885 protein-coding genes, 6 tRNA genes, 2 other RNA genes, 15 pseudogenes, 2 riboswitches and 1 other annotated feature are annotated in these 912,348 nt (G+C 55.8%); of the genes and pseudogenes, 473 read left to right on the top strand and 435 right to left on the bottom strand.

The window, feature by feature from the left end:
• Positions 1-178 precede the first annotated feature (178 nt).
• Complete coding sequence (locus ACMGG5_RS13065) at positions 179-1,252, top strand: LacI family DNA-binding transcriptional regulator (protein WP_048991498.1); 1,074 nt, start codon at positions 179-181, stop codon at positions 1,250-1,252.
• Here the strand turns inward: ACMGG5_RS13065 and ACMGG5_RS13070 are convergent.
• The 4 genes from ACMGG5_RS13070 to ACMGG5_RS13085 form a co-directional block, all read right to left on the bottom strand.
• Entirely contained in the window at positions 1,249-2,505 is a 1,257-nt protein-coding gene (locus ACMGG5_RS13070; RefSeq protein WP_370883968.1) for a DUF1479 domain-containing protein, read from the bottom strand. The genes ACMGG5_RS13065 and ACMGG5_RS13070 overlap by 4 nt on opposite strands.
• Before the next feature lie 149 nt (positions 2,506-2,654).
• Complete coding sequence (locus ACMGG5_RS13075) at positions 2,655-3,470, bottom strand: Cof-type HAD-IIB family hydrolase (RefSeq protein WP_148769777.1); 816 nt, start codon at positions 3,468-3,470, stop codon at positions 2,655-2,657.
• 192 nt (positions 3,471-3,662) lie between these two features.
• Positions 3,663-6,095 (bottom strand): formate C-acetyltransferase/glycerol dehydratase family glycyl radical enzyme, encoded by a 2,433-nt coding sequence (locus ACMGG5_RS13080; protein WP_420277950.1) that lies wholly within the window; start codon positions 6,093-6,095, stop codon positions 3,663-3,665.
• Positions 6,096-6,099: 4 nt separating this feature from the next.
• Positions 6,100-6,999: a glycyl-radical enzyme activating protein gene (locus ACMGG5_RS13085; RefSeq protein ID WP_048990090.1), complete on the bottom strand. Its 900-nt coding sequence runs from the start codon at positions 6,997-6,999 to the stop codon at positions 6,100-6,102.
• A gap of 128 nt (positions 7,000-7,127) precedes the next feature.
• On the opposite strand from ACMGG5_RS13085, the gene fsa reads away from it, so the two are divergent.
• Entirely contained in the window at positions 7,128-7,790 is a 663-nt protein-coding gene (fsa, locus tag ACMGG5_RS13090; protein WP_023326972.1) for a fructose-6-phosphate aldolase, read from the top strand.
• A 98-nt stretch (positions 7,791-7,888) separates the two neighbouring features.
• On the opposite strand, the gene moeB is transcribed toward fsa, so the two are convergent.
• Together moeB and moeA are read right to left on the bottom strand one after the other, a co-directional pair.
• Entirely contained in the window at positions 7,889-8,641 is a 753-nt protein-coding gene (moeB, locus tag ACMGG5_RS13095; RefSeq protein WP_420277951.1) for a molybdopterin-synthase adenylyltransferase MoeB, read from the bottom strand.
• 1 nt (position 8,642) lies between these two features.
• The gene (gene moeA, locus ACMGG5_RS13100) at positions 8,643-9,875 is read right to left on the bottom strand and encodes a molybdopterin molybdotransferase MoeA (protein WP_420277952.1); all 1,233 of its coding nucleotides are present in this window, start codon (positions 9,873-9,875) and stop codon (positions 8,643-8,645) included.
• 187 nt (positions 9,876-10,062) lie between these two features.
• On the opposite strand from moeA, the gene iaaA reads away from it, so the two are divergent.
• Genes iaaA through gsiD form a run of 5 tightly spaced genes read left to right on the top strand, consistent with a single transcriptional unit; the run spans position 10,063 to position 16,285 of the window.
• Positions 10,063-11,001, top strand: a complete 939-nt coding sequence (iaaA, locus tag ACMGG5_RS13105) for a beta-aspartyl-peptidase (RefSeq protein ID WP_420277953.1) — start codon at positions 10,063-10,065, stop codon at positions 10,999-11,001.
• An 11-nt stretch (positions 11,002-11,012) separates the two neighbouring features.
• Positions 11,013-12,884 (top strand): glutathione ABC transporter ATP-binding protein GsiA, encoded by a 1,872-nt coding sequence (gene gsiA / locus ACMGG5_RS13110; protein ID WP_420277954.1) that lies wholly within the window; start codon positions 11,013-11,015, stop codon positions 12,882-12,884.
• A gap of 23 nt (positions 12,885-12,907) precedes the next feature.
• Positions 12,908-14,446, top strand: coding sequence for a glutathione ABC transporter substrate-binding protein GsiB (gene gsiB / locus ACMGG5_RS13115; RefSeq protein ID WP_420277955.1), 1,539 nt, complete (start codon positions 12,908-12,910; stop codon positions 14,444-14,446).
• A gap of 5 nt (positions 14,447-14,451) precedes the next feature.
• Positions 14,452-15,372, top strand: coding sequence for a glutathione ABC transporter permease GsiC (gene gsiC, locus ACMGG5_RS13120; RefSeq protein WP_116343413.1), 921 nt, complete (start codon positions 14,452-14,454; stop codon positions 15,370-15,372).
• A gap of 1 nt (position 15,373) precedes the next feature.
• Positions 15,374-16,285, top strand: coding sequence for a glutathione ABC transporter permease GsiD (gsiD, locus tag ACMGG5_RS13125; RefSeq protein WP_024908682.1), 912 nt, complete (start codon positions 15,374-15,376; stop codon positions 16,283-16,285).
• Positions 16,286-16,344: 59 nt separating this feature from the next.
• Here the strand turns inward: gsiD and rimO are convergent, their stop codons facing one another.
• The 3 genes from rimO to ACMGG5_RS13140 all read right to left on the bottom strand — a co-directional run bounded on the left by rimO (position 16,345) and on the right by ACMGG5_RS13140 (position 18,941).
• The gene (gene rimO / locus ACMGG5_RS13130) at positions 16,345-17,670 is read right to left on the bottom strand and encodes a 30S ribosomal protein S12 methylthiotransferase RimO (RefSeq protein WP_023335043.1); all 1,326 of its coding nucleotides are present in this window, start codon (positions 17,668-17,670) and stop codon (positions 16,345-16,347) included.
• Between the two features lie 353 nt (positions 17,671-18,023).
• A complete protein-coding gene (locus ACMGG5_RS13135; RefSeq protein WP_420278620.1) occupies positions 18,024-18,548 on the bottom strand; it encodes a LysR substrate-binding domain-containing protein in 525 nt (174 codons plus the stop codon).
• 3 nt (positions 18,549-18,551) lie between these two features.
• Positions 18,552-18,941, bottom strand: coding sequence for a LysR family transcriptional regulator (locus ACMGG5_RS13140; protein ID WP_420277956.1), 390 nt, complete (start codon positions 18,939-18,941; stop codon positions 18,552-18,554).
• Positions 18,942-19,145: 204 nt separating this feature from the next.
• Between ACMGG5_RS13140 and bssR the strand changes: the two genes are divergently transcribed.
• Together bssR and ACMGG5_RS13150 are read left to right on the top strand one after the other, a co-directional pair.
• Positions 19,146-19,529 (top strand): biofilm formation regulator BssR, encoded by a 384-nt coding sequence (gene bssR / locus ACMGG5_RS13145; RefSeq protein ID WP_024908680.1) that lies wholly within the window; start codon positions 19,146-19,148, stop codon positions 19,527-19,529.
• Between the two features lie 106 nt (positions 19,530-19,635).
• Entirely contained in the window at positions 19,636-20,754 is a 1,119-nt protein-coding gene (locus tag ACMGG5_RS13150; protein WP_420277957.1) for a PQQ-dependent sugar dehydrogenase, read from the top strand.
• Here ACMGG5_RS13150 and ACMGG5_RS13155 read toward each other — a convergent pair whose 3' ends face one another.
• Positions 20,755-21,381, bottom strand: coding sequence for a glutathione S-transferase family protein (locus ACMGG5_RS13155; RefSeq protein WP_024908678.1), 627 nt, complete (start codon positions 21,379-21,381; stop codon positions 20,755-20,757).
• Positions 21,382-21,622: 241 nt separating this feature from the next.
• On the opposite strand from ACMGG5_RS13155, the gene dacC reads away from it, so the two are divergent.
• The gene (gene dacC / locus ACMGG5_RS13160) at positions 21,623-22,828 is read left to right on the top strand and encodes a serine-type D-Ala-D-Ala carboxypeptidase (protein ID WP_032645372.1); all 1,206 of its coding nucleotides are present in this window, start codon (positions 21,623-21,625) and stop codon (positions 22,826-22,828) included.
• Between the two features lie 67 nt (positions 22,829-22,895).
• Here dacC and deoR read toward each other — a convergent pair whose 3' ends face one another.
• From deoR to ACMGG5_RS13175, 3 genes are all read right to left on the bottom strand, one after another.
• A complete protein-coding gene (deoR, locus tag ACMGG5_RS13165) occupies positions 22,896-23,654 on the bottom strand; it encodes a DNA-binding transcriptional repressor DeoR (RefSeq protein WP_008503427.1) in 759 nt (252 codons plus the stop codon).
• 67 nt (positions 23,655-23,721) lie between these two features.
• Positions 23,722-24,330 (bottom strand): undecaprenyl-diphosphate phosphatase, encoded by a 609-nt coding sequence (ybjG, locus tag ACMGG5_RS13170; RefSeq protein WP_024908675.1) that lies wholly within the window; start codon positions 24,328-24,330, stop codon positions 23,722-23,724.
• Between the two features lie 7 nt (positions 24,331-24,337).
• Positions 24,338-25,066, bottom strand: coding sequence for a phosphatase PAP2 family protein (locus ACMGG5_RS13175; RefSeq protein WP_157188820.1), 729 nt, complete (start codon positions 25,064-25,066; stop codon positions 24,338-24,340).
• A gap of 168 nt (positions 25,067-25,234) precedes the next feature.
• On the opposite strand from ACMGG5_RS13175, the gene ACMGG5_RS13180 reads away from it, so the two are divergent.
• Positions 25,235-26,467 carry an MFS transporter gene (locus ACMGG5_RS13180; protein ID WP_032649341.1) on the top strand — a complete coding sequence of 411 codons (1,233 nt, stop codon included), beginning with the start codon at positions 25,235-25,237 and terminating at the stop codon, positions 26,465-26,467.
• Between the two features lie 486 nt (positions 26,468-26,953).
• Here the strand turns inward: ACMGG5_RS13180 and ACMGG5_RS13185 are convergent, their stop codons facing one another.
• Both ACMGG5_RS13185 and ACMGG5_RS13190 read right to left on the bottom strand, forming a co-directional pair.
• On the bottom strand, positions 26,954-27,766 hold the full coding sequence (locus ACMGG5_RS13185; protein ID WP_420277958.1) for a Cof-type HAD-IIB family hydrolase: 813 nt from the start codon (positions 27,764-27,766) through the stop codon (positions 26,954-26,956).
• Entirely contained in the window at positions 27,756-28,970 is a 1,215-nt protein-coding gene (locus ACMGG5_RS13190) for an MFS transporter (protein ID WP_420277959.1), read from the bottom strand. The genes ACMGG5_RS13185 and ACMGG5_RS13190 overlap by 11 nt, the downstream gene beginning before the upstream one ends.
• An 81-nt stretch (positions 28,971-29,051) precedes the next feature.
• Here ACMGG5_RS13190 and ACMGG5_RS13195 point away from each other — a divergent pair, with 81 nt between their 5' ends.
• Complete coding sequence (locus ACMGG5_RS13195; protein ID WP_420277960.1) at positions 29,052-29,615, top strand: TetR/AcrR family transcriptional regulator; 564 nt, start codon at positions 29,052-29,054, stop codon at positions 29,613-29,615.
• 176 nt (positions 29,616-29,791) lie between these two features.
• Positions 29,792-31,237, top strand: coding sequence for a sensor domain-containing diguanylate cyclase (locus tag ACMGG5_RS13200; protein WP_420278621.1), 1,446 nt, complete (start codon positions 29,792-29,794; stop codon positions 31,235-31,237).
• Between the two features lie 69 nt (positions 31,238-31,306).
• Here ACMGG5_RS13200 and arsC (ACMGG5_RS13205) read toward each other — a convergent pair whose 3' ends face one another.
• Together arsC (ACMGG5_RS13205) and ACMGG5_RS13210 are read right to left on the bottom strand one after the other, a co-directional pair.
• A complete protein-coding gene (arsC, locus tag ACMGG5_RS13205) occupies positions 31,307-31,738 on the bottom strand; it encodes a glutaredoxin-dependent arsenate reductase (protein ID WP_420277961.1) in 432 nt (143 codons plus the stop codon).
• A 12-nt stretch (positions 31,739-31,750) separates the two neighbouring features.
• Positions 31,751-31,966, bottom strand: a pseudogene (locus ACMGG5_RS13210) (ArsB/NhaD family transporter); the annotation flags it as partial.
• Positions 31,967-32,278: 312 nt separating this feature from the next.
• On the opposite strand from ACMGG5_RS13210, the gene ACMGG5_RS13215 reads away from it, so the two are divergent.
• Positions 32,279-34,219: an AAA family ATPase gene (locus ACMGG5_RS13215; protein WP_420277962.1), complete on the top strand. Its 1,941-nt coding sequence runs from the start codon at positions 32,279-32,281 to the stop codon at positions 34,217-34,219.
• Between the two features lie 410 nt (positions 34,220-34,629).
• On the opposite strand, the gene ACMGG5_RS13220 is transcribed toward ACMGG5_RS13215, so the two are convergent.
• Positions 34,630-35,229, bottom strand: a complete 600-nt coding sequence (locus ACMGG5_RS13220) for a GIY-YIG nuclease family protein (RefSeq protein ID WP_420277963.1) — start codon at positions 35,227-35,229, stop codon at positions 34,630-34,632.
• A gap of 334 nt (positions 35,230-35,563) precedes the next feature.
• Complete coding sequence (locus tag ACMGG5_RS13225; protein WP_014169303.1) at positions 35,564-37,249, bottom strand: aspartate:alanine antiporter; 1,686 nt, start codon at positions 37,247-37,249, stop codon at positions 35,564-35,566.
• 273 nt (positions 37,250-37,522) lie between these two features.
• Between ACMGG5_RS13225 and ACMGG5_RS13230 the strand changes: the two genes are divergently transcribed.
• The gene (locus tag ACMGG5_RS13230) at positions 37,523-37,897 is read left to right on the top strand and encodes an inner membrane protein YbjM (RefSeq protein WP_024907859.1); all 375 of its coding nucleotides are present in this window, start codon (positions 37,523-37,525) and stop codon (positions 37,895-37,897) included.
• Positions 37,898-37,932: 35 nt separating this feature from the next.
• Here the strand turns inward: ACMGG5_RS13230 and ACMGG5_RS13235 are convergent, their stop codons facing one another.
• Complete coding sequence (locus ACMGG5_RS13235) at positions 37,933-38,202, bottom strand: GrxA family glutaredoxin (protein WP_006809455.1); 270 nt, start codon at positions 38,200-38,202, stop codon at positions 37,933-37,935.
• A 184-nt stretch (positions 38,203-38,386) separates the two neighbouring features.
• Here ACMGG5_RS13235 and nfsA point away from each other — a divergent pair, with 184 nt between their 5' ends.
• The 11 genes from nfsA (at position 38,387) to ACMGG5_RS13290 (ending at position 49,064) form a co-directional block, all read left to right on the top strand.
• Positions 38,387-39,109 carry a nitroreductase NfsA gene (nfsA, locus tag ACMGG5_RS13240; protein WP_420277964.1) on the top strand — a complete coding sequence of 241 codons (723 nt, stop codon included), beginning with the start codon at positions 38,387-38,389 and terminating at the stop codon, positions 39,107-39,109.
• A 69-nt stretch (positions 39,110-39,178) separates the two neighbouring features.
• Positions 39,179-40,081 (top strand): 30S ribosomal protein S6--L-glutamate ligase, encoded by a 903-nt coding sequence (rimK, locus tag ACMGG5_RS13245; protein WP_048990925.1) that lies wholly within the window; start codon positions 39,179-39,181, stop codon positions 40,079-40,081.
• A gap of 63 nt (positions 40,082-40,144) precedes the next feature.
• Entirely contained in the window at positions 40,145-40,621 is a 477-nt protein-coding gene (locus ACMGG5_RS13250) for a YbjN domain-containing protein (RefSeq protein ID WP_003858385.1), read from the top strand.
• Between the two features lie 351 nt (positions 40,622-40,972).
• Positions 40,973-42,085 carry a spermidine/putrescine ABC transporter substrate-binding protein PotF gene (potF, locus tag ACMGG5_RS13255; RefSeq protein ID WP_420277965.1) on the top strand — a complete coding sequence of 371 codons (1,113 nt, stop codon included), beginning with the start codon at positions 40,973-40,975 and terminating at the stop codon, positions 42,083-42,085.
• A 102-nt stretch (positions 42,086-42,187) separates the two neighbouring features.
• Positions 42,188-43,321, top strand: a complete 1,134-nt coding sequence (gene potG / locus ACMGG5_RS13260) for a putrescine ABC transporter ATP-binding subunit PotG (RefSeq protein WP_148768830.1) — start codon at positions 42,188-42,190, stop codon at positions 43,319-43,321.
• A gap of 9 nt (positions 43,322-43,330) precedes the next feature.
• Positions 43,331-44,284, top strand: coding sequence for a putrescine ABC transporter permease PotH (gene potH / locus ACMGG5_RS13265; protein WP_024907854.1), 954 nt, complete (start codon positions 43,331-43,333; stop codon positions 44,282-44,284).
• Positions 44,281-45,126 carry a putrescine ABC transporter permease PotI gene (potI, locus tag ACMGG5_RS13270; RefSeq protein WP_420277966.1) on the top strand — a complete coding sequence of 282 codons (846 nt, stop codon included), beginning with the start codon at positions 44,281-44,283 and terminating at the stop codon, positions 45,124-45,126. The genes potH and potI overlap by 4 nt, the downstream gene beginning before the upstream one ends.
• Before the next feature lie 65 nt (positions 45,127-45,191).
• Positions 45,192-45,665, top strand: coding sequence for a YbjO family protein (locus ACMGG5_RS13275; protein WP_024907853.1), 474 nt, complete (start codon positions 45,192-45,194; stop codon positions 45,663-45,665).
• Between the two features lie 40 nt (positions 45,666-45,705).
• Positions 45,706-46,833 (top strand): 23S rRNA (uracil(747)-C(5))-methyltransferase RlmC, encoded by a 1,128-nt coding sequence (gene rlmC / locus ACMGG5_RS13280; protein ID WP_420277967.1) that lies wholly within the window; start codon positions 45,706-45,708, stop codon positions 46,831-46,833.
• A 72-nt stretch (positions 46,834-46,905) separates the two neighbouring features.
• A complete protein-coding gene (locus ACMGG5_RS13285) occupies positions 46,906-47,598 on the top strand; it encodes a response regulator transcription factor (protein ID WP_048990930.1) in 693 nt (230 codons plus the stop codon).
• The gene (locus ACMGG5_RS13290) at positions 47,595-49,064 is read left to right on the top strand and encodes a sensor histidine kinase (RefSeq protein WP_420277968.1); all 1,470 of its coding nucleotides are present in this window, start codon (positions 47,595-47,597) and stop codon (positions 49,062-49,064) included. Before ACMGG5_RS13285 ends, ACMGG5_RS13290 begins: the two co-directional genes overlap by 4 nt.
• Positions 49,065-49,143: 79 nt before the next feature.
• Here ACMGG5_RS13290 and artJ read toward each other — a convergent pair whose 3' ends face one another.
• The 6 genes from artJ to ACMGG5_RS13320 form a co-directional block, all read right to left on the bottom strand.
• Positions 49,144-49,875 (bottom strand): arginine ABC transporter substrate-binding protein ArtJ, encoded by a 732-nt coding sequence (artJ, locus tag ACMGG5_RS13295; protein ID WP_217479971.1) that lies wholly within the window; start codon positions 49,873-49,875, stop codon positions 49,144-49,146.
• Positions 49,876-50,048: 173 nt separating this feature from the next.
• A complete protein-coding gene (gene artM / locus ACMGG5_RS13300) occupies positions 50,049-50,717 on the bottom strand; it encodes an arginine ABC transporter permease ArtM (protein ID WP_023310940.1) in 669 nt (222 codons plus the stop codon).
• Positions 50,717-51,433: an arginine ABC transporter permease ArtQ gene (gene artQ / locus ACMGG5_RS13305; protein ID WP_420277969.1), complete on the bottom strand. Its 717-nt coding sequence runs from the start codon at positions 51,431-51,433 to the stop codon at positions 50,717-50,719. The genes artM and artQ overlap by 1 nt, the downstream gene beginning before the upstream one ends.
• Before the next feature lie 6 nt (positions 51,434-51,439).
• The gene (gene artI, locus ACMGG5_RS13310) at positions 51,440-52,171 is read right to left on the bottom strand and encodes an arginine ABC transporter substrate-binding protein ArtI (protein WP_048990934.1); all 732 of its coding nucleotides are present in this window, start codon (positions 52,169-52,171) and stop codon (positions 51,440-51,442) included.
• 19 nt (positions 52,172-52,190) lie between these two features.
• Positions 52,191-52,919 carry an arginine ABC transporter ATP-binding protein ArtP gene (gene artP / locus ACMGG5_RS13315; RefSeq protein ID WP_023310942.1) on the bottom strand — a complete coding sequence of 243 codons (729 nt, stop codon included), beginning with the start codon at positions 52,917-52,919 and terminating at the stop codon, positions 52,191-52,193.
• A gap of 226 nt (positions 52,920-53,145) precedes the next feature.
• Positions 53,146-53,664: a lipoprotein gene (locus ACMGG5_RS13320; RefSeq protein ID WP_023335076.1), complete on the bottom strand. Its 519-nt coding sequence runs from the start codon at positions 53,662-53,664 to the stop codon at positions 53,146-53,148.
• A gap of 97 nt (positions 53,665-53,761) precedes the next feature.
• Here ACMGG5_RS13320 and ACMGG5_RS13325 point away from each other — a divergent pair, with 97 nt between their 5' ends.
• The 3 genes from ACMGG5_RS13325 (at position 53,762) to ACMGG5_RS13335 (ending at position 55,804) form a co-directional block, all read left to right on the top strand.
• Positions 53,762-54,085, top strand: coding sequence for a heavy metal-binding domain-containing protein (locus ACMGG5_RS13325; RefSeq protein ID WP_023310944.1), 324 nt, complete (start codon positions 53,762-53,764; stop codon positions 54,083-54,085).
• Positions 54,082-54,912: an N-acetylmuramoyl-L-alanine amidase gene (locus tag ACMGG5_RS13330; RefSeq protein ID WP_048990936.1), complete on the top strand. Its 831-nt coding sequence runs from the start codon at positions 54,082-54,084 to the stop codon at positions 54,910-54,912. The genes ACMGG5_RS13325 and ACMGG5_RS13330 overlap by 4 nt, the downstream gene beginning before the upstream one ends.
• Before the next feature lie 268 nt (positions 54,913-55,180).
• Positions 55,181-55,804 carry a helix-turn-helix domain-containing protein gene (locus ACMGG5_RS13335; protein ID WP_061715669.1) on the top strand — a complete coding sequence of 208 codons (624 nt, stop codon included), beginning with the start codon at positions 55,181-55,183 and terminating at the stop codon, positions 55,802-55,804.
• On the opposite strand, the gene ACMGG5_RS13340 is transcribed toward ACMGG5_RS13335, so the two are convergent.
• Together ACMGG5_RS13340 and ACMGG5_RS13345 are read right to left on the bottom strand one after the other, a co-directional pair.
• Positions 55,805-56,434: a hypothetical protein gene (locus ACMGG5_RS13340; RefSeq protein WP_420277970.1), complete on the bottom strand. Its 630-nt coding sequence runs from the start codon at positions 56,432-56,434 to the stop codon at positions 55,805-55,807.
• Positions 56,434-57,984 (bottom strand): peptidoglycan-binding protein, encoded by a 1,551-nt coding sequence (locus ACMGG5_RS13345; RefSeq protein WP_420277971.1) that lies wholly within the window; start codon positions 57,982-57,984, stop codon positions 56,434-56,436. The genes ACMGG5_RS13340 and ACMGG5_RS13345 overlap by 1 nt, the downstream gene beginning before the upstream one ends.
• A 300-nt stretch (positions 57,985-58,284) precedes the next feature.
• Here ACMGG5_RS13345 and gspC point away from each other — a divergent pair, with 300 nt between their 5' ends.
• From gspC to ACMGG5_RS13420, 15 genes are all read left to right on the top strand, one after another.
• On the top strand, positions 58,285-59,016 hold the full coding sequence (gene gspC / locus ACMGG5_RS13350; RefSeq protein ID WP_090417576.1) for a type II secretion system protein GspC: 732 nt from the start codon (positions 58,285-58,287) through the stop codon (positions 59,014-59,016).
• Between the two features lie 13 nt (positions 59,017-59,029).
• Entirely contained in the window at positions 59,030-60,955 is a 1,926-nt protein-coding gene (gene gspD / locus ACMGG5_RS13355; RefSeq protein WP_420277972.1) for a type II secretion system secretin GspD, read from the top strand.
• A 15-nt stretch (positions 60,956-60,970) separates the two neighbouring features.
• Positions 60,971-62,449: a type II secretion system ATPase GspE gene (gene gspE / locus ACMGG5_RS13360; RefSeq protein WP_157188833.1), complete on the top strand. Its 1,479-nt coding sequence runs from the start codon at positions 60,971-60,973 to the stop codon at positions 62,447-62,449.
• Positions 62,449-63,657 (top strand): type II secretion system inner membrane protein GspF, encoded by a 1,209-nt coding sequence (gene gspF / locus ACMGG5_RS13365; RefSeq protein WP_420277973.1) that lies wholly within the window; start codon positions 62,449-62,451, stop codon positions 63,655-63,657. The genes gspE and gspF overlap by 1 nt, the downstream gene beginning before the upstream one ends.
• Before the next feature lie 3 nt (positions 63,658-63,660).
• Entirely contained in the window at positions 63,661-64,110 is a 450-nt protein-coding gene (gspG, locus tag ACMGG5_RS13370; protein WP_024907836.1) for a type II secretion system major pseudopilin GspG, read from the top strand.
• Positions 64,110-64,595 carry a type II secretion system minor pseudopilin GspH gene (gspH, locus tag ACMGG5_RS13375; RefSeq protein WP_148768975.1) on the top strand — a complete coding sequence of 162 codons (486 nt, stop codon included), beginning with the start codon at positions 64,110-64,112 and terminating at the stop codon, positions 64,593-64,595. The genes gspG and gspH overlap by 1 nt, the downstream gene beginning before the upstream one ends.
• Entirely contained in the window at positions 64,588-64,968 is a 381-nt protein-coding gene (gene gspI, locus ACMGG5_RS13380) for a type II secretion system minor pseudopilin GspI (RefSeq protein ID WP_420277974.1), read from the top strand. Before gspH ends, gspI begins: the two co-directional genes overlap by 8 nt.
• On the top strand, positions 64,965-65,570 hold the full coding sequence (gspJ, locus tag ACMGG5_RS13385; RefSeq protein WP_370883950.1) for a type II secretion system minor pseudopilin GspJ: 606 nt from the start codon (positions 64,965-64,967) through the stop codon (positions 65,568-65,570). Before gspI ends, gspJ begins: the two co-directional genes overlap by 4 nt.
• Positions 65,567-66,577 carry a type II secretion system minor pseudopilin GspK gene (gspK, locus tag ACMGG5_RS13390; RefSeq protein ID WP_024907832.1) on the top strand — a complete coding sequence of 337 codons (1,011 nt, stop codon included), beginning with the start codon at positions 65,567-65,569 and terminating at the stop codon, positions 66,575-66,577. The genes gspJ and gspK overlap by 4 nt, the downstream gene beginning before the upstream one ends.
• A gap of 15 nt (positions 66,578-66,592) precedes the next feature.
• The gene (gene gspL / locus ACMGG5_RS13395) at positions 66,593-67,726 is read left to right on the top strand and encodes a type II secretion system protein GspL (RefSeq protein ID WP_370883949.1); all 1,134 of its coding nucleotides are present in this window, start codon (positions 66,593-66,595) and stop codon (positions 67,724-67,726) included.
• Entirely contained in the window at positions 67,723-68,208 is a 486-nt protein-coding gene (gene gspM, locus ACMGG5_RS13400) for a type II secretion system protein GspM (protein WP_420277975.1), read from the top strand. Before gspL ends, gspM begins: the two co-directional genes overlap by 4 nt.
• Positions 68,205-69,002, top strand: a complete 798-nt coding sequence (locus ACMGG5_RS13405) for a prepilin peptidase (protein WP_420277976.1) — start codon at positions 68,205-68,207, stop codon at positions 69,000-69,002. Before gspM ends, ACMGG5_RS13405 begins: the two co-directional genes overlap by 4 nt.
• A gap of 256 nt (positions 69,003-69,258) precedes the next feature.
• On the top strand, positions 69,259-71,970 hold the full coding sequence (locus ACMGG5_RS13410) for a glycosyl hydrolase family 18 protein (RefSeq protein WP_420277977.1): 2,712 nt from the start codon (positions 69,259-69,261) through the stop codon (positions 71,968-71,970).
• Between the two features lie 106 nt (positions 71,971-72,076).
• Positions 72,077-72,517 carry a type III secretion system invasion protein IagB gene (gene iagB, locus ACMGG5_RS13415; RefSeq protein ID WP_024907827.1) on the top strand — a complete coding sequence of 147 codons (441 nt, stop codon included), beginning with the start codon at positions 72,077-72,079 and terminating at the stop codon, positions 72,515-72,517.
• 133 nt (positions 72,518-72,650) lie between these two features.
• A complete protein-coding gene (locus tag ACMGG5_RS13420) occupies positions 72,651-74,483 on the top strand; it encodes a glycoside hydrolase family 19 protein (RefSeq protein ID WP_420277978.1) in 1,833 nt (610 codons plus the stop codon).
• Positions 74,484-74,601: 118 nt separating this feature from the next.
• Here the strand turns inward: ACMGG5_RS13420 and ACMGG5_RS13425 are convergent, their stop codons facing one another.
• From ACMGG5_RS13425 to poxB, 4 genes are all read right to left on the bottom strand, one after another.
• Complete coding sequence (locus ACMGG5_RS13425) at positions 74,602-75,615, bottom strand: NAD-dependent epimerase/dehydratase family protein (protein WP_024907825.1); 1,014 nt, start codon at positions 75,613-75,615, stop codon at positions 74,602-74,604.
• 92 nt (positions 75,616-75,707) lie between these two features.
• Entirely contained in the window at positions 75,708-77,144 is a 1,437-nt protein-coding gene (locus tag ACMGG5_RS13430; RefSeq protein WP_420277979.1) for a DUF2867 domain-containing protein, read from the bottom strand.
• Between the two features lie 10 nt (positions 77,145-77,154).
• On the bottom strand, positions 77,155-78,156 hold the full coding sequence (gene ltaE, locus ACMGG5_RS13435) for a low-specificity L-threonine aldolase (RefSeq protein ID WP_048990963.1): 1,002 nt from the start codon (positions 78,154-78,156) through the stop codon (positions 77,155-77,157).
• A gap of 38 nt (positions 78,157-78,194) precedes the next feature.
• Entirely contained in the window at positions 78,195-79,913 is a 1,719-nt protein-coding gene (gene poxB / locus ACMGG5_RS13440; protein WP_024907822.1) for a ubiquinone-dependent pyruvate dehydrogenase, read from the bottom strand.
• Between the two features lie 151 nt (positions 79,914-80,064).
• Between poxB and ACMGG5_RS13445 the strand changes: the two genes are divergently transcribed.
• Positions 80,065-80,499 (top strand): DoxX family protein, encoded by a 435-nt coding sequence (locus ACMGG5_RS13445; protein WP_420277980.1) that lies wholly within the window; start codon positions 80,065-80,067, stop codon positions 80,497-80,499.
• A gap of 59 nt (positions 80,500-80,558) precedes the next feature.
• Here the strand turns inward: ACMGG5_RS13445 and hcr are convergent, their stop codons facing one another.
• From hcr to aqpZ, 4 genes are all read right to left on the bottom strand, one after another.
• On the bottom strand, positions 80,559-81,527 hold the full coding sequence (hcr, locus tag ACMGG5_RS13450; RefSeq protein ID WP_048990966.1) for an NADH oxidoreductase: 969 nt from the start codon (positions 81,525-81,527) through the stop codon (positions 80,559-80,561).
• Positions 81,528-81,537: 10 nt separating this feature from the next.
• Complete coding sequence (gene hcp / locus ACMGG5_RS13455; RefSeq protein ID WP_248163751.1) at positions 81,538-83,190, bottom strand: hydroxylamine reductase; 1,653 nt, start codon at positions 83,188-83,190, stop codon at positions 81,538-81,540.
• A gap of 144 nt (positions 83,191-83,334) precedes the next feature.
• The gene (locus tag ACMGG5_RS13460; RefSeq protein WP_024907818.1) at positions 83,335-84,234 is read right to left on the bottom strand and encodes a lysine exporter LysO family protein; all 900 of its coding nucleotides are present in this window, start codon (positions 84,232-84,234) and stop codon (positions 83,335-83,337) included.
• A 171-nt stretch (positions 84,235-84,405) separates the two neighbouring features.
• The gene (gene aqpZ / locus ACMGG5_RS13465) at positions 84,406-85,101 is read right to left on the bottom strand and encodes an aquaporin Z (protein ID WP_420277981.1); all 696 of its coding nucleotides are present in this window, start codon (positions 85,099-85,101) and stop codon (positions 84,406-84,408) included.
• A 291-nt stretch (positions 85,102-85,392) separates the two neighbouring features.
• Here aqpZ and ACMGG5_RS13470 point away from each other — a divergent pair, with 291 nt between their 5' ends.
• Entirely contained in the window at positions 85,393-87,051 is a 1,659-nt protein-coding gene (locus ACMGG5_RS13470) for an ATP-dependent endonuclease (protein WP_024907817.1), read from the top strand.
• On the opposite strand, the gene ACMGG5_RS13475 is transcribed toward ACMGG5_RS13470, so the two are convergent.
• Positions 87,048-88,004 (bottom strand): VirK/YbjX family protein, encoded by a 957-nt coding sequence (locus ACMGG5_RS13475; RefSeq protein WP_420277982.1) that lies wholly within the window; start codon positions 88,002-88,004, stop codon positions 87,048-87,050. The two genes, ACMGG5_RS13470 and ACMGG5_RS13475, sit on opposite strands and share 4 nt — an antisense overlap.
• A 159-nt stretch (positions 88,005-88,163) precedes the next feature.
• Between ACMGG5_RS13475 and macA the strand changes: the two genes are divergently transcribed.
• The gene (macA, locus tag ACMGG5_RS13480) at positions 88,164-89,279 is read left to right on the top strand and encodes a macrolide transporter subunit MacA (RefSeq protein WP_032649222.1); all 1,116 of its coding nucleotides are present in this window, start codon (positions 88,164-88,166) and stop codon (positions 89,277-89,279) included.
• Positions 89,276-91,216 carry a macrolide ABC transporter ATP-binding protein/permease MacB gene (macB, locus tag ACMGG5_RS13485; protein WP_420277983.1) on the top strand — a complete coding sequence of 647 codons (1,941 nt, stop codon included), beginning with the start codon at positions 89,276-89,278 and terminating at the stop codon, positions 91,214-91,216. The genes macA and macB overlap by 4 nt, the downstream gene beginning before the upstream one ends.
• Positions 91,217-91,286: 70 nt before the next feature.
• On the opposite strand, the gene cspD is transcribed toward macB, so the two are convergent.
• Positions 91,287-91,508 carry a cold shock-like protein CspD gene (cspD, locus tag ACMGG5_RS13490; protein WP_006809408.1) on the bottom strand — a complete coding sequence of 74 codons (222 nt, stop codon included), beginning with the start codon at positions 91,506-91,508 and terminating at the stop codon, positions 91,287-91,289.
• Between the two features lie 267 nt (positions 91,509-91,775).
• Between cspD and clpS the strand changes: the two genes are divergently transcribed.
• From clpS to ACMGG5_RS13505, 3 genes are all read left to right on the top strand, one after another.
• The gene (clpS, locus tag ACMGG5_RS13495) at positions 91,776-92,096 is read left to right on the top strand and encodes an ATP-dependent Clp protease adapter ClpS (protein ID WP_006174393.1); all 321 of its coding nucleotides are present in this window, start codon (positions 91,776-91,778) and stop codon (positions 92,094-92,096) included.
• Positions 92,097-92,123: 27 nt separating this feature from the next.
• Complete coding sequence (clpA, locus tag ACMGG5_RS13500; protein WP_023335109.1) at positions 92,124-94,403, top strand: ATP-dependent Clp protease ATP-binding subunit ClpA; 2,280 nt, start codon at positions 92,124-92,126, stop codon at positions 94,401-94,403.
• Positions 94,404-94,702: 299 nt separating this feature from the next.
• Entirely contained in the window at positions 94,703-95,152 is a 450-nt protein-coding gene (locus ACMGG5_RS13505; RefSeq protein ID WP_248163754.1) for a hypothetical protein, read from the top strand.
• 71 nt (positions 95,153-95,223) lie between these two features.
• Here the strand turns inward: ACMGG5_RS13505 and infA are convergent, their stop codons facing one another.
• The 5 genes from infA to trxB form a co-directional block, all read right to left on the bottom strand.
• Positions 95,224-95,442, bottom strand: a complete 219-nt coding sequence (gene infA, locus ACMGG5_RS13510) for a translation initiation factor IF-1 (RefSeq protein ID WP_002211347.1) — start codon at positions 95,440-95,442, stop codon at positions 95,224-95,226.
• Positions 95,443-95,726: 284 nt separating this feature from the next.
• Positions 95,727-96,431 carry a leucyl/phenylalanyl-tRNA--protein transferase gene (aat, locus tag ACMGG5_RS13515; protein ID WP_420277984.1) on the bottom strand — a complete coding sequence of 235 codons (705 nt, stop codon included), beginning with the start codon at positions 96,429-96,431 and terminating at the stop codon, positions 95,727-95,729.
• Positions 96,432-96,476: 45 nt separating this feature from the next.
• Entirely contained in the window at positions 96,477-98,198 is a 1,722-nt protein-coding gene (gene cydC / locus ACMGG5_RS13520; RefSeq protein WP_090417546.1) for a heme ABC transporter ATP-binding protein/permease CydC, read from the bottom strand.
• Complete coding sequence (gene cydD, locus ACMGG5_RS13525; protein ID WP_420277985.1) at positions 98,198-99,964, bottom strand: heme ABC transporter permease/ATP-binding protein CydD; 1,767 nt, start codon at positions 99,962-99,964, stop codon at positions 98,198-98,200. The genes cydC and cydD overlap by 1 nt, the downstream gene beginning before the upstream one ends.
• A gap of 114 nt (positions 99,965-100,078) precedes the next feature.
• The gene (trxB, locus tag ACMGG5_RS13530; RefSeq protein ID WP_024907808.1) at positions 100,079-101,047 is read right to left on the bottom strand and encodes a thioredoxin-disulfide reductase; all 969 of its coding nucleotides are present in this window, start codon (positions 101,045-101,047) and stop codon (positions 100,079-100,081) included.
• 545 nt (positions 101,048-101,592) lie between these two features.
• Between trxB and lrp the strand changes: the two genes are divergently transcribed.
• The 10 genes from lrp to ACMGG5_RS13580 all read left to right on the top strand — a co-directional run bounded on the left by lrp (position 101,593) and on the right by ACMGG5_RS13580 (position 115,610).
• The gene (gene lrp, locus ACMGG5_RS13535; RefSeq protein ID WP_000228469.1) at positions 101,593-102,087 is read left to right on the top strand and encodes a leucine-responsive transcriptional regulator Lrp; all 495 of its coding nucleotides are present in this window, start codon (positions 101,593-101,595) and stop codon (positions 102,085-102,087) included.
• 135 nt (positions 102,088-102,222) lie between these two features.
• Positions 102,223-105,903 (top strand): DNA translocase FtsK 4TM domain-containing protein, encoded by a 3,681-nt coding sequence (locus tag ACMGG5_RS13540; protein ID WP_420277986.1) that lies wholly within the window; start codon positions 102,223-102,225, stop codon positions 105,901-105,903.
• Between the two features lie 128 nt (positions 105,904-106,031).
• On the top strand, positions 106,032-106,646 hold the full coding sequence (gene lolA, locus ACMGG5_RS13545) for an outer membrane lipoprotein chaperone LolA (RefSeq protein WP_032639238.1): 615 nt from the start codon (positions 106,032-106,034) through the stop codon (positions 106,644-106,646).
• A 9-nt stretch (positions 106,647-106,655) separates the two neighbouring features.
• Positions 106,656-107,999: a replication-associated recombination protein RarA gene (gene rarA / locus ACMGG5_RS13550; RefSeq protein WP_029739490.1), complete on the top strand. Its 1,344-nt coding sequence runs from the start codon at positions 106,656-106,658 to the stop codon at positions 107,997-107,999.
• Positions 108,000-108,091: 92 nt separating this feature from the next.
• Positions 108,092-109,384: a serine--tRNA ligase gene (serS, locus tag ACMGG5_RS13555; protein ID WP_047071876.1), complete on the top strand. Its 1,293-nt coding sequence runs from the start codon at positions 108,092-108,094 to the stop codon at positions 109,382-109,384.
• A 210-nt stretch (positions 109,385-109,594) separates the two neighbouring features.
• Positions 109,595-112,039 carry a dimethylsulfoxide reductase subunit A gene (gene dmsA, locus ACMGG5_RS13560; protein ID WP_420277987.1) on the top strand — a complete coding sequence of 815 codons (2,445 nt, stop codon included), beginning with the start codon at positions 109,595-109,597 and terminating at the stop codon, positions 112,037-112,039.
• A 10-nt stretch (positions 112,040-112,049) separates the two neighbouring features.
• The gene (locus ACMGG5_RS13565; protein ID WP_021240882.1) at positions 112,050-112,667 is read left to right on the top strand and encodes a DMSO/selenate family reductase complex B subunit; all 618 of its coding nucleotides are present in this window, start codon (positions 112,050-112,052) and stop codon (positions 112,665-112,667) included.
• 1 nt (position 112,668) lies between these two features.
• Entirely contained in the window at positions 112,669-113,532 is an 864-nt protein-coding gene (locus ACMGG5_RS13570; RefSeq protein WP_420277988.1) for a dimethyl sulfoxide reductase anchor subunit family protein, read from the top strand.
• A 275-nt stretch (positions 113,533-113,807) separates the two neighbouring features.
• On the top strand, positions 113,808-114,956 hold the full coding sequence (locus ACMGG5_RS13575; protein WP_420277989.1) for an MFS transporter: 1,149 nt from the start codon (positions 113,808-113,810) through the stop codon (positions 114,954-114,956).
• A gap of 123 nt (positions 114,957-115,079) precedes the next feature.
• Positions 115,080-115,610: an anti-virulence regulator CigR family protein gene (locus tag ACMGG5_RS13580; protein WP_420277990.1), complete on the top strand. Its 531-nt coding sequence runs from the start codon at positions 115,080-115,082 to the stop codon at positions 115,608-115,610.
• A 35-nt stretch (positions 115,611-115,645) separates the two neighbouring features.
• Here ACMGG5_RS13580 and pflA read toward each other — a convergent pair whose 3' ends face one another.
• The 4 genes from pflA to ycaO all read right to left on the bottom strand — a co-directional run bounded on the left by pflA (position 115,646) and on the right by ycaO (position 121,948).
• Complete coding sequence (gene pflA, locus ACMGG5_RS13585; protein WP_024907799.1) at positions 115,646-116,386, bottom strand: pyruvate formate lyase 1-activating protein; 741 nt, start codon at positions 116,384-116,386, stop codon at positions 115,646-115,648.
• A gap of 203 nt (positions 116,387-116,589) precedes the next feature.
• Positions 116,590-118,872, bottom strand: a complete 2,283-nt coding sequence (gene pflB / locus ACMGG5_RS13590; RefSeq protein WP_024907798.1) for a formate C-acetyltransferase — start codon at positions 118,870-118,872, stop codon at positions 116,590-116,592.
• Positions 118,873-118,923: 51 nt separating this feature from the next.
• Positions 118,924-119,781: a formate transporter FocA gene (gene focA / locus ACMGG5_RS13595; protein ID WP_008499974.1), complete on the bottom strand. Its 858-nt coding sequence runs from the start codon at positions 119,779-119,781 to the stop codon at positions 118,924-118,926.
• A gap of 406 nt (positions 119,782-120,187) precedes the next feature.
• The gene (gene ycaO / locus ACMGG5_RS13600; RefSeq protein WP_420277991.1) at positions 120,188-121,948 is read right to left on the bottom strand and encodes a 30S ribosomal protein S12 methylthiotransferase accessory factor YcaO; all 1,761 of its coding nucleotides are present in this window, start codon (positions 121,946-121,948) and stop codon (positions 120,188-120,190) included.
• Between the two features lie 127 nt (positions 121,949-122,075).
• Between ycaO and ACMGG5_RS13605 the strand changes: the two genes are divergently transcribed.
• From ACMGG5_RS13605 to ACMGG5_RS13665, 13 genes are all read left to right on the top strand, one after another.
• A complete protein-coding gene (locus ACMGG5_RS13605; RefSeq protein ID WP_048990996.1) occupies positions 122,076-122,768 on the top strand; it encodes a DUF421 domain-containing protein in 693 nt (230 codons plus the stop codon).
• 162 nt (positions 122,769-122,930) lie between these two features.
• The gene (serC, locus tag ACMGG5_RS13610) at positions 122,931-124,019 is read left to right on the top strand and encodes a 3-phosphoserine/phosphohydroxythreonine transaminase (RefSeq protein WP_420277992.1); all 1,089 of its coding nucleotides are present in this window, start codon (positions 122,931-122,933) and stop codon (positions 124,017-124,019) included.
• 69 nt (positions 124,020-124,088) lie between these two features.
• Complete coding sequence (aroA, locus tag ACMGG5_RS13615) at positions 124,089-125,372, top strand: 3-phosphoshikimate 1-carboxyvinyltransferase (RefSeq protein ID WP_024907795.1); 1,284 nt, start codon at positions 124,089-124,091, stop codon at positions 125,370-125,372.
• 185 nt (positions 125,373-125,557) lie between these two features.
• Complete coding sequence (cmk, locus tag ACMGG5_RS13620; RefSeq protein WP_024907794.1) at positions 125,558-126,241, top strand: (d)CMP kinase; 684 nt, start codon at positions 125,558-125,560, stop codon at positions 126,239-126,241.
• A 111-nt stretch (positions 126,242-126,352) separates the two neighbouring features.
• The gene (gene rpsA / locus ACMGG5_RS13625; protein WP_008499966.1) at positions 126,353-128,026 is read left to right on the top strand and encodes a 30S ribosomal protein S1; all 1,674 of its coding nucleotides are present in this window, start codon (positions 126,353-126,355) and stop codon (positions 128,024-128,026) included.
• Between the two features lie 170 nt (positions 128,027-128,196).
• On the top strand, positions 128,197-128,484 hold the full coding sequence (gene ihfB / locus ACMGG5_RS13630) for an integration host factor subunit beta (protein WP_008499965.1): 288 nt from the start codon (positions 128,197-128,199) through the stop codon (positions 128,482-128,484).
• Between the two features lie 214 nt (positions 128,485-128,698).
• Positions 128,699-130,963, top strand: a complete 2,265-nt coding sequence (locus ACMGG5_RS13635; protein ID WP_420277993.1) for a ComEC family protein — start codon at positions 128,699-128,701, stop codon at positions 130,961-130,963.
• A gap of 36 nt (positions 130,964-130,999) precedes the next feature.
• Positions 131,000-132,748 carry a lipid A ABC transporter ATP-binding protein/permease MsbA gene (gene msbA, locus ACMGG5_RS13640; RefSeq protein ID WP_024907792.1) on the top strand — a complete coding sequence of 583 codons (1,749 nt, stop codon included), beginning with the start codon at positions 131,000-131,002 and terminating at the stop codon, positions 132,746-132,748.
• Positions 132,745-133,722: a tetraacyldisaccharide 4'-kinase gene (gene lpxK / locus ACMGG5_RS13645; protein WP_420277994.1), complete on the top strand. Its 978-nt coding sequence runs from the start codon at positions 132,745-132,747 to the stop codon at positions 133,720-133,722. The genes msbA and lpxK overlap by 4 nt, the downstream gene beginning before the upstream one ends.
• 44 nt (positions 133,723-133,766) lie before the next feature.
• Positions 133,767-134,996: a winged helix-turn-helix domain-containing protein gene (locus ACMGG5_RS13650; RefSeq protein WP_420277995.1), complete on the top strand. Its 1,230-nt coding sequence runs from the start codon at positions 133,767-133,769 to the stop codon at positions 134,994-134,996.
• A gap of 45 nt (positions 134,997-135,041) precedes the next feature.
• On the top strand, positions 135,042-135,224 hold the full coding sequence (gene ycaR / locus ACMGG5_RS13655; RefSeq protein ID WP_006174474.1) for a protein YcaR: 183 nt from the start codon (positions 135,042-135,044) through the stop codon (positions 135,222-135,224).
• The gene (kdsB, locus tag ACMGG5_RS13660; RefSeq protein WP_370883931.1) at positions 135,221-135,967 is read left to right on the top strand and encodes a 3-deoxy-manno-octulosonate cytidylyltransferase; all 747 of its coding nucleotides are present in this window, start codon (positions 135,221-135,223) and stop codon (positions 135,965-135,967) included. The genes ycaR and kdsB overlap by 4 nt, the downstream gene beginning before the upstream one ends.
• A gap of 142 nt (positions 135,968-136,109) precedes the next feature.
• Entirely contained in the window at positions 136,110-137,003 is an 894-nt protein-coding gene (locus ACMGG5_RS13665; RefSeq protein WP_023311002.1) for a YcbJ family phosphotransferase, read from the top strand.
• Here the strand turns inward: ACMGG5_RS13665 and elyC are convergent.
• Positions 136,980-137,759, bottom strand: coding sequence for an envelope biogenesis factor ElyC (gene elyC, locus ACMGG5_RS13670; protein ID WP_024907789.1), 780 nt, complete (start codon positions 137,757-137,759; stop codon positions 136,980-136,982). The genes ACMGG5_RS13665 and elyC overlap by 24 nt on opposite strands.
• 124 nt (positions 137,760-137,883) lie before the next feature.
• Here elyC and cmoM point away from each other — a divergent pair, with 124 nt between their 5' ends.
• The 7 genes and pseudogenes from cmoM to ACMGG5_RS13705 all read left to right on the top strand — a co-directional run bounded on the left by cmoM (position 137,884) and on the right by ACMGG5_RS13705 (position 148,520).
• Positions 137,884-138,663, top strand: a complete 780-nt coding sequence (gene cmoM, locus ACMGG5_RS13675; protein ID WP_032649174.1) for a tRNA uridine 5-oxyacetic acid(34) methyltransferase CmoM — start codon at positions 137,884-137,886, stop codon at positions 138,661-138,663.
• 3 nt (positions 138,664-138,666) lie between these two features.
• Complete coding sequence (mukF, locus tag ACMGG5_RS13680) at positions 138,667-139,989, top strand: chromosome partition protein MukF (RefSeq protein WP_024907787.1); 1,323 nt, start codon at positions 138,667-138,669, stop codon at positions 139,987-139,989.
• On the top strand, positions 139,970-140,674 hold the full coding sequence (gene mukE / locus ACMGG5_RS13685) for a chromosome partition protein MukE (RefSeq protein WP_008499954.1): 705 nt from the start codon (positions 139,970-139,972) through the stop codon (positions 140,672-140,674). The genes mukF and mukE overlap by 20 nt, the downstream gene beginning before the upstream one ends.
• A complete protein-coding gene (gene mukB / locus ACMGG5_RS13690; protein WP_420277996.1) occupies positions 140,674-145,125 on the top strand; it encodes a chromosome partition protein MukB in 4,452 nt (1,483 codons plus the stop codon). Before mukE ends, mukB begins: the two co-directional genes overlap by 1 nt.
• A gap of 178 nt (positions 145,126-145,303) precedes the next feature.
• Complete coding sequence (gene ldtD / locus ACMGG5_RS13695) at positions 145,304-147,127, top strand: L,D-transpeptidase (RefSeq protein WP_420277997.1); 1,824 nt, start codon at positions 145,304-145,306, stop codon at positions 147,125-147,127.
• A 174-nt stretch (positions 147,128-147,301) separates the two neighbouring features.
• Positions 147,302-147,852 (top strand): annotated as a pseudogene (locus ACMGG5_RS13700) (DUF882 domain-containing protein).
• Positions 147,853-147,872: 20 nt separating this feature from the next.
• Positions 147,873-148,520: an MBL fold metallo-hydrolase gene (locus tag ACMGG5_RS13705; protein ID WP_008499950.1), complete on the top strand. Its 648-nt coding sequence runs from the start codon at positions 147,873-147,875 to the stop codon at positions 148,518-148,520.
• Between the two features lie 49 nt (positions 148,521-148,569).
• Here the strand turns inward: ACMGG5_RS13705 and ACMGG5_RS13710 are convergent, their stop codons facing one another.
• From ACMGG5_RS13710 to pncB, 4 genes are all read right to left on the bottom strand, one after another.
• Positions 148,570-149,760, bottom strand: coding sequence for an amino acid aminotransferase (locus tag ACMGG5_RS13710; RefSeq protein WP_420277998.1), 1,191 nt, complete (start codon positions 149,758-149,760; stop codon positions 148,570-148,572).
• Positions 149,761-149,944: 184 nt separating this feature from the next.
• A complete protein-coding gene (locus ACMGG5_RS13715) occupies positions 149,945-151,036 on the bottom strand; it encodes a porin (RefSeq protein WP_023615888.1) in 1,092 nt (363 codons plus the stop codon).
• 605 nt (positions 151,037-151,641) lie between these two features.
• Entirely contained in the window at positions 151,642-153,042 is a 1,401-nt protein-coding gene (gene asnS / locus ACMGG5_RS13720; protein WP_024907781.1) for an asparagine--tRNA ligase, read from the bottom strand.
• A gap of 166 nt (positions 153,043-153,208) precedes the next feature.
• Positions 153,209-154,411, bottom strand: coding sequence for a nicotinate phosphoribosyltransferase (gene pncB, locus ACMGG5_RS13725; RefSeq protein ID WP_048991015.1), 1,203 nt, complete (start codon positions 154,409-154,411; stop codon positions 153,209-153,211).
• A 254-nt stretch (positions 154,412-154,665) separates the two neighbouring features.
• Here pncB and pepN point away from each other — a divergent pair, with 254 nt between their 5' ends.
• Positions 154,666-157,278, top strand: a complete 2,613-nt coding sequence (pepN, locus tag ACMGG5_RS13730; protein ID WP_420277999.1) for an aminopeptidase N — start codon at positions 154,666-154,668, stop codon at positions 157,276-157,278.
• Positions 157,279-157,327: 49 nt separating this feature from the next.
• Here the strand turns inward: pepN and ssuB are convergent, their stop codons facing one another.
• The 5 genes from ssuB to ssuE are packed head-to-tail and all read right to left on the bottom strand — an operon-like array spanning position 157,328 to position 161,568.
• On the bottom strand, positions 157,328-158,098 hold the full coding sequence (ssuB, locus tag ACMGG5_RS13735) for an aliphatic sulfonates ABC transporter ATP-binding protein (RefSeq protein WP_090417511.1): 771 nt from the start codon (positions 158,096-158,098) through the stop codon (positions 157,328-157,330).
• Positions 158,095-158,886 (bottom strand): aliphatic sulfonate ABC transporter permease SsuC, encoded by a 792-nt coding sequence (ssuC, locus tag ACMGG5_RS13740; protein ID WP_023311016.1) that lies wholly within the window; start codon positions 158,884-158,886, stop codon positions 158,095-158,097. The genes ssuB and ssuC overlap by 4 nt, the downstream gene beginning before the upstream one ends.
• Positions 158,887-158,895: 9 nt before the next feature.
• Positions 158,896-160,041 (bottom strand): FMNH2-dependent alkanesulfonate monooxygenase, encoded by a 1,146-nt coding sequence (gene ssuD / locus ACMGG5_RS13745; RefSeq protein ID WP_420278000.1) that lies wholly within the window; start codon positions 160,039-160,041, stop codon positions 158,896-158,898.
• On the bottom strand, positions 160,038-161,000 hold the full coding sequence (locus ACMGG5_RS13750) for a sulfonate ABC transporter substrate-binding protein (RefSeq protein WP_061715632.1): 963 nt from the start codon (positions 160,998-161,000) through the stop codon (positions 160,038-160,040). Before ACMGG5_RS13750 ends, ssuD begins: the two co-directional genes overlap by 4 nt.
• Positions 160,993-161,568: an NADPH-dependent FMN reductase gene (gene ssuE, locus ACMGG5_RS13755; RefSeq protein ID WP_023335146.1), complete on the bottom strand. Its 576-nt coding sequence runs from the start codon at positions 161,566-161,568 to the stop codon at positions 160,993-160,995. Before ssuE ends, ACMGG5_RS13750 begins: the two co-directional genes overlap by 8 nt.
• Before the next feature lie 248 nt (positions 161,569-161,816).
• Here ssuE and pyrD point away from each other — a divergent pair, with 248 nt between their 5' ends.
• Together pyrD and zapC are read left to right on the top strand one after the other, a co-directional pair.
• Positions 161,817-162,827 (top strand): quinone-dependent dihydroorotate dehydrogenase, encoded by a 1,011-nt coding sequence (gene pyrD, locus ACMGG5_RS13760; protein WP_420278001.1) that lies wholly within the window; start codon positions 161,817-161,819, stop codon positions 162,825-162,827.
• Between the two features lie 166 nt (positions 162,828-162,993).
• Positions 162,994-163,536 carry a cell division protein ZapC gene (zapC, locus tag ACMGG5_RS13765; protein WP_023311020.1) on the top strand — a complete coding sequence of 181 codons (543 nt, stop codon included), beginning with the start codon at positions 162,994-162,996 and terminating at the stop codon, positions 163,534-163,536.
• Here the strand turns inward: zapC and ACMGG5_RS13770 are convergent.
• Entirely contained in the window at positions 163,533-164,642 is a 1,110-nt protein-coding gene (locus tag ACMGG5_RS13770) for a YcbX family protein (RefSeq protein ID WP_420278002.1), read from the bottom strand. The genes zapC and ACMGG5_RS13770 overlap by 4 nt on opposite strands.
• A 98-nt stretch (positions 164,643-164,740) precedes the next feature.
• Here ACMGG5_RS13770 and rlmKL point away from each other — a divergent pair, with 98 nt between their 5' ends.
• The 6 genes from rlmKL to rmf all read left to right on the top strand — a co-directional run bounded on the left by rlmKL (position 164,741) and on the right by rmf (position 172,668).
• On the top strand, positions 164,741-166,849 hold the full coding sequence (gene rlmKL, locus ACMGG5_RS13775; RefSeq protein ID WP_248273077.1) for a bifunctional 23S rRNA (guanine(2069)-N(7))-methyltransferase RlmK/23S rRNA (guanine(2445)-N(2))-methyltransferase RlmL: 2,109 nt from the start codon (positions 164,741-164,743) through the stop codon (positions 166,847-166,849).
• Between the two features lie 12 nt (positions 166,850-166,861).
• Positions 166,862-168,769 (top strand): ABC transporter ATP-binding protein, encoded by a 1,908-nt coding sequence (locus ACMGG5_RS13780; RefSeq protein WP_061715629.1) that lies wholly within the window; start codon positions 166,862-166,864, stop codon positions 168,767-168,769.
• Positions 168,770-168,782: 13 nt separating this feature from the next.
• The gene (gene pqiA / locus ACMGG5_RS13785) at positions 168,783-170,036 is read left to right on the top strand and encodes a membrane integrity-associated transporter subunit PqiA (RefSeq protein WP_420278003.1); all 1,254 of its coding nucleotides are present in this window, start codon (positions 168,783-168,785) and stop codon (positions 170,034-170,036) included.
• Positions 170,037-170,040: 4 nt separating this feature from the next.
• Positions 170,041-171,681: an intermembrane transport protein PqiB gene (gene pqiB, locus ACMGG5_RS13790; RefSeq protein ID WP_024907768.1), complete on the top strand. Its 1,641-nt coding sequence runs from the start codon at positions 170,041-170,043 to the stop codon at positions 171,679-171,681.
• Positions 171,678-172,244: a membrane integrity-associated transporter subunit PqiC gene (gene pqiC, locus ACMGG5_RS13795; protein ID WP_024907767.1), complete on the top strand. Its 567-nt coding sequence runs from the start codon at positions 171,678-171,680 to the stop codon at positions 172,242-172,244. The genes pqiB and pqiC overlap by 4 nt, the downstream gene beginning before the upstream one ends.
• 256 nt (positions 172,245-172,500) lie before the next feature.
• Complete coding sequence (gene rmf / locus ACMGG5_RS13800; protein ID WP_013097261.1) at positions 172,501-172,668, top strand: ribosome modulation factor; 168 nt, start codon at positions 172,501-172,503, stop codon at positions 172,666-172,668.
• 71 nt (positions 172,669-172,739) lie between these two features.
• On the opposite strand, the gene fabA is transcribed toward rmf, so the two are convergent.
• Both fabA and ACMGG5_RS13810 read right to left on the bottom strand, forming a co-directional pair.
• Entirely contained in the window at positions 172,740-173,258 is a 519-nt protein-coding gene (gene fabA, locus ACMGG5_RS13805) for a 3-hydroxyacyl-[acyl-carrier-protein] dehydratase FabA (RefSeq protein WP_008499931.1), read from the bottom strand.
• Positions 173,259-173,326: 68 nt separating this feature from the next.
• On the bottom strand, positions 173,327-175,087 hold the full coding sequence (locus ACMGG5_RS13810; RefSeq protein ID WP_420278004.1) for an AAA family ATPase: 1,761 nt from the start codon (positions 175,085-175,087) through the stop codon (positions 173,327-173,329).
• A 186-nt stretch (positions 175,088-175,273) separates the two neighbouring features.
• Between ACMGG5_RS13810 and matP the strand changes: the two genes are divergently transcribed.
• Positions 175,274-175,726 carry a macrodomain Ter protein MatP gene (gene matP / locus ACMGG5_RS13815; RefSeq protein ID WP_008499929.1) on the top strand — a complete coding sequence of 151 codons (453 nt, stop codon included), beginning with the start codon at positions 175,274-175,276 and terminating at the stop codon, positions 175,724-175,726.
• Positions 175,727-175,789: 63 nt separating this feature from the next.
• Here matP and ompA read toward each other — a convergent pair whose 3' ends face one another.
• Together ompA and sulA are read right to left on the bottom strand one after the other, a co-directional pair.
• On the bottom strand, positions 175,790-176,845 hold the full coding sequence (ompA, locus tag ACMGG5_RS13820) for a porin OmpA (protein WP_048991025.1): 1,056 nt from the start codon (positions 176,843-176,845) through the stop codon (positions 175,790-175,792).
• A gap of 354 nt (positions 176,846-177,199) precedes the next feature.
• A complete protein-coding gene (sulA, locus tag ACMGG5_RS13825; protein ID WP_024907764.1) occupies positions 177,200-177,709 on the bottom strand; it encodes an SOS-induced cell division inhibitor SulA in 510 nt (169 codons plus the stop codon).
• 217 nt (positions 177,710-177,926) lie between these two features.
• Here sulA and ACMGG5_RS13830 point away from each other — a divergent pair, with 217 nt between their 5' ends.
• Positions 177,927-178,553, top strand: a complete 627-nt coding sequence (locus tag ACMGG5_RS13830; RefSeq protein WP_023311030.1) for a TfoX/Sxy family DNA transformation protein — start codon at positions 177,927-177,929, stop codon at positions 178,551-178,553.
• Here the strand turns inward: ACMGG5_RS13830 and yccS are convergent.
• Together yccS and ACMGG5_RS13840 are read right to left on the bottom strand one after the other, a co-directional pair.
• On the bottom strand, positions 178,510-180,672 hold the full coding sequence (gene yccS, locus ACMGG5_RS13835; protein WP_048991028.1) for a YccS family putative transporter: 2,163 nt from the start codon (positions 180,670-180,672) through the stop codon (positions 178,510-178,512). The genes ACMGG5_RS13830 and yccS overlap by 44 nt on opposite strands.
• Positions 180,673-180,691: 19 nt before the next feature.
• Entirely contained in the window at positions 180,692-181,138 is a 447-nt protein-coding gene (locus tag ACMGG5_RS13840; RefSeq protein ID WP_032649128.1) for a YccF domain-containing protein, read from the bottom strand.
• 123 nt (positions 181,139-181,261) lie between these two features.
• Between ACMGG5_RS13840 and helD the strand changes: the two genes are divergently transcribed.
• On the top strand, positions 181,262-183,316 hold the full coding sequence (gene helD / locus ACMGG5_RS13845) for a DNA helicase IV (protein WP_420278005.1): 2,055 nt from the start codon (positions 181,262-181,264) through the stop codon (positions 183,314-183,316).
• A gap of 58 nt (positions 183,317-183,374) precedes the next feature.
• Here helD and mgsA read toward each other — a convergent pair whose 3' ends face one another.
• Positions 183,375-183,833, bottom strand: a complete 459-nt coding sequence (mgsA, locus tag ACMGG5_RS13850) for a methylglyoxal synthase (RefSeq protein ID WP_023311034.1) — start codon at positions 183,831-183,833, stop codon at positions 183,375-183,377.
• Between the two features lie 80 nt (positions 183,834-183,913).
• Positions 183,914-184,576 carry a curli synthesis inhibitor gene (gene csgI / locus ACMGG5_RS13855; protein WP_032638793.1) on the bottom strand — a complete coding sequence of 221 codons (663 nt, stop codon included), beginning with the start codon at positions 184,574-184,576 and terminating at the stop codon, positions 183,914-183,916.
• Positions 184,577-184,749: 173 nt separating this feature from the next.
• Here csgI and ACMGG5_RS13860 point away from each other — a divergent pair, with 173 nt between their 5' ends.
• Positions 184,750-185,163: a CoA-binding protein gene (locus tag ACMGG5_RS13860; protein WP_008499920.1), complete on the top strand. Its 414-nt coding sequence runs from the start codon at positions 184,750-184,752 to the stop codon at positions 185,161-185,163.
• Between the two features lie 37 nt (positions 185,164-185,200).
• On the opposite strand, the gene hspQ is transcribed toward ACMGG5_RS13860, so the two are convergent.
• Complete coding sequence (gene hspQ / locus ACMGG5_RS13865; protein ID WP_008499919.1) at positions 185,201-185,518, bottom strand: heat shock protein HspQ; 318 nt, start codon at positions 185,516-185,518, stop codon at positions 185,201-185,203.
• Positions 185,519-185,578: 60 nt separating this feature from the next.
• The gene (gene rlmI / locus ACMGG5_RS13870; protein ID WP_420278006.1) at positions 185,579-186,769 is read right to left on the bottom strand and encodes a 23S rRNA (cytosine(1962)-C(5))-methyltransferase RlmI; all 1,191 of its coding nucleotides are present in this window, start codon (positions 186,767-186,769) and stop codon (positions 185,579-185,581) included.
• Positions 186,770-186,943: 174 nt separating this feature from the next.
• On the opposite strand from rlmI, the gene ACMGG5_RS13875 reads away from it, so the two are divergent.
• Genes ACMGG5_RS13875 through yccX form a run of 3 tightly spaced genes read left to right on the top strand, consistent with a single transcriptional unit; the run spans position 186,944 to position 188,593 of the window.
• Positions 186,944-187,501 carry a kinase inhibitor gene (locus ACMGG5_RS13875; protein WP_420278007.1) on the top strand — a complete coding sequence of 186 codons (558 nt, stop codon included), beginning with the start codon at positions 186,944-186,946 and terminating at the stop codon, positions 187,499-187,501.
• Between the two features lie 10 nt (positions 187,502-187,511).
• A complete protein-coding gene (locus tag ACMGG5_RS13880; RefSeq protein ID WP_032649118.1) occupies positions 187,512-188,300 on the top strand; it encodes an AraC family transcriptional regulator in 789 nt (262 codons plus the stop codon).
• Positions 188,301-188,311: 11 nt separating this feature from the next.
• Positions 188,312-188,593 (top strand): acylphosphatase, encoded by a 282-nt coding sequence (gene yccX / locus ACMGG5_RS13885; protein ID WP_024907755.1) that lies wholly within the window; start codon positions 188,312-188,314, stop codon positions 188,591-188,593.
• Here the strand turns inward: yccX and tusE are convergent.
• The 6 genes from tusE to ACMGG5_RS13915 all read right to left on the bottom strand — a co-directional run bounded on the left by tusE (position 188,590) and on the right by ACMGG5_RS13915 (position 194,823).
• On the bottom strand, positions 188,590-188,919 hold the full coding sequence (gene tusE, locus ACMGG5_RS13890; RefSeq protein WP_008499913.1) for a sulfurtransferase TusE: 330 nt from the start codon (positions 188,917-188,919) through the stop codon (positions 188,590-188,592). The genes yccX and tusE overlap by 4 nt on opposite strands.
• Positions 188,920-188,987: 68 nt before the next feature.
• Complete coding sequence (locus ACMGG5_RS13895) at positions 188,988-189,539, bottom strand: LuxR C-terminal-related transcriptional regulator (protein WP_208763706.1); 552 nt, start codon at positions 189,537-189,539, stop codon at positions 188,988-188,990.
• 10 nt (positions 189,540-189,549) lie between these two features.
• Positions 189,550-190,707, bottom strand: a complete 1,158-nt coding sequence (locus ACMGG5_RS13900) for a CfaE/CblD family pilus tip adhesin (RefSeq protein ID WP_420278008.1) — start codon at positions 190,705-190,707, stop codon at positions 189,550-189,552.
• A 1-nt stretch (position 190,708) separates the two neighbouring features.
• Entirely contained in the window at positions 190,709-193,426 is a 2,718-nt protein-coding gene (locus tag ACMGG5_RS13905; protein ID WP_420278009.1) for a TcfC E-set like domain-containing protein, read from the bottom strand.
• 72 nt (positions 193,427-193,498) lie between these two features.
• A complete protein-coding gene (locus ACMGG5_RS13910; RefSeq protein ID WP_061715619.1) occupies positions 193,499-194,005 on the bottom strand; it encodes a CS1 type fimbrial major subunit in 507 nt (168 codons plus the stop codon).
• A gap of 74 nt (positions 194,006-194,079) precedes the next feature.
• Positions 194,080-194,823, bottom strand: coding sequence for a fimbrial protein (locus tag ACMGG5_RS13915; RefSeq protein WP_048991051.1), 744 nt, complete (start codon positions 194,821-194,823; stop codon positions 194,080-194,082).
• A 309-nt stretch (positions 194,824-195,132) separates the two neighbouring features.
• Here ACMGG5_RS13915 and ACMGG5_RS13920 point away from each other — a divergent pair, with 309 nt between their 5' ends.
• Positions 195,133-195,888, top strand: coding sequence for a winged helix-turn-helix domain-containing protein (locus ACMGG5_RS13920; RefSeq protein ID WP_420278010.1), 756 nt, complete (start codon positions 195,133-195,135; stop codon positions 195,886-195,888).
• Complete coding sequence (locus ACMGG5_RS13925; RefSeq protein ID WP_048991046.1) at positions 195,885-196,361, top strand: hypothetical protein; 477 nt, start codon at positions 195,885-195,887, stop codon at positions 196,359-196,361. Before ACMGG5_RS13920 ends, ACMGG5_RS13925 begins: the two co-directional genes overlap by 4 nt.
• Positions 196,362-196,413: 52 nt before the next feature.
• On the opposite strand, the gene yccA is transcribed toward ACMGG5_RS13925, so the two are convergent.
• The gene (gene yccA / locus ACMGG5_RS13930) at positions 196,414-197,073 is read right to left on the bottom strand and encodes an FtsH protease modulator YccA (protein WP_320736049.1); all 660 of its coding nucleotides are present in this window, start codon (positions 197,071-197,073) and stop codon (positions 196,414-196,416) included.
• A 269-nt stretch (positions 197,074-197,342) separates the two neighbouring features.
• Here yccA and ACMGG5_RS13935 point away from each other — a divergent pair, with 269 nt between their 5' ends.
• On the top strand, positions 197,343-198,971 hold the full coding sequence (locus ACMGG5_RS13935) for an ABC transporter substrate-binding protein (RefSeq protein ID WP_420278011.1): 1,629 nt from the start codon (positions 197,343-197,345) through the stop codon (positions 198,969-198,971).
• 130 nt (positions 198,972-199,101) lie between these two features.
• Positions 199,102-199,189 (top strand) — tRNA-Ser (locus ACMGG5_RS13940).
• Positions 199,190-199,254: 65 nt separating this feature from the next.
• Here the strand turns inward: ACMGG5_RS13940 and ACMGG5_RS13945 are convergent.
• Positions 199,255-199,659: a GNAT family N-acetyltransferase gene (locus tag ACMGG5_RS13945; RefSeq protein ID WP_024907748.1), complete on the bottom strand. Its 405-nt coding sequence runs from the start codon at positions 199,657-199,659 to the stop codon at positions 199,255-199,257.
• Between the two features lie 314 nt (positions 199,660-199,973).
• On the opposite strand from ACMGG5_RS13945, the gene ACMGG5_RS13950 reads away from it, so the two are divergent.
• Positions 199,974-200,231 carry a YjhX family toxin gene (locus ACMGG5_RS13950; RefSeq protein WP_021240841.1) on the top strand — a complete coding sequence of 86 codons (258 nt, stop codon included), beginning with the start codon at positions 199,974-199,976 and terminating at the stop codon, positions 200,229-200,231.
• A 106-nt stretch (positions 200,232-200,337) separates the two neighbouring features.
• On the opposite strand, the gene ACMGG5_RS13955 is transcribed toward ACMGG5_RS13950, so the two are convergent.
• From ACMGG5_RS13955 to ACMGG5_RS13980, 6 genes are all read right to left on the bottom strand, one after another.
• Entirely contained in the window at positions 200,338-201,174 is an 837-nt protein-coding gene (locus ACMGG5_RS13955; RefSeq protein ID WP_024907746.1) for an alpha/beta fold hydrolase, read from the bottom strand.
• 180 nt (positions 201,175-201,354) lie between these two features.
• Positions 201,355-202,383 (bottom strand): diguanylate cyclase domain-containing protein, encoded by a 1,029-nt coding sequence (locus tag ACMGG5_RS13960; RefSeq protein ID WP_420278012.1) that lies wholly within the window; start codon positions 202,381-202,383, stop codon positions 201,355-201,357.
• Between the two features lie 158 nt (positions 202,384-202,541).
• On the bottom strand, positions 202,542-202,760 hold the full coding sequence (locus ACMGG5_RS13965; protein ID WP_008499867.1) for an acyl carrier protein: 219 nt from the start codon (positions 202,758-202,760) through the stop codon (positions 202,542-202,544).
• 17 nt (positions 202,761-202,777) lie between these two features.
• Positions 202,778-204,211 (bottom strand): AMP-binding protein, encoded by a 1,434-nt coding sequence (locus tag ACMGG5_RS13970; RefSeq protein ID WP_420278013.1) that lies wholly within the window; start codon positions 204,209-204,211, stop codon positions 202,778-202,780.
• A complete protein-coding gene (locus ACMGG5_RS13975; protein WP_024907744.1) occupies positions 204,208-205,326 on the bottom strand; it encodes an MBOAT family O-acyltransferase in 1,119 nt (372 codons plus the stop codon). Before ACMGG5_RS13975 ends, ACMGG5_RS13970 begins: the two co-directional genes overlap by 4 nt.
• A 128-nt stretch (positions 205,327-205,454) precedes the next feature.
• Positions 205,455-206,591, bottom strand: coding sequence for a D-alanyl-lipoteichoic acid biosynthesis protein DltD (locus ACMGG5_RS13980; protein ID WP_061715613.1), 1,137 nt, complete (start codon positions 206,589-206,591; stop codon positions 205,455-205,457).
• A gap of 277 nt (positions 206,592-206,868) precedes the next feature.
• On the opposite strand from ACMGG5_RS13980, the gene ACMGG5_RS13985 reads away from it, so the two are divergent.
• Both ACMGG5_RS13985 and ACMGG5_RS13990 read left to right on the top strand, forming a co-directional pair.
• Positions 206,869-206,956 (top strand) — tRNA-Ser (locus ACMGG5_RS13985).
• 463 nt (positions 206,957-207,419) lie between these two features.
• A complete protein-coding gene (locus ACMGG5_RS13990) occupies positions 207,420-208,325 on the top strand; it encodes a LysR substrate-binding domain-containing protein (RefSeq protein ID WP_048989940.1) in 906 nt (301 codons plus the stop codon).
• Between the two features lie 47 nt (positions 208,326-208,372).
• Here ACMGG5_RS13990 and cobO read toward each other — a convergent pair whose 3' ends face one another.
• From cobO to glmS, 10 genes are all read right to left on the bottom strand, one after another.
• The gene (gene cobO / locus ACMGG5_RS13995) at positions 208,373-208,975 is read right to left on the bottom strand and encodes a cob(I)yrinic acid a,c-diamide adenosyltransferase (RefSeq protein WP_024907741.1); all 603 of its coding nucleotides are present in this window, start codon (positions 208,973-208,975) and stop codon (positions 208,373-208,375) included.
• Between the two features lie 9 nt (positions 208,976-208,984).
• Complete coding sequence (locus tag ACMGG5_RS14000; protein ID WP_248163802.1) at positions 208,985-210,637, bottom strand: class I fumarate hydratase; 1,653 nt, start codon at positions 210,635-210,637, stop codon at positions 208,985-208,987.
• Between the two features lie 72 nt (positions 210,638-210,709).
• Positions 210,710-211,711, bottom strand: a complete 1,002-nt coding sequence (gene glsA, locus ACMGG5_RS14005; protein ID WP_024907739.1) for a glutaminase A — start codon at positions 211,709-211,711, stop codon at positions 210,710-210,712.
• A 54-nt stretch (positions 211,712-211,765) separates the two neighbouring features.
• Complete coding sequence (locus tag ACMGG5_RS14010) at positions 211,766-213,058, bottom strand: dicarboxylate/amino acid:cation symporter (protein ID WP_024907738.1); 1,293 nt, start codon at positions 213,056-213,058, stop codon at positions 211,766-211,768.
• 165 nt (positions 213,059-213,223) lie between these two features.
• On the bottom strand, positions 213,224-213,541 hold the full coding sequence (locus tag ACMGG5_RS14015) for a DUF4387 domain-containing protein (protein ID WP_024907737.1): 318 nt from the start codon (positions 213,539-213,541) through the stop codon (positions 213,224-213,226).
• A complete protein-coding gene (locus ACMGG5_RS14020) occupies positions 213,538-214,908 on the bottom strand; it encodes an acyclic terpene utilization AtuA family protein (RefSeq protein ID WP_048989929.1) in 1,371 nt (456 codons plus the stop codon). Before ACMGG5_RS14020 ends, ACMGG5_RS14015 begins: the two co-directional genes overlap by 4 nt.
• A gap of 3 nt (positions 214,909-214,911) precedes the next feature.
• Positions 214,912-216,153, bottom strand: a complete 1,242-nt coding sequence (locus tag ACMGG5_RS14025) for a methylaspartate ammonia-lyase (protein ID WP_024907735.1) — start codon at positions 216,151-216,153, stop codon at positions 214,912-214,914.
• The gene (locus tag ACMGG5_RS14030) at positions 216,153-217,598 is read right to left on the bottom strand and encodes a methylaspartate mutase subunit E (protein WP_024907734.1); all 1,446 of its coding nucleotides are present in this window, start codon (positions 217,596-217,598) and stop codon (positions 216,153-216,155) included. Before ACMGG5_RS14030 ends, ACMGG5_RS14025 begins: the two co-directional genes overlap by 1 nt.
• An 18-nt stretch (positions 217,599-217,616) precedes the next feature.
• A complete protein-coding gene (gene glmL / locus ACMGG5_RS14035) occupies positions 217,617-219,005 on the bottom strand; it encodes a methylaspartate mutase accessory protein GlmL (protein WP_420278014.1) in 1,389 nt (462 codons plus the stop codon).
• Positions 219,005-219,454 (bottom strand): methylaspartate mutase subunit S, encoded by a 450-nt coding sequence (glmS, locus tag ACMGG5_RS14040; RefSeq protein WP_024907732.1) that lies wholly within the window; start codon positions 219,452-219,454, stop codon positions 219,005-219,007. The genes glmL and glmS overlap by 1 nt, the downstream gene beginning before the upstream one ends.
• A 518-nt stretch (positions 219,455-219,972) precedes the next feature.
• Here glmS and cobA point away from each other — a divergent pair.
• Genes cobA through ACMGG5_RS14055 form a run of 3 tightly spaced genes read left to right on the top strand, consistent with a single transcriptional unit; the run spans position 219,973 to position 222,504 of the window.
• Positions 219,973-220,743, top strand: coding sequence for a uroporphyrinogen-III C-methyltransferase (cobA, locus tag ACMGG5_RS14045; protein ID WP_420278015.1), 771 nt, complete (start codon positions 219,973-219,975; stop codon positions 220,741-220,743).
• A 38-nt stretch (positions 220,744-220,781) separates the two neighbouring features.
• Positions 220,782-221,852, top strand: a complete 1,071-nt coding sequence (gene cobD, locus ACMGG5_RS14050; RefSeq protein ID WP_420278016.1) for a threonine-phosphate decarboxylase CobD — start codon at positions 220,782-220,784, stop codon at positions 221,850-221,852.
• Positions 221,853-221,856: 4 nt separating this feature from the next.
• The gene (locus ACMGG5_RS14055; RefSeq protein ID WP_420278017.1) at positions 221,857-222,504 is read left to right on the top strand and encodes a precorrin-2 dehydrogenase/sirohydrochlorin ferrochelatase family protein; all 648 of its coding nucleotides are present in this window, start codon (positions 221,857-221,859) and stop codon (positions 222,502-222,504) included.
• Here ACMGG5_RS14055 and ACMGG5_RS14060 read toward each other — a convergent pair.
• A complete protein-coding gene (locus tag ACMGG5_RS14060) occupies positions 222,496-223,362 on the bottom strand; it encodes an L-threonine kinase (protein ID WP_267214592.1) in 867 nt (288 codons plus the stop codon). The genes ACMGG5_RS14055 and ACMGG5_RS14060 overlap by 9 nt on opposite strands.
• 453 nt (positions 223,363-223,815) lie before the next feature.
• Positions 223,816-223,992, top strand: a riboswitch (cobalamin riboswitch).
• 99 nt (positions 223,993-224,091) lie between these two features.
• On the opposite strand from ACMGG5_RS14060, the gene ACMGG5_RS14065 reads away from it, so the two are divergent.
• Genes ACMGG5_RS14065 through cobT form a run of 21 tightly spaced genes read left to right on the top strand, consistent with a single transcriptional unit; the run spans position 224,092 to position 241,197 of the window.
• Complete coding sequence (locus tag ACMGG5_RS14065) at positions 224,092-225,471, top strand: cobyrinate a,c-diamide synthase (RefSeq protein ID WP_157188882.1); 1,380 nt, start codon at positions 224,092-224,094, stop codon at positions 225,469-225,471.
• Positions 225,468-226,427 (top strand): adenosylcobinamide-phosphate synthase CbiB, encoded by a 960-nt coding sequence (gene cbiB / locus ACMGG5_RS14070; RefSeq protein ID WP_420278018.1) that lies wholly within the window; start codon positions 225,468-225,470, stop codon positions 226,425-226,427. Before ACMGG5_RS14065 ends, cbiB begins: the two co-directional genes overlap by 4 nt.
• 12 nt (positions 226,428-226,439) lie before the next feature.
• Positions 226,440-227,072, top strand: a complete 633-nt coding sequence (locus tag ACMGG5_RS14075; RefSeq protein ID WP_420278019.1) for a cobalt-precorrin-8 methylmutase — start codon at positions 226,440-226,442, stop codon at positions 227,070-227,072.
• The gene (gene cbiD, locus ACMGG5_RS14080; protein ID WP_420278020.1) at positions 227,069-228,208 is read left to right on the top strand and encodes a cobalt-precorrin-5B (C(1))-methyltransferase CbiD; all 1,140 of its coding nucleotides are present in this window, start codon (positions 227,069-227,071) and stop codon (positions 228,206-228,208) included. Before ACMGG5_RS14075 ends, cbiD begins: the two co-directional genes overlap by 4 nt.
• On the top strand, positions 228,202-228,807 hold the full coding sequence (locus ACMGG5_RS14085; protein ID WP_090417456.1) for a cobalt-precorrin-7 (C(5))-methyltransferase: 606 nt from the start codon (positions 228,202-228,204) through the stop codon (positions 228,805-228,807). The genes cbiD and ACMGG5_RS14085 overlap by 7 nt, the downstream gene beginning before the upstream one ends.
• Positions 228,797-229,366 (top strand): decarboxylating cobalt-precorrin-6B (C(15))-methyltransferase, encoded by a 570-nt coding sequence (locus tag ACMGG5_RS14090; RefSeq protein ID WP_420278021.1) that lies wholly within the window; start codon positions 228,797-228,799, stop codon positions 229,364-229,366. Before ACMGG5_RS14085 ends, ACMGG5_RS14090 begins: the two co-directional genes overlap by 11 nt.
• Positions 229,359-230,132 (top strand): cobalt-precorrin-4 methyltransferase, encoded by a 774-nt coding sequence (locus tag ACMGG5_RS14095; RefSeq protein ID WP_208763720.1) that lies wholly within the window; start codon positions 229,359-229,361, stop codon positions 230,130-230,132. Before ACMGG5_RS14090 ends, ACMGG5_RS14095 begins: the two co-directional genes overlap by 8 nt.
• Positions 230,113-231,168 (top strand): cobalt-precorrin 5A hydrolase, encoded by a 1,056-nt coding sequence (cbiG, locus tag ACMGG5_RS14100; RefSeq protein ID WP_248273048.1) that lies wholly within the window; start codon positions 230,113-230,115, stop codon positions 231,166-231,168. The genes ACMGG5_RS14095 and cbiG overlap by 20 nt, the downstream gene beginning before the upstream one ends.
• Positions 231,168-231,893 (top strand): precorrin-3B C(17)-methyltransferase, encoded by a 726-nt coding sequence (locus ACMGG5_RS14105; protein ID WP_420278022.1) that lies wholly within the window; start codon positions 231,168-231,170, stop codon positions 231,891-231,893. Before cbiG ends, ACMGG5_RS14105 begins: the two co-directional genes overlap by 1 nt.
• Complete coding sequence (locus ACMGG5_RS14110) at positions 231,890-232,675, top strand: cobalt-precorrin-6A reductase (RefSeq protein ID WP_048989906.1); 786 nt, start codon at positions 231,890-231,892, stop codon at positions 232,673-232,675. The genes ACMGG5_RS14105 and ACMGG5_RS14110 overlap by 4 nt, the downstream gene beginning before the upstream one ends.
• Positions 232,676-232,685: 10 nt before the next feature.
• On the top strand, positions 232,686-233,480 hold the full coding sequence (gene cbiK / locus ACMGG5_RS14115) for a sirohydrochlorin cobaltochelatase (protein WP_032649053.1): 795 nt from the start codon (positions 232,686-232,688) through the stop codon (positions 233,478-233,480).
• Positions 233,477-234,190 (top strand): cobalt-factor II C(20)-methyltransferase, encoded by a 714-nt coding sequence (locus ACMGG5_RS14120; protein ID WP_024908224.1) that lies wholly within the window; start codon positions 233,477-233,479, stop codon positions 234,188-234,190. The genes cbiK and ACMGG5_RS14120 overlap by 4 nt, the downstream gene beginning before the upstream one ends.
• Positions 234,187-234,924: a cobalt ECF transporter S component CbiM gene (gene cbiM, locus ACMGG5_RS14125; RefSeq protein WP_048989904.1), complete on the top strand. Its 738-nt coding sequence runs from the start codon at positions 234,187-234,189 to the stop codon at positions 234,922-234,924. Before ACMGG5_RS14120 ends, cbiM begins: the two co-directional genes overlap by 4 nt.
• 1 nt (position 234,925) lies before the next feature.
• On the top strand, positions 234,926-235,207 hold the full coding sequence (locus ACMGG5_RS14130) for an energy-coupling factor ABC transporter substrate-binding protein (RefSeq protein WP_047040056.1): 282 nt from the start codon (positions 234,926-234,928) through the stop codon (positions 235,205-235,207).
• Positions 235,194-235,871: an energy-coupling factor ABC transporter transmembrane protein gene (locus tag ACMGG5_RS14135; protein WP_024908227.1), complete on the top strand. Its 678-nt coding sequence runs from the start codon at positions 235,194-235,196 to the stop codon at positions 235,869-235,871. Before ACMGG5_RS14130 ends, ACMGG5_RS14135 begins: the two co-directional genes overlap by 14 nt.
• 11 nt (positions 235,872-235,882) lie before the next feature.
• Positions 235,883-236,701: an energy-coupling factor ABC transporter ATP-binding protein gene (locus ACMGG5_RS14140; RefSeq protein ID WP_032649044.1), complete on the top strand. Its 819-nt coding sequence runs from the start codon at positions 235,883-235,885 to the stop codon at positions 236,699-236,701.
• Positions 236,698-238,221 carry a cobyric acid synthase gene (locus ACMGG5_RS14145; protein ID WP_407859700.1) on the top strand — a complete coding sequence of 508 codons (1,524 nt, stop codon included), beginning with the start codon at positions 236,698-236,700 and terminating at the stop codon, positions 238,219-238,221. Before ACMGG5_RS14140 ends, ACMGG5_RS14145 begins: the two co-directional genes overlap by 4 nt.
• Positions 238,218-238,769: a bifunctional adenosylcobinamide kinase/adenosylcobinamide-phosphate guanylyltransferase gene (cobU, locus tag ACMGG5_RS14150; protein ID WP_420278023.1), complete on the top strand. Its 552-nt coding sequence runs from the start codon at positions 238,218-238,220 to the stop codon at positions 238,767-238,769. Before ACMGG5_RS14145 ends, cobU begins: the two co-directional genes overlap by 4 nt.
• On the top strand, positions 238,760-239,518 hold the full coding sequence (cobS, locus tag ACMGG5_RS14155) for an adenosylcobinamide-GDP ribazoletransferase (RefSeq protein ID WP_032649040.1): 759 nt from the start codon (positions 238,760-238,762) through the stop codon (positions 239,516-239,518). Before cobU ends, cobS begins: the two co-directional genes overlap by 10 nt.
• A 3-nt stretch (positions 239,519-239,521) precedes the next feature.
• Positions 239,522-240,130, top strand: a complete 609-nt coding sequence (gene cobC, locus ACMGG5_RS14160) for an alpha-ribazole phosphatase (RefSeq protein ID WP_290094712.1) — start codon at positions 239,522-239,524, stop codon at positions 240,128-240,130.
• 11 nt (positions 240,131-240,141) lie between these two features.
• Positions 240,142-241,197 carry a nicotinate-nucleotide--dimethylbenzimidazole phosphoribosyltransferase gene (gene cobT / locus ACMGG5_RS14165; RefSeq protein WP_048989896.1) on the top strand — a complete coding sequence of 352 codons (1,056 nt, stop codon included), beginning with the start codon at positions 240,142-240,144 and terminating at the stop codon, positions 241,195-241,197.
• A 72-nt stretch (positions 241,198-241,269) separates the two neighbouring features.
• Here the strand turns inward: cobT and ACMGG5_RS14170 are convergent, their stop codons facing one another.
• The gene (locus ACMGG5_RS14170) at positions 241,270-242,127 is read right to left on the bottom strand and encodes a helix-turn-helix domain-containing protein (protein WP_420278024.1); all 858 of its coding nucleotides are present in this window, start codon (positions 242,125-242,127) and stop codon (positions 241,270-241,272) included.
• Positions 242,128-242,355: 228 nt separating this feature from the next.
• Between ACMGG5_RS14170 and ACMGG5_RS14175 the strand changes: the two genes are divergently transcribed.
• Genes ACMGG5_RS14175 through ACMGG5_RS14185 form a run of 3 tightly spaced genes read left to right on the top strand, consistent with a single transcriptional unit; the run spans position 242,356 to position 246,675 of the window.
• On the top strand, positions 242,356-244,194 hold the full coding sequence (locus ACMGG5_RS14175; protein ID WP_420278025.1) for a DUF2264 domain-containing protein: 1,839 nt from the start codon (positions 242,356-242,358) through the stop codon (positions 244,192-244,194).
• The gene (locus ACMGG5_RS14180) at positions 244,191-245,471 is read left to right on the top strand and encodes an oligosaccharide MFS transporter (protein ID WP_420278026.1); all 1,281 of its coding nucleotides are present in this window, start codon (positions 244,191-244,193) and stop codon (positions 245,469-245,471) included. The genes ACMGG5_RS14175 and ACMGG5_RS14180 overlap by 4 nt, the downstream gene beginning before the upstream one ends.
• A gap of 13 nt (positions 245,472-245,484) precedes the next feature.
• Positions 245,485-246,675, top strand: coding sequence for a glycoside hydrolase family 88 protein (locus ACMGG5_RS14185; RefSeq protein WP_420278027.1), 1,191 nt, complete (start codon positions 245,485-245,487; stop codon positions 246,673-246,675).
• A 125-nt stretch (positions 246,676-246,800) separates the two neighbouring features.
• Here the strand turns inward: ACMGG5_RS14185 and ACMGG5_RS14190 are convergent, their stop codons facing one another.
• From ACMGG5_RS14190 to hpxO, 3 genes are read right to left on the bottom strand one after another with little or no spacing between them, the layout of a single operon-like run.
• Positions 246,801-247,736 (bottom strand): PDR/VanB family oxidoreductase, encoded by a 936-nt coding sequence (locus tag ACMGG5_RS14190; RefSeq protein ID WP_420278028.1) that lies wholly within the window; start codon positions 247,734-247,736, stop codon positions 246,801-246,803.
• A gap of 11 nt (positions 247,737-247,747) precedes the next feature.
• A complete protein-coding gene (hpxD, locus tag ACMGG5_RS14195) occupies positions 247,748-248,782 on the bottom strand; it encodes a molybdenum cofactor-independent xanthine hydroxylase subunit HpxD (RefSeq protein ID WP_420278029.1) in 1,035 nt (344 codons plus the stop codon).
• 17 nt (positions 248,783-248,799) lie between these two features.
• The gene (gene hpxO, locus ACMGG5_RS14200) at positions 248,800-249,954 is read right to left on the bottom strand and encodes an FAD-dependent urate hydroxylase HpxO (protein WP_420278030.1); all 1,155 of its coding nucleotides are present in this window, start codon (positions 249,952-249,954) and stop codon (positions 248,800-248,802) included.
• A 239-nt stretch (positions 249,955-250,193) separates the two neighbouring features.
• Between hpxO and uraD the strand changes: the two genes are divergently transcribed.
• Positions 250,194-250,694 (top strand): 2-oxo-4-hydroxy-4-carboxy-5-ureidoimidazoline decarboxylase, encoded by a 501-nt coding sequence (uraD, locus tag ACMGG5_RS14205; RefSeq protein ID WP_420278031.1) that lies wholly within the window; start codon positions 250,194-250,196, stop codon positions 250,692-250,694.
• Positions 250,691-251,014 carry a hydroxyisourate hydrolase gene (uraH, locus tag ACMGG5_RS14210; protein WP_420278032.1) on the top strand — a complete coding sequence of 108 codons (324 nt, stop codon included), beginning with the start codon at positions 250,691-250,693 and terminating at the stop codon, positions 251,012-251,014. Before uraD ends, uraH begins: the two co-directional genes overlap by 4 nt.
• On the opposite strand, the gene guaD is transcribed toward uraH, so the two are convergent.
• The gene (guaD, locus tag ACMGG5_RS14215) at positions 250,999-252,312 is read right to left on the bottom strand and encodes a guanine deaminase (RefSeq protein WP_420278033.1); all 1,314 of its coding nucleotides are present in this window, start codon (positions 252,310-252,312) and stop codon (positions 250,999-251,001) included. The two genes, uraH and guaD, sit on opposite strands and share 16 nt — an antisense overlap.
• A gap of 98 nt (positions 252,313-252,410) precedes the next feature.
• Positions 252,411-253,907: pseudogene (locus tag ACMGG5_RS14220) on the bottom strand (NCS1 family nucleobase:cation symporter-1).
• A 144-nt stretch (positions 253,908-254,051) separates the two neighbouring features.
• On the opposite strand from ACMGG5_RS14220, the gene ACMGG5_RS14225 reads away from it, so the two are divergent.
• The 3 genes and pseudogenes from ACMGG5_RS14225 to puuE (ACMGG5_RS14235) all read left to right on the top strand — a co-directional run bounded on the left by ACMGG5_RS14225 (position 254,052) and on the right by puuE (ACMGG5_RS14235) (position 256,456).
• A complete protein-coding gene (locus ACMGG5_RS14225; RefSeq protein ID WP_420278034.1) occupies positions 254,052-254,768 on the top strand; it encodes a GntR family transcriptional regulator in 717 nt (238 codons plus the stop codon).
• Positions 254,768-255,636: pseudogene (locus tag ACMGG5_RS14230) on the top strand (aspartate/glutamate racemase family protein); the annotation flags it as partial. The gene ACMGG5_RS14225 and the pseudogene ACMGG5_RS14230, both read left to right, overlap by 1 nt.
• Positions 255,524-256,456: an allantoinase PuuE gene (gene puuE / locus ACMGG5_RS14235; protein ID WP_248163863.1), complete on the top strand. Its 933-nt coding sequence runs from the start codon at positions 255,524-255,526 to the stop codon at positions 256,454-256,456. The pseudogene ACMGG5_RS14230 and the gene puuE (ACMGG5_RS14235), both read left to right, overlap by 113 nt.
• A gap of 106 nt (positions 256,457-256,562) precedes the next feature.
• Here the strand turns inward: puuE (ACMGG5_RS14235) and hpxZ are convergent, their stop codons facing one another.
• From hpxZ to hpxW, 4 genes are read right to left on the bottom strand one after another with little or no spacing between them, the layout of a single operon-like run.
• A complete protein-coding gene (gene hpxZ / locus ACMGG5_RS14240) occupies positions 256,563-256,949 on the bottom strand; it encodes an oxalurate catabolism protein HpxZ (protein ID WP_420278035.1) in 387 nt (128 codons plus the stop codon).
• The gene (locus tag ACMGG5_RS14245; RefSeq protein ID WP_420278036.1) at positions 256,946-258,343 is read right to left on the bottom strand and encodes an AtzE family amidohydrolase; all 1,398 of its coding nucleotides are present in this window, start codon (positions 258,341-258,343) and stop codon (positions 256,946-256,948) included. The genes hpxZ and ACMGG5_RS14245 overlap by 4 nt, the downstream gene beginning before the upstream one ends.
• Positions 258,340-258,528, bottom strand: coding sequence for an oxalurate catabolism protein HpxX (gene hpxX, locus ACMGG5_RS14250; protein WP_420278037.1), 189 nt, complete (start codon positions 258,526-258,528; stop codon positions 258,340-258,342). Before hpxX ends, ACMGG5_RS14245 begins: the two co-directional genes overlap by 4 nt.
• A 10-nt stretch (positions 258,529-258,538) precedes the next feature.
• A complete protein-coding gene (hpxW, locus tag ACMGG5_RS14255) occupies positions 258,539-260,122 on the bottom strand; it encodes an oxamate amidohydrolase (RefSeq protein ID WP_420278038.1) in 1,584 nt (527 codons plus the stop codon).
• Between the two features lie 142 nt (positions 260,123-260,264).
• Between hpxW and hpxU the strand changes: the two genes are divergently transcribed.
• The 7 genes from hpxU (at position 260,265) to hpxK (ending at position 266,612) form a co-directional block, all read left to right on the top strand.
• Positions 260,265-261,104 carry a MurR/RpiR family transcriptional regulator HpxU gene (hpxU, locus tag ACMGG5_RS14260; RefSeq protein WP_420278039.1) on the top strand — a complete coding sequence of 280 codons (840 nt, stop codon included), beginning with the start codon at positions 260,265-260,267 and terminating at the stop codon, positions 261,102-261,104.
• 191 nt (positions 261,105-261,295) lie between these two features.
• On the top strand, positions 261,296-262,078 hold the full coding sequence (locus ACMGG5_RS14265; protein WP_008499846.1) for a transporter substrate-binding domain-containing protein: 783 nt from the start codon (positions 261,296-261,298) through the stop codon (positions 262,076-262,078).
• A gap of 4 nt (positions 262,079-262,082) precedes the next feature.
• Positions 262,083-262,748, top strand: coding sequence for an amino acid ABC transporter permease (locus tag ACMGG5_RS14270; protein ID WP_024909609.1), 666 nt, complete (start codon positions 262,083-262,085; stop codon positions 262,746-262,748).
• Positions 262,748-263,404, top strand: a complete 657-nt coding sequence (locus tag ACMGG5_RS14275; protein ID WP_071789398.1) for an amino acid ABC transporter permease — start codon at positions 262,748-262,750, stop codon at positions 263,402-263,404. Before ACMGG5_RS14270 ends, ACMGG5_RS14275 begins: the two co-directional genes overlap by 1 nt.
• On the top strand, positions 263,385-264,122 hold the full coding sequence (locus tag ACMGG5_RS14280; protein WP_023327069.1) for an amino acid ABC transporter ATP-binding protein: 738 nt from the start codon (positions 263,385-263,387) through the stop codon (positions 264,120-264,122). The genes ACMGG5_RS14275 and ACMGG5_RS14280 overlap by 20 nt, the downstream gene beginning before the upstream one ends.
• A 13-nt stretch (positions 264,123-264,135) precedes the next feature.
• Positions 264,136-265,377: a pyridoxal-phosphate-dependent aminotransferase family protein gene (locus ACMGG5_RS14285; protein WP_048989868.1), complete on the top strand. Its 1,242-nt coding sequence runs from the start codon at positions 264,136-264,138 to the stop codon at positions 265,375-265,377.
• Positions 265,374-266,612, top strand: coding sequence for an allantoate amidohydrolase (hpxK, locus tag ACMGG5_RS14290; RefSeq protein WP_420278040.1), 1,239 nt, complete (start codon positions 265,374-265,376; stop codon positions 266,610-266,612). Before ACMGG5_RS14285 ends, hpxK begins: the two co-directional genes overlap by 4 nt.
• A 44-nt stretch (positions 266,613-266,656) precedes the next feature.
• On the opposite strand, the gene ACMGG5_RS14295 is transcribed toward hpxK, so the two are convergent.
• Positions 266,657-267,658, bottom strand: a complete 1,002-nt coding sequence (locus ACMGG5_RS14295) for a magnesium transporter (RefSeq protein WP_420278041.1) — start codon at positions 267,656-267,658, stop codon at positions 266,657-266,659.
• 60 nt (positions 267,659-267,718) lie between these two features.
• A riboswitch (M-box (ykoK) riboswitch) is annotated at positions 267,719-267,888 on the bottom strand.
• Positions 267,889-268,048: 160 nt separating this feature from the next.
• Here ACMGG5_RS14295 and ACMGG5_RS14300 point away from each other — a divergent pair.
• Positions 268,049-268,552 carry a DedA family protein gene (locus ACMGG5_RS14300; protein WP_420278042.1) on the top strand — a complete coding sequence of 168 codons (504 nt, stop codon included), beginning with the start codon at positions 268,049-268,051 and terminating at the stop codon, positions 268,550-268,552.
• 1 nt (position 268,553) lies between these two features.
• On the opposite strand, the gene ACMGG5_RS14305 is transcribed toward ACMGG5_RS14300, so the two are convergent.
• Positions 268,554-269,303 carry an SDR family oxidoreductase gene (locus tag ACMGG5_RS14305; protein ID WP_264439121.1) on the bottom strand — a complete coding sequence of 250 codons (750 nt, stop codon included), beginning with the start codon at positions 269,301-269,303 and terminating at the stop codon, positions 268,554-268,556.
• Between the two features lie 100 nt (positions 269,304-269,403).
• Between ACMGG5_RS14305 and ACMGG5_RS14310 the strand changes: the two genes are divergently transcribed.
• Positions 269,404-269,763 carry a winged helix-turn-helix transcriptional regulator gene (locus tag ACMGG5_RS14310; protein ID WP_024909625.1) on the top strand — a complete coding sequence of 120 codons (360 nt, stop codon included), beginning with the start codon at positions 269,404-269,406 and terminating at the stop codon, positions 269,761-269,763.
• 1 nt (position 269,764) lies between these two features.
• Here ACMGG5_RS14310 and ACMGG5_RS14315 read toward each other — a convergent pair whose 3' ends face one another.
• Positions 269,765-270,559 carry an SDR family NAD(P)-dependent oxidoreductase gene (locus tag ACMGG5_RS14315; RefSeq protein WP_208763743.1) on the bottom strand — a complete coding sequence of 265 codons (795 nt, stop codon included), beginning with the start codon at positions 270,557-270,559 and terminating at the stop codon, positions 269,765-269,767.
• A 125-nt stretch (positions 270,560-270,684) separates the two neighbouring features.
• On the bottom strand, positions 270,685-271,128 hold the full coding sequence (locus ACMGG5_RS14320) for a winged helix-turn-helix transcriptional regulator (protein ID WP_032648983.1): 444 nt from the start codon (positions 271,126-271,128) through the stop codon (positions 270,685-270,687).
• A gap of 152 nt (positions 271,129-271,280) precedes the next feature.
• On the opposite strand from ACMGG5_RS14320, the gene agp reads away from it, so the two are divergent.
• Positions 271,281-272,522: a bifunctional glucose-1-phosphatase/inositol phosphatase gene (gene agp / locus ACMGG5_RS14325; RefSeq protein WP_420278043.1), complete on the top strand. Its 1,242-nt coding sequence runs from the start codon at positions 271,281-271,283 to the stop codon at positions 272,520-272,522.
• 35 nt (positions 272,523-272,557) lie between these two features.
• Here agp and ACMGG5_RS14330 read toward each other — a convergent pair whose 3' ends face one another.
• Positions 272,558-272,785, bottom strand: coding sequence for a YccJ family protein (locus ACMGG5_RS14330; protein ID WP_008499832.1), 228 nt, complete (start codon positions 272,783-272,785; stop codon positions 272,558-272,560).
• Between the two features lie 20 nt (positions 272,786-272,805).
• A complete protein-coding gene (gene wrbA / locus ACMGG5_RS14335) occupies positions 272,806-273,402 on the bottom strand; it encodes an NAD(P)H:quinone oxidoreductase (protein ID WP_024909629.1) in 597 nt (198 codons plus the stop codon).
• A gap of 391 nt (positions 273,403-273,793) precedes the next feature.
• Between wrbA and ACMGG5_RS14340 the strand changes: the two genes are divergently transcribed.
• The 4 genes from ACMGG5_RS14340 (at position 273,794) to ACMGG5_RS14355 (ending at position 275,860) form a co-directional block, all read left to right on the top strand.
• Positions 273,794-273,967 (top strand): general stress protein, encoded by a 174-nt coding sequence (locus ACMGG5_RS14340; protein ID WP_024909630.1) that lies wholly within the window; start codon positions 273,794-273,796, stop codon positions 273,965-273,967.
• A gap of 116 nt (positions 273,968-274,083) precedes the next feature.
• The gene (locus ACMGG5_RS14345; protein WP_420278044.1) at positions 274,084-275,001 is read left to right on the top strand and encodes a DMT family transporter; all 918 of its coding nucleotides are present in this window, start codon (positions 274,084-274,086) and stop codon (positions 274,999-275,001) included.
• 61 nt (positions 275,002-275,062) lie between these two features.
• Complete coding sequence (locus ACMGG5_RS14350; protein WP_008499829.1) at positions 275,063-275,332, top strand: DUF1778 domain-containing protein; 270 nt, start codon at positions 275,063-275,065, stop codon at positions 275,330-275,332.
• A 6-nt stretch (positions 275,333-275,338) separates the two neighbouring features.
• The gene (locus ACMGG5_RS14355; protein ID WP_024909632.1) at positions 275,339-275,860 is read left to right on the top strand and encodes a GNAT family N-acetyltransferase; all 522 of its coding nucleotides are present in this window, start codon (positions 275,339-275,341) and stop codon (positions 275,858-275,860) included.
• A 73-nt stretch (positions 275,861-275,933) separates the two neighbouring features.
• Here the strand turns inward: ACMGG5_RS14355 and rutG are convergent, their stop codons facing one another.
• The 7 genes from rutG to rutA are packed head-to-tail and all read right to left on the bottom strand — an operon-like array spanning position 275,934 to position 281,368.
• The gene (gene rutG / locus ACMGG5_RS14360; RefSeq protein WP_248273024.1) at positions 275,934-277,256 is read right to left on the bottom strand and encodes a pyrimidine utilization transport protein G; all 1,323 of its coding nucleotides are present in this window, start codon (positions 277,254-277,256) and stop codon (positions 275,934-275,936) included.
• A gap of 21 nt (positions 277,257-277,277) precedes the next feature.
• The gene (gene rutF, locus ACMGG5_RS14365; protein ID WP_023327078.1) at positions 277,278-277,772 is read right to left on the bottom strand and encodes an NADH-dependent FMN reductase RutF; all 495 of its coding nucleotides are present in this window, start codon (positions 277,770-277,772) and stop codon (positions 277,278-277,280) included.
• A 9-nt stretch (positions 277,773-277,781) separates the two neighbouring features.
• A complete protein-coding gene (locus ACMGG5_RS14370) occupies positions 277,782-278,372 on the bottom strand; it encodes a malonic semialdehyde reductase (protein ID WP_048989850.1) in 591 nt (196 codons plus the stop codon).
• Between the two features lie 9 nt (positions 278,373-278,381).
• Positions 278,382-279,182, bottom strand: a complete 801-nt coding sequence (rutD, locus tag ACMGG5_RS14375; protein WP_420278045.1) for a pyrimidine utilization protein D — start codon at positions 279,180-279,182, stop codon at positions 278,382-278,384.
• Between the two features lie 7 nt (positions 279,183-279,189).
• A complete protein-coding gene (rutC, locus tag ACMGG5_RS14380; protein WP_008499822.1) occupies positions 279,190-279,576 on the bottom strand; it encodes a pyrimidine utilization protein C in 387 nt (128 codons plus the stop codon).
• An 11-nt stretch (positions 279,577-279,587) separates the two neighbouring features.
• Positions 279,588-280,277, bottom strand: a complete 690-nt coding sequence (rutB, locus tag ACMGG5_RS14385) for a pyrimidine utilization protein B (RefSeq protein WP_048989847.1) — start codon at positions 280,275-280,277, stop codon at positions 279,588-279,590.
• The gene (gene rutA / locus ACMGG5_RS14390; RefSeq protein WP_420278046.1) at positions 280,277-281,368 is read right to left on the bottom strand and encodes a pyrimidine utilization protein A; all 1,092 of its coding nucleotides are present in this window, start codon (positions 281,366-281,368) and stop codon (positions 280,277-280,279) included. Before rutA ends, rutB begins: the two co-directional genes overlap by 1 nt.
• A 245-nt stretch (positions 281,369-281,613) precedes the next feature.
• Here rutA and rutR point away from each other — a divergent pair, with 245 nt between their 5' ends.
• Positions 281,614-282,252, top strand: a complete 639-nt coding sequence (rutR, locus tag ACMGG5_RS14395; RefSeq protein WP_024909639.1) for an HTH-type transcriptional regulator RutR — start codon at positions 281,614-281,616, stop codon at positions 282,250-282,252.
• Here the strand turns inward: rutR and ACMGG5_RS14400 are convergent.
• Positions 282,249-282,644 (bottom strand): lysozyme inhibitor LprI family protein, encoded by a 396-nt coding sequence (locus ACMGG5_RS14400; RefSeq protein WP_420278047.1) that lies wholly within the window; start codon positions 282,642-282,644, stop codon positions 282,249-282,251. The two genes, rutR and ACMGG5_RS14400, sit on opposite strands and share 4 nt — an antisense overlap.
• Before the next feature lie 51 nt (positions 282,645-282,695).
• Positions 282,696-286,658: a trifunctional transcriptional regulator/proline dehydrogenase/L-glutamate gamma-semialdehyde dehydrogenase gene (putA, locus tag ACMGG5_RS14405; protein ID WP_420278048.1), complete on the bottom strand. Its 3,963-nt coding sequence runs from the start codon at positions 286,656-286,658 to the stop codon at positions 282,696-282,698.
• A 423-nt stretch (positions 286,659-287,081) separates the two neighbouring features.
• On the opposite strand from putA, the gene putP reads away from it, so the two are divergent.
• Positions 287,082-288,590, top strand: coding sequence for a sodium/proline symporter PutP (gene putP, locus ACMGG5_RS14410; protein WP_420278049.1), 1,509 nt, complete (start codon positions 287,082-287,084; stop codon positions 288,588-288,590).
• A 113-nt stretch (positions 288,591-288,703) separates the two neighbouring features.
• Positions 288,704-289,123, top strand: a complete 420-nt coding sequence (locus tag ACMGG5_RS14415) for a DUF3574 domain-containing protein (RefSeq protein ID WP_420278050.1) — start codon at positions 288,704-288,706, stop codon at positions 289,121-289,123.
• Positions 289,124-289,194: 71 nt separating this feature from the next.
• Here the strand turns inward: ACMGG5_RS14415 and ACMGG5_RS14420 are convergent, their stop codons facing one another.
• The gene (locus tag ACMGG5_RS14420; RefSeq protein WP_024908972.1) at positions 289,195-290,379 is read right to left on the bottom strand and encodes a NupC/NupG family nucleoside CNT transporter; all 1,185 of its coding nucleotides are present in this window, start codon (positions 290,377-290,379) and stop codon (positions 289,195-289,197) included.
• Positions 290,380-290,630: 251 nt separating this feature from the next.
• On the opposite strand from ACMGG5_RS14420, the gene efeU reads away from it, so the two are divergent.
• The 4 genes from efeU (at position 290,631) to phoH (ending at position 295,209) form a co-directional block, all read left to right on the top strand.
• Positions 290,631-291,464, top strand: coding sequence for an iron uptake transporter permease EfeU (gene efeU / locus ACMGG5_RS14425; protein WP_420278051.1), 834 nt, complete (start codon positions 290,631-290,633; stop codon positions 291,462-291,464).
• Positions 291,465-291,504: 40 nt separating this feature from the next.
• Entirely contained in the window at positions 291,505-292,632 is a 1,128-nt protein-coding gene (gene efeO / locus ACMGG5_RS14430; RefSeq protein WP_024908974.1) for an iron uptake system protein EfeO, read from the top strand.
• Positions 292,633-292,637: 5 nt separating this feature from the next.
• Positions 292,638-293,921 (top strand): iron uptake transporter deferrochelatase/peroxidase subunit, encoded by a 1,284-nt coding sequence (gene efeB, locus ACMGG5_RS14435; protein WP_090417395.1) that lies wholly within the window; start codon positions 292,638-292,640, stop codon positions 293,919-293,921.
• A gap of 499 nt (positions 293,922-294,420) precedes the next feature.
• Positions 294,421-295,209 carry a phosphate starvation-inducible protein PhoH gene (gene phoH, locus ACMGG5_RS14440; RefSeq protein ID WP_024908976.1) on the top strand — a complete coding sequence of 263 codons (789 nt, stop codon included), beginning with the start codon at positions 294,421-294,423 and terminating at the stop codon, positions 295,207-295,209.
• Positions 295,210-295,410: 201 nt separating this feature from the next.
• Here phoH and ACMGG5_RS14445 read toward each other — a convergent pair.
• From ACMGG5_RS14445 to ACMGG5_RS14460, 4 genes are all read right to left on the bottom strand, one after another.
• Positions 295,411-295,548, bottom strand: a non-coding RNA gene (locus ACMGG5_RS14445) — RtT sRNA.
• A gap of 44 nt (positions 295,549-295,592) precedes the next feature.
• Positions 295,593-295,680: transfer RNA gene (locus ACMGG5_RS14450), tRNA-Ser, on the bottom strand.
• A 137-nt stretch (positions 295,681-295,817) separates the two neighbouring features.
• Positions 295,818-296,495 (bottom strand): isochorismatase family protein, encoded by a 678-nt coding sequence (locus ACMGG5_RS14455; RefSeq protein ID WP_024908977.1) that lies wholly within the window; start codon positions 296,493-296,495, stop codon positions 295,818-295,820.
• Positions 296,496-296,515: 20 nt separating this feature from the next.
• Positions 296,516-297,376, bottom strand: a complete 861-nt coding sequence (locus ACMGG5_RS14460; protein ID WP_420278052.1) for a pirin family protein — start codon at positions 297,374-297,376, stop codon at positions 296,516-296,518.
• 109 nt (positions 297,377-297,485) lie between these two features.
• Here ACMGG5_RS14460 and ACMGG5_RS14465 point away from each other — a divergent pair, with 109 nt between their 5' ends.
• A complete protein-coding gene (locus tag ACMGG5_RS14465; protein ID WP_024908979.1) occupies positions 297,486-298,391 on the top strand; it encodes a LysR family transcriptional regulator in 906 nt (301 codons plus the stop codon).
• A gap of 131 nt (positions 298,392-298,522) precedes the next feature.
• On the opposite strand, the gene ACMGG5_RS14470 is transcribed toward ACMGG5_RS14465, so the two are convergent.
• A tRNA-Ser gene (locus ACMGG5_RS14470) sits at positions 298,523-298,610 on the bottom strand.
• A 232-nt stretch (positions 298,611-298,842) separates the two neighbouring features.
• On the opposite strand from ACMGG5_RS14470, the gene ghrA reads away from it, so the two are divergent.
• The 4 genes from ghrA to ACMGG5_RS14490 all read left to right on the top strand — a co-directional run bounded on the left by ghrA (position 298,843) and on the right by ACMGG5_RS14490 (position 301,758).
• Positions 298,843-299,781 (top strand): glyoxylate/hydroxypyruvate reductase GhrA, encoded by a 939-nt coding sequence (gene ghrA / locus ACMGG5_RS14475; protein WP_420278053.1) that lies wholly within the window; start codon positions 298,843-298,845, stop codon positions 299,779-299,781.
• 84 nt (positions 299,782-299,865) lie between these two features.
• Positions 299,866-300,603, top strand: a complete 738-nt coding sequence (locus ACMGG5_RS14480; protein ID WP_024908981.1) for a phosphatase — start codon at positions 299,866-299,868, stop codon at positions 300,601-300,603.
• 21 nt (positions 300,604-300,624) lie between these two features.
• A complete protein-coding gene (locus tag ACMGG5_RS14485) occupies positions 300,625-301,179 on the top strand; it encodes a TorD/DmsD family molecular chaperone (RefSeq protein ID WP_029740002.1) in 555 nt (184 codons plus the stop codon).
• Positions 301,180-301,275: 96 nt separating this feature from the next.
• Positions 301,276-301,758 (top strand): DUF1097 domain-containing protein, encoded by a 483-nt coding sequence (locus ACMGG5_RS14490; RefSeq protein WP_139210879.1) that lies wholly within the window; start codon positions 301,276-301,278, stop codon positions 301,756-301,758.
• A 43-nt stretch (positions 301,759-301,801) separates the two neighbouring features.
• Here ACMGG5_RS14490 and csgG read toward each other — a convergent pair whose 3' ends face one another.
• The 4 genes from csgG to csgD are packed head-to-tail and all read right to left on the bottom strand — an operon-like array spanning position 301,802 to position 304,143.
• Positions 301,802-302,635, bottom strand: coding sequence for a curli production assembly/transport protein CsgG (gene csgG / locus ACMGG5_RS14495; protein ID WP_032648920.1), 834 nt, complete (start codon positions 302,633-302,635; stop codon positions 301,802-301,804).
• A 26-nt stretch (positions 302,636-302,661) separates the two neighbouring features.
• Positions 302,662-303,075 carry a curli production assembly/transport protein CsgF gene (gene csgF, locus ACMGG5_RS14500; RefSeq protein WP_032648919.1) on the bottom strand — a complete coding sequence of 138 codons (414 nt, stop codon included), beginning with the start codon at positions 303,073-303,075 and terminating at the stop codon, positions 302,662-302,664.
• A gap of 23 nt (positions 303,076-303,098) precedes the next feature.
• Positions 303,099-303,488: a curli production assembly/transport protein CsgE gene (gene csgE, locus ACMGG5_RS14505; protein ID WP_024908986.1), complete on the bottom strand. Its 390-nt coding sequence runs from the start codon at positions 303,486-303,488 to the stop codon at positions 303,099-303,101.
• A gap of 4 nt (positions 303,489-303,492) precedes the next feature.
• Positions 303,493-304,143 (bottom strand): biofilm master transcriptional regulator CsgD, encoded by a 651-nt coding sequence (gene csgD, locus ACMGG5_RS14510; protein WP_024908987.1) that lies wholly within the window; start codon positions 304,141-304,143, stop codon positions 303,493-303,495.
• 742 nt (positions 304,144-304,885) lie between these two features.
• Here csgD and csgB point away from each other — a divergent pair.
• The 5 genes from csgB (at position 304,886) to ymdB (ending at position 307,363) form a co-directional block, all read left to right on the top strand.
• Positions 304,886-305,341, top strand: a complete 456-nt coding sequence (gene csgB, locus ACMGG5_RS14515; protein WP_024908988.1) for a curli minor subunit CsgB — start codon at positions 304,886-304,888, stop codon at positions 305,339-305,341.
• A 41-nt stretch (positions 305,342-305,382) separates the two neighbouring features.
• A complete protein-coding gene (csgA, locus tag ACMGG5_RS14520) occupies positions 305,383-305,835 on the top strand; it encodes a curli major subunit CsgA (protein WP_024908989.1) in 453 nt (150 codons plus the stop codon).
• A 61-nt stretch (positions 305,836-305,896) separates the two neighbouring features.
• Complete coding sequence (gene csgC, locus ACMGG5_RS14525; protein ID WP_032650821.1) at positions 305,897-306,229, top strand: curli assembly chaperone CsgC; 333 nt, start codon at positions 305,897-305,899, stop codon at positions 306,227-306,229.
• Between the two features lie 164 nt (positions 306,230-306,393).
• A complete protein-coding gene (locus ACMGG5_RS14530) occupies positions 306,394-306,714 on the top strand; it encodes a type 1 fimbrial protein (protein WP_420278054.1) in 321 nt (106 codons plus the stop codon).
• Positions 306,715-306,820: 106 nt separating this feature from the next.
• Positions 306,821-307,363, top strand: coding sequence for an O-acetyl-ADP-ribose deacetylase (ymdB, locus tag ACMGG5_RS14535; protein ID WP_024908992.1), 543 nt, complete (start codon positions 306,821-306,823; stop codon positions 307,361-307,363).
• A 33-nt stretch (positions 307,364-307,396) separates the two neighbouring features.
• On the opposite strand, the gene mdoC is transcribed toward ymdB, so the two are convergent.
• Positions 307,397-308,536 carry a glucans biosynthesis protein MdoC gene (gene mdoC, locus ACMGG5_RS14540; RefSeq protein ID WP_024908993.1) on the bottom strand — a complete coding sequence of 380 codons (1,140 nt, stop codon included), beginning with the start codon at positions 308,534-308,536 and terminating at the stop codon, positions 307,397-307,399.
• A gap of 254 nt (positions 308,537-308,790) precedes the next feature.
• Between mdoC and mdoG the strand changes: the two genes are divergently transcribed.
• The 3 genes from mdoG to ACMGG5_RS14555 all read left to right on the top strand — a co-directional run bounded on the left by mdoG (position 308,791) and on the right by ACMGG5_RS14555 (position 313,176).
• Positions 308,791-310,344 (top strand): glucans biosynthesis protein MdoG, encoded by a 1,554-nt coding sequence (gene mdoG / locus ACMGG5_RS14545; RefSeq protein WP_021240787.1) that lies wholly within the window; start codon positions 308,791-308,793, stop codon positions 310,342-310,344.
• The gene (gene mdoH, locus ACMGG5_RS14550; RefSeq protein ID WP_048991549.1) at positions 310,337-312,865 is read left to right on the top strand and encodes a glucans biosynthesis glucosyltransferase MdoH; all 2,529 of its coding nucleotides are present in this window, start codon (positions 310,337-310,339) and stop codon (positions 312,863-312,865) included. Before mdoG ends, mdoH begins: the two co-directional genes overlap by 8 nt.
• Before the next feature lie 83 nt (positions 312,866-312,948).
• Positions 312,949-313,176, top strand: coding sequence for a YceK/YidQ family lipoprotein (locus ACMGG5_RS14555; protein ID WP_048991550.1), 228 nt, complete (start codon positions 312,949-312,951; stop codon positions 313,174-313,176).
• Positions 313,177-313,182: 6 nt separating this feature from the next.
• On the opposite strand, the gene ACMGG5_RS14560 is transcribed toward ACMGG5_RS14555, so the two are convergent.
• The 3 genes from ACMGG5_RS14560 to ACMGG5_RS14570 form a co-directional block, all read right to left on the bottom strand.
• Positions 313,183-313,557 carry a MysB family protein gene (locus ACMGG5_RS14560; protein ID WP_014831418.1) on the bottom strand — a complete coding sequence of 125 codons (375 nt, stop codon included), beginning with the start codon at positions 313,555-313,557 and terminating at the stop codon, positions 313,183-313,185.
• A gap of 452 nt (positions 313,558-314,009) precedes the next feature.
• Positions 314,010-314,210 (bottom strand): hypothetical protein, encoded by a 201-nt coding sequence (locus ACMGG5_RS14565; protein WP_048990092.1) that lies wholly within the window; start codon positions 314,208-314,210, stop codon positions 314,010-314,012.
• Positions 314,211-314,260: 50 nt separating this feature from the next.
• Complete coding sequence (locus ACMGG5_RS14570; protein WP_420278055.1) at positions 314,261-314,710, bottom strand: hypothetical protein; 450 nt, start codon at positions 314,708-314,710, stop codon at positions 314,261-314,263.
• A 544-nt stretch (positions 314,711-315,254) separates the two neighbouring features.
• Between ACMGG5_RS14570 and ACMGG5_RS14575 the strand changes: the two genes are divergently transcribed.
• Positions 315,255-315,767, top strand: coding sequence for a DUF2778 domain-containing protein (locus ACMGG5_RS14575; RefSeq protein ID WP_343582610.1), 513 nt, complete (start codon positions 315,255-315,257; stop codon positions 315,765-315,767).
• A gap of 448 nt (positions 315,768-316,215) precedes the next feature.
• Here ACMGG5_RS14575 and ACMGG5_RS14580 read toward each other — a convergent pair.
• From ACMGG5_RS14580 to ACMGG5_RS14590, 3 genes and pseudogenes are all read right to left on the bottom strand, one after another.
• Positions 316,216-316,919, bottom strand: a pseudogene (locus ACMGG5_RS14580) (integrase core domain-containing protein).
• 181 nt (positions 316,920-317,100) lie between these two features.
• The gene (mdtG, locus tag ACMGG5_RS14585; RefSeq protein ID WP_193940013.1) at positions 317,101-318,318 is read right to left on the bottom strand and encodes a multidrug efflux MFS transporter MdtG; all 1,218 of its coding nucleotides are present in this window, start codon (positions 318,316-318,318) and stop codon (positions 317,101-317,103) included.
• Positions 318,319-318,458: 140 nt separating this feature from the next.
• Positions 318,459-319,385, bottom strand: coding sequence for a Kdo(2)-lipid IV(A) acyltransferase (locus ACMGG5_RS14590; protein WP_032650828.1), 927 nt, complete (start codon positions 319,383-319,385; stop codon positions 318,459-318,461).
• 221 nt (positions 319,386-319,606) lie between these two features.
• On the opposite strand from ACMGG5_RS14590, the gene ACMGG5_RS14595 reads away from it, so the two are divergent.
• Entirely contained in the window at positions 319,607-320,656 is a 1,050-nt protein-coding gene (locus ACMGG5_RS14595) for a rhodanese-related sulfurtransferase (protein ID WP_024909001.1), read from the top strand.
• Positions 320,657-320,697: 41 nt separating this feature from the next.
• Here the strand turns inward: ACMGG5_RS14595 and ACMGG5_RS14600 are convergent, their stop codons facing one another.
• The 9 genes from ACMGG5_RS14600 to mdtH form a co-directional block, all read right to left on the bottom strand.
• Positions 320,698-321,276, bottom strand: coding sequence for a YceI family protein (locus tag ACMGG5_RS14600; RefSeq protein WP_048990275.1), 579 nt, complete (start codon positions 321,274-321,276; stop codon positions 320,698-320,700).
• Position 321,277: 1 nt separating this feature from the next.
• Positions 321,278-321,844 carry a cytochrome b gene (locus ACMGG5_RS14605; RefSeq protein WP_420278056.1) on the bottom strand — a complete coding sequence of 189 codons (567 nt, stop codon included), beginning with the start codon at positions 321,842-321,844 and terminating at the stop codon, positions 321,278-321,280.
• A gap of 208 nt (positions 321,845-322,052) precedes the next feature.
• The gene (locus ACMGG5_RS14610) at positions 322,053-322,166 is read right to left on the bottom strand and encodes a DUF2770 family protein (RefSeq protein ID WP_032645429.1); all 114 of its coding nucleotides are present in this window, start codon (positions 322,164-322,166) and stop codon (positions 322,053-322,055) included.
• A gap of 59 nt (positions 322,167-322,225) precedes the next feature.
• Positions 322,226-323,344: an N-methyl-L-tryptophan oxidase gene (gene solA, locus ACMGG5_RS14615; protein ID WP_208763754.1), complete on the bottom strand. Its 1,119-nt coding sequence runs from the start codon at positions 323,342-323,344 to the stop codon at positions 322,226-322,228.
• Positions 323,345-323,460: 116 nt separating this feature from the next.
• Positions 323,461-323,715 carry a biofilm formation regulator BssS gene (gene bssS / locus ACMGG5_RS14620; protein WP_008500827.1) on the bottom strand — a complete coding sequence of 85 codons (255 nt, stop codon included), beginning with the start codon at positions 323,713-323,715 and terminating at the stop codon, positions 323,461-323,463.
• Between the two features lie 274 nt (positions 323,716-323,989).
• The gene (dinI, locus tag ACMGG5_RS14625; RefSeq protein ID WP_008500826.1) at positions 323,990-324,235 is read right to left on the bottom strand and encodes a DNA damage-inducible protein I; all 246 of its coding nucleotides are present in this window, start codon (positions 324,233-324,235) and stop codon (positions 323,990-323,992) included.
• A gap of 74 nt (positions 324,236-324,309) precedes the next feature.
• The gene (gene pyrC / locus ACMGG5_RS14630) at positions 324,310-325,356 is read right to left on the bottom strand and encodes a dihydroorotase (RefSeq protein ID WP_032650832.1); all 1,047 of its coding nucleotides are present in this window, start codon (positions 325,354-325,356) and stop codon (positions 324,310-324,312) included.
• Positions 325,357-325,482: 126 nt separating this feature from the next.
• On the bottom strand, positions 325,483-326,043 hold the full coding sequence (locus tag ACMGG5_RS14635; protein WP_023311126.1) for a lipoprotein: 561 nt from the start codon (positions 326,041-326,043) through the stop codon (positions 325,483-325,485).
• Between the two features lie 123 nt (positions 326,044-326,166).
• The gene (gene mdtH / locus ACMGG5_RS14640) at positions 326,167-327,375 is read right to left on the bottom strand and encodes a multidrug efflux MFS transporter MdtH (protein WP_024909006.1); all 1,209 of its coding nucleotides are present in this window, start codon (positions 327,373-327,375) and stop codon (positions 326,167-326,169) included.
• 236 nt (positions 327,376-327,611) lie between these two features.
• On the opposite strand from mdtH, the gene rimJ reads away from it, so the two are divergent.
• The 4 genes from rimJ to murJ all read left to right on the top strand — a co-directional run bounded on the left by rimJ (position 327,612) and on the right by murJ (position 331,447).
• On the top strand, positions 327,612-328,196 hold the full coding sequence (gene rimJ / locus ACMGG5_RS14645; RefSeq protein ID WP_008500822.1) for a ribosomal protein S5-alanine N-acetyltransferase: 585 nt from the start codon (positions 327,612-327,614) through the stop codon (positions 328,194-328,196).
• Between the two features lie 9 nt (positions 328,197-328,205).
• On the top strand, positions 328,206-328,856 hold the full coding sequence (locus tag ACMGG5_RS14650) for a YceH family protein (RefSeq protein ID WP_032650834.1): 651 nt from the start codon (positions 328,206-328,208) through the stop codon (positions 328,854-328,856).
• A gap of 2 nt (positions 328,857-328,858) precedes the next feature.
• Positions 328,859-329,782 carry a Gfo/Idh/MocA family protein gene (locus tag ACMGG5_RS14655; RefSeq protein WP_420278057.1) on the top strand — a complete coding sequence of 308 codons (924 nt, stop codon included), beginning with the start codon at positions 328,859-328,861 and terminating at the stop codon, positions 329,780-329,782.
• Between the two features lie 129 nt (positions 329,783-329,911).
• On the top strand, positions 329,912-331,447 hold the full coding sequence (murJ, locus tag ACMGG5_RS14660; protein WP_023311131.1) for a murein biosynthesis integral membrane protein MurJ: 1,536 nt from the start codon (positions 329,912-329,914) through the stop codon (positions 331,445-331,447).
• A gap of 59 nt (positions 331,448-331,506) precedes the next feature.
• Here the strand turns inward: murJ and flgN are convergent, their stop codons facing one another.
• The 3 genes from flgN to flgA form a co-directional block, all read right to left on the bottom strand.
• Positions 331,507-331,932: a flagella biosynthesis chaperone FlgN gene (gene flgN / locus ACMGG5_RS14665; RefSeq protein ID WP_008500818.1), complete on the bottom strand. Its 426-nt coding sequence runs from the start codon at positions 331,930-331,932 to the stop codon at positions 331,507-331,509.
• A gap of 4 nt (positions 331,933-331,936) precedes the next feature.
• A complete protein-coding gene (gene flgM, locus ACMGG5_RS14670) occupies positions 331,937-332,230 on the bottom strand; it encodes a flagellar biosynthesis anti-sigma factor FlgM (protein ID WP_032650838.1) in 294 nt (97 codons plus the stop codon).
• A 93-nt stretch (positions 332,231-332,323) separates the two neighbouring features.
• The gene (gene flgA / locus ACMGG5_RS14675; protein ID WP_024909011.1) at positions 332,324-332,983 is read right to left on the bottom strand and encodes a flagellar basal body P-ring formation chaperone FlgA; all 660 of its coding nucleotides are present in this window, start codon (positions 332,981-332,983) and stop codon (positions 332,324-332,326) included.
• A 157-nt stretch (positions 332,984-333,140) separates the two neighbouring features.
• Between flgA and flgB the strand changes: the two genes are divergently transcribed.
• The 11 genes from flgB to flgL all read left to right on the top strand — a co-directional run bounded on the left by flgB (position 333,141) and on the right by flgL (position 343,037).
• Complete coding sequence (gene flgB, locus ACMGG5_RS14680; protein WP_023311135.1) at positions 333,141-333,557, top strand: flagellar basal body rod protein FlgB; 417 nt, start codon at positions 333,141-333,143, stop codon at positions 333,555-333,557.
• A gap of 3 nt (positions 333,558-333,560) precedes the next feature.
• A complete protein-coding gene (gene flgC / locus ACMGG5_RS14685) occupies positions 333,561-333,965 on the top strand; it encodes a flagellar basal body rod protein FlgC (RefSeq protein WP_008500814.1) in 405 nt (134 codons plus the stop codon).
• An 11-nt stretch (positions 333,966-333,976) separates the two neighbouring features.
• The gene (gene flgD, locus ACMGG5_RS14690) at positions 333,977-334,687 is read left to right on the top strand and encodes a flagellar hook assembly protein FlgD (protein ID WP_048990267.1); all 711 of its coding nucleotides are present in this window, start codon (positions 333,977-333,979) and stop codon (positions 334,685-334,687) included.
• Between the two features lie 26 nt (positions 334,688-334,713).
• Positions 334,714-335,964, top strand: coding sequence for a flagellar hook protein FlgE (gene flgE, locus ACMGG5_RS14695; RefSeq protein WP_024909013.1), 1,251 nt, complete (start codon positions 334,714-334,716; stop codon positions 335,962-335,964).
• Between the two features lie 20 nt (positions 335,965-335,984).
• The gene (locus ACMGG5_RS14700) at positions 335,985-336,740 is read left to right on the top strand and encodes a flagellar basal body rod protein FlgF (RefSeq protein WP_008500811.1); all 756 of its coding nucleotides are present in this window, start codon (positions 335,985-335,987) and stop codon (positions 336,738-336,740) included.
• Positions 336,741-336,751: 11 nt separating this feature from the next.
• A complete protein-coding gene (gene flgG / locus ACMGG5_RS14705; RefSeq protein ID WP_008500810.1) occupies positions 336,752-337,534 on the top strand; it encodes a flagellar basal-body rod protein FlgG in 783 nt (260 codons plus the stop codon).
• Positions 337,535-337,591: 57 nt separating this feature from the next.
• On the top strand, positions 337,592-338,290 hold the full coding sequence (gene flgH / locus ACMGG5_RS14710; protein WP_420278058.1) for a flagellar basal body L-ring protein FlgH: 699 nt from the start codon (positions 337,592-337,594) through the stop codon (positions 338,288-338,290).
• Positions 338,291-338,302: 12 nt separating this feature from the next.
• Entirely contained in the window at positions 338,303-339,400 is a 1,098-nt protein-coding gene (locus tag ACMGG5_RS14715) for a flagellar basal body P-ring protein FlgI (RefSeq protein WP_029740346.1), read from the top strand.
• Complete coding sequence (gene flgJ / locus ACMGG5_RS14720; RefSeq protein WP_032650844.1) at positions 339,400-340,353, top strand: flagellar assembly peptidoglycan hydrolase FlgJ; 954 nt, start codon at positions 339,400-339,402, stop codon at positions 340,351-340,353. The genes ACMGG5_RS14715 and flgJ overlap by 1 nt, the downstream gene beginning before the upstream one ends.
• A 75-nt stretch (positions 340,354-340,428) precedes the next feature.
• Entirely contained in the window at positions 340,429-342,069 is a 1,641-nt protein-coding gene (flgK, locus tag ACMGG5_RS14725; RefSeq protein WP_032650846.1) for a flagellar hook-associated protein FlgK, read from the top strand.
• A gap of 14 nt (positions 342,070-342,083) precedes the next feature.
• On the top strand, positions 342,084-343,037 hold the full coding sequence (gene flgL, locus ACMGG5_RS14730) for a flagellar hook-associated protein FlgL (RefSeq protein ID WP_024909019.1): 954 nt from the start codon (positions 342,084-342,086) through the stop codon (positions 343,035-343,037).
• Between the two features lie 75 nt (positions 343,038-343,112).
• On the opposite strand, the gene ACMGG5_RS14735 is transcribed toward flgL, so the two are convergent.
• Complete coding sequence (locus ACMGG5_RS14735; RefSeq protein WP_032650847.1) at positions 343,113-344,327, bottom strand: MFS transporter; 1,215 nt, start codon at positions 344,325-344,327, stop codon at positions 343,113-343,115.
• 109 nt (positions 344,328-344,436) lie between these two features.
• On the opposite strand from ACMGG5_RS14735, the gene ACMGG5_RS14740 reads away from it, so the two are divergent.
• A complete protein-coding gene (locus tag ACMGG5_RS14740) occupies positions 344,437-345,375 on the top strand; it encodes a LysR family transcriptional regulator (protein WP_420278060.1) in 939 nt (312 codons plus the stop codon).
• Between the two features lie 41 nt (positions 345,376-345,416).
• On the opposite strand, the gene rne is transcribed toward ACMGG5_RS14740, so the two are convergent.
• Positions 345,417-348,530: a ribonuclease E gene (gene rne, locus ACMGG5_RS14745; protein WP_420278061.1), complete on the bottom strand. Its 3,114-nt coding sequence runs from the start codon at positions 348,528-348,530 to the stop codon at positions 345,417-345,419.
• Between the two features lie 572 nt (positions 348,531-349,102).
• Between rne and rluC the strand changes: the two genes are divergently transcribed.
• On the top strand, positions 349,103-350,050 hold the full coding sequence (rluC, locus tag ACMGG5_RS14750) for a 23S rRNA pseudouridine(955/2504/2580) synthase RluC (RefSeq protein WP_024909023.1): 948 nt from the start codon (positions 349,103-349,105) through the stop codon (positions 350,048-350,050).
• 132 nt (positions 350,051-350,182) lie between these two features.
• Here rluC and ACMGG5_RS14755 read toward each other — a convergent pair whose 3' ends face one another.
• A complete protein-coding gene (locus tag ACMGG5_RS14755; protein WP_024909024.1) occupies positions 350,183-350,767 on the bottom strand; it encodes a Maf family protein in 585 nt (194 codons plus the stop codon).
• A gap of 140 nt (positions 350,768-350,907) precedes the next feature.
• Here ACMGG5_RS14755 and yceD point away from each other — a divergent pair, with 140 nt between their 5' ends.
• The 22 genes and pseudogenes from yceD (at position 350,908) to ACMGG5_RS14865 (ending at position 369,567) form a co-directional block, all read left to right on the top strand.
• Positions 350,908-351,429 (top strand): 23S rRNA accumulation protein YceD, encoded by a 522-nt coding sequence (yceD, locus tag ACMGG5_RS14760; RefSeq protein ID WP_014883375.1) that lies wholly within the window; start codon positions 350,908-350,910, stop codon positions 351,427-351,429.
• A 16-nt stretch (positions 351,430-351,445) separates the two neighbouring features.
• Positions 351,446-351,619, top strand: coding sequence for a 50S ribosomal protein L32 (rpmF, locus tag ACMGG5_RS14765; RefSeq protein WP_003857964.1), 174 nt, complete (start codon positions 351,446-351,448; stop codon positions 351,617-351,619).
• Positions 351,620-351,699: 80 nt separating this feature from the next.
• The gene (plsX, locus tag ACMGG5_RS14770; protein WP_024909025.1) at positions 351,700-352,734 is read left to right on the top strand and encodes a phosphate acyltransferase PlsX; all 1,035 of its coding nucleotides are present in this window, start codon (positions 351,700-351,702) and stop codon (positions 352,732-352,734) included.
• Between the two features lie 6 nt (positions 352,735-352,740).
• Complete coding sequence (locus ACMGG5_RS14775) at positions 352,741-353,694, top strand: beta-ketoacyl-ACP synthase III (protein WP_008500797.1); 954 nt, start codon at positions 352,741-352,743, stop codon at positions 353,692-353,694.
• A gap of 15 nt (positions 353,695-353,709) precedes the next feature.
• Complete coding sequence (fabD, locus tag ACMGG5_RS14780; RefSeq protein WP_048990191.1) at positions 353,710-354,639, top strand: ACP S-malonyltransferase; 930 nt, start codon at positions 353,710-353,712, stop codon at positions 354,637-354,639.
• Between the two features lie 12 nt (positions 354,640-354,651).
• On the top strand, positions 354,652-355,386 hold the full coding sequence (gene fabG, locus ACMGG5_RS14785) for a 3-oxoacyl-ACP reductase FabG (protein ID WP_008500795.1): 735 nt from the start codon (positions 354,652-354,654) through the stop codon (positions 355,384-355,386).
• A gap of 154 nt (positions 355,387-355,540) precedes the next feature.
• Positions 355,541-355,777: an acyl carrier protein gene (gene acpP, locus ACMGG5_RS14790; RefSeq protein WP_003857954.1), complete on the top strand. Its 237-nt coding sequence runs from the start codon at positions 355,541-355,543 to the stop codon at positions 355,775-355,777.
• 91 nt (positions 355,778-355,868) lie between these two features.
• Positions 355,869-357,110, top strand: a complete 1,242-nt coding sequence (fabF, locus tag ACMGG5_RS14795; protein ID WP_024909028.1) for a beta-ketoacyl-ACP synthase II — start codon at positions 355,869-355,871, stop codon at positions 357,108-357,110.
• 120 nt (positions 357,111-357,230) lie between these two features.
• Positions 357,231-358,040, top strand: coding sequence for an aminodeoxychorismate lyase (pabC, locus tag ACMGG5_RS14800; RefSeq protein ID WP_157188930.1), 810 nt, complete (start codon positions 357,231-357,233; stop codon positions 358,038-358,040).
• 2 nt (positions 358,041-358,042) lie between these two features.
• Positions 358,043-359,065 carry a cell division protein YceG gene (gene yceG, locus ACMGG5_RS14805; protein WP_371897749.1) on the top strand — a complete coding sequence of 341 codons (1,023 nt, stop codon included), beginning with the start codon at positions 358,043-358,045 and terminating at the stop codon, positions 359,063-359,065.
• Positions 359,055-359,696 carry a dTMP kinase gene (tmk, locus tag ACMGG5_RS14810; RefSeq protein WP_024909031.1) on the top strand — a complete coding sequence of 214 codons (642 nt, stop codon included), beginning with the start codon at positions 359,055-359,057 and terminating at the stop codon, positions 359,694-359,696. The genes yceG and tmk overlap by 11 nt, the downstream gene beginning before the upstream one ends.
• The gene (gene holB / locus ACMGG5_RS14815) at positions 359,693-360,697 is read left to right on the top strand and encodes a DNA polymerase III subunit delta' (RefSeq protein ID WP_248272240.1); all 1,005 of its coding nucleotides are present in this window, start codon (positions 359,693-359,695) and stop codon (positions 360,695-360,697) included. Before tmk ends, holB begins: the two co-directional genes overlap by 4 nt.
• Positions 360,698-360,707: 10 nt before the next feature.
• Positions 360,708-361,502, top strand: a complete 795-nt coding sequence (locus tag ACMGG5_RS14820; protein WP_032650858.1) for a metal-dependent hydrolase — start codon at positions 360,708-360,710, stop codon at positions 361,500-361,502.
• A 296-nt stretch (positions 361,503-361,798) separates the two neighbouring features.
• Positions 361,799-363,232: a PTS glucose transporter subunit IIBC gene (gene ptsG, locus ACMGG5_RS14825; protein ID WP_023311158.1), complete on the top strand. Its 1,434-nt coding sequence runs from the start codon at positions 361,799-361,801 to the stop codon at positions 363,230-363,232.
• Positions 363,233-363,479: 247 nt separating this feature from the next.
• Entirely contained in the window at positions 363,480-363,839 is a 360-nt protein-coding gene (gene hinT, locus ACMGG5_RS14830) for a purine nucleoside phosphoramidase (protein WP_006809243.1), read from the top strand.
• Position 363,840: 1 nt separating this feature from the next.
• A complete protein-coding gene (locus ACMGG5_RS14835) occupies positions 363,841-364,215 on the top strand; it encodes a YcfL family protein (protein ID WP_024909034.1) in 375 nt (124 codons plus the stop codon).
• Between the two features lie 10 nt (positions 364,216-364,225).
• Positions 364,226-364,873, top strand: a complete 648-nt coding sequence (gene lpoB, locus ACMGG5_RS14840) for a penicillin-binding protein activator LpoB (RefSeq protein WP_024909035.1) — start codon at positions 364,226-364,228, stop codon at positions 364,871-364,873.
• A complete protein-coding gene (gene thiK / locus ACMGG5_RS14845; RefSeq protein ID WP_420278064.1) occupies positions 364,854-365,678 on the top strand; it encodes a thiamine kinase in 825 nt (274 codons plus the stop codon). Before lpoB ends, thiK begins: the two co-directional genes overlap by 20 nt.
• An 11-nt stretch (positions 365,679-365,689) precedes the next feature.
• Positions 365,690-366,714: pseudogene (gene nagZ, locus ACMGG5_RS14850) on the top strand (beta-N-acetylhexosaminidase).
• A 34-nt stretch (positions 366,715-366,748) separates the two neighbouring features.
• Positions 366,749-367,291, top strand: coding sequence for an alpha/beta hydrolase YcfP (gene ycfP, locus ACMGG5_RS14855; RefSeq protein ID WP_008500781.1), 543 nt, complete (start codon positions 366,749-366,751; stop codon positions 367,289-367,291).
• A 238-nt stretch (positions 367,292-367,529) separates the two neighbouring features.
• Positions 367,530-368,834 (top strand): NAD(P)/FAD-dependent oxidoreductase, encoded by a 1,305-nt coding sequence (locus ACMGG5_RS14860; RefSeq protein ID WP_024909038.1) that lies wholly within the window; start codon positions 367,530-367,532, stop codon positions 368,832-368,834.
• Between the two features lie 193 nt (positions 368,835-369,027).
• Positions 369,028-369,567, top strand: a complete 540-nt coding sequence (locus ACMGG5_RS14865; protein WP_008500779.1) for a glycine zipper 2TM domain-containing protein — start codon at positions 369,028-369,030, stop codon at positions 369,565-369,567.
• A 60-nt stretch (positions 369,568-369,627) separates the two neighbouring features.
• Here the strand turns inward: ACMGG5_RS14865 and ACMGG5_RS14870 are convergent, their stop codons facing one another.
• Complete coding sequence (locus ACMGG5_RS14870) at positions 369,628-370,263, bottom strand: TetR/AcrR family transcriptional regulator (RefSeq protein ID WP_024909039.1); 636 nt, start codon at positions 370,261-370,263, stop codon at positions 369,628-369,630.
• Between the two features lie 244 nt (positions 370,264-370,507).
• Here ACMGG5_RS14870 and bhsA point away from each other — a divergent pair, with 244 nt between their 5' ends.
• Positions 370,508-370,765 carry a multiple stress resistance protein BhsA gene (gene bhsA, locus ACMGG5_RS14875; RefSeq protein WP_045910210.1) on the top strand — a complete coding sequence of 86 codons (258 nt, stop codon included), beginning with the start codon at positions 370,508-370,510 and terminating at the stop codon, positions 370,763-370,765.
• 75 nt (positions 370,766-370,840) lie between these two features.
• On the opposite strand, the gene ldtC is transcribed toward bhsA, so the two are convergent.
• The 3 genes from ldtC to ACMGG5_RS14890 all read right to left on the bottom strand — a co-directional run bounded on the left by ldtC (position 370,841) and on the right by ACMGG5_RS14890 (position 376,624).
• A complete protein-coding gene (gene ldtC, locus ACMGG5_RS14880; protein ID WP_032650862.1) occupies positions 370,841-371,806 on the bottom strand; it encodes a L,D-transpeptidase LdtC in 966 nt (321 codons plus the stop codon).
• Between the two features lie 148 nt (positions 371,807-371,954).
• Entirely contained in the window at positions 371,955-375,401 is a 3,447-nt protein-coding gene (gene mfd / locus ACMGG5_RS14885) for a transcription-repair coupling factor (protein ID WP_032650865.1), read from the bottom strand.
• A 149-nt stretch (positions 375,402-375,550) separates the two neighbouring features.
• Positions 375,551-376,624: an acyltransferase family protein gene (locus ACMGG5_RS14890; protein WP_420278065.1), complete on the bottom strand. Its 1,074-nt coding sequence runs from the start codon at positions 376,622-376,624 to the stop codon at positions 375,551-375,553.
• A 256-nt stretch (positions 376,625-376,880) separates the two neighbouring features.
• On the opposite strand from ACMGG5_RS14890, the gene lolC reads away from it, so the two are divergent.
• The 5 genes from lolC to cobB are packed head-to-tail and all read left to right on the top strand — an operon-like array spanning position 376,881 to position 381,819.
• Positions 376,881-378,080: a lipoprotein-releasing ABC transporter permease subunit LolC gene (lolC, locus tag ACMGG5_RS14895; protein ID WP_024908607.1), complete on the top strand. Its 1,200-nt coding sequence runs from the start codon at positions 376,881-376,883 to the stop codon at positions 378,078-378,080.
• On the top strand, positions 378,073-378,774 hold the full coding sequence (gene lolD, locus ACMGG5_RS14900) for a lipoprotein-releasing ABC transporter ATP-binding protein LolD (RefSeq protein ID WP_010429765.1): 702 nt from the start codon (positions 378,073-378,075) through the stop codon (positions 378,772-378,774). The genes lolC and lolD overlap by 8 nt, the downstream gene beginning before the upstream one ends.
• Positions 378,774-380,018, top strand: a complete 1,245-nt coding sequence (lolE, locus tag ACMGG5_RS14905) for a lipoprotein-releasing ABC transporter permease subunit LolE (protein WP_420278067.1) — start codon at positions 378,774-378,776, stop codon at positions 380,016-380,018. The genes lolD and lolE overlap by 1 nt, the downstream gene beginning before the upstream one ends.
• Before the next feature lie 53 nt (positions 380,019-380,071).
• Entirely contained in the window at positions 380,072-380,983 is a 912-nt protein-coding gene (nagK, locus tag ACMGG5_RS14910) for an N-acetylglucosamine kinase (RefSeq protein WP_420278069.1), read from the top strand.
• Positions 380,984-380,997: 14 nt separating this feature from the next.
• Positions 380,998-381,819 carry a Sir2 family NAD+-dependent deacetylase gene (gene cobB, locus ACMGG5_RS14915; RefSeq protein WP_032650873.1) on the top strand — a complete coding sequence of 274 codons (822 nt, stop codon included), beginning with the start codon at positions 380,998-381,000 and terminating at the stop codon, positions 381,817-381,819.
• 45 nt (positions 381,820-381,864) lie between these two features.
• Here cobB and ACMGG5_RS14920 read toward each other — a convergent pair whose 3' ends face one another.
• Positions 381,865-383,796, bottom strand: coding sequence for a methyl-accepting chemotaxis protein (locus ACMGG5_RS14920; RefSeq protein WP_420278071.1), 1,932 nt, complete (start codon positions 383,794-383,796; stop codon positions 381,865-381,867).
• 237 nt (positions 383,797-384,033) lie between these two features.
• Here ACMGG5_RS14920 and ACMGG5_RS14925 point away from each other — a divergent pair, with 237 nt between their 5' ends.
• Entirely contained in the window at positions 384,034-385,263 is a 1,230-nt protein-coding gene (locus ACMGG5_RS14925) for an EAL and HDOD domain-containing protein (protein ID WP_048989594.1), read from the top strand.
• A 47-nt stretch (positions 385,264-385,310) separates the two neighbouring features.
• On the opposite strand, the gene potD is transcribed toward ACMGG5_RS14925, so the two are convergent.
• The 4 genes from potD to potA are packed head-to-tail and all read right to left on the bottom strand — an operon-like array spanning position 385,311 to position 389,113.
• Positions 385,311-386,345, bottom strand: a complete 1,035-nt coding sequence (gene potD / locus ACMGG5_RS14930) for a spermidine/putrescine ABC transporter substrate-binding protein PotD (RefSeq protein ID WP_024908601.1) — start codon at positions 386,343-386,345, stop codon at positions 385,311-385,313.
• Positions 386,342-387,133 carry a spermidine/putrescine ABC transporter permease PotC gene (gene potC, locus ACMGG5_RS14935; RefSeq protein WP_407821008.1) on the bottom strand — a complete coding sequence of 264 codons (792 nt, stop codon included), beginning with the start codon at positions 387,131-387,133 and terminating at the stop codon, positions 386,342-386,344. The genes potD and potC overlap by 4 nt, the downstream gene beginning before the upstream one ends.
• The gene (gene potB / locus ACMGG5_RS14940; RefSeq protein ID WP_032650877.1) at positions 387,130-387,987 is read right to left on the bottom strand and encodes a spermidine/putrescine ABC transporter permease PotB; all 858 of its coding nucleotides are present in this window, start codon (positions 387,985-387,987) and stop codon (positions 387,130-387,132) included. Before potB ends, potC begins: the two co-directional genes overlap by 4 nt.
• Positions 387,971-389,113 (bottom strand): spermidine/putrescine ABC transporter ATP-binding protein PotA, encoded by a 1,143-nt coding sequence (potA, locus tag ACMGG5_RS14945; RefSeq protein WP_208763907.1) that lies wholly within the window; start codon positions 389,111-389,113, stop codon positions 387,971-387,973. Before potA ends, potB begins: the two co-directional genes overlap by 17 nt.
• A gap of 237 nt (positions 389,114-389,350) precedes the next feature.
• On the opposite strand from potA, the gene pepT (ACMGG5_RS14950) reads away from it, so the two are divergent.
• Positions 389,351-390,574 carry a peptidase T gene (gene pepT, locus ACMGG5_RS14950; RefSeq protein ID WP_420278072.1) on the top strand — a complete coding sequence of 408 codons (1,224 nt, stop codon included), beginning with the start codon at positions 389,351-389,353 and terminating at the stop codon, positions 390,572-390,574.
• Positions 390,575-390,616: 42 nt separating this feature from the next.
• Here pepT (ACMGG5_RS14950) and ACMGG5_RS14955 read toward each other — a convergent pair whose 3' ends face one another.
• The 11 genes from ACMGG5_RS14955 to ACMGG5_RS15005 all read right to left on the bottom strand — a co-directional run bounded on the left by ACMGG5_RS14955 (position 390,617) and on the right by ACMGG5_RS15005 (position 399,820).
• Positions 390,617-391,738, bottom strand: coding sequence for a JmjC domain-containing protein (locus tag ACMGG5_RS14955; RefSeq protein ID WP_420278073.1), 1,122 nt, complete (start codon positions 391,736-391,738; stop codon positions 390,617-390,619).
• A 92-nt stretch (positions 391,739-391,830) separates the two neighbouring features.
• Complete coding sequence (gene phoQ, locus ACMGG5_RS14960; RefSeq protein WP_024908595.1) at positions 391,831-393,294, bottom strand: two-component system sensor histidine kinase PhoQ; 1,464 nt, start codon at positions 393,292-393,294, stop codon at positions 391,831-391,833.
• Complete coding sequence (phoP, locus tag ACMGG5_RS14965) at positions 393,295-393,966, bottom strand: two-component system response regulator PhoP (RefSeq protein ID WP_024908594.1); 672 nt, start codon at positions 393,964-393,966, stop codon at positions 393,295-393,297. It lies immediately after the preceding gene.
• A gap of 73 nt (positions 393,967-394,039) precedes the next feature.
• On the bottom strand, positions 394,040-395,326 hold the full coding sequence (locus tag ACMGG5_RS14970) for an Arm DNA-binding domain-containing protein (RefSeq protein ID WP_420278622.1): 1,287 nt from the start codon (positions 395,324-395,326) through the stop codon (positions 394,040-394,042).
• Positions 395,326-395,541: an excisionase family protein gene (gene xisR, locus ACMGG5_RS14975; protein WP_023343778.1), complete on the bottom strand. Its 216-nt coding sequence runs from the start codon at positions 395,539-395,541 to the stop codon at positions 395,326-395,328. The genes ACMGG5_RS14970 and xisR (ACMGG5_RS14975) overlap by 1 nt, the downstream gene beginning before the upstream one ends.
• A 61-nt stretch (positions 395,542-395,602) precedes the next feature.
• Complete coding sequence (locus ACMGG5_RS14980; protein ID WP_420278075.1) at positions 395,603-395,842, bottom strand: DUF4060 family protein; 240 nt, start codon at positions 395,840-395,842, stop codon at positions 395,603-395,605.
• A complete protein-coding gene (locus ACMGG5_RS14985) occupies positions 395,839-396,138 on the bottom strand; it encodes a hypothetical protein (RefSeq protein ID WP_047747796.1) in 300 nt (99 codons plus the stop codon). Before ACMGG5_RS14985 ends, ACMGG5_RS14980 begins: the two co-directional genes overlap by 4 nt.
• Complete coding sequence (locus ACMGG5_RS14990; protein ID WP_420278077.1) at positions 396,135-397,994, bottom strand: exodeoxyribonuclease VIII; 1,860 nt, start codon at positions 397,992-397,994, stop codon at positions 396,135-396,137. The genes ACMGG5_RS14985 and ACMGG5_RS14990 overlap by 4 nt, the downstream gene beginning before the upstream one ends.
• A 221-nt stretch (positions 397,995-398,215) precedes the next feature.
• Positions 398,216-398,488, bottom strand: coding sequence for a hypothetical protein (locus tag ACMGG5_RS14995; protein WP_420278078.1), 273 nt, complete (start codon positions 398,486-398,488; stop codon positions 398,216-398,218).
• Between the two features lie 67 nt (positions 398,489-398,555).
• Positions 398,556-398,741, bottom strand: a complete 186-nt coding sequence (locus ACMGG5_RS15000; protein ID WP_142977694.1) for a hypothetical protein — start codon at positions 398,739-398,741, stop codon at positions 398,556-398,558.
• A 683-nt stretch (positions 398,742-399,424) separates the two neighbouring features.
• Positions 399,425-399,820: a hypothetical protein gene (locus tag ACMGG5_RS15005; protein WP_039261945.1), complete on the bottom strand. Its 396-nt coding sequence runs from the start codon at positions 399,818-399,820 to the stop codon at positions 399,425-399,427.
• Between the two features lie 94 nt (positions 399,821-399,914).
• Between ACMGG5_RS15005 and ACMGG5_RS15010 the strand changes: the two genes are divergently transcribed.
• From ACMGG5_RS15010 to cui, 8 genes are all read left to right on the top strand, one after another.
• A complete protein-coding gene (locus tag ACMGG5_RS15010) occupies positions 399,915-400,172 on the top strand; it encodes a transcriptional regulator (protein WP_420278080.1) in 258 nt (85 codons plus the stop codon).
• A complete protein-coding gene (locus ACMGG5_RS15015; RefSeq protein ID WP_420278081.1) occupies positions 400,172-400,621 on the top strand; it encodes a hypothetical protein in 450 nt (149 codons plus the stop codon). The genes ACMGG5_RS15010 and ACMGG5_RS15015 overlap by 1 nt, the downstream gene beginning before the upstream one ends.
• A 16-nt stretch (positions 400,622-400,637) precedes the next feature.
• On the top strand, positions 400,638-400,895 hold the full coding sequence (locus ACMGG5_RS15020) for a DUF4222 domain-containing protein (protein WP_420278083.1): 258 nt from the start codon (positions 400,638-400,640) through the stop codon (positions 400,893-400,895).
• Positions 400,892-401,845: a helix-turn-helix domain-containing protein gene (locus tag ACMGG5_RS15025; RefSeq protein WP_420278084.1), complete on the top strand. Its 954-nt coding sequence runs from the start codon at positions 400,892-400,894 to the stop codon at positions 401,843-401,845. Before ACMGG5_RS15020 ends, ACMGG5_RS15025 begins: the two co-directional genes overlap by 4 nt.
• A gap of 29 nt (positions 401,846-401,874) precedes the next feature.
• Entirely contained in the window at positions 401,875-402,549 is a 675-nt protein-coding gene (locus ACMGG5_RS15030; protein WP_420278085.1) for a DUF1627 domain-containing protein, read from the top strand.
• Positions 402,542-402,772, top strand: coding sequence for a hypothetical protein (locus ACMGG5_RS15035; RefSeq protein WP_420278087.1), 231 nt, complete (start codon positions 402,542-402,544; stop codon positions 402,770-402,772). The genes ACMGG5_RS15030 and ACMGG5_RS15035 overlap by 8 nt, the downstream gene beginning before the upstream one ends.
• On the top strand, positions 402,750-403,010 hold the full coding sequence (locus ACMGG5_RS15040; RefSeq protein WP_257246975.1) for a DUF977 family protein: 261 nt from the start codon (positions 402,750-402,752) through the stop codon (positions 403,008-403,010). The genes ACMGG5_RS15035 and ACMGG5_RS15040 overlap by 23 nt, the downstream gene beginning before the upstream one ends.
• 367 nt (positions 403,011-403,377) lie before the next feature.
• On the top strand, positions 403,378-403,947 hold the full coding sequence (gene cui / locus ACMGG5_RS15045; RefSeq protein WP_420278089.1) for a colicin immunity protein Cui: 570 nt from the start codon (positions 403,378-403,380) through the stop codon (positions 403,945-403,947).
• A gap of 64 nt (positions 403,948-404,011) precedes the next feature.
• Here the strand turns inward: cui and ACMGG5_RS15050 are convergent, their stop codons facing one another.
• Complete coding sequence (locus ACMGG5_RS15050; protein WP_420278090.1) at positions 404,012-405,337, bottom strand: colicin-like pore-forming protein; 1,326 nt, start codon at positions 405,335-405,337, stop codon at positions 404,012-404,014.
• Between the two features lie 568 nt (positions 405,338-405,905).
• On the opposite strand from ACMGG5_RS15050, the gene ACMGG5_RS15055 reads away from it, so the two are divergent.
• The 5 genes from ACMGG5_RS15055 (at position 405,906) to ACMGG5_RS15075 (ending at position 407,758) form a co-directional block, all read left to right on the top strand.
• Positions 405,906-406,229, top strand: coding sequence for a hypothetical protein (locus ACMGG5_RS15055; protein WP_420278091.1), 324 nt, complete (start codon positions 405,906-405,908; stop codon positions 406,227-406,229).
• A 174-nt stretch (positions 406,230-406,403) separates the two neighbouring features.
• Entirely contained in the window at positions 406,404-406,622 is a 219-nt protein-coding gene (locus ACMGG5_RS15060; RefSeq protein ID WP_149366350.1) for a hypothetical protein, read from the top strand.
• A 144-nt stretch (positions 406,623-406,766) separates the two neighbouring features.
• Positions 406,767-407,060, top strand: coding sequence for a Ref family recombination enhancement nuclease (locus ACMGG5_RS15065; protein ID WP_420278093.1), 294 nt, complete (start codon positions 406,767-406,769; stop codon positions 407,058-407,060).
• Complete coding sequence (locus tag ACMGG5_RS15070) at positions 407,053-407,421, top strand: RusA family crossover junction endodeoxyribonuclease (protein ID WP_420278094.1); 369 nt, start codon at positions 407,053-407,055, stop codon at positions 407,419-407,421. The genes ACMGG5_RS15065 and ACMGG5_RS15070 overlap by 8 nt, the downstream gene beginning before the upstream one ends.
• Entirely contained in the window at positions 407,414-407,758 is a 345-nt protein-coding gene (locus tag ACMGG5_RS15075; RefSeq protein WP_420278096.1) for an antiterminator Q family protein, read from the top strand. The genes ACMGG5_RS15070 and ACMGG5_RS15075 overlap by 8 nt, the downstream gene beginning before the upstream one ends.
• 12 nt (positions 407,759-407,770) lie before the next feature.
• On the opposite strand, the gene ACMGG5_RS15080 is transcribed toward ACMGG5_RS15075, so the two are convergent.
• Both ACMGG5_RS15080 and ACMGG5_RS15085 read right to left on the bottom strand, forming a co-directional pair.
• Positions 407,771-408,304, bottom strand: coding sequence for a hypothetical protein (locus tag ACMGG5_RS15080; RefSeq protein ID WP_420278098.1), 534 nt, complete (start codon positions 408,302-408,304; stop codon positions 407,771-407,773).
• A complete protein-coding gene (locus ACMGG5_RS15085; RefSeq protein WP_420278099.1) occupies positions 408,291-409,217 on the bottom strand; it encodes a hypothetical protein in 927 nt (308 codons plus the stop codon). Before ACMGG5_RS15085 ends, ACMGG5_RS15080 begins: the two co-directional genes overlap by 14 nt.
• Before the next feature lie 901 nt (positions 409,218-410,118).
• On the opposite strand from ACMGG5_RS15085, the gene ACMGG5_RS15090 reads away from it, so the two are divergent.
• From ACMGG5_RS15090 to ACMGG5_RS15120, 7 genes are all read left to right on the top strand, one after another.
• A complete protein-coding gene (locus ACMGG5_RS15090) occupies positions 410,119-410,421 on the top strand; it encodes a hypothetical protein (RefSeq protein ID WP_267216688.1) in 303 nt (100 codons plus the stop codon).
• On the top strand, positions 410,421-410,957 hold the full coding sequence (locus ACMGG5_RS15095) for a lysozyme (RefSeq protein WP_420278100.1): 537 nt from the start codon (positions 410,421-410,423) through the stop codon (positions 410,955-410,957). The genes ACMGG5_RS15090 and ACMGG5_RS15095 overlap by 1 nt, the downstream gene beginning before the upstream one ends.
• Positions 410,954-411,469: a hypothetical protein gene (locus ACMGG5_RS15100; protein ID WP_420278102.1), complete on the top strand. Its 516-nt coding sequence runs from the start codon at positions 410,954-410,956 to the stop codon at positions 411,467-411,469. The genes ACMGG5_RS15095 and ACMGG5_RS15100 overlap by 4 nt, the downstream gene beginning before the upstream one ends.
• A 152-nt stretch (positions 411,470-411,621) precedes the next feature.
• A complete protein-coding gene (locus ACMGG5_RS15105; protein WP_420278104.1) occupies positions 411,622-412,494 on the top strand; it encodes a S1 family peptidase in 873 nt (290 codons plus the stop codon).
• Between the two features lie 66 nt (positions 412,495-412,560).
• Entirely contained in the window at positions 412,561-413,103 is a 543-nt protein-coding gene (locus ACMGG5_RS15110; protein ID WP_420278106.1) for a hypothetical protein, read from the top strand.
• 7 nt (positions 413,104-413,110) lie between these two features.
• Entirely contained in the window at positions 413,111-413,893 is a 783-nt protein-coding gene (locus tag ACMGG5_RS15115) for a gp53-like domain-containing protein (RefSeq protein WP_420278108.1), read from the top strand.
• Between the two features lie 2 nt (positions 413,894-413,895).
• Entirely contained in the window at positions 413,896-414,324 is a 429-nt protein-coding gene (locus ACMGG5_RS15120) for a tail fiber assembly protein (protein WP_420278110.1), read from the top strand.
• A 30-nt stretch (positions 414,325-414,354) separates the two neighbouring features.
• Here ACMGG5_RS15120 and ACMGG5_RS15125 read toward each other — a convergent pair whose 3' ends face one another.
• The 7 genes from ACMGG5_RS15125 to rluE all read right to left on the bottom strand — a co-directional run bounded on the left by ACMGG5_RS15125 (position 414,355) and on the right by rluE (position 420,768).
• Positions 414,355-415,395, bottom strand: coding sequence for an acyltransferase family protein (locus ACMGG5_RS15125; protein WP_420278111.1), 1,041 nt, complete (start codon positions 415,393-415,395; stop codon positions 414,355-414,357).
• A gap of 163 nt (positions 415,396-415,558) precedes the next feature.
• Positions 415,559-416,269 carry a Rha family transcriptional regulator gene (locus ACMGG5_RS15130; RefSeq protein ID WP_420278112.1) on the bottom strand — a complete coding sequence of 237 codons (711 nt, stop codon included), beginning with the start codon at positions 416,267-416,269 and terminating at the stop codon, positions 415,559-415,561.
• A gap of 162 nt (positions 416,270-416,431) precedes the next feature.
• Positions 416,432-417,802: an adenylosuccinate lyase gene (gene purB / locus ACMGG5_RS15135; RefSeq protein ID WP_008500757.1), complete on the bottom strand. Its 1,371-nt coding sequence runs from the start codon at positions 417,800-417,802 to the stop codon at positions 416,432-416,434.
• Between the two features lie 19 nt (positions 417,803-417,821).
• Positions 417,822-418,451 (bottom strand): high frequency lysogenization protein HflD, encoded by a 630-nt coding sequence (gene hflD, locus ACMGG5_RS15140; RefSeq protein WP_008500756.1) that lies wholly within the window; start codon positions 418,449-418,451, stop codon positions 417,822-417,824.
• A gap of 27 nt (positions 418,452-418,478) precedes the next feature.
• Positions 418,479-419,591, bottom strand: coding sequence for a tRNA 2-thiouridine(34) synthase MnmA (gene mnmA, locus ACMGG5_RS15145; RefSeq protein ID WP_032657963.1), 1,113 nt, complete (start codon positions 419,589-419,591; stop codon positions 418,479-418,481).
• Between the two features lie 40 nt (positions 419,592-419,631).
• Entirely contained in the window at positions 419,632-420,105 is a 474-nt protein-coding gene (locus ACMGG5_RS15150; RefSeq protein ID WP_023292763.1) for an NUDIX hydrolase, read from the bottom strand.
• Between the two features lie 9 nt (positions 420,106-420,114).
• Complete coding sequence (rluE, locus tag ACMGG5_RS15155) at positions 420,115-420,768, bottom strand: 23S rRNA pseudouridine(2457) synthase RluE (protein ID WP_420278113.1); 654 nt, start codon at positions 420,766-420,768, stop codon at positions 420,115-420,117.
• Between the two features lie 117 nt (positions 420,769-420,885).
• On the opposite strand from rluE, the gene icd reads away from it, so the two are divergent.
• The 3 genes from icd (at position 420,886) to ACMGG5_RS15170 (ending at position 422,881) form a co-directional block, all read left to right on the top strand.
• A complete protein-coding gene (icd, locus tag ACMGG5_RS15160) occupies positions 420,886-422,136 on the top strand; it encodes an NADP-dependent isocitrate dehydrogenase (protein WP_008500752.1) in 1,251 nt (416 codons plus the stop codon).
• A 77-nt stretch (positions 422,137-422,213) separates the two neighbouring features.
• Complete coding sequence (locus ACMGG5_RS15165) at positions 422,214-422,561, top strand: DUF1304 domain-containing protein (RefSeq protein ID WP_420278114.1); 348 nt, start codon at positions 422,214-422,216, stop codon at positions 422,559-422,561.
• Between the two features lie 74 nt (positions 422,562-422,635).
• Positions 422,636-422,881, top strand: a complete 246-nt coding sequence (locus tag ACMGG5_RS15170) for a YmjA family protein (protein WP_032657954.1) — start codon at positions 422,636-422,638, stop codon at positions 422,879-422,881.
• Between the two features lie 288 nt (positions 422,882-423,169).
• Here the strand turns inward: ACMGG5_RS15170 and ACMGG5_RS15175 are convergent, their stop codons facing one another.
• On the bottom strand, positions 423,170-424,669 hold the full coding sequence (locus ACMGG5_RS15175; protein ID WP_024908589.1) for a cyclic diguanylate phosphodiesterase: 1,500 nt from the start codon (positions 424,667-424,669) through the stop codon (positions 423,170-423,172).
• Positions 424,670-424,904: 235 nt separating this feature from the next.
• Here ACMGG5_RS15175 and ACMGG5_RS15180 point away from each other — a divergent pair, with 235 nt between their 5' ends.
• The 3 genes from ACMGG5_RS15180 (at position 424,905) to ACMGG5_RS15190 (ending at position 428,385) form a co-directional block, all read left to right on the top strand.
• Complete coding sequence (locus ACMGG5_RS15180) at positions 424,905-426,425, top strand: EAL domain-containing protein (protein ID WP_420278115.1); 1,521 nt, start codon at positions 424,905-424,907, stop codon at positions 426,423-426,425.
• Between the two features lie 113 nt (positions 426,426-426,538).
• Positions 426,539-428,023, top strand: a complete 1,485-nt coding sequence (locus tag ACMGG5_RS15185) for a sensor domain-containing diguanylate cyclase (RefSeq protein ID WP_420278116.1) — start codon at positions 426,539-426,541, stop codon at positions 428,021-428,023.
• A gap of 113 nt (positions 428,024-428,136) precedes the next feature.
• The gene (locus tag ACMGG5_RS15190) at positions 428,137-428,385 is read left to right on the top strand and encodes a GlsB/YeaQ/YmgE family stress response membrane protein (RefSeq protein ID WP_008500746.1); all 249 of its coding nucleotides are present in this window, start codon (positions 428,137-428,139) and stop codon (positions 428,383-428,385) included.
• A gap of 129 nt (positions 428,386-428,514) precedes the next feature.
• Here the strand turns inward: ACMGG5_RS15190 and ACMGG5_RS15195 are convergent, their stop codons facing one another.
• Both ACMGG5_RS15195 and ACMGG5_RS15200 read right to left on the bottom strand, forming a co-directional pair.
• Positions 428,515-428,613, bottom strand: coding sequence for a YoaK family small membrane protein (locus ACMGG5_RS15195; RefSeq protein WP_014883431.1), 99 nt, complete (start codon positions 428,611-428,613; stop codon positions 428,515-428,517).
• A 45-nt stretch (positions 428,614-428,658) separates the two neighbouring features.
• The gene (locus tag ACMGG5_RS15200; protein WP_048990801.1) at positions 428,659-429,687 is read right to left on the bottom strand and encodes a sensor domain-containing diguanylate cyclase; all 1,029 of its coding nucleotides are present in this window, start codon (positions 429,685-429,687) and stop codon (positions 428,659-428,661) included.
• Positions 429,688-429,996: 309 nt separating this feature from the next.
• On the opposite strand from ACMGG5_RS15200, the gene ACMGG5_RS15205 reads away from it, so the two are divergent.
• Positions 429,997-430,251 (top strand): DUF333 domain-containing protein, encoded by a 255-nt coding sequence (locus ACMGG5_RS15205; RefSeq protein WP_024908585.1) that lies wholly within the window; start codon positions 429,997-429,999, stop codon positions 430,249-430,251.
• A gap of 80 nt (positions 430,252-430,331) precedes the next feature.
• Positions 430,332-430,637 carry a periplasmic protein gene (locus tag ACMGG5_RS15210; protein ID WP_032650897.1) on the top strand — a complete coding sequence of 102 codons (306 nt, stop codon included), beginning with the start codon at positions 430,332-430,334 and terminating at the stop codon, positions 430,635-430,637.
• On the opposite strand, the gene ACMGG5_RS15215 is transcribed toward ACMGG5_RS15210, so the two are convergent.
• The gene (locus ACMGG5_RS15215; protein ID WP_420278117.1) at positions 430,638-430,982 is read right to left on the bottom strand and encodes a DUF488 domain-containing protein; all 345 of its coding nucleotides are present in this window, start codon (positions 430,980-430,982) and stop codon (positions 430,638-430,640) included.
• Between the two features lie 101 nt (positions 430,983-431,083).
• Here ACMGG5_RS15215 and ACMGG5_RS15220 point away from each other — a divergent pair, with 101 nt between their 5' ends.
• Positions 431,084-431,791 carry a CTP synthase gene (locus ACMGG5_RS15220; protein WP_024908582.1) on the top strand — a complete coding sequence of 236 codons (708 nt, stop codon included), beginning with the start codon at positions 431,084-431,086 and terminating at the stop codon, positions 431,789-431,791.
• Positions 431,792-431,819: 28 nt separating this feature from the next.
• Here ACMGG5_RS15220 and ACMGG5_RS15225 read toward each other — a convergent pair whose 3' ends face one another.
• The gene (locus tag ACMGG5_RS15225; protein ID WP_420278118.1) at positions 431,820-433,007 is read right to left on the bottom strand and encodes a CynX/NimT family MFS transporter; all 1,188 of its coding nucleotides are present in this window, start codon (positions 433,005-433,007) and stop codon (positions 431,820-431,822) included.
• Positions 433,008-433,106: 99 nt separating this feature from the next.
• Between ACMGG5_RS15225 and ACMGG5_RS15230 the strand changes: the two genes are divergently transcribed.
• A complete protein-coding gene (locus tag ACMGG5_RS15230) occupies positions 433,107-433,898 on the top strand; it encodes an AraC family transcriptional regulator (protein ID WP_048990780.1) in 792 nt (263 codons plus the stop codon).
• Here the strand turns inward: ACMGG5_RS15230 and ACMGG5_RS15235 are convergent.
• Complete coding sequence (locus ACMGG5_RS15235; protein ID WP_024908579.1) at positions 433,882-434,328, bottom strand: DUF441 domain-containing protein; 447 nt, start codon at positions 434,326-434,328, stop codon at positions 433,882-433,884. The two genes, ACMGG5_RS15230 and ACMGG5_RS15235, sit on opposite strands and share 17 nt — an antisense overlap.
• Positions 434,329-434,473: 145 nt before the next feature.
• On the opposite strand from ACMGG5_RS15235, the gene yoaI reads away from it, so the two are divergent.
• Positions 434,474-434,578, top strand: coding sequence for a small membrane protein YoaI (gene yoaI / locus ACMGG5_RS15240; RefSeq protein ID WP_010430055.1), 105 nt, complete (start codon positions 434,474-434,476; stop codon positions 434,576-434,578).
• Between the two features lie 20 nt (positions 434,579-434,598).
• Here the strand turns inward: yoaI and ACMGG5_RS15245 are convergent, their stop codons facing one another.
• The 3 genes from ACMGG5_RS15245 to yeaG form a co-directional block, all read right to left on the bottom strand.
• Entirely contained in the window at positions 434,599-435,099 is a 501-nt protein-coding gene (locus ACMGG5_RS15245) for a YbaK/prolyl-tRNA synthetase associated domain-containing protein (protein ID WP_047651996.1), read from the bottom strand.
• Positions 435,100-435,197: 98 nt separating this feature from the next.
• Positions 435,198-436,481: a YeaH/YhbH family protein gene (locus ACMGG5_RS15250; protein ID WP_148769065.1), complete on the bottom strand. Its 1,284-nt coding sequence runs from the start codon at positions 436,479-436,481 to the stop codon at positions 435,198-435,200.
• Between the two features lie 74 nt (positions 436,482-436,555).
• Positions 436,556-438,490, bottom strand: a complete 1,935-nt coding sequence (gene yeaG / locus ACMGG5_RS15255; RefSeq protein ID WP_008500713.1) for a protein kinase YeaG — start codon at positions 438,488-438,490, stop codon at positions 436,556-436,558.
• Between the two features lie 430 nt (positions 438,491-438,920).
• On the opposite strand from yeaG, the gene ACMGG5_RS15260 reads away from it, so the two are divergent.
• Complete coding sequence (locus tag ACMGG5_RS15260) at positions 438,921-439,667, top strand: MipA/OmpV family protein (protein ID WP_024908575.1); 747 nt, start codon at positions 438,921-438,923, stop codon at positions 439,665-439,667.
• A gap of 78 nt (positions 439,668-439,745) precedes the next feature.
• Here ACMGG5_RS15260 and ACMGG5_RS15265 read toward each other — a convergent pair whose 3' ends face one another.
• Both ACMGG5_RS15265 and gapA read right to left on the bottom strand, forming a co-directional pair.
• Positions 439,746-440,630: a D-hexose-6-phosphate mutarotase gene (locus tag ACMGG5_RS15265; RefSeq protein ID WP_048990777.1), complete on the bottom strand. Its 885-nt coding sequence runs from the start codon at positions 440,628-440,630 to the stop codon at positions 439,746-439,748.
• 72 nt (positions 440,631-440,702) lie between these two features.
• On the bottom strand, positions 440,703-441,698 hold the full coding sequence (gapA, locus tag ACMGG5_RS15270; protein ID WP_014831506.1) for a glyceraldehyde-3-phosphate dehydrogenase: 996 nt from the start codon (positions 441,696-441,698) through the stop codon (positions 440,703-440,705).
• Between the two features lie 340 nt (positions 441,699-442,038).
• Here gapA and msrB point away from each other — a divergent pair, with 340 nt between their 5' ends.
• Together msrB and ACMGG5_RS15280 are read left to right on the top strand one after the other, a co-directional pair.
• Positions 442,039-442,452: a peptide-methionine (R)-S-oxide reductase MsrB gene (msrB, locus tag ACMGG5_RS15275; protein WP_024908573.1), complete on the top strand. Its 414-nt coding sequence runs from the start codon at positions 442,039-442,041 to the stop codon at positions 442,450-442,452.
• Positions 442,453-442,508: 56 nt separating this feature from the next.
• Complete coding sequence (locus tag ACMGG5_RS15280) at positions 442,509-442,772, top strand: YeaC family protein (protein WP_196239757.1); 264 nt, start codon at positions 442,509-442,511, stop codon at positions 442,770-442,772.
• 60 nt (positions 442,773-442,832) lie between these two features.
• Here ACMGG5_RS15280 and ACMGG5_RS15285 read toward each other — a convergent pair whose 3' ends face one another.
• The 4 genes from ACMGG5_RS15285 to sppA all read right to left on the bottom strand — a co-directional run bounded on the left by ACMGG5_RS15285 (position 442,833) and on the right by sppA (position 447,895).
• Entirely contained in the window at positions 442,833-444,089 is a 1,257-nt protein-coding gene (locus ACMGG5_RS15285) for a glycoside hydrolase family 18 protein (protein ID WP_420278120.1), read from the bottom strand.
• A 218-nt stretch (positions 444,090-444,307) separates the two neighbouring features.
• Positions 444,308-444,949: a bifunctional nicotinamidase/pyrazinamidase gene (gene pncA, locus ACMGG5_RS15290; RefSeq protein WP_148769061.1), complete on the bottom strand. Its 642-nt coding sequence runs from the start codon at positions 444,947-444,949 to the stop codon at positions 444,308-444,310.
• Between the two features lie 9 nt (positions 444,950-444,958).
• Positions 444,959-445,975, bottom strand: coding sequence for an asparaginase (ansA, locus tag ACMGG5_RS15295; RefSeq protein WP_008500705.1), 1,017 nt, complete (start codon positions 445,973-445,975; stop codon positions 444,959-444,961).
• Between the two features lie 63 nt (positions 445,976-446,038).
• On the bottom strand, positions 446,039-447,895 hold the full coding sequence (sppA, locus tag ACMGG5_RS15300; protein ID WP_420278121.1) for a signal peptide peptidase SppA: 1,857 nt from the start codon (positions 447,893-447,895) through the stop codon (positions 446,039-446,041).
• Positions 447,896-448,062: 167 nt separating this feature from the next.
• Here sppA and ACMGG5_RS15305 point away from each other — a divergent pair, with 167 nt between their 5' ends.
• The 3 genes from ACMGG5_RS15305 (at position 448,063) to ACMGG5_RS15315 (ending at position 451,686) form a co-directional block, all read left to right on the top strand.
• Positions 448,063-448,614 carry an NAD(P)H nitroreductase gene (locus ACMGG5_RS15305; protein WP_024908568.1) on the top strand — a complete coding sequence of 184 codons (552 nt, stop codon included), beginning with the start codon at positions 448,063-448,065 and terminating at the stop codon, positions 448,612-448,614.
• Between the two features lie 116 nt (positions 448,615-448,730).
• Positions 448,731-449,774, top strand: a complete 1,044-nt coding sequence (gene selD, locus ACMGG5_RS15310; RefSeq protein WP_059310988.1) for a selenide, water dikinase SelD — start codon at positions 448,731-448,733, stop codon at positions 449,772-449,774.
• 4 nt (positions 449,775-449,778) lie between these two features.
• Positions 449,779-451,686, top strand: coding sequence for a DNA topoisomerase III (locus ACMGG5_RS15315; protein WP_208763777.1), 1,908 nt, complete (start codon positions 449,779-449,781; stop codon positions 451,684-451,686).
• 71 nt (positions 451,687-451,757) lie between these two features.
• Here ACMGG5_RS15315 and gdhA read toward each other — a convergent pair whose 3' ends face one another.
• Entirely contained in the window at positions 451,758-453,101 is a 1,344-nt protein-coding gene (gene gdhA, locus ACMGG5_RS15320) for an NADP-specific glutamate dehydrogenase (RefSeq protein WP_024908565.1), read from the bottom strand.
• A gap of 228 nt (positions 453,102-453,329) precedes the next feature.
• Between gdhA and ACMGG5_RS15325 the strand changes: the two genes are divergently transcribed.
• Positions 453,330-453,608, top strand: coding sequence for a YnjH family protein (locus tag ACMGG5_RS15325; protein ID WP_024908564.1), 279 nt, complete (start codon positions 453,330-453,332; stop codon positions 453,606-453,608).
• Here the strand turns inward: ACMGG5_RS15325 and ACMGG5_RS15330 are convergent.
• Positions 453,565-453,984, bottom strand: a complete 420-nt coding sequence (locus ACMGG5_RS15330; RefSeq protein ID WP_148769057.1) for a pyrimidine (deoxy)nucleoside triphosphate diphosphatase — start codon at positions 453,982-453,984, stop codon at positions 453,565-453,567. The two genes, ACMGG5_RS15325 and ACMGG5_RS15330, sit on opposite strands and share 44 nt — an antisense overlap.
• 75 nt (positions 453,985-454,059) lie before the next feature.
• Between ACMGG5_RS15330 and ACMGG5_RS15335 the strand changes: the two genes are divergently transcribed.
• The gene (locus ACMGG5_RS15335) at positions 454,060-454,629 is read left to right on the top strand and encodes a carboxymuconolactone decarboxylase family protein (RefSeq protein WP_420278122.1); all 570 of its coding nucleotides are present in this window, start codon (positions 454,060-454,062) and stop codon (positions 454,627-454,629) included.
• Positions 454,622-455,239, top strand: coding sequence for a CDP-alcohol phosphatidyltransferase family protein (locus ACMGG5_RS15340; protein ID WP_420278123.1), 618 nt, complete (start codon positions 454,622-454,624; stop codon positions 455,237-455,239). Before ACMGG5_RS15335 ends, ACMGG5_RS15340 begins: the two co-directional genes overlap by 8 nt.
• Here ACMGG5_RS15340 and ACMGG5_RS15345 read toward each other — a convergent pair.
• The 6 genes from ACMGG5_RS15345 to xthA all read right to left on the bottom strand — a co-directional run bounded on the left by ACMGG5_RS15345 (position 455,236) and on the right by xthA (position 461,411).
• On the bottom strand, positions 455,236-456,543 hold the full coding sequence (locus tag ACMGG5_RS15345) for a sulfurtransferase (protein WP_420278124.1): 1,308 nt from the start codon (positions 456,541-456,543) through the stop codon (positions 455,236-455,238). The genes ACMGG5_RS15340 and ACMGG5_RS15345 overlap by 4 nt on opposite strands.
• Positions 456,544-456,616: 73 nt before the next feature.
• A complete protein-coding gene (locus ACMGG5_RS15350; RefSeq protein WP_032650925.1) occupies positions 456,617-457,237 on the bottom strand; it encodes an ATP-binding cassette domain-containing protein in 621 nt (206 codons plus the stop codon).
• The gene (locus ACMGG5_RS15355) at positions 457,237-458,766 is read right to left on the bottom strand and encodes a thiamine ABC transporter permease (protein ID WP_420278125.1); all 1,530 of its coding nucleotides are present in this window, start codon (positions 458,764-458,766) and stop codon (positions 457,237-457,239) included. The genes ACMGG5_RS15350 and ACMGG5_RS15355 overlap by 1 nt, the downstream gene beginning before the upstream one ends.
• On the bottom strand, positions 458,739-459,899 hold the full coding sequence (locus tag ACMGG5_RS15360; RefSeq protein WP_248272271.1) for an ABC transporter substrate-binding protein: 1,161 nt from the start codon (positions 459,897-459,899) through the stop codon (positions 458,739-458,741). The genes ACMGG5_RS15355 and ACMGG5_RS15360 overlap by 28 nt, the downstream gene beginning before the upstream one ends.
• 15 nt (positions 459,900-459,914) lie before the next feature.
• Complete coding sequence (locus ACMGG5_RS15365) at positions 459,915-460,598, bottom strand: TVP38/TMEM64 family protein (RefSeq protein ID WP_420278126.1); 684 nt, start codon at positions 460,596-460,598, stop codon at positions 459,915-459,917.
• Between the two features lie 6 nt (positions 460,599-460,604).
• Entirely contained in the window at positions 460,605-461,411 is an 807-nt protein-coding gene (gene xthA, locus ACMGG5_RS15370; RefSeq protein ID WP_032645347.1) for an exodeoxyribonuclease III, read from the bottom strand.
• Positions 461,412-461,844: 433 nt separating this feature from the next.
• On the opposite strand from xthA, the gene astC reads away from it, so the two are divergent.
• From astC to ves, 7 genes and pseudogenes are all read left to right on the top strand, one after another.
• Complete coding sequence (gene astC, locus ACMGG5_RS15375; RefSeq protein ID WP_048991592.1) at positions 461,845-463,065, top strand: aspartate aminotransferase family protein; 1,221 nt, start codon at positions 461,845-461,847, stop codon at positions 463,063-463,065.
• Positions 463,062-464,096: an arginine N-succinyltransferase gene (gene astA, locus ACMGG5_RS15380; RefSeq protein WP_032674582.1), complete on the top strand. Its 1,035-nt coding sequence runs from the start codon at positions 463,062-463,064 to the stop codon at positions 464,094-464,096. Before astC ends, astA begins: the two co-directional genes overlap by 4 nt.
• Positions 464,093-465,580: a succinylglutamate-semialdehyde dehydrogenase gene (gene astD, locus ACMGG5_RS15385; protein WP_420278127.1), complete on the top strand. Its 1,488-nt coding sequence runs from the start codon at positions 464,093-464,095 to the stop codon at positions 465,578-465,580. Before astA ends, astD begins: the two co-directional genes overlap by 4 nt.
• A pseudogene (gene astB / locus ACMGG5_RS15390) lies at positions 465,567-466,891 on the top strand (N-succinylarginine dihydrolase). Before astD ends, astB begins: the two are co-directional and overlap by 14 nt.
• Before the next feature lie 10 nt (positions 466,892-466,901).
• Positions 466,902-467,867: a succinylglutamate desuccinylase gene (gene astE / locus ACMGG5_RS15395; RefSeq protein WP_267214671.1), complete on the top strand. Its 966-nt coding sequence runs from the start codon at positions 466,902-466,904 to the stop codon at positions 467,865-467,867.
• 338 nt (positions 467,868-468,205) lie between these two features.
• Positions 468,206-468,700 (top strand): ATP-independent periplasmic protein-refolding chaperone Spy, encoded by a 495-nt coding sequence (gene spy, locus ACMGG5_RS15400; protein WP_024908549.1) that lies wholly within the window; start codon positions 468,206-468,208, stop codon positions 468,698-468,700.
• A gap of 297 nt (positions 468,701-468,997) precedes the next feature.
• Complete coding sequence (gene ves / locus ACMGG5_RS15405; protein WP_021241069.1) at positions 468,998-469,555, top strand: environmental stress-induced protein Ves; 558 nt, start codon at positions 468,998-469,000, stop codon at positions 469,553-469,555.
• On the opposite strand, the gene cho is transcribed toward ves, so the two are convergent.
• Both cho and nadE read right to left on the bottom strand, forming a co-directional pair.
• Complete coding sequence (gene cho / locus ACMGG5_RS15410; RefSeq protein ID WP_420278128.1) at positions 469,533-470,411, bottom strand: excinuclease Cho; 879 nt, start codon at positions 470,409-470,411, stop codon at positions 469,533-469,535. The genes ves and cho overlap by 23 nt on opposite strands.
• Positions 470,412-470,561: 150 nt before the next feature.
• Positions 470,562-471,389 (bottom strand): ammonia-dependent NAD(+) synthetase, encoded by an 828-nt coding sequence (nadE, locus tag ACMGG5_RS15415; RefSeq protein ID WP_420278129.1) that lies wholly within the window; start codon positions 471,387-471,389, stop codon positions 470,562-470,564.
• 232 nt (positions 471,390-471,621) lie between these two features.
• Here nadE and osmE point away from each other — a divergent pair, with 232 nt between their 5' ends.
• The 7 genes and pseudogenes from osmE (at position 471,622) to chbG (ending at position 477,472) form a co-directional block, all read left to right on the top strand.
• Entirely contained in the window at positions 471,622-471,966 is a 345-nt protein-coding gene (gene osmE, locus ACMGG5_RS15420; RefSeq protein ID WP_010430142.1) for an osmotically-inducible lipoprotein OsmE, read from the top strand.
• A gap of 257 nt (positions 471,967-472,223) precedes the next feature.
• A complete protein-coding gene (chbB, locus tag ACMGG5_RS15425; RefSeq protein WP_420278130.1) occupies positions 472,224-472,565 on the top strand; it encodes a PTS N,N'-diacetylchitobiose transporter subunit IIB in 342 nt (113 codons plus the stop codon).
• Between the two features lie 79 nt (positions 472,566-472,644).
• Positions 472,645-474,003: a PTS N,N'-diacetylchitobiose transporter subunit IIC gene (chbC, locus tag ACMGG5_RS15430; protein ID WP_028017210.1), complete on the top strand. Its 1,359-nt coding sequence runs from the start codon at positions 472,645-472,647 to the stop codon at positions 474,001-474,003.
• Positions 474,004-474,050: 47 nt separating this feature from the next.
• Entirely contained in the window at positions 474,051-474,398 is a 348-nt protein-coding gene (gene chbA, locus ACMGG5_RS15435; protein ID WP_024909443.1) for a PTS N,N'-diacetylchitobiose transporter subunit IIA, read from the top strand.
• 11 nt (positions 474,399-474,409) lie between these two features.
• A pseudogene (chbR, locus tag ACMGG5_RS15440) lies at positions 474,410-475,246 on the top strand (transcriptional regulator ChbR); the annotation flags it as partial.
• A gap of 109 nt (positions 475,247-475,355) precedes the next feature.
• Complete coding sequence (locus ACMGG5_RS15445) at positions 475,356-476,711, top strand: 6-phospho-beta-glucosidase (RefSeq protein ID WP_024909441.1); 1,356 nt, start codon at positions 475,356-475,358, stop codon at positions 476,709-476,711.
• Positions 476,712-476,722: 11 nt separating this feature from the next.
• Positions 476,723-477,472, top strand: coding sequence for a chitin disaccharide deacetylase (gene chbG / locus ACMGG5_RS15450; RefSeq protein ID WP_420278131.1), 750 nt, complete (start codon positions 476,723-476,725; stop codon positions 477,470-477,472).
• 129 nt (positions 477,473-477,601) lie between these two features.
• Here chbG and katE read toward each other — a convergent pair whose 3' ends face one another.
• On the bottom strand, positions 477,602-479,851 hold the full coding sequence (gene katE / locus ACMGG5_RS15455; RefSeq protein WP_090417308.1) for a catalase HPII: 2,250 nt from the start codon (positions 479,849-479,851) through the stop codon (positions 477,602-477,604).
• 156 nt (positions 479,852-480,007) lie between these two features.
• Here katE and cedA point away from each other — a divergent pair, with 156 nt between their 5' ends.
• On the top strand, positions 480,008-480,295 hold the full coding sequence (gene cedA, locus ACMGG5_RS15460) for a cell division activator CedA (protein ID WP_370884122.1): 288 nt from the start codon (positions 480,008-480,010) through the stop codon (positions 480,293-480,295).
• 48 nt (positions 480,296-480,343) lie between these two features.
• On the opposite strand, the gene ACMGG5_RS15465 is transcribed toward cedA, so the two are convergent.
• The 3 genes from ACMGG5_RS15465 to hxpB all read right to left on the bottom strand — a co-directional run bounded on the left by ACMGG5_RS15465 (position 480,344) and on the right by hxpB (position 483,226).
• Positions 480,344-481,735, bottom strand: coding sequence for an L-cystine transporter (locus ACMGG5_RS15465; protein ID WP_248164128.1), 1,392 nt, complete (start codon positions 481,733-481,735; stop codon positions 480,344-480,346).
• Between the two features lie 127 nt (positions 481,736-481,862).
• Positions 481,863-482,453: a metal-dependent hydrolase gene (locus ACMGG5_RS15470; protein ID WP_014883483.1), complete on the bottom strand. Its 591-nt coding sequence runs from the start codon at positions 482,451-482,453 to the stop codon at positions 481,863-481,865.
• Between the two features lie 101 nt (positions 482,454-482,554).
• Positions 482,555-483,226 carry a hexitol phosphatase HxpB gene (gene hxpB, locus ACMGG5_RS15475; RefSeq protein WP_032650939.1) on the bottom strand — a complete coding sequence of 224 codons (672 nt, stop codon included), beginning with the start codon at positions 483,224-483,226 and terminating at the stop codon, positions 482,555-482,557.
• A 148-nt stretch (positions 483,227-483,374) separates the two neighbouring features.
• On the opposite strand from hxpB, the gene ACMGG5_RS15480 reads away from it, so the two are divergent.
• The gene (locus tag ACMGG5_RS15480) at positions 483,375-483,911 is read left to right on the top strand and encodes a YniB family protein (RefSeq protein ID WP_023311291.1); all 537 of its coding nucleotides are present in this window, start codon (positions 483,375-483,377) and stop codon (positions 483,909-483,911) included.
• 36 nt (positions 483,912-483,947) lie between these two features.
• Here the strand turns inward: ACMGG5_RS15480 and ACMGG5_RS15485 are convergent, their stop codons facing one another.
• The 3 genes from ACMGG5_RS15485 to pfkB form a co-directional block, all read right to left on the bottom strand.
• Positions 483,948-484,808, bottom strand: a complete 861-nt coding sequence (locus ACMGG5_RS15485) for a fructosamine kinase family protein (protein WP_024909435.1) — start codon at positions 484,806-484,808, stop codon at positions 483,948-483,950.
• 105 nt (positions 484,809-484,913) lie between these two features.
• Positions 484,914-485,204 carry a type V toxin-antitoxin system endoribonuclease antitoxin GhoS gene (gene ghoS / locus ACMGG5_RS15490; RefSeq protein WP_420278132.1) on the bottom strand — a complete coding sequence of 97 codons (291 nt, stop codon included), beginning with the start codon at positions 485,202-485,204 and terminating at the stop codon, positions 484,914-484,916.
• A gap of 105 nt (positions 485,205-485,309) precedes the next feature.
• Entirely contained in the window at positions 485,310-486,242 is a 933-nt protein-coding gene (gene pfkB / locus ACMGG5_RS15495; RefSeq protein ID WP_024909433.1) for a 6-phosphofructokinase II, read from the bottom strand.
• Between the two features lie 295 nt (positions 486,243-486,537).
• On the opposite strand from pfkB, the gene ACMGG5_RS15500 reads away from it, so the two are divergent.
• On the top strand, positions 486,538-487,296 hold the full coding sequence (locus ACMGG5_RS15500) for a DUF481 domain-containing protein (RefSeq protein ID WP_024909432.1): 759 nt from the start codon (positions 486,538-486,540) through the stop codon (positions 487,294-487,296).
• 80 nt (positions 487,297-487,376) lie between these two features.
• Here the strand turns inward: ACMGG5_RS15500 and yniD are convergent, their stop codons facing one another.
• Entirely contained in the window at positions 487,377-487,484 is a 108-nt protein-coding gene (gene yniD / locus ACMGG5_RS15505) for a small membrane protein YniD (protein ID WP_008500658.1), read from the bottom strand.
• Positions 487,485-487,582: 98 nt separating this feature from the next.
• Positions 487,583-487,855, bottom strand: a complete 273-nt coding sequence (gene yncL / locus ACMGG5_RS15510; RefSeq protein ID WP_080350507.1) for a stress response membrane protein YncL — start codon at positions 487,853-487,855, stop codon at positions 487,583-487,585.
• Between the two features lie 142 nt (positions 487,856-487,997).
• Between yncL and thrS the strand changes: the two genes are divergently transcribed.
• From thrS to selO, 14 genes are all read left to right on the top strand, one after another.
• On the top strand, positions 487,998-489,926 hold the full coding sequence (thrS, locus tag ACMGG5_RS15515) for a threonine--tRNA ligase (RefSeq protein WP_008500657.1): 1,929 nt from the start codon (positions 487,998-488,000) through the stop codon (positions 489,924-489,926).
• A 3-nt stretch (positions 489,927-489,929) separates the two neighbouring features.
• On the top strand, positions 489,930-490,472 hold the full coding sequence (gene infC / locus ACMGG5_RS15520) for a translation initiation factor IF-3 (protein ID WP_023616141.1): 543 nt from the start codon (positions 489,930-489,932) through the stop codon (positions 490,470-490,472).
• A 97-nt stretch (positions 490,473-490,569) separates the two neighbouring features.
• Positions 490,570-490,767 carry a 50S ribosomal protein L35 gene (gene rpmI, locus ACMGG5_RS15525; RefSeq protein ID WP_003030583.1) on the top strand — a complete coding sequence of 66 codons (198 nt, stop codon included), beginning with the start codon at positions 490,570-490,572 and terminating at the stop codon, positions 490,765-490,767.
• Between the two features lie 50 nt (positions 490,768-490,817).
• Complete coding sequence (gene rplT / locus ACMGG5_RS15530) at positions 490,818-491,174, top strand: 50S ribosomal protein L20 (RefSeq protein WP_000124850.1); 357 nt, start codon at positions 490,818-490,820, stop codon at positions 491,172-491,174.
• Between the two features lie 117 nt (positions 491,175-491,291).
• Positions 491,292-491,416 (top strand) — a sequence feature (Phe leader region).
• Positions 491,297-491,341: a pheST operon leader peptide PheM gene (gene pheM / locus ACMGG5_RS15535; protein ID WP_001386830.1), complete on the top strand. Its 45-nt coding sequence runs from the start codon at positions 491,297-491,299 to the stop codon at positions 491,339-491,341. (Overlaps the previous feature by 45 nt.)
• Before the next feature lie 62 nt (positions 491,417-491,478).
• Positions 491,479-492,462 (top strand): phenylalanine--tRNA ligase subunit alpha, encoded by a 984-nt coding sequence (gene pheS, locus ACMGG5_RS15540; protein WP_087450085.1) that lies wholly within the window; start codon positions 491,479-491,481, stop codon positions 492,460-492,462.
• A 15-nt stretch (positions 492,463-492,477) separates the two neighbouring features.
• On the top strand, positions 492,478-494,865 hold the full coding sequence (gene pheT / locus ACMGG5_RS15545; RefSeq protein ID WP_420278133.1) for a phenylalanine--tRNA ligase subunit beta: 2,388 nt from the start codon (positions 492,478-492,480) through the stop codon (positions 494,863-494,865).
• Between the two features lie 4 nt (positions 494,866-494,869).
• Complete coding sequence (ihfA, locus tag ACMGG5_RS15550) at positions 494,870-495,169, top strand: integration host factor subunit alpha (protein WP_003857805.1); 300 nt, start codon at positions 494,870-494,872, stop codon at positions 495,167-495,169.
• 103 nt (positions 495,170-495,272) lie between these two features.
• Positions 495,273-496,253 (top strand): vitamin B12 ABC transporter permease BtuC, encoded by a 981-nt coding sequence (gene btuC, locus ACMGG5_RS15555; RefSeq protein ID WP_420278134.1) that lies wholly within the window; start codon positions 495,273-495,275, stop codon positions 496,251-496,253.
• Positions 496,254-496,287: 34 nt separating this feature from the next.
• A complete protein-coding gene (locus ACMGG5_RS15560) occupies positions 496,288-496,839 on the top strand; it encodes a glutathione peroxidase (protein ID WP_420278135.1) in 552 nt (183 codons plus the stop codon).
• Positions 496,839-497,594 (top strand): vitamin B12 ABC transporter ATP-binding protein BtuD, encoded by a 756-nt coding sequence (gene btuD, locus ACMGG5_RS15565; RefSeq protein ID WP_024909428.1) that lies wholly within the window; start codon positions 496,839-496,841, stop codon positions 497,592-497,594. The genes ACMGG5_RS15560 and btuD overlap by 1 nt, the downstream gene beginning before the upstream one ends.
• A gap of 74 nt (positions 497,595-497,668) precedes the next feature.
• Positions 497,669-498,133 (top strand): C40 family peptidase, encoded by a 465-nt coding sequence (locus ACMGG5_RS15570; protein ID WP_023335377.1) that lies wholly within the window; start codon positions 497,669-497,671, stop codon positions 498,131-498,133.
• Positions 498,134-498,426: 293 nt separating this feature from the next.
• On the top strand, positions 498,427-499,143 hold the full coding sequence (locus ACMGG5_RS15575) for an EAL domain-containing protein (RefSeq protein ID WP_420278136.1): 717 nt from the start codon (positions 498,427-498,429) through the stop codon (positions 499,141-499,143).
• A gap of 61 nt (positions 499,144-499,204) precedes the next feature.
• Positions 499,205-500,647: a protein adenylyltransferase SelO gene (selO, locus tag ACMGG5_RS15580; protein ID WP_420278137.1), complete on the top strand. Its 1,443-nt coding sequence runs from the start codon at positions 499,205-499,207 to the stop codon at positions 500,645-500,647.
• A 43-nt stretch (positions 500,648-500,690) separates the two neighbouring features.
• Here selO and ACMGG5_RS15585 read toward each other — a convergent pair whose 3' ends face one another.
• Genes ACMGG5_RS15585 through ACMGG5_RS15605 form a run of 5 tightly spaced genes read right to left on the bottom strand, consistent with a single transcriptional unit; the run spans position 500,691 to position 505,465 of the window.
• Complete coding sequence (locus ACMGG5_RS15585; RefSeq protein WP_420278138.1) at positions 500,691-501,461, bottom strand: 3-hydroxybutyrate dehydrogenase; 771 nt, start codon at positions 501,459-501,461, stop codon at positions 500,691-500,693.
• 10 nt (positions 501,462-501,471) lie between these two features.
• On the bottom strand, positions 501,472-502,866 hold the full coding sequence (locus tag ACMGG5_RS15590) for a GntP family permease (protein ID WP_420278139.1): 1,395 nt from the start codon (positions 502,864-502,866) through the stop codon (positions 501,472-501,474).
• A 41-nt stretch (positions 502,867-502,907) separates the two neighbouring features.
• The gene (locus tag ACMGG5_RS15595; RefSeq protein WP_420278140.1) at positions 502,908-504,089 is read right to left on the bottom strand and encodes an acetyl-CoA C-acetyltransferase; all 1,182 of its coding nucleotides are present in this window, start codon (positions 504,087-504,089) and stop codon (positions 502,908-502,910) included.
• Positions 504,090-504,098: 9 nt separating this feature from the next.
• Entirely contained in the window at positions 504,099-504,755 is a 657-nt protein-coding gene (locus ACMGG5_RS15600; RefSeq protein ID WP_024909422.1) for a CoA transferase subunit B, read from the bottom strand.
• A gap of 2 nt (positions 504,756-504,757) precedes the next feature.
• Positions 504,758-505,465, bottom strand: coding sequence for a CoA transferase subunit A (locus ACMGG5_RS15605; protein WP_420278141.1), 708 nt, complete (start codon positions 505,463-505,465; stop codon positions 504,758-504,760).
• Positions 505,466-505,605: 140 nt separating this feature from the next.
• Between ACMGG5_RS15605 and ACMGG5_RS15610 the strand changes: the two genes are divergently transcribed.
• Positions 505,606-506,499 (top strand): LysR family transcriptional regulator, encoded by an 894-nt coding sequence (locus ACMGG5_RS15610; RefSeq protein ID WP_032645461.1) that lies wholly within the window; start codon positions 505,606-505,608, stop codon positions 506,497-506,499.
• On the opposite strand, the gene ACMGG5_RS15615 is transcribed toward ACMGG5_RS15610, so the two are convergent.
• From ACMGG5_RS15615 to ppsR, 8 genes are all read right to left on the bottom strand, one after another.
• On the bottom strand, positions 506,496-507,275 hold the full coding sequence (locus tag ACMGG5_RS15615) for a heme ABC transporter ATP-binding protein (RefSeq protein ID WP_420278142.1): 780 nt from the start codon (positions 507,273-507,275) through the stop codon (positions 506,496-506,498). The genes ACMGG5_RS15610 and ACMGG5_RS15615 overlap by 4 nt on opposite strands.
• Positions 507,268-508,260 carry a FecCD family ABC transporter permease gene (locus ACMGG5_RS15620; RefSeq protein WP_420278143.1) on the bottom strand — a complete coding sequence of 331 codons (993 nt, stop codon included), beginning with the start codon at positions 508,258-508,260 and terminating at the stop codon, positions 507,268-507,270. The genes ACMGG5_RS15615 and ACMGG5_RS15620 overlap by 8 nt, the downstream gene beginning before the upstream one ends.
• On the bottom strand, positions 508,260-509,081 hold the full coding sequence (locus ACMGG5_RS15625; RefSeq protein WP_420278144.1) for a heme/hemin ABC transporter substrate-binding protein: 822 nt from the start codon (positions 509,079-509,081) through the stop codon (positions 508,260-508,262). Before ACMGG5_RS15625 ends, ACMGG5_RS15620 begins: the two co-directional genes overlap by 1 nt.
• The gene (gene chuS / locus ACMGG5_RS15630; protein ID WP_420278145.1) at positions 509,078-510,106 is read right to left on the bottom strand and encodes a hematinate-forming heme oxygenase ChuS; all 1,029 of its coding nucleotides are present in this window, start codon (positions 510,104-510,106) and stop codon (positions 509,078-509,080) included. The genes ACMGG5_RS15625 and chuS overlap by 4 nt, the downstream gene beginning before the upstream one ends.
• A gap of 35 nt (positions 510,107-510,141) precedes the next feature.
• Positions 510,142-512,124, bottom strand: a complete 1,983-nt coding sequence (locus ACMGG5_RS15635; protein WP_420278146.1) for a TonB-dependent hemoglobin/transferrin/lactoferrin family receptor — start codon at positions 512,122-512,124, stop codon at positions 510,142-510,144.
• A gap of 77 nt (positions 512,125-512,201) precedes the next feature.
• Positions 512,202-512,384 (bottom strand): hemin uptake protein HemP, encoded by a 183-nt coding sequence (hemP, locus tag ACMGG5_RS15640; protein WP_024909414.1) that lies wholly within the window; start codon positions 512,382-512,384, stop codon positions 512,202-512,204.
• 171 nt (positions 512,385-512,555) lie between these two features.
• On the bottom strand, positions 512,556-513,602 hold the full coding sequence (aroH, locus tag ACMGG5_RS15645) for a 3-deoxy-7-phosphoheptulonate synthase AroH (protein ID WP_008500645.1): 1,047 nt from the start codon (positions 513,600-513,602) through the stop codon (positions 512,556-512,558).
• 152 nt (positions 513,603-513,754) lie between these two features.
• On the bottom strand, positions 513,755-514,588 hold the full coding sequence (gene ppsR / locus ACMGG5_RS15650; protein WP_023311315.1) for a pyruvate, water dikinase regulatory protein: 834 nt from the start codon (positions 514,586-514,588) through the stop codon (positions 513,755-513,757).
• Between the two features lie 335 nt (positions 514,589-514,923).
• On the opposite strand from ppsR, the gene ppsA reads away from it, so the two are divergent.
• From ppsA to ACMGG5_RS15665, 3 genes are all read left to right on the top strand, one after another.
• Positions 514,924-517,302: a phosphoenolpyruvate synthase gene (gene ppsA / locus ACMGG5_RS15655; protein ID WP_420278147.1), complete on the top strand. Its 2,379-nt coding sequence runs from the start codon at positions 514,924-514,926 to the stop codon at positions 517,300-517,302.
• Between the two features lie 235 nt (positions 517,303-517,537).
• Positions 517,538-518,938 carry an MFS transporter gene (locus ACMGG5_RS15660; RefSeq protein WP_407820594.1) on the top strand — a complete coding sequence of 467 codons (1,401 nt, stop codon included), beginning with the start codon at positions 517,538-517,540 and terminating at the stop codon, positions 518,936-518,938.
• A gap of 3 nt (positions 518,939-518,941) precedes the next feature.
• Positions 518,942-521,317 (top strand): glycoside hydrolase family 3 N-terminal domain-containing protein, encoded by a 2,376-nt coding sequence (locus ACMGG5_RS15665; protein ID WP_420278148.1) that lies wholly within the window; start codon positions 518,942-518,944, stop codon positions 521,315-521,317.
• Between the two features lie 5 nt (positions 521,318-521,322).
• Here ACMGG5_RS15665 and rprA read toward each other — a convergent pair.
• Positions 521,323-521,430, bottom strand: an RNA gene (rprA, locus tag ACMGG5_RS15670) — antisense sRNA RprA.
• 208 nt (positions 521,431-521,638) lie between these two features.
• A complete protein-coding gene (ydiK, locus tag ACMGG5_RS15675) occupies positions 521,639-522,754 on the bottom strand; it encodes an AI-2E family transporter YdiK (RefSeq protein WP_045910283.1) in 1,116 nt (371 codons plus the stop codon).
• A 199-nt stretch (positions 522,755-522,953) separates the two neighbouring features.
• Between ydiK and ACMGG5_RS15680 the strand changes: the two genes are divergently transcribed.
• From ACMGG5_RS15680 to ACMGG5_RS15690, 3 genes are all read left to right on the top strand, one after another.
• Positions 522,954-526,010 (top strand): FAD-binding and (Fe-S)-binding domain-containing protein, encoded by a 3,057-nt coding sequence (locus ACMGG5_RS15680; protein ID WP_407820592.1) that lies wholly within the window; start codon positions 522,954-522,956, stop codon positions 526,008-526,010.
• Entirely contained in the window at positions 526,007-526,417 is a 411-nt protein-coding gene (menI, locus tag ACMGG5_RS15685) for a 1,4-dihydroxy-2-naphthoyl-CoA hydrolase (protein ID WP_023311321.1), read from the top strand. The genes ACMGG5_RS15680 and menI overlap by 4 nt, the downstream gene beginning before the upstream one ends.
• 85 nt (positions 526,418-526,502) lie before the next feature.
• Positions 526,503-526,697 (top strand): YdiH family protein, encoded by a 195-nt coding sequence (locus ACMGG5_RS15690; RefSeq protein WP_003857766.1) that lies wholly within the window; start codon positions 526,503-526,505, stop codon positions 526,695-526,697.
• Between the two features lie 50 nt (positions 526,698-526,747).
• Here the strand turns inward: ACMGG5_RS15690 and ACMGG5_RS15695 are convergent, their stop codons facing one another.
• Together ACMGG5_RS15695 and ACMGG5_RS15700 are read right to left on the bottom strand one after the other, a co-directional pair.
• Positions 526,748-527,377, bottom strand: a complete 630-nt coding sequence (locus ACMGG5_RS15695; RefSeq protein ID WP_024909408.1) for a helix-turn-helix domain-containing protein — start codon at positions 527,375-527,377, stop codon at positions 526,748-526,750.
• Positions 527,378-527,446: 69 nt separating this feature from the next.
• Entirely contained in the window at positions 527,447-528,106 is a 660-nt protein-coding gene (locus ACMGG5_RS15700) for a winged helix-turn-helix transcriptional regulator (protein ID WP_048991564.1), read from the bottom strand.
• Positions 528,107-528,527: 421 nt separating this feature from the next.
• Between ACMGG5_RS15700 and ACMGG5_RS15705 the strand changes: the two genes are divergently transcribed.
• The 6 genes from ACMGG5_RS15705 to ACMGG5_RS15730 all read left to right on the top strand — a co-directional run bounded on the left by ACMGG5_RS15705 (position 528,528) and on the right by ACMGG5_RS15730 (position 534,564).
• Positions 528,528-529,058: a fimbrial protein gene (locus tag ACMGG5_RS15705; protein WP_024909406.1), complete on the top strand. Its 531-nt coding sequence runs from the start codon at positions 528,528-528,530 to the stop codon at positions 529,056-529,058.
• A gap of 79 nt (positions 529,059-529,137) precedes the next feature.
• Positions 529,138-529,815 carry a molecular chaperone gene (locus ACMGG5_RS15710; protein WP_157189000.1) on the top strand — a complete coding sequence of 226 codons (678 nt, stop codon included), beginning with the start codon at positions 529,138-529,140 and terminating at the stop codon, positions 529,813-529,815.
• Between the two features lie 44 nt (positions 529,816-529,859).
• Positions 529,860-532,388 (top strand): fimbria/pilus outer membrane usher protein, encoded by a 2,529-nt coding sequence (locus tag ACMGG5_RS15715; protein WP_420278623.1) that lies wholly within the window; start codon positions 529,860-529,862, stop codon positions 532,386-532,388.
• Positions 532,389-532,399: 11 nt separating this feature from the next.
• The gene (locus ACMGG5_RS15720) at positions 532,400-533,347 is read left to right on the top strand and encodes a fimbrial protein (RefSeq protein WP_420278149.1); all 948 of its coding nucleotides are present in this window, start codon (positions 532,400-532,402) and stop codon (positions 533,345-533,347) included.
• 5 nt (positions 533,348-533,352) lie between these two features.
• Positions 533,353-533,871 (top strand): fimbrial protein, encoded by a 519-nt coding sequence (locus ACMGG5_RS15725; RefSeq protein WP_420278150.1) that lies wholly within the window; start codon positions 533,353-533,355, stop codon positions 533,869-533,871.
• A gap of 51 nt (positions 533,872-533,922) precedes the next feature.
• A complete protein-coding gene (locus tag ACMGG5_RS15730) occupies positions 533,923-534,564 on the top strand; it encodes a LuxR C-terminal-related transcriptional regulator (RefSeq protein WP_420278151.1) in 642 nt (213 codons plus the stop codon).
• A gap of 66 nt (positions 534,565-534,630) precedes the next feature.
• Here ACMGG5_RS15730 and fdhF read toward each other — a convergent pair whose 3' ends face one another.
• The 4 genes from fdhF to ycgZ all read right to left on the bottom strand — a co-directional run bounded on the left by fdhF (position 534,631) and on the right by ycgZ (position 537,844).
• Complete coding sequence (fdhF, locus tag ACMGG5_RS15735) at positions 534,631-536,781, bottom strand: formate dehydrogenase subunit alpha (protein ID WP_370883835.1); 2,151 nt, start codon at positions 536,779-536,781, stop codon at positions 534,631-534,633.
• Between the two features lie 190 nt (positions 536,782-536,971).
• A complete protein-coding gene (locus ACMGG5_RS15740; RefSeq protein ID WP_023617825.1) occupies positions 536,972-537,250 on the bottom strand; it encodes a biofilm development regulator YmgB/AriR family protein in 279 nt (92 codons plus the stop codon).
• Positions 537,251-537,279: 29 nt separating this feature from the next.
• Positions 537,280-537,600, bottom strand: a complete 321-nt coding sequence (locus ACMGG5_RS15745; RefSeq protein WP_048991559.1) for a hypothetical protein — start codon at positions 537,598-537,600, stop codon at positions 537,280-537,282.
• A gap of 4 nt (positions 537,601-537,604) precedes the next feature.
• Entirely contained in the window at positions 537,605-537,844 is a 240-nt protein-coding gene (gene ycgZ / locus ACMGG5_RS15750) for a regulatory protein YcgZ (protein WP_024909397.1), read from the bottom strand.
• Between the two features lie 338 nt (positions 537,845-538,182).
• Between ycgZ and ACMGG5_RS15755 the strand changes: the two genes are divergently transcribed.
• Positions 538,183-539,406 (top strand): diguanylate phosphodiesterase, encoded by a 1,224-nt coding sequence (locus ACMGG5_RS15755; RefSeq protein WP_032650987.1) that lies wholly within the window; start codon positions 538,183-538,185, stop codon positions 539,404-539,406.
• Positions 539,407-539,591: 185 nt separating this feature from the next.
• Complete coding sequence (locus ACMGG5_RS15760) at positions 539,592-540,320, top strand: MerR family transcriptional regulator (protein ID WP_032650989.1); 729 nt, start codon at positions 539,592-539,594, stop codon at positions 540,318-540,320.
• Between the two features lie 184 nt (positions 540,321-540,504).
• On the opposite strand, the gene ACMGG5_RS15765 is transcribed toward ACMGG5_RS15760, so the two are convergent.
• From ACMGG5_RS15765 to ACMGG5_RS15775, 3 genes and pseudogenes are all read right to left on the bottom strand, one after another.
• The gene (locus tag ACMGG5_RS15765) at positions 540,505-540,996 is read right to left on the bottom strand and encodes an Hcp family type VI secretion system effector (protein WP_420278152.1); all 492 of its coding nucleotides are present in this window, start codon (positions 540,994-540,996) and stop codon (positions 540,505-540,507) included.
• A 1-nt stretch (position 540,997) separates the two neighbouring features.
• Positions 540,998-541,267 (bottom strand): hypothetical protein, encoded by a 270-nt coding sequence (locus ACMGG5_RS15770; RefSeq protein WP_248164185.1) that lies wholly within the window; start codon positions 541,265-541,267, stop codon positions 540,998-541,000.
• Positions 541,239-541,358 (bottom strand): annotated as a pseudogene (locus ACMGG5_RS15775) (DUF2778 domain-containing protein); the annotation flags it as partial. The gene ACMGG5_RS15770 and the pseudogene ACMGG5_RS15775, both read right to left, overlap by 29 nt.
• Positions 541,359-541,846: 488 nt before the next feature.
• On the opposite strand from ACMGG5_RS15775, the gene sufA reads away from it, so the two are divergent.
• The 7 genes from sufA (at position 541,847) to ldtE (ending at position 548,475) form a co-directional block, all read left to right on the top strand.
• Positions 541,847-542,215 carry a Fe-S cluster assembly scaffold SufA gene (gene sufA / locus ACMGG5_RS15780; protein ID WP_008500631.1) on the top strand — a complete coding sequence of 123 codons (369 nt, stop codon included), beginning with the start codon at positions 541,847-541,849 and terminating at the stop codon, positions 542,213-542,215.
• Between the two features lie 8 nt (positions 542,216-542,223).
• Positions 542,224-543,714, top strand: coding sequence for a Fe-S cluster assembly protein SufB (sufB, locus tag ACMGG5_RS15785; RefSeq protein ID WP_024909392.1), 1,491 nt, complete (start codon positions 542,224-542,226; stop codon positions 543,712-543,714).
• 9 nt (positions 543,715-543,723) lie between these two features.
• Positions 543,724-544,470, top strand: a complete 747-nt coding sequence (sufC, locus tag ACMGG5_RS15790) for a Fe-S cluster assembly ATPase SufC (protein ID WP_014831592.1) — start codon at positions 543,724-543,726, stop codon at positions 544,468-544,470.
• Entirely contained in the window at positions 544,445-545,716 is a 1,272-nt protein-coding gene (gene sufD, locus ACMGG5_RS15795; protein WP_420278153.1) for a Fe-S cluster assembly protein SufD, read from the top strand. Before sufC ends, sufD begins: the two co-directional genes overlap by 26 nt.
• Positions 545,713-546,933 (top strand): cysteine desulfurase SufS, encoded by a 1,221-nt coding sequence (gene sufS / locus ACMGG5_RS15800; protein ID WP_157189006.1) that lies wholly within the window; start codon positions 545,713-545,715, stop codon positions 546,931-546,933. Before sufD ends, sufS begins: the two co-directional genes overlap by 4 nt.
• 14 nt (positions 546,934-546,947) lie before the next feature.
• Positions 546,948-547,364 (top strand): cysteine desulfuration protein SufE, encoded by a 417-nt coding sequence (gene sufE, locus ACMGG5_RS15805; protein ID WP_032650996.1) that lies wholly within the window; start codon positions 546,948-546,950, stop codon positions 547,362-547,364.
• A 97-nt stretch (positions 547,365-547,461) separates the two neighbouring features.
• On the top strand, positions 547,462-548,475 hold the full coding sequence (gene ldtE, locus ACMGG5_RS15810; protein WP_090417262.1) for a L,D-transpeptidase LdtE: 1,014 nt from the start codon (positions 547,462-547,464) through the stop codon (positions 548,473-548,475).
• A gap of 60 nt (positions 548,476-548,535) precedes the next feature.
• Here ldtE and lpp read toward each other — a convergent pair whose 3' ends face one another.
• The 5 genes from lpp to ACMGG5_RS15835 all read right to left on the bottom strand — a co-directional run bounded on the left by lpp (position 548,536) and on the right by ACMGG5_RS15835 (position 553,408).
• Entirely contained in the window at positions 548,536-548,772 is a 237-nt protein-coding gene (gene lpp, locus ACMGG5_RS15815; RefSeq protein ID WP_001082307.1) for a murein lipoprotein Lpp, read from the bottom strand.
• A gap of 309 nt (positions 548,773-549,081) precedes the next feature.
• Complete coding sequence (pykF, locus tag ACMGG5_RS15820) at positions 549,082-550,503, bottom strand: pyruvate kinase PykF (protein WP_023335415.1); 1,422 nt, start codon at positions 550,501-550,503, stop codon at positions 549,082-549,084.
• Between the two features lie 7 nt (positions 550,504-550,510).
• Entirely contained in the window at positions 550,511-550,705 is a 195-nt protein-coding gene (locus ACMGG5_RS15825) for a hypothetical protein (protein WP_418721936.1), read from the bottom strand.
• Between the two features lie 175 nt (positions 550,706-550,880).
• Positions 550,881-552,026: a trans-sulfuration enzyme family protein gene (locus tag ACMGG5_RS15830; RefSeq protein WP_420278624.1), complete on the bottom strand. Its 1,146-nt coding sequence runs from the start codon at positions 552,024-552,026 to the stop codon at positions 550,881-550,883.
• An 11-nt stretch (positions 552,027-552,037) separates the two neighbouring features.
• The gene (locus ACMGG5_RS15835; protein ID WP_024909384.1) at positions 552,038-553,408 is read right to left on the bottom strand and encodes a pyridoxal-phosphate dependent enzyme; all 1,371 of its coding nucleotides are present in this window, start codon (positions 553,406-553,408) and stop codon (positions 552,038-552,040) included.
• A 400-nt stretch (positions 553,409-553,808) separates the two neighbouring features.
• Here ACMGG5_RS15835 and ACMGG5_RS15840 point away from each other — a divergent pair, with 400 nt between their 5' ends.
• The 4 genes from ACMGG5_RS15840 (at position 553,809) to fumD (ending at position 556,648) form a co-directional block, all read left to right on the top strand.
• A complete protein-coding gene (locus ACMGG5_RS15840; protein ID WP_420278154.1) occupies positions 553,809-554,831 on the top strand; it encodes a methionine ABC transporter ATP-binding protein in 1,023 nt (340 codons plus the stop codon).
• On the top strand, positions 554,824-555,492 hold the full coding sequence (locus ACMGG5_RS15845; protein ID WP_024909382.1) for a methionine ABC transporter permease: 669 nt from the start codon (positions 554,824-554,826) through the stop codon (positions 555,490-555,492). The genes ACMGG5_RS15840 and ACMGG5_RS15845 overlap by 8 nt, the downstream gene beginning before the upstream one ends.
• A gap of 23 nt (positions 555,493-555,515) precedes the next feature.
• Positions 555,516-556,328 carry a MetQ/NlpA family ABC transporter substrate-binding protein gene (locus ACMGG5_RS15850; protein ID WP_008500616.1) on the top strand — a complete coding sequence of 271 codons (813 nt, stop codon included), beginning with the start codon at positions 555,516-555,518 and terminating at the stop codon, positions 556,326-556,328.
• 110 nt (positions 556,329-556,438) lie between these two features.
• Positions 556,439-556,648: a fumarate hydratase FumD gene (gene fumD / locus ACMGG5_RS15855; RefSeq protein WP_008500615.1), complete on the top strand. Its 210-nt coding sequence runs from the start codon at positions 556,439-556,441 to the stop codon at positions 556,646-556,648.
• Here the strand turns inward: fumD and ACMGG5_RS15860 are convergent.
• Genes ACMGG5_RS15860 through ACMGG5_RS15875 form a run of 4 tightly spaced genes read right to left on the bottom strand, consistent with a single transcriptional unit; the run spans position 556,629 to position 559,723 of the window.
• On the bottom strand, positions 556,629-557,315 hold the full coding sequence (locus tag ACMGG5_RS15860; protein ID WP_024909381.1) for an amino acid ABC transporter permease: 687 nt from the start codon (positions 557,313-557,315) through the stop codon (positions 556,629-556,631). The two genes, fumD and ACMGG5_RS15860, sit on opposite strands and share 20 nt — an antisense overlap.
• Positions 557,299-558,075: an amino acid ABC transporter permease gene (locus ACMGG5_RS15865; RefSeq protein ID WP_420278155.1), complete on the bottom strand. Its 777-nt coding sequence runs from the start codon at positions 558,073-558,075 to the stop codon at positions 557,299-557,301. The genes ACMGG5_RS15860 and ACMGG5_RS15865 overlap by 17 nt, the downstream gene beginning before the upstream one ends.
• Positions 558,075-558,890 carry an amino acid ABC transporter ATP-binding protein gene (locus ACMGG5_RS15870; RefSeq protein WP_024909379.1) on the bottom strand — a complete coding sequence of 272 codons (816 nt, stop codon included), beginning with the start codon at positions 558,888-558,890 and terminating at the stop codon, positions 558,075-558,077. The genes ACMGG5_RS15865 and ACMGG5_RS15870 overlap by 1 nt, the downstream gene beginning before the upstream one ends.
• A gap of 2 nt (positions 558,891-558,892) precedes the next feature.
• Entirely contained in the window at positions 558,893-559,723 is an 831-nt protein-coding gene (locus ACMGG5_RS15875; RefSeq protein WP_193745651.1) for an ABC transporter substrate-binding protein, read from the bottom strand.
• Positions 559,724-559,968: 245 nt separating this feature from the next.
• Between ACMGG5_RS15875 and ACMGG5_RS15880 the strand changes: the two genes are divergently transcribed.
• Complete coding sequence (locus ACMGG5_RS15880; RefSeq protein WP_014831607.1) at positions 559,969-560,136, top strand: hypothetical protein; 168 nt, start codon at positions 559,969-559,971, stop codon at positions 560,134-560,136.
• 92 nt (positions 560,137-560,228) lie between these two features.
• Here the strand turns inward: ACMGG5_RS15880 and ACMGG5_RS15885 are convergent, their stop codons facing one another.
• Positions 560,229-560,369 carry a hypothetical protein gene (locus ACMGG5_RS15885; RefSeq protein WP_003857665.1) on the bottom strand — a complete coding sequence of 47 codons (141 nt, stop codon included), beginning with the start codon at positions 560,367-560,369 and terminating at the stop codon, positions 560,229-560,231.
• Positions 560,370-560,494: 125 nt separating this feature from the next.
• Here ACMGG5_RS15885 and ACMGG5_RS15890 point away from each other — a divergent pair, with 125 nt between their 5' ends.
• A complete protein-coding gene (locus tag ACMGG5_RS15890) occupies positions 560,495-561,277 on the top strand; it encodes an MBL fold metallo-hydrolase (protein WP_248164192.1) in 783 nt (260 codons plus the stop codon).
• A 72-nt stretch (positions 561,278-561,349) separates the two neighbouring features.
• Positions 561,350-561,985 carry a carbonic anhydrase gene (locus ACMGG5_RS15895; protein ID WP_024909376.1) on the top strand — a complete coding sequence of 212 codons (636 nt, stop codon included), beginning with the start codon at positions 561,350-561,352 and terminating at the stop codon, positions 561,983-561,985.
• 28 nt (positions 561,986-562,013) lie between these two features.
• Here the strand turns inward: ACMGG5_RS15895 and ACMGG5_RS15900 are convergent, their stop codons facing one another.
• The 4 genes from ACMGG5_RS15900 to mdtK all read right to left on the bottom strand — a co-directional run bounded on the left by ACMGG5_RS15900 (position 562,014) and on the right by mdtK (position 565,412).
• Entirely contained in the window at positions 562,014-563,609 is a 1,596-nt protein-coding gene (locus ACMGG5_RS15900) for an FAD-NAD(P)-binding protein (protein ID WP_420278156.1), read from the bottom strand.
• Positions 563,610-563,727: 118 nt separating this feature from the next.
• Positions 563,728-563,804, bottom strand: a tRNA-Val gene (locus ACMGG5_RS15905).
• Positions 563,805-563,808: 4 nt separating this feature from the next.
• Positions 563,809-563,885, bottom strand: a tRNA-Val gene (locus tag ACMGG5_RS15910).
• 153 nt (positions 563,886-564,038) lie between these two features.
• The gene (mdtK, locus tag ACMGG5_RS15915) at positions 564,039-565,412 is read right to left on the bottom strand and encodes an MdtK family multidrug efflux MATE transporter (protein WP_024909374.1); all 1,374 of its coding nucleotides are present in this window, start codon (positions 565,410-565,412) and stop codon (positions 564,039-564,041) included.
• A 225-nt stretch (positions 565,413-565,637) separates the two neighbouring features.
• Here mdtK and ACMGG5_RS15920 point away from each other — a divergent pair, with 225 nt between their 5' ends.
• Positions 565,638-566,279 (top strand): riboflavin synthase, encoded by a 642-nt coding sequence (locus ACMGG5_RS15920; protein ID WP_024909373.1) that lies wholly within the window; start codon positions 565,638-565,640, stop codon positions 566,277-566,279.
• Positions 566,280-566,310: 31 nt separating this feature from the next.
• Here ACMGG5_RS15920 and cfa read toward each other — a convergent pair whose 3' ends face one another.
• Entirely contained in the window at positions 566,311-567,459 is a 1,149-nt protein-coding gene (cfa, locus tag ACMGG5_RS15925) for a cyclopropane fatty acyl phospholipid synthase (protein ID WP_008500601.1), read from the bottom strand.
• Between the two features lie 298 nt (positions 567,460-567,757).
• Positions 567,758-568,957 carry a purine nucleoside transporter PunC gene (punC, locus tag ACMGG5_RS15930; protein ID WP_061715420.1) on the bottom strand — a complete coding sequence of 400 codons (1,200 nt, stop codon included), beginning with the start codon at positions 568,955-568,957 and terminating at the stop codon, positions 567,758-567,760.
• A gap of 114 nt (positions 568,958-569,071) precedes the next feature.
• Between punC and punR the strand changes: the two genes are divergently transcribed.
• A complete protein-coding gene (punR, locus tag ACMGG5_RS15935) occupies positions 569,072-569,983 on the top strand; it encodes a DNA-binding transcriptional activator PunR (RefSeq protein ID WP_024909370.1) in 912 nt (303 codons plus the stop codon).
• A gap of 17 nt (positions 569,984-570,000) precedes the next feature.
• Here punR and purR read toward each other — a convergent pair whose 3' ends face one another.
• Positions 570,001-571,026, bottom strand: coding sequence for an HTH-type transcriptional repressor PurR (gene purR / locus ACMGG5_RS15940; RefSeq protein ID WP_023335431.1), 1,026 nt, complete (start codon positions 571,024-571,026; stop codon positions 570,001-570,003).
• A gap of 297 nt (positions 571,027-571,323) precedes the next feature.
• Here purR and ACMGG5_RS15945 point away from each other — a divergent pair, with 297 nt between their 5' ends.
• Positions 571,324-571,413, top strand: coding sequence for a YnhF family membrane protein (locus ACMGG5_RS15945; protein WP_020688313.1), 90 nt, complete (start codon positions 571,324-571,326; stop codon positions 571,411-571,413).
• Between the two features lie 163 nt (positions 571,414-571,576).
• Positions 571,577-572,743 (top strand): MFS transporter, encoded by a 1,167-nt coding sequence (locus ACMGG5_RS15950; RefSeq protein ID WP_061715418.1) that lies wholly within the window; start codon positions 571,577-571,579, stop codon positions 572,741-572,743.
• A gap of 38 nt (positions 572,744-572,781) precedes the next feature.
• Here ACMGG5_RS15950 and sodB read toward each other — a convergent pair whose 3' ends face one another.
• Together sodB and ACMGG5_RS15960 are read right to left on the bottom strand one after the other, a co-directional pair.
• Positions 572,782-573,363: a superoxide dismutase [Fe] gene (gene sodB / locus ACMGG5_RS15955; RefSeq protein WP_370883833.1), complete on the bottom strand. Its 582-nt coding sequence runs from the start codon at positions 573,361-573,363 to the stop codon at positions 572,782-572,784.
• A 122-nt stretch (positions 573,364-573,485) separates the two neighbouring features.
• Positions 573,486-574,259, bottom strand: a complete 774-nt coding sequence (locus tag ACMGG5_RS15960) for a C40 family peptidase (RefSeq protein ID WP_023311354.1) — start codon at positions 574,257-574,259, stop codon at positions 573,486-573,488.
• 338 nt (positions 574,260-574,597) lie between these two features.
• On the opposite strand from ACMGG5_RS15960, the gene grxD reads away from it, so the two are divergent.
• Positions 574,598-574,945, top strand: a complete 348-nt coding sequence (gene grxD / locus ACMGG5_RS15965) for a monothiol glutaredoxin 4 (protein ID WP_003832760.1) — start codon at positions 574,598-574,600, stop codon at positions 574,943-574,945.
• Positions 574,946-574,989: 44 nt separating this feature from the next.
• Here the strand turns inward: grxD and rnt are convergent, their stop codons facing one another.
• From rnt to eptA, 5 genes are all read right to left on the bottom strand, one after another.
• The gene (gene rnt, locus ACMGG5_RS15970) at positions 574,990-575,640 is read right to left on the bottom strand and encodes a ribonuclease T (RefSeq protein WP_024909368.1); all 651 of its coding nucleotides are present in this window, start codon (positions 575,638-575,640) and stop codon (positions 574,990-574,992) included.
• A 95-nt stretch (positions 575,641-575,735) separates the two neighbouring features.
• Positions 575,736-576,143 (bottom strand): lactoylglutathione lyase, encoded by a 408-nt coding sequence (gene gloA, locus ACMGG5_RS15975; RefSeq protein ID WP_175557784.1) that lies wholly within the window; start codon positions 576,141-576,143, stop codon positions 575,736-575,738.
• A 100-nt stretch (positions 576,144-576,243) separates the two neighbouring features.
• A complete protein-coding gene (locus ACMGG5_RS15980) occupies positions 576,244-577,341 on the bottom strand; it encodes an alkene reductase (RefSeq protein ID WP_090417244.1) in 1,098 nt (365 codons plus the stop codon).
• A 54-nt stretch (positions 577,342-577,395) separates the two neighbouring features.
• Positions 577,396-577,995, bottom strand: a complete 600-nt coding sequence (locus ACMGG5_RS15985) for a TetR/AcrR family transcriptional regulator (protein WP_024909366.1) — start codon at positions 577,993-577,995, stop codon at positions 577,396-577,398.
• A gap of 41 nt (positions 577,996-578,036) precedes the next feature.
• Positions 578,037-579,662 carry a phosphoethanolamine transferase EptA gene (gene eptA, locus ACMGG5_RS15990; protein ID WP_370883832.1) on the bottom strand — a complete coding sequence of 542 codons (1,626 nt, stop codon included), beginning with the start codon at positions 579,660-579,662 and terminating at the stop codon, positions 578,037-578,039.
• A 149-nt stretch (positions 579,663-579,811) separates the two neighbouring features.
• Between eptA and ACMGG5_RS15995 the strand changes: the two genes are divergently transcribed.
• The 3 genes from ACMGG5_RS15995 (at position 579,812) to sodC (ending at position 581,595) form a co-directional block, all read left to right on the top strand.
• Positions 579,812-580,051: a DUF1289 domain-containing protein gene (locus ACMGG5_RS15995; RefSeq protein ID WP_008500587.1), complete on the top strand. Its 240-nt coding sequence runs from the start codon at positions 579,812-579,814 to the stop codon at positions 580,049-580,051.
• 48 nt (positions 580,052-580,099) lie between these two features.
• Positions 580,100-580,996, top strand: a complete 897-nt coding sequence (locus ACMGG5_RS16000; RefSeq protein WP_420278157.1) for an aldo/keto reductase — start codon at positions 580,100-580,102, stop codon at positions 580,994-580,996.
• Between the two features lie 80 nt (positions 580,997-581,076).
• Positions 581,077-581,595, top strand: a complete 519-nt coding sequence (sodC, locus tag ACMGG5_RS16005; RefSeq protein WP_048030739.1) for a superoxide dismutase [Cu-Zn] SodC — start codon at positions 581,077-581,079, stop codon at positions 581,593-581,595.
• Here sodC and ACMGG5_RS16010 read toward each other — a convergent pair.
• From ACMGG5_RS16010 to ACMGG5_RS16020, 3 genes are read right to left on the bottom strand one after another with little or no spacing between them, the layout of a single operon-like run.
• On the bottom strand, positions 581,574-583,607 hold the full coding sequence (locus tag ACMGG5_RS16010) for an FUSC family protein (protein ID WP_048991242.1): 2,034 nt from the start codon (positions 583,605-583,607) through the stop codon (positions 581,574-581,576). The two genes, sodC and ACMGG5_RS16010, sit on opposite strands and share 22 nt — an antisense overlap.
• Positions 583,607-584,467, bottom strand: a complete 861-nt coding sequence (locus tag ACMGG5_RS16015) for an HlyD family secretion protein (protein ID WP_048991240.1) — start codon at positions 584,465-584,467, stop codon at positions 583,607-583,609. The genes ACMGG5_RS16010 and ACMGG5_RS16015 overlap by 1 nt, the downstream gene beginning before the upstream one ends.
• Positions 584,468-584,469: 2 nt before the next feature.
• Positions 584,470-584,706: a DUF1656 domain-containing protein gene (locus ACMGG5_RS16020; protein ID WP_024909360.1), complete on the bottom strand. Its 237-nt coding sequence runs from the start codon at positions 584,704-584,706 to the stop codon at positions 584,470-584,472.
• Positions 584,707-584,892: 186 nt separating this feature from the next.
• Here ACMGG5_RS16020 and slyA point away from each other — a divergent pair, with 186 nt between their 5' ends.
• A complete protein-coding gene (gene slyA / locus ACMGG5_RS16025; protein WP_024909359.1) occupies positions 584,893-585,333 on the top strand; it encodes a transcriptional regulator SlyA in 441 nt (146 codons plus the stop codon).
• Positions 585,334-585,368: 35 nt separating this feature from the next.
• Here slyA and ACMGG5_RS16030 read toward each other — a convergent pair whose 3' ends face one another.
• A complete protein-coding gene (locus ACMGG5_RS16030) occupies positions 585,369-586,730 on the bottom strand; it encodes a GGDEF domain-containing protein (protein ID WP_090417237.1) in 1,362 nt (453 codons plus the stop codon).
• A 196-nt stretch (positions 586,731-586,926) separates the two neighbouring features.
• The gene (gene slyB, locus ACMGG5_RS16035) at positions 586,927-587,394 is read right to left on the bottom strand and encodes an outer membrane lipoprotein SlyB (protein WP_008500578.1); all 468 of its coding nucleotides are present in this window, start codon (positions 587,392-587,394) and stop codon (positions 586,927-586,929) included.
• A gap of 254 nt (positions 587,395-587,648) precedes the next feature.
• Between slyB and anmK the strand changes: the two genes are divergently transcribed.
• The 5 genes from anmK to pdxY all read left to right on the top strand — a co-directional run bounded on the left by anmK (position 587,649) and on the right by pdxY (position 592,231).
• Positions 587,649-588,773, top strand: coding sequence for an anhydro-N-acetylmuramic acid kinase (gene anmK / locus ACMGG5_RS16040; protein WP_048991237.1), 1,125 nt, complete (start codon positions 587,649-587,651; stop codon positions 588,771-588,773).
• A gap of 93 nt (positions 588,774-588,866) precedes the next feature.
• On the top strand, positions 588,867-589,190 hold the full coding sequence (gene mliC / locus ACMGG5_RS16045; protein ID WP_024909356.1) for a C-type lysozyme inhibitor: 324 nt from the start codon (positions 588,867-588,869) through the stop codon (positions 589,188-589,190).
• 57 nt (positions 589,191-589,247) lie between these two features.
• On the top strand, positions 589,248-589,904 hold the full coding sequence (gene pdxH, locus ACMGG5_RS16050; RefSeq protein ID WP_024909355.1) for a pyridoxamine 5'-phosphate oxidase: 657 nt from the start codon (positions 589,248-589,250) through the stop codon (positions 589,902-589,904).
• A 125-nt stretch (positions 589,905-590,029) separates the two neighbouring features.
• Positions 590,030-591,304 carry a tyrosine--tRNA ligase gene (tyrS, locus tag ACMGG5_RS16055; protein WP_023335449.1) on the top strand — a complete coding sequence of 425 codons (1,275 nt, stop codon included), beginning with the start codon at positions 590,030-590,032 and terminating at the stop codon, positions 591,302-591,304.
• A 66-nt stretch (positions 591,305-591,370) separates the two neighbouring features.
• On the top strand, positions 591,371-592,231 hold the full coding sequence (gene pdxY, locus ACMGG5_RS16060) for a pyridoxal kinase PdxY (RefSeq protein ID WP_420278158.1): 861 nt from the start codon (positions 591,371-591,373) through the stop codon (positions 592,229-592,231).
• Positions 592,232-592,321: 90 nt separating this feature from the next.
• Here pdxY and gstA read toward each other — a convergent pair whose 3' ends face one another.
• The 12 genes from gstA to blr form a co-directional block, all read right to left on the bottom strand.
• Positions 592,322-592,927, bottom strand: coding sequence for a glutathione transferase GstA (gene gstA / locus ACMGG5_RS16065; RefSeq protein WP_061715411.1), 606 nt, complete (start codon positions 592,925-592,927; stop codon positions 592,322-592,324).
• 105 nt (positions 592,928-593,032) lie between these two features.
• A complete protein-coding gene (gene dtpA / locus ACMGG5_RS16070; RefSeq protein WP_024909352.1) occupies positions 593,033-594,541 on the bottom strand; it encodes a dipeptide/tripeptide permease DtpA in 1,509 nt (502 codons plus the stop codon).
• A gap of 591 nt (positions 594,542-595,132) precedes the next feature.
• A complete protein-coding gene (nth, locus tag ACMGG5_RS16075) occupies positions 595,133-595,768 on the bottom strand; it encodes an endonuclease III (protein WP_008500570.1) in 636 nt (211 codons plus the stop codon).
• A complete protein-coding gene (locus tag ACMGG5_RS16080; RefSeq protein WP_023617347.1) occupies positions 595,765-596,451 on the bottom strand; it encodes an electron transport complex subunit E in 687 nt (228 codons plus the stop codon). The genes nth and ACMGG5_RS16080 overlap by 4 nt, the downstream gene beginning before the upstream one ends.
• 2 nt (positions 596,452-596,453) lie before the next feature.
• On the bottom strand, positions 596,454-597,074 hold the full coding sequence (gene rsxG, locus ACMGG5_RS16085) for an electron transport complex subunit RsxG (protein WP_032651034.1): 621 nt from the start codon (positions 597,072-597,074) through the stop codon (positions 596,454-596,456).
• Between the two features lie 10 nt (positions 597,075-597,084).
• Complete coding sequence (gene rsxD / locus ACMGG5_RS16090) at positions 597,085-598,137, bottom strand: electron transport complex subunit RsxD (protein WP_032651036.1); 1,053 nt, start codon at positions 598,135-598,137, stop codon at positions 597,085-597,087.
• The gene (gene rsxC / locus ACMGG5_RS16095; protein WP_420278159.1) at positions 598,138-600,159 is read right to left on the bottom strand and encodes an electron transport complex subunit RsxC; all 2,022 of its coding nucleotides are present in this window, start codon (positions 600,157-600,159) and stop codon (positions 598,138-598,140) included. It lies immediately after the preceding gene.
• Positions 600,152-600,730 (bottom strand): electron transport complex subunit RsxB, encoded by a 579-nt coding sequence (gene rsxB, locus ACMGG5_RS16100; RefSeq protein WP_420278160.1) that lies wholly within the window; start codon positions 600,728-600,730, stop codon positions 600,152-600,154. The genes rsxC and rsxB overlap by 8 nt, the downstream gene beginning before the upstream one ends.
• Complete coding sequence (gene rsxA, locus ACMGG5_RS16105) at positions 600,730-601,311, bottom strand: electron transport complex subunit RsxA (RefSeq protein ID WP_008500564.1); 582 nt, start codon at positions 601,309-601,311, stop codon at positions 600,730-600,732. The genes rsxB and rsxA overlap by 1 nt, the downstream gene beginning before the upstream one ends.
• A 76-nt stretch (positions 601,312-601,387) precedes the next feature.
• Entirely contained in the window at positions 601,388-601,828 is a 441-nt protein-coding gene (locus tag ACMGG5_RS16110; protein WP_024909347.1) for a DUF2569 domain-containing protein, read from the bottom strand.
• Between the two features lie 86 nt (positions 601,829-601,914).
• A complete protein-coding gene (ydgT, locus tag ACMGG5_RS16115; RefSeq protein WP_013096896.1) occupies positions 601,915-602,130 on the bottom strand; it encodes a transcription modulator YdgT in 216 nt (71 codons plus the stop codon).
• Between the two features lie 231 nt (positions 602,131-602,361).
• Positions 602,362-602,487 (bottom strand): division septum protein Blr, encoded by a 126-nt coding sequence (blr, locus tag ACMGG5_RS16120; protein ID WP_169814161.1) that lies wholly within the window; start codon positions 602,485-602,487, stop codon positions 602,362-602,364.
• A gap of 242 nt (positions 602,488-602,729) precedes the next feature.
• Between blr and ACMGG5_RS16125 the strand changes: the two genes are divergently transcribed.
• Positions 602,730-603,770, top strand: coding sequence for an oxidoreductase (locus tag ACMGG5_RS16125; protein WP_420278161.1), 1,041 nt, complete (start codon positions 602,730-602,732; stop codon positions 603,768-603,770).
• A 60-nt stretch (positions 603,771-603,830) separates the two neighbouring features.
• Here ACMGG5_RS16125 and add read toward each other — a convergent pair whose 3' ends face one another.
• From add to malX, 3 genes are all read right to left on the bottom strand, one after another.
• Positions 603,831-604,832, bottom strand: a complete 1,002-nt coding sequence (gene add / locus ACMGG5_RS16130; protein WP_023292620.1) for an adenosine deaminase — start codon at positions 604,830-604,832, stop codon at positions 603,831-603,833.
• Between the two features lie 96 nt (positions 604,833-604,928).
• On the bottom strand, positions 604,929-606,101 hold the full coding sequence (locus ACMGG5_RS16135) for a MalY/PatB family protein (protein WP_420278162.1): 1,173 nt from the start codon (positions 606,099-606,101) through the stop codon (positions 604,929-604,931).
• A 48-nt stretch (positions 606,102-606,149) separates the two neighbouring features.
• A complete protein-coding gene (malX, locus tag ACMGG5_RS16140) occupies positions 606,150-607,742 on the bottom strand; it encodes a maltose/glucose-specific PTS transporter subunit IIBC (protein WP_032651044.1) in 1,593 nt (530 codons plus the stop codon).
• 177 nt (positions 607,743-607,919) lie between these two features.
• Between malX and ACMGG5_RS16145 the strand changes: the two genes are divergently transcribed.
• Positions 607,920-608,948 (top strand): Mal regulon transcriptional regulator MalI, encoded by a 1,029-nt coding sequence (locus tag ACMGG5_RS16145; RefSeq protein WP_407821292.1) that lies wholly within the window; start codon positions 607,920-607,922, stop codon positions 608,946-608,948.
• Positions 608,949-608,950: 2 nt separating this feature from the next.
• Here the strand turns inward: ACMGG5_RS16145 and ACMGG5_RS16150 are convergent, their stop codons facing one another.
• On the bottom strand, positions 608,951-609,847 hold the full coding sequence (locus tag ACMGG5_RS16150; protein WP_420278163.1) for a LysR family transcriptional regulator: 897 nt from the start codon (positions 609,845-609,847) through the stop codon (positions 608,951-608,953).
• A gap of 107 nt (positions 609,848-609,954) precedes the next feature.
• On the opposite strand from ACMGG5_RS16150, the gene ACMGG5_RS16155 reads away from it, so the two are divergent.
• Entirely contained in the window at positions 609,955-610,935 is a 981-nt protein-coding gene (locus tag ACMGG5_RS16155) for an MBL fold metallo-hydrolase (protein WP_248272167.1), read from the top strand.
• Positions 610,936-610,950: 15 nt separating this feature from the next.
• The gene (locus ACMGG5_RS16160; protein ID WP_090417227.1) at positions 610,951-611,805 is read left to right on the top strand and encodes an alpha/beta fold hydrolase; all 855 of its coding nucleotides are present in this window, start codon (positions 610,951-610,953) and stop codon (positions 611,803-611,805) included.
• 39 nt (positions 611,806-611,844) lie between these two features.
• On the opposite strand, the gene ACMGG5_RS16165 is transcribed toward ACMGG5_RS16160, so the two are convergent.
• Together ACMGG5_RS16165 and manA are read right to left on the bottom strand one after the other, a co-directional pair.
• Positions 611,845-613,377 carry a YdgA family protein gene (locus ACMGG5_RS16165; protein WP_420278164.1) on the bottom strand — a complete coding sequence of 511 codons (1,533 nt, stop codon included), beginning with the start codon at positions 613,375-613,377 and terminating at the stop codon, positions 611,845-611,847.
• Positions 613,378-613,476: 99 nt separating this feature from the next.
• Positions 613,477-614,652, bottom strand: coding sequence for a mannose-6-phosphate isomerase (manA, locus tag ACMGG5_RS16170; RefSeq protein WP_420278165.1), 1,176 nt, complete (start codon positions 614,650-614,652; stop codon positions 613,477-613,479).
• Positions 614,653-614,851: 199 nt separating this feature from the next.
• On the opposite strand from manA, the gene fumA reads away from it, so the two are divergent.
• Together fumA and fumC are read left to right on the top strand one after the other, a co-directional pair.
• The gene (gene fumA / locus ACMGG5_RS16175) at positions 614,852-616,498 is read left to right on the top strand and encodes a class I fumarate hydratase FumA (protein ID WP_061715401.1); all 1,647 of its coding nucleotides are present in this window, start codon (positions 614,852-614,854) and stop codon (positions 616,496-616,498) included.
• A 182-nt stretch (positions 616,499-616,680) separates the two neighbouring features.
• The gene (gene fumC / locus ACMGG5_RS16180; RefSeq protein WP_090417221.1) at positions 616,681-618,075 is read left to right on the top strand and encodes a class II fumarate hydratase; all 1,395 of its coding nucleotides are present in this window, start codon (positions 616,681-616,683) and stop codon (positions 618,073-618,075) included.
• Here the strand turns inward: fumC and tus are convergent, their stop codons facing one another.
• The 4 genes from tus to xisR (ACMGG5_RS16200) form a co-directional block, all read right to left on the bottom strand.
• Complete coding sequence (tus, locus tag ACMGG5_RS16185; RefSeq protein WP_090417220.1) at positions 618,076-619,005, bottom strand: DNA replication terminus site-binding protein; 930 nt, start codon at positions 619,003-619,005, stop codon at positions 618,076-618,078.
• 73 nt (positions 619,006-619,078) lie between these two features.
• Positions 619,079-620,377 (bottom strand): two-component system sensor histidine kinase RstB, encoded by a 1,299-nt coding sequence (rstB, locus tag ACMGG5_RS16190; RefSeq protein WP_024909335.1) that lies wholly within the window; start codon positions 620,375-620,377, stop codon positions 619,079-619,081.
• Between the two features lie 29 nt (positions 620,378-620,406).
• The gene (locus ACMGG5_RS16195; protein WP_420278166.1) at positions 620,407-621,687 is read right to left on the bottom strand and encodes an Arm DNA-binding domain-containing protein; all 1,281 of its coding nucleotides are present in this window, start codon (positions 621,685-621,687) and stop codon (positions 620,407-620,409) included.
• Positions 621,687-621,827, bottom strand: a complete 141-nt coding sequence (xisR, locus tag ACMGG5_RS16200; RefSeq protein ID WP_420278167.1) for an excisionase family protein — start codon at positions 621,825-621,827, stop codon at positions 621,687-621,689. Before xisR (ACMGG5_RS16200) ends, ACMGG5_RS16195 begins: the two co-directional genes overlap by 1 nt.
• A 76-nt stretch (positions 621,828-621,903) precedes the next feature.
• On the opposite strand from xisR (ACMGG5_RS16200), the pseudogene ACMGG5_RS16205 reads away from it, so the two are divergent.
• Positions 621,904-622,422: pseudogene (locus ACMGG5_RS16205) on the top strand (replication protein P); the annotation flags it as partial.
• Positions 622,423-622,502: 80 nt separating this feature from the next.
• Here the strand turns inward: ACMGG5_RS16205 and arsC (ACMGG5_RS16210) are convergent.
• Genes arsC (ACMGG5_RS16210) through ACMGG5_RS16220 form a run of 3 tightly spaced genes read right to left on the bottom strand, consistent with a single transcriptional unit; the run spans position 622,503 to position 624,595 of the window.
• Entirely contained in the window at positions 622,503-622,928 is a 426-nt protein-coding gene (gene arsC, locus ACMGG5_RS16210) for a glutaredoxin-dependent arsenate reductase (protein ID WP_420278168.1), read from the bottom strand.
• Between the two features lie 12 nt (positions 622,929-622,940).
• Positions 622,941-624,230 carry an arsenic transporter gene (locus ACMGG5_RS16215; protein WP_420278169.1) on the bottom strand — a complete coding sequence of 430 codons (1,290 nt, stop codon included), beginning with the start codon at positions 624,228-624,230 and terminating at the stop codon, positions 622,941-622,943.
• 44 nt (positions 624,231-624,274) lie between these two features.
• Positions 624,275-624,595, bottom strand: a complete 321-nt coding sequence (locus ACMGG5_RS16220) for a transcriptional regulator (protein WP_420278170.1) — start codon at positions 624,593-624,595, stop codon at positions 624,275-624,277.
• Between the two features lie 86 nt (positions 624,596-624,681).
• Between ACMGG5_RS16220 and arsH the strand changes: the two genes are divergently transcribed.
• Both arsH and ACMGG5_RS16230 read left to right on the top strand, forming a co-directional pair.
• Complete coding sequence (gene arsH / locus ACMGG5_RS16225) at positions 624,682-625,386, top strand: arsenical resistance protein ArsH (protein WP_420278171.1); 705 nt, start codon at positions 624,682-624,684, stop codon at positions 625,384-625,386.
• Positions 625,387-625,672: 286 nt separating this feature from the next.
• The gene (locus ACMGG5_RS16230; RefSeq protein ID WP_420278172.1) at positions 625,673-625,891 is read left to right on the top strand and encodes a hypothetical protein; all 219 of its coding nucleotides are present in this window, start codon (positions 625,673-625,675) and stop codon (positions 625,889-625,891) included.
• A gap of 179 nt (positions 625,892-626,070) precedes the next feature.
• On the opposite strand, the gene ACMGG5_RS16235 is transcribed toward ACMGG5_RS16230, so the two are convergent.
• Both ACMGG5_RS16235 and ACMGG5_RS16240 read right to left on the bottom strand, forming a co-directional pair.
• Positions 626,071-626,604: a hypothetical protein gene (locus ACMGG5_RS16235; RefSeq protein ID WP_420278173.1), complete on the bottom strand. Its 534-nt coding sequence runs from the start codon at positions 626,602-626,604 to the stop codon at positions 626,071-626,073.
• 61 nt (positions 626,605-626,665) lie between these two features.
• A complete protein-coding gene (locus tag ACMGG5_RS16240) occupies positions 626,666-627,004 on the bottom strand; it encodes an autotransporter outer membrane beta-barrel domain-containing protein (protein WP_420278174.1) in 339 nt (112 codons plus the stop codon).
• On the opposite strand from ACMGG5_RS16240, the pseudogene ACMGG5_RS16245 reads away from it, so the two are divergent.
• The 12 genes and pseudogenes from ACMGG5_RS16245 to ACMGG5_RS16300 form a co-directional block, all read left to right on the top strand.
• Positions 626,995-627,228, top strand: a pseudogene (locus ACMGG5_RS16245) (DUF1367 family protein); the annotation flags it as partial. The gene ACMGG5_RS16240 and the pseudogene ACMGG5_RS16245 overlap by 10 nt on opposite strands.
• Positions 627,228-627,434: a hypothetical protein gene (locus ACMGG5_RS16250; protein ID WP_420278175.1), complete on the top strand. Its 207-nt coding sequence runs from the start codon at positions 627,228-627,230 to the stop codon at positions 627,432-627,434. The pseudogene ACMGG5_RS16245 and the gene ACMGG5_RS16250, both read left to right, overlap by 1 nt.
• Positions 627,435-627,436: 2 nt before the next feature.
• Positions 627,437-627,799 carry a crossover junction endodeoxyribonuclease RusA gene (rusA, locus tag ACMGG5_RS16255; protein WP_420278625.1) on the top strand — a complete coding sequence of 121 codons (363 nt, stop codon included), beginning with the start codon at positions 627,437-627,439 and terminating at the stop codon, positions 627,797-627,799.
• Positions 627,796-628,011: pseudogene (locus ACMGG5_RS16260) on the top strand (antitermination protein); the annotation flags it as partial. The gene rusA and the pseudogene ACMGG5_RS16260, both read left to right, overlap by 4 nt.
• Before the next feature lie 145 nt (positions 628,012-628,156).
• Positions 628,157-628,693 (top strand): lysozyme, encoded by a 537-nt coding sequence (locus ACMGG5_RS16265; RefSeq protein ID WP_420278626.1) that lies wholly within the window; start codon positions 628,157-628,159, stop codon positions 628,691-628,693.
• On the top strand, positions 628,690-629,208 hold the full coding sequence (locus ACMGG5_RS16270; RefSeq protein ID WP_420278176.1) for a hypothetical protein: 519 nt from the start codon (positions 628,690-628,692) through the stop codon (positions 629,206-629,208). Before ACMGG5_RS16265 ends, ACMGG5_RS16270 begins: the two co-directional genes overlap by 4 nt.
• Positions 629,209-629,596: 388 nt before the next feature.
• Positions 629,597-630,010, top strand: coding sequence for an Ivy family c-type lysozyme inhibitor (locus ACMGG5_RS16275; protein ID WP_045371016.1), 414 nt, complete (start codon positions 629,597-629,599; stop codon positions 630,008-630,010).
• A 452-nt stretch (positions 630,011-630,462) separates the two neighbouring features.
• Positions 630,463-631,464 (top strand): terminase small subunit, encoded by a 1,002-nt coding sequence (locus ACMGG5_RS16280; protein ID WP_267214711.1) that lies wholly within the window; start codon positions 630,463-630,465, stop codon positions 631,462-631,464.
• Positions 631,442-631,975 (top strand): annotated as a pseudogene (locus ACMGG5_RS16285) (terminase large subunit domain-containing protein); the annotation flags it as partial. The gene ACMGG5_RS16280 and the pseudogene ACMGG5_RS16285, both read left to right, overlap by 23 nt.
• Positions 631,960-633,954: pseudogene (locus tag ACMGG5_RS16290) on the top strand (host specificity protein J); the annotation flags it as partial. The pseudogenes ACMGG5_RS16285 and ACMGG5_RS16290, both read left to right, overlap by 16 nt.
• Positions 633,920-634,534 (top strand): DUF6453 family protein, encoded by a 615-nt coding sequence (locus ACMGG5_RS16295; protein ID WP_420278177.1) that lies wholly within the window; start codon positions 633,920-633,922, stop codon positions 634,532-634,534. The pseudogene ACMGG5_RS16290 and the gene ACMGG5_RS16295, both read left to right, overlap by 35 nt.
• Positions 634,503-634,832, top strand: a pseudogene (locus ACMGG5_RS16300) (DUF4113 domain-containing protein); the annotation flags it as partial. The gene ACMGG5_RS16295 and the pseudogene ACMGG5_RS16300, both read left to right, overlap by 32 nt.
• Positions 634,833-635,208: 376 nt before the next feature.
• On the opposite strand, the gene ACMGG5_RS16305 reads toward ACMGG5_RS16300, so the two are convergent.
• Together ACMGG5_RS16305 and ACMGG5_RS16310 are read right to left on the bottom strand one after the other, a co-directional pair.
• The gene (locus tag ACMGG5_RS16305) at positions 635,209-635,547 is read right to left on the bottom strand and encodes a hypothetical protein (RefSeq protein WP_126328652.1); all 339 of its coding nucleotides are present in this window, start codon (positions 635,545-635,547) and stop codon (positions 635,209-635,211) included.
• Positions 635,548-635,720: 173 nt separating this feature from the next.
• Positions 635,721-635,948: a hypothetical protein gene (locus ACMGG5_RS16310; protein ID WP_025910815.1), complete on the bottom strand. Its 228-nt coding sequence runs from the start codon at positions 635,946-635,948 to the stop codon at positions 635,721-635,723.
• 148 nt (positions 635,949-636,096) lie between these two features.
• On the opposite strand from ACMGG5_RS16310, the gene ACMGG5_RS16315 reads away from it, so the two are divergent.
• Positions 636,097-636,261 carry a YnfU family zinc-binding protein gene (locus ACMGG5_RS16315; protein WP_213758942.1) on the top strand — a complete coding sequence of 55 codons (165 nt, stop codon included), beginning with the start codon at positions 636,097-636,099 and terminating at the stop codon, positions 636,259-636,261.
• A gap of 240 nt (positions 636,262-636,501) precedes the next feature.
• Here ACMGG5_RS16315 and ACMGG5_RS16320 read toward each other — a convergent pair whose 3' ends face one another.
• On the bottom strand, positions 636,502-636,720 hold the full coding sequence (locus ACMGG5_RS16320; protein ID WP_267214716.1) for a cold shock domain-containing protein: 219 nt from the start codon (positions 636,718-636,720) through the stop codon (positions 636,502-636,504).
• A gap of 288 nt (positions 636,721-637,008) precedes the next feature.
• Between ACMGG5_RS16320 and cspF the strand changes: the two genes are divergently transcribed.
• Complete coding sequence (cspF, locus tag ACMGG5_RS16325; protein ID WP_420278178.1) at positions 637,009-637,221, top strand: cold shock-like protein CspF; 213 nt, start codon at positions 637,009-637,011, stop codon at positions 637,219-637,221.
• Between the two features lie 51 nt (positions 637,222-637,272).
• On the opposite strand, the gene ACMGG5_RS16330 is transcribed toward cspF, so the two are convergent.
• The 6 genes from ACMGG5_RS16330 to ydgH form a co-directional block, all read right to left on the bottom strand.
• On the bottom strand, positions 637,273-637,947 hold the full coding sequence (locus ACMGG5_RS16330; protein WP_420278179.1) for an SOS response-associated peptidase: 675 nt from the start codon (positions 637,945-637,947) through the stop codon (positions 637,273-637,275).
• 420 nt (positions 637,948-638,367) lie between these two features.
• The gene (locus ACMGG5_RS16335) at positions 638,368-638,628 is read right to left on the bottom strand and encodes a hypothetical protein (protein WP_024909334.1); all 261 of its coding nucleotides are present in this window, start codon (positions 638,626-638,628) and stop codon (positions 638,368-638,370) included.
• 247 nt (positions 638,629-638,875) lie between these two features.
• Positions 638,876-639,592, bottom strand: a complete 717-nt coding sequence (gene rstA, locus ACMGG5_RS16340) for a two-component system response regulator RstA (RefSeq protein WP_024909333.1) — start codon at positions 639,590-639,592, stop codon at positions 638,876-638,878.
• Positions 639,593-639,702: 110 nt separating this feature from the next.
• Positions 639,703-640,425 carry a dihydromonapterin reductase gene (folM, locus tag ACMGG5_RS16345; RefSeq protein ID WP_048991208.1) on the bottom strand — a complete coding sequence of 241 codons (723 nt, stop codon included), beginning with the start codon at positions 640,423-640,425 and terminating at the stop codon, positions 639,703-639,705.
• A gap of 39 nt (positions 640,426-640,464) precedes the next feature.
• Positions 640,465-641,847: an amino acid permease gene (locus ACMGG5_RS16350; RefSeq protein WP_048991207.1), complete on the bottom strand. Its 1,383-nt coding sequence runs from the start codon at positions 641,845-641,847 to the stop codon at positions 640,465-640,467.
• A gap of 184 nt (positions 641,848-642,031) precedes the next feature.
• Positions 642,032-642,976, bottom strand: coding sequence for a DUF1471 family protein YdgH (gene ydgH / locus ACMGG5_RS16355; protein ID WP_024909331.1), 945 nt, complete (start codon positions 642,974-642,976; stop codon positions 642,032-642,034).
• A gap of 535 nt (positions 642,977-643,511) precedes the next feature.
• Between ydgH and pntA the strand changes: the two genes are divergently transcribed.
• Entirely contained in the window at positions 643,512-645,041 is a 1,530-nt protein-coding gene (pntA, locus tag ACMGG5_RS16360) for a Re/Si-specific NAD(P)(+) transhydrogenase subunit alpha (protein ID WP_024909330.1), read from the top strand.
• A 10-nt stretch (positions 645,042-645,051) separates the two neighbouring features.
• On the top strand, positions 645,052-646,440 hold the full coding sequence (pntB, locus tag ACMGG5_RS16365) for a Re/Si-specific NAD(P)(+) transhydrogenase subunit beta (protein ID WP_024909329.1): 1,389 nt from the start codon (positions 645,052-645,054) through the stop codon (positions 646,438-646,440).
• 121 nt (positions 646,441-646,561) lie between these two features.
• On the opposite strand, the gene uspE is transcribed toward pntB, so the two are convergent.
• From uspE to ACMGG5_RS16400, 7 genes are all read right to left on the bottom strand, one after another.
• Positions 646,562-647,512 (bottom strand): universal stress protein UspE, encoded by a 951-nt coding sequence (uspE, locus tag ACMGG5_RS16370; protein WP_024909171.1) that lies wholly within the window; start codon positions 647,510-647,512, stop codon positions 646,562-646,564.
• 109 nt (positions 647,513-647,621) lie between these two features.
• Complete coding sequence (locus ACMGG5_RS16375) at positions 647,622-647,804, bottom strand: hypothetical protein (protein WP_014883604.1); 183 nt, start codon at positions 647,802-647,804, stop codon at positions 647,622-647,624.
• A gap of 146 nt (positions 647,805-647,950) precedes the next feature.
• Positions 647,951-648,703, bottom strand: a complete 753-nt coding sequence (gene fnr / locus ACMGG5_RS16380; protein ID WP_006174991.1) for a fumarate/nitrate reduction transcriptional regulator Fnr — start codon at positions 648,701-648,703, stop codon at positions 647,951-647,953.
• A 183-nt stretch (positions 648,704-648,886) separates the two neighbouring features.
• Positions 648,887-649,402: a methylated-DNA--[protein]-cysteine S-methyltransferase gene (gene ogt, locus ACMGG5_RS16385; protein ID WP_032651063.1), complete on the bottom strand. Its 516-nt coding sequence runs from the start codon at positions 649,400-649,402 to the stop codon at positions 648,887-648,889.
• A gap of 10 nt (positions 649,403-649,412) precedes the next feature.
• Positions 649,413-650,939, bottom strand: coding sequence for a p-aminobenzoyl-glutamate transporter (gene abgT, locus ACMGG5_RS16390; protein WP_024909169.1), 1,527 nt, complete (start codon positions 650,937-650,939; stop codon positions 649,413-649,415).
• Between the two features lie 36 nt (positions 650,940-650,975).
• A complete protein-coding gene (locus ACMGG5_RS16395) occupies positions 650,976-652,421 on the bottom strand; it encodes a M20 family metallopeptidase (protein WP_420278180.1) in 1,446 nt (481 codons plus the stop codon).
• Positions 652,421-653,731 (bottom strand): M20 family metallo-hydrolase, encoded by a 1,311-nt coding sequence (locus tag ACMGG5_RS16400; RefSeq protein WP_420278181.1) that lies wholly within the window; start codon positions 653,729-653,731, stop codon positions 652,421-652,423. The genes ACMGG5_RS16395 and ACMGG5_RS16400 overlap by 1 nt, the downstream gene beginning before the upstream one ends.
• 175 nt (positions 653,732-653,906) lie before the next feature.
• On the opposite strand from ACMGG5_RS16400, the gene ACMGG5_RS16405 reads away from it, so the two are divergent.
• Together ACMGG5_RS16405 and smrA are read left to right on the top strand one after the other, a co-directional pair.
• A complete protein-coding gene (locus tag ACMGG5_RS16405; protein WP_420278182.1) occupies positions 653,907-654,818 on the top strand; it encodes a LysR family transcriptional regulator in 912 nt (303 codons plus the stop codon).
• Between the two features lie 355 nt (positions 654,819-655,173).
• Positions 655,174-655,737 carry a DNA endonuclease SmrA gene (smrA, locus tag ACMGG5_RS16410; RefSeq protein ID WP_420278183.1) on the top strand — a complete coding sequence of 188 codons (564 nt, stop codon included), beginning with the start codon at positions 655,174-655,176 and terminating at the stop codon, positions 655,735-655,737.
• A gap of 27 nt (positions 655,738-655,764) precedes the next feature.
• On the opposite strand, the gene tcp is transcribed toward smrA, so the two are convergent.
• Positions 655,765-657,426 carry a methyl-accepting chemotaxis citrate transducer gene (tcp, locus tag ACMGG5_RS16415; protein ID WP_024909164.1) on the bottom strand — a complete coding sequence of 554 codons (1,662 nt, stop codon included), beginning with the start codon at positions 657,424-657,426 and terminating at the stop codon, positions 655,765-655,767.
• Positions 657,427-657,569: 143 nt separating this feature from the next.
• On the opposite strand from tcp, the gene ACMGG5_RS16420 reads away from it, so the two are divergent.
• The 3 genes from ACMGG5_RS16420 (at position 657,570) to umuC (ending at position 660,276) form a co-directional block, all read left to right on the top strand.
• Positions 657,570-658,436: an aldo/keto reductase family oxidoreductase gene (locus ACMGG5_RS16420; RefSeq protein WP_420278184.1), complete on the top strand. Its 867-nt coding sequence runs from the start codon at positions 657,570-657,572 to the stop codon at positions 658,434-658,436.
• Positions 658,437-658,595: 159 nt separating this feature from the next.
• Positions 658,596-659,030 (top strand): translesion error-prone DNA polymerase V autoproteolytic subunit, encoded by a 435-nt coding sequence (gene umuD, locus ACMGG5_RS16425; protein WP_420278185.1) that lies wholly within the window; start codon positions 658,596-658,598, stop codon positions 659,028-659,030.
• Entirely contained in the window at positions 659,014-660,276 is a 1,263-nt protein-coding gene (gene umuC, locus ACMGG5_RS16430) for a translesion error-prone DNA polymerase V subunit UmuC (protein ID WP_420278186.1), read from the top strand. Before umuD ends, umuC begins: the two co-directional genes overlap by 17 nt.
• A 12-nt stretch (positions 660,277-660,288) precedes the next feature.
• Here umuC and ACMGG5_RS16435 read toward each other — a convergent pair whose 3' ends face one another.
• Both ACMGG5_RS16435 and ACMGG5_RS16440 read right to left on the bottom strand, forming a co-directional pair.
• The gene (locus ACMGG5_RS16435) at positions 660,289-660,558 is read right to left on the bottom strand and encodes a hypothetical protein (RefSeq protein ID WP_420278187.1); all 270 of its coding nucleotides are present in this window, start codon (positions 660,556-660,558) and stop codon (positions 660,289-660,291) included.
• A gap of 82 nt (positions 660,559-660,640) precedes the next feature.
• Complete coding sequence (locus ACMGG5_RS16440; RefSeq protein ID WP_420278188.1) at positions 660,641-661,528, bottom strand: LysR family transcriptional regulator; 888 nt, start codon at positions 661,526-661,528, stop codon at positions 660,641-660,643.
• Positions 661,529-661,625: 97 nt separating this feature from the next.
• Here ACMGG5_RS16440 and ACMGG5_RS16445 point away from each other — a divergent pair, with 97 nt between their 5' ends.
• Positions 661,626-662,681, top strand: coding sequence for an SDR family oxidoreductase (locus ACMGG5_RS16445; protein ID WP_420278189.1), 1,056 nt, complete (start codon positions 661,626-661,628; stop codon positions 662,679-662,681).
• A 40-nt stretch (positions 662,682-662,721) separates the two neighbouring features.
• Here ACMGG5_RS16445 and ACMGG5_RS16450 read toward each other — a convergent pair whose 3' ends face one another.
• On the bottom strand, positions 662,722-663,702 hold the full coding sequence (locus tag ACMGG5_RS16450; RefSeq protein ID WP_420278190.1) for an NAD(P)H-dependent flavin oxidoreductase: 981 nt from the start codon (positions 663,700-663,702) through the stop codon (positions 662,722-662,724).
• A 128-nt stretch (positions 663,703-663,830) separates the two neighbouring features.
• Here ACMGG5_RS16450 and ACMGG5_RS16455 point away from each other — a divergent pair, with 128 nt between their 5' ends.
• Positions 663,831-664,715: a LysR family transcriptional regulator gene (locus tag ACMGG5_RS16455; RefSeq protein ID WP_420278191.1), complete on the top strand. Its 885-nt coding sequence runs from the start codon at positions 663,831-663,833 to the stop codon at positions 664,713-664,715.
• Here the strand turns inward: ACMGG5_RS16455 and ACMGG5_RS16460 are convergent.
• On the bottom strand, positions 664,687-666,141 hold the full coding sequence (locus ACMGG5_RS16460) for a PLP-dependent aminotransferase family protein (protein ID WP_420278192.1): 1,455 nt from the start codon (positions 666,139-666,141) through the stop codon (positions 664,687-664,689). The two genes, ACMGG5_RS16455 and ACMGG5_RS16460, sit on opposite strands and share 29 nt — an antisense overlap.
• Positions 666,142-666,237: 96 nt before the next feature.
• Between ACMGG5_RS16460 and ACMGG5_RS16465 the strand changes: the two genes are divergently transcribed.
• Positions 666,238-667,005 (top strand): arylamine N-acetyltransferase family protein, encoded by a 768-nt coding sequence (locus tag ACMGG5_RS16465; protein ID WP_248164245.1) that lies wholly within the window; start codon positions 666,238-666,240, stop codon positions 667,003-667,005.
• A 22-nt stretch (positions 667,006-667,027) separates the two neighbouring features.
• Here ACMGG5_RS16465 and ACMGG5_RS16470 read toward each other — a convergent pair whose 3' ends face one another.
• The 4 genes from ACMGG5_RS16470 to ACMGG5_RS16485 form a co-directional block, all read right to left on the bottom strand.
• On the bottom strand, positions 667,028-670,105 hold the full coding sequence (locus ACMGG5_RS16470; protein WP_420278193.1) for an efflux RND transporter permease subunit: 3,078 nt from the start codon (positions 670,103-670,105) through the stop codon (positions 667,028-667,030).
• Positions 670,102-671,250 carry an efflux RND transporter periplasmic adaptor subunit gene (locus ACMGG5_RS16475; RefSeq protein WP_420278194.1) on the bottom strand — a complete coding sequence of 383 codons (1,149 nt, stop codon included), beginning with the start codon at positions 671,248-671,250 and terminating at the stop codon, positions 670,102-670,104. Before ACMGG5_RS16475 ends, ACMGG5_RS16470 begins: the two co-directional genes overlap by 4 nt.
• Positions 671,251-671,328: 78 nt before the next feature.
• The gene (locus tag ACMGG5_RS16480) at positions 671,329-672,525 is read right to left on the bottom strand and encodes a sensor histidine kinase (protein WP_420278195.1); all 1,197 of its coding nucleotides are present in this window, start codon (positions 672,523-672,525) and stop codon (positions 671,329-671,331) included.
• The gene (locus tag ACMGG5_RS16485) at positions 672,522-673,217 is read right to left on the bottom strand and encodes a response regulator (protein ID WP_032651085.1); all 696 of its coding nucleotides are present in this window, start codon (positions 673,215-673,217) and stop codon (positions 672,522-672,524) included. The genes ACMGG5_RS16480 and ACMGG5_RS16485 overlap by 4 nt, the downstream gene beginning before the upstream one ends.
• Before the next feature lie 124 nt (positions 673,218-673,341).
• On the opposite strand from ACMGG5_RS16485, the gene ACMGG5_RS16490 reads away from it, so the two are divergent.
• Entirely contained in the window at positions 673,342-674,127 is a 786-nt protein-coding gene (locus ACMGG5_RS16490; protein ID WP_420278196.1) for a MipA/OmpV family protein, read from the top strand.
• A 35-nt stretch (positions 674,128-674,162) separates the two neighbouring features.
• Here ACMGG5_RS16490 and yajD read toward each other — a convergent pair whose 3' ends face one another.
• A complete protein-coding gene (gene yajD, locus ACMGG5_RS16495; protein WP_003857471.1) occupies positions 674,163-674,510 on the bottom strand; it encodes an HNH nuclease YajD in 348 nt (115 codons plus the stop codon).
• Positions 674,511-674,688: 178 nt separating this feature from the next.
• Here yajD and ACMGG5_RS16500 point away from each other — a divergent pair, with 178 nt between their 5' ends.
• Together ACMGG5_RS16500 and ACMGG5_RS16505 are read left to right on the top strand one after the other, a co-directional pair.
• Complete coding sequence (locus ACMGG5_RS16500) at positions 674,689-675,714, top strand: LLM class flavin-dependent oxidoreductase (RefSeq protein WP_061715378.1); 1,026 nt, start codon at positions 674,689-674,691, stop codon at positions 675,712-675,714.
• Between the two features lie 25 nt (positions 675,715-675,739).
• Positions 675,740-676,687: a zinc-dependent alcohol dehydrogenase family protein gene (locus tag ACMGG5_RS16505; RefSeq protein ID WP_420278197.1), complete on the top strand. Its 948-nt coding sequence runs from the start codon at positions 675,740-675,742 to the stop codon at positions 676,685-676,687.
• Positions 676,688-676,690: 3 nt separating this feature from the next.
• On the opposite strand, the gene ACMGG5_RS16510 is transcribed toward ACMGG5_RS16505, so the two are convergent.
• Positions 676,691-677,725 carry an AI-2E family transporter gene (locus ACMGG5_RS16510; protein WP_024909146.1) on the bottom strand — a complete coding sequence of 345 codons (1,035 nt, stop codon included), beginning with the start codon at positions 677,723-677,725 and terminating at the stop codon, positions 676,691-676,693.
• 133 nt (positions 677,726-677,858) lie between these two features.
• On the opposite strand from ACMGG5_RS16510, the gene ACMGG5_RS16515 reads away from it, so the two are divergent.
• The 4 genes from ACMGG5_RS16515 (at position 677,859) to ACMGG5_RS16530 (ending at position 681,071) form a co-directional block, all read left to right on the top strand.
• Positions 677,859-678,029, top strand: a complete 171-nt coding sequence (locus ACMGG5_RS16515) for a hypothetical protein (protein ID WP_085930315.1) — start codon at positions 677,859-677,861, stop codon at positions 678,027-678,029.
• A 117-nt stretch (positions 678,030-678,146) separates the two neighbouring features.
• Positions 678,147-678,509 carry a multidrug/spermidine efflux SMR transporter subunit MdtJ gene (mdtJ, locus tag ACMGG5_RS16520; protein ID WP_024909145.1) on the top strand — a complete coding sequence of 121 codons (363 nt, stop codon included), beginning with the start codon at positions 678,147-678,149 and terminating at the stop codon, positions 678,507-678,509.
• Positions 678,496-678,825, top strand: coding sequence for a multidrug/spermidine efflux SMR transporter subunit MdtI (gene mdtI, locus ACMGG5_RS16525; RefSeq protein ID WP_024909144.1), 330 nt, complete (start codon positions 678,496-678,498; stop codon positions 678,823-678,825). The genes mdtJ and mdtI overlap by 14 nt, the downstream gene beginning before the upstream one ends.
• A gap of 83 nt (positions 678,826-678,908) precedes the next feature.
• A complete protein-coding gene (locus ACMGG5_RS16530) occupies positions 678,909-681,071 on the top strand; it encodes a bifunctional diguanylate cyclase/phosphodiesterase (RefSeq protein ID WP_420278198.1) in 2,163 nt (720 codons plus the stop codon).
• A gap of 1 nt (position 681,072) precedes the next feature.
• On the opposite strand, the gene ACMGG5_RS16535 is transcribed toward ACMGG5_RS16530, so the two are convergent.
• The 8 genes from ACMGG5_RS16535 to puuD all read right to left on the bottom strand — a co-directional run bounded on the left by ACMGG5_RS16535 (position 681,073) and on the right by puuD (position 690,363).
• Positions 681,073-681,894 carry a trypsin-like serine peptidase gene (locus tag ACMGG5_RS16535; RefSeq protein WP_090417202.1) on the bottom strand — a complete coding sequence of 274 codons (822 nt, stop codon included), beginning with the start codon at positions 681,892-681,894 and terminating at the stop codon, positions 681,073-681,075.
• A gap of 279 nt (positions 681,895-682,173) precedes the next feature.
• Positions 682,174-682,587, bottom strand: a complete 414-nt coding sequence (gene asr / locus ACMGG5_RS16540; RefSeq protein ID WP_032651095.1) for an acid resistance repetitive basic protein Asr — start codon at positions 682,585-682,587, stop codon at positions 682,174-682,176.
• A 565-nt stretch (positions 682,588-683,152) separates the two neighbouring features.
• Entirely contained in the window at positions 683,153-684,640 is a 1,488-nt protein-coding gene (locus ACMGG5_RS16545) for a carboxypeptidase M32 (RefSeq protein WP_061715374.1), read from the bottom strand.
• 150 nt (positions 684,641-684,790) lie between these two features.
• Positions 684,791-686,062 carry a 4-aminobutyrate transaminase gene (puuE, locus tag ACMGG5_RS16550; protein ID WP_090417200.1) on the bottom strand — a complete coding sequence of 424 codons (1,272 nt, stop codon included), beginning with the start codon at positions 686,060-686,062 and terminating at the stop codon, positions 684,791-684,793.
• 25 nt (positions 686,063-686,087) lie between these two features.
• Entirely contained in the window at positions 686,088-687,368 is a 1,281-nt protein-coding gene (locus ACMGG5_RS16555) for an NAD(P)/FAD-dependent oxidoreductase (protein WP_061715372.1), read from the bottom strand.
• Positions 687,365-688,858 carry an aldehyde dehydrogenase PuuC gene (gene puuC / locus ACMGG5_RS16560; protein WP_090417198.1) on the bottom strand — a complete coding sequence of 498 codons (1,494 nt, stop codon included), beginning with the start codon at positions 688,856-688,858 and terminating at the stop codon, positions 687,365-687,367. The genes ACMGG5_RS16555 and puuC overlap by 4 nt, the downstream gene beginning before the upstream one ends.
• Positions 688,859-689,015: 157 nt before the next feature.
• On the bottom strand, positions 689,016-689,573 hold the full coding sequence (gene puuR / locus ACMGG5_RS16565) for an HTH-type transcriptional regulator PuuR (protein WP_013096835.1): 558 nt from the start codon (positions 689,571-689,573) through the stop codon (positions 689,016-689,018).
• Between the two features lie 25 nt (positions 689,574-689,598).
• The gene (gene puuD / locus ACMGG5_RS16570) at positions 689,599-690,363 is read right to left on the bottom strand and encodes a gamma-glutamyl-gamma-aminobutyrate hydrolase (RefSeq protein ID WP_032651105.1); all 765 of its coding nucleotides are present in this window, start codon (positions 690,361-690,363) and stop codon (positions 689,599-689,601) included.
• Positions 690,364-690,577: 214 nt separating this feature from the next.
• Here puuD and ACMGG5_RS16575 point away from each other — a divergent pair, with 214 nt between their 5' ends.
• The 3 genes from ACMGG5_RS16575 to ACMGG5_RS16585 all read left to right on the top strand — a co-directional run bounded on the left by ACMGG5_RS16575 (position 690,578) and on the right by ACMGG5_RS16585 (position 693,744).
• Positions 690,578-691,996, top strand: coding sequence for a glutamine synthetase family protein (locus ACMGG5_RS16575; protein WP_420278199.1), 1,419 nt, complete (start codon positions 690,578-690,580; stop codon positions 691,994-691,996).
• Positions 691,997-692,177: 181 nt separating this feature from the next.
• The gene (locus tag ACMGG5_RS16580) at positions 692,178-692,363 is read left to right on the top strand and encodes a hypothetical protein (protein WP_418251760.1); all 186 of its coding nucleotides are present in this window, start codon (positions 692,178-692,180) and stop codon (positions 692,361-692,363) included.
• Positions 692,353-693,744 carry an APC family permease gene (locus tag ACMGG5_RS16585; protein WP_208763807.1) on the top strand — a complete coding sequence of 464 codons (1,392 nt, stop codon included), beginning with the start codon at positions 692,353-692,355 and terminating at the stop codon, positions 693,742-693,744. The genes ACMGG5_RS16580 and ACMGG5_RS16585 overlap by 11 nt, the downstream gene beginning before the upstream one ends.
• Positions 693,745-693,814: 70 nt before the next feature.
• Here ACMGG5_RS16585 and ACMGG5_RS16590 read toward each other — a convergent pair whose 3' ends face one another.
• Entirely contained in the window at positions 693,815-695,068 is a 1,254-nt protein-coding gene (locus tag ACMGG5_RS16590; protein ID WP_090417194.1) for an MFS transporter, read from the bottom strand.
• A gap of 121 nt (positions 695,069-695,189) precedes the next feature.
• On the opposite strand from ACMGG5_RS16590, the gene ACMGG5_RS16595 reads away from it, so the two are divergent.
• From ACMGG5_RS16595 to bioD, 3 genes are all read left to right on the top strand, one after another.
• Entirely contained in the window at positions 695,190-696,122 is a 933-nt protein-coding gene (locus ACMGG5_RS16595) for a LysR family transcriptional regulator (protein ID WP_048989573.1), read from the top strand.
• Between the two features lie 94 nt (positions 696,123-696,216).
• Entirely contained in the window at positions 696,217-697,437 is a 1,221-nt protein-coding gene (gene mlc / locus ACMGG5_RS16600; protein ID WP_024909131.1) for a sugar metabolism global transcriptional regulator Mlc, read from the top strand.
• 130 nt (positions 697,438-697,567) lie between these two features.
• A complete protein-coding gene (gene bioD, locus ACMGG5_RS16605) occupies positions 697,568-698,263 on the top strand; it encodes a dethiobiotin synthase (RefSeq protein WP_024909130.1) in 696 nt (231 codons plus the stop codon).
• On the opposite strand, the gene clcB is transcribed toward bioD, so the two are convergent.
• The 6 genes from clcB to ACMGG5_RS16635 all read right to left on the bottom strand — a co-directional run bounded on the left by clcB (position 698,198) and on the right by ACMGG5_RS16635 (position 704,266).
• Complete coding sequence (gene clcB / locus ACMGG5_RS16610; protein ID WP_420278200.1) at positions 698,198-699,508, bottom strand: voltage-gated ClC-type chloride channel ClcB; 1,311 nt, start codon at positions 699,506-699,508, stop codon at positions 698,198-698,200. The genes bioD and clcB overlap by 66 nt on opposite strands.
• A 102-nt stretch (positions 699,509-699,610) precedes the next feature.
• Positions 699,611-700,759, bottom strand: a complete 1,149-nt coding sequence (osmV, locus tag ACMGG5_RS16615) for an osmoprotectant ABC transporter ATP-binding protein OsmV (RefSeq protein ID WP_061715364.1) — start codon at positions 700,757-700,759, stop codon at positions 699,611-699,613.
• On the bottom strand, positions 700,759-701,406 hold the full coding sequence (gene osmW, locus ACMGG5_RS16620) for an osmoprotectant ABC transporter permease OsmW (protein ID WP_023311514.1): 648 nt from the start codon (positions 701,404-701,406) through the stop codon (positions 700,759-700,761). Before osmW ends, osmV begins: the two co-directional genes overlap by 1 nt.
• An 8-nt stretch (positions 701,407-701,414) precedes the next feature.
• Positions 701,415-702,314 (bottom strand): osmoprotectant ABC transporter substrate-binding protein OsmX, encoded by a 900-nt coding sequence (gene osmX / locus ACMGG5_RS16625; RefSeq protein WP_024909127.1) that lies wholly within the window; start codon positions 702,312-702,314, stop codon positions 701,415-701,417.
• An 18-nt stretch (positions 702,315-702,332) separates the two neighbouring features.
• Complete coding sequence (gene osmY / locus ACMGG5_RS16630) at positions 702,333-703,043, bottom strand: osmoprotectant ABC transporter permease OsmY (protein ID WP_047061706.1); 711 nt, start codon at positions 703,041-703,043, stop codon at positions 702,333-702,335.
• Positions 703,044-703,318: 275 nt separating this feature from the next.
• Positions 703,319-704,266: an NAD-dependent epimerase/dehydratase family protein gene (locus ACMGG5_RS16635; protein ID WP_267214732.1), complete on the bottom strand. Its 948-nt coding sequence runs from the start codon at positions 704,264-704,266 to the stop codon at positions 703,319-703,321.
• 92 nt (positions 704,267-704,358) lie between these two features.
• Here ACMGG5_RS16635 and ACMGG5_RS16640 point away from each other — a divergent pair, with 92 nt between their 5' ends.
• Positions 704,359-704,808 (top strand): MerR family transcriptional regulator, encoded by a 450-nt coding sequence (locus ACMGG5_RS16640; RefSeq protein ID WP_061715360.1) that lies wholly within the window; start codon positions 704,359-704,361, stop codon positions 704,806-704,808.
• On the opposite strand, the gene ACMGG5_RS16645 is transcribed toward ACMGG5_RS16640, so the two are convergent.
• Positions 704,758-705,495, bottom strand: coding sequence for a YoaK family protein (locus ACMGG5_RS16645; RefSeq protein ID WP_061715359.1), 738 nt, complete (start codon positions 705,493-705,495; stop codon positions 704,758-704,760). The two genes, ACMGG5_RS16640 and ACMGG5_RS16645, sit on opposite strands and share 51 nt — an antisense overlap.
• Positions 705,496-705,653: 158 nt before the next feature.
• Complete coding sequence (locus ACMGG5_RS16650; protein WP_148769453.1) at positions 705,654-706,277, bottom strand: glutathione S-transferase family protein; 624 nt, start codon at positions 706,275-706,277, stop codon at positions 705,654-705,656.
• 427 nt (positions 706,278-706,704) lie between these two features.
• On the opposite strand from ACMGG5_RS16650, the gene ACMGG5_RS16655 reads away from it, so the two are divergent.
• Positions 706,705-707,160, top strand: a complete 456-nt coding sequence (locus tag ACMGG5_RS16655; RefSeq protein WP_420278201.1) for a hypothetical protein — start codon at positions 706,705-706,707, stop codon at positions 707,158-707,160.
• Positions 707,161-707,204: 44 nt separating this feature from the next.
• Here the strand turns inward: ACMGG5_RS16655 and ACMGG5_RS16660 are convergent, their stop codons facing one another.
• Positions 707,205-707,615, bottom strand: coding sequence for a YybH family protein (locus ACMGG5_RS16660; protein WP_248272129.1), 411 nt, complete (start codon positions 707,613-707,615; stop codon positions 707,205-707,207).
• A gap of 248 nt (positions 707,616-707,863) precedes the next feature.
• Between ACMGG5_RS16660 and ACMGG5_RS16665 the strand changes: the two genes are divergently transcribed.
• Positions 707,864-708,235, top strand: coding sequence for a hypothetical protein (locus tag ACMGG5_RS16665; RefSeq protein ID WP_080474224.1), 372 nt, complete (start codon positions 707,864-707,866; stop codon positions 708,233-708,235).
• A gap of 137 nt (positions 708,236-708,372) precedes the next feature.
• Positions 708,373-709,083: a YnfC family lipoprotein gene (locus ACMGG5_RS16670; protein ID WP_148769455.1), complete on the top strand. Its 711-nt coding sequence runs from the start codon at positions 708,373-708,375 to the stop codon at positions 709,081-709,083.
• A gap of 218 nt (positions 709,084-709,301) precedes the next feature.
• Here the strand turns inward: ACMGG5_RS16670 and ACMGG5_RS16675 are convergent, their stop codons facing one another.
• Positions 709,302-709,619 (bottom strand): YebG family protein, encoded by a 318-nt coding sequence (locus ACMGG5_RS16675; RefSeq protein ID WP_045335983.1) that lies wholly within the window; start codon positions 709,617-709,619, stop codon positions 709,302-709,304.
• Between the two features lie 76 nt (positions 709,620-709,695).
• Entirely contained in the window at positions 709,696-710,676 is a 981-nt protein-coding gene (locus ACMGG5_RS16680) for a nitrilase family protein (RefSeq protein WP_208763817.1), read from the bottom strand.
• 100 nt (positions 710,677-710,776) lie between these two features.
• On the opposite strand from ACMGG5_RS16680, the gene ACMGG5_RS16685 reads away from it, so the two are divergent.
• On the top strand, positions 710,777-711,691 hold the full coding sequence (locus ACMGG5_RS16685; RefSeq protein WP_420278202.1) for a LysR family transcriptional regulator: 915 nt from the start codon (positions 710,777-710,779) through the stop codon (positions 711,689-711,691).
• Here ACMGG5_RS16685 and ACMGG5_RS16690 read toward each other — a convergent pair.
• Positions 711,615-711,965, bottom strand: coding sequence for a helix-turn-helix domain-containing protein (locus ACMGG5_RS16690; protein ID WP_420278203.1), 351 nt, complete (start codon positions 711,963-711,965; stop codon positions 711,615-711,617). The genes ACMGG5_RS16685 and ACMGG5_RS16690 overlap by 77 nt on opposite strands.
• A 336-nt stretch (positions 711,966-712,301) precedes the next feature.
• On the opposite strand from ACMGG5_RS16690, the gene ACMGG5_RS16695 reads away from it, so the two are divergent.
• Together ACMGG5_RS16695 and oqxB are read left to right on the top strand one after the other, a co-directional pair.
• Positions 712,302-713,474: an efflux RND transporter periplasmic adaptor subunit gene (locus tag ACMGG5_RS16695; RefSeq protein WP_420278204.1), complete on the top strand. Its 1,173-nt coding sequence runs from the start codon at positions 712,302-712,304 to the stop codon at positions 713,472-713,474.
• 23 nt (positions 713,475-713,497) lie between these two features.
• A complete protein-coding gene (gene oqxB / locus ACMGG5_RS16700) occupies positions 713,498-716,650 on the top strand; it encodes a multidrug efflux RND transporter permease subunit OqxB (protein WP_024909113.1) in 3,153 nt (1,050 codons plus the stop codon).
• Between the two features lie 66 nt (positions 716,651-716,716).
• On the opposite strand, the gene ACMGG5_RS16705 is transcribed toward oqxB, so the two are convergent.
• The 3 genes from ACMGG5_RS16705 to ACMGG5_RS16715 all read right to left on the bottom strand — a co-directional run bounded on the left by ACMGG5_RS16705 (position 716,717) and on the right by ACMGG5_RS16715 (position 719,400).
• On the bottom strand, positions 716,717-717,196 hold the full coding sequence (locus ACMGG5_RS16705) for an RrF2 family transcriptional regulator (RefSeq protein ID WP_420278205.1): 480 nt from the start codon (positions 717,194-717,196) through the stop codon (positions 716,717-716,719).
• A 138-nt stretch (positions 717,197-717,334) separates the two neighbouring features.
• The gene (locus tag ACMGG5_RS16710; RefSeq protein WP_420278206.1) at positions 717,335-718,723 is read right to left on the bottom strand and encodes a sensor histidine kinase; all 1,389 of its coding nucleotides are present in this window, start codon (positions 718,721-718,723) and stop codon (positions 717,335-717,337) included.
• The gene (locus tag ACMGG5_RS16715) at positions 718,723-719,400 is read right to left on the bottom strand and encodes a response regulator transcription factor (protein ID WP_061715351.1); all 678 of its coding nucleotides are present in this window, start codon (positions 719,398-719,400) and stop codon (positions 718,723-718,725) included. Before ACMGG5_RS16715 ends, ACMGG5_RS16710 begins: the two co-directional genes overlap by 1 nt.
• Before the next feature lie 202 nt (positions 719,401-719,602).
• On the opposite strand from ACMGG5_RS16715, the gene ACMGG5_RS16720 reads away from it, so the two are divergent.
• Complete coding sequence (locus ACMGG5_RS16720) at positions 719,603-720,439, top strand: MipA/OmpV family protein (protein ID WP_420278207.1); 837 nt, start codon at positions 719,603-719,605, stop codon at positions 720,437-720,439.
• A gap of 298 nt (positions 720,440-720,737) precedes the next feature.
• Entirely contained in the window at positions 720,738-721,163 is a 426-nt protein-coding gene (locus ACMGG5_RS16725) for a VOC family protein (protein ID WP_420278208.1), read from the top strand.
• Between the two features lie 271 nt (positions 721,164-721,434).
• Here the strand turns inward: ACMGG5_RS16725 and ACMGG5_RS16730 are convergent, their stop codons facing one another.
• Together ACMGG5_RS16730 and ACMGG5_RS16735 are read right to left on the bottom strand one after the other, a co-directional pair.
• Positions 721,435-721,728: a DUF6966 domain-containing protein gene (locus tag ACMGG5_RS16730; protein ID WP_420278209.1), complete on the bottom strand. Its 294-nt coding sequence runs from the start codon at positions 721,726-721,728 to the stop codon at positions 721,435-721,437.
• A complete protein-coding gene (locus tag ACMGG5_RS16735; RefSeq protein ID WP_420278627.1) occupies positions 721,725-723,263 on the bottom strand; it encodes an MFS transporter in 1,539 nt (512 codons plus the stop codon). The genes ACMGG5_RS16730 and ACMGG5_RS16735 overlap by 4 nt, the downstream gene beginning before the upstream one ends.
• A 175-nt stretch (positions 723,264-723,438) precedes the next feature.
• On the opposite strand from ACMGG5_RS16735, the gene ACMGG5_RS16740 reads away from it, so the two are divergent.
• Both ACMGG5_RS16740 and ACMGG5_RS16745 read left to right on the top strand, forming a co-directional pair.
• Positions 723,439-724,299, top strand: a complete 861-nt coding sequence (locus ACMGG5_RS16740; RefSeq protein ID WP_290094867.1) for a LysR family transcriptional regulator — start codon at positions 723,439-723,441, stop codon at positions 724,297-724,299.
• Between the two features lie 341 nt (positions 724,300-724,640).
• Positions 724,641-725,531 carry an EcsC family protein gene (locus ACMGG5_RS16745; RefSeq protein WP_420278210.1) on the top strand — a complete coding sequence of 297 codons (891 nt, stop codon included), beginning with the start codon at positions 724,641-724,643 and terminating at the stop codon, positions 725,529-725,531.
• Between the two features lie 260 nt (positions 725,532-725,791).
• Here ACMGG5_RS16745 and ACMGG5_RS16750 read toward each other — a convergent pair whose 3' ends face one another.
• Positions 725,792-726,271, bottom strand: a complete 480-nt coding sequence (locus tag ACMGG5_RS16750) for a hypothetical protein (protein ID WP_157189072.1) — start codon at positions 726,269-726,271, stop codon at positions 725,792-725,794.
• A gap of 229 nt (positions 726,272-726,500) precedes the next feature.
• Positions 726,501-726,902, bottom strand: coding sequence for a cell envelope integrity TolA C-terminal domain-containing protein (locus ACMGG5_RS16755; RefSeq protein ID WP_152680650.1), 402 nt, complete (start codon positions 726,900-726,902; stop codon positions 726,501-726,503).
• A gap of 298 nt (positions 726,903-727,200) precedes the next feature.
• Here ACMGG5_RS16755 and ACMGG5_RS16760 point away from each other — a divergent pair, with 298 nt between their 5' ends.
• Positions 727,201-728,922 (top strand): SulP family inorganic anion transporter, encoded by a 1,722-nt coding sequence (locus ACMGG5_RS16760; protein ID WP_248164296.1) that lies wholly within the window; start codon positions 727,201-727,203, stop codon positions 728,920-728,922.
• 134 nt (positions 728,923-729,056) lie between these two features.
• On the opposite strand, the gene ACMGG5_RS16765 is transcribed toward ACMGG5_RS16760, so the two are convergent.
• From ACMGG5_RS16765 to ACMGG5_RS16785, 5 genes are all read right to left on the bottom strand, one after another.
• The gene (locus ACMGG5_RS16765) at positions 729,057-729,281 is read right to left on the bottom strand and encodes a hypothetical protein (RefSeq protein WP_024909104.1); all 225 of its coding nucleotides are present in this window, start codon (positions 729,279-729,281) and stop codon (positions 729,057-729,059) included.
• A gap of 247 nt (positions 729,282-729,528) precedes the next feature.
• Positions 729,529-730,098, bottom strand: a complete 570-nt coding sequence (locus tag ACMGG5_RS16770; RefSeq protein WP_267216561.1) for a hypothetical protein — start codon at positions 730,096-730,098, stop codon at positions 729,529-729,531.
• A 156-nt stretch (positions 730,099-730,254) separates the two neighbouring features.
• Positions 730,255-730,869 (bottom strand): Tat proofreading chaperone DmsD, encoded by a 615-nt coding sequence (gene dmsD, locus ACMGG5_RS16775; protein ID WP_420278211.1) that lies wholly within the window; start codon positions 730,867-730,869, stop codon positions 730,255-730,257.
• Between the two features lie 93 nt (positions 730,870-730,962).
• The gene (gene ynfE, locus ACMGG5_RS16780; RefSeq protein WP_420278212.1) at positions 730,963-733,401 is read right to left on the bottom strand and encodes a selenate/tellurate reductase subunit YnfE; all 2,439 of its coding nucleotides are present in this window, start codon (positions 733,399-733,401) and stop codon (positions 730,963-730,965) included.
• Between the two features lie 131 nt (positions 733,402-733,532).
• Positions 733,533-733,802: a DUF1161 domain-containing protein gene (locus ACMGG5_RS16785; protein WP_024909100.1), complete on the bottom strand. Its 270-nt coding sequence runs from the start codon at positions 733,800-733,802 to the stop codon at positions 733,533-733,535.
• Between the two features lie 104 nt (positions 733,803-733,906).
• Between ACMGG5_RS16785 and ACMGG5_RS16790 the strand changes: the two genes are divergently transcribed.
• Positions 733,907-734,617, top strand: a complete 711-nt coding sequence (locus ACMGG5_RS16790; RefSeq protein WP_048989545.1) for a YnfC family lipoprotein — start codon at positions 733,907-733,909, stop codon at positions 734,615-734,617.
• Positions 734,618-734,634: 17 nt separating this feature from the next.
• On the opposite strand, the gene speG is transcribed toward ACMGG5_RS16790, so the two are convergent.
• Together speG and ACMGG5_RS16800 are read right to left on the bottom strand one after the other, a co-directional pair.
• The gene (gene speG / locus ACMGG5_RS16795; RefSeq protein ID WP_024909098.1) at positions 734,635-735,195 is read right to left on the bottom strand and encodes a spermidine N1-acetyltransferase; all 561 of its coding nucleotides are present in this window, start codon (positions 735,193-735,195) and stop codon (positions 734,635-734,637) included.
• Positions 735,195-735,533, bottom strand: coding sequence for a DUF1283 family protein (locus ACMGG5_RS16800; protein WP_028017573.1), 339 nt, complete (start codon positions 735,531-735,533; stop codon positions 735,195-735,197). The genes speG and ACMGG5_RS16800 overlap by 1 nt, the downstream gene beginning before the upstream one ends.
• Before the next feature lie 152 nt (positions 735,534-735,685).
• Here ACMGG5_RS16800 and ACMGG5_RS16805 point away from each other — a divergent pair, with 152 nt between their 5' ends.
• From ACMGG5_RS16805 to ACMGG5_RS16825, 5 genes are all read left to right on the top strand, one after another.
• Positions 735,686-736,012 carry a YnfA family protein gene (locus ACMGG5_RS16805; protein WP_048989542.1) on the top strand — a complete coding sequence of 109 codons (327 nt, stop codon included), beginning with the start codon at positions 735,686-735,688 and terminating at the stop codon, positions 736,010-736,012.
• A gap of 111 nt (positions 736,013-736,123) precedes the next feature.
• A complete protein-coding gene (gene manD / locus ACMGG5_RS16810; protein WP_023292552.1) occupies positions 736,124-737,338 on the top strand; it encodes a D-mannonate dehydratase ManD in 1,215 nt (404 codons plus the stop codon).
• Positions 737,339-737,352: 14 nt separating this feature from the next.
• Positions 737,353-738,372 (top strand): Zn-dependent oxidoreductase, encoded by a 1,020-nt coding sequence (locus ACMGG5_RS16815; protein ID WP_048989541.1) that lies wholly within the window; start codon positions 737,353-737,355, stop codon positions 738,370-738,372.
• Between the two features lie 73 nt (positions 738,373-738,445).
• The gene (locus ACMGG5_RS16820) at positions 738,446-739,813 is read left to right on the top strand and encodes an MFS transporter (protein ID WP_024909095.1); all 1,368 of its coding nucleotides are present in this window, start codon (positions 738,446-738,448) and stop codon (positions 739,811-739,813) included.
• Between the two features lie 220 nt (positions 739,814-740,033).
• Positions 740,034-741,497: a mannitol dehydrogenase family protein gene (locus tag ACMGG5_RS16825; protein ID WP_024909094.1), complete on the top strand. Its 1,464-nt coding sequence runs from the start codon at positions 740,034-740,036 to the stop codon at positions 741,495-741,497.
• 43 nt (positions 741,498-741,540) lie between these two features.
• Here the strand turns inward: ACMGG5_RS16825 and ydfZ are convergent, their stop codons facing one another.
• Entirely contained in the window at positions 741,541-741,744 is a 204-nt protein-coding gene (gene ydfZ / locus ACMGG5_RS16830) for a putative selenium delivery protein YdfZ (protein WP_014883679.1), read from the bottom strand.
• 287 nt (positions 741,745-742,031) lie between these two features.
• On the opposite strand from ydfZ, the gene ACMGG5_RS16835 reads away from it, so the two are divergent.
• On the top strand, positions 742,032-742,463 hold the full coding sequence (locus ACMGG5_RS16835) for a universal stress protein (RefSeq protein ID WP_048989540.1): 432 nt from the start codon (positions 742,032-742,034) through the stop codon (positions 742,461-742,463).
• A 34-nt stretch (positions 742,464-742,497) separates the two neighbouring features.
• On the opposite strand, the gene ACMGG5_RS16840 is transcribed toward ACMGG5_RS16835, so the two are convergent.
• On the bottom strand, positions 742,498-743,184 hold the full coding sequence (locus tag ACMGG5_RS16840; RefSeq protein ID WP_048989539.1) for a GntR family transcriptional regulator: 687 nt from the start codon (positions 743,182-743,184) through the stop codon (positions 742,498-742,500).
• A gap of 91 nt (positions 743,185-743,275) precedes the next feature.
• Positions 743,276-744,022 (bottom strand): bifunctional NADP-dependent 3-hydroxy acid dehydrogenase/3-hydroxypropionate dehydrogenase YdfG, encoded by a 747-nt coding sequence (gene ydfG, locus ACMGG5_RS16845; RefSeq protein ID WP_023292548.1) that lies wholly within the window; start codon positions 744,020-744,022, stop codon positions 743,276-743,278.
• A 142-nt stretch (positions 744,023-744,164) separates the two neighbouring features.
• Here ydfG and dcp point away from each other — a divergent pair, with 142 nt between their 5' ends.
• On the top strand, positions 744,165-746,198 hold the full coding sequence (dcp, locus tag ACMGG5_RS16850) for a peptidyl-dipeptidase Dcp (RefSeq protein ID WP_420278213.1): 2,034 nt from the start codon (positions 744,165-744,167) through the stop codon (positions 746,196-746,198).
• 323 nt (positions 746,199-746,521) lie between these two features.
• Entirely contained in the window at positions 746,522-749,104 is a 2,583-nt protein-coding gene (locus tag ACMGG5_RS16855; RefSeq protein WP_048989535.1) for an EAL domain-containing protein, read from the top strand.
• 57 nt (positions 749,105-749,161) lie between these two features.
• On the opposite strand, the gene uspF is transcribed toward ACMGG5_RS16855, so the two are convergent.
• Together uspF and ACMGG5_RS16865 are read right to left on the bottom strand one after the other, a co-directional pair.
• Positions 749,162-749,596 carry a universal stress protein UspF gene (uspF, locus tag ACMGG5_RS16860; RefSeq protein ID WP_023335555.1) on the bottom strand — a complete coding sequence of 145 codons (435 nt, stop codon included), beginning with the start codon at positions 749,594-749,596 and terminating at the stop codon, positions 749,162-749,164.
• A gap of 125 nt (positions 749,597-749,721) precedes the next feature.
• Entirely contained in the window at positions 749,722-750,012 is a 291-nt protein-coding gene (locus ACMGG5_RS16865; RefSeq protein ID WP_048989534.1) for a DUF1330 domain-containing protein, read from the bottom strand.
• A 68-nt stretch (positions 750,013-750,080) separates the two neighbouring features.
• Here ACMGG5_RS16865 and ACMGG5_RS16870 point away from each other — a divergent pair, with 68 nt between their 5' ends.
• Positions 750,081-750,536, top strand: a complete 456-nt coding sequence (locus ACMGG5_RS16870; protein WP_230581872.1) for a MarR family winged helix-turn-helix transcriptional regulator — start codon at positions 750,081-750,083, stop codon at positions 750,534-750,536.
• Between the two features lie 72 nt (positions 750,537-750,608).
• On the opposite strand, the gene ACMGG5_RS16875 is transcribed toward ACMGG5_RS16870, so the two are convergent.
• Positions 750,609-751,280, bottom strand: coding sequence for an MgtC family protein (locus ACMGG5_RS16875; protein ID WP_267216555.1), 672 nt, complete (start codon positions 751,278-751,280; stop codon positions 750,609-750,611).
• 457 nt (positions 751,281-751,737) lie between these two features.
• Here ACMGG5_RS16875 and ACMGG5_RS16880 point away from each other — a divergent pair, with 457 nt between their 5' ends.
• A complete protein-coding gene (locus ACMGG5_RS16880) occupies positions 751,738-752,943 on the top strand; it encodes an MFS transporter (protein ID WP_420278214.1) in 1,206 nt (401 codons plus the stop codon).
• 19 nt (positions 752,944-752,962) lie between these two features.
• Here ACMGG5_RS16880 and ACMGG5_RS16885 read toward each other — a convergent pair whose 3' ends face one another.
• Complete coding sequence (locus tag ACMGG5_RS16885) at positions 752,963-753,952, bottom strand: 2-hydroxyacid dehydrogenase (protein ID WP_048989528.1); 990 nt, start codon at positions 753,950-753,952, stop codon at positions 752,963-752,965.
• A gap of 326 nt (positions 753,953-754,278) precedes the next feature.
• Here ACMGG5_RS16885 and ACMGG5_RS16890 point away from each other — a divergent pair, with 326 nt between their 5' ends.
• From ACMGG5_RS16890 to ACMGG5_RS16905, 4 genes are all read left to right on the top strand, one after another.
• Positions 754,279-754,602 carry a hypothetical protein gene (locus tag ACMGG5_RS16890; protein WP_024909490.1) on the top strand — a complete coding sequence of 108 codons (324 nt, stop codon included), beginning with the start codon at positions 754,279-754,281 and terminating at the stop codon, positions 754,600-754,602.
• Positions 754,603-754,729: 127 nt separating this feature from the next.
• The gene (locus ACMGG5_RS16895) at positions 754,730-757,369 is read left to right on the top strand and encodes a YdbH family protein (RefSeq protein ID WP_420278215.1); all 2,640 of its coding nucleotides are present in this window, start codon (positions 754,730-754,732) and stop codon (positions 757,367-757,369) included.
• Entirely contained in the window at positions 757,366-757,557 is a 192-nt protein-coding gene (locus ACMGG5_RS16900) for a YnbE family lipoprotein (RefSeq protein ID WP_014169918.1), read from the top strand. Before ACMGG5_RS16895 ends, ACMGG5_RS16900 begins: the two co-directional genes overlap by 4 nt.
• A gap of 7 nt (positions 757,558-757,564) precedes the next feature.
• Positions 757,565-757,882, top strand: coding sequence for a YdbL family protein (locus tag ACMGG5_RS16905; protein ID WP_024909488.1), 318 nt, complete (start codon positions 757,565-757,567; stop codon positions 757,880-757,882).
• On the opposite strand, the gene feaR is transcribed toward ACMGG5_RS16905, so the two are convergent.
• Positions 757,883-758,791: a transcriptional regulator FeaR gene (gene feaR / locus ACMGG5_RS16910; protein ID WP_420278216.1), complete on the bottom strand. Its 909-nt coding sequence runs from the start codon at positions 758,789-758,791 to the stop codon at positions 757,883-757,885.
• Positions 758,792-759,032: 241 nt separating this feature from the next.
• On the opposite strand from feaR, the gene ACMGG5_RS16915 reads away from it, so the two are divergent.
• Entirely contained in the window at positions 759,033-760,532 is a 1,500-nt protein-coding gene (locus ACMGG5_RS16915) for an aldehyde dehydrogenase family protein (protein WP_024909486.1), read from the top strand.
• Between the two features lie 50 nt (positions 760,533-760,582).
• Here ACMGG5_RS16915 and ACMGG5_RS16920 read toward each other — a convergent pair whose 3' ends face one another.
• Positions 760,583-761,197 carry an FMN-dependent NADH-azoreductase gene (locus ACMGG5_RS16920; protein ID WP_420278217.1) on the bottom strand — a complete coding sequence of 205 codons (615 nt, stop codon included), beginning with the start codon at positions 761,195-761,197 and terminating at the stop codon, positions 760,583-760,585.
• Entirely contained in the window at positions 761,194-761,958 is a 765-nt protein-coding gene (locus ACMGG5_RS16925) for an alpha/beta fold hydrolase (RefSeq protein WP_048989520.1), read from the bottom strand. The genes ACMGG5_RS16920 and ACMGG5_RS16925 overlap by 4 nt, the downstream gene beginning before the upstream one ends.
• Positions 761,959-762,079: 121 nt before the next feature.
• Here ACMGG5_RS16925 and ACMGG5_RS16930 point away from each other — a divergent pair, with 121 nt between their 5' ends.
• Positions 762,080-763,066, top strand: coding sequence for a GlxA family transcriptional regulator (locus ACMGG5_RS16930; RefSeq protein ID WP_420278218.1), 987 nt, complete (start codon positions 762,080-762,082; stop codon positions 763,064-763,066).
• A 9-nt stretch (positions 763,067-763,075) separates the two neighbouring features.
• On the opposite strand, the gene ACMGG5_RS16935 is transcribed toward ACMGG5_RS16930, so the two are convergent.
• The 4 genes from ACMGG5_RS16935 to paaZ all read right to left on the bottom strand — a co-directional run bounded on the left by ACMGG5_RS16935 (position 763,076) and on the right by paaZ (position 771,337).
• The gene (locus tag ACMGG5_RS16935) at positions 763,076-764,182 is read right to left on the bottom strand and encodes a diguanylate cyclase (RefSeq protein ID WP_208763837.1); all 1,107 of its coding nucleotides are present in this window, start codon (positions 764,180-764,182) and stop codon (positions 763,076-763,078) included.
• A gap of 73 nt (positions 764,183-764,255) precedes the next feature.
• Positions 764,256-766,229, bottom strand: a complete 1,974-nt coding sequence (locus ACMGG5_RS16940) for an alkyl/aryl-sulfatase (RefSeq protein ID WP_420278219.1) — start codon at positions 766,227-766,229, stop codon at positions 764,256-764,258.
• Positions 766,230-766,396: 167 nt separating this feature from the next.
• A complete protein-coding gene (gene tynA, locus ACMGG5_RS16945) occupies positions 766,397-768,673 on the bottom strand; it encodes a primary-amine oxidase (protein WP_420278220.1) in 2,277 nt (758 codons plus the stop codon).
• A gap of 621 nt (positions 768,674-769,294) precedes the next feature.
• Entirely contained in the window at positions 769,295-771,337 is a 2,043-nt protein-coding gene (paaZ, locus tag ACMGG5_RS16950) for a phenylacetic acid degradation bifunctional protein PaaZ (protein ID WP_420278221.1), read from the bottom strand.
• A 284-nt stretch (positions 771,338-771,621) separates the two neighbouring features.
• Here paaZ and paaA point away from each other — a divergent pair, with 284 nt between their 5' ends.
• From paaA to ACMGG5_RS17020, 14 genes are all read left to right on the top strand, one after another.
• On the top strand, positions 771,622-772,551 hold the full coding sequence (paaA, locus tag ACMGG5_RS16955) for a 1,2-phenylacetyl-CoA epoxidase subunit PaaA (RefSeq protein WP_024908043.1): 930 nt from the start codon (positions 771,622-771,624) through the stop codon (positions 772,549-772,551).
• 11 nt (positions 772,552-772,562) lie between these two features.
• A complete protein-coding gene (paaB, locus tag ACMGG5_RS16960; protein WP_008502380.1) occupies positions 772,563-772,850 on the top strand; it encodes a 1,2-phenylacetyl-CoA epoxidase subunit PaaB in 288 nt (95 codons plus the stop codon).
• 8 nt (positions 772,851-772,858) lie between these two features.
• A complete protein-coding gene (paaC, locus tag ACMGG5_RS16965) occupies positions 772,859-773,605 on the top strand; it encodes a 1,2-phenylacetyl-CoA epoxidase subunit PaaC (protein WP_061715257.1) in 747 nt (248 codons plus the stop codon).
• 11 nt (positions 773,606-773,616) lie between these two features.
• A complete protein-coding gene (gene paaD, locus ACMGG5_RS16970; protein WP_157189095.1) occupies positions 773,617-774,114 on the top strand; it encodes a 1,2-phenylacetyl-CoA epoxidase subunit PaaD in 498 nt (165 codons plus the stop codon).
• Between the two features lie 7 nt (positions 774,115-774,121).
• Positions 774,122-775,192, top strand: a complete 1,071-nt coding sequence (gene paaE / locus ACMGG5_RS16975; RefSeq protein ID WP_420278222.1) for a 1,2-phenylacetyl-CoA epoxidase subunit PaaE — start codon at positions 774,122-774,124, stop codon at positions 775,190-775,192.
• On the top strand, positions 775,189-775,956 hold the full coding sequence (gene paaF, locus ACMGG5_RS16980) for a 2,3-dehydroadipyl-CoA hydratase PaaF (protein ID WP_420278223.1): 768 nt from the start codon (positions 775,189-775,191) through the stop codon (positions 775,954-775,956). Before paaE ends, paaF begins: the two co-directional genes overlap by 4 nt.
• Positions 775,956-776,744: a 2-(1,2-epoxy-1,2-dihydrophenyl)acetyl-CoA isomerase PaaG gene (paaG, locus tag ACMGG5_RS16985; RefSeq protein ID WP_090417101.1), complete on the top strand. Its 789-nt coding sequence runs from the start codon at positions 775,956-775,958 to the stop codon at positions 776,742-776,744. The genes paaF and paaG overlap by 1 nt, the downstream gene beginning before the upstream one ends.
• A gap of 1 nt (position 776,745) precedes the next feature.
• On the top strand, positions 776,746-778,170 hold the full coding sequence (paaH, locus tag ACMGG5_RS16990) for a 3-hydroxyacyl-CoA dehydrogenase PaaH (protein ID WP_248272099.1): 1,425 nt from the start codon (positions 776,746-776,748) through the stop codon (positions 778,168-778,170).
• Positions 778,160-778,588, top strand: a complete 429-nt coding sequence (paaI, locus tag ACMGG5_RS16995; RefSeq protein WP_032651181.1) for a hydroxyphenylacetyl-CoA thioesterase PaaI — start codon at positions 778,160-778,162, stop codon at positions 778,586-778,588. The genes paaH and paaI overlap by 11 nt, the downstream gene beginning before the upstream one ends.
• Complete coding sequence (gene pcaF, locus ACMGG5_RS17000; protein ID WP_420278224.1) at positions 778,581-779,786, top strand: 3-oxoadipyl-CoA thiolase; 1,206 nt, start codon at positions 778,581-778,583, stop codon at positions 779,784-779,786. Before paaI ends, pcaF begins: the two co-directional genes overlap by 8 nt.
• A gap of 27 nt (positions 779,787-779,813) precedes the next feature.
• A complete protein-coding gene (gene paaK, locus ACMGG5_RS17005) occupies positions 779,814-781,130 on the top strand; it encodes a phenylacetate--CoA ligase PaaK (RefSeq protein ID WP_024908034.1) in 1,317 nt (438 codons plus the stop codon).
• A 90-nt stretch (positions 781,131-781,220) separates the two neighbouring features.
• Positions 781,221-782,156, top strand: coding sequence for a phenylacetic acid degradation operon negative regulatory protein PaaX (gene paaX, locus ACMGG5_RS17010; protein ID WP_024908033.1), 936 nt, complete (start codon positions 781,221-781,223; stop codon positions 782,154-782,156).
• A gap of 9 nt (positions 782,157-782,165) precedes the next feature.
• Complete coding sequence (paaY, locus tag ACMGG5_RS17015) at positions 782,166-782,762, top strand: phenylacetic acid degradation protein PaaY (RefSeq protein ID WP_059385330.1); 597 nt, start codon at positions 782,166-782,168, stop codon at positions 782,760-782,762.
• A 102-nt stretch (positions 782,763-782,864) separates the two neighbouring features.
• Positions 782,865-783,608, top strand: coding sequence for an SDR family oxidoreductase (locus ACMGG5_RS17020; protein WP_420278225.1), 744 nt, complete (start codon positions 782,865-782,867; stop codon positions 783,606-783,608).
• A gap of 22 nt (positions 783,609-783,630) precedes the next feature.
• Here ACMGG5_RS17020 and ACMGG5_RS17025 read toward each other — a convergent pair whose 3' ends face one another.
• On the bottom strand, positions 783,631-784,866 hold the full coding sequence (locus ACMGG5_RS17025; protein ID WP_420278226.1) for a serine hydrolase domain-containing protein: 1,236 nt from the start codon (positions 784,864-784,866) through the stop codon (positions 783,631-783,633).
• Positions 784,867-785,001: 135 nt separating this feature from the next.
• On the opposite strand from ACMGG5_RS17025, the gene ACMGG5_RS17030 reads away from it, so the two are divergent.
• Positions 785,002-785,484: a glutathione peroxidase gene (locus tag ACMGG5_RS17030; protein ID WP_267214768.1), complete on the top strand. Its 483-nt coding sequence runs from the start codon at positions 785,002-785,004 to the stop codon at positions 785,482-785,484.
• A 317-nt stretch (positions 785,485-785,801) separates the two neighbouring features.
• On the opposite strand, the gene ACMGG5_RS17035 is transcribed toward ACMGG5_RS17030, so the two are convergent.
• From ACMGG5_RS17035 to ACMGG5_RS17065, 7 genes are all read right to left on the bottom strand, one after another.
• Positions 785,802-786,947 (bottom strand): alpha/beta hydrolase, encoded by a 1,146-nt coding sequence (locus tag ACMGG5_RS17035; protein WP_267214769.1) that lies wholly within the window; start codon positions 786,945-786,947, stop codon positions 785,802-785,804.
• Positions 786,931-787,671, bottom strand: coding sequence for a hypothetical protein (locus tag ACMGG5_RS17040; RefSeq protein ID WP_248272094.1), 741 nt, complete (start codon positions 787,669-787,671; stop codon positions 786,931-786,933). Before ACMGG5_RS17040 ends, ACMGG5_RS17035 begins: the two co-directional genes overlap by 17 nt.
• A complete protein-coding gene (locus tag ACMGG5_RS17045; protein ID WP_090417092.1) occupies positions 787,649-787,885 on the bottom strand; it encodes a hypothetical protein in 237 nt (78 codons plus the stop codon). The genes ACMGG5_RS17040 and ACMGG5_RS17045 overlap by 23 nt, the downstream gene beginning before the upstream one ends.
• Position 787,886: 1 nt before the next feature.
• The gene (locus tag ACMGG5_RS17050) at positions 787,887-789,614 is read right to left on the bottom strand and encodes an HAD-IIIC family phosphatase (protein ID WP_267214770.1); all 1,728 of its coding nucleotides are present in this window, start codon (positions 789,612-789,614) and stop codon (positions 787,887-787,889) included.
• Entirely contained in the window at positions 789,611-790,633 is a 1,023-nt protein-coding gene (locus ACMGG5_RS17055) for a 3-oxoacyl-[acyl-carrier-protein] synthase III C-terminal domain-containing protein (protein WP_420278227.1), read from the bottom strand. The genes ACMGG5_RS17050 and ACMGG5_RS17055 overlap by 4 nt, the downstream gene beginning before the upstream one ends.
• A 653-nt stretch (positions 790,634-791,286) precedes the next feature.
• Positions 791,287-791,724 (bottom strand): VOC family protein, encoded by a 438-nt coding sequence (locus ACMGG5_RS17060; RefSeq protein ID WP_148769415.1) that lies wholly within the window; start codon positions 791,722-791,724, stop codon positions 791,287-791,289.
• 82 nt (positions 791,725-791,806) lie between these two features.
• Positions 791,807-792,964 carry an MFS transporter gene (locus ACMGG5_RS17065; RefSeq protein ID WP_420278228.1) on the bottom strand — a complete coding sequence of 386 codons (1,158 nt, stop codon included), beginning with the start codon at positions 792,962-792,964 and terminating at the stop codon, positions 791,807-791,809.
• A 132-nt stretch (positions 792,965-793,096) separates the two neighbouring features.
• Between ACMGG5_RS17065 and ACMGG5_RS17070 the strand changes: the two genes are divergently transcribed.
• Both ACMGG5_RS17070 and ACMGG5_RS17075 read left to right on the top strand, forming a co-directional pair.
• On the top strand, positions 793,097-793,624 hold the full coding sequence (locus tag ACMGG5_RS17070; RefSeq protein ID WP_420278229.1) for a MarR family winged helix-turn-helix transcriptional regulator: 528 nt from the start codon (positions 793,097-793,099) through the stop codon (positions 793,622-793,624).
• Positions 793,625-793,657: 33 nt separating this feature from the next.
• The gene (locus ACMGG5_RS17075; protein ID WP_420278230.1) at positions 793,658-794,581 is read left to right on the top strand and encodes a LysR substrate-binding domain-containing protein; all 924 of its coding nucleotides are present in this window, start codon (positions 793,658-793,660) and stop codon (positions 794,579-794,581) included.
• 47 nt (positions 794,582-794,628) lie between these two features.
• Here the strand turns inward: ACMGG5_RS17075 and ACMGG5_RS17080 are convergent, their stop codons facing one another.
• Entirely contained in the window at positions 794,629-795,099 is a 471-nt protein-coding gene (locus ACMGG5_RS17080) for a hypothetical protein (protein WP_024908022.1), read from the bottom strand.
• Positions 795,100-795,272: 173 nt separating this feature from the next.
• Here ACMGG5_RS17080 and ACMGG5_RS17085 point away from each other — a divergent pair, with 173 nt between their 5' ends.
• Positions 795,273-795,998, top strand: a complete 726-nt coding sequence (locus ACMGG5_RS17085) for a DUF1963 domain-containing protein (protein WP_420278231.1) — start codon at positions 795,273-795,275, stop codon at positions 795,996-795,998.
• Positions 795,999-796,140: 142 nt separating this feature from the next.
• The gene (locus tag ACMGG5_RS17090; protein WP_014883727.1) at positions 796,141-796,617 is read left to right on the top strand and encodes a WbuC family cupin fold metalloprotein; all 477 of its coding nucleotides are present in this window, start codon (positions 796,141-796,143) and stop codon (positions 796,615-796,617) included.
• Between the two features lie 65 nt (positions 796,618-796,682).
• On the opposite strand, the gene ACMGG5_RS17095 is transcribed toward ACMGG5_RS17090, so the two are convergent.
• From ACMGG5_RS17095 to ACMGG5_RS17125, 7 genes are all read right to left on the bottom strand, one after another.
• On the bottom strand, positions 796,683-797,225 hold the full coding sequence (locus tag ACMGG5_RS17095; RefSeq protein ID WP_420278232.1) for a cysteine hydrolase family protein: 543 nt from the start codon (positions 797,223-797,225) through the stop codon (positions 796,683-796,685).
• A 281-nt stretch (positions 797,226-797,506) separates the two neighbouring features.
• The gene (locus ACMGG5_RS17100; RefSeq protein WP_420278233.1) at positions 797,507-798,106 is read right to left on the bottom strand and encodes an NAD(P)H-dependent oxidoreductase; all 600 of its coding nucleotides are present in this window, start codon (positions 798,104-798,106) and stop codon (positions 797,507-797,509) included.
• 74 nt (positions 798,107-798,180) lie between these two features.
• Complete coding sequence (locus tag ACMGG5_RS17105) at positions 798,181-798,774, bottom strand: TetR/AcrR family transcriptional regulator (RefSeq protein ID WP_024908017.1); 594 nt, start codon at positions 798,772-798,774, stop codon at positions 798,181-798,183.
• A 34-nt stretch (positions 798,775-798,808) separates the two neighbouring features.
• On the bottom strand, positions 798,809-801,898 hold the full coding sequence (locus ACMGG5_RS17110) for an efflux RND transporter permease subunit (RefSeq protein WP_420278234.1): 3,090 nt from the start codon (positions 801,896-801,898) through the stop codon (positions 798,809-798,811).
• Positions 801,895-803,004, bottom strand: a complete 1,110-nt coding sequence (locus tag ACMGG5_RS17115) for an efflux RND transporter periplasmic adaptor subunit (RefSeq protein WP_032647017.1) — start codon at positions 803,002-803,004, stop codon at positions 801,895-801,897. Before ACMGG5_RS17115 ends, ACMGG5_RS17110 begins: the two co-directional genes overlap by 4 nt.
• A gap of 74 nt (positions 803,005-803,078) precedes the next feature.
• Positions 803,079-803,693, bottom strand: a complete 615-nt coding sequence (locus ACMGG5_RS17120) for a TetR/AcrR family transcriptional regulator (protein ID WP_024908014.1) — start codon at positions 803,691-803,693, stop codon at positions 803,079-803,081.
• A gap of 208 nt (positions 803,694-803,901) precedes the next feature.
• A complete protein-coding gene (locus tag ACMGG5_RS17125; protein WP_420278235.1) occupies positions 803,902-804,696 on the bottom strand; it encodes an SDR family NAD(P)-dependent oxidoreductase in 795 nt (264 codons plus the stop codon).
• A gap of 96 nt (positions 804,697-804,792) precedes the next feature.
• Here ACMGG5_RS17125 and ACMGG5_RS17130 point away from each other — a divergent pair, with 96 nt between their 5' ends.
• A complete protein-coding gene (locus tag ACMGG5_RS17130) occupies positions 804,793-805,161 on the top strand; it encodes a MerR family transcriptional regulator (protein WP_024908012.1) in 369 nt (122 codons plus the stop codon).
• 33 nt (positions 805,162-805,194) lie between these two features.
• Here the strand turns inward: ACMGG5_RS17130 and ACMGG5_RS17135 are convergent, their stop codons facing one another.
• The 3 genes from ACMGG5_RS17135 to ACMGG5_RS17145 form a co-directional block, all read right to left on the bottom strand.
• A complete protein-coding gene (locus ACMGG5_RS17135; RefSeq protein ID WP_024908011.1) occupies positions 805,195-805,509 on the bottom strand; it encodes a PTS sugar transporter subunit IIB in 315 nt (104 codons plus the stop codon).
• Between the two features lie 102 nt (positions 805,510-805,611).
• Positions 805,612-806,211: an HAD-IB family phosphatase gene (locus tag ACMGG5_RS17140; RefSeq protein WP_032647022.1), complete on the bottom strand. Its 600-nt coding sequence runs from the start codon at positions 806,209-806,211 to the stop codon at positions 805,612-805,614.
• 57 nt (positions 806,212-806,268) lie between these two features.
• On the bottom strand, positions 806,269-807,180 hold the full coding sequence (locus ACMGG5_RS17145; RefSeq protein ID WP_248164380.1) for a LysR family transcriptional regulator: 912 nt from the start codon (positions 807,178-807,180) through the stop codon (positions 806,269-806,271).
• Positions 807,181-807,279: 99 nt separating this feature from the next.
• Between ACMGG5_RS17145 and ACMGG5_RS17150 the strand changes: the two genes are divergently transcribed.
• From ACMGG5_RS17150 to ACMGG5_RS17160, 3 genes are all read left to right on the top strand, one after another.
• The gene (locus ACMGG5_RS17150; protein ID WP_420278236.1) at positions 807,280-808,395 is read left to right on the top strand and encodes an alkene reductase; all 1,116 of its coding nucleotides are present in this window, start codon (positions 807,280-807,282) and stop codon (positions 808,393-808,395) included.
• Positions 808,392-809,111, top strand: a complete 720-nt coding sequence (locus ACMGG5_RS17155) for an SDR family oxidoreductase (RefSeq protein ID WP_420278237.1) — start codon at positions 808,392-808,394, stop codon at positions 809,109-809,111. Before ACMGG5_RS17150 ends, ACMGG5_RS17155 begins: the two co-directional genes overlap by 4 nt.
• Positions 809,112-809,175: 64 nt before the next feature.
• Positions 809,176-809,715 carry an ester cyclase gene (locus ACMGG5_RS17160; protein WP_032647031.1) on the top strand — a complete coding sequence of 180 codons (540 nt, stop codon included), beginning with the start codon at positions 809,176-809,178 and terminating at the stop codon, positions 809,713-809,715.
• Positions 809,716-809,754: 39 nt separating this feature from the next.
• Here the strand turns inward: ACMGG5_RS17160 and ACMGG5_RS17165 are convergent, their stop codons facing one another.
• Positions 809,755-810,222, bottom strand: coding sequence for a DUF1348 family protein (locus ACMGG5_RS17165; RefSeq protein ID WP_032645324.1), 468 nt, complete (start codon positions 810,220-810,222; stop codon positions 809,755-809,757).
• A gap of 103 nt (positions 810,223-810,325) precedes the next feature.
• On the opposite strand from ACMGG5_RS17165, the gene ACMGG5_RS17170 reads away from it, so the two are divergent.
• The gene (locus ACMGG5_RS17170; protein WP_420278238.1) at positions 810,326-810,928 is read left to right on the top strand and encodes a TetR/AcrR family transcriptional regulator; all 603 of its coding nucleotides are present in this window, start codon (positions 810,326-810,328) and stop codon (positions 810,926-810,928) included.
• Here the strand turns inward: ACMGG5_RS17170 and ACMGG5_RS17175 are convergent.
• Positions 810,906-811,556, bottom strand: coding sequence for a GntR family transcriptional regulator (locus ACMGG5_RS17175; protein ID WP_024908354.1), 651 nt, complete (start codon positions 811,554-811,556; stop codon positions 810,906-810,908). The genes ACMGG5_RS17170 and ACMGG5_RS17175 overlap by 23 nt on opposite strands.
• A gap of 120 nt (positions 811,557-811,676) precedes the next feature.
• Between ACMGG5_RS17175 and ACMGG5_RS17180 the strand changes: the two genes are divergently transcribed.
• From ACMGG5_RS17180 to ACMGG5_RS17190, 3 genes are all read left to right on the top strand, one after another.
• Positions 811,677-812,168 (top strand): OsmC family protein, encoded by a 492-nt coding sequence (locus ACMGG5_RS17180; protein WP_420278239.1) that lies wholly within the window; start codon positions 811,677-811,679, stop codon positions 812,166-812,168.
• 38 nt (positions 812,169-812,206) lie between these two features.
• The gene (locus tag ACMGG5_RS17185) at positions 812,207-813,214 is read left to right on the top strand and encodes an AraC family transcriptional regulator (protein ID WP_225283314.1); all 1,008 of its coding nucleotides are present in this window, start codon (positions 812,207-812,209) and stop codon (positions 813,212-813,214) included.
• Positions 813,215-813,330: 116 nt separating this feature from the next.
• Complete coding sequence (locus ACMGG5_RS17190; protein WP_090417061.1) at positions 813,331-814,161, top strand: oxidoreductase; 831 nt, start codon at positions 813,331-813,333, stop codon at positions 814,159-814,161.
• A 45-nt stretch (positions 814,162-814,206) separates the two neighbouring features.
• Here ACMGG5_RS17190 and ACMGG5_RS17195 read toward each other — a convergent pair whose 3' ends face one another.
• Positions 814,207-814,749: a phosphoglycerate mutase family protein gene (locus ACMGG5_RS17195; RefSeq protein ID WP_090418191.1), complete on the bottom strand. Its 543-nt coding sequence runs from the start codon at positions 814,747-814,749 to the stop codon at positions 814,207-814,209.
• Between the two features lie 239 nt (positions 814,750-814,988).
• Between ACMGG5_RS17195 and ACMGG5_RS17200 the strand changes: the two genes are divergently transcribed.
• Positions 814,989-815,501 (top strand): GNAT family N-acetyltransferase, encoded by a 513-nt coding sequence (locus tag ACMGG5_RS17200; RefSeq protein ID WP_061715224.1) that lies wholly within the window; start codon positions 814,989-814,991, stop codon positions 815,499-815,501.
• On the opposite strand, the gene ACMGG5_RS17205 is transcribed toward ACMGG5_RS17200, so the two are convergent.
• Together ACMGG5_RS17205 and ACMGG5_RS17210 are read right to left on the bottom strand one after the other, a co-directional pair.
• Positions 815,482-816,264, bottom strand: a complete 783-nt coding sequence (locus ACMGG5_RS17205; protein ID WP_061715223.1) for a hypothetical protein — start codon at positions 816,262-816,264, stop codon at positions 815,482-815,484. The genes ACMGG5_RS17200 and ACMGG5_RS17205 overlap by 20 nt on opposite strands.
• A gap of 1 nt (position 816,265) precedes the next feature.
• Positions 816,266-816,463 (bottom strand): hypothetical protein, encoded by a 198-nt coding sequence (locus ACMGG5_RS17210; protein WP_024908361.1) that lies wholly within the window; start codon positions 816,461-816,463, stop codon positions 816,266-816,268.
• Between the two features lie 256 nt (positions 816,464-816,719).
• Here ACMGG5_RS17210 and ACMGG5_RS17215 point away from each other — a divergent pair, with 256 nt between their 5' ends.
• The 8 genes from ACMGG5_RS17215 to ACMGG5_RS17250 are packed head-to-tail and all read left to right on the top strand — an operon-like array spanning position 816,720 to position 822,588.
• Entirely contained in the window at positions 816,720-817,154 is a 435-nt protein-coding gene (locus ACMGG5_RS17215) for a nuclear transport factor 2 family protein (protein ID WP_024908362.1), read from the top strand.
• Positions 817,151-817,870 (top strand): SDR family NAD(P)-dependent oxidoreductase, encoded by a 720-nt coding sequence (locus ACMGG5_RS17220; RefSeq protein ID WP_061715221.1) that lies wholly within the window; start codon positions 817,151-817,153, stop codon positions 817,868-817,870. The genes ACMGG5_RS17215 and ACMGG5_RS17220 overlap by 4 nt, the downstream gene beginning before the upstream one ends.
• Complete coding sequence (locus ACMGG5_RS17225; RefSeq protein WP_024908364.1) at positions 817,867-819,126, top strand: FAD-dependent oxidoreductase; 1,260 nt, start codon at positions 817,867-817,869, stop codon at positions 819,124-819,126. The genes ACMGG5_RS17220 and ACMGG5_RS17225 overlap by 4 nt, the downstream gene beginning before the upstream one ends.
• Before the next feature lies 1 nt (position 819,127).
• Positions 819,128-819,850 (top strand): DUF1365 domain-containing protein, encoded by a 723-nt coding sequence (locus tag ACMGG5_RS17230; protein WP_048989722.1) that lies wholly within the window; start codon positions 819,128-819,130, stop codon positions 819,848-819,850.
• Positions 819,847-821,067, top strand: a complete 1,221-nt coding sequence (locus ACMGG5_RS17235) for an SAM-dependent methyltransferase (RefSeq protein ID WP_032647049.1) — start codon at positions 819,847-819,849, stop codon at positions 821,065-821,067. The genes ACMGG5_RS17230 and ACMGG5_RS17235 overlap by 4 nt, the downstream gene beginning before the upstream one ends.
• Positions 821,064-821,549: a DUF2878 domain-containing protein gene (locus ACMGG5_RS17240; RefSeq protein ID WP_420278240.1), complete on the top strand. Its 486-nt coding sequence runs from the start codon at positions 821,064-821,066 to the stop codon at positions 821,547-821,549. The genes ACMGG5_RS17235 and ACMGG5_RS17240 overlap by 4 nt, the downstream gene beginning before the upstream one ends.
• On the top strand, positions 821,546-822,067 hold the full coding sequence (locus ACMGG5_RS17245) for a hypothetical protein (RefSeq protein ID WP_420278241.1): 522 nt from the start codon (positions 821,546-821,548) through the stop codon (positions 822,065-822,067). The genes ACMGG5_RS17240 and ACMGG5_RS17245 overlap by 4 nt, the downstream gene beginning before the upstream one ends.
• Entirely contained in the window at positions 822,064-822,588 is a 525-nt protein-coding gene (locus tag ACMGG5_RS17250; RefSeq protein ID WP_420278242.1) for a DUF3833 domain-containing protein, read from the top strand. The genes ACMGG5_RS17245 and ACMGG5_RS17250 overlap by 4 nt, the downstream gene beginning before the upstream one ends.
• A gap of 424 nt (positions 822,589-823,012) precedes the next feature.
• Here the strand turns inward: ACMGG5_RS17250 and ACMGG5_RS17255 are convergent, their stop codons facing one another.
• The gene (locus tag ACMGG5_RS17255) at positions 823,013-823,471 is read right to left on the bottom strand and encodes a DMT family transporter (RefSeq protein ID WP_024908370.1); all 459 of its coding nucleotides are present in this window, start codon (positions 823,469-823,471) and stop codon (positions 823,013-823,015) included.
• A 3-nt stretch (positions 823,472-823,474) separates the two neighbouring features.
• Positions 823,475-823,909, bottom strand: a complete 435-nt coding sequence (locus ACMGG5_RS17260) for a DMT family transporter (RefSeq protein WP_417927342.1) — start codon at positions 823,907-823,909, stop codon at positions 823,475-823,477.
• A gap of 95 nt (positions 823,910-824,004) precedes the next feature.
• On the opposite strand from ACMGG5_RS17260, the gene ACMGG5_RS17265 reads away from it, so the two are divergent.
• Entirely contained in the window at positions 824,005-824,937 is a 933-nt protein-coding gene (locus ACMGG5_RS17265; protein WP_157189128.1) for a LysR family transcriptional regulator, read from the top strand.
• 5 nt (positions 824,938-824,942) lie between these two features.
• Here the strand turns inward: ACMGG5_RS17265 and ACMGG5_RS17270 are convergent, their stop codons facing one another.
• Both ACMGG5_RS17270 and ACMGG5_RS17275 read right to left on the bottom strand, forming a co-directional pair.
• Positions 824,943-825,971 carry a methionine synthase gene (locus ACMGG5_RS17270; RefSeq protein WP_048990893.1) on the bottom strand — a complete coding sequence of 343 codons (1,029 nt, stop codon included), beginning with the start codon at positions 825,969-825,971 and terminating at the stop codon, positions 824,943-824,945.
• Positions 825,972-825,994: 23 nt separating this feature from the next.
• A complete protein-coding gene (locus ACMGG5_RS17275) occupies positions 825,995-826,969 on the bottom strand; it encodes a DUF1852 domain-containing protein (RefSeq protein ID WP_420278243.1) in 975 nt (324 codons plus the stop codon).
• A gap of 232 nt (positions 826,970-827,201) precedes the next feature.
• Between ACMGG5_RS17275 and ACMGG5_RS17280 the strand changes: the two genes are divergently transcribed.
• A complete protein-coding gene (locus ACMGG5_RS17280; protein WP_157189130.1) occupies positions 827,202-827,741 on the top strand; it encodes a DUF2058 domain-containing protein in 540 nt (179 codons plus the stop codon).
• 7 nt (positions 827,742-827,748) lie between these two features.
• On the opposite strand, the gene ACMGG5_RS17285 is transcribed toward ACMGG5_RS17280, so the two are convergent.
• Both ACMGG5_RS17285 and azoR read right to left on the bottom strand, forming a co-directional pair.
• The gene (locus tag ACMGG5_RS17285; RefSeq protein WP_157189131.1) at positions 827,749-828,435 is read right to left on the bottom strand and encodes an RluA family pseudouridine synthase; all 687 of its coding nucleotides are present in this window, start codon (positions 828,433-828,435) and stop codon (positions 827,749-827,751) included.
• 89 nt (positions 828,436-828,524) lie between these two features.
• Positions 828,525-829,130: an FMN-dependent NADH-azoreductase gene (gene azoR, locus ACMGG5_RS17290; protein WP_008502313.1), complete on the bottom strand. Its 606-nt coding sequence runs from the start codon at positions 829,128-829,130 to the stop codon at positions 828,525-828,527.
• Between the two features lie 205 nt (positions 829,131-829,335).
• Here azoR and hrpA point away from each other — a divergent pair, with 205 nt between their 5' ends.
• Positions 829,336-833,238 (top strand): ATP-dependent RNA helicase HrpA, encoded by a 3,903-nt coding sequence (hrpA, locus tag ACMGG5_RS17295; protein WP_420278244.1) that lies wholly within the window; start codon positions 829,336-829,338, stop codon positions 833,236-833,238.
• A gap of 65 nt (positions 833,239-833,303) precedes the next feature.
• Here the strand turns inward: hrpA and ACMGG5_RS17300 are convergent, their stop codons facing one another.
• The 4 genes from ACMGG5_RS17300 to ACMGG5_RS17315 all read right to left on the bottom strand — a co-directional run bounded on the left by ACMGG5_RS17300 (position 833,304) and on the right by ACMGG5_RS17315 (position 838,173).
• Positions 833,304-833,963 carry an O-methyltransferase gene (locus ACMGG5_RS17300; protein ID WP_420278245.1) on the bottom strand — a complete coding sequence of 220 codons (660 nt, stop codon included), beginning with the start codon at positions 833,961-833,963 and terminating at the stop codon, positions 833,304-833,306.
• Positions 833,964-834,039: 76 nt separating this feature from the next.
• Entirely contained in the window at positions 834,040-835,419 is a 1,380-nt protein-coding gene (locus tag ACMGG5_RS17305) for an efflux transporter outer membrane subunit (protein WP_420278246.1), read from the bottom strand.
• The gene (locus ACMGG5_RS17310) at positions 835,416-836,498 is read right to left on the bottom strand and encodes an HlyD family secretion protein (RefSeq protein WP_267216507.1); all 1,083 of its coding nucleotides are present in this window, start codon (positions 836,496-836,498) and stop codon (positions 835,416-835,418) included. Before ACMGG5_RS17310 ends, ACMGG5_RS17305 begins: the two co-directional genes overlap by 4 nt.
• 22 nt (positions 836,499-836,520) lie before the next feature.
• Positions 836,521-838,173 carry an MFS transporter gene (locus tag ACMGG5_RS17315; protein ID WP_420278247.1) on the bottom strand — a complete coding sequence of 551 codons (1,653 nt, stop codon included), beginning with the start codon at positions 838,171-838,173 and terminating at the stop codon, positions 836,521-836,523.
• A 203-nt stretch (positions 838,174-838,376) separates the two neighbouring features.
• Between ACMGG5_RS17315 and ACMGG5_RS17320 the strand changes: the two genes are divergently transcribed.
• Positions 838,377-839,171 (top strand): YdcF family protein, encoded by a 795-nt coding sequence (locus ACMGG5_RS17320; RefSeq protein WP_420278248.1) that lies wholly within the window; start codon positions 838,377-838,379, stop codon positions 839,169-839,171.
• Positions 839,172-839,225: 54 nt separating this feature from the next.
• Here ACMGG5_RS17320 and gap read toward each other — a convergent pair whose 3' ends face one another.
• Entirely contained in the window at positions 839,226-840,227 is a 1,002-nt protein-coding gene (gene gap / locus ACMGG5_RS17325) for a type I glyceraldehyde-3-phosphate dehydrogenase (RefSeq protein ID WP_061715206.1), read from the bottom strand.
• A gap of 189 nt (positions 840,228-840,416) precedes the next feature.
• Here gap and cybB point away from each other — a divergent pair, with 189 nt between their 5' ends.
• Positions 840,417-840,947, top strand: a complete 531-nt coding sequence (gene cybB, locus ACMGG5_RS17330; protein WP_032647085.1) for a cytochrome b561 — start codon at positions 840,417-840,419, stop codon at positions 840,945-840,947.
• Between the two features lie 89 nt (positions 840,948-841,036).
• Here cybB and ACMGG5_RS17335 read toward each other — a convergent pair whose 3' ends face one another.
• On the bottom strand, positions 841,037-842,104 hold the full coding sequence (locus ACMGG5_RS17335) for an oxidoreductase (protein WP_420278249.1): 1,068 nt from the start codon (positions 842,102-842,104) through the stop codon (positions 841,037-841,039).
• Positions 842,105-842,117: 13 nt separating this feature from the next.
• On the bottom strand, positions 842,118-842,861 hold the full coding sequence (locus ACMGG5_RS17340) for a DeoR/GlpR family DNA-binding transcription regulator (protein ID WP_048990916.1): 744 nt from the start codon (positions 842,859-842,861) through the stop codon (positions 842,118-842,120).
• A gap of 739 nt (positions 842,862-843,600) precedes the next feature.
• Here ACMGG5_RS17340 and ACMGG5_RS17345 point away from each other — a divergent pair.
• The 4 genes from ACMGG5_RS17345 (at position 843,601) to ACMGG5_RS17360 (ending at position 866,490) form a co-directional block, all read left to right on the top strand.
• Positions 843,601-844,938 carry a TolC family outer membrane protein gene (locus ACMGG5_RS17345; RefSeq protein ID WP_420278250.1) on the top strand — a complete coding sequence of 446 codons (1,338 nt, stop codon included), beginning with the start codon at positions 843,601-843,603 and terminating at the stop codon, positions 844,936-844,938.
• Positions 844,939-845,058: 120 nt separating this feature from the next.
• On the top strand, positions 845,059-863,064 hold the full coding sequence (locus ACMGG5_RS17350) for an Ig-like domain-containing protein (protein ID WP_420278251.1): 18,006 nt from the start codon (positions 845,059-845,061) through the stop codon (positions 863,062-863,064).
• Positions 863,065-863,137: 73 nt separating this feature from the next.
• Positions 863,138-865,318, top strand: a complete 2,181-nt coding sequence (locus tag ACMGG5_RS17355) for a type I secretion system permease/ATPase (RefSeq protein ID WP_248164459.1) — start codon at positions 863,138-863,140, stop codon at positions 865,316-865,318.
• Positions 865,315-866,490 (top strand): HlyD family type I secretion periplasmic adaptor subunit, encoded by a 1,176-nt coding sequence (locus ACMGG5_RS17360; protein WP_024908389.1) that lies wholly within the window; start codon positions 865,315-865,317, stop codon positions 866,488-866,490. The genes ACMGG5_RS17355 and ACMGG5_RS17360 overlap by 4 nt, the downstream gene beginning before the upstream one ends.
• A gap of 35 nt (positions 866,491-866,525) precedes the next feature.
• On the opposite strand, the gene ACMGG5_RS17365 is transcribed toward ACMGG5_RS17360, so the two are convergent.
• Positions 866,526-867,410: a MarR family transcriptional regulator gene (locus ACMGG5_RS17365; protein WP_407820799.1), complete on the bottom strand. Its 885-nt coding sequence runs from the start codon at positions 867,408-867,410 to the stop codon at positions 866,526-866,528.
• Between the two features lie 277 nt (positions 867,411-867,687).
• On the opposite strand from ACMGG5_RS17365, the gene ACMGG5_RS17370 reads away from it, so the two are divergent.
• Entirely contained in the window at positions 867,688-869,151 is a 1,464-nt protein-coding gene (locus tag ACMGG5_RS17370) for an EAL domain-containing protein (RefSeq protein WP_420278252.1), read from the top strand.
• Between the two features lie 29 nt (positions 869,152-869,180).
• Here ACMGG5_RS17370 and ACMGG5_RS17375 read toward each other — a convergent pair whose 3' ends face one another.
• The 6 genes from ACMGG5_RS17375 to ACMGG5_RS17400 form a co-directional block, all read right to left on the bottom strand.
• Positions 869,181-869,453: a DUF883 family protein gene (locus ACMGG5_RS17375; protein WP_024908392.1), complete on the bottom strand. Its 273-nt coding sequence runs from the start codon at positions 869,451-869,453 to the stop codon at positions 869,181-869,183.
• Between the two features lie 142 nt (positions 869,454-869,595).
• A complete protein-coding gene (locus tag ACMGG5_RS17380) occupies positions 869,596-869,811 on the bottom strand; it encodes a helix-turn-helix domain-containing protein (protein WP_024908393.1) in 216 nt (71 codons plus the stop codon).
• 2 nt (positions 869,812-869,813) lie between these two features.
• Complete coding sequence (locus tag ACMGG5_RS17385) at positions 869,814-870,371, bottom strand: DUF2975 domain-containing protein (protein WP_032645327.1); 558 nt, start codon at positions 870,369-870,371, stop codon at positions 869,814-869,816.
• A 1-nt stretch (position 870,372) separates the two neighbouring features.
• Positions 870,373-870,720 (bottom strand): hypothetical protein, encoded by a 348-nt coding sequence (locus ACMGG5_RS17390; RefSeq protein WP_090417036.1) that lies wholly within the window; start codon positions 870,718-870,720, stop codon positions 870,373-870,375.
• Positions 870,707-871,822, bottom strand: coding sequence for a serine hydrolase domain-containing protein (locus ACMGG5_RS17395; RefSeq protein WP_090417034.1), 1,116 nt, complete (start codon positions 871,820-871,822; stop codon positions 870,707-870,709). Before ACMGG5_RS17395 ends, ACMGG5_RS17390 begins: the two co-directional genes overlap by 14 nt.
• Before the next feature lie 10 nt (positions 871,823-871,832).
• Positions 871,833-872,639, bottom strand: coding sequence for a MipA/OmpV family protein (locus tag ACMGG5_RS17400; RefSeq protein ID WP_420278253.1), 807 nt, complete (start codon positions 872,637-872,639; stop codon positions 871,833-871,835).
• 214 nt (positions 872,640-872,853) lie between these two features.
• Between ACMGG5_RS17400 and ACMGG5_RS17405 the strand changes: the two genes are divergently transcribed.
• On the top strand, positions 872,854-873,747 hold the full coding sequence (locus tag ACMGG5_RS17405) for a LysR family transcriptional regulator (RefSeq protein WP_267216499.1): 894 nt from the start codon (positions 872,854-872,856) through the stop codon (positions 873,745-873,747).
• A 5-nt stretch (positions 873,748-873,752) separates the two neighbouring features.
• Here ACMGG5_RS17405 and ACMGG5_RS17410 read toward each other — a convergent pair whose 3' ends face one another.
• From ACMGG5_RS17410 to ACMGG5_RS17425, 4 genes are all read right to left on the bottom strand, one after another.
• A complete protein-coding gene (locus tag ACMGG5_RS17410) occupies positions 873,753-874,343 on the bottom strand; it encodes a LysE family translocator (protein ID WP_032647107.1) in 591 nt (196 codons plus the stop codon).
• Positions 874,344-874,652: 309 nt separating this feature from the next.
• A complete protein-coding gene (locus ACMGG5_RS17415) occupies positions 874,653-875,519 on the bottom strand; it encodes an AraC family transcriptional regulator (protein ID WP_248164478.1) in 867 nt (288 codons plus the stop codon).
• A gap of 63 nt (positions 875,520-875,582) precedes the next feature.
• Positions 875,583-876,086: a YbjP/YqhG family protein gene (locus ACMGG5_RS17420; RefSeq protein WP_032647112.1), complete on the bottom strand. Its 504-nt coding sequence runs from the start codon at positions 876,084-876,086 to the stop codon at positions 875,583-875,585.
• The gene (locus tag ACMGG5_RS17425; protein WP_157189152.1) at positions 876,086-876,454 is read right to left on the bottom strand and encodes an NlpC/P60 family protein; all 369 of its coding nucleotides are present in this window, start codon (positions 876,452-876,454) and stop codon (positions 876,086-876,088) included. Before ACMGG5_RS17425 ends, ACMGG5_RS17420 begins: the two co-directional genes overlap by 1 nt.
• 230 nt (positions 876,455-876,684) lie before the next feature.
• Between ACMGG5_RS17425 and ACMGG5_RS17430 the strand changes: the two genes are divergently transcribed.
• The 3 genes from ACMGG5_RS17430 (at position 876,685) to ACMGG5_RS17440 (ending at position 879,962) form a co-directional block, all read left to right on the top strand.
• Positions 876,685-876,960: a metal/formaldehyde-sensitive transcriptional repressor gene (locus tag ACMGG5_RS17430; RefSeq protein ID WP_262777654.1), complete on the top strand. Its 276-nt coding sequence runs from the start codon at positions 876,685-876,687 to the stop codon at positions 876,958-876,960.
• Between the two features lie 31 nt (positions 876,961-876,991).
• Complete coding sequence (locus ACMGG5_RS17435) at positions 876,992-878,110, top strand: S-(hydroxymethyl)glutathione dehydrogenase/class III alcohol dehydrogenase (RefSeq protein ID WP_021242543.1); 1,119 nt, start codon at positions 876,992-876,994, stop codon at positions 878,108-878,110.
• Positions 878,111-878,270: 160 nt separating this feature from the next.
• Positions 878,271-879,962 (top strand): methyl-accepting chemotaxis protein, encoded by a 1,692-nt coding sequence (locus ACMGG5_RS17440; protein WP_420278254.1) that lies wholly within the window; start codon positions 878,271-878,273, stop codon positions 879,960-879,962.
• A gap of 91 nt (positions 879,963-880,053) precedes the next feature.
• Here the strand turns inward: ACMGG5_RS17440 and ACMGG5_RS17445 are convergent, their stop codons facing one another.
• From ACMGG5_RS17445 to ACMGG5_RS17460, 4 genes are all read right to left on the bottom strand, one after another.
• Positions 880,054-882,435, bottom strand: a complete 2,382-nt coding sequence (locus ACMGG5_RS17445; protein ID WP_420278255.1) for a glucose/quinate/shikimate family membrane-bound PQQ-dependent dehydrogenase — start codon at positions 882,433-882,435, stop codon at positions 880,054-880,056.
• A 256-nt stretch (positions 882,436-882,691) separates the two neighbouring features.
• Complete coding sequence (locus tag ACMGG5_RS17450; protein WP_024908406.1) at positions 882,692-883,615, bottom strand: LysR substrate-binding domain-containing protein; 924 nt, start codon at positions 883,613-883,615, stop codon at positions 882,692-882,694.
• A 181-nt stretch (positions 883,616-883,796) separates the two neighbouring features.
• Positions 883,797-884,681: an SDR family oxidoreductase gene (locus ACMGG5_RS17455; RefSeq protein WP_420278256.1), complete on the bottom strand. Its 885-nt coding sequence runs from the start codon at positions 884,679-884,681 to the stop codon at positions 883,797-883,799.
• 64 nt (positions 884,682-884,745) lie between these two features.
• Positions 884,746-885,135, bottom strand: coding sequence for a YdeI family stress tolerance OB fold protein (locus ACMGG5_RS17460; RefSeq protein ID WP_024908408.1), 390 nt, complete (start codon positions 885,133-885,135; stop codon positions 884,746-884,748).
• Positions 885,136-885,273: 138 nt separating this feature from the next.
• Here ACMGG5_RS17460 and ACMGG5_RS17465 point away from each other — a divergent pair, with 138 nt between their 5' ends.
• From ACMGG5_RS17465 to ACMGG5_RS17480, 4 genes are read left to right on the top strand one after another with little or no spacing between them, the layout of a single operon-like run.
• Complete coding sequence (locus ACMGG5_RS17465; RefSeq protein ID WP_420278257.1) at positions 885,274-885,777, top strand: hypothetical protein; 504 nt, start codon at positions 885,274-885,276, stop codon at positions 885,775-885,777.
• Between the two features lie 9 nt (positions 885,778-885,786).
• Entirely contained in the window at positions 885,787-886,233 is a 447-nt protein-coding gene (locus ACMGG5_RS17470) for a DUF421 domain-containing protein (protein WP_248272052.1), read from the top strand.
• Positions 886,234-886,244: 11 nt separating this feature from the next.
• Positions 886,245-886,763, top strand: a complete 519-nt coding sequence (locus ACMGG5_RS17475) for a 2-oxo-tetronate isomerase (RefSeq protein WP_032647124.1) — start codon at positions 886,245-886,247, stop codon at positions 886,761-886,763.
• A 17-nt stretch (positions 886,764-886,780) separates the two neighbouring features.
• A complete protein-coding gene (locus ACMGG5_RS17480; protein WP_420278258.1) occupies positions 886,781-887,767 on the top strand; it encodes an SDR family oxidoreductase in 987 nt (328 codons plus the stop codon).
• Here the strand turns inward: ACMGG5_RS17480 and ACMGG5_RS17485 are convergent, their stop codons facing one another.
• From ACMGG5_RS17485 to ACMGG5_RS17520, 8 genes are all read right to left on the bottom strand, one after another.
• Positions 887,768-889,393 (bottom strand): alpha-amylase family protein, encoded by a 1,626-nt coding sequence (locus tag ACMGG5_RS17485; protein ID WP_420278259.1) that lies wholly within the window; start codon positions 889,391-889,393, stop codon positions 887,768-887,770. It lies immediately after the preceding gene.
• Positions 889,394-889,401: 8 nt separating this feature from the next.
• Positions 889,402-890,412 carry a cytochrome d ubiquinol oxidase subunit II gene (gene cydB / locus ACMGG5_RS17490; RefSeq protein WP_157189159.1) on the bottom strand — a complete coding sequence of 337 codons (1,011 nt, stop codon included), beginning with the start codon at positions 890,410-890,412 and terminating at the stop codon, positions 889,402-889,404.
• A complete protein-coding gene (locus tag ACMGG5_RS17495) occupies positions 890,412-891,815 on the bottom strand; it encodes a cytochrome ubiquinol oxidase subunit I (protein ID WP_048991115.1) in 1,404 nt (467 codons plus the stop codon). Before ACMGG5_RS17495 ends, cydB begins: the two co-directional genes overlap by 1 nt.
• A 67-nt stretch (positions 891,816-891,882) precedes the next feature.
• Positions 891,883-892,755, bottom strand: a complete 873-nt coding sequence (locus ACMGG5_RS17500; RefSeq protein WP_008502274.1) for a manganese catalase family protein — start codon at positions 892,753-892,755, stop codon at positions 891,883-891,885.
• Positions 892,756-892,772: 17 nt separating this feature from the next.
• Positions 892,773-893,279, bottom strand: coding sequence for a ferritin-like domain-containing protein (locus ACMGG5_RS17505; protein ID WP_014883791.1), 507 nt, complete (start codon positions 893,277-893,279; stop codon positions 892,773-892,775).
• A gap of 24 nt (positions 893,280-893,303) precedes the next feature.
• Complete coding sequence (locus tag ACMGG5_RS17510; protein WP_013096662.1) at positions 893,304-893,507, bottom strand: hypothetical protein; 204 nt, start codon at positions 893,505-893,507, stop codon at positions 893,304-893,306.
• Positions 893,508-893,530: 23 nt separating this feature from the next.
• Positions 893,531-894,025, bottom strand: a complete 495-nt coding sequence (locus tag ACMGG5_RS17515) for a ferritin-like domain-containing protein (protein ID WP_023311678.1) — start codon at positions 894,023-894,025, stop codon at positions 893,531-893,533.
• A gap of 94 nt (positions 894,026-894,119) precedes the next feature.
• Positions 894,120-894,305: a general stress protein gene (locus tag ACMGG5_RS17520; protein ID WP_004150795.1), complete on the bottom strand. Its 186-nt coding sequence runs from the start codon at positions 894,303-894,305 to the stop codon at positions 894,120-894,122.
• A 519-nt stretch (positions 894,306-894,824) separates the two neighbouring features.
• Between ACMGG5_RS17520 and ACMGG5_RS17525 the strand changes: the two genes are divergently transcribed.
• Together ACMGG5_RS17525 and ACMGG5_RS17530 are read left to right on the top strand one after the other, a co-directional pair.
• Positions 894,825-896,168 carry a VOC family protein gene (locus tag ACMGG5_RS17525; protein WP_032647139.1) on the top strand — a complete coding sequence of 448 codons (1,344 nt, stop codon included), beginning with the start codon at positions 894,825-894,827 and terminating at the stop codon, positions 896,166-896,168.
• Positions 896,169-896,211: 43 nt separating this feature from the next.
• A complete protein-coding gene (locus tag ACMGG5_RS17530) occupies positions 896,212-897,717 on the top strand; it encodes a carboxylesterase/lipase family protein (protein ID WP_420278260.1) in 1,506 nt (501 codons plus the stop codon).
• Here the strand turns inward: ACMGG5_RS17530 and ACMGG5_RS17535 are convergent.
• On the bottom strand, positions 897,704-898,546 hold the full coding sequence (locus tag ACMGG5_RS17535; protein WP_048991120.1) for a LysR family transcriptional regulator: 843 nt from the start codon (positions 898,544-898,546) through the stop codon (positions 897,704-897,706). The genes ACMGG5_RS17530 and ACMGG5_RS17535 overlap by 14 nt on opposite strands.
• Before the next feature lie 114 nt (positions 898,547-898,660).
• Between ACMGG5_RS17535 and ACMGG5_RS17540 the strand changes: the two genes are divergently transcribed.
• The 4 genes from ACMGG5_RS17540 (at position 898,661) to rimL (ending at position 903,147) form a co-directional block, all read left to right on the top strand.
• Positions 898,661-899,830 (top strand): pyridoxal phosphate-dependent aminotransferase, encoded by a 1,170-nt coding sequence (locus ACMGG5_RS17540; RefSeq protein ID WP_420278261.1) that lies wholly within the window; start codon positions 898,661-898,663, stop codon positions 899,828-899,830.
• Positions 899,831-899,840: 10 nt separating this feature from the next.
• Positions 899,841-900,614, top strand: a complete 774-nt coding sequence (locus ACMGG5_RS17545; RefSeq protein ID WP_021242531.1) for a transporter substrate-binding domain-containing protein — start codon at positions 899,841-899,843, stop codon at positions 900,612-900,614.
• A gap of 242 nt (positions 900,615-900,856) precedes the next feature.
• Positions 900,857-902,512, top strand: a complete 1,656-nt coding sequence (locus ACMGG5_RS17550) for a glucan biosynthesis protein D (protein WP_090416997.1) — start codon at positions 900,857-900,859, stop codon at positions 902,510-902,512.
• A gap of 95 nt (positions 902,513-902,607) precedes the next feature.
• On the top strand, positions 902,608-903,147 hold the full coding sequence (gene rimL / locus ACMGG5_RS17555) for a 50S ribosomal protein L7/L12-serine acetyltransferase (protein ID WP_148769343.1): 540 nt from the start codon (positions 902,608-902,610) through the stop codon (positions 903,145-903,147).
• Here the strand turns inward: rimL and ydcK are convergent.
• Entirely contained in the window at positions 903,142-904,122 is a 981-nt protein-coding gene (gene ydcK, locus ACMGG5_RS17560) for a YdcK family protein (protein WP_420278262.1), read from the bottom strand. The genes rimL and ydcK overlap by 6 nt on opposite strands.
• Positions 904,123-904,256: 134 nt before the next feature.
• Here ydcK and tehB point away from each other — a divergent pair, with 134 nt between their 5' ends.
• Positions 904,257-904,850, top strand: a complete 594-nt coding sequence (gene tehB, locus ACMGG5_RS17565; protein WP_048991127.1) for a tellurite resistance methyltransferase TehB — start codon at positions 904,257-904,259, stop codon at positions 904,848-904,850.
• On the opposite strand, the gene pepT (ACMGG5_RS17570) is transcribed toward tehB, so the two are convergent.
• Positions 904,847-906,076, bottom strand: a complete 1,230-nt coding sequence (pepT, locus tag ACMGG5_RS17570; RefSeq protein WP_420278263.1) for a peptidase T — start codon at positions 906,074-906,076, stop codon at positions 904,847-904,849. The genes tehB and pepT (ACMGG5_RS17570) overlap by 4 nt on opposite strands.
• Positions 906,077-906,187: 111 nt before the next feature.
• Here pepT (ACMGG5_RS17570) and ACMGG5_RS17575 point away from each other — a divergent pair, with 111 nt between their 5' ends.
• Both ACMGG5_RS17575 and ACMGG5_RS17580 read left to right on the top strand, forming a co-directional pair.
• A complete protein-coding gene (locus ACMGG5_RS17575) occupies positions 906,188-907,783 on the top strand; it encodes an ABC transporter substrate-binding protein (protein ID WP_290094955.1) in 1,596 nt (531 codons plus the stop codon).
• Positions 907,784-907,918: 135 nt separating this feature from the next.
• On the top strand, positions 907,919-908,593 hold the full coding sequence (locus tag ACMGG5_RS17580) for a DUF3313 domain-containing protein (protein WP_032647158.1): 675 nt from the start codon (positions 907,919-907,921) through the stop codon (positions 908,591-908,593).
• A gap of 34 nt (positions 908,594-908,627) precedes the next feature.
• Here the strand turns inward: ACMGG5_RS17580 and ACMGG5_RS17585 are convergent, their stop codons facing one another.
• Positions 908,628-909,524 carry a DMT family transporter gene (locus ACMGG5_RS17585; protein ID WP_024908428.1) on the bottom strand — a complete coding sequence of 299 codons (897 nt, stop codon included), beginning with the start codon at positions 909,522-909,524 and terminating at the stop codon, positions 908,628-908,630.
• A 173-nt stretch (positions 909,525-909,697) separates the two neighbouring features.
• Here ACMGG5_RS17585 and ACMGG5_RS17590 point away from each other — a divergent pair, with 173 nt between their 5' ends.
• The gene (locus tag ACMGG5_RS17590) at positions 909,698-910,570 is read left to right on the top strand and encodes a helix-turn-helix transcriptional regulator (RefSeq protein WP_267216485.1); all 873 of its coding nucleotides are present in this window, start codon (positions 909,698-909,700) and stop codon (positions 910,568-910,570) included.
• Here the strand turns inward: ACMGG5_RS17590 and ACMGG5_RS17595 are convergent.
• Positions 910,550-911,737 carry a benzoate/H(+) symporter BenE family transporter gene (locus ACMGG5_RS17595; protein WP_267215197.1) on the bottom strand — a complete coding sequence of 396 codons (1,188 nt, stop codon included), beginning with the start codon at positions 911,735-911,737 and terminating at the stop codon, positions 910,550-910,552. The two genes, ACMGG5_RS17590 and ACMGG5_RS17595, sit on opposite strands and share 21 nt — an antisense overlap.
• Before the next feature lie 71 nt (positions 911,738-911,808).
• On the opposite strand from ACMGG5_RS17595, the gene ACMGG5_RS17600 reads away from it, so the two are divergent.
• Complete coding sequence (locus ACMGG5_RS17600; protein WP_048991135.1) at positions 911,809-912,336, top strand: helix-turn-helix domain-containing protein; 528 nt, start codon at positions 911,809-911,811, stop codon at positions 912,334-912,336.
• Positions 912,337-912,348 lie beyond the last annotated feature (12 nt).

Below are 912,348 nucleotides of genomic sequence, written 5' to 3' on the forward strand. Positions count from 1 at the left end.
ATGGAAGTTGTGTGACAAGTTCACCTTAAGGGAGAAAATGAGTGGGCAATAGTGGATTTTGTGCAAAATTTCTCATAACTGACTCAACCACTCTGGCATGATGGCATTTATGTCAGTTATTGCCTGACGGATACGCTATGAAAATTTTTTCATTTCGCAAATGGAGCCAGATCACAAAATGGACAAAAGGCTAAAAATCACCGAAATCGCCGCCCGTACGCAGCTCTCGATCAGCACCGTGTCTCGGGTGCTGGCGGGGAAAGCGAATACCAGCGAAAAAGCGCGCGCAAAGGTGCTGGCGTGCGCGCGGGAGCTGGGGGTGATGGAGGGCATGGCGGCGGGACGGCTGCTGCTCAATAGCCTGGTGGTTTTTGCCCCCCAGCGCGCCTTCGACGAGCGGTCCGACATCTTTTACTACCGCGTGATCCAGAGCGTGAGTAAAGGCCTGGCATCCCACGATGTGCGCCTGCGCTACTGCGCGCTGGAAGAGAACGACAGCGATGCCCAGCTTTTTCTGGCGCGCATGAATGAACCGGATACTCAGGCGGCAATCCTTCTCGGCATCGACGATCCCCACATTCACGATCTGGCGGTGGATGTGGGTAAACCCTGCATGCTGATTAACTGCCGCGACCGGAACATGCGTCTGCCTGCCGTTGCGCCGGATCACCGCGCCATTGGCGAGCGGGCGGCGGAATACCTGTTCGAGATGGGACACCGTGAGGTGATGAACGTGCTGTGCCTGCGTCGCTACACCATGGAGCTGCGCCTGTCGGGGATCCGCGACGCGTGGCAGTCCCACAACCTGACGTTCAGCGATAAACGCGATCTGCTGGTGGTGCCCAGCTTCAGCGCGCGCGAAACGGAACAGGCGGTCAGCAGCTGGCTCAGCGAAGTGCAGGGGAAAGATTTACCTACCGCGTTTCTGGTCGGCGGCGACTTTATGGCGGCGGGCACCATCAGCGCATTACAAAACCACGGTCTGCGCGTGCCGCAGGACGTGTCGGTGATGAGCATCGACGGGTTTAACCTGGCGGCGATCCAGGATGTTCCATTAACGGCCGTGCACGTTCCCCGCGACGAACTGGGAACCGAAGCGGTACACATGCTCCAGCAGCGGCTGATGCGCCCGGACGCGCCAGTGGGGACGTTACTGCTTAACGGTACGTTGACCGTGCGGGAGTCAGTCCGGCGGATACGTCAGGGGAAACGACGCACCGCCGTAGAGCGGGAAGGGCTGTACGACAGTTAGACCATGCCCAGCGCGCGCTTGCCGTGGATGTTGAGATCGTTCACGGTAAAGCGGTCCTGCCAGCTCTTTTCATAATCTTCGCGCGGGAAGTCTCCCGGCGACGCGCCGGTCTCCAGCGCTTCCTTCACCTTCTTCGCATAGGCGAGGTTTTTCTCGCACATCGGTGCGGCGGGAATGTACATCACGTTGCCCCAGCCCTGCTGATTGTCCACCGGCGCGACGGAGTGGATCACATCGCAGTGCCACCACACGGAATCGCCTGCCTCGAGTGCCGGAATGCTGCTTAATGCCTCGATGAGCAGCGGGTGCCACTTCTCGGAAACCGGCAGCACGCGCCCCGGCGCCACGCCGCACAGCTCGTCTTCCGGCACGTCGTCCAGCAGCGGACGCAGCAGAATGTACGCCATCGCTTCCGGGATGGGCACCACGTGCAGCAGCCCCTGGCCGGGGATCATGTCCGACAGCGCCGTCCAGCCCTGGAAGGTGCGGAATACCGAGCATTTGGTGGTGTTATCGACGGTGTACTCTTCCACTTCGGTACGGTGCGCGGCGTTCCACGGATCGTATTTCTCGATGTTGCCGTCAAACACGCGGGCAAAGACCTGCTGGTAAGCCGGCAACAGCCAGCGCTCCAGCGCGCCGGAGTCGGTATGCGCGCCGAGTCCTTTCGAGGTGGTTCCCGGCGGACGGCGGCGGATACGGTCCGGATAAATCACGCTCACGTCCGGGTCAAACCACTGTTTGCCGTTGCTCTCGAATGTCCATAAACGGTTCAGGAACGACTGCACCTGCGCCATCTCTTCGCTCTGGCGCGCCTGCATCTGCGCCTGCGACCAGTAAATCGGGTAAATCTCCGGACGAGAGGCCGTTAAGGTGCCGAAGAAGTTATCGCCTGGCCCTTTGTACACCTCGTCAAACTTGTTCAGATCGAGGTAGTCGAGCATCGACTGATCCCACGCCAGCGCCTGCTCGCGCGGGAAATGACCTTTAATCACCGCGCAGCCGCGGCGCTTAACGGCTTCGCGCTGCGCGTCGGTAATGGTGCCGTTTTTTACATCCGCGAACGGGATCGCCGGCCAGACGGATTCGCCTTTGTTTTTAAGGGCGTTGATTTCCGCCACGCGGGTGGCAATTTTATCGCTGAGCTTGTTGAACACCGCCTGCACGTCGCCGATCTGCGCGCGCAACTCACGTTTCAACTGACGGATTGCCGCTTTGTGATCCGCCGGCAAAGTTTCACTGGTAAAGGTCATAACTGCCTCGCCTCTTTCATTCGAAAATAAAAGTGTCTACAAGTGATACTTTAAGTTAAAATTAAGTTAATGCAAGTTTAAAAACTTGACGCAAGCCACAGGACGGAAAAAGAGTGAGAGGCCGGAGCCAGGCTCCGGCGAGGAGAGGATCAGGCGTCGAACGGGGAGTGGTTGTCGAGCACGGCCTGAATGACGTTCAGCGCGCCCTGATGGTTGTTGTCGTCGGTGCTGTAGCGGCTGATTTCTTTGATGCTTTCCGCCGCGTTGCCCATTGCAAAGGAATATTTCACCAGCTTCAGCATCTCGGCATCGTTGCCGCTGTCGCCAATGGCCACGCACTCCTGCGGGGAGATTTTCCAGCGCTTCAGCAGACGGCTGATGCCGTTGGCTTTGTGCAGGCCGGGGATAATCAAATCCACAAAACCAAAGCCGCTGGTGACGGGCTTCATGATGCCGTCCAGGGAGACGTGCAGCTTATCCACCAGATTAGGGATATCGCTGTCCGGCAGGTTCAGGGAGAACTTAAACAGCACGTCGTCAATTTCACGGTAATCGCTGATGCGCTTTAAGCGGTGGTAGTGCTTTGACATCAGCGCCACGAACGCTTCAGGAGCTTTGTCGCTCACGTAGGCACTCTCCAGCCCGCAGGCCACGAAGTTCAGCCCTTTATCTTTCAGCAGTTCGCCAATGACGATCTGCGATTCATGGCGGGTCAGCTCGCCGTGAAAAATCTGTTCGCCGCGATCGAACACCAGCGCGCCGTTTTCCGCCACGAAGGAGATCCTGTCTTTCAGCTCCGGAAAGAAGGAGATGAGCTGGTAATACTGATTGCCGCTGGCGACAACGAATTCAATGTCGCGGGCTTTAAGCTGCTCAAACTGTGCCTGGAAGCGGTCACGATCGTACTGCTTGGCATCATCAAGAAAAGTTCCGTCCATATCGGTGACGATAACTTTAACGGTCATACTGTGCTCCTGGGTCACTGCGTTTTGAAACATTCTAATAACAAGGTGACGGGGAGCACAAATTTAATTTCATTCGAAAGTAAAGCAAAACGGCAACCGAGGTTGCCGTTTTTAGTGTTTTCTCCCTCTCCCCGTGGGAGAGGGCCGGGGTGAGGGCATCAGCGTGCGCATTTCCCCTTAGGGGATACACCGTTACAGCGTATGCTCAGTACGGGCAATAATATCATCCTGCGCATCCGGCGACAGGGCGGTGAAGAACGCCGAGTAGCCCGCGACGCGCACCACTAGGTCACGATACTGGTCAGGGTGTTTCTTCGCCTCCAGCAGCGTGTCGCGCGAGACGATGTTGTACTGAATATGCCAGCCCTTATGCACCTCGAAGAAGGTGCGCAGCAGCATCATCAGCTTCTGGCGATCGCTGTCGTTTTCCAGCGTTGACGGATTCAGCTTCTGGTTCAGCAGCACGCCGCCGAGAATCGCCTCGGTAGGCAGTTTACCCACCGACCCGATCACCGCTGTCGGGCCGAGGTGATCGGTACCGGAAGCCGGGCTTGCCCCTTCCGCCAGCGGGGTGTGCGCCTTACGTCCGTCTGGCGTCGCCATCGTCGCCGCGCCAAACGGCACGTTCGCGGAAATGGAAGAGGTGCCCGCGTAATAGTTACCGCCAATCGGGCCGCGGCCGTAGCGCGGGTTGTGGTACTGCTTCAGCTCTTCAATGTAGGTCTGATAGGCGCGCGTCAGCAGCATATCCACGCTGTCGTCGTCGTTGCCGTACTTCGGCGCGCCGTTGATCAGGCGCTGACGCAGCTGCTCGTGGGTCAGCCCGTCGAAGTCATCCGCCAGGGCGGCCGCCAGCTGCTGCTGGCCGATGACGCCCTGCTCGAACACCAGCTTCTTCACCGCCGCCAGGCTGTTGCCGAGGTTGGCGATGCCCACCTGCAGGCCGGAGACCCAGTCATACTTCGCGCCGCCCTGCTTGATGCTTTTCGCGCGCTCGATGCAGTCGTCCACCAGCGCCGAGCAGAGAATATCGTGGACGTTCTCTTCCAGCATGGTGTCCACCACGTACTCAATTTCGATGGATTTGCGGGTGTAGTAGCGGATCTGGGTATCCCACGCCGCCATCACCTCCTCGAAGTTATCGAAGTTACCGGCAGAAAGCGCTTTCTCCTGCGGCAGGAACACCTTGCCGCTGGTGGCATCGCGGCCGCCTTCCAGCGCGGCCAGCATCACGCGGGCAAAGTTGATAAAGCTCATGCCGGTGCAGCGATAGCCCCACTTGCCGCCCACCGCGGTTTCGATACAGCCAATCGCCGCGTAGTCGTAGGCGTCTTCTCGTTCAACGCCGAGCTTGATGAATTCCGGAATGACGATTTCATCGTTGTTAAAAGCGGGCATCCCGAAGCCGCAGCGGATCACCTGCACGCAGGCGTCGAGGAAGTCGTTGCTCATGCCCGCGTGATAGCGCACGCTCAGGTTCGGCTGGGTGGAGCGCAGACGACCGCAGGATTCCAGAATCGCGTAGGAGAGCGGGTTCACCGCGTCCATCGGCTCACCGTTGACCAGCTTCTGGCCGCCGATGGTGACGTTCTGGTACAGCGGGCTGCCGGCGGAAGCCTTGGAGTGCGAGCCGGAGCGGATCTTGTTCACTTCCAGCAGCTTCAGCCAGCAGCTGTGCAGCAGCTCGATGGCGTGCTCGCGGTCGAGGCTCTGGTTCAGCTCCACGTCGCGGCGGTAGTACGGATAGAGATACTGATCCATACGCGCGAAGGAGACGGAGTGGCCGTTGGACTCAATCTGCAGGATCAGCTGAATGAAGTAGCACAGCTGCAGCGCCTGCCAGAAGGTTTTTGGCGGCTCGTGAGCAATCACGTCGCAGTTTTCTGCCATCGCCAGCAGCTCGTCGCGGCGGCTTGCGCGGGTTTCGGTTGAGGCCATCTCGCGCGCCAGATCGGCGAAGCGTTTGATGTGCAGGCTCACCGCTTCCAGCACGATATCAATTGCCTTCAGGAACTGATCGCCGTGCAGGTCTTCCAGCACCGTCAGGTTGATGCGCGAGCGGCGCTCGGCCACTTTGGCGCGCAGGCCGTCGAGACCTTTCTCCAGCACCAGTGGGAAGTTCACCGCCAGGTGCGCGTCGCCGGAAGTCATGTTGCCTTCGGCTTTGATAATGCCGGTTTCCAGCAGGCCTTTCTGCTCGTCGGTGAACATGCCGTAGCAGCGGTCCTGCACCGTCTGGCCGCGCCACCACGGGCAGATCTCGTGCAGGACGCGCTTGTTCTCTTCGCTCACCGCAAAGCCCGCGCCCGGGCGATCCGCCAGATCGTCGATCTCTTTCTCAATCCAGGAGACGGTGTATTCCGGGAAAATCGGTGCGGCGCGCACTTCGCTGGCCTGGTTACCGATAATCATCTCGTCGTGTTTGATCCAGATGGTACGCTCGGCCAGGTGATGGGCCAGCGCCAGGGCGCGACGGACCGGGATCGGCTTGTCCATGTGCTGCTGGTACATTTCGGTGTAATGCTGCGCGCGCTCGGTGCAGACCGGCGGCTTAACGATATGCACCAGCGCCGTTTTGTGCGCCTTAATGCGCTCGCTGAGGGTGTTGAGATTCAGGGTTGTCATAAGTTTATCCTCGTAAGGTCGCGGTTAACCCTTTCTGGCAGGCGTACTGCTGCGCGAAGTCCAGCAGGGCAGGGTTATCCAGCGGTTTGTCAGGGGCAGAGTAGGGTTGGCCGAGCAGGGTGTATTTGTTCATGCCCAGCGTGTGATACGGCAGAAAATGAATATCGTCGACGCCGAGTTCGTCGGCGGCGAAGTTGGTAATGGCGGTTATGGACGCTTCATCGGCGTTAAAGCCCTGGATCAGCGGCACGCGGATGGTGATTTTTTTCCCGGCGGCGGCCAGGCGTTTCAGGTTGTCCAGGATGCGCTTAGCCGAACCGTCCGTCCACTGTTTGAACACGTCACCGTCGACGTGCTTCAGGTCGGCGAGGAACAGATCGACGTAGGGTAATGACGGCTCGATATAGTGCCACGGCACGTGAAGGCAGGTTTCGACGGCGGTGTGGATCCCGTGTTCGTGGCTGGCTTTAAACAGGGCCTGCGCCAGCTCGGGGTTCATAAACGGCTCGCCGCCGGAGAGGGTGATCCCGCCGCCGCTGCGGTCGTAGAAGGGTTTGTCGCGCAGTACGGTCGCCATGATCTCCTCGACCTGCCGTTCTTCACCGCAGACGGTCAGCGCCTGCGTCGGGCAGCAGTCGGTCAGGGCATTAAGCGTCTCTTCACTTAATTTCTCACGATGAATGACCAGCCCGTTCAGCGCGCGTTCGATACAGCCCGGTGCCGCCTGCTGGCACAGGTCGCAGCCGTCCAGGCACAGGCGTGCATCAAACAGCACGTCCCGGCTGCGGGAGCGGCTTTCCGGATTCTGGCACCAGCGACAGCCCAGCGAGCAGCCTTTCAGGAACACCACGGTACGAATACCGGGACCATCGTGGGTAGAGTAACGCTGAATATTGAAGATCATGATTTCGCCTCTTATCTTGCATATGAAGATTAAATTACTTTCGAGTGAAAGTTATCTTGATGCAGGTCAACTCTTGAGCAGGTTTTGTCGTGATAGGGTAAGTGCAGGCTAATTTTGAGGGTGACATCATGGAACTTTATCTCGACACATCTGACGTTGCGGCAGTTAAAAAGCTGGCGCGTATCTTCCCGCTGGCGGGCGTGACCACCAACCCAAGCATCGTTGCGGCCGGTAAAACGCCGCTCGACGAACTGCTGCCGGCGCTACACGACGCGCTGGGCGGCAAAGGTCGTCTGTTCGCCCAGGTGATGGCGACCACCGCCGAAGGGATGGTGGAGGACGCGCGTAAGCTGCGCGCTATCATCAACGATCTGGTGGTGAAAGTGCCGGTGACCGCAGAGGGGCTGGCGGCGATCAAGATGCTGAAAGCTGAAGGGATCCCGACGCTGGGTACGGCGGTTTATGGTGCCGCGCAGGGGATGCTCTCCGCGCTGGCGGGTGCAGAGTATGTGGCGCCTTATGTTAACCGCGTCGACGCGCAGGGCGGGGACGGGATCCAGACCGTTGTGGAATTACAGCAGCTGCTGACGCTGCATGCCCCGCAGTCCAAAGTGCTGGCCGCGAGCTTTAAAACGCCTCGTCAGGCGCTGGACTGCCTGCTGGCAGGGTGCGAGTCCATCACGCTGCCGCTGGACGTGGCGCAGCAGTTTATTACCTCTCCGGCAGTGGATGCGGCGATCGTGAAGTTTGAGCAGGACTGGCAGGGGGCGTTTGGAAGGACGTCGATCTGACGCGGTTGCCGGGTGGCGCTAACGCTTACCCGACCTACGGTTTTCTCCCTCTCCCTGTGGGAGAGGGCCGGGGTGAGGGCATCAGGCCGCAGCAGGGTTTACCCTCCGCAGACCTCACACCCCGGGTTACGCATCAGCTTCATCTCGCGGAACTGGCAGGTCATCGCGTCATACATCACGATTTTCCCCGCTGCGGGCGTGCCGTAATTCGCCAGGACTTTGATCGCTTCCATTGCCTGCAATGAGCCAATCACGCCGACGAGCGGCGCCATCACGCCCGCCTCAACGCAGGTCAGCGCATTCTCGCCAAACAGACGGCTCAGGCAGCGGTAGCAGGGTTCACCCTCGGCGTACGTGAAGACGCTGATTTGCCCCTCCATGCGGATTGCCGCGCCGGAGACCAGTGGGATTTTGTGGGCAAAACAGCCCGCGTTCAGCTGGTTACGGACGGCGACGTTATCGGTGCAGTCCAGCACCAGGTCGTGCTGCGCAATCTGCGCGGACAACGCGTCGTCATCCAGCATCGCGTCAATCAACGTGAACTGAACGTGGGGGTTGAGGCGCGCCAGCGCCGTGCGGGCGGATTCCACTTTCGGCTGGCCCACCGTCGCGTCGCTGTGCAGCGTCTGGCGTTGCAGGTTGGACACCGACACGGTATCGAAATCCAGCAGCGTCATCCTGCCCACGCCCGCCGCGGCAAGATACTGCGCGGCGGCGCAGCCCAGACCGCCCAGACCGACAACCAGTACGCTGGCTGCCTTGAGCGCTTCCTGGCCCTCGAAATCGAATCCGCGCAGCACAATCTGGCGGTTGTAGCGCATCATCTCCGGGTCGCTCAGCTCCACCGTCATGTCAGCCTCCGAACAGGTGGTTAAAACGTTCTACCTCAACCCACTCGCCGGCTTCCACGTTACCGCGCTCGCGCTCCAGCACGATAAAGCAGTTGCCCTGGCTGAAGGAGCTGAAAATGTGCGAGCCCTGGTGCCCGGTGGTGCTCACTTCGAGCTCGCCGTCCGTGTTGCGCGCCAGAATGCCGCGCTGGAAATCGAGGCGGCCCGGTGATTTTTTCAGGCGCGTGGCGGCACGAACGCGCTGGCGTTCCGGCAGCGGGTTAGCATTGTTGCCGGAAAGCTTCGCCAGCAGCGGGATCACCAGCTGGTAGAAGGTGAGTGCCGCCGAGACCGGGTTACCCGGCAGGCCGCAGAACCAGCTGTGTGAAAGCTTGCCAAACGCGAACGGTTTGCCCGGCTTGATCGCCAGCTTCCAGAAGCCGATCTCACCCAGCTCCTCGAGGATGGTTTTGGTGTAATCCGCTTCGCCCACGGAGACGCCGCCGGAGCTGATGACCACGTCGGCTGCGTTATCCGCCTCGATAAACGCGGCGCGCAGTTTTTCCGGATCGTCAGGAATGATGCCGAGGTTAATCACTTCGCAGCCCAGCTGCTCCAGCATCAGGTGTACCGCCAGGCGGTTGGTATCGTAAATCTGGCCGTCCTGCAGCGGCTGCCCCGGAAGCTGTAGCTCGTCGCCGGTGGAGAAAACGGCAACGCGCACTTTACGGATAACGTCGATGTCCGCGATACCGAGCGAGGCCAGGACCGGCAACTCCGCCACCGTCAGCTTCTGTCCGGCAGCAAAGACCGTCGCGCCGAGGGTAATGTCCTCGCCGGTACGGCGGATGTTCTGGCCCGCTTTGACGTTCGCAGTAAAACGCACGCCGTCGTCGGTCTGTTCGGTCTCTTCCTGCATCACCACGGCGTCGCAGCCTGCCGGAACCGGTGCGCCGGTCATAATGCGCACGCAGGTGCCCGCAGGCCATTCACCGCTAAACGGCTGACCCGCAAAGGCTTTACCCGCCACCGGCAGGGCGTTACCCGTCTGGAGATCCGCCAGGCGTACCGCGTAACCGTCCATCGCGGAGTTATCAAACCCCGGCACGTTAAGCGGAGAGACGATATCGCGCGCGGCAATACGGCCAAAACAGCGCACGAGGGGCAGCGTCTCAACGTCATGCAGCGGGGAAACTCGGTCAAGCATCTGCGTGAGTGCCGTCTCAAGCGGCATCAGTCCGGCGGTAAAATCCATGGTGGGCTCCTGCGGAGTAACAACGAAAGCGCTCATTATGGCAGAAAAGTGCGGCTAACTGTATGACCGAAGGGTGCACGCTTTACATCACTGTTACGTCTTTCTATATTCAAAAATCATCTGAAGTTTCGTCGACGATAATGATATTTATAGAAAAAGCCGCAAAACAGGCTAACGGGTGATGCGAATGGTTAATGCGGTAATCGCAATTCATGGCGGGGCCGGGGCAATCACCCGAGCACAGCTCACGCCTGAGCAGGAAAAACGTTACATCGACGCGCTGTACGCCATTGTGGAAACGGGCCAGAGAATGCTGGAAGCGGGCGAAAGCGCGCTGGACGTGGTCACCGAGGCGGTGCGCCTGCTGGAAGAGTGCCCGTTATTTAATGCGGGGATCGGTTCGGTCTTTACCCGGGATGAAACGCACGAGCTGGATGCCTGCGTGATGGACGGCGTCACCCTGAAAGCGGGGGCCGTGGCAGGCGTCAGCCACCTGCGTAACCCGGTGCTGGCCGCGCGTCTGGTGATGGAAGAAAGCCCGCACGTGCTGCTGACGGGCGCGGGGGCGGAGAGGTTTGCCTTCGAACACGGAATGGAGCCGGTATCGCCGGATCTGTTTTCCACGGAAGCGCGCTATCAGCAGCTGCTGGAAGCCCGTTCGGCGGGCATGACGCAGCTTGACCACAGTGCGCCGCTTGATGAAACCACCAAAATGGGCACGGTCGGCGCGGTGGCGCTGGATAAGGCCGGAAACCTCGCGGCGGCGACGTCAACGGGCGGGATGACCAACAAGCTTCCCGGACGCGTCGGCGACAGCCCGCTGCCGGGCGCCGGCTGCTATGCCAATAACGCGACGGCGGCGGTGTCGTGTACCGGAACCGGGGAAGTATTTATTCGCGCCCTCGCGGCCTACGACATCACCGCGCTGATGGATTACGGCGGCTTAAGCCTGAGCGAGGCCTGCGAGCGCGTGGTGATGGAAAAACTGCCTGCCCTGGGCGGCGTCGGCGGACTCATTGCGGTGGATCGTGAGGGCAACGTGGCACTGCCGTTCAACAGCGAAGGCATGTATCGCGCCTGGGGTTATGCCGGTGATGAACCGAGCACGGGCATCTATCGTGAATAAGGGGGCAGCGCGTGCCGCACAGTGAAGAACTGGACAACCGCGAAGTGCTGGCTGTCCATCAGCTCGATATTGCGTTTCAGGAAGAGCGGCAGTTCATCCCCGCAGTACAGAATTTATCGTTCACGCTCAGGCGCGGCGAGACGCTGGCGATTGTTGGCGAGTCCGGCTCCGGGAAATCGGTTACCGCGCTGGCGCTGATGCGCCTGCTGGAACAGACGGGCGGGCAAATCAGCAGCGAGAAAATGCTCCTGCGCCGCCGCAATCGTCAGGTCATTGATTTAAATGAGCTAAGCGGTTCGCAGATGCAGAGCGTGCGCGGGGCGGATATTGCGATGATCTTCCAGGAGCCGATGACCTCCCTGAACCCGGTGTTCCCGGTCGGGGAGCAAATTGCCGAGTCCATCCGCCTGCATCAGGGGCTGAGCGGCGATGAAGCGCTCAAAGAGGCCCGACGGATGCTGGAGCTGGTGCGCATTCCGGAGGCGCAGGCCATTCTGGGGCGCTATCCGCATCAGCTTTCCGGCGGCATGCGCCAGCGGGTGATGATTGCCATGGCGCTCTCCTGCCGTCCCGCAGTGCTGATTGCTGACGAACCAACGACGGCGCTGGACGTGACGATTCAGGCGCAGATCCTGCAGCTCATCAAAGTCCTGCAGCAGGAGATGGAGATGGGGGTGATTTTCATCACCCACGATATGGGCGTGGTCGCCGATATCGCCGATCGCGTACTGGTGATGCACAAGGGCAGCGCGGTGGAAACCGGCACGGTTGAGCAGATTTTTCACGCGCCCGTGCATCCTTACACCAAAGCGCTGCTGGCGGCGGTTCCGCGTCTGGGGGCGATGAACGGTAGCGATTTGCCGCGCCGCTTCCCCCTGATTTCTCTCGAGGCGTCTGAGCAGCAGGAGGATGAGCGCGAGCAGGACACCGTGGTGCCGGGTAAGCCCATTCTGGAAGTGCGCGATTTGGTCACCCGCTTTCCGCTGCGCAGCGGCGTACTGAACCGGGTGAAGCGCGAAGTGCACGCGGTGGAAAACGTCAGTTTCGATCTCTGGCCGGGTGAAACGCTGGCGCTGGTGGGGGAGTCCGGCTGCGGTAAATCTACCACCGGACGCGCGTTGCTCCGTCTGGTGGAGTCACAGGAAGGCAGTATTACCTTTAACGGTGAGCGCATTGATATCCTTCCGGACAGCAGGCTGCAGGCGGTGCGGCGGGATATTCAGTTTATTTTCCAGGATCCCTATGCCTCCCTCGATCCGCGCCATACGGTGGGGTATTCGATCATGGAGCCGCTGCGGGTACATAACCTGCTCGATGGCGAAGCGGCACAGCGTCGCGTGGCCTGGCTGCTGGAGCGCGTCGGCCTGAAGCCGGAGCATGCCTGGCGTTATCCGCACGAGTTTTCCGGCGGACAGCGGCAGCGTATCTGCATCGCCCGCGCGCTGGCGCTAAACCCGAAAGTGGTGATTGCCGATGAGTCCGTCTCGGCGCTGGATGTCTCTATCCGGGCGCAAATCATCAACTTATTGCTGGATTTACAGCGGGATATGGGCATCGCCTTCCTGTTTATCTCGCACGACATGGCGGTGGTCGAGCGCATCAGCCATCGCGTGGCGGTGATGTTTATGGGGCAAATCGTGGAAATTGGTCCGCGAAGAGCGGTGTTTGAGAACCCACAGCACCCGTACACCCGCAAGCTCATCGCGGCGGTCCCGGTCGCCGATCCCGCGCATCGTCACGGCCAGCGCGTGCTGCTGCAGGATGAAATGCCGAGCAATATTCGTAAGCGTGGCGAGGCCGTGGAGCGCGTGACGCTGCGCGAGGTCGGTCCGGGTCATTTCGTTGCTCCCCCGCGTCAGGACAATGCCTTTTCGCGGTTATAACTTTCAACAGGCAGGAGAACACAATGGTTACATTTGTAGCGCGTAGATGGTTGTTAGCCGCGAGCGTGACGGCAGCCCTGGCCGCTGCCCCCGCGTTCGCTGCCAAAGATGTGGTGGTTGCCGTCGGCTCTAATTTCACCACGCTCGATCCGTATGACGCCAACGACACGCTCTCTCAGGCGGTGGCGAAATCGTTCTACCAGGGCCTGTTTGGCCTGGATAAAGAGATGAAGCTCAAAAACGTGCTGGCGGAGGGGTACACCGTGTCCGACGACGGACTGGTGTATACCATCAAGCTCAGGAGCGGCGTGAAGTTCCAGGATGGGACAGATTTCAATGCGGAGGCGGTGAAGGTTAACCTCGATCGTGCCAGCAATCCGGAAAATAGCCTCAAGCGCTATAACCTGTATAAAAATATCGCCAGCACCGAGGTGGTCGACCCGGCAACGGTAAAAATCACCCTGAAAGAGCCGTTCTCCGCGTTTATCAATATTCTGGCGCATCCGGCAACGGCGATGATTTCCCCTGCCGCGCTGAAGAAATACGGCAAGGAGATCGGCTTCCACCCTGTTGGCACCGGTCCGTACGAGCTGCTCACCTGGAACCAGACCGATTTTGTGAAGGTGAAGAAATTCGCCGGATACTGGCAGCAGGGGCTGCCGAAGCTCGATACCATCACCTGGCGCCCGGTGGTGGACAACAACACCCGCGCGGCGATGCTGCAAACCGGCGAGGCGCAGTTTGCCTTCCCGATCCCGTATGAGCAGGCCGCCATTCTGCAGAAAAACAGCAAGCTGGAGCTGGTCGCCAGCCCGTCGATCATGCAGCGCTACATCAGCATGAACGTCACGCAAAAGCCGTTCGATAACCCGAAGGTGCGTGAGGCCATCAACTACGCCATTAACCGTCAGGCGCTGGTGAAGGTCGCCTTTGCGGGCTATGCCACTCCGGCCACCGGCGTGCTGCCGCCGGCTATCGCCTATGCGCAAAGCTATCAGCCGTGGCCGTACGATCCGGCCAAAGCGCGCGAGCTGCTGAAAGAGGCGGGCTTCCCGAACGGCTTCAGCACCACGCTGTGGTCCTCGCATAATCACAGTACCGCTCAGAAGGTGCTGCAGTTTACCCAGCAGCAGCTGGCGCAGGTCGGCATCAAGGCGCAGGTGACCGCGATGGATGCCGGACAGCGTGCGGCAGAGGTGGAGGGGAAAGGACAGAAAGAGAGCGGCGTGCGGATGTTCTATACCGGCTGGTCGGCCTCGACCGGTGAAGCAGACTGGGCGCTGTCGCCGCTGTTTGCCTCGCAGAACTGGCCGCCAACCCTGTTCAACACCGCGTTTTACAGCAACCCGCAGGTGGACAAAGACCTGGCCGATGCCCTGAAAACCACCAAGCCGGAGGAGAAAGCACGTCTCTACAAGGACGCGCAGGACATCATCTGGAAAGAGTCGCCGTGGGTGCCGCTGGTGGTAGAGAAACTGGTGTCAGCCCATAATAAAGCGTTGACCGGGTTCTACATTATGCCGGATACGGGCTTTAGCTTTGACGATGCGGATTTAAAATAAACCTCATGCTGAATTATGTGTGTAAACGCCTGCTGGGGCTTATCCCGACGCTGCTGATTGTGGCGGTCCTGGTGTTTTTGTTTGTCCATATGCTGCCGGGCGATCCGGCGCGTCTGGTTGCCGGGCCTGAAGCGGATGCTACCGTTATTGACCTGGTGCGTAAGCAGCTTGGCCTCGACCAGCCGCTGTATATGCAGTTCATCCATTATATCTGCAACGTTCTGCAGGGCGATTTTGGTATCTCGATGGTATCGCGCCGTCCGGTGTCGGAGGAGATTGCCAGCCGCTTTATGCCGACGTTCTGGTTAACGATTGCCAGTATGAGCTGGGCGGTCGTGTTTGGGCTGGGCGCCGGGATTGTCGCGGCCGTCTGGCGCAACCGCTGGCCGGACAAGCTCGGCATGGCGCTGGCGGTGACCGGCATCTCCTTCCCGGCGTTCGCGCTGGGGATGCTGCTGATGCAGATCTTCTCCGTCGAACTGGGCTGGCTGCCGACCGTCGGGGCCGATACCTGGAAGCATTACATTCTGCCTTCCATGACGCTTGGGGCTGCCGTGTCGGCGGTGATGGCCCGCTTTACCCGCGCCTCGTTCGTTGACGTGCTGAGCGAAGATTATATTCGCACCGCGCGGGCGAAAGGGGTCAGCGAGAAGTGGGTCATTCTCAAGCACGGGTTCCGCAATGCGATGATCCCGGTGGTGACGATGATGGGACTGCAGTTTGGCTTCCTGCTGGGCGGCTCTATCGTCGTGGAAAAGGTCTTCAACTGGCCGGGGCTGGGACGCCTGCTGGTCGATTCCGTCGAGATGCGCGACTACCCGGTGATTCAGGCGGAAGTCCTGCTTTTCTCGCTGGAGTTTATTCTTATCAACTTAGTGGTGGATGTGCTCTACGCCGCCATTAACCCGGCCATCAGGTACAAGTAAGATGCGATTGTTGAACTGGCGACGTCAGGCCGTTTTAAACGCGATGCCGGGGCTAAAACCGGACCACGTCCGCACCCCGTGGTCTGAATTCTGGCGGCGTTTTCGCCGTCAGCCGGTCGCGATGACCGCGGGGCTGTTTGTGCTGCTGCTGATTGCGGTGGCGGTGATTGCGCCGTGGGTGGCGCCGTTTGATGCGGAAAACTATTTTGACTACGACCGTCTGAACGACGGACCGTCGATGCTGCACTGGTTCGGCGTTGACTCCCTCGGGCGCGATATCTTTAGCCGCGTGCTGGTGGGGGCGCAGATCTCGCTTGCCGCCGGGGTGTTCGCGGTGCTGATCGGCGCGGCCATCGGTACCGTGCTGGGTCTCGTTGCCGGGTATTACGAAGGCTGGTGGGATCGCATCATCATGCGCATCTGCGACGTGCTGTTTGCTTTTCCCGGCATTTTGCTGGCGATTGCCGTGGTGGCGATCATGGGCAGCGGCATGGCAAACGTCATCATTGCGGTCGCTGTGTTTTCGATTCCGGCGTTTGCTCGTCTTGTGCGCGGCAACACGCTGGTGCTGAAACAGCAGACCTTTATCGAGTCGGCCCGCAGTATGGGGGCCAGCGACGCCACCATTCTCTTCAGCCATATTCTGCCGGGGACGGTGTCGTCCATCGTGGTCTATTTCACCATGCGTATCGGCGTGTCGATTATCTCGGCGGCCAGCCTGTCATTTCTGGGGTTAGGGGCGCAGCCACCGACACCGGAGTGGGGCGCGATGCTGAACGAGGCGAGGGCAGATATGGTGATTGCGCCGCACGTGGCGATCTTCCCAAGTCTGGCGATTTTCCTGACCGTGCTGGCGTTTAATTTGCTGGGTGACGGGCTGCGCGACGCGCTGGATCCGAGGATTAAGGGATAGTGCTGTGAAATGTGCCGGGTGGCGGCTACGCCTTACCCGGCCTACTACAGAGGGGGAGATTAAACCCGGCTACCCCACAGGTCATACTCATCCGCGTTTTCAACCTTCACGCGAATAATATCACCCGGCTTAACGCTGGTTTCGCCGTTCAGGTACACCGCACCGTCGATTTCAGGGGCGTCCGCCATGCTGCGGCCAATCGCGCCTTCTTCATCCACTTCGTCGATGATAACCATGATCTCGCGGCCCACTTTTTCCTGCAGACGCTCAGCAGAGATCTGCTGCTGCAGCTGCATGAAGCGGTTCCAGCGCTCTTCTTTCACCTCTTCCGGCACCTGGTCCGCCAGCTCGTTGGCGGTTGCGCCTTCTACCGGGCTGTACTTGAAGCAGCCGACACGGTCCAGACGCGCTTCTTTCAGGAAGTCGAGCAGCATCTGGAAGTCTTCTTCGGTTTCACCCGGGAAGCCGACGATGAAGGTGGAGCGCAGGGTCAGATCCGGGCAGATCTCGCGCCACTGCTTGATACGCGCCAGCTGGCGGTCAACGGAGCCAGGGCGCTTCATCAGCTTCAGGATACGCGGGCTGGCGTGCTGTAGCGGGATGTCCAGGTACGGCAGAATCTTGCCTTCAGCCATCAGCGGGATGACGTCGTCAACGTGCGGGTACGGGTAAACGTAGTGCAGACGCGTCCAGATACCGAGTTTGGACAGCTGCTCGCACAGGCCCACCATGCTGGTTTTCACCGGCTCGCCGTTGTGGAAACCGGAGCGATGTTTGACGTCTACACCGTAGGCCGAGGTGTCCTGGGAGATGACCAGCAGCTCCTTCACGCCCGCGTCGGCCAGACGTTTAGCTTCCGCCAGCACTTCACCAATGGGACGGCTCACCAGATCGCCACGCATGGACGGGATGATGCAGAAGGTGCAGCGATGGTTGCAGCCTTCGGAAATTTTCAGGTACGCGTAGTGACGCGGCGTCAGCTTCACGCCCTGTTCCGGCACGAGGCTGAGGAACGGGTTGTGCTTGGGTTTTGGCACGTAGTGATGAACATGTTGCAGCACCTGCTCGTAGCTGTGCGGGCCGGTGATCTCCAGCACCTTCGGGTGCACTTCGCGGATCTGGTCTTCTTTCGCGCCCAGACAGCCGGTCACGATCACTTTGCCGTTTTCCGTCAGGGCTTCACCGATGGCTTCCAGTGACTCCTGAACCGCGCTGTCGATAAACCCGCAGGTGTTAACGATCACCATATCGGCGTTGTCGTAGCTTGGCACCACGTCATAGCCCTCGGTGCGCAGTTCGGTCAGGATGCGTTCTGAATCCACCAGGTTTTTCGGGCAGCCCAGGGAGACGAAGCCGATTTTCGGCTGGTGCGTAACATTGCTCATAGGTTAAAAATTCATCAATTATGGAGTTATCAGGGCGGGATTTTACAGCGTATCGCGGGGGATTTATACAGGTCTGTGGCGATCTCAGCAGGTTTGGATCAACCGCTTTGCTTAGCAACACTGTTTAGAATTACTTATCCCGGCTTTAAGCGATGCTAATTGGCTAAAAAATCATCAAAAGATATCTTTCACCCTGTCAACATGACTTGTGAGATCCTTAATGAAAGATATGTATGTCCAGTCCAAAGTCGCTATGGCTAAAACCCTTTATGCGCACGGCGTCAAGCTAACCGATATTGCTGTCGCAACAGGGCTAAATCCGCGAAAAATTAAATCAGAACTGAAACGCGCCGCTAAGTTGTCGGGACCAGCAGGTCATCCAGCACAGTAGAGAGCAATTTATTGCTCTCTTTTCGGTATGAGGAGTAAATGCTGAATTTCGGTAACGGGAACGGGGTGCCAACTCGTCTGAGCTTGTACATCTCTGAGTAAGTGGCAAAGGCGCGCTCGGGAATAATCCCCAGACATGGAGTTTTGGCGATAATGATCAGAATGGAAGCAAACGAGGTGGTGAGTAAACAGCGTTCGCTGGAGCGGAATTTTTTATCAGCGATGCTGCGGTAATAAATAATTTTTTCGTTTTTAGTGTTATAGCCCACCAGGCTGGCATTTCTGAACAGCTCTTCATCGATAGTACTGCCATAAAGCGGGTTATCCTGCGCGGCGACAAGCACCAGGTCTATATCGCACACCTTCTGACATCGGATGTTGCTGTTTTCCACTGAGAACGTAGAGAACACCACATCAGCCTGACGCATGTTCAGCAGTTCAGTGGTTTTTTGTTCATTCAGGTCTTCAGTGCGATGCAGCAGACTAATGTCTTAATTCGTTTCAAGGAGCTTTTCCGTTAATTCCGGCACCACCAGCGGAGAAATAAAGGATTCTGTATAAAGCGTCACGCGCTTCTTACGTGAAGGGGTTGAGTCAGGCAGAAGGGTGGAGAGCTTATCGATTATCGAGATTGTATTATCGTAAAGCTCATCTGAAAACACCGTCGGCAGCAGGATGTTGCCGCTGCGGACAAAGAGGTTGTCCCCCATCATTTCACGCAGTTTTCGCAGCGACTGGCTGACAGCAGAAGCGGATATGTCCAGCATATCGGCAACCTTAGAAATGCTTCCTACGCTATAGATTAAGCAAAAGATGGTGAGAAGATTCAGGTCTACCTTAGAGAGAGAACATATTTTTTCAGACACCGGGAGTGCTGCCATACTCACCTCTGCGAGTGCGATTTTGCAAGCCATTCAGCCTAATAAAAAAGTAGCATAGCTCCCCGGAACGCGCTTCGCTGCGCGTGAGGTTGTAACATTGTAAATTATGTTAATCAGTTAATAAAAATTGATCCCAGGCATTAAACTGTACAAAAAATGAACTTATCCTGACTATGCACCATGGCTGACAGAGGAGGAAAGAGCATGACCGTTGACAGACTTAAACGCGATCTGCTGAACAAGCTGATCAACGCCCGAATCGACCTGGCCGCGTACCTGCAGTTGAGGAAGGCAAAAGGGTATATGTCAGTCAGCGAAAGCGAACATCTGCGTGATAACCTGTTTGAACTGTGTAATTTCATGCGTGAAAAAGCACCGACCCTGAAGGCGAACGGCGGCGAAAGTGAAGAAATAGCGCTGCGCCGCGCCGCTGAGGTGCTCTCCATTGCAGGGGTGTGTCTGATGAACGGACGCCACGACTGCCCGAACTTTATCGCCGTAAACGCGGAGAAGCTTGAAAACTGCCTGACAACGCTCTCTCTATGCATCATGTGTCTGAACGAGCACAAACAGCTTGAACAGCACTGATCCCGGGGGAGGCAACTCCCCCTTCTGATTAAGCTTTTGTAAAAGTGGTAACGCGCCCGGATGCAGTGGCTAACCTTTATGCCATATGCCGATAAAGGAGCGCGTTATGCCTCGATCCTCGCTGATTTTCCTGCCTGCGTTGTTCATTCCGTTTTCGCTTCTTGCTGCGCCAGAGGCGGTCAAGGTCGAGGTATTGCAAAATAAACTCGATCACCCCTGGTCTCTGGCGTTTCTGCCGGACAATAAAGGCCTGCTGGTAACCCTGAAGGACGGTCAGCTCAAACGCTGGCAGGCCGGAAAAGGGTTGTCCGATCCGATTATCGGCGTGCCGAAGGTCTGGGCAAACGGTCAGGGAGGATTGCTGGACGTGGTCCTCGCCCCGGATTTTGAAAAATCACGCCGCGTCTGGCTGAGCTTCGCCGAAGCAGGGAGTGACGGCAAAGCCGGGACGGCGGTGGGCTATGGCCGGCTAAGCGACGATTTTACGCGTATTGAAGCCTTCCAGGTGGTGTTCCGCCAGATGCCGAAACTCTCCACCGGGAACCATTTTGGTGGACGACTGGTGTTTGACGGCAAAGGTTCTCTCTTTATCGGACTCGGCGAGAACAATCAGCGTCCGACGGCGCAGGATCTGGATAAATTGCAGGGTAAAGTGGTGCGCCTCACCGAAGACGGGAAAGTCCCGTCGGATAACCCCTTTGTGAATACCCCGGGCGCGCGGCCCGAAATCTGGTCTTACGGTATTCGCAACCCGCAGGGGATGGCAATGAATCCCTGGAGCGACACGCTGTGGCTGAACGAGCACGGCCCGCGCGGCGGGGATGAGATCAACATCCCGGAGAAGGGTAAGAACTACGGCTGGCCGCTGGCGACGCACGGCATTAACTACAGCGGCCTGAAAATACCGGAAGCCAAAGGCGTGCACGTTGAGGGCACCGAGAAACCGCTGTTCGTCTGGAAGGTCTCACCCGCGGTGAGCGGCATGGCGTTCTACAACAGCGACGTTTTCCCGCAGTGGAAAAACAAGCTGTTTATTGGGGCGCTGAAGGAGAAGGACGTGATCGTGCTGAGCGTAGAGGGAAACAAGGTGACGGAGGACGGGCGCATTCTGGGAGACCGGGACCAGCGTATTCGCGATGTGCGGGTCGGGCCGGATGGGTATCTGTATGTCCTGACCGACGAGACGGACGGGCAGCTGTTGAAAGTCAGCCCGTCCGGAGCGTAATCAGGTGACCGGGATCATCACCACGTTGCGGTACGCCGGGCGATCGCTCAGCTGTTTAAGCCAGCGCTCAAGGTGAGGGCGCGGCGTCCACTTCAGACCCATGTTGGTCAGGTTCCAGACGAACGGCGCCACGGCGATATCGCCTGTGCCGAACGCCTCGCCGGAGAACCATGCGTGCTTCGCCAGCTCGTCATCCATCATCGCAAACAGATTTTCGCAGGCATCCTGCGCGGCGTGAATTGCGGGATAGTCACGTTCAGCTTCCGGCGTGCGGATAAGCCCCATCAGGATCACGCGGTGGGTCGGGGATAACGTCTGGTTTGCCCAGTCCATCCACTTTTCGCCCTGAGCGCGTCGGGCGGGGTTTTCAACCCACAGGCGGCCCTGACCGTACTGCGCGGCGAGGTAACGCACAATGGTGTTGGACTCCCATAGCGTCGCGTCTGTTTCATCATCGCGCAGCAGCGGCACCAGGCCGTTCGGGTTCATGGCCAGATAGTCTGCCTCTTTGTTCACGCCGAACGACATGCCAGCCATGATTTGATTGAACGGTAAATCCAGCTCTTCCAGCGTCCAGAGCACTTTCTTAACGTTGGTCGAATTATTTCTGCCCCACAGCGTAATCATATTTACTCCCGATGAGATGTGAATCCGAGTCAGCCTTTCGCCATGGTGAGATAAACCTAACAATTACGCAACAGAAGACAAAAAAATCGTCTTAATCAAAGCGTATCTGAATGTTATTGCATAAACTTTAATAACTTTACCCTCGTTGGGTTTCTTTAACGGTTTTAGTGCGCTATTACTCATCGCTTCTTGCGACACGGTGATGTGACGTAATTTTTGAATGGACACTCGGGTGGCATTTATGACGCGTAAAATGACTTCTCTGCGCAGCCTGGCGACCGGCTCTGCGCTTCTTTTCCTGTTTGCACCAACGCTCTACGCAGCTGAACAGGCTGCGCCCGAAGCGCCGCCTGTGGATGCGCGCGCCTGGATCCTGATGGATTATTCCAGCGGTAAAGTGCTGGCGGAAGGGAATGCGGATGAGAAACTCGATCCGGCAAGCCTGACCAAAATCATGACCAGCTATGTGGTGGGCCAGGCGTTAAAAGCGGGCAAGATTAAGCTGAACGATATGGTGACCATCGGTAAGGACGCGTGGGCGACCGGCAACCCGGCGCTGCGCGGGTCATCGGTGATGTTCCTGAAGCCGGGCGATCAGGTTTCCGTTTCCGATCTGAACAAAGGGGTAATTATTCAGTCGGGAAATGATGCGTGCATCGCGCTGGCCGATTATGTTGCCGGCAGCCAGGATTCTTTCATTGGTTTGATGAATGGCTACGCGCAAAAGCTGGGCCTGACCAATACGACCTTTAAAACGGTTCACGGTCTGGATTCGCCGGGACAGTTCAGTACCGCGCGCGACATGGCGCTGCTCGGGAAAGCGCTGATCCACGACGTGCCGGATGAATACGCGATCCACAAAGAGAAAGAGTTTACCTTCAACAAAATCCGCCAGCCGAACCGCAACCGTCTGCTGTGGAGCAGCAACGTCAATGTGGACGGGATGAAAACCGGCACCACGGCGGGTGCTGGCTATAACCTGGTGGCCTCCGCGACCCAGGGCGACATGCGCCTGATTTCGGTGGTGCTGGGCACCAAAACCGACCGTATTCGCTTTAATGAATCAGAAAAACTGCTGACCTGGGGCTTCCGCTTCTATGAAACCGTGACGCCGATTAAACCGGATGCCACGTTCGTCAGCCAGCGCGTCTGGTTTGGCGACAAGAGCGAAGTGAATCTGGGCGCGGGTGAGGCGGGCTCGGTGACCATTCCGCGCGGTCAGCTGAAAAACCTGAAAGCCAGCTACACCCTGACCGACCCGCAGCTCACCGCGCCGCTGAAAAAAGGCCAGGTGGTCGGAACCATTGATTTCCAGCTCAACGGTAAGTCGATTGAACAGCGTCCGCTGATTGTGATGGAAGCGGTGGAAGAGGGCGGCTTCTTCAGCCGGATGTGGGATTTCGTGATGATGAAATTCCACGGGTGGTTTGGCAGCTGGTTTAGCTAAACTCGATGCGTTTTCTCCCTCTCCCACAGGGAGAGGGCCGGGGTGAGGGCATCAGACCGCACCCCGTTTAATACATCAACTTCACCTGCTGCGCCTTCGCGTGGGCCACGATCTCGTCGTCCGGGCGGCAGTCGCTGACGATGGCATCGAACTGCGCCAGCTCGCCCATTCTTGCCGAACGCACCTTGCCAAACTTGCTGTGATCGACCACCAGCACATGGTACTGCGCGGCGCTCAACGCCCAGTGCTTCACCGGCAGCTCTTCAAGATTAAAGCAGGTCGCGCCCTGACGCACGTTGACGCCCGCGGCGGAATAAAACGCGATATCCGGGCAGAGATTGCTGAGCGTGTCCTGCAGGTTAAGCGGCTTAAAGATGGCGTTGCTGGCATGAAACTCGCCGCCGCAGAGGATCACCCGGCACTCGGGTTTCTCCTGAAGCGCCAGAAAGGTGTTCAGGGAGTAACAGACGGCGGTGAACGGAATGCTGCTGTCGATGGCCTCGATAATCCACGGCGTAGTGGTACCGCAGTCAAAAAACAGCGTCTGGTGCGGCTGTACCAGTGAGGCTGCAAGCCGCGCGGCTTTGCGTTTCTCTTCCACCAGGCGCGTCTTCTGGTCGCTGATCAGATAATGGCTGGCGCTGCGCGGCTCAAGCACAATATACCCGCCCAGCAGCACGACGGGCGCGCTCTCGCTATTCAGATCCCGACGAATGGTCATCTCTGAGACGCCGAGGAGGTTGGCGGCTTCCTTAAGATGCAGCTTATCGCTGCGCTTCAGCGCCTGTAGCAGCTGAGCAATGCGGTCATCGCGACGTGTTTCCATAGTTCCTCGGGATAAAAAAGTGAACCCCCGCAGGGCGGGGGTTCAAGTGTAACCTGTCAGGTTGGGGTTAGTCACGTATCCAGCCTTTGCGGATCGGGATAGCGAAAATGGCACGATAGAGTGAAGACAGCGTGCGGTAGAGCGCTTCACCGAAGAGACTCCACAGGATAGCCGCGCTCACGCAGCCAATCAGCCCGACCAGGAAACCGCCCACCATATCCAGCGGCCAGTGAACGCCCAGGTAAATGCGAGACCAGGCGATTGCCAGGGCTGCCACCATCAGGACCGCACCAGACCACAGGCGATGCCAGAACAGGAAAGCCAGTGCGAAGGTGAAGATCACCGTACCGTGATCGCTCGGGAACGAGTCATCCGGCGCGTGGTGCAGGAAGGTATAGCCCACGTGAGCCACAAAAGGACGGGGGTGCGGGAACACATGACCCAGTGCGAAGCTCACCAGAACGCTCACGCCCAGCGCCATCGCCACTTTGATCACCAGCTGGCGGTGCGCTTTCACCTGGCTACGAGGTCCCCACAGCCAGAGGATGGCGGCCAGCGCGGGCACGATGCTGATCAGATCTTTTGCCAGGAAGGTGGCAAAGTCGATCGTCCACTCAGGCGAGGCCGGGGTGGCGTTGATCAGATAAAACAGCTGATAATTCAGATTCTCTAACATAGCGTTATCACTCTTTAGCAAACCGGGTGGAAATAAGGCCGTAGACCACCACCTGAGAAAACCAGACCCACCACCCAGCCCACAGGTTGTGAGAGAAAAAATGCGCCCCGCGCATGATCTGGCCGTAGCCCATCACCAGGCCTAACACCACGCCCAGCGCGACGAAGGACCAGGCGAGACGCGGACGCTCGCGCCAGAAGGCAAAAAACAGCCCCATCACCATAAAGCCGCTGGAGGCGTGACCGCCGGGGAAGCAGCGCCCCGGACCGCTGTCAGCAGGGACGGCGCTGAACAGGGGATAAGAGACAGCTTTACCGCCATATTCCACCAGATCCCACGGGCAGCTGTGATGGCTCACGCTTTTCAGCACGCCTACCACCAGCGCACCAACGCCCATCAGCAGCGCCGCCGTGACCAGCCTTGCGTTACGCTTGTAAGCGCCGTAAAACAGCGCCACGGCACCTAAGGCGATGGCAATGTACTTCGCCAGACGGTGGTTCAGCAGATCCAGCAGATGATCTTTCTGCAGTGGAAAGCTCTGCGTTGCCGCGTCATACCAAAAACCAGTGATCCATCTGTCGAGCGCTTCATTGCGTGATAACCACGTGAAAAGCACGGCAAGGACGACCAGTACGAAAAGCTGATAACCATAAAAGCGGCCCGGCAAGCGGTAAAGTCGTTTTGTCTTATTTGTCTGTAAGTTAGACAATTCTGAACGGCTGGAAGTGAGTGCCATAATTTGGGGTCGTTGACGAGTAATGGGGCTATCATAAATCTGTCAACTTAAGGAAACCTTAAACGAAGACGATATGTGCTTTATTTCTGTTTATCCTCGATAAATCACTATCTCGGGCTGCGGCATTTCATTAAACTCGTCGCGATTTTGTCATTATAAAGAGATTGCATGTTAAACCGTTCTTCTTCTGGTTCACGTCTGGGTCGTCAGGCGTTGCTTTTCCCTCTGTGTCTGGTGCTCTACGAATTTTCTACCTATATCGGCAACGATATGATCCAGCCCGGTATGCTGGCCGTAGTGGCGCAGTACAACGCGGGAATCGAGTGGGTACCGACCTCCATGACCGCCTATCTGGCCGGCGGCATGTTTTTGCAGTGGCTGTTAGGCCCGCTGTCGGATCGTATTGGCCGTCGTCCGGTGATGCTGACGGGCGTGGTGTGGTTTATCGTCACCTGTCTTGCCACGCTGCTGGCGCAAAACATTGAACAATTTACCCTGCTGCGCTTCCTGCAGGGGGTGAGCCTGTGCTTTATCGGCGCCGTGGGGTATGCCGCCATTCAGGAGTCGTTTGAAGAGGCGGTGTGCATCAAAATTACCGCGCTGATGGCGAACGTGGCGCTTATCGCCCCCTTACTCGGGCCGCTGGTGGGGGCCGCGTGGGTGCACGTTGCGCCGTGGGAAGGGATGTTTGTGCTCTTTGCGCTTCTCGCCGCCTTCGCGTTCTTTGGCCTGCACCGGGCGATGCCGGAAACGGCCACCCGCATCGGCGAGAAACTCTCGCTGAAAGAACTGGGTCGGGATTACAAAGAAGTGCTGAAGAATGGCCGCTTTGTGGCGGGCGCGCTGGCGACCGGGTTCGTTAGCCTGCCGCTGCTGGCGTGGATCGCGCAGTCTCCGGTTATTATCATCAGCGGTGAAAAGCTCAGCAGCTATGAGTATGGTCTGCTGCAGGTACCGATCTTTGGCGCGCTGATTATCGGCAACCTGGTGCTGGCACGTCTGACGTCACGACGCACCGTGCGTTCACTGATTATCATGGGTGGCTGGCCGATTGCGGCAGGGCTGATTCTGGCAGCGGTGGCGACCGTCGCGTCATCCCACGCTTACCTATGGATGACTGCAGGGCTGAGCATTTACGCCTTCGGAATTGGCGTGGCGAACGCCGGGCTGGTGCGCCTGACGCTGTTTGCCAGCGAGATGAGTAAAGGTACGGTGTCAGCGGCGATGGGGATGCTGCAGATGCTGATTTTTACCGTCGGTATCGAAGTGAGCAAGCATGCCTACGCGATGGGCGGCAACGGGCTGTTCAGCCTGTTTAACCTCGCCAACGGCGTGCTGTGGGTTGGCCTGATGGTGGTGTTCCTGAAGGACAAACGCGTCGGGAACGCCCTGCAACCGTGATCTTTATTCCCTCTCCTCGTGGGCTGAGGGTTCCTCACAAAATAATGCCTGCACGGGCGACTCCCTCTCCCTTGAGGGAGAGGGCAGGGGTGAGGGGGAACATACGGCTCTGGTGGTCATTCCGTTCACTTTATGTTTCTTGCTACTCTTTAACGACACGACCTGTGAACGTGCCATGGCGGCTCAATCGCCGCCGCCCTGGCGACCCGGGCTCCCGGCGGTAAATCGCCGCTTCGCGGTGCCCTCAGCTTATTCCTTCAGGCTATCGGGTCGGGCATGAGCCTGCATCCCTGCAGGCCACGCCCTCTCGGCGCATCCGTGCGCCTCGCCCCGGCCTTACGGAAACGCTTCGGCGATTTACAGCCGGACCAGGGCGTTGCTGTAAGCCATTTATTTTCCTGAAACTATATTCATCGCTTCCGGTTAAAAAATGACTGGGGATTCCTATCCCTGTGGGAGAGGGTAAAGCCAACAGACCGCACGCGGTCAATTAAACGGCGCCTCCCCATCCAGCACCTTATCAACCACATCCAGTACGCCTTCATCGTTATTGTGCGGCGCTTCAAAACGCGCCACCGCTTTAATATGCGGTCTGGCATTCGCCATCGCAAAGCTGAACCCGGACTGACGCAGCATCTCCACGTCGTTGCCGCTGTCGCCGAAGGCCACCACGTCGCTGTCGTCAATGCCCCAGCGCTTTTGCAGGATCCGCAGACCGTTGGCTTTATGCACGCCGGGGATGATCAGGTCGATACTGCCGTGACCGGTGGTGACGGGCACCATGATGTCGCTCAGCTTTTCATGCAGCAGCGCCTGAATCCGCGGAATTTCATCGTCAGACACGTTAAGTCCGAACTTGAAGAAAATATCGTTCAGGTTGTCAAAATCACTCACCATTTCCAGACGGTGATAGTACTTCGCCGCGATATCCTTAAAGCCCTCGTCATAGCATTTCAGCGTGTACGCGCTGCTCTTCCCGCAGGCGATGATCTCAATACCCGGCACGTCGCTTAACACGTTCGCGACCGTGTCGAAATGGGCTCTCGACAGTTCACCGTTAAAGACATCTTCTCCTTCGCTCACGACCCAGCCGCCGTTCTCGGCGACGAACGCAATCTCATGCGCAATCTCCGGGAAAAAGGAGGTTAACTGGTAGTACTGGTTGCCGCTGGCGACCACAAAGCGAATGCCTTGCGCCTTCATGCGGGCGTACTGCGCCAGAAAGCGCGGGCGATTATAGGTCTTGGCATCGCTCAGAAAAGTACCATCCATGTCGACGGCGATCAGTTTAACGCTCATATCCCTTCTCCAGTGTCGTTTGTTTCGTTTCCGGCTTTGCCACCGCGCGCGCCACCAGCGCCGCGATGATGACCAACCCTAACACCACCAGCATGGCGCTGCGCAGTCCGTAGTGCTCACCGAGGAAGCCGAGCAGCGGCGGCCCGACCAGGAAGGCAAGGTAGCCCGTGGTTGCCACTACGCTGACGCGCGTCGGGGCATCCGGGCCGGTGTCGCTGGCGGCTGAAATGGTCAGCGGGAAGCCGAGCGACGCACCCAGCCCCCAGAGGATCACCGAGACCCCGGCAATCCAGTCCACATCGACAAAGATGATCATCGCAATACCCAGGCCGCCCAGCAGGGCGCTGGCGCGCACCACCGCCACGCGGCTGTAGCGGTCGATAAACCAGCCGCCGGTGAAGCGACCCACGGTCATCCCCAGCGTAAACCCGGCGTAGATCAGCGATCCGGAGGTCGGGCTAAAGCCGTGGCCGTCCACCATCAGCAGCGGCAGCCAGTCGTTGGCGGAACCTTCCGCGAACGCCATCGCCAGCACCACCACGCCGATCAGCATCAGCTGGAAGTCGCGGTAGAAGGGCAGCCCTTTTTCGGCCGAGTGCTGTTCGTCAGCGGAGTTTTTGCCGTTACCGTCCGGGATGGCCCGGATGCCGGTCAGAATCGGAATAATGCACACCAGCGCCGCCAGCAGAATATGCAGATTGGCGCTCACGCCGGTGGCGGTCAGCGCCATCCCCACGCCGGCACCGGCCAGCGTGCCGAGACTGTAAAAGCCGTGCATCATCGGCAGCACGGTTTTGTTCATCTCACGTTCGACCGCCGCCCCTTCAACGTTGATGGCAACTTCTGCAGAACCGAAGCTACCGCCAAATACCGTCAGGCCCAGGGCGAAGAGCACCGGTGAGGCAAACCACAGCGCCACGCTCAGCACGATCATCCCGAACACCGCGAAGCACATGGTAGTGCGGATCACCGCCCGCGTACCGAAGCGCTTAACCAGCCAGGCAGAGCAGAGAATGCCGCTCATGGAGCCTATCGACAGGCCAAACAGCACGATGCCCATCTCAGCGGTAGAAACGGACAAAATATCGCGAATGGCGGGGGTGCGCGTGGCCCAGGAGGCCATCAGCAGGCCGGGAATGAAGAAGAACATAAACAGCGCCCACAGGCGGAGCTGCAGGGCTTTGCGGGGAGAGGTCAGCGTCATTGGGGTAGCACCAGAAGTACAGCAATAGCGACAACACTAGCAAGTTTGTGTACATTTGTACACAAACCACGTGAGGAATTTATGAGCAGACCACCGAACGATCCGCATCGCCGGGAGAAGATCCTGCAGGCAACGCTCGATACCATTGCCGAGCACGGTATTCACGCCGTCACGCACCGTAAAATCGCCACCTGCGCGGGCGTGCCGCTGGGGTCGATGACCTACTATTTCGACGGCATGGAGCCGCTGCTGGAGGAGGCCTTCACGTGGTTTACCCGGCAGATGTCGCAGCAGTACCGGGATTTCTTTGCCGGCGTCACCGGGCCGGAGATGGCGTGCGAATCCATCACTACCCTGATCCACAGCTCGCAGGTGACCACGCCGCACAACATGGCGCTGATGTACCAGCTCTACGCCTTTATGCACCGCAGCGCGGCGCTCAAAACGGTGATGCAGGACTGGATGAAGATGAGCCAGACCACGCTGGAGCAGTGGTTCGACCCGGTCACCACCCGCGCGCTGGATGCTTTTATCGAAGGGATGACGCTGCACTACGTCACTGACCGGACGCCGCTATCCCGGGAGGAGATTCGGGCGATGGTGGGGAGGATTGCGGGTATCATACCGTTAAATAAAATAAATTAGTTTATATTTTTCAATGTGTTACGATTTTTCTCCATATTGACAATCCGGACTGAACACGTGACTATCCACCGCGTTGGTTATTTACTGTTCAGTGGTTGAGGTTGGCGTTGGGTGAAAAAGTAAGTATATGGTTCGTGCAGGTCAGTCTGGCAAAAAAGAGAGCGTTGTTGGTACTGATGATTTTGGTTCAGGCGGGTCTGCTGATTGGACATCTGCTCTACCAGCGCGGCTATGTGGAGGATAACGCTGCACGTATCCTTCGCAATACGGCGATACTCCAGTCCCAGCAGTTTGATACCAGCCTTAACGCGATGCGCTACCAGATGCGCTTTATCGGTAATGCCTTTCTGCTCAACCATACGGTCACGCCTGAAAATGCGCAGTCATTTCTGAAAGGGGAACTGAAGCGCGCCTGGCTGGATGGCGTTGTCGTCTTTGATGAAGACGGTGATTTTCTTAGCAGCCGCGCACTATTTCCTTTTGAACGCGCTCTGGATGCCTCTACGCTTGCGCAGGCCAGCTTCCGGCAGCGCCCTCTGTTTAACGATTTTCGCCGGGATGAAGTCACCGAAAGCCTGTTTTACTGGCGAAGCAACGGCACGGATAAAAACATGGTGGGGTTCGTGATGTTCCGAGCGGTGCGCGATGCCCATGGTCGCTTTCTGGGCGGTGCGGTGGGTTTCTTCAATGGTCACTCCATGAACGATATGTTCCGCAAAATGGAAGTGCAGGGCTTTGATTTAGGCCATGGCGGGGCGATGGCAGTCCTTGACCGTGACAATGCAGTGCAGCTTGCCCGTATGGGGGCGAATGGCGGTACGCAATTGAACACCTCCGACCCGCGCCTCGCGAAGCTGCTGGAATACGCGAGCGATACCGCACAGGTCCACCGATACACCTCTCCGATTGATGGCGTTGAACGTATGGGGGTATTTCTCAACCTCAACGAACGCAAATGGGTGCTGGCCGTCGGGCTGGCCAGAAAAGACGTGCTGCACGGCTGGTATTATCAGGCACTGTGGACGGCGCTGGCGATTCTGGTTATCTCCCTTACGCAGTGGTTTCTTATGCACTATATCCACGTCAACGCCCTGCAGCGGGCGCGTTTCCAGCAGGAGGCGCGGCACGATCCGCTCACCGGGCTGGCAAACCGTCGTCAGTTTGATGAGTGGTCTTTGCGGGCATGCAATCTTGCCCGCCGGCATCAGCAACCCCTGTGCCTGATGAGCATGGATCTGGATTTCTTTAAGCATATTAACGACACCTGGGGTCATGACGGTGGCGATGCGGTGCTGAAGCATATTGGCAACGCGCTTCCGGCACTGGTGAGAGGCAGCGACATTGTCGCCCGCTTTGGCGGGGAAGAGTTTGTCGTGGCAATGCCGCATACCACTCTTGAGGCGGCCGCTGAGATCGCCGAGCGCGTAAGGATGAGCCTTGCCAGCCAGAACGTCGACTTCAACGGGCAGACGATCCGCTTCACCGCCAGCATGGGGCTCGTGTGCATGACCCCGGATGAACTTGAGATTGAACATGGCATGCAGTCAGCCCTGGCACGAGCCGATCAGGCGCTTTACCGTGCAAAACGTGAGGGGCGCAACCGCGTCTGCGTGTCGAGCTAGCGGGCGGTTGTTTTCTCCAGGCGCTCAGGGCCCGCCGGTAGCTGGCCCTGCCGTCCACCCGAGGATGGATTATTTTTTCAGGATATTCTTCCCGCTGGCGTCCACCACCGCTTCGCCATCCTCTTTTGTAAATGCCCCTTTCTGCACATCCGGCAGAATGTCGAGGACGACTTCAGACGGGCGGCACAGGCGGGTGCCCAGCGGTGTGACCACGATCGGACGGTTAATCAGAATCGGGTGTTGCAGCATATAATCGATAAGCTGGTCGTCGGTGAAGCTATCGTCGGCAAGGCCGAGCTGCTCATAGGGCTCCACGTTTTTACGCAGCAGGTCCCGCCCCGAAATGCCCATATCGGCAATCAGGGTGGTCAGCGCATCGCGCGACGGTGGGGTTTCCAGATAGAGGATAATCTCTGGCTCCGTGCCGCTGTTGCGGATCATCTCCAGCGTGTTGCGCGAGGTGCCGCAGGCGGGGTTGTGGTAAATGGTGATGTGGCTCATATCAGTGGCTCATTACAGTGTGAAGGAGAGACGTAGCGCCAGCGCGGCGAGCGTCACAAACAGGACCGGCAGCGTCATGATGATGCCCGTCCGGAAATAGTAGCCCCAGGTAATCGTCATGTTTTTCTGCGCCAGTACGTGGAGCCAGAGCAGGGTGGCGAGACTGCCGATAGGCGTGATTTTCGGCCCCAGATCGCAGCCAATCACGTTGGCGTAAATCATCGCTTTCAGTAAGTCGGAGCGAAAGTACACATATTAATTTTGCACCATAAGAAATTAACTACCACATGGCATCTAGTGGCATAAAAGCTGCAGTGTGCGCGTGATACATGGATTTGGATGAATCAAAAATTTCGCACAAGCGGGAATGACAAATACGGAAGTCTGGCTCGTAGTTACCAAATGATACATTTATACCACAACATAAAGTTGGCATGGTGGTAGTGGTGTGAGCATTTTTTGTACTTAATCATAGACGTTCATGCCTAGTAAGAGTTATCCTAAAAGAAAGTGCCCTCTAACTCCAAGGTAGGTATTGATATGATAGCTGGATTGTTTATACGCAACGTGAAAACATATCAAGGAATAAATTATATTCCTCTGACGGACTCTCCAAATTTAAGTGGTTTGTTGGGAAATAATGGTATCGGAAAAAGTTCAATTCTTGAAGCTTTAGATACCATACTAAATAATAAAGAATGGAATTATAATTCTGTCGTCAAAAAGAGTGGTCTGGAAAAAACCAGTCCTTATATTGTACCGGTTTTTATACTCGAAGAGACGTTTTTTGATCCTGAAATATTACCTTTCGCTAAAACACTTGATGTCTTAGCTAGGGAAATAAGTTTAGAAGATGCAACTAACACGCAAACGAGGATTATATTAGAGAGCTTTATTCATCATCGCGATCGAATATTGACCCGACATGCTATGCAAGGGAAATTAATAATTCCCATTGGGCGTTTTCATAACAATGATATATCATTATCTGTTTTGGCAGGAAGAACCTTACCTCTAGTGATGGAAAGGGATTCGTTTAACGCGGGATTTGTTTTGCGTGAAAATGAGGAACCAGCACAATTATTCAGTAAATTATCTGAGTATATTACAAATAAATTGGAATATTTATACATACCAAAAGAGATTGATACTGAACTTTTTACGAAGCTAGAAAGTATAGGTACTCAAGTATTAATGGGGGAATCTCTCCATGAAATCCTCGATAGAATCGTTGGTGATTCAACCGTTGGAAGTATAAATCGAGAGTTGAGTGGTTTCCTTGAGGATATTTCAACTAAATTGGTTAACTACACTTATAGAACCACTTCAGACAGACAAAAAAGAATTCAAAAGAAAGAGGTTTATAATTTAATTATACAGGCATTTTTTAATGTTAGGAAGTTACATAAAACACATGGCGAAGAGCATTTTTTGGAAATTAGTAACTTAAGTTCAGGGGAAAAGCAAAAAGCAATTATAGATGTTGCGCATGCATTACTAACAAAACACAGAAGTAATAGTGATAATCTAATCATTGCTATAGATGAACCTGAATCATCGTTACACATGTCAGCTTGTTTCGAACAGTTTCAGGCATTGTCTGAACTTAGTGAAGGATGTCGACAATTACTTTTTTCATCACATTGGTATGGTTTTCTTCCTACCCTTGAGAAAGGCGCAGTGACAATTATCACAAAGAAAGATAATGAGCATCTTTTTGATTTGATTAATTTGGAATCTTATAGAGAGGAAATCAAACAATTAGTTCGCGATAGTAGAGGGAAACTACCATTTGACATAAGAATTAAAAGTATGAATGACTTCACTCAATCACTTTTATCTAGCGCAACAGGTGACAATCCATATAATTGGTTGATTTGTGAAGGTTCTTCTGAAAGAATCTATTTGACCGCTTACTTTGATGATTTAATAAGAAATAATAATCTCCGCATCGTTCCTGTAGGAGGAGCGTCGGAGATCAAGAAGATTTATAATTATCTTTCAGCTTGCTACAAGGATGTTGAAAACGAAATAACGGGTAAGATATATTTGTTGGCTGATACGGATAGTCAATTAGTCCGTTATGAAGTCGGAACGCATCAAAAATTACATTGTAAACGTTTTGTTTTTGATCAAGGCGAAAATAAAGCCATTCTCGTTAAAATTGATTCAAATCCAGTTTCTCCAGCAACGGAGATTGAAGATGTTTTGAATGCAAGGATTTATTATGAAGCATTATTGTCATTTGTTCCTCAATACAACAATTTAAATTTTATCTCTGGAATGAATGTTCCCGATGAAGGTTTAGAATCCTTCTCTGCACTTGATTTGAAAAAAAGTGAAAAAGAGGCTATTAATAGATTTTTTGATGCTGACAATAATAAATTTAACTTTGCTAGGAAATATGTTGAACTGATGACTGAAGAAAATAGCATTCCTGATTGGATTAATGAGATTAGGGATGTCATGACTAGAAGGTAAATATCAGTTCAACTCAATTTTATAGATCGCATGAGGCCAAAATTTTAGAATCTGATGGCCTCACTTTTAAAACAGTAATTTAGTGCAATGCATTTTTGTTTTATATACAACGGCTGTAGTTTGCTGATGTTCAGCACTAACTGTAAGTTAAGTATTGAGGTTTTAGGAAGTAGCAAATAACTGACGAGGCTGAAGTAATTTTAGATAGAGTTTTAAAGTTTGTATTAAGTGGATGAGTAGTTGGTAGCGCTACAGGTAAATCTGAAGTCTATAGCATACAAGCGTATGGTGCTGAATTAGTATGAGCTACTTATAGCGATAGGCTCCGTTATAAATAGCACGAAATTTGACGGTTCATTGGTGAATTGGCTTACGGAAAATTATTCTTAACGAATTTGTTTTCAATCATGTCACTGCGCTGCCAATCTCCTTGTAAGGCCTCGCTCATTAGCAATCTCCATCAATCTTGCCTCCGCAGCAGCCTGACTTCGCATTCCTGAAAGCGTCATTTTAAAGCCATGAGCATTTCCCTGAATGTTTAGTGGTAAGGAAAGCGATGCGATCAGTGTGTCTTCAAGTTCCCAGGGCGCTTCGACAGGATGCCAGTGAACTTTGGCATTCTTTTCCATCCAGGCATCAAGCCATTGCTCGCCAGGGTGAGTAAATGTCATTCTGGATCCAGAGCCTACGCGGCGCAGGGGAAAGCCACTTAAACCACTCAATAACACACCAAGTGTGCGCCTGAGTGTTGATCCAGCCGCATTGCCGCTGTAATGCGTTTTGATTCGTTTCCTTAAGTTCGAACGGCTGGTAGGTTTCCCCCTCTGGTCGGGCGAAATACCAACGTATAGCAGCGTGTAGCCGTCTGAGGTGATGCAGCCCTCGGTCGGCACACCAGGAGGGATTTCCTTAAACCACCAGAAATAGACGCCATTTACTGGCGGAATTGGCGATGGCTTGCTCATTACTTCCGCTCTGCTGTAGGTTTTCTCGGGATAAAAATCGAACATGCGGCTTTCCTTGCTGACGTTTTTCCTGATTTTATTCTTTTGCTGTCAGGGAGCGATAGTTTTCTGAAGCCAGGAAGGAAAAAAGTAAGGGGATAGAGTTTTTGTCTGGTGCTGGCACCCAACATCAGAAAGCAGGGCTGTAAGCGATTGATTCTATGAGTGAGGGAACTTCAGGCAACAAAAAACCCATCAACCTTGAACCAAAACGGCGGGGTTGATGGGCTCCACAAATTGGGGACATCAAAGAAAAGCAGTGGCACTAGTTATGACTGCCCCCTGATAAAAAAGTTCTGCGCGTAACAAAAATATTTTCCGCCACGCGCATTCTTAGGAGTTATCCGAGTCCTGGCCAGATGATGATAATCAGCGTACCCGCCAGCGTCAGCAGCACGTTAGCGATAGCGTACGTGCCCGCATAGCCCAGCGCCGGAATGTTGCTGCGCGCGGTGTCGCTGATGATTTCCATCGCTGGAGCACAGGTACGCGCCCCCATCATCGCCCCGAAGAGCAGGGCGCGGTTCATGCGCAGCACGTAGGCACCGAACAGGAAACAGATAACGACCGGTACCAGGCTGACGATAAGTCCGGAAACCAACATCTGCCAGCCGACGGCACCGAGGCTGTGACCAATCCCGCTGCCCGCGCTTAAGCCGACGCCTGCCATAAAGACCATCAGACCGAACTCTTTCACCATGTTCAGCGCGCCCTGCGGAATGTAGCCGAAGGTCGGGTGGTTGGCTCGCAGGAAGCCCAGCATGATCCCGGCGAACAGCAGACCGGCGGCGTTACCGATGCCGAAACTAAAGTTGCTGAACTGGAAGGTGATCATCCCGATCATCAGGCCAACGATAAAGAAGGCGCAGAAGGCCAGCAGGTCGGTGACCTGGCTGTGAATGGAGATAAAGCCGATGCGGTCGGCCACGGTTTTCACGCGGCGGGCGTCGCCGCTGACCTGCAGAACGTCGCCTTTGTTGAGCACCACGTTGTCGTCGATAGGCATCTCAATCTGGCTGCGGATCACGCGGTTGAGGAAGCAGCCGTGGTCGGTCAGCTTCAGCTGCGCCAGGCGGCGGCCAACGGCGTTATGGTTTTTCACCACGATTTCTTCGGTGACGATACGCATGTCGAGCAGGTCGCGGTCGAACACCTCTTTGCCGTTACGGAAGCTCGGGTCGAGACGGGCGTGGGCGTCCGGGTAACCTACCAGCGCGATGTCATCGCCCATCTGCAGCACCGCGTCGCCGTCCGGGTTCGCCAGAATGCCGTTGCGGCGGATACGTTCGATGTAGCAGCCCGTCTGGCGGTAAATCCCCAGCTCGCGCAGATTTTTGCCGTCAGCCCAGGCAACCAGCTCTGGCCCGACGCGATAGGCGCGGATCACCGGGAGATAGACTTTACGTTTGGAGTCGGTATCCAGACCGCGCTCGCGGGCGATTTGCTGGGCGCTGGTCTGCAGATCCTGATGCTGCAGTTTTGGCAGGTAGCGTGCGCCAACGATCAGGCTCACCAGACCAATCAGATAGGTCAGGGCGTAGCCGAGGCTCAGGTGGTCGAGCGCGGTAGAAAGCTGTGCGCCGGCCATGCCGGAATGGCGCAGGGTATCACCGGCACCCACGAGCACGGGGGTGGAGGTCATGGAGCCTGCCAGCATACCGGCCGTTAACCCGATATCCCAGCCAAACAGTTTACCCAGCCCTAACGCGATCAGCAGCGCGCTGCCGACCATCACCAGCGCCAGCATCAGATAATTTTTGCCGTCGCGGAAGAAAATTGAAAAAAAGTTCGGTCCCGCTTCCACGCCAACGCAAAAAATAAACAGCATAAAACCTAAGTTGAGCGCGTCCGTGTTAATGCTGAAGTGCTGCTGGCCTAATAATAAGGAGACGACTAAAACGCCAATGGAATTACCAAGTTGAACTGAACCCAGGCGCAATTTACCCAGGCAAAGGCCCAGCGCCAGTACCACAAATAATAACAGGATGTAATTCCCATTTAACAAGTCTGCGACGTTTATATTCACGGAGGCTAACTTCTTGTTTACCAGTAAGTTGTTGAATGAAAGGACTTTTTGGGCTACTGTTTTCTGGGTCAGGGAAAGGCGTTAACGCTCCCTGTTTCCTGCTTTATTCCCTAAAACATTAGCTGGCGTGTAGTTTAATCGCATTAGCTACTGACAGCTACTGATTATCGCATCACCCTGTGCGTACTTTGGCAAGGATTGCCGCATTGCTTTATCTGACTGGGCGTCTACCCGACGAAAGTGTATTTGATAGAGATAAGTCAGGAGGATAGTTTGAACATTAAACGAAACTGGGCGGGGGTGATCAGCTGCTTTTTGCTGTTCACGGTCGTATGCATGTCGCTTGCTTTTAACGTGAAAGGTGCATTCAGGGCGTCGGGTCATCCGGAGCTGGGGCTGCTCTTTTTTACGCTGCCGGGGGCTGCTGCCAGTTTTCTCTCCCGTAAAGGGGAGGTGGTGAAGCCGCTGCTGGGCGCCATGCTGGCCGCGCCGCTCTGTTTGCTGCTGATGCGCTTGCTCTATATATCAACGCGGAGTTTCTGGCAGGAACTGGCATGGTTGATGAGCGCCGTATTCTGGTGCGCCCTTGGCGCGCTCTGCTACTTATTTGTGCGCAGTCTGCTTCGGCACCGACGGCACCACAAATAAAAACGCCCTCTCGGTGAGGGCGTCCTTTCATTTCATTACTGGGCAGCAAACAGGCCCAGATGCTCTTTGGCGTAAGCTTCAAAGTCAGTGCAGCCGCCGATGTGTTTCTGATCGAGGAAGATCTGCGGTACGGTTTCAACCGGCTTGCCGACGGTTTTTTCGAGATCCGCTTTGGTGATGCCTTCCGCGTGGATATCCACATAGCGGAAGTTGAAGTCATCGCGCTCTTCGGTCAGTTTCTCAGCCAGCTCTTTCGCGCGCACACAGTAAGGGCACCCTGGACGACCAAAAATTACTGCAAACATTTCTCTCTCCTCAAAAAACAAGCCTGACGGCGAATAGGACATATAGTGCCCGATAACCTGCCGCCATTAAAGAAGGTTTCGCCTGTCGCTTTGATACAGTCAGGCTATGTTTCGCCAATTACATCGCGCAAATCATTGCCTATACTGGCTGCAATACGTATTAAGCACGACAAAGAGAGACAAGATGACACCCACGATTGACCTGCTCCGTTCCCACCGTTCCATTCGCCACTTCACCGATGAGCCGATTACCGAGGCGCAGCGTAACGCGATCATCGACAGCGCCAGGGCGACCTCGAGCTCGAGCTTCCTGCAGTGCACCTCCATTATCCGCATCACCGACCCGGCCATGCGTGAGCAACTGGTGACGCAGACCGGCGGGCAGAAGCATGTGGCGCAGGCAGCGGAGTTCTGGGTGTTCTGCGCCGACTTCAACCGTCATCTGCAGATCTGCCCTGAGGCCGAGCTGGGGCTGGCCGAACAGCTGCTGCTGGGCGTGGTGGATACCGCGCTGATGGCGCAAAACGCCTTCACGGCGGCGGAGTCGCTGGGGTTAGGCGGTGTCTACATCGGCGGCCTGCGCAATAACATCGAAAGCGTGACCGAGCTGCTGAAGCTGCCAAAACACGTGCTGCCGCTGTTTGGCCTGTGCCTCGGCTGGCCGGCGGATAACCCGGATCTGAAGCCGCGCATTCCTGCGGCGATGCTGGTGCACGAAAACCACTACCAGCCGGTCGATCAGGATGTCCTGAATCAATACGATGAAGAGCTGGCGAACTACTACATGACGCGCGGCAGCAATAACCGTCGTGATACCTGGACCGACCATATTCGTCGCACCATCATTAAAGAAAATCGCCCGTTTATTCTTGATTATCTGCACAAACAGGGCTGGGCGACGCGATAGTCCATTTATCCTGTGCCTGCCTGCGTATATGATACGCAGGCTTTTTCCATGTCTTCAGAGAGGTGCAGGGTGAAAATTGCCATATTGTCCCGGGATGGAACGCTCTATTCATGTAAGCGCCTGAGAGAAGCGGCGGCGAAACGCGGGCATCAGGTTGAGATCCTCGACCCGATGTCCTGCTATATGAACATCGACCCGGCCGCCTCGTCGATTCACTACAAAGGCCGCAAGCTGCCGCACTTTGATGCGGTCATCCCCCGCATCGGCTCCCAGATTACCTACTACGGCACCGCCGCGCTGCGCCAGTTCGAGATGCTGGGCAGCTATCCGCTCAACGAATCCGTTGCCATTTCCCGCGCCCGCGACAAGCTGCGCTCGCTGCAACTCCTTGCCCGTCAGGGGATCGATCTCCCCGTCACGGGGATTGCCCATTCACCGGACGACACCAGCGATCTGATCGACATGGTTGGCGGCGCCCCTTTGGTGATCAAGCTGGTGGAAGGCACCCAGGGCATTGGCGTGGTGCTGGCGGAGACGCGTCAGGCAGCGGAGAGCGTGATTGACGCCTTCCGCGGGCTGAATGCCCACATTCTGGTGCAGGAGTATATTGAAGAGGCCAAAGGGCGCGACATCCGCTGCTTCGTCGTGGGAAACGAGGTGGTGGCAGCCATTGAGCGTCAGGCGAAAGAGGGCGATTTCCGCTCTAATCTTCACCGCGGCGGCGTCGCGCGCGTGGCCGATATCAGCGACCGCGAGCGGGAAATTGCGGTGAAAGCGGCGCAAACCCTGGGGCTGGACGTCGCAGGTGTAGATCTGCTGCGGGCGACGCGGGGGCCACTGGTGATGGAGGTGAACGCCTCGCCGGGGCTGGAAGGCGTGGAAAAAACCACCGGGGTCGATATTGCGGGTAAAATGATCTCATGGATCGAGCGTCATGCCACGCCGGGTTACTGTCTGAAAACGGGTGGTTAAATGGATTACCGCGCGCTTTTTGAGTACCCTATGCGAAGTTTTTATTAAAGAGGCTGCATCGCGATGGATTTACAGGTCGTACCTACACTGGATACGTTACGTCAATGGCTTGATGATGCCGGAATTACGTTCTTCGAATGCGATTCCTGCCAGGCGCTGCATCTGCCTCATATGCAGAATTTCGACGGCATTTTCGATGCCAAAATCGATCTCATTAACGACGTGATCCTTTTCTCCGCGCTGGCCGAAGTGAAGCCGTCCGCGCTGCTGGCGCTGGCCTCCGACCTGTCGGCCATCAATGCCAGTTCTTTGACGGTGAAGGCATTTCTCGACATACAGGACGATAATCTGCCAAAACTGGTCGTTTGCCAGTCTTTATTCTCCGGGGCAGGGCTGTCGTTCAAGCAGTTCGCCTGGTTTATGCGCTTGAGCGAAGAGCAAATTTCGATGGTGATGATGGAAGCCAATGCACACCATCTGCTGTATAGCGCGGAAGATGATGCAGAGAATAATGATGCATCTCCCAATTTTCTTCACTAAGCCTGTCTGACTTTTGCGCAGTCGCTGCCATGGCGGCTGCAGAAGGCCATTTTTTCTGCTGCTTTTAACCTTTCTTTAAAGAATTATTCACCTCCCTGAAGGCCGTTTCGGCTTATCACGTAGACATAACCTGCATAAAAAATTGATAAAAGGCGTTTTTTCGTCTGGGCTATAGCCGGGGACACGGGCTACAGTTATTCTTGCGATGCTTAAAAAAGCGAGCGGAAACTGCCGGGTAAAGAGGTTTCTTTTTATTTTGGGCAGAGCGACAAACTATGCATGATTATTGCATATCTTCAGATTGCACAGTTTTAGTTCGTTTGTTAACGAGCTTTCAGAAGGAATAACACTATGATCGCCTTGAATAAAAAATGGTTATCGGGTCTGGTTGCGGGTGCTCTGATGGCCGTCTCTGCCGGCACGCTCGCTGCGGAACAAAAAACGCTGCACGTTTATAACTGGTCTGACTATATTGCGCCGGACACGGTGGCAAATTTTGAAAAAGAGACCGGCATTAAAGTGGTCTATGACGTGTTCGATTCCAACGAAGTGCTGGAAGGAAAACTGATGGCGGGCAGCACCGGGTTTGACCTCGTGGTGCCTTCCGCAAGCTTCCTGGAGCGTCAGCTAACGGCAGGCGTCTTCCAGCCGCTGGACAAGAGCAAGTTACCGAACTGGAAAAACCTCGATCCGGAAGTGCTGAAGCTGGTGGCTAAGCATGACCCGGACAACAAATACGCCATGCCTTACCTGTGGGCGACTACCGGTATCGGCTACAACGTTGATAAAGTCAAAGCGGTGCTGGGCCCGGACGTGAAGCTGGACAGCTGGGACGTGGTGCTGAAGCCGGAAAACCTTGAGAAGCTGAAAAGCTGCGGCGTCTCCTTCCTCGATGCGCCGGAAGAGATTTTCGCCACCGTGCTGAACTACCTGGGCAAAGACCCGAACAGCAGTAAAGCCGATGATTACACCGGTCCGGCGACCGATCTGCTGCTGAAGCTGCGTCCAAACATTCGTTACTTCCACTCGTCCCAGTACATTAACGACCTGGCGAACGGCGACATCTGCGTCGCGATCGGCTGGGCAGGGGACGTATGGCAGGCGGCTAACCGCGCGAAAGAGGCGAAAAACGGCGTGAACGTCTCTTACTTCATTCCGAAGGAGGGGGCGCTGGCCTTCTTTGACGTCTTCGCGATGCCGACTGACGCTAAAAACAAAGACGAAGCGTATCAGTTCCTCAACTACCTGATGCGTCCTGACGTGATCGCCCACATCAGCGACCACGTTTACTACGCGAACGGTAACAAGGCCTCCGTGCCGCTGGTGAGCGAAGAAATCCGCAATAACCCGGCTATCTATCCGCCAGAGGATGTGTTCGCCAAGCTCTTCACCCTGAAAGTACAGGATCCAAAAATCGACCGCGTGCGTACCCGCGCGTGGACCAAGGTGAAAAGCGGTAAATAAGTTACCGTGAGTCACAGGCCGGGCAAGCGAAGCGTGTCCGGCAACAGGCGCACCGTTCTGGTGCGCCTGCACCATGATTTGATCTCTACCGGAGAACACCCCGTGAATGACGCGATCCCCCGCCCGCAGGCGAAAGTCCGTAAAGCGCTGACCCCGCTTCTTGAAATACGTAACCTCACCAAATCTTTCGATGGCCAGCATGCCGTGGACGACGTCAGCCTGACGATCTTTAAAGGCGAAATTTTTGCCCTTCTGGGGGCCTCTGGCTGCGGTAAATCGACCCTGCTGCGTATGCTGGCCGGTTTTGAACAGCCCACTGCCGGGCAGATCATGCTTGATGGCGTGGATCTCTCCAGCGTGCCGCCGTATCAGCGCCCGATCAACATGATGTTCCAGTCTTACGCGCTGTTCCCGCACATGACGGTGGAGCAGAACATCGCCTTTGGCCTGAAGCAGGACAAACTGCCGAAAGCGGAAATTACCGCGCGCGTGGCCGAGATGCTGAGCCTGGTGCACATGCAGGAGTTCGCGAAGCGTAAGCCGCACCAGCTCTCCGGCGGCCAGCGCCAGCGCGTGGCCCTGGCACGCAGCCTGGCAAAACGCCCAAAACTCTTGCTGCTTGATGAACCGATGGGCGCGCTGGATAAAAAACTGCGCGACCGTATGCAGCTCGAAGTGGTCGATATCCTCGAGCGCGTGGGGGTGACCTGCGTGATGGTGACCCACGACCAGGAAGAAGCCATGACCATGGCCGGACGTATCGCGATCATGAACCGCGGCAAGTTCGTGCAGATTGGCGAGCCGGAAGAGATTTATGAGCATCCGACCACCAGATACAGCGCGGAGTTCATTGGCTCGGTTAACGTCTTCGAAGGGCTGCTGAAAGATCGTCAGGAGGATGGCCTGGTTATCGAATCGCCGGGGCTGCAGCATCCGCTTAAGGTCGATCCTGATAACTCGGTGGTGGATAACGTGCCGGTCTACGTCGCGCTGCGTCCGGAGAAAATCATGCTCTGTGAGGATCCGCCTGCCGATGGCTATAACTTTGCCGTGGGCGAAGTGGTGCACATTGCCTATCTGGGCGATCTGTCCATCTACCACGTGCGCCTGAAAAGTGGGCAGATGCTCAGCGCGCAGCTGCAGAACGAACATCGCTATCGCAAGGGACAGCCGACCTGGGGCGACGAAGTGCGCCTGTGCTGGGACGCTGACAGTTGCGTCGTGCTGACGGTATAAGGAGCGATCATGAGCACACTTGAACCTCCAGCCCGCGTCGAAAAGCCGGGCGGCTTTGCCCACTGGCTGACGCGCATGCAGATGAAGCACGGCCGCAAGCTGGTGATCGCCATGCCGTACGTGTGGCTGATCCTGCTGTTCCTGCTGCCGTTCCTGATTGTTTTCAAGATAAGCCTGGCGGAAATGGCGCGGGCGATACCGCCCTATACCAACCTGCTGGACTGGGCCGACGGGCAGCTGACGCTGACGCTTAATCTCGGCAACTTCCTGCAGCTCACCGACGACCCGCTCTATTTCGAAGCCTATCTGCAGTCGCTGCAGGTGGCGGCGATCTCGACGCTCTGCTGTCTGGTGATGGGCTACCCGCTGGCGTGGGCGGTGGCGCACAGCAAGCCGTCGACGCGTAACATCCTGCTGCTGCTGGTAATTTTGCCGTCGTGGACCTCGTTCCTGATCCGCGTTTACGCCTGGATGGGGATCCTGAAAAACAACGGCGTGCTGAATAACTTTCTCATGTGGCTCGGGGTTATCGATCAGCCGCTGACGATCCTGCACACCAACCTCGCGGTCTATATCGGCATTGTGTACGCCTATCTGCCGTTTATGGTGCTGCCGATTTACACGGCGCTGACGCGTATTGATTATTCGCTGGTGGAAGCGTCGCTCGATCTCGGCGCGCGTCCGTTAAAAACCTTCTTCAGCGTCATTGTCCCGCTGACCAAAGGCGGCATCATCGCCGGGTCGATGCTGGTCTTTATCCCGGCGGTGGGGGAGTTTGTGATCCCGGAACTGCTTGGCGGCCCGGACAGCATCATGATTGGCCGCGTGCTGTGGCAGGAGTTCTTCAATAACCGCGACTGGCCGGTGGCCTCGGCGGTAGCGATTGTGATGCTCCTGCTGCTGATCGTGCCGATCATGTGGTTCCACAAGCATCAGCAGAAACAGATGGGAGACCACGGATGAACAACTTACCGGTAGTGCGCTCCCCGTGGCGAATTGCGATCCTCGTTATCGGCTTTACCTTCCTGTATGCGCCGATGCTGATGCTGGTGATCTACTCCTTCAACAGCTCTAAGCTGGTGACGGTCTGGGCGGGCTGGTCGACGCGCTGGTACAGCGAGCTGTTCCACGATGATGCGATGATGAGCGCGGTGGGGCTGAGCCTGACCATTGCCGCCCTGGCGGCGACCATGGCGTCCGTGCTGGGCACGATCGCCGCGCTGGTGATGGTGCGCTTCGGGCGTTTTCGCGGCTCGAACGGCTTCGCCTTTATGATCACCGCGCCGCTGGTCATGCCGGACGTGATCACCGGTCTCGCGCTGCTGCTGCTGTTCGTGGCCCTGGCGCACGCCATCGGCTGGCCTGCGGATCGCGGCATGTTCACCATCTGGCTGGCGCACGTCACCTTCTGTACGGCCTACGTGGCGGTGGTGATCTCCTCGCGCCTGCGCGAGCTGGATCGCTCCATAGAAGAGGCGGCGATGGATCTTGGCGCGACGCCGCTGAAGGTCTTTTTCATCATCACTCTGCCGATGATTATGCCGGCGGTGATCTCCGGCTGGCTGCTGGCGTTTACGCTGTCGCTGGACGATCTGGTTATCGCCAGCTTTGTCTCCGGCCCGGGCGCGACGACGCTGCCGATGCTGGTCTTCTCCAGCGTGCGTATGGGGGTCAACCCGGAGATCAACGCCCTGGCCTCTATCATCCTCGGCGTGGTCGGAATTGTCGGATTTATCGCCTGGTATTTGATGGCGCGCGCGGAAAAACAGCGCGTGCGCGATATCCAGCGTGCAAGACGCGGCTGAAGGATTTAAAATTTCCAGTGATGTGCCGCGCATGACGCGGCACTGTTTTTCAGGGAAGTAAAACATTGGGATTATTAAAAAAATCACGTATTACGCACGCACGTCCTAACGTACCTGCACTGGTTCAGGTGGCGGCGCTCGCCATTATTATGATCCGCTGCCTGGACGTGCTGATGATTCTGAATACCCTGGGCGTGCGCGGCATCGGTGAATTCATTCACCGCAGCGTGCAGACGTGGAATCTGACGCTGGTCTTTTTGAGCAGCCTGGTGCTGGTGTTTATCGAGATCTACTGCGCGTTTTCGCTGGTCAAAGGGCGCAACTGGGCGCGCTGGGTCTATCTGCTGACGCAGATTACCGCGGCGAGCTATCTGTGGGCCGCCTCGCTGGGGTACGGCTACCCGGAGCTGTTCAGCATTGCCGGTGAATCTAAACGCGAGATCCTGCGCGCGCTGTTTATGCAAAAACTGCCGGACATGCTGGTGCTCTTTCTACTCTTCGTTCCGGCTTCCAGTCGGCGGTTCTTCCGCCTGCAATAATGTGTATAATCGCAGCCCTCGTGATTTTTAAGGTTTTCATATGCAGTGCGCACTCTATGACGCCGGACGCTGCCGCTCCTGTCAGTGGATAGAACAGCCGGTCTCTCAACAACTCACCGCCAAAATGGCCGACCTGCAACAGCTGCTGGCAGAACACGCGGTGGGCGAGTGGTGCGCACCCGTCAGCGGCCCTGAGCAGGGCTTTCGCAATAAAGCCAAAATGGTGGTCAGCGGCAGCGTAGAAAAACCGCTGCTGGGGATGCTGCACCGCGACGGCACGCCGGAAGACTTAACCGACTGCCCGCTGTATCCCGCCTCCTTTGCGCCGGTCTTTGCGGCGCTTAAGCCGTTTATCGTGCGGGCGGGGTTAACGCCCTACAGCGTGGCCCGCAAGCGCGGCGAGCTGAAGTACCTTCTGCTGACCGAAAGCCAGATCGACGGCGGCATGATGCTGCGCTTCGTGCTGCGCTCTGAAACCAAGCTGGCGCAGCTTCGCGTGGCGCTGCCGTGGCTGCAGGCGCAGCTCCCGCAGCTAAAGGTCATTACGGCGAACATTCAGCCGGTGCATATGGCGATCATGGAAGGGGAAAAAGAGATTTTCTTCACCGACCAGCACGCGCTGGCGGAGAGCTTCAACGGCGTGCCGCTGTGGATCCGCCCGCAAAGCTTCTTCCAGACGAACCCGACCGTGGCAAGCGGCCTGTACGCTACCGCCCGCGACTGGGTTCGAGCGTTGAACGTTCACCACATGTGGGATCTGTTCTGCGGCGTGGGCGGGTTTGGCCTGCACTGCGCGACGCCGGAGATGCAGCTCACCGGGATTGAGATCTCTGCCGAAGCGATTGCCTGCGCGAAACAGTCTGCCGCCGAACTGGGGTTAACGAATCTGCACTTCCAGGCGCTGGACTCCACGCAGTTCGCGACCGGCCAGGGCAACGTGCCTGAGCTTGTGCTGGTCAACCCGCCGCGCCGCGGCATAGGCAATGCGCTGTGCGACTACCTGAGCCAGATGGCGCCGGAATACATCATCTATTCCAGCTGCAACGCGCAGACTATGGCGAAAGACATTGCGCAACTACCGGGCTATCGCATTGAACGCGTTCAGCTTTTTGATATGTTCCCGCATACCGCGCACTATGAAGTGCTGACGTTGCTCGTAAAATCTTAAACAAAATGTGAACTCTTCATCCCGGCGAAATCAGGTAAGCTTACGTCATAAGAAATGAATGAAGGCTTACTCATGAAGCAGATCCTGCTGGTGGAAGACGACCACGATATCGCGGCGCTTCTGCAACTCAATTTAGAAGACGAAGGCTACGCCATCACCCACGAGCCCGACGGGGGCAACGCCCTGCAGCGTCTTGAAAAACAGCCGTGGGATGCGGTGATCCTCGACCTGATGCTGCCCAACGTGGACGGTCTGGAGATTTGCCGCCGCATCCGTCAGATGACGCGCTACCTGCCGGTGATCATCATCAGCGCCCGCAGCAGCGAAACCGACCGCATCACCGGGCTGGAAACCGGCGCCGACGACTATCTGGCTAAGCCGTTCTCCGTGCAGGAGCTGATTGCGCGCATCAAAGCGCTGTTCCGTCGCCAGCAGGCGATGGGGCAGGCGCAAACCGACGGACACATTCAGGCGCACGGACTGACCATCGATCCGCTGGCGCGCAGCGTGCTGCTTCACGGCCAGGTGGTGGACCTCACCCCGCGCGAGTTCGAGCTGCTGTACTTTTTTGCCCGTCATCCCGGCGAGGTGTTTTCGCGTCTGGCGCTGCTGGAGCAGGTCTGGGGCTACCAGCACGAGGGCTACGAACACACCGTTAACACCCATATCAACCGCCTGCGCATCAAGATTGAGAAGGACGCCGCCGAGCCGGAGATCATTCGCACCGTCTGGGGCAAGGGCTATAAATTTGCGGAGCCGCAATGATGCGTCGCTTTAGCCTGAGCCAGCGCCTGACGCTGCTCTTCATCCTGCTGATGATGCTCTGCGCCGCCGTCGCCTGCGCGGTACAGCTCTACAGCAGCATGCAGTACGGTAACGCGATGGTGCAGCGTTTGTCGGGTGGGCTGGCTCAGCAGATCGTCCAGCGCGAACCGATTCTGGACGCGCAGGGCCGGGTCGACCGCAGCGCGCTGAAACCGCTGTTTGGCCGGCTGATGACCTTTAATCCGAGCGTTGAGCTCTACGTTATCTCTCCTGACGGCGATATCCTCGCCGATGCCGCACCGCCGGGCCATATTCAGCGGCAAAAAATCGACCTGGCGCCGGTGCAGAGCTTCCTGAGCGGCACCGCCATGCCGGTACTGGGCGACGATCCGCGCAGTCAAAATCAAAAAGTCTTCAGCGCCACGCCGCTACGGCAGGACGGCGAGCTAAAAGGCTATCTGTACATTATCTTGCAGGGCGAGGAGTCAAACGCTCTGGCGGAAATGGCCTGGCACAAGGCGCTGTGGAGTACCGTCCTGTGGTCACTGCTGTGGGTCGCGCTGTTTGGGCTGCTGGCAGGGCTGCTGGTCTGGTACTGGGTTACGCGTCCGGTCAAACAGCTGACGGTGGAAGTGGCCGGGCTGGAGCAGGACAGCATAAGCGCAATCAGGCTGCTGGCGGCACAGACGCCGGACGCGGTGGCAAAAGATGAAGTGGCAATCCTGCGCAACAGCTTTATCGAGCTGGCGCGCAAAATCACCCGCCAGTGGGACCAGCTGGCCGACAGCGATCGCCAGCGCCGGGAGTTTATCGCCAACATCTCGCACGATCTCCGCACGCCGCTCACCTCGCTGCTGGGCTATCTGGAAACCCTTTCGCTAAAATCCGCCACGCTGACGCCGCAGGAGCACCAGCAGTATCTCGCCACCGCACTGCGTCAGGGGCAAAAAGTCCGTCATCTTTCGCAGCAGCTGTTTGAGCTGGCGCGCCTTGAGCACGGCGGCATTAAACCCCAGCGCGAACGGTTCGCGATGGGAGAGCTGATTTCCGACGTGGCGCAGAAGTTTGAGCTCACCGCCCGCACGCGAGAGGTCAATCTGCATATTGACGTGCCGGGGCCGCTGCCGCTGATAAACGCCGATGTGTCGATGATCGAACGCGTGGTTACCAACCTGCTCGATAACGCGATGCGCCATACGCCAGCTGGCGGGGAAATTCGTCTGGCGGTCTGGCAGGAGAATGAACGGCTGCAGGTCGAAGTGGCTGACAACGGAACGGGCGTGGATGCCTCGCTGCGCGACGATCTGTTCCAGCGGCCATCGGCGCTCAATACCCAGGCGTCGAGAGAGAATCGCGGCGGGTTGGGGCTATTAATCGTGAAACGGATGCTGGAGCTGCACGGCGGCGGGATCAGGCTGATGGAGTCGGTGAGCGGGGCGCGGTTCAGGTTCTTTGTGCCGCTTTGAGAAATTGCCGGGTGGCGGCTTCGCCTTACCCGGCCTACAGACTACCACCCCCGTAGGCCAGGTCACCCGGCAAAAAAGGTTACTGCGGGAACCACTGCTCGCTGATTTTCTGGTACGTACCGTCCGCTTTAATCGCTTTCAGCGCGCCGTTCAGTTTTTCCAGCAGGGCTTTGTTATCCGGACGTACCGCGATGCCGAGGCCCGTACCGAAGTACTGTGGATCGGTCACTTTTTCCGTTGCGGTGCCCAGCTGCGGATTGGTTTTCAGCCACTCGTTCACCACGGCGGTATCGCCGAAGACGCCGTCGATACGGCCATTTTTCAGGTCGATAATCGCGTTCTGGTAGCTGTCATAGGCCACGGTTTTCACTTCCGGATGTTTGTCCTGCAGGTATTTCTGGTGCGTGGTGCCGTTTTCCATCCCGATGCGTTTGCCTTTCAGCTGATCGAAAGAGGTATAAGCGCCTTTCTTTGCAATCACCAGCGCCGAGTTGGCGTAGTACGGGTCGGTGAACGCGACCTGCTTGCTGCGCTCAGGCGTGATGTCCATCCCGGAGATCACCGCATCGTATTTTTTGAACTTCAGCGACGGGATCAGGCTGTCGAAGGCATGGTTGGTAAAGGTGCAGTCGGCCTGCATCTGTTTGCACAGCGCTTTCGCCAGATCGATATCGAAACCGACGATCTGGTTGCTGGCATCCAGCGACTCAAACGGCGGATAGGTGGCGGAGACGCCGAAATTGATTTTATCCGCAGCGGATGCGCCAGCGGCGAAGGTGGCGAGTAATGCGGCCAGAACTAACTTTTTCATTGTAATGCTCCCGTCTGTCTTATTGATGCGCCGTGTCTGCGGCCTGGATGTACAATGCCAGTTAATGAATTTATATGCAATAAAAATGATTAAGTATTATTTTTATCGCAAAAAAAAGCGGATAACCCATCAGGTTACCCGCTTTATGAATACCGTTTTATGCATTCGCGTGGTTAATTTCTGCGCTCAAACGCTAACGCTTTACGCTCGATCAGGCGCATCATCAGCGTCAGCAGACCGTTCACCACCAGGTACACCACGCCCGCCGCGCCGAACACCATTACGTCATAGGTGCGTCCATACAGCAGCTGTCCGTGACCCATTACTTCCATCAGGGTGATGGTGTAGGCCAGCGAGGTACTTTTGAACACCAGCACCACTTCGTTGGAATAGGAGGAGAGGGCGCGCTTAAAGGCGTACGGCAGCAGGATTGCCAGCGTGTCTTTCTTGCTCATGCCCAGCGCCCCGCAGGACTGCCACTGGCCTTCCGGGATGGCGCGGATCGCCCCGTAGAACAGCTGGGTGGTATAGGCCGCGCTGTTCAGCGAAAGGGCAATCAGGGCACATAGCCACGGCTCAGAGAGCAGATGCCAGATAACCGGATACTCCTGCAGCGACGGGAACTGGCCCGGGCCGTAGTAAATCAGGAAGATCTGCACCAGCAGCGGCGTACCGGTAAACAGGGTGATGTAACCGCGCACAATCCACACCAGCACCGGCGTTTTCAGCGTCAGGATGATGGTGAAGATAAGGGCCAGGATCAGCGCCACGATAATGGACGCCACGGTCAGCGTCAGGCTGGTGTGCAGCCCTTTCATCAACTCGGGGAAATATTCAAGCATCAGCCTGGTCTCCGTTCAAAGCGCGTCGCTCGCAGGTCAATACGCTTGAGGATGTACTGACTGAGCAACGTGATCACCAGGTAGATCGCCGCCGCCACAATGTACCAGGTAAACGGCTCCTGGGTACGGGTGGCGATGCTTTTGGTTTGCAGCATCAAATCGTTAACGCTGATCAGGCTCACCAGCGCGGTATCTTTCAGCAGCACCAGCCACTGGTTGCCGAGCCCCGGCAGGGCATGACGCCACATCTGCGGCATCACCAGACGGAAAAAGATGGCGGATTTCGACAACCCTAACGCCTGACCCGACTCCCATTGTCCCTGCGGCACGGCTTTCAGCGCACCGCGCAGGGTTTGCGAGGCGTACGCGGAGTAGAGCAGGGAGAGGGCAATCACGCCGCACAGGAAAGGGCTGACGTCGAAGTTATCAATCTGCATCTGCACCGGGATCTGCGCAAAACCGAGATTGAGGGTGAAGCCGTCCGACAGCGTAAGCAGCAGCTGCGAAGAGCCGAAATAGATAAACAGGACCACCAGAATTTCCGGTAGCCCACGCAGCACGGTGACCAGCGCGGAGCCTGTCCAGGCGACGGGGAACCATTTCGCGGATTCCCACACCGCAAAGAACATCGCCAGCAAGAGGCCGATAATCAGTGCGCAAACGGCAAGGCCGACGGTCATCCCGGCGGCGCTTGCTAAAGGAAAAATTTCATTCATCAGGAATTACTTCTGGAACCATTTTTTGTAGATGGTTTCGTAGGTGCCGTCTTTCTTCACTTTTTCCAGCGCAGCGTTGAATTTCTGCTGCAGCTCAGTGTTGCCCTGACGAACGGCAATCCCCAGACCGGTACCGAAGTAATCCTTATCGGTCACTTTGTCGCCCACTGGCGCCAGCTTGTCGTTGGCTTTCAGCCACTCGGTCACCACCGCGGTATCACCGAAAACGCCGTCGATACGGCCATTTTGCAGATCCAGCTTCGCGTTCTGGTAGCTGTCATACGGAACGGTGGTGATTTCAGGATGCTTATCCGTAATGAATTTCTGGTGCGTGGTGCCGTTCTGCACGCCGACTTTCTTGCCTTTCAGCTGATCGACAGAGGTGAATTTACCTTTCTGACCAATGAACAGGGCGGAGTTGTCGTAGTAAGGGGTGGTGAACAGCACCTGCTTTTCACGCTCAGGGGTGATGTCCATACCGGCCATCACGGCGTCGATACGGCGGAACTTCAGGCTTGGGATCAGGCTGTCGAACGCCTGGTTGCTGAAGGTACAGGTCGCATCGATCTCTTTACACAGGGCGTTAGCCAGGTCCACGTCGAAGCCCACAATTTTGTTGTTCGCGTCAATGGACTCAAACGGAGGGTAAGAGGCTTCCGTGGCAAAACGAATGGTCTGGGCTGCGGTAGCGGAAAGGGTAACGCCAGCAAGCAGCACGGCAAGTAATACTTTTTTCATTATATTTCCCCTGACACAATCAATGAGATAAATAGTTTTTGAAGGCATCGGTTTGCGGGTTCGCGAAGCAGCTCGCATCACCTTGCTCAACGATATAGCCGTTTTCCATGTAGACCACACGGCTGGCGGTTTTACGCGCCACTTCCACTTCGTGGGTGACGATGACCTGCGTAATGTTGGTTTCCGCCAGCTCGCGAATGATGCTCACGATCTGGGCGGTGATTTCCGGATCCAGCGCCGCGGTGGGTTCATCAAACAGCAGCACCGCGGGCTCCATCATCAGCGCACGGGCAATGGCCACACGCTGCTGCTGACCACCAGAAAGATGCAGCGGATAGCGGTCGCTGTAGGGCTTAAGACGCAGGCGGTCCAGCAGCTTTTCGGCGCGCGCGATCGCCTGATCCTTGCTTAACCCCAGCACGCGGCACGGGGCTTCAATCAGGTTTTGCAGGACGGTCAGGTGCGGCCAGAGATTGTATTGCTGGAAGACCATGCCGACGTTTTGACGCAGCTCACGAATCGCTTTATCAGACGGCGTCTTCGCGAAATCAAAATGGTTACCGGCAATCGCCAGCGTACCTGAACGGGGCATTTCAAGCAGATTAAGGACACGCAGAAGGGAGCTTTTGCCTGCACCGCTTGGGCCAAGCAAAACCAGCGTTTCGCCTTCCGGGCAGTTCAGCGTGATGTCAAACAGCGCCTGGTGTGCGCCGTAGAAGCAGTTAATGCCGTTTAGTTTAATACTCATCGGGGCAGTCTTTACTCATCCAGGCAATCTATAGCAATTGAGGCCGCAGATAGTACCGTTGACAGAATAGTTATGCAATATTTCTGCGTTAAAAGTTAAATATAACCCGTATTTCCTCTTAAACATAGCACAAAATAGCGAACGGCAAGGTCGGCGAGTATAAATGTCGGCATTCCGCATGAAATGCCGCACATTTTACGGGGGTTACCAGGGGATATCGGCGGATTTAGCGATTCTCAATCGACTGGCGAAGCGTGCCTGCCGGGGCATGAACGCTGCCGCCCACGTAGCGTACGTCGTCCACTGCCCAGCATTGACCTTCACGGATCATCAGAACTTCATCCTGCCAGGTTTGGGTTCCCTGCGTCAGCTTCACGCGCAGCGGAATATTACGGGCGTCCGTATTCGGGATGGTTGACGCGCTCGCCACTTCGGCGCTGTCCGGCAGGGTGGTGCGGCTGGAGAACGGATCGGATTTCAGCAGGGCGTTATGCTGTGGATCGCGGGTGGCGTCGTTAAGCAGTTTTGCCAGGCCATCGCTCAGATACGGGCGCAGCCCGGTGAGGTCGTTGCTGCGGTGCTGAATGCGATAATCATAGAACTGCTGCGCCACGGTGTCCGGGCCGCCCTCTATGCAGGGGCCGCTGCGGGTACCGATATCCTTAAAGGCTGGCGTGACCGTGGTGGTACAGGCGCTGAGCACCAGCGCGCAGGGCACTAAAAGTGTTAAAGCAGAATAGCGCATGTTGATTTCCTTATTTATTAACTATCCTTTCAATCATAGCGTAACGAACCGATAATGCTGTGCCTAAGGCATTGAACGCTAAAGAAGGAGAGAAACCATGCAGTTTTCAACAACGCCAACCCTGGAAGGGCAGACAATAACCGAGTACTGCGGCGTGGTCACCGGCGAAGCGATTCTCGGCGCCAATATCTTCCGTGACTTTTTTGCCGGTATCCGCGATATCGTGGGTGGCCGCTCGGGTGCATACGAAAAAGAGCTGCGCAAAGCGCGCGAAATCGCCTTTAAAGAGCTTGGCGAGCAGGCGGAAGCCCTCGGCGCGGATGCGGTCGTCGGGATTGATATCGACTACGAAACGGTCGGGAAAGATGCCAGCATGCTGATGGTGAGCGTAAGCGGTACGGCGGTGAAAACCCTCCGATGAGGCGTTCGTTTGCCACAATCCTGCTGGCGCTGCTGTTGGCAGGGTGTGCCGCGGAAAAGGGAATCATCGATAAAGGTGCCTACGAGCTGGATACGCGTCATCAGGCTCAGGCGGCTTACCCGCGCATCAAGGTGCTGGTTATCCACTACACCGCGGATGATTTTGACAGCTCGCTGGCCACACTGACGGATAAGAATGTCAGCTCTCACTATTTGATCCCGGCTAAACCCCCGGCACCGGACGGTAAGCCGCGCATCTGGCAACTGGTGCCCGAGAGCGAACTGGCCTGGCATGCGGGCATTAGCTTCTGGCGCGGCACAAACCGCATCAATGATACGTCTGTCGGCATTGAGCTGGAGAACCGCGGCTGGCAAAAAACGTCGGGCGTTAAGCGCTTTACCCCGTTTGAGCCTGCGCAAATTGCGGCGCTGGTGCCGCTCGCCAAAGATATTATTACCCGCTACAACATCAAACCTGAAAACGTGGTGGCCCATTCGGACATCGCGCCGCAGCGCAAAGACGATCCTGGCCCGCTGTTCCCGTGGCGACAGCTTGCTCAGCAGGGCATTGGCGCATGGCCCGATCCGGCGCGCGTCGCGTTCTATATTAACGGGCGTCCGCGCTATCAGCAGGTGGCGACCGGGGCATTACTCGATCTCCTCGCGCGGTATGGCTATGAGGTGCCGGTTGACAGCACCCCTGCGCAGCAAAAGCGCATCATCACGGCGTTCCAGATGCATTTCCGGCCTGACCTGTGGAACGGTATTGCGGACGTCGAAACGATGGCCATTGCCGAAGCGCTTCTGGAGAAGTACGGGCAGGGGTAATCCTTCGGACTACCCCGAATGCCTTAACGCATTCTGATTTTCTTCAGATTAATCTTAAGTACAAACTCAATTCATTTTTAGTTAATTGACTTAAAATTATCCGGATTTAAGATAGACACATAGCTTGCTAATTAATATAGCAAATAAATATATCGCATTTATTCTTTATTTCTCTCATTGAGAATTTCACAGGAACATATTCAGGGCTTAAGGCTTTTTTGCCCTATGCCTGCATTTTTAAATTTCACATCTTAAATCGGGTATAACAATGTTAAGCATCTATGCAAAAAAATTACGTCCGCAATATGAAATGGAAGCCATTATTTCTGCTACATCAGGTTTTGAAGAGAAGATCTTAAAGAAATGGCAGAAACTCTCCACGTCCGATTCACAATATATTCATATTATCGTCAGCGGTGAAGTTGAATTCCGACGCGAATCCGACGAACTGTGTATGTTCACGGTAACGGGCCAGTGCATTTTTGGCCTCTCGTCGATGTACTATAACGCAACCCATATGTACGGCCTCATTCGCGCTAACGCTGTGGTGCGCTCAATCAAAAAAGAGGTCTTCGCGCAGCTGATGACCGATAACAATTTATGGCCTGAACTCACCAAAGTGCTGGCCTGGTACATCTGCATGCTGAGCAAACGTGACGATGTGCTGGTTGCCCGCAGCGCTTATTCTGTAGTGCGCGAGTTTTTATACGAGATTAATGAGCTGATTGTTCATCATCAGCGTGATATCAATATTTACGATTATATTCAGGAATATACCAATCTGGCGCGCAGTACCATCATTAAAATCCTCTCCGACCTCAAAAAAGGTCAATATATTGTGGTGGAAAAAGGTCGACTCCTTAATCTGAACACATTGCCTGAAAAATACTAACTATTCCAGCCGATCTCCTTTTTCACTCAAAGGAGATCGGGATCCCACGTTATGTTGCACTCTCGTCTGCGAATTATCCTGCGTTTCATCCACCGGCGGCGCGGGAATTTTGCCTTGCGAATAATCTTGCTCCTGTTCTTTTAACGCCTGCTTAAACAACTCGGTTAAAGAAGCATCCTCACTGCCTGTACTGGCGGGCGTGACATCATGCGCTTCGGTGCCGGGTAACGTATCCCGCGACGTATCGTGCGGTTCCGCGCCGTCGGGCGCTTGCTGCCAGTCGGCATCGTCGCTGTTAATCGGCAGATCCTGCATGGCAGGGATGTCTGCCTGCACCGGTGCGGGTTTCGGATGTAGATGCGGGAACGGCTTGCTCACATACACGTAGTGCATATCAGAAAGCTGCGTTTCAGGTTTCGCTACGCTCGCTTTTGTTACCGGTTCCGGCGCAGGATGACGCAGATTCCAGTAAGTATGCGCGTACACGCCCGCCGTCAACATGACGCACAGACCCAACATCCCTAAAAAGGCGTTGCCGACGATTTTTCTCAGGCTGGGGAGGCGATACGAAAACCAGACCGCCTCCCCGGTAGCGTAGCTGCGCTGGGCCGCAAGAGAGATGGTAGACATCAGGCTTTCTTCTCCTGCATTTTAGGGGTGGTCTGGATCAGCACGCTCGGCGTGGAATGAGTTTCACGCATTAACTGCATCAATGTATCTTCCCCTGGAATGCCATCCACATGCAGATGCATTTTTTGCTGGAACTCGCGGGTGCGTTTCATCATCTCCGCCGTCCAGGTCCGTGAATGGGTTTCCGGCTGGTTAAGGGCTACGCTCAGCTGCTGGTCAAGCCAACCCATGTCCTTCGCATCGCTGGCGGCGCTAATGACGTCTTTACCTTCCGGCGTCAGGCGGTGCAATTGGGTAAAGTTGCCGGTGGCATGCTGGTTAAACCAGCTGCGGCTTACCTGCCAGGTACGGTTGTTCATCAGCAGGTCGAGTGAGTTATCCCCGACGCGGGCGACCACGGCATAATTGAGGTGGTTGCCGGTTTTCAGTTCACTTACCCACGGATACCCTTCCTGCGCCAGCGCGTCCGGTGAGGCGTTACCCTGCCTGCACATCAGGTTCACCTTCGCGGCGTTTTGACACAGGGCATCGTCCGCTGAGGCGTCATATCCCCACATCAGATAGAGCTGATGCATGGCATCCGGCTGATTGACCATTTCATTGTCGATAAACGGCACCACCGGGGCCTGAACATGTGGCGTCTGCTGTTTCCAGCTAGCAGGCACCGGGAGCTGAACCGGAAGTTTTGCATCGATCGAGGAGGTTAAATACCAGCCGCAGGCGGCAAACAGCACGGATGCGAATAAACCGACGGTAGCCAGGCGCTTACCGTGTTTTTTCGCAGGCAGCGTCTCGCCGGAGGCCAGACGTAAATGACGCGGGCTGACCTGATCCGCACGCTCGGTCCAGGCGGCGAGCATCGACAGGTGGGCCAGCTCGTTCAGCTTGCTGATATTCCCTCTGGTCAGCGCATGCATCTTGCGCACGCGCGCCGGGGTTAACGGTGAGCTCTCGCATCCGTGCTCTTCACACTGCGCCTCAACGTAGCGGAGAGATTCCCGGCAGGTAAGAGGACGCAGGCTGTGACGGGTATGCGCATATTCACGCAGCTCAGGCTGCTGCATCAGGACGGCTTCCCGATCCGCTGCGCCCATCAGCACGATGGAGAGGCAAAACCCCAGCTCCTGGGCGCGCGTCAGTAGCATAGCCAGCACCTCCTGACAGGTGTCCTTCATGGCTTCGGTGTGGCTAATCACCAGCACTTTCGTCCTGGTTTTTTCCCCTTGCCACTGGTGCAGGATGGTATCCACCGCCTGAAGCCGGTTTTTGCTCTCTTTCGTTCCCGGGTTGAGTTTATACAGCAGGCTACTGGCACTCAGTTTTGGAAACGCGTTGATGGCAAAAACGTCAGGATTAGCGGATTTCAGGGCGTCGCTGAACTGGCCCAGCAGCGGGGCATCGTCAGCAAAGAGCCCAATAATCCCCGCCTGTTGGGTTTTCTCTTTCAGCAGGTTGAACACATCCTGATGATAAGGCACCAGAAAATCCCCGGATAACCCGGTTATTTTCCGAAAGGGCGGGTTTTTAAAATTAAAGTGGCTCTGATACATAACGACTTACCGTCTCTGATTAGGAATAGCAACAGGACGAGAAAGTAAAGCAACGCTATAGGGTGGTCAATTTGCGCACAGGGTAAAAATATCCTGCCGGTGAGGCCTAACATCTGGATTTTATGCGGTCAATATTTTTCTGTATGAAAGTTAGCGGCAAAGTGAGTGGTCGTTTTTACAGCGGGAAATTACGCTTTGCTCACATATTGGCGCAGCGCGACGCTGCTTATTTTCGCTTTGCTAAAGGCCAGATGAAAAATGAGGTTCTCATTTCTGTCACGGTGGATAACGCCTTGCATTATGTTTGTGCTGTTAATTTTTTGCGGCCAGCAAGGGTATCTGACGTTTAAAGATTATAAAAAAGTTACGAATAAGTTGGCTAACGCTGATGCGCAGCCGCTGAAAACGCGTCGTGATAAAAAAACATTCACCCTTTTCACGGCGGCCGTGCGTCAGGACAACCTGCCAGCCGCCGCGAAAGCCCCGCTGGCAGCGGAGATCGAAGGTATTGTGCGCAGCGATGACGCCTGGCTTTCTTTCGCCGTGATCAAAACGCCGGGTGGTCAGAAGAGCTACCGTGAAGGCGAGCCGCTGACCGGTTTTAACGATGCCTATATTCAGGAAATTAACAAAGACAATGTGGTGGTTAATTACGAAGGTGCTACGCAGGTACTGGCATTAAATAAACCTGATTATTTTAAGGGCGGCGTTGACAGCGGCCCGGTAAGCAAATCGACGAAAGATGCAGGCGCGGAAAGTGTGCATCTGAATGATTATCTGGTGTTAAAACCGTTAATCGAAAAAGGCCAGCTGGAAGGCTACAACATTAATCCAAGGAATGCCTCTTCCTTCTACAGCCATTCAGGGCTGGAAAAAGGTGATGTGGCGGTAAAAGTGAATTCTGTCGATATGACCGATGAAGCAAAGGCAAAAAGTATTATTGCCAACTGGTCGAAAATGAAAGAGGCGGAGGTCGTCGTCAGACGTCACGCTCACCTTGAAAATATTCGGGTTAATGTTCTAAACAATTAACAAGTGTACAGACATGAAGAAATTTCCCTGGGCGTGCGTGGCGCTGACCGCATTGTCGTTATATTCAAGTTCGCTGCTAGCAGCCAACTTTAGCGCGAGCTTTAAAAATACCGATATCCGCGAGTTTATCGATACGGTAGGCCGCAATCTGAATAAAACCATACTCGTCGATCCGTCCGTGCAGGGCTCGGTGTCGGTGCGAACCTACAACGTGCTGACGGAAGATGAGTATTACCAGTTCTTCCTGAGCGTGCTGGATCTGTACGGCCTGTCGGTGATCCCGATGGACAACGGCATGATTAAAGTAGTGCGTTCCAGCGTGGCCCGTACCGCCGGCGCGCCGCTGGCAGACAGCAAAAACCCGGGTAAAGGTGATGAGATCATCACCCGCGTCGTGCGCATGGAAAATGTGCCGGTACGTGAACTTGCCCCGCTGCTGCGCCAGCTGAACGATGCCACCGGCATCGGCAACGTGGTGCACTTTGAACCGTCCAACGTGCTGCTGTTGACCGGTAAAGCCTCGGTAGTGAACCGCCTGGTGGATCTGGTTCAGCGCGTGGACAAAGACGGGATTCAGCGCCGCGAGATCGTGCCGCTGCGCTTTGCCTCCGCCAAAGAGCTCTCCGACATGTTGAACAACCTCAACAATGAAGAGCAGAAGGGGCAGAACGCGCCGCAGCTGGCCACTAAAGTGGTGGCGGATGACGAAACCAACAGCCTGGTGATCAGCGGCTCGGAAGATGCGCGCATGCGTACCCGCTCTCTGATCCATCAGCTGGACCGCGAGCAGAACAACGAGGGGAATACCCGCGTCTTCTACCTCAAATATGCCAGCGCCACGAAGGTGGTGCCGGTTCTGACCGGGATAGGTGAACAGCTGAAGGACAAGGCCAGTACGCCGAAGGCGAAAACCGCCACCGCGTTCAGCGATCTGAACATTACCGCCGACGAGGCCACCAACTCGCTGGTGATCACCGCTCAGCCTAACGTGATGAACTCCCTTGAGAAGGTGATCGACAAGCTCGACATCCGTCGTCCGCAGGTGCTGGTGGAAGCGATCATTGCTGAAGTGCAGGACGGTAACGGCCTGGATCTCGGCGTGCAGTGGACCAGCAAGCACGGCGGCGTGCAGTTCGGCTCCACCGGCCTGCCAATCAGCCAGATTAAAAACGGCACCATGAAGGGGGCGAGCTTCACCGGCCTTGCGACCGGCTTCTTTAACGGCGATTTCGGGGCGCTGATGACCGCGCTCTCCACCGACGGCAAAAACGATATTCTCTCCACGCCAAGCGTGGTCACGCTGGATAACAAAGAGGCGTCGTTCAACGTCGGTCAGGACGTGCCGGTGCTTTCCGGCTCCCAGACCACCAGTGGCGACAACGTCTTTAACTCCGTTGAGCGCAAGACGGTCGGGACCAAGCTGAAAATTGTGCCGCAAATCAACGACGGCGACATGATCCACCTGAAGATTGAGCAGGAAGTCTCCAGCGTCGACAACAGCGCGACGGAAGATGCCAGCCTCGGCCCAACCTTCAACACCCGTACCATCAACAACGAAGTGATGGTGCACAGCGGGCAGACGGTGGTGCTCGGCGGCCTGATGGAGAACGTCACCAAACAATCGGTCTCCAAAGTGCCGCTGCTGGGCGATATCCCGCTGGTCGGCCAGCTGTTCCGCTACACCTCGCAGGATACGGCTAAACGCAACCTGATGGTGTTTATCCATACCACCGTGCTGCGCGACGACGACAACTACAGCGCGGCGTCGAAAGAGAAATATGACCAGATCCGCGCCCGCCAGCAGCAGCGTGTGGAAGAGAAGAAGCTCGGTATTGTTGAACCGGCGGATAACGCGGTACTGCCCGCGTTTCCCGTCGACGCCAGCGCCGCACCTGTGAAAACCAGCGCCAGCGCACCGCGCAATCCTTTTAAAGACTAAGGCGGAGAGGGCACCGTGGACGAACTGACTAAAACCCTGTGTAGCAGCAGCTACGCAAAAGATAACGGCGTTCTGTTTTACAACAACGACGTCTATATCCGTGATAACACCCCGGCGTTAGCACTGCTGGAAGTGCGCCGGGTGCTGGGACGCGCGTTCGTCCCGGTGACCCTGACATCTGAAGCCTTTGACGAGCTGCTGGCCAAGATCTGGCAGCAGAGCAGCGGCGTTTCGCAGCAGCTGGTGGATGATATGGACGCGGATATCGACCTGATGGCGTTAACCGAGGAGATCCCGGATAACGAAGACCTGCTTGATAACGACGAGAACTCGCCGGTGATCCGCCTGATCAACGCCATTCTCGGCGAGGCGGTGAAGGACGGCGCGTCGGATATTCATATCGAAACCTTCGAGCGCACGCTGAGCATTCGCTTCCGCGTTGACGGCGTGCTGCGCCCGGTGCTGCAGCCGGCGCGCAAGCTGGCACCGCTGCTGGTGTCTCGCATCAAGGTCATGTCGAAACTGGACATCGCCGAGAAGCGCCTGCCGCAGGATGGCCGTATCTCTCTGCGCATCGGCCGCAAGGCCATCGACGTGCGCGTCTCGACCATTCCGTCCCAGTACGGCGAGCGCGTGGTCATGCGCCTGCTCGATAAAAGCAACCTGAAGCCCGACATCAACAAGCTGGGCCTGATTGATGAAGAGCTGGAGAAGTTAAAAGGGCTGATTGACCGCCCGCACGGCATTATCCTGGTCACCGGGCCGACAGGTTCCGGTAAAAGTACCACCCTGTACGCCATTCTCTCGGCGCTGAACGGTCATGAGCGCAACATCCTGACCGTTGAAGACCCGATTGAATACGAGCTGGAAGGGGTGGGGCAGACGCAGGTTAACCCGCGCGTGGACATGACCTTTGCCCGCGGGCTGCGCGCCATTCTGCGTCAGGACCCGGATGTGGTGATGATCGGAGAAATTCGCGACGGCGAAACCGCGCAAATTGCGGTACAGGCCTCGCTTACCGGTCACCTGGTCATGTCTACGCTGCACACCAACAGCGCCGCCGGGGCGATAACCCGCCTGCGGGATATGGGGCTGGAGTCGTTTTTAATCGGTTCATCGTTGCTCGGTGTCATTGCCCAGCGTCTGGTGCGTCGGCTGTGTAGCCACTGCCGGATCACCAGTCCGCTGGATGACAATGAAAAAGTGCTGTTCAGCTTTATGGACGCGCCGCCGAAAGCGATCTATCGCGCAGTGGGCTGCGAGCACTGCCGCCAGAGCGGCTATCAGGGCCGTGCCGGTATTCATGAATTTCTGGTGGTGGACAGCACCATGCGTCGCGCCATCCATGAAGATAAGGACGAAATGTCCATCGAAACGCAGCTCTTTAAGCAGGCCTACAGCCTGCGCGAAAACGGGCTGCTGAAGGTGATTAGCGGCATCACCTCTCTGGAAGAGGTGATGCGCGTCACCGCCGAGCGCGGGGGGGATGAATAATGGCCTTCTACGCCTGGACGGCGACGGATGCGGCGGGCAAAACCCGGCGCGGCACGCTGCAGGCCGAGGGGCAAAAGCAGGTTCGCCAGTGGCTTCGCGAACAAAAGCTAATGCCTGTCAGCATCACCGAAACCCGCGAAGCGGCGGTGTCCGGGAAAGCAAAGACCGGGGCTAAGCTCTCCACGCCGGTGCTGTCGATGTTTACCCGCCAGCTTTCCACGCTGGTCAACGCCGCGCTGCCGCTGGAAAGTGCGCTGAAGGCCATCTCGAAGCAGACGGAAGACAAAAAGCTGGCGGCGATGGTGGTGGAGATCCGTGAAAAGGTGGTGGAAGGGCACACGCTGTTTGACGCCTTCAGCCAGTTCCCGCGCACCTTCGACAAGCTCTACTGCACCCTGGTGATGGCCGGTGAAAAGACCGGTCACCTGGGCGACGTGCTGGAGAAGCTGGCGGAGTACAACGAGCAGCGTCAGAAGATGAAAAGCAAGCTGACGCAGGCGATGGTCTACCCGATTACCCTGACGGTGGTAGCCATCGCGGTGATCGGCATTCTGCTGGTGGCGGTGGTCCCGCAGGTGATCGAGCAGTTCACCCACATGAAGCAGCAGCTGCCGATCACCACCCGCACGCTGATCGCGGTGAGCGATTTCCTGCAGGCGTACGGCATCTATATTGTCGGGATCCTGGCCGGTGGGTTTATCGGCTTTAAGACCTGGCTCAGAAATGCCAAAAACCGCTTTCGCTGGCACAGCTGGCTGGTGAACGGCTCGCCGATTAAAAAGCTGGTCTGCGCCATCAACAGCGCCCGCTATATCCGAACCCTGAGCATTCTGCAGGCCAGCAGCGTGCCGCTGCTCGAAGGGATGTATATCGCGATGGACGGTATCGAAAACCTCTACGCCCGGCAGGTGCTGGAGCAGGCCGCCGATACCGTGCGCCAGGGGGCATCTTTATATGCCGCGCTTGAACAGGCGAAATTATTCCCGCCGACCATGCTGTACATGATTGCCTCCGGCGAAGAGAGCGGGGAGCTCGGCAATTTAATGGACCGCGCGGCGGAAAACCAGGAGTCGGCATTACAGCATCGAATTACGTTAACGCTGTCGGTATTTGAACCGGCGCTGGTGGTCTCCATGGCGACGATTGTTTTATTTATCGTGCTGTCAATATTACAGCCGCTTCTGCAACTTAATAATATGGTAGGTTAAATCATGGCTATAAAACGTAAAAACCTGGCTCGCCAGGCGGGCTTCACCTTGCTCGAATTAATGGTGGTGATCGTTATTCTCGGCGTTTTAGCGAGTATGGTGGTGCCAAACTTAATGGGCAATAAAGAAAAAGCGGATACGCAAAAAGCGACCAGCGATATTGTCGCGCTCGAAGGCTCGCTGGATATGTATAAGCTCGATAACCACCGCTACCCGACGACCGAGCAGGGACTGCAGGCGCTGGTGACCAAGCCTGAAATCGCACCCATCCCGAATGGCTACCGCGCTGACGGCTATATTCGCCGCCTGCCGCAGGACCCGTGGGGAAACGATTATCTGCTCGTCAGCCCGGGCGAACACGGCGCAGTTGACGTCTTCTCTGCCGGTCCGGACGGCGAAGCCAATACCGCAGACGATATTACGAACTGGTCTCTGGATAAGAAAGAGAAATAATGAAAAGTCAACGCGGCTTTACGTTGCTGGAAATTATTCTGGCGCTGGTGATATTTTCCAGCTGCGCCATGATGGTGGTATCAACAATACCCTCACGCAGCGGTGCGGATATATTTGGCCAGCAATTAAAAGCCCTCGTTGATTATGGTTCAGATCGTGCGGTAATGGACGGAAATATCGTCGGGCTGGTAATCACCACCGATAAATATCAGCTTGTCACGCTCGACGGTAAAAATGGCGTGCGTCACTGGGTGCCTTTATCTGCCGGACGAATTACCACCAAAGGCGATTTTCCGCAGGAGATGCATGTATCGCTGTCGCCCCAGCGTCTGGCGGCCACCGTCGAGGCCGATCCCCAGATCCTCTTTCTGCCGGACGGTGAGATTGGCCGCTTTACGCTGACGCTGCAAAGCTACGACAAACAGCACCATTTCCGCGTGGTGTCGCAGGGCGCGGCCCCGGTATCGGTAGAGAACGATGACTAAAGGCAAGGTTAAGCAGAACGGGATGACGCTGCTGGAGGTGATGGTCGCGCTGGTCATCTTCTCCACCGCCGCGCTGGCGCTGATGAACTCGGTCTCTCTGAACGTGCGCTTCACCCACGGGCTGGCCAACACGCTGCAGGCCAGTTGGGTGGCCGAGAACCAGCTGGCGGAAGCGCAGCTCGCGAAAACCGACTTCCCGGATGCTGAGGAGCAGGGAACGGAAATCATGGGCGGGCGCGGCTGGAACTGGCGTAAGCAGCGGGTCAAAACCGCCGACAACGGCTGGGCTAACGCGATTCGCGTGTATGCCGAAGGTGACGACAGCCAGCCGGTTATTTCGCTGCAGATCGTTGGGCCAGGAGAGAGCCAGTGAAGAGAACCCGACGCCAGCGCGGTTTTACCCTGCTGGAGATCATGATTGCCCTGACCATCTTTGCGGTGATCGGCACCCTGGCCTGGCAAATTCTGGACGGGGCGATGCGCACCAGTTCGGCCACCGACGCCAGCGCGGCGAAGCTCAATCAGCTGCAGCGCGCATGGAACCTGATGGAACGTGATTTCTACCAGCTGCAGGCGCGCGCGCCGCGCAACGAGCCGGATCTGTTCCGTCAGGTGGACGATGCGCTTGAGCTGACCACGCTGAACGGCGTGAGCGGCACGGTCCAGCTGGAGCGCGTGCGCTGGTGGCTGGAACAAGGGCATCTGTATCGCGACGTCTGGCCGGTGATTGACGGCCCGGCGGACGCGAAACCCGACGAGGTGCCGATTGTCAGCGACGTGAAATCCCTGCAGTGGCGTTTTTACCGTCAGGGCTGGCAGAAAAGATGGAGCGACCCGGCGCATCTGCCGGACGGCGTGGAGCTGACGTTGACCATGGAAAACGGTGATACCTGGCGCTGGGTATTTACGACCCCGGGAGATCTGCCTGAGGCCGCTGCACCTGCCCCGCAGCCGGCACAGGAAGTGAAGCCATGAGCCGATTACAGAAACAGAAAGGCGTAGCCCTGCTGGTGGTGCTGATCCTGCTGGTGATGATGTCGGCGCTGGCTGCCAAAATCAGCCAGCAGTTCTGCCGCAACCTGCAAAAAACGCATTACCAGGTAAGCCAGCAGCAGCTGCGCTGGGCGATGCAGGCCCAGGAAAAGGTGGTGAAAGACCGGCTGCAGGCCGACGCCAGCGGGGAAAGCAAAGCGCTCTCCCCCGACGGCGACTGGCATCAGCCGCTGGAAACCCGGGGCGAAGACTACACGGTGGTCGGCCAGGTGGAAGACGCGCAGGACTGCTTTAACGTCAACAACCTGCTGGCGGTCGAGAAAGTTGCCCAGGGGAAAAACCCCCCGGCGGTGCCGGAAAAGCCCCGCAGAGAGCAGATTGTTGAACAGCTTCTGACGCAGAGCGGCCTGAGCCAGACCAACGCGGAAGAGGTGTATCTGCAGCTGGTGGACTATCTCGATGGCGACACGACGACGGCCAAAGAGGGCGCAGAGACCGATGCCTGGGCTGGCGTGGTGCCCGCTCGCCAACCGGCAAACCAGATGATGCGAACCATTGCCGAGATCACGCTGCTGCCCGCATTTCCGGCTGCCGCTTACCCGAAGGTGAGCAAGCTGCTGTGCGCGCTGCCGGACGCCGCCAGCAAGGTGGATGTGAATACCCTGAAACCGGAGCAGGCCGCCTTACTGGCCGCGCTGTTCCCGGGAAAACTCAATGAAGATGATGCCGTTCGCCTGATTGAATCGCGTCCTGAAACCGGCTGGGAAAGTATGGAAACCTTCAGCAAAGCGCTGGAGCAGGCCTTCCCCCAGTTAAAAGACGACCTTCCGCAGGTGGCCGACTATCTCTCCATTAACAGCCGGTATTTCCGCGTCAATTATACCGGCAATACCGATGAATTAACGCTTCGCGTGGTGAGCCAGCTTCAGGTCAATAACGAAGCCGGTGAGATCGTGACGTGGCAGCGCCGTTACCGAATGATTGAATAAGAAAAGTAGAACGCTATGAAACAGGTCCTTTTTGTTCGTCCCGACAGCCGCGAGGGCGGGAAAATAATGTGGTGTGTCTCCGGCAGCGAGCAGGTTGAGACGCTGGATAGCCTTGACTCGCTGATAAACCATCCCCTGGCGGCACGCGTTTGCCTGCTGCTGCCTGCCAGCAACATGATCTTCCGCCACTTTACGCTGCCGAAAAAAGTTGCCTCGCAGGCGGCTGCATTTTCGTGGATGGCGGAAGAGACGCTGATTGGTGACGTGGATAATCTTCACTGGACGGTGCTCAACAAAAAGGGCGCCGAGGTCGATGTGGTGGCGATTGATGCCGACCAGCTGCGCGGATGGTTAACCCGTTTTCAGGCCGCCGGAATGAAGGTGATCCAGGCGTTGCCGGATGCCTGGCTGCTGCCGGTGGCAGAGGGAGGAAGCACGCTGGTTAAGCAGGATGAAAGCTACTGGCTGCGTTTATCCCCCCACACCGCCGGGGAGATGGAGGCCAGCCTGCTGCCGCTGCTGATGCAAAAAGCGGGCGAGGGCGAGGTGTGCTGCTACGGCGCGCAGCCTGAAGGGGTTGACGTTGACCTCCTGCAGCCCTGGCAGCATCCGCTGGTACTGATCCAGCCGCAGTGGCAAACCTGCCGCGTGAATATTATGCACGGTGAATTCAGCGCGAAAGCGGGCTCGGGTAAAGCCCCGAAAGGCATCAAAGCGGCAATGGCCGCAGCGGGTCTGCTGTCTCTCGGCCTGTTGCTCGGCCCGCGCGTCGCCATGGCCTGGATGCTGGTGCAGCAGGAGAATGCTAATCAGCAGGAGATCGCTCAGGTTTTTCAGCACCATTTTCCGAGTATGCGCCAGAAGACCAACATCAAATACCACTTTGATCAAAACATGAAAAAGCAGACCAAAGGGGTATTTTTGCAGCTTGAAGCGCTGGAGAAGGCCAGGCAGGCCGTGCCGGCGATGGAAATCGATCTGCTGGAATACGACGCCCAACAGAACACGCTGACGCTGAGCGTCAGTGCGCAAAACCAAACCGCGTTGCAGACGTTTGTGAATCAGGCGGGGGAAAATTTTGATTTTACCCTGCAGCCTGTTTCTACCGCTGCACCTTATACCGCCATGATTGCAGGGAAATATAAATGAAAGAGCGAATCGCGCAGCTTAAGTCTCGTTATCAGAATTACAGCGCCAGGGAAAAAGTCATTATAAAAATATGTGCCGTAGCCCTGGCGGGGGGGGCCGTTTATTACGCAGGCATGATCCCGCTGGATAATATGATTCTGAACAGTAAAGCCACGCTGAACAGACAAAAAGAGACGCTGAACTGGATGCGCAGTGAAATAGATAAAAACCATCTCCAGGTCCAGATTGTCAAAACAGATAATCCGCGTACGGTGGTGGAGAGTAGCGCACAGGAAATTAATCTTCCTCTGACGGATGTGCGTCAGGATGGACAAACCTTATCGTTCGTCGTAAATCGCGTTAACGTCTACGAATTAAAGAACTGGCTGCGGGAAATTAACCAGACCTCCGGCGTCAGGCTGCAAAAAATGAACCTCACGCCGGTCGATCGCCTCAGTGATGTAAAAGCGGAAGTCCAGCTCACCTGGAGCAAAGCCTCATGAACACCTTCGCGCTGATGCGGGAGGTCTACCCGGTGGGGTTCCCGCTGATGAGTGCGATTCTGGGCGGCATTGTGGGGAGCTTTCTGGGCGTCGTCGCCGAGCGCGTACCGGGCATGGTGATGGAGGAAGAGGGGGGCGGCAATTTGCTTTTTCCGGCGTCGCACTGCCCGGCGTGTCAGCACACCCTGGCCGCCTGGGAGAATATTCCGCTGGTCAGCTGTCTTCTCCTGCGTGGACGTTGTAGCCGCTGCGGCGTGGGTATCCCATTGAGGATATTTTTAATCGAACTTTTTTCCGCGCTGTTTTTTGGCGTCACCGCCTGGTGTATGCCAAACGTACAGGCCTTGTTCTCCCTGTGGGTACTGGCGGCGTTCTTGTTGCCTCTGGCCTTGATCGACTGGCGGCATCAGCTGCTGCCGGATTGCCTGACGCAGCCTGTGCTGTGGGCTGGCCTGTTGCTCCATACGTTTGACCATACGATGCCGCTACGCGATGCGCTATTTGGCGCCGTGGCAGGTTATCTCTCTCTTTGGCTGCTCTACTGGGCATTTCGGCTTGGTACCGGGCGGGAAGGGCTGGGTTATGGCGATTTTAAGCTGCTGGCGGCTTTGGGAGCCTGGTGCGGCTGGCAGGCGTTACCCACGCTGGTATTAGTCGCCGCCTTAAGCGGTATCGTCGGTTATTTCATCCTGAATATCTTAAATAAAAATAACCTCATTATTGCTTTCGGACCCTATCTCTCATTTGCTGGAATAGTGGTGTTTATTGGGCAGCAGTTTGCTTTCATATTTTAAATATTTCGGTCAAGTTTTTTTGTCAATTTTTTCGACGGTGTAAGAGCAGGACGTCTCTTTGCGCCCAGTGTATCGTAAGGGATATAAGCTATACGGAATTTTGGCTTGTATCTTTTTATGGGGGAATACAACGCAGAAAAATATTTTCTTGTCACGGTTGTAAGGTCAGTTAAATACGCATTATGCAAATAGATTCCATGCTCTCAAGGAAGACATGGATTATTAACGTCACGAATAAATTTATCAGGAAATAAAAATGAAATTTATGAAGCCTAAATATCTGGCGCTCTTCATTGCGGCGGCATCCGGCTCCGCATTTGCAGCAGCACCGGGTACACCGACTATCAGCAGCGGCAATGATAAATTTGCGCTGGTAGAGGTAGACCAGGCGGCTCAGGACTACAACAGCCTTGTCAAAGTGCATAAAGATGGCGTGGATGTGAAAGTTGAGTGGAATGTCTGGAGTGGCGCTGCGCCAACGTCTGCAAAAGTTCTGCTTGATGGCACCCCTGTCTGGACCGGGGCCGGTAGCGCTTCCGGCTCCGCGACGTTTAAAGTGAAAAAAGGTGGCCGTTACCAGGAACAGGTTGAGTTGTGTAACGCCAGCGGCTGTACCAAAAGTGCCAGCAAGCTGATTATTGTGGCGGACACCGACGGCAGCCATCTGCTGCCGCTGAATACAACCATGAAAGAGAACAATAAAACCTTCTCTGAGCATACCGATAAGGTCGTCGGGGCCTATTTCCCTGAGTGGGGCGTATACGGCCGTAACTTCCCGGTTGATAAAATCCCTGCCGCTAACCTGAACCACATCCTGTACGGCTTTATTCCAATCTGCGGTGGCGATGGCATCAACGATGGTCTGAAAACCGTTGAAGGTGGTAACAGCTTCGCCGTATTGCAGCGTGATTGTGCAGGCCGCCCGGACTATACCGTGGCTATCCACGACCCATGGGCTGCCCTGCAAAAACCGCAGGCTGGCGTGTCTGGATGGGATGACCCCTACAAAGGGAACTTCGGCCAGCTGATGGCGCTGAAAAAAGCGCATCCCGGCCTGAAAGTCCTGCCATCCATCGGTGGCTGGACCTTGTCCGATCCGTTCTTCCACATGGGCGATCCTGCGATCCGCGCTCGCTTTGTATCGTCTGTAAAAGATTTCCTGCAAACCTGGAAGTTCTTTGACGGTGTGGATATCGACTGGGAATTCCCAGGCGGCGGCGGTGTGAATGAAAACCTCGGTAATCCGCAGCAGGATAAAGCGACCTACACTGCGCTGATGCACGATCTCCGTGCGATGCTCAATGAACTGTCAAGCGAAACGGGCCGTTCCTACGAGCTGACCAGCGCCATTGGCGCCGGTAAAGATAAAGTTGAGGATGTGGATTACACCACCGCTCAGCAGTATCTCGATCATATCTTCCTGATGAGCTATGACTTCTACGGCGGCTGGAGCAACACCGACCTGGGCCACCAGGCCGCACTGCGTGCACCGTCATGGCGACCAGATACCAACTACACCACCGAAAACGGCGTGAATGCGCTGCTTCAGCAGGGTGTACAGCCAGGTAAGATCGTCGTGGGTACAGGTATGTATGGCCGTGGCTGGACCGGCGTGCACGGCTACACCGGCGATAATCCATTCACCGGTACTGCAACCGGCATGGTGAAAGGCACCTGGGAACCGGGTGTTGTCGACTATCGCCAGATCGTAAATGAGTACAAAGGCAAGCCGGGTTGGGAGTATGGCTACGACGCGACTGCAGAAGCGCCTTACGTCTTCAACAAATCAACGGGCGATCTGATCTCCTATGAAGATGCCCACTCCGCGGCCGCGAAAGGCAAATACGTCCTGGCCAACAAACTGGGTGGTCTGTTCTCCTGGTCTATTGATGCTGACAACGGCGATATCCTGAACGCGATGAACGAAAGCCTGCTGGGCAGCACTACCCCGGTTGATCCGGTGGTGACTAACCATGCGCCAATCGCGTCATCTTCCGATCAGAACGTCTCAGGCCCGGCAACCGTTACGCTGGATGGCTCTGCCTCTACCGACCCGGATGGCGATGCTATCACCTACAAGTGGACCCAGATTTCTGGTCCATCGGTGACCCTCACCAACAGCACCAAAGCCAAAGCGACCTTCAACGTTGCGGCCGTGACCAGCGACCAGACCCTGGCGTTCCGCCTGACGGTAACGGATGCGAAAGGCCTGAGCAACGCAATTGATGTGCAGGTCGTGAACAAAGCGCCAAAAGCGAACCAGGCGCCGGTAGTCAATCAGATGGAAGCGGTAACGCTGCAGGCGGGTGAAACCTATGCTCTGCATGCCCAGGCGGCGGATCCTGACGGCGACGCGCTGACCTACGCCTGGAGCATTCCGGCGGATATGCACGCAACCGGAACCGATAGCGCGAACGTGACCATCACTGCGCCAGAGGTGACTTCAACGTCTACTTACACGCTGAGCGTCGTTGTCGGTGATGGTAAAACCAGCGTGCAGTCTAACGTGCAGGTTACCGTGAATCCGAAACCGGCTGAGGTTACGCCGCCGGCTGATGACGTGACCCCACCTGCTGACGAGGTTACCCCTCCGGCTGATGAGGTGATTCCGCCATCTGATGAAGGCTCTGCAGCCGGTAGCTGCGACGCGCCTGTCGATGCTAACGCCAGCAAATATGCCGCGTGGGATGCCAGCAAAATCTACAACAATGGCGATACCGTAAGCTTCGACCATCTGGTGTGGAAAGCGAAGTACTGGACCCAGGGCAACCAGCCCGGCTTCGGTGTTGATGCCTGGGAGCTGGTCAGCAATGTGAAGATGAACTGGCGATCTGACCTGGTCTACAACGGCGGCGAAACCACAACCTACCAGGGCAATGTTTACCGTGCCAAATGGTGGACCCGCGGTGATAACCCGGCTAAGAGCGATGTATGGGTGAAAGAAGGCCCATCAACAGACTGCAAATAATATAGCCCAGTAATCACTCACCACCCTTTTGGGGTGGTGAGTGATTCAAAATTCATTTTACAGGATGTTGCTAAGGAGAAATCACTGACGCTTACAGCAGGTAAACATGAAAAAGGTAATGTTGTTGTTATTGATAATAAGCCAAAGCGCGCTGGCAAACTGTTGGGATAAAGCGGCGCATTATTATCATGTCGATCCGTACTTATTATATGCCATCGCCAACGTTGAATCCGGCATGAACCCTTACGCGGTTGGTCAAAACCATGACGGCACGCGTGATGTCGGGCTAATGCAAATTAACAGCTCCCATTTTGCGCAGCTTGAGAGCAGGGGGATCGATGAATACCGGCTGATGACCGAGCCCTGTACCTCCATCATGGTCGGCGCTTCCATCCTGTCCGGGATGATTAAGGTCTATGGCTATAACTGGGAGGCGGTAGGCGCGTATAACGCCGGGTTAAAAAAAGAGAATTATCCGCAACGCATGAAATATGCCCATAAAGTCTGGGCGAAATATCAGCAATTGAAATTAGCGGCACGTTATTAAGGTTTTTTATTTTTGAAGAATTCCCGAGGGTGTTCTTCGAAAAGTGAAAACAGCTGTCTGTGGTTTATTTATTAACGGATTAATACATAAGCCGGGATTTTATAATTTAACTTCTATTAACAGGAATACAGAAATGAACAAAAGGACGTTACTGAGTGTACTCGTTGCCGGCGCATGCGTCGCCCCGTTTATGGTGCAGGCTGCCTCGCTGCAAGCAACCCCCAGTGAGCCGTACACCATGAAAGCCAGCGATCTGGCGAAGAAGGAAAAAGAACTGACCAGCTTCCCGCTGATGGCCTCCGTAAAAGAGACTATTCAGACGCTGGACAATGCTCAGGTAGAAATGATTGAGCCAGGCCGCGCGGCGAACCCTGCAAACGTGAAGCGCGTAGAAGGGATCGTCAAGGCCAGCGACTGGGAATATCTCTTCCCACTGCGCGCGCAGGCGTACACCTACAGCAACTTCCTGAAGGCGGTAGGTAAATTCCCGGCGCTGTGTAAGACCTATAACGACGGTCGCGACAGCGACGCCATCTGTCGTAAAGAGCTGGCTACCATGTTTGCCCACTTTGCCCAGGAAACCGGCGGCCACGAGAGCTGGCGTCCGGAGGCCGAATGGCGTCAGGCGCTGGTTCACGTGCGTGAAATGGGCTGGAGCGAAGGCCAGAAGGGCGGCTATAACGGCGAATGTAACCCTGACGTCTGGCAGGGGCAGACCTGGCCGTGCGGGAAAGATAAAGACGGCGACTTCCTGAGCTACTTCGGTCGCGGTGCGAAGCAGCTGTCCTACAACTACAACTACGGTCCGTTCTCTGAGGCGATGTACGGCGACGTGCGTACCCTGCTCGAAAAACCTGAGCTGGTGGCCGACACCTGGCTGAACCTGGCGAGCGCGATCTTCTTCTTTGCCTACCCGCAGCCGCCAAAACCAAGCATGCTGCAGGTTATCGACGGCACCTGGCAGCCGAACGCTCACGATAAAGCCAACGGTCTGGTCCCTGGCTTCGGCGTGACCACCCAGATCATCAACGGTGGCGTAGAGTGCGGCGGCCCGACTGAAATTGCCCAGTCGCAAAACCGTATCAAGTACTACAAAGAGTTCGCGAACTACCTGAAAGTGCCCGTTCCGGCGAACGAAGTGCTGGGCTGCGCTAACATGAAGCAGTTCGATGAAGGCGGTGCTGGTGCCCTGAAGATTTACTGGGAACAGGACTGGGGATGGAGCGCGGATACCCCAACCGGCCAGACCTACTCCTGCCAGTTGGTGGGCTACCAGACGCCGTTCAGCGCCTTTAAAGAGGGTGACTACAGCAAGTGCGTGCAGAAGTTCTTTAACGTCAACATCGTGAACGACGATGGCTCTGCCACCACCCCGGACGAAACCCCGGTGACGCCAGCGCCGACGCCAGCAGAAGATGAAACGCCGGCTCCAGCGCCAGCGCCGACGCCGGATGAAACCCCGGCTGAGCCGGTGGCGGTGAACCACGCCCCGGTCGCGCATATTGCGGGTCCAGTCGGCGCCGTTGAAGCCGGTGCGCAGGTCTCTCTGAGCGCGGAAGGCTCCACAGACGCCGACGGTAACAAGCTGACCTACACCTGGCGTTCACAGGATGGTCAGACCGTGACCGGTCAGGACAAAGCGGTTGTGACCTTCAGGGCGCCAGAATCCGCCACTGCACAGCAGATTGAAGTGAGTCTGACCGTTAGCGATGGCGAACTGAGCAGCACCACCTCTTACCTTCTGAACGTGAAGGCGAAAGCGGCACCGTCTCAGGACGAAGGCACTTCCGGCTCTTACGTCGCGTGGAGCGCGAACAGCAAGTACAAGGCAGGTGATATCGTGAACAACCACGGTAAACTGTTCCAGTGCAAACCGTTCCCGTACAGCGGCTGGTGTAACAACGCCCCGGCATACTACGAGCCAGGCGCAGGTCTGGCATGGGCTGATGCCTGGACGGCACTGTAAAAGCAAACGGCAACCGAAAGGTTGCCGTTTTAGTGTTTGCTCTTTCCCCTCACCCTAACCCTCTCCCCAAAGGGGCGAGGGGACAGTACGGTGCGGAAGTCGCCACCGGGCAAAAAGGCTAGCGATGAAGCTTCCCGTGATCCCGCAGCCACGCCGCGGTGCGCATAATCCCTTCATCCAGCGTCACAACCGGTTTATACCCCAGCTCATTCTCCGCCCGCGAAATATCTAGCGTGAAGTCAAAGTTGAGTTTAGAGACGCCGTAATGCGTCAGCGCAGGCTCTTTGGCCGATTTACTGCCAAAACGCTCCATGCTGCGGGCAATCATATCCAGCATCGGGTAGGGCACGGAACGGATACGGCAGTCGATCTGCAACTCGTCGATCAGCCGCTGCACAATGCTGCGCAGCGTGCACGGTTCGCCGTTAGTGATGTTGTAGGCGCGACCGGAGATCAGCTTATCGCAGTCCGGCTGGCTTGCCAGCCACATAGCGTGAACGGCGTTTTCGTAATAGGTCATATCCACCAGCGCATCGCCGCCGCGCGGCAGCAGCACGCTGCCGTAGTGGTGCATCATCTGCGCCAGACGCGGAATAAACACCTTGTCGTGCGGCCCGAACAGGCTCTGCGGACGCAGGACCGTAAAGCGGGTATGCGGGTTTGACTGCGCCAGCAGGTCAATCACCTCTTCGCTGGCCGCCTTGCTGCGGGCAAATTCACAGGCAAAGCGAGCAGGGCGGAAATCTTCCTGCACGTCGCGATGGTGGTGATAGTCGAAATAGAGTGACGGTGACGAGATATGAATAAAGTTACGCACGCCCCAGGCAACGGCCCATTCACCCAGACGACGGGTGGCGCGCACGTTGGCGAGATCGAAGGCTTCCTGGGTCCCCCACGGGGAGGTAAAACTGGAACAGTGCCATAGCGTGTCGATACCGGCGAGCATCACCTTTGCCTGAGAGGAGACCAGCTCCGTCAGGTCAGCATGGACGAACTCTGCGCCCATTTTTTGCAGCAGTTTACCCATCGCTTCGTTGCGACCGGTAGCCCTGACGCTGATGCCTTTATTGCGCAGAAATTCGACCGCATTTCGGCCTAAGCCGCTGGTCGCCCCGGTAACCAGTACCTTCATAGCTATCCACTGTGTTGAAAAGAATTTCGTGCGCATTCTTTCGTGAATTACGGCGCTATGCAATGGGAAAGGTGAAAGAAAGAGAGTTTTATTTATATCTTTTCCGTCTTTTGTTCTGCCCGTTGCGCAATGCGTTTCGCCATTCCGCGGAAGATAAACAGGTGGGCAGGGATCATCAACAGCCAGTAGAACAGCCCCGGCATTCCGTGCGGATGCCACCAGGCGCGGACGTCCAGCTCACGGTGATCGCCTTTGTCTTTCAGGGTAAAGCAGAGCCGGCCCAGCCCCGGGGCCTTCATACCGAACAGCAGCGCCAGCTGTTTTTCCGGCTCGACGATGATCACCTTCCAGCTGTCGACCGCATCGCCCACCTCAAGATACGGGCGTGCCGGGCGGCCTTTTGCCAGCCTGTGCCCCACCAGCAGATCCATTGCCCCGCGCGTTTGCCAGAGGATATTGCCGAAGAAATAACCGTCTTTGCCGCCAATCTGGTTCACGACCTCCCACAGCGCGGCCAGACTGGCGCGGGTTTTCACCGTGCAGCCCGCCTGTTTCGGGTAATAGCCATACTCCGGGCGCCAGCGGGCAAACGCCTGGGCGTCGTAACCCCAGTCGCTGGAGTTCACCAGCTGCTCTTCCTCTTTCAGCGTATTACGCACGGCATCGTCAAAGCGGATCAGGTCCTGGGGTATGAGTGCCCGCAGCGCGCGATCGTCCGCCAGCAGATCGTGCTTAAGCCCCTGGATCAGCGCTTTGGCGGTCGTCGGCGGCACGGAGGTGATCACATTCAAAAACCACACCGAGATCCAGCGGGTTGGAAAGGGGATGGGGATCAGCCAGCGGCGGCGGCCGCTGACGCGCATGAAATGTTCTAACTGCTCCTGATAGCTCAGGACTTCAGGCCCGGCGGCCTCCAGCACGCGGTGCTGGTCGGTTGGGTGATCCAGCAATGCCACCAGATAATGCAGCAGGTTCTCCAGCGCAATCGGCGTGGTGCGCGAACGGACCCAGCGCGGCGGCGTGAGCACCGGCAGGTTATACACCATATCACGCATCACTTCGAAGGCGGCGGAGCCTGCGCCGACGATAATTCCGGCGCGTAGTTCGGTAACGGGAATAGCAGCGCCGCGCAGGGTGTCAGCCGTCAGCTGGCGGGCGCGCAGGTGATCGGACTGCTCATGTTCGGGCGCCTGGAGCGAGCTTAAAAAAATCACCTGTTTCACCGGCGTTTGCAGCAGCGCATCGCGGACGTTCATCGCCACCTGACGCTCGTGGGCGATAAAATCCCCGCCTTCGCCCATGCTGTGCACCAGATAGTAAAGCGTGTCGACCCCTTCCAGCAGCGAGGGAAGCTCCTTCGGCCAGTTGAGATCTACGTTGTGGCAGGTGACGCCAGGTAAACTGAGCTTTTGCAGGCGCTCCGTGTTGCGTGCCGCTGCCAGCACCCGGTGTCCCTGCTGGCTTAACGCCGCGGTGAGATGCTGACCGATATATCCGCTGGCGCCGAGCACCAGAATGCGTTGCGGCACGTGATGCTCCTTATCGCTGTAAAAACGCCTGCCAGTGTTTCACTACGTCCGCCAGCTGCTCGCGGCTGACGTCAAGATGCATGACCAGACGCACGACGGGTGAGGCGTTGATCAGCACGCCACGGGCTTTCATAAATTCACCCAGCGCAGCGGCGCGATCCTCGCCCACGCGGACGAACAGCATGTTGGTGTCGTGGCGCATCACGTCGGCGCCAATCTCGCGCAGCTGAGCCGCCATCCACGCGGCGTTGTCGTGATCGTCCTTCAGGCGCGCCACGTTGTTTTTCAGGGCATACAGCCCCGCTGCCGCCAGAATACCCGCCTGACGCATGCCGCCGCCGGTCATTTTGCGCCAGCGGTTCGCGCGCTTGATGTAGTCCGCATTGCCCACCAGCAGGGAACCCACTGGCGTGCCCAGCCCTTTAGAGAGGCAGATGGTGAACGAGTCGCAGTATTGCGTAATCTCTTTCAGCTCGCAGCCGTACGCCACCACGGCGTTGAAGATGCGCGCGCCGTCCACGTGCAGGCCGAGCCTGCGCTCGCGGGTAAACTCCCATGCGGCTTTCAGGTATTCGCGCGGCAGCACTTTGCCGTTGTGGGTGTTTTCTAGGCTGAGCAGCCGGGTGCGGGCGAAGTGAATATCGTCGGCTTTGATTTTCGCCGCGACCTTATCGAGCGGCAGGGTGCCGTCCGGCGCGGCGTCAATCGGCTGCGGCTGAATGCTGCCGAGCACCGCGGCACCGCCGGCTTCGTAGAGGTAGTTATGCGCGCCCTGGCCCACGATGTACTCTTCACCACGCTCGCAGTGGCTGAGCAGCGCCACGAGGTTAGCCTGCGTACCGGTTGGCAGGAACAGGGCGGCCTCTTTTCCGCTGAGCTCTGCGGCATAGCGCTGCAGTTCGTTTACCGTCGGATCGTCACCGTAGACGTCGTCCCCGACCGGGGCGGCCATCATCTCTTCGAGCATGGCGCGGCTCGGGCGGGTAACGGTATCACTGCGTAAATCGATCATGGCATGTCCTTATTATTAAAAAGGCGATGCCAGATGTTTTACCTGAGCCAGTTGGTTTTTGCCAGTTCGATCACCTCGTCACCGCGCCCGCTGATGATCGCGCGCAGCATATAGAGGCTAAAGCCTTTGGCCTGCTCAAGCTTGATCTGCGGTGGGATCGCCAGCTCCTCTTTGGCGACGACGACATCCACCAGCACCGGACCGTCGATGGAGAAGGCGCGCTGCAGGGCTTCATCCACCTCGGAGGCTTTCTCCACGCGAATACCGGTGATGCCGCAGGCCTCGGCGATGCGGGCAAAGTTGGTGTCGTGCAGTTCGGTGCCGTCCGTCAGATAGCCTCCAGCCTTCATCTCCATCGCCACGAAGCCCAGCACGCTGTTGTTGAAGACCACAATTTTCAGCGGGAGCTTCATCTGCACCACCGACAGGAAATCCCCCATCAGCATGCTGAATCCGCCGTCGCCGCACATCGCCACTACCTGACGCTCCGGCGCCGTCGCTTTTGCGCCCAGCGCCTGCGGCATGGCGTTGGCCATCGAGCCGTGGTTGAACGAGCCGAGCAGGCGGCGCTTGCCGTTCATCTTCAGATAGCGAGCGGCCCAGACGGTTGGCGTGCCCACGTCGCAGGTAAAGATGGCATCGTCGTCCGCGAAATGGCTGATCTGCTGCGCCAGATACTGCGGGTGAATGGCTTTGTCGCTCGGTTTGGCGAGATCGTCCAGCCCCTTGCGCGCATCGCGATAGTCACTTAGCGCTTTATCGAGGAACTTGCGATCGGTTTTCTCTTCCAGCAGCGGCAGCAGGGCGGCAAGGGTGGATTTGATGTCGCCCACCAGCGCCATATCGACCTTGCTGTGCGCGCCGATGCTGGCCGGGTTGATATCAATCTGAATGATTTTCGCATCCGTCGGGTAGAACGCGCGGTACGGGAACTGGGTGCCGAGCAGGATCAGCGTGTCGGCGTTCATCATGGTGTGGAAGCCGCTGGAAAAACCGATCAGACCGGTCATCCCCACATCGTAAGGGTTGTCGTACTCGACGTGCTCTTTGCCGCGCAGGGCGTGGACAATGGGCGATTTCAGCTTACCGGCAAATTCAAGCAGCTCCTTGTGCGCCCCCGCGCAGCCGCTGCCGCACATCAGGGCGATATTGCTGGAGTAACGCAGCAGCTGTGCCAGCTTTTTCAACTCCTCCTCGGCTGGCGTCACCACCGGCTGCGGAGCGTGATACCAGTGGGTGCTGGCACCTTCCGGTGCGGCCTTGAGGGCTACATCGCCCGGGATAACGACCACCGAAACGCCACGGTTCAGCACGGCCTTGCGCATGGCGATCGCCAGCACCTGCGGGATCTGCTCCGGGGATGAAACCAGCTCGCAATAGTGGCTGCATTCACGGAACAGCTCCTGCGGATGCGTCTCCTGAAAATAGCCGCTGCCGATTTCGGAAGAGGGGATATGAGCGGCAATCGCCAGCACCGGGACGTGGTTACGGTGACAGTCGAACAGCCCGTTGATCAGATGCAGGTTACCCGGCCCGCACGATCCGGCACACACGGCCAGTTCTCCCGTGAGCTGTGCTTCAGCGCCTGCGGCGAAGGCGGCAACCTCTTCATGGCGGGTGGGCATCCATTCGATGGTCTTCATCTTGTTGAGGCTGTCGCTAAGTCCGTTCAGGGAATCGCCGGTTACGCCCCAGATACGTTTCACGCCAGCCTGTTCGAGCGTTTTCGCAATATATGCAGCCACGGTTTGTTTCATGGTTGTCCGTCTCCTTTTTGTGATATCGCTTACAAGCTTAGAAGAAAGTCTCCGTATTGCCCGTCATCTCCCCCTAATTAAAAGGTGCTTTTCACGCGCAATTATTCGGCATAATCTGGCAATACCTCGGTGAAAACAGGAATCATTTCAAATGGTTAAATCATTGTTAATTGCTGTTAATGAAAAGCTATCGTGCGACGATCTTGGCAAATTCTTGTTACGACTTGCCGTCGGCGGGCTGATGCTTTTTCACGGTCTGCACAAACTGTTTGGCGGCGTGGGCTTTATCAGCGGCATGCTGGTGGAAAAAGGGCTGCCGGGATTTATCGCCTACGGCGTGTTGGTTGGCGAAGTGGTGGCGCCGATCCTGATTATTGTTGGGCTCTTTACGCGCCCGGCCGCGCTGGTGCTGGCGTTTACGATGATCGTAGCGTGGCTGATGGTGGGAATGGGGGAAACGCTCGCCCTCGATAAGGTAGGCGCATGGGCGATTGAAAGCCTGGTGTACTTCTTTATCGGCTCGCTGGCTGTCGCGTTTTTAGGGGCAGGGCGCTTTGCGGTAGGGAAAGGTCCGGTGTGGCGGTGAGGATAACAAAAGCCCGGTGGTGCTGACGCTTACCGGGCCTACGATCTAACATTTAACGTTTATGCGAGGACGAGATTGCCCTGTGGATGGCACGAACATGCCAGCACGTAACCCTCGGCAATTTCCGCGTCGGACAGCGTCATGGTGCTGGTGACGGTATACTCTCCCGAAACCACCTTCGTCTTACAGCAGCCGCACACGCCCGCACGACAGGCAGCCACTACCGGCACCTTATTGCTTTCCAGCGCCTCCAGCAGCGTGGTCCCCACGCGGCCAAAGAAGGTCTGAGCAGGCTGCAGTTTGGTGAACTTAACGCCGCTGGTTGCCGCTTCCGCCACCGGCGTGAAGAACTGCTCTTTGAAGAAGCGGGTCACGCCAAGCGCTTTCACCTCTTTTTCCACGTTATCCATGTACGGCGCCGGGCCGCAGGTCATCACGGTGCGGTTCGCCATATCCGGCACGCTTTGCAGCAGCTCGCGGCTCAGGCGACCGGGCACAAAGCCGTGGGTCGCGTTGTGCTCAGCCACCAGAGTCACAGGATAATTCCGCCACTCATCGGCAAAAATCACATCTTCCGGAGAGCGCACGCTGAAGATCGCCTGCACGTCTGCCTGCGGACGGTTCTTCGCCAGCCAGCGGCGCATCGACATAATCGGCGTTACGCCACAGCCCGCCGCCAGCAGCAGGAATTTATCGTCTGCTTTGTCGTCACAGGTGAATTCCCCCTGTGCGTCAGACAGCCAGATATAATCCCCGCGCTTCACGTCCCGCGTCAGCCACTGCGAGCCCGCGCCGTCATCAATACGGCGGACGGTAAGCGTGATGTACTCGCTCACGCCCGGCGTGGAAGAAAGGGTGTAGGCGCGCAGGGTGTCTGCCGAATGGCGAACGCTAACCAGCGCATACTGACCCGCACGGTACGGATAGTAGTCATGGCACAGCAGCGACAGCGTCCACACATCCGGCGTCTCCTGATGGATGTGATGAACCTGCATCCGCCACGGACATTGTGGGGTTGGCATGGTCATGAGTTACTCCTTACGCGCTCAGCAGCTGCTTCATATCATCTTCAACGTTGGTCACGGAACGCAGACCGAATTTCTCGTTCAGCACCGCCAGCAGGTCCGGCGTCAGGAAGCCAGGCGCGGTCGGGCCGGTCACGATGTTGGTCACGCCGAGAGAAAGCAGGGTCAGCAGGATGACAATCGCTTTCTGCTCAAACCATGACAGCACCAGCGACAGCGGTAGGTCGTTCACGCCGCAGCCCAGTTTCTCCGCCAGCGTGACCGCCAGAATGATGGCCGAGTAAGCATCGTTACACTGGCCCGCATCGATCAGGCGCGGCAGGCCTTCGATGTCGCCGAAGTCCAGCTTGTTGAAACGGTATTTGCCGCACGCCAGGGTCAGGATCAGGCAGTCTTCCGGCACGCGGGTGGCGAAATCGGTGAAGTAGTTACGCTCGCCGCGCGCGCCGTCGCAGCCGCCAACGAGGAAGATGTGGCGCAGCTTTTCACGGCTGACGAGGTCGATCAGCGAATCAGCGGCACCCAGCAGGGTTTCACGACCAAAGCCGACGGTGATCAGGTGCGGGATCTCGCTGTACGGGAAGCCCGCCATCTGCTGCGCCTGGGCGATAACCGGACCGAAATCGTCGCCTTCGAGGTGGCTCACGCCCGGCCAGCCGACGATGCTGCGGGTCCAGATGCGGTCGTCATACGCGCCGACGGTAGGGTCGATGATGCAGTTAGAGGTCATCACGATAGGGCCCGGGAAGCGGGCAAACTCCACCTGCTGGTTCTGCCAGCCGCTGCCGTAGTTACCGATCAGATGCTTAAATTTACGCAGCTCCGGGTAGCCGTGCGCGGGCAGCATTTCGCCGTGGGTATAGACGTTAACGCCGGTGCCTTCGGTTTGCTTCAGCAGGTTGTAGAGATCTTTCAGGTCGTGACCGGAAATCAGGATGCACTTGCCTTCGGTCGCTTTAACGTTGACCTGCGTCGGCGTCGGGTGGCCGTAGGTGCTGGTTTCACCGGCATCCAGAATGCTCATCACGCGGAAGTTCATCTGGCCGATTTCCATTGAGCACTCAAGCAGGGCATTCATATCGGCAGGCCAGGTGCCCAGCCACGCCATGATTTTGTGGTACTGGGCGTAGATGTCGTTGTCGTATTGACCGAGCACGTGCGCGTGTTCCATATAGGCCGCCGCGCCTTTCAGCCCGTACAGGCACAGCAGGCGCAGGCCGAGAATGTTCTCGCCAATCGCCGCCTTGTCTTTATTCGGGGTGAATTCTGCCGCCTGACGCTGGAGGTCGCCCAGATCGTCGCTGATCAGCTGAAGTTCTGACATCGGATTTTCCACGCGGGCGCTGGCGTCCGCCTTCAGGCACTGTGCCTTCAGCGCTTCACGCAGGGCAATCGCTTCGCGGGCATAGCCGACAATGCGCGGAGAGTCGAAGTTAACGTTGGTCAGCGTGGAGAAGAAGGCGCGCGGGGCGAAGCTGTCGACGTAGTGGTCGACAATACCGTATTCACGGGCCTTGAACGCCCAGGCGGAAAGGCCTTGCAGGGCCGCAATCAGCAGATCCTGCAGGTCAGATGTTTCTGCGGTTTTGCCGCACATACCCTGTGCGTAAGAGCAGCCATTGCCTGCCGGGGTACGGATGGTTTGTTCACATTGCACACAAAACATAATCACACCTGTTAAAGTTATATTTGATATACATGTTTAAGATTATGCTTGTGCCAGAACGGTGAAAAGGGCTTTCTGCTACAAAATAGAGGGAGATTGATTTAGCGCAATTTTGGCGGCAGGAAACCTACCGCCAAAGAAGTATCAGGCAGAGAAGAAGGCCATCAGGACCGGAACCAGCAGGCTTAAAATAAAGCCGTGCACGATGGCGGCGGGCACCATCTCCAGCCCCCCGGAGCGTTGCAGTACCGGCAGGGTAAAGTCCATCGACGTTGCGCCGCACAGGCCCAGCGCGGTAGAACGACTGCGGCGAACCAGGCTTGGGATCAGCATGATGGCAATCAGCTCTCGCGCCAGATCGTTAAAGAAGGCGGCGCTGCCGATCACCGGGCCGAATGATTCGGTCAGCAGAATACCGGAGAGGGAGTACCAGCCAAAACCTGACGCCATCGCCAGGCCGGTTTTCAGCGGCAGATCGAGAATAAAGGCGTTAATGACGCCCGCGACCATTGAACTGGCGACAACAATCACGGCAACCATCATTCCCCGACGGTTGAGGACAATTTGCTTCAGGGTCATGCCATTATTTCGCAGCTGAATACCGATCAGAAACAGCAGGAAGATAAGCGTATATTCGCTGGCCTCTGTCGCGTGCTGTAAAAATGCCCAACCGGTCAGCCCAAGAAGAAAACCGAGCACCACGACGCCGCACAGTTTTAATGATTCCAGCGCCATGGCAATTCGTGAAGGGAGTTTTTCCTGATGATGGTGATTTTTCCATGGAATAGTGCGTTCCAGCCACAGCAGCGCGGCAATATTGCACAGTAAAATAACCACCACGGTGACGACAGAATAATGGAGGATGGAGAGTAAATTCGCCGACAGGTTATCCAGGAATGCCAGGCTTATCCCCATAAAGAAAAGAATGACGTAAACAATCCAGCTGAGAAAACGGTTGATAAGCCGTAATGCAGATTCCTGATGCAGCGGGATAAGGTAGCCCACAATCAGGGGCAGCAGAATAATGAGGAGTCCTGAAAACATGAACAGCCGGTCCTTTTGAGTATCTGTTGAGCGCCAGAGACACTACCCAATAAAGGCTGTCAGGTAAAGGAGCAATAAAAAAGCCGGGTGGCGGCTACGCCTTACCCGGCCTACAAAGTGCACTCTAACGTAGGTCGGGTAAGCGTTAGCGCCACCCGACACCGCGCTCGATTAATCGCGTTTTTCCAGCAGGGTGCGGTACAGCACGCCGCCCAGGATACCGCCGATAATTGGCATCACCCAGAACAGCCACAGCTGTTGAAGCGCCCAGCCGCCCTGGAAGATGGCGACGGCGGTGCTGCGTGCCGGGTTAACGGAGGTGTTGGTGACCGGAATTGAAATCAGATGGATAAGCGTCAGCGCCAGGCCAATCGCAATCGGGGCAAAACCGGCTGGCGCGTGTTTGTCCGTTGCGCCGTGGATCACCAGCAGGAAGCCGGCGGTCAGCACAATTTCAATCACGATGGCAGACAGCATGGAGTAACCGCCCGGAGAGTGTTCGCCGAAGCCGTTAGAGGCAAAGCCGCTGACCGCCGCGTCGAACCCGGCTTTACCGCTGGCAATCACGTACAGAACGCCAGCTGCAATAATACCGCCAACCACCTGCGCCACAATGTAGCCAATCACGTCTTTTGCCGGGAAACGGCCGCCTGCCCATAAACCTAATGTCACTGCCGGGTTAAAATGGCCGCCGGAAATATGTCCCACGGCAAACGCCATGGTTAATACGGTTAAACCAAACGCCAGCGCGACGCCGACAAAACCAATACCCAATTCCGGGAATGCTGCTGCCAGAACGGCGCTACCGCAGCCACCAAATACCAGCCAGAATGTACCAAAGCATTCTGCCGCTAATTTTCTAAACATAACCACCTCAAAATAATTATCCGCACGCTTTCCCGCGCGCGGGATATATCGTCATAAAGGGATGACGACTCAAAGAGTCTCTATTCTAAAAAATAACAACACCCCTTCGCCACTTAAATAAATTCTGTTGGTTTGATTTTAGGCAATGCGATGTCAATCCTTGTTCAAATTAGCGGTAAATAGAGCATAGACTAATTCTCGCAAGGGTGAACGTTGTGCTGTCGTGACAGAACGCCTCCCGCTATACTGCTGATAACTTGAAGGAAAAAGTGATCATTTGTCGGGGGATTTATGCTTCTCGAACGTGTGGAAATTGTCGGGTTTCGCGGTATTAACCGTCTGTCGCTGCAGCTGGAGCAGAACAACGTCCTGATCGGCGAGAACGCGTGGGGTAAGTCCAGCCTGCTGGATGCGCTGACGTTATTGCTTTCGCCCGAAGACGATCTGTATCACTTCGTCCGCGACGATTTCTGGTTCCCGCCCGGCGACGTGACGGGGCGCGAGAAGCACCTGCATATCATCCTGACTTTCCGCGAATCCGAGCCCGGACGTCATCGCGTGCGTCGCTTCCGCCCGCTGTCACCCTGCTGGGTGCCGTGCGATGACGGTTTCCACCGGATTTTCTATCGGCTGGAAGGGGAGATGGCGGAGAACGAGGGGGTACTCACCCTGCGTGATTTTCTCGATGAGAAAGCCAACCCGATCCCGCTTGAGAATATCGACGATTTGGCCCGCCACCTGATTCGCCTGACGCCGGTGTTACGCCTGCGCGATGCGCGTTTTATGCGGCGTATTCGTAACGGTACCGTACCCAATATGCCGGACGTGGAAGTCACCGCCCGCGAGCTGGATTTTCTGGCAAGAGAGCTGGTGTCGCGTCCGCAAAATCTGACCGATGGTCAAATCCGTCAGGGGTTGTCCGCAATGGTGCAACTCCTGGAGCACTATTTTTCCGAGCAGGGAACCTCTGAGTCGCGTCATCGTCTGATGCGCCGCCGTTCTCATGATGAGCAGCGCAGCTGGCGTTACCTCGACATCATTAACCGAATGATCGACCGGCCCGGCGGTCGTACCCATCGGGTGATTTTGCTGGGGCTGTTTTCAACGCTTCTGCAGGCCAAAGGCACCGTTCGTCTTGACCGGGACGCCAGGCCGCTGCTGCTGGTGGAAGACCCGGAAACGCGGCTGCATCCCATCATGCTCTCCGTGGCATGGCATCTGCTGAATCTGCTGCCGCTCCAGCGCATTACGACCACCAATTCCGGTGAATTATTATCGCTGACGCCGGTAGAACACGTCTGCCGTCTGGTCCGTGAGTCCTCCCGCGTCTCCGCTTTCCGGCTTGGTCCGGGTGGTTTGAACGCGGAAGACGGGCGGCGCATCGCGTTTCATATTCGCTTTAACCGCGCGTCGTCGCTCTTTGCCCGCTGCTGGCTGCTGGTGGAGGGGGAAACGGAAACGTGGGTTATCAACGAACTGGCGCGCCAGTGCGGCCACCATTTTGATGCGGAAGGCATTAAGGTGATTGAATTCGCCCAGTCGGGACTAAAGCCGCTGATAAAATTTGCTCGCCGGATGGGGATCGAGTGGCACGTTCTGGTCGACGGTGATGAGGCGGGCAAAAAATATGCCTCGACCGTACGCAGCCTGCTGAATAACGAGCGTGAGGAAGAGCGCGACCATTTAACCATGCTCCCTGCGATGGACATGGAACACTTTATGTACCGTCAGGGGTTCGATGACGTCTTCCACCGCATTGCCATGGTGCCGGTCGATGTCCCGATGAACATGCGGCGCGTGATCGCCAAAGCCATTCATCGTTCGTCAAAACCGGATTTAGCCATTGAAGTGGCGACGGAAGCGGGAAGGCGGGGCGTAGAGGCGGTACCGACCCTGCTGCGGAAGATGTTTTCCCGCGTGCTGTGGCTGGCACGCGGGAAAGCGGATTAGCGTTGGGTCGCCTGTTTCACCTGCTGAATCAGGCTATCCAGCAGCTCGTAGCGGCGGCGATATTCGGAGCGTTTTTTGCTGGCGATCTCTTCCATCGGTTTACGCGGCATGACGAGCGGCAGCATAAAGTTACCGTTATCCTGTTTTTCACCGCCGATAGAGATCCAGAAACTGTCGTAATCGGCCAACAGCTTCCCCTCTTTTTTCTTGCGGTAGCGCCAGCTGCGATAAATATGGGTATCGTTACTGACGGCGATAATCTGTTCTACCGGGAAGGCGGTGCCGAGGGTCATGGCGGCCTCGACCAACAGACGTTTCGGGAACAGACCATGGCAGGCTTTCGTCGCACCCTGGATCAGCTCATGGGGAACATGCGCTTTTGCCCCTTGCAAACCGCCAATGAACAGCGTCGATTTTCCCTCAAACTGGCACAGGGTGAAGGTCATCTCGGCCAGCACCGTATTCTGATGGTCGCAGAAGGCGAGGGTGGCTTCCCCTTCTTTATCCAGAAACGCATCGGCGCACAGACGGACGGTAAATTGCTGTTCATCTTTGCCGGTTAAGGTCAGCAGGGTGAAGCCCTTCTTCGAAAAATAACCCGTTTGCAGCGTCACCGGAAGCTGGCGGCTCATCGTCTGATAGTGCCAGTTGAGGGATTCCAGCGCATGCTGTCGATCCATATTCACCGTCAACCAGGGACGATGCAACCGACACGGTAGCCCTGGTTGTACCTGCAGCATCTGCATCAGACGTGGTTGTTTTGCAAGACTTGTTAACAGGCGCGCAGTGCTAATGGGTGTCGCCAGTGAACGTAACATGAATTTACGTCGATAGGCGGGGTTTTGCCACGCCAGTCCTGGTTTGAGCTTACCGAAAGCCAGATTTTTGAAGAGCTGCCAGCCAGATTTAGGCTGAGGCAAGTTTGAAAAAGGTGTATCGACGATGGAAGACATGATAGATCCTGCTTCTTGATGAAGATCTCCATTTCAGCAGGCGAACGTTCAACGTCTCGTAAACAAATTGTGACGATTTCAAGAAGAAGGGGTTTCGTTGAGGAGTCGTTTAGATAGAATCAACACTTATCATTGCCAGAACATTTATTTGGATTATTTATGAACCTCAAGGGAAAACGCAGAACGCTGTTTCTGCTGCTGGCGGTCGTGGTTTTAGCCGGTGGATACTGGCTATGGCAGGTGCTGAACGCGCCGGTGCCGCAGTATCAGACACTGATTGTTCGTCCGGGCGAACTGCAGCAAAACGTCCTCGCGACGGGCAAGCTTGACGCGCTGCGCAAGGTTGACGTCGGCGCTCAGGTCAGCGGCCAGCTGAAAACGCTGTCGGTTGAGATTGGCGACAAGGTGAAAAAAGGCCAGCTGCTCGGCGTTATCGATCCAGAACAGGCTGAGAACCAGATCCGCGAGGTGGAAGCCACGCTAATGGAACTGCGCGCGCAGCGTGCGCAGGCGCTGGCAGAACGTAACCTGGCCCAGGTGACGCTAACCCGTCAGCAGGCGCTGGCTAAAACTCAGGCTATTTCAAAACAAGATTTAGATACCGCCACCACTGAACTGGCGGTGAAACAGGCGCAGATTGGCACGATTGACGCGCAAATCAAACGCAATCAGGCTTCGCTGGATACGGCGAAAACCAACCTCGACTACACCCAAATTGTGGCACCGATGGCGGGCGAAGTGACCCAGATCACCACGCTCCAGGGGCAGACGGTGATTGCCGCACAGCAGGCGCCAAACATTCTGACGCTGGCGGACATGAGCACCATGCTGGTCAAAGCCCAGGTCTCAGAAGCGGATGTGATCCATCTTAAGCCGGGGCAAAACGCCTGGTTTACGGTACTGGGCGATCCGCAGACGCGCTACGAAGGCGTGCTGAAAGACATTCTGCCGACGCCGGAAAAAGTGAACGACGCTATTTTCTACTATGCCCGTTTTGAAGTGCCAAACCCGCAGGGCGTGCTGCGTCTGGACATGACCGCACAGGTGCATATCCAGCTGACCGGCGTGAAGAACGTGCTGACCATTCCGCTCTCTGCGCTCGGCGAATCCGCCGGGGATAGCCGTTATAAAGTGAAAGTGCTGCGCAACGGCGAAACGCGCGAGCGCGAGGTCGTGATTGGCGCGCGCAACGACACTGACGTGGTGGTGGTGAAAGGGCTGGAAGAGGGCGAGGAGGTTGTTGTCAGCGAAAGCCTGCCCGGAGCCGCCAAATGACGGCGCTGCTTGAGCTGAATAACATTCGTCGCAGCTATCCCTCCGGCGACGGTCCGGTGGAGGTGCTGAAAGGCATCTCCCTGCGCGTGGAAGCGGGCGAGATGGTGGCGATTGTCGGCGCATCGGGTTCCGGTAAATCGACGCTGATGAACATTCTCGGCTGCCTGGATAAACCCACCAGCGGTACCTATCGCGTGGCCGGGACGGATATCTCCACGCTGGATGGCGACGCGCTGGCGAAGCTGCGCCGGGAACACTTCGGCTTTATCTTCCAGCGTTACCATCTGCTTTCTCACCTCAATGCCGCGCAGAACGTGGAAGTACCTGCGGTCTATGCGGGCGTCGAGCGTAAAAAACGCCTCGAGCGCGCGCAGATGCTGCTGACGCGTCTGGGGCTGGCAGAGCGGGTGGAGTACCTGCCCTCGCAGCTTTCCGGCGGCCAGCAGCAGCGCGTGAGTATTGCCCGCGCCCTGATGAACGGCGGGCAGGTGATCCTCGCGGATGAGCCGACCGGCGCGCTCGACAGCCATTCCGGCGAAGAGGTGATGGCGATCCTCCATCAGCTTCGCGATCAGGGGCACACGGTCATCATTGTTACCCACGATCCGCAGGTGGCGGCGCAGGCGGAACGCATTATTGCGATCCACGACGGCGAGCTGGTCAGCAATCCGCCGCCGCGTGAGTCCAGAGCAGCGGCGCCGAAAGAAGCGCTTCCGGCATCAACCGGCTGGGGACAGTTTTCCAGCGGCTTTCGTGAAGCGTTGACCATGGCCTGGCTGGCGATGGCGGCCAACAAAATGCGTACCCTGTTGACGATGCTCGGCATCATCATCGGTATCGCCTCGGTGGTGTCGATTGTGGTGGTGGGCGACGCGGCCAAGCAGCTGGTGCTGGCCGATATCCGCGCCATCGGTACCAATACCATTGACGTCTATCCCGGCAAAGACTTTGGCGACGACGAGCCGCAGTATCAGCAGGCGCTGAAATACGACGATCTCGCGGCCATTCAGAAGCAGCCGTGGGTCAACTCCGCCACGCCTGCGGTGTCGCAGAACCTGCGCCTGCGGGTGGGCAATGTCGACGTTGCCGCCAGTGCGAACGGCGTTAGCGGAGACTATTTCAACGTCTACGGCATGACCTTCAGTGAAGGCGCTACCTTTAACGCCGAACAGCTGGCGGGCAGGGCGCAGGTGGTGGTGCTGGACGCGAACTCGCGCAGGCAGCTCTTCCCCAATAAAGTCAACGTGGTAGGCGAAGTGATCCTGGTCGGCAACATGCCTGCCACGGTCATCGGCGTGGCGGAAGAGAAGCAGTCGATGTTTGGCAGCAGCAAGATCCTGTGCGTCTGGCTGCCCTACACCACCATCTCCGGGCGGATTATGGGGCAGTCCTGGCTCAACTCCATCACCGTGCGCGTGAAGGAGGGCTACGACAGCGCGCTCGCCGAACAGCAGCTTGAGCGGCTGTTAATCCTGCGCCACGGGAAGAAAGATTTCTTCACCTGGAATATGGACGGCCTCTTGAAAACGGCGGAAAAGACCACACGTACTCTTCAGCTGTTCCTCACGCAGGTGGCGGTGATTTCGCTGGTCGTCGGCGGCATCGGGGTGATGAACATCATGCTGGTGTCGGTAACGGAACGCACCCGGGAGATCGGCATCCGCATGGCGGTCGGGGCCCGCGCCAGTGACGTGCTGCAGCAGTTTTTGATTGAAGCCGTGCTGGTGTGTCTGGTCGGCGGGGCGATGGGCATTGCGCTCTCGATGATGATCGCGTTTGCACTCCAGCTCTTTTTACCCGGCTGGGAGATTGGCTTCTCGCCGGTTGCCATTATTACCGCATTTTTGTGTTCGACCTTTACCGGCATTTTGTTTGGCTGGTTGCCCGCCCGCAATGCGGCGCGGCTGGATCCGGTGGACGCGCTGGCTCGGGAATAACCCGAAAATAAAAATGCCAGCCGATCGGGCTGGCATTTTGACTGCGGGATGTACACAATAAAACAGAGAGCTATGCAACCGTCTCTGCTTCAACGGGTACGATTAGGCTTGCATGATTGCCTTTTGGTCCCTGGTGTACATCGAACCGGACGGACTGCCCGGCTTTGAGCGTTCTGTAACCATCCATCTGAATGGTGGAATAGTGAGCGAAGATATCCTCGCCGCCGCCTTCGGGGCAGATGAAGCCAAACCCTTTGGCGTTGTTGAACCACTTAACAGTACCCATTTCCATGCTTCGACATCCTTCGTAAATCTTATAAGTTAAGATGGAATGAACCGGTGGTGGAGTGGGGGCTGTTCAAAACCTCGCCATCTCACGCTTGTACAATTTAGAGAAACGAAAGAAGTCGTCAAGCGTTTGGCGCTGGAGATGGGACAATAATCAACCAAAGTTTGAAGCAGTTAACGCTATTGCAATAGTTTGTGACAGACATCGCGGATGACAGTAATAGATGATTGTTATCTAACATCTGAGGTAGATTCAAAGTGGTTATGCATAATGGGTAAGACCAACGATTGGCTGGATTTTGACCAGCTGGCGGAAGATAAAGTGCGCGACGCGCTAAAACCGCCATCTATGTATAAAGTTATGTTAATGAACGATGATTACACGCCGATGGAATTTGTTATTGACGTGCTACAAAAGTTCTTTTCTTATGATGTAGAACGTGCAACGCAACTGATGCTTACCGTTCATTATCGTGGCAAAGCTATCTGCGGCATCTTCACAGCCGAAGTGGCGGAAACCAAAGTAGCGATGGTGAACGACTATGCGAGGGAGAACGAGCATCCGTTGCTGTGTACGCTGGAAAAGGCCTGATAAGGCATAAAATTGGGGGAGGTGCCTATGCTCAATCAAGAACTGGAACTCAGTTTAAACATGGCTTTCGCCAGAGCGCGTGAGCACCGACATGAGTTTATGACCGTCGAGCATTTACTGCTCGCACTGCTTAGCAACCCATCTGCCCGCGAAGCGCTGGAAGCCTGCTCCGTGGATCTGGTGGCGCTACGTCAGGAACTCGAAGCCTTCATCGAACAAACCACACCGGTGCTGCCAGCCAGTGAAGAAGAGCGCGACACGCAGCCGACGCTCAGCTTCCAGCGCGTGCTGCAGCGCGCGGTATTCCACGTCCAGTCTTCCGGACGTAGCGAAGTGACTGGCGCAAACGTCTTAGTCGCCATCTTCAGCGAGCAGGAGTCACAGGCTGCCTACCTGCTGCGCAAACATGAAGTCAGCCGCCTCGATGTGGTTAACTTTATTTCTCACGGAACGCGCAAAGACGAGCCTAACCAGGCATCGGATTCCAGCAATCAGGTCAATAACAATGAAGAGCAAGCAGGCGGGGAGGATCGTATGGAAAACTTCACCACCAACCTTAACCAGCTTGCTCGCGTTGGCGGTATCGACCCGCTGATTGGTCGCGATAAAGAGCTGGAGCGCGCGATCCAGGTGCTGTGCCGTCGCCGCAAGAACAACCCGCTGCTGGTGGGGGAATCAGGCGTGGGTAAAACCGCGATTGCCGAAGGTCTTGCCTGGCGCATTGTGCAGGGCGACGTGCCGGAAGTGATTGCCGACTGCACCATCTACTCGCTGGATATCGGCTCGCTGCTGGCGGGCACCAAATACCGCGGTGATTTTGAAAAACGCTTCAAAGCGCTGTTAAAACAGCTGGAGCAGGACACCAACAGCATCCTGTTTATCGATGAGATCCACACCATCATCGGCGCGGGTGCGGCCTCCGGTGGCCAGGTGGATGCGGCTAACCTGATCAAACCGCTGCTCTCCAGCGGCAAGATCCGCGTGATTGGCTCCACGACCTACCAGGAGTTCAGCAACATCTTTGAGAAAGACCGTGCGCTGGCGCGCCGCTTCCAGAAAATCGACGTGACCGAACCGTCCGTCGAGGAAACGGTGCAGATCATCAACGGCCTGAAGCCGAAGTACGAAGCGCACCACGACGTGCGTTACACCGCGAAAGCGGTCCGTGCGGCGGTGGAGCTGGCGGTGAAATACATCAACGACCGTCATCTGCCGGATAAGGCGATTGACGTGATTGACGAGGCGGGGGCGCGTGCGCGTCTGATGCCGGCCAGCAAGCGTAAGAAAACCGTTAACGTGGCGGATATTGAGTCCGTGGTGGCCCGCATCGCGCGTATCCCTGAGAAGAGCGTCTCTCAGAGCGACCGCGACACGCTGCGCACCCTCGGCAATCGCCTGAAAATGCTGGTCTTTGGTCAGGATAAAGCCATCGAGGCCTTAACCGAAGCGATCAAGATGGCCCGTGCCGGACTGGGGCATGACCACAAGCCTGTCGGTTCCTTCCTGTTCGCTGGCCCGACTGGCGTGGGGAAAACCGAGGTGACGGTTCAGCTCTCCAAAGCGCTGGGCATTGAGCTGCTGCGCTTTGATATGTCCGAGTATATGGAGCGTCACACCGTCAGCCGTTTGATTGGTGCGCCTCCGGGCTACGTGGGCTTTGACCAGGGCGGTCTGCTCACCGACGCGGTGATCAAGCATCCGCACGCGGTCCTGCTGCTCGATGAAATCGAGAAGGCGCACCCGGACGTGTTCAACATCCTGCTGCAGGTGATGGACAACGGGACGCTGACCGACAACAACGGGCGCAAGGCGGACTTCCGCAACGTGGTGCTGGTGATGACCACCAACGCCGGGGTGCGTGAAACCGAGCGTAAATCCATCGGCCTGATCCACCAGGATAACAGCACCGATGCGATGGAGGAGATCAAGAAGATCTTCACGCCGGAGTTCCGTAACCGTCTGGACAACATTATCTGGTTCGATCACCTGTCTACCGACGTGATCCATCAGGTAGTGGACAAGTTCATCGTCGAGCTGCAGGTTCAGCTGGATCAGAAAGGCGTGTCGCTGGAAGTGAGCCAGGAGGCCCGCAACTGGCTGGCCGAGAAAGGCTACGACCGTGCGATGGGTGCCCGTCCGATGGCGCGCGTGATTCAGGACAACCTGAAGAAACCGCTGGCGAACGAGCTGCTGTTTGGCTCGCTGGTGGACGGCGGCCAGGTGACCGTGGCGCTGGACCAGGCGAAGAACGAACTGACGTACGATTTCCAGAGTGCGGCGAAGCACAAGCCGGAAGCGGCTCACTGAGTTGTAACGTAGGTCTTAAAAACCGGGCAATAGCCCGGTTTTTTTATGTCTGCCAAGGTAAAAGCAAAACGACAACAGTGTTGTCGTTTTTAGTGTTTTCTCCCTCTCCCTGTGGGAGAGGGTTGGGGTGAGGGCAACAGGCCGCAGAGGAATTTTGCGAGGCGCTTTCCAGTTTCTTTCGAAGTTAGTTGCTGGGTAAATATACAGTAATAAAATAGTGTCGCACCTGCAAAATCAGGTGCCGGGATTGGCGTCCTGAAAGTGTGCACAAACAATCTTACGTGCATAAAGGATCACATATGACTGATATTAATAATTTCGCCCAACTTTACACCGAACTCTCCCTCAACCCCGATCTCCCCACCCTCGCCGAGCGCTGCAAACTGCTCACCGAAATCCTCCTCGACTGCAAATCATTCCCTCAAACGCAGCCCGTATGCCGTTGCCTGGGGGCTTATCTGGAAGAGGTGAAAACCGGCCTCACGGAATCCATGCGTGATTTTCAGATACTGGAATTTGAGGAAGAAGCGGCACAGCCGCGACAAAAAGAGTGGCTGCTGGAAGATACAGAAACGAAATGTGACTACTGCCGGGCGTTAAACCACGTGCTGCTGGTGTCGCATTTTGACCGCGATATGCTGCCGCATCTTACGGGATTACTTCACGACATGGCGCATTCTATGGCAGGAGATTTAATCGCTCCTGTACAACCATGGATGACAATACATCTTCCGACGCAGCAACACTAAAGCCATAAATAAAAAAGGCCGGGATAATCCCGACCTTTTAAATATTCATCTGCCATTACAGGCGAAAACAATTAGCGACTACGGAAGACAATGCGGCCTTTGCTCAGGTCGTACGGGGTCAGTTCAACAGTCACTTTGTCGCCCGTCAAAATGCGGATGTAGTTTTTGCGCATTTTACCGGAGATGTGCGCAGTTACCACGTGACCGTTTTCCAGCTCTACGCGAAACATGGTATTAGGTAACGTATCAAGTACGGTACCCTGCATTTCAATATTGTCTTCTTTGGCCATCTAATCCTCTGGGGTATCACTACCAAGTTTTGAACCGGCAAGATAATGCCGAAATTCATCAATTAAGTAAAGAATTGCGCGATTAAAACGCAGCAAAACAGTTTCGGCGCATTGCCCAAGCGTCACGGTACAACCGAACAGGAAGCGCATTCGTAAAGGGGAGACGACAGGATAAACGTCAGGACGTTATCTGAAGCGAGGGTCCCAAACGGCGGCGGGGCAACAGGCAGAAGCTACTCTGCGGCGTAATTATAACACCCTCACAAAAAATATGCGGAAAACATTTAGGCATTGGGCATAAAGAGCGTTCTCGGTATCCAGAAGTCGCGCGGGAGCTTCTCCTGACGGCTGGCATCCAGCTGTTCGATGTACTGGCGTCGCGGAATTTCAACAGCACCCAGGGAGGCCGTGTGCTCGTTGAGCACCTGACAATCGATCAGGCGTCCGCCGCGCTGGGCAAACGCCTCGCAGAAGACCAGCAGTGCAGTTTTCGAGGCGTTAACAGCACGAGAGAACATCGACTCACCGCAGAACAGCGTCCCCTGCGCCACGCCGTACATGCCGCCAACGAGTGCTCCGTCTTCCCACACCTCGATGGAGTGGGCGTAGCCAAGCTCATGGAGCTGGTGGTAGGCGGTAATAATATCGCGGGTTATCCATGTCCCTTCATAACGGTCTTCAGCACAGCCTTCAATGACCTGACCAAAGGCGTGGTTGAGGGTAACGCGGTAAGGTGATTTCGCATGGAAACGCTTCATGCTGCGGCTCACGTGAAACTGCCCTGGCCACAGCACGGCACGCGGATCGGGAGACCACCATAAAATCGGATCGCCGGGGGAAAACCAGGGGAATATTCCGCGCTGGTACGCCATTAATAGTCGAGCGGGACTGAGGTCACCACCGAGGGCCAGCAGCCCGTTGGGCTCACGCAGCGCCCCTTCCGGAGAAGGGAACGCGATGTTATGACGAGAAAGCTGGACCAGGCGCATGACAGCAAAACTCCAGTACGCGAGTGAGGACGCTACAAATATAGTCTACAGACGCTGTTTAAACTGGTAGTAGCGACCCTGTTTCGCCAACAGCTCTGCGTGACTACCTTGCTCAATAATGTGTCCGTTGTCCATCACAATTATCCGATCAAAGCTCGCCAGTCCGCGCAGGCGGTGCGTGACCATCAGCACGGTTTTGCCGGTCATGACATTCGCCAGTAAATCAAGGATTTGGCTCTCGGTTGTGGCATCCAGCCCTTCGGTGGGCTCGTCGAGCAGCATCAGCGGCGCATCGTGCAGCAGCGCGCGCGCAATGGCCAGACGGCGCAGCTCACCGCCGGAGAGCTGGCGGCCGCCTTCGCCCAGCCAGCTGTTCAATCCCTCGTCCTCAAGCAGCTTTTGCAGTCCGACCTGCTCCAGCATGGTGCAAAGCGCATCATCAGAGGCCTCTGGCGCGGCCAGCAGCAGGTTATCGCGCAGCGTGGCGCTAAACAGATGCACGCGCTGCGGAACGACGCTCACGGCCTTGCGCAGGGCCTGCTCGCTGAAATCAGTCAGCAACGTATTATTAAAACGAATATGACCGCGCTGCGGATCCCAGGCGCGGGTCAGCAACTGCAGCAGTGTCGATTTACCGCAGCCGGTACGGCCGAGGATCGCAATCCGCTGTCCTGCCTTAACAGAAAGGTTGATACTGTCCAGCGCGTTCTGCGCCTGTTTGTCGTAGGCGAAGGTGACATCTTCAAGCGTCAGCGCAACCTGCTCTGGAACAGCGGTTTGCCCGGCACTGAACGTAACTTCAGGCTCCTGCTCCGCAATCTGGGTGATGCGCAGGGCAGAGGCGATGACCTGACCCAGATGCTGGAAGGCGCCCGTCACCGGGGCCAGCGCTTCAAACGCCGCCAGCGCGCAGAAGACGAAAAGGGCAATAAGAGGACCCGGCTGTGAATTCCCCCCGACATCGCCGGAGGCCAGCCACAGCATGGCTATCACCGCCACGCCGCCGATCAGCATCATCAGCGCCTGAGAGAAGGCCGTCAGCTCCGACTGGCGGCGCTGGGCCTCATGCCAGTTCAGCTCCGTACTTTCCATCCGGGCGCGGTAGCGCTTGCTGGCACCAAAAATGGTCAGCTCTGCCTGCCCCTGAAGCCAGGAGGTTAGCTGCTGGCGGTAGTCTCCGCGCAGACGCGTCAGGTTTTCTCCGGTGGATTTCCCGGCGCGGTAAAACAGCGGTGGCAGAATGATGAGCGTCAGCAGCATGATCCCGCCCAGCGTCAGCGCCACGGGAACATCCAGAACAGACAGCCCCAGCGTGACAACCACAATCACCACAAATGCGCCCACGATCGGGGAGATCACGCGCAGGTACAGGTGATCCAGCGTGTCGACATCCGCAACGACACGGTTGAGTAGCTCACCCTGACGAAAACGCGCCAGCCCGGCAGGGGAGAGGGGCAGCAGCTTGCTGAAAGTGTAGATGCGCAGGTGCTGCAGCACGCGGAAAGTGGCGTCGTGGCTGACCAGCCGTTCGAAATAGCGTCCGGCAGTACGGGTGATGGCGGTACCGCGAACCCCGGCAGCCGGAAGCATGTAGTTGAAGCTGTATAATCCGGCGAACCCCGCGACGGCCGAGGCCGACAGGAACCAGCCGGAAAGCGTGAGCAGTCCGATGCTGGCGAGCAGCGTGACAATGGCCAGCACAATCCCCAGCGTCAGCATCCATTTGTGGCGTTTATAGAGCGCAAGATAAGGCAGCAGAGCACGCATCAGATGTCCTCCTGACGGTTCGCCAGCAGGGCGGCAAACGGTCCCTGCGCGGCAACGAGAGAGGCGTATTCGCCTTGCTCAACAATACGGCCGTTCTCCATGACCCAGATCTGGTCCCAGTCGGCAATGCCTTCCAGCTGATGGGTGACCATCAGGGTGGTTTGCTGCCGGGAGGCGGCGTTCAGGGCTTCCATTACGCGCTGCTCGCTGTGGGCATCCAGGCTGGCGGCGGGTTCATCCAGCAGCATCAGCTGGCAAGGATTCAACAACGCGCGGGCAACGGCCACACGCTGCGCCTGTCCGACCGACAGCCCGGCGGACTGGTCACCGACCACGGTATCTACCCCTTGCGGGAGCAGCGGCAGAAACTCGCTGACCCAGGCGCGGTCGAGAACCGATTGCAGTTCATCTTCACGCGCATCCGGGCGCGCCAGCAGGACGTTTTCACGCAGCGTAGCGGCGGGAAGCTGCGGGTTTTGGCCCACCCAGCTGAGCTGTTTACGCCAGGCGTCAGGATCGAGGTTACGCAGTTCGGTTCTGTTGATCCGCAGTGAACCCGTATAGGCCATAAATCCGGATAGCGCATTCAGCAGAGAACTTTTCCCGGAACCGCTGGTGCCGACGAGCACCACGCGTTGTCCGGCAGGTAAGGTAAAGTTCAGCGGACCCGCAAGCACTTTGCCTTCGGGTGACAGAATGGAAAAGTCCTGCGCTTCGATGTTCACGGGCTCTTTAGCATTCAGCGTCACGTCACCGCGCTCCGGGTGTGCCAGCGGCGTTTCCAGGAACGTTTTCAGGCTATCGGCTGCGCCAACCGCCTGGGCTTTGGCGTGATAGAAGGTCCCCAGATCGCGAAGCGGCTGGAAAAACTCCGGGGCCAGGATCAGCGCCAGGAACCCGGCAGAAAGGGTCACCGCCGTGCCGTAATGGCCGAAATCCAGCGCGCCGAGGTAGGAGAAACCGAAGTAGACCGCCACGAGGGCAATCGACAGAGAGGTAAAGAATTCCAGTACGCCGGAAGACAAGAAGGCGAGGCGTAACACTTCCATGGTGCGCTGACGGAAGTCCTGTGACGCCTGGCGAATGTTTTCGGTTTCCGCTTCACCGCGGCCAAAAATGCGTAACGTCTCCATGCCGCGCAGACGATCGAGGAAATGGCCGCTCAGGCGACCCAGTGCCAGGAAGTTACGGCGGTTGGCATCCGCTGCCCCCATGCCGACCAGCGCCATAAACAGCGGGATCAGCGGGGCGGTGCCCATCAGAATCAGCGCAGCCATCCAGTTCACCGGGAAGATGGCGATCACGATCAGCAGCGGAACGAAGACGGCAAGGGCCATCTGCGGCAGATAGCGCGCATAGTAGTCGTGCATATCGTCAATCTGCTCAAGGATCAGCGTCGCCCAGCTACCGGCTGGTTTACCCTGGATCCACGCGGGCCCGGCTTCCTGAAGCCTGTCGAGCACCTGACGGCGGATCTCGTAGCGGATGTGCTGTCCGGCGTGAAAACCGACCCGCTCACGCAGCCACACCACCCAGGCGCGCAGGATAAAAATCAGGATCAGGACAATAAAGGGCAGCAGGAGCGCTTCGCGTGGAATGTTCTCCATGATCATGTGATTAAGAATGCGGGCCAGCAGCCATGCCTGGGCAACAATCAACAGGCCGCTAACGAATCCCAGGAGACGGGAAATCGTAAGCCAGCGGCGGGAAATAACGCTTTGCTGTTTCAGCCAGCGTGTTAACTCTTGTTGACGGGTTTTTTCCATTGCGTACTTTGCAGGTGACGTTATTAGAAATTGGGCAGCGCAATGTTACAACGGGGAGACAATAAAGGCGACTTATCGCCGCCTTTATTTACGTTTGTTACTGACTTGTAAAGATTATTTACCTTGTTCAGCCAGTCCATCGAGGTAGCGTTCAGCGTCCAGCGCGGCCATACAGCCGGTGCCCGCAGAGGTGATCGCCTGACGGTAAATATGGTCCATCACGTCGCCGGCCGCGAACACGCCCGGGATGCTGGTCTGGGTCGCGTTACCGTGAATGCCGGACTGCACTTTGATGTAGCCATTTTCCAGCTCCAGCTGACCGTCGAAGATCGCGGTGTTCGGGCTGTGACCGATCGCCACAAACAGACCCGCCACTTCCAGCGTTTCGACGTTATCGGTGTTCTGGGTATCACGGATACGCAGACCGGCAACGCCCATCTGGTCGCCCGTCACCTCTTCCAGGGTACGGTTGGTGTGCAGCACGATGTTGCCGCTTGCCACTTTATCCATCAGGCGCTTGATCAGGATCTTCTCCGCGCGGAAGGTGTCGCGACGGTGGATCAGATGCACCTCAGAGGCAATGTTCGCCAGGTAAAGCGCTTCTTCCACGGCGGTGTTGCCGCCGCCGATGACCGCGACTTTCTGATTGCGGTAGAAGAAACCGTCGCAGGTTGCGCAGGCAGAAACGCCGCGGCCTTTGAACGCTTCTTCGGATGGCAGACCGAGGTAACGGGCAGAGGCGCCGGTGGCGATGATCAGCGCGTCACAGGTGTATTCGCCGCTGTCGCCCGTCAGGCGGAACGGACGGTTCTGCAGATCGACCTTATTGATGTGATCGAACAAAATTTCGGTTTCGAATTTAGCAGCATGCTCGTGCATACGCTCCATCAGCAGCGGCCCGGTCAGGTCGTTCGGGTCCCCTGGCCAGTTTTCCACTTCGGTGGTGGTGGTCAGCTGACCGCCTTTTTCCATGCCGGTGATGAGTACCGGGTGCAGGTTAGCGCGTGCAGCATAGACCGCCGCGGTATATCCCGCAGGTCCAGAACCAAGGATTAGCAGCTTACTGTGTTTGGCCGTGCCCATGAGATCCCCATTGTTGTTGGCAGACATTTGGCTGGATTGTAGGGAATTTGTTGTCGTAAAAAAAGAGCGCAGCAATTTTGATATCAATCTGTGTAATAGCCACGGACGATGAATAGCGCGCGATAACATCACGCTTTCTCCTGAAAACCGGTCGTTTGTAAGGCAATAAAATGAGGATTAATACCCTGCCGCAATGAATATCCGGCATGTTGTACTAAAAAACGATGTTTTGCTTTGACAATCCCCTGCGCTTTTGCGAAAACATTCAAGGAAGAAGAAAAAACCGTGTTAACCGTATGCCGCATAGGCATGCACGTAAATGCCATTTTTACCGGGTCAGTGAAATCTACGCATGGCGTGGACAGACGCCATACGTGATGTCGGTGACTGCCTTCGGGCAACGGTCTTCTTACCAACAGAACCCGAATCCGCATCGCGTCTAATACATAATCAGGCGATGTGATGACTAACGGGTACAGGCTCTGAACAGTGATGTGCACAGGGTCCAGGCAGGAGTAGGGAAGGAATACAGAGAGACAATAATAATGGTAGATAGCAAGAAGCGCCCTGGCAAAGATCTCGACCGTATCGATCGTAACATTCTTAATGAATTGCAAAAGGATGGGCGTATTTCCAACGTCGAGCTTTCAAAACGTGTGGGACTTTCCCCGACGCCGTGTCTTGAGCGTGTGCGCCGACTGGAAAGACAGGGTTTCATTCAGGGCTATACTGCTCTGCTGAACCCGCATTATCTGGATGCCTCACTTCTGGTATTTGTTGAGATTACTCTGAATCGTGGTGCGCCGGATGTGTTTGAGCAATTTAACGCCGCTGTACAGAAACTTGAAGAAATTCAAGAGTGTCACCTGGTATCCGGTGATTTCGACTACCTGTTGAAAACCCGTGTGCCTGATATGTCCGCCTACCGTAAGCTGCTGGGTGAAACCCTGCTGCGTCTGCCAGGCGTGAACGACACCCGTACCTATGTGGTGATGGAAGAGGTCAAACAGAGCAATCGTCTGGTTATTAAGACGCGCTAACACGGAACAGGTGCAAAATCAGCGTAGTTTGATTACACTCCTGTTAATCCATACAGCAACAGTGCCGGGGAGTCCCGGCACTGTTGTCCGTTTTAGCAAACAGGCAGGATATGCCTGATACCTGGAGAGCCTTTCTTGAGCCAGGAATACACTGAAGACAAAGAAGTCACACTATCGAAGCTAAGTAGCGGACGTCGTCTCCTCGAGGCTTTGCTGATTGTTATTGCCCTTTTTGCCGTCTGGCTGATGGCAGCCTTACTCAGTTTCAACCCCTCGGATCCCAGCTGGTCACAAACTGCATGGCATGAGCCTATCCATAATTTAGGCGGTGTCCCCGGTGCCTGGCTTGCGGACACGCTGTTTTTCATTTTCGGTGTGATGGCCTATACCCTTCCCGTCATTATCATTGGCGGATGCTGGTTTGCGTGGCGTCATCGTCAGAACGATGATTACATCGACTATTTCGCCGTGTCGCTGCGCCTGATTGGCGCGCTGGCGCTGATCCTCACCTCGTGCGGGCTGGCAGCGATTAATGCGGATGATATCTGGTACTTCGCCTCTGGCGGGGTGATCGGCAGTTTGTTGAGCTCTGCGCTACAGCCGATGCTGCACAGCAGCGGCGGCACGCTCGCATTGCTCTGCATCTGGGCGGCCGGGCTGACATTGTTTACCGGCTGGTCCTGGGTGAGCATTGCCGAGAAAATCGGCAGTTTTATCCTCACTATTCTGACCTTCGCCAGCAACCGTACCCGTCGTGACGATACGTGGGTTGATGAAGACGAGTACGAAGAGGAAGAGGAAGATGACGCGCCTGTGCAGCGTCGCGAGTCTCGTCGTGCGCGTATTCTGCGCGGCGCGCTGGCGCGTCGTCAGCGTGTTGCTGAGAAATTTGCCAACCCGCTTGGCCGTAAAACCGATGCGGCGCTCTTCTCCGGTAAACGCATGGATGAAGACGAGCAGGTGGCGTATCGCGCGGCGGGTGTCGCCGTCGATCCTGACGATGTGCTCTTCTCCGGCAGCCGGGCCATGCCGGGTGACTTCGACGAATACGATCCGCTGTTAAATGGCCACTCGGTTACCGAGCCGGTTGCGGCAGCAGCAGCCGCGACGACCGCTGCGCAGGCGTATGCCGCGCCGGTCGACGCTGTGATGCCATCCGCGCCGGTTTCGCCGCCGGAATCCGTTATTCAGCAGCCGCAGGTTGACTGGCAGACTGCGCCCGGTGTTCACACGCCGGAGCCCGTTATCGCGCCTGAACCTGAAAGCTACGTCCCTGTTCAGCAGGAGCAGTGGCAGCAGCCTTATCAGCCGCCGCAGCCTGCGTATGAACCGCAAAATTACCCGCACGATGAACAGCCGGTGGCCCAACCTTATCAGGAGTATGTGCCTGAACCGGTTGAACCTGTGCAGCCTTATGTTGAGCCGCAGCCTGAACCTGAAATCGTGGAAGAGGTGAAGCCCGCCCGTCCACCGCTGTACTATTTCGAAGAAGTCGAAGAGCGACGTGCGCGTGAACGCGAGCAGCTGGCGGCCTGGTACCAGCCGGTGCCTGAACCGGTGCAGGAGCCGGTGACGAAAGCGCCTTCTGTTTCCGTTCCACCGATCGACCCGACGCCTGCAGTCGCACCCGTAGCGGAAAGCGTGAAGCAGGCTACCGCGGCGGCTGCACCTGTCTTTAGTCTGGCAACAGGGGGCGCGCCACGTCCTCAGGTGAAGGAGGGGATTGGTCCGCAACTGCCTCGCCCTAACCGCGTTCGCGTTCCAACCCGCCGAGAGCTTGCCTCTTATGGTATCAAGCTGCCTTCCCAGCGTATGGCTGAAGAGAAAGCGCGCGAGCCTGACTACGAAGATGACGCCGATGAAATGCAGCAGGACGAGCTGGCCCGCCAGTTCGCTGCGCAGCAGAATCAGCGCTACGGTGAAGAATACCAGCACGATGAACCGGTGCTGGAAGATGAAGAGGACGCGGCAGAAGCAGAACTGGCGCGCCAGTTTGCCGCCACCCAGCAGCAGCGCTATTCCGGTGAGCAACCGGCGGGTGCAAACCCGTTCTCGCTGTCTGATTTTGAATTTTCGCCGATGAAGGATCTGGTGGATGATGGCCCGAGCGAGCCTTTATTTACCCCGAGCGTGATGCCGGAAGCAGCGCCTCTGCGCCAGCAGCCAGCACCACAGACCTACGCGCAGCCTCAACAACCAGTTCAGCAGCCGTATGCTCAACCGCAGCAGGCACCACAGCCGCCGCAGTTCCAGCAGCCTGCGCCTCAGCCGCAGGAGAGCCTGATTCACCCGCTGCTGATGCGTAACGGTGACAGCCGTCCGCTGCAGCGTCCAAGCACGCCGCTGCCGTCTCTGGATCTGTTAACACCGCCGCCGTCAGAAGTGGAACCGGTCGATACCTTCGCGCTCGAACAAATGGCGCGTCTGGTCGAAGCCCGTCTGGCTGACTTCCGCATCAAGGCGGACGTGGTGAACTACTCACCGGGTCCTGTTATCACCCGTTTTGAACTGAACCTGGCGCCAGGCGTTAAAGCCGCGCGCATTTCCAACCTGTCCCGCGACCTGGCGCGTTCTCTGTCGACCGTGGCGGTACGTGTGGTGGAAGTGATCCCGGGCAAGCCTTACGTTGGCCTTGAGCTGCCGAACAAGAAACGTCAGACCGTCTACCTGCGTGAAGTGCTGGATAACACCAAATTCCGCGATAACCCATCCCCGCTGACCGTGGTGCTTGGCAAAGATATCGCGGGCGATCCGGTGGTGGCGGATCTCGCGAAAATGCCTCACCTGCTGGTCGCGGGTACTACCGGTTCCGGTAAGTCTGTCGGTGTGAACGCCATGATCCTCAGCATGCTGTATAAAGCGCAGCCGGAAGATGTGCGATTCATCATGATCGACCCGAAAATGCTCGAACTGTCGGTCTACGAAGGCATCCCGCATCTGCTGACCGAAGTTGTGACCGACATGAAGGACGCCGCCAACGCCCTGCGCTGGAGCGTCAATGAGATGGAACGCCGCTACAAGCTGATGTCTGCGCTGGGCGTGCGTAACCTGGCCGGTTATAACGAGAAAATCGCCCAGGCGGTGCGCATGGGACGTCCGATTCCGGATCCTTACTGGAAACCGGGTGACAGCATGGATGCCCAGCATCCGGTGCTGGAAAAACTGCCTTATATCGTCGTGCTGGTCGATGAATTCGCTGACCTGATGATGACCGTCGGTAAGAAAGTGGAAGAGTTGATTGCCCGTCTGGCGCAGAAAGCGCGTGCGGCCGGTATTCACCTTGTCCTGGCGACCCAGCGTCCTTCTGTGGACGTTATTACCGGCCTTATCAAAGCGAACATTCCGACGCGTATCGCCTTTACCGTATCAAGTAAAATTGACTCCCGTACCATTCTTGACCAGGGCGGCGCAGAGTCGCTGCTGGGTATGGGTGACATGCTCTATTCCGGCCCGAACTCCACCTCTCCGGTGCGTGTCCACGGTGCGTTCGTCCGCGATGAGGAAGTTCACGCCGTCGTGCAGGACTGGAAAGCGCGCGGTCGTCCACAATATGTTGACGGCATTACCAGCGATACGGAAAGCGAAGGCGGTGGCGGTGGCTTCGACGGCGGCGAAGAGCTGGATCCGTTATTCGATCAGGCGGTTAGCTTCGTTACCGAAAAACGCAAAGCGTCCATCTCTGGGGTGCAGCGTCAGTTCCGCATCGGCTATAACCGCGCGGCGCGTATCATCGAGCAGATGGAAGCGCAGGGCATTGTGAGCGAGCAGGGGCATAACGGTAACCGCGAGGTGCTGGCACCGCCGCCGTTTGATTAACCTTCAGCGATTGCAAAGAAGGGTAAATCAGCCAAAATTAAGCATTTTCTTCTGTCGCCTGCCTTCGGGCAGGTCCAGAATAGAAGACGGAAACCCCATATCGGGAAGACGTATTTTAAGGAATAACAATGAAAAAAATCGCCATCGCCTGTGCATTACTCACCAGTTTTGTCGCCAGCAGCGTCTGGGCTGATGCAGCCAGCGACCTTAAAAGCCGACTGGATAAAGTAAGCAGCTTCCACGCCAGCTTCACGCAAAAAGTGACTGACGGCAGCGGCAACGCGGTGCAGGAAGGCCAGGGAGATTTGTGGGTAAAACGCCCGAATCTGTTCAACTGGCACATGACCCAGCCGGATGAGAGCATCCTGGTGTCTGACGGCAAAACCTTATGGTTCTTCAACCCGTTCGTTGAGCAGGCTACGGCGACCTGGCTGAAGGATGCCACCAGCAATACGCCGTTTATGCTGATTGCCCGTAACCAGGCCAGCGACTGGCAGCAGTACAATATTAAACAAACGGGTGACGAGTTTGTCCTGACGCCGAAAGGTAGCAACGGCAACCTGAAGCAGTTCACCATTAACGTAAGCACCAACGGTACCATCAATCAGTTCGGCGCGGTTGAGCAGGACGATCAGCGCAGCAGCTACCAGCTTAAATCTCAGCAGAACGGCGCCGTTGATGCATCTAAATTCACCTTTACCCCGCCGCAGGGCGTAACGGTGGACGACCAACGCAATAAGTAAGAGGCGTGAGTGGGCAATCTGTCGCTCGATTTTTCAGATAACGCGTTTCAACCTCTGGCCGCTCGCATGCGGCCAGAAAATTTAGCGCAGTACATCGGCCAGCAGCACCTGCTGGCTGCCGGTAAGCCATTGCCGCGCGCCATTGAGGCCGGGCATCTTCACTCCATGATCCTCTGGGGGCCCCCTGGTACCGGCAAGACCACGCTTGCAGAAGTGATCGCCCGTTATGCCAACGCGGACGTCGAACGTATCTCGGCGGTCACCTCCGGCGTGAAAGAGATCCGCGAAGCGATCGAGCGTGCGCGGCAGAACCGCAATGCCGGGCGGCGCACCATCCTCTTCGTGGACGAAGTCCACCGCTTCAACAAGAGCCAGCAGGATGCCTTCCTGCCGCATATTGAAGACGGCACGATCTTCTTCATCGGCGCGACCACCGAAAACCCGTCGTTTGAGCTGAACTCGGCGCTGCTTTCCCGCGCGCGCGTTTACCTGCTCAAATCGCTGACGACCGAGGATATCGAAAAGGTTCTTACTCAGGCGATGGACGACAAAGCGCGGGGCTACGGCGGGCAGGATATCGTTCTGCCTGACGACACGCGTCGTGCGATTGCCGAGCTGGTCAACGGCGATGCGCGTCGGGCGCTGAATACGCTGGAAATGATGGCCGATATGGCCGAAGTTGACGATGCCGGGAAGCGGGTGCTGAAGCAGGAGCTGCTCACCGAAATTGCCGGGGAGCGCAGCGCACGTTTCGATAACAAAGGCGACCGTTTTTACGACCTGATCTCGGCGCTGCATAAGTCCGTGCGCGGCAGCGCGCCGGATGCGGCGCTTTACTGGTACGCGCGCATTATCACTGCGGGCGGCGATCCGTTATACGTCGCGCGTCGCTGCCTGGCGATTGCGTCAGAAGATGTCGGCAATGCAGATCCTCGCGCCATGCAGGTCGCGCTGTCAGCCTGGGACTGCTTCACCCGCGTTGGACCCGCGGAAGGCGAACGTGCCATAGCGCAGGCGATTGTCTATCTGGCCTGCGCGCCGAAAAGCAATGCGGTTTATACCGCCTTCAAAGCGGCGATGTCCGACGCGCGCGAACGCCCGGACTACGATGTGCCGGTTCATCTGCGTAACGCGCCGACCAAGCTGATGAAAGAGATGGGTTACGGGCAGGAGTATCGCTACGCTCACGACGAACCCAATGCCTACGCTGCCGGGGAAGAATATTTCCCGCAGGAGATGGCACAAACGCGCTATTATCACCCCACAAACAGAGGTCTTGAAGGCAAGATTGGTGAAAAGCTCACCTGGCTCGCCGGACAGGATCAAAATAGCCCTATAAAACGCTACCGTTAGTTCAATCGTTGCGGTAATGTTGGCAATGTATCCTTGTGGCCGCAGGCTGTGGTCACATTTTCCTATTTTAATTCGATAAGCACAGGATAAGCATGCTCGATCCCAATCTGCTGCGTAATGAGCCAGACGCAGTCGCTGAAAAACTGGCACGCCGGGGCTTTAAGCTGGATGTAGATAAGCTGCGCGCTCTTGAAGAGCGTCGTAAAGTTCTGCAGGTACAAACTGAAAATCTGCAGGCAGAGCGTAACTCTCGATCGAAATCCATCGGCCAGGCGAAAGCGCGCGGGGAAGATATTGAGCCATTACGCCTGGAAGTGAACAAACTGGGTGAAGAACTGGATCAGGCGAAAGCTGAGCTGGACGTTCTTCAGACCGAGATTCGTGATATTGCCCTGGCTATCCCGAATATTCCTGACGACAGCGTGCCTGTCGGCAAAGATGAAAACGACAACGTTGAAGTGAAACGCTGGGGCACGCCTCGTGAGTTTGACTTCGAGGTGCGCGATCACGTAACGCTGGGCGAAATGCACGCGGGCCTGGACTTTGCGGCAGCGGTTAAGCTGACCGGCTCTCGCTTCGTGGTGATGAAAGGCCAGATTGCCCATCTGCACCGTGCGCTGGCGCAGTTCATGCTGGATCTGCACACCGAGCAGCACGGTTACAGCGAAACCTACGTACCGTATCTGGTTAACCACGATACGCTGTACGGTACGGGCCAACTGCCGAAATTTGCCGGCGATCTGTTCCACACCCGTCCGCTGGACGAGGAAGCCGACAGCAGCAACTACGCGCTGATCCCAACCGCGGAGGTGCCGCTAACTAACCTCGTGCGTGATGAGATCATCGACGAAGACGATCTGCCGATCAAATTGACGGCGCACTCTCCGTGCTTCCGTTCTGAAGCCGGTTCTTACGGTCGCGACACGCGCGGTCTGATCCGTATGCACCAGTTCGACAAAGTCGAGATGGTGCAGATCGTCCGTCCTGAAGAATCCATGGACGCGCTGGAAGAGATGACCGGCCACGCTGAGAAAGTGCTGGAGCTGCTGGGTCTGCCGTACCGTCGTATGGCGCTGTGTACCGGTGATATGGGCTTTGGCGCCTGCAAGACCTTCGATCTGGAAGTGTGGGTGCCTGCGCAGAACACCTACCGTGAAATCTCCTCCTGCTCTAACGTCTGGGATTTCCAGGCGCGCCGCATGCAGGCTCGCTGCCGCAGCAAATCTGACAAGAAAACCCGTCTGGTGCATACCCTGAACGGTTCTGGTCTGGCTGTAGGCCGTACGCTGGTTGCCGTGCTGGAAAACTACCAGCAGGCAGACGGTCGTATTGAGATCCCTGAAGTGCTGCGTCCATACATGAAAGGCCAGCAGTACATCGGCTAATATTTGTCTTAAAACAAAAAAGCGCCTCAGGGCGCTTTTTTTATGCCTTTGATTTGATACGAAGCAATAACCTCTCCTTCTAAAGTAGTAATACTCCTCCGAATGAAAGTCAGCACAAAAAGCTGATAACGAAGATATTCGTTATATATAAAACTACATAGCGGTATGCGCCGCCTCTCTTTTCTTTGTGAGCAACCAAAGTGAGTCTCTATGAAAATCAACGCGCCTGAAGCATTAATGGCTGCAGAGGTCACTCGCCGTGGGTTGATGAAAACCACGGCCATAGGTGGCCTGGCCGTAGCCAGCAGTGCCTTCACGCTCCCCTTTACCCGACTGGCGTCGGCGGCAGAGGCTCTGTCTCCGGCCACTTCGCCGGAAAAAGTGGTGTGGAGTGCCTGTACCGTCAACTGCGGTAGCCGTTGTCCGCTACGTATGCATGTGGTGGATGGTGAAATTAAATATGTCGAAACCGACAATACCGGGGACGATAACTACGAAGGGTTACATCAGGTCCGTGCCTGCCTGCGTGGTCGCTCCATGCGTCGTCGTGTCTATAATCCGGACCGCCTGAAATACCCGATGAAGCGCGTCGGTAAGCGCGGGGAAGGGAAGTTCGAGCGAATTAGCTGGGATGAAGCCTACGACATCATCGCCACCAATATGCAGCGCCTTATCAAAGAGTACGGTAACGAATCTATCTACCTTAACTACGGTACCGGGACGCTTGGCGGCACGCTGACCCGCTCCTGGCCACCGGGAAAAACGCTGGTGGCGCGCCTGATGAACTGCTGCGGCGGTTATCTCAATCACTATGGCGACTACTCCTCGGCGCAGATCGCGGCAGGGCTGAACTACACCTACGGCGGCTGGGCTGACGGCAACAGCCCGTCCGATATCGAAAACAGTAAGCTGGTCGTGCTGTTTGGTAACAATCCGGGCGAAACCCGCATGAGCGGTGGCGGGGTGACCTACTACCTCGAACAGGCCCGCGCTAAATCCAATGCCCGCATGATCATCATCGATCCGCGCTATACCGACACCGGTGCCGGACGCGAAGATGAGTGGATCCCCATTCGTCCGGGTACCGATGCGGCGCTGGTCTCCGCCCTGGCGTGGGTGATGATCACAGAGAACCTTGTCGATCAGCCTTTCCTGGATAAATACTGCGTTGGCTATGACGAGAAAACTCTGCCAGCCAGTGCGCCGGCAAACGGTCACTACAAGGCGTATATCCTCGGTCAGGGCAGCGATGGTGTAGCAAAAACGCCGGAATGGGCGTCCACCATCACCGGCATCCCGCCAGAGCGTATCGTTCAGCTTGCGCGTGAGATTGGCTCAGCCAAACCGGCCTACATCAGCCAGGGCTGGGGGCCGCAGCGTCATGCGAACGGTGAAATCGCGACCCGAGCCATCTCCATGCTCTCCATTCTGACCGGCAACGTCGGCATTCACGGCGGTAACACCGGCGCGCGTGAAGGCTCATATGAAGTGCCGTTCGAACGTATGCCGACGCTGGATAACCCGGTTCAGACCAGCATCTCCATGTTTATGTGGACCGATGCGATCGAACGGGGTCCGGAAATGACCGCCCTGCGCGACGGCGTACGCGGCAAAGACAAGCTGGACGTGCCGATCAAGATGATCTGGAACTATGCCGGTAACTGTCTCATTAACCAGCATTCAGAAATCAACCGCACCCATGAAATCCTGCAGGATGACAAGAAGTGCGAGATGATTGTAGTGATCGACTGCCACATGACCTCCTCGGCGAAATATGCCGATATCCTGCTGCCGGACTGCACCGCCTCTGAGCAGATGGATTTCGCGCTGGACGCCTCCTGCGGCAACATGTCCTACGTGATCTTTACTGACCAGGCTATTAAACCGCGCTTCGAGTGCAAAACCATCTATGAGATGACCTCTGAGCTGGCGAAACGTCTTGGCGTTGAGCAGCAGTTTACCGAGGGACGTACTCAGGAAGGGTGGATGCGTCATCTGCATGAACTCTCCCGTAAAGCGATCCCTGACCTGCCGGACTTCGACACCTTCCGCAAGCAGGGTATGTACAAACAGCGCGATCCGGAAGGGCATCACGTAGCGTATAAAGCGTTCCGTGAAGATCCGCAGGCGAACCCGCTGACCACGCCGTCGGGCAAAATCGAAATCTACTCCGAAGAGTTGGCAAAAATCGCGTCGACCTGGGAGCTGCCGGAAGGGGACGTTATTGATCCGCTGCCGATCTACACGCCAGGTTTCGAAAACTACAACGATCCGCTGACGGCGAAATTCCCGCTGCAGCTGACCGGTTTCCACTACAAAGCGCGCGTGCACTCCACCTACGGCAACGTCGACGTGCTGAAAGCCGCCTGCCGTCAGGAGATGTGGATCAATCCGATGGATGCCAAAGCACGCGGCATCAGCAATGGCGATCGCGTACGCATCTTCAACGGTCGCGGCGAGGTGCACATTGAGGCCAAAGTGACGCCGCGCATGATGCCAGGCGTGGTGGCGCTGGGGGAAGGGGCCTGGTACAGCCCTGATGCCAACCGCATCGACCAGGCGGGCAGTATTAACGTGCTGACCACGCAGCGTCCGTCGCCGCTGGCGAAGGGCAACCCATCCCACACAAACCTTGTCCAGGTTGAAAAGGTTTAAGGAGTAGCCGATGACAACCCAGTATGGATTTTTTATTGATTCCAGCCGTTGCACCGGGTGCAAAACCTGCGAGCTGGCCTGTAAAGATTACAAAGACCTGACCCCGGACGTCAGCTTCCGCCGCATTTACGAATACGCCGGTGGCGACTGGCAGGAAGATAACGGCGTCTGGCATCAGAACGTCTTTGCGTACTACCTGTCGATTGCCTGTAACCATTGTGAAGATCCGGCCTGTACCAAGGTCTGCCCGAGCGGTGCGATGCACAAGCGCGAAGACGGTTTTGTGGTGGTGGATGAAGATGTCTGCATCGGCTGTCGCTACTGCCATATGGCCTGTCCGTATGGCGCGCCACAGTACAACGCTGCCAAGGGCCATATGACCAAATGCGATGGTTGCCACACCCGCGTAGCGGATGGCAAAAAGCCGATTTGCGTCGAGTCCTGTCCGCTGCGCGCGCTGGACTTCGGCCCGATTGAAGAGCTGCGTCAGAAACACGGTCAGCTCGCCGCCGTGGCGCCGCTGCCGTCTGCGCACTTCACGAAGCCGAGTATTGTGATAAAACCTAACGCCAACAGCCGTCCTACAGGTGACACCACCGGCTACCTGGCAAACCCGAAGGAGGTGTGAGATGGGAAGTGGATGGCATGAATGGCCGCTGATGATCTTCACGGTCTTTGGTCAGTGCGTGGCGGGCGGCTTCATTGTGCTCGCGCTGGCGTTGTTGAAAGGTCAGCTCAATGCTGAACAGCAGCAGCGTCTGGTGTTGAGCATGTTTGGCCTGTGGGTGCTGATGGGGATTGGCTTTATCGCCTCAACGCTGCACCTGGGCTCGCCGATGCGCGCGTTTAACTCCCTGAACCGCGTGGGGGCCTCATCACTGAGTAACGAGATTGCCAGTGGCGCAATTTTCTTTGCCGTCGGTGGTCTGGGCTGGCTGCTGGCCGTGCTTAAGAAATTACCTGCGGGGCTGCGCAGCCTGTGGCTGATCCTGACCATGGTGCTGGGCGTGGTGTTCGTGTGGATGATGGTGCGTGTCTATAACACCATTGATACCGTCCCCACCTGGTACAGCGTCTGGACGCCAATGAGCTTCTTCCTGACGATGTTTATCGGCGGGCCGCTGTTGGGCTACCTGCTGCTGCGCGTGGCGGGTGTCGACGGATGGGCTATGCGTTTGCTGCCCGCTGTTTCGCTTCTGGCGCTGGTAGTGAGTGCGATGGTCGCCCTGATGCAGGGTTCTGAACTGGCAACCATTCACAGCTCTATCCAGCAGGCCTCTGCCCTTGTGCCGGACTACGGTGCGCTGATGGCCTGGCGTATCGTTCTGCTGGTCGCTGCGCTGGTATTCTGGATTGCTCCTCAGCTCAAAGGCTATCAGCCTGCGCTGCCGTTGTTGTCACTGGCTTTTGTGCTGGTACTGGCGGGTGAACTGATTGGTCGCGGCGTGTTCTACGGGTTGCATATGACCGTAGGTATGGCTGTCGCCAGTTAACGGTGTATTTGGTTATATCAAGCCGGGCCTGAGTGCCCGGCTTTTTCTTTTTTCGATCATGAAATTTTTCGACTGTCGTTTTGTTTTAATTTTGCCCATTAATAAATGAAAACAGAGACATAATTAATATCTATAGCAGGCGTGGCATTAGCAGGATAAGTTTTTTAAATCGACAGGGAACATATTGTGCGAGGCGGCTAAATCAGTGGATTGACTTTGTTTTTGCCAGTGGCATGATGCGCACGAAATCTGAACTTCCTCACGGTTTTTAATCCATGACCACCTATACCCGGCCAGTGCTGCTGTTGCTCTGTGGCCTGCTTCTGTTGACCCTGGCGATCGCAGTGTTAAATACGCTCGTCCCGCTGTGGCTCGCCCATGAAAACTTACCGACCTGGCAGGTGGGTATGGTCAGCTCATCCTTTTTTACCGGGAACCTGCTGGGTACGCTGGTGACCGGGAGCCTGATCAAGCGCTTTGGCTTTAACCGCAGCTATTATCTGGCCTCGCTGATTTTCGCCGCCGGGTGTGCGGGACTGGGCCTGATGGTCGGCTTCTGGAGCTGGATGGCATGGCGCTTTATCGCTGGCGTAGGCTGCGCGATGATTTGGGTGGTGGTTGAAAGTGCGCTCATGTGCAGCGGCACCACCCGCAACCGCGGTCGCCTGCTGGCGGCCTATATGATGGTTTACTACGTCGGCACCGTGCTGGGACAACTGATGGTCAGCAAGCTGCCAACCGACCTGATGAGCGTTCTGCCGTGGGTAACGGGCATGGTGCTGGCCGCGATCCTGCCGCTGCTCTTCACGCGCATTGTGAACCAGAACAGCAAGCATCAGGAAGCGACACACGTCTGGCCAATGCTCAGACTCCGTCAGGCGCGTCTGGGCGTTAACGGCTGTATTATCTCGGGGATTGTACTGGGCTCGCTCTATGGCCTGATGCCGCTCTATCTTAATCATCAGGGCGTCAGCGATTCCGGAATTGGCTTCTGGATGGCGGTCATGGTAAGCGCGGGTATTGTCGGGCAATGGCCGATTGGCCGTCTGGCGGATCGTTTCGGTCGTCTGCTGGTGCTGCGCGTTCAGGTCTTCGTGGTGATCATGGGATGTCTTGCCATGCTCAGCAACGCCGCGATGGCGCCTGCGCTGTTTATTCTCGGGGCCGCCGGCTTTACGCTCTATCCGGTTGCGATGGCCTGGGCCTGTGAGAAAGTCGAGCATCACCAGCTGGTGGCAATGAACCAGGCGCTGTTACTGAGCTATACCATCGGCAGCCTATTAGGGCCGACGTTTACCGCGATGCTGATGCAGAATTACTCTGATAATTTATTGTTTATCATGATCGCCAGCGTATCGTTTATTTATCTCTTAATGCTGCTGCGCAAAGCGGGCGAACACCCAACGCCTGTGGCTCATGCCTGATGAATTAAAAGCCTGTCGATGACAGGCTTTTTTGTCCCCACCACAACTCAGAGTTTTACTTATTGTTTGTTTATTGTGCCGGACGATAATTCAGGTGACTCCTACCACAATAAGGCAGCAATCATGTCTATTCGTCGTTTTTCCACTACCGCACTGGCCGTAGTGTTGTCTTTAACGTTTGCAACGGCTCCGGTCATGGCTAATCCTGGCAACGGGAATGGCAATGGTCACGGAAACGGAGGCGGACAGGGTAACAGCGGCAGTCATGGTAACGGGAATTCTGGTAATGCCGGTAACCATGGTAATAAGCAAAATAACGGTCAGGATAACCCTGGTAAATCGGATAAGAACTTCAAAAACAGCAAAGATGTCGGTAATGACGTTGATGCTCGCGTGAGCTTCGATCATGCCCGCCATCTGGCCGTGAATTACGGCTTAACGGGCTATAAGTCTCTGCCTCCGGGTATCGCGAAAAACCTGGCGCGCGGTAAGCCGTTGCCTCCGGGGATTGCGAAGGAAACCGTGCCGGCCTCTATGCTGGGTCAGCTTCCTTCCTATCCAGGCTATGAGTGGCGGGTAGTGGGTGACGACCTGGTCTTAATTGCGCTGAGTACAGCCATTGTGACGTCCGTTATTAACGGCGTCTTTAAATAGAATATAAAAAGGCCCGGTTCTCACCGGGCCTTTCTTTAATACATTACCTTGTGGCCGTACTGTTCAAGAATACCTTTGACGCGTTCCATCGTCTCTTTCTTCGGCGGCTTCACGCCATCGAGTTTGTACTCTTCACCCATTGCCACCCATTTATGTTTACCCAGCTCGTGATAGGGCAGAAGCTCGATTTTCTCGACGTTGCCCATATCGCGGGTGAATTCCCCCAGGCGGTGCGCGGAGTCGTCGTCATCTGACCAGCCAGGCACCACTACGTAGCGGATCCAGGTTTTGATGCCCTTATCGGCAATGTATTTGGCAAATTCCAGCGTGCGGTGGTTTGAAACACCAACGAGGTTCTGGTGGATCTCATCGTTCATCTGTTTGAGATCGAGCATCACCAGATCGGTCACTTCGAGCAGCTCGTCGATAACCGGATCGTAGCGACGTACAAAGCCGTTGGTATCGAGACAGGTATGAATGCCTTCTTTGCGGCAGGCGCGGAACCAGTCGCGGACAAATTCAGCCTGCAGAATGGCTTCACCGCCGGATGCGGTCACACCGCCACCGGAGGCGTTCATAAAGTGGCGATAGGTCACCACCTCTTTCATCAGATCGTCGACGGTGACTTCTTTACCGCCGTGCGTATCCCAGGTGTCACGGTTATGGCAGTACAGGCAGCGCATCAGGCAGCCCTGGAAAAAGGTGATAAAGCGGATACCCGGGCCATCGACGGTGCCACAGGATTCAAAGGAGTGAATACGACCAATAGTTGACATTGCGGTGATATCTCCATCATCGGCCCGTCCCGGGCCTGTGTATGCACAGCTCAAAGCCGGCTGTGTTAAGTCTGTTTTGGCTGTTATCCATTCAGTATAGATAGCGGACAAAAGAGACTGAGGTGGAGAGGGTGCTAAAAAGGCCCCACTGACGTGGAGCCTTTATTGTACGCTTGTTAACGCGTGATTTCAGTCAATTCCACTTACATGGACTGAGTGAAAGTACGGGTGATAACGTCCTGCTGCTGTTCTTTAGTCAGGGAGTTAAAACGTACTGCGTAGCCAGATACGCGGATGGTCAGCTGAGGATATTTCTCAGGGTGTTCCATCGCGTCGAGCAGCATTTCACGGTTCATAACGTTCACGTTCAGGTGCTGACCACCTTCGATGGACGCTTCGTGGTGGAAGTAACCATCCATCAGACCCGCGAGGTTAGTTTTACGCACTTCGTCGTCTTTACCCAGCGCGTTTGGCACGATAGAGAAGGTGTAAGAGATACCATCTTTCGCGTAAGCAAACGGCAGTTTAGCAACGGAGGTCAGAGAGGCAACCGCACCTTTCTGGTCACGACCGTGCATTGGGTTAGCACCTGGGCCGAATGGCGCGCCAGCACGACGGCCGTCTGGGGTGTTACCGGTTTTCTTACCATACACAACGTTAGAGGTGATGGTCAGAACAGACTGAGTCGGGATAGCGTTACGGTAGGTAGTCAGTTTCTGAATTTTCTTCATGAAACGTTCTACCAGGTCAACCGCCATGTCATCAACGCGAGAGTCGTTGTTACCAAACTGCGGATATTCACCCTCGATTTCGAAGTCTACAGCCAGGCCGTCTTCGTCACGAATTGGTTTAACTTTCGCATATTTGATTGCAGACAGGGAGTCAGCAGCAACGGACAGACCAGCGATACCACACGCCATGGTGCGGATAACGTCACGGTCGTGCAGCGCCATCAGAGAGGCTTCGTAGCTGTACTTGTCGTGCATGTAGTGGATAACGTTCAGCGCAGTGACGTACTGTTTAGCCAGCCAGTCCATGAAGTGATCCATGCGGTCCATGACTTCATCGAAGTTCAGAACGTCGCCTTTGATCGGCTCAGACTTAGGACCAACCTGCATTTTCAGTTTTTCATCAACGCCGCCGTTGATTGCGTACAGCATGGTTTTCGCCAGGTTTGCACGCGCACCGAAGAACTGCATTTGTTTACCAACAACCATTGGGCTTACGCAGCAAGCGATAGCGTAATCGTCGTTGTTGAAGTCCGGACGCATCAGGTCATCGTTCTCGTACTGCAGAGAAGAGGTGTCGATGGACACTTTAGCGGCGAATTTCTTGAAGTTCAGAGGCAGTTTTTCAGACCACAGAACGGTGATGTTTGGCTCCGGAGAAGGACCCATGGTGTACAGGGTGTTCAGGAAGCGGAAGCTGTTTTTGGTTACCAGAGTACGGCCGTCAACGCCCATACCACCGATGGATTCTGTTGCCCAGATTGGGTCACCGGAGAACAGCTCATCGTATTCTGGAGTACGCAGGAAGCGAACCATACGCAGTTTCATGACCAGGTGGTCAATCATTTCCTGAGCGTCTTGCTCGGTGATTTTGCCTGCTTTGATATCACGTTCGATGTACGCATCCAGGAAGGTGGATACGCGACCGAAGGACATTGCTGCACCGTTCTGAGACTTAACTGCGGCCAGGTAGCCGAAGTAGGTCCACTGGATAGCTTCCTGAGCGTTGGTAGCAGGACCAGAGATATCGCAGCCATATTTAGCCGCCATCTCTTTGATCTGACCCAGCGCGCGGTGCTGTTCAGCGATCTCTTCACGCAGACGGATAGTCGCTTCCAGGTTTACGCCGTTTTCCAGATCGGACTGCAGAGACACGAACTGAGCGTATTTGTCTTTCATCAGGAAGTCGATACCGTACAGCGCAACGCGACGGTAGTCACCGATGATACGGCCACGGCCATACGCATCTGGCAGACCAGTCAGAACGCCAGATTTACGGCAGTTCAGAATGTCTTTGGTGTAAACATCGAATACACCCTGGTTGTGGGTTTTGCGGTATTCGGTGAAGATTTTTTTCAGCATTGGGTCCAGCTCGCGGTTATACGCTTTGCAGGAACCTTCAACCATTTTAATACCACCGAACGGGATGATTGCGCGTTTCAGTGGTGCTTCAGTCTGCAGACCAACGATTTTCTCAAGGGCTTTGTTGATATAGCCAGCATCGTGAGAAGTGATGGTGGAAGCAACGGAGGTGTCAAAATCAACTGGCGCGTGAGTGCGGTTTTCCAGTTTAACGCCTTCCATTACGCTGTCCCACAGCTTGGTGGTCGCGTCAGTTGCGCCAGCCAGGAAGGATTCGTCACCTTCATACGGGGTATAGTTTTTCTGAATGAAGTCACGTACGTTTACTTCATTCTGCCAGTCACCTTTCGCAAAACCTTCCCAGGCTGTGGCTAACTTTTCATTAAGCTCGGACATGTAACACCTACCTTCTTAAGTGGATTTTTTATTTACTGCCTGAGAAAACCATCAATGATGATCGTCGCCACGCAGGTAAATGACCCAGTATGTCAACCCAACTAACAGACCCCCACCGATAATGTTCCCGATAGTGACAGGGATCAGGTTATCAGTAATGAAATTCATAATAGTCAGGTGAGAGAAACTTTCCGGGGATGAACCAACTGCGGTCCAGAACTCCGGGCTCGCAAAGTCGCGGATAACAATGCCCATTGGGATCATGAACATATTCGCGATACTGTGCTCAAAGCCGCTGGCAACGAACATCGCAACCGGCAGAACCATAATTAAGGCTTTGTCCATCAGGCTACGACCCGAGTAGCTCATCCATACAGCCAGGCAGACCATCAGGTTAGCGAGGATGCCGAGAGCAACGGCTTCGATAAATGTGTGGTGCATTTTGTGGTCGGCGGTTTGCAGGACGTTAAGGCCCCAGCCACCGTTGGCGGTCATGTACTCGCCAGAAAGCCACATCAACAAAACAAAGAGCAGACAGCCAACCAGGTTACCCACGTAGACGTTAAGCCAGTTACGTGCCAGCTGACCCCAGGTAATTCTTCCGCTGGCCTTGGCCACGACAATCAGCACCGTTGAGGTGAAGAGGTCGGCGCCGCAGATGACGCAGAGAATCAGACCCAGAGAGAAGCAAATGCCGCCAATCAGTTTGGCCATGCCGAAAGGCATTCCGGCTGTACCGGTGGTGGCGGTGATGTAGAAGACGAAAGCGATAGAGATGAACACACCAGCCGTGATCGCCAGATAGAACGTCTTCATCGGGTGTTTCGTTGCTTTATAGACACCCGCTTCTTCGGCAACTTTAGCCATTGCAGCGGGGAGTAAAAGATCAAAAGGGTTGTCAGCTTTCACACTAACTCTCTCTTTATTAAGTCGGCGACGAGATACTAACAAAGCATTATAGAAGAGAAATTGATATAGATCATATCTCGCCTGGCTTATAGGCCCGCAGTGTGTATGGTTTTACGACAAATGCGGAGTAAGTATTTGATTATCCGTATAAAAATAAATTTTAAAAGTTATGAAAAGAGTTGAATTTTTTCGTTCAGCCACCTCTGAAGCAGTTAATTAATATGGAGTATTAACCATAAAAAGTAACAGTAAAGCCCAGATCAATATTATTATATTTACCCGTATATAACTTTATTATTACAATCAACAATCATTGCCGAAGAAAATAAAAAACGGGGCAATGAAATTGCCCCGTAATATAGCCCAGACGATTGAATACGCCTACTGCTGGTAATGTTATGTGCGCTTATTTTGACCAGTAAGCGGCTTTTGCTTTCTGCAGCTTTTCGTAGGCCTTCAGAAGTGACTGATGCGCCGGGAAGGCTTTCAGATCGCTATCAACAGCCTGCAGGCCATAGAACGGCGCTTCGCCGCTCAGGGCCGCGCTGGCTGCTTCTACGGCTTCAGCGCCGTACATACGCACGAAAGCATTCAGGTATTGCAGCGGTTCGCGATCCTCTTCCTGTGCAAGCAGCAGCAGGGTTTGCAGGCAACGGTAATAGTTGGTGCGCTCGGCAGAGAAGACCGACTGGTTGAATTCCATGGTCCACTCGGTCCAGGCCAGAGCCTGATCCAAATCGCCACCCGCCAGGGCCAGCATTGCTTTCAGCTCACCGATACGCAGGGTATACCAGCCGTTGTCTTTACCGGTCGCCAGACCCAGCAGTTCGCGTACGCGGGTGAAGTCATCGTGGCCTTCTTCGTCCAGTTGGGCGATCAGGTTCAGATAATCTTCTTTCTCCCATTCGCTGCCCGGCAGTGCCAGCAGCGTTTCGCGCAGGTGTGCACCCATGCTGTTATTCGCCAGCCACAGATCTTCAGCAGGGTAGATGTCGGACATGCCCGGAACAATAATGCGGCACGCGTAGACGCCAAGATGTTCGTAGTCGGCAATGTACACTTCCTGATCTTCCGCGTTGAAGATCGCCATCAGCGTAGCGAACTCTTCTTCCGTAGTTCCGGCAAAGCTCCAGTCCACGAACGGATAGTCGGCGTCCTGCTTGAACATATCCCAGGAAATTAAGCCGCTGGAATCGATGAAGTGGGTTTCAAGGTTGGTATGCTCGGCCACTTCTTCATCGTCAAACGTTGGCGGCGTAAACACGTCGAGATCTTTCAGGCTACGGCCCTGCAGCAGCTCGGTAACGGTACGCTCCAGCGCCACGCCGAAGTCCGGGTGCGCGCCGAAGGAGGCGAAGCAGGTGCCGTTGGTTGGGTTAAACAGCACGACGCAGATGACCGGGTACTTACCGCCCAGAGAGCCGTCATAGGCAAAGATTGGGAAACCTTCTGCTTCCAGTTTGGCGATGGATTCCACCACGCCCGGGTAGCGCGCCAGCACCTCTGCCGGAATTTCAGGCAGGCTGATGGATTCGGCAATAATGCGGTTTTTGATGTGACGCTCGAAGACTTCAGACAGACCCTGCACGCGCGCTTCATTGCGGGTGTTACCGGCGGACATACCGTTGGACACATACAGGTTGCCGACGATGTTCATCGGGATATAGACGGTCTGCTCGTCAGACTGACGGGTAAAGGGCAAGGCGCAAATACCGCGATCGTCGTTTCCGGACTGCAGATCGATCAGCATGCTGGCGGTCAGTTCGTTTTCCGGATCGTAGAAAGCGCGCAGACGCGCGTCGAGAATACCTTCCGGCAGTTCGTCATCTTCCGTCAGTGGGAACCACTTTTCGTTCGGATAGTGAACGAACGGGCCGTTGGCGATGGTCTCGCCCAGCCAGAAGTCAGCGAAGAAATAGTTGGTGGACAGACGCTCAAAATACTCACCCAGCGCAGAGGCCAGTGCCGCTTTTTTTGTCGCGCCTTTACCGTTGGTAAAGCACAGGGCACACTCTTTATCGCGAATATGCACGGACCAGACATGAGGCACCGGATTGAGCCAGGAGGCTTCTTCGATGTTAAAACCCAGGTCGGTCAGTTTCTGCTGGAAGCGAGCGATGGAATCTTCCAGGGCGGCGTCTTTGCCGGGGATAAACGTTTGAGTCATGGCGGTCACTTTTATCGTACGTAAAGCGCGCAATGATACGGGTTTTGCGTGACGGGTGCTATCTTCGGCGAAAATAAATGGCTGGACTATGCTTAGTGGCAGTAACTGACTGTTAAGGCATAGAAAAATGAAAGCATTTGATCTCCAGCGGATGGCGTTTGATAAAGTTCCTCCTGAATTTCTGGGCGAAGTGGCGCTGCGCAGCCTGTATACCTTCGTACTTGTCTTCCTGTTTCTTAAAATCACCGGCCGTCGCGGCGTACGGCAGATGTCGCTCTTTGAGGTGTTGATTATTCTGACGCTGGGTTCAGCGGCGGGGGACGTCGCCTTCTATGATGATGTGCCGATGGTGCCGGTGTTTATCGTTTTTGTCTCACTGGCGCTACTTTACCGTCTTGTCATGTGGCTGATGTCGAAAAGCGAAAAGCTGGAAGATCTGCTTGAAGGGAAGCCGGTCGTTATCGTCGAGGACGGACAGCTGGCCTGGGAAAATGTACAAAGCGCCAATATGACCGAGTTTGAGTTCTTTATGGAGCTACGCCTGAATAGCGTTGAACAGCTCGGGCAGGTGCGTCTGGCGATCATGGAAACCAACGGGCAGATCAGCGTTTATTACTATTCTGACGACGAGGTGAAGCCGGGACTGTGTATCCTGCCGGATATGCTGGTCGAGCGTTTCAGAACCGTACCTGAGTCAGGCGAGTATGCCTGCGTGAGATGTAGCCATGTTGTAGCGATGCAGCCGGGGGATCGTCAATTATGCCCTCGCTGCGCAAATCCGGAATGGACGAAGGTTAGCCGGGCCAAACGCATCACCTGACAGCCATTTTGTCGGTTTTGTCTTAACGAGGCGGCAGATTGTTTTGTGTGACGCGGGGCACATTTCACGGGTCATAAGTTTTAGACATTGCGGCGCGTGTCACTGAATGATAAAACCGATATCCACAGTTATAACTTATGGCTTTTAGCGTGGTGAGGGGAAATGGCTCAAGTCTTTAATTTCAGTTCAGGTCCGGCAATGTTACCGGCAGACGTGCTTAAACAGGCTCAACAGGAACTTTGTGACTGGAACGGTCTCGGTACGTCGGTGATGGAAATCAGCCACCGGGGTAAAGAGTTTATTCAGGTGGCGGAAGAGGCAGAAAAGGATTTTCGCGATCTGCTGAATATTCCCTCGAACTACAAAGTATTGTTCTGTCACGGCGGTGGACGCGGCCAGTTTGCGGGTATTCCGCTGAATATCCTCGGTGACAAAACGACGGCTGACTACGTTGATGCGGGTTACTGGGCAGCAAGCGCCATTAAAGAAGCGCATAAATACTGCACGCCGAATGTGATCGACGCCAAAGTGACCGTTGACGGTCTGCGCGCCGTGAAGCCAATGCGCGAGTGGCAGCTTTCTGATAATGCAGCGTATCTGCACTACTGCCCGAACGAAACCATTGATGGGATTGCCATCGACGAGACGCCAAACTTCGGCAGCGATGTCGTGGTTGCCGCTGACTTCTCCTCCACCATTCTGTCTGCGCCAATTGACGTCAGCCGTTATGGCGTGATCTACGCGGGCGCACAGAAAAATATCGGCCCTGCAGGCCTGACGATTGTTATCGTGCGTGAAGATCTGCTGGGTAAAGCACATACATCCTGCCCGTCGATTCTCGATTACACCGTGCTGAACGACAACGATTCTATGTTCAACACCCCACCCACGTTTGCCTGGTACCTCTCCGGCCTGGTCTTCAAATGGCTGAAGCAAAACGGCGGCGTGGCGCAGATGGACAAAGTAAATCAGCAGAAAGCTGAACTGCTGTATGGTGTGATCGACAAGAGCGATTTCTACCGCAACGATGTGGCGAACGCTAACCGTTCCCGCATGAACGTACCGTTCCAGCTGGCGGACAGCAACCTGGACAAAGTGTTCCTGGAAGAGTCCTTCGCGGAAGGCCTGCACGCGCTCAAAGGTCACCGTGTCGTGGGCGGCATGCGCGCCTCCATCTATAACGCGATGCCGCTGGAAGGCGTTAAAGCCCTGACGGATTTCATGATCGACTTCGAACGTCGTCACGGTTAATTTGCTGTTTTTCACCCCCGCAGCGCCCCTGCGGGGTTTTTATTATGTTGAGTTGAGAGTTTAGTTTTCATGGAATCCCTGACGTTACAACCTATCGCGCGGGTAGATGGCACCATCAATCTGCCTGGTTCAAAAAGTGTCTCGAACCGCGCTCTGCTGCTGGCAGCTCTGGCAAACGGCACCACCGTCCTCACAAACCTGCTGGACAGCGATGACGTGCGCCATATGCTCAATGCGCTGAAAGCGTTGGGCGTTCATTACACTCTCTCCGACGATCGTACCCGCTGCGAAGTGACTGGCAACGGCGGCGCGCTGCGCTCGGGTGAAGAGCTTGAGCTTTTTCTGGGCAACGCGGGTACCGCGATGCGCCCGCTGGCGGCGGCCCTGTGCCTGGGAAGCAACAATATTGTGCTGACCGGTGAGCCGCGCATGAAAGAGCGCCCGATTGGTCACCTGGTGGATGCCCTGCGTCAGGGCGGCGCGCAGATTGACTATCTGGAGCAGGAAAACTATCCGCCACTGCGTCTGCGCGGCGGTTTTACCGGCGGTCACGTCGAGGTTGACGGCAGCGTCTCCAGCCAGTTCCTGACGGCACTGCTGATGACCGCGCCGCTGGCCCCGCAGGATACAGTTATCACGATTAAAGGCGAGCTGGTCTCCAAACCGTACATTGATATCACGCTGCACCTGATGAAAACTTTCGGCGTTGAGGTGGAAAACCAGTCTTATCAGCGCTTCGTGGTGCGCGGGGCACAGCAGTACCAGTCTCCGGGCAACTACCTGGTTGAAGGGGATGCGTCATCCGCGTCCTACTTCCTGGCCGCGGGTGCGATTAAGGGCGGAACGGTAAAAGTGACCGGTATTGGCCGTAACAGCGTGCAGGGCGATATCCGTTTTGCGGACGTGCTGGAAAAAATGGGCGCCATTGTCACCTGGGGCGATGACTTTATCTCCTGTACCCACGGTGAGCTGAACGCCATCGACATGGACATGAACCATATCCCGGATGCGGCGATGACCATTGCCACGGCGGCACTGTTCGCCAAAGGCACGACCACGCTGCGTAACATCTACAACTGGCGCGTAAAAGAGACGGACCGCCTGTTCGCGATGGCGACAGAGCTGCGAAAAGTCGGTGCCGAGGTGGAAGAGGGCGAAGACTACATTCGCGTCACGCCTCCTGCAAAACTGCAGTTTGCGGAAATCGGAACCTACAACGATCACCGTATGGCGATGTGCTTCTCGCTGGTGGCGCTGTCAGATACGCCTGTCACGATCCTTGACCCGAAATGTACCGCGAAAACCTTCCCGGACTACTTCGAACAGCTGGCACGCATTAGTACGCTGGCCTGATAACGCCTTGCCGCATCGCCCGATGCGGCTTTTGCTTACGCTTCATTACGAACACCTCCGCTCATTTCTTCTACACTCTGCTTCAATCATTCCGTAATTTGCACGCAAAGGTAACAGTTGCGCACGTTGGCGCGTATAATGCGCGGCGTTCATGTAAACGGTATGCCTTATTTAAGGAGAAAAAGATGACGGCAATTGCCCCGGTAATCACCATTGATGGGCCGAGTGGCGCAGGGAAAGGGACTCTGTGCAAAGCGATGGCGGAAGCATTGCAATGGCATCTTTTAGATTCGGGAGCAATCTATCGCGTGCTGGCGCTGGCCGCGCTGCATCATCACGTGGATGTCGCGTCTGAAGAGGCACTGGTTCCGCTGGCTGCGCATCTGGATGTGCGCTTCGTGTCAACCGATGGCAACCTGGAAGTCATCCTTGAAGGGGAAGACGTGAGCGGGGAAATCCGTACTCAGGAAGTGGCGAATGCGGCCTCGCAGGTCGCGGCCTTCCCGCGCGTTCGCGAGGCGCTGTTGCGTCGTCAGCGCGCGTTTCGTGAAGCCCCGGGTCTGATCGCGGACGGACGTGATATGGGAACCGTGGTCTTCCCTGATGCACCTGTGAAAATTTTCCTTGACGCCTCTTCGGAAGAACGTGCGCAACGCCGCATGCTTCAGTTGCAGGAAAAGGGGTTTAGTGTTAACTTTGATCGCCTTTTATCCGAGATAAAAGAGCGCGATGACCGCGATCGTAACCGCGCCGTCGCCCCACTTGTTCCAGCAGAAGATGCATTAGTTCTGGATTCAACCAGTTTAACTATTGAGCAAGTGATTGAAAAAGCGCTACAATATGCGCGCCAAAAACTGGCACTCGCGTAATCGCGACCGATTTAGCAGTACCCCCGCTGCAATGGATTGACGGCGGGTATGTGAAACAACCCCATCCGGCACGGAGCCAGGTGGACGTTAATATTAACCTGAAGATTAAACATGACTGAATCTTTTGCTCAACTGTTTGAAGAATCCTTAAAAGAAATCGAAACCCGCCCGGGTTCCATCGTTCGCGGTGTTGTTGTTGCTATCGACAAAGACGTAGTACTGGTTGACGCCGGTCTGAAATCTGAGTCCGCCATTCCGGCAGAGCAGTTCAAAAACGCCCAGGGCGAGCTGGAAATCCAGGTTGGCGACGAAGTTGACGTTGCTCTGGACGCAGTAGAAGACGGCTTCGGTGAAACCCTGCTTTCTCGTGAGAAAGCGAAACGTCACGAAGCATGGATCACGCTGGAAAAAGCTTACGAAGAAGCTGAAACTGTGGTCGGTGTTATCAACGGCAAAGTTAAAGGTGGCTTCACTGTTGAGCTGAATGGTATTCGTGCGTTCCTGCCAGGTTCTCTGGTAGACGTTCGTCCAGTTCGTGACACTCTGCACCTGGAAGGCAAAGAGCTTGAGTTCAAAGTAATCAAGCTGGACCAGAAGCGTAACAACGTTGTTGTTTCCCGTCGTGCCGTTATCGAATCCGAAAACAGCGCAGAACGCGATCAGCTGCTGGAAAACCTGCAGGAAGGCATGGAAGTCAAAGGTATCGTTAAGAACCTCACTGACTACGGCGCATTCGTTGACCTGGGCGGCGTTGATGGCCTGCTGCACATCACCGACATGGCGTGGAAACGCGTTAAGCACCCAAGCGAAATCGTGAACGTGGGCGACGAAATCACTGTTAAAGTGCTGAAGTTCGACCGCGAGCGTACTCGTGTATCCCTCGGCCTGAAACAGCTGGGCGAAGATCCATGGGTAGCTATCGCTAAGCGTTACCCAGAAGGTACTAAACTGACTGGTCGCGTAACCAACCTGACTGACTACGGCTGCTTCGTTGAAATCGAAGAAGGCGTTGAAGGTCTGGTGCACGTTTCCGAAATGGACTGGACCAACAAAAACATCCACCCATCCAAAGTTGTTAACGTTGGTGATGTAGTGGAAGTGATGGTTCTGGATATCGACGAAGAACGTCGTCGTATCTCCCTGGGCCTGAAGCAGTGCAAAAACAACCCATGGCAGCAGTTCGCGGAAACCCACAACAAGGGCGACCGTGTTGAAGGTAAAATCAAGTCTATCACTGACTTCGGTATCTTCATCGGCCTGGACGGCGGCATCGATGGCCTGGTTCACCTGTCTGACATCTCCTGGAACGTTGCAGGCGAAGAAGCAGTTCGTGAATACAAAAAAGGCGACGAAATCGCTGCAGTTGTTCTGCAGGTTGACGCAGAGCGTGAGCGTATCTCCCTGGGCGTTAAACAGCTCGCAGAAGATCCGTTCAACAACTGGGTTGCACTGAACAAGAAAGGCGCAATCGTAAACGGTAAAGTAACTGCAGTTGACGCTAAAGGCGCAACCGTAGAACTGGCTGACGGCGTTGAAGGTTACCTGCGCGCTTCTGAAGCTTCACGTGACCGCGTTGAAGATGCCACTCTGGTTCTGAACGTAGGCGACGACGTTGAAGCTAAGTTCACCGGTGTTGACCGTAAGAACCGTGCAATCAGCCTGTCTGTTCGTGCTAAAGACGAAGCTGATGAGAAAGATGCAATCGCAACTGTTAACAAACAGGAAGATGCAAACTTCTCTAACAACGCAATGGCTGAAGCTTTCAAAGCAGCTAAAGGCGAGTAATATCAGGTTCTCAGCATCAGTTGCGCTGTAACGCATTTACAGCGCGAAGGATGAGGAGCAAACTTGACAGATTGCAGGATTCGTCCTGTAATCAATAACAAAGGGCGGCTACGGCCGCCCTTGTTTAATGAGCTGTTCAGCTAATTGGTTTGAAAGGAACCGGAGGAATCATGACCAAGTCAGAATTGATTGAAAGACTTGCCAGTCAGCAACCGCATATCCCTGCCAAGGCAGTGGAAGATGCCGTAAAAGAGATGCTGGAGCATATGGCCTCCACTCTTGCCCAGGGCGAGCGCATTGAAATCCGCGGTTTCGGTAGTTTTTCTCTGCACTATCGTGCTCCACGTACCGGGCGTAACCCGAAAACTGGCGATAAAGTCGAGCTGGAAGGTAAGTACGTTCCACACTTTAAGCCGGGTAAAGAACTGCGCGATCGCGCCAATATTTACGGCAACTGAGTTTAGCCAGCCGGTTAAACTGGGTTCGAAAGAAAGCACCTGCGGGTGCTTTTTTTGTCTCTGTCGCTTTCATTCTGAAGGTGCCCCGCATTTTTCGTTTCGTTTTCTGCAACCCGTTAAATACCTTGCTGCGCTTGCTGTAAATCGCATCCTTCACACCTGACGACCCGCTCAACCTGCTTGCATACTGCCACCCTGAAACAGGGAGGTAGCAATGGGAATTCCCGCGCTTAGCGTCTGCGCCATTCTGGCGATAGTTCCGTTACTCTGGTTACCTGAACTGCCATCACCTTACACCGTGTGGGTCATGGTGGCTGGCGGGATAGTGATTGCTGCATGGCAAAACCATCGAGTGAAGTATGCTGGTATTACGCTGTTATTTTGTGCGTGGGGCATTCTGGCCGCACAGGAGAGCGTCTGGCCGATGCAGCATTTAACAACAGGGGCTGTGCAGGCTGAGGTAGAGCTCACCGCGACCGACGGCGCCACTCTGCATCAGGGAAACATTCGCAGCGTCGATGGCAAGCGCTGGTGGGCCTCCACCGGCGTAACGCTGTATGGCAATTATCTGCCCCAGAAATCGTGCGCCGGTCAGCGCTGGACCATGACGCTCAGGCTCAGGCCTGCCCATGGCGAACTGAACGAAGGAGGATATGATTCTCAGCGCAGCGCTTTTGCCCAACATCAAACCCTAAGCGGGCGCTTCACCCGCGCTGAACTCGTCGATGGCCGCTGCAGCCTGCGAGCGCAATACCTGATGTCACTGCAGAACCGACTTTCGGCTTACCGCTGGGGGGCGGTTATCCTCGGACTGGGAATGGGGGAACGTCTGGATGTGCCCCGGGAAATAAAAGACCTGATGCGTGAAACCGGCACGCTGCATTTGATGGCGATTTCGGGTCTGCATATCGCGCTGGCGGCATCCCTCGTCTGGTTACTCGCACGTGGGCTCCAGTTTTTATTACCCAGCCACCGGGTCCACTGGCAGATGCCTCTCCTGGCCGGGTTGTGCTTTGCCGCTTTCTACGCCTGGCTTACCGGTCTGCAACCTCCTGCGCTACGAACGGCCATCGCGCTTGCTGTGCTTGCCATGTTGCGGCTCGCTGCCCGTCAATGGTCTCCCTGGCAGGTATGGGTGTGCTGTATCGCGGCGATCCTCATAAGCGATCCCCTAGCCGTACTTTCGCAGAGTCTGGCCCTGTCCGCATTTGCCGTCGCCGCGCTGATTTTCTGGTTTCAGTGGCTTCCTCTTCCTGACTGGCAACGAGCTCGATGTATAAGGCCACTACTGAATCTGCTCCATCTGCAGGTCGGCATGCTGATGCTGCTCATGCCGTTACAGGTCCTGATTTTCCATGGCTTCAGTATCTCCTCCCTGGTCGCGAATCTCTTCGCCGTTCCCCTGGTGACGTTTGTCTCCGTGCCGCTGATCCTGCTCGGTATGCTGCTTCATCTGCTGCCGCTGGCGGCACTGGAAAGCGTCGTCTGGTTCGCAGCAGATAAGTCACTAGTGTGGTTGTTCTGGCTCCTCATGCGCCTGCCTGATGGCTGGCAGAATGTCGACCAACGCTGGCAATACATGACATTACTGCCGTGGTTGAGCATCATTGCCTGGCGTTTTCGCGCATGGAAAACCCTTTCTGCCGTTTGTCTTGCAGGAAGCGTCTTACTGGCATTTCCTCTCTGGCGAACGGCAAAAAGCGAGAGCTGGACGCTGCATATGCTGGACGTGGGGCAGGGGCTGGCCATGGTCATTGAACGACAGGGAAAAGCCATTCTTTATGATACCGGACTCGCCTGGCCGGGCGGGGATAGCGCGCAGCGGTTAATTATTCCCTGGCTGCGCTGGCATCACCTGCGGCCTGAAGGCGTAATTCTCAGTCATGAACACCTCGACCATGCGGGAGGCCTCGCATCGTTGCAAAAAACGTGGCCTGACGTGTGGGTAAGAAGCCCCTTGCGCCAGGCGGGACATCGCCCCTGTTTTCGCGGACAGAGATGGCAATGGCAGGGACTTACCTTCAGCGTCCACTGGCCCCCTGAAAATTACCCGGCTCAGGGAAACAACCGTTCCTGCGTGGTAAAGGTGGACGACGGCAAGCAGAGCGTGCTGCTAACAGGGGACATTGAAGCACAAGCGGAACAGGCTATGCTTAGCCATTACTGGCGTTATCTGACGTCCACGCTCATACAGGTGCCCCATCATGGCAGCAATACCTCGTCTTCATTGTCGCTGGTCCAGCGGGTAGAAGGTCAGATCGCTCTGGATTCAGCGGCACGGTATAACGCATGGCGATTCCCGTCGGCAAAAGTTGTCCGACGTTATCGAAAAGAGGGGTATATCTGGCATGATACCCCTCATTCTGGACAAATATCGGTGACATTCTCGCAACATCACTGGCAAATCCGGCGCTTGCGAGAGCAATATTTACCCGTTTGGTATCATCAGTGGTTTGGCGCGCCCGTCGATAACGGGTAGAATATGCGGCTATTTCAACGAATGCTGGTTTTTTGAATGCATAACGACAAAGATCTCTCCACGTGGCAAACCTTCCGCCGACTCTGGCCGATGATTGCGCCCTTTAAAACAGGCCTGATCGTGGCGGGAGTAGCGTTAATCCTCAACGCAGCCAGCGATACTTTTATGCTATCGCTTCTCAAACCGTTACTGGACGACGGTTTTGGTAAAACGGATCGCTCAGTGTTGCTATGGATGCCTCTGGTGGTTATCGGACTGATGATCTTGCGCGGCATCACCAGCTATATCTCCAGCTACTGTATTTCCTGGGTATCCGGGAAAGTGGTGATGACCATGCGCCGTCGCCTGTTCAGTCACATGATGGGGATGCCGGTCTCATTCTTTGATAAGCAGTCTACCGGGACGCTGCTGTCCCGTATTACCTACGACTCAGAGCAGGTTGCCTCCTCGTCATCAAGCGCACTGATCACCGTCGTGCGTGAGGGCGCGTCGATCATTGGCCTGTTCGCAATGATGTTCTATTACAGCTGGCAGCTGTCAATCATCCTTATCGTGCTGGCGCCGGTGGTTTCTATTGCCATCCGTGTCGTTTCAAAGCGCTTCCGCAATATCAGTAAGAATATGCAGAACACGATGGGACAGGTAACGACCAGCGCGGAACAGATGCTGAAAGGACACAAAGAAGTCCTGATTTTTGGCGGTCAGGAAGTCGAAACCCACCGCTTTGACAAAGTCAGCAACAAAATGCGTCTGCAGGGGATGAAAATGGTCTCGGCCTCTTCCATCTCAGATCCGATTATTCAGCTGATTGCCTCCCTGGCACTGGCATTCGTCCTGTATGCAGCAAGCTTCCCGAGCGTCATGGAGACGCTGACGGCGGGTACCATCACAGTGGTCTTCTCCTCTATGATTGCCCTGATGCGTCCGCTGAAATCACTGACGAACGTCAACGCCCAGTTCCAGCGCGGGATGGCCGCCTGCCAGACGTTGTTCAGCATTCTGGATTCCGAGCAGGAAAAAGACGAAGGTACACGCGAAATTGAGCGCGCCCGTGGCGATGTCGAATTCCGCAACGTTACCTTCGCCTACCCTGGTCGTGAAACGCCGGCGCTGCGTAATATCAATCTGTCCATTCCGGCGGGTAAAACTGTGGCGCTGGTGGGGCGTTCCGGCTCGGGTAAATCGACCATTGCCAGCCTGATCACCCGTTTCTACGATATTAACGAAGGTGAGATCCTGTTAGACGGTCATGACCTGCGGGAATATACCCTGCAGTCGCTGCGTAATCAGGTGGCGCTGGTTTCCCAGAACGTGCACCTGTTCAACGATACCGTGGCTAACAACATTGCCTATGCGCGCACGGATGAGTACAGCCGCGAGCAGATTGAGAACGCTGCGCGGATGGCCTACGCAATGGACTTTATCAACAAGATGGATAACGGTCTGGATACGATAATCGGTGAGAATGGGGTACTGCTCTCCGGTGGTCAGCGTCAGCGTATCGCCATTGCGCGTGCGCTGCTGCGTGACAGCCCGATCCTGATCCTGGACGAAGCGACCTCTGCGCTGGATACGGAATCTGAACGCGCTATTCAGTCGGCACTGGATGAACTGCAAAAGAACCGTACCTCGCTGGTGATTGCGCACCGCCTGTCGACTATCGAGCAGGCTGACGAAATCGTCGTGGTTGAGGACGGCATCATTGTTGAACGCGGAAGCCATGCTGACCTGCTGGAACACCGCGGCGTTTACGCCCAGCTTCATAAGATGCAGTTTGGCGAATGATTGCACGCATCTGGTCCGGTGAATCCCCGCTGTGGCTGCTGCTTTTGCCGCTCTCCTGGCTATACGGCCTGGTGAGCGGAACAATCCGTCTGCTTTACCGTCTGGGGCTGAAGCGTGCCTGGCGCGCGCCGGTTCCGGTTGTGGTTGTCGGTAATCTTACGGCGGGTGGCAACGGTAAAACGCCGGTGGTGATCTGGCTGGTGGAGCAATTGCAAAAACGCGGCATCCGCCCGGGGGTGGTATCGCGCGGATATGGTGGCAAAGCGGCGCGTTATCCGCTGCTGCTGATGGCGGAAACCACGACCGCCGAAGCGGGTGATGAACCGGTATTGATTTTCCAGCGTACCGGCGCACCGGTTGCGGTCTCCCCGGTGCGCAGCGACGCCGTTCAGGCACTGCTTGCCGAACACGCGGTGCAAATCATTATCACTGACGATGGCCTGCAGCATTACGCCCTGGCGCGTGATAAAGAGATTGTGGTTATCGACGGCGTTCGCCGTTTTGGTAACGGCTGGTGGTTACCTGCAGGGCCCATGCGCGAACGCGCTTCGCGTCTTAAGTCCGTCGATGCGGTGATTGTGAACGGTGGTGAGGCAAATGCGGGTGAAATCCCGATGCATCTTCAGCCGGGTCTGGCGATTAACCTGGTGACGGGGGAACGCCGGTCGGTTGCGGAGCTGCCTTCACTGGTGGCGATGGCGGGGATTGGCCATCCGCCACGCTTCTTTACGACGCTGGAACAGTGTGGTGCCCGGCTGGAAAAACGCGTTCCGCTGGCCGACCATCAGGCGCTGGTGGAAGGGCAGGTAGACGCCCTGACCGTACCCGGACAGGCGCTGATCATGACCGAAAAAGATGCGGTGAAATGCCGTGCCTTTGCGAAAGATAACTGGTGGTATCTGCCGGTTGACGCTGAACTCAGCGGCGAGCAGCCGGAACAATTGCTCAAGGAACTGATTGCGTTGGTGCAGTAAAGGCTTACGCGGTTCTGGTGGCGCTTTGACTGACAGGAAAACGCATGTCTTTACCGCAACTCTCGCTTTCAGCCGCACGTCATTTACACCTTGCCGCGCAGGGGCTGCTCAAAAAGCCCCGCCGCCGCGCGCAGCCTGCCGATATTCTCTCGACCGTTCAGCGCATGTCGCTACTGCAAATCGACACCATTAACATTGTGGCCCGCAGCCCTTACCTGGTCCTGTTTAGCCGCCTGGGGAGTTATCCTTCTCAGTGGCTGGATGAGGCGCTCAGCAAGGGGGAGTTAATGGAGTACTGGGCGCACGAAGCCTGCTTCCTGCCCCGCAGCGATTTTGCCCTGGTTCGCCACCGTATGCTTGCCCCGGAAAAGATGGGCTGGAAATACCGACAGGCGTGGATGCAGGAACATGCGGCCGAAATTGAGCAGCTTATCGCGCATATTCAGGAAAACGGTCCCGTACGCTCCGCCGATTTTGAACACCCGCGCAAGGGCACCAGCGGCTGGTGGGAGTGGAAGCCGCACAAACGTCATCTCGAAGGGCTGTTTACCTCTGGCAAAGTCATGGTGATTGAACGGCGTAATTTTCAGCGCGTATACGACCTGACGCATCGCGTGATGCCGCACTGGGACGACGAGCGCGACCAGCTTACCCAGGAGGCGGCCGAGGCCGTTATGCTGGAGAACAGCGCCCGTAGCCTGGGGATTTTTCGCGCGCAGTGGCTGGCAGATTATTATCGCCTGCGTCAGCCCGCGCTAAAACCGCTGCTGGACATGTGGCAACGCGAACAGCGCGTCATTCCCGTTACCGTGGAAACGCTGGGCGAAATGTGGCTGCATGCGGATCTCCTCCCGTTATTGCCTCAGGCTCTGGAGGGGAAACTTCAGGCAACCCACAGCGCGGTATTGTCGCCTTTCGACCCGGTTGTCTGGGACAGAAAACGCGCCGAGCAGCTCTTTGATTTCAGCTACCGGCTGGAATGTTATACCCCGGCCCCAAAGCGCCAGTATGGTTACTTTGTTTTACCGCTGCTGCATAAGGGACAGCTGGTCGGGCGCATGGACACCAAAATGCACCGCAAGACCGGCACGCTTGAAATCATTGTGCTTTATCTGCAAGAGGGCGTCAGGGTGACGGCGAGCCTGGAAAAAGGATTAACGTCCGCCATTAGCGAATTCGCGCGCTGGCAGGGTGCCGACGACGTGACGCTGGGCCGGGTACCCGACGGACTGTTTACATCCTGTCGAAGTGGCTGGGAAACAGGCACGCCCTGAAAAGGGAATGTGTTAAGCTTTAGCGATTACCCATACGGAGGAACTATGGATCACCGTTTACTTGAAATTATTGCCTGCCCGGTATGCAACGGCAAACTCTACTACAGCCAGGACAAACAGGAGCTGATTTGCAAGCTGGACAGCTTGGCTTTCCCGCTGCGTGACGGCATTCCGGTACTGCTGGAAAATGAAGCGCGTTCCCTGGTGGCAGAAGAGAGCAAACCATGAGTTTTGTTGTCATTATTCCTGCGCGCTACGCGTCTACGCGTCTGCCGGGTAAACCGCTGGTGGATATCAACGGCAAGCCAATGATTGTGCATGTCCTTGAGCGTGCAAGGGAATCCGGTGCCGACCGTGTGATTGTTGCTACCGATCATCCCGACGTCGCCCGTGCGGTTGAGGCGGCAGGCGGTGAGGTATGCATGACCCGCGCCGATCACCAGTCCGGCACCGAGCGTCTGGCGGAAGTGGTTGAGAAATGTGGTTTTAGTGATGATACGGTCATCGTTAACGTGCAGGGTGACGAGCCGATGATCCCGGCGGTGATTATCCGTCAGGTGGCAGAAAACCTGGCGCAGCGTCAGGTCGGTATGGCGACGCTCGCGGTGCCTGTTCACCATGCAGAAGAGGCTTTCAACCCGAATGCGGTGAAGGTGGTCATGGATGCCGAAGGCTATGCGCTCTATTTCTCCCGCGCCACGATCCCGTGGGATCGCGATCGCTTTGCGCTCTCTAAAGAGACCATCGGTGATACCTTCCTGCGTCATATTGGGATCTACGGCTATCGGGCCGGTTTTATTCGTCGATATGTGGCCTGGGCGCCGAGTCCGCTGGAGCATATCGAAATGCTGGAGCAGCTTCGCGTGCTCTGGTATGGCGAAAAAATTCACGTTGCCGTTGCCAGCGAAGTGCCTGGTACGGGCGTTGACACGCCGGAAGATCTTGAGCGCGTTCGCGCCGAGCTGCGCTAATACCGCCTGCATCCCTCCTGACGGGGGGATGTTCCTCTCCTCGTTAATTTCCCTTTCTTTTCCCTAATTGATCTCTTCCGGGTGACATCTTCCTTCAGGACGCTCATTATAAAAGCAGTAGTCTTAATGGGGGTAATCTCATATGGAACAGCTGCGTGCCGAACTTAGCCATCTGCTGGGTGAGAAATTAAGCCGTGTCGAATGCGTGAGTGAAAAGGCCGATACCGCGCTTTGGTCGTTGTATGACAGTCAGGGCAACCCAATGCCGCTGATGGCCAGAAGTTTCACCTCACCGGGTGTGGCCAGGCAGCTTGCCTGGAAAATGTCGATGCTGGCGCGGGAGGGAACCGTCCGTATGCCGACGGTGTACGGCGTGATGACCCATGAGGAACATCCCGGCCCGGATGTACTGCTGATTGAGCGCTTGCGCGGCGTGCCCGTTGAAGCGCCCGCGCGCACGCCGGAGCGCTGGGAGCAGTTAAAAGACCAGATTGTCGAGGCGCTGCTGGCCTGGCACCGTCAGGATAGCCGCGGACTTGTCGGTCCGGTCGACAGCACTCAGGAAAACCTGTGGCCGCTGTGGTATCGCCAGCGGGTTGAGGTTCTGTGGGGGACGCTTAACCAGTTCAACAATACCGGTTTGACCATGCAGGATAAGCGAATTCTGTTTCGTACCCGCGAGTGCTTACCGGCGCTGTTCGACGGTTTTAATGACAACTGCGTGCTGATCCACGGTAATTTCACCCTGCGCAGCATGCTCAAAGACTCCCGCAGCGATCAGCTTCTGGCGATGCTGGGGCCGGGGATCATGCTCTGGGCTCCGCGCGAATACGAGCTGTTCAGGCTCAGCGACAGCGGGGCGGCGGAAGGTTTACTGTGGCATTACCTTCAACGCGCGCCCGTTGCAGAAGCGTTTCTCTGGCGGCGCTGGCTTTATCTGCTCTGGGACGAAGTTGCGCAGCTGGTCAATACCGGACGTTTTAATCGCGCAAACTTCGATCTGGCAACAAAATCACTCCTGCCCTGGCTCGCCTGACGATCCTTTCAGCCACTGCCAGAGGCGTCCGAGCGTTTCATAACCGACGCGATCGCTATGCATTAGCCACGCCGGGGACGGTATCGCCCGTTCCCACGGGTTGAGCGGCGCGTCGATAGCCATCTGGTTTGCCGGTGCGGGAAGCGGGTGCAGGCCTTGCTTCTCAAAGAAAATCATCGCGCGTGGCAGGTGCGAGGCGGAGGTCACCAGCAAGAACGGGACATCGCCAATCGCCTGCTTCACTGCGGCAGCCTCTTCTTCGGTATCTTTTGGGCTGTCCAGGGTGATGATGGAGGAACGCGGTACGCCGAGCGATTCCGCGACTCTGGCGCCCGCTTCAGCTGTACTCACCGGGTTCGTTTTGGCCGCCGCGCCGGTGAAGATCATTTTTGATCCCGGATTCGCGAGCCACAGGCGAATGCCTTCGTTTAGCCGTGGCAGGCTGTTGTTGATCAGGTTTGAACTGGGGGCCCAGTCAGGATCCCAGGTATATCCGCCTCCCAGTACCACGATGTACGCCACTTTCTGATTTCCCTGCCATGTCGGGTACTTGTTTTCGATGGGGCGTAACAAACCATCCGCGACCGGTTGCAGGCTCAACAGCAGCAGGATAAACCAGCCGAGCGTGATAAGCGTTTTGCCACTCTTCTGAAAGCGACTGAACCACACCAGCGCCAGCCCCAGCGCGATGATGATGAGCAGCAGCGGAAGGGGAAGCATCATCCCTCCAATGTATTTCTTAAGGGTAAAAAGCATCCTTTTTGGTTCCTTTTTTGACCATATAGCAGGTGATTACCGGTGATATTACACCAGAGAGGTTCATTCTCCGCGCGGGTGTGACAAAATAGCGGTTTTGCAGTTAGCGAGTGGAACTCTCCCAATGCGGGATCGCAATTTTGATGACATCGCGGAAAAGTTTTCGCGCAACATTTATGGCACCACGAAAGGGCAGCTCCGTCAGACGATCCTCTGGCAGGATCTGGACACCATTCTGGCTACCTTTGGCGGTCAAACGTTGCGCGTGCTGGACGCTGGTGGCGGTGAAGGGCAGACGGCGATAAAAATGGCCGAGCGCGGCCATCACGTCACGCTTTGCGATCTTTCTGCGGAAATGGTCGCCCGCGCGACGCGTGCGGCAGAAGAGAAAGGTGTGAGCGACAACATGCATTTTATACAATGCGCCGCTCAGGACATCGCGCAGCATTTGGAAACCCAGGTTGATCTGATATTGTTTCATGCGGTGCTGGAGTGGGTTGCCGATCCGCAAAGCGTGTTACAAACCCTGTGGTCGATGTTGCGCCCGGGCGGCACGCTGTCGCTGATGTTCTACAATGCTAACGGCTTCCTGATGCACAACATGGTTGCGGGAAACTTCGACTATGTTCAGGTCGGGATGCCCAAAAAGAAAAAGCGCACGCTTTCCCCGGACTATCCGCGCGATCCACAGCAGGTTTATGGCTGGCTGGAAGCGATTGGCTGGCAGATTGTCGGGAAGACGGGCGTCAGGGTGTTTCATGATTATCTGCGTGAAAAACACAAACAGCGTGACTGTTTTGACACCTTAACAGAATTGGAAACGCGGTATTGCCGTCAGGAGCCTTTTGTCAGCCTTGGCCGCTATATTCACGTCACCGCGCACAAGCCGCAGATGCAAGGATAACCTATGAGTGAATTTTCCCAGACAGTCCCCGAACTGGTTGCCTGGGCCAGGAAAAACGATTTCTCCATCTCGCTGCCGGTAGACAGACTCTCTTTCCTGCTGGCGGTCGCCACGCTGAACGGCGAGCGGCTGGATGGTGAAATGAGCGAGGGTGAACTGGTGGATGCGTTCCGCCACGTCAGTGATGCGTTTGAGCAAACCAGCGAAACCATTAGCGTGCGTGCCAACAACGCGATCAACGATATGGTGCGTCAACGTCTGCTGAACCGCTTTACCAGCGAGCAGGCGGAAGGAAACGCCATCTATCGCCTGACGCCGCTGGGCATCGGCATCACCGATTACTATATTCGCCAGCGTGAATTTTCCACGCTGCGTCTTTCCATGCAGCTGTCGATCGTGGCGGGTGAGCTTAAGCGCGCCGCCGACGCGGCGGATGAAAACGGTGACGAATTCCACTGGCACCGTAACGTCTACGCGCCGCTGAAATATTCGGTGGCGGAAATCTTCGACAGTATCGATCTCACCCAGCGCCTTATGGACGAACAGCAGCAGCAGGTGAAAGACGATATCGCGCAGTTGCTGAATAAAGACTGGCGAGCGGCTATCTCCAGCTGTGAACTTCTGCTGTCAGAAACCTCCGGCACGCTGCGCGAACTCCAGGATACGCTGGAAGCCGCAGGGGACAAGCTGCAGGCTAACCTGCTGCGCATCCAGGACGCAACGCTGGCGCATGACGATCTGCATTTTATCGACCGTCTGGTATTCGATCTGCAGAGCAAACTCGACCGCATTATCAGCTGGGGCCAGCAGTCGATCGACCTGTGGATCGGCTACGATCGACACGTGCATAAATTTATCCGTACCGCGATTGATATGGATAAAAACCGCGTCTTTGCCCAGCGTCTGCGTCAGTCGGTGCAGACCTATTTCGATGCGCCGTGGGCGCTGACCTACGCCAATGCCGATCGTCTGCTGGATATGCGCGACGAAGAGATGGCGCTGCGCGATGAAGAGGTGACCGGTGAACTGCCACCGGATCTGGAATACGAAGAATTTAACGAAATTCGCGAGCAGCTTGCGGCGATGATCGAAGAACAGCTCGCTGTCTACAAAACCAGACAAGTGCCGCTGGATCTTGGGCTCGTGGTGCGCGACTATCTGGCGCAATATCCGCGCGCGCGCCACTTCGACGTTGCCCGCATTGTGGTAGACCAGGCGGTGCGCCTGGGCGTCGCGCAAGCAGATTTCACCGGACTGCCGCCGAAGTGGCAGCCAATTAACGATTACGGAGCCAAGGTACAGGCGCATGTCATTGACAAATATTGAACAAGTGATGCCAGTTAAGCTGGCACAGGCGCTGGCGAATCCGTTATTTCCGGCGCTGGACAGCCAGCTGCGTGCCGGTCGTCACATTGGCTTAGACGAGCTGGATAATCACGCCTTTTTGATGGACTTCCAGGAGTACCTGGAAGAGTTTTACGCACGCTACAACGTGGAGCTTATTCGCGCGCCGGAAGGGTTTTTCTACCTGCGTCCACGCTCCACGACGCTGATTCCGCGTTCCGTGCTCTCGGAGCTGGATATGATGGTCGGCAAAATTCTTTGCTACCTCTATCTCAGCCCGGAACGTCTGGCGAATGAAGGGATCTTCACCCAGCAGGAACTTTACGACGAGCTGTTGACGCTGGCAGATGAGAGCAAACTGCTCAAGCTGGTGAACAACCGCTCCACGGGGTCGGATCTTGACCGTCAGAAATTACAGGAAAAGGTTCGCTCTTCCCTGAACCGTCTGCGTCGCCTGGGGATGGTCTGGTTTATGGGCCACGACAGCAGCAAATTCCGCATCACGGAATCTGTCTTCCGCTTTGGCGCCGACGTGCGTGCGGGCGATGACGCGCGTGAAGCGCAGCTTCGCATGATCCGCGACGGTGAAGCGATGCCGGTGGAAAACCATTTGCAGCTCAATGATGAGCATGAAGAGAATCTGCCGGATAGCGGGGAGGAAGAGTAATGATTGAACGCGGTAAATTTCGCTCACTGACGCTGATTAACTGGAACGGCTTCTTTGCCCGAACGTTCGATCTGGATGAGCTGGTCACGACGCTCTCCGGCGGTAACGGAGCGGGTAAATCCACCACCATGGCAGCCTTTGTCACGGCGCTGATCCCTGACCTGACGCTGCTTCACTTCCGTAACACCACCGAAGCGGGGGCCACAAGCGGTTCCCGTGATAAAGGCCTGCACGGGAAGCTGAAGGCCGGCGTCTGTTATTCGGTTCTGGACGTCATTAACTCCCGTCATCAGCGTGTGGTGGTGGGCGTACGCCTGCAGCAGGTTGCTGGCCGCGACCGTAAAGTGGATATCAAACCGTTTGCGATCCAGGGGCTTCCAACGTCCGTGCAGCCAACGGCGCTGCTGACGGAAACCCTGAACGAACGTCAGGCGCGTGTGCTGACGCTGCAGGAGCTGAAAGATAAGCTCGAAGCTATCGAAGGCGTACAGTTCAAACAGTTCAACTCGATTACCGACTACCACGCGCTGATGTTCGATCTGGGCGTGGTGGCGCGTCGTCTGCGCTCGGCATCAGACCGTAGCAAATACTATCGCCTGATCGAAGCGTCTCTGTATGGCGGTATCTCCAGCGCCATCACCCGCTCCCTGCGCGACTACCTGCTGCCGGAAAACAGCGGCGTGCGTAAGGCCTTCCAGGATATGGAAGCGGCGCTGCGTGAAAACCGCATGACGCTGGAAGCGATTCGCGTTACCCAGTCCGACCGCGACCTGTTTAAACACCTGATCAGCGAAGCCACCAACTACGTGGCGGCGGACTACATGCGCCACGCCAACGAGCGACGCGTGCATCTCGATCAGGCATTAGAATATCGCCGCGAGCTGTTTACCTCCCGTAAACAGCTGGTGGCCGAGCAGTACAAGCACGTCGAAATGGCGCGCGAGCTGGGCGAGCACAACGGTGCCGAAGGCGACCTGGAAGCCGATTACCAGGCCGCCAGCGATCACCTGAACCTGGTGCAGACCGCGCTGCGTCAGCAGGAAAAAATCGAGCGCTATGAAGCGGATCTCGACGAGCTGCAAATTCGTCTCGAAGAGCAAAATGAAGTGGTGGCCGAAGCCGCCGACATGCAGGAAGAGAACGAAGCCCGCGCCGAAGCGGCCGAGCTGGAAGTGGATGAGCTGAAAAGTCAGCTTGCCGATTACCAGCAGGCACTCGACGTGCAGCAGACGCGTGCAATTCAGTACACCCAGGCATTGCAGGCATTACAGCGCGCGAAAGAACTGTGTCATCTGCCTGACCTGACGCCGGATAGCGCCGACGAGTGGCTGGATACCTTCCAGGCCAAAGAACAGGAAGCCACCGAGAAGCTGCTGTCCCTCGAACAGAAAATGAGCGTCGCGCAAACGGCGCACAGCCAGTTTGAGCAGGCTTATCAGCTGGTCGTCGCGATTAACGGTCCGCTGGCGCGTAACGAAGCCTGGGACGTTGCCCGTGAACTGCTGCGCGACGGAGTGAACCAGCGCCATCTGGCCGAACAGGTTCAGCCGCTGCGGATGCGTCTGAACGAGCTGGAACAGCGCCTGCGAGAGCAGCAGGAGGCCGAGCGTCTTCTGGCGGAATTCTGCAAGCGTCAGGGAAAAAATTACGATTTCGACGAGCTTGAGGCCCTGCATCAGGAACTGGAAGCGCGTATTGCGGCCCTGTCCGATACCGTATCAAACGCCAGCGAACAGCGTATGACGCTGCGTCAGGAGCTGGAGCAGATTCAGTCCCGTTCGAAGACGCTCTTGCAACGAGCGCCGGTCTGGCTGGCGGCTCAAAGCAGCCTGAATCAGCTCAGCGAACAGTGCGGCGAGCAGTTCGAATCCAGCCAGGAAGTGACCGAATACCTGCAGCAGCTGCTGGAGCGCGAGCGCGAAGCCATTGTTGAGCGTGACGAAGTCGGTACGCGCAAGCGTGAAGTCGACGAAGAAATTGAACGCCTAAGCCAGCCGGGCGGTTCAGAAGATCCGCGCCTGAATGCCCTGGCGGAGCGTTTTGGCGGCGTGCTGCTGTCCGAGATTTATGACGACGTTGGCCTTGACGATGCCCCGTACTTCTCCGCGCTGTACGGTCCATCCCGTAACGCGATTGTGGTCCCGGATCTGTCACTGATTTCTGAGCAGCTTGCCGGCCTGGAAGATTGCCCGGAAGATCTCTACCTGATCGAAGGGGATCCGCAGTCGTTCGATGACAGCGTCTTCAGCGTCGACGAGCTGGAAAAAGCGGTCGTGGTGAAAATCGCCGACCGTCAATGGCGTTATTCCCGCTTCCCTGAGCTGCCGCTGTTTGGCCGCGCCGCGCGCGAAAGCCGCATCGAAAGCCTGCACGCCGAGCGTGAAACGCTGTCTGAACGTTTCGCGACCCTGTCGTTTGACGTGCAGAAAACCCAGCGCCTGCATCAGGCGTTTAGCCGCTTTATCGGCAGCCATCTGGCCGTGGCCTTTGAAGCTGACCCGGAAGCGGAAATTCGCAAGCTCAATACCCGCCGTGGCGAGCTGGAGCGGGCGATTGCCAGTCATGAAAGTGATAACCAGCAGAGTCGGGTGCAGTTTGAACAGGCGAAAGAGGGCGTCGCGGCCCTTAACCGCATTCTGCCGCGCCTGAATCTGCTGGCAGATGACTCGCTGGCCGATCGCGTGGACGAGATCCAGGAGCGTCTGGATGAAGCGCAGGAAGCCGCGCGTTTCGTTCAGCAGCACGGCAATCAGCTGGCGAAGCTGGAGCCCGTCGTGTCTGTACTGCAGAGCGACCCGGAACAGTTCGAGCAGTTAAAAGAAGATTATGCCTGGTCACAGCAGGTGCAGCGCGAGGCGCGTCAGCAGTCGTTTGCCCTGACGGAGGTGGTGCAGCGTCGCGCCCACTTCGGCTACTCCGATTCGGCTGAAATGCTGAGCGGTAACAGCGACCTGAACGAAAAACTGCGTCAACGCCTTGAGCAGGCGGAAGCGGAACGTACTCGCGCCCGTGAAGCAATGCGCAGCCACTCCGCTCAACTGAACCAGTACAACCAGGTGCTGGCCTCGCTGAAAAGCTCCTTCGACACCAAGAAAGAGCTGTTAAACGATCTTCAGAAAGAGCTTCAGGACATCGGCGTTCGTGCCGACAGTGGGGCAGAAGAGCGCGCGCGTATTCGTCGTGACGAGCTGCATTCTCAGCTCAGCAATAACCGCGCGCGTCGTAATCAGCTGGAAAAAGCGCTGACCTTCTGCGAAGCGGAAATGGATAACCTGACCCGTCGCCTGCGCAAGCTGGAGCGCGACTACTTTGAGATGCGCGAGCAGGTTGTGACCGCGAAGGCGGGCTGGTGCGCGGTGATGCGCATGGTGAAAGACAATAACGTTGAGCGTCGTCTGCACCGCCGTGAACTGGCATATCTCTCAGCCGACGAGCTGCGTTCCATGTCGGATAAGGCGTTGGGTGCGCTGCGTCTGGCGGTGGCGGATAACGAACACCTGCGCGACGTGCTGCGTATGTCGGAGGATCCTAAACGTCCGGAACGTAAAATCCAGTTCTTCGTGGCGGTTTACCAGCACCTGCGCGAACGTATTCGTCAGGACATCATCCGTACTGACGATCCGGTCGAGGCTATCGAACAGATGGAAATCGAGCTGGGTCGCCTGACGGAGGAGCTGACCTCCCGCGAGCAGAAGCTGGCTATCAGCTCCCGCAGCGTGGCGAACATCATTCGTAAAACCATTCAGCGCGAGCAGAACCGTATCCGCCAGCTGAACCAGGGTCTGCAGAGCGTGTCGTTTGGCCAGGTGAACAGCGTGCGCCTCAATGTCAACGTGCGCGAAGCCCACGCGACGCTGCTGGAAGTGCTGTCTGAGCAGCACGAGCAGCATCAGGATCTGTTCAACAGCAACCGTCTGACCTTCTCCGAAGCGCTGGCGAAGCTGTATCAGCGCCTGAACCCGCAGATTGATATGGGCCAGCGTACGCCGCAAACCATCGGTGAAGAGCTGCTGGATTACCGTAACTACCTGGAAATGGAGGTTGAGGTAAACCGTGGCTCAGACGGCTGGCTGCGTGCGGAATCCGGGGCGCTCTCAACCGGTGAAGCGATCGGTACCGGGATGTCAATTCTGGTGATGGTTGTCCAGAGCTGGGAAGATGAAGCGCGCCGTCTGCGCGGCAAAGACATCTCGCCATGCCGACTGCTGTTCCTGGATGAGGCAGCGCGTCTTGATGCCCGCTCCATTGCCACGCTGTTCGAGCTTTGCGAACGTCTCGATATGCAGCTCATTATTGCGGCGCCGGAGAACATCAGCCCCGAGAAAGGCACTACCTACAAGCTGGTGCGTAAAGTTTTCCAGAACAGCGAACACGTTCACGTTGTGGGGCTGCGTGGCTTTGCGCCGCAGCCGCCAGAGTCATTGCCGGAAACCACAGCCGACGCTTCCTGAAGTATCTTCTGACCCAAAGCGGCGCCCTGGCGCCGCTTTTTTTTTAAACTTAACTTGTGCTTAGGGCTGCGTTATCTTTAAACTTCTTTACATAAGGTAAGGCAACAGCTTAGCCGTCTACCTATAATGAAAGAAAGCCCCAACGTGATGGGCATGTCGTGAAAACAGGGGGCAAGGGATGTTGCTTAAGAAAGAATGTGGTCGTCAGCTGTCTGCGCTGAGTTTGTGCCTGGCAGTGATGTTTGCTCCGCTGTTAACCGCCCAGGCCGACGAGCCTGAAATTGTGCCGACTGACAGCTCGGCAACGACAGGCGCGCAGCCAACGTCGTTGTCCCAGCCGCTGGACCAGTCTCCGGCGACGGCTGTCATGGCCGGTATTAAACCGCTGCCGGAAGGCATCGACGCCGAATCGCTCAGTCAGCAGCTGCAGTCGGGGCTGCCGTCAGGCTACACGCCTGTCTATATCAATCAGCTCACGCTCCTCTATGCTGCCCGCGATATGAAACCGATGTGGGAAAACCGCGATGCCGTGCGCGCCTTCCAGCAACAGCTGGCGGAGGTCGCGATTGCAGGGTTTCAGCCGCAGTTTACAAAATGGGTTGAGCTGTTAACCGATCCTGCTGTCACCGGGCAGGCGCGGGACGTGGTGCTTTCCGATGCCATGATGGGCTACCTGCAGTTCGTGGCGGGTATTCCTGTCAATGGCAACCGCTGGCTGTACAGCGATAAACCTTACAAACTGGCGACGCCAGCGCTGTCGGTGATTAATCAATGGCAGCTAGCGCTGGATAATGGCGAACTGCCGCGCTTTATCGCCAGCCTGGCACCGACGCACCCACAATATGCCACTCTGCACCAGTCGCTCCTCGCGCTGGTGGGGGACACGCGTCCGTGGCCGCAAATGCGCGGTACCGCGACGCTGCGTCCGGGGCAGTGGAGCAGCGATGTGCCCGCCCTGCGCGAGATCCTGGTGCGTTCCGGTATTCTGGAAGGCGGGCCAAAGATTGCTCTCCCGGGTGATGATCCACAAAACGTCGCCGTCAGCCCGTCAGCTCCCGTGAAAGAGAAGAAAGCCGTTGTCCTGAGCGACAAACCCGCGGCTTACGATCGCGAGCTGGTTGCGGCCGTTAAGCAATTCCAGGCCGCTCAGGGGCTGGGGGCCGATGGCGTCATTGGCCAGACGACGCGCGACTGGCTGAACGTATCGCCTGCGCAGCGGGCAGGGGTGCTGGCGCTCAATATCCAGCGTTTGCGCCTGCTGCCGGGAACGCTCTCTACCGGGATTATGGTTAACATCCCGGCGTATTCCCTGGTCTATTACCAGAACGGTAGCGAAAAACTGGCGTCGCGCGTGATTGTCGGGCGTCCGGATCGCAAAACACCGATGATGAGCAGCGCGCTGAATAACGTGGTGGTAAACCCGCCGTGGAACGTACCGCCGACTCTGGCGCGAAAAGACATTCTGCCGAAGGTGTGGAACGACCCGGGTTATCTGGAACGTCATGGCTATACGGTGATGCGTGGATGGAACAGTAAAGAGGCCATCGATCCTTATATGGTCGACTGGTCGACGATCACAGCGTCAAATCTGCCGTTCCGTTTCCAGCAGGCTCCCGGGGCGCATAACTCTTTAGGGCGCTACAAATTCAATATGCCGAGTTCAGAAGCTATCTATCTGCACGATACGCCGAACCACAACCTGTTCCAGAAAGATACCCGCGCGCTGAGTTCTGGCTGCGTGCGCGTGAACAAAGCCTCGGAGCTGGCCAATATGCTGCTTCAGGATGCGGGCTGGAACGATACGCGTATTTCGGATGCCCTGAAGCAGGGGGATACGCGTTACGTTAATATTCGCCACAATATTCCGGTCAATCTTTACTATCTGACGGCGTTTGTGGGCGAGGACGGGCGTACCCAGTATCGTACAGATATTTACAATTATGATCTCACCGCGCGATCCGGCGCACAAATTTTGCCAAAAGCGGAACAATTAATCAGGTAAATGAAGCAGTTCGGGAAAAATGATTGTCGTAAGTTATGGTGAATAAGGGGCTATATCGCTGCAAGCCGCGTATTCACTGGGGTTGGGCGCCTTGACGTACCTGGTTTTGCCAGTTATGGTGCCCTTCGTGCGCTAAGCATATTACGATTTCTTTTACCTGTAGACCTGATTATCATGGACAAATTTGACGCTAATCGCCGCAAACTGCTGGCGTTAGGTGGCGTTGCGCTCGGCGCAGCGGCCATCCTGCCGACGCCAGCATTTGCCACCCTCTCGACACCTCGTCCGCGAGTTTTAACGCTCAACAACCTTCATACCGGTGAGTCGCTAAAAGCGGAGTTTTTCGATGGCAGAGGCTATATTCAGGATGAATTAGCAAGACTTAACCATTTTTTCCGTGATTTCCGCGCGAATAAAATAAAAGCCATCGATCCTGGACTGTTTGATCAGATTTTCCGCCTTCAGGGCCTGCTGGGCACCAGCAAGCCGGTGCAGCTCATTTCTGGCTATCGCTCGATTGATACCAACAATGAACTGCGCGCCCACAGTCGCGGGGTAGCGAAAAAAGCTATCACACGAAGGGCCAGGCAATGGATTTCCATATTGAGGGCGTTTCGTTAGCCAATATTCGCAAAGCTGCGTTATCTATGCGCGCAGGTGGTGTAGGATATTACCCCAGCAGCAACTTTGTGCATATTGATACCGGTCCGGTTCGGCACTGGTAATAACGAAACACAGGAGCAGTATGAACTATCGTATTATTCCGGTTACCGCGTTCTCCCAGAATTGTTCACTCATCTGGTGCGAACAGACTAAACTGGCCGCGCTTGTCGATCCCGGCGGTGACGCTGAGAAGATCAAGCAGGAAGTCGCCGACAGTGGCGTGACGCTCATGCAGATTTTACTGACGCATGGTCACCTCGACCATGTGGGCGCAGCGGCTGAACTGGCTGAACACTACGGCGTGCCGATTGTCGGTCCGGAAAAAGAAGATGAGTTCTGGCTGCAGGGATTACCTGCCCAAAGCCGCATGTTTGGCCTTGATGAGTGTCAGCCCCTGACGCCCGATCGCTGGCTGAATGAAGGAGAGCGCGTTAGCATAGGGAATGTGACTTTACAGGTGTTGCATTGTCCTGGGCATACGCCAGGCCATATCGTCTTCTTTGATGACCAGTCCCGTCTGCTGATCTCCGGCGATGTGATTTTCAAAGGTGGCGTAGGACGCAGCGATTTTCCGCGCGGCGATCACGGACAGCTGATTCAGTCGATTAAACAGAAGCTATTGCCGCTGGGTGATGATGTGACGTTTATCCCTGGCCACGGTCCGATGTCGACGCTAGGCTATGAACGGCTCCATAATCCGTTCCTTCAGGATGAAATGCCTGTCTGGTAACCCGAATAAAAAAAAGCCTGCATAACGCAGGCTTTTTTATGGGCGCAAATTACAGTACGGCGACAATCGCTTCGCACAGTGGCGACATGTTGTCAGGCGTCATGCCTGCAACGTTCACGCGGCCAGAGGCCACGGCGTACACGCCAAACTCTTCACGCAGACGCAGAACCTGCTCTTTGGTCAGGCCGCTGAACGAGAACATGCCGTTCTGTTTGATGATAAAGCTGAAGTCGCGGTCCGCGCCTTTCTCAGCCAGGGTGTTCACAAACAGCAGGCGCATGCGCTGAATACGCTGACGCATATCGTTCAGCTCTTGTTCCCAGATAGCGCGCAGCGCATCGTTGCTCAGGATAGTGGCAACAACAGACGCACCGTGTGCCGGTGGGTTAGAGTAGTTAGCGCGGATAACCGATTTCATCTGGCTGAACGCACGATCGACGGTCTCTTCGTTAGCAGCAACCAGCGTACAGGCACCCACACGCTCATTGTACAGACCGAAGTTCTTGGAATAGGAGCTAGCGACAATCAGCTCCTGATGCACGGCTGCGAACGCGCGCAGGCCTTCGGCATCTTCTTCCAGACCACGGGCGAAGCCCTGGTAGGCAAAGTCAAACAGCGGCAGCCAGCCTTTTTCTACGGACAGCTTCGCCAGGTGTTGCCACTGCTCAAGCGTCGGATCGATACCGGTTGGGTTGTGGCAGCAGCCGTGGAACAGCACCACGTCACCCGCCTGCGCTTCGCTCAGGCTCGCCAGCAGGCCGTCAAAGTCGAGAGAGTGGTTTGCCGCGTCGTAGTAGGCGTATTCACGCACTTCCAGACCCGCAGAGTTAAACACGCTCTTGTGGTTAGGCCAGCTTGGGTTGCTTACCCATACGCGCTTAACAGAGGTGTTTTTCGCAAGGAAATCCGCCGCCACGCGCAGCGCACCGGTACCGCCCGGAGTCTGTGCTGTACGGGCACGTTTGTTACTCACAATTGCGCTGCCTTTACCGAACAGCAGCTCCTGGGTACAGCGACCAAATTCAGGGATACCATCAATACCGAGGTAGTTTTTGGTGGTTTCGTTTTCCAGCAGATACTGCTCAGCTTTCTTGACGCTGGTCAGTACCGGAGTTTTGCCGGTTTCATCTTTATATACACCAATACCCAGGTTGATTTTGCCAGGGCGGTCGTCGGCACGAAACAGATCGGCCAGGCCCAGAATCGGGTCGGCAGGAGCGGCGGTAATGTTCTCAAACATGACGAAGTTCCATTGTGATTACAGAAGTGAAATCCGCTATCAGGTTAACGGTAGATTTACAAAATGCCAACCGTTTGCGACGAAAAGCGTGCGGCTTTTCAAAAGTCGCCATTATTTTCTATCACACATAAAAAAACAGGGCCGAAGCCCTGTTCATTAAGCATATAACAAAGTGGTGTTCTGATTAGAACTGGTAAACGATACCAACACCAGCCTGGTCGTCGGTAGACAGAGCTGTTGCACGGGTGTAATCATTCTCATCCAGCAAGTTGAACTTGTACGCAGCATAAACGTTCATGTTCTTGTTGAAGTAGTACCAGGTACCCACTTCGATGTATTTAACCAGATCAGCATCGCCACCTGCGAAAGTAGCACCGTTAGCAGTACGGCCTGTCAGGTCTTTACCCTTAGACTGCACATAGCCAATGGATGGACGCAGACCAAAGTCGAACTGGTATTGAACCACAGCTTCGAAGTTCTGCGTTTTGTTCGCGAATTCGTCATCGTTTTCACGAGTCATGTTACGGGATTCGCCGTACATAACAGATGCGTATACGCTGTTCGCATCATATTTCAGTGACGTTGCCCAACCTTCAGCACGTTCACCTTTACCATCGGCAGTCTGCTTAGTGGAACGGTCAGAGTTGGTGTATGCCGCGGTTACGTTGAAGCCGTCTGCGAAGTCATAACCCAGAGAGTAGCTGCCGCCATCGCCGTTCTGGCGAGAAGTGGTGTGGCCGTTTTCATTTTTACCCTGGTACTGCAGGCCCAGTGCCAGACCATCAACCAGACCGAAGAAGTTAGAGTTACGGTAGGTAGCTAAACCGGTGCTACGTGAGGTCATGAAGTTATCAGTTGCGGCCAGAGAGTCGCCACCCCAGATAACCAGCATATCGGTTGAAGCCAGCGCATCATAGAACACACCGTAGTTACGGCCGTAATCAAATGAACCGTATTCACCCGCTTTCAGACCCGCGAAAGCCAGACGGGTTTTGGTACCCTGAGCACCTTCCTGAGAGGAAGCGTCCATGTTGTATTCCCACTGGCCGTAACCTACCAGTTGGTCGTTAACCTGGGTTTCACCTTTGAAACCGATACGGGCATAGGTGGTATCGTTGTTATTAGATGCACCGTTAGTAGTCCATTGATGCTCACCTACAGCTTTACCGTAGAAGTCCAGCTTGTTAGCGTTTTTGTTATAGATTTCTGCAGCGTTAGCTGCACCAGCTACCAGCAGAGCAGGGATAACCACTGCCAGAATATTGCGCTTCATCATTATTTATTACCCTCATTGGTTTTTTTATGACACTCGCCACTGCCGTCAATAAATTCTGTCAATAAATATTTCCGGAACTATTGATGAGAGTTTGGTGTCTTTATGTATCTGACAGGCATCTTTCCATTCGGCGAAGCGTTTCGCTAGCCTGAAAGTGCTACAATTCTCAAGATTAAGTAACCGAAAGAAAATATGTGTAACTAAATATTTATTTTTGGGAACTTTGTGAACCACCTCAAACTTCAGAGTGCCCTGGCGAATTAAGCGACAGGACATATCCTATATATATGAATTCCTTATGATTAATTGAGATAACGGCGATTCATATAAACAGAGGCTAAACGACTCAGTTTTTCTTATGACTCCAGAAAGACTTCTGGATGGCTGAAAAAGTGGTTGAAATTTGTGCTATCGCTTGAGGATGTAATAATCGCAATAAGAATGGGGTTTATTTTTTGTGGCTGGATATTTCGCGGAAACAAAACGTAACAGGTAGTGGTTGTGACGGGGTGAAGGTTTAAAGATGCTGACTTTGCGCTGACGAAAACTGACAATGCAGAATAAAATAATGGCCAGCACAGGCTGGCCATTTTAGTTTTTACCGATTAGAAGCTGGCGTTACGTGGTGTACGTGGGAATGGAATCACGTCGCGAACGTTCTGAACACCGGTAACGTAGGCGATCAGACGCTCGAAGCCGAGACCAAAACCGGCGTGCGGTACGGTACCGTAACGACGCAGATCGCGGTACCAGCTGTAGTCAGCTGGGTTGAGCCCCATCTCTTCCATACGCGCGTCCAGCACGTCAAGACGCTCTTCACGCTGAGAGCCACCGATGATTTCACCGATGCCCGGCGCCAGTACGTCCATCGCTGCCACGGTTTTACCGTCTTCGTTAAGGCGCATATAGAAGGCCTTAATGTCTTTCGGGTAGTTTTTAACGACAACCGGCGCTTTGAAATGTTTCTCGGCCAGATAGCGTTCGTGCTCAGACGCCAGGTCAACGCCCCAGTAAACCGGGTTCTCGAACGTCTCACCGCATTTCTCGAGGATCGCCACCGCGTCGGTATAGTCCACCTGCGCAAAGTCGGCAGACACAAAACGCTCCAGACGCGCCACAGCATCGCTGTCTACGCGTTCTGCGAAGAATTTCATGTCGTCAGGACGCTCTTCCAGCACCGCTTTGAATACATACTTCAGCATCGCTTCCGCCAGACCCGCAACATCGTCCAGGTCGGCGAACGCCACTTCCGGTTCCAGCATCCAGAATTCCGCAAGGTGACGGCTGGTGTTGGAGTTTTCGGCACGGAAGGTTGGGCCAAAGGTGTAGATCTTAGACAGCGCACAGGCGTACGTTTCGCCGTTGAGCTGACCGGATACCGTCAGGAAAGCTTCTTTACCAAAGAAGTCTTTGTCATAGTCCACTTTACCTTCCGGCGTGCGCGGCAGGTTTTCCATGTCCAGCGTCGAGACGCGGAACATCTCACCCGCACCTTCTGTATCGGACGCGGTGATCAGCGGGGTAGACACCCAGAAGTAACCCTGCTCGTCGAAGAAACGATGCAGCGCCTGCGCCAGAGTATGACGCACGCGCGCCACCGCACCAATCAGGTTGGTACGTGGACGCAGGTGCGCCACTTCACGCAGGTATTCAATGCTGTGACGTTTTGCTGCCATCGGGTAGGTATCCGGATCTTCAACCCAGCCGGTGACTTCAATGGCTGAGGCCTGAATTTCGAAACTCTGACCCTGGCCCGGGGATGCCACAACCACGCCGGTGACAATAACGGAACAGCCCGTCGTCAGGCGCAGAACGTCATCATTGTAATTGGGCAGAGAATTATTAATGACGGCCTGTACAGGATCAAAGCAGGAACCGTCATAGACGGCAAGGAAGGAGATGCCAGCTTTAGAATCTCGGCGGGTACGCACCCATCCGCGCACGGTGACCTGTTGGTCAACGGCGACACGGCCCTGGAGTACGTCGGCTACAGGCACAACGCTCATAATATTCTCTCTGTTAATAGTCGGAAAAAATAAACACTTGTCCACCCTTATGGGGGGATATCTATGTTACCTGCCATCCGCTATCAGACAAGTAAATTTCGCAGTCAAAAGAGAAGAATTAAGAAATAAATAAGAAGAGGGGAGCCATAAAGGCTCCCGTAAGCGCTTAACTGGCTTTTTTGATCTGAGGAAGATCGAAGGCTTTGCGCAACGCGCGAACAAACGCTTTGTCATGGCAGATGGTTTTGCCCGGGCTGTCGGAGAGCTTCGCCACCGGCTTGCCGTTACATTCCACCAGTTTGATGACAATATTCAGAGGTTTTACCTGAGGAATATCGCAGGTCAGACGGGTTCCGATCCCGAAGCTCAGGTTCACCCGGGTGTTGAAATGGCGATAGAGTTCGACCGCTTTCGCCAGGTCGAGGTTATCGGAGAAGACCAGCACCTTGCTCATCGGATCAATGCCGAGTTTCTCGTAATGGGCAATGGCCTTCTCGCCCCATTCAACCGGATCCCCTGAGTCGTGGCGTAATCCCTGGTAACGTTCAGCGAACTCGGGACCAAAGTCGCGCAGGAAGGCATCCATCGTAATACAGTCGGTGAGGGCGATCCCGAGTTGATTCGGGTACTCCTCAAGCCATGCGGCCAGTGCCGCGCGTTGGCTGTTTGCCAGATCGGGGCTGATCTGCTGATGCGCCTGGAACCACTCGTGCGCCTGGGTACCCATTGGCGTCAGGCTGAGGCGACGCGCCAGATCGTAGTTACTGGTGCCTACAAACCACGGCTCCTGCTGCAGACGTTTAACGATGGCCTCCTGAACGTCGCGCGAGAAACGACGACGGGTGCCAAAGTCCATCAGGCGGAAGCGGGACATGTCTAACCCTTCGGTCAGCGTGGAGAAGGCCGCGAGTTTATTTTCCAGCGCGGCGACCGCCTGCTCGACGCCCGTTTCCGGCGAACGGTAGCGGTGAGCCAGTTCGCTGATCACCGCCAGAAGCGGCACTTCCCACATGATCACTTCCCGCCACGGACCTTCAAGGCGAATATCCAGCTTGCCGTTATCGTTAAGCACGGTGACCTGCTCCGGCTTATAGCGGAAATCGCGCAGCCAGTTCAGATAGTCGGCTTTGAAGAAAGGCAGGCCAGAAAGCCACTGATATTCCTCGTCCTGCAGCGTCAGATGCTGCATAGCATTGACCTGTTCACGAATGGCGTCTGCGTAGATACCGAGCAAGTCGTCGCCACGGCAGCGGAATTCCGCCGCGACATGAACGTCATAGTAATGGTGGAAAACGGCTTGCTGCATATGCAGTTTATACGCGTCGGTATCCAGCAACGTATGCAGAACTGGAGAAGCGAATTGAGTCATAGGTGCGCAGTAGCATCCTCTCACAGGAGCGTTTAGTACAATAAACAACTCCGGAGTATACCTTGTTTAGTGATTTATTGAACCCCGATCACAACATAAGCGCGTTTTATGGTCGAGGGCATTTTGTGCCCCGTGTTATACAAATGTAGCAAAAAAAGGTTTTGACCCTGAAAAGATGAACATTCTGCATAGCGCGTTTTGCGCAACAGGAATATATTGAAACGTTACTCGACAAACGATGCATAAGGTTTTCTATGACACAACAGCCACAAGCCAAATACCGCCACGACTACCGTGCGCCGGATTACCTGATTAGCGAAATCGATCTGACTTTTGACCTGGATGCCACTAAAACCGTTGTCACGGCGGTAAGCAAGGTGACGCGCCACAGCGCAACTGCGGTGCCGCTGCGTCTGGATGGTGAAGACCTGACGCTGGTCTCCCTGCATATTAATGATGAAGCCTGGTCAGACTATAAAGAAGAAAACAACCAGCTGGTCATCGACAACCTGCCGGAACAGTTTACGCTGCGCATCGTGAATGAAATCAGCCCGGCCGCCAACACCGCACTGGAAGGGCTTTATCAGTCAGGCGTGGCGCTGTGTACCCAGTGTGAAGCGGAAGGGTTCCGCCACATTACCTGGTATCTTGACCGCCCGGACGTCCTGGCGCGCTTCACCACCAAAATCATCGCCGATAAAACCCTCTATCCCTTCCTGCTCTCCAACGGCAACCGCGTAGGTGAAGGCGAGCTGGAGAATGGCCGTCACTGGGTGCAGTGGCAGGATCCGTTCCCGAAACCGTGCTACCTGTTTGCGCTGGTGGCGGGGGACTTCGACGTGCTGCGTGACACCTTCAAAACGCGCTCAGGCCGCGAGGTGGCGCTGGAGCTGTTTGTTGACCGCGGCAACCTTGACCGCGCGCCGTGGGCGATGACCTCCCTCATCAACTCCATGAAGTGGGACGAGGAGCGCTTCGGCCTCGAATATGACCTCGACATCTATATGATCGTCGCCGTCGATTTCTTCAACATGGGCGCAATGGAGAATAAAGGCCTGAACGTCTTTAACTCCAAATACGTGCTGGCGCGTACCGATACTGCAACGGACAAAGACTACCTCGATATCGAACGCGTCATCGGCCACGAATATTTCCACAACTGGACCGGCAACCGCGTCACCTGCCGCGACTGGTTCCAGCTGAGCCTGAAAGAGGGCCTGACCGTCTTCCGTGACCAGGAGTTCAGCTCCGATCTGGGTTCACGCGCGGTAAACCGCATCAACAACGTGCGTACCATGCGCGGCCTGCAGTTTGCGGAAGATGCCAGCCCAATGGCGCATCCGATCCGCCCGGATAAAGTCATCGAGATGAACAACTTCTACACCCTGACGGTGTACGAGAAGGGCGCCGAAATTATCCGCATGATCCACACCCTGCTGGGGGAAGAGAACTTCCAGAAAGGGATGCAGCTCTACTTCGAGCGTCATGACGGCAGCGCGGCCACCTGCGACGATTTTGTGCAGGCAATGGAAGATGCCTCTAATGTCGATCTCTCTCACTTCCGCCGCTGGTACAGCCAGGCCGGTACGCCGATTGTTACCGTCAAAGACGACTACAATCCTGAAACCGAGCAGTACACGCTGACCATCAGCCAGCGCACGCCGCCGACGGCAGAGCAGGAAGAGAAATACCCGCTGCATATTCCGTTCAGCATTGAGCTGTACGATAACGAAGGCAAAGTCATTCCACTGCAGAAGGGCGGTCACCCGGTACACCACGTGCTGAACGTGACCCAGGCCGAGCAGACCTTTATCTTCGATAACGTCTATTTCCAGCCGGTGCCTGCGCTGCTGTGTGAATTCTCCGCGCCGGTGAAGCTGGAGTACAAGTGGAGCGATCAGCAGCTGACGTTCCTGATGCGTCACGCGCGTAACGATTTCTCCCGCTGGGATGCCGCACAAAGCCTGCTGGCGACCTACATCAAGCTCAACGTAAACCGTCATCAGCAGGGCCAGCCGCTGTCGCTGCCTGTTCACGTAGCTGACGCGTTCCGCGCGATCCTGCTGGATGAGAAGATTGACCCGGCATTGGCCGCAGAAATTCTGACTCTGCCGTCAGCGACTGAAATCGCGGAGTTGTTCGAGATTATCGATCCGATCGCGATCGTGGCGGTGCGTGAAGCGTTGACCCGTACGCTGGCTACTGAGCTGGCGGACGAGTTCCTCGCCATTTATAACGCCAACAAGCTTGACGCTTATCGCGTTGAGCACGCGGACATTGGTAAACGTTCTCTGCGCAACACCTGCCTGCGCTATCTGGCGTTTGGTGAAACCGAGCTGGCGAACACCCTGGTGAGCAAGCAGTATCACGAGGCGGATAACATGACCGACGCCCTGGCCGCGCTGGGCGCAAGCGTTGCTGCTGAACTGCCGTGCCGCGATGCGCTGATGCAGGAGTACGACGACAAGTGGCATCAGGATGGCCTGGTGATGGATAAGTGGTTCATCCTGCAGGCGACCAGCCCGGCGGCCGATGCACTCAGCAACGTACGCAGCCTGCTGAAGCATCGTTCCTTTACCCTGAGCAACCCAAACCGCGTGCGTTCGCTGATTGGCGCGTTTGCCAGCAGCAACCCGGCGGCGTTCCACGCCGAAGACGGCAGCGGTTATCAGTTCATGGTGGAAATGCTGACCGAGCTGAACAGCCGTAACCCGCAGGTGGCGTCGCGCCTGATTGAGCCGCTGATCCGTCTGAAGCGTTACGATGCGAAGCGTCAGGCGAAGATGCGTGCCGCGCTTGAGCAGCTGAAAGGGCTGGAAAATCTGTCTGGTGATTTGTACGAGAAGATTGCTAAAGCGTTAGCGTAATATAAGTTAACCCTCCCTCTCCCTGTGGGAGAGGGCCTGGGTGAGGGCATCAGGCATTAGCCTTAGCTCGCTGTAACTCCGTGCTCCCGCGCTTCATCACTCGATCTAATACCTCAGCTTCGAGCTCCCCCAGTCTTGCCGAGCCCACGCGACGAGGCCGCGGAAGATCCACCGTCAGATCCAGACCTATTTTCCCGTCCTCTATTAACAGCACCCGGTCCGCCATCGCGACGGCTTCGCTCACGTCATGCGTCACCAGCAGTACCGTAAAGCCGTGCGCCTGCCACAGGGATCCAATCAAATCCTGCATTTCGATTCGCGTCAGGGCGTCCAGCGCGCCGAGCGGTTCATCAAGCAGCAGCAGGCCAGGACGGTGAATCAACGCCCGCGCCAGCGCCACGCGCTGCTTCTGCCCACCCGAGAGGGCGGCAGGCCATTCATCGGCTCGATTTTCCAGCCCAACGGCGGCCAGCGCCTGGCGGGCTTCATCCCGCCAGCTGCCCTTAAGACCGAGCCCGACATTGTCGATAACCGTTTTCCACGGCAGCAGCCGCGCGTCCTGAAACATCATGCGGGTATCGTCCTGAATATTCGAAAGCGGCGTTGTTCCTGCCAGAATGTCGCCGCCGTTGGGGGCTTCCAGTCCGGCCAGCAGCCTTAGCAGGGTACTCTTGCCGCCGCCGCTGCGCCCGACAACGGCCACAAATTGTCCGGCGGGAATATGCAGATCCAGCCCGTTAAGAATGGTGTTTTCGCCGTAGCGTTTGGTCACGCCGTTCAGCAGTAACGGTGTTCCCTGGTTCAGTCGTGCAGTATTCATGCTTTCGCCTCCTGAAGGGTGTAGGCCGGGTTCCAGCGCAGCCAGCTGCGCTCCAGCCACTGGGCGCTAACGTCGGCGAGTTTGCCGAGCAGGGCATACAGAATGATGGCAACCACCACCACGTCCGTTTGCAGGAATTCGCGGGCGTTCATCGCCAGGTAACCAATGCCTGAATTGGCCGAGATAGTCTCTGCTACAATCAGCGTCAGCCACATCAGGCCGAGCGCAAAACGCACCCCGACCATAATGGAGGGCAGGGCGCCCGGCAGGATCACGTGTATAAAGAGAGAAAAACCCGATAAGCCGTAGCTGCGCGCCATCTCCACCAGACCGCGATCGATATTGCGGATCCCGTGCCAGGTGTTGATGTAGATCGGGAACAATGTGCCCAGCGCCACGAGGAAGATCTTGGCGCTCTCATCAATCCCAAACCACAGGATAACCAGCGGGATCAGCGCCAGATGCGGCACGTTGCGCAGCATCTGAATTGAGGTATCCAGCAGCCGCTCGCCCCAGCGGGAGAGGCCACTGATCAGTCCCAGAACCAGACCGATGCTGCCGCCGATGGAAAACCCAATCACGGCGCGCCAGGAGCTGATCGCCAGATGCTGCCACAGCTCACCGCTCACGCTCAGCGACCAGAACGCTTCTACGACGCCCTCCGGGGAGGGCAGAATGCGGCTCGACAGCCAGCCGGTGGACGACGCGAGCTGCCAGAGTGCCACAATGCCGACGGGTAAAAACCACGGCGCGGCGCGCAGCAGCCATTTTTGTGAGGTGGCAGACATGGTCACTCCTTAGCTCTGCGCGGCTTTGCGTGGAATAAACTCGTTCGCCACGGCTTCGCCCTGAAGCTGAAGCCGCTGCGGCTGTGGAATTTCCGGAATGGCGACATCCAGATGCGGGAATAACAGCTCGCCCACCTTGTACGCCTCTTCCAGATGCGGATAGCCGGAGAGAATAAAGCTGTCGATGCCCAGCTCGGCGTATTCATTAATTCGCGCAGCTACGGTCGGGCCGTCGCCAACCAGCGCCGTACCCGCACCGCCGCGCACCAGGCCGACGCCCGCCCACAGGTTCGGGCTGATCCCCAGGTTCTCGCGCTTGCCGTTGTGCAGGGACGCCATTCGGTGCTGTCCGACGGAGTCGGTTTTGGCAAATGCAGCCTGGGCTCTGGCGATCGTTTCATCATCCAGATGCGAGATCAGGCGGTCCGCCGCCTGCCAGGCTTCTTCATTGGTTTCGCGAACAATCACATGCAGGCGAATGCCGAAGCGCACCTTGCGGCCATGGGCGGCCGCCTTAGCGCGGACCTGGGCAATTTTTTCTTTCACCAGCGCAGGCGGTTCGCCCCAGGTCAGATAGAGATCGACCTGCTCTGCCGCCAGATCCTGAGCTACATCCGACGATCCGCCAAAATAGAGCGGCGGGCGCGGCTGCTGCACCGGCGGGAAGTAGAGTTTCGCGTCGCGAACGTGGATATGCTTGCCTTCAAAGGTGACGGTTTCACCTTCCAGCAGACGTCGCCAGACGCGGGTGAACTCGGCGGAGGCTTCATAGCGCTCGGTATGGTCGAGGAATACCCCATCGCCCGCCAGCTCCTGCGGATCGCTGCCCGTCACCAGGTTAAACAGGGCGCGGCCGTTGGACAGTCTGTCCAGCGTTGCCGCCTGACGTGCCGCCACGGTAGGAGAGACGACGCTCGGGCGTAACGCAACCAGGAACTTCAGACGCTGGGTGACCGGGATCATCGACGCGGCCACGAGCCAGGCATCTTCACATGAACGTCCGGTCGGGATCAGCACCCCGGTGAAACCGATTCGGTCCGCCGCCTGCGCAATCTGCTGCAGGTAGCCGTGGTCAACCGGGCGCGAACCCTCTTCTGTACCAAGATAGTGTCCATCACCGTGGGTGGGTAAAAACCAGAAAAGATTCAGACTCATGATTTAGCTCCTTCTTTGCCTGCTGGCTGCCAGATGCGTTCGCGAATAGTGACCTGTTTCGGCACCAGGTGGTTTTGATAGAAAAGGTCAGCCGTTTGTTGCTGAAGCGCGGCGACGTGGGCGTCCACGGGCGTGATGGTGGTCGGTGGACGGTGGTTGAGATAGCTCGCGATCACCGGCTCAGGTAAGCCCATGGTTTTCGCCAGCAGGGTAATGCTCTCCTGGCGCTGGGTCTGGGTCAGCGCATCGGCCTGGGTAAAGGTATCCAGTACGCCCTGAATAAATGCGCCGTTCTTTTCCGCATAAGGACGCGCGGCCAGATAGAACGAACCGGTCTGCTTCAGCGTGGTGCCGTCTTTCAGCACGCGAACGCCGCCCTGCAGTAATGCGGCGGAGTAGTACGGATCCCAGATGGCCCAGGCATCAACGTTCTTCTGCTGGAATGCGGCGCGCGCGTCGGCAGGCGTCAGGTAAACAGGCTGAATGTCAGTGAACTTGAGCCCGGCCTCTTGCAGGGCACGCAGCAATAGGTTGTGTGAACTAGAACCCTTCTGGAATGCGACCTTATGGCCTTTGAGATCGGCGACGGTTTTAATATCGCTGTTTTCAGGCACCAGGATCACTTCGGCCTTCGGTTTGGGCGGCTCAACGCCAACATAGACGAGGTCCGCTCCCGCCGCCTGGGCAAATATCGGCGGAATATCGCCCGTGCTGCCGAGATCGATACTGCCCACGTTAAGGGCCTCCAGCATCTGCGGGCCGGCAGGGAACTCCACCCAGGAGAATTTGGTGTCCGGGAAGCGTTTTTCCAGAAGCTGGTGGCTTTTCGCCAGCACCATGCTGACGCTGCCTTTCTGATAGCCAATGCGTAAACTTTCCGGAGCCGTTTCTGCGGCATGGGCCAGCGAGGAAAGCGCCATCAGACCTGCCAGGCCGATACGGGTTAACGTTTTAAACATGTGCGACTCCTTGAGGCTGACCAAACGCCGGCGCCTGGATATCCCTGCGGTGCAGAGCATGCCAGAAGGTTTCCAGGGCAGTATCGAGGCGGGTTTGCAGGTTCGGCGTAAAATGAGGTTTATGTTGATAATCGATAACCTGGGAGTCATCGGCGAAAACGCCGTGGAGGATCTCCTGCGCTTTCAATGCGTTCAGCACCGGCTTCAGGGCATAATCCACGGCCAGTAGATGGGCAACCGTACCGCCTGTTGCCAGCGGCAGCACGACTTTGCCGTCCAGGGCACGTTCCGGAAGCAGATCGAGCAGGGTTTTCAGCGCCCCGGAAAAAGAGGCTTTATAAATGGGCGTTGCCACAATTAGGCCGTCAGCGCCGTTAAGTTGCTCGATGAGCGTTTTAAGCGCAGGGCTGTCGAAACGGGCATAAAGCAGATCTTCAGGTTCGAAGTTATGCAGGTTCCAGTGGCACACTTCCACATCCAGGGCATTGAGTTTTTCGCGGGCATATTCCAGCAGGGCGCTGGAGCGCGAAGGGAATCGTGGACTTCCGGCCAGGGTAATGACGCGCATACTTCCTCCTTATAACTAATTGTTTGCTTTTATCTAACATTCATAACAATTTTCAGGAGTGTGACACCGCGCGGTTATTCCACTAAATGATTTATCTGCAATTAAAATGCGAAAAAGTGCATAAGAAATAGACAGGGAGGTAAACGATTGCGTTTTACGCTGATTTTTTGCCGCAGGTCAATTCCCTTTCGCGCGTGGATCGCCCATAATCCCCTCCCGGTTTGCACACCGGGAATCCAGGAGAGTTCATGTACTACCCCTTCGTTCGTAAAGCTCTTTTCCAGCTCGACCCTGAGCGCGCTCATGAATTTACAATGCAGCAATTACGTCGTATTACCGGAACGCCGCTGGCCGCGCTGGTGCGCCAGCATGTCCCGGTAAAACCTGTGCAGTGCATGGGTCTGACCTTTAAAAACCCGCTGGGTCTGGCGGCTGGTCTGGACAAAAATGGCGAGTGTATTGATGCCCTGGGCGCGATGGGCTTTGGCTCTATTGAAATCGGGACCGTCACGCCGCGCCCGCAGCCGGGAAATGACAAGCCGCGCCTGTTCCGCCTGGTTGAAGCCGAAGGGCTGATCAACCGCATGGGCTTTAATAACCTTGGCGTTGATCACCTTGTTGAGAACGTTAAAAAAGCCCACTTTGACGGAATTCTGGGCATCAATATCGGCAAAAATAAAGACACGCCGGTCGAGCAGGGTAAAGATGACTATCTGATTTGTATGGAAAAAGTCTACGCCTATGCCGGTTATATTGCGGTGAATATTTCTTCACCCAATACTCCGGGGTTGCGCTCCTTACAATATGGCGAAGCGCTGGACGATCTTCTGAGTGCCATTAAAAATAAGCAAAATGAACTCCAGACGATCCACCATAAATATGTTCCGGTCGCGGTTAAGATTGCCCCGGATCTTTCTGCCGAAGAATTGATCCAGGTTGCCGACAGTTTAGTTCGCCATAATATTGATGGTGTGATTGCAACCAATACCACCCTCGATCGCTCCCTCGTGCAGGGAATGAAAAACTGTGACGAAGCGGGTGGGTTAAGCGGACGTCCGGTACAATTAAAAAGCACCGAGATTATTCGCGCCCTGTCTGCGGAATTAAAAGGATGCCTGCCGATTATTGGCGTCGGTGGCATCGACTCCGTGATTGCTGCGCGCGAGAAGATGGCGGCGGGTGCGTCACTGGTGCAAATCTATTCCGGCTTTATTTTTAAAGGACCACCGCTGATTAAAGAAATCGTTACTCATATCTAATCTTTTCTCTTAATCAGACAACCAGGGCTTTATTTCCAGCCCTGGTTGTTTTATATTCCGTCACTGTTGCTTATTTAGACATTATAGTCTTTTATTAATGGTGTTATAAACGAAGCGGCGATCAGGACATTTTTAGTACAGGACGTTTCGGGGACGGGAGAGAAACATGCGAATTAAACCTGACGATAACTGGCGCTGGTATTTTTGCGACGAGCATGATCGAATGATGCTCGATTTAGCCAATGGCATGTTGTTTCGCTCTCGTTTCGCCCGCCGAATGTTAACCCCGGATGCGTTTTCCCCGTCGGGCTTTTGCGTTGACGATGCAGCGCTTTATTTCTCCTTTGAGGAAAAATGCCGCGATCTGGTGCTTTCTAAAGAGCAGCGTGCCGAGCTGGTATTAAATGCGCTGGTGGCTATCCGCTTCCTGAAACCGCAAATGCCGAAAAGCTGGCATTTTCTTGCGCACGGTATGAGCTGGACCCCGGCAACGGGTGACGCGGCGAGCGTCAATCTGAGCGATACCGCAGAAGAGGTAAGCCTGCTGGTGGTTGAGCCTGGTGAAAATGCTGCGCTCTGCCTGCTGGCCCAGCCCGGCGTAACCATTGCCGGGCGGACGATGCAGCTTGGCGATGCCATTAAAGTGATGAACGACAGGCTGAAGCCACAGCTGCGCGTAGATTCTTTCAGCCTCGAACAGGCGGTTTAAGCTTCCAGCTGTACGGACGTTTTCGGTATGCAGCTACAGCACAGAATTGTGCCGTCATTTCCAATTGCCGATTTTTTCAACGCACTTACTTCGCCATCCACCAGCCTGATGCGGCAGCATCCGCAAATGCCTGCGCGACAGGAATAGGGGACGCGAATACCTGCCTGCTCCAGTTGCTCCAGTAATACCTGCTGGTTGTTGCCACGGATGATGTTGCCCTGCCAGTGAATATCTACCGCAGAGGCGACATTCGTCACAACGTCGACCATTTCTTCTTCCTGACCTGAGCCGTACACTCTTGCAGGCCCTCGGGCAAGGATCTCTACCTCATCACCAACGCGGATTGCACCGCTGGAGCGCGGGATCAGGTTCTGACCGAAATCCACATCGCCGTTATCCTGCGCGGTGCGGAATGACTGCAGCGTCTTCAGCGGTTCGCCGGAAGGGTGCTTCTGGCCTTTCTCCGGGCTCACCGTGGTGAAAATGCAGCGGCTACAGGGTTTTACGACATCAAAGATGACGTTGCCAATACGGATCACTTTCCAGGTGTCTTCGTCCCAGGCGTCGACACCGGTCACCACCAGGTTCGGACGAAACTGTTCCATCTGAACGCTGGCTTTGCAGCGGCCTTGTAAATCACGCAGCGAGGCTTCGTTAGTCAGCAGGAACGGGAAGCCATCGGCGAAGGAGAGGGGAACGGCGTCGTGGCGCTTCACGCGTCGCGTCGGTTCAGGCCCAACCCAGCGCAGCTGCACGTCGCGGGAGAAGAAGCCGCTCAGCCAGCGGTTAATCTCATCCGGGGCGATGCGCGCGGTAAAATGGTTACCCCACACTTCCGTTGGCGCATCGACGGGCGCAAAATCCGCAAAGCGAATCACCGCGCTGGAACCGTCCGGCGCGGTAAGGTGCAAACCGTCGTGAAGCGGGGAAGGGGTAAAGCGAACCATCTGCGGGAACTGGCGTGCGGTAATGAACGTACCGTCAGGCTCGGTGACCATAAAAATACGATCGAAGGCGAATCCGCTCATGTCGGCCAGCGCGTGAGAGACGCCGATGCCGCGCATGGATTTCACCGGATGAATAAAAAGCCTGGATAACGTCGCCACTGCACACTCCCACAAATGAAAATAAGCCTTCAACTTTATGACATACACGCCATATTAGCTATAATGCGCGACAATTTTCTAAGAGTAAAAGTGACGATATGAATTCTCTGTTTGCCAGTACGGCCCGTGGGCTGGAAGAGCTGTTAAAAACTGAACTGGAAAGCCTGGGCGCACAAGAGTGCCAGGTGGTTCAGGGTGGTGTCCATTTTGAGGGCGACACGCGGCTTATTTACCAGAGCCTGATGTGGAGCCGTCTGGCGTCGCGCATCATGCTGCCGATGAAGGAGTGCAAGGTTTATAGCGACCTTGACCTCTATACCGGCGTACAGATGATCGACTGGACAGAGATCTTCACCCCGAATGCCACCTTTGCGGTGCATTTTAACGGCGTGAACGACGAGATCCGCAACAGCCAGTACGGTGCCCTGCGCGTAAAAGACGCCATTGTGGACTGCTTCACGCGTAAAAATAAGGAACGTCCGAACGTCGATCGTGAAAACCCCGATCTGCGTATTAACGTCTGGCTGAACGGTGACACGGCGAGCATCTCTCTTGATCTGAGCGGTGCAGGCCTGCATCTGCGCGGCTACCGCGATCGTACCGGTATGGCGCCAATTAAAGAAACGCTGGCGGCTGCCATTGTCATGCGCTCCGGCTGGCAGCCGGGCACGCCGCTGCTCGATCCGATGTGTGGTTCCGGTACGTTGCTGATTGAGGCGGCCATGCTGGCAACCGATCGCGCGCCGGGCCTGCATCGCGGTCACTGGGGCTTTAAAGGCTGGGCACAGCACGATGAAGCGCTCTGGAAAGAGGTCAAAGACGACGCGCAAACCCGCGCACGCAAAGGCCTGGCAGAGTACACCTCCCACTTTTACGGTTCGGACAGCGACTCGCGCGTCATTGAACGCGCGCGCAGCAACGCCCGTCGCGCCGGTATCGGCGAGCTGGTCACCTTCGAGGTGAAAGACGTGGCGAACCTGACCAACCCGTTGCCAAAAGGCCCGTACGGTACCGTGATCAGTAACCCCCCATACGGCGAGCGTCTGGACAGCGAGCCGGCGCTGATTGCCCTGCACAGCCTGTTGGGCCGCAATATGAAGGACCACTTCGGCGGCTGGAACCTGTCTCTGTTTAGCGCCTCGCCGGAGCTGCTGAGCTGCCTCCAGCTGCGCGCCGATCGCCAGTTTAAGGCCAAAAACGGCCCGCTGGACTGCGTGCAGAAGAACTACCATCTGGCGGAGAAGGCGGCCGACAGCAAGCCGTCCGGCGTGGCGGAAGATTACGCCAACCGCCTGCGCAAGAACCTGAAGAAATTTGAGAAGTGGGCGAAGCAGGAGGGCATTGAATGTTATCGCCTGTACGATGCCGACCTGCCGGAATACAACGTGGCGGTTGACCGCTACGCGGACTGGGTGGTGATTCAGGAATATGCGCCACCGAAAACCATTGATGCGCAGAAAGCGCGTCAGCGCATGCTGGACGTTATCGCGGCCACCATCGCCGTGCTCGGCATTGCGCCGAACAAGCTGGTGCTGAAAACCCGCGAGCGTCAGAAAGGGAAAAACCAGTATCAGAAGATGGGTGAAAAGGGTGACTTCATCGAAGTGGGCGAATACAACGCGCGCCTGTGGGTCAACCTGACCGACTATCTGGATACCGGTCTATTCCTCGACCACCGTATCGCCCGCCGCATGCTGGGCCAGATGAGTAAAGGCAAAGATTTCCTCAACCTTTTCTCCTATACCGGCAGCGCGAGCGTGCATGCGGGTCTGGGCGGTGCGCGGAGCACCACCACGGTGGATATGTCCCGTACCTACCTGGAATGGGCGGAGCGCAACCTGCGTCTTAACGGCTTAACCGGACGTCAGCATCGCCTGATGCAGGCCGACGTGCTGGGCTGGCTGCGCGACACCGACGAGCAGTTTGACCTGATCTTTATCGATCCGCCGACCTTCTCCAACTCCAAGCGTATGGAAGATAGCTTTGATGTACAACGCGATCACCTGCGCCTGATGACCGACCTGAAGCGCCTGCTGCGCAAAGGCGGCACCATTATGTTCTCGAACAACAAACGCGGCTTCCGTATGGATCATGACGGCTTAGCAGCCCTGGGACTGAAAGCACAAGAAATCAGCCAAAAAACGCTGTCTCAGGACTTTGCCCGTAACCGTCAAATCCATAACTGCTGGTTGATTACCGCGGTCTGAAAGGAAAAATAAATGTCTTTAATTAGTATGCACGGCGCGTGGCTCTCTTTCAGCGACTCACCGCTTCTCGACAATGCAGAACTGCACATCGAAGATAACGAGCGCGTCTGTCTGGTGGGCCGTAACGGCGCGGGTAAATCCACGCTGATGAAAATCCTCAACCGTGAACAGGGTCTGGATGACGGGCGTATTGTTTACGAGCAGGATCTGATTGTCTCCCGCCTGCAGCAGGATCCACCGCGTCACGTGACCGGCAGCGTTTACGATTTCGTGGCGGAAGGGATCTCCGAGCAGGCTGAATACCTGAAGCGCTATCACGAGATTTCGCATCTGGTGATGACCGATCCGAGCGACAAAAACCTCAACGAACTGGCGAAAGTGCAGGAGATGCTCGATCACCACGGTCTGTGGCAGCTTGAAAACCGCATTAATGAAGTACTGGCGCAGCTCGGTCTGGAACCCGATATGGAGCTGTCGGCGCTCTCCGGCGGCTGGCTGCGTAAAGCGGCTCTGGGCCGCGCGCTGGTCAGCGGGCCGAAGGTGCTGCTGCTGGACGAACCGACCAACCACCTGGATATCGAAGCGATTGACTGGCTGGAAGGTTTCCTGAAAACCTTCAGCGGCACCATCATCTTTATCTCGCACGACCGTTCGTTTATTCGCAATATGGCGACGCGCATTGTCGACCTCGACCGCGGCAAGCTGGTGACCTATCCCGGCGATTACGATACGTATCTGCTGGAGAAAGAAGAAAACCTGCGCGTGGAAGAGTTGCAGAATGCCGAGTTCGACCGCAAGCTGGCGCAGGAAGAGGTCTGGATCCGCCAGGGCATCAAAGCCCGTCGTACCCGTAACGAAGGCCGCGTACGTGCCCTGAAGGCGATGCGTCGCGAGCGCAGCGAACGCCGTGAAGTGATGGGCAGCGCCAAAATGCAGGTGGAAGAGGCGTCCCGTTCCGGCAAGATTGTCTTCGAAATGGAAAACGTCAACTATCAGGTCGACGGTAAAGTGCTGGTGAACGATTTCTCCGCGCAGGTGCAGCGAGGCGACAAAATTGCGCTCATCGGCCCGAACGGCTGCGGTAAAACCACGCTGCTGAAACTGATGCTGGGCCAGCTGCAGGCCGACAGCGGACGTATTCACTGCGGGACCAAGCTGGAGGTCGCCTACTTCGACCAGCACCGCGCGGAGCTGGATCCGGACCGTACGGTGATGGACAACCTCGCCGAAGGTAAGCAGGAGGTGATGGTAAACGGCAAGCCGCGCCACGTGCTGGGCTACCTGCAGGACTTCCTGTTCCATCCGAAACGCGCCATGACGCCGGTGCGCGCGCTGTCCGGCGGAGAGCGAAACCGCCTTCTGCTGGCGCGCCTGTTCCTGAAGCCAAGCAACCTGCTTATCCTCGATGAACCGACGAACGACCTGGATGTCGAAACGCTGGAATTGCTTGAAGAGCTGATTGACGGCTATCAGGGTACCGTGATGCTGGTCAGCCACGATCGTCAGTTCGTGGACAACACCGTGACCGAGTGCTGGATCTTCGAAGGTGAAGGGCGAATTGGACAATACGTAGGCGGTTATCATGATGCAAAAGGGCAGCAATTGCAGTCTCAGGCGCAGAAACAGTCAAAGTCCAAAATAAGTTCTGAACCTGCTGTAACAAAAGCAGAAACTGTCAAGAAAACCTCGGCTAAACTAAGCTATAACCTGCAGCGCGAACTGGAGGGGCTACCGCAGCGTCTTGAAGAGCTGGAAGCCGCGCTTGAGGATTTGCAAAAACAGGTTGCTGATGCGTCATTCTTTACTCAATCGCATGACTATACTCAGAAAGTACTGTCAGAAATGTCCGCGGCTGAAAAAGCCCTGGAAGAAGCATTTGAGCGCTGGGAGTACCTTGAGTCTCTGAAAAACGGCGCATAAACAGGGATAACATATGTGTGACCAGCACCATGCCGACAGGCATATTTTATGCTCGCAATGCGATATGCTCGTGGCGTTGCCAGAGCTTGGTCACGGACATAAAGCCCTGTGTCCACGTTGCGGTGCGACGTTGACAACCGAGTGGGACGCGCCGCGGCAGCGTTCCACTGCTTACGCTCTGGCAGCATTGTTCATGCTGCTGCTCTCCAATCTCTTCCCCTTCATCTATATGAAGGTGGGGGGGATCACCAGCCAGGTAGATTTGCTTGAAATTCCGGGCGTGATGTTCTCGGAAGATTACGCCAGCCTCGGTACCTTTTTTCTCCTGTTTGTCCAGATAGTCCCGGCTTTTTGCCTGGTCGTTATCCTTTTGCTGGTCAACCGCGTCAGGATGCCGGCACCGCTGAAAATCCGACTGGCGCGTATCCTTTTTCAGCTCAAAAGCTGGGGGATGGCCGAGATCTTTCTGGCGGGGATTCTGGTCAGCTTCGTGAAGCTCATGGCATACGGCGACGTGGGGATTGGCAGCAGCTTTATTCCCTGGTGTCTGTACTGCGTTCTGCAGCTGCGCGCCTTCCAGTGCGTGGACAGGCGCTGGGCGTGGGACGATATCGCGCCAGCGCCGACGCTTGCACAGACGGTGAAGGTCGGCGTACCCGGTATTCGTCAGGGGCTGCGTTCTTGCCCATGCTGCACCGCCGTGCTGCCCGCCGATCTCGACGTTTGTCCGCGCTGCGAAACGAAAGGGCACGTACGCCGTAAAAATAGCCTTCAGTGGACGATGGCGCTGCTGGTCACATCCATCATGCTGTATCTGCCAGCCAATATTCTGCCGATCATGATCACCGATTTGCTCGGTGACAAAATGCCCTCGACGATCCTCGCCGGGGTGATACTGCTCTGGGGCGAAGGTTCTTATCCGGTCGCCGGCGTCATCTTTATCGCCAGTATTATGGTGCCCACCTTAAAAATGATTGCCATTGCCTGGCTCTGTTGGGATGCGAAAGGGCATGGAAAACGCGATAGCGAACGCATGCACCTGATTTATGAAGTGGTCGAGTTTGTCGGACGCTGGTCAATGATTGACGTGTTTGTCATCGCCGTTCTCTCTGCACTGGTGCGGATGGGCGGTTTGATGAGTATTTATCCCGCGATGGGGGCTTTAATGTTTGCACTGGTCGTGATTATGACCATGTTTGCGGCCATGACCTTCGACCCTCGTTTATCGTGGGATCGTGAGCCTGAATCAAGCCATGAGGAAGAGTAAGAGCATGGAAAATAAGAGTGGAGAGGCGAAAGTGCAGAAGGTCAAAAACTGGTCGCCGGTGTGGATTTTTCCCATCGTGACTGCGCTGATCGGTGCATGGATCCTGTTTTATCATTACAGCCATCAGGGACCGGAAGTCACGCTGATAACCACCAATGCCGAGGGGATTGAGGGCGGTAAAACGACTATCAAAAGCCGAAGCGTGGATGTGGGCGTGGTGGAAAGTGCAACCCTGACCGACGATTTAACCCATGTGGAGATCAAGGCGCGCCTTAATGCCGGCATGGAAAAACTGCTGCACGGCGATTCCGTTTTCTGGGTCGTTAAGCCGCAGGTGGGGCGTGAGGGAATCAGCGGCTTAGGGACGCTGCTTTCGGGCGCCTACATTGAGCTGCAGCCTGGCGCTAAGGGTAACCAGCCAGCCAAATACCAGCTTCTGGATTCACCGCCGCTTGCACCACCTGATGCCAAGGGTATCCGCGTGATCCTCGACAGTAAAAAAGCAGGTCAGCTTACGGCGGGCGACCCGGTCCTGTTCCGCGGCTACCGCGTGGGATCGGTTGAGAAAAGCACGTTTGATCCGCAGAAACGCGCGATCAGCTATCAGCTCTTTATCAATGCGCCAAACGATCGGCTGGTCACCAGCAATGTCCGTTTCTGGAAAGACAGCGGGATCGCGGTGGATCTGACCTCGGCAGGTATGCGCGTTGAAATGGGGTCGCTGACCACGCTGTTTGGCGGCGGCGTAAGTTTTGACGTGCCGGAAGGCCTGGATTTAGGGCAGCCGGTCGCAGAGAACACCGCTTTCCGTCTCTTTGACGATCAAAAAAGTATTCAGGATGCGCTCTATACCGATCACGTCGACTTCCTGATGTTCTTCAAAGATTCTGTCCGCGGTCTGCAGCCGGGGGCACCTGTTGAGTTCCGCGGTATTCGTCTCGGTACGGTTGGACAAGTTCCGTTCTTCGTCCCGGGCCTGAGCCAGATGCTGGATGATGACTATCGTATTCCGGTGCTGATCCGCATCGAACCGGAGCGTCTGCTAAACCAGATTGGCGAAAATCAGGATATTGCTGCCCATATCTCTCAACTGATGGAACGCGGCCTGCGTGGATCGTTGAAGACGGGTAACCTGGTGACCGGTGCGCTGTATGTGGATATGGACTTCTACCCGAAAGCACCGCCGATTACCGGTATCCGTGAATTCGGTGGCTATAAGATCATCCCAACGGTGAGTAGCGGCCTGGCGCAGATCCAGCAGCGTCTGATGGAGACGCTGGATAAGATCAACAATCTGCCACTGAATCCGATGATTGAAGCGGCGACCGGGTCGTTACATCAGAGTCAGGAGACAATGCAGCGCCTGCAAACCACGCTGGATAACATCAACAAGATTACGGCGAGCCAGAGCATGCAGCAGCTTCCGCAGGACATGCAGAAAACGCTGCGTGAGCTGAACCGCAGTATGCAGGGCTTCCAGCCGGGTTCAGCGGCCTACAACAAGATGGTGGCAGATATGCAGCGTCTTGATCAGGTCTTACGTGAACTGCAGCCGGTGCTGAAAACGCTCAACGAGAAGAGCAATGCGCTGGTGTTCGAAGCGAAAGATAAAAAGGATCCTGAGCCGAAGAGGGCAAAAGAATGAAAAAGTGGCTATTGATGGTTGGTGCTCTGCTGTTAACGGCGTGCAGTTCAGGAGTAGATAATAAAAGCTACTATCAGCTGCCTGTGGCGACCCACAGCGGCGGGCAAAGCACGGCCAGCCAGGGAAACCGTCAGCTGTGGGTTGAGCAGGTTGCGGTGCCGGATTATCTGGCAGGAAACGGCGTGGTCTATCAGACCAGCGACGTTAAATACGTGATTGCGACGAACAACCTGTGGGCCAGCCCGTTGGATCAACAGCTGCGCAACACGCTGGTGGCCAATCTGGGCAGTCAGCTACCGGGTTGGGTTGTCGCGTCGCAGCCGTTGGGTAACGACCAGGATACGCTGAACGTTACCGTAACGGGCTTCCACGGCCGTTATGATGGTGCGGTGGTGATCAGCGGGGAGTGGTTGCTGAATCATCAGGGACAGCTGATTAAGCGTCCTTTCCATCTGGAGCTCAAGCAGCAGAAAGATGGCTATGACGAAATGGTGAAAGTCCTGGCTCAGGGTTGGGCACAGGAGTCGGCCAGCATCGCGAGGGAAATTTCCCGGCTGCCATAAGTAAAATTCATCATCAAAAACCGCAGTTGGCCTCTCGCTGATTGCGGTTTTTTTTTCGTTTTCACTTCAGTTTGTTACTTGTGCTGCATCACAATTTTTGTACAAATGAACTTCCAGGTAGCTCACAAATATGACACCCGTATGAATTTTGAACATTGACGATGGGGCTAATTCGGGGTATTCGTTATCTGTGCCTGTACATTGAGTGCAGACACTGTTTTCTTTCCACCAGACAAAAGAATGAGGGAAACGAGGCATGAAGAGACAGAAACGAGATCGCCTGGAACGGGCTCATCAACGTGGTTATCAGGCCGGCATCGCTGGACGTTCTAAAGAAATGTGTCCTTATCAGACGATAAATCAAAGGTCACAATGGCTTGGAGGCTGGCGAGAAGCCATCGGCGATAGGGCACTCATAGCCTGATAACGTCTCTTTCAAAAAAGAAACCTCCGCAATGCGGAGGTTTCGCCTTTCCGGGAGTGCGAAAAGCACAATCAGAACGCAGAAGTATCCTGGAACAGGCCAACTTTCAGGTCGCTTGCGCTATAGATCAGACGGCCGTCTACCAGCACTTCGCCATCTGCCAGGCCCATAATCAGGCGGCGGTTAACGATGCGCTTGAAGTGAATACGATAGGTCACTTTCTTCGCTGTAGGCAGAACCTGGCCAGTGAATTTGACTTCGCCCACGCCCAGTGCGCGGCCTTTACCTTCGCCGCCCAGCCAGCCCAGATAGAAGCCAACCAGCTGCCACATCGCATCCAGGCCCAGACAGCCAGGCATTACCGGATCGCCAATAAAGTGGCAACCGAAGAACCACAGGTCCGGGTTGATATCGAGTTCTGCTTCTACGTAACCCTTATCGAAGTTGCCGCCGGTTTCGGTCATTTTCACGACACGGTCCATCATCAGCATGTTCGGGGCCGGTAACTGTGGGCCTTTTGCGCCAAACAGTTCACCGCGACCAGAGGCAAGAAGATCTTCTTTTGTATAGGATTCGCGTTTATCTACCATGTTCTCAGTAAGCCTTATTTTAGTGAAGGACGCAGGATAGCTAACACGTGTACGCTGAACAAGTCCGATCAGTTCGAACTAAACCAGCCCAGCCAGCGTAACGGCCATGGATAACGATGACGAGCATCCTGCTGTGTCGCCTGAGCAATGCGCTCCTGGATAGTCTGCATCAGGGTAGTTTGCCCTTCGCCATCCCATACCAGGTTTGTCAGTAAGGGTAGTGCATCCTCAATCCCTTCGATGGCCCAGATAGCGAACTGCTCTTGTTCAACCGCATCCAGAATCTCCTGACTGAGGCTTAAATGACGTGCGTTGGGAGCCGGGATAATCACACCCTGCTTGCCGTTTAAACCGCGCTGCTGACAGATAGAGAAGAAGCCTTCAATTTTCTCGTTGAGGCCTCCCACTGGCTGGGCACGGCCGAACTGGTCCACCGAACCGGTGATCGCGATGTTCTGATTGATGGGCACTTCCGCCAGGGCGCTGATTAAGGCGCACAACTCGGCCATAGAGGCGCTGTCGCCATCCACTTCGCTGTAGGACTGCTCAAACGTCAGCGAGGCAGAGAAGGGGATCTGTTGCTCGAGCTGCAGCTCTGACATCAAAAACGCCTGCATGATCATCATGCCTTTGGCGTGAATGTTGCCGCCCAGCTCGGCTTTCCGTTCAATATCGGTGAACTCGCCATCGCCAATGTGCACAACGCAGCTGATACGGGACGGCTCCCCGAATGCGCGCGGATGGCCAGGAAATTCAATCACAGACAGGGCGTTAATCTGCCCGACGCGTTCGCCTTCGGTTTCCACCAGAATTTGTTCGAGCAGAATTTCATCCTGCATACGGTCAGCAAGATAGCCTTCTCGCCACTCACGCTGAGCCAGCATCTGAGTGAGCTGTTCACCGGTGAACTCCCCGTCACCGCTGATTACACCCACTTCACGCAGCTGTTTGCCGATCCAGAGCGGGCAAAGCGGCAGCGTTTCCTGGTCACCGGTGTAGCGTACCGCTTCGCGGATCAGGCCCGGCCACGCGTCAGCCGCAGGGGTTGGCAGCGCAGAACGTTCTGCTACAGCCATCACCCACTGGCACCACTGCGCCATATCGTCGGCGTCAGCAATCTGGATGTTGTCTTCGTATTCGCTATACACGGCCTGCTCAGCCAGTTCCGGCTCCATTTCCTGGAAGTCCGCCAGCGATTCACGGTCGCCCGTTAGCACGACGGTCAGCGACAGCGGCATAGAGGGAACAGAGACGGGTAGAGGACGAGACTCATCGTAGCCGACCCAGTCGAAACGCTGCTGGTGCACGATGGTTTTCAGACGCATCCACAGCAGCGGCTGCGAGAGCAGGGTACGCAGTGAGATGATCAGAACACCGCCATTTGCGCGATGTACCAGCCCAGGCTGCAGCGAAAGCTCGCCGTTAAACTGGCGCAGACAACCAAAGAGTTGTTCAGCCTCGACCCAGTTAGCGGTAATCACCTCACCCTTAGCGGCAAAATGGCCGTCGGCCTGTGCCGCCGGTTCGAAAGTGACATCATGTCCCGCAATACGATACTGGCCGCCAAAAACGGCGTTCGCTTCCGGCTTTAACTGACGCACGGCATCCCCGAACAACGTCAGGTATTCCGCTTCTTCCGGGGCTTTGAGCAGCATGAAAGGCGCAGTTGCCCATGGGCTTAAGACCTGCTCCAGCGCGTAATGCAAACGGGGCTGCGTATCGCTAAGGATGAATTCGTGTTCTTTTGCGAGTTCGGGCTGTGCAAACAGTTCCTGATAACTTTCGGTATCCGGAACAAGGTCACGCCATGCAAGTTTCGTAATGGTCAAAGTTGATGTTTTTTAGTCAGATGTAAAAGCGTGGAGTATACCGTAAGCGGGGGGCTGTACCCAAGCAGGATCGGGTATTTCGACAGGGCGATTGGCTGCATTCACTCACAGGATATGATTTCTTTTCAGCAGATTGCTAAAAAACTGATATTCTGAACAGAGTTACGTGGTAACACTGAGATCGCAATGAAATATCAACAACTGGAAAATCTCGAAAGCGGCTGGAAATGGAAGTACCTGGTCAAAAAGCACCGTGAAGGGGAGCTGATCACCTGCTACATCGAAGCCAGCGCTGCACAAGAAGCCGTGGATATTTTGCTGACCCTCGAAAATGAACCGGTACAGGTTAACGGCTGGATTGAGAAACACATCAATCCTGCCTTGTTAAACCGGATGAAGCAAACTATCCGTGCGCGACGCAAACGGCATTTTAATGCTGAGCATCAGCACACTCGAAAAAAATCAATCGACCTTGAGTTCGTTGTCTGGCAACGTCTGGCTGGGCTGGCACAACGACGGGGTAAAACGCTTTCGGAAACCATCGTGCAGTTGATTGAGGATGCCGAACATAAAGAGAAGTACGCCAACCAGATGTCGACGCTGAAGAACGACCTTCAGGCGCTGTTGGGTAAAAAGTAGATTTTTCTTTTCTTCAGACAATAAAAAACCCCGCATGGCGGGGTTTTTTTATAAGACGATAACTTATGCCGCTGGCTGAGTTACAACGTCTTTGATGCCTTTAACTTCGATCTCTACGCGACGATCTGGAGCCAGGCAGTCGATCAGTGCAGCGCGAGCTTTCACGTTGTCACAGGTGTTGCCAGTAACTGGGTTAGATTCGCCCATACCACGTGGGGAGATCTTGTTAGCTGGGATACCTTTAGAGATCAGGTAATCAACAACAGACTGAGCACGTTTCTCAGACAGTTTCTGGTTGTAAGCGTCAGAACCGATACGGTCGGTGAAGCCCAGAACCACTACAGAACCGTCTTTAGGATCCAGGTTGCTCAGCTGAGAGTACAGCTGATCCAGTGCCTGCTGACCTTCTGGTTTCAGAGTCGCTTTGTTGAAGTTGAACAGAACGTCAGACTTCAGAGTGAAGTGCTTGGTCTGTACTTCTGGAGCTGGAGCCGGCGCTGGAGCAACAACTGGTGCTGCTTCTTCCTGCTGGCCGAAACGGTAGGAAACACCTACGCTCAGCATGCCGTTGTCTGGACGAACACCAACGGTGTTGCCGTCGCCGATGTTGTTAACCCACTGGTATTCCAGACGGGTAGCGATGTCACGGGTCATAGCCCACTCAACGCCACCAGCGAATACTGGGGAAACACCGGTATCATGGTCGTCGCCAGCGATGCTGTTGCTGGAGTCAGCGCGCCATACCATGCCGCCCAGACGGGTGTACACGTCCAGATCGTCAGTTACTGGGTAACCCAGTTTAGCGGTCAGCTGAACGCCCTGTGCTTTGAAAGCGCCGTTTACGGTGTCGCCTTTGTATGGCATACGACCTAACCAGTCGTAACCCATTTCAAAACCAACATACGGGTTAACCTGATAGCCACCGAACGCACCTGCACCAAGCTGGCTCTCGTGAGTCGGGCCATCGTTGTTCAGGTCTTTGTTGTACCAGCCGGTGTCGTGGAACTGAGACCAGCCCAGTTTACCACCTGCATACCAGGTATTATCTTTCGGAGCGGCCTGCGCTACGGTAGCGAAGCCAGCCAGTGCCACTGCAATCGCGATAGCTGTCTTTTTCATTTTTTGCGCCTCGTTATCATCCAAAATTCGCCATGAAAGTCTCAAGAGAGAATCACGGTTAAATCCTTCACCGGGGGGCGTGGTCAAATATAAATCTACCGATATCTTCGGCTTAGGCCGAGCACCCCTGGCGATGTAAAGTCTACAACGTAGCTGAAAACTTACAAGTGTGAAGTCTGTCAGGCATATGAAAAAAAAAGTTCCGTATACCGATTATTTAACATTTTTAGAACGAATTTTGTGCAATAAAATGAAGGAGAACCGCACCAGACAAGCCTTGCCGCAATTTTCAGACCGGGAACTTTAATGCCATCTTGTGGTCGAAAAAAATTCCAGGAAAAATCTTAATTTCACTCAATGATACAAATTTGAGTGAATTTTTAGCCCAGAAAGTTGTCCTCTGCGGTAAGAATCCGATCGAACCGGACGCATAATGAACCCGATCGCACTCCCTTCTTCAGCGGCTTCAGTCAGACGGAAATGTTCCTCTTCCGTCAATTCTTCGGGTAACCATCCAATTACCACGCTGTAATTTCCGGTGCGTAACGCGCGGATCATCGACTCAACGGTATCGCACGGTGAGAGCTGATTAATCTGCATGACCTTGGTCAGCGGAAGGCCAGCGGACTGAACCCACTCACGGCTCAGTTTTTGCTGAGGCGTGAGCCAAAGCTGCCAGCGCGATTGCTGACCAAGCTGTTGTAATAACGGCAACAACAGAAGTTGCGTCAACAGGGGCTGGTCTTCACGATAAACCACTTCACTGATAAGCCCTGTGGAAACACGCTCGACGGAATTCTGCGCGACATTGCCTGCGGCAGAAGAGAGAGAGATTGCGCGATTTGCATAGCCTGAAGTGTGCATATTCATTCCAGCCCTGTAGTTACTGTATGGATATACAGTAACCCCTGTATGCATAAAGATCAACCTCATTTTCGGAAAGCGACTCGCAAAATTCATTCAATCTTGATGCCCCTGGAAAAATCATCTTGCTCAACGGCGATAAGTTGCCTATTTTCCTGCTAACGGATCCGCTAGTAAGAAATTTCGTTGTTACTTTATGATTTTGAAGGGAAATATCATGAAAAAGATATCTTATGAACGGATTTATAAATCCCAGGAATACCTCTCCCCGTTGGGCGAGATTCATCATCGTGCGCTGTTTGGAGGCTACACCCTGGCGGTGGATGATGCGGTTTTTGCCATGGTGTCTGATGGCGAGCTTTATCTTCGGGCTTGTGAGGAGAGTGCGAAATACTGCGTAAAGAATGCCTCCTCATTTTTGACATTGATGAAGCGAGGCCGCCCGGTGCTGCTCAACTATTATCGTGTGGATGACGGATTATGGCAGGACAGGGAGCGGTTGCTTCAGCTCTCCTCGTTTGCGCTCAGTGCGGCAAGAAAAGAGCGCTATCAGCGCCATCAACGAAACCGACTCAAGGATCTGCCAAACCTGACCTTTCAGCTTGAAGTCTTGCTTTTTGAAGCCGGTATCACTAATGAGGAAACGCTGCGGGCGCTGGGCGCCAGAGCCAGCTGGCTGAAGATGCGGGCGAAAAATAAAGCGCTCAGTATTAAAGTCCTCTTCGCACTCGAAGGGGCTATCGAGGGGCTGCATGAGGCGGCACTCCCGGCAGGCATTCGCCGGGAGCTGACGGAGTGGTTTAATGCGCTGCCTGAGCCACAGGAGAATCACTCCTCCAGGTAGCGATTTGCTGTTGCAGCCGGCAAATTTCAGGCAGCAGAGCGATAAGCAGGCCTATCTGCTGAAGAACCAGCGGCGCTTTGCTGTCGTTTCCCGGGTCAAGATGCGCAATGCGTTGCGCCAGTTCATTCAGCGCCTGTTGTACGCGCGGCTCATCGGCTGGGCGGTGATGAAGCGCGTCATCGACATAACAGACGGCGTCATCGAGCAGGTTGAGAATACCCGGGTTGGTGAGCTTCTCACGGTGGGCACCCAGCGTCGAAATATAGCTGGTAAACGTATGGTTCAGGCAGAGCAGGCGGAACGCAGTCTCACGAATTTCCGCCGTGGCGCGAGGCTCCGTTGACATGTTAGAGACAACGGAGGCCAGTTCTGCATCACTGTTGTGCGCATCACGACGTGCTATCCGGTAAGCCAGGCGGTTATCGCGCCCCTGGTGATACTGCTCCAGGATAGCGTCAAGGTATCGACAGTTGGCATTCATCGCCCTGTCGACCACGCGCGGTAAATTGCGGAAACGCCAGTCCGGCCAGATAAAGCTGACCGCGGCCCAGGCAATTGCGCAGCCAATCAGGGTATCGATCACGCGAGGCAGGGCGACTTCAAAGCCTTCACCCAGCAGGTTAAAGCAGAGCAGCACCAGCAGTGTGATGAACATGGTGGCGTGGGCATACTGCACGTTGCGAAACGCGAAGAACAGCACGCCGGTGATCACGATCAGAATCAATTGACCTTCGACGGAAGGCACGAAATAGAGCACCGGAAGGCCGATCGCGACGCCAACCAGCGTACCGATAATACGCAGCGCAAGACGATGTCGGGTGGCGTTATAGTTCGGCTGGCAGACGAACAGGCTGGTGAGCAGGATCCAGTAGCCGTGGTGCAGCCCGGTTATCTGGATAAAGGCATACCCCACGCACAGCACCAGCGACATTCTCACCGCGTGGCGAAAGAGAGCCGACTCCGGCGTAAAGTTCCGGCTCAGGCGTAGCCACATATCGCTAACGCTGTGCACGCTGTCATCAGCAAGCTGGTTTTCCACCTCACTGCCCGGCAGTGCCATCGCCTGTTCGGACTCAATGGTTGCCAGCTGTGCATCAATCGCCCGCAGGTTGTTCAGCAGAAAGCCCAGCGCTTTGATGTGTTCCGGTGACGTTCCGCTGGCCTGAACGCGGTCGAGCGCCGCATCAAGGTGGCTGAATACCCGTTCAAAGCGGGGATCATGCTGATAGGGCGTGCGCAGCAGAATGGAGCGCGAGAGCCGCTGACACGCCTGAGACTGCATGGAGAGCAGGCGCTGGAAGCGGAACATCACGTCGCTGTAGCGGAACCTCTCGCGCAGGGCAGCATACTGAACGTGCGAGGAGCTGGCGCGTTCATGAATATCCTGGGCGGCAAAATAGTAGTGTAAGGTCCTTCGCGTTCCGCGCTGACCGCGATCGCCGCGCAGACGGGTCAGCAGAGAGGCTTTAGTCTGATTAAGGGTGGCGACTAACTGGCCATTAGCCAGCGCCAGATCGTAGAGCGGAGCCTGGCTTTCTTCCTCGATATCCGGGTCGAACAGCCGGGATTTCAGTTCCAGATAGTGGGCTAACTGCTCAAAGCTGCGGGCAAGGTTATCCTGCAGAGGGCGAACCGGGAAGATCAGATGACCGGTTAGCGTCAGCAGGTTATACCAGATGGCGCCCAGCAACAGCAGAACCGGCTGCTGGTACCACTGGTCGTACAGGGAAACGCCCAGCATGGTGTAGATGGCGATCAGCAATGCACCAAAAGCGATGGTGGCATAGCGCTGCCCAAGGCCACCCAGCAAAATAAACCCGCTGGTTGAGAGGGTAAGACCCAGGGCAAACAGCCAGGGCCACGGGAAAAGCAGCTCAACGGACGCTGACGCAATAAAAAAGCAGACAAGCGTAATAACCAGATTACGCAAACGCCCGGCCAGACGATCGTCCAGGTCCGCCAGCGCCCCGGCCACCACTCCCAGCGTGAGCGGAATAGTGAGTTTGACATCATTCAGCCACCAGGGCAGAGCAACCGTGCCGCAAAGCGCGATGAATATCCTGACGTTATAAAGCCAGGTGCTGTTCCAGGTATAACGGCGAAGCAGTGGGCTTAGCATAAACGCGGCCAGTCCTTATTTACTGAAAACGACGACGAGCGTTTGCTTCACGCGCCGCCTGGGCCACTTCTACCGGAACAACCCTGCGACCGACGGGCCAAAGGGCGATAGCGGCGATCTTAAAGTTCGCGATCCCCACCGGAATACCAATAATCGTGATGCACTGTGCAATACCGGCAAAAATATGCATGATGCACAGCCACCAGCCGAAGAAAATGAGCCACAGAATGTTCAGCAGGGTTCCGCCCGTATTCATCAGGGCGTTTTTGTTCTCCGGATTCAGCTCGTCAACGTGGATGGCTTCATTCCCGTAGGGGATTAAGGAGAGTTTTGTGATTTCCCAGCAGGAACGGGTCAGGGGAAGCGTGAAAATCAGGACGATGCTCACCAGCGTGGCAAAAAGCCAGGAAAGGGTGGTGGCAAAACCGCCCAGCACAAAATTCAACACATTCAGAACGGTACGCATAAACCCTCACTTCCTTTCGATAAAATTAACGCCCAATGATTGTAACGTTTTTTTAGGCTGGAGCACCTTAAAACTGGCAGTTAAACTGTCAGGTAAATTATCTCTTCGTGGATTTGGCGGAACATGGAACTGAAAGCAACGTCGTTAGGCAAACGCCTGGCGCAACACCCTTACGACAGGGTTGTTCTCCTTAATGCCGGGGTGAAAGTCTCCGGGGAACGCCACGAATACCTTATTCCGTTTAATCAGCTTCTGGCTATCCACTGCAAACGCGGGCTGGTGTGGGGCGAGCTGGAGTTCGTTCTCCCTGACGATAAAGTCGTGCGTCTTCACGGCACCGAGTGGGTGGAAACTCAGCGTTTCCACCATCACCTGAACGCGCTCTGGCAGCAGTGGAGCCAGGATATGAGCGTGATTGCCGCCCAGGTGCTCCAGCAGGTGCTGGACGATATCGCGCAAAGCAACGCGCAACACGCGTGGCTGACCCGTCAGCAGACCGCCGGGCTGCAGCAAAAGATCCGACAGGCACTCGCGGCGCTGCCGCTCTCCGTGACGCGTCTCGACGAGTTTGACAACTGTCGCGACGCCTGGCGCCAGTGTCAGGCCTGGCTGAATGATAAGGATAAAAGCCGTCTCGCCCATAATCAGGCCTGGACGGACGCCATGCTCACCCAATATGCCGACTTTTTCAGTACGGTGGAATCGTCACCGCTCAATCCGGCTCAGGCGCGCGCGGTGGTCAACGGCGAGCAGTCGCTGCTGGTGCTGGCGGGGGCCGGTAGCGGTAAAACGTCGGTGCTGGTGGCGCGTGCCGGCTGGCTGCTGACGACCGGGGAAGCGGTAGCCGATCAAATTCTGCTTCTGGCCTTTGGCCGCAAGGCTGCCCAGGAGATGGACGAACGTATCCAGGAACGCCTGCACACCCGGGATATCACGGCCAGAACCTTCCATGCCCTTGCGCTGCATATTATTCAGCAGGGCAGTAAAAAAGTGCCTTCCATCAGTAAGCTGGAAAACGACGCGCAGGCGCGTCAGGCGCTGTTCATCAAAACGTGGCGCCAGCAGTGCAGTGAGAAAAAGGCGCAGGCAAAAGGGTGGCGTCAGTGGCTGGAGGAGGAGCTCAGTTGGGAAGTGCCAGAGGGCAGCTTCTGGCAGGATGATAAACTGGCGCGTCGGCTGGGTTCGCGACTTGACCGCTGGGTCAGCCTGATGCGAATGCACGGTGGATCGCAGGCAGAGATGATTGAAAGCGCGCCGGAGGCGATCCGCGATCTGTTTTCGAAGCGGGTCAAGCTGATGGCTCCGCTACTGAAAGCCTGGAAAACCGCGCTGAAAGAGGAAAATGCCGTTGATTTCTCCGGCCTGATCCATCAGGCCATCATCATTCTTGAGAAGGGGCGTTTTGTCAGCCCGTGGAAGCATATTCTGGTGGATGAGTTCCAGGACATCTCTCCGCAGCGTGCAGCGTTGCTCTCAGCGCTGCGGGCGCAAAATAAACATACCTCGCTGTTTGCGGTGGGGGACGACTGGCAGGCCATCTATCGCTTCAGCGGGGCGCAGCTCTCCCTGACAACGGCATTCCACCACTATTTTGGCGAAGGCGATCGCAGCGATCTGGACACGACCTACCGCTTCAATTCACGGATTGGTGAAATCGCCAACCGCTTTATCCAGCAGAACCCGCATCAGCTGGCAAAGCCGCTCAATAGCCTGCGGGCAGGGGATAAAAAAGCCGTGACCCTGCTGGCGGACGATCAGCTGGAACCGCTGCTGGACAAGCTCAGCGGCTATGCGAAGCCCGATGAGCGTATCCTGGTGCTGGCGCGCTACCATCACCTCAAACCCGAGGCGCTGGAAAAGGCGGCCACCCGCTGGCCGAAGCTGCAGCTTGAATTTATGACGATTCACGCCAGCAAAGGGCAGCAGGCCGACTATGTGATTGTCATGGGGCTGAAAGAGGGCAGCGACGGTTTCCCGGCTCCGGCCCGCGAGTCGGTAATGGAACAGGCCTTGCTGCCGGTGCCGGAAGACTTCCCGGATGCCGAAGAGCGGCGTTTGCTGTATGTGGCTATCACCCGCGCGCGCCATCGCGTGTGGCTGCTGTTCAATAAAGAGGAGCCATCCGTGTTTGTCGATATCCTGAAGAGTATTGATGTGCCGGTAGCGCGTAAACCATAACGACGTCAGGCAAGGTTTTGTAGGCCGGGTAAGGCGTAGCCGCCACCCGGCAAAAAAGCTACTTCAGTCTGTCGGAAAGATAACGCTGATAGTCCGGAATAAGGATATCAACCGGCGAGTTAAACTGCGGCGATTCGATGATGAAATCCGCCGTCGACAGGTTCGTCGCCACCGGAATATTCCACACCGTCGCCAGACGCAGCAGGGCTTTGACATCCGGGTCGTGCGGAACCGCGTTCAGCGGGTCCCAGAAGAAGATCAGCACATCAATCTTCCCTTCGGAGATCTGCGCGCCGACCTGCTGATCGCCGCCCATCGGGCCGCTCAGCATGGCATTCACCTGCAGACCCGTTTCACGCTGGATCAGGTTACCGGTGGTACCGGTCGCCGACAGAGCGTGCTTTTCCAGCGAAGACTGATGGCGGCGAACCCAGTTAAGCAGCATTTGTTTACAGTGATCGTGCGCCACCAGCGCAATGTGTTTGCGTTCAGGTAGCGTGCGTGTTGTCAGTTCCATAATCATATCCATCAGGTTAACTGCCTACACGATGACGGGAACCGTCTGACGCTGCAAGAGAAAGGCGTAAAAAATGTGGCTTATGATGAAGGTTGTTGTTTTGCCCACTGTAAAAACCGGGCCCGCGTGTCGGGATCGGCCTGCTGGAACCAGAATTTTAGGCGCTGTTCCGTCAGGGTCTGGGACTGGGGAGGAATGACGTCCAGTTCAGAGACGCCGGAAAGCAGCGTACTGTCGTCAGCCATCATGGTGGCAAACTGAGGAAGCGACGCGCGTTTACCCGCTTTGTTATAGGTCTGGGTCGCGGCCTCGTAGTCCGGACCTTTTGGTGAGGTCGTCAGCGCCAGAATATCCAGCTTCACCGGAATCGGCATCGCATCCCCGTCCAGCAATTCAATGCGCGGAGACGCGTCGAAGGCCGCCGATTCTTTCTCCGTTTCAAGACGAGGCAGGGTAATGTTCACCTGACTGATTTGCCGGGTATTAAAGCTGACGATCAGCGGCGGCGAGATATACATCCTTTGCTCGTGATTCGCCAGACCGATCGATTTTTCCACCCGGAATACCAGCTGATGCGGCCCGTTATCCAGCTCGATGCTGTCCGCACCGCGCAATAACGAACTGGAAACCTTTTTTCCGTCCAGTACCAGGAGATCAATATCGGTAGAGAGCCGGAGCGTGGTAGCAAAAACGCAGACCGGCATCACTAACGCAATCAGAGCAGTGGCAATACCGGTTTTCATAGAAGGCTCCCGTCAGAAATCCTGTCGCCGCATTAATGTATCTAAATTTTTCGAGAATCATGTTTACTAACATATAGACATATTTCGCCGTTTTGCCCTCATGCGTCGGTATGGGATGGATGGTTGAGATGTGCGGTTTGGCGTACACTTTTAAAAAAGCCAGGAGAAAAACCATGAAAGAGAACGATATTGCCGAGATTCTGACATCCACGCGTACCATTGCGCTGGTGGGCGCGAGCGATAAACCCGATCGTCCAAGCTATCGGGTGATGAAATACCTTCTCGATCAGGGCTACCACGTCATCCCGGTCTCGCCAAAAGTGGCGGGGAAAACCTTACTGGGCCAGCAGGGTTATGCCACGCTCGCTGACGTGCCGGAAAAAATTGATATGGTTGATGTCTTCCGAAATTCCGAGGCGGCGTGGGAAGTGGCGCAGGACGCTATCGCCGTCGGGGCGAAAACGCTGTGGATGCAGCTGGGCGTGATTAATGAGCAGGCTGCGGTGCTGGCGCGGGATGCGGGGTTAAACGTCGTCATGGATCGCTGTCCGGCGATCGACATCCCCCGCCTGGGGCTGGCGAAGTAATAAAAAAAAGCCCGTTCATCGGGCTTTTTTTACACGCTTAGTTCCGCAGGCGCGGAGCCTGTAACTGTTTGCGGATAGTCTGAGCAAGTTCATCCATAGTGGGTTGCTCCGGATGCTCTTCCTGCAGCTCGCTGCTCAGCTGCGCTTCAGCAAGATAGGTGTGAACGGGTTGTCCATCATCACCTTCCATCACCACATGGTACCAGGGCGCGGCGCGAAGCTCTGCATTCACCGCCAGCTCGTCTGCTGACGGTTCATCAAGGGAATACTCCGGGTCGATATCCACGACCACACCCAAATACCCGAGCAAAGTGTGGCGGACCTGCTGGCCGATACCGAATTTGCTGGCAATCATAGTCACCTCCCGGGAAATACGACTTACACGTTATGTGCGGGCAATATTTCTCTTTTCAAGTTACATGACGCGACAGGCAAACCCTTTCAGATACAGTCCTTCCGGGTAGGTAGCAATCACGGGGTGATCGGCTGCCTGACGGAACTGCTCTATAAATTGTACATCACGGCCAGCATCTATTGCGGCATCGGCGATGATTTTCTGAAATAAATCTGTGGTCATCAGGCCTGAGCAAGAGAAGGTGAGCAGAACCCCGCCCGGGTTCAGCAGCTGGATAGCCAGCATGTTGATATCTTTATATCCACGGCACGCGCCCATCAGCTGGCTTTTGTTTTCCACAAACTTGGGTGGATCCATCACGATGACGTCGAACTTTTCGCCCTGATCGCGATATTTACGCAGCAGCTTGAACACGTCATCGCGTACAAACTCCGCTTTGCTCAGATCCAGCTTATTCAGCTCGACGTTCTGTTTTGCCACGTCGAGCGCTTCCTGTGAGGTGTCCACGCTCACCACCTGGGCACAGCCGCCCATCAGTGCCGAAACGGCAAAACCGCCGGTATAGGAGAAGCAGTTCAGCACGCGTTTGTCGGCAACGTACTGACGCGTAGCCAGACGGCTGTCGCGCTGGTCGAGGTAGTAACCGGTTTTGTGCCCGCCCTGAATATCCACCAGCAGCTTCATGCCGTGCTCTTCAATCGGCAGCAGGGCAGGCGGCAGTTCACCCGTAACCGGACCCTGCGTCAGCTCCATGCCCTCTTTTTTGCGCACCGCCACATCACTGCGGTCGTAAATGGCGCACTGCGGGAACAGCGTTTGCAGCGCGCTAATCAGCGCGGCACGCTGGTATTCCGCTCCGGCGCTCAGGAGCTGCAGCACCAGGAAGTTACCGAAGCGATCGATGGTCACGCCCGGCAGGCCGTCGGACTCACCGGCAATCAGGCGGTAGCTGTCCAGCCCGTCGCGTTTTGCCAGCCAGTCGCGCCACTGCTGCGCCTGCTGCAGACGACGCACAAAGAAGTCGATGTCGATGGTTTCGTCTTTATCGAAGGTCCAGACGCGCGCGCGGATTTGGGACGCTGGCGAGTAAGCGCCTCGCGCTAACCATTTCCCCTGATGGTCAACGATATCAATGGTTTCACCGAGGCTGACTTTGCCTTCCATACGGGCAACCGCGCCGGAAAAGACCCAGGGATGACGGCGCAGTAATGATTTCTCGCGCCCTTTGGCTAACACTAAACGTACACTCATAATTTGCTGTTCTGTCGATTTCAGGGAAATGGCGCGTAGATTACCACATTCAGCAAGGCGCAATCATCTGCGGATGCCGTTGAGCGTTTCGGCACAAAATCGAATCGCTTAGGCACATTACGGCATTGCAGCAGGCTTTACAGTAGGGCCTCCAGTTCAGCAGAGGAAGCACCCATGAAAAAGCGCAGTGTCATCACAATAGCCGCTCTGGCGGCGATAAGTTTTCAGGTTTTCGCGGCAACGCCTTTTGGCATCACCAGCCGGGATATTTCCGGCGATCGGCGGTTGGCGCAGCAGCAGGTATTTGAGGGATTTGGCTGCCACGGTGGGAATACCTCTCCCCAGCTGGCATGGAAAAATCCGCCCACCGGTACAAAAAGTTTTGCCGTTACGGTCTATGACCCTGATGCGCCCACCGGCAGTGGCTGGTGGCACTGGACCGTAGCCAATATACCGGCGAATACAATGACGCTGCCCGCTGATGCCGGTAACCCGAACGGCGAGAAATTACCTGCCGGCGTGGTGCAGGGGCGCAATGATTTCGGCTATTCTGGATTCGGCGGCGCATGTCCACCCGCCGGGGATAAACCTCACCGCTATCAGGTTACCGTCTGGGCGCTGGACGTGGATACACTGCCCGTCGACAAAAATGCCAGCGGCGCGCTGGTCGGTTTTATGATTAATAGTCACACTCTGGCAAAGGCTCAGTTAACAGCAACCTACAGCAGATAAGGATGACAGGGTGCAGGAGTTCCATTTTCGACATAAACATCTTACTGCGGGTGAAGTGACTGCCAGCAAAATGCATCGCCTGCACCAGGTTAAACTCTTCTTTCCGGCTATTTGTCATATCACTCACGGCAGTAAGGTGATTGTTCAGGACGATAACCGCCTGGAGGCGACACGGGATCAACTCATCATTATCCCTGCCAATACGGTGATGGAGATTATCAATCAGCCCGCGAACGGCATGTTTCGCTCGGACTTGCTCATGTTATCTCCGGAGATCGTTGCCGAGTTTAAAGCGCATTACCTGAAATCCTGGCCGCGCACGACGTTGCATTCGCTCTGCGCGCCGCTGAGCGAGGGGCTGGCGTTTATGTGGGATAACCTGCTGCACGCCGTGCGTCAGGATTTACCGGAGGCGCTGCAAAAGCATCAGGCTTTCGGTCTGTTGCTGGCCTTGCTGCATGACGGCGTGGCAGGTCCGCTGCTTATTGAGCGACACAGTAACCTGACCGAGCAGGTGCGGCAGTTCATTATGCTGTCGCCCGCCAGAGCCTGGAGCGCGCAGGACGTCGCCAGCCGTCTGGCCTTAAGCGTACCGACGCTGCGCAGGCGGTTACGCGAGGAGTCACAGAGTTTTCGCCAGATTGTGGAGGAGGTGAGGATGGCCGTTGCTTTATCACAGCTACAGTCAACCCGATTACCGATCGGCGAAATCGCATTACAATGTGGGTATCTTTCCAGCTCTCGTTTCACCGCCCGTTTCCGGCAGCACTACGGCTGTTTGCCGAAAACGCTACGTTAAGGAGAAAAAGAATGTCTAAAGTCTGCACCATTGCCTGGGTTCACGGCGTTGTTCAGGGCGTGGGGTTCCGCTACAGCACCCAGCGCGAGGCCGTTCAGCTTGGGCTAACGGGATACGCGCGAAACATGGACGACGGCAGCGTTGAGGTGGTCGCCTGCGGCGAAGCGGAGCAGGTCGACAAGCTCGTGGCGTGGCTGAAAGCGGGTGGGCCGCGTAGCGCACGGGTTGATAAGGTCTTAACAGAACCGCATCAGCCCGGGCGGGAATATATGAACTTCGGTATTCGCTACTAAATGCACTTCACCGGTTTTGGCAGGCCGGCAATTTTGGTGGCCTGTTTTGCCGGGCCTTTCGGGAACAGACGATACAGATAGCGGCTGTTGCCTTTCTCTTCACCGAACTTATTGGCCATCGCCTTGACCAGCATGCGGATGGCCGGAGAGGTGTTGAATTCAAGGTAAAACTCGCGGACAAAACGCACCACCTCCCAGTGTTCGGGGGAGAGGGTAATCCCTTCGTTTTCCGCAATTTTCTCCGCCAGCGGTTCGCTCCAGAGCGTCGTATCTTTCAGATAGCCTTCGCTATCGGTCTCAATTTCCTGGCCTGCAAAAATGAACATAATCTTCTGTCGTAGGTAAAAAATCAGCGACAGTGTAGCAAAAAAGCGGGCTCAGGATAAACCGTGACCTACAGGAGCAGCTGAAGCAGGTTGTTGGCATTGAGCTTCTTCAGCGCGTTGCATTTATGGGTTGAAACCTGTTTCTCCGACATGTGCGTCACGATGGCAATGTGGCGGACCGGCAACCCGGCCAGCATCAGATCGAGCACGTTGAATTCAGGAACGGTCAGGCAACAGTCAAGGCTTCGAACGCGACGCGGCTCTTTTGCCAGCAAATATGCCGCATCGGCAACGGCGATCCTGTCGTCGATGATATAAAGCGTTAGCGTACCGAAACGCTTGCGTAAATGCGTCGCCAGCGCCCATCCCTTTTCGTTGCAGACCAGATAAAGACTGCCTTTCCAGCGGGCGGCTTCAAGCCTGAGCAAAATGTTGATCAGCGCCTGATGCGTCGCCGCCACGGAAAAACGGCAGCGGACGACCACAACGCGGCGGGTAAGCAGCGTTGGCTGCCATTGTACGGTATCGCTTATGACCTCTGGCTGGACGCCCCGACGCAGCAGCGCATAGCGCAACCCTTCGGCGTAAAATCGATTATTGTCGAGAATGGCGTAACTCACGGTGACCTCGTTATAACGTGCTGGGCGTATAGATAACGCGCAGAGTGCCGGTATAGTCGCCTGCGTTTTTGCTGCTGGCAGCAAACGCAGGCGTTTTCAGGATAATCGGCGCAGGAATGCACAGTACGCTCTCGCGTCCGCCCGGCAGCACGACCTGACGCAGATGCTGCGGATCGTTTGTGCCTTGCCAGACCAGGGTTTTACCGTTCGCGACCGTTTCGGTTGCGCCTGTGATTGGATTGGTGACGGAGACCCGATAATCGAGACGGTCCCGCGCATCGGTCTGGCTACCGCCGCGCCGCCGGATAGAAAACGCCCCTTCGGCACGCCCATCTGAGGGAAGCCCGTCGTCCTCAAAGCGAAGATAGGCGCGGGTGCTGGTACTGTTTTTGCCGTCGTACAGGCACATATCCAGCGTGTTTTCCCCCTGGATCTCGCTGCCCCCGGGGCGCCCCGGGAAGTTGGTCAGGTTGAGGTTAACGATGGGCGTGGAGTGCGGAAAGGCCGGCAGATAAATCTGCTGGTTTCCCGGGTCGACCACCTCAATGCGAATATTGGCCTGCCATTTGGCGAGGGTGAGATAGCCCGGACAGCCGACATTCACGTCATTGAAGTTCCCGCCGCAGTCGGCGCTTCCCCACTGGCGCAGGTTCTGCTTCAGCGTGGCGGTCCAGATCCCCGGCAGGGCGAGCTTATCCAGTTCGCTTTTTACGATGTAGAAATCGAAGTAAGGCTCTCTGTTCCACGCTGGGAGGTCGACAGTTCCTCCAGTCACGAAGCTGGCGAAAGTAAACACTCTGTTATTGATAAACATGTAATGATCGCCATACACCTTGATATCCACCGTCTTGCTGGTGAGGGCATGCGTAAAACGCAAGTTGATGGCATAAGGCGCGGCCGGGTTCGCCGAGAACCAGACCGGGGCGTTCATGCAGGCGCCGTTCGTGGTGTCAGTCCGGGACTCACAGGTCAGGGTATTACGCCCCCACTTTTGCGGATCGGCGGGGTCATAACCGCCCGATTCATGAAACCAGATGTCAAAGCGCGCAGGCGGTGCCATACGATCGAAGCTGATCCCAACGCTGGAGTTACGTCCCGCGGGGGCGCCCGCCAGCGTCTGGCCGGCCCACAGGCTTAACAGCAGTAAAATAAAGAGGCGTTTAATCACATCATTTCCCTTTAGTGAGGCTATCGGTATTCATGGCAGTCGGGCCAGCAGGGACCGACCGTCCGGCCAGCATCAGCTGCGCCTGCTGCTGGACTGCATCCGGCAGGGCGGAGAAGGTTAATTCCTTACAGGGAATCGAACCGACGTAACGCACAACGTCGCGCATGCTCTTCACGTTCAGCGCGCACTGATAAAATTGCTGCTGACGCACCAGGTAGAGGTTATGCAGCAGGGCGTCGCTTTGTGCGCTAAACCCGCCATTGCCAAGGTCGCTCCAGCCGTTCACGTTCAGCGGCACGCCGCCGATAAACGGCGAATGGCGCTCGTCGGTTAACTGGCCAAGCCAGGTGTAGCTTGCGGTAGTTTGCACGTCCCGGCGCAGCAGTTTGCCTGGCACCATAAACAGCGTTCTGCTGCCTGACCCTTGCGTGATTTCACTGCTGGCTCCCCGGGAGACGTCCAGCGATTCGTTAATCGTCAACGTCGTCTGCTGATAGCCCGGTACCGCGAAGAGGGCGCGGCTATTGCCCGGAATGTCTGCGCTCCCGCTATTATCCAGCGACACGGCGACGCGCGGATCCTGAGCATCTTCCGGCGTGGCCACGTTCACCGCGACGGCGGAAGCAGGGCGACCGTCGCTCCAGCGGCCCAGCCACAGGCCAGAACGGGACAGCGCGAGCGTTGAGCTGTAGTTACCGCTGCTGCTCAGCGTATGGCGGCGGTCCTGACGATCCCAGGCGTCGCTGACCGTCAGGCTTCCGTTGCCATATCGTCCGCCCTGGCGCGTATAGGCTGAGGTATTCAGCGAGTCGCTGTTAATGCCCGACGCGCTGAGGCCATACTCATTTTCACCGCGGGCATCGGCATACCAGTTATGCGCCACGCTGTAGCTCAGCTGGTTTTTTTCACGCTGCTGGTGCTGCCATGTCGCGCCCAGAGAGGTGTAGCTTGACGCATCACCCTGACGGTTATGCGCCATGGACAGGCTCACGCTCAGGTAGCCGCCTTTATCCCTGCCGTCGCGGGCGTCATCGTTACGCATAAACAGGTTAATGCTGCTGTTAATGTTCAGCCCATGGGTACTGAAGGCGTTGCTCAGGCCTCCCTGCCAGGCCCGCGTGCGCGTGCGGGTCATATAGACCGATTCCCACGGCAGACCCGCATCGTGGCGATCGTCGCTGTCCGGGAGCTCACGGCGTGAAACGTACCGGCCTTCGTTGCGGTTATCCGAATATCCCAGGCTCGCATACCAGGCGCCGACCGGGACGGAGAACATCACCGAGAGGGTGCGATAACAGCCGTTCACGGCGTCAAATCCCGCGCTTTGGGTGGTGCAGTTTTCAGCGGACAACGCGTTGCGATAGATGCTCAAAGAAAAACCGTCGTTGTAGCTGATTTGCTGAATATTGCCGCGCTGACCTTCGCTGCCGTAGAGGTAGCTAAACCGGGTACTCAGCACGCCATCGATCGGGCCCGCGTTGAAGCCCCGGCTCCAGTCGATCGCATTTTCCAGGAAACGCTGGTTTTTCTTGAACGTTGCGCCGCTGGTCAGCGCCAGCGTCGGGGTCACGGGCAGACGAACGCCCGCCTGCGCAACCGCGCTACGTTCTTCGTTTTGATCGCTATTATCGGTTTCGCCCGCCTGCAGGAACCACTCGACGCGGTCGAATGGCGTAATGCCGGTTCGGGTAAACGGCACCTGCTCGGTGCGCGTCAGCCGGTTATTTTCATAGATGGAGAGCGTCACGGTGTAGCTCCCGTCCGGGAACGAACGCGTGTCCAGGGTTTGCGCCCCGGCATTCAGATAAAAGCTCGCCAGCAGCTGATTGCCCCGGCGGGCGTCGATACGCGCGTCATGGGAAAGCAGCACGGTCACTGGGGTTCCCTTCGACTGCTGAACCGGGTTCATCCATGCCCTTGTTGAACCCGTGCGCAGGCCGCGAATTTTGCCCAGCGGCAGCTGGCTGAGGTTGATATTCCCACCGGCGTTGCTGAACAGATCGCGGGTATCCATCTCGCCCAGCTGAACATAGTACTGACGCAGGATATCCTGGCGAAACCAGGCGTTGTTGACGGTGACCTCCTGCAGCTGCTTCTGCCGTGAACGCTGCCCCAGCCAGGTCCAGTCGAGATTCGCATAGACGTCCTGCGTGAGCGCCAGCGCGCCGTTGCCCTGCACGGTTGCCGACTGATAATCCCTGTCGGCAACGAAGTTAATGTTTTGCTGATGGATCAGCGCATTTTCGGTGCCCTGAGTAGGCTGATACCATTGATTCTCTGCCGTCTGCTTAGGCAGAAATTTCTTGTCCAGGAACAGGTTAATGCGGGCGTTATTCTCGTCATAAATAATGGCCGCGCGGTCGGTATCGATGTAATCACAGCCCGTTGCGGAGCCGTTGCTGTTACAGGCCAGGTTGCCGTTACGGGCAAGCGGAACAGCCAGCGCGGCAGACACGGTGGCAACAAGCGATGGGTCGTCATTAAACCGGCGTTTGATGGCCGCTACCACGGTTTCAGGTGCGACAAAGCTGACCGTTTCAAGCGTGATATCCGTTTCAAAAAGGCCAAGCGCCTCGCCATAGAGGTTCACCTCTGTCCACAGGCGCTGCGTCTTCGCCAGATCTTCAAAACCTGGCGGGACGGCCATCCCGGCGCAGGCGAGTTGGATGGAAGCGGGTAACAAAGCAACAAAGAGGAGGGTATTTCTGTGAAACGCCATGAACGAGCCTCGACATCATCCTGACGTCAGAGGGTGAACACCCTCTGACGTTATTCCTTAGGTGCAGTGGTGTTACGCACCGCCTTCCGTGGTCGTCGCCTGCGTCAGCATCAGGCTGACAACGCCGCTGTACTGACCGGTTTTCAGAATGCCTTTGGTGGTCTGGGAAATGGTCAGCGGCAGTACCGCTGAACCGTTTTCAATGCTCCCCGGGAACAGTTCGGCGCCTGTATATTCCACATCTGCGGTAGAGAGGGTTTTATCACCCAGAATCACCGTCATTGGGATGGTCTCAGCACCGTCAGCATTCGCCAGCTTCGCGGCGCTAACCAGACGGACTTTTACGTTGCTGGTCGCGGAGTTAGACCACACCTTGGTATTCAGGCGGTAGCTTTCCAGGCCACGGCCAGGCAGGTACTGCATATCGATGCTTGCCGGCAGCGGTGTGTTATCGGCCTGGGTCATATCCAGCTGTGAATCAACGCTGGCGTTGACGGTAATATCTTTTTGAATCGCCAGCGCGCTAACGGACGTGGTCATCGCGGCAACAATCATCAGAGGTTTAAAATACTTACGCATTGATATCTCCATATTTACAAATGAGCACCCTGGCTCTTTAAACAAACCCTTTGGGTCTTTACGGTAACGTCGTGTTATTGCACGACGGGTAAATCAGCTTCTTCAGCGGTTTTATTCAGCCAGTTGAAGTAGCGGAATTTATATTTCTGGCCTTGTACCTTCGAGAGCGTTTTTAATTTCCGTTCGGTGTCCGGATAAATCGTCGCGTCTTCTTTAATCCATCTGCACGACGAATCCGCATCACAAATACCGATCTCTCTGAGCGGCACGCGCAACGTGCCGCTGTTTTTTAACGTTCCCCTCTGAGGGTCAATTGACAGCGCAACCACGCTTTTTTTCGGTGCGAGATGGATCAGGGCACCCCAGATCACATTGACGCCCAGTCTTGCCGTCGCAGCAGGGCTTTCTGCCTTGCCCGGAATAATGCTGTCAGGCTGCTTGACCCCTTCAAAATAGACGCGCCAGGTCGTCTCTTTTTCCGGGGGCGTAAGCGATACCAGGCGAACCACGCGCATTGCGCCTGCCGCAAGGGCGAATTTTTCCGGCGTGACAACAACGCCACCCTCTTTCCACGACGCCACATCAATTTCTTTTTCCAGGGCCGTGCCGGGATTAAGAATTTTCTTTTGCCTCACCCGAATGAACTGAATATCATCCGTTTTTGACGCCACCTTAATTTGCGCCGCACCGGACTTATCTACGTTAAGTTCCATGGGATACACGCTCATATTGGCCAGTGCCATTTCCGGGAAAAATGGCAGTGACAGCGCGGCGACATAAAGGGCGGTTGTGACGCTCACTCTTTTTTTCTGTTTCACAATCAAGTCTGCCTGCTCTGAGTTTAAAGTCGGCGCGTTAACACCAGGACACCGTCTGCTTTCGTATCGCTTCAGGGCAGGGAAACTTTAACCAGAACAGCGGTTTGTGAAAATTTGTATTAATTAACTCGTTATATACAGTTTTTTATCCTGATTTTCTGGCTTTAAGGTTGTATAGTTAAGCGAAAATACCGCGACCAGGGATGGGGAGAAAATTCCTTCTGATGAGAAAATAAGCAAGTCAGGAGAGGGTTTTCATGTCGATGTACCAGGGATTAAAAAGCATGCGGTAACAGCCGAGAATAAAAGATGTTTTTTATATGCAATAATTCGTTGTTATTTGATCCTGAAGCACATGCAATAAGTCTTGTTGGACAACCGGAATCTGTATTAACGCTTTCGGCACCCGCCGTTCGCCTTTTACAGGAATTTATTAAACACAAAGGGCATGACCTGAGTCGGGAGGAATTGATTACCCGCGTGTGGGAGGAGTTTGGCTTTACGCCATCGGGAAATAATCTCAATAAAGCGGTGAGCGAATTACGTAAAAGCTTCCAGGCACTGGGAGAGGGGTACGAATTTATCGTAACCGTACCTCGTTATGGGTTTCGTTTTGAGGCCGATGTGATTTTTCAGCCCGGAGAGAGTATTCAACCCGCTGAGCCGCAGCCTCCGTCTGCACCGCAAGTTGAAAAGCCCCAGCGCGCTTCCCTGAAAAGGTGGGGGATTCCGGCCATATTGATTATTGCTGCATTGGGGGCGAGCTTCTACTTTAGCCGGCAGCTGGGGATATTCGTCCCGGCAAAACTCATGCCGGTTAAGGAGAAAATCGCGCGTTGTCGTCTCTGGATTATCAACGATCACGGAAGACCGCTGGTGTTATCGAAATTAGCGGCGCAGCTGGCGGCCAATAACGTGGCGTGCGAACGTGAGGAGTACGACATTTATTATTTCAGCGCCCGTTTTTCAATTGCCGCCGCAGATGAGGTGTTCATTGGCGCCTGCCCGGTCAGTAAATCCAGCCTGTGCAAAACCATCCGTTATAAAAGCGGGGCCCAAAAATGAAAATAAAACTTCTCTTTGGTCTGGGTGGTGTGTTGGTCGGCAGTGCCCTGGCGCTGTTTTACTATTCTGGCTGTGTGTTTAAAAAGGATGTGCTGGCCTGTAGCACCGAATTTAACTTTACGCGCAATGAGGGAAAAACCAGCGAAGTGAAGGTCAATACCGTTGCCCAGTTCTATTTTCATCGGGACGGTACCGGAGTGACCACCTATAAAGGCGCGGCAAGGGCTGACGGGCAAAATCTGATCGTTGACAGGGACGTGGACTTTACCTGGCAGCAGCGGGACGATGATAACGTCATTGTATTGAGCTACACCGAAACCTGGCGTCGACACAACGACAATACGCCTGACGCCCAGTGGGGGAGCTTTGCCAGTCCGACTGCACGCTACTACCTCACGATCTCTGAACTCTCGCCTTCCGTGTGGCTGATTCAGGACCGGCGCTATCCGACCTATATTTGCCGGGGTGAGTAGGGCATAAAAAAGGAGAATGCCGGGGCATTCTCCTTTTTCATATCCGTTGTGCTTAATCCCGACTGGCGAAGCCCAGGATGCTCAACAGGCTGACGAAGATGTTGTACAGCGACACATAGAGGCTCACGGTGGCGCGGATATAGTTCGTCTCACCGCCGCGAATGATGTTGCTGGTTTCAAACAGGATCGCGCCGGAAGAAATCAGAATAAACACGGCGCTGATCGCCAGATGCAGGGCAGGCAGCTGCAGGAAGATGTTTGCCACCATACCCACCAGCACAACTACCACACCCGCCATCAGCATACCGCCGAGGAAGGACATGTCCTTACGCGTGGTCAGCACGTAGGCCGAGCAGCAGAAGAACACCAGCGCGGTACCGCCCAGCGCCATGCCGATAAGATCGCCCATACCGGCAGACAGATATGCGTTCAGCATCGGCCCCAGGATGTAGCCCAGGAAGCCGGTGAAGGCAAACGCGGACAGAATACCGACCGGTTTGTCAGCGGTTTTGTAGGTCAGGAACATCAGACCATACATGCCCACCAGGGTCAGGATCAGCCCCGGAGACGGCAGCATCAGCATGGTGCTGGCGGTGGCGGTGATCGCCGAAAACGCCAGAGTCAGGCTAAGCATGAAATAGGTATTGCGCAGCACCTTGTGGGTACTGAGTAGCGATGTGCGGTCGCGCGAAGAAGTAATTATACGATCCATGAGTCACTCTCTTATGACAGATGTAATTAGCGGAAAGAATAGGAAACGGGGCGCCAGTCTCAAAGTGGTTTTACCCATCTTTACTCAGCACGTTAGTGCTGAAGGTGGTTATTTATTCTGCAGAAGTACGTTTCACCAGTATGAACAGCGGTTTGCGACAATTTACCAGATCAAGCTCTTATAGGTTACTGAAAAATATTGCGTTATTACCATTCGAACGCTAAGAGTTATTTCCGGATCGTCATAAAACAGACAATAAGGCGAAGGAAATGAAACCACAAACACGCACGAACTTTACACTCTCTTTGTTAACCGCCGGGATCCTGTGCGCCAGCACGGCTGCCTGGGCGGCTAACGTGCCGGCAGGAACCCAATTGGCAGAGAAGCAGGAACTGGTCAGGAACAACGGTAATGAGCCGGCCTCGCTCGACCCGCATAAAGTCGAAAGCGACGTCGAATTCAATATTATCAGCGATTTATTCGATGGGCTGGTCAGTGTCTCCCCGACGGGGGACATTCAGCCACGGCTGGCGGAAAAATGGGAGAACAAGGACAACACCGTCTGGACGTTCCATTTGCGTCCGGGCATCACCTGGAGCGACGGCACTGCCATCACCGCGGAAGATGTGGTCTGGAGCTGGCAGCGTCTGGTTAATCCTAAAACCGCTTCTCCGTACGCCAGCTATCCAGGCAACATGCACATTGTGAATGGTGCGGATATTGCGCAGGGGAAAAAAGCCCCCGATACGCTGGGCGTGAAAGCGATAAACGACACCACGCTGGAAGTCACTTTGACGCAGCCTAATGCGGCATTCCTGGCCATGCTGGCGCACCCGTCACTGGTGCCGGTGGACAAAGTGCTGATTGGCCGCTTTGGCGACAAGTGGACCAAGCCTGAACATATCGTCACCAGCGGGGCGTATAAGCTGTCGCAGTGGGTGGTCAACGAACGCATTGTGGCGGAGCGCAACCCGCGCTACTGGGATAATGACCATACCGTGATTAACAAGGTGACGTATCTGCCTATCACCTCCGAGGCCGCAGATGTGAACCGCTATAAAGCGGGCGAAATTGACATTGTCTACACGGTGCCGATTAACCAGTTTGCCCAGCTCAAGAAAACCCTGGGCAGCCAGCTGGACGTTTCACCTCAGCTTGCGACCTATTACTACGAATTCAATACCACCCGTCCGCCGTTCAACGACGCGCGCGTGCGCAAGGCGCTGAACATGGCACTCGATAAAGACATCATTGCCGGAAAAGTATTAGGGCAGGGGCAGCGCCCGGCGTGGCTCATCAGCCAGCCGGATATTGGCGGCGTTAAGCTCCAGAACCCGGATTACGCCAGTTGGCCGCTGGACAAGCGCATCGCGGAGGCGAAAAAGCTGCTGAACGAGGCCGGATATAATGCCAGCCATCCTCTGAGCTTCAACCTGCTCTATAACACCTCTGAATCGCACCAGCGCATCGCGATTGCGGCCAGCTCCATGTGGAAGAAAAACCTCGGCGTGGAGGCGAAGCTGCAAAATCAGGAGTGGAAAACCATGCTGGATACCATGCACACCCACAATTTTGATGCGGTGCGGTACGCGTGGATTGCCGATTACGACGATGCGGCGACCTTCCTGAACAACTTCCGCACCGGCGACAGCGAAAACACCAGCCAGTACAGCAATCCGGAATACGACCAGGCGCTGCTCAATGCCGCAAAAGCCAAAACAGCGGAAGAGCGGGGTAAGTACTACCAGCAGGCGGAAGATCTACTGGGGCGCGATGTGCCTGCCATTCCGGTTTATCACTATGTCCGCACGCACCTGGTTAAACCGTGGGTCGGTGGATTTACGCCGGATAAGCTCGGGTACTATTACACGAAAGACATGTACATCAAAAAACACTAAGCCTGTGCTGATAAAATCGTCGATGTGTCGTCAGTTCAACCGATTAAACACGTTTTGACTATTTTTACAGCGAACGAGTGCCACCACTCTTTACAGCACGCGGTGAGGTGTTTATAGTTCGCCTCACTTAGGAAGTGTGGCCGAGCGGTTGAAGGCACCGGTCTTGAAAACCGGCGACCCGAAAGGGTTCCAGAGTTCGAATCTCTGCGCTTCCGCCAGATATAAACCCCAGGTTACTCGTTAACCTGGGGTTTTTATTTTTGTCTTAACGCGGATTTGCCCTTCACCAGACTCTGGCCATCCCTTCGCTTGCCGGGCGAACGAGCGTAAAACCAAATTTTGCATAAAGCTCAGGAACATCGGCCATTAAGCAAACGTACGCTCCTTTACAGGCGTGGTTATCCAGCCAGGCAACAAGCGTTTCCATAATGATTCTGCCCAGCCCTTTCCCCTGATGAAGCGGATCAACCGCGACGTCGACAATATCAAAATTCAACGCACCATCCCCCACGATGCGCCCCATACCGACCGGTTTTCCCTGAAACACTATATGCATGCCATAGCAGCTGCCGGGCAGCGCTTTTTGTGCCGCTTCCAGCGGGCGAGGGCTAAGACCCGAGATCTCGCGCAGCCGGCAAAACGCTTCTGCAGTGGGGACGGTTTCAACCACGGTATAGTTATCAGGCATAAGAGGAGCTCCAGTCGGTGTTCAGTAAAGGGTTTCAGTCTGGCAGTAAAATTGACGAAAGACGATTTTACGGACCGATCCCGTTCACACTTTTAACTTCCCGCTATTCCCCTGTAAAAAACAGGCGTTATCATTCACCCCGTAAATACCTTTTTATCTCTTACCGAGGCTTTGATGCTGGAGAATGTTTTCATCAGATAATCAGCTTCCCGCCCTTTTCAGGACGGACTGGTTATCGCTGCGCTTAAACCTTACGCACGCACCTGCGGGTGTGGGCTCGTTTTTACGCATGATGATTACACAGGTTTTCCAGTATGAATTTATCCCGTCAGGAACAACGTACCTTACACGTTCTCGCCAAAGGTGGACGTATTGTGCACGTCCGCGACAGTTCTGGCCGCGTCACGTCCGTTGAGTGCTACACCCGCGAAGGGCTGGTGCTGAGCGACTGTACGCTCAGCGTCTTTAAAAAACTCCGCACCAAAAAGCTGATCCGTTCCGTGAACGGGCAGCCTTACCGAATCAACACCACCGGGCTGAACAACGTTCGCGCCCAGCTGGATAATCGCTAAGCGGAATAAACAACGCCACCCTCGGGTGGCGTTCATGCATTGAACGGGATATCGTGGCGGAATGTAGGCCGGGTAAGCGCAGCGCCACCCGGCAAGAAACGCGGCGTTATGAGCGAATAAAAGCCAGAATGTCCGCGTTGATGGTATCCGCATGAGTGGTATGCATCCCGTGCGGGAAGCCCGGATAAATTTTCAGCACGCTGTTCGCCAGCAGCTTGTCCTGCAGCAGGGCAGCATTTTTATAAGGCACGACCTGATCGTCATCGCCCTGCAACACCAGAACGGGAACCGTAATGGTTTTTAAATCTTCCGTCTGGTCGGTCTCTGAAAACGCCTTAATTCCCTCGTAGTGGGCCTTGGCGCTCCCGATCATCCCCTGACGCCACCAGTTCTGGATCGTCCCCTGCGAAACGTCCGCGCCATCGCGATTAAAGCCGTAGAACGGACCGCTGGCAACGTCGAGGTAAAACTGGGCGCGGTTAGCCGCCAGCGCTTTGCGGAAGCCGTCGAAAACCTCAATGGGCGTGCCGCCGGGGTTAGTTTCGGTTTTTACCATCAGAGGGGGAACGGCGCTGACGAGCACCGCTTTGGCGACGCGCCCCTGCGGTTGGCCATACCGCGCAACATAGCGGGCGACCTGGCCGCCGCCGGTGGAGTGACCGACGTGCACGGCATTACGCAGATCCAGGCTTTCAACCACGGCTGACGCATCGGCCGCATAATGATCCATATCGTGGCCTTCACTCACCTGGTCCGAACGCCCATGACCACGGCGATCGATAGCGATAACGCGATAGCCTTCTGCAAGGAAGAAGAGCATCTGGTTATCCCAGTCATCGGCACTTAGCGGCCAGCCGTGGTGGAAAACAATCGGTTGGGCCTCTTTGGGACCCCAGTCTTTGTAGTAAATGTTGACGCCGTCTTTCGTGGTTACGAATGCCATACCGCAGACTCCTCTGTTAAAGGCAAAATGATCCCCGGCTGAGCGCACAGCGAATCATTAATGCCTTAATTAAGTTGGCTTTTTTCTGTTTCCCGTACCGACAGTACTCCTAAAGTGTAGGAGAAATAGTAAAAGCAGTCGGTTTCATTTCTGTTAAAGGCATCCAAAGCGCCAGCTCCATCATCGTTCTCCCGGCGTAACCCGCTTGCGGGTATACATCGCCTTGTCTGCGCTATTGAGCAACGTATCGGCATCACACGCATCATGAGGAAAGCGTGCAATACCAATGCTGCCTGAGATGGAAATCACCTGATCGTTAATCAAAAATGACTGTGCCAGCGCGGCGCTGATCTTTTCCGCCGTGTGTGTGGGTAAGGCATCATCGGTCGTTAAATCGGGGAGCAGGGCGACAAACTCATCGCCACCGAGTCGGGCAACCGTGTCGCCTTCGCGCAGTACGCTTTGCAGACGAAATGCCACCAGCCGCAGCAGCTCGTCGCCAACGGCATGACCATGCAGATCGTTCACCGGTTTAAACCGGTCGAGGTCGATAAACAGCAGCGCCACTTCTTTATCGTGAGCGATAGCCTGGGCGATCGCCAGTTCCAGACGGTTAACCAATAATCTCCGGTTCGGTAACCCCGTCAGGGCATCAAAGTTAGCGTGCAGCCAGGCGATATGTTCACGCTGTTTGCGATCGGTAATATCGCGAATAAAGGCTGAAAATATTTGCTTACCCGCCTGCTGATGCGGCCATATCGAGAGCTCAATAGCGAACTCGCCTTTGGTGCGATGCAGCGCAGCAATCTCGATAGTGCGGTTGAGAATATTCGACGGTTGTCCGGCCTTAAAGCGCATCAGGCCGCGTGCGTGCTGCTCGCGAAACGCTTCCGGCACGATCATCTTGCCAAGACTGTTGCCTATCGCTTCCTCCGCTGACCAGCCAAACATGCGCTCTGCCGCCTGGTTCCAGTTCACAACGTTACCGGCATGATCGATGGTTATCACCGCATCCTGCGCGGTTTCAACCAGCTGACGATGGTACTCTTCACTCTCTTCCAGCGCCTGCTTCATCGACTCTATCTGGCTGATGCTCTCCTGCAGTTCGCTGTGCATTTCCGCCAGCGAAAGAGAGAAAAAGCGGATCCGCTCTTCAACGGACATATTTTTCATTTCTGAATAGAGATCGCTGGCGGTACGTGGCGGCATACTGAATTCCTGGACAAAAAGTTAAGCACGTATCAATTATGGCGCTGTTGATAACTTTTTGTATCGGGAGTAAGGCAGGACGGCGGTAGGTGGCTTGCAGGTAATCTGGACAGCATAAATGAAACAGGCTCTGGAGCATGCCTCCAGAGCCTTCCGGGTTAACGGTTTTCTTCAATATAGCGGGCCAGGTCCGCCGGGGTTTTCAGCACCGTCGCCACGTCAGTTGGCGGGATCATGCAGCCATAAACGTCCTGCACTTCCAGCACCATATCGACTGCCAGGATGGAGTCGAGAATGTCGGATTCAATCAGTTCATCGTGAAAGCCCACCTTACGGGATAACACTTTTTCGAACAGGGCGAGAATTTCTTGTTCCATAATTTTTCCTGGAGTCATTAATTTGTGCGGGCGTAAGCGTCCAGCAGCTTGCGGTCAATTTTGCCGTTAGGATTCAGCGGCAAAGCGTCTTTTACGATAATTTGTGAAGGCACCATATAGTGCGGAACCACCTTCGACAGCGACGTTTTGATGGTATCCGGCGCCATATCCGTCACGCAGAACGCGGCAATGCGCAGCACGCTGCCGCAGGATTTCATCAGCGGCAGAACCACCGCTTCATTGATGCCGGACATGGCCAGAAGGCGGTTTTCAATCTCATTGATTTCAATACGGTAGCCATTCAGTTTGACCTGGCTATCGTTGCGGCCCTGGCAATAGATAAGCCCCGCTTCATAGCCCAGATCGCCGGTCCGGTAGCCGCGAAATGCTTCATTTTCCCGACGGAGTAATTTTTCTGCGTTCTCCTGCGGCAGGCCGAGGTAGCCGCGCATGACGTTTTTACCCCAGATAATCAGCTCGCCCTCAGCGGAAATTTCCATTCTGCTCTCAGGCATCATGACCCCCACCGGCAGCACGGCGCTGTCGCTGTTCAGGATCTCATCCGTGATTTCAACCACGGTCGTCGCGATGGTCGCTTCCGTTGGGCCATAGGAGTTGATGATTTTGGCCTGCGGGAAACGGCGGCGGAGCTGTTTAACCAGCGCCTTATTTAACACTTCACCAATAAAGATAAAGACGTTGAGCGCAGGCAAATACTCGCTGTTGAACTGCGGGGAAAGCAGCTGCTGGTATGCAAAAGAGGGGGTGGAAACCCAGGCGGAGACCGCGTTGCTTTTCAGTCGCTCCAGCCAGTTCTCTTTCTGAATATCCTCTTTGGCGTTCAGCACAATGTGTCCGCCCATCGCCAGATTCGTCAGCAAAGGGATCAGGGAGAGGTCAAAACTGAACACCGCGTGGTTCATCAGCACCGGTTTTTCCGGCAGCGAAAAGTCCTGACTGACCCATTTCATGAAGTGCCATACGCTTTCACGCCCAATCTGCACCCCTTTAGGCTTGCCGGTGCTGCCTGAGGTAAACATGATATAGGCCAGATCCTGCTCCTCCAGCACCTTGCCTGGTTCACCCGTGGCGATGAACTGCCGGGTCGCGACGTCGTAATAGTAAGGGGCATTGGCCAGATGGCAGATCTCCCGCAGGCGCTCCTGTGGGTAGATGCAGTCCACCGGGATGTACGGAATGTTGTGCAGCAGACAGCTATAAATCGCCACGGCGAACTCGGCCTGCTGGTGTCCGTACAAGACGACCGGCGTACCGGCAACAGGCTGGCAACGCTGATAGCGCTGTGCCCAGTCCGTCACGGCAGCAGAAAGCTGTAGCCAGCTTAAGGCTTCGTCGCTGCCGCTGATGGCCAGTTGCTGCGGGGAGGCGGGATCGCATAATGCCGCACGTAAGAAATCCTGCAGTTCCTGAAGATCGGAGTGATTTTTCATAGAGGTGACATTCCACTAAAGATGTAAAGGGATCCCGCGGCGCTTCCCAGCGTCAGAATTCTCCCTAAAAACGCAACGGCCGGATACTGCAAACCGCGGTGCAATGCCGGGCTGCGCTTGGCTGACCACAGCAGCATGTTATGAGTAACGGAAATCGCGCCAAACAGCGCGCCGCTGATGACGTAATGGCGTTCCAGGCCATTCCATGCCCCCATGCAGAACAGGGTGCAAAAAATACCGATATTTTGCGCCAGCGTTTTGTTCTGACGGAAAAAGTTGAACTTCATCAGGTTCATATAGACGGGCATAAAGACCACATCGCGCAGCCATTCAGACAAACTGATGTGGAAGCGGCGCCAGAAGTCCTGCGGGTTCTTTGCCAGAAGGGGCATATTGAAGTTTGCCGGAATGTTCAACCCAAACAGGCGGCCCGCACCGATGGCCATATTGCTGTAGCCCGCAAAATCAAAGTAGAGGTAGGCGCTATAGGCAATCGACATCACCACGCCCACGGTCAGCGTAAACGGCTTATGGCTCCAGGGCTGCACGACAAGTGAATCAACCAGCATGGCAAACAGGAACTTCTGGATAATGCCGGTAATGATTTGCTCTAACGCGACTAAAAACTGTTCACGGTTAAGGGCAAACACGGGCTTGCTGACGTCACTCATCCATGTCCGCCAGCGGTACATGGGGCCTGCCAGGATGATAAAGGGCATAAACAGATAGCAGAAATAGTGCAGGAAATTCTGGCCTTCTTTTTTACTGCGATAGAGCAGCACGTCCACAGCGCGGAACGTCATAAAAGAGAGGCCGATCATGCCGAGATGATGATTAACGTGTAATTTCACTAAAAATAAAGGAAGCAGCGTTAATACAATAGCTTGCCAGGTTTTTAACCATCCTTTTTCTTTTAACGCGGCGACAAGGTAAAAACTGATAAAAACGACCGCGGGAACACGGTAATCACCCTGAAAAATATAGCCCCAGCCTAATGCAGCCAGGACAGATAAGGCCGATAAATAAGTCAGGCGATGACGTAATACGCGATTGACCAGCGCAAACACCAGAGCGGATGAAAACAAATAGACAAAAAACATTCCTGAGCTATACATCATTCGGCCTCAGAACTTTTGATATTCAAAATGCAGCTGCATACTCATGCTGTCATCGACAGAGGTCCACGCGACGATAGTGATCGCCAGCAGGAGATAAAGGAAAAAAAGACGGATCGCGATTTTCATTATTTAAAGCTCTGTGCAATAAAGCGAATCATAGGAACCCAGGCCAGTTCGGAAGGGTGCAAACGATCCCAGTTCCAGCCATTCTGATAAGGCATGGCGTACATATCTAAATAAGGGATCTGGTTCTTTTCCAGAATGGTTTTAATTTGCTTATCAACCGGGCGGAAGGTATCGGTATTGTAAAGCGCCCAGGGGTTAACCGGGTCGACGATAGCAATTACCTGCACGTGACGTTCCTTCAGCAGCTGGACGGTTTTACTGAACGCGGCGATTTGCGCAGGCACGACCGGCGTGTCATCCCACTGTTGCGGCTTACCGTCCTCTTCGTAAATCGTTTTGTCCATCCACAGCGTGGCCGCGCTCTGCTGGCGTTTTTTATTTAACTCGCGCGCGTTCGCCAGCTCTTTATCCCAGTCAGGGGTAATGTGGGCGGTGGGCTGCTGCGGCCACGGTTGTACCGTCTGGGGCGTGACGTTGAGCAGCGCCAGCCAGTCGTTTTTTATCATTGTGCAGACGTTCGCAAACTGGAAGCTCAGCTCGTCCCACATCAGATCGGGGTGCCAGCCAAAGACGCGCATTTGGCCAAAGGTTAAATGGCTTATCTCTTTACTATTAATATGCTTTAAATAATTAACCAGCAGCGGGCGCGCCTGCGGGTCCTTCATCAGCGGATTAAAAATAGAACCGGGGAAATTATCGGCATAGATAGCCGGTGGCAGCCCTTTTGAGTAAAAGCTGTCAGGTGCCAGAAGTAAAACAACTTTACTGTTTGCGTTAAGGCTATTTTTAAAACGCGAGAACAGTAAAAACTGCGTTTCGTCATCGACAAACGCATCGCCATACGCCACAACGGGTGTGTGCAATTGCTTATTAAAGTAATTATATACAGCGTAATGTTCATCTTCTGAGGTGGCAACCTCAGACGCGCCAATGAAGAAAATCGCATTACCTTGTAAGGCATGGGAAATAGTCGCAATTTTTTCCGCTTGTTCTTTCGGCGTGCCCTCCATTGATTTAATCAGCGGCTGGAACGTGAGGGGCGGATCGAAGCTCGTCACCAGCGGGTGAACACACAGGAACAAAATGGCCAGGGTCGCCATCAGGATATGTAAGCAAAGCGTATTTTTGATTTTCATCATCAACCAGTAACACTGCATGGCAGTAATTTCTAAAATCTGTCGGTACTCAGATTTATAACAATTACACAACAAATGGCCGTCTATTTTTGTGGCATTCTATACCAGAGCGATTTAAAAGGATGAGCGTTGCTGTGTAACGGTATGTACAAGGGAGCAGAGACCGATGCGCGGTAAGCGCCTGGGTGATTTTTGCGCAGTCAAACGCCGGTGGCAAAAAATAGAAAAATTCCTGCTTTACAAGGCGCTAATAGATGTTTATAGTGCGCCTCACTTTGGAAGCGTGGCCGAGCGGTTGAAGGCACCGGTCTTGAAAACCGGCGACCCGAAAGGGTTCTAGAGTTCGAATCTCTACGCTTCCGCCAAATTCGGAACCCAGATCGTTATGCGATCTGGGTTTTTTGTTTTGAGCCGGTTTCTGCTTGCGTGCTGAAGAGGCGCTGGAACGGTGCTCTGGCATCCGTCACGCGGGTGCGCCGCTGATCAAAAGACGTACACAGAACCCTGCTCTATTTTTAGCACAACGTTTTGTTTTATATTTTTTAACGTCCAGCCCTATGCTATTCCTGTTTTTAATGGCCATATGATTTTTCATATAATAAGACGCTGTCTCCATTACACGAGGCACAAAAGAGAACAGGTTCTTAATAATCTTTCATGTTTCATTTCATTTTCTGCAAGTAGTTTGGCCTGACGCGCAAAACTGATTAAATCATGGTGTGGATCACTGCCGACAGAGCATAACTAAAATATAATGGCGGTATCGTTCTGAAGCAGGGTTTATTCGCTTCAAAAAATTACTGTTACCCACCATGAATGGAAGACATGATGAGAGGAAAAATCCCCAAGAGCGAGTTGCTGGTGACGTTCGAAGTTGTGGCGCGTCACGAAAGCTATACCCGCGCGGCAGAAGAGCTGGCGTTAACGCAGAGTGCAGTGTTCAGACAGGTGACGGCCCTGGAGGAGTTTTTACACACCTCATTATTCAATCATGCCAAAAAGCGGATTTTTCTGAATGCAGCAGGCAAGCATTATTTGAATATCGTCAAAGAGACGCTTAATAAGCTGGAACGCGATACAAATATGATAATGTCCTGGCAGCCTGCCGTTCAGGTTGTGGAGCTGGCGGTAAATCCCACCTTCAGTACGCATTGGCTGATCCCTAATTTATGGGAGTTTAATAAATTAAATCCTGATATTATTGTTAACATTCACTCGCTGGCCAATATCGGCGATTTTTTAAATCGTGAATACGATGCGGCTATTATGCGCGCCGATTTTTGTCCCCCGTGGTCGGAAGTCGATTATTTATTTGAAGAGGAGATCCTGCCGGTCTGCAGCCGAAGCTTGCTCCCCAGCGCGGAGCAGAAGCTGGGGGTTGAGGAGCTGCTCAGTGAGTTTCCGCTGTTACACCAAAGCACTCGCATCAATGGCTGGCAGGAGTGGTTTGCGCTGTCCGGTATCACCAGTCCGGACGTGAACCTTGGCCCGCGCTTTGACCTCCTCTCGATGCTGATTGCCGCAGTACGATCGAATCTTGGGGTCGCGCTGCTTCCCCGCTTCGCCATCCAGCATGACCTGGACTGCGGCGAGATGGTGATCCCCTGTGATGTTCCTATCCGCACCGGCAACCGCTTCATCATGACGTGGCGGGAGGAAAAGGCTCAGTCCCTGCCGTTACAAACCTTCCGCGAGTGGCTATTACAAAAATCAGTGGTATCGCCGGCCGCGTAATAACACCGGATGGCGGCAGTGCGGCGCGCCATCCGGTACCGACATGCTTACCAGTCAATGCCCTCCTGCGCCTGAATACCGCTGTCAAATGCGTGTTTTACCGGGCGCATTTCGCTGACCGTGTCGGCAAGCGCCAGTAACTGCGAGTGACAGCCGCGTCCGGTGACGATCACAGTCTGCTGCACCGGACGGTTCTCAACTGCCGCGATCACCTCCTGAGTATCCAGATAGTGATAAGCCAGCATATAGGTGAGCTCATCCAGAACCACCAGGTCGTAGCTCGGGTCAGCCAGCATGCGCTTGCTCTCCTGCCACACCGCCGCTGCGGCCTGAATATCCGTCTCCCGGTTTTGTGTCTCCCAGGTAAAGCCGGTGCCCATAATGTGAAACTCGACGCCGAGCGGATGCAGGGTGTTGTATTCACCATTATCCCACTGGCCTTTAATAAACTGCGCGACGCCAACGGTTTTACCGTGGCCGACGGCACGCGTCGCCGTACCGAAGGCGGCGGTGGACTTGCCTTTTCCGTTGCCGGTGAAGACGATCAGAATGCCTTTCTTCTCTGTTGCCGCCGCCACGCGGATATCAACCTGCTCTTTGCGCTTTTGCTGTCGTTGGCGGTGTTTTTCTGCGTTAGCTCGCGCTTCCATAGTGGCTCCTTAATGTCCGGCAGGGCAGGATGCACAGCGATGCTGCTGCTCAAACTGGCTGAAGAAATTATTCCCTTTGTCGTCAACCAGCACAAAGGCGGGCAGATTCTCGACCTCCATCATCCATACCGCCTCCATGCCCAGTTCGGGATACTCAAGGCAGCGCAGGCTTTTCACATACTGCTGCGCCAGCAGCGCCGCCGCACCGCCGATGCTGCCGAGGTTGAAGCCGCCGTGCTTATGGCAGGCATCGGTAACCTTCTGGCTGCGGTTGCCCTTGGAAAGCATGATCAGGCTTCCGCCTGCGGCCTGGAAAGCATCGACGTAGCCGTCCATGCGCCCGCCGGTGGTCGGACCGAGGGAGCCGCAGGCCTGATTCTCCGGTGTTTTCGCCGGACCGGCGTAATAGACGATATGGTTTTTCATGTACTCCGGCATCGGCTCGCCGTTATCCAGCCGGGCTTTGATTTTTGCGTGAACAATATCGCGTGCGACCACGATCGGGCCGCTTAACGACAGCCGGGTGCCGATCGGCAGGGCAGACATATCGCGCAGGATCTCGCGCAGCGGGCGGTTCAGGTTGATCTGTACGGTTCTGGCGTCGTGTTCCTCACGGCTGGCGTCGGGGATGTATTTCCCTGGGTTATGTTCCAGCTTCTCCAGCCAGATACCGTGCTTGTTGATTTTCGCTTTGATATTGCGGTCGGCGGAGCAGGAAAGCGCCATGGCGACAGGGCAGGAGCCGCCGTGACGCGGCAAGCGGATGACGCGAATATCGTGCGCGAAATACTTGCCGCCAAACTGGGCACCGATGCCGAATTCGCGGCTGGCGTTGAGCAGCGTGGCTTCCAGCGCCGTATCGCGGAACGCCTGGCCCAGCTCGTTCCCGCTGGTGGGCAGGTTGTCATAATATTTTGTTGAGGCCAGCTTCGCCACCTTCAGCGCCTGGTCGGCAGAGAGGCCGCCGACCACAAAGGCAATGTGATACGGTGGACAGGCCGCGGTACCGAGCGACTTCATCTTCTCGATCAGGAACGCAGTGAGCTTCTCCGGCTGCAGAATCGATTTCGTTTCCTGGAACAGCGCGGCTTTGTTAGCCGATCCGCCGCCTTTATTGACAAACAGGAAGCGATATTCGCTCCCCGGCGTCGCGCTGATGTCTATCTGCGCCGGCAGGTTGGTTTGGGTATTAACCTCGGTATACATGTCCAGCGGTGCGTTTTGCGAGTAGCGCAGGTTACACTCGCTAAAGGTGGTATAAATCCCTTTGCTCAGCGCTTCGGCATCATCACCGCCGGTCCAGACGTGCTGGCCTTTGCTCGCCACAACGGTAGCCGTGCCGGTATCCTGACAGTTTGGCAGGACGCCTTTTGCCGACACTTCGGCGTTGCGCAGCAGCTGCAGAGCGACATACTTATCGTTACTGCTGGCCTGCGGGTCGTGCAGGATGCTGGCTATCTGCGTTAAATGTCCGGCGCGCAGGAAAAATGAGGCTTCATAAAAGGCCTGCTGGGCCAACAGGGTCAATGCCTCAGGCGCCACCTTAATGACCTCTTCGCCCTCCAGCTCCGTCACCGTAACGTGCTGTGTGCTGAGGAGTTCATATTCCGTCGTATCGTTACTCTGAACAAACAGTTCCTGCCAGACAAATGGTTTAGACATAGTACTTCTCACTTTGTGGTTGTTTTTGCCGGGCGCTGGCGCAGCTGCCGCGCCCGGCTGACAAAATCACAGTCAATGGGCTAAAAAGAGGCTGGCCTGCGTCGCCCCGGCAACATACGCAATCGTCTGCTGGGCGCGGACGCTATTCCCGGCGGCATCCAGCGGTGGCGAGTAGACCGCGATGGCGTATTGACCGGGCACGATGGCAACCATGCCGCCGCCGACGCCGCTCTTCGCCGGGATCCCAACGGTGTACAGCCATTTGCCGCTGCCGTCGTACAGCCCGGCAATCGCCATTTCCGCCAGAACCTGCGGCACGTAGCGTTCATTCAGCAGTTGCTTACCGTTGAAAGGCGATTTGCCCTTGTTCGCCAGCACCGCGCCCATTTTGGCGAGCTGCTCAACGGTGATGTCTACGGAACACTGGCGGGTGTAGATTTCGACGGCTTCACGGGTATCGCCATAAAAGCTGTTATAGGAGGCCATCAGCATCGCCAGCGCCTGGTTATGCTGATTGGTTTCCATTTCCGATTTGAACACCGGCTCGTTGACGGTCAGCGAGGCATCCGCCCACGCGTTCAGGTTATTGAGGATCGTGTTCCAGCGGTCGGTCTTATCTTTCGCCTCAATCAGGCTAACCGTGCTCATCGCCCCCGCATTCACCAGCGGGTTTTCCGGCGCACCTTTCGTCAGCTCAATGGCTAAACCGGAGTTGAAGGGCAGACCGGTCGCACTGGCGCCGAGTTTATCCAGCACCTCCTGCGGACCGCGCTGCTCCATCGCCAGCGCCAGGGTGAAAACCTTGCTCAGCGACTCCATTGGAAACGCTTTTTTCACGTCGCCAACCTGGTAAATCTTGCCGTCGACCGTGGCGAGGGTGATGGCGAAATTGTCGGGGCTATAGGTCGCCAGGGCAGGGATGTAGTCGGCGACCTTCCCCTCATGATTACCTTTGAATTTTTGGTGAGCCTGTTCAAGCAGCTGCGCATAATCCGGCGCGGTTTGCGCCAGCGTGGCAGCGCTAAACATCAGGCTGACGGATAAGAGGCTGACGCCGAAAATGTTTATCTTCATGGGGCTTTCCTGTACATCGGAAGACGAAAGGCCAACCACGGTTGGCCTTTGTAATCAATACATGGCGATTTCAGTTTCTGAAGCAGTGCTTTCTTTGGCCGGAACCTTGCCGCGGCAGCCGGCGCCGAAGTGCTCGCCTTCCCAGCGACCGACGATAGCGGCACCCATTGCGTTACTCATCACGTTGGTAGCGGAACGGCCCATGTCGAGGAACGGATCGACGCCCATCAGCAGAATCAGACCCGCTTCCGGAATGTTGAACTGGTTGAGGGTGGCGGCAATAACCACCATCGATGCGCGCGGCACGCCCGCCATCCCTTTAGAGGTCAGCATCAGGATCAGCAGCATAGTGATCTGCTCGCCAATGCTCAGTTCGATGTTGCACGCCTGGGCGATAAACACGGTCGCAAACGAGCAGTAGGCCATTGAGCCGACCAGGTTAAAGGAGTAGCCGATGGGCAGGACAAAGCTGGCAATCCTGGAGGAGACGCCGAATTTTTCCAGTTTGTTCAGCGTGCCCGGGAAAGCCGCTTCTGAACTTGAGGTCGTAAAGGCCAGCAGCGCAGGTTCGAGAATCGCTTTAGTCAGACGACTGATGCACGGACCGACAATCATCGTGGACAGGCCAATCAGAATCGCCCACAGCAGGCCGAGCGTCATGTAGAACTCGCCCATGAAAATACCGGCGCTGACCATCACGCCCAGACCGCGTTCGGCAATCAGTCCGGAGATCGCGGCAAATACGGTCAGCGGTGCAAACAGCATGACGTAACCCGTCAGCTTCAGCATCACATGCACCAGAGAGTCGAGCACCTTAATGATGGGGTCGGCTTTCTCACCAATGGCTGCCAGGCTGCAGCCGAGGAAAATCGAGAACACCACGATTTGCAGAATCTCGTTGCGGGCCATCGCATCAACGATGCTGGTCGGTACCGCGTGAGAAATAAACACTTTCAGCGTGAACGGCTCGGACTGAACGGCCGCAACGGCCCCGGCGTCATGGGGAACAAAGTTAATGCCTGCGCCAGGCTGGAAGATATTGACGATAACCAGCCCCAGGGCGATGGACAGCAGCGAGGCGCAAATAAAGAGGAAAAAGGTTTTGGAGAATATACGGCCAAGCGTTTTAGCATCACCCATTTTGGCTATGCCGACCACCAGGGTGGAAATGACCAGCGGGGCGATAATCATTTTCACCATGCGTAAGAATATGGTGGTGAAAATAGAGATATCCTGTGCGTACGTTTTTGCTGTATCTGCTGATGCCATATTATTAATGACCACCCCGGCAATCATGCCGAGTATCAAACCTAATATGATCATTTTCGTTAAGCTTATTTTTTTCATGTTTACTCCATCGGATAAAGGTTGGTTAATGTGTAGGGTCGCGTGCGTCTGAGCCCTGATGAACCGCTCAGACGCACGTTTGTTGTGACCAACCGCATGAATTATCTGGAATACAGTGATACAGCAAATATCTATATCCCAATGGACGTTGTTGTATTTGTAGTGTTACAGATCAAACTCGATACTTAATAACGGTGCATGCTGCTGGGCACCATAGACATCATTGTCACCGACGTTGCCGGAGATAATATCGCGAGGCATGACGATTTTGACCGCATTGGCCGGATCGAACCAGATAATGCGATGAATAAAGTCAGGCTTAACGTTATATAAACGGGCAATAAGCTGCGGCGTTAATTGCTCTGAGGCTTTTACCCGCTGATAGTCTTCACGCGTTTTAAATAAAATATCCAGAACCAGCTCATACGGTCCGGCGTTTTTAGAACGAATGACCTGCGCCAGTGAGCAAATACCCTGTTTCATAACTGAACTCCTTCTGGCGTGACCTGCTCGAGGTGGAAATCAAAACGCAGCGCGTCGCTCGCTTCGATCAGGTGGTAGATTGAGAACTCATACACCGGGCCGCTCTGAATGTCGGAAGGGGAGAACGGGAACGCGAGGTTGCCCGCTGTTGCGATCCGGTTTTCATAGCCGTAGTGCAGCAGGGTAGAGCGCACCAGCGAACAGACGCTGTTGGCGATATCCTGGGTGGGGGCCACTACGTCCAGCAAAATACCCAGTTCGTGCCCGGCGGACTGCATCGGCTCATGGTTGCCCATCACGCCATTCTTTCCGTACAGGTGGAACGTCATGCGGATGCTGTCGTCATTCAGCGAGAGGTTGCGCTTCACGCTGACCTGCACTTCTTCGAGGATATTATCGATCCCGGCAATCATGATCGGATCGCGCGTACCGGCAATGGTCAGACAGCGGAAGCCGACCCGGCGGGCGCCTTCCAGCTTCAGCGCGTACGGCGTTTCTTCGTGGCGGGAACCGCTGACGTACACTTCGCCCTCGTTGACCGCTTTGAAGCTGCACCCTTTCAGGTTCAGAACGCCGCCCGGCCCCGGCAGGAAGTACGGGTCAGATTTCTCGTACAGGGTGTGCGCCGCCGCCGACGTTTCGGTGAATTTACGCTTCGGATTAAACGTTTTCAGCGTAAAGCCGTTATCGTCAATGATGCCCATCGCGCAGTCGGAGCCGGACCCCGGCGTAGCGGCAATCGCCGCGCACTCGAGGATCTTACCGCAGTGCAGCGCCAGACCTTCATCGAAGCCCTGCATGATGGGCAGCGCGGCAAAGCAGGCCGGATCGTACGCCCGTCCGCCAAGCACCACCTGCGCCCCGGCCGCCAGCGCCCGCTGGAAAGGCTCGATACCCATCTGCGCCACGATATAGGTGCTCTCTTCGATAGCCTCGTGGGTCAGTTCCGGGACGAAATCCAGGGCGGTGATTTTCCCGTCATCCAGCGCCTGATGCACGGTGGCTTTATCGACATCCGACGGGATCAGCGCCATGGAGAATGAGAGTTTCTCTTCCTGAGCAATCTCAAGGATTATCTGGCGGCACCACTCCAGATGAGGCGCGGCGCCGGACCCACCAGCGGTACCGATCACCACCGGAATGTTGTGCTTAACGCCAGCCACGATCATATAGCGTAGATCGCGTTTTACCCCCGCCCGGTCGGTGAAAGGCTTACCTGCCCCCAGGTAGTGGGGGCCAGGGTCGGAAGAGCCTGCGTCGACCGCAATAAGATCCGGCGACGCTTCCATGGCCTTCCGGAAGCTCTCTTCCGGGAAGCCATAGCCCAGGATAGCCGTTGGCGATAAGATCTTAAATGTACGTGCCATCTTTTAATCCTTAGTCTGCAACAGTGCGATGGTGCGGTTCATTTCGTTAAACACGATGTTAAGACCTTCATCGAAGCCCATGCCCGGTTTGATCAGCATGCGCATCGGGCGAGCGGCGAGGGCCACGTGCACGCAGGTGCGGGCGCTGATTTCCGTTTCGTTACAGGTACCGCCCTGATAGGCTTCCATGCCGTGCTTGTTGCAATACAGCACCGCATCAACGATGTTGTGAATACCGCCCAGGTCCGGGGTTTTAATCTGCACCATGTGGCAGCTGCCCGCATCGGTGAAGTCCACAATGTCCTGATAGGTGTTACACCACTCATCGGCAACGATTTTCACGCCGGAACCCAGACGCATCAGCTCGTGGGTGATGGCGGTCAGCAGGCGGATCTGATCCGGCTTGTTACCCGCATCCACCGGCCCTTCAATGTACAGCGGCAGGCCCTGAGCCTCTTTTTCGAGGCTGGCGATATAGGCGGCGCAACGTACCGGATCCATATCGAAAATCAGACCGATGGTGCCGTACACGTCAATGTGCAGCGTCGGGCGATAGCGCGGGCTGGTGCGCAGGCTCAGGATGCGGTCGGATAACCAGCGCACATACTCCCGCAGTTTTTCCCCTTTCAGGCCCAGCTTCTCTTCCACGTTGTTGATAAGCGCATGTGGCAGTACGTCAACGCCTTTGAGGATCATCTTGTCGACGGCGATATAGCGGTCGTCGCCGCTCTGACCAAATAACGGAATGGCCTCCGGAACGCACGGCAGCTGCCATTCATCACACACGACTTCCGTTTTCAGGCGGCCGGTCGCCAGTGCCGCCGCGTCGAGCAGCGCCTGCGACAGACCATAGCGTACGGCGGTATGCAGCAGATGGCCGTCTATACGCAGTTCGTCAAAGAAACGGGCATTCGTCAGGAACCGGTCAACGTCACGGCCTTCCAGCAGCGGCTTGATGTGATCGTTGAGGAACGGAATGAAGTGTTCAGCCAGGAACAGCGGATCACGACCGCCTGCCCCTGAATATTGCACCGCTGCACAATCGCCCACCGCCACCGCGCCGTTTTCCAGAATCAGCTGTACGGATACGCATTCACCCGCCTGACGAACGGACGTAAATCCAGGCGTTACCGGATTGCCGGTATAGATAAACCCGTCATGACCGGCGCCGTTTTTGATGGCCTGCTGATCGTCGAAATAGAACGAGGAGTAGCCTGCGGTGAAAAGGGCCTGCTTAATTTTCATTATGGTCTTCCTATTAATTTACTGTGGGATACCGCGTTGATGTCATCAACAACCATCTGGAATGAGGGCTTACGGCCTTCAAAACGCGCGCGCTCGGCGACGTAATCGTGATGCAGGGCGAGGATATCTTTCGGCAGCGGAACCGCACCGGCTTCCAGCACGCGAATGGCACCGGCGTTATCACGCACCGGCAGAATTTTGCCTGCGTTGCAGGAGGCAGGGGCGAACGGTACGTCCAGCACGCCCGCTTCAAACGCCAGCACCGTCCCGCGTGCGACATCGCCGTTGCCCAGTTCGAAGACTTTCTTCAGCACGGCGCGGACTTCGCTCTTAATGAGCTCGACTTCCTGCTCGACGGCGGCGCACGGCGGGAATTTCTGATCGCTGACCATGTTGAGCATCTGACGCGAGGCTTTCAGCCCCTGGGCGTTTGCGGCAGCGGTCGGAATACCGAACGCCTCGTGCGGGCTCTTGGTGATCACTTTGGTCGCCCCGGACATACCGGCAACCGCTGCGCCCCAGGAGATAATGGCAAACGCTTTCGACTCATCTTCCGGGAAGCCGCCCATCCACTGGTGGAAGACGGTACTCAGCTCGTAATCGTCAAAGCCGTGGTTATGGAAATATTCGTGGGACAGCTCGCGCAGAGCCTGAATCGCGGCGATATCCTGCGTCAGGCTACCAACCTGGCCGTAGCCGACGGTAATTGACTTCACGCCCTGTTCCAGCGCCAGCAGACCTTCGATAATCGCCACCGAGTGGGATACAAACGGCGGGATCAGGGTGCCGGTCAGCGGGCCAAACGGTTCACGGTTAATGCGAATGCCGTTCTCCTCGTACAGGCCCATCAGGCGGTCGCAGTACTGCCAGTCGCGGATAGATTTTTCCAGAGTGACGCGCTTGGCGTACGGAATGTTGTAGGAGATACCGCCGCCTTCATAGCTGGTAAAGCCGCTGGCCATCGCGATCTCCGCCAGCAGGCGCGCATCCGGCGTGCCGTGACGTACCTGAATCGGTTTCTCCAGCGCTTCAGTCATGCGGCGGCAGGCGGCGACGCCGTGGTTGACGACCGGTAAGCCGTTAAGTTTGGAGGTGCCCGCTTCGATGGATTTTTGGATCCCTACCGCCGCCTCTTCATAGCGATTCAGACGGGTGTAGGCATCGATGGTGCTGGGCAGCAAATCGCAATCTTCCTGCAGCGTTTTGAGCAGGGCGATATGTTCATCCATCAGCGCTACGCCTGCGCGCGGCTGGCTCAGGGTTTTACCTTCCTGGTCCGCCTTCAGTAGGGCGTGAGAAAAGCGTTTTTGCTCAGGAATGGTTTGCTGGTACTTCACGCCATCTTCGAAGTTCTCAACGTCCTTGCCGGTTTGCCAGGTCTGCAAGACCTGTTGCCGCTCAGTCATGAATTCGTCATGGGTTAGCTTTTTATTTCGAAGTTCCATTCGTTGCTGCCTTAGGTTTTATAGGGTTAAACATTGAATACTGGTGCGAGCCGCCGCCTGCGGGTCCAGCCTGGCGACGTTCGCCAGCAGAGGAAGCAGCCCTTTTGCATCGCGGTAATAGTCAAACTGCCCGGGTAAAAGAACGCGTCTGCTGCTGTCGTCCAGCTCGCGGTACTTCAGCCAGCGGTGAATATCGAACTGGCTGGCGCGGGAGAGCCATCCCCCGGAACCCACCACTTTGCGCACGGTGGTCAGATCGCGCCCCATCTGCAAATCGACGTTGCCTACGCAGGTACAGACCTGTTTTTTGGTGCCGGCATGGCGCTCGCTGGCGTACCCCACGCACAGCCCGGCCAGCAGCGTGTCGAAATGCTTTTCTTCTTCGGTAGCAGGGAGGTAGTCCGGATGCGCGACCAGATGGCGCAGATAGCCATAGAACGCTTCCTTGCGCTGAGGCTGGTGGGCGAACACCGCGTTCACCAGTTCCTGCGTACTTTCGCCAACCACCACCGCCGAGACGCGCATGCCGAGGTCGCCCTCTACGGTGCGTTTAACAAACGGCTCAGGCACGCCGTGCAGGACGGTATCCGGGGAGAGCATGTTAGCGCTGGCGGAATAGACGTCGGTGGTGGCTCCGCCCATGTCGATCAGCATGAATTCTTTCCACGCGCTGTCGATGTCGCTTATCGCTTTCACCAGCTCGTAGACGGTCCACGGCGTAGGCATCGGCTCTTCGCCGGTTTCCCCGACGATAACGTCCAGCCCTTTCCCCTTCACGATGCGGGAGAGAAAGACATCGCAGATAGCCTTGCGGGCGGCATACGGATTCGGGTGATCGAGGTCAGGCAAAACGTTGTCGACCACGATCAGATCTTTGTGGCCAAGAATGGCCTGCACGTCGTCCTGAATATCGCGATTTCCGGCGTAAATAATGGCGCAGTCCAGCGTTGACGCTGCCAGCGCGCGGGCATTGGCCAGTCCGTAGCTCTCTTCGCCGCCGTCCGTACCGCCCGTGAACAGCAGAATGTCCGGCGGGGAGTCCTCCAGCGCCTGGATATCGTGACGGTTCAGTTTGTACGAGTAGTACTGGGCGATTTTGGCACCCGCTGAATGGGCGGTGACTTTGGCTGATTCCAGGGTTATTGACGGCACCAGACCCATTGCGGCAATGGCGAGCCCGCCTTTTGCCGACGACGAGTATTTCAGCGTAACGTCCCCGCTGTTCAGCAACGGTCGCGCATCGGCAACGTTTAGCACCTGGTTCAGGCTGGTAAAGAAACCCTCCGCCAGATGGTGGGTCGTCGTCGGGGTCAGAACGTGGTTGACCAACGTTAGCGCATCACCCTCCGGCGTGAAGAGTGCGGCTTTGGTCCACGTCGAGCCAATGTCGACTGAGACGATTTGCATCAGAAGCCCTCTTCAAGACAGAGCTCTTCAACGCGCTGACGCTGTTGTATATCGTTCGCCATCAGCTGACAGACGTCCTCCAGGTCGTGGCTCGGAGCGAACACGCGGTTGAAACCCATCTCTTTGAATTTGGCTTCGACATCGGCGAAATCGTGCTTACCCACGACCAGGTTACCGCCAACAAAAAGCAGAATGTCGCCGATACCGCGTTCGATGCAGCGCTCGCGCAGCCCCAGGCAGTCGATGTCGCCATGGCCGTAGATGGATGAAACGACAATAGCATCAGCACCCGTTTCGATGGCCGCATCAATATATTCATCCTGGCTCACCATCACACCAAGATTGATGACGTGAAAATCATGGGAAGTAAAAACACGATCCAGAACTTTATTGCCTACCGCATGGCAGTCAGCACCAATGACGCCAATAACAAGTGTTGATTTCTTCATGGGTAATCCTCTGTAGGGCTGATAGTGAAAATAAAATGGGTATTAAAAACGATTAATGTACATTGGGTCTGTTGATGGTGTTGGAGTGTGTTTTGAAGACGAAAGGGATGCAATTGATCTATTTTCAAAAAATCCTTCCAAAAATGATGATGGTAATGATGTTGCATTGAAAAATGATTTATATCAGTTACTTGTGTGCGCTTTATTTTAGGGTTGATATTTATCTGTAAACGTCGCTGACAAAACCATTTTAATATTTGTGATCGCGCGCCTGTTTTATTGCTGAAGGCGATTTATATGTTTTTTTAAGCATGATGACCAAAGCAATAATGTCGTAATGGCAGAGGGAAGGCGGTATTCACTGTTTTATTGATATTGGTCATAAACGCCATTCGTAAAATTAAGAAAGAGTGATAAATACATCAAATTTTTGACGTGTGGAGGGGATGTATAATTCAGCACTAATTTTAATTACCCGCTTTCTTGCGTCTTTAAATATTTAATCTGAGGATATAACGATGAGTAAAGGGAAGGTTTGGCTTGTAGGGGCAGGGCCTGGCGATGCGTCTTTGATTACGGTAAAAGGTTTGCACTGTATCCGCCATGCGGAGGTGATTGTTCACGATCGCCTGGTAAACCCTGCACTTCTGGCTCAGGCTCCGGCAGGCTGTCTGATTATTGATGTCGGTAAAACCCCAAGCCATCATCCGGTGCCTCAGGAACAAATCAATGCCCTGCTGGTCAAGCATGCCGGGGAAGGGCGCCAGGTGGTGCGCCTGAAAGGCGGGGACCCCTACGTTTTTGGCCGCGGGGGCGAAGAGGCCGAGCAGCTGGCGAAAGCCGGCCTGACGTTCGAAATTGTGCCGGGGATCAGTTCCGCAATTGGCGGACTGGCCTATGCCGGGATCCCGGTCACGCACCGTCATTACGCCTCCAGCTTTCATATTGTGACCGGTCATATGTGCCAGGGGAACGACCCGCAAAACTGGCATGCCCTGGCGCAAATCAACGGAACGCTGATCGTTCTGATGGGAATGACGCGGCTGACGGAAATCTGCCAGCAGCTCATCGAGGGAGGCATGTCCGCTGAAACGCCGGTGGCGGTGGTGATGTATGCCAGCCAGTCTCTTCAGCAGATCGCCAAAGGTACGCTGACCGATATCCACCTCGAGGTTGAACGTCAAAAACTGCATGCTCCGGCGCTTATCGTCATCGGTGAGGTGGTCAGCCTGCAGGAGATACTGGCGTTTACCGCATCACATATCGCGCTGAATCAGGTTGTGGTCTGATGTTATCCTGACATTTTCGAAATGGACGAGTGAAACGAATGAGTGAGCATGGTGGTAACGTTCTGGAAACGGGGCTGCAGTTGGGGATCGATCCCGAGCTGCTGGTGGACTTTAGCGCGAACATCAATCCGTTAGGGCTGCCCGATCGCGTCAGGTCGCTCATTGTGTCCCATCTGGATATCATCATGCAGTACCCGGACGTTGAATACCGCCATCTTCATCAGGCGCTGGCCACCGCCAGCCGGTGTGACTATGACCAGACGATTGCCGGGAATGGCGAAACGGAGCTGATCTATGGCCTGGTGCGAACGCTTGCCCCTCGCCGGGCGATGCTGCTGGTACCGGGCTTTGCCGAATATCGCCGGGCATTACAGCAGCAGGGTTGCGAGATAATTGACTATGCGCTGAGTGAGCAGAACGGGTTCCAGGTGGATGTTTCCATACTGGACGCCGTTCGCGCGCACAGGCCCGATTGCCTGTTTATCGCGACGCCAAACAACCCTACCGGACTCATGCCTGATGCCGGTCTTCTCGACCGGCTGGCCTCGCTGTGCGAATCGCTGCAGATTGCGCTGATTGTGGATGAGGCGTTCATCGATTTTCTGCCGCAGGGCTCCACGCTGGCGCCGCGGCTGGCGGAGTCACGCTATCTTTACCTGCTGCGATCCCTGACCAAGTTTTTTGCTATTCCCGGGCTGCGCCTTGGGTATCTGCTGAGCGGCAATACGCAAACCATTCACCAGCTGAAACGCACCCGTGAGCCCTGGTCCGTGAATGCCTTCTCGGCGCTTGTGGGGCAACATTTGCTGTCGGATGAGGACTATATTGCTCGCAGCCACGCCTTTATCGCCCGGGAGCGGGATTTCCTGTGGCAGGCGATGGCGCGCTTTTCATCGCTGGCGGTCTGGGAGTCGCAGGCCAACTTTATTTTCTTCCGCTGTCTGCGTCCGGGTTTCGACCTGAAGGCGGCGCTGCTCGGCCATCACATCCTTATCCGCCACTGCGAAAACTATCCAGGGCTCGATCGCGACTACTACCGGATTGCCATCCGTACCGAGGCGGAGAACCGCCGGTTTATTGCCGCGCTGACTCACGTTTTACAAGGCTAAGGCGATGGACTATTTCCCGATTTTTTGCAACCTGAAGGGGAAACGTTGCCTGATCGTCGGTGGCGGGCAGGTGGCGACGCATAAGGCGAAGGGGCTGCTGGCCGCCGGGGCGATGCTGCATCTGGTTGCGCCCACCCTGACGCCGGAACTCGCCAGCCTGCACGCGAGCGGTGACATCGAGTGGTTTCCGGTGATGTTTTCGCCGCAGTATCTGCAATCGTGCTGGCTGGTCATTGCCGCGACCAGCGATCCGCAGGTGAACCGTCAGGTCGCCGCGGCCGCCAGCGCGGAGCGTATCTTTTGCAATGTCACGGACGACCCTTCTGCTGCCACCTTTATCTCACCGGCCATAATCGACCATTCGCCGGTCATTATTGCGCTGAGCTGCGGGGGCAACGCGCCGGTGTACAGCAAGATCCTCAAAGCGCATGTCGCCGCCCACCTTCCTCCGGGCATGCGGGAAAGCGTGCGGCTGGCGGGGACGCTGCGTGAACGGATTAATCGCGCATGCGGTGACCGGGAGCGCAAGCGTGCATTTTGGGCCGCGTTCTTCCGGCATGCTCCGCTGCAGCAGGCTTTAGCGCAGGAGCACGAGCAAGAGGTCAGGCAGCAGGTCGAGTGGCTCATTCAGTACAGGCTGCTGTCAGAGTAGCGTCACGCCGCCTTTTACCATCCGCAGCAGGTGTTGTTCAGGCCAGTGGCGGGTGAGCTGTTTTTTTACCAGCAGCCATTTCACATAATCGACATCGTCTTTATTTCTGTCCAGCATCAGACCCACGACGCTACCGCTGTGCGCCACGTTCACCCCGTAAATACCGCACTCCTCCACCAGTGAGAGCAGTGCGTCAAAATCCGGTTTAGGCAACAGCGTCTGGCTGGCGATGGCGCTGAGGGTGGCCGCTTCGCCCATCCGATAAGGGTTTTGCGTTATGCAGGACTCCTGGACTTTTCCCCACGCGCGTTCCAGCGCTGGCGCACCGGCCAGTAGCCCCGCCTGACGCGGGATGCGGTGGTAATCTGCCGTACGCAGCGTTTGCGGACTTTCCAGAACGAGCAGGTCGAGAGCGGGCTGGGCGTGGCAGGCGATCTGCGTGGAAGCGTCGTTATGGTCGAAAAGGGTCAACTGGCGAAACACGGTGCTGTCGGTGGGTTCGAGCGAAACGCAAAGCGTTGCCAGCGTGCTTTCGTCGAGCTGACGCCCCAGATGGTGGGCGGTGGCGACGGCGGTGGCGGCGATATCCGCGGTGCTGCTGGCCATCCCTTTGGCAACCGGGATGGTCGAGTGCACGTCAATGCGGATATCCTGGCTTAGCTGCGCCGGATAATGCCAGTGCTGCAACAATCGCTCGACCATCGCGCGCGAAAGCGGGCGTTCATCCGCCACGGGTGAGCCGTGGCTCACCTCAACGGTGCTGTACCATTCGACAGGGCAGGAGACCAGCTTCTCACTGCCCAAAATCCAGCCCTGGATAAGCTCACCGCACGACGCGGGGCATTGCGCAACAGCCACGTTTCCACCTTACTGGTCAGAAATTTCTGGAGCATAGTGTCATGAGGATATTCCTCTTACCTTGATATACCGCAAATTCCGACCTGGATAGTCTCCATATTATTTTGCGATCCTGCTGAACGCGTAATGCATCAATGAAATCACACTGACTTACGTTGAACAGCAATATTATGTTTTTACCGGGCTTTAATATCCTGATGAATTTTGATCACAATAAAATGAAAAAATATCAAGTAGTGCAATAACTTGTCATAGAACAATAAATATTGAGATTTTAAGCGTGATTATCTTTGCTTTTTATTTTTTGTGATAAAACGTTGAGTTATTGAGAAAGGTGTCAATTATTCTGGCGCCACGTTTTACTCAGCATGGTTTTCATTTGTGGTTAAGTATTTGCCTAAGGTGAATTGAAGCGCCGCAAATAGCATTGCTGTTTTGAGAACGAACTCTTTCTCATAATGTAAGCCGACAGGTTTTGCCACATTTGTGGCAGGGAAGGGGGTGACAATCCCCCGCAGCCCCCGCTGCTGTGATGCTGACGACCCCGTAATGACCACTGATCGCGAGATTGGGAAGGACGGGCGAGGAGGACGCTAAGCCAGAAGACCTGCCTGTCGGGAACGTTCAACAACTTCGGTGGGAAGTGGGTTGTACTGATGCATCATACAGTCGAAAGACTGGGACGACGTGTATCTATACCTCCCAACCACCCTGGACAGGATCGGGGTCATGGCGGCAAAGCAGTACGCGTTTGTTCTGGCAGGTACCGGAAGCGGTTGTGGTAAAACCACGGTGACGCTTGGCCTGTTGAGTCTGTTAAAACAGCGTGGATTACGCGTCCAGCCGTATAAAGTGGGCCCTGACTATCTTGATACCGGCTGGCATACCAAAGTCAGCGGCACCTCCTCCCGCAACCTCGACAGCTTCATGCTTCCTGAGCCAATACTCAATGCGCTGTTTTGCGAGCATATGCAGCAGGCGGATATCGCGGTCATTGAAGGCGTGATGGGGCTGTATGACGGCTACGGCACCGATCCGAACTATTGCAGCACCGCCGCGATGGCAAAACAGCTGGGCTGTCCGGTGGTTCTGCTGGTGGACGGCAAGGCGGTATCTACGTCGATTGCCGCGACCGTAATGGGCTTTCAGCGGTTCGATCCTACCCTCAATATTGCCGGGGTGATTGTCAATCGCGTCAACAGCGAATCACATTATCAGCTGCTCAAAACGGCCATTGAGCACTACTGCACGCTACCCGTCCTGGGCTATGTGCCGCACGTTGAGGGCGTCGGTTTGCCCGAGCGCCATCTTGGGTTGGTCACCGCCCGGGAGTCGGCCGCGGACCCGCAGACCTGGCAAAATTTTGCCGCCATTCTCGAACGTACGCTGGATATTGAACAACTTCTCGCGCTCAGCCAGATGGCGTCGCTGCCGCAGGGCGCCTGGCCCGCGCGCCCTGACGGGGACGCCGGGCGCGGGTTAACGCTCGCGATGGCCGATGACGAGGCCTTCAACTTCTATTACCCGGATAACATCACGCTGCTTGAACGTTCCGGGGTCGACATTATCCGCTTTAGCCCGCTGCGCGATAGCCGCTTACCTGACTGCCAGATGGTCTGGCTCGGGGGCGGTTACCCGGAGCTGCATGCGGCACGGCTTGCGGAAAACACCGCGATGCTCGCCAGCCTGCGGGAGGCGCATCGGCGCGGGGTGGCGATCTACGCCGAGTGCGGTGGGCTGATGTACCTCGGCAGCACGCTGGAAGATAGCGAGGGGGTCACCCACCGGATGGCCAATATTATCCCCGGCCACAGCAGGATGGGTAAACGGCTGACCCGTTTTGGCTATTGTGAGGCGCAGGCGCGCCAGCCCACGCTGCTGGCCGATAGCGGGGAGGTGCTGCGTGGGCATGAGTTTCACTATTCCGACTTCTCCCCCCAAACCCCTGCGGTACTGGCGTGCCGCAAAGTGCGTGATGGCGTGACGATGCAGGAATGGGCGGGGGGCTGGCAGGTTGGCAACACGTTCGCAAGCTACCTGCACCTCCACTTTGCCCAACGCCCCACGATGCTCAGCCGCTGGCTGACGGCGGCGAGGGGGGCGCTATGACCCTGATGGCATGGTGCGTCGCGTGGCTGCTCGATGTCATCATCGGCGACCCGCAACGCTGGCCGCATCCGGTGCGCTGGATAGGCAACCTGATTAATGCGGTGCAGCGGGGTGTTCGCCGCTGCTGCCATAGCGACGCGGCGTTACGCATTGGCGGCGGCGTCATGTGGCTGGCCGTCGTGGGGCTGACCTGGGGCATAGCCTGGGGCGTGCTGGCGCTCGGACGATGGGTGCATCCCTGGCTGGGCTGGGCGATTGAGGTGTGGATGATATTTACCGTGCTGGCCGGGCGCAGTCTGGCAAACGCCGCGCTGGACGTTGAACGCCCGCTGCGGGCAGGCGACCTTGATGAAAGCCGCGAAAAGCTCTCCTGGATAGTGGGGCGCGATACCTCTCAGCTTCAGCCGGAACAGATCAACCGGGCGGTGGTGGAGACCGTCGCGGAGAACACGGTTGACGGCGTTATCGCCCCGCTGTTCTTCCTCCTGCTGGGCGGTGCGCCGCTGGCGATGGCCTATAAGGCGGTGAATACCCTCGATTCAATGGTGGGCTACAAGCATGAAAAATACCGCGCGATCGGCATGGTCAGCGCCCGTATGGATGACGCGGCGAACGCTATCCCCGCGCGCCTGAGCTGGCTCTTGCTGAGCGTTGCGGCGTGGCTATGCCGCGAGGATCCCTCCCGCGCGCTGCGCGTCGGCTGGCGCGACCGCTATAACCACAGCAGCCCCAACTGCGCGTGGGCTGAAGCGACGGTTGCCGGTGCGCTGGGCATCCGGCTTGGCGGACCCAACACCTATTTTGGCCAGCGCGTGGAAAAGCCGTGGATCGGCGACGCGCTGCGCCCGATTGCGGTAGACGACATTTCCCGAACGATTCGACTGATGTGGGTTTCCTCCACCCTGGCGCTGGCGCTGTTTATCGCAGCACGCTGGCTGATGGCTGGCGCGGCCTGAGGACAAAAGACAATGCAATACATCCAGCAACCCCAGGCGATTGAAGCCAAAAGTTTCGACATCATTGGCGAAATCATTCGCGAAACGCGGCCGGAGTACCGGTTCGTCAGCCCGCTGCATGAGGCGATCGTCAAGCGGGTGATCCATACCACCGCAGATTTCGACTGGCTGGATATTCTCTGGTTTTCAGATGACGCGCTGGAGCAGCTTTGCGCGGCGCTCCGTCGCCCGTCCGTTATCTATACCGATACCACGATGGCGCTCTCCGGGATCAACAAAACGCTGCTGGCCACGTTCGGGGGCGAATGCCGCTGCTATATCAGCGACCCGCGGGTGGTGGCACAGGCAAAGGCCCAGGGAATCACCCGCTCGATGGCGGCCGTGGATATCGCCGTGACGGAAGAGAGCGAGAAGATCTTTGTCTTTGGCAATGCGCCCACGGCGCTGTTTCGCCTGCTTGAGCATGATGTTGCCGTCAGCGGCGTGGTGGGCGTCCCGGTGGGGTTTGTGGGGGCGGCGGAATCGAAAGAGGCGCTGACGCACAGCCATTTGCCCGCGATTGCGGCACTCGGGCGCAAAGGCGGCAGCAATGTGGCGGCGGCGATTGTAAACGCCATGCTCTATTACCTGCAGGGGGCGCGATGAGCGATTCCACCTTCGATGCCCCGGTATGGCATAACGGGAAGGCATTACGTAAAGGCTACACCACCGGCTCCTGCGCGACCGCGGCAGCGAAAGTCGCCGCACTGATGGTGCTGCGCCAGCACCTGATTCATCAGGTCTCCATTGTGACACCCTCCGGCGTCACGCTGTGTCTGAACGTGGAATCGCCGCACATTGAAGGGCAGCAGGCGATTGCGGCCATCCGCAAAGACGGCGGTGATGACGTCGACGCCACCCACGGCATGCTGATTTTCGCCCGCGTGACGCTCAACGACAGCGGCGAGATTACGCTGGCGGGCGGCGAGGGCGTGGGGACCGTGACGCGCAAAGGCATCGGCCTGCCCATCGGCAGCGCGGCGATCAACCGCACGCCGCGTCACACCATTGAGTCCGCCGTGCGCGAGGCGATTGGCCCGACGCGCGGGGCCAACGTGGAAATCTTCGCCCCTGAAGGCGAAGAGCGGGCGCAGAAAACCTACAACTCACGCCTCGGGATCCTGGGCGGTATTTCGATCATCGGCACCACCGGCATTGTCACGCCGATGTCAGAGGAGAGCTGGAAACGCTCGCTTTCTCTGGAGCTGGAGATTAAACGCGCGGCCGGGCTGGAGCGGGTCGTGCTGGTGCCGGGCAATCATGGCGAGCGCTTTGTGCGCGAGCAGATGGGTATCGATAAAGATGTCGTGGTCACCATGAGCAACTTTGTCGGCTACATGATCGAAGAGGCGGTGCGGCTGGGGTTTCGCCAGATAGTGCTGGTCGGCCATCCCGGCAAGCTCATCAAAATTGCCGCCGGGATATTCCACACCCACAGCCATATCGCCGATGCGCGTATGGAAACGCTGGTGGCGCATCTGGCGCTGCTCGGTGCGCCGCTGGAATTACTCACCGTCGTCAGCGAGTGCGATACCACCGAAGCGGCGATGGAACACATCGAAACCTGGGGTTTTCAGGCGCTTTACAGCCATCTCGCCGAACGGATCTGCCTGCGCGTAATGCAGATGCTGCGCTTTACCAAAAATCCGCCGACCTGTGACGCCATTCTGTTTTCCTTTGATAACCAGGTGCTGGGCAGCAACCGCCCGGTCGAGGCGATTGCCCGGGCGCTGCAATGTTAACGGTCGTGGGAATGGGGCCTGCGGGATTGCGCCTGATGACGCCCGCCGCGCGTGAAGCTATCGATCGCGCCGATGCGCTGGTCGGCGGAAAACGCCATCTGCTGCAGTTCCCGGCGTTTTGCGGCGAGACGTTTGTCCTGGGGGCCAACATTCCGGCGCTGCTGGCCTGGGTTGAGGCGCGTCAGGAGAAAAAGGTGGTGATTGTGGCCTCCGGCGATCCGCTCTTTTACGGCATCGGATCGCGGATGGTGGCGCATTTCGGTATGGCGCGCGTGCGCATTATTCCCGGCATCAGCGCGGTGCAGTACCTGTGCGCGCAGGCGGGCATTGATATGAATGAGATGTGGCTCACCAGCAGCCATGGCCGCAGCGTAAATGTTGACGAGCTGGCACGGCATCGCAAAGTGGCGATGGTCACCGATAGCCAGTGCGGGCCGAAAGAGATTGCCGCGCAGCTGGTGGCGCGCGGGAAGGGCCATCGCTGGATGGTGATTGGTGAAAACCTGGCGATGGAAAATGAACGGATCCACTGGCTGCCCGTCAGTGAGGTCAGTGCCGACTATGAGATGAATGCGGTGGTGATCCTCGATGAAAGATGAACTGTTTCTGCGCGGCGAAACGGTGCCGATGACCAAAGAGGCGGTACGCGCGCTGGCCCTCACGAAGCTCGAGCTGCATCGCGCCAACCACCTGATTGACGTCGGTGCGGGAACCGGGAGCGTGTCGATAGAGGCGGCGCTGCTGTTTCCCTCGCTGCACGTGACGGCCATAGAGCGTAACCCTGCGGCTCTGCAGCTGCTTGCGGAAAATCGCCAGCATTTTGCCTGTCGCAATATCGCGATTTTGCCGGGCGTTGCGCCGTTACCGGTGGCGGATAAGGCCGATGCGGTCTTTATGGGCGGCAGCGGTGGCCATCTGACCTCGCTTATCGACTGGTCCCTGTGCCAGCTACATCCCGGCGGACGTCTGGTGATGACGTTTATCCTGCAGGAAAACCTCACTACTGCGCTGGCCCATCTGCAGCAGATCGGCGTCCAGAACATTGATTGCCAGCAAATGCAGGTCTCCGCTCTGACCCCGCTCGGCAGCGGTCACTTTTTCAAACCGAATAATCCCGTTTTTGTTATCGCCTGTCAGAAGGAAGAACACCATGTCTGAGACGTTTGATTCCCGTTGCGTGTGGTTTGTCGGTGCCGGTCCTGGTGACCGTGAGCTCATCACGCTCAAGGGCTACCGGCTGCTGCAGCAGGCGCAGGTGGTTATCTATGCCGGTTCGCTGATCAATACCGAGCTGCTGGCGTATTGCCCGCAGGGCGCCGAATGCCACGACAGCGCGGAACTCCATTTAGAACAGATAATCGACCTGATGGCGGCGGGCGTGAAGGCCGGAAAAACGGTGGTACGTTTACAGACCGGCGATGTCTCGCTCTACGGCTCCGTTCGTGAGCAGGGCGAAGAGCTGACCAAACGCGGCATTGCCTGGCAGGTGGTGCCCGGCGTCAGCGCTTTCCTCGGCGCCGCGGCGGAGCTTGGGGTGGAATACACCGTCCCTGAAGTCTCGCAGAGCCTGATTATTACCCGCCTCGAAGGGCGTACACCGGTGCCGGCGCGTGAACAGCTGGAGTCATTTGCCAGCCATCAGACCTCCATGGCGATTTATCTTTCGGTCCAGCGTATTCACCGGGTGGCGGAACGCCTGATTGAAGGCGGTTATCCGGCCACCACGCCCGTTGCCGTCATTTATAAAGCGACCTGGCCGGAAAGCCACACCGTCCGCGGCACGCTGGCGGATATCGCCGACAAAGTACGCGAGGCGGGGATCCGCAAAACGGCGCTCATTCTGGTCGGGAAGTTCCTGGGCGAGGAGTATCACTACTCAAAACTCTATGCCGCGGATTTTAGCCATGAATACCGTAAAGCCTGAGCCCATCGCGCTGTTTTGCCTGACGCCGGGCGGCGTGCGGCTGGCGAAGCGTCTGGCGGCAATGCTGCCGGTCACCTGCTTTACCAGCGAGGGCCTGCGGGAAGAGGGCTTTATCTCCTTCGATGGCGGCTTTGCCCCGGCGGTGCGCGAGGCGTTCACGCGCTATCCGGCGCTGATTTTTATCGGCGCCACCGGCATTGCGGTGCGCGTTTTGGCACCCCTCATCCACGACAAGCTGAGCGACCCGGCGGTGGTGGTGATCGACGAGCGTGGGCAGCACGTGATTAGCCTGCTTTCCGGCCATGCTGGCGGGGCGAATGCGCTGACCCGCTATCTGGCGGAAATGCTGGGGGCGGACCCGGTGATTACCACCGCCACGGACGTCAACGAGATGGCCGCGCTGGATACCCTTGCCTTCCAGCTGAATGCCCGAATGCGCGATTTCCGAACGACGGTGAAAATCGTCAACCAGATGCTGGTGAGCCATCAGCGGGTAGGGCTGTGGTGGGATGCGGAACTCGACGACGACGTCAGTCAGTGCGATCGGCGCGGGTTTATCACCGTGAGCGACCTGCAGCACCTCCCGGAAATGGATGCGCTGGTGTGTATTACGCTGCGCAACACGCTGCCGGAACTGCCGTTACCGCACTGGACGCTGGTTCCCCAGCGGGTCGTGGCGGGCATCGGCTGTCGACGCGACACGCCGTATCCGCTGCTGGCGACCCTATTGATGCGCCAGCTTGCAGCGCAGCAGTTCGACCCGCTGGCGCTGAAAGCGATTGGCAGCGTCTCCCTTAAAAAAGACGAAGCGGGCCTGCTTCAGCTTGCCGCCTGCTGGGGTGTGCCGTTTGAAACCTTTACCGCTGACGCGCTGCGTGAGCACGAACACCGCTTTCCGGCTTCACCGTTTGTACGCCAGACGGTTGGGGTGGGGAGCGTCTCGGGACCGGCAGCGTGGCTGCTGAGCCATGGGCAACTACGAGGAGAAACCCTGCGCGAACAGGGCGTCACTATTACTTTGGGAGTTTCACACTGATGTTAACCGTAATTGGAATCGGCCCGGGCTCGCAGGCCATGATGACCATGGAAGCCGTAGACGCGCTGCAGGCGGCAGAAATCATCGTTGGCTACAAAACCTATACCCATCTGGTGAAGGCCTTCACCGGCGACAAACAGGTGATCAAAACCGGGATGTGCAAAGAGATTGAACGCTGTCAGGCGGCGATCGAGCTGGCGCAGGCCGGGCATAACGTCGCGCTTATCAGCAGCGGCGACGCCGGTATTTATGGCATGGCGGGGCTGGTGCTGGAACTGGTCAGCAAACAGAAGCTGGACGTTGAGGTTCGCCTGATCCCCGGGATGACGGCCAGTATCGCCGCCGCGTCTCTGCTTGGCGCGCCGCTGATGCACGATTTTTGCCACATCAGCTTAAGCGATCTGCTGACGCCGTGGCCGGTCATTGAAAAACGCATTGTTGCTGCGGGAGAAGCGGACTTCGTCATCTGCTTCTATAACCCGCGCAGCCGGGGTCGCGAGGGCCATCTGGCACGGGCGTTTGAGCTGCTGTCCACCAGCAAAAGCCCACAAACGCCGGTAGGGGTAGTGAAGTCTGCCGGGCGCAAAAAGCAGGAGAAGTGGCTGACCACGCTGGGCGACATGGACTTTGAGCCGGTCGATATGACAAGCCTGGTGATCGTCGGAAATAAGGCCACTTACGTTCAGGAGGGGCTGATGATCACACCCCGGGGCTATGTGCTGTGAACTATGGCGACGTGCTGGTCATGGGCGGCACCAGCGATGCCCGCGCGATCTGCCAGCAGCTGGATGCGGCCGGCGTGGCCTACACCCTGTCGGTGGCGACGGCCACCGGGCAGCGGCTGGCGGGCGACATTAACGGCCGGGTGCGCTGTGGCCGCCTGGAGCCGCAGCAGATGGTTGACTGGCTTGCGCAAAACAGGACCCGCTGGGTGATTGACGCTTCGCATCCCTACGCTGAGGTGGTCAGCCGCAACATCCTGGCGGCCTGTGAAACGGTGGGCGTGTTGCTTAGCCGCTATCAGCGCCCCGAACAGCTCAGCGAGCTGACGCATCCGCTGCTCTACAGCGTGCCGGGCATAGAAGAGGCCTGCGACATCGCGCGGCGGCTGGGCGAACGCGTGCTGTTGACCACCGGCAGTAAAGATCTGGCGCGCTGGCGCGCCGGGCTGCCGGAGAAAACGCTGCTGGCCCGGGTGCTGCCGGTGCCCGAGGTCCTTGAGCAATGCGCCGGGCTTGGCTTTGGCGTTACCGAGATCTTCGCGATGTGCGGGCCATTCAGCGCTGAGTTTAACGCGGCGTTTTATCGCCAGTGCCGGGCTGACGTGATGATCACCAAAGCGTCCGGTGCGGAAGGCGGCTATCGGGAAAAGGTTCAACCCTGTCTGGATGCGGGCATCCCCTGCATCGTGATTACACGCCCGGCGCCGCTGGTGACGGGAGACGAGTTACTGGAAAGTCAGGCCGCATTCGCCGGGCGCTTAGCCCGCTGGCTGGCCGCTGCTTAAGGAGTTAGAGATGAAAAAGGCGCTTCTGGTGGTCAGCTTTGGTACCAGCTACCACGATACCTGCGAGAAAAACATTGTGGCCTGCGAGCGTGCGCTGGCGGAAAGCTGCCCTGACCGCGAGCTGTTTCGGGCATTCACCTCCGGGATGATCATTCGCAAGCTCAAACAGCGTGACGGCATTGAGATCGATACGCCGCTGCAGGCGCTGAAAAAGCTTGCGGCTCAGGGATATCAGGACGTGGCGATCCAGTCCCTGCACATCATCAACGGCGATGAGTACGAGAAAATCGTCCGTGAAGTGCAGAGCCTGCGCCCGCTCTTTACCCGCCTGACGCTGGGGGTACCGCTGTTGAGCAGCCACGACGATTACGCGCAGCTAATGTGCGCCTTACAACAGCAGATGCCGACGCTTGGGGCCACGGAAAAAGTGGTATTTATGGGCCACGGCGCCAGCCATCACGCCTTTGCGGCCTATGCCTGTCTCGACCACATGATGATGGCCCAGGGCTTCCCGGCCCGCGTCGGCGCGGTGGAGAGCTATCCGGAAGTCGACATCCTGATTGAGAGCCTCTGTAAACAAGGCGTCACCGCCGTGCATCTGATGCCGCTGATGCTGGTGGCGGGCGATCACGCCATTAACGATATGGCCTCTGATGACGAGGACTCCTGGAAGACGCTGTTTAACGCTGCCGGGATCCCGGCAACGCCGTGGCTGAGCGGGCTGGGCGAAAACCCGGCGGTGCGCGCGATGTTCGTCGCCCATTTACAGCAGGCGCTGAGCGTGGCGATGGAGGAGGCAGCATGAGCGGCAAACTGTACGCCCTCAGTACCGGGCCGGGCGCGTCGGACCTTATCACCGTGCGCGCCTCACGGATCCTCGGTTCGCTGGATATTCTCTACGCCCCGGCGGGACGAAAAGGGGGCGACAGTCTGGCGCTTTCTATCGTTCGTGAATATGTCGGTGAGCAGACTGAAATCCGCTGCTGCCACTTTCCCATGAGCGCCGACAGCGCTGAAAAGGAGGCGGTGTGGGATGCGGTGGCCGACGCGTTAGTGACGGAGGTGAACGATGGAAAACAGGTTGGCTTTATCACCCTGGGCGACGCGATGCTGTTCAGTACCTGGGTGTTCTTACTTCAGCGCATCGGCAGCCCGGACTGGCTGGAGATTGTGCCCGGCGTGACGTCGTTTGCCGCGATTGCCGCGCGGTCCAAAACGCCGCTGGCGATGGAACAGCAGTCGCTGGCGGTGATCGCATGCACCGCGCCGGAAGCGGAGATTGCGCAGGCGCTGCAGCAGCACGACAGCCTGGTGCTGATGAAGGTCTATGGCCGGTTTGCGCGCATCAAAGCGCTGCTGACGCAGGCCGGGCTGCTGAACTGCGCGCTGATGATGTCAGAGGCCACGCTCCCCGGCGAGCAGTGCTGGCGGCATCTGGATGAGGTTGCTGACGACCAGCCGTTACCCTATTTCTCGACCATTCTGGTCAACAAACAGTGGGAGTATGCGCAATGAAACTCGAACAACAGCTTAAACAGCTGTCATTAAGTGGCCTGGCGGCGGCGCTATTGCTGATGGTGGTGCCGGAGCAGGCGTTCGCGATGCACATCATGGAAGGCTTTTTACCACCCATGTGGGCGCTGGCGTGGTGGCTGATCTTCTTGCCGTGTCTGTGGTATGGACTGGTGCGCCTGCGCCGTATCGTGCAGGAGGATAGTCACCAGAAAGTCCTGCTGGCGCTGTGCGGGGCGTTTATTTTCGTGCTGTCGGCGCTGAAGATCCCCTCGGTGACCGGCAGTTGCTCGCATCCGACCGGCGTGGGGCTCGCCGTGATTCTGTTCGGGCCGGGCGTCGTCGCCATTCTCGGCGCCATCGTGCTGCTGTTTCAGGCGCTGCTGCTGGCGCACGGCGGGTTAACCACGCTTGGCGCGAACGGCATGTCGATGGCGGTGATTGGGCCGGTTGTCGGGTACATGGTGTGGAAAATGGCCTGCCGTGCCGGGCTCCGTCGTGACGTTGGGGTATTTTTGTGCGCGATGCTGGCGGATCTGGTGACCTATTTTGTCACCTCAGTCCAGCTTGGCGCGGCGTTCCCGGACCCGGCGACAGGTGCCGCGGGGTCGATTGTGAAATTCATGGGCATTTTCTGCCTGACGCAGATCCCCATCGCCATCGCGGAGGGACTGTTAACCGTCATGATTTATGACCAGTTGACCAAACGTCAGCTGATTACCGCACAAGGACACTGAGATGAAAAAGACGCTGATGCTGTTGGCGATGGTGGTTGCTCTGATCGTACTACCATTTTTTATCGATCACGGGGGGGAGTTTGGCGGCTCGGATGGTGAAGCCGAAAATCAAATTCAGGTTGTGGCGCCGCATTACACGCCGTGGTTCACGCCGCTCTATGAACCCGCCAGCGGCGAAATTGAAAGCCTGCTGTTTACGCTCCAGGGCTCCATTGGCGCAGCGGTGATTTTCTATATTTTGGGCTACACCAAAGGCAGACAGCGCCGTGATGACCGGGCTTGACAGGCTAAGCTATCAGAGCCGCTGGGCTCACGTTGCGCCGGAACGCAAGTTTCTGCTCTGGCTGGCGCTGATGACGCTGGCGTTTGCGCTGCCGCCGCTGGGGCAGGGGATCGTCCTGGCGTTGACGGCGGGACTGACCTGCTGGCTGCTGCGGATGACCTTCTGGCGCTGGTGCCGCTGGATGGCGCTGCCGTTTGGCTTTCTGCTGGTCGGCGTGCTGACGATCCTCTTTAGCGTCACCCGTGACCCGAACACGCTGGCGGCAGGCGTCCCGGTGGGGCACTACTGGCTGGGGATAACCGCGTCCGGGCTGACTGCCGCCAATGAAACCTTCTGGCGCAGCCTTGCCGCGCTGGCGGCGACCTTCTGGCTGGTGCTGAACCTGCCGTTTCCGCAGCTGATTGTGCTGCTTAAGCGGGCGCGCGTGCCGCGCCTGCTTACCGAGCAGATCCTGCTGACCTGGCGCTTTATTTTTATTCTGTTAGACGAAGCGCTGGCAATTCACCGCGCGCAGACGCTGCGTTTTGGCTATCGTAGCCTGCCGAAGGGCTATCGCTCGCTGGCGATGCTGGTTGGTTTGCTGTTTACCCGGGTGCTGATTCGCTATCAGCAGATGGCGACCACGCTGGATATTAAACTCTATCAGGGTGATTTTCCCCTGTAAGGAATCGCACCATGCTTACCACCGCCGATCTCTGGTTTCGCTATCAGGAGGCGCAGGTGCTCAAAGGGCTGACGCTGGATTTTTCGACCCATCCCGTCACCGGGCTGGTCGGAGCTAACGGCTGCGGAAAGTCGACGTTATTTATGAATCTGAGCGGCCTGCTGAAGCCGCAGCAGGGTGCGGTGCTGTGGCAGGGGAAGCCGCTGGACTACAGCAAGCGCGGCCTGCTGGCGCTCCGTCAGCAGGTGGCAACGGTGTTTCAGGATCCCGATCAGCAGATCTTTTATACCGATATTGATAGCGACATCGCCTTCAGCCTGCGCAATCTGGGCGTGGCGGAACCGGAGATTGCACGGCGCGTCGACGATGCGCTGACGCTGGTTGACGCGCAGCGTTTTCGCCAGCAGCCGATCCAGTGCCTGAGCCACGGGCAAAAGAAGCGCGTCGCCATTGCCGGGGCGCTGGTGCTGGGCGCCCGCTATCTTCTGCTGGACGAGCCCACGGCCGGGCTTGATCCTTCAGGACGCACGCAGATGATCGAGATCATCAGGCGCATCGTGGCGCAGGGGAACCATGTGGTGATCTCCAGTCATGATATTGACCTGATTTACGAAGTGAGCGATGCCGTTTACGTGCTGCGTCAGGGAGAAGTGCTGGCGCACGGCGCGCCGGGTGAGGTCTTTGCCCGCGGCGAACTGATTGAACGGGCCGGATTAACGCAGCCCTGGCTCGTCAAGCTGCACGCGCAGCTTGGCCTGCCGTTATGTAAAACCGAAGATGAATTTTTCAGCCGTATGCGACAAAAAAACGTAATGAAGGAGGCCTCATGACGCAGGCAATTATGTTGCAGGGCACCGCTTCTGACGTGGGTAAAAGCGTCCTGGTGGCGGGGCTGTGCCGGATTTTTTATCAGGATGGCCTGCGTACCGCACCGTTTAAGTCGCAGAATATGGCGCTCAACTCCGGTATTACGCCGGAGGGTAAAGAGATGGGCCGCGCGCAGATATTTCAGGCTCAGGCGGCGGGGATAACGCCGGACGTACGGATGAATCCGGTGCTGTTAAAACCGACCAGCGATCGTAAAGCGCAGGTGGTGCTGATGGGGCAGGTGGCGACCGATATGGACGCGGTCAGCTACCACGAGTACAAACCGCGCCTGCGGGAGCAGATCCGCGACGTCTATAACAGCCTGGCCGGAGAGTATGACGTGGTGGTGCTGGAAGGCGCGGGCAGCCCGGCGGAGATTAACCTGCGCGATCGCGATATCGTCAACATGGGGATGGCCGAAATGGCGCAGTGCCCGGTGATCCTCGTGGCGGACATTGACAGAGGCGGCGTGTTTGCCGCCATCTACGGCACGCTGGCGCTTTTGCACGACCACGAGCGGGCGCGGGTGAAAGGGGTCATCATCAATAAATTTCGTGGCGATGTTGCGCTGCTTTACTCGGGTATTGAGCAGATAGAAAACCTGACCGGCGTGCCGGTGCTGGGCGTGATGCCATGGCTGGATGTGGATCTGGAAGATGAAGACGGCGTGGCGCTGCAAAAGGGAAAATACCTGCGAACGGCCCAGCGCGATATCGACATTGCCGTGGTGCAGGTACCGCATATCTCCAACTTCACCGATTTTAACGCCCTGGCGGCGCAGCCCGATGTTCGCGTGCGCTATGTCCGTTATCCCCAGGAGCTGGCGGGGGCCGATCTCGTGATTCTCCCCGGCAGTAAAAATACGCTGGGCGATCTGGCCTGGCTGCGGGAAAGCGGCATGGCGCACGCGGTGCTCCAGTCCCACCAGCAGAACGTGCCCGTCATGGGCATTTGCGGCGGCTACCAGATGCTTGGCGACACCATCATTGATGAGGTGGAGTCGGGGCTGGGAACCCAGCCGGGGCTGGGTCTGCTCCATACCGTGACCCGCTTCGCGCAGCGAAAAACCACGACGCAGGTCTCGGCGCAGATGGCGTCGGCGCTCCCGGCGTGGCTTAAGTCGGCAGCGGGCATTAAGGTGCAGGGCTACGAGATCCATATGGGAGAGACCCAACTGACATCCGACGGTAGCCCGGCGCTGTTTCTGGAAAAAGAGGGCGAGCGCATCGCGGACGGTGCCATCAGCGCTGACGGGCAGGTGATAGGGACCTATCTCCACGGGTTATTCGATAACGATGCCTTCACGCGCGCGATGGTGGACGGCTTGCGCCAGCGCAAAGGACTGGCGCCCTTAGACGTTGCGGTAGATTACGCCGCCTGGAAAGCGCAACAGTTTGATATCCTGGCGAGCGCGATGAGAGAACATATTGATATTAAAAAGATCTATCAAATAATGCGGGAGCATCAGGAGGAAGGCGCATGATTTTGGTCACCGGAGGCGCGCGCAGCGGGAAAAGTGCGCACGTCGAACAGCTGGCGGCGCAGCAGTGCGAGCGCGTGCTGTATATCGCGACGTCGGTGATTACCGATGAAGAGATGGCGCTGCGCGTTGACAAGCACCGCGCCCAGCGTCCTGCGCACTGGCGAACCTGGGAAGGGTATCGCGATCTGGGCGACGTGATTCGCCACCAGGTGCAGCCGGGCGAAGGCGTGGTTCTGGAATGCGTCACCACCCTGCTGTCGAACCTGCTCTATGACGCCAGCGGCGGCGCGTCGCCGGAGACCCTCGATTTTTCCGCGCTTGAGGCGGTGCTGCAACAGCAGATGGACGACCTGATTGCGGCCTGCCAGCAGTCGGCGGCGCCGGTTTATATTGTGACTAATGAGCTGGGCATGGGCATCACGCCAGAGAATCGGCTGGCGCGTCATTTTGTCGATATTGCCGGGCGCGCGAACCAAAGGCTGGCGCAGGCGGCGCAGGAAGTGTGGCTGGTTGTCTCGGGAATTGGAGTAAAGATTAAATGCCGTTAAAAATGTTGTGGGCGACGCTGGGATTCATTACCCGCATTCCGGTGCCGCAAAAGTGGAGCGACGGCGTTGAATTTTCGCAGTATGGCCGTGGCGTCCCCTGGTTCCCGGTAGTGGGTCTGATCGTTGGCGTGCTGGCTGCCCTGGGCTATCTGGCGGTGAGCCAGACCGGCGGGGGGATCTATATCGGCGCGGTCGCCTGGGTTCTGGCGCTGGTGCTGCTGACCGGCGGGTTTCATCTGGACGGTCTGGCGGACACCTGCGATGGCGTCTTTTCTGCCCGCACCCGCGAACGGATGCTGGAGATTATGCGCGACAGCCGGTTGGGGACCTACGGCGGTCTGGCCATCGTATTCTGCATCCTTATCAAAGTCGCTGCGGTAATTTCCCTGGCCCACCTTCCAGTTAATACCCTGTTTGCGCTGCTGGTCTGCGCGCCGATCGTCGGGCGAACGGCAATGGTGTTGGCCATGTACCGGCAGCGCTATGCGCGCGAAGGGGCTGGAATGGCAAACGCCTATCTCGGCCATATCAGCGGCAAAGAGACGGTCATCACCCTCTGCATCGGCGTGGCGCTCGTGGGGCTATTGGCCGGGGCGCACGGGCTTATCGCCAGCATCATCACCTGGATGGTCGTCAACGCGGTAAAGACCTTTTTAAGCCGCCGACTGAACGGGCTGACGGGGGATACCCTGGGCGCGATGGAGGAGATCGGTGAAATGGTCTTCCTGCTGTCGCTACTGTGGGTCTGATGTATGCGTCTTTTTCTGGTTCGTCACGGTCAAACAGCCGCTAACATCAGCGGCGTATTTTACGGGAGTACCGATCTGGCGCTCTCGCCGCAGGGCATTGCCCAAAGCCAGCGTGTTGCCGGGTACCTGTCCGGGGTCGCGTTCGGGCACGCGCGCGTCAGCGCGCTGCAGCGTTCGCAGCAAACGGCGCGGCTTATCGTGCCGACAGCCCATGATGTCCACGTCGATGCGCGGCTTAACGAGCTGGATTTTGGCGAATGGGAAATGCGTCACTTCAGCGACATCGAAAAAGAAAGTCCCGCGTCGTGGCAGCACTGGATGGATGACTGGCAAAACGCAACGCCAGACGGCGGCGAAGCCTTCCCGCATTTCGCCGCGCGCGTTAGGGCGGCGGCGGATGAGATGAGTCAGCTGCAGCAGCGCGAAGACATGCTCATTGTGGCGCATCAGGGCGTGTTGAGCCTGCTGCTGGCAACCTGGTTAGGGATGCCCGTGGCGGCGATGTGGCATTTCCCGTTCAGTCATGATGCCTACACGGTCGTTGAAAATCGGGGAGGGCATTGGGTGTTACGGGTATTTAATGGCAGAAGCGTTTGGCAAACAGAAGAGTGAGGGTGATGAGGATGGGGACAGTGAAGGCGCTGGCGGCGGCCATCAGACCGCTTGATAAACAGAAGATTCAGGCGGCCTCAAGGCATGTTGATGGCTTAATAAAGCCGACAAACAGCCTGGGTCGGCTGGAAAGTCTGGCAATACAGCTTTCGGGAATGTGGGGCATCGACAGGCTCGATAATCTGCAAAAAGAGATTATCGTCATGTGCGCCGACCATGGCGTGTTTGATGAAGGCGTGGCCGTGACGCCGAAAGTGGTGACCTGGCTTCAGGCCGTCAATATGCAAAAGGGGTTGACCGGAGTGTGCGTGCTGGCCCGCAATAGCCAGACGTCGGTACTGCCCGTTGACATCGGTATTGACGGCGAGCCTATCGACAATATGCTCAGCCTTAAACTCTCGCGCGGCTGCGGGAATATCGCTCAGGGACCGGCGATGAGCCGTCAGGATGCCGAGCACCTGCTGCTGGCGAGTGCCAGCCTCGTTAAAAAACGCGCGCAGGAGGGGATCTCCGTCTTTGGCGTAGGCGAGCTGGGTATTGCCAATACGACGCCGGCCTCGGCAATCATCAGCGTGCTGACCGACAGCGATCCGCATGATGTGGTGGGGATTGGGGCCAATTTGCCGCAGGACCGGGTGCAGCATAAGGAAACCATAGTCCGGCAGGCGATACGCATAAACCAGCCGGATGCGCGCGATGCGGTTGATGTGCTGGCCAAAGTCGGCGGCTATGACCTGGTGGGCATGACCGGGGTGATATTGGGCGCTGGCGCATGCGGACTGCCCGTGGTGTTAGACGGTTTTCTCTCGTATGCCGCCGCCATAGCCGCCTGTCAGATTGCGCCAGAAGTGAAGAACTACTGTATTCCCTCTCATTTTTCCGCCGAAAAGGGGGCCAGGCGCGCGCTGGAGCACCTTGGGCTGGCGCCGTTTATCCATCTTGACATGCGTCTTGGCGAAGGGAGCGGTGCCGCGCTGGCAATGTCTATCGTCAGCGCGGCCTGCGCAATGTACTGCGAGATGGGGCAACTGGCGCAAAGCGGCATTGAGTTGCCCGTTCCGGCATGACGGAAAGGCAAAAACCCCAGCCAGGCTGGACGCCGGAAAGCGTCCAGCTTTGGGCCAGCGGTCAACACCCCCTTAACAGGGCATTCTGGTGCAGCGGATACGACGTCGATACTGCAGCGGCGTCTGACGCATCATCTTTTTAAAGCAGGTAATGAAATAGGTCACCTCGCTAAACCCGACTGCCAGCGCAATAGCGTCAATTGGCTCATCGCTGTACCGCAACAGCTCGCAGCTGCTTTTTATCCGCCGGGTCAGCAAATATTCGTGGATGCTACCGCCTGTCTGCTGGCGGAAAATGCGTGAGGTATAGCTGCGTGAAAGCCTGAGGTCGTGGGCTAGCTGGTCGAGCGAAAACTTGCTGGCATAGTGGGCTTCGACCCAGCTCATAATCCGCGAGGCGACGGTCTGCTGGCGCGGCGGGTAGGGTTGCGGCTGCTCGGGCAGAAACGTCATGAGCTGCATCATCAGAAAGGCCACCTCGCAGGCCTCGGTCTGCTCGTTGCCCTCCAGGCGCTGAAACTGTTCAAGGATCCTTTCGATAAACGCTGCGTGCTCGCTGAGATCGTAGATTTGCGCCGGAAGATTGCTGGCGGCCAGCGCGGCGAACCGGGCCTGATGGCGCGGGAAGGTGCCGAGCGCACTTTCGACCACCGATTGCTCAATGTGCATGGTGGTGCGGTGATAGGGATTCTTATCGCTATGATCGACATGCACTTTGTGCAAACGGAAGGGCGGGAAGATAAATAATCGCCCCGGACGGGCGGTGTAGTGCTGATTATCCACCACCACGATGCCGTAGCCGCTGGATATATAGAGCAATTCAACGCATTGATGCCAGTGGTAGTAAATCGCGCTGGTGGTGGACATGCGGTTAAAAGAAATGGCCTGCCGATCGAGCGTAATTCGTTCCAGCAGCTGCGTTTCACCCATATTACCTCCAGGACAACAGATTTAAATTTTTAGGCCATCATTTGTAATTTATCCCCCTCGCGTTCGACAAAATCCAGCAAAAATGAAATGGCGGTTTAATTTTGTGAGTCTGCTCACTCAGCGCCGGGAATAAAAGCAGTTACTCTTCATTCAGACGTCGCACTCGTGGCTTTAAAAAGCCTAATAACAATAACTTATCTCTACCCTCGTGTAATGCGGGAGGACCCTGTGCAACCTGAAAATATTCATCTGGATAATCCACTGACAAGCCGGGAAGAGGTGCTACGGCTGGTTAACGACATGCTGAACGCGGTGTCGCCCTGGTTTAAAAAAGACGCCAGCCGCATTGATTTAGCGAACTTTACCGCTCACTACGGCCAGCAGGTGGCGTGCATGGAAACGTTTTCCCGCCTGCTGTGGGGCGTGACGCCGCTGTTAGCTGGCGGCAGCGAGCCGCAGCACTTCTCATTCTATTTACAGGCGATAAAAAACGGCACCGATCCGCAGCATGCGGATTACTGGGGCGACGTCGGGCCTTACGATCAGCGAATCGTCGAGATGGCGGCTTACGGGCTGCTGCTGGCGCTGGCGGGTGAAACCGTACTGGCACACTTCACTGAGACAGAGAAAGAGAATTTATGGCGCTGGCTAAAGCAGTGCGAGACCCAGGAAATCCCCGATAACAACTGGCACTTCTTCCCGATTCTGGTGCAGGTCGGCTTCCATTATTGCGGCATGCCGACCAACCCGCAGGCGCTGGAAGATCATTTTGCTGCCATGGAGCACTACTACCTCGGCGATGGCTGGTACGCTGATGGTCCGGGACGGCCGCGCGACTATTACATCTCGATGGGCTTCCATTTCTATGGCCTGATTTACGCGAAGCTCATGGCCGGGGTCGATCCACAGCGTTGCGCTACGCTGCGTCAGCGGGCCGCACGTTTCTCCTCTGACTTCATCCATTTCTTTGCCGAAGACGGCGCGGCGATCCCGTTTGGCCGTAGCCTGACCTACCGCTTTGCCGAGGCGGCGTTCTGGAGTGCGGCGGCCTTCGCCGGGCTGGAGGTCTTTTCGCCCGGCGTGATGAAGGGCATCGTTCTGCGTCATCTGCGCTGGTGGCTCAAGCAGCCGATATTTGACCGCGACGGCGTACTCAGCGTCGGTTACAGCTACCCGAATCTGGCGATGGCGGAAGACTACAACGCGCCGGGGTCGCCGTACTGGGGCCTGAAGACCCTGCTGGTGCTGGCATTAGATGAGGGCGATGCTTTCTGGCAGGCGGCCGAGCTGCCGCTGCCGCCGTTGCCCGCCCGGCACACGATAGCCCACGCGAATCAGGTGGTGGTGCATCAGGCCGATCACCTGTGGATGCTGACGTCCGGCCAGCTGGAGCTGAACAACTTCGTGAATACCGAAGCGAAATACTGCAAATTTGCCTATTCCACCCGCTTTGGCTTCACCATCGAACGCGGGCGCTACGGCCTGAACCATGCCTCGCCCGATTCGATGCTGCTGCTGGCCGAAAAGGATAACTACTGGCGTGGCCGCCGCGAATGCCAGCACGTGGTTACCGCTGACGGCACCATTTACAGCCGCTGGCTGCCGTGGCGCGACGTGGAGATTGAGAGCTGGCTGCTGGCGCTGGGCGACTGGCAGCTACGCGTCCATCGCATCAATACCCGGCGCGCGCTGGACTGCGCGGAGGGTGGCTTTAGCCTGGCGAACCGCCCGCAGCCGCGGGTACACGAGAGTGACGGTGCCTGCTGGTTACGCAGTGCCCGGGATGTCTCCTCCATTTTCTGTCTACACCCGCACGCCCGCCGCGGCGAGACGGTGGTGACGCCGCCGAACAGTAATCTGCTGTTCGCCGAGCGCGCGGCGGTGCCGGTGCTGCGCGGCGAGCTCGACCCCGGTAAGCATGTGTTAATCAGCGCGGTGTGGGCGGGAAATGCCGCTGACTTCGATCCGCAACGCTGCCCGCAGGCCTTCATTAGCGATCACGCGGTACGCTTCGTGACGGCACGACAAGAAACGACGCTCGTTCTGGCTCCGGAGGCATCGCTATGAGCACATCATCGTCCGTACGCGCCGCGCAGTACAAAATGAGTACCTTTATTTTCCTTTACTTCTTCACGTGGTCATCCAGCTTTGGCCTGTACGCCCTGTGGCTGAGCCAGAAAGTGGGCCTCGATAGCGTCACCATCGGCAGCGTGTTCGCCATCAACGGCGTCTTCGCGGTGGTTCTGAAGCCGGTGTACGGCTACATCATGGACAAAATCGGCATGAGCAAGTGGCTGCTCTATTTTGTCTGCGCCATTTCCGCGCTGATGGCGCCGTTCTTCGCGCTGGTGTACCAGCCGCTGCTGCAAAGCCATGCGATGGCGGGGATTATCATCGGCGCGCTGTATCTGAGCCTGGGCTGGTACGCCGGCGTGGCGGCGTCTGAATCTTACGCCGACCGCTTTAGCCGCCTGCACGGGCTGGAGTTTGGCCGCATCAGAATGTGGGGTTCGCTGGGCTGGGCGATGGCGGCGTCGGTCTCCGGGCTGTTGTTTAACGTCACCCCGCTGGCCAATTTTCTGCTTAGCAGCGGGACCTCGGTACTGATGCTGCTGGTGCTGATTAGCCTCAAAATCGGCGACGAGCAGCTGCGCAATAACAGCGTCATTTCCGCTAATAAGATTGTCTTCGCCGATGTGCTGATGCTCCTGAAAAACCGCAAATTCTGGATGTTCAGCCTCTATGTCGCCGGAGTGGCGTGGATGATGTTTATCGCAGAACAGCAGTTCCCGCGCTACTTCGTGTCGTTCTTCGCCACCAAAGAGCAGGGTAATGCCTGGTACGGCTACCTGAGTACCGTCCAGTCGGGGATGGAGTTCGTGATGATGATGTTTATCCCGTGGCTGGTGAACCGCTACGGTGCCAAGCGCGGCCTGCTGTTCTGCGGCTGCGTGGTAGGGGCACGGCTGATCGCCTCCGGGCTGACCAGCGACCCGATTGTTATCTCCATCATCAAACCGTTTTATGGCGTCGAGATCGCGCTGCTGCTCATCTCGGTCTTCAAATACATCGCCGAACATTTCCATCGTCGGGTTAATGCCACGATGTACCTGCTGGGCTACCAGGCGATGATTTACGTGGGTTCGATTGTGGTCGCCCCACCTGCCGGCTATCTGTACGACAGGATTGGCTTTGAGCATACCTATCTGCTGATGGGCTGCTGCGCCCTGGTATTTACGCTGATTTCCGCCTTTACGCTGTCGCGCTGCCAGTCGACGCGCGATGACTCACGATCCTTTGCTCCGGCTTTAGATACCGCCCCGGCTGAACTGGCCAAACATTAATTCAGGAGTTGTTATGACCAAATCTGTTATCACCGAAGCGCTGCGGCCAATCGAACTGCATCAGGTCGATCGCCTGGCACTGAGCCAGAAGCTGGAGGCGGCGTTAACCCGCGTCACGCGCAAGCTCGACAACAATATTGTCGCCTTCGGCGATAAGTTCCCCGGAGAGGCCTGTGAGAAGGGGGTCTGGCCGCGCACCGATAACGTGGAGTGGACCACCAGCTTCTGGCCTGGCCAGCTGTGGCTGGCGTGGGAGATGACTGGTAAAGCGCATTATCGCGAAGCTGCCGAGCGCTATTTACCGTCGTTCGCCCGGCGTATTGAGCAGCGCATCGACACCGCCACGCACGATCTCGGGTTCCTCTATTCGCTCTCCTGCATCAGCGCCTGGCGCCTCACCGGCAACGAAGCCGCTCGCCAGTCGGCGCTGCTGGCTGCCGATCGCCTGATGGAGCGCTTTAACCCGACGGCCAACATTATTCAGGCGTGGGGTGATTTAAACGACCCGGAGCAGCAGGGGAGAATGATCATCGACTGCAATATGAACCTGCCGCTGCTGTACTGGGCCAGCGAACAGACCGGGGATCCGCGCTATGCGCAGGCGGCGACGGCTCATGCCGCACAGGCCGCGGCCTATATCGTGCGTGAAGATGCCTCGACGTATCACACCTACTATATGGATATGCAGACGGGTGAGCCGCGCTTTGGCAACACCCATCAGGGCTACAGCGATACCTCGTGCTGGTCGCGCGGCCAGGCATGGGGCATTTACGGTTTTCTGCTCAGCTATCAGCACACCGGCGATAAGCAGATGGTTGAGCTGTCGCGCAGCCTGGCGCATTACTTCCTCAACCGTCTGCCGGAAGATGATGTTTGCCACTGGGATCTGGCGCTTCTCGGTACCGACGCCGTGCGCGACAGTTCAGCGGCGGCAATTGCCGCCTGTGGCCTGCTGGAGCTGGTTAAGGCGCTGCCGACGCTCGACGCAAACCGTGCATATTATGAAGAGATGGCGCTGCGTATCGCGCTGTCGCTGACCGATAACTACCTTGCTCATGATGACGATCCGACCGAAGGGCTGCTGCAGCACTCGGTTTATCATATGGGCAGCGGTAAGGGGGTCGATCAGTGCTGTAGCTGGGGGGACTATTTCTATCTTGAGCTGCTGGCGCGGCTGCGACAGATTTGGCATCCGTACTGGTAATCCTTAAGCTCTTGTGCGCTACGCTTGCACGGGCCTACAATAAAGCGTGCAACTAATTGATATGTATGCACAATGTAGGCCGGGTAAGCGCAGCGCCACCCGGCAAGAAAGACTGTGCAGGTGGTTTACAGCCCGATCACCAGCTCTCCGGAATGGCTCCGCGAACAGCACAGCGCCACCTGCTGGTCCGTTGCGCTTTTTTCCGCCTCCGACTGCACGCTATCCCGGTGATCCACCACGCCGTCAATTACCGGCGTCAGGCAGGCGCCGCAGATCCCCATCTCACAGGACAGCGGAACGTCCACGCCGTTTGCCTGCAGCACCTGGGCGATGGTTTTGTCCGCAGGCACCGGCCAGCGCTCCCCGGTGGAGGCCAGCTTGACCGTAAAGATCTCACCCGCGATACCGCTTGTGTCAGGGGCGGCGGGCTGAAACGCCTCGCTGTGAAGATGGGTGTCATCCCATCCCTTCGCCGTGGCGACCTCACGCACTTTTTCCATAAACCCCGCAGGTCCGCAGACCCAGGCTCGCAAACCCGCTTCAGGCATGGGGAGATGCTCTGTCAGCGCTGTGCGCGGGCTGATGGTATGAATGATGCACTCACCGCACTGCGAAAGTTCGCGCGCAAACGCCGCGCTTTCGCGCTTCCTGACGTAATAGTGCAGCGAAAACGACGTGCCGGCGGCCTTCAGCTGCAGGGCCATCGCATACAGCGGCGTAATGCCAATCCCCGCCGCCAGCAATAAAACCCGTTCTGCCTGAACCAGCGGAAACAGATTGCGTGGGGCTGAAATTAGCAGCTTCTGCCCCGGACGCAGCGTCTCGTGAACGTAGCGCGATCCGCCGCGCGAGGCGGTTTCCCGCCCCACGCAGATCAGATAGCCCTCTTCCTCACAGGCCCCGGTCAGGGAATACTGGCGCACCACGCCGCAGGGCAGGTGGACATCAATGTGCGCGCCGGGCTGCCACGGCGGCAGCGCTTCGCCGTCTTCAGCCACCAGCCTGACGGCGAGGCTTTTGTCGCCCTCGCGCCACAGCCCGTCAACAATTACGGTCAGCATATCGGCCTCCGTCATACCAGGAAAAATTCGCCAAAGCCCATCTTCTTCAGTCCCCGACGGTAGGCAATTGAGCTTTTATCGGCGGGAATATGGGCTTCCAGGGTGAGGTCCAGCGGCAGGCTTTCCGGGCGCTGGGTTTCCACCATCAGACGGTCCTCTTCAAAAATGCGCAGATTGAAGGCGTGCACGTCCTCCACCGGTATATGCAGGTCAAAATTGCGGGCGATAGGGGCGAACATGCGGGTGACGCGCGATGACACCGGTGAGGCGGCGTTCATGATCACCAGTCTCGACTCTCCCGGAAAATGAATGGTCAGGGTGGCGGTAAACGGCAGATGCATTTCAAAATGTCGAAGCCACTGGAAGCCTTCTGGCGCCTGCTCGGGGGAACTGGCGGGATAGTTGCTCACGGAGCTCCAGTAATCCGCCACGAAGCCGAACGGCGTCTCCTGCGGCTGATAGGCGGGCACAAGCTGATTATTGGGATCGGCAAAGGTATCGGTGTGGATCCACGCAAAGTGCGCCACGTCCAGAAACCCCTCCACCTGTCGCCCGGCGAAGCCATTCACCTCAAACGCCGGGCAGTTGATCTGCTGAAATCCGTCGTCATCCCAGTGCGGCATGGTGGGCAGCGGCACGGGGTTATCCGGATCAAAGGCCAGGCAGGTCCAGATGAGCCCGAACCGCTCCTCCACGGCGTAGTTAATCAGGTTCAGCTTTGCCGGAACGGGCTGGTCGGGGCTGGAGGGAATACGGTTGCAGCGCCCGTCCTCCCCAAAGCGTAAGCCATGGTAGGGGCAGACGATCCCGTGCTCGTCGTGAAAGCCGAGCGTCAGCGGCACGCCGCGGTGCGGGCAAACGTCACGGGCGACCACGACCTGGTCGTTTATGCGGTAAATCACCAGCTGTTCATCCAGTAGCGTCGCCTTGAACAGCGCCGGGCCGACGTCGCAGGCGCGCGCGACCGGATGCCAGCATTTCGCCAGGCGCAGCCAGTCCTCGGGCTCAAACGTGCAGTGGGCGGGTGGAGTCGGTTCTCTTTTCATCGTTGTCCCTCTTACGTTCAGCCTAATGGGCCGCCCTGAATGGTCTCGCACAGACCGTTGATGATGCGCTCTCCGGTCTCCTCTCGAAGCTCCTGATACCAGGCCTGCGTCAACGCCATGTCTTTGCCGTGGGTGACGTCGCAGCGCTTACGCGCCTTCAGCACCAGGTCGCGCACCCGGTCGCAGCGCAGCGCCTCGTACTGCCGCAGCGCCAGCGTGATGCTGTGGTTTTCACGCAGGCATTCCCCTAGCACCACGGCGTCTTCCATCGCTGCGCAGCCGCCCTGGCCGATATCCGGCGTGGTGCTGTGAGCGGCATCGCCGAGCAGCGCGACGTTGCCGCGCACCAGGCTGTCGAACGGCTCGATGTCGTGGATCTCAATGCGATTGGTGGTGTCAGGATCCAGCGCGGCGATAAGCCTCTGCACCGGCGGCGCCCAGCCGCGGAAGTAGCCCGTGAGGTCTGCGCGCAGGGTGGTGCGATCCTCCGCCAGGCCCGCAGGGAGCGGCACGTCAAAAAAGAAGTAGAAGCGCCCGCCGGAGACGGGCATCAGCGACACGCGTTTGCCTTCGCCAACGAAGGTGGTCCACTGGTGCGCCGGGGCGATCTCTTCGTCAATCTTCACCAGCCCGTTCCAGTTCACGTAGCCCGCGTAGCGGCGCTCGGGGGTATACCCCAGCACGTACGGGCGAACCGCCGAGTGGCTGCCGTCGGCGGCAATCAGGAAATCGCCGGATGCCGTGGTGCCGTCGGTGAAGGTCACACTCACGCCCGAGTCGTCTTCATGGACGCGTTCGACGCGCTTGCCGAACTGCACTTTGTCGCGCCCCCAGAAGTCCAGCATTTCGCGCTGAAGCTCAGCGCGCGAGACGGGGCAGGGACGCCCGCCGGTACGCTCAACCAGCGGAGCAAGGCTAAAGCGGGTCAGGGTATCGCCGCGCCGGTAATCCTTATAGGCCATAAAACGCATCGGTCCGCCGTAGGTCTCGATGATGTCGCCCATGCCGAGGTGCTGCATGCATTTCACGCCGTTAGGCCAGATGGAGATGGCCGCCCCGACGGGCCTGATCTCCTTTACGGCTTCAAATACGGTACAGTCGATGCCCGCTTTTTTCAGCGCGACGGCGGCGCTCAGGCCGCCAATACCCGCGCCAATAACGATTGCTCTCATGCTTCTCTCCTTTTGCAGGGTGTAAAGACGTTCAGCAATTTGCGTACCAGGCTGCAGAGTGGCGAAAACGGCGTTGTGAGTGAGAGGTTTGCACTGCTAAGGTGCGCAAACGCGGTGAGCGTGCCTTTTTTTGAATCAAAAATTTCCTGGTCAGCCATCCGGAATCGACTGTTTCACGTCTGCTTCAAGAGTGGCGTGGTTTGTGCAATAAGCCGGAGGAGGATAATCAAGGAGAACCTATGATCGCACTGCACGACTTCAATCAGCTGCCTGAGAAAGACGCTCTTACGCTGCTTCAGCCCTGCGTGGCGATGCCCGGCTGGGCCGACGCGTTGGTTGACGGACGGCCTTATTCGAGCCGGGAAGCCTTGTTCATTGCGGCGCAGGCCCTGGCGCAACGCTGGGATGAAGCGGTATTAACGCAAGCATTGAGCGCCCATCCGCGCATCGGGGAAAAGCCCGCGGGCGCGCAGGCGGAGGCGGCGCTGTCGCGCCAGGAGCAGGGGGCGGTGAACGATCGCGATGCCGCCCTTGCGCAGGCGCTGCGTGAAGGAAATGCTCGCTACGAGGCCCGCTTCGGACGCGTCTTTCTGATCCGCGCGAAGGGCCGCAGCGGCGAGGAGATATTACAGGCCCTGCACGCGCGGCTGGAAAACAGCGATGCGCAGGAAATCCGTGCCGCGCTGGAACAGCTGCGGGAAATTACGCTGCTACGGCTGGAAGGAGTCATTAGCGAATGAGCACACTCAGCACCCATATTCTTGATATTTCGACGGGCAAACCCGCAGAAGGCGTAACGGTTCATCTGCAACAGAACGGGAAGACGCTGGCCACGGGGGTGACCAACGCCCAGGGGCGCATCGCCGCGTTCGTTCCCTCTCTGCCCGCGGGCCGTTACCAACTGGTGGCGGAGTTCGGCGCGTGGTTTCGCGAAACCGGTCGCGACACGCTCTACCCCTGTGCGCAAATTGATTTTGTGACGGGAGAAACGGCAGACGAGCATTTTCATCTACCGTTTGTGATTGCGCCCGGCGGGTGGTCAACCTACCGGGGCAGTTGACCATACCGCTCGCCGTTGACCCAGGTCTCGCTGATGTTGCGCTCGTCGCCGAGGGTCATCAGCACAAAGAGCTGCTCGTAGATATCCTGACAGCGGCGATTGCGCAGGCGCTGCAGCGGCGTTACGTCAGGATCGATAACCACGAAATCCGCCTCTTTGCCGGGCGCGAAGTTGCCAATCTTATCGTCCAGCCGGAGGGCGTGCGCGCCGCCCAGCGTGGCGTGATAAAACGCCTCGCTGGCGCGCAGGCGGTAGTTCTGAAGCTGGCCCACCTTGTAGGCTTCCCCCAAGGTGCGCAGCATGCTGAAGGTGGTGCCTGCACCGACGTCGGTGCCGATGCCCATCCGCACCCTGTGCTGCCAGCAGGCGGGCAGGCGAAACAGCCCGCTGCCGAGAAACAGGTTCGAGGTGGGGCAAAACGCCACCGCCGAACCGGTGTCATGCAGGCACTGCCACTCGCTGTGGTGAAGATGAATCGCGTGGGCAAACACGCTGCGCTCGCCGGTCAGGCCGTAGTGGTGATACACGTCCAGATAGCGCTCGTGCTCCGGCCAGAGGTCGCTTACCCAGGCCACTTCGTTGGGGTTTTCGCTCAGATGGGTCTGCAGCCAGGTATCCGGAAACTCCTCTCTGAGCAGGCTGACCGCCGCAAGCAGCTCGGGGGATGAGGTCGGGGCAAAGCGCGGCGTAATGGCGTAGCCCAGGCGTCCACGGTGATGCCAGCGCTGGATCAGCGCCCGCGTCTGTCGGTAGCTCTGCTTCGCGTCTTCGCTCAGGTAGTTCGGCGTGTGTCTGTCCATCATCACCTTTCCGGCGATAAGGCGCATGTTCAGGCGCAGGGCCTCGGTAAACAGCGCCTCGACCGATTCCGGATGCAGCGTGCAAAACACCAGTGCGGTGGTGGTGCCGTTGCTCACCAGCTGCTGTATGAAAAATTCGGCGATCTCTTTCGCGTAGGCTTCATCGGAAAACTGGCTCTCCACCGGGAAGGTGTAGGTGGTCAGCCACTCCAGCAGCTGTTCGCCGAAGGCGCCGATCATCTCCGTTTGCGGATAGTGGACGTGGGTGTCAACAAAACCGGGCAGCAGCAGCCTGCCGCGCAGGTCGGTATAGCCTATGTGCGGGTCAAGATACTGCTCGCCCTCCTGCCACGGCATCTGTGCCAGAATTTTTCCATTCTGGATAAACAGCAGGCCGTCCTCAAGGTAGCGCGCGTGTTGGGCAATGGCGTCTGCGCTGTCGCAGACCCGGGCAATATCAAAAAATGCACCGCGTATCGCAGTCTGGTATTCCATCATGGTTCCTGCCTTCGTGTTTGCGTAGCGGGGTGATAAGGCGCAGCAAGAACGGTGCCAGAATGAAAGGGCCGCAGATAAGCTGCGGCCGGAGGGAGGGATTACTCTTTTTGCGTCGCCACGCGGGAACCGAACGACGTCGCGCCTGCCGTTTCGCGCTCTTCCCGCGCCAGCCAGCGGTAGGTGACGCCGCCGAGGAAGACGCCGATGAACCAGCTGAAGTTCGCCACCTCATGCAGGGCCGGTATAAAGCTAATCACCAGACCCACGGCAACGGACGGGATCAGCGCCCCAATGGCTTTCGGGTTAAAGCCGTTGCGGTACCAGTATTTGCCCTTTGGCGTGTCGTCGAACAGATCGTCGACCGACACCTTGCCGCGCTTAATCAGGTAGAAGTCGGCAATCAGAATGCCGAACAGCGGGCCGATAAACGCCCCGAGCACGTCCAGGGTGTAGTGGATAAGCTCCGGCGAGTTGAACAGGTTCCACGGGGTGAGCAGGATCGAGCCGACGGCGGCAATCATGCCCCCGGTGCGGAAGCTGATCTTCTGCGGCGAGCAGTTCGAGAAATCAAATGCCGGCGAGACGAAGTTCGCCACGATGTTGATCCCGATGGTGGCGGTGATCATCGTCAGCAGGCCAATCGCCACGGCCAGATCGTTGCCCACGCGGCTGACGGTCTCAATCGGGTCGGTGATCATGCGGCCAAACAGCGACTGGGTGCCGGACACAATCACCACGGTGACGATGGAGAACAGCAGGAAGTTAAACGGCAGGCCCCAGCGGTTGCCGCGGCGGATCTCGCCCATGCTTTTGCCGTAGCGGGAGAAGTCGCCAAAGTTGAGCAGCGGGCCGGAGAAGTAGGAGACCACCAGCGCCGTGGCGGTGATCATCTGCCAGGTCTGCTCGCCCGCGCTCAGGGATTTGCTGGCGAGGGTAAAGGAGATCCCGTCAAAGCCGGTCTTGTATACAATCCAGCCGGCGAGGGCCAGCATCACCACATAGACCGCCGGACCGGCGATATCAATAAAGCGCTTGATGGCGCTCATGCCGTGCCAGAAGACCATCGCCTGCAGGACCCACATAATGGCAAAGCAGATCCAGCCCAGATGCGACAGGCCCAGGAACGCGCCGGTGGTGAGCTAAGAGAGCGACGGCCAGAACTTCAGCGCCACCAGCATCAGCGCGTTGGCGGCGAGATAGGTCTGAATCCCGTACCACGCAAAGGCGATAAGCCCGCGGATCACCGCCGGAATATTGGCCCCGAAGACGCCAAACGCCTGACGGCTGATCACCGCATAGGGCACGCCCGCCATCTGGCTCGGTTTGGCCACCAGGTTGGCGCACAGCTGCACGATGCAAATCCCCACCAGCAGGCAGAGCAGCACCTGCCAGCTTGCCAGCCCGAGCGTAAAGAAGCTCGCGGCGACAACATAACCCCCCATGCTGTGAACGTCCGACATCCAGAACGAAAAGATGTTGTACCAGCTCCAGTTCTGGTCACGCGTCGGTGCCAGATCCTCATTGCAAAGACGTGGGCTGTAAACCGCACCGGAATCAGCGGCCGTACCTTGCTGTGCGTTTTGACTGTTTGGCATGAAACCTGCTCCTGTGAATGAAAACCCGTTGAGTGGGAGTGCAAACGGTGTTGCAGGATCCAGGCCAAAATAATAAATCTTGTATGCAATATTTTATTTTTATGTATACGATTCGATAACGGAAAGTAAAATTCGGAGTGGTAAATGAACAACATAAACGCCCTGCAGACCGCGCCAGACCTGCATGACAAAGACGAATCGATCTTTCAGGCGCTGATGACCGCGATTGTCGAACACCAGCTGCTGCCGGGGAGCAAACTGCCGGAAGAGGCGCTGGCCGAGGTCTTTGGCGTGAGCCGCACGGGCATCCGCAAGGTGCTTCAACGACTCGCCGCTGTGCAAATGGTCACCCTGACGCCCAAGCGTGGTGCACACGTCGCCAGCCCGACGGTGGAAGAGGCGAGGCACATCTTCCGCACCCGCGCCCTGCTGGAGGTCGCCAACCTGCCGGACGTGCTGGCGCACTGCCAGCCGCCGCATCTTGCCGCGCTGGAGGCCATTATTCGCCAGGAGCAGCAGGCGCACGAGGCCTATGACGGGCCGGCGGCGATTCGCCACTCCGCCAATTTCCACATTCAGCTGCAGGCCATGTCCGGCAACCAGGTGCTCACTGAGATGGTGACCGGCCTGAGCCAGCGCTCGTCGCTGGTGATCGCCACCTGGGGTGCGCCGTGGCGTCAGGGCTGCCGCTGCAACGATCACGAGCAGCTGGTGGATCTGCTGCGCCAGAAGGCGCTTGAGCCATTAAGCGATGCCCTAATGCACCATTTTGAACATATTGTCGCCAGCCTCTGCTTCGAGCGGGCGGGCGAGTGCCTGCCTGATTTTGCCCGGCTGTTTGCCGGCCACAAGGAGTCGTAATGTCTGTCTGTATACAAGTGATCAACCCCAACACCAGCCTCGCGATGACGGAAACCATCGGCGCGGCGGCCCGCGCGGTGGCGGCACCCGGGACGGAGATCCTCGCGGTCTGCCCGAGCGCGGGCGTGCCGTCGATAGAAGGCCACTTTGATGAGGCCATCGCCGCCGTCGGTGTCCTGGAGCAGATCAAAAAAGGCAGGGAGCAGGGCGTGGACGGTCACGTGATCGCCTGCTTTGGCGATCCGGGCCTGCTGGCGGCGCGCGAGCTGGCGCAGGGGCCGGTAATCGGCATCGCCGAAGCCGCCATGCATATGGCGACGCTGGTCGCGACGCGCTTTTCGGTGGTCACCACGCTTCCGCGCACGCTGATCATTGCCCGTCATCTGCTGCACCAGTATGGCTTTCAGGACCATTGTGCGGCGCTGCACGCCATCGACCTTCCGGTGCTGGCGCTGGAAGACGGCAGCGGTCTGGCGCAGGAGAAAGTGCGCGCGCGCTGTATACAGGCGCTGAAAGAGGATGGCTGTGGCGCCATCGTGCTGGGCTGCGGCGGCATGGCGACGCTGGCGCAGGAGCTGACCCGCGAGCTGCGCGTGCCGGTGATCGACGGCGTCAGCGCGGCGGTGAAGATGGTGGAATCGCTGGTGGCGCTGGGGCTGTCGACCAGCAAGCACGGGGATCTGGCGTTTCCGGAGAACAAACCGTTAAGCGGGCATTTTCAGGCACTGAATCCATTTTAATTTGTGGGGGTGGCAATGGGGCATTTCGAACAGGATTATCCGCGGGATCTGCGCGGCTACGCGGGCAACCCGCCGCACGCGCGGTGGCCGAATCAGGCGCGCATCGCCGTGCAGTTTGTGCTCAATTACGAAGAAGGGGCGGAAAACCACGTTCTGCACGGCGATGCCGGTTCCGAGCAGTTCCTGTCGGACATCATCGGCGCGGCCAGCTACCCGGACAGACACATGTCGATGGACTCCCTCTACGAATACGGCAGCCGCGCCGGGTTCTGGCGGATCCACAATGAATTTCAGAAACGCGGCCTGCCGCTGACGGTCTTCGGCGTGGCGATGGCGCTGGCGCGTCACCCGGAGATCGTCGAGGCAATCAAGGCGGCTGATTACGACGTGGTCAGCCACGGCTGGCGCTGGATCCATTATCAGCACATGGATATCCAACAGGAGCGCGAACACCTGCACAAAGCGGTACAGGTGCTGACCGACCTGTTCGGCAAGCCGCCGACAGGCTGGTACACCGGGCGCGACAGCCCCAACACCCGCCAGCTGGTGGTGGAGCATGGCGGCTTCGACTACGACAGCGACTACTACGGCGACGACTTACCCTTCTGGACGGAAGTAGCCTGCAGCGACGGCACCCGCAAACCGCACCTGATTGTGCCCTATACGCTGGATGCGAACGACATGCGCTTCGCCACCGCGCAGGGGTTTAACACCGCCGAGCAGTTTTATACGTATCTGAAGGACAGTTTTGACGTGCTGTACGAAGAGGGGGAAAGCGCGCCGAAGATGATGTCCATCGGCATGCACTGCCGCCTGCTGGGGCGACCGGGGCGTTTTCGCGCGCTGCAGCGGTTCCTGGATTATGTGCAGCAGCACGAGCGGGTGTGGGTCTGTACCCGCCAGCAGATTGCCGACCACTGGCGGGAGGTGCATCCGTTTCAGAAGTAATTGAGCCGTGTTTTGCCGGGTGTCGGCTGCGCCTTACCCGGCCCACAGGGCCTACGGGACATCGTAGGCCCGGTAAGCGCAGCGCCACCGGGCAGGTTTTTCAGCGTTACACCATCAAACTCACCTGCGCCGCCACGATCCGCCACCCATAGGCAAACCGTACCCACGTCTGCTGCTGGCGGCCAATGCGTTCCGTGCACTCCCGTGTAAACTCGGTGCTGCACACGGCATAATCCTCCCCGAAGGTGGTGATGACGGTGTGGCGCAGCGTCCGCTGCAGCCCGGTGGCGGGGCGCGCCGCGCGAAAGGCGCGGATTTCATCAATTCCGTACAGGTTTTCCCCCGCCCCCAGCCGCACCGTGTTTTTGTCGTGCCAGAACAGCTCGTCCAGCACCGCAACGTTGTTGCTCACCAGCGCGTCCTCATAGCGGTAAAACGCGGCCGTCACCTCGGCAACCACCCACGGGAGGTTAATATCATCGTGATTCATCATGCTGCTATCTCCGCCGGACGGGCATCGGTGATGCCGCTCTCCTCCAGAACCCGCGCGACGCGCAGGCAGGCCTGCTCGTTAAACGGCGCGGCAATCAGCTGCAGGCCGATAGGCGCACCCTGCGCGGTACGCAGCGGAACGGTGGTCACGGGCAGGCCCAAAAATGATATCGGCTGAGTCAGCATCCCCATGCTGGCGCGAATGGGAAGTGGCTGACCGTTAATCTCCATGGTCTGCTCGCCCGCCAGCGTGGCGCTGCGCGGGGTGGCCGGGGCGATCAGCACGTCGGCCTGCGCGAACAGGGTTTTAAACGCCTGCCGGGCGTGCGCGCGGAACCGCTGGGCCTGAATATACCAGGCGGAGGGGATCATCGCCCCGGCCAGCAGGCGTTCGCGGGAGTGCGGCTCAAAGCGCTCGGGCTCGCGGCGAAGCGCGGGCAGGTACTGATTTCCCCCTTCGGCGGCGCTGATGATAAACGCCGCAGAGCGCGCCAGCTCGGCGTCCGGGAACTGCAGCTCATCCTGCACATCGAGCGCCTTCGCCACCCGCGCCACGGCGTCTCTGGCGTCCGTGTCGCACCAGGTGGTGAAGTAGCCGCCGAGCACCGCGCAGCGCAGGCCGTCAAGCCCGCGATCGAGCAGGGGGCGCGTCTGCTCGCGGGAGCTTTCTGCCTGAAAACCGTCGCTGCTGTCCCGCCCCTGCAGCGCGTCGTAAACGGACGCCAGGTCGCACACGCGGCGGGCAAAGGGGCCGATATGATCCAGGCTTGCGACAAACGGATGGCTGCCTGATCGCGACAGGCGGCCAAAGGTGGGCTTCAGGCCATAGATGCCGCACAGGGAGGCCGGAACGCGAATTGAGCCGTTGGTGTCGGTACCGAGCGAGAAGTGCACCAGCCCGGCGGCCACGGCGGCGGCTGAGCCGCCGGACGAACCGCCCGCAATGCGCGCCAGGTCGTGCGGGTTACGCGTCGTGCCGTAGTGGCTGTTTTCGGTGGTAAAGCCGTAGGCGTAGGCGTCCATATTCACCATCCCGGTCAGCAGCCCGCCCGCGCTGCGCAGCTGGCGCACCGCGAAACTGTCAGCGGCTGCGGCAGGGCGCTGGCTGAACAGCTCGGCCCCGGCGAGGGTGGTATGGCCGGCAACGTCGAACAGGTTTTTCACCGCATAAGGCACGCCCGCCAGCGGCGGCAGGGGACGCTTTTCCCGTCGCAGGGTATCTATATTGTTGGCTTCGGCGAGCATGCGTGCTTCCGTCACGGCGGTCCAGGCATTGATCTGTGGGTTCACGCGCGCAATCGCCTCCAGCGTCTGGCGGGCAATCTCACGAGCGCTCAGCTCTCCCGCGTTCAGCGCATGCTGGATCGCACCGATACTCATCTCGTGTAGCCTCATGCTTTATACACTCCTGCAATCTCCAGGCGGTCGTCGAGCGACAGCGCCATCAGCGGAGCGGCCATGCTAGCAATGCGGCTGAACTGCAGCTGCAGCTCGGCGCGGCGGGCGTCATCCAGCGTCACGCCGAGTACGGTTTCCATCTGCGCCAGGTACGCCTGCCAGTCGGGTTGTGGTGTCGTCATTGTTTTCTCCTCAGAATCCGGCGGTCGCGCCGTTGCTGCGCGGGTCAAATGCCCCTTCGAACAGCCCGTTGGGGTGGTGGACAATCGCGCCCGCGTGGCCCATGGCTTCACTAAAGTCAGGGAAAAGCTCCACCTCGTGACCGAGAGCCTGCAGGCGCGCGACCGTCTCGGGTGAAAAACGCCCTTCAAGCTTTAAGGTGTCCGAGGTTTGTCCCCAGGTACGCCCCAGCAGCCAGCGCGGGCGGGTGATGCTCTCCTGCAGGGGGACGCCCTGAACAACGTAGCGGGTAAAGAGCGCGGCCTGGGTTTGCGGCTGCCCGTCGCCGCCCATCGATCCGTAGACCATCACGCGACCGTCCTTCAGACGCGCCGCCGCCGGGTTCAGAGTGTGGAACGGCTGTTTGCCCGGCGCGAGGGCCAGAAGATGGGCGGGATCGAGGCTGAACGATGCGCCCCGGTTCTGCCAGACGATGCCGGTATCGGGCAGCACCACGCCGCTGCCGAACTCGTGATAGATACTCTGGATAAACGACACGGCGAGCCCGCTTTTATCCATTACCCCCATCCAGACCGTATCGCCGGGACCTTTTCCGGCGCCCCACGGCGCGGCGCGGCCGTCGTCAACCCTGTCGGCAAGCGCCTGCAGGGCAGCGGGATCCAGCAGACCCTGAATATCGGTTTTCAGCGCGCGCGGGTCGGTGATGTGGGCATCGCGCAGGCCAAAGGCCAGCTTGGTGGCTTCAACGATGCGGTGAAGGGTTTCGGCGTCGTCGGCTTCCGCCATGTTCAGGCGGTCGGTGATGCCGAGTATCGCCAGCGAGACCAGCCCCTGCGTCGGCGGGGCATGGTTAAAGATCTCCCCCTGCTGATGCTGCAGCTTCAGCGGCACGGTGCGTCGGGCGGCGTGAGCGTTGAGATCGGCCAGCGTCACGGGGAGATCCAGCGTCTCCATGCCGCGCGCCAGGACTTCCGCCAGCGGGCCGCGATAAAAGCTGTCCAGACCGTCTTCCGCCAGGCGCGTGAGGGTCGTGGCCATGGCGGGCTGATAAAAACGGCTCCCGACCTGCGGCGGCTTGCCGTCCACCAGCCAGGTTTCCGCGAAGCCGGGAACGTCCTTCAGCTCGTCGAATTTACTGGCCGTGGCGTGGGCCTGAGAGGTCGTGACCGGCGTGCCGTTCTGCGCATAGTCAATGGCGTCGGCCAGCAGGCGAGCCAGCGGCAGCGCCCTGTCGGTCATCTCGCGCGAGACCTTCAGCGCCTCGTCCCAGCCGCTCACCGTGCCAGCGACGGTTAGCGCCGCACGGGGGCCGCGATGGGGGATCTGCGTGAGCCCGTCGTAGGCGGCCAGCGTCGCGCGCGATCCCGCCGCGCCGCTGGCATCAATGGCGACAGGTTCGCCTTCCGGCGGCACGATAAGCCAGAAGCCATCGCCGCCCAGCCCGTTCATGTGCGGATAAACCACGGCAATGGTGGCCGCCGCGGCGACCATTGCCTCTATCGCGCTGCCGCCTTCGCGCAGCACGGCCAGCGCGCTCTGGCTGGCGAGGTGGTGGGGCGCAACCGCCATACCGTGTGTGGAGACATTACTTTGCATGAGGAGTCCTCGTAACCCTGAAGGTCACAAGGTGCTGCAAAAGCTGTTCCAGTTCTGAAAGAAAAGTTTCAGTAAACTGGCACGTATAATGAAAGGTAGAATGAAAGGCAAAATGTGATGAAACAAAAGTTACAGAGGCGCTATGGAACAACTGGATGAACGTCTGAAAGCACAGTACCCGTCGCTGTCGCCGCAGGAGCAGCGGGTGGCGGACTTTATTTTCGACCATTTTGACGATCTCATTAGCTACAACAGCGCCGAGCTGGCGCAGCTGAGCGGGGTGTCGAAAGCCACGGTGAGCCGTCTGTTTAAGCGTCTGGGCTATGAGAAATATAAGGATATGCGCGACGAGCTGCGCACCCTGCGCCAGAGCGGGATGCCGCTCACCGATAACCGCGATGCGGTGCAGGGCAACACGCTGCTGGCCCGCCACTATAAGCAGGAGATGGCGAACCTGACCCAGTGGGTCAATGCCCTCGACGCGCAGCAGTTTGCCGACGCCATGGCCTGCATGGTTAAGGCGCGGCGCATCGTCATTATCGGCATGCGTAACGCCTATCCGGCGGCGCTGCACCTGCGCCAGCAGCTGCTGCAGGCGCGCGGTCAGGTGCTGGTCCTGCCGCAGCCGGGGCAGAGCCTGGGCGAGGAGCTGGTGGATTTAACGCCGGACGATCTGGTGGTGATGATGGCCTTCCGCCGCCGCCCGCGCATTATCCGCCCGCTGATGCAGCAGCTTCAGAGCAGCGGTATTCCGGTGCTGCTGATGTGCGAGCCGCAGGCGCACAGCCTGTTCCCGCTGGCGAGCTGGCAGCTCTGCGCCCCGCTGGACAGCGTCTCGGCCTATGACTGCTATTCCTCGGTCAACAGCCTGATCAACCTGCTGGCGAATGCCTTCCTGCATGAAATTCTCGATAAAGGCCGTCCGCGCATTCACGAAATTGCCTCCCTCTACCAGCAGCTGGACGAACTCGAACAGCGATAATGGGGCATCAGGCTGGTGCTTTGCATTGAAATGGTGCAGCTGGCGGGGCGGAGAAACGCACGTTTTTTCGACCCGCCCGCGTTTTATCAGGCTTCTCAACAATATTCCCCGCTTCGCCTTATCTGGCACATTAGTTGCAAAATCACATTCAAAGAATCTTTTGTTTCATGTTAACGTTACGGGGAAGGACCATGAAAAAATTGTTGATTGCACTGGCCGGGGCCGCATGTCTCTTCACACAGCTGCCGGCAAAGGCTGACCAGCTTCAGGATATCGAGAAGCGCGGCACCATTCGCATTGCCGTGCCGCAGGACTTCCCGCCGTTTGGCTCGGTGGGGACCGATCTGCAGCCGCAGGGCTACGACATCGACATGGCGCGCTACCTGGCTAAACAGATGAAGCTCAAGCTGCAGCTGGTGCCGGTGACCAGCGCCAACCGCGTGCCGTACCTGCAAACCGACAAGGTGGACCTGGTCATTTCCAGCCTCGGTAAAAACCCGGAGCGCGAGAAGGTAATCGACTTCAGCCGCGCCTATGCGCCGTTCTTCCTCGGCGTGTTTGGTCCGAAAGGCGCCGAGCTGAAGGACGCCGCCGCGCTGAGCGGAAAAACCATCGGCGTGACGCGCGGGGCGGTGGAGGACATGGTGCTGACCGGCCTGGCGCCGAAAGACGCGGACGTGAAGCGCTACGAAGACAACAACACTACGCTCTCCGCTTACCTCTCCGGACAGGTGCAGTACGTGGCGACCGGCAACCTCGTGGTGGCAGCCATTTCGCGCCAGAACGCGGCGAAAGCCCCGGTGCCGAGCTTTATGCTGAAAGACTCGCCGTGCTTTATTGGCCTGAAGAAGAACGAACCGGCCCTGAAGGCAAAAGTGGATGCGCTGATCGAGCAGGGCATCAAGGACGGCACGCTGAACGGCCTGTCTGAGCAATGGCTGAAGGCCCCGCTGCCGGCAAACCTTGGCGCCTGAGCCGATGACGGAGCAACTTGATTTTTCAGCCCTCTGGCCGCACTGGCCGGAGCTGCTGGCCGGACTGTGGGTCACTATTCAGCTGACGGTGATGGCCACCGTCGGCGGGCTGGCGACGGGGATTTTCGGGGCGGCAATCCGCAGCGGACGCACCACCTGGTTCAGCCGCATCTGGGGCGCGTACGTGGAAATCATCCGCAACACGCCGTTTGTGGTGCAGCTATTTTTCATCGTCTTCGGCCTGCCGAATCTGGGGCTGAAGATGACGGCGGGGGAAGCGGCGCTGCTGGCCATGGTGGTGAACCTGGGCGCCTACAGCACCGAGATTATTCGCGCGGGCATTCAGGTCACGCCGAAAGGGCAATGGGAGGCCGGTCGCGTGCTGGGGCTGACCCGCCTGCAGACCTTTATTCGCGTGGTGCTGCCGCCCGCGCTGCAGCGCATTTACCCGGCGCTGGTGAGCCAGTGCATCATCGTGATGCTCGGCTCGTCGGTGGTATCGCAGGTCTCCTATGAAGAGCTGACCTTCGCCGCCAACCTGATCCAGTCCAGAACGTTTTTAAGCTTTGAGGTTTATCTGGTGACCACCGGGATTTACTTAGCGCTGTCGATTACCCTGCGCCAGCTGATGATGGCGGCGGGACGGAAATGGCTGGGGGTGCAGGCATGATGACCACCTTTACCGACTGGGACATTATTCGCAATCTGCTGCTGGCCGGGCGCTGGACGGTACTGCTGTCGCTGGTGGCCTTCGTCGGCGGGGCGGCGGTGACGCTGCCGCTCCTGCTGCTGCGCCTCACCGGCGGGCGCGCGGTGAAGCGCATCATCCGCGGCTATATTGAGCTGTTTCAGGGCACACCGCTGCTGATGCAGCTGTTCCTGGCCTTCTTCGGCGTGGCGCTGTTCGGCATCGACGTCTCGCCGTGGACCGCCGCCTCGCTGGCGCTGACGTTCTACACCAGCGCGTTTTTGCTCGATATCTGGAACGGCAGCATTCGCGCCCTGCCGAAAGGGCAGTGGGAAGCGTCGCGCTGCCTGGGGCTGACCTTCGGCCAGACCCTGTTTCGCGTCGTCGCCCCACAGGCGCTGCGCATCGGCATTGCGCCGACGGTCGGCTTTGCCGTGCAGGTGATCAAAGGCACCGCGCTGGCGTCGATCATTGGCTTTATCGAGCTGACCAAGGCCGGGACCATGCTGACCAACGTGACCTATCAGCCGTTTAAGGTCTTTGCGCTGGTGGCGCTCGGCTACTTTATTCTGTGCTATCCGCTGTCGCGCTACAGCCGCTATCTGGAGACGAAATTCAATGCCTCTCATCACCATTAATCAGGTGCAGAAGTACTACGGCGATAACCACGTGCTCAAGGGCGTCGATCTGGATATCGACATGGGCCAGGTGATCTCCATTATCGGGCGCAGCGGATCGGGTAAAAGCACGCTGCTGCGCTGCATCAACGGGCTGGAAGGGTATCAGGACGGCAGCATCAAGCTGGGCGGCATGACCATTACCGACCGGGATTCCCAGGCGCGTGAAATCAGCCGCTCGGTCGGGATGGTGTTCCAGAGCTTCAACCTGTTCCCGCACATGACGGCGCTGGAGAACGTGATGCTCGCCCCGCGTCGGGTGCTGAAAAAAAGCGCCGCCGAATGCCGGGCGCTGGCGCAGCAGATGCTGGAGAAGGTTGGCCTTGGCGATCGTCTGGATTACTACCCGTCGAGCCTCTCCGGCGGCCAGCAGCAGCGCGTGGCGATAGCCCGCGCGCTGGCGATGTCGCCGAAAGTATTACTCTGCGACGAGATCACCTCCGCGCTGGATCCGGAGCTGGTGGGCGAAGTGCTCAAAGTGCTGGAGCAACTGGCGGCCGAGGGGATGACGCTCATACTGGTTACCCATGAAATGAATTTTGCCCGCGAAGTGGGCGACCGCGTGGTGTTTATGCACCAGGGGAAAGTCTGGGAGCAGGGCGACAGCAAAACGCTGTTCGCCAACCCGCAGACCACGGAACTGAAGCAGTTCATCTCCTCCGTGCGCGGCCTCAACTGATAAGGACTTAACAATGGATATCGCACACTTTCCGCAAATCAACCCGCCCCAGCGCCTGCTGATGGGACCGGGCCCGATCAACGCCGACCCACGCGTGCTGCGCGCCATGTCGAGCCAGCTGATCGGCCAGTACGATCCGGCCATGACCCACTACATGAACGAGGTGATGGCGCTCTACCGCGGGGTGTTCCGCACCGAAAACCGCTGGACGATGCTGGTGGACGGCACCTCCCGCGCGGGAATTGAGGCTATTCTGGTCTCCGCCATTCGCCCGGGAGATAAGGTGCTGGTGCCGGTCTTTGGCCGCTTTGGCCACTTGCTGTGCGAAATTGCCCGCCGCTGCCGCGCGGAGGTGCATACCATCGAGGTGCCGTGGGGCGAGGTGTTTACCCCGGACCAGGTCGAGGATGCGGTTAAGCGTATTCGTCCGCGCCTGCTGCTGACCGTGCAGGGCGACACCTCCACCACCATGCTGCAGCCGCTCGCGGAGCTGGGCGCGATCTGCCGCCGCTACGACGTGCTGTTTTATACCGACGCCACCGCGTCGCTCGGCGGTAACGCGCTGGAGACCGACGCCTGGGGGCTGGACGCCGTCTCGGCCGGGATGCAGAAATGCCTCGGCGGCCCGTCGGGCACGTCGCCGATCACGCTGAGCGCGCGGATGGAAGAGGCGATCCGCCGCCGCAAGTGCGTGGAGGAGGGCATTCGCACCGACGCCCACCGCGACGGCGACGAGGAGATGATCTACTCCAACTACTTCGATCTCGGCATGGTGATGGACTACTGGGGGCCGGAGCGGCTGAACCATCACACCGAAGCCACGACCGCGCTGTTTGGCGCCCGCGAATGCGCGCGGCTGATCCTGCAGGAAGGGCTGGATAACGGCATCGCGCGCCACAGGCTGCACGGCGATGCGCTGCTGAAGGGCATTCAGGCGATGGGGCTGGAGACCTTCGGCGACCTGAAGCACAAGATGAACAACGTGCTGGGCGTGGTCATTCCGCAGGGGATCAACGGCGACCAGGTGCGTAAGCTGATGCTGGAGGATTTTGGGATTGAAATCGGCACCTCGTTTGGCCCGCTGCACGGTAAAGTGTGGCGCATTGGCACCATGGGCTATAACGCGCGCAAGGACTGCGTGATGACCACCCTGAGCGCGCTGGAGTCGGTGCTGAACTACCTCAAATTCACCACCACGCAGGGGGCCGCCATGCAGGCCGCGTGGGACCACTATAGCCGCGAGACGCCGCAATGAGCCCGGCGGCAGAACGGGTGATGGCGCGCGCCGACGCGCTGGCCGCCATCAGCGAAACCCCGGATGCGCTGACAAGGGTCTATCTCTCCACGCAGCATCTGCAGGCCAACCAGCTGGTCGGGGAGTGGATGCGCCAGGCGGGCATGACCGTCTGGCAGGACAGCGTGGGCAATATCTGCGGTCGCTATGAGGGCGCGCAGGAAGGGGCGCAGGCGGTGCTGCTCGGCTCTCATCTGGATACCGTGCGCAACGCCGGGCGCTACGACGGCATGCTCGGGGTGCTCACCGCCATCGAAGTGGTGGACAGCCTGCACCAGCAGGGTTTGCATCTGGCGCAGGCCATAGAAATTGTCGGCTTTGGCGACGAAGAGGGAACCCGTTTTGGGATCACCCTGTTAGGCAGCCGGGGTATTACGGGCTCCTGGCCGCAGGGCTGGCTGGAGACGTGCGATGCTCAGGGCATCAGCGTGGCGCAGGCGATGGTGCAGGCGGGGCTCGATCCTGCCCGCGTGGCGCTCGCGGCACGTCATCAGGCCGATTTCAGCGCCTGTCTGGAACTGCACATCGAACAGGGGCCGTGTCTGGAGCAGGAAGGGCTGGCGCTGGGCGTGGTGGAAGCCATTAACGGCGCGCGCCGCCTCAACTGCCGCTTCACCGGCGAGGCCGGACACGCGGGTACCGTGCCGATGAGTCACCGTAAGGATGCCCTGGCCGCCGTCGCCGAATGGATGGTGCTGATCGAAAACATTACACGACAGCAGGGCGGCAACCGGGTGGCGACGGTCGGTGAGCTGCGCTGCCTGCCCGGCGCGGTCAACGTGATCCCGGGCGAGGTTGCGCTCTCGCTGGATATTCGCGGCCCGCAGGATGCCCCGCTTGACGCGCTGCTCGCTGAACTGCTGGCGCAGGCGCAGGCGATTGCCGCGCGTCGCGGGTTGAGCTTCAGCGCCGAGGAGTTTTACCGTATCGCCGCCACGCCGTGCGATGCGCATTTGCAGGAGCTGCTGGGGCAGGCCGTTGAATCGGTGCAGGGGTGCTCGTTATCCCTGCCCAGCGGCGCCGGGCATGACACCATCGCCCTGGCGGAACGCTGGCCGGTGGGGATGCTGTTTGTGCGCTGTAAGGGCGGGGTCAGCCACCATCCGGCCGAATCGGTGATGGCTGACGATGTTGCCCTGGCTATTGAGGCATTTGGGCGGGCGGTGAGAACGCTGGCTGACGGCGGTGCGCGTTAATTTGTAGGCCGGGTAAGCGGTAGCGCCACCCGGCAAAGTCCGCGTTACTCCAGCCCCAGCGTATATTGCGCGATCTTAAAGTAGATAATCAGCCCGGTACCGTCGATCAGCGTCGCGATAAACGGCGCGGAGACGACCGCCGGGTCAATGCCGCAGCGCTTGAGCACCATCGGAATGACGGACGACACAATCGCACTCCAGAGCGTAATGCACACCAGCGTCAGGCTGACGATAAGCGTGATTTCCAGCCCAATCCCCATCATCCAGGCGCGAATGCACCCGGCAATACCGAGCGTGGCGGCAATCATCAGCGAGGTGGTCATCTCTTTACGCAGCACGCGGCCAACGTCGCGCAGACGGACTTCCCCCAGCGCCATGGCGCGCACCAGGGTGGAGGTGATCTGCGTCCCGCTGTTGCCGCCCGTGCCGATCAGCAGCGGAATAAAAAACGCCAGCGCGATGGCGGACTCCAGCGCCTCTTCAAAATGCTGGATCACCGAGCTGGTGTAGGCCTCCGCGACAAACAGCAGCAGCAGCCAGACGGAGCGTTTTTTCCACAGGCTATACGGGCTGGTGTCCAGATAGGGCTTCTCCAGCGGCAGCGTCGCCCCCTGAAGCTGAGCATCCTCGGTGACGTCATCTTCCAGCAGATGGGCGATTTCGCGCTCGGTCAGACAGCCGACGAGCTTGCCGTGGGTGACCACGGGCACCACGTCCGCGCCGCCGTGCGCCAGCAGTCCGGCTACGTCGGCACGTTCATCCTCCGGTTTGACCTGCAAAAACTGCGAAATCATCAGCGATTTCACCGGCTGTACCGTGTCGGCGGTCTGCAGCAATTTACGCACGGCAATCATGCCCGCCAGGCGGCCATTGTCTTCAATAAAAATATGAGACGGAATATCGTCGTCTTTTAATTTTTCGAAGAATTGCTCGCGCGCCAGCGCCACGCATAATGCAATATCGAGGACAATAAAATCGGTATTCATATATTGCGCGATCGCGCTGTCATTCAATGCCAGGTTTTGGTTGTGAATAGCGTAAGACATAGTGAATTCCCTTTGAATAATAAAATCTCTCAGGGGCGAGCAAGACAGGGCATGTCGAAGAGGAGATCCCCACGTCCTGGGTTCAGCACTGTACACCGTATCCCGTGAGGGAAGTTATACTGACAAAGCCTTGATTCGACAGTGCCTGTTTTACCCTGTGTCGATTCTCTCGAACCTACCAGAGCGATAACGTGTATTTGTACAGGAGCCTCGCCATAACGAGATCGTTGAAAAACGAGGGAAATAATACGCTTATTTGATATTGCCGCTCGGGAAATTAAATAATGTTTAAGAACGGTTTAGGAGAATCTTATTTAATAAAGCGTTGATGGTTTATTTAAGGTCATTCATTTCTAATGGAGGATTATATAATCAACGGAGGAGAAGCAAATGGCGTGGTTTGATAATCTGCTGAATCATTTTGCGCTGTATCCGGCACATCTGTTCGCGCTGTTATTTATGATGGCGCTGGGCAAGTCGACGGTGCTGATCTCCTCCGTGCTGCCGCCCGCCTCGGTGATGCTGCTGGCGGGCATGACCGTCAGCCAGGCGAGCATGCATCCTGCGCTGGCGTGGCTGGCCGTGGTGTTGGGGGCAACGGCGGGCTCGGTGCTGAACTACCATATCGGCCAGCTGATGGGGCACACCCGGCTGGTCACGCGTTTTACCTCAAAGCATGCCGACAAGTTCTTGCGGGTACAGCATCAGCTGCAAAAGAACGGTGTCATCGTGCTCTTTACGTCGCGATTTCTGGCGGTGTTGCGTTACATCGTCCCGCTGGCGGCGGGGATGCTCAGGCTGAATGCAGCAAAGGTCTACGCCGTCAGCCTGATTTCCGCCTGCGTATGGGCGGCGCTGTATGTCGGCATCGTCACCGGCATCAGCGCCTTTTGAGTTACAAACTCCCCATGCCGCCGTCCACCAGCAGCTCCGTTCCTACCGTGTAGCTCGACTCGTCGGACGCCAGATAGAGCGCGGCTTTTGCCAGCTCCGTCGTCGAGCCCATTCTGCCGAGCGGCACCAGCTTGATGATGTCCGCCATCATCGCGTTAAGCGCCTCGTCGCTTAAGCCCGTTTTGGTAAAGGCCGGGGTTTCCACCGGGCCGGGGCTCAGGCCGTTGACGCGGATCCCGCGCGGCAGCAGCTCCGCCGACAGCGTACGCGCCAGCGACAGCAGGGCGGCCTTGCTCGCGGCATACACGCTGCTGGTGGGCAGGCCGATGCGCGCGCTCACGGAGCCGCAGAGGATCACCGACGACGGGTTATTCAGCAGCGGCAGCAGCGCCTGAATTAAAAAGAACGGTCCCTTCAGGTTGATGCCCATCAGGCGATCCCACGCATCCTCCTGCCAGGCTTCCAGCGGCGCGTGCGTTACGTCGCCGGCGTTGAGAAACACCGCGTCGAGGCGCGGCCAGCGGGCGGCGAGGGTTTCCGCCAGCGCTTTCTGCGACGCGATATCGCCCGCATCGGTTGGGATCACCCAGGCCTTATCGCCCAGAATGCGCTCTGCTTCGGCGAGGGTGTCCGGGTTGCGTCCGGTCACGGCGACGCGCGCCCCTTCGGCGATAAACGCCTGCGCGGTGGCAAGACCGATGCCGCTGGTGCCGCCGGTAATCAACGTATACTTATCGGTTAAACGACCCATGTTCTTCTCCTGAAATGTCTCTGGAGAAAGCACTATAGAAACGTTAGTATCGAAAGGAAACCAGGTACCAAATGGATACTAAAGAGGCAAGAGGTGTGCTATGGCAGAAATGCTGGAGGAGTGCTGTGAAAAAAAATCTGAGGCGTATACCTGCCCGATGACGCAGTTTGTAAACCTGATTTCCGGTAAATGGGCGATCCCCATTCTCTATCGCCTGATTGTCTTCAATACGCCCGTACGCTTTGGAGACCTGCTGCGGGCGGCTGCCCCCATCACCCAGAAAGAGCTAACGAAGCAGCTGCGCCTGTTTGAACAGCGCGGGCTGGTGACGCGGACGGTCTACCCGGAGATCCCGCCGCGCGTGGAGTATCAGATCACCGGGCTGGGGTTAACCCTGCAGGACGCACTCTCGCCGCTGGCCGCCTGGATGAGCGAGTACGGCGACCAGCTTCAGCGTTAGGCTACTGTTTTACGTAGCGCGGTGCCGGAATGCCGGTGCGTGCGCTGCTAAACAGCTCAAGGCGCGCCGCTTCGTAGCGCTCCCACAGGCCTGCATCATGCATCGGCGGGATGGTGATCGGTTCACCCTGATCCAGACCCGCCAGCGACGCATCCACCATATCGTCGGTGGTCATTACCGAACCTTCCGGCAGATCGTCCACCGTGACGCCTGAATGGCTCCAGATCTCCGTTGCGGTGGCGGCGGGCAGCACGGCCTGAATACGCACGCTGCTGTCGGCAAATTCTTCCTGTAACCCACGGGTAAAGCTCAGTACCCACGCCTTGGTGGCGCTGTAGAGGGCGCTGCCCGCCCGGACGTGCAGGGCCAGCACGGACGCGATATTGATCAGCGTGCCGCGGTTATTCTGCGCCAGACGGGGCAGGATGGCGTAGGTCAGACGCATCAGCGCCGTGGTGTTCAGGGTGTTAATGGCCTGATGCTGCGCTATCTCGCCCGCGAGGAACGGTGCCATTTGCGCGGTGCCCGCGTTGTTGATGAGCGTATCAATGGCGGCATTGCTGCGCAGTTCTTCTTCCACGGCGCGGATCCCGGCTTCATCGGTAAGATCGGCCACCAGAATATCGACGGCCACGCCATAGCGCGCGCGCAGGTCGGCGGCGAGGGTTTTCAGGCGATCTTCGCGGCGAGCGACCAGCACCAGGTTGGCACCGCGCGCGGCAAGACGATCGGCATAAACGGCGCCAATCCCGGAGGAGGCACCCGTGATCAGGGCGGTGGTGATTTGCGTAGTCATCGTGTGTTACCTCAAAGCAAAGTGGGTTATTTGGTTTCAAGATGAAACTGAATTAACTCTCTGCTATTTGGTTTTATAATGCAACCATATTGGCGATCATTTTGTGCTTTTGCCGTCGGGAACGGTCAGGAGGGGAGTTTAGCCACTATCTCTTCAGGCGTCAGTTCGCGCCCATCGTCGGCGATAAGCGCCAGTTTGCGCAGGGGTTTGCGCTGTTCGGAATCGACCAGCACGGTGCCGCATTCGTTTTCAGCAAACAAAAATTCATTCCCCCACTGGGACAGGGCAACCAGCACGGTTTGCAGGGCGCGTCCCTTTTCGGTCAGGACATACTCCTGCCAGGCGCTGCCGTCGGAGGCGGGCTGAAGCCGGAGAATGCCTTCGTCTACCAGCAGCTTGAGCCGCGTGGTCAGCATGTTTTTCGCGATACCGAGGCTTTTCTGGAACTCGCCGAAGCGTTTAATCCCGCGCAGCGCGTCGCGAACAATCAGCAGCGACCACCAGTCGCCGATGATATCCAGCGAACGGGCGACGGGGCAGGTGCTCTCTTCGAGGCGGGTACGTTTCACGATCAATTCTCCGGTAGGGTATGGTTTTATTATAAAACTAATTGGCACACACCGTAAGCACGTTAATCATCAGTTTGAGAAATGCTTCCCGGAAAATTGTGACGAATCTGTCACACTGAGCGCGACATTTTAAAACGAGTGAGGAATTAGGGATGAGAAAAGCACTACTCGCGCTGGCAGTCGCCGGTTCCATTTCAGCAACGTTTGGCGTGCAGGCGCAAGAGACGCCGGAAGGGTATCAGCTGGAGCAAGTTTTAATCATGAGTCGCCATAACCTGCGCGCGCCGCTCGCCAACAACGGCAGCGTGCTGGAGCAGTCCACGCCGAAACAGTGGCCGGAATGGGAAGTACCGGGCGGCCAGCTCACCACCAAAGGCGGCGTGCTGGAAGTGTATATGGGTCACTACATGCGCGAGTGGCTGGCGCAGCAGAGGATGGTGAAGACGGGAGAATGTCCAGCGGCGGATAGCGTTTACGCTTATGCCAACAGCCTGCAGCGTACCGTCGCGACCGCACAGTTCTTCATTACCGGCGCGTTCCCGGGCTGCGACGTTCCCGTGCACCATCAGGAAAAAATGGGCACCATGGATCCGACCTTCAATCCGGTGATTACCGATAACTCACCTGAATTCCGCGAAAAAGCGCTGAAGGCGATGGAGGCCGAGCGGCAGAAAATGCAGCTCGCAGACAGCTACAAGCTGCTGGAGCAGATGACAAACTACGCCGATTCGCCGTCGTGCAAGGAGAAAAAAGTCTGCTCGCTGGCGGATGCGAAAGATACCTTCAGCGCCGACTATGAAAAAGAGCCTGGCGTATCCGGGCCGCTGAAGGTGGGCAACTCGCTGGTGGATGCGTTCACGCTGCAGTATTACGAAGGCTTTCCGGCCGACCAGGTGGCCTGGGGCGAAATCAAGACCGACCAGCAGTGGCGCGTGCTGTCGAAGCTGAAGAACGGCTATCAGGATTCGCTGTTTACCTCCACCGAGGTGGCGCAAAACGTGGCGAAGCCGCTGGTGAAGTATATCGATAATACCCTGGTCACCGACCAGGCGAAAGCGCCGAAAATCACCCTGCTGGTGGGGCATGATTCGAACATTGCTTCCCTGCTCACCGCCCTGGATTTCAAACCCTATCAGCTGCACGACCAGCAGGAGCGCACCCCGATTGGCGGCAAAATTGTCTTCCAGCGCTGGCACGACAAAAATGCCAACCAGGAGCTGATGAAAATTGAGTATGTCTACCAGAGCTCAGAGCAGCTGCGTAACGCCAGCGTGCTGTCGCTGCAGTCTCCGGCGCAGCGCGTGACGCTGGAGCTGAAGGGCTGCCCGGTGGATGCGAACGGCTTCTGTCCTGTCGACAAATTCAATGCGGTGATGAATAACGCGGCGAAATAAAAGAGAACCCCCCGCGTGATGGCGGGGGGAAACGCTTAGACGTTTTTACGTTCGATGGTTTGCTCGCCCCAGAAGAGCGAGTCTTTGTCCGTTTTTTCGAAGGCGCGCACCAGCACCTCATCGTTACCTTCCTCCCAAATCTGCTCGGCCAGCTTTTCATCGTACTTCGCGACTTCAAAGATAGCTTCGGCAATCTCCGGAGAGGTGTTGCGTAAACTTGCCCATTCGCCCACGTGGTGAGCTTTGGATTCTTGAGTTGGCATGCTTGTCCTCCTGTTGGGTGTTAGCCGTTCAGTTTTTTGGCCAGACCCGCGACATATTCACCCTGATAGCGGGCGATAGACAGTTCTTCATTGCTTGGCTGACGTGAGCCATCCCCACCGGCAATGGTGGTTGCGCCGTACGGCGTACCGCCGCGCACCTGGGAAACGTCAAACAGCTCCTGTGCGCCGTAGCCAATCGGCACAATCACCATCCCGTGATGAGCAAGGGTAGTCCAGGTTGAGGTAATCGTCTGCTCCTGGCCGCCGCCGGTCCCGGTAGAGCTGAATACACTCGCGAGTTTGCCGTAAAGCGCCCCGGATGCCCAAAGTCCGCCGGTTTGATCGAGGAAGGTGCGCATCTGGCCCGACATATTGCCGAAGCGGGTCGGGGTGCCGAAGATAATGGCATCATAATCCGCCAGCTCCTGCGGGGTGGCGACCGGGGCGTTTTGTGTTTTACCCCCGGCTTTCAGGAAGGCTTCCGCCTGCATGGTTTCCGGTACGCGTTTGACCACAACCTCAACGCCATCAACCCTGTTTGCACCTTCTGCTACCGCGTGAGCCATGGTTTCAATGTGTCCATACATGGAATAATAGAGCACCAGAACTTTTGCCATTTTGCATCACTCCTCGTTGGTTTTTCTGACAGCGGATCGCTGCGTTCTTTTAAAGATATGTCATCACAGCCAGACTGCAAAAATGAACGCCATTTATTTGATTTATAACAACATGCGTAGAAAAATGACTTTGTAGCAAAATGATACAACTTTCCCGGTGCGGATTTTTAAAATGATAAGAAAGGTTTATGCATTCCCGTCGCGTCATCTCACCCGAAAGACTGAGTTCATGTTGCAGAATATTACCTGCGGCTTGCCGGATAGCGGCATTCCACTAAGCTTAGTTTCACGCGGCACAGATAAAGGCACTGTCCTTGTGTTGCGAGGTGAAAGAATCCTCTTTTACTGAATGCAATATGATGTCTAATGTTTCACATTCTGGAGGTTAGAGATGGCAAACCATCGTGGTGGTTCAGGTAATTTCGCAGAAGACCGTGAAAGAGCATCAGAAGCAGGCCGTAAAGGTGGCCAGCATAGCGGGGGCAACTTCAAGAATGACCCGCAACGCGCATCTGAAGCTGGCAAGAAAGGGGGTAAAAACAGCCACGGCAGCAGCAGTAAGTAACACGCCGGGTTGAACCCCTGCCGCCGGGATCTCCCGGCGGTTTTTTATTTCTGCAACATTGAACTGTAACCAAAGGCAACGCACACTACAGAATTGTTCTCACTTGCTGGTGCCGCATGTCTGTCTCACGCTTTAAATTCTCCGTAAAACCGCAGGAAGCCATCCTCATTCTCATCACCATGTTCTGGGGCGGGACGTTTCTGGCCGTTCAGTACGCGGTGACCCTCAGCGATCCGTTCTTCTTCGTTGGCCTGCGCTTTGCGACGGCGGCGCTTGCCGTAGGGCTGATTTCGCTTAACACGCTGCGGGGTCTGACGCTCAAAGAGCTGAAGGCCGGCGTGGCCATTGGTGTCGCGATAGCGATGGGCTACAGCCTGCAGACGTGGGGATTGCAGACCATCTCCAGCAGCAAATCCGCGTTTATCACCGCGATGTACGTGCCGCTGGTGCCGCTATTGCAGTGGCTGTGCCTGGGGCGGCTGCCCGGTCTGATGTCCTGTATTGGCATCGTGCTGGCGTTTATCGGTCTGATTTTGCTGGCCGGGCCGGAAAACAACCTCCTGGCGCTGGGGCCGGGCGAGATCATCACCCTCGTCGGGGCGGTTGCGATTGCGGCGGAAATTATCCTGATCAGCGCCTGGGCGGGCAAGGTGGACGTCAAGCGGGTGACGGTGGTGCAGCTCGCCACGGCCTCGCTGGTGGCCTTTGCGACGATGGTTCCGGCTGGCGAGTCCATACCGCCGATGTCCACCGGTCTGGTGGTGGTCGCACTGGGGCTGGGTATCTTCAGCGCCATTATCCAGGTCACCATGAACTGGGCGCAGCGCAGCGTATCGCCAACCCGCGCGACGGTGATTTATACCGGTGAACCGGTCTGGGCGGGCATTTTCGGGCGACTGGCCGGGGAACGTCTGCCGCTGCTGGCCCTGGTGGGGGCGGCATTTATTGTCGCCGGGGTGTTGGTGAGCGAGTTGAAGCTCAGAAAACGTCGGAGCCAGGTGAGCGATATGACAGCTCAAGAAGGTTTAGATTGAAAAAATAGACGGGTTTATCTACGATGTGTACGGATAATTACCGTACACGATGAAGTAAATCATGCCAGCACTTAAAAAACAGCGTATCGATCTTCGCTTAACGGACGAAGACAAAACAATGATTGAAGAAGCGGCGGCGATGACGAACCAAACGATCACCCAGTTTATGGTGAACAGTGCGTCAGAGCGCGCTGCGGAGGTCATCGAACAGCATCGGCGTCTCGTCTTAAACGAAGCATCATGGAATGCGGTGATGGATGCCATCGACAATCCGCCAGAGCCAAATGAACGCCTGAAGCGAGCGGCAAAACGTCTTCGAAACATGGAGTGAAGCGTCGTGGACAATCTCACGGTCGAAATGTTTTCAGAGGGAAAAGATTATGATTTCAGGGATTTCGATTGTGGTGAACCCTCGCTAAATGTCTTCCTCACAGAACATCTGGTGCGTCAGCACAATGGGCGTATTTTACGAGGCTATCTGCTTAAAGAGCGCGATCGTCCGCGAGTCCTGGGCTATTACACGTTGTCTGGGAGCTGTTTTGAAAAAGCGATGCTGCCTTCTAAGACTCAGCAGCGTCGGATCCCTTATAGCAACGTACCGAGCGTAACGCTGGGACGTCTGGCGATACATAAAGACCTGCAGGGACAGGAGTGGGGAACGACGCTCGTCACGCATGCCATGCGGGTTGTCTATCTGGCATCGCAGGCGGTGGGCGTACACGGAATATTTGTTGATGCACTCAATGACCGGGCAAAACGATTTTATCTGAAGCAGGGTTTTATTCCGCTGACGGGTGAAAACAGCCATTCTCTTTTCTTTCCTACAAAATCTATCGAACGACTGTTTGAGCAGGCGTGATTTCCTGACATTAGGGTGTTCTTACGGAACGTAAAGGTCGGGTAAGGCATAGCCTTCACCCGACATTGAGATTTCACGAATCCTGACGCACCACCTCGCCCTGCGGCGCAGCAGCCATCCGGCGGCTCAGCAGGGCGTTAAGCAGGATCGCGCCGAAGGTCGCCGTGCCAATCCCGCCGATCGTAAAGCCGCCCAGCGTCAGGGCAAAATCGCCCGCGCCCAGCACCAGCGTGACCGCCACCATAATCAGGTTGCCGTTCTGGCTGAGATCGACCCGATGCTGCACCCAGATGCGCGCGCCGGCCACGGCGATCAGCCCAAACACCACGATTGAGGCCCCGCCGATAACCGGTGACGGAATGGTGTGGATCAGCGCGCCGAATTTCGGTGAGAAGCCGAGCAGCATCGCCATCACCGCCGCCGCCACGAAGACCAGCGTCGAGTAGACTTTGGTCACCGCCATTACGCCGATGTTTTCGGCATAGGTGGTGACGCCGCTGCCGCCCACGGAACCGGAGAGCATGGTTGCCAGCCCGTCACCGACGAACGCGCGGCCCATGTACGGATCCATGCTGCGCCCGGTCATTCCCGCGACCGCCTTCAGGTGACCTAAGTTCTCTGCCACCAGGATTACCGCCACCGGGGCGATAAGCATCATCGCCTGAGCGTTAAAGGTGGGCGAGGTCACTTTCGGCAGGCCGAACCAGGCGGCCTGATGCAGCAGGGTAAAATCAACCGGCTTGCCGAGACCAAAAACGTTCGCCAGCAGGGCATACACCAGACAGGCAACAATCAGCCCGACCAGAATCAGCAGCCGCTGGATCATGCCTCGCGTGAACACCGCCACCAGGCCGATACACAGCACGGTGATCACCGCCATCCAGCTTTCAAACGGCGAGGCGGAGACGCTCCTGACCGCAATCGGGGCGAGGTTCAGGCCAATCGCCATCACCACGGCGCCCGTTACGACCGGGGGCATCATGCGCTCGATCCAGCGCGTGCCGATCTTCATCACCACCAGACCAATCAGGGTATACACCAGACCGCAGGCGATGATGCCGCCGAGGGCCACGCTCAGGTTGGGGTTGATCCCCTGGCCGTTAAACCCGGTGGTGGCGATAACCACGCCGACAAAGGCGGCGCTGGATCCCAGATAGCTGGGCACGCGCCCGCCGGTGACAAAAAAGAACAGCAGGGTGCCGATACCCGACATCAGAATAGAGAGGTTGGGATCGAGCCCCATCAGCATCGGCATCAGCACCGTGGCGCCAAACATCGCAACCGCGTGCTGGACGCCCATCACCATCGTCTGCCCGAGCGGGAGGCGTTCATCCGGTGCGACCACGCCTGCTTCTGTGGAGGTCGATTTCAACTGCCAGTGGGGAAATCCGAACATGGTCTATCTCCTTAGAGCGGGTTAACAGGCGGGGCGCATAAGCGCGTGGTAGCCGCGGTCAAACCACACCAGCCCTTGCGGCGCGGGGTGGCGAATAATCGAAACAATGTCGCAAAACAGAATGTCATGGGTACCGACGCTCACCACCTGGCTGATGCGGCAGTCAAACGAGGCCAGCGCATCCTCCAGACGCGGGCAGCCGGTGTCGCCCGTCTGCCAGCGGGCGGCGGCGAAGCGTTCTTCCATCGGCGTTTTGCCGCCAAACAGGTTTGAGAGCGGCTCCTGCCCGGCGCTCAGGGTATTCACGCACAGCGTGCGGTTTTCGCTGAACGTCGGCCAGACGGACGCGCCGCGGTTCAGGCACACCAGCAGGGTGGGCGGGGAATCCGTGACGCTGCACACCGCGCTGGCGGTGAAGCCTGCCATCCCCGCGGGACCGTCGGTGGTGATGATATTCACCGCCGCGCCGACGCAGGCCATGGCGTCGCGAAAGGTTTGTTTATCCGGTGTCGTCATCATCGCTCCTTACGCCAGCCCGCAGGCATCGTCGAAGGTCAGGCGCGGCAGGCGGCCGTAAAGTTTGCCCGGGTCGCCGTAGCCAATGTTGATCAGCAGATTGCTTTTAAGCGTCGTGCCGGTGAAAAAGGCCTCGTCGACCTTTTGTCGGTCAAAGCCCGACATCGGGCCGGTGTCCAGCCCCAGCGCGCGACAGGCGAAAATCAGGTAGCCGGCCTGCAGCGAGCTGTTGCGAAAAGCCGTCTCTTCCGCCAGCGCGGGGCTTGCGGTAAACCAGCTTCTGGCATCGCCGTGCGGGAACAGTTCAGGCAGGCGCTCGTAGAATTCACTGTCCCAGGCCACAATCGCCGTGACCGGGGCGGTGAGCGTTTTCTCCAGGTTGCCGCTGGAGAGCGCCGGGCGCAGCTTCTCTTTTCCCTCCGCGCTTCGCACAAACACAATGCGCGCCGGGGAGCAGTTGGCGGAGGTTGGCCCCCATTTCATCAGGTCGTAGATTTCGCGCAGCGTCTCGTCGCTGACGGCAATATCCTGCCAGCCGTTATGGGTGCGGGCGCCGGTGAACAGCGTTTCCAGCGCGGTGGGATTAATGGCTTCGCTCATTACAGCTCCTTATAAAGCGTGTTCATGACTGTGCAGCAGGCTGGCCAGCCCGTTCAGCAGCAGGGTGTTAAAGGTGTCCGGCTCGGTGACGTTGCAGGCATGTCCGCCCTGGCGCATCACCGCGCTGTGGCTGTGCGGGATCGCTGCCTGCAGCTCAGACGAGCAGACAGAGGGCACCAGCATGTCGTCGGCGGAACAGATGATCTGTACCGGGCAGCGGATGCGTGCGGCGTGGCGGCTAAAGTCGGCCTTTTTCAGGGCGCTAAGCCGGTGCAGCAGGTTGGTTTTTCCCTGAAAGTGGGCCAGCGCCAGTGCCTCTTCGGCCTCGAGACGGGGGGCGCGAGCGGCCATCCAGTCTGCCGGGTAGAGAAACAGCGGCTGCGCCTCAACCCACGCCTGCGGGCCACCGTAATGCAGCAGGCGCTCGCGGATCTGAAAGCAGCGACGGGTGTGGGCGTTGAGGGTCAGCCAGCCGTTGACGCACACCAGCGCGGTGAGGGCGTCGGGCCTGTCGAGGGCCAGCTGCAGGCCGACCAGCGCCCCCAGCGCGTGGCCGACGATGCTGTAGCGCGCGATCCCGGCCTCAGACAGCGCCTGGGCCAGTTCGTCCGCCATCTGTGCCAGGCTGTAGCCTTCCGGCAGGGCGTCGGGGTTATTGCCCGTTCCGCGCTGGTCATAGCACACCACCTGATACTCCGGTTCCAGCGCGGCCAGCTGGGGCAGCCAGTAGCTGCCGCTGCCGCCGAGACCGGCTATAAGGACCACCACGGGCGCCCCCTCATACGGGGGCGGTGAGACGGAGAGTTTCATGGCTGCCTCACTTCGCGATGTGCGCAACGGTGGCGATTTCAACCAGCGCGTCCGGCTTCACCAGCCCGCACTGAATGCAGAACCGGGCCGGCTTATCGCCGGGGAAGAACTCCGCGTAGATTTCATTAATCGCGGCGTAGTTTTTCCAGTCGGTGATAAAGATGCTGTTGAAGGTCACATCCTCCATCGTGCCACCCGCCGTTTCGATCACGGTTTTGATCGTCTCCAGCACGTGGCGGGTTTGCGCCTTTGGGTCGTTGATAAACACCACGTTGTTGTCTTTATCAAACGGCAGCGTGCCGGAGACATACACCACGCCGTCGGCAAGGGTGCCGGGGACAAACGGGGCGATGGGCGTGCTGGTGCCCGGCGGGATGATTACGGATTTCGGCATCGTGTGTCTCCTCAGGCGATACGGGCGAGCGGGGGATTCAGGGCATCGCAAAACTCGGCGACGCTGCTGACCCAGCCAAAAAAGGTTTCGATATTGAACAGGGCCGCCTTCTGGGCAAATTCCGGCCCGGCCTGATGGGTCGCGTCTTCCAGCACCACGCCGAAATACTCGAGGAAAAAGCCGTCGCGCAGGGTCGACTCCACGCAGACGTTGGTGGCAATGCCGGTGAACACCAGGTGGCGAATGCCCCGGCTTCGCAGCAGGCTGTCGAGCGGGGTGTTGAAAAAGCCGCTGTAGCGCGGTTTCGGCAGGACAATATCACCCGCCTGCGGGACCAGCTCATCCACCAGCTGATAATCCCAGCCGCCCTTCGCCAGCAGTTTGCCCTGCAGCTCGGGCCGTTTACGCATGGTTTTCAGGGCGTTCGACTTGTGGAAGTTGGGCGAGCCGGGGCCGCCTGCCTCAACGTACTGGTCGTCCCAGCCGTTCTGGAACCAGATAATGAGCATCCCCGCGGCGCGCGCGGCGGCGACGGCGGTTTTAATGTTCTCAATCACCGGCCGGGTGGCGGAGACGTCGAACCCCGCCAGATCCAGATAACCGCCCTGGCTGGCGTAGGCGTTTTGCATATCCACCACGATCAGCGCGCTCTGCTGCGGCGCAAAGGTGATGGCTTCCGGACGTGCGTTAAGGGTTGTCATTACGCCACCTCCTTCGTGACGGCAGGGATGTGGGCTCGGCACTGCATCAGCGGCTGGATGCGCTCGCCGAAGGTTTCCACGCCGGTGAGGAAGTCATCGAAGGTCAGCAGGACGCCTTCCGCCCCGGGAACGGCCGCCACTTCATCGAGCATTCTGGCAACGCTGGCGTACGAGCCGACCAGGGTGCCCATGTTGATATTGACGGCGGAGGTCGGGTCGGCCATCTGACGAACGTTGGTGTCCGCGCCGGAGCGGGTATCCTTCTGGCTCTGCTCGGTGAGCCAGCTCAGGGCTTCCTCGTCGGCGCCGTCCTTATAGCGCTCCCATTTCGCGCGCGCCGCGTCGTCGGTTTCGTCGGCAATCACCATAAACAGCACGTAGGAGCCCACGTCGCGCCCGGTTTTGTCGGCGGCTTCTTTCATGCGCGCGGCGGTCGGGGCGAAGGCGGCAGGCGTGTTCACACCTTTACCGAAGCAGAAGTTAAAGTCGGCGTATTTCGCCGAGAATTCCATTCCCGCGTCGCTCTGCCCTGCGCAAATCACCTTCATCGGCACCGACGGCTGCGGGCTGACGCGGCAGTCGTTCATGGTGAAGAAGTCACCCTTGAAATCGCTTTTGCCGGTACCCCACAGATCGCGCAGGACCTGCACGTACTCGGTCAGGTAGTCGTAGCGACGCGAGAAGTAATCGTCCCCCGGCCAGAGCCCCATCTGCTCGTACTCCGGTTTTTGCCAGCCCGTGACCAGGTTGACGCCAAAGCGCCCGCCGGAGATGGAGTCGATGGTGGAGGCCATGCGCGCCACGATCGCCGGGGGCAGGGTGAGCGTGGCGGCGGTGGCGTAGATTTGGATCCGCGAGGTGACTGCGGCCAGCCCGGCCATCAGGGTGAAGGACTCCAGGTTGTAGTCCCAGAATTCGGTTTTGCCGCCGAAGCCGCGCAGCTTGATCATCGAAAGCGCAAAGTCGAAATGGTAGTGCTCCGCTTTCTGCACGATGGCTTTATTCAGCTCAAAGGTCGGCATGTATTGCGGTGCAGTGGTCGAGATAAGCCAGCCGTTGTTGCCGATGGGTACAAATACGCCAATTTTCATCACGAACCTCTCTTCATTACGTCGCAGGTGTAACGGTGTTTTTGCAAAGGCAGTGCCAGTTTTGAAAATGGCTGTGTTATTAATGTGTTAATAAGAAGTTGGTGGATTGATGCGGCTAAATGTGGACTAACTGGTCAAAAACATTGCACAGAAAACAGGCATTCATGCGCGATCGGAGTGCAGGATGTCGTGGCGAGACGGGGGTTTTGCTATGCTGAGGGCAACGCAGAATAAGGAGAGCGGGAATGACACAAGGCGCAGTGAAAACACCAGGTAAACGTTCGCAGGCGGTGAGCGCTAAGAAACAGGCGATCCTCAGCGCGGCGCTGGAGACCTTTTCGCAGTTTGGTATTCACGGCACGCGCCTGGAGCAGGTGGCGGAGCAGTCCGGGGTATCCAAAACCAATCTGCTCTACTACTACCCGTCGAAAGAGGCGCTCTATATCGCGGTGATGCAGCAGATCCTCGATATCTGGCTGGCGCCGCTGAAAGCGTTCCGCGAAGAGCTGGCCCCGCTGGTGGCGATCAAAGAGTACATTCGCCTGAAGCTGGAGGTGTCACGCGATTACCCGCAGGCATCACGGCTGTTTTGTCTTGAGATGCTGCAGGGGGCGCCGCTGTTGCAGGCGGAGCTCACCGGAGATTTAAAACAGCTGGTGGACGATAAGTCGGACATTATCGCCGGATGGGTGGCCAGCGGAAAACTGGCCCCGGTCGATCCGCATCATCTGATCTTTATGATTTGGGCCTCAACCCAGCATTACGCTGACTTTGCGGCCCAGGTTGAGGCGGTGACCGGAAAAACGCTGCAGGACGAGGCGTTTTTCCACAGCACCCTGGAGAACGTGCAGCGGATGATTATTGAAGGGATCCGCCTGCGTTAGTTCCCCGGTGGGAGAGGGCAGCTTAAGTCGCCCTCTTCACACTGCATCAGCGAGGCCAGAAACGCTTCGCGCTCTACGGTTTTTTCCGCCAGGCACTGGTTAACAATCATTGGCTGGACGCTCCCGCCTTCCGTCCCCGAACCGATAAACGCACAGTCCGCGTCGCGCAGGGCAATCCACGCCTGCTGCGCCTTTTTCAGCAGGTCGCGCTGGGGGCCAGTCGCACGCTTGATGGCGGCCTGATAGGTCTGGTTGAGCTTTTTATCGGCAGCCTGGTACTGCTGCGCGCTACAGGTATTCAGCTCAAGCTGGGTGGTCGCTTTGTCGCACTCGTCGGCCAGCGCGCTGGCGCTTAGCAGCAGTGCTGCGCCTGCGATAAGAAATCGTTTCATACACTCCCCAATAAAATAAGGCTCCGTCTCCGGAGCCTTATTAGCACAGCGTTAGCCGATTGTCATCAGGCTGGCGTTACCGCCTGCCGCCGCGGTATTGACGCTGAGCGAGCGTTCTACATACAGGCGTTCCAGCAGCAGGTTGGTTTCCCCACGGGCGAAGCCCTGTACCGAAACAATCGGCCCGCTGCGGGCCGCAACCTGCTCGCAGAGTTCGCGCAGCTGGTCGGAATCACCGTGATAAATCACGGCATCAAACGGCTGCGTCAGCAGCGCATCGGCTTTCGCGAAGTGAATGCGGGCCGAGACCGCTTTCGGCAGCTGTTTGGTGAGATCGCGATGCAGCGCATCGTCCGGCCACAGCACTTCACACCCGGTTGCCATCGCGGCAGCCAGCTGCACCAGCGCGTCCTGCTCGTTATCGGCCACGCACAGTACGCGCTCGCGCGGCATGAGCGTCCAGGTGTTGCGCTCGCCGGTCGGCCCCGGCAGCAGACGCTGGGTGCCCGCCTGCGCCAGCTCGCCGTACTGGTGCGCAACGGCACGCAGTTCAGGACGTTTCTCCGCCCAGGCGATCAGGGCCTCCAGCGGCTGCGTTAGCACGGTTTTCAGCTGTGCATCCACCGGATACTCCGCATCCTGACGTGCCAGGGTGACGCCCAGCGCGTTCTCCGGACGGTTCGCCAGCAGACGGTACAGGTAGAGTGGACCGCCCGCTTTCGGACCTGTGCCGGAAAGGCCTTCACCACCGAATGGCTGTACGCCCACGACCGCGCCAACCATGTTGCGGTTAACGTACAGGTTGCCCACTTTGGCGCTACCGGTTACCTGCGCGATGGTCTCGTCGATACGGGTATGTACGCCAAGCGTCAGGCCATAGCCGGAGGCGTTGATCTGCTCAACCAGCTCGTTGAGGTTGTTACGGTTGTAGCGCACCACGTGCAGTACCGGACCGAAGACCTCTTTTTTCAGCTCGTCGAAGCTCGCCAGCTCGATAAGCGTAGGCGGCACAAAGGTGCCGGTCCGCCATTCGCGGGTATCTTCGCTGTTCTCACGCACCGCCTGGAACACCGGACGGCCTTTCGCGCGCATGGTCTGAATGTGGTTTTCGATGTTGGCTTTGGCTTCCGCGTCGATCACCGGCCCGATGTCGGTGGTGAGACGGCCCGGGTTGCCCATGCGACATTCGGCCATCGCGCCGCGCAGCATTTTCAGCGTGTGGTCCGCCACGTCGTCCTGCAGGCACAGCACGCGCAGGGCGGAGCAGCGCTGACCTGCGCTGTCGAAGGCGGAGGCCAGCACGTCGACCACCACCTGCTCGGTGAGGGCGGAGGAGTCAACGATCATGGCGTTCATGCCGCCGGTTTCCGCGATGAGCGGCGTAGGACGCCCCTGCGCATCCAGACGGGTGGCAATGTTGCGCTGCAGCAGCGAGGCCACTTCGGTCGAACCGGTAAACATCACGCCGCGCACGCGGTTATCGGAGGTCAGTTTGGCGCCCACGGTTTCACCGCGGCCCGGCAGCAGCTGGACCACGCCCGCCGGTACGCCGGCTTCCAGAAGAATGTTGATGCCCTGTGCGGCAATCAGCGGGGTCTGCTCTGCCGGTTTTGCCAGCACGCTGTTGCCTGCGGCAAGCGCGGCGGCAATCTGACCGGTGAAGATCGCCAGCGGGAAGTTCCACGGGCTGATACAGACGACCGGACCGAGCGGACGGTGGGTTTCGTTGTCGAAATCATCACGCACCTGACCGGCGTAGTAGTGCAGGAAGTCGACCGCCTCGCGCACTTCGGCGATGGCGTTGCTGAAGGTTTTACCCGCTTCGCGCACCAGAATACCGATGAGCGACTGCATCTGATCTTCCATCAGCACCGCCGCGCGCTCCAGAATGGCGGCACGCTCCTGCGGCGGCGTGGCGAACCAGATAGGGGCGTTATTCACCGCGCTGTCCAGCGCCTGATCCACTTCCGCATCGGTGGCTTCACGCACGTAGCCGACGATATCTTTTGGCTCTGCCGGGTTGATAACAGGCTGCATGTCGCCGTCAGCAGCGGGCTGCTCCAGCATCGGTTTGGCCTGCCACTTCTGCAATGCGCTGTTGAGCAGGGCAGAGGAGAGGGATGCCAGACGGTGTTCGTTGGCGAGATCCAGGCCCGCCGAGTTAACGCGACCTTTGCCGTACAGCTCGCGCGGTAGGGCAATCTTCGGATGCGGCAGGCCAATCTGGCCTTCCTGGGCCGCCATCTTCTCTACGGCCTGCACCGGGTCGGCCACCAGTTCGTCCAGCGGCAGGGTGGTGTCAGCGATGCGGTTAACGAAGGAGGTGTTCGCGCCGTTTTCCAGCAGGCGACGCACCAGGTATGCCAGCAGGGTTTCGTGGGTACCCACCGGAGCATAGATACGGCACGGGCGGTTCAGCTTGCCGTCCGCCACTTTACCGGTCACCTGCTCATACAGCGGTTCACCCATGCCGTGCAGGCACTGGAATTCGTACTGGCCCGGGTAGTAGTTCTGCCCGGCCAGGCTGTAGATTGCCGCCAGGGTGTGGGCGTTGTGGGTGGCGAACTGTGGATAGATCAGGTTCGGCACGCCGAGCAGCTTTTTCGCGCAGGCGAGGTAAGAGACGTCGGTGTAGACCTTGCGGGTATAGACCGGATAGCCTTCCAGCCCTTCCATCTGGGCGCGTTTGATTTCGCTGTCCCAGTAGGCGCCTTTCACCAGACGGATCATCAGGCGACGGCGGCTGCGGCTGGCCAGGTCAATCAGGTAATCAATGACGAACGGGCAGCGCTTCTGGTAGGCCTGGATAACGAAACCGATGCCGTTCCAGCCCGCCAGCTCCGGCTCGAAGCACAGTTTTTCCAGCAGGTCGAGGGAGATCTCCAGACGGTCGGCCTCTTCGGCGTCGATGTTGATGCCGATGTCATACTGGCGCGCCAGCAGGGTCAGGGACTTCAGGCGCGGGTAGAGCTCTTCCATCACCCGGTCGTACTGCGCGCGGCTGTAGCGCGGGTGCAGGGCGGAGAGCTTAATGGAGATGCCCGGGCCTTCATAAATACCGCGACCGTTGGACGCTTTACCGATGGCGTGGATCGCCTGCTGGTAAGAGACCATATAGGCCTGCGCGTCGGCGGCGGTCAGCGCCGCTTCGCCGAGCATGTCGTACGAGTAGCGGAAACCTTTATCTTCCAGCTTGCGGGCGTTCGCTAGCGCTTCGGCAATGGTTTCCCCGGTGACGAACTGCTCGCCCATCAGACGCATCGCCATGTCCACACCTTTGCGGATCAGCGGCTCGCCGCTCTTGCCGATGATGCGGTTCAGGGAGCGTGACAGGTTGGCTTCGTTATGGGTCGAGACCAGCTTGCCGGTAAACAGCAGACCCCAGGTCGCGGCGTTGACGAACAGCGACGGGCTGCGGCCAATGTGGGAATGCCAGTTACCGTTGCTGATCTTGTCGCGGATCAGCGCGTCGCGGGTGGCTTTATCCGGAATACGCAGCAGCGCTTCCGCCAGGCACATCAGCGCCACCCCTTCCTGTGAGGAAAGGGAGAACTCCTGAAGCAGACCCTGAACCATCCCGGCGCGGCCGGTGGCGGTCTTCTGGTTACGCAGTTTGTCAGCCAACTGGTACGCCAGGCTGTGCGCCTGCGCGGCAACGGCTTCCGGCAGGCGAGCCTGCTCCAGCAGCATCGGTACGGCGTCGGTTTCGGCGCGGCGGTACGCGCCGGTGATGGCGGCACGGCTGACGGACTGCGGCAGGATCTGCTCGGCAAATTCAAGGAACGGCTGATGGCTCTCGTCGCCAGTGGCTGGCGCTTCCTCGCTTTCGTTCGCTGCACCGGCCAGCAGGGCAGGCAGCTCCGGCAGCCCCTCGTCGCTCTCGAGTCTTTCGAGGTAGTTAAAAATCGCCTGCTTAATTAACCAGTGCGGCGTACGGTCAATGCGGGTTGCTGCGGTCTTAATCCGTTCGCGGGTTGCGTCATCCAGCTTAACCCCCATGGTGGTCATACCCATGCCAAAGCTCCTGTTGTGCTTTCATCGTGTTTGGTCGTTAGCGTGAAATATCCACCATGTTGCAACTTTGTGCAACCGTGTTAAATGTGACCTGGTTTGCAACCCGGGAAATGAATGAATTGTTAACGGATGGTTAGCTGGAAAAACGTGCTGCCTTTGTCCCGGGAAGCCTGTTTTTATGCGGGAGTTAACACTTTTAAAAGGTGCAACCCGTAAAAGCGTGAGCGAGTGCAACCTATAGGAAACTCGTATCAAGCCGGGGATGAAATTGATGTAAATGCAGTGTTAAATCGTTTGTCAGCGGAGGGCGCATACGGCAGGATAGCGCGCCTCACCGAAACACAAGATACCGTCACCACGTTCCGGTGATCATATAACAAGGCAACCCGGACGGTTGTCGCTCGACACTTTTGGAGAATTTGAATGGCTATTAGCACACCGATGCTGGTGACATTTCTCGTTTATATATTTGGCATGATCCTGATAGGGTTTTTGGCATGGCGTTCAACAAAGAACTTTGACGACTACATTCTGGGCGGACGCAGTTTAGGCCCGATGGTGACCGCGCTTTCTGCGGGCGCTTCCGACATGAGCGGCTGGCTGCTGATGGGGCTGCCGGGCGCGATTTTCATCTCCGGTATCTCTGAAAGCTGGATCGCCATCGGTCTGACCGTCGGCGCGTGGATCAACTGGAAGCTGGTGGCAGGCCGTCTGCGCGTGCACACCGAGGCCAACAACAACGCCCTGACGCTGCCGGACTACTTCACCGGACGCTTTGAAGATAACAGCCGCGTGCTGCGTATTATCTCGGCGGTGGTGATCCTGGTGTTCTTCACCATCTACTGTGCCTCCGGCATCGTGGCCGGTGCGCGCCTGTTCGAAAGCACCTTCGGCATGAGCTACGAAACCGCCCTGTGGACCGGTGCTGCGGCGACCATCCTCTATACCTTCGTGGGCGGCTTCCTGGCCGTAAGCTGGACCGACACCGTGCAGGCGAGCCTGATGATCTTCGCCCTGATCCTGACCCCGGTGATTGTGATTTTCACCGTTGGCGGCTTTGGCGATTCGCTGGAAGTGATCAAGCAGAAGAGCATCGAAAACGTCGACATGCTGAAAGGGCTGAACTTTGTCGCTATCGTCTCCCTGATGGGCTGGGGTCTGGGCTACTTCGGTCAGCCGCACATCCTGGCGCGCTTTATGGCGGCGGATTCTCATCACACCATCGTCCATGCGCGTCGCATCAGTATGACGTGGATGATCCTGTGTCTGGCGGGCGCGTGTGCGGTCGGCTTCTTCGGTATTGCCTACTTCAGCAATAACCCGGCGCAGGCGGGCGCGGTAAACCAGAACGCCGAGCGCGTGTTTATCGAGCTAGCGCAGATTCTGTTTAACCCGTGGATTGCCGGTATTCTGCTCTCCGCGATCCTGGCGGCGGTGATGTCCACCCTGAGCTGCCAGCTGCTGGTCTGCTCCAGTGCGATCACCGAAGACCTCTACAAAGCCTTCCTGCGTAAAAACGCGAGCCAGAAAGAGCTGGTGTGGGTAGGGCGCTTTATGGTGCTGGTGGTGGCGCTGATTGCCATCGCGCTGGCGGCCAACCCGGAAAACCGCGTCCTGGGCCTTGTGAGCTACGCGTGGGCGGGCTTTGGTGCGGCGTTTGGTCCGGTCGTGCTGTTCTCCGTCATGTGGTCACGTATGACCCGTAACGGCGCGCTGGCGGGAATGATTATCGGTGCGCTGACCGTTATCGTCTGGAAACAGTTCGCGTGGCTGGGCCTGTACGAAATCATCCCAGGCTTCATCTTCGGCAGCATCGGTATCGTGGTCTTCAGCCTACTGGGTAAAGCACCGTCTGCCTCCATGCAGAAACGCTTTGCGGAAGCAGACGCGCACTACCACTCCGCACCGCCGTCTAAGCTGCAGCCGGAATAATTTTCCCTTCACCCTAACCCTCTCCCCAAAGGGGAGAGGGAATAAACCTCTCTTGCTAAATTCTGCAATTTACGTTGATATCGCTGTGCTTATAACAATGAGGATAGCGAAGCATGACAATCAAAACAGGGTTAATGGCGGCGGCATTATTGATGCTGGCGGGCTGCAACGCGCCATCGCAACATGCGGCGGTAGAAACCTGCAGAGCGGATAACCAGATGCAGCAAACCACGCTCTATTTCGGCTTAAACCGTCCTGCCGGGGCGCAGATCACCAGCAACGAATGGCAGCAGTTTGTTGACCAGGACGTGACGCCGCGCTTTCGCGATGGCCTAACGGTGTTTGATGCCCGCGGGCAGTGGCTGGGGAACGACGGAAAAGTGGCGCGTGAACCGAGCAAGGCGTTGATGCTGATCCACGGTAAAGATGCGCAGAGCGAGAAGAACATCGAAGCGTTGCGCGGGATTTATAAGTCACGCTTCGCGCAGGAGTCAGTGATGCGTGTCGATCAGCCGGTGTGCGTGCAGTTTTAATGAAAACGGCGGGATAACCCGCCGTTGTTGTTTTGTAGGCCGGGTAAGCGCAGCGCCACCCGGCACAAAACTTACAGCACCAACCCCGCAAAGCTCGCCGACAGCAGGCTCACCAGGGTCGCACCGTACACCAGACGCAGACCAAACCGCGATACCACGTTACCCTGCTGCTCGTTCAGGCCCTTAATCGCCCCGGCCACGATGCCGATGGAGGCGAAGTTCGCGAACGAGACGAGGAAGACGGATAAAATGCCCAGCCCGCGCGGGGACATCTGGTGCGCTATTTTTTGCAGCTCAATCATCGCCACAAATTCATTCGCCACCAGCTTGGTTGCCATAATGCTGCCCGCGTTTAAGGCATCGCTCAGCGGAATCCCTACCAGCCATGCCAGGGGATAAAATACATAGCCGAGGATCTGCTGGAAGCTCATGCCAAATACGCTGGAGAAGAGGGCGTTAACGGCACTAATAAGCGCGATAAAACCAATCAGCATCGCCAGAATAATCATCGCCACCTTAAAACCGGCCAGAATATACTCGCCAAGCATCTCGAAGAAGCTCTGCGATTCATGCAGTTTTTCCAGTTTGATATCCGGCTCCGCTTCCGGGCGCGTCGGGTTGATGACCGTGAGAATAATAAAGGTGCTGAACATGTTCAGAATCAGCGCCGCGACGACAAATTTAGCATCGAGCATGGTCATATACGCCCCGACAATCGACAGGGAGACCGTCGACATGGCCGTGGCCGCCATGGTGAACAGACGACGCGAGGAGAGATCGCCCAGCACGCCTTTGTAGGCAATGAAGTTTTCCGACTGGCCGAGGATCAGCGAACTCACCGCGTTAAAGGATTCCAGCTTGCCCATACCGTTCAGTTTTGACAGCAGCGTACCGATTACCCGAATAAAAATCGGCAGGATCCGCCAGTGCTGAAGAATACCAATCAGCGCCGAAATAAAAATAATCGGGCAAAGTACGCCGAGGAAAATGAACGCCAGCCCTTTTTCTCCCATGCCGCCAAAGACGAAATTGGTACCTTCACCGGCAAATTTGAGCAGCGACTCAAAAAATCCTGAGACGTATTTAATCAGGAATAACCCGCTTTCGGCGTGCAGGAAAAAGAACGCCAGAGCAATTTCTATGACAATCAGCTGTAAAACAAAACGAATGCGAATTTTTCGGCGGTCGAAACTCACCAGCCAGGCAAGCGCGAGAATAATGACCAGCGCCAGCAGGAAATGGACAATTTTAAACATAATTTAATTTCACCAGGTGTTTGAGGCGGTTATTTAGCCACAGCCCTGAATCAGCGTAAATGGGCATTTTCGTTATAACTTATAAACTTAACGATAACGCCTGAAACTATTATCAGGCTGGGCGTTTACAACTCGTTATCAAAACACCGCACATTTCGCTTGTGTTTCTTTCTGCCGTAATGATAATCACTATCACAAGAATTTACCTTTCTTTGCATCAGTTGACCGCGATAAACATTTAAGGTGTCGGCATGTTTGTTCCATTTCTCATTATGTTACGTGAAGGGCTCGAAGCCGCCCTTATCGTGAGCCTCATCGCCAGTTATCTGAAGCGAACCCAGCGTGGGCGCTGGATTGGCGTCATGTGGATCGGGGTATTCCTTGCCGCGGCGCTCTGTCTGGGCCTCGGTATTCTCATCAACGAAACCACCGGCGAGTTTCCGCAGAAAGAGCAGGAGCTGTTTGAGGGTATCGTCGCCGTGATTGCGGTGGTGATCCTCACCTGGATGGTGTTCTGGATGCGTAAGGTCTCCCGTAACGTGAAGGTGCAGCTGGAGCAGGCGGTGGATAACGCGCTGCAAAAGGGCAATAACCACGGCTGGGCGCTCATTATGATGGTCTTTTTCGCCGTCGCGCGCGAAGGGCTGGAGTCTGTTTTCTTCCTGCTGGCGGCGTTTCAGCAGGATGTGGGGATCTGGCCGCCGCTGGGGGCCATGCTGGGCCTCGCCACGGCCGTGGTGCTCGGTTTCCTGCTGTACTGGGGCGGTATCCGCCTGAACCTGGGCGCCTTCTTCAAGTGGACCAGCCTGTTTATTCTGCTGGTGGCCGCGGGTCTGGCGGCAGGGGCGATTCGCGCCTTCCATGAAGCGGGCCTGTGGAACCACTTCCAGGACGTGGCGTTCGACCTCAGCAACGTCCTTTCCACGCACTCTCTGACCGGCACCCTGCTCGAAGGTATCTTCGGCTATCAGGAAACGCCGAGCGTCAGCGAAGTGGCGATGTACTTTATTTATCTGGTTCCGGCGCTGGTGCTGTTCGCTATGCCGCTGCGTACCGGCACGCAGGCGTCGCGCGTTGCGCCGTAATAGTTGATTTAGTTACAACATACTTTTAAAGGGAAGAGTCATGGCAATTCAGTTCCGTCGTAGTGCGTTATGCGCAGGCATTGCCGCGCTGTTCGCTTCTGCATTCTCCGCCTGGGGCGCGGATGTTCCACAGGTAAAGGTCACCGTCAACGATAAGCAGTGCGAGCCGATGACCCTCACGGTGAACAGCGGTAAAACCCAGTTCATTATTCAGAACCACAGCCAGAAGGCGCTGGAGTGGGAGATCCTGAAAGGGGTTCTGGTGGTGGAAGAGCGCGAAAATATCGCCCCTGGCTTCAGCCAGAAGATGACCGCCAACCTGCAGCCGGGCGAGTATGAGATGACCTGCGGTCTGCTGACCAACCCTAAAGGGAAGCTTATCGTCAAAGGTGAAGCGACGGCCGATGCGGCGAAAGGCGCTGCGGTGCTGAGCCTGGGCGATGCGATTACCGCGTATAAAGCCTACGTCACCAAAGAGACGGCGGACCTGGCGACGGCAACCAAAGCCTTTACCGATGCGGTGAAGGCCGGGGATATCGAAAAAGCGAAATCCCTCTATGCGCCAACCCGTCAGCACTACGAGCGCATCGAGCCGATCGCCGAGCTGTTCTCTGACCTTGATGGCAGCATTGACGCCCGCGAAGATGATTTCGAGCAGAAAGCCGCCGATCCGAAATTCACCGGTTTCCACCGTCTGGAGAAAGCCCTGTTCGGCGATAATTCTGCCAAAGGGATGGAGAAGTATGCCGACCAACTGAACAGCGACGTGCTGGAGCTGCAAAAGCGCATCAGCGAGCTGGCCTTCCCGCCGTCAAAAGTGGTGGGCGGTGCGGCCGGGCTGATTGAAGAAGTGGCCGCCAGCAAAATCAGCGGCGAAGAAGATCGCTACAGCCATACCGATCTGTGGGACTTCCAGGCCAACGTCGACGGCGCGCAGAAAATTGTTAACCTGCTGCGCCCTCAACTGCAGAAAGAGAACGGCGAGCTGCTGGCCAAAGTGGATGCCAACTTCAAAAAGGTCGACACCATTCTGGCGAAGTACCGCACCAAAGACGGGTTTGAGACCTACGACAAGCTGACCGATGCCGACCGCAACGCGCTGAAAGGTCCGATCACCGCCCTGGCGGAAGATCTCTCTCTGCTGCGTGGCGTACTGGGTCTGGACTAAGCACGATGAATAAGCATAGCGAGAACGACGTGGTTGAGCCTTCACGTCGTCGGTTGTTAAAGGGAGTAGGGGCGCTGGGGGGCGCGCTTGCTCTGGCCGGTGGCTGTCCGGTGGCGCATGCGGCGAAACCGCAAAGCGCGCCCGGCACGCTGTCACCCAATGCCCGCATGGAGACGCAGCCGTTTTATGGCGAGCATCAGTCGGGCATCCTGACGCCGCAGCAGGCATCTATGATGCTGGTGGCCTTTGATTCGCTGGCCAGCGATAAAGCCGATCTGGAACGCCTGTTCCGCCTGCTGACGACGCGCATCGCATTTCTTACCGCCGGTGGACCGGCGCCCGATACGCCGAACCCGCGTCTGCCGCCAATGGACTCCGGCATTCTGGGGCCGTTTATTGCCCCGGATAACCTGACCATTACCGTTTCGCTGGGAGAATCGCTGTTTGACGCGCGCTATGGGCTGGCAAAACAGAAGCCGAAGGCGCTGCAAAAAATGACGCGCTTCCCGAATGACTCCCTGGATGCGGCGCTGTGTCACGGCGACCTGCTCCTGCAGATCTGCGCCAATACCCAGGACACGGTGATCCACGCCCTGCGCGACATCATCAAGCACACGCCGGATCTGCTGAGCGTGCGCTGGAAGCGGGAAGGGTTTATCTCGGACCACGCCGCCCGCAGCAAAGGAAAAGAGACACCGGTGAACCTGCTGGGCTTTAAGGACGGCACGGCCAACCCGGACAGCCACGACGGTGCGCTCATGAAGGAGGTTGTGTGGGTCACTGCCGATCAGGGCGAACCGGCATGGGCGGTGGGCGGAAGCTATCAGGCGGTGCGGATTATTCAGTTCCACGTGGAGTTCTGGGACCGCACGCCGCTCAAAGAGCAGCAGACGATCTTTGGTCGGGATAAGCAAAGCGGGGCACCGCTCGGCATGAAGAACGAGCATGATGTGCCTGACTACGCCCGCGATCCCAATGGCGATGTAATTGCGCTGGACAGCCATATTCGTCTTGCCAATCCGCGAACCAAAGAGACGCAGTCGAGCCTGATGATGCGTCGGGGCTACAGCTACTCGCTCGGCGTGACCAACTCCGGTCAGCTCGATATGGGGCTGCTGTTCGTCTGCTATCAGCACGATCTGGAAAAGGGCTTTCTCACCGTGCAGAAGCGGCTCAACGGTGAAGCGCTGGAAGAGTACATTAAACCTATCGGCGGCGGCTATTTCTTTGCCCTGCCAGGGGCGCGCGACAGTAACGCGTACCTCGCTCAAGGGCTGATCGAAGCCTGATAATCGTCCCTGCGATAGTTCGCGGGGACATTATTTTTTCATATGACTATCTTGTTGTTATATTTCTGTAATATTTCTATATAAGACTGAATCTACTGCAGGTGCAGTCTTAAAAGTTGCATTCAGGTAAAATAAATGTTGCATTTGTGATAACTCCTGATGTACTTAAGATAAGACAGCGGTAGTTCCCGGCAGTGATGCTGAATCACTATGGAGATCGCGAATGGTTGCGTCCTGTACTGGACAAGGTAAACATAACAACCGCAGCACCCGGCGCGGAGGCTCAGACTCCGGCAGCGATTTCCTCACCACTAAATTCTCCCCCCTTCCTCAAGAATCTGATTCGACCGACGTGCAGAACGGTGCGCGTAGCTGTTCCGTATCGTCATCCGATAAAGCAAGCAATGGCTTACAAGGAAGCCAACCCTCTGATGTTCGTGCGCATAATCGTGCCGAAGCTGGCGCGTGTGATGAATACCAACAACTCAAGGTGCTATCCATGGGAAGACAAAAAGCAGTGATCAAAGCTCGTCGCGAAGCAAAACGTGTGCTGAGACGGGATTCACGTAGCCATAAACAGCGTGAAGAAGAATCGGTCACCTCGCTTGTGCAGATGAGTGGCGTAGAAGCAATTGGCATGGCCCGAGACAGCCGTGATAATTCTCCAATTGTGGCGCGCAATGAGGCTCAGGCGCACTACCTGAATGCTATCGAGAGTAAACAGCTCATCTTTGCAACCGGTGAAGCCGGATGCGGGAAAACCTGGATTAGCGCAGCCAAAGCGGCGGAAGCGCTGATCCATAAGGACGTGGAAAGAATCATTGTTACCCGTCCGGTACTGCAGGCTGATGAAGATCTCGGCTTCTTGCCCGGAGATATTTCGGAGAAGTTTGCCCCGTACTTCAGGCCCGTCTATGACGTGCTGGTGAAGCGGCTGGGTGCATCCTTCATGCAGTACTGCCTGCGACCAGAGATTGGCAAGGTGGAAATCGCGCCGTTCGCCTATATGCGCGGACGTACATTTGAAAATGCGGTCGTCATTCTTGACGAGGCTCAGAACGTGACCGCTGCGCAAATGAAGATGTTCTTAACGCGCCTCGGGGAGAACGTGACGGTTATCGTTAACGGCGATATTACCCAGTGTGACCTGCCATCCGGCGTGAAATCCGGGCTGAGCGACGCCATGTCACGTTTTGAGGAAGATGAGATGATTGGGGTGGTACGCTTCACCAAAGAGGACTGCGTGCGTTCGGCGCTCTGCCAGCGCACGCTGCAAGCGTATTATTGAGTTTGCTGTTGTGTTCAAGGCCCGGGAAACCGGGCTTTGTTTTTTGTGCATTTTATCCCCTCTCCCTTGGGGAGAGGGCTAGGGTGAGGGGCTCAGGCCGCATCGAGCTGCATATAGCACCGGGGGGGATTCTCATCCCCCCCGCAGGCATGCAATATGCGAAAAAAAGCCCGCATTTTCATGCGAGCTCTTCTTCAAATATGGCGGTGAGGGGGGGATTGACTCGCTTCGCTCGCCCTGCGGGCAGACTGTTCGCTACGCTCTCAGTCTGTCCAACTGGCTGTCGCCAGTTGTCGAACCCCGGTCGGGGATTCTCATCCCCCCGCAGGCGTGCAACATGCGAAAAAAAAGCCCGCATTTTCATGCGAGCTCTTCTTCAAATATGGCGGTGAGGGGGGGATTCGAACCCCCGATACGTTGCCGTATACACACTTTCCAGGCGTGCTCCTTCAGCCACTCGGACACCTCACCATATTGTTTTGCTGCCTGACCGCTTGGGGGGCAACGGGGCGCTACTATAGGGAGTTGCGCTAAAACGGTCAAGCAGATTTTCTGTATTAGTGTGCGTTCGGTTAAGCCTTAATCAGCTCTTGTCGCAGCACGGGTTATTAACGCTGAGAATCGAGCACTTCGCTGTTTTTAACCACTTCCTGTGCTTTGCCGTAGCTTTCGATCAGCAGCTGGTAAGCCGGGAAGATGTGGGTGTACACCTCAGCCCACTCCGCCGCGTCCTCACGGTTCCAGGTTCGCTGGATCTCAGAGGCCACCGCCGCCGTATCCATCGGAACCACACCGGCCTGCACCACGCGCGCCAGGGTGATCTCCTGCGCCATCTTGCTGTAGGTGCCGGAGGCATCAATCACCGCAAATACTTTGTACCCGTCCGCCACCGCGCTAATTGACGGGAAGGCCATGCAGACGCTGGTGATAGTGCCCGCGATAATCAACGTCTTGCGCCCGGTGGCTTTTACCGCGGCCACGAACTCCGGGTTATCCCAGGCGTTGATTTCACCTTTACGGGCAACATATTGCGCATGCGGTGCGTTGGCGTGGATCTCCGGAATAAGCGGTCCGTTCGGTCCCTGTGGGACGGACGCGGTGGTGATCACCGGGATCTTCGCCAGGGTCGCGATCTTCGCTAACGCTGCCGCACGAGCGCGCAACTCTGGCATTGGCATATCTCCGACGGTCTGGAACAGACCGCTCTGGTGATCGATAAGCAACATCACCGCATCGTTCACATCAATAACCGGACGGGAGCCATTAAAATTAGCAGGTGTAGACATCTTCTTCTCCTTTATTACGTTCAGATCTGGCCGAAGCGGCCGGAGTTGAAATCACGAATGGCTTCGTTGATTTCGCTTTTACTGTTCATCACAAACGGGCCATAGCCCACGATGGATTCATTCAGCGGCTCGCCGGCCATCAGCAGCACTTTTGCATCGCTGCTTGCCTCAAGGTGCAGTTTGTCGCCTTCCTGACTCAGTACGACCAGCTGGGCTTCACCTGCCTGAGTGGTACCGTTCACCGTGATGTTGCCCTCAAGCACCACCAGCGCGGTGCTCCAGCCTTCGGGCTGATTGAGCGCCAGATGGCTTCCCTGGTTCAGCGCGATGTCCCAGACGTTGAGCGGTGAGAAGGTGTGCGCCGGGCCGGTAACCGTGTCGTAGCGACCGGCAATGACCCGCAGCGTTCCACCGTTGTCAGGCAGCGTCACCACCGGGATGTCGGCTTTCGTGATGCTCTGGTAGCCCGGTGCGGCCATCTTGTCTTTCGCAGGGAGGTTGACCCAAAGCTGCATCATTTTCAGTTCGCCGCCTTTCTGCGAGAACGCGCTTGAGTGGAACTCCTCGTGCAAAATACCTGCGCCTGCGGTCATCCACTGCACGTCGCCGGGGCCAATCACACCGCCTTTACCCGTGGAGTCGCGATGCTCCACTTCACCTGAATAAACGATGGTGACCGTTTCAAAACCCCGGTGAGGATGCTGGCCTACGCCGCGTTTCGCACCATCTGCCGGAAAGGTGTACGGGCCTGCGTAGTCCAGCAGCAGGAACGGACTCAGCGGCTCGCCGTGGGTTTGATAAGAGAACATTGAACGGACCGGGAAACCATCGCCAACCCAGTGCTGACGAGGAGCGGTATAAACGCCTGTTACGTTTTTCATGATTAACTCCTGATGTTCTGTTGATGTAATTAGCTTATATTCAGGGTTAATATCCCGGTAGATAGTGAAAATGGCATTCACTGTTCCGAAAATAGAACAATGAGGACTTATGCAGGATCTCAATGACTTCGTCTGGTTTGTGAAGGTGGTGGACTACGGGGGGTTTGCGGCGGCGGGAAGGGCGCTTGACCAACCCAAGTCCAAACTGAGCCGCAGGATCGCGCAGCTGGAGGAGCGGCTTGGCGTACGGTTGATACAGCGCACGACGCGGCAGTTTACGGTGACGGAAGTGGGGCACACTTTCTATCAGCACTGTAAGGCAATGCTGATAGAAGCAGAAGCGGCAGAGGAGGCCGTTGCTGCGCTGCAGGCTGAGCCGCGCGGCGTCGTCAGGATCACCTGTCCCGTCACGTTACTGCACGTCCACGTGGGACCGATGCTGGCGCGGTTTATGGCGCGCTACCCCGGGATTAATCTCCAGCTTGAGGCCACCAATCGTCGGGTCGATCTTGTTGGCGAAGGTATTGATGTCGCTATCCGCGTGCGTCCGCGTCCGTTTGATGATAGCGATCTGGTCTTAAGGGTGCTGGCTGACAGGGGGCATTGCCTGGTGGCAAGTCCGCAGTTGATTGAACGTATGGGTAAACCGCGAATGCCTTCCGAGCTCAGTGAATGGCCTGGATTAAGTATGGGGGCCGGTAAACAGGTGCATAAATGGGAGCTCAGTGGTCCAGAGGGGGCGAAAGCGGAGATCCACTACGCACCGCGCTTTATTACCACCGACATGCTGGCACTGCGGGAAGCGGCGATGGCGGGCGTGGGCGTTGTACAGTTGCCGATATTGATGGTGAAGGATCAGCTTGCGTCAGGGGAACTGGTACGGGTGCTGGACGCGTGGGAACCCCGACGGGAAGTGATTCACGCCGTTTATCCTTCGCGGCGCGGCATGCTGCCGTCGGTCAGGACGCTGGTGGATTTTCTGACTGAAGAGTATGCGAAGATGGTGGAGGAGTAGCTTTTTGTAGGTCGGGTAAGCGCAGCGCCACCCGACATAAAGAGCGCAGGGAGTTTCAAGGTTCGAATCCCCCCTTTCGGAGAATTAAAAGAAAAAAGCCCGTACTTTCGTACGAGCTCTCATCTCGAATATGGCGGTGAGGGGGGGATTCGAACCCCCGATACGTTGCCGTATACACACTTTCCAGGCGTGCTCCTTCAGCCACTCGGACACCTCACCATATTGTCATCCCGTTGTTGCCGGGACGGGCGCTAATGTAAGGAAAAGCCGAACGGCCGTCAACCCACTTTTTCAGTAATTTAGCGCGTTTAGACAAACTTCAGGCAACTTGATTCCTAAATGTGCACAAAGCGCCTCTTTTATCAGCAACGCGGTTTCCTGATAAATTTGTTATGCTGGCAATCCACTTGAAAATGAAAACAAAACAGCGCAATAAAAGGCAGGAATAACTATGGATATACTCTTCTATCACCCCACGTTTGATACGGCATACTGGATCAAGGCGCTTACGGCGGCGTTACCCGGCGCACGCGTTCGCGAGTGGAAGCGTGGCGATAATGAACATGCCGACTATGCGCTGGTCTGGCATCCACCGGTTGAGATGCTGCAGGGCCGCAAGCTGAAGGCGGTTTTCGCCCTGGGCGCGGGTGTTGATTCGATCCTCAGTAAACTGAAAGCGCATCCCGAAATGCTGCCTGAGAATATCCCGCTGTTCCGTCTCGAAGATACCGGAATGGGCCAGCAAATGCAGGAATATGCCGTCAGCCAGGTACTGCACTGGTTCCGCCGCTTTGATGACTATCAGGCCTTTAAACAGCAGGCCCACTGGGAGCCGCTGCCTGAGTACCGTCGCGAAGACTTTACGATCGGCATCCTCGGTGCGGGCGTGCTGGGCTCAAAAGTGGCAGAAGCACTCGCTCCGTGGGGCTTCCCGCTGCGCTGCTGGAGCCGCAGCCGTAAGGACTATCCGGGCGTAGAGAGCTTTGCCGGAACGGATGAGCTTCCGGCCTTTCTGAACGGCACGCGCGTGCTGATCAACCTGCTGCCAAACACGGCGGAAACGGTAGGGATCATCAATGAAACCTTGCTCAATCAGCTCGTCGATCAGAGCTACCTGATGAACCTGGCGCGCGGAGTCCATGTTGTGGAAGGCGATCTACTGAAGGCTCTGGACAGCGGAAAGCTAAAAGGCGCTATGCTGGATGTCTATAGCCGTGAACCGCTCCCCGCGGAAAGCCCGCTGTGGAAGCACCCGCGCGTTGCGATGACGCCACATGTGGCTGCCGTGACGCGTCCGGCAGAAGCGGTGGCCTATATATCCCATACCATCAGCGAAATGGAAAAGGGTCACGTGGTCACCGGGCAGGTCGACAGACAGCGCGGCTACTGAGAGAAACCCGGCGTTCGCCGGGTTTTTGCTAATATTCGCCGCTGATAACTGCTATCCTTTGGAAAAACCGCAGAGGAGAAAGAGATGTATCCCGTTGACCTGCATATGCACACCGTCGCCAGTACCCACGCGTATAGCAACCTCCATGATTATATCGCTCAGGCGAAGCTTAAAGGTATTAAGCTGTTCGCGATCACCGATCATGGTCCGGACATGGCGGATGCGCCGCACTACTGGCATTTTGTGAATATGCGGATCTGGCCACGTCTGGTGGACGGCATTGGGATACTGCGCGGCATTGAGGCGAATATCAAAAATATCGACGGTGAGATCGACTGCACCGGCCCGATGCTGACGTCTCTGGACCTTATTCTCGCCGGTTTCCATGAGCCGGTTTTCCCGCCTCAGGATAAAGAGACCAACACCGCGGCGATGATTGCCACTATCGCCAGCGGCAATGTGCACATTATCAGCCACCCTGGTAACCCGAAGTACCCGATTGATATTCAGGCTGTCGCGCAGGCGGCAGCAAAACACCGCGTGGCGCTGGAGATTAATAACTCCTCCTTTGTTCACTCGCGTAAGGGCAGCGAAGACAACTGTCGCGCCGTGGCGGCCGCCGTGCGTGATGCGGGTGGCATGGTGGCGTTGGGCTCAGACTCTCATACCGCGTTTACGCTGGGTGATTTCAGCGAGTGCCTGAAAGTGCTGAATGATGTTAACTTCCCGGAAGCGCAAATCCTGAACGTGACCCCACGCCGCATGCTCGATTTCCTCGAGTCGCGCGGAATGGAACCGATTGCCGAATTTGCCGATCTTTAATTGTGTAATGGAATAAAAAAAATGAACGAGTTTTCCATCCTCTGCCGCGTGCTGGGTACGCTCTATTATCGCCAGCCGCAAGACCCGCTGCTGGTGCCACTTTTTACGTTAATTCGTGAAGGTAAACTGGCGCAGAACTGGCCGCTGGAACAGGATGATTTACTGGAACGTCTGCAAAAAAGCTGCGACATGCAGCAGATTGCGACCGACTACAATGCGCTGTTTGTCGGCGATGAGTGCCGCGTTTCGCCATACCGTTCTGCCTGGCAGGAAGGGGCGACGGAAGCGGAAGTCCGTGCTTTCCTCTCCACCCGCGGTATGCCGCTGAGCGATACGCCAGCCGATCATATCGGTACGCTGCTGCTGGCAGCGTCCTGGATTGAAGATAACGCCGGTGATGATGAGAACGAAGCCATTGAAACCTTGTTCGAAACGTACCTGCTGCCATGGGTCGGGACGTTCCTGGGTAAAGTTGAAGCGCATGCCACCTCGCCATTCTGGAGAACGCTGGCGCCGCTGACCCGCGACGCTATCGCGGCAATGTGGGATGAGCTGGAAGAAGAGAACGAAGAGTGATTTAAGTCACATAAATTCTGCAACTCATCAATTCATTTTGCATGTAATGTGCTGATGATCTCATTTCTATGGTGCGCTTCTGCTAAGATGCGCGCCATGAACATATTACTTTGTATCGCAATAACGACAGGTATTCTCTCCGGGCTCTGGGGATGGGTAGCCGTGTCTCTCGGATTGCTCAGCTGGGCCGGATTCCTCGGCTGTACCGCCTATTTCGCCTGTCCGCAGGGGGGCGTAAAAGGGCTCTTTATCTCAGGCTGCACGCTAATGAGCGGCGTTATCTGGGCGCTGGTGATCATGAAAGGCAGCGCGCTGGCACCGCATCTGGAGTTGCTGGGGTATATCATGACGGGCGTCGTCGCCTTTTTAATGTGCATCCAGGCTAAGCATCTGCTGCTTTCATTTGTGCCGGGAACCTTTATGGGGGCGTGCGCGACCTTTGCAGGGCAGGGTGACTGGAAGCTGGTGGTCCCTTCACTGGCGCTGGGGCTGCTGTTTGGCTATGCCATGAAAAACAGCGGCCTATGGCTGGCGTCGCGGCGGGAAAAAGCGCAAAACATCACGGCAGTGAGTGAATAAAAAAAGGCGAGATAATCATCTCGCCTTTTTTATGCGCTTCCTGTCAGGATTCCGGAGGGACTGACATATCGCGGTATTTCACCAGTATCGGGTTCTGCACGTCTGCTTTGTTTTGCAGATCCCACAGCCCGCGGTCTATACCGTCGTTAATTAAGTAGATCACGCCGGTTTCAATGGCCGACATCAGACACATCATGACCGGCTCGTTAGAGGTGTAGCCAATTTCACCTTCCAGCAAACGCTGGTAATCGATGAAGCGGAATACCCCTGCCTGAACTTCATAAGACAGAATGGTTTTGCTGGTGTTCACCGAAGAGAGCACTTCGCCTGTACTGACGTTAACCACACGCAGGTTAACGGCGATTTGGTCGAGCTGATACTGGGTATCCGCACCGATACCGAAGTAACGTGCTCCCGCACCACCCGATTTAACGTTACTTTCGTAGCCGATAATCGATCCTTCAATCATTACGTTCGCTGCCGCCAGAGATTGCAGAGGCGTCCGGTTATTGTCCGCAACGGTGCCATTTTCCTGGGCGGCACGAATGATTTTGCGTTCATTCAACAGGTTCTGGAGCCCCTGACGTTCCAGCGGAATAAACCAGTGCGAATCCTTGAGTGCGGTAACCAGCATCGCGGTGGCGCTCTGCGGCACTGCCGTGGAGAAGTTACTTGCCGGGTAAGGTTTGAATTGCCCGGTTTCATCCTGAATGTTGTACACGGAGACAAATATTTTTCCCGTTGGAGCAGGTAAATGCGTTAAATCACGATAACTCTGGGCCCGAGGCATTAATGTTGGTTTTGCAGCTTCTTTAGGTGGAGCAGTTAAACAACCGCTCAATAAGCACACTGCAACAAATATCAGGAAGCGCTGCATGATTGTTGTCCTTATTTCGTTGTTGTTCAGAAGTTAGTTGAATCGTTTTGTAGACCGGAAACCTGGATGGTGGAGATTTTTCCGGTTTTACGATCGGTCACGTTCAACTGAAGCTGTCCGTCCGTGTTGGCGATATCAACGATAAAGTCGTTGGTCACCATCCGCCCGGGTTTACCGGTATTAATGTTGGTCAGCAAACCACCTAAAATCTGCGACTGGATGGCCTGCGTGAAGTTATCCAGTGCGGACGGGGTATCAACGCTAAAATTCTTTAAGCTGGGATCCTTATAGGAGTTTTGCGCCTGAGCTTCATTCAGCAGGAACGCGCCGTTGTTAGGGTTACCGCCAAAGTTAGGGTTACGGAACTGAAACGTCATGTTTCCGGCCCAGCTGATGGGTGTGATCAGCATTATCGAAACAACTGCATATGCAATACGCATGACAGCCTCCGCATATCGGTTCGCTAGAACTCGTCTTTTGCTAAATCGCTGGTGCTTAATAGGGCTTTATCTATTTGCAGGCGATTAATAGCGTCTTCTGATTGTGCCAGTGCTAAGACTACGTTTTTATCGAAGTCCATTTTGGTCGGGAATAAAAACGTTTGATAAATAACGGACTGATTAGCCGTTATTGTTATCCAACTTCCCCATCGTGCACTGGGCCGCTCGTTGATTGTTATATTACCCGTGTATGTACTTTCCCATTTGTCACTGAAGGCACGGTAAAAACTGTGCCCGACCGATGAGACAGTGTGGTCTGTTAACAATCCGGGAACTTCGACCTCGACGGCCTTCAGATTCCCAGCAGCGAGCAGGAAACTCGCTGCGGCGATCCAACTCAACGTGCGCTTCATGTGATTAACGCCTGAGGTTATCGTTTGCCCACGAAACCGCCTGAGTTCGGTTTTTCACAGCTATCTTCTTGAAAAGATTATAAAGGTGCGTCTTTACCGTATTTTCGCTGATAAATAACGAACGGGCGATTTCAATATTTGAAGCACCAATGCGTAACTTATTCAGGATCTCTTTCTCACGGTGCGTGAGCAGTGCTGACTCTGAGCTGTTATAGCGATAATTTCCGGAGTGCGTGATGAGATAGCTGGCAAGCTTTTGCGAAAAATAACACTCTCCGCGCAATATACCTTGCAGCCCCTCTACCACCCGGTCTTCTTCTTCCGTGACGTAGAACACGCCATTGATATGCGGCCAGCTTTCAATATCTCTGAAAGGATATTCATCAGGCGTATTCAACAATAGCACGCGGATATTATTGTTTTTTCTGCTTAAAATATCCTGCCAGTAATGGATAAGCTTTTTATCAGCTTCCATCATATCGAAAAGAATGATGCTGCCAGGTGCAATATCATCAAAAGAACGTTGAATATTATGCAATTTCCCGCTCAGTGATAAAGATTGCTTTAAATGTTGTAATAATGCTGTCGCTTGCAAAGAAGGTTTTGTGATCAACAGTAATGTATGACCATGTAAACTATGGACTTCATTATACATGATGAAACCCCACTTTATTTTGGCACCTGGCAGCTGTCCTCCAGTTTAAAAGAGGACACCAGAAGTACTGACAGATGTTGCACTGCTGTGTGTAGAATCAGACCATAACCTCCACAGGGAGGTAAATATAAAACCAATTTCGTACATCTAATTTCAATCTAGCTTTTACGAAGTTTAAAGCAAGTGTTAAACATGTAACAGAACGTAAAAATCAATATTAATTTGTGAAATTTGATTGTTTGGAATGGTGAGAATTGATGAGAAAGTTGTACACCTAAATAGAGATGCACAGATTTTAAAAATCATACAAATATTTTTAACGATATGATTATTAAGAATATTTGTTATTTTTGTAAAGCGCTAATTAAGTATGAGTTTCAGATGATTTCTAAGCCCAGGAATGAGCGACTGTCTGGCTTAAGAAAAGAGGCTCCGTGTCACGCACAGAGAAAAATGTTTCCTGCCGTTACGTTTAAACAACCCGGTAGGAAGCGTGGACAGCCTTCGTCTCGTTGTACAACCCTTTCACAATACACCTTTATTAAAAAATATAAGCCGGCCTGATTAAAGTGATTTTTACTGTAAATTACGACTTTGTGGTGACCCGAAAAATAAAAATAAGCCGCGCGGGTGAGATATTTAAAATGTTTCAGCGGACATACTCTTCACCGTAACGACGCGTTAACACCATACGAGCCGTTTAAACATGGAGTAATTAAATAGCCAGGTCCAGGGTGACAACATGAAAAACACATCGTTAATTGTGATGTTTACATTACTGGGTGCGCCTGGATTTGTAACCGCGGCTAATTCAGATTTGGCAAATGCTGAATATAACTTTGCGGTTAACGAATTAAGTCTTTCATCACTAAATCAGGCAGCCATTATTGGTCAACGGGGCGTTTTCAATGACGCTCAGGTTCGCCAGGACGGTTCAAAACTCTTATCCATTGTTTCCCAGGATGGGGCAGGCAACAGAGCGAGGGTTGATCAATCAGGGGCTTACAATATAGCCTGGATCGATCAGAGCGGTAACGGGAATGATGCAGGCATTACGCAAGATGGATACGGTAATAGCGCGAAAATTATCCAGCAAGGGTCGGGTAATAGAGCAAATATTACGCAGTACGGTACGCAGAAAACCGCAGTTGTAGTGCAGAAACAGTCGCAAATGGCGATTAACGTTATTCAACATTAGCGCTTTCGCGACGACTTTAATCAATCCGACGGGGGTTTACCATGAAATTTTTCAAAGTGGCAGCGCTTGCAGCAATCGTAGTTTCTGGTAGTGCTATGGCTGGTCTGATTAATCAGGATGGCTGGGGTCATGGGCATGGTCATGGCGGATACGGTGGCCCAAATTCAACCCTGAATATTTATCAGAATGGTGGCGGTAACTCCGCGGTTGCTCTGCAAACAGACGCCAGAAATTCTGTCCTGAATATTAGCCAGACAGGTGGCGGTAACGGCGCTGACGTTGGTCAGGGTTCTGATGACAGTAAAATCAACCTGACCCAGAAAGGGTTTGGCAACAGTGCAACACTTGATCAGTGGAACAGTAAAAAATCCGTCATGAATGTTAGCCAGTCCGGCGGATTTAACGGTGCACTCGTAGACCAGACTGCGTCCAACTCAACTGTTAACGTTACCCAGATCGGTTTTGGTAACCACGCGACAGCTCATCAGTACTGATACTGAAATCTGTGCTACAAAAAAACAGGGCATCAGCCCTGTTTTTTTTCGGGAGTTCATCATGAATACTTTAATTCTACTCGCCGCGCTTTCCAGCCAGATAACGTTCAAAACGTCGCAGCAGGAAAACATGACCACCATTATTCCGCAGGTCACTCTGGCGCAATCGTGTGATTGTCAGGTTCAGATTGTTTCTGTTCGGGAAGGGCAGGGGGGACAAAGTTCGTCCCGACAGCAAAATACCCTTTTTATACCCGCTAATCAGACGATTGATTTAATGCGCCTGAGTTTAAATATTAACGCAGGAGACACGGTAAAAATCGTGGTCACCGTTTCAGATGGAAAATCGCTTCATTTATCACAACAGTGGTCACCGGCGGGAAGTTCGATCTAAATATTCATGAAATCAATGCGTTGCGAATGTGGCGGGTCTGTGCCGTTGAGCTATGCTGAAATCAGGGACCTGGTCGTTATGTTCCTTAACGTGAGGCTTCGTTTGCCGTAATAAATGAAGCGCGTTTACCCCTCATGGACGATTTTCATTGAGGAGTACCTATAATGAATAACTATTTTGCTCGACTCGCGGCAGGTCTGGGTCTGGTCGTTTCTACTTTGAGTATCCCGGCTTATTCGGCCACAGTTGTTGACGGGGGTGTCATTCATTTTCGCGGTGCCATTGTCGCAGACCCCTGTGAAGTTACTCCCCTGAAGCAACAGTTTGCAATGTCATGTCCAGATAATAACCGTATGCAAACGCGTATGGTGAGCTATGAAGAGGCGCTTAACGGGAAAGTGAGTGACTCAAACCTGGCGACGCTCAATATGAAATACCTTAATCCTGAAAAAACGCTCGCGGTTGTCGAAATCCAGTATCGCTAATGCGCACTCTCCCGCCCAGCGGTGGAAGAGGATTTTTTCTGATAGTTTTTTCTCCCGGTCTCCTCTGCGATACACTTAAGAAAAAGGCGGGTTGCAGAGGGGCTTTATGAAACCGCAAATTGACATTATTCATGGCGATATTACGACCATGCACGTCGACGTTATCGTCAATGCGGCCAATCCCTCCCTGATGGGGGGAGGCGGCGTGGACGGGGCTATCCACCGGGCTGCCGGACCGCAGCTGCTGGAAGCCTGTAAAACCGTGCGGCAACAGCAGGGCGAATGTCCTCCCGGTCACGCGGTGATTACGCTTGCGGGCAATCTGCCTGCCAGAGCGGTTATTCATGCCGTAGGGCCCGTCTGGCATGGCGGGGACCAGCACGAAGCGAGTATTCTGGAAGAGGCTTACCGGAACTGTTTACGGCTGGCCGCCGACAACGGCTATAAAACGATGGCGTTCCCGGCCATCAGCACCGGCGTGTATGGTTACCCTAAGGCCGCCGCCGCAACGATCGCCGTAGAAACCGTTTACCGCTACCTGTCGTTAAAACCGCTGCCGGAGAAGGTGATTTTTGTCTGTTTCGACGACGACACCACGCATCTTTATCAGCGGCTGCTAACTCAGCGCAGACAAGAGCTGGAAAGCTGAAGCAAACGCGGCGCATCCGGTGCGCCGCGTGTTCTAAGAGGCTTTCGCCTGCGGTTTTCCTGAAAAGAGGAAACGCAGCAGCGGGATCCGCAGATGGATTTCGTAGAGTACGATCGCCACCCCCACAACGAACACCAGCCCGGTAAAGAAGCCCAGCGTGTTGGAGGCGATGTGCGGTGTGATGTAAGCTCCGAAGAAAAGCGTCAACGGGTGATGCACCAGATAGATAAACAGCGAAGCATTAACGAAGTAGGTCACGCGGTGGGACTTAAAGTTCAGCAAACGGTGGCCTAGCGCGAATACTACATTCACCATCCACAGGCCCAGCAGCATCGTGATCACGCTTTCCGTTTCATACATCCAGGCGTCGCCGCTCCCGTAGCGCTGATTCAGCAGATAGGCCGCGAACGCGAGGGTGGCTCCCAGAGCGCACCACGGTGACGGGGTGACAAACAGCGATTTAAGCTTCGGATGAATAAACGCCAGCGCGCCGATTAAAAAGAAGGGAATGTAGAACAGCGACTGCATCACCACAAAATTAAATAACCCGTCGCTCAAAATCGGCGGGTAGACGATAAGCAGGGTCCGTCGCACAGCGGCATAGGCAATCCCCAACAGTAAGAAGAGCACTGACAGTTTGCCCATCGTAACGTTGGCGAAAAAGACGTCGGCTTTCGTACTTAGATGGTGGCGCAGGCGGCTGAAAATCAACAGACTCACCGTGGTGAGCACCACCAGGACCAGCAGGAACCACAGGTGAGATACCAGCTCCCAGACCAGCGTATTGTACTTTTCATACAGCGTCAGATTCGGCCAGTTCTCCGCTTTACCCTTCACGTACTGCAACATAATGAACTGGGGCAGCGTCAGCAGCGGAATGGCGGTCAGCATGGGGATCCCCACGCGCTCTACGCGCACTTTCCACCAGCGCTTGAGCGGGTATCGCAGAAACAGCATGTAAGAGAAATAGCCAGATATGACGAAAAACACCTGCATACGGAAGGCGTGAATAAAGTCATTAAACAGCGTCAGCCACCAGGAGGGCATCTGGCTATTCACGTGCCAGGTGTGGCTGGAGTAAATCAGTGAAATGTGAAAGGGGATCCCCAATAGCATCAGCCATGCCCGGATCGAGTCGAGGAAATATTCACGTTCTGTTGGTGTTGTGCTCATATAACGTTGTGCATTCTCAGACTTTTCGTCTTATCCCTAAGACTCATAATGGTTACATTCGAAGGCAACCCTACACCAAGACCGACACCCTGTCTCCAGGATAAGCACGCAAAGTGAATAGCGGGTTCTTTCATTTGCTTAATCCCTGAGCCAGCAGCTGAACAAAGCAGTGATAATGTTGTCGGATTGCCTGAGTTTCCATTAAAATGGATCGGATCGATATAAGCACACAAAGGGGGAAGTGCTTACTTATTATGAAACATAAACCACAGATGATGAAAATGCGTTGGTTGGGTGCTGCAGTGGTGTTGTCACTGTATACCTCATCGGCACTGGCCTTTAACATCGACGATGTCGCAAAACAGGCAAAATCGATGGCAGGCAAGAGCTACGAAGCGCCGAAAAGTAACTTGCCCTCCGTTTTCCGCGACATGAAGTATGCGGACTATCAGCAGATCCAGTTCAATCACGATAAAGCGTACTGGAGCAATATCAAAACCCCGTTCAAGCTTGAATTTTATCATCAGGGTATGTACTTCGACACGCCTGTTGCCATCAATGAAGTGACGGCGACAGCGGTTCGTAAGATTAAGTACAGCCCGGATTATTTCAATTTTGGCAATGTGCAACACGATAAAGATACGGTGAAAGACCTGGGCTTCGCAGGCTTCAAGGTGCTTTACCCGATCAACAGCAAAGATAAAAACGACGAAATCGTCAGCATGCTGGGTGCCAGCTATTTCCGCGTCATTGGCGCGGGGCAGGTATACGGGCTTTCTGCGCGTGGTCTGGCTATTGATACCGCGCTGCCATCAGGTGAAGAGTTCCCACGTTTCCGTGAGTTCTGGATTGAGCGTCCAAAACCAACGGACAAACGTCTGACCATTTATGCGCTGCTGGATTCCCCGCGTGCAACCGGCGCCTATCGCTTTGTGATTATGCCGGGTCGTGACACGGTGGTTGACGTACAGTCCAAGGTTTACCTGCGTGACAAAGTAGGCAAACTGGGCGTTGCGCCACTGACCAGCATGTTCCTGTTTGGGCCGAACCAGCCGTCTCCGGCAACCAACTTCCGCCCGGAACTGCATGACTCCAACGGTCTGTCTATTCATGCCGGTAACGGTGAGTGGATCTGGCGTCCGCTGAATAACCCGAAACATCTGGCGGTGAGCAGCTTCGCAATGGAAAACCCGCAAGGTTTCGGCCTGCTGCAGCGTGGTCGTCAGTTCTCCCGCTTTGAAGATTTGGACGATCGCTATGACCAGCGTCCAAGCGCCTGGGTCACGCCAAACGGTGACTGGGGTAAAGGTAAAGTCGAGCTGGTAGAAATTCCAACCAACGATGAAACCAACGATAACATCGTCGCTTACTGGACACCGGATCAGCTGCCGGAAGCCGGTAAAGAGATGAACTTCAAGTACACCATTACCTTCAGCCGCGACGAAGATAAGCTGCATGCGCCGGATAACGCGTATGTGATGCAGACTCGCCGCTCAACGGGTGATGTGAAGCAGTCTAATCTTATCCGTCAGCCTGACGGGACCGTGGCGTTTGTCGTGGACTTCACCGGCCAGGATATGAAGAAACTGTCGCCGGACACCGCCGTTGCCGCTCAGGCCAGCATCGGTGATAACGGTGAAATCGTTGAGAATACCGTGCGTTACAACCCGGTAACCAAAGGCTGGCGTCTGACCCTGCGCGTGAAAGTGAAAGATCCGAAACAGACCACTGAAATGCGTGCTGCGCTGGTCAGTAACGATCAGCCGCTGAGTGAAACCTGGAGCTATCAGCTACCTGCCAATGAATAATACATCTGAATATATTGATGCCATGCCGCTGACGGATATCGAAAAAGCGGCACTGCCTAAGAGCGACATCCGCGCGGTTCACACCGCGCTGGATGGTGAACATCGTCAGTTTTCCCGTGATGATGATACGCCGCTCGGGTCAGTCAAGGCGCGTCTGGAGCAGGCCTGGCCGGACTCGCTGGCGGAAGGGCAGTTGATTAAAGACGATGAAGGACGCGATCAGCTTCAGGCGATGCCGAAGGCCACGCGTTCCTCAATGTTCCCCGATCCATGGCGCACCAACCCGGTGGGCCGCTTCTGGGATCGCCTGCGCGGGCGTGATGTGACGCCGCGCTATCTGTCGCGCCTGACAAAAGAAGAGCAGGCGTCCGAACAGAAATGGCGTACCGTGGGGACCATCCGTCGCTATATCCTGCTGCTTCTTACGCTGGCGCAGACGGTCGTCGCGACCTGGTACATGAAAACCATCCTGCCTTATCAGGGCTGGGCGTTCATCAACCCGACGGACATGATGGGCCAGGATCTCTGGGTCTCCTTCATGCAGCTGCTGCCGTATATTCTGCAGAGCGGCATCCTTCTGCTGTTCGCGGTTCTCTTCTGCTGGGTCTCGGCCGGTTTCTGGACCGCGCTGATGGGCTTCCTGCAGCTGCTGATGGGGCGTGACAAATACAGCATTTCGGCGTCAACGGTCGGGGATGAACCCCTCAATCCCGAGCACCGTACCGCGCTGATTATGCCTATCTGTAACGAAGACGTTGACCGCGTATTTGCGGGCCTGCGTGCGACCTGGGAGTCCGTAAAGGCGACCGGTAACGCGGAGCATTTTGACGTTTACATCCTGAGCGACAGCTACAACCCGGATATCTGCGTTGCAGAACAAAAAGCGTGGATGGAGCTGATTGCAGAAGTGCAGGGCGAAGGGCAGATCTTCTACCGCCGCCGCCGCCGCCGTGTGAAGCGTAAAAGCGGTAACATCGATGACTTCTGCCGTCGCTGGGGTAATCAGTACAGCTATATGGTCGTGCTGGATGCGGACTCCGTCATGAGCGGTGACTGCCTGAGCGGTCTGGTGCGTCTGATGGAAGCCAACCCTAACGCGGGTATCATTCAGTCCTCGCCAAAAGCGTCCGGCATGGACACCCTTTACGCGCGCTGCCAGCAGTTTGCCACCCGTGTCTACGGACCGCTGTTTACCGCGGGTCTGCACTTCTGGCAGCTGGGTGAGTCGCACTACTGGGGTCACAACGCCATTATCCGCGTGAAGCCGTTCATTGAGCACTGTGCGCTGGCGCCGCTGCCGGGCGAGGGTTCGTTTGCCGGTTCTATTCTGTCGCATGACTTCGTGGAAGCGGCGCTAATGCGTCGTGCTGGCTGGGGCGTCTGGATTGCCTACGACCTGCCGGGATCGTACGAAGAGCTGCCGCCAAACCTGCTGGACGAGCTCAAGCGTGACCGCCGCTGGTGTCACGGTAACCTGATGAACTTCCGTCTGTTCCTTGTTAAAGGGATGCACCCGGTTCACCGTGCGGTGTTCCTGACGGGCGTGATGTCTTATCTCTCTGCACCGCTGTGGTTTATGTTCCTTGCGCTCTCCACTGCGCTGCAGGTGGTCCATGCCCTGACGGAGCCGCAATACTTCCTGCAACCGCGCCAGCTGTTCCCGGTGTGGCCGCAGTGGCGTCCGGAGCTGGCGATTGCGCTGTTTGCCTCCACCATGGTGCTACTGTTCCTGCCTAAGCTGCTCAGTATCATCCTGATCTGGTGCAAAGGCTCGAAAGAGTACGGCGGTTTCTTCCGCGTGACCCTTTCACTGCTGCTGGAAGTGCTGTTCTCCGTGCTGCTGGCACCGGTGCGTATGCTGTTCCACACCGTATTTGTGGTCAGTGCGTTCCTGGGCTGGGAAGTGGTCTGGAACTCACCGCAGCGTGATGACGACTCCACGCCGTGGAGCGAAGCCTTTATGCGCCACGGTTCTCAGCTGCTGCTGGGTCTGGTGTGGGCGGCCGGGATGGCCTGGCTGGATCTGCGCTTCCTGTTCTGGCTGGCGCCGATTGTCTTCTCGCTGATCCTGTCGCCGTTTGTCTCCGTGATCTCCAGCCGTTCAACGGTGGGGCTGCGGACCAAACGCTGGAAACTGTTCCTGATCCCGGAAGAGTATTCCCCGCCGCAGGTGCTGGTGGATACCGATCGTTATCTCGAGCAGAACCGCAATCGCACGCTGGATGACGGCTTTATGCACGCCGTGTTTAACCCGTCATTCAACGCCCTGGCAACGGCGATGGCCACTGCGCGTCACCGTGCCAGCCAGGTGCTGGAGATTGCCCGCGATCGTCACGTTGAGCAGGCGCTTAACGAGACCCCGGAAAAACTCAACCGCGACCGTCGACTGGTGCTGTTGAGCGACCCGGTGACCATGGCGCGTCTTCACTACCGCGTGTGGTCCGCTCCGGAGAAATACTCTTCGTGGGTGAACTACTATAAGGGCGTGAAGCTGAATCCGCTTGCACTGAAGGCGAAGTAAGTCGTTAAGCAGGGCGGGTAGCGAAGCGCTACCCGCCAGATAAAATACCGGCTGCGAGGCCGGTATTTTTTTAGAGGTTAGAGATGAGAATAATCATCGTCGTCATGATGGCATGCCTGCTCAGCGGCTGCGGCAGTATCATCAGTCGCACCATTCCAGGGCAAGGCCACGGTAATCAGTATTACCCGGGGGTAAAATGGGATCTCCGTGATTCCGCATGGCGTTACCTGACCATGCTCGATCTGCCGTTTTCGCTGATTTTCGACACGCTGTTGCTGCCGATTGATGCCAGCCATGGCCCTTACGAATAGCGTAAATTAACGCTCGTCCCACTCATCGGCTGCGGTTTGACCTTCTTCCGTATCCAGCGGTGGCTCGAGCTGAAACTCGCCCTCATCCCACTCGTGTAGCGTGTTCTCTTCCAGCCATTCCTGCCGAAGTTCGATTTCGTCATAGTCGCCATCGAAGACGGCCTGCGCACCTTCACCGCTCAATATCGGCAAACATTCCCCTTCTTCACCTTCATCGGCAAAGAATTCGGCCTGCCACATAATATCCCCATCCTGCAGAACGTATTTTTGGATATTAAGCTGTTGCACGTCAGCATCTTCTTCATCAACGCCGGGGTTGTCGGCGAGGAACTCTTCACGAGCGGCATCAATAGCTTCTTCCAGCGTGGCGTACATGGTCATTGGTGTCTCCCTGTTTTCCAGAAGGTTTCAGGGAAAGAATAGCTGAATATAAGATTCTGCAAGTATGAATGTGAAAATAAGACGTCACACATTCAATGCCGCCCACTTAAGCGGTGCGGCACGAGAGTTCACCGCGTAACGGATTTTTGACATCTTAACTGCCCTCGGCCTTAATGGCTGGAGGCGTTTTGTTATGAACACCGCTTCCAGATCTCCACACATGTGCTCTAATTGTTTTTGGATTGACGGTATTCACCAGTACTGACATCTCCGATGGCGGCAGACGACGACATGGGCGAACCGTCGCTGAAAACGAGCAGGTCGTTGAGAAATGGCATAAGAAAACGGCTCCCTGTAGTGGAAGCCGTTATAGTGCCGCGGTAAAGAATCGGTCAACCGCTCCTTAACTGAACGGCATTGCCCATTAAGCAAGGCTTTTTCTTGATTCCATATCAACGCTTCTTTTTTGGTTTGAATAAACGATCACTGACAATAAATGCAACTATCAGGAATATAACAGTAGATATTAATGCATAATCTTCCCAAAAGGTGACGGCGAGCATACCGAAAATAATAGTTAAACCAATAGGTATATAAACTTGCATAACAAGCCTAACTAATTCCTGCCACCACACGCTAAACATTTTTTTCATCGTACTATCCTAAGAATATCAGAAACAATATCGTTATCGCTTTTTTGGTATTAGTTGTGTACGTCAACACGATCAATTATTGGTTCAACCAGGAAGTATAACATTTCCAGATCACGATTATAGAGATCTCTATAGTACCGACTATGTTTATATAAAAGACGTTCCGCAGCCTGTGAAGCTACCTGTGCGTACCCATATATTCCCGCCGCAGCTACACCACGCGTTGACCATTTGGTGAGTGCCGAGGAGATCGATACTTGCATTGAAAGACTTGAAGCCGCTAACGTAGCGATAGTGTACGCAATGGTAAACTTGGTAAGGGTGGCAGTTGTAAACCCAGCTCCTGCTTTAGACAAGATTAACGTAATGTTCCTGATGCGCTGGTCTGAGAGATTTTCAAACATATAGTTGATATAGATTTCAAGCATCTCTCTTATAGTGTCATGATGTTTTACGAGTACTACAAGAGCCTTCAAGAACCTCTTATCTTCTTGCTTCAAACGTGTACATACGTCCTGGTAGTTGTCGAGGAAGCACGAGCTATACCACGAAAGCCTTTCCACCCCAGAGTATATTAAATGAGCCTGTTGTACGGCTTGCTGTTGAACACCAGCAAGGCTTTATCCAGCAGGTTAGCCATGTAGCGATCAGCATCAAGTTTGTTCAGTATAAGCGAGTTGTAGCTCATGAATCCTTCCCATGTTTCTCCCTATCCATATTCCACATAACAGTAATAAACCTCCGAATAATAAACAAGATGTATCTACCGATGGAGGCAGGTCACGCCAGTACTCGAAAACCCGCAAGGCGTTATTACTCACTTTGCTCGACAGATGATAGTACTGAATCAAAGTGATTGGGGTCGGTACTACGTACCTAAAGTCTTTGCGAGTAATTACGCGTCGCCTTGCTCCTTGTCAGGGTTGCGGGCTGTTGAATCCCTTCGCGTACTTACCTACCTTATAGTGGTGATGTTCGATTACTCGACACATGATAGAATCGCCCTATGCAAACAGCAGGGAAAACAAAATGCAAATAATGAGGATGACATACGACGACATTGATAAAAATGGCTATGCCAAATTACACGTCTATGGAATAGGAACTTTCTCTGCATTCAGTGGGCAAAACCCATATACCAATGATCCCAACTGTGCGTACTTACCAAACAGTGCAATACCTACTGGACGGTACTGGATAGTTGATAGGCCAACTGGCTCTACATTGAATAAGATCCGGGCATGGGGCGTTGATACAATCACAGGTAATGACCACTCCGAATGGTTTGCACTCTTCAGTGCTCAAACCATGACAGATAGCATAATGATTAACGGTGTATCGCGTGGTAGTTTCCGGTTACATCCACTCAGGCCGGATGGTTCTGGTTTCTCTGAGGGGTGTATTACTTTCGTCAATCGACCCGATTTCTATACTGTACGTAGTCAGTTGCTCCGTACTAAAAAGGTTAAAGTACCAGGATCAAGGACTGGATTGATGGCATATGGTTATGTTGATGTGCAAGGGGGGAGCGACTATGCGAAGTGCAGGATTCGTTAAGAATGCGGCCATATACAGTATCTGTATTGTCTTTGCATGGTGGCTATCAAGTTTCGGTAAGCCTCTCAATGGACTAACGCAATGGGTCATGGATACCGCCTATAGTACTTTCGGTTCCGGCCTGAGTGGTTCATATGAAGCTGATGCAGATCCGATAAGGTTCATCGCCTTAATCCTGATGGTACTTATATACGCTACCATACTGTTCTTGCTCACACGTTTGGTACTAAGAAAGTTTCAGGCCAATCGCTAATACCTCATTTTATTAAGTACCCTCACTGTATATGGTGAGGGTGTTTTTTGGTACTTAATTACTGACTATAACAATAAATACATCAACAATAGATGAGGTGAGTTTATGGAAAAATATATTATTAACGATTTTGTTTATGAAGTTATTGGCAATGTGATAACCGTCCTGACCTGCCCCCCGTATTAGATACAACCATCAGTTAGTAATGTCGGTTTGTTTACTTTCACATTTTCCATTCCGCCACCGTGCTGCAAACTCTGATGGCGTCTGATAATTCAGTGCTGAATGTGGACGACATCGTTATAATCCTGCCGCCAGTCATTAATGACTTTCCTTGCGTGAACGATATCACTGAACCTGTGCTCATTCAGACATTCATCGCGAAATCGCCCGTTAAAGCTCTCAATAAATCCGTTCTGCGTTGGCTTGCCCGGCTGGATTAAGCGCAGTTCAATACCATGCTCAAAAGCCCATTGATCCATTGCACGGCAGGTGAACTCCGGCCCCTGGTCAGTTCTTATCGTCGCCGGATAGCCTCGAAACAGTGCAATGCTGTCCAGAATACGCGTGACCTGAACGCCTGAAATCCCGAATGCGATGGTAATGTCAGGCACTCCTTCGTGAAGTCGTCCACACAGGTCAGGCACTTGATCCTGCGACCGGTCGCATCACACATCAATACCACGGCTTCCCGCTTCTGGTCTGTCGTCAGTACTTTCGCCCCAGGGCCACTGAAGAGCCTCCTTATCCAGCATGGCTTCGGCAAGCAGCTTCTTACGCCAGGTATAATAGGTGGCGTTGGAAATGGCGTACTTGCGGCAGAGCTCACGGGCAGAAACCCCTGCTTCAGCTTCGCGGAGGATACTGATGATCTGTTCGTCGGAAAAACGCTTCTTCATGGGGATGTCCTCATGTGGCTTATGAAGACATTACTTACATCGCGGTGTCTTAATCAACGAGGAGCAGGTCAGCCTACATGGTCATTGGTGTCTCCCTGTTTTCCAGAAAGTTTCAGGAAAAGAATAGCTGAATATAAGATTCTGCAAGTATGAATGCGAAAATAAGCTTCAGGCGTTCGTCTTATTCCGTCACGGGCCGTAACGCGCGGGATAAACTGAACCACGAATAAATGGCATTGAACAACACGACGCCCGCCGTCACGATAAAGACGGCGCGAAAACCGAAGCTGGCGGAGATCCCGGCCCCGAGCAGCGGTCCGGTGACGTTACCAATATCCCGGAATGACTGGTTATAGCTGAAAATACGCCCGGCAATCTGGTTCGTGGAGTTGTAGACCAGCAGGGTCTGTACGGCGGGCAGCAACGCGCCGTCGGCGGCACCCAGCAAAAAGCGCAGGACGCCCAGCTGCCATGGCGTTTGCACCATCGACATCGGGATAAGCAGCAGGACGGAAATCACCAGCGCGCAGATCAGGATTTTTTCCGGACCCACCCGGTCCCCCAGTTTTCCCAGCCTCGGGGCACTCAGCAGCGCCGCCACACCGGGTACGGAGGCAATCAGCCCGCTGATGAACGCAATATTGCTGACGTTACCCGCCAGGTCGCGAACGTAGAGCGTCAGAATAGGGGCAATCGATCCGGTAGCCACCTGAATTATCATTGTTGTCACGAACAGGCTTAGCACCAGTCTGGGATTTTTAAGCGAGGTCAGCACCTCCCTAGCGTGGAGCATCTCTTTTTTGGCAACAGGCGTGAAGTTTTCCCGAATACAGAGCAGGGTGACGATAAAGCACAGGAACAGCACGCTGGCGGTGATAAAGAAAACTGGCCGCAGGCCGTAGTTATCCGCCAGTAATCCGCCGGCCAGTGGCCCCAGAAGGGCACCGCTCACGCCGCCGGTTGAGAGCGTGCCCAGCGCCCAGCCGCTCTTATGGCGGGGAATTTGTGTGGCAATCAGGGCATTGGCATTGGGAATAAAGCCCCCCAGCAGGCCCAGCAGCGCGCGGAGGATCAGGAACTGCCAGACGTTTTGCGCCACGCCCATCAGCGCCATGATAATGGCCATCCCCAGCGCCGAACGCAGCAGCATGATTTTACGTCCCTTGCGATCGGCAAGGCCGCCCCAGAAGGGCGAGGCTATCGCGGAAAACAGGAACGTGATGCTGAATACCAGGCCGGACCACATATTGAGCGCGCTGTGGCCCGTTACGCCCAGCTGTTCGACGTAGAGCGGCAGGAAGGGCATGACCAGGCTAAACGCCGCGCCGGTAAGAAAACAGCCAAGCCAAGCAACCGTGAGGTTACGCTTCCAGTTTATGGGGGCATCTGAGGGTGACATAACAATCCGCATAATGAGGTGCTGAGCACCTGAAGCATGAAGTAATAAGCTTGCTAATTATGCACCTCGGTTATGATTGCCGCAATGAGGGGGAGCTTTTAAAGCTAAGACAGCATGCGGCCCTGATGACCGCATGAGGATTAATAGCGGGACGGCGTGCCTTGTGGGCGTGTTTTAAAACGGCGGTGCAGCCACATATACTGCTCCGGCGCGAGCATGATGCACTTTTCCACAACGCTGTTCATCCAGCGCGCGGTGGTTTCTGCATCGTCAAGCGGCGGCGCGAGTTCCGGCTCCAGCATCATCAGTTCGTAGCCTGAACCATCCGGTTTACGGCGGGGAACAAAAGGCACGATGGCAGCTTTGGACATCCGCGCCAGCATCCAGGTGCCGGTGGTTGTGGCGGCCTCGTCAACGGCGAAGAAGGGGACAAATACGCTGGCCTGCGGGCCATAATCATGGTCGGGGGCATACCAGACCACTTCACCGGATTTCAGCGCGCGGATCATGCCCTTCAGATCTTTTCGGTCGATCATGCTTTTGTTGGAGCGCATGCGGCCGTTGGTCTGGATTAAATCGATGACCGGGTTATCGTTAGGACGATAAACGCCAATGCCGGGTGCCTGCATGCCGAACATGCGCGCCCCGATTTCCAGCGTCAGAAAATGGACGCCGATCAGCAGAACGCCAGTCTGGTTGGCCTGAAGCGTATGCACAGGCTCCATGCCAGTTCCCGTCACCTCACTCCAGCGGGCCATGCGTTTGTCCGGCCAGAACCACGCCATACCGGTTTCCATAAGCCCCATCCCGACGGATTCGAAATTCTTCGAAACCATATCGTGACGATCTGTCTCGCTCATCTGCGGAAAACACAGCTCAAGATTGCGGTACGCGATTTTGGCGCGACGCTTCATAAACAGCTGCGCGAAACGGCCCAGAAATTTACCCAACCGAAAAATTACAGGGTAGGGAAGCTGTACCAGGAGCCATAAAAAGCCAATGCCAAGCCAGGTCAACCAATAGCGGGGATGCAAAAGGGCGGCAGTAAATTTTGGTAACTGGGTCATGTCTTTCCTGTGTTCAAACGTCCTGTTTTGCTAGTGTCTCATTTTTTTAGACGTAGCCAAAATATCTGCTTTCGAAGCGTGCACGAATACAGCAATTGTTAAGCCTGATTAATCAGGCTGTGTGAAATGTAGCGTAAATTGTGTGGATGTAAATTAGTTTTATTTGCTATATGATGCCGACCGATTTTTCATTCTCTCTAACGATTCCAGGACTGTACACCATGCCAGTGTTACACAACCGCGTGTCGAATGAGATGTTAAAAGCGCGTATGTTGGCTGAAACCGAACCGCGCACCACCATCTCTTTCTACAAATACTTCACGATCAACGATCCGCAGGCAACCCGCGATGCGCTTTATCAGGCGTTCACGGCCCTGAACGTCTTCGGACGCGTCTACCTTGCCCGTGAAGGCATCAACGCGCAGATTAGCGTACCGGAAAGCAAAGTCAGCGCTTTCCGCGACGTTCTTTATCACTTCGATCCGGCCCTCGACGGCTTACGCCTGAACATTGCCCTGGACGATGACGGGAAATCCTTCTGGGTGCTGCGCATGAAGGTGCGTGAACGCATCGTGGCGGACGGTATCGACGATCCTGAGTTTAACCCGGCGGATGTCGGCGAATATCTGAAGGCTGCGGAAGTGAATGCGATGCTGGACGATCCGGATGCCGTGTTCATTGATATGCGTAACCACTATGAGTACGAAGTGGGGCATTTCGAGAACGCGATGGAAATCCCGGCCGACACCTTCCGCGAGCAGCTGCCCAAAGCGGTTGAGATGATGCAGGAACATAAAGATAAAAAGATCGTTATGTACTGCACCGGCGGTATCCGCTGTGAGAAAGCCAGCGCGTGGATGAAGCACAACGGTTTTAATAAGGTCTGGCATATTGAAGGCGGCATTATCGAGTATGCCCGCCGCGCCCGTGAACAGGGTTTACCGGTACGCTTTATCGGGAAAAACTTTGTCTTTGACGAGCGTATGGGGGAGCGTATCTCGGAAGACGTTATTGCCCAGTGCCACCAGTGCGGCGCGCCGTGCGATACCCATACCAACTGCAAAAACGACGGATGCCATCTGCTGTTTATTCAGTGCCCGGCCTGTGCCGAGAAGTTTAACGGCTGCTGTAGCGAATTGTGCAGCGAAGAGAGCATCCTGCCGGAAGAAGAACAGCGTCGCCGTCGTGCAGGACGTGAAAACGGCAACAAGATTTTCAATAAATCACGCGGCCGTCTGAATACCAAACTGGGTATCCCTGACCCGGAATGATAATAACGCCCGGCACGGCAAAAGCCTGCCGGGCGAATCTATTATGATTTCTGCTGTACACCTTCAACGGAAATAATCAGCTCCACGTCCTGAGACGCCGGGCCTAAATCCGTTGTGATATTAAAATCTTTCAGATGAATTTTACCCGCTGCTTCAAATCCTGCGCGTTTACCGCCCCACGGATCGTCACCCTGACCCAATAATTTAGCCTCCAGCGTGACCGGTTTTGTTACGCCGTTAAGCGTCAGGTTGCCGGTAATATTCAGCTTATCACCGTCTTTTTTCACTTCCGTGGAGGTGAAAGTAGCCTGTGGGTATTTCCCGACATTGAGGAATTCCCCACTGCGCAGATGTTTATCACGTTCAGCATGATTGGTATCAACGCTGTTAGTATTAATGGTCACGTTGACCTTGTCGGCGGCAGGATTTTTCTCGTCAAAGGTGAATGTGCCGTCAAAATCCTTAAAGGTACCGTACAGCCAGCTGTATCCCAGATGCTGAATACGGAAATTGACGAAAGCGTGCTGGCCCTCTTTATCAATTTTATAATCAGCCGCCACGGCGGAACCGGCGGTGAATAACAGAGAACCCAGGGCGATACCCAGCAGGTGTTTTTTCATTTTATGCTCCAGAGTCAACTGACGAGCGGCCAAGCATGCGCTTTAGCGTATCGTCTTTATCAATAAAATGGTGTTTGAGGGCGGCAAGCCCGTGCAGTACGGACAGGATCACGACGCTCCACGCAAGCCAGAGGTGTACGACCCCTGCGGTGTCTGCCTGAGCGCCCGCATCGCTGAGCGTTGCCGGGACGTCAAAAAGGCCAAAGACGCTAATCGGCTTACCGTCCGCCGTCGAGATAAGGTATCCGCTAATCAGAATGGCGAAGAGCAGCGCATAGAGCGCAATATGCGCGGCGACTGCACTGACGCGGGTAAATTTGCTGTGGGTATTCGGCGCGGCAGGCGGTGGGGAAATATGTCGCCAGATCACGCGGAAAACCATGCCCAGCATCAGCAGGACACCAATGCTTTTATGTAACTCCGGTGCCTGGTGATACCAGCCATCGTAATAGCTGAGCGTGACCATCCAGAGCCCAAGTCCAAACATACCGTAGACGGCAAGAGAAAATATCCAGTGCAAACCTATGGATATTATTCCGTAGCGCCGGGAGGAGTTACGCAATTGCATCAGAATGTCCATTTTCAAATTAACCGGAAAGTAAAAATGAACGGGAAGGCGGGATATTGCAACTGAAATAATCGTCTATTGATTTTTATTTTATTTATTTCAGCACTTTTGAACAGGATTGATAAAGGTAATTCAATGTCTTCGTGCAAGATGAAATTGAGAGGTTCAATAAAGCTAAATAAATGTCAATTATTGTCAGTCGGGCTTTTCAATAAAATACAATGTAAACAAAATCAATAATGGCGAGTAGCGCCCACAATAAGAGATAGAGCATGAAGTGCTCGCGAATATTATTCATCAGAAAGCTAACGATCCTGCGCATAACGCCCCGTAATGCAGTGTGAGTGAAACGGGCCCCGGGACGTCCGGAGCCCGTGTGGATTATCCGTTAAAACGCGAGAGTGAGAAGGGCGTCAGATCAAACTGCGGCGTGATACCCTGAGCAAACTGCGCGGCGATTTCACCCAGCACGGAAGCGAATTTAAAGCCGTGGCCGCTCAGCCCGGTGATGAGCAGGGTGTTGTCATGCCCGGGCAGCGTATCAATGATGAAGTCTTCATCCGGCGTGTTGTCGTAGGTACAGGCTGCGCCATACAGCAAGCCACCGACGCCCGGAAGAATATTCCGCAGGAATGAGAAGGCTTCCGAACCATCCTGAGGAAAGGCGCCGAAAGGCTTACGCTCTTCAGGGGAGGTGATCGCCTGGCCCCCGTTGTGTTTACCAATTTTCAGCGCGTCTTTCTCGGAAGGGAAACCGTAGAACTGATCGCCGTTGGGTAATTCCCCGGTGAAGGCCGGGAATTTATTCTGCGCGCTGTAGCGTCCATCCGACTGGAACCAGGAGAAGACTTTGCGCACCGGCTGGATTGGCAGCTCCGGCAGCAGGTGAGTGACCCATGTTCCTGCGCTGACGAGCAGGCGAGAGGCTGAGTAGTCGCCGTCAATGGTCGTTACCGTGACGCCATTCTCGTCATGGGTGATGGCCTCCACCGGACAGTTAAACAGCTGTGCACAGCCAGCTTTCGCGGCAAGGTCGACCCAGGTTTTGATCGCTGTTTCACAATGCAGTACGCCGGAGTGGGCTTCAAAGAGGCCAATATAATCGTCCGGGACGCTAATTTCAGGCCAGCGCGCGGTTATGCCCGTTGCGTCTAGCTTCTCAACGTCCAGATTAAAGGCTTTCGCGCTGCGCTCGACGCCGGCAAGAAATTCCGAATGAGCCGGACCAAGGTTGATAACCCCGGTACGCTCGAAAATACGCTCTTCGGTCTGTTTCGCCAGTTCATCCCACAGCGTCTGGGCGCGAAGCACCAGCGGGACATAGCGCTCGCCTTCTCCATACGCATGGCGCATGAGGCGGGTATCGCCATGATGGCTGCCTTCCGCATGGGGAGGGCGGTGGGCATCGATCATCAGGACCTTCAGACCTGCCTGTGTTGCGTAATAACCGGCAGCGGAACCCACGGAGCCGCTACCAATAATGATTAAGTCGTATCTCATATGCATCTCATAAACTGACGTTTTGTTAGCAGAGTAATTAACAACGCGGAGTTAGACAAGGGAGAAATAAATAAGGCACCGCGAGGGTGCCTGTAGAGAGAAAAGTGGGCATAAGCTTAGTGCCGTTTATACTCATTTTCCTGATAGTCGCCAGATTCTATTTTTGCAATACCTGCCTCTAAAATAGAAATAAACTGACGGGCGACGTCTGTTGTTAGCCACAGCGTCTGTCCAACTTCCGCTTCTTCACGGTTGAGTTGATTCGGGGTCTGGTAGTGCAAACGCAGCATCAGCGCATCGTAGCTATCTACGGTACTGATATCCCAGCCAACAAGTGGATGGGTCTGGATCACTTCACTATTCTTTTCCATTATAACCCCCTTAATGCGTGTTAGAAGACAACGGCTTTGAGGTTCAATGCATGTTTTTCTGAAAGCATCTTCAGTATACCAAGTAATAAGGGTTCCGAAGGGAAAAATAAACAGGTGGCAACACATTTTTCTGCTTTTTAGGATTGTTCGAACAATAAAACACCATCTTGTTCACGATTCTTAAAGAAGATGCCGAATTAATTTGAACTTACCGTATTTTTAGACAAAAAAAAGCCGGGGCGACCCGGCAAAAAAACACAATGAGGGAGCAGTATTAATCTGTGATAAACCAGTCGTCTGCGCTTTCCCACGTTTCCTGCAGGATTTCGCTGATGCGATCTTTATCTTCTTTCGCCGCACCAATGACGGAGAGGTTGTTCGCCGCGGCGTAACGCACCGTTACGGCACCCGCGTTGTCGGGAAAGGTGTTGTTAATACGGCGGGATAATTCGCCTGCCAGTGCATCAAGCGCGCCGGCAGGCAGAACAGTTGTTTTGGCTATGGTGACTTCAATACGCATAAATGCCCCCTGTGTAATATACTGTTTATTTATACAGGTATATTATCGGTTTGACAACAAGGGGCATTGATTTTTTAACGTTTTACCGTCCAGTTAACGGTTTCGCCCGCCAGGAAGGGGATCAGCGTGTCATCCGTCAGCGCAATGGACTCCTCAACGTGGCTCGCTTTACGCTCCAGTTCGATGAAGCTGTCGTTGACCGGCAGGCCGTAGAAGCGCGGGCCGTTAAGGGAGCAGAACGCTTCGAAATGTTCCAGCGCGTTCATCTCTTCAAATACGGTCGCGTAGCTGGCAAGCGCCGTTGGGGCGTTGAAGCAGCCTGCGCAGCCGCAGCTTGCCTCTTTACGGTGGCGGGCGTGAGGCGCGGAGTCGGTGCCGAGGAACGCGCGGGAGAACCCGCTGGCAACCAGCTCGCGCAGCGCCTGCTGGTGGATGTTGCGCTTGAGAATCGGCAGGCAGTACAGGTGAGGGCGCACCCCGCCCACCAGCATGTGGTTACGGTTAAACATCAGGTGCTGCGGCGTAATGGTGGCGGCGATAAGATCGTTGCCGTCGCGCACGTACTCTGCCGCGTCTTTGGTGGTGATATGCTCAAAGACCACTTTAAGCGCGGGCAGGCGCTGGCGCAGAGGCTCCATCACGGTCTCGATAAACCGGGCTTCACGGTCGAAGATGTCAATCTCGGCATGTGTGACTTCACCATGGACCAGCAGCGGCATGCCCAGTTTCTGCATGCGCTCCAGAACCGGCATGATGGCATCAATGCTGGTGACGCCGTGGCTGGAGTTGGTGGTGGCATTCGCCGGATAGAGTTTCGCCGCCGTAAATACGCCTTCGTTAAACCCACGCTCCACTTCGTTCGGGTCCAGCGAGTCGGTCAGATAGCAGGTCATCAACGGGGTGAAATCGTGTCCCGCAGGCACGGCATCCAGGATGCGCTGGCGATAGGCTATCGCGGCATCGACGGTGGTGACTGGTGGAACCAGGTTAGGCATGACAATCGCGCGGCCATAAATTTCGCTGGTATAAGGCACGACGGTTTTCAGCATATCGCCATCACGCAGATGGATATGCCAGTCGTCAGGGCGGCGGATTTTAAGAACCTGGGGTTGTGCAGTCATGGAAGCTCCGGCTTGTCAGGAATCAGTCATAAGGATGGCTGTTTTTGCCGGACACAAATCATAAGCGGAAACGTTTTCGTTTGCACACTTTTCCGTAAAAAAAAGGGCGCCGCAGCGCCCTTCAGGTTAATCGGTGAAAGGAATGATGATTTCACCCGGCTTAACCTCTATGCCTTTTGCGTATTTTTTCGCCAGGGCTTCGCCCTTGCTTTTATCTTCGCTTAAGACGTACGCGGGCTGCTGGTTGAAATAATTACGCAGCGACTGGTTGAGATAGGGCATCAGGGTTTGCAGAACCGGCGCCATCTTGTCCGGCGACACCTGCGCATCGACGACTTCCATCTCCTGGAGGAAAATCGCCCCTTTCTCTTTGTTGAAAACGGGGAGTGCCTTCAGCTTGAGCTTGATGTTGGCTTTCTGATTGCCAAAGAGGGAGGACATATCAAGATCCGCGTCACCGGCCAGGGTGACTTTGTTTGGCTCTTCACGTCCGATCTGGCTGGTCAGATTCGTGAGCACGATATGCGCGTCCGCTAGCCCCGGCACGCCAATGTCTTTAGAAAAATTGTTATGTTTTTCCAGCGCCTGATTAATTTCCTGTTCACTGACGGTATATTGCGTGAGCTGGTTACAGCCAACCAGCAGACCGCTGACAACTAATGCAGCGGCAAAGACAATTTTCTTCATAGTGTTCCTCAACGAAAAATCGGCGCTTCTGTCCTGTTACGCCAGTATGTCAGCGTGAATGGGCAGAAACCAGCAGAAAAAACTGAGAAGTGGGGCGGGAGGGACACCCGCCCGAGGGAAAGGCTACGCGCCAGGCTCGAGCATACCGCTCGCGCTGCGTTTCTGGCTGAACTGCCACCACAGGGCAAGAAGCGTCATAAAGCCCACCACGCCGAGCATCATCCACGGGAGTTCGGGCTGGTTTAACGCTTTGCCGGCATCAAACAACCAGCCGCCCCCGGCGTAACCTAATGCGCCGCCAAGCGCCAGCCCGAGCCGGCTGAAACCCATATAGCTGCCGCGCGCACGCGCATCCGCAAGGGAGGCGCTCAGCGTTTCACGGGCAGGCTCGGCGATGATCGACCCTATATAGAAGGTGCAAATCAGGGTAAACAGCTGCTGGAGAGAGTTCACCAGCCCGATCGGCATCATGCTCAGCGTCATCAGGAACAGCCCGGCCATCAGGCGATGCTCCAGACGAAAACGCCGTTCGCTCCAGCGGGCAATCGGATAAAGCAGCGTTAACGACAGGCAGGCTTCGATGGCGTACATCCATTTAACGGCAGCAGGCGTGCCAGCAATGTCGTTAACCATGATCGGCAGCATCAGCATGACCTGCACAGCCAGCATGTAGTAGCCCGTCAATGTCAGCACATAGGTGACAAAACGTTTGTCGCGCAGGACGCGGCCAAGCCCTTCCCGGACAGGTGCTTTGACCGTCGACAGTTTCCAGGCGGGCAGGAACAGGCCATTAAACAGCGCGCACAGAATAAAGAGCACCGCCCCAGCCGCGCAGACCAGACGGAAGTCGTACTGCAGCAGCCAGCTTCCCAGCAGGGCGCCAACAACCGCCCCGGCGCTGTCCTGCATCATCAGAATCGAGAAGAAGCGGCCGCGGTGCTGAGGGCGAATAAGCTTCACCACCAGCGCGGTGCGCGGCGGATCGAACAGCGTGCCCCCGATACCGGAGAGGAAACAGGAGAACCAGAGCAGCCAGGGCTCCTGGGCGACCGCCATCGTGGCAAAGCCTGCTGCGCGCAGCAGCATACCGGTCACGATCATCGGTTTAGCGCCAAAGCGGTCGGCAATGGCCCCGCCAAAGACGCCCAGCCCCTGCTGGACAAACTGGCGTAACCCCAGGGCAATGCCAACCATTAATGCCGCCCAGCCCATTTGATCGACAAAGCGAATCGATATCAGCGGGAAAACGACAAAAAAGCCGAGCACGACCAGCATGTTATCGACGAGCAGGAAATATTTACCCAGGCTCCTGGCCTGTGATACGCGGGACATTTTCCCTCCAGGGAAAATAAGATGGTGAGCACGCTAACATTCTGCGGTGTCGCCGCGTTTTTTCCCACCCCTGAACGCGACAATATTTTTTTATCAAAAGGGTGCTTTGATAGAGAGTTCTCATCGAAAAGTGTGAAAAGAGGGCAAAATGGTATGTCACTGTTTTCACAGACGGCGCAGGCGCAGGTATAGTAAAGCTAATGGGTAAGCAGAAGTGACGGGAAGGAGTGGTATCGATGTTTGGCTATCGCAGTAATGTGCCAAAAGTGCGTCTGACAACGGACAGGCTGGTCGTTCGTCTGGTGCATGAGCGTGATGCCTGGCGTCTGGCGGATTATTACGCCGAGAATCGCCAGTTTTTAAAACCCTGGGAACCCGTTCGGGATGAGAGCCATTGTTACCCTTCCGGCTGGCAGGCGCGCCTCAGCATGATTACGGAATTTCACAAGCAGGGCAGCGCGTTTTATTTCGCGCTGCTGGATCCTGAAGAGAAAGAGATTATCGGGATCGCCAATTTTTCAAACGTGGTGCGGGGATCGTTTCATGCCTGCTACCTTGGCTACTCCATCGGCCAGAAATGGCAGGGGCAGGGGCTGATGTACGAGGCGTTAACGGTGGCGATCCGCTATATGCAACGCACGCAGCATATCCATCGCATCATGGCGAACTATATGCCGCATAATCAGCGCAGCGGCAATTTGCTGGCGCGTTTAGGGTTCGAGAAAGAGGGTTACGCCAAAGACTATCTGCTGATAGACGGAGAGTGGCGCGACCACGTTCTGACGGCGTTAACCACCCGGGACTGGACCGCAGGTCGTTAAGGAGAAAAGATGAAGTATCAGCTAAACGGTACAGAAGCGCGCGTGATTGGGTGCTTACTCGAAAAACAGGTCACCACGCCGGAGCAGTATCCGCTCTCCGTCAACGCCGTGACCATGGCCTGCAACCAGAAGACCAACCGCGAGCCGGTGATGAACCTCAGCGAGCATGAGGTTCAGGACGTGCTCGATGCATTGGTAAAACGCCACTATCTGCGCACCGTCAGCGGCTTCGGCAACCGCGTGACCAAATACGAACAGCGCTTTTGTAACTCCGAATTTGGCGACCTGAAGCTGAGTAGTGCGGAAGTGGCGGTCATCACCACGCTGTTGCTGCGCGGGGCACAGACGCCGGGAGAGCTGCGCACGCGCGCTTCCCGTATGCATGAGTTCAGCGATATGCAGGAGGTCGAGCAGACCCTGGAAGGGCTGGCTTCTCGCGAAGACGGCCCATACGTGGTGCGTCTGGCGCGAGAGCCGGGAAAACGCGAAAGCCGCTATATGCATCTGTTCAGTGGTGAAGTTGATATTTCAGTTAAATCCAGCGCAACCGATATTAGTGCTGGAGATGACGATTTGGTTGCCCGCGTAGAGGCGCTGGAAGATGAGGTCGCCGGGCTGAAACAGCGTCTGGATGCGTTGCTGGCACATTTGGGAGACTGACGGTGAAAAAATTACGCGTAGGCGTGGTGGGGCTGGGCGGCATCGCGCAAAAAGCCTGGCTGCCTGTTTTAGGTGCGGCGACGGACTGGACCCTGCAAGGGGCATGGTCACCCACCCGAGAAAAGGCAGAACGTATCTGCGAAACCTGGCGCATGCCGTATGCTGCCTCCCTGCAGGATCTGGCCCGCGAGTGTGATGTGGTATTTGTCCATACCTCAACGGCAACCCACTATCAGGTGGTGAGCGAGCTGCTCAATTTGGGGGTTCACGTCTGCGTGGATAAACCGCTGGCTGAAAATGTTCAGGATGCCGAACGGCTGATTGAGCTGGCCGCGCGCAAAAAACTGACGCTGATGGTGGGCTTCAACCGCCGCTTTGCGCCGCTTTATCAACAGCTGAAGGCGCAGTCGGGCACACTCGCCTCGCTGCGGATGGATAAGCACCGTACCGACAGCATTGGGCCAAACGATTTGCGTTTCACGCTGCTGGATGACTATCTGCACGTTGTGGATACGGCGCTGTGGCTCGCCAGCGGCAATGCACAGCTGCAAAGTGGCACGCTACTTACGAACGAGCAGGGTGAAATGGTCTACGCCGAACATCATTTCGCGATTGACCATCTACAGATCACGACCAGCATGCATCGTCGTGCGGGGAGTCAGCGTGAATCCGTCCAGGCCGTCACCGACGGCGCGTTGTACGACATAACCGACATGCGTGAATGGCGGGAAGAGAAGGGCAGCGGCGTGGTGACGCTACCTGCCCCTGGCTGGCAGAGCACGCTTGAACAGCGCGGTTTTGCCGGTTGTGCCCGTCACTTTATCACCTGCGTGCAAAATCAGACGGTTCCTGAAACGTCCGGTGAGCAGGCCATTATGGCGCAGCGCATTGTGGAAAGGCTCTGGCGCGAGGCCATGAGCGAATAACTCGCTGTAACATCTGCGGATAGTAATTCGTTGAAATCCGGTTAGACTAAGCGCCGCTTGTTGGCTTTGCCGGGTGGCGCTTAGGCTCACCTGGCCTACAAATCCGTATGGTTCTGGAAATTCACGTTAATGAACTTATTAAAATCGCTGGCGGCCGTCAGCTCGATGACCATGTTTTCCCGCGTGCTGGGTTTTGCGCGCGACGCCATTGTGGCAAGGGTATTTGGTGCAGGGATGGCCACGGACGCCTTTTTCGTCGCGTTCAAGTTACCGAACCTGCTGCGTCGTATTTTTGCTGAAGGGGCGTTTTCCCAGGCATTCGTGCCTATCCTGGCGGAATATAAAAGCAAGCAGGGTGAAGACGCGACGCGCGTCTTTGTTTCTTATGTCTCCGGGCTGCTGACGCTGGCTTTGGCGGTGGTGACGGTACTCGGGATGCTGGCCGCGCCGTGGGTGATTATGGTAACCGCGCCAGGTTTTGCCGATACGGCCGACAAGTTTGCGCTCACCTCGCAGCTGCTGCGCATCACTTTCCCCTATATTCTGCTCATCTCGCTGGCCTCGCTGGTGGGGGCGATCCTGAATACCTGGAACCGCTTCTCTGTTCCGGCGTTTGCGCCAACGTTTCTCAACGTCAGCATGATCGGCTTTGCCCTGTTCGCTGCGCCGCACTTCAACCCGCCGGTGCTGGCGCTGGCCTGGGCGGTCACCGTGGGCGGCGTGCTGCAGCTGGCGTATCAGCTGCCGCATCTGAAAAAAATCGGCATGCTGGTGCTGCCGCGCATCAATCTCAAAGATGCCGGGGCGATGCGCGTCATCAAGCAGATGGGGCCCGCTATTCTCGGCGTCTCCGTCAGCCAGATCTCGCTGATCATCAACACCATCTTTGCCTCGTTCCTCGTGTCCGGCTCGGTTTCCTGGATGTACTACGCCGATCGTCTGATGGAGTTCCCGTCCGGGGTGCTGGGCGTGGCGCTGGGGACCATCCTGCTACCGTCGCTGTCGAAAAGTTTTGCCAGCGGTAATCATGATGAGTATTGCCGCCTGATGGACTGGGGGTTACGTCTCTGCTTCCTGCTGGCCCTGCCAAGCGCGGTGGCGCTGGGTATTCTGGCCAAACCGCTGACGGTGTCGCTCTTCCAGTACGGGAAATTCACCGCCTTTGATGCCGCCATGACCCAGCGCGCGCTGATTGCCTACTCGGTCGGATTGATGGGGCTGATCGTCGTCAAGGTGCTGGCGCCCGGGTTCTACTCGCGTCAGGACATCAAAACGCCGGTGAAAATTGCCATTGTGACGCTGATTATGACGCAGCTGATGAACCTGGCGTTTATTGGTCCGCTGAAGCATGCGGGCCTGTCATTATCGATTGGTCTGGCGGCCTGTCTGAATGCCGGACTGCTGTACTGGCAGCTGCGCAAGCAGGATATTTTTACACCGCAGCCGGGCTGGGGAAGTTTCCTGGTGCGTCTGATCGTGGCGGTACTGGTGATGTCTGCCGCGCTGCTCGGCATGATGTACGTGATGCCGGAGTGGTCTCTGGGCACCATGCCCTACCGTCTGATGCGGCTGATGGCCGTGGTGGGCGTCGGGGTGGTGGCGTACTTTGCCACGCTCGCGGTGCTGGGCTTCAAAGTGAAAGAGTTTGCCCGTCGGACGGCATAAACGCCAAAAGGGGAGTTCACCTTATGGTGCTCCCCGCTGCATGATTTGTCGCTGATGCGTCAAATCGAAATCTTTTTCACACCCGCAATACGCGCAGTCGCTGTCTGACCATCCGCACCGTACAGTCCGGTTTCTTTATGCGGTTTCAACACCTCAAGTGCCTGCTGATTACGCTCAATCTGACCTTCCAGTAGCCAGCCGTTATGCTGGTTAAGATCGCGCAGGTGCTGGGTTTTTTCGGTAATGGTCTGCCAGCGCTCAATAATATCGTCATTGGCGCTGCGCTTCGGATCCTGCTCAGCGCGGCGTTGTTGCTCCAGATAATCCAGCGTCGCCAGAAGCGAACTCTTATCTTCAGTAATACGCTGCAGCGCGCTGCCGTTGATGTGACCGGAAGAGAGATGCTGTTGTTCAGCGTCCATTACCGTTTTCAGGTCGTTCAGGACAACCGTCATTTGATCCAGTATTTCTGACAGTCGACTCATACGGTTAGTTACTCTGTAAGAAACTCTGTGCTTCCTGAATCAGGGCATCAGCGATCTTGCTGGTATCCATTTTCAGTTCACCGTTACGAATAGCCGTTTTCAGCGCTTCAACACGTTCCATATTGATATCGTTGGTGCCTGGCTGCATCAGTTTCGCCTGCGCATCGCTCAGGGTCACGCTGGTGCTGTTGGACGTTGACGGTTTTTCCAGACGCGTTTTTTGCGCAGGAGTGTCATTCGTTTCGCGAGGTTGTACAGCGCTTACCGGCTTCAGGGCTGATGTACGATCAATGCTCATAGTGTTGTCCTCATCGAGGGTTCGCGGCGTTTGCGCCTGACATCATCATTAGTGGAATATTTATCGGCACGCGCCGCGAAATCTTTAAAAAGATTATAGGTTAATCAGAATATTCCCATCAGAATCGACGGTTCCGCTCACCACCTGGCCTGAGGACATTCTGACGCGGATGTTTTGCGCCACCGCGGCATTGTTTAACGCTTTCCCTTCACTGTTGATACTAAAGCCCTCTCCGTTGGCCACCACCATCACCTGCTGGCCCGCTTTTATCCGCCATGCCTGGCGCAGCATTGAGAGCTGTATCGGCTGGCCTGGTGCAACATCACGCAGGCTGACGGCGTCCTGTGCCTGGTTTATTTCCAGCATGGTGCGTGGAGGCAGCTGATCCAGACGACCGCGTTTTAACGTCACGCTGTTCGTCTGCAGCACGCTGCCGCGCGCAATGGGCACGGCGGCGACAACATAATTGCCCGTCGCCTGAACTGCAACCTGTAAATAGCGTTTTTCGTTGGCGCAGCGTGCCAGCACGTTCACATTCCCCCAAAGCTTTGTGAACCCCACCACGCTGAACGAAGGCTGGTCACACGTCGGGTACAGATTCGGTGGCGTGCGCACGGTAACGGTAACGTCATCGCTAAAGCCTGCCAGCTTCTCAGCAAAGAAAGCCGTCAACTGATCCTGTAAGCCTTCAGCCTGCACCAGCGGGCTAAACAGCCAGAAAATTGCCATCAGGCCACGTTTTAACGTTTGCATCGCAAGTTCCACCGTTTCCAGAGTTGAATGAATTCTACCTGCAGTGGTTTTGCATCAACGCAATAAATAGCGACGCATTTTGCGCTTATTCCGTCGATAGGGGAGACCGGGTGAGATTTAAGCTGTGAACTGAAATTTTGCCATCAGCGGAGGAGACATGCTCGATAAACTCGACGCCGCGTTACGTTTTCAGCAGGAAGCGCTCAATTTACGCGCCCAGCGGCAGGAGATTTTAGCCGCCAACATCGCTAACGCCGATACCCCGGGGTTTCAGGCGCGCGATATTGATTTTTCCAGTGAACTCAAAAAGGTGATGGAGCGTGGACGTGCCGAAGGAACGGGTGTTGCACTTGCCATGACATCCTCTCGCCATATTCCTGCTCAGGCGATGACCGCGCCAGCGACCGATTTACTTTACCGCATTCCCGATCAGCCCTCACTCGACGGTAACACCGTGGATATGGACCGGGAGCGTACGCAGTTTGCCGATAACAGCCTGAAATACCAGACGGGCCTGACCGTACTCGGCGGACAAATCAAAGGCATGATGAACGTCCTGCAGGGGGGGAACTGATAGATGGCCTTGTTGAATATTTTTGATATCGCCGGTTCGGCGTTAACCGCGCAGTCCAAACGCCTGAACGTGGCTGCCAGTAACCTGGCAAACGCCGACAGCGTCACCGGACCCGACGGCCAGCCTTATCGTGCCAAACAGGTTGTCTTTCAGGTCGATGCTGCGCCGGGCGCGGCGACGGGCGGCGTGAAGGTGTCTGATGTGGTAGAGAGCCAGGCGCCTGACAGGCTGGTGTATGAGCCGGGTAACCCGCTCGCGGATGCCAGCGGATACGTGAAGATGCCAAACGTGGATGTGGTGGGTGAGATGGTGAACTCCATGTCGGCTTCCCGTAGCTACCAGGCCAACGTCGAAGTGCTTAATACCGTGAAGAGCATGATGCTCAAAACACTCACTCTCGGCCAGTAAAGGAGACATGCATGTCCATCGCCGTAAATGTGAATGATCCTACGAACTCGGGTGTTAACAACACCAAGAGTACGACGGGTTCTAACTCCCTGACGGGGAGTAACGCCGCCGATCTTCAGGGCAGCTTTCTGACGCTGCTGGTGGCGCAGCTTAAGAACCAGGATCCCACCAACCCAATGCAGAACAACGAACTGACCACGCAGCTTGCGCAGATCAGTACCGTGAGCGGCATTGAGAAACTGAACACCACCCTCGGTTCCGTCTCTGGGCAGATTAACAGCGCCCAGTCTCTGCAGGCGGCAAGCCTGATTGGCCACGGGGTGATGATCCCGGGAACCACGATTCTGGCAGGCACCAGCACCACCGACGGCAATACCACCACGACGACCACGCCGTTTGGCGTTGAGCTCCAGCAGCCGGCTGAGAAGGTGACTGCAACGATCATGGATGCCAATAACGTGGTGGTTCGCACCATTGATATCGGTGAGCTGAAGGCGGGCGTTCACACCTTTACGTGGGATGGCAGCCTGACCGACGGCACGAAAGCACCAAACGGTTCCTACAAAGTAGCGATCAGCGCCAGCAACGGGACAACCCAGCTGGTAGCGCAGCCGCTGCAGTTCGCGCTGGTCCAGGGCGTGATTAAAGGAAGCGACGGCAACAAACTGGATTTGGGAACCTCTGGTTCCACCACACTCGACGAAGTTCGGCAGATTATCTAAGCCTTATCACTTATCAGGAGTAAGTCATGGCCTTTTCTCAAGCGGTCAGCGGCCTGAATGCTGCGGCCACCAACCTGGACGTCATTGGCAACAACATCGCCAACTCCGCGACCTATGGTTTTAAATCCGGTTCTGCATCATTTGCAGACATGTTTGCCGGTTCCAAAGTCGGCCTGGGCGTGAAAGTTGCGGGCATCACTCAGGACTTTAGCGACGGCACCACCACCAACACCGGTCGTGGTCTGGACGTTGCCATCAGCCAGAACGGTTTCTTCCGTATGGTCGATTCCAACGGCTCTGTGTTCTACAGCCGTAACGGCCAGTTCAAGCTGGACGAAAACCGTACGCTGGTGAACATGCAGGGCATGCAGCTGACGGGCTACCCGGTAGCGGGTACGCCGCCTACCGTTCAGACCGGTGCGAACCCTCAGGCGATTACTATCCCGAATACCCTGATGGCGGCAAAATCGACCACCACCGCGACGCAGCAGATCAACCTGAACTCAACCGACCCTGTTCAAACTGCCCCTTTCGATGCGACCAACCCGGACACCTATAACAAAAAAGGGACCGTGACCGTATTCGACAGCCAGGGTAACGCCCATAACATGTACGTCTACTACGTGAAGACGGCCAACAATAAATGGGATCTTTACACTCAGGACGGCAGCGTTGCAGGTTCTACAGCAGCGAAAGCGGCGCAGATGAACTTTGATGCGAACGGCAACCTGGCGGGTGTCTATAACTACGACGCTGCGGGTGTACTGAGCGCAACGCCAAACGCCACGCCGGCCATTAACATCACCACGGGTTCTGTCAGCGGTGCGACGGCGGCGACCTTCTCCCTGAGCTTCCTGAACTCCATGCAGCAGAACACCGGTGCGAACAGCGTGGTGGCAACCAATCAGAACGGCTACAAGCCAGGCGATCTGGTGAGCTACCAGATCAACGACGATGGCACCGTGGTGGGAAGCTACTCTAACGAACAGTCTCAGGTTCTGGGTCAGATCGTGCTGGCAAACTTCGCCAACAACGAAGGTCTGAAATCGGAAGGCGACAACGTCTGGTCTGCCTCTCAGTCCTCCGGCGTGGCGCTGCTGGGTACCGCAGGCACCGGTAACTTCGGCAAGCTGACCAACGGCGCGCTGGAAGCCTCCAACGTGGATATGAGTAAAGAACTGGTGAACATGATCGTCGCGCAGCGTAACTATCAGTCGAACGCGCAGACCATCAAAACCCAGGATCAGATCCTCAACACGCTGGTTAACCTGCGTTAAGCGGCTAACAGGAAAGCGCAATGGATCACGCAATATATACCGCGATGGGCGCGGCAAGCCAGACGCTCAATCAGCAGGCCGTTACTGCCAGCAACCTGGCAAATGCCTCAACGCCGGGCTTTCGCGCGCAGCTTAATGCGCTGCGCGCGGTGCCGGTAGAAGGGCTTTCTCTGCCAACCCGTACGCTGGTGACGGCATCGACCCCTGGCGCAGATATGACGCCTGGGCAGATGGACTATACCTCACGCCCGCTGGATGTTGCCCTGCAGCAGGACGGCTGGCTGGCGGTGCAAACGGCCGACGGCAGCGAAGGCTATACCCGTAACGGGAACATCCAGGTGAGCGCGACGGGCCAGCTGACGATTCAGGGGCATCCGGTGATGGGGGAAGCGGGTCCGCTGACCGTGCCGGAAGGCTCTGAGCTGACTATCGCCGCGGACGGCACCATTTCGGCGCTGAACCCAGGTGACCCGGCCAACACCGTTGCGCCCGTCGGACGTCTGAAGCTGGTTAAGGCGGAAGGCAAAGAGGTGCAGCGTGGCGATGACGGCATGTTCCGTCTGACCCAGGCGGCGCAGGCGACGCGTGGTGCCACGTTACAGGCCGATCCGAGCATCCGCGTGATGTCCGGCGTTCTGGAAGGCAGTAACGTCAAGCCGGTCGAAGCCATGACCGACATGATCGCCAGCGCCCGCCGTTTTGAAATGCAGATGAAGATCATCAGCAGCGTGGATGAAAACGCGGGCAAGGCTAACCAACTTCTGGCTATGAGTTAACAGGACTCCTTATGATCAGTTCTTTATGGATCGCGAAAACAGGCCTGGACGCCCAGCAAACCAATATGGACGTGATTGCCAACAACCTGGCAAACGTGAGCACCAATGGTTTCAAGCGTCAGCGCGCCGTTTTCGAAGATTTGCTTTATCAAACCATCCGCCAGCCGGGGGCGCAGTCTTCTGAACAGACGACTCTGCCTTCGGGCCTGCAGATCGGTACCGGTGTTCGCCCGGTGGCCACCGAGCGTCTGCACAGTCAGGGCAACCTGTCTCAGACCAACAACAGTAAAGACGTGGCAATCAAAGGGCAGGGCTTCTTCCAGGTGCAGCTGCCTGACGGTACCTCTGCTTATACCCGCGACGGTTCGTTCCAGGTCGATCAGAACGGCCAGCTGGTGACGGCGGGCGGTTTCCAGGTCCAGCCTGCGATCACCATCCCGGCCAACGCCCTGAGCATCACCATCGGGCGTGACGGTGTGGTCAGCGTGACCCAGCAGGGACAGGCCGCGCCGGTTCAGGTTGGGCAGCTCAACCTGACCACCTTCATGAACGATACCGGTCTGGAAAGCATTGGTGAGAACCTCTACACCGAAACGCAATCCTCCGGTACGCCAAATGAGAGCACCCCGGGCCTGAACGGTGCGGGCCTGCTGTACCAGGGCTATGTTGAAACCTCCAACGTGAACGTGGCGGAAGAGCTGGTGAATATGATCCAGGTTCAGCGCGCGTATGAAATTAACAGTAAAGCAGTGTCGACGACCGACCAGATGCTGCAGAAACTGACGCAACTCTAAGGTGTAGCCCGGTGCGGTAAACGCCGCGCCGGCTCCCTGTTTTCGAAGATGAAGGCAATGCAAAAAAACGCGGCGTTTCGTTATCCGATACTGACTGTTCTGGCTGTCACCCTCAGCGGGTGTGCTTTGATCCCGTCCAAACCATTGGTCCAGGGTGCGACGACTGCCCAGCCCGTTCCTGGCCCTGCGCCAGTGGTAAACGGCTCCATTTTCCAGACCGCGCAGCCGATTAATTACGGCTATCAACCGCTGTTTGAAGATCGCCGCCCGCGTAACGTCGGCGATACATTGACCATTGTGCTGCAGGAAAACGTCAGCGCGAGCAAGAGCTCGTCGGCGAATGCCAGCCGCGATGGCAAAACCAATTTTGGCTTCGATACCGTGCCACGCTATCTCGTAGGGCTGTTCGGCAACGCGCGTGCTGATGTGAACGCGTCCGGCGGCAACACCTTTAACGGCAAAGGCGGCGCGAACGCCAGCAATACCTTCAGCGGTACGCTGACGGTCACGGTTGACCAGGTACTGGTTAACGGCAACTTACACGTTGTGGGTGAAAAACAGATCGCCATCAACCAGGGCACTGAATTCATTCGCTTCTCGGGCGTGGTTAACCCTCGCACCATCAGCGGCACCAACACCGTTCCGTCCACCCAGGTGGCGGATGCGCGCATTGAGTACGTCGGTAACGGCTATATCAATGAAGCGCAAAATATGGGTTGGCTGCAGCGCTTCTTCCTTAATTTATCGCCGATGTAAGCGAGGTGACCCATGTTTAAATCGATCTTCGCCGTGGCGCTTGCGCTGGTGGCAACGTTTGCCCAGGCTGACCGTATTCGCGACCTCACCAGCGTTCAGGGCGTACGTGAAAACTCCCTGATCGGCTACGGTCTGGTGGTGGGTCTGGATGGTACCGGTGACCAGACGACCCAGACGCCGTTCACCACCCAAAGCCTGAACAACATGCTTTCCCAGCTCGGCATTACCGTGCCGGCGGGAACCAACATGCAGCTGAAAAACGTGGCGGCAGTAATGGTCACCGCGTCCTACCCGGCGTTTGCGCGCCAGGGACAAACCATTGACGTGGTGGTCTCCTCAATGGGTAACGCCAAAAGCCTGCGCGGCGGTACGCTGCTGATGACCCCGCTGAAAGGCGTCGACAGCCAGGTCTATGCGCTGGCGCAGGGGAACATTCTGGTCGGCGGTGCGGGTGCATCCGCAGGCGGAAGCAGCGTGCAGGTGAACCAGCTGAACGGCGGACGTATCACCAACGGGGCGATCATTGAGCGTGAACTGCCGACTCAGTTTGGCGCGGGCAACACCATCAACCTGCAGCTCAATAATGAAGACTTCACGATGGCGCAGCAGATTGCCGATACCATCAACCGCAGCCGCGGCTACGGTAACGCAACGGCACTCGATGCGCGCACCGTACAGATCCGTACCTCCACCGGCAGCAGCAACCAGGTGCGCATGCTGGCAGACATCCAGAATATGGAAGTGAACGTTCCGGTCCAGGATGCGAAGGTGATCATCAACTCCCGTACCGGCTCGGTGGTCATGAACCGGGAAGTGTCGCTCGACAGCTGCGCCGTGGCGCAGGGGAACCTCTCCGTGACGGTAAACCGCTCCGCGAACGTGAGCCAGCCGAATACGCCATTTGGTGGCGGTCAGACGGTGGTGACGCCGCAAACGCAGATTGATATGCGTCAGAGCGGCGGGTCACTGCAAAGCGTTCGCTCCAGCGCCAACCTGAACAGCGTGGTGCGTGCCCTGAATGCCCTGGGGGCAACGCCGATGGATCTGATGTCCATCCTGCAATCGATGCAAAGCGCGGGCTGTCTGCGCGCCAAACTGGAAATCATCTAATGCTGACCGATAGCAAACTGTTGACCAGTGCAGCCTGGGACGCCCAGTCGCTCAACGAACTGAAAACCAAAGCAGGTAAAGACCCGGCGGCGAACATCCGCCCGGTTGCCCGCCAGGTAGAAGGGATGTTTGTACAGATGATGCTGAAAAGCATGCGTGAAACCCTGCCGAAAGACGGGATGTTCAGCAGTGATTCAACGCGTCTCTACACCAGCATGTATGACCAGCAGATTGCGCAGCAGATGACTGCGGGTAAAGGCCTCGGTCTGGCTGACATGATTGTCAAACAGACCGAAGCCGCGCAGGGTATTCAGCCTCAGGAGCAGCCGCAGCAGGTGCCGATGAAGTTCGACCTGGAAACGGTGACCAGCTATCAGAACCAGGCCCTGACGCAACTGGTGCGTAAAGCGATGCCAAAAGCCACGAGCAGCGGCGATGAGCCGCTCTCCGGTGACAGCAAAGACTTCCTGGCGCAGCTTTCTCTGCCTGCGCGCCTTGCCAGCGAACAGAGCGGCGTGCCGCATCACCTGATTCTGGCGCAGGCCGCGCTGGAGTCGGGCTGGGGTCAGCGTCAAATCCGCAAGGAAAACGGCGAGCCGAGCTTCAACATCTTCGGCGTGAAGGCCACCTCCAGCTGGAAGGGGCCGACAACGGAGATCACGACCACCGAATACGAGAACGGTGCGGCGGTGAAGGTCAAAGCCAAATTCCGCGTCTACAGCTCTTATCTGGAAGCCTTGTCCGATTATGTTGGCCTGCTGAGCCGAAATCCGCGCTATACCGCCGTTACGCAGGCGGCGACGGCGGAGCAGGGTGCTCAGGCGCTGCAAAACGCGGGCTACGCGACTGACCCGAACTATGCACGTAAGCTCACCAGCATGATCCAGCAGCTGAAATCCATGGGCGAGAAGGTCAGCAAAGCCTATAGCACAGATATCGAAAATCTGTTCTGAAAGTTCTCAAGTCCCGGTGGAGGTTGCCGATAACCTTCATCAGGACTCGTGTCTGAACGTATAAAAGGAACCCCCATGTCCAGTTTGATTAACAGCGCCATGAGTGGCCTCAGTGCTGCGCAGTCGGCACTCAATACCGTCAGTAATAATATTTCAAGCTATAACGTGGCAGGTTACACCCGCCAGACCACGGTGCTGGGCGCATCTAACAGCACGCTGACCGGCGGTGGCTGGGTGGGTAACGGGGTCTATGTCTCCGGTGTCCAGCGTGAGTATGACGCCTTCATCACCAACCAGCTGCGCGCCGCGCAGACGCAGAGCAGCGGTCTGACGACGCGCTATCAGCAGATGTCAAAAATTGACGATGTGCTCTCCGATACCACCAACTCGCTCTCCACCACGCTGCAGGACTTCTTCAAAAGCCTGCAAACCCTGGTGAGCAACGCGGAAGACCCGGCTGCACGTCAGACGGTGCTGGGTAAAGCGGGTGGTCTGGTCAATCAGTTCAAAACCAACGATCAGTATCTTCGTGACCAGGATACGCAGGTCAATACCGCCATCTCAAGCAGCGTGTCTCAGATCAACAACTACGCGACGCAGATTGCGAACCTGAACGATCAGATTTCTCGTCTGACCGGCGTCGGTGCGGGTGCTTCGCCAAACGACCTGCTCGACCAGCGCGATCAGCTCGTGACTGAACTGAACAAAATCGTGGGCGTGGAAGTCTCCGTACAGGATAGCGGCACGTTTAATATCTCTCTCGGCAATGGTTACAGCCTGGTGCAGGGCAGCAAAGCCAGCCAGCTGGCTGCCGTGAAGTCCAGCGCCGATCCGGCGCGTACGACCATCGCCTACGTCGATGACGTGGCGGGTAATATTGAGATCCCCGAGAAATTTATCACCACCGGTTCTTTAGGCGGTTTACTGACCTTCCGTAATGAAGATCTGGATAAAGCGCGTAACACTCTGAACCAGATGGCGCTGGCCTTTGCCGATGCGATGAACACGCAGCATGAAGCCGGTTTTGATGCAAACGGTGATGCGGGCGGTAAGCTGTTCAACTTTGGTTCTCCTGCGGTGCTGTCCAACAGCAAGAACGGCGGATCGGCGGTTGTTACGGCCTCTGTGGCGGACAGCAAACAGGTCCAGGCGACTGACTATAAGCTGCAGTTTAACGGCACTGACTGGACGGTCACCCGCACATCAGACAAAACCAGCTTTACGATGAGCCCGGATGCCAGCGGTAATCTGTCGTTTGATGGCCTTAACGTCAACGTGAGCGGTACGGCAAATACCAAAGACAGTTTCACCGTGAAGCCGGTTTCCAACGTCATCATGAACATGGATCTGGCGATCAGCGACGAGTCCAAACTGGCGATGGCGTCGGTACAGAACGGCGGTGAAAGTGACAACCGTAACGGTCAGAAACTGCTCGATCTGCAAAACGGCAAAGTGGTGGGTGGAAATAAAACCTTCAACGATGCGTATGCCTCTCTCGTCAGTACTGTCGGTAGCACCACGGCGTCACTGAAGGTGAGCAGCCAGACGAAAGCCAATGTGGAAACGCAGTTAATCAAGCAGCAGCAGACCATCTCTGGGGTAAACCTCGACGAAGAGTATGGCAATTTGCAGCGTTATCAGCAGTATTACCTGGCGAACGCCCAGGTTCTTCAGACTGCCAGTACGCTCTTCGATGCAATTATCAACATTCGTTAAGGTTGAGGTGAATAATGCGTATTAGCACCCAGATGATGTATGAGCAGAACATGCGCGGGATCACTGATTCCCAGAGCAGATGGCTGAGCTACGGTGAGCAAATGTCCACCGGTAAGCGCGTTAACCGTCCTTCGGACGATCCTATCGCCGCGTCGCAGGCCATCGTTCTGTCGCAATCTCAGTCGCAAAACAGCCAGTTTGCACTCGCGCGTACCTTTGCAACGCAGAAGGTCTCGCTGGAAGATAACGTGTTAACCCAGGTGAACACCGCAATCTCAAGCGTGCGCGAGAAGTTAGTTTACGCGTCGAACGGCACATTAAGCGATGACGACCGTCTTTCTCTGGCGACCGATATCCAGGGGATCCGCGATCAGCTGATGAACCTGGCCAACACGACGGATGGCAATGGTCGCTTTATCTTCGCGGGATACAAAACCGAGAGCGCACCGTTTGATGCCGTGACCGGGGATTATAACGGCGGCGCAGAGGCCATCTCTCAGCAGGTTGATACGGCGCGAAATATGACCATTAGCCATACCGGACAGCAAATTTTCGAAAGCATTACCAGTAATGCGGAACAGCTGCCGGGCGGTGGATATGGCCAGACCAACATGTTCAAAATCCTGGATTCTGCCATTGCGTCCCTGAAGACACCGATTGAGAACGATCCGGCTGCCGCAACGGCGCAAAACCAGGTGATTGCCAATGCGCAGATCGGCATCAAAAACGCCCAGAACAACGTCCTGACGGTCGTTGCGGATGTGGGAACCAAGATGAACGAACTGGAAAAACTCGATACGCTGGGAGATGACCGTGCCTTGGGTCAGACTAAGCAGATGAGTGATCTGGTGGATGTCGACTGGAACGAAGCGATTTCCTCTTACACCATGCAGCAGGCGGCCTTGCAGGCGTCTTATAAAGCGTTTAGCGATATGCAGGGCATGTCTCTGTTCCAGCTGAACAAATAACATCTTGACCTCTTGGAACATGTCTTGAAACTGGGCATGTTTTACTGCCCAATCCGTCTGGATTGGGCATTTTTTTTATGCGGCTTCTGCCGGTACGGAGGCGACACGCGCGCTTTCTATCAGACGGATGACCAGCGCAATGACGCCACAGACGGTGGCCAGCGCGACCACGCCCGTCCAGCCAGCCAGCGAGTAGATATTGCTGCCTAACGCGGAGCCCAGCGCCATCCCGATAAAGACCACCGTAAAGAGCAGGGCATTGAGACGACCGCGCGCCTGCGGTTCAAGGCTGTAGACCAGGTTCTGGTGAGCGACCAGGCTGGACTGCAGACCCAGGTCGAACCCGACGGCAGAGACGGCGATCAGCATCAGCTGTCCATGAACGCTCAGCGCGGGCATCAGGAACATCAGGGCGAATGAGACGGTCACAAGGACGGCACCAAGCTGCGTGACTTTTCCTGCGCCCAGTTTGTCCGCCAGACCCCCCGCCAGCGGGGCGGCTAATGCACCGGCGGCACCCGCAATACCAAACCCACCCGCTACGGCACTGCCAAGGTGATAGCGTTCCAGCAGCATGACCGCGAGCGTTGACCAGAAGGCGCTGAAGGCAATCGACAGAAAACCCTGAGCCAGCGCCGCGCGGCGCAGCGCCGGATAACGACGCCACAGATGTTCCATTGAACGCATCAGTGCGGGATAGCTCAGCGTGGAGTGAATGGCAAAACGGGGAAGCACAAACCACATCATCACCCCGATGAACGCAATGCTCGCCGCCGCCAGCTGGTACATGACGCGCCAGCCAAACGCTTCGCCCACTACGCCGCTCACGGTTCTTGATAATAAGATACCCATCAGCAGCCCGGTCATTACCGTGCCCACGGTTTTCCCCTGTTTACCTTCTGGTGCAAGAATCGCCGCAGCAGGGACGATATCCTGTGCCATGGTGGCGGCCATGCCGATGAGCAGGCTTGCCAGCAGCAGAGAATGGATCTGCCCGGTCAGGCTACAGCCGAGAAGAAACAGCGCCAGCGCTGCGCTTTTAATCAGAATTAACGTCCTGCGGTCGTGGCGATCGCCCAGGGGAAGCAGGAACAGGATACCGAGCGCATAGCCTGCCTGAGTTAACGTTGGGACCAGACCCATACCTTCAATGCTCAGATGCAGATCGGCACCCATCAGCGGCAGCAGGGGCTGCGCGTAATAGATTGATGCCACGCTGAAACCGGCCCCCAGAGCCAGCATAAAAATCACCCAGCGGCTTACAGCATGGGGAGTCGTTGTTGTGTTCATAAGTTGTTCCTCATTCGTCGTGTGCGGCTATTTTTTATCAGTACGCCTTGCGACGGTAGCGGGCCCGGTGGTAAAACGCTTATACGTTTAACGTATAAGTGAAATTGCAATGAAAAGAGCTGAGCGTATAGACAGGGTGGAGCTAATGCGGACGTTTGTCCGGATAGTGGAAGCGGGTTCCCTCTCTGCGGCGGCACGGCAGCTGGCCACCACCCAGGCCACGGTGAGTAGACGGCTACAGTCGCTGGAGACCATGCTGGGCGTGCGCCTGATATTGCGCACCACCCACACGACGCGGCTGACGGATGATGGCGAACGCTGCTACCAGCACGCTCGTCGGGTGATTGACAGCTGGCTGGCGCTGGAAGATGAGGTGGGGCAGACGGAAGATGAGCCCGTAGGCGTGCTGCGGGTGCGGGCACCCCACGCGTTTGGTCAGGATCAGCTTCTGAAACCCGTAACCGAATTTTTGCAACGCTATCCGCAGCTTTCGATTGAGTGGATGCTCAACGATCGGTCAGCGGACTTCCTCGGCGACAACCTTGACTGCGCTATTCGGGTGGGCGTGGAGGTCGATCCGGCGACCGTATCCGTGCTGCTGGCGGAAGTGCCGCGCTCGGTAGTCGCCTCTCCGGCACTGCTGGCCCGTTTTCCAGCGGTTACCACGCCGGAGGATTTGCAGCAGTTTCCCTGGATAGCGATCAGCTCTTTCTACCAGCGCCACGTGGAGCTATTTCATGATGCCTCGCCCACCACCGCGCGGATTGCTATTACGCCACGCCTCAGCACCGACAGCCTGTATGTCGCACGCAATACGGTGCTCACCGGTCTCGGTGTGGCGGTGGTATCCAGTTGGACGGTACAGGATGATATTCGGGAAGGGCGGCTGGTGCATTTGCTCCCGGAGTGGCAGCCAGCGGCGCTGCCGGTGCATCTGGTTTACCCCTGGTCCCGTTATTATCCGGCACGCTTGCGGCGTTTTCTGGAGCTGATGCGGCAGGTCATGCCGGAGGTCTCCGGGATGAGAAGGCCTGTGCAGCAGCCATAAAAAAAGCCGACCCTAAGGTCGGCTTTTTACTTTCAGCGTCGTTATTCGACAGACTGCGGACGCGTTGCCGGTGCAGTCGCCTGATGCGTTGCACTGTGGCCGCCAGCAGCGCCTTTACCATCGAAGCTGAACGCCGGGCGTACCCAGTCACTGTGACGCGGAGCTTCTGGCACGTAATCCGGCGCCGGAGCGCGGGTCATCGGTGCTGTCGCCACGTGGGCAGCGGCTGGCGCAGAGACAACCGGTTCAGGTTTCACTTCAGGCGCTTTCGGTTCTTCAACAACCGGTTCAACCTCAATCTCAACGTCCTGAACGACTTCTTCAGTGGTGGTTTCGACGGTGGCTTCAGCGGTGTCTTCCACTGCTGCTACAGGTTCAGCCTCTTCAGCAACTTCCTCAGCCACCACGACATCTTCTTCAGCAATAAGCTGCGGTGCGGCATCAACCGGCGCGGCAATTACTTCCGGATGAGTGGTTTCGACTTCAACTGCCTGAGGTGCTTCCGTTTCAACAACCTGAGGTTCAACCACGGTTGCCGCTTCAGTCACAACGTCTTCTACCGCTGCCGCAGGTGCAATCACCTCTTCGGTTACAGGCTGTTCTTCAACAACCTGCTCCGGACGCGCTACCGGGTAGCGGATCCAGACTTTGCCGGAAGCCATTTCTGGCGAAGCACAGGCAATGGTCAGCGGCATTGGCGACTGAGTTGGGTAACGCTCGTCACGATAGCGACGACGGCGCTGGCCGCTGACGCGCAGATGACGTGGGGAACGGCGTGAACGGCGCGGCATTCCGGCGTTATCACGGTTTTCACCGTTTTCATCCTGCTCTACGTTGTTTTCAACGACCGCAGGCAGATCAACTTTCGCCAGCTGAGTGCCGGTTGCGTTCTCGCGGGTTTCAACTGCGACAACGGCTGACTCTTCGGTTGCTTCGGAGGCGAAGCGGACTTTCTGAGCAAGCTGGCGCTGCTTACGGCGCGGCATAACCTGAGTACGTTCTTCCTGCTCGCCGTCCTGCTGTTCAACAGGCTCTTCGCGGTTCAGGTTTTTGACTTCCTGCTGTGCCTGACGCTTCTCGTCGTTACGACGACGGTTGCGTTCACGGCGCGGCTGCTGGTCGTCACGCTGTTTGCTCTTCTCAGACTCATCGCCCGCCTGCTGGCGAATTTCACGATCTTCAACATTCTGCTGCTGTTTCTCGCGACGGTTGCGACGGTTGTCTTCGCGTTGCTCACGACCTTCGTTATTTTCAGAACGGTTGTCGCGGTTGTCACGACGCTCGCTGCGGTCATTACGATCGCTACGGTCGTTACGATCGCGGCGGTTGTTCTGACGCTTACGGCGGTCCTGCTGGCGTTCAGGCTTGGCCGCTTTTGGCTCTTCCTTCGGCTGTTCTGGCTGAGCTTCTTCTTCAGCAAACATCTTCTTCAGCGCGCCAAAGAAGCGGCTCAGCAGACCCGGCTGCGCCGGCTGGGCTTTCGCTGCTGCTGGTTTCTGCGCTTCAGGTTTAGCCACAGGTTTTTCCAGGGCCGCCTCCGGTGGGGCTTCTGGCATGATAAAGGTCGCTAACGCAGGCTGCTCAGGCAGTTTGCGCTCGGCTGGCTCTTCATCGGAAGGCAGGGCCATCTCTTCTTCGTGTAGCTTCGGCAGCAGGTAGCTGAGCGTGGACGTCTCTTCACCTTTACGGACACGCAGCACGTGATAGTGCGGAGTTTCCATCTGGTCGTTTGGCACGATGATGCAGCGAACGCCACCCTGACGCGCTTCAATAGCACTTACCGCAGCTCGTTTTTCGTTCAGCAGGTAGGAGGCAATTGGCACAGGAACAATCGCGTGCACCTCTTTGGTATTCTCTTTCAGCGCTTCTTCTTCAATCAGACGCAGAATAGAGAGGGACAGCGATTCGTTATCACGCACGGTACCGGTGCCGGAGCAGCGCGGGCAAACGTGATGGCTGGACTCACCCAGCGACGGGCTCAGGCGCTGACGGGACATCTCCAGCAGGCCAAAGCGTGAGATATGGCTAATCTGGATACGCGCCCTGTCCTGACGGACCGCTTCACGCAGACGGTTTTCTACCGCACGCTGGTGGCGAACAGGGGTCATGTCGATGAAGTCGATAACAATCAGACCACCCAGGTCGCGCAGGCGGAGCTGGCGGGCGATTTCATCAGCGGCTTCAAGATTGGTGTTGAAGGCGGTCTCTTCGATATCGCCGCCGCGAGTTGCACGCGCGGAGTTGATGTCGATAGCGGTCAGCGCTTCAGTGGTATCGATAACGATAGAACCGCCGGACGGCAGACGCACTTCACGCTGGAAGGCGGATTCAATCTGGGATTCGATCTGATAGTGGCTGAACAGCGGGATTTCACCGGTGTACAGTTTAATTTTGCTGGTGAAATCCGGACGACCCAGCGCGGCGATGTGCTGGCGCGCCAGCTCAAGCACTTTCGGGTTATCGATCAGAATCTCACCGATGTCCTGACGCAGATAGTCACGGAAGGCACGGACGATCACGTTGCTTTCCTGGTGGATCAGGAACGGAGCAGGGCGGCTTTCCGCTGCTTTCTGGATGGCTTCCCAGTGCTTCAGACGGAAGCTCAGGTCCCATTGCAGCGCTTCGGCTGATTTGCCCACGCCCGCGGTACGCACGATAAGACCCATGCCATCAGGCAGTTCGAGGCTTGCCAGCGCTTCTTTCAGCTCGGTACGGTCATCACCTTCGATACGGCGAGAGATGCCACCCGCACGCGGGTTGTTAGGCATCAGAACCAGATAGCTCCCTGCCAGGCTGATAAAGGTGGTCAGTGCGGCACCTTTGTTGCCACGCTCTTCTTTATCAATCTGAACGATAACTTCCTGACCTTCACGCAGAACATCTTTGATGTTTGGTCGGCCATGGGCGTTGTAGTTTGCAGGGAAATATTCGCGGGCGATTTCTTTCAGAGGGAGGAAACCATGACGCTCAGCACCGTAATCGACAAATGCAGCTTCAAGGCTTGGTTCAATGCGGGTGATTTTACCTTTGTAAATGTTCGCTTTTTTCTGTTCGTGTCCAGGACTTTCGATATCCAGATCGTACAGGCGCTGCCCATCCACAAGGGCGACACGCAACTCTTCTTGCTGAGTTGCGTTGATTAACATTCTTTTCATCGTAACTTACTCGTTATTCTTACATTGACGACAAAGCTGCGGGCAAGGTGACGCTTTCCGGGGTATGAACCGATGGCCTCGTGTCTGTTCACGTCGCCAACCTCACGGTTGTCGCTCGCTTAAGAGGCGCAGAGTGTCGGTTGCCTGTATTTCATACGGAAACACAGCGCAATTATCAGGGGAATTGCCTGGGTAGAACTCTCCAGAGAACAATCCTTATACCGGGAAGTACTGCAACCCGCAGCCCGCTAACTGCCTGAAAGATCAATACGTCTTACGCCATTGCTGCGTGGATGATCGGTCAGACAAAATTGGTCATTCCGTCAACATCCTTACTTAACCAGGATTTAACACGGAAAACAGCCTCATTATTCCACTGCTCGCCGGGTTATAGCAAGATGACTTTTACCAATTATCACCCGGTTACTCACAGTTTCTTCACTTCAGAATGGCGATTGGTTTAATAACCACCAAATCGGTTGCGCGAAACGGGGAGCAGGCCGGATAAAAGTAAATATAAGCATAGAAAAATGAGTGGCGCTAATGGCTGACGATATTTAGAATCGCCACCCATGAAAACAGAGACTCCAGCCGTAAAAATGGTTGCCATCGCCGAAGATGACGCGGGGCAACGTATCGATAACTTTTTGCGCACCCAGCTGAAAGGTGTGCCAAAGAGTATGATTTATCGCATCCTGCGTAAGGGCGAGGTGCGGGTTAACAAAAAACGTGTGAAGCCCGAGTACAAACTCGAAGCCGGTGACGAAGTGCGTATTCCGCCGGTGCGCGTGGCAGAGCGTGAAGAAGAGACCGTTTCACCAAAGCTGCAGAAAGTGGCTGCCCTGAGCGATGTCATCCTTTACGAAGATGACCACATTCTGGTGCTCAATAAACCGTCAGGAACGGCAGTCCATGGCGGTAGCGGTCTGAGCTTCGGCGTGATTGAAGGGCTGCGTGCCCTGCGTCCGGAAGCGCGCTTCCTTGAGCTGGTGCACCGTCTTGACCGTGACACTTCAGGCGTACTGCTGGTGGCGAAAAAGCGTTCCGCGCTGCGTTCGCTGCATGAACAGCTGCGTGAAAAAGGGATGCAGAAAGACTATCTGGCGCTGGTGCGCGGCCAGTGGCAGTCCCATGTAAAAGTGGTGCAGGCGCCGCTGCTGAAGAACATTCTGCAAAGCGGTGAACGCATTGTCCGCGTGAGCCAGGAAGGGAAACCGTCTGAGACGCGCTTTAAGGTTGAAGAGCGCTATGAGTTTGCCACGCTGGTGCGCTGCAGTCCGGTGACCGGTCGTACCCACCAGATCCGCGTGCATACGCAGTTTGCAGGGCACCCCATCGCCTTTGATGACCGCTATGGCGACCGCGAGTTTGATAAGCAGCTGGCGGGGACGGGACTGTCGCGTCTGTTCCTGCATGCGGCAGCGCTGAAGTTTACCCATCCGAATACGGGGGAAGTCATCCGTATTGAAGCGCCGCTGGACGAGCAGTTGAAACGCTGTCTTAAGGTTCTGCGCGGCTAAGGTAAACGCAAAACGGCAACGAATGTTGCCGTTTTTAATGTTTGCTCCCTCTCCCTGTGGAAGAGGGCCGGGGGGAGGGCAGCAGGCCGCAGTGTAGTAGGCCCATGTAAGCGCAGCGCCACCCGGCGAAGGTCACACCGTCAACGGATTACACTCTTCTCGTCTTAACATCTGACACAAGGCAATCAGCGGTAACCCCACCAGCGTGTTGGGATCGCGACCGTCCAGCTTGTCGAACAGCGCAATCCCCAATCCTTCACTTTTAAAGCTCCCCGCACAGTTCAGCGGACGTTCCCGACGCACATAATCCACAATCTCTTGCTCGCTGAGATGGCGGAAGTGTACGTCGAACGGTTCACACTCCGTTTGCAGATGACCGGTGGCGGAGTTATAGAGCGCCAGGCCCGTATAAAAGGTCACGATAGTGCCTCGCGCGCGCAGAAGCTGCTGGCAGGCGTTCTCCTCCGTATGGGGCTTGCCGGTGATTTCGCCGTCCAGCACGCAAACCTGATCGGAGCCTATAATCAAATGCGAAGGATAGCGTGCGGCCAGCGACTGCGCTTTCTCTTTAGCAAGACGCGTTACCAGATGACGCGGTGACTCGCCCGGCTGTGGCGTCTCATCAACCTCTGGCGCGGCGCATTCAAACGGGATCCCGAGCTTTTCCAGCAGCATTCGGCGGTAGGGAGACGTGGAAGCAAGGACGAGATTTGGCATATTTTTATCACCAGATATAGCGTATCGATGCCAGCCATTTTAAACTACAGGCCGCAATGTGTGCGAATAATTGGCAAAAGGCAGCTCTGGTTGCCTTTTTCTTTGACTCTATGACGTTACAAAGTTAATATGCGCGCCCTATGCAAAAGGTAAAATTACCCCTGACTCTTGATCCGGTTCGTACGGCTCAAAAACGCCTCGATTACGAAGGTATCTATACTTCCGATCAGGCTGAGCGTATTGCCGAATCCGTAGTCAGTGTGGACAGTGATGTAGAATGCTCCATGTCGTTCGCTATCGACAACCAGCGTCTCGCCGTTTTAACCGGTGATGCAAAGGTGACGGTAACGCTCGAGTGTCAGCGTTGCGGGAAACCGTTTGTACAGCATGTTCACACAACGTATTGTTTCAGTCCGGTTCGTTCTGACGAACAGGCTGAAGCACTCCCGGAAGCGTATGAGCCGATTGAGGTTAACGAATTCGGTGAAATCGATCTTCTGGCTCTGGTTGAAGATGAAATCATCCTCACCTTGCCAGTGGTTCCGGTGCATGATTCTGAACACTGTGAAGTGTCCGAGGCGGACATGGTCTTTGGGGAACTGCCTGATGAAGCGCAAAAACCAAACCCATTTGCCGTATTAGCCAGCTTAAAGCGTAAGTAATTGAGGAGTAAGGTCCATGGCCGTACAACAGAATAAACCAACCCGTTCCAAACGTGGCATGCGTCGTTCCCATGACGCGCTGACTGCAGTTACCAGCCTGTCTGTAGACAAGACTTCTGGTGAGAAACACCTGCGTCACCACATCACCGCTGACGGTTTCTACCGCGGCCGCAAGGTTATCACTAAGTAATCACGCGCAAGCGTGATTAGGCTTAGTGAGGATTTCCCCGTGCAAACGGGGAATTTACCGAACCAGGCTGCGACGATACCTTGACACGTCTAACCCTGGCGTTAGATGTCATGGGGGGAGATTTTGGCCCTTCCGTGACAGTGCCTGCAGCATTGCAGGCACTGAATTCTAATTCGCAACTCACACTTCTTTTAGTCGGCAATCCCGACGCAATCACGCCATTACTCGCAAAAGCTGACTTTGAACAACGTTCGCGTCTGCAGATTATTCCTGCGCAGTCAGTTATTGCCAGTGATGCCCGACCTTCGCAGGCTATTCGCAATAGTCGTGGCAGCTCTATGCGGGTAGCGCTGGAGCTGGTGAAAGAAGGGCGAGCTCAGGCTTGCGTCAGCGCGGGGAATACCGGCGCGCTGATGGGGCTGTCGAAATTACTGCTCAAACCTATTGAAGGTATTGAGCGTCCGGCGCTGGTGACGGTGTTACCGCATCAGCAGAAGGGCAAGACGGTGGTGCTCGATTTGGGCGCTAACGTCGACTGTGATAGTACTATGCTGGCTCAGTTTGCCGTGATGGGATCGGTGCTGGCAGAAGAAGTCGTCGGGATCAACACTCCCCGTGTTGCGTTACTGAACATTGGTGAAGAAGAGACCAAAGGCCTGGACAGCATTCGCGAAGCGGCTGAATTGCTCAAACAGGTTCCCTCCATCAACTATATTGGTTATCTCGAAGCCAATGAGTTGTTGACGGGGAAAACGGATGTTCTGGTGTGCGATGGCTTCACCGGAAACGTAACGTTGAAGACCATGGAAGGGGTCGTGCGCATGTTTCTTTCTCTGCTGAAATCTCAGGGAGAAGGCAAAAAAAGCGCCTGGTGGCTGATTTTATTGAAGCGTTGGTTACAAAAGAGCCTGACGCGGCGATTCAGTCACCTCAACCCCGACCAGTATAATGGCGCCTGTCTGTTAGGATTGCGCGGCATCGTGATTAAGAGTCATGGCGCCGCCAATCAGCGAGCATTTGCTGTCGCGATTGAACAGGCAGTGCAGGCGGTGCAGCGACAAGTCCCTCAGCGGATTGCCGCTCGCCTGGAATCTGTATTAGCTAAAAGTGACTGAGCGTACATGTATACGAAGATTTTAGGTACCGGCAGCTACCTGCCAAAACAGGTGCGTACCAACGCCGATCTGGAAAAAATGGTAGATACGTCTGACGAGTGGATTGTCACGCGCACAGGTATCCGTGAACGTCGTATTGCCGCGCCAGACGAAACCGTGTCGACCATGGGTTACGAAGCCGCACAGCGTGCTATCGAAATGGCGGGCATTGATAAAGAACAGATTGGTTTGATTGTGGTCGCCACGACGTCTGCCACGCACGCTTTCCCAAGCGCGGCGTGCCAGGTGCAAAATATGCTCGGCATTAAAGGCTGTCCGGCGTTTGACGTCGCTGCCGCGTGCGCAGGTTTCACCTATGCGCTGAGCGTTGCCGATCAGTACGTGAAATCCGGTGCCGTTAAATATGCGCTGGTGATCGGTGCTGACGTGCTGGCGCGCACCTGCGATCCTACCGATCGTGGAACGATCATTATTTTTGGTGATGGTGCGGGCGCGGTGCTGCTGGGGCAGTCCGAAGAGCCGGGTATCATCTCGACGCATCTGCATGCTGATGGCAGCTACGGCGAACTGTTGACCCTGCCTAACGCCGATCGCGTTAATCCGGACAACTCGATTTACCTGACGATGGCAGGGAACGAGGTGTTCAAGGTGGCGGTGACTGAGCTTGCGCACATCGTTGATGAAACGCTGGAAGCGAATAACCTTGAACGCTCCGCGCTCGACTGGCTGGTGCCGCATCAGGCGAACCTGCGTATCATCAGCGCGACCGCGAAAAAGCTGGGCATGTCGATGGATAACGTTGTGGTGACGCTGGATCGTCATGGCAACACCTCTGCGGCGTCGGTACCGTGCGCATTTGATGAAGCGGTACGCGATGGACGAATCAAACGGGGCCAGCTGGTCTTGCTTGAAGCCTTCGGTGGCGGGTTCACCTGGGGTTCCGCGCTGGTTCGTTTCTAGGATAAGGAATAAAAAATGACGCAATTTGCTTTTGTGTTCCCGGGCCAGGGCTCTCAAACCGTTGGGATGTTGTCTGAAATGGCAGCAACCTATCCGGTCATTGAAGAGACTTTCCGTGAAGCTTCTGATGCACTGGGTTATGATTTATGGGCGCTGACCCAGCAGGGGCCGGCCGAAGAGCTGAACAAAACCTGGCAGACCCAGCCCGCGCTGCTGACCGCGTCCGTTTCGCTGTGGCGTGTCTGGCAGCAGCAGGGCGGTAAAGCCCCCGCGCTGCTCGCGGGTCACAGCCTGGGCGAATACTCTGCGCTGGTGTGTGCCGGTGTGATCGCGTTTGCTGACGCGGTACGTCTGGTGGAACTGCGCGGCAAATTCATGCAGGAAGCGGTGCCGGAAGGCACGGGCGGTATGTCTGCCATCATCGGTCTGGATGACGCTGCAATTGCAAAAGCATGTGAAGAATCTGCTGAAGGCCAGGTGGTCTCTCCGGTTAACTTCAACTCGCCGGGCCAGGTGGTTATTGCCGGCCATAAAGAAGCGGTTGAACGTGCAGGTGCGGCCTGTAAAGCTGCGGGTGCTAAACGTGCGCTGCCGCTGCCGGTCAGCGTGCCGTCTCACTGTGCGCTGATGAAGCCTGCCGCCGAGAAGCTGGCGGTTGAGCTGGAAAAAATTACGTTTAACGCACCGACGATTTCCGTTGTGAACAACGTCGATGTGAAATGCGAAACCACGCCGGAAGCTATCCGTGATGCACTGGTTCGCCAGCTCTACAGCCCGGTACAGTGGACCAAAACCGTTGAGTTTATGGCCTCTCAGGGCGTTGAGCATCTGTATGAAGTCGGCCCAGGGAAAGTCCTCACCGGTCTGACAAAACGTATTGTTGACACCCTGACAGCCTCGGCGATTAACGAGCCGGAAGCGATGTCAGCGGCACTCTCGCAATAAAAGAGGAATACCATGAGTTTTGAAGGAAAAATCGCCCTGGTCACTGGCGCAAGCCGCGGTATCGGGCGTGCAATTGCTGAAACACTGGTTGCGCGCGGCGCGAAGGTGATTGGAACAGCAACCAGCGAGAATGGCGCTCAGGCCATCAGCGAGTATCTGGGTGCAAACGGTAAAGGTCTGGTACTGAATGTGACTGAACCTGCATCTATCGAATCTGTTCTGGAAAATATTCGCGCAGAGTTTGGCGAAGTGGATATTCTGGTAAACAATGCCGGGATCACTCGCGATAACCTGTTAATGCGAATGAAAGACGACGAGTGGAACGATATCATCGAAACCAACCTGTCATCTGTATTCCGTCTGTCAAAAGCGGTAATGCGCGCTATGATGAAAAAGCGTCATGGTCGTATTATCACTGTCGGTTCTGTGGTTGGTACCATGGGAAATGCTGGTCAGGCTAACTACGCTGCGGCGAAAGCAGGTCTGATTGGTTTCAGTAAGTCGCTGGCGCGTGAAGTTGCGTCCCGCGGTATTACGGTAAACGTTGTTGCTCCGGGCTTTATTGAAACGGACATGACGCGTGCGCTGACTGATGAGCAGCGTGCGGGTACGCTGGCGGCAGTTCCGGCGGGTCGTCTTGGCGACCCTAAAGAAATCGCCAGTGCGGTTGCATTTTTAGCCTCTGACGAAGCGGGTTACATCACTGGTGAGACCCTCCACGTCAACGGCGGGATGTATATGGTTTAACCACGATGAAAAATATTTGCGTTATTAGGGCGAATGGCCTCAAAATAACGTAAAATCGTGGTACGAACTGCCGGGATTTAGTTGCAAATTTTTCAACATTTTATACACTACGAAAACCATCGCGAAAGCGAGTTTTGATAGGAAATTTAAGAGTATGAGCACTATCGAAGAACGCGTTAAGAAAATTATCGGCGAACAGCTGGGCGTTAAGCAGGAAGAAGTTGTGAACTCCGCTTCCTTCGTTGAAGACCTGGGCGCAGATTCTCTTGACACCGTTGAGCTGGTAATGGCTCTGGAAGAAGAGTTTGATACTGAGATTCCGGACGAAGAAGCTGAGAAGATCACCACCGTTCAGGCTGCCATTGATTACATCAACGGTCACCAGGCGTAAGTGAACATCTCCAGGCGGTCATTCGACCGCCTGAGTTTTATCTTTTTTAGTCCCACGAATCTCTTTTTTTATCCCTCCCTGGAGGACAAACGTGTCTAAGCGTCGTGTAGTTGTGACCGGACTTGGCATGTTGTCTCCTGTCGGCAATACCGTAGAGTCCACCTGGAAAGCTCTCCTTGCCGGTCAGAGCGGCATCAGCCTAATCGACCATTTCGATACTAGCGCCTATGCAACGAAATTTGCTGGCTTAGTAAAGGATTTTAACTGTGAAGAGATCATCTCGCGCAAAGAACAGCGCAAGATGGATGCCTTCATTCAATATGGAATTGTCGCTGGCGTTCAGGCCATGCAGGATTCTGGCCTTGTGATTACGGAAGAGAACGCAACCCGTATCGGCGCCGCTATCGGCTCCGGGATTGGCGGTCTTGGCCTGATCGAGGAAAACCATACATCTCTGATGAATGGCGGCCCGCGTAAGATCAGCCCGTTCTTCGTTCCGTCCACGATTGTTAACATGGTGGCAGGTCACCTGACCATCATGTTTGGCCTGCGTGGGCCAAGCATTTCTATCGCCACCGCTTGTACGTCTGGCGTACATAACATCGGCCAGGCCGCGCGCATTATTGCGTACGGCGATGCAGATGCTATGGTTGCGGGCGGTGCTGAAAAAGCCAGTACCCCGCTGGGTGTTGGCGGTTTCGGTGCGGCGCGTGCGCTGTCTACCCGTAATGATAACCCGCAGGCGGCGAGCCGTCCGTGGGATAAAGACCGTGACGGCTTCGTGCTGGGCGACGGGGCGGGCATGATCGTACTGGAAGAGTACGAACACGCGAAAAAACGCGGTGCGAAAATTTATGCTGAAATCGTTGGTTTCGGCATGAGCAGCGATGCTTACCACATGACGTCTCCTCCTGAGAACGGCGCGGGTGCTGCGTTGGCGATGGAAAACGCGATCCGTGATGCGGGTATTACCCCAGCACAAATTGGCTACGTGAACGCGCACGGCACCTCTACGCCAGCAGGCGATAAAGCGGAAGCTCAGGCGGTTAAGTCTATCTTCGGCGAATCTGCCAGCCGCGTAATGGTGAGCTCCACGAAGTCCATGACCGGTCACCTGCTGGGTGCGGCGGGTGCAGTAGAGTCAATCTACTCCATCCTTGCGCTGCGCGATCAGGCTGTTCCGCCAACCATCAACCTGGATAACCCGGATGAAGGTTGCGATCTGGACTTCGTTCCTCACGAAGCGCGCCAGGTTAGCGGTATGGAGTACACCCTGTGTAACTCCTTCGGCTTCGGCGGTACCAACGGTTCTCTGATCTTCAAAAAGATCTGACCCTGACGTCCCGATAGCTTTTAAAAAGGTCCGCTTGCCGGGCCTTTTTTATTAAGCCTAATCTTCTTGTCGGCTGCATGACATCCTGCCAGACTAAATGCCCACGCATAAGGAGCCACCATGTTTTTAATCAATGGCCTTGAGCAGGACACGCTGCCTGCCAGCGACAGGGCGATACAGTTCGGTGATGGTTGCTTTACAACGGCGCGCATTCTGGATGGCGATGTCTGCCTGCTGGAGGCGCACATTCGACGTCTGCAGCATGGCTGTGAAAAGTTAATGATCCCCTTTACGCACTGGGACACACTGCGCCAGGAAATGTGCCTGCTGGCAACCGGGAAGGACACCGGCGTACTCAAAGTCATCATCAGTCGCGGCAGTGGTGGCCGGGGTTACAGCGCCGCATCGTGTATCAACCCAACGCGTATTCTCTCCGTTTCTGCTTATCCTGCGCATTATTCTCGCTGGCGAGAAGACGGCGTCACGCTGACGCTGAGCCCAGTTCGACTGGGACGGAACCCGATGCTGGCCGGGCTTAAGCATCTCAATCGCCTCGAGCAGGTGCTCATTCGTACTCATCTTGAACAGACGGACGCCGATGAGGCGCTGGTTCTTGACAGCGAAGGGTTCATTACGGAATGCTGTGCGGCTAATTTACTCTGGCGGCAGGGGGGAGAGGTGTTCACTCCGTCGCTGGAACACGCTGGCGTAAACGGGTTAATGCGTCAGTTTTGTCTGCAACAGCTGGCACGCTCTGGCTTTCGCGTTGTCGAAGTTAGCGCAGGAGAAGCCGCGCTACAGACTGCCGATGAAGTCATCATCTGCAATGCGCTGATGCCTGTTGTACCCGTCCGTGCGTATGGCCAACAACGCTGGTCTTCGCGCGAGCTGTTTCAGTTTTTAGCCCCGATATGTGAGCAAACCAGATAGTCATGAAAAAAATGTTGCGCTTTGTCCTTATCCTCATCGTTGCGCTGGGCGTCGCTGGCGGAGCTGGCGTATGGAAAGTTCGCCAGCTGGCTGACAGCAAGATCCTGGTTAAAGACGAAACGATCTTTACCCTGAAAGCGGGAACCGGCCGCCAGGCGCTTGGGGAACAGCTCTATGGCGACAAGATTATCAATCGTCCACGGGTATTCCAGTGGTTATTGCGCGTGGAGCCTGAGCTGTCACATTTCAAAGCCGGTACCTATCGCTTTACGCCGGGAATGACCGTCAGAGAGATGCTGCAGCTGCTGGAAAGCGGCAAGGAAGCCCAGTTCCCCCTGCGATTTGTGGAAGGGATGCGCCTGAGCGATTACCTCAAACAGCTGCGCGATGCCCCGTATATTAAGCATACCCTGAAGGATGACAGCTATCAGACGGTGGCCGACGTGCTCAAGTTTGAGCATCCTGAGTGGGTGGAAGGCTGGTTCTGGCCGGATACCTGGATGTATACCGCAGGCACGACCGATGTGGCGATTCTTAAGCGGGCGCACAAAAAAATGGTCGCCGCCGTGGATGCCGCCTGGGAAGGGCGAATGGACGGGCTGCCGTATAAAGATCAAAACCAGTTTGTCACCATGGCCTCAATTATCGAGAAAGAGACCGCCGTTGCCGCCGAGCGCGATCGGGTGGCATCGGTATTTATCAACCGTCTGCGCATCGGCATGCGTCTGCAAACCGACCCTACCGTTATCTACGGCATGGGCGAGAGCTATACCGGCAAGATCTCAAGAAAAGATCTGGAGACGCCAACGGCGTATAATACCTACGTGATTAGCGGATTACCGCCAGGTCCGATTGCCACGCCGAGCGAAGCGTCGCTTAAAGCCGCTGCGCATCCGGCAAAAACACCGTATCTCTATTTTGTGGCTGATGGAAAAGGGGGACACACCTTTAACACCAACCTTGCCAGCCACAATCGCTCTGTTCAGGACTATCTGAAGGCACTTAAGGAAAAAAATGCGCAGTAAATACATTGTCATTGAGGGACTCGAAGGGGCTGGTAAAACTACCGCCCGCAACGTGGTGGTGGATACGCTAAAAGCGCTGGGCGTGGCGGACATGGTATTTACCCGCGAGCCGGGCGGCACGCAGCTGGCTGAAAAGCTGCGCAGCCTGGTGCTGGATATTAAATCCGTCGGTGACGAAGTTATCACTGACAAAGCCGAAGTGCTGATGTTCTACGCGGCGCGCGTTCAGCTGGTTGAGACGGTTATCAAACCTGCCCTGGCCGGCGGCAAGTGGGTGATCGGTGACCGTCACGATCTGTCGACTCAGGCGTATCAGGGCGGAGGACGTGGTATCGACCAGACCATGCTGGCCACGCTGCGTAATGCCGTACTGGGGGATTTTCGCCCCGACCTGACGCTCTATCTGGATGTGACCCCGGAAGTGGGCCTCAAGCGTGCCCGCGCGCGCGGCGAGCTGGACCGCATTGAACAAGAGTCGTTTGATTTCTTTAACCGCACCCGTGCGCGCTATCTTGAACTTGCCGCACAGGACAGCTCAATTTGTACCATCGATGCGACGCAGTCCCTGGACGACGTCACGCGTGACATTCAGCATACCATTACGCAGTGGGTGCAGGAGCAGCAGGCATGAAATGGTATCCATGGTTGCGCCCACACTTTGAACAGCTGATCGGCAGCTATCAGGCGGGTCGGGGGCATCATGCGTTACTGATTCAGGCATTGCCAGGGATGGGTGATGATGCGTTGATTTATGCCATCACCCGTTTTCTGATGTGTCAGCAGCCGGAAGGGCACAAGAGCTGTGGTAAATGCCGTGGCTGTCAGCTGATGCAGGCGGGCACGCATCCTGACTACTACACCCTCGAGCCTGAGAAGGGCAAAAGCGCGCTCGGTATTGATGCCGTGCGGGAAGTCAGTGAAAAATTGTACGAGCACGCGCGACTGGGCGGCGCTAAAGTGGTCTGGCTCAAAGACGCCACACAGCTTACCGAGGCGGCGGCTAACGCCCTGCTGAAAACCCTGGAAGAGCCGCCGGTTAAAACGTGGTTTTTCCTCTCGTGTCGTGACCCGGGACGATTACTGGCGACGCTGCGCAGCCGTTGTCGTCTTCATCACCTGGCGGTGCCCCAGGAATCGTGGGCGCTGAGCTGGCTTGAGCGTGAGGTGACAACGTCACCTGAGAGCGCGCTGACCGCCTTGCGCCTGAGCAGCGGCGCGCCTGCGGCGGCGCTGGCATTACTGCAGCCTGACGTCTGGTCAGAGCGAGAAACGCTCTGCCGGGCTGTTGAAACGGCGCTGAATAATCACGACTGGCTAAGCGTATTGCCTGCGCTTAACAGCGATCGGGTCGTTGAGCGTCTGCACTGGCTGGCCTCGTTGCTGCTGGATGCACTCAAAACTCAGCAAGGGGCAACGCTTCTGACCAACCCGGATGCGTGGTCGCTGGTGAATACGCTGGCGAACCGCCTCTCAGGGACGATTCTTCATGCGATGCTTCATGAAATTTGCCAGAGCCGAGAACAGCTTTTAACCGTGACGGGCCTTAATCGCGAGCTTTTACTGACCGACCAGTTACTGCGTATCGAACATTACCTGCAACCCGGCGTCACACCGCCTGTTTCCCATCTCTGAGAGAGACATTATGTTTTTAGTCGACTCACACTGCCATCTTGATGGCCTGGATTATCAATCCCTGCATAAAAACGTGGATGACGTGCTGGCAAAAGCTGCTGCCCGCGATGTGAAATTCTGTCTTGCGGTGGCAACCACGCTGCCGGGCTACCGCTCCATGCGTGAGCTGGTGGGCGTTCGCGATAACGTGGTGTTCTCCTGCGGCGTGCATCCGCTGAATCAGGACGAGGCGTACGACGTTGAGGATCTGCGCCAACTGGCAGCAGAAGAGGGCGTGGTGGCGATGGGGGAAACCGGGCTGGACTATTTTTACACGCCGGAAACCAAACCGCGTCAGCAGGAGTCCTTCCGCAACCATATTCGCATTGGCCGGGAGCTGAACAAGCCGGTTATCGTCCACACCCGCGACGCGCGTGCGGATACCCTGGCGATCCTCCGGGAAGAAAACGTGACGGATTGCGGTGGCGTACTACACTGTTTCACAGAAGACAGAGAAACGGCGGGTAAGCTGCTTGATTTGGGGTTTTATATCTCGTTTTCGGGGATCGTGACGTTCCGTAACGCTGAGCAGCTGCGTGATGCTGCACGTTATGTTCCGCTCGATCGCATTCTGGTGGAGACCGACTCTCCGTATCTCGCACCGGTACCGCATCGCGGTAAAGAGAACCAGCCCGCTATGACGAGAGATGTGGCTGAGTATATGGCCGTACTGAAGGGCGTCAGCATTGATGAACTGGCCCGCGTGACGACGGAAAACTTCTCCACGCTGTTCCATATCGACCCCGCCCGCCTGCAATCTGTCTGATACACCTGTTTTTTTTAGGCTCGTAATTAATAAGTAAAGCGAGTAAAGTTCACCGCCTCATTTGGGGCGGTGAGGGTGTTTTTAGACACATCCGGACATGCTTTTTGTAAATAACTGAAAGTTTTTCGACCGCCTTAAGCTGAAACGTGATAGCCGTCAAACAAACTCAGAGGGAATTATTTTACTCTGTGTAATAAATAAAGGGCGCTTAGATGTCCTGTCCACGGCACGGTACTCCCCCCGGGCCAATGCGTGAAAGCGTAAAAAAGCACAAATACTCAGGAGCACTCTCAATTATGTTTAAGAATGCATTTGCTAACCTGCAAAAGGTCGGTAAATCGCTGATGCTGCCAGTATCCGTACTGCCTATTGCAGGTATCCTGCTGGGTGTCGGTTCTGCTAACTTCAGCTGGCTGCCAGCCGTAGTGTCCCACGTGATGGCCGAAGCAGGCGGTTCTGTCTTTGCTAACATGCCGCTGATCTTCGCGATCGGTGTGGCTCTGGGCTTCACCAATAACGACGGCGTTTCTGCGCTGGCTGCAGTGGTTGCCTACGGCATCATGGTGAAAACCATGGCTGTGGTTGCGCCGCTGGTTCTGCATTTACCGGCAGAAGAGATTGCCGCGAAACACCTGGCGGACACCGGTGTTCTGGGCGGTATCATCTCCGGTGCGATTGCAGCGTATATGTTCAACCGCTTCTATCGCATCAAGCTGCCTGAGTATCTGGGCTTCTTCGCGGGCAAGCGTTTCGTGCCGATCATCTCTGGTCTGGCAGCGATTTTCACTGGCGTGATCCTGTCCTTCATCTGGCCACCAATCGGCTCCGCTATCCAGACCTTCTCTCAGTGGGCTGCTTACCAGAACCCGGTTGTGGCGTTTGGTATCTACGGCTTCATCGAGCGTTGCCTGGTGCCATTCGGTCTGCACCACATCTGGAACGTTCCATTCCAGATGCAGATTGGTGAATTCACCAACGCAGCAGGCCAGGTATTCCACGGCGATATCCCACGTTACATGGCGGGCGACCCAACTGCAGGTAAACTGTCTGGTGGCTTCCTGTTCAAAATGTACGGTCTGCCTGCCGCGGCGATTGCTATCTGGCACTCTGCGAAGCCAGAGAACCGTGCAAAAGTGGGCGGTATCATGATCTCCGCAGCGCTGACCTCGTTCCTGACCGGTATCACCGAGCCGATCGAGTTCTCCTTCATGTTCGTTGCGCCGATCCTGTACGTTATCCACGCGATTCTGGCCGGCCTGGCGTTCCCAATCTGTATTCTGCTGGGTATGCGTGACGGTACGTCCTTCTCTCACGGCCTGATCGACTTCATCGTTCTGTCCGGTAACAGCAGCAAACTGTGGCTGTTCCCAATCGTCGGTGCGTGCTACGCAGTTGTGTACTACACCATCTTCCGCGTGCTGATTAAAGCACTGGACCTGAAAACCCCAGGCCGTGAAGATGCGACAGAAGACAGCAAAGCTGGCGCGACCAGCGAAATGGCTCCTGCACTGGTTGCCGCGTTCGGTGGTAAAGAGAACATCACTAACCTGGACGCGTGCATCACTCGTCTGCGTGTGAGCGTTGCCGACGTCGCGAAAGTAGACCAGCCGGGTCTGAAAAAACTGGGCGCAGCGGGCGTAGTTGTTGCAGGTTCTGGTGTACAGGCAATCTTCGGTACCAAATCCGATAACCTGAAAACCGAAATGGATGAGTACATCCGCAGCAACTAAGTTGTGACCTGGGGAGACTAAGGCAGCCGAATGGCTGCCTTTTTTATTTGTGCCGCAAAAAACGCCACTGAGACGCGCAAGCGGTCACTCTTCACTCAGCTGATGAACATTCAGGAAAGAAATCGAGGGAGGAGGTTGAAAGGACAGGAGAAACTCGCTCATACTCTTGAATTGTGTCACACACCGATCCCGGGAGTGTGTTTACAGCGGACGCATTGCGCCAGATTAAACAAAAAAGGAAAAGGTCATGGCTGAAGAAACGATTTTCAGTAAAATTATCCGCCGCGAAATTCCGTCGGATATCGTCTATCAGGATGAACTGGTGACGGCTTTCCGGGACATTTCCCCTCAGGCCCCGACGCACATCCTTATCATTCCCAATATTCTGATTCCGACTGTAAACGACGTAAAAACCGAGCATGAAGTGGCGTTAGGTCGTATGCTGACGGTGGCCGCGAAAATCGCTGAACAGGAAGGGATTGCAGAAGACGGTTACCGTCTGATCATGAACTGCAACCGTCATGGTGGCCAGGAAGTGTATCATATTCACATGCATCTGCTGGGTGGACGTCCTCTGGGGCCGATGCTGGCACATAAAGGTCTTTGACATGCGTAAAGGGCGTATTGCAGCGCTGGTAGTGACGATGATGATTGTGGGGTGCAGCACGCGCCCGGCGATCCCCGTGAACGATGAACAGACGCTGGTCATGGAATCCTCCGTGCTTGCCGCGGGCATCACGGCGCAACAGCCCGCGCTGACCATCAGTGAAATCAACTCGTCTGCCTCCTCAACGCTCTTTAATGAAAGACACGAACCCGTGACGGTCCATTACCGTTTTTTCTGGTATGACGTAAGAGGTCTCGAAATGCATCCGCTGGAGGCGCCGCGCAGCGTCACCATTCCGGCCAGGTCGTCGGTAACGCTCTATGGCAGCGCCAACTATCTGGGTGCGCATAAGGTGAGACTTTATCTTTATCTCTGAGGGGTGAACCTTGATTAAAAACTTGAGCCGCTATGCGCTCGTGACAGCTTTCGCGCTGTTCCTGGCAGGGTGTGTGACCCGAACTGAACAGCCTGCGCCTGTGGAAGAGGCGAAACCGGGCACAGAACAGCCGACGCAGCCAACGCAGCCGCAGCCAACCGTGCCGTCCGTACCGTCTATACCGGCGCAGCCTGGCCCGATTGAGCATCCGGACCAGACGTCGCAGCCTGCACCGCGCGTGCGCCACTACGACTGGAACGGGGCAATGCAGCCGATGGTCGGTAAAATGCTGCAGGCGCAGGGCGTGACGGCGGGCAGCGTATTGCTGGTCGACAGCGTCAACAACCGTACCAACGGTTCACTGAACGCGGGCGAAGCGACAGAAACCCTGCGCAATGCTCTGGCTAACAACGGCAAGTTTACGCTGGTCTCGGCTCAGCAGCTCGCGGTAGCCAAACAGCAGCTGGGCCTGTCGCCGCAGGATAGTCTCGGCACACGCAGCAAGGCGATCGGCATTGCCCGTAACGTTGGCGCACAGTATGTGCTTTACTCTAACGCCACAGGTAACGTGAATACCCCAGCCCTGCAGATGCAGCTGATGCTGGTTCAGACAGGCGAAATTATCTGGTCAGGTAAAGGTGCGGTTACGCAACAATGACAGCACGCGTGAAGAGATTCTGACGCGCTATTTTCCTCAGTACCGCCTTATCGCGCCGCAGGCCCACTCCGGGCTTGGCGGCGCGAGTTGCATTATAGCGCAGGGCGAACACCGTCTGGTCTTGCGGCAGAATCACGATCCCTACGCGCCTGCCTCCCATTTTCGTCGTCAGTTTCGTGCCCTGAGACGTCTTCCGTCAGATCTCGTGCCTGCTCCTCGTTTTTTCAGACAGGGCTGGATGGCCGTCGACTATCTGGACGGTGACGTTAAAAGCGCGCTGCCGGACACGCCGGCGCTCGCGGCGATGCTGTATCATCTGCACCGGCAGCCACGTCTGGGATGGCGAATCACGTTATACCCGCTGCTGGAACGCTACTGGCAGCAGGCCGCGCCTGACAGACGCACCCCAATGTGGCTGGCACATCTCAAGCGGCTGCGTAAAACGGGCGAGCCGCAGCCGATTCGGCTCGCGCCGCTGCACATGGATGTTCATGCCGGGAATATTGTTCATACGTCAGCGGGCATCAGGCTTATCGACTGGGAGTATGCCGGAGATGGCGATGTGGCGCTGGAACTGGCGGCAGTCTGGACGGAGAGTGACGCCGCGCGGCAAATGCTCATCAGGGACTACGCCCAGGTGGCACATATTGACCCCGAGGCGCTGAGGCGTCAGGTCAGATGCTGGCGACCCTGGGTCGTCATGTTAATGGCTGGCTGGTTTGAAATGCGCTATCGCCAGTCCAGAGACAAACACTTTATTGCGCTGGCAGTCGATGCCTGGCGTCAGTTACAAACGAAAGGATAAGAGAGGTGGATGTGGGTCCAGTCATGTTGGATGTAGAAGGGTTTGAGCTGGATGCGGAGGAGCGTGAAATTCTGGCGCATCCGCTGGTGGGTGGCCTGATCCTGTTTACCCGCAACTATCACGATCCGGCGCAGCTGCGTGAGCTGGTGCGTCAGATCCGCGCCGCGTCGCGCAATCATCTGGTGGTCGCCGTCGATCAGGAAGGCGGCCGCGTGCAGCGTTTTCGCGAAGGGTTTACCCGCCTGCCGGCAGCCCAGTCTTTTGCCGCGCTGTTAGGCACGGAAGAGGGGGGAAACTGGCGCAGGAAGCCGGCTGGCTGATGGCCAGCGAAATGATCGCCATGGATATCGACATCAGTTTTGCCCCGGTTCTGGACGTGGGGCATATCAGCGCCGCCATTGGCGAGCGTTCATACCATGAAGATCCGCGCATTGCGCTGGCCATGGCGACCTGGTTTATCGACGGTATGCACGATGCCGGAATGAAAACCACCGGTAAACACTTCCCGGGTCACGGCGCGGTGACGGCGGATTCACACAAAGAGACGCCGCGCGATCCGCGCCCGGAAGCGGAAATTCGCGCCAAAGATATGTCGGTGTTCAGGTCGCTTATCACCGACAACAAGCTTGATGCCATTATGCCTGCGCACGTGATTTACAGCGACGTTGACCCGCGCCCTGCCAGCGGCTCTCCGCACTGGCTGAAAACCGTTCTGCGTCAGGAGCTGGGCTTCAATGGCGTGATCTTCTCTGACGATTTATCCATGGAAGGGGCGGCGATTATGGGCAGCTACGCTGAACGCGGTCAGGCGTCGCTGGATGCAGGTTGCGATATGATCCTGGTCTGCAATAATCGTAAAGGTGCCGTGAGCGTGCTGGATAACCTGTCGCCGATCAATGCAGAGCGTGTTACACAATTGTATCATAAAGGTTCATTTAGCCGTCAGGAGCTGATGGATTCGGCGCGCTGGAAGACGGTCAACGCCCGGCTTGAAGACCTGAATGAGCGCTGGCAGGCACATAAAGCCAGCCTGTAAACCCTCCCGGAAGGCGTAGCGTGGTGAGAAGACGATGATCATCTATTTACACGGTTTTGACTCAAACAGTCCTGGTAATCATGAGAAGGTGCTGCAGCTGCAGTTTATCGATCCGGATGTACGGTTGATCAGCTACAGCACGCGCCATCCGAAGCATGATATGCAGCATCTGCTCAAAGAGGTGGACAAGATGTTGCAGCTCAACGTCGACGATCGCCCGCTGATTTGCGGCGTGGGGCTGGGCGGCTACTGGGCGGAGCGGATTGGCTTCCTGTGCGACATTCGCCAGGTGGTGTTCAATCCTAACCTGTTCCCGAACGAGAACATGGAAGGCAAAATTGACCGCCCGGAAGAGTATGTCGATATTGCGACCAAGTGCGTCAGCAATTTTCGTGAGAAAAACCGCGACCGCTGCCTGGTGATCCTTTCACGTAATGATGAAGCGCTCAACAGCCATCGGGCAGCAGAACTGCTGCATCATTACTATGAGATCGTCTGGGACGAAGAACAGACCCACAAGTTCAAGAACATCTCCCCGCATCTGCAGCGTATCAAAGCGTTTAAAACGCTGGGTTAATCCCTTATACGCAGGCATCAAAGCCCGGCCGCGAAAGCGTACCGGGCTTTCTTTTTGACCAGAATTGTCTACTTTTAAGCCATCAAAACTTGATGCATATCAATTTTGGTATGACCAATGCGCCTGACGTGGTATTCTCAATGCACCTGAATGGTTTCAGTGCTGTAACCTGTTGTTAATTAAGGGTTATTTTTATAACTTTTAATTAACAATTGGTTAATAATTTGAGGGGGTCACGTTGACTACGCCATTGAAAAAGATAGTGATTGTAGGCGGTGGTGCTGGCGGGCTGGAGCTGGCTACACAGCTGGGCAAGAAGCTGGGTCGCGGTAAAAAAGCCAAAATTACGCTGGTGGATCGTAACCACAGCCACCTGTGGAAACCGCTGCTGCACGAAGTGGCGACCGGTTCTCTGGACGAGGGCGTGGACGCGCTCAGCTACCTGGCGCACGCGCGCAACCACCATTTCCAGTTCCAGCTGGGCTCGGTGGTGGACATCAACCGTGAAAGCAAAACCATCACCCTGGCAGAGTTGCGCGATGAAAAAGGGGAGCTGCTGGTTCCTGAGCGCAAGCTGCCGTACGACACACTGGTCATGGCGCTGGGCAGTACCTCCAACGACTTCAACACGCCGGGCGTGAAAGAGCACTGTATCTTCCTCGATAACCCGCACCAGGCGCGTCGTTTCCATCAGGAAATGCTGAACCTGTTCCTGAAGTACACCAGCAATATGGGTGCGAACGGTAAGGTGAATATCGCCATTGTCGGCGGTGGTGCGACGGGCGTTGAGCTGTCTGCGGAGCTGCACAATGCAGTGAAACAGCTGCACAGCTACGGTTACAAAGGGTTAACTAACGAAGCGCTGAACGTCACGCTGGTCGAAGCGGGTGAACGTATTCTGCCTGCGCTGCCTCCGCGTATTTCCGGTGCGGCGCACAATGAGCTCACCAAACTGGGCGTGCGGGTGCTGACGCAGACCATGGTGACCAGCGCCGACGAAGGCGGCCTGCACACCAAAGACGGCGAGTATATCAAAGCGGATCTGATGGTCTGGGCGGCAGGTATCAAAGCGCCTGACTTTATGAAAGAGATCGGCGGTCTGGAAACGAACCGCATTAACCAGCTGGTCACCGAGCCAACGCTGCAAACCACGCGTGACCCTGAAATCTTTGCTATCGGTGACTGTGCCTCCTGCGCGCGTCCTGAAGGTGGATTCGTGCCGCCGCGCGCGCAGGCCGCTCACCAGATGGCAAGCCTGGTGCTGCACAACATTCTGGCGCAGTACAAAGGCAAGCCAATGAAGGCCTATGTCTACAAAGACCATGGTTCTCTGGTGTCTCTGTCAAACTTCTCTACCGTCGGCAGCCTGATGGGCAACCTGATGCGCGGCTCAATGATGGTAGAAGGGCGCATTGCCCGCTTCGTGTATATCTCCCTGTACCGCATGCACCAGATTGCGCTGCACGGCTACTTCAAAACCGGGCTGATGATGCTGGTGGGCAGAATCAACCGCGTGATCCGTCCGCGTCTGAAGCTGCACTAATCTTTCACTCCCTCCGGGTCCTCCGGAGGGAGTTTTTAGCATTTCATGCTGTAGATCACAGTTTGAGTGCTTAAGAGTTCTCCTAAATACAATATATCTCCTCTCAACGCCCCTTTTTTGATCCTTTATCTTATTGGCGAAGCCGTGCCTCCATTGCAAAATTGTTACCAATAGCAACAAAGGAGGAAGTCCCGTGAATAAATCAATGTTGGCGGGTATAGGGATTGGCGTCGCGGCTGCGTTAGGTGTGGCTGCCGTTGCCAGTCTCAACGTATTAGATCGCGGCCCGCAGTATGCGCAGGTGGTTTCTGCTACACCGATTAAAGAAACGGTAAAAACGCCTCGTCAGGAGTGCCGTAACGTCTCCGTGACGCACCGTCGTCCGGTGCAGGATGAAAACCGTATTGCCGGTTCTGTTCTGGGCGCGGTAGCGGGTGGCGTGATTGGTCACCAGTTCGGCGGCGGCCGGGGTAAAGATGTGGCGACCGTGGTCGGTGCGCTGGGTGGCGGCTATGCCGGTAACCAGGTACAGGGCGCGATGCAGGATAATGATACCTACACCACGACTCAGCAACGCTGCAAAACCGTCTATGACAAGTCGGAAAAAATGCTGGGCTATGACGTGACGTACAAAATTGGCGATCAGCAGGGCAAAATCCGCATGGATAAAGACCCGGGCACGCAAATTCCACTGGATGGAAATGGCCAGCTGGTTCTGAATAACAAAGTGTAAAAAAGATGTTCTCTGAATTTAGCTCCTCATGCGCTCAGGCTGAGGAGCTTTTTTTTTGCTTCAGATTTTCAGTAGCTCAGGCCACAGTCGCAGCGTGGTTTCGCTAATATTCTGCAGTTTTTCCAGCGTAGCCCCTTCACGGGCGCTGATCGACATCCCCTGCAAAATACAGCTCAGGTATTGCGCCAGCAGCTGAGGGTTGCATTGCGCAGGGATTTCACCGCGCTGCTGGCGCTGAGCCAGAAAGGCGCTGAGCGTCTCCTCCTGCATGGCATGCCGCGATTTCACCGTATTGGCAATCTCTTTCGAGGACGCCGCCAGGGTGGCAGAGGTGTTAATCATAAAGCAGCCCGCAGGCGTCTCTTTACTGGTGAAGCAGGTCGCGACGGCGGTGAAATAGTCGCGAAGCGCCTGTTCGACGCTTTTCTCTTCACAGAACAGCTGGGCTTCGTGTTTCGCCGCAAAGCGCGAAATGTATCTGTCCAGCACTGCCCTGAACAGCCCCTCTTTATTGGTAAATTCGGCATACAGCGTCGGCGCTTTGGCTCCGGTGGCTTCTACCAGATCGGAAAGCGAGGTTGCTTCATACCCATGTTGCCAGAAGAGAGTCATGGCCTTATCAAGCGCTGCATCCCTGTCAAACACTTTTGGTCGGCCACGGCTTTTCTTCGCACAACTCGTGACGTCGGTTGTCATGTGCCGTTGGTCCTCTGTTGGTTTGGTGAATAACCATTATAAAAATAAACGCAACCCACCACCAGTGCTGAATGCTTAAAAATATATTAATCATATCTATATGAAAAATAACGACTTTAAAATTAAGTTAATGGTCGTTATAAAATTATGTTGACGCGTGACCTGGATCACATTTATGATTTACCTATCGATCGTTAACTAAATAGATAACGACCTCCAAATTCATCTGCTAAAGGTAAACATCATGAAAAACGTAAAAACCCTCATCGCTGCTGCTGTTCTGAGTTCACTCTCTTTCGCAAGCTTTGCGGCTGTACAAGTACAGTCCACCCCGGTCGATCAGCATAAAGTCGGGACGATCTCTGCGTCTGCCGGTACTAACCTGGGTTCACTGGAAGATCAGCTGGCACAAAAAGCGGAAGAGATGGGTGCTAAATCTTACCGCATCACCTCTGTGACCGGTCCTAACACCCTGCACGGCACCGCCGTCATCTACAAATAAGCCGGGCATAAACCCTCATTTATGCCACTGCAATAAAAAACGCCCTGCTGAGCAGGGCGTTTTTTTATTTATGATTTACATCGATTGCTGGATTACATCATGATGCCGGGTGACATCGGTCGGCATGCCTGAGCGGGCCTCCATTGCGCGCTCCATCACCACGCTGTTGGTATTCGCATTCGTTTTGAAGCTTACCATCGCGGCATTCAGGTTAATGGGCAGCGTCTGCGGATCATCGCCAATGTTTTTCGATAGCGGCTGGTGAATTTCGACCAGCCGCACGCCGCCCGGCTCCTCAGAAACCTTAATCGGCGTATTGATGATATTCACTTTGGTTCCCGGCGTAACGACGTTAAACAGCGTTTTGATATCGTCATCGCGCAGACGAATACATCCGGAACTGACGCGCATGCCGATGCCAAAGTCCGCATTCGTGCCGTGCAGCAGGTAAACACCACCGTAGGCTGCCAGGCGGATCGCGTGGTGTCCCATTGGGTTATCCGGGCCTGCCGGCACCACGGCTGGAAGATCAATGCCCTGAGCTTTATAGCGGGCACGAATATTGGCCGTCGGGGTCCAGGTTGGATTCGCGCGTTTATCCGAGACGGTGGTGACCATCGTCGGCGTCAGGGTGTCGCCGCCCAGCTGACCAATACCAATCGGGTAGACCGTCACTTCGTTTTTACCCGGCGGGTAATAGTACAGACGGAGCTCGGCCAGGTTTATCACCATCCCCTCGCGCGGGGCGTCCGGAAGGATAGTCTGTAACGGGATGGTCAGTACGCTGCCCGCGCGCGGGACGTAAGGATCGACGCCGGGGTTCGCCTGCAGCAGGGCCAGAAAACCGACGTTATATTTTTTGGCAATCGCTTCCAGAGAACCGCCATTATTTTCAACCACATGAAAGCGGTTTTCACCCACCACCTTGCTGCCGGGAGGGGGAAGGGGCCAGGTGTTTGCGCGAGCAGGAAGCGCAACCGCGACGGTGGCTGCCAGCGCAAACAGGGTTAACCAGCGAGTAAAACGCGAAGAGGTCATCATCATCATAATCCATGCAAATGATAAGGTTATTGTTTTATAAGGCGTTAAACATAATTATGGCGAATGGGTATGTCGGGAAGATCGGGTGAAGTGCAAAGAGTTTGTAAATTGTCCCCCCGTAGCACTGGGCTAACAGGGGGAAGGGAGGTTATGCGATCGCGTTCTCTTCCAGCTGACGCATAAAGTTACGCACCCAGTCCATACGGGTTTTGCGCTCCGTCAGCTCCTGGGTAAATTTCAGACGGGTTGGGCCATCCAGACGGAAATGCTGCGGCTGTTTTTGCAGCAGGCCGATGAGCCACATCGGGTTGACGTGGTTCTTCTCGGCGAATTCAATCACGCCGCCTTTTTCATTGCCTTCGAGCTTACGAATCCCCAGCTTCTGCGCCTGCTGGCGCAGTCTCGCGATATCCAGCAGATTTCTCGCCGCATCGGGCAGCAGACCAAAGCGATCGATAAGCTCAACCTTGATCTCTTCCAGCTCGTTCTCCTTCTTCGCGCTGGCGATGCGTTTGTAGAATGAGAGTCGGGTATTCACGTCCGGAATGAAATCATCCGGCAGCAGGGAAGGCATACGCAGCTCGACCTCGGTCTGCTGGCTGGTGAGGTCTTCCAGCGACGGCTCGCGTCCGGCCTTCAGGGCATCAACCGCGTTCTCCAGCAGCTCCATATAGAGCGAGAAGCCGATGGTTTCCATCGAGCCGCTCTGGTCTTCACCCAGCAGTTCGCCGGCACCGCGGATCTCGAGATCGTGCGTGGCCAGCGCAAAGCCTGCGCCGAGGTCTTCCAGCGAGGCGATGGCTTCCAGACGCTTTTGCGCGTCGGTGGTCATCGCTTTCGGATGCGGCGTCAGCAGCCAGGCGTAGGCCTGATGGTGTGAACGCCCGACGCGACCGCGCAGCTGGTGAAGCTGCGCCAGACCAAAGTGATCCGCGCGTTCAATGATGATGGTGTTTGCCGTCGGAATGTCGATCCCGGTTTCGATGATGGTGGTGCACACCAGCACGTTAAAGCGCTGGTGGTGGAAGTCGTTCATCACCCGTTCCAGCTCGCGCTCGCGCATCTGCCCGTGGCCGATAGCAATGCGCGCTTCCGGTACCAGCTCCGCCAGCCTGTCCGCCGCTTTCTGGATATTTTCCACGTCGTTATAGAGGTAGTAGACCTGCCCCCCACGAAGCACTTCACGCAGAATGGCCTCACGCACCACCAGATTATCGTACTCGCGGACAAAGGTTTTCACCGCCAGACGGCGCGCCGGCGGCGTGGCAATAATCGACAGATCGCGCATGCCGCTCATCGCCATGTTCAGGGTTCGCGGGATCGGCGTTGCGGTCAGGGTCAGGATGTCGACGTCGGCGCGCATCGCTTTGATGCGCTCTTTATGACGCACCCCGAAGCGGTGCTCTTCGTCGACGATCAGCAGCCCCAGATCTTTCCACTTCACGTCGCTTTGCAGCAGCTTGTGGGTGCCGATCAGAATATCGATCTTGCCTTCGCTGGCCTGTTCCAGAATTTGGGTCTGTTCTTTGGTGCTGCGAAAACGCGACAGCATCTCGATGCGAACCGGCCAGTTGGCGAAGCGGTCGCGGAAGTTGTCGAAGTGCTGCTGAGCGAGCAGGGTGGTCGGCACCAGCACCGCCACCTGCTTGTTGTTTTCGACCGCAAGGAAAGCGGCGCGCATCGCCACTTCGGTTTTGCCGAAGCCGACGTCGCCGCAGACTAAGCGGTCCATTGCCAGCGGCTGGCACATGTCGCTAAGCACGGCGTTAATAGCCTGAGCCTGATCCGGCGTGGTTTCAAACGGGAAGCTGTCACAGAACAGCTGGTACTGTTCTTTATCATGCTTAAAGGCGAAGCCCTCTTTGGCCGCGCGCTGGGCGTAAATATCCAGCAGCTCGGCGGCCACGTCGCGCACTTTTTCCGCGGCCTTCTGGCGCGCGCGCGCCCAGGCATCGCCGCCCAGCTTGTGCAGCGGCGCGTTCTCTTCGGCACCGCCCGCGTAGCGGCTGATCAGATGCAGGGACGACACCGGAACATACAGTTTGGCGTCGTTGGCGTAGGTGAGCATCAGGTATTCACCTTTGATGCCGCCCGCTTCCAGCGTGGTCATCCCCTGATAGCGTCCAACGCCATGCTCCAGGTGAACGATCGGCTGGCCCGGGTGCAGCTCGGCCAGGTTACGGATCAGCGTGTCCGGGTTGATGGTCCGACGGCTGTCCTGACGGCGGCGTGCGACGCGCTCGCCCAGCAGGTCGCTTTCGCAAATCAGCGCCAGGTTGTTGAGCGTGTCGATAAAACCGTGCTCGGCGGCGCCAATCATCAGGTAACGACCGTTTCCGGTCGCTTCGCTCAGGCGCAGGATGCGCTTCGGCGCCACCTTAATGCGTCCCAGCAGCTCACCTAACGCTTCGCGGCGGCCTTCACTCTCAACGGAGAACACCACCGGGCCGGTAAAGGACTCCAGAAATTTGCGCAGACTATCCAGCGGGGATTTCTGCTGCGCCTGGACGGCCAGGTCCGGCAGCGTTCGGAAGGCGAGGTTGGTGTTGGCGGCCTTGTCGGCAAGCGAATCGGTTTTCAGCTGCATGCGCGGCCAGCGCTTCAGCTCGGCGTTGAGCTCGTCGGTGCGCAGCCACAGCGCTTCCGGCGGCAGCAGCGGGCGCATCGGGTCAACGCCCCGGTTTTCGAAGCGCGCGCGGGTTTCACTTTCAAAGCGGCTGGCGCTGGCGTCGATATCGCCGGTATTAACAATCAGCGTATTCGCCGGGAAGTAGCTGAACAGGGCAGGGAGCGGCTCGTTGAAGAACAGCGGCTGCCAGTATTCGATCCCGGCAGGCAGCGTGCCTTTACTGACCTGCTGATAAATATGTTCCGCGTCGCGCTTCACCTCGAACTTATCGCGCCACTGGCTGCGAAACAGTTCGATAGCGGTTTTGTCCGTGGGGAACTCATGCGCGGGCAGTAAATTGATGGACTCCACTTCTTCCAGCGTGCGCTGCGTGTCGGCGTCGAAGACGCGCAGGCTGTCGATTTCATCATCGAAAAAGTCCAGACGATACGGCTGGTCGCTGCCCATCGGGTAAAGGTCGAGCAGCGCGCCGCGGGTCGCGTATTCCCCATGCTCCATCACCTGGTCGACGTGGCGATAGCCGGCCCCGTCAAGCTGCGCGCGCAGGGCATCACGGGACAGTCGCTGGCCTTTTTTCATCACCAGCGCGTGGCCGTGCAGATAGCTGTGCGGACAGACGCGCTGCATCAGGGTGTTCACCGGCACAATCAGCACGCCGCGCTGCATGGTCGGGAGTTGATAGAGCGTCGACAGGCGCGAGGAGATAATCTCCTGATGCGGAGAGAAGCTGTCATACGGCAGCGTTTCCCAGTCGGCCAGGCTGAACACCAGATTATCGGTGAACTGGCGAATTTCGTCGTGCAGGCGCAGGGCGTTTTGCATATCCGGGGCAACCAGGATCACCGGGCCAGGATGACGCTCGGCGATTTCCGCTACCAGCGTGGCGCACGCTGCGCCCGTGAGTTCACCCAGCTGGCGCTGGTCGCCCGCTTTGACAGGCAAGGAATAACGATAGTGTTCAGGCATGGCTATGTCAGAGTCTCTTATGGATATACCAACAGTATTGGGGCATATCACTGATACGCAATGTCTTTATTATCCTCGATCGTTTTACATAAGCAAATCGTAACCGCACGGCGGGATTATACGCCCCCGGAAGGGGGGCGGTGAGGGCATTAACGGGTCGAAGGTGACAGGGTCAGCGTAGCGGGAGGATAGAAGAAAATGTCGCCAAACAGCGCGGTGGAGATCTTACGCACCCCGAGTCCGGCAAGGGTACAGATCAGCAGGCTGGCAAACGGATAGACAAAAATTAGGGATAGCTCGGCCCAGACCGGCCAGTAAGCGGCATTCATCTCGCCGATCAGGAACAGGCTAAAGGCCTCAATCAGGATGCGGTGGGTGGTATAAATCGCAATGGTGTTTGAGCCAATCACGTTCAGCAGATTGTTCGGGTGAACGGCATAGCGCTGCTCAAGGCTATAGAACAGCTTCATGATCAACACAATCGACAGCAATGAGAGCAGCAGCGGAACGTTAGCAAACCACAGCACCACGGAGACGGCGGCGAAAGCGCCGGTTGCCAGCCAGATGCGGCGCAGGTTGACGCTTTTCATCCACGCCATCAGCGCTGCGCCATACCACGCCCCGAGGCTGTAGTAGATCATGTTGCGTACCACGCTGTTCATTCCCCACCACGGCAGCGGCATGAAGTTGATCGCGATGCTTGCCAGCGCCAGCAGCCCCAGTACCGGCAGCTTCCAGCGGCTCAGCAGTTTACACAGCGTGAAGTAGACCACCAGAGCATACAGATACCACAGGCTGGTGCTGGCGGTGAGCATGCCTTGCATAAATCCTGAGAACGAGTCGGCGTAGGCCGCGTTCGACGAGGTGGCAAGCTCACGCTCGGGCGCCAGCCAGGCGTTCAGGTGGGTCAGCGCCTGCCATTGCAGGACGCCCCACAGCGCCAGCACCCAGACAATGCTCCAGATCCGTTTGTCGAGACTGGTTCGCCAGTCCACCTCGTCGATATAACGAAGGATCAGGTAGCCGGAGATAAAGAAGAAGACCGGCATACGAAACGGTGCGAGATAAAGGTTAAAATAGACCCAGCATTTGGCGAGAAGGCCGGAGAGCGGGTGTTGCAGCCCGATCAGATGCGGATAAAACGTGATAACCGAATGATAGATAACCACCAGGCAGATACACAGCCCTTTTATCTGGTTAATCCATAATGCTTTTTGCTTCATTGTTCGCCACTACCTTATTGCCATAAACGAACGAGCAATTGTTGTAAAACGACACCAGGATGTAATGGGTAACAGTCTGTATCAGGAGGTTTTTCGGAAAAGGTGGAGGTCGCGAGGTGAGTATTCAGACAATAGCACCCTGATTTATCTGAATTTTTCGGAAAAATGATTACCAAAGCTTACTGTTTCAGTCATTTACGCTTAACGGATTCGCTTATATACTCGTGGGTCTGCTATCAGCAAACAGACGGATTTCATGTATCAACCTGTCGCACTCTTCATAGGCTTACGCTACATGCGTGGGCGCGCCGCGGACCGCTTCGGTCGCTTTGTCTCCTGGCTTTCGACTATTGGCATTACGCTTGGCGTGATGGCACTGGTGACGGTGCTTTCCGTCATGAATGGCTTTGAGCGCGAGCTGCAAAACAACATCCTGGGGCTGATGCCGCAGGCCGTTCTCTCATCGACTAACGGTTCGGTTAACCCACAGCAGTTGCCGGAAAGCGCGGCGAAGTTACAGGGCGTCACGCGCGTTGCGCCGTTGACCACCGGTGACGTGGTGCTGCAAAGCGCCCGCAGCGTGGCGGTCGGCGTGATGCTGGGTATCGACCCGGCGCAAAACGATCCGCTGACACCATATCTGGTTAACGTGAAGCAGACCGATCTGGAAGCCGGAAAATACAATGTGATTCTGGGTGAACAGCTTGCCGGCCAGCTTGGCGTCAACCGTGGCGACCAGCTGCGCGTGATGGTGCCTTCTGCCAGCCAGTTTACGCCGATGGGGCGCCTGCCAAGCCAGCGCCTGTTCAACGTGATTGGTACCTTTGCCGCCAACAGCGAAGTCGATGGCTACCAGATGCTGGTGAACATTCAGGATGCTTCACGCCTGATGCGCTACCCGGCGGGGAATATCACCGGCTGGCGCCTGTGGCTCGACGCACCGCTGAAGGTCGATACCCTCAGCCAGCAAAAACTGCCGGACGGCACCAAATGGCAGGACTGGCGCGAGCGCAAAGGCGAATTGTTCCAGGCCGTGCGGATGGAAAAAAACATGATGGGGCTGCTGCTGAGCCTGATCGTGGCCGTGGCCGCATTTAACATTATTACCTCGCTGGGCCTGATGGTGATGGAGAAGCAGGGCGAAGTTGCCATTCTGCAAACCCAGGGGCTCACGCCGCGCCAGATCATGGCGGTGTTTATGGTGCAGGGGGCCAGCGCCGGTATCATCGGCGCGCTGCTCGGCGCCGTGCTGGGGGCATTGCTTGCCAGCCAGCTCAATAACTTAATGCCGATCATCGGCGCGCTGCTTGACGGCGCGGCGCTGCCGGTGGCTATCGAGCCGCTGCAGGTGGTCGGTATTGCGCTGGCCGCGATGGCCATTGCGCTGCTTTCTACGCTTTATCCTTCCTGGCGCGCCGCCGCCACTCAACCCGCTGAGGCTTTACGTTATGAATAAGATCCTGTTGCAATGCGACAACCTGTCCAAACGCTATCAGGAAGGCACTGTGCAAACCGACGTGCTGCACAATGTGAGCTTTAGCGTGGGTGAAGGCGAGATGATGGCGATTGTCGGCAGTTCCGGCTCGGGCAAAAGTACGCTGCTGCATCTGCTGGGCGGGCTGGATACCCCAACCGAAGGCGACGTGATTTTCTCCGGCCAGCCGATGAGCAAAATGTCCTCCGCGGCGAAGGCCGAGCTGCGCAACCGCGAGCTGGGCTTTATCTACCAGTTTCACCACCTGCTGCCGGATTTCACGGCGCTGGAAAACGTGGCGATGCCGCTGCTGATTGGCAAAAAGAAACCGGCAGAAATTAACGCTCGCGCCAGCGACATGCTGAAAGCGGTAGGGCTGGGTCATCGCGGCAACCATCGTCCCTCTGAGCTTTCCGGCGGCGAGCGTCAGCGCGTGGCGATTGCCCGTGCGCTGGTCAACAACCCGCGTCTGGTGCTGGCGGATGAGCCTACCGGTAACCTGGATGCCCGCAATGCGGACAGTATTTTCCAGCTTCTGGGCGAGCTGAACGCCTCGCAGGGCACCGCGTTTCTGGTGGTGACCCACGATCTGCAGCTGGCAAAACGCATGGGGCGTCAGCTTGAGATGCGCGACGGCCATCTGAACGCGGAACTGACCCTGATGGGAGCAGAGTAATGGCGTCACCGTTATCGTTACTCATCGGTTTACGTTTTAGCCGCGGCCGCCGTCGCGGCGGCATGGTGTCGCTGATCTCCGTCATCTCGACCATCGGTATTGCGCTGGGTGTGGCGGTGCTGATTGTCGGCTTAAGCGCGATGAACGGTTTTGAGCGCGAGCTGAATAACCGCATTCTGGCGGTGGTGCCGCACGGTGAGATCGAGCCGGTTAACCAGCCATGGACGAACTGGAGCGATGCGCTCGCCAAAGTTGAAAAAGTGCCGGGCATCGCCGCGGCCGCACCCTACATTAACTTTACCGGGCTGGTGGAGAGCGGGGTAAACCTGCGCGCCATTCAGGTGAAAGGGGTGAACCCGGCGCAGGAAGCGCGTCTCAGCGCGCTGCCGAACTATGTGCAGAACGGCGCGTGGGCCAACTTCAGGGCGGGCGAGCAGCAGATCATCATGGGTAAAGGCGTTGCTGATGCCCTGAAGGTGAAGCAGGGCGACTGGGTGTCAATCATGATCCCCAACGCCAGCGCCGATCACAAACTGCAGCAGCCAAAACGCGTGCGCCTGCGCGTTACCGGTATTCTTCAGCTGAGCGGCCAGCTTGACCACAGCTTTGCGATGGTGCCGATGGAGGATGCGCGCCAGTATCTCGACATGGGCGACAGCGTGACGGGCATTGCGATTAAGGTGAACGACGTCTTTAACGCCAACAAACTGGTGCGCGACGCGGGCAGCGTGACCAATAACTATGTCTACATCAAAAGCTGGATCGGCACTTACGGGTATATGTACCGTGATATCCAGATGATCCGCGCCATCATGTATCTGGCGATGGTGCTGGTGATTGGTGTGGCGTGCTTTAATATCGTCTCGACGCTGGTGATGGCGGTCAAGGACAAGAGCGGCGACATCGCCGTGCTGCGTACGCTGGGGGCGAAAGACGGTCTTATTCGCGCCATCTTCGTCTGGTACGGTTTGCTGGCGGGGCTGTTCGGCAGCCTGTGCGGCGTGGTGATTGGCGTGGTGGTTTCCCTGCAGCTGACGCCGATTATCAACGGCATTGAAAAACTTATTGGTCACCAGTTCCTGTCGGGTGATATCTATTTTATTGACTTCCTGCCGTCTGAACTGCACTGGCTGGACGTTTTTTATGTGCTGCTTACAGCACTTTTACTGAGTCTGCTGGCAAGCTGGTATCCGGCGCGTCGCGCAAGCCGAATTGATCCGGCGAGGGTATTAAGTGGCCAGTAATTACGTCATGATCTAGCGGCTTTCGGGTCGCCAGATCGAAAGAGGAATGCGTTATGTATTATGGATTTGATATTGGCGGCACCAAGATTGCGCTCGGCGCGTTTGATAAAGACCTCAAACTGCAGTGGGAAACCCGCGTTCCCACGCCGCGCGAAAGCTACGACGATTTTTTAACCGCCATTGCCGCGCTGGTGGCGCAGGCGGATGAACGTTTCGGCGTGAAAGGCAGCGTCGGCATCGGTATTCCGGGCATGCCCGAAACCGACGACGGTACGCTTTACGCGGCCAACGTGCCTGCCGCCAGCGGTAAACCGCTGCGCGCCGATCTCTCTGCCCTCCTTGAACGCGACGTGCGTTTAGACAATGATGCCAACTGCTTTGCGCTCTCTGAAGCCTGGGATGATGAATTCCGTCGCTACCCGCTGGTGATGGGGCTGATCCTCGGTACCGGCGTCGGCGGCGGAATCGTCATCAACGGTAAGCCCATCACCGGCCGCAGCTACATCACCGGCGAGTTTGGTCATATTCGCCTGCCGGTGGATGCCCTCGAGGTGGTGGGACGTGATTTTCCGCTAACCCGCTGCGGCTGCGGCCAGCACGGCTGTATTGAGAACTACCTTTCCGGCCGCGGGTTTGCATGGCTTTACGAACACTTCTATCATCAGAAACTTGAGGCCCCTCAAATCATTACCCTGTGGGAGCAAGGGGATGCGCAGGCGCGTGAGCACGTCGAGCGCTATCTGGATCTGCTGGCGGTGTGTCTGGGAAATATTCTCACCATCGTCGACCCGGATCTGCTGGTGATCGGGGGAGGGCTTTCAAACTTTACCGCGATTACGGAACGGTTGTCCGGGCGTTTGCCCCGACATTTATTGCCGGTTGCCCGCGTGCCGCGTATTGAACGCGCGCGACACGGGGACGCAGGAGGCATGCGCGGAGCCGCATTCCTTCATCTCACCGATTAGTTTACGAGGTTACTATGCTGTCGCGTCGCCAGGGTCGACTCAGCCGTTTTCGCAAAAACAAACGCCGCTTGCGTGAGCGTCTGCGCCAGCGGATCTTTTTCAGAGACAGAATAATGCCAGAAGCGATGGATAAACCCAGAGTGGTGGTGCTGACCGGGGCGGGGATCTCCGCCGAGTCAGGAATTCGAACCTTCCGCGCGGCGGACGGGCTGTGGGAAGAGCACCGCGTGGAGGATGTCGCCACGCCGGAAGGTTTTGCCCGCGACCCGGATCTCGTGCAGGCGTTTTACAACGCCCGCCGTCGTCAGCTTCAGCAGCCTGACGTTGCGCCTAATGCGGCGCATCTGGCGCTGGCGAAGCTGGAAGAGGCGCTGGGCGATCGTTTTCTGCTGGTAACGCAGAATATCGACAACCTGCACGAGCGGGCCGGCAACAAGAACATCATCCATATGCACGGTGAGCTGCTCAAGGTTCGCTGCGCCTGGAGCGGTCAGGTGCTTGACTGGAAAGAAGACGTGCTGCCAGAGGATAAGTGTCACTGCTGTCAGTTCCCGTCGCGCCTGCGACCGCACGTGGTCTGGTTCGGCGAAATGCCGCTGGGAATGGATGAGATCTACAGCGCGCTGGCGATGGCCGACGTGTTTATCGCCATCGGCACATCCGGCCACGTTTATCCGGCGGCGGGGTTTGTCCACGAAGCGCGACTGCACGGTGCGCATACGGTTGAACTCAACCTTGAGCCAAGCCAGGTGGGCAGCGAGTTTGAAGAGAAACACTACGGTCTGGCCAGCACGGTTGTTCCGGAATTTGTCGACAAGCTGCTGAAAGGTCTGTAACGCGAATCGCGTGAAAAGGCACCCGCTGGACGGGTGCCTTTTTATTTAAGAATGAAAGAACGCCAGCGTCTTCTCCAGCGATTTAGCCTGCTCGTCCAGCGAGAGCGCCGCCGCTGAGATCTGCTGAACCAGAGAGGCGTTCTGCTGGGTGGTGCTGTCCATCTGGTTAACGGCAGTGCTGACCTGGCTAATCCCGCGGTTCTGCTCGTCCAGCGCCTGAACAATGTCGTTGATGACCAGATGCACGTGCGACACCGCCTCAATCACCTGTTTCATCATTACGCCGGTCTCATTGACCAGTTCAACGCCTTTGCTGACGCGGCCTGAGGACTCGGCAATCAGCTGGGAAATTTCTTTGGCCGCGTTAGCGCTTCGCTGGGCAAGATTGCGCACTTCACCTGCGACTACCGCGAAACCGCGCCCCTGTTCGCCGGCACGCGCCGCTTCAACGGCCGCATTTAGCGCCAGGATATTGGTCTGGAAGGCGATGCCATCGACGATGCTGTTAATCTCACCGATCTTACGCGCGCTCTCGTCAATCTCCCCAATCACCACGACTACGTCGTTCACCAGCGTTTCGCCATGCCCGGCGAGGCTCGCGGCGCGATCGGTCAGCGCCGTCGCCTTGTGGGCGTTGTCGGCGTTATTCTTCACCGTGACCGAAATCTCTTCCATGCTGGCTGCCGTTTCAACAATCGCCGCCGCCTGTTCTTCGGTTCGCGAGGCGAGATCAAGGTTGCCCGCCGAAATTTCGCTGGTCCCGCCGTGCACGGAATGGCTGGCTTCGCTGATATTATCGACGATGCGCTTGAGCTGCATCTGCATGGTGTGCAGGGCATAAAAAATGCTGTGGGTATCTCCGGAACGCACCGGGATGGTGTTGTTCAGCTCCCCCCGGGCGACGGCCAGGGCGATCCCGGCGGCTTCCGAAGGTTCACCCCCCACCGGACGGTCAACTTTGCGGGTAAAGATCTGCGCCATCACCAGGCTAACCGCCACGATGCTTAACACCATCAGGATGATGGCTTTCAGCAAAAATGCGCGCGCTTCGGCCATCACTTCGCTGACCGGGGTGATAATGGCGAGTTTCCACGGCGTCTGGCTATTACCGACGGCGATGTCCTGCCAGGTGATAAACACATCTTCCTTCAGCAGCGGATCGTTTATCCGGGTGACGTCATGACCGGCAATCTGACCGGCGTAAGGCTTGCCTGCCGCGCGCTTGTCCGGGCTGGACACCACGTTATTACCCGCGGAGAGGAGCAGGGCGTAGCCTGTGCCGTTCCACGGTTTAATCGCGCCGATCGTCGATTGCAGCGTGGCGAGCGAGAAGTCAGAGGTGATCGAGCCCAGAAACTGACCGTCACGCATGATGGGGGCGGCAATCGAGGTGAGCATCACGTCCACGCCGTTGTAGGGGTAAATATAGGGTTCGATGATCACATCTTTATGCCGCTGTTTCGGCAGCAGATAATAATCACCGCTGCCGGGCGTTTCGATGTCCGTCAGCAGGTGTAAGGCCGGTTTGCCGGTAGCGTCGCGGTCGACGTAGCGGGCGTAGCGTCCGGCAGGATCTTCACCGCTCTGACCGGCAAAGGCGGCATCTTTATCGTCAAACGCGTTGGGCTCAAAGGCCATCGACATAGAGAGAAACTGGGGATGAGCCGACAGATAGTGGATGAGCAGTTGGTTCAGGCTCTGGCGATCGAATACCCCCGCCTCGCGCAGCGCCAGCGCGCTGTTGCCCATGTCCCGGGCGGCAGTCAGGGCAGAATCCAGCTGTTTACTGACCTGTAAAGCTTGCACCTCGGCAATCTGGCGGATATGTTTTTTGGCCAGCACCTCCTGCTGCGCCATCCACTGCCACATCATAAACCCGATCGTTGCCGTAAAGCCCACCGTCACGGTGAGGAAAATGGACAATAGCATCAACGTCTTGACTCTTATTTTAGATCTTCGGACCATGGCGTCTTTCATTCTCATCTCCCGTAATGTCGTGCATGTCGGGCAGGCACATATTCCTTATCGGATATATTTCCTTCTTTCTGTAGAGGGCCGGGGATATTTAATTTAAATTCCAGAATAGTAAATCCCGTTAATTAGTGTGGATGCTTTTATTTTGTGCATTCAATCAAAATAGTGCTCGATAATGCTCGTTATCGTCGTGTAGAAAGAGGATGCTAATAAATATAAAGTGGTAGAGGAGGATGGGATATGTACGGATTTATTGCGCGACAACCCATTTTTAACCCTGAAATGAATACGGTGGCCTATGAGCTGCTCTTCAGAGACGGGATGACAAATCGTTTTCCGGATGTGTCGGCGGAATATGCCACGTCCAGAATGATATCCGATCAGTTTTTATGCGTGCCGTCCCAGCGCATCGCCGGGGCGCATACGTCGTTTATTAATTTCCCGTCGCGAATGGTCATTGACCGCAGTGGTGAAGCGCTGGATAAAGAGAGCGTGGTCATTGAGATCCTTGAAGATGCTGTGCCAGGGGCCGAGCTGCTGCAGGCCGTCAGGGAGATGAATGCGCATGGCTATCAGTTTGCGCTTGATGATTTTACCCTTGCACCAGAATGGGATGCATTTTTACCCTATATTTCAATCCTGAAATTCGACGTCAGAAATTACACCTTAGCGCAAATTAAAGCCTATCTGAAAGCGCGTAAACACCTGACCGGACATATTAAATATCTTGCTGAAAAAATTGAGACTAAAGAGGAATTCAACCAATACAAGGAGGAGGGATTCTCGCTGTTTCAGGGTTATTTTTTCTGCCGTCCGGAGGTCATCAAATATAAACGGCTGTCGCAAAATCAGCTGGCGATTTTTAGGCTGCAAATGGAGGTCGGACGCAATAAGCCTGATTTTCGGATCGTCGAGTCGTTGATAAAAACCGATCTCACGCTCTCTTATAAAATCATGCGCTACATGAAGCATACGGCGTTTAAGCATGTGGGCGCCTGTAATTTCAGCAAGTTAACCCTGAGTGAGGTGCTCAGATACCTCGGGGAAAACCAGTTGAGGCGGTTTGTTGCCGTCGTGGTCCTCGCCAGTGCCGGCAATGATACCGTCAGCGAGCTTTACCCGTTGAGTATGATGCGCGGTAAGTTCTGTGAACTGATAGCTGAGACGATGAAAGAACCGGCGCTGGCTGAAAATGCGTTCATGTGCGGCCTGTTTTCTCTGCTCGATACCCTCCTTGAGCTGCCGATGGCGGAGTTAATGAAGCAAATTGCGGTGCCGCAGAGCGTGAGCAACGCGCTGTGCGACCAGGAGGGACGGCTAGCCGATATGGTGAGCCTTTGCCGTTACTATGAACAGCAGCAGTGGGACGAGGCGGCCCGGGTTCGTCAGGCGCTGGGTCTGTCGGATGAGGAGGTGGTGGAGGCGATGAGAAAGGCGACGATCTGGGCAGGAGAGAATGCGGTCAGTTAATTCCCCCTCACGCCGCGCAGGCGGCGTGAGGAAGAACGCGATACCGGTTAGCGGCCCGCTTTTAATTTCTGGTAATACTCTTCGTAGAGGCGGCTGGCGTCACCGACATCGTTCTGCCATTCACCTTTGCTGATGGTTTCGGCATCCGGGTAGAGCGATTTATCGTTAGCCACTTCAGGCTTCAGCAGCTTGCGTGCCGCGAGGTTTGGTGTCGGGTAGCCAATTGTCTCGGCAACCTGTTTCGCTACGTCCGGGCGCAGCAGGAAGTTAATCAGCTTCAGCGCCCCTTCAACGTTTTTCGCGTTGGCCGGAATCGACAGACTATCCATCCAGAAGATCCCGCCCTCTTTCGGCCAGACCACCTCAAGCGGCGTACCGGCCTGGCGGGCCACATACGCGGAGCCGTTCCACACCATCCCCAGATTCACTTCGCCTTCCATATACGGGTTAGCCGGGTTATCAGAGTTGAACGCCGCCACATTAGGCATCAGCTTTTTCAGCTCGGTATACGCCGCTTCAATCTCTTTTGGATCCGTCGTGTTGCCCGAGTAGCCCAGCTTGCGCAGCGCCACCTGGAACACTTCACGCGCGTCGTCGGTTAACAACAGGCTGCCTTTGTACTCCGGTTTCCACAGGTCGGCCCAGCTCGTCACCGTTTTCGGATCGACGGCCTCGCTGTTAACGCCAATCGCGGTTGCCCCCCAGATATACGGAATGGAGTAGTCGTTATTCGGGTCGAACGGCTTGTTGAGCATCTCCGGATCGAGGTTTGAAAAATGAGTTAGCTTTGTTTTATCGATCTTCTGGATCATGCCCTCTTTGCGCATTTTGTCGACAAAGTAGGTGGAAGGAACCACCAGATCGTACGCGCCGTCTTTGTAGGTTTTGAGCTTGGCGTACATGGTTTCATTCGACTCGTAGGTCGAGTAGATCACCTTGATGCCCGTCTCCTTCGTGAACTGTTCCAGCAGGCCCGGCGGCACGTATTCGGTCCAGTTGTAGAAGTAGAGCGTTTTGCTGTCATCAGCGTGCGCGGCACCCATGCCAAGCACCAGTGCCGCAGCGGCGAGCATTTTTTTCATTTCATTGTCCCCTGAGATTTTGTTTTATCACGAGCAATAACCTGGCTGGCGATCACCAGAACCAGCGACAATACCAGCAGAATGGTCGCCAGCGCGTTCACCTCAGGTGAGACGCCGACTTTCACCATTGAATAGATCTTCAACGGCAGAATTTCATAGCTCGGCCCGGTGACGAAGGAGGACACGACCACGTCATCCATCGACAGGGTGAAGCTAAGCAGCCATCCGGCCGCCACGGCAGGCATTGCCAGCGGCAGGATGATTTTGCGCAGGATAGTCATCTCGCTGGCGCCCAGATCCTTCGCCGCTTCCAGCATGCGCACGTCGAACCCTTTCAGACGCGCGAAGACGGTCACCACCACAAACGGCAGGCAGAAGGTGATATGGGAAAACAGCAGCGACCAGAAGCCAAGCTGAACGCCCAGCAGCATAAACAGCACCAGCAGCGAAATCGCCATCACGATGTCCGGCGACATCATCACCACAAACAGCATGCCGCTGACGAACGGTTTGCCGCGAAAGCGATAGCGGTACAGCGCTACGGCGGTGAGCGAGCCAATCAGCGTCGCGAAGGTGGCGGAGAAGATCGCCATCGTCAGCGAGTGCTGAGCGGCCTGCAGCAGGCTGTCATTGTTCATCAGCAGGCTGTACCAGTTGGTCGTAAACCCTTGCCAGTTAATCCCGAACCGCGAGCTGTTAAACGAGTTCACGATCAAAATTATGATCGGGATGTACAGGTAAGCGTAAATGGCGGTCATAAAACCGCCGCGAAGCAGTCGACCGATCATTCGAGTTCCACCTTCTTATTCAGCAGCCGTGAGGCGCGCCAGTAGACCAGCAGCATCAGGCCCATTACCACCGTCAGCGTGATGCTGGTGGCGGACCCGAACGGCCAGTCGCGGATGTTCAGGAACTGACTTTTGATCACGTTACCGATCAGCAGGTTTTTCGCCCCGCCCATCAGGTCAGAAACGTAGAACAAGCCCATCGCCGGGAGCATCACCAACAGACAGCCCGCAATAATACCGGGCATCGTCAGCGGAATAATGATACGGATAAAGGTCTGCAGCCTGTTGGCACCCAGATCTTTTGCCGCTTCCAGCAGCGGTTTATCCAGCTTCTCAATGCTGGAGTAGAGCGGCATCACCATAAACGGCAGCAGGATATAGACCAGGCCGACAATCACCGCGCTCGGGGTAAACATGATGCGTATCGGCGTATCGATCACCCCCAGCCACAGCAGAAACTCATTCAGGTAACCCTTTGTGCTGAGGAAAATCTTCAGACCATAAATACGGATGAGCGAGTTCGTCCAGAAGGGAACAATCAGTAAAAACAGCAGCAGGGGGCGCACCTTTTGCGGCAGGCCCGCGAGGAACCACGCGAAGGGATATCCCAGTACCAGGCAGGCAATCGTGGCAATCAGCGCCATATTGAGCGAGTGCAGCAGCACGTCAAAATAGAGCGGGTCGAGCAGGCGCGCGTAGTTGTCCAGCGTAAAGACCAGCGAAACGAAGCTAGCGTCGTCACGGGTCAGGAAGCTAGTGGCGATAATCATCAGGTTGGGTAAAAAGACAAACAACACAAGCCAACCGACGATCGTGGCAATCACCACATTCTGGAATTTACTTGTGTTCTTCATCAGCCAGCACAACCTCCCAGCTTTCTACCCAGTTGATAACCATTTTCTGGTCGAGAGAGTGGTCGAAGTCAGGGTCGTCTTCGTTAAAGAATTCGCTGACCATCACCATTTTGCCGTTCTCCAGCTCGACGACAGACTCCAGCGTCATCCCTTTGTAGTTGCGCTCGCGGATATAGCCGATTAACCCTTCGGCCTCGGTATTGCCGTGAATTTCATCGACGCGCAGATCTTCCGGGCGCAGCAGAACGTTGAGCTTTTGTCCCTTTTCGACGGGGAAATTCACCGTGATATTGCATTCGCGTCCTTCGACGCTGGCGCGCACGCGCTGGTCGTCCAGACGCTCAATCACCGTGGCGTCAAAGATATTGATCTCGCCAATGAAGCTGGCGACAAACAGATTCTTCGGCTCTTCGTAGATTTCACGCGGCGTGCCGTCCTGCTCGATTTTACCGTCACGCATCACCACGATGCGGTCGGACATGGTCAGGGCCTCTTCCTGATCGTGGGTGACGAAGACAAAGGTAATGCCGAGCTTGCGCTGCAGGGCCTTGAGCTCGTTCTGCATCTGCTTGCGCAGCTTGTAATCCAGCGCCGAGAGGGATTCATCCAGCAGGAGCAGACGCGGCTTGTTGACCACGGCGCGGGCGATGGCCACGCGCTGCTGCTGGCCGCCGGAAAGCTGATGGGGTTTACGCTGGGCAAACGTCTCAAGCTGCACCATGCGCAGGGCTTCGGTAACGCGCGGTTCGATTTCATTCGCCGGGGTTTTTTGCATCCGCAGGCCAAACGCCACGTTTTCAAACACGGTCATGTGCGGGAAGAGGGCATAGCTCTGAAAGACAGTGTTGACGTGGCGGTCTTCGGCGGGAACCCGGGTGATGTCCTGGTTCTCAAGATGGATATGGCCGTTATCGACGCTTTCCAGCCCGGCGATAAGGCGCAGTACGGTTGTTTTGCCGCAGCCGGAGGGGCCAAGCAGCGTCAGAAACTCACCGTCATTGATGGTGAGAGTGAGGTCGGAAATGACGTCCTTGCCATCAAAACTTTTACGAATTCGTTCCAGTTTCACCAGCGGTGAACGGGTTTGTGTATTCAATTTTTGCGCTGTCCCATATAGACGCCTCAGGCAGCAGACTGAAGCGGGGTTTGTGTGTAACCACCTTGGTGACTCGTAATGAGGGCGGACATTCTACGGCAATCCCCTGCAATCGCCAATCCTTGTCACTGATTCATAAGCTACATTTACTAACGCATAACGATATAAACGGAAAATATTCTCGTTTGCGGGATAAAAGTGACCTGACGCAATATTTGCGTTTTGATGCTTATTGATAATGTTGTCACAAAAAGTGAGGGTGACTGCATGGATAAATTACTTGAGCGTTTTTTACAGTACGTTTCGCTGGATACCCAATCTAAGCCGGGTGTTCGCCAGGTGCCGAGCACCGAAGGCCAGTGGAAGTTATTAAATCTGCTCAAAGAGCAGCTTGACGCCATGGGGCTGGTCAACGTCACGTTAAGCGAGAAAGGCACTGTGATGGGAACGCTGCCGGCGAATGTCCCGGGTGACATTCCGGCGATTGGCTTTATCTCCCATGTCGACACCTCTCCGGATTTTAGCGGTAAACATGTGAACCCGCAGATTGTGGAAAACTACCGCGGCGGCGACATTGCGCTGGGCATTGGCGACGAAGTGCTCTCGCCCGTCATGTTCCCGGTGCTGCACCAGCTGCTGGGCCAGACGCTGATCACCACCGACGGCAAAACGCTGCTGGGGGCGGATGATAAAGCGGGTATTGCGGAGATCATGACCGCGCTGGCGGTACTGAAAGAGAAAAACATCCCACACGGGGATATCCGCGTGGCCTTTACGCCGGACGAAGAGGTCGGCAAGGGGGCGAAGCACTTCGACGTGGAGGCCTTTAACGCGCAGTGGGCCTATACCGTTGACGGCGGCGGCGTCGGTGAGCTGGAGTATGAAAACTTCAACGCTGCCTCAGTGACGATCAAAATTGTTGGCAACAACGTTCACCCCGGTTCGGCGAAAGGTGTCATGGTGAACGCGCTGTCGCTGGCATCGCGAATTCATGCGGAAGTCCCGGTGGAAGAGAGCCCCGAACAGACCGAGGGGTATGAAGGTTTCTATCACCTGACCAGCATCAAAGGCACCGTGGACAGCGCGCAGATGCACTACATCATCCGCGATTTCGACCGCAAAGCCTTTGAGGCGCGCAAGCGTAAGATGATGGAGATCGCCAAGAAGGTGGGTAAAGGATTACACCCTGATTGCTACATTGAACTCATCATCGAAGACAGCTATTACAACATGCGCGAGAAGGTGATGGCGCATCCGCATATTCTCGATATCGCCCAGCAGGCGATGCGCGACTGCGATATTGAACCGCAGCTGAAGCCGATTCGCGGCGGCACCGACGGTTCTCAGCTGTCGTTTATGGGGCTGCCGTGCCCGAACCTGTTTACCGGTGGCTATAACTACCATGGGAAGCATGAGTTTGTGACGCTGGAAGGAATGGAAAAAGCGGTGAAGGTGATAGTGCGGATAGCGGAGTTGACCGCGAAGCGGTAAGAAAAAGCCCGGTGGCGAAGCGCCACCGGGCATTACAGCGACTCAGTCCTCAAAGAACCAGTACCCGCTGTTGACCAGCGCGGCAAGCATCGCGAGGAAGGATGGGTCTTCCAGCGCATCACCAAAGGTGTCGGCAGCAAGCACCAGATGGCTGGCAATAGCTTCCAGCGCCGGACGGTGCGGTGAATCCAGCTTCTCGCCGTTGACGAACACGTCCTCACCAATGCGCAGCACGCGTAATCCGCCCAGACGTACCAGCTTATCGCCCTGCTGGAGCGCATCATAAATCTCGTCAGCCTGATACGGCGGCTCCGGCGGCGCAACGTCCAGCTCGTGACGAGACTGGCTGATAAACTCGCCAAACCACTGTTTGAAGTGCTCCGGCTCGTTAATCAGATCCAGCATCATGCCGCGCAGCTTATCCAGCTCTGCGGGCAGGATATCGGCCGGATGCTCGCGCGCAGGCACATCAGGGTCGCTGTAACGATAGCTGCCCAGCTCGCGTTGCAGCACGTAGTCGGCAAATCCGCTGATCATCTCGCGGCCGCTTGGCGCGCGGAATCCTACGGAGTAGTTGAGTGAGTTTTCCAGCGAGTAGCCCTCGTGAGGGAATCCGGGCGGAATGTAGAGAATGTCACCCGGCTCCAGCTCTTCGTCGATAATCCCTTCAAACGGGTCAACCTGAAGCAGGTCCGGATGTGGGCAGTGCTGCTTCATTGGCACTTTTTCGCCCACGCGCCAGCGGCGGCGGCCCGTACCCTGAATAATAAACACGTCGTACTGGTCCAGATGCGGACCGACGCCACCGCCAGGAACGGAGAAGGAGATCATCAGATCGTCCATGCGCCAGTCGGGCAGGGCGCGGAACGGACGCATTAAGGCGGCCGTTGGCTCGTGCCAGTGGTTGACCGCCTGCACCAGCAGAGACCAGTTGTTTTCACCGAGGTGATCGTAGCTTTCGAAAGGACCGTGGCTAACCTGCCATTTCCCGTCCTGGTGGCTGACCAGACGGCTGTCGACTTCGTTTTCCATGGCCAGGCCGGCCAGTTCGTCAGGCGAGATGGGGTCGACAAAGTTGCTGAACCCGCGCTTCAGAACCACCGGGCGTTTCTGCCAGTAACGTTCAATAAACTCGGGCCAGTTAAGTGTTAAGTGATAATCCATAATTTTTTTATTCCGCAGGCTCTTACTGACTCGGATTATAACGGAAGCTCAGCCCCCCGGCTGCGAGATCCTCGCATTTTTCACATAACGGGTTAACTATCGTTCGATGTGGGCTGCTGGCGACCAAAAATGACCTCCATTCTGGCGCCGCCCAGCAGGCTTTCGCTGGTTTCGATTTTTCCGTCGTACTGATCGACAATCTCGCGCGCGACGGCTAATCCTACGCCCTGGCCTGGACGTAGCGTATCGGCGCGCTGACCGCGATCGAACACCACGTCACGTTTATTGCGCGGGATCCCCGGGCCATCATCCTCAACGATGATATGCAGCTCGGTTTCCGTCTGACGTGCAGACACTTCCACGAACTCCAGACAGTATTTGCAGGCGTTATCCAGCAGGTTACCCATGACTTCCATGAAGTCATTTTTTTCACCCACAAAGCTTATCTCTGGCGAGATATCGAGGCTGATGTTCACCCCTTTACGCTGATACACCTTGTTGAGGGCGGACGTGAGGTTATCCAGAAGCGGCGCTACCGGATGCAGCTCGCGGCTCAGCAGCGCGCTGCCGGAACGCATGCTGGCGCGATGCAGATAATAGCCAATTTGCTGGGAAATACGGCTGATTTGTTCCAGCATCACCGGCTCGGCATCATCAACGCTCAGCTTCGAACTGCGCATTGAACGCAGGGTACTTTGCATCACGGCCAGCGGGGTTTTCAGGCTGTGGGTCAGGTCGGTAAGGGTGGTACGGTATTTATCGTAGCGTTCGCGTTCACTTTTCAGCAGGCGGTTGAGGTTACGCACCAGGCTGGTGAGCTCACGCGTGGTTTCCGGGTTCAGCTTCTCGCGATGATGTTCTTCCAGCTCGCGAACCTCTTTCGCCAGTGATTCAATGGGGCGCAAGCTCCACCACGCCGCTACCCACAGCAGCGGGATCACCAGCAGGAGATTCGCAGCCAGAACGTAGATGAACCAGCTCCAGACCATATAAGAGCGCTTCAGCTCGACCGGGATGGTGTCGATCACCACGATGGTCAGCTGCGGCATGTTCAGCGTCGCCGGGTAGAGGTTAATCGCGACGGAGTGCGTCATCTCCGTTTCGGCGTTGTCGGCGCGGATCTCGTTCAGCTTTTGCTGCAGGGAGCGATCTTCACGGATCAGCGAGCTGGTGGTGTTGAGATCGGCTTCAATTTCATGAAAACCGTTGGTTTTGAGCCAGTCCGGACGAATGCTTTTGACCAGCCACGGGATGTCCCGCTGCGCCCACAGTAGCTTCCCCTTTTCGTTATAAATCAGGGCCAGCGTGGGACTCTGCTGATTGAGGTTTTCCGGCATTTCGACGGTGATTTTATTGTTTTCCCACTTCGCCAGGGTATAAAACAGGTTGCTTTCGCCACGCAGCAGGCGAAAGGTGGTTTTATCAAAGCTGACGCTGTAGCCCACCAGGGCCACCATGCCGTAGGAGAGCGACAGCACCAGCACGACGGCTGCCGTTGCCAGTAAAAAGCGCACCCGCAGCGAGAGGGGCAAAATATGGCGCAAGATCCGTCTCATTTAGCGTAATTCGAACAGGTAGCCCTGGCCACGGACGGTAGTAATCACATCCTGCGGATATTGCGCCTGAATTTTCTTACGTAAACGTCCCATCAGCACGTCAATAGTATGGCTCTCGCGCAGTTCAGCATCAGGATAGAGCTGGAGCATCAAGGAGTCTTTGCTCACTACCTTGCCGTTGTTACGGATCAGCGTCTCCATGATGGTGTATTCGAAGGCGGTGAGCTTGATCACTTCATCATTGATGGATAATTCCCGGCGGGAGAGGTCGACCTGGAAAGGCGGGATGGAGATAACCTGAGACGCCAGCCCGCTGTTGCGACGAAGCAGTGCCTGCATGCGGGCCGCCACCTCTTCAATATGAAACGGCTTGGTGACGTAGTCATCCGCACCCGCGCTGAGCACTTCGACCTTATCCTGCCAGCCTTCACGGGCGGTCAGCACCAGAACTGGCAGGGAGACATCGTGGCTGCGCCAGCGGCGAATTAACGACAGACCGTCTTCGTCAGGCAACCCTAAATCGACAATGGCGATATCCGGCAGGTGTTCATTGAGATAATAATCGGCTTCTTTTGCATCTTCAGCATCGTCCACCTGATGTCCCATCTCCTGAAGCTGAACCTTCAGGTGATGACGTAGCAATGCGTTATCCTCAACAACCAGTACGCGCATCATCTCTTCTCCCTAAATAATTGGTATGAATAGTTTAACGCTGATTATGTAGTTTGAAACCAGCGTCATGAAATTAAATGACTTTTTTAATGTTCCCAATACCTTGGGGGCGTCCTGGGGGCAAGGCTGTCGGCATCTGATTGTTCAACATGTTGACCTGATCCTGGTTCATATCTCCGATCCACTTCGAATACACCTCGTACACCATACGCGCATCCTCATGACCCATCTGGCTGGCGATAAAGGAAGGGTTAGCACCGGCCATAAGCGTCCAGCAGGCGTATGTGTGTCGGGACTGATAAGGATTTCTCTCACGTATTCCCGAAAGTTTAGTGCCCCGTTTCCATCCATACGAAATCGAGTTTTTCGAAAAAAAGCTCTCATTCACTGACGATTTCTTTTCAGGAGAAAACACAAAACGCAGATTTTGTGGCTCTGTTTTGCCGATTTCCCTGTGATGGAAAATGATCTGCTGCCTTGGGTTATTGCCTGTGATGTCGAACTGCTCCAGCAGCGCATCATGTGCAGGCTTAAGCAGGGTGATCGTTCGTATACCAGCATCTGTTTTCGGCGGCACAAACACCCGCTTGTTCGTCAGGCTTCTTGATACGTGAATTTCACCTTTTCTCAGATCGATATCCTCCCACGCCAGGGCACAGATCTCGCCGGGCCTCATTCCCGTGTGGACGGCTACAATGATGATCAAAGCCAGTTTTCGGGGAAGGGCGGCAATCAGTGCCTGGTACTCATGAAGTAGAAGCGGATCGGGGTCTGCCTTAGATAGCTTGAGCCGGGATACGCCCTCATAAGGAGCGTGTAATATAAACTGACTTCGATTCGCAAGCTTCAGCATTTCTGATAAAACCGCCATCTGTTTATTGACTGTTGAGGGCGCGCGTCCCTTTTTAACCAGGTTAGGCATTGAAGGGTTTAATACGCTGCCGGTCAGCAGCTCTTTGCGGTAATTCAGAATATCGGCGTGCTGAATATCAGCCAGGGGAGTATTTTCTCCCACAACACGTTTCAGTGTGTTAACGGCAGATGTGAGTGAATGCAGCGTAGCCCCCGACACCTCCAGTGCCTTTGTATCAATGAAAAAATCGCTTAGCTCTTTAAATGTCGTGATCCGCTTTGTTGACGAAAATTTTTTAAGCGCCTTTGATTCAGGGAAACGTGCAGCGTAATCGAACTGGCCGAACTGGATCTCACTCACGATGACGGCGCGAAGGTTTCCTGCCTTCTTGATGTTGCTGCTGTTAACCACCCAGCCACGGAGCACTTCGCGGCAGCGAATGCCGCGATAGGTAAAAGTGATCCTGATTTTTCCGTTATGAAGCTCAACGCCGGTTGGAAAGTTCATCATGCTTCCTGAATAAATCTATTAATCAGCGGAAAGTTGTACCAGACCAAAGCGCGTTTGCTTTCTCCGCCGGGTACCGCGGGTACTCGCTTAAAATGAACCCCTTCAATCCAGCTTCCGAGGCGATAAGCTTTTATTTGCCTGTCATCCAGACCCGTTTTCTCAGTTAGCCTTCCCGCCACCATCCACTCTTCATCAAAAATGATTTGCGCCATGCTTAACTCCATGACGCCGCCACGATACCGTAGCGGCAGATAGTATATTGATTGCCAAAAATCACCGGCCAAGCCCTGGGAGACATTGCAGATGTCGGGCCCGGGTCATTACCGTGGCCACATAGCTCCGGGGCCGGTTAACAACCTCGACCGTGATTTTTCTCCCGCGGATCCGCACGGTGTATAGCGTTTGCAAATGCTGCTTTCCGTGATCACCGAAAAGCTCATGATGACGCTTCAACACAACCGCGCATGCCTGCCGCCCCTCTGGGTCGTCCTTGCAGCGGTTTATCAGCCTCATAAAGCCTCCCCGTACGTGTTGAAGTTCTTATTCAGTGCTGATTCCATTCTCCTGATGCAGTCACGTATTCTCGTCATCTGGACTTCCGGGAACTGACTTCGACCCATTTCCTCCAGCACGCTGACAAGATGGTGATCATGTGCCTTAGCGGCCAGAACGCGAGCGCATGCGCGTAGTGATTCACCAATCCGGCGTTTTTCTATGGCTGCAAACGCGCGACACAGCTCCAGAGTTACCAGCGTGTCCGGGAATTCCGCAAACCTGGTATTGGCTATGACTTCCTTTGCTTTACTCACTCTGCAACCTCCTGCTGACTGACAACGCTGAGGGCAAGCCCAGCGGCCATAGCCGGTAATTCGTCATACTGATTGCAATATGCCGGGTTGGAACATAAGCCCTGCAGCGCTGCAATGGTCAGCTGTTGCAGGTAGGTAACAGACGAAAGCGGCGCGTTTGTATCAGGTGCTGGTTCGGGTTCGGTTTTCGGCTTTGCAGTAATGGCCGGCGGATCGAGCACGACAGATTTTGGTGGTTCCGGACGGCGGTATTCCACGATCGCAACAAGCGCTATTTTCTGGCGAACGCTGATATCGTCTGACCACTTTTCAAGAATCGTAGTGGCAACATCCTGTACTTCTTCATCACTGAAATCAGGCGACAGACAAAATTCAGTCGCGGTGATATCTGCAATCAGCAACGGGAAAAGGTGCTCGATATCTTTACCCGTGGTGGCGATGAGATATTCGACATCATCCTTATCAACGATGTTTGTGCGGCCGGACATCAACTCGTTTAATGCATGAGCGATTTCAATCTCGCGATCACTTAGTGCAGGCGGTACTTCCTGTTTTTCGCCCTCATTTGAGGGGGCTGTGTTTAACAATGCATCGACAGAGAAGACGCCGCCGCCCAGGTTCTCCACCCGTGGCTGGTTACTCGCTTGGTCTTCTGGTGCGTGGCTCTGAGCGAATGCCTCGTTGATTTCTTTGTCGAGCTGCGCAGCTTTGGCAGGGCAAACTGCTGGTGGCTGAGTTTCGCTAGGTACAGGCGGTTTGGTTTCAGCATTGTTTTTCTCCTGCTTGATGTTGCCGCATGCGATATCAACAGTTTTTTGATCCGGTTTAGCGTGGTTAGATTCGACGAGGTTGCGGTTAATGTAAGCACGCAGATCAACCGGCCTAAGATACAGGTCTTCCGGAGCGGTTTTAATCAGCGCGATAATGGCTGCGCGGGAGAAATCCAGAATTCCCGGCGTGCCACGTAATTTATTCCACCATGCAGAAAAGCGAGGGTCTGTTCCTGCACTTTCGATTTCTTTGGCGCGGCGCATAATTTCGGATGGTATGGCGTAGATATCGAAATCCATAGCAACCGAGACAATACCAAGCGCGGTTTCCAGACGGAGAGTAGCGAGATTATGCACCAGGTCAGGGATGCGATCGGTAGGGTTACTGCCGCCAAGGTTGGCTGATGTGTCTGGCTGGATGTCAGGGGATGCGGGCTCACGTTTGGCGGCCGGAGTATCAATCCACTTAGTTATCCCTTTTTTGATATCAGGCCATTGCGTTGAAACCTTCATGGTTTTGCGCACCCACGCCAGTAATTCTTCCTGCCGCTCACCGCTTAGGGCAAACACTCGCGGATCCTTCACAAAGGCCTGGGCCAGTTCACGCTGGAAGCATCCATCGTCATCATTATTTAAATCCACAACCTGGCCGTACTGCGAATCGGTGATTTCCTCCACTGCGCCGAACAGGGCAAGGCATGCCGCGCGGGAGTCCTGATCGAGGTTGCGTACAATCTTCATGCCCGCGGTACGGCCTGTTTCGATAGTATCGGTTTCTGGTTGCGGTGCAGCAGCTGGTTCTCCTTTATTGGTATTCCAGACAACGTGATCACCAAAAAAATCAGAGCTAAACACATCAAGCTCAGGGCAGGGTAAATCCTCACGGTGCTCCCAGATTTTCACCTTAAAATAATCATCAATATGTTCAGGGTGTTCAGACGCCAGCTTGCCGAAAATAACAGCTTCAGCAATAGCTTTTGTGGCCGAGTTTACTGCTGTAGCAAGCGGTTTTAAGTCTGGGTATTTTTTCAATGCTTTATCTTTTGGAAAATAAGCACCGCCGAAAACTTTTAATTCAACAGACATAATTACCTCTAAATTTTTTGGAGGGTGATGTTTAGCGATATGGTTTTCGAATAACGCGCTTTACATTTTTTAACGCGTTACGTCTTTCTCTTTTTTCATTGCATTGCTCACATAAATAAATCGTGCGCTTAAAGGGGTATATGTCTGTTTTCCTTTCATGCATTTCCGATTTTTTATATTCGTGGCAGCAAACAGCGCAATGACAAATGATGTCATCCATATCAGTTAAGTTGTTGGCGTTTGTGATCGTAATAAGACATGCCACAAGCGTTCTGCTCTTCTGCGAAGTTCACAGACAGCAAGCTAATGTGCTCAACAGCGCAAACAGGGCAATGAAACTCACCGAGCACGTAGCCACCGTCAAGCACGACTGTTACAGGGCCTGATGATGGCAAATGAACTACGCCTGAAATGGCACCGTTAATATTAAAGGTAGCAATCTCTTTATTTACGATAACGAGATTCAGCTCAACGGTTGTAATGCTTACTTTCACTTTAAACTCCTGAGTTCAGGGTGTGAAAATCCCTGCCGTTTAAGGCATAGGTTTTAGATTAGTAAAATTAAATTACTTTCAAATTATTTCGCCATTCCTGATGAGGTTGGCGATGCACAACGAAATTTCTGTATTTCCGTAATACTTTCCAGGCGGCATGGCATCCGGCAACATCACGAAGAAATACTGAAGTGACGAGTTTTCCCTGTGCCCAGGCAATTTGTTGTTCCGGTGTTAATTGTGTCTTATCCATATATGAACACTCCACTATGAAACCAGCTTTAAAAAGGGTGGTATATGCATGGACCACGGGAAACGCATATACCACCAAAACTACACGCAGCCTCATGTTGCGATTGCCCACAACTGGAAGCGCATTCCGCCAGTTAACAAACCGATCCCCATCAGTGAAAAGAGGAATGCGCTTACATGTTGTGGACGATTCATCTGCCCTGGTTCGGCGGCGCCACCTTGCCAGGGCAGATGTAAAGGGCAGTTACGCTGCCAGTCGGCTTGTTGGTATGCCCGGGCGACTATGTCCCGAATCGCGGGGTTTGCTCTCCGCCCCAGGTTCTCCCCGCTATGCTTTAGCGCGCAACCTGAGAAAACCGCCTTCAAGTCTTTGGCTTACGCCACATTCAAGAAACTGCCTGGACGAACTCGGAAAAGCTCAGCGCTTCTTCACCCTCCGCCAGACTGTTGAAATACTCTTCGTATGCTTTTTCCATCTCGAACCCCTGTTTGCTGCTTTGCTTGGCTAATCACCCTTATCGCCGGGTAGGCGGAACGTTTACTGATTACTGCGTGTTTTGTTGGTCTAAGTTTATAAACAAATAAACCAATATGTAAAGCTAATAGTAAACAAAAAGGCGTAAATTTTTGGATGTGGTTGTATTAGGAGGAAAAAAAGACCGCAAGAAGCGGCCTTTGGGGGGGTTAGTCTATCTCTAGGTCTTTCAGGATCTGAAGGATTTCCTGTTTGGACTTACCTTTCAGCCTTGCCTTGAGCTCATTGTCTATTGAGTTTACTTGGGCTCTGAGGTTTACCATGTGCTGCTCTTTTTCCCATTCAGCCAAGCTGTCGAACAGATCAAGCAATTCTTCATGGCGCGCGTCAAATGGTCGCGGAGATCGTGTCTCATCACCCTTAGGCTCTTCATCAAGATAACCAGGAGCCATGCCGTAATCTCTTTCGATGCGGCGCGCTGCTCTCTCGCCGAACGACGCTTTGCCGTTGATCAGCTGTGAAAGGTAGCTCTTCTCTTTCTCAGGCAAGGTTCTGCTAGAAAACCATGCCGCTAGGCGCTTGCGCCTGATTTCTTTTGTGTCCATGCAGTCATTTTGATTAGTAATTTCTAAACAAGCAAAAACTTGACATTAATGTTTAGTAGTTTATAAACTTACAGCTCAACACACAGGAGCAATTATGCAACTCAATGAATTTTTGAAAGCCGGTGGGCCAAAGATCCGCAAGGCGCTGGAGCAACACCTTGGGATATCGAAATCTTACCTCTCCCAACTTGCAACTGGGCGGGCTGCTATTTCGCCAAGTCGATGCATCGTTATCGAAACCTTTACCAATGGAAAGGTTTCTCGTTCTGACATGCGGCCAAGCGATTGGGCTGAAATTTGGCCTGATTACAAGCCAAAAAATAACACAACAGCTCAGGAGAATACTGACTGATGGAAATCAAAAAACTGGCATGTGAGCTGGAGTCCTGGGCGCAGGAAAAGGGCTGGAAGACGGTCACGCAGCTGATAACCCCGCATCACTTTGGCGATCTGCTTCAGCCACTGGATAACGTGACGGATCCTGACGAGTACGCGCGCCGACTGCACAACAACAAGCAGGTTATTCAGCGCGCCTTCAGAAACGATACGCCGAATTATCTCAAGCAGGCAGAGGCGCTGAGCTATGCGGTGCGCGCCGCGATTGATAACGAGCTGGAGCAGAAGGACTGCATGCTCTACCGGGCCGCCAGAGTGAACAAAGAGTGTATTGAAGCTACCAACGCGGTATTCACCGGGAAACCACAACCGGTAATCAGGCGAGAAACTCTGGAAGCGATAGACGCGCTGGCGCAGCTGGTGGGCGTAAAGGTTCAAATCATGAACAGCCATCGGGCTGCATAACGTTCTGGAGGCAACTATGCGTACTTCTCAGGAATTAGCGAGCGCACTGGCAGAGCGCATGAAAAACGCGATGAATAACCGACCCGCTCAGGAGCCAGTGGATCGCCGCGGTGAAATCATTCCAGGGAAGCGGTACCGCGACGAACGCGGGCGCATGGTGACTGTTTTACGTGCATCCCAGCTCCGCGTGTCATATCGCCGGGAGGGGCACGCCGGCGTCAGTGAAACAGGGCGCCGAGAGTTTGAAATTAAGTTCACTGAGGTGAAGTCGTGAGCGTGAAATTATCTTCCTGGGTGTGGGACGGTTGTGCCGCACAGGGTGTCAAGGGCATAAAACTGCTGGTTATGGCTCGCCTGGCCGATTTTAGCTCGGATGAGGGGGTGTGCTGGCCGTCTGTTGCCACCATTGCCCGCCAGCTTGGGGCCGGGCGCAGCACTGTGATAACTGCGATAACCCAGCTTGAGGCAGACGGATGGTTAACCCGTACCGAACGTCGAAACGGCCAGCGCAGCGGCACTAATTTATACACGCTGAATGCTGAAAAATTACGCACGGCGGCAGCATATTTTCAGAGTTCAGATTCTGAACGTTCAAAATCTGGACACCCATTAAACAAGGGTTTAGCAAATCCTGATGATTCAGATTCTGAACATTCAGATTCTGAACGTTCAAATCCCGAACGTTCAGAAAACGCGAATAAACAGGGTTCTCAGGGTTCAGAATCTGGACACGATCCGTCAGTAACTACAGATCCATCATTAAAACAGATCTCTTCGTCCGGAAATTCTGGCGAATCTCCAGACGGCGAAGATTCAGCCAAAAAAATACCGGCCGCGAAAAAATGGGGCACACCAGAAGATCATCAATGTGCAAGCTGGATATTTTCCAGGATCCGAACTCTGTATGAACAAGCAGCCGAAACCGATGGTGAAGTTGCTCGCCCCAGAGAACCAAACTGGAACGCATGGGCAAACGAGATCCGGCTGATGCGCACTATCGACGGGCGCACACACCGACAGATTTGCGACATGTTCAAGCGAGTCCAGAGCGACCCGTTCTGGTGCAGAAACGTGCTAAGCCCGGCGAAGTTGCGTGAAAAATGGGATGACCTGGTACTGAAACTGGCACCTGTCGCTCACAGCGGAGTGATGCGCAGTTCCTTTGACGATGAATATTACAAAAACGACATTGAGGCCGCGGCAAAAGCGGGCTTCAGGGTCTGATCTAACTAAATTTTATCAGGAGAATATTTATGGAAACCGTACTTGATGCACTGAAAGCCATGAAAAAAGCGACATATCGCGAGGTTGCTGCCCGTCTGGAAATTGAGCCCGTTGAAGCGCTGAACATGCTGCGCGAGCAGAAAGAACAGGGTTTATGTGATTTTTATGATGGGGCATGGTCTCTCGGTACCGTGAAAGAGCAGGCCAAGCAGCCGACCAAACCGCAGGCAGCGACGCCAGCACATCAGGCTCCGCGCCTGAAAGGTGATGAACCAACACCGGTTGATGCTGTGGCTATCCGCCAGTTGCTTGGAAAGAGCGGCACTATGACCACCGCGGCGCTGGCTGCAGCTGTAAATCGTAATGCCCGCGGCATGGTCTCAGTAATGCTGTCTTTTGAGCGCCAGGGCGTGGTTATCAAAAATGGGAAGGGGAAGGGCGTGACATGGTCTCTTTCTGGAACTGGTGAGGCCGCAGGTGTTCCAGCCGAAGCTGCACAGCCAGAAAAAACAACGGCAGAAATTATTGGGGATATCCCAGCTTTCACCAGCCGCCCGGATGATCTGATTATTCCGTCATCGCGTTATATCTCGACTGAAATCCGCCGCACAAAAGCGAAGCTGGCAAATCTGCAGCGTCTGCAGGGTGCCGCTCGCGAGCTGCGCCGCCACAAACATCTGCTGCAGGGGCTGGGAAATGACTGATTTACCGAAATGCCCTGAATGCGGCATGGCTCCTTCACTGAAGGTCCGCAGCCGCGGGATGAACTGGGGTTCGGCAGAGGTCCGCTGTTCGAACGGTTGCCCAGGCATCCGCGCTGGATTTTCGTTCCCGCCTGATGGAGCGGCAGCGGCCCGGCTGTTGCTTCAAGAAAAATGGAAAGAGCTTGTGGGAGGAATCAACGATGCCACGACCAAAAACTCATGAAGAGCGAACGGTGATGATTAACCGGATTATCGAACTGGTGAAAGAACATGGGCGCATCACAACAAATGACGTCGTCGCGATGTTTGACCTGCATCGAACCACGGCGGAGAAGTACATCCGGATCGCAGTTCAGCGTGGAGAGCTTATCCGTTACGGTCGCTGCGGTATATTCCGTGACGGGCGGGCAATCATCGATTTTGACCTGAAGCGATTTTCGCATAGTAAGGTGGTGGCATGAGTGCATATCTTAAACTCACTGATGTCTATATCAATGATGGGCCTAATGGTCAGAGCATGGAATAAGGAACTTAGAAACCTGGAGTAAAATATGGGCAACAAAAACGCCGAACAGTTTTGCGCGTGAGTTAGCAGCGGTAAGCCTTGAAGTGGATAAAGATGTGCTCCATGTGGTTGAGGCTGAAATTCGTAACCAGAAAGTAGTTGCGGACAGGGGGAGAAAATCCACAGCTGGTAGATGCCCAACACGCTATATTCTTGGTATGGATTAATGTTCTTGGCCATTAAGCATATAAATTGAAGCACTCAACCTTCAAAAATACGTACTATCATGCAGGGATGATGTATCCTGAAAGCAGGAGCACCCTATGATTAAGGATAAGACTATGCGCAGGATTGAAAACCGTGAAAAGCCCGACAATAGCATCATGACAAAGATAGTGATTACATTATGGATGATCACCATAATCCCCTTTATCATTCTTTTTGTCGTGTACTCTGGGAACCCGGATTCATCCTTACTGATTTACCTGTCTGAAGTAACCCGTGGCTTACCCATGCTGCACTCTGCAAATAATCCGCTTCTGAGTTCGGTTATGAATGCCTGGTGTAAAACAGCACCGTTCTGGGGTGTTGTTGCGTTTATCATTACTTATAAACATATCAAGATTAACAGGGAACAGACCATTGGTGTGATGCTCAGGATAGTTGTGCTGTTTTCAGCCCTGTATCTGCCCATCATGTACATGTTACTTCTCCACTCTGCAGAAATGACAGAATCCGGGAAGCTGTACAGGATCATGTCGCAAAATGATTACTTCCTGGTGACGTTATTTATAGCAATATACTCTGTCTGCTATACCTATACCGCTTATTATTTAGTTGTCCTTGCGGCAACCTTTAAGTCATTCCGTCAGGGACGGAAAGCTTCATTGTAATAGTTAAAGAAACTCCGAACTCCGGAATTAAAAAAGCAGGCGGAAAACGCCTGCTTTATTTACATTAATGTGCCGGGCTAATCAGCCAGTTATTGATCTTGTCAGCAAACTGGTCATCAATCAGTGATGCCGCCAGCGAAATCCCGATGATCCCCAGTACAGTGATCGCGGTGACTGGCAAGCCGGGTACCGAGGCAAGGAGCATGGACAGCGACGCAAGTATGCTCAGGGCAAAACCGGTGGCAAAGCCACTCAGCACCCAAGACTCAACTTCAAGCAGTACCGGTTTCCAGTCACCGGTATCAACGGCTACCAGAGATTTTTGTCTGAGTTTCTCGATCTTCATGATGATATCAGCAGAGGAAAAAGCTTTACCGAGGAAACCGTATTTGTAAGCCATATCCTTAGCATTCAGGTAACGCCAGGCATTCTCCAGAGCAGTTTTGTCACCAGCACTGACCTTCATTTTCGGATTGGACAGAACCCGGTTTAAGGTAGCCATTGCCGCGTCAATATTCCTGATGCGTTTCCCCTGGAAGTTTTTAATGTCCGCCGCGATTTCATTTGCCAGGCTCTGGTATTTATTACCCAGAGCTTCACTGAGATCCTTTCCTGCAGCCACAATAACATCGCTGGCCTGGGCCAGTAAGTTGCTTTCCTGGTCAAGCTTAAAATTAATAAAATCTTTGATTAATTTTTTGACTTGGTTACGGGTGGTATCCTTCGGCCCCTTCCAGTTGTTAAACTGGACGTCGATATTATTGGGATCGCCATTATTTACTGTAATATCGAAGGGCTTGCTAGGGTACACATCAAGATACAACCGGTAAGTATAAGGCCCTGTAATTTTAAGGCTTTCAACGTAACCGGAGCGGTATGCACCCGATTTAGGATCATACGTAAATAAATCGGTGATGCCTGTCGTCGCAATTTCCAGCGGAGCAGGAGCAGTCCGGTGGCCAGAGAACTGGTTCTGGTCAGCACGATAGACTCCAGTTGGAAAATCCCCGATCGACAGTGTAGTGCCCGAAGCATCAACGCCCATTACCAGCCCGCTCAGACCAATCGCTACGGCTTGATCTGCATTTAACTCAGTGACTGATATCGACATGACCCCGGATTTTGAAATGCTCTGGATCGTGAGTTTCGCATAGGGATTAATCCGGCGAGCGGCGAGGATCATATCTGCCAGCTTCTGACGGATGGCGGGGTTGTTTCTTATTGTATTAATCTGCCGTTGCTCAGCCGTCCCTTGGTTAACGGTGCTGTTGCTGCCTCCGTTATCATGGTTCCCCGAGTTTCCGGTTGAACCCCCTCCAGGCGGTGTGCTCCCCCTTTCTTTGCTCCAACTGGTTCCATCACCATAACCACCATAATTAAATCCAGGCATAATTTGATTCCTCTTTGACGGTAAAATTTAAAAAATAACTGTATATATAAACATGTAAATATATACAGTTCGTGAATACTACGCCGCAGTTTTTCAAGTGTCAATGGCAGATTTTTGGGTGTAACTGGAAGGAAAATATTCTGCTATGCTACTGATAGGGAAGCAGTTTATAAAAATAGATGACTTATATAAAATCCTCACTAGCGTTTGTGTTTTCCTTGTTAACGAAGTTGCCGATGCACGTCACTTGCGCACCTCAAACGCCATGAGTGAGGCTATCTCTGAAGCTTACATTGATGGCTGTGAAGGAAGGATGTGAGTAGCAATAACAGAACATTTCGGTACCAGTTTCTACATTACATTCACGAACACACCTGGTTGTAGTTCATTAACGCAAAGTTTTAGTTAGAGATGATTTTGTATTGTTCCTCTTAAGTTAGAGAATGGTGTTTAGTGCTTTTTTATTAACCACTTACCCGCGTGTGCGGGTTTTTTTGACCCAAATTCTTGACCCTCATTTTTTTAGTGATACTGTATAAATATACAGTTAAGTGCTAAGGGGGTTATCATGGGATTTCAATCACCAGCATTAGACCTCGCTGAGCAGATTCTCACTATTACCAACCTTTACGGTAATGACGACAACTGCCGAACCATCGAAACATCAGCTGGATACGTGATAATAAACATTGCCAGAGAGCCGAAGATAGGTGACACCATCTTAATTGCGTTCTGCGGTAGTCTGGACTTCGCAAAAGTTCAGGGGAGGGCATTAATAACTCAGGATGGCGAGGCTATAGAGGGTGATTCACTTGATGACGCGACCATAATGGGAGTTGTGACGTACTTTCTGAATCGAGTGACAGATACCGATGATCGGCCTGTGATTTAAAAAGCAGGACCTGAGTACTGTGTTTTGAAAGCAGATCGGTTAGACAGGTCAATTATGGTTAATTGATCTTTCTAACCTATTAGACATCTGGTTAGCGGAAACCTAAATGAAATCAGTTCACAGGGAGAAAAGGACCGCCCCCGCAAGGGGAAATCCATTTTTAGGGAATTGCCCATGAAATTGAATGAATTTGCTGCCGGTCTCACCAAAGACGGAATGCTTGTTTTATGTCTTACTGATGGTGAAATAACAGACTACCTGGTTACCAGCAAGGCATTGCGCACACTGATTCGCCGGGAAGGAGGCGGGCTTTCAGCCCAGATTCTGGACGATGAAGATCGGATTATCAATTTGAACTCCCTGCCAGAAGCACTTAAGGTTCTCAAGCAGTAGGTGTTGATTTATAATAATCAAACGGGCTGAACACCCACTGATTACTGCGCCAACCTGAGGAATCAAAATGGCGCAGAGCATTACCCTAAACAACTCTCACCGCCCGTTTATGTGCGGTGTTTCTGCTTATGCTGGTGGTCCAGCATGAAGAAAGCAGATAGCCTCCATCTTTCGCGTGTGGCCGCATTGGGCTGCATCGTGTGCAGAAATCAGAACCTGGGCGAAACGCCTACGGAAATCCACCACATCCGAACCGGACAGGGCGCAAGCCAGCGCGCTGACCATCGAAAATCAATTCCCCTGTGCCATATGCATCACCGCAACGGTGGTTATGGTGTGGCTATTCATGCTGGCCGTAAGCAATGGGAGAGAAACTTCGGTACAGAGTTGCAGCTGCTGGAGCAGGTCCAGTTAGAGCTGGGGGTGTTCTATGCCTAAATACATCATCACCCCTGTCGGGAAACCCCGCATGACCCGCGCTGATAAGTGGAAGCAGCGCCCGCCGGTGATGCGCTATCGCATGTTCTGCGATGAAGCCAGGCTGCATGGAATCCAGGTGCCGGAGAGCGGCGCCCATATCACCTTCGTTTTGCCGATGCCGCCGAGCTGGAGCAAGAAAAAGCGCGCGGCTATGGACGGTCAGCCCCACAAGCAAAAGCCCGATCTGGACAACTTAACAAAATCTCTGTTGGACGCCTTGTTTGAGGATGATTCCCACATTTGGGACGCCCGGACATCAAAAGTATGGGGCGAAACCGGAATGATAATTATCGAGCACATTGGAGAAAAGAATGCGTGATATGTACGATGTTATGGACCGCTGGGGTGCGTGGGCTGCTGCAGATAGCAGTGGAGTCGACTGGCAGCCAATAGCAGCAGGTTTTAAAGGGTTGCTACCGCACGGTAAAAAGTCACGCCTGCAATGTGATGACGATGAAGGGATAAAGATTGACGGCTGTGTCGCACGCCTGAAAAAGTATAACCCGGATGAATATGAGCTGATCATAGCTCACTTCGTGATTGGTATCTCGCTGCGAGCTATTGCTAAAAAAAGAAAGTGTTCAGACGGTAAGATTAGAAGTGAACTTCAAAATGCACTTGGATTCGTTTCCGGAATATTGTCTATAATTACCTAAGATACTGCTCCATCAAGATTGATGGAGCATATCCTTAATATTAGTTCTTATAAGTACTAATGAGTTTAGCATAAACAAAATGGTGAGAAACCCTAACCATATGCATGGAATTGCAACAAAGCTATAGGGCGCTAAACCCAAGGTAAACTGTGTTATTGCTGTGGAAATTGAAAGCCATATTGATATGTTAATAAAGGATGATAATCTATCTAAAGGTTTTAATATGTCTTTTTCTTTGATGGCTTTCACTTCTATTTGATTTGCGATGGCAAATCTTTCGCGATAGTGTGTAGATGAAAATAGTTTATCTTTAAGGTTTACAATCACGAAAGTATGAAGAGAAAGTAAAAATGAACCTACTGAAATAAATCCAGAGAATAGATATCCACGCAGGCTTTTTGCATAAAAATCGTAAAAACCATATTCAAAAGTGCATAGGTTTTTCAAAACAAAAAATAATATAGCTGAAATTAAAATTGAAGATATAACCAGCCATATAAGCTGGTTTCTAAATGAGGTAGATGTGAAGCGATCAGCTAAATTCATGATGTTTTGCTCCAGTTTCCATTTCAGCCTTAATTATATCAACTATAGGGTTTGTTGAAAAGTTATCATCAGTCAGACCATCAACATGCTCAGCCATATCGTCAAATTCATATTCTATGAAATATGCAGGTGAGTTAATAAGGTCAACAATCCTTTCGTTGCCAGCATGATCAATTGCTTCAATACGACCCTTAGTAATGTGTTGAATATTCCTAAATAATTGTCCAATATGATCCGCTATTGGCCTTACCCTCGTTCTATCATTTTCATCAATATTAAAAGTCACTTCAGTACTTCTTGTGAATTGTTCTACGCCTCGTAGTTCAGGTGAAGTAAAATCGATATTCTCAAAGCGGAATCCTGCAGATTTTATAGAACTAAAGGCTGAAAGAGTATCGACTATATCAGCACGGTCAACTAGTATATTAAAATTTACTCGTTGTGAGTATTTTGTGTCAATCGCTTCTTTTTGATCTTCCGTAGCATTTCTTCCTAAAGCTTTCTTCTCTGAAGAAATGGTTTTTCTAATAAATCTGTTTGATTGCGATTGAAATTTGCTAAATAAATTATTTAGCGAGCATGAACCACGATAATAAAGGTATAGTCCTTTGAAGGATGTTTTATTAATGCAGAAAAAATTGAAATTAACTATTTTATCTTCACCTTGAAGATCTTCAACTTTTATCGTAAATCTTCCGTTGTCGATTCTGGATAAACAGTTCTTTCTTTGATTTTTGAATGTAAGTACTAATCCAATAAAATAGTTTTGTTCTTCACTGATCAAAATTTTTCTTGAGTAGTCAGAATAATTAACAACTTGGGTGTTGTAAGTCATGAAGTTTCTGATTATATCAAGTAAATTGATGTTGCCATTGTCGGTACTAATGGAAAAGCCATTACCTTTGATTCGCATTCTAATTATTTCCCTTTGAAATTTTTTTGCTGTGTGGAATGGATTCTATCAAACCAAAAAACTAACGCGTACGCAAAAACTATCGTAACCTGTTAAGAGTGGTCACTAAGCATCTTACTTAGGTATGTCTTTCACCTCCCAAAACTCGATCTATGTCAACGATATATCCGTTGCTCTTTGCTATTGCTATCCTTTAGCTAAAGGAAGGAGTAGTTCTATGGGAGGTTGCGCTGTCTGCGGATGTTCTCTTAACGATTCACAAGATACTGTACATAAAGGTGTAGACTATAAGTCTTGCCCAAAATGCTCAGCAAATGCTGGAGTTCATGTGTTTTATAAAACTGAAGACTTTGGGTATAGGGATATGGGCGATGGTAGGCATATCGTTCAATCATGGTGTCCTTCTTGTCGTTCTGGAGAAAACCCATCTATTCCTGAAGCGTTCAGATGTAAGTGACGATAATAATTTTTACAAGGCTGCCATTAGGCGGCCTTTTTTTGTTTCCCCTCATTCTGAGAGGACTCGCGGCAGTAAGAGGGAGCTAAAAGTCTGATCCCGACTATTGAAGCGACAGGTAGTCTTTTATTCGCTGATTTGTGCACAAAAAAGTGCGGAGAACGACATCACTCCTCTCCGCAATAACGACTCCATCTCATGCCCGCTTGTCTTTCTTTTATCCACAAAGAGGTAAAGTCATGACTTAGAGGAAATAGTAACAGCTAAAAACTATTTGAAAAGTTAATTATTTTTTGTATCAGTTGGCTCTTCTTAAGGATTGTTTAATTTATTGCACTTCTTAGGAGAAAGAAGCTCCGGAAAGTATCAAACATCCCAAGGCTGCCGTTTGGCGGTCTTTTTTATTTCTAGTAACAGCACCCGCACATTGCGAGGTGAGAGACCATGAAAATGAATGATTCAGGGAACATCTTCACGCAGTTCTTCGCGTGGGTAGCAGCTCTGGCGTCTGCCATTGGATTTACCACTCAGGATCTGGTGTTCATGTTCTTTGGCGCTGCTGGTTTGCTTATCTCGCTTGCCTCCTATATCAACGGGCGTGTAGATGCACACCGCAGGCGTAAAGAGGATGAGAAGCGAACAAAAATGGTCAATGACTATCTGAAAGGCGTTGGTGACAAACCCCTTCACGAACGTCCCGCAACTGCAAGCGTGGTCGTTGAGGCATTACAAAAGGAAGGTGACTGATGGGAACCAGAGCAAAATTGAGTGCTGCAGTCTTGGGACTGGTACTCGCTGGTGCTCCAGCATCCGTCATTCTCGATCAGTTTCTGAATGAGAAAGAAGGTAACAGCCTCACGGCGTACAAAGATGGCAGTGGTATCTGGACTATTTGCCGTGGCGCCACGATGGTTGATGGTAAACCGGTTGTGCAGGGCATGAAATTGACTCAGGCCAAATGCAATCAGGTGAATTCTAACGAACGAAATAAGGCTCTGGCGTGGGTTGACCGCAATATTACGGTACCGCTTACCGAACCGCAGAAAGCCGGGATCGCATCTTTCTGCCCTTACAACATCGGGCCGGGTAAATGCTTCCCGTCCACGTTCTATAAGCGCATCAATGCTGGTGACCGGAAGGGGGCCTGTGAGGCTATCCGCTGGTGGATTAAAGACGGTGGACGTGATTGCCGACTAACCAAAGGCCAGAAGAATGGCTGCTATGGGCAGGTCGAGCGGCGCGATCAAGAAAGTGCGCTGGCATGCTGGGGGCTGGACCAATGAAAATTAATCCGGGTCTAATCGGCGTTGTCGTTATTGCTATTCTTTCGGTCGCCCTCGTTAAGAGTTGCTCGGACGTCAGTAACCTTCAGAGCGATAACGACGTTCTGCGCAGTGACAACTCTTTGCAGGGGCAGGTGATCGCCACCCAGGCATTCAATTTCAATCGGTTCAATCAGGTTGCAGAACATGCCAATAAGCTTAACTCCCTGATCGACACCAGCACCGAAGAAATCGTAATCGAATACCGGGAGATTCTCCGCCGTGAAAAAACCTGTGATCTGCCTGTTCCTGCTGATGTCGCTGGTGGGCTGCTCAAATACGCGCACCGTTTACGTGCCAGCGCCATGCACACCGATACCAGCAGACCTGACGCAGCCGATGATCGTTCCGCTTCCGCCAGCTCAATGACGTACTGCCAGGCTGTGCTCTGGATTAAGCCGCTGCTGGCCGTGATTGAGAAGGGCAACAATAACCTGGCTGGCATACGGCAGATTGAAAAAGAGCGCCAGTAAGCTTTAAAAAAAGCGTGGCAGGCGAACTGCCAGAATCCGAATTGAGTTTTCCGCTAAATTAGCAACCATAAAGTGAAGATTTTTTCTTAACGAGGATGGATGTTTGTTATTATGTTTTTTCGTGCGTCATCAGCAGGAGATGAGATTAATCCATGGAAAACGTGCATCCTCTTTCGCTCTCAACAGTTCTTATACTTCTTAAATCCAACGGACAGACCGTTTCATCAGGAACAGGTTTCTTTTATGCAGATAAAAGGGAACGCCTCTTTATCGCGACCAATTACCATGTAGTTACAGGTAATGAGCCCGGTTCTGGCAAATCCCCACAGGGTGATGAAATAGAGTTTGTTGTAAAAATGAAAAAAGGTAATCCGTTAACTTTTCGGATAGCGTTATTTGAGGGCAATGAACCAGTATGGCACCAACATCCTACAGATAGAGAAGCAGATGTTGTTCTGATCAAATTGCCCAATGCGGATTACAGAGAACACGACATAGCAGCAATAACTCGCCAGTCGAAAATCCCAAATGTCCAAATTAATCCATCGTCAACAGTGGTATTAATTGGTTATCCGTACGGACTCCATGATTCATCAAATATGCTTCCAATTTGGAAAACTGGCAGCATTGCTAGCGAACCTGATTATGACTTCAACGGTAAAAAATTATTCGTTGTTGATGTGTCTGCTCATCCTGGCATGTCGGGTTCGCCAGTCTTTTATGTGTCGCATGGAGGCTTTGTAACGAAGGGGGGGGGGTATGCGATTGCGGATGGTATGCAGGTTCATTTTATGGGTATTTTCGCGAGTATGCATAATATCAGTAGTGAACTTGAAGTAAATGATCCAGCAGGCGCACAGGGCATTAAAGTTAGACATGTCGAATCTTTAGAGCTAGGAAACGTTTGGAAGTCTTCCCTCTTAGAGGAAATTGCTGATAGTTTTGCTGAGCAGCAATTAAGGGGGGCAAAAGTTGTAACCAGTCAGAAAACACAATGGCAACCAGGGAAGGGCTTTGGATTTTAGACCTGTTCTGTTGAGTCAAACGAAGCCACAAGCTTAGCGCATGTGGCTTTTTTATGGGGAAAAGGTATGCAGGGAACATTTATCTGCATAGCAAGTGGTCCATCGTTAATCTCAAGTGACTGCAATCTTGTTTCTTGTTCAGACCTCCCTGTCATTGCCGTAAATAATAGCTGGATGGCCGTAAAATGCTGCAGGCATATATATGCGGCAGACTGCTGCTGGTGGGAAGAATACGGCGAAGGCATAACTTCCAATGCTGCTCGATGGTGCGGTGATGAGTTCACGGCCCGGCGATTCGGGATTAACTGGCTACCGTCTGAAATCCCCGGTTCGTTTAATTCTGGTCAACGAGCGATTGAGCTGGCGATCCACCTTGGCGCCAGCCGTGTTCTGTTGCTGGGTTATGACTGCTCAATACGGAACGGCACCCACTGGCATGGAAAGCACGCTCTGCTGTCCAATCCGGACAAATTCAGCGTCGCGCGCTGGCAGGATGAATTTTCCCGCCTCAGTGCTGTTTCTGGTGGTATCGAGATAATCAACTGTTCCCGCTTCACGCGGCTTACCTGCTTCCCCCGACAGTCCCTCGAGACTGCACTTTCTCTGTAGGAAATTTATGAAAAGAAGAAAGGTCTGCATCCGCGGGATGTACGGGCTTGGTGACTCTATTTACCAGCGGGCGTTTGTACGCCAGTTCCCAGGCGCGTTTCTGCGTACACCCTGGCCGGAGCTTTATCGCGATCTCGAAGTGAACTTTGTTCGCTCGAATACTGCACTCAGGACGCAGCGGAAAAACGAAGAGCAAACGGGTGTGGAGTTTGTGCAGGAGCCGCCGCGACCGTCAGAGATTCTGACGATTTTTTATGGTCCCGACGAACTGAGTAAGAGCTCTATCATTGATGCCATGGCCTGGCAGTTCGGCAAGATGGCCAGCGTGTTTGATCTGCCGTCATTCGGTAAATCGCCGGTACAGGTTGATAACGGGCAATCAAGTGTATGGTATTTTGACCCTGTGACAGGAAATATCCGAAGCGATAAGGTAGGTTTTTTTTCAACGCAAAATGATTCGCAAATAAGAGCTGACAAAGCTTACAATGATGCCGTTTCCTGGGTTAAATCACAGTTTTCACTCAACTTTACATCTACAGGATGGTGGCACAAAGATATTACCGGGAAAATAACGCAGGGCGGTACGGTTATTGGCAATGGTGGTTATGTAAATACTAATTTTCCGGTGACCTTTCCAAATCGTTGTTTACAAGTGCAAATGACACTTGCAAACGGTGACTTCAATAATTCAAAAGATAATGTTTTTGTTAATGCTGTATCAAACTCTGCATTCCAGGCAGTCATGCATACAAGTGAGTATGGTGCTTATTGGATAGCTGAAGGGTATTAAAAATGACCTATAAATACATATTTAGCTCAGAAAGCAATGCATTTTATTCAGTAGATTTGCAGATGTCGTATGAACAAAGCGAGAGTTGGCCTAAAAATTATGTTTATATTACAGATGCTAAATGGCAAGAAATGCTTGAGGGCCAATCTAAAGGCATGGATATCAAAGCTGACGCTCAAGGTTATCCGGTTCTCATAGAAAGAAAGCCTCCGTCAGATCAAATGCAAATTGATATTGCTGAGCGACAAAAGGCTAAGCTAATGAAGGAAGCGATTGATACAATTGATATCTTGCAGGATGCGACTGTTCTGGGAATCTCCACTCAAGAGGAGAATGACAGTTTGATTTCATGGAAAAAATACAGGGTCTTGCTTAACAGGATTGATACCCGGAAGGCCCCGGACATCAGTTGGCCAATCAAACCAGAATAAAAAGTGCCGCAGGTATGCGGCACTTCATTGCTATCTTTTAAGTTTAAGGAATTTGAGCTCAAAGAAGTAAAATGAAATCGTTGCCACTACATATGAAATTATTAGAGAGGGCATGATTAAGTTGCTATTATGCCTTAAAATGTCATGTTTTTGAGAAAACATTATCAATAAAATATAACATAATGTATGCCACATATATAACCCATAGCTGATTTTCCCTGTGTAAACGAGGAACGGGTTTTTGAAAAACTTCAACAATATATTACTTTTGCCTGACGTTTCATGTTTATAACAAAGGAAAATTATTGATGAAAATAAAAAACCAAGTGCGGTGTATAACCACCACCGCTGACTTGCCCAGTTACGAGAATCCCAGAATGCAGACATAGGCATTGTCAAAACTGACAAAAGAGTAACTATGAGTCCGATAAAAAGTACAACCCATGCAATATTTGTGCTTTTTTTGTTATTTTTTAATTGCGCAAATATAGCACCCATGACCATCATGTCAGCGCAACTCAGTAACGTTGCATTGATCATATATTTTGCGCCAATGATATAGAAGATTACGTATCTTGAAATTAATGAAATGAATACCAGTGGAATGAAAATCCTGAGTAGTTTTTGATCTTTTATGAAAAACAAAATGAAAGGCCAAAACCAATAAAATTGCTCTTCAATAGCTAATGACCAGGTATGTCCAAGAATTCCGGGGAGAGAGCCGCCTGCACCTAAATAATAATTCTGTAAATATAATATGAACCAACCATATCCTTTAGCTGAACCGTCAATAGACAAGATGTAAACGTAGTTCGCAATCAAGTATAGGTAAAATAATGGGAATATACGAAGAGAACGATTAAAAAAGAACTTTTTTAAGTATTCAGGTAATGATTTGTTTCTGTCATTTAATAAAATGTTTGTAATCAGAAACCCTGAAAGACAGAAAAAAATGGGTACACCTATAAACCCAAGGGACAACCCTGGAGCTTTGAAATGATAAAGCATAACAAGTAAAACGGCTATGCCGCGAATACCATCTAAAGATTTAATATGTTGTTTGTATTCCATTTTAGATTTATCATTCAATTATCAGAAACTGATTATTATGCCTTATGTCACATTAAAAGTCATAAAGATAATAACATGAATTGCTAAATAATGAGATTGGCTAAACTTTAACTGAGCTAACTAGCCCCCAATCCAATCTTAAAGCGACTGGTGGCATGCATTGCTATGGCTGCAACCAGCGATCGCGTGTTTGTCGTGCAATGGCGATCATTTCCTGAATCTCACCGAGTGTGAATTTTTCTGCTTCATCGCACTGCATCACCACGTAGCCGGAGCGGATAACATGCTCCAGGCAGGAATCGCGGTTCATAATCACCTCTCCCGGCATCAGAGGATGGCACGCTACTGGCAGACCGTTTTCGAAATAAGGGATCACAGCATAGCTCGTCCGGCTGGTAGCAGCTGGGGTTCTCTTGTGGATTTCGGCTTCCATGGCATTAAACTTGGCGATGTATGCTTCCTGAAGCCTGGCAGTTTTCTTTCCGGTGAAACCCATCACCAAAAACATAAACCCATCTTTAGTGATCAGGTAGCCGCGTGATTCATGTTCGGCACCATTACCGACTTCGACGGTTTGAACATCAGCCGAAAAGTTGGCTGATGAAAATTCAGGCGAACAACCCAGCATGTCAATTTTGCGCAGAACGTCTTTATGTTGCTTATCGAAAGAGTCAGCGACGGATTGGGAGGTGGTGACCAGACGGCCATCTTTGGAAAAAACTTGCGGGGCTTCAGTGGAAATAGTAGTTCTCAATATCCAGTGAAAATTGCAACGAAAAAGAGTCAATTTTGGGGGCAATTTTGGGGGCAAAACTGCTTTGGGGGCATGATTTGGGGCAATAAAATGACCATTATTGTCCGATAATGTCCACATTACAATTTCAGTAAACCACTGAATAATAAGTAACTTATTGTTTTAGTGCTGGTTGTGATTTTCGCTGTGCAGTCTAACGCTGATTATGTTGTTGTGGGGATAAACATTGAGTAAACCGGGGAAAAGCATCCCCCTTTTCGGGCGAAAAGGGGGAGAGGGGCGTTACTTCAGCTCGTCGACCATGGTGATGGCGCGGCCAATGTAGTTCGCCGGAGTCATCGCCTTCAGGCGCGTTTTCTCTTCTTCCGGCAGCGCCAGACCGTCGATAAACTGCTTCATGCCTTCGGCGTCAACGCGTTTGCCGCGGGTCAGCTCTTTCAGTTTTTCGTACGGTTTTTCGATGCCATAACGACGCATCACGGTCTGAATCGGCTCCGCCAGCACTTCCCAGTTGTGATCCAGCTCGTCCAGCAGACGGTCACGGTTCACTTCCAGCTTGCTCACGCCTTTCAGGGTGGACTGATACGCGATCAGCGCGTAGCCAATGCCTACGCCCAGGTTACGCAGTACGGTGGAGTCGGTCAGGTCGCGCTGCCAGCGGGATACCGGCAGTTTGCTCGCCATATGCTGCAGCACGGCGTTCGCCAGGCCCAGGTTGCCTTCGGAGTTTTCGAAGTCGATTGGGTTTACTTTGTGCGGCATGGTGGAAGAGCCGATTTCACCGGCGATGGTTTTCTGCTTGAAGTGGTTCAGGGCGATGTAGCCCCACACGTCACGATCGAAGTCGATCAGGATGGTGTTGAAGCGCGCGATGCAGTCAAACAGCTCGGCGATATAGTCGTGCGGCTCAATCTGGGTGGTGTACGGGTTCCACTGAATGCCCAGAGAGGTCACGAACTCTTCGCTGAACTGGTGCCAGTCCACTTCCGGGTAAGCGGCGATGTGGGCGTTATAGTTACCGACCGCCCCGTTGATTTTGCCGAGGATCTCAACCTGCTCCAGCTGACGGTACTGGCGTTCCATACGGTAGGCGACGTTCGCCATCTCTTTACCCATCGTGGATGGGGTGGCTGGCTGGCCGTGGGTACGGGAGAGCAGCGGAATGTCGCGGTATTCCACGGACAGCGCTTTTACCGCGTCGATGATTTTACGCCAGTAAGGCAGCACCACCTCTTTGCGCGCGGTGGAGAGCATCAGCGCATGAGACAGGTTGTTGATGTCTTCAGAGGTACAGGCGAAGTGGATGAACTCAGACACGGCGTGCAGCGCAGGGACGCTTTCCACTTTCTCTTTCAGGAAGTACTCAACCGCTTTCACGTCGTGGTTGGTAGTGCGTTCAATGGTTTTAATGCGCGCGGCGTCTTGTTCGCTAAACTCAGCAACGATTTTATCAAGGTAATCGTTTGCCTTTTCGTCAAAAGCAGGAACTTCCTTGATTGCTGCCTGGGCGGCCAGCTTTTGCAGCCAGCGTACTTCAACCTGAACACGGAACTTCAGCAAACCATATTCGCTGAAGATCCCGCGCAGCGCGCTGACTTTATCGCCGTAGCGTCCATCGACAGGGGATACGGCGGTCAGTGAGGATAATTCCATAATTCGCAACTCCGGGAGGTTAACAATGAGCAAGAATTTGTTTTGCCTGAGTGGTCAGGCGATTACGAGAAAACATTAACTGCAGGCGGCCACCGCCAACCTGGTGCCACAGCACAGCGGCGCGGATCCCAGCCAGCAGGGACGCACGCACTTTTGCCTGTACCTGCGGACTTTGCAGCACGGCAGGGGAACCGGTGACCTGAATACGCGGGCCCAATGGGCTGATAACGTCAACATAAATGCCGGCCATGGCGCTGAGCAGCGTGTCGGACTGCAGATCAAAATGGTCGAGCTGACGCTGTAACCCGGCAATACGATCGCCCAGGGTATTGAGCGCGCCTTTTGCTGCGCTCAGCTTACGCTCCAGCACCATCAGGCTCAACGTGTAGCGGGTCAGCTCCGCGTTTAATCCCTGACGGCTGCTGGCGTTAAGCACGCCAAGCAGGGTTTCAAGACCGAGACGAAGATTGGTTTCACTGCCGCCGAACACACCCAGGGTCGAGCCGGGGTTGAGATCGATAACGCTGTTGAGTGAAACGTGCAGGGCGTCAGCATCGCAATGACCCTGATGCGCCAGCTGTTGCACCAGACGGGCTGACTGGCAAATTCCCGCCAGTGCCAGGGTGATGTCATAGTAGTTCTTCGCCACACGGTCTCCTTTATGTGTGCAATCGTATTAAACAGCAGGCAGCGGCAGGCGCTGTTCAATGATCCCGCCGCCCAGGCAGATCTCACCGCTGTAGAAGACAGCAGACTGACCCGGGGTGACGGCGGCGACCGGCTCGTCGAAGCGCACGTCAATGCGATCGTCATCAAGCGCGGTAATGGTGCAAGGAATATCGGTCTGGCGGTAGCGGGTTTTCACCGTGCAGCGCAGCGTGCCTTTCAGCGGCTCACGATCGACCCAGTGCAGCTGCTGGGCGATAAGGCCAACGGACATCAGACGCGGATGATCGTGACCCTGGGCAACAACCAGAATATTGTTTTCGACGTCTTTGTCGACAACATACCACGGATCTTCGCTACCTTCTTTGGTTCCGCCGATACCCAGGCCTTTACGCTGGCCGAGCGTGTGGTACATCAGCCCTTGATGCTGGCCAATCTCTTCACCGTCGACGGTGACAATTTTACCCGGCTGTGCGGGCAGGTAACGTCCCAGGAAATCGCGGAATTTGCGCTCGCCAATGAAGCAGATGCCGGTAGAGTCTTTTTTCTTCGCGGTGATCAGGTCCAGTTCTTCGGCGATTTTACGCACCTGCGGCTTTTCCAGCTCGCCGACCGGGAACAGGCTCTGGGCGATTTGCTCGTGGCTCAGCGTATAGAGGAAATAGCTTTGATCTTTATTGCCGTCCAGACCGCGCAGCAGCTGGCTTTTGCCATTCACGTCTGCACGACGCACGTAGTGACCGGTCGCGATGTAGTCTGCGCCCAGATCTTCTGCAGCGAATTCGAGGAAGGCCTTAAATTTGATCTCTTTGTTGCACAGAATATCCGGGTTCGGCGTGCGGCCCGCTTTGTACTCTTCGAGGAACAGTTCAAACACGTTGTCCCAGTATTCTGCGGCAAAGTTAACGGTGTGCAGTTCAATGCCGAGCTTATCGCATACGGCCTGCGCATCGGCGAGATCCGCAGCGGCAGTGCAGTATTCCTCGCCATCATCTTCCTCCCAGTTCTTCATGAACAGGCCCTCCACCTTATAGCCCTGTTGCTGTAACAGGTAGGCGGAAACGGAGGAATCGACACCGCCGGACATGCCGACGATCACTTTTTTCTGGCTGTTATCTGACATGGAATACTCACGACATTGAACTTCAAGGCGGCGTATTCTATCACGCCCCCCCACCATTGGCACCCTCTGTAAACGGCCAGTTAAATGCGCCGATGACATCCAGCGGTAAGCGGCCAGCAGACTGCCAGCAGCGAATGCTTTCTGCAACCAGCGGCGAGCGCAGGTTTGGCGCGTTCAGGATCTCGTCGGCAGTGACCCACAGACAGCGGTCGATATCGTCATCCTGCGGCTCTGTGGCGCACGTTTCGCTAAGCTCAACGGCAAATAAAAAGCGCAGGAACGGAGTGTGATCGGGCGCGATCCACTGGTGCATACGGATGAAGTGCTGGGGTTCAGCGTGAATGCCGGTCTCTTCCCACAGCTCGCGTTTCGCGGCCTGCAGCAGGGTCTCATTGGCTTCAAGATGCCCGGCAGGCTGGTTCCACAGCGCTTTGCCGTTAATGCTCTCTTCGACAACAAGGAATTTACCCTTAGCGTGGACCACGCAGGCAACCGTGACATGAGGTTTAAACATAGTGACTCCTTAAGGGGTGACGTCTCGCCATTCGCCGTTTGCCAGCGTTTCCAGCGTGTAGCTGCCCATAGCGTAGCGAATCAGACGCAGGGTAGGGAAGCCGACGTGCGCGGTCATGCGGCGAACCTGGCGGTTGCGGCCTTCATAAAGGGTAATTTTGAGCCAGCTTGTCGGAATGGATTTGCGTTCGCGAATCGGCGGGTTGCGCGGCCACAGCCACTCCGGTTCATTCACGCGTTCAATACCTGCAGGCAGGGTGGGGCCGTCGTTCAGCGTCACGCCGCTGCGTAATTTTTCCAGCGTTTCTTCGTCCGGCTCGCCTTCGACCTGGACGAAGTAAATTTTACCGGTGCGTTTCCCGGGCTGCGTGAGCTTCGCCTGCAAGGCGCCGTCGTTGGTTAAAACCAGAAGGCCTTCGCTGTCGCGGTCCAGACGGCCCGCGGCGTAGACGCCCTGAACAGGTATATAGTCCTTCAGCGTGCTGCGCCCGGCTTCATCGGTAAACTGCGGCAAAACATCGTAGGGTTTATTGAACAAAATAACCCGCACCGGCTGGGTTTCCTGCGGTCTTCTGGCGGCTTGTCGCGAGCTGAATCGCTCAACCCGGTGTTTTGTAAAAGAAGTTTTCTTCATGGTATTTTCAGGCGTTATCAATTGCCGCATTATAGCCTAATAACGAAGACCTTTCATGGCGCAGGACAATCAGGTACTATCGAAGGGCTCATTACAATTTATTAACATAAGATCAGTAACAACCAGAAGCGCTCGAAGGAGAGGTTAATGGAAAGCAAAGTAGTTGTTCCGGCGGAAGGTAAAAAGATCACCCTGCAAAACGGCAAGATTAACGTTCCTCACAATCCGATTATCCCGTTCATCGAAGGTGACGGTATCGGTGTAGACGTTACCCCGGCAATGCTGAAAGTGGTTGATGCCGCTGTTGAGAAAGCCTACAAAGGCGAGCGTAAAATTTCCTGGATGGAAATTTACACCGGTGAGAAATCTACTCAAGTTTATGGCCAGGACGTCTGGCTGCCAGCAGAAACGCTGGACCTGATCCGCGACTACCGCGTTGCTATTAAAGGCCCACTGACGACGCCAGTTGGCGGCGGTATCCGTTCCCTGAACGTTGCACTGCGTCAGGAGCTGGACCTGTACGTATGTCTGCGTCCGGTTCGTTACTATCAGGGCACCCCTAGCCCGGTTAAGCACCCTGAACTGACCGATATGGTTATCTTCCGCGAAAACTCAGAAGACATCTACGCGGGTATCGAATGGAAAGCGGACTCTGCTGACGCAGAAAAAGTGATTAAATTCCTGCGCGAAGAGATGGGCGTGAAGAAAATTCGCTTCCCTGAGCATTGCGGTATCGGCATTAAGCCGTGCTCCGAAGAAGGGACCAAGCGTCTGGTGCGTGCAGCCATCGAATATGCAATCACCAACGACCGTGACTCTGTGACCCTGGTTCACAAAGGCAACATCATGAAGTTCACCGAAGGCGCGTTCAAAGACTGGGGTTACCAGTTGGCGAAAGAAGAGTTCGGCGGTGAGCTGATCGACGGCGGCCCATGGCAGAAGATCAAGAACCCGAACACCGGCAAAGAGATCATCATTAAAGATGTGATCGCCGATGCGTTCCTGCAGCAGATCCTGCTGCGTCCTGCAGAATACGACGTGATTGCCTGTATGAACCTGAACGGTGACTACATCTCTGACGCTCTGGCAGCACAGGTTGGCGGTATCGGTATCGCCCCTGGCGCGAACATCGGTGACGAGTGCGCCCTGTTCGAAGCGACCCACGGTACTGCGCCAAAATACGCAGGTCAGGACAAAGTGAACCCAGGCTCTATCATCCTGTCCGCAGAGATGATGCTGCGCCACATGGAATGGTTCGAAGCCGCAGACCTGATCGTTAAAGGTATGGAAGGCGCGATTAACGCGAAAACCGTAACTTACGATTTCGAACGTCTGATGGAAGGCGCTAAGCTGCTGAAATGTTCAGAGTTTGGCGACGCGATTATCGCGAACATGTAATCCAGTTTCTGGGTTAAACAAGAGCGGGGGCCTGAGGGTTCCCGTTTTTTTTGCCTCTGCCTGCGGGAGACAACACGATGCTAGCCACTGTCCTTATCGCTGTCGTTGCACTCATCCATCTCTACATTCTTGTGCTGGAAATGTTCCTGTGGAATACCAAAACAGGGCACAAGGCCTTCAATCTGCGTCCCGACTTTGCGCGCGACACCCGCGTGCTGGCTGCAAATCAGGGGCTGTATAACGGTTTTCTGGCAGCCGGCCTGCTCTGGAGCCTCTGGCTCGGTGAAAAGGGTATTCAGGTGGCCATCTTCTTCCTGGCCTGCGTATTGATCGCCGGTCTCTTTGGCGCAGCCACCGCCAGCCGAAAAATTTTGTATGTGCAGGCCGCGCCCGCGTTCGCAGCGCTGCTTGCGTTACTCTTCTGAAGCAATGCTTTGGTTGAGGTGAGGCGTCCGATATACTGATGGCTTTACCTTTACAGGTTAGCGACGAGACAGTTATGAACAACGATATCCCACTGAAATATTATGACATTGCCGATGAGTATGCGACGGAAGCCGCTGACCCGGTCGCTGAGTCAGAGCGCGACGCGCTGGCGCATTATTTCCAGCTGCTGCTCACCCGTTTATCGAATAATGAGGAGATCAGCGAGGAGGCTCAGCAGGAGATGGCCGCTGAGGCCGGGATCCGTGCGGGTCGCATTGATGATATTGCGAATTTCCTCAATCAGTGGGGAAATGAATAGTCTGCTTTAAAAACCGTTATGCTGATGCTTTGCGATACAGCTCAGCATCACGCTATCGGACCACATGCATTTTTTCCGCAGAATATGCGAAGCAGGTTTGTCGATAAACAGCACGAAAATCACGGTCAGAAAAAAGAGTACCACTGGAAAAAGTAAGGATAATTTCACGTTTTTAACCAAAATAAGAGTGTGTTTCCGGGGAATCTACCATCTGATTGTGACGACTATATGTTTTTGCGTAAAAAATGGAAACGCCAAATCTAAAAAAAGGTCATGCCAGGCTTCTGGTTACGGTGCAACACCGGTGAGTCGTTTCGCCAGCTCGCTCCGGGTGAGTGCTTTTGAAAAATACCATCCCTGAATCAGCGCATCGGGATATCGGCTCGCAATAAAGCGATACTGAACTTCATTTTCCACGCCCTCGAAAACAAGCGTTTTATTCAACTTCGCGAGGGCATCGCTGAAGATAGCAAAGATGTTTTGCTTATAATGTTCGCTGATGCCATCCACCAGTGACTTATCGATTTTAATCTCATCATATTCAAGCAGCGACAGGCGGGCGAGGTTTGAATTTTGCACGCCAAAATCATCTATTGATATTTTAACGCCGAGCGACTTGAGCTCCTGACAGAACCCCTCGAGGATATCTGCCGTGGAAACGGCTTTCTCAGAAAGTTCGACCTTCATCAGAGAAAGGGGAAAGTGATTGGCTAAACACGCTCGACGCAAAATGTTAATGAACTGCCCATCTTCAATTTCCTTCCGCCCAACGTTAATGGAGACGATCAGCTGATGTTTAATCGCCAGCGGGGCAATTTCTGAGAGGGATTTTTCGATAATATTATTATAATATTTTTTATACAGACCGATTTTTTTTATTAATGGGATAAACAGCTCCGGAGAGACGTCCCCATGCTTTTGGTCGCGCCATCGCGACAGAACTTCTACACCCACGATTTTTTGATCGTGAATGCGGATAATAGGCTGGTAGTTAACGCTGATGGTATTGGTCAGGACGGCCTTGATCAGCGTACGTTCCAGAGAAAAACGATCTTCATAGATACGGAATATAAATAACGTTATCGCGACCCAGATAAAAAAGAGTATGACCGTGAGAAACGAAAAGATAAACAGGGGTAACGAGGCCAGCCCTGCATCGTGATGCTTCACGATGACGCATAGGTCCCAGAAGGCGCTGCACTGCGTCAGGGTCAGGGTAAACAACGACGAATGCAGCCAGCTCTGCTGTGTTAGCTCAGGGGAGGTCGTAAAAAAGGTTCTGCCGAAGTCTTTGGTGGTGGTACTCAGAGAATAGCTTGCCGTAACCGGGGTGAATTTATCGTAAGCATAGCGAGTGGTGAAGATAATAATATTATTATAAATTGCCGCATTGCCCGTGAAAAAATCTTTTCTGGAAAACTGCGCCAGAAGAAAGCCTCTCGGCGTTTTATGCAGTTCCGCAGGAAGCGCTACGGGCGTTGCAAGTTTACCCCAAAAAGCAGTACAGACTATTTTTCCCTTCTCGATAAAACCAATATCGTCGAAATAATAGTTATTCAGCGTTATTTGTCTGTAACTATCAAGACTGGTTTTATCACATCCCTGCGTAGTAATGCTTTTAAGGGCCAGCGCTATGCTTTGGGACAGGTCTTCCGAATAATGTAATAGGGTAAGGGATATCTCACGCTGTTTGCTCTTTTGCTGCCCCACGATAACAGCATTGACCGCATAAAGAGACAGGATGACCAGGAGCGTTGAAACGATCGCAACGGCAACGAGTTTTTTCATTTTCCAGTTATCCTGTCCGCTCCCTGATTTGACAAATCTTAACACAGCCAGGGCAAGGCACAAGCCTGATAATCACGTCAGGTGATCAAATTCGGGCAGGTGAACTCATACGAAAGTATCAGTTTTTTAAGACAATTCTCAGCTAAGCTATTTTCATTGTTATAAGCAATACCGGGTAAGTACAGGCTCTTCTTCCAGAACATCGATGCTTGTTTTTTCTATTAAGGAAAACATCGTGCGCAACGTGATGATCCCTATTCTGAGTGCCTTGTTTCTTTTTCTGAGCGGCATTCTGATTATTAACTGGCAGCTATGGCAGATGGCGAAGGCTAATAATAGTCATACCGCCATGGCAAGCACCCAGAAAATAGAAAGTATCCTGGCGGAAGCCGTCAGTGCGGCCAGCACGGCGAAGCGCGTTGCGGAGCAGGGGTGTACCAGCAGCGGACAGCTGGCGCTGGGGACAGAAGCCGCGCTAAAACCACATCTGCGCGCCATCATGATCCAGCAGCAGGGTAAAATCACCTGTACTTCCCTTCCCGGGAATGGCGTATTGATTGTGCATCCGGAGACGTTACCTGAACATAAATTGATGCTGCTGCCCGGCAATCGACTGGTGAACGGCGTCCCGGTGCTTGTCTTCCAGATGCCCATCGCGGGAGGGCGTGTCATCGTCAGCGTCAGTGATGCACATTTGCAGGACGTCATCGCGAACGCATCAAACGGCGTTGACCTGGGGTTGGTTGTCGGCAATAGCATGCTTGGGCGCAACGGTGATGTGACCGGCTGGAAAGCGGCCTCGTGGACGGGGTCACTTACGGCATCTACACAATTCCCCTTTAGTCTGGCCTGGCAACCGCCTGCCTTTTTTAGCCTGACGCGGCTGCTGCAACAGGGATGGAGCCTGATACTACTGATTCTCGTGCTATCGGTGGCGGTGGGCATTTTGATCCGCCGTTACAAGGGGAAAAGCACCTCATTTGAAGACGACTTACGTAAGGCCATTTTGCAGGGGGAGATCGTGCCGTATTACCAGCCGATCGTGAACGGTGATACCGGCGGGCTGTATGGCGTTGAAGTCCTGGCAAGATGGAAGCATCCAAAGTCAGGCTTTATTCCACCGGATGTCTTTATTCCGATTGCCGAACGTAGCGGTTTGATTATTCCGCTAACCAAAGGGTTGATGGCGAAAGTGGTGATGCAGCTTAAGCCGCTTTTGCCTAAGCTCCCGGACGGGTTTCATATCGGGGTGAACATCAGCGCCAGACACATCAATGCGCCATCCTTCATCGGTGATTGTCGCGTCTTCGGGAAGGGGTTTCAGGGTAAAGAAGTCAAATTGGTTCTCGAGGTGACCGAGCGTGAGCCGCTGATCGATAATCCTCACCTGGTGGAAAACCTTAACATGCTGCATAACGCCGGTTTTGTCATTGCACTGGATGATTTTGGTACCGGCTATTCAGGTCTTTCATGCCTTAATGCGCTTGCCATTGATTATATTAAAATTGATAAAAGCTTTGTGAACCGGGTTTCAGATGAAAAAGACTCAACGATCCTGCTGGACTGCGTCATTGACCTGGCGAAAAAACTCTCATTACGCATTGTGGCTGAAGGCGTAGAAACGAAAGCGCAGCTGGAGTATCTCAACCGTAATGAGATTACGCTGTTACAGGGTTATTATTTTGGTAAGCCCGTCTCCTATATCGATTTTATTAAAGTCATTTTATCTAAGCCCCGGGAGACGGTAAGTTTGTAAAACGAAATTACGACGAGCTTCTGTTGCATGCTTAAGTGCAATTCATTTTCCTCTTATCCTGAGCTTTGTTACAGTGACAAGAGTTGTCAGCCAGGGATGTCAGGCGTGATAAGGTGGAAAAGCTCGTGCATGTGAAAAATACTTTTTACACAACAACCATTACCGTCATCATTGTCTCATTGATCATCTCGCTGTCGCTTGCCGTCCAAATTGCCACGTCCAGACAGCAGTCAATCCAGCAAATTAATACCAGCGTCGCTAACCTGAGCCATACCCTTGATGTGTACACCGAGGGGATCATGCGCCAGAGTGAAATGTTAATTACTACCGTTTCCGACATAATCGAAATTTATGGTATGACCCCGCAGCAGGCGACCCATATTCAGCGGATGATAAATAATCAGGATAATCTCCTTACCCAGATTAATAATGTGGTTGTTTACGATGCTCAGGGCGATATCTTTACCGCGTTGCACGAAACTTTTACGGGCCCACGCAAAGGATCGGACAGGTCATTTTTTATCTATCACAAGGAAAATAAAAATCAGCAGATTTTTATTGGCGAGCCCGTAGTCAGCAGAACCAATGGTAAATGGGTCATCACCATTAGTCGGCGCCTTGAAACCCACACCGGGGCATTTAACGGTGTTGTGGTGGTGACCCTGGGTATCGAAAATTTTCTCGCGCTCTACGGGCAGATTAATATTGGTCACGCGGGCGTCATTGGCTTAACAACAGAGTCAGGCGTGCTGCTGGTCCGTTATCCTTTTAAAAATACCTATATTGGCACGATTGTTTCCGATTCACCGCTCTTCAGGAAATACCTCAAGGTACAAAATACCGGGATAGCCAGTTCCATTTCGCGGTTTGATAAGATCGAACGCATTTATGCCTATGAGAAAAACAGACGCTACGGGCTGGTCACCACCGTGGCCGTCAGCATTGATGAGGCCCTTGCACCCTGGCGCAAGCAGGCGATTCAGCTGGCGGTACTCATTTTCGTGTTCACGGCGATACTCATCGTCGCGTCATACTTCCTGTATTCCGACTTATCCAGAAAAACCAGAGATAACAAGGCGCTGAAGATTATCGCCTCTGAGGATGCGCTGACCGGGCTTTACAACCGTCGCATTTTTGATGAAAAAATCCTCTCGGAAATCGTGCTTTGTGCCGCGCATGATGCACCGATTTCGATACTGATTGTGGACGTGGACTTCTTCAAAAAATACAACGATAACTACGGCCATCCGGAAGGGGACCGCTGTCTGGCGCTGCTGGGAAACAGTCTCAGGGAGAGTCTTACTCGTGGTAATCAGATCGTGGCGCGCTACGGCGGAGAGGAGTTTGCGCTGATATTACCTGATACGGACATCCAGGAAGCGCTTCGTCTGGCCCAGACGATTATTCGCAACGTGTTCTCGCTGCAAATCGTCCATGCCTTTAGCCCCTTTGGGCGGGTAACGGTCAGCGTCGGAATTTCTACCGCACGTGCCGTCGACATCGCGGGCAGCCAGCAGAATATCATTATCGCCGCTGACCAGGCGCTCTATCAGGCAAAACGCGCGGGACGTAACCGGTACGCGTTTGTTGGGGTATGACAGGAGAAAAACCACATAGAGTGATGCTTATCACAAATTTCCTTTCTCAGATCCTGTGCTATTCTTTTTTGTGTCGTTGATTTAATGACAAAAACCATACAGAGAGGAAAGTTATGGGAATTTTATCCTGGATTATCTTTGGGCTTATTGCGGGTATTCTGGCGAAGTGGATCATGCCGGGCAAAGATGGCGGTGGGTTTATCGTCACCGTAATACTGGGTATTGTCGGCGCGGTAGTCGGCGGCTGGATCAGTACGCTGTTCGGTTTTGGCAAGGTCGATGGCTTTAACTTCGGCAGTTTCGCCGTCGCGGTGATCGGTGCGCTGGTTGTTCTGTTTATCTACAGAAAGATCAAAAGCTAAGTTCTGAAAGCGATGAAAAAGGCTGCCGGATGGCGGCCTTTTTACGTATCGGGTTTACCACCAGCCAAGCTGCGTGCCGGCAAACGCCGCAATGGCAACGATCAGCATAATGACGGTTGTCTTCCGCATTTATGCTCCCGGAGCCGCGTAGCCGCCGACAAAAAACCACGCTAAAAAAACCACCGCCGTTATAAATATAACGACCGGGAAAAGGATCCCTATTCTCATACCATCACCTGTTTCGGTTTCAATAACGCCGTAGAGTGTACGGGGTTAATCCATGGTGAGAAAGCGTGTTTTGCTTTTTCCTTTCTTATCCTGATACATCGCCACATCCGCGGCGCGTAACGCGCTGTCAGGATCGGTTGCGGCAGGGTCCACTTCGATAACGCCGAAGCTGGCGCCCGGATAAATAATATGAACGCTGCCCAGCCAGTATTCGCCGGCGATGCAGGCGCTGAGGCGCGTTTTGAGCAACGTAAGCTGCGCGTTATCCCCGTCCTGGTGGGGCTGGCTCAGCGACGCGACCAGAAATTCATCACCCCCCAGACGACCGATAATATCGTCCTGCTGTTTCTCTTCGGTCAAACGCTTGCCCACTTCTATCAGGAACTGGTCGCCAGCCTCGTGGCCGTAACGATCGTTAATCAGCTTGAAATCATCCAGATCGATAAATGCGATGATGGCGTTACGCTTCAGGTGCCGGGCCAGAGAAAAGAGGGTGGTCAGATCTTCAAAAATGGCGCGACGGTTGGGTAAACCGGTAAGGGCATCCGTATAGGAGTGCGCGATGAGGGCCGCATTGGCTTCGCGAAGCTGGGTCACCAGCGACTCTTTCTGAATGGACTGGGCAATCAGCCCGGCGAAGAGCTTCAGAACCTGTTCACCGCGCTCGCTCAGCGGCTTTCTGGCCGTGCTGGTGGCGCAGAGCGTTCCGTAAAGTGAACCATCCGCAAGATGGACTGGAATACTCATGTAGGTGGTAATGCCAAGCGCTTTTGCAGCTTCACACTCGGGCCAGCGTTCGGGCACGTCGTTGCTGAACATCGTGTCACTGTCCAGCGCGCGTTTGCACAGCGTCTCATCCCATGGGACGCTCAACCCCTCCGGGATCGTCATCTGTTTGCTGTTGCGGGCATAGAGGATGTGCTGCAGCCGCGCCTCGATATCCACCTTCGTCAGGTAGGTCGACTCCATGTCGGTGACAATCTCCAGCATCTCCAGCAGCTGGCGAACGAGGCTTTCAAGGGATTGCTCGGTGGCAAGGGTTTCTGAAACGCGAGCGAGGATAAGATCCGACATGACGTAGAATGACTCCCAGGCAGAAGACGTCTGCATCTGCATGTTATGCTGAGTTTTTAGGCTTCTGGCATAGTAAAACATGAATACAGAAAATTTAATATATGCAGGGAGCGGGCAGCAGGATAGAAAAAAAGCCCCGTTGTTGAGACCGGGGCAAAGACATCTTGATTACGGAATGATGTTCTCTGGTCATATCGAGAACATGCCACACTATAGTGCTGAAAAGTGCAGTTAAAATGGAGAAATCATGGAGAACGCGGCGATGACCCGTTACCCTTAAACTGTCATGATGTCACAAGGATCAATGAGATGAGATTTCTGCTTCTGGCGCTGGCGCTTCCCCTGGCCGCCTGCACCGCAAAAACCACGCCACCCGATGCACCGAAACCGCCGCACGTTATCGGTATGGCGAACCCGGCCTCCGTCTACTGCCTGGAGAAAGGCGGGGAACAGATCCCGGTTCAAAGTCCGCAGGGCGTTCGCACCGAGTGCAAATTACCGGGCGGCGAAGTGATCGATGAATGGACGCTCTATCGCCGCGATCATCCTCAACCCACCAGGTGACAGACGGATACCGCCTGCGATACACTTCTCTTTAGGATTAATCTTAGCCAGTTTCTGGCGTTCGTTTCCGCGAGAGAAGTATGTTTCAGCTAAAACCGGGCAGCATGGCGATGATCGTGGGTGCCCGCACGGCGTCAGGCCGTCGAAATATTGGTAAATCTGTTGAGCTGTTTGGCCTGTGCCAGCCTGGCCTGCGCTTCGTTAACCCGGTCAACGGCGTGATGACGCAATTACCGACCACCGCAGATCGTGCGCTCTGGCTGGTGACGGGGGATGTCTACGCCTTTGACAATCAGCACGGCTTTGCGTTTGTCCGCGCCGAACATCTGATGCCGCTCACCCCCGATGAAGCGCCGCAAATCCTCGATGAGCTGGCGATCGGCTGATCACAGGTGGCGCAGCCAGTCGGCTAAGACCAGGGCGTGATTTTGCTCCGTGTTTTTGGCAGCAAAGAGCAGGGTGACGGTCTGCCCGTGCGCCAGCGTTGCCAGACGCACGCCCTCGTCAGCATGCTGCGTCAGCTCTTCCCGATAGGCCTGACTGAAGGCGGCGAAATCAATGGTTTCGCTATGAAAGGCCTTGCGTAGTTCAGTTGAGGGCGTGAGCGCTTTACACCATTCGTCATACGCGAGGTCCGTTTTCTTAACACCGCGCGGCCACAGCCTGTCCACCAGTACCCGATAACCGTCGTCAGGGCCTGCCTGTTCGTACACGCGTTTGCATTGAATCATGATTCCACCCTCCCAATTTAAGGTATTGTGATAATTGCAAAAGATCGGTAGTCTGAGGTTCCTTATGTTATCTGATAATACTCTGGCATAAGGAACCTTTCATGGAACACCTCCCGGTTAAAACGACGCTGCGCATTGCGCTGGTTGGCGATTACAATCCCAGTGTAATTGCGCATCAGGCGATCCCGCTGGCCATTGACGACGCCGCCGCAGTACTTGACCTCACCGCCGATTACGACTGGCTTGCCACCACGGAGCTGACAAGCCCTGAAGATCTGGTGGGCTACGATGCCATCTGGCTGGTACCCGCCAGCCCCTATAAAAACACCGAGGCCGCTTTTATCGCCGCGCGCTATGCCCGTGAAAACAGCATCCCGTTCCTGGGCACCTGCGGTGGGTTCCAGCATGCGCTGATTGAGTATGCCCGAAACGTGCTGGGCTGGGCTGATGCGGCACACGCTGAGACGGATACCGAAGGCACCATGGTGATTGCGCCGCTGACCTGCTCGCTGGTGGAAAAAACCGATGCGATTGAACTGCGCAAAAATACGCTGATCGCCAAAGCGTACGGCAAACCGGAAATTGAAGAGGGGTATCACTGTAACTATGGCGTGTCGCCGGCGTTTGCGCAGGCGCTGGAAAGCGGTGATATGCATGTTACGGGCTGGGACGACCAGGGAGAAATTCGCGCCGCAGAACTGGTCACGCACCCGTTCTTCGTGATCACCTTATTCCAGCATGAGCGTGCTGCGCTGGAAGGACGTCCGGTCGTGCTGGTGCAGGCGATGCTGCGCGCGGCCCGCGGTTAAAAAAGGCAGACCCGAGGGTCTGCCACACTTAACGGGGCGCGATCTCCCGGTTTCGCCCGGCTAAGATGCCGCAGAGGGCCATTATCACCGCGGCCAGGGCGCAGCCCAGAAGCGGGATCCGCCAGTCCCCTGCGCTATCGTGAATTTTCCCCATCAGCGGAGGGCCGCAGGCGGCGAGCAGATAGCCAATCGACTGTGCCATGCCGGACAGCGCCGCAGCCTGGTGCGCGGAGCTGGCGCGCAGACCGATGAACGTCAGGCCGAGGATCATCGTTGCTCCTGTGCCAAAGCCAAACACCAGCGTCCACATCACCGCCATGCCTGGCATAAACCATAATCCCGCCGCGCTTATCGCGCACAGCAGCGCCACTGCGCCTGCAATGGCCCGCTGATCTTTCAGACGGTGGAGGATCAGCGGCACGGCAAGCCCCGGCACGGCCGTGGCCAGCTGCAGCAGTCCGTGCACCGAGCCGGCCTGCGCTTCGCTGTAGCCGTGGCTCAGCAGTATCGCCGGCAGCCAGCCGATGATGACGTAGTAAATCAGCGAGTTAATCCCTAAAAAGAGCGTCACCTGCCAGGCGAGCGCCGAGCGCCAGATGGCGCGATTATGCAGCGCGCCAGCGCCCGTTACCGCTGCAACGTGTTTCTGACGCCACTGGGGTAACCAGAGCAGCAGCGCGACCAGCGGAAACGCCATCAGCATCAGCAGTGCACCATGCCAGCCCGCGTTCCCCTGCGCCAGGGGAACAATCATCGCTGATCCAAACGCCGCCGAGACGCCCATCGTCAGGGAATAAGCACCGGTGAGCTTCGCCACCTGGCCCGGAAAGTCACGCTTAATTAATCCGGGTAACAGCACGTTCCCGAGCGCAATACCGCAGCCAATGACCGCCGTACCGATAAACAGCAGCGCGGCGGAAGGCAGAGAGCGAACCGCAATTCCGGCGCAAATCAGCAGCAGGGCGATAAACAGGCTGCGCTCCATGCCGATACGTCGGGCAACGCCTGCGGCAAGCGGCGAGACGAGGGCGAAAGCCAGCAGGGGCAGGGTGGTCAGCAGACCGGTTTGCGCCGTGCTTAAGCCATAATCAAGACGAATAGTGTCGAGCAGCGGCGCTGCGCCGGTAAAAATGACGCGAAGCGTAGTGGCAATCATCAGGATGCCTGCAATTAACAGCGCGCCGTGTTTTCCTGAGGTGCGAATAGCAGTAGTCATTATGTTCTCATACGTTCAAGCGAGCGCACACAATACCGATTTTCTCAGCGGTTGAAATCAGGCTAAAATGACAGTTTATCGCTAATATCGGACAAACTGATGATTGGTCTGGGACTGGAGGGCTACGATCCAGATAGCCAGTACGATGCGGCCGTCGCATTTCGCATTCAGGTGGTGGCGGAGGAACAATATATTCCCCGGCATCATCACCGTAAGGGGCAGCTGATTCTGGCCCTTGGCGGCGCAATCACCTGCGAAGTGGAAAATGCGATGCTGATGGTTCCGCCCCAGTATGCCGTCTGGATCCCCGGCCAGATGCCGCACAGCAACAGGGCCACGCCGGGCGCGCAGCTCTGCTTTTTGTTTATTGAGCCGGGGGCGGCAAGCTTGCCCGAGCGCTGCTGTACCCTGAAAATCTCTCCTCTGGTGCGGGAGCTGATTTTATCCCTGGCGGAAAAATCGCGTGAGCAGCTTCCTCTTGCGACCACGTCGCGCCTGGTGGACGTCCTGTTTGACGAGCTGCCGCTCCAGCGTCAGGAGCACCTGCAGCTGCCCGTCTCGCCCCATCCTAAAATTCGACTGATGAGCGAGAAGATGGCGGAAGAGCCCGCCGCCTGGCAGACGCTGGCGCAGTGGGCGAGCCATTTTGCCATGAGCGAACGCAGCCTGGCGCGGCTGGTGGTGAAAGAGACCGGTTTAAGCTTTCGCCGCTGGCGTCACCAGCTGCAGCTGATCGTGGCGTTACAGCATTTGATTAGTGGGAAATCGGTACAGCAGGTGGCCCAGTCACTGGGCTATGACTCGACCACCGCGTTTATCACCATGTTCAGGAAGGGGCTGGGCCAGACGCCGGCGCGTTATATGGCCAGCCTGACTACGACTTCCCGATAAACAGCGAGACAAGGCCTGCCGCAATCAGCGGGCCGACCGGCACGCCGCGGAAGAGCGCCACGCCCAGCACGGTGCCCACCAGCAGACCCGCCACCAGCGAGGGCTGGCTGCTCATTAGCGTGACGCCGCGTCCGCCCAGCCACGACACAAAAATCCCCACCGCGATCGCCACCAGCGATTTCCAGTTTACGAACGAGTGCAGCAGGGTTGATGCAGGAAGCGTACCGCTGGCGATGGGCGCCATTACCCCGATGGTTAAAATGATTATCCCGATGGTGAGGCCTTGTTTTTCTATCCACGGGAAAAAGGTATTTAGCGGGGTCACGCGAACAATAATAAGCACCAGAATCGAGATGGCGACCGTGGTGTTATGGCTGACAAAGCCGAGCGCGGCGAGTGCCAGAAGAATGAGCAGAGTAGGGTCAAACATAGGGAATCCTTGCCAGAATAATTAACCTGCTTACTGTACGCGCAAACGCGACGCAGGACAGTTTTAAAAAGATTTTATTGTTGTCATAACCTTGTCATTTACGCGGATTAAAACGGAGGCAGATATCGCAAAAGGGGTCGCCATCATGAACGATCACATGTTTGTGGAAACGCTGATTATCTCCTCATCGTTTTTCGCTATTGCCGTTATTCTCGTTGCCTCCGTGCTGTTTCTGGAACGAAAAGGCTGACAGGGCGTCAGCCATTGTAGTTACGCTTTATGGAAAGTTACCAGCTCAGGACGGGCGATGCGCAGGTAATCCTGGGTATCCATAATCACGGATTTCTCCAGCAGGCCAGCGTTAAACGCGATTTCGTCAAAACGCTCGAACAGCAGCGGGTCGGCAACCAGCGCCAAATCAGGATGGAAGCTAAAGGGCGGGATAGCGCCGAAAACGCAGGCGGTCAGGGTATCGACCTCGGCCGGGCTGGCGAGGGAGGCCTTTAGCCCGCCAAAATGACTGGCAAGCTGGCTCAGGTCAGCCTGCAGATCGGCGGCGAGGATCGCCAGAACGTGTTTTTTTACGCCGTTTCCCTTCACCTTGCAGACCAGGGCTTTGGCGCCTTGCCGCAGATCGGTTCCGCGAATTTCACTTACCGCTTCACATTTCCCGACCGCCTCGTGCTCCATGACGCGAAACCGCGCGCCCTGCTCGGTGAGTAAGGTAATCAGTTGCTGGTGGGTTCCTGCCCCAATAACGTCGTCAGTCATAACGATTTCCCGGTGATAATCCAGTATGCAGCGTTCTACATTAGCACGGGATGAACGGGGTCGAAAGAAAACAGCCAGCGCTTTCGCTGGCTGTTTGATTATGCGTTGCTGGTAGAAGATTGCTTGTGGAACAGCTCCCTGAACACAGGATAAATATCATCCTGGTCACGGATATGCTGCATGGCAAAATTATCGAACATCGATTGCAGATGTTCATACTCCCGCCACAGGGTCTGGTGCGCGCGACGGGTGATTTCGATATAGCTGTAGTAACGCACCACCGGTAGAATTTTCTTCGCCAGGATCTCATGACACAGCGGTGAGTCGTCGGCCCAGTTATCGCCGTCCGACGCCTGCGCGGCATAAATATTCCACTGCGACGGGTCGTAACGCTCTTTCACCACTTCATCCATCAGCTTCAGGGCGCTTGAGACGATGGTCCCGCCGGTCTCCTGCGAGTAGAAGAACTCATGCTCATCCACCTCTTTCGCCTGAGTGTGGTGGCGGATATAGACCACCTCCACGTTCTTATAGGTTCTGCTCAGGAACAGATAGAGCAGAATATAAAAACGCTTCGCCATATCCTTGGTTGCCTGATCCATCGAGCCGGACACGTCCATCAGACAGAACATCACCGCCTGGCTGGAGGGCTCAGGGCGTTTTTCGTAGTTCTTGTAGCGCAGGTCGAAGGTGTCGATAAACGGTACCCGTTCGATCTTCGCCCTCAGCTCTGCAATCTCTTTACGCAGGCGCTCCTCTTCCAGCAGTTGCGCCGGTTCCGTGTTTTCCACGACCTTCAGGTTGCTCTCGAGCTCGCGCAGTTCGCGACGTTTGCCTGCCGTCATGGCCGTGCGTCGCGCCAGCGAGTTCTGCAACGAACGCACGACGCTGATGTTGGCGGGCACGCCGTTGGCGGTATAGCCCGCGCGATGGGTTTTATATTCATTAAGCTGACGATGCTGATTCTTTTTCAGATTCGGCAGCGCCAGGTCTTCAAACAGCAGGTCGAGATATTCATCTTTCGAAATCTGGAAGACAAATTCGTCCTGGCCTTCACCGTCCTGGCTGGCCTGTCCCTGACCGCTTCCTGAACCACCTCCGCCGCCCTGAGGGCGCTCAATTCTGTCGTTCTGAACGAAGTGGTCATTACCTGGGTGTACGCGATGGCGCAGGCCGCCTCGCCCCTGATGAAACATCGGTTCGCTGATGTCATCGGTGGGGATGGAGACAGACTCGCCGCTGTCGACGTCGGTCACCGAGCGTTTGTTGATGGCCTCGGAGATAGACTGTTTAATTTGCGCTTTATAACGACGCAAGAAGCGCTGGCGGTTCACCGTGCTCTTGTTTTTGCCGTTAAGACGCCGGTCAATAAACCAGGTCATATACCCCCCGTACTGCATTTGCCAACTTGCATTTTGTAGGCCCGGCAGGCGCTAAACGCCGCCGGGCACTTGTTTTAAGACGATTTACGCACGCGCAGGTACCATTCGCAGAGCAGGCGGACCTGTTTGCGGGTGTAGCCTTTTTCCATCATACGGTCGACAAAATCGTCGTGTTTTTTCTGTTCATCGGTTGAGGTTTTGGCGTTAAACGAGATCACCGGCAGCAGCTCTTCGGTATTGGAGAACATTTTCTTCTCAATGACCGTGCGCAGTTTCTCGTAGCTGGTCCAGTTCGGATTGCGCCCGTTGTTATGCGCTCTGGCGCGCAGGACGAAGTTCACAATCTCGTTACGGAAGTCTTTCGGGTTGCTGATCCCGGCAGGCTTCTCGATTTTTTCCAGCTCCGCGTTCAGGGATTCACGGTCAAACAGCTGGCCGGTATCCGGGTCGCGGTACTCCTGATCCTGGATCCAGAAGTCAGCGTAGGTGACATAACGGTCGAAAATGTTCTGCCCGTACTCTGAATAGGATTCCAGGTAGGCCGTCTGGATCTCTTTGCCAATGAACTCGGCGTATTTCGGAATCAGGTAACCTTTGAGGAACTCAAGGTAGCGTTCGGCCTGCTCCTGCGGGAACTGCTCGCGCTCGATTTGCTGCTCCAGCACGTAGAACAGATGAACCGGGTTGGCCGCCACTTCCGCATGGTCGAAGTTAAAGACGCGGGAGAGGATCTTAAACGCGAAACGCGTAGACAGACCGTTCATCCCCTCATCAACCCCGGCATAGTCGCGGTATTCCTGATACGACTTCGCTTTCGGGTCGGTATCTTTCAGGCTTTCACCGTCATAGACGCGCATTTTCGAATAGATGCTGGAGTTTTCCGGCTCTTTCAGACGCGAAAGGATGGAGAAGCGTGACAGCGTTTCCAGCGTGCCGGGCGCGCAGGGGGCATGCACCAGCTCACTGTGGTTAAGCAGTTTCTCGTAAATTTTGATCTCTTCGGAGATCCGCAGGCAATAAGGCACCTTGACGATGTACACGCGGTCAAGGAAGGCCTCATTGTTTTTGTTATTACGGAAGGTCACCCATTCAGATTCGTTCGAGTGGGCGAGAATAATCCCGTTAAACGGCAGGGCGGAGATACCTTCCGTCCCGTTGTAGTTGCCTTCCTGAGTCGCCGTCAGCAGCGGATGCAGCACCTTGATTGGCGCTTTAAACATCTCGACGAACTCCATAATCCCCTGGTTCGCGCGGCACAGCGCGCCCGAGTAACCGTAGGCATCCGGATCGTTTTGCGCGAAGTTTTCCAGCTTACGGATGTCGACTTTACCCACCAGCGCCGAGATGTCCTGGTTGTTCTCATCGCCAGGTTCCGTTTTGGCGATGGCGATCTGTTCAAGGATAGACGGCCAGACTTTCACCACGCGGAATTTGGTGATATCGCCACCAAACTCGTGCAGGCGTTTAGCCGCCCACGGCGACATGATGGTGCCGAGATAGCGACGCGGGATGCCATACTCTTTGTCCAGAATCTGCGCATCTTCCTGCGGATTGAACAGGCACAGCGGATGGTCGTTCACCGGGCTGCGTTCACCGTTGGCGCTCAGCACATAGATAGGCACGCGCTGCATCAGCGACTTCAGGCGTTCCGCCAGCGAGGATTTACCGCCGCCCACGGGGCCGAGTAAATAGAGGATCTGTTTCTTCTCTTCCAGACCCTGAGCGGCATGCTTCAGGTAGGAGACAATCTGTTCGATGGCATCTTCCATACCATAGAACTCTTCAAACGCCGGATATCGGGCGACCACCCGATTCGAAAAGAGACGGGAAAGCCGAGGCTCCAGGGCAGTGTCAACCATGTTTGGCTCACCAATAGCCATCAATAGCCGTTCTGCCGCATTGGCATAGGCACTGCGATCTTGCCGACAGATGGTAAGAAACTCCTGCAGTGTGAACTCTTCGTCCTTGGCAGCTTCATAGCGCTGGCGATAGTGATCGAATATATTCATGGCATGCCGTCCTTTCGTTTTTTAGCACAGGATAAGAGCCGTTCGTATGAGTAGTGGAGGCTCCCGGAAGAGAATCTCTCGCACCTCACTGCCAAAGCAGCAACCTGTGTGCCAGGTCAGACGCTAAGAACCGCAGGTGTTCAGGAAAACTCTTCTTAAATTAAAGCGTAGATGGCATTTGCAAAACTTGCATGCCCAGAAAATCTACTTTCAATGACATATCAATAACTCATCCAAAAATTTCCACTGTCGTTATAAGACAAATGCACGTTTTTCATTCAGTGGTCATATAAATGAAAGCAGGCTGTCATCTGATAAGTTAAAAATAATGGGTTAATCAGACTGATTAGCAGGCAAAAAATTTTGGGATGTACGGGAATGGCGGTTACACTTCATCCGCTGATTATTTGACTACAGGAAAGAATGGATTGTGACCAAACTCAAACTTCTGGCATTAGGCATCCTTGCCGCGACCGCAGTGAACACCGCACAGGCGGAAAGTCAGTGGACGGTTGGCGCGGGTGTTGGCGTCATTAACAGCCCGTACAAACAGTATGACCGTGACGTTTATCCTGTTCCCGTTATCACCTATGAAGGCGATAACGTCTGGTTCCGCGGGCTCGGCGGCGGCTACTATCTCTGGAACGATACGGCCGATAAGCTCTCCATCATGGCCTACTATGATCCGACGCACTTCAAGCCGGGTGACAGCGACAGCCACGCGCTTCGCCAGCTCGACAAGCGCAAAAGCTCGATGATGGCCGGGCTCTCATACGTGCATAACACCCAGTATGGCTTCCTGCGTACGGCCCTGGCAGGCGATACGCTCGATAACAGCAACGGCTTTATCTGGGATCTGGCGTGGCTGTACCGCTATACCAACGGTGGTCTGACCCTGACGCCGGGTATTGGTGTGCAGTACAACAGCGAGAACTACAACGACTACTACTATGGCGTATCTAAAAACGAGTCCCGCCGCAGTGGTCTGAAGAGCTACAGCGCAGATGACGGCTGGGATCCGTACCTGGAGCTGACCGCGAGCTACAACTTCCTCGGCGACTGGAGCGTGTACGGTACCGGCCGCTATGAGCGTCTGAGCGACGAAGTGAAGGATAGCCCGATGGTCGACAAATCCTGGGCAGGTATTTTCTCTGTCGGCGTGAGCTACAAGTTCTGATTGCGCACTAATATCGTGCAATTGATGCATTAAAACGGGGCGCGCGCGCCCCGTTTGCTTTAATGTGGTGCAGCAAAATTATCGCTTAACAATACGGATCGTCTGCCCTAAACGAGACGGTTTTTCGTCGCTCGCTTTTTGCGGGGTGCTCACGCAGGCGGTTTCCACGCAGACAAACGTTTTATACCCTTCATCCGTCATGTCGGCCATGCTGACGGACAGCGCCGGGCCCGGGTTCCAGCCCACCACGTCGCTGTGATGATGATGGACCACTTCAATTCCGCGGTTCAGCGCGCCGTCGTGGATCACGCTGCACGCTTCCGGATGCAGGTAGACGCGGTCGGTACGGTCAGGGAACGTCTGTACGCCGTCGCTCAGTTTACCTTCTTTGGCGTTATCCACTTTGTCGATAAAGGTATCGCCAAGACCGCTCACCTTCACTGCGCCGATATCACCCACGTTGAAGTAGGTGTGCAGGGCTGCGGTGGTTTCAAACTCACCGTGGGCTTCCAGTTCGATTTCACAGGTTTTACCCAGCTTAAAGCGGGCATACAGGGTGAAATCATGCGGCCAGAGGGCGCGGGTTTCATCATTAGCCTGCAGCTCAAAGGTCAGCACGGCGCCGTTGTCATCTTCGTTGTGCGCTTTCAGGGTCCACTGCTGGTTACGGGCAAAACCGTGAGAAGGCAAACCCTGCTGGGCGGACGGGCCGAACCACGGCCAGCAGATCGGTACGCCACCGCGAATAGCCGCCCCTTTTTTGAAGGAGGTCGCATCGCTCAGCCATAAGCCTTCGGCTTCACCTTCCGGTTTCCAGGAGAGCAGGTGGGCGCCGTTCAGCGCCACGGAGGCTTTAACGCGTGGATGGTCAACGACGATAACGTCGGCACCGTCAATCTGACGGCGGGAAAGCACAGGGGTAAGTTGTTCGACTACCGGAAGTGCAAAAATTTTATTAATCATTAAGCAATCCTCTGTCTTATAAATAAAAAAGGCGACCGAAGTCGCCTTTTTGGATCAAGCACTCATCTCAACTTATTTAGAGATGTGAGCGATCAGGTCCAGTACTTTGTTAGAGTAGCCAGTTTCGTTGTCGTACCAGGATACCAGTTTAACGAAGTTGTCGTTCAGTGCGATACCCGCTTTAGCATCGAACACGGAAGTGCACACTTCGCCGTTGAAATCGGTAGATACAACGTCGTCTTCGGTGTAGCCCAGAACGCCTTTCATTGCGCCTTCGGAAGCAGCTTTGATTGCTTTCTTAATTTCTTCATAAGAAGCAGCTTTTTCCAGACGAACGGTCAGGTCAACAACGGATACGTTAGGAGTTGGAACGCGGAACGCCATACCAGTCAGTTTGCCATTCAGTTCTGGCAGTACTTTACCTACAGCTTTAGCAGCACCGGTAGAGGATGGGATGATGTTCTGAGCCGCGCCACGGCCGCCGCGCCAGTCTTTGTGAGACGGGCCATCAACGGTTTTCTGAGTAGCGGTGGTTGCGTGAACGGTAGTCATCAGACCTTCGATGATGCCGAAGTTGTCGTTGATAACTTTAGCCAGCGGTGCCAGGCAGTTGGTGGTGCAGGATGCGTTAGACACGATATCCTGGCCAGCGTAAGTTTCGAAGTTTGCACCACGAACGAACATTGGGGTGTTGTCTTTGGAAGGACCAGTCAGAACAACTTTCTTCGCACCCGCAGTGATGTGTTTACGTGCAGTTTCGTCGGTAAGGAAGATACCGGTTGCTTCAGCAACAACGTCAACACCGATTTCGTTCCATTTCAGGTTAGCTGGGTCTTTTTCAGCAGTAACGCGGATGGTTTTGCCATTAACAACCAGGTGGCCGTCTTTCACTTCAACGGTGCCGTCGAAACGACCGTGAGTTGAGTCGTACTTCAGCATGTACGCCATGTATTCAGCGTCCAGGAGATCGTTGATACCAACGATTTCGATGTCAGAACGTTTCTGAGCAGCACGGAAAACAATACGGCCGATACGGCCAAAACCGTTGATACCTACTTTGATAGTCATATATTCCACCAGCTATTTGTTAGTGAATAAAAGGTTGCCTGTAAAATTACAAAAACCTTACGCAGCGTCAAGCGGAATCGTGTCAATCATTGCGACAAATCAATCCTGTGACTAACGTTTGTGCGACTGACTCGCCTCACTTTCCCTTTGAGCTTGCACCCATATGGGGGCTGCGCCTGGATTTTAAAGGCCTCGCAGGATAAAAATGTGAGCATGATCACAATTGCCTGACCGCCTTTTCGCGACAAATAAGTTTAGATCAAAAGTGCACGCAAGGGTGTTAATGTTTTGTTAGAATCCGGGTTAAAAGATGTCTGTTTCTACAGCGAGATGTAAGCATATGTCGAACCAACGTAACCCTGAAGATTTGAAAAAAAACCTCACAGAAATGCAGTTTTACGTGACGCAGAACCACGGGACGGAACCGCCGTTCACCGGGCGTTTACTGCACAACAAGCGGGACGGCGTCTACCACTGCCTGGTCTGTGATGCGCCGCTGTTTAATTCCCAAACGAAATTTGATTCTGGCTGCGGCTGGCCGAGCTTTTACGAGCCGGTGAGCGATGAGGCCATCCGCTACCTGACCGACTCGTCACACGGCATGGTACGCACGGAAATTCGCTGCGGTAACTGCGATGCGCACCTTGGGCACGTCTTCCCGGATGGTCCTCAGCCCACGGGCGAGCGTTTCTGCGTGAATTCAGCCTCAATGAGCTTCACTGACGACGAAAACGGCGACCAGGTGAAGGGTTGAAAAAACGATTCAGCAAATTATTCCTTTGAAAGGGCGGGATTGTGAATATTGATGACATGATTAGCGGTATGACGCCGGAGATTTATCAGCGTCTGGTGACCGCCGTAGAGCTGGGAAAATGGCCCGATGGCGTCGCGCTGACCCCGGAGCAAAAAGAGAACAGCCTGCAGCTGGTGATGCTGTGGCAGGCGCGCAATAACACCGACGCGCAGCATATGACGATCGACACCCAGGGCCAGATGGTAATGAAGAGCAAGCGCGAGCTGAAAGAAGACTTCGGCATCACGCCGAAGCCGATTGCGACGATGAAAATGCAATAACGGTGCGGGTTGATGCCCTCACCCAACCCTCTCCCACGGGGAGAGGGCTTGATTGTCTTACTACTTATGCGGGATCCCGAGCGACGCCGCCAGCTGTTTCGCTAACTGGTTTTCGTCATCCGCGCCGTACTCCCAGAACATCGCTCCGGCGAGCCCTTTCTCTTTGATGTAGTCCGCTTTGATCGCCACGGATCGTGGGTTCTCATAGGAAATCGCAAACAGCGCGTTGCCATCGGTACCCTTCACCGAGAGCCACGGCACTTTTGCCTGGTCGTCCCAGTGCTCGGTAAAACGCTTCTGCGGATCGTTCAACAGCTTTTTCACGATATCGTTGTACTTCACGTAGGTATCTTTGGTCAGGTCATAGCCAAGTGACTTGAACAACCCGATCTCCTGCGGCCCGAAGTAGGGCTGGGTAACCGGATTTTTTTGCGCATCCGGTTTGGTCCAGTCGATCCCCGGCTCTACGGCGCGTTTCGGCACGCGGCCATAGAAACCAATCCCGAGATTCATCTGCTGCGGCTTCAGCCCGGCGGCCAGATAGTTGTTCACCACAAAGTCCACGCTGTATTTGTCCGCGGCGGCCACCGTCGGCCAGGTGCTGGAGTCATACAGGTTGGCGTTAAAATACTGCGTACCGTACGCCATGTCGTAGGTCATCAGGTTGATGTAGTCGAGCAGGGGCGCAATGGCTTTAACATCCACCCAGCTTTTCGGACTTTCCGCATTCGCGCCTACCGCAATGGTGACCAGCTTTTTATGCCCGAACGCGTCGCGCATCTCCTTCAGCAGGGCGGTAAAGTTACCCCGGTCGGCAGGCTGGCTTGCCACCAGCCCCCAGGCGCCGTTGACCGGATACTCCCAGTCGAGATCGATCCCGTCCAGGCCGTATTTGTCGACAATCTCCTGCGCGGAGCGGATGAACACCGCGCGACTCTCTTGGGTTGCCGCTGCGCCAGAGAAGCCGCGCGCGCCCCAGCCGCCGACGGAAAGCAGCACTTTGAGGTTCGGGTTTTGCTTACGCAGAGTGGGGATTAAGGCCAGATCGGACGCCACTTTTGGCGATAGCCAGATTTGATGCAGCTTAGCCGGATCTTTCAGCGCGGCGTTGGTTTCGTCTTTTTCGTCGTTATAGACCAGACCAAACGAGTAGTTCAGGTGGGTGATCTGGCGAACGTCCAGTTTGTTGATATCGCCACCCGGTCCGGCGGTGACATCGCCACCCCCGTTAAAGTAGCCCACGGACATCATGGAACTGGCGGAGGCAACTGACGCGCAAAGCAAGGGTAATGCTGCCAGCAAGGGCAAACGTTTCATACAAGTTCCTCTTTGACTTAATAAAATTAACCACGCCACGGAAAAGGCGTGGCGAAAAAACAGCCTAAAGAGAATAGCATTGCCGCTTCGCTGAGGATGCGAGGGAGTTCACTTTATGAGGGATCGGAGGGGGAGTTTTGCCGGGTGGCGCTGACGCTTACCCGGCCTACGGGGAAAGGTAGGCCGGGTAAGCGTCAGCGCCACCCGGCTTAAAAGGCTTACGCCTGCGTCTCCAGCCAGTCTTCGAGCGTATACAGCGTCGCGCCTTCCGCAGCCATATCCATAAACGCCTGAGCGCTGTCCTGCGGGTGAATGTTCACCCCGCGGCAGCCGTCGGTGATGACGCTGACGGTATAACCTAGCTGGAGCGCATCCAGCACGGTGAACTTCACGCAGTAGTCCGTCGCCAGCCCCAGCACAATCAGCTCCGTGATTTCGTGATGACGTAACCACGCGTCCAGCGCCGTTTTCTGGCGATGCCCGTTATCAAAAAACGCGCTATAGCTGTCGATAGCAGGGTTTTCACCTTTATGGAACACCGCGTCGATGGCTCTCTGATTCAGGAGCGGATGCAGCGCCGCGCCTTCCGTCTGCTGTACGCAGTGATCCGGCCAGAAGGTTTGCGCCAGCCCGTCGAGCTCTCCCTGAGTGAAAGGCTCGACGTTATGCTGGCTGGCAAAGCTGCCGTGGTTCGCCGGGTGCCAGTCCTGGCTTGCGACAACCGCTTCGCCGCGGGCTTTGCACCAGTCTATCAGCGTGTTGGCCACGTCAACGGTGCTGTCACCTTCAGCGACGGCCAGCGCACCGCCCGCGCAGAAATCATTTTGCAAATCGACCAGTAGCAGGGCGCGTTGCTTCATGAGCACTCCTTATTCGTCCGGGGTCAGCTCGCCGCGCAGGTTTTGCATCATCGCGCTGCGAATGGACTGAATGTCCAGATCCTGACTCAGTAAATAGTGAAGTTTAGTCAGCGTTGCCTCAACGGTCATATCGAAGCCGCTGATGACCCCCGCATGCGCCAGCGCGTTGCCGGTGGCATAGCCGCCCATATTCACTTTACCGGACATGCACTGGGTCAGGTTCACCACCACAATTCCGCGCTCGCTGGCTTCCTGAAGCTCTTTCAGGAATTCACCGTTCTGCGGCGCATTGCCTACGCCGTAGGAGCGCAGGATCAGCGCTTTCACCGGCTGGCGCAGGAAGTTACGCACCACGTCCGCAGAGATACCCGGATAGATGGTGACCACGCCAATCGGTTGCGGAGTAATCGGATGCACAATCAGCTCGCCGGCGGTGTTTGGCGCAGGAGGGGTTCCCAGACGACGGATATGAATCCCGGCCTCCAGCAGCGGCTGCAGGTTAGGGGAGGCGAAGGCGTCAAAACCGTCGGCATGGGCTTTGGTGGTGCGGTTGCCGCGATACAGACGATTATTAAAGAACAGCGACACTTCGTTGATCGGGTAATTCGCCGCCACGTACAGGGAGTTCAGCAGGTTGATCTGCCCGTCAGAGCGCAGCTCCGCCAGCGGGATTTGCGACCCGGTGACGATAACCGGCTTGCTCAGGTTCTCCAGCATGAAGGAGAGCGCCGAGGCGGTAAACGCCATGGTGTCGGTGCCGTGCAGGATCACGAAGCCGTCGTACTGGTCGTAATGGGCTTTAATGTCATCCGCGATGTGCTGCCAGTCTTCCGGCGTCATGTCGGAGGAGTCCATCAGCGGCTCGTATTCGTGGATAGTAAAGTCAGGCATTTCCGGACGGTGGAATTCTGGCATCAGTGCAAGCTGACGCTGAAGGTGGCCGGAGACGGGGATATAGCCGTTTTCGGAACGCTGCATACCGATGGTACCGCCAGTGTAGGCTACATAAATCGATTTCTTCTGCATGGTAGTGAGTTCTTGTTCTTCAAAAGAAAAAAATCCCCTCTTCGCGGGAAGAGGGGACGGTTTTTAACGGACGTTCGCGCAGGTCAGGCAAAACGCGTAACGACTCTGTGGATCGTTAAAGGCCGCAAGCTTATCGCTTTCCGCCTTCATCGCTTTTGCCGCCGTGGCGACTGGCGCAGGCAGGTAAGCCTGCAGCGCCTCCGGCAGCATGGCGCGTACCGAGCCGGACATGCTGTCCATGACCATATCGAAGAACGACGGTTCGTCCTGGTAATACTCGATATGCCACTGCTTCAGCTTCGCCAGTTCGGCGGCTTTCTTCACCGCGTCATCGAAGTCACCCAGGCTGTCCACAAGTCCGTTGCTCTTCGCATCCTGACCGGTCCAGACGTGGCCCTGCGCAATCTGGTCGATCTGCTCAGGCGTTTTTTTACGCGAGTCTGCGACCAGGGTGATAAAGCGTTTATAGCCGTTCTCAATGCTGAGCTGCATCATCTCAGAGACTTCCGGCGGCAGAGATTTGGTCACCGACACATCCGCCAGTGGAGAGGTGGCAACCCCATCGGTATGCACGCCCAGAGAATCCAGGCTGTTCTCCACGGTGTTGATCACCCCGAAGATGCCAATCGAACCGGTCAGCGTGCTTGGGTTGGCCACAATGTAGTTGGCTGGCGTTGAGATCCAGTAACCCCCGGAGGCGGCCATTCCGCCCATTGAGACGACGACCGGCTTGCCGGCGGCACGCGCCGCGACCAGTTCAGCGCGGATCACCTCGGAGGCGCTGACGCTACCGCCAGGGCTGTTGACCCGCAGGACAATCGCCTTCACTTTCGGATCGAGGCGCGCATCGCGGATTTGTGACGCGGTAGTATCGCCGCCCACGTTCCCCGGGGTCTCCTGACCGTCCATGATCGCACCGTTGGCAAAGACCACCGCGACGCTGTCACCGCTGTCATCCGGCTTTTTCGTCGAGTAATCATACATGCTGATGGCGCTGTAGTTTTTATCCTCTTTGCTCCAGCCAAACTGCTTGCTCAGGGATTTTTCAATCTCGGCGCTGGTGCCCAGGGCATCAACCAGTTTGTTATCCAGCGCATATTTCGCGGTATCGCCGTCAACCTTACGCAGGCCTTCCAGCACGCCCTGCGCGCCAGGGAACGCCTGCTCAGGCGTAATCTGACGGTTCGCGGCAACGGTGCCCAGATAGTTCTGCCACAGCTCGCCAATCCAGCGGCTGTCCGCTTCGCGGGCGGCAGGGGACATATCGTCGCGGATAAACGGCTCAACGGCGGATTTATAGGTACCGACGCGGAAGACGTGGGTGGTGACCTTCAGCTTGTCGAGCAGCGATTTGTAGTACAGGCCGTTGGTGGCAAAGCCGTGCAGATCTACCGTACCCTGCGGGGAGAGCCAGATCTTATTGGCGAAGCTCGCCAGATAATATTGCCCCTGGCTGTAGCTGTCGCCCACGGCAATCACCGGCTTGCCGCTGTCGCGGAATTCGCGCAGCGCTTTACCGATGTACTGCATTGAAGGCTGATCGCCTCCGGCAAAATCTTTCAGATCCAGCACGATCCCGGTGATGTTACGGTCGTTTTTGGCCTGACGGATGGTATCGACGATATCAAACAGGGAGTTTTCCTGCAGACGATCTGAGGTTGCGCCAAACAGCTGGCGACCAATCACGCTCAGGCGACTGCTGGTGGACGGCTTATCAACGATAACGCCGGTGATATCAAGTAATAGCGCGCCGCGCGTTGAATGCTGCGCCTGATTCGCGTTACTGATATGCATCCAGATGCCCGCGCAAACCAGAACCAGGAAGATGAAGAAGATGTTCATCACCAGGTTGCGGACGAAGTTGAGCAGTCTCCACGTCCATTTAAAGAAACCGGCAATGATTCGCCAAAGGGTTCGCATGTATTCTCCCTAACCAGAAAATGACTGTTTCCGTCGCCACTGGACGGTAATGTTGGGTTATCGTAATGACCCAACCGCCACTTGTCAGCAGGAATCGCCTGCCAGGCTGTAACAAAATCTGCCGCCGTGTTAATTTTGTGAGTAAATTTCAAGAAAGGAGTTAACCAATGGACGCACTCGAACTGCTTGTTAACCGCCGTAGCGCTTCCCGTCTGGCCGAACCTGCCCCGGCAGGCGAGCAGCTGGAGAACATTCTGCGTGCCGGCATGCGTGCCCCCGATCATGGCACACTGCAGCCATGGCACTTCTTTGTAATTGAAGGCGAAGGCCGCGATCGTTTCAGTCAACTGCTGGAGCAGGGGGCGGTGGCCGCCGGGCAGGATGAGAAAGGGATCGACAAGGCGCGCAATGCTCCGTTCCGCGCGCCGATGATCGTCACCGTCGTGGCAAAATGCCAGGCCGACCATAAGGTGCCGGTTTGGGAGCAGGAAATGTCCGCAGGCTGTGCGGTGATGGCGATGCAAATGGCCGCTGTCGCACAAGGCTTCAACGGTATCTGGCGCACCGGCCCGCTGACCGAAAGCCCGGCGGTCCGGGACGGTTTTGGCTGCGGTGAGCATGACAAAATTGTCGGCTTCCTCTACCTCGGCACCCCGCAGCTTAAAGCCTCCAGCACCATCAGCGTGCCGGACACCACGCCTTTCGTCAGCCGTTTCTGATAACGCACGCTAAACTGTCTGGATTCTGAGCATCTGCCGCAGAATTCAGACAGTCACACTTACCTCTTTATGGAATGAGCGCTACCATAGCGCGATTGAGATGACAGGAGACGTCCATGAGCGAGCAAACCATTCGTTTAACGCAGTACAGCCACGGAGCCGGTTGCGGTTGTAAAATTTCCCCGAAAGTGCTGGAGACCATCCTGCACAGTGAACAGGCGAAGTTTGTCGACCCGAACCTGCTTGTCGGCAACGAAACGCGTGACGATGCTGCAGTTTATGACTTAGGTAACGGCACCAGCATTATCAGCACCACCGACTTCTTTATGCCGATTGTCGACAACCCGTTCGACTTCGGTCGCATTGCGGCCACCAACGCCATCAGCGATATCTTCGCCATGGGGGGGAAGCCGATCATGGCGATTGCCATTCTGGGCTGGCCGATCAACACCATCCCGCCGGAAGTGGCACGTGAAGTGATTGATGGCGGCCGTTTTGCCTGCCAGCAGGCGGGGATTGCGCTGGCCGGTGGTCACTCTATTGATGCACCTGAACCGATCTTCGGCCTGGCCGTCACCGGCGTGGTGCCGACCGAACGCGTGAAGCGCAACAGCACCGCGCAGGCGGGCTGCAAGCTGTTCCTCACCAAGCCGCTGGGCATTGGCGTGCTGACCACCGCCGAGAAAAAGTCCCTGCTGAAGCCCGAGCACAAAGGTCTGGCAACGGAAGTGATGTGCCAGATGAACCTCGCCGGTGCGGCATTCGCCAATATCGACGGCGTGAAGGCGATGACCGACGTCACCGGTTTTGGTCTGCTGGGACACCTCTCTGAAGTCTGTCAGGGCGCGGGCGTGCAGGCGCAGATCTGGTATCAGGACGTGCCGAAGCTGCCGGGCGTGGAGGAGTATATTGCTCAGGGCGCGGTCCCGGGCGGTACCCAGCGCAACTTCGCCAGCTACGGTCACCTGATGGGCGAAATGCCTGAGGAGTGGCGCAACCTGCTGTGCGATCCGCAAACCTCCGGCGGCCTGCTGCTGGCGGTGACGCCGGAGTCAGAAGCCGAGGTTCAGGCTACGGCCGCCGAGTTCGGCATCACCCTGACGGCGATCGGCGAGCTGGTGACCGCGCGCGGTGGCCGACCGATGATTGAGATCCGTTAATTCGATGCGGTTGTTTATTGCCGAAAAGCCGAGCCTGGCCCGTGCCATCGCCGACGTGCTGCCTAAGCCGCATCGCAAAGGCGACGGCTTTATCGAATGCGGTAACGGGCAGGTGGTCACCTGGTGTATCGGTCACCTGCTTGAGCAGGCGCAGCCGGATGTCTATGACAGCCGCTACGCCCGCTGGAATTTAAACGATCTGCCCATCGTGCCGGAAAAATGGCGCCTGCAGCCCCGGCCTTCGGTCACCAAACAGCTGAACGTCATCAAGCGCTTCCTGCATGAAGCCGCTGAAATCGTGCACGCGGGTGACCCGGACAGGGAAGGGCAACTGCTGGTGGATGAGGTGCTGGACTATCTGGAGCTGGCGCCGGAAAAGCGTCAGCAGGTGCAGCGCTGCCTGATCAACGACCTCAACCCGCAGGCGGTGGAGCGAGCCATTTCGCGCCTGCGCGCCAACAGCGAGTTTATTCCGCTGTGCGTCTCGGCTTTAGCCCGCGCCCGTGCCGACTGGCTGTACGGCATCAACATGACCCGCGCCTACACCATCCTCGGGCGCAACGCGGGCTATCAGGGCGTGCTCTCCGTGGGCCGCGTGCAGACGCCGGTGCTGGGGCTGGTCGTGCGTCGTGACGAAGAGATTGAGAACTTCGTCGCTAAAGATTTTTTTGAAGTGAAAGCGCATATCGTCACGCCTAAAGACGAGCGCTTTACCGCCGTCTGGCAGCCAAGCGATGCCTGCGAATCCTATCAGGATGAAGAGGGGCGCCTGCTCCATCGTCCGCTGGCCGATCATGTGGTTAACCGCATTACCGGGCAGCCGGCTATCGTTACCAGCTATAACGATAAACGGGAATCAGAACCCGCACCGCTGCCGTTCTCGCTGTCGGCCCTGCAGATTGAGGCGGCCAAAAAGTTTGGCTTGAGCGCGCAGAACGTGCTGGATATCTGCCAGAAGCTCTACGAAACCCATAAGCTCATCACCTATCCGCGTTCGGACAGCCGCTATCTGCCGGAAGAGCACTTTGCCGGACGTCATTCGGTGATGAACGCCATTAGCGTGCACGCGCCGGATCTGCTGCCGCAGCCGGTGGTGAACCCGGACACCCATAACCGCTGCTGGGACGATAAAAAGGTGGACGCCCACCACGCGATTATCCCGACGGCGCGTGCCAGCAGCGTCAACCTGACCGACAACGAAGCGAAGGTCTATAACCTGATCGCCCGTCAGTACCTGATGCAGTTCTGCCCGGACGCGGTGTTCCGCAAATGCGTAATCGAACTGGAAATCGCGAAAGGGAAATTTATTGCTAAAGCCCGTTTCCTTGCAGAAGCAGGCTGGCGCACGCTGCTGGGGAACAAAGAGCGTGACGAGGAGAACGACGGCACGCCGCTGCCGGTAGTTGCTAAAGATGACGAACTGCTGTGCGAGAAGGGCGAAGTGGTTGAACGTCAGACTCAGCCGCCGCGCCATTTCACCGATGCGACGCTGCTGTCGGCGATGACCGGGATCGCCCGGTTTGTTCAGGATAAAGATCTGAAGAAGATCCTGCGCGCCACCGACGGTCTGGGTACGGAAGCAACCCGCGCGGGGATCATCGAGCTGCTCTTTAAGCGCGGTTTTCTTGAGAAAAAGGGGCGCTATATCCATTCGACCGAGCCGGGACGCGCGCTGATTCATTCCCTGCCGGAGCTGGCCGCCAGGCCGGACATGACCGCGCACTGGGAATCGGTGCTGACGCAGATCAGCGAGAAGCAGTGTCGCTATCAGGACTTTATGCAGCCGCTGGTGGGGACGCTTTACCAGCTGATCGATCAGGCGCGCAGCACGCCGGTGAAGCGCTTCAGAGGGATGGTTGCACCAGGCGCGGGGGCGAAGAAACCGTTTAAAAAGAAGAAGAGCGCGGCCTGATACGCCCGGTTTTCTCCCTCTCCCTGTGGGAGAGGGCTGGGGTGAGGGCACCCGGCCGCACGATATAAACCTTAAATCACACCCTGCCCGATCATCGCATCTGCCACCTTCACGAACCCGGCGATATTCGCCCCGCGCACGTAGTTGGTTTGCGACGCTTCACCGCCGTACTCCACGCAGGCGTGGTGAATATCCAGCATGATATGGTGCAGGCGCGCATCCACTTTTTCTGCCTTCCAGCCGAGACGTGCGGCGTTTTGTGCCATCTCGAGGCCGGAGGTTGCCACGCCACCGGCGTTAGCGGCCTTGCCCGGTGCAAACAGCACGCCTGCCTCAAGGAACAGGTTCGTGGCGTCGATGGTGGTCGGCATGTTCGCCCCTTCGGCCACCGCTTTTACGCCGTTGCTAATCAACGTGCGCGCGGCTTCAACGTCCAGCTCGTTCTGCGTGGCGCACGGCAGGGCGATATCCACCGGCACACCCCACGGCTGTTTTCCTTCCAGGTAGGTCAGGCCAAACTCCCGGGCATAATCCGCCACGCGGCCATCGCGGCTGGCTTTGATTTCACACAGGCGCGCCAGCTTCTCTGCCGTAAAGCCCGCTTCATCCACCACCGTGCCGCTGGAGTCAGAGGCGGTTACCACGCGAGCGCCAAACTGCATCGCTTTCTCAATCGCGTACTGCGCCACGTTACCGGAGCCGGACACCGCGACGCGCATGCCTTCAAAGCCTAAACCGTGGCGCTTGAGCATGGCCTCGGTGAAGTAAACCAGGCCGTACCCGGTCGCTTCCGGGCGGATCAGGCTCCCGCCAAACGACAGCCCTTTACCGGTAAAGACGCAGGCGCTGTTGTTGGAGAGCTTTTTCATCATCCCGGCCATAAAACCCACTTCACGTCCGCCGACGCCGATATCACCGGCAGGCACGTCGGTATCCGGGCCGAGGTGACGGTAGAGCTCGGTCATCAGCGCCTGGCAGAAGCGCATCACTTCGCCTTCGCTTTTGCCTTTCGGATCGAAATCACTGCCGCCTTTCCCGCCGCCCATCGGGAGCGTGGTGAGGGCGTTTTTAAAGGTCTGCTCGAAGCCGAGGAACTTCAGAATTGACAGGTTTACGGACGGGTGGAAGCGCATGCCACCCTTAAACGGGCCAATGGCCGAGTTAAACTGCACGCGCCACGCGCGGTTGACCTGCACCTGATTGCGATCGTCCACCCACGTCACGCGGAACTGGATCACGCGCTCTGGCTCGACAAGGCGTTCAAGCAGAGACATCTGGCGATAGCGCGGGTTTTGTTCAAGGAAGGGCCACAGTGTGGTCATCACTTCACGCACGGCCTGCGCGAACTCGCTCTGGTGCGGGTCGCGCTGCTGAACATGGGCAAGGAAACTTTCCAGAGAGCGTGTCTGATCCATATATATAAGAACCTCTTATCGTATTTTATGTGTATTACTTATGCGATTTGTGTTGTTTTTTTGACTATACCACCCGTACTGCTTTGTGTGGCAAGCAGAAATGTAGGGCGAAAGGGAAATTAATGACATGTGCTGCGTCATAACCAAAAGCGATGAAGAGATAAATTAAAGGTTCCGCTCTGGTTTACCGTTATAGTCATTATCAAGGAACAACAGGAAGATGTGTCTATGAACCGTTATCTACTCACCGCGTTATGTCTGATCTTCACTGCTGGCGCGCAGGCTGACCGCATTCGTCCGGATGTGGAAGTGAATGTGCCGCCGGAAGTGTTTAGCTCCAGCGGTCAGAATCAAACGGTGCAGCCCTGCAATCAGTGCTGTATCTATCAGAATCAGAACTACTCGGAAGGGGCCGTGGTGAAAGCAGACGGCGTGCTGTTGCAGTGCCAGCGCGACGAGCGCGTTATCGGTACGAACCCGCTGGTCTGGCGTCGCGTAAAACAATAAACGCTTCCAGCAGCGGAATATCCGCGGGGGCCAGGGCGTAGCCAAACGCCTCTTCCGGCGTACACCACGCCAGCGCGCTGTGGTAGTGCGCCGTGAGCTCGCCGCTAAACGCAGGAACGTGCCAGGCGTGCAGGTTGATTAACCGCTGCGAGACTTCGCGCTGGTGGCTTGCTACATATTGCGCAGGCAGCGCTTCAATACCCAACTCTTCACGCAGCTCGCGGATAAGCGCCTCGGGCTGGGTTTCTCCGGCCTCGACTTTACCGCCTGCAAATTCCCACATGCCCGGCTGGTCGGCGTGGGCAGGGCGCTGTGCCAGTAAAATTTTGTCGTCTTTTTCGATGATGGCGGCAACGACATCGAGTGTTTTCAGCATGGTCGTCAATAATTGATAGCGAAAAAAGACATATTATCGTGCCCTTTCTCAGAGTCCAGTAATCAGGAGAATCAGGTGAAAGAGACCACCGCCTGGGTTGCCCCTATCGAATCCCTTCCCGCCAGCCTTAAACCGATTGCCGCCATGCAGAAAAAGCATTTTGGCGCGGTGCTGAATCCCACTCGCTGGTGGGGACGCATGCCGCGTCTGTTCTGGCTGGTGGCGTTGTTTGTCGGTTTTCTGGAGCGTCGTCGCGCGCGCCTGACGCCCGTGCTTCGTTCGCTGCTCATGACGCGGGTGTCCCAGCTCTGCCACTGCGCTTTCTGTATTGATGCCAACAGCCTGCGGCTGGCCGAGCGCTGCGGCGCGCTGGATAAGGTTCAGGCTGTGGGCAACTGGCATGATTCCACTTTGTTCTCCGAGCAGGAGCGCGCGGCGCTGGCCTACGCCGAGGCGGTGACCGCCACGCCGCCCCGGGCGGATGAGGCCATCAGAACGGCGCTGAAGCGCCACTTTACGGATGACGCCATCACCGAGATGACGGCGCTCATTGCCTTTCAGAATCTCTCCGCCCGCTTTAACGCCGCGCTGGATATTCCGGCTCAGGGGCTGTGCGCCACGTTTAATGAGACGCCACATGCTTGACCGTCATCTGCACCCGCGGGTAAAGCCCGTTCTGAATCGTCTGGTTTCCGTGCTGGACAGGCCGGGCATTACGCCCGACGGATTAACCCTTTCCGGGTTTGCGATTGGCGTGCTGGCGCTGCCGTTTCTGGCCCTCGGCTGGTATCCTGCTGCGCTGGTCGCCATCGTGCTTAACCGCCTGATGGACGGTCTGGACGGGGCGCTGGCGCGCCGCAGAGGGCTGACCGATGCGGGAGGATTTCTCGATATCGCGCTCGACTTTCTGTTCTACGCTCTGGTGCCGTTTGGCTTTGCGCTCGCTGCTCCCGCAGAGAATGCGCTGGCGGCCGCCTGGCTGCTGTTTGCGTTTATTGGTACCGGCAGCAGTTTTCTGGCGTTTGCGGCGCTGGCCGCGAAGCACGACATCGACAACCCCGGCTATGCGCACAAGTCGTTTTATTACATCGGCGGGTTAACGGAAGGGACGGAGACCATCGCGCTGTTTGTGCTGTGCTGCCTTTTCCCGGCGCACTTCACGCTTTTCGCGTGGGTATTTGGCGCGCTGTGCTGGCTGACCACCACAACGCGCGTCTGGAGCGGCTACGTGACGCTGAAGTCACTCAACCCTTAGAGAGCGCTTTCTGGCCCGCGCTCACCGGTTGTCACCGGGTTCTGCGGGTGACTGCTCCATTCGTACCAGCCGCCGTCATAGACGGCGATATTCTTCCAGCCCATCGCCCGGGCGTACATAAAGGTTTCGGACGCCCGCCAGCCGGTGCCGCAGTAAAACGCGACGTGCTGTTCCGGCAGAATATTCCAGCGCTTCCACTGGGCGGCGATGTCGTCCGCACTGCGCATGGTGCCATCCGGGTTATGGAAATCCTCCATGTGGGTAGCATCGCTGCCCGCATGACCCCAGCGGGCACCGGCTATTTCACCTTTTGGCTTGATGTAGCTGTAGCCGCTGGTTTCGCCGATGAACTCCGGCCACGAACGAATGCTGACCAGGGAGGCATCCTGACGGTGCAGCATCCCGCGCGCCTGCTCCATATCGACCATCAGCTGCGGCTGGCCGGGGATTGGCGTGCCGAAATCGGGGGCTGGCGTCACTTTGCCGGGCGTGCCGCGCTCAACCGGGAGGCCTGCATCTGACCACGCCTTCCAGCCGCCGTCGAGAATACGCACATCCTTCACGCCCGCATACAGCATAATCTGCGCCACGCGCGCGGCGGCGTAGACGTCGCGGCCATACAAGATGACGGTGGTGTCGTGGCGGATCCCGTGCTTCGCCAGCATCGCTTTCAGCTTGTCGTCGGAGACTTTATTCCACAGCGGCTCGCTTTCCACTTCGTTAGTATCGATGTAGCCCGCGCCGGGAATGTGGTTCAGCAGGTAAAACTTCGGTGCGCCCCAGGCGGCTTCGATCACTTTCCAGTCACCCGACGGCGCGGCGGTCACGGGTTTACCCTGCTGGAGGCGGTGGATCCACTGCGGGTAAACCAGCTGTTCAAAATGAGGCAGGCGCTGAAGGCGGTCGGGTGTCTGCAGTGCATCGCTGAGCAGCGAAACGTGGCGGTAACCGGCTTTCTCCAGGCGGGCTTTCACCGCCTGGTTATCGTTCTCGTCGCCATACAGGGCGATGGCCGTTGCAGGCGTAAGCTGATGTTGTTTTGCCCAAAGCGCAATCTGCTCGTCGCTCATAGCGCTGAGCCAGGCGGCAGCAAGGTTGAGTGCAGCGGGTTCATGCCCGGAGGGGCCGCTGAGCGTCTGCGGCCAGCCGTTGTAAAACGCGCTGGCGCGGGTGTCGACAGGCGTGCCGTGCTGCGCCTGAAGCTGAGACAGCGTGATGGCGTTGGGCATATCAGCCGCCAGCGAGGAAAAAGAAGCGAGGCCGCAGAGCAGGGCCAGCGCGGTCAGTTGAGAAACACGTTTCATCGAATAACCTGACGTCAGTAAAAGAGGGGGGCATTGTCGTCTCTCCCGAATCGGAAAACATTGCGTTAGCACATTATTGCCAGCGAGAAATCTCAATCAGCTCGCCGCCGGGCGGAATATCGTCTTCATCGTGCGTGACCAGCACCACCGGAATATTGCGCGCGCGGACGGCGTCAAACACCCATGCCCGAAATGAGGCCCGCAACGCTTTATCGAGGCGGCTGAACGGTTCGTCCAGCAGCAGCGCCTGCGGCTCCGCGAGCAGGGCCCGCAGCAGGCTGACCCGGGCGCGCTCCCCGCCGGAAAGGGTGGCCGGATCGCTGGCGTAATGACCGCTCAGCCCGGCGGAATCCAGCGCCTGTTCGACCGCTTCCCGACGCGCGCGCCCGGCGAGCCGTTCAGGCAGTGCCAGCAGCAAATTTTGCCCGACGCTGAACGGGTCGAACAGCAGCGCGTCCTGAAAGAGAATACCCAGCCCGCGGGACTCAACGGGAAGTCCGTCGCAGCGACGCGCGTCGAGCCACAGTTCGCCCCGTGCCTGGAAATCGTCTGACAGCGCGCCGACCATCCACGCAAAAAGGGTCGATTTTCCGCTGCCGGACGGCCCCATCAGGGTGACGATCTCCCCGCGGGGCACGCAAAAACTGACCTCGCGGAAAAGCGGTTCGATGGTGAGATCTTTTACCTTCAGCATTATCGTAATCCTTGACGGTAGCGGCCCGCGAGCCGGGATAACAGGGCGGCAAGACCAAACACCGTGCCCGTGACCAGCAGTAATCCCAGCGCCCGGTTAGCGAGAATCGGGATGCTGCCTCCGCTGCTGAGCGCGACGGTTTCGGTGGTCAGCGTGGCGAAACGCCCCGCGCCCAGCCACAGCGTCGGCATGTATTGTGCCATGCTGACGGAAAAGCCGGTGGCAAAGGCCAGCAGCGCAGGGCGCACCAGCAGGGGGCATTTCACCAGGCAGAAGACTTTGGTCCGTCGCCAGCCGAGGGTTCTGGCGGTGAGGAGCAGACGGGGATCGATCCGGCGCCAGGCGGGTTGCAGCACCAGCAGCGTCCACGGCAATACCCACAGGAGGTGGCTCCAGAGCACGGCGGCGTAGTGCCCGTCGAGTCCCAGATGCAAAGCAATAAAGTATTGCCCGGTGACGAGCGGCAGCGCCGGAAGGGCGAGCGGTAACCATACCCACAGTGTGCCGCGCTGCGGGCCCCATTCCAGCCAGAGAACGCTGATGAGCAGGGCGATCAGGCTCGAAAGCAGCCCGAAGGAAAGGCTGGTCCCCACGGGACCCACGTCGTCCCGCTGTGCCAGTATCAGCAGCACCGCGGCGCACAGGATGCCACACGCGGGCAGAAAGCCGCTGAGTGTACGTTCAGGCAGAACGCGCTCAGACCTGCGGCGTGTCCCGCTGAGGTCCGGAACCCTGCGGCGCCATGCCTTCCATAAACCGTACCCAAGTGCGGCAAGCGCGGCCAGCAGCACGAGGAGAAGCAGGTACAGCAGCGTCCCTTTTGCCTGCTGCTGGGCGTCGCCCTGGCTCAGCCACTGCCAGGCCAGCACGGCCAGGGTAGGCGGGTTTCCGGGCCCGAGCACGATCGCCACGTCCACGACCGACAGCGACCACGCCAGCACCGCCAGCATCACCGCGCCGAGAACGGGCGCAATCGCCGGAAGGATCAGCCAGCTGAGCGTCTGAAAACGCCCATAGCCAAAGGTTTGCAGGACGGTCTTCTGCAGTGCGAGCCGTTTTTCCGGCAGGACGGCGTAAATGGCCCACAGGACAAACGCGCTCTCTTTGACCGCGAGCGTCAGGCCCAGACCGACGCCGTAGCGGTCAAACGGCGGAGAACAGACGGTGCAGATCTGATAATACAGACCGCCCTCGGCAAACAGCAGTAACGCGCCGGTGGCGAACGCCACATGGGGGATCGCCAGTAGCCACGGCAGGCGGGTCGTAAGACGTCGACAGCGCTTTCCGGGCCACAGAAGGCTGACGAGGAAAAGGGCAATCAGCAACGCCCCCAGCGTGGCGATGAGCGTTGAGACCAGCGTGGCGACGGTCGCCTGAGGTAGCTGCGGATCGTTCAGCAGCCGCTGCCAGTTTGTCACCGAAAACGCCGGGGCAAGCAGCATGGCGCCGGCGGGCAGGACCGGCAGATAAATCACCGCCATCGCCAGCCAGACAAGTCCGCTCAGCGGGTGCCGTAACGACGCAGCCATTCCTGCTCCAGCGCGTTCACCCAGGTGGACTGCGGCTCTGCAAGCACCTTCGGCAGCCCCTGCGGCGTGTGGGCGAGCAGTTGTTTCGCTTCACCTTCGGGCAGCGTTTTCACATCCAGTACGCTTGGGTCTCCCCATATGGCCGGGTCGGCCTTGCGGATTTGCGCCCGCGGTGACAGCAGGAAATTAGCGACCACTTTCGCCCCCGCGCTCGCGCTGGCATTGGCCGGAATCGCCACAAAATGGACGTTGCCGAGCATCCCGCCCTGGAAACCAAAGCTGTAGCTGTCGGCGGGCAGTTCGCTGCTCGCCACTTTCTGCTGCACATGGGCCGGGTTAAAGGTCAGCGACAGGTTCAGGCTGCCACTGGCAAGCAGGGCATCCATCCGTGCAGGTGAAGGGGGGAAGTCTTTGCCTTCGCGCCACAGCAGCGGGTGCAGCTTATCGAGGTAGGCCCAGAGCGGCGCGGTAACGAGGTCAAACGTTTCATCGGGTGCTTTTTGTAAAGCCTCAGGGCGATCGGTGAGCGTCAGAAGCAGCTGCTCAAGAAATGCCGTGCCGGTAAAATCGGGCGGGCGAGGATAGCTTATCTTGCCGGGGTGCTGCTGCGCGTAAGCCAGCAGCGCCTGAGGATCCTCCGGCGGCGTCGGCATGCTGGCTTTGCGGGCGATAAAGGTCAGCTGCGCACCGCCCCACGGGGATTCCGCGCCGTCTGTAGGAATCGCAAAATCCTCCGTAACGGGCTTGCGGGTATCGATATAGCGCCAGTTTGGCAGCGTCTGCGCCCATCCGGTTTGCAGCAGGTTCGCTTCTTTTAACGTGCGGAAGTTTTCGCCGTTAACCCACAGCAGGTCAACCGAGCCGTTGGCCTTACGCCCCGCGGCGGCTTCGGTCTGAATACGTTTTACCGCGTCGGCGGCATCCGCCAGCGGGACGATTTTGAGGGTAATGGCATAGTGCGTTTGCATCTCACCGCTGACCCACTCAAGGTAGCGGTTGACAGCCGGATCGCCGCCCCAGGCGTTAAACCAGACGGTCTGGCCTTTGGCCTGTTGTTGGATAGCGTGCCAGCTTTCGGCGGCAGAGAGGGGGGCTGCCAGCAGCAGACCGATCAGGAACGCGCAAAAACGCACACGGCGCATAATGCCTCACTTTTTAGCAGACGGGAGATAACGGGAAAACAGCCGGCGGGTGACCAGCGGTAATAACCCCAGTAGTGTAAAGGCGAATATCATGCCCGGCGACAAAATATCGCGCAGCGAGGTCACTTTTCCCAGCTCGCGCCCGGCGTTCAGAAAGATAATCGTGGCGGGCAGCATAGCGACCTGGCTGACCCACCAGTAGCGAAATACGCCAATCCGGGTCAGCCCCATCAGCAAATTCACCAGGAAAAATGGGAACAGGGGCATCAGGCGCAGGGCAAAAAGATAGCCCGCGCCGTCATGCGACATACCGGCGTTCACCGTTTTCATCTGCTGAGCAAACCGACGTTGGACCCCGTCGCGCAGCAGATAACGACTGGCGAGCATGGCCAGCGTGGCCCCGAGCGTGGAGGCAAACGAGACCAGCGCGGTGCCTTCCCACAGGGGAAATAACGCCCCGCCCAGCAGGGTGAGGATCGCCGCGCCGGGTATCGACAGGGCGGAGACCGCGACATAGAGCGCAAAAAAGATCAGCGCGCTGCGCAGCGGCGCGTGGTTGACATGGGAAAGTAACGCCTGCTGGTGAGTTTTAATCTCTTCCAGGGAGAGGGTTCCCGGGGGAAGCATGACAAACGTCAGAATAAATGCGCCCAGAAGGGCGCACAGGAAAGCGATTTTTCGAATGTTCACGCGTCATTACAGCTTGAATTTAGCCCACACCGGCGCGTGGTCGGACGGTTTTTCCATGCTGCGGATATCGTAGTCGATCCCGGTTTCGATGCAGCGCTCGGCCAGCGGCGAACTGGCCAGCAGCAGGTCTATACGCAGGCCACGGTTGTCGTCAAAGCCTTTTGAGCGGTAGTCAAACCAGGAGAAGCGATCCTGCGTTTCCGGGTTGGCATTGCGGAAGGTATCCACCAGGCCCCAGCCCAGCAGGCGCTCCATCCACTCACGCTCTTCCGGCAGGAAGGAGCATTTGCCGGTACGCAGCCAGCGTTTGCGGTTCTCTTCGCCAATACCGATATCGAGATCCGTCGGGCTAATGTTCATGTCGCCCATGATCAGCACCGGATTCTCTTTTTTGAGTTCGGTTGTCAGGAAGTCCTGCAGATCCTGATAAAACTTCGCTTTGGCCGGGAATTTGGTTTCATGGTCACGGCTTTCACCCTGCGGGAAATACCCGTTAATGACCGTGATATTCCCCAGCGCAGAAGGCACTTCCGCCATGATGATGCGACGCTGCGCTTCTTCACCGTCGCCAGGGAAGCCGCGACGCACGGAAACCGGCGGTGCTTTGGTGAGCAGCGCGACCCCATAGTGTCCTTTCTGACCGTGATAGAAGACGTTGTAGCCGAGTTTCGCCACCTCTTCGAGGGGGAACATGTCGTCGTGAACCTTTGTCTCCTGCAGGCCGATCACATCTGGCTGATGTTGCTCAACGATAGCTTCAAGCTGATGAGGGCGGGCACGCAGGCCGTTGATATTAAAAGAGACAAATTTCATAGTCGCTGCCAGTGCAAGGTGAATAGTGCATGGATGGTAGCAGAATTTGCGTCAACTGTTACCGGGTTCGACCAATAACTGCGACAGATAATGCCGGTGGTGCAATATTTGCACCATTCTGACGCGTCTCGCCCCCAAACAGGGCGTAAATGACCGATAAATTTCGCGAGCGATCACAATTCCAGAATTATATTTGGCCTGTGCATACTCTTTCTGATTTTCATGCGGCAAAGCGCCGCTTGTCGTAAAAATATTCACTTTTTATGCACTAACAGTGAATAACTCCATGTTGTAACTTGTTGATATTCTGTTACCTCAACCCGTTTATGCATTTTTATCGCTGGCTGGCACGAAGGCTGCAATCTACATTCACAGTGCAAACACTCAATTATTTAACATTCAAATAACCTTTTATTTACCGGATGAGGTCGCTATGTCTCTGTCAATTACGCGTGAAAATTTCGATGAATGGATGATGCCGGTTTACGCTCCGGCGGCTTTTATTCCGGTTCGTGGGGAAGGCTCGCGCCTGTGGGATCAGCAGGGTAAAGAGTACATCGACTTTGCAGGTGGGATTGCGGTCAACGCGCTGGGTCATGCGCACCCGGCGCTGCGTCAGGCGCTGAACGACCAGGCGGCGAAGTTCTGGCATACCGGCAACGGCTTTACCAACGAGCCCGCGCTGCGCCTGGCCAAAAAACTGATCGACGCGACGTTTGCGGAGAAGGTCTTTTTCTGTAACTCGGGGGCGGAAGCCAACGAGGCGGCGCTGAAGCTGGCGCGCAAATATGCGCACGATAAATTTGGAACCCACAAGAGCGGCATCGTGGCGTTTAAAAATGCCTTCCACGGACGCACGCTCTTTACCGTCAGCGCGGGCGGTCAGCCTTCCTATTCGCAGGATTTCGCGCCGCTGCCGCCGGATATTCGTCACGGTATTTATAACGATCTGCAGTCCGCCAGCGAGCTGATTAACGACACCACCTGCGCGGTGATCGTCGAGCCGATGCAGGGCGAAGGCGGCGTGCTTCCGGCGCAAAAAGCCTTCCTGCAGGGGCTGCGCGAGCTGTGCGATCGTCACGATGCGGTCCTGATTTTCGACGAAGTGCAGACCGGCGTGGGCCGCACCGGCGAGCTGTATGCCTATATGCACTACGGCGTGACGCCGGACGTGCTTTCGACCGCCAAAGCGCTGGGCGGCGGCTTCCCGATTGGGGCGATGCTGACCACCGATAAATTCGCCAGCGTAATGACCGTGGGCACCCACGGCACCACCTACGGCGGCAACCCGCTGGCTACCGCCGTTGCCGGACAGGTTCTCGATATCATTAACACCCCTGAGGTGCTGAAAGGCGTTAAGCAGCGTCACGACTGGTTTGTCGAGCGTCTGAATGCCATCAACAGCAAAACGGGGCTGTTTAAAGAAATTCGCGGTCTGGGGCTGTTAATCGGCTGCGAGCTCACCGCTGAGTTTGCCGGGAAAGCTAAACTTATTTCACAGGAAGCGGCAAAAGTGGGCGTGATGGTGCTGATTGCCGGTGCCAACGTGGTGCGTTTTGCGCCTGCGCTGATCGTCAGCGAAGAAGAAGTGCAAACCGGTCTGGACCGTTTTGCGCTGGCGTGTGAAAAAGTGAAATCCGGGGTGTCATCATGATGGTCATCCGTCCCGTTGAGCGTGGCGATCTCGCCGGGCTCATGCAGCTTGCCGGTAAGACGGGAGGCGGGCTGACCTCGCTTCCTGCCGATGAAAAAACGCTGTCGGCGCGCATCGAGCGCGCCCTGCAAACCTGGCAGGGGACGTTGCCAAAAAGCGAGCAGGGGTATGTGTTCGTGCTGGAAGACACCGACACGGGAACCGTGGCCGGGATCTGCGCCATTGAAGTGGCCGTCGGGCTTAACGACCCGTGGTACAACTACCGCGTCGGCACCATGGTTCACGCCTCGAAAGAGCTGAACGTTTATAACGCGCTGCCCACGCTGTTTCTCTGCAATGACCACACGGGGGCCAGCGAGCTGTGCACGCTGTTCCTCGATCCGGCGTGGCGCAAAGAGGGTAACGGCTATCTGCTCTCCAAATCGCGCTTTATGTTTATGGCCGCCTTCCGCGATCGCTTTAACGAAAAAGTGGTCGCAGAGATGCGCGGCGTGATCGACGACACCGGCTACTCGCCGTTCTGGGAGAGCCTGGGCGAGCGCTTCTTCTCGATGGAGTTCAGCCGGGCGGACTACCTGTGCGGTACCGGCCAGAAAGCTTTTATTGCCGAGCTGATGCCGAAGCATCCTATCTATACCCATTTCCTCAGCCCGGAAGCGCAGGCGGTGATCGGCGAAGTGCATCCGCAAACCGCCCCCGCCCGCGCGGTGCTGGAGAAAGAAGGCTTCCGCTACCGCAACTATGTCGACATCTTTGACGGCGGGCCTACGCTTGAGTGCGATATCGACCGCGTGCGCGCGATCCGTAAAAGCCGGCTGGTTGAGGTCTCTGAAGGCCAGCCCGCGCCGGGCGACTGGCCCGCATGCCTGGTGGCGAATGAAAATTACGCCAACTTCCGCGCCATGCTGGTGCGAACCAACCCGAAATGTGAACGTCTGGTGCTGACGGCTGCTGAGCTCGATGCCCTGAAATGTAACGCCGGCGATACGGTTCGCCTGGTGCGTCTCTGCCCTGAGGAGAAAACAGCATGACATTATGGATTAACGGTGACTGGGTCACGGGTGAAGGCGAACAGCGCGTAAAGACCAATCCGGTTGGAAAAGAGGTGCTCTGGAAGGGGCATGACGCCAGCGCCGCGCAGGTAGAACAGGCCTGCCATGCCGCTCGCCGTGCGTTTCCGGCGTGGGCAAAACAGCCTTTCGCCGTGCGCCAGGCAGTTGTTGAAAAGTTTGCCGGGCTGCTGGAGGCAAACAAGGCCGAGCTGACGCGCATCATCGCGTCTGAAACCAGTAAACCGCGCTGGGAAGCGACAACCGAAGTGACGGCGATGATCAATAAAATCGCCATTTCGGTCAAGGCGTACCATACCCGTACCGGCGAACAGCGCACCGACATGCCGGACGGCGCGGCCACGCTACGCCACCGTCCGCACGGCGTGCTGGCGGTGTTTGGTCCGTACAACTTCCCGGGACATCTGCCGAATGGCCACATTGTGCCCGCGCTGCTGGCGGGCAATACCGTTATTTTCAAACCGAGCGAGCTCACGCCATTAACCGGCGAGGCGGTGGTTAAGCTGTGGGAACAGGCCGGCCTGCCGCCGGGCGTGCTGAACCTGGTGCAGGGCGGACGTGAAACCGGCCAGGCGCTGAGCGCGCTGAGCGATATCGACGGCCTGCTGTTTACCGGCAGCGCCGGGACGGGCTATCAGCTGCACCGCCAGCTGGCAGGGCAGCCGGAGAAAATTCTGGCGCTGGAGATGGGCGGCAACAACCCGCTGATTGTGGAAGATCCTGATGATATCGACGCCGCGGTGCACCTGACGATTCAGTCCGCCTTTATTACCGCCGGACAGCGCTGCACCTGTGCCCGCCGCCTGCTGGTCAAGCGCGGCGCGCAGGGCGATGCCTTCCTGAAGCGTCTGGTAGAGGTGAGCGCGCGCCTGGTACCTGCCGCGTGGGATGCCGACCCGCAGCCGTTTATCGGCGGGCTGATTTCTGAACAGGCCGCGCTGAACGTACTGAAGGCCTGGCAGGACCACGTCGCGCGCGGCGCGAAAACCCTGCTCGAGCCAAAGCAGGTTCAGCCGGGCACCTCGCTGCTGACGCCGGGCATCGTTGAGATGAGCGGCGCGAGCAACGTGCCGGATGAAGAGGTCTTTGGCCCGCTGCTGTGCGTCTGGCGCTATGACGATTTCGATGCGGCGATTGCGATGGCGAATAACACCCGCTACGGCCTGTCGAGCGGTCTGATTTCACCGCATCGCGAGAAGTTTGAGCAACTGCTGCTGGAAGCACGCGCCGGGATTGTGAACTGGAATAAACCGCTGACCGGGGCCGCGAGCACCGCGCCGTTCGGCGGCGTGGGCGCGTCGGGCAACCATCGCGCCAGCGCGTGGTATGCCGCCGATTACTGCGCGTGGCCGATGGCGAGCCTGGAAACCCCGGCGTTGACGCTGCCGGAGACGCTTAATCCGGGGCTGGATTTTACCGGAGGGGATCGTCATGAAAGCGCGTGAAGTTAACTTTGACGGGCTGGTGGGGCTGACGCACCACTATGCCGGTCTCTCTTTTGGTAATGAAGCCTCGACGAAGCACCGCTTTCAGGTCTCGAACCCGAAGCTGGCGGCGAAGCAGGGGCTGCTAAAAATGAAGGCGCTGGCGGATGCCGGTTTCCCGCAGGCGGTGATCCCGCCGCAGGAGCGTCCGAACGTGGCGGTATTACGTCAGCTCGGTTTTAGCGGCACCGATGAGCAGGTGGTTGAAAAAGCGGGTACGCAGACGCCACACCTCCTCTCGGCGGCAAGCTCGGCCTCTTCGATGTGGGTGGCCAACGCCGCGACCGTCGCGCCGTCAGCCGATACGCTGGATGGCAAAGTTCATCTGACGGTGGCGAACCTGAACAATAAATTCCACCGCGCCACCGAAGCGGAAACCACCGAGCGCGTGCTGCGCGCCATTTTCAGCCAGGACGCCCATTTTGAGGTGCATCAGGCCCTGCCGCAGGTGGCGATGTTTGGCGACGAAGGCGCGGCCAACCATAACCGCCTGGGGGGCGATTATGGCGACCCGGGCCTGCAGCTGTTTATCTACGGACGAGAAGAGGGGGGCACGCTGCGCCAACCCGTTATCCTGCGCGTCAGACGCTGGCGGCCAGCCAGGCGGTTGCCCGCCTGAACCAGGTCAATCCTTCCCAGGTGATTTTTGCCCAGCAAAACCCGCATGTGATCGATCAGGGCGTGTTCCACAACGACGTGATTGCCGTTTCCAACCGCCAGGTGCTGTTCTGCCACGAGCAGGCGTTTGCCCATCAGGAGAAGCTGCTCGCCACGCTGCATGAGCGCGTGCGCGGCTTCACGCCAATTCAGGTGCCAACGGAGGCGGTGAGCGTGCAGGACGCGGTCGAAACGTATCTGTTCAATAGCCAGCTGCTGAGCCGCGATGACGGCAGCATGATGCTGGTCCTGCCGCAGGAATCCCGGGATCATCAGGGCGTGTGGCGCTACCTGACCGAGCTGGTGAAGGCCGATAACCCGATTGACGAACTGCGCGTGTTTGATCTGCGCGAAAGCATGGCTAACGGCGGTGGCCCAGCCTGTTTACGTCTGCGCGTGGTCTTGACCCAGGACGAAATGCAGGCGGTTAACCCGGCGGTCATGATGAACGATACGCTCTTTACCCGTCTGAATGACTGGGTCGATCGCTACTATCGCGATCGGCTAACGCAGGCGGATCTGGTTGACCCGCAGCTTCTGCGTGAAGGACGCGAGGCGCTGGACGCGTTATCGACAATCCTGCAGCTGGGATCGGTTTACCCGTTCCAGCGCTAAAGGAGTGGATATGGAAAATTTACTGGCGCTGACCCTGGCCGATGAGACGCCGGAACAGAAAGAGGGGGACGGCCCCTCATTTCGCTGGCGGTGGCTGGGGCGCGGGGTGCTTGAGCTGACGCCGACCGCAAAAAGCGATCTCTCGCTGCTGCTTTCAACGGGCATTCACGGGAATGAAACGGCACCCGTTGAGATTGTCGATCTGCTGCTGCGCGCGCTGTATCGCAATGAAATTGCCCTGACGTGCCGCGTGCTGGTGGTGCTGGGCAATCCCCCTGCGCTGGCGCAAAACAAACGGTACCTGGTCAGCGACATTAACCGCATGTTCGGCGGGCGCTGGTCGCAGTTTCCGCAGAGTGACGAAACGGCGCGGGCAGCGTGGCTGGAGAGCGTCGTGACCGCGTTTTTTGCCGCTGCGGGGCCCGTGCGCTGGCATCTGGATCTGCATACGGCCATCCGCGCGTCTTACCATGTTCGCTTTGGCGTTCTGCCGCAGCGCAATCAGCCGTGGGAGGAAGATTTCCTGAGCTGGCTGGGAGACGCCGGGCTGGAGGCGCTGGTCTTTCACCAGTCGCCTGGCGGAACCTTTACGCACTTCACCTGTGAGAACTTTGGCGCGTTGTCCTGTACGCTGGAGCTGGGGAAAGCGCTGCCGTTTGGCCAGAACGATCTCACCCGATTTGCGCCTACGCATCTCGCCCTTCGGGCGCTGCTGGGAGGAAAGGCTCCCGAGCACGCGCATCAGCCCGTTGAGCGGTACCGGGTCGTACAGCAGATCACGCGCCGCAGCGATGCCTTCCTGCTGCATATGGCCGCGCATACTCTGAACTTCACCCCGTTTCGCAAAGGGGCGCTGCTGGCCGAGGATGGCGAGGAGCGTTACGAGGTGCAGAAAACCACCGAGTATGTTTTATTCCCTAACCCTACCGTCGCGTTTGGCCTGCGGGCCGGGCTGATGCTGGAAAAAATATCCTGAACCTTTCCCCTCTCATCATTCGGGAGGGGGAAGTAAAAAACTTTTCTTCACGATTAAAGCGCTTACGCTTGTTTTGCAGAATATTCCTGGTGAATTGCTTTATTATTCACCTTCACTCCGTTATAATTCTGCTAAATCGCTTTAAAATCATCGCATTGAATATTTTTTGTTGCAACTCTCCACGCTTTATCCTTATTTCCTCCACATTTGGCGAAAATTTGTTTTTTACACTTTCATTGTTTTACCGTTGCTCTGACTAATTGACGATAAACCCCGTAAAGTTAATCTCGTCAACACGGCATAGCGCCGAAGAATAACTGAAAGAAAGGAAATAAATTATGCGTAAGTTTACTGCACTGTTTGTTGCTTCTACCCTGGCTCTGGGCGCTACCAGCATGGCGTTCGCCGCAGATACTGCGACCACCACCACTGCCGCGCCTGCTGAAGGCAAAATGATGATGCATCATAAAGGTCCGGGTATGCACAACGAGATGATGATGTTTAAGGATCTCAACCTGACGGATGCGCAGAAGCAGCAGATCCGCGACATCAGAAAAGGTGAACGCGACCAGATGAAACGTCCTCCGCTTGAAGAGCGTCGTGCGATGCATGACATCATCGCCAGCGACAGCTTCGACAAGGCGAAAGCCGAAGCGCAGATCGACAAAATGGCCGCGCAGCACAAAGCCCGCATGCTGGCTCACATGGAAACTCAGAACAAGATCTACAACATTCTGACCCCGGAACAGAAAAAACAATTTAATGCGAATTTTGAGAAGCGTCTGACAGAACGTCCGGCGATGGAAGGTAAAATGCCAGCACCAACCGAATAATCGGTTCACACTCTTAAGACCGCCGGGATCCTGTCCACAAAAGCGCAATCGCTGTGGACAGGACCGGCGGTTTTTCTTTCCTGCCCTCTTGCCTGCCGCCGCCAGCGCGGTATCCTCCTGTAGTCGCTTCAGAGAATGTTCGTAGAGTCATGGCGTTAGCATTTTTATTAACGTTGCGCTAAGGCCTGCCCGCTCTGCTGCCGATACTGTTTCTGTGAATACCCAACGATAACAATCAAGACAGCAACGATAGCGATATCCTTGCCCTGGCACGGGTTGTGCCATTCAGGAGTGGTGATGGAGTTCTTTGATATCCGTAAGATGCCGGTCAGCCTCTGGCGCAATGGTGCTGGCGAAACGCGTGAGATTTGCTGCTTCCCTCCCGCGACGAGGGATTTTCACTGGCGTGCCAGTATCGCGACTATCGCCAGCAACGGCGAATTCTCCTCGTTTCCCGGCGTCGATCGGGTGATTACCTTGCTGGAAGGCGGGGAGGTGACCCTGGATGCCGGTCAGGCGTTCTTCCATACCCTGAAGCACCATCAGCCCTATAGCTTTGCCGGCGACCTGCCGGTGAAAGCGCTGCTGTCCGATGGGCGGATGGCGATGGACTTCAACATCATGACCCGTCGCGACTGCTGCCGAGCGAAGGTGCGCGTGGCTGACCGTACCTTTACCACCTTTGGCACACGCGGGGGCGTGGTGTTTGTGTTAAGCGGGGCGTGGCAACTGGGTGATAAATTGCTGACGGCCGATCAGGGCGCCAGCTGGGAGGAGGGTACCCATACGCTGCGTCTGCTGGAGGCTCAGGGTACCTTATTGTTCAGCGAAATCACATGGCTGCCAGGCCATTGAGTTCAATGATCTCAAACTTACCGGCCAGGACCGGTTTACAGAGAATTTTGTAGCCATCGTGGTCAAATCCGGCGGGCGTGCGCAGCAGGGTTGCCGCGTCGTTGATGTTGTCGACAGCGCCCAGCCAGAGCCAGTTGTTGACGATGTGATACTGGGTCATTGTCTCGCCCACCTCTTTGAGCGCAACGGCGCTTTCCCACGGCCAGCAGTTCACGCTGATGGCTGCCAGACCGCTGAGGAGCCTGGCGTGGTGCGCCTCAACGCTCTCTTTCCCACAGCAGGCACCGGCGCAGCGCTTCAGCGCGGATCGAAAACAGGCGCGTCCGCGGGTGGTTGCCTCCAGACCTAAAAGGCTGTAGCAAAGCTGGAGCTCGTCCGCGAGCGTCTGCAGCGCCTGAAGTGCGGCTCGTTTATTGGCGAACAGCCCGTAGAGATTCGGGGCATGAGAAAAATCAACGTCGCGCGCGTAGACGACCTGCGGCTTGCCCTCGCTGATCTGCAGGGAGCAGAGCTGACGGTTGCGGCGCAGGCGCTTGTTGAACAGCGGCTGCTGTTCTTTTATCAACCGCGCCTCCAGCAACAGCGCGCCCATTTCTCCGGCCGTCTGGAACCAGGTAATGCGTCGCGACTGGCGCAGCATGGCGGCTTCGTCCGGCGTACGAAGATGGGATAACACCCGACTGCGGATGTTAACGCTCTTGCCGATGTAGAGCGGCAGGGTGTCGCTTTCGCCGTGAAAGATGTACACGCCCGGCTGTTTAGGCAGTGCTTCAAGCCAGGGGCGAAGGTGTTCGGGATATTCGTAGATAGCCGCCGCTTCAAACTCAAGACGCGGGGGGGATTGACGCCTGCTCACATACTGCTCCATATACTGTTCAGCTATACAGTGTAGCAGGAGTGTGGTGGTTAAAAAAGAGCCGGGTGGCCTGATGCCCTCACCCCAACCCTCTCCCACGGGAGAGGGCGCAAACACTAAAAACGGTAACCTGGGGTTACCGTTTTGCTTTTATTTCTTCCAGAAGTCGTCAAACACCGTAATTGGCGTGTGGCGCTTGTGCTCGGTTTTCAGATACCAGCCTTCGATGATTTTCGCGGTACCTTCATCCAGCTTTTTGCCTTCCAGATAATCATCGATGTTGTCATAGGTGACGCCAAGGGCCGCTTCATCCGGCAGGGAAGGGCGATCGTCTTCAAGGTCCGCTGTCGGCGCTTTCTTATACAGATGCTCAGGACAGCCCAGCGCCGCCAGCAGCTGCTTACCCTGACGCTTGTTCAGACGGAAGATAGGGTTAATGTCGGTGCCGCCGTCGCCGTATTTGGTAAAGAAGCCGGTGATCGCTTCTGCCGCATGGTCGGTGCCGACGACGACGCCTTTGGTCATCCCGGCGATGCTGTACTGCGCTTTCATGCGCTCGCGGGCTTTTTCGTTGCCGCGAACGAAATCGCTCAGCTCAATGCCCGCTTCGCGAAGCGCCTGCTCGCTTGCCAGCACCGAGCCCTTAATATTCACAGTGAGCACGCGGTCAGGCTGAATGAAGGTAATGGCATCCTGGCAATCCTGCTCGTCCACCTGCACGCCATAAGGAAGACGCACCGCGATAAACTGCAGCGTCTCATCGCCCGTCTCTTCGCGAAGCTCTGAAATCGCCATCTGGCAGAGTTTACCGGTCAGGGTAGAGTCCTGGCCGCCACTGATGCCCAGCACCAGGGATTTCAGGAAAGCGTTCTTTTTTAAGTACGATTTTAAAAAATCCACGCTGCGGCGGATCTCTTCATGTGCATCTACCGTGGGCTTCGCGCCCAGTGCCTGAATAATCTCTTGTTGCAGAGCCATCACGCCCTCCATATGCAGTACATAAACAGATTGTGTTAGCTGTTAAAACTAACCCTTTGGGCGAGAAACGACAAGGATCACAGTTTCGAGTGCGCTAATTTGCGCCGATTTAGCAGGTTATCGTTGTTTTATTAGAATTTTCCGAAATTCGTCTGGCGTAACTCACAAAGTTGAACAATAGTACTTTTTATCCCATGCTTAGATAACACGCTGATAAACAAGAGGACGGAATATGAACAAGAACGTAGCAGGAATTCTTAGCGCAGCGGCGGTACTGACTATGCTGGCAGGGTGTACGGCTTACGATCGCACCAAGGATCAGTTTACGCAGCCCGTAGTAAAAGACGTTAAAAAAGGGATGACCCGTTCGCAGGTGGCCGCGATTGCCGGTAAACCTTCTTCTGAAGTGACCATGATTCATGCGAAAGGGACCTGCCAGACCTATATCCTGGGTCAACGTGATGGTAAGGCAGAAACCTACTTTGTCGCGCTGGATGATACCGGTCATGTGATCAACTCCGGCTATCAGACCTGTGCTGAATACGACACCGATCCGCAGGCACCTAAGGCGCAGTAACCCTCCTTGCCTGAGGATGTTAACAAACCGGCCCAGGGGCCGGTTTTTTTATGCATACGTAAATCTTATTTCTTTGCGCGAATTATTTACCCGAAATGTGAAGGGAGTCAACAAGCCAGGTCAATGAGAGACAATTTGAGTCTATCCAGAATTATCCCCTGTCTGTACCATTGCGTATACTCACTCCAACGATAAACAACAGTACGCAAGCTACCTGTCTGCCGGGACAGCGAGTCGAGTGATAGCGCGATGGCAGGTTGTCATACAAGAGGGAAAACACGATGGAAAAGAAACATATCTACCTGTTCTGCTCAGCGGGCATGTCAACCTCGCTGCTGGTGTCAAAGATGCGTGCGCAGGCTGAAAAGTATGAAGTCCCTGTGGTGATTGAAGCGTTTCCAGAGACGCTGGCGGGCGAAAAAGGCCAGACAGCCGATGTCGTTTTACTGGGGCCGCAAATTGCCTATATGTTGCCCGAAATTCAACGACTGTTACCGAATAAACCGGTCGAAGTGATCGACTCGGGGCTGTACGGCAAGATTGATGGTTTAGGTGTTCTTAAAGCTGCTGTGGCAGCCATTAAAAAAGCTGCTAATTAATTTTTATTTTTCCCGTCAAAGAGTTATTTCACACACAATACGCCGTAACATGCGTTACGGCATTTAAGGGTATTTTCCTATGAGTAAAGTCATCGCTTCACTTGAAAAGGTACTCCTTCCTTTTGCTGTTAAAATAGGAAAGCAGCCTCACGTTAATGCCATCAAAAACGGTTTTATTAAATTAATGCCGTTAACGCTGGCCGGGGCCATGTTCGTTTTAATTAACAACGTTTTTCTGAGCTTTGGTGAAGGTTCCTTCTTTTATTCATTAGGAATTAGGTTAGACGCTTCCACTATTGAAACCCTTAATGGTTTTAAAGCCATCGGCGGCAACGTCTATAACGGTACGTTGGGGATTATGTCGCTGATGGCGCCTTTCTTTATTGGGATGGCACTGGCAGAAGAGCGTAAAGTCGATCCGCTGGCCGCCGGGTTATTATCCGTTGCTGCCTTTATGACCGTCACGCCTTACAGCGTGGGTGAAGCCTATGCCGTCGGCGCCAACTGGCTGGGTGGGGCCAACATTATCTCCGGTATTGTTATCGGCCTGGTGGTGGCAGAAATGTTCACCTTTATTATCCGTCGCAACTGGGTTATCCGCCTGCCGGATAGCGTACCGGCTTCCGTTTCCCGTTCATTTTCCGCGTTGATTCCGGGCTTCATTATTCTCTCTATCATGGGGATTATCGCCTGGGCGCTCTCCCACTGGGGCACAAACTTCCACCAGATCATCATGGACTCTATCTCTACGCCGCTGGCGTCGATGGGGGGCGTGGTCGGTTGGGCGTATGTGATTTTCACCTCTCTGCTGTGGTTCTTTGGCGTGCATGGTTCACTGGCACTGGCCGCGCTGGACAGCGGGATTATGACCCCCTGGGCACTGGAAAACGTTGCGCTTTACCAGCAGTACGGCTCCGTTGACGCGGCGCTGGCAGCCGGTAAAACCTTCCATGTGTGGGCGAAGCCGATGCTTGACTCCTATATCTTCCTGGGCGGTACCGGGGCGACCTTGGGTCTGATCATCGCGGTCTTTATTGTCTCTCGTCGTGCTGATTACCGTCAGGTCGCGAAGCTGGCGCTGCCATCAGGCATCTTCCAGATTAACGAACCGATTCTGTTCGGTCTGCCAATCATCATGAACCCGGTAATGTTCATTCCGTTCATCCTGATTCAGCCGCTGCTGGCCGCTATCACCCTGACGGCGTATTACATGGGCATCATTCCACCGATTACCAACATTGCACCGTGGACCATGCCAGCAGGTCTGGGCGCCTTCTTCAACACCAACGGCAGTGTCGCAGCCTTCCTGCTGGCGATATTCAACCTCGGGATTGCCACCCTGCTGTACATGCCATTCGTGGCGATTGCCAACAAAGCCGCCACCATCATTGATGAAGAAGAGAGCGAAGAGGATATTGCCCTCTCACTGAAATTCTAAGATTGACCGGCGCGGGGAAGCCCGCGCCAGCCACAAGGAGCTTAAACATGTTAGATTTGGATAGTATTGTCGCAGACGAAGCCGCCGAGAACGATCTCGAGGAAGTGGTGATGGGGCTTATCATCAACTCCGGACAGGCCCGCAGCCTGGCCTATGCCGCACTGAAGCAGGCCAAGCAGGGGGATTTCGCCGCCGCGAAAACCATGATGGAACAGTCCCGCACGGCGCTGAATGAAGCGCACCTGGTGCAGACAAAGCTGATTGAAAGCGATCAGGGCGAAGGGAAGATGAAGGTCAGCCTGGTGCTGGTCCACGCGCAGGATCACCTGATGACCTCGATGCTGGCGCGTGAGCTGGTGGCGGAGCTCATTGAGCTTCACGAGAAGATGCAGTAAGTCAGACTGAGCAGCAGGAGGTCAGCACGATGGAAATTAAAACCGCACTTGAACAGCAGCTGTTTAATGGCAAAAATTTTCATGTGGTTATCTACAACAAAACGGAGAGCGCCAGTGGTCTGCACCAGCATGACTACTACGAGTTCACGATTGTTCTGACCGGTCGCTACTACCAGGAGATCAACGGTAAGCGCGTCCTGCTTGAGCGAGGGGATTTTGTCTTCCTGCCGATGGGGTCTTATCACCAGAGCTTTTACGAATTTGGTGCCACCCGCATTCTGAACGTGGGCGTCAGCAGACGTTTCTTCGAGAAGCACTATCTGCCGTTGGTGCCGTTCTGCTTCGTTGCCTCCCAGGTCTATCGGGTCAAAAACGAGTTCATGACCTGGATTGAGACGGTTATCGCTTCGCTTAACTTCCGCGACAATGAATTTGATGAGTTTATTGAAACGGTGACCTTCTACGTGATGAACCGGCTGCGCCACCATCGTGAAGAGCAGCAGGTGACGGATGATATTCCGCAATGGCTGCGTGGCACCGTTGAGCTGATGCACGATAAAGGCCAGTTCAGCGAAAATGCGCTGGAAAATATGGTGTCGCTGTCGGGCAAATCCCAGGAATATCTGACCCGTGCAACGCAGCGCTATTATCGTAAAACGCCCGTGCAAATTATTAATGAAATCCGCATTAACTTTGCCAAAAAACAGCTGGAAATTACCAACTATTCTGTCACCGATATTGCGTACGAGTCAGGATACAGCAGTCCCAGCCTGTTTATTAAGACCTTTAAAAAATTGACGTCATTCACACCGAATAGTTACCGGAAGAATTTAACGGTAATGAATTAACTTTCGGCGGATTATCCGCCACAAATATTGCTTTAATGGCTTGCCCAAATAGCGGGAAGAGTACGCTATACCTTGCAGGCGATTAACCTGATACGCTAAGGGAGATATTATGCAGAAGAAATTAAAAGTCGTAACCATTGGTGGCGGCAGCAGCTATACCCCGGAATTACTTGAAGGTTTCCTGAAACGTTATCATGAATTACCGGTCAGCGAATTATGGCTGGTGGACGTTGAGGAAGGTCAGGAGAAGCTGAATATTATTTTCGACCTGTGCAAGCGCATGGTGGAAAAAGCGGGCGTGCCTTTGACCGTGCATAAAACCCTGGACCGTCGTCTGGCGCTGAAAGATGCGGATTTCGTCACCACCCAACTGCGCGTTGGCCAGCTGAAGGCGCGCGAGCTGGACGAGCGTATTCCGCTGAGCCATGGCTATCTGGGGCAGGAGACCAACGGCGCAGGCGGCCTGTTTAAAGGTCTGCGTACCATCCCGGTCATTTTCGACATCGTCAAAGACGTGCAGGAGATCTGCCCGAACGCGTGGGTGATTAACTTCACCAACCCGGCCGGGATGGTCACTGAAGCGGTCTATCGTCATACCGGCTTCAAACGTTTTATCGGCGTCTGTAACATTCCGATCGGCATGAAGATGTTTATCCGCGACGTGCTGGCGCTGACCGACAGCGACGATCTCTCCATCGATCTGTTCGGCCTGAACCACATGGTGTTTATTAAAGATGTCATCGTGAACGGAAAATCGCGCTTTGCCGAGCTCCTCGACGGCGTGGCTTCCGGTCGCCTGACGGCGGCATCCGTGAAAAACATCTTTGACCTGCCGTTCAGCGAAGGGCTGATCCGCTCGCTGAACCTGCTGCCGTGCTCGTACCTGCTTTACTACTTCAAGCAGAAAGAGATGCTGGCTATCGAAATGGGCGAGTACTATAAGGGCGGCGCGCGCGCGCAGATCGTTCAGAAGGTCGAGAAGCAGCTGTTCGATTTGTATAAAGACCCGAACCTGAACGTCAAACCGAAAGAACTGGAGCAGCGCGGCGGGGCCTACTACTCCGATGCGGCGTGTGAAGTGATCAACGCCATCTATAACGACAAGCAGGCGGAACACTATGTCAACGTGCCGCACCACGGCCATATCGACAATATCCCGGCGGACTGGGCCGTCGAGATGACCTGCATCCTGGGGCGCGAGGGCGCTAAACCGCATCCTCGTATCACCCACTTTGATGACAAGGTCATGGGCCTGATCCACACCATTAAGGGCTTTGAAGTGGCGGCAAGCAACGCGGCGCTGAGCGGTGAGCTCAATGACGTGCTGCTGGCCCTGAACCTCAGCCCGCTGGTGCATTCTGACCGCGACGCGGAGCAGCTGGCCAGCGAGATGATCCTGGCACATGAAAAATGGTTGCCGAATTTTGCCGCCACGATCGAGAAGCTGAAGTTCAAACACCACTAAGAGGACGCACAATGGAAAACCTGCTGATCGTTAATGCTGATGACTTTGGTCTCTCGAAAGGCCAGAACTACGGCATTATTGAAGCCTGTCGCCGGGGGATTGTGACCTCTACCACGGCACTGGTGAATGGTGAGGCGGTTGAACACGCGGCGCAGCTGAGACGCGAGGTGCCGGCGCTGGGCGTCGGCATGCATTTTGTGCTGACGCTCGGGATGCCGCTTTCGCCAATGCCGGGCCTGACGCGCGACGGCCAGCTTGGAAAGTGGATTTGGGAACTGGCGGAGCAGGATGCTCTGCCGCTCGAAGAGATTGCCCGCGAGCTGGACTGTCAGTTCAACCGCTTCGTTGATGTGTTTGGTCAGGCGCCGACGCATATCGACAGCCATCACCACGTGCATATGATCCCGGCGATTTTCCCGATTGTCGCCGGGTTTGCCCAGCGCAAAGGCGTGGCGATGCGCGTGGATAGGGAGGCGCGCGGCGTGCCCGACTGCGACGTGACAACCACTGAGGGGTTCAGCAGCGCATTTTACGGCGACGAGATCGACGAAGCGCTGTTCCTGAAGGTGCTGGACGATTCCGCCGCGCGGGGGGAAAAGTCGGTAGAAGTGATGGCGCATCCGGCTTTTGTCGATAACACCGTGCGGAAAAGCGCCTACTGCTGGCCGCGCCTGGCGGAGCTGGACGTGCTGACGTCGGCGTCGCTGAAGTATGCGATTGCCGAGCGCGGGTATCGGTTGGGGACGTTTGGGGATCTTTGAGAAATTCCCCCTCACCCTAACCCTCTCCCCAAAGGGGCGAGGGGACTGTGCGGTGCGGTCTGTAATGCCAGCACAGGTCTGCATTTCTCCCTCTCCCTTTCAGGGAGAGGGCCGGGGTGAGGGTATTTTTTACGCCGGGATCTGATCAATCTTGCTGCTGCGCGACCAGACGCGGTGTGCGGCGAGCAAATCAAACAGCTTCGTCATAAACGCATCGTCAACGTTATCTCCCTCGACAATCCCGTCCTCACCCTGATCGGCCACCTTCAGCTGCGCTTTGAACTGTCGCGCGTCGCCGGACAGCGCGATCGGTTTCAGGTGCTTATAGGCTTCCAGCAGATAATACACGGCGTCACCGTTGGTCAGCAGGCTGGCAATATCCCCGCAGGGCACGATCACCGCATCGACGGTCAGCGATGGCGCCCCGGCAAAGGTTGCGGCCACCGGCAGCACTGAGCCATCGTCAGCCGTCACTTCACCCATGCGGGAATAGAGCAGTTTGGCATGCACGCCCTGAGTCTTCAGCGCCTGCATAATCCCCAGCACGTCGCTGGCGCGGGTTTTGTCGTTCAGCAGGATGGCGACCACGCGGCCTTTAATCGAGCCGCCCGGCACGGCATACAGGCTCAACGACGGATCTTTCTTCACGCCGTTAACCTCTTTCGGCGGAGCAAGGTTGCGCTGCTCGTCGGTCAGTGTAATGCCCAGGTTATCCGCGACGCTCTGGGCAAGCTGAATATCAATATGCGCCAGCTGATCGACCACTCGCTCGCGAATGTAGGTGCGCACCACTTTACTCAGCTCAAAGCTGAAGCCGCCGATGATGTGCTGTTGCTCAATCGGCGTCTGGCTGTTCCAGAACAGGCGAGGGTGGGCGTAATACTCACCGAACGAGGGGCTACGCTCGCGAATTTTATTGCCATCGATACGCTCCTGATACGATTCGAATCCACCGCGTTTCGGTCCGGGAGGCGTTTCACGCGGCCAGTTATCGTTAATGGAGTTCGGCTCATAGTTCGCCGGGTTGGTATCAATATCCTGACGGTGCATCCCGTCGCGCTGGAAATTGTGATACGGGCAGGTTGGGCGGTTAATCGGAATTTCGTGGAAGTTCGGCCCGCCGAGTCGGCTGATCTGCGTATCGGTATAGGAGAACAGACGTCCCTGAAGGAGCGGATCGTTGGTGAAGTCCAGCCCCGGCACGATATGCCCCGGGTGGAACGCGGCCTGCTCGTTTTCGGCAAAGAAGTTATCCGGGTTACGGTTAAGCACCATTTTACCCACCAGCTGCACCGGCACCAGCTCTTCCGGGATCAGCTTCGTCGGGTCCAGAAGGTCGAAATCGAACTTAAATTCGTCCTCTTCCGGTATGAGTTGCAGGCCCAGTTCGTATTCCGGGAAGTCGCCCGCTTCAATGGATTCCCACAGCTCGCGGCGATGGAAGTCCGGATCGCGTCCCGTCAGCTTTTGCGCCTCGTCCCATACCAGCGAGGCTTTACCCGCGACAGGCTTCCAGTGGAAGCGGACAAACGTGGCCTTACCCTCGGCGTTGATCAGACGGAAGGTGTGGATGCCAAACCCCTCCATGGTGCGATAGCTGCGCGGAATGCCGCGGTCTGACATCGCCCACATCACGTTGTGTAAGGTTTCAGGCTGCAGGGAGACATAGTCCCAGAAGGTGTCGTGCGCACTTTGTCCCTGCGGTATGGCCCAGTGGGGCTCCGGTTTTACCGCATGGACAAAGTCAGGAAATTTATGCGCGTCCTGAATGAAAAACACCGGGGTGTTGTTGCCCACCAGATCGAAAATACCCTCTTCGGTATAAAACTTGGTGGCAAAGCCGCGGATATCCCGGACGGTATCTGCCGACCCCGCGCCGCCCTGCACGGTGGAGAAACGCACAAACACCGGGGTAATTTTATCCGGGTCGGAGAGGAAATCCGCTTTGGTGATCGCTTTCAGGCTCTTGTAGGGCTGAAAGTAGCCGTGCGCAGCGGAACCGCGCGCGTGGACGATGCGTTCTGGTATCCGCTCGTGGTCAAAATGGGTGATTTTTTCCCGCAGGATAAAGTCTTCCAGCAGGGTTGGGCCGCGCACGCCTGCGCGAAGGGAGTTCTGATCGTCAGCAATACGCACGCCCTGATTGGTGGTGAGCGCAAAACCCTCGCCGCCTTTACGGTGTGGCTCAAGAGATTTCAGCTTCTCGTTTCCCGTGTCCGGCGATTTCATGCTTCCCGGTGCGGTAGGCTGTTCGCCCGGTGCTGAGGGGCCAGGGGAGGGGCGGTGAGAGCCGTCTGCAGGGGCGAGAGAGTCCATACCCGGTTGAGATTCTTCAGTGCCATGAATCGGTGATTGATGTGTTTTATCTTTGTTCGACATTGCACGCTTCTCCTTTATCCATTGCTAAAAACCCTATTAAGGATAGAACAATGTCGCGACATGGTTCGCGAACTAAGAGTTTTCACATGCCGTGATTAGCGAAAGGAGCCATCTCACCCACTCGGAGCGCGACGGAAGGCAGCAGGATCGGCTATCATAGAATTTTCCTGCTTCAAGAATTTTGCTTTAGTGAATCCGTCGCTTATGAAACCTCTTCGTCAACAAAACCGCCAGGTTATTAGCTATGTGCCCCGCGTTGAGCCCGCGCCGCCTGACCATGCCCTGAAAGTGGAGGGCTTTCGTGATGTCTGGCTGCTGCGGGGGAAATACGTGGCCTTTGTGCTGATCGGCGAACATTTCCGTCGCTCCCCCACGTTTACGGTGCCGGAGTCCGCACAGCGGTGGGCGATGCAGATCCGCCAGGATGAAGAGGTTGAAGAATAACAGCCATAAAAAAACCGCCTGATGGCGGTTTTTTTATTTCTACCGTGATTAACGGTGCGCCAGCTCGGCGTCGTCTTCACTTTCCAGAATCGCTTTGTCGGTCTGCTTCAGCCACTGGCTGGTCAGCGTACCGGCGGTCATGGAGCCGCTCACGTTCAGCGCGGTACGACCCATGTCGATCAGCGGCTCAACGGAGATCAGCAGGGCGACCAGCGTTACGGGCAGACCCAGCGCAGGCAGCACAATCAGCGCGGCGAAGGTTGCGCCACCGCCAACACCCGCAACGCCTGCGGAGCTCACGGTAACAATCCCGACCAGCGTGGCGATCCATACCGGATCCAGCGGGTTGATACCCACCGTCGGCGCGACCATCACGGCCAGCATCGCCGGGTACAGACCCGCACAGCCGTTCTGACCAATGGTGGCACCAAAGGAGGCAGAGAAGCTGGCGATGGATTCAGGCACGCCAAGACGACGGGTTTGCGCTTCAACGTTCAGCGGAATAGACGCGGCGCTGGAACGGCTGGTGAAGGCAAAGGTCAGTACCGGCCAGACTTTACGGAAGTATTTCAGCGGGCTGACGCCGTTCACGCCCAGCAGGATGCCGTGCACCACGAACATAATGCCCAGGCCCAGATAAGAGGCGACAACGAAGCTGCCCAGCTTAATGATGTCCTGCAGGTTAGAGCCGGCAACCACTTTGGTCATCAGCGCCAGCACACCGTAAGGGGTGAGCTGCATAACCAGACGAACCAGCTTCATCACCCAGCTTTGCAGGGTGTCAATCGCGATCAGCACACGTTCGCCTTTTGGCGCGTCGTCTTTCAGCAGCTTCAGCGCCGCGACGCCCAGGAACGCGGCGAAAATAACCACGCTGATGATCGAGGTTGGGCTCGCACCGGTCAGGTCAGCAAACGGGTTCTTCGGAATGAAGGAGAGCACCATCTGCGGCACGGTCAGGTCAGCCACTTTACCCACATAGTTGGTCTGAATCGCGGTAAGACGTGCTGTTTCAGCGGTACCCTGAACCAGACCTTCTGCGGTCAGGCCAAACAGGTTGGTGACCAGCACACCCACCAGCGCGGCAATCAGCGTGGTGAACAGCAGCGTACCAATGGTCAGGAAACTGATTTTTCCTAGCTGAGTGGCGTTATGCAGGCGGGCCACGGCGCTCAGAATAGAGGCGAACACCAGCGGCATAACGATCATCTGCAGCAGTTGGACATAGCCGTTACCGACAATATTGAACCACTGAATGGAATCTTTCAGAACTGGATTATCGGAGCCATAAATTGCCTGTAATGCCAGACCAAATACGACACCCATGGCCAGACCAACCAGCACCTTTTTCGCCAGGCTCCACTGTTTGTGGCGCGCCTGCGCGAGAAGCAATAGCAATATAACGAACACAACGACGTTCGCGATGAGTGGAAAATTCATCCCCGTTCTCCTGATTTATTATTGGGTCGGTTTTTACCGATCCTGTTGGCGGAAGGTTAGCAGAAGTGTGATGTAGCGCTTATATCCAAATGGAATGGGTTATGACAAATGGGATAATTTTGTCGGTTTACTGTTCAATCTGGTGATGAATAAAGCGATTAAACTGAAATTGCAGCGAATTAATCATCTGGGATGACCAGCGAACTGCACTGTTTTCGGGCAAGGTTTGCGGCATCCAGACGGCGTAAGCAAACAGCGCCATGCACAATACCCGCTCAAGCTGGTTACCTTTCTGCGGTGCGAGGATGGGAAAACGGAAACGCCAGCGGCAGGGCCATAGCAGCGGCACGCCCGCAGGCGTCAGCATATCGGCCAGAATATGGCTTAAATAGCCCAGCACCATCCCCTGGATGGCATCGGCGGGGACTATCCAGCTTTCAGGCACTTTTAAATAGAACAGCGTCAGCAGGCCAAACACGGCCAGCAGGCTGTGCGTAAACCCCCGATGGCCGAACGCGCGGGCGATGGGTTTCGACACCCATTTCAGACGCTGTCCGAGGAAGGATTTAGGGTGGTCGATGTCGGGCAGCAGACAGGTCAATACGGCGGAAGGGACAATATGCCACCAGTCCCCCTGTGCCAGCACGGGGGTAAGTTCAGCGTTTTTGGCAAATACTGCGCACGCAATAGAAAAAAGCAGGTGGCCTTCCGCCGTCATGATAAAACCCACGAAACTGTCAATTCATACAGTATAGGGTTTTTATACAGTAGGCGGAAGAGGTGACGGTGTAACTGTTTGTCACAAACCGAAGTAGGGCGTTAACCGCCCTGCAGGTGGCGCGCCGTCAGTTCTGCCAGTGAATGTAGCTTCACGTCGGCAAGCGCAAACCGGGGATCGTGGCGGCCTTCTTCCGCAGGCACCACAATGGAGCGCATCCGCGCGGCTTTAGAGGCCACCATGCCGTTAACGGAATCTTCCAGCGCAACGCAGCTGAGGGGATCCAGGCCGAGCTTAGCGGCACAGTCCAGATAGACCTGCGGGTGCGGCTTGCTGTAAGGCAATTTCTCAGCGGACGCCAGCGCGTCAAAACTGTCGCGCAGTTCAAACATCGTGAGCACTTTTTCCAGCATATGCAGCGGTGAAGCGGAAGCCAGGCCAACCTTCAGCCCCTGGGCTTTACACAGCGCGACAGCCTCACGTACGCCGGGCAGCAGCGGCCGGCTCTCTTCCACCAGAGAAATGGCGCGGCTGATAATGCGTGCGGTCACCTCATTGCGATCGGGACCCACCCACGGCTGTTGGGCAAACCACAGGTCAACCACCATATCGATGCGCAGGCCCAGCGTATCGGGTAGTTCATTACGGCGGCTGATATCGACGCCCAGACTGGCCATCACATCCAGTTCGGCGCGATCCCACAGCGGTTCGGAATCGATCAGTAATCCATCCATGTCAAAAATTGCGGCAAGAATTTGGCGCGGTGTCGACATCACAACGTCTCCTTATCCAGGGTGTTCGACAGACGATACGTGCTAAGCACAATCTGCAATTTAGCATATTGCTTTTAAAGAGCGGGCGAAATTGATGGCCAGCAGGTAGACTTAGGCACAAATAACGCGTCTTTATGAAGAGGAACTGATGACGTATCAACAAGCTGGACGCATTGCGGTCTTAAAACGTATTGCTGGCTGGGTGATTTTTATTCCTGCCGTCATTTCTACGCTGATTTCTGTACTCAAATTTATGTACGATCACAGCGAAAAACAGCCGGGTATCAATGCGGTAATGCTTGATTTCGCTCATGTCATGATTGAGATGATGCGTTTTAATACGCCATTTTTGAATGTCTTCTGGTTTAACTCACCCACCCCGGATTTTCATCAACAGCTGAATATCGGCTTCTGGGTGATATACGCCCTGATCTTTGTTGCGCTGGCACTGCAGGCCTCTGGCGCGAGAATGAGCCGCCAGACGCGCTTTTTACGCGAAGGCGTTGAGGATCAGTTGATTCTGGAGCAGGCCAAAGGCCCGGAAGGCATGAGTCGGGAGCAGATCGAATCCCGTATTGTTGTGCCGCGTCACACCATTTTCCTGCAAATTTTCCCGCTCTATATCCTTCCCGTAATCATCATTGTGGCGGGATACTTCTTCTTCTCACTGCTCGGTTTTCTGTAAGCGATAAGGGTGGCGGCAAGGCCACCCGTTCGCGTCTCAGGCGGCAAGCATGCGCTCAAGCGCCCGCTGGGCGTTAACCAGGTGTTCTCCGCCAAAAAGAATGGCGCGGTTCATCAGCGTATAAAGCTGATACACCGGCTGGCGGTCGAGGAAGCCGGGCGGCAGGGGAGAAACAGACTGGTATCCGTCGTATATTTGCGGCGGCTGCTCCGGATGAAGCGGCAGCATGGCAAGATCGCACTCTCTGTCACCCCAGTAGCAGGCCGGGTCGAAGATGTAGGGGCCGTTGGGACCCAGCGCGCAGTTATCGGACCACAAATCGCCGTGAAGCAGAGACGCCTGGGGTTGGTGGGAGGCCAGACGCTGTTGAACGTGCTCGACGATGGCATCAATATTGCCAAATTCCAGCCCTTTCTCGGCGGCCAGCTCAAGCTGCCAGCCAATGCGCTGCTCGGCAAAAAATGTCGACCAGCGACGCTGCCAGGCGTTGGGCTGTGGCGTGGTAGAGAGATCGTTGTCAAAATCGAGACCAAACTGCGGCTGGTCGCTCCATTGATGCAGGCGCGCTAGCTGTTGGCCGAGGATAAACGCATTATGGGCATCCAGCGGTCGGGCGGGGAGATATTCCATGACCAGAAAACTGTAATCGCGGTCGCTACCGACGGCCAGCACCTGCGGGACCGTCACCGTTTTACTGCGCGACAGCAACTCCAGCTGGTCGGCTTCGGCGGTAAAGATCGGAAGCAGTTCTCGCTCATCGCACTTAACGAAAAGATCGCGTCCTGCGTAGCGTAAATGCCACGCGGCGTGGATCTCACCGCCTGGCAGTTCGTTACGCAGTTCAATTTCACCTTCACCCAGCTGCTCACGTAAAAGATGACTGATAGCCTGCCACATGTTGTCTCTCCCATGTTGTCTGCCAGATCATAAAGTTAGCGCATAATTGCGGTAAAAAAATACGAACTAACGCACACCTGAGCGGTTTAAATTCATGCAGCGCACTTATTGTTCTTTTTTTCGCCAGCTTTCCCAGGTATCCACGTTAATTTCGGCAGGCTTGTCGGTCACGCTCTCTACCAGACTGGCGGCCAGCGCATGAACCTCTTCCTGGCTCAGGGCGCCGATGAGACCAAATGCCAGGGTGCCTAAATCATGAATATTGCCCTCGTCATCCGTGAGCGTGAGGAGAAAATTAGCCCGGGTGAAAGCATTGTTGAGCTCATTCAGCTCGGTCAGCGATGCTTCATGAAGGCTGATGGTCACGACGTAACGTGTGATATCACCACTGCTCATAATTCACCTCATTGTTATCATGGAAGATTTCTTAGCATAGTCGATAGTTTGCGTTTGGCGACTCAGCGCGGACATTCCCCTCCGTAAAGACGAAGGGGAAAGGCGTTAATTTCGGGACAGGTAATCGACGATTTTTTGCGTATCGGCAAGTGAGCAGAGACGCGTGCCCTGGTTGATAGTTGCGGCGCTACCCGCCGCCACGCCGTAGCGTGTCATCTCAAGCAGTGATGCACCTTGCGCCAGTTTAAGCGTCATCGCGCCCACCATGCTATCGCCCGCGCCAACCGTGCTCTGGCTCTTCATCGGCGGTGGGACAACCTGAACGGACGACGTTTCATCGACGGCCAGCGCCCCCTGAGGACCAAGGGAAACGACTACGCGTCGCGCTTTGCCGCTGCGTACCAGCTCCTGCGCGGCGGTGCGAACATCATCAGGCTGCGTCAGTTCGCGGTTGACCAGCGCGCTTAACTCTTTCTGGTTGGGTTTGACCAGCTCAAGATTGCCCGGCACCAGGGCCGCCTGCAGGGCCTCGCCGCTGCTGTCGACAATGCAGCGGATGCCGCGTTTCTGTACCGCCTGAATCAGCGCCGTTAATTTTTCCGTGCTGACGCCGGGCGGCAGGCTGCCGCTTACCACCAGCAGCGCGCCGCTCTCTATCGTCAGCACTTTCTCTTCAAGCTGACGAAACTCGTCATCGCTAAGTTTCGCACCCGGCATGACAAAACGGTACTGCTCGCCGCTGGACTCCACGTGGACATGCAGGTTTTGCCGCGTCCAGTCTTTGGCCTCGACGGTCTCTACGGCCACCTGTTCATCTGCCAGCAGAGAGACCAGATGTTCACCGGTGGCACCGCCTGCGGGGAAAATTGCCGTAGCTTTGCCGCCGAGGTGGGTAATAGCGCGCGCCACGTTGATCCCGCCGCCGCCGGGCTCAAAGACCGGGGCGCTACAGCGCAATTTACCTTCCGGGTAAATCTGCGGCGTCAGGGTGGCGGAATCCAGGGAAGGGGAGAGCGTCAGGGTATAGATAGAAACCATCATTACCTCCTTTTAGTATGGGTTCTTATTAGCCTGGCACCATTTGACAGGAAGGCAATGTAAATAACAGTATGATTTTAAATATGAATACTGACAAAAAGTGAGGCGGGGGATATATAAAATAAAACGCTTTTTGAGATCGTTCTTATTCAAAAAATGAAATAAGAAAACATTGCTATGTTATTTGCGGCTTTTTATAATTTGTTACCTTTCTCTGGACGCCTTGTCATTGATCCTCAAGAAAGATTCCGGGACCGTGTGGTCTCTTTTTTTGTTGTACGGACTCCTTAATAAAATGAAGCTTTTAAAGACAGTGCCCGCTGCACTGATGCTGGCGGGTGGCGTGTTTGCGGCTATGAACGCGACCGCTGATGATACCGTTTTTACTGTCATGGACGATCCTTCCACCGCGAAAAAACCGTTTGAAGGTAACCTCAACGCCGGGTACCTGGCACAATCCGGTAACACGAAAAGCTCTTCTCTGACGGCGGACAGTACGCTCACCTGGTACGGCAACACCACCGCCTGGTCTCTGTGGGGTAATGCCAGCAACACTTCCGCTAATGACGAACGTTCTTCCGAGAAATATGCGGTAGGCGGACGTAGCCGTTACAACATGACCGACTATGACTACCTGTTTGGACAGGCAAGCTGGTTAACCGACCGTTACAACGGTTATCGCCAGCGTGATGTGTTCACCGCCGGTTATGGTCGCCAGTTCCTGAACGGTCCGGTACACAGCCTCCGTTTTGAATTCGGTCCGGGTGTGCGTTATGACGAGTACACCAATGGCGATACCAAAACCCAACCGCTCGGTTACGCTTCCGGTACCTATGCCTGGCAGATGACTGACAACACCAAATTTACCCAGGGTGTTTCCGTATTTGGTGCCGACGATACGACGCTGAACTCTGAGACGGCGCTGAACGTGGCTATCAACGAACACTTTGGTCTGAAAGTGGCCTACAACGTGACCTGGAACTCTTCACCACCAGAAACTGCGCCGGATCATACCGACCGCAGAACCACGGTTTCACTGGGTTACAGAATGTAATAAAAGCGGGCCGATGTTGCTGTCGGCCCGTTTATTGTCAGTGGCTATTTGACGTCCCTTCTGATGACCTGTCTTCGCACCTAGCCCCAAATCATTGCCGCCCAACGGAGTAGCAGCATTGCGCCGCAGATGGCAATCAGCACCAGCACCATTTTCCAGTGTTTTACGGCAAATCGTTTTGTTGGCATAACCTAATCCTTGTTCGTTGATACCCACAGTCTACCAAACAGGGCCGAAATATGCCCCTTCTCGGGATCGATTGGGTTATGCCAGCATAGGGTTCGGCTCAGAACCAGTGGAATCGTTCGGCGAGAATCAACAATAAACCTGTGGCGGAAAGGACATTCAATATCACAACCGTTCTGCTGGATACGTTCATGGTATGCACCTTTGGGTTTAAGGACCTGTTCAAGAGTAGCTCAGCATCTTCGAAATGCGAGCGCAGGGGAGAAGCAACCCGCAAATTCGTACGAAAGTGCCAGCCCATCAATCTGGCCGCAGAGGGTGCAATCTCCTTTGCGTTAGTGTTAACATTACGTCGCTTGCCGTAAATCCACATTAATCTGAATTCGGCAGGTGAATGATGACGAACCAATTTGACGATTGTTGGTCAGATGGTGTCGTAATCTATTGTCAAATCACGATTATTTTCTTTGTATATGCTCTTATGTGTGGGGCATCACTGCAAATAAGGATATAAAATGCCTGTAATTACTCTTCCTGATGGCAGTCAACGCCATTTCGACCGTGCTGTTAGCCCAATGGATGTTGCCCTGGACATTGGTCCTGGTCTCGCGAAAGCGACTATCGCTGGCCGTGTGAACGGTGAGCTGGTGGATGCCTCCGACCTGATCGAAAACGATGCGACGCTTGCCATCATCACCGCGAAAGACGAAGAAGGTCTGGAGATCATTCGTCACTCCTGCGCGCACCTGTTAGGCCATGCCATCAAACAGCTGTGGCCAAACACCAAAATGGCGATCGGTCCGGTTATCGACAACGGTTTCTACTACGACGTTGACCTCGACCACACCCTGACTCAGGAAGATATCGACGCGCTCGAAAAACGCATGCACGAGCTCGCCGAAACCAACTATGACGTCATCAAGAAGAAAGTCAGCTGGCACGAAGCGCGTGAAACCTTCGTGAAGCGCGGCGAGAGCTACAAGGTCTCTATTCTTGACGAAAACATTTCGCATGATGACAAGCCTGGCTTGTACCATCACGAAGAATACGTCGACATGTGCCGTGGACCGCACGTGCCGAACATGCGCTTCTGTCATCACTTTAAGCTGATGAAGATCGCAGGCGCCTACTGGCGTGGCGACAGCAACAACAAGATGTTGCAGCGTATTTATGGTACCGCGTGGGCCGATAAAAAAGCCCTGAACGCTTACCTGCTTCGTCTGGAAGAGGCGGCGAAGCGTGACCACCGTAAAATCGGCAAGCAGCTTGACCTGTACCACATGCAGGAAGAAGCGCCGGGTATGGTGTTCTGGCATAACGACGGGTGGACTATCTTCCGTGAACTGGAAACTTTTGTACGCTCCAAGCTGAAAGAGTACCAGTATCAGGAAGTGAAAGGCCCGTTCATGATGGACCGTGTGCTGTGGGAAAAAACCGGCCACTGGGACAACTACAAAGATGCAATGTTCACCACCTCGTCTGAGAACCGTGAATACTGCATCAAGCCAATGAACTGCCCGGGCCACGTTCAGATCTTCAACCAGGGTCTGAAATCCTACCGCGACCTGCCGCTGCGTATGGCGGAGTTCGGTAGCTGTCACCGTAACGAGCCATCAGGTGCGCTGCACGGTCTGATGCGTGTTCGTGGCTTTACGCAGGATGATGCGCATATCTTCTGTACTGAAGATCAGGTCCGTGACGAAGTTAACGCCTGTATTCGTATGGTCTACGATATGTACAGCACCTTTGGCTTCGAGAAGATCGTGGTCAAACTCTCAACGCGTCCGGAAAAACGTATCGGTAGCGATGAGACCTGGGATCGCGCAGAAGCGGATCTCGCCGTGGCGCTGGAAGAGAACGGCATTCCGTTCGAATACCAGCTGGGCGAGGGCGCATTCTACGGCCCGAAAATTGAATTTACCCTGTATGACTGCCTCGATCGCGCATGGCAGTGCGGTACTGTACAGCTGGACTTCTCCCTGCCGCAGCGTTTAAGCGCCTCTTATGTTGGCGAAGACAACGAGCGTCAGGTGCCGGTAATGATTCACCGCGCAATTCTCGGTTCTCTGGAGCGCTTCATCGGCATCCTGACCGAAGAGTTCGCTGGCTTCTTCCCAACCTGGCTTGCGCCAGTGCAGGTCGTGGTGATGAACATTACCGATTCTCAGGCGGATTACGTTAAAGAATTGACGCAGAAACTACAAAATGCGGGCATTCGCGTAAAAGCAGACTTGAGAAATGAGAAGATTGGCTTTAAAATCCGCGAGCACACTTTACGTCGTGTCCCGTATATGTTGGTCTGTGGTGATAAAGAGGTGGAAGCAGGCAAAGTTGCCGTTCGCACCCGCCGTGGTAAAGACCTGGGCAGCCTGGACGTAAGTGAAGTGATTGAGAAGCTGCAACAAGAGATTCGCAGCCGCAGTCTTCAACAACTGGAGGAATAAGGTATTAAAGGCGGAAAACGAGTTCAAACGGCACGTCCGAATCGTATCAATGGCGAGATTCGCGCCCAGGAAGTTCGCTTAACAGGTCTGGAAGGCGAGCAGCTGGGGATTGTGAGTCTGAGAGAAGCAATCGAAAAGGCTGAAGAAGCTGGAGTAGATTTAGTTGAAATCAGCCCTAACGCCGAACCGCCAGTTTGTCGTATCATGGACTACGGCAAGTTCCTTTATGAAAAGAGTAAGTCTTCTAAGGAACAGAAGAAGAAGCAAAAAGTTATCCAGGTTAAGGAAATCAAATTCCGTCCTGGTACCGACGATGGCGATTATCAGGTAAAACTCCGCAGCCTGATTCGCTTTCTGGAAGATGGCGATAAGGCCAAGATCACACTGCGTTTCCGCGGTCGTGAGATGGCCCACCAACAGATTGGTATGGAAGTGCTTAACCGCGTCCGTGACGATCTGAGTGAACTGGCAGTAGTCGAATCCTTCCCTACGAAGATCGAAGGCCGCCAGATGATCATGGTGCTCGCTCCTAAGAAGAAACAGTAAGGCCTTCAAGCAGCAAAATCTGTGGAGCCTTCGGGTTTCATAGGTTTTGTTCGCCTATGTTTCGTTTATTTAACAATGCGAAGTGGAAGTTATTAAGATGCCAAAAATTAAGACCGTACGCGGTGCTGCTAAGCGCTTCAAAAAAACCGGTGGTGGTGGATTTAAGCGTAAGCACGCAAACCTGCGTCATATTCTGACCAAAAAATCTACTAAGCGTAAACGTCACCTGCGTCCAAAAGGCCTCGTTTCTAAAGGCGATCTGGGTCTGGTTATCGCGTGCCTGCCGTACGCATAAGCCGTTAACGTTTAATTTTTTACTAAGAATATAGATACAGGAGAGCACATATGGCTCGCGTAAAACGTGGTGTAATTGCACGTGCACGTCACAAGAAAATTTTGAAACAAGCTAAAGGCTACTACGGTGCGCGTTCACGCGTATACCGCGTTGCCTTCCAGGCTGTTATCAAAGCAGGTCAGTACGCTTACCGTGACCGTCGTCAGCGTAAGCGTCAGTTCCGTCAACTGTGGATTGCGCGTATCAACGCAGCAGCACGTCAGAACGGTATTTCTTACAGCAAATTCATCAACGGCCTGAAAAAAGCCTCTGTTGAAATCGACCGTAAGATCCTGGCTGACATCGCAGTATTCGACAAAGTAGCGTTCACCGCTCTGGTCGAAAAAGCGAAAGCAGCACTGGCATAAGCCAGTTGAAAGAGGGGGCTTTGCTCCCTCTTTTCATTTAACACCATCAGAAGATTGACATTTATCCGTCCAGGCTTTTCAATAAGGTCTTAACGGTTTTTACCCAACAAGGTAACGCAAGCATGAATGCTGCTATTTTCCGCTTCTTCTTTTACTTTAGCACCTGATTTCAGGAGGCTAGCGCGTGAAAGATGAAACGAAAAACAGCGCCAGATAAGCCTCCCGATGGAGGCTTTTTTTGTGCCTGAATTTGAGAGAATAACTCCACCAAATCGGTGTCTGCACCGACATAATGAGGAAAATCATGTCACATCTCGCAGAGCTGGTTGCCAGTGCAACAGCCGCCATTAATCAGGCCTCAGATGTTGCCGCGTTAGACAATGTCCGCGTCGAATATCTTGGGAAGAAAGGGCACCTGACCCTTCAAATGACAACCCTGCGTGAGCTGCCGCCAGAAGAACGCCCGGCAGCGGGTGCGGTGATTAACGAAGCCAAAGAGCAGGTACAGCAGGCGCTGAACGCGCGCAAAGCCGAGCTGGAAAGCGCGGTGCTGAATGCGCGTCTGGCCGCGGAGACGATCGACATTTCTCTGCCGGGTCGCCGCATCGAAAACGGCGGACTGCACCCGGTTACCCGCACCATCGATCGCATTGAAAGTTTCTTCGGTGAGCTCGGCTTTACCGTGGCGACTGGCCCGGAAATCGAAGATGATTACCATAACTTCGACGCCCTGAACATTCCTGGCCATCATCCGGCACGCGCTGACCACGACACTTTCTGGTTCGACGCTACGCGTCTGCTGCGTACCCAGACCTCCGGCGTTCAGATCCGTACCATGAAGGATCAGGAGCCGCCAATTCGCATTATCGCGCCGGGCCGCGTCTATCGTAACGACTACGATCAGACCCACACCCCAATGTTCCACCAGATGGAAGGTCTGATCGTTGATAAAAACATCAGCTTTACCAACCTGAAGGGCACGCTGCACGATTTCCTGAACAACTTCTTTGAGGAAGATCTGCAGGTTCGTTTCCGTCCTTCCTACTTCCCGTTCACCGAACCGTCTGCAGAAGTTGACGTGATGGGTAAAAACGGCAAATGGCTGGAAGTGCTGGGCTGCGGCATGGTGCATCCAAACGTGCTGCGCAACGTGGGTATCGATCCGGAAGTTTACTCCGGCTTTGCCTTCGGCATGGGCATGGAGCGTCTGACTATGCTGCGTTACGGCGTGACCGACTTACGTGCATTCTTCGAAAACGATCTGCGTTTCCTCAAACAGTTTAAATAAGGGCAGGACAGAACAATGAAATTCAGTGAACTGTGGTTACGCGAGTGGGTGAACACCACGCTGGACAGCGACGCGCTTTCTAACCAGATCACCATGGCGGGTCTGGAAGTGGACGGCGTTGAGCCGGTTTCCGGTGCCTTCAACGGCGTGGTCGTCGGCGAAGTGGTAGAGTGCGGTCAGCACCCTAACGCTGACAAACTGCGCGTAACAAAAGTGAACGTGGGCGGTGACCGTCTGCTGGATATCGTCTGCGGTGCGCCAAACTGCCGTCAGGGCCTGAAGGTGGCCGTGGCGACCGTCGGTGCGGTACTGCCGGGCGATTTCAAAATTAAAGCGGCTAAGCTGCGCGGCGAGCCGTCTGAAGGCATGCTGTGTTCCTTCTCCGAGCTGGGTATTTCCGACGACCACAACGGCATCATTGAACTGCCGCTGGATGCGCCAATTGGCACCGATATCCGTGAGTACCTGAAGCTTGATGACAACACCATCGAAATCAGCGTCACGCCAAACCGTGCCGACTGCTTAGGGATCATCGGCGTGGCGCGCGATGTTGCCGTGCTGAACCAGACCGAACTGAATGCGCCGGACGTTGCGCCGGTTGAAGCGACCATCAGTGACGTGCTGCCTATTCAGGTTGACGCTGCGGATGCCTGCCCGCGCTACCTCGGTCGCGTGGTGAAAGGCATTAACGTAAAAGCGCCAACCCCGCTGTGGATGAAAGAGAAGCTGCGCCGCTGCGGTATCCGCTCTATCGACGCTGTGGTTGACGTGACTAACTACGTTCTGCTGGAGCTGGGCCAGCCAATGCACGCGTTCGATAAAGATCGTATCGACGGCGGCATCGTTGTGCGCATGGCGAAAGAGGGTGAAACCCTGGTTCTGCTGGACGGCAGCGAAGCGAAACTGAACGCCGACACCCTGGTGATTGCTGACCACAGCAAAGCGCTGGCAATGGGCGGTATCTTCGGGGGCGAGCATTCAGGCGTGAACGACGAGACGCAAAACGTCCTGCTGGAGTGCGCGTTCTTCAGCCCGCTCTCTATCACCGGTCGCGCACGCCGTCACGGCCTGCATACCGATGCCTCTCACCGCTACGAGCGTGGCGTTGACCCGGCGCTGCAGTATAAAGCGATGGAACGTGCGACTCGCCTGCTGATCGATATCTGCGGCGGTGAAGCGGGCCCGGTTATCGACGTCACCCACGAAGCGACCCTGCCGAAGCGTGCCACCATTACCCTGCGCCGCAGTAAGCTGGATCGCCTGATTGGTCACCACGTTGCCGATGCGCAGGTGACCGATATCCTGACGCGTCTGGGTTGCGAAGTGACCGAAGGCCAGGACGAGTGGAAAGCCGTTGCGCCATCATGGCGTTTCGACATGGAAATTGAAGAAGATCTGGTGGAAGAAGTGGCCCGCGTTTACGGCTATAACAACATCCCTGATGAGCCTGTCCAGGCAGGTCTGGTGATGGGCACCCACCGTGAAGTCGACCTGTCCCTGAAGCGTGTGAAAACCATGCTGAATGACAAAGGCTACCAGGAAGTGATCACCTACAGCTTTGTGGATCCAAAGCTGCAGCAGCTGATCCACCCGGGCCAGGAGGCGCTGATCCTGCCAAGCCCAATCTCCAGCGAAATGTCCGCGATGCGTCTGTCTCTGTGGACGGGCCTGCTGGGCACTGTCGTTTATAACCAGAATCGTCAGCAAAACCGCGTGCGAATTTTCGAAAGCGGTTTGCGCTTTGTACCGGATAATCAGGCAAATTTAGGCATCCGTCAGGATCTCATGCTGGCTGGCGCCATCAGCGGCAACCGCTATGAAGAGCACTGGGACCTGGCAAAAGGCACGGTTGATTTCTACGATATGAAGGGCGATCTGGAAGCAATTCTGGATCTGACCGGTAAATTATCTGAAATTGAATTCCGCGCAGAAGCCATCCCGGCACTGCATCCGGGCCAGAGCGCAGCTATCTATTTAGACGGCAAACGCGTTGGTTTTATTGGGGTTGTTCACCCTGAGCTGGAGCGCAAGCTGGACCTGAACGGCCGTACCATCGTGTTTGAGCTGGAATGGAACCCGGTGGCTGACCGCGTTATTCCTCAGGCTCAGGACGTCTCCCGCTTCCCGGCAAACCGCCGTGATATCGCGGTTGTGGTCGCGGAAAATGTGCCCGCAGCAGATATTTTGGCCGAATGTAAGAAAGTTGGCGTAAATCAGGTAGTTGGCGTAAACTTATTTGACGTGTACCGCGGCAAGGGCGTAGCAGAAGGTTTCAAGAGCCTCGCTATTAGCCTTATCCTTCAGGATACCAGCCGTACACTCGAAGAAGAGGAGATTGCCGCTACCGTCGCCAAATGTGTAGAGGCATTAAAAGAGCGATTCCAGGCATCATTGAGGGATTGAACCTATGGCGCTTACAAAAGCTGAAATGTCAGAATATCTGTTTGATAAGCTTGGGCTTAGCAAACGGGATGCCAAAGAGCTGGTAGAGCTGTTTTTCGAAGAGATCCGTCGTGCTCTGGAAAATGGTGAGCAGGTAAAACTCTCCGGTTTTGGCAATTTTGATTTGCGAGACAAAAACCAACGTCCGGGCCGCAACCCGAAGACGGGGGAAGATATTCCCATTACAGCCCGCCGCGTGGTGACCTTCAGACCCGGCCAGAAGTTAAAAAGCCGTGTCGAAAACGCAACGCCCAAAGCAGAGTAATATGAACTAACTAAAAAGGCCGCCCACGCGGCCTTTTTTCTTTGCGCTCTCCGGCAAACCCGCCGTAAAATCAATTACATCTCACGCTACTAAAACCGTACACATGCTTGATTATGCCCATCGCCAGCACCGTTCCGATAAGCGTCGCCTGCTTTTGCTGGTGCTATTGCTCATTGTCGCCGCGGCCGTGAGCCTCTGCGCCGGAGACCGATGGATAGGGCCTGAAAGCTGGTGGGGGCCGGACGGGCAGCTCTTCGTCTGGCAAATTCGCCTGCCGCGCACCGTCGCGGTGGTTCTGGTGGGTGCCGCGCTGGCGCTGTGCGGCACCATTATGCAGGCGCTTTTTGATAATCCGCTGGCGGAGCCCGGGCTGCTTGGCGTGTCGAACGGGGCAGGCGTGGGGCTGATTGCAGCGGTGATGCTGGGCGGGGGAGAACTCTCCGGATGGAGTATTAGCCTGAGCGCTATTCTCGGCGCATTGCTGATCACAGCGATCCTCCTTCGCTTCGCCAGACGGCACTTATCGACCAGCCGTCTGCTGCTTGCCGGCGTGGCGCTGGGGATCATCTGTAGCGCGTTGATGACCTGGGCGGTCTACTTCTCAACTTCCTTTGACCTGCGTCAGCTGATGTACTGGATGATGGGCGGCTTTGGGGGCGTTGACTGGCACCAGGGCTGGCTGATGGCGCTGCTGGTACCGGCCATCGTGTGGGCTGCCCTGCAGGCGCAGCCGCTGAATATGCTCGCGCTGGGTGAAACCTCTGCCCGACAGCTCGGCATGCCGATTGGGTTCTGGCGTAATGTGCTGGTGATCGTCATTGGCTGGCTGGTTGGCGTCAGCGTGGCTCTGGCGGGCGCGATCGGTTTTATCGGGCTGGTTATTCCGCACATGCTGCGTCTGTGTGGCCTCACGGACCATAGGACTCTGCTTCCGGCCTCGGCGGTCGCCGGGGCCGTCACGCTGCTGGTGGCCGATATCATCGCCCGGCTAGCCCTGACGGCCGCAGAGCTGCCGATTGGCGTGGTGACCGCCACGTTGGGCGCGCCGGTCTTTATCTGGCTACTATTAAAAGCTGGACGTTAAATCAACTAGCCGTAAGACAACCTGAGGGAATGCTATGCAGTCAACTATCCTGAATACTGAAGTGACCACCATTGACGGCGAGAAAACCACGCTGGAAGGCTACAAAGGCAACGTGTTGCTTGTCGTCAACGTGGCATCCAAATGTGGCCTGACGCCGCAGTACGAGCAGCTGGAAAACATTCAGAAGGCCTGGGAGAAAGACGGTTTCACCGTGCTGGGCTTCCCGTGCAACCAGTTCCTCGGCCAGGAGCCGGGCAGCGAAGAGGAGATCAAAACCTTCTGCAGCACCACCTATGGCGTGACGTTCCCGATGTTCAGCAAAATCGATGTCAACGGTGAAGACCGCCATCCGCTGTATGCGAAGCTTATTGCTGCCGCGCCGAAGGCCGTTGCGCCGGAAGGAAGCGGTTTTTATGAACGCATGGCCAGCAAAGGCCGCGCGCCGCTTTACCCGGACGATATCCTGTGGAATTTTGAAAAATTCCTGATTGGTCGCGACGGACAGGTGGTTCAGCGCTTTTCGCCGGATACGACCCCTGAGGATCCGATCCTCATGGAATCGATCAAGCTGGCGCTGGCGAAATAATGTCATTGCTGATGCAGCTCACGGACGTTGCCGAGAAGGGGCGTCTGGAGGCGATATCCGGTGCCGTCAATGCGGGAGAAATTCTGCATCTCGTCGGGCCAAACGGTGCAGGGAAGAGTACGCTGCTGGCACGGATGGCAGGCATGACCGACGGAGAAGGGCAGATAACGCTGCTGGAGCATACGCTCGCCGACTGGTCGCCGGTCTCGCTGGCACATCGGCGCAGTTACCTCGTGCAGCAGCAGATGCCGCCCTTTGCGATGCCGGTCTGGCACTATCTGATGCTGCATTTGCACGACAAACAACAAACGTCACTGCTGACGGACGTGGCCGCGGCTCTGGGGCTGGAAGATAAACTGTCCCGGCACGCCAGCCAGCTTTCCGGCGGAGAGTGGCAGCGGGTGCGCCTGGCGGCTGTCATCCTTCAGATCCACCCGGCCGGCAATCCTCACGGGCGGATGCTGCTTCTCGATGAGCCCATGAGCGGTCTGGACGTGGCGCAGCAGGCGGCACTGGATACGCTGTTAAGCACCCTGAGCCGAAAAGGCATTGCCGTGGTGATGAGCAGCCATGACCTCAACCACACCCTGCGTCATGCCCACCGGGTATGGCTGCTCTCGAAGGGAAAGATGATCGCCAGCGGTGCGCGGGATCAGGTTCTTACGCCACCCCATCTTGCCCGCGCATACAACATGTCGTTCCGCAGGCTGGATATAGAAGGACATAAGATGCTGATTTCTACCGGGCAGGCGTAACCGTTTCTTGCCTGTGAGCACAATTGCACGCTAAATTACGAAAAGAACAATAAAAGCAGAGGATTCGTCTGAAAATGCGATTCTGGTTTCTCCTGATGGCCACACTCTTTCTTGCGGGATGCAGTAGCCATCGTGCGCCGCCGCCTAACCCACGGCTTTCAGATTCGATCACCGTTATTGCCAGCCTTAACGATCAGCTGAGCAACTGGCGCGGCACGCCTTATCGTTACGGCGGCATGAGCCGCGGCGGTGTGGATTGCTCCGGCTTCGTTCTGATGACGTTTCGCGATAAGTTTGATTTACAGCTTCCGCGAGAAACGCGCAAGCAGGCAGAAATCGGCACTGAAATTGATAAAGACGATCTTCTCCCCGGAGACCTGGTTTTCTTCAAAACTGGTTCGGGTGAAAGCGGTCTTCACGTGGGCATATATGATACAGACAATCAGTTCATTCACGCCTCGACCAGTCGCGGGGTGATGCGCTCCTCTCTTGATAATGTTTACTGGCGTAAAAATTTCTGGCAGGCACGACGTATATAGTCTTTGTCGGATACTTCTCTTATGACGGCATGATAAGAATAAATCATGCCGTTTTTTCTCAAATAAGATGCTTAAAGTTAAATTTACCTAAAATTAGCGAATCCTGCATGTGTCTGTTTTATCTAAAACTGGCTATTATTCTGCAACCAGGATAAAATTATTTTAGATTCAGGGATAAATCTGAAAATTAATACGGAACTAATGAAATTAATCTTATTAAAATCAAGACAGTGGAATTGTGTCGGCAATTGCTCCAGGATGTCCTCTCTCATCTTTAATGCGGGGCGAGTGCAATGATTATTACGCTAGATAATGCTTACCAGTCTGAACTGCTGCTTCTGCCTGCCCGTAATAGCGCAGGTGAGCTGAAAGGTTTAGAAATTCTGGTTAACTTTACTGGCGTCGGCAGCAATGTGCGGATCCCCACTGAGCTTGTTATCCCTCGGCTTTCAGCGGCTGAAGAGTTAGCGCTGTTTGACGAAAAACTGCAATTGCTTGATACCTGTAAACTGTTTTTTATTCAGCATCAGTTAATTGCATGGATCAATATTACACCTGCAATAGTTGAATTTTTATTAAGTAATGGAAACGCTGTTTCAATCCTTGAGCGTTATCCGTTTCTTGAGTTTACTGCTAATGAGAATTATCCAGGTTTAAATAACGGAAAGGACGACCTGCAGCTGGCGAGAATGGCAATCCATTTCCCGTTGGTCCTGGCAAACTTTGGTGCAGGCGCCGCCTCGCTCAAAGCGGTCTATGATGGATTATTTAAACGGGTCATCCTTGATAAAGGATTCATTCAGCAGCGTGCCCCGGAGCTCTCTTTTGAGCCTTTTATGCGCGCAATCCTCTGGCAAATCACGCCGCACTGCCAGTCAGTGATTGTCTCGGGCATTGACGACCACGGCCTGTTGCAGCGCGTTTTGTCCTTCAATTTTGGTGCAATGCAGGGGGCTCTCTGGCCAGCCGTCTCAGCAGAACACGTCACTACGCTGGTTCAGCAGCGATAACCCTTGCTTTCGCCCGTGTTTAAGTCCGGGTAAACCCTCTACACTAAAAGCAGGAGGACTTATGACCCTGTCTTTTACTGCTCACTGGCATGACGAGTTGCCTGGCTTTTACACCGCACTCAAACCTACACCGTTACACAATTCACGTCTTATCTGGCATAACGATTTGCTGGCTGAAGAACTGGCGATTCCGCCTGAGCTGTTTCAGCGTTCAGAGGGCGCTGGCGTCTGGGGCGGTGAAACGCTTCTTGCCGGTATGCAGCCTCTGGCTCAGGTCTATAGCGGACATCAGTTTGGCGTCTGGGCGGGACAACTGGGCGACGGCAGGGGGATCCTGCTCGGCGAACAACAGCTTCCCAACGGGGAGACGGTTGACTGGCACCTGAAAGGTGCCGGCCTGACTCCCTATTCGCGGATGGGCGACGGGCGCGCGGTACTGCGTTCAACGATTCGCGAGTGCCTGGGCTCCGAGGCGATGCATGCCCTGGGTATCCCCACCACCCGCGCGCTGTCGATCGTGACCAGCGATACCCCGGTTGTGCGTGAAACCGTGGAAAAGGGTGCAATGCTAATGCGTATCGCGCAAAGCCATTTGCGCTTCGGTCATTTTGAGCATTTTTACTATCGTCGCGAGCCGGAAAAGGTGCGCCAGCTGGCTGACTTTGCCATTCGTCACCACTGGGCACATTTGCAGGACGAGGCGGATAAATACGTTCTCTGGTTCAGGGACGTGGTGGCTCGTACCGCAACCCTGATTGCCCGCTGGCAAACGGTAGGCTTTGCCCATGGCGTGATGAATACGGACAACATGTCGCTTCTCGGGTTGACCTTTGACTACGGTCCTTTTGGCTTCCTGGATGATTATCAGCCTGGGTACATCTGCAACCACTCCGACTATCAGGGGCGCTACAGTTTTGACAATCAGCCCGCGGTGGGCCTGTGGAACCTGCAGCGGCTTGCACAAACCCTGTCGCCGTTTATCGAAGTTGAAGCCCTGAATGATGCCCTCGACAGCTATCAGGAGATCTTACTGCGGGAATATGGCACGCTGATGCGCAACAAGCTGGGGCTGGTGACGCAGGAGAAGGGCGATAACGACATCCTCAATGGCCTGTTTGCCCTGATGGCGCGCGAGGGCAGCGATTACACGCGCACCTTCCGGATGCTGGGGCAGACGGAGCAGTACAGCGCCGCCTCGCCGCTGCGCGATGAGTTTATTGACAGACAGGCGTTTGACGACTGGTTTGCATCCTACCGCACGCGGCTGCAGCAGGAGCAGGTGGATGACGCCGCCCGCCAGACGCAGATGAACGCGACGAACCCCGCGATGGTGTTGCGCAACTGGCTGGCGCAGCGGGCGATTGAGCAGGCAGAGCAGGGCGAGTACGACGAGTTACACCGTCTGCACGTGGCGTTGCGCACGCCGTTTGCCGATCGGGACGACGACTACATCAGCCGCCCGCCTGACTGGGGCAAGCGGCTGGAGGTCAGCTGCTCAAGCTAGCGATTTTTGCCGGGCGGCGGCGACGCCTAACCCGGCCTGAGCATCACTGCGCGACCCAGCCGCCATCCATATTCCACGCGGCGCCGCGAACGTTCACTGCGATGTCGCTACACAAAAACAGCGCCAGTTCGCCCAGCTGCTCCGGGGTGACAAACTCGCCCGAAGGCTGTTTTTCTGCAAGGAGCAGATCGCGAGCCTGCTCCGGCGGTACGCCCTCAGCGATACGTTTGTCGATCTGCTGCTGCACCAGAGGCGTCAGCACCCAGCCGGGACAGATCGTATTGGCGGTAATGCCGGTGCGCGCGGTTTCCAGCGCAAGCGATTTCGTAAAGCCCACTACGCCATGCTTGGCGGCCACGTAGGCCGACTTCTCTTTTGACGCGACCAGCCCGTGAACGGAGGCGATATTAATGATGCGCCCCCAGTTTTTCTCGCGCATGGCGGGCAGCGCCAGCCGGCTGGTATGAAACACCGAGGAGAGATTAATGGCGATAATGTCGTTCCATTTCTCCACCGGAAACGCGTCAACCGGGGCGACATGCTGTATCCCGGCATTGTTGACAAGAATGTCCACGCCGCCAAACTGCGATTCGGCGTAGCGCATCATGGCTTCAATTTGCAGCACGTCACGCAGGTCCGCATCGTGATAGCCCGGCTTTTTGCCCAGTTGCGCAATCTCTTCTCGCGCTGATTCGCTGTCGCCGAAACCGTTGAGGATCAGCTGCGCCCCGGCCTTCGCCAGCACGCGGGCGATCCCCAGACCAATGCCGCTGGTCGAGCCTGTCACCAGTGCGGTCTTACCGTTCAGATTCATCTTTCTCTCCTTACACAATGCCGGTCAGATAGAACACGGCAATGACAAAAAGCACTGCCAGACTTTTAATGATGGTGATAGCGAAAATGCCGCCGTAGGCCTGGCGATGGCTGAGGCCGGTAATCGCCAGCAGGGTAATCACCGCGCCGTTATGGGGCAGCGTATCCATACCGCCGCTCGCCATTGAGGCCACGCGGTGCAGCACCTCAAGCGGGATATTGGCGGCGTGGGCGGCGGCGACAAACGAGTCGGCCATGGCGGCGAGGGCAATACTCATCCCGCCGGACGCCGAGCCGGTGATCCCCGCAAGCACCGTCACGCTGATGGCTTCATTCAGCAGCGGATTCGGAATGGACGCCAGCGCGTGGGATAACACCAGAAAACCGGGCAGGGCGGCGATAACCGCGCCGAAACCGTATTCCGAGGCGGTATTCATCGCCGCCAGAATGGCACCGCTCACCGCGGTCCGGCTGCCTTCAGCCAGACGCCCCCGGATATTGCGAAAGCCAAAAATCAGCACCAGCACGATACCTGAGATCAGTGCCGCTTCCACGGCCCAGATGGCGGTGATCTTGCCCACCTCGGTCACAATCGGTTTCGCCAGACCCGGAAGCGTAAGCTCGTGGGTCGTGCCGTACCAGCCGGGGATCCAGCGGGTAAACAGCAGGTTCAGTATGCCCACTACCAGCAGCGGGGAGATAGCAATCAGCGGGTGAGGGAGGTTAATGTTGTCCGGCGTTTCCGGTTCATTTTTCAGTTCCGTGCCGTAACCCTCGTTGTTGCTGAGCGCCTTACGACGCTGGCGCTCCAGCCAGAGCAGGCCAAAAAAGATAATAAACAGCGAGCCAATCAGCCCCAGCCACGGCGCGGCCCAGGCGTTGGTACCAAAGAAGCTGGTGGGGATAATGTTCTGGATCTGCGGCGTGCCGGGCAGGGCATCCATGGTAAATGAGAATGCCCCCAGCGCCACGGTGGCCGGTATCAGCCGTTTAGGGATGCCGCTCTGGCGGAACAGTTCCGCGGCGAACGGATAAACCGCAAACGCCACCACGAACAGCGACACCCCGCCGTAGGTTAACAGCGCGCACACGAGAACAATTACCGGGATCGCGTGGCGCCGGCCGAGGATCTGAATCGCCGCAGCGACGATGGACCGTGAGAAACCGGAAAGCTCAATCAGTTTGCCAAACACCGCTCCCAGCAGGAACACCGGGAAGTAGAGCTTGACGAAGCCGACCATTTTTTCCATAAACAGGCCGGTAAACGTCGGGCCGACGGCGCCCGGGTCGGTCAGCAGCACGGCGCCGAGCGCCGCAATCGGCGCAAACAAAATCACGCTGTATCCGCGATAGGCCGCCAGCATCAGCAGCGCCAGCGCCGCCAGGGCAATTAATACACTCATCACGACTCCTCACTGTCATTATTATTCGGGTACCAACGAGATGTTTAACGCTCAACGGTCAGGGCAATGCCTTGCCCGCCGCCTACGCACAGGGTGACGAGCCCTTTTTTAACGTCACGGCGCTGCATTTCGTGCAGCAGCGTCACGAGGATGCGGCAGCCGGAGGCGCCAATCGGATGACCGAGGGCGATAGCGCCGCCGTTAACGTTCACCTTTTGCGCATCCCAGCCGAGCTGCTTGCCCACCGCCAGCGCCTGGGCGGCAAAGGCTTCATTGGCTTCGATGAGGTCCACGTCATCGAGCGTCCAGCCCGCCCGCGCCAGCGCGGTCTGACAGGCGCTGACCGGACCGATGCCCATCACCGATGGGTCAACGCCCGTCACGGCATAGCTCACGATGCGACCGAGGATCGGCAACCCGCTCTCCCGCGCCTTTTCGCCGCTCATCAGCAGCACCGCAGCGGCGCCGTCGTTGAGCGTGGAGGCATTTCCCGCCGTGACCGTGCCTTCCACCTGCAAAAAGGCGGGGCGCAGCTGCGCAAGCTGCTCAGCGCTGGTCCCTGGCCGGGGCTGTTCGTCACGGCTGACGATAAGCGGCGGTTTTTTACCCTGTTTCACCGTCACCGGCGCTATCTCGGTGTCAAAGCGACCCGCTTCGATGGCGGCGGCCGCTTTTTGCTGCGACCGGGCGGCAAAGGCGTCCTGCTGCTCGCGGGAAATGTCATTCTCACGGGCAACGTTTTCAGCGGTGATCCCCATGTGATAATCGTTGAACGCGTCCCACAGACCGTCGGTAATCATGCTGTCCTGCAGGCCCGTATGGCCAAAACGCAGCCCTGAACGTGCGCCGTCCAGCAGATAAGGGGCATTGCTCATGCTCTCCTGACCGCCAGCGATAACCACATCCGCGTCGCCGCAGCGGATCGCCTGCGCGGCGAGCTGCACCGCTTTCAAGCCCGCACCGCAGACCAGGTTGACCGTTGTCGCTGGAGTGCGGACGGGCAATCCGGCGTTGATGGCCGTCTGGCGCGCAGGGTTTTGTCCGCATCCCGCCGTCAGCACCTGACCGAAAATCACCTCATCTATCGTCTCAGCTGGAAGACCGCTGTTCTCCAGCAGACGACTCACCGCTATGGCCCCCAGCTCAGCAGCTGAAAGGGAAGATAGCGATCCGCGAAAACTGCCAATGGGGGTTCGCGTTGCCCCGACAATCATGACCTCTTTCATCGTAAGTCCTCAGCTGAAGCGCATCTCGCGAACGTCGTCCGCCACAATTAATTTCCCGGCGGTCTTAGCCGCAATGTCGTCGATACTGACGCCGGGGGCGTATTCCCGCAGGATGAACGCGCCGTCCGCGATCTCGAGCAGCGCGAGGTCGGTTAAGACCCGGCGGATGCAGCCTGCGCCCGTGAGCGGCAGCGTGCAGCGCGACAGCAGCTTTGATTCACCGTTTTTTGACGCATGGGTCATTACCACAATGATGTTCTGCGCCCCGGCGACAAGATCCATCGCGCCGCCCATGCCCTTCACCATCTTTCCGGGGATCATCCACGAGGCGATATTGCCCTCGACGTCCACCTCAAACGCGCCCAGCACGGTCAGGTCAACATGGCCTCCGCGGATCATGGCAAACGACTGGGCCGAGTCGAAAATGGCCGCGCCTGTCCGTGCGGTCACGGTCTGTTTACCGGCGTTGATCATGTCGGCGTCGAGGCTCTGCTCGTCAGGAAAAGCCCCCATCCCCAGCAGTCCGTTTTCCGACTGGAGCATCACGTCCATTCCTTCCGGAATGTAGTTCGCCACCAGGGTAGGGATACCAATCCCCAGGTTGACGTAATACCCGTCGCGCAGCTCGCGGGCGACGCGCATGGCCATCTGTTCACGGGTTAACATCGTCACACTCCTTCCGCGCGCAGCGTGCGCTGTTCAATGCGTTTTTCAAACTGGCCGACAATCAGCCTGTCGACGTAAATGCCCGGTGTATGAATGGCCGACGGGGGCAGCTCGCCCGGGGGAACAATCTCTTCCACCTCGACGACCGTTATCCAGCCCGCCGTTGCCATCAGCGGATTAAAGTTTTGCGCGGTATGCCGGTAGACGACGTTGCCGTACCAGTCCGCTTTCCAGCCCTTGATCAGCGCGAAATCACCGGTAATGGCCTCTTCAAGGATGTAATGCTTACCGGCAAACTGGCGCACGTCTTTGCCGGCAGCCACGGGGGTGCCGTAGCCGGTGGCCGTGTAAAATGCCGGAATACCCGCACCGCCCGCGCGCACCTTTTCCGCCAGCGTGCCCTGAGGCGTGAGTTCAATCTCCAGTTCACCGCTCAGCACCTGCCGCTCGAACAGCGCGTTCTCGCCGACGTAAGAGGCCACTACTTTGCGAACCTGCCGCGTTTCGAGCAGGAGCCCGAGACCGAAACCGTCCACGCCGCAGTTGTTTGATACCACCGTCAGATCTTTCACCTGACGGCGTTTGACCTCTGCAATCAGGTTCTCCGGAATCCCGCACAGGCCGAAGCCGCCCGCCAGCAAAGTCATCCCGTCCGTCAGCCCATCCAGCGCCTGCGCATAGCTGTCGACGCGCTTATCCAGTCCCGCCATCGTCATTCCTCCTCTTAACCGTGGCGGTATCATTAGGGGCGGCGACTCATTTGTTAATTTTGAATTTGTGACCCACTCATTTGGTTTTTTTATTAATTTCCTGTTAACTAAATTTTTTCAATTAGTTAACAGGAAGAAAAATGAGAATGAGTGTCAAACAGTTACGCGCGTTTTTAGCGGTAGCTCACACTCTGAATTTCGCCCACGCCAGCGAACGTCTGAATCTCTCCCAGCCGGCCCTGAGCCTGACGATTAAAGCGCTGGAGGATGCGCTGGGCGGACCGCTGCTGCAGCGGAGCACGCGCAAGGTCGCGCTGACGCAGGAGGGCGAGACGTTTTTGCCGATGGCGCGGCAGTTGCTTGCCGACTGGGATAATGTCGAAGAGGCGATGCACCAGTGCTTTACCCTGCAGCGCGGTAAAATCTCGGTCGCGGCCATGCCGTCGTTTGCCGCGAATGTTCTGCCCGAGGTGCTAAAAGCGTTTCGCGATCGCCATGCCGGGATCAACGTCACCGTGCATGACGTGATTAACGAGCAGGTGATTGAGATGGTACGGGAAGGGCGGGTTGAGATGGGCATCGCCTTTGAACCCGCGCCCACGCACAACCTGCTGTTTACCCCGCTGGGCCTCGACCGGTTTGTTGCCATTGTGCCGAAGGACTCCCCGCTGGCGGGCAAAAAACGCCTGACATGGGAAGCGCTGCTGACGCTGGATTTCATCACCCTGCAGCGCCCCTCTGCGGTGCGTCTGATGATGGAAGAGGAGCTGGCGCGAAGCGGCAGAAAGCTGGACGTCGCGCTGGAGAGCCATCAGCTGGTGACGGTCGGGCGGATGGTCGCAAGCGGGCTGGGCGGCAGCGCCGTACCGGCGCTATGCAAGACGCAGATGGCGTCGCTGGGCGCGGTCTGTATTCCGCTGGACAGCCCGCCCATTGAAAAGTGTATCGGAGTGATCCATCCCGGGCACACGCAGCTTTCAAAAGCGGCGCATGCCCTGCTGGAAACGCTGAAGGATTTTTACCAGCCCGATTAAGGGGCGAGAAACACCTGCGGCGCGGCGTGAGCCGGGTGCCTGCCGACGTGAACCTGTGCGCCGTACCAGCGCGCCAGCGCATCGGCCTGCAAAACGGTTTCCGGCTCTCCCTGGGACACGATCCTGCCGCTGTGCAGGAGCAGGATGCGATCCGCCCACAGCGCCGCCAGGTTGAGGTCGTGCAGCACCGTGCACACGTGCAGATGTCCCCGGCTGGTCAGGGATTTCAGCAGGCGCAGGAGATGCTGCTGGTGATAGAGATCCAGCGCAGAGGTGGGTTCATCAAGGAACAGCCAGCCGCGCGGCGCGCCGTCGCACCAGAGCTGAGCCAGCGCGCGGGCGAGCTGAATGCGCTGCTGCTCGCCGCCGGAGAGTGCGGCAAACTGCCTGCCCGCCAGCGGTAAACAGCCGGTGATGGCCATAACCTCCTCAATAACCGACGCTTCTGGCGTGCGGGTCCAGGGCGCTCGCCCCATACCGACCACCGCCTCAGCCGGCCAGTCAAATCCGAGCTGCGTGTTCTGGCGCATCACCGCCCGGTAGCGGGAGAGCCTGTCCGGCTGCCAGGCCGCAAGCGGTGTGCTCGCCAGGCTGCACCGTCCGCCCGCAGGCTTAAGGTAGCCGGTCAGCAGCCGCAACAGCGTTGATTTTCCGGCGCCGTTGGGGCCAATCAGCGCCACCAGCTCGCCCTGAGATAAGGTCAGCGACACGTCGTTAATCAGCGTGCGTTGTCCGGCGCGAAAAACAAGGTTTTCTGCACAATAGCGTTCAGCCATGCGCACCTCCGCGACGAAAGATAAGCCACAGGAACCACGGCGCGCCGAGAAGGCTGGTCAATAAGCCAACCGGCATTTCCGCCGGGGTGACCAGGCTGCGCGCCAGCGTATCGGCAACCAGCAGGAGCAGCGCACCGGCCAGCACCGAGCCGGGGAGCACGGCCCGATGGTCGGCCCCCAGCCACATGCGCACCAGGTGCGGCACCACCAGGCCGACAAAGCCGATCACGCCGCTGACCGCCACGGCGGCGGCCACCAGCAGGGCGCTGCACAACAGCAAGATCCGCTGCACGGCGGCAACCTCCACGCCGAGGTAGTGCGCCTCTTCATCGCCCAGCTGCAGTAAATTCAGGGCGCCTGCCAGACGCCAGATCGCCAGCGCGGTGGGGACCATCAGCGACGCGACGGCCAGCAGGGTTGACCACTGCGCCTGGCCGAGGCTGCCCATTCCCCAGAGCGAAAGCTGGCGAAGCTGGGCATCATTGCTGAGCCATGACAGCACCCCGACGGCGGCGCCGCACAGGGCGTTGATGGCAATGCCTACCAGCAGCAGGCGCGACAGGGAAGCGTCACGCTGCCGGCTGAGCAGGAAAATCACGACGGTGGCGGCCAGCGCGCCGAGAAACGCCGCCAGCATCGGGGCGTACAGCATCACCAGGGCAGGCAGCGAGAGCGGAATCACCACCCACAGCGCGACGGCGAGCGCCGCGCCGCTGCTGATGCCGAGCAGTCCCGGGTCCGCCAGCGGGTTGCGAAACAGCCCCTGCATCACGCAGCCCGCCAGCGCCAGTGAGCCGCCGATCGCCAGCGCCAGCAGCACGCGGGGCAGGCGGATCGTCAGCCAGATTTGACGCAGCGCCTCGTCGCTGCCGTCCCACAGCAGGCTGGCCGGCAGGTGTAATGCCCCAACCCCGCTCGCTGCGAGCGTCATGACGGTCAGGATCGCGGTCAGCATCCATAACGATAAGGCTATCCGCCGGGACATCAGGGCAGTTGCTCCGCTTTGGCACGCAGCTGCCGGATGGCTTCCGGCGTTCGCACGCTGAAGCCCAGCAGCGCCATATCGTCAATTGCCAGCACCTGCCTGTTCCGTCCTGCCGGGGTTTGCGCCAGGCCGGGCAGTTTCCACAGATTCGCTTCACCGCCAAGGGCGTTGATCCCGTCCTGAGAAATCACCACCAGATCGGGTCGGCTGGCGATCGTGCCCTCCTGCGACAGCGGCTGATAGCGGGTGAACCCCTGCATCGCGTTCTGCAGGCCCGCTGCACGAATGGCCGCATCCGCGCCGGTCTGTTGTCCGGCGGCCATGGCGGTCATCCCGCCGTGGTTGAGAATAAACAGCACCCGTTTATTGAGCGGTGACGCGTGAAGCGCCGACAGCGCCTGGCGCAGCGTGCTGCGCAGGACCTCCCCCTCGGCCTCGCGGTGCGTCGCAGCAGCGACGATCCGCACCTTTTCGTCAATGACGCTCAGGTCGTTACCGGCGGGAATCGAGATCACCCTGACGTGGCTTTGCTCAACCTGCTTTAGCGCCAGAGACGGCTGCGCCTGAGCGCTGGCCAGCACCAGCGTGGGGCGCATGGATAAGATCCCTTCCGCATTGAGCTGGCGCAGATAGCCCACGTCAGGCAGCGAATTCGCCGCCTGCGGCCACTGGCTGGTGCTGTCGCGGGCCACCAGCGAGGACGCCGCGCCGAGAGCGTAGACAATCTCGGTGACATCGCCGCCGAGGGTAACGATTTTCTCCTGCGGCGCAGCTGACGCCAGCAGGGGCAGGGCGCTGAGCAGGGCAAGCCACCGTTTCATGCGGCCAGCCCTTTCGCCGTTAAGGCGTCAATCTGGATGCGCCACTGGCTCTGCTCCGGTTCGCCTTCCGTACGCTGGCCGTAGAGCTGGGCGATTTGCGTTCCGTCGGCGGCAAACAGCTCCAGGCTGGTGACATGCCCGTCAGCCGTCGGCTTGCGCGTGACCCACGTTTCCGCAATGGATCCTTCAAGCAGATGCAGGGTAAAGGTTGGGTTAAAGACGTTCAGCCAGCCTTTCATCGGCACCAGCTTTTCCACCGCGCCGGTGAAAATCTGCACGCAGCCGCGGTTGCCCACGAAGACCATGATTTCGTTACCGTCCAGGCGCGCCGTCTCCAGGAGCTGCGCCAGCGCGGTGTTTCCTACCCGGCAGGCCAGATCGTCACCCACCAGGCGAAACGCCTGCTGGCGGCTGAGGTTATGGCGCTTGAGCAGGCTGAAGAACTGATGAACGTCGGTCATGGCGCGCCACTCTTTGTCCACAAGCGCGGCATCCGCGTTTTCAGCATGAGCCGGGGCATCGGCCATCCTCAACGCCAGCGGCGGGTTGTCGGCAAAGATAAAGCGGGTCAGCACGTCGCCCCAGGCGGAAACGTCGGTGTTATTCGTGGCGTAGACCTTCAGCAGGGCATCGCCCTGGTGGTCGAAGAACTGAATGCTCTGCCGCTCGCCGCGGGCGGTGGCTTCACTGATGTGAAACGCGCTCGCCCACTGGTTGAGGAACAGGCGCAGATCCAGCGCGCGCGGGTTCAGCACCAGCCCAGCGTGGCCGTTCAGGTGCTGGTTGGTGAAGTTCCCTACCTGTTCGTGAACGGCGTATTCGTTGCGGCAGATACATTTGGTTTCGCCCACCGCCTCCAGCGCGCCCAGGATTTCGCGGATGTCACCGCGCAGTCGCCAGGCGTCGTGACCCACGCGGGCAAAGGTCAGCTCTGCTTCACTGATGTTCATTAACCCCGCGACGTCGCGCGCGTACTTACCCGGATTGGCTTCTTTTAGCTCAAGCCAGCGCGTGTAGTGATTCATTGTCTCTTCCTTCTGAAAAGTTGCCCCGAAGGGAATTACCACTGATAGCTTACGAAAATCTTGCCGTTACGACCGTCCTGCGGAATGCCCTGAGGTGACCAGTATGCTTTGTCGAAGGCGTTGCCGAGTACCAGCGTCGTGGTCACGCCTTTGAGTCGCTCCTGGCCTTTGTAGCTGACATAGAAGTCGTTGACCGCATAGCCCGGCTGCTCCCTGTAGCTGCTGCTGATATGCGTTGAGCGATCGACAAAGGTCCCAATCCAGCCGACGGAGAACCCGCTTTGCGCCACCGGAACGTCCAGCTTGCTGGTGACGGTATCCGGGTTGATGCTGGAGATGTACTCGCCCGTATCGGTGTCTTTCCCGCGCGTGCGGTTATAGGCCAGGTCGAGGCTGAAGAGGTCGGCCGAGTATTTTGCCATCATGTCCCAGCCCCAGATTTTGGCGTTCGGGACGTTATAAGACATGGTGGTTGCCGCCGCGAAATCGACGGTGGTGGAGATATAGTCTTTGGCTTTGGTATCGAAATAGCTGGCTTTAAACTCCAGCGCATCGTTGGCAAGCATCAGATCGTCAAAGCGCAGGCCAAAACCAAACTCCTGCGTTTCGTTGGTTTCCGGGCGCAGGTTCGGGTTGGGCACCCAGTAGTTGGTATAGAAGCGGCCAATGGAGAAATGTTTGGCGTCGTTATACATCTCGCCCATGGTCGGCGCACGGAAGGCCTGCGCGTAAGAGCCAAACAGCATCAGCCAGTCGGTCGGGCTGACGGTTAACCCGGCGCGGGATGACCACTTATCGGCATCCACATCGTTGTAGCCGTCGCTGCTGCCGCGGTAGTTGTCATAGCGCGTGCCGCCCAGCAGGGTAACAGGCAGATCGCGCAGGGTGATCTCATCCTGCAGCCAGCCGGAGCTGAAGTCGATTTTCGCGTCCGGGAAGCCGGTGGTTGCCCCGCCCGGATGCTGCTCCTGACGATAGTATTCTCCGCCGTAGGTCAGAAGGTGTGCTGCAACGGTGTCGCTGAACAGGCGGGTGCGGTTTTCCACCTTGCCGCCTTTGGTGGTCTGCTTGCGGAACTCGCCGCTGTTGTCGATATTCTGGGCATTAATGCGCGCTTCGGACCAGTAGACCTTCGCGTCGGCGTTCAGCCAGTCGTTACCTTCCGGGGCGATGCGGTAGCCCACCTGCGCGTCACGCTGAATGGTGGAGCGAGCGGTCATCGGGTTGCTGCTGTCCGCCCCGGTGGTTTGCGGGTTTTTCGGCTCCTGAGCGGCGTTATTGTAGTAGCGCAGGGAGCCGCTCAGGGTCTGGGCCGGGTCGAGTTTCCAGCTGCCTTTCGCCAGCATGTTGTTGATGGATTCGTCGTTAGGGGCGGTTGCTCCGTCGCTCTGGCGGATATCGCCGCGATCCCGGCTGGACCAGGCCACCAGACCGTCCAGGGTGTCGGTGCGACCGTAGGCGCTAGCCCCCATCCCGAGGCTATGATCGCCCGTCGCGCCCGTTCCAAACACGCGGTAGCCGCTGTTTTTACCCGGTTCGAGCAGATCGTTGGCGTCGGCGGTGTCATAGGAAATCACGCCGCCCAGCGCGCCGCTGCCGTACAGCAGGGCCGACGGGCCGCGAACCACTTCGATACGTTTAATCAGCGCCGGATCGAGGAAGGTGCTGTTCAGGTGGCCGGTATCGGTCCCCTGGCGCACGCCGTCAACCAGCACCAGCACGCCGCGGCGGTCATAGCCGCGCAGGTTGACGTCCTGCCCGTTGGTGCGCCCGGTGCCGTCCAGCGTCAGACCGGGGACGTTACGCAGCAGGTCGGCCGCCGAGCTGGCGGTTTGTTTCTCCGGCGCGGTGGCGTCAATCACGCTCACCATCATGGGGGCTTCAAAGGCGCTGCGGGCGTTGCCCGTGGCGGTGACGGTAATGTCGTCTGTGGCGGCGAACGCGACGCCCGGCAGGGTGCTGACAATCGCCAGCGCCAGAAGTGACGGACGTAAAGATGCGGAAGGCAGGTATGGCATAGCAACTCTCCATAAGAAGTGAAAAGCGCTGGCTGCCTGGGGTTTACCTGGGTGGCTGGCGAAGTTTTTTGTGTTGTTTATTTTGTGAGGATCAGTTTTCCGGCATGGGTCTGGCGCAGCAGATAGCGCTGGCCGTCATGCTCGATAATGACCCGGCCCTCATCGCCGAGCAGGGTTTTGCTGTCAATCCGACGCTCGGTAGGGGCTGGTGCTGTGTCTGTTTTTGCTGGCGTTGCCGCGCTGTTATCCGTACGTGACATAATGTTTATAAATAACAATCAATGTAACAATGATAATCATTATCAATAAACTGCAAATTCACGGCAAGCATTTTTGTGAAAAAAGGGTGAGGGGATCAAATTTGGGGTGAGATGCGGTCTGATGCCCTCACCCCAACCCTCTCCCACAGGGAGAGGGAGAAGGACTGGATTTTAAAAGCGTGTGTCCACGGCTGCTGCGAGTTTCTCCAGCAGCAGTTCGCTGTCTTCCCAGCTCAGGCACGGGTCGGTGATCGACTGGCCGTACACCATCTGCTGTCCGGCAACGATTTTCTGCGTGCCTTCTTTGATAAAACTCTCGGCCATAATCCCTGCAACGGCGGTTGAACCGCTGCGGATCTGCTGGCAGATCTCGTCGCAGACGTCCAGCTGGCGGCGATGCTGCTTCTGGCAGTTGCCGTGGCTGAAATCCACCACCAGATGTTCCGGCAGGTCGAACTCGGCCAGCGTTTCACAGGCCGCCGCAATATCTTGTGCATGGTAATTGGGTTTCTTCCCGCCGCGCATAATGATGTGCCCGTACGGGTTACCGCTGGTCTGGTAGATGGTCATATGACCGCTTTTATCCGGCGACAGGAACATGTGGCTGGCACGGGCTGCGCGGATGGCATCAACTGCGATACGGGTGTTGCCATCGGTCCCGTTTTTAAAGCCGACCGGACAGGAGAGGGCGGAGGCCATCTCACGGTGGATCTGGCTTTCGGTGGTGCGTGCGCCAATCGCGCCCCAGCTGATCAGATCGGCGATAAACTGCCCGGTCACCATATCGAGAAACTCGGTCGCCGTCGGCACGCCCAGCTCGTTGACCTGTAAAAGCAGCTTCCGCGCCAGCTCGATACCGTGATTAACGCGATAGCTGCCGTTGAGGTCAGGATCGGAAATCAGCCCTTTCCAGCCCACCACGGTGCGCGGTTTTTCAAAGTAGGTGCGCATGACGATCTCAAGGCGATGCTGGTACTTATCCCGCAGTCCCTGAAGTCGTTTTGCATAATCCATCGCGGCATCCAGATCGTGGATGGAGCAAGGCCCAATCACCACCAGAAGACGTTTGTCTTCACCATTGAGGATTTTTTCAATGCGGCGGCGGGAAGCCGTCACGTGTTCCGCGACGGCGGCGGAAACAGGATGCCGCTGGGCCAGTTCAGCCGGCGTGACCAGGCTGTCAATGCGCGCAGTGCGGAGTTCATCGGTTTTATTCATGGAATGTCTCAGAAAATTTTTGCTTCATCGGCAGACTACCGGGAAGTGATGGGCATCACCTTAAACCAATCCCTGCTGATTTCAAGTTCGGGGCGACACCGCCCCGTGGTTGCAGATGATGATACCTGAATCTGAGCTAATGTACTAGCATATTAGTACATGCGGCGGTTAAGCCCCATGATGTCGAGAATTTTGGTGGCAATTTCTTCAACCGAATAGTTGGTGCTGTTCAGCCACGGGATCTGGTTTTTGCGATACAGCGCTTCCACTTCGGAGACCTCCATACGGCACTGGCGCATAGAGGCGTAGCGGCTGTTCTCGCGGCGCTCTTCGCGGATGGCCGCAAGGCGTTCCGGGTTGATCGTCAGGCCGAACAGCTTGTGCTGCAGCGGCTTAAGGGCGGCAGGCAGCACCAGGTTATCCATGTCATCAGCGATAAACGGGTAGTTTGCGGCGCGAATGCCAAACTGCATCGCCAGATAGAGGCTGGTCGGGGTTTTGCCGCAGCGCGACACGCCAAGCAGGATCACCTGCGCCTGGTCGAGATTACGCAGAGAGATACCGTCATCATGTGCAAGGGTGTAGTCAATGGCGGCGATACGCGCGTCGTACTTGGTCAGGTTGCCGGGGTTCAGCCCGTGGGTGCGGTGGGCGATAGGCGTCGGATCGAGCTTAAGTTCGCTTTGCAGCGGAGCCACCAGCGCCTGCACGATATCCTGGCAGAAGCCTTCACTTTGCAGAATGATGGAGCGAATCTCGGGGATCACGATCGAGTAGAACACCAGCGGGCGGACGCCGGTCTGCTGGTAGATGGCGTCAATCTGGTCCTTCACCGCTTTGGCGCGGCTCTCGTTTTCGACAAACGGCAGCGTGATGCTGTTTATCGAAACGGGAAACTGCGACATCACCGCGTGGCCCAGGACCTCGGCGGTGATCGCCGTACCATCAGAAATATAAAAAACGTGGCGATCGACAGCACTATCCATTTTACTCACCCTGAATATCAGACCTAATTGTCTGAAAGCATAAATTAAAAAAGTAAATTACACAGCAAAGAACTTATCTTAATTATAAATGAAACGGCGTTTTTGATTTTCCTGAAAAGTGGATTTCATTTTTCAAATAGCGACTTTATTTTTGGGGTTTCTGGCTGAAAATATAGGAATCATCGGGTTAATGCCTGGTGGGAAAGTATCCGAAAAGTTGAAATTTTAAATTGCTTACACGATTCACCGTTTTTTTAGCGCTAATAAATATGCCAGTATAAATACGTAGTCAGGTGTTACTTACTCCGATCAAATATCACAAAAGGATTGTTTCGATGTCCAACAATGGCTCGTCACCGCTGGTGCTTTGGTATAACCAACTCGGCATGAATGATGTAGACAGAGTTGGGGGCAAAAATGCCTCCCTGGGTGAAATGATTACAAATCTGTCGGGTATGGGTGTCTCCGTACCGAACGGGTTTGCCACCACCGCCGATGCCTTTAACCTGTTTTTAGACCAGAGCGGTGTTAACCAGCGCATTTACGACCTGCTGGATAAAACGGATATTGATGACGTTACCGAGCTTGCCAAGGCCGGGGCGCAGATCCGCCAGTGGATCATCGACACACCTTTCCAGCCGGAACTGGAAAAAGCCATTCACGACGCGTACAACCAGCTCTCTGCTGACGATGCGCAGGCCTCCTTTGCCGTGCGTTCCTCTGCAACCGCAGAAGATATGCCGGACGCCTCGTTTGCCGGGCAGCAGGAAACCTTCCTGAACGTCCAGGGTTACGATGCGGTGCTGGTGGCGGTGAAGCACGTTTTTGCTTCCCTGTTCAACGACCGCGCCATCTCCTATCGCGTGCACCAGGGCTACGACCATCGCGGCGTCGCGCTCTCCGCTGGCGTGCAGCGCATGGTGCGCTCGGACGTGGGCTCATCCGGCGTGATGTTCTCCATTGATACCGAATCCGGCTTCGACCAGGTGGTGTTTATCACCTCCGCGTGGGGTCTGGGTGAGATGGTCGTGCAGGGCGCGGTAAACCCTGACGAATTCTATGTCCACAAGCCTACGCTGGCCGCTGGCCGTCCGTCGGTGGTGCGCCGCACCATGGGCTCGAAAAAAATCCGCATGATCTATGCCCCGACCCAGGAGCATGGCAAGCAGGTTAAAATTGAAGATGTACCGCAGGAGCAGCGCGACCGCTTCTCCCTGACCGACGCCGAAGTGCAGGAGCTGGCGAAGCAGGCGGTGCAGATTGAAAAACACTACGGCCGTCCGATGGATATCGAATGGGCGAAAGACGGGAACACCGGCAAGCTGTTTATCGTGCAGGCGCGTCCGGAAACCGTCCGCTCTCGCGGCCAGGTGATGGAGCGTTATACGCTGCACGCCCAGGGCAAAATCGTGGCGGAAGGCCGTGCCATCGGTCACCGCATTGGTGCTGGCCCGGTGAAAGTGATCCACGACATCAGCGAGATGAACCGTATTGAGCCCGGCGACGTGCTGGTGACCGACATGACCGACCCGGACTGGGAACCGATCATGAAGAAAGCGGCGGCTATCGTCACCAACCGCGGCGGCCGTACCTGTCACGCGGCGATCATTGCCCGCGAACTGGGTATTCCTGCGGTTGTCGGCTGCGGTGATGCTACCGAGCGCATGAAGGACGGACAGAACGTGACCGTCTCCTGTGCCGAAGGCGATACCGGCTACGTGTATGCCGATATCCTCGACTTCAGCGTGAAGAGCTCCAGCGTGGATACCATGCCGGACCTGCCGCTGAAGATCATGATGAACGTCGGTAACCCGGACCGCGCGTTCGACTTCGCCTGCCTGCCGAACGAAGGCGTAGGCCTGGCGCGTCTGGAATTTATCATCAACCGTATGATCGGCGTTCACCCGCGTGCGCTGCTGGAGTTTGACGACCAGGAGCCGAAGCTGCAGAACGAAATCCGCGAGATGATGAAAGGTTACGACTCGCCGAAAGAGTTTTACGTCGGCCGTCTGACCGAAGGGATCGCGACGCTGGGCGCCGCCTTCTATCCGAAACGCGTGATCGTGCGTCTGTCTGACTTTAAGTCTAACGAATACGCCAACCTGGTCGGCGGTGAGCGCTACGAGCCGGAAGAAGAGAACCCGATGCTTGGCTTCCGCGGGGCCGGACGCTACGTGTCCGACAGCTTCCGCGACTGCTTCGCGCTGGAGTGTGAGGCAGTGAAGCGCGTGCGCAACGACATGGGGCTGACCAACGTGGAGATCATGATCCCGTTCGTACGTACCGTAGATCAGGCGAAAGCGGTTGTGGACGAGCTGGCGCGTCAGGGGCTGAAGCGCGGCGAGAACGGGCTGAAGATCATCATGATGTGTGAAATTCCGTCCAACGCCCTGCTGGCCGAGCAGTTCCTGGAGCACTTCGACGGCTTCTCTATCGGTTCGAACGACATGACGCAGCTGACGCTGGGTCTGGACCGCGATTCCGGCGTGGTCTCCGAGCTGTTCGACGAGCGTAACGAGGCGGTGAAAGCGCTGCTCTCCATGTCCATCCGCGCGGCGAAGAAGCAGGGTAAATACGTTGGGATTTGTGGTCAGGGTCCATCCGACCATGAAGACTTTGCCGCATGGCTGATGGAAGAGGGGATTGATAGCCTGTCCCTGAACCCGGACACCGTGGTGCAAACCTGGCTGAGCCTGGCGGAACTGAACAAGTAACGCCGCGCTGACCCGAAAAGGCGAGGATATTATTCCTCGCCTTTTTTATTTCCCCCTCTTATTTGCTCCCCATCACAAATAAAGTAAAAAACCAAATATCATAATTTGCCTGTCAATTTAGACAATTGTTAGCGCGCAAACCGTTGCTAATACTTGAGCCTTACATGCGCATTTCCCTTCAGGTGATGCGCAACTGGTTGAAATACGTTTTAACCTGATAAAAAGGCAAATAACAATGACACTCTCCTCTGTATTGCGTACCAAAGATAAAATAGGTTATGGCTTAGGTGATATGGCCAGCGCGCTGGTCTGGCAAACGGCAACGTTATTTCTCGCCTATTTCTATACGGACGTTTTTGGGCTGCCCGCCGCGATTATGGGCACCATGTTTTTAGTGGTGCGCGTGGTTGATGCGTTTGTCGACCCGTGCATTGGCGCACTGGTGGATCGCACCCAGACGCGTCACGGTCGTTTCCGTCCCTGGCTGCTGTGGTTCGCCATTCCGTTTGGCGTAAGCTGCCTTATCACATTCTATGTACCGGACGTGGGACCGACGGCGAAAATCGTTTATGCCTGCCTGACCTACGCGATCTTAAGCCTGATTTACTCCGCCATTAACGTGCCTTACTGCGCTATGCCCGGCGCGCTGACGTTAGACCCGCGCGAGCGTCACTCCCTGCAGTCGTGGCGCTTTGGCCTGTCGTTTATCGGCGGGTTGATTGTGACGGTCATCGCCCTGCCGCTGGTTTCACTGTTAGGCCAGGGCAACGTGCAGAAAGGCTATTTCTATGCCATGAGCCTGATGGGGCTGCTGGGCATTGTGCTCTTTTTCTGCTGTTTCCTGATGACCCGCGAGCGCTATTCGCCGCGCAATGATACCTCCGGCTCCATGCTGACCGATTTAAAACTGCTGGCCGGTAACAGCCAGTGGCGTATTGTGTTCCTGTTTAATATTTTGCTGTTAACGGCGGTGGTGACGCGCGGTTCCGCCACGATGTATTACGTGAACTACGTGCTGTTGCGTCCGGATCTGGTTTTTGCCTTTATTGTTTCCGGAATGGTCGCCTCCTTAAGCGGCGCTTTATTATCTGAACGGCTGCTGGGGAAATTTGATCGCGTACGCGCCTATCAGTGGACCATTATTTCCTTCGTCATTTTCGGCGCGCTGATTTTCTTCCTGCCGCCTTCACAGGTGTGGCTGATTTTTGGCCTCAACATCGTATTTAGCTTTGTGCAAAACCTGACCACGCCGCTGCAGTGGACCATGTTTTCCGATGTGGTCGACTACGAAGAGCACCGCAGCGGTCGTCGCCTGGACGGGCTGGTCTTCTCTACCGCGCTGTTTGCCATCAAATTCGGTCTGGCGCTGGGTGGAGCGGTGGTCGGCTGGGTGCTTGGCATGGTGGATTACGCCCCGGGACAGGCAGCTCAGGCACCTCACGTACTCTCTACGATTAACGCGCTGTTCACCCTTATCCCGTGCGCACTGTTCCTCTGCATGGTCGCGCTGCTTGCCATCTACAAGCTCAACAGCCGGCTGGTGGATTCCATCGCCCGGGAGCTGGCCAGCAAACGTGAGGTAAGACCCGACGCGGGGCAGCTCAGCCCGGCAACCCCTTCCGCACTACAGGAGTAAAATATGACTGCTATCTATAAGGACGCGGGACGTCCCGTGCACGAGCGCGTCGCCGATTTACTGGCGCGTATGACCCCGGAAGAGAAGTTCGCCCAGATGCATGCGTACTGGCTGATCCTCGATGAAAACGGCAACCATCGCGAACGCAGCGATCTGAGCGATGAATTCGCCGGCGTGAGCGAGCAGGCAGCGCTGAGTGAACGGCTAAAGCTGGGCGTCGGGCAGATCACCCGTCCGCTGGGCACCCACATTGTTGATGCGAAAACCGGCGTGCGTGCCGCTAACCGCCTGCAGCGCATGATGATGGAAGAGACGCGTCTCGGCATTCCGGCATTGTTCCATGAAGAGTGCCTGGTGGGGCTGCTGTGCAAAGACGCCACGCTGTTCCCGTCGTCGCTGAACTACGGCTCTACCTGGGATCCGGAACTGGTGCAGCGCGCGGCAGAGCAGATCGGTAAAGAGGCACGGTCCGTCGGCTGTCAGCAGGGGCTGGCGCCGGTGCTGGACGTTTCCCGCGACGTGCGCTGGGGGCGAACCGAAGAGACCTTCGGGGAAGATCCCTGGCTGGTGGGGGTGATGGCAACCGCCTACGTGAAAGGGTTGCAGGGCGATAAGCGCGATCTGCTGGCGACGCTCAAGCACTACGTGGGCCACTCGTTCAGCGAAGGGGCGCGCAACCATGCGCCGGTACATCTGGGCTTTAGCGAACTGAACGACACCTTCCTGCTGCCGTTTGAAATGGCGGTGAAGCTGGCCAATGCCGGGTCGGTGATGCCGGCCTACCACGATATCGACAATCAGCCGGGGCACAGCGACAGCTTCCTGCTGACTACCGTCCTGCGCGAACAGTGGGGATTCGACGGGATTATTGTGGCGGACTACGGCGGCGTCAGCCTGCTGCACCAGCATCACGGGATTTCCCACGATGCGGCCGAATCCGCCGCGCTGGCATTCAACGCCGGGCTGGACGTTGAGCTGCCGAAAGACGACTGCGCGCGCCATCTGGCGGAAGCGGTAGAGCGCGGGCTGATCTCTATGGCGAAAGTCGATGAGATCGTGGCGCGCGTGCTGACGGAAAAATTCCGCCTGGGGCTGTTTGAAAAGCCGTACGCGGATGAAAACGGTATCGATCTGCAAAATGATTTGACCCGCCAGGCCGCGCGGGAGGTGGCGACAAAATCGGTCACGCTGCTGGAAAACAACGGCATTTTACCGCTAGGCGGCAAACCCCGCGTGGCGGTAGTGGGGCCGACGGCAGACGATCCGCTGGCGTTACTCAGCGGCTACAGCTTCCCGGTGCATCTGATCATCAGCGATATGGTGGAAGAGACCTTGCAGGTCATGACCCCGCGCGCGGCGCTGGAGCAGTATCTCGGGGCATCGAACGTCCGCTATGCCAAAGGGTGTCACATCATCGAAAAACGGATGGCGGGCGCGCCGGTCTTCCCTGGCGACAGCGGCAGCAAACCGATGCAGCAGTCGCCGGTCTCGCAAAGCACCGCATTGATCCCCGAGGCCGTGAACGCGGCGCAGGAGAGTGATGTGGTGGTCGCCTGCGTGGGCGATCTCGCCGGGCTGTTCCAGAGCGGCACCGTGGGGGAAGGTTCCGACACCGACTCCCTGAATCTGCCGGGCGTGCAGCAACAGCTGCTGGAGGCGCTGGTGGCGACGGGCAAGCCGGTGATTGTCGTGATGACCGGCGGGCGTCCGTACAACCTTCAGGGGCTGGAGGATAACGTCGCGGCGCTGCTGGTGGCGTGGGCGCCGGGGCAGGAAGGGGGCTGGGCGATTGCAGACGTGCTGACGGGGCGGGCGGAGCCGCAGGGGCGTCTGGTGGTGAGCGTGCCGAAAAGCGCCGGGGCAATGCCGTATTACTACAATCACAAGCTCAAAAGCGGCGGCACGCCGTTTGCGTTCCACTTTGGTTCGCGTTACCCGTTTGGCTTCGGCCTGGGCTGGACGACGTTTAGCTGGGGGGCTGCCCGCGTAGCGGAAAGCAGCGTGCCGGTCGACGGCGAGGTGACGCTGAGTGTGGATATCACCAATGCAGGTGAACGCAGCGGCAGCGAGGTGGTGCAGGTTTACGTCAGGGATAAGGTCGCCACCCAGGTTCGGCCGCTTCAGGAGCTGAAGGCCTTCCAGCGCGTCACGCTCTCGCCGGGCGAAACCGCCGCGCTCAGCTTTACGCTACCGGTTGAGATGTTCAACTTTACCCGCCGGGACGGGAAACGCATCGTTGAGCCGGGCGAGTTTGAACTGCAGGTTGGCGCATCGTCGGCGGATATCCGCGAGAGGGTGACGGTCAGGGTAACCGGGGAAACCCGCGTGCTGCCTGCCGAGTGGCGGATGCTCAGTACCTGTAAGGTGACACGCGCGTAGTCAGGATAAAAAAAAGCCCATCGTGGGAGATGGGCAAAGACTACACACAGCAATTCGTTGTTTCACTCAGGGGATTTCCATGCTTATAAATCAAGGTGTTGATTTATAACCGTGAGCTAATAGTAGGCATTGTGATCTTTAGCGTCGATCAGATTCGTCTCAATAGTTAAAGAGGCGTAAAGATTTCTTGAGGTTAATCGCGGGTTTAATGCAGAAACGGCGGGTCTGACCAGTGTGCAACGAATAAATACTTTAGCAGCGTTAAAGTATTGTGAGGGGGAATGTAGGCCGGGTAAGCGTTAGCGCCACCCGGCAAAAAACTTAATGCGTGTTCTTCTCTTCCAGCTCTTCCAGTTCGCTCAGAATCACGTCCGGGTCTGTTCCCGGAGGCGGAATTTCATGCACCCAGGCGGAGAACAGGCGCCAGGTAACGGCGAGCAGCACCGGGCCAATAAACAGGCCAATCATGCCAAAGGCAATCAGTCCGCCAATGACCCCGGAGAGTATCAGGATCAGCGGCAGGTCAGCACCCATACGGATGAGGATCGGACGAATGACGTTATCCATGGTGCCGACCACGCAGCTCCAGACCAGCAGCACCGTTCCCCACGTGGTATCACCCGTCCAGTAGAGCCAGATAATACTAGGGACCAGCACCAGCAGCGGTCCCAGTTGCGCAAGACAGGTCATCAGCATGACCACGGTGAACACGGTGGCGTACGGTACGCCGGAAATCGCCAGACCGATACCGCCCAGCACCGCCTGCACCAGCGCGGTCACCACCACGCCCAGGGCCACCGCGCGCACGGCCTGCGCAGCCAGTAAAACCGCCGCGTCACCCCGTTTGCCCGCCAGGCGGGTGGCGAAGTGACGAACGCCTAAAGCCACCTGCTCGCCGCGCCAGTAGAGCAGGGCGCTGAAGAGCAGCATCAGGGTACAGTGCATCATAAACCGGCCGATATGCGCCGCCTGACCCACAAACCAGGTCGTGGTCGTGCCTATATACGGGCGGACTTTTGCCATCAGCGCGCTGCCGCCCATCTCCAGCAGGCTATGCCAGCCGCTGTAGAGCTTGGCGCCCACCACCGGAATGCTGTTCAGCCAGGCGAGATCCGGCAGCGTCAGGTCACCGCTGCTAATAGCGCGAATAACGGGGCCACTGGAATCCACCAGGCTATTCACCAGCAGGGCAATCGGAATAATAAACAGCAGGAACAGCAGGAGCGTCATGACCAGTACCGCTAACCCGCGACGGCCGAACAGCAGTTTCTGCAAGCGCAACAGCAGAGGCCACGTGGCCACGACCACGGTCGCGGCCCAGGCGAAGCCGAGAATAAAGGGTTGAACAATCCACAGACACGCAATAATCATGAGGGCCAGAAACAGCACCGACAGTAAAATTTGCGCAACATCCCTGGGCTGGCGAAGATTGACCATAAATGAAACTTTCCTTAAAAGAACGCCAGTACGACTGGCGGGAACGGAAAACCGCGTCTCTCTAATCATTGATGATCTCGGCGGTTTTTGACAGGCGGATTTTGCCTGTAATTCAGCAGAGATTATAAGAAAAAAATGTGATAAAACTTTTAAGATACACGCAAACGATTTCATACAACTCTAATTAGGGTCGACAGTCATGATCCCACAGATTTCTCAGGCACCTGGCGTCGTTCAGCTGGTGCTTAATTTTTTGCAAGCACTGGAGCAACAGGGTTTTACAGGTGATACCGCCACGAACTATGCCGACAGGCTGACGATGGCGACCGATAACAGTATTTACCAGCTTCTTCCCGATGCCGTGGTTTTCCCTCGTTCAACGGCCGACGTGGCGCTTATCGCCCGGCTGGCGACGCAGGAGCGCTTTGCTTCACTGGTCTTTACGCCGCGCGGCGGCGGCACCGGGACCAATGGTCAGGCGCTGAACCAGGGCATCATTGTTGATATGTCGCGCTATATGAACCGCATCATTGAGATCAACCCGGAAGAGGGGTGGGTGCGGGTCGAAGCGGGCGTTATCAAAGATCAGCTTAATCAGTATCTCAAGCCTTACGGCTACTTTTTCGCCCCGGAGCTTTCCACCAGTAACCGCGCGACCCTTGGCGGGATGATCAACACGGATGCCTCCGGTCAGGGCTCGCTGGTCTACGGTAAAACCTCCGATCACGTGCTGGGCGTGCGTGCCGTTCTGCTGGGCGGCGATATCCTCGATACCCAGCCGATGCCGGTCGAACTGGCGGAAACGCTGGGTAAAGATAACACCGCCAGCGGACGCATCTATCGTACCGTGCTGGAACGCTGCCGCGACAACCGCCAGCTTATTCTCGATAAGTTCCCCAAACTAAACCGCTTCCTGACCGGGTACGACCTGCGTCACGTCTTTAACGACGACCTGACCCAGTTTGATTTAACCCGCGTGCTGACCGGTTCCGAAGGGACGCTGGCGTTTATCACCGAGGCGCGGCTGGATATCACCCGCTTGCCGAAAGTGCGTCGTCTGGTGAACGTGAAATATGACTCCTTCGACTCCGCGCTGCGCAATGCGCCGTTTATGGTGGAAGCGAAAGCGCTGTCGGTGGAAACGGTCGACTCCAAAGTGCTTAATCTGGCCAGGGAAGACATTGTCTGGCACTCCGTCAGCGAGCTGATTACCGACGTGCCGGATAAAGAGATGCTCGGTCTCAATATCGTGGAGTTTGCCGGCGATGATGCGGAGCTGATTGAGCGCCAGGTCACCACGCTCTGCCAGCGTCTGGACGAGCTGATTGCGCAGGGTCAGGGCGGCGTGATCGGCTGGCAGCTTTGTAACGATCTGGCCGGGATTGAGCGTATCTATGCGATGCGTAAAAAAGCCGTGGGCCTGCTCGGCAATGCAAAAGGGGCGGCGAAGCCCATTCCCTTTGCCGAAGACACCTGCGTGCCGCCTGAGCATCTGGCGGATTACATCGTTGAGTTTCGCGCCCTGCTGGACAGCCACGGCCTGAGCTATGGCATGTTCGGCCACGTCGATGCCGGGGTACTGCACGTGCGTCCGGCGCTGGATATGTGCGACCCGCAGCAGGAGATTCTGATGAAGCAGATCTCCGACGACGTGGTGGCCTTAACCGCCAAATACGGCGGTTTGCTCTGGGGAGAGCACGGGAAAGGGTTCCGCGCGGAATACAGCCCGGCATTCTTCGGCGAACAGCTCTACGCGGAGCTGCGCAAGGTGAAAGCGGCTTTCGACCCGCATAACCGCCTCAACCCGGGTAAAATCTGCCCGCCTGAAGGCGTGGACGCGCCAATGCTGCAGGTGGATGCCGTCAAGCGCGGCACCTACGACAGACAGATCCCGATTGCGGTGCGCTCCTCCTGGCGCGGCGCGATGGAGTGCAACGGCAACGGCCTGTGCTTTAACTTTGATGTGAAAAGCCCGATGTGTCCGTCGATGAAAATCACCAGCAACCGTATCCACTCGCCAAAAGGGCGGGCGACGCTGGTGCGCGAGTGGCTGCGTCTGCTGGCCGACCGCGGGGTGGATCCGCTCAGGCTGGAGCAGGAGCTGCCGGAAAAACGGGCCAGCCTGCGCTCGCTGATTGAGCGCACCCGCAACAGCTGGCATGCCAACAAGGGCGAGTATGATTTCTCCCATGAGGTGAAAGAGGCGATGTCCGGCTGCCTGGCCTGTAAAGCCTGCTCCACCCAGTGCCCGATTAAAATCGACGTGCCGGAATTCCGCTCGCGCTTCCTGCAGCTGTATCACACCCGCTACCTCCGCCCGGTGCGCGACCATCTGGTGGCGACGGTGGAAAGCTACGCGCCGCTGATGGCGCGCGCGCCGAAGACCTTCAACTTCTTTATCAACCAGCCGCTGGTGCGCAAGCTCTCCGAAAAACACATCGGTATGGTCGATCTGCCGCTGCTGTCGGTGCCGTCTCTGCAGCGCCAGCTCGTCGGGCATCGCTCGGCGAACATGACCCTGGAGCAGCTGGAGGCACTCACGCCTGAGCAAAAAACGAAGGTGGTGCTGGTGGTGCAGGATCCGTTCACCAGCTACTACGATGCGCAGGTTGTGGCCGATTTCGTCCGTCTGGCGGAGAAAGTGGGTTACCAGCCGGTTGTGCTGCCGTTCTCCCCGAATGGCAAGGCGCAGCACATTAAAGGTTTCCTGAACCGCTTTGCGAAGACCGCGCAGAAAACGTCTGACTTCCTGAATCGCGTGGCGCAACTCGGGATACCGATGGTCGGCGTCGATCCGGCGCTGGTGCTGTGCTATCGCGATGAATACAAGCAGACGCTGGGCGATAAGCGCGGCGACTTCAACGTGATGCTGGTGCACGAGTGGCTGCCGATAGCGCTGGAAGATAAGGCTGTTCAGGATGTCAGCGGTGAACCGTGGTATCTGTTCGGGCACTGCACGGAAGTGACCGCGCTGCCGGGTGCCCCCGCGCAGTGGGCGTCTGTCTTTGCCCGCTTCGGTGCGAAGCTGGAGAGCGTCAGCGTCGGCTGCTGCGGGATGGCCGGCACCTACGGACACGAAGTGAAAAACCACGCCAACTCGCTCGGCATCTATGAGCTGTCCTGGCATCAGGCGATGCAGCGTTTGCCGCGAAACCGCTGTCTGGCGACGGGTTACTCCTGCCGCAGCCAGGTAAAACGGGTAGAAGGCAACGGTGTACGTCACCCATTGCAGGCTTTACTGGAGATAATTGGATGATCTGGAAACGTGCCGTGACGCTGCAGGCGCTGAACGCCATGGGCGAGGGGAATATGGTGGGGCTGCTGGATATCCAGTTTATCCGCATTGGCGACGATGAGATTGAGGCCACCATGCCCGTCGATAGTCGCACCCACCAGCCGTTTGGTTTATTGCACGGCGGAGCGTCCGTCGTGCTGGCTGAAACGCTGGGCTCGGTGGCGGGGTATCTCTGCACCGAAGGGGAGCAGAAGGTTGTCGGACTTGAGGTGAATGCTAACCACATTCGCTCGGTGCGCAGCGGACGCGTGCGCGGTGTTTGCCGCGCGCTGCACGCCGGAAGCCGCCATCAGGTGTGGCAAATAGATATTCTCGATGAGCAGGATCGCCTGTGCTGCTCGTCGCGGCTGACCACGGCGGTTGTGTAAAGTTTTCAGATGTCTTGCCTTTGGTCAAAAACTAGCCAGTACGTTGTGGTATACTGGTCAGGTTTTGTACATAAGCGAGGACATCATGGATACTGAAATAACCCCAACACAGCTGGCAATTGAATATTTACGTCGCGATAAGAGCAACCTGTCTCCGGCGCAGTACCTGAAAAAGCTGAAACAGCTTGAGCTGGAATTTACAGATTTGCTGGCGCTCTCTTCAAATGAGCTGAAAGAAGAGATCTACTTTGCCTGGCGGTTGGGCGTTCACGTCCATTGAGTACATGAGAATAAAAGGGCCGCGAATGCGGCCTTTTTTGTGTCTGACATTCAGTATCGAGCGGGGAGTTTATTGATTTTGATGAGCCTGCCTTCTTCCATTTCGATGAATCCGCCGGTTTTTAAATCCGCCAGAATGCGCATCACGCCGCTGCGGGAGAGCTGGGTTTTCTCCCTGATATACCTTTCCGCCGTCACGCTGAGCCGATAACTCTCATCTTCCTCCATCAGCTTGACCAGCTGCTGGCGAATCATCTCATACGCCGTCGGCGCGCCCTGCGGCATCACGTTGTTATAAAGACGGCTATACACAAAAATGAGCTGCTTAGAAAGCAGTCCCCATAGCGCCTTCTCTTTGATAATTTCATTCACCCGCTCGGTGGTGAGCGTCCCTATCAGACAAGGGCTGACGGTCTTAATATAATCATTGAAATAGATGTCGGTCAGGTTGGCGAGGCCGAACACGGCCGGACTGCGAGCCGTAGACAGCATCATGTCATCGCTTCTTCTGTAGATGGCGATGGTTCCTTCGAGAATTAAATAGCACATGCCCTGACCGTTAATTTGCAGGTCCAGCCGCTCGCCGCGGGCGGTATGTCGTGTTGTGCAATCAGGCAACAGGTGTGAAATAAGCTCTTGCGCGTAGGGAGAACCCCGTTGAGACTTTTCTGGAAGGGACATGGCAGCCGACAACCTTAAAAATAACCTGGCTAATTATAGCGCTTCTCCCGGGTACAGGCACGCTGGCTATCAATATTTTCGCGGCAGATGGTGAATGTCAAGCAGCACCCCACGTTCCATGGTGATGTACTTTCCGGTCCGCAGTTCTGCCAGAATACGCATAATTCCGCTACGTGAAAGATACGTTCTGCTTTTGATGTACGCGGCGGCCGTCGTATTTTTCCGTATGGCATCGGGCTCCTGCATGAGTTCAACAAGCTGGAAGCGAATGATGTCGTAGGCAGACATTTGCGATATTTGCGCGCAGTGCTCATACACCCGTGAGGCCGTATAAATCAGCAGCTTTGAAAAGTGCTCCCATAAATCCTGCTGCGCAACAATCTGATTAAACGTCTCCAGCGACACGCGGGCGATTTCTGCCGTCTCCAGGGCCCTGACATAGAGATGCTCCGAAGAAAATTGACTGCTGACGCCAAGAATAAAAGGCGCTGATTCAGAGTTTAAAACAATGCCGTCGCCGCGACGATGAAGCGCCACGCTTCCCTGGAGAAGTAAAAAACACTGGCGCACATCATCTTTATAATAATGTACGGTTTCTCCCCGACAGATGACCATTCTGTTCGCAGCAGGTAGCACTGATTTAATCAGGGCATCTATATGGATAAACGGTTTTAAACCCAGAACGGTTGATTCGTGGTTATTCAATGGCGTGGTTAAACGCGTATTCATAAGATACCTCACAGCGACTACGGGTCTGATCGTTTTTTAATCTGCCTGGAGAATTATCTTAAAAATGAAGGAGTCAGGGAATATTTCGGTAAGGTCCAAAAGTAGACCGTTGAGCATCTGATATCTAACACCTTGAATGAAAACATAAAGACGATCAAGTCTACTAATAGACCAGGAAATAAGACGTAAGCGTATCCTGAAAGAAATGTTGAAATTACGTTAAATCAGAGTCTACAGCTAGACCATCAAAAAGTTGTATTCACCAAAATGATTATATAAATTTTAATCAGTCAGTCAGTCAGAAAAACCTTATAGCGTTAATTAAAAAGAAGATGAATCCACTGTGATTTATTTATCAACTTTCTGCTGCGTACGTTTTAATAATAAATAAAGTTATCCCGTAAACAGGAAAATGAAGATTATGAAAAAGAACATTATTTTAGCGATGGTTGCGACAGGTTCTGCCTTAATGATGAGCAATGCACTCGCTGCTGCAGGAACCGTTAATTTTAACGGTAACATCCTGGATTCTGCCTGCGATGTCGCGGTTGCTTCTCAAAATCAGGTGGTGGTGTTAGGCGATTACAATAAAACAGAATTTCCGGCAACAGGATCCCGCACTGCGGCAACGAAATTCGACATCGTCCTGAAGAACTGCCCGGTTACGGTCAACAGTGCCAAAGTCCGTTTTGACGGTACGCCCGATCTGACTAACGCCGATCTGCTTGCTATTGATACCTCCGTCGCCGGAGCGGCAACGGGTGTTGCTATTAATTTGATGACCGCTGATAAAGCGGATCTGCCGTTGCACGGCAGTAACAGCTATAGCTATGTGCTAAGCAGCACCGCCGATAATACGCTGAATTTCTACGCGCAGTATATTTCAACGGCGGCATCGGTGACGGCCGGTCCTGCAAACTCCGTGGCAAATTTCTCCGTTGTTTATAACTAGTCATTAAGCAGAACACGAGTCGGTTCCGTGACGTTCTGCGTGGGGGCAGTTTCTGCCCCCGTGTTTCAAGAGGTGTAACATGCATTTTATTAGCAAGGCCCTGCTCATATCGGCCGCCCTGACAGCATCGTTTTCGAACGCTTATGCCGGGGTCATTATTGGCGGTACCCGCGTTATTTTTGATGGTGGGAAAAAAGAGGCATCAATCAGTATCAATAATGCTGATAGCGTGCCTTATTTAATCCAGTCCTGGGTTGACATGCCAGAGGGGAATGCTAATAAAGCACCTTTTATTGTAACGCCGCCTTTATATCGGCTGGATGGCGGGCAGCAAAACATTGAACGTATTTTACTCTCGGGTTCACTACCCCAGGATAAAGAAAGTCTTTTCTGGCTGAATATTAAAGCCATACCGTCTGCCTCAAAACAGGAAAACTCACTGCAAATTGCTGTCAAAACGCGCATCAAGCTTATTTATCGCCCGTCAGGTCTGAAGGGATCAACGCCGGAAGAACAAGCGAATAAATTAACCTGGTCGCGTAGCGGGAATAAGCTCATGGTCACCAATCCAACGCAATATGTCATCAACTTTAATGAAATAAGCGTCGGTGATAAAAAACTGGATGAGGTCTCCTGGGTGGCACCGGGTGCAACGGCGGTATTTAGCTTACCCGCAGGTGCCAATGATAACCACATTTCATTCAAAGTCATTAATGATTACGGCAGCCCCGGAAGAATGTATCAGGCCAGCTTTTAATTCATCAAAAGCGGCGATCCTCATAGCAGGTCAGGTTAATGATGATGGCAACGAAAACTAAAAAAATGCAGCCTGCGCGTCTGGCGATCTGTATCGCCTTTGCGCTGGTAAATGCAATGCAGACTGTTTATGCCCGTGATTCGTTCAACGCCGAGTTGGTTGAACTCGACAATCCGGGCACGGGTAAAGCTGATTTATCTGCTTTTGAATCAGGTTCGCAGGCACCAGGGAAATACCACGTTGACATCATCCTTGACGACCAACTCATCGAGACCAGCGATATTGATTTTACCGCAGTAAAAAGTGGGGAAGAGGGCGATAGCCTTAAGCCTTGTCTGAGTATTGAACAGCTCAACAGATGGGGCGTCAAAACCGCGCTTTTTCCCGACTTAGCCAGTAAAGACGCGTCCTGTGTCAACCTTCAGGCTATTCCTCACGCCAGCACGGATTTTCAGTTTGCCACGCAGCGACTGATCGTCAGCATTCCTCAGGCCGCCATTGATATGCCGGCACGCGGGTATGTCTCGCCAGCGCTATGGGATGAAGGGATCGCCGCCGCCATGTTGAATTACAGCCTGAGCGGCGCAAACAGCCGGGCAAAACAAAACGGCAGTAAAAACAGCAACAGTCAATATGCCAACCTGCGCCCGGGTCTCAACGTTGGACCGTGGCGACTGCGAAATTACACCACCTGGTCGCGGGATGAAACCGGTCAGGACAAATGGGATACCGTCTACACCTATGCGCAGCGGGCCATTATTCCGCTCAAAGCGCAGCTCACCCTGGGGGATAGCTCCGCGCCAGCCGACGTGTTCGACAGTATGCCGTTTCGCGGCGGACAGCTGGCTTCGGATGATGACATGCTCCCGGATTCGCTGAAAGGCTATGCACCCGTGGTGCGGGGGATCGCGCGCACCAATGCCCAGGTGGTGGTGCGGCAGAACGGCTATCAGATTTATCAGACCTACGTGGCGCCAGGCGCTTTTGAGATTACCGATATGTACCCCACGGGCGGCGCAGGGGATCTGGACGTCACCGTTAAAGAGGCTGATGGCAGTGAGCAACATTTCACTCTCCCGTACGCGTCATTACCGGTTTTACAGCGCGAAGGACGGCTCAAGTATTCAGTAACCGGAGGACAATACCGTTCTTATAACGGCAGCGTCGATAAGACACCTTTCGGGCAAATCACCGGGATCTATGGTCTGCCGTATGGGCTAACGCTGTATGGCGGGCTGCAGGAGTCGAGTAAATATCAGTCGATCGCCACCGGGCTTGGAAAAAACATGGGTGATTTCGGCGCTATTTCTGCGGACATGACCCAGGCCTGGTCCACCCCGCAGGGCGGTGAGAAATCCAATGGCCAGTCCTGGCGTGCACGATACAGCAAAAACATTGTGGGGACCGGAACCCATTTCTCGATTGCGGGTTACCGCTACTCGACCAGCGGTTACTACGGTATGCAGGAGATCCTTGATTCGTACGGTGACAGCTCCGCGCTTCAGGACCGACGCCGAAACCGGGCCGAACTTACGATGAGCCAGACGCTGGGCGGTAATCTTGGCTCGCTGACGCTGAGCGCGGCCCGTGAAGACTACTGGAATTCGGGTAAAACAATGGCGTCATACAGCCTGGGCTACAACAACTACTGGCACAACATCAGTTACGGACTCACCTGGACCTACAGTAAAAACGGCAGTGCGGGTTCATATGATAACAATAAACGGTACGACAAAGATCAGCTGCTGGCCTTTAACGTCAGTATCCCGCTGGAGACGTTTTTGCCGCAGACCTGGGCTAACTATGGCGTAAGCGCCAGCAAGAATAATGGCACCACCCACAACATCGGCCTGAACGGCGTAGCGCTGGAAAACCACGCCCTGAACTGGAACGTGCAGCAAGGCTTTGGGTCGGACGGCGTCGGCTACACGGGCAATCTGAACGGTGATTATAAGGGAACCTACGGCGAAGCGACGGCGGGCTACAGCTACGATAAAAACAGCGAGCGCCTTAATTACGGCCTGCAAGGGGGCATTCTTGCTCACAGAGAGGGGATCACGCTTTCGCAACCCCTGGGCGAGACCAATGTTCTGATTAGCGCGCCGGGCGCACACGGCGTCGATATCCGCAATCAGGCGGGCGTTAAAACGGATTACCGCGGATATACGGTGGTCAGCAATCTCTCCGTATACCGTAAAAATGACATCACCCTTGCCCCGGAAAGTCTGCCGGATGATGTTGAGCTGGATATTAATACCCGGACGGTGACGCCGACGCGTGGCGCGATCGTTTTGGCCGACTATAAGGCGAAGGTGGGGCGGCGGGTGTTATTTAATTTACTGCATAATGGCCAGTTTGTTCCCTTTGGCGCGATGGCAAGCCTGAAGGGCGCCGACGGCAGCAGCGTTATTGTTGGCGATAAAGGCCAGGCTTATCTCACCGGCCTGGATACTCAGGGAACCGTCTTCGTCACGTGGGGAGCGGAAAGCGAACGGCAATGCCGCGCACCTTACGTGCTTTCCCCGCAGCCGTCGGCGGGTGGAATTACCGAAATTAACGTCAATTGTCTTTAGGGTTTTTTAACATGCGCCTAATTAACATCATATTCCTGCTGTGTATCGCAGCAGGATGGAACAGTGCTCATGCAGGAACCTGCACGACGATTACGCCGCAGGAATCAACTTTGTCCATCGGCACCATTACGGTTCAACGTGACGTGGCAGTTGGAACCGTATTATTTTCGCGAAACGCGACAATAACCGGTTCCTATTTAACGGGGTGTGCCAATCCATTAATACTGGGTTTTAGCATGCGGTATTTGAATGCGACACCGAGTGCTTACGGTAATCATGTTTATGACACGAATGTAAACGGTATAGGCGTGCGTTTTTCGTCGGGTAATTATTTTGAAAACCCGGCCAATACCTTTTCCTATAATGCGCAGGCAAGTTATGTCGAATGGTGGGGCGGTAAAATAGAACTTATCGTTACCGGACCGGTCTCGTCGGGGTCGCTGACGCCGGGCGTGCTGGGGGTAGTGATGCTGCAGGGCAGTGACGGCGTTTACCGTGATGGCCTGACGACCACCCTGCTGGGCGGAACCATTAATGTACTGGCCTGCAATATTACAACACCGCAACTGACATTTCCGATAGGCGATATTTCTGCCGCGCTTTTTGGCTCAACGATAGGCACCACACCGGCTGGCGCTCAAAATACGCAAAATCTCGGGCTTAACTGCGATGCGGGGGCTAACGTCAACGTATCACTCAGCGGCATTCAGAATCCTGACGTTGCAACACCCAGCGTGCTCGCGCTTACGGGGCAGGGTAATACCGGTACGGCGAAAGGGGTTGGCGTTCAGTTGCTCTATAACGGTACACCGCTCACCCTCAATGCGCGTTTGCCGCTGAAGCTTGCGGCAGGGGGGCAGGAAGCGTTCCCATTAACGGCGCGTTATTACCAGACGCAAACGACGGTAGAACCCGGTACCGCAAATGCGTCAGCAACCTTAAATTTGACCTACCAGTAAAGGGGATGACGATGCATATAATGCGCACGGCAGCGTTCATCGCGGCAGTAATAAGCGGCAATGTTATTGCAGCGGATAGCGTTAACGTCAGCGTCGCCGGCAATATTATTGCCTCTCCCTGCGTATTCAATGGGGGCAATACCAGTCTGGATATTAACCTCGGCAATATTCAGGCATCCAATATGGCCACGCCGGGGTCGACATCCGATCCTGTGTTTTTTAGCCTGCCGTTTACCCAGTGTCCGGCAGGCACGCGCAGCGTTACGGTCTCCTTTACCGGCAACCCCGATCCCGTCTCGGGGGCGAGTTACTACATGAACAGCGGTTCGGCCACGAACGTCGCGATTGCGATGAGCGAGGCCGCAACCGGTGCGTTAAAGGGCACAGGGACAAGCATTACGCAGACTATTGCGTCAGACAGAACCGCGACGATGGTCATGCAGGCATCAGTCAAATCTGTCACCGGCGGTGCGACGCCGGGGAGCATCAGTGCCGTCGTGGTCATGACGATGCAATACAACTGATCGGCACGCGCGTTGGTTGTCCTTATTGATATGCAGACGTTGGTAATTGATATGTTGAATATCCTGATTAAAGAACCGGATTCTTTTTTTAAAAATGGCCTGCAATATTTTCTTGTGGATTTTTTCCTGCATAATTTCAGGCATCACATTCATTTTGACACTGAGCTTACTTATGACAGCGTCAGTGCCGCGGATATTATTATTCTCTCTCTATGCCCCGGGGAAACGCTGACCTGTGTTCCTGAATTGAAAGCGCGAAAAAAAGGGATTGTGATTGGGCTGGTGGACGATGAGCGGCGTTTTTCCGCTTTTACATCCTGTTTTCAGGATATCATTTTTATCTCCCGCCGCGCCCCGCTTGGTCAGGTTAGCGAGATGCTCTTTATTGCATGGTACCGTACGCAACTGCCGGGATATCGCTGGCAGCATAACGGCTGTTTCGAGTGTCAGCATAAAATACTTTCGCCGCAGCAGATCCGCGTCACGGTGAATTTTTACAGAGGATTCTCGGTAGGGCAGATTGCTGATGTACTCAGGACGAGTGATAAAACGATATTCACGCATAAGTATTTGCTGATGCAAAAATTCGATCTGCGCAGTGATTATGAGCTTATGGCGCTCATTCACAGGATGGTCGAAAAAAATGCCTACCCGAACAAATTGCGTGACCATCTGATCGGTTTCGACGGATGAGCGGAAGAGACGGTGGGACTGTAGTCGTTTAGTTGCCGGGTGGCAGTGACGCCACCCGACATTTCTTCAGACATTCACCGCACTAATCAGCCGCGACTTCATGGACTGATAGGCCGACGCTGCAAAATCCTCCGCCCAGCGCTGGTCCTCAATCGCCTCCAGCTGTACCGCGCAGTACTTCGTTTCCGGCGTTTTGGAGATGGGATCGAGATTATCCTGGGTCAGCTCGTTGCAGGCGCCAATCCACCACTGATAGGTCATATAAACCGCGCCCTTGTTGATACGCTCGCTGATGCTGGCGCGGGTGATCACTTTGCCGCGACGTGAACGTACCCAGACCAGTTGACCCTCCTTGATGCCCAGTTTTTCCGCATCGGCAGGGTGCATTTGCACCCGGCCCGGCTCGTCGGCCAGGCTCTGCAGCGCAGCGCAGTTCCCGGTCATCGAGCGGCAGGAGTAGTGTCCCACCTCGCGTACTGTACACAGCACCAGCGGGAAATCTTCATCCGGGGTTTCCGCCGGCGCGCGCCACGGTGCGGCAAAGAGCTGTCCTTTACCGGTTGGGGTATCGAACTGATTGTCTTTGTACAGGTAAGGCGTGCCCGGATGATCCAGCGTCGGGCACGGCCACTGCACGTGGCCCATCTCGCCCATTTTTTCATACGTCACGCCGAAGAAGAGCGGGCACAGCTCGCGCATCTCATCCCAGATCTGCTGGTCGGAGTCATAATGCATCGGGTAGCCCATCTCGGTGGCGAGCAGGCTGATGATCTCCCAGTCGCGCTTCACGTTGCCGCTGGCTTCGATGGCTTTGCCGAAACGCTGGAATCCGCGATCGGCACAGGTAAAGACGCCACCGTGTTCACCCCAGGAAGTGGCAGGGAGCAGAACGTCCGCCACTTCTGCCGTTTTGGTCATGAAGATGTCCTGAACCACAACAAAGTCGAGCGCCTCAAAACCGCTGCGAACGAGACCGAGGTCGGCCTCGGTCTGAAGCGGATCTTCCCCCATGATGTAGTAGGCCTTGACCTTGCCTTCCAGCGCCAGATGAGGCACCTCGGTAATGCGCGTCCCGACGCGATCGTCCATTTTATTGACGTCAATCCCCCAGGCGTCGGCGAACTTCTGCCTGACCGCCGGATCGGTCACATCCTGATAGCCGGGGAACATATTCGGCAGTACGCCCATGTCGCAGGCACCCTGGACGTTATTTTGACCGCGTACCGGCCCGACGCCGACGGCGGGTCGGCCAAGGTTCCCGGTCAGCAGCGCCAGGCTGGAAAGCCCTCTGACCACATCCACAGCCTGACCAAACTGGGTCACGCCCATACCCCACATCACGGTGGCGGAAGGGGCCGCCGCGAAGGTGCGCATCGCCTGGCGAACGTCGCGGGCAGGAATGCCGGTAAGATGCTCAACCTTCTCCGGCGCATAGTCTTTCACCGTCTGGCGGTAGGCCTCAAGCCCCTCCGTAAAGCGCGCCACGTAGCTTTTGTCGTATAACTCCTCTTCCAGCAGCACGTAGCCGAAGGCGTTCACCAGCGCCATGTTGCTGCCGTTTTTCAGCTGCAGATGTTGGTCGGCAATGCGCGCCGTTTCGATGCGCCGCGGATCGCAGACGATAATTTTCGCGCCGTTTTCACGCGCTTTCAGCACGCGCCGGGCGACGATAGGGTGGGAGTCCGCGCAGTTATAGCCAAACACCAGCAGACATTTTGAGTTTTCAATATCGTTGATGGAGTTGCTCATGGCGCCGTTGCCGAGCGTTTCCTGTAAACCGGCCACGGAAGGGCCGTGACAGACGCGCGCGCAGCAGTCCACGTTGTTGGTGTTCAGCACCGCGCGGGCAAATTTTTGCATCACATAGTTTGTTTCATTGCCGGTTCCGCGGGAGGAGCCGGTGGTCATGATCGACCGGGGCCCGTGCTGCGCTTTAATGCTGCTGAGCCTGTGGGCGGTGTAGCGGATTGCCTCTTCCCAGGTAACGGGGGTGAAAGCCTCGCCTTTGTGGTAGCGGATCATCGGCTGAGTGAGGCGCGGGGTGAGCAGACGGGTATCGTTGAGGAAGTCCCAGCCGTAAAAGCCCTTCAGACACAGGGTGCCCTGGTTTGTGACGCCCTCTGCCGCTTCGGCACGGATGATACGGTTATTTTCAACGACAAGGTTTAATTTACAGCCTGCACCACAGTAGGGGCAGACGCTGGCGATCTTTTTCATCAATAACAGACCTGTTAAGAAATGAAGCAAAGTTGACTGGAAAACCCAGTCCCGTAAACGGTGTTAAGCAGGAACCGTGCCAGGTTGGCTTTGCTGGTTTTACAGGGTGTTAAGCGGGAAAGACGCGTGTCATCGTCAGGCCGATCGTCAGTTTTGACGATGACACGTTAGGGGCGTGGCGAGCAGGAACTTAGAGATCGTCCATCGTGTAACCCACCACGATTTCCAGCGTCTTACGAATCACATCCGCCTGAACCACGTCGTTTGTGGCTTCCAGCGTCTGAATGAGCCAGAGGATGATCGCTTTATTGGACAGATGACCTTCGGAGGCCAGAACACAGCGTACTGCAGTAGAAAAAACAGCGGACTCTTCAGCAAAACGATCGCCTGCGTGACGGAAATATTCCGACAGCGCACTGTCTAAAAAAGCAGAATGGTATTCGGGTTGAAGCTGAATATTTTGTCTCATTTGTTCTCACCGTAGCTGTTAAATTGCAGTCAATGTATTTTTTTTGGGTCGGACGGTTTTCCACTTCCAAATAACGGCACTACATTGTCTCGGTTATCGTTGAGAGGTCCCTCTCTGTTCGTTCGTCCTTGCGCGGTTCTGCGACGTGTAAAGGCGATGCTGTTTGAGCCGATATCGGCAATCACCACCGCAAGTGTCTCCCGCCGCTGGGGATCCTTTTCATGCTCTTTCATTACCCGCAGACGCTGCAGCAATCCTTCGGTTGTCACTGGCCCCCGCTCTTTCAGAAGAGAAAGAACGGCTTCACCGATAAGCGTGTCGATCAGTCGGTCTGCGTCACTGCTATTCATCACGTTACCGTTCGAAGAGCAGACCAAGCAGCATGTGGTAATGCTCTTCCTCTTCCGGGCCATCGGCCTTTTCGAGGCGGCTGAGCAGTTTGGTACAGAGCGATTTGCGATTTAGGTTTCGCCCGTCGCTGAGAATTTCTACAACCACCTGGCCCAGCGTCTCCTGCTGGGTAGGGAGCGCGGCTTTTTCGAAGTACTGTGCGATTGCTGCTGCGGAATCTGTGGCGTAACCTTTCTGCTGCATGTTTCGCTCCTGTAAAATTTTGTAATCACTAACGTTACAATTAAGGTATACACAATTCCTAAATCTGTACATATAAAATGTACAGATTTTTAATGTTTTTATGATATATTTTATAAATTACTTTATTTTCATTGTGTTACTGGCTCGTCATGAATCGGTAATGTGACAGGATATATTGTACAAAAAGGTCGGGCGCTGGTAAGTTATACAATCGAGAAGAACGGTCCCATCAACTGCCGTAAATGATTGAGATGTAAATTATTTGTCAGGCAATTAATGTGCTATAAGTGAAAGTTACCCACGTCTACTGTGGCCAAAACCCTAACCCCAGGAAAAGCATGCTCACAACCATCATTTACCGCAGTCATATCTGCGAGGACGTTCCGGTAAAAGCGCTGGAATCAATGGTCGCTGCTGCAAATCGTAAAAATCGGCAATCCAATGTCACGGGGATCTTGCTGTTTAACGGCACACACTTTTTTCAATTGCTTGAAGGGCCGGTGGAGCAGGTTTCTGCTATCTATGAGCAGATCTGCAACGACCCGCGCCACCATAACGTGGTCGAGTTAATGCGCGATCACGGCCCTGTCCGGCGTTTTGGCAACGTGGGCATGGAGCTTTTTGACTTGCGCCACTTCGACAGGGACGAGGTGCTGCAGCAGGTGCTCAATAAGGGGACGACACGCTACCAGTTGACCTATAACGACCGCCCGCTGCAGTTTTTCCGCACCTTTGTTGAGGCCACGGAAAAAGCGAACTATTTTGAACTGCCGCCTGCGGATTCCTGGGAATTCGTTCGCGAAGAAACGCGCCTGTCCGCGCAGCCTGAGGTGGTCGCGAAAGGGGCGGATTGCAGCTTTGCGTTCCAGCCGATAGTCGATCCGTTTATGCAGCAGGTTGTCTCCTGGGAGGCGCTTCTGCGCACTCCTGACGGTGACTCGCCGGGGGCCTATTTCGCCAGCCGCCCGCGTGACGAAGTGTACACGTCTGATTTGCAAAGCAAGCAGGTGGCACTTTCTATGGCCAGCGCGCTGGGGCTACAGGACCAGACGTTATCCCTGAACCTGCTGCCCATGACGCTGGTCAACATTCCCAACGCCGTGGATTTTCTGCTCACCGCGATTGAAGCTAATGGGTTTGTGCCCGAGCAAATCGTGGTGGAGTTTACCGAGAGCGAAGCTATATCTCGTTTTGATGAATTCACGGATTCGGTCAGGCAGCTAAAAAGTGCGGGTATCAGCGTGACGATCGATCACTTTGGTGCCGGTTTTGCCGGGCTGCAGCTGCTGGCCCAGTTCCAGCCGGACAGAATTAAGATTAATCGCGATCTGGTCGCGAACGTGCATAAAAGTGGCCCTCGTCAGGCCATTATTCAGGCGATTATCAAATGCTGTTCCTCGCTTGAGATCCAGTTCTGCGCGGTGGGGGTAGAGAAGGCGGAAGAGTGGATGTGGCTGGAGTCCGCGGGGATTTCCCAGTTCCAGGGACATCTTTTTGCCAGCCCACGACACGGGGGCATTCCCGCGATTGCGTGGCCGGAGAAAAAGTTCGACTTCGGATAAAGCTGTACACAATCCGGCAGACTTAACTGTACGAACGGCAAATTTTATACAACAATGTATTAACAGGTGGATGGAAAAGAACCCCGTTCACCCGTTCAAAATGCGGTCTTAGTTATACAAATGATGTGTACAATCTGATAAGGTTGGTGCAGTTAGGTATGGAAGTTCTGAGCGTGAGGGAGTTAATGGCCTATTACAGTATCGGCGAAGTGGCCGAACGATGCGGTATCAACCCCGTTACGCTGCGTGCCTGGCAGCGCCGTTATGGATTATTGAAGCCGCAGCGCAGTGAAGGGGGTCATCGTCAGTTTGACGATGAAGATATCCTGCGCATTGAAGAGATCAAACGCCTGATGAAAAGCGGCGTTTCGGTCGGAAAAGTTAAAGCCTTGCTGGAAAACAAGGAAGTGCTGACGCAGGGCAACTGGGTCTCGTTCCAGGAAGAGATGATGACCGTTCTGCGCTACGCCAGTCCTGCAAAGCTGCGGGCCAAAATAGGTGAATTCCGCCGCGATCACGCGATGGATGCGCTGATTGACAATATTATCTCTCCCGTCCGTCAGCGTATGAACCAGGATCAAAATACCGTGCGTCACATGGCGAGCCTGTTTGACGGCGTACTGATCGAATTTGCGATTGCAAGCCTGGCGGAGTCCCGCAAAAAAGCCGGAAAAGACGCGCTCCTGATTGGCTGGGAATGTGATGATCGCACCCACCTGTGGCTGGAAGCCGCGCGCCTGTCGCAAAAGGGCTGGCACATTGACGTGCTGGCAGAGCCCATTGACTCGCCGCGTCCTGAACTCTTCCCGGGGCAAAAAATCTTTGTCTGGACGGGGAAATCCCCAACGCCTCGCCAGCAGGAACAGCTTGACCACTGGCGTGAGCAGGGGTTTGCTGTCTCATTTCATCACTGAGTGTAAGAGGCCTTGAGGGCCTTTTTTTGTCTTTGTCACTTTCCTTGCAAAAAGCTATCTTAAGAATAGGCATTATTCCTGCGGATGAGATTTACCCGGCTAATTTTAAACGGCATCTGCTTTTTTCTGGGGGCTTTGCTGTCGGCAACTTGTTCAACAGGGGACGGTGTCCCCTTATTAATACTCAGCGAGTATGGCGCTCATTCCATGCATCTGAAAATTGAATATTACCGTCAAGAATTCTCCAGGTGATTTTTTCATATTGAATGCTGACACTTTCTATGTGATTCATTTTATCGTTCCCCGCCAGCTTAATATTCGGGACGCTACAGTGGACTCCAGTTAATTTCACATTCTCCATAAGAACGGTGTAGTAGCAAACCTCCTGACCTGCATCATTGATGTGATAAAACCTTATTTCTGCGCTTTTCAGCGTCTGCCCAGTTGCTGCAGCCTTGTAAAGATATGGCGTAGAGCTATCAACTTCTTTCTCGATCATCATGGATGAGTGCTGGCGGGTGCCGGTGATTTTGCCGTTTGTGCTGTCAACGGGTAAATTTATACCGTGGCTCAGACCGATAATTTCAATGCTACCTTCACGATCTTGCACATCAACAGATCCTTTGATATCTGCACCGCCATCGTCTTTAAGCCACATATAGGGAGGTATAGGCATTTTATTGTCTCCTTAATTTTTTGATTAACTTCATTGTTAAAATATAGAGAGGGGTAGCGATAATTAGCATTGTAAGCCAGTCAATAAGTGAATAGGCATCATACATTGATTCTGCATTTTCATTTCCGACGATAATGATTGCTGTTGTTCTGGCAACATCATAGTTAATATATAACTCCGGGCCTGGTAGCATATGACCAAGAGCGAGTAATAAAATGAGAAAGTAAATAATTTTACTTGCCCTACGAGCAAGGTTTTTTAATGTAGCCACCCGCTACTACCTCCACCCATCCTCGCGCCATGAGTGACTGCATGCATGGAACCTGAATAAGCGATGTACTCATTAGCGCGTTATGAATCATCATCCCCTGTAACGCCATATGCCACCTTACTTCCTTTGCAAGAGTGTGGTTAATGCTACAGTGATTAATAATGTGTTCCAGAGTGTGCGTATGATTTTCAGAAAAAGACTCGCATCAACAGGTTGTCTACTGCTGAGGAGCGCTTGCTGGCCGGGCACCTGAAGCCCTGGCCTTCTTTTAGTGCGCCAAATCGCATCTGTTAGACTGAGTTCACGACAATCAAAGAGGCTATCTCAAAAATAGGCATTTCCGATGCATATTTTACTTTTCTCCTCTCCGTCAAAAATGACACAACGAAATGCACTATTAATCAATGCATTGAACAATTAAATCCATCCTGCCTGCATCCTGCCACAGGGTCTATGCTTAATAAAAGTAGGCAAAAAGGGCGGTTTAACCGAATGCCCCTGCTGACAGAGGGTTGAAGTGATAATCGTTATCACTAACATGGTGTTATGCCCTGATGGCTTATCAGATGAGGTGGACCTATGGAACTGCATTCAGAAACCTTTAATCCAGCCGATTTTGCCTGGCGCGGGTTAACGCTCACGCCAGCGGCGGCGGCACATATTCACGAGCTGGTGGCGAAAAAGCCCGAGATCCTCGGCGTGCGTTTAGGCGTCAAACAGACCGGCTGCGCGGGTTTTGGCTACGTGCTCGATACTGTCACCGAACCCGAGAAAGATGACCTGGTATTCGAGACCGACGGCGCGAAACTGTACGTCGCGCTGCAGGCCATGCCGTTTATTGACGGCACCGAAGTGGACTACGTCCGCGAAGGCTTAAACCAGTTATTCAAATTTCATAACCCGAAAGCCCAGAACGAATGCGGCTGCGGCGAAAGCTTTGGGGTATAGGCGGAACTATGTCTCGTAATACTGAAGCAACGAGTGAAGTAAATACCTGGAGCGGTGGGCACCTCAACTATAAAGAGGGGTTCTTCACCCAGCTGCAGACCGATGAGCTGGCAAAAGGTATCAATGAAGATGTCGTGCGGGCGATCTCGGCGAAACGTAACGAGCCGGAGTGGATGCTGGAGTTTCGCCTGAGCGCCTTCCGCGCCTGGCTGGAAATGGAAGAGCCGCACTGGCTGAAAGCGCATTATGACAAGCTGAACTATCAGGATTACAGCTACTACTCTGCGCCCTCCTGCGGCAGCTGTGACGACACCTGCGCCTCGCAGCCCGGCGCGGTGCAGCAAACCGGCGCGGAGAACAGCTTCCTGAGCAAAGAGGTGGAAGAAGCCTTTAATCAGCTGGGCGTGCCGGTGCGCGAAGGGAAAGAGGTGGCGGTGGACGCCATTTTCGACTCCGTCTCGGTGGCGACCACCTACCGCGAGAAGCTGGCAGAGCAGGGGATCATTTTCTGCTCCTTCGGCGAAGCGATTCACGATCATCCGGAACTGGTGAAAAAGTACATCGGGACCGTAGTGCCTTCAAACGATAACTTCTTTGCGGCGCTTAACGCGGCGGTGGCCTCGGACGGCACCTTTATCTACGTGCCGAAAGGCGTGCGCTGTCCGATGGAGCTTTCCACCTATTTCCGCATCAATGCCGAAAAAACCGGCCAGTTCGAACGTACCATTCTGGTGGCCGATGAGGGGAGCTACGTCAGCTACATCGAAGGGTGCTCCGCCCCGGTCCGCGACAGCTATCAGCTGCACGCGGCGGTGGTGGAGGTCATCATCCATAAAGACGCCGAGGTGAAATACTCGACGGTGCAAAACTGGTTCCCGGGCGACGGCAATACTGGCGGTATCCTGAACTTCGTGACCAAGCGTGCGCTGTGCGAAGGGGAAAACAGCAAGATGTCGTGGACCCAGTCCGAAACCGGCTCGGCCATCACCTGGAAATACCCGAGCTGCATTCTGCGCGGGGATAACTCCATCGGCGAGTTTTACTCGGTGGCGCTCACCAGCGGCCATCAGCAGGCGGATACCGGCACCAAGATGATCCACATTGGTAAAAACACCAAATCGACCATTATCTCGAAAGGCATCTCCGCCGGTCACAGCCAGAACAGCTATCGCGGGCTGGTGAAAATCATGCCGACGGCCACCAATGCGCGAAACTTCACCCAGTGTGACTCGATGCTGATTGGCGCAGATTGCGGGGCGCATACCTTCCCGTACGTCGAATGCCGTAATAACACGGCCCAGTTGGAGCACGAGGCGACCACGTCACGGATAGGGGAAGATCAGCTCTTCTACTGCCTGCAGCGCGGGATCAGCGAAGAAGACGCCATCTCGATGATCGTTAACGGCTTCTGTAAGGATGTGTTCTCTGAACTGCCGCTGGAATTTGCCGTTGAAGCCCAGAAACTCCTCGCCATTAGTCTTGAACACAGCGTCGGTTAAGGAAAGCACATGTTAAGCATTAAAGATTTACAGGTCAGCGTAGAAGACAAAGCCATCCTGCGTGGCCTCAATTTTGACGTCAAGCCGGGGGAAGTCCACGCCATCATGGGGCCGAACGGTTCCGGGAAAAGTACGCTTTCTGCGACGCTGGCGGGGCGCGAAGATTATGAGGTGACCCACGGCTCGGTCGAGTTTAACGGCAAAGATCTGCTGGAGATGTCGCCGGAAGACCGTGCGGGAGAGGGCATCTTTATGGCCTTCCAGTACCCGGTCGAAATTCCGGGCGTCAGCAACCAGTTCTTCCTGCAGACGGCGCTGAATGCGGTGCGTAAGTATCGCGGGCTGGAGGCGCTGGACCGCTTCGACTTCCAGGATCTGATGGAAGAGAAGATTAAGCTGCTGAAAATGCCGGAAGATCTGCTGACCCGCTCGGTGAACGTTGGTTTTTCCGGCGGTGAGAAAAAGCGTAACGATATTCTGCAGATGGCGGTTCTGGAACCCGAGCTGTGCATTCTGGATGAGACCGACTCCGGTCTGGACATCGATGCCCTGAAGATTGTCGCTGACGGAGTGAATTCCCTGCGCGACGGCAAGCGCTCGTTTATTATCGTCACCCACTACCAGCGCATTCTGGACTACATCAAGCCGGATTACGTCCACGTGCTTTACCAGGGACGTATTGTGAAATCCGGTGATTTCACGCTGGTTAAACAACTGGAGGAGCAGGGTTATGGCTGGCTTACCGAACAGCAGTAATGCGCTCCAGCAGTGGCACCGGCTGTTTGAAGCCCAGGGGGGCACGCGCTCCGAGCAGGCGCAGCAGCATCTCCAGCAAATGCTGCGTCTCGGGTTGCCGACGCGTAAGCACGAGAACTGGAAATACACCCCGCTTGATGGCCTTCTGAACGCCGAGTTTGTGACTCGTCTGGCGGATCTCACCCCAGTACAGCGCGACGCGCTGGCCTTGCGTGTCGATGCCCTGCGCCTGGTGTTCGTCGACGGTCAGTTCCGTCCGGAACTGAGCGACACGGTTCAGGAGAGCGGCTTTGAGATTGAGATAAACGACGATCGCCAGCGCCTGAGCGCCCCGGTTCAGCCTGAGGTCTTCCTGCACCTGACCGAGAGTCTGGCCTGCAGCGTGACGCACATCCGCGTGAAGCGTAACCAGCGTCCGGCAAAACCGCTACTGCTGATGCACATCACTCAGGGGCTGAACGGCGATGAAATCAATACCGCGCACTATCGCCACCATCTGGAGCTGGCGGAGGGGGCGGAGGCCACGGTCATCGAACATTACGTCAGCCTCAATGAGACGCGTCACTTTACCGGATCGCGTCTGACGATGAATGTTGCCGCGAATGCGCAGCTTCATCATGTCAAGCTGGCGTTTGAGAATGCGCAGAGCCACCACTTTGCCCATAACGACATTGTCCTGGGTCAGGATGCCGCAGCGTACAGCCACAGCTTCCTGCTCGGCGGGGCGGTGCTGCGCCACAATACCAGCACGCAGCTTAACGGTGAAAACACCACGCTGCGCATCAACAGCCTGGCGATGCCGGTTAAATCAGAAGTGTGCGACACGCGCACGTGGCTGGAGCACAACAAGGGCTACTGCAACAGCCGCCAGCTGCACAAAACCATCGTCAGCGACAGAGGCCGCGCGGTGTTTAACGGACTGATTAACGTGGCGCAGCACGCCATTAAAACCGACGGGCAGATGACCAACAATAATCTGCTGTTAGGCCGCCTGGCGGAGGTGGACACCAAACCGCAGCTGGAGATCTACGCCGACGACGTGAAATGCAGCCACGGTGCGACGGTCGGGCGCATCGACGACGAGCAGATGTTCTACCTGCGCTCGCGCGGCATCGACCAGCAGGCGGCGCAGAAAATGATTATCTACGCGTTTGCCGCCGAACTGACGGAAGCGCTGCACGATGGTCAGTTAAAACAGCAGGTGCTGGATCGGATCGGTCAGCGCCTGCCTGGAGGCGAAGCATGAGTTTTCCCGTCGAGAAAGTGCGGGCAGATTTCCCGGTTCTGACCCGTGAAGTAAACGGTCTGCCGCTGGCCTATCTGGACAGCGCGGCCAGCGCGCAGAAGCCGAATCAGGTGGTGGATGCGGAAGCCGAGTTTTATCGCCACGGCTATGCCGCCGTGCATCGCGGTATTCATACCCTGAGCGCCGAGGCGACCCAGCGGATGGAAAACGTGCGCACGCAAATTGCCGCCTTCCTTAACGCCCGCTCGCCGGAAGAGCTGGTCTTCGTGCGCGGAACCACCGAAGGGATTAACCTTGTCGCTAACAGCTGGGGCAACGCTCAGGTCCACGCGGGGGATAACATCATCATCACCCAGATGGAGCACCACGCCAATATCGTGCCGTGGCAGATGCTCTGCGAGCGCGTGGGTGCGCAGCTGCGGGTAATCCCGCTGAATGCCGACGGGACGCTGCAGCTCGAGCAGCTAGACGCATTGCTTGACGATAAAACGCGGCTGGTGGCGGTCACCCAGGTCTCCAACGTGCTGGGGACGGAAAACCCGGTGGCAGAGATCGTCGAAAAAGCCCATCAGGCGGGCGCGAAGGTGCTGATTGACGGCGCGCAGGCGGTGATGCACCACGCGGTTGACGTCCAGGCGCTGGACTGCGATTTCTACGTCTTTTCTGGCCACAAGCTCTACGGGCCGACCGGGATTGGCGTGCTGTATGTGAAAGAAGATATCCTGCAGGCGATGCCGCCGTGGGAAGGGGGCGGGTCGATGATTGCCACCGTTAGCCTGACGGAAGGCACCACCTACGCGCGCGCGCCGTGGCGCTTTGAGGCGGGCACGCCCAACACCGGTGGGATTATAGGTTTAGGGGCGGCGATTTCTTATGTCTCCTCAATCGGCCTTGATAGCATTCAGGAGTACGAACAGCTGCTGATGCACTATGCGCTTGAGGAGCTTGCCAGCGTGCCGGATCTGACCCTCTACGGGCCTGCCGACCGGCAAGGGGTGATCGCGTTCAATCTCGGGAAACATCACGCCTATGACGTGGGCAGTTTCCTCGATAACTACGGCGTGGCGGTCCGTACCGGGCACCACTGCGCCATGCCGCTAATGGCGTTTTACCAGGTACCGGCAATGTGCCGCGCGTCGCTGGTGATGTACAACACAACGGAAGAGGTCGACAGGCTGGTGGCGGGGCTTAAGCGCATTCATCAGCTGCTGGGCTAACGGAGAGGCGAAAGATGGCAGAACTGCCGGACAAAGATAAACTGCTGCGTAACTTCTCGCGTTGCGCAAACTGGGAAGAGAAGTATCTCTATATCATTGAGCTGGGACAGCGCTTGCCGCCGCTCAGCGAAGAGGCGCATACCCCGGAGAACAGTATTCAGGGCTGTCAGAGCCAGGTGTGGATTGTGATGGCGCAGTCGGATGACGGCACTATCGAACTGCACGGCGACAGCGATGCGGCCATTGTAAAAGGGCTTATTGCGGTCGTCTTTATTCTTTATCACCGGATGTCGGCGCAGGATATTGTCGCGTTTGATGTCCGCCCGTGGTTTGAAAAAATGGCCCTGACCCAACACCTCACCCCGTCTCGTTCCCAGGGACTGGAAGCGATGATTCGCGCCATCCGCGCCAAAGCTGCAATCCTTAGCTAGACTTACAGAACAGCATTCATTCTGTTTCGCGAGGTGGTTCCCGCCTCGCTGGTTTTTCAGCTTTCTGGCGTTCTGTCAGTGAATAAGGAATCTCAGCATGAAGCGCGCGTCTCTAATAACTCTATTACTCCTCAGTTCGCTCGGCGCCCTTAATTCGGCCCGCGCGATGGACTATCCGTTGCCGCCCGCAGGCAGTCGTCTGATTGGGCAAAATCAAACCTACACGATACAGGAAGGGGATAATAAGCTGCAGACCATCGCCCGTCGGTTTAATACGGCGGCACAGGTGATCCTGGAAACGAACAATACCATTGCGCCGGTAAACCCTGCGCCGGGAACCGTGATTACCATCCCGTCGCAGATGCTGCTGCCGGACACGCCGCGCGAGGGCATTGTGGTGAACCTCGCAGAGCTTCGGCTCTACTACTTCCCGCCGGGAGAAAACATCGTTCAGGTCTTCCCGCTCGGCATCGGACAGCTGGGGCTGGAAACGCCGGTCACGACCACGCGCGTGAGCCAGAAAATCCCGAATCCCACCTGGACACCTACGCCGGGCATCAGAGCACGCTCTCTGGAGCAGGGAATTAAATTACCTCCGGTGGTACCTGCCGGGCCCAATAACCCCCTGGGACGCTTCGCACTGCGTTTAGGCGTGGGCAATGGGGAATATCTCATCCACGGCACCAGCGCACCGGACAGCGTCGGCCTGCGGGTCAGCTCCGGCTGTATGCGGATGAATGCCCCGGACATCAAAGCCCTGTTCGAACAGGTGCGGGTGGGCACGCGGGTACAGATCATCAATGAACCCGTTAAGTTCTCTGTGGAGCCGGATGGTAAACGCTATATTGAAGTCCACCGCCCACTGGCGCAGGCTGAGGGAGAAAACCCGCAGGTCTCGCCCATTACCCATTCCGCAGACTTTGCGACCTTTGTTTCTCAGGCGGGAAGCGATAAGGCGCTGATTGATAAAGCCCTGTCACGTCGCGCCGGGATCCCGGTTATCGTGTCGTCAGGCAGCGGCCCGTCAGCCAGCAATAGCGTGTTGTCGGTGCAGAACAGTCGGATGTCCGCAGCGGTAGCGGAAGATGAAGGGGAGAAGGTGACGCAGTAGTGGTTTGACGCAGGCAAAAAAAATGGCGCACAATGTGCGCCATTTTATTAACAGGTACTATTACTTACGGTATTTAGTAGCCTGGTTGTCCAGACGCTGGTTAGCGCGAGCTGCGTCGTCTTTAGCAGCCTGAACGTCGGAACGCATTGCGTTCACGTCGTTGCTCAGCTGGTCAACTTTAGCGTTCAGAGTCTGAACGTCAGAAGACAGCTGATCGATTTTAGCGTTGCTGGAGCAACCAGCCAGCAGAGTAGAACCCAGGATTACCGCGCCCAGTACCAGTTTAGTACGATTCATTATTAATACCCTCTAGATTGAGTTAATCTCCATGTAGCGTTACAAGTATTACACAAAGTTTTTTGGGTTGAGAATATTTTTTTGATGGGAATACACCTATTTTTGATCGTTCGCTCAAAGAAGCATCGAATCAGCCCTTTTCGGGCAAAAATCTAAGTAAAAAAAGGCATTTATCATCGGATTCATCTTAGATAATTCGCAATTAAATAGAAAAACCCGATTTGCAATTTGAATGACTTTGGCTAATGCGAGGAATAAAAAAAGCGCCCGGCGGGCGCTTTTTATCAAAATTAATTCGTTCGGGAATTATTACAGCACGTGAACAGATGCGGTATTGGTGGTGCCGCTTGGTACCAGCGCACCAGAAACCATGACCACAACGTCACCTTTCTGTGCCAGACCACGATCAACCAGCTCCAGTGCCACTTCTTTACCCAGACGGTAGAAATCATCCGTAGACGCGATCTCTTTCACCAGGTGAGGGATCACGCCTTTGCTCAGCACCAGCTGACGGGCAGTGGTTTCGTTAGTGGTCAGCGCCAGGATAGTCGCATCCGGGAAGTATTTACGCACCGCGCGAGCAGATTTACCGCCCTGGGTGGCAACCACGATCAGTGGCGCTTCCAGTTTCTCAGCCGTTTCTACTGCACCGCGGCATACTGCTTCGGTGATGCGCAGCTTGCGGCTGTCGTTGTTGTAGTCCAGACGGCTTTTCATAACGCGGTCGGTACGTTCGCAGATGGTGGCCATGATGGACACCGCTTCCAGCGGATATTTACCTTTCGCGGATTCGCCTGACAGCATAACGGCATCAGTACCGTCGAGGATGGCGTTTGCCACGTCGCCTGCTTCTGCGCGGGTTGGGCGTGGGTTTTTGATCATGGAGTCCAGCATCTGCGTTGCGGTGATAACCACTTTACGCGCGCGAACACATTTCTCGATCATCATCTTCTGCGCGAAGATCACTTCTTCGACCGGGATTTCTACGCCCAGGTCGCCACGTGCAACCATGATGCCGTCAGACGCTTCGAGGATTTCGTCGAAGTTGTTCAGGCCTTCCTGGTTTTCAATTTTGGAGATGATCTGGATCTTCTCGCCGCCGTGCGCTTTCAGGTGCTCACGAATTTCAACCACGTCGGAGCGCTTACGGATGAAGGAGGCAGCAACGAAGTCAACGCCTTGCTCGCAACCGAAGATCAGGTCCTGTTTGTCTTTTTCAGCCAGTGCTGGCAGCGCGATGGAAACGCCCGGCAGGTTAACGCCTTTGTTTTCGCCCAGGTCGCCGTTGTTCAGTACTTTACAGATGACCTTGTTACCTTCGATCGCGGTGACTTCCATACCGATCAGACCATCGTCTACCAGCACGGTGTTACCGACGGACAGATCGCTGGTGAAGCCTTCGTAGGTCACTGCAACGATTTCGCTGTTGCCGACAACGGATTTGTCGGTGGTGAAGGTGAAGGTCTGGCCCGCTTTCAGAGAGACGTCGTTACCGCCTTCCAGTTTGATGGTACGGATTTCTGGACCTTTGGTATCCAGCAGGATCGCGGCTTTTTTACCGGTCTTGCTCATTACGTTGCGCAAGTTCTGGATACGCTGACCGTGTTCTGCGTAATCGCCGTGGGAGAAGTTCAGACGCATCACGTTCATGCCGGCGTCCAGCATTTTGGTCAGCATCTCTTCAGATTCGGTTTTCGGGCCGATAGTACAAACAATTTTCGTCTTTTTCATGACAGTCTTAGTCTTTAAGTTGGGAAGGATATGGAAATCTCGCTCCGGGGGCGCACCGCCGCGGAGTCAAACCTGTGTTGCAAAAGAGTATATGACACGCACTAAGGATAGGAGACATCAAATGAGCGTGCAGAAGAAAGTGTGCCTGAGTGACAGCCCAACGAAGGAGTGGAGAAGTTGTACGTTGTTTTTTGTATTCCAAGCGCTGAAACCATTCACCAGGGATTTGGCGCGCATTATACGCTGATTTTAAGATAAAAGGAAAATGGAAACGGTGTTTCAGAAATAATCTGTGCTGTTTCTCATAATATTGTTATCAAGGCGTTAAGCCATGATGACAACTTGTGGCGGCAGGTGATGGACCTGCCGCCATTTGCTTATTTCTGCAGCGCCTGGCTGAGGTCGGCAATCAGGTCTTTGGGATCTTCAATCCCGACTGACAGACGGATCAGCTGCGGCACAATGCCGTTTGCCAGACGTTGCTCCAGCGGAATGGAGGCGTGCGTCATGCTGTAAGGTTGGCTCACCAGACTCTCCACGCCGCCCAGGCTTTCCGCGAGGGTAAACAGCTTCAGGCTGCGTATCACCTCGGTGGCGCGTTGCGCATCGCCTTTGACCACGACAGAAATCATCCCGCCGGGCAGGGCCATCTGCGTACGGGCAAGCTGATATTGCGGATGTGATTCCAGGCCGGGATAGAACACCTTTTCGACCAGAGGATGCTGATCGAGCCATTGCGCAATCGCCAGCGCGTTGGTGCTGTGCTTTTCGACCCTCAACGCAAGCGTGCGAATACCGCGCAGCGTCAGGAAGCTGCTGAACGGATCCAGTACGCCGCCCACCGCGTTTTGCAGATAGCCCAGCTTATCCGCCAGTTCCTTGTTGTCCCCGACAATCGCCAGCCCGGCCACCACGTCAGAATGGCCGTTAAGGTATTTGGTGGCGGAGTGCACCACAATGTCGAAACCCGACTCCAGCGGACGATGGATCACCGGCGACGCGAAGGTGTTATCCGCCACGCTGATGACATTATGACGACGGGCGATTGCCGCGATGGCCGCCAGATCCGCCAGCTTCAGCAGCGGGTTGGTTGGCGTCTCGACCCACACCATGCGGGTGTCCGGGCGAATGGCGGCCTCAAGCCCGGCTAAGTCGTCCGGTTTAACCCAGCTGACCTGCAGGCCGGTGCTGCGCTTGCGCACGTTCTCGATCAGACGGTATGTGCCGCCGTATACATCATCAATAGCGACGATGTGGCTGTCTTTATCCAGCAGTTCGAGCACCGTGGAGATGGCCGCCAGACCGGAGGCAAAGGCGTAGCCGCGCGTGCCGCCTTCCAGTTCGGCAATCGCCGTTTCCAGCGCATGGCGGGTAGGGTTGCCGCTGCGGGAGTACTCATATCCGGTATGCTCCCCGGGCGCGGGTTGCGCAAACGTCGAGGTGGCGTAAATCGGCGGCATGACGGCGCCGTGCTGGTCGTTGAATTCGCCGCTGTGGACGCTGAGGGTGGCCAGATTTTTCATCATTGATTCCTTTATTGCTGTAGACGGTTGCGCCAGGCGGTCAGAACGTCGCTGCGCGTAATCAGACCGAGAAAACGGTCGTTGTCATTAATCACGGCCACCAGACCGCGGTCGAAGATGGCGTTCAGGGCGCTTTCCGGCGCGTGTTTATCCAGGAACTCCACCTGACGCGTCATGGCTGCCGTCACCGGAAGCGCGAAGCGATCGCCGTCGCCGCCGATGTGCCGCAGGAGATCCCACTCGTCGATAATGCCCACCACCTTGCCGTTCTCCAGCACCGGCAACTGGGAGATGTCATACAGGCGCATCCGTGCCAGGACGGTGGAGAGCGTGTCGTCCGGGGCGGCGGTGACGGTGGCGCCTTCATCGTGGCGCAGGGCAATGTAGTCAGAGAGATCGCCGGCCTGGGGGCGCGTGATGAGTCCCTGCTGTCGCATCCAGTCATCGTTGAACATCTTCGAGAGATATTTATTGCCGCTGTCACAGGCGAAGGTCACCACGCGCTTCGGCGTGGTTTGCGCCTGGCAATACTTCAGCGCGGCCGCCAGCAGCGTGCCGCTGGAGGAGCCCGCCAGAATGCCTTCCGTTTTCAGCAGCTCGCGCGCGGTGGTAAACGCTTCGCGATCGGTAATGCGCCAGGCGCGATTCACCCCTTCAATGTGGGCCAGCGGCGGAATAAAGTCTTCGCCAATACCCTCAACCAGCCAGGAGCCCGCATCGTGGTAGCGTCCGGTCTCCACCTGGTCGGCCAGAACGGAACCGGCCGGATCGGCCAGGACAAACTCCGTGTGCGGAGAGTGCTCGGCGAACCATGCCTGCAGGCCGCCCAACGTGCCGCCTGAGCCGACGCCCACCACGATGGCATCGATTTTGCCGTCAAGCTGTTCATACAGTTCCGGCGCCGTGGTGGTGCGGTGCGCCAGCGGGTTGGCTTCGTTGTTGAACTGGTCGATGTAAAACGCGCCGGGCAGTTCGTTCGCCAGACGCTGGGCGTAATCCTGGTAATAGGCAGGATGGCCCTTGTTGACGTCGGAGCGGGTCAGTACCACCTGGGCACCCAGCGCCCGCAGGTGGAAAATCTTCTCGCGGCTCATTTTGTCCGGCACCACCAGGATCAGCGAGTAGCCTTTCTGGGCGGCGATCAGGGCCAGACCGAGGCCGGTATTGCCCGCCGTGGCCTCAATAATCGTGCCGCCCGGCTGCAGCTGCCCGGTGCGTTCCGCTTCGTTAATCATCGACAGCGCAACGCGATCCTTAATCGAACCGCCCGGATTCTGGTTCTCCAGCTTCAGGAACAGCGAGCAGGGACCGGTATCAAGCTTATGCAGCTGGATCAGCGGGGTACGACCAATCAGTTCAGTGACGGAGTGATAAATCGTCATGATGTTTTCCTTTCTGGATGTCATGACGGGATGATAGGGCGGTGAAATTTTCTCAATAAAGAACCATTCACTGCTCTTTAGAACAGAAAGGAATATAAATGCCGTTTTTGGAAGTCAGGACAGCAAGACGTAAAGTTGTCTGGATGTGAGGATGGCTATATTGGCATGAAATGCTGAAAAAATGACCGTTTTTCGCAGGCATTCGCCAGCAGATATGCATCCGGCAGATAATCATTGCTGAAATTGGTCTAAATGCATCCCACCCGGTAAATCCGCTGTTTATTTCCGAAAGTTATAACAAATTCTTTTTTGTTCATTTAAAAGCTGATAACGCCTGTTTACTATCGTTTGGACATCCATACTGCTAAACCGCCATGGGCGGCACGGATAACGAATAAGAATGATTGTACTGAGCAATATTTCGAAGGTTTTTGACAACGGAAAGGTAGCACTCACAGCCGTTGATAACGTCAATTTGACGATAGCACAGGGACAGATATACGGGATTATCGGTTACAGCGGGGCAGGTAAAAGCACGCTGATTCGTCTGCTCAACGGCCTGGAAAAACCCAGCGCCGGTAGCGTCACCATTAATGGACAGGACATTTCGGCGGCAAAAGGTGAAGCGCTGCGTCAGGCGCGCCTGAAAATCAGCATGGTGTTTCAGCACTTCAACCTGCTGTGGTCGCGCACGGTCAGCGAGAATATTGCGTTCTCGATGCAGATTGCCGGCGTGCCGAAAGCAAAAATCACCGCCCGCGTCGCCGAGCTGGTGGAGCTGGTCGGCCTGAAAGGCCGCGAGCATGCCTACCCGTCTCAGCTCAGTGGCGGCCAGAAACAGCGCGTCGGCATCGCCCGTGCGCTGGCTAACAACCCTGACGTGCTGCTCTGCGATGAAGCCACGTCCGCGCTTGACCCGCAGACCACCGATCAGATCCTCGATCTGCTGCTGGATATTAACCGCCGGTTCAAATTGACCATCGTGCTGATCACGCACGAGATGCATGTGGTGCGCAAAATCTGCGACCGCGTGGCGGTGATGGAGAACGGTAAAGTCGTGGAAGAGGGCGACGTGCTGAGCGTCTTTACCCATCCGCAGCAGCCGATTACGCAGCAGTTTGTCCGTCAGGTGAGTCAGTACGCTGAAGAAGAAACGTTCAATACCGAACTGGCAAACGATCTGGAAGGTACGGTCATCAGGCTGACCTTTACCGGGCACAGCACGCATAAGCCGATCGTGGGTGAACTGACCCTGCGCTATGGCCTGCCGTTTAACATCCTGCACGGGAAAATGACGCAAACCGCCCACGGCGTGTTTGGCCAGCTCTGGATACATGTCGTGGCATCCGATGAACAACTGAACAATATCCTCGCCGACCTGAAGCACAGCGATATTGAAGGCGAGGTGATTAAACATGGCTGAGGATCTCTTTCCGCATCTCAAGTGGGATCAGCTCTGGGCGGCGACGCTGGAGACGCTGTACATGACCGCGCTGTCCGGCGTGGCGACTTTTGTACTGGGTATCGTGCTGGGTCTGGCGCTGTTTTTAACCGCACGCGGCGGGCTGTTCCACAACCGCACGGTCTACAGCGTCATTTCGATTGTGGTGAACGTGTTCCGCTCGATTCCGTTCATCATTCTGATTGTCCTGCTGATCCCGTTCACCAAGACCGTCGTCGGCACCATCCTTGGTGCCAACGCGGCGCTGCCGGCGCTGATTGTGGGTGCCGCACCGTTCTACGCACGCCTGGTGGAGATCGCCCTGCGTGAAGTGGATAAAGGCGTCATAGAAGCAACGCGCTCGATGGGCGCACGACTGAGCACGTTAGTGTTTCGGGTTTTACTGCCGGAATCATCACCTGCACTGGTATCAGGTATTACGGTGACGCTCATTGCGCTGGTGAGCTACAGCGCAATGGCGGGGGTGATTGGCGCCGGTGGTTTGGGAAATCTGGCTTATCTGGAAGGATTCCAGCGCAACCATGGTGACGTCACGCTGGTGGCAACGGTGACCATTTTAATCATCGTTTTCATTATCCAGTTCTGCGGCGATGTCATTACTTCACTGTTAGATAAACGCTAATAAATACACACAGGAACCACATCATGAAAAAGACACTGACACTGATCGCCGCCGCAACCCTGAGCGCCCTGAGCTTCGCTTCCTGGGCTGACACCCTGACCGTGGGCGCATCCAACACGCCGCACGCCGAAATTCTGGAGCAGGCAAAGCCGATTCTGGCGAAGCAGGGGATCGACCTGGAGATTAAACCGTTCCAGGACTACATTCTGCCGAACACCGCGCTGGCGGGTCATGACATCGACGCGAACTATTTCCAGCACATTCCTTACCTGAACAGCGTGCTGAAAGATCATGCGGGCGATAAAGACTACGATTTTGTCAGTGCGGGCGCGATCCACATTGAGCCAATCGGCATCTACTCCAAAAAATACAAGTCGCTGAAAGACCTGCCGGAAGGCGGCAAAATCATCATGCGTGACGCGGTTTCTGAAGAGGGGCGTATTCTCTCTATCTTCGAAAAAGAGGGCGTGATCAAGCTGAAGCCGGGCATCGATAAAGTGACCGCGCGCATCAGCGATATCGTCGAGAACCCGAAAAAGCTGAAGTTCACGCCTAACGTTGAAGCGTCTCTGCTGCCGCAGATGTACAACAACAACGAAGGCGACGCGGTGGTGATTAACGCCAACTATGCGATTGACGCGGGTCTGGATCCGGTTCACGACCCGATTGCGGTTGAGAGCGGTGAAAACAACCCGTATGCCAACATCATCACCGTGCATCGCGGTGACGAGAAGAAGAAAGACATCGTCGCGCTGGTGAACGTGCTGCACTCAAAAGAGATTCAGGACTGGATCCGCACCAAGTACAAAGGCGCGGTCATTCCAGTAAATAACTAATTTACTGATTTTACAGATGAAGCCCGGCGAGTTTCTCGCCGGGCTTCTTTTTTGTATCCGGCTGGAGAATCATTTAAGCTCAACGTTTAACAGGCAATGGAGTGATGACGATGGGTAACGTGACCAAAGATGAAGCGCTGTACCAGGAGATGTGCCGGGTGGTCGGGAAGGTGGTGCTTGAGATGCGTGATTTAGGGCAGGAGCCAAAGCATATTGTCATTGCCGGAGTCCTGCGTACCGCGCTGGCGAACCAGCGCGTGAAACGCAGTGAACTGACAACCGAAGCGATGGAAACGGTAGTTAAAGCGCTGGCCGGGTAAAGCGCCAGCGCTTTGCAAGCTGCTCGAGCGAGCAGCAGAGCAGGTAGTAGACCACGCCCGTAAAGATAAAAATGGCCGCCGGGTAGATTTGCACCCGGTTGTTGACCTGTCCCGCCACCGTCGTCAGTTCCGGTACGTTCACGATAAACGCCAACGACGTATCCTTCAGCAGGCTGATAAAAATCCCCACCAGCGACGGCAGAATGTTCCTCAGCGCCTGCGGCAGCAGCACGCGCCACAGGGTTTGCTGCGTGCTGAATCCCTGTGACAGTGCGGCTTCGTACTGCCCGGACGGTAGCGCATTAAGTCCGGCCAGTACCGAGTGCATTACGGTAGCCGCCGTAAACCAGGCCAGCGCCAGCGTGACGGTCAGCGCCCCCGGCAGATCGCCCCCGGTAATGAGCGGCAGGAGATACCACATCCAGAAAATTACGAAGATGAGCGGGATACCGCGAATCAGCTCTGCCCACAAAAAGAGGGTCTTGCGCACGAGCCCGGTAAAGCGCCAGGCCAGACACGCGAGCACTATCCCACCGGGCAGAGCAATGACGGCGGCCCCAATCGCCATCATCAACGAGAGCAATACGCCCCCCGGTTCACCCGTTGCCGCGCGTCCCCACAGCAGATAATCGAGGTTATCGGTGATGACATTAAGTCCGGCAATCATGTTTTTCACTCCCTGAGGTGGCGACGTTTGGGCGTTTACGTTTCGCTTCAGGTCCAATGCGAACCAGCACCATCCCCATGACCAGGCCGGTCAGCAGATAGAGTGCGGTTCCGAAGGTAAATGCTTCCAGCGCGTGTGCGTTATAGCTCTCAATCTGCCTGACCTGATAGGTCAGCTCGGCGAAGCCAATCCCGCTGGCGAGCGAGGAGAGCTTCATCAGATTAAGGTACTGGCCAACGACCGGCTGCCAGGCGTTGGCCAGCCCCTGCGGCAGCAGGATGTAGCGAAACAGGCGCCACGCGGAGAATCCCTGAGCGAGCGCTGCCTCCCGCTGTCCGGCAGGCACGGAACGTAAGCCCGACTCCACCTCTTCAATTAAAAACGCCGAGGTAAAGACACCCAACCCCCAGGCAGAACATAAAAATTCGGGCGTAAACCACCAGACGTCGCCGGGCAGAATTGACCAGCTGTGATCCGCGTTCACCGCGTCGCGGAACGCCTGCGGTAGACCGTTCCAGGCGGCAAAATACCAGAACAGCAGCTGCACCAGCAGCGGCGTATTGCGAAACAGCGACACCCAGCTGCTGACGACCGCGTTCCCGAGGCGTCCGCCGGAAAGGCGCAGAAGCATAAAGAGCAATGCGAGCAGGCTGGCCAGCATCATCCCGGCAAGCGTTACCCACAGGGTGGTGAGGAATCCGGCGAGTATCCACTGCAGAGGCTGTCCGGTCAGTACCCCCTGCCAGTCGAGCGCGGGCATTACAGATGCTCCTGATGCAGCGGGTTGAGCACCTTTTGCAGGAACCGCTGCGCGCGCGGATGCGAGGGCCGACTGAAAAATTGCGCCGGCGGCGCAATTTCCAGAATTTGCCCCCCGTCGATAAAGACGACTCTGTCGGCTATCTCCCGGGCAAACTGCATCTCATGGGTTACGACAATCATCGTGATCCCGCTGTGGGCGAGGGCCTTCATCACAAACAGCACTTCACCAATCATCTCCGGATCCAGCGCCGAGGTGGGTTCATCGAACAGGATGATTTGGGGTGAAGAGGCCAGGGCACGGGCAATCGCGACGCGCTGCTGCTGCCCGCCGGAAAGCTCTGCCGGGAAATGGTGGGCTTTTTCCAGCATTCCGACCTTCTCCAACAGGGCCAGCGCGCGCGCCTGGGCAGGCTGCGGCTTCCAGCCGTGAACGTGCTCCAGTGCCAGGGTGATGTTCTGGCTGGCGGTGAGATGGGCGTAAAGATTGAACTGCTGGAACACAAACCCCACGCGGCTGCGCAGCTGACGCAGCCCGGTACCGGAGAGCTTTCCGGTAGGCTTGTTATCGACCAGAATCTCCCCGCCGCTAAGGGTTTCAAGCTGGTTGATGAGACGAATCAGGGTGGATTTACCGGAACCCGACGGGCCGAGGATGGCGACCACTTCACCGGGGGTGATGGTGAGATTAATGTCGTTTAAAACCTGATGGTCACCGTAGCGTTTGTCCACATGACGAAACTCGACGCTGGCCTGTTCCAGATGTGAAAAATCCGCGGCACCGGCCGCGGAGTGTGAAAATAAACCTGAGAGCATAATTATCTGGCTTCTATTTTAAAGGCGCGAGGCTGCGGGGCAGGCGTGTTTGGGCCAAACCAGACATCGTAGATTTTTGCTGCCTGACCGTTCTTCTCGAGATTAACCAGCTCGTCGTTAACGGCCTTCAGCAGCGCCGTTTCACCTTTCTTCACCCCCACGCCAATCTCTTCTTTACTGAGCAGATCGGGCAGGATTTTGAAGTTCGCTTTATCCGGCGCCTGCGCCAGCAGACCGGCCAGAATGGTGCTGTCCTGGGTAATGGCCTGGACGTTACCATTGCGCAGTGCGGTCAACGCCAGGGGAATGTCGTCATAAGAGAGGACGCGGGACTGCGGGAAACGCTGGTGCAGCGCCTGCTCGCCCGTCGTGCCTTTGACCGCGCCAATGCGCGCCCGGCTATAGTCATCGAGCTTGTCCGGTGATTTCACCGGAACGAGGAACTGCTGGCCGGTGACGAAGTAAGGCGTCGAGAAATCAATCACCTGCGCGCGTTCCGGGGTGATGGTGATATCTGCCACGATCAGGTCTGCTTTCCCGGACTGCAGCAGCGGAATACGGTTGGCCGGATTGGTGGCAACCAGTTCAAGCTTCACGCCGAGCGATTTTGCCAGCGCTTTGGCGAAGTCCACGTCGTAACCCACGATCTCGTGCGTTTTGGCATCAATCGAGCCAAACGGCGGGTTGGCGTCAAACGTGGCCACTTTCACCACCCCTGCGGCCTTAATATCCGCCAGCTGATCGGCCTGTGCCTGCGCTGAAAGCAGGCTCCCCGCCGCCAGTAATCCCAGAACCAGTGTCCGTTTGGTAAACCCTTTCATATTTGCTGCCATAGTCATACGCCATCCCGTTGTTTTTGTTTTACCCCGCTACGCTCCCATAAGCGAAAGCTATCGCCAAATAAGAAATCGTTCTTTGCTTTGAGCAAAAAAGCATTAGTGAACAAGGTGTTAATGAAGCGTGAAAAGAACGGGAGGCTATTTGCAAATCCTGCACATGGACAGTGGATTTTGGTATTTCACCCGCGCGGCATTTGAGTGCTTAACTGAGGTCAGACACGGCGAGAGAGGGTAAGACGATGAAAAAGTGGATCAGCACGTTACGGCGGTTTTTTGCGACCCGACCAGTGAATGCGGAGAACAGCGCGCAACGTGTTCTTGAGTCAATACTGCCTGTCGCCAGCCTGTATGGCGTGGACGTTGCCAACATTGACCCGGAGTGGTTCCATGATAAAACGTCACGCTGAACTGCGCCGCACGCGCGAAACGTACTGGAACGAGGTGTGCGTGACGTTTAACGAGTGAAATAAAAAAGCACCGGTTTCCCGGTGCTTTTTTATTAGATCTTGCAGGCGTCGCCGCAGTCGTCGTCGGCGACAATCGCCTGCGCTTTTTTATCCGCGTCGTCCAGACGTTCCGCATTACGCTCTTCTGCTTCATCCAGACCGTTAAAGACTAAATTATCGAGATCAATTTCCATGTTGCACCTGCTCTGTTCAGTTTTCGATACTGGCACAGTATAGGGTAAAAAAAGCCAGCAATGTACCTCGCAGCACATAAGGATAATCCCTGCCATACTCAGTGCTTTATCGCTGAGGAGAGCACATGATTACACTCTGTAAAACCTGCGGAACGGCTTACGATACACAGCCTGAGAAATGCCCGATCTGCGAGGATGAACGCCAGTATGTCCCCAGCACGGGGCAGGCGTGGACCGATCTCGATACCGTCAACGCCACGCACAGCAACAAATGGCAGCAGCTGGAGCCGCGATTGTTTGGGATCAAAACGGTCCCGGCGTTTGCGATCAACCAGCGGGCGCTGCTGCTGCAAACGCCCCACGGCAATATTCTCTGGGACTGTATCGCCAACCTCGACCCCGCAACCAAAACGCTCATTACCGCCCTCGGCGGCATCAGCGCGATTGCGATTTCACATCCGCACTATTACACCACGATGCAGGAGTGGGCTGCGGCGTTTGCTGCGCCGGTGTACCTGCACGCCAGCGACAGCGAGTGGGTAATGCGCGAGAGCCCGGCCATTCATTTCTGGGAGGGGGATGCGCTGGAGATTTTCCCGTCAGTCACCATGCTGCGTCTGGGGGGGCATTTTGCCGGGGGAACGGTGCTGCACTGGCAGGAGGGGGACGGGGTGCTGCTGGCGGGCGATATTCTGCAGGTCACGCCGGGTAAAGACGCCGTCTCGTTTATGTGGAGCTACCCGAACTATCTTCCGCTGCCGGCCCGCACCGTGGCGTCGGTCGTGAATCATCTGGAAGGCAGAACGTTTGAACGTCTGTACGGCGCGTTCGAAGGGCAGAACATCCTCGCTAACGCGGACGAAATTGTGCAGCGCTCGGGCCAGAAATATATTGCTTGTCTGAAGTAAACCCCGATGGGTAAACTTTACGAGTGTGATCTCGATCATACCTAAACTAAAACAGATAAAAGAGACATTGCTATGCAACATATCATTGAAGGTTTTCTCAGCTTTCAAAAAGAGATTTTCCCGCAACGTAAAGAACTCTTCCGCAGTTTAGCGTCCAGCCAGAATCCCAAAGCGCTGTTCATCTCATGCTCCGACAGCCGTCTGGTCCCGGAACTTGTCACCCAGCAAGAGCCAGGACAACTCTTTGTCATTCGTAATGCTGGCAACATCGTGCCGCCGTTCGGACCGGAGCCTGGCGGTGTGTCCGCTACCATCGAATACGCCGTTGTGGCGCTGGGCGTCACGGATATCGTGATTTGTGGTCACTCCAACTGTGGCGCGATGAAGGCGATTGCCGATAACGCGAACCTGGAGCCGATGCCTGCCGTGTCACACTGGCTGCGCTATTCCGACGCGGCGAAAGCCGTGGTGGAGAAAAAAACCTGGGATAAGCCGATCGATAAGGTCAATGCGATGGTGCAGGAGAACGTGTTTGCGCAGCTGAGCAACATTAAGACCCATCCTTCCGTCGCGGTGGGCCTGCGTAATAACTCCATCCGACTGCACGGCTGGGTGTACGACATTGAAAGCGGCGAAATACTCGCCCTGAATAAAGAGACGAAAACCTTCGTTTCGCTGTCGGAAAACCCGGAAGTCTTCTTCGAGTAATCCGCGACAGCAGGGCACGGATGCCCTGTCAGTTTTCAAAATAGGGTAATCTCCGCCGCACCCCCGACGCGGGTTTTTCCGCCGCTTTCGCCATCGCCTCTGCAATCTCTGCACACTCCGCCAGCCCCTGAACGAAGGGACGATCGTGCATCAGCCAAGGTATCGCACCGAAGGTGATGCGCCCGCGAACGGTGTCAGGCGCTTTTAAGGTGTAATCCTCGCCGATATCGGGTATCTCATCGCCGGTCGCTTCCAGCTGTTTTCGCAGCTTCGGGAAGGGCAGATCTTTCGTTTTGAGCGGCCTTTGCCCGCGCGCATCAATAAAAACGTCGAAGCGGTAAACAGTCTCTTGTGTGGTTATCACCGTTCGATCGCTGCCAACGTCGAGCGTGTAGTCGTCACCGAGCGCGGCCACGCTGATGATGCCGGCTTCGCGAAGTGCGAGCAGCCTGCGGATAGACTGCGGAGGGATGGCGGCATAGTTGTCGATAAATACCCGAGCCAGCCCCTGTTTGAAGCGTTCAACGTCTCGATCGCTGAGATGGGGAACGATCTCCTGAACCACTTCATGCAGCCGAAGCACGGTATAGCGCCAGGCCACGGTACGGCGTTCGCGTTTATTTTTCTCAACTTCTTTCAGGTTATCTTCCGCCCAGGTAAAGGGTCCGTGCCGTTTACGATCCTCAAACCAGGCCTCACGAAGGGTGTCCGCATTCAGCGTATGCAGAGACATTTTTTCGCACCACGCCGGATCGGCAAGCTGAAGCTCTTTGACCATCAGGACAAAGATACGATCGAGCAGGCCATCCGGTCCTTTGGCAATCTCGCTTTCTAACACGCGTTCGGTCAATATCGACAGCGGCTCGTAAGGAATAGGGCAGTAAAAATCGGCTTCCGGCAGAATGCCCGTCCGGGACATCAGGATAATCTTCAGCGCCTCGCTGCCTTTATTTAGCACAAATTTATCATCGCGAAACGCACCGTGCTGCATTACGACCGCCATGGCCGCGTCGAGACCGCTTAACGATGTCCCCATAATACCGACGCGACAGGGAGGAATACTGGCGTCCATCAGACCGGACCACGGGCTGGGGAAGAACGTGCGCGTGGCTTCATCCTCCTCTGGCCAGACGTGGCCGGTGGCGATAACCGCAAGGTCGAAGCGTTCAGGAAAGGCGCTGCCGTTGACGGAAAGCGTAACGCCTTCTTTCGAGGGCACGATATCGGTGACCTGGGCGGATTTATGGACATCAACCTGAAATCCCCGTTTTTCCGCCTCTTTTACGATGGACCGAAAGCTGTCGCGGAAATACTCACCCAGCAGGAGCCGGGGCAGGAACTGTCGGTCATGCAGGCGGGCTTTATCAACCTTAAAGCGTGCCAGATGGGCTTCGCTCTGGCCCTTGAGCCAGTCGAGGTAGGTCATAAAAATGGGCGGGATTTCAATACTTGCGATATTTGCCAGCATCAGACGAGAGTTATCGTCGTCGTTATAGGGCATACCCACGCCCGCTTCATCACTTTGTTCAAAGACGGAGACCGAAAGCGGCTGCGGGTTTTTAAGAAGGGCGTAAAAGGTATAAATCCCTGTTGGGCCGGAACCGATAATGGCGATTTTCTTCATCGACGGTTGTCCTCTCTTTTTTCCATGAGAAAAGCGTAGCAGGAGAACAGTAATGAAAATGAAGGATTAGGAAAATTCAGGCTATCAGAAGAGGATTTGCACCATTTCAGGACTGAAATGGTGCGTCCGAGTGGACTCGAACCACCGACCCCCACCATGTCAAGGTGGTGCTCTAACCAACTGAGCTACGGACGCAGAATGGTGCGTTCAATTGGACTCGAACCAACGACCACCACCATGTCAAGGTGGTGCTCTAACCAACTGAGCTATGAACGCAACGTGTTGTCGGTGACAACGGGGACGAATATTAGCGGCACAGCACCGAGGTGGCAAGAGGGAAAATGCAATTTTCTCTCTGATTTCACGCGATTGCTGTATTACCGCGCAAAGTGAAGAGAAAGTAGCCGCCGGGTGGCGGCTACTGCGTATTTAACGGGCAGCGCGTTGCAAAATGATCGTTGATGGCTGACGCTGCAGGAAGCGCATGCGCATCATCATCATAATCGCCGCCGACGTCAGGCCGATGATAAAGCCCATCCAGAACCCCGCCGGTCCCATGCGGTCAACCACAAGGTCGGTCAGGGCCAGAATATAACCACACGGCAGACCCAGCACCCAGTAGGCGATGAAAGTGATAAAGAAAATGGAGCGCGTGTCTTTATAACCGCGCAGCACGCCGCTGCCAATCACCTGGATGGAGTCCGAAATCTGGTAAATCGCAGCCAGCAGCATCAGGTGCGATGCCAGCGTAACGACTTCCGGATTGTCGTTATAGAGCAGGGCAATCTGCTCGCGCAGCGCCACGGTGAAAAGCGCTGTGCAAATGGCCATGCAGACGCCGACGCCCAGTCCGGTCCGCGCGGCGGTTTGCGCATCGAGCGTCGAACCTTGTCCCAGGCGGAAGCCCACGCGAATCGTCACTGCCGCGGCCAGCGACATTGGCAGGACGAACATCAGGGAGCTGAAGTTCAGCGCAATCTGGTGTCCGGCCACGTTCACAATGCCCAGCGGGGAGACCAGCAGGGCAACCACGGCAAACAGGGTCACCTCAAAGAACAGCGCAAGGGCAATCGGCAACCCTAACTGCACCAGACGCGTCATGATGCTCCAGTCCGGCGTGCTGAATCTGTTCTCGTTGCGAATGTCTCGCATGGAGCGGGCGTGCTTCACGAAGGTAAGCATCGAGAAGAACATCACCCAGTAAACGGCGGCTGTCGCCACGCCGCAGCCGACGCCGCCCAGTTCCGGCATCCCGAAATGACCGTAGATAAAGATATAGTTAACCGGGATGTTGACCAGCAGCCCGATAAAACCCATCACCATCCCGGGCTTGGTTTTCGCCAGACCTTCACACTGGTTACGCGCTACCTGGAAAAAGAGGTAGCCGGGCGCACCCCAAAGCAGGGCACGCAGATAGCCCACGGCTTTATCCGCCAGGGCCGGGTCAATGTTATGCATCGCGCGGATGATATGGCCCGCGTTCCAGAGCACGACCATGATCAGCACGGAGACAAACCCTGCCAGCCAGAACCCCTGACGGACCTGATGGGCAATGCGCTCGCGACGACCCGAGCCATTGAGCTGAGCGATAACAGGCGTGAGTGCGAGCAGCAGACCGTGGCCGAACAGGATGGCCGGAAGCCAGATTGACGTACCGATAGCCACGGCCGCCATATCGGTGGCGCTGTAGCCACCTGCCATTACCGTATCCACAAATCCCATTGCGGTCTGGGCCACTTGCGCGATGATCACTGGTATAGCCAGTGCCAATAACTGGCGCGCTTCATTCATGTACTTCTGCACGTGAACACCTTTATTTTGTTGTTATTTGAGAGACTAAAAAAGCCGCCGAAACGGGCAGCGAGAAGAAAATGCAGGGGGGTGCCAGCTATTGTAGCGGGCTTTAGCTATTTATCTAGTGAAAAAATCGCCAGAAAATGCGCTCCGCTGGCAACCTGTTTTTCCAACTGTTATTGTGGTGGGATTAAACGGTGTCACCACCGTCCGGAAAAAACAGGAGTTGTAAGCATGTTTACTGGTATTGTGCAGGGCACCGCCAAAGTGGTGTCCATTGATGAAAAACCTAATTTCCGTACTCATGTTGTTGAGCTGCCGGAATATATGCTTGAGGGCATTGAAACCGGTGCGTCGATTGCGCATAACGGCTGCTGCCTGACCGTGACCGAAATTAACGGCAACCAGATTAGCTTTGATTTAATGAAAGAGACGCTGCGGATCACTAACCTGGGCGAGCTGGTGGTAGGCGATACCGTCAACGTTGAGCGCGCGGCGAAGTTCAGCGATGAGATTGGCGGTCACCTGATGTCCGGGCACATCATGACCACTGCCGAAGTGGCGAAAATCGTGACCTCGGAAAATAACCGTCAAATCTGGTTTAAAATGCAGGACCCGTCATTAATGAAATACATCCTCTATAAAGGATTTATTGGCATTGACGGGATTAGCCTGACGGTGGGAGAAGTGACGCCAACGCGTTTTTGCGTGCATTTAATTCCTGAAACGCTGCAGCGCACCACGCTGGGCACCAAAAAACTGGGGCATCGTGTGAATATCGAAATCGATCCGCAAACCCAGGCGGTGGTGGATACGGTGGAGCGCGTGCTGGCAGCAAAAGAAGCCGCAATAATAAAGACCGCAGAAGAAGAATAAAAAATAACCCCGGATAGCCGGGGTTATTTTTTTAGCGTGCGACACGCAGTCCGTGTTCAATCCCCCGGCTGAATACCACCTGCCAGAGCTGAATATCCCGTGCGCGAAACGCCCCCGCGCAGGCATTCAGATAATAGCTAAACATCCGTTTGAATCGTTCTGAATAGTTGTCCGCAATCTCGGGCCAGGCTTTCTGGAAACGTTCATGCCACGCCATTAAGGTGGTGTCGTAGTCCGCACCAAAGTTATGCCAGTCTTCCATCACGAAATGGGATTCACTGGCGTTGGCGATCTGGCGAACGGACGGTAAACAGCCATTCGGAAAGATGTATTTATTGATCCACGGGTCAACGTTATTGTCGGTCCGCTTAGAGCCGATGGTGTGCAGCAGGAAGAGCCCGTCCGGTTTCAGATTACGATCCACCACCTCAAAGTAGGTATCGTAGTTTTTTGGCCCCACGTGCTCGAACATGCCGACGGAAACGATCCGGTCGAACTGCTCGTTCAGGTCGCGGTAGTCCTGCAGCCGGATATCCACATCGAGACCCTGGCAGCGCTCTCGCGCCATTTTTTGCTGTTCCGCTGAGATCGTCACGCCGACCACGCTGACGCCATAGTGCTTCGCCATAAAATACGCCAGCCCGCCCCAGCCGCAGCCGATATCCAGCACGCGCATGCCGGGCTGTAGCTGCAGCTTTTCACTGATCAGACGCAGTTTGGCCTGCTGTGCTTCCTCAAGCGTCGACGCGTCTTTCCAGTAGGCGCAGGAGTATTGCATGAAAGGGTCCAGCATGCGGCTGAACAGGTCATTGCCGAGATCGTAATGCTCTTTGCCGACGATCCAGGCGCGTTTTTTACTTTGCAAGTTAAACAGTCGGGCAGAGGCGACACGCAGGGTATCTTTCAGATTGCGGGGGAGTTGATTTTCCAGACCGGCACGCAGCACGCTGGCAAAAAAGATATCCAGCCGTTCACACTCCCACCAGCCGTCCATATAACTTTCTCCCAGGCCTAACGACCCTTCCCGCAACACGCGTTTAAAAAAGTCGGGATGTTTAACCTGGGGATCGGATGGCGAAGATCCGTTGATAGTGATGCCTGCTCGACCTAACAGTTCACTGACGATCCGGGACCAGTTGTCGTCCGGAACGCTGACTTCTTCTATACACGATGAACTCATAGCTTCTCCATCACCCTGATGTGATCAGAACCTTCAAACAGCGTAGACGCTTTTTTTGGTTTGTGAGAAATCTCACGGTAAATACCGCGAGGCTAGTATCCGACGTAGAACAGAGGAAGGGAGATAACCCTTGCCGAAATGCCTTCCATGGTAAAACGGGAGCACTCCGGCTCCCGTTAACACTTAATATTTATCGTATTTAATCGAACCAAATTTAGTATAGGCCTCAAAATTTGGTGATTCAATAGAAAATTGTTAGCAACCTAATCACTGAAATGTAACATGATTTCTGGCGCAATCAGGCATGCGAGGTTTCCACCTGAGCGCCGCTATCCTGCTCACGCTGCGCGGAGGCCTGCATGCGATAGCCCATCACCGCCAGCGCAACGGTGACCAGCATCACGCTGGTGGTGGTTAACAGTGGCGTCGCAATCAGCGCCGAGACCACCAGACTTGCCAGGAAGCACAGACCCAGCTGCAGGGTATTTTGCAGCGCGGCGGCGCGGCCTGTCGCCTGCGGGAACGGACGCAACGCCTGTGCCACCACGATCGGGTAAATCGCCCCGTTCGCCACGGCCATCACGCAGAAGGGAATCAAAATTTCAGCCAGGCCCGCGCCCGGAATAAACCCGACGGCCCAGGTACCGATGACGCTCAGCGCATACAGCACCAGCAGCCATGGCAGCATCTGCTGACCTTCCCATTTTTGCAGCGCCGCGCGGCAGCCGTACCCGCCCACCAGGAACGCGATGGTCTGCGGAACATAGCTCAGACCGATGGCCGCCGGGCTGTAGCCCATATCGTGCAGAATAAACGGCGAACCGGTGAGCCACGCGAAGAAGCTGGCCGAACAGGCGGCATAAATCAGGACATTCCCGCGATACGCCTTGGCGCTCAGCAGGGAGGTGAAGGTAATCGGCTTCGCATCCGCATGCGCCTCTTTTTTATGCGCGGGCTTAAGGGCAAACGCCGGCAGCATCAGCACCAGCGTGATGGCAAACAGCGTGGCAAAAATGGCCTGCCAGTCAAAGTGCGCGAGGATCCAGCTGCCCAGCAGCGGAGCCAGGGCAGGGGAAAGACCCACCAGCGGCATAATGGTGGCGAAAATACGGTTTGTGCGGTTAGCCGGATAGTAGTCGGTCACCAGCGCCTGCCAGGTCACCGCCGCAGCACAGACGCCCACGGCCTGAATAAAGCGCAGCACCAGCAGCCAGGTGGCATCGCGCACCCACAGCATCCCCAGGCAGCCCACGGCAAAAATGGCCAGACCCAGCAGCAGTACCGGTTTACGACCAAAGCGATCCGAGAGCGGTCCCCACAGCAGCTGCGCGAAAGCAAAACCGGCAAGGAACAGGCTCAGGCTGGCGCTGATGGCCGCCGCAGGGGTTTGCAGGTCTTCCTGCATCGCGGCAAACGCGGGCAGGTACATGTCGGTGGCCAAAAAGCCCAGCACGCTTAAGCCGCCGAGCCAGACTAAAAATCCTTTCCTGGGTTGCATTCTCTTATTCTCCTGAGGAGGCAGGTGTACGTTGGCGCAGAGTGTAGGGAGTGCAAAGCCGCTTGTGAAACGTTAATATTTGGCGGGTGCATTCAAATTTTTTGCAGGCAGAAAATGTGGTCAGATTATTCTCTTGAAGTGGTCGATGCTGTCGCGCGTAACGGCAGCTTTAGCGGTGCAGCGCAGGAGCTGCACCGCGTCCCTTCGGCCATCAGCTACACGGTGCGTCAGCTGGAGGAGTGGCTGGCGGTTCCGCTGTTTGAGCGGCGCCATCGTGATGTGGAATTAACGCCCGCAGGGGCGTGGTTTTTGAAGGAAGGGCGTTCTGTTATCAAAAAAATGCAGATCACCCGCGAACAGTGTCAGCAGATCGCTAACGGCTGGCGGGGGCATCTTTCCATCGCGGTGGATAACATCGTTAAGCCGGAACGTACCCGGCAGATGATCGTCGATTTCTATCGTCATTTTTCAGATGTCGAGCTGCGGGTCTCGCAGGAGGTGTTCAACGGCGTCTGGGATGCGCTGGCGGACGGCAGGGCAGAGATGGCAATCGGGGCCACGCAGGCGATCCCGGTCGGGGGACGTTACGCCTTTCGCGATATGGGGATGCTGAGCTGGAAGTGCGTGGTGGCAAGCGATCATCCGCTGGCGGCGATGGAGGGGCCGCTCAGCGATGATACGCTGCGCAACTGGCCGTCGCTGGTGCTGGAGGATACCTCCCGTTCATTGCCCAAGCGTATCACCTGGCTTCTGGACAACCAGCGGCGGGTGGTGGCCCCTGACTGGGAATCGTCGGCGACGTGCCTCAGCGCCGGACTGTGCGTCGCGATGGTGCCCGTTCATTTCGCGCGTCCGCGCATCGATACCGGAGAGTGGGTTGAGCTGACGCTGGAGAATCCGTTCCCGGATGCGGCCTGCTGCCTGACCTGGCAGCAAAGTGATGTCTCGCCTGCGATGGCCTGGCTGCTGGATTATCTGGGAGACAGCGAAACGCTAAACCGGGAATGGTTACGGGAGCCAGCGTAGCTGGCCCCGTAAAGCGATTAACGACGGTAATCGCGGAACGGACCGTCCGCAACGGAACGGCGTTCGATAAGACGCGGGTGAACTTCAATGGACTGCGACTCTTCACGTTTGTTGACGATCCTGTCCATCAGCATATTGAAGGCCGTTTCGCCCAGCGAATCTTTCGGCTGGTGAATGGTGGTTAACGCTGGCGTGAAGAAACGCGCGTTACGCACGTTGTCATACCCGATCACGGAAATATCCTGCGGTACACGCAGACCCAGTTCGTCGGCAGCGCAGAGCGCGCCCATTGCCATGATGTCACCCCCGCAGAAAACGGCGGTCGGACGGTGTGGCTGGGAGACGATCTGCTGCATTGCGCGGTAGCCCGACTCCGGCTCAAAGTCACCCTGCACAATCCAGTTTTCCGGCACGTTGATCAGCGCTTCTTCCATCGCTTTCATAAAACCGGCCAGACGGCCCGCGCCGGTGTTGCGCTCCAGCGGACCGGGGATCACGCCAATCTCGCGGTGACCGCGTTCGATCAGATAACGACCGGCCATATAGCCGCCTTCGAAGGCATTATCGATAACGGAATCAGTGAAATCCGCGCGCGCTTCACCCCAGTCCATGACCACCATAGGAATATGGCGATACTCTTCGAGCATCGACAGCACGGATTCCGGGTACTCGGAACACATTACCAGCAGGCCATCAACGCGCTTTTGCGCCATCATCGACAGATAGGCGCGCTGTTTTTCAATGCTGTTCCACGCGTTGCCCAGAATCAGGGTATAACCTTTCTGGAAGCAGTTTTTCTCAACCGCTTCAATGATCTCGGCAAAATAGGCCGCTTCACTGCTGGTGGCCAGCAATCCAATGGACTTGGTGTGATTAACCTTGAGGCTGCGCGCAACCGCACTTGGCGAATAGTGCAGCTCTTTGATCGCTGCCCAGACGGCGTTGCGCGTCTCTTCCGCCACAAAGCGGGTTTTGTTAATTACATGTGATACGGTTGTAGTGGAAACGTTTGCGCGTTTTGCTACGTCTTTAATTGTTGCCATTAAATGTCACTCCAGACCATATCCTAAACTCCTGAAAAACTTGAAGGTAAACGTTTGCCTTCTCTCACCCTTATCACGCAATCTTGAATTGCGGCACGCCGGGAAAACGACACGGGACGTCAGGAGGGGGTCAATGGCCGGTACGCTAATAAATTTAGCGTGGAATTTTGTCCTATCTTGATGAAAAGGGGAAGAGGTAAAGTGTTTATCAGCCTAAATCCAGGAAGATTTTTGACGTAAATTATGCAAAAATGAGCAGGCTCACTTTTCGTGGGGGGATTAAAAGGAGAAAAATTGATGAGTTCCGATCTGAAGTTTTCGCTGTTCACCACCGTTATTGTGCTGGCTCTGATTGTCGCGGCCGGTCTGACGGCTGCGCTGCACTGATTTACGCGGAGGGAGAGCCTTCTCCCTCCCGATCGACCCGATTGTTACTTCTCTGGCAAAAATCTTTTGCCATTTTGTTAACTTCTCATTTTTTGTGATTGATGTCATGCTTTCCGCTTCTTTGTTCTGTGTCACCACATGACACGGCATCCGGAGTTGACGCATGAAAATCAATTTTCCCCTGCTGGCCCTGGCGATTGGCGCTTTTGGGATTGGCACCACTGAATTCTCCCCGATGGGGTTACTGCCCGTCATCGCCCGCGGCGTGGACGTCTCGATCCCTGCGGCAGGGATGTTAATCAGCGCCTATGCTATCGGCGTGATGGTGGGGGCGCCGCTGATGACGCTTCTCCTTTCGCACCGCGCGCGCCGCAATGCGCTGATTTTCCTGATGGCGATTTTCACCCTGGGCAACGTGCTTTCGGCCATTTCGCCGGACTACACCACGCTGATGCTGTCGCGTATTCTGACCAGCCTTAACCACGGCGCGTTCTTCGGGCTGGGATCGGTCGTGGCTGCCAGCGTGGTGCCAAAACATAAGCAGGCCAGCGCCGTAGCAACCATGTTTATGGGGCTAACGATTGCCAACATCGGCGGGGTGCCTGCGGCAACCTGGCTGGGGGAAGCGATCGGCTGGCGGATGTCATTCCTGGCGACGGCCGGGCTGGGCGTGGTCGCGATGGTGGCGCTGTTCTTCTCCCTGCCGAAAGGCAGCGCGGGTGAACGTCCTGACGTGCGCAGAGAGCTGTCGGTGCTGGTGCGCCCGCAGGTGCTCTCCGCGCTGCTCACCACCGTGCTGGGGGCAGGGGCGATGTTTACCCTCTACACCTATATTTCACCGGTATTGCATGACATCACCCACGCAACGCCTCTCTTTGTGACCGCGATGCTGGTGCTGATAGGCGTGGGCTTCTCGATCGGCAACTATCTCGGTGGGAAATTTGCCGACCGTTCCGTAAGCGGCACGCTGAAGGGCTTCTTAACCCTGCTGATTGTCATCATGATTGCCATTCCGTGGCTGGCGCGTAATGAGTTTGGCGCCGCGATCGCGATGGTCGTCTGGGGAGCCGCCACCTTTGCCGTGGTGCCGCCGCTGCAGATGCGCGTGATGCGTGTTGCGCATGAAGCGCCGGGCCTCTCATCGTCGGTCAACATCGGCGCCTTCAACCTGGGCAACGCGCTCGGTGCGGCGGCCGGTGGGGCCGTGATTTCAGGGGGACTGGGGTACAGCTTTGTGCCGGTGATGGGGGCGATTATTGCCGCGCTCGGCCTGCTGCTGGTGATGATGTCGGGTCGTAAACAGCCTGAAGCAGCCTGCGCTGCGGAATAAACCAAAAACGCAGAAGGGCGAACCCTTCTGCGTGTCTCTTACGCGGCGAAGTTCTTCGTCACAAAGTCCCAGTTAACCAGTGCCCAGAAGTGCTCCAGGTAGTTCGGGCGCGCGTTGCGGTAATCAATGTAGTAAGCGTGTTCCCATACGTCCACGGTCATCAGCGGCTTAGCGCTGGTGGTCAGCGGGGTGCCTGCGTTAGAGGTGGACACGATAGCCAGTTTGCCATCCGCCTCTTTAACCAGCCACGTCCAGCCCGAGCCGAAGTTCTTGATGGCTGCATCGGTAAATTTCGCTTTGAAATCCGCGAAGCTGCCAAAGGCGGCGTTGATAGCGGTAGCCAGTTCACCGACAGGTTCACCGCCGGCGTTTGGCGCCAGGCAGTGCCAGTAGAAGGTGTGGTTCCACACCTGAGCCGCGTTGTTGAATACGCCACCCTCTGAGCTGCGGACGATCTCTTCCAGCGTTTTGCCTTCAAAATCGGTGCCCTTGATCAGATTGTTCAGGTTAGTGACGTACGTCTGGTGATGCTTGCCGTAATGATATTCCAGGGTTTCCGCAGAAATATGCGGTGCCAGGGCGTCTTTTGCATACGGTAGTGCAGGTAATTCGAACGACATTGCTTCTCTCCTTATTGTATTTTGCGTTGCCAATAACCACACAGACAACAGGGACAGGATAGCAAATTGAAAGGGTATGCAAAAGAGGAACTTACCCTGCCACGGGTGTGGCAGGGTAGGGGTTAGCGAATGGTTTTCGGCGTCATTACGCGACGTGCGCCGACGTAATGGCGTACCCAGTAGTCTTCACTGAGAGAGGTGATCTGAATATCCTGGCCGCTACGCGGTGACTGGATGAATTTTCCGTTGCCGACATAGACGCCGACGTGGTCAGCCGTGCCGCGACCCTGAGTGCGGAAGAATACCAGATCGCCGTTTTCCAGCTCACCGCGGTCAACCGGTGAGGCATCGCGCAGGTGGTACATCTCATTAGCGGTACGAGGAATGCGGAACTTGACCAGATCTTTATAGGCGTAATAGACGAGGCCGCTGCAGTCAAAGCCGGTACGCGGCGAGCTGCCACCCCAGTGATAGGGTTTGCCAATCTGCCCCATCAGTTTGTTCATCGCGGTTTTTTGCGCTTTCTGTACGCGCACTTTATGCACTTCCGCTATTTTCGTGACCTTCGTGCATTTCGCCTTATGGCCTTTACGCGTGATGCATTTTTCAGTAACAAGGTTAGCGGCGGTTTGCGAAGCTTTACTTTTGGCGGAGTGGGCAGTACGGGAAGGTTTGGTTTTCGTCTTGCTGGAAGCGGTCTGTTTCGTCTGAGCCGGTGTTTTTTTCTTGTCGTTCTTAGCGGTGGTTTTTTTCTTACGTTCTGTGGCTTTCACCAGATGGTTTTTTTGTACAGCAGAATGCCGCGCCTGCTGAGAGGCGTTTGCCACTGGCGTGAAAGTGAGTGAAGTAAACAGTAAAGCACAGAGCGTGATCGAGATTTTATTTATCCGCGCCACTGGGCAGTCCCCTGATTAATGCAGGTCATCAATAATACCCGCGTGTGATTTACAAAGCCCGTCGATTCTAATCTATAAAAAGCCAGAAAGTTAATAGCATTTTTCAATCTACAATCGTGTTTCGTAAGCAAGTGCAAAAAAATTCATCGTTCTGTCGCTCATTTGCCCATTCCCTAAGCAAAACCCTGACCGCCGCAGGGGTAAACACCATTTGCAATGCAACTTTTCCTGACTCGGAGTAGAATGTATAAACGTGACAAAAATGTTATTTTCCGATGCCAGTCTGAACCGCTACAATGTCAGACGAATGCCGTAACAGAAGTTAAAGGAAGCAAGACATGAGCACCACTATTGAAAAAATCCAGCGCCAGATCGCTGAAAACCCGATTCTGCTGTATATGAAAGGTTCTCCAAAGCTGCCAAGCTGCGGCTTCTCCGCGCAAGCGGTTCAGGCGCTGTCTGCCTGTGGTGAGCGTTTTGCTTACGTTGATATTCTGCAGAACCCGGACATCCGCGCTGAACTGCCGAAGTACGCGAACTGGCCGACGTTCCCACAGCTGTGGGTAGACGGTGAACTGGTTGGCGGCTGCGATATCCTGATTGAAATGTATCAGCGCGGCGAACTGCAGCAGCTGATCAAAGAGACGGCAGCGAAGTACAAAACGGAAGAGCCGGACGCAGAGTAATTTTCTGCGGAAATAAAAAAGCGACCAGATAAGGTCGCTTTTTTTTATTCTTCGCTGTCATCCATCGGCAGCGGCCAGCCGCCCAGACGCTTCCAGCGGTTGACGATCTCACAGAACAGCTCTGCGGTACGCTCCGTGTCATACAGCGCGGAGTGCGCCTGCGTGCCGTCGAACGGAATGCCAGCCGTAATACAGGCCTTTGATAACACCGTTTGTCCCAGCGCCAGGCCGCTCAGCGCGGCGGTGTCGAAGGTGACAAAAGGATGGAAGGGGTTGCGTTTAAGCGACGCGCGCTCGGCGGCGGCCATGGTAAAGCTGTGATCGAAGGTGGCGTTATGGGCCACCATAATGGCGCGGCTGCAGTTACTCTCTTTCATGCCTTTACGCACCATTTTAAAAATGGCGTGCAGCGCGTCATATTCACTTACTGCACCACGCAGCGGGTTATGCGGATCGATACCGTTAAACGCCAGCGCTTCCGGCTGTAAGTTTGCCCCTTCGAAAGGTTCAACGTGGAAATGCAGCGTGGTGTCCGGTGTAAGCCAGCCCTGTTCATCCATCTTCAGCGTGATGGCGGCAATTTCGAGCAGCGCATCGGTTTTAGCGTTAAATCCGGCTGTTTCTACATCAATGACAACGGGATAAAAACCACGAAAACGGTCGCACAGACCGCTAAATTGAGCGTTATCGGACATCAGGGTCTCTTACATGGGGAAAAAGCAGAGCGCATTATGGCAAATTTTGCGGGGGGATGCAGTAAAACTACGGGCGCACGTTGCGCCCTGAGGGATCAGTTGCCCAGACCGCGACCGGCGTCTTTGGCTTCAATCAGCTCGATTTTGTAACCGTCGGGATCTTCCACAAATGCAATCACGGTGGTGCCACCTTTTACCGGGCCCGCTTCGCGCGTGACGTTACCGCCGTTGCTGCGAATGCGCTCGCACGCTTCGGCCGCGTTGTCCACTTCCAGCGCGATGTGGCCGTAGGCCGTGCCCAGCTCATAGCTGTCAACGCCCCAGTTGTAGGTCAGCTCGATCACCGCTTCATCCGTTTCCGGGCCGTAACCCACGAACGCCAGCGAGTATTTGTATTCAGGGTTTTCGCTGGTGCGCAGCAGCTTCATGCCCAAGACTTTAGTGTAGAAATCGATAGAACGTTGCAGGTCGCCAACGCGCAGCATGGTGTGAAGTAGGCGCATAATTTCCTCATTAACCAATGAAATAGACTGTCTTTTTGAACAGAAACGATGTTTTAGTATAGCGGCGAAATATCGCCGCTATCAATGAACAATGGCGAGATTACAGAGAAGGGTAGTCGGTGTAGCCTTCCGCGCCGCCGCCGTAGAAGCTTTCCGGACGCTGCGGGTTGAGCGCTGCTTTTTTCTGCAGACGAGCAACCAGGTCCGGGTTGGCGATGTAGTCGCGGCCAAACGCGACAGCATCAATCAGCCCTTTGCCGATCAGGTCTTCGGCTTTCTCCGGGGTATAGGCGCCTGCACCGATGATCACGCCGTGGAAGCGCTCGCGCACTTTCTGACGGAAAGCATCCGTGTAAGGCTTACCGCCGGCCCAGTCAGGCTCGGACATGTGCAGATAAGCGATGCCACGTTTAGCCAGTTCTTCGATCAGGTACAGAGCATCCGCTTCCTCGTTCGGTCCGTTGTCGACGTTCTGGAAAGACCCGATTGGGGAAACGCGAATGCCGATACGGTCCGGGCTCCACTCCTTGCATACCGCATCCACCACTTCCAGCACCAGACGGGCGCGGTTTTCGACGCTTCCGCCGTACTGGTCGGTGCGATGGTTAGACGACGGCGACAGGAACTGGTGCAGCAGATAGCCATGCGCGGAGTGCAGCTCAATCAGGTCAAACCCGGCTTCACGGGCGTTTGCCACGGCCTGGCGGAAGTCGTTAACAATCCCCGGGATTTCGTTCAGCTCCAGCGCACGCGGCATAGAGGTATCCACGCGGATCGCATTGCCGTTTTCATCGCGCAGGGACGTACGGGTATTGGCGCTCAGGGCCGAAGCGGAGACCGGTGCCTGGCCGCCAGGTTGAATGCTGCTGTGAGAGATACGACCGGTATGCCACAGCTGGACCGCAATGCGACCCTCTTCAGCGTGGACGCCCGCGGTGATTTTCTGCCATGCGGCGATCTGTTCCGGGCTGTGAAGACCCGGCGCACCCGCATAACCCTTAGCCTGAGCAGAAATCTGCGTGGCTTCGGTGATGATCAGGCCAGAGCTTGCGCGCTGACGATAGTATTCACCCATCAGTGGGGTTGGGATGTCACCCGGCTCAATGCTGCGCAGACGGGTCAGCGGAGCCATGAACACGCGGTTTGGCGCCGTGACGGCACCTACTTTCAATGGGGTAAACAGTTTTTCAGCTGACATAAAGACTCCTGAGTAGACCAGTCGACTAGTAATAAGGTAAATAAAAAGCGCCCATTATACGTCAGGCGCAGTAATGCTGTTTTTCACATGTGCCAGCGCGCTTTCCAGCGGCACGGCACTGCGCGAAATTTTTGCCTGCAGGTTGGCCCCTAACCAGAGGGAATAGAGCACCTGAGACTGCATCAAGGGGTCGCCGGTAAAGGCCAGCGTTTTTTCGTCGCGGCCTTTTTCCAGCGCCTGAGCCAGCAGGGCGATCACGCCGCGGGCACCTTTATCCATCGCTGTGCGCATATCTTCAGAAAGATCGCACACTTCTGCAGACAGTTTAACGGTCAGACAACCGCTGATAATGCCCTGCTGACAGAACTGGTTCAGCGTTTCCTGATAGTAGTTCAGAACACGATCCCGGTAGTTACCTTCACCCGATGCAAAGTGGGTCGCCAGACGCTGGTGGTAGCCAGCATAATGACGCTCCAGCATCGCTACGCCGAAGGCCTCTTTGGACCGAAAGTAGTGATAAAACGACCCTTTCGGTACCTCAGCGGTTTTTAATAACTCGCTCAACCCCATACCGGTAAACCCGCGATGCATACAAAGTTGCTCGCCGGTCGCCAGTAGATGTTCGCGGGTATCGTGTTCAGTATTTCTGCTCATGGCCGCACTCTAATAGACCGTTCGGTCTAATGCAAGCGAGTTTACTGACGACATGCGCTCAGTATATCCAGCTGCTGTTGATAAACCATTGATTTCACGTCCATCATACCCAGCACGGTCGAGAACAAATTGTCCTGAGAAACCGCATTTTTTGCTGCATGGTCACGCAAACACTGTTCGTTGATGCCAAAGTTTTTCGCGTAATCCGGTGACAGCCAGAACATAAATGGAATATGCGTTTGCTGCTCCGGCGCCAGCATGTACGGTGTACCGTGCAGATAAATACCGCTTTCACCCAGTGATTCACCGTGATCGGAGAGATAAATCAGCGCGGTGTTCATGCTCGCCTGACGGGCTTTCAGCGCATCAATGGTTTTGCTGACCATGCTGTCGGTATACAGGATGGTGTTGTCATAGGTATTCATCAGCGCCTGATGATCGCAATCCTGAATTTCATTGGTGTCGCAGGTTGGGGTGAATTTCCGGAAAGTGTCCGGGTAACGGCGATAGTACGCCGGACCGTGGCTGCCCATCAGGTGGATAACCAGCACCGTGTCCTGCTTCAGACCATCCAGCACGTTGTCCAGACGGTAGAAATTCACATCATCAATACAGGATTTGTCTTTGCAGAATTGATCCAACTGCCACTGCGTCATGTCGGTATGGGGCACGCGATCGCAGGCGCCTTTACAGCCGCCGTCGTTGTCGCGCCACAGCAGGTTGACACCCGCATGCTTGAGCACGTCGAGCAGCCCCTCGCGATGGTGAGCCAGGTCGGCATCGTATTTGCTGCGCGTCATGCCCGAGAACATGCACGGAACGGAAACCGCGGTTTCGGTACCGCATGAGGAAGCCTGCGGGAAGTTAATCACATCCTGCTTTTTCAGCTCCGGGTTCGTTTCACGATCGTAACCATTAAGGGAGTAGTTCGCCGCGCGAGAGGCTTCCCCAACGACCAGTACCAGAACGGTTTTCTTTTGTTGACCGGTAATCAGTGGCCCTTTATGGGCATCTTCACCAATACGCACCAGCGTTTGATCGCCAGCAAACCAGCGCATTTTGCTGTACTTCACCACGGCGCTGACATAGTTCGCCGGGGTGACCATTTTGACGATGCTTTTGTTGTTGCGGAACAGCGACGCGTAGTCTTTATAAAACAGCGCGGCAATCAGGATAATCACCAGCAGAGCGCCGAGCATCGCGGCCACACGCGTCAGCAGCGCGTACCACCATTTTCCGGTACGAATACGGGTCAACGCCAGCACCACGGAAGGCACGAGGCCAGCGATGACAATCCACAGAATCATCTGCGGGGTCACCAGGGCCGTCGCTTCCTGAGAGTTAGTTTCGAACACGTTCACAATCATGTTCTGATCGATCACCGCGCCGTAGGTGTACATAAAGTAGGTTGCCGCGGCGCATCCGATCGTCAATACAATCAGCAGCGGCTTGCGGATATAGGGGATATTCAGCAGGCTAAAGACAATCACCCAGCCGCAAAACAGCACCAGCGGTACGGACGCGGCAAAGAAGATGTCGTGCAGATGCGCAGGGGCAATAATGGCCCAGCTGCGCTGGATAAACAGCCCGTTGATTAGCGTAAAGAAGAGTGCACAGCCCAGAGTAAATTTAATGTCGTTACATTGTAACTTTTTGATTAACCACATCGATCGATGAACCTGTCATTATCATGATGGGCCGAGTATAAAGAGGGAAGATTAGTGAAACCTTAATGCCACAAATCTGTGGTACAGGCCTTGCACGTGGCGCGTTTAGCGTCTTCACTGTAGGTGAGAGTGGTTATCCGGAGGTGAGTGTGGCAGAGCAGCTGGAGTTTTTCCCCATCCAGAGCCCGTGCCGGGGGATTTGTCAGGTGGATGAACGCGGATATTGCCGCGGGTGCATGCGTACCCGCGATGAGCGTTTTAACTGGCAAAACTTTAGCGACACGCAGAAGCAGGAGGTATTACGCCTCTGCCGTCAGCGTCTTCTGCGCAAAATACGCGCAAACAAAGCCGGTGAGACCGAAGAACCCCAGCAACCTTCACTTTTTTAACACGGTAATTGCGTATACTCATGACATCACGTCCTTGAGGAAAATGTTATGGTTCAGCGAATTACCCTTGCCCCCCAGGGGCCAGAATTCTCCCGTTTTGTGATGGGCTACTGGCGCCTGATGGACTGGAATATGTCCCCCCTCCAGCTGGCGATCTTTATTGAAGAGCATATCGATCTGGGCATCACCACGGTCGATCATGCGGATATTTACGGCGGCTACCAGTGCGAGGCCGCGTTCGGCGAGGCGCTCAAGCTGGTTCCGGCACTCCGCGATCGCATGGAGATCGTCACGAAGTGTGGAATTGCCACCACGGCAAAACCAGAACACGCCATCGGTCATTACATCACCGACAGCGCGCATATCATCAAGAGCGCCGAGCAGTCGCTGGTCAATCTGGCGACCGATCGTATCGACCTGCTGTTAATCCACCGTCCGGATCCGCTGATGGATGCCGATGAGGTGGCGGAAGCCTTCCTGAACCTGCATCAGAGTGGGAAAGTGCGTCACTTTGGCGTTTCCAACTTTACCCCGGCACAGTTTGCGCTGCTTCAGTCTCGGCTGCCGTTTACCCTGGCCACCAACCAGGTGGAGATCTCCCCGGTACACCAGCCGCTGCTGCTGGACGGTACCCTCGACCAGCTGCAACAGCTGCGTATTCGCCCGATGGCCTGGTCGTGCCTGGGAGGCGGACGCCTGTTTAATGATGATGAATTCCAGCCGCTGCGCAACGAACTGGACACTATCGCCCGCGAGCTGAACGCGGAGAGCATCGAACAGGTGGTTTACGCCTGGATCCTGCGTCTGCCGTCAAAACCGCTGCCCATTATTGGTTCCGGCAAAATAGAACGCGTGCGTTCTGCACTGGCCGCTGAAGAGCTGCAGATGACCCGCCAGCAGTGGTTCCGCATCCGCAAAGCCGCGCTGGGTTACGACGTGCCATAAACCGCCAGAAGGTGACTTTCCGGTGAAATCTTTGCCCCTGGTATACACTTAAGGGGCAAAAAATAACCCGCGGAGGTCATATGAAGCGTTTTGCTCTGGCAATGGTCGCGCTGGTTGTTTGCGCAGGGGCGCAGGCAGCCAGCGACGAAGTGGAAATGAATCTCGTCACCTCTCAGGGTGTGGGTCAGTCCATCGGTACGGTGAAAATCACGGAAACCGACAAAGGGCTGGAGTTCGCTCCCAACCTCAAAGCACTCCCTCCCGGTGAGCATGGTTTCCATGTTCACGCCAAAGGCAGCTGTCAGCCCGCATTAAAAGAGGGTAAAGCGTCAGCAGCAGAAGCGGCAGGGGGTCACCTCGATCCGCAGCATACCGGCAAGCATGAAGGCCCGGATGGAATGGGGCATTTAGGCGATTTGCCCGTGCTGGTGGTTAATAACGACGGTAAAGCCACCGATCCCGTTGTCGCGCCGCGTCTGAAAAAGCTGGATGAAGTCAAAGGCAAAGCGCTGATGATTCATGTTGGCGGCGACAATATGTCCGATCAGCCTAAACCGCTGGGCGGCGGCGGGGCGCGCTATGCCTGCGGCGTGATCTGATCCCCAATCGTACCCGGCGGTGGGGCCTGCTCCAGCTGCGACAGCGAGCAGTGCAGCCGCCAGATTATCGAGGCCAAATCACGGGCGGCGGGCAGATGATGGCGTGCAAGCGTATCGCAGATCCGCTGCAGTTCATTTAGCGTGGCTGCCAGCGGCCGCTGCTGGACACCGCGCTCGCTCATTACATCGCGCAGCAGGGAAATACACACATCACGAACCTGCGACAGCGGATCGGAACGCGTTTCCCACGCGCGAAGCTGCCAGACCACGTGCGAGCAGTTCAATAGCACCACGCCCCAGCGCAGCAGCCAGCGTCGGGACAGCGCGTCCTGGCTGTTATTGAGCTGGCTGACGTGGTGATACACCAGCGATTCATACTCGTTTTCACCCAGATGCGGTTTACGGCTGAGCTGGTCGACAAACCCCCGGCGTAACTCCCGGATATGCCTGCGGCTCTTGCGGGCATCGGAGCCGGGACGCAACACCGCGAAAGCCAGCCACGCCAGCCCCACGCCAAGGATTTTCGCCAGGTTGTCATTGAGAAAATCGGCGTAATCGTACACCGGCGGATTGGTCACGGAGATAAACGAGCCCATAAAGACAATCAGCTGTCCCCAGAGGCCCGCCTGTTTTGGCATTTGCAGCTTAAGAAGCTGCATGGTGGTTAACAGGGGAAACAAAAAAAGCAGGAACTGCCACAGATCGCTTATCTGCACCATCAGGCCAAACTTCACCACAAAACTGAACAATGACAGCAGCACCAGGGTGCGCAGCAGCAGCGTCAGCGAGTTGAACGGCGAGGCCGCGACGGAGTAAAGCACGCAGCTGATGGCGGCAAGCGTCAGGGCCGCCGTACCGGACTCCCACTGCGTGGTGATGCTCCACGCCCCCACCAGCATCAGCGCGCAGAAGGTGCGAAAACCGCTCCACAGCGCTTCGAGGTAGTCGGTATGGCGGGCGAGAGCCGGGCTCCCGGGCACGTTGAACTCCGTGACCGGCGTGGCATTCTCAACCGCGTTAATCCAGCGGCTGCTGCGCAGGTATAGTCGGCAAAAGTAATTCAGACGCTGCCAGAAGGCGCGATGGCGATAGTCGTACTCATCAACCGGGGCGAGCGGGGCGATGATCTTCGCAACGGTGTAGATGTCCGCATCCGGGCGCGCGAGAGCCGCGAGCAGCGTTTCGATGACGGCACGGGTGTTTTCCGGCGGCGTCGGCCAGTTGAGCAGCATTCTGCGCAGGCTGGAGATGGCGCTGGTCATACGCAGCTGCTGGTGCAGCAAATAATTTAGCAAGGTGTTCTGACGACGAAAGCGGTAGTGGCTCCAGAACGCCTGAATACGCAACAGATTCATCGTCTGGATCTGTCCGATCACCTTTTCATGCGCGAGGCGGATCTCATCGCTGGTATCCGGTTGCCACAGCAGGCTCGCGTGCTCAAGCAGCCGGGTGTGCATGGTCTTGAGGGCGGTGATAAGCGCGGTGCCGTCGGAGGTGCTGGGGAGGATCATCATCATGAAGCCGCCGCTGAGGATCCCGACAATGACTTCACAGACGCGCGCCTGCGCGATATCCCACAGCTCGGTGGTGTCGAGTACGTTGACGACCGGGAAGGCGATAATGGCGGCGGTATAGCCCGCCAGCTGGAAAGCGTAGGCGACGTTATTGGTAAAATGGGCGCAGGCCCAGGTACAGCACCCCAGCCACGCCGCCATGCTCAGCAGGAACAGCCACGGATCGTTCAGCGTATGGCCGGCGATAATTAACGCCGCGGTGGCGCCGAGCAGGCTGCCTGCGATACGGCCAAGGCTTTTACTGATTACCCCGCCGACCGTAGGAAAACTCACCACCGCGGCAGACGTCATCGCCCAGTAGGGTTCATCCAGGTTCAGGTAGTAGGCGACGGTCAGCGCCAGGCACATGGCAATGCCGTTACGCAGCGCGTAGCGCCACTGGGGACGCGTCGCTTTCATCCACGGGGTGTTGTGCCAGGAGAGTGCCGGCAGCTTCATCACCGGTTTCCGATGGAGACGGTGCAGGTGGTGCCGGAGACCAGGGTAATGTCCTGCGGTAAACGGTCAAATTCTACGCGAACCGGAACGCGCTGGGCCAGGCGCACCCAGGGCACGTTCGGCTTAATGTCCGGCACCAGCCCGGAATCTGTTTCAACGCTTTGATCGTAAATGGCCCGGCCAATGCTGGATACGTGACCCTGTAACTTCTGCGAGCCGCTGTAAAGCGTAATCGCGGCGGGGGATCCCTCGCGGATATGGCGAAGCTTGGTCTCTTCGAAATAGCCCACGACGTAGAAGGAGTGGCTGTCGACGAGGGCAAAAACTGGCTGGCCGGTAGTGGCGTAGTTTCCCACGCGGGCGGAGAGGTTGGTCACCCATCCATCGACCGGTGCCGTAATCACGGTTTGGGTCAGTTGCCACTGCGCCTGCTTCAGCGTCGCCTCCGCCACGTTGACGCTCGCCTGCATGGCCTTAACGTTGATATTCGCGGTGTCTAAATCTTCCGCTGAGATGTAGTTTTGCGACAGGTGACGGCGGCGGTTGGCCTCGTTGTTGGCCTTTGCCAGGTCAGACTGGGCTTTCGCCAGCTGCGCCTCGGCGTTCAGAATCGCAATGTGGTACGGGGTGTCGTCAATTCGGAATAAAACATCTCCCTTTTTGACGAACTGGTTATCCTTAACCAGTAGCGTCGTGATACTTCCCGACACCTGAGGGGTGATGCTGACCTGTTCAGCGCGAACTTTACCGTCACGCGTCCAGGGCGACTGCATATAAAAATTCCACATCCACCAGCCTGCAACCAGCGCGAGGGCAAGGACAAACAGGGTGGAAAAGTACTTCAGCGTTTTCAGAGGCATAGTCACCACACCATCAAGACAGCAAGGCCCAGACATACGGAGAGGGCAAACAGGGAAAGATCCATCAGCATGGGATGCCATATTTCGCCGGAATACATCCAGTCGCGAAGCAGACGATGCGCGATGAGCCAGAGAATAAAGCCCACCAGCACGGCCTTAAACAGGGGGGGAAAGTAGACTGACGCACCGAAGATCAGGTCCTGAAGGGGTAACCCCTCTGAGCGATGAAAAAACGTCACGGGCAGAAATCCTTTGCAGTGAACAGAATGCCGCGTTGGCTTGTCATAGTATGATGAAGCATCACAATTCAGTGTAAGTCATACTTTTAAGTTCGATGAATGCAGTATTGCATTTGTTTTGGCAATACAAATGCTGCACACTATTCTAAAATCAGTATAATAACTTAGCAAGCTAATTATAAGGAGATGAAATTGGAATCGCCATTAGGTTCTGATCTGGCAAGGTTGGTACGCGTCTGGCGTGCTCTGATTGACCATCGCCTGAAACCTCTGGAACTCACACAGACGCATTGGGTCACGCTGCACAACATTCATCAGCTGCCGCCCGATCAGTCGCAAATTCAACTGGCAAAAGCGATAGGCATTGAGCAACCGTCGCTGGTGCGCACGCTTGACCAGCTGGAAGAGAAGGGGTTGATCTCGCGGCAAACCTGCGCGAGCGATCGTCGTGCGAAACGGATTAAACTCACCGAAAAAGCTGCGCCTATCATCACGGAAATGGAAGCCGTGATTACCAAGACGCGCGGTGAAATCCTGTCAGGCGTTTCACCGGCGGAGCTGGAAATGCTCATCAGCCTCATTGGGCGTCTTGAGCAAAACATCCATGAGCTGCAGTCGCGAGACTGACAAACAATAAGGCCTTGCAGCAGCAAGGCCTTTTTTTACTTAAAGACGACCACACGGTTACGACCCGTCTCCTTCGCTTCATACATCGCCTTGTCGGCACTTTCCACGCACGTTTCTGCGGTTATCGTTGATGACGTTGCCGTAAACACCCCCATACTGATGGTGATGGGCTCCGGCAACTGACCGCCGCTGCTGGTTTTATCAAAGCTGCTTAGCTTCATGCGTATGCGCTCGGCCACCTGGTACGCGGAGTCTGACGACGTGTTGGCCAGCATCAGCACAAACTCCTCACCGCCGATACGGGCCGCGATGTCCTGCGGGCGCACGGAATCCATTAGCAGGTTGGCGACAAACTGCAGGACTTTATCGCCCTGGAGATGTCCGTAGGTGTCGTTAATACGCTTGAAGCGATCGAGATCGCTGACGATGACGGAAACGGGGCGATTGGGTCTGGCGATATCCAGCGCCTGGTTTAACGATTCATAAAAATAGCTGCGGTTATAAAGGCGCGTGAGCGGGTCGCGGATCGAGTTCTGATACGACTGCTGATATTTTACGTGCGAGTCGCGATACAGTCTGAAGACATCGTAAAGCAGAACAAAAATAATCAGCAGCGTGGCGACAGTTTCAAATAACCGGGCGCGGTACCAGGAGATATCTTCGGCATGTCCACCTGCTAACAGCATTGAAAGCGTGACGATATAGCAAACGCACAGAAAATTTCCGCCTACCCAGAATAAATTGCGCACGCGCGTGACAAACATCAGCGCTACTAATGTTATCACCCAGAAAACAATTAAAGATATATTAATGCAATGGCTCCAGAGGACCATAAACTGCCGGGTTTCATTATCAACCAGGTCAATGGATAACAAGGGTGAGTGGCTGGAATATATCCAGGCCAGTCCCACTGCACAGGCGGTAAAAAGAGACGCCCCGCTCACAATTGAGATATGCGCCAACCGTGAAAGAGGGTAATCGCGCATGGGATAGAGTATTGCTGCCACGATAAACAGCACCGCCATTAAAAAGTGGCGGAACATATAGTAGATCATCGCATCGTTGTAGTTCACGACGTTGAACTGATAGAGATCCAGCCAGGCGGGGAAGCTGGTCAGCGTTCCGACCATCAGCAGTGCGGACCCGGCAAAGGCAAAGGCGATTGCGACCAGATACAACCGTCTTTTGTCACACCAGTATTTCATTGCCATAAAACAGGCAATAAACAGGTGAAACACCAGAAGAAAAATGGTGAGCGTAGGGAATAAAAGTGGTGAAAAGGACGGAACCCATTCAACGAGTTTTAAAAAAAGCGCGTGTAATATCTCGATAACAACAAGGCAACCGAGACAGAACGTAATATAACGGCTCGTTAGAGCGCGACGATTCGCAAGCATAGAATTTTTACAAATTATAATGAATAAAGAGAAGATGGTTGCGAAGAGTCTAATCAATTAGTGCAATAAATACTTTGCGCAGAAACAATATAAGGCGTGATTAATAATGGATGAGGTGAATGTATTTTGTAATTATATTTGTGAGAGTGATATATATTGTAAATGGATGTGGCCCGAGGACCACATCCACTTTTAATTAACGTGGGGAAACGGTCACCTGGCTTCCGTTGCTCGCCAGCACAACGCGCTGGCCTGCAGAGAAGCGGGTGCTGCCTTGTTTCTGAACAACCATGATCGTGCTGCCGTCGTCTTTACGGATTTCCAGCTCTACGCCCTGGGTTTTGTTCATCGCACCCTGAACGCCCTGGCCGGCTACGCCACCCGCAACGGCACCTGCGGCTGTTGCCAGAGAGCGACCCGTGCCGCCGCCGACGGTATTACCCAGGAAACCACCCAGGACGGCACCGCCAATTGCGCCCATCACGTTGTTTTCATCGCCACCCTGAATCTGTACAGGGCGTGCGTTAACAACGGTACCGTAAGTCACGTTCTGAACTTGTTTCGCTTCAGAAGCGCTGTAAACGTCGCCAGAAAGTGAACTGTCATTCACACAGCCAGCCAGAGTTAAACCAATCAGCGAAACGCCCAGTACACGTAAAATCATTTGAATCTCCTGTTCACCAAAAACGCCCGATTGAGGGCATCCGTTATGGCTAAATTATATGGCATAAGGAGCCATAGTTCATATCTTTGCATTAACAATAGGAAAATTGTACTTGAATTTGACTTAACGAGACATAAACAGGTCCGCCTGTGTTACCCGTCTGACATTGTTAAAAAATATTATTGCCGGATGGCAAAGCGGCGCCGTTTATGGTTGAGTGGATATCCTTAGCCCACGCAACGTAAGGAAAGCGCATGAAATCGGGTCGCTACATTGGTGTGATGTCAGGCACCAGTCTGGATGGGGTAGATGTCGTTCTGGCCGCCATTGACGAAAACATGGTGGCACAGCAGGCGAGCCTGACCTGGCCAATCCCCATTTCACTGAAAGAGGATATTCTGAGTATCTGTCAGGGGCAGAAGCTGACCCTCTCCCAGCTTGGACAGCTGGATGTCCGCCTGGGAGCGCTGTTTGCGGATGCGGTGCAGGCTTTGATGCAAAAAGAACGTCTTCGCCCGCAGGATGTGGTGGCCATCGGGTGTCACGGACAAACGGTCTGGCATGAGCCCATCGGAGAGGCCCCGCATACTCTGCAAATCGGCGATAACAACCAGATTGTGGCGAAGACGGGCGTGACGGTAGTAGGCGATTTCCGTCGTCGCGACATCGCCCTTGGCGGACAGGGCGCGCCGCTGGTGCCCGCGTTCCATCAGGCGTTACTGGCGCACCCTTCAGAACGGCGCATGGTGCTTAACATTGGTGGGATCGCCAATCTGTCGATGCTTATTCCTGGACAGCCGGTCCGCGGCTACGATACCGGTCCGGGCAATATGCTAATGGATGCCTGGATCTGGCGTCAGTGCGGCCAAGCGTATGATAAAAACGCGGAGTGGGCGAGCGGAGGGAAAGTGATTCTTCCGCTGCTGCAGTCGATGCTAAGCGATCCTTATTTTGCCCTGCCGGCCCCTAAGAGCACGGGGCGTGAATACTTCAACCTGGGCTGGCTTGAACGTCAGCTGGCGCCATTCCCGGCGCTCGCGCCGCAGGATGTCCAGGCGACGCTTGCTGAGCTGACGGCCGTGTCGATCTCCGAACAGGTTCTGCTCAGCGGTGGGTGTGAGCGCCTGCTGGTGTGCGGCGGAGGAAGCCGTAACCCGCTAGTGATGGCGCGTCTTGCCGGGCTGCTGCCGGGTACCGAAGTGACCACGACCGATGAGGCCGGCATCAGCGGTGATGATATGGAGGCGCTGGCCTTCGCATGGCTCGCCTGGCGCACCATTGCCGGACTGCCGGGCAACTTGCCGTCGGTAACCGGTGCGCGTGAAGCGAGCGTCCTTGGGGCGATTTTCCCGGCCAATCCTCGTCATAATCAGAGTTAACTGAAATTCAGCGCGGCGCGTCGTCGTTAGAATGGAACGAAACAGGGGGGCAGCCATGCCCTCCAGGACCAGGAAAGTCTTCGGAATACGCCCATGAAAAAACTTCTTCTTATTGCCGCCCCTTTGTTGCTGTCAGGATGCAGCGTCTATAACCAGTTCCTTGAGCGCATGCAGACCGATACGCTGGAGTATCGCTGCGACGAAAAACCGTTGACCGTGAAGCTGAATAATCCACGTCAGGAAGCCAGCTTTGTTTACGACAATAAATTGCTGACGCTGAAGCAGGGTATGTCGGCCTCCGGCGCACGTTACTCCGACGGTATCTACGTCTTCTGGTCGAAAGGCGACAGCGCCACGGTCTACAAGCGCGACCGCATTGTGCTGAACAATTGCCAGCTCGAAAACCCGAAGCGTTGAGATTTTTACAGGGGCGGCGCACAATAGCGCCACCCACTCTCAATGTCAGCTAACGCCATGTCAGATAACGATGAACTGCAGCAAATTGCGCATCTGCGCCGTGAATACACAAAAGGCGGCCTGCGTCGCCAGGATCTGCCCGCTGAACCCCTCGTGCTTTTTGAACGCTGGCTGAAACAGGCCTGCGAAGCGAAACTCGCCGATCCAACGGCCATGGTTGTCGCGACGGTAGATGAAAACGGTCAACCGTATCAGCGCATCGTATTGCTAAAGCATTATGACGAGAAAGGACTGGTGTTCTATACCAACCTTGGCAGTCGCAAAGCGCACCATTTAGAAAATAATCCGCGCATCAGCCTGCTGTTCCCGTGGCATATGCTGGAGCGTCAGGTGATGGTCACCGGCAAAGCGGAACGTCTCTCGACGCTGGAAGTGGTGAAGTATTTCCACAGCCGCCCGCGTGACAGCCAGATTGGCGCCTGGGTATCAAAACAGTCCAGCCGAATTTCCGCCCGCGGCGTGCTTGAAAGTAAATTCCTGGAGCTGAAACAGAAGTTTCAGCAGGGTGAAATTCCCCTGCCAAGTTTCTGGGGCGGTTTCCGTATCCCGATTGAGCAGATGGAGTTCTGGCAGGGGGGCGAACACCGCCTGCACGACCGCTTTTTATACCAGCGCGAGAATGGCGGCTGGAAAATCGACAGACTGGCACCGTAATCCCCGAAATTTGTTGATTTAAGCGCTAGCGCACACCGCGCTTGCGCTTTATTCTATGGTCCTTTCGCATCAGGCGAAAAGTCGTGTACCGGCAAAGGTGCAGTCGTTTATACATGGAGAATTTGATGGCAAGCAGTAACTTGATTAAACAATTGCAAGAGCGGGGCCTCGTGGCCCAGGTGACGGACGAGGAAGCGTTAGCAGAGCGACTGGCGCAAGGCCCGATCGCGCTCTATTGCGGCTTCGATCCCACCGCTGACAGCTTGCATTTGGGGCATCTTGTTCCATTGTTATGCCTGAAACGCTTCCAGATGGCGGGCCATAAGCCTGTTGCCCTGGTGGGTGGCGCGACCGGTCTGATTGGTGACCCAAGCTTTAAAGCCGCTGAGCGTAAACTGAATACCGAAGATACCGTGCAGGAGTGGGTAGATAAGATCCGCAAACAGGTTGCACCGTTCCTCGACTTCAACTGTGGTGATAATGCCGCCATTGCCGCGAACAACTACGACTGGTTTGGCAGCATGAACGTGCTGACCTTCCTGCGTGATATCGGCAAGCACTTCTCTGTTAACCAGATGATTAACAAAGAGGCCGTGAAGCAGCGTCTGAACCGCGACGACCAGGGTATCTCCTTTACCGAGTTCTCCTACAACCTGCTGCAGGGGTATGACTTTGCCTGCCTGAACAAACTGCACGGCGTTTCCCTGCAGATTGGCGGTTCCGATCAGTGGGGTAACATCACCTCCGGTATCGACCTGACCCGTCGCCTGCACCAGAATCAGGTCTTTGGTCTGACCGTTCCGCTGATCACCAAAGCCGACGGCACCAAATTCGGTAAAACCGAAGGCGGCGCGGTGTGGCTCGATCCGAAGAAAACCAGCCCGTACAAGTTCTACCAGTTCTGGATCAACACGGCGGATGCCGATGTTTACCGCTTCCTGAAGTTCTTCACCTTTATGGACATTGAAGAGATCAACGCGCTGGAAGAAGAAGACAAGAACAGCGGTAAAGCACCGCGCGCTCAGTACGTGCTGGCGGACGAAGTGACCAAACTGGTTCACGGTGAAGAAGGTCTGGCCGCGGCAAAACGCATTACCGCAAGCCTGTTCAACGGTACCCTGAGCGATCTGAGCGAAGCGGACTTCGAACAGCTGGCGCAGGACGGTGTGCCGATGGTTGAGATGGAAAAAGGGGCTGACCTGATGCAGGCGCTGGTGGACTCCGAGCTCCAGCCTTCCCGCGGTCAGGCGCGTAAAACCATCGCGTCTAACGCTATCACCATCAACGGTGAGAAGCAGGCCGACCCGGAATACACCTTCGTTGACGGCGATCGTCTGTATGGTCGCTACACGCTGCTGCGTCGCGGCAAGAAAAATTACTGCCTTGTCTGCTGGAAGTAATTAACAGTCTTCAGGGGCGTGGGAAACCACGCCCCTTTTGTTTTTTCAGGGTTTGGTAAGAAAAAAATGAAGAACATCCTCGCCATTCAGTCCCACGTTGTTTTTGGACACGCTGGCAATAGCGCCGCGGAATTCCCGATGCGTCGCCTCGGCGTCAACGTCTGGCCCCTTAATACCGTGCAATTCTCTAACCACACGCAATACGGCAAATGGACCGGCTGCGTGATGCCCCCTTCGCACCTCACTGAGGTTGTGCAGGGTATTGCCGATATCGACCAGCTCAAACGCTGTGACGCCGTGCTGAGCGGTTACCTTGGCTCAGCGGAGCAGGGGGAGCATATCCTCGGTATCGTGCGCCAGGTGAAAGCCGCCAACCCGTCGGCAAAATACTTCTGCGACCCCGTCATGGGCCATCCGGAGAAAGGCTGCATCGTGGCGCCAGGCGTTGCAGAGTTTCACGTCCGTCACGCGCTGCCCGCCAGCGATATCATTGCGCCAAACCTGGTCGAACTCGAAATTCTCTGCGAGCGTCCGGTTAACAGCGTAGAAGAGGCCGTAAGCGCGTCCCGCGAGCTTATCGCGCTGGGGCCTGACGTTGTGCTGGTAAAACACCTTGCGCGCGCAGCGATGAGCCAGGACCGTTTTGAGATGCTGCTGGTGACGAAAGAGGATGCCTGGCATATCAGCCGTCCGCTGGTGGATTTTGGCCAGCGCCAGCCGGTTGGGGTCGGAGATGTCACCAGCGGTCTGCTGCTGGTGAAATTACTGCAAGGGGCGACAATGCGCGACGCGCTCGAGCATGTTACTGCGGCGGTGTACGAAATCATGATTGCGACGAAAGAGATGCAGGAATATGAACTGCAAGTGGTCGCGGCACAGGATCGTATCGCGAAGCCGGAGCACTATTTCAGCGCAACCCAGCTTTAAACACCGCCCGGCGGCGCTGCGCTTGCACGGGCCTACGGAATTCGTAGGCCGGGTAAGCGTCAGCGCCACCCGGCAACACAGTCTGCTCGGTTAATTCAACCCTTCCGCTTTCAGCGCTGCAGCCACCGCAGGACGCTCTGCCACGCGTTTCATATACGCTGCAATATGGTCTAACCCTTCCAGGTTAAGCTTAACCGCGCGCGCCCAGCGCAGCACGGTGAACAGGTATGCGTCGGCAATCGTGAAGCGCGAACCTGCAATCCACTGATCGTCTTTCAGCGACGCGTTAACATACTGCAACTTTTTCTCAAGAAGGGCGCGCAGGGTCGGTTTGAACTCTTCCGGCGTATCCGGGCGGAACAGGGGGGTAAAGCCTTTGTGCAGCTCGGTGGCAATGTAGTTTAGCCATTCCAGCGTCTTATAACGCGAAATGGTACTGACCGGCGCCAGCAGATGGCGATCGGGTACGCTATCGGCCAGGAACTGCATAATCGCCACGCCTTCAGTCAGCAGAGTACCGTCGTCCAGCAAGAGCGCCGGAACTTGTCCTTTCGGGTTGATGGCAAGAAAATCATCGCCGTTTTCCAGACGTTTTTTCATCAGGTCAACGCCATCCAGCGTGAAATCTTTGCCGCTCTCGCGCAGGGTGATATGGGAAGCAAGAGAGCACGCACCCGGTTTGTAGAACAGTTTCATCGGTAACTCCTTTTTGCTGAGGTTTCAGCTATGTTAGTGCGCAAACGGATAAAAAAAAAGCCGCTAATGCATTAGCGGCTTCTGGTCAGTCGTTTCTCACGGAAATCACGCGGTAGCGGTGTTTGTCGCTTTAGCGGTCTTGTCGTCGTCCTGAGTCATACGGTTCAGTTTCGGCGCGGTCAGCAGCATCAGAGCGGCAATTACCGCAGTCGCGATACCAATCTGCATGAACACGGTACCGTAGACGTTCAGGGAAAGCAGTGGATCGGTTACATTTTCCGGAACAGCCATCAGGTTAGCAATCTTACCCGCAATGATTGCCGCACCGGCAGTGGTCAGGAACCAGCTACCCATGATGAAGCCCATCAGACGCTGAGGAACCAGCTGCGCAACCATGGCCAGTCCCAGGCCGGAGATCATCAGCTCGCCGATAGACTGCAGCGCGTAGCTCAGGATCAGCCAGTTAACGGAAACGATACCTGCGTCGGACGCAAATTTGGTACCCAGTGGCAGTACCAGGAAGGCACCAGAACACAGCACCATACCCAGCGCAAACTTGTGCGGCATCGGCAGACGGTCACCCATCTTGTTATAGATAGCGGCCAGAATTGGGGAACCAATCATGATCCAGAACGGGTTCAGTGCCTGGAACTGCTCAGGTTCAAACGCGATACCCAGAATGGAGTGCTCTACGTTACGGATGGCGAAGAAGTTCAGTGAAGTTGGCATCTGGCTGTACAGCACGAAAAAGATAATCGCTTCCAGCATCAGAATGAACGCCACAATCATCTTGCGACGGGCCGCACCCTGCATGGCGAATGCTTCTTTTGCAAAGATGACCACGATACCCAGCGCAACCACGCCCAGAACGGCACGTGCGATACCCTGGTTGTGCAGCAGCCAGGTGGCGATGGCCGCGAGGACAACAACGCCCACGATGGTGGCCAGCAGTTTGCCCATATGCACAGGCTCGAAGTCAGGTTTTGAACCGTAGTCTTTAACCCAGCTGCGGCAGAACAGGAAGTTCACCACGGTGATCAACATACCCACGAAGCTCAGTGCAAATGCCACGCTCCAGCCGAATTTCGCCGCGAGCCATGGAGTTGCCAGCATAGAGAAGAACGAACCGATGTTGATGGACATGTAGTACATGGTAAATGCACCGTCCAGGCGCGGATCGTCTTTGTTGTAGCAGGTCGAAAGCAGAGAGGACGGGTTCGCTTTGAACAGACCATTACCGACGGCAATCGTCGCCATACCCATATACACGACAGCGGCATCATGCCCTGACCATGCCACCAGACCATAGCCAATCGCCAGGACAATGGCGCCCAGCATGATGACGCGTTTAGTCCCGAGGACTTTATCGCCCAGCCAGCCGCCAATCGCGACCAGACCGTACACCAGAGCACTGAAGGAAGAGAACAGCGTGATGGAATCGGCTTCGGACATACCCAGCTGTTTTACCAGGTAAACCGCCATGATCCCTTGCAGGCCGTAATAACCAAAACGCTCCCATAACTCGATAGAGAAGATGAGATAGAACGCTTTAGGTTGTTTAAAAGCGTTAAGACTCACGCTTTCATCTGTTGGTTTATTGTTTGCAGTAGACACATATACCTCTTTTTTTACATCCCATATTAATGGGGGTGTTCATAGCGTGATGGCCGTAGTCGATACGCCTTATAGTTATATTGGGAGGAGAAACGGCGGGTAATGTTCACTATCCTGCCCCATCTGGCAATACGTTTGTAATAATCTGTTACATATATCTGGAGTGGTATAATCGTCGGTTCATGCAAATGTTATTCAGCGTTAAATTTCATACGATGAGTAAAGGTAGTTTTTTCGACTGGTAATGACCCGTCCGGATCGGCTTTTGGCGATATGTTCTGCTATTTGTCGCTTTACGCAGTGATATAGCCCATATTCTGAAAAATAGCTGGTCTTATCTTCGGTTGTGGGAGGTGAGTATGTTGTCAGACAAAGGGTTTAGGCCGATTTTGACAACAAAAATTCAACATGAAGTTATCAGGGTGATCGCGATCACAGATGTATAGAAATTTTTGGCAATGAAAAAAGTATTAACCTGTTTGAGCGTTAAACAACCGAACAAGTGACAGGTCAGAGTAAGCGAAAGACGGACAAGTAACGGCCAAAAGAAGAACATTCGATAGCCCTTCCTTTAGTGTGGGATTGGGGCGATCAGGGATACACTTTTTCTTTGTATTCGCAGAGATCTTCAATAATGCAGGAGCCGCAGCGAGGCTTGCGGGCAATACAGGTATATCGGCCGTGCAGAATCAGCCAGTGATGGCAATCCACCTTAAATTCTGCCGGAACCACTTTCAGCAGCTTCTCTTCGACCTGCTCGACGTTTTTGCCCGGCGCGAAGTTGGTCCGGTTAGACACGCGAAATATATGCGTATCCACGGCGATAGTGGGCCAGCCAAACGCAGTGTTAAGCACCACGTTTGCGGTCTTACGCCCCACGCCCGGTAAGGCTTCCAGCGCAGCGCGGTCCTCCGGTACTTCACCTCCGTGCTGTTCCAGCAGGATCCGGCAGGTCTTGATGACGTTCTCGGCTTTGCTGTTAAACAGGCCGATGGTTTTGATATACGACTTCACGCCTTCCACGCCCAGCTCCAGCATGGCCTTCGGCGTATTGGCGACCGGATAGAGCAGGGCAGTGGCTTTATTGACGCTCACGTCGGTCGCCTGTGCAGAAAGCAACACCGCGATCAGCAGCTCAAACGGGGAGGTAAAATTCAGCTCCGTCGTCGGGTGCGGGTTCTCGTCCCGCAGACGGGTCAGGATCGCAATGCGCTTTTCTTTATTCATGAAGCCTTCTCGGGTGTCCCTTCCAGAACGCTACGCTCAGCCGCGCGGCGCTTACGTTTTTCATCAATCAGGTATTTTATCGCCAGCATCATGCCAAGGCCAATAAATGCGCCGGGCGGCAGCATTGCCAGCAGGAATGGCGTATCGGTATGGAACACTTCAACACGCAGCGCTTTGGCCCAGCCGCCGAGCAGCGCATCTGCGCCGTCAAACAGCGTACCGTTACCGAGGATCTCGCGCAGCGAGCCCAGCACGAACATGGCGCATGTGGCACCCATGCCAATGGAAAACCCATCCAGCGCCGACATGGCGGGGCTGTTTTTCACCGCGAAGGCTTCCGCGCGCCCGACAACGATACAGTTGGTGACGATAAGGGGAATAAAGATCCCGAGCGACTGGTACAGGCCAAACGCGTAGGCGTTAATCAGCATCTGAACGATACTGACCACCGACGCAATGATCATGACGTAAATCGGAATACGAATTTCCGACGGCGTCCAGCGGCGCAGGGCAGAGATGGAGAGGTTGGTCAGGGTTAATACCAGCGTGGTTGCCAGACCCAGACCGAGCGCGTTGGTGGCGGTGGACGTTACCGCCAGCAGTGGGCACATGCCCAGAAGCTGTACCAGCGCGGAGTTGTTCTTCCACAACCCCTGGACAATAACCTCTTTAACCTGGCTCATGATTACTCCTCACAGGCCGGAAGATTGTTGATTTGCGCGGGCAGCGTTTCAGCATACAGCCCGGCTCGTTTTACGGCATTCACCACCGCACGTGGGGTGATGGTCGCCCCGGTGAACTGGTCGAATTCGCCGCCATCTTTCTTCACTGCAAACGCGGTGTCACCTTCGCCATGGATCACTTTACCGGCAAAGTGCAAAATCCAGTCGCTCAGACGGGTTTCAATTTTATCGCCAAGACCCGGCGTCTCATGGTGCTCCGTCACGCGGGTGCCCAGTATGGTGCCGGAGAAATCGCTGCCCACAAGCAGCTGAATGGCGCCGGAATAGCCGTCAGGCGCCGTCGCTTCCATCACTGCGCCGACCGGTTTATCCCCTTTGCGGGCGATAAAGAGGCGGTGTGGGCCTTTCCCAAGCTGCGGCGCGTCTACCACAAAGCAGCTTTTTTGCAGGTCATTATCGTAGAAATCGGACGGGATCACCTGATCGAACAGCGCCTTTTGCTGCTTCGAGGCCTGTTCTTCGATGGTCGTTTTGGTCAGCGCATTAACCAGTGCCGTCAGCCCCGTCAGGACCGCGGCGAAGACAGCCAGCGTGACGCCGTGTTTTTGCATCGTTTTTAACATGGCGAAACCCTTAGCGATGACCGTACACGCGTGGACGCGTGTAATAGTCGATGAGCGGAACGGTTATGTTGGCAAGCAGGACGGCAAAGGCCACGCCGTCCGGGTAGCCGCCAAAGCTGCGGATAAGCCATACCAGCAGGCCCGCCAGCGCGCCGAAGATCAGACGTCCACGGTTAGTCGTGGACGCTGTCACCGGATCCGTCAGGATAAAGAAGGCACCCAGCATGGTCGCGCCGGAGAGCAAATGCATCTGCGGGCTGGCCAGTGATTCAGGCGAGAAGACCCAGCCCAGCGTGGCGCAAACCGCCAGCGTCACGAGGAAGCTGACCGGAATATGCCAGCGAATGGCTTTCTGCTGCAGCAGGAACAGGCCGCCCAGCAGATACGCCAGGTTGACCCACTGCCAGCCTGCACCCGCCAACATGCCGCTGTAGATCGCGGACTTCATGATCTGCTCAACGCTGTGCCCGGCATGCAGGGATGTTTTAAAGGTATCGAGAGGCGTCGCCTGGCTGATACCGTCCACGCCCATGCGCAGCGCGTTCATATCCGCACCGAGCGCCGTATGGCCGGTAAAGATCACGTGCAGGGCATCCATAAAGCCCGGAACCGTGGCAGCAATCTCATGCGGAGGCAGCCAGCTGGTCATCTGTACCGGGAAGGAGATCAGCAGCACCACGTAGCCAATCATCGCCGGGTTGAACGGGTTATGGCCGAGCCCGCCGTACAGCTGTTTGGCAATGATCACCGCAAACACGGTACCCAGGACCACCATCCACCATGGGGCGAACGGTGGGATACTGATGGCCAGCAGCAGGCCGGTCAGCAGCGCGGAGTTATCGGCAAGAATGCGGGAGACAGCCGCCTTACGCAGCTTAAGCACAAGGGCTTCCGCCGCCAGGGCGCTGGCGCAGCCCAGGATTATCTGGAACAGGGTTCCCCAGCCGAAAAACCAGCACTGAACGGCAATGCCCGGCAGCGCCGCCAGGCAGACCAGCATCATGATGCGCGATGTCTGGCGCTGATTGTGGGTGTAAGGGGAGCTTGCGATTCTGAAAACCATTTAATCCTCGTTAACTGCTTGCTGTGCGGCTTTCTTCGCCTGAACGCGCGCAATGGCGGCGGCGACGGCGGCCTTGCGCGGGTCATCGTTGGCGGCCTGCGGTTGCTCATCCTGCTGCGCCGCCTTACGGGCTTTAGCGCGGGCAATCGCCGCTTCGACGGCGGCTTTACGCGGGTCGACCGGCGCTTCGGGTTCTGCGGTTTGTGTCTGCTGCGCAGCTTTGCGCGCTTTAGCACGGGCAATCGCCGCTTCGACGGCCGCTTTGCGAGGGTCGACGGCTTCCTGCTCGACCACCACATTCTGCTCACCGGCTTTGCGGGCTTTAGCGCGGGCTATTACCGCTTCAACGGCGGCTTTACGCGGGTCGATCTCCGCCTCTGCCTGGACCGTTTGCGCTTTTTCAGCCTGACGGGCGCGCGCTGCGGCCTTACGTGCTTCACGCGCGGCAATCGCTTCGCTGTTGTCCGGCTTCTCGCCGGCCGGGATCACCACAGGCTGCGCTGCAGTGGCTTTTTTCTCGCGAACGCGCGCCAGTGCGGCGTTAATCGCATCTTGATCTTTCTCGGCAGGCTGAACGGCGGCCTGCTTATGGCGCTCCTGACGGGCGATTTTTTCGCGTTCCAGTCGCGCCTGGCGCGCTTCGAAGCGCGCTTTGGCTTCTGCCGCGCGTTTTTCTTCCATGGAGATGGCATAAATTTCAGCCTTCTCCTGGCGGAAATACTGCACCAGAGGAATATTGCTAGGGCATACCCAGGCGCAGGCACCGCATTCAATGCAGTCGGCAAGGTTATGGGCTTTCGCCTTGTCGTGCAGCTGGCCTTTGCTGTACCAGTACAGCTGCTGCGGCAGCAGATCCGCCGGGCAGGCGTCGGCACAGGCGCTGCAGCGGATGCAGCCTTTCTCTTCCTGCTCCTCGCCCATTTCGGTCGGAGAAGGCGCGAGCAGGCAGTTGGTAATTTTCACTACCGGCACGTCCAGCCACGGCAGGGTAAAGCCCATCAGCGGGCCGCCCATGATCACCATCTGGTCGCTGCCCGGGCAAAACTCAGCCTGTTCCAGCAGATGACGCACCGGCGTACCCAGACGCGCCCAGACGTTGCCCGGCCGAGAAATTGATTCCCCGGTCAGCGTCACCACGCGCTCGGTTAACGGTTCGCCGTCAATCACCGCGCGCTTCACGGCATACGCGGTGCCGACGTTTTGCATCAGCACGCCGATATCCGAAGAGCGTCCGCCATGCGGGACCTGCTTGCCGGTGAGAATTTGCGTCAGCTGTTTTGCGCCGCCGGAAGGGTACTTGGTCGGGATAACGCGCAGGCTAATATCGTGACTGCCCGCCAGCACGGCGCGCAGCATTGAAATAGCCTGCGGTTTATTGTCTTCGATACCGATCAGCACTTCCCGCGGCTGCAGAATGTGCGCGAGGATGCGGATACCTTCCACCACCTGGGCGGCGCAGTCCTGCATCAGACGATCGTCGGCGGTGATATACGGCTCGCACTCGGCGGCGTTAATAATCAACGTCTGAATGTTATCACCACCGCCGCGCAGCTTGACGCCGGTCGGGAAGCCCGCGCCACCCAGACCAGCAACGCCGAACTGATGAATGCGCTCGATAAGCGCTTCGCGGCTATGGGAGCGGTAGTCGCTCCAGCCGTCACGGTCGATCCAGCGGTCTTCGCCGTCGGCTTCAATTATCACGCTCAGCTCTGAGAGCGCTGATGGATGGGCCACCGTATGGGGCGCGATGGCGACCACCTTACCGGAGGTGGGGGCGTGCACCGGCAGCATACGTCCGCGGCCAAAGGTCAGCGGCTGACCGCGAAGGACGGTATCGCCTTCTTTCACGCACAGCTCACCCTCCGCGCCGATGTGCTGCTTGAGCGGCATAACGAAACGGGTCGCCAGCGGAATTTGACGCAGCGGCGTGCCGTTAGACTGGGTTTTCATCTCCGGTGGGTGAATCCCCCCGTCAAAGTCCCAAATCTTCTCTTTTCTGAAAGCAGAAAATAACTTAAGCATGTTGTTCCACAGGAATATTGCGAACCGGAATGGCTTGAAGATCCCACTTCCAGCTTTCGGTAGTCGTTTCAACCGGGCGCAGCTCGATACATTGCGTCGGGCAGGGGGCCACGCAGAGGTTACAGCCGGTGCAGAGGTCCGCCACGACGGTGTGCATGGCGCGGGTTGCGCCCACAATGGCGTCAACCGGGCAGGCCTGAATACATTTGGTGCAGCCGATACAGTTGGCTTCGTCGATCACGGCCAGCGCGCGGACCGGCTCCTGCACGTCCGCATCGCCGTCAACAGGCTGCGGGTCAATGTTAAGCAGGGCCGCAATTTTCAACATCACCGCTTCGCCGCCGGGCGCACAGCGGTTAATTTTTTCACCCTGAACCCCTACCGCTTCGGCATAAGGGCGGCAGCCGGGGTAGCCGCACTGCCCGCACTGGCTTTGTGGCAGAAGCTCATCAATTTTTTCTACAACGGGATCGTCCTCTACCGCAAAACGGCGGGAGGCGTAGCCCAGGATAAGGCCAAACACCAACCCCAGAACGCTGATAGAGGCGATGGCAATCCAGATAGCATTCATTACAACTTCACCAGACCACTAAAGCCCATAAAGGCCAGAGACATTAAACCTGCGGTCACCAGCGCAATCGCGTTACCGCGGAAGGGCGCAGGGATATCCGCTGCTGCCAGGCGCTCGCGAATGGAGGCGAACAGCACCATCACCAGAGAGAAACCGACTGCCGCAGAGAAACCATACAGCGCCGACTGCATAAAGTTATGACCAAGGTTGATGTTCAGCAGCGCTACGCCGAGAACCGCACAGTTGGTGGTGATCAGCGGCAGGAAGATACCCAGCAGGCGATAAAGCGCCGGGCTGGTTTTACGCACCACCATTTCGGTAAATTGCACCACCACCGCGATTACCAGAATAAAGGCCAGCGTACGAAGATAGGTTAATCCCAGCGGGATGAGGATCCAGGTATCGATCCACCACGCGCAGATGGACGCCAGCGTCATCACGAAGGTCGTCGCCAGCCCCATACCCATTGCTGTTTCCAGCTTTTTGGAAACGCCCATAAACGGACACAGGCCAAGGAACTTCACCAGAACGAAGTTGTTAACCAGCACGGTGCCGACAAAGAGCAGTAAGTAATCGGTCATTATTTAGCCTGAAATAAAAAAGCCGCCTATTATCGGACAAACCGACGCAGGCGACAACAGGTTATCTGTAGGGTTATTACGGGTTCACGAAGGTGTTTTTCACCCGCGTCGAACGTTTGAAATAGGGCACCAGCAGCGCCGCAGCCAGCAACGGGAATAGCAGCTGACGAACGGCCAGCGCGTCTGATACGGGCGAAAAGGCAAACGCTTTCACCGCCAGCAGGACCGAAATCAGCAGCCAGATAATGTAGTGCTTAGGCACACTCTTGCGGCGCTTAAAGAAGGCGATGGTCAGCCACAGCGTGTAGTACCACATTCCAATCGCGAAAACGAACGACACAAACCACAAAGCAATATTCAGCACGCTTTGCGACATCAGGGTCTGGATGGCGTGAGGGGTAATCAGTGCGGTGGTATACAGCAGCAGCGCAAGCGATGCGCTTAATAAGGCAACCAGCAGCCATGCCAGTGGGGCGATTAACCAGCCTCCAATGCGTTCTCCAGGCGTTGCGGTCATGAACTCTCCCATAATCTGCGCGAAATGTTGTACAGCCAGTTTGCAGGGCGGAGAGTATATAACATTTCGCGCGGATGGCTACTTTCTTATAAAACGTAACGCCATACAGACTTAGGCACTTCACCGACGTTGAACAAACGACCACCGGAAACCAGCTCCGCGCGGCGATGGTCTGCGGCGCGATACATATTAATGATGTCCTGATTATCCGACAGGGTGTAGTTCAGATGGTCAAACAGTTTTTCCAGGCTCTCAAGCGAATTGATCTTGCGAAATTTTAATAAATAGTCCTGAACTGTCATATTAATAAGTTTCCATATAAAAGTGAGTAATACCAGTTAAGGTAATTCGGTCGAATAATAAACGGATTAATAAAGACGTAAACAGCCCACTCAGGTAACGCGACGAAATTAGGAGTTTTCTTTGCTGAAATTCAGGCATCAGACGATGCCTGGAAGAGAAGGTTAACCGTGTTCACCAGGGCTGGCAATACGAAACTGACATATTATGTCACTCTTTATTGCAGTAACCGGTTACTTAGGTTGGGCGATGGTGACAGGCTCCGGCGGCTGGTAGTTATCGATATGGCTGGCGACGCCCAGCAAAATGACCGAAACTCCAAGGACAATCCATCCCGCTAATTCAATGATTCGATTAATAATTGACGTCATAATGCGTAATTGTACTTTATCCATAAAGACAGGGCGCAAATGTTACAGTGACGTCTCCCTGACGGCAAGCGCTTTGGGAACGGTTCCCTTAAACAAAATCAGTAGGTTAATACTATGTAACAAAAACAACCCGTACAACCTGCTATTTTAAGTCATAGGGCACATTATTAATCTGTCCTCATGCCAGGTTAGCCAGTGTGAAATAAGAATGTCATAAAGAGGATGGCACTATGAGTGATAATATCCGCGTTGGGCTTATCGGCTACGGGTACGCGAGCAAAACGTTTCATGCGCCTCTGATAGCCGGGACGCCGGGGATGGCGCTGGCGGCAGTATCCAGCAGCGATGCCGCTAAAGTCCATGTCGACTGGCCTTCCGTACCGGTTGTCTCTGAACCTAAACACCTTTTCAACGATCCGAATATTGATTTAATCGTCATCCCCACGCCGAACGACACCCACTTTCCGCTGGCAAAGGCCGCGCTGGAAGCCGGTAAGCACGTAGTGGTCGATAAGCCCTTCACCGTGACGCTGTCACAGGCACGCGAGCTGGATGCGCTGGCAAGGAGTCTGGGCAGGCTGATGTCGGTGTTCCATAACCGCCGCTGGGACAGCGACTTTCTGACGGTAAAAAGGCTTCTCAGTGAAGGCACGCTAGGGGAGATCCTCTTTTTTGAATCGCACTTTGACCGCTTTCGTCCGCAGGTGAGAAACCGCTGGCGCGAACAGGCCGGTCCGGGCAGCGGCATCTGGTACGATTTAGCTCCGCATCTGCTGGATCAGGCCGTCAATCTTTTTGGTCTGCCGGTGAGCATGACGGTCGATCTCGCCCAGCTCAGGCCCGGCGCGCAGACAACCGATTACTTCCACGCGGTGCTCAGTTACCCGCAGCGGCGGATTGTGCTGCACGGCACGATGGTCGCGGCCGCAGAATCGGCCCGCTATATCATTCACGGTACGCGCGGGAGCTACGTGAAGTTTGGTCTCGATCCGCAGGAAGACAGGCTTAAAAACGGTGAACGTCTGCCGCAGGAAGACTGGGGCTATGATATGCGCGACGGCGTGGTAACGCGGGTCGAAGGCGAGGAGCTGGTCGAGGAGACCTTGCTGACGATACCGGGGAATTATCCGGCGTATTATGCCGCTATCCGCGATGCGCTGAACGGCACGGGAGAGAATCCGGTTCCGGCCAGCCAGGCGATTCAGATTATGGAGCTGATTGAGCTGGGCATCGAATCTGCCAAACATCGCGCGACGCTCTGTCTGGCATAATTTTTTAATATTTTGTAGTTGTAGGCCGGGTAAGGCGTAGCCGCCACCCGGCAAAAGGGTTTACGCGGTTGCCACCTTATCCCGCAGCGCCTGTTTCTCAGCAGGCGTCAGGAAGGCAATTTCCAGCCCGTTAATCTGTGCCTGACGGATCTGCTCGCGGCTCAGACCCGCCTGCGGTGCGGCGATGTTGTACTCGTGGATAATATCCACGCCCTGAACCGCCGGGTCGTCAGTGTTCAGCGAGGCCAGCACGCCGTGCTCGAGGAACGTTTTTAGCGGGTGATGCGCCAGCGTCGCCACGGTGCTGGTCTGAATGTTAGACGTCAGGCACGACTCAATCCCGATACGCTGCTCCGCCAGGAAATCCATCAGGGCGCGATCTTCGACCGCCTTCACGCCGTGACCGATACGCTCGGCGCCCAGCTCGCGGATGGCCTGCCAGATGCTTTCCGGGCCAGCCGCTTCACCCGCATGGACGGTAATGTGCCAGCCGGCATCGCGCGCGCGGTTGAAGTGGGAGAGGAACAGGCTGCCCGGGAAGCCCAGCTCGTCGCCGGCGAGGTCGACGGCGGTGATGGCATCGCGATGGGCCAGCAGCGCTTCCAGCTCCTGCAGGCAGGCGGCTTCACCGAACGTACGGCTCATAATGCCGATCAGGCGGGCCTGAACGTCGAAGGTTTTACACCCTTCGCGTACACCTTCAATGACGGCTTCCACCACGCCTGCAACGGGCAGGTTGTGGGTCATCGCCATATAGCCCGGCGAGAAGCGCAGTTCGACGTAGTGCAGGCCGTTGCGGGCTGCATCTTCGATGTTCTCAAACGCCACGCGGCGGCAGGCATCCAGCGACGCCAGCATCTTCACGCCCCAGTCGAGTTTGCTCAGGAAGCTGACCAGGTCCGGCTCATTAGAGGTCACCTGTACGTGAGGGATCAAGGACTCAAGGGTCTGAGCAGGAAGCGTTAAATTGAACTGGCGGCCAAGATCGAGGATGGTTTGGGCACGAATGTTACCGTCAAGGTGACGATGAATATCAGTTAAAGGCAGGCGTGTATCAATCATGGTCGCACTCTTTTCTGGTTAAAGTGCGCCATATTATAAAAACAAAACGGGGTAAAAAGCTATTTGCGCAAGGGAATATTCCGTTGCGCAAATTGATTACAGGAGCGTGTTAATCCCGGCAATGAGGCGTTGCACGCCTTGTTCCAGCTTGCTGCGCGGGCAGCCCGCATTCAGGCGAACAAAGCCATTTCCTTCTTTACCGTAGGTATATCCCGGCATGATGGCGACTTTTTGCTGCTCGATCAGTACTTTTTGCAGCGCCCGATCGTCAATGTTCAGCGGGCGCAGATCGATCCAGGCCAGATAGGTCGCTTCGGGCGGCTGCCAGTTCAGTTTCGGAAAAGCGCGGTTTACTTCCTGCGCGATATACAACAAATTATCTTCGAGATAACCCCGCAGGGCATCCAGCCACGGCTCCCCCTGCTGATAGGCGGCGATATGCGCCGTCAGCGCCAGCACGGAAGGGGAAGAGAGTCCGTCCCTGCCTTTTAGCGCGCTGAGGTAACCGTTACGGCTCTCTTCGTCGCCAATCAGGCCGTAAGCGCCCGTCAGCGCCGGAATATTAAAGCTTTTCGAGCCAGAAGTGAGAAGCGCCCATTTGCCGCGCGCCACCGCGTTCCACGGCGTGTGACGACGCTCTCCCCACACCATGTCCATATGGATTTCATCGCTGATAACCGCCACGTCATAGCGTGCGCACAGTTCCGCCATCTGCGTCAGCTCATCCCGCGTCCAGACCTTACCGGTCGGGTTTTGCGGGCTGCACAGCAGCAAAATTTTGTTTTCCGGTTTCGCGAGGGCCGCTTCCAGCGCAGCCATGTTTCCCTGCCAGCCTGTGGCATGCTTTTCCATCTCTACGGGCACCACATGACGCGCATTGCCTTCAATGGCTTTGTAAAACGCATCGTATGCCGGGGTGTGTACCACCACGCCGTCGCCGGGGTTTGACCAGAGACGAATCAGCTCTGACACCATGTAGATAACGGAAGGGCCATAAACGACCGATTCGGTCTCAATCTTGCTGTGAAAGCGCTGCTGGAACCAGTGCGCAACGGCGGCGAGAAACTCATCGTTCTTCCAGCGGCTGTAGCCCAACACGCCGTGATTGATGCGCTGATGCAGCGCGTCGGTAATGCAGGGCGCGGTGGCGAAATCCATATCCGAGATGGTGAAGGGCAGCAGGTCGGCTGCGCCAAAGCGGTCGGCGACGTAGTCCCACTGTGTACACCAGGTGCCGTGTCGATCCACGACGGTAGAAAAATCAAACATGACGTTAATCCTTAAAGTAAAACCCCCTCATAAGAGGGGGCTGAGGCATCAGGCTTCTACTGTTCGCATCAGGGTAGCCAGCTCATCCTTCACCGACTGTACCTGCGGGCCGATAACCACCTGCAAATTGTGCTGATTTAACTGTACCACGCCAATGGCCCGGTTGGCTTTCAGGGCGTTGGTATCCACTTTTGACATATCCGCCACCGACAAACGCAGGCGGGTAATGCAGTTATCCAGCGAGGTAATGTTATCCGCACCGCCCAGCGCCGCCAGAATGGCAGGGGTGTTGTAGCCGGATTTGCCCACGGTACCGGCAACCGCCTGTTCAACGCTGGTGGCCGTATCGGTATCGCGGCCTGGCGTTTTCAGGTTAAAGCGGGTGATGGCGAAGCGGAAGATCCCGTAGTACACCACGAACCAGATTGCCGCCACGACCGGGACCAGATACCACTTGGTGGAGAGGCCGTGCAGGATGCCGAACACCACGAAGTCGATGACGTTGCCGTCGGTGTTACCGATAGTGACGCCCAGCACCGCCATCACGGTAAAGCCCAGACCGGTCAGCACAGCGTGAATCAGATACAGCACCGGCGCAACGAACAGGAACAGGAACTCGATTGGCTCGGTGGTACCGCCTACGACGCAGGCGATCACGCCGGAAATCAGCAGCCCTTTAATTTTATGACGGTTTTCCGGGCGTGCGCAGTGGTACATCGCCAGCGCGGCACCCGGCAGGCCGCCGAGGAAGGCAGGCATTTTACCCTGAGACAGGAAGCGGGTGGCGCTTTCGGAGAAGCCGTGGGTGGTCGGGCAGCTCAGCTGCGCCTGGAAGATGGTCAACGCACCGCTCACGTCGTGACCGCACACCTCCATCGTACCGCCCGCTTCGGTGAAGCGAATCAGGGCCACCAGGATATGCTGCAGGCCAAACGGCAGGAGCAGACGCTCGCCGGTGCCGAAGATCATCGGACCGAAATCTCCCGCGCCGTTGATGATGCGGCCAATGCCGTTGATGCCCAGCGCAAAGACCGGCCAGATCAGCGGAATGATCAAACCAAACAGGCCCATCACCACCAGGGTGATAATCGGCACGAAGCGGGTGCCGCCGAAGAAGGCCAGGGCATCCGGCAGACGGATATTGTGGAAGCGCTCGTGCAACATCCAGATAATCACTCCCGCGATCACCGCCCCGAGGATCCCGGTATCAATAGACTGGATGCCAATCACGCTCTGAATGTTGTTGGCCTTCAGCACGGCAGCGTCGGTGGTCGGCAGTATGCCTTTCGCGGTCAGCCAGAAGTTAACCGCGAGGTTCATCACCGCGTAACCCACAAAACCGGCAAACGCCGCGACGCCTTTATTTTCGCGCGCCAGGCCCAGCGGGATAGCGATACAGAACATGACGGGCAGGAAGCTAAACGCAAAGGAGCCGACTTTACTCATCCAGATAAAGATGGCCTGCAGCACGGGAGTACCGAGGAACGGGATCAGCGTGATGACGTCTTTACTGCTTAGCGAGCTGCCGATCCCGAGCATGATCCCGCAGAACGAGAGGAGTGCCACGGGCAGCATAAAGGTTTTACCCAGTTGCTGGAAAAATTCCCACAGCGATATTTTTTGTGCTGCTTTCGCCGTCATAAAACGACTCCTTTATTGTTAAAATCAGTTTGTCTGCTTCAATGCTGCGAGAAGATAAAACGTTTTATCAAAGTTTAGTGCGCGCTAAATCACATTCTCAGGCTTTGACTGGTAGTATAAAGATAACGTATTGATAAAACGTTTTACCAATCTCATTTCAGGGAGTCACGCCGACACATGGCTGTAGCGAAAAAAATCACCATCAACGATGTCGCGCTTGCGGCGGGCGTTTCCGTCAGCACCGTTTCTCTGGTGCTAAGTGGGAAGGGGCGCATCTCTCCTGCCACCGGTCAGCGGGTGAACGAGGCGGTTGAACAGCTGGGCTTTGTGCGTAACCGCCAGGCGTCGGCGCTGCGCGGCGGGCAAAGCGGGGTGATTGGCCTGATTGTTCGCGATCTGACATCACCTTTCTATGCGGAGCTGACCGCAGGGTTAACCGAAGCGCTTGAAGCGCAGGGGCGGATGGTCTTTCTGCTGCACGGTGGTCGCGAGGCCGATCAGCTGCTTTCCCGGCTCGATATGCTGCTGAACCAGGGGGTGGACGGGGTGATCGTCGCCGGGGCATCGGGCGTGGGCAGCGAACTGTGCGAGCGTGCGGCTGAAAAAGGCGTGCCGCTGGTGTTTGCCTCGCGCGCCAGCTACCTCGACGAAGCCGATACGCTGCGCCCGGATAACATGCAGGCCGCGCAAATGTTGACCGAGCATCTTATTCGTCGCGGGCATCAGCGCATTGCCTGGCTGGGCGGTAAAAGCTCGTCCCTGACCCGCGCCGAGCGGGTAGGCGGCTACTGCGCGACGCTGATTAAATACGGCCTGCCGTTCCACAGCGAGTGGGTCGTGGAGTGTGAATCCAGCCAGAAGATGGCGGCGGAAGCGATAGGCGCGCTGCTGCGAAGCAGCCCGACGATCAGCGCCGTGATTTGCTATAACGATGTGATTGCTATGGGCGCCTGGTTTGGCCTGATCCGCGCCGGGCGTCAGAGCGGCGAGGGCGGGGTGGAAACCTTCTTTGGCCACCAGGTGGCGCTGGGGGCGTTCGCCGACGTCGGGGAAAACGCCCTCGACGACCTGCCGATCGTCTGGGCAACCACCCCAGCGCGGGAGATGGGTTACACCCTGGCGGACAGGATCATGCAGCGCATCGACAATGCAGATGTGCAGGCCGGGCACCAGATTGTGGCAGCGCGCCTGGTGCCGGTGAAATAACCTCAGGTAGGCTGCGTGAGCGGATTGAGCCGCAGTTCGGCTTCCAGTGCTTCCACAAATTTTCGTACTTTTGCCGGGATCAGCCGGGAGGTCGGGTAAACCGCCCAAACGGCCAGCGATTCCGGCTGGGCATCCTCAAGGACGATCCTTTCGAGTTTACCCTCTCTGAAGGCCGGTTCTACGTACCAGCGAGATAAGTTGGCGATGCCCATCCCGCCGAGGCAGGCTTCGAAAATGGCCTCAACCGAGTTCGCGGAGAATCGGCCTGATACCTTTTGTTTGTAGCGCTGTTCGCCCTGTTCGAATGACCAGTGAACGGTGTCTGACGTGGTCAGACAGCTGTGTGCTGCCAGATCGTTAAACGATTTTGGATAGCCGTTTGCAGCCAGATACGCCGCGCTGGCGCAGAGATCCCGTGGGTTATGACACAGGCGATGGGCAACTAATCGGTTGTCGCGCAGCGGCGCAATGCGTAACGCCACGTCGATGCCTTTTCCAACGATATCCACCTGTTCGTCGGTGGCGAGTAAATCAACCTGCAGAGCGGGATGTTGCTGCATAAACCGGGTCAGCATGGGCGCCACGATCCTGCGGCCAAACCCCGCGGAGGCGGTAATACGCAGGCGTCCGGAAAGATGCGACCCCTCGGGAAACAGATCGGCAAGCGCATTGTTTTTATCTTCCAGCAATGCCTGTGCATGCGGCAAAAAAACGTCCCCATCGCTGGTGGGAGAGAGAGAACGCGTGGTGCGGTGTACCAGCCGAACCCCCAGTTCCGCTTCGAGATGAGTTAGCGCGCGCGATGCTGTCATTGCGCTCATTGAGAGCCGACGCGCGGCACCGGCGAGGCTACCCGCTTTGACGGCTTCGACAAACACTTCAATATCTTCGAGTCTCATTATATCGTTTTTCGTTATGCTGCCTTATCAAATTACATATCTACATTATTTGTCGTTACGCTGCCATAGTCTCTTCACATCCTGATAAACATGAATTTGGAGTGAAGATGAAAAAGTTGAAAACGATTCTTGCGTTCAGCGGCCTGCTCTTTGCTGGCACATCGTGGGCAGATGCTCCCGCGCAGGTGAAACAGCAGGTCCCGGGCTATTATCGTCTGGCTGTAGGGGAATACGAGGTGACGGCGCTGTTCGACGGCTATAACGATCTTTCGCCAACGCTATTGCAAGGGCTTTCACCTGACAAGGTTCGCAACCTGTTGGCGCAACACAAAATCGATGCCGAACGCATGCCGACGTCTTTCAACGCGTTTCTGGTTAATACCGGTAAACATCTGGTCATGATTGACAGCGGGGGTGGCCACTGCATGTCAGAAACGGCCGGTCAGCTAATCGGCAATATGAAAGCATCAGGGTATCGCCCTGAGCAGGTCGATACGGTTTTCCTGACCCACCTGCATCTTGATCATGTGTGTGGCCTGAGCGATGCAGACGGTAAGGCGCTGTTCCCGAATGCCACCGTCTACGTACCGCAGGGGGAGGCCGACTACTGGCTTGACCCCGCAAAAGAAGCGAGCGCGCCGGCTAATGCGAAGGCGTATTTCGCTATCGCCAGGAATGCGCTGTCCGCGTATAAAGCCACCGGGCACCTAAAAACCTTCGTCCCGCCAACTTCACCCATCCCGGAGGTCCAGACGACATATGCCATTGGCCATACGCCTGGCAGTACCGTTTATCGCTTCGCGTCTCAGGGTACGGCTATTAACTTCATTGGGGATCTTATCCATGCTCCTGCCGTCCAGTTCCCGCACCCTGAAGTGTCTATTCGCTTTGATGTCGATCCGAAAAAAGCCATCTCATCCCGGGCGCAGGAGTTTAACGCGCTGGCGAAAGACGGAGAGTGGATGGCCGCAGCGCATCTGCCTTTCCCTGGTATTGGGCATATCACCTCCTGGCAGCAGGGCTATAGCTGGAATCCTGTAAATTACGGTCCTTATCAACGTGCGGCCAACGTGCCTCTGCTGAAATAAAGTGCGGTTACGAACATGAGAAGTTACACCGTAACGGCGAACGGTATCCGACAGTTCGTCGTAGAAGAGGGTGAAGGCGCACCGGTTATTCTTCTGCATGGTTTTCCAGAAACAAACTATGCCTGGCGCTACCAGATACCCGTTTTGTCCCGACACTATCGTGTGATTGCACCAGATTTACGCGGGTATGGGGAAACGGATAAACCGGCCTCCGGTTATGATAAACGAAACATGGCGCGGGACGTCCGGGAACTAATGCGAGTGCTGGGTCTGGAGAAAGTGGCGCTGGTGGGGCACGATCGTGGAGCTCGGGTTGCTACCCGCTTTGCTAAAGATTATCCCGAGTTAATCGATCGTCTGGTGGTGATGGATAACGTACCAACCCGTATTGTGGCGCGCGATCTGAATGCGTCGATTGCGCGTGCATACTGGTTCTTCCTGTTCCATCTTGTACCAGACCTGCCGGAAGCCCTGATTGCAGGTCGAGAAAACGTATGGCTGCACCACTTTTTCTCGGACTGGACCTACGATCCGTCTACCATTAGCGGCGAGGCGTTTGACACCTATGTTCGGGCGTATCAGGCGCCGGGTGCCGTGCGCGGCGCGATGGCTGACTATCGCGCCAACGCAGAGGATGTGGCGCAGGATATGGCAGACGCTGAGGTGAAAATCACCTGCCCGGTAATGTCGCTGTGGGGTAATGATTTTCATGCGGTCGGCAAGCTTTTCGATATGAAAAGCGTCTGGGCCGAAATGGCGGAAAACCTGCGGGCGTATGGTATTGATGAGTGCGGCCATCTGCCGCAGGAGGAGCAGCCAGAGAAAGTGAATGCGCTTCTGCTGGATTTCCTGGCTGGATGGAAAAGTTAGGGGGCAATAAAAAACCCCTCATGCGAGGGGTTTTGACGTTTACTGCTGCGGTGCCGCCGGTTCGGCTGGCGCTGCCGGTTCAGCCGGTTCCGGCATCCCCAGAGCAGGCATACCGAACATGCCGACGAAGTCTTCCAACGGCATTTTGTCGCCGTTGAGCGTGACCTGGCCGTTGGCGTACTGCAGGCTGGTGGAAATCATGTTGTTTTCCACTTTGGTGATGCGGAACATCTGTCCCATTGCCGCCAGACCTTTCACCTGCTGGTTCGCCAGCTTGCCGGCATCTTCATCGCCGTAGCCTTCCAGCTTCGCAATCTGGGTCATAAACTCGGTCGCCATATCCATCGGGATGGTCAGCTTGCTGTCGAGCGACTTCACGCTGCGATCCACTTCCTGCCCCAGCGTCTGCGGTTCACCCGTTGCAGTGGCCGGATCTTTCAGGAACAGGGACAGGTTGAAGCTGGTTTCGCCTTTGCTGTTTTTCCAGCTCAGCGGCGCAACGGTTATTACCGGCTCGCCTTTCAGCAGGATTGGCAGGTTGTTGAACAGCACCGCCATCGCCTGCTGCTGGTACACTTCCGGGTTCTGCTGCAGCGCGGTATCGGTCAGCAGCGCCTGGCTCTCTTTACTGTATTTCTGGCTAAACTCGTGCCACGCCTGGCCGTCGATATTGCCGATCTTCAGCGACAGTTTGCCGGTGCCCAGATCCTGATTCTGTACTTTCAGGCTCTTCAGCGTGTAATCCAGCTGGGTATTGATGCTCTTACCGTCTTTGGAAACGTCGGATTTGCCGTTGACGTCCATGCCTTCCAGCACGGCCATCTCTTTCCCTTCAACCGCAATGGCGACTTTATCGAGAGACAGTTTTTGATCGCCAATACGCTCCTGGAAATCGGTCATTCGGCTGTTGCCGTCGGCTTTCAGGTTGCTGAAGGTGAGCTGAACTTTTTGGTTATATTCGTTCACGGCATTGACCAGGCCGCTCTCCGCTTCACCCGTCAGGGAGAACACGTTTCCGTCGCGGTCAGCATCGAGTTTGAAGTGGCCGCCGCTGAAGGCGACTTTTTCATTCTCTTTCTCGTAGTTCAGCGCTTTCAGCGCAATATCGGAACGGGTGTCACCGGCATAGCTAATTCGGGTATTAATGTCGAAAGGCGATTCATTCTTTGCCAGGTCAAACAGCGGTTTGGTGACGTCGTTATTCACCAGCACGGTATGAACGGACGCCATCGACGGGATCAGGTTAAAGGACTTCAGCTGCGCCAGCGGCAGCGGACCGTGGCTCACCACCTCGTCCAGCACCACGCTCTGGCCCGGTTTCAGCCAGCCGTTTTCAGCTCCGGCAACCGGCTTCACCACCAGCTGCATACGGCTGGTAAACACACCGCGGTGATAGTTCTGGTAGCTCAGTTCCAGACCTGCTTCCGGCGCGCTGCGCTTAATCTCTCCGTTAGCCTGCGTCACCATTTCAGCCAGACGGCCTTCCAGCTGTTTCCCGGTAAACCAGGAGGCACCCGTCCAGACCACGCCTAACGCTACAATCACTCCAACCGCTACGACCGATTTTTTCATTGCGACTATCCCTAAAATGAAACCAGGCGGTAAAAACCGCCTGGAGATATTAAGCCTGCAACTAGCTTAGCAAGAGTTGTTAAAAAATTCAGTAAGTGCTTAAAGCTTATTGAAAACGCGCGCCAGGCGACCGGTGCCGCTCACGCTGACCGGGGACTCATTGGCTGCAACGAATGCTGACTCACCGGGCTTAAGCACCAGACGCTCTTCGCCTTTGTGCAGCGTCGCTTCGCCTTCAACGCAGAACAGAATCGCCGCACTCTCCTGAGCCACCGACGTTTCGGCGCTGCTCAGGTCGTGCAGGGAGAAGGCAAAATCCTCAACCGGGATCGGGAAGTCCAGCTCTGCGCCGTTTTTCACCGGCTGCGTCAGCAGCTCCGCGGCAGGTTTCGCCACAAACTTCACGTTGGCAACCAGCTCAGGAATGTCGATGTATTTCGGCGTCAGGCCCGCGCGCAGCACGTTATCGGAGTTGGCCATCACCTCCAGCGCCACGCCCTGCAGGTAGGCGTGTGGGGTTTCCGCGAACAGGAACATTGCCTCGCCGGGGTTCAGCTTCACCACGTTCAGCAGCAGAGGGGAGAACAGGCCGCTGTCGTCCGGGTAGAATTCGGAAATCAGGCGGATAGTCTCCCACGGTTCACCTTGCTGGCTGTCCAGGGCGGCTTTCAGCACCGCCAGCGCGTGGGATTTCTCTTCACCCTGCATATTCAGCAGGCTGGCAAACAGCTGGCTCAGCGCGTCGGCGCTCGGGTTTTCGAGGAAGTGGGCGATAGCCTTGTTGGCACCCGCGACCGGTTGCAGCAGAGAAATGATCTCCGAAAACTCGCGGAAGGCGTTCATCGCCAGGAACGGCGTCAGCGCGAACACCAGTTCCGGCTTGTGGTTAGGATCTTTGTAGTTACGCTCGGCGGCGTCTAACGGGATACCCGCCGCGTTCTCTTTCGCAAAGCCGATTTCGGAGGCTTTCTTGTTCGGGTGAACCTGAATGGAGAGCGGCTGGTCGGCGCACAGCACCTTAAACAGGAACGGCAGTTCGCCGAAGCGGCGAGCGACCTTGTCACCCAGCAGCGCGGCTTTATCGGCATCAATCACGTCGCGCAGGCTGCGTACCTGGCCGCTGGCGTCTTCAATTTTTGAGCTGCTCTTCGGGTGCGCGCCCATCCACAGTTCTGCCATCGGCAGGTTGTTCGGGTTCGCGATACCGTAGAGATCCGTTAACGCAGTTTTACTTCCCCAGGCGTAGTTTTGCACTGAGTTAATGAGTTTTTGCATTATCAAGCCCTGATTCAATTGTGGAATTAACTCCGGGTATTAAAGCAATAAACCTCATGGAAGTAACCTGTGGATGTAAAAAGTCGTACTAGTCTCAGTTTTTGTTAAAAAATTGTGTAGGATAAGCTGACTCGCTTTTAAGCCGGGCAGCGGAACATCTGCCCTGAATAAACAGACCGAAGCAGTAAGTGAGAGACCAATGTCGAATAAACCCTTCCATTATCAGGATCCTTTCCCCCTCAGTAAGGATCAGACCGAGTATTACCTGTTAACCCGCGATCATGTCTCCGTTTCTGAGTTTGAAGGACAAGAGATCCTCAAAGTCGATCCGCAGGCGCTGACGCTGCTGGCGCAGCACGCTTTCCACGACGCCTCGTTTATGCTCCGTCCTGCGCACCAGCAGCAGGTGGCCGATATCCTGAGCGACCCGCAGGCCAGCGAAAACGATAAATACGTTGCCCTGCAGTTCCTTCGTAACTCCGATATCGCGGCGAAAGGCATTCTGCCAACCTGTCAGGACACCGGCACGGCGATCATCGTCGGTAAAAAAGGCCAGCGCGTCTGGACCGGCGGCGGTGACGAAGCGGCGCTGGCGCACGGCGTTTATAACACCTACACCGAAGACAACCTGCGCTATTCGCAAAACGCCGCGTTGGACATGTACAAAGAGGTCAACACCGGCACCAACCTGCCAGCACAGATTGACCTCTACAGCGTCGACGGTGATGAGTACAAATTCCTCTGTATCGCCAAAGGCGGCGGTTCAGCCAACAAAACCTATCTCTACCAGGAAACCAAAGCGCTGCTCACCCCGGGCAAGCTGAAGAACTACCTGGTTGAGAAGATGCGCACCCTCGGCACCGCGGCGTGCCCGCCGTACCATATCGCATTTGTGATTGGCGGTACCTCGGCTGAAAGCACGCTGAAAACCGTCAAGCTGGCCTCAACCAAATACTATGACGGCCTGCCTACCGAAGGTAACGAGCACGGCCAGGCGTTCCGCGACGTACAGCTTGAGCAGGAACTGCTGGAAGAGGCGCGTAACCTGGGTCTCGGCGCGCAGTTTGGCGGAAAATACTTTGCCCACGACGTGCGCGTGATCCGTCTGCCGCGTCACGGTGCCTCCTGTCCGGTCGGGATGGGCGTCTCCTGTTCTGCGGATCGCAACATCAAGGCCAAGATCAACCGCGAAGGCGTGTGGATCGAAAAACTGGAAAACAACCCGGGCAAATACATTCCGGAAGAGCTGCGTAAAGCAGGTGAGGGTGAAGCGGTTCGCGTTGACCTGAACCGTCCGATGAAAGAGATTCTGGCGCAGCTTTCGCAGTATCCGGTCTCGACCCGTCTCTCCCTGAACGGCACGATTATCGTGGGGCGCGACATCGCGCACGCGAAGCTGAAAGAGCGTCTGGACAATGGCGAAGGGCTGCCGCAGTACATTAAAGATCACCCAATCTACTACGCTGGCCCGGCGAAAACGCCTGAAGGCTACGCCTCTGGCTCGTTAGGCCCAACCACGGCAGGACGTATGGACTCGTACGTTGACCAGCTGCAGGCCAACGGCGGCAGCATGATCATGCTGGCGAAAGGTAACCGCAGCCAGCAGGTGACGGACGCCTGCCACAAGCACGGCGGCTTCTACCTCGGCAGTATCGGCGGCCCGGCAGCGGTGCTGGCACAGGGCAGCATCAAGAGCCTGGAGTGCGTGGAATACCCGGAACTGGGTATGGAAGCGATCTGGAAAATTGAAGTGGAAGATTTCCCGGCGTTTATCCTCGTGGATGACAAAGGCAACGACTTCTTCAAGCAGATCCAGTCGTCCCAGTGTTCGGCGTGTGTGAAGTAATTCTATAAATTGCCGGGTGGCGCTGACGCTTACCCGGCCTGCATTCTCGTAGGTCGGGTAAGGCGCAGCCGCCACCCGACACCAAAAAGAGCGCACAAAGCGCCATAACGTTTCTCAGAAGTCATCAATACTTATCCCTTAAGCATGTGAGCAATCCCTCTTTTGTTATCAAGGAGAAAGTAATGACCACGGTACGCCATGAGAAAGATTCGATGGGCGCCATCGACGTCCCGGCCGACAAGCTATGGGGCGCGCAAACCCAGCGTTCGCTGGAGCATTTCCGTATCTCGACTGAAAAAATGCCCGTCTCGCTGATTCAGGCGCTGGCGCTCACCAAACGTGCAGCTGCGAAAGTGAACCAGGATTTAGGCCTGCTGACGGCAGACAAAGCGACCGCCATCATCAATGCCGCCGACGAAGTGCTGGCGGGCAAGCATCCCGACGAATTCCCCCTCGCCATCTGGCAGACCGGTTCCGGCACCCAAAGCAACATGAACATGAACGAAGTGCTGGCGAACCGGGCAAGCGAACTGCTGGGCGGCGTGCGCGGCATGGAGCGTAAGGTTCATCCAAACGATGACGTCAACAAAAGCCAGAGTTCCAACGACGTCTTCCCGACGGCGATGCACGTGGCGGCGGTGATTGCTATCCGCGAGCAGCTTATTCCGCAGCTCAACGTTCTGAAATCCACGCTCAATGAGAAAGCGCAGGCCTTCCGCGAGATCGTTAAAATTGGCCGTACGCACCTGCAGGACGCCACGCCGCTGACGCTCGGCCAGGAGATTTCCGGCTGGGTGGCGATGCTGGAACATAACCTGAAGCATATTGAGTACAGCCTGCCGCACCTGGCGGAGCTGGCGCTCGGCGGGACGGCGGTCGGGACCGGGTTAAACACCCATCCAGAATACGCGGTGCGCGTGGCGAAAGAGCTGGCAAACATCACCGGGCAGCCGTTCGTCACGGCGCCCAACAAGTTCGAAGCGCTGGCGACCTGCGACGCGCTGGTCCACACCCACGGCGCGCTGAAAGGGCTGGCGGCATCATTAATGAAAATCGCCAACGACGTGCGCTGGCTGGCCTCGGGGCCGCGCTGCGGCATTGGTGAAATCAGCATTCCGGAAAATGAGCCGGGCAGCTCCATCATGCCGGGTAAAGTCAACCCGACCCAGTGTGAAGCCATGACTATGCTCTGCTGTCAGGTACTGGGCAACGACGTGGCCGTCAACCTGGGCGGCGCGTCCGGCAACTTCGAGCTGAACGTCTATCGCCCGATGGTGATCCACAACGTTCTGCAATCGATTCGTCTGCTGGCGGACGGGATGGAGAGCTTTAACGAGCACTGTGCGGTAGGGATTGAGCCGAATCGCGAGCGTATCAGCCAGTTGCTTAATGAATCCCTGATGCTGGTGACGGCGCTGAATACCCATATCGGCTACGACAAGGCCGCCGAGATCGCTAAAAAAGCGCATAAAGAGGGACTGACGCTGAAAGCCTCCGCCCTGGCGCTGGGCTATCTGACGGAGGCGGAGTTCGACGCCTGGGTTCGCCCGGAAGCGATGGTCGGTAGCCTGAAATAATCAACCCGCCACATACAGGTGCAGCCGCGGAATAATCAGCTGCAGCGGCTGCGCCTGAGGTCTGTAACGGTGCTGGACATTGTCCGCATCGTAATTCAAAAGCTCACCAATATCCGGCACGATGGCCCCCTGGTCGGCATCAAAGAGCGCAATCAGCGGCGTCGGACAGGCATACTGCACCTGTTTTTGCTGACCGGAATACCAGACGCGGGCGATAGGCTGCACCTTCACCGGGCGCTTAATTTTGAGGCGCGTATCCGCCGGTAGCGAGGCGATGCTGTGGTACTCCTGTTCCAGGCGCTCAATCCACTGCTCACGCGACCACGGCGCGACGGTGCGCGGCGTCTTCAGGCTTTTTTCCAGCTGCGCCAGAATTTCATCCCGGGTGAAGTTTTTAATGATGTGCTTATTCGCCCAGCCGAAGCGCAGCGTGGCGGGGTGACGCAGTACCGTCAGCGTGCGATAGGCATTCAGGGTAATTAACCCAGGAAGCTGACGGTGCACCCATTCAAACCGGGCGGCAGTGGCGAGGCCGGACTCTTCGGTAACGATCTTTTCAAATGCCGCTTTCAGGGTGTTGATATGGGTAATCTGGCCTTCCAGCGCGTCGCGCGTTGTCGCATCGGTTTGCAGGCAGATCACGCCGGGCAGACGCACGGCCGCCTTACTGCTGCGGTTTTCAGACTGCTGCTGGATAAACAGGCGACGATAGTGTTTCAGCGCCAGCTCAAGAGCGGCGCTGCCGATGTGCTGTTCAACCTCGATGGTGTCCAGCGGGTCGTGTTCTGCCCCTTTAGCTACCTCGGGCAGGGTAAAGACGCGTGCGGCCAGCAGACGGCAGGTCTGCAAACGTTCGGTCAGGGTCAGTAGCTCGTGTTCTATTTCCCGAAACGTGCTGTTCAGCCGTTCGAGAAGATCGTAAGTCGCCATAAACACTCTCATTAGTTACAACATACTTATCATATAGCACAGCACGCCGGGTCAGGCCAGCGTGCGGTTTAGGTCAGACAGGAACGGGAAGGGCGATGTTATGATATACCGGCCAGCTAAAGCAGAAGCGCGCGCCGCCAAGCTCGCTCTCCTCGCAATGCACCGTGCCGCCCATTGCCTGCGCGATAGAGTAGACAATCGCCAGCCCCAGGCCACATCCGCCAGTGGCGCGATCGCGGCTGGGGTCGAGGCGGACAAACGGTTCAAACACGGTTTCTCGCGCTTCCGGGGCTATCCCCGGCCCGTCATCCTCCACCGTCAGGCTTGCCTGACTGCCCTGCAAATCCAGCCCAATCTGTAGCGTACTTTCGCTGTAGCGCATGGCGTTGTTCATCAGGTTATCCAGCACGCGTTCCATCAGGCGCATATCGAGTGCGCCGTAGTCACCCGGCGTGACGCGCGTCAACAGCGTACGCTGCGGGTTCACGCTTTGGACATCGTCAATATGGGTTTGCAGCCATGCGGGCAGATCCGGCGTACTGAGGTTCAGCTCGTTTTGCGGGCGATCGAGGCGCGCGTAGGTCAGCAGTTCCTCAATCAGCGCCTCAAGCTGGCCAATGTCGCGGTTAAGCGCCTGAGACTCCGCTTCCGTCAGATTTTCGCTCATCTCCAGACGATAGCGCAGGCGCACCAGCGGCGTGCGCAGCTCGTGCGCAATTCCGTCGATCAGCTGCTTCTTACTGGCGATCAGGGCATTGATGTTATCGGCCATCTGGTTAAAGGCCACGCCCAGACGTTCAAAGCTGGAACCACTGTCGAAGTGAATGCGTTCGGTAAAATGCCCCTCGCCAAAACGCTGCGCGGCGGATTCCAGCTTCAGCATGTCCTGCCAGTGCGGGCGCATCCAGATAAAAACCGGAAACGCGAGCGAGATGGCGATAAAGGCCATCAGCGCCATGTCCAGCAGGCGCATTTGGTGCAGATAATAGAGATAGGGAACCGGGCCGACGGCCAGCACGTAATGGCTGCGCGGGATACGCTGGATAAAGGTGTATTTCTCATCCAGCGCGACGATGTCCCCGTCGCGCAGACGCTGCATGGCGGGTGGGTCCAGCTCAAAATTTTTTAACGGCTCAATGCGTAAATCGAATGACAGATTGAGATCCAGTTCTTTCAGGGTTTTCGCCCAGTCGTGCGGCGGGATCTCTCTCAGCTCGCTGCGCATCAGATAAAGCGAGCTTTTCATCAGGTCGTCCAGCGACTGCCTGCCTGCACGTTCGGCGGTGAATTTATAGACCAGCCCGACCAGCATGGTCATGACCAGGAAGCAGACAAACAGCAAAAGATAAAACTGCACAAACAGCTTTTTCATTAAATATCACCGGGAAATCAAATAATTAACTACTTTGTTTTTACCTTCAGGGGCACTATAGGGGCATTTGCATATCCGCCAAAGCGCTGATTCAAAAATGATACCTGATCGCTATCGAGAGCATTTATCCACGCAGAGTATACATGGAAGACCATCTCTGCATTCTCATGACCCATCTGATTCGCTATAAAAGCAGGATTAGCACCTGCCGACAACATCCAGCATGCGTATGTATGACGCAGCTGATAGGGGCGTCTGCGGCGAATTCCCGATCGTCTTACTGTAATATCCCATAGTGACACAATTGAGCTGACTGAATAGTACGCAGCTTGCTTGCCTTTCTGAGGTCGAGGCATAAACACAAAGTGCAGTTTCTGCGTTTCCGTTTTACCGAACTCCCGGTGGTGAAAAATGATTGGTACCTTAGGGGCACTCCCGGTAAGTTCCTTTTGAGCTCGCAAAGCTTCCAGAGCCGGCTCCAGTAACTTTATCGTCCGGTATCCAGCTTCGGTTTTGGGTGGTCCAAATAAGCCTTCCTGAGTTAGATTGCGCGCAATGTTAGCTTCACCAGAATTAAGATCGATATCCTCCCAGGCAAGAGCGCAAAGCTCCCCGGGCCGAACGCCGGTATAAGCGAAAAATTGCCACATGTTTTTCTGCTGAGCCGGAGCCGTCTCTTTCAACTGCTCAAACTCATGTCTAAGAAGCGGATCTGGTTTTGTTTGCCCTTTGCGAAGCCTTTTTATCCCGACATATGGTTGATATGAAATGACTTTATTTTTAACCGCATAGTCGAGGATTTGTCGCAGGATGGCCAGATAATAATCTACTGTTCTAACGGCGCGGCCGGTTTTATTTCTCCTCTTTTCGGGAGCATAGTTAGTCTCGCCAGTCAGTAATTCTTTTCTCCAGCCCAGAATGTCGCTGTTGGTGATGGATGCAACCAGCGTTTCAGGGCCGATTAGTTTTGTTAACGTTCTTACAGCTATCCCATAGCTTCTTGTGGCATTGGGGGAGAGATCGATTTTATGGTTTTCATACCAGGTTGATGCAAGTTCGGCGAACGTCGTAATATTTTTAGATGCATAAAACTTTGCTGCTACCTTTGACTCCGGAAACACGGCCCGGTAGTCAAAAGTGCCCAGCTGAATCTCGCTTACAATTTTGGCCCTTAGATTCCCGGCTTTTTTGAGATTCGAAGCATTCACGATCCATCCTTTCAATGTTTCTCGACATCTAACGCCCTGAAACTTGAAACTTATTCGTATCTTATTGTTGTGGATCTCAACACCCGTTGGCATTGCAGCCATTATGCCTCCTTCACAAACCTGTTAATGTTTGGGATGTTGTACCAGACAAGTCCTCGCTCTTCGGAGCTGCTTCCATCCAATGGGATTCTCTTAAAATGAACACCTTCTAGCCAAACTCCTGACCGTAAGTGCAATGACAATCAGTCATTGGCGAAATAGATATAAGGGCGTGGTTCCTGCAGATCGTGTCCTGCCAATTTACTCAGTAACCGGAGTAATCGAAGTCAAGACGACGTTGACGAAATCCGCCGCCAGTGGGTGCTGGCATTCAAAGAAAACGGGATCACCACTCTGGAGCAGGTTGAGGCCGGTATGCGCATGGTACGCCGTCAGGAGCGTCCATTCCTGCCTTCGCCAGGCCAGTTCATCAAGTGGTGCAGGGAAGGGCGCTGCGTGCTAGGGATCACCGCCGCAGACGTGATGGCTGAATACTGGAAGTGGCGCAAGCTTGTGTATCGTTACCCGAGCAGTGAGCATTATCCGTGGCCTAAGCCGGTTTATTACCACATCTGCCTCGAGCTGCGGCGCCGCGGAACCGATGGTCAGTTGAGCCATAAAGAGCTCGAGCGAGAAGCCAGCGACATTCTGGATATGTGGGAAAAGCGGGTGCTGGCCGGGAAGCCGATCCCTCCTGTTCGTAGGGCGTTAGCGGCTCCAGTTACTTCGAAGGGGCCGACACCGGCAGAGCTTTTGAAAGCCAAATATGAGCGGATGAAAGCCGATGGGAGGGCATAGGGAGCAAATGGTCTGTTATGAGCGAAAAATGGACGCCTGCATAGCGTAAATAGGCGTCCAACATTTTGAATGTGGACAGATTACTTAATCCGCTTCCCCGTCTCGTCAATGACCTTCTCGCCATCCTCTTTTGTAAACGCTCCTTTCTGACTTTCAGGAAGAATATCCAGCACTATTTCTGAAGGACGGCAAAGACGAGTGCCAAGCGGCGTAACTACTATCGGCCGATTAATCAGGATCGGATGTTGAAGCATGAAATCAATCAACTGCTCATCACTAAATTTCTCTTCATCAAGACCCAGGCTTAAATAAGATTCAACGTTTTTACGCAGCAAGGCGCGCACTGAAATCCCCATATCTGAAATAAGTTTAATAAGCTCATCATGGGTAGGAGGCGTATCGAGATAATAAATTATCGTTGGTTCGTTACCGCTGTTTCGGATCATCTCCAGCGTGTTGCGTGAGGTGCCGCAGGCCGGGTTGTGGTAAATGGTTATGTTGCTCATATCAGTATCTCATTACAAAGTGACAGAGAGCCGCCACGCCAGCGCGGCCAGAGTGACAAACAGCACGGGTACAGTCATAACAATGCCGGTACGGAAGTAATATCCCCAAGTGATCGTCATATTTTTCTGGGCAAGCACATGCAGCCATAGCAAAGTCGCCAAACTGCCAATCGGGGTGATTTTCGGGCCTAAATCGCAGCCAATCACATTGGCATAAACCATAGCCTCTTTAACGATGCCGGTTGCTGTACTCCCGTCAATCGACAGCGCACCAATAAGCACTGTAGGCATATTGTTCATCACCGATGAGAGAAATGCCGTCAGGAAGCCAGTGCCAAACGTCGCTGCCCATAAGCCCTTGTCTGCCAGTAGATTCAGCACGGCAGACAGGAACTCCGTTAGCCCTGCATTTCGCAGGCCATAGACCACGAGGTACATGCCCAGCGAGAAAATAACGATCTGCCATGGCGCACTGCGTACAACTTTCCTGGTGTTGATGGCATGGCCTCTTTTCGCCACCACAAACAGCACTGCTGCGCCAGCCGCCGCTATTGCACTGACAGGGATCCCCAGTGGTTCAAGAACAAAGAAACCGACAAGCAGCAATAACAATACAACCCAGCCCGCCCTGAAGGTTGCAGGATCCTTTATCGCATTGGCAGGCGTCTTGAGCAGTGAAACGTCATACGTCGCCGGAATATCCTTGCGGAAGAAGAGATGCAACATGACCAGTGTGGCTGTAATAGCGGCCAGGTTAACAGGAACCATTACAGAGGCGTACTTCGTGAAGCCCAGGTCAAAAAAATCCGCCGAAACAATATTCACCAGGTTTGAGACAATCAGCGGCAGGCTGGCAGTATCCGCTATGAATCCAGCTGCCATGACAAAGGCCAGCGTCGTCCCCTGGCTGAATCCCAAAGCGAGGAGCATCGCAATCACAATCGGAGTGAGTATCAGTGCTGCACCATCGTTAGCAAACAGTGCAGCAACAGCAGCACCAAGTAAAACTATCCAGGTAAATAACAGACGACCACGTCCGTTACCCCACCGGGAAACATGAAGTGCGGCCCATTCAAAGAAACCGGACTCATCGAGCAGAAGGCTAATGATGATCACCGCAATGAATGCCGCGGTTGCATTCCAGACGATATTCCAGACTACGGGGATATCATCAAAGTGGATGACTCCCGTTACCAGCGCCAGTATTGCTCCAATACTTGCGCTCCAGCCAATGCTGAGTCCTTTGGGCTGCCAGATGACTAGGACCAGTGTCAGTATAAAAATACTCCCTGCCAGAAACATTTCAGACCTCTTAATATATGTCTAAGTATATGTGAATAAGTTTGTCAGCATGAAGTGCTTGCGGATTTTTCTAGCCATTCGCGCACATCATCGCGTAAGCAATGCCATGACGTCGTTATCACCTCGCTGGCCCATGCTGGCATGTGAGGGGACAGGCGATAGTGAACCCATTTGCCTTCCCGACGGTCTAGCACCAGTTCAGCTTCACGAAGGATGGCCATATGGCGAGATATTTTAGGCTGAGATTCAGTGGTAGCCGCGCAGATATCGCATACGCACAGTTCCCCCGAGTCCTTGAGAAGCATGACAATGGCGAGGCGGGTCTCATCTGACAGGATTTTAAAAAGCTGAAGAGGCTGTAGCATTTTTTACTCCGTTCCCTTTAGAATATACATATGTTAAATCATATGTGTTAATTTTGAAATCACCAAAACTTACCGGAGTAGAAAAAATGGAACTCTTTCCTGCACTGAGCGCTGATTACTTCGATCAGCAGATTACTGAACGCCTGCAGTCCCAGGTCCAGGAGCCGCCACGCATTCTGCTTTTGTATGGCTCAGTAAGAGAGCGCTCTTACAGTCGTTTTGCAGCAGAAGAAGCAGGTCGCCTGCTGACGGCGATGGGGGCAGAGATAAAGCTTTTTAATCCATCAGGTTTGCCTCTTCCGGATGATGCCCCGGATACGCATCCTAAAGTCACCGAGTTACGTGAACTAGTCCGGTGGTGTGACGGAATGGTGTGGAGTTCTCCGGAGCGGCATGGGGCAATGAGTGCGGTGATGAAAGCACAAATTGACTGGATCCCTTTAAGCGAAGGGTCCATTCGTCCTTCCCAAGGAAAAACACTGGCGGTCATGCAGGTCTGCGGCGGCTCGCAGTCCTTCAACGCCGTGAACCAGATGCGTATTCTTGGGCGTTGGATGCGGATGTTCACGATACCCAACCAGTCCTCAGTGGCTAAAGCCTGGCAGGAATTCGATGAGAATGGGCGAATGAAACCCTCGTCTTGGTATGATCGTATCGTCGATGTGTCCGAAGAGTTGTTTAAAATCACGCTGCTGCTCAAGGGGCAAACCGGATACCTTGCAGATCGTTACAGCGAACGAAAGGAGAGTCATAAGGAGCTTTCATCCCGCGTCAACCAGGACAAAATATAACGTTCGTTTCTTAGTTAAATATAAGGTCAGCTTTTGGCAAAAAGCTGACGTCTCAGCCTGTGTATGACCGTAAAAGCTACCTTCAAGTGATTTAGCCGGTCTCGGCTTATGACGTAGCGCTCGTGTGTCATGCCGGTAAACTAATATTGATGTTTGTTGAAAGCCTGATTGCCCTCAGGTTAAACGATCCTTAAAAACTTCCAAGGCGAAATAATCACATAAGTCTTCTCCACGTGTGTTATAACCGAGTATCAAATCGCCATCACTGGCGGTTAAGAGGCATCTCATGAAACTACTTATCACAAGAGCAATCGGCCTCAGCAAGTTCTCGCCACGTTGGGTTAAGGTTATCTGTTTACGGTTGACTAAAAACGATATTGAGCGCTCCCTCAACGCGCTTCTGGCCACAATTGATGAATCTGAACTCACCCCTGAGCAAGTCAAAGCGTTGAGGGAATGCGTTGACAGAATTAACCTAGCAAGGGGGAAGGGGATGAAAGCGTGAGCAATTTTGATAAAAAATATTTCGATGTTGCTACATGTATGAGAGAAAAGTAGGCGATACCGTATATACGCCGCGCGTTGGTTCCGCCAGTATCGCCGAAGGGGCCGACACCAGCGGAGTTGCTTAAGTCGATGCACGAACGATACAAAGCAAATTTTAAAGCGGCTTGGAAGTGGTATTTATTCTTTCCCTAATTCAAATTCAGCATAAATAAATTGCCTGACTTGAAGAATCGAATTGAGGTTAAGTTTGTGCCCGATATTATTGGTGTAGGTATAGATAGTTTTGGGTGACAAGTAAATTTTTCTCGCTGCAGCGTAAGTATCATCAGTATCAAGCAGGGCGAAAAGGGTCTTTTTTTCCTGGGCTGACAGCATACTGAGGCTCCTGCACCGCGATATGTGGTTCAACGCATACTCAGGAGAATGCATCCGTCCGCTAGTGAGTTGTTTTCGAAACTCTACAAAGCATGATTTCCTGTAGATCGTCACAAGTGGTTCCAGGACCCTTGAGCTGACGTCCTTTCCACCGATGAACATCACCTGATGTTTTTCCGTCAGTTTCTTCCTTTTCAGAAGGTTGTAAATAGTACCCAGGCTTCTGAATGATTCAATATCTACGATGCAAACCTTTCTGCTGGGGGACGCTTGCTGAAGGATGACAGACAGCGCTTTATTCAAAAATACATCTTTCGTCAAAATCATGTGAGGCATAAAAAAACCTGAACATCTCAGAACAATGTGAAAAGGGGCCCTAAGGCCCCCTCTGGTAACATCAGAATCCAATACGGATACCTGCCACACCCTGAATCGGTGTTTCAATTTGGCTGCCCTGACGATAATTAGCCTCACCGTACAAGGTTACGTCTTTACTAACGTTGACTGATGCGCCCAGACCGTACTTGCCTGATGTGCCTTTGACGTTGTTGTCAAAGCGATTGCGCTCATTGATCGTGACCTCATTGGAGTTAGCAAACTCCTGGAGCACCGCAGCTGTCAGGTAAGGTTTGAATTCAGTTGAACCAAGACTGAATTTACCGGAAAGCTTCGCACCGGCTTCACCTGTAACAGAGCGTGGAGTGCCCGTATTTCCTTTCATGCCGTTACCGCTCATGGGTGATCGTTGAGGCAGGGCACTTTGATTCCATTCAGCTGCCAGACGGAACACTCAAAAAGCATCCTCGTAGCATCTCATTCGCCAACATGGACGAACTCGAGTTCCTGCAACTCTATAAAGCTGCGCTCGATGTTCTCTGGCGCTGGATCCTTTCCTGTTCATTCCGCAGTCGTGATGAGGCAGAAAATGTCGCCGCGCAGCTGCTTGGCTTTGCGGGGTGATGGACATGAAATATACCTGGTTCCACCACACTGATTGCAGCACCGAACAGGCCGACGAACTGGTTAAGCGTTACAAAGCGCGCGGCGTCCGTGTTGAGCGTAGCCTTAACCCGGATTACGTGACATGGACTGTCAGTGCATTCTTGCCGACCTCAAATACACCAGCGCGCCCGGACAGCCGCTGGCGAAACCGGATGTGGGAGTGAACGTGAAGACATATCAAATCACTTTGCCCTGGCCGCCGAGCAACAACCGGTATTACAGGCACAACCGCGGGCGCACGCATATTAGCGCTGATGGCGTCGCGTATCGCTATGAGGTGGCCACTGTCATTCGAAGCGCCCGGCTTAATATCCGGACGGCTGCACCACTCAAAATCCTAATTGAATGTCACTTGCCCGACCGCCGGCGCCGTGATTTGGATAACCTGCAAAAAGCTGCATTCGACGCTTTAACCAAGGCGGGATTCTGGCTGGATGACTGCCAGGTTGTGGATTATCGCGTTGTGAAAATGCCTGTCATTAAGGGCGGGAAATTAGAACTCACCATCACCGAGCTGGAGACCGCATGAATCTTGAAAACACTCTCAAATATCACTTCGCCAAATCGACAATGATTAGCGACTCTCCGCGCGCTACGGCGTCAGACTCATTAACCGGAACGGACATCATGGCTGCGATGGGCATGACGCAGGAACGGGCTGCTTTGGGTTACAGCGCCTTTCTCGGAAAGATGGGGATCAGCAGTAACGATCGGGAGAGGGCGATCGAACTGCTGGCCCAGTAGATGCAAACCGCAGGCGTAGAGAGGATGAGAAGCGAACAAAAATGGTCAATGACTACCTGAAAGGCGTTGGTGATAAACCCATTCAAGAGCGTCCTGCCGCTGCAAGCGTGGTCGTTGAGGCCTTAAAAAAGGAAGGTGAGTGATGAGATCCAGAGCAAAGTTGAGTACAGCAGTTCTGGGCCTAGTACTGGCTGGCGCACCGGCATCCGTCATTCTCGATCAGTTTTTGAATGAGAAAGAAGGTAACAGCCTCACGGCGTACAAAGATGGCGGTGGTATCTGGACTATTTGCCGCGGCGCAACGATGGTTGATGGTAAACCGGTTGTGCAGGGCATGAAATTGACTCAGGCCAAATGCAATCAGGTGAATGCTATCGAACGCAATAAGGCTCTGGCATGGGTTGACCGCAATATTTCGGTACCGCTAACCGAACCCCAGAAGGCTGGAATCGCATCTTTCTGTCCGTACAACATCGGGCCGGGTAAATGCTTCCCGTCCACGTTCTATAAGCGCATTAATGCTGGTGACCGCCACGGGGCATGCGAGGCAATTCGCTGGTGGATTAAAGACGGCGGCCGTGATTGTCGGCTAACCAAAGGACAGAAGAATGGCTGCTATGGGCAGGTCGAGCGTCGCGATCAAGAAAGTGCGCTAGCGTGCTGGGGACTGGACCAATGAAAATTAATCCGGGTCTTATCAGCGTTGTCGTTGTTGCTGGCCTTTCGATCGCCCTCGTTAAGAGTTGCTCGGTCGCCAGTAAACTTCAGAGCGATAACAACGTTCTGCGAAGTGACAACACTTTGCAGGGGCAGGTGATCGCCACCCAAGCATTCAACTTCAATCGATTCAATCAGGTTGCGGAACATGCCAATAGGCTTAACTCCCTGATTGACACCAGCACCGAAGAAACCGTAATCGAATACCGGGAGATTCTCCGCCGTGAAAAAACCTGTGATCTGCCTGTTCCTGCTGACATTGCTGGTGGGCTGCTCAAATACGCGCACCGTTTACGTGCCAGCGCCATGCACACCGATTCCAATGGACCTTACACAGCCGATGATCGTGCCGTTGCCACCAACTCCATGACGTACTGCCAGGTAGTATTGTGGATTAAGCCGCTACTGGCTGTAATTGAAAAGGGCAACAATAATTTCGCTGGCATAAGGCAGATCGAGTTGGAAAGAAAGAATTAGGGATGGCTCGTCCTTGAGCACACGGGTATTCCTGAACGACGGCTTTACCTGACATAGCAAAGCACTATTAAATTGTAGAAAAGACTCAATATTTAACAAGCGAAGCGCAGCATTGTAAAAAAATGCCCTCACAAGGAGGGCTACCAGAGTCTCAGTTTCACTTGCTCTTTTTATGGATGTTTCCCTGGAGTTGGCAAACTCCTCATCAGAGTCTTGAATAGTCTGGCAAGCAGTCCGTAATCAACAAGCATAAGCGGTAGCTATTAGGATGATTCTGAGTTAATCACTTGGGATAGGCAGTAATATGGAATCCTCTAGCTAACTGTAGGGCTGACATAGTAGCCGCTAAGGTATAGTGTTGAGATGTCTTTATGGAATGAGGATTAATATGAAAGGTAAAGTGTTTATCGCTGCTATGGCTTTTGTATCTTTCAGTGCTCTTGCCGACGAGGGGCAGTATCTTTCTGATTTCGCCAGTGCAAAAAGCACGTCTAAAAGCTACTCCCAGCTGATTAGTAAAAACAAACTACCTGCATGGGTAAAAAGTGGTGGCACGAGCACGCCATCAACCGAAGTAACAGTTGCGGGCAAAAAGTATATTGCACTGTCAGGGTGTAAACCACACAGTTGTCCAGAACAGAATATTGCTGTTCTCTACTCACCTGATAGCGGTGATATTCATGGTGTGTTTTCTGATTTCAATGCAGAAAAGAATCGTGAGACATTGACCTGGTTAAACGTGGATCCGATTGATTCTAATGCGATGAAAAATGCGCTTTTCAATCGACTGTACGGCAATTAAATAACCCAAGCTTCAAACTGTAATCCACCAGTTTGAAGCTTCAATACACAAATCAATCGTCTCACAGTGTGTTTGTCGCTCACATCGCACCCTCATTCCTCTTAACTTTAGCAATGAATTCCTCTGTGATTGATAGACCCGCTATGATTTCCGAATTTAAGACGGAAGCACCAAATTGGCTTACAAGGTCCAGAAGCGTTTCATATGTCTGGATGAGTTCCATTAGATCGGAAATCACTAATTGATCATGCTCAGTGCGCAAATGAGACCGGGCAGAGGCTTGATGCACTATCCACTCGAGATTGGCCTTGATTTTCTGTACGTCATCGTAGTTATACTTATTTCATAAGCTTAAATCCTCATTTCAAGATTTCTTTGAGAAAAAATACTCCATTGCTTCAAATACTGAAGCTGTGAGTGACGTCTAAAGTTCATTCAGTTTAGAGGTAACAATGGCTAAGCCGGATTGGGGCGAGCTGCAGAAGCGGTTCCTGTCTGATCACGCTGCTACTGGCATATCCCCTAAGGAATGGTGCGAGGCACATAACCTTAATTATGTAACTGCTCGCCGCTATATCAAGAAAACTGCTGCGCAAAATACAAAAATTTACCCGCGAAAGATAGTGCGCACTGCGCAGAAAGATAAGAGCGCAAATGAACTGGTGGATGATGATGGACTTACTGCTCAGCAGCGCTTATTTGTCGCGGAGTACCTGAAGGACAACAACGCCACTCGGGCTGCTATCCGGGCTGGCTACAGTAAAAAATCAGCTGAACAAATCGGCTATCAACTCCTTCAGAAAACTTCAGTTGCGCAGGCTATTGCGCAGCAGCAAAAAGCGTCCATTGTGCGCACTATCGGGAGTGCCGATGAAATCCTCGCTCAGATGTGGCAGCTCGCCACCTTCGATGCAAACCAGCTTTCACAGTATCGTCGCGGCGCGTGTCGTTACTGCTGGGGCTTCGGTCATCACTACCAGTGGCGCGATGCAGTTGAGTTTGAAGAGGAAACAGCAAAGGCTGAGGGAAGGGAAGGAGCCAGGCAACCAGATGACACAGGCGGCTATGGCTACGACCACACCCGAGAGCCAAACCCTGAATGCCCACGCTGCAATGGTGAGGGCATCGGTCAGCCTTATTTCCCCGATACGCGCAAACTCCCGGCAGCTTCTCGGCTCGCTTATTCAGGTGTGAAGGTCGGCAAGAATGGCGTTGAAATCACTGCTATCAGCCGTGAGCGCATGTTCGAGGCGGTAATGAAGCGCCTGGGCCTGGCCGATAGCGAGTTCGCGCAGCGCCTGCAGCAGATAGAAATCGAACGCCGGCAGCTGGAGGTTGAGAAACTCCGTAAAGAGCTTGCGGGTGATGGTGACGACGATGAACCAACCCCAGTGCAGATCAATATCAACGTAGTGGACGCGAGGGCGGACGATGGGGATCAGCCCGACACTTAACATTCCTCAGGCGCGCTTCTTCGCGATGCAGCACAAATTCAAGGCCTACGTTGCCGGGTTCGGTTCGGGTAAAACGTGGGTGGGTTGTGGCGGCATCTGCAAAGGGATGTGGGAGCACCCGAAGATTAACCAGGGCTATTTCGCGCCGACGTACCCGCAAATTCGTGACATCTTTTACCCGACGATTGAAGAGGTGGCCTTCAACTGGGGGTTAACCGTCAAAATCAACGAGGGGAACAAAGAGGTCCACTTCTACGAGGGGCGAAGGTACCGCGGGACCACAATCTGCCGCTCTATGGAGAAGCCCGGCTCGATAGTTGGTTTCAAAATCGGTAACGCGATGGTGGATGAGCTTGACGTCATGGCGGCTGCCAAAGCGCAACAAGCCTGGCGAAAAATCATCGCTCGTATGCGTTACAACATCCCGGGCCTGAGGAATGGAATTGACGTAACGACAACGCCGGAAGGGTTCAAGTTCGTCTACCAGCAGTTCGTGAAGGCGGTAGCGGAACTGAACCTCGTTACACCTGCAACGTATACATTCAGGATCGAAATGACGCTTACACCGTCCTGCGTGACTTCGCCGCCATTTTTCGAGGCATGACCTACTGGGGAGACGACCAGATTGTTGCCCTTGCGGACATGCCCAGAGATGTCGATTTTACCTGCACGCATGCTAACGTTGTCGACGGCAAATTCGTATATTCCAGCAGCACAACCAAAAGTCGCTACACAAACGCTCTTGTTTCCTGGTCTGATCCGGCAAATGGGTATGCTGATGCAATGGAGCCAGTCTTCGAACAGGAGTTGGTGGCGCGCTATGGTTTCAACCAGCTTGAGATCACCGCCATCGGTTGCACCCGGCAGTCTGAGGCTAACAGAAAAGGGCGCTGGGGGATCCTGACCAACAATAAAGACAGGGTTGTAACGTTTGATGTTGGCTTGGACGGCAATATTCCTCAGCCGGGCTACATAATTGCTGTTTCTGACCGAAATCTTTCAGGGAGAGATTTAGGCGGTCGATTATCCGCGGTTAATGGTCGTGTACTCAAACTTGACCGGGTACCAAGTGCTAAGGCCGGTGACAGGATAATGGTAAACCTGCCGTCGGGTATCACCCAATCCCGAACGATTCAGTCCCTGTCAGGTGAAATGGTCACCGTGACCACCGCTTTTAGTGAACTTCCGCAGGCTGAGGCTGTATGGGTTATTGAATCTGATGAACTTTATGCGCAGCAGTACAGGGTAATTAGTGTCACCGATAACAATGACGGGACATATACCATCACGGGGGCAAATCACGATCCGGATAAGTATGCCCGTATCGATACAGGTGCCGTTATAGATCAGCGGCCGGTGAGTGTCATTCCTCCTAGTAATCAGTCGCCGCCTGCGAACATCGTGATCAGCTCGTTTTCTGTGGTTCAGCAGAACATTAGCGTTGAGACCATGCGCGTGAGCTGGGATCAGGCGCAGAACGCTATCGCCTATGAAGCGCAATGGCGCCGCAACGACGGAAACTGGGTGAACATGCCGCGCAGCTCCACTACGTCATTCGACGTCCCTGGGATTTATGCCGGGCGCTACCTGGTGCGCGTGCGCGCAATCAATGCCGCTGAAATTTCCTCAGGTTGGGGATATTCGGAGGAGAAGGAGCTGACCGGCAAAGTAGGAAATCCACCTAAGCCAGTAGGATTCACGGCCACGGGCATTAACTGGGGCATTCGTCTTAACTGGGGCTTCCCTGCAAATACCGGCGATACGCTAAAAACTGAAATTCAGTACACAGCCAACAGTGACTTTTCGGATCCTCTCCTGCTCACAGACGTGCCTTATCCATCTGCGGAATACACTCAGCTCGGCCTTAAAGCTGGGCAGGAATTCTGGTACCGCGCGCAGCTGGTTGACAGAACGGGTAACGAGTCCGGGTATACAGAATGGATCAGGGGGATGTCTAACGATAACGCCGATGATTATCTGGGTGATATCGCAGACGATTTTCTTACATCTGCTGATGGGGAGCGCCTCACTGGTGACATTGATACCAACATTGAGGGAATTCTTCAGAACGCCCTGGCGAACCACGGAACAGTCGAGCACCAGTGGGCACAATACGGGGAAGTGCGTGCCGATATCCTGGTTGTCAAAACGACCATTGCTGACGTGAGCCAAGCAATGGCGGAGATGTCCACGCAGGTGCAGGCGCAGATCGACAACGTCACCGCTTCCCTGGAAGACAAGCTCACAGCCGTCGTCGATGCCTCTGGTGCTTCGGCAATCTACACCCTCAAAACAGGCGTGAGGATAAACGGCGTGATGTACAACGCCGGGATGTCGATTGCCGTCCTGGCTGAGGCAGGAAAACCGGTAGTAACCAGGGTTGGATTTAACGCTAACCAGTTTGTGCTGATGAGCGGCAGTGGTGACACCCAGTACTCTCCATTCGCTGTAATCAATGGCCAGGTATTTATCAGCTCAGCGTTTATTCAGGATTCCGCGCAATACTGTCGACAGATTTTGGGTGGGCACCAATCTGATTCCAACCATTGTCATGCTGGATGGTTTTACCGTAAACGGCAATACCATGACCATGAACAACTGGCGGAGTGATGGCCTTGGGAGCTCTCGTACTTTTGCCTCATCAATCTGGCAAATTCTACCGACCTCTTCAGGTAGGGGGTTGCTGATTAAGGACAGCACGGATTTCCTCTCAATCACTGATGCCACGATGTCGGGATACTGCGTCTGGCGCGGTACCGTCACCTTCATCGGAAGCTGGGCTACCCCAACGACAAACATCTCCCGCGATCGTTATATGGTGTTCGCCAAATGGAGTGCTGATAACGTCACCATCGAATTCGACGGCTCGAATATTATTGCAACAAAAGACCACTCCGGCCTCGATCAGGATGCTACGGTCACCATGCAAATCGCAATTTTTGCCAGTGGCGTAAGCCCGACGCCTGGGAGGGGGCTAAATATCATTAAGGGAGGTGTCTGTGTGTTCTCCACCACGCGCAGGCCATTTGTGTACCGGAACCCCCACTCAGGATTCACGCGACATCATTAACGCCGCGGTAAAGTGCCTGGACAAAATCTGGAAAGACGGACACCGTTACCAGAAAGCCGGCATTATGCTGGGTGACTTCTTTAGCCATGGTGTGGCCCAGCTCAACTTGTTCGACGAGAACGCGCCGCGCGCTGGTAGCGATAGGTTGATGGAAGTTCTGGATTATCTGAACGCGAAAGATGGAAAGGTAACGCTTTATTTTGCCGGGCAGGGCATACAGCAGCAATGGCAGATGAAACGGGATATGTTATCTCCACGATATACTACGAGGTATTCAGACCTAATAAAAGTTAGATGATTCTTTAAACGGTATATTCATTCGAACCTAATTATCGGCTATGAGTATTAAGAGTAATATGTCTACTACTATGCTTTTGTAATGTAAATAAGCCCCTGCAATTATACAGGGGCTTATGGATATGATGCCGGGTGCCTCCCGGTGAGTCATTGAGCTAACCACTCGTGACTCGCTGCTTCAGAAATTCACGATGAGCCGCTTGATATACAAATCATCAGGTTAGTTAGCCCTGCCGCTGAGGAGGATTCATCATAAAACCGAATGTAACAGCAATGCTTAGCAAATGATACAAAATTTACTGATGTGCCTCATGATTTTCTTTCGCAGTTTTCACGGTCACGGTATTTTCAGATGGTGAAGGTTAAAATATCGATGTTCATTTTTTTACTTTAAGTCTTGAAACAAAGGTTAAGGTTTTATCTTCTGGGCAAATCATTAGAAAAATTGCTGTGGGAGACTCTTCTAAACGTGTAATTCCATGCAGCATCTGGTAGAGTCTTTTTTTTAGTTTTTCTGCTCCATCTTTTTCAGACTCCCACTCTAAAACTGCCTGACCCTCTGAACCAATGAATGCATGGGATGGAAGTTTAACGCCTCGGTTTGACTTACTTGAATAGTTTCGGTCATGCAAGAGACCTAAGATAAGAGGATTGATATTATTATCTGAGAATGGGGCTTCAATAACTATTAATACTGTGTAATATAGAATTTTCATGGAAGCCTTATGGTTTCTTCAGCAATAAGGTCATATTGCCATGGTGTTGGATGTACATGTCTTAATTATAAATGTTTGTGTGGGGGTAAAAAAAAGCCTGCGTTAAGCAGGCTATAATAATTAAACGTAGTTATAATAATGATTTCATGAACGTTGGCGTTGAATCCCTTGCGTCAAAGATACTTCTGCGCCGCATCTAATATTTCCTGAGAGGTAAGCTCTCGATCTGATGCCACATAGACCACTTCATGGTCACCTGTTAAAGAGGGAAAACCTGCTGACATTATCTGAAGGTTTATCACTTCTCCATTAGGATATTCTTCGCGTATTGATGTCACACCTTTAAGCACAGTGATAACTTTACTTGGCTTACCATTAAAAAAAATGATTACTTTTTTCATATATCACCATGTATTTTGATGGCTTTTAGCCCCTGCAGGTGTTCGAAAGGGGGCTGTTTGTTCATTTTTTTTGCCTCTATCGAAATTAAAACAAGCATTATACTGACTTAACGTGTACTGTAACGGTCCATTTGAACTGGAGAAGTCTATGTCAGCACGTAAAAACACTCAATTCCGCCGAAATTATTTAGTAAAATGTCCTTGTCCAAACTGCTCAAAAGATTCCGAACATAGTTACAATCGTGTACAAAAGGGGGCTCAATTGGTGTGCCCATACTGCTGTGCTTTATTCAAATCTCCCCAGCGCTTCTAAAAAAATTAAAAAAATAAGAAGTGATGCTTTTAGAGGCTGCCTAACCTCTTACGCACTTTAATATTTTATAAGCAGTTAGCTTCTGCTTTGAGACTGTTCATGCAGCAGTCCTGCATTTCATCACATCGGTCAGCAAACTTTATGGTAAGTAAATATGCTGGCCTGTTGTAATGATGTGCGTAACCGAACAATCACCTTTCACTGATAAAGTCATGATGGCTTAAGTAAACCATCTAAAAATTATCTATCGCAAAGTGTTACATTGGCAGCGACTGGACCTTTAGTTCCAGCTATGATAGCGAATTTGACTTTTTGTCCTTCAAATAGAGTATCAAATGTTTCTCCCAGCAGGGAAGAAGTGTGAACAAGAACATCTTTACTTCCATCGAGTGGGGAGATAAAACCAAACCCCTTATCTTCGTTAAACCACTTAACAAGACCTATGATTTTAGATGACATACAAACTCCGTTTGAACATTTCAAACTGACAAGCAAGCTCATGATAAGAAACGTATGCTGGTATATGTATGGACTCAAGAGGAGGAGGTATCAGAGATAACACCTGGTTATGAGAACGGCTTTTGGAAAAGTTAGATTCATCATCGCAACGAATCAGCCAAACCATTAAGGCACGTGTTGAATGATTAAGCAAATTTTATTTTAGCCTTCCAGAAGGCCGTTAAAATAGGATTAGCTATTATTAACTAATCCTGTATAGTCAAATCTGGATTACCATTAGGAAAATATTTGTCTCGTAAAATGACAGGAATTGTCAAAAGTTTTGACTTCAAGAGCGGAAAGGGATTGATTATCCCACCTGATGGCAGAAAAGATGTTTTTTTACATGTTTCTGCATTAAGTAATAGTGAAAGCCAAACGTTAAAGCCAGGTGTTCGTGTTGAATTCTATCGTATAAATGGACTTAGTGGTTCGATGGCTGCAAATATATTCCTTTCTTAAGATAAGATAATATTTAACCAAATATAAAGTGCGCATCAAAAGTACGGCAGATTATATATTTGTTTGTTCTATCAATTTTCTCCCCTGATTTTTTACATTTCCAACATCACGGGCCACTGCATGCCAGATAAACATCTCAGCTGGCACAGTGCCGTCGGCTGCGATCTCTTCAGCTTCTTTCCCACCAATATCCTGCCGCATCCACTCACGTGCCGCTTCTGGTGACAAAACAAGTGGCCGGCGGTCGTGAATGTCGACCAGACCTTTATCCGCTGCCGATGTCACTATAAGAAAACCCTCAGCTTCATCACCACGCTCAAATGGTGTGCTGCCGATCGCTGCCATAAATATTGGTTGGCCATTGGCACGGTGAATGAAGTAGGGCTGTTTTTTGTCACCTTCTTTTTTCCACTCGAACCATCCATCGGCGAAGCAGATCGCGCGGCCATGTTGCCATAGAGGTTTAAACATTCTGCTGGTGGCCACCGTTTCGACGCGCGCATTAATCAGGGGTGCTTTATCCCACCATCCCGGGGCATAACCCCATAATACAGGATCAAGATGTAACTGCTCGTTTCGTTCGCTTAGCAACAGGACCTTCGTGCCTGGAGCCACGTTGTAACGTCCAATCGGCTCAGGGTCGAATGCGATGTCTCGATCGGCTTCATCTGCGAGGTATGCCAGATATTCTTCACGGGTTTGGGCTTGTGCAAAGCGTCCACACATAGAAACCTCCAGCCAGATATCAGACTGAAAGTATAGGGCAGGGAGAAAAAGAGGTGCGCTGGTTAAGTCTTACAAACGAATTCGTGGCGACCATGCTGATCAGATAGAGAGACGTAAAGCAGAGTATTGCGAACCCGGAAGGAGCTTCGCAAAACAGGGGAATATTGGGGCAAATTTGGGGGCATTTTGAAAGAAGGGACACCGATAGGGGCATCAAAAAGACCGTGCATGTCCGTATATGTCCGTTAAACGTTTCTGGCTAACTCACTGATACCATGACAAATAAAGCCATTTCAATGAGTTGCGAATTTTCTGCACACTAAAACTGCACAAACAGCTTTTTCATTGGATCTCACCGAAGAAACGCTTTGTGCAGAATATACATGAAACCCGCCGATATTTTCATGTCTGTGAAGCGTGTTACATGGCTTTCGCGCTGTTTTTTACCTTGGCGATGAGTGTTTCCGTTACTGCCAGTCCTTCCGCAATGTGCACATCAATCACATCGGTTCCAAATTCGTTAATCAAATCCAGAAGTATTTCGTAAGACTGGATGAGTTCAAGGAGATCAAAGAGCGCTTTCCGATCGGCGCGTGAGGGAGAGGCATGGCTAAGCGCTGCCTGATTAACAATCCATTCAAGATTGGTTTTGATGGCTTCAACCTGACTGTAGCTATACATATTTCATGGGCTTAAATCCTCATATCAAGATTTTATGGGAGAGGTTTCGTGAGAGCTTCACGGTGAGAAAGCGTTGTAGCCGGGTCAGTGCCAGTTGAAGAAAGGACAGTAGAGGGTTTAATTATGGGATAGTTCGCGTGCTTAGCAAGTTAATTGTTGCGCAAACGGATAAATAAAGGCGCGAAAGAGAGGACATCACTGTGTAATGCCTTCATTTCGCGCATGTTATGCTAACCGGATAACGGAATCAGGTTTCCCAGGCGTGGGGGGCAAACAGGTAACCCTTATTACGCACGGTTTTAATGCGGTAGGGCTCGGTAGCGTTATCCTGCAGCTTTTTGCGCAGACGCGAAATCGCCACGTCAACGCTGCGGTCCATTCCGTCATAGCTCACGCCACGCAGATTTTTCAGCAGCGCGTCGCGGTCCATGATTTGCCCGGCGTGCGTTGCCAGCTCCCACAGCAGGTCAAAATCCGCGGTGGAGAGGGCGATAAGCTCGCCAGAGAGCAGCACCTGGCGGTTAATGGGGTCAATAGACAGCGTACCGAAGCGCATCGCTTTGTGCGGCGTCAGAGACGCCGCGGGCGCTTCACGTTCGATGCTGGCGTGCTGGCGCAAATGGAGGCGCAGACGTGCAAGCAGGACGGCAGGCGGTGTGGTTTTCAGAATGTAGTCATTGGCACCCATCTCCAGCGACAAGATATGGTTCATATCGCTGTCCAGCGAGGTGAGCAGAACGATAGGGCCCTCCCACCGGGCGCGCAGGTCACGGCAGAGCGTCATGCCGTCTTTGCCTGGCAACATGATATCCAGCAGCACTAGATCCGGGTTTTCACGGACGACCACCTCTTCGGCACGATCGCCGCGAGGTTCAACAATGACGTCCATATCATGTTTACCCAGATAGGCGGCGATCAACTGCCCGACTTCGGGTTCGTCTTCAACATAAACAATCTTATTCATACAGCGTCTGTTTTCGTGAAAAAAGCCAACATACACCGCGGAACCTTAACCTTCCATTAATCTTTCAAAATTAACGCCGGTTCCGTAATTCTGGCTGTTATTCGCTTTCACTAGCGCAGCGGACGGCCGCCGTCCACGGCAAAGGTTCTGCCGGTGACATAGCAGCTGATGAGCAGGTAATCCACAAGGTCGATGACCTCTTTCTCGCCCGGGGCGATTTTCATAAGCGACTTATTCAGCGCCTGCTGGCGATACTCCGCATCATCGTTTTCGTTAAACAAAATCATCGCCGGGGCGATGGCGTTCACCTTCACCTCGGGCGCAAGCTTGCGGGCAAACGAGCGCGTCATATTATCCAGCGCGGCTTTGCTGGCCGCGTAGGCGATGTGCTTGTCGCTTCCGCGCTCCACCACATAATCAGTGAAGTGAATGATGTCGCCCGCAGCATGCCCATGGCCGCGCAGCAGATCCTGCAGGGCGTGGTTGAGCAGATAAGGGGTATTAACGTGGATCTGCAACATGGCGGAGAGCGTTTCGCTGAGTGACGTACCGGGTTTTTCGGCACGCCATGCGCTGGCGTTATGGATCACGGCGCGCAGCCCCGTCGTGGTGGACTTCACCTCTTCCGCGAAAGCCAGAATGCCTTCATCGGTTGAAAAATCAGCCTGAATGCAGACCGCTCCGGCTTTGCGTAACCCTTCAATCGACGGGTATTCCGTACGGTAGCTGACAATGACAGGATGGCGAAGGTTGAGAAAGTGATGGGCAAGAGCGAGGCCGATACGGCGGCCTCCACCGGTAATCAGTATTGGGCGAAGCGGTGCATTTCCCATCGTATTCTCCTTTACAGTTCAACAATGGGAAAGGCGATGCTATCCCATTAACATCCAGGTTGCCGGCAGGGCAGCAACCAGTAGCAGTCCAATTAATGCCATCTCACGGCGTTTCAGCGCATTCTCCAGCTGATGCGTGCGGCGGGCGTAGATAAACACCAGCAGACCCGGTGCGTACAGCACTACCGACAGCAGCAGATGCATAGGTCCGGAAGCATACAACAACCACAGGCCGTAAATACAGGCTCCGACACCCACGACATAATGCGCCGGGCGTGTGGCAATTTTTAACAGATACGCACCCACTAAGAAATAGGGTACCAGAATCATCTCCGAGGCGATGGTCAGCAGCGTGTTATAGTCTGAACCTGTGAGCCAGATCAGCACCAGGCAGACCTGAACGCTGATGTTGGTCAGCCAGAGTGATGCCGACGGCGCGCTGTTTTTGTTTTGACGGGCGAACAGGCGTGGAAACGCCTTGTGCGTCGCGGCCAGGAACGGCACTTCAGCCGCCATGATGGTCCAGCTCAGGTAAGCGCCGCAGACGGAGACGATCAGTCCTGCGGCAATCACCACATCGCCCCAGGGACCGAGCATTTTCACCATCAGGCCTGCCATTGACGGGTTACGCATTTCCGCCAGCTCAGGACGCGCCACCACGCCCAGCGACAGCAGCGTCACCAGCAGATAGACCCCGAGCGCGGCCAGTACGGCCAGCAGCGTGGCGCGGCCCACATCGCGTTTATTCCGCGCACGGGCAGAAACCACGACCGCACCTTCCACACCGATGAACACCCACAGGGTAATCAGCATCGTGTTTTTCACCTGCTCCCAGACGGGAACGCCCAGCGCAACGCCGCTGAAATCGAGCTTGAATACGTCCATACGGAACGCAATAAAGGCCAGAATAATAAACAGGCCGAGCGGAACCAGTTTCGCCAGCGTCGCCACCAGGTTGATGCTGGCGGCCGTTTGTACGCCGCGTAATACCAGCCAGTGGACGAACCACAGCAGCACCGAGGCACCCACAATAGACTGCCAGGTATTCCCGTCGCCAAAGAGACGCAGCTCTGGCGTATCGGTAAAGAAACTGAGCGCCGAGAAGACGATCACCAGATAGGAGACGTTGGCGATAACGGCACACAGCCAGTATCCCCATGCGGAACAGAAGCCAATCAGCTCGCCGAAACCTTCACGTGCATAGGTGAAAATGCCGCCGTCCAGATCCGGGCGAATGCGGGTGAGGAGCAGCATGGCGAAGGCCAGCAGCAGTATTCCGACACCGGTAATGCCCCAGCCAATGATGAGCGCGGAAGGGCTCGCAACGGCCGCCATATTTTGCGGCAAACTGAATACGCCTGCACCCAGCATTGAGCTTAAAACGAGTGCAGTCAGAGCACTCAGGCCAAGTTTCTTTTCCATTGGCTTCCTGTTATGAAAGGTCAAAATCCAGAATAATTATTTCGCTCAGGCGCATAAAAATGGTGGATCACACTAAGGCGCGGGATTTTACGGAGTGTAACGAAAGCATGCAATGACGTGTGGCAGAAATTCAAAAAAAGTAACAAAAAAGGCGGCATTGCGCCGCCTTTCGTAAACGATTTTGTTACTTGTACAGATCGGCGCTGATGGTCACGTTATTACCACGTTCCTGCCACTGGCGGGTGATGTGGTAGTACTTCGCCCCTTTCTTAGCCGCACGCTTCGCGACCTGGTAAGAGACTTCCGTCATGTTGCCGTAGTTGCCGGTAAACTTGATGCTGTCGAACGGCACCATCTGCGCTGCAGTGGCGTTGTTCAGCTCTTCAATTTTGGTACCGTCCGGCAGCGTAACGGAATAGCGGCCACCTTTCGTGGACTGCGTTTCGAAGAAACGGCCCACTTCAGCGCTTGGGGCAGCCGTCGTTGCTACGCCTGGAATTTCAACTTTCTTCGCTTCTTCGCCGCCTTTTGCTATTGCCGCGCGACCTGCTTCTGAATTCGCCGGGATGGCATCCGGGCTCTGCAGAACACGTTTTTTCGCATCTTTTTTATAGATGAACGCGGTAATACGCTGGTTGCCACCCTGGTTAGCATCGACCTGACGCACGATGAAGAAAGAGTAGGCCCCTTTCTCTTTCGCGGCTTTGGTGATGGCATCGTTCACTTCAGGCTGGCTGCGATAGAAGCCCTGAACGGTGACGGTGTCGTAAGGTTCCAGCTCAATCGCCTGATCTTTCGGCAGTTCAACAACACCGTTGATCACGCGGTTTTTCGGTGCGTCAGCTTTTGGCGCATTGTCTTTGAACAGCGCAATGGTCACGCGCTGGTTACCGCTGTTGCCGTAATCGGACTGGTCAACGACATAAAACGAGGCCGCCCCGTTTTTATCAGCAGCTTTTGATGCCGCGGCGACGGCGTCGCCAATAGAATTATAACGACCCACAATGACCGTATGGTCAAAAGGTTTTAACGCTGCCGCTTGCTCCGGCGTTAACTCTGTTGCGGCATTCGCAGACAGGGCGGTCGCGGAAAGAAGTGCGGACGCCAGGAGTGTGTTCTTAAGCTTCATAAAAATGATCCTTCGCCTTGCGCAAACCATGTACTGGTATTGTTGTTAATTTGAGACGGTCCCGATTATTGCATTTAAAACCCGTCGCTGTCTGCGCCATTTTTCACTGCCCGTGCTTACTGAATCACCTTATTCGATAACATTTAGTGATATGTTGAAAAAACACGCGTTTGACAAGTAAAACTGATAAAGCATATGACTTTTACAAGTTAATTTAATGTTAATAAGTTGTTCTCTTATGGCGCTATATCATGTTTTTACCGCTTCGCTTACGCGATTTATCGGTTCTGGCGATGAATTTAAGGTAAATATCACTGTCAGTGACGCCGATCGCTTATTTTTCACAGATAAAGTAAGAAATAGTGTTTTCTGGCGGTAGATCACGGGCGCTATTTTCAGTAGGTTATAGACAGTTTGTTACTGTTTTATTTTCCGGGGTTAATCATATCTCGTCGCTCGCGCGATGGCGAAAATTGATACAAACCGCGGGCATTTATCGATAAACCATCATCAAAAACCGATGGAAGGGAAAACTATGCGTATTGGGGTACCAAAAGAACGGTTAGCCAATGAAACCCGCGTAGCGGCAACACCGAAAACGGTGGAGCAACTGCTTAAACTGGGTTTTACGGTCGCGGTCGAAAGCGGCGCAGGCAAACTGGCGAGTTTCGATGACGAGGCCTTTATCCAGGCTGGCGCAGAAGTGGTCGACGGTGCTGACGTCTGGCAGTCGCCGGTGATTCTGAAGGTCAACGCACCGGAAGAGAGTGAAATTGCGCTGCTGAATCCCGGGACGACCCTGGTGAGCTTCATCTGGCCTGCGCAAAACCCGGAGCTGATGGAGAAGCTGGCGGCCCGTGGCGTGACCGTGATGGCGATGGACTCCGTGCCGCGCATTTCGCGCGCGCAGTCGCTGGATGCCTTAAGCTCCATGGCAAACATTGCCGGCTACCGCGCCATTGTTGAAGCGGCCCACGAATTTGGTCGCTTCTTTACCGGTCAAATCACCGCCGCGGGTAAAGTCCCTCCGGCGAAAGTGATGGTGATTGGCGCGGGCGTAGCGGGCCTTGCCGCCATCGGTGCGGCAAACAGCCTGGGCGCTATCGTACGCGCCTTTGACACCCGTCCTGAAGTAAAGGAACAGGTTCAGAGTATGGGGGCCGAATTCCTTGAGCTGGACTTTAAGGAAGAGGCAGGCAGCGGCGACGGTTACGCGAAGGTGATGTCCGAAGCCTTTATCAAAGCCGAAATGGAACTCTTCGCCGCGCAGGCGAAAGATGTCGACATCATTGTCACCACCGCGCTTATCCCGGGCAAACCGGCGCCGAAGCTGATTACCCGTGAGATGGTTGACTCCATGAAGTCGGGCAGCGTGATTGTCGACCTGGCCGCCCAAAACGGCGGTAACTGTGAATATACCGTACCGAATCAGGTGACCACGACCGCGAACGGCGTGAAGGTGATCGGCTATACCGATCTGCCGGGCCGTCTGCCAACGCAGTCTTCTCAGCTGTACGGCACGAACCTCGTCAACCTGCTGAAGCTGCTTTGCAAAGAGAAAGACGGCAACATCACCGTCGATTTTGACGATGTGGTGGTGCGCGGCGTCACCGTGGTCCGTGAAGGTGAAATTACCTGGCCTGCGCCGCCTATTCAGGTTTCTGCTCAGCCTCAGGCTGCAGCGAAAGCGGCGCCCGCGCCTAAAGAGCCCGCCAAACCGGCTTCTCCGTGGCGTAAATACGCGATCATGGCGCTGGTGATTATTCTGTTCGGCTGGCTGGCTGACGTCGCGCCGAAAGAGTTCCTCGGCCACTTTACCGTCTTCGCGCTCTCCTGCGTCGTAGGCTACTACGTGGTGTGGAACGTCTCCCATGCGCTGCACACGCCGCTGATGTCGGTAACCAACGCCATCTCCGGGATCATCGTAGTGGGGGCGTTACTGCAGATTGGTCACGGCGGCTGGATCAGCTTCCTGAGCTTTATCGCGGTGCTGATCGCCAGTATCAATATTTTCGGTGGTTTCACCGTGACTCAGCGCATGCTGAAAATGTTTCGTAAAGGCTAAGGGGTAGCATATGTCTGGAGGATTAGTGACAGCCGCATACATTGTTGCTGCAATCCTGTTTATTTTCAGTCTGGCGGGGCTTTCCAAACACGAAACGTCTCAGCAGGGGAATAACTTTGGTATCGCCGGGATGGCGATTGCGCTGATTGCCACCATCTTCGGGCCGGATACCGGCAACGTGGCGTGGATCCTGGTAGCGATGATCATCGGCGGCGCGATTGGTATTCGCCTCGCGAAACGCGTTGAAATGACCGAGATGCCGGAGCTGGTCGCTATTCTGCACAGCTTCGTGGGTCTGGCGGCGGTGCTGGTGGGCTTCAACAGCTACCTGTATCACGAACCGGGCCTGGAACCGATTCTGGTGAACATCCACCTGACGGAAGTGTTCCTCGGTATCTTCATCGGTGCGGTGACCTTCACCGGTTCTATTGTCGCGTTCGGCAAACTCCGCGGGAAGATCTCCTCTAAACCGCTGATGCTGCCAAACCGTCATAAGCTGAACCTGGCGGCGCTGGTCGTGTCGTTTGTACTGCTGGTGGTCTTCGTGCGTACCGAAAGCGTCGGTCTGCAGGTGCTGGCGTTGCTGGTCATGACCATCATCGCGCTGGCGTTCGGCTGGCACCTGGTGGCGTCCATCGGCGGTGCGGATATGCCGGTGGTTGTCTCGATGCTGAACTCCTACTCCGGTTGGGCGGCAGCGGCGGCAGGCTTTATGCTGAGCAACGACCTGCTGATCGTCACCGGTGCGCTGGTGGGTTCTTCCGGTGCGATCCTGTCTTACATCATGTGTAAGGCGATGAACCGTTCGTTCATCAGCGTTATCGCCGGTGGTTTCGGGACCGATGGGTCTTCTTCCAGTGCGGATGAAGAAGTGGGTGAGCACCGTGAAATTTCTGCGGAAGATACCGCAGACATGCTGAAAAACTCGCATTCCGTGATCATCACTCCGGGCTACGGCATGGCGGTGGCGCAAGCGCAGTATCCGGTGGCGGAAATCACCGAGAAGCTGCGCGCGCGGGGCATCAAGGTTCGCTTTGGTATTCACCCGGTGGCAGGGCGTCTGCCTGGCCATATGAACGTGCTGCTGGCGGAAGCGAAAGTGCCTTACGACATCGTGCTGGAAATGGATGAGATCAACGATGATTTCGCCGACACCGACACCGTGCTGGTTATTGGCGCCAACGATACCGTTAACCCTGCTGCACAGGACGATCCGGGTAGCCCAATCGCCGGTATGCCGGTTCTGGAAGTGTGGAAGGCGCAGAACGTGATTGTGTTTAAACGCTCCATGAATACCGGCTATGCCGGGGTTCAGAACCCGCTGTTCTTCAAAGAGAACACCCACATGCTGTTTGGCGATGCCAAAGCCAGCGTGGATGCGATTCTGAAATCACTCTGACAGGGTAAAGCCCGGTGGCGCAAGCTTACCGGGCCTACCAAACCCGTAGGCCGGGTAAGGCGAAGCCGCCACCCGGCAAAAAAAACCGCCGGTTTCCCGACGGTTTTTTTCATCTTGCAGGTTAATCGTCTTCCGGATCGTCCAGCTCAACCGGCGTCTGGTACTCATCCGGCTTAATGACCAGCAGGTCGCAGCGCAGATGGTCGATTACCTGTTCGGCGGTATTGCCGAGGAACGCGGCAGAAATACCGGTTCTGCCAATTGTGCCCAGCACCACAATCCCCGCCTGCAGGTGTTCCGCCAGGTCCGGGATCACCTCTTCAGGCAGCCCTTTTTCCACGTGGGTCATCTTCTCGTCGATGCTGAATTTCTGGCGCAGCGCTTTCATGGCCAGCAGGTGCTGACCGCGGATCGCGTCGTTGTACACGCTCGGGTCAAATTCAGGCAGCTCAATGGCAATGTTAATCGGGGTGACCGGATAGGCACCCACCAGATGCACTTCGGTATGATTCACCTGATCGGCAAGCTGGAGGGTCTCCTTCACCAGCTTCTCGTTCAGCGAATTGTGGTAATCCTCTTCGCTCGCGAGGTTTACCGCCACAACGGCTTTCCCGCCTTCAGGCCACGGCTGGTCTTTCACCATCCAGACCGGGCAAGGGCATTTACGCAGCAAGTGCCAGTCGGTCGGGGTGAAGATCACGGATTCCAGCTTGTCGTGCTGGTGCGCCATCTTCAGCAGCAGGTCGTGCCCACCGGCGACAATCTCCTGGATGATGGCTTCGAAAGGTCGGTTATGCCAGACCACTTTAATATCAATGGGCACACCCGCTTCCAGGTAATACTTCGCCTGTTCACGGATCCACGCGGTACGCTGGCTGATGACGCCCTGACGCATAGCGGTGCGCTCGTCAGGCGACAGAAGGGTGGTCATCTCATACGAGAAGTCATAGATCGGCAAAAACGCTTTGATTTTGCCACCAATCCGTTGATGTAAATACACAGCACGTCGTAATGCCGGCTGATCGTCCTGATTCGGATCGATAGCTACCAGCATGTTTTGATACTTGGCCATACAGGTCTCCTTACTACTGTCACCACAGTCTGTAATTAAAAGAGTAACCTATATATCCTGAATGAAACAGAGGGGAGGTTTTGCCAGATCAATAATTCATGAAAATTTATCAGAGGAAAAGCACTGTGGTCGTCACCGCGATAAACGCAATAAACAGCAGCACCATCACCGCTATCGCAAAGGTCGTGGAGTCCTGAACGTAGGTTTTTTCCTCCCCCTTCATCGGGCCGACAAGCATGATCCAGATGAAGATAAAGGTCACTGAAGCGATCACGACTGAAACGAAAAACAAACTTTCTCTCAATTCATAACCTCAACGAGAACCTTCCGGGCGCTGTGTGGGGACGTACTACGGTGAAAATATCTTGAAACGAAAGTGATTATACCAGACCAATAAATCACAAGAATTTATCAGTCTGGTCATCAACGGGTGGAAAGTTATGCCACGTTGCGGGCGTGCCCGGCAAGAACGGCCAGCGCTTCACCGTTTTCGATAGTGATGTATTTACCCTTAACGGCCAGCATCCCGCTCTTCTGGAAACGACCCAGCAGACGGCTGATGGTTTCTACGGTCAGACCCAGGTAGTTACCGATATCGCCACGCGTCATCGTCAGACGGAATTCACGCGGCGAGAAGCCACGCTCGGCGAAGCGGCGGGAGAGGTTGTAGATAAACGCGGCCAGGCGCTCTTCTGCATTCTTTTTGGAAAGCAGCAGGATCATGTCCTGATCGCCTTTGATCTCACCGCTCATCAGACGCATCATCTGCTGACGCAGGTTAGGCATCTTGCCGGACAGATCGTCCAGGGTTTCAAACGGGATTTCGCAAACCATTGAGGTTTCGAGTGCCTGAGCAAAGCTCGGGTGATGGCCCGTGCCGATGGCATCAAAGCCCACCAGGTCGCCCGCCAGATGGAAGCCGGTGATCTGCTCATCACCCTGCTCGGTGATGGTGTAGCTCTTGATGGTGCCAGAACGGATAGCATAGAGCGATTTCAGTTCGTCTCCCGCTTTAAACAGCGTCTGCCCTTTCTGAATAGGCTTTTTGCGCTCGATGATATTATCAAGCTGATCGAGTTCATGCTCATTCAGGGTAAACGGGATACAGAGCTGGCTGATGCTGCAATCCTGGCAATGGATAGCACAACCGCCAGACTGAATGCGTCGTATAATTCGCTTTTCCGGGATCATAGGTTTGCTCAAGCCTTAATTGATATTGGTCAATTTTAACATCTTTTTGGTAAGTACGTAAGCCTGACAAACCCTCAATAAGGACAAGAGACGGCAACGTGTCGCCATCTTCTTGAAATTCCACAGCTTGATTATGGATTTTTAGCCTAACCGGTAGAAAATTAAGCACAAAAAGCCTGGGAACTAGAGCAAGAGATACCCTTCGTGACGCAGCAGCCACTCTTTTCGCTGCACGCCACCGGCATAGCCTGTCATGGTACCGTTACGGCCAATGACGCGATGGCAGGGTACCACGATGCTCACCGGGTTAGAGCCGTTCGCGGCACCCACCGCGCGTGCTGCTCCTGCGCGGCCTAGCTGCTCCGCAAGCTGGCCGTAATGCATGACCTGCCCGCATGGAATCGAACGTAGCGCCTGCCACACTTCGCGCTGAAAAGGAGTGCCTGCCGTGGCGGTCGGCAGAGTATCGATGATGCTGAGATCGCCTTCGAAGTACGCTGCAAGCTTGTCGCTCAGCCCGCCCGGATTGGTGGCGCGGATACGTTCATATCCCTGTGAGCGGTAGTGAATCGCAAGCAGTTCTTCCATGCGGTCGCTGTGCTCTTCCCATTCGACGGCGCGCAGGCAGAACTGCTCGTCCGCGATCACCCACAGCGGGCCGAGCGGCGTCGCAATCTTGTCTTCGAGTAATCTCAGCATCCTCATTCCTTTAGTTCAGCCTCGGGTAAATCCCCGGTCCAATCGGCAGGCCGACAAGATACCATGCCACCAGCATCACCAGCCATACCCCTAAAAAGATAAGCGGGTAGGGTAAAACCAGCGAATAGTAGGTACCCAGTTTGGCCTCGGGTTTATAGCGCTGCAGGAAGCCTAAAAACAACGGAACAAACGGCGAAACCGGCGCCAGCGGAATAACCGAAGAGTCCGCGATGCGGAACAGGATCTGCGCGAAAGCCGGGTGGAACCCCAGCATCATAAACATCGGTACGAAGATCGGGGCCAGAATCGACCAGATGGCGGAGCCGCTGGCGATAAACATGCACAGCAGGGATGACAGCAGCGCCAGGCCGACAAACGCCGGTACGCCGCTTAATCCGGCAGCCTCCAGCGCGTCGGTCAGGCCCACGGCCATAAACTTGCCCATGTTGCTCCAGTTAAACATCGCCACAAACTGCGCCAGCGGGAACACCATCACGATAAAGCCCGCCATCTCCTTCATCGGCTCGATCATCAGCTGCGGCAAATCGCCCTGACGGCGGATTTTGCCGGTAGCGATACCGTAGGCGAGCGAAACGACAAAGAAGAAGAGGATAATCAGCGGCACAATGCCCTGAATAAACGGTGACGGCAGGACCGTATGTTTAACCGGATCGCGCAATATGCCGTTTTCCGGGACCACCATCAGCGCCACCAGCGCGATAAAGGCAAGCGAGACCACGCCAGCCACGCGCAGGCCGAAGCGCTGCTCTTTGCTCAGGGTCTCCAGCTTTTCATCGCTACGGCCTTCCCATTTGCCCAGGCGCGGCTCGACGATCTTATCGGTAATCAGCCCGCCGACAATCGTCAGGACAATGACCGAGCTTGCCATAAAGTACCAGTTGTCGATCACGCTGACGTGCATAGCCGCATCAATGGTCTTTGCCGCCTCCGTGCTGATGCCCGAGAGCAACACGTCGGTGGTAACGATAAGCAGGTTAGCGGTGAATCCGCAGCCCACCCCCGCAATCGCCGACAGCAGGCCCGCCACGGGATGACGACCGACGGCGAGGAAAATCAGCGCCCCCATCGGCGGCATGATCACCAGCGCGGCGTCGGAGGAGATATGGCTGAAGAAGGCGATAAACAGCACCATGTAGCTCGCGTACCGCGCGCTGACGTGGGAAGCCATCTTCACCATTAATGCGGGCAGCAGGCCAACGCGTTCTGCCAGCCCGGCGCCCAGCACCAGCGCCAGAATGGCGCCCAGCGGGGCGAAACCGCTGAAGTTTTTGATGACGTTAGGTAAAAACCAGTGCAGCCCTTCAACGCTGAGCAGGTTTTTCACCGCCACCAGGCTGCCGTCAGCCGGGCTGCGCACGCTCACGTCAAAGGCGGAGAGCACGGCGGTGGCGACCATCAAAATCACAATCAGATAGATAAACAGCAGGAAAGGGTGCGGCACTTTATTGCCGATCCTTTCAACCCAGCCATAGAGCTTACCGGATGGGGAATGCGAAGGTATGGATGACATACTCATGGGCGTTCCTCGGGAGTGTTGTGTTGTTGTGTTTTTTTATTTTAAAGGTGACGGTGTCACGCCCTGGGGGATCGGACACGCGTACGGTTTTTCTTGTAATTGTTGTTCGAACTCTTCACGGCATTTGTTCAGCAGCGCTGCGTCCAGCAGCAGATTGAGCGCGGTCGCACCCATCACTTTTCCGGCCAGCAGCATGCCTTTGTGAGCAATGGAGGTACGCCCCTGGGACACCAGCTGCCAGGTGTGCAGCGGTGTGCCGACGGTAAAGCAGGGGCTGAAGCACTGGGCGACCGGCATTTTCCAGCTGACGTCGCCCACGTCCGTTGAGCCCGCCAGCACGTTGTCGGTAATAGCATAAGGCGCGACTTCATCCACCAGCAGCGTCGTCTGATGACGACGGGCAAAGGCTTTCCCCGCTTCACCTCCCGTAGCGGCAATATTTTTGAGGCTGTTTTGCAGATCGTTGGGCGTCAGGGTGGCGCGGATCTCGCGGGCAAACTCGCGCTCTTCGTCGGTCCACTCCGGCGTGCCGTAGTGCTGCAGGGCGCGATACATCGCCGCCTCGAGCGTGCGGTTCGGCAGGTAGCTGGAGCAGGCTTTATCAAAGCGGCATTCGACGGTGGTTTCGGTCATCAGCGCCGCGCCCTGGGCGATTTTCTCGATGCGCTCGTAGATCTGCTGCGCATCGGCCATCTCCGGGGCGCGGATCAGGTACAGCACCTCGGCCTGCGCCTGCACCACGTTGGGCGAAATCCCGCCGGTATCGGTAATGGCGTAATGGACGCGCGCTTTCTCGATAATGTGTTCGTTAAGGAAGTTGGTGCCGGTGGTCATCAGCGTCACGGCGTCCAGCGCGCTCCGTCCCAGGTGAGGGGAGTTGGCCGCGTGCGCCGCCACGCCGTGAAAACGCCAGGCGGCCTGAATATTCGCCAGCGTGCTGACGTTAAACATCCCGGCAAAGGCTTCCGGGTGCCAGGTGACGGCAGCATCGACGTCATCAAACAGCCCTTCGCGCACCATAAAGGTTTTCCCGGAGCCGCCTTCTTCGCCGGGACAGCCGTAAAAACGCACCGTTCCGCTGCCGCCGTGCTGCTCCAGCCAGCTTTTCACCGCCACCGCGCCCGCAAGCGCCGCGGTGCCTAAGAGGTTATGCCCGCAGCCGTGGCCGTTGGCTCCCGGCGTGGCGGTCTGCGCGGTCGCGCAGTGTGCCTGCTGGCTTAACCCGGCCAACGCGTCGTACTCGCCCAGCAGGGCGATAACCGGTTTCCCGCTGCCGAAGCTGGCGATAAACGCGTTGGGGATGCCGCCTGCCTCGCGGATCAGCGTGAAGCCTTCTGCTTCCAGCTCGCTGGCCAGTCGTTCTGCGGACCAGAACTCTTCAAAGCGGGTTTCGGGACGATCCCAGATCGCATCGGCAATATCGGTTAACGTCCGACATCGCGTGTCGATCGCATCGGCAATAAAAGCGTAGTTCTCCTGCATTACACACCTCGCGTCCACGGGAAATTGAGCGCAGTTCGCGCCAGCGTTTCGATGGCGACAGGCATCACCTGCTCATCGAAGTCGAATTTTTCGTTGTGATGTCCGGCGCTCAACTCCGTGCCAAACACCATATAGGACGCCATGCCGCCGTTCTGCTGCACGCGGGCCATCATCAGCGTGGCGTCTTCGGAGCCTGCTGGCGCCTTCACCTTATCGATGGCGTGAACAACCCCGGAAACCTGGCTCGCCTGCTCGCGCAGATAATCCACCCAGGCCGGCGTCGGTGCGCTGGAGGTGGCAGCCCCCATCAGGCGCATCTCGGCGTTCACGCCGTAGAGGGCCGCCGCGCCGGTAATCACCGCCTGCGCGCGTTCAAAGACGTACTGATTAATCGCTTCGCTTTCACCGCGCGTTTCAACCTTCATCAGGGCATTCGCGGGCACCACGTTGCGTCCGCTGCCCGCCTGCATCACCCCGACGTTCACCCGGGAGGCACCGTCGCTGTGCGGGGCAATGCTGTGCAGAGCGAGGGTGGCCTGCGCGGCGGCGAGCAGAGCGTTACGACCGTCCTCCGGCTTACCGCCCGCGTGTGCGGCCACGCCGGTGAAGCTCACGTCGAACTTGGTGGTGGCCATAAAGTTATCGCTGCCGCAGATCACCGTTCCGGCAGGCACGCCAGTACCAATATGGATAGCCGTGAAATAGTCCACGTCGTCCAGCGCCCCGGCGGCAACCATGGCGCGCGCGCCGCGCGTACCTTCTTCGGCGGGCTGGAAGATCAGCTTGATGGTGCCGTTCAGCCGGGCTTCATTCTGCTTAAGCACCTGCGCCAGCCCCAGACCAATGGTGGTGTGGCCGTCGTGCGCGCAGGCGTGCATCATTCCCGCGTTGCAGGAGGCAAACCCGTCGCGGAACGGACGATGGCAGTCGTCGAGCGCTTCGCTTAAATCAAGGGCGTCCATGTCGACGCGAAACGCCAGGGTTGGGCCAGGGCGGCCGGTATTGAGGGTCGCCACAATGCCGGTAAAGCCGCCTTCAAACGGCGCCAGCCATTTCTCAGGCGCGCCCTGCGCCCGCGCACGGGCAAACTCATGCGCCAGGGTAGCGGCATCGGGCAGCCCCATCCGGCTTTCGGCATCGACCACGTCGCGCCCCATCGCCAGTTCGTAACCCAGCGAGTCCAGGATTTCCGCGACTTTCGCGGCGGTACGAAACTCTACCCAGCCGGATTCCGCGAAATGGTGAAAATCACGACGCCATGCGCTCAGCTGCGGGGGTAACGTCTGGATGTACTGCGCCAGTGTGTCCATATCTGTTCCTGTCATCATTAAAATATGTGAACTGCTTCACGCTGTGATAGTTTTTACTTATCACTAACCGATTTTTCACAGTTTTAACCGTTCAGGAATTACCCTCGCACATCCCTTTCCATTAAAGTAGATGACAGTTTCTTTACTCTGATAAACAACGGTTATCGGTCGGGCTATGTCATTTCAGATTAAATTTCATCAAATCCGGGCGTTTGTTGAGGTTGCGCGTCAGGGCAGCATTCGCGGTGCCAGCAGAACGCTGAATCTTTCCCAGCCGGCGCTGACCAAATCCATCAAAGAGCTGGAGGAGGGCATGGCGGCGCAGCTTTTCGTGCGCAGGAGTAAGGGCGTCGCGTTGACAGAATGCGGTGAGGGTTTTTACCAGCGTGCCAGGTTGATTCTGGAAGAGCTGCGCGCGGCGCAGGATGACATTCGTCAGCGGCAGGGGGAGCTGGCCGGGCAGATCAACATCGGGATGGGGGCCAGCGTTTCACGCAGCCTGATGCCCGCCGTCATTACCCGCTTTCACGCGCAGCATCCGCAGGTCAAGGTGCGGATTATGGAAGGGCAGCTGGTATCGATGATCAATGAATTACGCCAGGGCGAACTGGATTTCACCATCAATACCTATTATCAGGGGCCTTACGACCAGGAATTTACGTTTGAAAAGCTCTTCGAAAAACCGTTTGCGGTATTTTGTCGGGAAGGGCATCCGGCGACGGGAGCAACGTCGATTAATGAACTTCTGCATTATAACTGGACAATGCCGACGCCGCGGGGAAGCTATTACAAGCAATTAGAAGAGGTATTTAGCGATCGCTCGCGAATACCGCGAATTGGCGTGGTCTGCGAAACCTTTTCCTCCTGTATTAGCCTGGTCGCGCAAAGCGATTTTTTAAGCATATTGCCGCAGGAGTTGGGATGTGACCCGCTTCTGGCGCACCGTCTGGTCATGCTGTCGGTTGTCGAGTCGCTTCCAAAAGCAGCATATTATTTAATTCAGCGCCGTGATTCACGTCAGACGCCCCTTGCCGAATCATTAATTACGCAATTCAGAAGGGAAGCAAGGAAAATAGTTGTGGCGTGAAAAGCCGACCATAAAAAACAGGGTCTGTCCGACATCTGACAGACCCTCCAGTACACACAGCAGTGCGTCCTTTCGCCAATCCTGAGTATTATATCCATGAAGCAGGTATATTTAGGTATAACACCTTTCCCGCAAAATGAAAGGATATTGAGTGTTTGATTTTACGAAAATTTAACACAAATCACTTATTTCATCTTTGCTGAAATTTTAGTTAAGTCATATTTAAGTTTATTTTATAAATACTATATATATTCATCAGGTTAATATTTGTTGCGCACGACGGCCTGTAACGGTGATTGAGGCCTGTCCCGGGCGCAGGTATAGTACCGTCCTCAGCTGTAGCCGGAGGATGCCCATGAACCCTGACGACAAATCCTTTTTTCTTGACGCCATGGAAGATGTCCAGCCCCTGAAGCGCTGCGCGGATATTCACTGGCAGCCCAGCCGCAATACCCGGGCGCGCGAGGAGGTGGATAATGAACAGCTGGATAACTTCCTGACGCTGGATTTTCTTGACGTTCTGCCCCTCGAAGAGCCGCTGGTGTTCCGGCGAGAAGGGGTACAGCAGGGCGTTATCGATAAGCTGCGAACGGGTAAATATGCCCGCCAGGCCAGCTTAAACCTCCTGCGTCAGCCCGCCGAACGTTGCCGCCAGATGCTCTATTCTTTTATTCGCCAGGCCGGACGTGACGGGTTACGTAACCTGATTATTATTCACGGGAAAGGGCGGGAGCAGAACTCGCATCCGAATGTGGTGCGCAGCTACCTGGCGCGCTGGTTAACCGAGTTCGAGGATGTACAGGCCTTCTGCGTGGCGCTGCCGCATCACGGCGGCAGCGGGGCATGTTACGTTTCACTGCGAAAATCCGATGAAGCAAAACAGGAGAACTGGGAGCGGCACGCCAAGCGCAGCCGCTAGCGGGCGATATTCTCGCCCGCCTGAGACTCAGAACGTTTCCCAGTTGCTGTCGGTGGAGGCGTTTGTCGTTGCCGGGCGCAGCAGCTGTGGCGTTTTCAGATTGGCCGGGCGTGGAGCGACCGCTTTTTCTTTGCCGTTCAGACGAAACGCCGCTACCGCCTGGCGCAGCTGCTCGGACTGATCTTCCAGTGCCGCAGCCGCCGTGGCGGACTCCTGCACCAGCGCGGCGTTTTGCTGCGTCACGCTGTCCATCTGCGAAACGGCCAGGCTCACCTGCTCAATGCCGCGGCTCTGCTCGTCAGAGGCAGAGGAAATCTCGCCCATGATATCGGTCACGCGGGTAACGGCGGCGACGATTTCCTTCATGGTGGTGCCCGCCTCGCTCACCTGCTCAGAGCCGGTATTCACCCGGCTGACGGAGTTCTCGATAAGTCCTTTGATCTCTTTCGCTGCCTGCGCGCTGCGGCTCGCCAGCGTACGGACCTCGCCAGCAACAACCGCAAAACCACGCCCCTGTTCTCCGGCGCGTGCCGCTTCCACCGCGGCGTTAAGCGCCAGAATGTTGGTCTGGAACGCGATGCTGTCGATCACGCTGGTAATATGCGCAATTTGCTGCGAACTGTCGGCGATTTCGTTCATGGTGCGAACCACGTTATCCACGACGTGACCGCCGCGCGCGGCCGTTTCAGAGGCGTTTTTCGCCAGCAGCGTGGCCTGACGGGCGTTATCGGAGTTCTGTTTAACCGTTGCGGTCAGCTCTTCCATGCTGGCGGCAGTCTCTTCCAGAGAGGCAGCCTGCTGCTCGGTGCGGGCGGACAGATCGTTGCTTCCTGCGGCAATTTCGCCTGCGCCGGTGTAGATGGAATCGGTGCTTCCGCGCACGGCGCTGACGGTGGTCACCAGCGACTGCTGCATCTCATGCAGGCCAGCGGCCAGCTGACCCATCTCGTTGCGGCCAGATATTGCGATATCCTGCGTCAGGTCGCCCCCTGCAATGGCGCGAATATGGTTCATAATGGAGTGGAGTGGTTTTAAAAGCAGGTGCTGTAAACCCTGCCAGATGACCACCAGAACCGCGATAACGGCCAGCAGAATTGCCGCCAGGGTCCACTGCATCTGCGTGAAGCTGCTCTGGTTCTCTTCGGTTGCGGCCTTCAGCAGGGTGTTGTTTTCGGCGCGCCAGCGGTTATAGACCGCTTCCATGTCGTCCTGCGCCTGCTGCGCGTCCAGATCGCCATAGGCCTGATAGTTGTCGGCACGCAGATACTCAATCGATAAGCGCATCACTTCGTGCATCTGGTTCCATGATTTCTGCATCTCGTCGGTCAATGCCGCCTCCTGGCCCTTAACCTGCGGCAGTTTCTGCCACTCTTTGTTATAGGCTTCGGCTTTTGCCAGCGAGTCGCCTGCGGTGCCAAGCAGCTTATTGATCGCCGCCAGGGAAGCCGGGTCACGCTGGTTTTTCAGATAGCGGATCGCCACGCGGGTGACGGTGACGCGCGTTTTCACCAGCGTGTTCACGCTGTCGCTCAGGCTTTCCTGCTGGGCATTGAGCACGCCGGAGTTCTGGAAGTTATGGCGATCGTTGCTGACGGCAGAGTAGAACAACCCTCCCGTGACAACTTGCAGCAGACAGAATATGGTGAGGGCAAAGATAATACCGGTAATCACGTGCAGATTTTTCAGCATAGCGGTCGTCCGTTAGAGAAGATGCAGGGTTACTTCATTACTATCGTCGTAGAGAATGTAAACTTTAATTAACTCGCGCTTAACTAAAGGCTCCCTGAGGGAACCTGTTGTAAATCCGGATCATTTTTATGAGGAAGGTCAACATGAGCAGCATTGATAAAAGCGGGACGTACGCGCTCGGGACGCGGACGGTGAAACGGCTGGGCTACGGCGCGATGCAGCTGGCCGGGCCTGGCGTCTTTGGGCCGCCGAAGGATAAGCAGGCCGCGCTGGACGTGCTGCGCGAAGCGGTGGCGGCGGGGGTGAACCACATTGATACCAGTGATTTTTACGGCCCTCATGTCACTAACCAGCTGATCCGCGAGGCGCTTCACCCGTACCGGGACGATCTGACGCTCGTCACCAAGATCGGCGCCCGTCGCGATGACAAAGGCGCATGGCTGCCGGCCTTTTCCGCGCAGGAACTGACGCAGGCGGTGCATGACAACCTGCGTAATCTGCAGCTGGACGTGCTGGACGTGGTGAATCTGCGAATCATGTTTAGCGCACACGGGCCGGCGGAAGGGTCAATTGCTGAACCGCTTTCCACCCTGGCCGAATTACAGCAGCAGGGGCTGGTGCGGCATATTGGCCTGAGCAACGTCACGGCCACCCAGGTCGCGGAAGCGCAGAAGATGGTGCCGGTGGTGTGCGTGCAGAACATGTACAACATTGTGAACCGGGGTGACGACACGCTGGTGGATCTGCTGGCGCAGCAGGGGATTGCGTATGTGCCGTTCTTCCCGCTGGGCGGCTTTACGCCGCTGCAATCGTCCGGGCTGCAGGCTGTAGCCGACTCGCTGGGCGCAACGCCAATGCAGGTTGCGCTGGCATGGCTGCTGCAGCGTTCCCCAAATATTCTGCTGATCCCGGGCACCTCTTCCGTGGCGCATTTGCGGCAAAACCTCGCGGCAGGGGAACTGCAGCTGCCGCCTGACGCACTGGAAACATTGAATTCGCTGATGGACTGATCGTCACAGGCGCAAAGCCGTAAGTGTGCTTACGGGCTTTGCGCGTTTTAAATCTTCTGACACTTCAACGCGTTTGGGTTCGCCTCCGGAAATGACCTTGATCCCTGGCCATAATCCGTAATACTGTATTTATATACAGTATCTGGCGAGAAAGGCATTATGGACACTCTCTTTTCTTATCATCCAAACCAATCTATTGAATTACCGTTGTTTGCAGAGCGTGTAGCCTGTGGTTTCCCCAGTCCGGCGCAGGACTATGTGGAAGATCGTCTCGATCTTAACCGGCTGGCAGTGAGACACCCCAGTGCGACCTATTTTATCAAGGTGAGTGGAGACTCCATGATTGGCGCGGGGATCGGTGACGGCGATCTGCTGGTGGTCGATCGTTCGTTAAATGCCGAACATGGGGACATCGTCGTGGCGTCGGTCGCCGGTGAGTTTACGGTGAAAGAGCTACAGACCCGCCCGGTTCTGAGACTTCTGCCGCATAATGACCGCTATCAGCCGATTACCTTTCAGTCCGAAGAGGAGCTGCAGATCTTCGGCGTCGTCACCCACACGCTTAAAACGCATAAACATGTTCGCGCTGGTTGATGTGAATAGCTTCTATGCCTCCTGCGAGAAGGTATTTCGCCCCGATCTGCAGGGGAAGCCCATCGTGGTGGTGTCCAATAACGACGGCTGCATTATTTCACTGTCGCCGGAGGCAAAGCAGTTCGGCATAAAAATGGGGGAGCCCTATTTTAAATTCAAAGAGAAGGGCTATCCGTCGCGGGTTTACGTCTTTAGTTCGAACTATGCGCTGTATGCCGATCTCAGCAGTCGGGTGATGCAGACGCTGACGGATCTCGCTCCGGCCATAGAAATTTACTCGATCGACGAGGCGTTCGTGAACGTTTCAGGGATCGGTAACTGCCTTGCACTGGAAGCGTTCGGACACCAGATGCGCACGCAGGTCTATAAAAATACGGGCTTAACCGTTGGCGTCGGTATTGCCCCGACCAAAACGCTGGCGAAGCTGGCCAACTATGCGGCGAAGCGGTGGGCGGGCACCGGCGGCGTGGTCGATCTCTCAGGCCGGGAGCGGCAGCGTAAACTGCTGGCAAAGGTGCCGGTAGAGGAGGTGTGGGGGGTAGGGCGGCGCATCACGAAAAAACTGAACGCAATGGGGATTACCACGGCGCTGGAGCTGGCGGAGGCCTCCTCGTGGGTCATTCGCAAACATTTCAACGTGGTACTGGAACGCACGGCGCGCGAGCTTCGCGGCGAGCCCTGCCTTGACCTGGAAGAGTACACCCCCACGAAGCAGCAAATCATCTGTAGCCGTTCGTTTGGACACCGCATTACGCAATATGAAGAGATGCATCAGGCGATTTGCGCCTACGCGGAGCGCGCTGCAGAGAAACTGCGCGGCGAGCATCAATACTGTCGTTTTATCAGCGTGTTTGTGCGCACCAGCCCGCACGCTGACAACGAAATTTATTACGGCAATCAGGCTTCTGTCACCCTGATGACGCCCACCAATGACTCGCGCGATATTATCCGCGCCGCCACGGAGGCGCTGGGGCGGATATGGCTCGACGGGTATCGCTATATGAAGGCCGGGGTCATGCTGGCGGATTTTTTCAGCAGCGGCGTCGCCCAGCTTAACCTGTTTGACGACAATCGTCTGCGCGCCAACAGCGCGGCGCTGATGGAGATGATCGACAGCGTAAATCATTCCGGCAAAGGGAAGATATGGTTTGCCGGGCAGGGGATTGAGAAACCGTGGGCGATGAAGCGGGAAATGTTGTCACCGGCCTATACGACGCGATACGCGGATTTACCGGTGGCGAGGTAGAGGATGGTTGCGTTATTTCTTTTGAATCAACCAGGTTGCCGCAGCCGCCAGCACGCCGATCAGCGGCATTTCGCCCGCTCCGGCCAAGAAGTTATGGCGATCGATCTCATTGTTTTTACGGATATCCGCAAGGCGGGTAAGCGCCCCTTTTTTATCCGCAGCGCCGATCTCCTCAAACTGTTTTTCAAACCCCTGAGCGATGAGCTGAGCGGCCGCATCGGTGTTTGCGCTCTCAATCGCAATGAGGTTCGGGCCTTTTTGGAAAAAACGGTAATCCGGCATACGTGCTCCAGAAAGAGGGAATACGGTAAAAACACTTTATTCTTTGCGATTAAAAAATGCACGTCATTTACGGCGGAAACAATCAGTTTTTCTTTATTATTTCAGGTAGTAACTGCTCAATCACACTGACGACCTTTCTGACGCGCTGCGGAATAAAGCGGGCATCAGGATAGACGGCATAGAGGAAGCGATCGGGTAACCGCCAGTCGGGCAGCACCGGTACCAGCGTGCCGGTTTGCAGCGCGCGTGTCACGAGCGGCTGCTGCATGCCGCCGATACCAATGCCGGACTCAAGCGCCTGCAGCAGCGCGTCGCTGGTGTTGGCACGGAAAACAGTATTCACGTTGACCTCGACCGTCTCCTCGTCAGACATCAGGCGCAGGGGAGCACCCAGCGGAATGCTGCTGAACCGCACGTGTGGCAGCGTCGCCAGCTCGCTGACGGCGCGTACCGCCTGAAAGCCGGGGGCGGCAAACAGCCTGGTTTCAATACGCCCCAGCACGCGCGCCGCATGCGCCTGCGGGGGATCACTGCTCAGCCGTATCGCGACATCCACGCCCTCCGTCACCAGATCGGCAAGGCGGTCATCCAGGGAAAGCATCAGCTGCAGCTCGGGATGCAGACGCTGCAGCGCCAGCAGATGCGGCAAAAAAATCTGCCCCAGGCCGCTCGGTAACTGGACATGGACGCGCCCCTGAACGCTATGATCGACAGGATGTAAACGCCTCTCCGCTTCCCCCATGGCGTCCAGCACAAGCTGCATATCACGCCGGTAACGTTCACCCTGTTCGGTCAGCTTCATCTTACGCGTCGTACGGTGCAGCAGTACCACACCCAGTGATTCCTCAAGCGCCGCGATCTGTTGACTGACGGCGGACTGCTTAATACCGGTCTGACGGGCGGCCGCTGAAAACGAGCCCGCTTCAGCGACGCGCAGAAAGGTAGAAATGGCATTGAGCTTGTTATTCATTTAATGATTCTGCTTATAAGTGCCATCAGTTTCATGGGATATCTACAGAAAAAATAATATATCACACTGCGTCTGTCACCCTTTCCGGAGAAACACCATGAACAAGATGCAGCAACACAACGTCGCCCTGGTCGCGGGCGCCAGCGGCATTGTCGGTAGACAGCTGGTCAATACGCTCCTGCACCATCAGTGGGAGGTGATCGGCCTTAGCCGCCATGCCGCGTCTCATCCTGACGGCATCCCCGTGGTGAACGTCGATTTACTGGATGCGCAGGACACTGCACGGGCGCTGCACGCCCTGAACGGAGTCACCCACATCTTTTACAGCGCCTGGGCGAACGCGGCGAACTGGGCAGACATGGTTGAGCCGAACGTCACCATGCTGCGTAACCTGGTCAGCACCCTCGAAACAGCGGCACCGCTGCAGACGGTAAGCCTGATGCAGGGCTACAAAGTCTACGGTGCGCATCTGGGGCCGTTTAAAACCCCGGCGCGGGAAAGCGATCCCGGCGTAGCGGGTGCCGAATTTAACGCCGCGCAGCTCACGTGGCTCAGCCAGTTTCAGCGGGGGAAAGGCTGGCACTGGAATGCCATCAGGCCGGGCGTGGTGGGGAGCGCGGTGCCGGGCAATGCCATGAACCTTGCGCTGAGCATCGCTCTGTACGCCTCCCTGTGTAAGGCGCTGGGTTTACCGCTGCGTTTTCCCGGTTCAGAACAGACCTGGCACAGCATTGTTGACCATACCGACGCCGGGCTGCTGGCCGAGGCAACGCGGTGGGCCGCTACGTCACCTGCGGCACAGAATCAGGCCTTCAACGTAAACAATGGCGATATCTGGCGCTGGAGCGAGCTGTGGCCGCGCATCGCACGCTGGTTTGAACTGGACTCTGCGCCGCCGGTGAGGTTGTCATTTCATCAGCTGTTTAACGACTATCGCGGCGTATGGCGCGAGCTTGCCGAAGAGCGGCTGGTGGAAGCGGATATTTTGCAGCTAAGCGACGGGCGGTTTGCCGATTTTGTCTTTAGCTGGGATTACGACATGTTCGGTGACGGGAGCAAGCTGCGCAGGGCGGGCTTTACGCAAATGCAGGCGACCGATGAGATGTTTTTCCGCCTGTTTGCGCAGCTGAGAGCCGCGCGGATTATTCCCTGAGAACACAGGGCGTCCTGATAACCATCAGGACGCCGAGGGCTTACTCAACCGCTAACAGATTGACGATCTCGGCCACGCTTTTCACGCTGCGGATATTCCCAATCCCCGTGCCGAGCGCGATATAGCCTTCATCGGTGTTATTTTCCAGCATGCCCAGACGCAGGCCCCGTAATCCTCCCATCGCCTTGCCCAGCGCTTCGTTGCTTGCGCCTGCTTTATCCATCGATGCCAGTTTTTCCGCCAGCTTGCCGGGAAGCGCGCGGTAGTAATGGGGCACGGTGCGAAAAAGCAGTAAGTCCAGGCCGTTGGCAGCAACAATTTTCTCTTTGACCCCCTGCGGCACGCGGCTTTCTTCGGTACTGATAAAGACCGATCCGGCAAACACGCCTTCCGCACCTAACGCATGCGCCGCTCTGGCGGTGCGATTATCGGTAATACCGCCCGCGGCCATCACCGGGATGTGCTTCACGGCATCGGCAATCAGCGGCACGATGGAAAAGGTGCCCAGCGCCGTTGCGGGTAACGTTCCGCCCTCATCAAAACCAGTGGCGACGATAATGTCAGCCCCCAGATCTTCTGCGAGACGGGTGTTTTCCGGAGTGGGATTGATGTCGCGGTAGATAATAGCGATCCCTGCCTCTTTTAACTCACTGAACAGCGCGGGAATAATGCTGCCTTCCCCATAGCCCGTATACACCACGGCCCTGACGCCTTCGTCTTTCACCACCTGAAGAATAGGCCCAGTCCAGACGTCATTAACGGCGGTGGGGATCAGGTTCACGCCAAACGGTTTTTCGGTCAGCCGTTTGGTTTTACGAATTTCTTCGCGCATTTTTTCGGCTGTCGCTTCCGGCGTGGAGACCGCGGTGTCGGCGGTTAAGCCTGCATTGGGTCCCAGCACGCCGAGCCCGCCGGCATTGCTGACCGCGGCAACTAAACGGGCATCGGTAAGCCAGGATAACGGCCCCTGAATAACAGGCTTTTCGATACCCAGGATCTGACAGATACGGTTATTTTTCATAGCAGACTCTCCCTTACGTTTGAATGGAGGAGAGTGTAGGGGGCAATATTGTTAGGAAAAATATCCTAAAAGATTCATCACTGTTATAAAATCAATAACAATATCCCGTTCTCGGTTTGAAATCCTTTATGCAAATAAACCTCTTTGAATCTATTCGAATTTTTATTGAAATTGTCGAGTCAGGTAGTCTTACCCAGGCGGCGGAGAATCTGCAGATCCATCGTCCGGCAGTCACCAAAGCGTTACAGCTTCTGGAGCAACACAGCGGCACGCGGCTCCTGCAGCGCACAACGCGTCGAATTAGCCTGACGCCGGATGGGGAGGCGTTCTATCGCCAGAGTAAACCCCTGCTGGCGCAGGCGGACGAATTACTGGAGTCGTTTGGTACGGACCGGGCAATACACGGTCAGCTGCGTGTGGATATGCCGGTCTCTTTTGCCACGCTGCGGGTGATACCCAATCTGCCTGATTTTTATCGTCAGCATCCTGAGATCGACATCATTCTGAGCAGCTCTGACCGCCGTCGGGATATGCTGCGGGATGGTCTGGACTGCGTGCTGCGGGTGGGAGAGCTGGACGACGGCGATTATATCGCGCGTAAAATCGGGAACATCAAAATCACGACCTGCGCCAGCCCGGCCTGGCTGGCAAAACACGGTACGCCAGAAACGCCGGATGATTTACGCAAACATCAGGCCATCAACTGGATTAATACCAGCAGCAGACATATTCATCCGTGGACGTTTACCACGCCAGAAGGCGTCGCGGAGATGACTTTACCCGGTAAGCTTGTGGTGGATAACTCCGAGGCCTACATCGCGGCAGGCCTGGCCGGGCTGGGGTTAATGCAGGGGATGAATCTCTTTCTCCAGCCTTACATTGACCGCGGCCTGCTGGTTGAGGTCCTGCCTGCCTATCGCTCGCCGGACCGCAAGCTGTCACTGCTCTACCCACACCGTCACCTCTCCCGCAAAGTGCGGGTATTTACCGAGTGGCTGGAGAGTCTGGTGTGAAAACGGCCAGTTCATGGCATAGGGCCCCAATCTGCCCTACGGCATTGAGCAGGCGGGGCGTCGGTTCGTTTGCGCAGTTTAGCCGCAGAAAGTGCGTGAGTTCTGCGCCAGGAGAAAACAGGGGACCGGGGCTGACGCCAATACCCAGCGCCAGCGCGCGACGATGCACCTCCAGGGCGTTGACCTGCGGAGGAAGTTCGACCCACAGCAGGAAACCGGCAGCGGGCACGTTAACGCGCGTACCGGGCGGAAAGCTCGCCCCGACCTGCGCCACGACGGCGGCTATTCCCTCCGCGATCCGCCGCTTTAGCCGCCGCAGGTGACGGTCGTAGTCGCCGCTTGCCAGCATCTCGCTCGTCGCGGCTTCCAGCAGCGGTGCACCTGCCCAGTCTCCGGCCATGCGGGCCTGCAAGACCTGCGTGTGGTAGCGTCCGGCGGCAATCCAGCCGATTCGCCACCCCGGCGCAAGCGTTTTAGACAGGGAGCTGCAGTAAATCACATTCCCGCTCTGGTCGAACGCCTTGCAGGCCGGAGGACGTTGCCCCTCACCGACCAGATCTCCGTAAACATCGTCCTCAATCAACGGAATTTCTGCCTCTTCAAGCAGGGCAACCAGTTCCTGCTTGCGTGCGACGGGCATGCTGGCACCCAACGGGTTTTGCACGGTGGGTGAGGCCAGGACGGCAGCGGGGCGATGGCAGCGAATGGCGTCAGCCAGCGGTTCCAGCAGCAGGCCTTCCACAGGGGCGGTGGGGATCGCTAAGGCCTTCAGGCCTAAATCCTCCAGCAGCAGGAGCGTGCCAAAGTAGGCGGGCTGCTCAATTGCCACCACATCACCTGGCTGACACACGGCCCGAAGTGCCAGGCGCAGCGCCTGCGTCGCGCCCGAGGTGATAATGAGATCGTCCGCGCCGAACCGGGCTCCCCATTGCGCAGAACGCGCGGCAATCTTACTTCGTAGGTCTGCTCTTCCCGGGGGCAGGCTGTAGCTCTGTCCATGCGCGTCCAGACGACGGCCCGCAGAGTGCAACGCCCGCTGCAGCGCGTCTCCTGGCAGCCACGCGGGATCGGGCAGGGCAGCGCCCAGCGGGATCAGTCGGGCTTCTGCACTGCTGAACAGCGACCGGGCCACGGCGGACAGGGTGACGGGGACCGGCCCGGGTGAGGAGCGCGCGGGCTCCACGCGCGGTGGCAGGCTGGTCTGGCGGATGTAGTAACCTGAACGCGGGCGCGCAACGATCAGCCCTTCAGCCTCGAGGCAGCGAAGGGCCTCCAGCGCCGTCGGAAGGCTAACGTGCTCGCGCTCGGCCAGTTTACGCGCGGAGATCATCCTGTCACCGGTGCGCAGCGCGCCAGACGTCAGCGTGAGGCGCAGCATCTCGGCAATTCGGCGATAGTGTGGGGACGACTGGGACGGGGCAGACATGGGTATCTGTTCAGGCTAATTTTCGATAAAACTGACTATACAGCCAATAAAGCGCGCCATCTATAGTGTCCGGCATGTTCAGGACAAGGAGGCATTATGCACAGCGATAATTTCAACATTTCCACCTATTTCAAACGCATAAACTACACCGGACCAGCGGCGGCCGATACGGCCACCCTGCATGCGCTGATGCGTCATCAGCTCTTTTCCGTTCCCTTTGAAAATCTGGACGTGCAGGCGGGTAAAATTGTCTCGCTGGCGCCAGACGACATTGCCGATAAGGTGTTAACGCAGGGGCGCGGCGGCTACTGCTATGAGGTAAACGGGCTTTTTGCCATGGCGCTGGCGGCGTTAGGGATACCTTACCGTTTCGTGGCGGCGCGCCCGATGTTCTACCCCGCGCGGCGGCCGAAAACCCATATGGCGTTGATTGCCGAGGTGGAGAGCCGACAGTGGCTTTGCGACCTCGGGTTCGGCAGCTACGGCATTCGTGCGCCAATGGCGCTGGACACGCTTGATGTGGATATCACGCAGGATTTCGACACGTTTCGGCTAAGCCGCAGTGCGGAGGGCGAATATCTGCTTGAGGCGAAGGTGGAGGGGGAGTGGGCCCGGCAATACGGCTTTGATCTCACGCCTCAGGAATGGATTGATTTCGTCCCGGCCAACTACCTTAACTCCACGCACCCGGATGCGATCTTTGTGCAGAAGCGGGTGGTGGTACAGCACAGCCCGGAAGGACGTCAGATTTTACTGGGCGATATGCTGAAAACCATCACGGCGAACGGCACTGAAGCGCGGCAGCTGGCGGAGGATGAAATCCGCCATGTCCTGAAAGACCGTTTTGCGTTGACCGCCGCGTAATCAGCCGGGAAACGGTGGAGCCTCAGCGCAGTTCATCTTCTGTGGCTTTGCGCTGAGCGCCCCACTGTAACAGCAGGCTAAACGACGCGGGTAACACGGTCAGCGTCACCAGCGTCGCAACCAGCAGCCCGCCGATGATGGCATAGGCCATTGGACCCCAGAAGACCTGGTGAGAAATGGGGATCATGCCCAGAATGGCGGCACAGGCGGTCAAACAGATGGGTCTGGCCCGGTGTTCCGCAGCCGCCATAATCGCGGCATCGTTTGTCATCCCCTGAGCAAGATTGCTGTCAACCTCGCTAATCAATATCACCGCGTTCCGCACGATCATCCCCGCCAGGGCGATAACGCCCAGCAGCGCGACAAACCCCATCGGCGTTCCGCCGGGCAGCATAGCCAGCACGATCCCCGGTAAACCAAACGGGGCCATCAGGAGGGCCAACAGCATCCGGGAATATCGCCGCAGCTGAAGCATCAGCAGCAACAGCATGATGACCAGAGTTACCGGAAGAACGGTAAAGACGGAGCTGTTCCCCTTATCCGATTCGGCAACCGCGCCGCCTTCTTCAATGCTGTAACCTGCCGGCAGGTTCGCGCGCAGTTTATCCACCGCCGGACGCAGCGCCGCGGATACCGCTTCAGCCTTCAGCCCCGGGGCAAGATCCGTTTGCACCGTGATAAAGGGCACGCGCTGGCGACGCCAGATAACCGGATCGTCCACGCCCCAGACCGGCGTCGCGACGGCGCTGAGCGGAATTTTTTTACCGTCATTCCCCTGAATCGTGAGCGAGGAGAGGGTGGCGGTGCTGTGACGTTCATCGTCCGTGGCCCGGAGCACCACGTCGACAAGGCGGTCGTTATCCCTGAGGGACGTGACAACGCTGCCGGACCAGACGGTGTTCAGCGAGAGGGCGAGGCTTTCTGACGATATTCCCGCCGCCCTGGCCGCCGTCTGATTCACCTCAAGGGTGATGACCCTCTCCGGCTCTCCGGCCGTCTGGTTAACGTCGCGAGAGAACGGGGACTGCCCAATCGCGTCCGTGAGACGGTTCGCAAACGCCCGGACCTGCAGATAATCAGGCCCGCTCACCCGGTATTTGATAGGCCAGCCGACGGGGGGCCCCAGCTCAAGGGGCGACACCCGCGTGATGATGTCGCTAAACTGCGTCGCCAGGATCGTGTTGAGCTGTGCGTGCAGACGATCCCGCGCCTCAAGATCCTTAGCCACCACAACCATCTGGGCGATATTTTCATTTTCCAGCAGCACGTCCATCGGCAGGTAAAAACGGATGGCGCCTGAGCCAACGTACGTCGAAAAGCGATCGATATTGCTGTTGCCGGCCAGCGCCTTTTCCAGCCTTTCCACCTCTCTGAGGGTTTTCGGCTGCGAGGCGTTGGCCGGAAGCGTCAGGCTGACCAGCAGTTCAGGCCTGTCGGAGGCAGGGAAAAACTCGCCCTGCATAAACGTCGTGCCGTACGCTGACAGCCCCAGCGCGGCAAGCGCAATCAGCACGGTGGAGAACCGGTGGCGGAGTGCCAGGCGTAAAAGCCGTCCGTACCCGCGCGCGATCTTTCCGGGGCCCGCCGCGTGATGTCTGACTTTTTCCGGCAGCAGCCACGTACCCGTCAACGGCGAAAACAGGATCGCGACAGCCCAGGAACAGAGCAGGGCGATGAGCACCACCGCAAACAGGGAAAAGCAGTATTCACCGGCGCTGGAGGCCGCAAAACCAACGGGAATAAAGCCGGCAATCATCACCAGGGTACCGGTGAGCATCGGGAAGGCCGTCGTTTTGAATGCATGGGTGGCCGCATGCCGACGGGAATCCCCGGCTTCCAGCCGGGAGACCATCGTTTCGACGGCGATCATGGCGTCATCCACCAGCAGGCCCAGGGCAATGATCAGCGCCCCGAGCGAGATACGCTGAAGGCCGATGCCTGCGAGCATCATGCCGGCAAACGTCATGGCGAGCACTAGCGGGATGGCCGTCGCCACCACCAGTCCGGCCCGTAAACCCAGCGAGACAAATGAGACCGCCAGCACGATAACAACGGCTTCGATAAGCACCCGGATAAACCCGCTTACCGCATCACTCACCACCGCTGACTGATCGGCGACTTTTACCATCTCGATACCGTGCGGCAGCCCGGCGCTGAGGGTCGCCATTTTTGCGTTCAGCGCAGCACCGAAACGCAGCATGTTGCCTGTCGGCGCCATCGAGACCGCCAGCCCGATAGCCGGTTTGCCGTTCACCCGGTAGGCCGGGGCCTGTGGCTCGGCTATTTGCCGGGTGACGGTGGCAATGTCGGTCAGCGGAATATAGCGATTGTTAACGTGCAGCGTGACGGCCCGTAAACTCTCTTCGGTCGTGAGCGCCCCGCTGACCTTTATCGCCATATTCTCCTGCCCGGTACGCATCGTTCCTGCCGGGACAACGGCGTTTTGCGCCCGGAGGGCGTCGGCGACCGCCTGAATATCAAGCCCCATACCGGCCAGGCGCGCCGGAGAAAAGGCGAGAACCCACTGCTCCTGCTGTTCGCCCAGCAGGATGGTTTTGCCCATATCCGGCAGGGACATCAGCTCGCGCCGTATTGTCTCTGCGCGATCCCGCACCTCCCGCAGGGTGAAACCTTCGGGAATAAAGGCATAAATTGTGCCGAACGTGTCGTCAAACTCGTCGTCCACGTCAGGACCCTGCCCCCCTTCAGGCAGGGACGGCGCGATGTCCTGCATTTTTTTGCGAACCTGATACCAGATGTCCGGCACGCTTTGCGGGGGCGTATCGTCACGGAGGTTGACGTGGATAACGGTGCGTCCGGCCCGGGTTTCACTTTCGAGATAGTCCAGCCAGGGCGTTTCCTGCAGCTTTTTTTCAAGCGTATCGGTCAGCAGGCGGGTGGTATCCGTCACGGAGGCTCCCGGCCACTGCGCGGAGACGACGGCCGTTTTAATGGTGAAAGCCGGATCTTCGTTACGCGGCAGCTTTTCATAGCAGAACACGCCCATCGCAATCACCAGCAGCATGAAAAAGCTGACCATCTGCTGGTTCTTCAGCGCCCAGGCGGAGAGGTTAAATTTGGCTTCCTGTCCTGTGTTCATGGCTGAACCTCTCCGGGCATCACCGGCTCGCCGGACCGCAATGTGCTCACGCCCGCCGTAATCACCCGATCGCCTGGCTCAAGGCCGGAGGCAATCATGACGGAGGAGGCCGTATAGCTCGCGGGTACCACCACGCGCAGCTGCGCCCGCGACTGCGGGGTAATCACAAAAACCGCCGGTTTGTCGCCGGCACGGGTCAGCGCGGACGCGGGAAGGGTGTACCCGTGCGGGGCTGACGATGGCAACGTGACGGTAACGCTGGCACCCAGCGCCATGGCCGCCGACGGGTTTTGCAGGGTGGCCCTGACGCGCCAGGTGCGGGTCTGAGGATCGGCCTGCGGTGTGATATCCCGCAGTAGGGCAGACGCCTGTACCGACGGTGCGCTGAGCAGGGAAACCTGCAAAACCGCCTTATCCAGAGGCGGGATCGTATCGGGCGCGGCAATATCAAACACCACGTCGCGGACTTCCCCGGTTGCCAGCGTCAGCACGGACTGACCGTCGCTGACCACCTGTCCCGCAGAGGCGTTCACGGCCGTAATGACGCCCGCTTGTGGCGCGTTCAGGCGCGTCCAGCCGAGGCTTTCGCGGGCATTTCGCCACGCGGCCTCGCTGCTTTTTAAGCGCGCGCGGGCGACAAGCCAGTCCGCACGGGCGCTGTCGAGCTGCGTGCGGGCTATCGCACCCGTTGGCATGAGCTTTTGCATGCGACTGACGTTAAGCGCGGCGACCTGCGCTGAGGCTTTGGCGCCTTCATAATCGGCCTCAGCGCCGTCGAGCTGGTTTTGCCCGGTCGTATTGTCAAGCGTGGCCAGCAGCTGTCCGGCGGTGACACTGTCACCAATATCGACGCTACGCGTCAGTATCCGCCCCCCGGTACGAAAGCTCAGGGTCGTTTCATCGTGGGCATGGATCTCACCGGTTCTTTCCAGCGCGGGAAGGGAGTGGGCGGTGCCAACGACGACGTAGCGTACCGTTCGCACAGGGTTGGGCTTATTTTCGTGTTTATCACCGCAGCCGGTCAGCGGAAAAATCGCCAGCGCAAGCAGGGCCAGGGGAAGAAAATGCAGCCAGGAAAGGGTACGCGCCACGCCGTACAAATGATGCAGGCAGTGGCGGAGGGAGAGAAAAAATTCGTCTGACATAACGCCGCTCCATAAAGGGAATGGCGTTATTAAATGCGCGCTACGTCGAGAAAGATTCGATGTTCTGTCAAGGCTTTATCAAGAGTGGAGATTTTCATTATCGGAGGGATACCAGGGCAACAAAATGCGCACCGCGAGGCCGCCGGTTTCCGGTAATGATGCGCTAATCTCACCCCCATGCGCCTGGCAAATCGCCCGGGCGATGGACAATCCGAGGCCGCTGCCGCCGGAATGCCGCGCGCGGGACTGCTCCTCGCGGCTAAAGCGTTTAAACATTTCCGGTAAAAACTGGGGCGATACGCCCGGCCCGTCATCGGTAAATTCGAGGGTGTAATGACCGCTGGCGTAGTGCAGCGCCACCTCAAGATGGCCGCCCTCGCGCCCGTAGCGTAGTGCATTTTCCATGAGGATGGTCACGGCCTGTCCCAGACGGAACGCATCACCCCGGAAGGGGCTGGTGTGCGGGTTACGCAGCGTTATCCGGAAATGATGCGCATCAGCCTGGGGCATGATCCAGGCAACCCGCTCCTGAATCAGCTCATCCAGACAGAAAGGCTGGTCCTCCAGCACAAGGTTACCCGCGTCGGCCAGGGAGAGGAGGTGGAGTTCATCGGTGAGGCGGTTGAGGTGCTGGAGCTGTTTCATCACCATGCCCAGCTGCGCCGGGCTGGCATCAAACACGCCGTCTAACATGCCCTGCAGACGCCCGATGGCGGCCGTCAGGGGCGATCGCAGCTCGTGCGCCATCGCAACGTGCGAGGCGCGGAGCTCTTTTTCATAGCGGGCGAGTTGTCCCGTCATGGAGTTAAAGTCGGCCGCAAAGCTGACCATTTCCGCCGGTGCATCCTTGATAAGTTCCGCCTGACGGCCAAACTGCCCGTCGGCTACATCCTTTGCCGCATCGCGAAGGCGGCTGAACTGTAGCGCCAGCGGGCGGGCGTGTTTTAGCCCCATTACCACAATAAACGGGATCATTACCAGCACCAGCAGGGCTACCGTGACCCAGTCGGCTGAGGCGATAGACGGCGTGGAATAGCTCAGGCCCCACCATGTGTCCACAATCGTGTGGAAGCGGGCCGGATTGGCCTGCGGATTCTGGCTGAGCGTAAGAAACTCCTGCCGGACCGCCGACGGCATCCTGCCCATGATCCAGTAGTTCTGCACCGCATAACGTAGCCACATGCAGGTGGCAATGACGATCACGCTGCCGATAGCCAGCGCTAAGATGCGTGCGCAAATCCAGCGCCACAGAGAGGAGTGCCGGTTTTTTATCATGGCTGTCTGAACCTGTAACCCACGCCGCGAACGTTGATCAGCACGCCGGAAATACCCGCCGCTTCGAGTTTTTTACGCAGGTTATAAACATGGGTGTCCACCACGCGCTCCAGCGCCTCGCTTTCCGGCAAGCAGTGTTCCAGTAAATACTGGCGGGAGAACGGGTGCGCAGGAGAACGCAGCAGCGTTGCCAGAAGCGAGAATTCCGTTGGCGTAAGATCGAGCATCACGGGGGCGTCGTCGCCGTTATCCACGCTCGCCACAATGGCGGCGACATCCACCTCCAGCGTTTGCCAGCGAAGGATCGCTTCGTCTGTCTCTTTTTTACTGCTGCGCCGCAGCACCGCCTGCACCCGCGCCACCACTTCGCCCGGATGATAAGGCTTCACAACGTAATCATCGGCACCGTAACGCAGGGCGCCAATGCGATCGGGAGTATCCCCCATGGCCGTAACCATAATCACCGGCACATCGCTTTTACGACGCAGGCCCGCCAGCACCTCGGTGCCGTTAAGCCCCGGCAGCATTACGTCCAGCAGAATGAGGTCGGGCTTCCACCGCTGCGCCATATCCAGGCCGGAAAGACCGTCCCCGGTAATGGTCACGTCGTAATTTTCACGCCGTAAATAGGCTTCGAGCACGCCAGCCGCATCGGCGTCATCTTCAATAATCAGCACTCTTCTGGACAACATCCGTTCACCTTGACCATTTCTTAACACTTTCCCGACGATTCATTGATTCAGCCAAATTATACTGCGCCAACATTGTGTGGTCGCCCCTGAATCAGGAGACGCCAGCGTCTGTATGGAGAGCAGTATGATAGCGATAAAAAAAGTCCTGTATATGTCCGTCCCGCTTCTGATGGTCGTGACGTCCGGCGTGCAGGCGGATGATGGCACCGCGTCCGATTCCTTAACCGTCGGGCTGGGAGGGCAGTATGCCCCGCGTTACTCAGGCTCAGACAAGCAGGTGTGGCAGGTGGTTCCGGTACTGCAGGGTCGTAAAGGCGCTTTCTTTATTGATGCGCAAAAAGGGGTGGGATATGACCTGCAAAACGACAGCGGTTGGTATTTCGAACACACGCTGGGCTACGACTTTGGAAGGGCTGAGGAAAATTCTGGCTGGCGTGAGGGGGCAAACAATCTGAAAGGGATGGGGGACATTGATGCCACCCTGAATACCGGCCTTGCCGTAGGCTGGCAGACCGAGCCATGGCTGAGTATGGAAGGCAAAGCGACGCTGCCGTTAACGGACAGCCAGGGGGTAAGCTATCAGGCCTCCGTGACGCTAATCCCTTTACAAAATAACCAGGACACGGTCGCCTTGCAGTCTGCGGCCCTGTTTGGCGACAGCCGTTATCTGAATACGTGGTATGGGGTCAGCGAGCAGCAGAGCCGCCGCACCGGAGATCGCCGCTATTCAGCGCCGGGTGGATTTTATGGCGTCGACACCAGCCTGACCTGGAGCCATCAGTTCGATGCTCACTGGGGGACGGTCCTGAGCGCGGACTATACCTGGCTTAGCGACCATGCGAATGACAGCCCGATCGTGATGCGGCGCAATGAGGGGTCTGCAACCGCCGCTTTCACCTGGACATTTTAAATTCGCAGAGCACGATGTGAGTGAGGGGAAGAGGATTACTTCTTCTTATCCATCATCGCCTTTAAATCGGCAAACGGGTTAAACGTGGCGACGCCCACGTCTTTTTGCGCGTCTTCCCCGGCGACCACGGTGGTGCCGTACTGATCCGCTTCGGTGTATTTCGAATGCTCGTGATCGTGGCAAAACAGGCACAACAGCTCCCAGTTGCTGCCATCTTCCGGGTTGTTGGTATGGTCGTGATCGATATGGTGAACCGTGAGTTCACGCAGATTGGAATAGACGAACTCGCGCGAGCAGCGTCCACACACCCATGGATAGATTTTTAATGCTTTTTCGCGATAGCCGCTTTCCAGCCGCGCGTAGTTTTTAGGGATCAGAGCCATTGCCGGTTTTACCTGCCATGAAAAAAGTGGGGGATATTATATCCCATTATGGCGCGTAATGACGCCCCGCTCAATTCTGTCAATTTATTTGAATCACTCCGTTAAATAAACGGCATTTATTCTCACCGGGTAATGCGTAAAGTGGACAGAACGCAACGCATTATCAGGACACATGGTTATGAAAAAGATCGGGTTTTTATCCTTTGGTCACTGGACGCCTTCACCGCAGTCCGGCACGCGCTCGGCGGCAGACACGCTGCTGCAGTCCATCGATTTAGCCGTGGCGGCTGAAGAGCTGGGGGCAGACGGCGCGTATTTCCGCGTGCACCACTTTGCCCGACAGCTTAGCTCGCCGTTCCCTCTGCTGGCCGCTATTGGCGCAAAAACGAAGACCATCGAAATCGGTACCGGCGTGATCGATATGCGCTATGAAAATCCGATGTACATGGCTGAAGATGCGGGCGCGGCGGATCTGATTTCCGGCGGTCGCCTGCAGCTTGGCATCAGCCGTGGCTCGCCGGAGCAGGTCATTGATGGCTGGCGTCATTTCGGCTATGTCCCGCAGGAAGGGGAAAACGAGTCGGATATGGCGCGTCGTCATACCGAGGTGCTGCTTGAGGTGCTGCGTGGGGAAGGGTTTGCAAAACCGAACCCGCAGCCTATGTTCCCGAATCCGCCGGGGCTGCTGCGCCTGGAGCCGTATTCTGAAGGGCTGCGCGAGCGTATCTGGTGGGGCGCCGGCTCCAATGCGACGGCAGTATGGGCGGCAACGCTGGGAATGAACCTGCAAAGCTCAACCCTGAAAGACGATGAAACCGGTGAGCCGTTCCATATTCAGCAGGCAAAACAGATTCGGGCTTACCGTCAGGCCTGGAAAGAGGCAGGGCATACGCGCGAGCCGCGGGTGTCGGTCAGCCGCAGTATTTTTGCGCTGATGGACGACCGCGACCGGATGTATTTCGGTGCCAGCCGCAACGACAGCGATAGCGTGGGGTATCTTGATGAGAAAACGCGCGCCATCTTCGGCCGCAGCTATGCCGCGGAGCCGGACAAGCTGGTTGAACAGCTGAAAAAGGACGAGGCGATTGCCGAGGCGGACACGCTTTTACTGACCGTACCGAACCAGCTGGGTGTGGATTATAATGCGCACGTGATTGAGTCTGTTCTCAAACATGTCGCACCGGCAATGGGCTGGCGCGAGTAGTTCCGCTAGCAGCCGTGAGATCGTAATGGAAAACCTGGCCCTCTGGTATCGCCGTTTTGGCGAGCCAGAAACCGTTCTGCAACCTGAAACCGCGCCGCTGGGGGCGCTTACGCCGGGTCATCTCCGCGTGCGAATGCTGTTTTCTCCGGTGAACGCGTCCGATCTCATTCCCATTACCGGCGCCTACCGCCACAGAACCCCGTTACCTGCCGTCGCGGGGTATGAAGGTGTCGGCGTTGTCACCGAGGCGCCCGCCTCGTTTAAGCATCTGGTGGGTAAGCGCGTCCTGCCGCTGCGCGGTCAGGGCACCTGGCAGCGCTATGTGGATTGCCCGGCAGAGTATGCGATACCCGTTCCGGACACCGTCGACGCACATCTGGCCGCGCGGGCCTATATCAACCCGCTGGCGGCGCAGATGATGCTGACCCGCTACCCGCCTCGTGGAAAGCGGGTGCTGATCACGGCTGCCGGGTCGGATTGCGCCATCCTGCTGGGGCAGTGGGCGCGTCAGGCGGGGGCGGAAGCGGTGTATGGCATTCACCGTTCTGCCGTGCATGCTGAACGACTGGAGGCGATGGGCATCATTCCCGTCGCGCAGCATGACGCAAACAGAATCGGCACCGTCGCCGCCCGCAGCGATATCGTCTACGATGCCACCGGCGGGCCGCTTGCGGAAGCGATCCTCAGCGTGATGCCCGAGCAAGGCATGTTTGTTTGCTACGGGCTGCTCTCCGGGCAAACCTTCAGACAGCAACGGCCCGTGCCGAGCGTGGCGTGGTTCCATATCCGAAACGGTCTGGACGCGCTCAGCGCTGAGGCGTGGCGCGCCGAGTTTGACCGCATCTGGCTTAATTTGCCCAACAGTGGGTACAGCGACGTCACGGTGTATCCACTGGCGGAATGGCAGAGAGCGATCGGTACGTATCGCGAAGGTGGAAGGACCCGCAAGCCCCTCCTGTCGATGGCGGACTGACCGCTATTGATGGCTCATATCGCTCAGCAGCACGGCGATACTTTGCCCGCCCGCCGTCTGTTCCAGGCCAATCTTGACGATGATGGTCAGCGGGACGGAGAGCAGCATCCCAACGGGCCCGAGCAGCCAGCCCCAGAAAATCAGGGACAAAAAGACCACCAGCGTGGAAAGTCCCAGCCCTCGCCCCATCATGCGTGGCTCAAGAATGTTACCGAACACCAGATTGATGACCAGGTATCCGGCCAGCAGGATCAGCGCGTCATAAAGCCCGCTGAAAACCAGCACCTGAAGGATAGGGGGGATCGCCGCCAGCACGGAGCCGATGTTGGGAATGTAGTTAAGCGCAAACGCCAGCAACCCCCAGACAAACGCAAAGCGAACGTCCAGCGCCAGAAGCATCACCCAGACGACACCGCCCGTGACCAGACTAATGGCGGTTTTCAGCACCAGATAGCGGGAGACGCTGTCCAGCGCGCGTTGAATCGCCCCCATCCCTTCAACCGGACGGACCATCATCTGCTGTAGCTTTGCCGGTAGCTGCGGTACCTCCAGCAGCATAAACACCACGGTTAAAAACAGCAGGAAAATGGATGTCATGGCATTGGAAAGCTGTGCCAGCAGGCTGGTGACGATCGTCATGGCCGCATTGGGGTCGATATATTTCAGGAGTTCCTCAACCGAGACTTCGATACCCGCGCGCTGCAGCCAGGGTTCAAGCTGCAGCAGCGGTATCGCCAGCGAAGAGCGGTATTTTGGCAGCGTTCGCGCCAGTTCGTTTAGCGAGGTCCCCAGATACGCCACCAGCAAGACCATCGCCACAATAATGATGCTGATAAGCAGCGTGATGGCCAGCACGCGCGGAATGCGTAGCCGCGTCATGCGCTGTACCAGTGGATTAAGGATCACTGCAACAAACAGGGACAGAATAAAAGGCACAATAATGTCGGCGGCAAAACGAACGCCTGTCAATATGATCACCAGCATGCCCAGCATGATGACAATTTTTAACCCGTTCAGGGTAATGATGGGTTTAGCCATGGTGACTCCGGAAAAATCTTTTTATTTATAATAAAGGTGAACGGCATTGCAATAAACTAACCAAAATCAAACGGGATGGGTAAAGAATTGCAAAGACTTTGAGTAAAATCCTGGCTTATGGTACAAATTTGGTGTGTTTAACTACCGAGGACAATTTTCATCCGCAAAGACGAGAAGCAACAACGCGGATAATTGTAATTTTATGGACAATATGTTCAGGACGTACTCTTCAAACAATACCGCTGTATACTCCACCTCCTTCTGCCTGCTTTCTGGTGAGCAACACTGGCGCACCGCACTATAGTCATCTCTTCTGCCTGAGCTGGCGCTAAGCGCTTAGCTGTCTGATTTCAATTCGTATTTTTTGGTTTGCTGCACGCAGCGGGCCACGATGGATTATATTCTCAAGCAGGAGAAAAACATGTTTTACTGGATCCTATTAGCGCTGGCAATTATCGCTGAAATTACCGGCACGCTGTCTATGAAGTGGGCAAGCATCAGCGATGGCAACACCGGTTTTATTTTGATGCTGGTGATGATTTCGCTTTCTTATATTTTCCTCTCGTTTGCGGTGAAAAAAATTGCGCTGGGCGTCGCGTATGCACTGTGGGAAGGAATCGGTATTTTGTTGATTACGCTTTTCAGCGTGCTGATATTTGACGAAACATTAACACCAATGAAGGTCGCCGGGTTAACGACGCTGGTCGCGGGTATTGTGCTGATTAAATCCGGTACCCGAAAACCTGGCAAACAGCAGAAGGAGCAGAACCATGCAACAGTTTGAATGGGTTCATGCGGCCTGGCTGGGGCTCGCCATTGTGCTGGAAATCCTGGCGAACGTTCTGCTGAAATTCTCTGATGGTTTTCGCCGTAAACTCTACGGCCTGATGTCGATTGCCGCGGTTCTCGGGGCGTTCAGCGCCCTGTCCCAGGCGGTAAAAGGGATCGATCTTTCGGTGGCCTATGCGCTGTGGGGTGGTTTTGGTATCGCCGCCACGCTGGCCGCAGGCTGGGTGCTCTTCGGCCAGCGTTTAAATAACAAGGGCTGGATGGGGCTCATCTTGCTGCTTGCCGGCATGATCATGATAAAACTCGCCTGACAGACCTCAAACCATGATTTACAGGCAGCGAAATTCGCTGCCTGTATTACGCTTAGAAAAGCAAAACATGAAGAGGATGGCTGATGTATCGCACATTAAGCTGGCGCAATATTCCCAATGCGAGAACGTTGTTTGCCATGGTCTTCATGGCGGGGATCGGCTTAATCATCTCCATCGTCGCATTGCTCTATCTTTCCCTGCATCTTATCAGCACCAAAACCAACGAAATTGATGAACACCGTACGGCGCTTTCCGTGCAGGGGGCTATTCAGACCTCGGTTAATCGCGTCTCCTCGCTGGTGCTGGATAACGCCGTCTGGGACGATGCGGTGCGGGAGGCCTACCGTCCCACGCTCGATACGGACTGGTTGTATAACACCTGGGGTGCTGGCTTTAAAATCAATAACCTCTATGACGGGACCTTCGTGCTGGATGAGAATTTCAATGTCATCTGGGGATCGTTTAAAAGTCAGCCTTTTCAGGAGACGAATCTCGATTTTTTTGGTAAGGGGCTGAAAGCCCTTATTGCTCAGCATGCGCACGACTTATCAAGCGATAAAAATATCTATGCCGGGATCAGCAAAACACGCAGCGGCGTCGCTTTTGTGGGCATTGGATTGATTCGCCCGATGGTCGGAAGATTACAGGTTACCGACGGAACACGCCGCTATCTGGTGATCACCCGTCATCTGAACGCCAGAATCTTATCCGACCTGGGTGCGACCTTTCAGATCGATAATCTTCACTTTACGCCGGAAAAAATTAACGAGCTGAGTATGCCGCTGCGCAGTTCGGCTGGGGAGCTGCTGGGCTACCTTAACTGGCAGGCGCGGCTTCCGGGGGCGCAGGCCGCCCAGGCGGCATCTTCTGATATCAGGCAGATTGTGGTGCTGGCGTCGGCCCTGATCCTGCTCTTTATTCTGGTGAGCAGCGTGGGGCTGTACAAGCTTGCGCGAGGGGAAAGCCAGGCGCGTCTGGTTGCCAGAACGGACTGGCTAAGCCACTTGCCTAACCGGCGTGCGCTCATCGAGGCGCTGGATCGGGTGCGTTTACGCGGTGATACCGACGTCAAAAGCGTGGTGTTTATCGATCTCGATGGTTTTAAGGATGTGAATGATATCTATGGTCACAGCGTGGGGGACGATCTCATCGTGGCGATTGCGAAAACGCTGAGTGAACGCGTGCCGCCGGGCGGGATGCTGGCGCGGATGGGCGGGGATGAATTTGCCATGACCATCGGCGGTGATGATGCAGAGGCGCAGGCTACCGCCTTTGCCGTTTCGGTGCTGGATTTTCTCACCACCCCGGTTCAACTGGGGGAACGCACCATCCATATCGGGGCCAGTATCGGTATCGCCAGCGGAACCCTGACTGAATGCAACAGCTCAGAACTGTTTCGCCGCGCCGATATTGCCATGTATCACGCTAAAATGAGCGGGAAAGGGCGTATCACCCACTATGACGCGGAGCTGAACAGCGTCCGGGAACGCAAGCTGGCGATTGAAAATCAGATTCGTGACGGTCTGGCACGCGATGAGTTTGATGTCTGGTATCAGCCGATTATTGACGCCCACAGCCAGACAATGAGCAGTGTCGAGGCGCTGGTCCGCTGGCCGCGTCGCCCGGAGGGGCCGCTTGGGCCGGATATTTTTATCACCATCGCGGAGACCAGCGGTCTGATTTACAAGCTGGGCCAGTTTGTGTTGCAGCGGGCCTGCCAGGATCTGCAGCCGTACGGCGACTTAAAGCTCTCCGTAAATATCTCCCCCGCGCAATTTCGCGATCCCGCCTTTGAAGAAAAAGTGGCCAGCGTGCTGGAGACCACCCGTTTCCCGGCCCACCGACTGCAGCTTGAGGTCACGGAGTCCTACGTGCTGGAAAACCCGGAGCGTGCCCGCATGGCGATAGCCAATCTTAAAGCGCTGGGCACCGCGGTGGCGCTGGATGATTTTGGTACCGGCTATTCCAGCATTGGCTATTTGCGGCGTTTTAACTTCGACACCATCAAGATCGATAAATCCCTGGCCGGGCTGGTGGACCACGATGAACAGGCGGCCGCGCTGGTGAGCGGCACGGTGCGGATTGCCAATGCGCTGGGCATGGCGGTGGTGGCAGAAGGGGTGGAAACCGAGAAGCAAATGAAACTGCTGCGGCTGGCTGGCTGCGATCAACTGCAGGGTTTTTGGTTCAGCCAGCCGATGCCGATTGAGTCAATCAGAGCGTTACGTAAGGTCAGACGCTGCTGATTTACTGCTGCGCCAGCGCTTCCAGCTTGTCGCGAAAACCGGTCACGGACAAGGCCCGGTTATCGGCGCGCCAGCGATCTTTCGCCGCCGGGGCAGAGCTCTGCACACCGATCAGCTGCCAGCCGTTATCTGTTTTCAGCATCAGCGGTGAGCCGCTATCGCCCGGTAACGTATCGCACTGATGGGAGAGCACGCTGGTTTGCGCCCAGCCCGTCACAATACAGTCGGTATGCGTATAAAGCGTATCCAGATGATCGACAGGATAGCCCGATTGCGTCACCTTCCGGTCAGTGGCTTTCAGCGCGGCGGTGAGTGCGGCTTTGTCGCCCTCAAATAACGGCAGTGGCGTAATGCCTGAAGGCGGGTAGCGTAAAACGATCAGGCCAAAGTCCCATGAGGCAGCCCCCGGCGGCACGATCCAGCCGTCACCATCCGGTTTCAAGCGTTTGCCAAGAGAGGGATCAACCCGACCTTCAATGCCGTGGATTTCATAGCGCCAGGTCCCTTTTTGCGACACAAACCGCAGGGCAACCGCTTTATCCGGCTTGCCGTTTGGCGGCGTTAACAGACAATGGCCTGCCGTCAGGGCAAGCTGTGGGGTGATCAACGTCGCAGTACATAAGTTACCGCTGGCGGTTTCCAGTTGACCTATAGCATCCCAGGGAGCCTGAGTGGGATCGGCGACGCGCGTGCGATCGTCATGACCGAAAAAAAGCGTCTTTAGCTCTTTCGCGCTAATGGTGTCATCACCGCCATCATCCGCATGTGAAAATCCAGAAAAAAGACCAAACGTTCCCAGTAACAACACAACAGATTTACGCATATCACACTCTGGTGGGGGTAATTATGATTATTAAAAGTGAACCCTATGAAAATACTATAGACGGGACAGCGCTAAAGTGGGAGCAAAATCAGCGTGCTACAATCAGGAAAGATAAAAATGGCTGGCGATGAGCGCGCATAAAATAAGCAGGATCAGAATCAGCTCAAACCGATAGCGTCGCAGCATACGCCCTCCGGATAAAAAAAACGGCGCGGAACCTGTTCCGGTTCGGCGCCGGTTTACCAACGTGCCCCGAAGGGCACGGTTTAGCTTGTACTCTTACGCAGCTGGCTGTGCAGCTGGTTTAGCAGCTTCGTGTTTTACTGCTTTTTTGTGATGCTTTTTAGCAGCCTGAGCTTTCTGCTCTACAGCCGGTTTAGCGGCTTTTTTGTGGTGATGCTTTTTAGCAGCCTGAGCTTTTTGCTCTACAGCCGGTTTAGCGGCTTTTTTGTGGTGGTGCTTTTTGGCAGCCTGAGCTTTCTGCTCGGTTGGTGCTGCGGTTGCAGGTGCAGCGGCTTCTTTTTTCGCTGCAGCTTTGTGATGTTTCTTATGGTGAACCGCTTTTGCTGGGGCAGCGGTGGTGGTTGCAGCAGGTGCGGCAGCCGGTGCAGCAGTTGCGGTAGTGTCAGCAGCAAATGCAGCAGAAGACAGACCCATAGCAGCGGCAACAACCAGAGCTAATACTTTATTCATTCTCATACCCTCGAATTTGGTTTTTCATTTAACCCCACTGCGGGGCCGTTGAAATAACTATATCCCTGTAAATTCGAGGTTTCCGTGAGTGATTGGTATCGGCGTGTAACCATATGTACATTGCCGGTGTTCCCTATAAAATAATGCCTGCACAGACGACCCCCTCTCCCTTGAGGGAGAGGGCTGGGGTGAGGGGGAACATACGGCTCTGGTGGTCATTCCGTTCACTTTATATTCCTTGCTACTCTTTAACGACATGGCCTGTGAACGTGCCAGGGTGGCTCAGTCGCCACCACCCTGGCAACCCTGGCTCCCGGCGGTAAATCGCCGCTTCGCGGTGCCCTCGGCGTATTCCTTCCGGCTTATCGGGAACGGGCGGAGGTAACATCCCTGTAAAGCCCGCCCTCTCGGCGCATCCATGCGCCTCGCCCCGGCCGGAAGGCAAACGCCTCAGCGATTTACAGCCGGACCAGGGCATCGCTGAAAGCCTTTAGTCGTTCTGAAACAAGGTTATCGCTTCTGCTTAAAAAATTTACTGGAGGTCCCTCACCTCCGGCCAAACAGATTACAAATAGCGCGAGGTCAGATGTTCGCGGAAGTAACGGATGTTCAGATCCTCGCCCGTCGCCTGGGTAATTAACTGCGACGTGCTGAAGCGACTGCCGTGCTGCCAGATGTTCTGACGCAGCCACTCAAAGAGTGCAGAAAAATCGCCCTCAGCGATGGAGGCCTGCAGACCCGGAAGCGCCGTTTTCGCGGCATGGAACAGCTGCGCGGCATACATGGCCCCCAGCGTATACGACGGGAAGTAGCCAAAACCGCCGTCAGTCCAGTGAATATCCTGCATACAGCCGTTGCGGTAGTTGTCTTTGGTGGATAACCCGAGCCAGGCCTGCATTTTCTCGTCCCACAGGGCAGGGATATCGTCCACTTCGATCTCGCCGTTGATCAGCGACCGCTCAATCTCATAGCGCAGCACCACGTGCGCCGGGTAGCTCACTTCGTCCGCATCGACGCGGATATAGCCCGGCTTCACGCGCTGGTTCCAGGCGATAAAGTTCTCTTCGCTGAACGCCGCCTGGCTGCCAAAGCGGGCATGCACCGCAGGGAGAAGATGCTTGAGGAAGGCTTCACTGCGTCCCAGCTGCATCTCAAAGAACAGGCTCTGTGATTCATGGATCGCGGTTGAGCGGGCCAGCGCAATCGGCTGTCCTGCCCACGCGCGCGGCAGGTTTTGTTCGTAGCGCGCGTGTCCGGTTTCGTGGATCACGCCAAACAGCGCGCTAAGCAGCTCATCCTCGTCATAGCGCGTGGTGATGCGCACGTCCTCCGGTACGCCGCCGCAGAACGGGTGCGCGCTTACGTCGAGGCGACCGCTGTTAAAATCGAAGCCGAGCATCTTCATGGCTTCCAGGCCCAGTTCACGCTGTGTTGCCGTCGGGAAGGGGCCCTGAGGGGGAACGAACGAGCGCTGAGCCTGTTTTTCCACCACGTTTGCCAGCAGGTCCGGTAGCCAGGACTTCATATCGCCGAACAGAACGTCCAGACGAGCGCTGGTCATGTCGGGTTCAAAAATATCCAGCAGCGCGTCGTAAGGCGTACAGCCTTTGGCTTCCGCCCGCAGGCGAGCCTCTTCGCGGCTGAGTTTGACCACCTCTTTCAGGTTGGCGGAAAAGCCCTGCCAGTCGTTGGCGGGACGCTGGGTACGCCAGGCGTGTTCACATTTATTGCCCGCCAGCGATTTGGCTTCCACCAGCGATTCGGGCAGCAGGGTCGCCTGCTGGTAGTGGCGCGTCATTTCGCGCAGGTTGGCCTGCTCGACGTCATTCAGATCTTCTCCTGCCGCTGCCGCTAACAGGTCACCGACTTTTTTATCGGTCAGGATCTGGTGCTGCAGGACGCTCATCTCCGCCAGCGCCTCGCCGCGCGCGGCGCTGCCGCCTGGCGGCATCATGGTGAACATGTCCCAGCTGGCGATGGAGGAGAGGTGCGAGAAGCGGGAGAGACGCTGGAAGATTTTCACAAGTGACTGATAGGCTGATATTTTTTGCAATTCTTATTTCCTCATGCCAGGGATGTGTTTCAGGGAGCATACAATGAAACGGACCCAATTCCCCAACATTTCCCACACGGAGGAAATCTGTGCCGATTTCCTCCGTTGAAACCGTCGCCGGAATTCCGGGAGACGGTTTTCGGTGGGCACTCAGGCCTTATCGCGCATAATCTGTTGCAGGATCGCCAGTGCCTGGGTGAACTGGGCATCCGGAATGGTCAGCGGATAAAGGAAGCGGATCACGTTGCCGTACTGGCCGCAGATCAACAACAGCAGGCCCTGAGCGAGCGCCTTTTGCTGGATCGCCTGCGCGATGGCGGCTGAAGGTTCACGGCTCTCGGGATCAAAAAACTCCGCCGCGATCATCGATCCTCTTCCCCTTATCGCCACGAGTGCAGGGAAGGTGCCCTGAATCTCCTCCAGCGTGGCTTTCAGCCGATCGCCCAGCTGACGGGCGCGTGCGCACAGCGACTCGTTGTCGATAATCTTCAGCACCGCGTGCGCGGCGGCCACCGCAAGCGGGTTGCCGGCATAGGTTCCCCCCAGGCCGCCGGGCGCCGGCGCGTCCATGATGTCGGCGCGACCCACCACGCCGGACAGCGGCATTCCGCCTGCCAGGCTTTTAGCCATCGTCATCAGGTCGGGTTTGTCCGCGTAGTGTTCCATCGCAAACAGCTTACCCGTACGGGCGAAGCCGCTCTGCACTTCGTCGGCAATCATCACAATCCCGTGCTCATCACAGATGCGGCGGATGGCGGCCACCAGTTCTGGCGGGGCGACGTTGAATCCGCCTTCACCCTGGATGGGTTCAAAAATAATCGCCGCCACCTGTTTCGCCTCAATATCTGCTTTGAACAGGCGTTCTATCGCCGTGATGGCATCCTGCGTCGTGATGCCGTGCAGCTCGGAGGGATACGGCACGTGATAAACCGACCCCGGGAAGGGGCCAAATCCCAGCTTGTAAGGTGCGACCTTGCCGGTTAACGCCATGGTCATATAGGTTCGGCCGTGAAAGCCTCCCCCGAAGGCTATCACACCCGGTCTGCCGGTGTGGGCCCGGGCGATTTTAATGGCATTTTCCACCGCTTCCGCGCCCGTTGTGAAGAACGCCGTTTTGGCCGGGCTCTGCACCGGGGCCAGCTCGTTAAGTTTTTCGGCCAATGAAACGTAGCTTTCATACGGCACAATCTGGTAGGCCGTGTGGGTGAACTGGTGAAGCTGTTTTTCTACGGCAGCCACCAGTTCAGGATGACGATGGCCGGTATTCAGTACCGCGATCCCGGCGGCGAAATCAATATAGTCGTTGCCTTCCACGTCGGTAAGCGTGGCATTCTCCGCCGAGCGGGCAAAGAAATCACACATTACGCCTACGCCGCGCGGGGTGGCAGAAAGTCTGCGCTGATGAAATTCCTGGTTACTCATGTCAGATACCCTTTTGTCGAAACGATCATACGCCAAGACGATCGCGCAGGCTGTAGTACGCCGCGCCCATCGCCGTGAATGGAATCCGCAGGCTGCGGCCGCCCGGGAAGGGGTAGTGCGGAAGGTTGGCAAACGCATCAAAGCGCTCAGCGTCACCGCGCAACAGTTCCGAGATCAGCCGTCCGGCCAGGTGGGTGCAGGTCACGCCGTGGCCGCTGTAGCCCTGCATGTAATAGATGTTTTTATCCAGACGACCAAACTGCGGCATACGCGACAGGGTCAGCAGGAAGTTGCCCGTCCAGCGGTAGTCGATTTTGACGCCTGCCAGCTGAGGGAAGGTCTTGAGCAGCTTTGGCATCACCAGGCGCTCGACATCGTCCGGATCGCGCGCGCCATAGACGACGCCACCACCGTACAGCAGGCGGTTGTCGGCGGTGAGACGGTAGTAATCCAGCAGGTAGTTACAATCTTCCACGCAGTAGTTATTGGGGATCAGCGTGCGGACGACCTCTTCAGGCAGCGGGGCGGTGGTCACCACCTGGGTGCCGCAGGGCATGCTGCGTTTTGCCAGTTCCGGTTCGATCTTATTGCCCAGATAGGCATTCCCGGCGACGATCACGTAGCGGGCCGTCACCTGGCCATGCTGCGTGCTCACCACGGCCGGGCTGGTGTGCTGAATGGCGGTCACCGGGGACTGCTCATACACCCGGCCACCGTTCAGGCGAATGGCGTCCGCTTCGCCGATCGCCAGGTTCAGCGGATGAATATGCCCACCGCTGCGGTCCAGCAGCGCGCCGGTATAGCGTTCGCTGTCGACCTCCCGGCGGATGGCGCTGGCGTCCAGCAGCTCCAGCTGCGTGTTGCCGTAGCGTTCCCAGTTGGCTTTTTGCTCCTCCAGCGTCTCCAGCTGCTTGTGGTTTAGCGCCACAAACAGCCCGCCGGGACGATAGTCGCACTGGATCTGATAGCGCTGGATACGCTCCCGGATGATTTCCCCGCCTTCAAACATCATGCTCCCGAGCATTCTGGCGGCATCGGGCCCGTAGTTTTTCTCGATCACGTCGATATCGCGGCTGTAGGAGTTAACCAGCTGGCCGCCGTTGCGTCCGCTGGCGCCGAAGCCGATGCGCGCCCCTTCAAGGAGCACCACGTCGTAGCCCATCTCGGCGAGGTGCAGCGCGGAGGAGAGGCCGGTATAGCCGCCGCCCACCACGCACACGTCACAGCTGATCGACTCGTTAAGCGTCGGGAAAGGTTCGTAAGCGTTCGCGCTGGCCGCGTAGTAGCTGGTGGTATGTTCGGTCATGATTGAGGCTCCAGGGCAATCCAGATGGTTTTCAGTTCGGTAAATTTTTCCAGCGCGTGCAGGGACTTATCGCGACCGTTGCCGCTCTGCTTATAGCCGCCAAAGGGGACGGTCATATCGCCGTCGTTATAGTTATTGACGAAGACCGAGCCTGCTTTCAGGCGCCGGCTCATGCGGTGCGCGCGGGAGAGATCGCGGGTCCATACCGCCGCGCCAAGCCCGTATTCACTGTCGTTGGCCAGCGTTAAGGCTTCCTCTTCGGTTTTAAATCGGGTAACGACCAGCACCGGCCCGAAAATCTCTTCCCGGCACAGCGGGGAGTCGGGCTCGAGGTCGACAAAAATGGTTGGACCGACTGCGGAAGGCCATGATTGTTCCCGCCCGTCCAGCAGCAGCGAGCCTTTCCGGGTTCCCTCGCGAATAAACGTGTGGACGGTATCGGCGTGTGCAGCGTCGATGAGCATGCCCATCGTGCTGTCGGGGTCGAGCGGATCGCCCGGCTGCCAGTGACGGGCCTGCGCTTTCAGCTCTGCCAGGAACGCATCGGCGATGCTGTCTTCGAGCAGCAGGCGGGTACCGGCGATACAGACTTGTCCCTGGTTATAAAAAATCCCGGCGGCGGTCGCGCTCACGGCCTTGTCCAGGTCCGGACAGTCGGCAAAGATAATGTTGGCGCTCTTGCCGCCTGCCTCCAGCCAGACGCGCTTCATGTTGCTTTCACCCGCGTCCTTCAACAGCTGCTTGCCGGTATGGGTAGAGCCGGTAAACGTCAGCACCTCAACCTCCGGATGCAGCGCCAGCGCCTGGCCCGCTTCATGGCCGTAACCGCTTATCACATTCAGCACGCCGTCCGGCAGGCCCGCCTCTTTCGCCAGCCCGGCCAGCCGCAGGGCGGAGAGCGGCGATTTCTCCGACGGTTTCAGTACCACGCTGTTGCCCACGATCAGCGCCGGGCCCAGCTTCCAGCAGGCCAGCAGCAGCGGGAAGTTCCAGGGGACGATGGCCGCAACAACCCCGATGGGCTCGCGCACGATCATCGCCAGCTCGCCCGGACCCGTAGGCGCCACTTCGCCGTAGACTTTATCCGCCGCTTCGGCGTACCAGCGAATAGCGCGAGCCGCGCCGGGAATATCGTCGCGCAGGCTGTGGCGGATGGGTTTACCGGTGTCCAGCGTTTCCAGTAACGCCAGCTCTTCGCTATGGCGTTCCATCAGATCGGCGAGCCTATTTAGCACGGCCTTGCGCTGCGCCGGAGACGCCTGTGACCAGTCACCGCGCTCAAATACCTCACGCGCGGTCTGAACCGCACGGTCCACGTCCGCCTGCTTGCCCCGGGCCACGTTCGCCAGCGTCTTTTGGGTAGCGGGATTGACGGTTTCAAACGTGGCATTATCGGCGGCGTCACAATAGGCACCGTTAATAAATAACCGGGCCTCAATGGCGCTGTTTTTTGCTTTATCCTGCCAGTAAGTCAGGTGCTTAAAATGCATATTCACTCCTTTCTTTCGCAATCAGATAAATAAAGGCATGGCCGTTTCAGGCAATACGAAGCCGTGAGGCATCCCGGGAATTAACCCGTTGAATGCCGACATCGATCGTTTTTATATTTCCCGGCGTAAGCGCGCTTACGCCGGGACCGAGTGGTAATTAGAACGTGGTGGGGGTGTGGGCACTGATAATGCGGCAGATGCCTGCCGAGGTGTTGCTGAAGCTGTGCGGTATGCCGGTATTGATGGCATAGCTCTGCCCCGCAACCAGGTGATAAGGCTGGCCATTAATAGTCAGCACTATTTCACCTTCCAGTATCGTACCGATCTCCTCACCCTGATGTTTGATCCTCTCTCCGGTCGTGGTTCCAGGCTGGTAAGTTTCAAAAATCATCGCCAGCGTACGGTTCGGATTTCCGTTATGAACCAGCTTCATCGAAACCCCCTGACTGCCTATTTCGATAAGGTCTTCCTGATTAATAACCACCTGCGGTTCATCAGGTTTTTCCGGTTCCGAAAAGAATTCCGAGAGCGACAGCCCATAGACTTTCAGTAACTTTTGCAGCGTACTGATGGCAGGACTGACTTTATCCTGCTCAATGGTGCTGATGGCACTGTGTGTTAACCCAGACAGTTCGGCGGCACGCCGCTGCGAGAGACCCAGCTGCTGGCGGATCTCTGACAGACGTTTCCCTGGCGCCAGTCCGTCATCGCTCATAGTTGCATTTCCTTTACGATAGTGGTCAAAGCCGTTGCTTCTCGGCAACGTGGCTTTGACAGGCGGTGATAAAACCTTCAAACAACATGCGTGACAGGGCGTACTCGCTGCTGTTCCATTCGGGGTGCCATTGCACGCCGAGGGCAAAAGGGTGGTCATGAACGCTAACCGCCTCGACCAGTCCGTCCGTCGAGCGGGCCTCCACGCGGAGCCGTGGTCCTAACGTTCGTGCGCCTTGCCCGTGTAACGAGTTTACCCAAAATTTGTTACAGCCTGGTATTATTTGAGACAGCAGTCCTCCTTCCTGAACCTGAACTTCATGAGAAGGGGCGTATTGTAGCTCAACCGGCAGTTCAGCATCCTCCCGGTGTTCAAGCAGGTCGTTCTGCTCGAACAGGCGGCGATACAGCGTTCCTCCCGTCGCAACAACCAGTTCCTGCAGCCCCCGGCAGATGGCGAAAATGGGGATGCGCCTTTCGAGCGCGGCGGCAATCAGCGCCATACTCAGAAGATCTCGCCCGGGATCGGCGTTAGGCTCATCGCCGTTTTCACCATAAAGGTGCGGCTGCACGTTACTTGGGCTGCCCGGCAGGTAAATCCCGTCCAGGGTTGGCAGCAGAGCGTTCATTAGCTCTGGCTCTGCCAGCGCATGCGGTAAGGCAATAGGTAAGCCCCCTGCGTTAATAACGGCATTCAGGTACTTTTCTTGCAGGGTCTGGGTCTCATGACCCTTAAGCCTGTTTCTGCACATCACCACGCCAATAACTGGCTTGTTCATTATATTTTCCATGATCGCCCTCACAAAGTGGACTAAATTTAGGCCATTCTCACCTCTGAAACGGCCTTTTCGTTCAATATTTTCTCAATCTAGCAACGGGATCTGCCTTTTGCAAACTTAATTTAACATTTGACAAACAATTTGTTTGCATACAGATTCGATAGGGTGGACATTATATTTGACAGTCCTGAGCAGCGAACGCAAAACCCAAAAACGGTGGTAAATCATGGAAACCAATATCGTAGAAGTTGAGAACTTTGTGCAGCACACGGATGAGAGGCGGGGCAGCGCCTTTACGCAGGAAGTGAAGCGCTATTTAGAAAAGTATCCTGACACCCAGTTTATTGACGTCCTCCTGACCGACCTGAACGGCTGTTTTCGCGGCAAACGCATCCCGGTTGCCGGACTGAGCAAACTTGAAAAAGGCTGCTATTTCCCGGCATCGGTTTTCGCCATGGACATTTTGGGTAACGTCGTGGAAGAGGCGGGACTGGGGCAGGAGCTCGGCGAGCCGGACTGCATCTGCGTGCCGTTACCGGGCACCCTGACACCGTCCGCCGCCGACCCGGAATACATTGGTCAGGTGCAGCTCACCATGGTCGATGAAGATGGCGCTCCCTTTGACGTTGAGCCGCGGAACGTACTCAACCGACTCTGGCAGCAGCTGCGCCAGCGCGGTCTGTTCCCCGTGGTAGCGGTAGAGCTGGAGTTCTATTTACTTGACCGTAAACGCGATGCCGACGGCTATCTGCAGCCACCCTGTGCGCCGGGCACCGACGTGCGTAACACGCAGAGTCAGGTCTACTCGGTTGATAACCTGAACCACTTTGCTGACGTGCTGAACGATATTGACGAGCTGGCGCAGCTGCAGCTGATCCCCGCCGACGGGGCAGTGGCCGAGGCCTCCCCGGGCCAGTTTGAGATTAACCTGCACCATACGGAAAACGTGCTCGATGCCTGCGACGATGCGCTGGCGCTAAAACGTCTCGTCAGGCAGATGGCGGAAAAACATAAGATGCACGCCACGTTTATGGCAAAGCCGTATGAAGAGCATGCGGGCAGCGGGATGCATATCCACATCAGCATGCAAAACAACCGAGGCGAAAACGTGCTCGCAGACGCCAGCGGCGATGATTCCGCGCTGCTGAAACGCGCGCTGGCCGGGATGATCGATCTGATGCCGGCGTCCATGGCGCTGCTGGCACCGAACGTCAACTCCTACCGCCGTTTCCAGCCGGGAATGTACGTGCCGACGCAGGCGTCATGGGGACACAATAATCGCACCGTTGCCCTGCGTATCCCCTGCGGCGATCGCCATAACCATCGGGTTGAGTACCGGGTGGCGGGAGCCGACGCGAATCCGTATCTGGTGATGGCGGCGATTTTTGCCGGCATTCTACATGGGCTGGATAACGATTTACCCCTGCAGGAAGAAGTGGAAGGCAATGGTCTGGAGCAGGACGGACTGCCGTTCCCGATTCGTCAGAGCGATGCGCTGTGGGAATTTATGCAAAACGATAGCCTGCGCGAGCGGCTGGGCGAACGTTTCTGCCACGTCTATCACGCCTGCAAAAACGATGAATTACTGCAGTTTGAACGCCTGATTACCGAAACTGAAATTGAGTGGATGCTGAAAAACGCCTGATAACGTGCCCCGGTAAGGGGCCGCTTTGTTTCATCTCATACGTATCACCAAACGGCCTGCGCGGAGCCTGGCCTAACTGTTTGCTGGCACGCCAGCTATCTCCCGGGAGTCGCGTTATGGAGCGCAGGCGGCACAGGGATTTTCTTAACGACACTGTGTGACGAGGTAGGAAATGATGCAGATGTTCAACTATCCGCAGGGCGAAGGGGGCCAGTCAGGCGCCTGCTGTGAGTGCGAGCCAGAGACGGTGCGCTGGTACGATCGCGTGTGTTCTTTACAACTTCCCCCTTTGCTAAGCAGGTTTGCGTTAAGGACAGCGCGATTGCAAACCACGGTAAGCATGGGGGGGACGGTTTATGGCGACTAACACCTCTCTTGACTCGCCGCGCATGGCCGGAAGAACCCGGCTACGCAGTTCCCTCAAGCTCTGGCAGGTGGTCATGATGGGGCTGGCTTATCTCACCCCCATGACCGTGTTTGATACCTTCGGCATTGTGTCCGGTATCAGCAACGGCCACGTGCCCGCCTCGTATCTCTTGGCGCTGGCTGGCGTCATGTTTACCGCCATCAGCTACGGCAAACTGGTACGGCAGTTCCCGGAAGCGGGCTCTGCGTACACCTACACGCAGAAATCGATCGGCCCCCACTTAGGCTTTATGGTCGGCTGGTCATCGCTGCTGGACTATCTCTTCCTGCCGATGATTAACGTGCTGCTGGCGAAGATCTACCTTTCCGCGTTGTTCCCTGAAGTCCCGCCGTGGGTCTGGGTGGTGGGGTTTGTGACGATCCTGACGCTGGCGAACCTGAAGAGTGTGAATCTGGTCGCCAACTTTAACACCCTGTTTGTGCTGGTGCAGGTCGCCATCATGGTGGTGTTTGTCATTCTCGTGGTGCATGGCCTGCACAAGGGGGAGGGCGTCGGCACCGTCTGGTCGCTCCAGCCGTTTATCAGCGAGAACGCGCACCTGATCCCGATTATTACCGGCGCGACTATCGTCTGCTTCTCTTTCCTCGGCTTTGACGCGGTCACCACGCTGTCGGAAGAGACGCCAAACGCAGCGCGGGTTATTCCCAAAGCCATTTTCCTGACCGCACTGTATGGCGGGCTGATATTCATTGTTGCCTCATTTTTCATGCAGCTCTTTTTCCCGTCGATCGCGCGCTTCAAGAATCCGGACGCCGCGCTGCCGGAAATTGCGCTATACGTTGGCGGCAAGCTCTTCCAGTCGGTGTTTCTGTGTACCACGTTTGTGAATACGCTCGCTTCAGGCCTGGCCTCGCACGCCAGCGTCTCACGCTTACTGTATGTGATGGGGCGTGACAACGTCTTTCCGGAGCGCGTGTTTGGCTACGTGCATCCGAAATGGCGTACGCCGGCTCTGAACGTCATTATGGTTGGGATAGTGGCGCTGTCGGCTCTGTACTTTGATCTCGTGACCGCGACGGCGCTGATCAACTTCGGCGCGCTGGTGGCGTTTACGTTTGTTAATCTCTCGGTGTACAACCATTTCTGGCGGCGTAAGGGGATGAACAAAACGTGGAAAGATCGGTTCCACTATCTCCTGCTGCCGCTCATTGGTGCCGTTACGGTCGGCGTGCTGTGGATAAACCTCGAAGCGACGTCCCTGACGCTTGGCCTCATCTGGGCGGCACTGGGGATCCTTTACCTGACATGGCTAACGCGCCGTTTCCGAAAACCGCCTCCGCAGTTTGAAGCCGGTAAGATAGAGCAGGCCTGGGATTCCTGAACGTGAAACGGCACCAGTACGCTGGTGCCGTTTTTCGGGATCGCTCGTCTTACCGGGCATCAGTCCCCTACTATCTCAGACGTTTATGAAGACTCGCTCCCACCAGCAGCGCCGCGCACAGCATCAGCGCGATAAACCCGCCCACGCCGTTCCAGCCGTAGTTATGCCAGAACACGCCGCCGAGCGTCCCGGCGATGCTGGACCCCAGGTAATAGCTAAACAGATAAAGAGACGATGCCTGACCTTTGGCGCGACGCGCGCGCGGACCAATCCAGCTGCTGGCGACCGAGTGAGCGGCGAAGAACCCCGCGGAGAAGAGCAGCATGCCGGCAAAAATCAGCCACAGGGAGGAGAAGAGCGTCAGCAGCAGGCCGACCAGCATCACCGCAGTGAAGAACAGCATGACCGGGCCGCGGCCATAGCGTGCGGTCATCGCCCCGGCCTTCGGCGAGCTCCAGGTGCCGGTCAGGTACGCCACGGAAAGCAGGCCGACCACCGCCTGGCTCAGGTGCCACGGAGAGAGCATCAGGCGATAGCCAATATAGTTAAACAGCGTAACGAAAGAGCCCATCAGCAGGAAGCCGACCAGAAACAGGCGTGGCAGCCCTTTGTCACGCCAGTGCAGGCGGAAGTTGATAAACAGCGTTTTTGGGCGCAAAGAGGTCGGGCGGAAATGGCGCGATTCCGGCAGAATTTTCCAGAACATCAGGGCTGATGCCAGCGCAAAACACCCGATGACCGCCAGCGCAATACGCCAGCTAAAGAAGTCCGTAAAGACCCCGCTCAGCAGGCGTCCGCTCATTCCGCCAATCGAGTTCCCGCTGATGTAAAGCCCCATAGAGAAGGCAACAAAGCTTGGGTGAATCTCCTCGCTGAGATAGGTCATCCCGACCGCCGCCACGCCGCTGAGCGATAGCCCAATCAGCGCGCGCATCACCAGAATACCGTGCCAGCTGGTCATCATGGTCGAGAGTAACGTGCAGACCGAGGCCAGCATCAGCGCGGTCACCATCACCTGTTTACGGCCAATGGCGTCGGACAGCGGCCCGGTAAAGAGCAGGCCAATCGCCAGCATGCCGGTAGAAATAGAGAGTGAAACGCTGCTGCTGGCAGGCGATACGCCAAATTCATGCGAGAGGACGGGCAGGATCGGCTGAACGCAATAGAGCAGGGCGAAGGTGGCCAGACCGGCAGAAAAGAGCGCCAGCGTGACGCGCATAAATGGGGGGGTACCACGTTTAATGAACTGGACCGGCTGCGATGCTGCAGGTAAATCATTGATATCTCTGGCCGGATCGATATCAATAGTAGTTGTACGACTCACACAGTTTCCTTGCTTAAACATCCCCGTGATTTCTGGTGACGGGTATGACCACCTCTTCAGGGTAGGAAAATGTAAATATTCTGTCTAATATATTAATAATCTCAAATGATACTTTAAAAATATGAATATCGAGCTGCGTCACCTCCGCTACTTTGTCGCCGTCGCCGAAGAGCTGCATTTTGGCCGCGCGGCGGCACGGCTGAATATCTCTCAGCCCCCGTTAAGCCAGCAGATTCAGATCCTGGAGCAGCAGGTTGGGGCGCGCCTTCTGGCCCGTACCAACCGCAGCGTGAGCCTGACGGCGGCGGGCAAGCAGTTCCTGAACGACAGCCGACAAATTCTGAGCATGGTCGAGGACGCCGCCGCCCGGGCAGAACGGCTCTATCTCGGGGAAGCCGGAGAGCTGCGGATCGGGTTTACCTCGTCGGCACCGTTTATCAGCGCCGTCTCGGAAACGCTGTCGTCATTCCGCCGCCATTTCCCGGATGTTCATATTCAGACGCGCGAAATCAACACCCGCGAGCAGATTGCGCCGCTGAATGAAGGTTCCCTGGATCTGGGACTGATGCGTAACACCCAGCTGCCGGATACGCTGGCGTGGGAGGTGATCCTGCGCGAGCCGCTGATGGCAATGATCCCACACGATCACCCGCTGGCGTCGCGTCCGGCGGTTTCGCTGGCAGAGCTGGCAAAAGAGCCGTTTGTCTTTTTTGACCCGCAGGTTGGAACGGGTCTGTATGACGATATCCTGGGGCTGATGCGCCGCTACGATCTGGCCCCGGTCATCACCCAGGAAGTCGGGGAAGCGATGACCATTATCGGTCTGGTCGCCGCCGGGCTGGGCGTGTCTATTCTTCCGGCCTCCTTTAAACGGGTCCAGTTGCGCGAAATGCGCTGGGTGACCATTGCCGAAGAGGATGCCGTTTCCGAAATGTGGCTGGTCTGGTCAAAACACCGCGAGCAGAGCCATGCCGCACAGCGCTTCAAGCAGCAGTTAATAAGCGCCTCTGCCGGGCGGCATTTTCCGGGAAAAGGGGGCAAAAATGTGCGGTAAATCACATGGCTAAGTAAATATTTGACGGCAGCCATGCAAGTGCTTCACCATAGCAAACAGTTTATTTCGAAGCTCGAAAATAAGGGAGTACGAGGTGGTTGCTGATAGTCAGCCAGGGCATATCGATCAGATTAAGCAGACCAACGCTGGCGCGGTGTATCGCCTGATTGATCAGCTTGGTCCGGTTTCGCGTATCGATCTTTCGCGCCTGGCACAACTGGCACCTGCCAGTATCACCAAGATTGTCCGCGAGATGCTGGAAGCGCACCTGGTTCAGGAGACGGAAATTCAGGAGCCGGGCAGCCGTGGCCGTCCGGCAGTCGGGCTGGTGGTTGAGACGGAAGCATGGCACTACCTGTCGCTGCGCATCAGCCGCGGCGAGATCTTCCTTGCGCTGCGCGATCTGAGCAGCAAGCTGGTGGTGGAAGACCGCCTTGAACTGCCGCTCAACGCGGAGGAACCGCTCCTCGACGCGATTGTCTCGCACATCGATCGCTTCTTTATTCGCCATCAGCAGCGGCTTGAACGCTTAACGGCGATTGCCATCACCATGCCGGGCATTATTGATACCGAAAATGGTATTGTTCACCGCATGCCGTTTTACGACGATGTCAAAGAGATGCCGCTGGGCGAGGTGCTGAAAAACCATACCGGCGTGCCGGTCTATATTCAGCATGACATCAGCGCCTGGACGATGGCGGAGGCGCTGTTCGGCGCGTCCCGCGGCGCGCGGGATGTGATTCAGGTGGTCATCGACCATAACGTCGGGGCGGGCGTGATTACCGACGGACGTCTTCTCCACGCCGGAAGCAGCAGCCTGGTGGAAATTGGCCACACCCAGGTCGACCCGTACGGTAAGCGCTGCTACTGCGGCAACCACGGCTGTCTGGAGACCATTGCCAGCGTGGAAAGCGTGCTGGAGCTGGCGCAGGTCAGGCTCAGCCAGTCCATGAGCTCCTCGCTGCACGGACAACCCTTAACGGTGGATTCACTCTGCGCCGCCGCGCGCCAGGGGGATCTGCTGGCGAAGGACATCATTACCGGGGTGGGGAATAACGTTGGCCGCATTCTGGCGATAATGGTGAACCTCTTCAACCCGCAAAAAATCCTCATTGGCTCACCGCTCAGTCAGGCGGCGGAGATCCTCTTCCCGGCGATTACGGCCTGTATTCAGCAGCAGTCGCTTCCTGCCTACAGCCGGAACATTGCGGTAGAAAGCACCCAGTTTTCCAACCAGGGTACGATGGCTGGCGCGGCGCTGGTCAAAGATGCCATGTATAACGGCTCGCTGTTGATCCGCCTGTTACAGGGTTAACTCTTTTCCGCAGATGTAAGAAAAATTGCGCTATCTCAAGCCGGGTAGCGCATGCATCCCGTAGACTTCCTCCACTGAATTATTTACCTGGTTTATATTTTCGAAGCATACCCAAGAGGTGGAGTGAGTCATGCTTAAGCGTTTCTTTGTTACTGGTACAGATACCTCTGTCGGCAAGACCGTCGTATCCCGCGCATTGCTGCAGGCGCTGGCAGCAAGCGGTAAACGCGTGGCAGGGTACAAACCGGTCGCAAAAGGGAGTAAAGAGACGCCAGAGGGATTGCGCAATAAAGACGCCCTGGTGCTGCAAAGCGTCTCGTCACTGGAGTTGCCCTATCACGCGGTCAATCCCATTGCGTTAAGCGAAGAGGAGAGCAGCGTAGCGCACAGCGGCCTGATTAATTATCCCCTGTTGTCCGACGGCCTGGCGAACCTGAGTGAGAAGGTTGACCACGTGGTTGTTGAAGGGACGGGCGGCTGGCGCAGCCTGATGAATGATTTGCGCCCGCTGTCTGAATGGGTCGTACAGGAGCAGCTTCCGGTGGTGATGGTGGTGGGTATCCAGGAAGGGTGCATCAACCACGCGCTGCTGACGGCGCAGGCGATTGCCAATGACGGCCTGCCGCTGGTTGGCTGGGTAGCAAACCGCATCAACCCGGGCCTGGCGCACTACGCGGAGATCATCGACGTGCTGAGCACCAAACTGCCCGGACCGCTGGTGGGCGAGCTGCCTTATCTGCCACGCGCCGAGCAGCGCGAGCTAGCGCAGTACATCGATCTCTCTGCCCTCGGTGGCGTGTTGACCGTAGACAGAGTCGTGGCGTAACGTCCGCGAGAATACGGACGCCAGCACGCAGGCGACCAGCAGGCCGGGCAGTAAAAAATACTGCCCGGTCATTTCACAGACCATCAGCGCCGACATAATGGGCGCATGCGTGGTCGCGGCAAGTAGGGTTGCCATTCCTGCCAGCCCCAGCAGAATCGCCGTTTCAGAACCCGGTAGCCACAGCGCGAACAGCTGCGCGAACAGCATCCCCGTTGCCATACCGACAAACAGCGTGGGCGTAAACACCCCGCCCGGCGCGCCCGATCCGCTGCTCGCCAGTACCGCCAGCAGTTTGCAGATAAACACCCCGGCAATCACCGACAGCAGCGGCGGCGCGAGCAGAAAAGCCTGAACCACGCTGTAGCCATTCCCCCACACCTTCGGCGTCAGAAGAGACAGCAGCCCGACGATCGCACCGCCCAGCGCTAATTGCCACGGTGGCGAAAGCTTGAGGCGCAAGAAAAGACCGTGGCTGAACGCCATCAGCCACATCAGCAGCGGCCCGCAGACACCCGCCACCAGCCCCATCGCGACCAGCAGGGCATAATCGGTAGCGGTGAGGATACCGCTCAGATGGACCGCGTAGAGCGTGTCGGTACCCGGCGCCAGAAGCTGCGTGGTGAGAAGCGCCACCACCGCCGCGATAACCACGGGCCCGAGCGAGGCCAGCATCAGGGTGCCAAACAGAATCTCAGCGATGAACAGGCTTCCGGCTAAGGGAGCATGGTAGGCGCTGGCCATCCCGGCGGCGGCACCGCAGGCTATCCATAATTTCCACTCGGATTTGGGCGTAAAGCGCCGGGCGAAAAGGGAGGCGGCGAGGGCGGCAAGCAGGATCATCGCCCCTTCACGCCCGATGGCGCTTCCGCTGGCAACGACCAGCAGTGAGGCGAGGGATTTAACCAGGCTGGCGCCGTAGTCAAACTGGCCGTCACCGGTCTCCAGCGCTTCCATGTAGTCGGTGGGGGCATGAGGCCGTTGCGCGGTCAGCCGTTGCCATCCCCAGAGCAGCAGCCCGGCCGCCAGACCACCCAGCGCTGGCGTCAGCGCGCGCCGCCAGGGGGAGAGCGACGCGGCGGCATTCACCAGGCTGCCGCTGTCGTTGCTGAGAAGCAGCCACTCCAGCAGGTACATGCTGTGGCGGAACACCGCCACGGCCAGCGCGGCCAGCACGCCGGTAACGGTAGCAATCAGCAGTCGGCGAAACATCGCGCGGATGTCGGGGTACGTATGAAGACGTTGCATGAGTCGCGAGTCAACGGGAAAGATACAATATTGTGGCGGCAAATCGTGGGGTTAGCAAAAGGTATGCGTGCGGAAAAGCCGGGCAATGCCCGGCCTGAAAGGTTAACTGTCGCTATGAATATTCAGCGCCCGGCGCGTACGCCCTGAACTCAGGTACTCGGCAATATAGTCCTGAGAAATCTCGCCGTTGTAGCGCCCGTCCTCATCCACGATCGGCATCCAGCTGGTGTTGCTCTCATACAGGCGTGACAGCACCACGCGCAGGTTGTCTTCCGCTTTGCCGGTCATGCGGAACGGATGCAGGATGTCGGCGCAGGTCCCGCTGGCATTACGCGCTTCGCGACGCTTCACAAAGCCCAGCGGCTTGCCGTGTTCGTCAACCACGGTAATCGCGCGAATATCATTATCATCCATGGTCGCAAAGGCTTCAGGGAGCGGCGTAGAGCCCCGCACCGTAATGGTCGGCTGCTGGTCGGTGACGTCGCCCGCCGAGACCAGCAGCAGGCGCTTCAGCGTGCGGTCCTGACCGACAAACGAGCCGACAAACTCGTTCGCCGGTTTCGCCAGCAGTTCATCCGGGCTGGCGCACTGCACGATTTTCCCCTGACGGAACACCGCAATACGGTCGCCGAGCTTGAGGGCTTCGTCGATATCGTGGCTGACCAGCATGACGGTTTTCTTAAGCTTGCGCTGCATCTCCAGGAACTGGTTCTGGATCACCTCGCGGTTGATCGGGTCCACCGCGCCGAAAGGTTCATCCATCAGCAGTACCGGAGGATCCGCCGCCAGGGCGCGGATCACGCCGATACGCTGCTGCTGGCCCCCGGACATCTCGCGCGGGTAGCGATTCAGGAACTTATGCGGATCCAGCGCCACCATATCCATCAGCTCTTCGGCGCGGGTTTTACAGCGCGCTTTATCCCAGCCCAGCATGCGCGGCACGACGGTAATGTTCTCTTCGATGGTCATGTTCGGGAACAGGCCAATCTGCTGGATCACGTAGCCGATGTTGCGGCGCAGGGTGACGGTGTCCATCCCGCTGGTGTCTTCACCGTTGATCAGGATCGTCCCGCTGCTTGGGGTAATGAGGCGGTTAATCATCTTCAGGGTGGTGGTCTTCCCGCAGCCGGACGGGCCGAGCAGGACGCACATTTCCCCTTCGGGCACGTTCAGGTTAACGTTGTCCACGGCCTTAAAGGTCTGGCCGTGCTTCTGGGAAAATTGTTTGGTGAGGTTTTCCAGTTTTATCATTATCGAATCCCCTTTGGAGTCAGAACCACCTGCAGACGATGCAGCAGCCAGTCGAGCACAATCGCTAAAAGACAAATCATCAGCGCGCCCGCAATCAACATGCGAATATCGCTTCCGCCGATGCCGTTGAGCAGCAGCAGGCCCAGACCGCCCGCGCCGATCACCGCGGCAATCGCCATCACGCCGATGTTCATCACCACGGCGGTGCGGATCCCGCCGAAAATCACCGGCAGCGCCATCGGGATTTCGACCCAGCGCAGCCGCTGCCAGAAGGTCATGCCGATGCCGCGTCCGGCTTCGCGCAGGCCCGGCGGCAGGCTGTCGAGCGCGGTATGGGTGTTACGCACAATCGGCAGCAGCGAGTAGAGAAACACCGCCGTGATCGCGGGCAGGGCACCAATCCCCTGACCGATCAGCGAAAACAGCGGGATCATCAGGCCAAACAGGGCGATAGACGGAATGGTCAGCACGATGGTGGCTATCCCCAGCACCGGCGTTGCCAGCCACCTGTGGCGGACAATCAGAATGCCCAGCGGTACGCCGATGATGATGGCTAAGCCTACGGCCAGCGCCACCAGCCACAGGTGCTGCAGCGTCAGGGTTAAGAGGTAATCCCAGTTGTCCAGAATGTAGTGAATCGTCTCCATAGCGCCTCCTACAGCAGCTGTTTGCTACGCAGGAAATCGCGGGCGACCTGCTGCGGTGACTGATGGTCGATATCCACCTTTTTGTTCAGCTCGGTGATAACGTCGTTGTTGAGCTGGGCCGAGAGGGTGTTGAGCGCCTCTTCCAGGCCGGGGTTGGCCTCCAGCGTGTCCTTACGCACCACCGGGGTGACCGCATAGCTCGGGAAGAAGCCTTTATCGTCTTCCAGCACCTTGAGGTCGAAGCCCTTCACGCGACCATCGGTGGTATAAATCAGCCCGGCGTCAACGAAGCCGTCGCGCACCGCGTTATAGACCAGGCCGGGGTCCATCTGACGGATCTGCGGGCGGTCCAGCTCCATCTTATAGGCCGCCTGAAGCGGCTTCATGCCGTCGCTGCGCCCGGCAAACTCCAGGTCCAAGCCCAGCAGCCAGTTTTTGTCCGGGTTGGTTTTACGGATCTGCTCAATCTTCGCCACCATCTCCGACATGGTGTTGATGTGTTCCGCCTCGGCGCGCTTGCGCTGCATGGCGAAAGCATAGGTGTTGTTCATATCGGCGGGCTTGAGCCAGACCAGACCGTGCTTCGCGTCCAGGCGTTTTACCGTCTCGTAAGACTCCTGCGGCGACATGCGCTTGTTGATGTGGTTAAAGATGATCAGCGACGTGCCGGTGTACTCCCAGGTCATGTCAATCTGCTTGTTGATCATCGCGTTGCGGGAGATCACCGTGGCAATGTTGGTTTGCGGCTGGACCTGAAAACCTTTCTTTTGCAGGTACTGCACGGTCATCGCCGAGAGAATGTGCTGCTCGGTAAAGCTCTTGGTCGCCAGAATCAGCGGGGCCGCCATCGCCTGGCTGGTGAACAGCGCCGCGGCACACAGCGCCGTCAGGCCGGAAAACAGTCTCATAAAAGCTCCTTGTTATTGTTATCGAGCGAGATGGGGACTCATCACGCGACCCAGCGCCGCCAGCAGGGTATCGAGGATCAGTGCGAACAGGGCGGTGGCCGCCGCGCCGAGGATCAGGGTCGGGAAATCGTTCAGATAAATGCCGGGGAAAATCAGCTCGCCGTAGCTGCTGGCGCCAATCAGGAACGCCAGCGGCGCGGTACCGACGTTAATGGCGGTGGCGATGCGGATCCCCGAGAGCATGACCGGCCAGGCGGCTGGCAGCTCAACCTGACGCAGACGCTGCCATTTGGTCATCCCGATGCCGTTTGCCGCTTCCAGCAGCGACGGCGGGACCGAGCACAGCCCGGCATAGGTGTTACGCACGATCGGCAGCAGCGAGGCAAGGAACAGGGCGATGATGGCGGGCGTATCGCCAATGCCAATCACCACCATTGCCAGCGCCAGAACGGCCAGCGGCGGCAGCGTGTTGCCGACGTTGAAGATTTGCATCACATATTCGGCGATACCCCGCGCGGCCGGACGGCTCAGCAGAATACCGGCTGGAATACCCACCAGCAGGGCAAAAAACATGGATGAGAAAACCAGAATCATGTGCTGTTGCCCGAGATAGACCAGGTCAACCTGACGCGCCTTTATCGTCTCCATCCCGATACCCCAGACGAGGAGGGCGAGGACCACAATAATGGCGCCGACAAACAGCAGCGAACGTTTGAGTAATGGGTGCATTGCGGTGTGTCTCCCTGTGCGCATGCGTTATAGCAACCACCGGTTGCCTGTTGTTATGCCATGTTTCGGCAGGGGTATTTCACCTATAGCAAGCGTTTGGGAAGGGTTCCAGCGAAGGGGTAAAATCAGTAACCCTATGAAAACAGTGACAACCTCGGGTTAAGCCTTATGGCGTAAGGGCTGATTGAGGAAGAGGCAGAATAGTCCTAAAGACGAGAAGTGAAAGTGACGTTGTCACGAGTAATGGCCGCACCTTTGTCGGTGCGGCAGTGCATTTACGCTGTTTTGTGCGCTTTTGATCTCCATTCCTGCCAGATGTTTTCAAGACCGTGCCGGTATGAAGTGACGGGAAAGTCGGGAAAATGCCGCTTAAACTTCGTCGAATCAAACAGGTTGTCAACGTCGTATCTGGGCAACAGCTCCCGCATTTCGCGCGCGCCCTGCGAAAACAGTGCCGTCGCGGCGAAGGCCAGCTCGCCCAGCACGGCGTAGTCCGCCTTCTGGCCGAAGATATCGCAGGCGAGGGTAACAAACTGTTGATACGTCAGCCTTTCGTCGCAGCAGGGCAAATGCCACGTCTGCCCGTATGCCTCAGGCGTATTGCCCAGCAGGGCGAGCGCGCGGCTGGCATCCGGCGTCCAGATGAGGGTGCGAAGCGTATCGTCACGTACCGGAACGCGCGGACGTTTGTGCTGCTTCAGCCTGTCGATAATGAGCGTATTCGTGAAGCTCTGCGTTCTCTCAGGCCCGTAAAACTCCGGGGCCCGACCGATGAGGACGGGAATGTCGCCCCGCTGCATTTCGGCAAGCACCCGGTTGGCCATCAGCGCACGCACGTTGCCTTTCCGTCCCCGGGGCGCAAAGCGCGTCTCTTCAGTTTGTGGCACGTCGCTCTGGGGGTACATGTAAGTATTGTCAAAATAGACGAATCTTGCGCCAGCCTTTCGCGTGGCCTCCAGGGCATTGTCCAGCATGGTTGGGAACTGACGCTCCCACAGCGCGGAATCAGGCGGCAGACCAGCGGTAAAATAGACCGTATCGCTGCCGTTAACCGCCTCCTGCGTCTGCTGAGCATCCAGAAGATTGGCCGCAGCCGTGATATCGCTGGCGTGGACTTTCTGCGGATGGCGGCTGACCAGCCTGATATCGTCGGTATAGGCGCGTTTTAATTCGCGGGTCAGTTCACGGGCGATTTGCCCGCTGGCACCCAGAATAGTTTGCATATGAGCTCCCTGATGAGATGACGATCCGGTTGACCGTATAAAAAGTTTAAGCTTAAAGTTAACTTTAAGGTCAAGACGTAAGAGCAGATCAAATGAGAATTGGCGAGCTGTCGAAAATGACGGGGATTTCCCCGTCGCGCATTCGGTTCTATGAGGCGGAAGGTTTACTACCGAGACCCGTCAGGCAGGGGAACGGCTACCGAACGTATTCTCAAGAGGCGGCAGCGCTGCTGAACATCATCGACAACGCGCAGCGTACCGGGTTCTCACTGGAGCAAATACGCCGCTTCCTGCCGCAGCCGCAACAGCACTGGGATCATGAGGGACTGATCCAGTCCCTGAAAACGCGTATTGCCGAAATAGAAGCGATGCAGAAGCAGCTTGAGGAAAACCGCAGAGAATTGCTGACGCTGGTCGCGAGTATCACCAACCGTCCGGATGGGATCTCCTGCGACGACAACATGCAGCGCCTGCTGGGGCAGCTGCAACACTCAGACGGTAGCGCGAACCCGTCGAACCCGCGTCGAGACGGTGATAATTGAAACGATAGCGATCACGGCAAGCATCAGTCCGAGCGCCAGCATGGCGTTAAAGCCAATCCATCGGAAAAGCAGCAGCCCCGCGATACCGCCCGTAATAAACGAAAACAGGGTGGTTAAGTGGGTTTTCAGCTGACTTTTTTGCGCCGCCGTATCTTTGGAGTAATCCCTGCGCATCATCGCCACCAGTACGGAGGCCAGGGATATCCCCGCGTCCGTCAGCGTGCCGGTAATGTGCGTCGATCTCACCCGTCCGCCGGAAAGCTGCGTAGAAGTGGAATTATGAATGCCCATCAGGCCGCACAGGAAAAGAATAATCTCGCGGTTGCTGGTGAGGGCATGAAAATACATCTCGTAGAAGGAAACGCCGGTCAGCAATATCCCCTCGACGAACAGGATCTGGCAAAAAACCAGCCTGACGTTATGGATAATGCCCCATATTACAATCATGCGGGCAAGAATGGCGCCTGCGACAAAGGAGAGAATAATCGAGCCGAAGAAAATGATATCGCTCAGGTCAGTGGAAGAGACTTCGCTGGATAACTGTGAGGTGTTGCCGGTCATGTGTGAGGGGAAAAAACCGAATGCCCCGAGGGCGATGGCATTCAGCAAACCTGCCGAGGTCGCCAGCCAGAGAGCAAGCCGGCGATCCTCCTTATGCGTTCGTTCTTTCTTGAGTCTAATCAGCAAGAATACCTCCGGGTTGAGCTTTGCCTGAATAGTCAGGCTAGCAAAGCGGTGCAACGGGCTGTCCAGGATATGGCTTAATTATTATTCCCTCTGACGACAATCAGGGTTTCGTAATTAAAAAAACAGCCTCGTTGCGGTATTCATTCAGGCATTAAGTTTTACACCATGCCGTTATTGCCGTGACGCAAAAATGCCGGACGCTGGTTAAGGCGCTCGAACCAGGCCTCAATGGCGGGCACGTCTGGCTTATCAAACGGCGTCATTTTCCAGCGATTCACCGACAGCCCAAGCACCACGTCAGCGAGGGTAAACGTCTCGCCCGTCGCAAAGGCCCCGGTGCGCTGTAACTGGTTTTCCAGAATGGTGATGCAGTGGTTCCACTCTTTGATTCCCGCCGCAATGCGCTCAGGGTCGTTAAAGTCCGGGTTTTTACGCCCCAGCGCCGGGAAGACATAGCGCCAGGCGTTGTTAAATTCAGTGGCCTGCCAGTCCATCCAGCGCTCAACGTTGGCGCAGGCCTGCGGTTCTGCGGGCAGCAGATCGTGACGTTCGGCCTTGCGCGCCAGATAACGGCAGATGGAATTGGACTCCCACAGCACGAAATCGCCATCAATCAGCACCGGCACCATGGCGTTGGGGTTCAGGGCGCGGAAGGCATCCGTTTCCGTTGAGGCAAAACCACTGCCGTAATCTTCCTGTTGATAGGCTATGCCTGCTTCTTCGCAGGTCCAGAGTACTTTTCGAACGTTTATGGAGGTGGTTTTGCCGAGGATGCTGATCATTACGCTGGTGTCCTTTAATGGATGTTATTGTTTAAAAACAATACACCAGATGTGCCAGAGAGGTTGGGGCAAAATTTGGTGGGGCGTGCTCTGTCTGACCCCGGTGAACGTTTCTGGAAGGCGCCTCGCAAACCGTAAAGTAACCTTATGAAATTCAGCGTTATGTCTTTTCCTCGACTGGGCGCGGTCGTAAAGTGCCTGCGTTGCGGCACATCCGCAATCGGGCGTAGGAACCCGTCAACCATATAGTGACATTACGTATGTCTCAGCAGTGCCGATCTCGTTACAATAACGGTGGCGCTGACGGAGCAGCCCTAAGGCTGGCCGTTTTCTATATGGGCGGTATTCCTACCTCTGTCAGCGCTACCCCCCGAGCGTAGGAACTCACTGGGTGGTTAAATGAATTGCATATAGAAGGATGCCTTGTATGGCTACTATCCCAACTCTGACTTATCTTCCATCTGACGAGAACGTCATTCTGCAACTTATCTCCCGGCCGCTACCGGCTGATGCCGATCTGTTTGTCGTCGCCGACAACTGCGCCGCGCTGGTGAGCGTGCTGGTCGAAATCGATGATGTCGCGAGCCGCACTGCGCTGTGCGAGCGTCTCCTTCAGACCCTGCGCAAGCTGAGTGAGCTCTGCGATGCCGATCTTCCTCCATACCTGATTGAACAGTTGATCATGGGTGAGAAAATCAACTCCTGCGTGCCGGACTGCTGGCAGGACACCCTGACTCAGGTGGACTACGTTCTGGCGCTGACACAGGCGGTGATGGGGGGAACGCTGCCCGCTCACGTAGCGAAGGAACTGACAGGCCTGCTGCACGATATGGTGTGGCTGCTGGCTGAGTTTGTGAAGGAGCCGCGCATCACTACACATTAAGGGCGCAGGAGTGGAGGGGCGGCAGCGCCCCTTTGAAAGTGTGATTAACGCGATCGGTTCCCGGTATCCAGCAGCGACGTACCGTAAGAGTTGTCGATGGTACAAAGCCAGCGACCGTCGCTTTCCTGTCGAAAAACATAGGTCGCGCGGCGCGACATTTCTGTTATTCCACCCTGACCATCAGGAAAACGCAGAACGGTTTCCATGATAACGAGGGCATTACCGCCACCTTCGATCACCTGCATCTCCCCTTGTTCGACGATCAGCTGATCCTGAAAATAATCAGAGATGGCAATAAACGCGCTGCGGATGTTCTCTTTGCCTTTAACCGTCATGCCTGGCTTGACCACCAGAGCTGCGTCTTCGGCGTAGTACTCCATCAGGGCGTCATAGTTTTTGGTGGTGATGGCGCGATCGCAGGATTCGATGATCTGGCGTAGCGGATGCGGGGTCATGCGTATTTCCTCAGAGAGGGGGAAGTGTATTAACTTAACAGTCTTGCGTGTTTGTATAGCTACCAGGTTTTGTGGTTGGAAGGTTTAGCATAGAAGCGGATAGTTTTAAGGTTACGCCTGCTATGAATTGTGAGCTCAACGGGGTGATTTCTAAACTGATATCAAGTCATTAAAACCTTCATCTGTCAGGTTTTGTGTCAGCAGTCCCTACAGCAGGATAATAACTTCCTTGGGTAACTAAAGATTTTTTGCACAAAGTCGATAACTCCCCGGAAGATAGTCATTTGACGAAACAGTATTTATCAGGGGAAAAAAAGTTGAGATTTCTAACATTGTTTATCCTCCTTATTGCTATTACCTTACATGCCGAAGAACATGATTATGGCCCACCTGTCTCTGTATGCCTGAACAAACATACCTTTCCCTATATCAACACGATGATTCCAGCTGAAAATATTGTTAATGACGCTTATCTGGCGTGCCAGGGTGTCGTTGATGAATGGAATCGTGAGAGAGAATCCTTGCCCAAAGAAATGGTAATCAAGCAGAATAAGGAGTTGCGTGATATGTATATCAGGATGATTGAGATCCGTCGGAAAGCGAGTGCACACAAAAAATGAGGGATCCTTGTATCGAATGAGTAGAACAAAAAGCAGACACTTAACGTGTGGCATGGAAACGCTTCGATTATTCGTAAAATATGAGAGCGCGAATTCACATCATCGTTGAATGCTATTTATTAATAAAGGGATGACTTATGAAAGCAGGTGTTTTTTTAAATCTATTATTATTGACGTTATCATTTGATGTCGCGGCATTTACTCAATTCAAACCGGCGGTCTTAAATGCTGCTCTTTTATTCGATCATGATGCAACCACCGGGAACGTAAAACATAGCCTCCAGTGGATGCGGGATGTTACCGGTAAACTTCAGGTTATGACAGAAGTTAGATATGATCGCAGCGGATGCTTTACGAGTATCAACATGGTTGACAAGGCAAATGTTCGAGAGTTTCATTTGGTCAATAAAGATGGCTTACTGACGTCACTTAAAGGCCAGCGTATTACCGGAAAAATAAATGAGCGCTGCGAAATTACTGAGCTTGAGAATGAAAAGGGTAATTACTTACTCAGTTATAATATACGTGGCTTGCTGGAGAAAATAATGGACAAAGATACGGGCGAAGTTGTAGAGCGATATGAATATCACAACAGCCAATTCCCCGTTCGCATAATAAACTACAGAGATCCAAAAGATGAACGCATCGTTTACCCATCCGGAAGTGCGCAATTCCTTGACTCAGAATTAGTGTCGAAAAGAGAGGACATCACTTTCATGGTGAAGCAAAGCTGTGCTTACACCGCTGATGGTAATGCAGATAAATGCTCGCTGATAGCATCCACTAACGACGACTATCGTGACTCAAGCCTCGTATGGATTTCTAATCACAAAAATGAATATTTCTAAATTATATTAAAAGGACTGAACCCACGTCAGCTTATCCGAAAGATTGATTAACGTCCTATTTTTTTATGTCAGTGCATCATCTCCTTAGCTCTTTCATCTCCTGCTTATGAAACGATGGTATCGTTAACATCAATCAGCAGGAGAGTACTACAGACAGCCGAAAAGCCGTAAGCAGTTATCTGCTTACGGCTTCCAGAACGGTGATGATTTTCTGACAATCAGGCCGCTTTCACAGCCCTGATTTTTTTCGTGTCAGCCGCATCGGAGTCAGTTGTATCCGCTACAGCTGGAGCAGTGAGATCGGGAAGTTTGCTGGTACGCAGAATATGCTGCACGGTCTCTTTCTGCTCGGCGAGATACAGGCCAAGATTTTCAGCCTGCGTTTCATCCATCTGCATTCCGCTTTGCAACAGCCAGTCGGTGAACGCGTCTGCCATATCGAGCAGCTTGTCGTGAGCGTCAGCCTCTTTCTTACTGGCAAATGTCATTTTCTCTTCACCTTTTCTAACGACAACAAATTTTGTTTCAACAGCCATTATGCGCACCTCATACTGTAATTATATACAGTATAACAGTTCCGGATTAATGTTGCAGCTAAAAATTGCTCACCTTTTAGCGGGCAGGGGGCTCATTCGAAAAGCGTGCACTGATCGCATCACGTTCATAGCCCTGCGGCTGCGTCAGTATCTGGTATAAATCAGGGCGGCGACCGTGGATCCAGCGGCGTCCGGTGCTCATAGCAAGCAGGCTTAAATCGAGTTCAGCGCTCACCATCGCATCTTCAGCCGCCCAGGTTTCATTCACGATCCTGCCATAGGGGTCGAGGATCATCGCATTGCCTGTGCGCACTTCGTCATCATCGGCACCGACACCGTTGCTGAAGAGAAGAAATAACCCGTTGTCATGCGCGCGGGCAGGCAGCCAGCGCATTAGCCATTCCCGACCGCCTGGCCCTTTGAATGCCGCGGTAATTTCTTCCTTGCGCGCTTCCCGCTCCTCCCAGAGCGCCAGCGGAATAGGCTTCATCCCGTGAGGGCTGCGGGAATCGGTACCGCCAGTTTGATGCGGTGCGAGAAGAATATCGGCACCCAGCAGCGCCGTCGCGCGCACGTTTTCGACCAGATTATTGTCCCAGCAAATCAGGATACCGACCTTCACGCCCCACGGCGTATCAAAGACGGTAAAACTGTCCCCGCTGCTGATGGCCGGATGTTCAAATGCATGGAGTTTACGATGCGTATGCATTGAGCCATCCGGCATACAGGCAACATACGCATTGTAGAAGCGGCCATCGTCAGCGCGTTCAATAAGCCCGGCGCCAATCAGCATTTGATGTTTTATCGCCAGGGAGCGTATTAGCGTCAGGGAAGGGCTGTCGGCAACCGGCTCTGCCAGAGCAGACACCTCCGCTGCACTGAGCTTAGGGACATGCCAGTAACCGGTGATGCACATTTCAGGGAAAGTGAGAATGTTCACCTGCTCAAGCGCCGCCTGTTCAATAAATTTCTCCATTATCAGGAGATTGTATTTTTTGTTACTGGCCTGATGCTGAAACTGTACGGTTGCCGCCTTTAAGGATGTCAGTTCGTTCATGATGTGTCTCCGGTTGTCATCGAGACTGAATTACATAACGATTGCCGATAACTGTATAATCAAATCATTTCCGAATTCGATAACCATCTGGAATGCAAAAATGAACACCCGGTTGCTGAAGGCCTTTTTGATGCTGGCTGAAAAAGGAAATTATGCCGATGCGGCGCGGGCGCTGTTTATCTCGCAGCCGGCATTGACCAAACAGATTAATCTCCTTGAATCCCTGTTGAAGATGTCGCTTTTTTCACGAGGTCGTCACGGCGCAATACTGACGGCCAGCGGCAGGCGTTTGCTGCCAGAGGCTGAAAAAGTGGTCAGGCAGACCCGGCAATTTATGCAGCATGCTGAGCGGGTATTAAAAGGCGTGGAGGGGCATATCGCCGTCGGGTTCGGACTCTCAAGCTTTTATCTGGCGCCACGCTGTATCGCTGATTTTCGTCGAGACTATCCGGAAGTAGAGATGTCATTGACGGATCTGCCTTCCTTCCAGCAGTACGAGCGATTGCAAAATGATGAGCTACAGGTCGGTTTTGTCAGGGTTCCTCCTCCCGTGGAGCTCGAATACCTGCCGTTATTTACCGATCGGCTGGTTCTGGTTGCGCCCGCCGCGTCGCCAGCAATGTCTGCTGCAGAGTGGCTCACGAAACGCCCTCTGTTGCGGCTGTATGATGAGCGAGGGCGGGGTTTAAACGCGCAGATTGACCGCTTCCTGCATGACAACGGTCTTTTCATCTCTTCGACTCAGCTGACTGACGATATCCAAACTATCGTCGCGATGGTGGTTGCGGGTATCGGCGTGGCCATTCTGCCCACCAGCGTGACGCATATCGCGCCGCCGGAGCTGGCGATTATTCCGCTAACGGGGGAGTCAATCAGCTGGGAGGTGGGTATTGCCTGGGACGCAAGCAGGGAGGATGTCATCCGTGACAATTTCATTGCTAGCGTAGCTGCTGCGCTTCCGGGCCACCCATGCTCCGCCGCCATGCCCCAGGCGCCTGACCATACTGACGCTTAAAGCTGCGGTTGAAAGACTGCTGGGAGTCAAAGCCAAGTGCTATCGCCACGTTCAGAATCGGTTCATCGCTGCTGGTTAAGCGCTCAACCGATTTTTGCAGCTTTTGCGCGCGAATATACCCTGCGAGGGGATAGCCCGTATGCTCTTTGAACAGGCGCTGGAGGTGCCATTTTGAGTAGCCGGAACGCCTGGCGACGGACTCAATGTCCAGACGGCTATCCAGGTTGTTGTCGATCCAGTCGAGTAAATCATGCATAAATGCGCCAGTGTTCATCTGGTTGCCCTCACGCTGCTTGTATAAAAGTATCTTTGTCTGTTGCATTAAAAGGTGGCGCGTTTTTGTAGTAATTGCAAGTTTTATTGTTGCATTTAAATCCCTGAGCGAAACGGGTCTTTTTACATCCGCTCAAATAGCACATAAAGTGCAACAATTATTCTTGCACTTAGTTAAGCGCCTTCCTACAATCGCCGCGATAGTGTACTCGCAACTGTTACAGTTTTGTGGCGATGAACGACACAAATGGCCTTGAGACAGCCACCGGACAAAGGAAGTGGCGCGGTGCCTCCTGCTGCGTCTTGCCCGGCGGCGATAATGACTGGAATAAAAATAATGAGCCTGCAAAAAACCTGGGGTAACTTTCATCTGAACGCGCTGGGGGCAATGTTGCTCTCCGTGCTGCTCGTCGGATGCGATAACAGCGTCGCGCAAAATGCCGCGCCGCCTGCGCCCGCCGTCAGCGCTGCTGACGTGGTGGTGAAATCTATTAGCCAGTGGGATAGCTTTAACGGACGGATTGAAGCGGTGGAGAGCGTTCAGCTCCGTCCGCGCGTTTCCGGCTACATTGATAAAGTGAATTACACCGACGGCCAGGAAGTGAAGAAGGGCGAGGTGCTGTTCACGATTGATGACCGAACCTATCGCGCCGCGCTGGAACAGGCGCAGGCGAACCTGGCGAGAGCCAAAACGCAGGCCAGCCTGGCGCAAAGTGAGGCTAACCGTACCGATAAGCTGGTCAATACCAACGTTGTCTCCCGTGAAGAGTGGGAGCAGCGTCGTTCGGCCGCCGCTCAGGCGCAGGCCGATATTCGCGCCGCGCAGGCGGCAGTGGACGCCGCGCAGCTCAACCTGGACTTCACCAAAGTCACCGCGCCTATCGATGGTCGCGCCAGCCGGGCGCTGATCACCAGCGGGAACCTGGTGACTGCGGGCGACACCGCCAGCGTCCTCACCACGCTGGTATCGCAGAAGACGGTGTACGTTTACTTTGACGTGGACGAGTCGACCTACCTTCACTACCAAAATCTGGCCCGCAGCGGTCAGGGCGCGTCCAGCAATCATACGGCGCTGCCGGTTGAGATTGGCCTGACGGGCGAGGAGGGCTATCCCCACCAGGGCAAAGTGGATTTCCTGGATAACCAGCTTACGCCGAGCACCGGGACCATCCGCATGCGCGCGCTGCTGGATAACGCGCAGCGTCAGTTCACGCCGGGACTGTTTGCCCGCGTACGCCTGCCGGGCAGCGCCGAGTTCAAAGCCACGCTTGTCGACGACAAAGCGGTGCTGACCGATCAGGATCGTAAATACGTCTATATCGTGGATAAAGAGGGGAAAGCGCAGCGTCGTGACATCACGCCGGGACGTCTGGCAGACGGTTTACGCATCGTGCGGCAGGGGCTGAACCCTGGCGATAAAGTCATCGTCGAGGGTTTACAAAAAGTGTTTATGCCGGGTATGCCGGTTAACGCGAAAACCGTTGCCATGACCGCCAGCGCCCTCAACTGATCCCTTGACCTGAGAATCCACCCATGGACTTTTCCCGCTTTTTCATCGACAGGCCGATTTTTGCCGCGGTGCTGTCGATTCTTATTTTTATCACAGGGTTAATCGCCATCCCGCTGCTGCCGGTGAGCGAATATCCTGACGTCGTGCCGCCAAGCGTTCAGGTGCGCGCGGAGTACCCGGGCGCCAACCCGAAAGTGATTGCCGAGACCGTGGCGACGCCGCTGGAAGAGGCGATCAACGGCGTTGAGAACATGATGTACATGAAGTCCGTCGCGGGTTCCGATGGCGTGCTAGTCACTACCGTCACCTTCCGTCCGGGCACCGATCCGGATCAGGCGCAGGTTCAGGTACAAAACCGCGTCGCGCAGGCCGAAGCGCGTCTGCCGGAAGACGTGCGGCGTCTGGGCATCACCACCCAGAAACAGTCCCCGACGCTGACGCTGGTGGTGCATCTGTTTTCGCCTAACGGTAAGTACGACTCCCTGTATATGCGTAACTACGCCACGCTGAAGGTGAAGGACGAACTGGCGCGTCTGCCCGGCGTCGGCCAGATCCAGATTTTCGGCTCGGGTGAATACGCGATGCGCGTCTGGCTGGATCCCAACAAGGTGGCGGCCCGCGGGCTGACCGCTTCGGACGTGGTCACGGCGATGCAGGAGCAGAACGTGCAGGTCTCCGCCGGACAGCTTGGCGCCGAGCCGCTGCCGAAAGAGAGCGATTTCCTGATCTCCATTAACGCCCAGGGACGTCTGCATACCGAAGAAGAGTTCGGCAATATTGTCCTGAAAACAACGCAGGACGGCACGGTCGTCCGCCTGCGCGACGTGGCACGTATCGAAATGGGCTCCGGCAGCTATGCGCTGCGTTCCCAACTGAACAATAAAGACGCGGTCGGGATTGGGATCTTCCAGTCGCCGGGGGCGAACGCCATCGATCTGTCTAACGCGGTGCGCGCGAAAATGGACGAGCTGTCCACGCGCTTCCCGGCGGACATGAAGTGGGCGGCACCTTACGATCCGACGGTCTTTGTGCGCGATTCGATCCGTGCGGTGGTGCAAACGCTGCTGGAAGCGGTGGTGCTGGTGGTGCTGGTGGTCATTCTGTTCCTGCAAACCTGGCGCGCGTCGATCATTCCCCTGATCGCGGTGCCGGTGTCGGTGGTGGGTACCTTCAGCATTCTCTACCTGCTGGGCTTCTCGCTGAATACCCTCAGCCTGTTCGGGCTGGTGCTGGCCATCGGTATCGTGGTGGACGACGCCATCGTGGTAGTGGAAAACGTCGAGCGAAATATCGAAGAGGGGCTTGCGCCACTTGCGGCGGCGCATCAGGCGATGCGCGAAGTGTCCGGGCCGATTATCGCTATCGCGCTGGTGCTGTGCGCGGTGTTTGTGCCGATGGCGTTTCTGTCGGGCGTTACCGGCCAGTTCTACAAGCAGTTTGCGGTGACGATCGCGATATCTACGGTGATTTCAGCGATTAACTCGCTGACGCTCTCTCCGGCACTGGCGGCACTGCTGTTAAAACCGCACGGCGCGCCGAAAGATTTCCCGACCCGGCTTATCGATCGTCTGTTCGGCTGGATTTTCCGTCCGTTTAACCGCTTCTTCCTCCGCAGCTCCAACGGCTATCAGGGGCTGGTGGGCAAAACGCTGGGACGACGCGGCGCGGTATTTGTGGTGTATCTGCTGCTGCTCTGTGCCGCAGGCGTCATGTTTAAAGCGGTGCCCGGCGGGTTTATTCCAACCCAGGACAAGCTTTACCTGATCGGCGGCGTGAAAATGCCGGAAGGCTCTTCGCTGGCCCGCACCGACGCGGTGATCCGCAAAATGAGCGAAATCGGGATGAATACCGAAGGCGTGGACTACGCGGTCGCGTTTCCGGGGCTGAATGCGCTGCAGTTCACCAACACGCCGAATACCGGGACGGTGTTCTTCGGCCTGAAGCCGTTCGACCAGCGTAAACATTCCGCGGCGGAAATTAACGCGGAGATCAACGCGAAAATCGCCCAAATCCAGCAGGGCTTTGGCTTCTCCATTCTGCCGCCGCCGATTTTAGGACTGGGTCAGGGGTCGGGCTATTCCCTGTACATTCAGGACCGCGGTGGTCTGGGCTATGGCGCGCTGCAAAACGCGGTGAACACCATGTCCGGTGCGATTATGCAGACGCCGGGGATGCATTTCCCGATCTCAACCTACCAGGCTAACGTGCCGCAGCTGGACGTGCAGGTTGACCGCGATAAGGCGAAAGCGCAGGGCGTGTCGCTGACCGATCTCTTCGGGACGCTGCAAACCTATCTGGGCTCGTCGTACGTCAACGACTTCAACCAGTTCGGGCGCACCTGGCGCGTGATGGCGCAGGCCGACGGGCAGTTCCGCGACAGCGTGGAAGATATTGCGAATCTGCGCACCCGCAACAGCCAGGGCGAAATGGTGCCGATTGGCAGCATGGTGAACATCACGACCACCTACGGGCCGGATCCGGTGATCCGCTACAACGGTTACCCGGCGGCGGACCTGATTGGCGATGCCGACCCGCGCGTGCTTTCATCTGCGCAGGCGATGACGCAGCTGGACGCGATGTCTAAGCAGATCCTGCCGAACGGGATGAACATTGAATGGACGGACCTGAGCTTCCAGCAGGCCACCCAGGGGAATACGGCGCTGATCGTCTTCCCGGTCGCGGTGCTGCTGGCGTTCCTGGTCCTGGCGGCGCTGTATGAAAGCTGGACGCTGCCGCTGGCGGTGATCCTCATCGTGCCGATGACGATGCTTTCCGCGCTGTTTGGCGTCTGGCTGACCGGGGGCGATAACAACGTCTTCGTGCAGGTAGGGCTGGTGGTGCTGATGGGGCTGGCCTGTAAAAACGCCATTCTTATCGTGGAGTTTGCCCGCGAGCTGGAAATTCAGGGCAAAGGCATCATGGAGGCCGCGCTGGAGGCGTGCCGCCTGCGTTTACGCCCGATTGTGATGACCTCCATCGCCTTTATTGCCGGGACCATTCCGCTGATCCTCGGTCACGGCGCGGGTGCAGAAGTGCGCGGCGTCACCGGGATCACGGTCTTCTCCGGGATGCTGGGCGTGACGCTGTTTGGTCTGTTCCTGACGCCGGTGTTTTACGTGACGCTGCGTAAGTTAGTGACGCGTGGTAAAGAGGAAAGGGAAGTTCTGCCTGCCTAGGGATATTGCAGATAATAAAAAACCGCCTTCATAGTGAAGGCGGTTTTTTTCGCAACAAATAACGCGTTACGACGTTTTTTGATACTGGGCAATGAGGTCGGGGAGCGGATCCCATCCGCTGCTGTCGGCGTTTTTGACCGCTTCCAGGGCGCTTGCCACGGTATGGCGGGCCAGTACCGCTAACGACGCCTGCTCAGCTTCTTCGGAAATCGATTTGAAATACCAGCAGGCGTTCGCGCTGACAATGCAGCGGGCCGGTACGTCAGGGCGCGACGCCCACAGCTTTTTATCTTCGATGACCGAAAGGTAGATGTCGCGCAGGGAGATCTCTTCCGGCGGGCGACCAAGGTGAATTGAGCCGTTACGGCCAAGCGTTGAGACGATAATGCCGTCACGCGTCAGCGGAACCATCAATTTACGGATGAAGCTCGGGTTCGCTTCCAGACCGTAGGCCAGAATCGCACTCGTCGAACGTTCACCCAATTGCTCCGCCATCGCTACGCTGAGAACCATCTGCAAAGCTGTCGGGAAGCGGTAATCTAACATTTTTTGTATCCTGGGTTGCGGTGAATCTTGTTCTTTTTGGCACCGCAGAGGTGAATAAGCAATAAACAACAATATAACAAATACGGTAATTATTTTGAAGCAATCTGCGGCATTTGCGATCAAACCCCCGGTTCTGCTTTAGCTAAACGTGCGGTTCGGGAAGTCAACCGTCACCATGAGGCCTCCTTCAGCGGAAGTGCTCAGGTTTACGCTGCTGCTGTGTTGCTGCGCCACCGCTTTGACGATGGCAAGCCCTAGCCCGCTGCCGCTTTGCACCTGATTGGGATCGCGGAAGAAGCGGTCGAACACGCGCTCCCGCAGTTCAACCGGAATGCCGGGGCCTGCATCTGAAACGCGAAGCCGCGCGAAGCTATCTACTACACGGACATCGACCTGAATCCGCCCGCCCTCGGGGCTGTACTTCACGGCGTTCTCAATAAGATTATCAATGAGTGACACCAGACGTTCCCTGACGCCTGAGATCCAGATTTCATCCTCGGCGAAGAATTCCAGCTCAATGTCGCGCGCAGACGCTAGCGGCTCCAGCTCGGCCATTCGTTCCTGAATAAGCGTTGTCAGCGGCACGGGCTCCATAGCCGTATCAATACGCGCTTCACTGTGCATCATCAGCAGCAGTTGGTTGACGAGACGCGCGGCGCGGCTGTTGCTGCGAACCACTCCCGCAAGCAGCTCCTGCTGGTTCTCGCTGATGACCCAGGACTGCAGCGCTTCCACGTTGATGCGCATCGCCGCGAGGGGGGTACGCAGCTCGTGCGCGGCATCCGCAATGAAAACCCGTTCCCTTTCCGCGCTTTCACGGACTCTTGCAAGGAAGTCATTGATCGCGTCCACCATCTGACGAAGCTCCCTGTGCCTGGGAACGGCTTTTAAGGGGGAGAGATCGTCAGGCGTGCGTAACGTAATTTCATTGACCACCTTACTCCAGGGGCGCATCGCAATGCGTATTGACAGCCATGCGGGAAACAGCAGAAAAGGGAAGCAAACCAGCAGCGGCAGGATGTAGTAGCCACGTGAGTTCAGATAGATAAAGAAGTTCCAGCCGCTGGCTGGGGTGAAAAGGGTAACCTCCACATCGGAGTGAGGGGATTTGAGGGTGCGGCTGGTCCAGGTACGATCTCCACTCTGAACGTGCTCCAGTTCGCCGAACTGGGTGTTTGTTATCCCCGCGGGCGCACCGTCTGAGGCAAAAATAACGGTATTATTTTTGCGAACGATGAGGTTAATCGACAGCACGGGATCTTCCCCTCCGCCGTAACCTTCACGCAGGGCCTGGCTGAAGTCTTCCAGCACTGCGGTACGGTCCTGCGGGCGTCCGTCCATACGCTCGGCCAGGGTAAAAACGGTGTCGTACGTTTTACTGCCCGTGAGGATGGGAGGGCTGCGCAGGTCCTCCCACAGAATAAAGGTTAAAAAAAGACACCACAGCAGGGTCAGCAGCAGCATCTGGGCGATGATAATTCGCCGTACCAGCGTCGGACGCCTCAGGTGATACCAGACGTTTTGCATTAACCGGTCACCTTTTGTATTGAGACGGTATCAATAACGTACCCGACGCCCCGGACCGTTCGCACATAGCCGTCGCCGATTTTTCGCCGTAAATTTCCCATATGCACGTCGAGCGCATTACTGAGGTTCTCTTTGTTGCCGAATATCCGTTCTTCCAGAAACCGTCGCGTAATCACGCGGTCAGCGCGCAGCATCAGCGTTTCCAGTAGCGCGTATTCACTGGCCGTCAGATCGATATGGCGCGCACTTACCGTCACGCGACGCGTCGGGACATGAAGAGATAAGCCTCGAATTTCTATCGCCTCATTCTCGAAACCGTAGCTGCGCCGCGCCAGGGCTCTGACTCGCGCCAGCAGCTCGGCGAGAATAAAAGGTTTGACGAGATAGTCGTCTGCACCGGCATCTAGCCCGCTCAGCCGATCCTGCAACGTGCCTCGCGCCGTCAGGATGATGACCGGGATCCCCTTGAGCTGCTGACGCAAACGCGTCATCAGGCTCATGCCATCGCCGTCAGGCAGTCCCAGGTCGAGCAAAATAAGTTCCGGCACGCAGACGTCCAGCTGATGCAGCGCATCCTCTTTACGGCGTACCCATATGACGTCAAATCCTTGATCTGAGAGGGCGATACGTACGCCATTGCCGAGATCGAGGTCGTCTTCGATTAGTAGAATTTTCACACTGGTAACTGTATCAACCGTGAATGAAGAACATCTTAAGAAAAAACGGTATCAGGAAATCTGTCCGGGTTACAGCATCTGCTCGCGCTTCAGTGTTTCTTCATTTTCGGCTCATCAGAACCTTAGGGTCAGTATTCAAAATGGGCGTTCTGGCGGTTAACCGCATGCATCGTCATCATTTGAATCCAAAAGGGCTTCTGTAATGAGAAACATCGAACTGCGTCATACGTTCCCCCATTTACTTTCGGGCCGCAGCCTGAAAAACATCGCGCCGGGCGTCGTTCTGGCGTTACTGGCCGCACCCGTGCTGGCGGCAGAACAGAGTCAGGATAACGTCTTAACCCTGGGGGGCGGCGTGGACGTCGCGCCACGCTACTCGGGTTCAGATAAAACTCGCGTCAGCGCAGCTCAGGTGGTGGATTACGCCATGGCCAACGGTTTTTTTATCGGTACCACGCGGGGGATCGGTTACGGCAACAACATTGGTAACCTGGATTACAGCGCAGCGCTGAGCTATCGAGTTGGTCGTAAAGATAAAGACGTGAGCAGCGATTCGATCAGCTCCGGCAGCGACGAGCTACGGGGGATGGGCGAGATAAAAGGCTCGGCTATTGTTGTGCCTGGGCTGGAGTACAAGGTGACCGACTGGCTTCATCTGCAGCTGCAGGCTGAGGTACCGGTTTCTGAAAGGGACAACGGTGAAGCGGTACATTTCGGCATTTCCAGCCCGTTCTACACCTCACCAACAAATGCGGTGACGCTGGCGCTGACCGGCAGTTGGGGATCCGACAAGTATATGCAGACGTATTACGGGGTCAACGCCGCCCAGTCGGCCGCATCGGGATTTGCCCGACATGACGCCGGGGCCGGGATTTATGCCTGGTCGATGAACCTTGACTGGACCCACAAGCTCACCTCTCGCTGGAGCGTGCTTGCCTCAGCGGGCGTTACGCAGCTGACGGGGGATGCGGGTGATAGCCCGATTGTGCATCGTAAAACGTCCCCTGCGGGGAGTTTGAAGGTGACGTACAGTTTTTGATGGTTGGCCGTGGTGGCTTAACGTTTTGAGCGCGCACTAACAATGTAGATAAGCCGCTCCGGTTGAGATGGCGGGGCGGTTATCCTTGCTGATAGTTACAGCACTGCACATGTGGTTGACGGATTTATCTAAAGCTCCATTGTGCTGTAATGACAAACACGGAGGGGATGATAATATCCACATCCATTCCAAAATAAGACATAAATCTTTAGTTTATTGAGTACAGTTTTATTTCATCGGCAGAGCAGCCTCCAGGTATAATGTCCGCTCAGATAAACGGCAAAGAGGGTGTGATAAGATGCTGACATATATCACCATAGGTACAAATGACCTTCAGCGCTCCGTGGCGTTTTATGACGCTGTTTTTAGAGTGCTTGGCTATTCACGTGTGCCTGCCTGGACAGAAGGTTGGGCAATATGGGGAGATGTGAATAATCCGGAGGAGGGTTTCAGCTTCTGTATTTGCCCTCCTTTTGACGGGCATCCTGCAACGGCGGGAAACGGGACAATGTTCGCATTCCGTGCCGATAACGCGGACCTTGTGAGACGGTTCCATGCGGCAGGCCTACTTGCGGGCGGGAAGAATGAAGGCGCGCCGGGTACACGAACCGCGTACGGACCCAATTTTTATGTTGCCTACCTGCGCGATCCTGATGGGAATAAGCTGGCATGTGTTTGCCAGCATTATTCTTCGGAGACAGATGAGTATTCAAAGGAACAATAGTTTCTCCATGGATGAAATTTAGAATGTTTAGCGGTGACTAAATCAGCCGTGTAATAGGGCGTTCCCTACGAGTAATCTCAATTCAGAACACGGCTGGCGCAGACTGCCTCTGGCTCGATGCGGACGATCTGACTGTGCTTAAGGTCCGCAGTGAGCGAAAAGCGGACCTTAGTGTTGTCCGCCGATTGGCCATGTTTCGGCGAGCCGCGTGGTATTCCGTACCGGAAACGTCGCCAGTACCTCACTGGCGTTGCTGGTAACGACGTTATGGTCAATCACCTGCTTTTAACAAGCCGATTGCATGGTCAAGTTGCTTGTAGAGCTTGTATCTCAAATCATCTAATGCGTCATTTTCTCGAATTAGAGGCATCCCATTTTTATGAAGAACAATATCGTTAAATGATCCCATCCCGCCGTAAAGTTTTTTCAATGAATAAATGGATGATTCAAAATCAATATCGAGCTCGATCGCCAGTTTTTCAAATGTTTTTGCCCTTGAATCCTCCTCATTTGAGGATAGTATTTTAATGATCTCGATTACTGTTTTCTTTATTTCATTTTTCATTTCCAACCACCACTTACAGGTATCTTAACGCCATTTTCTTTAAAAATAAGAAAACTGCATATAGCCAATATCCATACAGAAACTGAACCATAAATCATCACCCATCCGAAACCTTGAGATAGCGCTCCCTGGACAGTAGTACTGGAAATGTTCATAACTGGGGTGATCTGTTCCATCATCGTAATATTTCCTGCAGACAGACCCTCAGCCAACTGACGCAATTGTGTGAAATCAGTTGCTCCTGATAATGTGGAACGAAGGTGGTCGGATATCCCTTCGACAAGAATAAACCCCATCAGTGCAATATTGATGGCAAGGCTGATCATTCGTGCGCTGATGTCAATGCCAGAAGCCATTCCAGCGCGCTCATTCGCCACTGAACCTGTTGTGGTATTCGTCACTGGCGTATTGGTAATACCCAGCCCAATACCCGCCAGCAGACATCCCGGCAGCATTGTTAACCAACTTGCAGACTCCAGGCTACTGCCCCATTTCATCAGAAGAAAACCTGCTCCTATAGTAAATAGCCCGGCCGGAATGACAACCTCTGCACGGTATCGTAGGGACAACTTTTCGCCCACTGGTGGAAATACCAATGTTGGCAATGTATAGGCCAATAGTGAGAGTCCTGCGGCGACATTGCCATAACCTAAAACATTCTGAAAATACAGTGGGATATATATCATGAAGGGCCAGAAGCTGAAGTTCATACCAACCGAACCGAGCAATGCCCCAGAGAAGCGACGGATACGAAACACCGAGAAGTCAAACATAGGCGCACTATTACTCCGTTCTGCCATGATAAAGATGACCAAACAGAGTAGCGTTGCACCGAGGAGAGTAATGGCAACAGGACTTATGAAGCCTAATGTGGGTGCCTGAGTGATGTACCAGACAAGTCCAAATACGGACAGTGACAGGAATACGATACCTTTGACATCAAGACCGCGTTCCTGAGGGCCACGAGATTCCTCAACCCCCATAAATACAAGTGCTAACGCGATAATAGCTATCGGAACATGAACGAGAAAGACCCATTCCCAACTTGAAATGGCGACAATTGCGGCGCCGATAATCGGACCAAAACCCAGCCCCAAGCCAAAAACAATGCCCCATGAGCCAAAAGCCTTTCCACGTGCCCCACTTTCAGTAAACTGATTGGACAACACTGCGATCTGGCAAATTAACATGGCTCCTCCCGCCATACCCTGCAAAAAGCGACCGGCAATGAGAACTGACGTATTTGTTGCCAGTCCGCAAACTAACGTCGTCACGCTGAATAACATCAGGCTGACAACAAAAAGGCGTTTGCGCCCGTAACGGTCAGCCAAAGTGCCAATAGCCATCAGTATAGCGGTGCAGGCGAGCGTATAGGCATTCATAATCCACTGCAATTCTTTGAAATCACTAAGCAATACTGTTTCAAGTGTAGGTAGTATCACTGGAATGCTTGATATTTCCAGACCGAACATCAACGAAGCCAGGCAGACAGCCGCAAGAGTTAATGCGTTTTTGGCTGAGGGGGAGATGGTCATGGTGGTTCCCTGTAGCTTGAGATAGCTGAACATTAATTCCCGGCTTTAAAACAAGCCGGACATTATTATCATGAGGTGCAATTAATATTTGAGCTCTTATTTTGGCGTCATTGACGCTATGACGGAAATGATATAATTTTGTTACATTAATTAAATTTCATCATCAATCGTAGATATGGACTTTGACACCAATCTTTTACGGGCTTTTATCGCAGTCAAGGACACTGGGAGTTTCACGAGGGCGGCTCAGCGACTGAACCTTACCCAATCCGCCATCAGTCACCAAATCCGTCGCCTTGAAGAGCAGGCGGGCACGCCTTTGCTGATGCGAACGACACGTAGTCTGACTCTGACAGAAGATGGAGAAGACTTCGTTCGTTACGCCGACCAGGTTTTACGTGCTCAGGATGCTTTGGTCCGCCGTTTTCAGCGTTCCTCAGTCTCCGGCGTGGTGCGGTTTGGTGTGCCCGAAAACTTCATGGGAAATCGGCTTCCGCCTCTGTTGTCAAGATTCGCCCATCTTTTTCCGGATGTTCGACTGGATGTCACTGTGGATACTTACTTGAACTTGCAGTCAGAAGTAGATGCTAACGGGCTGGACCTGGCAGTGGTGATGTCTTTGTCAGGTAAGCACGATGATGGCATGGTGTTACGAAAAACACAGTTTGTCTGGGCAGCAGCGCGATCTTTTGAATATAAGTGTGACACGCCACTACCTCTGGCATTTGCTCCGGAACCTTGTGTTCATCGACAGATTGGAGTTAAAGCCCTGGACGGAGCCGACGTTAAGTGGCGTATGGCCTTTACATCACCAAGCCAGCAGGGATTGCGTGCTGCGGTTCTGGCTGGACTTGCTATTACGGCCATACCACATAGTGACCTGGAGCCGGGGATGACCGTTATTGACAGACAATACGGTTTACCAGAATTGCCGACCGCTTACTTCACTCTCATTTGGAGCAGGAGGGGAAAGACTCCTTCCGCTATTGAGTTTGGAAATCTTCTGTATGAGATGGCAGGTGTTGTTTCCGAATAAAAAGTTCAGCTTGCCTGCTCCGCATTGCTCCACACAAACAGTTATTCGTTACGTCCCCTCCTGGCACAAAGCGGACAAGATGGCTAGGCTGGCGGTCTGTTGTGAGCGAGGAGTAGAAGTTGGACAAATGTAAATCGAAGTTTTATAGGCTTGACAATTAAATGCGATCTCGTGCATCGACGAACCCCACTACTCAGAATACTGCTAAGCCCCCTCCTGTTCTTTTTGAGGTCAATAGTCAAAAACCATCAAATGCACTCACATTTACGTTTTAATTGCCGATAACTTTAGTATGAAATTTACGTCATAAAAATACTGATGACCGGCAGGCAAGGGATAACATGAAACTCATCGATTACGATAAAAATGCACTTCAGCAAATTCACGACTGGAAAAATCCACAGAGAAGTTTCCTGTCTAAATCAATTGAATTAATCAGTAAACCTCTAGACAGCGCGGGAGAGTTGGTTCTTTCAACGCCTGTTGTCGGCGAAGTCATTCAATCTTCTGTGCAAGGTCTGGTGGGAGTTTGTAACGATGCCGCGCAATGGTCTGTGCGACCAGAGGCGATTTTCGAAGAGTTCCGTAGTGACGGCCATATTCACATCAATCACTACGAAGATGTTGAAACATTGCGTCTTGAGGACATCGATAAAACCGTCGGTTGGCTGGCAGCCAAATACAAAGGCATTGCATTGGCGGAAGGTGCAGGCACGGGCGTGATGGGAATTGCCGGAATTGCCATCGATATACCTACCCTCATTACATTGAATCTGCGAGCCATTGGAGAATATGCAACGTACTACGGTTTCGATATCAATCGCCAGGAAGAGCGACTTTTTGCTTTTAACATATTGGGGTTCTCTTCTGCTTCATCGGCTATGGCGAAAAACGTCGCCATGGCGCAATTAGTAAAAATATCGCAGCAGGTCGCCAAGAAAGTAGTCTGGGAAGAGTTGGAAAAACAAGTATTTGTAAAGATTATTAAGCAAATTGCCAGTAGCCTGGGAATCCGTCTCACCAAAGCAAAACTGGCCCAAGTGATTCCTATCGCAGGTGCAGGCGTTGGAGGCGGTTATAACGCCTATTTCACCAGTAACGTCTGCGATGCTGCCTATCACCTATATCGCGAACGTTTCTTAGCAAGAAAATACGATCCGTCTGTGATCGATCTTACAGTAAAGCCTGCGGATGACTTTTTCCCCTGCGACGATGAACCCGCTTTCGAATGAGTAAAAAAACGGGTCGTTCTTCGACCCGTTTACCGTTTGAAACCTAATTTCAGAAACGATAACTGAATCTGAAGAGCCACGGGTTTAACAGGCACATCAGTAATTATCTTTGAACATTGCAAAGAATACCAACTTCCGTTTTTGGCATAAAACTGACATTGCAGAAATAGTAGGTCAGTTTGGATAGAGGAGCGGAAGTATGCAATCGCTCTCATAGCTGATGTCAGCGGCACGCATGTCAGCCAAGGAAATGTTGTCAGTTACTCTATCCAGGGGACAGGTTCACCAATATAGGTGTGTGTGCAGCAGCGGCAAGTTACTTTCACGTCCTTTCCCGTAATTGAAGGATTTACCTGTTGCAGAATTCCATTCTCATCAACAAACAGACCCGGATAAAAACTACTTTCGCCAATGCAGACTAAATCTCTTCGCTGATGCTCATGTCGTGCAACTAACCAGAATACAGGCTCGGTAGTATCAAGACGCCCACATACTTCACTGAATATTTCATCCCATGGTTTGCCAATGTGTTTGATCAGAAAATGAAACAATGGTGTGTAATCTCGGCCACGCTTCTGTCTGCCATGTATTGTCCCGCGCTTTGCAAGTAGCTCTTTTCCGACTTTTTTACAATTGCGCTCCCAGCGATACTCAGCACCAGGATTATTAGAATGGTGTCGTGTAGTGGTGTTGACGCTGCGATACAGCTTACGGGACTTATTCTGTTGATGAGTACGCATAGCTCGATCTCGGGCATCCTTTCTTTTGTGGGTCGGTAGCGCCTGCCGGAGCTAGATTCAATAGTGTGTGGCTGTATTAAAAACAACCATGCTTACAGACAGGTGCATTATGCTGAAATACAGTCCTACTGAAACTACCAAAAAATCCGCTCATGACATAAAGAGTACATGGCCTGAAGCAGCATGGCTGAGTTGAGCAAAGCGCGCCATTCAACACATAATCATGATGCTAGCCGCGCATGTCGAAGCCGGATTTTTGAAAATCTCTATAAACTTCTGGATTGCTGAAGGCCGGGAATTTGGCTTTATGGGCGGCTGATTTTATCGCTTCGCAATAGGCTCTATTGCCGTTACTGGTTGAGATGCTTAAAGGTGTGCCATCCTGAGCAAATTCCATATGCAACCTGCATTTTTTCCCTTTCCAGTTTTGTGGCTCTTCAATTTCGGCGTTTATTGCCGCCCTGATTGCCCGCGCCTGCGCGCCCCATTCATCCCGATCGTCCCAGCGTCCTGAACCGCAATTACCCGTAGCCGTGGTCTTATGGCAACCGGAAGGGTGTAGCGGCGCGCATCCCGCGGCCAGGTTCACCAGTATAGCCACCATAGCGATTTTCTTTACTGCTTGAGACATTCCCACTTCTTACCCCGCAATCCATTTAAGCTTCAGTAATGTTTAAATATTCTTCCGTAATTCCTGGCCTCTTTTCAACTACCAATAACGGGTTACAACGTCGGTGACCTTGCTGCCGGTTCCACCTCCGACTAACCGTTCGTTTTTGAACTATGTTTAACACCAGTCAGAATAATAAAATGGTTAAGCATTTACAGGACCTGAGCGGCGGGGCCTCCGTCCGGAGCATTTGAAAGCCAGAACCTCACATAAAAGTGTGCCAACATCTCGTGGGTAATATTAATGTCCGGAGAATAACGTGGTCGGAAAGCTATTGTTGAACTACATGCCAGGTTTACAAAATTTGTTAGCCTACGATAAAAGCTGGCTAAAACATGATGTTAAAGCCGGGTTATCCGTTGCGGCTGTCGCGCTACCCGTTGCTATTGCTTATGCTGAGCTGGCGGGGGTTGGGGCAATAGTAGGGCTGTATTCCTGCATTTTACCGATGATAGCTTACGCACTGTTTGGCTCTTCACGTCAGCTTATTGTTGGCCCTGATGCCACGACCTGCGCGGTGATTGCGGCCGTCGTGTTTCCTCTCTCTGCAGGTAATCCAGAACTGCACTGGCAACTGACGATCATCATGACATTGATGATGGGCGGGTGGTGCCTGCTTGCCAGTAAATTTCGCCTGGGCGCACTTGCCGATCTGCTTTCTCATCCCATTCTTACGGGTTTGCTGAATGGCGTAGCCGTGACGATTATTGTCGGTCAATTAGGCAAGGTTTTTGGGATTAAGCTAGATGAAGCGCAGGTTATTGAGAAAATAATGGCCTTGCCAGGCCGACTTTCGGACAGCCATTTATTAACGATAGGGATATCGCTTATAACGTTAATTATTTTAATGGTTATCAAAACGTACCGCACCCAGTGGCCAGCACCTTTAATTGCCATTGTGATAACAACGGCACTGGTATGGGGGACATCTGCGCAACAGTATGGTATTGCCACTATCGGTGGGGATGGCTTCCAGTCTGGTTTACCCGTCGTTCACTGGGGGGCGTTCCAGCCCGGTCCGATGCGTGATTTAGTGATCCCGGCGCTGAACCTGGCCCTGGTGAGTTTTGTCAGTCTGATGCTGACCGCCCGCAGTTTCGCCGCAAAAAATGGCTATGAAATTAATGCTGATGCTGAGTTCCGGGCTCTGGGTATTGCGAACATTATGTCTGGGTTATCTCAGGGGTTTGCTATCAGTGGCGCCGATTCCCGGACCGCGGTTAATGATTCGGTTGGTGGGAAAAGTCAGCTGGTTTCCGTGGTCGCAGCCTTACTCATCGGTATCGTCGTGGTATTTTTCACTCAACCATTACAATACATTCCGGTATCTGCGTTAGGTATTGTTCTAATGTATGCATCGTGGTCATTGATTGATTTACGAGGGCTATGGAACCTGAGGCGCAGAAATAAACAGGCATTTCGCCTGGCTTTCTTCACCTTTGGCTGTGTGTTAATTATCGGCGTTATCCAGGGGATCGGCCTTGCGGTGTTGCTTGGGCTGTTACAGTTCCTTCGTACGGTGTTTCGTCCCTCTGAGCACCTGCTGGGCACTGACGAAGATGGAATGATTCACTCGTTAGGGAATACCACCGATATTAAAATGGTTCCTGGCGTACTGATGTATCGATTTAACTCACCGTTGACCTATTTTAATGTGGCTTATTTTAAACGCCGGGTATTGAACCTGGTTGATGGTGCCGCTTTACAGCCTAAATGGGTGGTGATTGATGCCGTTGCCTGCTTCACCTATTCAGACATCAGTGTCCTGGCAACCATTAATGAGTTAAAGCGTGACCTGAAAGGTCGACAGATTAAATTAATCCTCGCGGGCAGGAAAACGGAATTAACACGCTGGTTTAAAGACAGTCGGCCAACAATGAATGATGATGACATGATTCTGGCGCCAGACCTCTACCTGGCACTTCGGTTCATTCAAAGTAAAGAGAGTGCGAGTGAGGGGGAATCAGTCGGTGATACATAACCAAATACTGGTTAAAGGCTTGTAACGCATGCTACTGGCAGGCAGGGAACCCTCACAATTTCTACCACCGAGGCTCAGCTACTGTTGACCTGGACAGTGAGATGTTCCTTGCCTGTCTTACTTTCTTCTACCATCTATCTCAGTAAAAACTGAATCAGCTGAACAAAGATATACACTGCCGCCGCCACTCGTATTGCCTGCCAACCCCATCTGAGATAGCGCCATTCATAGCGTTCTCTGGCATTAGCCTCTGCTATAGCGGAGTCATAACGCTTTTTTTTCTTTCTCCTGACTTCGTCTATTACCCACAGGATGAGAATAAAGATAATGATGGTTTTCTGAAATATGGGATTATCCACTAAAAATGACTCCGGCTTGCTCGCTGAAAAAGCAGAATAGATGAACAGCCGTCACGTATCCACCACTAAATGTGGGGGCATGAATGAAAATTACCCTGATTCGACTTTGAGATGACCCTCCCATAGCCGGTTTCTCCGCTGTGAATGCGCAATCTCTGGTGCGAAGTATCAGGCTGACGGCTATTAGCAAGGAGCGGACCTTAAGTACCATTCATTTTCGCCGGAACAAAAATAGATAGGGTAGTGCCTACAAATAAATGAACTCATAATTCACAATGTAACTTCCAATATTATTCACACGAGCCGTTACCCACACCCCAGTCATTCCCTGCTTACGGTGGCTGTGCAGATATTCTTTGTTTGTACAAAGCTGTATCCATCTGTTGGTGTTCTGATCTTTTAACCAGAGACCCGCTTCACAATGGCCATACTTACCTCTCGAAGGCCCCGGAAAGACAACCTCATATTCAGATTCATAGCCAATTGTTTTGTCCGGAAAGAGATAGACATAAATATCATAACAATTTAAGCTCAATACAAAACCAAGGCAAAAGCCGCTAAAAAAAGCATTGGCAATATATTCTAATGTTTTGTTAAAAGTGCGCAGATAAAAAGCGCGCATAACAAAAATTGTTCCAATCAAAACGCCAAGTGAAATATATGTCATCCATTCAGGAACGGATTTTTTTAATATAGTATTATGGGAGATGCCAGATGCCCATGACATATACCAGAGCCATCCACCTAAAACGATGAATATCACGGCTGTAACAAGTAATTTCTTGCGTTTATCTTCGAAGGAATAATTTTTAGTCATGGTTTTGTTTTGTATGTATCAAACGAAAGTGTTGACCTTACCAGGAAAAGCTATTTTATATTATTAAATTCAATATGCCTCCTGTTTCGAGTTAAATTTTTTAAGCCTCCTCTTTTGACCGTAGCTTGCCCGCAAACCGCGAGCAAGCCACACCCCTTAGCGATACAGCGTCTTTTCCGCAACCGCAATAAGCAGCCCGGATCGCCAGTCCGCAAGCGTCAGCTGCGCAAGCTTACCCAGCGCGATATAAAACGGATGGTTGGCGTTCTCGACAAACACCGTCAGGAAGCGGGTGCTCCACGGCAGCAGGTGCCACGCCAGAAGCTGAGCGCACTCCGCCTCGCGGCCGTTCTCGGCCAGCCATGCCGCCAGCAGCAGTAATGTCCCGAAGTGATCTTCCGGTTCATTCTGCTGCATTTCAAATGCGATATTGTTCTCCCGCATCCACTGGCGCAGCGCGAGGGTCGAGTCGCCAAACAGCAAGGATTCGCGGTCCAGCCAGACGGAGCCCCACGGTGGAGCGGGCAGGGCGTAAGGGCCAATAAACAGTCGTTGCCAGGCGTCCGTCAGCGGTTCGTCGGCAGACGCGGCAAAGGTGTCGGCTACGGGTCGCAGCGTTTCCGGCGGCAGGGGCCAGTCCTGAACCCATTCGCCCGCAGTGAGGGCCTGCACCAGCGGCGCGGCCTGCTCGCTGTCTGGTGCGAAATAAAACAGCGCACCCAACACCCGGGCGCTGAACGCGAACGATTCACGATGTGAGACGTCTTTCATTACATCTTCCTTGTTCGCGCGGAGGGTGTCCGCGCGACGGTGTTAAACGATCATACAAACCATAGAATAAACTACGGTCAAGCCATTCACCCGCTACACCTTCTCGATCTGTACCAGATTGGTGTGCTGCGGGTTGCCTTTCGCCAGTGGTGAAGGGCGGTGCGTGGTCAGGGTGTTGATGCATGAGCCGTAGTCGATACGATCGCCACTCATATTGGCGTCGTGCCAGGCGCCCTGGCCCATGGCGCTCACGCCGGGCATGATGCGCGGCGTCACTTTTGCTTCAATTCTCACCTCGCCGCGACGATTAAAGACGCGCACCGTATCGCCGTTCTTGATGCCGCGCTTTTCGGCATCGACGGGATTAAGCCAGACCTCCTGACGGCAGGCCGCTTTCAGCACGTCGACGTTACCGTAGCTCGAGTGGGTACGGGCCTTAAAGTGGAAGCCAAACAGCTGCAGCGGAAACTGCGCACGCTCGGGCGCGTCCCAGCCGTCGAAGGTTGATGCGTAGACGGGCAGCGGGCTGATGGTTTCATCTTTTTCCAGCTCCCAGGTGGCCGCAATCTCCGCCAGCTTACTGGAGTATATTTCAATCTTGCCCGATGGTGTTTTCAGCGGATTGGCTTCCGGGTTCTCGCGGAATTTTTTATAGGCCACGAAGTGTCCGTTCGGATCTTTGCGCTTATAAATGCCCATTTTTTTCAGCTCGTCATAGGACGGCAGTTGAGGGTCTTTTTCGAGCATTTTGGCATACAGGTACTGCAGCCACTGTTCCTGCGTGCGTCCTTCGGTAAATTTCTGATGGATATCCGGTCCGAGGCGTTTCGCCACTTCGCTCATGATCCAGTAGATCGGCTTGCGTTCAAACTTCGGCGCGGTCACGGGCTGGAGGAAAATCAGATAGCCCATATTGCCAGCATAATCGTTCGGAATGATGTCTTCCTGCTCGACGGTCATCAGGTCCGGCAGCACGATATCGGCGTACTTCGCTGACGAAGTCATGAAGTTATCGATGACCACGATCATCTCGCACTTGCTTTCATCCTGCAGGATTTCGTGGGTTTTATTGATATCGGAGTGCTGGTTGATGATGGTGTTGCCCGCGTAGTTCCAGATGAACTTAATCGGCACGTCCAGCTTATCTTTCCCGCGCACGCCGTCGCGCAGGGCGGTCATCTCCGGCCCGCGGGCGATGGCGTCCGTCCAACTGAAGCAGGAGATTTGCGTTTTGACCGGGTTGTCCGGCAGCGGCATACGTTCAATGGTGATGGTGTAGGTTGACTCACGTGCGCCGCTGTTACCGCCGTTAATTCCCACGTTCCCAGTCAGAATAGGCAGCATGGCGATGGCGCGGGACGTCAGCTCGCCGTTTGCCTGGCGCTGTGGTCCCCAGCCCTGACAGATGTAGGCCGGCTTCGCGGAGCCGATTTCGCGGGCAAGCTTAACGATGCGATCCGCCGGAATGCCGGTGATGCGTGAGGCCCACTCTGGCGTTTTCGCCGTGTGGTCATCACCCTGGCCGAGAATATACGCTTTGTAGTGACCGTTAGCGGGCGCGCCCTCCGGCAGCGTTTTTTCGTCATAGCCAACGCAGTATTTATCCAGAAACGGCTGGTCGACCAGGTTTTCGTCGATTAACACCCAGGCAATACCCGCCACCAGCGCGGCATCGGTACCCGGACGGATCGGGATCCATTCATCCTCGCGTCCGGCGGCGGTATCGGTGTAGCGCGGGTCGATGACGATCATGCGGGCGTTGGACCGCTCGCGAGCCTGTTCCAGATAGTACGTAATCCCGCTGCCGCTCATGCGCGTTTCCGCCGGGTTATTGCCGAACATGACCACCAGTTTGGTGTTTTCGATGTCGGACGTGCTGTTGCCATCGTTGCTGCCGTAGGTATAGGGCATCGCGCAGGCGATTTGCGCCGTGCTGTAGGTGCCGTAGTGGCTCAGAAAACCGCCGTAGCAGTTCATCAGGCGCGCCACCAGCGAAGCGTAAGGGGAGGAGCGGGTGATATTGCCGCCGACAATGCCGGAGGAATAATTAATATACACCGCTTCGTTACCGTATTTGGCCACCACGTCTTTCAGGCTGGCGGTAATGGCGTTCAGTGCCTCATCCCATGTTATGCGCTCGAACTTGCCTTCACCGCGTTTGCCCACGCGCTTCATCGGGTAGTTCAGACGGTCAGGGTGATTGATACGACGGCGAATTGAACGTCCGCGCAGGCAGGCTCGCACCTGATGGTTACCGTAAATATCCTCGCCGGTGTTGTCCGTTTCGACCCAGTACACTTCATTGTCACGCACGTGCAGACGCAGCGCACAGCGGCTGCCGCAGTTGACCGAGCAGGCGCCCCACACCACGGTATCTTCAGGCGGCTGGCCGGCGTTCTTCACCGCCGCGGCGGCGCTTTTTAAACCAAACGGAAGCGAGATCCCGCCAGCGGCAAGCGCCAGAGAACCTATCGCCGTAGATTTCACGAGAGTTCGACGGCTAATTCCGCCGTGATGTTCAATATCGGACATGGCTCACCCCATCATTATAATTGCGTATTATTTTTCCCGAAATGATATCCGGGCTAATGATGGGGTGAGTGTTACTGATTTGGGGGGACTAAATATTAATCCTTATCAAATCAAAGGGGATTGAGGGTCAATTACTGAGGTTCAGCTGCCGCACCACTGCCTGTGCGGGTGTACAAAATTTTAAAGGTGTCGTTCGCGCAGTGGCCCACCACCTGCGTGCCCGCCTGATCGGCCTGGTCGTTAGGCACAATGCTCAGCGTAAAGCCTGATTCAGGCACGCCGTTATTGATAATTTTCTGCTGAATGTCGCTTTTCACGCGCTCGCAGGAATCCGGTGCCGCCAGCGCGGCCGTTGAGGCACTCATTAACAGCAGGGCGGTAATCCAGGGTAACCGTTTCATCTGTAGCTCCTTTTCTCTGTGTAGAGATTAATTTTAGCAGGCTTCGTGTAAACAACTGTATTTGCTAATATGATTGGGAATAATCTCCCTGTACGGTAATAAATGTGAAGAAATACGCAGCGATAACGCTACTGGCAGCAACACTGGTGGGGTGCGACAACAGCTCCGCGCCGCTGTCGTTTACGCCCGAGATGGCGAGTTTTTCGAACGAATTTGATTTTGATCCGCTGCGCGGCCCGGTCAAAGACTTTACTCAGACGCTGTTCAACGAGAAGGGCGAAGTGTCCAAACGGGTCACCGGCACCGTCTCGACAGAAGGGTGTTTCGATACGCTGGAGCTGCACGACCTGGAGGCCAACACCGGCGTGGCGCTGGTGCTGGATGCCAATTACTATCTTGACGCAGAAACCCAGCAGCGAAAAGTGAAGCTCCAGGGGAAATGCCAACTGGCCGAACTGCCGTCAGCCGGGGTGACGTGGGATACCGACGACAACGGTTTTGTGGTGGCGGCGCACGGCAAAGAGATGGAGGTGAAGTATCGCTACGATGCGGATGGCTATCCGCTGGGCAAAACCACCGTCTCCGGCGATCAGCACCTGTCCGTCCAGTCGACGCCGTCTAAAGATGTTCGCAAAAGAATGGATTACTCGGCGGTGAGCATGTTGAATGACAAGCCGCTGGGTAACGTCAAGCAGAGCTGCGATTACGACCGCCACAATAACCCGGTGAGCTGCGATCTGACGATCACCGACGACAGCGTCAAACCCGCCGTTGAGCGCAAGTACACCATCAAGAACACGATTGATTATTACTGAGAATAAAGCCGCGCAGGTTACTGCGCGGTTGGTTTCAGCAGGCTGGCGCCTGACGGTTTGTGCCCGGCCAGATGCTGATGCTGGAAGATGCACATGCGAATGGTATTGCGGTATTCACCGTTGATAAAGAACTCGTGAATCAGCTCGCCTTCCACCATAAAGCCCAGCTTGCGGTAGATATGGATCGCTTTCTCGTTCTCTTTGTCCACAATCAGGTAAAGCTTGTAGAGATTCAGAACGTTGAATCCGTAATCCATTGCCAGCTTCGCTGCCCGTGAGGCAAGGCCTTTTCCCTGATGCTCAGGGGAGATGATGATCTGGAACTCCGCCCGACGGTGAACGTGGTTGATTTCAACCAGCTCAACAAGACCGGCTTTTTCGCCTTCACACTCCACCACAAACCGACGTTCACTCTGATCGTGAATGTGCTTATCGTAGAGATCGGATAGCTCGACAAACGCCTCGTAAGGCTCTTCGAACCAGTAGCGCATCACGCTGGCATTATTATCGAGCTGGTGGACGAAACGAAGGTCTTCACGCTCCAGCGGACGGAGTTTAACGTCGCAGGATCCAGACATTACGGGGCTACCGTGCGGCCAGTGCGGCGATCCAGGCAGCGCAGAGTGTTAGGCTCCCAGTAGGCATTGACGTTTGCACTTTGCTGACACTTATCGCGCGCGTCAAAAGCGACATCTTCTTTGTCCCACTCTTTTTCAGCACGTTTGTTGACCTTCTGACGAAGGTTACGGGTGTCATTCCATTGTTCTTTGTCCATGGCGGCGTTCTGGCGGCTTTGCGCGCTGTCACCAGACTCAATAACGAGCTTGCTGGTTTCCGCTGTCGCAGAGGCGGCAAAGGCGAACGATGACAGCGCCAGCAGGGCTGTCAGACAAAGGCGTTTGCTTAATGTGGTCATAGCGTTTCCTTTTAAATGGGTGCAGATAATCAAGTTACCCCGTACAGATTCTACACTAAAGCGAAATGACGGCATACCCGCGGAGCAAGTATGGAAAAGTAAAGGGCATCATCAGGTATGATGGTTAAATAGATCCTCACCTGACGTGAAATATGCTTAAAACGACGCTGCTTTTTTTTGCCACCGCGCTATGCGAAATCATCGGTTGCTTCCTGCCCTGGCTCTGGCTGAAGAAGGGAGGAACCGTATTGTTGCTCATCCCGGCAAGCGTCGCGCTGGCCCTGTTTGTCTGGCTATTAACGCTGCATCCGGCGGCCAGTGGGCGCGTCTACGCCGCTTACGGTGGTGTTTATGTGTGTACTGCGCTGCTGTGGTTACGCGTGGTGGACGGCGTCAAGCTCAGCGCATACGACTGGGCCGGGGCGCTGATTGCCCTGTGCGGTATGCTGATTATTGTGGCGGGATGGGGGCGCGCGTGACCCCCCGGGTTTTGTGATCGTTAGCTGATTTTATGATCATTATACTTGTATGGTAGTAGGGCTGATGGGTAAATTTCCAGCATCACAACGAACGATGTAAGGAAAGGAATTATGAAGATTGTCGCGGCTGACGTGTTTGTTACCTGCCCGGGGCGGAACTTTGTCACCCTTAAAATCACCACCGATGAAGGGATTGTCGGCCTCGGTGACGCTACGCTGAACGGGCGCGAGCTCTCCGTTGCCTCGTACCTGAAGGATCATCTTTGCCCCCAGCTGATTGGCCGCGATGCGCACCGCATCGAAGACATCTGGCAGTTTTTCTATAAGGGCGCCTACTGGCGTCGCGGACCGGTCACCATGTCGGCCATCTCCGCTGTGGACATGGCGCTGTGGGACATCAAAGCCAAGGCGGCCAACATGCCGCTCTACCAGCTGCTGGGCGGCGCCTCCCGGGAAGGGGTGATGGTTTACTGCCACACCACCGGGCACACCATTGACGACGTGCTGGAAGACTACGCTCGTCATAAAGAAATGGGCTTTAAGGCGATCCGCGTGCAGTGCGGCGTGCCGGGCATGAAAACCACCTACGGCATGGCCAAAGGGAAGGGGCTGGCCTACGAGCCTGCGACCAAAGGTGACTGGCCGGAAGAGCAGCTGTGGTCCACCGAAAAATACCTCGATTTCACGCCGAAGCTGTTCGACGCGGTGCGCAGTAAATTCGGCTTTAATGAACATCTCCTGCACGACATGCACCACCGCCTGACGCCAATCGAAGCGGCGCGCTTCGGCAAGAGCATCGAAGCATTCCGCATGTTCTGGATGGAAGACCCAACACCTGCGGAAAACCAGGCCTGCTTCCGCCTGATCCGCCAGCATACCGTTACGCCCATTGCGGTGGGGGAAGTGTTTAACAGCATCTGGGACTGCAAGCAGCTCATCGAAGAGCAGCTTATCGACTATATTCGCACCACCATTACCCACGCGGGCGGCATTACCGGGATGCGTCGCATCGCCGACTTCGCCTCGCTTTATCAGGTGCGTACCGGCTCGCACGGCCCGTCGGATCTCTCGCCCGTTTGCCACGCCGCCGCGCTGCATTTCGACCTGTGGGTGCCAAACTTTGGCGTCCAGGAGTATATGGGCTATTCCGAACAGATGCTGGAGGTCTTCCCGCACAGCTGGCGCTTTGATAACGGCTATATGCATCCGGGCGACAAGCCGGGGCTGGGCATCGAGTTTGATGAAAAACTGGCGGCGAAATACCCCTACGATCCGGCCTATCTGCCGGTGGCCCGTCTTGAAGACGGCACGCTGTGGAACTGGTAAACGAGGAGCGAACGATGAAAAGCGTAGTGATTCAACAGCCGAACGAACTGATGATTGAAGAGCGGCCACGCCCGGAGCCAGGCGCAGGTGACGTCCGCGTCAAAATCACGCTGGCGGGGATCTGCGGTTCGGACAGCCACATCTATCGCGGCCATAATCCGTTTGCGAAGTATCCACGCACGATCGGCCACGAGTTTTTTGGCGTGATTGACGCCGTGGGCGAGGGCGTAGACAGTGCCCGCCTGGGCCAGCGCGTCTCGGTTGACCCGGTGATCAGCTGCGGGCATTGCTATCCGTGCTCCGTCGGAAAACCGAACGTCTGCACCTCGCTGGTGGTGCTGGGGGTTCACCGCGACGGCGGCTTCAGCGAATATGCTGCAGTGCCCGCTAAAAATGCCTGGCCTATCCCGGATGACATTCCCGACCGACACGCCGTCATGGTTGAACCCTTCACCATTGCCGCCAACGTAACGGGGCAGGCGAAACCGATGGAACAGGACGTCGCGCTTATTTACGGCGCTGGCCCGATGGGGCTGGTCACCGTGCAGGCGCTGAAAGGCGTCTATAAGGTGAAGCAGGTTATCGTGGTAGACCGCATAGACGAGCGCCTTGAGATGGCCCGGCGCAGCGGCGCGGATTGGGTCTTTAATAATGGCGAGCAGTCGCTGCAGGACGCGCTGGAGGAAAAAGGCATCAAACCGACGTTAATCATTGATGCCGCCTGCCATCCATCTATTTTGCAGGAAGCGATAACCCTGGCCTCTCCGGCGGCGCGCATCGTGCTGATGGGCTTCTCCAGCGAGCCGAGCCAGATTGTTCAGCAGGGCATTACCGGCAAAGAGCTGGCGATCTTCTCCTCGCGCCTCAATGCCAACAAATTCCCGGTCGTCATCGACTGGCTGAAGAGGGGGCTGATCGACCCGGAAAAACTGATCACCCATACTTTTGACTATCACCACGTAACAGACGCCATCGAACTGTTTGAGAAAGATCAGCGGCAGTGCTGCAAAGTCTTACTCACGTTCGGCCAATAATCATTTACGCGATTAAGGGCCTGCGCAGACAGGCTCTATGTGGTTCGCATCTTACCTTTCAGAGATAGCCATCATGACACAAGCACAACCGCAACGATCCACTGCCGATCTGGTGAAAGCCGCCGTTTCCGGCTGGCTCGGCACCGCTCTGGAGTTTATGGACTTTCAGCTTTACTCGCTGGGGGCTGCCCTGGTCTTCCATGAGATCTTCTTCCCCGAACAGTCTGCCGCGATGGCGCTGATCCTGGCGATGGGGACCTATGGCGCAGGTTATATCGCACGCATTGTCGGCGCCTTTATCTTTGGCAGAATGGGCGACAGCATTGGCCGTAAGAAGGTGCTGTTCATCACCATCACCATGATGGGGATCTGCACCACGCTGATTGGCGTCCTGCCGACCTATGCGCAGATCGGGATTTTTGCCCCGGTTCTGCTGGTGACGCTGCGCATTATTCAGGGGCTCGGGGCCGGGGCTGAAATCTCCGGGGCCGGGACTATGCTTGCGGAGTACGCGCCGAAAGGGAAACGCGGCATCATCTCCTCGCTGGTGGCGATGGGCACTAATTGCGGGACGCTGAGCGCAACGGCGATCTGGGCCATCATGTTCTTTGCCCTTGACCGTGAAGAGCTGCTCGCCTGGGGCTGGCGCGTGCCGTTCCTCGCCAGCGTCGTGGTGATGATCTTTGCCATCTGGTTGCGTATGAACCTCAAGGAGAGCCCGGTCTTTGAGAAAGTGAACGATGCACAAACCGTGCAGCCGGACACATCGCTCGGTTCAATGGTGAAAAGTAAATCCTTCTGGCTGGCGACCGGCCTGCGTTTCGGCCAGGCGGGCAACTCGGGTCTGATACAGACGTTCCTCGCGGGCTATCTGGTCCAGACGCTGCTGTTCGATAAGGCCATCCCTACCGATGCGCTGATGATCAGCTCCATTCTCGGGTTTATCTCTATCCCGCTGCTGGGCTGGCTTTCCGATAAAGTGGGGCGCCGTCTGCCGTACATTATCCTCAATATCTCCGCCATTCTGCTCGCTTACCCGATGCTGTCGATCATCGTCGATAAGAGCTATGCGCCGGGGACGATCATGCTCTCTATCATCGTTATCCATAACTTCGCCGTTCTGGGGCTGTTCGCGCTGGAAAATATCACCATGGCGGAGATGTTTGGCTCGCGAAATCGCTTTACCCGTATGGCTATCTCGAAAGAGGCGGGCGGTCTGGTAGCTGTGGGCTTTGGTCCGGTACTGGCGGGGATCTTCTGCAATATGACCGGCTCCTGGTGGCCGATTGTTGCCATGCTGGTGGCCTATTCCGTGATTGGGCTGCTCTCGGCGATCCTGATGCCGGAAGTGCGCGACCGTGATTTGAGCGCGGCGCAAGACGCAGCGGAGTCCTCACCAGAAGAGCGTGTGGGTTACGGCGCGATCTCCTCGCGGCGCTAATGGTTTATATCTTGAGTGACTTATCACACAACTTTATATTTATGTCACACCACATGAGCAAAAGTTAATATAAATCAAAATCTCAAACGTCAGTATCAGTATGGTTGATGGCAGTTATTTTTTTACCCCAACTGCCATTCTAGTTGGTGTAGTCAGCAGGCGCTGCCGCTTCAGAAGGAGCGGCAGCGAACCACAGCTTTCTAATTAACGAGTCTTAATCATGGAAAATACCTTATTACAGGCCAACGCGACGCTGCCTCAGTACGATCGCGACAGCCTTAAAGCACGCATCGTTCATTTAGGCTTTGGCGCATTTCACCGGGCGCATCAGGCTGTGTATGCCGATATCCTCGCCGCTGATCACGGCAGCGACTGGGGTTACTGTGAGGTTAACCTGATTGGCGGCGAGCAGCAGATTGCCGATCTGAACGCGCAGGATAATCTCTATACCGTGGCGGAGATGTCTGCCGATGCGTGGACCTCCCGCGTGGTGGGCGTGGTCAAAAAGGCCCTCCATGCGCAGGTAGACGGGCTGGAGACGGTGCTGGCAGCGCTGTGTGAACCGCAGGTGGCGATTGTCTCGCTGACCATCACCGAGAAAGGCTACTGCCACTCACCGGCGACCGGGCAACTGATGCTCGATCACCCGTTTATCGTCGCCGACCTGCAAAACCCACACCAGCCGAAATCTGCGCCGGGTGTAATCGTGGAAGCGCTGGCGCGTCGCAAAGCGGCGGGTCTGCCGGCGTTTAGCGTGATGTCCTGTGACAACATGCCGGAGAACGGTCATGTGATGAGCAATGTCACCTGCGCGTACGCCCGGGCGGTAGACGGTGAGCTGGCGGACTGGATCGAGGCTAACGTCACCTTCCCGTCAACCATGGTGGATCGCATCGTGCCCGCCGTCACCCCTGACACGCTGGATAAAATCGAACGGCTGACCGGCGTTCGCGATCCGGCGGCAGTAGCCTGTGAACCGTTCCGTCAGTGGGTGATCGAAGATAACTTTGTTGCGGGCCGTCCGGAATGGGAAAAAGCTGGCGCCGAGCTGGTGTCGGACGTGATCCCGTTTGAAGAGATGAAGCTACGCATGCTCAACGGCAGCCACTCGTTCCTGGCGTATCTGGGCTATCTGGCCGGTTACCAGCATATCAACGACTGTATGGAAGATGAGAACTACCGCCTCGCCGCGCACGCGCTGATGCTTGACGAGCAGGCGCCTACGCTGAAGGTCAAAGGCGTTGATTTAGGTCGTTATGCCGATCTCCTGATTGCCCGCTACAGCAACCCGGCCCTGCGCCATCGGACCTGGCAAATTGCGATGGACGGCAGCCAGAAGCTCCCGCAGCGTATGCTGGACTCCGTGCGCTGGCATCTGGTGCATCAGAAACCTTTCCCACTTCTGGCGCTGGGCGTGGCAGGGTGGATGCGCTATGTCGGCGGCGTGGACGAGCAGGGTAACGCTATTGACGTGAGCGATCCGCAGCTGGCGGTTATTCAGGCGGCGGTGAAGGGCAGTGCGGAGGGGGAAAGCCGGGTCAAGGCGCTGCTCGGTATCGAGGCCATCTTCGGCAAAGAGTTACCGCGGGAAGCAGGCTTTGTTGATGCGGTGATGAAGGCATATCAGACGCTGCTGCAACAGGGCGCGAAAGCGACCGTGGCCCAGTACGTCTCTCAACGGTAATTCAGCACATGCCGCCGTTCGCGGCGGCATGTCTGCGCACAGCTTAGTGCATCCCCAGGCGAATCAGCTCAATCGGCTCGAACTTACCTTCGCATCCTTCCACTTCAACCGTTTTGCTGCGGCGCACCTGCGCGGCATCCAGCCCGTCGCTGTGGATCGCTTTAATCACGCCAGTTTTGCCCGTGCCGCTAATCATGACGCGGCTGCCGGTGGTAATTGCATTGCGGTTACGGTCGTATGTCATCATGGTATTTTCTCCTCTCTAACCTGTTCGTTACGGCGCTATTTCAGGGTTGCCGTTCACGGAGCATATAAATACGCCTGTCTGCATCACATGTTTTTGTTTTTGATCAAACTCACACTTTTTTCTTTATTGTGTTGGGCACTGACGGTTCACGACAGGAATTTACAAAGCAGACCGTTATTTTCATTAATTGATAGTTTCGACAGGGAAGCGTTGAGGGTTGGTTTATATTCCCGGTGCCATTCTGGGTACAGGAAATAACCCTTTCATCGGAATAAGGAGTCAGGCTTATGTATAAGAAGATTTTGATGCCTGTTGATGTGTTTGAAATGGATTTGAGCGACAAAGCGGTTCGCCACGCGGCAAACCTTGCGAAGGCAGAGGGCGCCTCGATTACCCTGGTCAATATTCTGCCAGCCAGCAGTCGGTCCCTGCTGCGCGGATTTAACGCCGATATTAAAAAGTTTGAAGAATATATGACTGAAGAATCCGGGAAGAAAATGAACGCGTTAAAAAGACTGTTCGATATCTCGCCGGAGAAAATTGACACCCTGGTTCGCTTTGGCAACGTCCGCGATGAAATTATCAGGCTGAGCAAGGAGGGGGAATATGACGTGATTGTCATTGGGTCGAAAAATCCGGGCATCACCACCCATCTGCTGGGATCAAATGCGGAATCTATCCTGCGCTACGCCACAATTCCGGTGTTAGTCGTTCGCTAAACCCATCGCCGCGTCCGAAAGGGGCGGCGTAATATTACTCTTCGCTAAACCACTCGCTATTTTCCTGACGAATCAGCTGCACGGATTCGCTGATTTCCTGCAGATGCAGCGTCATCGCTTTTTCCACAGCGTCCGCATCGCGTTTTTCCAGCGCGCTGAAAATATCGTGATGCTGTCGGAGCAGCATTGCCGGCGGGGAGACGTGATCGAGGCTCATGTAGCGCACGCGGTCGATGGTGGCCTTGATGTTTTCGATGGTGTCCCAGGCCAGCTGGCAATCCGCAATCTGCGCCAGTTTCTGGTGGAATTCATCATCAAGCTGGAAGAAGTCATTCAGCTGCTTACGGTCAATCGCAATCCGCTGCTGATGCAGGTTCTGCTCCAGCAGGTAACACTGGTTGTCGTTGATGAGCGTTGCGGCACGCCGCGCCACCGCGCATTCAATGGCCTGGCGAACAAAACAGCCGTTGCGTACCTGAGAGAGTGAAATTTTGTTCACGTAGCTGCCGCGCTGCGGGCGGATCTGAATCAGACCGTTTTCCGCAAGCTTAATAAACGCTTCACGCACCGGCTGCCGGGAAACGTCAAACCGCACGGAGACCTCTTTTTCAGAAAGCGGCGTTCCCGGTGGGATCAGGCAATGGACAATATCACGTCGCAAAATGCGATAGATTTGCTGGTTTACGGGCTGGGTGGGATTGAGTTGCGATTCAGCGGCCATGAGTTGTCATTTCTCAGAGAATTAGCCCGAACATACTACCATTCTTTTATAATCCGAAACAGACCCGGCCCGCAGGCCGGGAAGGGCAGCGTTAGCCACGATGGACGCTAAGTCCGGCAAAACTCTGGCTGACCGGCATCATTTCTACGGTATTGATGTTGACGTGTTTTGGCAGCGTCGCCACCCACCAGACCGTTTCGGTGACATCTTCCGGCGTCAGGGCGTTCGCGTTTTCATAGGTTTTGTCCGCTTTCGCGTCATCGCCTTTGAAACGCACGTTGGAAAACTCGGTGCCACCCACCAGGCCCGGCTCGATGTCGGTGACGCGAATGGCGGTGCCGTGCAGATCGGTACGCAGGTTAAGGCTGAACTGGCGCACAAACGCTTTCGTCGCGCCATAGACGTTGCCGCCCGCGTAAGGCCAGCTCCCGGCGGTGGAACCGATATTGATAATGTGACCGCGGTTGCGCTCGACCATGCCCGGCAGCACCGCGCGGGTCATATAGACCAGCCCTTTGTTGTTGGTGTCGATCATGTTTTCCCAGTCTTCCACGCTGGCTTTGTGGGCAGGCTCCATGCCCAGCGCCAGACCGGCATTGTTGACCAGCACGTCGATGGCGCGCCATTCTGCTGGCAGATTAGCGATCATCTCTTCGATCGCCGCGCGGTTACGCACGTCCAGCTGCGCGGTCAGGATGCTGTCGCCTAGTTCGTCTTTGAGCTCCTGTAAACGCTCCTGACGGCGGCCGGTCGCGATAACCTTGTGCCCGTTGGCGACGAAGCGACGCGTGATGCTTTCACCAAAACCTGCCGTTGCCCCGGTAACTAAAATAATCATCTCACTGTTCCTCAACGCTTTTTGTGTTGTACTAACATAGCACGGCCGCAGAGGGTGCGTTAAGGCAACATTTGTATGACAGCGTTGCAGGGGATGGCGGCCTGGCCTACTCTGGGAGGATACCCGTACTCAGGAGCGAAAGATGACGGCCACGAATCCCTTTTTCCACATCAGCCTGTTGCCTTACCAGGCCCCTCATTTTGATGAGATCAACGAGAGCCACTATCGTCCGGCCTTCGATGAAGCCCTTCGCCAGAAGCGGGCGGACATTGACGCGATTGTCGCTCAGGCCGCTGCGCCTGACTTCACTAACACCGTGCTGGCGCTGGAGAAAAGCGGCGCTATGCTCGCGCGCGTCAGCAGCGTGTTCTTCGCCATGACTTCCGCGCACACCAATCCGTATTTACAGGAGCTCGAGGAACAGTTCTCCACCGAGCTTGCCGCGCTGGCAAACGATATCTGGCTGAATGACGTACTGTTCGCCCGCGTGGAGAGCGTCTGGCAGGACCGTGCCGCGCTGGACGCCGAATCCCGTCGTCTGGTCGAAGAGACGTATCAGCGGTTTATTCTGGCCGGCGCGCGTCTGAATGAGACAGAAAAGGCCGAGCTAAAGGCGTTGAATACCGAGGCGGCCTCCCTGACCAGCCAGTTTAACCAGCGTCTGCTGGCTGCCGATAAAACGGGTGGGCTGGTGGTGGATTACGCGCACCAGCTTGACGGGCTCAGCGCCGGTGAGATCGCTGACGCGGCGCAGGCTGCCGCGGAGCGAGGGCTAAACGATCGCTGGCTGATCCCGCTTTTGAACACCACCCAGCAGCCCGCGCTTTCCGCGCTGCGCAATCGTCAGACGCGCGAAAACCTGTTCAACGCAGGCTGGACGCGCACCCAGAAAGGGGATGAAAACGATACTCGCGCACTGATCCTGCGTCTGACGGCGCTACGTGCACGACAGGCCCGTCTGCTGGGCTTTGAGGATTACGCCAGCTGGAGCATCGCCGATCAGATGGCGAAAACCCCGGCCGCCGCGCTGGAATTTATGCGCGGCATTGTGCCTGCCGCCCGCGCCCGCGCGGAACGCGAGCAGGCCGATATTCAGAAAGTCATCGACGACGAGCAGGGCGGTTTCACCGTGCAGGCCTGGGACTGGGCCTTTTATGCGGAGCGCGTGCGCCAGGCAAAATATGCCCTTGATGAGTCGCAAATCAGGCCCTACTTTGCGCTCAATATCGTGCTGCAGGATGGCGTATTCTGGGCAGCCAGTCAGCTGTTTGGTATTCGCTTTGTGGAGCGCTTCGATATCCCGGTGTATCACCCGGACGTCCGCGTATGGGAAATTTTCGACCACACCGGTGAGGGCATGGCGCTGTTTTACGGTGACTTCTTTGCCCGTGATTCCAAGCAGGGCGGGGCATGGATGGGGAATTTCGTCGAGCAATCCTTCGAGTTTGCTGCCCGTCCGGTGATCTACAACGTCTGTAACTACCAAAAACCGGCGAATGACGGTGTCGCGCTTCTCTCCTGGGATGACGTGATAACCCTGTTCCACGAGTTTGGCCATACGCTGCACGGTCTCTTTGCCAGCCAGCGGTTCGCCACGCTTTCCGGCACCAATACGCCGCGTGATTTTGTTGAGTTCCCGTCGCAAATCAACGAGCACTGGGCCAGCCATCCACAGGTGTTTACCCATTATGCGCGCCATTACGAAACCGGTGAGCCGATGCCGGACGCGCTGCGGGAAAGCATGCTCAACGCGACCCATTTCAACAAGGGTTATGACATGACGGAGCTGCTGAGTGCCGCGCTGCTGGACATGAACTGGCACGGCATCGGCGAGGCCGTTTCGAGCGTAGACGCATTTGAAGCGGCAGCCCTGAAAAAAGAGGGGCTGGATCTGCCCGCCGTACCGCCGCGCTATCGCAGCAGCTATTTTGCCCATATCTTCGGCGGCGGCTACGCGGCGGGATATTACGCCTACCTGTGGACGCAGATGCTCGCTGATGATGGCTATCAGTGGTTTGTTGAACAGGGCGGCCTGACCCGTGAAAACGGGCAAAAATTCCGCGAGGCGATTTTGTCCCGTGGTAACAGCACGGATTTAGCTGAGCTGTATCGCACCTGGCGCGGCCACGATCCGAAGATTGAACCGATGCTGGATAATCGCGGGCTGAGCGAATAGAGTCAGTCTCATCAGAAAAAAAGAACCGGGCTTTACGCCCGGTTTTTTTATACGTTTCATCGCTCCTGTGACCGCTACAGCAAAAAATAGTCTTAATATCCATTCTGTGTAAATACAACCGCTGAGGTGATAAGTTACTTTGACCGGTATATTTAATTAACCGAATTTAGGCTGTAAAAGAGTTAATGATTAATAATTTGATCTGGGTTGTAAAAACCACATATTCTTTAGCTTCAGGTTTTTTGCTATAAAATTATATTATTTTTTGCCGATAAATGAAGGTGGTATAAATATTGACGTAATAGCAGTTAAGAAGGCGAAAGATGACCCTACCTCTGAACAATCCGGCTTTCACGGATACCGAGCCTTCTAAAGGCCTGATAAATAAAACCTTTACCTATATTGTTACGTTGTTGATAAGTATTTTCATCGCCGCAATAATATCTCTGCTAATAATAAAAGATAATGTTAATGAAATCAGCGACAAGCATGATGAATTTTTGTTAAGGGAAGCGCTGGATACCCGCCAGGAAAGCATGCGAAGTCATTTGAAAGACAATGCAGAGTGGGGAGATGCCTACAAATATCTTCATCTGAACACTGACGTTCACTGGGCATGGGATAAGCAAAACCTGGGCAAGTCCCTCTATGACAACTTTGGCTACGAAGGGGTGTTTGTTCTCTCCCCGGAAGGGAGAACGCGGTACAGCGTGGTTGACGGGAAACTGAAGCTTCAGGATCTGGATCGCTGGTTAGATAAATCCACCAAAGACCGTTTACTCCGTGAGGTGAGCCTAAAAAATGGATTGCCGGTTTCTATGCTAACGCTTATCGATTCCGTTCCGGCCATTGTTTCTGCGGAATGGATAACGACGGGCGATGATACGAGCGTGCAGCCCTTACCGGGGAAAGCTTCGACAATGGTGTTTATAGACAAGCTAACGGCTAAAAAACTCCTCACGATTGGGCAGGATGCCGGCGTCAAAAATGTTCGTACTTCACCCGATCCAGTCACTTCTCAAATAAACAACCAGACTGAATTTACCTTAAGTGCTCAGAATGGTGATGTGCAAATTATCTGGGACAGCGAAAACCCAGGCCAGGCGTTGATTATTTATTTTTTACCCTTACTCATCCTTTCAGTCATTCTGACGGTATCGATGACGGTTATTCTCATGCGTCATATTATGCAGAAGGCGAGAATGCTTGACGAAAATACCTTTCTCCTCGAGCAGGCACGGTTGAATCTCATCACGAGTGAAAAACGATTCCGGGACGTCAGTGAAACAACCAGCGACTGGTTCTGGGAAACAGATTTATCGTTAAAGATAACGTGGCTTTCAGGTCGTTTTTCTACAGTGACGGGATATGAAAATAGCGAATGGATAGGCCGCAGGTTGGATGAACTCTTTCCCTCGACAGCTGGATTATTACATGGCTGTGTCAGCCGCCGCGAGTTAACTGAACGCTTTGAATTTAAGAACTGCCCTTATACTCACGCGCAACAATCCACGTCCTATTGCACGCTTCTGGCAAAGTTTTCTGCACAGCCTGACGGAACGGTGGTGTTGCGGGGTGCAGCAACCGACGTCTCTCAGGAAGTTGAAGCAACAAAACGAGTGGAGTTCCTGTCACGCCATGATGAATTAACCGGTCTGCCGAACCGGTATCATATTAAGGAGTTTCTTGCAGGACAGTTCGCTAAAGAAGGCGTCAATCATTATCCCTTTGCCATGATTTGCCTCGATTTAGACAAGTTTAAACCCGTCAATGATATTTTTGGGCATTCCGCGGGCGATGCTCTGCTTGGCGAGGTCGCTTTACGGCTTAAAAACTGCGTTCGTCGAGGTGATTTTGTCGCAAGGCAGGGAGGGGATGAATTTATGCTGCTCCTCGGCAACAGCAGCCAAAAAGAGCACATTGAGGAGGTGTGTCACCGCATCGTGCAAGAACTTAACCGTCCTTTCTCCATTGAGGGCAATGATGTGGCGATAGGCGTAAGCATGGGTATTGCGCTGGCTCCCCAGGATAGCAGCAGCGCAAACGATCTTTTACGCTATGCGGATATTGCGCTTTACCAGGCGAAACAATCCGGCAGAAACAGATGGGTCTATTATCGCCCGGATATGTCGGAAAAATTGACCGAACGGAGAAAACTGGAATTAGAACTGAAGACAGCGATTCGCGAAGAGCAACTCTATCTGGTTTACCAGCCTCGTTATAACCTCCGATACTCGAAAATAGACGCCGTCGAAGCGCTGGTACGTTGGAAGCACCCGCAGAGAGGGACTATGATGCCCGATCAGTTCATCACCCTGGCGGAAGAAACAGGCCTGATTATTAACCTCAGCAACTGGGTCATACGCACAGCGTGTGCGGAAACAAAAGATAAATTGCCGGGGTTATCGGTATCCGTAAATATTTCTGCTATCGAATTTCAGGCAAGCGATCTTGCCGAAAGGATAAAAGAGATACTTCACGAAACAGGGCTTGAGCCTAACCGTCTGGAAATAGAAGTGACTGAAAATGTCACGCTTTCCGATCCAGAAAAAACCTTGCAGACCATGAAGTCTCTCAAAAAGATGGGTGTCCGCATTCTGATCGACGACTTCGGTACCGGCTATGCATCCCTGAGCTATCTCCGGAAGTTTCAGTTTGACGGGCTCAAGCTCGACAAGAGTTTTATTTTTACCCTGGGCGATTCACCGCAGAACCAATCAGTCGTAGAGAAAATTATCGATCTGGGGAAAGCATATTCGATGGCGGTAACCGCAGAAGGGGTGGAGACTGCCGAACAACTCTCTTTTCTTAAAAAAAATAAATGTGATGAAGTTCAGGGCTACTTGCTTGGAAAACCGGCCGCTATTACGGACTTAAATTTAAACGCAAACAGAGTCAATCTCTAAAGCGTGCTTTCACTCAGGGAAACGTAAATGAAAAACCGGGCATGTCGCCCGGTTTTTTTATCTTACAACCAGCACAGGGCATTTCGCATGCCGCACCACTGCCGCAGCGTTTGAACCCAACAGATAGGTCGATATGTCAGGCTTATGGGAGGCGATGATAATCAGGTCGGCGCCGATCGTGTCAGCGAGCTTAAGGATTTGATCCTTAGGGGATCCCGTCACGGCGTGAGTCTGAATCTTATCTGCAGGGATTTTGAATTGCTTAACAATTTCATCCAGTTTAGCTAAAGCAGCGTGCTGGAACTCTTTCATCTTCGGCATTTCTACGGAGTAGGCCAAACCTAATGATGAGTAATAAGGAAGAGATGGAATAACAGTAAGAAAGTGAACTTTAGCTGTGTTAAGTGCTGTATGTGCCTGAACGAAGGGGATAACCATGTGCGTCAGGCTATCCTCGGAGATATCAATGGGAACCAAAATTGAATTGTACATGTGTCCCTCCTGAGTGTTTTTTGCACAGCTCAGGGTAAACCGTTATTTCCAGCAAAACAGAGAGCAGGCTTTCATAACGGGGACAAATTTCGGTTCTGTGATTTAGGTACAGTTGAACCTGCCTGTCATTCCGTCGTGACAATGAACATTCTTGCTTCCTGGGCGAGCTGGCGTTCAGCCTTAATCGGCGCATATTTTTCCGAATGATAGAAGGCAATGGCCTGATCTAACGTCGGGAATTCAAAAATGCCTGCATAGGGTAACGGCGCTACTTCCCCTTCCAGTACCTGTGCGACAGCTCCAAAATGGACAATTTTTCCGCCTGCTTCCTCTAATGCCGACGTGAAGCGAGGGGCCAGGCTGGCCTGTCTGGCAGGGTCAATGACCCGTAAGTTGATATGAACAAAGGCAGGCATAACGGTTCCTCAAGCAATATAAATAGTGTATATACAGTATTAACTTTAGCATTGCTTGTCGAGATGAAATGATGAACAACATTGATGTGGCGCTGTTGGAGACCATTCCGGAGGTCTGTCCGGCGTTTCAGGCGCGCGCTACCGCTCGGGCTATTACGCGCTATTACAACGCCTGCTTCAGACCGTTTGATCTGACCGCTGAGCAGTTCAGTCTGATGGTTGGCATCGGGGGGTCTCCTAATGAAACCGTTGCGGAACTCGCCGCCAGAGCAGGGGTGGATGCGACAACACTGAGTCGTAATATCCGTAGTCTGGAATCCCGGGGCATTATTGACTCGGCTGGAGGCCGTGGACGTGCCGGAAAACGACTCACGCTGACAGCTGAAGGCTGGCGTCTGCTTGAAGAGGTCATGCCGGTATGGCAATCCGCTAAGCAGGAGTTGTCCCAGCTAATGGGCAGCGAGCAGCTTAGCCTGACGACGGAGATGATGAAACGTCTGGCTAAAATCAGTGCTGCCTTATGAAGCTCTCCGCGTTATTGTCAGAGACTATGCAAAACGGAAAGGTTGTACCGGGCGTAATGCCCGGTAATAGACTTAAATTGCGTGACAGCTGACGGACGCGATAATTTTATTCCCGCCAATATTACCCATAATCAGATCGAGTAATTTCCGGTATTCCTCCCGGGTCATCACTTCCGCCCGTATTTCAGTTTTACCTTCTGCTTGCGCCGTTGCGCAATAAATGGATTTCAGGCTTAACGTCAACTCTTTCGCCATGTTTACCACGCTCTGTCGGACCGCATCTTCATGCTCATCATTGCAGGTGATTTTCAGGACATAGCATTTTTCGCCTTCATGGAGCGCGGGCAGTTGATTAATCCGTTGCGCAGCTTCGCGAAGCAATATGTTGGCACAAAGGATAATCACGCTGGCCATACCGGCATTCCAGAATTGACCTAAGCCGCACAGCACACCAATTCCGGCCGAACACCATAGCGTTGCGGCGGTATTTAGACCACGAATATTCATTCCTTCACGCATAATGACGCCAGCGCCAAGGAAACCTATTCCGGAGACGATCTGCGCTGCAATGCGTCCCGGGCTATCGGGTGACGTCGAGATGGAACTTAAAATAAACACGGCAGCGCCCGTCGCAACCAGTGCATTGGTACGAAGCCCGGCCATACGCTGGCGCCACTGTCTTTCCGCGCCGATAATTGCGCCCAGCAGCATCGCTGCGAGCAGATGAGAGATATAAGGGAACATCAGCCTGTCGCCTGTTAACATGATTAAACGATAAGCGTCAGTGCTTCACATAGCACAGTATGACGCCGTTAAAACGCAAAGCATGTCAGCGCGAGGGTGGCGGAAAGAGTGAATGGTTAAACATGAACATCGTGATGCCCCACAAATTTGGTCGTTCATAATGTATTGGGATGCAATCACGTAAAGAGGATTGCTGCCCACCGTAAAGGTAAGCAGCGAGAAAATCGCGTCAGCTTACCTTCGTATCGACGATAAAATAACTTTCCAACGAAGGACTCCTGTGAAAATTTATTGCCAGTATAGTCAGGGTCGATAATGAGTAAAGTGAAAAAACAACGTCCGTTATGAATTGTTTAAGTTCGGAAGGCATATTTTTTAAGACGTCATCTGATTTTCAAAAATACCCGCTATACTACATTTCCTTTTTTACAGGCGATAACAGACAAAGGCAGGATGTATGTCTCTTCGTTCGCTGCGGGCGTTATGCCTGACAAGTTTTTTCATTGCGGATGTTCGCGATGGCCTGGGGCCTTTTCTCGGTATTTTTCTGACCGAACGCCACTGGACCCCTGATGATATCGGCATCCTGATGACGGCCGGCGGGCTGGCGGGATTACTGGCCACGCTGCCGGCGGGATTCATCACCGACACCTCCCGCAACAAACGCGCTGTGCTCGCGCTGCTGTGCATTCTGATCACGTTAAGCACGCTTCTGCTCTGGTTTAGCCAGCAGAGCGCCGTGGTCGCCGTGTCGCAAATCGTCACCGGTATCTGTGCGGCATTTGTCGGGCCGTTGATCGCCGGGATTACGCTGGGGCTGACCGGGCAGAGTGGGTTCAGCGCGCAGATGGGCAGAAACGAGGCGTTCAATCACGGCGGCAATTTCATGACCGCTCTGATTGCAGGCGGCATTGCCTGGTACTGGGGCGTGGGCGGGATTTTCCTGCTGATGACCTGTACCACGCTGCTAACGCTGTATGCGCTGCTTGCCATTCGCAACAGCGATATCGATAACGACGCGGCGCGCGGGCTGTCCTCTTCAGCGAGCCTGCCGGTCCCCGGTTTTGCGATGCTGATGAAAAACCGGGCGCTGTTTGTGACCGGACTGACGCTGCTGCTGTTCCACCTGGCGAACGCCGCGCTATTACCGATGCTGAGCATGAGGGTGGCTGCTGCGCCCGCCACAATCAACCCCGGTTTGTACGCGGCGGGTACCGTCATCATCTCGCAGGCCGTGATGATCCCCGTCGCCATCTGGGCTTCGCTCCGGATCGAACATTATGGCTACTGGCGCTTAATTATGTTGGCGCTGCTGGTCATGCCGGTACGCGCGGCGCTGGCGGCATCCACGGACGCGCCGTTCATGATGATCCCGGTACAAATTCTCGACGGCCTGGCTGCCGGGATCCTCGGTGTCGTCGTACCGTCGTTTGTTGTGGTGCTGCTGCGCGGAAGCGGGCACGTCAATGCCGGGCAGAGTGTGGTGATGCTGATGCAGGGAGTAGGGGCATCCATGAGCCCGGCGTTAACCGGGACGATCGCCGGTCATTACTCGTTTGCGACGGCATTCAGTGTCCTGAGCGCGATTGCGCTGGCCGCCGTTCTGATCTGGTGGCGCGTTGCGCACCGCAGCTGGGAAACAAACGCGCCGGGTGAGGCTTAGCCACCACCCGGCGTATCACTTAAGCCAGCTCGTTAGGGCACGGCTCACCCTGTTCTAACTGCTGAAGATTGCCCAGCGTGGTTTCCGAAATGCTGATCAGGGCTTCGGCAGTCAGAAACGCCTGGTGTCCGGTAAACAGGACGTTATGGCAGGCAGAGAGGCGACGGAACACGTCGTCCTGGATGACATCATTAGACTTGTCTTCAAAGAACAGATCGCGTTCGTTCTCATACACGTCCATCCCCAGCGCGCCAATTTTCTGGGTTTTCAGCGCTTCGATTGCGGCCTGAGAGTCAACCAGTCCGCCGCGGCTGGTGTTGATGATCATCACGCCATCTTTCATCTGGTCAAACGCCGCCTGATTGAGCAGGTGGTAGTTTTCCGGCGTCAGCGGACAGTGCAGGGAGATCACGTCGGACTGCGAGAACAGCGTCGGCAGGTCAACGTACTCCACGCCCAGATCCAGCGCTGCAGCGCTTGGGTACGGATCGAATGCCAGCAGACGCATGCCAAAGCCTTTCAGAATGCGCAGGGTAGCCACGCCAATTTTACCGGTGCCGATCACGCCAGCGGTTTTGCCGTACATGGTAAAGCCGGTCAGCCCTTCCAGCGAGAAGTTGGCGTCACGGGTGCGCTGATAAGCGCGGTGAATACGACGGTTGAGGGACATCATCATGCCAATCGCATGTTCCGCGACCGCTTCCGGGGAGTACGCCGGAACGCGAACCACCTTCAGACCCAGCTCTTTTGCCGCATCGAGATCCACGTTGTTAAAGCCCGCACAGCGCAGGGCGATGTACTTCACCCCCTGTTTTTTCAACTCTTCCAGCACCGGACGACTGCCGTCATCGTTTACGAAAATGCAGACGCCTTCACAGCCGTGCGCCGTTTTGGCGGTTTTTTCGGACAGCAGAAAGTCGAAAAATTCAAGCTCAAACCCGTAAGCCTCGTTAACATGTTGCAGATACTTTTTGTCGTACTGCTTTGTGCTGTATACCGCGAGTTTCATAAGACTTTCTCCAGTGATTTTGCATTCACGTTAGCATGATTAAAATTATCTTACAATTTATAAAATATTATTGAATTCAATAAGTTCTATCAATTATTCTAGAGCATATGTGCACCCTAACTCCATGATATTCTTACTACGAGAAATCTTCGGCGCGGATCTGATCGGGACATGTAGCGGAAAATGAAGTGGGTAGAGGATGCGAGAAACGCCTGTCTGAATTACGTTAAAGAATGGCAAGAGGGTGCGAAAACTGCAATCCTTCCTGATGTGATGGGACGATACCAGAAACTGGGTGAGTTTCTGATAAAGAGGGAGAATGATGCATGTCTCAACAATTGGAGTTGTCCTTATCTCCGCCGATGCTGCCTGCTTTGTGCTACTTTATTGTTTCTATTGTGATTTTCTTCTTATTGTACTTCGGGAAATTGAAAGTTAACCGGCTCCGGAAATATCCACTGTTCATTGCTTATACGCTGTTTGTGATAGCCATTGCTGCCATTCAAATTAACGTTTTTGCCAACGGCTATGAGTTTGTTAGCGCATTTTTACTTATTGATTTTGATCCCTGGCGGTACAACTCGGTGTATTGGGGGTCGTTGATATTCGCCATGCTTTACCTTCTGGCGTTGCCTCGGAACAGGCCCTAGTTTCGCAACTTAACGTTACAGCATCTATTCTTAAACCTGGCTTTGACTTCAACTGACCAGCTAAACATGCGACAATGATCGGCACTGCCGGCTTAATTCTTTCGCTAAATCAGGATATTAACTGCCCATGAAGGGTAAATACAAAGCCGCTCTTGCGCTTTTACTGCTGTTCATATTGTTGCCGCTGACGCTGCTGATGACGCTCGCCCAGTGGGTACCGACGCTCGCCGGGATCTGGCTGCCCGTCGGGACGCGCATCGCTTTCGAAGAGAGTCCGAAACTGACTCGCCACGCGCTGGTGATCCCCGATCTTCGCTATCTGGTTGAAGACTGCGAAATTGCCCGCATCGATAACGTGACGCTGTCACATCCCAGCCGCTGGAAGCTGGATATCGGCACGCTCGATTTAAACTCCGTCTGCCTCAGCAAAATTCCCCAGTCCGCGCCGTCAACGGTTGCTCCCAAAACGCTGGCCCAGTGGCAGGCGGTATTGCCCAATACCTGGCTTACGGTTCACCGCCTGACGCTGTCGCCCTGGCAGCAGTGGCAGGGTGAGCTTAATGCGTCGCTGACCCCGTCCAGCCAGGAGATCGCCTATAAAGGCGAGCAGGTCAGCATTAAAGGCACGCTTCGCGGCCAAACGCTCTCGGTCAGCCAGTTTGATGTACAGCTCCCGGACCAGCCGCAGCCGATTAAGCTGGTGGGCGAGTTTACTTTGCCGCTGGTTCCGGACGGCGTGCCGGTGAAAGGCCACGCGGTGGCGACCTTTAACGTGCCACAGTTAACGTCCCTGGTCGACGCCGATCTGGACTGGGAAGAGAATCAGGGACAGCTGGTGGTGATGGCGCGGGACAACCCCGATCCGCTGCTCGACCTGCCGTGGCAGATCACGGCGGAGCAGCTGAACATCAGCGACGGGCGCTGGAACTGGGATCTCTCGGGTATGCCGCTGAGCGGGCGGGTGTCCCTTCGTGCAGACAACTGGCAGCAGGGGCTGGAGAAAACAACCCTGACCGGACGACTGAATGTGCTGACGCACGGCGATGCGGGGAAAGGCAACGCGGTACTGAATATTGGGCCCGGCAGGCTCAGTATGGAAAACAGCGAAATGCCCCTGCATCTCAGCGGCGAGGCGAAGCAAAACGATCTCATTCTTTACGCCAAATTGCCCGCCACGCTGACCGGCAGCCTGTATGAACCGCAGCTGGCCTTTGAGCCGGGCGCGTTGCTCCGCTCGCGCGGGCGCATCATCAATTCGCTCGATATCGATGAAATCCGCTGGCCGCTGGCGGGCGTGAAGCTGACCCAGAAGGGCGTGGACGGCCGTTTACAGGCGATTCTGCGCGCCCATGAAAACGAGATGGGTGATTTTGAACTCCACCTGGACGGCCAGGCTAATGACTTTTTACCTGATAACGGCCTGTGGCAGTGGCGCTACTGGGGTAAAGGCGGTTTTACGCCGATGCATGCCCGCTGGGATGTCGCCGGGAAAGGCGAGTGGCGCGACAACCTGATTGAGCTGACGGCGCTCTCCACCGGTTTTGACAAGCTCCAGTACGGCACGATGGAGGTCAGCAAGCCGCGTCTGGTGCTGGATCAGCCGGTACGCTGGTTGCGCGATGCCGAAAAACCGGCCTTCAGCGGCGCGCTGTCGCTCAATGCAGGACAAACCCGTTTCTCCGGCGGCAGCGTGTTGCCACCCTCGGTCCTGACCTTCAGCGTCGACGGCACCGACCCGACAATTTTTCAGTTTAAGGGCGACCTCCATGCGGACAAAATCGGTCCGGTACAGGTGAACGGTCGTTGGGATGGCGTGCGCCTTCGCGGGCAGGCCTGGTGGCCGAAACAGTCCCTCACCGTATTCCAGCCTTTGATCCCGCCGGACTGGAAAATGACGCTGCGCGACGGGGAGCTTTATGCGCAGGTCGCCTTCTCGGCGGCGGCCGATCAGGGCTTTGAAGCGGGCGGGCACGGCGTGCTGAAATCCGGTAGCGCCTGGATGCCGGATAACCAGATTAACGGCGTCGACTTTGTGCTGCCGTTCCGCTTCAGCGAGGGAACCTGGTCCCTCGGCACGCGCGGTCCGGTCACGTTGCGCATCGGCGAAGTGGAAAACCTGGTGACCGCGCGCAACATTACCGCAGATTTACAGGGTGATTATCCCTGGACGGAAGACAATCCGCTGCTGCTCACCAACGTGAAGGTGGAAACCCTCGGCGGGAAGATCACCATGCAACAGCTGCGGATGCCGCAGCACGATCCGGCCCTGCTGCGGGTGGACAATATCTCTTCGAGCGAGCTGATTAGCGCCGTCAATCCGAAGCAGTTTGCCATGTCAGGGCCGGTGAGCGGGGCGCTGCCGTTCTGGCTGGACAACGAAAAATGGATCATTAAAGATGGCTGGCTGACCAACCCGGGGCCTATGACGCTGCGCATCGACAAAGATACGGCCGACGCCATCGTGAAAGATAATATGGTTGCGGGTGCCGCGATTAACTGGCTCCGCTATATGGAAATTTCGCGTTCGTGGACGAGAATCAATTTAGATAACTTGGGTGAATTAACCATGCAGGCGACCATCAAGGGGACCAGCCGGGTCGATGGCAAAAGCAGCTCCGTCAACCTGAACTATACCCACGACGAGAATGTCTTTACCCTCTGGCGCAGCCTGCGTTTTGGGGACAACCTGCAAACCTGGTTTGAGCAACATGCGGCGATACCTGCTCCCCGCAGTTCGACTGGCAAGGAAAGTGAGGAACAACAATGAAAAAGATGGCTGGTGTGCTCACCGTTGCCGTTGCCGCGCTACTGACCGGCTGTACGCCGCGAATTGAAGTCGCTGCGCCAAAGGAGCCGATTACCATCAATATGAATGTCAAAATCGAACATGAGATCCACATCAAGGTCGATAAAGACGTTGAAACCCTGCTGAAGTCGCGCAGCGATCTGTTCTGAGGACGCCATGAAACGAGTAGCTCTGATTTTGCTGGCGCTGGGGATGAACGTGCAGGCAGCTGCGCTGACCTTAAACGATGCCCGGGCCCAGGGGCGCGTGGGGGAAACCCTCAGCGGTTATCTTGCCCCGGTTCAACAGGACGCGGAAACGCTGGCGCTGGTTAATCGCATCAACGCGGCGCGCACGGAAAACTACCAGAAGCTGGCTGACAGCAATAATTTGCCGGTCGATGAAGTGGCCAAAATGGCAGGGCAGAAACTGGTTGCCCGCGCGCAGCCGGGCGAATATGTGAAGGGCATTAACGGAAAATGGCTCAAAAAGTAGCTAGCGGTAGCGCCTGCGGTATTCCCCCGGCGAGACGCCAAAACGCTGCTTAAACGCCGTTGAAAAATGGCTATGGTCGGTGAACCCCCAGCTGTAGCCAATGCCCGCCAGCTTTTCATCATCACCGGCAGCGCGCAGTACCTGCGCGCACAGATCCAGACGACGGTTTTTGATGTACTGCGCCACCACCAGCCCTTTCTCGGCAAACATGCGGTAGAGGCTGCGCACGGACATACCGCTCTCGGCGGCGATCCATTCCGGGCGCAGCGATTCAGACTGAATATGGTCGTCAATCAGCGCCACCACATGCTGGAACTGGCGCTCCTTGCGCGGCTGAATGATTTCACGCTGCTGGAAAGCGGGACGAAGCAGACAGATCATCGCCTCGAGCGCCGCTTCACTTTCACGGTCACTCAGTTCGGCATTGCTCATGCTCTCCGTCAGCAGGCGATGGCTCAGCTGTACCGTGGGCAAGGTTCGGGAAAGGGCGGTCGCGCAGCTTATCTCCTGGAAACGACACTGCTGCTCAATTATCTGACGGGGAACCAGCAGCGAAATCTGGCGGGACTTTTCCCGCCAGTTGATCGAGCAGGGACGCGACGCGTCAATCAGCGTGATATCACCGGTCCTGAGTAGCGCGCGACGGTCATCCTGTTCAATTTCCGCGCTGCCTTCTAGCTGGAACACGGTATAGAACCAGGCATCGTTACTCTGTGTAATTTCCTGACGGGAGCGGAACAGATTAACGCCGCCTGCGGTCACGGTGCTGAGCTTCAGGCTGCGCGCATAGCTGGTCTCCAGCTCGCCGAAGAATTTCCCCTCGGTGGGCTGCGCGTTAAAACGCCCGCAAACCTGGTTAATTTGCGCCAGCCACTGCTGATATTGTTCCTGCTCGCTTGCACACGCCATCGTTTCTCTCACTGCACCGTCAACGTTTTCGCATTGTTGCATTTGTGTTGCATTTTGTCAGAGCTATGAGGCTGACTATAGGAAAGAACACTCACCGGTAACAGCGATATAAGCGGCAATTATCGTGATTTGCGGAGCCTGTCACAGGTGGCAAAGCGAATGTCACAGAGACAAAAGCGAGAATGCAAAACCCCACTTAGACTGGATGGACACCCTGCGAAGAATAACGAAGGAGTATCCTATGTCTGAATCACAGGTGGCCATTCAGCCTGCCGTACAACAATTTTTAGACCGACAGCATGGCCTGTGGATTGAAGGGCGTCAGGCCGCATCGGACAGTGAAAAGCGGCTGAACGTCTACAACCCGGCCACGGGCGAAGTCATTGCCTCGACTGCCGATGCCAGCGTCGACGACGTTGACCGTGCCGTCATGTCCGGCTGGCGCGCGTTTGTCGCCCGCAGCTGGGCCGGAAAACTCCCGGCGGAGCGCGAGCGGATCCTGCTCCATTTCGCCGATCTGGTGGAACAGCACAGCGAAGAGCTGGCCCAGCTTGAAACGCTGGAGCAGGGGAAATCCATTAACATTTCCCGCATGTTTGAAGTCAGCTGCACCCTGAACTGGATGCGCTATACCGCCGGGCTGACCACCAAAATTACGGGTAAGACCCTCGACCTTTCCATCCCGCTGCCGCAGGGCGCCCGCTATCAGGCGTGGACGCGTAAAGAGCCGGTTGGCGTGGTGGCCGGGATTGTGCCCTGGAACTTCCCGCTGATGATCGGGATGTGGAAAGTGATGCCTGCGCTGGCCGCGGGCTGCTCTATCGTCATCAAGCCGTCAGAAACCACGCCGCTGACCATGCTGCGCGTGGCGGAACTGGCCAGCGAAGCGGGCATCCCGGACGGGGTGTTCAACGTGGTGACCGGGAGCGGCGCGGTGTGCGGCGCAGCGCTGACCTCGCATCCGCATATTGCAAAGGTGAGCTTCACCGGCTCAACGGCGACGGGTAAGCAAATTGCCCGTGCGGCGGCGGACACGTTAACCGGCGTGACCCTGGAGCTGGGCGGGAAAAACCCGGCTATTGTACTGAAAGACGCCGACCCGGCGTGGGTGATCGAAGGCCTGATGACCGGCAGCTTCCTGAACCAGGGGCAGGTGTGCGCGGCGAGCTCGCGCATCTATATTGAAGCGCCGCTGTTTGACACGCTGGTCAGCGGGTTTGAGCAGGCGGTGAAATCCCTGAGCGTCGGGCCGGGCATGTCGCCGGAGGCGTTTATCAACCCGCTGGTGTCGCGCGCCCACTGTGACAAGGTGCAGACCTTCCTTGATGAGGCGAAGTCGCGCAACGCGGAGCTAATCGTCGGTAACCGGGGGCCGGAAGGCAAAGGCTATTACGTTGCGCCTACGCTGGTGGTGAACCCGGATGCCTCGCTGCGCCTGACCCGCGAAGAGGTGTTTGGCCCGGTGGTCAACGTGGTGCGCGTCGCCGACGGTGAAGAGGCGCTTCAGCTGGCAAACGACAGCGACTATGGCCTGACGGCCAGCGTCTGGACGCAAAATATCAGCAAGGCGCTGGAGTATACCGACCGGCTGCAGGCGGGCACCGTCTGGGTAAACAGCCATACGCTGATCGACGCCAACCTGCCGTTCGGCGGCATGAAACAGTCCGGTACCGGGCGTGACTTTGGTCCGGACTGGCTGGACGGCTGGTGTGAAACTAAGTCGGTGTGCGTGCGGTATTAAAAACATTGCCGGGTAACGCTGCGGTTACCCGGCAGGCTTTAACCCGGCGGCTATTTCAATGCTGCGGCAATGACCGATGGAATAGCGTCAAACGCCTGCGCAACGCCTTTAGCCCTGACTTCTTCACTGCGCGTAGCCCCTTCAGCACGGACAAATTCCACTCTGTCGATACCCAGAAAACCAAAGAATCGCTGCAGGTACCTCTCCTGAAAATCCATGTCTTCGATTGGCGTACCGTGATATATCCCGCCGCGGGTTGAAACGACAATAATCCTCTTGCCGGTCGCATGCCCCACCGGGCCCGTCGGGGTATAGCTAAAGGTTTTTCCCGGCTGGGCGAGTCGATCTAACCAGGCTTTAAGCTGAGTTGAGACGGAGAAGTTATACATAGGCGCACCTATCACGATGAGGTCGCTATTGAGAAATTCGTTCACAAGTTCCCCGGACAGCGCGTGTTCGCGGACATCTTCAGCCGTCGCATCGGTGGCTATCCGCAGCGGCCGGAACCCAGCGGCAACGGTGCCGGTGAGATGGGCGATGGGTGTTTTAACGACGTCGCGATAGACCACCTTCTCTGACGCGATCTGGCGAACCACCTCTGCCGTCAGCTGACGTGAAAGTGAGAACTCGCCGTTAATACTTGAATCTATATGCAGGATATTCATTTCTCTGTTTCCTTTGCGTCGGTTTGGGTTGCTTGTTCGATAAACTGACTTACGGCGTCCGGGTGGGAAATCATCGACATATGGCTGCTCTTAATACGCAGGACGGTGGCGTTCATGGTGCCGGCGAGCTGCTGCTGGATACCGGGAGAGAGGGCGCGATCCTCTTCGGTTATCAGATACCATGAGGGTTTTTCACGCCATGCTGCATGTTCTACCTTCTCGCTGAAGGCGCTTGCCGCGATAGGCTGCTGCGTTGCCGTCAGCAGTTTTACGCGTTTGAGGGGCAGATCGTTGGCCATCGTGCGCTGATAGGCATCGGGATCGTCCAGCCAGATTAACCCTTTTTTATCCGGGCGCATGTCGGCCATAGGGGCGTTGAGGCGGGTAAGAAGAGAGGTAACCGATTCACCGCTGTCGGGGGCAAGGGCGGAGAGAAAAACCAGTTTTTTCACCTTCGGATTATTGCCTGCCTGAGCGATGACCGCGCCGGCCCAGGAGTGGCCAACAAGCACTACGTCCCCTTGCTGACGGTCGATGACACGCTCTGTGGCGGCGACGTCCTCTTCAAGCGAAGTCAGAGGGTTTTGTACTGCCGTGACGTGGTAGCCCCGGGTCTGCATACGGCCTATCACTTCCTGCCAGACGGAACCATCGGTAAAGGCACCATGCACGAGGATGATGTTATTAATCCGCGCCTGCACAGACTGCGATGCAGCCATGCAAAGCAAAGAAAGAAGAACGGGCAAGCGTGTCGGTTTCATAAGCGTGACGTAATTTCCTGAGAGACGTTGAAGCACAGTGTAACGAGAGGGACAAAGAGGCTTGTAGTGTCTCAAATGACTGTTAACATACGAAATCAGACATTTTACTCAGGCCTGAATCATGAGAATTGCCATTTTAGCGTTACCCGGAAGCATGAAATCCGCCGTGGCTGGGCTCTGCGATATGTTCTGGCTGGCTGATGAGGTGATTGCCCAGCAGCCGGACGGCGAGGGCATTTCGCCTTTTGAGGCGGTCATCATCACGGCGGAAGGAAAACCGGTCCCGGACGCGCAGGGGCGGCCGATCGAGGCCGAAGCGAGCTTTGTTAACGGAGGAACCTTCGATCTCGTGATTGCCTGCGGGATGAAGCTTGACGAGCAGAAACGCCCGGTCTCGCCAGCAGCCGTCCTCGAGGCTGGCGCATGGCTGCGCGGCCAGTATGATAAAGGCGCGATGCTTGCAGGAGCCTGTGCCGGTGGGTTGGTTCTCGCCGAGGCGGGGATCCTCAATGGTCGGGCATGCACGACGACCTGGTGGCTTTACCATACTTTCCGCCAGCGTTATCCGCTGAGCAAACCTGTCTGGGGTAAAGCGCTGGTGCAGGACGCACGGGTTATCACATCCGGTGGTCCGCTCTCGTGGGTTGACCTGGCGCTGCATATCATCCGTCTGCACGCCGGGCAGAAGCTGGCGCGTCTGACGGCCGATATGGCCGTGGCTGACAGCCAGCCGTTGTCTCAGCAGGTTTACGCGCCAGCAGGTTTTTTAAATTCAGTCCATCCGATGATAATGAAAGCGGAACATATCGTCCGGTATGAAAATCCGGCGATTACCGTAGAACAGCTTGCCCGGGCGCTGAATATGACCACTCGTACCCTTCACCGAAAAATGGCGGAGGAGATGAATGAAAGCCCTAAAAACTTTTTGACGCGCATGCGCATTGAAAAGGCAATGCGTCTCCTGGAGCAACCGGGGTACGTAATAGCGCAGATTGCCGGCGCTTGCGGTTACGCTGACGACACGGCATTCAGGCGCGCTTTTACGGGGGTGACGGGCATGTCGCCCGGTCAATACCGCAAATGGATCGCCGAGCGTCATGCGGAATAGCCGCCGTTCTCACCGGCATACTCGATCCCGCCCGGCCTCCTTCGCCCGATACAGCGCCGCATCGGCGCGGGCGATGATCTCGGTGCCCGCTAACCCTTCCGCCATGCTCGCAATCCCCATGCTCACGGTGACATGGTCGCTAACGGTTGACGCGCTGTGTGGTATGGCTTCCGCGCGCAGGCCGTCCTGAATGCGTAAGGCCACCTTTTCGGCGATGTTTTCCGGGCAATTGAAGAGGATGACCACGAACTCCTCGCCGCCGTAACGCGACACCACATCGTCAGGTGTGCGCACCGACTGCTTCAGCACCCGCGCCACGCGGGTCAGACAGTCGTCGCCTGCCTGGTGCCCGTACGTGTCGTTGTAGAGCTTGAAATAGTCGATATCCAGCATAATCACCGAGAAGGTTTTCTTCTGCTCAACCGCGTTTTCCAGCACCACCTCCATTTTCCGGCGATTGGCGGTTTTGGTTAACGGATCCTGATGCGCCAGCGCATCCAGTCTGGAGATCAGCAGCTGATTTTGCTGATTACGCCGCCAGGCCTCGTCAAACCAGCTCAACAGAATGAAACGCCCGCAGATCAGGATCAGCGTAAAGACGCTCCAGATGACGACGAAGTGAAGGTTGAGGCCATCGTTCCGTATCCAGCTTGCTATCGGCAGGGTGATCCAGAGCGGGAGCACAAAGGCGAGCAGCCCTTCAGGATAAAAATAGAGCGCCGTTAAGCCGGCGAGTAATAAAATGACGCACAGCGGCCAGACGTGAGGCAGCAGCAGCTGGGTGATAAACCAGAAGCAGGATACCGACCAGATGGCGCTACAGATAAACAAGACCACGCTGATACCGGCGATGCGCCGCCAGGCCATCAGGATCAGAGCAGCGGAGAGGATGATAATGCCAAGCATGGAGGCATCGACCATTCTCGTCAGCTGCGGCGAGTGGGGATAAAGGGGATCGCTGGCGTTAAGCAGAACGTGTCGCAGCAGAATCATCACCGCGAAGCTGATATTGACGAAGGCCAGCCACGGCAGGTTCATCGCCAGCCCGTGCATGACCATGGCATGGCGCGTCGGCCATGTTGCCCGTTCAAGTGTCGGTTTTTTTCTTTTTTCCATTGACGCTTTTTACCCTGTCTGGCGAACACGTGAAGCAGGAAAGGGCGGACGAACCGCCCTTTTGCATGCACCGTTACGGTGTCACAATGTTAAACCAGAAATCAAACTTATCCATGTAACTAAGCATGGCATCAAGTTTCGCGCTGTCGCCACTTATTTTGACATTTCCGCTGTCCTGAGCCTGTTTCAGCGTCACTTCCTTGAGAATGATTTTATTCAGGGTGTCACGGTTGAGCGTCAGCGTCGCATCCGCATCTTTTGCTTCTGCGTTCGCCGTGTGGTTCAGCACGCCATTTTCCAGCTCGAGTTTGTACTTCCCGCCATCGCTGCCCAAATCAATGTTAAACACCGATTTAGCCTCACCGGCTTTCTGGCCATTGATATGGACTGCCAGGTAGTCAAAGAACATCTCTGGCGTCATCGCGCGTACCGTATCCGGGCTGGCGGTATTCGGCGTTGGACCTTTCACCACGCCGTTACGCAACTCCTGCGCACCGGTCAGGTAGAAGTTACGCCACGGGCCGGATTCAGCCTGATAGCCAAGCTGTTCCAGCGCATCCGCTTCCAGGTTACGTGCCGCCTGATTGTTTGGATCGGCAAAGACCACTTTACTCACCACCTGCGCCACCCAGCGGTAGTTCCCCTGGTCGAAGTCGGTTTTCGCCTTGTTCAGGATGGCATCCGCGCCGCCCATATACTCAACGAATTTCTTCGCGCCTTCTTCCGGCGGCAGCTCATCCAGCGTCGCCGGGTTGCCGTCAAACCAGCCCAGATACAGCACGTAGGTGGCTTTGACGTCATGGCTCACCGAACCGTAATAGCCGCGGTTCGCCCAGGTATGCGCCAGTGAATCCGGGAGCGTAAAGTTCGCGGCAATTTCGTCTCGCGTCAGCCCTTCGTTCGCCATACGCAACGTCTGGTCGTTAATGTAACGATAGAGGTCACGCTGGCTTTTCAGCAGTTTGACCACGTTTTCGTTGCCCCAGGTCGGCCAGTGGTGTTGTGCCATGATGATTTCGGCCTTATCACCCCAGCGCACAATCGCCTGGTTAATGTATTTCGACCACGGCAGCGGCTCGCGGATTTTCGCTCCGCGCAGCGAGTAGGTGTTGTGCAGGGTGTGGGTCACGTCCTCAGCGGATTCAATGACTTTTTTCTCTTCGATATACCAGAGCATTTCCGATGGCGCTTCGGAACCAGGCGCAAGCATAAAGTCGTAGGTCAGGCCGTCGATAACCTCTTTCTGCCCATCTTTCTCGATAATATTGGTCGGGGCAATCAGCGTGACCGTCCCGGCGGAGGTTGTTGTCCCAAGACCGGCACCCACCTGACCTTTGGCATCTGGCTTCAGCAGGTTGCCATACATATAGCTGGCGCGGCGGCTCATCACGTTGCCCGCCATAATGTTCTCGGCAACGGCTGCTTCCATAAACCCGGCAGGCGCGTAGACCTTCACTTTACCGGACTTCACGTCCGCTTCATCCACCACGCCGCGCACGCCGCCATAGTGGTCAACGTGGCTGTGGGTATAAATGATGGCGACGACCGGTTTCTTGCCGCGATGTTTAAAATAGAGATCCATCCCGACCTTCGCCGTTTCTGCCGACACCAGCGGGTCAACCACGGTAATACCGTCTTTCCCTTCAATGATGGTCATATTTGACAGGTCAAGATTTCGGATCTGATATACGCCGTCGGTCACTTCAAACAGGCCGCTAATATTAATCAGCTGAGATTGACGCCATAAGCTTGGATTAACGGAGTCCGGTGCTTTATCGCCTTCTTTAATAAACGAATACTGCTGCGGGTTCCAGATGATATTGCCTTGTTCCCCTTTGATAATTTCCTGAGGAATAGGGGCAATAAAGCCTTTATGGGCGTCCGTAAAATCGGTGTTATCGGAGAAAGGAAGCTGATTAAACAGGGCGTTATTGGCTTGTTGCGTTGCGGCCGTGGCATCCTTCGGGGCTTCTGCGGCATAGGTGGAGCTAACGGAAATAACAAATCCAGCCAGAGCAAGACTCCTGACGATCAAATTGAATTTCATCCTAACCTCTCAGTGGTGTATTACGTCGTTCGTGGAAACTTCGTGTCCTGGCTGAAAGTGGTTCAAGAAATGCAATGGGAATAAACGAGGTAGAAATAACTATAATCGGGGAGAGGCATTCAGCAAGTAAATAGATGAAAAACCGGGCATTGCGCCCGGTGCGTTATTTATTTCTGTTCGTCTTTCTTTTTCCCGAGCGTTGGCGTCTCGTCGAAGAAGTTCCACGGTTTAAGCAGGGTATGCACCCATTCCGTCGGCATGATCGGCCACTCCTCCGCGCGGGCCACGTGGGTGGTGCCGGTGGTCATCCAGACCACGTCATCCTGATCGTTGAGCGACTCGTTATCTTTGCTGTACTGACCCAGCCCGGTGTCGTGCACGGAGCGGTTCGGGAATTTTCCTTCCGGGTAAAGTTCATCCGGGTGGTAACGGGTCACCCACAGCTGTTTGTCCATAAAGCTCAGGCGATGGTAGATCCACTCGTCCGGGGCAAATTTCGCGCCGGTCGCCACCGGGTGTGTACCGCCCGCGTAAGGGATAATCTGGTACGAGACCGGGTTGCCCATGCGGTTCTCTTTACGGGTGTTGCTCAGCAGGCGAATCGTGCCCGGGTCGAATTTCTGCGCCGCCTGCTGCTCGGTATCAATATCGTACTGATTGATCTGCATGGTGCTGGTGCGCGGGCCACCGGCGGTATTCGGCTTCACTTCCGGATCCATGGCCACCAGCTTGTTGTTGATGCCGTCCACGTCCATATCAAGGCGGAAGTTGTAGATGTGCTGGTGCGTGGTGCCCACGATGTTATGGTCGATCAGCGTGCCGTATTTTGTATCGTCTTTGGCGGTGGCGTCGTGCATGGTTTTCGCCTGCACGCCTTTCACCGCTTCGATACCCGTCGCGCCGGCGTCAATGCCGATGGTGCCATTTTCATGGAACACCCAGTCGAAGATGTAATCGTAATTGCCCACGGTACTCACCCAGCGCACCACCAGTTCGCGGCGCTCGGTGCTGACGTTCGGCTGGCCCATCTCCTGGTGCTTGTATTCCGGGCCCGCGTAGCGTTCGAAAATGGCGATCGCGCGCGGGATCTCCATCGGCGCGCCGGTGTAATCCGGGATGGTTTCATTGAGCATCACAGCGTTTGACGGCACGTCTTTACCGCGTACCAGCGGTGAGGTCAGGGTGCCCATGCCGTAGTCGCCGGAGTCGAGATAGGCTTTAAAGTACCAGCCCACGTCCGGATCGCCGTAAGGGACGATCATGCCGCCGAGCGACCCCTGATACATAATCTGGCGTTTTTTGCCGTTGTCGTTATAGGTGACGGTTGAAATCATCGGGCCGACGCGGGAGTCCAGGCTCAGGTGGAAGTCCCAGTTCTGCCAGTGCACCATATCGCCGGTGATGGTGTAGTTCTTGCCTTCCGGTTCAATGATGTCGAGCGGTTTTTTAGGCGTCTCTATACGGTCGCGGCCATCGTAGGGGCGCGGCGTCATCGGAACCGGAACAACGGCGCCTTCCTCAATCTTCTGGATTTTCTTCTGCTCAAGATCGACCACGGCCACCAGGTTTTCAATCGGGTGCGCCCAGTAGTTGCCGTCGCCAACGTCCAGATAGCTCACCACTTTCAGCAGGCGATCTTCCTGCTTCAGGCCATCTTTACCGTCGAAATAGCCGACGGTCAGCGGCGTGGTAATCACTTTTTTCGGGTCGGTGATGCCGTGCTTTTTAAGCACCTCGGCAAACTCCGTGCTGTCGTTGATGATTTGCTGAACCGCGGTGAAATCATCCAGCAGCACCATGCCGTGCGCGTCTTTCACAGGCTCCCAGCGCAGGATTTTTTTATCCTTCAGATCCACCAGGCTTTCGATAACGTGCTTTCCGTCGAGCATCACGATCTTCGCCTGACGCGGGGCATCCACCGCCGTACCGTTAAGCACAAAGTCCCACACTTTGGCTTTCTCTGGCTCAGCAAGGGCAATCTGGGTAAAGCGGGTATTCGGTTTAAAATCCGCCGAGGCTTTGACAATCTCAACGGCTTGCTTAATTTCGTCCGCCGTCAGCGCGTTTAGCGGGTGAGGGCGTTTTTCAACCTGGAAAGTCTGGTCAAGACCGGACTGGAAAACATCGTTGATGAAGCTGTCAGAGATAAAGGCTTTTTTGCCTTTCATCACCACCGGCACCTCGAGCTTGAGGGTTTTCCCGTTGACGATGACGGTTTTAGCGCCCGGTTTGACCTTCACAAAGGCGCCGTCTTTTGCAATGGTGAACATCTGTGCGTAATCATCCCACTGAACGTCGGCGCCAAAGTCCTGCAGCGTTTTGTCCATCGGGACCATATGCGCCTCACTGCCGTGGGCGAAAACAGGGGATTGCCAGGCGCAACACAGCGCAACGGCCATAGCCAGCGCCGTTCTACGGGCAGAAAAAGAAGAATTGCTTCCCATCGTAGACCTCATTTTGTTGTGTTTATTGTGTTGTGACAGCCTTATCCTGACAGGCGCCTGAGAAAAGCGTTTGCCTGCATCTGCCAGATTATTTGTCAGCCTTGCCAGGTTAAAAAAAGAGCGGGGGTAAATCACATGCCGGGCCATTTCCCCTCCCCATTGAGGCTGAGGGAACCCCACAAATGATGTCAGCACAGACGGCCCCCTCTCCCTTGAGGGAGAGGGCTGGGGTGAGGGGGAACATACGGCACTGGTGGTCATTCCGTTCACTTTATGTTCCTTGCTACTCTGTAACGACATGACCTGTGAACGTGCCAGGGTGGCTCAGTCGCCACCACCCTGGCGACCCGGGCTCCCGGCGGTAAATCGCCGCTGCGCGGTACCTTCGGCTTATTCCTTCCGGCTTATCGGGTACGGGCGGAGGTAACATCCCTGTAAAGCCCGCCCTCTCGGCGCATCCCTGCGCCTCGCCCCGGCCGGAAGGCAAACGCCTCAGCGATTTACAGCCGGACCAGGGCATCGCTGAAGGCCCTCAGCCATTCTAAAAGCAGCGTTATTGCTTCTGCTTGCACATTACTTGAGAGCGCTCAGCCATTGTGGAGAGGATGAGGAGCAGGGAACTTAGCTGAAATCACCCTTCTGGCGCGCCACCAGCGTCAGAATGGAGTAGAGCGCCACGGCCTGCTGGTGCTGGTTGAAGATCTCAACCGCCCATTCCACCACGCCCGTCGGTTTTTCCTCGGCGGTACGCTGTTTCTTCAGGGTTTTACGCTTGCAGGTCAGACGCACCTGAATGGTATCGCCCGGTTTAACCGGCTCGATAAAGCGCAGGTTTTCCATGCCATAGTTGGCAATGACCGGCCCGACGCCCGCATCAACAAACAGCCCCGCAGCGGCGGAAATCAGGAAGTAGCCGTGCACTACGCGCTCGCCAAAGATCGACTCTGCCGCGCCGATCTTGTCCATATGGGCGTAGAAGTGGTCGCCGCTCAGGCAGGCAAAGTTCACGATGTCCGCTTCCGTCAGGGTGCGGCGCGGCGTCAGCAGGCTGTCGCCCGGCTGTAGCTCCTCAAAGTATTTGCGGAACGGATGCACGCGATCTTCCTGCACCGTTGCGCCACGCACCCACTGCTTGCCAATGGCGGCCAGCATTGTCGGGCTGCCCTGAATGGCGGTGCGCTGCAGGTAGTGCTTCACCGCGCGCAGGCCGCCCAGCTCTTCGCCGCCGCCCGCGCGCCCCGGGCCACCGTGCACCAGCTGCGGCAGCGGGGAACCGTGGCCGGTGGACTCTTTCGAGGCTTCCTCGTTGAGGATCTGAATACGCCCGTGGGCGCGCGCCGCACCGGTAATAAACTGGCGGGCAATGTCCAGGTCTGCGGTGACCAGCGTACCCGCCAGGCTGCCGCCGCCCGCGCGGGCAAGCTGCATTGCGTGGCGCGCGTTGCGATACGGCATCAGCGTCGCGACCGGGCCAAAGGCTTCGGTGGAGTGCACTGCCGGAGTTTCATCCGGCTGCGGGCAGAACAGCAGGGTCGGTGGGAAGAACGCGCCCGCGGCCTGCAGATCCGCTTTGCCACCCAGAAGGATCTGGCAGCCTGCGGCGATCAGTTGCTCCACTTTCTCCTGCACGTCCGCACGCTGTTCGGCGTTGACCAGCGCGCCCATCTTTACCCCTTCCTGCGCCGGATCGCCCATAACCACCTTTTCCAGCCGGGCAACCAGCGCCTGGCTCACGGCGTCAGTCTGGTTTTGCGGGACGATAATGCGGCGAATGGCCGTACATTTCTGCCCGGCTTTGGCGGTCATCTCGCGCACCACTTCCCGAATGAACAGGGCAAACTCCGGCTGCTCCGGCGTGACGTCGTCCCCCAGCACGCAGCAGTTCAGGGAGTCGGCTTCCATGGTGAACGGAATGGAATTCGCCACAATATTCGGGTGCACGCGCAGGCTTTGCCCGGTGCTGGCGGAGCCGGTAAAGGTCACCACGTCCTGGCTGTCGAGCTGGTCGAGCAGATCCCCGGCGCCGCCGCAGATCAGGCTGATGGCACCGTCCGGCACCAGCCCGCTGTCGACGATGGATTTCACCATCGCCTGAGTCACCTGCGCGGTGGCGGTGGCGGGTTTGATGATGGCAGGCATGCCGGCAAGCCAGGTCGGCGCCAGCTTTTCCAGCATTCCCCAGCAGGGGAAGTTAAAGGCGTTGATGTGCACCGCCACGCCGGATTTTGAGGTCAGGACGTGGCGCGCCGCAAAGCCGCCTTCTTTTGACAGCGGGATCAGCTCGTCTTCCGGCCACACGGTGTCATCCGGCAGCTCGCGGCTACCCAGGCTGGCGTAAGTGAAGAGGGTGCCGATCCCGCCTTCGATATCGACCCAGCTGTCCGCTTTCGTGGCGCCGGTCTGGGCGGACAGGGCATAAAACGTCTCTTTCTCGCTAAGCAGGTGCTTTGCCACCGCCTTCAGCATGGCCGCGCGTTCGATAAAGGTCATCGCGTGAAGCGCTTCGCCGCCGCGCTCAATCGCATAGCGACGGGCGGCCGCCATGTCCAGCCCTTCGCTGGTCACGCTCCACAGCGCTTCGCCACTGATGGCGTGATGAATAGTGCGTTCACGGCCCCGGCCAGACTGCCAGGTACCGGATAAGAAGCTGGCTAACTGCTGCATCGCTTATCTCCAAATGTTACGTAATTTACCCATTAATAGTTTGATCATGAATCATAAAAATCAAGCTGAGTTTTAATGAATTGTTAACATTGTGATCCGCTCTGATGAAACGCGGCGCGCGAGGACGCTCTTCAGTACACCTGCAGTAAAAGCCTTGCGAGCGATATCACAAAACAAGGAAACAATTCTTGGGGTTGTATTTAACCTTTGTGTAACTTTTAAAAAACAAAGTGATTCAACATTACGCTTTGATTTGCAAACTAACGAATCATAAAGGTGATGACGTGACGCAAGAACAACGGTTTGAGCAGCGCATAGCGCAGGAGACGGCGATTGAGCCTCAGGACTGGATGCCTGACGCCTACCGTAAGACGTTGATCCGCCAGATTGGTCAGCATGCGCACTCCGAAATTGTCGGCATGCTCCCGGAAGGAAACTGGATCACCCGCGCCCCGACGCTGCGTCGAAAAGCGATCCTGCTGGCGAAGGTGCAGGACGAAGCCGGACACGGGCTCTACCTCTACAGCGCGGCGGAAACGCTGGGCTGCGCACGGGAAGACATCTACCAGAAGATGCTCGACGGCAAAATGAAGTACTCCTCTATCTTCAACTATCCGACCCTGAGCTGGGCCGATATCGGCGTGATCGGCTGGCTGGTGGACGGCGCGGCCATCGTCAACCAGGTGGCGCTGTGCCGAACCTCCTACGGTCCCTATGCCCGCGCGATGGTGAAAATCTGTAAAGAAGAGAGCTTCCACCAGCGTCAGGGCTTTGAAGCCTGCATGGCGCTGGCTCAGGGCAGCGAGGCTCAGCGCCAGATGCTGCAGGATGCCATCAACCGCTTCTGGTGGCCCGCGCTGATGATGTTCGGGCCGAACGACGACAACTCGCCGAACAGCGCCCGCAGCCTGGCGTGGAAAATCAAACGCTTCGGCAACGACGAGCTGCGCCAGCGCTTTGTCGACAACACGGTGCCGCAGGTGGAGATGCTGGGCATGACGGTGCCCGATCCCGACCTGCGTTTGGATGAAGAGAGCGGTCATTATCGCTTCGGCGAGATCGACTGGCAGGAGTTTGACGAGGTCATTAACGGGCGCGGCATCTGCAACCACGAACGCCTGGCCGCCAAACGCAAAGCCTGGGAAGAGGGGGCGTGGGTGCGGGAAGCCGCACTGGCGCACGCGGAAAAACAACACGCCCGCAAAGTGGCTTAAGAGGAATCACGATGAGCAATGTCTACTGGCCGCTGTACGAAGTGTTCGTACGCAGCAAACAAGGGTTATCCCACCGTCACGTGGGCAGTCTGCATGCCGCCGACGATCGCATGGCGCTGGAAAATGCGCGTGATGCCTACACCCGCCGTAGCGAAGGCTGTTCTATCTGGGTGGTTAAGGCGAGCGAGATTGTCGCCTCCCAGCCGGAAGAGCGAGGCGAGTTCTTCGACCCGGCGGAAAGCAAGGTTTACCGCCATCCGACGTTCTACACCATCCCTGACGGCATCGAGCATATGTGAGGCAAAGAATGAATTCAGTGACTGCCTATGCCCTGCGTCTGGGCGACAACGGTCTGGTGCTCTCCCAGCGTCTCGGCGCCTGGTGCGGCCACGCGCCGGAGCTGGAGATCGACCTCGCGCTCGCCAATATCGGTCTCGACCTGCTGGGCCAGGCGCGCAATTTCCTGACCTATGCCGCGGAGCGGGAAGGCCAGGGCGATGAAGACACGCTGGCGTTTGGCCGCGACGAGCGCCAGTTCCGCAATCTCCTGCTGGTGGAGCAGCCGAACGGCAGCTTCGCCGACACGATTGCCCGCCAGTACCTGATGGATGCCTGGAACGTGGCGCTGTACGAACGCCTGACCCAAAGCCGCGACGGCCAGCTTGCCGCCATTGCCGCCAAAGCGATTAAAGAGGCGCGCTACCACCTGCGCTTCAGCCGCGGCTGGCTGGTGCGTCTGGGCGACGGGACCGAAACGTCCGCGCAAAAAATGCAGCAGGCCATCGACAGCCTGTGGCGTTTTACGGCCGAGCTGTTTGAAGCCGATGACGTCGAGCTGGCGCTGATTGAGTCCGGCGTGGCGGTTGATCCGCGTCTCCTGCGCCAGCCGTGGGAAAGCGAAGTGTATGCCGGTCTGAATGAAGCCTGCCTGCAGGTGCCCGCAGAGGTGGCGTACCGCACCGGGGGCAAGCAGGGGCTGCATACCGAACATCTGGGCCCGATGCTGGCGGAAATGCAGTATCTCCAGCGCGCGTATCCCGGTCAGCAGTGGTAAAGGAGAACGCTATGCAACGCCTCGTCGACATCGCGCCCGCGCAAATCCCGCAGATCTGGGCGCTGCTAAGCCAGATCCCGGACCCGGAAGTGCCGGTGTTAACCATCACCGATTTAGGCATGGTGCGCAGCGTGAAGGCGCAGGGGGAAGGCTGGGTTATCGGCTTTACGCCGACCTACTCGGGCTGTCCGGCGACGGAACACCTGCTGGGGGCGATCCGCGAGGCGATGACCGCGCACGGCTTTACCCCGGTGCACATTGTGCTTCAGCTTGAACCCGCCTGGACCACCGACTGGATGACCGCCGACGCGCGCGAGCGCCTGCGGGCGTACGGTATCAGTCCGCCGGTGGGGCATAGCTGTCACGCGCACGCGCCGGTGGAGGTGAGCTGCCCGCGCTGCGCCAGCACCGACACCTCGCTTATCAGTGAATTTGGCTCGACGGCCTGCAAAGCGCTCTACCGCTGCAATACCTGCCGTGAGCCCTTCGACTATTTCAAATGTATTTGAGGCTGCCATGACAACGTTTCATTCATTAACAGTGGCAAAAGTGGAACCCGAAACCCGCGACGCGGTGACCATCACGTTCGCGGTGCCGCAGGCGCTGCAGGACGCCTACCGCTTCCGTCCCGGCCAGCACCTGACGTTAAAAACGACGCTTGGCGGGGACGAGCTGCGCCGCTGCTACTCCATCTGCCGGAGTACCGCCCCGGGCGAAATCAGCGTGGCGGTGAAAGCGATTGAAGGCGGGCGCTTCTCCCGCTATGCCCTGGATGAGATCAAAGCGGGCATGGCGCTGGAGGTGATGGTTCCTCAGGGGCAGTTTGGCTACCAGCCACAGGCCGAACGCGAAGGCCACTACCTGGCGATTGCGGCAGGCTCGGGGATCACCCCGATGCTGGCGATTATCTCCGCTACGCTAACGACCGAGCCCAACAGCCATTTCACCCTGATCTACGGCAACCGCAGCAGCCAGAGCATGATGTTCCGCCAGGCGCTGGCGGACCTGAAGGACAAATACCCGCAGCGGCTGCAGCTGGTCTCCATCTTCAGCCAGGAGCGGCTGGACAGCGATTTGCTCTATGGCCGCATCGACGGGGAAAAACTGCAGGCGCTGGCGAAAACCCTGATCAACTTCCGCCAGTACGACGAGGCCTTTATCTGCGGCCCGTCGGCGATGATGGACGACGCCGAAGCCACGCTGAAGGCGCTGGGGATGCCGGACAAATCCATTCACCTTGAGCGTTTTAACACCTCCGGAATCACCGTTAAGCGCGCGGTGCACTTGCAGGCGGAAGGCCAGAAAGTGACCGTGCGCCAGGACGGGCGCGACCGTGAAATCACCCTGACGGCAGATGATGAAAGTATTCTCGATGCCGCCCTGCGTCAGGGCGCGGATCTGCCGTATGCCTGCAAGGGCGGCGTCTGCGCCACCTGTAAATGCAAAGTGCTGCGCGGGAAAGTGGACATGGCGACCAACTACAGCCTGGAGCCGGACGAGCTGGCCGCCGGGTATGTGCTGAGCTGCCAGTCGCTGCCGTTAACCGCCGACGTGATTGTCGACTTCGACGCGAAGGGGATGGCATGAGCGAACTTATTGCTACCCGTCATGGCCGCGTGCTGCAGCTGACGCTCAACCGTCCGGCGGCGCGCAACGCCCTCAACAACGCGCTGTTAACCCAGCTTGCGGAACAGCTTGAGGCCACCGCCGTGGATGCCGACATTGCCGTCTGCGTGATTTACGGCAGCGAGCGCTGCTTTGCCGCCGGGGCCGATCTCAACGAAATGGCGGAGAAAGACCTGTCTGCCACCCTGAACGATATTCGCCCACAGCTGTGGGCACGCATTAACGCGTTCAGCAAACCGCTGATCGCCGCCGTGAACGGCTTCGCGCTGGGCGCGGGCTGCGAGCTGGCGCTGCTGTGCGACGTGGTGATTGCCGGTGACAACGCCCGTTTCGGCCTGCCGGAAATCACGCTCGGCATTATGCCCGGCGCGGGCGGCACCCAGCGTCTGATTCGCAGCGTCGGGAAATCCTTGGCCAGCAAAATGGTGCTGACGGGCGAGAGCATAACTGCACAACAGGCGCTGAGCGCCGGGCTGGTGAGCGATGTTTTCCCGGCAGCGCTGACGCTGGAGTATGCCCTGAAGCAGGCGGCCCTGATGGCGCGCCACTCGCCGCTGGCGCTGCAGGCGGCGAAACAGGCGCTGCGCCAGTCTCAGGAGGTACCGCTCCAGGCCGGGCTCGCGCAGGAGCGCCAGCTGTTTACGCTGCTTTCCGCCACCGAAGACCGCCGGGAGGGCATCGACGCCTTCTTACAAAAACGCCCCCCCGACTTTAAAGGACGCTAATTGTGGAATTTATTCTCAGTCATGTAGAACAGGGCGTGATGACCATTACGCTGAACCGTCCGGAGCGTCTGAACAGCTTCAACGACGTGATGCACCAGCAGCTGGCCGAGTGCCTGAAACAGGCCGAGCGTGATGACACCGTGCGCTGCCTGCTGATCACCGGGGCAGGGCGCGGCTTCTGTGCTGGTCAGGATCTGAACGACCGCAACGTCGACCCCAACGGCCCGGCGCCGGATCTGGGGATGTCCGTTGAAACCTTCTATAACCCGCTGGTTCGCCGCCTGGCAAAGCTGCCGAAACCGGTCATCTGTGCCGTTAACGGCGTGGCGGCAGGTGCGGGGGCCACGCTGGCGCTGGGGTGTGACATGGTGATTGCGGCCCGTTCCGCCAACTTCGTGATGGCCTTCAGCAAGCTCGGCCTGGTGCCGGACTGCGGCGGTACCTGGCTGCTGCCGCGCGTGGCGGGACGCGCCCGCGCCATGGGGCTGGCGCTGCTCGGGGACAAACTCAGCGCCGAACAGGCGCAGGCGTGGGGGATGATCTGGCAGGTGGTGGATGACGAGCAGCTCTCCACCACGGCCCAGCAGATGGCGCTGCATTTTGCGTCGCAGCCGACCTTCGGGCTGGGGCTGATCAAGCAGGCGATCAACGCTGCAGAAACCAACACCCTGGACGACCAGCTCGATCTGGAGCGCGACTATCAGCGCCTGGCCGGGCGCAGCGACGATTACCGCGAGGGCGTCAGCGCCTTCCTGGCGAAGCGCGCGCCGAACTTTACGGGGAAATAAGATGCTGAATATACGGACTGTCGCCGTGATCGGCAGCGGCACGATGGGCGCAGGGATTGCCGAAGTCGCCGCCAGCCACGGTCATCAGGTGCTGATCTACGACATCTCCAGCGATGCGATATCGCGGGCCATCGACGGGATCCGCCAGCGTCTGGCCTCCCGGGTGACGCGCGGAAAACTCTCCGCCGATGCCGGGAGCCAGATCCTGGCCCGGCTGGTTCCCGTCACGGATATCGACGCGCTCTGTGCGGCCGATCTGGTCATAGAAGCGGCCTCAGAGCGTCTGGAGGTGAAAAAGGCGCTGTTTGCTCAACTGGCTGAGATCTGCCCGCCGCAGACGGTGCTAACCAGCAATACCTCTTCCATCTCCGTCACGGCGATTGCGGCGGACGTCCACCACCCGGAGCGGGTCGCAGGGCTGCACTTCTTTAACCCGGCGCCGGTGATGAAGCTGGTGGAGGTGGTCAGCGGGCTGGCGACCTCTCCGGAAGTGGCCGACGCGCTGTGCGAGCTGGCGCTGAACTGGGGCAAACAGCCCGTTCGCTGCCAGTCAACGCCGGGGTTCATCGTCAACCGCGTCGCCCGTCCGTTCTATTCCGAAGCCTGGCGCGCGCTGGAAGAGCAGGTTGCCCCGCCGGAGGTGATTGACGCCGCCCTGCGGGAAGGCGGCGGCTTCCCGATGGGGCCGCTGGAGCTGACCGACATGATTGGTCAGGACGTCAACTTTGCGGTGACCTGCTCGGTATTTAACGCCTTCTGGCAGGAGCGTCGTTTTCTGCCTTCGCTGGTTCAGCAGGAACTGGTGCTGGCAGGAAGGCTGGGCAAAAAGAGCGGGAAGGGCGTGTACGACTGGCAGGGTGACAAACCTGACGTGCAGTGGGTTGAGTCGGTGAACGACAGCTATAGCCCGATGCGCGTGGAAAAAAGACGTGACGGTGTCACGGAAATAGATGATGTCTATCTGGTTGAAACGCAGGGCGAGACCGCGCAGGCGCTGGCGCTGCGGCTCAACGGCCCGGTGGTGGTGGTGGACCGCATTGAGCGTGACGTGGCGGTCATTGCCGCCGCCGCCAGCAACCCGTATACCGCGACGCAAAAAGCCATCCGCTACCTGCAGCAGCAGGGGCATCGGGTGGTGCAAATTGCCGATTATCCCGGCCTGCTGATCTGGCGGACGCTGGCGATGATTGCCAACGAGGCGCTTGATGCCCTGCAAAAAGGGGTCGCCAGCGAGAAGGACATCGATACCGCTATGCGCCTCGGCGTGAACTACCCGAGCGGGCCGATCGCCTGGGGCGAGCGCCTGGGCTGGCAGCGCCTGCTGACGCTGCTGGAGAACCTGCAGCGTCATTACGGCGAAGAGCGTTATCGCCCCTGTTCACTGCTGCGCCAGCGCGCGCTTCTGGAGAGTAGCTATGAGTCATAACGCCTGGCATAACGCCCGCGCGATGTACGAACGGGACGCCTGCGCGCAGGCAATGGGAATGGACATTGTCGAGATGGACGAGGGCTACGCGGTGGTGACCATGACCATCACCCCGCAGATGCTGAACGGCCATAAAACCTGCCACGGCGGCCAGCTTTTTTCGCTGGCGGACACCGCTTTTGCCTACGCCTGCAACAGCCAGGGGCTGGCGGCGGTAGCCTCCGGCTGCTCGATTGATTTTCTGCGTCCGGGCTTTGCCGGGGACACGCTCACCGCCACCGCGCGGGTGAAGCACCAGGGCAAGCTGACCGGCGTGTATGACATTGAAATCCAGAACCAACAACAGAAAACCGTCGCCCTTTTTCGCGGAAAATCTCACCGCATCGGCGGCAGCGTGACAGGAGAGGCAGATGCGTGACGCATTTATTTGTGATGGCGTTCGAACCCCGGTGGGGCGCTACGGTGGCGCGCTTGCCGCAGTCCGAACCGACGATCTCGGCGCCGTGCCGCTGCGCGCGCTGCTGGCCCGCTACCCGCAGCTCGATCTGGAGCGGATTGACGACGTGATTTTCGGCTGCGCCAACCAGGCGGGGGAAGATAACCGCAACGTGGCGCGCATGTCGTCCCTGCTGGCCGGGCTGCCGCAGACGGTGTCCGGGACCACCCTTAACCGCCTGTGCGGTTCCGGGCTGGACGCGATTGGTTTTGCCGCGCGCACCATTAAGGCGGGCGACGGCGACCTGCTGATCGCGGGCGGCGTGGAGTCGATGTCCCGCGCGCCGTTTGTGATGGGCAAAGCCACCGCCGCGTTTCAGCGTCAGGCGGAGATCTTCGATACCACCATCGGTTGGCGATTTGTGAATCCGCTCATGCATCAGCAATTCGGAACTGACAGTATGCCGGAAACGGCAGAGAATGTAGCTGAATTGTTAAATATCGGCCGTGCCGATCAGGACGCGTTCGCGCTGCGCAGCCAGCAGCGTACCGCGCAGGCGCAGCAGAACGGCGTTCTGGCGCAGGAGATTGTGCCGGTGCTGGTGCCGGGCAAAAAAGGGGCAGTCACAGCGTTCAGCGTGGATGAACATCCGCGCGCGGACACCACGCTCGAGCAGCTTGCCGGTCTGAAAACGCCGTTCCGTAAGAACGGAGTGGTTACGGCGGGAAATGCCTCCGGCGTCAACGACGGCGCTGCGGCGCTGATCGTCGCCAGCGAGAAGATGGCGCTGGCTCAGGGGTTAATCCCGCGCACGCGGATCGTGGCGATGGCGACGGCGGGCGTGGAGCCACGTCTGATGGGGCTCGGCCCGGTACCGGCCACTCGCAAGGTGCTGGAGCGCGCCGGACTCAGCATTAACGATATGGACGTGATCGAGCTTAACGAAGCTTTCGCCGCGCAGGCGCTGGGCGTGCTGCGTCAGCTGGGCCTGCCGGATGATGCCGCGCACGTCAACCCGAACGGTGGCGCGATTGCGCTGGGCCACCCGCTGGGCATGAGCGGTGCCAGACTGGCGCTGGCCGCGAGTAACGAACTGCACCGACGCGGCGGGCGCTACGCGCTGTGTACGATGTGCATCGGTGTGGGTCAGGGCATTGCCATGATCCTTGAGCGTGTTTGAGCATAAAAACAATGTGAGTACCCTACAATGACAAATACAACAAAGCTTGATCCGATTGAAACGGCCTCCCTTGACGAGTTACAGGCGCTGCAGACCGAACGTCTGAAGTGGACGCTGCATCACGCCTACAGCAACGTGCCGATGTACAAACGCAAGTTTGACGCCGCGGGCGTTCATCCTGACGATTTCAAAGAGCTGGCGGATATCCGTAAGTTCCCGTGCACCACCAAGCAGGACCTGCGGGATAATTATCCGTTCGATACCTTCGCCGTGCCGATGGAGCAGGTGGTGCGCATTCACGCCTCATCCGGCACCACCGGCAAACCGACGGTTGTCGGCTACACCCAGGGTGACATCGACAACTGGGCCAACCTCGTGGCGCGCTCCCTGCGCGCCGCGGGCGGCAGCGCGAAGGACAAAATTCACGTGGCGTATGGCTATGGCCTGTTTACCGGCGGGCTGGGGGCACACTACGGCGCCGAGCGTTTAGGCGCGACGGTGATCCCGATGTCCGGCGGCCAGACGGAGAAGCAGGCGCAGCTGATCCGCGATTTCCAGCCGGACATGATCATGGTGACGCCATCCTACTGCCTCAACCTGATTGAGGAACTGGAGCGTCAGATGGGCGGCGATGCCAGCACCTGTTCCCTGCGCGTGGGCGTCTTCGGCGCCGAGCCGTGGACGCAGGCCATGCGTCGCGAAATTGAAAAACGCTTAGGCATTACCGCCCTGGACATCTATGGCCTCTCCGAAGTGATGGGGCCAGGCGTGGCGATGGAGTGTATCGAAACCGTCGACGGCCCGACCATCTGGGAAGACCACTTCTACCCGGAGATCGTCAACCCGAACGACGGCACGCCGCTGGATGACGGTCAGCAGGGCGAACTGCTGTTCACCACGCTGACCAAAGAGGCGCTGCCGGTGATCCGCTACCGCACCCGCGACCTGACGCGTCTGCTCCCGGCAACCGCGCGCAGCATGCGCCGTATGGACCGCATCAGCGGCCGCAGCGACGATATGCTGATCATTCGCGGCGTCAACGTCTTCCCGTCGCAGCTGGAAGAGGAGATTGTGAAGTTCGAACATCTTTCGCCGCACTACCAGCTGGAGGTGAACCGTCGCGGGCATCTTGATTCACTTTCCGTGAAGGTGGAGCTGAAAGAGAGCAGCCTCACGCTGACGCACGAGCAGCGTTGCCAGGTGTGTCACCAGCTGCGCCACCGCATTAAGTCGATGGTGGGGATTTCCACCGACGTGACGATCGTGAACTGCGGCAGCATTCCGCGCTCGGAGGGGAAAGCCTGCCGGGTGTTTGACCTGCGTAAAGCGGCGGCCAACGGTTAAGTTTTCCCTCACCCCGGCCCTCTCCCTTTGGGAGAGGGTTAGGGTGAGGGTCCTGTGCTATGATTCATCCAGGACAAAAATAACAACAGAATGAATCACATGAATAAACTTGACGCCTTTATCCAGCACGCGGTCAGTTCCGTTCCCGTCAGCGGGACCTCGCTTATCTCCTCGTTATACGGTGACGCGCTTTCCCATCGCGGCGGAGAGATTTGGCTCGGCAGCCTGGCCGCGTTACTGGAAGGGATGGGATTTGGAGAGCGCTTTGTACGCACCGCGCTGTTTCGCCTTAACAAAGAGGGCTGGCTGGATGTTTCCCGCATCGGGCGTCGCAGCTTTTACCGCCTGAGCGATAAGGGGCTGCGCCTGACGCGCCGTGCGGAGAATAAGATCTACCGTGCGGAACTGCCCGCCTGGGACGGAAAATGGCTATTGCTGCTCTCAGAAGGGCTGGACAAAACCACCCTCGCCGACGTCAAAAAACAGCTGATCTGGCAGGGGTTTGGCACGCTGGCACCGAGCCTGATGGCCTCGCCGTCGCAGCATCTGGCGGACGTGCAGTCTCTGCTTCACGATGCCGGGGTGGCGGAAAACGTGATTTTCTTTGAAGCCCACTCGCCGCTGGCGCTCTCCCGCGCCGCGCTGCGTTCACGCGTAGAAGAGTGCTGGCAGTTAACCGAGCAAAACGCGATGTACGAGTCGTTTATCAGCTCGTTCCGGCCGCTGCTCCCGCTGCTGAAAGAGGCCGCGCCGGAGGATCTGACGCCGGAACGCTGCTTCCAGATCCAGCTGCTGCTGATTCATTTTTATCGTCGCGTGGTGCTGAAAGACCCGCTGCTGCCGGAAGAGTTGCTGCCCGCGCACTGGGCGGGGCAAAGCGCCCGACAGCTCTGCATTAATATCTATCAACGTGTCGCGCCGGGGGCGCTGGCGTTTGTCAGCGAGAAGGGCGAAACCTCCGTGGGCGAACTGCCCGTGCCCGGCACGCTCTACTATCAACGCTTTGGTGGTCTTACAAGCGCATAAGGAGTGAAGATGCCTGTTTATCAAATTGATGGTCTGACGCCGGTGGTACCTGACGAGAGCTACGTTCACCCAACGGCAGTGCTGATTGGCGACGTGATTCTGGGCAAAGGCGTCTATGTTGGTCCTAACGCCAGCCTGCGCGGTGATTTTGGCCGTATCGTGGTGAAAGACGGTGCCAACATTCAGGATAACTGCGTGATGCACGGTTTCCCAGAGCAGGACACGGTGGTGGAAGAGGATGGGCATATCGGCCACAGCGCCATTCTTCACGGCTGCGTGATCCGCCGCAATGCGCTGGTGGGCATGAACGCGGTGGTGATGGACGGGGCGGTCATCGGCGAAAACAGCATCGTCGGCGCGGCGGCGTTCGTGAAGGCTAAAGCGGAGATGCCTGCCAACCATTTGATTATCGGCAGCCCGGCCAAGGCGATCCGTGAGCTGAGCGAGCAGGAGCTGGCCTGGAAGCAGCAGGGCACGCGGGAATACCAGGTACTGGTGGAGCGCTGCAAGCTGACGATGCATCAGGTCGAGCCGCTGCGCGAGGTTGAGCCTGAACGGAAGAGGCTGACGTTTGACGAGAATTTACGGCCGAAGTCGTCGGTGTAGGACGGGAAGTTCGCGCCACGGCACTAACGGGAAGATGTTACCCCGCCTCGCCATGCTATAAATCCTCCGACACAGACTCATCACGATAAAGGACGCAGAGTTATGCTGAGAGGAAAACGCGCTGTTATCACGGGTGGCGGTGGGGGAGTTGGTCAGGCGCTGTGCGTCTGGCTGGCGCGAGAGGGCGTTGACGTGGATTTTAGTGCCCGTCGGGTGGAGGATATAGAAACAACCTGCGCCCTCATCGCGGCTGAAGGGGGTGTGGCAAGAGGGTATCTCTGCGATTTAGCCCAGCCGGAATCCGTTTCTCAGTTCTCTTCGCAGGTCTTACATGCAGACAGGCCAATCGATATTTTACTACTGAATGCTGCTCAGTGGCTGTCAGGGACTATAGACGAACAATCGAGCACAGAAATCGTCAATACCGTCAGTTCAGGCCTGACAGGTTCAATCCTGCTCACCCAGGCGCTGCTTCCTGGATTGCGACGCTCAGAGAGCGCTGACATCATTGCGATTATTTCCGCATGCGGTATTCCGAATTTTACAGATTCCATTGCCCATCCCGCTTTTTTTGCCAGCAAACACGGGCTCAGCGGATTTACAACGAAACTGTCAGAACACTTATCCAAAGAAAATATTCGGGTAACCGGGTTGTATCCGCCTGATTTTGAACTGACCGGTTTAGATGCGCATGTCGATAATCAAACAAGAATGGGGGAGCGTCTGGTTAATGGACGGTCTATCTGGGAAACGATGCGTTTTGTGCTGACTCAGCCTCGAAGTTGCCATATTAGTACCATCTACTTTCAGGGGCCGACTCGTGAAGATCTGGCACATCAGGCCTGAATCTGACGGCGGGCGTTCACCGTTATTGCTGATAAACGCGTTCAGGCATCCCATTACTCGCAAAACGGTTGCCAGAGGTAATAAGGCTGTCTTTTTTCGCCATATCCATCAATAGCGCGATGCCAATGTAATTACTCCAGTTAAAGGTATTTTGCAGCACCACCACCGCATTGCCTTTTTCTTTGTCATAGCCGATAAAGCTGGAGTAGCCGCCGATATAACCGACCTGATAGGTGATTTTTTCCAGACCGATAAAGTCGGTGGTCCAGGCAATACCCTGTACCCCGTCGGGACGTTGAATATCGGTATTTCTCACTTCGGCAAAGACGCTGTCCAGCAGGGGATTGTGGGTCGTTGAGACGTGATAGCGGGCATAGGTAGCCAGATCTTCGGCGTTACTGTATAAGCTCGCTGCCGCCACCATGTTGTTGGAAAAATGCCAGTCCGGGGTGAGCTGCCCGCGCGGGATAAACTTCGGCTGATCGCCCGCGTGGCCAAGCGCCCGCTGTGGATACCCTTTTAGCTGCCGGGGCGTAAAGCTGCTGTTAGCCATTTGCAGCGGATGGAAAATATAGCGCGAGGCTAAACTCTGGATATCTTCGCCGGTTTTGTGTTTCAGGATATAGCCGATCAGGGCGTAGCCGGTATTGGAGTATTGCGGCACTTTATTCTTTGGCGCTCGCCAGTCGGCGAGGTAGCGCAGCACGTTATCGCTATCCAGCTCACCGTAGAAATTATCGCCCGTGCTTAAGTAGCTTATGAATTTTCCAAGCATCGGAACATCCATATTCTGACGCGGCAGGCCGGAGGTGTGGGTTACCAGTTCAAGCAGGGTGATTTTTTGTGCATCCGCGCTAAGCGGCGTCCCCGACGGAAGCAATGTCGCCAGGTTATCGTTCCAGTTCAGTTGCCCTTCATTCACCAGACAAGCCACCACTTCCGCCGTGATCCCTTTGCTGAGCGAGCCAAGCGCAAACAGGGTATCGGGCCTGACCGGATAGCGATTGACCGCATCGGTTACGCCCCAGGTGTAAAACTGCGGTGAGCCGTGATTATGGATCACCGCGACCGTCATCCCGGGAACGGATTTTTGCGCCATATAGTGACGCACCACGCTGTCAACGTCGCCATCCAGTGAATCATGGGTGAGAAGTTCCTGAGTACCTTCCGGGGAGGACATTTGCGAGAGCGTGCCACAACCGCTGAGGAGTGGGAGAGTAAGCAGAAGCCAGATAATTTTTTTTGTTATGTTCTGCATACCTGGTAGCGAGTGTGGTGGTCATTGGCGCGCCAGGAATGTATCACAAATAGCCTGCGTGAATGTAAACTTTCTACACGGTGGCGGCTCGTTGATGGTTACCGTGACTTTTCGGCCTGCTTTGAGGATTTCAGTATGACTCGCTTTTATCAACTTACCGCCACCCGTATGGATGGGCGGCTTATCTCAATGGCCGACTATGCAGGAAAGGTGGTTTTGGTCGTTAATACCGCCAGCCAGTGCGGCTTCACGCCACAGTACGGTGGCCTTGAAGCGCTATACAAGAAATACGCCGATGAAGGATTAGTCGTGCTGGGCTTCCCCTGCAACCAGTTCGGCAAACAGGAACCTGGAGGCGCCGACGAAATCTCGAAAACCTGTTACATCAACTACGGTGTGAGCTTCCCGATGTTTGAGAAAGTCGAGGTTAACGGTAACGCAGCGCATCCGCTGTTTCGTTATCTGAAAAACGAACTGCCCGGCGTGCTGGGCGAGCGGATTAAGTGGAACTTTACTAAGTTTCTAATCGGACGCGACGGTAAACCGCTCAAGCGTTTTGCACCGATGACTACGCCCGAGAAAATGGAGGGGGCAATTGTTGAAGCGCTGAGGAGGTGATAGTTTGGTGCCCGGAACTATCTTACCGCGTCATATTACCCTCGTTTTGGCTTCGAGCAAGCAGTCAATTATAAACCAGCCTGGAGAAAGAGATAACAAAGTCTTCTTCAGCCATATTTATTATGATTTTCATATCGTTTTGCATACACCCTTAAGCCTGTGTACGTCAGGTGACCGACTGTATGACTATTCCTGATGTTTGCTTCTCGCTCATCGCAGACCGCTCGGCACTTCAGGCGGTCCGCTACGTGCCATGGGAGAGTAAGCAGAAGCCAGCGCATTCCCTTTCATGATCGTTGCAAAATACCACTGACTCTTTATATATTTTCCCCCTGAACTGACGGTATCTCTGTGCCCGCAGACTCTTTATGTTTGCAAGGGAAAGCCTTTTTTATTAAAAGGATAACATATAGTAAATGTATCCCCGCTCTTAGCATTCGAGGTACAAACCAATTGGCATTGATGGTTTTTGATATACTCCATAAAACGAACATAAAGACAACTTTGTAAAATTTTGGTGAGCCATGCTCATCAGGTAACAAAAGTAAATAAATATCATCAAAACCTTTGACTAATGCCTGCACTTCATTGGCAGAAATAACCTCATCAAATTTACTTTGCGAGTAGTAAATGGCTATATCATTTCTAATAATGTTAATTCTTGGGAAGTGCTCGTCCAGGAAGTTATAAAGCGAGTTTTGCGAATCTTTTAAGGGGTGTTTTTGGGAAATCAAATATGCAAGTATATCTTTCGTAATTTCCGGCGACCTGTCAAAAGACTGACGGTCGTGGAAAAAATCCACAAGCGGTGTTCCTGTCATAGTTATTGATTTAATTCTTGCGTCAGTGCAGGTATCTTTTAATGCAAAGTAACCACTAAAGCTTATTCCTACAACATGGCATATTTCATCATCAGCAAAACCTATCGAATCAATGATGTGCGAGAATAGATTAAGTGATTTATTATCGTAGGCTTCGCGATTTTCACCTACGCCGGGCATTTCATACAGCACTACTGAGCACCCCAACTTATTGAAGGTTTTTAATGCCCGTATCCATTGTTCTTTAAGAGAGATTATTCCTCCGCAAATGATAACTGTGACTTTTGACTTTCCCTTTTTGTAATAGAAGCTTGATTTTCCATTATCTGTCTTCTTCTTTTCCAGAAAGCCTGTTTCTACGTATTCTTTATGGAATAGTGAAAGATAGCGTTTATATGCTTCTTTTTGGACGGGAGTATCTGCATACGGGAATCGTGCAATGTTTAAGTAACCTAATGCTTTCTCCGTTTGATTTTTCTTTAATTGTTTGTCAGCCTCCTCTGAAAACACTCTTGCCCAACCATGGGGTGAGTCGTCGGATAGCGTAGTGATTAGGGATAATGAATTAGTAAAATCCTTCCCGAGGTTTAATGTCTTAGCATGCAAAGAGACAAATTTCTTACATTCATTCAACGAATACATCTGTTTGCCCTAAATCATTTAAATGTTTAGAATAAAAGGTTTTTATCTTGTCCAGAAGATTTGAAGCTTGAATGCCATCAATAACTCGATGATCGTAGATCATGACAATATTAAACAAGCACTCATCTGCATCTAAAATTTTGGGGGATCCTAATTGAAATGTAAACGTTGAGCCTGATATAGGGATGCACAATTTTAAACTTTTTTTCCCTAAGGAGGTGACAGTAAAGCTCCTGAAAAAATCACGTTGAACGGCAGGGTGAAAGTAAAAAATGAACTTCGAAACCCATTTTGCAAAAAAAAATGGCAATCTCTGTAACATCCTAATTCGTTTGGAGTCATCAAAACTGCTTATTCCTTTGCTTTTTAAATCAGATATGGCTCTGTATACTTCTAACGTAGACATATTATTTGTGTTGGTGATAACAGAAGAGTAGACTCCAGTCGATAGACCATCGTTTTCGTATGATACGGTCAATCTCGCAGATATATCTTGTAATTCGATCAGTTTATTGTCGCTTCCGTATTTAATCATGCAATTTAGATGTCGTTCCTCATCAAGAGCGTCACTAATCGACTTAATAAGGAGTGATGTGGCATATTTTGTGTATTGTCGATGGGATTTTATTTCATCGATTAATGCAACACCTCTGATGGCTTTAGCCAGCTCCAGAAAAATAAGAGTTTGCTTTCTGTTGCTATCAATTTTTTTGTATTTCATCATTTACAACCTTTAATATCTTACGCAAGGTGTTGCATTTTAATATTTTTTCAACATTTAATGTGATGCTATTTCTGAATTCCAGTTCCATTATTGTATATACAAAGGTCAATGAATCCCACTCAGCGATTTGAGTCAAATCGGTGTCAACCTGGTCATGCTTCAAATTCATGCCAGTTTTTTGATTAAGAAAATCAATAAATTCATTAGGTTCCATTTTAATTCCTTAGTATAGTGATATTTTTACATTTTTCAGAAACATCAAGATCATCGATGTCTATGCTAAATATATTATTGCTAATTTTTCCAAAGCCACATTCAGTATAAAAATTCTTGAATTTTTTATTTTTAATCGTTGCAATAAAGCTGCCGATTAGTTTAGAACAACCTTCTGCTGAAGCAAAAGAACCTATGGATTTTATGATTGCAAACTCGACCCCTCGTTCAAATACTCTGCAACTCAAGACAATGTTTTCGATCAAACATGCGTTTGCTTCAATTTTTAGAAATGAGGCGCCAATGATCCCATAACTACCAAATCTATCACTGAATCTGAAAAGCAATATTTGTCCTGAATGTTCCGACACGTAATTTTGAACATCTGTGGTATCCATTCGCATGGTTGTCAGGTTAAACTGATTGGTACGCATAGTTAGATCGGAAGTTCTGGGGTGATTCTCTGGGGTACAATTACTGACAGATAATTCCATGGATATGTTTTTTAAAAAATCGTCTTTGGAATTATTGCTCCTATAAAACTCATCTCTTTTAATGTTATTGGCAAAGCTTTCATTCCTGAGGCGGTCTTCTAATGTGATAGCACCTTTAATAAAAAAATCGCTATTAACTAACTTGAATATGTTTTCATCTATATTTTTAGAAAAGTGGAATGTATTAATGTTAGGTATGGCGTTGGTTACTTCCTCTAACTCAAAATCACTATCATCTACAAAAAGAACATGCTCAGGGCTTAAGTTGAGGTTTTTGCATATTTTTAAAATATTATCACTTTTATTATCCCAGTTTATCTCAGGGAACGAAAAGTCCGACCACTGAATTTCCAGCGCGTGTGTCTTTTCTGAGAAAAAGTCTTTTATTACATGAAAATCATTTTTACTGGATATTGAGAGGATAACACCTTGTCTGTGCATGCATTTCAACCACTTTTGATATTTCCTGTAAGCTCCCTGGTTATACAAGTCATTATTCTCATACTCTCCCTCAGCAGCTACACCTCCCCAAACAGTGTTATCCAGGTCTGTGATTATGCACTTTAATGATTTACCTTCGCTTAAACGAAGGTAACTTATTGATTTTTCACTAAAGAAATTGAGGTAATCTAAACTGGCTACTGTGTTGTGTTCAGAATATATATTCTCAATGCTTTTACCTCTAAACCCTGCCATGCTTACGAGGTGTATGCTGTGCTTGCTTTCATCCCTCTTTTTAGCAAGAAACATATTGAAGTCAAAAACCAAATCGGACAGTGCGTTCCTTTCATCTAAACTTATATATTCATTTATGCACTCACTGTTTAAATAAAGAGTTGAAATTACAATGTCTATTTTATTGCAAGTCAACTCCTCTAGTATCTTCAGAGAGGCGTTAATTTCATCTTTTAATTTTGAAAGGTTCTGTCTGGCTAATGCAATGTCCTCGCAATGACCAAACTCATCAAGATAGTAGTTTTCATCCAAAAGAATATATATATTCTGAAGGTTGTAACTCTTTAGATCTTCCTTTTTGAAATTTAGAAGGGTAAAGAAATCACTGTATTCAATATCTATAAAATCAAGAAATACACCAAGCGCTGAAGCGCCATGCTTCATGAGAGAAAGCCCAGCTTTGTGACTGAGGTTACATAAGAAAAGACTATTTATTTTTTTCATTCCATTATAGTTTTTTGTTTTCTCTTCTCTTATTTTTTTCAATAAGTCGAGGTTCATTTTAATATTCCTTTTTTTAAATATAAACCAGAAGATAACCACCGTGATGATTCGATTGATATGGCAATCCCTTCATCGCCTTCATCTGATAGATCAAAAAACTCTTTCAGTTGAAAATACAAAGCTGCATTTGCGCAATTACCGATCTCATGAACAAGCGAAAGGATTTTACTCTCATGAATGTTCATGCCATTACAAATATTATTAACCATACGTCCCGACAGCTGAGGAGGCATAAACCATCTGATGTCTCGTTTGGATGAGTATTTGTTTTTTAACTCATTATATGTCTCATTTGTTAATTTAGGGACTAAGCATTCAATTAATTTATATTCCTCTTTAAGCATAGGTTGCCCATCATCAAAATCTTTCCTTGAGCCGCTCCAGTTAGCCAGTTGGCCAATTTTTTCCTGCAATCCATTGTATTTGTAATCAATACCTTTCACATAGACAGAACCCGAAGTTCTTTCAGAGCTAACAATACAACCACCAACGCCATCACCAAACAGACAGTAGTTAACCATTTCTTTCGGTTCAACTTTAGTCTTGGTTTCATCAAATAGATTGAGGAACTTGTTTGAACATTCGACGCCAATTACTAACCCTTTATGGTGCAGGCCACTTTTGAGCATATAATCAGCCATCTTTAATGCTTGTACGGCACCAGAACAGCCACCAATGATTTGGTAGGTCTCAATATTTTTGAACCCTATCATGCTACACGCTTCATTGATGCTGGTGGGTAAAAGCAAGTCAGGAGTAGCTGTTGATACCAGGACAAAATCAATGTCCCTCATTCCATTATCATTTAACGAAATAAGCTTTTGCATCATTAAGTGTATTAAATCAGTGCACGATGCTGTGTTCTCTCCCGTTTTTAGATTGGTTGAGAAGTGACGCCCATAGTTCCCAAATAATTTTTCTATTAACTGAGGTTTGAAGTTTAATCTACTTCCAAGCTCTTCATTGTTGATATTACATCCTGGTAAGTACGTATCAATATACGATATATGCATCATCCATTCCTCATCTATATATGGCGTTAAAAAGTAATACTCTTGATTAAAAAAAATGTAAAGCATTAAAAAAATTTTATATTTAGCTAACTAAATATTCCATTGTGATACTTATATAATGAAATGAAAAGGAATTGTTAATTATATGTGGCGACAGATTTTCTGTTCGTGCTCAACTAAGAAAAACTTCCGCTATTAAATAGTTAGTTAGTAATGTAATTCATCACACATCTTACTGTGTAATATTTAGCTTTAACAACTTGTTGAAAGAGTGCAGAAACCTGCCGGTTGAATGAGTTATAAAAACAATTTATCGGAAATGATTGTAACACCAGATGTTAACTTTTTAACAGGCTTTAGCCATTGCGAGGTGCAAACTTTTTATAAGCAGAGGGTGAGTTAGCGTTATAACTAAAAAATGTAGTTACAATATATTTAACATCAGCAATACAATATTAAACCCGAACGATCCCCGCGCGGATTGAACAATAAGAGTCAATACCTAAATTTTTATAGATAATCCGGATGGATCAAAAACAGGTGAGAGCTTATTTAATATTAAGAAAAAACCGCTAAATTTAGCGGTTCATTGCCTGGTCCACGCGCGCTCAAAGCAGACATTGCCCTTATGCAAGTCTGCTTCGCGCTATAAGACATTACCCCCGCAGCCACGGCGTAATCGTCAGCCCGGTAAGCAAGCCTTCCGGGCTGAGCAGGCGAGTGACGGTTTGCCCCCACGGTTCCATACGGTTAGCCACCAATAACCGATAGCCTTTTTCACTCAGAATACGGGTAGCAGAATCGAGATCCTGTACTTCGTATTCAACCCATCCCTGCGGTATCGGGTGCTCTGCGGGCCACTGTTCTTCTCCAAAACATGACATAGCCGCCTGTGCGAGCGGCCAGACGGCAAAATGCTTCACGCCTGCCAGCTGGCCCTCTTCAGTGAGCAGATAATCGGTATTCCCTTCCATCGGCTTCAGCGGAAGGCCGAGTGTCTGGACATAAAACGCGGTGCTGGACTCCGTATCCCGAGAAATGGGCCCGAACCCGGCGACAAACAAGACATCCATTCCCGCTAACGTCTGCGACATATCTACTCCTGCGTGAGGTGAAATTCACCCTGAATTTATATTACGACTGGCTGAAATACGACTCTCAATTCTGGTATCGCATTCATCGTGCCTGCACGCCCACGACGGGTTTAAAATTCAACGCGATGACGATCAGCAGCACGACTCCCGCACTCATGATCAGCCATGCGCTGGTCAGAGAGACCGAACTGTCGCGAACGATCCCCGCAATTAACGGCATGAGCGCGGCGATCATGTATCCACCTCCCTGAACTTTTGATAGTAACTTCCCGGCCTGCGCGGGCGTTCGCGCATGATCGAACGTAACGATGAGCGACAGCGGGAAGAGGGCGCCGATCCCGGTCCCAAGCAGCAACGTGGATAATACCGGCGTTGTACCCGGCGCAAAGACCAGACACAGGAGTCCCGCCAGCAGCAGCAACAATACGGCGATCAGCGGCACGCGACGGTCGGGGAATTTACCGATCAGCGCGGAGACGGCAAACCCTGCGACAACCTCGGTTAACGTCAGCCAGGCCAGCATGTAGCCGCTGCTGCGTGCGGACCATCCCGCCTGAATATAAAGCGGGGGCAGCCAGGCCAATACCAGCGTATAGGCTCCCGTTCCCACGCCGAAAAAGAGCAACAGCAGTGCCGTACGGGAGGAGGAGAGCGTAACGGTTTCGGGTGCTGTTTTTTCCCCCTGAGGATGCTTAACCAGGGTTAACCACAGTATCAGCGCCAGCAGCGCTAACAGCCCGGCCATTGCCAGCGCGGGCTTCAGCGTCAGCCATGAAAACAACGGCTCGGCGCTGGCGGCGGCGACTGCCGCACCGGCCATAATGCCCGTGCTGAATAGCGACATTACCGTGCTGGCCGTTTGCGTATATTCCTTTTTTATCAGGGCAGGCATTAAGGCCTGGATCATGCCGATACTGGCCCCGCCCAGTAACGCGGTGCCCATAAGACTCTCCGGTGAGGCGCTAAAACCGCGTAATAAACAGGCCATAAGCAGGATGAAGAGCCCGAGCATAATTCCCCGTACGGCACCGACTCTGGCTAAAAGCCAGGGGCCACACAGGGCAGCCAGTCCCATCATCGCGACCGGCAGGGTGGTCAGCAGGCTAAATTGCGTCGCGGTCAGCCCCGCTTCGCGCTGCAGCACGGAAAACAACGGTCCGACAGAGGCCAGAATGGGGCGCAGGTTCAGCCCGACGATAAAAGCGATAGCGGCGAAGAGTAAAGGCGATGTGCGTTTCAACAGGAGATCCTTTTCGGTTGTGAATGGCCGGGCAAATTGCCACAAGCATTTATCTTAACGTTAAGATAAAATGTGTTTTTGCGTAAGATGTACCGCACAACAGGATAAATACCCACGCCATCAGGGGTGAAAATGAAAGACCATGTAGACTTCGTTGTCGGCCAGTGGAACCGTGCCATGCCGGAACTGGACGCCTCATCGATGAAAATTTTTGGCCGAATGCTCCGGCTGATGAAGCATCTGGGAAAAGAATGGGCGGAGGCGATGGCGCAGTTTGGTTTTCGCGAGGGCGAGTTTGACGTGCTCGCCACGCTGCGCCGCGCCGGTGAGCCGTACTGCCTTTCCCCCACACAGCTGTATAAATCGCTGTTGATCACCTCAGGGGCGATGACGAACCGGCTCAGCCATCTCGAAAAGCAAGGTCTTATCAGGCGAATTGCCGATCCGGATGACAAGCGCAGCACGCTCGTAAGCCTGACACCGCACGGGCAGGAGCGTATCGAACAGGCGCTGATCGTGCACACTCAGACGCAAAATGCGCTGCTGAGCAACTTGTCTGATGCGCAGCACGCGCAGCTTGAGTCCCTGCTGAGGGAATTGCTGCTGGCGTTTCCGGCTGAGAAATGGGATGAAACGTCACCGTGTGCCGATAATACATAAACTGCATGATTACACCTTACAAAAAGGGAATGTATGTCTTTACCGCCACTGTATGCGCTGCGCGCGTTCGAAGTTGCCGCACGGCTGAACTCCTTCAGCAAAGCGGCTGAAACACTCCATATCACGCCGGGGGCGGTCAGCAGGCATGTCCAGACGCTGGAAATGTGGTTCGACTGCGAGCTGTTTAAACGACAGGGGCCGAGAGTGGAGGTCAGCGATGCCGGACGTATTCTGGCCGGGCAGCTTAGCGAAAGTTTCTCGAATATTGAGTGGGCCTGTCGTGCATTCAAAAGTGAAAACCACCTTCTGCGCCTTAAAGCACCCAGCTCGCTGACGATGCGATGGCTTCTGGATGTGCTTAAATCCTTCCGCGAGAACCACGCGAAGCCCAAAATCGAAATTGCCAGCGTCTGGATGGACTTCGATACCGTTGATTTCAGTCGTGAGCCTTACGATTGTGCGATCCTCCTCGGTAACGGCTATTTCGGCGAGTCAACAGAAAGCAGGCTGCTGTTCAGCGAATGGCTTATTCCCGTTTGTACTCCGTCTTTGCTGGAGTCTGCCCGGCATACGCTTCCAGATTGCGATCTTATTCATCCGTCGCCGGACAAACGGGACTGGAAGCGCTGGCTGAAAAGGACGGGCTTATTCCCCGGCCTCGACATGAGCGGCGGAATCGTGTTCGACACCCTGGAGCAGGGGAGCCTTGCGGCCATGCACGGACACGGCGTGGCGATGGCCGATCTCCGGCTCACGCTCGACGCGCTGAAAAGCGGCCTGCTCGCGCTGCCTTTCAGGGAGGCGATAGCAACAGGGGACGGTTACTACCTTGTCTGGCCCAAAAATTCGCTCAGAGGACAGAGTATTGAACGGCTGCTGGCGTGGCTTAACCTTAACGTGCCGGTGGTGCCTTCTTTGGATATCGTCTGTCTTGATTACAATGAAAAGCGGGTTTAATAAATAGCGGAATATTTATTATGGGGTATCCCGCATAATGAACGTATTTATGCGTAGGGAATATTCGCCATCTTTTTATATCTTTCCGGCAGGGCGCTGTTCAGGTTAAGTAATTTATCGAGAATATAAAGCGCAGGCGTCCCTTTTGCACGTTCAGCATCGATCAGCGCAGTGCGTAACAGATTGGCAGCCGAGGTCATGGCACGGAAATACTCCTCGGATTCACGCGTCTGAGCTTCGCCTGACGCGGCGTAATGCACCTTTGGCCACTGCGCAAAGTCAAGCAGCGGAAGGATCCCATCCTCTTTTGGTAAATGCGCTGAGAGCAACTCTTCGGCGTTGCCCGGATTGCTTTGGGCGAAAGAGAGGAGGTGCAGTCGGTGGATGAAAGGTGAAAGCGCTTCTGAGCTTTCTTTTTCTGTTGAAAGTAACGTTATCAACTCATGCACATTTGCTTGGGCGCTAAATTTATGAGGCGAGATAATGTTCATTACATGGAATAAAACATCGAGTGTCATAGGTGCTCCATACAGGCTTGGTATTATTTATTTTTTCTATCCCAGGGATGAATGGATGGTATTTCAGGGGCGTCACTTTTGAAAAACGATAAATAGTGGGAATCAATGTGAGTTTTACTCAACATAGGGTTGCATATCCTATGCATGTCTTAGAGCCTGATGATTACCTTACAATGAGTGGTAAAACTTCTACGCAGAAAGAGTCTGCAAAGCGAGCAAACATGAAATTCGAGAGTGCATCAGTTTTAGAAGAACTCCGGACCAAACTAAGACCCGCATCGGTCGCGCAGGTAGGTGGGTTCCGGCCGTCTGAAGATCCCATGACATCCTGGTTTCTAAAGGGCGTTTCTCTTGCAGATGAAGGATTACCCACCTGGAAGGGCAAGCCGATGTTTCCGCTTCTTCAGATTCGGGTCGACGAGCTTCCTGTTATTCCCGACCAGTTAAAGGGGATAGCCCTTCTGGTGTTATTCCACAATTTGGAACAACATCCCTTTGACGAACCGCACGGTGAAGGATGGTTAATCCGCGAGTATGCCACCCTTGAAGGGCTTCAGTTATTGCCTGAATTGGACACGCCGTATCGCGCGTTTCCTGTTCAATGGCTGAGTGTCATTGACGATGCACCTGGATGGGAAGATGCCTGGGACATTATTGATCTCTCTTGCATAAATGATGATGAGCAGGCCTGCGATAGTTTTTTTGAGGACTTTAACCGCTACAGGGGAACCAAGGTCGGGGGATTTCCTGCTGAGATACAACACGGTGTGGGAATCGACAATTTTGTTTTTCAGGTTGGGTCGGAAGAAAAAGTAAACTGGATGTGGGCGGATAATGGTATCGGTTACTTTCACCGGTCATCAGAAGGGGGATGGCGATTTTCATGTCAGTTCTACTGATGATCCTCCTGCCGGGGGATATGAAAGCTTATCCATGCAGCGATTTGTTTCACAAATGCCATCGCCCATCAACCGTTCAGGATGGTATAACGTCTTGCGGCAATCGGGTTGCCGTCAGATGACCCCATTCACAAAGGTGTATATGAAACAAATTACTTTCAGTGACCTGCAGCAACAAAGCGAGCAGGCTGCAAATTCTCCTCGCTTACGCGCCCATCGCAATTTACACCCTGAGCTGAGCGACCCGGTGCAGCGCCTGGCCATCGCGATGGAACCCGGTACCTATGTTCGCCCCCATCGCCACCCGCACACGTTTGAACTGCTGACGGCGCTGAGCGGTCGCTTTCTGGTGTTGAATTTTGATGACAGCGGTAACGTGACCCAGCGCGTGGTGTTAGGTGAAGACTGCAAAGTGCTGGAGATGGATGCCGGTACCTGGCATGCCGTGCTGTCGCTGGATAAGGGCGGCGTTATTTTTGAGGTAAAACACGGTGGCTACCAGCCCGTTCCTGAGCACGATACCGCCCCATGGTCACCGGCTGAGAACGCACCTGGTAGCGCGGAGCTGATGAAATGGTACGCCCAGGCACAGGTGGGTGACGGTGGTTTTACCCTGTAATTGTGCTCTCATGTTCCCGGCGCGCAAAGGCGCACCGGGGAAGAGAGAGAGACGAACCCGCCAACTCAACTCGCCCTATTAAAATGCCAGTCGCGGGCAGTCGACAGTGTCACGAACGGACCTGCCAGAGTGCTGTTGTGATGGGCAATAATGTCGCTGGCGGATAAATAGTCATTATCCATTGTGGTATGCGCATCAGAAATCAATACCGTCCTGAACCCCAGCTCCGGTGCGGCCCGACAGGTCGTATCAACGCAAAACTCTGTTTTCATCCCGGCAATGACCAGCTGTTTGACACCTCGCTGATTAAGTTCTTGTAGCAATACCGTATCCCTAAAACAGCAGGGATAGCGCTTGGTGAAAACAACATCCTGCTCCTTCACGTCCAGCTCGGGTATCAGCTGTGTTAACGGACCCTTCTCTGAGAGCGGGGAGTCGTCTGGTCCAATATGGCGGGCAAAAAAGAGGGGCACCTGCGCGCGTCGCGCGTGGGTGATTAACAAACGGATATTTTCCAGAACGGCATCGGCGGAACAGGGGGAAACCGGGCCCCGGAAGAGGCCCTGCTGCATGTCGATAACCAGGAGTGCATTGTCAGACGAAACCATTTTATTTCTCCATTCAGAGGGTGGTGAACGGAGAGATATTTCCCCGTCCAGAGTGGCGGGGATTGAGGTTCTGTTTGTCAGCCGTTTGCTACAGATACACTCACGCCGCCGAAGGTTCCGGTGGTGAGCGTGGTTGTTGGCTGAACTGACTGATACATGCAATGACCTTTGTTTATTTCGCTGTTAGCGTAACTATCGCGTACAGTTATAGCGCTGGTGAGAGATTCTCTTCAATACACCAACATCAGTAGGTGCAACGTTAGCGTTGCGCCGGGATGATATTATTGAATACTGCCGAGCCCTTTCAGGAATTCCTCAACCTGCTCAGGCGTCGCCGTATCTGCCTGGTAAAGGATATCGAGCTTGACGTTCTTCAACCCGCAGAAGCCAAATACACCTTCGATAATCTGCGTTTGAATCGCCTTCGAATAGCCGTGTTTATCAAATCCGGTGAGATCGCTGCCGCCAGTGGCAATCAGGCGGACGGGAACATCCCGTAAGTTGCCCACAATCCGTCCGTCGTCGGCCACCTTATACGCCCAGTTCAGGGTTAATACGCGATCGAACCAGCCTTTCAACAGCGCGGGGACCGACCACCAGTACACGGGGAAGACAAACACCAGCATATCCGCTCGCTCGACGCGCTGCTGCTCGCGCAGAATATCGTCGGGAAGGGCGCTCGGATCGCCGTGATACAAATCAAGGTCGGCGCGAGACATGGCCGGATTAAACCCTTCAGCATGCAGATCGGCGATTTCAACCTGCGTACCTTGCTCGCGTAATTTTCCGGCAATATGGGTTGCCAGCGAATGGGATAATGAATTGTCGACAGGGTGAGCCGTCACGATCAGTGCGTTATTAATGGCTGGTATAGCAGACATAGCGACCTCAGAATGGGGGAGAAGTGATACCTATATTACTATTGGTAACTTAGGTGTCAATCCGCCCCCGACGATCATTTTGTGCTATTCGCGTAGGTCTCCAGCACGCCGGTCATGGCGCCGCTGAGCATATCTTCCGCAATATTTCGGGCGAGTACGCCGTTGCCCGCCGCGGTGCTGAGCGCGTCCGCCGCGCCAATGATGGCCGTCAGTACCGCTTCCCCCTGAACGCCTTTTAAGACGATAAAAGGGGAAAGCGCGGTACGCAGGCAGTCGGCACATTCGGCCACGCATGCCTCACGAAACGTCTGCAACGCGTGGGAACCGGACAGCGCAGCCGCGATTGGCCCGGTTTCGGGCCCGGCAGTAATGGCGCAGTCGATATAGGCGGCGCTGAAAAAGCGGATCGTCTTTTCCAGCGTTTTGCTGTCGACCGCCAGCGTCTCACGGAATTTCGCCAGCTGCCGATCGCTATAATCCTGGTACAGCGCCATCAGCAACCCTTCACGATCGCCAAAGTGGTCATAGGGGATAGGCTTGGTGACGTTGGCCCGCTCGGCCAGGTAGCCAAGCGTCAATGCCTCCGTGCCTTGCTGGCGAACGATTCCGCGTGCAACCTCGAGCAGCTGCACGCGGCGGTCCTCTTTTCTTAAGCGCTTAACAACCATATTTTCCTCAAAACCGTTATCTACTCATGGTAGTTTACACGCTTTCTGCGGGGCGCTGCACGCGTTGTTCCACAGGGCGGATCCGGAACCATATCGCATACATCGCGGGCAGGAAGACGAGCGTGATGATCGTCCCGCCCAGCGTCCCGCCGATCAGCGTCCAGGCCAGCGTGCCCCAGAACACCGAATGCGTCAGGGGTATGAACGCCAGCAAGGCGGCCATGGCGGTCAGCAGGACCGGGCGCGCGCGCTGGACCGTCGCTTCAACCACCGCCTGGAACGGCTCGAGACCGTCCTTCTTGTTATGATCGATTTGACCGATCAGGATCAGCGTATTGCGCATTAGAATGCCGGAAAGGGCGATCAAACCGACCAGCGCGTTGATGCCAAACGGCTGATTGAAAATCAACAGTACAGGCACCACGCCAATCAGCCCCAGCGGAGCGGTTAAGAACACCATCACCATCGCTGAGATTGAGCGCACCTGCAAAATGATGATCAGCAGCGTCAGGGCAATCATGATCGGGAACAGCGGCAACATGGCCTGCGTGGCTTTGCCCGATTCCTCAATCGAACCCGCCATGTCGATACGGTATCCGGCCGGCAGCGCATTAACAATCGGCTGGAGCTGCTTCATGATGGCGACCGACACATCCGGTGGTTGAAGATTGTTAGCGATATCTCCCCGCACGGTTATCGTCGGGGTGCGATCGCGACGACGCAGGATCGGATCTTCCATACCAATCTCAATCTTGCCGATTTGAGACAGCGGAACGCGCTGTCCCGCATTGCCGACAAGGGTAAAGCCCTCGATTTTTGCCGGGTCAAGACGGATATCTCCCGCCGCGCGGCCAATCACCTCTACCGAGCGAATATCTTCCCGCACGGAGGTGACGGGCACACCTGACAGCAGGAACTGAAGCTGCTCGGCAACGGCACTGGAGGTTAAGCCGGTCGCCTGCAGGCGGTTTTGATCGAGGGTGAAATGCAATACGGGAACGCGTGACCCCCAGTCGGTGTTGACGGTTCTCATCATCGGGCTTGCCTGGAGCACGGCTTTCACCTTATCAGCGATGTCATGCACCTGTTCGACATCCGGACCCGTCACGCGCCAGGCAACCGGGAAGGGCGAGTAAGGGCCAAACACCAGCTGGGTCACCCGCACGCGCGCTTCAGGCGCAAGGCCGTTGGCGACCGCTTCTCTCAGCCGGAGCTTGAGCGCCTCGCGTGACGTCTCGCTGTCTGTAAGGATCACGATTTTCGCAAAAGACGGATCGGGCAGTTCAGGCGCCATCGCCAGATAAAAGCGGGGCGAACCCTGACCAATATAGGCGGTAACAATTCTGGCTTCAGGCTGCTGGCCCAGCCACGCTTCTATTTTTGCCGTTGCGGCGCTGGTTTGCGCTATCGAGGTGCCGTAGGGCATCTGCACTTCAACCAGCACTTCCGGGCGATCGGAGGTCGGGAAAAATTGTTTTTTTACCAGCCCCATGCCGAGCACGGCCAGGATGAATATGGCGACCACAGCGCCGGCCACCCGCCATTTCCTGGCGATAACGCGGCCAAGCAGCTGGCGAAAACGGTTATAGCGAGGCGTGTTATAGATGGCGGCATGACCGCCTTCTACTTTGGGGATCGCCGGCAGGATCTTCACCCCAAGATAGGGCGTGAACACCACCGCGACAAACCACGATGCAATCAGGGCGAGGCCGACAATCCAGAACATATTGCTGGTGTATTCCCCGGCGGTCGACTGGGCAAAACCATTCGGCATAAAGCCAATGGCCGTCACCAGGGTTCCGGCCAGCATGGGCGCGGCGGTATGGCTCCAGGCGAAGGCCGAGGCTTTGATTCTGTCGTAACCTTCCTCCATTTTTACCACCATCATTTCGATAGCGATAATCGCATCGTCAACCAGCAGGCCGAGGGCGAGGATCAGGGAGCCCAATGTCACGCGGTCAAAGTTTATTCCCGCGGCTTCCATCACCACGAAGACGACCGCCAGCGTCAGCGGGACCGCCGCCGCAACCACCACCCCCACGCGCCAGCCCATGCTGACAAAACACACCACCATGACCACAAGCAGGGCGACGAAGAATTTGATCATAAACTCATCGACCGACGAGCGAATATTCACGGACTGGTCGGTGACTTTGGTCAGGGACATGCCAAGCGGCAGGCTATCATTGATTTTTGCCGTTTCCGCATCCAGCGCTTTACCCAGCGCCAGACCGTTCCAGCCTTCGCGCATCACGATGCCCAGCAGAAGGGCGGGTTCATGCTGATTACGTATCAGCATCGTCGGGGGATCTTCGTAGCCTCGCTCAACCGTTGCCACGTCGGACAGCTTGAGCGTTTTGCCCTGAGCAACAAAAGGCGTATCGCGGATTTTCTGCAGTTCATCGAACGCGCCGTCCAGGCGGATAAAAATTTGCGCGCCTCGGGTCTCAATGGAACCCGCCGCGGTCAACGCGTTCTGGCTGTTGAGCGCATTGAAAATATCCTGGGGTGAGAGCCCTATCGTCGCCAGACGGTCATGGGAGAAGGAGATATAAATCCGCTCGGCCTGTTCGCCGATAATGTTCACTTTTTTCACGCCGGGAACGTGCAGAAGCTGCTGGCGCAGGCCTTCGGCATCACGTACCAGCTGCCGCTGCGGTTCGCCTTTCGCTTTCAGGGCAAAGAGGGCAAAGGTGACATCCGAGAATTCGTCATTGATCATCGGGCCGATGACGCCCGCCGGAAGACGTTGAGATTCATCTCCAAGCTTCTTACGCGCCTGATAGAACTCCTCCTGCACTTCGGCGGGCGGGGTCTTGTCCTGCAATGACAACGTGATAAACGCCATGCCGGGACGGGTATAGGTTTCGGTACGGTCGTACCACTTGAGCTCCTGCAGGCGCTTTTCCAGCGGTTCGGCGACCTGATCCTGGATCTCCTGCGCGGTGGCGCCAGGCCAGACGGTTATCACCGTCATTTGCTTTACCGTGAAGGGTGGGTCTTCCGCGCGTCCGAGCCCAAAGAAGGCGTAAATTCCGGCAATGGTGACCAGAACGATCAGAAACAGCGTGATGGAACGTTCGCGGACGGCCAGCGCTGACAGGTTGAAGCGGCTTCCGCTCATGGCGTGTTCTCCGTCAGGGCGGCATTGCGTTGTTTAGCAAGCCTGACGACCTCACCTTCGTGCAGAAGATGGGCGCCTAACGCAACAATTTTCTCACCGGGCTTCACGCCGCCCGTAACCTGCACCGCGTCTTCACCCACGCTCAGCACCTTGACGGGCGTCCATGCGACTTTTGCCGGCTGGGCGGAAATACGCCAGACGCCGGGACCTTTTCCTGCATCATAGAGTGAAGCCAGCGGAACCTGCATGACCTGACCTTCCGCTTTATTGTCCTGAATGTTCAGCGTGACGGTCGCCCCCAGCGGCGCGTTTGCCAGCAGGCCATCCAGCACGTAGCGGGCTTCATACGTGCGGGTCGCGGCATCGGCAGAGTCAGACAGCAGGCGCAGCGTTGCGGTGACCGGGTTTTCTTCTTTGCCATAAAGGGTGGCCTGCGCCTCGCTGCCGACGGCAGGGCGCAGCGTTTCCGGAAGCTGCACGAGCGCTTCGCGCTGTCCCGCTCTGGCGAGCCTGATCACTACCTGTCCGGCACTGACGACCTGACCCGGCTCGGCGAGCGTCTCCATGACCACACCGTCTGAATCCGCCAGCAGTACGGCATAGCCCGTGGCGTTTTGCGCCACGTTGGCCTGTGCCCGGGCGGCGCTGAGATCGGCTCTGGCCGTATCGGCCGCCGCTTTGATCTGGTCATACTCCGAGGCAGATACGGCGCCGGATGCCACAAGGCCGCGATAGCGCGCTTCATCGCTGGAGGCTTTTCGCGCGCGCGCCTGGGCAGCATCTACCGCGCGCTGCTGCGCCTGAGCCTGTAATTTCAGGTCAACGGGATCCAGGCGCAGTAAGGGCTGGCCCTGTTTGACGGTCTGCCCCGTATCAACCAGTCGCTCGAGGATTTTTCCCTGAACCCTGAAACCCAAATCGCTTTGCGTTCTTGCGACCACAACGCCCGTGAAGGCGCGGGCGGTATTGTTCGCAAGCTCAACGGAAGCGGATCTGACGAGCGGTGGCTTTGTGCGCGGATCGTCACTCGCGGAAATATCGCCGCATGCCACCAGGGCAAACGGCAGGAGACAAACGGCAACGCGGGCTGAAGTGAGCCTGAGCATGGGAAACCTTTTTGACGTAACAGGACGGTATCCGCATTCTCTGACTAGTGACCAAAAATGTCAATGGTCACAATTTAGGGGGCCAGGCTTCTTAAAATCAGTGAAGAGAGAAGCACCGCCGCGGTGGGGGCCATTTCGAGGTTGTACTGCAGCTGGATGGGATTGATAAAAGGACACATCACCATGTGGATAGCCTGTGTGACCTCATCCAGCGGCGTTTTTCTCTCAAACTCTCCGGCCTGCCTGCCTTCGATAATGATGCTCTCAATTAGCTTCATCAGGCTTTCTGCATACCGTTCTGTCGACGGCCACTGCTCGCGTGCGGCGACGGCGGCAATGTCGTACAGCTTACGGTCGTGGAAAAACAGCTCGCTTCCCGCTTCGGTGAGCGCTTTGAAAAGACGGCGTAATTTTTCGCTTGCTGACGGCGCATCCTTGATGGCGGAAAGCACCGCCGCCATGATCAACTCCAGGCGGTTAGCGCAGATCACCTCGCCGATAGCCTGTTTGGAATCGAAAAACTTATAAATGTAGGACTTAGAAAAACCGATGGATTTAGCCAGCTCGGCGACGGTGGTTTTTTCATAGCCGTAGTGACCGAAGTGCTCAAAAGCGGCTTCGACGATTTGCTCTCTGACAGCGTGGTCAAGTGGACCACGTGCTGATGGGGGGTTCATATTTTTAGTCATTATTTAAGCTTAGCGTGACAGGTTACGATTAACAACGAGTGACCATTTCGTACTTTGGTTACCGTTGTTCATCATGCGCCCTTCAGACGGGACGATCAACCAGGTGGGGTAAGTGTATCACTGTTTTTCGTGCACTATGGCATCTATCTGTCTGCGATAAGCGAGGATTTCAGCGCAACTCCCTTGCACTGAACTGAGCCGTTTTTGCTTAAGCCGAGCGTGGACGCAATATTTTTTCAACGATGAGCACCAGACGCTTTCGCGTCACGAACCGGTGTAGCTGCCCCAGAAGCGAGTTACCGCATCCGGTAATCAGGGTGCTACGGTTACTCTCCACGGCCTTTAGCGCCAGGGCGACCACCTTGTCTGCGGGCATTCTTTTACCTACCGAGGCTTCCTCAGCATTCACCACATCAAAAAAGGCCGTATCCGTTGCGCCGGGGCAAAGCGCCAGAACGCGGATGCCCTTTGAGCGATATTCACCCCACAGCGCATTCGAAAACGAGAGCAGGAAGGCTTTGGTTGCGCCATAAATCGCCATATAGGGATCCGGTTGCATCGCGGCCGTTGAGGCCACGTTAATAATCACCCCCGAGCCTTTCTGGAGCATTCCCGGCAGCATGGCGTGCGTCAGCTCCACAGGGGCCAGGCAGTTCACGTTTATCTCATCACGCTGCCTGTCGATAGAGAGCTTTTCGAATGGCCCATAGGTGGCGAACCCGGCGCAGTTGATCAGAATGTCGGGAAAACGCCTTAAGGTTTCAAGCCGTTCCACAATGTGGGGAATGGCTTCCGGTTTCACTAAATCCTGCACAATAATCGTGATGGATACACCATGCTTTCTGACTAACTCTGCGGCAAGCGCCTGCAGCTTTGGTTCGGAGCGGGCGATCAGGATCAAGGCCACGCCGCGGGCCGCGAGCTGCCTGGCGAAATCACGACCTATGCCCGAAGACGCTCCGGTAACCAGCGCTGTTTTTCCTGTATAATCAAAAGAATTCATATTTTTAATCCCGTTTCCCTAATGTATGCCGCACAGGATAAACCGTGCACTTAGGTACACGGTCAAGCGTGATTTTTACAAGGTGAGGGCGGCGCGATGCGAATTGGTGAACTGTGTGCGAAAACGGGATTATCGAAAGAGACGGTGCGTTACTATGAGCGGCAAGGGCTATTGGAGAATATCCCGCAACCTAATCGCAGCAATAACTACAAAGTCTATTCCGCCGTTGATTTACAGCGTTTAAACATGATCAAGCATGCCAAAATGCTGGGTTTTACCTTAGCCGAAATCTCAGAGGTTTTAGCTGTCTGGATTGACGACAAATTTACCGCTGAGCAAAAACAAGCGTCCCTGCGCCGCAAGCTGCAGCAGCTGGAAGAGAAAGAAGCGGCGTTAATTGAACTCAGAGCCAGGATAATCAATGCGATTAATAAGGTTGGTCAACCTTGTATCGATGAGTTTTGAGCGGAGGCCGCAAAACCGATGCGGCCTTATCTATCACGCAGCCAGTTCAGGCATCTGTTCCTTCACGAAATTCAACACCCTCTTCGCGTCCAGGGACGCATAGGGCAGGCTCTCAATAATGGCGATTGAACGCGTATTACCCACCGTCTCTTTTATCTCATCGAGTTTGTACTGAATGTGCGGTGCGACGAGGAAACCATCGAAAGCGGGAGCGACACTGGCGAAGTTATCCAGCCCAACAGCGCTAATCATCAGCGGATAGCCTTCACGTTCTGCCAGAGACTGCATCTTTTTGGCGAGAGAGTTTGCGGTATTACCAAACAAACAACATATCAGAAGCTTTTTCATGTTTTGTACCTCCTGAAAACCGCTCCCAGAGTAGTCCTGAGGTTGTCACCGAAATGCGTGCTATCTCTTATTTTGATGTTTTATTAATATGTCATGGCGGGGTCAGGCCATCTCTTTCCACTGATAAAATTTTTTCGAGGCAAGCGAGAGCATGTCTAAATCTTCCTTCGTATCGCCATAGGCATAGATGACGTTGTAGGAAGATAAATCATAATGATCAATTATCTTCGTTTTTTTTAAACGGGCGCTGCAATCACCCTTTTTGTATTTTCCGGTTGCTTTTCCACCTGAAAATGCCACTTCACTGCATAAGAGTTCCAGACCATTCTGCTCGCACCACGGTTTAAGATATAAATCAAGCGAGGCTGAGACCACTACCACCGTATCCCCTTGAGACTTATGCCAGCTGATTTTCTTCATGGCATCCTCCCGCAACAGGGCAGGAATTTCGGTTTTACTGTAGAAAAGCCCGGCCTTTTTTAATTCAGCTTCTGATTTGCCAGCTAACGCTATTCTTACCACTTTTTTTCGTAAAACCGACCCCGACAACGCACCGATTTTATAGGCGAGGATGTAGGGAAGAAGGCGCAGCTTTCCACGCCGTAGCGTTTTTTCATCAACAGAGCGATAAATAAACGGGGTGAAGGTGTCGGAAAACGTTATCGTTCCATCGAAGTCGAAAAAAGCAATATTTGTAGTCATAAGCCGTTAAGACGGGATAATGAGTTATATCGGGCGAGTGTATCACTGTTTATTGCGTTATTGTTTTTTTAGCCAGTCGAGAAAAAACTGGCTAAACGCAGTGACCTGAAGCGGCTGCAGCTTGCGCTGCGGGTAAACAAACTGCAGCCCGACATCTTTGCGATCGTACCGACTAAAACCGGTGAAGCTGTCGGCAAACAGTACCGTGAGTCTGCCTGTATCAACATCGTCTTTTACATCCCACCACGATTTCCCCGCGATGCCAGCCCCGTTGAGCGCCCACTGGCGAAGCAATGCTCCGTCGTCGCACACCATGGCAGGCTCTACGCGTACAATGCTTTCTTCGCCATTGGTTTCAAAGCGCCATTCGTTCATCACCACACCCTGAGACTCAAGTGCCAGGCACCGATGCTGAGCCAAATCTGCAAACGTGGCGGGGATGCCGCGTTCGTTAAGGTACTCCCCGGAGGCGACCAGTACTCGATGGTTCGGGCGGATGTTTCTGACGACAAGGCTGCTGTCCGGCAGGTTGCCGAAACGCACGCTCATATCCAGCCGGTTAGCGACCAGGTCCTCAACGTGTTCTTTTAACGAGATGAAAAATTTAACGTCAGGATGGCGTCGGGAGAATTCCACGACGGCGGGGCTAAGATACTGTCTGCCAAAGTCCGAGGGGGCAGAAAGGCGAATGTTGCCGCTGAGCACGCCTTCTTTTTGCGTCAGTAACGACTCGGCGTGATGCATCTCCTCCAGCACGCGAAGCGCGGCATGGTAAAACTCTTCCCCGGCGCGGGTCAGCGTGATGGACCGCGTTGAGCGGTGAAACAGACGGGTCTGGTAACGCTCCTCAATCGCCTTCAGCCTGGCCGTCATGGTGGCGGGGGAAAGCGACAGGCGTCGTCCGGCGGCAGAAAGACCGCCAGCCTCGGCCACTTCAACCAGTAATGCCATGTCTTCGAGTTTGCCCATTATTCATATTTTCCGAAAAGTGCATCTGCTTTTAGCGTAATTATCAAAACAAGATGCCGTCTGTAAAGTGATTTCATCCAAACCATAAGGGATGAAAACATGCAACGTACCTCACTTTTTGAACGCTACAGGCTGGGGCAGCAAGACCTGAAAAACCGTATCGTCATGGCGCCGATGACCCGCGCACGCTCCCTTCAACCGGGCAATATTCCCTCCGCGCTGATGGCAGAGTATTACCGGCAGCGGGCCAGCGCCGGATTAATCATCACGGAAGCCACGCAGATCTCGCCTCAGGGCCAGGGATACTCATGGACACCCGGCATCCATTCGGCGGAGCAGGTTTCAGGATGGCAGCTCACGACGGGTGCCGTGCATCAGGCGGGCGGGGTTATTTTTTCTCAGCTCTGGCACGTGGGGCGAATGTCGCACGCCCGTTTTCATCAGGATGGTCAGCCCGTTGCGCCGTCAGCACTGGTGCCGGACGCGCAGGTGTGGGTGGTGAATGAACAGGGGGAAGGCCAGATGGTTGACTGCCCGCAGCCAAGAACGCTCTCGCGCAAGGAGATTCACAGCATCGTCGCGGACTATCGTCAGGCGGCACTGAATGCCGTCCAGGCCGGGTTTGATGGCGTGGAGATCCACGGCGGAAACGGCTATCTGATCGACCAGTTTCTGCGTCAGACATCCAATAAACGCACGGATGAGTACGGCGGCACGCTGGAGAACCGGATCCGCTTTGCTCAGGAGGTGTTAAGCGCCATTGCTGAGGCCATTGGCCGCGAGCGTACGGGCATTCGCCTTTCCCCGTTTATTACCCAGCGCGGGATGAACGATCCGCAGGTGACGGAAGCCATACTCGCGCTCGCGGCCTGGTGTGAGCAAAAAGGTATTGCTTTCATCCACCTGGCGGAAGCCGACTGGGACGATGCGCCGCAGGTACCTGAACAGTTCCGTCGATCGCTTCGCGAGACGTTTAGCGGAACCCTTATCGTTGCGGGTAACTATGACCTTGAAAAAGCGGAAAAGATCCTTGCTGCCGGCTATGCCGATTTGATTGCCTTCGGACGACCGTTTATTGCCAACCCGGATTTACCCCACCGGCTGGCGCACCAGCTGCCTCTGGCCCAGGAGCGCGACCCCGCCACGCTGTTTGGCGGCACCGCGACGGGCTATACCGATTACCCCATTTACATCCTGCAGGAGGAAACGTTATGACCCGTAAAACCTTAATTATCGGCGGCGCGTCCGGCATCGGTTTCGCCGTGGGCAGCCTGCTTGCCGGGCGAGGCGAGGAAATTATTCTTGCGGGCCGCGACGGCGCGAAGCTGAACGCTGCGCGGCAGCGGCTGAGCACTCACGCCGCGTCTGTTCACACCCTCGTGCTGGATATCAGCCGTGAGGCAGAGCTTGTCGCGCTCGGTGAAACGCTGGGTGAGGTCAATAATATTGTCGTTACCGCGGGCTCACAGGCTCCGGGAGGGCTTCTTTCCGGGCTGGATCTCCGCGCTGCAAGGCTGGCCTTTGATACAAAATTCTGGGGAAGCATCAATGTCGCCCGCTATCTCAGCGGGAACATCGCTCCCCGCGGTACGTTGACGTTCACCAGCGGGTTCGTGGCGCGTCGCACCGTGGCGGGCGCCATTGTTAAAACGACGATGAATGCCGCGATTGAGGCCGCGACAAAAGTGCTGGCGAAAGAGCTTTCACCGCTGCGCGTCAACGTCGTGAGCCCGGGGCTGACCGACACGGAGGCGTACGCGGGCATGGACTCCGCCGCGCGGGAAAAAATGCTCGCTGGCGCGGCGGAAACCCTGCCAGCCAAAGCCTGGGGAAGGGCGGAGGACATCGCGCAAGGGTATCTTTTCGCCATTGATAATCCCTTTGTCACGGGGTCGGTCATTGATATTGAGGGCGGGGCGTTAATTAACTGATCCTCGCGGATTTGAACCGCAGGAAATCGACTGCGGGTAATGTAATACTCTATTGAGAGATATCATGAAATATACGACGTGTTTTCGTCCAGCTGTGGCGATGCTTATTCTTGCCGGTCTGTCCGGCACCGCATTTTCGGCGCAGCTGGAATGGCTTCCACCGAAACAGCTTATTGTTGATAAGAGCCTGCCCCAGGCGCAATTAAGGGCGAATGAAGCCGTTGCCAGAGAATATGCAACGTTCTGGAATACGGGAGAAGAGTCCCTGGCGCGTGATGCGCTGGCAGTGAATTTCATCGATAAAACGCCTCCGGAAGGTCGTAAGCAAGGTCCCGAAGGCGCTATTTTAGCCTCCCGTGCGTTTCGTACAGCCGTGCCTGATTTACGCTGCGACGTTGAGCAAATGATTATTTCAGGCAATCGCGTGGTCTCGCATTTACATTTTCACGGCACCTTCACCGGGACATTTGGCAAGCTGAAGGGAAAGGGGCAGAAAATAGATTTTATCGCCACGGATATCTATGAGATCGCTGACGGCAAGATTGCGGCTAACTGGCATATTGAGGACAACCTGACGCTGATGAAACAGCTGGGCGCATTGTAAATTCACCACTCCGGGACGGCCCGGAGTGATGCGAAAATCCTATAAGCCAAGATCGCTCAGCGAAGGGTGATCGTCCGGGCGTCTGCCCAGCGGCCAGTGGAACAGGCGCTCGGATTCTTTTATCGGCATATCGTTTACGCAGGCAAAGCGTCGCTTCATCAGTCCGTCCGGCTCAAACTCCCAGTTTTCATTGCCGTAAGAGCGGAACCAATTGCCGGAATCATCATGCCATTCATAAGCATAGCGCACCGCGATGCGGTTATCCGTAAATGCCCAGAGCTCTTTAATCAGACGATAGTCCAGCTCTTTTTTCCATTTCCGCTCCAGAAACGCCCGGGCTTCTTCACGGTTAGTGGCGAACTCCGCGCGGTTGCGCCATTGGGTATCCAGCGTATAGGCCAGCGCGACCTTCGCCGGGTCGCGGCTGTTCCAGCCATCTTCTGCCAGTCTGACTTTTTCGATGGCGCTTTCACGCGTGAAGGGCGGTAAAGGAGGACGTGTGTTCATGGCGATTACCTCAGTGTTATATGATGTAGACAGGTCTGTCTACATGCGGTAATCTATGCCTGTAAAATAACGCTGTCAACATCCGTTTTGAGGCTACCCAAAAGTGAAAACAGAATCCGCAGGCAACGATACCAAAATCAGCGTCAGAGATAAGATATTACTTACGGCGCACGATCTGTTTTATTCCACAGGCTTCAGGGCGACGGGCGTGGATACGCTGATTAAAGCATCGAAAGTGACCAAGGTGACGTTTTATCGCCATTTTCCGAGTAAAATTTTACTTATTCTCGCCTATTTGCACTATCGGCATGAAATATGGATTGGCTGGTTTGAATCCACGCTGCGTCGACATCTTGATGAAGGTGAAATACCTTCTGATGCTATATCGGCAACGCTTTACGAATGGTTTATTTCGCCTGAATTCCACGGCTGCGCATTTATTAATGCCAGCGCTGAGGCAAAATCGGAAGATATTGAAAGCGAAATAAAAGAGATATGCCGCGATCATAAAATCGAAACAAAGAATATTATTGCGTCGCTGACGAAGATCGCGGATGAGCGCGTCGTCAATGAAATCATGCTGCTCATTGACGGTGCCATTATTCATGCGCAAATGGGCATGGAGACGGATGATGTCATCACTCCGTTGAAGCGGGTATTAGCCGTGTTAACGGGATTTCCCCTTAACCCTCGTCGCGACGGCTGATAAACGTTTTTAGCATTTCTCCGGCACTAAGAATATGTCGCACGACTTCAGCTCGTGCATTCCCGGCATCCCGTTCCCTGCAGGCTGTAAGGATACCTGCATGGTCATCCTGAAAAACCGGTGTTGCGGAAAGGAGCTTTCGCTGAAGGTATTCATACCGCTCTATCTGATTGCGGGTATCATTAATCAGCCTCAGCAGGCGTTGGTTTTTGCACCCACTGTAGACAAGATCGTGGAACTCCCGGTTAAGTGTGCCCTGCATGTCAAATTCAGTCGTTCTGGCGAGAAGCGTATGCGTCAGTTCGGCCCTCGCCAGCGTATCAGAGCTCAGGTTTTTCACGCTTTGAAAGACGGCTTCCCCTTCCAGTAAGGCACGCAGGGAGTAAATCTCATCCAGATCATCAACAGAAAGCGTTCTGACAACAGCGCCGCGGTTCCTGAAAATTTCCACCAGCCCATCGCGTTCAAGCTGCCTGATTGCTTCTCTCATTGGGATTCGGCTGACAGAAAAATGACTGGCAAGATCCCTTTCAACAAGCCTCTCTCCATCACGCAGACGACCGCTGTTTATCATCTTTCTTAATTCACTGGCGAGCACGTCCGGGGTCGAAAGGGCGTTAAGCTGCATACTGTTTCTCCTGAAAAGATGGAATAATGGTATACCATCTGATAGCTTACGTCGAGACAGGTGATTGCGAACAAACATCGCCAGCAAAATCCATCGGATATCATTATCGGGAGCATCAAGATGAGCCATCGTGAGCATCATTATCAGGTTAAGGTCGAGTGGAAAGGGAACAAAGGCCGGGGGACGGAATCCTATAAAGCCTACGATCGTCTTTATGACATCACGGCGGGTGATAAATCTCCGATTTCAGGTTCATCAGACCCTGCATTTCTGGGGGATGCATCATGCTGGAATCCTGAAGATCTTCTTGTCGCGTCAGCCTCTGCCTGTCACAAATTATGGTATTTGCATCTTTGCGCGGAAGCGGGGATAAGCGTTTATACCTATATTGACCGGGCGGAAGGAACGATGTGCGAAGGAGAAAAGGGGGGTTTCACCTCTATTGTCCTGAAGCCTCAAATCACGCTTCGCCCAGGGGATGATATCGATCGCGCTGTGGCACTTCATCACCGCGCGCATGAGCTCTGCTTTATTGCTAACTCACTGAATTTCCCGGTAACCTGCCAGCCAACCATACTGCATAGCGCCCGTTCATCCGTCGATGAACAATAACGCTAAGCGTTGCATAACCTTCAACCGGGAATGAGCAAATGGCTTCTAACCGTACTTTCGCTCTCGATATAAGCTGGAAAACGCTGCTGAAAGACGCGGGGCTTGAGCCAGAACGCATTCTCCGCAGGGCAGGATTACCTGACGATCTCTTTTTGCAAAAAGCGCGCGGACTCGATACGAATGAATACATTCGCTTCTGGAACGCGCTGGAGGCTGAAACGAACGATCCTGCCTTTCCCGTCCCGCTCATTGAGTTGATCTCTGCGGATGTGTTTGATCCGCCCCTTTTTGCCGCACTGTGTAGCAGCAATATGATGCAGGCTGTCCAGCGTCTGGCCAGATATAAACAGCTTATTGCTCCCATGGTTCTGGAGACAACGGTCGACCAAAACGGCAACCTTACCGTCTCACCGCGTTGGCTTTTTGCGACAACTATTCCGCCGTTTCTCCAGGTGGCAGAACTGGGCTTCCTGCTCAAGCTTCTGCGGCTGGGAACTCGCGAACCGGTTAACCCCTTACGGATCTGCGTTTCTGCGCTACCGTCATCGGTTCAGAACAGCCACTTTTCGCGTTTCTTTGGTGCTGACGTGCAATACGGAGAACAGCCCGCCATCAGCTTTTCCGCAGCCGATGCGCTTCGACCCTTTTTAACGGTCAATGAGGGGATGTGGCAGGTGTTTGAACCGGAACTGCAGCGTCGTCTCGGTCAGTTAAATGAACGGGCTTCAACCGCCGATCGTGTACGAGCGGTACTCCTGGAGCTTATTCCCGGTAACGAAGCGACTATTGAAAAAGCGGCGGAGCGTCTGGGAATGAGCAAACGCACGCTGCAGCGCAGGCTTGAGCAGGAAGGGGAAAACTTTCGCAACCTTGTCAACGCGTGTCGTGAACACCTGGCCCGTCATTATCTTCGCAATACGCGTCTTTCCGGGTATGAGATCGCGTTTTTGCTGGGTTTCGAAGATCCTAACTCATTCTATCGCGCATTTATGACCTGGACGGGCCAGACTCCTGAAGCGGCCAGGACAGCCATGCGTCTTGAGTAAACACGTGCGTATGTATCGCTCTGATGGCGCAGTTTGCGAGTCACATGGCGCGATACGCTAGTTAACATGAGGTCGAAGGAGAGCAAACTAGCCACAGTCTACTCACCGAGGTATCTATGTTTACTCAGGACAAAAAAACTGCGCTGGTCACCGGTGCATCGTCAGGTATGGGCAAAGCCATCGCCCGTCGTCTCATTCAGGATGGCTATCAGGTTTACGCTGCTGCCCGTAGCGTTGAGAAAATGCACGATCTCGCCCAGCTTGGCGCGTACCCTCTGCGGATGGATATCTCACGTGATGAAGACATTTTGGCTGCAGTGAATACCATCATGTCGCAGACAGGTGGGGTTGACGTACTGGTCAACAACGCGGGTTTTGGGCTCTATGGACCGGTAGAAGAGATCGGTATTGAAGAAGCTCGCTATCAGTTTGAAGTTAACGTGTTTGGTGCGGCCCGCCTTACGCAACTGCTGATCCCGGCCATGCGTGCCAGACGCAGCGGTTACATTATTAATATCACCTCTATGGGGGGTAAGATTTACACCCTTCTGGGAGCCTGGTATCACGCAACGAAACATGCGCTTGAGGGATGGTCTGACTGTCTGCGTCTTGAAGTGGCTGAATTTGGCATTAAGGTTGTGATTGTTGAACCGGGTTTAATCGAGACAGGCTTTGGTGATGTGGTCAGCGGCAATATAGTTAAACGTTCAGCAAATGGCCCTTACGCTCGCCTCGTGGAGAAGGTGGCTAAATCGGTCAAAAATGCATATGGGAATGGCAGAGGCAGCGACCCGAAGGTGATTGCGGACGTGGTTGCCCGCGCCGTTAAAAGCCCTCATCCGCATACACGCTATGCAGCCGGCAAGTATGCAAAGATGCTCATCCGCATGCGTCTCTGGCTGGGAGACCGTCTGTTCGATCGCGTTATTCTTGGCCAGACGCTATGACCCAGGCACCGAGGATGAAAAAATCCTCGGTGTCAGTATGTGCCCTTACGCAAGGCTGTAAACCCCCGCTCCCCAGTAACCGGTACCCGGGGAAGTCTGTTCTTTCCAGCCTGATGCGATCAGTTCCTTCGCAATAAACCGATTGATCATTCCGTGCCCCATGAGCAAGACGGGGCCGTCAGAGTCCTTCGCGACATTCACCAGGATTTCTGCCGCCTTAACGGCACGTTCTTTTGCGACGCTCACGCACTCTGCCTCGCCAGACAGGCCGCAGAGCCAAAGAACGCGAAACAGCGCTGCCCAGTAAAAAGGCGATAGTCGTAACCCTGGAATACGGAACACCGGCAGCTCTGCTTCCCGAAAAACCTCATCAATTAAGCCCGGTTCACACCCCAGCGTTTTCAACGATGAAAGGGCTCGCGGGAGAGGGCTGCTGAGAAACGTGAGCGCGCGGTACGCCTGAATTTGAGCCCTTTCAGGCGGCCTGTCGCTGCCCGTCGAAGAGAGGTTATAGCTGTCGATCCATTCGGTCATTTCCCTGCACGAGACCCTTGGCGCCCCCCTATAATGGGGTTCTCCATGCCGCATCAAAATAATTTCCATACGTTCTAATCGCTAGTCCTGGTCATCCATTCAACACTGGCAGACTAGCGCGATCTGGTGAGGGTTTTCACCCACCCGTTTTGGTGTGTCGGGCGAGATCCATAACACGCGGGCTGTACTTAACGTCGTTCACCGCAATAATATATGCGGCAAGAATGTAACTGTTTTTGTCTTTCTCGTTTCGCACGGCATCACACCTAAAGCGGTTAGTAAGGATACCCTCCATGTCTCTTCGAATTCGACAGGCCACCGGGGCCGATTCAACGCTGTTAAGCGAGCTGGGATATCGCATCTATCCCGCCCATTTTCAGCATCTGTGGGTGTCAGAGGCAGAGATGAAGGATTTTCTGCACGGAGAGTACGCGCGTTCTGTAGTTGAACAGAGCCTGAAAGATAACGCTGTTTCCTGGTATGTTGCAGAGACCGATCGGCCAGTGGGATTCATGAAAGTGACCTGGGAAGCCATGCTTCCAGAAACGGACAAGAAGGGTGTTCTCCTCAATAAGCTCTACCTTGATCCCGCCGCAACCGGCAAGAACTATGGTCAGGTGATGTTCAACAACATCACAGACATGGCCCGGAGCAGGGGGAAAGACTATCTCTGGCTGGAGGTGCTTGAGCAGAACGCGGGAGCGTACCGGTTCTACCAGAAGCAGGGCATGCTCTGCGTTAAGAACGTCCTTTTCGAAACCGCCTCACAGCAGAGCATACTCAGGATTATGGGGATGCCTCTTTAGAAAGCGAGTCATGCTGTGCCAGCGACAGCGCGCTGGCGCTGGCGGGATCGAACAGCGAGATGCTCTCAATCTGATTGAGTAAAATCACTTTGCGAAATGACATGGCGCTGCGGGGTTCCGAGTCGAGCGTAATGTCATGCTCCGCATACCACCGGCTGTAATTATTCTCGATGCGAAAGTTCATCGTCTTCGCGTCTCTATACCCGCTCAACATCGGGATCAGCACGATATTGGCCGTTTTTTCATATTCCAGCGTCGCGGTGTGGATCATACCCACGTAAATCCGCCTCGAGCGCAGCGTGACCTGCGCCAGCTCGCCTTGCTCCATACACTGGTACAGCAGCTGTTCAATACCGCTCGACTGCGCCAGCCGTTTGTAGAGCTTTTTCCGGCTCTCGCCGTCCAGCCTGGCGCTGCCTGCCCAGTTAGAGCGGTAGAGGCAAAACAGGATGGCAAACGCCAGCATCACGACCACCGGCGCCTGAATGCCTAAAAAGCTCCAGTTCATAAAGTCGATTTGCCAGTCGGTGTATTTCGGTGAGGCAAAGTGAAAAGCGTTGTTGGCGGCGGAAAGGGCGAGCAGCAGCAGCCAGAGCAGCCCCGTGGCAATCACGCCCTGCAGAACGAAAATACAGCCGTAAAGCGCAACGAGAAAATAGACGTCCCAGCCGAAGGAACGCTTGATTTTAAAGCGGGTCGACAGGTCGCGGCTGGTGTACCAGTACCCGCATACCATCAGCACCATAAATATCGCCGTTCCCATTTTATGCCCTCTTCAGCGTGTTGACGTGACGCAGAAAATCCTGCCTCACCTCGTTGCTCTTGTAGTTCACCGAGGCGTTCCCGTCCTGGTCGATAATGATGCGATCGCCATCTTCCACGGCTTCAATGATTTCCTGCTGGCTCATCACCTGCAGTAAGGATTCCGGGCTTGAGAAAAGGGAGAGGAAGAAACGTTTCATACGGGCATCCTTTTGAATAAAAAGGATAAGCCTGGAAGAAGACCGACGAATTTGCCTTAAGGATATCCTGAAAGTGAAAGCCGGGTGGCGGCTACGCCTTACCCGGCCTACAAAACCGTCAAACGATTGAGTTATCAAGTTATTGATATTGATAGGTAATAAAAAATAAATCTGCACAAACTTGGACAAATAACGTTAATTGTGTAAGTTTTAATTATGCGATTACGCCACGTTGTTTACAGCCAGGATGTGACCCATGAGCACTTTGCCCTCTGTCGTGAGTCGGTTTGTCGAGTACTACGCCGCACTGGATAGCCAGCCGCCGTCCGCGCTGGCGGGGCTTTATCATTCGAATGCCACGCTTATCGATCCCTTCGGCGAGCACAACGGTATTTTTGCGCTTCAGCGCTACTTCACCCATCTGCTGGCCAACGTCGAGAACTGCCGTTTTTCTATCGATCCGCCGCTGTGCAGCGGGAACCGGTTTGTTGTCACCTGGGTGATGCACTGGTCGCATCCGCGCATTGCCGGAGGCGAACCGCTCGACCTGCCCGGATGTTCAGTGGTGCAGACGGAAAACGATCTCATCACGCACCAGCGCGACTACTACGATGCGGGAGAGATGATCTACGAACATCTTCCTCTGCTTGGCTGGGCGGTTCGCGGCGTGAAGCGGAGGGTCAAATCATGAAGACGGTGCTGATTACCGGCGCAAGCTCGGGGATTGGCGCCGGGCTGGCAAAATCCTTTTCCGCTGACGGCTACCATGTGATTGCCTGCGGGCGCGACCCGGCGCGTCTGGAAGCACTGCATCAGACCTGTCCTAATCTCACCGTTCGCCTCTTCGACATGACGGACAGGGACGCCTGTCGCCAGGCGCTGACCGGCAGCTACGCCGACCTGATTATTCTCTGCGCCGGGACCTGCGAATACCTCGACGGTGGAGTGGTGGATGCGGCGCTGGTGGAGCGGGTCATGAGCACTAATTTCCTTGGCCCGGTGAACTGCCTCGAGGCGCTCCAGCCGCAGCTGGTTGCCGGTAACCGCGTGGTGCTGGTGAGTTCGATGGCGCACTGGCTGCCTTTTCCCCGCGCAGAGGCCTACGGTGCGTCCAAAGCAGCGCTGAGCTGGTTTGCCGAGAGTCTGCGCCTGGACTGGGAGCCAAAAGGGATTGCCGTCACGGTTGTCTCTCCGGGCTTTGTCGATACGCCCCTGACGCAAAAAAACGATTTTGCCATGCCGGGCAGGGTGACCGTCGACGAGGCGGTCAAGGCGATCCGTATCGGACTGGCGGCTGGGAAAATGCATATTGCGTTTCCTGACGGGTTTGGCTTCATTTTGCGGCTGCTCTCCGGGCTGCCTGCGTTTCTTCAGCGCGCGCTGCTGCGCAGGATGGTGCGTTCATGAACATTGCGATTATCGGCAGCGGCATTGCCGGGCTGACCTGCGCCTGGCGGCTGGCCGGGCACCATCAGGTGACCCTGTTTGAAGCAGGCGCCACGCCGGGCGGCCATACCGCAACGGTTGACGTGACAACGCCACAGGGCACATACGCGATCGATACCGGGTTTATCGTCTATAACGATCGCACCTATCCGCGTTTTATGGGTCTGCTCAGCGAGCTGGGCATCAGCGGGCAAAAAACGCAGATGAGCTTTTCGGTGCACAATCCCGCTACGGGGTTTGAGTACAACGGACACACCCTGACATCGCTGTTTGCCCAGCGTCGAAACCTGGTGAATCCGGCATTCTGGCGGCTGCTGGGCGAGATCGTTCGCTTTAATCGCCTGGCGAAAGCGGCGCTGGACGGGGAGGTGGACCCGAACGCCACGCTGCAGACGTTTTTGCAGCAGCACGGCTTCACGCCGTTTTTTGCGCGACACTACATTCTGCCGATGGGAGCCGCCATCTGGTCCTCGTCGCTGCAGGAGATGACGCGTTTCCCGCTGCCGCTCTTCCTGCGTTTCTTTCACCACCACGGCCTGCTGGATATCACCCATCGTCCGCAGTGGTACGTAGTGCCGGGCGGCTCGCGGGAGTATATCCGCGCCATGCTGGATAAGCTGGGCGACCGGCTGACGCTGCACCTGAACGCGCCGGTGCAGCGTGTGAAACGCCATGCGGATGGCGTCACCCTCCAGCTCGACGACGCCAGCCATACCTTCGACCAGGTGATCTTTGCCTGCCACTCCGCCAGTGCTCTGGCGATGCTTGATGACCCGACGCCCGCCGAGCGCGAAGTGCTGGGTGATATCGGCTGGCAGCGCAACGAGGTCGTTTTACACAGCGATCCGCGCTGGCTGCCTGTGCGGCCGCGCGCCTGGGCCAGCTGGAACTACCGCCTGAGCGAGCAGGCGCAGGCCAGCGCCTGCGTCACCTACAACATGAACATCCTGCAGGGGCTGCCTGCGGGCAGTCCGCTGTTCTGCGTCACCCTGAACCCGGACGCACCGGTGGATGAACGCTTCGTTCTGCAACGCTTCGTCTATGAACATCCGCTGTTTAACCCTCAAAGCTGGCGGGCGCAGGCGCGGCGCGGCGAGATCAACGGCCACCGGCGGAGCTGGTTCTGCGGGGCCTACTGGTACAACGGTTTTCATGAAGACGGCGTGCGCAGCGCGCTGGACGTGGTCAATGCGATAGCGGCCGGAGAGGGGAACTGAGATGAACAGCTGCCTTTACCACGGCATCTTACGCCACCGCCGCCTGCAGCCGAAAACCCATGAGTTTCGCTACAGCGTCTTTATGGCCTGGCTGGATCTCGATGAGCTGCCGCTACTGGCGTCCGTCGGCGTGCGGCGCAATGGCTTTGCCGCCGCCTCGTTCCACGACGCGGACTACCCGCTCGGCACGCCGCTTAAAGAGAACGTGCTGAGCAGGCTGGAGAGCCTGACCGGGGAACGTCCGGACGGTCGGGTCATGCTCCTGACGCAGTTGCGCTATTTCGGGTTCCATTTCAATCCGGTCAACTTTTACTACTGCTATGACGGGAAGGGTACCCTGCGCTGGGTGCTGGCGGAGGTCCGCAACACGCCGTGGAACGAGCGTCATTATTACGCGGTCGACGGGCAACATGCCCAGCCCACGGAAAAAGCGTTTCACGTTTCTCCCTTCAACCCGATGGACATGATCTACCACTGGCGCTTCAACGACCCGGATAACACGCTGCATATGCACATTGAAAATCATCAGGAGGCGAAGGTGTTCGACGCCACGCTTGCGCTGCGCCGGGAGCCTCTGACGCACCCCGCGCTGCGTTCGCTGCTCCTGCGTATCCCGCTTATGACCCTGAAAACCGTTTTCGCCATTTACTGGCAGGCGCTGCGCCTGTGGCTCAAGCGCGTGCCGCTGTATAACCATCCCGTCAGCAGGAGTGAACGCTCATGACCGATCCCGTCTTTGCGTTAGAACCCGATATCCCGCGCAACGTGCGCCTTGCGCGCTGGCTGCTTTTTCGTCTGTTAAGCGGCATTCGCGGCGGCTCGCTCACGCTGCGTGAAGGGGCACAGACCTTTCATTTTGGCGAGACATCCTCCGCGCTGCATGCTGACGTGCAGATCCTTACGCCCGGCGTTTACTGGCGCGTCTTAACGGGCGGGAGCCTTGCCGCGGCAGAAGCCTGGATGGACGGCGAATGGGAAACCGCGCACCTCACGCCGCTACTGGAACTTCTGGCGCTCAACGGCGAGGTGCTTGGTCGTCTCGAAAACGGGTTCCGTCTGTTCGGCAGGCCGCTGGAGCGGCTACGCCACTGGACGCGGCGGAACTCCCGCGCGCAGGCGCGTGAAAATATTGCCGCCCATTACGATCTGGGTAACACCTTCTATGCCCATTTTCTGGATAAGGAGCTGCTCTATTCCAGCGCGCTGTTTACCGCTGACGAGCAGGATCTCACTGCGGCTCAGCAGGCCAAAATGGCGCGCCTGTGTGAACAGCTGGTGCTAAACCCGGGTGACCATCTGCTGGAAATTGGCACCGGCTGGGGCGCGATGGCGGAATACGCGGCCCGTCATTATGGCTGTCGGGTGACCACCACCACGCTATCGCAGGAGCAATACGTCTGGGCGACCGAGCGGATCGCCCGCGCCGGACTGCAGGATCGGGTCGAGGTGCTGCTCTGCGACTATCGCGACCTCACCGGACAGTACGACAAGCTGGTCTCGATAGAGATGATCGAAGCCGTCGGGCAGCGCTATCTGCCCACGTTCTTCCGTACCTGCCAGGCGCGGCTGCGCCCGGGAGGTCGCATGGCGATTCAGGCCATCACTATTCAGGATCAGCGCTATCGCGACTACAGCAAAAGCGTCGATTTTATCCAGCGCTACATTTTCCCCGGCGGCTTCCTGCCGAGCATAACCGCGATGAACGAGCTGATGACGCGCCACACCGATTTCGTGGTACGCAATCTGTTCGACATGGGTCCCGACTACGCCCGCACGCTGGCCCACTGGCGGCAGCGCTTTGTCCACGCCTGGCAGGAGATTGAAAAGCTCGGCTTTGATGAGCGGTTTCGCCGCATGTGGCTGTACTACTTTGGCTACTGCGAAGCCGGGTTTAACGCCCGCACCATCAGCGTGGTGCAGCTGACCGCCGAGCGAGTATGAAACGATATCTTCAGGTCTTTCTGCTGGCCGTCGCGTTCGATCTTTACTGGGCGCTGGTGGTGCTCTTTCGCGAAAAGGGCCTGATTATCTGGCTCGCGCTGGCGATCCTGGCATGCCTGCTCTTGCCGTTTGTATACCGTTTTTACGCCATTGGGCTGGCCGCGGCGGGCAGTTTGCTGGATACGCTCTGGGCGCTGACGGGACTGATAGCCTTCACGGGCGACTCCCTGATGCCGCTATGGATGGTGGCACTGTGGCTGATGTTCGCCACCGTCTGGACGCAGCTGACGCGCACCACCACGTTGCCCGGCTGGCTGCTGACACTGCTGGCGGCCGTAGGAGGCCCGGTGGCGTACCTGATTGGCGAGCGGCTGGGTGCCATCACATTTCTGGAGCCGACCTTTATCGTTGTCAGCTGGATGGCGCCGGGCTGGCTGGTGCTGATGCTGTTTTTCCACCTGCTGATGGGGAGACAAAAATGAGAGCTGCGATTTTGCTGCTTTGGCTGATCGCCATGCCTGCGGCCCAGGCCGCCGACTGGCTGGCCTGGCGTAAGGTGGGCGATGCCACGCTCACCTGGGGGCCGTTCACCGTCTACACCTCCCAGCTGCGTACGCCGGACGGGCGTTACGGTCGGGAGAACCAGGATCAGGCGCTGATAATTACCTATGCGCGCGACATCGATCGCGATGAGCTGGTTGAGGCGACCCGCGACCAGTGGCAGGCGCAGGGGATCCTGGCGCAGGAACCGCAAAGCGAAGCCTGGCTGCGGATGCTCCGGTCGCTGTGGCCGGATGTTCGACCGGGCTCACAGCTGGCGTTTGTCCTTGATGACCAGCAGGGGCAGTTCTGGTACCGCGATCCGGCCCTTCAGAAAACCTTTATTCCCCTGGGACCACGCCAGTCAGAAGCGTTCAGTACCCGCTTTCTGGCCATCTGGCTGGCTCCCCGTACGCAATATCCTGAGCTGCGTCAGCAGTTAATCGGAGGCCAAAAATGAAACGTTTTCTGATGATGGTGCTGGCATTAACGATGCTGCTGGCGGGCTGTAGCACGGAGGTGACCGAGTACCGCCAGCAGCAGCCGCGGCTTGATATTTTCCATTACTTCCAGGGAAAAACCGAAGCGTGGGGGATGGTGCAGGATCGCAGCGGCAAGCAGATCCGCCGCTTTCACGTTGAGATTGCCGGGGACGTTATCGGCGATACGCTGACGCTCAACGAACATTTTGTTTACGACGACGGTGAGAAGCAGCAGCGGGTCTGGCATATCCGGCGCCTGGGGACCGATCGCTATGAGGGCACGGCGGGGGATATCGAAGGGGTAGCGACGGGGCAGGCCGCAGGCAACGCGTTCAACTGGCATTACAGCATGAACGTGAAGGCCAACGGCAGCACCTGGCTGCTGAACTTTGACGACTGGATGTACCTGCAGGATGAGACGCACCTGTTTAATAAAACCGAGATGAAGAAACTGGGCGTCACCGTCGCCACGGTGACGCTGTTTTTCACCAAGGGATAAGGGATCCCCACTCAATTTGTAACCAGAAGCGATTCGGATTTTTTAAATGTCATGATTATTTTGCAGCGATGACCTGGTCCGGCTGTAAATCGCTGAGGCGTTTCCTGCAGGCCGGGGCGAGGCGCAGGGATGCGCCGAGAGGGCGGGCTTTACAGGGATGTTACCTCCGCCCGTCCCCGATAAGCCGGAAGGAATAAGCCGAAGGGACCGCGAAGCGGCGATTTACCGCCGGGAGCCCGGGTCGCCAGGGTGGTGGCGATTGAGCGACCCTGGCACGTTCACAGGTCATGTCGTTACAGAGTAGCAAGGAACATAAAGTGAACGGAATGACCACTACAGCCGTATGTTCCCCCTCACCCTAACCCTCTCCCCAAAGGGGCGAGGGAACTGTTTCGTGTCTACGCTGTGTCCGCAAGGTGTGATGTCATGCCCCGGCAGAACGGGTTTTACTACCCGAGTAAATAAAGACAAGCGCAATCCCCAGGCAGACTACCGCCCCCAGACGACTCGTTGAAAAGGAAATGGCGGGATTACCCAGCCAGCCAAAGTGATCAATCAGCATGCTCATGGCGAGTTGGCCAAAGATCACCGCCACCGTGGCGACGGCGGTGCCGATGCGCTGTACGGCGAGTACCATAATCACAATATAAGGCACGCCGAACATTGCTCCGAGAAGCTGCCATTTTGGCACGTCCAGCAGCGTGACGGCCTGCTTCGGTTCAAAGAAGAAAATGAGCAGGGCGGTCACCAGCGCGCCGACGGAAAACGTCAGAAACGCGCTTTTAAAAACGCCCACGCTGCTGCCGAGCTGTCCGTTAATGGCGGCCTGAATGCTCAGCGTCGCGCCGCCGCACACGGCCAGAAGGATCATAATCAGTGTCATACGTTACCCCTGTGCGACCAGAACCAGTGCCGCAATGATGAAACACAGTGCAATAATGCGCTTCGCGTTTATCTTCCGGTGCGGCGAACCCAGCAGACCGTAGTGGTCAATGATCAGGCTTTTAAAGACCTGGCCGGCCAGAATGCCAATCATGGTCATGGCAATGCCGATGGCGGGTGTCGCCACGGTCAGGATGACCACGTACACCGGCCCGAGCACGCCACCGAGCAGCTGCCAGCCGGGCTGTGCGAAAAATGACGGGCTGTTGCGCGGGCTGAAAAACAGCATCAGCAGAAACGTTAGCGCGGCGCCGACGCCAAAAATGCTGAACGTCGCCCACAAATCCCCGACCTTTCCCCCCAGCGGTCCCAGCAGTCCCGCCTCGACGGAGAGGCCCATCCCGCCGGCAATCACCAGTAAAATCAAAACAAACTGCATTCTTCTTCCTCCGTTTTCAGGCGGAGAAGATTACGTGGGTTGTTCAATGAGAAAAATGCCATAATGCTGGAAACACCTTTGCGAGAAATGCATTAATGGTTGACGCCAGCAACATCAACATCCGCGCGCTGCTGATCTTTATCGATGTGTATGAAGCGCAGAACTTCTCCGTCGTGGCGCGGCGGCAGGGAATATCGGCCTCGCAGATATCGCGCGTGATCCACCAGCTTGAGGACGCGCTCGGGCAGCAGCTTTTCTATCGCAATACGCGGGCCGTCATTCCCACGGAAAGCGGTCATCTGTTTGTTCGCTACGCCCGGTCGATGGCGGAAAATCTGGAAGAGGCGCGCCGGGAGCTGGACGCGCGTGCGGTGGAACCGTCCGGTGCGATCCGCATTAACGGACCGGTGTTTTTCGGCCAGAAGCACATAGCCCCAGGACTTCCCGGCCTGTCGGAACGCTATCCTCGCCTGAGCGTAGAGCTGACGCTGACCGATGATTTTATCGATCCCCACCGGGATGCGGCAGACCTTATCTTCCGCATTGGTGTACTGACGGACTCCTCGTTTCATGCGCGAGTGTTCGGGCAGCAGGTTTATCATCTGGCCGCGTCGCCGGACTACGTGCGTAAACATGGTGCACCTGAAGGACCGGACGATCTGAACCGTCATCACTGTCTTGTCTATCGCGGATCGTCAGGGCCAAACCGCTGGCTCTTTCGCAGGAAGGGCGAGGCGTGGATACACTATCCCGTGACGCCATTGATGACCTCCAATAATGCGGAGGCGTTACTCGCTGCGGCGCTGGGCGGGATGGGGATTGTGCTGTTCCCGGACTGGCTGGTAAGTGAACAGCTCCAGCGCGGTGAGCTGATTCCGCTCCTGCCCGCGCTGGAGTGTGCCATCAATACGGAACAGCAGGCTATTGCGGCGATCTATCCTGATGCCCGACATCCGCCCCTGAACGTCAGGGCGGTAATTGATTATTACGTCGAGCGTTTTGGCACGCCGCCGTACTGGCAAACGTAAGGGGATTACGCGCCAAGCTCTTTGCGGATAATCTCTGCGCCAGCGCTAAGTGCTTTCAGCTTGCCGTTAGCGACCTCACGGGAGAGGGGAGCCATACCGCAGTTGGTTGACGGATACAGCTTGTCGGCATCGACAAACTGCAGCGCTTTACGCAGCGTATCGGCCACTTCCTCCGGCGTTTCAACCGTGTTGGTTGCCACGTCAATCGCGCCAACCATCACTTTCTTGCCGCGGATCAGCTCCAGCAGATCCATCGGCACGCGGGAGTTGTGGCACTCCAGAGAGATGATGTCGATGTTAGAGGTCTGCAGCTTAGGGAAGGCCTCTTCGTACTGGCGCCATTCGGAGCCGAGCGTTTTTTTCCAGTCGGTATTGGCCTTGATGCCGTAGCCGTAGCAGATGTGTACCGCGGTCTCGCACTTCAGCCCTTCAATGGCGCGCTCCAGCGCGGCGATACCCCAGTCGTTGACCTCATCAAAAAAGACGTTAAACGCCGGTTCATCAAACTGGATAATATCCACGCCTGCGGCCTCTAGCTCTCGCGCTTCCTGATTGAGGATTTTGGCGAATTCCCAGGCCAGCTTTTCGCGGCTTTTATAGTGCGCGTCGTAAAGGGTGTCGATCATGGTCATTGGCCCCGGCAGGGCCCATTTGATTGGTTTGTCCGTGAGCTGGCGCAGGTACTTCGCATCGTCCACGAAGACCGGTTTCTGGCGCGCAACCGCAGAGACCACGGTCGGCACGCTGGCGTCATAGCGGTTACGAATGCGCACCGTCTGGCGGTTCTCAAAATCGACGCCGCTCAGGTGTTCAATAAAGGTGGTGACGAAGTGCTGACGAGTCTGTTCCCCGTCGCTGACGATATCGATTCCCGCGCGTATCTGCTCATCCAGAGACAGGCGCAGCGCATCCTGCTTGCCTGCCAGCAGTTCCTGATCCTGCAATTTCCAGGGTGACCACAGCGTTTCAGGTTGCGCAAGCCAGGTCGGCTTAGGCAGGCTGCCAGCCGTTGAAGTCGGGAGCAATGTTTTCATAATAAGAGACCTTTTTTGAAGTATTAAAGCGTGTAGTTATCAGACCACTGCTCAAGAATGTGTTTGTAAGGCTTAATGAAGTACTCTTCAGTAAATCGACCCTGTTCAATCGCCAGACGGCTTCGCTCTTCCCGGTCATACACAATTTTGGTTAAGGAGTGATCCTGCTGGTTCAGATCCGGTCGGTAGCACAGTCCGGCCGCCGAGTTGGCGTTATAAATTTCCGGGCGATAGATCTTCTGGAACGTCTCCATCGTGCTGATGGTGGCAATCAGTTCCAGATCGGTGTAATCGCTCAGCAAATCCCCGGTAAAGAAGAACGCGAACGGCGCCACGCTGTGTTCCGGCATGAAGTAGCGCACGCTCAGGCCCATCTTCGCGAAGTACTGCTCCGTTAGCGATTCGCCATCCGGCTGATACTCAACGCCCAGCACGGGGTGCTGATTACCGGTGCGGCGGTAGGTGTCTTTGCTGGAGACGCTCAGGCAAATCACCGGTCCTTTTGTGAAGTTCTCTTTGTATTCCGGTGAGTTCACAAAGTGGCGGAAAATATTGCCGTGCAGCTCGCCAAACTTTACCGGAATGCTGAAGTGCTGCTGGTTCTTGTTATGCTCCAGCAGCAGGACGCTGAAATCATAATCCCGCACGTAAGATGAGAAGTTATTCCCGACGATGCCAGGGATACGCTGGTTGTTTTTCTTGTCGACAATATATGTTTGCAATATCTCAATGGCCGGGAACGGTTTTTCCGCGCCAATGTTCAAATCGACAGAGATAATTTCAAGCTCTACCGCGTAGCGATCGGCGGTTGGGTTATCCCAGCGCGCTAAGGCGTTGAAGCGGTTGTTGATCATCACCAGGGTATTGCGCAGGTTCTCCTGACGCTTTTCCCCGCGGGCCAGGTTGGCAAAGTTAGTGGTCGTACGCGTATTTTCTGACGGGTTGTAATTCTCATCGAAGCAACTGCGCTTAAGGTTATATGTGAAAGCTTTGCTCATTGTGGTTATGCATCCTAAGTTCATGTTGCTAAGAAGTTGCCAATGCATAATTTATGCCTGACCCCGCGGCGCAGGGGAAGTGACTTAATTTCACTGCAACATGAGCGAAGTTCATGAAGTGTAATGCGCGAGGTGTCGCTGCGCTTACCCGGCCTACGATTCTGCTAATGTCGCACTCTTTCCTCAATTCCCGCTATAATCCCCAAAATTTCCAACCGGTTTAGAAACAATCATGACAAAACTCACCTTACAAGAGCAGATGCTGAAAGCGGGCCTCGTCAGCAGCAAGAAAGCGGCGAAAGTGCAGCGTACGGCAAAGAAATCACGCGTTCAGGCGCGTGAGGCCCGTGAAGCGGTCGAAGAGAACAAGAAGGCGCAGATCGAGCGTGACAAGCTGCTGAGCGAGCAGCAGAAGCAGGCCGTGCTGGCGAAAGAGTTTAAGGCGCAGGTGAAGCAGCTGATTGAGATGAACCGCATCACCGTGGCGAAAGGCAACATCACCTTTAACTTTACCGACGGTACGCTGATTAAAAAGATTGAAGTCGATAAGCAAACGCAGACCCAGCTGATCAACGGCCGTCTGGCGATTGCGCGTCTGGTGCTCAATGCTAAAGGTGACTGCGACTACGCGATCATTCCGGCAGTGGTGGCCGATAAAATTGCCCAGCGCGATGCCGACAGCATCGTGTTAAACAGCGCGCTCAGCCAGGAAGAGCAGGACGAAGACGATCCGTACGCGGACTTCAAAATCCCAGACGATTTGATGTGGTAAACCGCATTCAGAACGGGGCGGCGTGACGGGCGTTAACCGGCTCGCCGCTCACGGGATGAATAAAATTCAGCTCGCTGGCATGCAGCATCAGCCGGGGCGTTTCTTCAGCGCCCGGCACGTCAAGACCGCCATACAGATCGCAGCCCAGAATAGGGTGCCCCAGCTGCTGGCAGTGAATACGCAGCTGATGGGTTCGCCCGGTCTCCGGGATCAGTTTCACCCGCGTTAACGGTAATCCCGCCCCCTGATAAAACCGTTCCACCACCCGATAGCGGGAGCGGGCGGGTTTACCGGTAATGGCGCAGATCGACATCAGCGGGAACAGCGCCGGGTCTTTGGCAATCGGCGCATCGATTACACCTTCGTCATTTTCCACATGTCCGCAAAGCAGGGCGCTGTAGGCTTTCTCCACGCTGCGCTGGCTGAACTGCTGGCACAGCGCCGCGTTGATGGCTTTATTGCGCGCAACCACCATCAGTCCGGACGTGCCAAAATCCAGACGGTGCACCAGCGTGCAGCCGGGGAACGTCTGAACCAGACGATAATGGACGGAATCAAGGTTTTGCGGATTTTTGCCCGAGAGGCTGAGCAGGCCGGAAGGCTTATCGATCAGCAGCAGATGCTCGTCCTGCCAGAGAATTTCGATCTCATCGAGACAAGGTGGGGCAATAAAGTTATCGACGATTACAGACATCAGGCCGCCCGGCTGGAGAGTGGGAGCGGATGATAACGAAAAGCGGGGAAAAGAAAAACCCTCCCACCGGGCGGTGAGAGGGTGAAGTCTTACGCTGCAACCAGGCTGTCGATGGCGGCTTTCGCGTCGGTTTGCGCTTTGGTCGCCACTTCCGGACCGTAAGCGATACCTTCCGCGAACACGAAGTTCACGTCAGTGATGCCGATGAAGCCGAGGAACAGGCTCAGGTACGGCGCAACCAGGTCGGTTGGGGTATCTTTATGGATGCCGCCACGGCTGGTCAGGACGATCGCACGTTTACCTTTCACCAGACCTTCCGGGCCGTTCTCGGTGTAACGGAAGGTTACGCCAGCGCGTGCTACCAGGTCGAAGTAGTTCTTCAGCTGGGTTGGGATGTTGAAGTTGTACATTGGGGCGTTGATGACGATAACGTCGTGCGCCTGCAGCTCAGCAATCAGTTCGTCGGACAGGGCCAGCGCTTCCTGCTGACGCGGAGACAGCGGTGCATCGCTTGGGCGCAGCGCGCCAACCAGCTCACCGTCCAGCACAGGAATTGGGTTTGCAGCCAGGTCACGCACGGTGATTTCGTCAGCAGAATGCTGTTCACGCCACTGTTCAACGAAGTAATCAGACAGCTGACCAGACTGAGAGTACCCTGCCAGAATACTGGATTTCAAAACTAATACTTTGCTCATGGGTGATTCCTGTTGTTGCATTTGATTGAAGGGGGTTGCCCCGTTGCTTGTTGACACTCTATTCACAATCCTGCCACAGAGATAGCGCAATATATCGAAGCCTATGTTCGAATTTTTTGAATAAGGCGCGAAAGGCGTCAGTGTGGTACTCTATAGCAATCATTAAAAAGAGAGTTTATCAGGGCGTGTACTGCCCTTTAACGCTATGACAGAACAACAAAAATTCACCTTCCCGATGCTCCTGCAACAGCTTGATTCTCTGACGCTGCGCGACAAACAGCGCTTCGCCCGCCGTCTGCACGGCGTCAAGAAGGTTAAAAATCCTGATGCACAACAGGCCATTTACCAGGAGATGGCGAAAGAGATTGAACAGGCTGCAGGGAAAGTTGTGCTGCGCGAAGCCGCACGTCCGGCGATTACCTACCCGGAAAACCTGCCCGTCAGCCAGAAGAAACAGGACATTCTCGAGGCCGTACGCGACCACCAGGTGGTGATTGTCGCGGGGGAAACCGGTTCGGGGAAAACCACCCAGCTGCCGAAAATCTGTATGGAGCTGGGCCGCGGGATCAAAGGCCTGATTGGCCACACCCAGCCGCGTCGTCTGGCGGCGCGCACCGTTGCCAACCGTATTGCCGAAGAGCTGCAGACGGAGCCGGGCGGCTGCATCGGCTACAAGGTGCGCTTCAGCGACCACGTTAGCGATAACACCATGGTCAAGCTGATGACCGACGGTATTCTGCTGGCGGAAATCCAGCAGGATCGCCTGCTGATGCAGTACGACACCATCATCATTGACGAAGCGCACGAGCGTAGCCTGAACATTGATTTCCTGCTCGGCTACCTGAAAGAGCTGCTGCCGCGTCGCCCGGATCTGAAAGTTATCATCACCTCCGCGACCATCGACCCGGAGCGCTTCTCGAAGCACTTCAACAATGCGCCGATTATCGAAGTCTCTGGTCGTACCTATCCGGTCGAGGTGCGCTATCGCCCGATTGTGGAAGAGGCGGACGATACCGAGCGCGACCAGCTGCAGGCCATCTTCGATGCCGTCGACGAGCTGGGTAACGAAAGCGCGGGCGACATTCTGATCTTCATGAGCGGCGAGCGTGAAATTCGCGATACCGCCGATGCGCTCAGCAAGCGCGACCTGCGCCACACCGAGATCCTGCCGCTGTATGCCCGCCTGTCCAATAGCGAACAGAACCGCGTATTCCAGCCGCACAGCGGACGCCGCATCGTCCTGGCGACCAACGTGGCGGAAACCTCGCTGACCGTACCGGGCATTAAATACGTGATCGATCCGGGTACGGCGCGCATCAGCCGCTACAGTTACCGCACCAAGGTCCAGCGGCTGCCGATTGAGCCCGTTTCTCAGGCGTCTGCTAACCAGCGTAAGGGCCGCTGCGGCCGCGTGTCGGAAGGGATCTGTATTCGTCTCTATTCCGAAGACGATTTCCTGTCGCGTCCGGAATTCACCGACCCGGAAATTCTGCGCACCAACCTGGCGTCCGTTATCCTGCAGATGACCGCCCTGGGGCTGGGCGACATCGCGGCGTTTCCGTTCGTCGAAGCGCCGGACAAACGCAACATTCAGGACGGCGTACGTCTGCTGGAAGAGCTCGGAGCGATCACCACCGACGAGCAGGCGACGGTCTACAAGCTGACGCCGCTGGGCCGCCAGCTCAGCCAGCTGCCGGTGGATCCGCGCCTGGCCCGTATGGTGCTGGAAGCGCAAAAGCACGGCTGCGTGCGCGAGGCGATGATCATTACCTCGGCGCTCTCCATTCAGGACCCGCGCGAGCGTCCGATGGACAAACAGCAGGCGTCGGACGAAAAGCACCGTCGCTTCCACGACAAAGAGTCCGATTTCCTCGCCTTCGTGAACCTGTGGAACTATCTCGGCGAGCAGCAGAAAGCGCTCTCCTCAAACCAGTTCCGCCGCCAGTGCCGAGTGGATTTCCTCAACTACCTGCGCGTGCGCGAGTGGCAGGATATCTACACCCAGCTGCGCCAGGTGGTGAAAGAGCTGGGCATTCCGGTCAACAGCGAACCGGCGGAGTACCGCGAAATTCATATCGCGCTGCTGACCGGCCTGCTGTCCCACATTGGGATGAAGGACGCCGAAAAGCAGGAGTATACCGGCGCGCGTAACGCCCGTTTCTCAATCTTCCCCGGTTCCGGCTTGTTCAGGAAGCCGCCGAAATGGACCATGGTCGCGGAGCTGGTGGAAACCAGCCGCCTGTGGGGACGCATTGCCGCGCGTATCGATCCGGAATGGGTGGAGCCGGTGGCGCAGCATCTGCTGAAGCGCTCGTACAGTGAACCGCACTGGGAGCGCGCGCAGGGCGCGGTGATGGCGACCGAGAAAGTGACCGTTTACGGCCTGCCGGTGGTCGCCGCGCGTAAGGTCAACTACAGCCAGATCGATCCGGCGCTCAGTCGCGAGCTGTTTATCCGCCACGCGCTGGTGGAGGGCGACTGGCAGACGCGCCACGCCTTCTTCCGTGAAAACCTGAAGCTGCGCGCCGAAGTGGAGGAGCTGGAGCACAAGTCCCGCCGCCGTGACATTCTGGTGGACGATGAGGCGCTGTTTGAGTTTTACGACCAGCGCATCAGCCACGATGTGATTTCCGCCCGCCACTTCGACAGCTGGTGGAAGAAGGCCAGCAAAGAGACGCCGGACCTGCTCAACTTTGAAAAGAGCATGCTGATTAAAGAGGGCGCGGAGTCGGTCAGCAAACTCGACTACCCGAACTTCTGGCATCAGGGCAACCTCAAGCTGCGTCTGACCTATCAGTTTGAGCCGGGGGCAGACGCGGACGGCGTGACCGTCCACATTCCGCTGCCGCTGTTAAACCAGGTGGATGAGAGCGGGTTCGAGTGGCAAATCCCCGGCCTGCGCCGCGAGCTGGTGATTGCGCTGATCAAATCCCTGCCGAAACCGGTGCGCCGCAACTTTGTGCCTGCGCCAAACTACGCGGAAGCGTTTTTGGGCCGCGTCACGCCGCTGGAGCTGCCGCTGCTGGACGCGCTGGAGCGTGAGTTCCGCCGTATGACCGGAACGACCATCGACCGCGACGACTGGAACTGGGATCAGGTGCCCGATCACCTGAAAATCAGCTTCCGCGTGGTGGACGATAAAAATAAAAAGCTGCTGGAAGGGCGTTCCCTGAGCGAGCTGAAAGAGGCGCTGAAAGGCAAAGTCCAGGAGACGCTCTCTGCGGTGGCGGACGACGGCATCGAGCAGAGCGGGCTGCACATCTGGAGCTTTGGTCAGCTTCCGGAAAGCTACGAGCAGAAGCGCGGCAACTATAAGGTGAAAGCCTGGCCTGCGCTGGTGGACGAGCGCGACAGCGTGGCGATCAAACTGTTTGATAACCCGCAGGAACAGCAGCAGATGATGTGGCGCGGGCTGCGTCGTCTGCTGCTGCTCAACATCCCGTCGCCGATCAAGTATCTGCACGAGAAGCTGCCGAACAAAGCCAAGCTGGGGCTGTACTTTAACCCGTACGGCAAGGTGCTGGATCTGATTGACGACTGCATCTCCTGCGGCGTGGACAAGCTGATCCATGAGGCGGGCGGCCCGGTCTGGACGGAAGAGGGCTTTGCACAGCTTCATGAAAAGGTGCGCGCGGAGCTGAACGACACCGTGGTGGAGATTGCCAAACAGGTCGAGCAGATCCTCACCGCCGTGTTCAATATCAACAAGCGCCTGAAGGGGCGCGTGGATATGACCATGGCGCTGGGGCTCTCGGACGTGAAGGCGCAGATGGCGGGGCTGGTCTATCGCGGCTTTGTCACCGGCAACGGCTTTAAGCGCCTGGGCGATACGCTGCGCTATCTGCAGGCGATTGAAAAACGTCTGGAAAAAATGGCTATCGACCCGCACCGCGATCGCGCGCAGATGCTGAAAGTGGAAAGCGTGCAGCAGGCGTGGCAGCAGTGGCTCAACAAGCTGCCGCCAGCGCGCCGCGACGATGAAGACGTGCATGCGATCCGCTGGATGATTGAGGAGCTGCGCGTCAGCTTCTTTGCCCAGCAGCTCGGTACGCCGTATCCGATTTCGGACAAGCGTATTCTGCAGGCGATGGAGCAGATTTCCGGTTAAAACCCGGTTTTCTCCCTCTCCCTGTGGGAGAGGGCCGGGGTGAGGGCATCAGCCCGCACATTTTTTCACCCGTTCACCATTGCCAGCGTAAACCCATCCCATCCCTTAACCCCCACCGTTTGCAGCGCGGTGGCGGTTAAGCGCGGATTATCTCCAGTCATCTCAATAAACCGACGCACGCCCAGCACGCGCGCGTCGTCGCTTTGCCCGTTAATGACCTCGCCGTCGCGCACCACGTTATCGCCAATGATTACCGTGCCGGGACGGGAATAGTGCAGCGCCCACTCCAGATAGCCGGGATTGTTTGGCTTATCGGCATCGATAAAGATCAGGTCGAACGGTGGAACGTCACCGAAATTCTCCAGCGAGCTCAGGGCCGGGCCTTCAATTAATTCAATACGTTCGTTTAGCCCCGCGAGATGAATATTCTGGCGCGCAACGCTGGCATGCGCGGGATCGGCCTCAAGCGTAATCAGCTTTCCGTCCGGCGGCAGGGCGCGCGCCATCCAGATTGAGCTATAGGCGCCCAGCGTACCGATCTCAAGAATGCGTCTTGCCTGCGTCATTCGCACGAACAGCGCCAGCAGCTGCCCCTGATTGGCCGCTACGTCGTGTTCAGGTAGCCCGGCGCGCTTGTTGTTTTCCAGTACCTGATGAAGTACGTCATCGTCAGGGATAAGCGAAGAAATCATGTAATTATCTACTGCAGACCATTGTTGTTGCATAGATTGACTCCTTGGATTTTTCTCCCTCTCCCTGTGGGAGAGGGGCGGGGTGAGGGCATCAGCGCGCAAGCCGGGTTCATGCACTCTTCCAGCCGCCGCCCAGCGCTTTATACAAATCAATCTGCGCCAGCAGCAGGTTATTTTTCACCTGCACCACGCTGGTCTGAACCGAGAACAGCGTGCGCTGCGCGTCCAGCACGTCAAGATAGGAGGAATAACCGTTGCGATAGCGATTCTGCGCAATGCGCAGCGTCTCCTGGGCCACATCCTGCTGGGCAAGCAGTTCCGTCAGCTGTTCCTGATAGCGACTTATCGCATCAAGGCTGTTGTTCACTTCGGCAAACGCGTTACGCACGGTTTTTTCATAAGCGTACAGCGCCTGGTTCCGCTGGGACTGAGAAATATCCACCTGCGCATTCAGCGCCTGGCGGTTCAGCAGCGGGGCGAGAATACTGCCCCCGACGCTCCAGAGCTGAAGCGGGTTGTCCAGCAGGCCAGAAAGGGTGCGATCCTGAACCGATCCGGTGGCGGTCAGGTTGATCGACGGCAGCAGGCTGGCACGTGACGCCGCGAGCGAGGCATCCGCCGCCACCAGCTGGCGTTCGGCCTGAACGATATCCGGTCGACGATTCAGAAGCGTAGAAGGCAGCTGCGACGGCAGCGTCAGCGGCGTCAGCGCCGTAAAGCTTTCGCTGCGTGCCACCGCGCCGGGATTGCTTCCCAGCAGCAGGCTCAGGGCATTCTCCTGCTGCGCAATCTGGTGCTGCAGCACGGGCACCTGCGCCCGCGTTGAGCGCAATTCGGAATCCGACTGCATCAGCTCCAGACGCGAGCTGTAGCCCGTCTCAAACTGACGTTTCGCGAGGTTAAATGCCTCTTCGCGCGATTTCAGCGTTGACTCCGTCACGCGTAGCTGTTCGTCAAGCGAGAGCAGGGTGACATAGCCGGATGCAACGGAAGACGCGACGGTCAAATCCGCGGCGGCAGCGGCGGCTTTTTGCGCCTCCAGCGAGGCTTCGGCGGCATTGGCCGTGCTGCGGTTGACGCCCCAGATATCAACGTCATAGCTCGCCGTCAGGCTCCCTCTGTACAGCGTGCCGTAGACCGGCAGCCCGGTCGCGGCGGATTGCGAACGGGCGCGCGTCCCCGTTACGCCCGCGTCAAGCGAAGGAAACAGGCTACCGTCGGCCGCGAAGACCCGCGCCTGATACTCGTTAATTCGTTCGCGGGCGATCAGCACGTCGCCGTTATTCTGCAGCGCCTGGTCCACATAGCGGTTGAGATGGTTGTCATGGAAATTGCGCCACCAGAGCTGCTCCGCCGGGCTGGCAGGGCCGGCGTCAGCTCGCCACTGGGTGGGGATGTGCAGCGTCGGCTGCGCCGGTTTGACGTCGACGGACTGGCATCCGGCCAGCATGACCGCTGCCACCAGCGCGGCTATCGGGCGAAGGATCATTTCTTCGCCTCCCGCGTATCAATGGTCACCTGTACCGACATACCCGGACGCAGCAGCGCGGAATCTTCTGGCTTGCCGAGCACCTCGATGCGCACCGGGATACGCTGGGCTATTTTGACAAAGTTGCCGGTGGCGTTGTCCGGCGTGATGGCGCTGAATTCAACCCCGGTTGCAGGCGAAATGCTCTCCACGCGGCCCTGATACGCTTTGTCGTTCAGGGCATCGACGGTGAATTTGACAGGCTGACCGACGCGTAGCTCCGCGAGCTGGGTCTCTTTAATATTGGCAATGACCCAGTGCTGAGGCGGCACAAGGGTGGTGAGATGGGTCCCGGCGGTCACATACGCCCCGAGACGCACGGCGATCTGGCCGAGCTGACCGTCACGCGGCGCCACAATCCGGGTGTTTTGCAGGTCAATCTGCGCCAGCTCCAGCGCCGCTTTTGCGTTTTCAACATCCGCCTCCAGCGCACCGCGATTGACAATCACCGTTTGCAGATCCTGACGCGACATCTCAAGCGCCGCTTTCGCCTGGTCGATATCGGCGCTGCCCTGAGCGGCACTGGCCAGCGCCGCGTCGCGCTCGCGAATCGAGAGCGAGCCGTCTGACGTCAGCTCTTTCACCCGCTTTAAATCCGCCTGCGTTTTCAGGCTCTGGGCGCGGGCGTTTTTCAGCGCGGCGTCATTTTTTGCGATGACGGCTTCGGCGCTTTTACGCTGCTGCAGGTTGTTATTGAGGGCGGCAATTTTCATCGCCAGCTGTGCCTCGGCCTGATGCACGCGCTGACGATAGATGCGGTCATCAATCTGCAGCAGCAGGTCGCCTTTTTTTACCTGCACAAAGTCCTGAACCTTCACCTCGGTGATATAGCCATTCACCTGGGGGCTGATAAACGTCGTCTGGCCGCGCACGTAGGCGTTATCGGTAAACTGCGCGTGGCGGGTGAACGGCGGCAGCTGCCACGCATAAAGGATCACCAGTACGCCGACAATACCGATGGCAGCGGCGGTGAAAACGGAAACAATGCGCACATTTTTGCGGGTGTTGGCCTGCTCTTTGGCGGCATCCTGCTGACTCATAAACTCTCCAGAAATATTTTAATTATTTGTTGCCGGTGGCGTTCTTCAGCGCCAGACGGGCAGTGATGCGCAGGCGCAGCAAGCGCCATAAAATCCAGACCAGCGTGGCGGCAGCGATGCTCGCCGTCAGCAGATAAGTATCGTTATAAGCCAGAATATTCGCCTCCAGCGCGGTCACCGTTTGCAGCTGCGTTATCGCCTGGGTTCCCAGCAGCGCGCTGTCGCCAATCAGGCTCTTGTACATTTGGGTATAAAGCTGAATTCGCTCGTTGACCAGCGGGTTGAGCGTGGTGAGCTGGTCCGCCAGCAGGCTGGAGTGGTACTTCTCGCGCCAGGTCTGGAAGGTGCCGAGGATCGCGGAGCCCAGCAGACCGCCGAGGTTCTGGCTCATGCCAAACATCACCGAGAAGCTGACCAGGTTGAGCGGGTCGGCGATCACCCCGCCAATGGCGGCCAGCATGGCGGGCGCCAGGAAGAAGGCGCTGCCAAAGCCCAGCAGGAACTGGCTCAGCATCAGCTGATCCGGCCGGGTCAGGTTGTTGGACTCGCTGTCCAGCAGCGAGGCAACAATCATCAGGGCCAGAGAGGTGATGATTGGCCACGCCAGTTTCGTCGGCTTGATGGTGAGACAGCTGGTGACGATCCCGCAGACGATCCCGGCGAAAATGGACCACGCCAGGTGGGTCATCTGCTCATTCTGTAATCCCACGTACTGCAGCCAGCCGATGACGCCGGTGTTTTGCTCTGCCAGCACGATACGGATCAGCAGCATAATCAGCCCCAGACGAACGATGCTGCCACTCGACAGCCAGCGGGTGTTCAGCAGCGGGTTGGCACGGTTATGTTCAAAGACGATGGCAGCCACAATCAGCACCAGCGATAGCGCCAGCGACCAGCCGATCCACGGCGCTTCGAACCACCAGTCAAGACGGCCTAAGGAGAGCACGGCGCAGAGCAGGGCCATACCGGGGGCCATTAAAAAGAAGGTGATGAAGTCTTTTTTCTCAAAGACCTTGCGCCGGTCGCCCGGCGGCAGTTTTAAGGCGATGACGCAGGCCAGGGAGATCAGCGCCAGCCCCAGCTCGAAGAAATAGAGCCCGCGCCACTCGTCCAGCTGCAGCAGTTCGGTCGAAAACAGGCGGGCCAGCGGGATGGCGAGTGACGATCCGGTGATGCCGATGGTCAGCGCCTTGAGGCGGTGCTTCGCCGGCCAGGCCTGGATCTGATAGTAAATCCCCAGCGAGCTGAGCGCGGCGGCCACCATCCCGTGCGCGGCGCGAACCATTAGCGCCGAGCTGAGGTCGTTCACGAACAGGTGGAAAAAGGTCACCAGCACGTACAGCACCAGAAAACCTTCCGTAAAGGCGCGCAGACCGTACTGCTGGCGGAATTTGACCAGCAGCAGGTTGATAGAGATGTTGGTCATGACGTAGACCGCGGGCAGCCAGGCGATTTCGGTCGACCAGGCCCCGAAGGTCCCCTGCAAATTTTGCAGGTTGGCGGTCACCACCGCATTCCCCAGCGCCCCCGTCAGGCAGACCAGCAGGCCCACGACGCCGTAGGCAATGCGTTTTGGCGTACTGTGTTCGGGCGTGGAGGGCGAACCCAGCAGGGCGGGTTTCTCATGTGGCTGCCACTCGCGAGGAGCATAAGGGTCGCGTTCGGGCAGGCGCATAACGTCGTTTACCTTAGAAATAATTGAATAATTAGCGGGCTAGCGATTCTACGTCTGCCGCAAATGATAATTCAAGTGAATATGATTTACGCATGTTAATCAAATGGTGAAGGGGATTTTAAGGAAAAAGAGCGGCCCGATGTCGCCGTTGTGTTGAGAACCTGAAGTCGCTACCCTGAAGGGATACAGAGAAGGAGTTCATCATGGAACAGACCCATTTTCCCATCCTGGCGGATGCCACGCTGGCGGCCATTAATACTGTTGGTGAATGGCTGGCGCAGGACGACCTGAGCGGCAGCCGCCAGCACCTGGACGTCGATGCGGTGATCCTGGCAGGGAACGCGGTGATCCCGACCATTGAGGCGGCCTGTCGAATTGCCGCGCAGAGAAACATCCCGCTCCTGATTAGCGGCGGTATTGGTCATTCAACCGCGTTTTTATATTCAGCTATCGGCAGTCATCCGCGTTATCACACCTTACAAGTCGAAGGGCGGGCGGAAGCCAGCATTCTCGCCGACATTGCGCGGGCGTTCTGGCAGATCCCCGAGGCGCATCTGTGGGTTGAAGATCAATCCACCAACTGCGGTGAGAATGCGCGTTTTAGCTGGAACATGCTGAAGCAGCACCATCGAACGACCGGGCGGGTGGTGGTGGTGCAGGATCCCACGATGCAGCGCCGCACGATGGCGACGTTTGCCCGCGTTTGTCGGGATGAGCCCGTTTCGCCGCAGTGGGTCAGCCATCCCGGGTTTACGCCGACGCTGCAAAACGGTAAAGAGGGCGTGGAGTTCAGTGAGAGCAACACCGGACTGTGGCCCGTTGACCGCTATCTTTCACTGGTTATGGGGGAACTGCCGCGCCTGTATGATGACGCCAACGGCTATGGCCCGGCCGGGCGGGATTTTATCGCCCACGTTGAATTCCCTGAGGCCGTCACCGCCGCATGGAGACAGCTGCAGCAGGATCCGGTCCTGAAGGTGGCGCGAAAAATCAGCTGAGCACGGAACAATTCCCTCGCCCCATTGGGGAGAGGGTTAGGGTGAGGGGAAAAATCACAGCGCCGCAAACTTATCCAGCGTCCGCACCAGCTGCGTCACAAAACCATATTCGTTGTCATACCACGCGACGGCTTTCACCAGCTGCAGCTCTCCCGCTTCTGACACCTCCGTCTGCGTGGCGTCAAACACCGAACCATAATGTGAACCAATCACATCTGATGAGACAATCTCTTCATCGGTATACCCGAACGATTTATTGCCCTGCGTCGCCTTTTTCAGCGCGGCGTTGATCTCCTCAACGGTCACTTTCTTGCCCAGAATGGCCACCAGCTCGGTTACCGAACCCGTTTTAACCGGCACGCGCTGCGCGTGGCCTTTCAGTTTGCCGCTGAGCGCAGGGATCACCAGACCAATGGCTTTGGCGGCACCGGTGGTATGCGGAATGATATTCTCTGCCGCCGCCCGCGAGGCGCGAAGATCTTTCCCGCGCGGGCCATCCACCAGCGCCTGCGTACCGGTATAGGCGTGAATGGTGGTCATGGTGCCCACTTTTATTTCAAACGCATCGTTCAGGGCTTTGGCCAGCGGGGCGAGGCAGTTGGTGGTGCAGGAGGCGACGGAGATGATGGTATCACCAGCGTCAATGGTGTCGTCGTTCACGCTGTAGACGATGGTTTTCATGTCACCCGCAGGGGCAGAGATCAGCACTTTCTTCGCGCCGGCGTCCAGGTGCGCCCGTGATTTCTCTTCAGAGGTATAAAAGCCGGTGCACTCCACGACGATATCCACACCGGCGGTTTTCCACGGAATGTGCTTCGCCTCTTTTTCGGCGTACACCGCAATGGTTTTACCGTCAACAATCAGCGCATCCTCGGTGAAATCCACGCTCCACGGGAAGCCACCGTAGTTGGAATCATGCCTGAGCAGGTAGGCCAGCACTTTCGGGGAGGTGAGGTCGTTGATGGCGACGACGGTATTACTGTCCTGGGTTTCAAGAAGGCGACGCAGGACAAGGCGCCCAATGCGTCCAAAGCCGTTAATGCCAATTTTACTCATGGTGTTCTCCTGTAAACGTGTCGATGCGACAGTTTGAACTCATCCAGGCTTAGACCATCACGGGCAGGGCGGCAATTGAAGATGCTTCATGCGGGAGGAAGTATTTGAAAAACCATACAGAAAAGTTAATGAATTTTTAAGGAAAGGGGATTATGTTGGCGCGGTAACTGTTTTTAATCGAGAAATCACATGCGCACTAAATATACAAGCCTGCAAATCGGCATCCACTGGCTGGTGTTTCTATTAATCATCGTCGCCTACTGCGCCATGGAGTTCAAAGGTTTCTTCCCGCGCACCGCGCGTCCCGCGATCAATATGATCCACGTGTCATGCGGGATCGGTATTCTGGTGCTGATGGTGACGCGTCTGCTGGTTCGCCTGAAATTCCGCGCGCCCCCGATTCAGCCGAAGCCAAAAGCGATGGTGACGGGGATGTCTCATCTGGGGCATCTGGTGGTGTATCTGCTGTTTATTGCGCTGCCGCTGATCGGGATTGTGATGATGTACAACCGGGGCAGCGACTGGTTTGCCTTTGGCCTGGCGATGCCGCATGCGGCGGAGTCCAATTTTGATCTGGTGGATACGCTGAAGGCGTGGCACGAGACGCTGGCAAACCTGGGCTATTTTGTGATTGGCCTGCACGCGGCTGCGGCGCTGATGCATCACTATTTCTGGAAAGATAATACTCTTCTGCGCATGATGCCGAAAAAGCGTTCGTAGTCTTCTCGCCCGGCGGTGCTTCGCTTGCACGGGCCTACAAACGGCTCTGAATCGTAGGCCGGGTAAGCGCAGCGCCACCCGGCTTGTTTTTAACCCAACAGAGCACGCTCTTCGGCACTTAACGCCAGCGCCTGCGTTGACCCCGTCTCCGAGGACTTCACCGCCGCTTCCAGCACGGCCATGACCGCCAGTGCCTCAACAGGGTGGACAGGGTTGGTGATTTTCCCGCGTAACGCATCACGTACGTTGATGTAATACTGGCGCTGATCGCCTTTCGGGGTTGGGAGCGTCTGTGGTGCACCGTCAGCCCCAAAGAACACCATACTGTCGCTGTCTTCGCCCCAGGTTTCACTGCCCGGGATCACCCCTGAGAGCAGCTGCGCTTCCTGCTGATCGATTCTGGCCTTCACCACGCTGCCTTTGTCCCCGTGGACGGTAAAGCGCGCCGTACCGCCAGCCACCAGCATGCTGGCGTGCAGAATCACCTTATGCTCCGGGTAGTTTAAGACCACGTGCGCCCAGTCGTTAATTTCTGCGCCGTCGCGCAGCGTCGCGATATTCCCCTGAACGGAATGCGGCAGGCCAAAGAGCTGTAGCGTCTGGTCGATAAGATGTGGGCCCAGGTCAAACCACAAGCCGCTCCCGGGGACGTTCTGCTCGCGCCAGCGCACGCGCACTTCCGGGCGGAAGCGGTCAATATGCGACTCCAGGTGTTTAACCTTGCCGAGCGTGCCTTGCTCAATAATCTGCTTAATGCCGAGGAAATCGCTGTCCCAGCGGCGGTTATGGAAGACGGAGAGCAGCAGCTGCTTTTCGTCCGCCAGCGCAATCAGGTCGCGGGCTTCCTGCATGTCGAGGGTGAAAGGCTTATCCACGACCACGTGTTTACCCGAGTTCAGGGCCAGCGTCGCCAGCGGGGCGTGCGTGGCATTGGGGGAGGCAATCACCACCAGATCGATATCAGGATGCTGAATGGCCTCTTCCGGTGTCGCCACCACCTGTACGTCCGGCAGATCGCGTTTAACCTTCTCTTCATCACGAGAAGAGACCACTGCCAGCTTAATCCCGTCCACAGACTGGATCAGCGGGGCATGGAAGGTTTTACCGACAAATCCATACCCGATCAGCGCAATGTTGATTGTTTGAACGTTACTCATGACCTTCTCCACGTTAATTCGCGCACACCGTGACCTGCAGTGCGCTATGGTCCCCAAGCTCAGGCCAGGGACGATCTAAAAAGAGTTGTTGAATGCTGGATAACCCGGATACCAGATACGGCTCGCAGCGGTTAATTTTCAGGTGATCCGCGACAATCCAGTGCGCATGGCTGGCGTCGAGCATCGCGCGTTTCACCTCGGCATCCGCTTCTTTACCGGCGCTCAACCCCAGTTCGGCATGAATGGCGCATGCCCCGAGGATGGCGATATCTGCCCGATAGCGGGACAGTAAAGACAGCGTGGCGCTGCCGGCAAACAGGCGCTGCTTGTGGTCCCATTTTCCACCGAGCAGGATCAGCTCAACGTCTTCCCGGTCACTAAAGTGCTGGGCGATATCCAGCGATGTGGTAATGACGGTGAGCGGCCCCTGAAGAAAGGTGGCGACGGCCATCACCGTGCTTCCGGCATCCAGAAACAGGGTGGAACCCGGTGGAACCCGCTGTGCGACCTGTTTACCCAGGCGCTGTTTGGTCTCTGGCAGCAGCGTATTGCGGCCCTGACGGTTCATGGCGGAGAGGTTGAGCGCGATGGCTCCGCCGTGGTTCTTCTGCGCAAGGCCCTGGTTTTCCAGGTCGGTCAGATCCCGACGGATAGTATCGGCTGAAACCTGCAGCTTTTCGGCCAGGTCGGTGATGCTGGCCTGGCCATGCTCGCTGAGGATATCCAGGACGTAGCGTTGACGAGCGGTTTTGTGCATGGGAGTACATTCCTGCAAAATGTCGCAATAGTTTGCATAATACAGCATTTTGACGCAGAGAGAAGGGGATTGTGGTCATGACGATGTACAGCGGTGTGATGATTCAGATAGGTGATTATTAAAATTTTATTAAGCAGGTATAAGGAAGCCGTTTTGAATGTTAATCACAATGTTATTGTTATGTTTTATTTAACGATTTGGGCTATGTAACCAACGTATTGCCATTGTGTGGTTTTAAATGCTGTTAAATTAAAATAATGCAGTTTTTAATTGCTTTAATTAGTTTTTTAAAAGGCTTTAATTTTAAATATACCCCTTAGGTTACTTAAATTGACATTTCTTTGAAAATCTTTGTGTCTGACCCGCTATGAAATTAACGCAAAAATGTGCACAGAAAGAATTAAGAATTTTCCTTAGATAACAGGAGGTTTATATGTTTCATCTGAAAGGAGACTTTTAGAGTTTTGTCCAGAAACCCCATGTTTTTTCTTACTTGTAACACCACATTAACATTGTGGGTGTAGTGGGCTATACCACATTTTGTTATGCTGCTAACCAGTTTAAGAAATAAGTAAATTCTTAATTGAAATAAGACGCAGGCAGATCTCATCTCCAATGGAAATGGGTATGGGGATTATTACCTAAAATTCAGCATGGTAGCTTAATAAGATATTTGTCTAATTATCTGTACCTCTTTTTGGGTATTTGCTTGAGTATCACTCAGAGTCAGGGAGATAACATGACGATATTACGAAAGCCTATGTTACGCCGATTTACAGCAGCACTGGCATTCATTTCATTAGCCATAAATACGGCGTACGCCAATAGTAGTCAGTTGGGAATTGCCCCGGTGGCAACCACAACCTTAAAAGAAAGTATTCTTTTTGCTATCGATCGCGATCCATCAATTAGTCAGCAGGCCGCGCAATTAGGTATTGGCCAGGCACAAATAGATGAAGCGCGCAGCGGCTGGATGCCACAAATATCGCTGAACGGGAGTACAGGGCACAGCCAGACCACCGATTCCAGCGGGTCGCTGAAGAATTCCGCCGCCTGGGGGCTGAGCCTGACGCAGTTGCTGTACGATTTTGGTAAGACCAATAACAGTATCAGCCAGTCTTCCGCCCAGCGTGATAGCTACCGCTATCAGCTGATGGGCACGCTCTCTGACGTGGCGGAAAAAACGGCTCTGAGCTATGTAGAGGTCAAACGCTATTCCGATCTGCTGCAGGCGGCAAAGGAGAATGTCCTGGCGCTTAAAAACGTTGAGCAACTGGCGAAGCTGCGCGCTGACGCGGGCGTGAGTTCGACCTCCGATGAGCTCCAGACCCGCACGCGTATTGCCGGCATGCAGGCTACGGTCGCGCAGTATCACGCCGCCTTAAACAGCGCCCGGGCAAGGCTTGCGGTATTAACCGGCATGCAGGCAGATAACTTTTCGCCAGTGCCTGCGAACCTCGCGGTTGAGCCAGATTCGCTCAACCGTATTGATTATTCGTTAATACCGGCTGTGATGGCCGCGCAGAATATGGAACGTTCGGCTCAGTATGGCGTGGAAACGGCGAAGTCCCAGCACTGGCCGACGTTAAGCCTGAAAGGGGGGCGCACCCGTTATGAATCGGACAACCGTTCATACTGGGACGACCAGATACAGCTCAATATCGATGCTCCGCTGTATCAGGGGGGCGCGGTTTCCGCTCGCGTTCGGCAGGCGGAAGGCGCACGGGCCATGGCCTCCTCTCAGGTCGATCAGGCGCGTTTCGATGTTCTGCAAAAAGCCTCCGTCGCGCAGGCGGACTGGGCCGGTGCACGGGGAAGAATGGAGGCCGGAAAGCAGCAGCTGGAAAATGCGCTGCGCGCCCGCGATGTTTATAAAAATGAATACACCCTGAGCAAGCGGAGCATTAACGATCTGCTCAGCGTTGAGCAGGATGTCTGGCAGGCCACATCAGCGAAAATAATCGCTGAGTATGATGGCTGGAGTTCGGCAATTAATTATGCTTCCGCGGTTGATAATTTAATGCCGCTTATTGGAATAGAGAAAAACGCTGCCGCAAAATTACCTGACTTGAGTTAAAAAAGACGCGCAGTGTTGCGCAAAAATAAGTCTGAAAATAATGGGTGTTTTTTCCCAGGGATAGCTACATCCGTCTGGTGGACATATCCACAGGAATCCGCACACCTGCAAGGAGAAGAAATGAGTAACGTAAAGGTTGTTGATGTCATCATTCGCAAAACGGCGGAGAAAACGAAATTAACCGGCGAAGGAAATCTGTCGGTCTCTATTTCATCGCCGAGCGTGATTGAAATCCAGGGTTCTGCTCAGGATGTGGCGCGTTATGTCCGCCAGGGGAAAGACCTCCTCATTTATATGAAAGATGGCAGCGTGATTCGCTGCAATAACTATTTTGTCGAAGATCCAGAGACGCATAACCAGTCAGAACTGGTGTTCAACGACCGTCAGGAACTGACACATATTTCTTTTGCCGATGCCGGGGAAGCGTCAGGCGTTGCGGTGACCGAGTTAACCGCGCAGGCCACACCGATTAGCAGCATTCAATCTTTCCTCGAGCAGGAAAGTGTTTTAAGCGACGCGCCGTGGGGCTGGATTGCGGGAGCTGCGTTAGGCGGCGGTGCCATCGGGGCACTGCTGGCAAACGGCAGTGACGGTGAAACTAAAACAAAAGTCATTGATAATACCAAAGAAGTTGAAAGCGCCACGCCGACCTTCCTGCTGTCGGATAAAGCGGGTGACAAGCAGGGCGTGCTGAGTGCAAACGAGATCACGGACGACAGCAACCCAACCTTTAGCGGTACCGGTCAGCCGGGCGCGACCATTCAGATCAAAGACAGCAGCGGCAGCACCATTGCCAGCACCATGGTCGGCAAAGACGGCACGTGGACGGTAATATTACCGACCCAGACGGACGGGGAGCACACCTGGTCGGTCGTGCAGATCGACGGCAGTAAAACCACCTCTGCGGGCAGTATTACCGTGACGGTCTCTACCGCCGAGGCCGCCATTACGCTTGCCACCACGGCGGGCGATAACGTGCTGAACGCCAGCGAGCAATCTGCGGGCTTTACGCTCTCCGGTGCCAGCAAAAATCTGGCGCAGGGTACCGAACTCATCGTGACGCTGAACGGCAAAACCTACGCGGCTGAAGTTGGGGCAGACGGCGCGTGGAGCGTTAACGTACCTGCGGCAGACGCGCAGGCGCTGGGCGATGGTACCTGGACCGTCAACGTCAGCGGCAAAGACGCGGCGGGTAACACCGTCAGCGGAAGCCAGACGATTGGCGTGGATACCACCGCGCCAACCCTCTCTGTCGATACCCTCGCACAGGACAACATCATTAATGCGGCTGAGCATAATCAGCCGCTGACGCTAACCGGTAAAACGAATGCGGAAGCCGGTCAGATCGTCACGGTCACCCTGAACGGTAAAAATTATAACGCCACGGTGGGCAGCGACGGCACCTGGTCCGTCACGCTGGAGGTGGGCGACGTGCAGGCGCTCAGCGAGGGCAATCACACCCTGACGGTGAACGTTAGCGACAAAGCGGGCAACGGCTCGTCCGTGACGGCAGATTTCACGGTGGATACCGTCGCGCCGGTCGTCACCATCCATACCGTGGCGGGCGACGATATTCTCAATATCAGCGAGCAGGGTCAGGCGCACATCATTTCCGGCCAGGCGAGCGGTGCCGCCGCGGGCGATGTGGTCACCGTAACCCTTGGCGGTCAGACCTTCACCGGCGTGGTGCTGGCGGACGGCAGCTGGAGCGTGGGCGTTCCGGCGTCCGTGCTGGGCGCGCTGGGTGAAGGCAACCATACGATTTCAGTTTCCGTGACCGACGCGGCAGGCAACACCGGCAGCGCCACGCACGGCATTACGCTGAGTGGACATCCGCCAGAATTTACGATTGACGCCATCAGCCAGGATAACGTCCTGAATGCCCAGGAGGCGATGCAGCCGCTGAGCCTGACCGGCACCAGCAACCTGCCGGACGGCACCACCGTCACCGTGACGCTGAACAACGTCAGCTATCAGGCCACCGTCGAAAACGGTATCTGGGCGGTCCAGGTGCCGGTGTCCGACGTCCTGAATCTGGCGAACACGCTTTACACCGTCAGCGTCAGCGGCACCGACAGCGTGGGTAACAGCGGTTCTGCCGAAGCGAATCTGCTGGTGGATACCGTCCTTCCGCAGGTCATCATCAATACGTTTGCGGGCGACAACCTGGTCAATAACGCCGAAGCGGGCGTCGATCAAACCCTCAGCGGTCGCGTTACCGGCGCGGCGGCGGGTGATACCGTCTCCATCACCGCAGGCGGCAAGAGCTACACCGCAACGGTTGGCAGCGATCTGACCTGGAGCGTGAAGATCCCGTCAGCGGATCTTCAGGCGTTCGGCGACGGCGATTTAACCTTCACCGCGTCGGTGACCAACGGGCACGGCAATACCGGCACCGGCGAGCGTGATATCAATATCAACGCGGAGCTGCCGGGTCTGCGCGTGAACACCATTTCCGGCGATGACGTGATCAACGCCATTGAGCAGCAGCAGGATCTGAGCGTCACCGGCTCCAGTACCCATCTGGCCCCGGGCACGCAGATTGTCGTCACCATCAACAACGTTGAGTACGTCACCGCGGTTAACGCCAGCGGCAACTGGCAGATCGGCGTTCCGGCGGCAGACCTGCAGGCCTGGACGGCGGGCGGCATGACGGTGAGCGTCAGCGCGGTAGATGCCTGGGGCAATCCCGTTGCGGCTGAACACCCGATTGAACTCGATCTGAACGCCGTGGCGGTCACCATTGATACCGTCTCCGGCGACGACCTGCTGAATGCGGCAGAAAAAGGCGGTGATTTAACCCTTTCCGGCCAGACGCAGGGCGTGGAAGCGGGGCAGACCGTGGTGGTGAAATTCGCTGACCAGACCTTTACTGCGCAAGTGCAGCAGGATGGCTCCTGGAGCCTGACCGTACCCGCCAGCGCCATGGAAACCCTGACCGACGGGCGCGCGCAGGTGAGCGTCAGCGTCACTAACGTCAGCGGCAACAGCGCGGACGCGGCGCGCGTTGTCACGGTGGATACGCAGCCACCGGCGATTACGCTCGATAACCTGACCGCCGACAACATCATTAATGCGGCAGAAGCGCAGCAGGATTTACTGTTAAGCGGCAGCAGCAGTGCGGAACCCGGCCAGACTGTCACCGTGACGCTGAACGGCAAAACGTATCAGACCACGGTCCAGACGGACGGTAGTTGGCAGCTGAGCGTCCCGGCGGCTGACGTCGGCGCCCTGACGGACGGCATCGTTACCGTGACGGCAACCGTGAGCGACGTGGCGGGCAACAGCAGCAGCGCCGATCGCGTGGGTCTGGTGGATGCGACCGTACCGCAGGTGACCATTAATGACTTTGTCACCGACACTAACACCGTTAACCAGCTCGCCCATTCACAGGCGCAGATCCTGAGCGGCTCCGTCACCGGTGCGGCAGCGGGCGACCTTGTGACCATTACCATTAACAGCGTGGATTACACCACCGTGGTGGATGCGGCGGGCAACTGGAGCCTCGGCCTGCCGGCGTCCGTCGTTCAGGGGCTGACGGACGGCACATGGACCATTGACGTCTCCGTGACCGACCGATCCGGCAACACCGGAAGCAGTTCACTGGATGTGGTGGTGAATACCGTGACGCCTGTTATTGGTATCAGCACGCTGGCGGCGGACGACGTAATCAATGCGACCGAGAAGGGCGAAGATCTGCTGCTCTCCGGCACCAGCAACCAGCCGGAAGGCACGCGCGTCACCGTTAACCTGAACGGCATCAACTACACCGCCACCACTGACGCCAGCGGCAACTGGAGCGTGACCGTACCGGCCTCGGCCGTAAGCATCCTGGGAGAAGCTCATTACACCGTGACGGCGAGCGTCACGGATAGCGTAGGCAACAGCGCCTCAACCTCACACGATGTGCTGGTGGACAGCTCGCTGCCGGTGGTGACGATCGGCACGCTGGCGGGCGACAATATCGTTAACGCGGCGGAAGTGGCGGCAGGGCAAACCCTGTCCGGTAAGGTGACGAACGCGGCGGTAGGTGACACTGTCACGATTATCCTCGGCGGTCAGACTTACACGGCTACCGTGCAGGACGATCTCACCTGGAGCCTGCCGTTAAGCGAAAGCCAGTTAACCGCGCTCGGCAATGGCGACCTCACCGTATCCGCCAGCGTGACCAACGCGCACGGTAATACCGGTTCTTCTTCTCTCGACTTCAGCATCGACGCCCAGCTTCCGGGACTGCGTATTGATACGGTCGCAGGTGACGACGTGATTAACGTCATCGAACACGCCCAGAATCTGATTGTCTCCGGCACCAGCACCGATCTGGCGGCGGGCAGCGCCGTCACCGTGACCATTAACGGCAAAGCGTATTCCGCAACGGTGCTGGCCGACGGCACCTGGCAGGCAGCGGTACCGGCGGCGGACGTGTCCCAGTGGGCGGATGGCTCGCTGGATATCAAGGCAAGCGCGCAGGATGCCTCCGGTAACCCGGTGACCATCGGCACCGTCGTGGACGTCGATCTCGCGCCGGTCGCCATCACCATCAGCAGCGTGACCGACGACAACGTGCTTAACGCGGCGGAAAAAGGCCAGGACCTGGTGCTGTCCGGCACCACCGCCAACGTGGAAGCGGGCCAGACCGTCACCATCATCATTGCAGGGAAAACGTACACCACGACGGTGGATGGCAACGGCGACTGGACCTGGACCGTTCCGGCTGCCGATCTGAGTGCCCTGAAGGACGGTGGCGCCAGCGTGCAGGTCAGCGTCACCAACGTGAACGGTAACGCGGCCTCTTCGGTGCAGGCATTCAGCGTCGACACCACCGCGCCGACGGTGACCATCAACACCATCAGCAATGACAATATGCTGAACGCGGCAGAGGCGGCGCAGGATCTGACCCTGAGCGGGACGTCTACTGCCGAAGCGGGCCAGACGGTCACCGTGACCTTCAACGGCAATCAGTACACCGCGCAGGTGCAGGCGGACGGCAGCTGGACGCTCGACGTTCCGGCGGCGGATCTGGCGGGCATCACCGACGGCAGCGCGGCGGTCACGGCGACCGTGTCCGATAAGGCAGGTAACCCGGCCAGCGCAGGTTCCTCGGTGCTGGTCGACACCACCGTGCCGCAGATTTCGTTCAACATCGTTGCGGGCGACGACATCGTGAATATTGCCGAGCACGGCCAGGCGCTGATCGTCTCCGGTAAGGTGACGGGCGCGCAGGCGGGCGACGTGATTACCGTGACCCTGAACGGCAAAGACTACACCGCTATGCTGGACGCGTCCGGCAACTGGAGCGTGGGCGTTCCTGCGGCGGACGTGGGCGCGCTGGCAAACGGCGAGCAGACGATCTCTGCGACCCTCACCGACAAAGCCGGTAACAGCACCACCGCGACGCACGAGTTTGACGTCTCCCTGACCGCGCCGGTCATTGCCATTAATACCCTGGCGGTTGACGACGTGATCAACGCGACTGAGAAAGGCCAGGATCTGCAGGTGTCCGGCACCAGCAACCAGCCGGACGGAACCACCATTACGGTGACCCTGAACGGCATCAGCTATACGGCCACCGCCGACGCGAGCGGGAACTGGAGCGTGACCGTTCCGGCGGCAAACGTCTCTGCGCTGGGCGAAGCGAGCTACGCCGTGACGGCGAGCGTGACCGACAGCGCGGGGAACAGCGCGAGCACCGGCCACAGCGTGCTGGTCGACAGCGCGCTGCCGCAGGTCACCATCAACCCCGTCGCCACGGACGATGTCATTAACGCGGCGGAAGTGGCTAGCGGGCAGACCCTCAGCGGAAAAGTGAGCGGCGCAGCGAGCGGTGACACTGTCACTGTTTCAGTCGGTGGCAATACCTGGACCGCGACGGTTCAGGACGATCTGAGCTGGTCGGTCAACGTGCCGTCCTCGGTCTTAACCGCCATCGGTAACGGCGATCTGACAGTGTCAGCCAGCGTCACCAACGGCCACGGCAACACCGGCACCGGCGAGCGCGACATCAGCATCGACGCAAACCTGCCGGGCCTGCGCGTCGATACCGTGGCGGGCGACGATGTGATCAATAGCATCGAGCACGCTCAAAACCTGATTATCACCGGCACCAGCGACGGTCTGGCAACGGGCGCGGCGCTGACGGTCACCATCAACGGCAAAACCTACGCGGCCACCGTACTGGCGGACGGCACCTGGACGGCGGCCATTCCGGCGGCAGACGTCAGCGCGCTGGCTGCGGGCACGGTTACCGTGACCGTGGAGGGGCAAAGCACCGCGGGGAATCCGGTGACCATCAGCCATGACGTGAAGGTCGATCTCGCGGCAGTCGCCATCAGCATTGACCCGATTGCCTCTGACGACGTGATTAACGCGGCGGAGAAAGGCGCGGACCTGGTGCTGTCTGGCTCCACCACCAACGTGGAAGAAAACCAGACCGTTACCATCACCTTCGGCGGCAAGTCGTACACCGCGACGGTCGATGCCGACGGCAACTGGACGGCTACCGTACCGTCTGCCGACGTGGGCAGCCTGAAGGACGGCGATGCCAGCGTGCAAGTGAGCGTGACCAACGTGAACGGCAACAGCGCGTCGGCGGGCCGCGAGTACAGCGTGGACGCGACCGCGCCGACGGTGTCTATTGAAATCATCAGCGACAACAACATCATCAATGCGGCTGAAGCGCAGCAGGATCTGGTGATTAACGGCGTCACCAACGCCGAAGCGGGCCAGACCGTCACCGTGACGCTGAACGGCGTGGACTACACCACCACCGTTCAGGCCAACGGCAGCTGGAGCGTGACCGTGCCGTCCGCGGATCTGAGCGGTATTACCGACGGGAACTACACCGTCAGCGCCGCCGTATCGGACAAAGCGGGCAACCCGGCCTCCGCGGATCGCGACGTGCTGGTGGATACCACCGTTCCACAGTTGACCATTCACACCGTATCCGACGACGACGTGATCAACAGCGCCGAGCATGCGCAGGCCCTGATTGTCACCGGTTCCGTGACGGGCGCGGCGGCGGGCGACGTGGTCACGGTCACCCTCAACGGCAAATCGTACACCGCCACCCTGGACGCCTCCGGCAACTGGAGCGTGGGCGTGCCTGCGGCGGACGTCACCGCGCTGGCCGCCGGGGATCACACTATTACCGCAGCGCTGACCGATAAAGCAGGCAACAGCAACAGCGCCACGCACGGCGTGGCGGTGAACCTGACCGCGCCGGGGCTGACCATTGACACCGTTTCCGGTGACGATGTGATCAACAACACCGAGAAAACCCAGGATCTGACGATTTCCGGTACGGCTTCCGGCCTGGCGGCAGGCGCGGCGGTGACCGTGATGCTGAACGGCAAAGCGTACAGCGCGCTGGTGGACGATAACGGGAAATGGACGACTACCGTTCCGGCGGATCAGGTGAGCCAACTGGGCGAAGCGTTGTATACCGTTACCGCATCGGCAACGGACAGCGTCGGCAACAATACCAGCACGTCACACACCGTGAACGTGGAATCCGTTCTGCCGGGCGTGATCGTCAACACCATTGCGGGCGACGACATTATTAACGCGGCGGAGCTGGCAGCCGGCCAGACCATCAGCGGTAAGGTGGTGAATGCCGAAGCGGGCAATACCGTGACCGTGACCATTGGCGGTAACAGCTACACCGCAACGGTGCAGAGCGATCTCACCTGGTCCGTTAACGTGCCGTCGGACGTGCTGACCGCGCTGGGCAACGGCTATTTGACCGTGTCAGCCAGCGTCACGAACGGCGTGGGCAATAGCGGAACGGGCGAGCGCGATATCACTATCGACGCTAACCTGCCGGGCCTGCGCGTGGATACCGTGGCGGGTGACGACGTGATCAACAGCATCGAACACGGGCAGAACCTGATTATCACCGGCACCAGCGAAGGGCTGGCGGCGGGGGCGGCGCTGACCGTGACCGTCAACGGCAAAACCTATCCGGCGACCGTGCTGGCGGACGGCACCTGGCGCGCGGCGATCCCGGCTGCGGACGTGGGTGCGCTGAATGCAGGCACGGTCACCGTGACCGTGGCAGGCCAGAGCAGCGCCGGTAATCCGGTCTCCATCAGCCACGATGTGACGGTGGATCTGGCGACCGTTGCCATCAGCATCGATGCGATTGCCGCCGACGACGTGATTAACGCCGCCGAGAAGGGCGCGGATCTGGTGCTCTCCGGGGCGACCTCGAACGTTGAGGAAAACCAGACCGTTACCATCACCTTCGGCGGCAAGAGCTACACCGCGACCGTAGGCGCCGATGGCAAATGGACGGCCACGGTGCCAGCCGCCGACCTGGCGGGTCTGAAAGACGGCGACGCCAGCGTGCAGGTGAGCGTCACCAACGTGAACGGCAACAGCGCCTCGGCGGGCCGCGAGTACAGCGTGGATGCGACCGCGCCGAGCCTGACCATCAACACCCTGGCGACGGACGACATTCTCAATGCCACCGAAGCGAGGAGCGATCTGACCGTGTCCGGTACCAGTACCGCCGAAGCGGGCCAGACGGTCACCGTATCGCTGAACGGTAAAGACTACACCACAACCGTCAGCGCAGACGGCAGCTGGACGCTGAACGTTCCAGCGGCGGATCTGGCTGGATTAACCGACGGCAGCGTGACCGTCACCGCATCGGTCAGCGACAAGGCGGGCAACCCGGCATCGGTGGATCACAACCTGGCGGTAGATATCACCGTGCCTGCGGTGACCATCAATACCGTGGCGGGCGACGACGTGATTAACATCGCTGAGCACGGCCAGGCGCACATCATCAGCGGCACCGCCACCGGCGCGGCAGCGGGCGATAAGGTCACCGTTACCATCGGCGGCCAGACTTACACCACCGTGCTGGACGCGGCGGGCAACTGGAGCGTCGGCGTCCCGGCGAGCGTGATTTCCGGCCTCAGCGACGGCACCGTGACCGTCACGGCGTCGGTCACCGACGCGGCGGGCAATACCGGCACCGGCACGCATAACGTGACCGTCGATACCGGTCTGCCGTCCGTGGCCTTCAACGCCATCAGCGGCGACAACGTGCTGAACGCGGTGGAGAAAGGTCAGGATCTGAGCGTCAGCGGCACCAGCGCCAACCTCGCGGAAGGCACCGCGGTGACCGTGACCCTCAACGGTAAAAACTACACGGCGACGACCGCCGCAGACGGCACCTGGAGCCTGACGGTTCCGGCGGCGGATCTGGCCGGTCTCGGTCAGGCCAACTACACCCTGAACGCAACCGCCACCAACGGCGTGGGCAACAGCGTGAGCAACACCGCGAACCTGCTGGTGGACACCGCGCTGCCAACGGTCAACATCAACACCGTGGCGGGCGATAACGTCATTAACGCGGCGGAAGTGGCCGCAGGCCAGACCCTGAGCGGCACCGTGGCGAATGCCGAAGCGGGCAATACCGTTACCATCACCATTGGCGGCAACAGCTATACCGCGACGGTGCAGAACGATCTGACCTGGTCCGTGAACGTGCCGTCTGACGTGCTGACCGCGCTGGGCAACGGCAGCCTGAGCGTGACGGCCACCGTCACCAACGGCCACGGCAACACCGGCACCGGCGAGCGCGAGATCGCCATCGACGCTAACCTGCCGGGCCTGCGCGTGGACACCGTGGCGGGCGACAACGTCATCAACAGCATTGAGCATGCGCAGAACCTGATTGTCACCGGCTCCAGCGACGGGCTGGCGCCGGGCACGGCGCTGACCGTCACCGTCAACGGTAAAGACTATGCGGCGACGGTTCTGGCGGACGGCACCTGGAGCGCGGCTGTTCCGGCAGCGGACGTGAGCGCGTGGCCGGAAGGCACCGTCAAAATCAGCGTTACCGGCGACAGCTCAGCGGGCAACCCGATTACCATCAGCCACGATGTGACGGTGGATCTGGCGACCGTTGCCATCAGCATCGATGCGATTGCGACCGACGACGTGATTAACGCGGCGGAGAAGGGCGCGGATCTGGTGCTGTCCGGTGCGACCACCCACGTGGAGGCCGGTCAAACCGTGACCATCAGCCTGAACGGCAAAATCTACACCACCACGGTGGACGACAGCGGCAACTGGACCTGGACCGTACCGTCTGCAGATCTGGCACACCTCAAGGATGGCGACGCCAGCGTGCAGGTGAGCGTCACCAACGTGAACGGCAACAGCGCCTCGGCGGGGCGTGAGTACAGCGTGGATGCGACCGCGCCGTCCGTGACCATTCATACCCTTGCGGCTGACGATATTCTGAATGCCGCAGAAGCGCAGTCCGATCTGACCGTGTCCGGTACCACCACCGCCGAAGCGGGCCAGACGGTGACCGTGACGCTGAACGGCAAAGACTACACCACAACCGCAGGCGCGGACGGCAGCTGGACGCTGAGCGTTCCGGCGGCGGATCTGGCGGCGCTCGGCGACGGCAGCGTCATCGTGACGGCGAGCGTCAGCGACAAAGCGGGCAACCCGGCGTCGGTTGATCACACTCTGACGGTGGACGTGACCGTTCCTGCGGTGACCATCAATACCGTGGCGGGGGATGATGTCATTAACCTCGCAGAACACAGCCAGGCGCACATCGTCAGCGGCACCGCCACCGGCGCGGCGGCGGGCGATAAGGTGACCGTGACCATCGGCGGCCAGACTTACACCACCGTTCTGGACGCGGCGGGTAACTGGAGCGTGGGCGTCCCGGCCAGCGTGATTTCCGGCCTCAGCGACGGCACCGTGATCGTGACTGCGTCCGTCACCGACGCGGCGGGCAACACCGGCACCGGCACGCATAACGTGACCGTCGATACCGGCCTGCCGTCCGTGGCCTTCAACGCCATCAGCGGCGACAACGTGCTGAATGCGGTGGAGAAAGGTCAGGATCTGAGCGTCAGCGGCACCAGCGCCAACCTCGCGGAAGGCACCGTGGTGATCGTGACCCTCAACGGTAATAACTACACGGCGACGACCGCCGCAGACGGCACCTGGAGCCTGACGGTCCCGGCGGCGGATCTGGCGGGTCTCGGCCAGGCCAACTACACCCTGAACGCGACCGCCACCAACGGCGTGGGCAACAGCGTCAGCAACACCGCGAATCTGCTGGTCGATACCGCGCTGCCGGGCGTCACCATCAACACCATCGCGGGCGATAACGTTATCAACGCGGCGGAAGTGGCCGCGGGCCAGACCCTCAGCGGCAAGGTAACGAACGCGGAAGCGGGCAATACCGTCACCGTGACCATTGGCGGCAACACCTACACCGCGACGGTGCAGAGCGATCTGACGTGGTCCGTGAACGTGCCGGAGTCCGTCCTGACGGCGCTGGGCAATGGCGATTTGACCGTGTCAGCAACCGTCACCAACGGCCATGGCAATACCGGGACCGGCGAGCGCGAGATCGCGATCGACGCTAACCTGCCGGGCCTGCGCGTTGATACGGTAGCGGGCGACGATGTGATCAACAGCATCGAGCACGGGCAGAACCTGATTGTCACCGGCTCCAGCGACGGGCTGGCGGCAGGCACCACGCTCACCGTGACCGTCAATGGCAAAACTTATGCGGCCTCCGTGCTGGCAGACGGTTCCTGGAGCGCGGCGATCCCGGCGGCAGACGTCGCGGCCTTCGCAGCAGGTACGGTCACCGTGACCGTTGCAGGCCAGAGCGCGGCGGGTAACCCGGTGACCATCAGCCATGACGTGACCGTCGATCTGGCGGCGGTGGCTATCAGCATCGATGCGATTGCCACCGACGACGTGATTAACGCGGCGGAGAAAGGTACGGAACTGGTGCTCTCCGGCAGCACCTCGAACGTGGAGGAAAACCAGACCGTTACCATTACCTTCGGCGGCAAGACGTATACCGCGAAGGTGGATGCTGACGGCCGCTGGACGGCCACCGTGCCGTCCGCGGATCTCGCGGGCCTGAAAGACGGTGACGCCAGCGTGCAGGTGAGCGTCACCAACGCGCACGGCAACAGCGCCACGGCGGGCCGGGAGTACAGCGTGGACGCGACTGCGCCAACCGTGACCATTGATACGGTCGCAGGCGATAACGTGATTAACGGCAGCGAAGCGGCTGCGGGCGTTGCTATCTCCGGCACCACCACGGCGGAAGCCGGGCAGACGGTCACCGTGACGCTGGGCGGTAAGAGCTATACAGCCCAGGTGCAGCAGGGCGGCGTCTGGAGCGTGAACGTTCCGGGCAGCGATCTGACCGCACTGGCGGATAGCGGCTACACCGTGCAGGTGAGCGTGAGCGACGCGGCGGGTAATCCGGGCAGCGCGGGTAAGACGATTACGCTTGATACCACGCCGCCGACCGTCAGCTTTAACGTGGTGGCGGGCGATGACGTGATTAACAGCGTGGAGCACGGCCAGGCGCAGATCGTCAGCGGGTCGGCAACCGGCGCGAACGTCGGTGATAAAGTGGTTATCACCCTCGGTTCGCACCAGTACACCACCACCGTTGACGCCAGCGGCAACTGGAGCGTGGGCGTTCCGGCCAGCGTGATTTCCGCCCTGACCGACGGCACCGTGACCCTCAGCGCGACCATTACCGACAGCGCGGGTAACAGCAGCACCCAGACCCATGACGTGGTGGTCAACACCGCCTCCGTGGCGCTGACGGTGAACACCGTTAGCGGTGACGACGTCATCAACGCGGCTGAAGCCGGTTCGTCCCTGGTGATTAACGGCTCCAGCGCCCAGCTTGCCAGCGGGACGCAGGTTACCGTGACGCTGAACGGCAAGAGCTATACGGCCACCATCCAGAGCGACGGCAGCTGGACGACCACCGTTCCGGCCGCAGACGTGGGTGCCCTGGCCGATGGCGCGCGCTATCAGGTGTCCGTGTCGGCGCAGGACAGCGCGGGCAACAGCGCGTCGGCGACGCACGGCATCAGCGTGGATACCACTGCGCCGGTGGTGAGCATTGCGACGCTGTCGGTTGACGACATGCTGAACGCCGCGGAAGCGCAGCTGCCGCTGACCGTGCACGGATCTTCCAGCGCGGAGGCGGGTCAGACCGTTACCGTGACGCTGGGCGGCAAAACCTACACTGCGCTTGTCGGCAGCGACGGCACCTGGACGCTCGACGTTCCGGCAGCCGATCTGGCTGCGCTGAGCCAGGGCGCGCTGACGGTGACCGCCTCGGTCAACGACAAAGCCGGTAACGGCGGCCAGACCACGCACACCTTAACGGTAGACACCGTCGCGCCAGCCGTAACCATCAGCACCGTGGCCGATGACGATATCGTCAACAACGCCGAGCAGCTGGCGGGCCAGACCATCCGCGGCACGACCACGGCGGAACAGGGCCAGACGGTGACCGTCTCCTTCAACGGGCACAGCTATCAGGCGACCGTCGGGGCGGACGGATCGTGGTCGGTCTTCGTACCGGGCCGTGATTTCCTCGGCCTGAGCGACGGGGAGTACACCATCACCGCTTCGGTAAGCGACAGGGCGGGCAACCCGGGCAGCGCAACACACGACGTGACGCTGAACGGCGATGTCCCAACCATCACCATTAACACCTTTGCGCAGGACGATATCGTCAACGCCGCCGAGCACAGCACGCCGCTGGTCATCAGCGGCACCACCGACGCGCCTGTAGGCCAGACGGTGACCATCACGCTGAACGGTAAAACCTATACTGCGACCGTACAGAATGACGGTACCTGGAGCTACACGGTGGGAAGCGCTGACGTGACCGCGCTGGCAGACGGCGGCTCGTACGTGATTAACGCGCAGGTCAGCAATACCATCGGCAACAGCGCCATCGATAACCATACCGTCACGGTGGATCTCACCGCGCCGTCGATGGGGATCGCTATTGATTCGCTGCAAAACGACACCGGCCTGAGCGCAACGGATTTCATCACCAACGACAGCCAGGTCGTCGTCAACGGCTCGCTGACCGCGCAGCTCGGCAATAACGAGAAGGCGCAGCTCAGCCTCGACGGCGGCGTCACCTGGATCGACCTGACCGTGACCGGCACCACCTGGCGCTACGCCGATGGCCGCACCCTGACGGACGGTACGTATCAGTACCAGGTCCGCGTGATTGATAACGCGGGCAACGTGGGGGCCACGGACAGCCAGGACGTGGTGATTGACCTGACGAAGCCTGCGGCAACCACCATTACCGTGGATTCCATTACGCAGGATACCGGCCTGTCCGGCAGCGACTTTATCACCAGCGACAACCAGATCAGCCTGAAAGGGACGCTCGGCGCGGCGCTGGGCAGCGGCGACCACGCGCAGATCAGCCTTGACGGGGGCGTCACCTGGACCGACGTCAGCGTCAGCGGCCTGAGCTGGACGTATGTTGATGGCCGCACGCTGGCCGACGGGGATTACAACTACCAGCTGCGCGTGATTGACGACGCGGGCAATATCAGCGCCACCGCCAGCCAGGTGGTGACCATTGATACGGTTGCGCCGGACGCGAGCAAAACCATCGCCATCGACAGCATCAGTGACGATACCGGCCTGAGCAGCAGCGACTTTATCACCAACGATACGTCCCTGACGCTGCACGGCTCGCTCGGCGCGACGCTGGCCGACGGCGAGTATGCCCAAATCAGCATCGACGGCGGCGTGACCTGGCAGAACGTCATCGTCACCGGCAACAGCTGGTACTACGTCGATGGCCGCACGCTGGGTAACCAGACCTATGACTACTACGTTCGCGTGGTGGATGCGGCGGGCAACGTGGGTGCCAGCGCCCATCAGCAGGTGACCGTCGATACGGTCGCCCCGGATGCGGCGATTACGGTGACCGTGGATAACATCACCGTGGATACCGGATTCGACAATAACGACTTCCTGACCAGTTCGACCTCGTACACGCTGCACGGAACGCTTGGCGCAGCGTTAGGGGCGGGAGAGTACGTGCAGGTGAGCATGGACGGCGGCACGACCTGGGTATACGCCACCGTCAGCGGGACGCAGTGGAGCTATAGCGACACCCGTACCCTGACCGACGGCAGCCATAACTACCAGGTGCGGGTCGTCGACCAGGCGGGGAACGTCGGGGCAACCACCTCGCAGGCGGTGACGGTGGATACGCAGGCGCCGCAGTACGGCGTCACCATCGACAGCATCAGCGAAGATACCGGCCAGTCCGGGAGTGATTTCATCACCATGGACACCACGCTGACCATCAACGGTTCGCTGGGCAGCGCGCTGGCAAGCGACGAGCGCGTACAGATAAGCCTGGACGGCGGGAACACTTGGCTCGATACCACGGTCACCAACCAGCGCTGGAGCTACACCGATACCCGCGATCTGCCTGACGGAGACTACACCTACCAGGTGCGGATTATCGACCAGGCGGGCAACGTCGGCTCCACCGCCTCTCAGGTGGTGACGGTGGACACCACGCCGCCAACCACGGTGGGTACGGTCGTGAGCTATACCGACGGTGAAGGCGAGCGTCAGGGCACCTTTGGCAGCGCGGTGGCAACGGACGATAACTCGCCGCTGATCAACGGGACGCTTAACCGCGCTCCGGACGACGGTGAAATTGTGCAGCTCTATCGTGACGGGGTCCTGCTCGGTCAGGTGACCATGAACGGCAGCGCAAGCTGGTCCTTCCAGGACAACGGCCTGAGCGACGGAAATCACACCTACATTGTGCGCGTCACCGACAGGGCCGGTAACTACACGGAGTCTGACGGCTTTGTGCTGAACGTTGATACCAGCATCCCGACCACCACGGCGGCGATTACCGCGCAGACCACGTCGGACACCACGCCGATTGTCACCGGCACCGTCTCCGCTGACCTGGTGAACGGTGAATACCTGGTGGTGACGGTGAACGGCAAAACCTACACCTCCCAGACCGGCGGCGCGGTGGTGGTCGATCCGGATCACAACACCTGGTATCTGCAGATCCCGGACGGCGATGCGCTGAGCGTGGCGAGCTACAGCGTGACGGCGCAGGTGAAGAGCAGCGCGGGTAACGGCAATACCACCGGTACGGCAACCGGCAGCCTGGTGATTGACACCACTTCGGTGAATACCGACTGGGCGACCACGGCGGGGAACAGCAACAACTCCACCATGACCCTCGGCATGAACAGCAGCGGTCTGTGGAACATCATTGCTAACGGCCAGTCTTATTCCAGCAGCGATAGCTCGACCTATGCCGGGAATACCCTGACCAACACCCGCGGCTATTACGTGGTGAGCCAGACCGCCGCCGACTTTGACCGTAACGGCACGCAGGACATTTTCGCCACGGAGACCACCTACTCAGGATCCACGCAGGTGATGTGGACCTACGATGGCAGCACCTATAACGCCAGCCAGCTGGCGATGGGGACCACCATCTGGTACGGCGGCGTGATTGCGTACGACAAAACCGGGGATGGCTATCTGGATCTGGCGTACGGTGACTCCGGCGCGGACTCCATTACCTATCTGATCAACAACAACGGGGTACTCTCGCCTGACGGCACGTACGGCGGTGCGGGGTTCTGGGGACAGTTCACCACCATGCGTGAAATCTCCGGCGTCGATATTAACAATGACGGCACCGTGGATGTGGTTCAGCACACCAACCGCAGCGGCGCGTACTCGTTAACCGTGATCAACAACAACGGTAACGGCACGCTCTCTATCGGTCAGAACCTGACGAATGTGTTTGTGGCCAACGCCTCGAATACCACCACGGCGGCGTCCATGACGTGGGCGGACTTCAACGGCGATGGCTACATGGATCTGTACCTGGGCAGCAGCTACAACAACAACGGCGGGGTGATCTACTACAACGACGGTACCGGGAAGCTCTCAACCACCAAGAGCGCGGTCGAGGCCTCTAACGCCACGGCGGGGTATCTGTCGGTGGCGGTGGACTGGAACGGTGACGGGCAGATGGACATCGTCAAGCTCAGCACCTATGGCGGCTCGCAGACGGCAACGCTGTTCACCAACAACGGTTACGGCTCGACCTGGACTGCAAGCCAGCTGGCTTCCGGACTGGCGAACGTCACCGGCGTGGCGGCAGTGGACTACAACTGGGACGGTGCGCAGGATCTGCTGGTCTCTCAGCAGAACGGCAAGGTGGTGCTGGTACAAAACAGCAAAACCATTGCTGACGGCACCGCGATGCACCTGCACATTGTCGACAGCGAGGGCATCAACGCCTACTACGGCAATACGGTCAATCTGTACAACGCCGCGGGCGTACTGGTGGCCTCGCAGATCATCAACGCCCAGTCCGGTATCGGTTCGAACGATACCTCTGCGCTGGTGAGCTTCTACGGGCTGGATCCGAATGAAACCTACTCGGCCGAGATCCTGAAGATCACCAACGGCGTGTCGGATAACGTCACCTGGAGCGGCCTGGAGGCGGGCAACGGCAAAGAGGGCTACGTCCTGACGGCCGAAGCGGCCACCGGCGGCCACAGCGGAACCATTACCGGAACCGGGTATAACGACACCTTTATCGCAGAGTTTGGCACCTATACCTACAACGGTTCCGGCGGCTGGACTACCCATTCCGACTACGACACCTGGAGCAACACCGGTGGGATGGACGTGGTGGATTACCGCAATGCGACCTCCGGCGTAACCGTTGATTTGCGCCTTTCTACCGCGCAGAACACCGGGTTCGGTACGTCACGACTGCTCAACATTGAAGGAATTAACGGCTCGAACTTCGACGACGTCATTACCGGCAACAGCGGTGATAACCGGTTCGAAGGCCGGGGCGGGAACGACACCTTCAACATCGGCAGCGGCGGTCACGATACGTTGCTCTACAAGCTGATCAACGCCTCGGATGCCACGGGCGGTAACGGTCACGACGTGGTGAACGGCTTTACGGTCGGCACCTGGGAAGGGACCGCGGACACGGATCGTATTGACCTGCGCGATCTGCTCTCCGGCAGCGGCTATACCGGCACGGGTTCGGCGAGCTACGTGAACGGCGTGGCCACGCTGGACAGCAGCGCGGGCAATATCAGCGATTACATCCGCGTGGTGCAGAACGGCAGCAATACCGAGATCCAGGTTGACCTGGACGGTACAGGCGGTCAGTTCTCGCCAACCACTCTGGTGACCCTGAACGGCGTGCAGACGGATCTGGCGACGCTGCTGGCGAACCATCAGCTGTTAATTGCGTAAACCAACGCCGCGGGGAGCGATCCTCGCGGCCTTTTGGCGTTTCTTTTACACGAATTGCGTTAACCCGGAGATTATGAAGACACATCCACAGTACGAACCCTGGCTGCAGGGCATGCTTATCATCGCGAAACATTATCGGCTGGATTTCTCAGCGGAGCATGTTCGGGTCACGATTAACCATGAAAGCCAGTCTCCGCGCCAGCTGGTGCTGGAGGAGATGGCACGCCAGCTTGGGCTGGGGATGCGTATGGTGGCGGCGGAAGCGGTATCCCTCGATCCGTGGCGCCTGCCGCTGCTGGCGGAATTCACCGGCGGACAAATCGCGGTGATCAACCGCATGGACAGCGAAGGCAACGTCAGCCTGCAGTTCAGCGGCGACGCGGGGCTGGAGACGACGCTGACGCGTGACGAGCTCGGGGCGCGGCTAAAGGGGCTGATGGTGTTGCGCCCGCTCGAATCCACGCCGGATGCCCGCGTGGACGACTACATCAAACCGTATGAGAAAAACTGGTTCTGGCAGCTGGCGCTGAAGGACTGGCGACGCTACAGCGACATTATGCTGGTGGCGCTGGTCGCCAACGTGCTGGCGCTTTCCGGCATGGTCTTCTCCATGCAGGTATACGACAGAGTGGTCCCGTCGCAGTCGGAAGCCACGCTGTGGGTGCTGTTTGGCGGCGTGATGATTGCCATCGTGTTCGAATTCATCATGCGCATGCTGCGCGTGCATATTTCTGACGTGGTGGGCAAACGCGCCGATCTGCGTATCTCTGAACGCGTGTTTGCCCACGCGCTGCGGATTAAAAACGGCGCGCGATCCAAATCAACCGGATCGTTTATCGCCCAGATCCGCGAGCTGGAGTCGGTGCGGGAGCTCATCACCTCCACCACGATTGCGGCTATCTCCGATCTGCCGTTCTTCCTGCTGTTCGTCTTTATTCTGTGGATGATTGGCGGCCCGCTGGTGCTGGTGGTTCTGCTCGCGGTTCCGCTGCTGCTTATTCCGGGCCTGCTGGTGCAGCGCCCGCTGGGGAAACTCTCCAGCGAAGGGATGCGTGAATCCGCCATCCGTAACGCCACGCTGGTGGAAGCGGTGCAGGGCATTGAAGACATCAAGCTGATGCGCGCCGAGCAGCGTTTCCAGAACCAGTGGAATAACACCAACGACGTCGCCGCCAGCGTCGGCATGAAGCAGCGCTGGCTGACGGGCCTGCTGCTCACCTGGACCCAGGAGGTGCAGTCTATCGTCTATGCGGTGGTACTGCTGGTGGGCTGTTACCTGGTCATCAGCGGTGACATGACCACCGGTGCGCTGGTGGGTACCTCGATTCTGGCGTCACGGACCATTGCGCCGCTGTCGCAGATCTCAGGCGTGCTCTCGCGCTGGCAGTCGGCAAAAGTGGCCCGCAAGGGGCTGGACGATCTGATGCAGCGGCCGATTGACGATCCGCAGCACGGCAAAAAGGTGCACAAGGCCCACCTGCGCGGCGACTACGCGCTTGAGGACGTCGGGTTTTATTACGACGAGGAAGAGAAACTTACCGTACTTAACATCAGCAAGCTGCAGATCCGCGCCGGAGAGCGCGTGGCGGTGCTCGGACGTAATGGCTCCGGTAAAAGCACGCTGTTACAGCTTCTGGCGGGCATGCAGGAGCCGCAGCAGGGCAGCATTCTGCTGGATGATATTGCCCTCAATCACCTCGACCCGGCCGACGTGCGTCGCGACATGCAGCTGCTGAGCCAGCAGGCCCGTCTGTTCTTTGGCTCCGTGCGGGACAACATCCTGATGGGGAACCCGCTGGCGACCGATGACGAAATTCATCAGGCGCTGGTTAACAGCGGCGCGCTGGAGTTTGTGCGCAAACAGAAAATGGGGCTGAACTATATCATCAACGAGGGCGGGGCGGGCCTCTCCGGCGGACAGCGTCAGGCGCTGCTGCTGGCGCGTGCCCTGATCACCTCGCCGACTATCCTGCTGCTGGACGAGCCAACGGCCTGGCTGGACGAAATGAGCGAGAAGCAGTTTATTCAGCATCTTCACACATGGCTGGGTAAACGCCGGACGCTGGTGGTGGCGACGCATCGCCTGCCGATCCTGGACCTGGTCGACCGCATCATCGTGCTGGAAAACGGCAAGGTGGTGATGGACGGCCCGCGCGACGCCATCCTGCACCAGCACGGAATGGCGCCGCAAAAGACAGCGCAGCGCACCGTGACCATGAAGCCGGCGGCGGTTGCCGAGGAGGGCGCGGCATGAATGATTTCTCCCGTTTCAATAGCCGACTGAAGGAGCCTCGCCTTCCGCGCTCTACCCTGGTGGCATGGTCCCTGTTCGCCCTGCTGGCGGCGTTTATCGCCTGGGCGAGCCTGTTCCATCTTGATGAGGTGACGACCGGCAGCGGCAAGGTGATACCGTCTTCGCATGAGCAGGTCATCCAGTCCCTGGAAGGCGGCATTATCCACAGCCTGATGGTGCGCGAAGGCGACATTGTGGAACGCGGCCAGCAGCTTGCGCAGCTAGACCGGACGAAAACCGAGTCGAGCGTGCTGGAGAGTGAGTCTCGTCTGAATGCGGCGATGGCCACGGCTGCGCGCCTGAAGGCCGAGGTGAACGACACGGAACTGGCGTTTCCGGGTGAGCTGGATGACGACGTTGAGCTGGTCAAACAGGAAACGGCACTCTACCAGTCCCGTCGTGAAAGCCTCGAAAAAGGGCTGGCCGGGTTGCGTCAGGGTGCCGAGCTGGTGCAGCGCGAGCTGTCGTTAACCCGGCCGCTGGTGACCCAGGGGGCGGCCAGCAAGGTTGAGGTGTTGCGTCTTGAGCGTCAAAAAAATGAGCTTGAGAATAAAATCACCGAGATGAAAAACCAGTATTACGTTCGCGCCCGTGAAGAGCTGGCGAAAGCCAACGCGGAGATTGAAGCCCAGCGTTCGGTGATGAAAGGGCGTGAGGACTCCCTGACCCGGCTGACCTTCAATGCGCCGGTTCGTGGGATCGTGAAGGACATTGACGTCACGACCGTGGGAGGCGTTATCCCGCCGAACGGCAAGCTGATGAGCCTGGTCCCGCTTGACGATCAGATGGTGGTCGAAGCGAAAATATCGCCGCGCGATGTGGCGTTTATCCATCCCGGTCAGAAGGCGCTGGTGAAAGTGACGGCCTATGACTACTCCATTTACGGCGGGCTGGAAGGGGAAGTGACCATGATTTCCCCGGACACCCTGCAGGATGAGGTGAAAAGAGATGTCTACTACTATCGCGTCTATATTCGTACCGACAGTAACCATCTGACCAATAAGCAAGGGCAGGAATTTCCGGTCTTTCCGGGCATGATTGCTACCGTTGATATTAAAACCGGCAGCAAAACCATTCTGGATTATCTGTTGAAACCGCTGAATAAGGCAAAAGAGGCGCTGCGGGAACGATAGGTGAAGGGCGTTCGGGAGACCGAACGCCTGGAGGATTATACGGTTGACGTCACGTTGTGAGCGTGGCGTCGCTCTTTGGGTACTACGTTGATGTAATGCGTAACATAGGCAAAATATAACCCGGCATAATTTTCGACGAGTTCGATAAACGCCGGGTATATCGATAGCCGACCATCACCCCGATCTTTCAGGTAGCCTGCCTCCTGAGCCGATTTGATAATCCGGTTGACATGGATACGCGAAACGAAAAATTCTTTTGCGAGCGTGCTGGCTGAATAGTCGATGACGGCACCATGGGCAGATTTATTTTTCATAGCCTGCAGGTAAAGATAAAGCATAATCATACGTCCGCCATCTTTATCGATAAATAATCCCACTTCAGGCAACACCTTCCTGAACGTTAATCCCCGAAAAAGATATTCTGCCGCGCGGCGGAAGAAGTTATTTCTCAAAATATCATTATCCAGCAGGTTCACGTTAATATTGAATGTTGGGTAAAGAATGCTGACGGGCAAAAATGCGCCGGACATATAACGCTTAAGTTCATTCAGGCCTTTTTCAGTTGGCGCGATTCTCGTTTTGCGTCTGTCTTCCGTACAGCGCCAGGTCCTGATGCGCCCGGTGGTTCTCAGTATCGTAATGATCGCAATAACGCTGTTGGGGCTGGCTATCTTATAGCGAGAACATAAATCTTTAATCTCTGAAACTGACTCCGCCTGTTTTCCAAAAATAAAACAACACATAGAGAGGATAATGTTAAATCGTGATTCCTGCAGCATTGTCTTGTAGAAAAGAGGTTGTTTTTTATAGATGGTGTCATTAATTGTGTAGTGCTCTAATATTGCCTCACCGAATCGCGGATTGTTCTTTATAACATCCCTTCGATGTAGCAAGGCCCTGGATGAGATGTGATTATCCATAGCATTTTTCTCGTATTTTAATGAGCCGATAGATGAAGTGTTCAGTCTTCTTTTTCGGAATTCTCATTATACCCTGAGAATGAGATATTTGCCGTTGTTATTTGCAAAGAAAAGTATATTTGCGAACTGGTGATTAACGCAAAGATGTTCCAGTGAATCAGGCTGATAACTGTATCTTACCTTGAGGCTCCAGGATAAAATTACTGTTCTCAACGTGTGCAATAAATTTAATTTATTCACAAATGGAAACGGCGCTTTTGGTGCCCAGGAGCAGGTTATGATCCACAAAGTTTCTCTCAGAAATGGGGCGTGCGATGAACATAAATTTGTCGTTTCAGCCTGCGCGTTCACATTCCAGGGATATCGCGAGATCCTTAGCAGGTACGGAGTACAGGCCACGCATATTCACTTTGAGGGGGATGAGGTCTCTCAACAGGAACTGCAAAATATCCTTATAAATCAGAATACTCATATTGTAGCTTTTCTCGGCAAAGGTATTGTCGATCTTCTGGAGAGCCTGAAGCGACTGGCATCCGTTCTCAATGCACTCCCCGTTATTCGACGCGTCACCCTGTATGGTGACATACCGGATGGCTGGTTGTATCGCACCCTTAGCAGTCTTTTAAATAACCGCTATCAATTGTCATTAATTCGTATAGCCCATGTTTCAGATGTAATAACCTGTTTTCACACCCACCATAACGGGTTTAAGGACCGCTCACGTTTATTACGCGAACGCAGTACGGATATTTCTCCGCATGAAAATATTAAATGGCTTACAAAAAGAGAGATTGATGTATTGTTAAATTGCTACCGCGGCATGTCCGTAAAAGAAATGTGCGATAGAATGGGGCTCTCTAATAAAACGGTTTACACCCACCGCAAGGAAGGTGTGCTGAAATTAAGGTTAATTAAGCAATGGCTACACGATCCGCACAATTTAAAAGCAGAAGGAAGTATTAAACGGCGAAGTCAAAAAAAGGAATTTACGGATAAGGAAGCAGAAATCTTCAATGCGTTGCATAACAAAGAGATATTTCCTGCCTATCAGATCATTACCGATCGTGATAAAAAAGGTGTAGGGTTTGAGATACTCATTCGCTGGAATAAGAATGGTAAGATTGTCAAACCAACCGGTTTTCTTACGGATATTTCCAGTTATGAGATATGGCTAAAAATAACGGCGCTAGTCATTCATGCCGCCGTATCAGGAATTAATAAGTATAACGGGAAATACTATTTTTCAGTGAATATCCCGCCTCGTCTGGCTTCCGGCAATGCCTTGCCAGATATGGCGAGAAAAGCCATCGGCATGCTGCTCAAACCGCAGTGGGCCGAAAAGCTGGTCTTTGAATTTGCAGAAGATATTGACGTGACGAAGGACAAAAGGATCCCTGAAACCATGCGGCATTTACGCAATACGGGGTGTCGATTGTTTCTGGATGACTGTTTCTCTAACCACCAAACCATGTTCCCGGTGCGCCAGGTGCATTTTGACGGACTCAAACTGGATCGGGACATCGTCGAGCATTTTGTGGCAAACGACAATGACTATAACTTGATTAAAGCGATACAGATTTATAGCGACATGACCGGGGCAGACTGCATTGCAGAGGGGGTTGATAGTGAAGAGAAATTCGAAAAATTAGTCGCGCTGGGCGTCAAAAACTTTCAGGGTTATTATTTATCGCGTGCTGTGAAAGAGGAAGAGTTAGACCGCATGGTCAGGTTGTTCAGTTAACAAAAAATAAAGCCCCGAAGGGCCTTTTATTATTTTCGACCCAGCAACAGGCCGAGAACAATACCGACCGCACCCGCTGCGACGAGGCCGGTGAGGGGATTATTTCTGACCGCTTCAGTAACATCGGAAACAGCATCGCTGGCCTGCGCGGCATATTTTTTTGCCGCACCTTTTACCTGATGCTTTGGTGAATCAACGAACTCACCAAACTGCTGCTGCGCCGAACCTGCAAGTTCATCAAGTTTATTTTTTGCTTTGTCTTCAGCAAACTGGGTGTTTTTATCAGTACCGATATCAGACATTTTTGCCTCCTTTTGTTGATAATTAAAGGATAGCCGTTCTTTGCGGATGTGAGAGACGAAAGGTTAATTTCAGCACCCAACAGGGTGGTTTTCGGATATATCTCTGTGCGGGGGACTCCCACAGAGAGTGGGGGTTGGCGCGTCATTCCGGGCTGTCCGGCTCCCAGGAGAGGATATCGCCCGGTTGACACTGCAGTGCCTCGCATATTTTCGCCAGCGTATCAAAACGTATCCCTTTCACCTTGCCGGACTTGAGCAGCGACAGGTTTTGCTCAGTGATCCCCACAAAGGCTGCCAGTGCTCTGGACGTCATTTTCTTCTCTACCAGCATTTTGTCCAGATGAACCACGACAGCCATAATTAGATGAACTCCTTATTTTCTTCTTCCGCTTTGATCCCTTCGACCAGGGAGTGAAAGGTTACCAGCAGCAAACCGCCTGTTAATAGCAGAACAAAATCCCCAAGCAAAAGGGTGACCTGGTAGTAATGTCCCGGCCACGCGATCGTCAGCGGGATCAAAAAGCGACAGACCGGCAGTGCGATCCCAAGGCTTAACATCGCGATGGCAATCTTGCGAACGCTGTTTGCCAGAGCCCGGGAGAGGATCTGTTTTTGACGAACCTGACGCGTGACGCTCATTCCCTGCCAGACAGCAAAGGCAAACAGCCCCGCCGGAAGATAAAGGATCGCCAGCAGGAGTATCTGGCGCAGCGACGAAACCGTTGCAACAGCCAGATCGTCTTTCTGAACCTCGGCGAGCTTTAGCAGAGTGGAAATAAAAAACGACTCGCCGGTGAAATAAATCCACAAAGGGGTGATTAATGCCAGGATGAGAAATAGCGGCAGCACCCCTGCGATGAACACCAGACTGAGTTTACCCCTCGCACCATTCACATCGAACCTTCCTGAGTGTTTCATATTATTTTAAGACCAGCACGCACAAGCATGACATAAGCATTAGCGCGATGGCAATCTTACCGCCGTTCAGCCAGTTAGCGGCGCGTTTCATCCAGGGTTTTGGCCACACATGATAGACGCAAAAGGCGAGATAAGACGCCTGAATCACCCAGGTGAGCATTCTGAACAGGTAGCCTGAACTGCTCAGATGGGTGATGGTCTGCATCATTTCCATGCAATAAAGAATGAGCCCAACGGTCAGCATTGTGTTCATCAGCCGAAGTTTATACTGCGCGGCCCACGTTCCGCACCCAAACAGCAGGGCCGAGACGAAGGTCAGTATCGCCCAGAGAATATCAATCCAGTTCATGATGCGCCTCTGCTGTATGAGATGGCGGGGTTAATAGCAGCCGCATGGCCGGGACAACCACCGGCCACGCGGTGTCGGAGAGGATCACCACGGCGCTTTTACGCTGTCGGTCGAAGGCGATAGCGGAAGCGAACCCCGACGATTCACCATCATGCCAGGTGATATCGCGCCCCTGAATGCGTGTGGTGAACCAGCCATAGCCCACGCGTGAATCGGGATCGTCAGTTGCAAACTGCGGCGTCATTGCGTCGCGCCATGCGAGCGGTCCTGCCAGCAGCGACTGAGCGTAATGGGCCATGTCGACAATGGTTGAACGCACGCCTCCGGCGGGGGTAAATGCGTGCATTTTCCACGGCGCTTCGCTCAGGCCGGAAGCGGATCGACCCCGGCTGAACGTGGAAGAGGCGGGCGTTGTATCACTGGCGACGACAGAACCTGTCATGTGCGCCTGAGCGAATACGCGCGTTTGCAGGAGGTCAGCAAAAGATTGATGCGATGCACGCGCCAGCGCCAGTCCCAGCAGCGCATAGCCGGTGTTGGAATAGTCAAATCCGGTCGGGCGTTCGACGCTGGCTTTATTCACCATGTCTATTAATGTCTCCTCATCGAAGTCCCAGAAATTGTCTCGCAGGATGATGGACTTAATAACCTGAACTTTCTCGGGTAACGACGTCGCCAGCGGCGGCAGGCCGGAGCGATGCGAAGCCAGCTGCGCCAGGGTAATATCGCTCGCCGGGCCTGCGATCTCCGGAATAAGTTCACCGACGCGGGTTTGCGGAGTCGCCTCGCCGCGTCGCTGCGCCTCAATCAACAGGCTGCTGGTCATGGTTTTGGTCAGGCTGGCGATTTCATACTGTTTTGTAAAATCGCTGTCCCACAGGGCGTACTGCACGCCTTTTGGCGTGATAAGTGCGACGGCAACGCTGCCACGCGCCCCGCTGAGGAGTGGCGTCAGGAACGAGACGATGGTTGCATCACCCGTCTGGCGCGGGGACGGCGTGCTGACGCCCGGCTGCAGGTAGATGCCTGCGGCAATCAGCGACACAAAAACCACCCCTGCGGCTAACACTCGCCTGCGGCTGTATACATACTGTTTATTCATGGTCTGCGCCTCAGAACTCGTACTGGATCATTGATGACAGGGTGTACTGCATGCGGCTGTTAACCAGCGGGCTTTTACCCGCTTCATCAAGCAGGCAGGCTGCGCGACCGGTCACCCCAGCCGCCAGATTTTCACTGATGTGCCAGACCAGTTCGCTATCGACTCCAGCTTCCTGTAAACCCGAAGATGGGGAATACGCCTCAAACCCGGTGCGCTGAGACTGGTTCGCGGTGACGCCATAATGGCGCTGCTGATAGCCGCTGTTGGCCCAGGTGATGTCACCTGCGACCGAAAATTCGACGTCCTGCCCGCGCCAGAGGGTGGACTTTACGCCGCTGTTCACGGTCCTCGCCAGCTGCTGCGTCTCGCCACCGTACCGGTGTTTTTGCGTTGCACTTAACGCGCGCAGCCATATCATCCAGTCCTCGCGTTGATAACGCATTTCCGCGCCCGCCATTAGCATGTCGGCCATATCACCCATTCCCTGGAGATCACGGTTTTTTCGAGCGGAGAAGGGATAGTTAACCGTCTCTTTTCGCCCCTCATCAGAGGCCAGCAGCAGGCTCACGGCAAACGGGGCGTCGGGGTGATATGTCCATGCCAGCCCCTCCGTGGAGAGATCCCATTGCCCCCAGTCTTTACTCTTCAGACTCAGGCCGCCCTTCAGTAGCGGTTCGGGTGCGTAATGCCGCGATCCCGAATAAACGGGACTGACCGCGACGCCCAGACCCGCGTAACCGGACAGCTCCGCACCGTGTAAGGGGGCGCAAAGCGCGATCCCCGCGAGCAAAACGCCATACAGCAGACTTCTTTTCATTCGATGCCTCTCCAGGCAAAAAGTAAGTTGAAGTGCGTGCAGGCTAACCTGGAGTTTATCGTTTAACAATAAACATTTATTGTTTTACACTAAAATTGGTAGGGCGATAAAGCTCTCACTACAAAAAGAGATGCGACCGGGGAGGAAAGTACGATATCGTAACTCTATGATTGAATGAGGAGTTCGCAGGAACGCCGTTGCAACAGGACGATAAATGATTGATGACATCCGTTATCTGATAGTGTTTGCAAAGATTGCTGAAGCTGGATCCATTTCAGGTGGGGCAGAAGCGTTAGGGCTTACAACCGCAACGGCAAGCACGCATTTATCAAAGCTGGAAAAAAATCTTGGCTGCGCGCTGCTCTACAGAAACACCCGCAAACTTTCTCTGACTCACGATGGCGCAAATTTGCTGGAAACGGCTAAATCGATGCTGGCGCTGTATGAGCAGGGGGTTATTGAATTCAAGCAGCGTTCGATATCAACGGCGAATAAGCTTACTGTTTCACTTCCTGCCGTTTTTTTGAAGAGTGCGTTTACCCGGCATCTGGCCGATTTTATAAAGCGACATCCGGGCATTTTACTGAATATCTCTTACAGTGATACGCGCAGAGATATTATTGCCGACGGCATTGATGTTGCATTTAGAATCGGCGAACTGCCGGACAGTTCACTGAAAGCGCGCCATCTTTTTGTGCTGCCGCGCCAGGTCGTTGCTTCCCGTGATTTGCTCAGCCATTATCCGACGATTACGCATCCTGATGACCTGGCGCAACTGCCATGGATAGGACTCAATATGCGGCAGAATAGCCGGGAATTTCGCCATAAAAATGGGGAAGTGGCGGTCGTAACGTATACGCCTGGCGTGTATGTAGATAATGTCGAAGCCGCTTATGCGCTTGCCAGGCAACAAATTGGTCTCGCAGCACCTCCCCGTTATTTAAGCGAAGAGGACGTTAAGCGTGGAGACATGCAGGAAATACTCCCTGACTGGTCATTAGAACCGCTGAAAGTCTATGCCGTATGGCCTTCTAATATGTCGACCAGCAGTATTGCCTACAAATTGATTAACGATATTTATAACGCGATTGAGTTTCACTCGTTATAAAGGGTTTAAAATGCTAAAGCGAGCATGTAACACGCCGTAATAAGCAACAGTCCGCCCATCAACACGTTAAACGTACGGATCTGCTGTGTGCTCCTGAGCAGCACCGACACCTTTGCTCCCATTAATGCCCATGCGGATAGCGACAGGTAACAGACTAAAAAATAGACCGTTACAAAGACGAATGCTGTCGCAGGGTTTGAGGGTTCGGAAAACATCGCTGCCCCTGAGGCGCACGCGGTCCATGCCTTAGGGTTGATCCATTGCATGACAAAACCCTGAGCAAAACCAGGAGAATCTGTTTTTGTTAATGATATATCGGGACGGGATGACGCTATCTTATAGCCCAGATACATTATAAATAAAGAACCGACAATATTAAGGTACCGGAAAAACAAAGGGTGTTTTTCGATTGCAGCGTAAAAACCGAAACAAATAAAGATAAGTAATAACGTAAACCCTATTGTTGCACCGGAGACAAATGAGAAGGTCTTTCTAAAACCGTGAGCGGCCCCAGACGATATAATTACCATATTAACGGGGCCAGGAGAAAATGAAAGCGTCAGTGAAAATATAAACATTGTGAAAATGAACAGCATTTTATCTCCGCGTGTTGGCTTATCTGCATTAGAGGTGCTGCGACGATTAAGTCGCGACTTTAATTCGTCATGTTTCTGAATACTAGCTGGGAACATACGTCAGAGTAAGTGGCATTTATCTAAAGGTGTGTTTGATTTTTTGCACAGATCGCGCAGCCGCGGGGTAGCGCCTGCCGCAAGCAATCGGCAGGCGCGGGTGGCCCATAAGTAACGGATCCTAATATAATTTATGTAATGCGTGCGGTTCCTGAGTCAGGCATATAACAGCGCTTGTGATAAAACGGAAATAAGGTGGTAAACAAGGGATCGTCAATTTAACGGCAGGTAGATATCCGTTTGCAGCGCATGTTCTGGCACCTCGTGAATAAAGTTGAGGTAGTGGAAAAATACCGGGGCATCGCGCAGCGTTTCGCCGCTGGCCGGCAGCCAGTCGCGAAACATCGCCCACACCGTGGCGGAAATGGTATCCAGAGAACCTGTGTGACGCCCGACGGCGTAACGTCCGCCGTCGATTTCACCATTGGAAACCCCAAACTCATTTTCTGGTATCGCTTCAGCGATACTGCCGCAGATATCGAAACGAAAGGCGTCTGCTGGCGTGGTTGCCGGGTCATCCCAGGCAATACCAAACGTGCTGCTTTCGTGCACTGGCGATAAGCCCGTGGTTTTACGCCAGGCGATAAATTTCGCCGCGCTGTCATTAACCCGATCCGGGCTGCCACGGTGCTGCAGCATTGCCACTCGGGTCTGTGGGAAATCGACAATCTTAACTTCCATCGTTTTTTGCTCCTGAAAGGTCATTTTCGGTACGCGCTGGTGCCAGTTCAGCCAGTCCGGCTGTTGCCGAAACTGACGCGGGCTTTTTCCAAACGCATTTCTGAAGGCGCGACTGAACGATTCAGGGCTCTGGAACCCGGCATTGAGCGCAATATCAATCACCTTATCCTGAGGGTTAAACGCCAGTCGCCAGGACGCATGACGCAGGCGTAGCCACTGGATATAGCGATACAGAGGCTGACCGCTAAATGCCAGAAACTGCCGGTGAAAATGATAAGGCGAACAGCAGGCTAACGCGCTGAGCTTCTCCAGCGTGAGCGGTTCATCGAGATGGCGGGCGATATAGTCGCACACCATCGTGAAGCGCTCGCGGTAAGCCGTTTTGATTGCATCGTTCATTGCATCCTCCTGATGACCCACTTTGCCTCACCGAACGGCCAGAATCCTGACCGATCTTGCTAATTATGGAGAAGTTATACTGGCCGCATACCGTTGTGCGGCAGCAATCGCCCTGTCGTCAAAAATATACTGTTCGAAATGATGGCTTGCATCGGTGACGCGATAAATTTTCCATTTACCGTCTTCTATGCGCAGATACACTTTTAGCTGCAGTTTCCGCTCATTACCCACACCCAACTGAACGTTAACAACTTTCCCGGACGCAGAGTTAATCGCATTGCTTACGCTTAGGTCAGGGATCCACTCAGCCGCATAGTCCTGCGTATAGGTAAAATAGTCGGAACCGATAATTTCTTGTTCATAGAGAGAGGAAATTTTCTGCAGTCGGGAGAGTGTGTCTTGCGCAATATAGTCACGCATTTTTGGTGAATCGAGATTATCTTCTTTGCTGTCTGTAACGAAAGCAGTGAGGTAAAACTTGTAAAAGTCATGAGTACGTTTTTCCGGCGCATCCATTTGTGTTGAACATCCCGTAAGAAACAGGCACATCAAGAGAACGTAACGCATCAGCTTTTCCTGTAAATTTTGTAAGCGGGGCGTGCGGAGCGATATCCGGGGCCACCCCACATATCTCTTTGTCTGAAGTCAGAGTACCAGGTAGTGCCGTCATAAATTGCCATGTGACCCGCAGGATTACCGCCATCATAGGGCTGAGTAACAACCACATCGCCTTCCTGTAATGTTTCACCTTGCCCTAAAACTCGAAAACCTGCTCGTTCAAGGTTACTGCCATAGTCCTTTGCGTTAGGTGCATTGCCAATATCCACGCCACCTGCACGTATTGCCTTACGCGTAAATTCTCCACAGCGTCTTTGCGATGAAGTTCCCGCATTCTGGCGTGCGTGCAGGGCTGCTGCGTGTTTGTTCCATGCCATGTGTTAACTCCTGTTGTATATGAAATCGTCACTAAACAACGGAAGCTACAATCCGGTTAGGCAAATAATGTCATTAAAAAATTATATATTTCAGTGTTTTATATCTTTTTGATGTTTCATTTGCCTGGTTGATGATATGCAGTAGATACGCTGCTGTTGCAACGAAAACAGAAGGTTTACATCGACAGGAAAGTTAAATACCATACCCCCCTATAGTATCAGGAGGGCGTATGCCGCATTCACCCGAAGATAAAAAACGTATTCTTACCCGCGTCCGTCGCATTCGGGGCCAGGTTAATGCCCTTGAACGTGCGCTGGAGTCGGGCGACCCCTGCCTGGCCATCCTGCAGCAAATTGCCGCCGTACGCGGGGCTGCCAATGGCCTGATGGGCGAAATGGTTGAAATTCACCTCAAAGATGAGCTGGTTGCGGGGGACACCACGCCGGATCAGCGAGCCGTACGCATGGCGGAAGTCGGCCATTTACTGCGCTCTTATCTAAAATAAATCCACATACCTGACAAAAAAGGGAAGGCATATGAAATCTCGCGCTGCAGTTGCATTTGGCCCCGGCCAGCCGCTCAAAATCGTTGAAATTGACGTGGCACCGCCGAAGAAAGGCGAAGTGCTGATCAAAATCACCCATACCGGCGTGTGCCATACCGATGCGTTTACGCTCTCGGGCGATGACCCGGAGGGCGTCTTCCCGGCAGTGCTCGGTCATGAAGGCGGCGGGATTGTGGTGGAAGTGGGCGAGGGCGTGACCAGCCTGAAGCCGGGCGATCACGTGATCCCGCTGTACACGGCGGAATGCGGCGAATGCAAGTTCTGTAAATCCGGCAAAACTAACCTCTGCCAGGCGGTGCGCGCCACCCAGGGGAAAGGGCTGATGCCGGACGGGACGACCCGTTTCTCTTACAACGGCGAGCCGGTTTATCACTACATGGGCACCAGTACCTTCAGCGAATACACCGTTTGCGCGGAGATCTCGCTGGCGAAGGTGAACCCGCAGGCGCCGCTGGACAAAGTCTGCCTGCTGGGCTGCGGCGTGACCACCGGTATTGGCGCGGTGCATAACACGGCAAAAGTCAAAGAGGGCGATACCGTGGCGGTGTTCGGTCTCGGCGGCATTGGTCTGGCGGTGATTCAGGGCGCGGTGCAGGCGAAGGCCGGTCGTATCATCGCGGTCGACACTAACCCTGAGAAATTCAGGCTGGCGGGTGAAATGGGCGCGACCGATTTCGTGAACCCGAAAGATCACGAGAAGCCGATTCAGGACGTCATCGTTGAGATGACCGACGGCGGCGTGGACTTCAGTTTCGAGTGTATCGGCAACGTCAACGTGATGCGTTCCGCACTGGAATGCTGCCACAAAGGCTGGGGCGAGAGCATCATCATTGGCGTGGCCGGTGCGGGCCAGGAGATTAAAACCCGTCCATTCCAGTTGGTCACCGGGCGCGTATGGCGCGGTTCCGCGTTTGGCGGCGTGAAGGGGCGTACCCAGCTTCCGGGTATGGTTGAAGATGCCATGGTCGGCAAGATTCAGCTCGATCCGTTCATTACCCATCGCTTACCGCTGGAGCAGATCAACGAGGCGTTTGATCTGATGCACGAAGGAAAATCCATCCGTACCGTTATCCATTTCGGCGACAAGTAACTCTTCTGCCAGCGGTTTTTCGCCGCTGGCGTTTCTTTAATAATCTTCTCTAAAGTGTGACCAGTGCGGCGTTTTTAGCCGTAATCTAAATCTCTGCCGTGCCGATGACTATTTAACAGGCGTGTTTTTACGCATCTTACCTACAAGAGAGTCGACGGTCATGGACAACACTACTTCGATGCTGGCGCAGCGCAAGCTGGGCTTCTTGCATCACATCAGGCTGGTTCCACTGTTTTCCTCCATTCTCGGTGGCATTATTCTTCTGTTTGCCTTGAGCTCGGGTCTTGCGGGTTATTTCCTGCTGCAGGCCGATAACGATCAGCAGGATGTCACAGCTGAAATTCAGGTGCGTATGGGGCTGTCGAACAGCTCAAACCATCTGCGAACCGCGCGTATCAATCTGATCCACGCCGGTGCGGCAAGCCGTATCGCGGAGATGGACGCCATGAAGCAGAACATCAGCGAGGCGGAAACGCGCATTAAGCAGTCCCAGGAGAGCTTTACCGCCTATATGAATCGTGCCGTGCGCACCGCTGAGGGCGCAGCGCTGGACGCGGATCTCAAGGCGCGTTACGACGCCTATATCGCTGGCATGCAGCCGATGGTCAAATTCGCCAAAAATGGCATGTTCGAAGCGATCATCAATCACGAAAACGAAACGGCGCGTCCGCTGGATGACGCTTATAACGCCGTACTGCTGAAGGCGATTAAGATCCGTACCGACCGTGCCAATGCGCTGACGGCGCAGGCGCACAGCCGCACACAGCTGGGCCTGATGTTTATGGTAGGCGCGTTTGCGCTGGCGCTGGTGCTGACGGCGATGACCTTTGTCGTGCTGCGCCGCACGGTAATCAATCCGCTGCAGCGCGCAGCGAAACGTATCGAGAATATCGCTAAGGGCGACCTGACGATGCCGGACGACGTGGCGGGGCGCAGCGAAATTGGACGCCTGACGCGCGATCTGCAAACCATGCAGCACTCGCTTGAAAACACCGTGGGCACCGTACGTCAGGGGGCGGAGGAGATCTACCGCGGCACCAGCGAGATTTCAGCCGGTAACACCGATCTCTCTTCGCGCACTGAGCAGCAGGCTGCGGCCATTGAGCAGACCGCCGCGAGCATGGAACAGCTGACCGCGACGGTGAAACAGAACGCCGATAACGCCCATCATGCCAGCAAGCTGGCGGAAGATGCCTCCGGTAAAGCCAGCCGCGGTGGCCAGATGGTCTCCGGCGTGGTGAAAACCATGGGCAATATCTCCAGCAGCTCGAAGAAGATCTCTGAGATTACCGCCGTGATTAACAGCATTGCCTTCCAGACCAATATCCTGGCGCTTAACGCGGCGGTAGAAGCGGCACGTGCGGGTGAACAGGGACGCGGATTTGCCGTGGTGGCAAGTGAAGTGCGCACCCTGGCAAGCCGCAGTGCGAACGCCGCAAAAGAGATCGAAAGCCTGATCAACGAATCGGTATCGCTGATCGACCAGGGCTCCGGCGAGGTTGTTGCCGCCGGTAACACCATGAATGAAATCGTCGACGCGGTGAAACGCGTTACCGACATCATGCTGGAGATCGCCGCGGCGTCCGATGAACAGAGTCGCGGTATTGTGCAGGTGAGCCAGGCGATTTCCGAGATGGATAAAGTGACCCAGCAGAACGCCTCGCTGGTGGAAGAAGCCTCCGCGGCGGCGGCGTCTCTGGAAGAACAGGGCGCGCGTCTGACCGAGGCGGTCGGTGCGTTTAGGTTGAACGGTGCAAAGTCGGGCCGCGCGGTGACGGCTGCACCAGTGGCGAAGAACGCACCGCTGCGCCCGGCGGCGACGGTTTCCGGGGATAACTGGGAGACGTTCTGAGTGGCGTGTTGTGTCGGGTGGCGGCTTCGCCTTACCCGACCTACAAAATCTGACCTACAAAAAAGGGACCTTTCGGTCCCTTTTTCACATCTTATTTCTTATCGGGTAACGCGTACGCGATAACGTAATCACCGCGATCCGGCGACTGGCGGGCGCCACCGGCGTTAATGATGATGTACTGCTTACCGGTTTTCGGCGACACGTAGGTCATCGGGCCGGACTGGCTGCCGACAGGCAGACGGTCTTTCCAGATCTCTTTCCCGGTGGCGGTATCAAACGCGCGCAGGTAGAAATCCTGGGTACCGGCAAAGAACAGCAGACCGGACTGGGTAGAGAGCGACGCGCCCAGGGTCGGCATACCGATTGGGATCGGCATGCGCATGCGAATGCCCAGCGGGCCGGTATCTTCCACCGTGCCGACAGGGACCTGCCACACCAGCTTGCCGGTTTTCAGGTCAACGGCTGACATGGTGCCAAACGGCGGCTTCTGGCATGGAATGCCCAGCGGTGACAGGAAGCGTTCACGCATCGCGCCGAACGGCGTGCCGTCCATTGGGACAATCCCCATCTCGATGCCGCTGGCGTTTTTCGCGACGTTCGCGCGCGGTACCATATAGTTTGCCAGGCCCAGGCGCATATCGTTGACGAACATCAGGCTGTTGTTCGGATCAACGGAAACGCTGCCCCAGTTCATCCCGCCGAGAGAGCCAGGGAACTGCAGGGAACGGTCGAGACCCGGCGGGGTGAAGACGCCCTGATGACGCATCTCTTTAAACTGAATGCGGCACAGCAGCAGGTCAACAGGCGTCGCGCCCCACATGTCGGATTCGGTCAGCGTCTGGTTGCCAATCATCGGCATGCCAACGGAATACGGCTGGGTTGGGGAGTAGCGTTCACCCTCAACGTTACCCGCCGGAACGGGGCGTTCCTCTACCTTCGCCACCGGCTTGCCGGTTTCGCGGTTAAGCATGAAGATCATGCCCTGCTTGCTGGTCTGCACCAGCACAGGCGTGGTGCCGCCTTTACCGTCTGGCAGATCGTACAGCAGCGGCTGGGAAGGCAGGTCGAAGTCCCAGAGATCGTGGTGGGTGGTCTGGAAATGCCAGCGGACCTGGCCGGTGGCCGCGTCGACGGCGACGATGGAGGAGCTGTACTTATCGTCCAGCGCGGTACGCTCGCCCGCCCAGAAGTCTGGCGTGGCGTTGCCGGTTGGCAGGTAGATCAGGTTCAGTTTGGCGTCGTAAGACATCGCAGACCAGACGTTCGGCGTACCGCGGGTGTAGGTCTGGCCTTCCGGCGGCAGGCCGGTCAGGTTCGGATTACCCGGATCCCACGCCCAGGCCAGTTTACCGGTGTGAACGTCGTAGGCGCGCACCACGCCCGGCGGTTCGCCGGTAGAGTAGTTATCCGCGACGCGACCGCCAACGACGACAACGTTCCCGGCAACCAGCGGCGTGGAGGTTTGCTGATAATATCCGGGCTTAATCTCGCCCATGCCGACGCTCAGATCCACGATGCCATGGTCGCCAAAGTCGTCGCAGACCTTGCCATTATCCGCGTTGATGGCAATCAGACGGGCATCGGTGGTGGGCAGGAACAGGCGGCGAGGGCATGCCGCTGGCGATGTTCCGGTCTGTGACGCCGTCACGTTTGCGTGATCTTCAAAGTAGCCCAGACCGCGGCAGCGCTGCCAGTTCGGCGCGGTCGCTTTCGAATCATAACGCCATTTTTCTTTACCGGAATCCACGTCCAGCGCCAGCACTTTACTGTATGGCGTACAGACATACAGCGTGTCGCCAATCTGCAGAGGCGTGTTTTGATCTTCCGCGCCCGAGCCGTTGCTCTGCGGAATATCGCCGGTGTGCGCAACCCACGCGACTTTCAGCGAGCTGACGTTTTGCTTGTTAATCTGGTCCAGCGCGGCGAAACGGTCGCCGTGGGTGGTGTTGCCCCAGTGTTCCCAGTTCTTTTGCTGCTCGCCGGGTGCAACGGGTTTCACCGGCACGGGCTCGTTCGCTGCCACGAGGGTTTGCGGCTTAAACATCCAGCCCAGGCTGACCAGCATGGCGACCGCGAGCAGGGCCGCGACGCCAAAGGCGGGCGCCTTGTTCGGGGCAGTGTGGTTTGCTGCGCGCAGGAAGGGCCAGACGATGGCGCAGAGGAACGCCAGCACGGCAAAGGTAAACAGGCGGGAGAAGAGCGGCCAGAAATCCCAGCCTGCATCGCTTACCGCCCAGAACAGCGAGGCAATAAACGCGATGCCGTATAGCAGGATCCCGCTGGTGCGGTTGAGGAAAATCAGGATCGCGGCAATCACCATCACCACGCCCATGATCAGGAAGTATCCACTTCCGCCTACGGTGGCGAGCTTAAAGCCCAACCCGCCGACCGCCAGACCGATGAGCATCATCAGTCCGGCAAGAAGCCACTGCAGAATACGAGGTATCCCGCGCGGCGCGCTGCCAAATGCCATGTCTTTCTCCTTTCGATCCCCCGCAGCGTCGGGTATGTACCAGTTGGGTAATAATTGCGGGAGGAATAATGATTAATACGAGTGAATTCGGTTTTATAAAATGATTTGCGAACCATTTGGTGAATTCACCGTTATGATAAAACTGTTAAATTGTTTTACGCAATTGTTAATGAATTATTCCGCATTAATTGATTAACGCACGGGCTAGTCCCCTCTCCCTAAGGGGAGAGGGTTAGGGTGAGGGGTGAAAAAGGTGTTATACCGGCATTGATTTACGGATAGCGCTCAGCAGCGTCTGTGCGCCCGTGGAAAGGGGGGTATCCACCCGGGTCAAAATGCCGATGGGTTCGCCGGCACCTGGGGAGGTAATCGGCAGGGCGATCAGCGTTCCCTGGCGTAGATCATCTTTTACCGCGCCGGAGGGAACGAACCAGACGTAGTCATAATCCAGGGTGAGCTGGCGTGAAAGCGAGGCCGACAGCGTTTCGATACACCCTGAAGGCAGCGTACATCCCTGCATCTGCAGCAAGGATTCTGCGGTCTGGCGGGGGACGGTCCCTTTCGGGCACACCACTACCGGCCACTCCATGACCCGGCTTAGCGTCACCGTGTCCTGCAGCAGGGGATGATTGGGACGAACCACCAGCTTCAGGGACTCCAGGAATAACAGTTCGTAATTGAGACCGCCCATCAATTCAGGGTCGGACATGCGACCGATACCGATATCCAGCTCGCCTGATTTCAGCCCCGCGAGCAGCATGGTGTTATTCATGGTGGCAACCTGAATTGTGGTATGCCGCTGCTGCTTGTGGAACTGGCCGATAACCGGCGGAAGAATACCCAGCGCTGCGGTAGGCAAGGCGCCCACGCGTACCACCTCACTGGATTGCGCTTCTTTTCGATGCAGGGACTGGCCCGCGGTATTGAGCGCATCCAGCACTTTTACGGCGTGCGTAAGGAACTGTTCGCCCACGATAGTAAGCTGTGCGCCCAGCCGCCCGCGGTCAAAAAGACGGGCACCGGTCAGCTGTTCCAGCTCGTTGAGGGTTTTCGAGAGCGCAGGCTGGCTCAGGTTAAGAGTTTCAGCCGCACGCCCCAGCGTTCCCTGTTGAGCGACGGCCACAAATGTATGCAAATGGCGCAAGCGTATGCGCTGACTGAACAGACCATTTTTTTCCATAGGCGATGTTAAAAACAGAGCGATGCGGGTGACAAGTTAAGTTGTTTAATTTTGATAACCTGATAGCAAAATATTTTTAACATTTGATCTGTTTGAGTTACAACATGTTTTTCGGCAGGGGAATAAGAGCGAACGTCCTTGTTCATTTATTGCTCATTACTGAGGGGAAAGGGTTAAGCGGTTAGATCACGCCGTCACCGCCGTCAGAACACCACACCTGGCCGGACGTAAATGAACATTCATCCGAGGCCAGCGTGACGTACAGCGGGGCAATCTCGACGGGCTGACCCGGACGCCCCAGCGGTGTATCTCCGCCAAACTCCTTCACTTTTTCCATCGGCTGCCCGCCGCTGGACTGCAGTACCGTCCAGTAAGGCCCAGGGGCAACCGCGTTGACGCGAATGCCTTTTGGACCCAGCTGTTTGGCTAAGGATTTGGTAAATACCGCCAGACAGGCTTTCGTCTGGGCGTAGTCCAGCAAAACGGGGCTGGGCTTCACCGCCTGAACGGAGGAGGTATTAATGATAACGGAGGAGGCTTTCAGGTGGCGCAGGGCCGCTTTGGTGATCCAGAAAGGGGCATAGACGTTGGTTTTAAACGTCGCGTCAAAATCCTCGGTGGTCAGGTCTTCAAGCGATTCACGGAACTGCTGACGCCCCGCGTTATTGACCAGAATGTCCAGCCCGCCCAGTTGCGACACGGCTTCTTCGACTAGATTCTGACAGAAGGTTTCGTCCCGGACATCCCCCGGCAGCGCGACGGCCTTTCGACCTTCCGCTTCGATCAGGTCGATGACCTCAGAGGCATCTTTTTCTTCTTCAGGCAGATAGTTGATGGCAACGTCAGCGCCTTCACGGGCATAGGCGATAGCCACCGCGCGACCAATACCGGAGTCTCCGCCGGTAATCAGCGCTTTTTTGCCGGCAAGGCGGCCATGTCCTTTATAGCGGGTTTCCCCGTGGTCGGGTACAGGCTGCATTTCGGATGCCAGTCCCGGCGGCGTTTGCGGCTGTTCCGGGAACGGGGGCTGCGGGTAAGCGTTCGTACGTTGTTTTGTATCACTCATAGCTGACTCCTTAAGCCAAGGGGTGAGATTTGATGGATAACTGCAGCGTTAACGCTTCGCTGAATTATTTCTGCAAACGATCAACACGGACGACGGCAGGAGATGATTTTTTATCAAGCGAACCGTTGATACTGATCATCTGGTCGGGTTTTACCGTTCTGCCGTCGAAAACTGCCTGGGGAATAATAACGTCGATTTTTCCGGTTTTATCCTGAAATACAAACTTATCGCCGCTACCATCAATAAGATTACCGCGTAATGAAATTGTCGCACCGTCGTGCATTTGTTTTGCCTGATCGATGGTCATAATACGCGCATCGTCGGTTCCGCGATATCCGCTATCAAGCGCGTGCGGTGGCGGCGGGGCTTCACCTTTTTGTAACCCGCCGTTATTATCAGCCCATGCGGTTGGAACCAGAAATATCAATAAAGCGGAAATAAGTGATAATTTCATCCGATATCCTTCATTTTGGGTGTCTTGACTTATTAAGTATTGTTGCTATTCCTTTATGTGGCAAATGTGATAAGTCCTAAAAACATTCGCGTGAAAAATCAAACTTATCGGATAATAAGCGAAACGGTGACGATGACCATGAAGCGTGAAAATGAAAAGTTACCCGGGATAGATGAACGTTATCGTTTGCTGACGTTTGAATACGCGTTTCGTCAGGTCGGTTTTATTGTTCTGTTGGCTATTATCGTCGCGGCGATTGCCGGTCTGTTTTCCAGCGGAATGGTCAGCGACACGGTCAAAATGAATTCCGCTAAATCACTGACCATAAACTATGAACGCTTTGGACGGCGGGAGACAGAGACGCGAATGGAGCTGGCGTTCCCGGTGCAGACAGAGGGAAAGTATGTCCTCAGCATGACCAGCGAGAGCAGCGAGGTTTACGAGCCTGGCAGCGTCTGGCCGCAGCCTGACAGCATGTTCAGCCGAGGGAAGACCCTCTATTTTGTCTATAACAATCTGAAAAAGTCAGACAGCTTCACTGTGTTACTCTTCACGACACTTTCCAGAGCCGGTAAATGGAACACAGTCATCCGCGTCAACAGCGAGCCGGAGATTAACATCTGGCAATTCATTTACCCGTAGGAGGCTGATATGGATATGGTCTTTCGCGCGCTGGCGATTTATCTGTTCCTCATGGTGGTATTTAAAGTGGCCGGACGTCGCGCGCTGTTGCAGATGACCAGCTTTGATCTCATTCTGCTCCTGATAATTAGTGAAGCTACTCAGCAGGCGCTTCTCGGACAAGATTTCTCCGTCACCGGCGCGATGATTACCATTACCACGCTGGTGGTGGTAGATATTATATTCGGACTGATGAAGAAATATTTTTCCCCGGTTGAGAATATTCTGGATGGCACTCCCGTGATTCTGGTTGAGAAAGGCGTGCCGTTAGCCGACAAACTGAAAAAAGTGGATGTCTCCTGCGATGATATTCTGGTGTCAGCCCGGCAAAATAATGGCATTACAGAAATAAGTGATATTAAATATGCCATACTTGAACGCAATGGACATATTTCGATCATTCCTTTCGAGAAATAAGAGGCGGAAAGATGAGCAATCTTTTTCACGACAACAATTATACCGTGGGTGAACTAACAAAAAAGCTGGCAAGCAAATTAACCGATCTCGGACTTCGCTTAACCACAGCGGAATCCTGCACGGGCGGCAAGCTCTCGGTGGCGCTTTGCGCAGAGGAAAACACCGCCGAATTTTATGACGTCGGCCTGGTCGTGTTCAGCGATGAAGCCAAGACGCGGATCCTCGGCGTGCGCCCTGAAACGCTCGCGCGCTATACCGCCGTCAGTGAACAGACGGTGACCGAGATGGCTGCCAGTATTCGCGACATCGCCCAGGCGGATATCAGCATCGCCATCAGCGGCTACGCAGGCCCGGAAGGGGGCGACGACGGCACGGCGGCGGGGACGGTCTGTTTTGCGTGGAACATCCGCGGCGAGACGAAGACTCGCACCGTGCTTTTCTCCGGTGACTGTCAGGACGTGGTGGAAAAAGCGGTGCATTTCTCGCTGGCCGAGCTGCTGGCAGCATTGTCGGACGGGCATAACGGTTGATTTCACGTGGAGGTTCTATGGCGGTCATAGTGATTACCGGTGGGACGGCGGGTGTAGGAAAAGCCACGGCGCTGCACTTTGCAAAGGCAGGTTACGATGTCGGGCTCATCGCCCGCGATGAGGCAAGCCTGCACTCCACCCAGGAAGAGTTGCGCCGCTTCGGCGTGAATGCGCACGCCGTGCAGGCTGACGTCGCCGACAGTCAGGCGATGGTGGATGCGGCTAACGAAATTGAGTATCGCCTCGGCGCAATTGATGTCTGGGTGAACAACGCCATGGGGGCCGTGCTGGCACCGTTTCGCACCCTTACGCCGGACGAGTTTCGTCGCGTGACTGAGGTGACGTACCTCGGCTACGTGAACGGCACCCGCGCCGCTCTCGAACTGATGATTCCGCGCGACAGGGGCGTGATTATCCAGGTGGGGTCCGCGCTGGCCTACCGTTCCATTCCATTGCAGTCAGCCTATTGTGGTGCCAAAGCGGCGATCCGCGGGTTTACCGATGCGGTGCGTACGGAACTGATGCATGAGAACAGCCGGGTTCAGCTTTCGATGGTGCAGATGCCGGGGCTCAATACCCCGCAGTTCGAATGGGCGAGGAATAAGTTCGCCTGGGCGATGCGGCCGGTGCCGCCGGTCTTTGAGCCTGAGGTGGCCGCCAGCGCTATCTTCAGGGTGGCGCAAAAACCGGTTCGCGAGCTGTGGGTAGGCAGCAGCACCATCCAGTCGATTGTCGGGCAGTTTCTCTTCCCGGGTTTTCTGGACCGGCTGATGGTCAGGAAAGCCTGGGAAGGCCAGATGACCGACGATCTGAACGCGCCGGAGCGCTGGGACTACCTCGACCAGCCGGTTAACGATCTGCATAAAATCCATGGCCGCTTTACTGACGAGGCGAAAACCCGCGCGTCGTCCGTTACCTCCGGCATGCCGGGTAAAGTGGTGCTGGGCGCCCTCGCGGTGGCAGGGATAGTGCTGACGCGTCTGATAACCCGCCGGAAACCGTAATCAGCGTAGCGCGCTACGGTGCGTCCAGAACCAGCGATAGCCGTAGCCGCCAAGGCTGAGCTCAACGGTTTTGCCGCAAATCAGCGCGTCATCGTAGCGCTTGTCCTCGAGACAGGCGGTCCAGGTGGCGTTGCGGATCCCTTTTGCGGTGAACTGCACCGGCTGGTCGCTAAAGTTGACGAAGGTCAGGATGCTGCGCTCGTCGGTCTCGTAATAGATCCCCAGCACCGCGTCATCATCGATTGTGATAAGTCGAAAAGGCGCAACGGCAATTTCGGGGAACTCCGAGCGGGTATTGGCAATATCGATTATCCGGTGCAGGAGCGAGTTGTGGTGAAGCAGTGAATCGGCGACGTTGACTTTCTGATAGCGGTAAGGGCCATGGTCGATAATCGGGGCGATAAATTTTTCAGGGTCGGCCGCGGAGAAACCGCCCCCTTGTGACCCCGCCCACTGCATCGGGGTGCGAACGGCGTAGCGCTCCTCCAGCTCCAGGTCGTCACCCATACCTATCTCGTCGCCGTAGCGCATCACCGGGACACCCGGCAGGGAAAACAGCACCGCGTGACAGAACGCCAGCCGCTTCCGATCGCCATTAAGCATCGGCGCCAGGCGGCGGCGGATCCCGCGCTGATAGACGTTCATCTCCTCATCAGGGGCGAAGGTATCGAGGACAAACTGTTTGTCTTTCTGGCTGATACCTTCAAGATCCAGCTCGTCGTGATTGCGCAGCCAGTTGGCAAAACAGCAGGCATCAGGCGGTACGATCATCTTCTTCACAGCATTGCGCAGCGGGCGGGCGCTTTTGCGGGCCAGGCTGACGTAGAAATACTTGTTGAGCCAGAAATTCAGCACCAGATTCAGGCGGTCATTATTGCCAAAGTAGTCCTGATAGGCCTCTACCTCGACGTCCACCTCACCCAGCAGGATCGCGTCCGGATTCCGCTGTTCGATAAGACGGCGCATATGCTCGAGGATCCACAGGCCCTTTTTTTCATCACCGTTTCCCGCCTGCGTGGTCAGGTGGGAGGCGGCATCGAGGCGAAATCCCGACACGCCCAGCTTGAGCCAGAAGAGGATGATATTCTCAATCTCTTTCAGTACCGCGGGCGAGGTGAGGTTCAGATCCGGCTCGTGGCGATAAAACATGTGCCGGTAGTATTGTCCCGCCTCGTCGTCCCAGCTCCAGATGCTCTTCTCCACGCCGGGGAACATGGGGGGCGTATTGTCCTCGTCGTTATCCGACCAGAGGTAATAATCACGATAGGGTGACGCCGGGTTGCGGCGCGCCTGCTGGAACCAGGGATGTGCGTCCGACGTGTGCTGGATCAGCAGCTCGATAATCACCTGCATGCCCAGCTCGCGGGCCTGTTCGATAAAGGCGATGATATCGGCCAGCTTTCCGAAGCGGGGGTCCACCTGAAGATGGTCGCTGACGTCATAGCCTTCATCGAGAAAAGGGGTCAGGTAAAACGGGGTGATCCAGATGACCGTCGCCCCCATCCGGCGAATGTAGCGCAGCTTGGCCGCGATCCCGGCGATGTCCCCGCAGCCATCGCCGTTCAAATCATAAAATAGCGCGGTATCAATCTGATAAATAATGGCTCGTGTATGCCAGTCCGTCATAGCGTTCCTCAGTGATAGCCTTCAGTATCCGAAACTTTTCCCCGAAAGACGTAGTAGCTCCAGGCGGTGTACACCAGGATCACCGGAATAATCAGTAATGTTCCTACCAGCATAAACAGCTGGCTGGCAGGCGGGGCTGCGGCTTCCCACAGGGTGATGCTCGGCGGAATAATGTTCGGCCAGAGGCTGATGCCCAGCCCGCTAAACCCGAGGAAAATAAGCCCCAGCGTCAGCAGGAAAGGGCGAGAGTGGCTGTCCGGATTGCGGGTCAGGCGCCAGATCAGCACGCTGAAAAGCCCGACCAGCAGAGGAACAGGCAGGAACCAGAAGAAGTTGGGCAAGGTAAACCAGCGGTCGGCCACGTACTGCCAGCCGAGCGGCGTCCAGATGCTGACTACCGCGATAATCACCATCAGGGCCAGCAGCACGTGGCGGGTTAGCTCGCGCATGCGGACCTGCAGCGCGCCTTCGCTTTTCATAATGAGCCAGGTGGTGCCCAGCAGCGTGTAGGCGACGACCAGTCCGATGCCGCAGAAGAGGTTGAAGGGGGTGAGCCAGTCCAGCGCAGAGCCGACAAAACGTCGGCCCTCCACGTCAAAGCCGTTGATCACGGCCCCCACCACCACGCCCTGGCTGAAGGTGGCAAGCAGGGAGCCGCCGGCAAAGGAGTAGTCCCAGAATTTGCGGTGCGACGGCGTGGCTTTGAAGCGGAACTCGAAGGCGACGCCGCGAAAGATGAGACCGATCAGCATCGCGGTGAGGGGGATCGTCAGCGCATCAATAATGACCGCATAAGCCAGCGGAAACGCGCCGAACAGCCCCGCGCCGCCGAGTACCAGCCAGGTCTCGTTGCCGTCCCAAACGGGCGCCACGCTGTTGACCATCACATCGCGCTCTTTCGCATCGCCCACAAAGTTAAACAGCAGACCGATGCCCAAATCAAAGCCATCCATGATGATGTACATCAGCGTGGCAAAGACGATGATGGCAAACCAGATAACAGAGATATCGACGCCCATCAGATTCTCTCCTCTTCCGGAACAGACTCAGCGGCAGACAGCGGACGGGCAGGCGTGCCCGAGGTGTTTGACGTCAGCGTATCGACGGGCTGAGGTCCTTTCTTAATCAGCCTGATGAGGTAAACATAGCCCACGCCAAACACGGAAGAATAGACAACGAAGAACGCCAGCAGGCTGATGCTCATCTGTAGGGTGCTGTGCAGCGATACCGCGTCGATGGTGCGCAGATAACCATAGACCACCCACGGCTGTCGGCCCACTTCGGTGGTCACCCAGCCGGCGAGCAGCGCCAGCAGCCCGGCAGGCCCCATGCAGAGGGCAAACCAGTGGAACGGGCGCGAATGGTAAAGCCGATGACGATAGCGTAGCCAGACGCTAAACAGGCCGAGAGTTATCATCAGCAGCCCCATCCCGACCATCACGCGGAACGACCAGAAAACGATGGTCGAGTTTGGGCGATCCTCTTTCGGAAAGTCTTTCAGCGCGGGGACCTGCTTGTCCAGGCTGTGCGTCAGGATAAGGCTGCCGAGCGCGGGGATCTCCAGTCCGTATTTGGTACGCTCCTCCTCCATATCCGGCAGGCCAAACAGCAGCAGCGGGGTGGCCTCACCGGGCGGATTTTCCCAGTGTCCCTCAATGGCGGCAATTTTTGCCGGCTGATGCTCAAGCGTGTTCAGGCCGTGCATATCGCCCACCACCGCCTGAATGGGCGCGACCAGCAGCGCCATCCACATCGCCATGGAAAACATGGTGCGGACGGCAGGCGTATCGTTACCGCGCAGCAAATGCCATGCCCCCGATGCCCCGACAAACAGCGCGCTGCTGAGAAACGCGGCGATAGCCATATGGATAAGGCGGTAAGGGAAGGAGGGGTTAAAGATGATGGCCAGCCAGTCCTGCGGGATCACCTGCCCGTTTTCGATAGTGAAACCCTGCGGCGTGTGCATCCAGCTGTTGGAGGCGAGGATCCAGAAGGTCGACATCAGCGTGCCGAGCGCTACCATGCAGGTTGAAAAGAAGTGCAGGCCGGGACCGACCTTATTCCAGCCGAACATCATGACGCCAAGGAAACCGGCCTCCAGGAAGAAGGCGGTTAAGACCTCATAGGTCAGGAGTGGGCCGGTAATACTGCCCGCGAACTGGGAGAACCCGCTCCAGTTGGTGCCAAACTGGTACGCCATCACCAGCCCGGAAACGACGCCCATGCCGAAGTTAACGGCAAATATCTTAAGCCAGAAATGGTATAGCGAACGCCAGACGTCGTTTTTGGTGCGCAGCCACATGCCCTCCAGCACCACCAGATAGCTGGCGAGACCGATGGTGATCGCGGGAAACAGGATGTGGAACGAGACGGTAAAAGCGAACTGAATTCTGGCCAGATGAAATGCATCGAGTTCGAACATGGTCCGTACCTCTGAGACGATGGGGCACGCGAATTGCCGGGCAGTTCAGGGCTGCCCGGCAAACCGATTACGGTTTAGTCTTACCGGCACCCAGCTCGGCACCGGTCAGCGGGTCGGAATGTGGATCGGATTTCGTGCGGGCAGACATCGCCTTGACCAGGGTTGCCTGCTCGGTTGTGAGCGTGACGCTGGCACTGCCATCGCCGCCATCCACCGCAGGCTGGGGGGACTCAACGTAATCGAAGTGTTTATCGCTGTTCCAGCTTCCGCGAACCTCTCCACCTTCAGACATATTGTAGTACTTGTTGGTGAATTCCTCGATTGGCGGCAGTTTCCCCGGTGGGAAATTATTACGGATGGACTGCAGAGCCTTCTCAAAGGAGAGCTGATGCGCCGCCTCACGCGTCATCAGAAACGCCAGCGCGTCCTTTACGCCGGGATCGTCGGTCACGTTGATCAGCCGTTCATAGATGATTTTCGCTCTGGCCTCGGCCGCCACGTTTGAGCGCAGGTCCGCCGTCGGCTCCCCGATGGTATCGACGTAGGCCGCGGTCCAGGGTACGCCCGCAGAGTTAGTGAGCGGGGTACCGCCGCCGTAGAGCAGGGAGGTGATGTGGCTGTCATTCCCGTTTTCGGTCATGGAGCGATACAGCTCGGCCTCATTTTCGACCCCTTCCGCCAGCGCGCCTTTGGCACCTTTATTCAGCATGCCGACCAGGGTACCGATGATTTCGAGGTGGCTTAACTCCTCGGTCGCGATATCCATCAGCATATCCTTGCGGCCCGGATCGTCATCGCTCAACCCTTGCGTAAAGTAGCGGCAGGCGGCGGCCAGTTCACCCTGCGGTCCGCCAAACTGTTCCAGTAAAAGGTTGGCAAGGCCGGGGTTGGGTTCGGCGACGCGAACCGTGTATTGCAGCTGTTTGACGTGTCGAAACATAGGCACTCTCCTGTGGATTATTTTTTCGCTTCGACACCCGATGCGTCTGAGCGCAGCAGGAACTGTTCCGTCGTTTGCGGGATATGGCGAATCAGCCAGTCGGCCATTTCGCGCTCTTCTGCGAGGATCGTCTCAATAGCGGGTATCGAAGCGGTGTCCCCGGCTTTTTTGGCCGCTGCCAGCAGGGAGGTATAGCAGGCGATTTCAAACTGTTCGAAAACATATCCGCTGATCGAGCCCTTCACGATTTCGTCTGAAGGGAACATGCCGCCGATGGATTGCCCCAGCGCCGCCATTTTGCTCATCGAATCTTTTAAGACCGAACGAGAAATATCATTACGGTCGAGGATTTCCTCCAGCAATGTGATTTGCCGTTTTGTCTCATTAATATGCTGTTCAATTCTGGCGCGAACATCAGGATAATTATCGATACGGCTGGCCATGGATTCCAGCATAGATTCGGCTTGCTTTTCCATCGCATGGGCATCGCGTAGCCAGTCATGGTAGTGTTCTACGTGATTCATCATTGTATCCTCATTAGGGTTCGCTTATTTGGTCTCACTTTCAGCAGCCTGATCGGCACGCGCGGCACTGTAGCCAGATAAATGGCCGACAATATTGGCGTAAATACTGATGATAATGACCCACAGCACGCTGTTCTTCCACCATATTACGGAAGGGATGGCGAGAATGAACCATATTATGGCTGCCGTTAAATGGCACCGTTTAATTGTCCTGGGACTGATGCTCATTTTATTTAACCTGTATTATTGCGTCATTTCTGCGCTTTTTGGTTAATATTTCCAACGGCCAGGTCGGTGAGTTTAAGGTCGGTCTCTTTTTCTTCTTCCAGGGTTTCGGCAAGAAGTTTAACGGCTTTTTTATAGCCCAGTTGTTCTGCTAATGTGGCAAGGGTACCGTAGCTGGCTATTTCGTAATGCTCAACTTTTTGTGCCGCGGCAATTAATGCGGCATCACGCACCTCATTTTTTTCCGTGCTCTCGATAACTTCGTTGGCTTCTTCAATTAAGCCTTCCATCGCCACGCACTTCATGCGTTTGATCTTAATACCGTCTTCCTGCTCGACGATCTGGTCAATACGTTCGATCTGGCCCTGCGTCTCTTCCAGGTGTGCGGTAAAGGCGGCGCTCAGCTTCTCGCTGGATGCGGCGCGGGCGAGCTTGCTCAGCGCGCGGGTAAGCTGCTTTTCTGCGCTGTAGGTATCCGACAGAAGATGAATAAATACATCCTCAACACTTTTCATATTCATAATAATTACGCTCCGGTAAAATAAAGAAAGGGTACTGCGAGCTTTTCAGCCCGCAGCATGCTCTCTGGTTTTATTAAAAGAGTACTAAATAAGATCAGGAGTTATCAGACTTACGGCCTCCGCCGTGACTGTTCTGTCCCCCTTTCTTACCCGCTTCAGATGCGCGTTGCGGATCGTTTTTAAAATTACCACCGCTGTGCTGGCCACCTTTACGTCCAGCTTCTGATGCTTTTTCACGGTCTTCAGCGAAATTACCGGAACCACCACGATGCTCTGCCATATTAAACCTCATAGTCATATATTGGTTATGTCAGTACGATACGAAAATATTTCCGTATCACTCGTCGTTCGAGTAATAACTCTAGTCGCTGTGCGTCATCCGTCAAATGCGTTTTGCTATTTGCGGTTGCGTTATTTTTAAGTATTTGTAAATTTGCGCTTCGCTTAAAATGGAAATATGGATAGGCAGGAAGGACTTGTAAACAACCATTCGGATTAATCCTAACTTCGAGCTAAAAATTTGAAAGGTGAGGATAAAAATAATGGCGTGCTCAAATTGATTAATTTGCAGTCAGGAGAAAAAGAAAAAATACTCCTTTATAGCTAGAAAGCGGAACCCTAAATAATTATAAGGAAAATCCTGGATAAAAGCGTTCAGGTCTAAAGGGCGGTTCCGTTCGGGGGCCAGTAGCACACGGTTTGACCACTGTCGTCTTAAGATCACAAATCAGAAATTCTTCCCCCCGGAAGGAACGGGTTTCTCTACACTCCAGGTAATATTCACTGGAGGCATGACATCATGGCGAACACCATCACGGCTGATGACATTCGGGAACACTTTTCGCAGGCTATGTCGGCGATGTACCAGCAGGAAGTTCCGCAGTACGGCACCTTGCTCGAACTGGTTGCGGACGTAAACCTGGCGGTTCTGGAAAATAATCCACTATTACATGAACAACTCGCTAACGCCGATGAGCTTGCGCGCCTGAACGTTGAGCGTCACGGGGCGATCCGCGTCGGCACGGCACAGGAACTTTCAACCCTGCGTCGTATGTTTGCCATTATGGGGATGTACCCGGTCAGCTATTACGATCTCTCTCAGGCGGGGGTACCGGTCCACTCAACGGCGTTTCGCCCGATCGATGATGCGGCGCTGTGTCGAAATCCGTTTCGTATCTTTACCTCGCTGCTGCGCCTTGAGCTGATTGAAAACGTCGCGCTGCGCGAACGTGCCGCAGAGATCCTCTCTCACCGGAACATCTTTACCCCCCGCTGTCTGGAACTGATCGACCTCCACGAGTCGGAAGGGCACTTTACTGACGCACAGGCCCACGAGTTTGTACAGGAAGCGTTGGAAACCTTCCGCTGGCACCGCCATGCGACGGTCGATCAGGAGACCTATCTGGCCCTGAGCAACGAGCATCGCCTGATTGCCGACGTGGTCTGCTTCCCGGGCTGCCATATTAATCACCTCACGCCGCGCACGCTGGATATTGACCGGGTGCAGGAGCTGATGCCGAAGTACGGTATCGAGCCAAAAATTCTGATTGAAGGCCCGCCGCGTCGCGAGGTACCCGTCTTACTGCGTCAAACCAGCTTTAAGGCACTGGAAGAGCCGGTGCTGTTTGCCGGGGAACATAAGGGCACCCACACCGCGCGCTTCGGTGAGATTGAGCAGCGCGGCGTGGCGCTGACGCCGAAAGGCCGGGAACTGTACGATAGCCTTCTCGCCCAGGCCGGTACCGGCAAAGATAACCTCACGCACCAGCTGCATTTGCGGGAGATCTTTGGCGCTTTCCCGGACAGCGAGCTGTTAATGCGCCGTCAGGAGCTGGCGTATTTCCGCTACCGTCTGACGCCTGCGGGTGAAGCGCATCGCCACGCGTTCCGGCCGGGAGACGATCCGCAGCCGCTGATTGAGCGCGGATGGGTGGTTGCCCAGCCGATCACCTACGAAGATTTCCTCCCGGTCAGCGCTGCGGGGATTTTCCAGTCTAATCTCGGGAACGAAACCCAGGCCCGCAGCCACGGTAACGCCAGCCGCGATGCGTTTGAAGACGCGCTGGGCTGTCCGGTGTATGACGAGTTTGCGCTCTATCAGGAGGCTGAAACCCGCAGCAAACAGCGTTGCGGTTTGCTCTGAAATCGTTACTCTGCTGGGGTGTGATGGAAAAAATAAGGTCGTTATGCAAAATCCTTCCGCCCCTGTGGTTGAAACGCGCCAGGGCGCACTGTCTGGTTTAACCGATGAAAATGTCCACGTCTGGTACGGTATTCCCTACGCCGCACCGCCCGTGGGGGAGTGGCGCTGGCGCTCTCCTCGACCGCCTGAACGCTGGGATGGCCTGCGCGAGGCTACGGCTTTCTCGCCCTCAAGCTGGCAAAGCAGCGAATATTGTCAGGAGCTGGGCGGCGGCGATCCGGGCCAGTTTTCCGAAGATTGTCTCTACCTTAACGTCTGGTCCCCCAAAGAGCGCACCGGGGCGCTTCCGGTTATGGTCTGGCTGCACGGGGGCGGGTTTACGATTGGTGCCGGAGGCCTGCCGCCGTATAACGGTAAAGCGCTGGCCACGCGCGGCGTGGTTGTCGTAACGATCAACTACCGTCTCGGTCATCTCGGCTTTTTCGCCCATCCCGCGCTGGAAGGCGAGGAAGGGCGCGTGGTGCATAATTTTGCCCTGCTGGATCAAATCGCCGCCCTCGAATGGGTGCGGGAGAACATCGCCGGGTTTGGAGGCGACCCAGACAATGTGACCCTGTTTGGCGAATCCGCCGGCGCGCGCAGCGTGCTCTCTCTGCTGGCCTCGCCGCTGGCAGCAGGATTATTCCATAAGGCGATAGTGCAAAGCGGATACACCTTGCCGGACACGCCGCGTGAACAGGCGCTGCAAAAAGGGGAGGCGCTGGCCGCCCATTTTGGCCTGGAGAAGGCGACTGCTGAGCAGCTGCGCGCCATTCCGCCGGAGGCGTTCTGGCCGCTCACCGCACCGCTGAACGTCGCCCCGGCGCCCATCGTCGGGGACTGCGTTCTGCCGGAAGCCATGCTGGACGTCTTTTTTGCCGCCCGTCAGCATCCCGTGCCGGTGATGATTGGCTCCAACAGCGATGAAGCCAGCGTGATGGCGGTGTTTGGCATCGATCTCGCGGGACAAATTCAGAAGCTTCGCCGGGAGCGTCGCTTCGGGCTGGGGCTGATTAAGCTGCTCTATCCGGGCGTGAAAGGCGATGAAGAGTTGGGCAGACAGGTGTGCCGCGACATGGCATTTACCACGATGGGCTATGTGGTGATGCAGGCTCAGCAGCGCGTGGGTGGATTGTGCTGGCGTTACTGGTTTGACTATGTCGCCGAGGCGGAACATGGCACGTATATCAACGGCGCCTGGCACGGCAACGAAGTGCCCTACGTCTTCGATACCCTCGGCCAGGTGGAGCCTTCACGCCAGTATGTCAACGAACGGGATCTGCAGTTTGCAGCCCAGGTGGCGGATTACTGGGTGAGCTTCGCGCGATACGCAGGGCTTCGCGACAGCCTGCCCGGGCCGACGCACTGGCCCGCGTGTCGCAAAGGGCGGGACGTTCTGTTACGCATTGGTGTGAATAAACATGCAGCTTTCAGGCTTGAAAACCGTTTTATGCGCGCCCGCATGAGCCTCTTCAAACGGGTGATGAAGCACCACGTCAGCCTCGATTAAGCAAACAGGCGCGAAACGCCGCCAGTCCATTTTCTTCGCCTGGCGTTTCGCGCAGCACCAGCCGGTAGCTTGCGCCGGTTTTTATGCTGGTTCCATAGGGCCGTAGCAGCCTTCCCGCGCGGACATCTTCTTCCACCAGCGTTTCGTCGGCAATGGCAACGCCCAGCCCCTGAATGGCGGCCGTAATGGCGAGATCCATCGTGTCGAAGTGTTGATTTTTGTGCATGACAAAGCCCGGACCTTCCTGTTTCGTCAGCCACAACGACCAGTCTGTCTTATCCCTTGTGGGGTGCAGGAACGTCAGTGAGCCCAGCGCTGCTCCTGCCCGCACCGGGCTTATCACCGGGGTGAGCGCCTCCTCAAACAGCAGATCGCCTGCGCTCATGTGCGTGCCGAACACGATGGCCGCGTCGTAAGATTCGGTTTTGAAATTGACGTTGTGATCGGTGGTGGTGGTCAGCGCAATTTGCAGATCCGGATGCTCGCGCTCCACCTCCAGCAGGCGCGGCACCAGCCAGCGCATGGCGCAGGTGGGGGCCTTGAGCCGGATCACGGTGTGCTGGCTGCGGGCCTGGTCGGCCACGGACAGCAGCTGCTCGAAAGCGGACTGCAGCTCCGGAAGCAGAGCGCTGCCCTGCGGTGAGAGGCGCAGCCCGCGCGCGTGGCGTTCAAAAAGCGGAAAGCCAAACCACGCCTCAAGGGAGGCAATCTTGCGGCTCACGGCCCCCTGCGTCAGACACAGTTCTGCGGCGGCATGGGTCAGATTCAGGTGACGCGCGGTGACTAAAAATGCGTCGATGGCGTTAAGCGGGAGCGAACGGCGCGACATGGAAAATCCTCAGCTATGCATTTTTCTCATGGCTATTATGACAACAATTCGATTGTCCCGACAGTACAGATGTTGTTTGAATAGTTATGCAATGTCCATGAGAAGGGAAAGAGGATGACTTTACGAACGCCAGTGCAAACGCGCTCCAAACTGCCCGATGTGGGCACCACCATTTTTACCGTTATCGGCCAGCTCTCGGCGCAGCATAACGCGATTAACCTTTCTCAGGGCGCACCGAATTTTTCCTGCGACCCGAAGCTGATTGCGGGCGTCACCCGTGCAATGGAGGCGGGGCATAACCAGTATGCGTCGATGACCGGTCTGCAGCCGCTCAAAGAGCGCATTGCCGATAAAATTGCCACGCTCTACGGCACGCGGTATGACCCGGCCAGCGAGGTGCTGGTGACCGCCAGCGCCAGCGAAGGGCTCTATTCGGCAATCAGCGGGCTGGTGCACCCGGGTGATGAGGTGATCTACTTTGAACCGTCATTTGACAGCTACGCGCCGATTGTCCGTCTGCAGGGGGCAACGCCGATTGCCATCAAGCTCACCGTGCCGGATTTTGCCGTCAACTGGGATGAGGTTCGCGCCGCGATCACCCCGCGCACGCGCATGATTATCATCAATACGCCGCACAACCCGAGCGGTCAGGTTTTCTCCGCCAATGACCTGCAGCAGCTGGCGGCCCTGACGCGCAATACCGACATCATTATTTTGTCTGACGAAGTGTACGAACACGTCGTTTTTGATGGTGAACCGCACCACGGGATGGCCACGCACCCGCAGCTGGCGGAGCGTAGCGTGATTATTTCCTCTTTCGGAAAAACCTATCACGTCACCGGGTGGCGCGTGGGTTACTGTGTTGCCCCGGCGGTACTGATGGACGAGATTTGTAAAGTCCATCAATTTTTAATGTTTTCTGCCGATACGCCAATGCAGCACGCGTTTGCTGAGCATATGGTCGATCCGCAAACCTGGCTTGCGCTGTCGGCGTTTTACCAGCGCAAGCGCGATCTGCTGCACAGCCTGCTGGCCGATTCGCCGTTTACGCTGCTGCCGAGCGCCGGATCGTTCTTCATGCTGGCGGACTACAGCCAGTTCAGCGACGAGCGCGACAGCGAGCTGGTGAAACGGCTGATCGTCGAGTACGGTGTTGCTACCATTCCGCTGTCGGCGTTTTATGCGGACGGTACGGATAATAAATTGATTCGTCTCTCTTTTGCGAAAGATGAGGCGACGTTACGGGCAGGTGCCCAGGCCCTGTGTCGGGTTAAACCACGCTAAGGAGTTTGAGATGAAATTACGCGCGCTAGTTGTCGGCATGGGATTGCTGTGTACCTTTTCCTCCTTCGCGGCGTCCGAGCTGCGTTACGGTCTGGAAGCAGAGTATCCGCCGTTTGAAAGCCGCAATGCGGCAGGCGAACTGGAAGGGTTTGACGTTGAGCTGGGGAATGCCATCTGCAAAGCGGCAGCGCTGAAGTGCAGCTGGGTGGAAACCTCGTTTGATGCGCTGATCCCGGGGCTGGTGGCGAAGAAATTCGACGCCATCAACTCGGCGATGAACATTACCGAGCAGCGCCGCAAGAGCATTGATTTTACCCAGCCAATCTACCGTATTCCGTCACAGCTGGTCGGCAAGGCCGGTACGGCAGTTGAGGCGACGCCTGAAGGGCTGAAGGGCAAAACCATCGGCGTGCTGCAGGGCTCCATTCAGGAAACCTATGCCAAAGAGCACTGGGAAAAGCAGGGTGTCACCGTGGTGTCTTATAAAGATCAGAATATGGCTTGGGGCGATCTGCTGAATGGCCGTATCGACGCCTCGCTGGTCATGTCCGCGGCCGGGCAGGCAGGTTTCCTCAGCAAGCCGCAGGGGAAAGGGTTTGGCTTCATCGGCAAGCCGGTGTCTGACGACACTATCCTCGGCAGCGGGATCGGTTTTGGGTTGCGTAAGGGTGACGAGGCCACCAAAAAGCAGCTTGATGCCGCAATTGATAAAGTACGTGCCGACGGCACGATCGCTAAACTCGCTGATAAGTACTTCCCGGGTATCGATGTCAGCGTAAAATAACCGCCTCATTCGCCCCGTCGGCTGATGTCCTGACGGGGCATTTTTATACACATTTTCCAGGCTTTCTTTACACCACTTTCGGGCCGTTCTGGTCGACAGAAAATATTTCTCACTTTGTTCAGATAATCACCGGCCAACAATTGGATTCTTAACCATTTTTGTTTAGGCTGTGCGTTCTTTCTTGCCGTCATTTCGCCGAGCGCGGAACACATTCACACGACCATAAGGACGTTTTTCCAGGCATGAATCGCAGACGTTTTCTAAAAGGCTCGCTGGCAGTGGCAGCCCTGAGCGGCACATCCGGCCTTGCTTCCCTGTTTTCCAAAGCGGCATACGCTGCCGACTCTGACATTGCTGACGGCCAGAGCCGTCGTTTTGACTTCTCCGTACTGCAATCCATGGCGCATGACCTGGCGAAAACCCCGTGGGGTGGCGCACCGCGTCCGCTGCCGGAGACGCTGGCGACGATGACGCCGCAGGCGTACAATGCCATCCGCTACGATGAAAAACAGTCACTGTGGAACAACATTGAAGGGCGTCAGCTGGACGTGCAGTTCTTCCATATGGGAATGGGGTTCCGCCGTCGCGTGCGGATGTTCTCGCTGGACCAGTCCACCTCTATGGCGCGCGAGATCCACTTCCGTCCGGAGCTGTTCAGCTACGGCGAAACGGGTGTGGATACCAAACAGCTGGAAGGGCAAAGCGATCTCGGCTTTGCGGGCTTCCGCGCGTTTAAGGCGCCGGAGTTGGCGCGTCGCGATATCGTCTCTTTCCTGGGCGCGAGCTATTTCCGCGCAGTGGATGACACTTACCAGTACGGCCTTTCTGCCCGCGGTCTGGCGGTAGACACCTTTACCGACACGCCGGAAGAGTTCCCGGACTTTACCTCCTTCTGGTTTGAAACCGTTAAGCCCGGCGACACGACCTTTACCGTCTATACGCTGCTGGATAGCCCAAGCATCACCGGCGCCTATAAGTTCGTGATCCACTGCGAGAAGAGCCAGGTGATCATGGAGGTGGAAAACCACCTCTACGCGCGGAAGGATATCAAGCAGCTTGGTATCGCACCGATGACCAGCATGTTCAGCTGCGGCAATAACGAACGCCGCATGTGCGACACCATTCATCCGCAAATTCATGACTCCGACCGCCTGGCGATGTGGCGCGGCAACGGGGAGTGGATTTGTCGTCCGCTGAACAACCCGCAGAAGCTGCAGTTCAACGCCTATATGGACAAAAACCCGAAAGGGTTCGGCCTGCTGCAGCTCGATCGCGATTTCTCGCACTATCAGGACGTGATGGGCTGGTATAACAAACGCCCGAGCCTGTGGGTTGAACCGCGTAACGACTGGGGTAAAGGCGCGGTTGGCCTGATGGAGATCCCGACCACCGGTGAAACGCTGGATAACGTGGTCTGCTTCTGGCAGCCGGAAAAAGCGGTGAAAGCGGGCGACGAGCTGGACTTTAAATATCGTCTGTACTGGAGCGCCATGCCGCCGGTGCGTTCTCCGCTGGCCAACGTCTTCGCCACCCGTACCGGTATGGGTGGGTTCCCGGAAGGCTGGGCTCCGGGCGAAAACTACCCGAAAGTGTGGGCCCGTCGCTTTGCCATCGACTTCGTCGGCGGCGACCTGAAGGCCGCTGCGCCAAAAGGCATCGAGCCGGTGATTACGCTCTCCAGCGGCGAAGCGAAGCAGGTGGAGATCCTCTACGTTGAGCCGTTTGACGGCTATCGCATTCTTTTTGACTGGTACCCGACGTCGGATTCGACGGAGCCGGTGGATATGCGCCTGTTCCTGCGCTGCCAGGGCGACGCCATCAGCGAAACCTGGCTGTACCAGTATTTCCCGCCAGCGCCGGATAAACGTCAGTATGTTGATGACAGGGTAATGCGTTAACCCTTGTGCCGGGTGGCGGCTTCGCCTTACCCGGCCTGTGTTTCGATACTGTAGGCCGGGTAAGCGCTAGCGCCACCCGGCAATTGAGAGGCACCATGTCTTCAGAAATCATTCCCGTTTCACAACACATCGAACTGCGTTCCGTCGAAGAACATTACGCCACCGACCTGCACAATCTCGTCGTCAAAAACAGAGCCTTCCTGCAAACCGCCTTTGACTGGGCGCAGCACGTGGGCAGCGAAGAGGATACCCGCCGTAACGTGCAGAGTAACCAGATGCTGCACCAGCGCGGCTACGCCAAAATGTTTATGATCTTCAAGGATGGTGCGCTGGTTGGCGTGCTGTCGTTTAACACGATTGAACCGACCAACAAAGCTGGCTACATCGGCTACTGGCTGGATGAAGCCCACCAGGGGCAGGGCATTCTCTCCCGGTCTCTGCAGGCATTTATGCGCTACTACGTCGAACGCGGTGAGATCCGCCGTTTTGTGATCAAGTGTCGGGTGGCGAATCAGCACAGCAACAGCGTTGCCGTGCGCAACGGTTTTACGCTGGAAGGGTGCCTGCGGGAAGCGGAATACCTGAATGGCCGCTTTGACGATGTGAATATCTACGGCAGGATCTGTACCCTATAACGCCCCCAGCAGCGGCGTGCGGGTGATGTGCTGTTCGCCGTTAATCACTTTTTCGCCGCGCAGGTGAATGCTCTCGCCGGCAAACGCTTCAATGACCGCATCGTCGGTGATTTCAACCCGGTGTTCGATAAGCACATCTCCGCTGATGCGCGCGCGCCCCTGGATCACCACTTTATCATCCAGCATGATCGGCCCGCCGCGCAGCCAGGCCTGACCGCCAATCAGGACGTGATGCTTGATGACGCAGTTGCCTTCGACCACGGCATTCTCTGCAATCTGCGAGCTGTAGCGCACCGTGGGGATAGCATCGTCGTCAAACCCGGCTATCACGCGGGCGTTACCATAGACTTTTGCGCAGTCGCACACCCAGACGTTGTTCAGATCGTTACCCTCGAGGATCGCGTTGTCGAAGACTTCGGCCCGGTGCTCAACAAAGGCACAATTAACCATTGCCTCACCGTAGATTTGCGCCTGGTGCACAATGCGCGACTGGCTGACCGTCGCCTTATCGTAGATTTGTAGGATCTGTTCATGGTCCGGCGTTAACCCTTTGGCAGCAATCACCACGCTGTGATGCAGCACGCGTGCTTCGCCGTAGATATGACACTCGCCGCGTACGCAGGACTGCTGAATGGTGACGTTGTCACTTATGCGCGCCCCGTGGCTGACCTCCGCGCCGTCCAGCCAGCAGCTGTCGCCGATATGCGCGTCATGGCTAATGATGCACGGAAGGGTAAGGCGCGCGTTGCCGGACACGGTTGCACCCGCGAACACCACGCTGTTTTCGTCGTAGATCCAGCAGTCGCCGTCCTGCGCGAGGGCGCGCTCATCGTCAATCCAGCCGCCTTTCGTGCCGGCCGTCACGTCGTTAAAGTCCGCCGTCGCGACGATCTGCCGCAACGTCGCAGAGTGGGTGGTTTCGCCGTTTTTCCATTGCCAGAGGCGGGTTTCATCGCTGAGCCGGTATTTTTTCATCGTTTGATCTCTGGTATGCGTCTTCACTAAACGTAGCAAATTTTTCGGTTTTAGAACGGCTGGCAACCAGACGGTAAACACCTTAAAATGGCATGTAAAATGCAATTTCACTTTATGCGAACGCAGGAAAAACAATGACCGTCGATGAGAATTACTTCACAGAGAAATATGGCTTAACTCGTACCCATTCAGAGGTGCTGTACAGCGCGGAGATTGTGAAGCCCGGTAAAACGCTCGATCTGGGCTGCGGCAACGGCCGTAACAGCCTGTACCTCGCGGCCAATGGGTACGACGTGACCGCATGGGACAAGAACCCGATGAGCATCGACAATATCGAGCGCATCAAAGCGGAAGAAGGGATCGCTAATCTGCATACCGCGATTAAGGATTTGAACAACCTGAGCTTTGACGGCGAGTACGATTTTATTCTCTCCACCGTGGTGCTAATGTTCCTGGAGTCAAAAACCATCCCGGGCCTTATTGCCAACATGCAGCGCTGCACGAGGCCGGGCGGTTACAACCTGATCGTTGCCGCCATGGATACGGCGGATTACCCGTGCACCGTCGGCTTCCCGTTTGCGTTTAAAAGCGGTGAGCTGAGCAACTACTACGAAGGCTGGGAGTTGCTCAAATACAACGAAGACGTTGGCGAACTGCACCGTACCGATGAAAACGGCAACCGCATCAAGCTGCGCTTTGCCACAATGCTGGCGCGCAAGCCCGCTTAACGGGCGGCCAGCAGGCAGAGCTGGAGAGCAGTCTTGTAAGACGCCTCGAACGACGACAACGGCAGGAATTCAAACTTCGAGTGGAAGTTATGCGCCCCGGTGAAGAAGTTCGGGGTGAGTAGCCCTTTAGCCGAGAGCGCCGCGCCGTCGGTGCCGCCGCGCATCGGCGTCGGTTTCGGCGTGATGCCTAGCGATTCCATTGCCTCGAACATCAGATCGATGGCGCGTCGGTCTTCGCCAATCGCATTGCTGATATTGCTGTAGGTATCTTCAATGCGATAGTCCACCCTGGCCGTTGGATGTTGGGCGGCAATCAGCGCGGCAACGTCGGCAATCTGCTGCTTGCGGGCGGCAAAGCTGTCCTTGTCAAAGTCGCGGATATTGGCCTTTAGAACGGCCTCGTTCTGTCCGGCCTGAATGCCGTTAAACCAGATATAGCCTTCACGTCCCTCGGTGCACTCCGGCGTTTGCTGGCGGTCAAAATGGTTGATGTAGTCAGTCGCCATCAGCAGGGGATTCACCAGCACGCCTTTGGCGGACATCGGGTGCGCCGTCACGCCGGTAAAACGGATCTCCGCGGCTGCCGCATTAAAATTCTCGTAGACAATTTCCCCCAGCTCGCAGCAGTCGATGGTCCAGGCAAAGTCGACGTCGAAGCGCTTTAGATCGAGTGCCTTGGCGCCGTTCAGGCCGATCTCTTCGTCAGGCACAAACGCCACGACGATATCCCCATGCTGATGTTCCGCCGTCAGGTTTTCCAGCACCGTCATGACCACCGTGACCGCCGATTTATTATCGGCGCCCAATACGCTGGTACCGTCGCTGAAAATAATCTCCTCATTCGGATAAGCCAGAATTTCCGGATGCTCTTTAACCCGCAGCCAGATGTCTTTCTCTTTATTCAGACAGAGATCTTCACCGGTAAAGGTTAATATTTGTGGATGAATATCCGGTGAAAGTCCCACGTCGACGGTATCAATATGGGTAATAAAGCCGATGCGCGGCGCACCGGGCACGTTGCCTTTTTTTACCGCCGTTACCGTGGCGAATTCATCAATCACAATATCGTCTAACCCCAGCTGTGCCAGCTCCTGCGCAAGCTCCCGCGCCATGTCGTGCTGGCCCGGCGTTGAGGGCAGGGTTTTGACTTTGGGATCGCTCTGGCTGGTGATCGCGAGATAGCGGAAAAAACGGTGCGTTAATTGTCTGGAAAGCGGCGAGCCCATAGTGATTTATTCCTTATTTATTTTTCAGGTGTTTGCCACTTCACTTTAATGTTATTTATGAAATGGCAAAAGAATTAATTAGCCGTCGAATTAAAAAGACAGGAATAAATGATGAAAAGCAAACTCACAACTATAGCGCTGGCACTCGCTGCACTCACGGTCAGTTCCGCCGTTGCCGCGAAAACGCTGGTGTATTGTTCCGAAGGATCGCCGGAAAACTTTAATCCTCAATTATACACCTCGGGAACCAGCGTGGACGCCAGCGCCGTGCCGGTCTATAACCGTCTGGTTGATTTCAAACCCGGTACCACGGAGCTGGTGCCGAGCCTGGCGGAGCGCTGGGAGGTGAGCGACGACGGCAAGGTTTATACCTTCCATCTGCGTAAAGGCGTGAAGTTCCAGAGCAATAAATCCTTTACGCCGACCCGCGACTTTAACGCCGACGACGTGATTTTCTCGTTTATGCGGCAGAAAGACGTGAATCATCCTTACCACAAGGTCTCTAACGGCAGCTACTCCAACTTCGAAAGCCTGGAGTTTGGCAGCCTGATAACCAGCATTGATAAAGTCGATGACCATACCGTGCGCTTTACCCTGGCGCACCCGGAAGCGCCGTTTGTCGCCGATCTGGCCTGGTATTTTGCCTCAATCCTTTCAGCGGAGTATGCCGACGCGATGCTGAAAGCAGGCACGCCGGAGAAGGTGGATATGGAACCCATCGGCACCGGGCCGTTTAAGCTGGCGCAATATCAGAAGGACTCCCGGATCCTGTTCACTGCGTTTGCCGACTACTGGCAGGGAAAATCGAAGCTGGACAGGCTGGTGTTCAGCATCACCCCGGATGCCTCAGTGCGTTTTGCCAAAATTGAGAAGAATGAATGTCAGGTGATGCCGTTCCCGAATCCGGCCGATCTGCCGCGCATGAAGGCCAACAAAGACATTAATCTGATGAGTAAGGCGGGGCTGAATACCGGCTTCCTGGCGTTCAACACGCAGAAGCCGCCGCTGGATAACGTGAAGGTCCGTCAGGCGCTGGCGATGGCCATCAACAAACCGGCGATTATTGATGCGGTGTTCCACGGTACCGGCACCGTGGCGAAGAATCTGCTGCCGCCGGGCGTCTGGAGCGCCGACAGCGAGCTTAAGGATTATGATTACGATCCCGAAAAGGCGAAAGCTCTGCTGAAAGAGGCCGGTTTTGCCAGTGGCGTGAGCGTCGACCTGTGGGCGATGCCGGTGCAGCGTCCTTACAATCCGAATGCGAAACGCATGGCGGAGATGATTCAGGCGGACTGGGCGAAAATCGGCGTACAGACCAAAATCGTCACCTACGAATGGGGTGAATACCTTAAGCGCGTGAAGGGCGGCGAACATCAGGCCGCGCTGATGGGCTGGACGACCGCAACGGGCGATCCCGATAACTTCTTTGGTCCGCTGTTTACCTGTACCTCGGCAAACGGCGGCTCAAATTCGGCGAAATGGTGCTATAAGCCTTTTGATAAAATTATTGCGGAAGCAAAATCAACGACCGATCGCGATAAACGCGTGGCGCTGTATAAAGAGGCTCAGCAGATTATGCATGACCAGATGCCCGCGGTGATGATTGCGCATTCAACCATTTTCGAACCGGTGCGCAAGGAGGTGACGGGCTATGAAATCGACCCGTTTGGCAAACATCTGTTCTGGCAACTGGATATAAATCAGTAATTTTTCACTGCCCGGTGCGCCTCCGGGCAGTCTTTTTGCAATTTGTGCTCACCGCATCATTTTTTGTCACAACAAACCCGCCAGTCTTTTGCTATAACTTCAAATGCATACTTGCAGATAACATGGAAAACTATCATGCGTACTCAAACTTTTTTTAAAGTTGCAGTGCTTACTGGTCTGTTGGCGTTAGCGGGCTGTTCTTCAAAAGTCGCCGCCCCGGAACAATACTCAGGCTATTTAAAAAACTATTCTGGCTTGAAGGAAACCACGTCAGCAACGGGCAAACCAACATTGCGTTGGGTTGACCCGTCATATAACGAAGCCAATTATGACAGTATCGTCTGGAATCCGATTACGTATTATCCCGTTCCAAAACCAACTACGCAGATTGGTCAAAAAACGCTGGATGAGTTGCTGAGTTATACCAATAACAAAATGAAAACCGCGGTTGGCCAGCGTAAACCTATCGTCACTACGCCAGGGCCGCGCAGCCTGATCTTCCGCGGTGCGATTACCGGGGTAAGCTCGAAGAAAGAAGGTCTGCAATTCTATGAAGTGGTGCCTGTTGCGCTGGTTGTAGCGGGTACGCAAATGGCGACGGGTCACCGTACAATGGATACCCACCTGTACTTTGAAGGTGAGTTAATTGATGCGAAAACCGGCAAGCCGGTCATTAAAGTAGTTCGTAAAGGCGAAGGTAAAGAGCTGAATAACGAAAGCACACCAATGACCTTTGCAACGCTGAAGCAGGTTGTTGATGACATGGCGACGGATGCCACCATGTTTGATGTGAAAAAGACCGCAAAATAAAATAAAACGGCCTGCGTAATGCAGGCCTTTTTATTTATGCCATCCGTAAGCGCCTGAACCAGGTTTCCGGTTTGGTAAACATCACCATATTACCTCCCAGAATCAGCACTAACCCCACGATACCGTTGATATGCCAGACGTACCCTTCATACACCGTGGAGATGGAGAGCGCCACCAGCGGGAAGAGCAGCGTGCTATAGGCCGCTTTGCCTGGACCAATGCGTCCCACCAGCGTGAAGTAGGCACCAAAAGCAATCACCGAGCCAAACAGAGCCAGATACACCAGCGCACCGAGATAGCTCACCGTCCATTCCGGCACAAAGCTGTCGCCTCTGAACAGGGCAATGCAGCCCATCACCAGCGTGCCATAGAGCATCGCCCAGGCGTTGGTGGTCATGGTTTCCAGTCCTCTGCGCTGATGGCGCATGCTGATCATATTGCCCAGCGAGAAGCCGTAGGTACCGAGTGCGGAAAGCCCAATCCCGGTCAGGAGTGACGCGCTCCAGCCGCTGGCCAGAAGATCGTCCCAGAAGAGGGTGATGATCCCAACCAGCCCCAGTGCCGCCGCCGTCCAGAACCGCGCGGGCGGGCGCTGCCCGAAGAAAATAAAGCTGTTAATGGCGTTATAGAGTACCGCCATGGAGAAGATCACCGACTCCAGCCCGGTGTTGATGTGCGAGGCTGCGGTGTAAAAACACCAGAAGTTAAAGCAGAAAACGCAGCATCCCTGGAGTATGCAATATAGGTGATCCCGCAGCGCCAGCGTGCGCAGGCGTCGCAGGGCGATTAACACCATCATCATCGTGAGGCTGGCGACGGCGAAACGCCAGAAAATAGAGACGGGCGCCGCCACGGAACCCTGCTGCAGAAAAATGGCAATCCAGGTGGTTCCCCAGATGACCACCACCAGTCCATAGAGTAATGCGTTCATATTTTTCTCTTCTCAAACCCCGAAAGCACGCAGTATGGCGCTGAGATGCGTAACGGGCTTTCACCGGCTTGCGGGTGACTTGCAAAATCTTGCGCTTTTTTCTTCCGCGGGGACTGGCAACGGGAGACAACTCTTCTTAGACTGAGATTCCGGTCAATCACGCGCTAACGGTTATGTCTCACGCTTACGATACCTTTGAAACGCTTTGCCAACAGAATGCGGTCCTGCGGGAAACCGTCTCGCTGAATTCGGGTATTCAGCTGGCAGCGTGGTACAACAAGCACGATACGATAACGGTAAAAAGCAACCATCATACCCTCAGCCTGTACGTGGCTGACGGCTACGAAAGCTATCAAAAAACGCCGGGCGGCTGGAAGAACGGCGGGGGTCCGGACCGTTTCTGTTTGATGCCCAAAGAGAGCGAATCGACGTGGGATATCCGTGATGACCTGTCGTTTGTGCATCTCTACTGCACCGATGAACACCTGCGCGACGTAGGGGAAAAAATCTGGGACAAGCGCCCGCTATCGCTGACCCTTGACGAGCGCATTTTTGGTAGCGACCCGAAGATTACCACGCTGTATCGCCAGTTTTTACTGGGCTGCGACTGGCAGCAGCACGCCAACCAGCTCACTCTGAGCACGGCCTCCACGCTGCTGCTGACCCATCTGCTGCAAAACTACGCTAACGTGCAGTGGAAGCTGCCGGTCGTGACCGGCGGGCTATCGCCTTTCGTGCTGCGCAACGTCCTCGCCTTTATCGAAGAGAATCTCGGGCAGCCCCTGACGCTGGCCGAACTGGCGGCGCAGGCTGCCCTCAGCGAATACCATTTTGCACGCATGTTCCGCCAGTCGACGGGGCTGGCGCCGCATCAGTATGTGATGCAGAGGCGAATGGATAAAGCGAAAGCCCTCGTCCAGCACACGGCGACGCCGCTGACGGAGATCGCGCTTGCCTGCGGGTTTAACTCCGCCAGCCATTTCAGCAACCGCTTTCGCAGCGCAACGGGCATGACGCCTTCGCAGCTACGCGCGGCGAGCGCGTGAAAACAGGGCGTAGCACACCCCGCCCAAGACCAGCCCCCAGAATGCCGAACCGATGCCCAGGATCGTGACGCCGCTCGCGGTCATCAGGAATGTAACGATGGCCGCATCGCGCTCCGCTTCGTGGCTTAATGCCTGATATAAACTCCCGCTGATGGTGCCCAGCAGCGCCAGACCGGCGAGCGTCTGGATCCAGCTAAGCGGCAGCGCGGCCATCAGCCCGGTAATGGAGCCGCCGAAAATCCCCGCCAGCAGATAAAACCCTCCGGCTGCGATGGCCGCCAGCCAGCGTTTATCGGCATCCGGGTGCGCATCAGGGCTTTGACAAATAGCGGCAGTAATGGCCGCAATGCAGATAGAAAAGACGCCAAACGGAGAAAACAGCAGCGCCAGTCCACCCGTGACGATGATGAGCGGTGAGACCGCCAGCGGGTAACCGGAGGCCTTCATCGTCGCGAACCCCGGCGCGTTTTGCGAGGCCATGGTCACCAGGAAGAAGGGCACGCCAATACTCACCAGGCTTGTGAAGGTGAAGGCGGGTGCAATAAACTCAGGCATCACCAGAGAAAGCGTGAGCTTATCGGTGACAACGTCACCTCCCGCCCAGGCCACAATACCGCCGACCAGCAGCGTAACGACGATGGCATAGCGCGGAGCCAGCGCTTTTGCGATCAGCCACGCCGCAATCATGCTGCCGCACAGCAGAAAGTGCCCTTCGAGATGCGCAAACGCGTGCAGGCCAAACTGCAGCAATACCCCCGCCAGCATGGCGGCAGCAAGCGAATGGGGGATCAGCTTCATCAGACGGGCGAAGAGCCCGGTAATGCCGCAGAGCAAAATAAGCGCGTTCGCAAAGATGAACACGCCGATGGTTTCCGCCAGCGTGACGCCGTGCAGGCTGGTGGCGAGCAGCGCCGCGCCGGGCGTCGACCAGGCGGTCAGGACCGGCGCCTTGTACCACCAGGAAAGCGCCAGCGTGCTGACGCCCATCCCAATTCCCAGCGCGGTCATCCAGCCCGCAATCTGCTGTGCGCTGGCGCCTGCCGCAGCGGCAGCCTGCCAGATGATGGCGGCCGAGCTGGCGTAACCGACCAGCACGGCGACAAATCCAGCCAGTGCGACTGGAACAAGGTGAGAGGAAGGGCGCATGAAAACTCCGTTGTGCGTTATAGCGTCCGGGATAAGGTAGCACTGTGCGCTATAGCGTACAAGTGGTATGCTGGTCGTCACCAGGAGGGAACATGGACATCACACGACATCTTGCAACCACATTGAAAACGCTGCGCCAGGCGCGCGGCTGGAGTTTGTCGAAGCTCGCAGACGAGACCGGCGTGTCAAAGGCCATGCTCGGGCAAATCGAGCGCAATGAATCCAGCCCGACGGTGTCGACGCTGTGGAAAATTGCCACGGGACTGAACGTTCCGTTTTCCGCCTTCATCACGCCGGAGGCGGACCAGCAGGCGGTATTTGACCCCCAGCAACAGGCGATGGTCGTCAAGCCGCTCTTTCCGTGGGACGAGACGCTCAGATTTGATTATTTCTCCATTACCCTGGCACCCGGCGCGCTGAGTGAATCCACGCCGCATGAGGCCGGAGTGATTGAACATGTGGTGGTGGTCAGCGGCGAGCTGGAGATGAAGCTTGACGGCAAGTGGCAGACGATTTCTGCCGATTCGGGCGTCCGTTTTGCCGGCGATAAACCGCACGCCTACCGCAACAGCAGCGACCGGACGGTGCATTTTCACTCCCTGATTCATTATCCCCGCTGAGGCTACGCAAAA

Source organism: Enterobacter sp. BNK-34, from assembly GCF_048684445.1.
In the GTDB taxonomy this organism is placed as follows: Bacteria; Pseudomonadota; Gammaproteobacteria; order Enterobacterales; family Enterobacteriaceae; genus Enterobacter; species Enterobacter pseudoroggenkampii.

Coding starts and splice junctions, on each gene's coding strand:
- astE (WP_267214671.1), top strand. CDS start 466,902: ATGGAAAATTTACTGGCGCTGACCCTGGCCGATGAGACGCCGGAACAG.
- ACMGG5_RS14600 (WP_048990275.1), bottom strand. CDS start 321,276: ATGAAAAAACACCTGCTGGGTATCGCCCTGGGTTCTCTGTTATTCACC.
- rluC (WP_024909023.1), top strand. CDS start 349,103: ATGAAAACAGAGACTCCAGCCGTAAAAATGGTTGCCATCGCCGAAGAT.
- ACMGG5_RS15190 (WP_008500746.1), top strand. CDS start 428,137: ATGGGAATTTTATCCTGGATTATCTTTGGGCTTATTGCGGGTATTCTG.
- hxpB (WP_032650939.1), bottom strand. CDS start 483,226: ATGTCGACACCGCGCCAAATTCTTGCCGCAATTTTTGACATGGATGGA.
- ACMGG5_RS14170 (WP_420278024.1), bottom strand. CDS start 242,127: ATGGGTGAAACGCAGCTGCTGGAACGAATTACGCTCGATCGGCAGGCC.
- ACMGG5_RS17315 (WP_420278247.1), bottom strand. CDS start 838,173: ATGCGCCTGCCCGAACGCGACCCTTATGCTCCTCGCGAGTGGCAGCCA.
- cmoM (WP_032649174.1), top strand. CDS start 137,884: ATGCGGGATCGCAATTTTGATGACATCGCGGAAAAGTTTTCGCGCAAC.
- cobA (WP_420278015.1), top strand. CDS start 219,973: ATGAGTAAAGGGAAGGTTTGGCTTGTAGGGGCAGGGCCTGGCGATGCG.
- ACMGG5_RS14740 (WP_420278060.1), top strand. CDS start 344,437: ATGAAAAGAGCTGAGCGTATAGACAGGGTGGAGCTAATGCGGACGTTT.
- ACMGG5_RS16770 (WP_267216561.1), bottom strand. CDS start 730,098: ATGACTAAAAATTATTCCTTCGAAGATAAACGCAAGAAATTACTTGTT.
- ACMGG5_RS13470 (WP_024907817.1), top strand. CDS start 85,393: ATGCTTCTCGAACGTGTGGAAATTGTCGGGTTTCGCGGTATTAACCGT.
- rutB (WP_048989847.1), bottom strand. CDS start 280,277: ATGACAACCCTTAACGCACGTCCGGAAGCCATCACCTTTGCGCCGCAG.
- ACMGG5_RS14920 (WP_420278071.1), bottom strand. CDS start 383,796: ATGAAAGACGCCATGGTCCGAAGATCTAAAATAAGAGTCAAGACGTTG.
- aqpZ (WP_420277981.1), bottom strand. CDS start 85,101: ATGTTTAGAAAATTAGCGGCAGAATGCTTTGGTACATTCTGGCTGGTA.
- ACMGG5_RS15840 (WP_420278154.1), top strand. CDS start 553,809: ATGATTGTACTGAGCAATATTTCGAAGGTTTTTGACAACGGAAAGGTA.
- rsxG (WP_032651034.1), bottom strand. CDS start 597,074: ATGTTAAAAACGATGCAAAAACACGGCGTCACGCTGGCTGTCTTCGCC.
- ACMGG5_RS17230 (WP_048989722.1), top strand. CDS start 819,128: ATGAACAGCTGCCTTTACCACGGCATCTTACGCCACCGCCGCCTGCAG.
- ACMGG5_RS14890 (WP_420278065.1), bottom strand. CDS start 376,624: ATGAAGCAAAAAGCATTATGGATTAACCAGATAAAAGGGCTGTGTATC.
- ACMGG5_RS13860 (WP_008499920.1), top strand. CDS start 184,750: ATGAAAGAGAACGATATTGCCGAGATTCTGACATCCACGCGTACCATT.
- ydiK (WP_045910283.1), bottom strand. CDS start 522,754: ATGGTCAATCTTCGCCAGCCCAGGGATGTTGCGCAAATTTTACTGTCG.
- ACMGG5_RS16870 (WP_230581872.1), top strand. CDS start 750,081: ATGATGAACAACATTGATGTGGCGCTGTTGGAGACCATTCCGGAGGTC.
- sppA (WP_420278121.1), bottom strand. CDS start 447,895: ATGCGAACCCTTTGGCGAATCATTGCCGGTTTCTTTAAATGGACGTGG.
- ACMGG5_RS15710 (WP_157189000.1), top strand. CDS start 529,138: ATGCATTTTATTAGCAAGGCCCTGCTCATATCGGCCGCCCTGACAGCA.
- ACMGG5_RS16905 (WP_024909488.1), top strand. CDS start 757,565: ATGAAACGAGTAGCTCTGATTTTGCTGGCGCTGGGGATGAACGTGCAG.
- gspI (WP_420277974.1), top strand. CDS start 64,588: ATGACTAAAGGCAAGGTTAAGCAGAACGGGATGACGCTGCTGGAGGTG.
- hinT (WP_006809243.1), top strand. CDS start 363,480: ATGGCTGAAGAAACGATTTTCAGTAAAATTATCCGCCGCGAAATTCCG.
- ACMGG5_RS16195 (WP_420278166.1), bottom strand. CDS start 621,687: ATGGCTGCAATGCCAACGGGTGTTGAGATCCACAACAATAAGATACGA.
- ACMGG5_RS17440 (WP_420278254.1), top strand. CDS start 878,271: ATGGACAACACTACTTCGATGCTGGCGCAGCGCAAGCTGGGCTTCTTG.
- ACMGG5_RS14030 (WP_024907734.1), bottom strand. CDS start 217,598: ATGGAACTTCGAAATAAAAAGCTAACCCATGACGAATTCATGACTGAG.
- ACMGG5_RS17600 (WP_048991135.1), top strand. CDS start 911,809: ATGGACATCACACGACATCTTGCAACCACATTGAAAACGCTGCGCCAG.
- cobC (WP_290094712.1), top strand. CDS start 239,522: ATGCGTCTTTTTCTGGTTCGTCACGGTCAAACAGCCGCTAACATCAGC.
- dmsA (WP_420277987.1), top strand. CDS start 109,595: ATGAAAATCAACGCGCCTGAAGCATTAATGGCTGCAGAGGTCACTCGC.
- sufE (WP_032650996.1), top strand. CDS start 546,948: ATGGCAGAACTGCCGGACAAAGATAAACTGCTGCGTAACTTCTCGCGT.
- ACMGG5_RS16455 (WP_420278191.1), top strand. CDS start 663,831: ATGCAAATAAACCTCTTTGAATCTATTCGAATTTTTATTGAAATTGTC.
- ydgH (WP_024909331.1), bottom strand. CDS start 642,976: ATGAAGCTTAAGAACACACTCCTGGCGTCCGCACTTCTTTCCGCGACC.
- ACMGG5_RS14345 (WP_420278044.1), top strand. CDS start 274,084: ATGTCTGTCTCACGCTTTAAATTCTCCGTAAAACCGCAGGAAGCCATC.
- mdoG (WP_021240787.1), top strand. CDS start 308,791: ATGAAACATAAACCACAGATGATGAAAATGCGTTGGTTGGGTGCTGCA.
- ACMGG5_RS16640 (WP_061715360.1), top strand. CDS start 704,359: ATGAGAATTGGCGAGCTGTCGAAAATGACGGGGATTTCCCCGTCGCGC.
- efeO (WP_024908974.1), top strand. CDS start 291,505: ATGGCAATTCAGTTCCGTCGTAGTGCGTTATGCGCAGGCATTGCCGCG.
- ACMGG5_RS17445 (WP_420278255.1), bottom strand. CDS start 882,435: ATGGCATTTGGCAGCGCGCCGCGCGGGATACCTCGTATTCTGCAGTGG.
- ACMGG5_RS16220 (WP_420278170.1), bottom strand. CDS start 624,595: ATGCTACAGCCTCTTCAGCTTTTTAAAATCCTGTCAGATGAGACCCGC.
- ACMGG5_RS15040 (WP_257246975.1), top strand. CDS start 402,750: ATGCCACGACCAAAAACTCATGAAGAGCGAACGGTGATGATTAACCGG.
- pabC (WP_157188930.1), top strand. CDS start 357,231: ATGTTTTTAATCAATGGCCTTGAGCAGGACACGCTGCCTGCCAGCGAC.
- ACMGG5_RS14280 (WP_023327069.1), top strand. CDS start 263,385: ATGCCTCTCATCACCATTAATCAGGTGCAGAAGTACTACGGCGATAAC.
- ACMGG5_RS14990 (WP_420278077.1), bottom strand. CDS start 397,994: ATGTCTGTTGAATTAAAAGTTTTCGGCGGTGCTTATTTTCCAAAAGAT.
- ACMGG5_RS13605 (WP_048990996.1), top strand. CDS start 122,076: ATGAAAGCATTTGATCTCCAGCGGATGGCGTTTGATAAAGTTCCTCCT.
- pncB (WP_048991015.1), bottom strand. CDS start 154,411: ATGACTCAATTCGCTTCTCCAGTTCTGCATACGTTGCTGGATACCGAC.
- efeU (WP_420278051.1), top strand. CDS start 290,631: ATGTTTGTTCCATTTCTCATTATGTTACGTGAAGGGCTCGAAGCCGCC.
- ACMGG5_RS17460 (WP_024908408.1), bottom strand. CDS start 885,135: ATGAAATTATCACTTATTTCCGCTTTATTGATATTTCTGGTTCCAACC.
- gspL (WP_370883949.1), top strand. CDS start 66,593: ATGAAACAGGTCCTTTTTGTTCGTCCCGACAGCCGCGAGGGCGGGAAA.
- murJ (WP_023311131.1), top strand. CDS start 329,912: ATGAACTTATTAAAATCGCTGGCGGCCGTCAGCTCGATGACCATGTTT.
- hcr (WP_048990966.1), bottom strand. CDS start 81,527: ATGACCATGCCAACCCCACAATGTCCGTGGCGGATGCAGGTTCATCAC.
- hpxK (WP_420278040.1), top strand. CDS start 265,374: ATGAGCCCGGCGGCAGAACGGGTGATGGCGCGCGCCGACGCGCTGGCC.
- ACMGG5_RS15985 (WP_024909366.1), bottom strand. CDS start 577,995: ATGAGCAGAAATACTGAACACGATACCCGCGAACATCTACTGGCGACC.
- ACMGG5_RS16080 (WP_023617347.1), bottom strand. CDS start 596,451: ATGAGCCAGGTTAAAGAGGTTATTGTCCAGGGGTTGTGGAAGAACAAC.
- add (WP_023292620.1), bottom strand. CDS start 604,832: ATGATTGATACACGCCTGCCTTTAACTGATATTCATCGTCACCTTGAC.
- solA (WP_208763754.1), bottom strand. CDS start 323,344: ATGAGATACGACTTAATCATTATTGGTAGCGGCTCCGTGGGTTCCGCT.
- hpxZ (WP_420278035.1), bottom strand. CDS start 256,949: ATGATGAATCACGATGATATTAACCTCCCGTGGGTGGTTGCCGAGGTG.
- chbA (WP_024909443.1), top strand. CDS start 474,051: ATGTTAGATTTGGATAGTATTGTCGCAGACGAAGCCGCCGAGAACGAT.
- ACMGG5_RS13155 (WP_024908678.1), bottom strand. CDS start 21,381: ATGATTACGCTGTGGGGCAGAAATAATTCGACCAACGTTAAGAAAGTG.
- cobT (WP_048989896.1), top strand. CDS start 240,142: ATGGGGACAGTGAAGGCGCTGGCGGCGGCCATCAGACCGCTTGATAAA.
- aat (WP_420277984.1), bottom strand. CDS start 96,431: ATGCGCCTGGTCCAGCTTTCTCGTCATAACATCGCGTTCCCTTCTCCG.
- deoR (WP_008503427.1), bottom strand. CDS start 23,654: ATGGAAACACGTCGCGATGACCGCATTGCTCAGCTGCTACAGGCGCTG.
- abgT (WP_024909169.1), bottom strand. CDS start 650,939: ATGAGTATGTCATCCATACCTTCGCATTCCCCATCCGGTAAGCTCTAT.
- ACMGG5_RS16270 (WP_420278176.1), top strand. CDS start 628,690: ATGAAAATTAATCCGGGTCTTATCAGCGTTGTCGTTGTTGCTGGCCTT.
- sufA (WP_008500631.1), top strand. CDS start 541,847: ATGGAACTGCATTCAGAAACCTTTAATCCAGCCGATTTTGCCTGGCGC.
- yeaG (WP_008500713.1), bottom strand. CDS start 438,490: ATGAATATATTCGATCACTATCGCCAGCGCTATGAAGCTGCCAAGGAC.
- ACMGG5_RS13190 (WP_420277959.1), bottom strand. CDS start 28,970: ATGACGCTGACCTCTCCCCGCAAAGCCCTGCAGCTCCGCCTGTGGGCG.
- ACMGG5_RS17160 (WP_032647031.1), top strand. CDS start 809,176: ATGAAATATACGACGTGTTTTCGTCCAGCTGTGGCGATGCTTATTCTT.
- ACMGG5_RS17400 (WP_420278253.1), bottom strand. CDS start 872,639: ATGAAAAGAAGTCTGCTGTATGGCGTTTTGCTCGCGGGGATCGCGCTT.
- ydfG (WP_023292548.1), bottom strand. CDS start 744,022: ATGATTATTTTAGTTACCGGGGCAACGGCAGGTTTTGGTGAAAGCATC.
- cybB (WP_032647085.1), top strand. CDS start 840,417: ATGCGCACTAAATATACAAGCCTGCAAATCGGCATCCACTGGCTGGTG.
- ACMGG5_RS16530 (WP_420278198.1), top strand. CDS start 678,909: ATGTATCGCACATTAAGCTGGCGCAATATTCCCAATGCGAGAACGTTG.
- umuC (WP_420278186.1), top strand. CDS start 659,014: ATGTTCGCGCTGGTTGATGTGAATAGCTTCTATGCCTCCTGCGAGAAG.
- ACMGG5_RS17360 (WP_024908389.1), top strand. CDS start 865,315: ATGAATGATTTCTCCCGTTTCAATAGCCGACTGAAGGAGCCTCGCCTT.
- flgE (WP_024909013.1), top strand. CDS start 334,714: ATGGCCTTTTCTCAAGCGGTCAGCGGCCTGAATGCTGCGGCCACCAAC.
- tehB (WP_048991127.1), top strand. CDS start 904,257: ATGACCGTCGATGAGAATTACTTCACAGAGAAATATGGCTTAACTCGT.
- csgA (WP_024908989.1), top strand. CDS start 305,383: ATGAAATTTTTCAAAGTGGCAGCGCTTGCAGCAATCGTAGTTTCTGGT.
- pflB (WP_024907798.1), bottom strand. CDS start 118,872: ATGTCCGAGCTTAATGAAAAGTTAGCCACAGCCTGGGAAGGTTTTGCG.
- ACMGG5_RS17150 (WP_420278236.1), top strand. CDS start 807,280: ATGCAACGTACCTCACTTTTTGAACGCTACAGGCTGGGGCAGCAAGAC.
- ACMGG5_RS13780 (WP_061715629.1), top strand. CDS start 166,862: ATGTCTTTAATTAGTATGCACGGCGCGTGGCTCTCTTTCAGCGACTCA.
- ACMGG5_RS17515 (WP_023311678.1), bottom strand. CDS start 894,025: ATGAATATGAAAAGTGTTGAGGATGTATTTATTCATCTTCTGTCGGAT.
- gsiB (WP_420277955.1), top strand. CDS start 12,908: ATGGTTACATTTGTAGCGCGTAGATGGTTGTTAGCCGCGAGCGTGACG.
- pepN (WP_420277999.1), top strand. CDS start 154,666: ATGACACAACAGCCACAAGCCAAATACCGCCACGACTACCGTGCGCCG.
- btuC (WP_420278134.1), top strand. CDS start 495,273: ATGCTTGATTATGCCCATCGCCAGCACCGTTCCGATAAGCGTCGCCTG.
- artM (WP_023310940.1), bottom strand. CDS start 50,717: ATGCTTGAATATTTCCCCGAGTTGATGAAAGGGCTGCACACCAGCCTG.
- xthA (WP_032645347.1), bottom strand. CDS start 461,411: ATGAAATTTGTCTCTTTTAATATCAACGGCCTGCGTGCCCGCCCTCAT.
- ACMGG5_RS16165 (WP_420278164.1), bottom strand. CDS start 613,377: ATGAAAAAATCGGTCGTAGCGGTTGGAGTGATTGTAGCGTTAGGCGTG.
- arsC (WP_420277961.1), bottom strand. CDS start 31,738: ATGAGCCACATCACCATTTACCACAACCCCGCCTGCGGCACCTCGCGC.
- ACMGG5_RS16335 (WP_024909334.1), bottom strand. CDS start 638,628: ATGTATAGCTACAGTCAGGTTGAAGCCATCAAAACCAATCTTGAATGG.
- astD (WP_420278127.1), top strand. CDS start 464,093: ATGACATTATGGATTAACGGTGACTGGGTCACGGGTGAAGGCGAACAG.
- ACMGG5_RS14955 (WP_420278073.1), bottom strand. CDS start 391,738: ATGGATTATCACTTAACACTTAACTGGCCCGAGTTTATTGAACGTTAC.
- hpxU (WP_420278039.1), top strand. CDS start 260,265: ATGGAACAACTGGATGAACGTCTGAAAGCACAGTACCCGTCGCTGTCG.
- ACMGG5_RS17470 (WP_248272052.1), top strand. CDS start 885,787: ATGGATATGGTCTTTCGCGCGCTGGCGATTTATCTGTTCCTCATGGTG.
- cobO (WP_024907741.1), bottom strand. CDS start 208,975: ATGGAAGCGCGAGCTAACGCAGAAAAACACCGCCAACGACAGCAAAAG.
- gsiC (WP_116343413.1), top strand. CDS start 14,452: ATGCTGAATTATGTGTGTAAACGCCTGCTGGGGCTTATCCCGACGCTG.
- ACMGG5_RS16865 (WP_048989534.1), bottom strand. CDS start 750,012: ATGCCTGCCTTTGTTCATATCAACTTACGGGTCATTGACCCTGCCAGA.
- poxB (WP_024907822.1), bottom strand. CDS start 79,913: ATGAAACAAACCGTGGCTGCATATATTGCGAAAACGCTCGAACAGGCT.
- ACMGG5_RS16470 (WP_420278193.1), bottom strand. CDS start 670,105: ATGAACACAGGACAGGAAGCCAAATTTAACCTCTCCGCCTGGGCGCTG.
- mdoH (WP_048991549.1), top strand. CDS start 310,337: ATGAATAATACATCTGAATATATTGATGCCATGCCGCTGACGGATATC.
- ACMGG5_RS17510 (WP_013096662.1), bottom strand. CDS start 893,507: ATGAGCATCAGTCCCAGGACAATTAAACGGTGCCATTTAACGGCAGCC.
- paaC (WP_061715257.1), top strand. CDS start 772,859: ATGAATTCAGTGACTGCCTATGCCCTGCGTCTGGGCGACAACGGTCTG.
- artP (WP_023310942.1), bottom strand. CDS start 52,919: ATGAGTATTAAACTAAACGGCATTAACTGCTTCTACGGCGCACACCAG.
- fabG (WP_008500795.1), top strand. CDS start 354,652: ATGAGTTTTGAAGGAAAAATCGCCCTGGTCACTGGCGCAAGCCGCGGT.
- rmf (WP_013097261.1), top strand. CDS start 172,501: ATGAAGAGACAGAAACGAGATCGCCTGGAACGGGCTCATCAACGTGGT.
- glmS (WP_024907732.1), bottom strand. CDS start 219,454: ATGAAGAAATCAACACTTGTTATTGGCGTCATTGGTGCTGACTGCCAT.
- ACMGG5_RS15075 (WP_420278096.1), top strand. CDS start 407,414: ATGCGTGATATGTACGATGTTATGGACCGCTGGGGTGCGTGGGCTGCT.
- ACMGG5_RS15230 (WP_048990780.1), top strand. CDS start 433,107: ATGATTGGTCTGGGACTGGAGGGCTACGATCCAGATAGCCAGTACGAT.
- dacC (WP_032645372.1), top strand. CDS start 21,623: ATGACGCGTAAAATGACTTCTCTGCGCAGCCTGGCGACCGGCTCTGCG.
- ACMGG5_RS16465 (WP_248164245.1), top strand. CDS start 666,238: ATGCACAGCGATAATTTCAACATTTCCACCTATTTCAAACGCATAAAC.
- ACMGG5_RS15725 (WP_420278150.1), top strand. CDS start 533,353: ATGACGATGCATATAATGCGCACGGCAGCGTTCATCGCGGCAGTAATA.
- ACMGG5_RS16555 (WP_061715372.1), bottom strand. CDS start 687,368: ATGACCGAACATACCACCAGCTACTACGCGGCCAGCGCGAACGCTTAC.
- ACMGG5_RS14715 (WP_029740346.1), top strand. CDS start 338,303: ATGTTTAAATCGATCTTCGCCGTGGCGCTTGCGCTGGTGGCAACGTTT.
- ACMGG5_RS14140 (WP_032649044.1), top strand. CDS start 235,883: ATGCTTACCACCGCCGATCTCTGGTTTCGCTATCAGGAGGCGCAGGTG.
- nadE (WP_420278129.1), bottom strand. CDS start 471,389: ATGGCTCTGCAACAAGAGATTATTCAGGCACTGGGCGCGAAGCCCACG.
- bhsA (WP_045910210.1), top strand. CDS start 370,508: ATGAAAAACGTAAAAACCCTCATCGCTGCTGCTGTTCTGAGTTCACTC.
- ACMGG5_RS15945 (WP_020688313.1), top strand. CDS start 571,324: ATGAGTTCCGATCTGAAGTTTTCGCTGTTCACCACCGTTATTGTGCTG.
- ACMGG5_RS16265 (WP_420278626.1), top strand. CDS start 628,157: ATGAGATCCAGAGCAAAGTTGAGTACAGCAGTTCTGGGCCTAGTACTG.
- ACMGG5_RS16740 (WP_290094867.1), top strand. CDS start 723,439: ATGGACTTTGACACCAATCTTTTACGGGCTTTTATCGCAGTCAAGGAC.
- ACMGG5_RS14310 (WP_024909625.1), top strand. CDS start 269,404: ATGGCAGAAATGCTGGAGGAGTGCTGTGAAAAAAAATCTGAGGCGTAT.
- ACMGG5_RS13910 (WP_061715619.1), bottom strand. CDS start 194,005: ATGCGTAAGTATTTTAAACCTCTGATGATTGTTGCCGCGATGACCACG.
- phoQ (WP_024908595.1), bottom strand. CDS start 393,294: ATGAGACGGATCTTGCGCCATATTTTGCCCCTCTCGCTGCGGGTGCGC.
- ACMGG5_RS15195 (WP_014883431.1), bottom strand. CDS start 428,613: ATGAGAATAGGGATCCTTTTCCCGGTCGTTATATTTATAACGGCGGTG.
- cmk (WP_024907794.1), top strand. CDS start 125,558: ATGACGGCAATTGCCCCGGTAATCACCATTGATGGGCCGAGTGGCGCA.
- ACMGG5_RS16280 (WP_267214711.1), top strand. CDS start 630,463: ATGGCTAAGCCGGATTGGGGCGAGCTGCAGAAGCGGTTCCTGTCTGAT.
- csgD (WP_024908987.1), bottom strand. CDS start 304,143: ATGTATAATGAAGTCCATAGTTTACATGGTCATACATTACTGTTGATC.
- msbA (WP_024907792.1), top strand. CDS start 131,000: ATGCATAACGACAAAGATCTCTCCACGTGGCAAACCTTCCGCCGACTC.
- ldtC (WP_032650862.1), bottom strand. CDS start 371,806: ATGATGACCTCTTCGCGTTTTACTCGCTGGTTAACCCTGTTTGCGCTG.
- ACMGG5_RS16330 (WP_420278179.1), bottom strand. CDS start 637,947: ATGTGTGGACGCTTTGCACAAGCCCAAACCCGTGAAGAATATCTGGCA.
- ACMGG5_RS15570 (WP_023335377.1), top strand. CDS start 497,669: ATGCGATTCTGGTTTCTCCTGATGGCCACACTCTTTCTTGCGGGATGC.
- csgC (WP_032650821.1), top strand. CDS start 305,897: ATGAATACTTTAATTCTACTCGCCGCGCTTTCCAGCCAGATAACGTTC.
- ACMGG5_RS13285 (WP_048990930.1), top strand. CDS start 46,906: ATGAAGCAGATCCTGCTGGTGGAAGACGACCACGATATCGCGGCGCTT.
- ACMGG5_RS13965 (WP_008499867.1), bottom strand. CDS start 202,760: ATGGAACAAGAAATTCTCGCCCTGTTCGAAAAAGTGTTATCCCGTAAG.
- ACMGG5_RS17350 (WP_420278251.1), top strand. CDS start 845,059: ATGAGTAACGTAAAGGTTGTTGATGTCATCATTCGCAAAACGGCGGAG.
- ACMGG5_RS13080 (WP_420277950.1), bottom strand. CDS start 6,095: ATGACAACCCTGAATCTCAACACCCTCAGCGAGCGCATTAAGGCGCAC.
- ACMGG5_RS14190 (WP_420278028.1), bottom strand. CDS start 247,736: ATGCTGACCGTAATTGTTGACGGGCTGTGGCGCGAGGGCGACAAAAGC.
- ACMGG5_RS17185 (WP_225283314.1), top strand. CDS start 812,207: ATGGCTTCTAACCGTACTTTCGCTCTCGATATAAGCTGGAAAACGCTG.
- potH (WP_024907854.1), top strand. CDS start 43,331: ATGAGCACACTTGAACCTCCAGCCCGCGTCGAAAAGCCGGGCGGCTTT.
- ACMGG5_RS17175 (WP_024908354.1), bottom strand. CDS start 811,556: ATGCAGCTTAACGCCCTTTCGACCCCGGACGTGCTCGCCAGTGAATTA.
- ACMGG5_RS14735 (WP_032650847.1), bottom strand. CDS start 344,327: ATGAACACAACAACGACTCCCCATGCTGTAAGCCGCTGGGTGATTTTT.
- lolC (WP_024908607.1), top strand. CDS start 376,881: ATGTATCAACCTGTCGCACTCTTCATAGGCTTACGCTACATGCGTGGG.
- cobS (WP_032649040.1), top strand. CDS start 238,760: ATGCCGTTAAAAATGTTGTGGGCGACGCTGGGATTCATTACCCGCATT.
- ptsG (WP_023311158.1), top strand. CDS start 361,799: ATGTTTAAGAATGCATTTGCTAACCTGCAAAAGGTCGGTAAATCGCTG.
- ACMGG5_RS17465 (WP_420278257.1), top strand. CDS start 885,274: ATGAAGCGTGAAAATGAAAAGTTACCCGGGATAGATGAACGTTATCGT.
- ACMGG5_RS17140 (WP_032647022.1), bottom strand. CDS start 806,211: ATGACTACAAATATTGCTTTTTTCGACTTCGATGGAACGATAACGTTT.
- ACMGG5_RS14595 (WP_024909001.1), top strand. CDS start 319,607: ATGCCAGTGTTACACAACCGCGTGTCGAATGAGATGTTAAAAGCGCGT.
- ACMGG5_RS17030 (WP_267214768.1), top strand. CDS start 785,002: ATGACTCGCTTTTATCAACTTACCGCCACCCGTATGGATGGGCGGCTT.
- ACMGG5_RS16580 (WP_418251760.1), top strand. CDS start 692,178: ATGTTCAACTATCCGCAGGGCGAAGGGGGCCAGTCAGGCGCCTGCTGT.
- ldtE (WP_090417262.1), top strand. CDS start 547,462: ATGAAGCGCGCGTCTCTAATAACTCTATTACTCCTCAGTTCGCTCGGC.
- mfd (WP_032650865.1), bottom strand. CDS start 375,401: ATGCCTGAACACTATCGTTATTCCTTGCCTGTCAAAGCGGGCGACCAG.
- ACMGG5_RS15720 (WP_420278149.1), top strand. CDS start 532,400: ATGCGCCTAATTAACATCATATTCCTGCTGTGTATCGCAGCAGGATGG.
- cfa (WP_008500601.1), bottom strand. CDS start 567,459: ATGAGTTCATCGTGTATAGAAGAAGTCAGCGTTCCGGACGACAACTGG.
- ACMGG5_RS15090 (WP_267216688.1), top strand. CDS start 410,119: ATGAAAATGAATGATTCAGGGAACATCTTCACGCAGTTCTTCGCGTGG.
- slyB (WP_008500578.1), bottom strand. CDS start 587,394: ATGATTTTACGTGTACTGGGCGTTTCGCTGATTGGTTTAACTCTGGCT.
- ACMGG5_RS14265 (WP_008499846.1), top strand. CDS start 261,296: ATGAAAAAATTGTTGATTGCACTGGCCGGGGCCGCATGTCTCTTCACA.
- rutA (WP_420278046.1), bottom strand. CDS start 281,368: ATGAAAATTGGCGTATTTGTACCCATCGGCAACAACGGCTGGCTTATC.
- ACMGG5_RS14835 (WP_024909034.1), top strand. CDS start 363,841: ATGCGTAAAGGGCGTATTGCAGCGCTGGTAGTGACGATGATGATTGTG.
- cydB (WP_157189159.1), bottom strand. CDS start 890,412: ATGGGCGTCGATATCTCTGTTATCTGGTTTGCCATCATCGTCTTTGCC.
- ACMGG5_RS13475 (WP_420277982.1), bottom strand. CDS start 88,004: ATGTCTTCCATCGTCGATACACCTTTTTCAAACTTGCCTCAGCCTAAA.
- ACMGG5_RS17405 (WP_267216499.1), top strand. CDS start 872,854: ATGATTGATGACATCCGTTATCTGATAGTGTTTGCAAAGATTGCTGAA.
- ACMGG5_RS15325 (WP_024908564.1), top strand. CDS start 453,330: ATGAACCGTTATCTACTCACCGCGTTATGTCTGATCTTCACTGCTGGC.
- ACMGG5_RS14650 (WP_032650834.1), top strand. CDS start 328,206: ATGAAGTATCAGCTAAACGGTACAGAAGCGCGCGTGATTGGGTGCTTA.
- ACMGG5_RS16940 (WP_420278219.1), bottom strand. CDS start 766,229: ATGAAATTCAATTTGATCGTCAGGAGTCTTGCTCTGGCTGGATTTGTT.
- ACMGG5_RS16900 (WP_014169918.1), top strand. CDS start 757,366: ATGAAAAAGATGGCTGGTGTGCTCACCGTTGCCGTTGCCGCGCTACTG.
- ACMGG5_RS16705 (WP_420278205.1), bottom strand. CDS start 717,196: ATGTTAGATTACCGCTTCCCGACAGCTTTGCAGATGGTTCTCAGCGTA.
- pqiA (WP_420278003.1), top strand. CDS start 168,783: ATGTGTGACCAGCACCATGCCGACAGGCATATTTTATGCTCGCAATGC.
- ACMGG5_RS13975 (WP_024907744.1), bottom strand. CDS start 205,326: ATGTATAGCTCAGGAATGTTTTTTGTCTATTTGTTTTCATCCGCTCTG.
- arsH (WP_420278171.1), top strand. CDS start 624,682: ATGGAACTCTTTCCTGCACTGAGCGCTGATTACTTCGATCAGCAGATT.
- ACMGG5_RS13065 (WP_048991498.1), top strand. CDS start 179: ATGGACAAAAGGCTAAAAATCACCGAAATCGCCGCCCGTACGCAGCTC.
- ACMGG5_RS16595 (WP_048989573.1), top strand. CDS start 695,190: ATGAATATCGAGCTGCGTCACCTCCGCTACTTTGTCGCCGTCGCCGAA.
- rluE (WP_420278113.1), bottom strand. CDS start 420,768: ATGCGGCAATTGATAACGCCTGAAAATACCATGAAGAAAACTTCTTTT.
- ACMGG5_RS16875 (WP_267216555.1), bottom strand. CDS start 751,280: ATGTTCCCTTATATCTCTCATCTGCTCGCAGCGATGCTGCTGGGCGCA.
- ACMGG5_RS14565 (WP_048990092.1), bottom strand. CDS start 314,210: ATGAAAAAAATGTTTAGCGTGTGGTGGCAGGAATTAGTTAGGCTTGTT.
- ACMGG5_RS15120 (WP_420278110.1), top strand. CDS start 413,896: ATGACCTATAAATACATATTTAGCTCAGAAAGCAATGCATTTTATTCA.
- fdhF (WP_370883835.1), bottom strand. CDS start 536,781: ATGAAAAAGATCGCCAGCGTCTGCCCCTACTGTGGTGCAGGCTGTAAA.
- ACMGG5_RS17340 (WP_048990916.1), bottom strand. CDS start 842,861: ATGCACAAAACCGCTCGTCAACGCTACGTCCTGGATATCCTCAGCGAG.
- rsxC (WP_420278159.1), bottom strand. CDS start 600,159: ATGCTTAAGTTATTTTCTGCTTTCAGAAAAGAGAAGATTTGGGACTTT.
- mdtH (WP_024909006.1), bottom strand. CDS start 327,375: ATGTCCCGCGTATCACAGGCCAGGAGCCTGGGTAAATATTTCCTGCTC.
- rlmI (WP_420278006.1), bottom strand. CDS start 186,769: ATGAGTGTACGTTTAGTGTTAGCCAAAGGGCGCGAGAAATCATTACTG.
- ACMGG5_RS17105 (WP_024908017.1), bottom strand. CDS start 798,774: ATGGTTGTTAAGCGCTTAAGAAAAGAGGACCGCCGCGTGCAGCTGCTC.
- azoR (WP_008502313.1), bottom strand. CDS start 829,130: ATGAGCAAAGTATTAGTTTTGAAATCCAGTATTCTGGCAGGGTACTCT.
- ACMGG5_RS17455 (WP_420278256.1), bottom strand. CDS start 884,681: ATGAGTGATACAAAACAACGTACGAACGCTTACCCGCAGCCCCCGTTC.
- rlmC (WP_420277967.1), top strand. CDS start 45,706: ATGCAGTGCGCACTCTATGACGCCGGACGCTGCCGCTCCTGTCAGTGG.
- glmL (WP_420278014.1), bottom strand. CDS start 219,005: ATGCAAATCGTCTCAGTCGACATTGGCTCGACGTGGACCAAAGCCGCA.
- ACMGG5_RS14300 (WP_420278042.1), top strand. CDS start 268,049: ATGGCGTGGTTTGATAATCTGCTGAATCATTTTGCGCTGTATCCGGCA.
- lolE (WP_420278067.1), top strand. CDS start 378,774: ATGGCGTCACCGTTATCGTTACTCATCGGTTTACGTTTTAGCCGCGGC.
- uraD (WP_420278031.1), top strand. CDS start 250,194: ATGATCGCACTGCACGACTTCAATCAGCTGCCTGAGAAAGACGCTCTT.
- umuD (WP_420278185.1), top strand. CDS start 658,596: ATGGACACTCTCTTTTCTTATCATCCAAACCAATCTATTGAATTACCG.
- ACMGG5_RS16485 (WP_032651085.1), bottom strand. CDS start 673,217: ATGTTGTCCAGAAGAGTGCTGATTATTGAAGATGACGCCGATGCGGCT.
- gspM (WP_420277975.1), top strand. CDS start 67,723: ATGAAAGAGCGAATCGCGCAGCTTAAGTCTCGTTATCAGAATTACAGC.
- ltaE (WP_048990963.1), bottom strand. CDS start 78,156: ATGATCGATTTACGCAGTGATACCGTTACCCGCCCGAGCCGCGCCATG.
- ACMGG5_RS17040 (WP_248272094.1), bottom strand. CDS start 787,671: ATGATGAAATACAAAAAAATTGATAGCAACAGAAAGCAAACTCTTATT.
- ACMGG5_RS13345 (WP_420277971.1), bottom strand. CDS start 57,984: ATGTATCAGAGCCACTTTAATTTTAAAAACCCGCCCTTTCGGAAAATA.
- agp (WP_420278043.1), top strand. CDS start 271,281: ATGAGAAAAGCACTACTCGCGCTGGCAGTCGCCGGTTCCATTTCAGCA.
- ACMGG5_RS14480 (WP_024908981.1), top strand. CDS start 299,866: ATGTATCCCGTTGACCTGCATATGCACACCGTCGCCAGTACCCACGCG.
- ACMGG5_RS16145 (WP_407821292.1), top strand. CDS start 607,920: ATGGCTGTAGCGAAAAAAATCACCATCAACGATGTCGCGCTTGCGGCG.
- ACMGG5_RS15470 (WP_014883483.1), bottom strand. CDS start 482,453: ATGACGGCGGAAGGCCACCTGCTTTTTTCTATTGCGTGCGCAGTATTT.
- ACMGG5_RS15730 (WP_420278151.1), top strand. CDS start 533,923: ATGTTGAATATCCTGATTAAAGAACCGGATTCTTTTTTTAAAAATGGC.
- gap (WP_061715206.1), bottom strand. CDS start 840,227: ATGAGTAAAATTGGCATTAACGGCTTTGGACGCATTGGGCGCCTTGTC.
- ACMGG5_RS15610 (WP_032645461.1), top strand. CDS start 505,606: ATGAGAATGAGTGTCAAACAGTTACGCGCGTTTTTAGCGGTAGCTCAC.
- ACMGG5_RS14085 (WP_090417456.1), top strand. CDS start 228,202: ATGTTAACGGTCGTGGGAATGGGGCCTGCGGGATTGCGCCTGATGACG.
- iagB (WP_024907827.1), top strand. CDS start 72,077: ATGAAAAAGGTAATGTTGTTGTTATTGATAATAAGCCAAAGCGCGCTG.
- ACMGG5_RS15125 (WP_420278111.1), bottom strand. CDS start 415,395: ATGGAATACAAACAACATATTAAATCTTTAGATGGTATTCGCGGCATA.
- ACMGG5_RS17525 (WP_032647139.1), top strand. CDS start 894,825: ATGGCGAACACCATCACGGCTGATGACATTCGGGAACACTTTTCGCAG.
- ACMGG5_RS17505 (WP_014883791.1), bottom strand. CDS start 893,279: ATGAATCACGTAGAACACTACCATGACTGGCTACGCGATGCCCATGCG.
- ACMGG5_RS13420 (WP_420277978.1), top strand. CDS start 72,651: ATGAACAAAAGGACGTTACTGAGTGTACTCGTTGCCGGCGCATGCGTC.
- ACMGG5_RS16160 (WP_090417227.1), top strand. CDS start 610,951: ATGAGAAGTTACACCGTAACGGCGAACGGTATCCGACAGTTCGTCGTA.
- ACMGG5_RS16400 (WP_420278181.1), bottom strand. CDS start 653,731: ATGGACACACTGGCGCAGTACATCCAGACGTTACCCCCGCAGCTGAGC.
- ACMGG5_RS17060 (WP_148769415.1), bottom strand. CDS start 791,724: ATGTCGCAGACGTTAGCGGGAATGGATGTCTTGTTTGTCGCCGGGTTC.
- ACMGG5_RS14095 (WP_208763720.1), top strand. CDS start 229,359: ATGTCTGAGACGTTTGATTCCCGTTGCGTGTGGTTTGTCGGTGCCGGT.
- acpP (WP_003857954.1), top strand. CDS start 355,541: ATGAGCACTATCGAAGAACGCGTTAAGAAAATTATCGGCGAACAGCTG.
- fsa (WP_023326972.1), top strand. CDS start 7,128: ATGGAACTTTATCTCGACACATCTGACGTTGCGGCAGTTAAAAAGCTG.
- ACMGG5_RS15225 (WP_420278118.1), bottom strand. CDS start 433,007: ATGACTACTGCTATTCGCACCTCAGGAAAACACGGCGCGCTGTTAATT.
- sodC (WP_048030739.1), top strand. CDS start 581,077: ATGAAGCGTTTTGCTCTGGCAATGGTCGCGCTGGTTGTTTGCGCAGGG.
- xisR (WP_023343778.1), bottom strand. CDS start 395,541: ATGGCGCAAATCATTTTTGATGAAGAGTGGATGGTGGCGGGAAGGCTA.
- aroH (WP_008500645.1), bottom strand. CDS start 513,602: ATGAATAAAACCGATGAACTCCGCACTGCGCGCATTGACAGCCTGGTC.
- ACMGG5_RS17280 (WP_157189130.1), top strand. CDS start 827,202: ATGACAAAACTCACCTTACAAGAGCAGATGCTGAAAGCGGGCCTCGTC.
- ACMGG5_RS13410 (WP_420277977.1), top strand. CDS start 69,259: ATGAAATTTATGAAGCCTAAATATCTGGCGCTCTTCATTGCGGCGGCA.
- ycfP (WP_008500781.1), top strand. CDS start 366,749: ATGATCATCTATTTACACGGTTTTGACTCAAACAGTCCTGGTAATCAT.
- ACMGG5_RS15870 (WP_024909379.1), bottom strand. CDS start 558,890: ATGCTCTCAGGTTTATTTTCACACTCCGCGGCCGGTGCCGCGGATTTT.
- ACMGG5_RS17420 (WP_032647112.1), bottom strand. CDS start 876,086: ATGCGTTACGTTCTCTTGATGTGCCTGTTTCTTACGGGATGTTCAACA.
- icd (WP_008500752.1), top strand. CDS start 420,886: ATGGAAAGCAAAGTAGTTGTTCCGGCGGAAGGTAAAAAGATCACCCTG.
- grxD (WP_003832760.1), top strand. CDS start 574,598: ATGAGCACCACTATTGAAAAAATCCAGCGCCAGATCGCTGAAAACCCG.
- ACMGG5_RS15865 (WP_420278155.1), bottom strand. CDS start 558,075: ATGCCCGCGCTCGACTGGCAGGGGGTACTGACCGGACAGCCTCTGCAG.
- ACMGG5_RS16250 (WP_420278175.1), top strand. CDS start 627,228: ATGGACATGAAATATACCTGGTTCCACCACACTGATTGCAGCACCGAA.
- purB (WP_008500757.1), bottom strand. CDS start 417,802: ATGGAATTATCCTCACTGACCGCCGTATCCCCTGTCGATGGACGCTAC.
- ACMGG5_RS16805 (WP_048989542.1), top strand. CDS start 735,686: ATGCTTAAAACGACGCTGCTTTTTTTTGCCACCGCGCTATGCGAAATC.
- ppsR (WP_023311315.1), bottom strand. CDS start 514,588: ATGGATAGTGCTGTCGATCGCCACGTTTTTTATATTTCTGATGGTACG.
- ACMGG5_RS15715 (WP_420278623.1), top strand. CDS start 529,860: ATGGCAACGAAAACTAAAAAAATGCAGCCTGCGCGTCTGGCGATCTGT.
- ACMGG5_RS17075 (WP_420278230.1), top strand. CDS start 793,658: ATGTCTTTACCGCCACTGTATGCGCTGCGCGCGTTCGAAGTTGCCGCA.
- ACMGG5_RS17265 (WP_157189128.1), top strand. CDS start 824,005: ATGGTTGACGCCAGCAACATCAACATCCGCGCGCTGCTGATCTTTATC.
- ACMGG5_RS13945 (WP_024907748.1), bottom strand. CDS start 199,659: ATGCCTGATAACTATACCGTGGTTGAAACCGTCCCCACTGCAGAAGCG.
- gapA (WP_014831506.1), bottom strand. CDS start 441,698: ATGACTATCAAAGTAGGTATCAACGGTTTTGGCCGTATCGGCCGTATT.
- ACMGG5_RS17155 (WP_420278237.1), top strand. CDS start 808,392: ATGACCCGTAAAACCTTAATTATCGGCGGCGCGTCCGGCATCGGTTTC.
- rstB (WP_024909335.1), bottom strand. CDS start 620,377: ATGAAAAAGCTGTTTGTGCAGTTTTATCTTTTGCTGTTTGTCTGCTTC.
- ACMGG5_RS15845 (WP_024909382.1), top strand. CDS start 554,824: ATGGCTGAGGATCTCTTTCCGCATCTCAAGTGGGATCAGCTCTGGGCG.
- holB (WP_248272240.1), top strand. CDS start 359,693: ATGAAATGGTATCCATGGTTGCGCCCACACTTTGAACAGCTGATCGGC.
- hpxX (WP_420278037.1), bottom strand. CDS start 258,528: ATGACGACACCACAACCCGACTGGCAGGCGTACCTGGCGCAGATGGAA.
- ACMGG5_RS15740 (WP_023617825.1), bottom strand. CDS start 537,250: ATGAGACAAAATATTCAGCTTCAACCCGAATACCATTCTGCTTTTTTA.
- cydD (WP_420277985.1), bottom strand. CDS start 99,964: ATGGAAAAAACCCGTCAACAAGAGTTAACACGCTGGCTGAAACAGCAA.
- ACMGG5_RS15200 (WP_048990801.1), bottom strand. CDS start 429,687: ATGTCGGATCTTATCCTCGCTCGCGTTTCAGAAACCCTTGCCACCGAG.
- ACMGG5_RS17345 (WP_420278250.1), top strand. CDS start 843,601: ATGACGATATTACGAAAGCCTATGTTACGCCGATTTACAGCAGCACTG.
- ACMGG5_RS16855 (WP_048989535.1), top strand. CDS start 746,522: ATGACCCTACCTCTGAACAATCCGGCTTTCACGGATACCGAGCCTTCT.
- artI (WP_048990934.1), bottom strand. CDS start 52,171: ATGAAAAAAGTATTACTTGCCGTGCTGCTTGCTGGCGTTACCCTTTCC.
- ACMGG5_RS16800 (WP_028017573.1), bottom strand. CDS start 735,533: ATGACCACATTAAGCAAACGCCTTTGTCTGACAGCCCTGCTGGCGCTG.
- mdoC (WP_024908993.1), bottom strand. CDS start 308,536: ATGAGCACAACACCAACAGAACGTGAATATTTCCTCGACTCGATCCGG.
- chuS (WP_420278145.1), bottom strand. CDS start 510,106: ATGAATCACTACACGCGCTGGCTTGAGCTAAAAGAAGCCAATCCGGGT.
- ACMGG5_RS17200 (WP_061715224.1), top strand. CDS start 814,989: ATGTCTCTTCGAATTCGACAGGCCACCGGGGCCGATTCAACGCTGTTA.
- cbiD (WP_420278020.1), top strand. CDS start 227,069: ATGAGCGATTCCACCTTCGATGCCCCGGTATGGCATAACGGGAAGGCA.
- rimL (WP_148769343.1), top strand. CDS start 902,608: ATGTCTTCAGAAATCATTCCCGTTTCACAACACATCGAACTGCGTTCC.
- ACMGG5_RS14370 (WP_048989850.1), bottom strand. CDS start 278,372: ATGAGCGAAGCCATTAATCCCACCGCGCTGGAAACGCTGTTCACCGGC.
- flgK (WP_032650846.1), top strand. CDS start 340,429: ATGTCCAGTTTGATTAACAGCGCCATGAGTGGCCTCAGTGCTGCGCAG.
- ACMGG5_RS17110 (WP_420278234.1), bottom strand. CDS start 801,898: ATGAGCGGAAGCCGCTTCAACCTGTCAGCGCTGGCCGTCCGCGAACGT.
- ACMGG5_RS17180 (WP_420278239.1), top strand. CDS start 811,677: ATGAGCCATCGTGAGCATCATTATCAGGTTAAGGTCGAGTGGAAAGGG.
- ACMGG5_RS15835 (WP_024909384.1), bottom strand. CDS start 553,408: ATGACGATTTATCACTCCGTCACTGAACTGATTGGTCGTACCCCGCTG.
- ACMGG5_RS14820 (WP_032650858.1), top strand. CDS start 360,708: ATGTTTTTAGTCGACTCACACTGCCATCTTGATGGCCTGGATTATCAA.
- ACMGG5_RS17285 (WP_157189131.1), bottom strand. CDS start 828,435: ATGTCTGTAATCGTCGATAACTTTATTGCCCCACCTTGTCTCGATGAG.
- uspF (WP_023335555.1), bottom strand. CDS start 749,596: ATGTACAATTCAATTTTGGTTCCCATTGATATCTCCGAGGATAGCCTG.
- lpxK (WP_420277994.1), top strand. CDS start 132,745: ATGATTGCACGCATCTGGTCCGGTGAATCCCCGCTGTGGCTGCTGCTT.
- ACMGG5_RS13250 (WP_003858385.1), top strand. CDS start 40,145: ATGGATTTACAGGTCGTACCTACACTGGATACGTTACGTCAATGGCTT.
- ACMGG5_RS15920 (WP_024909373.1), top strand. CDS start 565,638: ATGTTTACTGGTATTGTGCAGGGCACCGCCAAAGTGGTGTCCATTGAT.
- tus (WP_090417220.1), bottom strand. CDS start 619,005: ATGGCGACTTACGATCTTCTCGAACGGCTGAACAGCACGTTTCGGGAA.
- ACMGG5_RS17335 (WP_420278249.1), bottom strand. CDS start 842,104: ATGAGTAACGTTCAAACAATCAACATTGCGCTGATCGGGTATGGATTT.
- ACMGG5_RS17535 (WP_048991120.1), bottom strand. CDS start 898,546: ATGTCGCGCCGTTCGCTCCCGCTTAACGCCATCGACGCATTTTTAGTC.
- ACMGG5_RS16445 (WP_420278189.1), top strand. CDS start 661,626: ATGAACAAGATGCAGCAACACAACGTCGCCCTGGTCGCGGGCGCCAGC.
- ACMGG5_RS16405 (WP_420278182.1), top strand. CDS start 653,907: ATGTCATTTCAGATTAAATTTCATCAAATCCGGGCGTTTGTTGAGGTT.
- ACMGG5_RS17115 (WP_032647017.1), bottom strand. CDS start 803,004: ATGCTCAGGCTCACTTCAGCCCGCGTTGCCGTTTGTCTCCTGCCGTTT.
- ACMGG5_RS14610 (WP_032645429.1), bottom strand. CDS start 322,166: ATGCGCAGGATCGTTAGCTTTCTGATGAATAATATTCGCGAGCACTTC.
- ACMGG5_RS13320 (WP_023335076.1), bottom strand. CDS start 53,664: ATGCGCTATTCTGCTTTAACACTTTTAGTGCCCTGCGCGCTGGTGCTC.
- csgE (WP_024908986.1), bottom strand. CDS start 303,488: ATGAAGCGCACGTTGAGTTGGATCGCCGCAGCGAGTTTCCTGCTCGCT.
- ACMGG5_RS15340 (WP_420278123.1), top strand. CDS start 454,622: ATGCTTGACCGTCATCTGCACCCGCGGGTAAAGCCCGTTCTGAATCGT.
- ACMGG5_RS17080 (WP_024908022.1), bottom strand. CDS start 795,099: ATGACACTCGATGTTTTATTCCATGTAATGAACATTATCTCGCCTCAT.
- ACMGG5_RS16110 (WP_024909347.1), bottom strand. CDS start 601,828: ATGACCGCAACGCCTGGAGAACGCATTGGAGGCTGGTTAATCGCCCCA.
- ACMGG5_RS14000 (WP_248163802.1), bottom strand. CDS start 210,637: ATGTCTAAACCATTTGTCTGGCAGGAACTGTTTGTTCAGAGTAACGAT.
- ACMGG5_RS16420 (WP_420278184.1), top strand. CDS start 657,570: ATGAGCAGCATTGATAAAAGCGGGACGTACGCGCTCGGGACGCGGACG.
- ACMGG5_RS15250 (WP_148769065.1), bottom strand. CDS start 436,481: ATGACCTGGTTTATTGACCGGCGTCTTAACGGCAAAAACAAGAGCACG.
- rnt (WP_024909368.1), bottom strand. CDS start 575,640: ATGTCCGATAACGCTCAATTTAGCGGTCTGTGCGACCGTTTTCGTGGT.
- pcaF (WP_420278224.1), top strand. CDS start 778,581: ATGCGTGACGCATTTATTTGTGATGGCGTTCGAACCCCGGTGGGGCGC.
- ACMGG5_RS16510 (WP_024909146.1), bottom strand. CDS start 677,725: ATGGCTAAACCCATCATTACCCTGAACGGGTTAAAAATTGTCATCATG.
- ACMGG5_RS16310 (WP_025910815.1), bottom strand. CDS start 635,948: ATGAAAAAAGTAATCATTTTTTTTAATGGTAAGCCAAGTAAAGTTATC.
- oqxB (WP_024909113.1), top strand. CDS start 713,498: ATGGACTTTTCCCGCTTTTTCATCGACAGGCCGATTTTTGCCGCGGTG.
- ACMGG5_RS17390 (WP_090417036.1), bottom strand. CDS start 870,720: ATGAACTGGATTGATATTCTCTGGGCGATACTGACCTTCGTCTCGGCC.
- fabA (WP_008499931.1), bottom strand. CDS start 173,258: ATGGTAGATAAACGCGAATCCTATACAAAAGAAGATCTTCTTGCCTCT.
- csgI (WP_032638793.1), bottom strand. CDS start 184,576: ATGAAAACCGGTATTGCCACTGCTCTGATTGCGTTAGTGATGCCGGTC.
- ves (WP_021241069.1), top strand. CDS start 468,998: ATGGAGTTCTTTGATATCCGTAAGATGCCGGTCAGCCTCTGGCGCAAT.
- ACMGG5_RS14090 (WP_420278021.1), top strand. CDS start 228,797: ATGAAAGATGAACTGTTTCTGCGCGGCGAAACGGTGCCGATGACCAAA.
- mukB (WP_420277996.1), top strand. CDS start 140,674: ATGATTGAACGCGGTAAATTTCGCTCACTGACGCTGATTAACTGGAAC.
- ACMGG5_RS14075 (WP_420278019.1), top strand. CDS start 226,440: ATGCAATACATCCAGCAACCCCAGGCGATTGAAGCCAAAAGTTTCGAC.
- ACMGG5_RS17580 (WP_032647158.1), top strand. CDS start 907,919: ATGCGTACTCAAACTTTTTTTAAAGTTGCAGTGCTTACTGGTCTGTTG.
- tcp (WP_024909164.1), bottom strand. CDS start 657,426: ATGCTGAAAAATCTGCACGTGATTACCGGTATTATCTTTGCCCTCACC.
- ACMGG5_RS14970 (WP_420278622.1), bottom strand. CDS start 395,326: ATGAACTTTCCAACCGGCGTTGAGCTTCATAACGGAAAAATCAGGATC.
- ACMGG5_RS17035 (WP_267214769.1), bottom strand. CDS start 786,947: ATGTATTCGTTGAATGAATGTAAGAAATTTGTCTCTTTGCATGCTAAG.
- purR (WP_023335431.1), bottom strand. CDS start 571,026: ATGGCAACAATTAAAGACGTAGCAAAACGCGCAAACGTTTCCACTACA.
- pntA (WP_024909330.1), top strand. CDS start 643,512: ATGCGTATTGGGGTACCAAAAGAACGGTTAGCCAATGAAACCCGCGTA.
- ymdB (WP_024908992.1), top strand. CDS start 306,821: ATGAAACCGCAAATTGACATTATTCATGGCGATATTACGACCATGCAC.
- gloA (WP_175557784.1), bottom strand. CDS start 576,143: ATGCGCCTACTTCACACCATGCTGCGCGTTGGCGACCTGCAACGTTCT.
- ACMGG5_RS17310 (WP_267216507.1), bottom strand. CDS start 836,498: ATGAGTCAGCAGGATGCCGCCAAAGAGCAGGCCAACACCCGCAAAAAT.
- ACMGG5_RS16745 (WP_420278210.1), top strand. CDS start 724,641: ATGAAACTCATCGATTACGATAAAAATGCACTTCAGCAAATTCACGAC.
- ACMGG5_RS13150 (WP_420277957.1), top strand. CDS start 19,636: ATGCCTCGATCCTCGCTGATTTTCCTGCCTGCGTTGTTCATTCCGTTT.
- artQ (WP_420277969.1), bottom strand. CDS start 51,433: ATGAATGAAATTTTTCCTTTAGCAAGCGCCGCCGGGATGACCGTCGGC.
- ACMGG5_RS14330 (WP_008499832.1), bottom strand. CDS start 272,785: ATGCCAACTCAAGAATCCAAAGCTCACCACGTGGGCGAATGGGCAAGT.
- ycgZ (WP_024909397.1), bottom strand. CDS start 537,844: ATGCAGCAGAAAGGTTACGCCACAGATTCCGCAGCAGCAATCGCACAG.
- ydgT (WP_013096896.1), bottom strand. CDS start 602,130: ATGACAGTTCAGGACTATTTATTAAAATTTCGCAAGATCAATTCGCTT.
- pheS (WP_087450085.1), top strand. CDS start 491,479: ATGTCACATCTCGCAGAGCTGGTTGCCAGTGCAACAGCCGCCATTAAT.
- ACMGG5_RS17225 (WP_024908364.1), top strand. CDS start 817,867: ATGAACATTGCGATTATCGGCAGCGGCATTGCCGGGCTGACCTGCGCC.
- ACMGG5_RS16750 (WP_157189072.1), bottom strand. CDS start 726,271: ATGCGTACTCATCAACAGAATAAGTCCCGTAAGCTGTATCGCAGCGTC.
- ACMGG5_RS13750 (WP_061715632.1), bottom strand. CDS start 161,000: ATGTTTAAAACGTTAACCCGTATCGGCCTGGCAGGTCTGATGGCGCTT.
- ACMGG5_RS13175 (WP_157188820.1), bottom strand. CDS start 25,066: ATGGCACTCACTTCCAGCCGTTCAGAATTGTCTAACTTACAGACAAAT.
- helD (WP_420278005.1), top strand. CDS start 181,262: ATGGAACTGAAAGCAACGTCGTTAGGCAAACGCCTGGCGCAACACCCT.
- ACMGG5_RS16350 (WP_048991207.1), bottom strand. CDS start 641,847: ATGGAAAAGAAACTTGGCCTGAGTGCTCTGACTGCACTCGTTTTAAGC.
- gsiD (WP_024908682.1), top strand. CDS start 15,374: ATGCGATTGTTGAACTGGCGACGTCAGGCCGTTTTAAACGCGATGCCG.
- ACMGG5_RS16710 (WP_420278206.1), bottom strand. CDS start 718,723: ATGCAAAACGTCTGGTATCACCTGAGGCGTCCGACGCTGGTACGGCGA.
- flgN (WP_008500818.1), bottom strand. CDS start 331,932: ATGAGTCGACTGTCAGAAATACTGGATCAAATGACGGTTGTCCTGAAC.
- osmX (WP_024909127.1), bottom strand. CDS start 702,314: ATGAGACTGTTTTCCGGCCTGACGGCGCTGTGTGCCGCGGCGCTGTTC.
- ACMGG5_RS17305 (WP_420278246.1), bottom strand. CDS start 835,419: ATGATCCTTCGCCCGATAGCCGCGCTGGTGGCAGCGGTCATGCTGGCC.
- ACMGG5_RS14145 (WP_407859700.1), top strand. CDS start 236,698: ATGACGCAGGCAATTATGTTGCAGGGCACCGCTTCTGACGTGGGTAAA.
- cydC (WP_090417546.1), bottom strand. CDS start 98,198: ATGCGTGCTCTGCTGCCTTATCTTGCGCTCTATAAACGCCACAAATGG.
- cbiK (WP_032649053.1), top strand. CDS start 232,686: ATGAAAAAGGCGCTTCTGGTGGTCAGCTTTGGTACCAGCTACCACGAT.
- rne (WP_420278061.1), bottom strand. CDS start 348,530: ATGAAAAGAATGTTAATCAACGCAACTCAGCAAGAAGAGTTGCGTGTC.
- ACMGG5_RS17190 (WP_090417061.1), top strand. CDS start 813,331: ATGTTTACTCAGGACAAAAAAACTGCGCTGGTCACCGGTGCATCGTCA.
- yccX (WP_024907755.1), top strand. CDS start 188,312: ATGTCTAAAGTCTGCACCATTGCCTGGGTTCACGGCGTTGTTCAGGGC.
- ACMGG5_RS17250 (WP_420278242.1), top strand. CDS start 822,064: ATGAAACGTTTTCTGATGATGGTGCTGGCATTAACGATGCTGCTGGCG.
- ACMGG5_RS16635 (WP_267214732.1), bottom strand. CDS start 704,266: ATGCAAACTATTCTGGGTGCCAGCGGGCAAATCGCCCGTGAACTGACC.
- ACMGG5_RS14455 (WP_024908977.1), bottom strand. CDS start 296,495: ATGTCTACACCTGCTAATTTTAATGGCTCCCGTCCGGTTATTGATGTG.
- eptA (WP_370883832.1), bottom strand. CDS start 579,662: ATGTGGTTAATCAAAAAGTTACAATGTAACGACATTAAATTTACTCTG.
- katE (WP_090417308.1), bottom strand. CDS start 479,851: ATGTCGAACAAAGATAAAACACATCAATCACCGATTCATGGCACTGAA.
- flgJ (WP_032650844.1), top strand. CDS start 339,400: ATGCTGACCGATAGCAAACTGTTGACCAGTGCAGCCTGGGACGCCCAG.
- ACMGG5_RS17215 (WP_024908362.1), top strand. CDS start 816,720: ATGAGCACTTTGCCCTCTGTCGTGAGTCGGTTTGTCGAGTACTACGCC.
- ACMGG5_RS17025 (WP_420278226.1), bottom strand. CDS start 784,866: ATGCAGAACATAACAAAAAAAATTATCTGGCTTCTGCTTACTCTCCCA.
- ACMGG5_RS14340 (WP_024909630.1), top strand. CDS start 273,794: ATGGCAAACCATCGTGGTGGTTCAGGTAATTTCGCAGAAGACCGTGAA.
- ACMGG5_RS16655 (WP_420278201.1), top strand. CDS start 706,705: ATGGCTACTATCCCAACTCTGACTTATCTTCCATCTGACGAGAACGTC.
- ACMGG5_RS13290 (WP_420277968.1), top strand. CDS start 47,595: ATGATGCGTCGCTTTAGCCTGAGCCAGCGCCTGACGCTGCTCTTCATC.
- ACMGG5_RS13070 (WP_370883968.1), bottom strand. CDS start 2,505: ATGACCTTTACCAGTGAAACTTTGCCGGCGGATCACAAAGCGGCAATC.
- ACMGG5_RS16730 (WP_420278209.1), bottom strand. CDS start 721,728: ATGAAAAATGAAATAAAGAAAACAGTAATCGAGATCATTAAAATACTA.
- gstA (WP_061715411.1), bottom strand. CDS start 592,927: ATGAAACTGTTCTACAAACCGGGTGCGTGCTCTCTTGCTTCCCATATC.
- ACMGG5_RS15215 (WP_420278117.1), bottom strand. CDS start 430,982: ATGATTCAATGCAAACGCGTGTACGAACAGGCAGGCCCTGACGACGGT.
- ssuC (WP_023311016.1), bottom strand. CDS start 158,886: ATGTCTGCCACCTCACAAAAATGGCTGCTGCGCGCCGCGCCGTGGTTT.
- yceG (WP_371897749.1), top strand. CDS start 358,043: ATGAAAAAAATGTTGCGCTTTGTCCTTATCCTCATCGTTGCGCTGGGC.
- ACMGG5_RS14020 (WP_048989929.1), bottom strand. CDS start 214,908: ATGGCACGTACATTTAAGATCTTATCGCCAACGGCTATCCTGGGCTAT.
- ACMGG5_RS16535 (WP_090417202.1), bottom strand. CDS start 681,894: ATGCGTAAATCTGTTGTGTTGTTACTGGGAACGTTTGGTCTTTTTTCT.
- ACMGG5_RS16885 (WP_048989528.1), bottom strand. CDS start 753,952: ATGAAACTCGCGGTATACAGCACAAAGCAGTACGACAAAAAGTATCTG.
- dcp (WP_420278213.1), top strand. CDS start 744,165: ATGACGGCCACGAATCCCTTTTTCCACATCAGCCTGTTGCCTTACCAG.
- ACMGG5_RS13220 (WP_420277963.1), bottom strand. CDS start 35,229: ATGTTCGATTTTTATCCCGAGAAAACCTACAGCAGAGCGGAAGTAATG.
- slyA (WP_024909359.1), top strand. CDS start 584,893: ATGAAATTGGAATCGCCATTAGGTTCTGATCTGGCAAGGTTGGTACGC.
- ACMGG5_RS17125 (WP_420278235.1), bottom strand. CDS start 804,696: ATGAATTCTTTTGATTATACAGGAAAAACAGCGCTGGTTACCGGAGCG.
- ACMGG5_RS15110 (WP_420278106.1), top strand. CDS start 412,561: ATGCAGGGAACATTTATCTGCATAGCAAGTGGTCCATCGTTAATCTCA.
- ACMGG5_RS14130 (WP_047040056.1), top strand. CDS start 234,926: ATGAAAAAGACGCTGATGCTGTTGGCGATGGTGGTTGCTCTGATCGTA.
- ACMGG5_RS15560 (WP_420278135.1), top strand. CDS start 496,288: ATGCAGTCAACTATCCTGAATACTGAAGTGACCACCATTGACGGCGAG.
- ACMGG5_RS13970 (WP_420278013.1), bottom strand. CDS start 204,211: ATGAAAAATCACTCCGATCTTCAGGAACTGCAGGATTTCTTACGTGCG.
- ACMGG5_RS17270 (WP_048990893.1), bottom strand. CDS start 825,971: ATGAAAACATTGCTCCCGACTTCAACGGCTGGCAGCCTGCCTAAGCCG.
- ACMGG5_RS13935 (WP_420278011.1), top strand. CDS start 197,343: ATGAAACCACAAACACGCACGAACTTTACACTCTCTTTGTTAACCGCC.
- ACMGG5_RS14315 (WP_208763743.1), bottom strand. CDS start 270,559: ATGACTACGCAAATCACCACCGCCCTGATCACGGGTGCCTCCTCCGGG.
- ACMGG5_RS16435 (WP_420278187.1), bottom strand. CDS start 660,558: ATGCCGGATTACCGTTTTTTCCAAAAAGGCCCGAACCTCATTGCGATT.
- ACMGG5_RS17385 (WP_032645327.1), bottom strand. CDS start 870,371: ATGAAACACTCAGGAAGGTTCGATGTGAATGGTGCGAGGGGTAAACTC.
- sufB (WP_024909392.1), top strand. CDS start 542,224: ATGTCTCGTAATACTGAAGCAACGAGTGAAGTAAATACCTGGAGCGGT.
- ACMGG5_RS15010 (WP_420278080.1), top strand. CDS start 399,915: ATGCAACTCAATGAATTTTTGAAAGCCGGTGGGCCAAAGATCCGCAAG.
- ACMGG5_RS16650 (WP_148769453.1), bottom strand. CDS start 706,277: ATGATCAGCATCCTCGGCAAAACCACCTCCATAAACGTTCGAAAAGTA.
- thrS (WP_008500657.1), top strand. CDS start 487,998: ATGCCTGTAATTACTCTTCCTGATGGCAGTCAACGCCATTTCGACCGT.
- ACMGG5_RS14605 (WP_420278056.1), bottom strand. CDS start 321,844: ATGCAATTGCGTAACTCCTCCCGGCGCTACGGAATAATATCCATAGGT.
- ACMGG5_RS14185 (WP_420278027.1), top strand. CDS start 245,485: ATGACCAAATCTGTTATCACCGAAGCGCTGCGGCCAATCGAACTGCAT.
- serC (WP_420277992.1), top strand. CDS start 122,931: ATGGCTCAAGTCTTTAATTTCAGTTCAGGTCCGGCAATGTTACCGGCA.
- ACMGG5_RS15205 (WP_024908585.1), top strand. CDS start 429,997: ATGAGATTTCTGCTTCTGGCGCTGGCGCTTCCCCTGGCCGCCTGCACC.
- lolA (WP_032639238.1), top strand. CDS start 106,032: ATGAAAAAAATCGCCATCGCCTGTGCATTACTCACCAGTTTTGTCGCC.
- ACMGG5_RS15600 (WP_024909422.1), bottom strand. CDS start 504,755: ATGTTAACCCGTGAACAGATGGCCATGCGCGTCGCCCGCGAGCTGCGC.
- ACMGG5_RS13445 (WP_420277980.1), top strand. CDS start 80,065: ATGGTTAAATCATTGTTAATTGCTGTTAATGAAAAGCTATCGTGCGAC.
- gspK (WP_024907832.1), top strand. CDS start 65,567: ATGAGCCGATTACAGAAACAGAAAGGCGTAGCCCTGCTGGTGGTGCTG.
- ACMGG5_RS13340 (WP_420277970.1), bottom strand. CDS start 56,434: ATGTCTACCATCTCTCTTGCGGCCCAGCGCAGCTACGCTACCGGGGAG.
- ACMGG5_RS14925 (WP_048989594.1), top strand. CDS start 384,034: ATGTACGGATTTATTGCGCGACAACCCATTTTTAACCCTGAAATGAAT.
- ACMGG5_RS15700 (WP_048991564.1), bottom strand. CDS start 528,106: ATGAATACGCGTTTAACCACGCCATTGAATAACCACGAATCAACCGTT.
- gspC (WP_090417576.1), top strand. CDS start 58,285: ATGTTTGTGCTGTTAATTTTTTGCGGCCAGCAAGGGTATCTGACGTTT.
- ACMGG5_RS17415 (WP_248164478.1), bottom strand. CDS start 875,519: ATGAACGATGCAATCAAAACGGCTTACCGCGAGCGCTTCACGATGGTG.
- ACMGG5_RS16150 (WP_420278163.1), bottom strand. CDS start 609,847: ATGAGACTCGAAGATATTGAAGTGTTTGTCGAAGCCGTCAAAGCGGGT.
- ACMGG5_RS16755 (WP_152680650.1), bottom strand. CDS start 726,902: ATGTCTCAAGCAGTAAAGAAAATCGCTATGGTGGCTATACTGGTGAAC.
- ACMGG5_RS16235 (WP_420278173.1), bottom strand. CDS start 626,604: ATGCCTCACATGATTTTGACGAAAGATGTATTTTTGAATAAAGCGCTG.
- ACMGG5_RS15950 (WP_061715418.1), top strand. CDS start 571,577: ATGAAAATCAATTTTCCCCTGCTGGCCCTGGCGATTGGCGCTTTTGGG.
- yoaI (WP_010430055.1), top strand. CDS start 434,474: ATGAACGATCACATGTTTGTGGAAACGCTGATTATCTCCTCATCGTTT.
- folM (WP_048991208.1), bottom strand. CDS start 640,425: ATGGGAAATGCACCGCTTCGCCCAATACTGATTACCGGTGGAGGCCGC.
- tynA (WP_420278220.1), bottom strand. CDS start 768,673: ATGGGAAGCAATTCTTCTTTTTCTGCCCGTAGAACGGCGCTGGCTATG.
- ACMGG5_RS16815 (WP_048989541.1), top strand. CDS start 737,353: ATGAAAAGCGTAGTGATTCAACAGCCGAACGAACTGATGATTGAAGAG.
- macB (WP_420277983.1), top strand. CDS start 89,276: ATGACGGCGCTGCTTGAGCTGAATAACATTCGTCGCAGCTATCCCTCC.
- rlmKL (WP_248273077.1), top strand. CDS start 164,741: ATGAATTCTCTGTTTGCCAGTACGGCCCGTGGGCTGGAAGAGCTGTTA.
- ansA (WP_008500705.1), bottom strand. CDS start 445,975: ATGCAGAAGAAATCGATTTATGTAGCCTACACTGGCGGTACCATCGGT.
- clpA (WP_023335109.1), top strand. CDS start 92,124: ATGCTCAATCAAGAACTGGAACTCAGTTTAAACATGGCTTTCGCCAGA.
- ACMGG5_RS14065 (WP_157188882.1), top strand. CDS start 224,092: ATGGCGGCAAAGCAGTACGCGTTTGTTCTGGCAGGTACCGGAAGCGGT.
- ACMGG5_RS15030 (WP_420278085.1), top strand. CDS start 401,875: ATGGAAACCGTACTTGATGCACTGAAAGCCATGAAAAAAGCGACATAT.
- malX (WP_032651044.1), bottom strand. CDS start 607,742: ATGACGGCGAAAGCAGCACAAAAAATATCGCTGTGGGAATTTTTCCAG.
- ACMGG5_RS14485 (WP_029740002.1), top strand. CDS start 300,625: ATGAACGAGTTTTCCATCCTCTGCCGCGTGCTGGGTACGCTCTATTAT.
- ycaR (WP_006174474.1), top strand. CDS start 135,042: ATGGATCACCGTTTACTTGAAATTATTGCCTGCCCGGTATGCAACGGC.
- ACMGG5_RS15095 (WP_420278100.1), top strand. CDS start 410,421: ATGGGAACCAGAGCAAAATTGAGTGCTGCAGTCTTGGGACTGGTACTC.
- mdtI (WP_024909144.1), top strand. CDS start 678,496: ATGCAACAGTTTGAATGGGTTCATGCGGCCTGGCTGGGGCTCGCCATT.
- ACMGG5_RS15285 (WP_420278120.1), bottom strand. CDS start 444,089: ATGAAACGTTTGCCCTTGCTGGCAGCATTACCCTTGCTTTGCGCGTCA.
- rstA (WP_024909333.1), bottom strand. CDS start 639,592: ATGAATAAGATTGTTTATGTTGAAGACGAACCCGAAGTCGGGCAGTTG.
- aroA (WP_024907795.1), top strand. CDS start 124,089: ATGGAATCCCTGACGTTACAACCTATCGCGCGGGTAGATGGCACCATC.
- flgM (WP_032650838.1), bottom strand. CDS start 332,230: ATGAGCATTGATCGTACATCAGCCCTGAAGCCGGTAAGCGCTGTACAA.
- ACMGG5_RS14560 (WP_014831418.1), bottom strand. CDS start 313,557: ATGACCATGTACGCCACGCTGGAAGAAGCTATTGATGCCGCTCGTGAA.
- ACMGG5_RS16135 (WP_420278162.1), bottom strand. CDS start 606,101: ATGTTTGATTTTTCTACCGTCGTGGATCGACACGGCACCTGGTGTACA.
- ACMGG5_RS16460 (WP_420278192.1), bottom strand. CDS start 666,141: ATGTCTGCCCCGTCCCAGTCGTCCCCACACTATCGCCGAATTGCCGAG.
- rplT (WP_000124850.1), top strand. CDS start 490,818: ATGGCTCGCGTAAAACGTGGTGTAATTGCACGTGCACGTCACAAGAAA.
- csgB (WP_024908988.1), top strand. CDS start 304,886: ATGAAAAACACATCGTTAATTGTGATGTTTACATTACTGGGTGCGCCT.
- ACMGG5_RS13875 (WP_420278007.1), top strand. CDS start 186,944: ATGAAAAAGCGCAGTGTCATCACAATAGCCGCTCTGGCGGCGATAAGT.
- ACMGG5_RS16820 (WP_024909095.1), top strand. CDS start 738,446: ATGACACAAGCACAACCGCAACGATCCACTGCCGATCTGGTGAAAGCC.
- ACMGG5_RS16125 (WP_420278161.1), top strand. CDS start 602,730: ATGAGTGATAATATCCGCGTTGGGCTTATCGGCTACGGGTACGCGAGC.
- bssR (WP_024908680.1), top strand. CDS start 19,146: ATGACCGTTGACAGACTTAAACGCGATCTGCTGAACAAGCTGATCAAC.
- ACMGG5_RS16685 (WP_420278202.1), top strand. CDS start 710,777: ATGAACACCCGGTTGCTGAAGGCCTTTTTGATGCTGGCTGAAAAAGGA.
- ACMGG5_RS17240 (WP_420278240.1), top strand. CDS start 821,064: ATGAAACGATATCTTCAGGTCTTTCTGCTGGCCGTCGCGTTCGATCTT.
- ACMGG5_RS16935 (WP_208763837.1), bottom strand. CDS start 764,182: ATGGAAAAAAGAAAAAAACCGACACTTGAACGGGCAACATGGCCGACG.
- ACMGG5_RS14700 (WP_008500811.1), top strand. CDS start 335,985: ATGGATCACGCAATATATACCGCGATGGGCGCGGCAAGCCAGACGCTC.
- potB (WP_032650877.1), bottom strand. CDS start 387,987: ATGAAGAACACAAGTAAATTCCAGAATGTGGTGATTGCCACGATCGTC.
- ACMGG5_RS17055 (WP_420278227.1), bottom strand. CDS start 790,633: ATGATGCATATATCGTATATTGATACGTACTTACCAGGATGTAATATC.
- ACMGG5_RS14305 (WP_264439121.1), bottom strand. CDS start 269,303: ATGGGTCGTTTAACCGATAAGTATACGTTGATTACCGGCGGCACCAGC.
- ACMGG5_RS13990 (WP_048989940.1), top strand. CDS start 207,420: ATGAGAGGAAAAATCCCCAAGAGCGAGTTGCTGGTGACGTTCGAAGTT.
- osmE (WP_010430142.1), top strand. CDS start 471,622: ATGAACAAGAACGTAGCAGGAATTCTTAGCGCAGCGGCGGTACTGACT.
- macA (WP_032649222.1), top strand. CDS start 88,164: ATGAACCTCAAGGGAAAACGCAGAACGCTGTTTCTGCTGCTGGCGGTC.
- paaB (WP_008502380.1), top strand. CDS start 772,563: ATGAGCAATGTCTACTGGCCGCTGTACGAAGTGTTCGTACGCAGCAAA.
- ACMGG5_RS15330 (WP_148769057.1), bottom strand. CDS start 453,984: ATGCTGAAAACACTCGATGTCGTTGCCGCCATCATCGAAAAAGACGAC.
- ACMGG5_RS13635 (WP_420277993.1), top strand. CDS start 128,699: ATGGGAATTCCCGCGCTTAGCGTCTGCGCCATTCTGGCGATAGTTCCG.
- ACMGG5_RS15315 (WP_208763777.1), top strand. CDS start 449,779: ATGCGGTTGTTTATTGCCGAAAAGCCGAGCCTGGCCCGTGCCATCGCC.
- ACMGG5_RS13575 (WP_420277989.1), top strand. CDS start 113,808: ATGACCACCTATACCCGGCCAGTGCTGCTGTTGCTCTGTGGCCTGCTT.
- smrA (WP_420278183.1), top strand. CDS start 655,174: ATGAACCCTGACGACAAATCCTTTTTTCTTGACGCCATGGAAGATGTC.
- fabD (WP_048990191.1), top strand. CDS start 353,710: ATGACGCAATTTGCTTTTGTGTTCCCGGGCCAGGGCTCTCAAACCGTT.
- ACMGG5_RS17300 (WP_420278245.1), bottom strand. CDS start 833,963: ATGCAACAACAATGGTCTGCAGTAGATAATTACATGATTTCTTCGCTT.
- lrp (WP_000228469.1), top strand. CDS start 101,593: ATGGTAGATAGCAAGAAGCGCCCTGGCAAAGATCTCGACCGTATCGAT.
- ACMGG5_RS16575 (WP_420278199.1), top strand. CDS start 690,578: ATGGAAACCAATATCGTAGAAGTTGAGAACTTTGTGCAGCACACGGAT.
- ihfB (WP_008499965.1), top strand. CDS start 128,197: ATGACCAAGTCAGAATTGATTGAAAGACTTGCCAGTCAGCAACCGCAT.
- ACMGG5_RS13215 (WP_420277962.1), top strand. CDS start 32,279: ATGATAGCTGGATTGTTTATACGCAACGTGAAAACATATCAAGGAATA.
- cbiG (WP_248273048.1), top strand. CDS start 230,113: ATGAATACCGTAAAGCCTGAGCCCATCGCGCTGTTTTGCCTGACGCCG.
- ACMGG5_RS17435 (WP_021242543.1), top strand. CDS start 876,992: ATGAAATCTCGCGCTGCAGTTGCATTTGGCCCCGGCCAGCCGCTCAAA.
- flgG (WP_008500810.1), top strand. CDS start 336,752: ATGATCAGTTCTTTATGGATCGCGAAAACAGGCCTGGACGCCCAGCAA.
- pqiB (WP_024907768.1), top strand. CDS start 170,041: ATGGAAAATAAGAGTGGAGAGGCGAAAGTGCAGAAGGTCAAAAACTGG.
- ACMGG5_RS13425 (WP_024907825.1), bottom strand. CDS start 75,615: ATGAAGGTACTGGTTACCGGGGCGACCAGCGGCTTAGGCCGAAATGCG.
- ACMGG5_RS15695 (WP_024909408.1), bottom strand. CDS start 527,377: ATGTCCCTTCCAGAAAAGTCTCAACGGGGTTCTCCCTACGCGCAAGAG.
- ACMGG5_RS16500 (WP_061715378.1), top strand. CDS start 674,689: ATGAAAAAGATCGGGTTTTTATCCTTTGGTCACTGGACGCCTTCACCG.
- matP (WP_008499929.1), top strand. CDS start 175,274: ATGAAATATCAACAACTGGAAAATCTCGAAAGCGGCTGGAAATGGAAG.
- ACMGG5_RS14635 (WP_023311126.1), bottom strand. CDS start 326,043: ATGAAGAAAATTGTCTTTGCCGCTGCATTAGTTGTCAGCGGTCTGCTG.
- ACMGG5_RS17145 (WP_248164380.1), bottom strand. CDS start 807,180: ATGGGCAAACTCGAAGACATGGCATTACTGGTTGAAGTGGCCGAGGCT.
- ACMGG5_RS16840 (WP_048989539.1), bottom strand. CDS start 743,184: ATGGCCGCTGAATCGCAACTCAATCCCACCCAGCCCGTAAACCAGCAA.
- ACMGG5_RS16010 (WP_048991242.1), bottom strand. CDS start 583,607: ATGAAGCTGCCGGCACTCTCCTGGCACAACACCCCGTGGATGAAAGCG.
- ACMGG5_RS16505 (WP_420278197.1), top strand. CDS start 675,740: ATGGAAAACCTGGCCCTCTGGTATCGCCGTTTTGGCGAGCCAGAAACC.
- rimJ (WP_008500822.1), top strand. CDS start 327,612: ATGTTTGGCTATCGCAGTAATGTGCCAAAAGTGCGTCTGACAACGGAC.
- flgC (WP_008500814.1), top strand. CDS start 333,561: ATGGCCTTGTTGAATATTTTTGATATCGCCGGTTCGGCGTTAACCGCG.
- ACMGG5_RS15680 (WP_407820592.1), top strand. CDS start 522,954: ATGATCCCACAGATTTCTCAGGCACCTGGCGTCGTTCAGCTGGTGCTT.
- ACMGG5_RS17090 (WP_014883727.1), top strand. CDS start 796,141: ATGAAACAAATTACTTTCAGTGACCTGCAGCAACAAAGCGAGCAGGCT.
- ACMGG5_RS14775 (WP_008500797.1), top strand. CDS start 352,741: ATGTATACGAAGATTTTAGGTACCGGCAGCTACCTGCCAAAACAGGTG.
- ACMGG5_RS14180 (WP_420278026.1), top strand. CDS start 244,191: ATGAGCACATCATCGTCCGTACGCGCCGCGCAGTACAAAATGAGTACC.
- mliC (WP_024909356.1), top strand. CDS start 588,867: ATGAAAAAACTTCTTCTTATTGCCGCCCCTTTGTTGCTGTCAGGATGC.
- cobD (WP_420278016.1), top strand. CDS start 220,782: ATGAGTGAGCATGGTGGTAACGTTCTGGAAACGGGGCTGCAGTTGGGG.
- dmsD (WP_420278211.1), bottom strand. CDS start 730,869: ATGAAAGACGTCTCACATCGTGAATCGTTCGCGTTCAGCGCCCGGGTG.
- ACMGG5_RS17245 (WP_420278241.1), top strand. CDS start 821,546: ATGAGAGCTGCGATTTTGCTGCTTTGGCTGATCGCCATGCCTGCGGCC.
- ACMGG5_RS15755 (WP_032650987.1), top strand. CDS start 538,183: ATGCTCACAACCATCATTTACCGCAGTCATATCTGCGAGGACGTTCCG.
- hspQ (WP_008499919.1), bottom strand. CDS start 185,518: ATGATTGCCAGCAAATTCGGTATCGGCCAGCAGGTCCGCCACACTTTG.
- ACMGG5_RS13565 (WP_021240882.1), top strand. CDS start 112,050: ATGACAACCCAGTATGGATTTTTTATTGATTCCAGCCGTTGCACCGGG.
- ACMGG5_RS16825 (WP_024909094.1), top strand. CDS start 740,034: ATGGAAAATACCTTATTACAGGCCAACGCGACGCTGCCTCAGTACGAT.
- fnr (WP_006174991.1), bottom strand. CDS start 648,703: ATGATCCCGGAAAAGCGAATTATACGACGCATTCAGTCTGGCGGTTGT.
- ACMGG5_RS16890 (WP_024909490.1), top strand. CDS start 754,279: ATGTCTCAACAATTGGAGTTGTCCTTATCTCCGCCGATGCTGCCTGCT.
- chbC (WP_028017210.1), top strand. CDS start 472,645: ATGAGTAAAGTCATCGCTTCACTTGAAAAGGTACTCCTTCCTTTTGCT.
- ACMGG5_RS15705 (WP_024909406.1), top strand. CDS start 528,528: ATGAAAAAGAACATTATTTTAGCGATGGTTGCGACAGGTTCTGCCTTA.
- flgB (WP_023311135.1), top strand. CDS start 333,141: ATGCTCGATAAACTCGACGCCGCGTTACGTTTTCAGCAGGAAGCGCTC.
- ACMGG5_RS14055 (WP_420278017.1), top strand. CDS start 221,857: ATGGACTATTTCCCGATTTTTTGCAACCTGAAGGGGAAACGTTGCCTG.
- ACMGG5_RS15445 (WP_024909441.1), top strand. CDS start 475,356: ATGCAGAAGAAATTAAAAGTCGTAACCATTGGTGGCGGCAGCAGCTAT.
- ACMGG5_RS17520 (WP_004150795.1), bottom strand. CDS start 894,305: ATGGCAGAGCATCGTGGTGGTTCCGGTAATTTCGCTGAAGACCGTGAA.
- ACMGG5_RS15660 (WP_407820594.1), top strand. CDS start 517,538: ATGACACTCTCCTCTGTATTGCGTACCAAAGATAAAATAGGTTATGGC.
- artJ (WP_217479971.1), bottom strand. CDS start 49,875: ATGAAAAAGTTAGTTCTGGCCGCATTACTCGCCACCTTCGCCGCTGGC.
- ACMGG5_RS15575 (WP_420278136.1), top strand. CDS start 498,427: ATGATTATTACGCTAGATAATGCTTACCAGTCTGAACTGCTGCTTCTG.
- bssS (WP_008500827.1), bottom strand. CDS start 323,715: ATGGAAAAGAATAGTGAAGTGATCCAGACCCATCCACTTGTTGGCTGG.
- ACMGG5_RS15895 (WP_024909376.1), top strand. CDS start 561,350: ATGCAACATATCATTGAAGGTTTTCTCAGCTTTCAAAAAGAGATTTTC.
- ACMGG5_RS15235 (WP_024908579.1), bottom strand. CDS start 434,328: ATGTTTGACCCTACTCTGCTCATTCTTCTGGCACTCGCCGCGCTCGGC.
- speG (WP_024909098.1), bottom strand. CDS start 735,195: ATGTCTGGATCCTGCGACGTTAAACTCCGTCCGCTGGAGCGTGAAGAC.
- ACMGG5_RS15875 (WP_193745651.1), bottom strand. CDS start 559,723: ATGGCAGCAAATATGAAAGGGTTTACCAAACGGACACTGGTTCTGGGA.
- ycaO (WP_420277991.1), bottom strand. CDS start 121,948: ATGACTCAAACGTTTATCCCCGGCAAAGACGCCGCCCTGGAAGATTCC.
- ACMGG5_RS13505 (WP_248163754.1), top strand. CDS start 94,703: ATGACTGATATTAATAATTTCGCCCAACTTTACACCGAACTCTCCCTC.
- hpxD (WP_420278029.1), bottom strand. CDS start 248,782: ATGAAAAGAGAACCGACTCCACCCGCCCACTGCACGTTTGAGCCCGAG.
- ACMGG5_RS15035 (WP_420278087.1), top strand. CDS start 402,542: ATGACTGATTTACCGAAATGCCCTGAATGCGGCATGGCTCCTTCACTG.
- mukE (WP_008499954.1), top strand. CDS start 139,970: ATGTCATTGACAAATATTGAACAAGTGATGCCAGTTAAGCTGGCACAG.
- ACMGG5_RS15625 (WP_420278144.1), bottom strand. CDS start 509,081: ATGAAACGGTGGCTTGCCCTGCTCAGCGCCCTGCCCCTGCTGGCGTCA.
- ACMGG5_RS13925 (WP_048991046.1), top strand. CDS start 195,885: ATGAAAATAAAACTTCTCTTTGGTCTGGGTGGTGTGTTGGTCGGCAGT.
- ACMGG5_RS14105 (WP_420278022.1), top strand. CDS start 231,168: ATGTTAACCGTAATTGGAATCGGCCCGGGCTCGCAGGCCATGATGACC.
- ACMGG5_RS16835 (WP_048989540.1), top strand. CDS start 742,032: ATGTATAAGAAGATTTTGATGCCTGTTGATGTGTTTGAAATGGATTTG.
- ACMGG5_RS17475 (WP_032647124.1), top strand. CDS start 886,245: ATGAGCAATCTTTTTCACGACAACAATTATACCGTGGGTGAACTAACA.
- ACMGG5_RS15130 (WP_420278112.1), bottom strand. CDS start 416,269: ATGTGGACATTATCGGACAATAATGGTCATTTTATTGCCCCAAATCAT.
- ACMGG5_RS13405 (WP_420277976.1), top strand. CDS start 68,205: ATGAACACCTTCGCGCTGATGCGGGAGGTCTACCCGGTGGGGTTCCCG.
- ACMGG5_RS15620 (WP_420278143.1), bottom strand. CDS start 508,260: ATGTCCCGGCGGATAGCCTTATCGTTATGGATGCTGACCGCGATCCTG.
- ACMGG5_RS15345 (WP_420278124.1), bottom strand. CDS start 456,543: ATGAAACGTGTTTCTCAACTGACCGCGCTGGCCCTGCTCTGCGGCCTC.
- ACMGG5_RS17195 (WP_090418191.1), bottom strand. CDS start 814,749: ATGCGGCATGGAGAACCCCATTATAGGGGGGCGCCAAGGGTCTCGTGC.
- ACMGG5_RS16930 (WP_420278218.1), top strand. CDS start 762,080: ATGAGAATTGCCATTTTAGCGTTACCCGGAAGCATGAAATCCGCCGTG.
- ACMGG5_RS17450 (WP_024908406.1), bottom strand. CDS start 883,615: ATGGAAAAAAATGGTCTGTTCAGTCAGCGCATACGCTTGCGCCATTTG.
- sufC (WP_014831592.1), top strand. CDS start 543,724: ATGTTAAGCATTAAAGATTTACAGGTCAGCGTAGAAGACAAAGCCATC.
- rsxB (WP_420278160.1), bottom strand. CDS start 600,730: ATGAATGCTATCTGGATTGCCATCGCCTCTATCAGCGTTCTGGGGTTG.
- rsxD (WP_032651036.1), bottom strand. CDS start 598,137: ATGGTTTTCAGAATCGCAAGCTCCCCTTACACCCACAATCAGCGCCAG.
- ACMGG5_RS15080 (WP_420278098.1), bottom strand. CDS start 408,304: ATGAATTTAGCTGATCGCTTCACATCTACCTCATTTAGAAACCAGCTT.
- uraH (WP_420278032.1), top strand. CDS start 250,691: ATGAGCACACTCAGCACCCATATTCTTGATATTTCGACGGGCAAACCC.
- iaaA (WP_420277953.1), top strand. CDS start 10,063: ATGGTTAATGCGGTAATCGCAATTCATGGCGGGGCCGGGGCAATCACC.
- selO (WP_420278137.1), top strand. CDS start 499,205: ATGACCCTGTCTTTTACTGCTCACTGGCATGACGAGTTGCCTGGCTTT.
- ACMGG5_RS14575 (WP_343582610.1), top strand. CDS start 315,255: ATGACATACGACGACATTGATAAAAATGGCTATGCCAAATTACACGTC.
- ACMGG5_RS14980 (WP_420278075.1), bottom strand. CDS start 395,842: ATGAGGCTGATAAACCGCTGCAAGGACGACCCAGAGGGGCGGCAGGCA.
- fumC (WP_090417221.1), top strand. CDS start 616,681: ATGACCACGGTACGCCATGAGAAAGATTCGATGGGCGCCATCGACGTC.
- ACMGG5_RS14285 (WP_048989868.1), top strand. CDS start 264,136: ATGGATATCGCACACTTTCCGCAAATCAACCCGCCCCAGCGCCTGCTG.
- ACMGG5_RS15305 (WP_024908568.1), top strand. CDS start 448,063: ATGGACGCACTCGAACTGCTTGTTAACCGCCGTAGCGCTTCCCGTCTG.
- ACMGG5_RS15015 (WP_420278081.1), top strand. CDS start 400,172: ATGGAAATCAAAAAACTGGCATGTGAGCTGGAGTCCTGGGCGCAGGAA.
- ACMGG5_RS14870 (WP_024909039.1), bottom strand. CDS start 370,263: ATGACAACCGACGTCACGAGTTGTGCGAAGAAAAGCCGTGGCCGACCA.
- ACMGG5_RS17545 (WP_021242531.1), top strand. CDS start 899,841: ATGAAATTACGCGCGCTAGTTGTCGGCATGGGATTGCTGTGTACCTTT.
- ACMGG5_RS13705 (WP_008499950.1), top strand. CDS start 147,873: ATGAACTATCGTATTATTCCGGTTACCGCGTTCTCCCAGAATTGTTCA.
- ACMGG5_RS13185 (WP_420277958.1), bottom strand. CDS start 27,766: ATGAGCGTTAAACTGATCGCCGTCGACATGGATGGTACTTTTCTGAGC.
- ACMGG5_RS13710 (WP_420277998.1), bottom strand. CDS start 149,760: ATGTTTGAGAACATTACCGCCGCTCCTGCCGACCCGATTCTGGGCCTG.
- ACMGG5_RS16695 (WP_420278204.1), top strand. CDS start 712,302: ATGAGCCTGCAAAAAACCTGGGGTAACTTTCATCTGAACGCGCTGGGG.
- ACMGG5_RS14555 (WP_048991550.1), top strand. CDS start 312,949: ATGAGAATAATCATCGTCGTCATGATGGCATGCCTGCTCAGCGGCTGC.
- phoH (WP_024908976.1), top strand. CDS start 294,421: ATGGGAAGACAAAAAGCAGTGATCAAAGCTCGTCGCGAAGCAAAACGT.
- ssuE (WP_023335146.1), bottom strand. CDS start 161,568: ATGCGCGTCATTACCCTGGCCGGAAGTCCACGATTCCCTTCGCGCTCC.
- menI (WP_023311321.1), top strand. CDS start 526,007: ATGATCTGGAAACGTGCCGTGACGCTGCAGGCGCTGAACGCCATGGGC.
- rutD (WP_420278045.1), bottom strand. CDS start 279,182: ATGAAACTCTCCGTCTCACCGCCCCCGTATGAGGGGGCGCCCGTGGTG.
- ACMGG5_RS16450 (WP_420278190.1), bottom strand. CDS start 663,702: ATGAAAAATAACCGTATCTGTCAGATCCTGGGTATCGAAAAGCCTGTT.
- ACMGG5_RS14025 (WP_024907735.1), bottom strand. CDS start 216,153: ATGAAAATTAAGCAGGCCCTTTTCACCGCAGGCTACTCCTCGTTCTAT.
- ACMGG5_RS15000 (WP_142977694.1), bottom strand. CDS start 398,741: ATGGATAAGACACAATTAACACCGGAACAACAAATTGCCTGGGCACAG.
- cobB (WP_032650873.1), top strand. CDS start 380,998: ATGCTGTCGCGTCGCCAGGGTCGACTCAGCCGTTTTCGCAAAAACAAA.
- cbiM (WP_048989904.1), top strand. CDS start 234,187: ATGAAACTCGAACAACAGCTTAAACAGCTGTCATTAAGTGGCCTGGCG.
- ACMGG5_RS17275 (WP_420278243.1), bottom strand. CDS start 826,969: ATGAGCAAAGCTTTCACATATAACCTTAAGCGCAGTTGCTTCGATGAG.
- kdsB (WP_370883931.1), top strand. CDS start 135,221: ATGAGTTTTGTTGTCATTATTCCTGCGCGCTACGCGTCTACGCGTCTG.
- ACMGG5_RS15350 (WP_032650925.1), bottom strand. CDS start 457,237: ATGCTGAAGGTAAAAGATCTCACCATCGAACCGCTTTTCCGCGAGGTC.
- ACMGG5_RS15355 (WP_420278125.1), bottom strand. CDS start 458,766: ATGGCTGCGTCGTTACGGCACCCGCTGAGCGGACTTGTCTGGCTGGCG.
- potI (WP_420277966.1), top strand. CDS start 44,281: ATGAACAACTTACCGGTAGTGCGCTCCCCGTGGCGAATTGCGATCCTC.
- ACMGG5_RS17320 (WP_420278248.1), top strand. CDS start 838,377: ATGGAACAGACCCATTTTCCCATCCTGGCGGATGCCACGCTGGCGGCC.
- ACMGG5_RS15690 (WP_003857766.1), top strand. CDS start 526,503: ATGGATACTGAAATAACCCCAACACAGCTGGCAATTGAATATTTACGT.
- asnS (WP_024907781.1), bottom strand. CDS start 153,042: ATGAGCGTTGTGCCTGTAGCCGACGTACTCCAGGGCCGTGTCGCCGTT.
- ACMGG5_RS13570 (WP_420277988.1), top strand. CDS start 112,669: ATGGGAAGTGGATGGCATGAATGGCCGCTGATGATCTTCACGGTCTTT.
- putA (WP_420278048.1), bottom strand. CDS start 286,658: ATGGGTATGACCACCATGGGGGTTAAGCTGGATGACGCAACCCGCGAA.
- ACMGG5_RS17380 (WP_024908393.1), bottom strand. CDS start 869,811: ATGGCTGTCGTGGTTCATCTGGACAAAATGCTGGTAGAGAAGAAAATG.
- wrbA (WP_024909629.1), bottom strand. CDS start 273,402: ATGGCAAAAGTTCTGGTGCTCTATTATTCCATGTATGGACACATTGAA.
- ACMGG5_RS13085 (WP_048990090.1), bottom strand. CDS start 6,999: ATGATCTTCAATATTCAGCGTTACTCTACCCACGATGGTCCCGGTATT.
- fumD (WP_008500615.1), top strand. CDS start 556,439: ATGGGTAACGTGACCAAAGATGAAGCGCTGTACCAGGAGATGTGCCGG.
- paaZ (WP_420278221.1), bottom strand. CDS start 771,337: ATGCAGCAGTTAGCCAGCTTCTTATCCGGTACCTGGCAGTCTGGCCGG.
- ACMGG5_RS17485 (WP_420278259.1), bottom strand. CDS start 889,393: ATGACGGACTGGCATACACGAGCCATTATTTATCAGATTGATACCGCG.
- gspH (WP_148768975.1), top strand. CDS start 64,110: ATGAAAAGTCAACGCGGCTTTACGTTGCTGGAAATTATTCTGGCGCTG.
- csgF (WP_032648919.1), bottom strand. CDS start 303,075: ATGCGTATTGCATATGCAGTTGTTTCGATAATGCTGATCACACCCATC.
- feaR (WP_420278216.1), bottom strand. CDS start 758,791: ATGGCGTGTGCAAGCGAGCAGGAACAATATCAGCAGTGGCTGGCGCAA.
- ACMGG5_RS17430 (WP_262777654.1), top strand. CDS start 876,685: ATGCCGCATTCACCCGAAGATAAAAAACGTATTCTTACCCGCGTCCGT.
- ompA (WP_048991025.1), bottom strand. CDS start 176,845: ATGAAAAAGACAGCTATCGCGATTGCAGTGGCACTGGCTGGCTTCGCT.
- puuE (WP_090417200.1), bottom strand. CDS start 686,062: ATGAGTAACCAGGAATTTCATCAGCGCAGACTTTCTGCCACCCCGCGC.
- ACMGG5_RS16015 (WP_048991240.1), bottom strand. CDS start 584,467: ATGCCTCTGAAAACGCTGAAGTACTTTTCCACCCTGTTTGTCCTTGCC.
- ACMGG5_RS17020 (WP_420278225.1), top strand. CDS start 782,865: ATGCTGAGAGGAAAACGCGCTGTTATCACGGGTGGCGGTGGGGGAGTT.
- efeB (WP_090417395.1), top strand. CDS start 292,638: ATGAATAAGCATAGCGAGAACGACGTGGTTGAGCCTTCACGTCGTCGG.
- ACMGG5_RS16690 (WP_420278203.1), bottom strand. CDS start 711,965: ATGAACACTGGCGCATTTATGCATGATTTACTCGACTGGATCGACAAC.
- ACMGG5_RS16320 (WP_267214716.1), bottom strand. CDS start 636,720: ATGTCATCTAAAATCATAGGTCTTGTTAAGTGGTTTAACGAAGATAAG.
- ACMGG5_RS16305 (WP_126328652.1), bottom strand. CDS start 635,547: ATGAAAATTCTATATTACACAGTATTAATAGTTATTGAAGCCCCATTC.
- sufD (WP_420278153.1), top strand. CDS start 544,445: ATGGCTGGCTTACCGAACAGCAGTAATGCGCTCCAGCAGTGGCACCGG.
- ACMGG5_RS15150 (WP_023292763.1), bottom strand. CDS start 420,105: ATGTTTAAACCTCATGTCACGGTTGCCTGCGTGGTCCACGCTAAGGGT.
- ACMGG5_RS15745 (WP_048991559.1), bottom strand. CDS start 537,600: ATGAATAGCAGTGACGCAGACCGACTGATCGACACGCTTATCGGTGAA.
- rutC (WP_008499822.1), bottom strand. CDS start 279,576: ATGCCGAAATCCGTAATCATCCCGCCGGGCACCAGCACGCCCATCGCC.
- fumA (WP_061715401.1), top strand. CDS start 614,852: ATGTCGAATAAACCCTTCCATTATCAGGATCCTTTCCCCCTCAGTAAG.
- yncL (WP_080350507.1), bottom strand. CDS start 487,855: ATGTGGATTTACGGCAAGCGACGTAATGTTAACACTAACGCAAAGGAG.
- yccA (WP_320736049.1), bottom strand. CDS start 197,073: ATGGATCGTATAATTACTTCTTCGCGCGACCGCACATCGCTACTCAGT.
- ACMGG5_RS17050 (WP_267214770.1), bottom strand. CDS start 789,614: ATGAACCTCGACTTATTGAAAAAAATAAGAGAAGAGAAAACAAAAAAC.
- ACMGG5_RS16785 (WP_024909100.1), bottom strand. CDS start 733,802: ATGAAACGGTTACCCTGGATTACCGCCCTGCTGTTAATGAGTGCCTCA.
- clpS (WP_006174393.1), top strand. CDS start 91,776: ATGGGTAAGACCAACGATTGGCTGGATTTTGACCAGCTGGCGGAAGAT.
- ACMGG5_RS13715 (WP_023615888.1), bottom strand. CDS start 151,036: ATGATGAAGCGCAATATTCTGGCAGTGGTTATCCCTGCTCTGCTGGTA.
- paaK (WP_024908034.1), top strand. CDS start 779,814: ATGACAAATACAACAAAGCTTGATCCGATTGAAACGGCCTCCCTTGAC.
- ACMGG5_RS16660 (WP_248272129.1), bottom strand. CDS start 707,615: ATGACCCCGCATCCGCTACGCCAGATCATCGAATCCTGCGATCGCGCC.
- ACMGG5_RS17095 (WP_420278232.1), bottom strand. CDS start 797,225: ATGGTTTCGTCTGACAATGCACTCCTGGTTATCGACATGCAGCAGGGC.
- ACMGG5_RS17425 (WP_157189152.1), bottom strand. CDS start 876,454: ATGGCATGGAACAAACACGCAGCAGCCCTGCACGCACGCCAGAATGCG.
- glsA (WP_024907739.1), bottom strand. CDS start 211,711: ATGAAGATAAACATTTTCGGCGTCAGCCTCTTATCCGTCAGCCTGATG.
- asr (WP_032651095.1), bottom strand. CDS start 682,587: ATGAATAAAGTATTAGCTCTGGTTGTTGCCGCTGCTATGGGTCTGTCT.
- tusE (WP_008499913.1), bottom strand. CDS start 188,919: ATGTTCATTTTTGCAGGCCAGGAAATTGAGACCGATAGCGAAGGCTAT.
- ACMGG5_RS15465 (WP_248164128.1), bottom strand. CDS start 481,735: ATGAATTTTCCACTCATCGCGAACGTCGTTGTGTTCGTTATATTGCTA.
- ACMGG5_RS15885 (WP_003857665.1), bottom strand. CDS start 560,369: ATGGAAATTGATCTCGATAATTTAGTCTTTAACGGTCTGGATGAAGCA.
- mgsA (WP_023311034.1), bottom strand. CDS start 183,833: ATGGAACTGACAACACGCACGCTACCTGAACGCAAACACATTGCGCTG.
- ACMGG5_RS15085 (WP_420278099.1), bottom strand. CDS start 409,217: ATGCGAATCAAAGGTAATGGCTTTTCCATTAGTACCGACAATGGCAAC.
- puuE (WP_248163863.1), top strand. CDS start 255,524: ATGGGGCATTTCGAACAGGATTATCCGCGGGATCTGCGCGGCTACGCG.
- puuD (WP_032651105.1), bottom strand. CDS start 690,363: ATGGAAAATATAATGAACAAGCCAGTTATTGGCGTGGTGATGTGCAGA.
- ACMGG5_RS15480 (WP_023311291.1), top strand. CDS start 483,375: ATGACGTATCAACAAGCTGGACGCATTGCGGTCTTAAAACGTATTGCT.
- ACMGG5_RS15265 (WP_048990777.1), bottom strand. CDS start 440,630: ATGATTAATAAAATTTTTGCACTTCCGGTAGTCGAACAACTTACCCCT.
- yajD (WP_003857471.1), bottom strand. CDS start 674,510: ATGGCTCTGATCCCTAAAAACTACGCGCGGCTGGAAAGCGGCTATCGC.
- ACMGG5_RS15890 (WP_248164192.1), top strand. CDS start 560,495: ATGATTACACTCTGTAAAACCTGCGGAACGGCTTACGATACACAGCCT.
- dinI (WP_008500826.1), bottom strand. CDS start 324,235: ATGCGTATTGAAGTCACCATAGCCAAAACAACTGTTCTGCCTGCCGGC.
- ACMGG5_RS13950 (WP_021240841.1), top strand. CDS start 199,974: ATGAATTTATCCCGTCAGGAACAACGTACCTTACACGTTCTCGCCAAA.
- ACMGG5_RS15210 (WP_032650897.1), top strand. CDS start 430,332: ATGTTTCAGCTAAAACCGGGCAGCATGGCGATGATCGTGGGTGCCCGC.
- ACMGG5_RS15050 (WP_420278090.1), bottom strand. CDS start 405,337: ATGCCTGGATTTAATTATGGTGGTTATGGTGATGGAACCAGTTGGAGC.
- btuD (WP_024909428.1), top strand. CDS start 496,839: ATGTCATTGCTGATGCAGCTCACGGACGTTGCCGAGAAGGGGCGTCTG.
- ACMGG5_RS14010 (WP_024907738.1), bottom strand. CDS start 213,058: ATGAAAAAAATAAGCTTAACGAAAATGATCATATTAGGTTTGATACTC.
- ssuB (WP_090417511.1), bottom strand. CDS start 158,098: ATGAATACTGCACGACTGAACCAGGGAACACCGTTACTGCTGAACGGC.
- rpmF (WP_003857964.1), top strand. CDS start 351,446: ATGGCCGTACAACAGAATAAACCAACCCGTTCCAAACGTGGCATGCGT.
- ACMGG5_RS15055 (WP_420278091.1), top strand. CDS start 405,906: ATGGGATTTCAATCACCAGCATTAGACCTCGCTGAGCAGATTCTCACT.
- ydfZ (WP_014883679.1), bottom strand. CDS start 741,744: ATGATGACATACGACCGTAACCGCAATGCAATTACCACCGGCAGCCGC.
- ACMGG5_RS15760 (WP_032650989.1), top strand. CDS start 539,592: ATGGCCTATTACAGTATCGGCGAAGTGGCCGAACGATGCGGTATCAAC.
- ACMGG5_RS17575 (WP_290094955.1), top strand. CDS start 906,188: ATGAAAAGCAAACTCACAACTATAGCGCTGGCACTCGCTGCACTCACG.
- trxB (WP_024907808.1), bottom strand. CDS start 101,047: ATGGGCACGGCCAAACACAGTAAGCTGCTAATCCTTGGTTCTGGACCT.
- ACMGG5_RS13955 (WP_024907746.1), bottom strand. CDS start 201,174: ATGGCATTCGTAACCACGAAAGACGGCGTCAACATTTACTACAAAGAC.
- ACMGG5_RS16395 (WP_420278180.1), bottom strand. CDS start 652,421: ATGCAGGAGAACTACGCTTTTATTGCCGATGCGATCGACACGCGATGT.
- ACMGG5_RS17540 (WP_420278261.1), top strand. CDS start 898,661: ATGACTTTACGAACGCCAGTGCAAACGCGCTCCAAACTGCCCGATGTG.
- ACMGG5_RS17375 (WP_024908392.1), bottom strand. CDS start 869,453: ATGTCTGATATCGGTACTGATAAAAACACCCAGTTTGCTGAAGACAAA.
- osmW (WP_023311514.1), bottom strand. CDS start 701,406: ATGGAGACGATTCACTACATTCTGGACAACTGGGATTACCTCTTAACC.
- elyC (WP_024907789.1), bottom strand. CDS start 137,759: ATGCTTTTTACCCTTAAGAAATACATTGGAGGGATGATGCTTCCCCTT.
- ACMGG5_RS14245 (WP_420278036.1), bottom strand. CDS start 258,343: ATGAGGCTACACGAGATGAGTATCGGTGCGATCCAGCATGCGCTGAAC.
- nagK (WP_420278069.1), top strand. CDS start 380,072: ATGTATTATGGATTTGATATTGGCGGCACCAAGATTGCGCTCGGCGCG.
- puuR (WP_013096835.1), bottom strand. CDS start 689,573: ATGAGCGATGACGGACTGGCGCCAGGGAAACGTCTGTCAGAGATCCGC.
- ACMGG5_RS17205 (WP_061715223.1), bottom strand. CDS start 816,264: ATGGGAACGGCGATATTTATGGTGCTGATGGTATGCGGGTACTGGTAC.
- rutG (WP_248273024.1), bottom strand. CDS start 277,256: ATGTTCGGATTTCCCCACTGGCAGTTGAAATCGACCTCCACAGAAGCA.
- ACMGG5_RS17585 (WP_024908428.1), bottom strand. CDS start 909,524: ATGAACGCATTACTCTATGGACTGGTGGTGGTCATCTGGGGAACCACC.
- ACMGG5_RS14460 (WP_420278052.1), bottom strand. CDS start 297,376: ATGAAAAACGTAACAGGCGTTTATACCGCTCCTCGTCAGCACTGGGTT.
- gdhA (WP_024908565.1), bottom strand. CDS start 453,101: ATGGATCAGACACGCTCTCTGGAAAGTTTCCTTGCCCATGTTCAGCAG.
- ybjG (WP_024908675.1), bottom strand. CDS start 24,330: ATGTTAGAGAATCTGAATTATCAGCTGTTTTATCTGATCAACGCCACC.
- phoP (WP_024908594.1), bottom strand. CDS start 393,966: ATGCGCGTACTGGTTGTTGAGGATAACGCATTGCTACGTCATCACCTG.
- potF (WP_420277965.1), top strand. CDS start 40,973: ATGATCGCCTTGAATAAAAAATGGTTATCGGGTCTGGTTGCGGGTGCT.
- ACMGG5_RS15595 (WP_420278140.1), bottom strand. CDS start 504,089: ATGAAAGAGGTCATGATTGTCGGGGCAACGCGAACCCCCATTGGCAGT.
- ACMGG5_RS16275 (WP_045371016.1), top strand. CDS start 629,597: ATGAAAGGTAAAGTGTTTATCGCTGCTATGGCTTTTGTATCTTTCAGT.
- mdtG (WP_193940013.1), bottom strand. CDS start 318,318: ATGTCACCCTCAGATGCCCCCATAAACTGGAAGCGTAACCTCACGGTT.
- ACMGG5_RS16670 (WP_148769455.1), top strand. CDS start 708,373: ATGAAAGCAGGTGTTTTTTTAAATCTATTATTATTGACGTTATCATTT.
- rsxA (WP_008500564.1), bottom strand. CDS start 601,311: ATGACCGATTACTTACTGCTCTTTGTCGGCACCGTGCTGGTTAACAAC.
- ACMGG5_RS13665 (WP_023311002.1), top strand. CDS start 136,110: ATGGAACAGCTGCGTGCCGAACTTAGCCATCTGCTGGGTGAGAAATTA.
- ACMGG5_RS17120 (WP_024908014.1), bottom strand. CDS start 803,693: ATGACTAAAAATATGAACCCCCCATCAGCACGTGGTCCACTTGACCAC.
- ACMGG5_RS17165 (WP_032645324.1), bottom strand. CDS start 810,222: ATGAACACACGTCCTCCTTTACCGCCCTTCACGCGTGAAAGCGCCATC.
- astA (WP_032674582.1), top strand. CDS start 463,062: ATGATGGTCATCCGTCCCGTTGAGCGTGGCGATCTCGCCGGGCTCATG.
- ACMGG5_RS15500 (WP_024909432.1), top strand. CDS start 486,538: ATGAAGCTTTTAAAGACAGTGCCCGCTGCACTGATGCTGGCGGGTGGC.
- ACMGG5_RS15860 (WP_024909381.1), bottom strand. CDS start 557,315: ATGATTGCCGGACTTAATGTCATCACCGATAACCTCGATTATCTGCTG.
- ACMGG5_RS17210 (WP_024908361.1), bottom strand. CDS start 816,463: ATGAAACGTTTCTTCCTCTCCCTTTTCTCAAGCCCGGAATCCTTACTG.
- ACMGG5_RS14590 (WP_032650828.1), bottom strand. CDS start 319,385: ATGACCCAGTTACCAAAATTTACTGCCGCCCTTTTGCATCCCCGCTAT.
- ACMGG5_RS13180 (WP_032649341.1), top strand. CDS start 25,235: ATGTTAAACCGTTCTTCTTCTGGTTCACGTCTGGGTCGTCAGGCGTTG.
- ACMGG5_RS17100 (WP_420278233.1), bottom strand. CDS start 798,106: ATGTCTGCTATACCAGCCATTAATAACGCACTGATCGTGACGGCTCAC.
- cbiB (WP_420278018.1), top strand. CDS start 225,468: ATGACCCTGATGGCATGGTGCGTCGCGTGGCTGCTCGATGTCATCATC.
- ACMGG5_RS14530 (WP_420278054.1), top strand. CDS start 306,394: ATGAATAACTATTTTGCTCGACTCGCGGCAGGTCTGGGTCTGGTCGTT.
- ACMGG5_RS17500 (WP_008502274.1), bottom strand. CDS start 892,755: ATGTTTCGACACGTCAAACAGCTGCAATACACGGTTCGCGTCGCCGAA.
- hpxO (WP_420278030.1), bottom strand. CDS start 249,954: ATGAGAGCAATCGTTATTGGCGCGGGTATTGGCGGCCTGAGCGCCGCC.
- ACMGG5_RS15060 (WP_149366350.1), top strand. CDS start 406,404: ATGAAATTGAATGAATTTGCTGCCGGTCTCACCAAAGACGGAATGCTT.
- ACMGG5_RS17070 (WP_420278229.1), top strand. CDS start 793,097: ATGAAAGACCATGTAGACTTCGTTGTCGGCCAGTGGAACCGTGCCATG.
- ACMGG5_RS16230 (WP_420278172.1), top strand. CDS start 625,673: ATGAAACTACTTATCACAAGAGCAATCGGCCTCAGCAAGTTCTCGCCA.
- ACMGG5_RS16000 (WP_420278157.1), top strand. CDS start 580,100: ATGGTTCAGCGAATTACCCTTGCCCCCCAGGGGCCAGAATTCTCCCGT.
- flgD (WP_048990267.1), top strand. CDS start 333,977: ATGTCCATCGCCGTAAATGTGAATGATCCTACGAACTCGGGTGTTAAC.
- ghoS (WP_420278132.1), bottom strand. CDS start 485,204: ATGAGCAGTGGTGATATCACACGTTACGTCGTGACCATCAGCCTTCAT.
- ACMGG5_RS15105 (WP_420278104.1), top strand. CDS start 411,622: ATGGAAAACGTGCATCCTCTTTCGCTCTCAACAGTTCTTATACTTCTT.
- ACMGG5_RS16295 (WP_420278177.1), top strand. CDS start 633,920: ATGGCCAGGTATTTATCAGCTCAGCGTTTATTCAGGATTCCGCGCAAT.
- nth (WP_008500570.1), bottom strand. CDS start 595,768: ATGAATAAAGAAAAGCGCATTGCGATCCTGACCCGTCTGCGGGACGAG.
- ACMGG5_RS16925 (WP_048989520.1), bottom strand. CDS start 761,958: ATGAAACCGACACGCTTGCCCGTTCTTCTTTCTTTGCTTTGCATGGCT.
- selD (WP_059310988.1), top strand. CDS start 448,731: ATGAGCGAGCAAACCATTCGTTTAACGCAGTACAGCCACGGAGCCGGT.
- ACMGG5_RS15585 (WP_420278138.1), bottom strand. CDS start 501,461: ATGAATCTGAACGGTAAGACCGCACTGGTGACAGGCTCGACCAGCGGC.
- rutR (WP_024909639.1), top strand. CDS start 281,614: ATGACACAAGGCGCAGTGAAAACACCAGGTAAACGTTCGCAGGCGGTG.
- ACMGG5_RS16240 (WP_420278174.1), bottom strand. CDS start 627,004: ATGAGCGGTAACGGCATGAAAGGAAATACGGGCACTCCACGCTCTGTT.
- ACMGG5_RS13650 (WP_420277995.1), top strand. CDS start 133,767: ATGTCTTTACCGCAACTCTCGCTTTCAGCCGCACGTCATTTACACCTT.
- csgG (WP_032648920.1), bottom strand. CDS start 302,635: ATGCAGCGCTTCCTGATATTTGTTGCAGTGTGCTTATTGAGCGGTTGT.
- flgL (WP_024909019.1), top strand. CDS start 342,084: ATGCGTATTAGCACCCAGATGATGTATGAGCAGAACATGCGCGGGATC.
- tmk (WP_024909031.1), top strand. CDS start 359,055: ATGCGCAGTAAATACATTGTCATTGAGGGACTCGAAGGGGCTGGTAAA.
- hcp (WP_248163751.1), bottom strand. CDS start 83,190: ATGTTTTGTGTGCAATGTGAACAAACCATCCGTACCCCGGCAGGCAAT.
- mdtJ (WP_024909145.1), top strand. CDS start 678,147: ATGTTTTACTGGATCCTATTAGCGCTGGCAATTATCGCTGAAATTACC.
- ACMGG5_RS17370 (WP_420278252.1), top strand. CDS start 867,688: ATGATCCACAAAGTTTCTCTCAGAAATGGGGCGTGCGATGAACATAAA.
- zapC (WP_023311020.1), top strand. CDS start 162,994: ATGCGAATTAAACCTGACGATAACTGGCGCTGGTATTTTTGCGACGAG.
- ACMGG5_RS13960 (WP_420278012.1), bottom strand. CDS start 202,383: ATGCCGCCACGTACCGCCAGCGATCTCTATTCAGAAATGAAAAATATG.
- ACMGG5_RS16440 (WP_420278188.1), bottom strand. CDS start 661,528: ATGAATAACAAGCTCAATGCCATTTCTACCTTTCTGCGCGTCGCTGAA.
- guaD (WP_420278033.1), bottom strand. CDS start 252,312: ATGATGGAATACCAGACTGCGATACGCGGTGCATTTTTTGATATTGCC.
- ppsA (WP_420278147.1), top strand. CDS start 514,924: ATGTCCAACAATGGCTCGTCACCGCTGGTGCTTTGGTATAACCAACTC.
- ACMGG5_RS16490 (WP_420278196.1), top strand. CDS start 673,342: ATGATAGCGATAAAAAAAGTCCTGTATATGTCCGTCCCGCTTCTGATG.
- potD (WP_024908601.1), bottom strand. CDS start 386,345: ATGAAAAAAATGCTCGCCGCTGCGGCACTGGTGCTTGGCATGGGTGCC.
- nfsA (WP_420277964.1), top strand. CDS start 38,387: ATGACACCCACGATTGACCTGCTCCGTTCCCACCGTTCCATTCGCCAC.
- ghrA (WP_420278053.1), top strand. CDS start 298,843: ATGGATATACTCTTCTATCACCCCACGTTTGATACGGCATACTGGATC.
- rimO (WP_023335043.1), bottom strand. CDS start 17,670: ATGAGCAATGTTACGCACCAGCCGAAAATCGGCTTCGTCTCCCTGGGC.
- anmK (WP_048991237.1), top strand. CDS start 587,649: ATGAAATCGGGTCGCTACATTGGTGTGATGTCAGGCACCAGTCTGGAT.
- pyrD (WP_420278001.1), top strand. CDS start 161,817: ATGTACTACCCCTTCGTTCGTAAAGCTCTTTTCCAGCTCGACCCTGAG.
- ACMGG5_RS15115 (WP_420278108.1), top strand. CDS start 413,111: ATGAAAAGAAGAAAGGTCTGCATCCGCGGGATGTACGGGCTTGGTGAC.
- ACMGG5_RS13235 (WP_006809455.1), bottom strand. CDS start 38,202: ATGTTTGCAGTAATTTTTGGTCGTCCAGGGTGCCCTTACTGTGTGCGC.
- pfkB (WP_024909433.1), bottom strand. CDS start 486,242: ATGGTTTCTATCTATACCCTGACGCTCTCCCCTTCCCTGGATTCCGCC.
- ACMGG5_RS16895 (WP_420278215.1), top strand. CDS start 754,730: ATGAAGGGTAAATACAAAGCCGCTCTTGCGCTTTTACTGCTGTTCATA.
- ACMGG5_RS13980 (WP_061715613.1), bottom strand. CDS start 206,591: ATGAAAATCAAAAATACGCTTTGCTTACATATCCTGATGGCGACCCTG.
- ACMGG5_RS15020 (WP_420278083.1), top strand. CDS start 400,638: ATGCGTACTTCTCAGGAATTAGCGAGCGCACTGGCAGAGCGCATGAAA.
- clcB (WP_420278200.1), bottom strand. CDS start 699,508: ATGCAACGTCTTCATACGTACCCCGACATCCGCGCGATGTTTCGCCGA.
- ACMGG5_RS17495 (WP_048991115.1), bottom strand. CDS start 891,815: ATGTTCGAACTCGATGCATTTCATCTGGCCAGAATTCAGTTCGCTTTT.
- yniD (WP_008500658.1), bottom strand. CDS start 487,484: ATGCCAACAAAACGATTTGCCGTAAAACACTGGAAAATGGTGCTGGTG.
- ihfA (WP_003857805.1), top strand. CDS start 494,870: ATGGCGCTTACAAAAGCTGAAATGTCAGAATATCTGTTTGATAAGCTT.
- ACMGG5_RS16215 (WP_420278169.1), bottom strand. CDS start 624,230: ATGTTTCTGGCAGGGAGTATTTTTATACTGACACTGGTCCTAGTCATC.
- pdxY (WP_420278158.1), top strand. CDS start 591,371: ATGAAGAACATCCTCGCCATTCAGTCCCACGTTGTTTTTGGACACGCT.
- paaY (WP_059385330.1), top strand. CDS start 782,166: ATGCCTGTTTATCAAATTGATGGTCTGACGCCGGTGGTACCTGACGAG.
- yceD (WP_014883375.1), top strand. CDS start 350,908: ATGCAAAAGGTAAAATTACCCCTGACTCTTGATCCGGTTCGTACGGCT.
- flgH (WP_420278058.1), top strand. CDS start 337,592: ATGCAAAAAAACGCGGCGTTTCGTTATCCGATACTGACTGTTCTGGCT.
- spy (WP_024908549.1), top strand. CDS start 468,206: ATGCGTAAGTTTACTGCACTGTTTGTTGCTTCTACCCTGGCTCTGGGC.
- ACMGG5_RS15665 (WP_420278148.1), top strand. CDS start 518,942: ATGACTGCTATCTATAAGGACGCGGGACGTCCCGTGCACGAGCGCGTC.
- paaD (WP_157189095.1), top strand. CDS start 773,617: ATGCAACGCCTCGTCGACATCGCGCCCGCGCAAATCCCGCAGATCTGG.
- pntB (WP_024909329.1), top strand. CDS start 645,052: ATGTCTGGAGGATTAGTGACAGCCGCATACATTGTTGCTGCAATCCTG.
- gspG (WP_024907836.1), top strand. CDS start 63,661: ATGGCTATAAAACGTAAAAACCTGGCTCGCCAGGCGGGCTTCACCTTG.
- ACMGG5_RS15980 (WP_090417244.1), bottom strand. CDS start 577,341: ATGTCAGCTGAAAAACTGTTTACCCCATTGAAAGTAGGTGCCGTCACG.
- arsC (WP_420278168.1), bottom strand. CDS start 622,928: ATGAGCAACATAACCATTTACCACAACCCGGCCTGCGGCACCTCACGC.
- hpxW (WP_420278038.1), bottom strand. CDS start 260,122: ATGCAAAGTAATGTCTCCACACACGGTATGGCGGTTGCGCCCCACCAC.
- ACMGG5_RS14270 (WP_024909609.1), top strand. CDS start 262,083: ATGACGGAGCAACTTGATTTTTCAGCCCTCTGGCCGCACTGGCCGGAG.
- ACMGG5_RS13830 (WP_023311030.1), top strand. CDS start 177,927: ATGAAAAAGATATCTTATGAACGGATTTATAAATCCCAGGAATACCTC.
- cui (WP_420278089.1), top strand. CDS start 403,378: ATGATTAAGGATAAGACTATGCGCAGGATTGAAAACCGTGAAAAGCCC.
- chbG (WP_420278131.1), top strand. CDS start 476,723: ATGGAAAACCTGCTGATCGTTAATGCTGATGACTTTGGTCTCTCGAAA.
- sulA (WP_024907764.1), bottom strand. CDS start 177,709: ATGCACACTTCAGGCTATGCAAATCGCGCAATCTCTCTCTCTTCTGCC.
- hrpA (WP_420278244.1), top strand. CDS start 829,336: ATGACAGAACAACAAAAATTCACCTTCCCGATGCTCCTGCAACAGCTT.
- sodB (WP_370883833.1), bottom strand. CDS start 573,363: ATGTCGTTCGAATTACCTGCACTACCGTATGCAAAAGACGCCCTGGCA.
- ACMGG5_RS17260 (WP_417927342.1), bottom strand. CDS start 823,909: ATGCAGTTTGTTTTGATTTTACTGGTGATTGCCGGCGGGATGGGCCTC.
- ACMGG5_RS17530 (WP_420278260.1), top strand. CDS start 896,212: ATGCAAAATCCTTCCGCCCCTGTGGTTGAAACGCGCCAGGGCGCACTG.
- ACMGG5_RS15635 (WP_420278146.1), bottom strand. CDS start 512,124: ATGCCATACCTGCCTTCCGCATCTTTACGTCCGTCACTTCTGGCGCTG.
- cspD (WP_006809408.1), bottom strand. CDS start 91,508: ATGGAAATGGGTACTGTTAAGTGGTTCAACAACGCCAAAGGGTTTGGC.
- serS (WP_047071876.1), top strand. CDS start 108,092: ATGCTCGATCCCAATCTGCTGCGTAATGAGCCAGACGCAGTCGCTGAA.
- ACMGG5_RS15220 (WP_024908582.1), top strand. CDS start 431,084: ATGGAACACCTCCCGGTTAAAACGACGCTGCGCATTGCGCTGGTTGGC.
- ACMGG5_RS14225 (WP_420278034.1), top strand. CDS start 254,052: ATGAACAACATAAACGCCCTGCAGACCGCGCCAGACCTGCATGACAAA.
- ACMGG5_RS17365 (WP_407820799.1), bottom strand. CDS start 867,410: ATGGATAATCACATCTCATCCAGGGCCTTGCTACATCGAAGGGATGTT.
- paaF (WP_420278223.1), top strand. CDS start 775,189: ATGAGCGAACTTATTGCTACCCGTCATGGCCGCGTGCTGCAGCTGACG.
- ldtD (WP_420277997.1), top strand. CDS start 145,304: ATGTTGCTTAAGAAAGAATGTGGTCGTCAGCTGTCTGCGCTGAGTTTG.
- astC (WP_048991592.1), top strand. CDS start 461,845: ATGTCTCTGTCAATTACGCGTGAAAATTTCGATGAATGGATGATGCCG.
- ACMGG5_RS14135 (WP_024908227.1), top strand. CDS start 235,194: ATGACCGGGCTTGACAGGCTAAGCTATCAGAGCCGCTGGGCTCACGTT.
- ACMGG5_RS13580 (WP_420277990.1), top strand. CDS start 115,080: ATGTCTATTCGTCGTTTTTCCACTACCGCACTGGCCGTAGTGTTGTCT.
- ACMGG5_RS13460 (WP_024907818.1), bottom strand. CDS start 84,234: ATGTTTTCAGGACTCCTCATTATTCTGCTGCCCCTGATTGTGGGCTAC.
- ACMGG5_RS15280 (WP_196239757.1), top strand. CDS start 442,509: ATGATTAGCGGTATGACGCCGGAGATTTATCAGCGTCTGGTGACCGCC.
- ACMGG5_RS16585 (WP_208763807.1), top strand. CDS start 692,353: ATGGCGACTAACACCTCTCTTGACTCGCCGCGCATGGCCGGAAGAACC.
- ACMGG5_RS15615 (WP_420278142.1), bottom strand. CDS start 507,275: ATGGCTGAACGCTATTGTGCAGAAAACCTTGTTTTTCGCGCCGGACAA.
- ACMGG5_RS17045 (WP_090417092.1), bottom strand. CDS start 787,885: ATGGAACCTAATGAATTTATTGATTTTCTTAATCAAAAAACTGGCATG.
- osmV (WP_061715364.1), bottom strand. CDS start 700,759: ATGATAAAACTGGAAAACCTCACCAAACAATTTTCCCAGAAGCACGGC.
- moeB (WP_420277951.1), bottom strand. CDS start 8,641: ATGACGGTGGAGCTGAGCGACCCGGAGATGATGCGCTACAACCGCCAG.
- ssuD (WP_420278000.1), bottom strand. CDS start 160,041: ATGAGTCTGAATCTTTTCTGGTTTTTACCCACCCACGGTGATGGACAC.
- ACMGG5_RS14415 (WP_420278050.1), top strand. CDS start 288,704: ATGACAATCAAAACAGGGTTAATGGCGGCGGCATTATTGATGCTGGCG.
- bioD (WP_024909130.1), top strand. CDS start 697,568: ATGCTTAAGCGTTTCTTTGTTACTGGTACAGATACCTCTGTCGGCAAG.
- flgA (WP_024909011.1), bottom strand. CDS start 332,983: ATGCAAACGTTAAAACGTGGCCTGATGGCAATTTTCTGGCTGTTTAGC.
- ACMGG5_RS17255 (WP_024908370.1), bottom strand. CDS start 823,471: ATGACACTGATTATGATCCTTCTGGCCGTGTGCGGCGGCGCGACGCTG.
- ydcK (WP_420278262.1), bottom strand. CDS start 904,122: ATGAAAAAATACCGGCTCAGCGATGAAACCCGCCTCTGGCAATGGAAA.
- ACMGG5_RS17590 (WP_267216485.1), top strand. CDS start 909,698: ATGTCTCACGCTTACGATACCTTTGAAACGCTTTGCCAACAGAATGCG.
- ACMGG5_RS16680 (WP_208763817.1), bottom strand. CDS start 710,676: ATGAACGAACTGACATCCTTAAAGGCGGCAACCGTACAGTTTCAGCAT.
- ACMGG5_RS17220 (WP_061715221.1), top strand. CDS start 817,151: ATGAAGACGGTGCTGATTACCGGCGCAAGCTCGGGGATTGGCGCCGGG.
- ACMGG5_RS15175 (WP_024908589.1), bottom strand. CDS start 424,669: ATGAAAAAACTCGTTGCCGTTGCGATCGTTTCAACGCTCCTGGTCATC.
- putP (WP_420278049.1), top strand. CDS start 287,082: ATGGCTATTAGCACACCGATGCTGGTGACATTTCTCGTTTATATATTT.
- ACMGG5_RS17130 (WP_024908012.1), top strand. CDS start 804,793: ATGCGAATTGGTGAACTGTGTGCGAAAACGGGATTATCGAAAGAGACG.
- ACMGG5_RS15165 (WP_420278114.1), top strand. CDS start 422,214: ATGCTAGCCACTGTCCTTATCGCTGTCGTTGCACTCATCCATCTCTAC.
- ACMGG5_RS14015 (WP_024907737.1), bottom strand. CDS start 213,541: ATGAAACAGGGTATTTGCTCACTGGCGCAGGTCATTCGTTCTAAAAAC.
- ACMGG5_RS17395 (WP_090417034.1), bottom strand. CDS start 871,822: ATGAATAAACAGTATGTATACAGCCGCAGGCGAGTGTTAGCCGCAGGG.
- manA (WP_420278165.1), bottom strand. CDS start 614,652: ATGCAAAAACTCATTAACTCAGTGCAAAACTACGCCTGGGGAAGTAAA.
- ACMGG5_RS14295 (WP_420278041.1), bottom strand. CDS start 267,658: ATGTCTTACGCTATTCACAACCAAAACCTGGCATTGAATGACAGCGCG.
- ACMGG5_RS15100 (WP_420278102.1), top strand. CDS start 410,954: ATGAAAATTAATCCGGGTCTAATCGGCGTTGTCGTTATTGCTATTCTT.
- ACMGG5_RS15880 (WP_014831607.1), top strand. CDS start 559,969: ATGAAAAAGTGGATCAGCACGTTACGGCGGTTTTTTGCGACCCGACCA.
- ACMGG5_RS16880 (WP_420278214.1), top strand. CDS start 751,738: ATGTCTCTTCGTTCGCTGCGGGCGTTATGCCTGACAAGTTTTTTCATT.
- yccS (WP_048991028.1), bottom strand. CDS start 180,672: ATGCTAAGCCCACTGCTTCGCCGTTATACCTGGAACAGCACCTGGCTT.
- osmY (WP_047061706.1), bottom strand. CDS start 703,043: ATGCACCCATTACTCAAACGTTCGCTGCTGTTTGTCGGCGCCATTATT.
- ACMGG5_RS13920 (WP_420278010.1), top strand. CDS start 195,133: ATGTTTTTTATATGCAATAATTCGTTGTTATTTGATCCTGAAGCACAT.
- msrB (WP_024908573.1), top strand. CDS start 442,039: ATGTCGAACCAACGTAACCCTGAAGATTTGAAAAAAAACCTCACAGAA.
- pncA (WP_148769061.1), bottom strand. CDS start 444,949: ATGAAGCAACGCGCCCTGCTACTGGTCGATTTGCAAAATGATTTCTGC.
- ACMGG5_RS15070 (WP_420278094.1), top strand. CDS start 407,053: ATGCCTAAATACATCATCACCCCTGTCGGGAAACCCCGCATGACCCGC.
- ACMGG5_RS13840 (WP_032649128.1), bottom strand. CDS start 181,138: ATGCGTACCGTTCTGAATGTGTTGAATTTTGTGCTGGGCGGTTTTGCC.
- ACMGG5_RS14350 (WP_008499829.1), top strand. CDS start 275,063: ATGCCAGCACTTAAAAAACAGCGTATCGATCTTCGCTTAACGGACGAA.
- ACMGG5_RS16725 (WP_420278208.1), top strand. CDS start 720,738: ATGCTGACATATATCACCATAGGTACAAATGACCTTCAGCGCTCCGTG.
- sufS (WP_157189006.1), top strand. CDS start 545,713: ATGAGTTTTCCCGTCGAGAAAGTGCGGGCAGATTTCCCGGTTCTGACC.
- ACMGG5_RS16155 (WP_248272167.1), top strand. CDS start 609,955: ATGAAAAAGTTGAAAACGATTCTTGCGTTCAGCGGCCTGCTCTTTGCT.
- mnmA (WP_032657963.1), bottom strand. CDS start 419,591: ATGTCAGATAACAGCCAGAAAAAAGTGATCGTCGGCATGTCCGGCGGT.
- ACMGG5_RS15605 (WP_420278141.1), bottom strand. CDS start 505,465: ATGGCGGGACTGGATAAGCGCGTCGACAGCTATGCGCAGGCGCTGGAT.
- ogt (WP_032651063.1), bottom strand. CDS start 649,402: ATGCTGAGATTACTCGAAGACAAGATTGCGACGCCGCTCGGCCCGCTG.
- ACMGG5_RS14275 (WP_071789398.1), top strand. CDS start 262,748: ATGACCACCTTTACCGACTGGGACATTATTCGCAATCTGCTGCTGGCC.
- ACMGG5_RS13140 (WP_420277956.1), bottom strand. CDS start 18,941: ATGGCAGCACTCCCGGTGTCTGAAAAAATATGTTCTCTCTCTAAGGTA.
- ACMGG5_RS16920 (WP_420278217.1), bottom strand. CDS start 761,197: ATGAATATCCTGCATATAGATTCAAGTATTAACGGCGAGTTCTCACTT.
- lpp (WP_001082307.1), bottom strand. CDS start 548,772: ATGAATCGTACTAAACTGGTACTGGGCGCGGTAATCCTGGGTTCTACT.
- infA (WP_002211347.1), bottom strand. CDS start 95,442: ATGGCCAAAGAAGACAATATTGAAATGCAGGGTACCGTACTTGATACG.
- paaI (WP_032651181.1), top strand. CDS start 778,160: ATGAGTCATAACGCCTGGCATAACGCCCGCGCGATGTACGAACGGGAC.
- ACMGG5_RS17550 (WP_090416997.1), top strand. CDS start 900,857: ATGAATCGCAGACGTTTTCTAAAAGGCTCGCTGGCAGTGGCAGCCCTG.
- rpmI (WP_003030583.1), top strand. CDS start 490,570: ATGCCAAAAATTAAGACCGTACGCGGTGCTGCTAAGCGCTTCAAAAAA.
- ACMGG5_RS15830 (WP_420278624.1), bottom strand. CDS start 552,026: ATGAAAAATCTGGCCACCCTCAGCGTCCACAGCGGCGAATTCAACGAC.
- ACMGG5_RS13335 (WP_061715669.1), top strand. CDS start 55,181: ATGTTAAGCATCTATGCAAAAAAATTACGTCCGCAATATGAAATGGAA.
- pepT (WP_420278072.1), top strand. CDS start 389,351: ATGGATAAATTACTTGAGCGTTTTTTACAGTACGTTTCGCTGGATACC.
- ACMGG5_RS13075 (WP_148769777.1), bottom strand. CDS start 3,470: ATGACCGTTAAAGTTATCGTCACCGATATGGACGGAACTTTTCTTGAT.
- ACMGG5_RS16915 (WP_024909486.1), top strand. CDS start 759,033: ATGTCTGAATCACAGGTGGCCATTCAGCCTGCCGTACAACAATTTTTA.
- pheT (WP_420278133.1), top strand. CDS start 492,478: ATGAAATTCAGTGAACTGTGGTTACGCGAGTGGGTGAACACCACGCTG.
- punR (WP_024909370.1), top strand. CDS start 569,072: ATGTGGTCAGATTATTCTCTTGAAGTGGTCGATGCTGTCGCGCGTAAC.
- punC (WP_061715420.1), bottom strand. CDS start 568,957: ATGCAACCCAGGAAAGGATTTTTAGTCTGGCTCGGCGGCTTAAGCGTG.
- ACMGG5_RS13195 (WP_420277960.1), top strand. CDS start 29,052: ATGAGCAGACCACCGAACGATCCGCATCGCCGGGAGAAGATCCTGCAG.
- ynfE (WP_420278212.1), bottom strand. CDS start 733,401: ATGTCCGATATTGAACATCACGGCGGAATTAGCCGTCGAACTCTCGTG.
- ACMGG5_RS15170 (WP_032657954.1), top strand. CDS start 422,636: ATGAACAACGATATCCCACTGAAATATTATGACATTGCCGATGAGTAT.
- hemP (WP_024909414.1), bottom strand. CDS start 512,384: ATGTCACGTACGGATAACAGCGCGGCAACGCCAGCAAAAACAGACACA.
- ACMGG5_RS13330 (WP_048990936.1), top strand. CDS start 54,082: ATGAGGCGTTCGTTTGCCACAATCCTGCTGGCGCTGCTGTTGGCAGGG.
- paaE (WP_420278222.1), top strand. CDS start 774,122: ATGACAACGTTTCATTCATTAACAGTGGCAAAAGTGGAACCCGAAACC.
- moeA (WP_420277952.1), bottom strand. CDS start 9,875: ATGGATTTTACCGCCGGACTGATGCCGCTTGAGACGGCACTCACGCAG.
- puuC (WP_090417198.1), bottom strand. CDS start 688,858: ATGCATTTTAAGCACCTGACTTACTGGCAGGATAAAGCAAAAAACAGC.
- ACMGG5_RS17085 (WP_420278231.1), top strand. CDS start 795,273: ATGAGTGGTAAAACTTCTACGCAGAAAGAGTCTGCAAAGCGAGCAAAC.
- manD (WP_023292552.1), top strand. CDS start 736,124: ATGAAGATTGTCGCGGCTGACGTGTTTGTTACCTGCCCGGGGCGGAAC.
- rpsA (WP_008499966.1), top strand. CDS start 126,353: ATGACTGAATCTTTTGCTCAACTGTTTGAAGAATCCTTAAAAGAAATC.
- ACMGG5_RS16735 (WP_420278627.1), bottom strand. CDS start 723,263: ATGACCATCTCCCCCTCAGCCAAAAACGCATTAACTCTTGCGGCTGTC.
- paaX (WP_024908033.1), top strand. CDS start 781,221: ATGAATCACATGAATAAACTTGACGCCTTTATCCAGCACGCGGTCAGT.
- cobU (WP_420278023.1), top strand. CDS start 238,218: ATGATTTTGGTCACCGGAGGCGCGCGCAGCGGGAAAAGTGCGCACGTC.
- ACMGG5_RS15245 (WP_047651996.1), bottom strand. CDS start 435,099: ATGACTGACGACGTTATTGGGGCAGGAACCCACCAGCAACTGATTACC.
- lolD (WP_010429765.1), top strand. CDS start 378,073: ATGAATAAGATCCTGTTGCAATGCGACAACCTGTCCAAACGCTATCAG.
- potC (WP_407821008.1), bottom strand. CDS start 387,133: ATGATCGGTCGACTGCTTCGCGGCGGTTTTATGACCGCCATTTACGCT.
- pykF (WP_023335415.1), bottom strand. CDS start 550,503: ATGAAAAAGACGAAAATTGTTTGTACTATCGGCCCGAAAACCGAATCT.
- ACMGG5_RS16030 (WP_090417237.1), bottom strand. CDS start 586,730: ATGCTTGCGAATCGTCGCGCTCTAACGAGCCGTTATATTACGTTCTGT.
- ACMGG5_RS16675 (WP_045335983.1), bottom strand. CDS start 709,619: ATGGCTGTTGAAACAAAATTTGTTGTCGTTAGAAAAGGTGAAGAGAAA.
- ACMGG5_RS14120 (WP_024908224.1), top strand. CDS start 233,477: ATGAGCGGCAAACTGTACGCCCTCAGTACCGGGCCGGGCGCGTCGGAC.
- ACMGG5_RS14490 (WP_139210879.1), top strand. CDS start 301,276: ATGAACATATTACTTTGTATCGCAATAACGACAGGTATTCTCTCCGGG.
- ACMGG5_RS15485 (WP_024909435.1), bottom strand. CDS start 484,808: ATGTGGCAGGCTATCAGTCATCTTTTACGTGAGCAGCTGGGTGAAGGT.
- ACMGG5_RS14465 (WP_024908979.1), top strand. CDS start 297,486: ATGCAGGATCTCAATGACTTCGTCTGGTTTGTGAAGGTGGTGGACTAC.
- ACMGG5_RS13200 (WP_420278621.1), top strand. CDS start 29,792: ATGATTTTGGTTCAGGCGGGTCTGCTGATTGGACATCTGCTCTACCAG.
- tyrS (WP_023335449.1), top strand. CDS start 590,030: ATGGCAAGCAGTAACTTGATTAAACAATTGCAAGAGCGGGGCCTCGTG.
- gspF (WP_420277973.1), top strand. CDS start 62,449: ATGGCCTTCTACGCCTGGACGGCGACGGATGCGGCGGGCAAAACCCGG.
- ACMGG5_RS14755 (WP_024909024.1), bottom strand. CDS start 350,767: ATGCCAAATCTCGTCCTTGCTTCCACGTCTCCCTACCGCCGAATGCTG.
- ACMGG5_RS17135 (WP_024908011.1), bottom strand. CDS start 805,509: ATGAAAAAGCTTCTGATATGTTGTTTGTTTGGTAATACCGCAAACTCT.
- ACMGG5_RS14400 (WP_420278047.1), bottom strand. CDS start 282,644: ATGAAACGATTTCTTATCGCAGGCGCAGCACTGCTGCTAAGCGCCAGC.
- gspD (WP_420277972.1), top strand. CDS start 59,030: ATGAAGAAATTTCCCTGGGCGTGCGTGGCGCTGACCGCATTGTCGTTA.
- ACMGG5_RS15900 (WP_420278156.1), bottom strand. CDS start 563,609: ATGAAGAAAATCGCCATTATCGGTTCCGGCCCAACAGGGATTTATACC.
- ACMGG5_RS15850 (WP_008500616.1), top strand. CDS start 555,516: ATGAAAAAGACACTGACACTGATCGCCGCCGCAACCCTGAGCGCCCTG.
- ACMGG5_RS14420 (WP_024908972.1), bottom strand. CDS start 290,379: ATGTTTAAAATTGTCCATTTCCTGCTGGCGCTGGTCATTATTCTCGCG.
- uspE (WP_024909171.1), bottom strand. CDS start 647,512: ATGGCCAAGTATCAAAACATGCTGGTAGCTATCGATCCGAATCAGGAC.
- ACMGG5_RS16480 (WP_420278195.1), bottom strand. CDS start 672,525: ATGATAAAAAACCGGCACTCCTCTCTGTGGCGCTGGATTTGCGCACGC.
- ACMGG5_RS15765 (WP_420278152.1), bottom strand. CDS start 540,996: ATGCCTATACCTCCCTATATGTGGCTTAAAGACGATGGCGGTGCAGAT.
- ACMGG5_RS15005 (WP_039261945.1), bottom strand. CDS start 399,820: ATGGACACAAAAGAAATCAGGCGCAAGCGCCTAGCGGCATGGTTTTCT.
- ACMGG5_RS16475 (WP_420278194.1), bottom strand. CDS start 671,250: ATGTCAGACGAATTTTTTCTCTCCCTCCGCCACTGCCTGCATCATTTG.
- ACMGG5_RS15065 (WP_420278093.1), top strand. CDS start 406,767: ATGAAGAAAGCAGATAGCCTCCATCTTTCGCGTGTGGCCGCATTGGGC.
- pyrC (WP_032650832.1), bottom strand. CDS start 325,356: ATGACTGCACAACCCCAGGTTCTTAAAATCCGCCGCCCTGACGACTGG.
- ACMGG5_RS13905 (WP_420278009.1), bottom strand. CDS start 193,426: ATGGCGTTTCACAGAAATACCCTCCTCTTTGTTGCTTTGTTACCCGCT.
- ACMGG5_RS16315 (WP_213758942.1), top strand. CDS start 636,097: ATGTCAGCACGTAAAAACACTCAATTCCGCCGAAATTATTTAGTAAAA.
- pflA (WP_024907799.1), bottom strand. CDS start 116,386: ATGTCAACTATTGGTCGTATTCACTCCTTTGAATCCTGTGGCACCGTC.
- ACMGG5_RS17355 (WP_248164459.1), top strand. CDS start 863,138: ATGAAGACACATCCACAGTACGAACCCTGGCTGCAGGGCATGCTTATC.
- ACMGG5_RS17410 (WP_032647107.1), bottom strand. CDS start 874,343: ATGCTGTTCATTTTCACAATGTTTATATTTTCACTGACGCTTTCATTT.
- mukF (WP_024907787.1), top strand. CDS start 138,667: ATGAGTGAATTTTCCCAGACAGTCCCCGAACTGGTTGCCTGGGCCAGG.
- pdxH (WP_024909355.1), top strand. CDS start 589,248: ATGTCAGATAACGATGAACTGCAGCAAATTGCGCATCTGCGCCGTGAA.
- ACMGG5_RS17235 (WP_032647049.1), top strand. CDS start 819,847: ATGACCGATCCCGTCTTTGCGTTAGAACCCGATATCCCGCGCAACGTG.
- pqiC (WP_024907767.1), top strand. CDS start 171,678: ATGAAAAAGTGGCTATTGATGGTTGGTGCTCTGCTGTTAACGGCGTGC.
- ACMGG5_RS13325 (WP_023310944.1), top strand. CDS start 53,762: ATGCAGTTTTCAACAACGCCAACCCTGGAAGGGCAGACAATAACCGAG.
- ACMGG5_RS16720 (WP_420278207.1), top strand. CDS start 719,603: ATGAGAAACATCGAACTGCGTCATACGTTCCCCCATTTACTTTCGGGC.
- paaH (WP_248272099.1), top strand. CDS start 776,746: ATGCTGAATATACGGACTGTCGCCGTGATCGGCAGCGGCACGATGGGC.
- pepT (WP_420278263.1), bottom strand. CDS start 906,076: ATGGGCTCGCCGCTTTCCAGACAATTAACGCACCGTTTTTTCCGCTAT.
- ACMGG5_RS17480 (WP_420278258.1), top strand. CDS start 886,781: ATGGCGGTCATAGTGATTACCGGTGGGACGGCGGGTGTAGGAAAAGCC.
- rutF (WP_023327078.1), bottom strand. CDS start 277,772: ATGACGACACCGGATAAACAAACCTTTCGCGACGCCATGGCCTGCGTC.